Raw genomic sequence first — 922746 nt, 5'->3', positions numbered from 1 at the left:
GTTAATGGCTATGGTCATTTTGAGCCACTGAAACATTATGCTGAGGTGCATCTTAAAATAGAGCCTGCTGTAAGGAACAGCGGAATTTTATTTGAAAATAATTGCCATCCGGATGATTTGCCTGTGGGAAATCAGAATTTGGTGCGTAATCACCTGTTTGAACGGGATCATCATGGGTTATTAACAGGTTCGGCACTTACAGATGTAAAAATTACATTGCTCACGGGAAGAGCCCATCATAAGCATACATCGGGCGGTGACTTTCGGGAAGCAACATTCCGTGCCCTCAGACAGGGATTGGAGAAAGCCAAAAATATTCTGCTTGAGCCCTATTATCATTTTAAAATTAAAGTGGAACTGGATTATATGGGAAGGGTATTATCTGATATTCAGGAGGCACATGGAACCTTTGAAACTCCAGAAACATGTGAAGATAAAGTAACGATAGCGGGGACTGTGCCGGTAGCTACATTTATGAATTATAATACAGTATTCCGTTCCTTTACCCATGGAAAAGGAATACTGAATCTTAAGATTGCCGGGTATGACCGCTGCCATAATGAGAGAGAGGTTAAGGAAAGAATTGCTTACGACAAGGATGCTGATCCGGAATATACCTCTGCTTCAATTTTCTGCGCAAAGGGAAGCGGCTATCAGGTGCCTTGGGATCAGGCGAAGAAAGAGATGCATGCATTGTAGGCATTGTTATTGATTGAACGAAGGGATGTGTGATTTTGTATGATGAATTAAAAGTTATAGTCATTCGAAAATTGACTGCTGCTTTTTTTACAACAACCTTTATATCTATCCTATTGGCCTCCCTTTATTTCAAAGATACACAATTCGAATATAATCTTGGAAATCAGCTAATGGGCTGGTCATTCTTTTATAGTATTTATGTCGGTGCAATTATTTTGATCTACGGAAGTACTATATCAATTGCTTTAGAAATTATTAAAAGAAAATGGTTCAAAATGAACGATCTGCTGTATGTTTTGCTTCATGGGATTTTTGGACTGGCAAACGGTTTGTTTTTTGCGGAGTGGGGTGCTGCCTTACCTGGAATGGCTGCTGCGCTTTTTTTCGCATTAATTGATCGGTGGATTTATAGAAGAACTTCGAAACAGAAGCCGTTAAAATTGTTTGTTCTAACACCAATTGTTGTCTGCCTTGCTACATGGGGGCTTTTTCAAATCATTTCTCCACCAATGCCGCCTTTTACAAAAGAAGATGCTGTGGCCAGCACCACAGATGGGGAAGGTGATATAACAGATGTTTTTCCAGAGCAAGCTGGAAAATGGCAGGGGGAGATTAATGGATATCAGATTGTGCGAGAAACAAGTGCAGAAGAAGTTGGTGATGAAAAATATATCGTTACATTCACCGAAAGCTGGGAAAGTAATAAGGAGGAGGGTTCATGGTTTCTTTTCTATGAAGTTGATAGACAGAGTATGACTTTATATCAGCAGGGTGGTCAACAGCCGGACTATTATAAATAATACCTTTCACTTTGGGATGTGATAATTCCAATTGTCAAAAGCAGTCACTTTTAAGCCTATACATTATTTTGTATAGGCTATTTGTTAGATTTAAATTAAGAGTTATTCATTAGTTCTTAGTTCAAATTTATCATAAGGAGAGATTAGTTATGGCAGGAAAAGGAAAAAAGCCATTGTATAAAAGATGGTGGATGTGGCTGCTGGCCGTAATCGTTATTGTCGCAATCGCAAATGGGGGCGGGGAAGGCGAAACCGCGGAAACAAGTGAAGCTGCGTCAAGTGATAATGAAGTGGAAGAAGAAAATACGGATTCAGAAGCAACACCAGATGAAACTGTGGAAAGTGCTGATTCAAAGCCTGAAGAGGAAGGGGCAGAATCAGCAGCAAGTGAGGAAGAATCAGCCGAAACGGAAGCCGAAGATGAAAGTAATAAAATCGAGGCAGGAACCTACAAAGTGGGTGAAGATATTCCAGCGGGTGAATATTTAGTTTTTGCTTCAGGTATGGGATATATTGAGAATTCATCTGACAGTACGGGAGCGATCGATAGTATTATTTTCAACGACAATTTGCTGAATGGGGCACATTCCTATGTGACATTAAATGAAGGTAACTACTTCAAGCTGCAAGGTGCTGAAATGTATCCGGTTGAAGAGGCACCTTCTGTTGTTCCGGAAGACGGTATCTATGCAGATGGGATGTATAAAGTCGGCCAGGATATCCCTGCTGGTGAATATAAAATAATTTTGGATAGCTCCATTGGGATGGGGTATTATGAAGTAAGCAAAGACAGCAGTCATCAACTAACAAGCATCGTAACAAATGAAAATGTTCAAGCAGATACGTACCTTACCATTAGTGAGGGGCAATTTATCAAGCTTCAGGATGTGAAAATTGAAAAATAAAAGTTTATAACAAATAAGAGCGTCATCCAGGAATTCTGGTTGACGCTCTTTGTGTATGTGTGGATCAGTTACTCAAATTTTCCTTCAGCAGCTCCAGCAGCACCCCGCCAATAATCTCTCCGGCAGTTTTAGGGGCATTTTTTCCTGGCAAGCCTAGTGCATGAAGCGCCTTAATCCCTTTTTCTTTAGCGAAATTAAAATCAGTACCACCTGGTTTGGAAGCAAGATCAAGGATCAACGCCTCTGGGTCCATGGCAGAAATTACTTCGGCATCCAGAATTGGATGTGGGACAGTGTTGACAAAAATAGTTGCTTTGTCTGCATGCTCTTTTATTTCGCTGATTTTAACAGGTGTTAATCCCATTTCTTTCACACGTGCAAGGGCTGAGGGCTTTCTTGCTGCTGCCTGGACATTTGCCCCAACAGCTGCAAATAATCGTGCAACAGTTATACCCACTCTGCCAAATCCAAGCACCATCACATTAGCGCTATGAATGGTAACATTGGTTTCTTCCATTGCCAGCCTCAGTGCACCTTCAGCAGTAGGAATGGAATTATAAACAGCCATATCATCACGTGCAAACAATTCTACGAGTTTCCTGTTAGCAGATACAGCTATATTTTCCAGAAAGTCATTGGAAGTACCTGTGTATATTATGCAATGTGCTGGAGTTTTTTTAAGTGTTTTTTCTGAAATGAACAGTGGTTTATCTGCATACTCCACCTCGACTTCTCCTGAAGGGTCCGTGCCGGCAACCGGCAGGGTAATGGCATCTATTTTACTTAAATCCATATTGTCCACATCAGCATGGTTAATGGAAGCGTTATTGAATTTACACTTATCAAACCCTGCCGCAAAAATGTTTACACCTTCACCAGCTAACGTTTTTATTACTTCCAGATATCTTGCATCCCCGCCCATAATAAGCATATTAAGATTTTGTACCAAATACATACCGCCTCTCCTATTTTTCCTGTATTATAGCATGAAACTTTTTCATAATTCATAAAAATAAACTAACGAGCCTTTTTGTGGATCATTATTCATTTTATATTAAATTAGGCTGGCATATGACAGAGATTATTAGATTGTGTTTAAGATGGGGCGGGAAATACTTGCAAAATACCGTACAACCAGCGTAATATCCATTCGAAATGGCGAATATCCGTACAATCAGTACAACATCCGTCCAAGATCAATAAAACCCAGTCCACCGCCCGAACAAAAAACAGAAAGATCGGAGGAAGTCATAATGAGTGACAAAATAATCTGCAGGTGTGAAGAAGTTTTACTAAGTGAGATTGTTGAAGCAATGAAAACAGGTGCCCAAACTGAAAAGGAATTGAAGTTGAAAACAAGAGCAGGCATGGGAATCTGTCAGGGGAGAACCTGCCGGCCGCTTCTTGAGCAGATTATATCCTTCTATACAAATAAGAAAATCCCGCAAGCTTCTAACCTGACCTTCAGCATTCCAGTACGCCCCTTGAGCCTGTCTGCATTAGCCCATACTGGAAAGGATTATAAAAATGAGAATTAAAAAGCATCCCATATTGGGGAAATTGGAGGAGAAGGAGATAAACATTACTTTTAATGGAAGAGAATTTGCTGCATTGGAAGGAGAATCCATTGCTGCAGCTTTACTTGCCAATCATATTCGCATTTTAAGCTATACGGAAAAACGACAGGAACCACGCGGCATTTATTGTGGGATTGGCCATTGCTATGAATGCAGGGTGACTGTTGATGGGGAGCGAAGTGTTCGCGCGTGTATTACAACGGTTAAGGATGGGATGCGTATTGAATCTCAGGGTGAGTCACCAAAATGAAATATGATCTGGTTGTTATCGGGGCAGGGCCTGCTGGCATGAGCGCAGCAATCAAGGCAGCATCTCACGGGGCGACAGTGGCGATTGTTGATGAAAATCCTGCTGCTGGAGGGAAATTGCTTGGCCAGTTATATAAGGAGCCAAAAACAGGCTGGTGGATTGGCAGAGAAGTTGCAAAAAGTCTGGAAGAAAAGGTGAAAAGACTTGGCATCGATTATTTTCCAGAAAATGAAGTCTGGGCTATTTTTCCGCAATGGAAAGTACTGCTTAATCATGGGGAAGAGCTCCATACGGATTATATTTTACTTGCCACAGGTGCTGCTGAAAAGGCAATTCCGGTTCCTGGCTGGACGATTCCAGGCGTGATGTCAATTGGTGCTGCACAGGTGCTGAATAATTTTCACCGTGTAAACCCAGGGAAGCGGATTGCCATTATTGGTATTGACGCGCTTTCCTTAACAGTTGCTAATGAATTAAAACTTTCAGGTGCACAGGTTATTGGCATCTACTTACCGCCTCCTGATGACTTTTTAGATAGAATATCCAATCCACAGCAAATGATTGCTTATTTATCGAGCTTAGCAGATGCGGCCCCCAATCATTTTCTGAAATTCGCCGGGAAAGTTACACAAAATGAATTCATTCAAAAAGTTAGTGCAGCATTTTATCCGTATCGCGGGATGAAAATTTGGGGAATCCCATTATTTTTAAGAAAATCAATCCTGGAAATTGAGGGAGATAAGCAAGCGGAACAAATTAAAATTGCCAAAATATCACGTGATGGTCTACCTGAAATGGAATCAGTAAAAACCATCCAAGTCGACTGTGTTTGTATATCCGGAGGGCTGTATCCACTTTCTGAGCTTGCAAGTGCGGCAGGTTGTGAGTTTGCTTATATTAATGAATTGGGCGGGCATATTCCTCTGCACAGTCAGGAAATGGAAACAACTCAAACTGGCATTTTTGTTGCTGGGAATATTACTGGAATTGAGGGGGCAAAAATTGCGATGGCCCAGGGGGAACTTGCCGGGACAGTAGTCAGCGACAGATTAGGATTATTAAAAAGCGGTACAGCTATTATAAAGAAAGCACAGGCAAGGGTAGAAAAGGCAAGAGAAAATGCGTTAATAAAGTTTCAGCCTGATATTGAAAAAGGCAGGGAATTGGCAGTGCAATTTTGGGATGAAAGAACTTGAATTTTAAAGGAGCTTTAGCGTATGGAAATCGCAGATGCAGTAGTCATTGGCGGGGGAGTGATAGGGACTTCCATTGCTTATCGGCTGGCGGAGGATCGAAACGTAATTCTGATTGAAAAAGGAGAAGTCGGCTCAGGGACATCAGGGGCTTGTGATAAAGCAATTTTTCTGCAGTCAAAGCAGCCCGGATTTCCAGTCAGACTTGCAAAAGCAAGCAAGGAAATATATGAAAATTTGCAAGCAGAATTAGAGGAGCCGATTGAGTTTAAGAAAGGTGGCGGAATGATTGTAATTGAAAAAGAAGCACATTTAGACTTCATGAAAGAATTTGTTAAAAAACAATATAAAGCTGGAATCGATGTGAATTTGCTTGACAGGAAGGAGACATTGGCGATACAGCCTGCTCTTTCAGAAACTATTGCAGGGTCCACTTTCAGCACGGAGGATGCGGAAGTGAATCCATTGCTGCTAAGTCAAGCTTTTGCCGCCGCAGCAAAAAGAAGAGGTGCCAGCATTCAAACATATACAGAGGTGACAGGTATCAAGACACAGGACGGAAAAATAACCGGTGTGCAAACGAACCAGGGATATATTGCCACAGAGCTTGTTATCAATGCTGCCGGACCGTTTGCTTCCCAAATTGCTGAGATGGCTGGTGTCGGGCTCACAATCATGCCACGCCGAGGTGTCATTTTGATTTCAGAAAAAGTGGAGCCAATGATCAATGGGAATATTTTATGTTCCCAGTATATGGCATCTAAGCACTTCACAAGTAAGAGTGAAAAGAATGCTCCCTCATATGGAATAGGGCTTTCCCTAGGGCAGACGGAAAGTGGAAATCTTCTCATTGGCGGCAGCAGGGAATTTAAAGGCTATGATCGAAAGGTTGAACCGCATGTTCTTTCAGCAATTGCTGCACATGCATGCCGGATAGCTCCTGCATTAAATAAGATTAAAATAATTCGTTCCATGGTTGGATTTCGTCCATATACCGGAGATGGCCTTCCGATTATTGATTGGGCTAGGGAGGTGGATGGTTTTGTTGTTGCAGCGGGCCATGAAGGTGACGGGATCGCCCTTGCTCCAATTACAGGGAAATTAGTTACCGGATTAGTCAATAATGATTCGAAGTCCAGTGATTTGCTGGAACCATTAAAAATGGATCGGCTGCAGGTTGTTTAGATTTAAATCAAACTAGGGTTTGGTATGAATGATTGAAATTATTGTATATAAGAGAACTAACAGATTTGCCTGTATTTGATATAAATACTTTGGTTGAATATGTATATTCTTCATTATAAGCTGTTTGGAATTATTTTTCCCGTCATAACTGCTGGTGCATATAGTTATATTAGGTGATTTTTTTGGAAAGGAGACCTGGCTATGTATTATATGCACCATCCTAGGTACTATCCGGCTTATTATTGTCCTGTTTACTTACCAATCCGCCAATATCCACCAGTTGATACAAAACTCTTCAACAAATCAGCAATTGAAACAAAGAAACTAATGGATGATGCCGGTGAGGTTTTGGATAAATTAGCTGACTCGAAAGAATTCAATGCGGAAGTAATGTACGCTGCGCAGGAGTCAAATATGGCTGAAGTAAATCGGTTGATAAATTCAATTGATGTTACATCAGAAGTGGAAGTTGATTTTAACCCGGATAATTTACGGCTTGAATTTAAATCACGGGTTGAAGATACTCAGTGCTGCAAATTGACTGTAGCTCTGAGATGGCGTTAAAATGAAATACTTTTTTCAGTAAAGGCCATCCTTATATGAGGGACGGCCTTCTAATTAATTATTGTTGTCATATGTCCAAACACGGTTATGGTTCTTGGTTTGTGGAAATTTCTCGCCAGCTTCCAGTTTGATTACTTGAGGGTCATTTACATTGTTGCCCGTCTCGCCAATTTCTCTATATCTCCCGTTATTTGGTGCTTTTTGTCCAAAACGAAAATGACTGTATTCACCCATTGGAAACACTCCTTATTTTTGTTTATCTGTAGTATATGCGAAGCTTCATGAATTACTCTTTGACCAGTTATAAAAAATATGTAAAAACTACCTGTCATAATCCATGCTGTTTTACTAATCCTATTAAGTGAAAGGGAGGTTTTTGCATGCAACAGCAATTACGAAATATCATGACATCCAATGTATTTACAGTTAATGAATCTCAATCAATCCAGGAAGCCGCAGCGGTTATGAGTGAAAATAATATCGGCGCACTTCCAGTTGTGAATAATAATGGTCAAATGACCGGAATCATAACGGACCGTGATATTACACTCCGGTCCACTGCACAGGGGGAAGCGGCTCAAACACCAATATCCCAAGTGATGACCGCACAACAGGTTGTTCAGGGTACACCGGATATGGATGTTCATCAGGCAGCACAACTGATGGGGCAGCAGCAAATCCGAAGGTTGCCGGTAGTGGAAAATGGACAAATTGTTGGAATGGTTGCTTTAGGTGATTTAGCTGTAGATCATCAATATGGTAATGAGGCTGGACAAGCGTTATCCAGTATTTCAACGCCTTCAGCACCTCAAAAGTAAATTGTGATACTCCCGTTTCAAATTGATTTCCTAAGGATCAAAAAGGTTGCCTGTTTAGGGCAACCTTTTTGATATCATTATTATGTTCTGCTATTTTACTTTCTGTCCCTTACCGAAATAGCTTATTGCCATATCTACTGCTTCCTGTGCGTTAATATATCCCCATAAATCTTCAAGTGTTGGTTCAGAAGTCGTCTGAAGAATGCTTTTCACATCATTGGCACTTAGCTCGGGATTAGCTTCCAGCATTAATGCGATAACCCCGCCACATATCGGTGTAGCCATGGAAGTACCGGATAGCTGTATATAATTCCCATCAATTATTTGTTCAGGAATTTCCTGTTCTAAAGAAGATCCTGGTGCCAATAATGATATGATATCTGTTCCTGGTGAATAAATATCAGGTTTTATCAAGGAATCAATGGTCGGACCGCGACTTGAATATTCAGCAATTTTATCATCTGATCGTACAGCTGTATTTTGATCCACGGTGGATCCGACTGTAATAATAAATGGATTGATGGCAGGTGTGCTTATTGTCTTTGGCTGCGGCCCGCTGTTTCCAGCAGCGGCACAGACCACAATCCCATTATGCCAAGCCTCCTGTGCAGCCAATGATAATGGATCTTCTCGATAGGATTCATAGCTTTGTGCTCCAAGTGAAAGGGAAATAATCCGAATATTGTATTCTTCTTTATTTTCGATGCACCAGGCAATACCCTCCATAATGGTTGATAATCTTCCGCCGCCACTCTGATCCAATACTTTTAAACCGATAATCGAAGCACTAGGAGCGGGACCGGTGTATAGACCGTTTGACAGCGAGCCATTTCCCGCTGCATCACCGGCACAATGAGTTCCATGTCCATTATCATCATAGGGTTCTTCCTGATCATTTATAAAATCTTTAAAAGCGATAATTCGATTCTCGGGCTGTGTTAAGTCTGCATGTGGGAAGATGCCCGTATCAATTACGGCGATGGTTACCCCTTTTCCGGTAAAATTATCTTGCTCCCTTACATTAATTGCACCAATTTGCCTACTGGCGATATCAAGAAGCATTGTTACTTTGCGGTCATAAAATATTCGGTCAACTGCTTCATGATCCTTGATTTGTCTAATCATTTTAGGTGTCAGCTTTCCACATACCGTATTACTGAATCCTATGGTCTTTCCCAATGAATTGTTTTTGTCCTTTTGACAGGTCTTAAGTACTTCATCTTTTTTCTCTTTTTCAATATTTCTGGAGAAGTAAACAATTATCGGGATTCCGTCATTGCCAGTTTCGTGAGGATCCTTTTTTCTGTTAAGACGCAATTGCTCTACCAGCGCCGGATCCAGTCTGCGGCCGGCTTCTTCAAACCATACTCTTTTCCGTTCACTCATTTTTTTGCCTCCTCTGTGATTTTAAATAATAAAATCTGTTAGCTGAAACAAAACAAATTGTGTGAATTTCCTGGTTGCTGTACGATTTGCGAAATACTGTATCTGCTGGGGGATTGATTGGAGTGATTAATATTCGAATCTTTTGGCTAGTACTTTTCATTAGCATAGCAGGATAGAGCAGCGCTAACAATATGTCGAAATAACTAAATATTGGCAAAAGAAAAGCCGCAGTTTACGCCTTATGTCCGCCGATTTTCCCACTCCTGTCAATCGTGATCCCGGCATCTGTATAGCTTGTGGCCCGCAGAATTGCAGTTGAACCAAATCGGTCACGGATGGAATCCATAACATAACCGATATCATTTTTCTTTGACCGGTCTTCAAATAAATCCAGCTGTGTCTCACCTTTTTCAAACAGATTATCCAAGGTTACATATACATGCCTTATTTTGCTTGCTCCATCATAAAATTTGCTGAACAGCTGTCTGCAGGCCTGATAGACATCCATCGTTACATTTGTGGGAAAATCAACTGATCTTGAGCGGGAAAAGCCGCCACCGGTTGTTTCTTTGGAGTAGGAAATTCCAAGGTGAATGGTTTTTCCTGTCTTGTTTGCTGTTCGTGCTCTGCGGCAGACTTCTTCACAGAGGTCAAGAATACATACCATGACCTCTTCAGCGGAATAGTCTCTCAACAATGATATTCCATGTCCGAATCCTTTTTGTTCCGGTTTGGTAAAATTACCGAAAACAGGGCTTAAATCGATCCCCCAGGCATGCCAATATAGCTGTTCACCCATGATGCCAAATCGCTTTTTCAGATGCTCCAGGCTGAATCTTGCAAGCTGGCCAAGTGTGACGATTCCCATCCGATTCAGGTTGCGTTTCATCCTGCTGCCGATTCCCCAGATGTCCTCAACAGGGAATGGCCACAGTTTTTCCTCTACATCTTCATATTTGCATTCAGCAATGCCAAGCTTTTTTGCATGCAAATCCATCACAACTTTAGCAAGGAATTTATTATCTCCAATACCAATGGAAGAAGTGATTCCGAAGTTTTCCAGAATGTCATCCTTGATTAGCTGGGCCACCTGCCACCGATCACCGAAAAGTTTCTGCAGCCCATTTACTGTTACCCAAACCTCATCCACAGAGTATTGATGAATCGCTTCTTTTGGCACATATTGATTAATGAGCTTGGTGATTTCCATGGAGACATGAAGATAATCTGCCATATGGGCAGGAACGATATGAATATCGGGATCGTCTGGCAGTTCAAAAAAACGGCTCACATTGCTGATCCCATGCTTTCTTTTTAATTCCGGGGATGCGGCAAGGACAATACTGCCTGATCTGCTTGGATCGCCGACAACTGCGAGCAGTGTTTTCATTGGATCCAGCCCCAATTTAACAGCCTCCACACTTGCATAAAATGAGCGCATATCGATACAAAGCACGTCGTTGCGAGGATATGAGGAATAATCCATCTGTTTTGCACCACCTGTCAGGAACGTTTGTTCTAATTATATGCAATTACCGGAAACTTATCAATGGAAATTTATTCTTGACAGAGCTGCTGAGCTGATAAACGTCGGTTCCGCTGATAAAAGCAACAATTGTGCTGATATCGGCCCGAAATCCGCTGATAGAATCCCGATTTGAGCTGATAAAGGTCCGAATTCCACTGATAGAAACACCAAGAAATCCGTGCACCTCCCGGTAAAAAATTAAGTTGATAAACAGTTCTACAACGACAAAATTTACCCTCATCTTACAATCACACCCTTCCAACTAATTAGAGATTAGTGGTAAAATAGCAAATATAATGATTTTTGGAAAGAAAGGGTGGAGCCTCTGGTTGAATTTATTTTGATATTCCTGTCTTATTTATTGGGGTGCTTGAATGGGGCTTACTATGTGGGAAAGCTGACTGCAGACCAGGATATTAGAGAACTGGGAAGCACAAATGCCGGGGCAAGAAATGCAGGAAGGGCGTTTGGCCGATCCGCTTTTATATATACGGTAATCATTGATGCTTTAAAAACGATTATTCCGCTGCTCACAGCAGTTTATTTAGCTGCTGCCAGTGATTTCTTATTGGGCTTCATTGCATTGGCTGTCTTACTTGGGCATATCTGGCCAGTGCAGCTTCAATTTCGTGGCGGCAAGGGTGTGGTTGTTTATTTAGCCGCAGCGCTTGCAATTGCGCCTTTTACACTGTTTGCAGCAGGAATCATTTTACTAATAGGTTTGATCATAAAAAGAAACTTTACCATTGCCGGTTTGATTGCACTTGCTGCGATTCCAATCACATTGTTAATCGCTTCAGAATATATGCTGGCTGGAATATTTTTAATGATGCTGATCATCGTTATAATTCTGCACAGAAAAGGAGATATGAGATGAGTTATTCAAAACCATTTTTATATAAAATTGCAGATCATGCTGAAGAAATAGAGCAAATCCATCAGCTGAATTATGAAACGTTTGTGGAAGAAATCCCGCAGCACAGCGGGAATAACGAGCGGAAATTAGTTGATCGTTTTAATGAAGAAAATACATATATCATTGCCAAAAGAAAAGAGGAAGTGGTCGGGATGATTGCTGTCAGAGGAAAACGGCCTTTTTCGCTGGATCAAAAGCTCGATCATCTGGATGCACATTTACCGGAAGAAGCGGTACCGTGTGAAATAAGACTGCTTTCGATAAAGCCGGCTTATCGTGGCGGGCGTATTTTTTACGGATTATGCGAAAAACTTGTTTCCTATTGTCTGGAAGAAGGATATACGATGGCATTAATTTCCGGAACAACGAGGCAGAAAAAGCTGTATGAGCATATTGGCTTTCAATCCTTTGGACCACTAGTCGGTACAGAGGAGGCGCCTTATCAGCCAATGTATTTAACGAAAAAGAACTTTGAATCAGCATCCAGACTTTTCGAGAGACTGATTCAAAGGGAAGAGAGAACATTTTATCAAAACTTTCTTCCAGGCCCTGTGGAGCTGACTGAAAATGTAAAGAAAGCATGGCAGGAGCCTGCAATATCTCATCGATCTGCTAAATTTCGACAGGTCGTCCATAATGTGCAAAACAAACTGTGTCAGCTCACTAAAGCAAAGTATGCAGAGATAGCATTGGGTACAGGAACACTTGCAAATGATATGATTGCAGCACACTTATCCACCATTGCTGGGAAAGGGTTAATATTGGCCAATGGAGAGTTCGGTGAGAGGCTAATCGATCAAGGAAGCAGATGGAACCTTTCTTTTAAACAGATAAAGGAGGAATGGAATACTGCTATTACATTAGATGAAATTGAAAATGCATTAGAACGAAACGAGGATATTCAGTGGCTTTGGACAGTCCATTGTGACACATCCACTGGGTATGTCTTTCCGTTGGAAGATTTGCAGAAAGTTTGTAAAAAACATCATGTAAAGCTATGTCTTGATGCATGCAGTACGATTGGTGTTCTTCCAGTTGATTTTAGCGATGTGTATCTGGCAAGTACCGTTAGTGGAAAAGGGCTGGGATCTTATCCTGGACTTGCAATGGTATTTCATCAGGAAGAAATTTTACCAAATAAACAGATCCCGGCTTATTTGGATATTGGAAGCTATCAGGCATCCAATAGTGTGCCTTTTACACATTCATCCAATGGTCTGTTGGCTTTACAGGCAGCACTTGCGGAGCTTCAACCGCCGAAAAAAGATCTGGCAGATGAGATTTCTCGTGATTTTAAAGCATCAGGTATGACCGTCCTTCGGGGGAAAGCGTACTCACCTGGAATCATAACGATATGCTTACCGGAAACAATAGCATCCACGGATTTCGGTAGTCATTTAAAATCATTAGGTATCCATGTAAGCTATGAAAGCAGTTATCTAGTAAAACGAAATTGGTTCCAGGTCGCATTAATGGGGAAACAGGACCCGGTTAATGTCTGGAAGGCCATTGGGATCATAAAGAAACAATTTGACCATTTTTCTAAAGGGAAGCGTACGAGTAATGCAGAAAATAAAAACGTTTTTATCTAAACATATAATCGCTTCAGCAGTCATCTTCCTTTGGCTGAAAACAGTCCTTGCCATGTTATTCGGTTTTGGTCTGTCATATATGTCCTGGCAGGATATCCTGTTATTGCTGATCAGTCCTGTTGGAACGCTGATGCTGTTTATTGGGTTCAGCTTTCTTTTCAGCAAAAAGGTTCATCCAGTCGGTCTAATGATTATTTATACTCTGATTACAGGGCTCTTGTATGCAAATTTACTTTATTATCGGTTTTATATCGACTTTGTTACTGTATCTGTTTTATTGCAGTTAAATAATGTTGGCGGGCTTGGTCCAAGTACATTGGAATTGCTTTCCCCATTCGATATATTGCTGTTTATTGATGTTTTCGTGATTGGATTTGCAGTGTTTTCAAGAAAGAAAAGGCAAAAGCAAATCAGCATACCAGACAAAAAGAAATATGGAATAGCTGGCTTAGGATTGATTGCCCTTACGATAATTCTTGCCATGACTCAAAATCAATATTTATTCAAAACAGATTATGACAGGGAGGGCCTTGTTAAATCACTCGGTCTGTATAATTATCAGGTCGTTAATATGATATTTGGGGCAATGGCGCCGATTGAAAAAATCCTTTCCAATGAAGTTGATGCTGATACGGTAAACAGTTATATCAAGAGTAAGGGAGATAAGCAAACAGATTTATTTGGAATTGCTGAAGGGAAAAATGTGATTCTGATCAGCATGGAATCCACACAGAACTTTGTTATTAATGAAGAAGTAAATGGAAAAGAGCTAACACCATTTCTGAACGATCTCATTCAGGACAGCTTTTATTTTTCTAATATTTATGACCAGACAGCTCAGGGTAAAACATCGGATGCAGAGTTTATGATTGATACTGGATTATATCCGCTTCCAAGTGGTTCTGTATTTGTGCGCCGTCCGGAAAATAAATTTGAATCACTGCCTGATATTTTACAGGACCATTCCGGTTATAAATCATATACGTTTCATGGAAATGATGCTGAATTTTGGAACCGGGAAAAAATGTATCAAAACCTTGGCTATGAGCATTACTTTGCAAAAGAAAGTTATAACGTAACTGAGGAAAACTCCATTAATTATGGGATTAAGGATGTTGCCTTTTTTGAACAGTCGATGGAAGATCTCATTTCATTGCCTGAGCCATATTTGGCAAAATTCATCACATTGACGAATCATTTCCCATTTCTGCTGGAAGAGAAGGATCAATTCATCGAGCCAGCAGAAACAGAAGTGGATGTTGTGAATCGTTATGTTACTACAATCAGGTACCAAGACCGGGCATTGGAGCGCTTTTTTGAGCTGGTTAAAGAAAAGGGTTTGTATGAAGATACGATTTTTGTGATCTATGGCGATCATTATGGCATTTCGAAAAAGTATGAAGCTGGTGTCCATGAATTGCTTGGTCAGGAAAATACAGCACTGAACCATTTAGATCTGCAGCAGATACCACTAATAATTCATGTTCCAGGTCAACAAGGGGATATAATCGAAACGACAGGGGGAGAAATAGATATTCGGGCAACATTGCTGCATCTGCTGGGTATTTCATCAGAGAATCGGGTTTCTTTCAGCCAGAATCTATTTATAAGAGCCGAAGATACGCCGGTAGTTTTCAGAAATGGCGATATGATTACTGAGGATTATGCTTATACTGCTAATGTTTGTTATGACAGAAACTCTAAAGAGAAAGTGAGTAATAAAGACTGCTCATCCTATTTGAAAAAAGTACGGCAGGAGCTGGAGCATTCAGATAATATTATATTTGGAGATTTATTCAGGTACATCCCGCATGCTGGGGGAAGGGAGTAAGAAATGGAGAAAGGGATCTGTCCTGTACAGACCCCTTAGCCCTAGTTTATTCCAATGTATTCCCTTTGACAGGTATCGGATGCTCTTTCAGCATTCTTGCAAAATGGATCAAATTATAGGACAGGAATTTTACATGCTGCATCGTGAAATCATTTTTATAACCTTCTGCTTCAATAAACGAAGCTCCTGGTCCCGCTTCACCGACCCAGTAGGCATCAACATTCGGCGGGATGGTCAGTCCCATATGTGTTAAGCCGTATAGGATAGATTGAGCTGCGTGTTTTGCGCCATCTTCATTTCCTGTAACAACAACACCGCCAACTTTGTTATAAAAAATAGATTGGCCATTGTCATCCGTAAATGAGCTTGCCCCATACATTCTCTCGATTACTTGTGTGGCTATACTGCTTTTTTCACCAAGCCAGAGTGGGGTTCCTATTACGATGATATCTGCTGCCTTTATTTTCTCAGATATCTTGGGCCACTCATCACCATCCCCTTCATCATCGGAAATGCCATGAGCCACATTATAATCTGCCACACGAACAACTTCGGAATCGATTCTTTCTTTATCAAAAATCTTAATTGCCTCATTCATCAAGCTTTGTGTATTCGATTCCTCATCACTTGATTTCAGTGAACAGTTCAATAATATTGCTTTAATAGTCATACTATCCCTCCTGCATATTCTATAAATATCTTCCCTTTTCTAATAGAGCTAAACAGAGACGCAAAAAAGGAATCTCGAAAGCATTGTAGAAATATATACAAAGGAAGTTCACTTGGGAGGGTATTTCATGAATCAGCGACTGGATCAATTTATAAAAGAAGAACCTAAATTGCAAGGTGCATTAATTGGAATAAGTATTCGTTCCGCATCCAGCGGAGAAAAAATATATGAACATTTTCCCAATACCCGTCTGCATCCTGCGTCAAATATGAAATTGTTAACAGCAGCTGCAGCATTGGCAGTTTTAGGGGAAGATTATAGGTTTCAAACGGAACTGAAAATGGATGGCTCATTACATAGAAGCAGCCTCCGGGGGAATCTTTATTTAGTTGGGAAAGGGGATCCAACCTTGCTTCCTGCTGACTTTGAAAAGCTTGCTGTAGAACTTCGGAAGCAGGGTATTACTGAAATTAATGGAGATATCATTGGTGATGATACATGGTATGATGATGTCAGGCTTTCTGCGGATTTGAACTGGAGTGATGAGCATTATTATTATGGCTCACAGGTATCGGCATTAACAGCTTCCCCTAATGAAGATTATGATTCTGGTTCTGTCATAATTGAAGTGATTCCTGGTGCTGCTGGAGAAGTTCCTGCTGTCCATGTATCGCCAGCGACGGATTATGTAACTGTCATTAATAAAGCAATTACGGCAGAGGAGGCTGAAGAGGATGAATTAATCATTGTACGGGAACATGGCGGAAATACGATTACAGTACAAGGTGTCATTGCAGCAGGAGAAGAGGTCAGAAAAGAGTGGATTTCTGTATGGGAACCAACAGATTATGCACTGGACCTTTTCAGGCAAGCATTAAAGAAACAAAGTACCTCATGGACAGGAACCGTAAAAACAGGAAAGACCCCGATAAATGCAGAGAAGCTGTTTTCCCATCGGTCCATGCCTATGGCTGAATTGCTCGTTCCATTTATGAAATTAAGCAATAATGGTCATGGTGAAATTTTAATAAAAGAGATGGGGAAGAGGGTGTATGGTGAAGGAAGCTGGGAGAAGGGAATTGAGGTACTGAAAAGGGAGATGATCCGATTGGGACTGGATCTTGATACGATGATTATCCGGGATGGCTCGGGCATCTCACATTGTAATCTGATTCCGGCAAATGAGCTGGCGGACCTGTTGTATGCTGTACAGGGCGAAAAATGGTTTCCTGCATTTCTCAATTCCCTGCCACAGTCTGGCGTAGAAAAGCGGATGGTAGGAGGGACACTGCGGGAAAGAATGAACGGATTATCCGTAAAAGCAAAGACTGGCACAATACTAGGTGTAAGTACATTATCCGGCTATGCAGAAACAAAAAATGGTGGAAATCTGATTTTTTCCATTATGATTAATAATCTGTTGGATGAAGAAGAGGGAAAGGAAATAGAGGACAGGCTGATGGGAGTAATAGTAAATGGTAAATGTTAATGATTCAAGTTGTATAGCCGAAGTTGCGCATCGTGTGTGCAACTCGCGGAGTTTTCCTGATTATGCGGGTAAAGGTATAAGTCGTGCAGCAACCACTTAACGTCGCGCGATGAAGCAAAGAAGCCGCGTGATAATAGGGGATTTAATGTTTATCACGCGACTTCGGGCATGTACCGAGCGAGTTTATACTGTTATCGCACGATTTTTCCAAGTCCATCAAACAATTTTCACAAATATCATGTAACTTTCCACGCTATTGCTGTACATCACGAGATGCAGCCAGAACACCAGATTTATTATTCCAACCCTCACACTTAGAATTAATTCATTGACAGTTTGAATATTTTGCCTTATTATAACATTTAACAATTAAATATAATGTTTTCTTATCAAGAGAGATGGAGGGAAATGGCCCTTTGAAGTCTCGGCAACAGGTCCAGGAATTAGATGGATACTGTGCCAATTCCATCAGGCATTTGCTTGAAAGATAAGAGGTGAAGAATCTTTTGGATTTTAAACTCTTTTCTTTTTGGGAAAAGGGTTTTTTGTATTTAAAAGGAGGAAAAAGAAGGGATGAGTCTTATGAGGTACGGATTTTGGCTGCCAATATTTGGCGGATGGCTTCGGAATATTGAGGATGAAAATATGCCGCCAACCTTTGACTATGCGAAGAAAGTAATTCAATCCGCAGAAGAATGGGGCTATGATACAACATTAATCGCGGAATTGTATTTAAACGATATTAAAGGAATTGAAGAAGATTCCATTGAGGCCTGGTCAACGGCAGCAGCATTGGCAGCAGTAACCGAAAAAATTGAAATTATGACAGCTGTTCGCCCATTATTCCATAATCCTGCAGTTACAGCAAAAATGGCTGCAACGATTGATCATATCAGTAATGGCAGATTTACATTAAATGTCGTTTCAGGCTGGTGGGCTGAGGAAGCGAAGCAATATGGTGGAGATTTTACTGAACATGATGAGCGTTATGATCGGACCACCGAATTTCTTGAAATATTAAAAGGATTATGGACAGAAGAGACGTTTTCATATGATGGAAAGTTTTACAAACTAGAAAATACAAAGCTTTCACCAAAGCCGGTTCAGCGTCCAAATCCTGTTTTATATGCAGGTGGTGAAAGTGACAAAGGCAAGCAGGTAGTCACCTCACTTTGCGATTCATACGTTATTCATGGGCATACCGTGGATGAGGCAGAGGCAAAAATCTCTGACATGAAAGAACGCAGAAGGGCAGCAGGTTGTGAGCCACTCCAATCATTTGGGATGGCTGCATATGTCATCTGCCGGGATACAGAAGAGGAAGCGCAAGCAGAATTGGAGCGGATTACGACTGTCAAAGATACAAGCGGCTATGCTGGATTCAAGGATTTTACAACAAAGTCACAACTTGAACAGCAAATTCAGCTGCAGGATTATTCGGTATCAAATCGGGGACTTCGTCCAAATCTGGTTGGAACTCCAGAACAAATTGCCAAGCAGATCCTGGCTTTTGAAGAGGCTGGAGTTGACCTGCTATTATTACAATGTTCTCCACAGCTGGAGGAGCTGGAACGTTTTTCAAAACAGGTGATGCCCAAGGTTGAAGAATTGAGAGCATCGCTAACAAACATCTAATGGGAGGAGAAGCAGTATGAGTAAAATACACGTGATACACGAAAATAATGAATGGACACAACATTTAATTAATAGATTGGAAGAATTAGAGCTTCCATATGAAGACTGGTTACTGGATTCCGGAAGTGTTGATCTGAATTCCGTTCCGCCAGAGGGTGTTTTTTACAACAGGATGAGTGCATCCTCCCATACAAGGGGGCATCGCTTTGCACCTGAATTAACGAATGCTGTCCTTGCCTGGCTGGAGCAGCATGGCAGAAAAGTGATTAACGGAAGCCGTGCACTTCAATTGGAGGTAAGCAAGGTACTGCAATATTTAGAGCTTGAAAAATTCGGAATAAAGACACCAAAAACAATTGCCGCAATTGGAAAGGAAGAATTATTAAAAGCCGCAAAATCATTCGAAGGAAAGAAATTTATCACAAAGCATAATCGAGCAGGAAAGGGCCTTGGTGTCCAGCTTTTTCAAACAGTTGAAGCATTGCAGAACTATTTGGAAGGGGACAGCTTTGAAGAGCCTGTCGATGGAATCACCTTGATCCAGGAATATATCGAAGCACCAGAGCCTTTCATCACACGCTGTGAATTTGTTGGCGGCAAGTTCCTCTATGCTGTCCGAGTTGATACATCAGAGGGATTTGAGCTCTGCCCGGCAGATGCCTGCACCATTGAAGATCAGTTCTGCCCTGCTGGCGAGGAAGCACCAGGGCAGGAGAAATTCCAAATCAGAGAAGGATTTGACCATCCCATTCTTAGGAAATATGAACAGGTTCTCGCGGCAAATGATATTAACATTGCCGGGATTGAATTTATTGAGGATCAAGATGGAAATATTTTTACGTATGACATTAATACGAACACGAATTACAATAGTGATGCAGAGGCAAAAAACGGGAAGTTTGGGATGCTGGAAGTTGCTAAGTTTTTGAATAGTGAGCTGAAAAAGCAAGAAGAAAAAACTGCTGTAAAAATCTAAAGTATGGTATAAAAAAGCCCGGTTCCTAGTATTAAGTACTCCGAGAAACCGGGCTTTAAAGTTTTTATAAAACTAGTTTTTATTAGCCCTAAGACAACACTACTCAAAATTAAAATAGCTTTTCAGTACATAAAAAGTGGTTTTACACTGGACCTGATGCCGAATGTTTTCAAGTAATCCTTTAATAAGAGCACGGCTTAATGCTGGTCTTTCAAGTTCCTCTTTTAATAAAATTAAAGATTCCTTTTCAATCGATTCTTCAATTTCATCTATATCTTGTTCAATCATTTGGATTATTTGTTCCTTTGCAATGCCTGTGTTCAATGGCTGCTTTATCATTTCAATCAGATTCTGTGATAAAAACGGAATTGTCGTGTGCCTAGCTAATACATTTGTTTTTTCTACAAGAGATTTGCATAATGTATCAAAATCTGCCGGCAGGTTATAGAAGAAAAATAGCTCCATATACGTTTTGATAAAGCCTTGGATACAATAAACCAGATCATACTTGGTATATTGCACAGTGTCATCATATACGTATTCAATTATGGAAAGTATAGATTTCTCTATGAGTTGATTGTAATAATGCATTTTCGAAATAAGTTCATCATTTAAATGATGTGTTTGTTCTTTGATGAAAATCAAAGCGGATTCAGAATGCTGGTTAACAGAGTCGAAACATAAGTAATAGAAATCATATAAGAGTTTATCTTTATCATTTGCGTTTATGACCAGATAGTCAATACTGGAAACGGTTTCCATCATAAAATGATCGATTAACGCCAATATCAATTCGTCTTTGGACTTGAAAGATAAATAGAACGCTCCTTTGGAAATGCCGCAATGTTCCGTTATTTGCTGAACTGAAGTAGCATCAAATCCTTGAGATGCAAATAATTCGATTGACTTTTCCATAATTAATTGTTTTTTTGTCATTTTTATTTTCTCCACACTCCCAGCATTCTTATCATTGACACGTGACCGATTAGTCATTATTATAAGTAAATGGAACCAATTAGTCAATAAGGGGAAGGTGCAGAAGTGAAAGGTATAGTTAATTTTGTCCTGAGAAATAAACTTGCAGTGTGGCTGCTAACCATCATTGTTATTGTTTCAGGTATTTACGCTGGGACACGAATGAAAACGGAGACGATTCCTGATATTTCAATTCCATATCTTATGGTAATGGATGTATACCCAGGAGCAACTCCAGAACAGGTTATGGAAGATGTTTCCATACCATTGGAAAATGCGGTTGAAAATCTTGAAGATATAAAAGCTGTTTACTCAAATTCATCATCAAGTATGGCAAATATTCAAGTGGAATATGATTATGGCGTCGATATGGATGAGAAGAAGAGGGAACTGGAAGCAGCGATTGAAGGAGTTACATTACCAGATGGTGCGCAGGAACCGTCAATAACAGCTATCAGCATGAATATGATGCCTGTTGTCGCATTAAGTGTGAGCAGTACAACAGAAGACATTGTTGAATTGACATCAACAGTGAATGACCTGCTACTTCCGAAAATCGAGAAAATTGACGGGGTAGCTTCCGCAACTATTACCGGACAGCATATTGAGGAAGTAGAACTCACATATGATGAAGAAAAAATGGCGGAACTTGAAGTAACGGAAGATACTGTAAAAGAAATGATTCAAGCAAGTGATATGGCAGTTTCTTTAGGACTTTATGAATTTAAGGAAGGTGAACAAGCGGTATCTGTGGATGGCAAGTTCATGACTGAAAATGAACTAAAAGAAATGCTCATTCCAGTCACACCTTCCGAAGCAAATCCATCTCCATTTGTAAAACTTAGCGATATTGCGACAATTGAAACGGTAGGTAAAGTACAATCTGTTTCCCGCACGAATGGGGAAAACGCAATTGCAATCCAAATCGTAAAGGGTCAGCAGAATAATACCGTAGATGTTGTAAATGCAGTAAAAGATTTAGTGAAAGAAGAAGAATCGAATATTGATGGTCTTGTAGTTGATATTTCACTGGACCAAGGTGAGCCCATTGAAGAATCTGTTAGTACAATGATTGAAAAAGCACTATTCGGTGGATTGATTGCAGTTCTAATCATTATGCTATTCTTACGTGATTTTAAATCGACAGTTATTTCGATTATCTCAATTCCAGTATCCATTTTCATGGCATTACTGCTTCTGAACTGGATGGAAATTACGTTAAATATTATGACACTTGGTGCAATAACAGTAGCAATTGGTCGTGTAATTGATGACTCCATCGTAGTCGTAGAAAATATTTACCGGCGAATTCACTTAAAAGAAGAGAAACTTTCAGGCCGTGCACTTGTACGTGAAGCGACCATTGAAATGTTCAAACCAATTTTATCTTCAACATTAGTAACGGTTGCTGTATTTGCACCACTTATTTTTGTTGGTGGTATGGTTGGCGAATTATTTATGCCATTTGCATTAACGATGACTTTCGCGCTTATTGCTTCACTACTTGTTGCGATTACAATCGTACCTGCACTGTCACATTACTTATTTAAAAAGAAACTATACAGTGAAAAGACGAAAAGTAATCACCATAAAAAACAAGGCAAGCTTGCAAAAATTTATAAAAAGTCGCTTGATTGGACACTAAACCATAAAGTGATTACATCAGCTGTGGCAATTCTGTTGTTGGTCGGCAGCTTAATGCTTACACCATTAATTGGGTTTAGCTTCTTAGGAAGTGAAGAAGAAAAAGTCATGTATTTAACCTATACACCTGAGACAGGTGAATTAATGGAAGAAACCCAGGATAACATAGCAGTTGTCGAAGAAGAATTATTAAAACATGATGATATCGATATTGTTCAATTATCAGTAACTGAAGCCGGGGATGAAATGTCAGCGATGATGGGTGGAGGTGCTGGTGGTGCATTAATGTACCTAATCTTTGATCCTGAAATGGATAATTTTCCTGAGGCTCGTGAAGAAATCGAAGAATATGTGTTTAACATTGGGCAATCCGGCGAATGGAAGAGCCAGGATTTCTCCTCTATGGGTATGGCAACAAATGAAGTCAGCTATACTTTCTATAGTGAAGATTTAGATAAGCTGAACGCAGCCGTTACAATGGTAGAAGATGTAATGAAAGAGAACGATGGCCTTGAAGATGTTTCTTCAAGTGAAGAGGATGCGTATGTTGAATATGTATTGAACGTGGAACAGGATGAACTGCTGCAGTACGGTTTGACAACAGGTCAAATTGTTGCGATGTTAAGCACACCTGCTTCACAAGATGTTTTAACAACTGTTGAAAAAGATGGAGAAGCACTTGATGTGATTGTGCAGCAGGAAAAGGCAGCTCAGCCGGAATCAATTGATGAGCTTTTAGCAATGCCTGTACCACTGCAAACAGCACCAGGTACGACCATGCCACTTTCTGAACTTGTCACAGTTGAGGAAGACACAACATTAAATACATTATCACGCAGTAACGATGAATACCATGCAACGGTTTCTGGAACTGTAATTGGTGATGATATATCAAAAGCGACTTCTGAAGTTGATTCAGCTATTGATGAGCTTGATTTGCCGAGCGGTGTGGAAGTCGGTGTAGCTGGTGTTGCAGCAGATATGGAAGAAACATTTACCCAGCTCGCTATAGCCATGATTGCAGCAATCGCAATTGTTTACTTCATTCTTGTTGTAACATTTGGTGAAGGTGTGGCTCCATTTTCGATATTATTCTCATTGCCGTTTGCAGTAATTGGTTCATTCGTTGGGCTTCTGATTGCTGGTGAAACCATTTCGGTATCTGTAATGATGGGTCTCTTGATGTTAATTGGTATTGTTGTAACAAACGCAATCGTACTTGTAGACCGTATTATCCGAATGGAACGAAGTGGTATGAGCTTACGTGAGGCAATTTTGGAAGCTGGGGCAACACGTCTTCGTCCAATTCTAATGACAGCACTCGCAACTATTGGTGCACTAATTCCATTAGCAATTGGCAATGGTGGTGGCGGCTTGATCTCAAAAGGTCTTGGTATTACCGTAATTGGCGGACTGGCAAGTTCAACGTTACTTACATTGATTATTGTTCCAATCGTTTACGAAATACTATCAAAATTATTTAAGAAAAATCGTAAAGAAATAGAAGAAAACTAAAATGAAACCCTGCAGGATATTTTCCTGCAGGGTTTGTTTTAGTCTTTGAATGGTAAATTTATGCTATTTTATTAGAATGAGTAACGTTAATATAGTATAATGATTATAATAAACCTCCTCCCAAATCATTATTCAATCCCCGAATGGCCTATAATTTTCCAAATACAAATTCATTAGAATAGGAGATTCACAATGAAATTAATTCTCGCAGAAAAACCCTCCGTTGCAAAAAATATTGCCGACGCACTTAAAATAAAAACAAAAAAAGACGGTTATTTTGAAGGAAATAACTATATTATCACTTGGGCATTTGGCCATTTGGTAGAGTTATATGATGCGAAAGATTATGACAGTAAAATGGCTCGCTGGAAAATGGATAACTTTCCATTTATTCCGGACGAATTTAAATATAAAGTGAAAAGCAATCCACGGAACCGGCAGTACCCGGATGGTGGAGCGCAAAAACAATTAAAGACAATCCATAGATTAATAAAACGAAATGATGTTGCGATGATCATTTCAGCATGTGATTATGATCGGGAAGGTCAGCTGATCGGTGATAGTATTATCTATCGAGGTGGCAGGCCTAAGAAGCAAGTTTCCCGCTTGCTTCTTAATGAGTGGACACCGAAAGAGGTTCTTCAAGGACTTGAAAATATAAATTCCAATGAAACGATGAAGCCTTTAAGGGATGCTGGGATAAGCAGACAATGGGCAGATTGGGTAATCGGAATTAATTTAACCTCTGTCGCCACATTGAAATATCAGAAGGGGAAGGGCAAAGCACTGAATATAGGCAGGGTGCTGCTCCCAACATTAAAAATTATTTATGATCGGGATAAGGAAATCGAGAACTTTAAGCCAGAGGATTATTTTAAACTGACAGCAACCTTTCAAACAAAAGATGAACAGCAATATGAAGGTACATATACAGAAAAAAAACAAGAAAAATTTAAGAAAAAGGAAACATTGGACCAAATTCGTGATGCCATTCAAAACAAACAAGGGGTTATCAGAGACAAGCAGGTGGAGAAAAAGAAAGAATTTCCACCATTCCTATTTAATCTATCAAATTTACAAGGATATATTACAAATAAATATAAAGGCTGGACTTCAGATAAAGTGTTGAAGGTTGCCCAGTCACTCTATGAAAAAAAGCTTATCACTTATCCAAGAACATCGAGTATTGCGTTAGAGGAAAGCCTTGTCGGCAAAACAGCAAGTGTACTAAAAACCCATGCAGAGGATCTTCCGTACAAAGCCGAAATTAAATTTATGAAAACAAAGCGGGTATTTAACAACTCCAAAGTGGAAAGCCATAGTGCGATTATTCCAACTTACTTAAAGCCGAAGCGAGTCACCGGTGATGAACAAATTGTCTATCAGGCAATTAAAAACCGTTTCATCATGCAATTCATGCCAATTGCTGAATATGAAGAGACTAAACTAACGACTAAAGTGGGGGAACTGAATGGAGTTTTTGTTTCCAAAGGCAAGGTCCAACTCGTTGAAGGCTGGAAAAAGATTGAAAAAATTCAATCCAAAGATACAATTTTGCCATTAGTTCATGTTAACGACAATGTTAGTATCGTAGGTTCGAAGGTTACCTCACATGTAACCAAACCTCCAAAGCATCATACCGAGCGAACGTTACTGCGTGTAATGGAAACGTGCGGGAAAAGCATTAAGGAAGAAGAAGATAGTGAAGAAATGCTGGGAAGTATTTTGACTGGATTCAGTATCGGTACTGCGGCTACCAGAGCTGAAACCATCAAGAAATTAAAGGATGTTGGTTATATCACAACACAAGGTAAAAATTTACTAAGTACAGCTCTTGGCAGAAGACTTGTTGAAACATTTCCGGTTCAAAATTTATTTGATCTTGAATTTACAGGACGGCTGGAAAAAGCGTTATCTGATATTCAAAAAGGAAAGGCCAATAAGCAGGAGTTTCTTAATATAGTCTTCAATTTTACAAAGGAATCTGTTGAAACAATCATAAATGATCAAGATGTTATAATAAATGAAATTAGTTCAGCAAAGAAAACGAATGAAGTATTGGGAACATGTCCACAGTGTGGCGGTAAAATTACAGAAGGCTATAAAGGATTTGGCTGCAGTAATTGGAAAAAAGGCTGTAAATTTATAATCTGGAAAAATGATAAATACCTTTCCACAATGAGAAAAAAGCCGACCAAAACAATGGTAAAAGCTCTTTTAAAGAATAAACGTGCCCATGTTAAAGGGTTGACAAGCAAAAAGGGCAGCAAATTCAATGCCTATTTACGCTATGAAAAAAATCCGGATAATGATTATTACAGCTGGAAGATGGAGTTTAAATAGAAAGGTCAGCAGAAATTTCTGCTGACCTTTAAACTTGCAAAATAATTTATTCATTGGAAAGCTTTAAAACATCCAGTATTTTAAAGAAGAGTCCAAGTACAATGGCAACAATTGTTGCAAGCCCCATTCCTGTTAATGCAACTTCTCCTATTTGAACGGTTGCACCACTGATTCCAATAACTAGTACGACACAGGTAAGAATTAAATTTTGGGACCGGTTGTAATCTACTTTTGCTTCAACCAGCATGCGAATCCCGCTTGCCGCAATGATACCAAACAACAGCAGAGATATTCCTCCCATTACAGCTGACGGAATTGAAGAAATTAAAGCAGCCAGTTTTCCAACAAAGGATAAAATGATTGCGATTACTGCTGCTCCTCCAATAATCCATGTGGAATATACACGTGTAATTGCCAATACTCCAATATTCTCACCGTATGTTGTATTTGGTGTGGATCCAAAGAAACTGGAGATTATCGTGGAAATTCCGTTTCCGGCAAATGAACGGTCAAGTCCGGGATCTTTTGTTAAATCCTTTTTAACAATATTACCTGTAACAAATAGATGTCCGATGTGTTCTGGTATAAGAACAAGGGCTGCTGGCAAGATTACAAGAATTGCTGACCAGTCGAATTTCATCTGATAAAATTCCGGCATGGAAATCCATGAAGCCTCTTTTACTGAGGTAAAATCTACTAAACCAAAGAAATAAGCAATAATATAACCTGCGACGATTCCGATTAAGATTGGAATGATTTTTAAAAAGCCGCGAAGTGTAACCCAGCAAACGATGGTGATTGCTAATGTTAAAAGAGATACAAGTGCAACTTCAGGATCCATCGTCCATGAAGCATCGGCGTCAGCTGGAGCAATCCACCCAGCCATTTCAGCAGCTGTTGGAACGAGTTCAAGTCCGATAACTGCAACAATTGCTCCCATTGCCGCCGGTGGAAATATAACATCGATCCAGGCAGTGCCTATCATTTTTACAACCAGTCCGACAATTGTCAGAACAATACCTACCGCGAGGAAACCACCTAACACATAGCTATAGCCTTCTCCACCTGCATAGTTTCCCAGTACCACAAATACCGGTGATATAAATGCGAAACTGGATCCCAGATATGCCGGGATTTTTCCTTTTGTAATAAAAATATATAATAGTGTACCGATACCATTCATTAATAGAATCGTTGCCGGATTCACACCAAACAATACCGGAACTAAAACAGTCGATCCGAACATGGCAAATAAATGCTGAATACTTAATGGTATGCTTTTTAATAATGGTAATCGTTCGTGTACTTGAATTTCATCATATTGTGCCATCATTACTCCCCCTTAAATTTTGGTTCACAGGCACCTTATTGCATATAAAAAACACCTTGCCTCTTATTTGGCAAGGTGTTTTTACATATGGACAAAAAACTATAGAGCAGTTCCATAGATTTATCTCCGTATACAGATTCCAATCTGTTCCACCTTGCCAGCCTCACAGGACTGGTTTAAAGGTAACCGTATGAACTTATCCTAGATATTATCGCAGTATATTCATTTTGTGTCAATATTTAATTTTATTTTAAAAGCGTGATGCTATTTTCATTTAGAAATACCTCTATTTGTTTCTTATGGTGATTATCATGCCAGGCAAAACCAGCAAAATAATTATACATTGTATGTGGATAGCCTGAATACGGATCAATTTCTTCTCCGTTAAGCGTAAACTTCGCAAAAAATTCCTCATCTGTTTTTTCTCTCAATAAAGAGATCACATTATTCCGTGCGATTATTTGATTATCGATTATTTGCTTTTTCGAAATGCCGGACATTGCATGCTTGGAAGCTCTTGAATTAATTACTTCAAATTCTACACTTTCTATTTTCGCATTCTGATTCATGGCCGGAAGCATTTCATCGACTATGTATCTGTCCCAAAACGTAATATGTGTAATAATTTCTGCTGGTGACCATTTTCCTTCCTTAATTGGTTTGAAAAAAAGCCTTTCTTCTATAGTTTGTAATGAAAGAACCCAGCTGGTGAATTGCTCGAGTTCTAATATTAAATCCTTTGTATCACTCAAGTTTCTTCCTCCTTTAAATTTTTGAATTAGAAAGCCTGCATTTCAGGAATGCAGGCTTAACTTTATTTAAACCATGTCACGCAGCTGAATCTTTAATATTTTTCCGCTGACAGTTTTCGGCAATTCATCTACAAATGTAATACTATCAGGACATTCGGAGGATGGAAGTTTTTTTGCGATAAAGCCAAGCAGCTCCTTCTCCAATACATTGGAGTTTTTTTGAGGAACAACAACAGCATGTGTAGTTTCGCCAACCTTTTTATCCGGCGTGATAATGACCGCAACTTCGCTTACATCCGGGTGTTTATAGAAAAGATGCTCCATTTCTTTGGTGGATATTTTCTTTTTAGGATTTTTTTCTTTAGGTTTTACGACATCTATTCGTCCTTGTTCATCAATTGTTCCCATATCACCGGTGTACAACCAGCCATCAATCATAGTTTTACCTGATTCATTTTCCTGCGGCATCACGCCATTGCCTTTTACAATAATTTCTCCTATTTCCGTGCTGTTTTTCGCAACATCTTCTCCCTTTTCATTTACGACACGGACTTCTGTATTGATCAATGTAATCCCACCTTCATAACTGAATCATTTTCCTTATTATTGAATTATGAATATTATAACATATAAGTGTAAGCGTTTTACAACTTATTTCGCTTCCTATACAGCGTTTTAGCTCTTAATCAGTCTAGTGATTAGAAAAAAGTATAATAGATTGAAATGAGACTGCAGAACGTATTAAAATAGGAGATAATGTTATATTTTGAAAAAAATTGATAAATCGAATACGAAAGGGAACGTGATATGAAAAATAAAAAACTATTAATTATTAATATGCTTGTCCTGACTGCATTTATTTTGGTCGTAAGTCTTGGCATCATGCAGTCAGAAGCTGCAAAAGACAGCTATGGTGATCTGGAGCAGGAAGATGAGATGGATAAGACGAAAGAAGAAACTGAGACTGAAGAGATTACTATTGATTCAAAAGTAGAAGAGACTCCAAAAGCAGAAGAACTTATATTAAGAGAAAATGTTGGTGCACTTATTTTAAAAGATAAAGAATTGTTTGTTTTGGAGGAAGAAAATAATGAAGAGGTTGTGGAGGAAGCAGAGGACGAGAAATTAAATGAAATAGATGATTCTGATAGTGATGGTTATGAAAACAGTTCAATGACTAAAGGCAGAGAACAAACAGAGGCGGTTAATTCTTCAAAAAGTGGGTTAAAAGAACCTGCAAAAAATAAAGAGTCCAATGAGCAGGATTCAGATTCCAAACCAAATCCAAAACCTGATCCAAAACCAGATCCAAAGCCAGACCCTAAGCCGGATCCAAAGCCGGATCCAAAGCCAGACCCTAAGCCGGATCCAAAGCCAGACCCTAAACCAGATCCGAAACCAAATCCCGTTCCAGAGCCTGATCCAGAACCAGAACCAGACCCTAAACCAGATCCCGAACCTAAACCAGAACCAGGCCCAGAACCAGATCCTGAACCAGAACCATAAAATAACTTAAAAATATATGGAGGTACATTATGCCAAAACTTAAAGGTAAAACAGCAGTAATAACAGGTGCAAGCAGTGGAATTGGTGCAGCAATAGCACAACATCTTGCTGAGGAGGGAGCAAATGTTGTGCTTGCAGCCAGAAGGAAAGAAAGACTGGATGCTCTTGCAGCAGAAATTAACGGAAACAAGAAAGGACAAGCGCTTGTGGTTGAGACTGATGTTGCTAAAAAAGCAGATATTGACAATATGACTCAAAAGGCAGTTGAAGCATTTGGAACGATTGATATTTTCGTAAATAATGCCGGAGTGGTTTTAAATGGAGCAATCCGTGAGGGAGAAGTAGAAAAATGGGATCAGATGATAGACGTTAATGTGAAAGGAGTACTATACGGAATCAATGCTGTTTTGCCTGATATGCTAAAACGCTCATCAGGCCACATTGTAAATACAGATTCTGTTTCAGGTCATGAAGTTACGAAAACGAGTGGCGTGTACAGTGCGACCAAATATGCTGTGCGTGCTATCTCGATGGGTCTGGAAAAAGAGCTTGCCCGAACCGGAGTACGCGTAACGAACATATCCCCGGGAATGGTTGAAACGGAGCGTAACTCAGAAAGACTGCCGAATAACCGGAAGCCACTGCAAACAGATGATATTGCAAGAGCGGTAGTATATGCAGTAACACAACCGGAACATGTTAATGTAAATGAGATAACTGTCAGGCCTGTATAAGCATTGGTAGATGGTTTTCGTGTTATTAGTTTGTTTGACTGATGACTGATGAGAACAGGAATATCCGCCCGACCAGCAATATTCGCAGCACATACCTAAATAACAAACATATTTTACGAATTTCATCAGATTTATTAGCCTATTTAAAAAAACTTTGATATTATTAATGTATTGTTATCTGGCATTTATCGGTTTAAGCGATTAATTTAATAGAAAGTGTATTATATATATGAGAACGCTTTTACCATGTGCAATTTAATATTAAGAACAGTATATAGGAAGGTGGAAGTTACATGAGTTCTAACAAACCAAAAATAGTCGTTCTGGGCGCTGGTTATGCAGGATTGACAACAACCAAGCGTTTAACAAAAATGTTATCCCCGGAAGAAGCTGAAATTGTATTAGTAAATAAACATAACTATCATTATGAGTCAACATGGCTGCATGAGGTTGCTGCAGGAACTATTAATCCAAACCAGGCTCGCGTTATGATCAGTGATGTTGTAAGCCCGAAGCGAGTAAGATTGGTGTATGATGCTGTTGTCGAAATCAAAAAAGACGAAAAGCGTGTAGTGCTTGAAAACAGTGAAATTTCATATGATTATCTTGTAATAGGACTTGGATTTGAATCAAATGATTTTGGAATTAAAGGCATGGGTGAAAACGCATTTGCAATTGAGGATATTGATTCCAGCCGTTTAATCAGTGAGCATATCGAATATCAATTTGCAAAGTACAATAATGATAAAAATGCGAGTGAAGACAGCTTGCACATCCTTGTCGGTGGTGCTGGTTTTACCGGAATTGAACTTGTAGGCGAACTTGCTGATAAAGTTCCGGAACTGTGCAAAAAATATGATGTAGACCGCAACAAGGTTCGAATTATCAATGTTGAAGCTGCTCCATCCATTTTGCCAATGTTTGATAAGGAGCTAGTAACTTACGCCAAAAAATCATTGGAAGATCGTGGTGTAGAAATTAAAATAGGTGCTGCTATCTCTGAGTGTACACCAGAAGGATTCATTGTTGGTGAAGAGAAAGAATTAATTAAAGCAGGCACTGTTATTTGGACAGGCGGGGTAAAAGGAAGCTCTGTACTTGGAAACTCCGGTTTTGAGCTGGTAAAAGGTAAAGTAAATGTGAATAGCGACCTTCGCATGCCAGAAGAAGAAAATGTTTTTGTTATTGGTGACTGTTCATGGGTTTGGAACAAGGAAGCAGATCGTCCATATCCGCCAACAGCCCAACTAGCAATGCAGGAAGCTGATGTTGTAGCAGCTAACCTGAAAGCATTGATTACAAATCAGCCATTAAAAGATTTTGTATTTGATGATAAAGGAACAGTAGCATCACTTGGACATTCTGATGGGATCGGAAATGTACTTTCCGGTTACAAACTGCAAGGTAAATCTGCTGCTGCTATGAAAAAAGTAGTTGATAATCGTTCATTATTCATGATGGGCGGACCAATGCTTGTACTGAAAAAAGGAAAAGTACGTCCATTTTAATAATCACAACTGACAAAATAGTGAAGGTTCAAAACGAGGAGGTAATTTATAAATGAGAAAAACATTTTGCGGAATATTACTTCTGCTTGCCACAGTTGTAGGGTATCGAATTGCAGTTGACTATCTGGAAGATTCAAGAGATTTTCGCTAATATACAATGATCGTCTGGCATTTGTCAGGCGGTCTTTTTTTTACAATTTAACTAAACTTTCAATTGGTGACAGAAAAAGTAAAATTTTCATAAAAAATCATATCAGCTGTAAAATATCACCATCCTCTTATTGAAAAAGTTTCAAAAAAGAGGCATTATTATACTAAGAGTGATAAACATCACAGCGATAGTGTTAACCCTAAGTTATGATGAAAGCGGAGGAGATTTTTATGAATACTGGTCTACTAATATTTTTAACTGTATTATTTATTGCCGCATTAGCAGGAACATTTTTCGCATTTAAACAAGAAGAAAAAAAGATGAAACAGTATGAAGAAGAGGGGCAGACGGAACAGGATGAATTAAAACGGTCTCTTGAATATGAAACCAGTTCACTTAAATCGAATGTGCCGATTCAAATTTGGATTTATGTAATTACAATTTTATTGTCATTAATTGCATTTGCCATTTATCTGTTCTAAACCGGGAGAAATCCCGGTTATTTATTTGCCTTTGCCTAATAATAAAAATGGGAGGAAGGTAAATGAAAATTGCTATCTTAACACTGCTCATTATATTGATGCCCGTACAGTATGTATTGGCAGACGTAGAATTAAAAGATAAGAAAGTAACGCTGGAAAAATTGGAAATAGAACAATATTCGCTTGGATTAACAGATGGATTATTTATCGATGAGGAAAAATTAGGTTTTCTGATTGAAATATTGGAGGACAGGATCTATAAAGCCCCGGTAAATGCTGCGATCAGTGAGGATGGAGAAATACTTCAGGAGAAACCAGGAATTACGTTAGACCACGACCGATTCCATGTTTTATTTCGGGAAGCATTTTATGATGATAGTATTAAAAAATTGAAAGTTCCCAAAAAAGCAGTATATCCTCGAGTAGATCGTGCACTGATAAGAGAAATTCGGACAAAAGAACTGGGTAGCTATGCAACCTATTTTAAGGAAACTAATTTAGAAAGATCCCATAATATTACACTTGCAGCTGAAGCAATCAATAATTATGTTGTTTTTCCTGGTGAAGTTTTTTCCTTTAACGAAGTTGTCGGTGAACGGACGAAGGACAGGGGTTATAAACGGGCCCCAGTTATTGTTAAAGGAGAGTTGGCCGAAGATATTGGGGGAGGTATCTGTCAGGTATCATCCACTCTATTTAATGCAGTGGATTTAAAAGGCATCCAGATTGTCGAAAGATATGAACATAGCAGAAGCGTGCCATATGTACCACCAGGGCGTGATGCCACGGTTAGCTGGTGGGGTCCGGATTTTGTATTTAAGAACATGTATAATCAGCCGGTACTGTTAAGAGCACAGTCTAAAAATGGAAAAATGACTGTTCGTATTTTTTCTTCAGAGGATGTAGAATATTTCTCAGGAGAATAAAATCATTCCTTGTCAGAACTAATTATACAAGCCTCTCCGTCTTTACATTGATTTACAGGCACGAGCTTTCTGTTTTTAGCGATTTTCTCATAAATAAAATCACCCAGTCCCAGCCATTTAAACAGATATAGGAACGGCAGGATGATCCATAGTAATGGGAGCATTTTTGCAATCTGAATAATTGCGGTGTATCCATTGTACCAATGGCCTTCATGATTTACATGAAGGCTTTTTTCCATTTCTTTCGGATAGTCCTGAAGTAATCGGAAGGATTCAAATGAAAGCTTTTTTCTCCAGTCTAATTTTCTCCAAATCGTCGAGGAAGCCGTGCACATCTTGCAATAGCTGTCATAATAAACAATCATAACTTCCGCCTCCATTCATCTTTATTTTAACACGGTATCAGCTAAGTTTCTATTTTTTATTTCAATGTCGCACATCCATAACGCCTTACGACGAGCTAGTATATGCTTTTGAATTTAGTTATTGCCAAATTACTGGTAAACTAAGGGAAAAGACAGAATGGAGAAGTGTATGTCAACGATGGATATTTTGAATCTGAATGAAAAAATAAATGAAGTAATTACAGAAGAAAATAATGATGATTTGGAAGTGATTATAGAGGAATTCAGAAGAAACCATTTCCCGAATGTACTCTCTAAAATTAAACAGTTTAGAGAAAACCATAAAACAGATGACAAACTTGCCGAATTGCTGTTGCTGGTCGAATCAATCAGCCATGCACAGATTGGGGAAAATAAAGCAGCATCAGAAATAATGTCAAACCTCTATCAAAATTCCTCTGACCTGAAAAGTGAGGAGTTAATTTTATATGGAGAATTGGCTTTTATGAGTGACTATAAACTCGCTAGAAGAATTATGTCCGAAGCTGTAAAGAAAATGGATAATGACGAGGAAACAGATCGCATTAAACTTGCACGGGGTTATCTTGTGCTGGGTGAAACGGAAGAAAATCTGGAAAAATTTGTTCGTGCAATCAAATATTATAAGCGAGGTTTATCCTGCTTTGAAGAAGATGATAACCGGGATAAATATATGATTTTATTTCTGCACTTTAAACTTGGTGTATTATATTCAACAATTAATGATTCTGAAAAGTCCATTGAATATTTAAATAAAACCATTGAACTTGCAGGTGACGATCATCCCGAAATGAAAATTAACAGTTTGGTTAGTATTGCCAAGACCTATGGCAGCAAGGATCAGAATGAAATGGCTTATTCCTATTTGGAAAAGGCAATTTCCATGCTTGAGAATTCCTCCTTGGCTGAAACAATGGTGCATGCTGAGGCATATACAGAAATGGCCTTTTATTACTTTGATCAGTCAATGCTTGAGGAAGCGGTGCCAAATTATAATAAAGCTATCGAAATCTTTTTAAAACTGCCAAACTACTCAAGAAGAAAGCTGGGAATGATTTATATGCAATATGCGTATTGCCTGGAGCATAAGGAGAAAGCAAATAAATCGCTGGCAGCAAGAAGCTACGAAACAGCAATTGATGAGCTCGAAAAAACATCGGACCGCGAGTTGCTGGAAAACGCGCTGGCTGATGTCATTTCATTTTTTGATAACACAAACAATCAGAGGAAGAAAAAGCTGTATGAAAATAAATTTGTTCAACTGTCGAATAAAAATCAGACAAGCACAATGTAATTTGACAGTGAAAACACATTCATTTAGTATATTTAATGACAATGATAATCGTTTTCAATTGGGGATGAGGTGGACATCATAGACTTAGTAAAGGCAATGCGTGAAAGACGCACAGTCCTTGATTATAAACCGGAAAAGGTAGAGAAAGGGCTTCTTCTGGAGTTGTTTAATTATGCTTCATATGCACCTAATCACCATATGAAGCAGCCTTGGAAAATAAAATTATATGAGGATGACGCTAGGTCGCCATTTGGGGAAAAGGTCGTAAACAGCTACATAAGACTTGGATTATTAAAGACAAAGAACGAAGAAAAACTGAATAAAGCACGGCTGGCTTATGATCGCTTTTTCACTTCTGTACCACATCATGCGCTTTTTTATATGGAGAAAGAAGATGATGGCGGCTATTTAGATGATGAAAATTTTGCTGCGGTTTGTGCATTCATTCAAAACTTCCAGCTTGCTGCATGGGAAAAAGGAATTGGCACAATGTGGACTGCCAAAAAAACGTTATTGGACGAAGTGTTTATCCGCGACATTGGCTTAACTCCTGAAAAGCACAAGCTGATTGCTGTAGTGCAAATTGGTTATCCTAATAAAATACCGCGGATGAAAGAAAGAGCCCCAATAGAAGAAAGTATTGAATGGATTAAGGAGAGAGACATATGAAGAAAATAGCTTTACTATCCGTTATATTGATTGCTATATTTTTAGCGGCATGCAGCAGTGATAATAATTCAGGCAGTACGGAATCAAACTCAGATTCAGCTGACAAAGAGAGAACCATCACGATTGAAGATGCAATGGGAGAGCAAACAATTGAAGGAGTTCCGGAAAACATCGTTGTTCTGGAATGGTCTTATGCCGAAGACCTGCTGGCGCTCGGCATCCAGCCTGCAGGAGTTGCGGACTTGGACGGATTTCATCAGTGGGTGAATATTGATAAAGAATTTGATGAGAGTGTAGAGGATGTCGGAACACGTCAAGAGCCTAATCTTGAAGCTATCTCCCGTTTAAATCCTGATTTAATCATCGCCGTACAATTCAGGCATGAACAGTATTTGGATACATTAAAGGATATTGCTCCAGTTGTAACCTTTGCACCGTATGGTGAAGAAGCGATACAGGATCACTATCAAAATATGATTAATGAATTTAAAACAGTAGCAAAAGTTGTAGATAAAGAAGATGAAGCCAACCAGGTAATAGCAGATCTGGACAGTTTTACAGAAGAACAAAAACAGCGTGTGGATGATGCTGAATTGGAAGGATCAAAGTATGTTGCGACACAGGCTTTTACTGCACAAAATACGCCAGTGCTCCGATTATTTACGGAAAACTCAATTGTAGCACAGGTTATGAGCAATTTAGGGTTTGAAAATGTGTATGAATCTGATAAAGTTGAAACATACGGCTACAGTGAAGTTACTGTTGAGGCACTGCAGAACTTCCAGGAGGAAGATCTTCAATTTCTGTATATTGTTCAGGAAGATGACAACATTTTTGAAGCACAGCTGAAAGGCAATCCGGTATGGGAGGATTTGAGCTTCGTTCAGGATGGTACAACACACCAGCTGCCTGGAGACACATGGACATTTGGTGGTGTTTTATCAGCAGAAGTGCTAACAAAGCAGTTAGTCGATGCGATGGTAAGTGAGTGATTGGATGAATCAGACATTTAAAAAATTAATGGTTGCGGTTCTTACCTTTGGTGGAGGAACCGCCCTTTTATGCTTATTAACATTAATACATATTAATCAGGGCAGTGTGTCCATACCAATTGGAACGGTTGTGGATGCTCTTTTTGCACCGGAAGATACGCTGGAGCATCATACTGTCCGGATTTTGAGACTGCCGCGTGCAGTGATGGGGATTATTGCCGGTGGCGCACTTGCCGTTGCAGGTGTTATCTTACAGACAGTTACAAAAAACCCACTGGCATCTGCAAGTACATTGGGCATTCATTCAGGTACTTACTTTGCAGTTGTTGCCAGTACTGTATTTTTCCCTGCTGCTCTAATTGGAAATGGCATTATTCCGGCTTTTTTAGGTGGAATTGTAACATTTCTCATTGTGTTTATACTTTCCGGTGGAAATAAAGCCACTCCTGTACGAATGGTATTGGCTGGAATGATTGTTACATTTCTTTTTTCCTCGTTAACGAGTGTTCTGCAGATATTTTATGAAAACGAGACGGCAGGTATCTTCCTTTGGGGATCTGGGACACTAGTGCAAAATGACTGGAGCGGAGTGAATTTCTCACTGCCGTTTGTGATTGTTTCACTAATTGCTGTTCTATTCATGGCATTTAAACTGGATACGCTCACACTGGGGGATGATGTTGCGACAGCACTGGGACAGAATGTAAGTACTGTTAAATTTGCATCAATTGCTGCTGCGGTTCTGCTAACATCTGTGACGGTCAGTGTTGTTGGACCAATTGGCTTTGTGGGTTTAGTCGCTCCACATATTATTAAATTAATTGGCTATCGTAAACATCTGCCGTTGGTTATTGCCTCTTTTATCTGGGGCGGAAATGTACTATTACTTGCAGATGTACTGGCACGCATCATTGATCCCTCATTTTCCGAACTGCCGGTGGGGGCGATTACTGCATTAATTGGTGCACCATGGCTAATTTACCTGGTGCTAAGGATGAAAAAAGGAAAATATGGTGACGATAATACTTCGATTCTAGCTGGAAAAGTTAAGAAAGGAATTTCGCTTAAAATTGCAGTTCCAGTACTGCTGGCAGCAACTATTATTGTTTTAGCGATCAGCCTTGCTTCCGGTAACTACGGTTTTGAGCCGGTACTTGCAATTCAGGCACTTTTTGGAGATTCCAATGAATTTATGAAAAATCTTATAGTAGATCTTCGTCTCCCTCGTGCACTTGTTGCATTATTCAGTGGAATGATACTGGCAGTAAGTGGTCTAATCTTCCAGGGAGTACTTCGGAATCCACTGGCAGATCCTTCAGTGATTGGTATTACTTCAGGGGCTGGTGTTGGAGCATTAATGACCATGTACGTTTTTGGGGTATCGGCTATTTGGATTCCTGTCGGTGCTATGATAGGTTCCTTTGTATTCTTTGTGATTGTTATGATGCTTGCAGTTCGGGCAGCTTTTCAGCCGACGATACTGGCATTGCTTGGTATCGGTGTATCTGCTTTTGGTTCTGCAATTATCCAAATTTTGGTTGTCCAATCAGATATGGGTGTTGCTTCGGCATTAACATGGCTTTCAGGGACAACCTACGCTAAAGGTTGGTCAGAAGTGATTAATTACTTATTGTTCCCATTGATAATTTTGCTGCCGATCTTAATGATGCGAATTCGGATACTGGATACACTGGCATTAGGAGACGATACAGCAAGGGGGCTGGGAGTAAAAGTAATGTCAACCCGATTCCAATTAGCATTGCTGGCAACTATATTATCAGCATTTAGTGTAGCAGCAGTAGGAGCTATTGGTTTTGTTGGCTTAATTGCACCACATTTTGCCCGCTTGCTGGTCGGACCATCTAATCAGAAATTATTGCCTGTAACAATATTTGTTGGTGGATTACTCTTAGTAATTGCGGATGTTTTAAGCCGGACTTTGCTTGCACCAAATGAAATTCCATCAGGTATTCTTGTTGCAATAATTGGGGCACCGTATTTTCTGTGGCTGATGAAGAAGCGGGCATAAAATGATAATTAAAACAGGGACAATGTTTTTCAAGTGAAAACACTGTCCCTGTTCTTTATGAAAACTGTATTTATTAGTCTTGTTTATGAAGTTCCAATTCGAAGTTGATTGTTACATCCTCGCCGACCAGAACTCCTCCAGTTTCAACAGCTGCGTTCCAAGTCAGGCCAAATTCTTTTCGGTTAATTTTTGTTTTACCGCTAAATCCTGCAACAGTATTGCCGCCCATTGGATCTTTGCTTTGTCCTTCATAGTTAACATCAAGTGTAACTGGTTTAGTTGTTCCACGGATAGTTAAATCACCTGTAACATCATAGTTGCTGTCTGATTTTTTCTTGATATCAGTTGCGACAAATGTAACTTTTGGATGGTTTTCAGCATCAAAGAAATCTGCAGAACGCAAATGATTATCGCGGTCTTCGTTTCTTGTGTTAATGCTTGCTGTGTCAATAGTTACTTCAATTTTTGAATCTGTTAAATCCTCTGGGTTTGCTTCAATTACTGCACTAAAATCTTCAAAAGTTCCCTTTGCTTTAGAAATCATCATGTGCTTTACTGAGAAGCCAATCTCACTGTGAACTGTATCTACTGTCCAAGTTGTTTTTGCCATATCTAATCACTCCAATTATAATTTTTAATATCTAACTTACTTTCTGTAACCAAGTATACATTTATAAATTAATACTGTCAAGTAATTTTTTTCAAAACAAAATTTAAAAATAGTTAGTGAAAATTTTATGCACTTTATTTATGTTCTACAGGGTACTGAAACACTCCTTTAACAAAGACTATTAATAGAATACCCCTGCATGTCTATTTTAAACTTTATCTTTTTTTGCCCCTTTTTCATTATAAACTTCGAATATAGAGTAGATAGAGTTAATAGGAGGGAGAAAATAAAATGAAGCCTTTTTTAATTATTGATCCGGGTCATGGAGGTAATGATCCAGGCGGTGGATCCAATAAATTATGGATGGAAAAGGATTTGAATCTGAAGATATCTCTGTATCAATACGAGCGTTATCGACAGCTAGGTGTTCCAGTGATGTTGACACGTAGAAATGATCAGACACTAACTCCGTCACAAAGAACGAAAATTATTCGAGAGAGTGGTGCAGTATATTGTCATTCCAATCATATCAATGCCGGGGGAGGAGACGGTGCAGAAGTGATCCATTCTATTTATGGTGGAAAGAAAATGGCAGAAGCGATTGCAAAAGGTTTAAAGGATTCTGGCCAGAATATCCGGCGGGTCTTCACCAGAACATTGCCTGGCAAATCAAAACAGGATTATTATTATATGAACCGTGAAACTGGAAGTGTTGTAACAAATATAATTGAATATGGATTTGCTGATTCAAACAGGGATGATATAACACAATTAAGTTTATATTATAAAACGTATGCTGAAGCAGTTGTAAAAGCTTTTTGTGAGTTTGCTGGCTATTCCTATCAGATAGGAAAAACAAATAAACTATCCCCGAAAAAAGAGAGGAAAAGATATCTTCATTTACCAGTAAGTGCTTCGTCCTGGCGGGTATACCCACTGAATGCTGTTCCTGTAAAAGGAAATGAAAAAGGGTATTTAAACCCAAGGAAATTTGGAGGTTTGAGATACGAGGTTATTGGCAGCACTCAAGATCATGTATATATCATTGAAACAAGAGATTTTGGCAAGGTGCAAATATACGCCCACCCGAAGACAAATGCATTATTATCAGAAAAGTAAAAGCGTGAGGCTGTTCCTCAAGAGCCCCTTGTAAATTAGAAGGGATGCAAGGTTCTTTTGGAACAGCCTTATTTTTGCTGAAAACATTCGGATTTTTCGGTATAATGTAATGATAGGGTAAAAAAAATAATATACCAATATTTAAGGAGCGATTTGATGCAACAGACGTATAATCCTACATGGGATTTAGAGGCTATTTTCCCAGGTGGCAGTGAGTCCGAAGAATTTCATACATATGTGGCAAATGTACAGGACGATATGAAAAAGCTGCTGAAAGCTGTGAATAGTTTTAAGCCAGATGAAGGAAATGCGGCAGATTTAACAGCTATAACGAAGCAGCTTGAAAGCGCATGGAAAAAATTACGTGAAGCATTTGCTTTTGTAAGCTGCTTGAGTGCTCAGGATGTAAAAGATGTTAAAGCAACTCTGCTGGTTGGTAAAAGAAGTTCATTAAAAGCAGAAATGGATGAAATCAGAACAAACTTTGAGCAAAAGCTGGCAAAAATTAATGACACAAAATGGGAAGAGCTTCTCAAACATCCCGAACTGAAGGAATTAGCTTTTATATTAAATGAAAATAGAGAAAAGGCAAAAGAGAAGCTTTCTGTTGAAGAGGAAGTATTAATTAACGATCTGGCAGTGGACGGGTATCATGGGTGGAGTCAAATGTATGATACGATTGTTGGGAATATGAGTGTGGAAATCGAAGAAAAAGGAGAATTTAAGTCCTATTCGGTCGGTCAGGCATCCAATAAATTGAGCAATCCGGATCGTGCTGTCCGTAAACATGTATTTGAACAGTTGGACAAGGCATGGAAGGGTCAGGCTGATATAGTCAGTCAAACATTAAATCATCTTGCAGGGTTCCGCCTTCAAAAATATAAGCATCGCGATTGGGAGAGTGTCTTAAAAGAACCACTTGCCATTAACCGGATGAAGCAGGAAACCCTTGATGCAATGTGGACTGCGATAACAAAAAACAAAAAACATTTCGCAGCATATCTGCAAAAGAAAGCTGAAATTTTAGGACAGGAAAAATTGAGCATGTATGACATCGGTGCACCATTGTCTGATTCAGTAAAAACAACCAGCTATACTGAAGGGGCAGATTTCATTGTGAATCATTTCCGTGAATTCAGTCCGAAGATGGCAGACTTTGCCCAAATGGCTTTCGATAAACGCTGGATTGAAGCAGATGATCGTCCTGGCAAGCGTCCAGGTGGATTTTGTACAAGTTTTCCTGACAGTGAACAGACACGTATCTTCATGACGTATTCTGGTACATCATCCAATATTTCAACACTCGCTCATGAACTGGGCCATGCCTATCACCAGCATGTAATGAATGATGTTAATGGCTTGAACCAGGGATATGCGATGAATGTGGCAGAAACAGCATCTACATTTGCTGAAATGATTGTCGCTGATGCTTCTGTAAAAAGTGCCGAAAATAAACAGGAAAAAATGGCATTGCTTGAAGACAAAATTCAGCGCAGCATCGCATTTTTCATGAATATCCATGCACGTTTTATTTTCGAAAATAATTTCTATGAGGAAAGAAAACAAGGGCTAGTTCCGGTAAGCCGCTTAAATGAATTAATGGTGGATGCACAGAAAGAAGCCTATATTGATTCAATTGAAGACTATGATCCGAACTTCTGGGCTTCTAAACTGCATTTCCATATTACAGGAACACCTTTTTATAATTTTCCATACACTTTTGGATATTTATTCAGCCTTGGGATTTATGCATATGCTAAAGAAAAAGGTGGAAGCTTTGAGGATGATTATATTGCATTATTGCGTGACACTGGACGAATGAATGTAGAAGATCTGGCTCAAAAGCATTTGAATATTGATTTAACAAAACCAGATTTCTGGGAGAATGCTATAAAACTATGTGTAGAAGATGTTAATGAATTTCTTTCACTATAGAAAGCTTGTTATTTTCCCATAAAAAAGATACAATTAAAATAACATAAAAAAGCATATAAAAAGCCTTCAGGGGGAGCCATTTGGCTGAGAGTGAACATGTAAATGTTCTTACCCTTTGAACCTGTTAGTTAGTACTAGCGTAGGGATGGTGGTTTTTTTGATGGAAAAAAGTAATGTGAGCGGATTCCCCATCAGGAAATCTTCCCCTTGGCATTGCTTTTTTTGTTGTACCTGAAGAAGCTTTGATGGCCCTGATCGCGCAACCGCAGTTGGTCATCTGGTATTCTGAATTCGCATTAAAAAGGGGAGGAAGTTATTATGAGTTCAAAACGAACACTGTTTTTAATTGAAGTGGCGATATTTGCAGCAATGGCATTATTGCTGGATATTCTGCCATTTCTATCATTTAAAGTATGGGCACAAGGTGGTTCCGTATCATTCGCCATGATACCAATATTTATCGTCGCATTCCGCTGGGGTCTGAAGGGTGGACTTCTGGCCGGACTTCTCTGGGGTGTTTTACAATTGCTATTCGGACCGACAATTTTTGTGCCACTACAAGGTTTTCTTGACTATATTGTAGCATTCACTGTGCTGGGACTGGCAGGAATCTTTGCTGGGCCAATACAAAAAGCTACGAAGGAAGGGAAAGCGGGTACAACCTTATCCTACATTCTACTAGGAACACTGCTTGGTTCAACATTGCGTTTTCTGGCACATTTCACCGGTGGAATTGTATTTTTCGGTGAATATGCTCCAGAGGGGCAGCCGGTATGGTTATATTCCCTGATTTATAATGGTTCTTATATGCTTCCGGGATTCCTGATCAGTGCAGTTATTGTGTATTTCCTATTCTATAAACAGCCAAGAACCCTGCTGAACGCAGTCTAACAAATTGTAAATCTGCTCACATTAAGGTAATCTCTTAGATAAAGAGATTACCTTTTACTATTCAGGAGATGATATCCTTGCGTGAATTAATAGGTAAATGTACATCTTGCGGCAAAAATGTTTATTGTGAAAATGGATTTTTTGATGGGGTACAGGATAATGGCAAGCTTTTCTGCAATGAATGTGCTGAAAAAGAAGAATAATTGTAGAAGAAAAGGACAGCTTCAGCGCCTGAAGCTGTCCAAATTATATTAAAGTAAATAGCTGCCTGCATTTTCATTATTCGTTACCATTAATAGTACTTTTCCTTCATCCATGTCCTCTTCAAGATTCTCTGCTTCTGCTGTAGAGAATCCCATTTCCTGAAGCTTGGAACGTAATTCGTCCCCTTTACTGTTGAACATATTTCCTACTGCCTCTGTAAAATCCATTTCCTTAAAGCTTACTGTGTTTGCATCTGCATTATCTGCTATACGGCCTGTCCGATCATCATCATGTGAGAGAATATAAACATCATCTTTATTTACGCCGTTATCCTTCAATAAGGCCACAGCATTTTGTAATTGCTCATCATTTGTGTATTCTTTTACGAATGGTTTCAATCAAATCTCCTCCTAATAAGAAATCTAATTATCTTATTCCCATGTGCAAAAGGAATAAACATCATTCCTATTGACTGATTTCTCAAAGATTGGGACTGCACCATGGGATGACCTCACCGGGAAAAGCTGTTATTAACACAAAATCTATAGACTGCGACGTAACTTTAAATAGTAATGGAACTACCGATGCAGGACAAGCAACTGCTGAAATCCCAGCTTCTATGTTACCTTCTCTACGCATATCATCTTGATTTATCCCTCATAACCTCGATGAGTCTGCGAATGAAGAGTTTTCTCCCGCATTCGAGCACTCATAGCCTTGATGAGTGTACGAGTGAAAAGTTTTCTCCCGCATTCGAGTACTCATAGTCTTGATGAGTGTACGAATGAAAAGTTTTTTCCCGCATTCGAGCATTCATTGCCTTGATGAGTCTGCGAATGAAGAGTTTTCTCCCGCATTCGAGCACTCATAGCCTTGATGAGTGTACGAATGAAAAGTTTTCTCCCGCATTCGAGCACTCATAGCCTTGATGAGTGTACGAATGAAAAGTTTTCTCCCGCATTCGAGCACTCATAGCCTTGATGAGTGTACGAATGAAAAGTTTTCTCCCGGATTCGAACACTCATAGTCTTGATGAGTGTACGAATACAAAAGTTTTCTCCCGGATTCGGGCATTCATTACCTTGATGAGTGAGTTCGCAATTTCTATCAACGGTAATGATTTATAACCAATTAAAATTATGAAAAGAGTCTCCATTTTTAATGGTAGCGTTTTTTCTTCCTTTCGCATAGGCTATAGGACTATTCATCATGAGAGGAAGAGTAGAAATGGAAATGGAGCTAACGCTATCCCATTGGCTGTATGGATTATTTACACTAATCATCATTTGTACAATGATTTTTCGCAAGGGAGTAGTTTTACCGTCATTACTTGGCACGTTTGTGATTGCATGGGTCTATAAAGGAAGTCTTGTTGATGGCTTTACAGCAATATTTAATGCAAATCTGGTAGCTGCACAGGAACTTTTCAGTATATTTCTGATCATTACTTTTATGATGGCATTACTGCATTCATTGCGTGATTTAGAAGCTGACCGGAGGATGATCCAGCCAATTCAAAAATTGATGATAAATGGTCATGTATCCTATTTTGTTTTGGTTGGGGTGACCTATGTTATCTCATTATTTTTCTGGCCGACACCTGCAGTTCCTTTAATATGTGCATTGCTTGTACCTGCAGCAGTGAGAGCTGGACTTCCGGCAATGACTGCAGCTGTTGCGGTAGCTCTGGCAGGGCAAGGAATGGCCTTGTCCTCAGATTATATTGTTCAGGTAGCACCAAGCATTTCAGCTGCATCAGCTGGAATTGATACAGCATTAGTAGCAGATAAAGCTTTGATTTTATCACTGATCGCAGGTGGTACTGCAATTCTATTTGCTTATTTTCTCTACAGGAAAACCATTCGTTCAAGAGAAGATAATCGAAATGAGTTAGATCTCCAGGCGCTGCAGTCTCAGGAAGAATCAAAAAATAAAGCACGAGCAAGACATTTAAACACATGGAGCAAATTATTCGCAATTATGGTTCCACTTGCGTTATTAGCTGTTGTGATTTATATGATTTATACGAAATTGCTATCGGGTCGAATGAGCGGATTTGAAGGAGGAGACGGGGCTGCTTTTGTTGGTGGAGTGGCTGTTATCCTGCTGCTGCTGTCAACAATTGCCTTTGGAAAACAGCATGCCCTTGATTATATAAGCAACCATATAACAGATGGCTTTGTATTTGCCTTTAAGGCAATGGGCCCAGTTATACCAATTGCCGGATTCTTCTTTTTAGGAAGTTCTGATTTCGCGGGTGCGATTCTGGGTGTAGAGGAAGGTGCGCCTGGTTTACTATTCGATCTTGTTCAATCAACGCAGGAGTTTTTACCGCAAAGTGCCCTATTGGCTGCATTAAGTGTACTGATTATTGGAATAATAACTGGACTGGATGGTTCCGGTTTCTCAGGCCTGCCGCTTACCGGTGCAATTGCAGCATCGCTTGAAAACAGTTCGATTGATGCGGGAACACTTGCAGCTATTGGACAAATGGGAGCAATCTGGACTGGCGGAGGAACAATTGTTGCTTGGTCCTCACTCATTGCAATCGCAGGTTTTTGTGGGGTATCTGTAATGGACTTAGTCCGAAAAAATTTCATCCCTGTTATTATTGGTCTGGTTCTAGCTACCCTGGCAGCAGTGTTTTTACTTTAACTCATATATAGGAAGCGTTTTCATTGGTTTCTGTATTGTACTTTTGTTACACTAAAAATTAAGCAAATTTATAGTTGCAGCTGGAGGTAATAATCATGGCAAATAAAACTGGAACAATCGTGAAAGAATCGCTTGATGCTCTACTGGATGATCAAACATTTTTGCCTGAATTGAAGGAACAGGCAAGGGAAAAGGCTTTTACTTCATTGGTATCAATTCTTTCAACACCAAATCATGTTAGTAAATCATTTTTAAGGGTCGCTCTTGAAAACGGGAAAGTCGTGCGTATTCCAGCATTTCGTGTGCAGCACAATAATATTTTAGGGCCATATAAAGGCGGAATACGTTTCCATGAATCTGTTAATGAAGATGAAGTGGTGAATCTTTCCTCGTTAATGACATTGAAAAATGCGTTGCATGATGTGCCTTTTGGTGGTGGAAAAGGCGGAGTTGTTATTAATCCGAGAGAATATGAAGCTAAAGAACTTAACTTAATATGCAGAAAATATGTGCAGTATTTCAGTCAGATTATAGGACCGGATAAAGATATCCCAGCACCTGATGTCGGTACAGGGGCAAGAGAAATGGACTGGATGATGGGAGAATATAAAAGTATTAATCCCGGGCAAAACTATCGAGGCAGTTTTACAGGTAAAAGTGTGGCAAATGGCGGCTCTCTTGGGAGAAGAGTAGCCACAGGAAAAGGGGTATATTTTACGTTTCGTTATTTGATGCATGACTTTATGAAGCAGCAGCATAAATGGCTTACGGAGCGTGATAATAAATTTGCAAAAACAGCACTGGACTATTATGACAAATCATTGACTATAGCCATCCAGGGCTTTGGCAATGTTGGATCGGTTGCTGCGTTAGAAGCTTTTCAGTGTAATCATCTCAATAATAAAGTTGTTGCAGTGAGTGACAGAAACGTAACACTGTATAATTCAGACGGACTGGATATACCTGGCTTAGTTAAGTTTACTGAGAATAATAACGGTGACCTGCCAACAAATGAAGAGGAATTGAAAGAAGCAAACGTAAAGGCAGACATTAGAGATAACCAGGAATTGCTATTGCTTGATGTAGACGTATTGTTTTTAGCAGCATTGGAGGATCAGATTCATAAGGAAAATATGGAATCAATAAAAGCACCAATAATTGTTGAAGGTGCGAACGCTCCTATTACCGGTGATGCTGACAAATTTTTAAGTGATAAAGGAAAGGTAATTGTTCCGGATATCCTGGCAAATGCGGGTGGGGTAATCGTTTCTTATTTTGAATGGCTGCAGGGCAGGGAAACACAATTTTATAGCGAGGAAGAAGTATTCAGTAAGCTATTTACCAAAATGCAAGAAACATTTGATACGGTATTGCCACAGTATTTTGGAGATCCTTTTCCATTAAGACAAAATTGCTATATCCATTCAGTAATGAAATTATCAACTATTCTGTATCGCCAGGGTAAGCTGTATTAAAAAAAGGAATTATGTATTGCAAGATTTATATGAAAAAATATACACCGTGACGAACAGCCGAAATCAAAAAAAGATTTCGGCTTTTAGCGTTATACAATTACAGGGTCAACTATATTTGAAATATTTTTAAAATTACAGTTTTAACTTTGTTAATTAAGGGCATTGGACATATATATAATAATGCACCTAATTATTAAATTTAAAAAGGGAGGAGTAAGTGATGCAAGATCATATTGTTGTGACCATTAACGGCACAGAATACTTAGCTGAACCTGGGCAGAATCTCCTGGAATTAATTAATACAACAGATGAATTTGTTCCGCAAATCTGTTATAACGAATCACTGGGTCCCGTAGAGACATGTGATACATGCATGGTTGAGGTGAATGGTGAAATAATTAGAGCATGCGGCACCGCTATTACAGATAGTATGTATGTAAATACGGTTATTGAAACAACAAAAAAAGCACAAAAGGAAGCTTTGGACAGAATTCTGGAAAACCATGAATTGTACTGCACGGTGTGTGATTATAATAATGGAACATGCGAGATTCATAATACTGTAGCTGAGTTTGGGCTGGAGCATCAATCAAGGCCTTTTCAGTCAAAACACTATCAGCAGGATAATTCCAGCTCTTTTTACCGCTATGATCCGGACCAATGCATTTTATGCGGAAGGTGTGTGGAAGTTTGTCAGGATGTACAGGTAAATGAAACACTTTTAATTGACTGGGATCGTGAACAGCCGCGTGTTATTTGGGATAATGATGTTCCGATAGATCAGTCTTCCTGTGTCAGCTGCGGACAATGTGTAACCGTTTGCCCTTGTAATGCCTTAATGGAAAACTCAATAATTGGTGAAGCTGGATATATGACAGACCAATCTCCGGGTCTACTGCGTTCGATGATTGAACTGACAAAGAAAACAGAGCCTGGTTATGGACCATTGTTTGCTGTTTCGGACACGGAAGCATCGATGAGAGAGGAAAGGATTGAGAAAACAAAAACGGTTTGTACATACTGCGGAGTCGGATGTACATTTGATGTTTGGACAAAGGATCGTAAAATATTAAAAGTTGAACCCCAAAAAGATTCGCCTGCCAATGGAATTTCCTCTTGTATAAAAGGAAAATTTGGCTGGGACTATGTGAATTCAGAGGACCGATTAACTAAACCATTGATCCGGAAAGATGATTATTTTCAAGAGGTGGAATGGGACGAAGCATTATCCTACGTTGCCAAGCGCTTTAATGAGATTAAAGCAGAGCATGGGGCAGATTCACTTGGTTTTATTGCCTCATCCAAATGTACGAATGAAGAATCTTTCCTGATGCAAAAGCTCTCACGTCAGGTAATTGGCACAAATAATGTGGACAATTGCTCACGGTATTGCCAGTCGCCTGCAACGAAGGGACTTTTCCGTACGGTTGGACATGGAGGAGATTCAGGATCCATTAATGATATTGCTGAAGCGGAGATGGTTATTACTATTGGTTCCAATACTGCAGAATCTCATCCAGTTCTAGCGTCAAGAATTAAACGTTCTCAGAAATTATTCGGTCAAAAACTATTCGTTTTTGATTTGCGGAAGCATGAGATGGGTCAGCGCGCGGATCGTTTCTTTCAGCCAAATAGTGGTACAGATTTAGTCTGGCTTTCCGCTGTAACAAAATATATTATCGACCAGGGTCTTGAAAATCGTACATTTATTGATAAATGGGTTAATAGTTTTGAAGAATATAAGGAAAGCCTGAGTAAATTTACGCTGGAATATGCAGAGGAACTGACAGGTATCTCCAAGAATGAATTAATCGAAATAGCCAAGGAGATTGCCAGTGTTGATAAGTTAGCCATCTGCTGGGCGATGGGAGTCACGCAGCATCAATTGGGAAGTGATACAAGTACAGCTATCTCAAATCTCCTTTTGATTACCGGAAATTATATGCGAAATGGAACAGGAGCATACCCTCTGCGCGGTCATAATAATGTACAGGGCTGCAGTGATTTTGGCAGTATGCCGAATTTCTTCCCAGGGTATGAGAAAGTTGCTGATGATGAAGTCCGGAACCGTTATGAAAAAGCTTGGAACACAGAAATACCTGCTGAGCCAGGCAAGGATAACCATGAAATGATCAATGCCATCCATGAAGGAAAGCTGAATTCACTTTTTGTCATAGGTGAAGATACTGGAATAGTTGATGCGAATATTAACTATGTTACAGCAGCATTTGAAAAGCTTGATTTCTTTGTAGTGCAGGACTTGTTTTTAACACATACAGCACAATATGCCGATGTTATTTTGCCAGCTGCACCAAGTCTTGAGAAAGAGGGTACATTCACGAATACCGAAAGACGAATCCAGCGTTTGTATAAGGCATTGGAACCTGTTGGTGAATCAAAGCCAGATTGGATCATTTTACAGGATTTAGCAAATGAAATGGGATATAGATGGAATTATAAGCATCCATCAGAAATAATGAATGAGGCTGCGTCACTTGCACCACTTTTCGCTGGAGTCAGCTATGATTTGCTTGAAGGCTATAATAGTCTCCAGTGGCCGGTCGAGAGGGATGGAACAGATACACCACTGTTATTTAAGGATGGTTTTCCTTTTAAAGACAGAAAAGCAAAATTGTATCCACTTGATTTTCAATTACAATACAGCACGAACGAAGAATATGATCTTCATGTAAATAATGGCCGGATGCTGGAACATTTCCATGAAGGAAATATGACATTCAAATCACCTGGAATTGTCAGGGAGATGCCTGAATCCTTTATTGAAATTTCAACAGAGCTGGCAGAGGAGAGAGAAATCAAGGAAGGGGCAGAGGTTAAATTGACCTCTGAAGCAGGTGAAGCAACGGGAATCATTCACATCACTGACCGCGTACGGGGAAAAGAACTGTACCTGCCGCTGAATGCAAATGGAAAATCGGCTGTAAATTATTTGACCGATAACAGGGTTGATAAAGATACAAACACTCCGGCATACAAGGAAATTGCTGTGAAAATGGAAGTAATCAAGAAAAAAGGAAAAAGTCCTTTGCCTGATCACAACCATCGCAGAGGTAACCGCCAGCCGCAAAAAGGCGTACAAGTTGAAAGAAAATGGAATCGTAAAGACTATACATTTCCTGGAAATGTGGTGAAGCAGGATGGCTGAAGCAATTTCAAAAATAAAGCGAATAGAAGTACCTGAGAGCGTTAAACAGGAACAGGATTTAGCAGAGGTTTCCAGAAAAGTCAGCGAAAATAAAGAGGCTATTCTGAAAGGAATCGATCTGCTTGCAGCTCTTGAGGAAAGTGATGCATTGGAAACAATTACTGCACTCATAAAACACCGGGAGGATGCATTGGAAAATATGGTTCAGGAGCTAAACAAACCACAATATTCAGCTACTCTGGAAAACTTAAGTGACCTGTTTTTATTTCTTGGACAGCTGAAAGTGGAAGAATTATTTTATTTTACCGATAAACTTAATCATGGAATGAAAGAAGCTAGAAACTCAGATGCAGAAGAGACTTCCTATATGGGCATGATCAAGGCGTTAAAGGATCCGGATATTAATCGGAGCATTACACTCCTGCTCTCCTTCTTAAAGGGAATGGGCAAGGAGATTTAAACAGAATACTGCCGCTGCTTTTTATAAGTTAGCGGCAGTGTTTACTTAATCGAAGAAGAAATAAGTGTTTGTACTAAATTAAATAATCTGAACATAGCGTTAAATAGAAAATGAATATTGAAAACCTTGGTTTAATCAAAAACAAAGGGGGAATCAGTTTTGCCAAGTATATTAGTTGCTATTATTGGAATGATTGTATTTGCATTAGGTTACCGTTATTATTCTAAGTTTGTTGCAGAAAAAATATTCCGGCTTGATCCCAGCTATGTTACACCGGCACATAAGTATAAGGATGGCGTAGATTTTGTGCCAACGAACAGATTTGTATTATGGGGACATCATTTCACATCTGTTGCTGGTGCAGCTCCTATCGTCGGTCCTGCAATAGCCGTATATTGGGGCTGGCTTCCAGCATTCCTGTGGGTAATACTGGGAACGGTGTTTGCTGCGGGTGTTCATGATTTTGGAACATTGGTGCTTTCTGTCCGTAATAAGGGACAATCTGTCGGAACCCTTGCCCACCGGTTAATCGGGCAGCGGGCAAAGATATTGTTTTTATTTATCATTCTTATTTTAGTTTTGATGGTAAACGCAGTATTTGCCTGGGTAATTGCTAATTTATTTATTTCGTATCCAGCTAGTGTATTGCCAGTATTTATTCAAATCCCGCTTGCAATCTGGATCGGGTATGCTGTATATAAGAAAAACAAAAAAATGCTTGTTCCATCATTAATAGCCCTTGCAGTCATGTATCTAACAGCAGTTGTGGCAAGTAAAGTGGGTTTTCTGCAGATTGATCTGGTGCAATACATGGGTGGTGAAGATGGAGCTGGATTATTCGGTCTTGGTTCTGTCTCGACAGCGTTTTTCATCTGGATTATAATTTTGATGATTTATGTTTATATTGCATCGACTTTGCCTGTATGGAAACTACTGCAGCCACGGGATTTTATTAACTCACATCAGCTTATTGTGGGACTGTTGATTTTGTATTTGGGTCTGCTTTTTGTAAATCCTGAAATTACTGCACCAATTACTAATCCTGCCGCCAATGATGTCTCATGGTTTCCATTGCTGTTTATAACAATTGCCTGTGGTGCGATATCTGGTTTCCATGGCCTGGTGTCTTCAGGTACTTCATCCAAACAATTAAATAAAGAAACGGATGCACGCTTTGTAGGGTATCTTGGAGCAGTGGGTGAAGGAATACTGGCTCTCGTCGCCATCATCGCCGTGATAACTTTCTTCCCGAGTAAAGATGAATTTTTGGCAACCTATTCCAGCTTTACTGCATCAAATGGTGCTGGCCTGGGGGTATTTGTAGAGGGTGCAAGTAAACTGGCTTCGGGATTGATGATCCCAACAGATGTAGCTTCAACTATTGTTTCTATTATCGTTGTAAGCTTTGCTGCGACTACACTGGATACTTCGGTTCGATTAATGCGTTATATCATTGCTGAACTGGGTATGGAATATAAAGTTCCTGCATTATCGAAGACACATGTTGCGACATCCATTGCAGTGGTTTCAAGTGCAGCTCTTGTTCTTTTGCCGGAAGGTCCTAAGGGGTTTGGGTCTGGCGGATATCTGCTATGGCCATTATTTGGCACTGCGAATCAGCTGCTGGCAGGAATAAGTCTTTTGTTAGTTTCTATTTGGCTGAAGCGGCTTGGAAGAAATTACGCTATTACACTAATTCCTATGATCTTTGTCCTCTTTATGACATTAATTGCCATGTTCCAGCAGGTAATATTTGAATGGTCATGGTTTGGTTCTGAATCGAATATGCTGCTGTTTGTTCTTGGGGCAATTACATTTGTATTTGCAGTCTGGATTATTTTAACAGCTTTTGGTGCTTTGACGAAAAATTTCGATGGTCCGATAAAAGAAGACGAATAAAAAAGGGCCAATTTAGCATAAAACGGGGAGATGAGTGATGATGCTGGATAAATTGAAAACGTTGATAGAATATTACGAAGAAGTGTTAAGTATGCCGCATCGTCAGGAAATTGCGAGGGAACTGAGAAATGAAGATGATTTATTTCTCCTATTGCTTTACTCTGAAATGATTGGAATCCCAAACCCGGTTTATTATTTTACACTGGAGCTTTATCCATATATGATTGAAAATTTCCATGACTGGCATTTACGCATGGGCATGGAGAAATCACCCCTGAGCGGTATACGCTGCTGCTAGATTTTTATAACTTAAAGGAGATATATTATGCAGGAATTGGATAAAAAAGTGATTTTTGTTGGTGGAAAAGGAGGGGTGGGCAAATCAACCTCTGCTGCTGCAATTGCCTGGAAATCAGCTGGGGAAGGGTATAAAACATTGCTCGTCTCCACAGATCCGGCGCATAATCTTGGGGATATTTTTAATCAGTCAATTGGCGGTAAAACAACGAAGGTTGCAGATCAATTATATGCACTGGAAATAGACCCGGAAGTGGAAACGAATAAGTATATAAAAGGTGTCAAGGAAAATATTAAGGGAATTGTACATTCGGGAATGATGGAGGAAGTCCATCGCCAGCTTGATACAGCCAAAGCATCACCCGGAGCGGACGAAGCAGCTTTGTTTGATAAATTGATATCAATTATTTTAGATGAACGAGGGAAGTTTGATAAACTTATATTTGATACAGCACCTACAGGTCATACCATCCGGCTTTTATCCCTGCCGGAGCTGATGGGAATCTGGATCGAAGGGATGCTTCAGAAGCGCAAAAAGACCAATGAAAATTATACACAGCTGCTGAATGATGGTGAGCCGATTGAAGATCCAATTTACGATGTATTGAAAGAAAGACAGGACCGTTTTAAGGCAGCCAGGGAAGTTCTTCTAGACGACAGCCAAACCGGATTTATATTCGTGCTGAATCCGGAACGGCTGTCAATTCTGGAAACAAACAAGGCTATTGAATTACTTGATAAATACCATCTGCATGTGAAAACAATTATCGTAAATAAAGTACTCCCGGAACATGCAGATGGAGAGTTTCTGCTGAGGCGAAAAGAGCATGAACAACAATATTTAGCTATGATTGAAAAGGATTTTAAAGAGAAAAATTTAATTTATGTACCATTGTTTTCACATGATATAACAAATAAAGCACAGCTGGAGGAATACAGCAGCTATTACCAGAAAGGATGAATTGAATGAAAGCATTTGTACACGGTGATTCAGAACTGAAGCTGATAGAAATGGAGGAACCAACAGCAGGGGAGGATGAGGTTGTAGTTGCATTAAAAACTGCTGGCTTAAACCGGCGTGATTTGTATATTCCTAATAGAAGGGGAGAAAAGAAGAAAGCATTAATTCTTGGCTCTGATGGTGCGGGGGTAATTGAATCCGTTGGTGAGGCTGTCACAGGATTACAGATAGGTGATGAAGTCATTATCAACCCAGCATTGCGCTGGGATGAAAACAGTGATGCTCCACCACAGGAATTTGATATTCTCGGTATGCCTGACCATGGAACATTTGCTGAGAAAATTGTACTGTCTGCTGAGCAAGTTGAAAAGAAACCGGAGCACCTATCATGGGAAGAGGCAGGTGTCCTTGCCTTGTCAGGATTAACTGGATATCGCGCATTATTTACGAAAGGAAAAGTGAAAGAAGGAGATACCGTATTTATTCCAGGTGCTGGGAGTGGTGTCGCAACATACTTGATAGCCTTCGCCAAAAATGTTGGAGCGAAAGTGATTGTAACTTCACGAAGCAAGGAAAAGCAGCAGCAAGCCAAAGAACTGGGTGCGGATATAGTACTGGATACGAATTGTGATTGGGCTAAGGAATTAGCGGAAGAAACAGTTGATTTAGTCATTGATAGTGTTGGACGTGCGACCTTTAACCGTTCACTGGAAGTATTGAAAAAAGGTGGACGGATAGTTACGTTTGGTGCCACCACTGATGATCATATAGATTTAAATTTACGCAAGTTTTTCTATGGTCAATATCAGTTGATTGGGTCAACGATGGGAAGCAGACAGGAGCTTCGAGCAATGCTCGATCATGTAAAGAATTTTAAGCTGTACCCAGTTATAGACAGTGTTTATTCACTGGAAAAAGCTAGTGATGCATTCGATTATCTCGAAAAAAATAAGCAGTTTGGCAAGATTGCTTTACAAATAAATAAATAGCATTAACACCAATTGAAAAGCTAGTGAGATACTAGCTTTTCTGCTTTTAAGCGTATCTAAAGCTTTTGTGAATTCCTGGTTCATTGCCGAATCCGAACAAGGAGCAGTTCAATGGGCCAAAGTAAGCTCGGAATTAAATGAAATGTCACATAGAGCTACTTTATTAACTAAAAAATTTCCATAATGAAGGCAACAAAAAGGATTATCTATTCTTTCAAATATGGCATAACCTTATCAACCGCCTGCTGCATCTTTTTACTGTTTTCCTCATACATTCGCTTAACCTCTTCATTTTCAGTTGCTAATGCGAATAATTCCAGGTCGGCCTGGCATTTTTTCATCGTTGCTAAGAGAAGAGGGGCTTCAGTTGGGCTTGGTACTGCAATTTTATCATCATATAAGTCAATAGTTAGTTGACCATTATTATCTGCCTGACCGAGAAAAACATTTTCGATGCTTACATTCATTTTATCCAGCTCAGTTTCCAGCCAATTTGTATTCAGTGACAGGTTGGCTAATGGCTCCAGCAATACTTTACCATCCATAACTACGGTTTGTGGTTCTTTCTCTGGTGCAAGCTTCAGACCTAAATCTTTGGCAGTAAGAGGCTGGTTCTCCTTTTTAGGCAATACACTCAGTGTCCCTGAAGGCTCAAGTACAGCAAATTCAACATCAGATGCTAAGAAAACATTATTGTCTCGCAGTTTTTCCAGCAGATCATCTGTGGAATACCCTTCTTTTTTCAGATTATCCTCCATTATTTTCCCATCCTGTATGAATACGGTACTTCTGCCTTGAGAAAAGTTGCGGAAGCTTTTGCTTTTAAGTGAAAAGTATTCGACCGCAAACGGTATAATAAACCAGACGAACATAGCTATTAAACCATAGACAATGTTTGCTTCTGTATCAATAGAATGAATTGCTACGATTCCTCCAAGAACGATGCCGGAAATATATTCAAATATATTTAATTGAGATATCTGTTTTTTACCAAGCCATTTTGTAAGGAAAAATAAAACAATAAGCAGGGTGAAGGATCTAATGGCAATTTCTATCCATCCTGGCATTGGCAACATTTCCTTTCAAGATTTATTTATATTGTGGTTCTTCCTTCGAGAGCTGAATTACTTGTTTTTGCAAATCACTTTTCACTTCAGCAATCAGCTGATTCGCATAGTTAAAAGCGACTTGTGCTTGTGGATCCTGTGTTTTGCTTTCTAATAATTTAAGACTTGCTTCTGCACTTTTAATTGATGAAAAACAGCTTTTCACCTGTGATCCAACGGTCATTTCTTAAAACCCCCTATCCTTTTGGTTTAAAAATCAATGCACCAATAAAACCAAATATAATTGCAGCAGATATACCGGCGCTCGTTACTTCGAACATTCCAGTCACAACACCAACAAGACCATGCTTTTCTGCTTCAGCCATTGCTCCATGGACTAATGAATTACCAAAGCTGGTTATCGGTACAGTTACACCAGCACCTGCAAAATCAATTAACGGCTCATATAATCCAAAACCATCAAGAATAGCACCAGAGACAACTAAAATGCTTAATGTATGGGCAGGGCTTAGTTTAAATACATCAAACATAATCTGGCCAATGACACAGATTATGCCTCCTACAACAAATGCCCAAAAAAATATCATAATTCATCACTTCCTGATTCTATTGAGACTGCATGTGCAATACCGGGGATTGGGTCTTTCTGCTGTATGCTTAATGGAGAATGCAGAGCTCCAGTTGCAACAACCAGGATCCGATTAAGTTCTCCTTTTTTAAGTTGGTTTAAGAAGTGGCCATATGTAACGACCGCTGAACAAGCAGGACCGCTAGCGCCAGCCAATACTGGCTGTCCCTCCCGGTAGATGGTAAGTCCGCAATCAACATATTGCTCATTTGTAATATTCAAACCACGTTCTCTTAAAAGATCCAGCGAGACTTCTCTGCCAATGTGCCCGAGATCTCCTGTGATGATTAAATCATAATAGGATGGATCCAGATTCCGCTCTTTGAAATGTGTTTCAATTGTATTTACAGCAGCTGGAGCCATTGCCCCACCCATGTTAAACGGATCTGTAATCCCCATATCTACAATTTTACCTACTGTAGCTGAGGTTATCACCGGTCCTTTGCCGTCTTTAGCAACCAGGGCACAACCAGCGCCAGTAACTGTCCATTGGGCAGTTGGCGGTTTTTGTCCACCATATTCTGTCGGATATCGGAATTGTTTTTCAGCTGCCGAATTATGACTGGATGTCCCGCTTAAAATATAATTGGCTCCATTGGAATTAATAATAAATGCAGCCAATGCCAGGCTTTCCATTGAAGTAGCACAGGCACTGAATAGTCCAAAGTAGGGAAGATCCATGGTTTTAGCAGCAAAGCTGGTTGGGGTAATTTGATTAACCAAATCACCACTAATGAAAAATTCTACCTGTTCTTTTTCAATACTGCTTTTCTTAACCGCTATTTGACATGCTTCCTCCATCATCATTTGCTGTGACTTTTCAAAAGAAGCCTGCTCCAGCCATGTATCATCATGCAGGATATCAAAGTCTTCCGGAATGTTTCCCTTGGCCTCAAATGGGCCTCCAACTGTTCCCGTTGTTAAAATGACGGGTTTATTTTCAAAGATCCATGTTTGGTGTCCCACCAGCACTACAATCCACCCCACTTAATCAATATTGTTTTTATAAGTGCAATAACAAAAGCAGAGAATACACCATATACGATAACTGGTCCAGCCAATTTCAGCATATTCGTCCCAACTCCTAAGACAAAGCCCTCTGTACGATGTTCAATTGCAGAAGAAATAACAGCATTGCCAAATCCAGTGACTGGTACAGCAGAACCGGCACCTGCGAACTGGCCAATCCGGTCATATACACCAAATCCTGTCAGCAGCATGGTAATAAAAATCAATGTAGCGACAGTCGGATTCCCGGCAGTCTGTTCGGTGAAATTAAAGAAATAGATGTAAAAAGTGGAAATGATTTGACCAATAAAACAAATAAATCCACCAACAAGAAATGCTTTTATGCAATTTTTAAATAACGGCCTTTTTGTTTCCCGCTGCTGTTGAAATGCCTGGTAATTCTGAGCATCCGGTGGCAAGTTTTTTTTCTGTTTATCTGCCATAGTCGTTCCACCCACTTCACTACGCCTGTTCTTTAGACAGTTTCGTAAGTTTTTTTATTTCCTTTTTCAGCTTTTTTTTGGAGATATCTCCAGACTCCATCGCTTTTTCCAGCTTATCGAGCTCTAAAACTAACTTCTTATCCAATGTTAATTCCACGTGAAAGTTTTTAAATTTCTTTTCCAATTCTTTTGTCAGTTCTTTTTGTATTTTTTTCAGATTGAATCGCTTGTTATGATGGACCTCAATTGCTGTGAGAAGATTTTTCTCATCATTTACTGCTTTAACGGAAGTTATGGCATCATAGCTGCTGAGAAGTTCCTTTGCCTGATTCGAAATATGCTGATCCATTCCGGTATTTGCTTTAATCATTTTCAATTCGATGTCTGTGTTTTTATCATTGGTTGGTTCCAGCACTGAATCCTTTCCACAGCCAATCAGCAATAATACCAAACAAACGCTTAACACTATTTTGTATTTCATGATCTCACCTATTTTCATTGATGTGAGCTGTAACGAGGCTGGCGAACCAACCCCGTTACAGTATTTAAAACCCTTTGTATTGTGGTTCTTCCTGTTCCATTTGCTGAACTCTAGGTTCAACACTCTGTAAAATAGCCATTGTCTGCTGAGCAGCATTTTCATAAAGCTGTTTTGCCTGTTTATTTTCTGTCTGCAATGCAAATTGCTCAAAACTTGCCTGTGCACTCTTTAACCCTGCGATCGTTTGCTTCACCTGACTGCCTACTGTCATATAGATCCTCCTTTATAAGATCATCACTATTTATAATTAGAAAAATTGACCATAATATACTTTCTACTTTTTTCCTATTTTTTGTTATGGACTGATATTTAAAAATTGAAACTTTATATGCAGTTGTTTCGTCTTATATAATAAGAGGCTTTTTGGAGGAGGAGTAGCGTGAAGAAAGCTCTCGTTCTGTCACTAATAGTAATTGGCTGTTTCATTGGGATTATCAATTGGCAGTTTGGACAGGTTAATGCAAAGTTAGCCGAAAGCAAAGAAGTGAAAAAGCAGTTGGATAATTTTATTTTACATATGAGAGTGGACGAAACGGAAGAAGGAATCCAAGTGCTAAGATCCCTGCAATATATGGGGGAGGAAACTGTTGAAATTAAGCACCAGGCTCCATTAATATCAGTATCCCTATCACATGAGAATCATGACTTTACCGGCAGTCTGATAACCAAAAAAATGAACAGCGGAAATATTTATCCACAGGAAAAGCTTGTCTTTGCAGCACCTGAAAAAGGTGAATGTAATTTATATGTGCAAGCGAGATTTATGGCAGATGATGAGGAAATTTTAATTGAACATGTTGAAAAGCTGATATTTAAATAAAAAACAGCACCTCCAAATGTGCTGTTTTTTTCTAGTTATTTTCGGAGACATGTAAGATAATGCTTGTGGTCAGAGATTGATTTGCTTGATACCACTCATGAATAGCTTCATCTGTCGGTTCAAGAACTGCCGGTTTTTCTGCGGCAATTGATTCATTATCAATCCAGTTGACTGAAATTAATGGCCAGGTGAAATTTAAAACAGCATCATCTGTTGTTTCATTCACCAATGTCAGGTGATCCCATTTTTCCAAATCAATGATGACAATGTTTGTAAATGGAAGCGGCAATGAACCTTTCCGGTCAAATAGAAATAGCATCTTTGTTTGATCAGGTGATGGGATCATATCAGCAGCATCAGCCAGATCAGCAAGAAGAAAAGCCTGATCTGCAGCATCTCTGTTAAAGAGTAAATAGGAGCAGCGTTCATTCTGACAGGAAAACTCCAGCAAATAAATACTGGCATTCTCTGCTTGTATCCGTTCAATTTTCATTCCCTCGATCGCTTTTTGCCGGTCTTTTGCTGCAAGAAGATAGGCGTCCAGAATTGGCACCATCTCTAAATTAATTCTTATCTGTTCATCATGAAGCGGAAATTCAATGAATTCTTCCACATCATCTTCGCTGCCACTTACCTCTTCGACTAATTCCGGCTCACGGCTCGAATCATCTGGAGGGGATTCTGTTTTTACAATGGCCGGTTCATTATTTGTACATGCCACAAGTATATAAAAGCTCAGCATTGCTATCCACTTTTTCATAGTCAGCTTCCTTAAAAGTTATTTAAATTGTACTTATAATTATACAATAACCTCGTATTGGAAGGAACCAAAAAAAGCTGCATCGCATGGATTAGAATCTTGCGAATACAGCTTTTGTTTAAATATTATTATCATTTTTTTGATTATCTACACTGCCATGCGTTAGATAATCTTTATCAAGTAACTCCTTTTCCTTTTTGGAAATTGAGACATCGTGGTTTGGTTTTTTTTCTTTTTTTCTTATAATGATAATGAATACTGCGATTATGAATGCTATAATCAATAGATAGATCCATATCATTTAGAACGCTCCTAATAAAGCAGATTTTGTACTGCTTATTTTCCTTCATTAAAACATCGGAAATACATAATTAATCAAAAACCATAAAATCCCAAAAAATATAATTAGATATGTTACATATTTAATTACAGCAACTCCAACTTTACTTGAATCAGATTTTTTTTCCTTGCGTTCAATTTCTTTATGATCGTCCATACTAACACCTCACATCGTTTTTAGAACGAGTAGATTTATTCATTCTTAGTAAATAATTACCCATTATGTAAGGATTCAAACGTTTCCCTCTTTATGACTTCCAAAGAATATCAATTATCAGTTTTTTTTGTTACACTTTATGTAATCAGACTATAAAAAAGCTATAGTAAAAGAAAGGACCTGGTAATAGATGGTTGAAAGACGAAAGCCGATTCCGGTAAACGAAGCGGTAGAAAAAGTTATGAACTATCGTTTGAAAGGTCAAACAGAAAAGATATCCATAAATGAAAGTGATTATAGACGATTAGCTGAGCCAATTATTGCTAAGCATAATATTCCTTCATTTGATAAGTCTCCTTATGATGGATTTGCCTTAAGGTCTGTGGATACAGCAGAAGCATCACGTGATAATCCAGTGGAATTTGAGGTTATTGAACATATTGGTGCAGGCCAGGTACCCCAGAAGGAATTAAAAAATGGGCAGGCAACAAGAATAATGACTGGAGCCCAAATCCCTGCAGGTGCTGATTGTGTTGCAATGTTTGAGATTTGTAATGCATATGAGAAAAACAATCAGTCTTTTTTCTCCATAAAACGAAGAATGAGCAAAGATCAAAATATCATAGGGGAAGGAACGGAAGTATTAAAGGGTGAAGTGCTGATTGAAGAAGGTACACTAATTAATCCTGGTGTAAAGGCTTTATTGGCTACATTTGGCTATCATGAAATAGAAGTTGCCAAAAAACCAGTGATTGGGGTTATTGCTACAGGTACAGAGCTTTTGGAAGTTGATGAAGAACTGCAACCCGGGAAGATTCGAAATTCCAATGCTCCGATGATTGCCTCGCAAATCAGCAGAGCAGGAGGAATCTGCAGATATTACGGAAAACTGGCCGATGAATTTGAATCAAGCTATCTAGCTGTAAAAGATGCACTTGATGAGGTGGATATTTTAATAACAACCGGTGGGGTATCAGTTGGTGACTTTGATTTGATGCCCGACATTTATGAAAAACTGGGAGCGGAGGTTCTTTTTAATAAAATTGCCATGCGTCCAGGAAGTGTGACAACTGCGGCTGTTAAAGGCAATCAACTATTATTTGGTCTTTCTGGCAATCCATCAGCCTGCTATGTCGGATTTGAGCTTTTTGTGAGACCGGTAATCCAGCATGCTTTATTTAATAATAAACCATATTTAAAACGAATTAATGCTATTTTAGCTGATGAATTTCCAAAACCGAACCCGTTTACAAGATTTGTGCGCAGCTACATAACTTATGAGAGTGCATCAGTTAAGATTCATCTGGCAGGAATAGATAAATCAAATGTAGTGTCATCATTGGCACAATCTACTTGTTTTATGGTGCTTCCCGGAGGAACAAGAGGATTTAATCCTGGGGATGAGGTAGAAGCATTATTATTAGAAGATATGGAAGGGCAGAAGGATTTTTCCTAAAAAGAGAGGAGTGACTGGAATGGAAAAGGAAATTACACCAATTAAAGATCATTTCGGAAGATCACTAAAGGACTTGCGGATTTCTGTTATAGATAAATGCAATTTACGCTGCACGTATTGCATGCCTAAAGAAATTTTTGGAGACGATTATGCATTTTTACCGGAGGAACAGCTATTAAGCTTCGAGGAAATTGTACGATTAGCTGAGACATTTGCAGAACTGGGTGTCGAGAAAATAAGAATCACGGGTGGAGAGCCGTTAATGAGAAAGGACCTTGATCAATTAATTGCTAAATTTACCGAAATTCCGGGAATTAAGGATATTGCTTTAACAACAAATGCGATATTATTGCCGAAAAGAGCCCAGAAACTGAAGGATGCTGGATTAAAACGTGTGAATATCAGTTTGGACGCGATTGAGGATGAAGTCTTTAAACAGATTAATGGCAGAGGTGTCGTTACACTTCCGGTATTAAAAGGTATAGAAGCAGCACAAAAGGCCGGGCTGCAGGTAAAAATAAATATGGTTGTCAAAAAAGGCATGAATGAAAGCCAGATTCTCCCGATGGCTCGTTATTTTAAAGGGAAGGATATTATCCTCCGCTATATTGAATTTATGGATGTGGGAAATCATAATGGCTGGGATTTTAAAAATGTAGTTTCCAAAAAGCAGATCATTGAAGATATAAATTCAGAAATGCCTATTGAACCTGCTGAAGAGAATTATTATGGAGAAGTTGCTTCAAGATATCGCTATAAGGATGGTGGTGGGGAAATTGGTGTAATCTCCTCTGTAACAGATTCCTTCTGCGGCACGTGTACAAGATTAAGGCTATCTGCTGATGGAAAGCTTTATACATGTCTATTTGCCTCAAGCGGGTTTGATATCAAGGAAAAGTTAAGAAAAGGATTATCTGATGAAGATCTGACAGAGGAACTGACCTCCTTGTGGGGAAGAAGAAAAGATCGATATTCAGAGGAAAGAGCTGAGCATCAGGGGAAGAATCGGAAGAAAATAGAAATGTCCTATATCGGTGGATAGTGAGGTGAATCTATGAAAACCTTTAAGCTGAAGAAACTGGAAATCATCGACCATATAAGTGATGATATACTTCAAACAAATATTCCTTTAAAGGATGGCCTGATCATCAATCGTGAAGATGAGCAAAATCGCTGGATACTGGAAGCTTATATGGATCATTCCCATCTGGAATTTTTCAAAAAGCTTGAAAGTGAAGATAAAGAAATCATGGTACAGGTGAAAATAACAAAGGAATCTAATGAACCTGCTACATTTATTACCTCCATTATTGGAGTCAATGAGATTGGTGCACATGTGAATGTTTTATTCATGGGTACAATTGTGGATCAGCAGAAACATAAAATTGAAGAAAAGCTGACCGCATTAATTGAGGAAGGCTACCAGGGAGAAGAACTGTTAAAGAAGGTAAAAGAGGTAATGTAGGAGAGGCTGAACTATTCTTAAAATAATACAAGCAATTTGTACGGGTGACTGCTATAATAATGTTACGTTTTTTAAAATGATATTGATATTATAGTTGTAATTGTTAGGAGAAATCATAATGAACTACCAGAATTCCTTTTTTCGCTGGATGCATAAACTTTCGCCTGTACAGGTTTTACTTTTCTTTTACTTTATCGCTGTTCTTTTTTCAACTGCAATAATGTCTTTGCCTATTGCATATCAGGAAGGTGTGGACATTGCATTTATAGACATTCTTTTTACAGCTGTCAGTGCACTGAGTGTAACTGGATTAAGCACGATAGCAATTTCAGATACGCTGAGCACTGCAGGGATTATTTTGCTTGCATGCATCCTGCAGCTGGGTGCGGTTGGCGTGATGTCCATTGGTACATTTATCTGGCTCTTGCTGGGTAAAAAAATTGGCCTTAAAGAGCGCCGTTTAATCATGACTGACCAAAATCAAACCAGTTTTGAAGGCATGGTTCGGCTAATAAAGCAAATTGTTTATGTTTTATTGGTAATTGAATTATTGGGATTCATTATTTTAGGAACTTACTTTCTTCAATACTTTCCCACTGCAAAAGAAGCTTACTTACATGGTTTTTTTGGTACAATCAGTGCAGTTTCTAATGGTGGGTTTGATATAACCGGACAGTCCCTGGTTCCATTTAAAGATGATTATTTTGTGCAATTTATAAATATGCTGCTGATTATCTTTGGTGCAATTGGTTTTCCGGTATTAATCGAAGTCAAGGAATACATATTTGCAAAATACGAGAAGCGCAGGATGATGCGTTTCACTTTATTTACAAAACTGACAACAGTCACTTTCTTTATTTTAATTATTGCAGGTGCATTATTTATCTACCTGCTTGACTTTGGAAATTTCTTTGCCGGTAAATCCTGGCATGAAGCTATTTTTTATTCCCTGTTTCAGTCAGTTACTACGAGAAGCGGAGGACTTTCAACGATGGATGTCAGCCAGCTGACGGAGCAGAACCACTTATTTATGTCTATGTTAATGTTTATTGGAGCATCTCCAAGCAGTGCCGGTGGTGGCATTCGTACAACAACCTTTGCACTGGTAGTAATTTTCATTATTACATATGCACGCGGAGCAGGAAGCATTCGTATATTTAATCGGGAGGTATATGAAGAGGATCTATTTAAGGCAGTTACAGTAACACTCATGGCTATTATATTAGTGTTTAGTTCCATAATAGCAATTTCCATTCTGGAGCCATTTTCGCTGACACAGATTTTGTTTGAAGTTACATCTGCCTTCGGTACAGTAGGTTTATCCCTTGGAATAACCAGTGAATTAACAACTGTTAGCAAAATAATCTTGATGTTCCTGATGTTTATTGGCAGGGTGGGAATAATTACATTCCTATTCATTTTTAAAAATAAAAAGAATAGCGGAAATTATCATTACCCAAAAGAAAAAATAATAATTGGGTAATTTCAATGAATGAACAAGGGGAGAAAGACCATGTCTAACGAGAAAATAGATTTACCTTTCCTGCAAAAGATATTATCCAATCTGAAAGAAGCCATTCTTTTTGTTCGTGCAGATGGAGAAATACTGGATGGAAATCAGTCTGCATTTTCTTTACTTAATAAGAATGGTCCCAGCCAGGAATCCATTTATGATTACTTTAATTTTGAATTGTTAATGGAATCGGATGAGTCACATTTGCTATTGGAGCTTAAAGACAGAAACGATTATCTAATAGAAGTAAAATGTATTTCAGCAACGGAGGATGTTTATTGCTTAATAATGAACAAACTTAGTCTGGACGATAAGACCTCGGAGATAAAAAATTATGTTAACCACCTTATTGACAGCAGTGTTGATGGAATAGTTATCTATAATGAAAAAGGAATAATTGATTGTGATCCTTCATTTGCGAGCCTGTTTGGTTACACACATACAGAAATGAAGCAGCAGACATTTTCTAATTTAATTGACAGTAAAAGCAATGAACTTCTTATTGAGGAAGTCCACACCAACCCGGAGAAGTTTTATGAATTGAACGGTCTTCAAAAGGATGGACATTCTATAAACTTCGAGATAATGCAGCATCCATATAATAATCAGGGGACTATTGTAAGAATGGCAGTGATAAATGATATTACCGAAAGAATAACAAATGAAAAGAAAATCGAATATATGGCCTATTATGATGAATTAACGGATTTGCCAAACCGGAACTTTTTTTTAAAGGTACTTAAAAATGCAATAAACAAGGCAAGTGATAATAATGAATCATTAGCGGTGTACTTTATGGATATAGATTATTTCAGGGAGATAAATGATACGTTAGGCTATGATTTTGGGGATAATCTCCTGAGAGCTTGCGGAAGGCGTTTAAAAACGTTTTTAGAAACAGACACGTTTATTGCCAGATTGGATGGGGATGAATTTTTAATCCTTCAGCGGAATGTACCTGATAATGAAGCCGCTGCATCTCTGGCAGAAAGTCTGATTGCAGAATTTGAAAAACCGATTGATATTGACGGCTATGAAATATTCGTTTCTGTCAGTATTGGCATCAGTGTGTTTCCAGAAAATGGAACCACACCGCAAGATCTTTTAAAACATGCTGATTCCGCTATGTATCTAATAAAAGAAAAGAATCATAATAATTACAAGGTGTTCGAATCATCCATCTCGGAAAAATTAAAAACAATGTTTAGCATGGATGCGGAATTACGGCAGGCTCTAAGCAGAAATCAGTTCGAATTACACTACCAGCCGCAAAAGGACTTGCGTACTGGAAAAGTCGCTGGCATGGAAGCTTTGTTGCGCTGGAATCATCCTGAAAGAGGTTATATTCCTCCACTTGACTTTATTTCACTCGCTGAGAAAAACGGCTTCATACTTGAGATTGGTGATTGGGTAATGAGAGAGGCATGCAAACAAAATAAAGCATGGCAGGAGCAGGGATATAAACCAATTATCGTGAGCGTGAATTTATCTGCCAAACAGTTTCATCAAGAGGGCTTGGTTGAAAAGATTGAGACGATATTAACAGAAACGGGTTTAGCTTCTAAGTACTTGGAGCTGGAAATAACCGAAAGCATATCCATGACAAATGAAAAATATATTACATCCACGATGCAGCAGCTGCGAAAACTGGGTGTACTAGTTTCCATTGATGATTTTGGAACAGGCTACTCTTCATTAAAATATTTGAGTCTATTTCCAATAACAAAATTAAAAATTGATAAAACGTTTATGGATGGAACACAAAGGCATAATCAGGCTATTGTAAAATCCATTATTCAAATGTCCCATTCTTTAAATATGAAAGTAATAGCTGAAGGGGTAGAAACGAACGAACAGTTAACATTTTTGGAAAATGAAAAATGTGATGAAATGCAAGGTTTTTATTTTAGTAAACCATTACCCCCAGAACAATTATCCAGTCTGCTTGAAACTGTATAGTGTTGTTAATTTTTAATTGAGAAAAGCCTGTTCCTAATTATTTTTAAGAACAGGCTTTTTTGACTGCAATAATTTACAGAGCTCCTTCTTTTGTATCTGTCATTACATTTTCTTTTTTATCCGGCATTAATAGACTGAATACAATACCGAAGAATGCTGCAATAAAGAATGTTGTAAAACGAGAAGTCATCATTTCCTCTAATGGTGTACTGATCCATATAATTGTTGAAATTAATCCGGCTAAGACGGTTGCTACTACACCTGCACTGGAATAGCGTTTCCAGAAAAATGTCATTAATATCGCAGGAGAAAGGGTACAGCCAACACCAGCCCATGCCCAGCTTACGATTAAATACAATAGTGATTCAGAAACAAGGGCGATACCCATTCCAACAAGCCCAAAAAACAATACGGAAAAACGGGAAAGCCAGACTAGCTGTTTTTCAGTAAGTTCTACTCCTAATGCTTTATGAATAATATCCTCACTGACAGAACTTGTTACAACAAGCAGCTGTGAATTTGCAGTTGTTATTATCGCTGCCAGTACCCCAGCAAGTAAGATACCTGCAATCCATGGTGGCATCAACTGCAAAATCATTGTTGGTAAAATGATTTCAACATCAGCAAATGAACCTTGATCATATATTGCAATTGCGGTAATACCAATTAGAAATGCTCCGCCATATGCCAGAAAAGTCCAGATAATTGCTACGATTGTACCCTGATTCGCATGCTTGTCATTTTTTAATGCCATAAAGCGGGAGCTGAGCTGAGGTTGACCGCCAAGAAAACCGAAGAACCATGCGAAATTATTAAAGAAAAGAATACCTAATGCAAATCCTGTTAATCCCCCAAACCAGCCATCAAATGAATCACCCGCAGTTGCCAGAGATTGAGTTATGGACAGATCGTTTGTATTAATATAAACCAAAGCAACAATTGGCAATGCTACTAAGGTAATGACCATCATGATACTTTGGAGCATATCTGTCCAGACTACTGAAATAAAGCCTCCTGCAAATGCGGTCAGGATAATAACGACTGTTGCCAGAATCATCCCTATTGCTGGTGGCATTTCAAAAGTTGTAAACAGCATTTTTCCTGCCCCAGCCATTTGTGCTCCGACGTAAAACATTAAAAATCCGGCAATCAGTAAACTTGTGAGCCATCTGATAAGTTTCGCTTTTTGTCCAAAGCGGACAGCTAAGTAATCCGGCAGTGTTAATACATTATACTTTTGCTGTTCTCTCATGAAAACCTTTGCCAGGAATACCCAGGAAAAAATAATACCAAGACCAATTCCCACCGCTACCCAAATTCCGGATAGACCTGTCATAAAAACAAAGCCGGTATAACCGAGGAGCAGCCAGGCGGATTCCCCGGTAGCCCGTTCAGAAAAGGCTAGTGCCCATCCCGGCAGTTTTTTCCCGCCCAATAAGTAATCAGACTGTGTTTTACTTGATTTGCTAAAGTAACTCCCGACGAGAACAATAATAATACAGTAAATAATGAATTCTACAACAATAATATTCATAGTTTACCTCCATTTTCTGTAATCGCTTTCAACAATGAAAACGTTTAGATTAACTTTTTTCCGACCCCCTTTTGAACTGCATTTTCATAAATTAAATCAGCTGCAACTACATCGAATAATGCCATTCCAGTTGATTTAAAAATAATGCTTTTATCATGAATAGTATTTTGCTCACTTTTGAGGTATGATGACATGGTTTGTATAGTATTCCTGGTAATCCACTTATTTTCAAGTGGTATAGCCAGATCTCCAGATTCTTTGATAGCATCTTCAGAGTCCACGTAAATATGATCAGATTGTGCATAAAGTGCCTCGGGGAATTCCCGCATGGCAGGCTGGAATGAACCAATTCCTACAAATAATTTATTGCTTAGCAGCTTTGGTTCATCCGGCAGAACCGGAGTGAAAGAGGTTGTAGCTGTAATAACAATTTCAGCATCCTGGATAGCGGATTCTACCGTTTTCATGGTGTGTATCCTGATAGAATCACCAATCCATTTTTCCAATTCCTGTTTAAATCCTGAAATTTTTTCATAGGTTCTGTTATATAAAAAGATGTCAGTTATGGTGCGTTCTGTACACGCCGCCAGCGTCTGATATAATCCCTGTACACCTGTTCCAATTACTGCCAGTTTAGAAGCGTCCGATTTAGCCAAATGACGAATAGCCGAACCACCGATGGCACCGGTTCGGAATCCGGTGATAAACGAGCCATCCAGAATTGCTTTTATTTCACCAGTTTCACTACTGTTAAGAACAACCAGGCCATGGAGTGTCGGGAGTTCAGTATTTTCCGGGAAAGAAGTCACCAATTTTGTACCGATAGCTTCTTTTGTTATACAAGGCATAACAATTAATGTATTTGAATCCTTAGCAACCTGCATACGTGTTGGCATTTGAAATTGCTTGGATTCATATAATTCATAGGCTTTATCTATCGAATCTATCATATCTTTCATTGAGACAGCCTTTCTGATATCCTGTTCGTTTAAAAATAACAAATGAATCAACTCCAGTTTTATATTTAGTAAACGGCATTGTTCGGTGCTATACAATAGCACCTTCAACGAGTATTTCTTTCCTCTCAAATCTTTCAAATCTAAGTGGAGATAAGTCCAGTGTTTCGTACTTTCCGATACGGATTAATTCGGATAATCCTTTTCCGACAGCAGGGGCCTGCTGCATACCATGTCCGCTGAAACCACAAGCCAGATAGTAACCTTGAACTTCTGGATGATCTCCAATAATTGCGTTTTGATCTACTGTGTTATGACTGTACATTCCAGCCCAGCCGCTGACAATTTTTGCGCGTTCAAAGTTTGGAATACGATGACCTAATATTGGCCATAGTTGTTCCATAAAAAAGGAACGCTTCCACCTAAAATCTATCCCAGGCTTAACAGCTTCTGAGAAACCGGCAATCAGCGAAGTTCCTTCATGACGGAAATATACACCAGTTGGATCAACGGTTAATGGCAGATCTTTTTCCAGCTCTTCAGCTATGTCAAATTGAATAATTTGTCTTTTTAATGGAATGACCGGGATAGGAAGTCCCATTTTTTCACTTAGTGCAGGTGCCCATGGGCCTGCACAATTAACAACAATTGGAGCTTCATAGATCTCACCATTTGTGAGTTTGACACCACTGATGTTTCCTCCAGACTCTAATATTGTATCAATCTCTTCATACACATAATTTGCACCTAGCTGTTTCGCCTTTCGGACATAACCCTGCATAACGGAGTATGGATCCAAATAGCCATCCTCACTGCAGTAGAGTCCTCCATTTAGATCGTCAATATTTAATTCAGGGATGATGGACAGTAATTCTTCCTTTGTCAGCAATTCAGATGGAACACCATAACTCTGCTGCAAGGTACATTGTTTTTTTAATTGTTCAATCGTTTCATTTTGGGATAAAAAGAGATATCCACGCTGTTTAAAATCAATTTCAGTTTTTTCTTTGTCAATGGCCATATCATTTGGAAATGTTTCATATTTTTTTAAGCTGTAACGGCTGATTTGAATATTAATGGCAGTAGTGAATAATTGTCTGATACCACCGGCACTTCTTGGGGTAGAGGAAAATTCATAGATACTGTCCTTTTCAAATACAGTAACTTCTCCTGTGTAGCCATCATTCAGCAGATTATATGCAACACTGGAGCCAATAACGCCACCACCAACGATTATGATATCTGATTTATAACTCATTAAAACATCTCCTTAATTATGAGATAATTCCTAAGATTATATTTATTTATATCGTATATTACTGATAAAATCTATGGTTAAAACGCCTAAAATATTTATAATCATCATTCAAAATAATCAAAACTATGGTAAAATATTCTATAATAGACTAATATAATGCAAGGAGGGGAGTGCCATAGAGGATTTGGTACAGTTTGCACAAAGAATAGTGAAAGCGGTTTCAGAAATTTCGCCATTTCCGATAAGTTTAACAGATGAAAAGGGTTATATTATTGGTGACAGTGAGAAGAAAAGAATTGGAACATTGCATACCCCATCCAAACTGGTTTTGGAAGAGGACAGACTAATCTTGTTTGATGAGGAAACTATATCGGCTATGGAAAATGTGCTTCCTGGCGCAGCAGTTCCCTTACGTTTTGATTACAGGAAATTGGGTGTACTTGGAATAATCGGTGATCCCCAAAAAGTAAGGCCATATGTTAATTTATTAAAGAAATATGTGGAAATGATGTGGCAGGAAACGATGCACCAGCAGTTAGAACAACTGGAAAAGCAAACGCTGGAAACGTTTGTACAATATATTCTATTAAATGAGGAAGTAAACAAAGAAAGGGTTATTAAGTTTTGTGAGGTTCTGCAGATAAATTACATGGTTAAACGGTATTGTGTCATTGTGGATATTGGAGATTCATTATTAAACAGGGTAGGAGTAAAACAGAATAAAATTTCTTTTGAGTATTTGAAAAATAGGTTAATTGACCATATGAAACATTCGTTTAAATGTAATGATGATGCAATCTGCACATTTTTAAACACTGAAAAGATTGTACTGTTAAAATCAGTAACTGCCGATCCAAACTCAGAATATGTAAGAGAAATGGAAAATTTCTCTTTTCAAAGCAAACAGTTAATGAAGAAGTTTCAGGAATATCAAATTGAAAATATAACCATTGCAGCAGGCGACCTATATTCATCTTTGTTAAGCATCAATAGATCATATCATGAGGCAGAAAATTTGATAAACGTAGGTAATGAATTACACTTACTTCCAAGAATCTACAATTATTATAATTGGGATATGTTATTAGAACTAGTATCAACGCAGATGGATAAAAGATTGCAGGAAAAATTACATTTCCGTCTGAAATTTCTAATCGAACATAATGATTTTGGCGAATTGTCCAATGATTTTATGATTTATTGCAAAAATAACATGAATATAAGCAAAACCGCAAAAGAATTATACATTCATCGCAATACATTAATATATCGTTTAAAAAAGATAGAAAGGATTACCAGATTGGATACAGGATGCTTCGAGCATTGTACGCTATTATATCTGGTTTTAAAAAAATACACGGATACAACTCAAAAAAATATTTGAAAGCATGTGCTATCTGAGAAATAGCACATGCTTTCATTTAGCAGTAAAAAGCTGCGCCCACGATGATTAAAAGGATAAAAAGCACAACAATTAGCGCGAAGTTATTTCCATAGCCGCCACCGTATCCTCCGACGGAACCACAGCCGAATCCTCCGTAACCATAGCCCATTCTTAAACACCTCCCGTATCTTACAGTTATACTATATGTAAAGCAACTGAAAATGTATGGACGTTTTGCCCACAGTAAATGAAAAATTAGTAAAATATCGAGATATATAACCAATTTACCAAAGCGGAAAAAATAACCTTCTGCCTTATTGTAGAGGCGGAAGGTTATCAGTTATCAGGGGTTGTTATATTTATAATTTTTAATTGATCATTTTCATAGCCTGTTACAAAATGGAAGGCATGTGTTTTTTTCTCTGTTTTTTCTTCATTGGGCAATTTACTTTCTATCGTTACTTCAACGGCTGTTTTTACATGGTTTTCTTCTGTGACTTCATTTGTCATCCCGGGATAGTTTAAGTCTACAATATTAATGTATTCGTCTCTAAAATTGGAATATGACTTTTCGGACTGCAGTGTGCTTCCCAGCAGGGTATATGCATTTACATAGTCTCTGACGCTAATGCTTTCAAGAAAATAGTTAATAAGATATTCTGCATCCTGAATAAATTGTTCCGGATCATGTGTATTGATTATATCTGAGGTACTGGGAAAGTCCAGCTGATCATTCTGTGCTTCGTTTGACCATTGTTCAATTTGATCAATAACTTCATGAATCGGTATGCTGAAACCAATTGTTCCATCTTCTGTTCCGACTGAGTTGATGCCAATAACTTTGCCTGTTTCTCTGTTGATTAAAGGCCCTCCGCTGTTCCCATGTGTTATTTGTGCAGATATTTGATATACATTAGAATAATTGAATCCATCAACGGAAAAGTTACGTTCATTTCCGGAAATAATGCCAAGTGTTACTGTATTCTGGAACCCGTGAGGACTTCCCAATGCTATTATTTCATCACCAATTTCAGCAGCTTTTTCTTTTTCAACTGTTGCGTTAGTTTGTCCGGCAAGCTGTGGAACCCTCAGTACAGCAATATCAGTATCTTCTCCTATACCAACCACTGCAGCAGGATAAATTTGGGCATTTGCCGTTCTTACATAGATTACATCAGCTTCTTTGATGACATGTGCGTTTGTAATAATATCTCCTTTTTCATTGTAAAGGAATCCAGAACCGGTAATTGTATTTAATTCATTTTGGCCCTCGATTTGAATAACATTTTTTTCAGCCTCATGAATGATTGATTTCAGATTAAGCTGCTGTCCTTGACCAGTCTCTACTTTATTAATGATAGGACTGCTTATGGAAATCTCTTCATTCTTCCATTGATTATACATTATTGCAATGCTGATCACACCAAGTATCAACAGAATAACAGATAGGATTATTGGCGGATATTTCTTCAGCCTCATAGATGTTCACCTCATTTAGCACAAGTTTATCCTGCTGCTTTGTTGCTACTCCGTGTACCAGGTAATTTTGTTAACCTCAACATCCAGATTTTTTCCTTGTTCATCCAAATCAAAATGGGTAAATTCAAAATTGCCGCTTTCCTCAGGGAAAAGCTTATCAGGATAAACATACACTTCGTTGGATAAAACTTCAGTTCCATTTTTAGTCATAAGGGAGTACTCAATTAAGATTGAGTTGATTGGAATAGTTGCAACACTTTTCACTTCACCTTTTACTGCTAATTTTCCCTGCTGATCATTTTCTATATTTACAGAGACAAGTTCAATAGCATCAGTTTCATTCAATTGCTGTTCCTCCGCGGCAGTGGTAATTGCCTGTTCGATTCTTTGTTCTTGAGCGGTTTCAAAAGCTACCTGTTCCTTATCAATTGTTGTTTTTAAACTCTGCAGTTTTTCGGCATTTGGAGCATATTTCAGTCCATCTTCCACAATAATCAGTGCATCACTGAATTGTTTATTTTTTAATTGCTCACTGGCCTTGGAATAGGAATAGTCAATAATCTGATTCCTGATTTCGGAAGTAATATTCTCTGCTTCTTCATTTTTAATTGATTCTGCTTCCCACAGTAAAATTTTCAAATCATCGATATTAGGTTTATGTTCCAATGTATCCAGTAACTGCTCAATCTTTATGCTGTCTCTTTTTGCGGAAATATCTTCAATTATTAAATTTACAGCAGAACCATTAAAGTTTTTTAATTCACTTTCTGCATCTTTAATTAACGACAATGCCTGCTGATAATCTTTTTCCTCTAAGAAAGTCCCAGCTTCCTTTAAAGAAGCTTCAATACTTAATGCTTTATCTGCAAAATTCAAGGAGGTGGCTGCATTACTAAAATTACTTTTATTATCCAGTGCTTTTGCAAATGAATCCCTGGCCTGTTCATAGTCACCATTCAATATGTATTTCTCACCTTGTTCATATAGACTTTTCGCATCGGCTGTTCGGTTTTCCAGAACCAAAAAATAACTTCCAGTGACAGTTATCATAAGGAGGACTAATGCAGCCGGCACATACCACCATTTATTTTTATATTTCTTTTTACTTATCCGTTCATTTATATCGTCAGGGAGCTGCCTGCCGCATTTGATGCAAAATTTCTCATCTTCTTTTATAATGGTTCCGCAATAAGGACAATGGAGCATATCAGTCACCTGCTTTATTCATGGGTGTAATCTTAACTATCATAATACCATATTTTCGTATCCTTAAGCATGTCCCCGGAAAAAATCAGCTGTATATTTATGATGCTATTCAAGAACAAGAGAAAAGTCACACTCCTTAATATTTCACTTTATTTAGCAGATGAAAACTGGTATGATAAAGGAGCAGTTATGTTAAAAGCATGGTTTGGGATATACTAAAGAATACATAGATACCACAAAGGGGGTAGCATAAGATGGAGATAGCTTTTGGAATAGTTTGCTTCGTACTTGTAGTGCTGAATATAGGGTATTGTCTCTTCGATAATGAACAATAAAAAAAGGCCAGGCCTACTGATGTCAGGCGCTGGCTTTACTTATCTCGTCTTTGACAGTTCATCAAATGGAAAAATGACAAACTCTGATTTTCCTATGATTTCATCTTCCTTGATAAAACCCAATCCATTTCTGCTATCCTTACTGATCGCCCGGTTGTCCCCCATGACAAAATAGCTGTCTTCCGGAACCTGAATTGGACCAAAATTTCCCGTCCGCTCCTCAGCCTCTTCATTTAAAAAAGTCTGTTGATATTTTTCACCATTTATATATAATTCACTACCATTAATTTCTATTGTTTCCCCAGGCAATGCTATTACCCGCTTCACGTAGTTTTTAAAAGGTCTTTTAATAATAACGATATCACCACGATCCGGCTCATCGAGTAAATACACTATCTTATTAAATATGACTCTTTCACCATCTTCCAGCGTTGGATCCATGCTTTCACCTTCAACAATGGATGTGGCAAATATAAATGTTCTTAAAAATAGAGCAATTAATATTGCAATTACAATGGCTTTTGCCCATTCAAGCCATTCATTTTTCTTTTTAGCTTGAGTCAATGGTGACATCCTTTCCAAAAAATAATACATACTTATATTAGCACAGTGTCGGCAGGTATTCGAGCATAAAATATACATCCCGTATATATGTTCTGCTTTATACTTGTTAAAATAACTCTATTGATGCTATATTATAATAGCATGTTATAAAGGTGGTGTAAGTTTCGTTAATGGACGCTACAGTAAAGCTTCTTCAAAGAATTGAATTTTTACGGAATAAAATGACTCAGGTTGCTCTGAAAAAGGGGTTCACCGATAGTGAATCTGTTGAAATCAGCCAGGAATTGGACAGGTTGTTAAATTTATATGAAAATATGAAAGCTGGCTCTCAATAATAAACGGATTAGTTGTCGTTAAGTATACATATCCTTTTCATGTCTGATTTTTGCTATATTACGATTATATGCAAAATATTATCGTAAAAACCTTCCTTCACGGCATTTAGTATCAGACACCAATCCACTGAAAAGATTCCACACCAAATATACCAGGCCTTCATTATAACATTAATTAATTTCCCACAAAATTTGCTCTTTTATTTTTGTCATAAAAGTTTAACATAATGTTCAAACAATTTTGATTTATAACTATGAAAATCGGGTATAATAAAGGTATAAGAATAAAAGGAGTGGAACAAATGAGACCAAAAACATTAAATTTTGATCAGCTTGTTAATCAAAATAAACAAGAGTTGTTAATGGATGAAGAAAAAGTATCCCAAATTGAGATCCGTTTAGAGAAAAAACAAACTGAGTTAGTAATGAAAAAAAGAAGGGGTATCAACCTATAACTAAGCTGGGGGTAATAGGACTATGATAGATGAAGAAATAGATTAGAAAAAGGAGTGACATATTGATATGTTACTCCTTTTCATATGGACTTTATTTTACGCGTTTGAATAAAATATTATTCTCCAGGTGCACATGCTGGAAGGTATCTGAAGTTAGCTCAGATAATCTGGCATATGTTATCCGGTAAGAAGTACATGCATCTGCAGGCGGCTCAAAATCATTTGTTATTTCCTGAATTCTTTTTAGAATATCCCCTTGGGCCTCATGTTCGTCCTCAAGTCCGCCATTTGCTTCATGAATACGTTTTGCAAGCTCTTCACTTGGATTTATTTCATATTCTTTAATGAGGGGGAAGACTTCACCTTCTTCTTTAATCATGTGTTCTTCCATATCTACTTTAAAGTCATTGTATAATCTGTGCAATTCTTTCAGATGAGGGTGGTTTGCCCCATGTACACGGAAAATTTTTGTTACAAATTGTCCAAGTGCTGGCAGTTCCTCGTTCAAAAAGGCATGATGCTTGTATACAATATGGTCAACAAGCTCTGTAAGTGCTATGTTGTCCCAGTTGATTATTTCATGATCTTCCTTGCTCCAGCTTTCGTACGCTATGTTTAATTCTGAAAGGACAGCTGCTTCGTCAACATCCTTTTCAGTAAAGACAGCCCTCAGAGGACGATCTCCACCACAGCAAAAATCGATTCGGCGCTTTTTGAATAAATCACTTGCTTTTGGAAAAACCTTAACTATCTCAGCTGGTGTATGCTCAGCAGTAAATGTGCTCATAAGAAATACCCTCCTATATTTGTGAATCTGTTTAAATGATAACCGTTTTCATTGGGTTATTCTGTGACGGAGGTCACTTCTTATAACTTTTTTTGGCTTATTATAAATCTGCATCATTATAACTGCCCCGATAATACAAACCATGCCAATCATTTGAATGAATGAAAATGCTTCCTGAAAAATAAATATGCCAATTAATGTTGCAACAACCGGTTCAATTGTTGATAGAATTGAAGCTTTTGATGCTTCAGTGGACTGTAAACCATACGTGTAAATAATGTAAGCAAAAGCAGTAGGTAAAAAGCCTAGGCCAAATGCAAATAAAATTACGGATGAATCAATCAGCAGATGAAATTTCTCCTGATAAGGGAAAAAAGGCAGTAAAGCTATAGCTGCGATGATAAACGTATAGGTTGTTACACTTAAGCTTGAATATTTTTTTAATGCATATTTGCTTATAATACTGTACAGGGCATAACCGATTCCAGATCCCAATCCGAAAAGAATGCTGCTGATCTGTAATGCTTTCAGATTTAAAGGAATCAATCCAACAACAAGGCATGTCCCGATAATTGTAGCGAACAAGGAAATTATTTTGATTCTAGTTAAAGGCTCCTTAAACAGAAAAAAAGAAATGATCGTTACAAAGGCTGGTGCTGTATACAATAATGCTGTTGCAACAGGTATTGTCGATAACTCAATTGCCGTAAACAGGCAATAATTAAAAAAGATAATACTAAAAATACCTGTTCCAATAAAATACTTAACATCTTTAATGCTGTGAAGCTTAAGTTTTTTTGGTGCAGCAATCAGCAAATAGACAACTAATAGAATAGCAGATGTCCATGCTCTCAGAATCACGACTTCCATCGGTGTAAACCCCAGAGTATACAGACCTTTAACATACCAGCTGATGGTTCCCCATAGTGCTGCACCAGTTATTATGAAGATAAAGGCTTTATTCAATGACTAATCCCACCCATTCTTTCAATTAAAATGATTATATCAGACTTTTCAAATGTATGTTTTAAAAGAATCTGGCTTAAACTGTATATCAAAAAGAAGTGGGGAGTACACATGGTTTTAATAAGCTGGATTAATTTATCTAATTCAAGTTTCTTGGGCGAAGGTGACAATTATATTTCATATGTACTTATATTTGCTGGAATTATTGTTAGTTTCATATTATTAAAACCGCTTATTTCTTGGCTTATAAATTCCGGATTTGTGTTATTAGTCAATTATATAATCAGCAGTTTAGCAGTTATAGTTTTACTTTTTATTGTTGTTTTCTTTCTGACAGATACGCAGCTTTCAGTGAATAATCTGCTAAAAATTACATTGCAATCTCTGGCAGCATTCGGTATAGTCATGATCTTGTATTACGGTTTTCAAAAAGTAACCAAGAAAATTTAAAAAAACTGTCCGGATAGGGTGGTTCCCAAGGACAGTTTTTTCATGTTTGTTTCTAATTGATAAGAAAGCATAAAATTTGCAGCAATTAATTCTTGGACATAAATAGCCACGTCCAGCTCCAGCGCCCAGCGCCCAGCGACTAGCGGACTTCCCTCACCTTCGTACGATAAAGAAGACTTGCCGATTGGTGAAACCAGAGGCTTAGTCGCACTTATACCCTTGTGGTGAAAGTCAACATCGTCTCCGGTGTTAAAGGAGGGCCGACTAAAACCGGCTAAAGCCAACGTCGGCATACCCCTATCCAGGGGCATGTTTCCTTTATCTCCTACGGCTCAGTCCAGTCCGTACGTCGCTAAACGGGCGCTTGCGCTTTTGTTCTTTATTCTTCGTGGGTTATTCCTAATTTATCGTGCACGTTTTCAAGCCATGTAAATACAGGCTGGAAATGTTCCCTTGGTGATTTTAAACTTTCAGGCGCAGCTTCCATTACCAACTTTTTTTCAGATTCGGAGAGTTTTTCGTAATGATCCCGTAAAATGTGGGTCTGGTTTGCATAGCGCTGCAGCTCATAAATAAATTCTTTTAGCTCTGTCATAAAGCAGCCTCCTTTTATTAACTCTTACCTTTAAATAAAAGGATTAAAACCTGTTAAACGAATTGGGGTTTAAAACTCACTGCGTTTTTTAGTGGGCGGCCATTCCATTTTCCCCAGGGATGAGGGAGTAAAATAAGAAGATGAATATTTTCTTGAAGCAATTGGCCGTTTTGTCTTTGGCTTCCAATCGATATACTGATAAAGAACCCTTTTTGCTTGTGATAAGGACATCTTCGTCTGCGGATTACGGTAATTTTCATCAAGTGCTCCCAGATGTTCAAGCTCTTTGAAGTCTTCTTTTGATGGAGGTATGTGAAAATAGTAATCATCAACTTTTACAAGCAGCGTGGAATGTTGATTGCTTAATTTTGGGTGGTCAGAGTAATGAAGACCTATCTTCGCAGCACGTTTTTCTTTTAGCAGCCGAGTGATGGCTTCTTTTTTAATAAAGTACAAGTGCTGAGGCTCAGGTGCAGTTTTTGCATGTCGGTTTACCGTGAATATAGCTTTGGCAATATCGTTTAAACGAACGGAATCTGTCATTCTGCTTACCTCCTTTCCTATATAATATAAAACTTGATTATATCGTATCGCAAAGCTTGTCTATACGCAAACAGAAAATGAAAGAAGAGCAGAAATTCTGCTCTTCTGAATCGGATTCACTTATAGTCTTCAATATCGGCAACAATTTTTTCCATTTCGGCAGGCATTGTACCCGTATAGCGTTTAATAGCATTTCCCTCCGGTGAAACAAGGAAAAAACTGGTGACGTGCATGACCTGATCCGAATCTGCAATTGGCTCTACAGGGGATTTAAAGGAATTGATTGAGAATTCCTTGATGTCATCAAATTCATATCCTGTCAGAAAATCCCAGTTATCAAAGGAAGCTTCGCGTGATTTGCCATATTCCTTTAACGCCTCAGGTGTATCATTTTCCGGATCTACACTGAAGGATACCAATTGTACATCATTAAGTCCTGCTTCAGCAAGCTGATCTTGAAGCTTGGACATGTTGGATGTCATCGGCGGACATACCGTTTCACAGTTTGTAAATATAAAATTCGCCACCCAGAATTTATCATCTAAATCACTTTTATTAACTGTTTCTCCATCCTGATTTGTATAAGAGAAATCTTGTACTTCATAAGAGAAATCTCCTTCATATTCATCTCCGCAAGCACTTAAGATTAATAGCAGAAAAAATAATGGCAATACAAGTTTGTGCCTTCTAAGCATATGTACAACCTCCGTTAATTTTAAAATCTCCATAAGTTTAGCATTTTACCAATGAAAATACTATGGATAAATTGTTAACAAGTTTGCCTGATTCATTTAGAAGCACAGATCACTGCTGTTTACTTCAGATTACAAATGAAAAAGGAAAAGGTTTGGCTGTTTTTCCGAAGCCAAACCTTTTGCACTAATAATAATATCCTTGATGATAGGGGTTATATCCGTAGCCATATCCATATGGTGGATAGTAAGGCGGGTAAGGGGGGTATGGATAATAACCCCCCTGATTAAAAGCACCATATAATAATGGCCCGAAAGCGAGCCCGGTCAAAAAAGGCAACACTGGAAAAACCCGTCCATCCTGATCTTCATAGGATCGGTAGGTATACTGGTTGACTGGAGGGTAATTCAAAGAAATCTTCCTTTCATATAAGCTTTTCACAATAGTGTATGCCTAGTGAAAGGGAAGAGAGCCTGGACGGTATGATATTTACTACTCTGTTTTAAGTGTATATAAATGTATTTCCGGCTTGCAGAGAAAGCGGTATGGCAGGCGGGTGGTTCCTATTCCGCTGTTTACGAAAAGTGTGAGTTTTTTATCTCCAAGCATATATTTTCCTTGTACATATTTCTCTGCATAGGATGGTGTGTATAAATCACCAATAAATGGAAATCTCACCTGACCGCCATGACTGTGCCCCGATAACTGGACATCTACTGGGTACTGCAGCACTGTGTCTGCATAGTCGGGCTCATGCGCAAGCAAGATTGTGAACAAATCCGGATTGACCTGATCCAGTGTTTTCTTCAGATCCGGCCTGCCGAGCATGACATCATCAATCCCTGCTAATACAAACCGATCCGTGCTTTTTTCAATAATTGTATGACTGTTTTTTAACAGTTTAAAATTAGCCTGTTCCATCACATCCTGCAAAATATCAGTTCCATACCCTCCATGATCGTGATTGCCATATATCCAGTATTTTCCATGCTTTGCATCCAAAGTGTGCAATGCACTAATCAGTTCATCATTCCATCTGTACGTATGCGGCTCGTCAACCAGGTCCCCCGTAAAAACTATGATATCGGGTTTTAAATTGTTTATTTTTTCTACTAACGTTTTAAATTGTTCCAGTGAATAATGAAAGCCTATATGTGTATCGGAAAACTGTACGATTTTAAAATTGTTGAATGCAGAAGGGATTTTTTTTGATGGTAAATTATTCTTATTTATATGAAGCATCGCTGGTTCAATTTCCCGGGCGTAATAATAAGTGCCGCCACTTAAACCAACTAATGCCAGTAAACTACCCAAAGCCTTTTTTAAAAAGGAACGTCTATTCATAAAGTGTCAGCCTTTCAAAGTCGGATAGTAAAATTATAGCATGGAAATCACCTCTCTGTAGAAGTAATTTGATTATACTACTTGTCGTAATTGTCAGTAAATTCTTTGACTTTCTTCCCCTGTAATAATACTATGAGAGTAAAGAGCTAGTAATTAGTCAGGAGGATTATATGAGAAATAAAACTGTAATCGTAACTGGAAGTTCAAGTGGCATGGGGAAACATATGTCTGGTAAATTTGCACAAGAAGGGGCAAATGTTGTTCTTACTGGAAGGAATGAGGACAAGCTTCAGTCTGCTAAAGATGAAATATTAAAATTGGCAACTGGAGATGTTTTTATTATCCCAATGGATGTAAGAAAACCTGAAGATGTTGAGCGAATGGTAAGTCAGACAGTTGAAAAATATGGAACGATTGATCATTTAGTGAATAATGCTGCAGGGAACTTTATTGCTGCGGCAGAGGATTTATCCATTAATGGCTGGAATGCTGTCATCGATATCGTATTAAATGGTACGTTTTATTGCAGCAGAGAGGTTGGAAAGTATTGGATCGACCATGAAAAAAAGGGATCGATCTTAAATATGGTTGCTACATATGCCTGGAATGCAGGGGCAGGGGTTATTCATTCCTCTGCAGCAAAAGCGGGGGTTCTAAATATGACAAGAACGCTTGCTGTTGAATGGGGAACAAAGTATGGAATTCGCGTAAACGCAATTGCACCGGGTCCAATTGATCGTACCGGCGGGGCTGATAAATTATTTGAATCTGAAAAAGCAGCCAAGAGAACCATTAATTCGGTGCCATTAAAACGCCTGGGGCAACCGGAAGAAATTGCTGAGCTTGCTTACTTCATGTTATCTGATAAGGCAGCTTATATAAACGGAGAAGTTGTGACAATGGATGGAGGGCAATGGCTGAATAAATTTCCATTTTAAAGCGGAAAGAAAGCGTGCTCCTCTTTTATAAATGAGGAGCAGCACTTTTATTCCGGTTTGTTTCCTTTAAAACTTTTTGTTTCATCTGCATATATATGTTAGTAGTCGTATCGTACTCTCTATGATTTTTAATTGCAAAGATCGCAATTTTTATGGACCTTGGAATTTAATCCCTCCATTTGTATGGTGCAATGGGAGATACTGAAGTTGTTTTTTATTTCGTGATTTGCGGTTTGAAGCAAACGGTCCCGGTTCACGGAATCCTTTACCACTAAATGGCAGCTCATTGTTGGAAATTCAGATGTTATTGACCATACATGCAGGTCGTGAACATTTTCTACACCATCTAAATTCTTTAATGTTTCTTTGATTGTATCAACATTAATGTTCTCGGGTTTACCTTCCATCAAAATATGAAGAGCATCCTTTGTGATCCGGATACCTGAGATAATGATCAGCAAAGCGACGACAACACTTGCGATGGGATCTGCAATGTTCCAGCCAAAGAAGAAAATGAATATACCTGCAATAATTGCTCCAACGGATCCTAATAAATCTCCCATTACATGAAGCAAGGCACTCCTGATATTTAGATTTTCTTTGGAGTCACCGCGCATTAACATCCAGGCTACAACAATATTCACCACAAGCCCAATGACGGCTATAATCATCATGCTCGCACTGACATTAGGCGGTTCCATAAAACGGTGAAATGCTTCATAGAATATATATAGGGATATAAGAATTAATGTTACACCATTAATAAATGCAGCGATAATTTCAAATCTCCTGTAGCCATAGGTCTTATCCAATGTTGCTTTTTTTCGGCCTATTTTAAATGCTAGCAGGCTAAGGCCGAGTGCGGCAGCATCACTTAACATATGACCTGCATCTGATAGCAGTGCCAGACTATTAGTAAGTATTCCTCCTATGGCTTCAATAATCATAAAGAAAAATATGATGATGAAACTCCAAAATAATACGCGGGTGTTGCTCGTATGATGATGGGAATGCCCGTGTCCATGATCATGGTGATGTCCCATAAGGATAACCTCCTAACTGGTATGTTTTGTATGCTCGATTGTTTGTTCCAGCAAGTTCATAACATGATAATCATCCGGGGAATAATAATACATTGTCTTTTCCCTGCGCTTTTTAACAAGACGTAACTGTCTTAAATATTTCAGCTGGTGAGAAATAGTTGATTGATTCATTTCCAGTTGTTCAGCAATTTCGCTTACCGAGCACTCTTTATAAAAAAGTAAATGTAGAATTTTTATCCGTGTTGGATCGGAAAGTGCTTTAAACATTTGTGACACATTATCAATCAGCTGTTCATTAATCGGATTATAGCTCATTTTTACACTCCTGTACTATATGGTCATATGCTCATATTATAGTATATGTTCCAGATAATTTCAATATCGAGCTTAACTTAGATGTTTCTTCATAGTATATGTGGTAAAATGGTAGTAGTCATCAGAAAACTTTGGCAGCATTTTTATCGGAATTAAGAATAGAAAAAAGTGCTCATTTGCTATTACGAAATTTAGAATTGGTTTAGTAATACAGAGTTAAAAGGGGCGTTTTATTATGAGTATTACACAGGATAAACAATTAACAGATATTTCGGTTGGAGATTTAATGATTTCTTCTGAAAAAGTTGCGCACGTACAAATAAACAATCCTTTAGAACATGCATTATTAGTTTTAATCAAATCAGGCTATTCTGCAGTACCGGTTCTCGATGGATCTTATAAACTTGTAGGAACCATTGGAAAAACTGCTATTTTAAATCGTGTTTTAGGACTTGAGCGAATTGAGATCGAAAAGCTTTCTGACATTCGTGTACATGAAGTAATGAATGATGAAATCCCTTGTCTTTCTTCGGATGATACATTTATGAATGGATTGAATGCAGTAATAAATCATCCATTTGTCTGTGTTGCCGATGAAGACGGATATTTTGATGGGATTCTGACAAGAAGAGCAATCCTAAAACAATTAAAACGTGATATTTACACATCAAAAGCATAATTAAAAAGCGTTTCTTACACATCCCAAACAATTAGTTTTGTTTGGGATGTTTTTATGCAGTTTTCTTTGGAGTTTTTAACATAAAGTCTATATACTGTGACATAATTAGTATCTGCTATAATCGCCGTTCGGGATCGCTGCGGGCGGATGCTTTCCGCGGGCACGGCCTCAGCCTCCTCGAGAAAACCACTCTGCGGGGTCTTCGGACACGTGCTATTCCCGCAGGAGTCACCGCCCTCCGCTCACCCGAACTGGTGAGGTGCTACGATCCTTTGTATTGAGTACTAATACAGTTCATCAGGAGTAATCGGACTACTAGCGGAGGAAATACGCGGAGACTCCTGTGGGAGCAGAGGCCTAGGTGAGACCCCGCAGAGCGGCAGCTCGAGGAGGCTCATCAGCCGCCCACGGAAAGCGAAGTGTATTTCCGCAGCGGTCGCCCAACCCTCATTTTAAGTAGTTCACACTTTACATCAACTGTTTCTGTTAAAAAGGAATACAATTTTCGCGAAGAAACTTTAAATAAATAGCTGTGGTATATCTTTTGCGCCAATGCAGAAACTATGTATGTACATTTTCATAAATGGAGGAGGCATCATGAATGGCGCGAATTGGCGTAGAAGGATCACTAACCGATGTTAAGGAAGCTTTAATGGAGATGGGACATGAGGTTGTCGATCTTCGTTCGGCGGAAGATGCAGCATATTGTGATTGCTGTATCATTACTGGCCAGGATAAAGACGTGATGGGAGCACAAGATACCGTCATCGCAGGCCCTGTAATCAATGCACAAGGATATAATGCAGAAGATGTCTGTCAAATGGTAAATCAAAAATTAAGCTAAGAAGGCAGAGATTGCTTTCCAGGGTTTAAATCCTTGGAAAACAATCTCTCTTTTTTATTCCGTATTTAATTAGCAGGAAAGTTGAGAGATCTTGCCTAAAGTTGGGAGACAACAATATAAAGTTGAGAGAACCAAGTCCTAAGTTGAGACATAAATCTGAAAAACATGATTATCATTTAACTTTAAATAAGTTTCTCTCAACTAAATCCATTTCTCTCTCAGATTCAAAGGGGTTTCTCTCAACTTCGCACTTTTATGTAAAAGCAATCTCCATCAAATTCAAAAAGCCACAAATCAAACATAATAGGAAACTTTATAAATGCAGTTTCATATATAAATATGAGCAAGGAAAATAAATTGATTATACTTATTTGAATTGAACAATTTTATGAGTTTGCAGTTTGAATGGAGGGATGATGGTGCGGTTAAGAGATCCAATGCCGGAATTTGATGGTGCCACAGACTGGTTAAACAGCCGTGGTGCAAAAAGAAGGGATTTAATCGAAGGAAATAAGCCTGCATTAATCCATTTTTGGTCAATCAGCTGTGATTTATGCAAGGAATCCATGCCACAAATAAATGAATTACGTGATCAATTAAAAAATGATTTACATGTAATTGCAGTGCATATGCCACGCTCTAAAAAAGATATGGACCTTGATGCCATAAAGGAAGCAGCAAAGGGATTTAAAATTACGCAGCCTATTTTCATAGATAATGCTCATAAATTAACCAATGCTTTTAATGTTAAATATGTACCTGCATACTATGTGTTTGATGCTGATGGTAAATTAAGACATTCACAATCTGGTGGCGGAGGAATGACCATGTTAAGAAAACGTTTGAGTCGCGTATTGGATAATTAAATGCTAGCTAACCAGGCACCTGTTTAAATGCAGGTGTATTTTTGTGCTTAAAGACCAGATGATAATTCAATCACTGTTAAGCAGGTTGTTATCGTACTATTTCAAGGCTGTCATCAACATACAAAGGTATAAATTTCACTTGATGACATATATATTGAAGTCGTAAATATATTACATTAATAGCACGATGGGAGTTTAGCAGTAAGCCGGAATTACTAATCAAAAATTAAATTAAAAAAGATTTAAAAAATTGAGCAAAATAGCTGGCAATTTACTTCGGAACCCGTTATATTAATAATTACGGAAAAACAACATCCGGGGGAGGGAAACAGATTGAATACATTTAAGAAATTAAAACAATTTTATTGGCCGCACAAGAAATATTTCTTTTGGTCCTTGTTCTTTTTATTCTTTGTAACTGCAATAACTGTTGTGTATCCAATTGTATTGCAGCTGACCATTGATAATGTAGTCATGGATGACCGATATAATCTTATACCTTATATCTCCATTGTTTTTGTTTTGTTAATGATTGTTAAAGGGTTCTCTACATTTTTTCATCAATATTTAGGTGAATTCTTCGGGATAACAACGGTATATATGTTAAGAAATGCCTTGTACAACAAGCTGCAGGTATTATCATTTAAATATTATGATAATGCCAAAACCGGTGATATTATGTCCCGGTTAACTCAAGACGTGGAAGGTTTCCGATTTTTTCTTTCATTCGGATTTTCAGAGCTGATTAGAATTGCTTTATTAATTGGCTTCAGTTTAGGCGTCATGTTTTATTATTCGATACCGCTTGCACTTGTTACGATGGCTGCAATGCCGTTTCTTGCTGTGGTCGTTTTTCAATTTGATAAACGCGTACACCCTGCGTTCAGAAGTGTTAGAAAATCATTGGGCCGGTTAAATACACGGATACAGGAAAATGTCAGTGGAATGAATACTGTTAAATCATTATCCAGGGAAGACTTCGAAATTGGAAGATTTTCTTCAAGCAATGATAACTATCGTAAAAATTATATATTCACCTCGGAGATATGGGCTAGATACTTTCCATTAATGGAGTTTATTGGGAATGTCTGTGCAGTATCACTTATCGCATATGGCGGCTATCTCGTCATTAATGGATCTCTTGCTCTGGGTGAGCTTGTCGCATTTTTTAGTCTGGTCTGGTATATTATGGGCCCACTTATGAACCTTGGCTTTGTAGTAAACCAATTTTCCCAGGCAAAAGCATCTGGTGAAAGATTACTGGAAATTCTGGAAGCAAAAGAAGACATTGTTGAAAAGGAAAATGCAATTGATAATCCAATTAAAGGTCACGTTACCTTTAATAACGTTACATTAACTTACATTGAAAATGATGATTCTGCATTAAAGGACATCAGTTTCGATGCACCACCAGGCAAAGTAATTGGTTTAATTGGTGCCACTGGAGCAGGGAAAACGAGTATTACCCAGCTGATTACCCGTTTTTATGAACCGGAAAAAGGCGAAGTACTTGTAGACGGAAATCGTGTTTCTGATTATAAATTAAAAACACTCAGAAATAGTATTGGCTTTGTTCTGCAGGAACCCTTTCTGTTTTCTACAACAATTCGGGAAAATATATCTTATGGAAACCCGGATGTATCGGATGAACAGGTAATTGATGCAGCAAAACGCGCACAGGCGCATGATTTTATCATGGAAATGCCAAAAGGCTATGATACCTTACTTGGTGAGCGAGGCATGGGTCTATCAGGTGGGCAAAAGCAGCGGATTGCTATTGCCAGGGCAATCTGTATAAACCCAAGTATACTTGTTCTTGATGATGCAACCTCTGCAGTAGATATGCAAACTGAATTTAAAATACAGAAAGCTTTAAAAGAAGTGATGAAAGGGAGAACCTCCTTTATTATTGCGCACCGTATTTCTTCCTTGAAACATGCAGACGAAATATTAGTGCTGGAAGAAGGGGAAATCGCAGAACGCGGCACCCATGACCAATTAGTGAAAAATAATGGAGTCTATCAGCGTATATATAATATACAATACCAGGATCGTGAAGAAATAATGAGTACTGTGAATTAAAAACAAAAGCAGAAGCACCTGTTTAGCGGTGCACTATATCTATACTTTCATTTCTTATATAGAAAAAAGGGGGGACCACAGTGGCTAATTCAACTATAAAAAAAGCAAAAAGCCGTCACCTGAAACGGTTCTATTATACGGTTGACCAAGCGATAGAAAAGCCTTTTAACTGGAAGCAGATGCTTCGTTTACTTGATTTTTTAAAACCATATTCAAGGAATTACCTTCTAGCAGCGATTATTGCAATGCTTGTATCAACAGCAGTTCGCCTTGCTGTACCGATTCTAATTGGTAAAGTAGCAATCGATGTAGCAATAGCGGAAAAAGATACTACATTGCTTACCTACCTTGTTGTTATTATTGGAGTACTATATCTGATCAGCTATATAGGTAATGTATTTCGAATAAAATGGGTAAATATATTAGGGCAGAACGTTATTTATGATTTGCGTCAGCATCTATTCTCGCATGTTCAGCGCTTGTCACACCGATTTTTTGATACCCGTTCTGCTGGATCGATTCTGGTGCGGATCTTGAATGATATTAATTCACTTCAGGAACTTTTTACAAATGGAATAATCAATTTATTAATGGATATTGTTACATTGGTTGGTATCATCGTAATTCTATTCGTACTAAGTCCTGAATTGGCCTTGGCAATTATGATTATTTTGCCAATCATGTTTTATATATCTACTAAGCTGCGGAGAAATATCCGCCGCTCCTGGCAAAGTGTGCGTATTCAGCAATCCCGGCTGAATTCACATTTGAATGAAGGGATCCAAGGTATTCGAATTACCCAGTCTTTTACCCAGGAAAAAGAAAATGCAGAATTTTTTAATGGAGTGAATGAAGATAATTTCGATGCATGGCGTAATGCAGCGAAAAAAAGTGCAATGTTTCGTCCTTTTGTTGAAATGAGTAATGCAATAGGGACAGTTATTCTAATTTCCTTTGGAGCCTATTTAATTTTATCTTATATGAACAGTGGGGGAGCGGGTGGTATACAAGTTGGGACATTTGTATCCTTTGCCTTTTTCCTCGGGATGTTCTGGGATCCTATCTCGAGACTTGGTCAGATGTATAACCAGCTGTTAATGGCAATGGCTGCTTCAGAGCGTATATTCGAATATTTGGATGAACAGCCTAATGTTGCAGAAAAAGAAAATGCATATGAATTTACAGATATGAAAGGAAATATTGAGTTTGACAAGGTTCAATTTTCCTATGACGCTGACCGTATTGCATTACATGAAATTTCGTTAGACATCAAGCAAGGAGAAACGATTGCCCTTGTTGGTCATACGGGAAGTGGTAAATCGACGATAGCTAACCTGATCAGCAGATTCTACGATCCGTCGAAAGGCTCGGTAAAAATAGATGGCCATGACTTGCGAGATGTGAAACTTTCTTCCATGCGTGAACAGATTAGCGTCGTTTTGCAGGATACATTTATCTTTTCCGGAACAATTATGGAGAATATCCGATTTGGACGTCCGAATGCAACTGATCAGGAAGTGATCGACGCGGCAAAAGTAGTCGGAGCGGATGACTTTATCGGGCGTTTGTCCGATGGCTACAAAACTGAAGTGGAGGAACGCGGAAACATACTGTCAGCTGGTGAACGGCAGTTACTGTCATTTGCCAGAGCACTTCTTGCAAATCCAAGAATCATTATTATGGATGAAGCAACGGCAAGCATTGATACAGAGACAGAAGTGAAAATCCAAAAAGCGCTTCGCCGTCTGCTGAAAGGAAGAACTTCGATTATTATTGCACATCGATTATCAACGATTCGGGAATCTGATAATATTTTTGTATTGGAAAATGGAAGAATATTAGAAAATGGAAATCATGATGAATTGATGAACCAGCATGGAAAGTATTTTGAACTGGTAAAATCTCAATTTCAAATGCTTGATGCGATGTAAGACGCTGTACTTTAAAAAAACGAAGCAATTCTTTAATCAGAATTGCTTCGTTTCATGTATATTGGTGTGGTAAACTATGTCTAATCAGTTTGATGATGGAGGAAGTTTAATGAAACGAGAATTCGCAGTAATCGGATTGGGAAGGTTTGGTGGAAGCGTCTGCCGTGAACTTAGCATGGAGGGGATGGAAGTGCTTGCCATTGATAGTGATGCAGATAGAGTAAATGAATTTAAAAATATTGCCTCGCATGCTGTAATTGCTGATTCAACCGATGAAGATGCCTTAAAGGAGCTAGGTGTAAAAAATATTGATCACGTTATTGTTGCCATCGGGGATAATATTCAGGCAAGTATACTAACTACCGTAATATTAACAGATCTAGGGATTAAAAAAATAACAGTAAAAGCTCAAAATGACCGCCATGAAAAAATTCTGAATAAAATCGGTGCTGATCAAGTGGTGCATCCGGAAAGAGATATGGGGAAACGAATTGCACACAATATCATTTCCAATAATATCCTTGATTATCTGGAATTATCAGATGATCACAGTATCGTTGAAGTAAAGGCTGGAAAAAAAATGATTGGAAAATCGCTTGTAGAACTAGATATTCGTGCAAATTACGGATGTAACGTTGTAGCAATCAAACAGGGGAAAGATATTAATGTCTCCCCAAGTGCTGATGATGCATTAAAGGAAAATGACATTTTGATAGTTATCGGTGCTGACAAAGACATTTCAAGATTTGAAAAACACCTGGTAATTGATGAGTAATAAGATTTAACTTACCCGTGTCTGTAGAGACACGGGTTTTTAAATTCTTTTTTAGGTAATAGAAAAGGAGAGGTGTGTTTACGAAGAGAAAGGATGAAGATATTGTCACATAAAAGAACTGGAGAAATACTTACTGATTTAATGGAACAGTGGGAAATCGATCATATCTACGGCATGCCCGGTGACTCGATAAATGAATTCATTGACGATCTCCGGAAAAAAGAAGAACAGATTAAATTTTTACAGATTCGCCATGAGGAAACCGGTGCACTGGCTGCCAGCGCCTATGCAAAATTGACCGGAAAAATTGGTGCATGCTTATCAATAGCTGGGCCTGGAGCAATTCATCTGCTGAATGGATTATATGATGCAAAAGAGGATGGTGTCCCATTACTAGCAATTGTCGGTCAAGTTTCTAGCAATGCGGTAGGAACAGATGCATTTCAAGAGATAAATCTGGAAAGGTTATTTGAAGATGTTGCTGTTTTTAATCAGGCAGCAGTTTCCGCAGAGCAGCTTCCAGATTTGTTTAATATGGCAGTAAGGGCTGCCTATGCCAAAAAAGGTCCAGCTGTAATAATTGTACCGGATGATTTATTTGCTGAAAAGCAAAAAAGTGAGCCTTCACTAACTGCTGTCGGCTATAATCAACCAATGATTATGCCGGAAGAGACTACGATATCGGCTGCATTGGAACTGATAAACAACGCAGAGAAACCGGTTATTTTGGCAGGGAAAGGCTGTGTAAAAAGTGGAAATGAACTAGCTGAATTTGCAGATAAAATTAAGGCTCCTATTGTTTTAAGCTTGCTTGGAAAAGGAATCATTCCGGATTATCATGAACTGAATCTCGGGCAGCACGGGCAAATCGGAACGAAACCGGCATACCAGGCTGTAATGGATTCTGATTTATTACTGTTGATTGGCACCACGTTTCCATACAGGGAATTCCTGCCTGATAATACAAAAGCTATACAAATAGAAATTGACCCTAGTAAAATTGGCAATTTCTATCCTGTTATAGAAGGTCTCTGCGGTGATGCATCCAAGATTCTGCCTAAACTAACATCACTAGTTGCAAAGAAAAAAGATTCCAAATCCTTAAATAAATATCAGGAAAAGATGAAAAAATGGCATATTGAAATGAAAAGGATTAAAGAAGAGATTGCAAATCCAATACAGGCACCGCAATTAATGAATGAGCTGGGAAATGTCGTAGACAAAAGCGCAATCATATCATGTGACGTTGGAAATGTGACCGTTTGGACTGTTCGATTCTTTCCATTTATCAGTCAGCAATTTATCGCATCTGGAAGGCTTGCAACGATGGGGTTTGGTTTGCCAGGGGCAATCGCCTCACAGGTTGCCTATCCGGAAAGGCAGGTTGTAGCTATCTGTGGTGATGGTGGGTTTGCAATGGGGATGCAAGACTTCGTGACAGCAGTAAAATACGATCTGCCTATTAAAGTCGTTGTCTTGAATAACAGTAAAATAGGAATGATTAAATACGAGCAAGAAGAAATGGGACATTTAAATTATAAGACAGATATGCAGGATATTGATTTTGCAGCATTTGCGAAAGCAAGCGGCGGTGAAGGGTATCGAATTGAAAAACAAGAAGACCTAGAAAATTCTCTGAAGCAGGCATTTATGTCCGATAAGCCTGCGGTAATTGATGTTGCTATTGAAGATATGGCACCATTGCCCGGCAGAATAACCTATGATCAAGCAATAAAATACAGTGAATATTTAATAAAGGAATTTTTTACAAATAATAAGCTGGATTTCCCGGATATGGGAAGAGCGGCAAAACGGTTACTATAAAACATGGTTTTAAGGTAATAATTACTCATTTAGTTCGCATTTGATGTAAACTGCGAACTAAAACTGTATTGAAAGCACATTAGAAGTGTTTTACAGGAAAAACTAAGATGAAAAGTGTTAAAAAAGGTCACATAGAAGCGTTAAACAGTAATACATTTCATTCGCACACTCATCAAGGTTATGAGTTTACGAATGCAGGAGAAAACTATTCATTCGTTAACTCATCAAGGTTATGAGTGCTCGAATGCAGGAAAAAACTATTCATTCGTTAACTCATCAAGGTTATGAGTGCTCGAATGCAGGAGAAAACTATTCATTCGTTAACTTGTCAAGGTTATGAGTGCTCGAATGTAGGAAAAAACTATTTATTCGTACACTCATCAAGGGTATGAGTGCACGAATTCGGGAGGAAACTATTCATTCGTACACTCATCAAGGGTATAAGTGCTCGAATGCGGGAGGAAACTATTCATTCGTACACTCATCAAGGGTATGAGTGCTCGAATGCAGGAAAAAACTATTCATTCGTAAAGTCATTGAAGTTATGAGGGACAAATCAAGATGATATGCGTAGAGAAGGTCACAAAGACGCTGGGATTTCAGCAGATGCTTTTCCTGCATTGGTAGTTCCATTACTATTTAAAGTTAGTTCGCACTTTATAGAAACTGCGCACAGTATAAAATTAGTTCTTTATTTGTATCGATAGGCAAATAGCTTAAATAAAAAAGAAATCGGCTGATTCACCGATTTCTTTTTTATTTATTATTATACTTCCATAATGATTGGCAATACCATAGGTCTGCGCTTTGTCTTGTCGTAAAGGAATGGAGCAATTGTATCTGTAATTTCATTTTTAATTTCAGACCACTGCGTAGTCTTTCTTTCCATTACTTTATTTAAATGTGCTGCCACAAGCTTCTGTGCCTCATTTATTAAGTCTTCAGATTCTCTCATATAAACAAATCCACGGGAGATAATATCAGGTCCTGAAGCAATTTTAAATTCTTTCATATTAATACTTACTACAACTATTACGAGGCCTTCTTCTGATAATATCCTGCGGTCACGAAGAACAATATTTCCAATGTCACCAATACCGCTGCCGTCAACATAGATGGCTCCTGACGGGATTTTCCCCGCAATTGTGGCATTATCTTTGCCAAGTGCCAATACATCTCCATTATCCAATACAAAGGAATGGTCTGGATCAACATCGCAGGCATCAGCGAGCTTCACATGCTCTTTAAGCATTCTGTATTCCCCGTGAATCGGCATAAAGAACTTAGGTTTAATAAGTCTCAGCATGAGTTTTTGTTCTTCTTGGCTGCCATGACCGGAGGTGTGAATATTACTTAGTTTGCCGTGAATAACATCAGCACCTGCTCGATATAGTTTGTTGATTGTTCTGCCGACACTTACTGTATTTCCAGGGATTGGGGAGGAGGAAAATACAACAGTATCGCCAGGGATAATTTGAATTTGTCTGTGTGTACCATTTGCTATTCGGGAAAGTGCAGCCATTGACTCACCTTGGGAACCGGTACATAGGATTGTTACTTCCTGTGCAGGCAGACGGTTAATCTGATTGGCATCAATAAATGTTTCTTTTGGTGCCTGTATATAACCCAGCTCCTGTCCAAGATTGATCGCTGACTCCATACTTCGGCCAAATACAGCTACTTTTCGGTTATGCTTGACTGCATTTTCTACAACTTGCTGCAGCCTGTAAATATTAGAGGCAAATGTTGCAAAAATTAATCGTCCATTCGCCCGGGAAAAAATATCATTAATAGTTCCCCCGACAATTTTTTCTGACATAGTAAACCCGGGTACCTCACTGTTTGTACTGTCTGAAAGTAAGCAAAGTACGCCTTCTTTACCAATTTCAGCCATTTTTGTCAGATTAGCTGGTTCACCGACAGGGGTGAAGTCGAATTTGAAATCTCCTGTATGAACAATATTTCCTGGTGGTGTTTTTACCACAATACCATAGGCATCAGGGATACTGTGTGTTGTTCGGAAAAAACTGACAGAGGTTTTGCGGAATTTAATAACATCATCTTCTTGAATCGTATTCAATTTAGCACTTCTTAGTAATCCATGCTCGTCCAATTTGTTTCTGATTAATCCAATCGCAAGTTTACCAGCATATATCGGTATATTAATTTCACGCAGCAGGAAAGGAATTCCTCCTATGTGGTCTTCGTGTCCATGTGTAATGAATAATCCTTTAATTTTATCCTGGTTTTGTACAAGGTAGGTGTAATCCGGAATAACATAATCAATTCCGAGTAATTCATCTTCCGGAAACTTAATTCCGGCATCGATTAAGATGATTTCATCCTGAAATTGGATTCCATACGTATTTTTTCCAATTTCACCAAGTCCACCGAGTGCAAAAACCGCTGCCTGATCATTTTTTACAAATTTCATTGGTTATGCATTCTCCATTTCAAAATGATCAGATTGCTTTTCATATTCCAGGTGTGCTTCGTCCAATTCATGGATGTACTCGATGTTATACTCGCGATCACTGATTTTCTTTCTTACTTCACGTACGGAATCTGCCTCAACATAAACACTGTTTGTGCGTTCACGGACAGGCACTTCATTCCGATTCTCTTGATATAAAACTTTAAAAATCATTTCATCTCTCCTATCATTTCTATATATCGTGATTTTTTTCCATTGCTTAAAAAGCTATGCTCTATAAGGGAACATTAACTCTTAAAAGCGTTTGATTCAATTGTTATTTAGATTCCGCTCTATATAACTGTTCATGTGTTTCCATAGCATGCTTTAAAATTCTATGGTACCCTGATTGTGATTGGTTACATCAATGGTAGTCTTTTTTACAAGTTGTAGGTACACGTCCTTGGCCTAAAAAGTCTTTCCAGCGTTTTTTTAGCTTTTCTTTTAGGCGTTTTAACATGAGGACACACATCTCCTTTCACAAGTTTCAAGAAAAGCAACAAAAACGTTCTACCGATCCAATCCCTCTTAATTTATATTATAGTACGATTTGAGGAATATTGAAATAAAAATCCATTATTTGTATGAAAAAGATAAATTTATGAACGTTTCTATTTATGATAAACTTATTTTTTGCGAATGAGGAGATTCTTATTCATTCACGAAATTCACCAGACTTAAGGAGCCTAGAATATAATGAACAGAAAAATAGTTTTTTTTGATATTGATGGAACTATTCTAAATGAAAAAAAACAAATTCCCGCATCTGCAAAGCAAGCTATCACAAAATTGCAGGAAAATGGCGCATATGTTGCGATAGCAACAGGGAGAGCACCGTTTATGTTTGAAACTATCAGGAAGGAATTAGGAATTGAATCATATGTCAGCTATAATGGTCAGTATGTTGTTTTTGAGGGAGAAGTAGTCTACAACAACCCATTAGGGCAAGAGGAACTCACTAAACTTTATCAGCAATCGTCCGAAAACAATTTTCCGATGGTATTTATGACGGAAGACCATATGTGGGCATCTGTAGCTGATCACCCTTACATCACGGAAAGCTTCGGGAGCTTGAAATTTAACTATCCAAAGGTTAATCCCAATCTTAAAAATGACAATAAGATTTACCAGGCTTTATTGTTTTGTGAAAAAGAGAGCGAAGAGAAAATTGCAGCCCAGCATAATTCGTTTCGTTTTGTCCGCTGGCATGATCTATCATGCGATGTTCTGCCTGGCGGCGGTTCAAAGGCCGTCGGTGTAGAAAAACTGATTGAAGCAAGTGGCCTTAACATTACTGATTCCTTTGCTTTTGGAGATGGATTAAATGATATGGAGATGATAGAGGAAGTAGGAACAGGGATTGCAATGGGTAATGCCGTATCCGAATTAAAATCCATTGCTGATTATGTAACAGACGATGTCGGCAATGATGGTATTCTAAAAGGACTAAAACATTTAAAACTAATATAAAAAAAGAATGTCCCTCTGAATTTTATTTTTCGGAGGGACATTCTTTGTTCTTAACTAATCGGTTTTGCATTATCAGGGACAGCAAATGGATTTTCATTATTGATATGATCATAAAACATAATTCCATTCAGATGATCAATTTCGTGCTGGAACACAATAGCAGCATATCCTTTTAAACGTAATTTCAGAGGATTTCCTTCCAAGTCTGTAGCTTTCAACGTAATGCGTGCATGTCTTGGAACATAACCTTCTACATTTCGGTCAACAGAAAGACATCCTTCTCCGCCGGCTAAATATGACTGTTCTACTGAGTGGCTGACTATTTTCGGGTTAACAAGGCCGTAGCTGTATAGCTTACCGTTTAAATCCTCAAAATGTATAGCAACTAACCGCTTTTCAACTCCCAGCTGTGGTGCAGCAAGTCCGACACCCGCCCGCAGTTTATGTTCTTTAGCAATTTCTTCGTCTTGGCTGTTTTTTAAAAAAGTAATCATATCCTGTAATAGTGTTTTATCATCTACGTGTAAAGGCACATCAACTTCTTTGGCGACCTTCACCAGCGAAGGGTGTCCTTCACGAACGATGTCTTTCATAGTTATCATGCAAAATCACTCCTGTGAAAATTTTTCCTTAAAAATAAAGAATGTATTATCGCTAAACGGGCTTTACACTTTTGTTTCTTCAACTTTTTCCGTCAATTTAATATTTTATCATATCTGAGGTATATTAATCATAAATTTGCAACAGGTCATTGTAAAACTTTAAAATAGTATATCATGAGTTATATATAATTATGTTATACTTGGAAACACATATTAATTGCAGCAATGAATAAGGAGGGTAAGCAGTATGTCATCAAAGAAAATATTATTCCTGCTGGTTATAGGCCTCTTAACTGTATTATCTGCATGCAGTGGAGAATCAACACAAGAAAAAATACATAATCATCTGGAAGAGGCAGTTGCATTAGAGCAGGATTTTGAAGACGTCCAAAGCGAAATCACGGAACTGGAAAAACAAGAACAGGAATTATATAGTCAAATTATAGATCTGGGAATGGATGATTTTGATAAAATTAAAGAACTTTCTGAAAAAGCGGTTGATATAATTGATGAGCGCTCTGATAAGATTTCAAAAGAAAAAGATAGCATTGAGGCATCTAAGGAAGAATTTAATAAAATCCAGGATCTGATAGAAAACCTTGAAGATGAAGAGCTAAAAGGCAAAGTTCAGAGTATGTATGATGTAATGGAAGGCCGTTATCAGGCATACAACACACTTAATAACGCTTACTCAGAATCATTAAATTTGGAAAAAGAACTTTATACGATGCTGCAGCAGGAGGATTTGCAGCAGGAAGATCTGAGTGATCAAATAAATAAGATTAATGAAAGCTATGAGCAGATTCTAAAAGCGAATGATCAATTTAATGAGGCTACAGTAGAATATAATGCATTGAAAAAAGAGTTTTATGAACAGGCAGGTATTGATGTAACCTATGAAGAAAATCCATCTGCCAGCAGTACAGAAGAAAAAGAATAAACCAGCATAAGCGGATATACTAAAGGACTGAATCGTCTCGATTCGGTCTTTTTTTATGCAATTATAATTTTTATACGCAAAAAAATAATACAGATATAATATTCGAGTATAACAGATAATGTTTATCTGATTAATTGCTGCTACAGGAACAAAAACCTGATTCAAAATGTAAATAAAACCAAACAAAGTGATTGACCATGATGTGTAAATGAGATACTATTTAACTGAAGTTGATAATTGTACCAGTAAAATCGAATATTCTTATGTAACAGATTTAAAAGCAATCAGAAATTCTGATTAGCGAGAAATAAAAAAGGGTACAAGAATAAGAGGAAAATGGTACAGATTTTTTCTCACTTTTGGGCAGGCTAGGAAAGACAATATTAAAAAGGATACAAAGAAAGGAAGAGGTGAACTATTTTGAAACACGTACTTAAGAGTGTTGAAAGTCAGTTCGAAATGTTCCAGATTCTTGATGAAGATGGAAAAATTGTCAATAAAGATGATATGCCGGATTTATCGGATGAGGATTTAAAAGAGCTAATGCGCCGTATGGTGTATACTCGCATCCTTGATCAGCGTTCCATTGCTCTGAATCGTCAGGGCCGCTTAGGATTCTATGCTCCGACTGCAGGTCAGGAAGCATCTCAATTAGGAAGTCAGTTCGCACTTGACCAAGATGATTTTATTCTGCCAGGATATCGTGATGTTCCACAGTTGATATGGCAAGGTCTTCCATTATACCAGGCATTTTTATTCTCAAGAGGACATTTCCATGGGAATCAGATGCCTGAGAATGTACATGCCTTAAGCCCGCAAATTATTATTGGTGCTCAATATGTACAAGCAGCTGGTGTTGCTTTAGGAATGAAAAAACGCGGCAAGAAAACAGTTGCGATAACTTATACAGGAGATGGCGGTACGTCACAAGGTGACTTCTATGAAGGAATTAATTTTGCAGGTGCTTACCAGGCTCCGGCGATTTTTATCGTTCAAAATAACCGCTTTGCTATATCTGTACCTGTTGAAAAACAAACAAATGCAAAAACACTTGCACAAAAATCGGTTGCAGCAGGAATAGAAGGAATTCAAGTTGACGGGATGGACGTTTTGGCTGTTTATGCAGCAACAAAAGATGCCCGTGAACGTGCAATAAATGGAGAAGGCCCTACACTTATTGAAACAATGACCTATCGTTACGGGCCACATACGATGGCTGGTGATGATCCAACAAGATATCGTACAGATGACCTTGATTCAGAATGGGAAAAGAAAGATCCTCTTGTTCGTTTCCGTAAATTCCTGGAAGATAAAAAACTATGGTCAGAAGACGAAGAGAATAAAGTAATTGAAGAGGCAAAAGATGATATCAAAAAAGCAATAAAAGAAGCTGACCAGTATCCAAAACAAAAGGTTACTGATCTTATTGAAAATATGTTTGAGGAACTTCCATCCAACTTACAAGAACAAATGGAAGAATACAAAGAAAAGGAGTCGAAGTAAATCATGGCACAAATGACAATGATTCAGGCAATCACTGATGCAATGCGCACAGAGCTTAAAAATGACGAAAATGTGCTTGTGTTTGGTGAAGATGTTGGTCAAAATGGTGGTGTATTCCGTGCAACTGAAGGTTTGCAGGATGAGTTCGGTGAAGATCGTGTATTTGATACACCATTAGCTGAATCCGGAATCGGCGGACTTTCCATTGGTTTAGCAACACAAGACTATCGTCCGGTTCCAGAAATTCAGTTCTTCGGCTTCGTTTATGAAGTGATGGATTCAATCAGTGGGCAAATGGCGCGTATGCGATACCGTTCCGGCGGGACTCAGACAATGCCAATTACTATTCGTTCACCGTTTGGTGGTGGTGTACACACACCAGAACTGCACGCAGATTCACTGGAAGGATTAATTGCACAACAACCAGGGATTAAAGTTGTAATTCCTTCAACTCCATATGATGCAAAGGGACTTTTAATTCAATCTATTCGTGACAATGATCCTGTAGTATTTCTGGAACATATGAAGCTATACCGTTCATTCCGTGGAGAAGTACCTGAGGAAGAATATACAATTGAACTTGGAAAAGCTGAAGTGAAACGTGAAGGTAAAGATGTAACTCTGATTGCTTATGGCGCGATGGTTCACGCTTCCCTAAAAGCAGCAGAAGAGCTTGAAAAAGATGGCATTGATGCAGAGGTAATCGACCTGCGTACTGTTTCACCAATTGATATTGATACAATTATTGAATCTGTTAAGAAAACAAATCATGTCGTTGTTGTACAGGAAGCGCAGCGCCAGGCAGGTATTGCTGCAAATATCGTAGCTGAGATTCAGGAAAGAGCAATCTTGCATCTGGAAGCACCAGTACTAAGAGTAGCTGCACCAGATACGGTTTATGCATTTTCTGAAGCAGAAGAAATATGGCTTCCAAATCACAAGGATATTATTGAAAAAGTCAACACAGTTATGAACTTTTAAAATTGAGATAGGAGGTAGTAATTATGGCATATGTATTTAAACTGCCGGATATCGGTGAAGGCATTCACGAAGGTGAAATCGTAAAATGGTTCGTTAAAGAAGGCGATGAAGTTAAAGAAGATGACGAGCTGTGTGAAGTCCAGAACGATAAAGCGGTTGTTGAAATACCTTCTCCGGTAGAAGGTACAGTTAAAAAGATTCATGTTGAAGAAGGCACTGTTGCAATCGTGGGTGATTCATTAATTACATTTGATGCAGAAGGCTATGAATCAGCTGAAGATGACTCATCTGAAGAAGAACCTTCAAAAGAAGAACCTTCAAAAGAAGAACCTTCAAAAGAAGAGCCTAAAGAAGAAAAACAAACTACTGAAAAAACCGACAAAACGGATGAATCAGGATCAGATGATAAACGGGTTATTGCGATGCCATCTGTAAGAAAATATGCTCGTGATAATGATGTTAAAATACAGGATGTTACTGGTTCTGGTAAAAATGGCCGTATTTTAAAAGAAGATATTGAAAGCTTCCTAAGTGGTGATCAGAAAGCTGAAACACCAGCTGAAGAGACAAAGCAGGATACAGCTAAAGAGGAAACAAAAGTTCCTGCAGCACCTAAAGGTGAATATCCAGAAACTCGTGAGAAAATGAGTGGAATCCGTAAAGCGATTGCTAAAGCAATGGTTAATTCTAAAACAAAAGCACCACATGTTACGTTAATGGATGATATTGATGTGACAGAACTTGTTGCACACCGTAAGAAATTTAAAGCTGTGGCAGCTGAGCAAGAAGTTAAACTCACTTATTTACCGTATGTTGTTAAGGCACTCGTATCAGCATCCAAGAAATTCCCTATATTGAATGCTGCAGTCGATGATGAAACAAACGAGATTGTTCAGAAACACTACTATAATGTTGGTATTGCTGCAGACACAGACAAAGGTCTGCTGGTACCAGTTCTTAAAGACGCCGATCGTAAATCCATTTTTGCAATTTCAGCTGAAATCAATGAATTGGCAGAAAAGGCTCGAAGTGGTAAACTTACTTCTGAAGAGATGAGTGGTGCTTCCAATACAATTACAAATATTGGTTCTGCTGGCGGACAATGGTTTACACCAGTTCTTAACTACCCTGAAGCAGTTATTTTGGGAATTGGCAGAATTGCAGAAAAACCAATTGTCCGTGATGGGGAAATTGTAATCGCACCAGTACTCGCATTATCAATGAGTTTTGACCATCGTATTGTTGATGGAGCTACAGCACAACTGGCTCTGAATCAAATTAAGCGATTGTTGAACGATCCACAATTAATTATGATGGAGGCGTAGATTATGGTAGTAGGAGATTTTCCAATTGAAGTAGATACGTTGGTTGTTGGAGCCGGTCCTGGCGGTTATGTTGCCGCCATCCGTGCTGCACAGTTAGGCCAAAAAGTAACGATCGTTGATAAAGGCACACTAGGCGGTGTCTGCCTCAACGTGGGTTGTATTCCTTCAAAAGCACTAATCCAGGCCGGACATATGGCTCAAAATGCTTTTGGAAGTGAAGAACTGGGAATTAAAACGGAAAACGTTACCGTTGATTTCTCAAAAGTTCAGGAATGGAAAGGCAGTGTCGTTAAGAAGCTGACTTCCGGAGTTGAAGGACTTCTAAAAGGAAATAAAGTAGATATTTTAAATGGCGAAGTATATTTTGTTGATAAGAACACAGCAAAAGTTATGGATGAGAAGAATTCACAAACATATACATTCAATAACTGTATTATTGCAACAGGTTCATCACCAATTGAAATCCCGAGCTTTAAATTCTCTGATCGAGTATTAGATTCTACCGGTGCTTTAAACTTAAAAGAAATTCCAAAGAAACTTGTTGTAATCGGTGGTGGATATGTTGGAACAGAATTAGGTTCTGCATATGCAAACTTTGGTTCAGAAGTTACCATTTTAGAAGGCGCTAAGGACATTCTTGGCGGATTCGAAAAACAAATGACTCAAGTGGTTAAAAAACATCTGAAGAAAAAAGGTGCAACCATCGTTACAGAAGCTATGGCTAAGGGTGTCGAAGAATCCAAAGACGGTGTGAAAGTATCCTATGAAGCAAAAGGCAAAGAAGAAACCATTGAAGCGGATTATGTACTGGTTACAGTCGGACGCCGTCCAAATACAGAAGAAATTGGACTGGAACAAGTAGGTATTGAAATGGGTGAAAGAGGTCTGGTTAAGGTAGATGACCAATGCCGCACAAGTGTAGATAACATTTATGCAATTGGTGATATTGTTGCAGGACCAGCACTTGCTCATAAAGCTTCTTATGAAGGTAAAATAGCAGCTGAAGCGATTAGTGGTGAAAAATCAGTTGTTGATTATGTTGCTATCCCTGCAGTTGCATTTACAGACCCTGAACTGGCCACTGTTGGATATAATGAAAAAGATGCAAAGGATGCAGGATATAAAGTAAAAGCTGCTAAATTCCCATTTGCAGCAAATGGCCGCGCACTATCATTAAATAATAGTGATGGATTCCTGAAATTAATCACTCGTGAAGATGATGGACTTGTTATTGGTGCGCAAATTGCAGGACCAAATGCAAGTGACATGATTGCTGAAATTGGTTTGGCAATTGAAGCAGGAATGACTGCAGAGGATATTGCACTTACTATTCATGCACATCCAACATTAGGAGAAATTACAATGGAAGCTGCTGAAGTAGCGTTAGGCACTCCTATTCATATGATGAAATAATTGAAGCTAGCTTGATGAGGCTGCTTACGTAAATGCAGTATAAATAATAATAAGAAAACGAGGAAACTGTTAATCCATTACAGTTTCCTCGTTTTTTTTCATGGTCATTTCCAAATACTCCATGATTTTTCCCTTTGATTTTTCACCTGACAGATAAGCAATGGTTTGTCCATTTTTTTTAATTAGTAACACTGGTTTATTCTTATTTAAAGGATAGGCTGATTCATCAATTTCTTTCTCCGTTGCTTTGACCCCGCTAAACTCTTCGGGGTACTTCGCTTTCAAATCCAGAATGGCGTCCATATAAGCTGCTTTCTTATTGTTTTCCTCGTTTGGAAAAAACAAAACGTGGTAATCAGAAGGATTAAATGAAATAACATCCACTTCATTCGAGTTCTGACAGCCTGCTCCGAGAAATAAAATAAAAATGACAGGGACTATTAGTTTGCGGGAACTAATCTAAATCACCTTCCTCTAGGTGCATAAAAATATATAAATTTGTGAGCTTAAAAATAGTGTAACAAAAAAATCAGCAGCTGCTGGACATGTTATTTAACTGTTAACTAAATGAAAACAGTTTGTATATAGTTGTTAAGCAATAGAAATAAAAAGGACAAGGCTGACATTTTGCAGTCTAACCTTGTCCTTTATTTTATTTATTTTGCTTTCTCCTGACTTCAATTTCTTTTGCTTCTTCCCTGAATGATTTCATTAATGAGATAACAATTAATATCATAATAATCACAAATGGGAAGGCTGCGATAATGGAAGCAGTCTGCAGCGCTCCTAAACCACCTTGCCATAACAGTACAGCGGCAGTTGCAGATTGGATAATTCCCCAAATGAATTTTACAAGGTTTGGCGGATAAAGACTTCCATTTGTTGTTTGCATTCCCAGTACGAAAGTTGCCGAATCGGCAGATGTGATAAAGAATGTACTAATTAACAGGATAGCAATAACAGACATGATCGCGCCTAGCGGAAAGTGTTCCAATACTGCAAATAATGCAGTTTCCTCTCCAAGCTCATTTACATGTTGAATAATATTGGCGCCTTCAAAAAATTCCAGATTTATCGCGGATCCTCCAAATACAGAGAACCACAATGCACCAAAAATAGTAGGAACTAATAAAACTCCTGTCACAAATTCTCTAACTGTTCTGCCACGGGAGACACGGGCAATAAATGTTCCGACAAATGGCGCCCATGCAATCCACCAGGCCCAATAAAAAATAGTCCATCCATTAATCCAGCCTGCATTATCCTCATTAAATGGAGTCATTCGTAAACTCATGCTTGGCAGATTTTGTATATAGCTTCCAAGCGTATTTGTAAAGAAGTTCATGATATAACCTGTAGGCCCTAAGATTAACAGGAAGAGCATTAATGAAATTGCTAATACCAGGTTTGCATTACTCAGGTATTTTATTCCCTTATTCAGTCCTGTCATGGCTGAAGTCATGAACAAAACAGTTACAATGGCAATTATAACTAGCTCTAACATAATGGTTTGTTCTATTCCGAAGACAAAAGATAATCCCCCACTGATTTGTATGGCTCCAAATCCTAATGATGTTGCAACTCCGAATACAGTGGCAAATACCACAATTACATCAACAGCTGTTCCCCAGCCGCCTTTTATTTTATCGCCAAATAAAGGCTCCAGTATAGCACTTACAACTCCAGGTGTTTGCTTTCTGAATTTAAAATACGCGAGCGCTAGCGCAACAGTAGCGTAAATTGCCCAAGGATGGAGTCCCCAATGGAAAAAGCTGTATTGCATCGCTGCCTTTGCGGCTTCACTGGTTTCAGGATCCCCATATGGTGGTGTATGGAAATGAGAAAGTGGCTCTGCTGCACCCCAAAAAACTAATCCAATACCCATACCGGCACTGAAAAGCATGGCGAACCAAGTCATATATGAATATTCCGGCTTATCTCCAGGCCGTCCCAGTTTAATTCTTCCATATTTGGAAAAAATCAAATAGATGGCAAAAACCAGAAAACTGGAGGCACTAATTAAATAAAACCAGCCAAATTTATCAACAATAAAACCCTGGATGATAGTTGTCACATTGTTTAGATTCCCTTTGGGCAGTATGTCTGCAGGGATAATGCCCCAGATAATAAACAGGAAAACAATAATGGCTGAGATATAAAATACTTTTGTAACTTTTTTCATGTAATTATCCTTTCTATATAGATTTTTTGTAAAAATAAGCACATTTATGTATTTAAACATAGGTGACTGTTAGATTCAACCATTTAACGCTCTCGTTACTATTCCCTATCTGAAAAAATATAATGCTGTTTTTTAAAAAATATATCTGATGGGTTTTGTTTAAAATAGTGATTGTGGCGATTCTATGAATCTACTATAATAGAGTAATCACTATAGTACATCAGGAGGTAATTTAATGAAGAGAATAGTGATTGGTCTTTTTATATCAATTATTGTTCTTTCTGCTTGCAATGCAGAGGAGACATCCAGTAATGAGCAGGTTGAAAAAGAAACAGCAGAGGAGCCATCTGAAAAAGAAATCAAGGAAAATCCAGATAAAGAAGTCACGGATGAAGAAAAAGAAACAGCAGAGGAAACTGAAGAACCCTTGGAAGAAATAAATCCTAAATACAAAGTTTCAGAAAATTGGTCTATTATTCCAATGGAAGATGGAGTAAATGAAAAAGTAGTCCTTTTAACAATAGATGATGCACCTGATAACTATGCAGTGGACATGGCAGAAACATTAAAAGAGCTTGAAGTTAATGCTATTTTCTTTGTAAATGGACATTTTCTGGATACACCGGAAGAAGTGGAAAAACTTAGAAAAATCCATGACATGGGCTTTATCATAGGGAATCATACATACAATCACCCGTTATTATCTGATCTGTCTGAAGAAGAACAAAAAGAAGAAATTGTACAGTTAAATGATAGAGTTGAAGAAATTATCGGGGAACGTCCAACGTTCTTTCGTGCACCACATGGGGTTAATACTGACTTTTCCAAACAAGTTGCCGAAGCGGAAGGTATGACCTTGATGAATTGGTCTTATGGCTATGATTACTTTGAACCCTATAAGAATAAGGAAAAGCTTATTACAGCCATGGTAACTGGAGAAGGGCCGGAAGTAGATGTGCCATATTCATTACTGAAACCGGGAGCAAATTTATTAATGCATGACAGAGAATGGACGGCAGCAGCTCTTGAAGAAATCGTCAATGGATTACGTGATAAGGGATACGAAATGGTTGATCCAAAATTAATTCAAACTAAATAAAAGTATGAAGAAATCACCTGTTAGCCGTATGGCTATGAGGTGATTTTTTTTATACTGTCAAAAAAGAATTAACTATTAATATTGTACGCTTTTATAAAATAACATAAATTATTATTGTTACATACTATATAGGGGTTGAAAGTTTTAAAGTGTTATATTATAATATTCCTACGATAACATAATTCATAACAAAGGAGCTGGGCCAATTGGGAACAATCGTATGTCAGGATTGCCAGGAAGTAATTGAACATTTCGATGAAGAGAAGGTAACAACCCTGTATGGTACATGTCCATCCTGTGATAATAAAAAATAAATTTTGTTATTAAAGAAAGCGTTGTCTATAATGCATCGCTTTCTTTTTTTGCGTTGTATGTCATTGGCAAACTTAATCCCATAAATGATAGTATGGATGTAATGATACATAATGGGGGATGATTATATGAAGTGGGAGAACAGAGTAACAAAGCTGTTAGGGATTGATTTTCCAATAATTCAGGGTGGGTTAGCATACTTGGCATATGCAGATTTGGCGGCAGCAGTTTCAAATGCTGGTGGCCTTGGCCAAATCACAGCAATGAGCCTTCCTGATGCAGCTCATTTACGGGAAGAAATTAAAAAAGTGAAAACAATGACCGATAAACCTTTTGGAGTAAACTTTGCAATTGGTCAGCATGGCCGTCCATTTGAACATATGGTAGAAGTTGCGGTAGAAGAAAATGTACCAGTTGTTTCAGTGACAGGTGGAAACCCAAAACCAGTATTAGATATGGTAAAAGACCATGACATTAAGAAACTAGCCCTTGTTGCTGCCAGAAGACAGGCAGAGAAAGCGGAAGAATTAGGTGCAGATGCTGTAATGGTAGTTGGGCAGGAAGGCGGAGGGCATTTAGGCCGCGGAGATATTGGAACATTGGTATTAACTCCACAAGTGATTGACCATGTGTCTATTCCAGTAATTGCTTCAGGAGGCATTGTAGACGGCCGGGGTTTGATGGCATCATTGGCTCTTGGTGCTGAGGGAATCGAGATGGGTACAAGATTTATTGCTACAAAGGAATGTATAGATGCACACCAAACTTATAAACAGGCACTGCTTGATGCTGATGAAAATGCTACTGTCGTTATAAAACGTTCTATTGGTGCACCTGCAAGAGCTTTGAAAAATTCTTGGACCGAAGAAATATTGAATATAGAAAAACTGGAGCAGGGCTATGATTCTTTGAAGGATTTTATTAGTGGAGAGGCTAATAAAAGCTATATCCACCAAGGTAATGAAACTAAAGGATTTGGCTGGGCAGGCCAAGGAGCAGCAAGGATTCATGATATTCCAACCGTTGAAGAACTAATCAAGTCAATGATTGCAGAAGCTGAAAATATTAGACGAAAATGGGCACAGTAAGGAGTGCTGCGAAAATGAATTATCAGTATCCAATTGATGAGACATGGACAAAGGAAGAGATTATTGATGTGGTTAATTTCTTCAGTTTAATTGAAAAGGCCTACGAGAAAAATGTCTCACGAAAAGATTTGCTAGCTTTGTATAAAAGGTTTAAGGAAATAGTTCCAGGAAAAAGCGAAGAGAAAAAACTGTTTCAGGCTTTTGAGGAACAATCCAGTTACTCCAGCTATCATGTGGTGAAGAAAGCCAGAGAAACTGAAAAAAGTATCTTTAAAATGAAAGAAAGCAGTACCCACAAATAGGGTGCTGCTTTCTTTTATTGAATAAAAAAGTAAGTTAAAAATTTAAACTGAGAGATAGATGGAATCAGTTGAGAGATAGCTTCAGGAAATTGAGAGACAACACTAAATAGTTGGGAGATAAATACATGTTCCTTTGCTTATTTCACAACTTTTAACCAGTGTCTCTCAACTTTGCCGCTTAATCTCCCAGCTCTTATTTTTAATTCTTGAAAATAGACTGCATAGTCCAGTAGAAGCATTCTATAAACTCACTAACGTTTTTGTTCTTACTTGGCATTTAACGCCTTTTGGTAAAAAGGAATCAGTGTGTGAAACGTATTTTTTGCTGTTTCCAAAAATTTATCACCATCCAGAACACGCTCATCATTAACAGGAAGATGCTGCCCGATTAGGAATTCGGCTTTTTTTACATCGTGAAAACGTTGTACGTCTTTTAAGCTTAATTCTCTCAGTGGGATTGAATCTTTTTTCATATGATCCAGTGAAATGACGTATTGCTCAGGAAGCTGTTTTATTTCATCAAAACTTTTCACAAAGGATGCAGCGATTTCTTTTTTGTAATCTAGTTCGTAAATTAATGCCAGCCAAATAAATACATGATCATCAAATAAACCAACCTGAAAATGTGGATGTTTTTTATAGCCCCGTTTGTTATCTGCTATAGCCAGCCAGGTATCTTTCGGTGGATTAACGGTTCTTCTTGCATGTTTGGCGATATGTAAAAACATTTCATTTCCCAGCTGTGCAGATAGGTCATCTGCTAAATAACTGCCGATTATCTGAAATTTAGGCTGTATTCTGGTTTGGATTGCTTCCATTCTCGCCTCCAGTCCATCTATATGAAATGTATCAAAATCTTTTTTCCTGAATCCTTGAAATTCCATGTATGTCATCCTTTCCGGTAGTAGAACAATCCATATTATAATAATTATTATTAAGTATAAATGATTGTCAGTCAAGCGCTGAGACTTGCCTGCATTGTGTTAATACATAAAAAATGTTTAAAATGTTATTCGTTTGGGGAATGTTATTAAGTAAATAGCTTATTTGCAGGAAATATTGAACCAAATTGAGACATTAGGCATAACTATATAAAAAGGTGTTAAGAATCCATCGGAAAGGCTGTGAGCATTTTGAAATACGTAATGGAAGCACTAAGACGGAGAGAAGCACAGGAAAAGCTGCCTGTGATTCGAATGGAAATCGACTATGAGCTTGTAACACTTTATGATGCAATGCAAGCTGATGACAGGGTACAAATGATAAAAGCAAAAGAACGTCTGGAACAATTGAGATTGCAAATGGTTGAAATAGAAAATGAATAAATTTAAAATGACCCCGCTATATTTTCGTTATGGGTGAACGAAAATATAGCGGGGCCATTTTTTGAAGTCTGTTCCATGACTGTAACCTTTTCATTTGATACAATTATACTCAGAAATAATATTGGAGGACAACAAATGAATATGGAAGAAAGAACAAAGGTTTATAATCAGGCTAGAGAATGGGTACTTCAAGCAGGTGCAGTGATTAGAGATAAAATTAATGATCCCTTGACGATTGATACTAAATCCAACCCGAATGATCTTGTAACAACGATGGACAAGGATACCGAAGAGTTTTTTGTAACCAATATTAAATCGGAGTTTCCTGATCATTTTATATTAAGTGAAGAGGGTTTTGGAGATAACCTTACCAATATGGATGGAACTGTATGGATTATTGACCCTATTGACGGAACGATGAATTTTGTTCATCAGAAAAGAAATTTTGCTATATCTATTGGCATCTTTCATGACGGTATAGGAGAAATTGGTTTTATTTATGATGTAATGTCAGACATTCTGTACTGTGCAAAAAAAGGAGAAGGTGCTTACAAAAATGAGATGAGGCTGCTTCCGCTCAAGGAAAAAGTGAATATGGAAGAAGCGATACTTGGCATGAATCATTTTTGGCTCTGTTCCAATCGCTTAGTGGATGAGCAAACAATGCAGCAATTAGTCAAAACGGTTAGAGGCACCCGTACATATGGATCAGCAGCACTGGAATTTGCCTATGTAGCGGAGGGAATTGTTGATGGATACTTAACAATGAGTCTTGCTCCATGGGATATTGCAGCCGGAATCGTGATTGTTAATGAAGTAGGCGGCGTAACAACGAATATTGATGGGAAACAACTGGATATGCTGAGTAAAAATTCGGTTTTCACCTGTAACACAAGCATTCAAAAGAATATAGTAGACTTTTTACAAAAAGGAAGAAAGTGACTCCAGTCAAGGTGTCACTTTCTTCTTTTTTTTAGTGATATTCCATATCCCATGAATGCAAATCCAAGTATTATAAATAAGAGAACGAGCCAAATATTACGTAAGGCAATTGCTATGCCAACACTAAAAAACATGGCTATTACGAGTAAAGCTAATAATAGCATAGGAAAATTAATATTCTTCATTTGTACACCTCGATAAATAGTATATAGGAAAAGAGATTATTTATAAAGGCATTAACATAAATCTGGCATGATATAGAAAGATTTAGTATGATAATACATGAGCAATTTTTCATTCGCAGCATTAATGGGGGATACAGATGGATACGGACTTCAATCTTTTGTTTGACTTTATATTGGATAATTTTGGTACGGAAAATATTTTTTGGATTTTCTATGTACTTAATTTAATTTTCGGCGCAATTTCATTCAAGCTGGGATTCGCTAGAGAATTGTCTCTGCTGAAAAATATTTTTGTATATATTATGCTTGCTGCAGGGACCTTTGTTATAACGATTTTCAGTATATTTAAGTTACCTATTACGGAAAGTTTAATTATTATAGCAGCGGTACTAGCAATTTACAGATACAGATTGTATAAACAGAGGAAATCAAGAAACAAATAATCAAAAAAACGCCTGAAATGGCGTTTTTTTAAATTAGGTCATCTTTTTTCTTTTTTTCTTCATATAATTGGAATTTTCCGGTTGCATGACGCTGTTTCGTTTTTTCAGCAATTCGATCAAAGCAAGATTGACATAAATACATATGAATTTTTCTGTTTCGCAACCGTTTTGCTTCAAGAGAATAGTCGTCTATTCCTTCGATGTTGTCACAAATTACACATTTCACCTGCATACTTTCACCTCTATATAAATTATGTTAATAATCAATTTGATTAATAAAGTGTAACATAAAATCAGTAAAAATCTGAAATGAATAAGTATGTTTTATTCGAAAATAACAGGGGAACATAAATACAAACGATAAATGGAAAGGGAGATTCGATGAAGAAACGTTACATTGTATCTGCAGTAGGAGCGGCTGGTGCAACAGCTGCAACAGGTTATTTTATGAAAAATAAGGATAACAGAGAAAAAGTAAAAGAAAAAGTGAAGACTGCAACAAACAAAGTGAAAAACTACGGGAATGGCCTAAGTAAAACCTTTGAAGATGCCGGAAAACCGGATCAGTCATCAGAGAAAGATCTTGCACAATTGGAAAATGCGAAGATGGTCTCAGAGGGCTCCCAATTTGGTGTACAATATTACAATGAAAATAAAGAAGAAATGGAAAACGAAAAATAAATAAAAAAAGCTGGTTACAAGTGAAGAAGTCGCGCGATATCACAATTTCACTGGGATATCACGCGACTTTTCGGTTTGCTCGCACCACCTGCCATATTGTTGGAGATTTATCGATCATCCTGATGGTTTGATTGTTCTTCTTCGATATCGTTCAACTGCTTTTCATCTTCTTCTGGGATCACTTCTTTATTTTGATCCGGTTCTTCAGGCTGGTCTTCACCAATCGGAAAATCAGGCATGTACCTGCCGACAATTGCAGCAAGCTCATCAACAACTCCATGAACAGGATAGCCTTGTCGTATTTTGTTTCCCATTCCGCGAAGTCTTTCCATAATGTCGGCATCTGCTACAACTACTGCGGTTTTACCATATCGGTCATGCTGCAGTGCTTCCAACACAGAATATTTGATCGTACCAACTCTTGAACGGTCCAAATCCTTATCTACATCTATGCCAACTACTGCATAGGGACCGGCAACCACAGCTGCAGCATCATTTACATTTGGAATATCACTGGATAAACTAGCTAAATGATCGGCAATCTGGCTATTATTTAAATTTTGATCTTCAACAGGATCGGAATTCTTCACATTAATAATCCGATTATTGTTTTCCTCTTCAGTTGCTAATGAGTTTTCATCCTCTTGCTGACAACCAACTATAAAAAGTGAACAAGCTAACAATATTATACTTAAACGAATTTTCATTCAGCACTCCTCCTAAATAACATCCGATACCGTTATTTTGGATAGAATACAATAAAATATACTAAGGAACAAAAAGACTGTTACCAATTGCAGGTAACAGCACAATACCAATGTTATTTAATAATCAATTTTTTAATGTTTTTGATCGGATTTTCTTTATTTGAACCATCTTTATAATATAAATGCACCGGTCCATCTTCTTTTAAGGGCTTTCCATCAATTGCGAACAGAAAATAACTGTTTTTAAGCTCTCTGAGTGAAATAGTAACTTCATTATCATCTAATTCTAAAGTTACTTCGCTGGCGTCTGGTTTTACTTCTGCATTATTTATGAAATCATCAAGCGGCATGACATAGGAACTTTTTAAAATTTTTTCGCGCTCAAACTTTTTAATACTTCGATTAACCGGGGGTTTGGCAATTTGAAAAACTTCTTTATTGTATCTCTCTGAAGCTTTTTCAAGTTCATCTGTTTCTTCATTCTGATCTGTATGTTCTTTAAATGCTTCTTCCAACAAAATTTTTCTATCATCAAAAATCCAGACAGTAGGGTCCAGTGTAATCGGATATGTAACATTTCCAATAATAGGAATAATCATTATTTCACCTCTTCTTATATATCTTTCCTTAGGATAGCAGACTTGATAAAATATTTCACTTGTTCGGATTAAAATTTCTTCATATTTTATTTGCTTTTTTTTCTTTCAAACGATAATATAATAGAGAAGAAAGTCTTTTTAACGGAGGGGATAGATTAATGCCGGAGGTTACTATAACTCATCGTGAAAAAGCCCATGCCCTTCTTAAGGCTGATGCTGATAAAATTTTGCGGCTGATAGAAGTTCAAATTGAAAACCTGACAATGCCACAATGCCCTGTATATGAAGAAGTTCTTGATACACAAATGTTCGGCTTATCAAGAGAAATCGATTTTGCAGTCCGATTGAATCTAATCAGTGAAGATGAAGGTGCAATACTTCTTACGAATTTGGAAAAGAAGCTTAATATACTTCATGAAGCAGCACAAAAGTCTGTTTAACATAATAGGTTCATGTCAATTGGCGTTAATTAATTACAAGCAAAAACTTTGCCGACATAAAAACTGGCAAGGTTTTTTTGTATACTGGATGGGAACGGATGAAAAATGAAATACATTTCATGAAATAAAAATATGATACACTATTTAAAATAATGTGTTATACTAATTAAAATTTCTATTTTCATCTTTACTTAAATTATAAAGAGCGGGGAGAAGTAAGATGATACAGAAATTAAAAAACTATGATTTTACGCTAATTATTACACCAATACTTTTAACTGCTTTTGGAATCGTAATGATCTACAGTGCAAGCATGGTTGTTGCTGTTGTCCAGGGGCATGAGAGTACATATTATCTTGTAAGACAGTCGATGTGGTTTTCTCTTGGATTGGCAGTATTTATATTTGGAAGTGTTTTTCCATATAAATATTATCAGAAATTAATGAAGTTTATTATTTTAGGAATTGTCATACTGCTAATTGGCGTATTGGCATTTGGCAGTGACGCTAATAATGCCAGGTCATGGTTTCGTTTTGGACCAATAGGTTTACAACCTGCAGAATTTGCAAAATTGGGTTTGATTTTGTATCTTGCCTCGGTTTATTCAAAGAAACAGGCATATATTCAAGAATTCAGCAAAGGGGTTTTACCTCCACTGGTATTAACAGGATTTGTATTAAGCCTGATTATGATGCAGCCTGATATTGGAACTGCATCCATTATATTCTTAATCGCCTGTTCTATAATATTCAGTTCAGGTATTCGTTTCAAACACCTGTTTATACTAATTGTCCTTGGTGTTGGTCTAATTCTGCTTGCTATCCCTTACATGGTTACAGATGAGCGCCTTTCCAGATTTACAGGTGCTTATCAGCCCTTTCAAACACCTGAATCAGATGGATATCAGCTAATCCAGTCTTATCTTGCAATTGGAGTTGGCGGGATAACAGGTGAAGGCTTAGGGCAAAGTGTCCAAAAATTGGGTTATTTAATGGAAGCACATACTGACTTCATTATGGCTATTATTGCCGAAGAACTAGGATTTATTGGTGTTGTCATTGTAATAGGAATGCTGGCTATTATTGTTTTAAGGGGAATTTTTATTTCACGTAAATGTCAAGACAGCTTTGGCTCATTATTAGCAATAGGCATATCCTCAATGATAGGTATACAGGCTTTTATTAATTTAGGTGCAATCAGCGGCTTGCTGCCAATCACAGGTGTTCCATTACCATTCGTTAGTTATGGAGGGTCTTCCCTTCTCGTGTTAATGCTATCGGTGGGAATTTTAAATAATATAGCAATGACTGTTAAAAAAAGAGAGAATGAACCAGTCAACTCAGAAGAAAAAACAGAAACAAAAGCTATGAACTATAACAGAGGAGGAAAAACATGGCAGAATTTAATAAAATAAATAAGGTGCTAGTTGCAAATAGAGGGGAAATAGCTATAAGAGTTTTTCGGGCTTGTACCGAACTGAATATTCGTACTGTTGCTGTCTATTCTAAAGAGGACACTGAGGCGTATCATCGTTTTAAAGCAGATGAAGCGTATTTAATCGGACAAGGAAAAAAGCCAATTGATGCATATCTCGATATTGAAGGTATACTTGAGCTTGCAAAAAGCGTAGGTGTAGATGCAATACACCCAGGATATGGTTTTCTTTCCGAAAATATTCAGTTTGCCAAAAGGTGTGAAGAGGAAGGAATCATTTTTATTGGTCCAACAAGTGAACATTTAAGTATGTTTGGTGATAAAGTAAAAGCCAGAACACAGGCTGAGAATGCACAGATTCCGGTTATTCCGGGAACTGATGGCCCAGTTTCATCTGTTTCAGAAGTAAGGACATTCGGAAGGGAACATGGCTATCCGATCATTATTAAAGCCTCACTGGGTGGCGGTGGTCGTGGTATGCGAATCGTCCGAAGTGAAAAAGGGCTGGAGGAAGCTTATGACCGTGCAAAATCCGAGGCAAGAGCAGCCTTTGGCAATGATGAAATATATGTGGAAAAGCTAATTGAAAATCCAAAACATATTGAAGTTCAAATCATCGGGGATAATGATGGAAACATTATTCATTTATACGAAAGAGACTGTTCTGTACAGCGCAGGCATCAGAAGGTTGTAGAAGTTGCTCCGAGTATGTCTCTTACTGAGGAACTGAGAATGCAGATATGTGATGCTGCAGTGAACCTGATGAAAAATGTGAACTATATCAATGCAGGAACTGTAGAGTTTTTAGTAACGGATAATCAATTTTACTTTATTGAGGTAAATCCACGTGTTCAGGTAGAACATACAATAACAGAAATGATCACAGGTATAGATATTGTTCAGACACAAATTAAAGTTGCTCAGGGTGAAAATCTTCACAATGATTCAATAGGAATTCCTGCACAGGAAGAGATTAATACAGTCGGTTATGCTATTCAGTCACGTGTAACAACAGAAGATCCATTAAATAACTTTATGCCAGATACAGGGAAAATCATGGCGTATCGAACAGGTGGTGGCTTTGGAGTCCGTCTCGATGCAGGGAATGGCTTCCAGGGTGCGGTAATCTCACCACACTATGATTCATTGCTTGTTAAAGTATCCACATGGGCTTTAACTTTTGAACAAGCTGCACATAAAATGGTCCGAAATTTGAAGGAATTCAGAATCCGCGGAATAAAAACAAATATTCCTTTTCTTGAAAATGTTATTATGCATGAACAATTCTTATCAAGTGAGTATGATACTACCTTTATCGATAAAACACCAGAACTGTTTGTTTTCCCAAAAAGAAAAGATCGTGGTACCAAAATGCTCACATATATTGGAAACACAACAATAAATGGTGTCGAGGGATTGGCCCAAAAGACAAAACCAAATTTTGACCAATTGGAAATTCCAAAAATTGATCAGTTGGAAGAAATACCAGCGGGAACAAAACAAATTCTTGATGAACATGGCCCTGAAGGCCTCGCAAAATGGCTGAAGGAGCAGAAAGAGGTTCTTTTAACAGACACTACTTTCCGAGATGCGCATCAGTCATTGCTGGCAACCCGTGTTCGAACAAAAGATTTGCTGCAAATTGCAGAACCTACCGCAAGACTGCTGCCAAATCTGTTTTCTATGGAAATGTGGGGAGGAGCGACCTTTGATGTTGCCTATCGTTTCCTGAAAGAGGATCCATGGGAAAGACTATTAAAGCTAAGAAAGAAAATGCCAAATATCTTATTCCAGATGCTCCTGCGCTCAAGCAATGCAGTGGGATACAAAAACTACCCGGATAATTTAATAACAGAATTCGTTGAGAAAAGCGCAAATGCAGGTATTGACGTCTTTCGGATCTTCGACAGTTTAAACTGGGTGGAAGGTATGAAGCTTGCGATTGAATCAGTAAGAGAAAACAATAAAATTGCTGAGGCTTCCATGTGCTATACAGGAGATATACTGGATGTGGGACGATCCAAATATGATTTGTCCTATTATAAAAACCTGGCAAAGGAGCTTGAAAATTCTGGTGCACATATTTTAGGAATTAAAGATATGGCAGGATTATTAAAACCGGAAGCTGCATACCAGTTGATTTCGAGTTTAAAAGAAACAGTTGATCTTCCAATACATCTTCATACACATGATACGAGTGGAAACGGTATTTACATGTATTCACGTGCGATTGAAGCTGGAGTAGATGTGGTAGATGTAGCTGCGGCTCCTATGGCAGGCCTGACCTCGCAGCCAAGTGCGCAGACTTTATATCATGCACTTGAAGCTACAGAACGCCAGCCGAAAATAAATGTAGACAATTATGAAAAACTATCACATTACTGGGAAGGCATCAGAGAATATTATCAGGATTTTGAAAGTGGAATGAAAGCACCGCATACAGAGATATATTTTCATGAAATGCCTGGTGGACAATACAGTAATTTGAAACAGCAGGCAAAAGCAGTCGGACTTGGAGATCGCTGGAATGAAGTGAAAACAATGTTCAGACAAGTGAATGACATGTTTGGAGATGTAATCAAAGTAACACCATCTTCAAAAGTGGTTGGTGACATGACCCTGTTTATGGTACAAAATAATTTAACTGAAGATGATGTTTATGAGCGTGGGGAAACAATAGATTTTCCTGATTCGGTAATTGAATTCGCGCAAGGGTATATCGGGCAGCCTTATCAAGGATTTCCAAAAGAGCTTCAGCGTATTATTTTGAAAGGGAAAAAGGCTATTACAGTTCGTCCGGGTGAACTGCTGAAACCGATTGATTTCCTGCAATTGAGAAACTCTTTATTCAATTCACTGGATAGACAGGTTACAAGCTTTGATTTAATTTCACATGCTTTATATCCAAAAGTATTTATGGACTATCAAAAATTTTATGAAGCTTATGGGGATGTATCTGTCCTTGATACCCCAACCTTTTTCTATGGTATGAATCTTGGGGAAGAAATTGAGGTAGAAATTGAACAGGGTAAAACACTGATTGTAAAATTGGTTTCTATTTCTGAACCGAAGGAAGATGGAACTAGGGTAATCTATTTCGAATTAAACGGACAGACACGAGAGATCGTTGTAAAAGATGATCGTATCGAGTCTCAAATTTCCAGTCGTCCAAAAGTAGACAAAAACAATGATAAGCAGATCGGCGCAACAATGCCGGGAACTGTAATTGAGGTAAGCTGCCGTGCAGGGGAGAAGGTCAATAAAGGAGACCATCTTTTAATTACGGAAGCAATGAAAATGGAAACAACTGTGCAGGCTCCTTTTTCAGGTGAAATTAAAGATATTCACGTAAGCAGCGGAGATGCAATAGCAGTCGATGATCTTCTGATAGAATTTAAGTAAGCAAAGTAAAAACAGGCCTCAAGTTAGTTCTGAGGCCTGTTTTTTATTTTACATAAATTTTATTCAATAGAAGCAAAGGTTCCGGCAGCTTCATTTTTTGTATTTACATTCTTTTGTTTTTCTGTTTGCAATATTTCCTTTTCATATTTTGCACTTCTGGAAGATAGGAGTACAAAATAACTCATCATACCAAAGAAACATGAAATAACCAATGCATGAAGTAATGCAACTCCAAGATTAAGCATTGTAAAAATAATCATTGCACCAAAGAATACCTGTGAAATAATAAGCGAAGCTGTTATGATAAATCCCCAGAACATAATCCGGCTGCTGCGGTAATTTTTCATTATTTTTATAAATAATGAGATAGTCCAGATAAAAAGAATACCTGCTGCGAGCCGATGTCCCATTTGTATCCATTGTTCAAAACTGTAATCTGCAAAAGCCAGGGGTGAATTGTTCGTACAGAACGGCCAGTCCCCGCAAACCAGGTTTGCCTCCGTATGGCGTACCAACGCACCGGTATAAACAACCATTAGTGTATAAATAGAAAGTGCATAGATTTCAATTCTATGTTTTCTGTGTATAAATAAGGACTTTGCATCGAATTTTTTATCGATTTCAAAAATGAGCAGCATCAAGAGAAAAACGGATGCAAATGAAATTAAAGAAATTCCAAAATGTGCTGCTAAAAAGAAATCAGATTGTCCCCATAATACTGCGCCTGCTCCGATTAATGCCTGTATTACTAAAAAGAAAACAGATATAAATGAAAGAAATTTAACTTCCCGTACATGTCCAATTTTTTTCCAGGCCAGTACTGCCAGCAATGTAACGAGGATGCCTACAGCCGCTGTAACTAGTCTGTGGCTTAACTCAACTACTAACTCAAAGGTTATTACGGAAGGTATAATTTCGCCTTCGCACAATGGCCAGCTGTTGCCACACCCATCAGCCGAACCTGTCTTTGTAACAAGCGCTCCACCAAGCAGCAGGAGCAGCATGCCGATCGTGGCCGTTACAGATAACCATTTTAAATGTTTAATCATTTATATAGCCTCACTTCATGATTTGAATATAAAATAGCTTTACTTTAAATCCATAATAATATTATACTTTAACATATTGCAATGAAATAAGTGCAGAAAGTGACAAATGACACACAATTGTTATACTAACATGATTTATTACTATTTTCACGGTGTAAAACATAAAAAACTCTTGCAAAGTTGGGCTTAGTTTGCTAGAAATAGTGTAGGGGATATTTGCTATGCTTTGTGTCTCTATGTCTTAATTGACAACATTTCTACATAATTCCGCTTTACTTTAATGGGGCTTTCATGCCTTTTATTTATTTTAACAATTTCTTCGCAAATTCGACACAATTTGAGAAATGAATAAAGTGAAATGGCGTCATGTAGGAAATTAGATTGAAAAACAATTCCATGATACAATTGGAATAATAGACGAGGTTACTTTCGGGAATAATAATTATCCAGTGCTATTATAAAGGAATAACCTTGATTTTATTATGCCTTTTGTAGGGCGCGAAGGGGGGAAACAAGCGATGAACGAGGTGGAGACATCCACATCACAAGTTATTGGCACCGCAGCTGTTCCAAAAAGTAAAAGTACTGCAATAATCAGTGATCTAAAGTCACTGGTGAAAATAGGAATTGTAAATTCCAATCTGATAACCACTTTTACGGGATTCTGGTTAGCACTCTATTTTACCAACGCTTCTTTTATGGGAAATTGGGATATTCTATTATTAACAATGGCTGGCAGTGCATTAGTAATAGCCGGCGGATGCATACTAAATAACTGGTATGATGTCGACATTGACCCGGTAATGTCAAGAACAAAAAGCCGTCCGACTGTTACAGGGAACTTTTCATTACATACCGTGCTGGCACTTGGCATAGGATCCACAGCTACTGGTTTAATTCTGTTATTATTTACGACAGTCCAGGCAACACTTATTGCCTTCTTTGGCTGGTTTGTATATGTAGTGTTATATACAATGTGGGCAAAACGAAGATATACACTTAACACTGCCATTGGAAGTTTTTCAGGTGCAGTTCCACCGTTAATTGGATGGACAGCTATTGACCCCAATCTTCATATCGTCCCTGTAGGATTGTTTCTCGTCATGTTTATTTGGCAAACACCACACTTCCTTGCATTAGCAATGAAGAAAACAAAAGAATACAAAGCAGCAGGAGTTCCAATGCTCCCTGTAGTACATGGGTTTGAATTTACAAAACGGCAAATTGTAATCTATATTGCCTGTCTGTTGCCACTGCCTTTTTATCTGGCATCACTTGGTACAGTATTTGTCGTTATAGCTACACTACTGAACGTAGGCTGGCTAATTCTGGGTATTAGAGGCTTCTTTATGAAAAATGATTTGAAATGGGCAAACAGAATATTTATTTATTCATTAAATTACCTGACGATATTATTTGTACTTATGGTTATCGTAACATTGCCTATTTTCAGCTGATTATTGTCCTTAAATAAAAAAATATATAAGGAATCAACAAGGAGAAAGAGAGGTATAAACACATGAAAGGTTGGATGGGAAAATTTAAGAGCCTGTTCCTGTTAACTTCACTGGCAATTATTTTAGCTGGTTGCGGCAGGGAAAATTTAACTGCTCTTGTACCAAAGGGTTATGGTGCAGAGTCTTCCATGAATTTAATTATTCTTTCAACAATAGTTATGACGTTTGTTTTAGTCATCGTTATAATTGTGTATGTAATTGCTTTAATTCGCTTCCGCAGAAAAAAGGGGCAGGAAAATTTCATACCAAAGCAAGTTGAAGGTAATAAAACGCTGGAAACTGTTTGGACAGTAATACCAATTATATTAGTACTTATTCTTGCTGTTCCAACTGTTGCGGCTACATTTGATTTAGCTGATGACACGAATGCAAGTGAACATATTAATATTGATATTACAGGTAATCAGTACTGGTGGCATTTCGACTATGCAAATGAGGAAATTCAAACCAGTCAGGATATATATATCCCAACAGGTGAAAAGGTCTATTTAAATATGCTTTCATCCGATGTTATTCACTCATTTTGGGTGCCTAGTATTTCAGGGAAGATGGATGTAAACCCGGAAAACGTGAATACAATGTACATTGAAGCATATGAAGAAGGCGTATACTGGGGTAAATGTGCTGAATTTTGCGGCCCATCACATTCATTAATGGACTTTAAAGTAATTGCGGTAAGTCCTGAAGAATATGAACAATGGGTCGGGGACATGCAAAGTGTTGATCCAGAAGCAGAACCACAGGACGCAGTTGCTCAAGATGGTAAAGCTGCGTTTGAAGAAAACAGCTGTATGGGCTGTCATGCAATAGGATCTTCTCCGGCAGCAGTTGGCCCAAATCTTACCAACTTCGGTGACCGCAGCAAAATTGCAGGATTTCTTGATCCAACAAAAGAAAATCTTGTTGACTGGCTGATGGATCCTGAAGCAATTAAACCAGGCAATAAAATGACTGGTAATTATCCTGATCTTTCTGAAGAGGAAGCAAATAGTATTGCAGAATATTTATTGCAATTACAGCCTTCTGAAATAACTCCTGAGAGTGCAGGGAATTAATATATATAAACACATAGGGATGGTACATGTAAAAGGGAGGTTTATGTCTTGAGTATAGCAGCTACTCAAAAAAGAGGTTTCGGTTCCTTTCTGTGGGATTATTTAACTACTGTTGACCATAAAAAAATAGCGCATTTGTATTTATTTGGTGGTGGTTTCTTTTTCCTGCTTGGTGGATTGGAAGCTATGTTTATAAGGATTCAATTAATCAAACCTGAAAATGATTTTTTAAGTGCAGGTTTGTACAATGAAATGATAACAATGCATGGTACTACAATGATTTTTCTTGCAGCCATGCCGTTATTACTCGGTTTAATGAACGCGGTTATGCCTTTGCAAATCGGGGCACGTGACGTTGCATTTCCATTTTTAAATTCATTAGGTTTCTGGTTATTTATGTTTGGTGGAATTCTACTGAACTGCAGCTGGTTTTTAGGTGGAGCTCCTGATGCAGGATGGACATCATATGCACCACTGTCCATTCAGTCACCTGGACATGGTGTTGATTTCTATGTTTTAGGTCTGCAGATATCTGGGGCAGGAACATTAATAGGGGGTATTAACTTCCTGGTAACAGTTGTTACAATGCGTGCTCCTGGTATGACTTACATGCGTATGCCGTTATTTACCTGGGCTACTTTCATTACAAGTGTTCTGATTTTATTCGCTTTTCCTGCATTAACAGTTGGTTTATTCCTGTTGATGTTTGACCGTATGTTTGGCTCAGCATTTTTTGATGTAGCATTGGGCGGTAATTCGATCATTTGGCAACATTTATTCTGGATTTTTGGTCACCCGGAAGTATATATTTTGATTTTACCTGCTTTTGGATTATTCAGTGACATATTTTCCACTTTCTCAAGAAAAAGATTATTCGGTTATACTGCAATGGTCTTTGCAACGATGCTGATTGCATTTTTAGGGTTTATGGTATGGGCCCACCATATGTTTACTGTTGGTTTAGGTCCTGTTGCAAACTCAATTTTTGCTATCGCAACAATGGCAATTGCTGTACCTACCGGGATAAAGATATTCAACTGGCTTGCAACAATGTGGGGTGGAAGTATTGAGATTAACTCTGCAATGTTATGGTCATTAGGTTTTATTCCAACATTTACAATTGGTGGTATGACGGGAGTTATGCTAGGTTCATCTGTAGCAGACTATCAGTACCATGACACATATTTCGTAGTTGCTCACTTTCACTATGTAATTGTTGGTGGAACGGTGTTTGGAATTCTGGCAGGTCTCCATTACTGGTGGCCAAAAATGTTTGGCAGAATACTGAATGAAATGATGGGTAAAATTTCTTTTTGGATATTCTTTATTGGTTTCCATTTAACGTTCTTTGTACAGCATTTCCTGGGATTGATGGGTATGCCTCGTCGTTATTGGGTATTTCTTGAAGATCAGGGATTAGACATGGGTAACTTGGTAAGTACAATCGGTGCGTTTTTCATGGCGGTTGGTGTTATTGTATTTCTAATTAACATCATTTACACCGCAGTCAAGGGTGAAAAGCCTGGGGACGATCCATGGGGTGGCCGTACATTGGAATGGGCTACAGCATCACCACCTGTTTATTATAACTTTAAACAGCTTCCACTGGTCCGTGGATTGGATCCTTTATGGATTGAAAAAACGGAAGGTAAAGGAAAAATGACCCCAGCTGAACCAGTGGGTGACATTCATATGCCAAATAGTTCTATCTTACCGTTTATGATGGGATTAGGCTTCTTTATCGCTGGAATTGGTTTCATCTTCCAGGTTGATCATAGCGCATGGTTAATTGCTGTATATGCAGGAATGGCAACAGCTATCGGATCAATGCTGATCAGATCACTTAAAGATGACCATGGCTACCATATACACAAAGAAGAACTCGAAAGGGAGGCTGACTAATATGAGTCACGATCATTCCTTAAATCCGGAAACAATGCCGGCAGAACCAGAAAAGGCCACCCTTGAGGGTAAAAATAAATTTTTAGGCCTGTGGTTCTTCCTTGGTGGAGAAACAGTTCTTTTCGCAAGTTTATTTGGAACTTACCTTGCATTGAAAAATTCAACAGCAGATGGTCCGACCTCAAATGAATTGTTCGGATTAGGCCTTGTTTTTCTTATGACAATCTTGTTGCTAACAAGTTCTTTAACTAGTGTATACGCTATGTATCATATGAAAAATAATGATTTTAAGAAAATGCAGCTATGGTTGGGGATAACCGCCCTGCTTGGGGTAGGATTCCTGGCTTGTGAAATTTACGAGTTTGCTCATTATATTCAAGAGTATGGATTTACATTCCGTTCATCAGCATTTGGATCTGCTTTCTATACATTAGTTGGCTTCCATGGCGGTCACGTTTTATTTGGACTTTGCTGGCTGATGGCATTGATGGTGCGTAATGCAAAAAGAGGCTTGAATTTATACAACGCACCAAAGTTTAATACATTCAGTCTTTACTGGCACTTTATTGACGTTGTATGGGTATTCATTTTTACAGTTGTATATTTAATGGGAAAGGTGGTTTAATTGATGACAGACAACACCAGTACCAATAAAATTGATTCATTTCGAAAACAGAAAGCCAAAGAGGAAATGAAAAAACAATTGATTACCTTTGCTTTGATGATTGGTTTTACATTGATTGCTTTTGCAATAGTTGCAACAGAAGCTATGGATAAAATGTTTGTTGTTCCAATTCTTCTCATCTTAGCGCTGGTCCAAGTTGGATTTCAATTTTACTATTTTATGCATCTGAAAGATAAAGGAAATGAAATGCCTGCTACAATGATTTATGGTGGCGTTTGGGCTGCAATATTAACTATCGTAACTTTAGTTGTTATAACTTGGTGGTAATTTTTTAAAAAGATCGGGGGAGCCCCGATCTTTTTTTACGATGTTAGTTATAAACGGAATTTCTTAAACGGATATTTCGCTTGGAAATTATGGATAACCTTTGTTTTAGGAAAGGCTGTTTTCATAAATTTCACTATTTTATAAACTACACAATTGATAGAAACTACGAACTAAAATCAGCGATGATAATTCCATCAGCCGCTCAGGAAATATAACCACACTTCCAGAATCATATCAGCCATCCACCGAAATATCCTCTATGTGATCAGTGGCTACTTATTTTTGGTTGTTTGGGCATAGAGAGGCGCTCTATGTGACCGGTGGCTATTGTCTTCTAGCTATTTGGCTCAGAGAAGTACCCCAAATCCTGATAATCCATTCAACCCGCGAAACATTCGTCCCAAGTTGAAATCAACAGAGCAGTTATGTCGCATTCTATAGATTTTGTGTAAAAACAATGATCTTTTAGCAAACAATATTAAGGAATAACGTGATTGTTTGCTAAAATGTCACATTCAAAGCGTGTACCATGAATTAAAATGAGTTATAATATATAGATACAATCCGTTATTTGGAGTGAAAAATCATGTGGTTAGAATTACAAATCTTTGGATTTCGTGCATTATGGAGTCCATATTTCTTATTATTTGTTCTGTCAATAGCAGTCCTATATTTTCTGATTACCGGGCCATATCGTCATAAATTTGGCGGAACAGAAAAACCATCTGTTAAGCAGCAAATTTACTTATATACAGCGTTATTTTTATTATATGCTGTAAAGGGTTCTCCAATAGATTTGCTTACACACATAACGTTAACAGCTCACATGATTCAAATGGCAATTTATTACCTTGTGTTTCCTATATTGGTTATTAAAGGATTGCCAGAGTGGGTTTGGAGAAAATTTGTAAATATTAAAATAGTCAAACCAGCTTTCAATTTATTTACAAAACCAATTATTTCATTGCTGTTATTTAACACGCTTTTTTCTCTTTATCATATCCCGGCTATATTTGACTTTGCAAAATCATCACAGGCTGCACATACATCCATTTCGCTTATTATCCTTATTGCTGCATTTATCGTGTGGTGGCCAATCATGACACCAATTAAAGAGTATGACACAGTTCCACCACTGCTGAAAATAGGTTATATTTTTGCTAATGGTGTTTTAATTACTCCGGCTTGTGTATTGATTATATTTGCTGATCATACATTATTTGCGGCATATACCCAGGATGGTGCATGGCTTCAGGCAATGGCTTTATGTGTGCCTGGAGATGTACTGCAAGGAATCACATTTGCTATTTCAGGTCCTGAAATGTTTTCGTCAATGAGTGCGCTGGAAGATCAGCAATTAGGCGGAATCATAATGAAGATTATGCAGGAAATTACGTATGGAATTATTTTAGGAAGAGTGTTCTATAAATGGTTTAATAGAGAAAGCCTTAAAATTGATCCGATTCCTGCTGAAACAAACTAGAAACTGTTTTGAAAAAATCCGGATTTTATCCTTCAGAGATAGAATTCGGAGATTTTTCATGAATGGTCATCATTCTTGATGTAGAAAGGATACATGTTACAATGCCGTTTTTACCAACAATAAGTACATTTTTTATATTATTAAGTGCCATATTAGTGGCTATTGGCTGGAGATTTATCATAAAAGGGAATGCAAAATCACATAAAAAAACGATGATCTCAGCTGCCATCAGTGCACTTCTATTTTTCATTATTTATGTATCACGAACCATTTTCATCGGGAATACAAGTTTTGGTGGTCCGGATGAGCTTAAAATATATTATACGGTCTTTCTAATTTTTCATATCATTTTAGCGACAACTGGTGCATTGTTTGGCATAGTTACACTTACTTTGGCTCTGAAGCGTAAAATCACTATACACAGGAAGATTGGTCCAGTAACAAGTGTTATATGGTTTTTCAGTGCGTTAACCGGAATTGTTGTATATCTGCTGCTGTATATTATCTATGATGGCGGAACAACAACCAGTATGCTTAAAGCAATACTAGGGACATAAAAAAGGAAGAGCATTGGCTCTTCCTTTTTTTATATCTTTAGTTTCCATTTAATAATTTCTGCTTCTTTTGCTGAGTTAAAAGCAATGACAAGAAGCGGCCCGAGAATAAATCCGAAAATTCCCAGCAGCTTTAATCCTATAAACATCGAAATCAATGTTGCAAGTGGAGACAACCCAATATGCTGGCCCATTACTTTTGGTTCTACTGTTCTTCGTATTGCAAGAAGAATAATTGCCAGTATTGCGATTTGAATTCCCATGGCAGTATCTCCGGCTAATAGAAGGAATAACGCCCATGGACCAAGAACAATGATAGATCCAATTATTGGTATTAGATCAACAATCCAAATGATTAAAGACATGATTATAGCAACTTCAGGAGTTATGATGAAAAGTCCAATCAATGTTACTGCCAGAATGATGAGACTTACTAGAAATTGCGCTTTGAAAAATCCGAGAAAAACACTGGAAAGTCTGGCATTCATAAAGGAAACTTTTTCTGCGGTTTCTTTCGTCAACATGCTGTAGGCTTTCGATTTCAGCAGAGGCAATTCAAGTATAAATAAAAATAGGGCAATCAGATAAACAAGAAAACTAATTAAATATTGAGGGACTTTTGCAAAAATCTGTGCAATATTGTCTAAGGTGATTTTTTCTTTTGCAGTAGTACTCAATGCCGTTAAATTTTCTTCAATACTATCAGAAACCTGATCAACAAATTCATCAGGCAGGTTATTGGTGTATTGTTGAACATCTGATTCCCAATCACTGTAAACTTCATTCAGTTTATTAAAATGGGCAGGAACATCTTCTACAAAGTTGACCACCTGTGTTACAGCTTTTGTTACGATAAATGTCCCGGCAATTCCGATAATGAGCAGAAATAGCAGAAAAACGATAATAACTGAGGTTTTTCTATTTATTTTTACTTTTGATTGGATTAACCTAACAAGTGGATTAAGAAAAAGTGCCGTGATGAAGGCAACAATTAACGGAACAGATATTGGCAAAATAAAGAAGAAAATCAATAAAAGAACAATAGTTAAAAAAATCAGTGTCCATTGGCGTTTAGAAATAGCACGAAACAAAGTATTACGTTGGCTCCTTTCAAAATTAAAATCGGTTGGAATTATGTATATATGAAATATAGCATTAATTTGATTATTTGAACAGAAATAAATAACCGGTTTTTTAAAAAAGCTGCCCCGAAAATGCAAGGCAGCTGACGTTTATGGTAATTTATTTTTTATATTGGGCTATTTCATCTGCTACTTTAGTTACAAGTGTTTTCGCACGCTCTACAAGATTTTCAGGGAAATTTTCACCTTCACCATATTCTACGCCATGCGGATAGTAGTGTTTACCTAATAAAGGTGTCATTAATTGAATCACCGCATTTCCACGGTCTACGTCTCCTTCAACAGCATAGCCTTGAATTCGAATATAATATGTAATATTTTTTTCTTTGGAACCGATTTTATAATCATAGGTTACTCGTTCATAATCCCATTGGCCAGCACGAATAAAAGCATGTTTTCCTGTTAAATGATCCAGTGGTTTTAAATCTATAATTACATCTTCTATTCCTGTGTTTTCTATTCTCATTTTTTCCACCTCACATATTTGTCCTCACTAAACTATAATAGTACGAAATTACGTAAGTTGCAACGGAAACGCCAATATTTTCTATCACAGACTGATTTCTATATAATAGCAAATACATATATATCCGTTATCGAACAGTTAAAATAATAGAGAAAGCAGAATGGAATCTTTAGTTGGGACATATAGTAAATTATATATCAAAAAGGAGTACGTGTTCATGCGATTTCTTCGATTCATACTGATAGTGTCCCTTATAGCTATTGCCGGATTTTATTTTATGGAAAAGAATGACCTTACAACAGAGGAAGCAATCGAAAACATAAGTCCTATCGTAAAAGAGAAGAAAAGCCTGATTGAATCAAAAACAGCACCTGAGAAACAACCAGGTATTCCGCTTGAAGGCGATCTTTTTCAGTGGATAGGAAAAGACTCTGATGAGCTTGTTCAAACACTTGGTGAGCCAATCAGAAAAGATGTAAGTGCATATGATTATACATGGTGGGTATATACAGATCAGGAAAATCAGTATATCCAATTTGGCGTTCTGGATGGTGATATTGAAACAGTTTATGCGGCAGGCAGCGGTTTAGAAATAGCACCTGCATCTATTGGACAAGCATATGATGAAATGAAAGAGCAATTTTCATTTTCAAAAGAAGTCACATACAACAATGGGTTTTCTTCTTATACATTTCGATTAAATGAAGACGAATTGAAAATGCGCCCATTAGTAAAAATGAGTGATGATATTTTTTTACAATGCTATTTTGACACTTTTACAGAAAAGCTCTCATCTATTCGTGTTTTAACATCTGATATCCTTTTGAAACATCGTCCATATGAAATAGAATACCGAGGGAATCTGCCAGATGAACCACTGTTATCAGATGAGGACTGGGCAGAAGTGGAAAACGGGATGGAAAAGCAAATATTTGATCTGACAAATGTGTTGCGGAGCCATTACGGAAAGTCTGAATTAGCATGGGAAGAAAATGTGAGTGAGGTTGCATTTCTGCATAGTAAAGATATGGCTGAAAATAATTATTTCTCCCATTACAGCAAAGACGGCAATGGTTTAAAAGAGCGATTAGCAGTAGAGGATATTTTCTATCTTGCGGCAGGAGAAAATATTGCTGCCCAATATCCGGATGCAGCTGCAGCAATGGAAGGCTGGCTGAATAGCGAAGGGCACCGCGAAGCATTACTGAATGACGATTATACTCATCTCGGAGCCGGTGTTTACCGTTTTTATTATACACAAAATTTTTTATCCAGACCGTAAAAAAACAAAAGCAGTCAAGTGCTTTTGTTTTTTTAACGTAATTCGTGATAGGCGCATAAATTAGTAGCAGATGACTATCCGAATGAGGTGAGAAAATGAGTGGAGAAACGCTGGATCCAACAGTAATGCAATTTAAGCAATTTATTAATGAACATCCAAAATTAATTGAAAATATAAGAAGAAGCGGAAGGTCCTGGCAGGAGTATTATGAAAAATGGGCTCTACTTGGAGAAGATGACCCAGTGTGGGATCAGTATAAGTCAGAGGATACTAAAACAGAAAAGAATACGGGTCATGGAAAAGAAAAAAACAGTGAGCTGTTTGGTCAATTGATTAAGATGACTGAAAACATGGATATAAATAAGGTGCAAAAGCAGGTTCATCAGTTAAGTAGTACGATATCTACAGTTCAGGAGCTTTTAGATCAGTATCAGGAAACAAAAAAGCCGAAGCAAGGTGGAAACCGGCCATTTAACTGGTTTCAGGATTAGGGAGGATACCATTGGATATTACTGTATATAACTATTTAGCAGGCAATGCCAGGCTGACTATGTTTGTTCGCTATAATCCCGAATGGTATCGTTACCTTTCACGGGATCCTGACAGAATTGATGAATTGGAAAAGGCTGCTAAGCAATTTTATGGGCAAACCTTTCCCCAGCGTGTGGAAAAACTGAACAATCAGGTGCAAATGGTAGGAATGCTATTGCAATTTGCTGGTGCTATGAAAGATTAATCATTTTCATGTCCACTATTAAATGATATGATGATAGTGGAGGTGTAAAGGATGATAGCTACGCTGGAATATGCAAGTATACTTGACCGGTCCGAATCATTAGGAAAGATGGTAATGGATTCAGAGGTCATGGAAGCATATAACCAATCACGAAAAGAATTAAATGAAGATCAAACAGCACAGCAGCTTATTAAAGCTTTTGCAAATATAAAGGATCATTATGAAGACATACAACGGTTTGGACGATATCACCCGGATTATAATGAAATTATGAAAAAGGTGCGCATGTCGAAACGGGAAATGGATATGAACGATAAAGTTGCTGCATTTAAAATTGCAGAGCGAAATTTACAGAAACTTTTAGATCAAATCAGTCAATATATTGCTGAGAGTGTAAGTGAGCAGATTAAAGCTCCTAAAGATGGCGCTGCATTAACCGATAGCGGCTGTGGCTGTGGCAGTGGAGGAAGCTGCGGCTGTGCATCCTAATTGCCCGATGCGGTATAAATAGATTGAAGTAAGTTGTCTGTTTTGATACACTAGTTTGAAAAAGATGTGGGTGAGAAAAAGGGATGATGACAAAACGGCAGGGATTGATTGTCTGGTTTCAGCATATGAAAAATATTAAACAAATTAAAAGGTATGGCCATTTAATTTATACATCGAAAAAACTAAGGTATGCTGTAATCTATGTGGACCAGTCAGAAATAGAGAATGTCGAAACTAAATTACTCAAACATTCATTTGTTTCAAAAGTAGATCGTTCCTATAAACCTTTTGTTGAGACAAATTTTGAGAATGCAAAGCCGGATAAGGCAAAACAATATGACTACAAGATGGGAATCTAAAACCTTTGCACAAGAGCTGGACGGCTCTGCAAAGGTTTTTTTGCTGTAAAATGAAGACTGTTTACATATCCTTTGGAGCTCTTGTAACACCGCAGCCGATGGAAAAGGCGACGTAAAATCAGCGATGATAATTCTATCGGCCGCTCAGGACATATAAGCACTCTTCCACCATCATATCAGCCATCCACTGAAATATCTCCTATGTGACCGGCGGCTACTTGTTTCTGGTTGTTTTTGCTTAGAGAGGCTCTCTATGTGACCGGTGGCTACTTGTTTCTGGTTGTTTGGGCTTAGAGAGGCTCTCTATGTGACCGGTTGCTACTTATTTCTGGTTGTTTGGGCTAGAGAGGCTCTCTATGTGACTGGTTGCTACTAATTTCTGGTTGTTTGGGCTCAAAGAAGCGTTCTATGTGACGGGTGGCTACTAGTTTCTGGCTGATTGGGTTCAGAAAAGCGCTCTATGTGACTGGTAGCTATTGTTTTCTAGGTGTTGGGCTCAGAGAAGTACTTCAAATCCCGATAATCCGTTTAACCCGCGAAACATCCGTCCGAGGTTGAAATCAACAGAGCAGTTACGTCGCAGTCTATAGAAATGCTGCGTGGATCAAAAAGCAAGAATTATAAAAGGAGCAAAAAGAAAAAAACCTGCAGAAAAATTCCTGCAGGTCCCTTTGTTTTCCTTTAAGGAAAAACAAAAAGGCAAAGGGAGAGGAGAAACCGGAGAAAGAACTTATGGGGAAGTTTAAGTCTTCTCCGAGTTTTGAAACAACCAAGCTAACAGTTAGCTGTCTCATTATGTTATTATGTACGACTGAAAAAAAAATATACGCTTACATTTCCTTTTTTTCGATCCTGTGGTAGGATTTAAATGTCGAATAGTGGCAAAAGAGGTGAGTCTGTGCGTGTAATTGCAGGTGAGTTAAAAGGAAGACAGTTAAAAGCAGTGCCGGGAAAAGCAACCAGACCGACTACAGATAAGGTGAAAGAAGCTGTATATCAGGTGATTGGCCCTTTTTTTGATGGTGGAACAGTAATGGATTTATTTGCAGGCAGCGGGTCACTTGGGATTGAGGCATTAAGCAGAGGAATGGATACATGTGTGTTTGTTGATAAACACCCAAAAGCAATACATACAATACATGAAAATGTAAAGGCTATGAAACTGGAAGGTCAGGCGGAAGTCTTTCGTGCAGACGCTTTTCGCGCCATCAATAAGGCAGCAAAAAGAAAACTAAGTTTTAATCTTATTTTACTTGATCCACCCTATAAGAAGGTTGTCTATGAAAAGCTTTTAAATGAAATTGTAGAGTTTCAGCTAATCAGAGAAAATGGAATAATTTACTGTGAACATGATATTATGGAAAAACTCCCGGACGACCATGAAAATTTCACACTAATTAAACAGGAAAACTATGGGGGAACCATTGGGGTATCAATCTATAAATTGAAGTAGAAAGGGGCAAACAATATGAGTAAACTAGCAATTTGTCCAGGTAGCTTTGATCCGATTACATACGGACATATTGATATTATCCAACGCGGGGCAAGGATATTTGATCGTGTTATTGTAGCAGTATTCAATAATCAGTCAAAGGCACCATTATTTTCAGTGGAAGAGAGGATTCACTTAATACAGGAGTCCGTAAAACATCTGCCTAATGTTAGCGTTGATTCATCTGATCATTTGTTAATGGACTATGCAAAAGAGCAGAATGCAGATGCTGTAATCAGGGGACTGCGTGCAGTCAGTGATTTTGAATACGAGATGCAAATTACGTCCATGAACCGAAAGCTTGAAGAAAACATCGAAACATTATTTATGATGACAAATAATCAATATTCTTTCTTAAGCTCAAGTATTGTAAAAGAGGTAGCAAAATATAAAGCAAATGTCTCCGACTTAGTGCCGGAAGTTGTGGAAAAGGCATTAAAAGAGAAGTACAAATAAGAAAAAGATGTTGCGGTGTTTAAATTCTGCAACATCTTTTTTCTTTCTAATTGGAGAAATTAGCGTATTTTTATTGTTCGCTTGTACAGAATCATTGCAGCAATACCTAAAAAGACAATGGTGATTACTGGCCCAATCTGCTCCAGCGTGTTCAGTGCAACTGCCCAGAGGTTTTGTTTAGCCTCATGTGATACGGGGATATCATCCAGCTCAAAGGCCTGCTTATTTAAGTATAATGGCTTAAATAATATCACTGTTAATACACTTCCGACGATACCATGAAGTATTCTTGAGAAAAAATACGGGGAAAAGCGAATATCTGTTTTTGATAGAATACTTGCGACTTGTGCCTGTATGGAAAAACCATTAAATCCAAGAATAAAGCTGACAATAATTGCTTCTGCAAGAAGGGTATCAATTGTCAGATCGGATATTAATTTCGCGCCGATTGTTATTTCAAATAAACCGGAGAAAAAAGGTAGAGCCAGTTCTGCAGGCAGTGCAAATAACTTTAACAGCTGTTCAAAAAATATGGAAATAACGGGTGAGACTCCTGTCATAAAAATGAGTTTAATTAAAACAGAAAAAAGTATGATAAAGCCGCCAACCATCACAAGTGTTTTGATTGAATTTAATACAGCATCACCAACTACTTCCCCAAATGGACGTTTGTCATTCATTCTGGTTCGATGCATTTCTTTAAATGCCCTGACTATTGATACTTTATTCTTACTTGGAGGCGATTGTCCGGCTATTATACTTTTTTCCTCCTTTCTGCCATAAAACCTCATACAAATTCCAACAATAATATTTCCGGCATAATGACATACAGCCAGCAAAATGCCAAGTTTGGCATCACCAAAAAAGCCGATGGAAACAGCGCCGAAAATAAATAAAGGGCTTGAGTTGTTTGTAAATGAAACAAGCCTCTCCGCTTCAATTTTTGAAATTTGTTTTTCTTCACGTAACCGGGCCGCAATTTTGGCTCCCGTTGGATAGCCACTTGCCATCCCCATAATCAGACCGAAGCTGCCTACCCCGGGAATCTTAAATAAAGGTCGCATGATTGGCTCAAAAAGAACACCGAGAAATTTCACCACTCCAAAAGCAAGCAATAATTCTGCCATAATGAAAAATGGAAGTAAAGAAGGAAAAACTACTTCCCACCACATATTCAGTCCCCGAATACTTGCCTCAAGAGCGTCATCTGGAAATTTAATTAATGAGAAGACGATAAAGACAGTGATGCCTGCAAATAGTAAAGATTTTATTTTTTGACTCAATATGAAGCCCCCTGCCTGCACAAGCCTTGCCCTGTACATCTGAATTGGTTAGTAGTAGAATAATTCTAGCTTGTTTAAAAAACTTTTTGATTTGTACAAGTCTATACAATATACGCACATACACATCTTATTTATGCCATACACTTTTTAATGATATTAATTTACATTGATTGGTTAATTGAAATTGGACGGGGGCTAAACATGAAGTTTTCAAAGAGACATATTTTTTCCTTGCTTATAATTATAATAGCTGCATTTTTACTTTCCTCTTATAAACTGCCATATTATATACAAAAACCAGGTGGTGCAGATGCATTAAATCCAATTGTTGAGGTGGCAGACGGCTTTGAAAGTGAGGGAGATATGCATCTGGTAACTGTCAGCGGCGGTCAGGCAACTCCCATTCAGTATGCCTTTGCTAAAGTCATGCCACATCATGAGATATTACCACTTCATGCGGTCAGGCCAGAGGGAATAACGGATGAGGAGTATATGCAGGCGCAGCTGCAAATGATGGAAGGTTCTCAGGAAGCATCAACTGTTGTTGCATATACCGCAGCGAATGAAGATATTACAATTGAATATAATGGCGTATATGTTGTATCAGTTGTTGAAAAAATGCCTGCAGATGGAAAACTGCAAATAGCTGACAGAATTATTGGGATCAATGGAGAGGAAATTAAAGAGGCTGATGATTTAATCAGCTATGTTGAGAGTAAGGAAGCTGGAGACGTTATTACACTTGATATAGTGAGGGAAGAAGAAAATATCACGAAAGATATAAAATTAGAAAGATTTGAAGATATGGATAATAAAATAGGGATTGGAATTCAGCTGGTTACAGACCGCAGTGTAAGTGTGGAGCCAGAAGTACGTTTTTCCAGTGGCAGAATAGGCGGACCCAGTGCGGGCTTAATGTTCTCACTTGAAATATATGACCAGCTGACTGAAGATGACCTGACAAAGGGCTATGAAATTGCCGGCACTGGTGAAATAGATTATAACGGTAAAGTCTACCGGATCGGCGGCATTGACAAGAAAATAGTTGCGGCAGATAAAGAAGGTGTTGATATTTTCTTTGCACCAAATGAAGATGGTGCAGAGGATTCTAATTACCAGGTAGCAAAAAAGACGGCTGAAGAAATTGGAACAGATATGAAGATAGTTCCAGTAGATACATTCGAAGAGGCTTTAAATTATTTAAAAGAAGTGGAATAAAAAAATAGACCTGCAATGGTCTATTTTTTATAGTCTGGTTTCATCATTCAGTTATTATAGGTGCTAGTAATTCCTGTTTGAAAAGCTCCTGTCTGTTTTTTGGACAAAGGATGCTGTAGTATGCTTTAACAGCCTTCTCTTCCAGTTGCTGTACTGGATGTTTATTTCTGCTAAAGCTTGATATAATAGGTATCTCCATGTTTTGTTTTATTTTATTTAAATAGTTCTGTCCTGTTTTTGTCATGCCTAACAGACGTATATATGGAACAGTTGAACCTGATTCGATATCTTTTATATCAGATTTTTTTGTGTTTGTTAAAATATGTACAAAAATCCGCTGAAGCCGTGTCCATGTATATCGCTTTGTTTTAATTTTCTCAATCCAATCATGAAAGGATTCTGCCTGTTTGGCGGTTTTTTTAATGCGGAATTCCAGCCCTTCGTCAACACCATGGATGGCCGCGAGCTCTTGCTCGCTCATTGTCATGACACGGTAATAAACGAGTTGGAAATAATTTTCCCATGTATGCCAGGAGGAGGCGTGTGAGATGTAATCCTTCAACTGCTTAATTGTTGCAGCAGGCATTGTGTCATTCGCTGTTTTGGTAATGGACTCATGTGTCAGCAGCTCTTTTCGTATGCTTGTCGCACTGGCGATTGAGCCTGAGATTGTTTGCTGATGATAGCCACTGCTAGTCCTTGTTATGGTTAATGGCTTAATTGGCAGCTGCTGCTCAAGAATTTCTTTTACATAGCTGAAGCCAAGTATATTATTTGGTTTTGTTAAATCCATCTCACCGCCAGATAAACCTATTTTTTCATAGGCATGCCTGCTGGCTTCTGGAAAGGATAATCCGTTTTGCAGGCCGGACTGAAGCATTTCTTTAAACCCAGCTTCATTTTCTTTAAAGATTTCATAGCTTGTTATAAAATGGGATATATCACCAGACTCACTGCCAAAACAAATACTGTCAACCCCTGCCTGATACAATGTTTGAACAGAGCCTTTTGCAAATAAATCACTGCTTTGCACTGCATAGGGATAAGGTAATTCCAAAACGAGATCTATCCCTGACGCAAGGGCAGCCCGCACTCGGTGAAATTTATCAATAATTGCAGGCTCGCCACGTTGCAGGAAGTCACCGCTCATTACAGCAATCATGCAGTCGGCTTCAGCTGTCTTTTTGGCTTCCTGGATATGGTACACATGTCCATTATGAAACGGATTGTATTCAACTATCAAACCACATGCTTTCATGTAAACAACTCCAATCCGGTTTAGTGATAATTATTGTACCAAAAATACGATATAATGTAACGAATGAGGAGAAATAATCCGATTATAGAAAAAAAGACCGGGAATGCTAAAAATGAAGAAATCTATTTAAGACATTATTTAACTTTAACTGTAAAGAAAATATGTTGACAAAAGTCTATTTTTCTTTTAAAATAACTCTTGTTGCCTTGAGGTGATAACAATGAAATTTGCTTTAGCACAAATAAGAAAACGTGCAAATAACGAGCCTTTTGCATTTGACGAAAAGGTTGATGTTTCCGAACTGGAAACAATGAATAACGATATACGTGAAATTAAACCTGTCCGAGTGCATGGAAAATGCTTCTTTCAGGGTGAGGAAATTATCGTTTCTTTTACGATCAACGGGGAAATGATTTTGCCTTGTGCACGTACATTAGTGGATGTACCATATCCTTTTGAAATTAAAGTAGATGAGGTTTTCTCAATCTCTTCTTATTATGGCAGAGAAGAAGAGGAAAATGAAATTCATCCGGTTAATGGAGAAGTTCTTGACTTATCTCCATATATAAAGGAAAATATTTTATTAGAGATTCCTTTTCGTGTATTTTCTAAAGATACAAGTGACCAGGAAGCAGCACCTGTAAAAGGACAGGGATGGGAATTTATTTCAGAGGATACGAATGAAAAAACGATAGATCCACGTTTTAAAAAATTGGAGTCTTGGATGGAAAACAAGAAAGAAAAATAGGGATTTTATTCTGATGTTTTTGCTTTCATGAAATGAAGGAGGTGTAAGTCATGGCAGTACCTAAAAGAAAAACTTCTAAAAAAGTTAAGAATCAGCGTCGTACCCATAAAACACTACACGTACCTGGCATGGTAGAATGTTCAAATTGTGGTGAATTGACAAAATCACATCATGTATGTAAATCATGTGGACATTATGATGGTAAAGAAGTGGTAAGTAAATAGTATATTTAAAAAGCGGATCGCATCAGCAATGTGATCCGCTTTTTTACATCTAGCATTTTTCGTGAATACTCTTGGTTTTTAATCTTGGCAGTTGATGAAAACTGTGAACTAAAATTAGCGATGATAATTCCAACGGCCGCTCAGGAAATATAACCACATTTCCACTAGCATATCAGCCATCCACTCTCTATGTGACCGGTAGCAACTTGTTTCAGGCTATTTGGGCATAGAGAGGTGCTCTATGTAACCGGTAGCTACTTGTTTCAGGTTGTTTGGGCTTAGAGAAGTACCCCAAATCCTGATAATCCATTCAACCCGCGAAACATCCGTCCGAAGTTGAAATCAACAGAGCAATTATGTCGCAGTCTATAAATTTTGTGTCAAAAACAACGATCTTTAAGAAAACAGCCTTACATAAAAAACGAGTCCAAGGAGCGAGGTTGAATGACTGAATCAGTAGCATATCAGAAAATCACTGATCTAAACTATGGTCAAATTTTGATAAACCGTCCGGATAAACATAATGCAATATCTAAGGAAATGGCTGAGGAATTTAAGAAATGTCTAGCAATGGCAAACCAGGATGAAATTAAATTTTTGGTAATTACCGGCGCAGGGGATAAGATGTTTTGTGCGGGAGGAGACCTGAATGATCTTCATGGGAATTTGACCCCAGATGAAGCTTTTTTGCAATTATATCCAATGAAGGAGGTCCTGTATGAAATTGTATCATTTCCCGTACCAACTATATGTCTATTGAATGGGAATGCGTTGGGTGGAGGCTGCGAGATTGCGACAGCATGTGATTTTCGAATTGCCAGATACACTAGTACCTTTGGGTTTGTGCAGACTAATTTGGGAATAACGCCTGGCTGGGGTGGTGGGACTCTCCTTTATGAAAAGGTTAATCCTAATTTTGCCTATCAATGGCTGCTTGAAGCACGCATTTTAAACGCGGAGAAGTTAGAGCAGACTGGATGGCTCCACCATGTAGTAAAAGATGAAGAAATGGGTAATACAGAAAAATTATTGAAACCCTATTTAATAAAATCATATAAACAGATGAAAATATTAAAAAATCAATACAAGAAAAAGATATCAAGCCTTGGTTTAGCATCACTTATGAACGAGGAAGTTCGCAATTGTGCTAATTTATGGGATTCTAAGGAGCATATAAAGGCTGTGGAGAAATTTTTAAATCGTCATTAACGAGAGAATGTTCAAAAAGTCACTAAATTATAAGCGTCGAATCTCGCACGAATGCTTGTTTTTAAAAAGCGTATGCACCTGCGTCTGCAAGCTTGGTCTGGGAAGCTATGTTTCTCGGTTCAAGGCAGCAAAGAAGTTTCGCATGTAGCCGCCTCACTTCACGTATCAATTGCATACGTTCTGCTCCTTGGAAAAGAAAAGCACTTTTCCTGCGTAAGATGGTTATTCGGAGAAGCTTTGGCTAGTGCTTAAAACTTCGCCGTCTCGACCTTCTTGCTTCTAATTCGGCACCTTTTTGAACATACACTTTAACAGTATTTTAAAAACATTTATTCTATCACTCCTATTTTTTGCATACATTGATAGCAAAAGTATAAGGAGGGATGTTATGAACGCAACAAGACAGGATGCATGGACCAAAGATGAAGATATCCTGCTTGCAGAAACAGTACTTAGACATATAAGACAAGGAAAAACACAGCTGGAGGCTTTTAAAGAAGTAGCAAAGCAACTATCACGCACATCAGCTGCTTGCGGCTTTCGCTGGAATGCAACCATCCGTAAAAACTATCATGAAGCGGTTCAGCACGCAAAAGAAGAAAGAAAGCAAGGAACAAAGAAGGAAATCTGGAGGTTTGACAATCCTGAAAATCAAGACAAAAATACAATAGATACTGCTATATTACTATTGGAAAAAATGAAATCGGGTTATCCGGAAGAAAATGCACTTCACCAGGAACATACGGAATTGGTAGAGAAATTAGAGAAAGAAAATGAACAATTAAAACAGCAATTATTACGTTATGATAATGCCTGGGAGGAAATAGGAAAGCTGTGGGGATGGGTTAAAAACGGACCGAATGATTAAGTAAAATAAAAGACATGAGGGTAATTTACCATTCATGTCTTTTGCGTTTCTTAAATCGTTTTTAAGTTCAAAAGGATTCGCCATTCATTTTTAGTTCGATTCTTGTTCTTTTACACCATCAGGCATCCAAATCAGCGGATTTTCACCAAGATCTCTTTCCATATCGTAATGAGCTTTCTGAAAGTCCATTTTTTCCCAAAAGCCATGTGAGTTAATTCTTGGGTTCGTTTTAATAGGCACGTTATAGCTCTTTGCAAAATCAACTAGTGCTTTCCCATAACCATTTCCGCGGTAATTCGGAAGCACTTCCAATTTCCATAATGTCAAATAGTCCTGTGGCGGTTCAAAATAGGCATCATATTTTTCCATCACTTTATAAAGACTCATTCTGGCTACAAGGTTGTTGCCATAATAAATGCCATAGAATGGAGAATCTGCATCGTTTTCCACCATGTTATTTTCCAGGTCTTCAAGCATTGACAGCTCCTGATTGCCATACTCTTTGAAGTACTTGAATTTTTCCAGTGTTTTATAGTTGATTAGTAATTTTTCTACCTTTATTTGCTGCATGGAACTCTCCCCCTTATATACTGCAGCAGAAATCGTATTGTATTAAAAACACCAATACAATTTCCCTGCTTTTACATAAATATCTGAATTATTCAGGTTTTCTATTAACCTTATTATAATATAAAAACATACATTTTGAAATAAGGATGAGGCTAATTCCTATATTTGTATTCATATTTAAATAAATGTGCCCAATTGCAAGACATTTTGTTACAATAAATATGAATGAAAGGCGGGATGGAAATGGATATTGGAGTGATAGGCGGCGGCTCTGTTGGTCTGCTGCTGAGTGGATATCTTTCGCTGCAGCATACGGTAACATTATATGTGAGACGCAGTGAGCAAAAAAGTACTATCAACAGTGGTGGTATTGAGTTTACCCATTCCACAAAGTCAATTCCCATTAAATCCCTGCTGATTGGTGAACAAAAAAAAGAAGATTGTATTATAATCTGTGTAAAACAAACTGACATTGCATCTGCTTTACGAGTCCTGGAACAGGTGAATGAAGATACCTCAGTAATATTTTTACAAAATGGAATGGGACATGTTAAATATTTAAAGGGCATGAAGCATCCTGTGTATTTAGGAACTATTGAACATGGAGCACTGAGGATGGATGACCGGACAGTAAGGCACTCGGGAAAAGGGAATATTAAATTATCCGCATATAACCAGGACATGTTGAGTTGCAGCAAGCTTTCAAAGAAACTGCATCAGGAATACTTTCCTGTAATAGCAACAGAGCACTGGTCAAAATTACTTGCTGAAAAATTGGTGATCAACGCAGTTATTAATCCATTAACAGCACTGTTCGACTGCAAAAACGGTGAATTATTAAATAACACCTTTATACTTAAACTCGCCCGTGAATTGTGCAGAGAAACTTCATTAGTGTTAGGTCTGAATGGCGAGGAACAATGGGAGCGGGTAAAAAAGGTTGCCGAAAATACAGCTGAAAATCGATCATCAATGTGTACAGATTTAAAAGAAAACAGAAAAACCGAAATTGAAGCAATTACAGGATACCTGTTGGATAACAGTGAAAATAAACATATTCCATATACAGCATTTGTCTATGACAGTATTAAAGCATTGGAAGTGAAGAAGGGGATAATCGAATAGGGATGGTTGATTATATAGTTTATTTTTTTGCGTTTTTTATAACGGTGCCATTTTTTGCAACATTGGTTGTCTATATGATTTCCAGAAAAGTTCATCCAGGCAAATGGAAGGCTGTTCATAAAGCAGTTAACTGGACAACAATATTATATATTATTGCAGATATCATGCTCATTTCTATCATTTTTGACAGACAGTTTACTGGGATCGCAGCAGTGATACTGTTGTTTATACTTACATTAATTATTATCATTCAATGGAAAACCAATACAGAAGTTTTATTCGGCAAAGCTTTTAAAACGCTTTGGCGTATTTCCTTTTTATTGTTTTTATTTATATATATCTGCTTGCTGATGATTGGAATTATTCAGCGGATTTTCTTTTACTGATCAAATCTGAAACAGATTGGGTGAATTTCATTACAGATTTATGTACAATACATAGAGGAAATTAAGAACAGAAGGAGTATGTGATCTATGCGGATCGACCCAATACATTTACATAATCAAAGCAATTTAATAAATGATTATCGCTATAATAAAAATAAAATAATACAGTTTTTTGACTATCAGCCATTCTCAGATTCCCGTCAGAGAGTTGAAGATTTAAAAGAGAGAAGCTTTGACAGGGAGCAGCTGACAACTGTATTAGAGAAAATAAATAAGGAATGGGATGCTCCGGAATCCACTTTTCAAAATATCAACCGGTTAAAAAAAGAGGATAGTACTGTTGTGATAGGCGGTCAGCAAGCTGGCCTGATGACAGGACCAATGTATTCGATCAATAAAGTTATTTCTATTATCCAGTTGGCCAAACAGAAGGAAGAAGAACTGAAAACCCCTGTTATCCCGGTTTTTTGGATAGCAGGAGAGGATCATGATTTTGATGAAATAAATCATGTGTACCTGCCTGATGTGCCAAAAATGAAAAAATATAAGCTAATACAGGAAGTGGTGCAGAAAAGTTCTGTTTCAGATTTAAAAATAGATGAAATAAAAAGCAGCCAGTGGCTACACAGCCTGTTTGAGGACTTGACTGAAACAGAGTTCACAAATGACTTGTACGCATTAGTCAAAGGCTGTTTGGATCAGTCGGCTACCTATGTAGATTTCTTCGCACGTGTTATTTTCCAGCTGTTTGAAGAAGATGGTCTTGTTCTGATAGATTCGGGTCATCCTCTGGTACGAAGAATGGAGAGCGGATATTTTATTCAGCTTATTGAAAGACAGCCTGAAATTAGCAAGGGGGTCTATCGCGCACTGAAGGGTTTGGAGGAGGAAAACTATTCGATTGCTCTGGACGCTGAACCTGATGATGCACATCTGTTCTACCATCATAATGGGGAGCGGGTTTTACTCACCCGTACTGAGGACGGAAAATGGATTGGAAAGCAGAATGAGGTAATATTTACAACTGATGAACTAATTGCCATCGCAAAGGAACAGCCGGAATTATTAAGCAATAATGTAGTTACAAGGCCACTAATGCAGGAACTGTTATTTCCATCGCTGGCTTTTATTGGGGGACCTGGAGAGATAAGTTATTGGTCTGTGTTAAAACCGGTATTTTTAGCATTTCAAATAAAGATGCCTCCAGTTTTTCCAAGGCTTTCTTTTACATATTTGACCAGAAATACAGAGAAAGCATTAAAGAAATATGATATTACCACTGAACATGCCATTAATAAAGGAGTAAGTGATATAAAAAATAATTGGCTGATGTCTAAAAATGAGCCATCCATTGATAAAATTGCCGAAGATATTAAACAAGCGATTGAGCGTGCACACCAGCCTTTAAGAGAAATTGCCAATGAGATGCGTTCAGATTTGGGAGCACTGGCAAAGAAAAATTTATATTATCTGCATTCTAATGTGGATTACCTGGAAGATAGAATCATAAAAGCAATGAAAGAAAAATATGACAAGGAACTATATGAATTTGATTTGCTAAATATAGCACTTAGACCGGCAGAAGGATTACAGGAGAGGGTATGGAATCCGCTGCCATGGCTAAATGAATATGGTATTGACTTCATAAGAAGACTGGCAAAGGAAACTTGTTCGTTTGAAAATGAACATTATGCAGTTTATATGTAATGGCTCCCCACTTGCCCCCACCAACTGAATAGCAAAACAGAAAAGCTGTCTTATCCTTGATAAGACAGCTTTTTTTTAATGCTTGTTTACAGAATGAAAAGTGGTTTTAAGGATATTTAATAATTTTTTTGGTAAATAGGTGGTGGAGAGTGGGGGAATGTGGTAATATAAAAAATATGAAAGTGGGGGCGGACTATATGTTCATGGGTGAATATCAGCACAGCATCGATACAAAAGGCAGAATTATTGTCCCTGCCAAGTTTCGTGAATCGCTTGGAGAAAGCTTTGTTGTCACTCGTGGACTGGATAAATGTTTGTTCGCATACCCAATGAATGAATGGAAAGTATTAGAGGAAAAACTAAAAAAACTCCCACTTACTAAAAAGGATGCAAGAGCCTTCACACGGTTTTTCTTTTCTGGAGCTATTGAATGTGAAGTGGACAAACAGGGAAGAATAAATATTCCGCAAAACTTAAGAAATTATGCTGTTCTGGAAAAAGAGTGTGTTGTGATCGGTGTATCCAATCGAATTGAATTTTGGTCCAGCGAAAATTGGGACGATTACTTCGAGGACTCTGAAGAATCTTTTGCAGAGATTGCCGAAAATCTGATGGATTTTGATATTTGATGGACAGAAGTGGGTGTAACGATGTTTGAACATTACAGTGTTTTAAAAGAAGAAACGATTAAAGGACTAGCAATTGAGCCAGGTGGTACATATGTAGACTGCACAGTTGGCGGTGGAGGCCATTCAGAAAAAATAGCCTCCCAATTGAATGAGAATGGTCTGCTTGTGGCATTTGATCAGGATTTAGATGCACTTCAGGCAGCAAAAGAAAGATTGAAAGCATACCATGACCGAATTATTTTTATCCATTCCAATTTTAGAGGATTGGAAGAGGAATTAGCGAACCATCGAATTCAGCAGGTTGACGGAATATTGTTTGACCTTGGTGTCTCTTCTCCACAACTGGATAGAGGTGAGAGAGGGTTCAGTTATCAACAAGATGCGGAACTCGACATGCGAATGAATCAGGAAGCGGAACTGACTGCTTTTGAGATTGTTAACACGTGGCCCTACAATGACATGGTTGCCATATTTTTTAAATATGGGGAAGAAAAATTTTCAAAACAAATTGCGAGAAGGATTGAAGAATATAGAAAAACGAATGAAATTCACACAACTCATCAACTGGTGGAAATAATCAAGGATGCGATCCCAGCTCCAGCCCGAAGAAAGGGTGGACATCCGGCTAAGCGCATTTTTCAGGCATTGCGAATTGCTGTGAATGATGAATTAGCAGCATTTAATGATGCACTTCATCAGGCAGCAAGGGCGGTAAGTGAGAATGGACGCATTGCAGTTATCACTTTCCACTCACTTGAAGACAGGCTGTGTAAACAAGCATTTAAAAAGTGGAGTACTGCAAAAGAAACACCAAGAAATTTACCAGTGCTTCCAAAAGAGCATGAGGCGCCTTTTAAATTGATTTCAAGGAAACCAATAATAGCAACGGATGATGAATTGACAGAAAATCGCAGATCACGTTCGGCGAAATTGCGTATTGCTGAAAAAGTAAATGAATGGAACGATGATTTTACGTATGAAGAAGGGTGGAAAAAGTAATGGGTGCAAACCATGCCAGAAGCTGGCAGCAGAATAGACCGGAGCAGACTCAAGTTAGGGAACAAAAAGTTGCTGTTAAGGTACGGAAACAGGGCTGGATAACGAAAGGTGAAAAAGTGATTTATTCCGTGATAGGTGCAGGACTAGTAGCGGCAGGGATTTTTGTGGTATCCTTTTCTTCATCAACAGATAGTTTAAATCGTGAGATGCAGCAGCTCGAAAATGTTGTCCAAACACAAAAAGTAACAAATGAAGGTTTGATGTTCGAAATGAAAGAGTTAAGCAGACCTGAAAGAATCACAAAAATAGCTAAAGATAATGGATTGAAGCTGCAGGATGCTGAAGTAAAGCAAGCTCACGCATTTAACAATTAGTCAAGGAGAACTGGGTATGAGGAAAAATAAAACAACCCATTTCATGGCAGGGATATTGATTATTGTCTTTACCGGTATTTTTCTGATCACTGCAGGCCGTTTTTTGTATATTCAGGCAACTGGTGAAATTAATGATATATCCTTGGAAGAATGGGCGAAGAAAAAGCGCACATCTACTTATCCATTAAATGCAGAACGCGGTAAAATTTTTGATAAGAATGGTATGACTCTGGCTTACGATCGGCCTACATTTACAATGTACGCAATTGTGAAAGAGGAATACTCAGATAACCTGGAGGAGCCAAAGCATGTAACCGACCCGCAAGAAACAGCGGACAAGCTGGCTCCTCTATTAGATGTTGAAGAGAGTTTTATACTGGAGCGATTGGAAAAAGGAATTGAAAATGACAGATTCCAGGTTGAATTTGGAAAAGAAGGAAGAGAATTAAGCCAGCAGGAGAAAGATGACATTGCTGCACTGGGCTTGCCTGGTATTAATTTTGAGAAGGAGCCAATGCGATATTATCCAAATGGAACGTTTGCTTCCCATATTATTGGCTTTGCTAGAGAAACGGAAGTAGAAACCGAAGATGGTGTAAAAAAAGAGATTACTGGAATTGCCGGAATGGAACAAGAAATGAATGAATTACTCGCAGGTAAAAACGGTAGAATCTCTTACCAGCGCGACAAGTATAATAAAAAATTATTAGATCCTAATGAAGTCATTACTAAGCCTGAAGATGGAAACGATGTTTATTTAACGATTGACCAGAAAATCCAGACGTTGTTAGAGGATGTTCTTACACAGGTGGAAGAGGACTACAATCCAGAACGTGTTACAGCAATCGTTATGGATCCAAAAACAGGAGAAGTTCTTGCGATGAGTAACAGGCCAAGCTACAATCCGAATAATCCTGCAAATGTAGAGAATTGGTATAATGATGTGATATCAAACCCATTTGAACCAGGATCGACTGTCAAAATGTTTACATGGGCATCTGCAATTGAAGAAGGCGTTTATAACGGAAATGAAACATTTATGTCAGGAACCTATCAAGCCAATGAGAAATTAAAAAAGATAGGTGATCATAATGGTGGAAGAGGCTGGGGAACAATCACATTTGACAAGGGATTCGAGCGTTCCTCTAATGTTGCTGCAGCTAAACTTGCCTGGGAAAAGCTTGGACCGGAGAAGTTCTTGGAATATTTAAAGGCATTTGATTTTGATGAACCTTCAGGAATAGACCTGCCTGGAGAAGTGCCAGGTCAAATCTTGTATAATTGGCCGATGGAAAAAATAACAACAGCTTTTGGGCAAGGGAGTACGGTAACACCGATACAACAAATGAAAGCAGCAACTGCCATTGCGAATGACGGAAAAATGCTCCAGCCATATGTGATCAAAAAAATAGTTGATCCTAACACTGGCGACATATTAGAGGAAAAATCCCCAAAGGTAGTTGATCAACCTATTTCGGAGGAAACCTCCGATCATGTATTGAAATTGCTTGAGTCAGTTGTATATGGCGAGAATGGAACAGGTAAAAGATTTCAATTAGATGACTATACTGTCGGCGGCAAAACTGGTACAGCTCAAATACCTAATCCGGATGGACCAGGTTATATGACCGGAAGAGAAAATTATATTTTTTCCTTTTTAGGTATGGCACCAATCGATGATCCGGAATTAATGATGTACGTTTCTGTAAAACAGCCTGAAGCGAAGCCGACTGAGCCAACTTCATTACCGGTGTCCTTTATATTTAATAATGTTATGGAAAACAGTCTCCACTACCTAAATATTGAACCGGACAAAGATGATGATTATTCTGTGGAAAAAACAGAAATTCAGGAAATCATTGGTGAAGATGCCCAGGCAGCAGAAACAGCCCTAGCTGAAAAAGGATTACAGGTAACTGTCGTTGGCTCGGGTACTGTGGTTGCAGCCAATGTTGCGGAGGGGGACACGATTTTATCTAATCAAAGGATTATATTGATAACGGATAACCCATCCATGCCTGATATAATTGGATGGTCGAAGCGTGAAGTATTGCAGCTTGCGGATTTGCTTGAATTAAAAGTTGAATTATTTGGGAACGGCTATGTTGTCACACAAAATATTAAAGAAGATACACCACTGAAAAAGAATGATTACCTTGGGGTGGAATTATTGCCCCCAAATGAAACAATGGAAGAAAGTACGGATGCTGAAAACGAACAGGAAGCCCCCGCTGAGGAAGAAACAAATGGTGAAGGATGACTAAATAAATACCCATGCTAAACAGTGTTCTATTCATTTTTTTTAGCTCATATAGTGGATATAAGCCTACCTATGGAAGGGGACGGAATATGAAACGCGTATCCACTGTAACAGTTAGAAAACGAATCGTCACTGTTTTTCTTTTTGGCCTTCTCATTTTTGCAATAATTGATATAAGGCTGGGCTACGTGCAATTTGTTATCGGGGAAAAATTAGCAGGACAAGCGAATGAATTATGGACAAGAGATATTGTGTTTGAACCGGAACGCGGTAATATATTGGATAGGAATGGAGAGATACTTGCAGAAAATGTAACAGCACCATCTGTTGTTGTTGTACCAAGACAGATCAAGGATCCACAGAAAACAGCAGAAAAACTGGCGGCGATTTTAGATGTATCTGTTGATAAGGTTTATAGCGATATTACCAAGGTCGCTGCAAGTGTCGATATCAGGCCGGAGGGAATAAAAATTTCAGAGCAGCAGGAATCAGACATTCGCGCATTAAATCTGGATGGGGTGTACCTTGCTAAAGATTCGAAGAGACATTATCCAAATGGAAAGGACCTATCGCATGTATTGGGATTTGCCGGCATCGATAATCAGGGATTAATGGGGCTGGAGCTATTTTATGATGAAAAGTTAAGTGGTGAAGAAGGCAGTCTTTCTTTTTACTCGGATGCAAAGGGAAGAAGGCTGGATAGTCTTGCAGATGTATATACAGAACCATCTGACGGGCTGAACCTAAAAACAACAATTAATTCAAAGGTGCAAACTATTTTGGAGCGTGAAATGGATTTTGCAGTTTCTAAATATAATCCGGATGGTGCATTGGCAATTGCTGTAAACCCAAAGACTGGTGGAATTCTTGGCATGACAACAAGGCCTAATTTTCATCCTGAAAACTATCAGGAAGTGGAATCCTCCGTCTTTGACCGAAATTTACCTATATGGAGTACATATGAACCCGGATCAACCTTTAAAATAATTACATTAGCTGCAGCATTAGAAGAGGATATTGTTGATCTGGAGGATGATCATTTTCATGACGATGGTGATATCACTGTAGGCGGATCGGAGCTGCATTGCTGGAAGAGCGGAGGACACGGACATCAAACTTACTTGGAGGTAGTGCAGAACTCCTGTAACCCGGGCTTCGTTGAATTAGGATTATCATTAGGCAAAGAAAAGCTCTTTTCATATATAAGGGATTTCGGATTCGGCCAAAAAACTGGAATTGATCTTCAGGGAGAAGGCAATGGTATTCTTTTTAAACCTAAGGCTGTTGGGCCGGTTGAACTGGCAACTACCGCATTTGGTCAGGGTGTATCAGTTACACCAATACAACAGGTGATGGCAGTAGCTGCTGCTGTCAATGGCGGATATTTATATGAGCCTTTTCTTGCAAAGGAATGGATTGATCCAAAGACAGAAGAAACAGTAGAAAAAGTGGAACCAGTTCTAAAAGAAAGGGTTCTCTCGGAAGAAACCTCCCAAGAAATTCGGGAAGCTCTGGAAAGTGTTGTTGCAATGGGAACCGGGAGACCAGCCTATGTTGATGGGTACAGAGTTGGCGGGAAAACGGGAACAGCTCAAAAAGTAGGTCCTGACGGAAGGTATATGCAGAATAACTATGTCGTTTCCTTTATTGGCTTTGCACCGGCAGATGATCCAGAGATTGTAGTATACGTCGCTGTTGATAATCCCAAAAACACCGTTCAGTTTGGCGGAGTTGTTGCAGCACCTATCGTCGGAACAATTATTGGTGACAGCTTAAGGGCAATGGAAGTTGAACCGAGAACCGGTGGATTGGATAAAGAGTACATGTGGCCGGAGCAGCCAAAAATTGAGGTTCCGGATTTAATCGGATTATCCAAAAAGGATTTAACGGAATATATGACGAATCTCGCCATTGAAACAAACGGTGAGGGAAATTATATTATTGATCAGGCACCAGCACCTGGAACAAAAGTAGAACAGGGAGCAAAAATGCGTATATATTTATCTGAAGAAAAACATCGTGAATAAGCAGGAATTTTGCTATAATAGATAAGGTTTAAGTAAGAGGGTAATTTACATATTCACCCTCTTAATAATTGATGTTTCACTGTGCGGATATTTGGGTTATATTATGAAAGACAGGGTGTGTTATTTATGAAATTAAGTGAATTATTTTCATACATACCAATCTATCAAACTAATTCTGCAATAAAACATATAGAAATCACTTCGATCGAAATGGATTCACAGAAAGTGAAGGAAGGATCGTTATTTGTTTGCATCCCGGGTTTTACGGTGGATGGACATGATTATGTGGATGAAGCTATTGCCAACGGAGCTAGGGCAATTGTCGCCCAAAAAGAAGTAAAATCGGCAGTTCCTGTGGTTACGGTAACAGACAGCTCCAGAACACTGGCAATTCTTGCGGATAGGTTTTATAATCACCCAAGCAGTAAACTTCCATTAATCGGGGTAACCGGAACAAATGGAAAGACAACTGTAACTTATTTGCTGGAGGAAATATATAATCATTTTCAAAAAAAGACTGGTGTAATTGGAACAATTCAAATGAAGATTGATAATAAGACCTATCCTGTATCCAATACAACACCTGATGCATTAAGCCTGCAAAAATCATTTCAATTGATGGTTAATGAGGGTGTGGAACAGGCCATTATGGAGGTTTCCTCCCATGCACTTGATTTGGGGAGGGTATATGGCTGTGATTTTGATATAGCAGTATTTACTAACCTCTCTCAGGATCACCTTGATTTTCATAAAAATATTGATGATTATTTAAGGGCAAAAAGTCTGCTATTTGCCCAATTAGGGAATACCTATGATGACAGTAAACAAAAATTTGCTATTATTAATGCAGATGATTTATCGAGTGACCTGATTAAAAAAAGCACAGCCCAGCATATTGTTACGTATGGATGCAGAAGTGAAGCACAAATAATGGCAGAGGAAATCAATATAGATGCTGACGGGACTGCTTTTAAATTAATTACGCCTGTGGGAGAATTACAAATATCCAGCAAGCTAATTGGCATGTTCAATGTATATAATATGCTCGCAGCCAGTGCCGCAGCAATCGCCGGGAAGGTACCGCTGAAAATTATTAAAACTGCACTTGAGAATATAAATGGCATCAGCGGACGGTTTGAGTCAATTGCGGAAAATGAATCATTTGCTGTAATTGTGGATTATGCTCATACACCCGATTCTTTAAAAAATGTACTTAAAACCATAAAAGAATTTGCAAGAAGAAAAGTTTATGTTGTTGTAGGATGCGGAGGGGATCGGGACAGATCAAAACGCCCGTTGATGGCAGCAATTGCCCTGAGATATTCGGATCATGCAATTTTCACTTCCGACAATCCAAGAACAGAGGATCCTGAGGCAATTTTGCAGGACATGACAAATGGATTAGAGGATTTCACGAATAAATATGAAGTAATATCAGATCGCAAATCAGCAATTTACCAGGCAGTTAATTATGCTGAAGAAGATGATGTTATTTTAATTGCAGGGAAAGGTCATGAAACGTATCAGCAGATTGGCCATGTTAAATATGATTTTGATGACCGGGTAATTGCAAAAGAAGCAATCAAAGCTAAGGAGAAATGATAATGTTATTTACAACAAAGTGGCTGACCGGATTCTTAACTGATTATAAAGGGACAGCAGAAGATGAAATTGTAATTGAAAAGGTTATAACTGACAGCAGGATAAAAACAATTAAATCATTGTTTGTTCCAATAATAGGAGACAATTTTGATGGCCATGATTATGTAAAGCAAGCAGTTAATAATGGTGCAACGGCAGTCCTATGGAGTAAAGAAAGGGAGCTTCCAGCATTTCTGCCAGCAGATTTCCCTGTATTTTTTGTAGAGGATACAATTGCTGCATTGCAGAAAATGGCATCAAGCTACAGGGAGCTGGTAAACCCGATTGTAGTCGGAATCACAGGGTCAAATGGAAAAACGACTACAAAGGATCTGGTAGCAGCAATGCTTAAAACCACCTACCGCACACATTTTACTGACGGAAATTTTAATAACCACATTGGACTTCCGCTTACTGTATTATCTATGAAACGAGACACAGAAGCATTAGTCCTGGAAATGGGCATGGGTGACTTTGGTGAGATTGACCTGCTCACAAAAATTGCCAGACCTGACTACGCAATCATCACAAATATCGGTGAATCCCATATTGAATTTTTAGGATCACGAAAAGGAATCTCAGAGGCAAAATTAGAAATTTTGAATGGCCTGAAGGATGAAGGGTACGCCATAATTGATGGTGATGAAGCGTTACTGCAGCATCTTCACAATAAAGCGAATATTATTAAATGTGGCTATGGTGAGAGCAATGATGTCAAAATTAATAATGTAGAGATCAACATAGACCATACTAAATTTAACCTTTCAGATGGAATCTCCTATAAGGTTCCACTAATGGGCAGGCATCACGCCCTAAATGCCTCCTTTGCAGTTACACTCGGGAAACATCTGGGAATTGAAAAAGAAAAGCGGCAAAAAGCATTGCTTTCATTAAAATTAACTTCCATGCGTTTTGAAATGATCAATGGACCAAGTGAAGTATCTATCATAAATGATGCATACAATGCTTCACCTACTTCAATGAAAGCTGCTGTAGAGGTTGTAAAGCAAATGTCAGATTTTACGGATAAGGTCTTAGTGCTGGGAGATATACGGGAATTGGGGGAATACTCGGAAGAACTGCATCGCTCAGTTGCAGATGTCATCGAAGCCCCGATTAATGTGCTGTTTACATTTGGAGATGAAGCCAGATTTATCTCTGAGACTGTCCAAAAGAATGAACCGGCTATACAATGTATGCATTATGCTTCAAAAGAAGAATTGGTTCAAGCACTGCAGGTTTATTTGAAAAAGGATTCATTGTTATTATTCAAAGCTTCAAGAGGATTAGAATTCGAATCACTTATTAAAGAAATTATTCATACATCATAGCAAAAGCGCAAGCGCCCGTTTAGCAACGTACGGACTGCGCCCCACAGGACGTGGGGTGGTTCGATGTTGCCACGTGATGTGGCGGTTTTAATCGAACTTCCTTTTCGTAGGAGATAAAGGAAACATGCCCCTGGATAGGAGTATGCCGACGTTGGCTTTAGCCGGTTTTAGTCGGCCCTCCTTTAACACCGGAGCCGATGTTGACTTATCGTACGTAGGTATCGGTCAGTCCGCTAGTTGCTGGGCGCTGGAGCTGGACGTGGCTTATCCCAGCTGCTAATTACATAGAGCCATAATTTTATACTTTCATACATCATAAATTGATGGACGGTTATTGTACAAGGAGGAAAACAAGTGAATATATCTGTATTATTGCTTACAATAGCGATCGCATTTCTTATTACCGTCCTTTTATCTCCAATTTTTATTCCATTTTTAAGACGTTTAAAGTTTGGGCAAAGTATTAGAGAAGAAGGACCGGAATCTCACATGAAAAAGACAGGCACACCTACAATGGGTGGGCTTATGATTGTTTTCAGCATTATTATTACGTCTCTTATTATGGCTGTTAAAGTCTCGTCAGCTGTTGGCTATGAGCTGTGGCTTTTAATATTTGTACTGTTCGGGTATGGACTGTTAGGGTTCCTGGATGATTTTATCAAAGTAGTGATGAAACGAAATTTAGGTTTAACATCCAAACAGAAGATGCTTGGACAAATTGTTATCGCACTTGTATTCTATTTTATTTTACGGATTCAGGACTTTCCAACCTATATTCAGATCCCGGGTACGAATATTCAATGGGAGCTTGGATGGGGCTATGCCATTCTGATTATATTTATGCTAGTCGGTGCGTCCAATGCAGTTAATTTAACGGATGGACTGGATGGGCTCCTTGCGGGAACAGCAGCTATCGCTTTCGGCGCTTTTGGAATCCTGGCATGGTACGGATTCCCAGAGAGTAATGTTACCATCTTCGCACTTGCTGCAGTTGGGGCGCTGTTAGGTTTTCTGGTATTTAACGCACATCCTGCAAAGGTTTTTATGGGAGATACTGGATCCCTGGCATTAGGCGGTGCCATCGCGGCAGTAGCTATTTTAACAAAACTCGAAATTATTCTGGTGATTATCGGCGGCGTATTTGTTATTGAAACACTTTCTGTGATCATACAGGTAGTATCATTTAAAACAACAGGTAAAAGGGTCTTCAAAATGAGTCCATTACATCACCATTATGAACTTCTGGGATGGTCAGAATGGCGTGTAGTTACTACTTTCTGGCTGATTGGACTTATTTTTGCAGCGCTTGGTATTTATATCGAGGTGGGGTTAGGTTGAATAAATTAATCGATTTTCCATATTCTCATGTTCTTGTGCTTGGTTTGGCGAAAAGCGGAACAGCAGCTGCAAAGGTATTTCTTGCGAATGAAAAGAACGTCCGGGTAAACGACATGCAGGCGGTTGAAGAAGATGAAGTCGTTAAAGAATTAAAGGCTCTTGGAGCAAGTGTAATTTTAGGCGAGCATCCTATTTCCGTTCTTGACGAAATAGAAATAATCGTGAAAAACCCCGGTATCCCTTACAGCAATCCAATTCTTGAGGAAGCAATGGAAAGAAATATCCCGATTATTACGGAAATTGAACTTGCAGGCCAATTAACAGAAGGACCTGTAATTGGAATTACTGGCTCAAACGGAAAAACAACGACAACAATTCTGACAGCCCAGATGATTGAAAAAAGTAATTTACCTGTGAAAGCAGCAGGAAATATTGGCCATGTCGCTACAGAGGTGGCACAAACCGTGAAAGAAGCGGAAACGATGGTTTTGGAATTATCCTCCTTTCAGCTTTTGGGGATAGAGAAGTTCAGACCAAAGGTTGCGGTCTTGCTTAATATATTTGAAGCCCATCTCGATTATCATAAAACAATGGATAGCTATAAAAAAGCGAAGTTTAATATTTTCAAGAATCAGGAAAGTGACGATTATCTGGTATATAATGCAGATGATCCAGCAATTACAGCAGCAATTCCAGAAGCATCTTCACAAAAAGTCCCTTTTTCTATCCATAGACAGCTTGACAATGGAGTGTGGCTCAGTGGAGAAAGTATCTATTTTAAAAATGAAATTGTGATTGACCGCAAAGACATTGTTTTAGTCGGTGAGCATAATCTGGAGAATATCCTTGCTTCCATAGCAGCTGCAAAATTATGTGGGGCAACGAATAAAGGAATCGGAGAGGTGCTAAAAACATTTTCTGGTGTAAAGCATCGATTGCAATTTGTGGATAATATCAATGATCGATTATTTTATAATGATTCAAAGGCTACCAATTTGCTTGCGACTGAAAAAGCATTGACTTCTTTCCAGCAGCCGACTATTTTATTGGCTGGCGGCCTGGACCGTGGAAATGAATTTAATGATTTGCTTCCTTTTTTAGAGAATGTTAAAGCAATGGTTTTATTTGGGGAAACTCGTGAAAAACTAAAAAAAACCGCTGAAAATGCAGGAATTGAAACAATAATCTTAGCGGAAACAATGCAGGAAGCTGTACATGAAGCCTATGCTGTATCTGATAGGAATGATGTAATATTATTATCCCCGGCCTGTGCAAGCTGGGATCAATACCGAACTTTTGAAGAAAGAGGAGACATGTTTATACAAGCTGTGCATACACTAGTGTAGGGGCTTGTCTTAAACAACAGCAATAAAACTTAGCTTATCACCAAGTTTTAATGGTGAAATCCTAAGTTGCAATTATACTGATTTCTTTGGAAAGCTATAATTTTTATCAGTATAGAATACAGATGGCCCCTATTCCTATATGGAAAAGGGGGGTTTTTGTGTTTCAAAAAATAAAAAAGGGGAATAAACCGGATTATATCCTTCTCACTGTGATTCTTGGACTGCTTATTATTGGTATCGTGATGGTTTACAGTTCTTCATATGTTTGGGCTGAATATAAGTATGATGATTCGATGTATTATTTAAAAAGACAATTGCTTTTTGCTGGAGCAGGTGTTGCAGCAATGTTCTTTATCATGCGTATTCCGTATAATTTCTGGAGGAAATATGCCAAATTAATTATGCTGTGCTGCTTTGTATTATTGTTTCTGGTATTGATTCCTGGAGTTGGCATGGTGCGCGGCGGAGCACAAAGCTGGATTGGGGTAGGTGCATTCAGCATTCAGCCATCAGAGTTTATGAAGCTGGGCTTGATTATATTTCTGGCAGCATACCTCTCTGAAAATCAAAAATTTATAACTTCATTTAAAAAGGGATTTTTTCCATCAATCATTTTAACCTTTACTGCATTTGGCCTGATTATGCTGCAGCCGGATCTGGGTACAGGAATGGTGCTTGTAATGACCTGTATGGTAATGATTTTCGTGTCAGGTGCGAGACTGACTCATTTTTTCGGTTTGGCAGCAGTTGGTCTTGCTGGGTTTGTTTTTTTGATAATTTCCGCACCATACCGTATTAGCAGAATAACTGCTTTTCTCAATCCATGGGAAGATCCTCTTGGTGATGGGTTCCAGATTATTCAATCATTGTATGCAATTGGACCAGGTGGACTTTTGGGTCTGGGACTTGGGGACAGCCTGCAAAAGTATTTCTACCTGCCAGAACCTCAGACCGATTTTATTTTTGCTATTTTAGGGGAAGAGCTCGGATTTATCGGGGGCACCTTTGTGATCGGATTATTTTTCTTGCTGTTTTGGCGGGGAATCAGAATTGCACTCGAAGCACCAGATCAATTTGGAAGATTTTTGGCACTCGGAATTGTTTCGATGGTTGCCATTCAGGTTATGATCAATATCAGTGTAGTAATCGGACTGATTCCTGTAACCGGAATAACACTGCCATTTTTGAGCTATGGAGGATCTTCATTAACTCTCGCGTTATGTTCCGTGGGCATCTTACTAAATATTAGTATAAACTCCAAAATATAGCATCAATAGGATGCTATATTTTAATTGGAAAAAATTAATAGAAACCTTTTGGGCAAAAACTTGATAAACTATACAGTGTATACTACATTTTTAGGTGCATTATGTGATATAATTCATGTAACATGAATAAATAATATTTTTGTGATGGTTTATTCTGTTAATTTGTAATGAAGGAAGAAATGGAGATGAGCAAAAAGAAAATTGTTTCGATTGAAGAGCGTATTCCAAAATTGAAACAAGCACGTAAAAAAAAGGTAAATAGACGGTTGGTTTTTTATCTATCTATTTTTTTCTTTCTGATATCTATTATTGTTTATCTGCAATCCCCGTTAAGTCATATCAAGACAATTAATGTTATAGGGAATTCGTATTCTGCAGATGAAGAGATAATTAAACAAAGTAAACTAACGACGAAATCAAATATCTGGACGATAAATCCATCCGATATTGAAAATGAGATCAGTAAAAATGAAATTGTAGAGTCCGTTGAGGTAAACCGCAAATTACCCTGGACGGTGGAAATTGAATTGAAGGAATTTGAAAGAGTAGGGTATGTCGAAAGGGATCACATATTTTATCCGATTCTTGGCAATGGAACCACTTTGGGTGGAGCAGGACAGGAACATTATAACGGCGATGCTCCGCTGTTAGCTGAATTTTCTGACGAGGCTTACTTACTTAGAATGACAAGCGAACTCCAAAAATTACCGGAGAATATTTTAAATTTAATTTCGGAAATTTATTGGAAACCTGTAGATGAAAATAAAAATAAGATTCTTTTATATATGAATGATGGTTTTATGGTGGATGGCACAATTAGAAATTTTGCTGAGAAAATGGAGGTTTATCCATCTATTGCCTCGCAGCTGGAGCCAGACAGTAAAGGAATTATTCATATAGGTGTTGGAGCTTATTTTGAATCATTTGCCAGTCCTTCTGATGAAGAGGCAGAAGAAGAAAATGATGAGGCATCCTCTGAAGATATGGAAACAGAGTCAGAATCAGAGGAATAGATTTTCATAAATATGAAAAATATCCCGAGTGAAAAGTCATATAACAGAGTGTTTTTACGAAACATATAGTAGGTAAACTGTGGTTTATAATCTCCCGTATGTAAATGGGCAATAAAATACTAACTTCTGACTGAGTTAATAGCAAGACGAAGAAGTGGGGGACAGGGGAAAATAGGTTAAAAACGCCACGTCCAGGGACTGTATTACGTTCGTCCTACTGAAAATAATTGGGACTGCAGTTACTCTACCGGAAAAAGTTATGGCAACATCTGCATGAACTGCAGCCCCATTGAATAGAGATTTACTTTATTTTCACGGAAAATAAAGGGAAACTATCATTTTATGTGGAATTACTTATATATATTTTCATTTTTTCATAAATTCCTATAAAATAATTGATTATAGTACATTAGAAACAGGAAATAGGAGATTTTGTCTAATTCTTTATTAGACACTTCTGCATGAGGAGGTGCCTTTCTTTGAACAACAGTGAGATACTGGTTAGTCTAGATGTTGGAACATCAAAAATTAAAGTAATTATCGGAGAAGTATTAAATGATTCCTTAAACGTAATTGGAGTTGGCACTGCAAAATCCAGTGGAATGAAAAAAGGTGCCATTGTTGATATTGACCAGACAGTTCAATCAATCAGAAATGCCGTTGAACAGGCTGAACGCATGGTTGGTATGCAAATAGAGAGTGTAGTTGTAGGTATAAATGGAAACCATATTCAATTGCAGCCATGTCATGGAGTGGTAGCAGTACAGAGTGAAAACCGTGAAATCACTGATGAAGATATTACCAGAGTAATTGACGGAGCACAGGTAATCTCCATCCCCCCTGAGCGTGAAATAATTGATGTTATACCTAAACAGTTTATTGTAGATGGATTGGATGAAATTACTGATCCAAGGGGAATGATTGGTGTTCGTCTGGAAATGGAAGGGACAATCATAACCTGTTCCAAAACAGTTTTACATAATATATTAAAATGTGTAGAACGTGCCAATCTGCAAGTTACTGATATCTGCCTGCAGCCTCTTGCAGCAGGAACGGTTGCATTATCAAAAGATGAGAAGAATATGGGGGTTGCTCTTATTGATGTAGGTGGCGGCTGTTCAACTGTCTCAATTTTTGAAAATGATCATCTTATCTCAACGAGTGTTATAAGTCTTGGTGGAGACAATATAACAAAGGATTTGTCGATCGGTCTCAGAACATCGACAGAAGAGGCAGAGGATATTAAATTAAATTATGGACATGCCTTTTACGATCATGCACAAGAAGATGAAACATTTGAAGTCTCCATTATAGGAAGCAATACAAAGCAAACCTATAATCAGCTGCAGATTTCTGATATGATCGAAGCAAGACTTGAAGAAATCTTTGCCTATGCAGAGAGAGAAATCAGAAAAATGGGGTACCACGAATTACCTGGAGGCTATGTTTTAACAGGTGGAACAGTGGCTATGCCTGGTGCTATTGAGCTTGCCGAGGATCTATTCCATTCAAATGTACGTATCGCAATCCCGGATTACATAGGTGTTAGAGAAGCTCAGTTTACAGCTGGTGTTGGAATTTTGCAATTCGCTTATCGAAATGCGAAAATACAAGGAAAAGAGTTTTTACCTTCTGTAACGGCAACTGAAAATGAACAGAAACCTAAACGTAATCATAAACAGCAAAAGTCAAATGGAAATAAAGAAAGTAAGAAAAAAGACTCTGGATTTGCTAATTTGTTTAAATATTTCTTTGATTAATCAATTCTTCCTGAGAAATGAATTTCAACAATATAGCGTGTTTATTATATAACACTATAAAATTAGCTTCTGGAACTCTTGTAATTTTGCATATTAGGAGGAACGAAATATGTTAGAGTTTGATACAAATATGGAAGAACTTGCAACAATTAAAGTTATTGGCGTAGGTGGCGGTGGTAATAACGCTGTCAACCGAATGATTGAACACGGTGTTGAAGGTGTTGAATTCATCGCTGTAAATACAGATGCACAAGCATTGAATTTATCAAAAGCAGAAGTGAAAATACAAATTGGCGGAAAGCTAACCCGTGGATTGGGTGCAGGAGCCAATCCTGAAGTTGGGAAAAAGGCTGCCGAAGAAAGTAAAGATCAGCTTCAGGAAGTGCTGCAAGGTGCAGACATGATTTTTGTAACAGCTGGCATGGGTGGAGGAACTGGTACCGGGGCAGCTCCCGTTATTGCTCAAATTGCCAAGGACCTTGGCGCATTAACAGTCGGTGTTGTAACAAGACCATTTTCCTTCGAAGGAAGAAGAAGATCTACACAGGCTATTTCCGGGATAGAGGCCTTGAAAAATGCTGTGGATACATTAATTGTCATTCCAAATGACCGTTTACTGGAAATAGTGGATAAAAATACACCAATGCTGGAAGCTTTCCGTGAGGCAGACAATGTTCTGCGTCAAGGGGTACAAGGTATTTCCGATCTAATTGCTAAACCAGGGCTGATTAATGTAGACTTTGCGGATGTTAAAACAATTATGTTCGATAAAGGGTCTGCATTAATGGGGATTGGTGTCGCAACAGGGGAGACCCGAGCTACAGAAGCTGCGAAAAAGGCAATTTCATCTCCACTGCTTGAAACCTCTATCGATGGTGCTCATGGAATTTTAATGAACATTACTGGTGGTACCAATCTGAGTCTGTATGAAGTACAGGAAGCAGCAGACTTGGTAACCTCTGCAGCAGATAGTGAGGTAAATGTTATCTTCGGTTCTGTTATAAATGAGAATCTGAATGATGAGATTGTTGTTACAGTAATCGCCACAGGCTTTGATGAATCTGTTAAGCGAGCAGAAAATCAGCCGAAACAGCAGCGTCCTTTAATTAACCATAATCAGCATGCTGCGACTAGAGCAACAGATGATGTACCAAGAGAACCGATCCAACAACAGCAGCAGCAACAACGTCCGAAGCAGGAAGAAGATACATTGGATATTCCTACTTTCCTGAGAAATCGAAATCGCAACCGCCGCTAAAGGTGTTAATAACTTAAAAGCAAACAGTTATCTTAATTGATATCTGTTTGCTTTTTTTGTGTATGAAATTCTATAAAATAAGTTCTTTATGTAAAATTTGTTACCCTATAAACTTCACAGTTTCTATAGACTGCGAACTAACTTTAAATAGTAATGGAACTACCGATGCAGGAAAAGCATCTGCTGAAATCCCAGCGTCTTTGTGACCTTCTCTACGCATATCATCTTGATTTGTCCCTCATAACTTCAATGACTTTACGAATGAATAGTTTTTTCCTGCATTCGTGCATTCATACCCTTGATGAGTGTACGAATGAATAGTTTTTTCCTGCATTCGAGCACTCATAACCTTGATAAGTTAACGAATGAATAGTATCTTCCCGCATTCGAGCACTCATACCCTTGATGAGTGTACGAATGAATAGTTTTTTCCTGCATTCGAGCACTCATACCCTTGATGAGTGTACGAATAAATAGTTTTTTCCTGCATTCGAGCACTCATACCCTTGATGAGTGTGCGAATGAAATGTATTACTGTATAACGCTTCTATGTGACCTTTTTTAACGCTTTTCATCTTAATTTTTCCTGTAAAACACTTCTAATGTACTTTCAATACAGTTTTACTTCGCAATTTACATCAACTGCGACGTCTCTATAGTTGTAATAGAAATTTTCTCACGACAAACTCCCCGATAAGTAGTTAAAATTAGCCCCATTCCTCATACAAGAAGTGACAGACTTTGCTTGCAGGCTTCGCTATACTTTGAGGAAACCCATAATATGATGCAGCTATTACTTTTGGCATTACATTCAGAGGAAAGGAAGAGGATATTGACTATTTATCTTGATGCTGTCTGGACTTTAAACTTTTTCCTGGACATGATGCTGTTAATGTTGACACAAGCACTTGCTAGAGACGGCACAAGAAAATTGAGAATTGCGTTTGGAGCTTTCATTGCCTCATTACTTGTACCAATTTCGATATATTTTCCAGATTCATTTGTCTCAAGTGTAACAGGAAAATTTATGTATTCCATTTTTATTATTATTTGCGCATTCGGTTTTACAAATATATATCGAATGATGAAATTACTTCTCTTATTTTATTTTACAACTTTTGCAATGGGGGGTGGACTAGTCGCAATTCATTTTCTCTTTCAAAATCCGGTAGGGGTTTCATCAAGTGGACTGCTTACATATAACAGTGGGTACGGGGATCCTGTCAGCTGGATATTTATCGCTGTTGGCTTTCCAATCATCTGGATCTTTACAAAATCCCGTATGGACAAGCATGCAGCTGAAAAAATCCGGTATGACCAGCAATATCCAGTCAGTATTCAAATCAGAAATAAAATCTATTCAACAACCGGATATATTGATAGCGGGAATCAGCTGGTAGATCCCTTGACAAAAATGCCTGTCATTATCTGTGATCAATCTTTTTTAAAAAAATGGTTTACTGAAAGCGAGTGGAAGCAATTAAAGGACGCTAACGATAACCTTGATTTTGAAAATCTTCCAAAAGCGTGGGAAAAATATGTTCATATTGTTCCATATCAGGGAGTACAGGGAAGTGGAATGTTTTTGATCGGATTGAGACCCGATAAATTAGTTGTCTATTATGAGAACCAGAAAATTATTACAAATAAATTATTAATTGGCATTCAGTTTGCTGATTTAACAAAGGATCAAAGCTATCACTGTCTGCTGCAGCCGCAAATTATAAAATTAGCAACAGTTTATTCTGCTTAAAGGAGAGATGGGTGTTGAAATCGTGGAAACTTAGTTTAAGATTACAATGGTATAAGTTATTAATGAAAATTGGTGTTAAATCAGAAGAAATATATTATATTGGCGGTAGTGAAGCATTGCCACCGCCCCTTTCCAAACAGGAGGAGCAGGAGTTATTGCAGCTGCTTCCTAAAGGCGATAAAGCTGCAAGAGCAGTGCTAATCGAGCGAAACTTGCGCCTTGTTGTATATATTGCCCGCAAATTTGAAAATACGGGCATAAATATTGAGGATCTGATAAGTATTGGAACCATTGGTTTAATTAAAGCAGTAAATACGTTTAATCCCGAAAAGAAAATAAAATTGGCAACTTATGCATCAAGATGTATTGAAAACGAAATTTTGATGTATTTACGGAGAAATAACAAATTAAAATCGGAAATATCCTTTGATGAGCCTTTAAATATTGATTGGGATGGAAATGAATTATTATTATCAGATGTGCTGGGTACGGAGGAAGATATTATAACAAAAAATCTGGAATCAAATGTGGATAAATCGCTGCTGAAAAGTGCGTTGTCCCAGTTGAGTGATCGTGAAAAACAAATTATGGAATTGCGTTTTGGATTAGTGGGAGAAGATGAAAAGACCCAAAAAGATGTCGCTGATATGTTAGGGATTTCGCAATCTTATATATCCAGACTTGAGAAAAAAATAATCCGACGACTAAAAAAAGAATTTAATAAAATGGTTTAGCCTTGATGTGCATAAGCAAGAGTAAACTTTAGTGGAATTCCTGCTGAATGTAACTGCATAAAAATCCTCTCATGCGGAGATACTGTCCATGAACAGCATCACCAACTGGGAGGGTTGAACAAAAGTGACTAGACATAAAGTTGAAATTTGTGGTGTTGATACATCAAAGTTACCAGTATTAAAAAATGATGAAATGCGCAAACTTTTTGTAAAAATGCAGCAGGATGGTGATTTGTCAGCACGAGAAGAACTTGTAAATGGAAATCTGCGGCTTGTATTAAGTGTCATCCAGCGATTTAATAACAGGGGTGAATATGTAGATGATCTATTCCAAGTCGGTTGTATTGGTCTAATGAAATCTATTGATAATTTTGATTTAGCACATAATGTCAGATTTTCCACATATGCTGTTCCTATGATCATTGGTGAAATAAGAAGGTATTTAAGAGATAATAACCCTATTAGAGTATCTAGATCCTTGCGTGATATTGCCTATAAAGCATTGCAGGTAAGAGAAAAGCTTATTAATAAAACGTCCAAGGAACCTACTCCAATGGAAATAGCAGAAGAGATGGGAATTCCCCACTCGGACATTGTATTTGCACTTGATGCTATTCAGGATCCCGTATCATTATTTGAACCAATCTATAATGATGGAGGAGACCCAATTTTTGTATTGGATCAGATTAGTGATGATAAAGATAAGGATTCAACCTGGCTTGATAAGCTTTCATTAAAGGAGGGAATGATTCAGTTAAATGAAAGAGAAAAAATGATATTGAATAAGCGATTTTTTCAGGGCAAAACACAAATGGAAGTTGCAGATGAAATCGGCATCTCCCAAGCCCAAGTATCCCGCCTCGAAAAAGCTGCCATCAGCCAAATGAACAAACAGATGTTTGAATAAAGAAAAGTGAAGCGGGCTTGCCCAGCGACGGAAGGCATAAGCAAGTGACCGAAAAACGCGTGAACTTTCGCGTTTGTAGTGTCAATTGCTTATGACAGTAGTCGCTAGCCCACGCGGCACTAGACAAGAAAAGTGAAGCGGGCTTGCCCAGCGACGGAAGGCATAAGCAAGTGACCAAAATATCAATGAAATAAAAAACAAAAGGAACAGGTTTCTGCCTGATCCTTTTTTTTTTTGTCCAATATAAGAAAGTATCCAAACTTCCTGCATATATTTAAAAGTAAGGTGGGGTGAGGATAATGATTAAACTGTCAGAGCTTCAGGTAAAAGAAGTTATAATTATTGATGATGGCAGTCGTTTAGGACATATTTCGGATTTGGAAATAGATACACACAGTGGAAGAATTACTGCAATTATAATTCCTTTGAAAGAAAAAAGCGGTGGTTTTTTTGGAAAGCCTGGTGAATTGGTCATACAATGGAATCAAATTGTAAGAATAGGATCGGATGTTATTCTGGTGAATGGAATAAAGAGGCCGGCATTATATTCAGAGAGCCTTTCAAATGACAACAATTTATAAAAAAGTGGAAAATATGTTAAAATGGTACAGAAATAGTTTTGGAGGTAGCTAACCAATGACCGAACCATTTGTACATAGAAATGAATCTTATTTGCACATAGAAAAATGGCAGAAAATCAATCCTAAATTAATGGCTGGCTTTACAGTAAGAAATGGAGGGGTGAGCTCCCCTCCATTTCATGCGTTAAATTGCGGGTTACATGTAAACGATGATCCAGATAATGTGATTGAAAATAAGAAGCTGCTCTCAAAAAAAATACATATTCCCATGGAAAACTGGGTCTCGGGTGAACAAATACATCAAACAAATGTAAAACAGATTACAAGTGAAGATAAAGGAAAGGGTTCGACTTCTTATGGGACTGCCATTAAAGGAATAGATGGTATGATTACAAACAGCGGAGGGGTTTTGTGTACTGCTTTTTTTGCTGATTGTGTTCCATTATTTTTCTACGATCCAAAAACGGGTTATATTGGATTGGCACATGCCGGCTGGAAAGGCACGGTAAACCGAATGGCCGGGAAAATGGTTCAAAAGCTCCAAAATAAAGGAGTGAATACTGCTGACCTTTTAGTTGCAATTGGCCCTTGCATTTCTCAAAATTTCTATGAAGTTGATGAAAATGTTATTAAACATATTCCTTCAGACTTACGGAAGAATACAGTGCTTCCGAACGGGAAAAATCACAGCCTGTTGGATTTAAAGCAAATAAATGTAGATATCCTTTTACAAAGTGGAGTATTACGTCATAATATAGATATAACAAATTATTGCACATTTTATGATGAAAACTTATTTTTTTCACATCGCAGAGATAATGGAAAAACTGGGAGAATGTTGGGGTTCCTTGGGTTTACAGCATGATTATACGGGGGAGGAGTAATGGTTATAATGGATGTAGCAGCAAATCTTGAAGAAATTCAATCAATGATAGGACAAGCATGTAAAAGAAGCAACAGAAATCCTGAAGAAATTACCATAATCGGGGTTACGAAATATGTTACAATAGAACGAACAGAAGAAACAATAAATGCCGGAATTGCAAACCTTGGCGAAAATCGGCTGGAGGGATTCCTGGAAAAATATAATCATTTTGGAAATAAAGCAAACTGGCACTTTATTGGAACAATGCAGTCACGGAAAGTAAAAGATGTTATTAATCATGTACACATGCTTCACTCACTGGACCGTTCGTCTCTTGCCAAAGAAATTGATAAACGTGCTGAGAAACCAGTCGATTGTTTTGTACAGGTAAATGTGAGTGGAGAAGAATCAAAACATGGATTGGATCCTGGTAAAGTAATTCCGTTTATTGAGGAAATTGAAAAATACAGCAATGTTCATGTTGTCGGATTAATGACAATGGCACCACATATTGAAGATAAAGACCGTTTAAGAGAGATTTTCAGGAATTTGGCGGAATTAAGAGATTCCATTAAGGAAAAAAAATTCCCTCATGCTCCCTGTGAGTTTTTATCAATGGGGATGAGCAATGACTATGATTTGGCCGTTGAAGAAGGAGCTACACATATTCGAGTTGGTTCAAAATTAGTAGGATCCTAAAATACTTATTCTGATGAGCGGGGTGTAAAAATGAGCATTAAAAGTAAAATCAAAAATTACTTTACCATGGACGATGAGTATGAATATGAGTATGTTGAGGAAGAAAAAGGGGAGCCTGAAAACAGACTCAGCCAAAAGAAGACCGGCCAAAATGTTGTTAATTTAACTAGCATGCAGCAGCCTTCCTCCAAAGTTGTGCTTTGTGAGCCGAGAAACTATAATGAAGCTCAGGAAATTGCTGATAATATTGTGAACAGAAGGGCAGTTGTCATTAATCTGCAGCGTGTTGACAATAATCAGGCAAAACGAATTGTTGATTTTTTAAGCGGTACGGTATATGCAGTAAATGGAGATATACAGAAGCTGGGTGCCGAAACATTCCTGTGTACACCAGATAATGTTGATGTTTCCGGTACGATCTCAGAGACATTTCCTGAAGAAGAATTTGAAAAAGGATGGTAGTAATGAATGTTCCAATTATATAATGTATTGAATATGGCTCTAACAATATACAGTTATGCACTAATTGTTTATATATTTATGTCATGGTTTCCAGGTGCACGTGAATCATCATTTGGCGTCTTTCTTGCTAAAATTTGCGAACCATATCTGGAGCAATTCCGGAAATTCATCCCACCACTTGGCATGATTGATTTTTCACCAATTGTAGGTATTTTTGTGCTGTACCTCGCTCGAATGGGATTACTGGAACTGTTCCGGATGTTCTAAGGTGATTTAATATGGACATTTATCAGCATTTTAGAAAAGAAGAACAGCCATTTATCGACTATATCATTTCCTTAAAAGAGCAGGTGGAATTGACTTATCAGTACAAACTGACTGATTTTCTCGATCCTAGGGAACAGCAGATCACGGAAATGCTGATTGGAACGGCAAATGATGAATTAAAATTGTATAAAAATGGCGGCGGAGATCATACGGAAAGAAAAAGAATGATCATCGCCCCATTTTACGAAGAAATTACAGAAGGATCTTATCAGATGACATTGCTTCAAGCTTCCTACCAGGATAAATTTATTAAACTGGAACACAGAGATGTAATGGGGGCTTTCTTATCATCAGGAATAAAACGAAAAAAATTAGGGGATATTTTTGCAGATAATGGCATCATTCAAATCGTATTGGCATCTGAAATTGCTGCATATGTCAAGACAAATCTAACCTCTGTAAAGAAAGCCAATGTAAAACTTGAAGAACTCCCGCTTTCAGCAAAAATAGAAATGGACACTAATTGGGTAGAAGCAGATAAAACTGTTTCCTCTTTGCGACTCGATGCAGTACTTAAAGAAATTTACAATATTTCAAGAAAAGATGCTACCGATTATATCAGCAAACAATTTGTTAAAGTAAACCATAAGGTAATTGAAGATGGGAAATTTATGCTTCAGGAGGGTGATTTAGTTTCTGCACGTAAAAAAGGCAGAAGTAAACTTGTAAAAATAAATGGCAGAACCCGGAAGGATAAATGGAGAATAACAGTTGCTCTTTTAAAATAAAAACTTTAATGAATTTGCAGGAATAAACCTATTTTATGTCGAATAACCGTTTAATGCAATTTTATAAATTTATAATTAATACGGAGATTGACAATGAATTTCTTGCTTCAATTTGACATCTGCAAGCAATAATTAATTATTTCTTTAAGGAGGTGGCCAATGTGCCATTAACACCGTTAGATATTCATAATAAAGAGTTTACCCGCAGTTTTCGCGGATATGATGAGGATGAAGTTAATGAGTTTTTGGATCAGGTAATTAAGGACTATGAGATGGCTATCCGTGAAAAAAAGGAACTGAAGGAAAAGGTGGAACAGCTGGATGAAAAGCTTGGGCATTTCACCAATATTGAAGAAACCTTAAATAAATCGATCCTTGTAGCACAAGAAACAGCAGAAGAATTGAAAGGTAATGCTACAAAGGAATCCAAACTGATCATTAAAGAAGCTGAGAAAAATGCAGACCGGATAATCAACGAAGCATTAAGTAAATCCCGTCGTATTTCTATGGATGTGGAAGAATTAAAGAAGCAGGCAAAAGTATTTCGTACCCGTTTAAAAATGCTTGTTGAAGCACAGCTTGATATGATTGGAACAGATGACTGGGAAGATTTATTCAATGAAGAGCTGGGCGAAGAGCTTGAGTTGGTGGAAAATAAATCATAGACCTTGACGTGGCCGGGAATTTTACATATAATTCATACACACGCAGGTAAATAATAGTTATTAAATACACTGATGGAGACAGTATAAAAGCAATGAGCTGCAAAGCGAATCAGGAATTGGTGAGAGCCTGATGCAGAGATGTTTTTAGAAAATCACTCCGGAGTATCCATTATGAATAACAGTAGTAATGGACGATTTATTCCCGTTACGAATATCGAGTGAATTTAAAAGTAATTTTTAAGTTTATAAGGGTGGTACCGCGAGTCTTCTCGTCCCTTTTGGGATGCTGAAGACTTTTTTTGTACCTATTTTTAAAAAATGTATAGCAGGAGGAAATAAAAATGGATTATAAAGATACATTATTAATGCCAAAAACAGATTTTCCAATGCGAGGAAATTTGCCTAATAAAGAGCCAAAACGGCAGGAACAGTGGGAAGAAAACAACCTTTATCAAAAAGGTCTAGAACGGACAAAAGGGAGACCATTATTTATTTTGCATGATGGGCCTCCATATGCAAATGGTGATTTGCACATTGGCCATGCGCTTAATAAAATTTTAAAAGATTTTATTACCCGCTATAAATCCATGACAGGCTACCATGCTCCGTATATTCCGGGCTGGGATACACATGGGCTGCCAATTGAAACAGCTTTAACCAAAAAGAAAAAGGTGAAGCGCAAAGAAATGAGTACAGCTGAGTTTAGAAAATTATGTGCAGACTATGCATTAGAACAAATTGATAATCAGCGAACTCAATTCAAAGCACTAGGTGTTCGCGGTGATTGGGATAATCCATATATCACATTAACAAAGGATTATGAAGCTGCTCAAATAAAAGTATTTGGTGAGATGGCTAAAAAAGGCTATATCTACAAAGGTTTAAAACCAGTGTATTGGTCACCGTCTTCTGAATCAGCGTTGGCTGAAGCAGAAATTGAATATCATGATAAACGCTCACCTTCCATTTATGTAGCATTTGAGGTTACTGATGGTAAAGGATTGCTTGAAGGCGGAGAAAAAATCATAATCTGGACAACAACACCATGGACAATTCCGGCAAATCTGGGGATCAGTTTTCATCCTGATTTAAAATATGCAGTTGTTGAAGTCAATGATCAAAAATATGTGGTTGCAAATGCGCTGCTTGAATCTGTTGCTGAAGAACTTGAGTGGAATGATCCTAAAGTTGTCAAAACCTTTAAAGGACAGGAAGCAGATAAAATTGTTGCCAAACATCCTTTTTATGATCGCGACTCTTTGGTCATGCTTGGTGAGCATGTAACAACTGAGGCCGGTACTGGCTGTGTTCATACTGCTCCAGGACACGGGGAGGATGACTTTGTTGTTGGAAAATCCTATGGCATTGAACCTCTTTCTCCTGTTGATGACCGTGGGTATTTTACTAGTGAAGCTCCAGGTTTCGAAGGGTTATTTTATGATGCGGCAAATAAAGCTATCACAGAAAAGCTTGATGAGAGTGGAGCATTGCTAAAATTATCATTTATTACTCACTCTTACCCGCATGACTGGCGTACGAAAAAACCAACCATCTTCCGTGCAACATCCCAGTGGTTTGCATCCATCAAGGATTTCCGTCAGGATATTCTAGGTGAAATCAAACGAATTAATTGGCATCCAACATGGGGAGAAACAAGACTTTATAATATGGTTCGCGATCGTGAAGACTGGTGTATTTCACGCCAGCGTGCATGGGGTGTTCCAATTCCTGTATTTTATGGGGAGGATGGCACACCGATTATTACTGATAAAACGATTGAACATGTCTCAGCTCTTTTTGCTGAGTACGGTTCCAATGTATGGTTTGAAAGAGAAGCAAAAGATTTGCTGCCTGATGGATTTACTTCAGAGCATAGTCCGAATGGCAAGTTTACAAAAGAAACCGATATTATGGATGTATGGTTTGATTCCGGTTCCTCCCATGAAGCAGTCCTGTGTAACAGAGAGGATCATAAACGTCCTGCAGATGTATATCTGGAAGGAAGTGATCAGTATCGCGGCTGGTTTAACTCATCTCTTTCCACAGCGGTTGCAGTAACTGGAAAAGCACCATATGAAAATATTATAAGTCATGGCTTTGTCCTTGACGGCAATGGTCGGAAAATGAGTAAATCTTTAGGAAACGTTATGGTTCCAGCAAAGGTGCAAAAACAGCTAGGCTCAGATATTCTGCGTTTGTGGGTATCGTCTGTGGATTATCAGGCAGATGTTCGTATTTCCAATGATATCTTAAAGCAGACTTCGGAAGCATATCGTAAAATTCGTAATACATTCCGTTTTATGCTTGCGAATCTGGCAGACTTTGATCCGAAAGCAGACAGTGTACCTGAACAGGAAATGGAAGAAGTAGATCGTTACATGCTTCATCGCTTACAGCAAGTGGTTAAAGATGTTCGGGAAAGTTATGAGCAATTTGAATACTCACCAATTTTCCATCAGATCCATAACTTCTGTGCTGTTGATTTAAGCTCATTCTATCTGGACTTTGCAAAAGATGTATTATATATTGAGGCAAAAGATAATAAGCGTCGTCGAAGCATTCAAACAGGTTATTATGAAACGTTAACAACACTGGTAAAATTACTGACACCAATCATCCCGCATACGATGGATGAAGTATGGGAATATATCCCAGGTACAGAAGCGGAAAGTGTTCAATTGACTGATATACCTGAACCAAGGAAAATTGTTGATTTGGATGAAGAAAAATGGGATCATTTCATGAATGTCCGCAACGATATATATAAGGCTTTGGAAGAGGCAAGAAATGAAAAAATTATTGGTAAATCACTGGAAGCTAAAATTGTCATTGTTCCAAAAGATGAACAAACAAAAGATGTTTTAACTTCCATGGATCACCTGCATCAGTATTTAATTGTTTCTGAGGCTGCAGTAAGTGACGGCAGTACAGCTGCAAAGGAATACAAATATGCAGATGTTGCAGTCGAAAAACATCCTGGAGAAAAATGCGAACGCTGCTGGGTTGCATCAGAAACCGTCGGGGAAGATACTGATCATCCTGAATTATGCTCGCGTTGTGCCGAAGTAGTGAAAGAGAATTATACTGCATAAACATTTGAAATACTCCTCGTGGTTGAGGAGTATTTTTTTGCAGAATTATTTAATCTTAATGTTACGCTTATTTTGTATACTTTGCTGCTTTTTTAATGCACGTAGTTGATGGAAAATGCGAACTAAAATCGGCGATGATAATTCCATCGGCTGCTCAGGAAATATAACCATACTTCTGGAATCATATCAGCCATCCACCGAAATAGCCTCTATGTGACCAGTGGCTATTTGTTTCTAGCTCTTTGGGTTTAGAGAAGTACTCTATGTGCCCGGTGGCTACTTATTTCGTGTTGTTTGGGCTCAGAGAGACGCTCTATGTGCCCGGTAGCTACCTGTTTCTTGTTGTTTGGGCTTAGAGAGGCGCTCTATGTGCCCGGTGGCTACTTGTTTCTTGTTGTTTGGGCTTAGAGAAGAGCTCTATGTGCCCGGTAGCTACCTGTTCCTTGTTGTTTGGGCTTAGAGAGGCGCTCTATGTGATCAATGGCTATTGTTTTCTAGTGTTGGGCTCAGAGAAGTACCCCCAAATCCTGATAATCAGTTCAACCCGCGAAACATCCCTTCGAAGTTAAAATCAACAGGGCAGTTAGGTCGCATTCTATAGATTTTGTGTCAAAACAACAAATTATTTCGATGGGAAGTATGAAGTACAGTTCCAATTCTTTTTGGTGGAGCTAGCAGTGCGCAGTCCCAATCTTTTAGAATGGTGACTTAGATTTTTTAACGATAAAAATTGATAATCTCCTATTAAAAGTTTATGATTAATAAGACGAAAATGAAATCGGGGGAAAAAGGATGTATTGGTATTACATAATTGCAGTGGTAATTATTGCAATTGATCAGCTTAGTAAATGGACGATTATAAAAACAATGGAGCTTGGAGAACAAATTACAGTAATTGAAGATTTCTTTTACCTGACCTCCCATAGAAATACCGGTGCAGCATGGGGGATATTAGAAGGACAGATGATGTTTTTCTATATAGTAACCGTGGTAGTAGTTATTGGTGTTGTGTATTACATGCAAAAATATGCCAAAGGAAACAAGCTGCTTGCGATATCATTAAGCTTTATTCTTGGGGGAGCAATCGGAAATTTCATCGACAGGCTCTTCCGAAAAGAGGTAGTTGATTTTTTTGATTTTATAATAATTAATTATGACTTTCCCATATTTAACATCGCCGATTCGGCATTAGTGGTAGGTGTATCCCTTATTATCATAGCCACCATTATTGATGAAATAAAGACAAAGAAAGGAAAAGCTGACAAATGACATCATTTCATCATATCGTGACAGAAGAACAGACAAAAACGCGGCTGGACAAGCTATTGACTGAAATCAATCCTGATAGATCCCGGTCCCAGGTTCAGGGGTGGATTGCGAAGGAGCACGTTACAGTAAATGGCAATCTGGAAAAGGCGAATTATAAATGCCTCCCATGTGATGAGGTAAAATGGTCAATTCCGGAAGTTGAGCCTTTGGATATCACAGCGGAGAATATACCATTGGATATTTACTATGAGGATCTAGATGTATTGGTTGTAAATAAACCAAAAGGAATGGTTGTGCATCCTTCAGCAGGCCATCAAAGTGAAACCCTTGTTAATGCGCTATTACATCATTGTGATGATCTTTCAGGAATAAATGGGGTGGAACGACCAGGTATCGTTCATCGCATTGATAAGGATACAAGCGGATTACTGATTGTGGCCAAAAATGACCAAGCACATAACAGTTTAGCTGAACAATTATCCGAAAAGAAAATAAAACGGAAATACGTAGCAATCGTGCATGGGGAAATCCCGCATGAAACAGGAATGGTTGATGCTCCGATTGGACGTGACCCCAAGGACAGGCAGAAAATGGGTGTTGTTGATAATGGAAAACCAGCTGTAACCCATTTTCGCGTATTAAAAAGCTACCCCGATTATACGTATGTGGAATGCCAATTAGAAACCGGCAGAACACATCAGATACGTGTCCATATGAAGTATATTGGCTATCCGATAGTTGGTGACCCAAAATACGGGCCGCGTAAAACGATGGACCTGAATGGACAGGCATTACATGCAAAGGTCTTAGGCTTCGCACACCCATCAACAAATGAATGGATGGAATTTGATTCAGAGGAACCTGACTATTTTAAAGAGACTCTAGCATATATTGATAAAATGTATTGACAGATGAAACTGAATTTGAAATAATAAGGCTAACAATTAAATGACCCTTTAATCTAGTCCAGAGAGGCTAAAAGGAACCGGAATATGTTGTAGTGATACGTCTATTCAAGTCCCTTTTTTCCTCATGGAGAAAAGGGATTTTTTAGCAGTTTGGAGTGTAAAGGCTATGCAGAAGAAAACGGAAATACTTGATCATCCGGCAATTAATCGTGCATTGACAAGAATTGCACATGAAATTGTTGAAAAAAATAAAGGTGGTAAAGATCTTGTACTGGTTGGAATAAAAACCAGAGGAGTGCCACTGACCAAACGACTTCAGGAAAAAATAAAAAAAATAGAAGAAGTAGAAGTTCCCATCGGCGAATTGGATATTACGCTTTACCGGGATGACTTAGAGAAAAATAACGGGCTTGATGATCCTCAGTTAAAAGCTACAAATATTAACGTAGATGTTACCGGAAAAAAAGTAATTCTTCTCGATGATGTTCTTTACACAGGAAGAACAGTCAGAGCAGCCATGGATGCCGTTATGGATATCGGCAGACCCTCCCAGATTCAACTTGGGGTTCTAGTAGACCGCGGACATCGGGAATTGCCGATTCGTGCAGACTACGTTGGGAAAAATATCCCGACATCTGATAAAGAAATCATTGTTGTCCAATTACAGGAGATTGATGAAATGGATCAAGTATCCATCTATGAAAAATAAACAGGAAAACCTTTAATTAAATCCAGAGAGATTTACAAGGTTGCTATTCGGAAAATACGTGTATGTCTTACTGCACGTATACCTCCCTGCAGCCTTATGCAGGGAGGTTTTTTATTACAATGAAGAAAAATTGCGGTTAAAAAACTATCAAGGAGGCAGGAAAGCATGCGACATTTTATTTCTGTAAACCAGCTTTCGGAAAGCGAAATATTTTCCATAATGAAAACGGCTGAATACTATCAGAATAATAACTTTCAATTTAATAGACAATTATTTGCAGCAAATCTATTTTTTGAGCCAAGCACTCGGACAAAAAATAGCTTCACCGTTGCAGAAAAAAAACTGGGACTGGAAATATTGGATTTTCATTCAGAGGCCTCCAGTACACAAAAAGGGGAAACATTGTACGATACGGTTAAAACATTTGAATCCATCGGTGCTGATCTAGTTGTCATCCGTCATGAAGCGGATGCATGGATTGAAGAACTTGATTCAAAAGTAAATGTACCAATTATCAATGCAGGTGCCGGGAAAAAAGAGCATCCAACTCAATGTTTGCTTGATTTGCTTACCATTTATCAGGAATATAATCGCTTTAAAGGATTGAAGGTCGTAATTGCAGGTGACATAAAACATAGTCGTGTAGCTCATTCAAATGCCATGGTGCTTAAAAAAATGGGTGCAACTGTTTACCTGAGTGCTGCTCCGGGATATGTGGATGAAACAATGGATTTCCCTTACATCTCAATGGATGAAGCCGCAGAAACCTGTGATGTTGTCATGCTCCTGCGCATCCAGCATGAAAGGCATGATGGGCAGCTGACAGGCACTGAAAATTACCTTGCGAATTACGGATTAACAAAGGAACGTGAAAAACGAATGAGGCCGCATGCTATTATTCTTCACCCTGCTCCTGTTAACCGGGGCGTTGAAATAGATTCTGATTTGGTAGAATGCGAACGATCGAGAATCTTTAAACAAATGTCCAATGGTGTTTATATAAGGATGGCAATCATATCTAAAATACTAAACGAGTGGGGGATTCGAAATGAAACAGCTTTTGAAAAACGCAAAACGCTTGCTGCCAACTAATAAAATGGAAAAATGTGAAGTACTTATAAACGAAAATAAAATAATAAAAATAGCTTCTGTTATTTCATCAGAAGCAGATGAAGTGATTGATTGTAATGGGAATCTGCTTTTACCGGGATTCATTGATGTTCATATTCATTTACGTGAGCCAGGCGGTGAACATAAGGAGACTATACAAACTGGTACAAAAGCAGCTGCCCGAGGGGGATATACAACTGTTTGTTCCATGCCAAATACGAATCCGGTTCCTGATAATGCAGCAACAGTAAAAGCACTTTTTGAAAAGATAAATCAAGATGCAGTTGTGCGTGTTCTGCCTTATGCCGCGATTACAAAAGGCCTGAAGGGTGAAGAACTGACAAATATTTCCGAGCTTGCTGAAAGTGGGATATTTGCATTTACCGATGACGGTGTTGGGATTCAAACTGCTGACTTTATGCTTCGCGCAATGAAGGAAGCTGCTGCATCGGGAAAGGCAATTGTAGCACACTGCGAAGATAATTCAATCGTGTACGGTGGCGTAGCGCATGATGGAAAGGTCAGTGAGCTGCTTGATCTGCCAGGCATTCCCTCATTGAGCGAATCCGTACAGATAGCAAGAGATGTATTATTGGCTGAAGCAGCAGGTTGTCATTACCACGTCTGTCATGTGAGTACAAAAGAATCTGTCCGGGTAATACGCGACGCAAAGAGAGCCGGAATAAATGTAACAGCAGAGGTTACACCGCACCATTTATTAATGAATGAAGAGGATATTACTGAAAATGATGCAAATTTCAAAATGAATCCGCCACTAAGGGCTAAGGAAGACCAGGAAGCTCTGATGGAAGGTTTGCTTGATGGAACAATTGATTTCATCGCAACAGATCATGCACCACATGCTGAGAATGAAAAGAATCAAGGATTTCTAAACGCCCCATTTGGCATTGTCGGATTGGAAACAGCATTTCCATTGCTGTATACAAATCTTGTATTAAAAAATAAAATCACTCTCCATCAATTAGTTGACTGGATGACAGTCAGACCAGCACAAGTTTTTAATTTACCGTTTGGTAGATTGGAAGAAGGGGCAATTGCTGATATTACATTGGTTAATTTGGAAAAAGAATCAGTAATTGATAAAGAAAGCTTTTATTCAAAAGGAAAAAACACACCTTTTCATGACTGGAATATCACAGGCTTGCCTGTAATGACAATCGCAGAAGGCAAAGTAGTTTACAAGGAGGATTACAATAAATATGCGGCAATTAATTCTTGAAAATGGAACAGTATTTACCGGGGAAGGGTTTGGAAGCAATCAAACAATAACCGGAGAATTAGTTTTTAACACTGGAATGACTGGCTATCAGGAGGTTATAACCAATCCTTCCAATTGCGGAAAAATAGTCATGATGACATACCCGCTCATAGGCAACTATGGAATAAACAGAGATGACTTTGAAACGGTAACCCCATCTATTCATGGATTTATTGTAAAAGAAACGGCCGAATATCCTTCCAATTTTCGAAATGAAGAAAGTCTTGACAGCTATTTAAAAGCAAATAATATACCGGGTATATCGGGAATTGATACAAGAAAGCTGACAAAAATTATCCGCAGCTATGGAAGCATGAATGCAATGATTGCCGATGAAGGAGAACCATTGGAAGAAATAGCAAAGATCTTGCGGAATCTTCCGGTTAAAACAGATTTGGTAAAACAGGTATCTGCTGTTAAGCCATATGTTGTTCCTGGACGTGGCAAACGGATTGTCCTGGTTGACTTTGGAATGAAGCACGGAATTCTCAGGGAGTTAACCAAAAGGAACTGTCACGTTACCGTTGTTCCATACAACTATAGTGCAGAAAGTATTTTAAGATTAAAGCCTGATGGAATTATGCTTACAAATGGCCCGGGGGATCCAAAGGATGTACCGGAGGCTATCGAAATGATTCGAACCGTTTTAGGGAAAGTTCCTGTATTTGGTGTTTGCTTAGGGCATCAGCTTCTGGCATTGGCATGTGGAGCAGATACTGAAAAAATGAAATTTGGACAAAGTGGGGGCAATTATCCGGTAAAAGATATCCGGACAGACAAATCTTATCTTACATCACAAAACCATAGCTATACAGTAATAAAGGATTCACTTATCAATACAGATCTTGAATTAATTCAGCAGTCATTAAATGATGGCAGCGTACAAGGAATAAACCATAAAAAATTCGCGGCATTTTCCGTACAGTACCATCCGGAAAGCTCACCAGGGCCGGAGGATACGAATTATCTTTTTGATGACTTTTTACACATGATTAAACAAACACAAAAAGAAAAAGAGGTGCAGGTAAATGCCTAAAAATACAGCTATTGAGAAAATCCTTGTCATTGGATCAGGTCCAATTATTATCGGGCAAGCTGCAGAATTCGACTACTCTGGTACACAAGCATGTCAGGCATTGATGGAAGAAGGTTATAATGTTGTGCTGGCAAACTCCAACCCGGCTACAATCATGACAGACCAGACTGTAGCAGACAAGGTTTATATGGAGCCATTAACCGTGGAATTTTTAACAAAGATTATTCGAAAAGAACAGCCTGATGCGCTGCTGCCAACACTTGGGGGGCAAACTGGTCTTAATCTGGCAGTCGCACTTGAGCAAACAGGCATTCTTGAGGAATATAATGTAGATCTATTAGGAACCTCCCTAACTGCTATTCAAAAAGCTGAAGACCGTGAAAAGTTCAGAGATCTTATGAATGAGTTGAATGAGCCTGTACCTGACAGCCAAATTGTTAACTCCGTACAGGAAGCATGTGATTTTGCAGATGAAATAGGTTATCCGCTGATAGTCCGGCCGGCATATACCCTTGGTGGTACAGGTGGCGGCATGTGCTATACGGAAGAAGAATTAAGGACGATTACTGCAAGCGGGTTATCACTTTCTCCAGTCAAGCAATGCCTGATAGAGAAAAATATTGCAGGATATAAGGAAATTGAATATGAAGTGATGCGTGATAAAAAGGATCAGGCCATTGTTGTTTGTAATATGGAAAATGTTGATCCGGTAGGAATTCATACAGGGGATTCCATAGTTGTAGCCCCAACACAGACATTAAGTGATCGCGAAGCCCAGATGCTGCGAAATGCATCACTTAAAATTATCCGTGCACTTGAGATTGAGGGTGGGTGCAATGTCCAGCTTGCTCTGGACCCAAACAGCTTCAATTATTATATTATCGAAGTAAACCCGCGGGTTAGCAGGTCTTCAGCATTGGCATCAAAGGCAACAGGATATCCAATAGCTAAAATGGCAGCCAAAATTGCTGTTGGTTTAACATTGGATGAAATAATTAACCCAATTACCGGCACAACCTATGCTCTGTTTGAGCCAACATTGGATTATGTAGTAACAAAACTCCCACGTTTTCCGTTTGATAAATTCGTTACAGGTGACCGCAGTCTTGGAACACAGATGAAGGCAACAGGGGAAATTATGTCGATTGGACGAAATTTTGAAGAGTCACTGCTGAAAGGTATTCGTTCACTCGACATAGGCACAGAAGAGCTTTGGTTAAATAATCTTGGAGAACAATCTGATGAAGATCTGGTAGAACGCATGAAAAAAGCCGATGATGAAAGAGTTTTCATTTTAGCAGAAGCCTTGCGCAGAGGAATGCCCGTTGATCATTTGTTTAATCTGACAAAAATTGACCGCTTCTTCTTGATGAAATTTAAGAAGCTTATTCAATTGGAAAAAGAGTTGATCGATAATAAATTTTCCATTGAATTGTTAATACAAGCGAAAGCGGCAGGCATGCCTGATTCACAGCTTGCCAGACTTTGGAATGTTTCTATAGATGAAATATATGAACTGAGAAATAAAGAAAATATTCATCCGGTATTTAAAATGGTTGATACATGTGCTGCAGAATTTGAATCAGAAACACCTTACTTTTACAGTACATACGAAGAAGAAAATGAATCTGTTGCAACTGATCGTAAAAAAATTCTGGTATTAGGCTCAGGTCCAATCCGTATCGGTCAGGGTATTGAATTCGATTATGCAACAGTTCATTCGGTACTTGCCATTAAAGAAATGGGCTATGAAGCGATTATTATGAATAATAATCCGGAAACTGTTTCAACAGATTTCAGTATTTCCGACAAGCTTTATTTTGAACCGCTGACACTGGAAGATGTCATGCATGTGGTTGAATTAGAGAAACCAGAGGGGGTCATCGTTCAATTTGGCGGACAAACTGCAATCAATCTAGCATCAGGTCTTCAGCGCAGAGGTGTTAAAATATTAGGTACAGAACTTGAAGCAATTGACCGTGCTGAAGATCGCGATAAATTTGAAGTTTTGTTAGAGGAGTTAAACTTACTGCGTCCAAAAGGAAAAGCTGTTCTTAATCTTGATGAAGCAATCAATGTTGCTAGCGGGATTGGTTATCCTGTATTGGTTCGCCCGTCCTATGTAATAGGCGGGAGCAGAATGGAAATTGTGTATGATGATGAAGAATTGCATGCATATCTGGCAAAATCAAATAACACAGATAATGAACATCCTATATTAATAGATAAATATATCACTGGAATTGAAGTGGAAGTGGATGCAATCAGTGATGGGGAAACAACAATCGTACCTGGAATTATGGAACATATTGAGCGTTCAGGAGTCCACTCAGGGGATTCCATTGCGGTTTACCCTCCACAAAGAATCAGTGAAAATGTAAAACAGAAATGTATGGATGCAGCAGAACTTATTTCGAACGCATTACATGTGAAAGGTTTAATCAATATTCAGTTCATCATTCGGAATGATGATGTATATGTACTGGAAGTAAACCCAAGAGCAAGCCGGACGATTCCATTCCTGAGCAAGATAACAGGTGTAACGATGGCGAATATTGCTACGAAATGTATTTTAGGTACAAAGCTGGCAAATCTAGGCTATCAAACTGGTATATTACCTGAGAACAAGGATGTATCTGTGAAAATCCCTGTATTTTCATTTGAAAAATTAAGAAGTGTTGATACAATTCTCGGTCCGGAAATGAAATCCACCGGGGAAGCTATCGGCCATGACAAGACATTGGAAAAAGCTTTGTACAAAGGGTTAGTAGCTTCAGGATTATCGATTCCCCAGGAAGGTGCTGTTCTTCTAACTGTTGCTGACAAAGATAAAGAAGAAGTACTGGAAATTGCAGACCGTTTTCACCAGCTGGGCTTCCAGCTGTATGCAACGAAGGGAACTGCTGCATATGTAAGAAAATCAGGAATACCAGTAACCGAAGTAGCAAAAATTGGATCCTCTGAGCCAAATGTGCTTTCTGTTATTGAAAATGGAAATGTGCAATTTGTAGTGAATACGCTGAATTCAGGGAAGAAGCCAAGATCAGATGGTTTTAAAATCCGCAGAGAAACAGTGGAGCACGGAATAGCCTGCCTGACAAATCTGGACACAGCAAATGCAATTTTAAATGTAATTGATTCAACTACATTCAGTGCAAAAGCAATGACAAATAAAAAGGCAGTTGTTCAATAATGAAAAATGAAAAAATGCAAATAATGTCTGTGAACTCCGTAGCACTGGATACGATTGAAATGGTGCTTAAAAACAGCTATATCAGCCAAACAGCAGTACCAGGACAATTTCTTCATGTTGGTGTGGATGGACATACGCTCAGAAGGCCAATATCCATAGCGGATGTAAATAAACAAGAAGAATCTGTAACAATTCTATTTAAAATAATTGGTTCAGGTACCAGACATCTATCAAGCTATCAAGCTGGAATGATATTGAATGTACTTGGACCAAATGGGAATGGCTTTCCAATTCAAGATGATGCAACTGTCCTTCTTATCGGTGGCGGTATTGGTGTTCCACCACTGTACAATCTTGGTAAAACATTAGCTGAACGAGGAACAAAGATTATTTCAATACTAGGATTTCAAACAGCTGACAGCGTCTTTTATGAGCAAAAGTTCCGGAATCTTGGTGAAACGTATATCGTTACAAATGACGGGACCTATGGATATGAAGGGTATGTTACAGACGTTCTTGAATTAACAGATGATTTTGACCGGTATTATTCTTGTGGCCCAGTGCCAATGCTTGAGGCAATTACTGCAGCTCTGAAGCATAAACAAGGTTTTATATCACTGGAAGAACGAATGGGCTGCGGCGTTGGCGCTTGCTTTGCCTGTGTAATCCCTACGGATACCCAAGGCGGCTACAAAAAAATCTGTAAAGACGGTCCGGTATTCTCTGCACAGGAGGTAATGCTATGACAAATTTAGCTGTTAATTTGCCAGGATTGCAATTGAAAAATCCAGTGATGCCAGCTTCCGGATGTTTTGGGTTCGGCCGTGAGTACAGTGAGTTTTACGATCTGGGAAAACTCGGAGCAGTGATCATGAAGGCTGCTACTGGAAGTGAGCGTTTTGGAAATCATGTTCCGCGTGTTGCTGAAACGTCTTCTGGAATGCTCAATGCTATTGGTCTGCAAAACCCTGGTGTGGAAAAGATTATCGAAACAGAGGTGCCATTTCTGGCAGACTATGATACGAAGCTAATTGCAAATGTCGCTGGAAGTACAATAGAAGAATATGAATTGGTTGCTAAAACCTTTAATCAGACCAATCAGGTTCATGCACTTGAATTAAACATTTCCTGTCCCAATGTTAAAGAAGGCGGAAGTCAATTCGGAACAGATCCGTTCATGGCAGCAAAGGTAACTGAAAGGGTAAAACAAGCCAATAATCTGCCTGTCTATGTCAAACTTTCGCCAAATGTTTCTGATATTATTACAATGGCAAAGGCGGTGGAAGCTGCTGGTGCTGATGGATTGTCTATGATTAACACATTAGCAGGAATGCAGATACACTTACCAAGCAAACGTCCATTATTAGCAAATAAAACAGGAGGTTTATCCGGTCCAGCGGTTAAACCAATTGCGATTCGAATGATTTATGAGGTTAAACAGCATGTCTCTATCCCAATTATCGGTATGGGCGGGATTTCGAATGCTGAGGATGTGCTGGAGTTTTTATTGGCGGGTGCAAATGCGGTTGCTGTCGGAACAGCAAATTTCCAGAATCCATTTATCTGTCCGGAAATTATTGATGAGTTACCAGGTGTATTAAACAAATACGGCTTTGGTTCCGTTCAGGATGCCGTAGGAAAGGGGATTGTTGAATGAGTAAATCTATTTATATTGCACTCGATTTTCCTACATGGGAAGAATCCAGGCAATTTCTTTCTGAGAATGGATTGCATGAAATACCAGTAAAGGTAGGCATGGAATTATTTTACAGAGAAGGTCCCCGGGTAATTGAAAACCTTAAAGAAAACAATCATCCAGTCTTTCTTGACTTAAAACTGCATGATATTCCAACAACCGTGATGAAGGCAATGAGCAATCTTGCAAATTTAGAAGTGGATATGGTAAATGTCCATGCACTGGGCGGAAGCGAAATGATTAAAAGGGCAAAAGAAGGACTGGAAAGTGGTTCAAACAGCAGCCATCAGACAAAGCTCATTGCTGTAACCATATTAACATCCATGGATAACGAGACAATGAATCAGGAAATATTATTACCGGGTGAACTGGAGAAAAACACAGTTCACTTTGCGAACCTGGCTAAACAAAGTGGAGCAGATGGAGTTGTCTGTTCGGTACATGAAGCTCAGAAAATTAAAGACGCATGCGGGATAGCATTTTCAACAGTAACACCTGGTATCCGACTGCAGCAATCAGGAAATGATGATCAGAAACGAGTGGCTACACCTGGGTTTGCACGGAAAAATGGAGCAGATTTTCTGGTGATTGGAAGAAGTATCACAAAAGCGGAAAATCCATATGAAGCATATCAGCAGGCAGTGAAGGAGTGGGAAACAGATGGGATTATCAAGTGATCTTTCAAGAGATTTGTTAAAAATAAAGGCTGTACAAATTAATCCAAGTCAAGAAAACTACTTTACCTGGACCTCCGGCATCAAATCACCAATCTATTGTGATAACAGACTTACGATGTCTTATCCGGAGATTCGTAAAAAAATAACTTCCGCATTTGTTGAGATTATCAACGAAATGGATGAAAAGCCAGAGGTTATTGCAGGCTGTGCAACTGCTGGCATTCCACACGCAGCATGGCTGGCTGACAGCTTGAGTTTACCTATGGTATATGTCCGTTCAAAGCCAAAAGGCCACGGGAAAGGCAATCAGATTGAAGGGGAATTTGCTGAAAATGCTCGTGTTCTTGTGATTGAAGATCTTATATCAACTGGAGGTTCATCCATTGCCTCCGCTGAAGCTTTACAAATGGAAGGTGCAAACGTGTTAGGTGTTTTGGCGATTTTTACGTATGGTCTGAAGAAATCTATCCAGCAATTTTCTGGCATAAATATTCCATTTCAAACCATTACAAGTTTTGACCAGTTAATTGATGCTTTAGTTGAAGATGGCAAAATCAGCAATCAGGAAAAAAGTGAATTATTAGCATGGAGAAATGACCTTTGAAAAAGGGTCATTTCGTTAATTTTGTTGCTTTTTAAACTTTGCAGTTGATGTAAACTACGCCATAACTTTAAATGGTAATTGAGCCGCCGCTGCGGAAATACACTTCGCTTTCCCGCAGGAGTCTTAGCGTATTTCCTCCGCTAGTATTCAGGTTACTACCGATGAACTGTATTATCATTAAATATACAAACATCAAACCACTAACCAGTTCGGGTGAGCGAAGGGCGGTGACTCCTGCGGGAATAGCACGAGTCCGAAGACCCCGCAGAGTGGTTTTCTCGAGGAGGCTGAGGCCGTGCCCGCGGAAAGCATCCGCCCGTAGCGATCCCGGACGGCGATTATAGAAAATACTTATAGCCAATAGTTATTATGTCACAGTCTATAGATTTCTTGTCAAAAACAACTATTTTATAGAAAACAGCCTTAACAAAAGAGTCATTTCTTTTTACATAGAACCATCCATTCATCAATGGTGAAAGATTGAATAATGTTGTTTTCAATTTGTATATTGAAATAATTTTTTATTTCGTTTGATGCATTTAATATAAATTTGCTAATTTTTACTTTATCTTCTTCATAATCCAATGTTCTGTTTATCCATTCCTCAAATGGCAGTGTTTTCTTTCTTTCTTGGTTATCAGTGATGATTAAATTATTCTCATTTAAAAGCTTTTTCCATTCAGAAATTTTAAGTGAGCGTACATGGCTGTAATCCCGCTCTTTTTCCAGTTTGTTAATAAAGTTACTATAAAGTGGGTTTTCGGAAGCGATATTATCAATTAGCAGAAATTCCCCATCGTACTTTAGAACACGTTGTACTTCGCTAATGAATTTTTCCGGATTCGGGAAATGATGTGCAGCAATTCTGCAGGTTATAGTATCAAAGGTATGGTCCAGAAAGGGTAAGTTTTCTGCATCTGCAATGATATAATCTATATTCTTATAAAGCGATAAATGAGAAGCAGTGTTTTCCAGCATATCTTTTGTTAAATCAGCAGCAATTACCCTTTCTACATACGGTGATAACCGCTTAGCAACATGACCACCACCTGTTGCTATATCAAGAACCGTCATATTTGGCTCTGGGCTCAACCATTTTATTAATAAAGGCAGGTCACTACCGTTGGAATGGGTACTGCTTGATACATATTTTTCTTTACTTTTTGAAAATACTTCTTGAACATGATCTTTCTCCTTCATAATCGTATCTCCCTTCTTAATAATATACTATGTTTATTAATGCAATAAGTAAAATACTATTATATAATTGAAAGTAATAACAATTACTTATCTGAATAGAGGAAAAATTATAATGAAAATAGATGACTATGAATTATTATTAAAATTGAATGAAATTGGAACAATTCGTGGAACAGCAAAAGCGATATTAATTTCACAGCCGGCAGTTACACAGCGTCTTAAATATATTGAGGAATATTTTGGTCAAGATATTTTTATTCGTACACCGAAACAGTTGCGTCTGACTCCAAGTGGTGAAATGATTTTAGAGCATGCAAGAGCAGTTTGCCTGAGAGAAGAGGCAATAAAAAATAAAATTGCTGAGTCTAGCAAAGAGGTGCAGGGCACCTTATCCATTGCCTGTTCTTCGTTGGTAAGCCAGCGTTTTCTTCCGGCGATTTTAGGGGAGTTTACCTCAGATTTCCCAAAAGTTGCCATCGACCTGGTGACAGGAATTAGTGAAGACATTAAACGGAATCATAAAAATTATCATGTTTGTATCATTCGAGGAGAAAAGCTGAAGGAAAGCACAAGCATCCGATTGTTTGATGATCCTTTATACATTTTTGATACTGAGCCATTTCCTGAAGGTCAATTAAAAGAACGTCCGCTGATCTCATTCAGTAGTGATGACAGTATGCATGAGCTTGTGGATAACTGGCTATATCATCATCAAGATGAGATAAAACCATTAAGGACAATTACGGTTGACCAAATTGAGACATGCAAGCAGTTTATGAAACAGGGAATAGGAATGGCAGTACTGCCTGAAAGTGTTTCCGATTCCATGAAAGAAGAGTACCCTCATATTCCCCTAAAGCTTGAGAATCAACTGGTAACAAGAGATACCTGGGTTTGTTTTCAGGAAGGTGCAAGGAAACTCCCGCAGGTTGATCAATTTATCCAAGTTTTAACAAACCGGACCTTTCTTTAATGTTTAGATCTGTTTTATTTGGGAAGACCAAAAGCAGGACATACTTTAAAGGAGTGTTATGATGAGTGAAGTTCTGTTTACTTCAAAAGCAACAGCGAAAAATGGGCGAGAAGGCCATGTTAAATCAGATGACGGGCTGATTGATCTGAATCTGGTGAATCGTGCAGCAAACAAAAAAGATAAAGGTTCCAACCCTGAACAACTTTTTGCCGCTGGTTATGCCGCTTGTTATGATGGAGCATTAAGCCATGTTGCGGGTGAGCAAAATAAGAAGATTGACTCTGAGACTACTGCAGAAGTTAGTTTCATGAAAGATCCAGAAGATAATGGGTTTAAGATTGGTGTTACATTAAACATCAATATCGAAGGAGTCAGCCCGGAGGAAGCGGAAGAACTGGCAGAAGCTGCACATCAATTTTGCCCTTACTCGAAAGCAACAAGAGGAAATATAGAAGTAAAACTGAATCCAAAGGCGGTTTAAATAATATAGCGGATGATATTGTCAGTACTACGACATTATCATCCGCTTCTTCTTTATTTCTTTTTTAGCAGTTCGGTCAGTTTTTTGTCTGGTGTAACAAATAATGTTTTCTGATTATCATAAATAACAAAACCCGGTTTCGCCCCATTCGGTTTTTTTACATGGCGGACCTTCGTATAGTCAACTGGAACAGCAGAGGAGGCTTGTGATTTGCTGAAATATGCTGCGATCTTAGCAGCCTCAGCCAATGTTTCCTCACTCGGATTCTTAGAACGGATAATTACATGGGAACCAGGTATATCCTTTGTATGAAGCCATATATCGTCACGATGGGCAAGCTTTGTTGTTACATATTCATTTTGTTTGTTGTTTTTACCTACAAATATTGGTGTGCCATCTGTAGCTATGTATTCTTCAGGTACAGGTTTTTTTGGTTTATTTTTCAGTTTTCCTTTTTTTGATTGCTTCTTTAAGTACCCTTCCTCGCGAAGTTCCTGACGAATCTCTTCTATATCCTCAACACTTGCAACATCTATTTGCTGCATTAACTGTTCCAAATAATTAATTTCCTCTTGTGTTTTCATTATCTCTTTTTCAATAACCCGTTTTGATGTCTTTAATTTTTGATAGGTTTTATAGAACCCCTGTGCATTCTCGCTTGGAGATTTATGCGTATTTAATTCAATTGTTAACTCATTTTGCTCCGGATCATAATAATCGAGAACCGTTACAGATGAATCTCCCTGTTTCACCAGATGCATATGTGCAGTAAGCAATTCACCGAGTTTTTGAAAACGCTCAGCACCCTCAGCTTTTTTTATAGTTTTCTTATGCTTTTTCATCTTCCGCTCATTTTTATCTCTTTCATTTTTTAGAAAACGGTATAAATCCTTTGCTTGCTGCTTTACACGATCCCGTTCTGCTTTTCCTGAATAGAACTGATCCAGCATCGAATTTGTTGCTGAAAATAGTTCTTTATCTCCTATAAAGGATGTAATTGTAAGTACATGAAAATCTTCCTTATGGTTCTGGTAAATAGCCGGGGTAAACTGTTTGTTGTTTAGCTGATCCTGAATTTCAAGAAATTTCTTCATATAGAAATCGGGAGATCCAAGATTCGCACGGCTTACAAGTTCTTTTGCGATAAATGGTGAGAAACCGACCAGCATACTGACAATCTGAGTGTCGATTTTACCAGCATTAAAGTCTAGTTTTTTTATAAATGATTCTCCATCAATCTCAAGCGGATTTAACTTATCCTGCATTGGAGGGAGTTTATAATCATGACCGGGCATTATGGTGCGATACCGGTTCTGGGATACAGATACATGCTTTAAGCTGTCGATGATATGTCCTTTTTCTTTATCTATCAGCATTACATTACTATGCTTACCCATTAACTCAATCACTAAAGTTTTATAAGTTGTATCACCTATCTCATTTCTCGTTTTAATAGAGAATGTTACGATTCTTTCCATCCCGTGTTGTTCAATCTGTTCAATCACAGCCCCTGATAGATGCTTGCGCAGTACCATACAAAACATGGGAGGCTCTTTTGGATTTGTGTATTTATCCTCAGTCAAGTGAAATCGGGCATACGTTGGGTGAATTGATAATAATAATGTATGATTTTTCCCCTGGCTGCGTATGGTGAAAACCAGCTCTGTCTCTGTTGGCTGATAAATTTTTGTTATTTTTCCCGGGATTAGTTCTTCTTTTATTTCCTCAGTTACTGCTCGTGTAACAATACCATCAAATGGCATTAGAATCACCTCATGCGCAATTATAGCATTTTTTTGGACTAGACTGCATAGATTTTCATAAGAAGTATAAAAGAGGATTTTACAAACGTAATGGAAAAGCAGCTAATTTGGAGGAATGCGCAGATGAGATGGTATCAATTAGATGTAGACCGTGTCGAACAAAAGCTACATGTAACAACAAACAGAGGACTTACTTCAAAACAGGTAGATGAGCGCCGGAAGCAATATGGCCAAAACGTTCTAGAAAGTCAAAAAAACATATCCAAGTGGCTGATATTTTTAAAGCAATTTCAGGATTTTATGGTCCTGGTACTGCTTGCGGCAACATTAATTGCTGGTCTCCTGGGAGAGTTTATTGATGCAATAGCAATCATGGTCATTGTGCTGGTAAATGGTTTCATCGGTTTTTTTCAGGAACAGAAGGCTGAGAAATCATTGGACAAACTTAAAGAACTATCTGCACCAATGGCAACGGTGCTCAGGGAGGAAAGATGGGAAAAAATACTTTCAAAGGAAGTTGTTGTTGGCGATATTATAAAAGTTTCAAGTGGTGACCGTGTTCCTGCAGATATCCGGATTGTAAAATCTAACAGTATGGAAACAGAGGAATCAGCACTTACAGGAGAATCACTGCCTGTGATGAAACATGCTACAGCAATAGTTACAGATAGTCTTGATGCACAGGATCAGATCAATATGGGCTTTATGGGAACATTAGTGACTAGGGGATCCGGTGTCGGAATTGTAGTTGGAACAGGTATGAATACCGTTATGGGACAAATTGCATCACTGATGGTAAGCACGAAAAAAGCAATTACACCATTGGAACGCAAACTGGCAGAGCTTGGAAAAATTTTAATAGCTGTTGCCTTATTTTTAACAGCTGTGGTTGTAGCACTAGGGGTCCTTCAGGGTCATCCGATATACAATATGTTTCTTGCAGGGGTTTCCCTTGCAGTAGCAGCAATACCTGAGGGGCTGCCTGCTATCGTGACAGTTGCCCTTTCGTTAGGTGTACAGCGCATGATAAGAAAAAAAGCAATCGTTCGAAAATTATCAGCTGTTGAAACCTTAGGCTGTGCTTCTGTAATCTGCTCGGATAAGACAGGAACAATGACCGAAAACCAAATGACAGTTAAAGAGATTTACCTCAACGGAGAGCATTTGTATGTGACAGGTGATGGGTATGACATACGGGGTGATTACTTTCTAAATAAGGAAAAAGTGGATCCAAGTCTGCCAAATCTGGAGTCGATGCTTTTATATGGCATGCTTTGCAATAACGCCTCACTGAATGTGAAAAAAGGAAAATACTATATAGATGGTGACCCGACAGACGGTGCGCTTCTAGTTGCAGCAAGGAAAATTGGATTAAAGGCAGTAACTGGTAAAAAATTTCAAGTAATTAAAGAGCTTCCATTTGATTCTGATCGAAAACGTATGAGTGTAATAGTGGAAGATGAAAATAATATGCGATTTATGATAACAAAAGGAGCTCCGGATGTGCTTCTGCCAAGATCCTCCTATTTTATTGACACGAATGGAAGGAAACTGCTGAAGGAAAATGATAAGAATGAATTTAATCAGGCAATTAACAGCATGGCAGATAAAGCACTTAGAACAATAGCAATCGGAATGAAACCAATCTCCAGGGATGTGCCTCTTGATTCAGCTTTTCTGGAAAAAGATTTAACAATTATCGGATTATTCGGAATGATAGATCCACCCAGAAAAGAAGTCAAATCCGCCATTGAGGAATGCAGACAAGCTGGAATTAAAACCGTTATGATTACAGGAGATCATGTGAAGACTGCAAGGGCGATTGCGAAAAATTTAAACCTGCTTCCAGAAAATGGACTGGTTGTAGAGGGTTATCAATTAAATCAAATGTCCATGAATGAACTTGAAGATGTTATTGAGGATACTTATGTATTCGCCAGAGTAACCCCTGAACATAAACTGAAAATCGTAAAAGCATTTCAGGAAAAGGGGCATATTGTGGCAATGACCGGGGATGGTGTCAATGATGCTCCGGCAATAAAGGCAAGCGATATCGGGATCAGTATGGGGATTAATGGAACGGATGTAACGAAAGAGGCTTCCTCCTTAATTTTAATGGATGATAATTTCGCAACAATTAAATCAGCTATTCAGGAAGGAAGAAATATATATGAAAATATCCGGAAATTTATCAGGTATTTACTCGCCTCCAATGTCGGAGAAATACTGGTTATGCTGTTTGCAATGCTTTTGGCACTTCCATTGCCTTTGGTACCTGTACAGATATTATGGGTGAATCTGGTTACAGATGGTCTTCCTGCAATGGCGCTGGGACTGGATAAATCTGAGGGTGATGTAATGAAAAGAAGTCCCAGGAACCCAAGAGAAGGTGTGTTTGCCAGGGGACTGGGCTATAAAATTATCAGCCGGGGAATCTTGATTGGTATTGTAACATTGATTGCCTTTATGGTTACTTATCAAAATAATCCCGACAACCTGATTTATGGACAAACTGTAGCATTCACCACTTTAGTAATGGCACAGTTAATACATGTTTTTGACTGTCGCAGTGAACATTCAATATTTTCAAGAAATCCTTTTGAGAATGTGTATCTGTTATTAGCTGTAATTTCTTCCTTGCTGCTATTATTGGTTGTTATTTACTGGGAGCCATTGCAGCCGATTTTCCATACAACGTTTTTAGGTGTAAGAGATTGGATGCTTATCATTGCAATGAGCGCATTGCCAACTGTACTGTTTGGTTTCACAAAAAAATAAAATTTGCAGACCCGAAATATAGTTCAATCGTATTTCGGGTTTTCTATTTTGCCAAAACATTGATATAATAAGATATTGTGGTAATTATTTAACTGTACGTATTGGATGTGAACAAAATGGCAATAAGTATGACTGGCTTTGGCAGATCTCAGGAGAATTTAGGTAATACTGTAATAACAGTTGAAATAAGAAGTGTAAACCACCGCTATTTGGACTTCTCCGTCAAAATCCCCAGGACATTTCTATTCCTCGAAGATAAAATCAAGAGAATCATAAATTCTTATTTTGAACGTGGCAGGGTAGAAGTTTATATTGGAATAGAAGGGGAGGGCTTTGTTCAAAAGAAGCTGATTACGGATTGGGAGTTAATGGATCAGTTTATTCAGCAAATAAGTGAAGTCAAAGACCGTTATAGTCTTGCTGGTGACATCCCGGTTACATTACTGACTTCTTTTCCAGAAATGATTACTGTACAGGAAATAGAAGATCAACCGGATAATTTAAAGGATCTTGTTTTAAAAAATACGGAACAAGCTTGTGAACAGGTTCTTGAAATGCGGAAGGAAGAAGGGGGTTTCCTGCAGTGTGATCTTGAAAAACGAATGCAGAAGATCAAGAATACCGTTTCACTTCTGAGTGAAAGGCGCGAATATGCAGTAGAAGCATATCGTGAGAGAATTAAAAAAAGAGTCGAAGCTCAAATTGCAGATCTGGATCTGGTGGATGATGCCCGTTTGCATCAGGAAATCGTACTCTTGGCAGAAAAGGGAGATATCACTGAAGAAATAACTCGACTGTTAAGCCATTTGGAACATTTTTCAGAAACTATTAACAACGGCGGTGTTATCGGCCGGAAACTCGACTTTATTGCTCAGGAAATGCATCGGGAAACAAATACAATTGGTTCAAAATCAACGGATCCTGAAATAAGTGAAAGCACGGTTTTACTGAAGGGTGAGATTGAAAAAATTAAGGAACAAGTGCAAAATATTGAATAAACATTTGAGTTTTTTGCAGGTTTGTATTTATAATAAATATATTATATATAGAAGTGTAGGTTTTAAGTATGTATAGGGGGCGTCATTTTGGGTTTACAATTAATTAATATAGGATTTGGAAATGTTGTTTCTGCTAATCGGGTGATTTCCATTGTGTCACCGGAATCAGCTCCAATCAAAAGAATTATTACTGTAGCAAGGGATAACAATAAATTAGTAGATGCAACATACGGCAGACGGACAAGAGCTGTTATTATCACGGACAGTGACCATGTTGTGTTATCTGCAGTTCAGCCGGAAACGGTCGGTCAGCGGGTGCTGAGTCATGATGAGATCTCGGATGAGTAGGAATTCTGCTTGATCTGAAATAGGAGGAAATATATTGATTGAAGAGAAGGGTATATTATTTATTCTTTCAGGTCCGTCTGGTGTAGGGAAAGGAACTGTAAGAAAAGAACTTTTTAACAGAAAGCCGGATTTAAAGTATTCCATTTCGATGACTACCAGGAATAGGCGTACCGGAGAGACAGACGGCATTGATTATTTTTATAAATCAAAAGAGGAATTTGAAGAACTGGTCGAACAGGGTCAGCTCCTGGAATATGCAAAGTATGTAAATAATTATTATGGTACACCAAGGGCATATGTTGAAGAGACGCTTGCTGCAGGTCATGATGTTTTCCTGGAAATAGAAGTACAGGGAGCGTTGCAGGTGAAAGAAAATTTTCCGGAAGGTGTATTTATTTTTCTTTTTCCGCCAAGCCTGGTAGAGTTAAAGAATCGCATTGTTAACAGAGGTACGGAGACAACCGAATTAGTTTTAAATCGCTTAAAAGAGGCCAGAAAAGAGATCGAAATGATGGATGCTTATGACTACGTCGTGGTAAATGATCAAGTCGAGCTTGCAGTGTCAAAAGTGCAGTCCATTATTCAGAGTGAGCATTTAAAACGGGAACGGATAGAAAAGCAATACAAAAAATTATTGGAGGATGAGATGGAATGATGTTAGAACCCTCAATTGATGAACTTCAGGAAAAAATCAGCTCAAAATATACTCTTGTAACATTATCAGCAAGACGAGCAAGAGAATTGAGCGAAACAAAAAAAGTATTAGTGGAAAATCCGAAGTCAGAAAAGTACGTAGGTATGGCTTTGGAGGAAATACAACAGGAAAAATTATTTGTTGCAGAAGATTAATAACGAGCAAAAGCGTAAGCGCCCGTTTAGTGACGTACGGACTGGACTGAGCCGTAGGAGATAAAGGAAACACGGCGACCGTAAGGAGCCGATGTTGACTTATCGTACGAAGGTGAGGGAAGTCTCGCTAGTCGCTGGGCGCTGGAGCTGGACGTGGCTGTTTATGTCCAAGAATTTACTACTGACAATTCTTTATACTTTCTTACCTCATGAAAAAGTCCCTCGCTTTGTTTGCGAGGGACTTTTTATATATATACAGCCTTTCCGGGAAGATGTTATGCCTGAAATATGATATAAATAAACTAGAGCATGAATGACTTTAAGTGGACGTTCGAAAGTCAGGCTAAATTGTATCATTTTTTTAAAAAAGAGCTATTTTCTAAAAAATGTTTATAAAAGTAATATTTCCTTTTGAAAAATTAGAAACTGAGAGGAGTCAAATAAATGGTAGCAGGTAAAAACATTTTATTGGGAGTATCAGGCGGCATTGCAGTATATAAGGCATGTGCCTTGACAAGTAAATTAACACAGCAGGGTGCCAACGTAAAAGTAATAATGACAGAGAGTGCTGCTAAATTTGTTCCTCCGCTGACATTCCAGGCATTATCCAGAAATCCTGTTTACACCGATACATTTGATGAAAAAGATCCAGCAAAGATTGCTCATATTGACTTGGCAGATTGGGCAGATATTGTTCTCATTGCTCCGGCAACTGCCAATATAATTGGTAAAGTTTCAAATGGCATTGCTGATGATATGCTTTCTACAACTATGCTCGCAACCCAAGCAGATGTATATATAGCCCCGGCAATGAATGTTCATATGTATGCCCATCCTGCTGTTATGAAAAATATGAAGCAGCTGGAAGAATGGGGATACCATTTTATCGAACCAGGTGATGGCTACCTTGCCTGCGGATATGTTGGAAAAGGAAGGCTGGAAGAACCTGAAAGTATCATTAAGGCTGTTAAGAATCATCAGTATGATAATAAACTGTTCTCAGGAAAGAAAGTTCTGATCTCTGCAGGGCCAACTCGTGAACAAATCGATCCGGTCCGATTTTTCACCAATAGATCATCAGGAAAAATGGGAATTGCTTTAGCGGAAGCAGCAGCAAAATTTGGGGCGGAGGTAACGCTTGTTGCAGGTCCAACGGAATTGGAAGTTTCCAATAAGCGGATAAACCGGATCAATGTGACTACTGCTGAAGAAATGTATGATGAAATGCACAAGTTCTTTCCTTCAAGTAATATTGTGATTAAAGCAGCAGCAGTTGCAGATTATCGCCCGAAACAGGTCTATGATCAAAAAATGAAAAAGCAGGACGGCGATTGGAATGTGGAAATGGTACGAACAAAGGATATTCTGCAATCACTAGGAGAGAAAAAAACAAATCAGTTTTTGGCAGGCTTTGCAGCGGAAACCACAAACCCTATTGAGTATGGCATGAAAAAACTGGAAAATAAGAATCTGGATGCGATTGTCATTAATAATGTATCAACAGAAGGTGCAGGTTTTGGTGAAGACACAAACATAGTGACATATGTTAATAAAAATCAGCAGTTGGATGAAGTTGCTTTGGCAGGAAAAAGAGATGTTGCTGAGAAAATAATGAAATTTATTGATCGTGATATGAAGGATGATAAATAGTGAATATAGCAAAGGTTATTGTCGATGTCCCGGCTAGCTCTATTAACCAGACATTTGACTATTTGGTTCCGGAAAAATTCCAGGATATTCTGCAAACAGGAATGAGGGTCATTGTTCCATTCGGACCGAGAAAAATTATGGGGTTTGTTGTAGGAAAGTCATCAGAATCTTCTTTTGATAAATTAAAGGAGATTGTTGACGTATTGGATCTGATTCCCGCGCTTACACCCGAGTTGCTTGATTTGGGGAAATGGCTGGCAAATGAGACGCTGAGTTTGTATATTACAGCATTACAAGCTATGTTGCCACAGGTTATGAAAGCACAATATAACAAGGAAATTGTTCGAATGACAGATTCAGAGCTTTCTTCTGAGTTTGAAAATCTATTTGCCGGACGGGATATTATTGCCTATGAAGAGGTTGAAGGGTCAGCTATTAGTTATTATCAGCTGCAAAAAGCCGTGCAGGATGGCGATATTTCCATCGATTATCTCGTGAAATCAAAAATTACAAAAAAACATGTAACCATGATTAAACCAGCTCGCTCACCTCATTTACTGGAAGAAGCCATATACGATTTATCCAAAAATGCAAAGAAACAGCTGCTGCTGCTTCAATATTTTCTGGAAAAACCGGAAGCTATAGCGAAACAGCAATTATTAAAAGCATTAAAGACTACTGACAGTACAGTTAAAGCATTGATCGACAAAGGTCTTTTGGAATCTTTCCAGATGGAGGTTTACCGGAATCCTTACGATGATGATGCTTTCGCCCGAACTGTTGCATTGGAGCTGACTGAGGAACAGACAACTGCAATTCTGCCTATTAAAGAGAATATTTCAAATGAAAAGCATGATGTGTTTCTATTGCATGGAGTAACTGGAAGCGGAAAGACTGAGGTATACCTGCAGTCAATTCAGGATGTTTTAGATAAAGGAAAAGAAGCAATTGTGCTTGTACCTGAAATTTCTCTTACACCACAGATGGTAAAGCGTTTCAAGGGAAGATTTGGATCGAATGTTGCGGTTATGCACAGTGCATTATCCGTAGGGGAAAAGTATGATGAATGGAGGCGCATCCAGCGAAAAGAAGTACAGGTGGTTGTTGGTGCAAGGTCGGCAATTTTTGCTCCGTTTGAAAATATTGGTATTATCATAATAGATGAAGAGCATGAAACTTCATATAAGCAAGAAGATCAGCCACGCTATCATGCACGTGATGTAGCAATTCATCGTGGTGAAACACATCAGTGTCCAGTTATTTTAGGAAGTGCTACACCGACACTGGAATCTTATGCCAGAGCTCAAAAGGGAGTATATAAACTGGCAACATTAAGCAAGCGGACAAATGAAAAGGCAATGCCTGAAGTAGAAATCATTGATATGAGAGATGAACTTCATGCAGGGAACCGCACGATGTTTTCCAGAAAATTGAAAACGAGAGTGGAGCAATGTATACAAAGAGGAGAACAGATTGTGCTGCTGCTGAACAGACGTGGCTATTCAACGTTTGTTATGTGCAGGGATTGCGGTCATGTGAAGGAATGTCCACATTGTGATATTGCCCTAACCTTTCATAAAAACAGCAGCCAGTTAAAATGCCATTACTGTTCCTACGAAGAGCCGATGCCGGTAGAGTGTCCGGAATGCACAAGTGACCTTATCCGCTATTTTGGTACAGGCACACAGAAGGTGGAAGAGGCATTAGCGAAATTAATTCCTGAGGCAAGGGTTATTCGAATGGATGTCGATACAACTCGTCGAAAAGGTGCTCATGAGAAACTGCTTACTCAATTTGCAAACAAAGAAGCTGATATTCTTCTAGGTACACAGATGATCGCAAAAGGCCTTGACTTTGAGAATGTTACACTCGTTGGTGTTTTAACTGCGGACTCCATGCTGCACCTGCCGGATTTTCGATCTTCTGAAAAGACATTCCAGCTGCTGACACAAGTGAGTGGACGTGCAGGCAGACATGAACTTTCAGGAGAAGTAATTGTTCAAACGTATACACCTGACCACTACAGTATAGAACTTGCCAGCAATTATAATTTCAATGATTTTTATTTAAAAGAAATGGCAATGCGAAAAACATTCCAGTATCCGCCATATGTCTTCTTGGCTTTACTTACAATTTCACATGAAAACAAAATAAAGGCAGTGCAGACAGCACAAAAAATTGTCCAGATGCTATTAAAAAATATACAAAGTGACTCAAAAGTATTAGGGCCAACACCTTCACCAATACCGCGTATAAAAGATAGATATCGCTATCAATGCATGATAAAATACAAAAACGAACCAGACTTACGAAGCTATATTAATAAAATCATGGACATTTTTAAAGATGAAATGCGGAAAGAAGATTTACAGATAACGGTAGACATGCAGCCATATCATCTGATGTAAAAACAAAAGCGGAAGCACCCCGTTTAGCGACGTACGGACTGGACTGAGCCGTAGGAGATATCAGGAAACATGCCCCTGAATAGGGGTATGCCGACGTTGGCTTTAGCCGTTTTTAGTCGGCCCTCATTTAACACCGGAGTCGATGTTGACTTAGTGAAGGATGTTCTACTAAGAACGCCACGTCCTGGGACTGCGCACGGTTCGTCCCACCGAAAACCTTTGTGGCAACGTAGAACTGACCTACATCCTGTAGGCCCGAGGTGAGGGAAGTCTCGCTAGTCGCTGGGTGCTGGAGCTGGACGTGGCTGTTTAAGTTAAAGAATTAATAGCACTACAAAATTTATATTTTCTAATCAAGTGTAAAAAAAAGGCAGGTATTAAAATGAAAAAAATTGTTTTTATGGGAACACCTGATTTTTCTGTTCCTGTTTTGCAGGCATTAATTCAATCGGAATATAAAGTATCACTTGTAGTTACACAGCCTGACAGGCCAAAAGGAAGAAAGCGGATTATCACACCTACACCGGTGAAAGAAGAAGCTGATAAACATAACATTCCTGTTTTCCAGCCGGAGAAATTAAAGGACAATTACGAAGAAATTCTGCAGCTTAAACCAGATTTAATTGTAACCGCAGCTTATGGTCAATTACTCCCGAATGAAGTGCTTGATACCCCTGAATATGGCTGTATAAACGTGCATGCATCATTGCTGCCTGAATTAAGGGGTGGTGCCCCAATTCATTATGCCATTATGCAGGGTAAAAAGGAAACAGGCATCACCATCATGTATATGGCGGAAAAACTGGATGCGGGAGATATTTTAACTCAAGTATCTGTACCAATTGAGACAGAAGACCATGTTGGTTCGATGCATGATAAATTATCAGAAGCAGGTGCAGAACTCCTGATGGAAACACTGCCATCCCTTTTTGCTAATGAAATAACACCAGAAAAACAGGATGAAACACAAGCGACTTTTGCAGCAAATATCAAAAGAGACCAGGAGAAAATAGATTGGACAAGGAGCAATACAGCTATCCATAATCACATTCGGGGACTCCATCCATGGCCGGTTGCATTTACCACATATGAAGGGAAAACCATGAAACTTTGGTGGGGAGAGCCTGACGAGATTGAATATGAAGGAAGACCCGGGGAAATTATAGAGAAAAGCTCTGATGATTTTACTGTGGTCTGCGGTAATAAAAAAGGAATTCGAATAACAGAAATTCAGCCAGCCGGAAAAAAGAGAATGAAAGTTGGAGATTATTTAAAAGGATCAAGTGATCGAATAAAAATAGGTGAAATTTTAGGTGAATAATATGAGCGATAAACAATTGAGAAATACAATTTTGGATCTGTTGCTGCGAATAGATAAAGACACCGGTTTCAGCCATCTGGTAATAGATAACGCAATAAAAAAGAATAAAATAAATCCAAAGGATGAGGGACTGCTGACAGAGGTCGTCTACGGAACAATGCAAAGAAAGCTGACACTCGACTATTATATCGACAGTTTCATTACACAAAAGAAAAAGCTGGACGACTGGGTAAGAATGCTTTTGAGAATGTCACTGTATCAAATGGTATTTCTGGATAAAGTCCCGGATCATGCAATCATTCACGAGGCTGTGGAAATAGCAAAAAAACGAGGGCATAAGGGAACATCTTCTTTCGTAAATGGGTTGCTTCGAAATGCCCAGCGGCAAGGTGTGCCTGATACTTCCAAAATTAATAGCGATACGAAGCGGCTTTCCGTGGAAACCAGCCACCCGGAATGGATCGTTGAACGCTGGGTAGCTGAATATGGCTATGAGACCACAAAGAAAATGTGTGAAGAAAATTTAAATCGAAAAGTAATGGCAGTCAGGGTTCAGCCATTAAAGATTAAACGCGATGATGCAATAGAGCTTTTAACAAGCCAAGGATTTGGTGTGAAGCCGTCCCTTTTTTCCGAACAGGGAATCTTAATTGAACAGGGGAATATTTTAAAATCGGATTTATTCAAAGATGGCTGTCTGACGATTCAGGATCAAAGCTCCATGCTCGTTGCAGAAATGCTTCGTGCAGAGCCTGAAATGGTTGTACTGGATGCATGCAGTGCCCCTGGAGGAAAGGCAACTCACATTGCCGAAAAAATGCATAATATGGGGAGTATTCATGCATATGATCTCCATAAAAAGAAAGTGAAATTAATTCAGGATAAAGCGGCAGGACTTACATTATCAATTATTAATGCCGATGCAATGGATGCAAGAAAGCTGCAATCCGTTCACAAAGAGGAAAGCTTTGATCGTATTCTTGTTGATGCACCATGCTCTGGACTTGGTGTCATCAGGGGGAAACCTGAAATTAAATATCACAAGCAGGAATCTGATGTGCATAGGCTCTCGAGTATACAGCTTGAAATACTGGAAAGTGTGGCACCATTATTAAAGATAAACGGTTTATTGATATACAGTACTTGTACTGTGGATATGGAAGAAAATGAAAATGTGGTTCAACGTTTTATAGAAGGAAACGAAAATTTTGATATTGACAGTGCTTTCTTTAAGGAACTTCCGGAAAGTCTGCAAGCTTCACAGGGGATTACAGAGATGGGATTGCAGCTATTCCCGCAGGACTATGGAACAGATGGTTTTTTTCTGACGAGATTGATTAGAAAAAAATGAAGAATTTTGTTCTTTTTCCAGTGAAAATGTGCAATACTTTAGGTAGATAAACAGTGAATGATCTGATGGATCTAAGCGTTTTTCAAGGGGGGATATAATGAAAAGTCATTTTTTAACCGATACCGGCAAAGTGAGAAGCCACAATGAAGATTCAGGAGGTATTTTTTATAATACCACAGGACAAATGCTGGCTGTTATTGCAGACGGTATGGGGGGACATCAGGCAGGTGATGTTGCCAGTGAGATGGCAACGACCTTGATAAAAAACGAATGGGAAGAATGCAGTGAAATGCGTTCCCCAGAGGAAAGTGCAGCCTGGCTTTCTAAAACAATTGCTTATTTAAATAAAGAAATCTATGCTCATGCTACACAAAATGAAGAATGTTTTGGTATGGGAACAACTATCGTAATTATGATTTGTATTGAAGATATTATAACAGTTGCACATATAGGTGACAGCCGCTGCTATATTCTGAATGAAAATGGATTTAATCAGATAACCGAAGACCATTCGCTTGTAAATGCACTAGTTCAGTCTGGTCAGATCACCAAAGATGATGCATTGAGCCATCCCAGAAAAAATATTGTACTAAAGGCACTGGGCACTGAAGAACAAATTGAACCTGATATCCAGACACTTGAATTGGAGCAGGATAATAAAATTTTATTATGTACGGATGGCCTTACTGATAAAGTCCAGGATGCTGAACTGCTGGAAATTATTCAAACATCAGAGGATATTGAAACTGCAGGGAAAAGTATGATTGAATCGGCAAATGATCGGGGTGGGGATGATAATATTACCTTAATTTTATTACATCATGACTGCGGGAAGAGAGAAGGTGAGTCACTATGTTAAACGGCCACCTGCTGAATGAGCGTTATAAAATAGAAAAAACAATTGGCGGAGGCGGTATGGCTAATGTGTATTTAGCTAGAGATATTATATTAGACCGGGATGTCGCCATCAAAGTACTGCGCCTGGAATATGCCAATGATGAAGAATTTATTGCCCGTTTTGACAGGGAAGCACATTCAGCTTCAAGCCTATCACATCCAAATATTGTGAATATTTATGATGTTGGCGAAGAAGACAATATATTATACATGGTAATGGAATATGTGGACGGCATGACACTTAAGGAATATATACAACGATACAGCCCGCTGGATGTTGAAGAAGCGCTTGACATAATGAGACAGATCACATCAGCCATCACTCATGCACATGACAATGATATAGTACATCGTGATATTAAACCACAGAATATTTTAATTGATACATATGGGCAAGTAAAAGTAACCGATTTTGGTATCGCAATAGCATTAAGTGCAACCTCATTAACGCAAACCAACTCAATTCTGGGTTCTGTTCATTATTTATCACCTGAACAGGCAAGAGGAGGAATGGCTACCAAAAAATCCGACATCTACTCTATTGGCATTGTTCTTTTCGAATTACTGACAGGCCGTCTGCCATTTTCTGGACAGTCACCTGTATCAATTGCACTAAAACATCTGCAAAATGATACACCGTCTGTGAGAAGGTATAATCAGGGTGTACCACAAAGTGTAGAAAATATTGTTTTGCAGGCGACCGCAAAGGATCCTTTTCACCGTTATGAGACAGTGTATGACTTGAATGATGCATTGGAATCAGCTTTGCTTCCAAGCAAGCAAAATGAAGAAGTTTTTTCCCCGCCAATGGAAGCAGGGGATGAAACAAAAGCAATTCCTGTTATTACCGATAACCAACTGCACCCAAATGAAAATCAGGATACAATTATCCATCAGACCAACTCAAATACAAAAACTTTTACAGGCCAAGAAGAAAAGGCTTCTAAAGCTTCGAAAAAGAAAAAAACGAAAAAACAAAAAAAACCAAAGAAAGCAAAAAAGGGCAAGAAAAAATGGATCACTTTGCTCATTATTTTATTTCTATTGCTGCTTTCTGGGGTTGCAGCAATGTTTATATTGCCAGATTTACTAAAGCCAAAGGATGTTGAGATCCCTGATGTAACGGAAATGGATTATGATGAAGCGAAGGAAGAATTGGAAAATCATAACCTGGTTGCAGAACGTGAATTTATGTATTCCGACGAAATAGAAGAAGGCAAAGTTGTACGGACAGATCCACGGGCTGGAAGTACACGAAAGGAAGAATCAACCGTAACTGTATTTGTGAGCCAAGGTAAAGAAAAAGAGGTTTTTGATGACTACGTAGGAAGGGACTACGAACAAGTAGAACGAATACTGGGCGAGTCTGGATACAGTGAAATAATTCCGATTGAAAAACATTCAGACAGGCCTTCAGGGGAAATCACCCGACAAATTCAGCCATCCCCTGATGCAGAGGTGGTACCAAGTGATACGAAGGTAATCTTTGAAATCAGTATTGGCCCTGAGCTGATTAGCTTGAATAACCTGAAAGGAATGTCTGAACAGGAAGCAAGGGATTATCTGGAAGGTAACAATTTAACAATGAATGTAATAGAGGATAATTCCGACTCAGTTCCAAAAGGGGAAGTAATCAGCCAGGAACCATCATCTGGTACAAACCTCGAGGAAGGTGATTCGGTTAATGTGTATATTTCTACAGGACCTGAAGCAAAGCCGCCGCGTACACATTCAGCTACTTTTATTGTTCCATACGAACCTGAAAACCAGGGAGATGAAGGAGACCAGGAAACTAATCCAGAACCGGTGGAACAAACAGTAAGAATCTATATTAAGGATATGGATAATCCTGATATTTCCGAAGTTTACCAGGAAGATATAATAACGGAAGATAAAAATTATAAGATCAATCTGACAATTGCTCCAGGTAAAGAGGCTGAATACAGAGTAATGCGGGATGATGATGTGATAATCGAAGAAACAGTTCCCTATGAAGAAGGTGATTAAATGGCAGAGGGAAGAATTATAAAAGCATTGAGCGGATTTTACTATGTTAAGTCAGGCGAAGATATTTATCAGTGCAGGGGCAGAGGGGTTTTTCGAAATAAAAAAATAACCCCTCTTGTGGGTGACTTTGTAAGATTTGATATTAATGAACCTAATGAAGGATATATTATGGAAATAATGGAAAGAGAAAATGAACTTATCCGCCCACCAATAGCAAACATCGATCAGGCCATTATTGTAAACTCTGCTACAAAACCTGATTTCAGTTCCGTTCTGCTTGATCGGTTTCTTGTTCTTATTGAAGCAAAGGATATAAAACCTGTTATTTTTATAACAAAAATGGATACGATTGAAGATTTGAATAACGAAGATATAGAGAGTTATAAAAAAAACTATGAACAAATTGGATATCAGGTTGAATTGCTGTCCGCAAAGGATCCCGACAGCATGCCAGTATTAGATAATTATTTTAAAGATAATGTAACTGTGTTTGCAGGCCAATCAGGCGTAGGCAAGTCCTCACTGCTGAATGCATTAAAACCATCCCTGCTCCTGAAAACCGGGGAAATCTCCGAAAGTCTTGGCAGAGGAAAACATACAACAAGGCATGTCGAACTAATGCAGGTTGGTGGAGGCCTAGTGGCTGATACACCAGGATTTAGTGCACTGGATTTTAGTGAGATAGATCCGGAACAGTTAAGCGATTGTTTTCCGGAAATGAGAAGTATTTCGGAATTTTGCAAGTTTCGGGGCTGTAAGCATTATAAAGAACCGAAATGTGCAGTAAAGCAAGCAGTGAGTGATGGAGAAATCACAGCCTACAGGTATGAGCATTATGTAAGTTTTTTGGAAGAAATACAATCAAGAAAGCCGAGGTATTAACGATGACTAAAATAGCACCATCAATATTATCTGCAGATTTTGCAAATCTGGGCAAGGAAATTGCAGATGTGGAAAATGGAGGAGCCGATTATATTCATGTTGATGTAATGGATGGTCATTTTGTTCCAAACATTACAATTGGACCTTTAATTGTGGAGGCAATCAAGCCGGTCACTTCGCTTCCCCTGGATGTTCATCTAATGATTGAGAATCCTGATGCGTATATACCAATGTTTGCAAATGCTGGAGCATCTATCCTGACAGTGCATCAGGAGGTATGCACGCATTTACACCGGACTGTTAAGCTCATTAAAGATAATGGCGTAAAGGCGGGGGTTGTAATTAATCCGGCAACCCCTGCAGAAACAATTTTGCCAATTCTTCCGGAGGTGGATCTTGTATTGGTTATGACTGTTAATCCAGGGTTTGGCGGCCAGTCCTTTATCCAAAGCACTTTGAAAAAAATCGAACAGATTGCGGCATGGAGAAAAGAGATGAATCTTAAGTTTGAACTTGAGGTGGACGGCGGGGTTAATAAGGACACTGCTAAACTTTGTATAGATGCTGGTGCAGATGTATTAGTTGCCGGAAGTGCCGTTTTTAATAAAACCGACAGACGTCACGCAATTGAAGATATTTTAAGTGCAGTCGGAGATAGTAAATAATATGCTGGCTGTTGCGATTGTAGGGAATGGGCCGGTCGATCGTCATCCCGATTTTGAATGGTATAAAGATAAAATTGATATTTGGATTGGAGCAGACCGTGGTGCATTAACTTTAGTATTAAAAAAAATTCCACCCGAATATGCTTTGGGGGATTTTGATTCAATCAATGAAGCGGAAAAACGGACCATTCAGCAGCATTCCAAGATTTTTAAGGAATATCCTTCCGAAAAGGATGAGACAGATCTGGAAATTGCTTTAATAAAAGCTTTTGAATTAAAACCGGATGAAATTTATTTATTTGGAGTTACTGGCGGCCGGCTGGATCATGAGCTAATTAATATTCAGCTGCTTCATCAAATAGCAAATAAGGATATTAGAGGAATAATTGCCGATAATGTAAATCAGCTGGAGTTAACTAAGGCAGGCAAACATACAGTTTTTCATAATGAAGCCTATCCTTATATTTCATTCATTCCTTTTACCCAGAAGGTAAAAGGGATTACACTTGAGGGATTTTATTATCCATTAGCGGATGAGACTATTACCTGGGGCTCTACTTTATGCATATCAAACAAGCTTCTTTCAAAAAAAGGTACTTTTTCATATGAAGAAGGCATACTATTACTAATAAAGAGTCGTGATACGATTCCAGTGTGAGGTTTGTTTGTTATTTAGAGGAGGGCGAACTCATGAAATTTTATACTATTAAGCTCCCAAGATTTATCGGCGGTTTCGTCAGGATTGTTATTGGTACGTTTAAAAAAGATAAGTAAAAAAATCAGGCTTTTGTCAAAAGAATTGACAGAAGCTTGTTTTTTCTTGAGCAGCGGGGACTTTCAGAGTAAGCGAGAAGATTCTATGAGTTTCTTGGTACAAACTAAAAAAATCTGTGAGGAGAACAAAGGCGCTGGAGCCGGACGTGGCTGATTCGGTTGTTTATTTATCCACAGGTCAAAAAATTTTATAATTTCCTTACAATGACAAAAAGGCCCCTGCTGTATGTATACAACAGGGGTCTTTTTGTTAATAACTAATGCTAAACTGTACTTTATTTTTCTATACGCGTTCTACTTTACCTGATTTCAAGGCACGTGCAGAAACGTAAACACGTTTAGGTTTTCCGTCTACCATAATACGTACTTTTTGTACATTAGCTTTCCAATTACGCTTGTTGGAATTCATAGCGTGAGAACGTTGGTTTCCACTGCGAGTCTTACGTCCAGTAACAACACATTTTCTAGCCATGGCAATCCCTCCTACTCTAACATGTGTCATATAATACCTAATTAATTTATCACAAGTAGTCAAAGAATGCAATTGATGTTTACTATTCTTTTTGCAGCAGAAACGTGGATTCAATACCGGAATAAAGAAAAATTACTTGACAGATTAAAATAATTCGTCCATTGTTATAAGGGGAATTTTTTAATGAGATAGCTTTATTTAAAGCAGAGCGATGATTCGCATGAGTACATAACTTAATCTTTTAAAAAAGGGTCGCATGTAGTAGAATATGCTTATAAAGAAGGTATTTAAGGAGGATTATTATGTCCATTGAACTTAATACAAATGATGGTCAAGTAACAATTACAAATGAAGTTATTGCCACAATTGCAGGCGGAGCTGCTGTGGAGTGCTACGGTATTGTCGGAATGGCATCCAAAAGCCAGATTAAAGACGGACTTGCAGAAATACTCCGTAAAGAGAATTTTTCACGAGGCGTTGTAGTTCGCCAGGAAGAGAACCATCTGCATATTGATATGTATATCATTGTCAGCTATGGTACAAAGATTTCTGAGGTTGCCCATAATGTACAATCCCAGGTTAAGTACACGTTAAGTCAATCACTTGGATTGGCAATTGACTCTGTTAATATTTATATTCAGGGAGTCCGTGTAGCACAGGATTAAAACAGAAATTATATAATTTATAATATAATAATCGAGTCGTTTTTGTTAGAGGAGGAAGTATAGTGACGGTACAAAAGTTGGATGGCGTTACTTTTGCACAAATGGTACTCTCTGGAGCGCACCATTTAACGAACAATGCCAAAAAAATAGATGCTTTAAATGTATTTCCAGTGCCTGATGGTGATACTGGAACAAATATGAATTTATCCATGACCTCTGGAGCAGGTGAAGTCAAGAAGCTTGACACAGAGGACATTTCAGAGGTGGCTGGTGCTTTTGCCAAAGGCTTACTGATGGGCGCCAGAGGAAATTCCGGGGTAATTTTATCACAGATTTTCCGTGGCTTTTCAAAAGGTATGGAAAAAAAACAAACAATAAATGCAAAAGATCTTGCATCTGCGTTTGACACAGGAGTTTCTACAGCCTATAAAGCCGTTATGAAACCAGTGGAAGGTACTATTTTAACTGTAGCAAAGGATTCTGCTCAAGCGGCAATCAATGAAGCTAAAAAAGAAACGAATATAATCGTTTTGATGGAAAAAGTAGTGGAAGAAGCTAAAGCATCATTAAAAAGAACACCAGATTTATTGCCTGTGTTAAAAGAGGTCGGTGTAGTTGATTCTGGTGGACAAGGCCTCGTTACTATTTATGAAGGCTTTTTAGCAGCTCTGAAAGGTGAGGAATTGCCGGAAGAATCTGTAACTGAAACGGAAATGGAAGAAATGGTGAATGCAGAGCATCATAAAGCGACTCAGGATTTCATGGATACTTCAGAGATTGAATTTGGATACTGTACAGAATTCATGGTTCAATTTGAAGATGATAAGCTGGCTGAGCATCCTTTTGATGAGGACGAATTTCGGAATGAATTAAGTGAGCATGGTGACTCCTTGCTTGTAGTATCTGATGATGAAATTGTAAAGGTCCACGTACATGCTGAATATCCGGGGACATGTCTGACCCTTGGGCAGCGTTACGGAAGTTTAATCAAAATGAAGATTGAAAACATGCGTGAGCAGCATAAAGCAATTGTAGGAGATAAAAATAGGCAGGCTGCTCCAAAAGAAAAAGCTGAGTACGCTATTGTTACTGTTGCAATGGGCAGTGGCATAACAGCTCTTTTGGACAGCCTTGGTGCTTCCGTAATTATTGAAGGCGGCCAAACGATGAATCCGAGTACGAAGGATATAACAGATGCAATTGGCAGGGCAAATGCAAAAAACGTTATTATTTTGCCAAATAATAAAAATATTATTATGGCAGCTGACCAGGCAGCGGAACTTGCTGAAGAAAACGTCCAGGTTGTTCCGACCAAAACAATTCCACAGGGCATCAGTGCAATTCTTGCATTCCATCCCGAAGCCGATATTATGGAAAACAAAGAAAACATGGATGAGGCAAGAAAAATGGTTAAAACTGGACAGGTTACATATGCTGTCAGGGATACACAGATTGATGGCATTACAATTGAAAACGGTAATTTCATGGGAATTGCAGATGGCAAAATAAAAGCAACCCATGAGAACAAAACAGAAACAGTTAAATTATTATTAAACGAAATGATTACAGAAGATGATGAAATCCTAACTATTTTACAGGGTGAAGATGTTGAGGATAAAGAAGTTGAAGAACTTGTGAATTATATCGAGGATACTTACGAAGATTTTGAAATCGAAGTTCATAAAGGTAATCAGCCAATCTATTCTTATATTTTTTCAGTCGAATAATTCTTATGATTAAAAAAATCGCCCCACGATGTTGTGGAGGCGATTTTTTTAAAACCCAATAATTTTCATAACAAAATCAAATAAAAATAATAAAGATATTACGATTAATGGCATTGGTAATTCTTTAAACCTGCCTAGAGCAATTTTGACAATAGGATATGCAATAAACCCAAATGCCATCCCATCAGCAATGCTGTATGTGAATGGGATCATGACAACAATCAGAAATGCCGGCAAAGCTTCAGATAAATCATCTGTTGGAATATAACGGATGTTTATTGCCATAAGTACCCCAACGATTATTAAGATAGGGCTGATTGCTGAATTTGGGATCATGGATATCCAGGGAATAATAAAAATGGTTGCCAAAAATAACAAACTGGCAGTGATGGCGGCCTTGCCGGTTTTTCCATTAGAAGTAATAACAGCTGCGTTTTCAGCGGCAGAAACAGTTGGCGATGTACCCAGAAATGCACATGTTAACGTAGAAAATGCCGTTATTTTATATGCCCTGTTATAGCTGCTATTCTTCTTCAACATATGAAGCTGCCCATTTATCAGCCCCATGTTCTCGAATATGAGTATCAAAGCTAAAGGAAAAACTGCCAGCCAAAAAGATAGATCGTTTATAGCTGAGAATGACGGAATAAATAATATATCCTGAATGCCAACATTTACAGCTTCACTTCCTTCTTCGACTGTGCCAAGGAAAAAAGCAAGTACCGTACCACCAATCATTGTGATTAGAAAATTAGCAGGTACACTTCTCATAAATAGGAATATCGCAAAGAATAAAGTTAATAAGCTGGCAATAACATTAGGCGAACTGAATTCACCTATTGCAATGATTGTATTCTCACCACTTATGACAATCCCGCTTTTTTCCAATCCGATTAGTATCAGGAAAAAACCTAATCCGACACTGATTGCATGCTTCAGAGCGTCCGGAATAGCTTCCTTGAGAATTACTCCCAATTTGCTAAAGGCCGTTATTAAAAAAACAACGGCTGCAATTAATACTGCTGCCAACCCCTCCTGGAAGGTAAGGCCAGTCCCCTCCACAATTGAATATGCAAAGAGCGCATTGATTCCCATACCAGGGATTAACAATAATGGCAGCTTGCCTAATAAGCCCATTAGCAATGTTCCGAGAAAACTGGCAAGAATAGTGGCAAGCATGCCGCTTTCTAGTGTAATACCAGCTTCACTCAGGATAGACCCATTTACTACTACAATGTATACTGTAGTTAGATAACCAATTATTCCTGCAGTAAGTTCCGTACGTAAATTGCCTTCAGTGCGGAGTTTGGAATGTTCTTTGTTATAAGGCATTAGATCTCCTCATAGATGTAGCTGTCCCTCTCCCACCCGATTATAAAAGGATGTTCAAATTATCTAGTGAACACCGTTAATGTTATAACCCACAAGTGATTATTATAGTCTTTTTTGTTATAATTTACAATGAGATGAAATATATACTGAAAAACAGGCGGTGAATTTATGAAATATAATTCAGTTTTTGATATTATTGGGCCTGTAATGATTGGCCCATCTAGTTCACATACAGCAGGAGCGGCAAGAATCGGGCTGGCAGCACGTAATCTTTTTGGTGGGGATCCCGAATGGGCAAAAATTTATTTATATGAATCATTTGCCAAAACGTATAAGGGCCATGGTACGGATTTTGCGCTGGCTGGTGGCTTAATGGGGTTTGCACCGGATGATCCCAGAATGAGCAAGGCTCTGGAGATTGCAGAAGAAAGAGCTCTGAAAATAGAATTTATTGAAGACAGTGCAGCTGTTGATCATCCAAATACTGCACGACTTGTTATAGGGAAAGATAATGAATCCATCGAATTAATTGGAATTTCAATTGGTGGGGGAAAAGTGGAAATCACCGAATTGAATGGCTTTGAGCTTCGTTTATCCGGTAATCATCCAGCAATACTAATCATGCATAATGACCGGTTCGGAGCTATTGCCTCGGTTACGAAAATTTTAGCAAAGCATGAGATTAATATCGGCCATATGGAAGTAAACCGTAAAGATGTTGGAAAAGAAGCATTAATGGTGATTGAAGTGGATCAGAATGTAAGTGATGATATTTTAAAAGAATTGGAAAGTGCCGATCATATTAATCAAATAGCTAAAATTGTCAGCTGACCTATTAATTGAAGGGGAGGAGATTACACATGTTTAGATCAGCAGCTGAATTAGTAGAAATTGCCGAGAAAGAAGAAATATTAATATCAGAAGTAATGATACGTCAGGAAATGGAAGTTAAAAATAAATCTCGTGAAGAAGTATATGCAGAAATGGAAAAAAATCTGCAGGTCATGGAACAAGCAGTAGAGGATGCGCTAAAAGGAGTGCAATCTGTTACTGGTTTAACCGGTGGGGATGCTGTATTAATCCAGAATTACATGAAAGAGAAGACCCCATTATCAGGCAATCTGATGCTGGATGCTGTAAGTAAGGCAATGGGCACGAATGAGGTTAATGCAGCAATGGGGACTATTTGTGCAACACCAACTGCAGGAAGTGCTGGAGTTGTTCCGGGAACACTTTTCGCTGTTAAAAATCAATTGAATCCAACTCGTGAACAAATGATCCGTTATTTATTTACATCAGGCGCTTTTGGCTTTGTTGTTGCAAACAATGCATTTATCTCCGGAGCTGCCGGTGGATGTCAGGCAGAGGTAGGTTCAGCTGGAGCAATGGCTTCAGCAGCTATTGTAGAGATGGCCGGGGGCACACCTCAAGCATCAGCAGAAGCTTTTGCAATTACTTTAAAAAATATGCTCGGTCTTGTTTGTGACCCGGTAGCAGGGTTGGTGGAAGTACCTTGTGTGAAACGAAATGCAGCAGGTTCTTCCTTAGCCATCGTATCAGCAGATCTTGCTTTGGCTGGTGTAACAAGCAGGATCCCATGTGATGAAGTGATTGGAGCAATGTACCGGATTGGTAAGCAAATGCCTTCAACTCTTCGTGAAACGGGAGAAGGCGGACTTGCAGATACACCAACAGGCAGGCTGTTAAAAGAAAAAATCTTTGGAATGACAGTATAAGAATGAGTTCAATAGTATGCCAAATTAGAGGTCGAGGCGACGAGCTTTGAGTACCGGAATGTACATTAAAAGGTACACGAGGAACAGTAAAGTGAGCATTCGTGCGAGATTCGCGGCTTATCATGTGGCGTCTTTTTGACATTTATAAGATATAGAGAAGGAAAGTGTGATAGATATGCTAAGTGACTCTATAACAGCAGTAAAAGGTGTAGGAGAAAAGTTTTCAGAGGATTTAGCAGCATTAGGCATTTATACAGTAGAAGATTTATTGAACTATTTTCCATACCGATATGATGTATATGAAATAAAGCCTCTTAGTGAATTAATTCATGAGGATAAAGTAACAATTGAGGGAAGGGTTATTCATGATCCTTCCCTCGCTTTTTATGGACGGAAAAAATCAAGACTCACATTTACTGTTGAGGTAGAAAATGTTGCAGTTAAAGCAGTGATGTTTAATCGAGCATTTGCAAAAAAACATATAAATGCCGGGGATATTATTACACTGAGTGGTAAATGGGATGTCAACAGGCTTCAGATTACGGTGAGTAACTATAAAAAGGGATCAGCAGACAGCCAGTCCCAGATTCAGCCAATGTACTCGATTAAGGGAAATGTTACGAATCAAAAGCTGAAAAAAACAATAAAAACGGCAATAAAAGATTATGCCGATGAAATAGTTGAAATTTTACCGGAAAGGTATCTGACAGCTTATAAAATTCCGGAAAGGAAAAATGCATTGACTACCATGCATTTTCCGCGAAACAGAATCGATTTGAAGCATGCACGTCGCAGGTTTACATATGAAGAATTTCTATTGTTTCAGCTTAAAATGCAGTTATTGAGGAAAATAAAACGAGAAGCTACCGAAGGAAATGCCCAAAATTATCATCCCTATAAGGTGCAGGAATTCATTAGTGAATTTCCTTTCTCCCTTACAAAAGCCCAGGAAAAATCATTAAAGCAAATTCTGGCTGATATGAAATCACCTTATAGAATGAACAGGCTTCTTCAGGGAGATGTTGGATCCGGAAAAACTGCTGTAGCTGCCATCTGTTTATATGCTTCGATTACTGCAGGTAAACAAGGGGCCTTGATGGTTCCAACCGAAATATTAGCAGAACAGCATTATCAATCCTTAAGCGAGTTATTTGGTGACAAAGCGAATATTATATTATTAACAGGTTCAGTAAAAGGCAAAAAAAGAAGAGAAATACTAACGTCCATTGAAAATCATACGGTTGATATTATTGTAGGGACACATGCACTAATCCAGGATGATGTCTATTTTGAGAACCTGGGATTTGTTATTGTAGATGAACAGCATCGATTTGGGGTTGAACAGCGGCGTACATTGCGGGATAAAGGGCTGAATCCTGATGTACTGTTTATGACAGCAACACCGATACCAAGAACGCTTGCCATTACGGCTTTTGGTGATATGGATGTATCAGTCATTGATGAAATGCCTGTTGGAAGAAAGGAAATCGAAACCTATTGGACGAAGGAAAACACCTTTGAAAGAGTGCTTCGTTTTATAGAAAAGCAAATAGCACTTGGTGAGCAGGCCTATGTAATATGTCCTCTTATCGAAGAATCTGACAAACTGGATATTCAGAATGCGGTGGATCTTTTCCATCAGCTGAAAGAATTTTATCCCCCGGATATTACGGTTGGTTTGATGCATGGAAGACTCCATACAGATGAAAAAGATAATGTGATGAAGGAATTTGCTGCAAATGATATTCAGATTCTTGTTTCAACAACAGTTGTAGAGGTTGGTGTGAATGTACCGAATGCTACGATTATGATCATTTATGATGCCGAAAGATTCGGTCTCTCACAGCTTCATCAATTAAGAGGAAGAGTTGGCAGAGGAGACAAACAAAGCTATTGTATTTTAATTGCTGATCCAAAAGGGGAAGTTGGCAAAGAACGGATGCGGATTATGACAGAAACAATAAATGGATTTGAACTGTCTGAACAGGATTTGAAGCTCAGAGGACCAGGTGATTTTTTTGGAAAGAAACAAAGCGGTGTTCCAGAGTTCAAAGTTGCTGATATGATTCATGATTACAGAGCGTTAGAAACTGCCCGTGCAGATGCGCAGGAAATTATTGAATCAAATATGCTGGAACTTGGAGAATTCCACCAATTAAAAGAGCATCTGGAAACCAGCTCATTTTTGACTGATAAACTGGATTAAAAGGATCACTTGCATATTTAAAAATGGTATTATATATTACTATTAGTACCAAGTCTTAAAAACATAAAATAAAATAGTATGTTCTAAAAGTGAGCAAATGTGAATCGTGGAAGTGCAGCTTCTGCGAATGCTTTTCGAACATCCTGTAATAATGCGGATGGTGCTAAGATGAAATTAACCAAGACAAAACGTCAAAAATTATTAAAAGAAACAATTAAACAAACACCATTTATAACGGACGAAGACCTTGCCAGGAAGTTCTCTGTCAGTATCCAGACAATACGTCTTGATCGATTGGAGCTTTCCATTCCGGAGCTGCGCGAACGAATTAAATTTGTTGCAAATAATCAATGGAATGAGACAGTAAGAGCTTTGCCGCTGGAAGAAGTAATTGGTGAAGTAATTGATTTGGAACTGGACAAGCGTGCTATATCTATTTTGGATATTAGTCCTGATTTGGTTTTTTCCAGAAATAAAATAGCACGGGGCCATCATTTATTTGCACAGGCTAATTCTCTGGCTGTAGCAGTTATCAATGATGAACTTGCACTTACAGCAAAATCTGAGCTTAAGTTTACGAGTCAGGTAAAAGAAGGAGAACGGGTTGTAGCAAAAGCGAGCGTAGAGGGAATAAATGAAAAAGGTTTGAAACTGGTTCGGGTACATAGTTTTGTAGAAAATCAGATGGTGTTTACAGGTCTATTCTATATGTATCATTCTAACGAGAATAAAGGGGCTAAAACAAATGAAGCTGGCAATTGACGCCATGGGAGGAGACCATGCACCTAAAGAGATTGTACTTGGAGCGATGGATGCTGTTTCCGAAATTGATAATTTACAAATCACCTTAATTGGTGATGAAAATAAAATCAAAGAATATTTAACAGAAACAAAAAATATCGAAGTCATTCATACAGACGAAGTAATTACCAGTGATGATGAGCCAGTTCGTGCCGTAAGACGCAAAAAAAATGCTTCCCTGGTACTCATGGCCCGTGAAGTCAAGGAACTACGTGCGGACGCCTGTATATCAGCAGGCAACACTGGAGCATTAATGAGTGCAGGATTATTTGTAGTTGGTAGAATACCCGGTATTGACCGGCCTGCATTAAGCCCTACACTTCCAACTATTGATGGTAAAGGCTTTTTATTATTGGATGTTGGTTCAAATGTTGATGCCAAGCCTAACCATCTTGTACAATATGCAATAATGGGCTCAATTTATGTTGAAAAGGTTCGAGCCATAAAAAATCCAACGGTTGGTCTACTGAATGTAGGTACAGAGGATGGTAAAGGAAATGACCTTACGAAAAAAGCATTTTCTCAACTGAAAGATGCGCCAGTAAATTTTATAGGCAATGTGGAAGCACGCGATATTTTAAGCGGAGCAGCTGATGTAGTTGTAACAGATGGCTTCAGTGGAAATGTAGCATTAAAAACGATTGAAGGCACAGCAATGACAATGTTTTCGATGCTTAAAGAAACATTCATGTCTTCACTGAAAACTAAAGTAGCTGCTGGAATTTTAAAAAATGATTTAAAAGGACTAAAAGGCAAGCTCGACTATTCCGAATACGGCGGAGCTGGATTATTTGGGTTAGCTGCACCTGTTATCAAGGCACATGGTTCTTCCAACAGGAGAGCTATCTACAGTGCGATAACACAGGCTTGTCATATGGTCGAACATAACGTTACAGACACAATAAAAACAACAGTAGAATCGATTCAATTGGAGAAGGAGTGATAGAATGAAAAAAGTCGCTTTTATGTTTCCTGGTCAAGGCTCGCAGGCAGTTGGGATGGGAAAGGAATTTTATGATAATTACCCAGAAGTAAAAGAAATGCATCAGGATGCTGATAGGGTCCTGGATAAAGATATTACCAGCATAATGTTTACAGGGCCAAAAGAAACTTTGACAGAAACTGAAAATGCACAGCCTGCCTTATTATTATCCAGCATCGCTGTACATACCCTGCTTTTAAAAGAGGAAATACAGCCAACTATGACGATCGGTCACAGCCTTGGTGAATACAGTGCATTGGTTGCTGCTGGGGCAATTTCTCTGGAGAAGGCTTTGCCATTAGTAGCAGCCCGGGGAAAGCTGATGGAAGAAGCATTTCCAAAAGGAAAAGGCACGATGGCTGCAGTACTTGGTTTATCAGAAGATAAAATTAATGAAGCATTGCAGGAAGTAAACGATGAAATAGTAGATATTGCTAATTTAAACTGTCCTGGCCAGATTGTTATTTCCGGATCGAGAGAAGGAATTGAACAAGCCAGTTCCATTCTAAAAGAACATGGAGCTAAACGGGTCCTGCCACTTAATGTAAGTGGGCCTTTTCATTCAAGGCTAATGAAATCTGCAAATGAACAGTTTGCCGGCTATTTAAATGAGGTAGAAATTAAGGATGCCAGTATCCCAGTTTTTGCGAATGTATCCGCTTCTCCAGTAAGAGAACACGCAGAAATAAAAGATCTCCTGATTAAGCAATTATATTCTCCTGTCCGGTTCGAGGAATCGATTCGCAACATGATTGATCATGGTGTGGATGCCTTTATTGAAGTAGGAAATGGGAAAGTATTATCAGGCTTGCTGAAAAAGATTGATCGCAGTGTAAAAACATTTGCAGTGCAGGATATCGAATCAATGAACCAATTTATCTCATGGTACCAAGGGGAGGATTCCTAAATGCTTAAAGGAAAGAATGTACTAGTAACCGGCGCATCACGTGGAATAGGACGAGCAATTGCTATAGAGCTTGCAAGTAAGGGTGCGAATATAGCTGTTAACTATGCTGGAAATGAAGACAAGGCGCAAGCTGTTGTAGAAGAAATTGAACAGATTGGTTCTAAGGCTTTTAAAGTTAAGGCTGATGTTGCCAATGAGTCAGATGTTAAGGATATGGTTAAAGAAGTAATCAGCCAGTTTGGGAGTCTGGATATACTTGTGAATAATGCAGGGGTAACACGTGACAATTTACTGATGCGAATGAAAGAAGAGGAATTCGATCAGGTAATTAATACAAATCTCAAAGGAGTATTTGTATGTACAAAAGCAGTTACCAGACAAATGATGAAACAAAAAGCTGGAAGAATTGTAAATGTTGTTTCGATTGTAGGGGTGAGCGGAAACCCGGGACAGGCAAATTACGTTGCTGCCAAGGCTGGTGTAATTGGTCTGACGAAAACAACTGCTAAAGAGCTGGCGTCGCGCAATATTCTGGTAAACGCTGTCGCACCAGGGTTTATCTCAACAGATATGACAGATGCTCTGACAGAGGAACAGCGGGAATCGATGCTCGCACTAATTCCTCTTGCAAAACTAGGCACACCTGAAGATGTAGCCAGAGTTGTCCGCTTTCTAACAACCGAAGATGCAAACTACATCACCGGCCAAACCATTCACATAGACGGTGGAATGGTGATGTAGCAGAGAAAAGCACTTTTCGTAGATTAAGTTGATTGTAAATCTTCGCAGTTGATGCAAATTGCGAACTAAAATTAGTATGACTTTCAAAAATTGTGCTGACGCTACCGTTCGGGATCGCTGCGGGCGGATGCTTTCCGCGGGCACGGCCTCAGCCTCCTCGAGAAAACCACTCTGCGGGGTCTTCGGACACGTGCTATTCCCGCAGGAGTCACCGCCCTTCGCTCACCCGAACTGGTGAGGTGGTTAGATACTTTGTATATTATTACTAATGCAATTCATCAGCAGTAACCGGACTATCAGCGGAGGAAATACACGGAGACTCCTGTGGGAGCAAATGTTTTCGATGGAGCGAGCATTTATGCGCAGCCCCAGAGGCCTAGATGAGACCCCGCAGAGCGACAGCTCGAGGAGGCTCATCAGCCGCCCACGGAAAGCGTAGTGTATTTCCGCAGCGGTGGCTCAACATCATATTAAGTATTAAGTCAGTTCGCATTTTATAGATGTTGTGTCAAACACAACATTTATAGAAATCTCAGTTAATATCCTTTATACTACTTGAAGGGAGGTGAAGTATGATGGCAGATGTTTTTGATCGTGTAAAAGCTATTATCGTTGAACGTCTTGATGTAGAAGAATCAAAAGTAACAATGGAAGCATCTTTTAAAGATGACCTTGAAGCAGATTCTTTAGACGTCGTTGAACTTGTAATGGAACTTGAAGATGAATTTGATATGGAAATTGCTGACGAAGAAGCTGAAAAAATAAATACTGTTGGTGATGCTGTAAATTACATAAACAGTACACAAGCATAGTTTTTAGAGAGTCTCGCATTTGCGGGGCTTTCCTATATTCTTTTAAATCGGGGTGATTTCACGCATGAATGTCAGAGAATTGGAACAGCATCTTGGTATTTCCTTTAATAACCACAAGCTGATAACACAGGCTTTCACACATTCATCCTATGTGAATGAGCATCGGTCAGAAGTATTTTCGGATAATGAACGACTGGAATTTTTAGGAGATGCTGTACTGGAATTAGGGGTCTCTCAATATTTGTACCGAAATAATAAAAAAATGCCTGAGGGTGAAATGACAAAACTGCGGGCTTCGATTGTCTGTGAACCTTCACTAGATAATTTTGCACGCGACCTAAATTTTGGTGAATTTATTTTGCTTGGAAAAGGTGAAGAACAAACAGGCGGGCGTAGTCGTCCTGCGTTATTGGCAGATGTATTTGAGGCATTCCTAGGTGCATTATATTTAGATCAGGGTTTCGACCAGGCACTTCAATTCCTTGAATTAAATGTTTTTCCGAAAATATCAACAGGTGCTTTTTCTCATGCGATGGATTATAAAAGCCAGCTGCAGGAATTGGTGCAGCAGTACAAACATCAAACGATTGAATATAAAATTGCGGAAGAAAAGGGTCCTTCCCATAATAAAGAGTTTATTGCCCATGTCATTATAAAAGACGAAGTATCGGGTGTAGGAATTGGACGGACAAAAAAAGAAGCGGAACAGCGGGCTGCCAAGACTGCATTGGATAAATATATTTAAAAGAATAAATACAATAGTAGAAGGCTGTAATTAAGCAGGAATCACAGCCTTTTACTATTATTTAGATTTTCTAACCTCACGCAATTCTTCAATGAATGCTTGTGATTCTGATACGCTTAAACGTCCTTTTTGAACGACCATATCATACATAAACTTCAAATCATTGTATTTGTCCATGTCATAATCTTCGGGATCCATAATTGTTCGATTGACAACATCCAAACGAACAGCTAATTCATCCAATATAATTTTTAAATTTTCCTGTGACGGATTCTCCAAATTCATTATTCCACCCCTTCAAAAAGTTAAAATACTGCAATACTTCACGTATTTACAGGTTCTGCACTTCTTTTGTTACTTTCTTTATGATAAAATAAATGCGGTAAAAAGCCAAATTATAATTAGTATTTGGAACGAATAAATGAGCATGCTCACGATCAATTAGGAGAATATATATGTATCTAAAACGGTTGGAAAGTGTTGGGTTTAAATCATTTGCAAAACGTATAAATGTTGAATTTGTACCAGGTGTTACAGCAGTGGTTGGCCCAAATGGCAGTGGAAAAAGCAATATAACCGATGCAATCCGCTGGGTACTGGGCGAACAGTCAGCAAAATCGCTGCGCGGCTCCAGAATGGAGGATATCATATTCCAGGGCAGTGACTCGCGAAGTGCGCTGAATGTTGCTGAGGTTACACTTGTTCTTGATAATCATGATAAAGAATTACCGCTAGATTATGAGGAAATAAGTGTAACAAGACGGGTGTATCGTTCTGGGGACAGCGAGTTTTATTTGAATAAACAGTCGTGTCGTCTTAAGGATATAATTGATTTATTTATGGATTCTGGACTTGGCCGTGAAGCATTCTCGATCATCAGTCAGGGAAAAGTGGAAGAAATATTAAGTTCGAAGGCAGAAGAAAGACGCAGTATATTTGAGGAAGCCGCCGGTGTCCTGAAATACAAGCAGCGAAAGAAAAAAGCAGAGTATAAGCTTGCAGAAACGCAGGAAAATCTTAATCGGATTGAGGATATTATCCATGAGATTGAACAGCAAATCAATCCCTTGAAGGAGCAGGCAGAAACTGCTGAAAAATATATTGATTTAAAAGATCAGTTAAAAGAAAAAGAGATTTCCTATTTAATAACTGAAATTGAAACGTACCATGAACAATGGCAAACATTACTAGACGAATTAGAAAAAGAGAAAATGGAAGAAATACAGATCAAAACGGCTATTCAGAAGAAAGAAGCAGGTCTGGAAGATGAACGGCAGAAGATTGTACAGCTTGATGAAGAAGTCGAAGTATTACAAGCAAGTTTACTGACCGTAACACAGCAGCTTGAGCATTATGAGGGCAGGAAGCAACTGTACAATGAACGAACTAGAAATTTTACAGAAAATAAGGAAAAGCTTAAAGTACAGAAACAAGAAACAGAAATGAGGATTGCAAGCCTCCAGGAAGAGCTTAAAGTAGAAAAAGAAAAACTGGCTGAACTGCAGGAAATAAAACAAAAAACAAATAAAATTGCAGAAGAATTAGAGATGAAATTAGCAACGGATGAACAGAATATTGCGGATAAAATTGAAGAACTGAAAACAATATATATTGAGAATCTTAATGTACAGGCCGCAAAACGGAATGAAACAAATTCCATCAGCCAGCAATTGCAGCAAATATCTGGAAAAAAAGAGCGGCAGTCGCAAAAGTTTCAGAGCCTAATTGAACATAGAGAAAAATTGAGCAGAGAATATAAGGAAACTCAGGATAAATATTATGCCCGGCAAAATTACTGTGCGGTGCAAGAATCACAAATGAAGCAGTTGAAGAATGAGCTTGAACAACAAAGAAAACATTTTCAGGAATCGCAGGAAAAGCTTTATAAAGGCTTTCAATATATTGAAAAATTGAAGTCGAAAAAAGAAATGCTTGAAGAAATGAAAGAAGACTTCCAGGGTTTTTTTAACGGGGTAAAGGCAGTATTAAAAGCACGTGAAGAAAAACAGCTGCAGCAGATCCATGGTGCGGTCATTGAGCTGATTGACATCCCCAAAAAATATATTACAGCAATGGAAACTGTTTTGGGAGGACAGGCACAGCATATTGTAGTTTCTGACGATGAATCTGCCCGCAGCGCAATCTCATGGCTGAAAAAAACAAATAATGGCCGGGCAACCTTTCTGCCATTAAAATCTATTCAGGAAAGGTTTATTACTAGAGATGTGTTAACAGAGATACAGAAACATTCCGGTTTTGTTGGAACAGCCTCAAGCCTTGTTGAAACAGACGACAGGTTTAAAAAATGTGTTAACCATTTAATGGGACACGTGGTGATTGCTGAAACACTGAAGGATGCAAATGAAATTGCCGGGAAGGTTAAACGGCGATACCGGGTTGTAACATTGGATGGTGACGTTGTACACCCTGGTGGATCCATGTCGGGTGGAGCTAAAAAGCGAACAAACCAGTCCTTATTTACAAGAGAGAAAGATTTGCAGGAAATAACTGAAAAACTGGATGAAGTTCAAGGAAGAGCTGAAAGATTTGAAGAAATGGTCTCCAGCCTGAAGCTTCAGCTTTCACATAAGGAAAAAGAACTGGAACAAAAAGAACTATCAATTACTGAGGCACAGCAGGAATTACAAAAGGTACAGGAAGCTCATAAAGAACTGGAAATGCAATTGGCATCATTGAATAATAATCTTTCTATTTATGATCAGGATAAACAGCAGTTTAATCAGGATAGAGGGGATTTGCAGTCAAGGCAAAGACAACTGACAGAAGATTTAGATGGAATCAGCCAGCAATTACAGTCGACTCAGGCAGAAATAGATTCACTGACAAGGCAGCAGGAAGAATTTAAGGAAAATCAGGAACAAATGCGGAATGAGCTGCATAAGAACCAGGTCTCGCTGGCAGAACAAGAAGAGCGTCTGAAAAGCCAGCGGGAAAAAACCGATTCCGTTAAGAAACTGATTTCAGAAAACCAGCTTCAATTGGAAGAGTTCACTTCTGAATTGGATGATTTGATTTCTTTTAATAAATCAGATGAAACCGAGGAAGAAATTGATCAAACTATCGAAAATAATAAGGAAGAAAAGACGAAGATTACAACTTCTATCCAAGAGAAACGTAAACAACGATCAGAACGTACAAAACTGACACAGGACCAGGAAAGAGAATTGAAGGAAGAAAATAAGAAACATCAATCATTTATTCAGGAGATTCAGCAAAAAGAAGTTAAAGCAAACCGTTTGGATGTAGAGCTGGAAAACAGATTATCACGTTTACAAACGGAATATACTATCACCTATGAAAAAGCGAAACAAAACTATAAAAAAGCAGAAGAGCCGGAACAGGCTAAATCTGTGGTTCAACAGCTTAAACAAAGGATTGAACAGCTTGGAACAGTAAACTTAGGTGCGATTGATGAATATGATCGTGTTAAGACACGATATACATTTTTAACAGAACAAAAAGATGATCTCGTGGAAGCGAAGCAAACATTATTTGCAGTTATTTCCGAAATGGATGAGGAAATGCAGAAAAGGTTTGATTCGACATTTACGCAGATCAAACAGGAATTTGCAATAGTTTTTAAGCAGTTGTTTGGCGGCGGACATGCTGAATTGAAATTAACAGATCCAAAAAACCTATTAGATACTGGTGTGGATATTATTGCACAGCCACCTGGTAAGAAACTGCAGCATCTTGGGCTGCTGTCAGGTGGAGAACGTGCTCTGACTGCAATCTCATTATTATTTGCCATTTTAAGAGTTCGACCAGTTCCATTTTGTGTTTTGGATGAAGTGGAAGCAGCCCTCGATGAGGCAAATGTGGTGAGATTTGCAAAATATGTGAAACTATACAGTAAACAAACCCAATTTATTGTGATAACCCACCGTAAGGGCACAATGGAGGAAGCAGATGTACTGTATGGTGTTACCATGCAGGAGTCGGGTGTATCACGTCTTGTTTCCGTCCGCCTGGAAGATACGAAAGAATTAATTCAATCCTAAAGGAGGTCAAAAATAATGAGCTTCATGAAAAAGTTAAAAAATAGATTTAAGCAAGATGAAGAAACGGAAGAAGTTTCCTCAAAATATAAAGAGGGGATGAAAAAAACAAGAAATTCATTCTCTGGACGGATTAATGATTTGATTGCAAGGTACCGCAAAGTTGATGAAGATTTTTTTGAAGAGCTGGAAGAAGTTCTGATATCAGCAGATGTTGGTGTCATGACAGTCATGGATTTAATCGATGAATTAACAATGGAAGTTAAACGTCAAAACATCAAGGATACAAAAGAAGTCAAGGATGTAATTTCAGAAAAGCTTGTTGAAATATATTATGGTGATGATGATGAGCATGTGGAAGAATTAAATATCCAGGAAAATCAGCTTTCTGTAATACTGGTTGTCGGAGTAAATGGCGTTGGAAAGACGACATCAATTGGTAAATTGGCACATCAGTTAAAACGGCAGGGCAAACATGTGGTTCTGGCCGCCGGCGATACATTCCGGGCAGGAGCAATAGAACAGCTTGAAGTATGGGGAGAGCGTGCAAATGTTGATGTAGTTAAACAAAGTGCAGGCAGTGACCCGGCAGCGGTAATTTTTGACGGAATTAAAGCAGCTAAATCACGCAATGCAGATGTGTTGATCTGCGATACAGCAGGCAGACTTCAGAACAAAGTAAATTTAATGAATGAGCTGTCTAAAGTAAAGAGAGTAATTGAAAGAGAAGTTCCAGGAGCACCACATGAAGTACTGCTTGTTCTTGATGCAACAACCGGGCAAAATGCATTAAACCAGGCAAAAACGTTTTCCGAAGCGACAAATGTTTCCGGTATTGTTTTGACCAAGTTGGATGGAACTGCCAAGGGTGGAATTGTTTTGGCAATTCGAAATGAACTGCACATTCCTGTGAAGTATGTAGGGCTTGGTGAACAAGTTGAAGACCTCCAGGAATTTAATGCACATGCCTTCGTATATGGACTGTTTGCAGATATGCTGGAAGATGAATAATCATTGACAAGAAAAGAGATTATTCGTTATCATATTTTGTAAAGGTATTTCACTTAACAAGGGGTGTATGAATTGCTTGAAAAGACGACACGCATTAATTATTTACTTGATTTTTACCAGGAATTACTTACACCCAAACAGCGAAACTACATGGAAATGTACTATCTGGAAGATTATTCGCTTGGTGAAATTTCCGAATTATTTCAGGTTTCGCGACAGGCCGTGTATGATAACATTAAGAGAACAGAAACAATGCTTGAATCCTATGAAAGCAAATTACATTTATACAAAAAGTTCGAAAAGCGTGCTGAAGTCATTGAACAAATGGAAAAAACAGTGTCAGACAGTGCTATATTAAAAATGATTGATCAACTAAAAGAATTAGATTAGGGGGACACCTTCTATGGCATTTGAAGGATTAGCCGATCGCCTGCAAAGTACGATTAAAAAAATCACCGGTAAAGGAAAGGTTTCTGAGCAGGACGTAAAAGAAATGACTCGCGAAGTTCGACTCGCTCTGCTGGAGGCTGATGTTAACTTTAAGGTAGTTAAGGGTTTAATTAATCGTATTAAAGAGCGTGCAGTCGGACAGGAAGTTATGGAAAGCTTAACACCAGGTCAGCAGGTCATCAAAGTGGTAAAAGAGGAATTAACAACATTAATGGGCGGCGAGCATAGCAAAATTGCCGTAAGTGACCGTCCGCCAACTGTAATTATGATGGTTGGTCTGCAGGGTGCCGGTAAAACAACCACAACAGGGAAACTGGCAAATCACCTGAGAAAAAAACATAACCGTTCACCACTTCTTGTTGCTTGTGATATCTATCGACCGGCAGCAATTAAGCAATTGGAAACACTTGGTGAGCAGCTGGACATGCCTGTCTTTTCAATGGGAACAGAGACAAGCCCTGTTGATATTGCCGGGAAAGCGATTGAGCAGGCAAAAGAACAACATAATGATTATGTCATTATTGATACTGCAGGCCGTCTGCATGTTGATAATGAACTGATGGATGAATTGCAGCAAATTAAATCTGTTGCGCGGCCTGATGAGATTTTCCTTGTTGTTGATTCCATGACTGGACAGGATGCAGTTAATGTTGCTGAGAGCTTTAATGATCAGCTTGATATTTCAGGTGTTGTCTTGACGAAGCTTGATGGTGATACGCGTGGTGGTGCTGCATTATCCATTAAGGCAGTAACAGACAAACCGATTAAATTTGCTGGGATGGGTGAAAAGCTTGATGAGCTGGAAGCATTCCATCCAGAGCGTATGGCATCCAGAATTCTTGGTATGGGCGACGTGTTGTCGCTGATTGAAAAGGCTCAGACAAACGTAGACGAGAAACAAGCGAAACAACTGGAAGAGAAAATGCGTACAATGTCATTCACCTTTGATGACTTTTTGGAGCAAATGGGACAGGTGAAAAATATGGGGCCATTAGATGATTTAATGGCTATGATCCCTGGCGCTAATAAAATGAAAGGTTTAAAAAATGCCCAGCTTGATGAAAAGCAGCTGGTACACGTTGAGGCTATTATCCAGTCGATGACAAAAAAAGAAAGACAGGAGCCCGGAATTATGAATGCAAGCCGCAAAAAGCGAATTGCAAAAGGCTCCGGTACATCTGTTTCTCAGGTGAATCGATTGTTAAAACAATTCGAGGAAATGAAGAAAATGATGAAGCAAATGACCAACATCCAAAAAGGGAAAAAAGGAAAAGGAATGAATTTTCCATTTATGTAATTTTTATTCAATGTTTTAAAAGGATGGGGTTGCAACCTAGTTTTTCCCATTAGTTTTGACACAAATTCTGTAGACTGCGACGTAACTGCTCTGCTGATTTCAACTTCGGACGGATGTTTTCGCGGGTTGAATGGATTATCAGGGTTTGGGGTACTTCTCTAAGCCCATACAACCAGAAACAAGTAGCTACCGGTCACATAGAGTGACTCTCTAAGCCCATACAACCAGAAACAAGTAGCTACCGGTCACATAGAGCGACTCTCTAAGCCCAAATAGCCAGAAACAGGTAGCTACCAGTCACATAGAGTGCCTCTCTGAGCCTAAACAACCAGAAACAAGTAACTGCCAGTCACATAGAGGATATTTCGGTGGATGGCTGATTGATGATGGAAGTGTGGTTATATTTCCTAAGCGGCCGATGGGATTATCATCGCTGATTTTACTTCGCACTTTACATCAACTTTTGTAGGAATATGAGTAACAAAATAATTTATCTGCTGCATGTAATGGAAAAACACTTTACAGACTTAAAAGTTTCTGTTAGAATCTAAAATTGTGTAAAACATTTTTTATTGGAGGTGCAAGAACATGGCTGTTAAAATTCGCTTAAAACGTATGGGATCTAAAAGAAATCCATTTTATCGTATTGTTGTAGCTGATTCACGTTCTCCCCGTGATGGACGTCAAATCGAGCAAATCGGAACATATAACCCGGTTTCAAACCCGGTTGAAGTTAAGATTGATGAAGAAAAAGCACTTAACTGGATGACAAACGGTGCAAAACCAAGTGATACAGTTCGTAATCTTTTTTCAAAAGAAGGCATCATGAAGAAATTCCACGACCAGAAAAATCAAAAGTAAAGTAGTGTGATATCATGAAAGCCCTGATTGAAACAATAGTTGCGTCTTTAGTAGACCACCCGGAGGACATCGTAGTAACTGAGACGGAAGAAGATACAAAAATTGTGTATCATCTTACTGTTAACCAGGAGGATGTCGGAAAGGTGATTGGCAAAAATGGACGTATTGCAAAAGCAATCCGTACTGTTGTTTATGCAGCTAGAACAGATGCAAAAAAACGGATTTATCTGGATATTATGTAGAGGGAAAGGGGATACCTTTCCCTTTTTACACATCTCTGTTGAAAATTTTTCAAGACGTTTTGTGAGAGTGAGGAAAAAAGGTGAAAATAATAAAGAAAGTCCTGATCAAACAAATTGTCACAGAGAAAAGCAAAGCAAGAATACATGAAAATTTTTATAATCATAAAATGCGACTTGAACAAGAGTGTCAACAACTTCTGTTTGAACAGAGGAAGCTTCAAAATAAAGCAGGTGTTTCGAAACAAGAGACAGCACACCGTTTTCAGCAGGAAATCAATAACCGAAAAGAAAAAATTAAACTCGTTGAATTTAAGATGGAGCAATTGGATCTGCTGGAAATGGGCAGCGAGATTACTGAGAAAGAAGTTGAAGCTCTTGTTGAGGTTAAAGAGGGATCGCATTGGGATGAGATTATTGGGGAACAGGCAATTGTCATTGAAGATGATGTCGTTATTCGAATCGATAAATAGCAGGTGATGACCATGACTGAAAAAATGTTTAATGTGGGTAAAATTGTAAACACCCATGGAATACTCGGTGAAGTTAAAGTTAAACGAATCAGTGATTTTGAGGAAAGATTTTATAGTGGCGAGAAAGTATATGTGGTACGTGATAAGTATGAGCCACTGGAGCTTCTTATCAAAAAACATCGTATGCATAAAGGCTTTGATTTAATCCAATTTGAAGGCTATGAAAATATTAATGATGTAGAAATATTTAAAGGATTAAATTTAAAAATAAAACAAGCTCAGCTCACTGATCTTGAAGATAATGAATTCTATTATCATGAAATAATCGGGTGTGAAGTATGTACAGGTTCTGGAGAGAGACTCGGCAGCATTAAAGAAATACTGGCTCCTGGAGCTAATGATGTCTGGGTTGTAAAACAGCCAGATGGAAAAGAACTGCTGATTCCCTACATCGAGGATGTTGTAAAAGAAATAGATGTGCAAGCAAAGAAAGTGGTTATTGAGCCGATGGAAGGACTGCTTGATTAATGCATATTGACATTTTAACTCTATTTCCAGAAATGATATCCGGTATTTTTAATTCCTCGATTTTAAAAAAAGCCAATGAGAAAAATAAATTCAGCTACAATCTGGTGAACTTCCGTGATTATGCAGCTAATAAACACCAAAAAGTTGATGATTATCCATATGGCGGCGGTGCTGGAATGGTTTTAACAGCACAGCCGATTTTCGATGCAGTTGCAGCTATCACGACCGAAAAACAAACAAATCCGCGTATCATTCTTATGAGTCCGCAAGGGGAGCCATATAATCAAAAAAAAGCTGAGGAGCTGGCTGAAGAAGAACACTTATTGTTTATATGCGGGCATTATGAAGGCTATGATGAACGAATCAGAGAGCATCTTGCAACAGATGAAATTTCCATTGGAGACTTTGTGCTGACAGGCGGGGAACTTGGGGCCATGACAGTTGTTGACAGTGTAGTAAGATTACTCCCGGATGTTCTGGGAAATGAGAAATCGGCACCAGAAGATTCATTTTCCAACGGACTTCTTGAACATCCACATTATACAAGACCAGCAGATTTCCGTGGAATGAAGGTGCCGGAAATTCTGCTTTCCGGACACCATGCAAAGATTGTTCAATGGAGAAAAAGGGAATCATTAAAAAGAACGTTAGAACGCAGACCGGATTTGCTGGATAAGCAAAATCTTTCTGCAGAGGATCAGAAAATTTTAGAAGCTTTAAGTAAAAATGGGAGAACATAAATTAAGTAATTTTACATTTTAAAAACAGTTGAACTCAATCTCTCATTATGGTATATTAATTGTTGTGCTTAAAGTATCGTCTTTAAGTCGTATAAACGATGTTCCGCTGTCACAGATAAGAGATATGAGCATTGGTTTGGAAGGAGTGAAGCAGGATGCAAAAATTAATCGAAGATATTACAAAAGATCAACTTCGCACAGATCATCCTGATTTCCGCCCGGGTGACACTGTTAAAGTTCACGTAAAAGTTGTTGAAGGAACTCGTGAACGTATTCAGGTATTCGAAGGTGTTGTAATCAAACGCCAAAATGGTGGAATCAGTGAAACATTTACAGTAAGAAAACTTTCTTACGGTGTTGGTGTTGAACGTACTTTCCCAGTACATTCACCTCGTCTTGATAAAATCGAAGTAAGTCGCCGTGGTATTGTACGTCGTGCAAAACTTTACTACTTGCGTAATCTGCGTGGTAAAGCAGCACGGATTAAAGAACGCAGATAAGTGTACGAAACTGGATATGAAAATAGGTAGCGGAAAGGAGCTTGTCATTATGCACAAGCTCCTTTTTGTTTTATACCTGCTCTAATGGTGGAATGATATGGTAAAACTGGTATAAAATAAAGATATAAGAGGAAGCTCAAAAAGTCCGGTGAAAACAACACATCGAATTTCTTTGTTGGCGTGCTTATCCGTTACTCAAAGCTTCGCCGCCTCGAATTTCCCGGTCCTTTTCATCCTCTTTTTGAACACGCACTATAACTTACTGTTGTCGGAGGAAAACACATGGCAAAAAAAGAAAAGGGTAAGAGTGAATGGTTTGATTGGGCAAAAGCATTACTATTTGCTTTCGGGCTGGCATTTATTGTTCGGATGTTCTTTTTTGCCCCTATTGTAGTAGATGGGCCATCCATGCTGCCGACTTTGCATGATGGAGATCAAATGATTGTGAATAAATTCAGCTATCGGATTCATGAACCGGAACGTTTTGATATAATTGTTTTCCATGCTTCGGCCCAAAAAGACTTTATTAAACGGGTGATTGGAGTGCCGGGAGAACATGTGGAAGTAGTTGATAATGTTTTATATATTGATGGTGAAGCAGTAGAAGAGCCATTTTTAGAAGAAAAGAATGGGCTGTATCAGACGGCTGTAAACGACTTTTCACTTGAAACATTACCAGGTGGGTATGAAGAAATACCGGAAGGACATGTTCTGGTTCTAGGTGATAATCGGAGTAATTCTACAGATAGCCGGATGCTGGGACTTATTTCAATGGATCAGATTGTTGGTAAAACAAGTTTAATTTACTGGCCTTTTAACAGGCTTCAAATTTTGGGAGAGTAGGCTAAAAATGACAATACAATGGTTCCCAGGACATATGGCGAAGGCCAGAAGAGAAGTAGAAGAGAAGCTGAAGCTCGTAGATTTTGTCATGGAACTGGTTGATGCAAGAGCACCGCTTTCATCACAAAATCCAATGCTCCAGCAGGTTCTGCAAACGAAATCAAAAATGATTGTTTTAATGAAGAAAGATTTGGCAGACGATCGGGAAACTGAGAAATGGATAACCTATTTTAAAGAAAGGGACATTCCGGCGATTGCAATTAATGTAAATGATAAATCCGACATTAAACGGGTTATTCAATTGGCCAAGGAACTTGGCCAGGAAAAAATGGATAAACTGCTGAAGAAAGGAATTCAGCCACGTCCAGCCAGGGCTATGATTGTCGGAATTCCAAATGTAGGAAAATCTACATTAATAAACCGTCTTGCCAATAAGAAAATTGCTAAAACCGGAGACAGACCTGGGGTTACGAAACAGCAGTTGTGGATAAAAGTAAAAAAAGACTTTGAATTGTTGGACACGCCAGGGATTTTATGGCCAAAATTTGAAGATGAAATCGTTGGCTATCGATTGGCGGCAATTGGAACTATTAAGGATCAGCTGCTTTCATTGCAGGATATAACTGCATTTGTAATCAGTTATCTGCAGCAAAATTACCCGGAGAGAATGGAAGAGCGTTTTCATATTAGCCGAGATATGGAAGATATGCTGGAAATCTTCGAGGTTATAGGAAAACTGCGTGGTGCACTTGAAAGCGGAGGGAATGTTAATTTTGATAAAGTTTCCGACATTGTTATACGTGATCTCCGTACAGGCAGACTTGGAAAAATAACGCTGGAGTCACCACCGAAATAATCGGCATGCACCTTCAGGGTGGATGTCATGTTTTTTTGGCTAACAACTTTCTTGTAATAACCGATAATAGAAAGGAGACAGGGTGAAAAAATGGAGAAGAAATCTATTGCAGTATTAAAACAATTATTTGAGGCTGATGAACTTAACGAAAAATTACTCAGCCAATTAAAATTGGATGAACGTAAAGGTGTTCAACAATTAATTAAAACCTACGAAAAAAGAAAGTTAAAGAAACAGGCATTGATACAGCAGTTTAATGAGATGTGCCGTTTTGAAGAACGCTGCTATCTAAACGGATGTGAGTATATTGCAGGTATTGATGAAGCAGGAAGAGGGCCGTTAGCTGGGCCAGTAGTTGCTGCAGCAGTTATATTGCCGCGTGATTTTACATTGCTTGGGTTAAATGATTCGAAGCAGCTGAGTGAAACAGCTAGAAATCAGTATTATACAATTATTAAAAATGAGGCAATCAGTTACGGTATATCCATTGTAAACAATCAAAAAATTGATGACATAAATATATATGAAGCTACAAAAGCAGCAATGTATGATGCTATTAATCAACTTGATCCAAAACCGCATCATATCTTAATTGATGCTGTGAATCTTAGGGATCTCCCATGTACATCTGAAGCGATAACAAAGGGTGATGCCAAAAGTGTGTCGATTGCTGCAGCAAGTATTTTGGCCAAGGTTACACGTGATAATCTGATGAAGGAAGTACATAAGGAATATCCAATCTATGAATTTGCCTCTAATATGGGCTATGGAACAAAGGAACACATGAAAAACCTTCAGGAGTTTGGGCCATCTCCATACCACAGAAGATCATTTGCGCCTGTGCGAAATCTGGTAAATTAAAATAATTTCTGAGAGGAGGTGTCCTTGTTGAGTATTTATAATGTAACTGAAAGCCATTCAGTCAAGCTCTCAAGTCCAAAGCATTTCCTGAAGCCCGGACAAATTATCCAAGGGAAAATTTTGAAACTATTTCCGGATAATAAAGCACAAATACAGCTTGGCACACAAAAAATGATTGCTCAATTAGAGGCACCTTTAACACTTGGGGAAAGATATCATTTTCAAGTGGAAGCGGCAGATCAGGTTCTTCATTTAAAGGTTTTGGGAGAGAGCCTGAAAGGAGAGGAGCGCAGCAATATTTTGAATCTGATGCAGCAGCTTGGACTGAAGCATTCAAAAGCAAATGTTGCATTTATGCAGTTATTGATACATGAACGGATCCCATTTGAAAAAAATCAGCTGATTAACGCCTTTCAGCTATTAAATAATACCAAAAATACCAATGAGAACCAGCTCGCTCTCAAAGAAATGATTGCCAGAAAACTCCCGGTTACATATAACGTATTTCAAGCACTGTCAGCAAAAAACTCACAGGATTTTTCCACTCCTGTAAACACGCTGCTGGCTCAATTAAAGTTTGATCCGGAACAACTTCAGCTCAGGGAACGCCTTGGTCAATTAATTGATCGGCCTTTATCTCCGAAGTTACATATTTCACAGCAGATAAGCTCAGAGGCTGTGATGGATAAACAGATATTTTTCAATATAGCTAAAGCTAGCGGTTTGGTGGACCCGACATTAGACTTTAATTCTTGGAAGTCGAAATGGAATTCGTTTGCAGCAATAATTGGAGATGAACAAACTTTAAACAATCTGAAATTGCCGTTTGGTTTCAATGAATCAAAAATTGCACATGTATTCAGTCAACTGATTAATAACAGAGATCAAATTATATCACAGTCACAGGAGTTCTTAAAAATGTGGCAACTTAATATTAATCAGGCTGCTGCAAACGGTGTGCCATTATCCAATGAAGATTTTGTACAGATGAAGCGACAATATTCCCAATTGATTATGCCATTTGCTTCAAATGACAGCCAGCAGGCTATGAATCTTTTGAATAATACACCCAATAATTTAAATCAGTTCTTATCTTTAGTGCAAACTCTGAACAATGGACAAACCTATACCGAAATTGAACACTTTTTGCAGAAATTATCATTGGATAGTTTATTTCTGCAAAAAACACCAAAAGATCAGTTTCTGACTATTCTAAATAACCTGCTTCATAATATAGGGATTAATTATGAAAACGAGCTGGGAAATAATAATTTTGAAAAACAGTCAACTGCAATAAAAGCAATGCTCCTTAATCTTTTACAGCAAAATATTGGTGCAAAATCTGAACAAGCGCAGCAACTGCTTCATTTTATTAATGGAATGCAGCTTCAATCTGTCCAATCAGATAACAATTATTTCCTTCAGGCAAGCCTCCTGGTGCCGGGAGAAAGGCTTGGACTTAATAGTGATCTGGAACTAGAGTTTGAGGGACGGAAAATGGCAAATGGTGAAATCAATCCAGATTTTTGCCATATTCTTTTTTATCTGGATCTGATGCATTTAAATAAAACAGTAATTGATATGAATATACAAAAAAGGGCCGTATCTATTACAGTATTCAATGATCACAAGCAGCTCAGCAGGGAGAAGACTTCTTCCTTTGAACCATTATTAAAAAAAGGGCTTCAGAATATAGATTACCATCTGACATCCTTATCTTTTAAGCCTTTACAGCAAAAGGATGTAAAAAAAAGAGATACTACTGAAAAATTAGCACATTCACCCTATAAGGGAGTTGATTACCGTATATGAGTAAAAACAGGAAAAAGGCAGCAGCACTCCGCTACGATCAAAAAAGAGATAGTGCACCTGTTGTTGCAGCTGCAGGTAAAGGTTTTACCGCTGATAATATTATTAATAAAGCAAGAGAAAATAATGTACCTGTTATGGAAGATTCATCCCTTGTAGAATTACTTGCAGAATTGAATATAAATGAGTCGATTCCTGAGGAACTTTATCAGGCAGTTGCTGAGGTTTTTGCCTTTATTTACCAAACAGACAAACGTATTGGCGGCAAATTAGAGTAAATTCGACAATACTATGACAATAAAATCTACTTATTCTTGTGAAATTTGTTGTTTTTTAATACAATGGAAATGCAGTGAAATTTGATGGGAGGATAAATAATGAACATTCATGAATATCAAGGAAAAGATATTTTACGAAGCTATGGCGTAAATGTTCCTAATGGACATGTTGCATATACTGTAGACGAAGCCGTGGAAGCTGCTGAAAAGCTTGGAACTTCTGTTACTGTTGTTAAAGCACAAATCCATGCAGGCGGCAGAGGGAAAGCCGGTGGCGTAAAAGTTGCTAAAAGTCTGGAAGAAGTGCGTACATACGCTGATGAAATTCTTGGAAAAACATTAGTTACACATCAAACAGGCCCTGAAGGAAAAGAAGTTAAACGGTTACTTATTGAAGAGGGCTGTGATATTAAGAAGGAATATTATGTTGGGGTTGTTTTAGACCGCGCAACTTCTCGTGTTGTCATGATGGCATCAGAAGAAGGCGGAACTGAAATTGAAGAAGTAGCTGAAGCGACACCAGAGAAAATTTTTAAAGAGGTAATTGATCCGGTTGTAGGGCTTTCCGGTTATCAAGCTCGAAGACTAGCATTTAATATTAACATTCCTGATGAATTAATAGGAAAAGCAGTGAAATTTATGTCAAGTCTTTACAACGCTTTTGTAGAAAAGGATTGCTCCATTGCAGAAATCAACCCACTTGTTACAACAGGTGATGGTGAAGTTTTAGCATTGGACGCTAAATTAAATTTCGATGATAATGCATTATTCCGTCAAAAAGACGTACAGGAACTGCGTGATTTGGATGAAGAAGATGAAAAGGAAATTCAAGCATCCAAATATGACCTTAGCTATATTTCATTAGATGGCAATATTGGCTGTATGGTAAATGGTGCAGGACTTGCTATGTCCACAATGGATATTATTAAACATTATGGCGGCGACCCTGCAAACTTCCTTGATGTTGGGGGCGGTGCTACTGCTGAAAAGGTTACGGAAGCATTTAAAATCATTTTGTCCGATTCCAATGTAAAGGGAATCTTTGTGAACATCTTCGGAGGAATCATGAAATGTGATGTTATTGCTGAGGGTGTTGTAGAAGCAACAAAACAAGTAGACTTAAAAATTCCGCTTGTTGTACGCCTGGAAGGTACGAATGTTGACTTAGGCAAGGAGATTCTTAATGAATCAGGCTTAAATATTACATCAGCTGATTCAATGGCCGATGGTGCAGAAAAAATTGTTTCTATGGTTAACTAATAATTTTACCGAGATTTTATAGAAAGGACGGACAAAAATGAGTGTATATGTAAATAAAGATACAAAGGTAATTGTTCAGGGAATTACTGGCGGAACTGCCAGATTTCATACAAAACAAATGCTTGAATATGGTACAAAAATCGTTGGTGGTGTAACACCGAAAAAAGGCGGTTCAGAAGTGGAAGGTGTACCTGTATTCAATACAGTGCAGGAAGCTGTTGAACAAACTGGTGCAACTGCATCTGTTATCTATGTTCCTGCTCCATTTGCTGCTGACGCCATTTTTGAAGCAGTTGATGCAGGGTTAGACCTTGCGATCTGTATTACAGAGCATATTCCAGTTATGGATATGGTGAAAGTAAAACGCTATATGGAAGGCAAGAAAACACGTCTAATCGGTCCAAACTGTCCTGGAGTAATTACTGCAGATGAAAGCAAAATTGGTATTATGCCTGGATATATTCACAAAAAAGGACATATCGGTGTTGTTTCGCGCTCTGGCACATTGACTTATGAAGCAGTTCATCAATTATCAGAAGCTGGGTATGGTCAGACTACTGCAGTCGGTATCGGTGGAGACCCTGTTAATGGTACGAATTTTATCGATGTATTATCAGCATTTAATGAAGATCCGGAAACAGAAGCAGTTATCATGATTGGTGAAATTGGCGGAACTGCTGAAGAAGAAGCTGCAGAATGGGTAAAAGCAAATATGACTAAACCTGTTGTAGGCTTTATTGGCGGTGCAACAGCCCCTCCAGGTAAACGTATGGGTCATGCTGGTGCAATTATTTCTGGCGGTAAAGGTACTGCTGACGAAAAGATTCGCGTTATGAACGAATGTGGCATCCAGGTTGCAGAAACACCTGCAGTAATGGGTGAAACAATGATTAAAGTTTTAGAAGAAAATGGCCTTAAAGAAAAGTGTAAAACGCACTAATTCAAATAAGTGGAACCTGTAAGCTGTTTTGCATACAGGTTCCATCAATTATATTAAGAGGAAATTCAAAAAATATAAAGGAAGTGATCAGTTGAAAACCACCAGAGACCGGCTAATTCATCTGCATAGATGCCGCGGTATAACACGGCGTATACTCCGAAGAATTATTTATCATGATCCCACATTGAATCAGATTTATACGATGTCTTCCCCTCAAATCAGCAATCTGTTTTCTCTACCTCCCGATAACGCCAGCCTTTTCTATTCAGAAATTCATAATACGAAAATCCAAATGCAAATTACAAACGATAATGCAAGGTATTCTATAGTCACAATAGTTGACGACTCCTACCCCCCTATGTTAAAAACTATAAAGGACCCTCCATTGGTTTTATACGCAGTGGGAAAATTATCATTATTAACCCAAACACCTTCATTAAGTGTAATTGGTACAAGGAATCCATCCCCTGAAGCAATGAGAAAAATTGAACTTCTTGTTAAACCACTAATATTAAATGATTGGTTAATTATCAGCGGTATGGCAAAAGGAATCGACAGTTATGCACACACTATAGCACTGGGCAATATCGGCAATACAATTGCCGTGCTGGGTGGCGGATTCCATCATATTTATCCAAAACAGAACACCCCCTTGTTTAAACGAATTTCCGAAAAAGGTTTAGTGATATCGGAATACCCTCCAGATACGCCACCAAAAAAATATCATTTTCCCGAAAGAAACCGTATAATAAGTGGTCTTAGCTTTGGAACTCTCGTTATCGAAGCAAAAGAAAGAAGTGGTACATTAATTACAGTTGATCAGGCACTCGACCAAGGCAGGGAAGTGTATGCTGTACCGGGGTCGCCATTGATTCCCCAAACAAGGGGTTGTCATAAAATGATCCAGGAAGGTGCAAAGCTAGTTTTTAATCCATTGGATATTATGGAAGATTGGGAAGCAATCGGTATCCATTTAGCGCAGACCGAAAAATGAAAATAGCTAAAGCTTGCAGAAATCATTTTTGACAGTATGTTTGACAAATTTATCGTATATATTTAATATTAGTGAAGATTTCCAATTTAAATTAGCTTAGGCCTCATTATAGGAGGAATACAATGTCAGATTATCTAGTAATCGTAGAATCACCCGCAAAAGCGAAAACGATTGAACGTTATTTAGGAAAGAAATATAAAGTAAAAGCATCCATGGGACATGTTCGAGATTTGCCAAAAAGTCAAATGGGTGTTGATACTGAAGACAATTATAAACTGAAATATATTACAATACGTGGAAAAGGCGATGTATTAAAGGAACTTCGATCAGCAGCAAAAAAAGCCAAAAAGATATACCTCGCAGCTGACCCTGACAGAGAGGGAGAGGCAATTGCCTGGCATTTGGCTCATATTTTAAATATAGATGAAAATTCCGAATGCCGCGTTGTTTTTAATGAAATTACCAAAGATGCAATCAAAGAGTCATTTAAGCATCCGCGTTCAATTGATACAGATTTGGTTGATGCTCAGCAGGCGAGACGAGTTCTGGACCGCCTGGTTGGATATAACATTAGTCCATTGCTGTGGAAAAAAGTGAAAAAAGGGTTAAGTGCAGGAAGAGTACAGTCAGTAGCATTAAAAATGATTATTGACAGAGAAAAGGAAATTGAAAACTTCATACCGGAAGAATACTGGTCAATTGAAGCAGATTTTCAAAAAGACAAGGATTTGTTTGAAGGCGCTTTTTACGGTATAAATGGTAAAAAACACGAATTGAAGACTGAAGAAGATGTAAAAAAAATATTAAATAAAATGAAAGAAAAGAACTTCACAATCGATAAAATAAATGAAAAAGAGCGGAAAAGAAATCCCGCAAAACCTTTTATTACTTCTTCCCTTCAACAGGAAGCCGCAAGAAAGCTGAATTTCCGTGCCAGAAAAACCATGATGGTTGCTCAGCAGTTGTATGAAGGTATTGATCTGGGGAAAAAAGCAGGAGGCATTACCGGTTTAATTACCTATATGCGAACAGATTCCACACGTATTTCTGAAACAGCCAAAGAAGAAGCAAAAGGTTATATTCAAGAGAAATATGGCAAGGAGTATTTGGGAGCTGCTAAAACATCCAAGAAAAAAGAAGGGTCACAGGATGCACACGAGGCTGTCCGCCCAACATCTGTACTTAGAGATCCCAAGACGTTAAAAGATGTTTTATCCAGAGATCAGCTGAGATTATATAAACTGATTTGGGAGCGCTTTTTAGCAAGTCAGATGGCCCCTGCAATTATGGATACAATGACTGTACATTTGCTGAATAATGACGTGGAATTTAGGTCTACTGGTTCAAAAATAAAATTTAGAGGCTTTATGAAAGTGTATGTAGAAGGATCTGATGATAATAAAAAAGATGAAGATAAGCTTCTGCCGGAATTAACTGTGGGAATGAAAGTAAAAGCAAAAGAAATAAGCCCAAATCAGCATTTTACGCAGCCACCACCAAGGTATACAGAAGCAAGACTTGTCAGAACAATGGAAGAATTAGGGATAGGAAGGCCATCTACTTACGCACCAACAATTGACACCATCCAACGGAGAAATTACGTAAACATAGACAATAAACGGTTTATTCCAACAGAACTTGGAGGTATTGTAAATGAATTAGTGGAAGAATTCTTCCCTAAAATCATTGATGTAGATTTCACAGTGAAAATGGAAGATGATCTGGATTCAATAGAAGAAGGAAAAAGAGAATGGATCAAAATTATTGATGACTTTTATCAGGACTTCGAAAAGCGATTGGAAATTGCTGAAAAAGAAATGGAGAAAGTTGAAATCAAGGATGAACCTGCCGGTATTGACTGTGAAAATTGCGGGCATGAGATGGTTTACAAAATGGGACGCTATGGCAAGTTTCTTGCTTGCTCTAATTTCCCGGAATGCCGAAACACAAAGCCAATTTTAAAAGAAATTGGTGTCAAATGTCCAAAATGCGAAGAAGGCAATGTTGTTGAGAGAAAATCCAAAAAGCGCAGAACCTTTTATGGATGTGACCGCTTTCCGGATTGTGACTTTGTTTCCTGGGATAAGCCAATTTCGCGCCCTTGTCCCAAATGTGAGTCATTGCTTGTGGAAAAGAAAAGCAAAAAAGAAACACAAATTCAATGTACAAATTGTGATTACAAAGAAAATACGCAAAATTAGTGAAGACTGCTTGTTCATCCCGGTGAATGAGCAGTTATTTTTATTTGGAAGAACGGCTTATACTTAAGGCGTAAGAAGTTTCAACAATTGTAAAAAGGGAAAACTCCTTATCAAGAGGAGGTTTTTACCATGACAGAAAAAAAACATTTCTTTGTAACAGTAGATACACAGGACATTCGCGAAATGTCTATTCCCGACAGTGGCATAGAATATGAAATAATTGCAAGTCAAAGTGAAATAGAAGAGATAGAAGATCTGTTCAGGGAGAAAAATAAAAATGCAAAAGATGCAGTGAAATTCCTTGCAAAGCCATTTGACGAATGGGGTGCAGATGATGAAAGAGAAGCGTATGATAATCATTTAATGGAAATTTATCGCAAAATATATAATCTAGGAACAGAAGAAACAAAAGAAAAAATTAATGAATTGAGGATATTTGATTAAAAAGTTGTCAATACCAATAATAAACATAATTTTATAACCTTTCTGCAGTATTTAATTTTCTAAACTAATGGAATTGTTTATTGTTGACTAATTACTTTGATACAGATATAATTGCGAATTGGTAAGTGTAAATGCTTGACAGACTAATACAGGTTATGGAAAATTTAGAAAATTGTATCATAGGCAGATTATTTATGTTATAATGACTATAAGGTCAATTCAGAATTTTGTTGCAATTTTGTGAAGTCTATTGCTTTTCGATTTTGACTATGATATGATTTATTTTGCTGCTTAACGGGGTGGGAAATTGAATAATTTTACATTGGAAAGCAATGCTTTTATGGAGTATTTGCAGATTGAGAAAAATGCATCTCCATATACTGTGAAATATTATCTGAATGATCTGGAAACATTTTTTTCTTTTTTGAACGGAGAAGGTATTGATCAGTTAAATCAGCCAGATCAGCGAACTGTTCGAGTCTTTCTGACGAGTTTATACAATAAACAGTTAAGCAGAAGGTCAGTTTCCAGAAAAATCTCGTCATTAAAAAGTTTCTATAAATTTCTGGAACGGGAAAATATGGTTTTAGCTAACCCTTTTATGAATATTACACTACCAAAAAAAGATAAGCCGATCCCTGGTTTCTTATATAAGGAAGAGTTGGAAAAATTATTTGAAGTAAATGATTTGTCCGATCCGCTGGGTCAGCGCAATCAAGCCATACTGGAGACACTATATGGCACAGGGATCAGAGTCAGTGAATGTGAACAATTGAATATAAGGGATATTGATTTTTCCATTGGTACATTATTTGTAACTGGAAAAGGCAGAAAAGAACGTTATGTGCCATTTGGCAATTTTGCGGAAAAAGCTCTGGAAAGTTACATAAATGACGGAAGAAATAAACTGCTGAGCAAAGGTAAGAACTCTGCCGAATCAGTTTTTCTAAATGCCAGAGGCGGTGCTCTAACCGCCAGAGGGATTCGGCTGATTCTTAATAAAATGGTGGAAAAGGCGGCTTTGACAGTTCATGTGCATCCACATAAGCTGAGACATACCTTTGCAACCCATTTATTGAATGAAGGTGCTGATCTTCGGAGTGTGCAGGAACTATTGGGGCATGAGAATTTATCATCCACCCAAATATATACACATGTAACAAAAGATCATTTGCGTGAAGTGTATATGAACAGTCATCCAAGAGCACATAATTAATATTCAGATAGAATGAGGTGAATGGATTGTCAGTTGAAATGCATGCTACCACTATTTTTGCAATTATGCATAATGGCCAATGTGCCATGAGTGGAGACGGTCAGGTAACGTTAGGAAATGCTGTTGTAATGAAACACAAAGCAAAAAAAGTCCGTACATTATATAATGGAAAAATTTTAGCGGGTTTTGCAGGTTCTGTTGCAGATGCATTTACATTATTTGAGAAATTTGAAGGAAAGCTTCAGACTTTCAATGGAAACCTGGCAAGAGCAGCAGTTGAATTAGCCAAGGAGTGGCGGAGTGATAAAGTGTTGCGTAAATTAGAGGCAATGCTTATTGTGATGAATAAAGAGAATATGTTTTTACTGTCAGGAACGGGAGAAGTCATTGAACCCGATGATGGAATATTAGCCATAGGATCCGGCGGTAATTATGCTTTAAGTGCAGGAAGAGCATTAGTTAGACATTCTGAACATTTATCAGCTAAAGAAATTGCTCAATCGGCTCTTGAGATTGCTGGAGAAATATGTGTTTATACAAATGACCATATTACTTTAGAGGTACTTGAATAATAAGGAGGCCTTTTATAAGCATGGGAATAGATTACACTCCAAAACAAATTGTGGGTCAATTAGATAAGTATATTATCGGTCAGAAAAATGCCAAAAAGTCTGTTGCGATTGCACTTCGAAACCGTTACCGGCGAATGCAGCTTGATGATGCAATTAAAGACGAAATCGTCCCTAAAAATATTTTAATGATGGGACCAACCGGGGTAGGTAAAACCGAAATTGCCAGAAGATTGGCCAGGCTAGTCGGAGCTCCTTTCGTAAAGGTTGAAGCAACTAAATTTACGGAAGTGGGTTATGTAGGACGTGACGTAGAATCAATGGTCCGTGATCTGGTGGAAATGTCTATACGGATAGTTAAAGAAGAAAAAATGGAAGAAGTAAAAGGCAAAGCAGAGGTTGAAGCAAATAAAAAGCTAGTAAATCTTCTGGTGCCACAAGCTAAAAAAGAATCATCTATGAAAAATCCATTTGAAATGCTTTTTCCAGACCAGTCCACAAATGATGATGATGAGAGTAAAAACAAAGATAAAGATGAAGAAATTAGGAATAAGAGAAAACGAATGGAGCATAAGTTAGCTCTTGGGGAACTGGAAGATCACATGGTAACAGTAGAAATCGAAGAAATGCCCCCTTCGATGTTTGATATGCTGCAAGGTTCGGGAATGGAACAAATGGGAATGAATATGCAGGATGCATTTGGTCAGTTCATGCCGAAAAAGAAAAAGAAACGGAAGCTTTCTGTTTCAGAGGCAAGAAAGGTTTTAACACAGCAGGAGGCACAGAAACTGGTCGATATGGAGGAAGCAGCACACGTTGCAATAACGCGCGCGGAACAATCCGGCATTATCTTTATAGATGAGATCGATAAAGTGGCCGGAAAGCAGGAAAATTCAGCAAATGTATCCAGAGAAGGTGTACAGCGGGATATACTCCCAATTGTTGAAGGCTCCACAGTTGTAACAAAGCATGGTCCTGTAAAAACAGATCATATGCTTTTTATTGCAGCAGGTGCATTTCATATGGCAAAACCTTCTGATCTTATCCCTGAACTTCAGGGGAGATTTCCAATCCGGGTTGAATTGGAAAAACTGACCACCGAAGATTTTAAGAGAATTTTAAAGGAACCTTCCAATGCCTTATTGAAACAGTATCAGGCGTTATTGAAAACGGAAGGTATAAATGTTGTTTTTACGGACGAAGCTATTACAAGACTGGCTGAAATTGCCTATGAGGTAAATCAGGAGACTGATAACATCGGTGCAAGAAGATTACATACGATTTTAGAGAAATTACTGGAAGATTTATCGTATGAAGCCCCTGATATAAATATGGAGGAAATTGAAATCACTCCTGCCTATGTGGATGAAAAATTAAGTACTATTGTTAAAAACAAGGACTTAAGTCAATTTATACTATAACTTTATGAATAAAAAGGAGAATCATTATGGAACTATTAGATCGCGCAAGAAAAATTAATGCAATGCTTCAAAAGGCTACAGGAAAATCAGTAAACTTCAACGACATGTCTGCATCACTAAGAGATGTAATAACTGGGAATGTTTACATTGTCAGCAGAAGAGGAAAGCTTTTAGGATTTGCAATTAATCAGGAAATTGAAAATGAGCGCATGAAGAATATGCTTGAAGAAAGACAATTCCCTGAAGAATACATTCAAGGGCTTTCCGGTATTCATGAAACAACAGCTAATCTTGACATTGAAAGCCCACATACTGTTTTCCCTGTTGAAAACCGAGAATTATTCAAAAATGGTTTAACAACAATTGTACCTATTATTGGCGGTGGAGAACGATTAGGCACACTGGTGATTGGAAGACTTACAGAAAGCTTTAATGATGATGACCTGCTGTTGGCTGAGTATGGCGCTACTGTTGTTGGAATGGAAATTTTGCATGAGAAAACGGAAGAAATAGAAATGGAAGCAAGAAGCAAAGCTGTTGTCCAAATGGCAATCAGTTCTCTATCTTACAGTGAACTTGAAGCAATTGATCATATTTTCGAAGAATTAAACGGAAATGAAGGTCTCCTTGTAGCAAGTAAAATTGCTGATCGAGTAGGGATCACAAGATCAGTTATTGTTAATGCATTAAGAAAACTGGAAAGTGCCGGGGTTATTGAATCACGCTCTCTTGGAATGAAAGGAACTTACATTAAGGTTCTTAATGATAAATTCCTGGTAGAGCTGGAAAAACTTCGTACAAGATAAACAAGGATTAACTCAGTTTTAAGTTCTGACTGATTCATCAATGAAATTAAGAAAAGGAGAAACCTGTGATATCACGGGTTTCTCCTTTTCTTATAGCATAGCGTAAATTATAAAATATTTGACCTGTGGATAAATAAACAACCAAATCAGCCACATCCGGCTCCAGCACCCAGCGACTAGCGAACTTCCTTCACCTCCGTACGATAAAGAAGACTTGCCGATTGGTGGAACCAGAGGCTTAGTCGCACTTATACCCTTGTGCTGAAAGTCAACATCGGCCCCGGTGTAAAGGAGGGTCGACTAAAACCGGCTAAAGCCAACGTCGGCATACCCCCTATCCAGGGGCATGTTTCCTGATATCTTCTGCGGTTCAGTCCAGTTCGTACGTCGCTAAACGGGCGTTAGCGCTCTTGTTCTGCAAATGTCACTAAAACGTGATATATTTCACATTTATAACTAGAATATTTTATTATAATAAGGATAGAAAATATCCATTTTTATTGTTTCAACAATATCAAGCATTAAAATTTTTAAATCATAAAAATTAATTTTGCTGGTGAATTTCGACACAAAACGAGAAAGGCATTGTTCATAATTCAAATTCTGCCAGATTTTTACCTAAAAAAAGGCATTTTAATAATTAAATATACCTAGTAATATTTAACTATTTATTTTTCCTGTTAAGGAAAATGTCGAAATTTAATAGACTTTGGTTGTAATTTAACATACAATGTTCGTAGGTGTTTTTAATTTTATGACCGTTGTAAATTAAACGTAATAGGAGGAAATAATATTGGAATTATTTAGCGGAACCATTCGAACATTGGAACATTCACTTGATTATGCTTCAGCAAAAAATCGGACAATATCCAATAATATTTCAAATATCGATACACCGAACTATAAAGCAAAAAATGTCGTTTTTAAAAATGTTTTAAATGATGCCATCTCAGATTCATTTGAAGCGAAAAGAACAAATGAAAAACATATTCGATTTAATTCAGACTACCACTCAAGTTATATGATCACTGAAAAAAATAATACGATGTACAATCATAATGGAAATAATGTAGATGTGGATAAAGAGATGGCAGACCTAGCAAAAAATCAAATCTACTATCAGGCATTGGTTGATAGGATTAATGGTAAATTCGGCAGTTTGCAACGTGTTATACGGGGAGGTAATTAGAATTGTCTATATTTAATGCGATTAATTCAAGTGCCAGTGCATTGACTGCACAACGGCTCCGCATGGATGTTGTTTCATCAAATATAGCTAATGCACAAACTACACGTGCAACTATAAATGAGAATGGCGAGTTTGAACCATACCGAAGAAAAATGGTGGCAATGGCGCCCCAAGGCCAAAGTTTCAAATCTTTTTTACATAAAGCAGAAAATAATAATCAAGCAACTGGTGTCAGGGTTACAGAAATTAGAGAAGATGAGGAACCGTTTAAAATTGTGTATAATCCTGCACATCCGGATGCCAACGAAGCGGGCTATGTTCAATTACCCAATGTTGATCCTTTAAAAGAAATGGTTGATTTAATGAGTGCCACCAGATCGTATGAAGCAAATATTACGGCACTAAATGCAAGTAAAAGTATGTTAATGAAAGCATTGGAGATTGGAAAATAAAATAGTTAGGAGTATTTATTATGAATGTTAGATTAAATTCTATACCTCAAACTACAATACCCGTTTCTGACGTATCAAAACCTGAAGTTTCAGCAGGAGAGGCTCAAGCGGATTTTGCAGATACATTAAAATCTGCAATTGATAGTGTTAATAATGCACAGGTTGCATCAGATAATAAAACAGAAGCTCTTGCAGCAGGAAAAATTGACGATCTTCATGATGTAATGATCACAGCACAAAAGGCAAGTATCACATTAGAAACAACTGTTCAAATTCAGCGAAAAGCTATTGATGCCTATAACGAAATTATGCGCATGCAAGTATAAACACAAATTTATAAAACTTTAAAAGCATAAACAATACCTATCAGTTATGTTTTAGGCGCTTTAGTGGGGGATTGTATGAAGGAAAACATATTGAAATGGAAAGAAAAAAGTGTGGCTTTCTGGTCGAATCGAACCAAAAGTCAAAAAGGAATTTTTAACGGTTCCATATTGATTGTACTATTATTGATTGCCGGTATCGTACTGTTCAGTGCGGCAGGAAGCAAATTAGTTCCATTATATAATAATCTTTCCTTACAGGAAGTTGGCCAGATAAAAACTGAATTGGATGCCAGAGGTATCTCCTATGAACTTGAGGATGGGGGCAAAACCATTACCGTACCGGAAGAGAATGTCGATACATTGCTTGTAGATCTAGCGGGACAGGGAATTCCCAATAGTGGCAACATAGACTATTCTTTTTTTAGTGAAAATACTTCCTGGGGAATTACTGATAATGAATTTAATATAATGAAACTTGATGCCATGCAGACAGAACTTGCTAATTTGATGAAAAGCATTGAGGGTATTGAGAATGCAAAAGTAATGATTAATATGCCTGAAGATCCTGTTTTCGTAAGTGACAGCGCCGAGGAAGCGAGTGCTTCAATCGTAATTAATACAAAGCCTGGATATCAGTTTCAGGGCAATCAAATTGACTCATTATACCATCTTGTTTCAAAAGCAGTGCCAAATCTGCCACCAGATAATATAGCAATTATGAATCAGTATTTTGAATACTATGACCGCAACTCACAGATGTCAATGAACGCTGAAGGTTCCCATACATATCAGCAAACAGTAAAGAAGGATATCGAACGTGATATTCAAAGAAGACTGCAGCAAATGCTGGGCGCCATGGTAGGTGCAGAAAATGTGATTGTATCTGTGACCTCAGATATTGACTTTACACAGGAAAATCGAACAGAAGAACTAGTAGAACCTGTCGACCTTGAGAATATGGAAGGACTGCCTGTAAGCATTGAAACAATCCAGGAAACCTACTCAGGAAATCCTCCTGTTGGGGGTGAAGCAGGAACTGGTGATGAGGATGTTGCAAACTACCCGGCTCAGGAAAATGACGATAATGGGGAATATGAGTTAGCGAAAGAAACAATCAACAATGAATTTAATCGAATACGCAAGGACATTGTAGAAAGTCCATATAAAATCCGTGATTTGGGTATCCAGGTAGCAGTTGATCAAGTCAGAAATACAAATGGAAACGACATTCAGTATTTGTCCCAACAGGAACAAAATACAGTTGAAGAAGGAATTTCGTCCATTCTAGGATCCATTATTGGAACATCCATTGATAAAGAATATGGTGAGGTTATTCCAGATGAAAAATTCTCTATCGTATTCCAGGAATTCAATGATGAACCGGCAATGCCGCAAACAGCTGCTCCTGTTTTTCCTATGTGGCTGTATATGGCGGGTGCGGTATTATTATTAATCATTATTATTCTGGCAGTACTATTACTTCGAAATCGTAAAGCGGAAGAAGAGTATATTGAGGAAACAATCACCACAGGGCCAAGTCTGGAAGTGCCTGAAATGCCAGAAAATCAGGATTCAGAATCAGTAATTCGCAGAAAGCAGCTGGAGAAAATAGCGAAGGAAAAGCCGGAAGAATTCGCTAAACTTTTAAGAAGCTGGATTGGGGAAGAATAGGAGGGACATAAAATGGCAAGGACAAAAAGTGCGTTAACAGGAAAACAAAAGGCAGCTATTCTATTAATCTCTCTTGGCCCGGATGTCTCAGCTCAAGTATATAAACACTTAACAGAGGAAGAAATAGAGAAACTAAGTTTGGAAATATCGTCAGTGAAGAAAGTAGATTCGAGTCTGAAAGAAGATGTACTGGATCAGTTTCACCAAATTGCACTTGCACAGGATTATATCTCCCAGGGTGGAATTGGTTATGCAAAGACGGTTTTGGAAAAAGCCTTTGGATCACAGGAGGCGTCAAATATTATTAACAGGCTTACATCCTCTTTGCAGGTTAGGCCATTTGACTTTGCCAGAAAAGCAGATCCGCAGCAAGTTTTGAATTTTATTCAGGGGGAGCATCCGCAAACAATTGCTCTCGTGCTTTCCTATCTAGACCCGGAACAGGCCGGCCAAATTTTATCTGCACTGCCGCAAGAGCTGCAGGCAGACATCGCTAAACGGATTGCTACAATGGATTCTACTTCACCTGAGATTATTAGTCAGGTGGAGCAGGTGCTGGAAAGAAATATTTCATCTTCATTGACGGAAGATTATACACAAACTGGTGGAATTCAAGCAGTTGTTGAGGTATTAAACGGCGTTGACCGAAGTACTGAAAGAACAATACTCGATGCTTTGGAAATTCAGGATCCTGATCTCGCAGACGAGATTAAGAAACGCATGTTTGTCTTTGAAGATATTGTCATTTTAGATAATCGTGCAATCCAGCGCGTCATCCGGGAAGTTGAAAATGAAGATTTACGATTATCTCTTCGGGTGGCAAGTGATGAGGTAAAAGACATTGTCTTTAAGAACATGTCACAGCGGATGGCTGAAACCTTCAAGGAAGAGATGGAATACATGGGTCCAGTCCGATTAAAAGACGTCGAAGAGGCTCAAACCAGAATTGTTGCAACAATTCGGAGACTGGAAGATATTGGGGAAATTGTTATTGCACGTGGCGGAGGTGACGATATAATTGTCTGATCATCTTCATTCTCAAGTTATAAAAATAAAACCAATTACCAGCCAAAGAAAAAAGTCAGCTCCTGAAGAAAATTCAAAAAAGCAGGATATCCAAAAGGAACTCCAAAAAGCAAGTGAGGAGTTCCAGATTTTAACCAAACAAAAAGAAAGATTAATTAATGAAACAAAAGCCGCAATTAACCAGGAAAAGGTAAACTGGGAAAAGGAAAAAAACATCTATATTGACGAAGCCAGGGATGAAGGTTATCATGCCGGATTTGCTCAAGGGAAGGAAGAAGCTCTTAAGCAATATAAACAGCTATTGGAAAAGGCAAATTCAATTGCGGATGCAGCAACAAAAGATTATCATTCTACCGTTGAAGGAAGCGAAAACTCAATACTGACACTGTCCATTCAGGCAGCTGAGAAAATTTTAAAACAGAAAATCGTAAAGGATCCTGCAACATTTTTACCGGTAATAAAAGCTGCCATCAAGGAATTGAAGGATCATTCGACTATATCTATTTATTTGCATCCGGATAATTACGAATTTGTTTTACAGCAGAAGGATGAACTCATTACTATTTTGCAAGATGATACAAAGCTGTCTTTATACGTAAATAATGAGCTGGCTGAAAACAGTTGTTTAATCCAGCATCCATTTGGTCAGATTGATGCAGGAATAGATACTCAGCTAAAGCAGCTGCACAAAGTCCTGTATGAAATTGGAATGGAGAATGATCAATGAATACAGCCCGTTATTTAGCAGCGATTGAAGAAGCTGATACATATAAGCGGTACGGAAAAGTACTGCGTGTTGTTGGCCTTATGATTGAATCGCAGGGTCCTGATGCAAAGATAGGTGAAGTATGTTTTGTACATACTTCAACATCAAAGAAATCTCGAATACTATGTGAAGTAGTAGGCTTTAATAATGAAAAAATTGTTCTGATGCCATATTCCGAAGTAACTGAAATTGGTCCAGGCTGTTTAGTAGAATCGACTGGAAAGGCATTAACGGTAAAAATCGGGAGAGGCTTGATTGGAAAAGTGATAGATCCATTAGGGGAATGTCTTGATGAAAGTCAGCTCCCAAGGGGGCTATCGAACTTTCTGACAGAACAGTCCCCTCCGAATCCAATGCTTAGGCCGCCGATTAATGAGCCAATCCAGGTGGGAGTAAAGGCAATTGATTCTCTTTTAACGGTTGGCAAAGGGCAGCGAATTGGAATTTTCGCCGGGAGTGGCGTAGGTAAAAGTACGCTTCTTGGAATGATTGCAAGAAACAGCAGTGCAGATATTAATGTGATTGCACTAATAGGAGAGCGCGGCCGCGAAGTCCGCGAGTTCATTGAGAAGGAACTTGGTGGAGAAGGATTGAAAAAATCAATTGTTATTGTAGCTACCTCTGATCAGCCCGCACTCATGCGGATGAAAGGAGCCTATACAGCAACTGCGATCAGCGAGTATTTTCGCGATCTGGGCTATCAGGTAAATTTAATGATGGATTCCGTTACAAGGGTTGCTATGGCAGGCAGGGAGATAGGACTTGCTACTGGGGAGCCGCCTACAACGAAGGGGTATCCGCCTTCTGTTTTTGCAACACTGCCTAAGCTGCTTGAAAGGGCCGGTACAAATCAGTATGGAACCATAACAGCCTTTTACACAGTATTGGTTGACGGGGATGATATGAATGAGCCGATTTCAGATACAGTCAGAGGTATTTTGGATGGACATTTTGTCATGGACCGTAAATTAGCAGAGCGTGGACAGTTTCCAGCAATCAATGTACTAAAATCAATAAGCAGGGTTATGAATCAGATAACAGAAAAAGACCATAAAGAAGTCGCTCAGGAAATACGTTCACTTATGGCTGTTTATGAAGAAAACAGTGAACTGATACAAATAGGTGCCTATAAGCGCGGCACAGATCGTGAAATTGACAGAGCGATATCCTTCTATCCAAAAATACAGTTATTTTTAAAGCAGGATATCTTCGAATATGTAACATTTGAACAATCCATTCAAATGATGAGAGATTTGCTGTATGGAGGAAATAATTAATGGCTGAAACAGTAGTATTATCAAAAATATTGAATGTTCGTGAGAAGGAAAAAAATGAAGCGCAAAAAGCGTATCATCAGGCTATGGACTTTTTCGAGAAAGTTGCCAATCAGCTTTATCTATTGCTGAAGAAAAAAGAAGCAGCAGAGGAATCCTATGAAACATACATTCATACAACAACTTCTTTAGACAGAATCCGGGAACAGCTGGCATACATAGAGCGATTGAACAATCAAATTATGCGACTGCAGCAGGATGTTCAAAAAGCAAGGTCAGAAATGGAAACAAAGCAATTAAAACTTACAGATGCACATGTTGAAGTAAAAAAATTTGAGAAAATAATAGAGTTACGTAAACAGTCAGAAGAAGAGATTTTTAAAAAGGCAGAAAAAATGTCGATGGACGAAATATCTATTCAACAATATTTAAGCCATAAAAACAGGTGAAGCTAATGAGCAAGGATGTAAAGACCGAAATGAAAAAAATGAATCCAATTCTCTGGTTTTTATTTGCAATTGTTATTCCGGTTGCTGTCGCATTAACACTGACAGTTATTATATTTGCAGTAGCAGGTGTGAATGTCATTGATTGGGCAAAAGAAAAGGGCAATAACATTCCAGTTATTTCATCACTTATCACAACACCAGATGAGAATAAAGAAGAGCAGCAAAAGGAAAGGGTTCAGGAGACGGCAGAAAATAAAGATGCCGAAATCGAGCAATTGCAGCAAGAAACTAATGATTTACAAGCAACTATCGAGACCTTAGAGCAGGAGATAGAGAAACTGGAAAACAGAAACACTAGCAGGAATGAAGCTGAAGGTGATGAAGCTGAAGAGCCTAGTCCATTAAAAACTATATCTGATTCATTTAAGGATATGGACAGTGAGCAAGCTGCTGGGATTTTACAGAACCTCGATAATGAAATGGCAGTTTCTATTTTAAAAGAAGTCTCCAATAAAGTTCGTGGTGAGCTTCTAGGAGAAATGGAAGCTGAAAAGGCAGCAGAATTAACTCAATTATTTATTAGTACTCAGCATTAGCAGAGCTGACTTGAAAGGGGGTGAGAGACAATGAACGGGGTCGCAATGTTATTACAGCAGGTACCGTCTTCCAAAACTGGAGTACCTTCAAATTCAAAGGGAGCAGTATCAGAAGGTAATCCAGCTTTATTTCAATCACTGCTTGGGGAAGCTGATGCAGGAAATCAAGCGACTAATGTGACAGCAAAAGCAAATTTACTACCAGAAGATATTCAAAAGGTTCTGAGTCAGGTTATTGACAAAGATGGTACAGATTTGAATTTGAATACTCTATATGACGTGGAAGCACGGTTGCCTATTCTCTTTGACAGCCTGAAGGTTGGTTCTGATGGATTGGAAAGCCTTTTGCAAGATGTCTCCATAGCTGGAGCAGCACAAAATAGTCCGGTTTTCGAGAGCCTTATGAATACGGATTTGTTATCTGTTAACTTCAAAAATAATAATACATTGGACTTGAGTGATGTTCAAAAACAGCTGGCTGAAATATTTAAGCAGGCGGAAATGATTCTTTCCCAGATCGGTAATCAAAAAGACGCCGCTAAGGCATCTCCAAAGCTGTTGGGATTACTGCAGCAATGGACAGCCTTAATGAAAAACACAAACAATACTGAACTTACTTCAGTAAACCAAGGATTACCTAAAGAAGGAACAAGCGAGCAAAATATTTGGAGAGACTTGCTGCAGGCTTTTCAAAGGAGAAACAAAATCGCTGGACATCAGCAGTATAGAAATGAAGCTAATGTAACAAGCACAGATATCAGCAAATGGCTGGTGAAAGCAACGGAAACTTATGGACATACAGAAAAGTTAGCTGGACAGCAGCTGACAAGTAATGTGAACATGCCTTTATCAAGACTTGAACAGTATGTTATTCATATGAACCAAACACAGGCAAATACAAATGCAGCTGGGCAGGAATTAATTGAACAATTTCAAAAAGTAATGAAATCAAGCAGATTTCAGGCTTTACCTAATGGTATAAATCAATTATCCATTGCTTTACGACCGGATAATTTGGGGGAAATGATGGTTCGCTTCACACAGATCAATGGTGAGATGGCTGTGAAAATTATGGTTACTTCACAGGCGGCAAAAGAAATGCTTGAGTCCAATATGCATCAATTACGGAATATGTTTTCACCACATCAGGTAGTTGTTGAAAAGCAGGAAGTGAATGTACAGGTTGGACAGGATGTACTAAAGGAACAAAAAGACGATCAATTAGCAGAGCATGAACAAAATGAATCACAGCATTCGAATAAGGATGATCATCAAAATAGTGAAGGTAATTTTGAAACGCAATTTCATGAAATGTTAATGAACGAGAAAGTGTAGGTGAGTGAAAATGACAACAATTGATCCGTCATTATATTTAAATAACCAGACGACAAGCCGAACCCCGAGCAATAATCTGGGCAAGGAAGAATTTTTAAAAATATTAATGACACAGCTGCAAAATCAGGATCCATTAAGCCCAATGGATGATAAAGCGTTTATTTCACAAATGGCCACATTCTCTCAATTGGAACAAACGATGAATATGGCAAATTCAATTGATGCACTGGTACAAAGTCAGTTAATGTCGCCGGTCATTCAGTACAGCCATATGATTGGAAAAGATGTTTCATATGAAGCTTATGATCAGGAAACCGGAGAAAAGCTAGGTGTGAAAACTGGGAGTGTTGTTGCTGTAAGCCAGAAAGAAGGCTGGGCAATTTTAGAGCTGGACAATGGTGAAGAAATTTATGCAGATGCTGTATTAAAAATTAGTTCTGATGAAGAATCAGAGAGGCCTGGAAAGGTAAGTGAATAATTTGGATCATCGTATTCATCAAGTTCCAAATCATCATGCTTTGCAGTTTCCAAATGTGCAAAAGAACAAGACGAATCAAACAACAACTAGCTTTAAAGATGTCTTAGCTGAACAACAATCTTTAAAAATCAGCAAACATGCAACAGAGCGATTAAATGAAAGAAACATTCACATTAATGAGCAGCAATGGGAGAAAATTGGCGATAAAGTTAAAGAAGCTAAACAAAAAGGAATTACAGATTCACTTGTGGTGACAAACAATGCAGCATTGCTTGTAAGTGCAAAGAATCACACAGTGGTCACTGCAATGGACCGTGAAGAGGCAACAAGCAGAATCTTCACAAATATTAATGGAACTATTTTAATAAACGATTAGGCTGGACCCTTTTGGGAGGCCGAGAAGCTGTTGACTGATTGATACAGCGACTACAATTAAACCAATAAAGGGGAAATACAAATGCTACGTTCAATGTATGCAGGAATTTCAGGTATGAAAGGTTTTCAAACAAAATTAGATGTTATCGGCAATAATATTGCCAATGTGAATACAGCTGGATTTAAAAAAGGGAGAGTTACCTTTCAGGATATGATGAGTCAAACGACATCAGGTGCCCAGGGTGCAACAGATACACGTGGGGGAGTTAATCCGTCACAAGTTGGGTTAGGATCACAATTAGGGTCTATTGATAATATTCATACACAGGGGTTCCGTCAAACAACCAATAATCCACTTGACCTTGCTTTGGAGGGTGATGGAATGTTCATGCTGGAGGGAAATGGAACTACCTATTATACACGTGCCGGTAATTTTTATTTAGATGAGGCTGGCGCTATAGTGAATTCGAATGGATATTACTTACAGGGCATGGATCAACAACCAATTACTATTCCTGAAGACGCAAAAAGCTTCAGCATCCAGACAGATGGTATTGTTAATTATGTAACCCAGGCAGGCGCTACAGAAACTGCTGGTCAAATTGCTTTAGCTGGTTTTTCCAACCCTGCTGGTCTTGAAAAAGCAGGAAGCAATTTATTCCTGGATAGTGAAAATGCTGGTCTTACAGAGGCTCTGATTGCACCGGAATCTCAAGGTGCAGCATCAATAGTCAGCGGATCACTTGAAATGTCTAACGTAGACCTAGCTGAGGAATTTACTGAAATGATCACAGCACAGAGAGGCTTCCAGGCAAATACCCGGATCATCACTACGTCTGATGAAATTCTGCAGGAGCTTGTAAACTTAAAACGATAATAAGGAGGTAGGGAGTGCTGAGGTTATATGGGCACTCCCGCCAATATTATGATTCAGTTAACACGATTAAATGGTGACTTATTTACATTAAATGCCATGATGATTGAACAGATTCAATCATTGCCGGACACGACCATTACATTGATGAACGGAAAAAAAATGGTTGTAAAAAACCCAGAATGCGATGTTATAAAGCTGATTACAGCATATTACCAAAAAATTGGTCTGCAGGTATCCTTAAAGGAGGCTGGTGAAGCAAATGAGTAGATTAATGAAAACAATGGTCACGTCATTAGCGATTATAATTGTATGTGCCTCCATTGCGTTTGTTGTAATTTGGAATGTAAATGGAGAAGATTCCAAAGGACAGGCCCAATCCATTGATGATATTGTAGAACATTCCTATCAAACTCCTGAAATTACGACAGATTTAAAGGATGGCAGCTTTGTCAGAATTCAATTTCAGGTACTGACAGATGGAAAAGATGCAAAAGAAGAAATCAGCAAACGAGATTTTCAGCTGAAAAATATACTAATCAAAGAGTTGGCAAAGCTGACAGAGGAAGATTTTACAACAGGGTTGACCAATCTGGAAAGTATTGTACAGGATAAACTGAATGAAGTAATGACAGAAGGCAAAATCACTGATGTATATACAATAAATAAAATACTTCAGTAATTAAAATCAATACTCCAATATGGAGGTGAGTGTTTTTGGAAGAGGTCCTTTCGCAAAATGAGATTGATGCTTTATTATCTGCAATAACTTCTGGAGAAATGGATGCAGATGAGTTGAAAAAAGAAGAAAAAGAGAAAAAGCTCCGCGTTTATGATTTCAAGCGTGCGCTCCGGTTTTCCAAGGATCAGATCCGAAGCATTTCAAGAATTCATGAGAATTATGCAAGACTCTTAACAACTTTCTTTTCAGCACAATTAAGATCTTACGTTAATATATCTGTTGCTTCCGTGGACCAGCTGCCATACGAGGAATTTATCCGCTCTGTTCCAAAGATGACAGTATTAAATGTTTACAGTGTGGAACCACTTGATGGAAGGTTAATCATGGAAGTGAATCCTAACATTGCCTATGCGATGCTTGACCGGATTCTTGGCGGAAAGGGCAACAGTGTTAATAAGGTGGAGACCTTGACGGAAATTGAAACATTGTTAATGACTCAGCTTTTTGAGAAGGCGGTAATAAACCTCCAGGAGGCATGGTCATCTCTTGTTGAGATTGATCCGGTCCTCGAGGAATTTGAGGTGAATCCGCAATTTTTGCAATTAGTATCTCCCAATGAAACAGTTGTTGTCGTTTCGCTCAATACAGAGATTGGAGAAACAAGTGGAATGATTAACATTTGTATTCCACATATTATTCTGGAGCCAATTATTTCAAAGTTATCTGTTCATTACTGGATGCAGACAACAGTTAAAGACAGGGACGTGGATGCATACGAGAAAATATCCAAAAACCTTCAGAATGCCAAAGTTGAGGCGAAAACAGTACTTGGGGAGGCTTCTATCAATATCGAGCAATTTTTAAATTTAAATAAAAATGATGTAATTGCATTAAATCAGCCGATTGATCAGCCACTTACAATGTCAGTGAATGACGAACCTAAGTTTTATGTACAGCCTGGCAAGTTTAAAAATAAAATGTCGGTGCAAGTACTGGAAGAAATTAAAGGGGTGAACGATTACAATGAATGATGGCATGCTTTCTCAAGAAGAAATTGATGCACTTTTAAATATTGGCTCTGATGATGAGCCTGATGAAACTTTACATACAAATGAAGTGGAGTCCCTTACTGGGATTGAAGAAGATACACTTGGAGAAATAGGAAATATCTCATTTGGAAGCTCTGCAACAACATTATCAATGCTGCTCAATCAAAAGGTGGAAATTACTACACCGAAAGTATCGGTCATACAGAAATCGGAAATAAAAGAAGAATTAACTTTTGAACCTGTCAGTATTCAAGTGAATTATATAGAAGGGTTTACCGGGAATAATCTATTGGTGATTAAAGCAGAGGATGCAGCTGTTATTTCTGATATAATGCTTGGCGGCGATGGTATTTCACCTGAAAGCGAACTGACTGATATCCATCTCAGCGCTGTACAGGAAGCAATGAATCAAATGATGGGTGCTGCTGCAACAAGTATGTCTACGGTTTTTAATAAAAAGGTAGATATTTCACCACCAACTATAAAGCATGAAGATGATGGCACTATTTTTGAAGAGGATGCTTATGTAAAAGTGTCTTTTCAGCTTAGGGTCGGCAGTTTAATAGATTCCAACATTATGCAGCTGATGCCAATTAAATTTGCAAAGGAACTGGTTCATCAATTGCTGAATGAACCGGCAGAAAATGAAACGGCAGCAGCCGTTGAGGAGCTTGAAAAGCCGGCTAAAGAGGTGGAAGCACCGGTGGCTCAAGAATCTGCAACGGAAGAATTACCACAATACCTGGGAAACAATATGAATCAGAATAATCCGCAGGTCCAGCAAGCTGCCTTCTCGACATTTAATCAGGTTGAGCTGAATCAGAAGGAACAGAGAAACCTGGATTTGCTATTGGATATCCCACTAAGGGTAACAGTTGAACTTGGAAGAACAAAACGTACGATAAAAGATATTCTCGATTTATCCTCCGGCTCTATTATTGAATTAGATAAATTAGCTGGTGAGCCCGTGGATATTTTGGTAAATGAAAAACTGATTGCCAAAGGAGAAGTCGTCGTTATCGATGAAAACTTCGGGGTAAGAGTTACAGATATAATTAGTCAATCAGACCGCTTAATGAAACTAAAATAAAAGATTGGTACAGGAGGAAAACAGCATGGCAAACCGTATTTTGATCGTTGATGATGCAGCGTTTATGCGAATGATGATAAAGGATATTTTAACAAAAAATGGTTTTGAGGTAATTGGTGAAGCACAGGATGGTGCAGAGGCAATAGAAAAATACAAGGAATTATCACCAGACCTTGTCACAATGGATATAACAATGCCGGAAATGGACGGTATTACTTCTTTAAAGAGAATCAAAGAGTTAAACTCCGATGCTAAAATAATCATGTGCTCAGCAATGGGGCAGCAAGCTATGGTAATTGATGCTATACAGGCTGGAGCTAAAGATTTTATTGTAAAACCATTTCAGGCAGACAGGGTAATTGAAGCGATTCAAAAGGCTATAAGCTAGGAAACGAGTGAGTATGTTGGCTAAACACAGAATTGTAAGCATCCTGATTATTGCCTTTCTTATCACTGCCGGTTCAGTAATTCAGGTAAATGCAGCAACAGTAGATGAGTGGCTGAAGGAAAGCGATAATAAGAAGGAAGAGAAAATGGATGAACCTGAATCTGGCGATGCTGAAGCCGAACAAGATGAATCTGATGCTGTTATAGAAGATAATGGATCACTGCTATTTGATTTAATTAAAATGTTTTTTGCCTTATTACTAGTTCTAGCACTTATTTATTTATTATTAAAATTTTTAAATAAACGCAATAAATTACTTCAGAAGATAAAGGCGTTGGAGAATTTAGGCGGTATATCTGTCGGACAGAATAAGTCGATCCAAATTGTACGAATTGGAAAACAATTTTATTTAGTTGGTGTAGGGGAAAATGTTGAAATGCTTCAGGAAATAACTGATGAAGAAGTAATTAATGATTTATTGGAGCATGGACAGGAATCGGAAAACGATAGTTCCACATTACTGTCAGTACCATTTTTTCAAAGTAAAACAGATAAAAATAATAGCAGCCAAAATGATTTTAAAAATCTATTTTCAAGTGAGTTGGAAAAACTGAAACAAAATAGAAACAAAATAATAAACAATAAAAAGAAGAAGGAAGATGAACATGAATGAATTCATAGACATGTTTTCCGGTTCAGATCCTTCGTCTGTTTCAACATCTGTTAAATTACTGCTTTTATTGACTGTTTTATCTTTAGCACCAAGTATATTAATCTTAATGACTAGTTTTACAAGAATCATAATTGTTCTGTCATTTGTCAGAACATCACTCGCAACCCAGCAAATGCCGCCAAATCAGGTTTTGATCGGGTTGGCATTATTCTTGACATTTTTTATCATGGCACCTGTATTTGGTGAAGTCTATGATGAAGCATTGCAGCCTCTTTTTGATGAGGAAATTACACTGGATGAGGCTTATGAGGAAGCAAGCCGGCCAATGAAAGAGTTTATGGCAGAGCATACAAGGCAAAAAGATTTAGCTTTGTTTATGAATTATGCTCAACTCGAAAGGCCAGAGAGTATACAGGAAATACCGTTAACAACACTTGTACCTGCATTTGCTATTAGTGAATTAAAAACTGCTTTTCAGATGGGGTTTATGATTTTTGTTCCATTTTTAATTATTGATATGGCTGTGGCAAGTGTATTAATGTCAATGGGAATGATGATGCTGCCGCCGGTAATGATATCACTGCCATTTAAAATTTTATTATTTGTACTGGTGGATGGCTGGTATTTAATTACTCATTCCTTATTGGACGGTTTCTAATTTTTTCGGCTGCTGAGAAAAGGGAGGTTTTAACATTTGAGTAGTGAATTTGTTTTAACATTGGCGGAAAAAGGCATTTATACTATTCTGCTGGTTAGTGGGCCGCTGCTGATTTTAGCACTGGCAGTTGGACTGCTTGTAAGTATATTCCAGGCAACTACACAAATACAGGAACAAACCCTGGCCTTCATTCCGAAAATAGTAGCCGTCCTAGTAGGTCTGATCTTTTTTGGACCATGGATGCTGACAACCATGGTCGAATTTACTGCAGACCTGTTTCAAAATTTAAATCAGTTTGTAGGTTAAATTATGCTGGATTTAATTAATTTAAATAGTATACCTGTTTTTTTACTTATTTTTGTCCGGATAGCTGCTTTTTTCGTTACACTTCCTTTATTTTCTTATCGGACAATACCGGCACCTTTTAAAATAGGTTTTAGCTTTTTTCTTGCTTTCATTATGTATTACACAGTTGATGCGTCAGCTATAGTCATTGATGAAATGTATATTTTCTTATTGCTTAAAGAAATACTCGTAGGTCTATTAATTGGTTTAATTGCTTTTATTATTTTATCAGCTGTTCAGATTGCTGGGGGATTCATTGATTTTCAGATGGGGTTTGCCATTGCAAATGTGATGGATCCGCAAACCGGGGCACAAAGTCCTTTAACAGGTCAATATTTTTATATATTTGCACTGCTGTTTCTATTATCAGTAAATGGCCATCACTTAATAATAGATGGAATTTTTAATAGTTATCATTTTATACCGATAGATGCATTCATACCTTTCCAGGATGGATCCATTGCTGATTTTGTAATCACTGCATTCAATAAAATGTTTCTCATTGCTTTTCAAATAGCTATACCTATTGTGGGCTGTTTATTCTTGGTTGATATAGCTTTAGGAATTATTGCAAGAGCTGTCCCGCAATTAAACGTATTCGTTGTAGGCCTGCCATTGAAAATCCTGGTGAGTTTTCTCGTTATTCTCTTCTTTCTAAGTTTATATATTACTCTAGTTAAAGGATTGTTTGAAACGATGTTTGAGACAATGAGAGGACTTATGCAATTATTCGGAGGTGCTTAACTTGCAGATGAAAATGGATTTACAGTATTTTGCAGGTGAAAAGACTGAAAAAGCAACTCCGAAAAAAAGGCAGGATGAACGGAAAAAAGGGAAAGTTGCTAAAAGTCAGGATGTCAATACAGCTTTCCTATTACTGTTTATGTTCATCATTTTTATTGTTTTCAGCAGTTCGATAATTGACAGCATGACTACCCTGTATAGGCAAACCTTTACAGAATTTATACAGTGGGACGTAACAGAGAACAGTGTACACCAGATCTTTTCAGGTGCAGCGGTTGAAGTTGCACTAATGCTTTCGCCGATTGTATTAATTGCGATTATAGCGGGACTTGCTTCAAATCTTATGCAAATCGGCTTTTTATTTACAACAGAGCCATTAAAATTTGATCTGAAGAAAATTGATCCGATTCAAGGAGCTAAACGAATATTTTCAATCAGAGCTCTAGTTGAATTATTAAAATCTTTTCTCAAAATCGTTTTTATTGGTGCCATTACGTTTATAGTTATCTGGATTTACAAAGATGAAATGATGATGCTTGCATTTAAAAATGCAGAAAATGCTCTCGAATTTTTCATTAGAGTTACGGTAGTTATGGGGATTGCAGCAACAATTGCATTATTATTTTTAGCGGTTTTTGATTATGCCTACCAGCGCTATGATTTTGAAAAAAATATGAAGATGTCAAAACAGGATGTAAAAGATGAGTATAAAAATATTGAAGGCGATCCTTTAATAAAATCGAAAATTAAAGAACGGCAAAGACAAATGGCAACCTCTCGTATGATGAGTGAGGTACCTTCAGCAGATGTCGTTATCACCAACCCTACCCACTTCGCTATTGCTGTTAAATATGATGAAGAGAAAGCTTCCGCTCCATATGTAGTGGCAAAAGGTGCAGACCATACAGCTTTGAAAATTAAAGAAATTGCCAAAGCAAATGATGTTGTAACAGTTGAAAACAGACCACTGGCCAGGAGTTTGCACAGCACTGTTGAAATTGGTGATATGATTCCAGAAGAATTCTATCAGGCAGTTGCAGAAATTCTAGCATATGTGTACAGATTAGAGAAAAAAGTTTAACAAGTGATCTTTCACTTAGGAGCAATGAGGAGAGACTTTCATGCAAGCACGAGATCTATCCGTACTATTAGGCGTTATTTTAATTATTATTATGCTTGTCATCCCGTTACCTGGATGGCTGTTAAGTGTATTGATTCTTATCAATATAATCCTTGCACTTATTGTCATCCTGGTCTCGATGAATACGCAGGAAGCATTGCAATTCTCTGTTTTTCCGACACTCATATTGCTGTTAACTTTATTTCGTCTAGCGTTGAATGTCTCAACAACACGTTCCATATTATCAGAAGCGGATGCCGGAGGAGTAGTCGATACATTTGGAACCTTTGTAATCGGAGATAATCCGCTTGTTGGTTTTGTTGTATTTATTATTTTAGTTATTATCAATTTTCTGGTTATTACCAAAGGATCTGAACGTGTATCCGAAGTTGCTGCCCGATTTACATTGGATGCGATGCCAGGGAAACAAATGAGTATTGACGCAGATTTGAATGCAGGTATTATTTCCGAGCAGCAGGCAAAGGAAAGACGCGAAAAAGTTGAAAATGAGGCTGATTTTCATGGATCGATGGATGGTGCCAGTAAATTCGTCAAGGGGGACGCGATAGCTGGAATAATTATTGTTTTAATCAATATTATATTTGGTCTGATCATCGGTATGGTACAGATGGATATGAACTTTCAGGAAGCAATCGATACATTCATGCGATTAACGGTCGGGGATGGTCTTGTGAGCCAGATCCCTGCATTGCTTATATCAACTGCGACAGGAATAGTGGTAACCAGAACAGCGAGCACGGGGAATCTTGGGACTGAAGTTACCGGTCAGCTTCTGCAATATCCAAAATTATTATTTATTGCTGCGGGAACCATTTTTCTGCTTGGTTTAACACCTATCAATTTTTTCCTGACAACGATCATTGCCGGTTTGTTGGCACTAAGCGGATATCTTCTGTCAAAACAATCGAATGTGCCGGACATACCAGATGAAGAAGAAGAAGATAAAACCGAGAGCTCTTCCATGAAATCACCGGAAAATGTAGTAAGTCTGCTAAATATGGATCCAATCGAATTTGAATTTGGCTATGCATTAATTCCGTTAGCCGATGCCAGCCAAGGCGGTGACTTATTGGATCGTATCATTATGATTCGCAGACAATTAGCGATTGAACTCGGGTTAGTTATTCCTGTTGTACGAATTCGTGATAATATTCAGCTGAATCCCAATGAGTATCGTCTGAAGATAAAAGGGAATGAAGTGGCAACGGGTGAGCTGCTGCTTGACCATTATCTGGCAATGGCTCCTGACTTAGAGGATGATATGATTGAGGGAATTGATACGAAAGAGCCTGCATTCGGTTTGCCTGCAAAATGGATTAATGAAGATGTGAAGGATGAAGCTGAATTATCAGGATATACCGTTGTTGATCCGCCTTCCGTTGTTTCAACACATATTACGGAAGTGATAAAACAGCATGCACATACTTTACTTGGCAGGGAAGAAACGAAGCAATTAATTGATCATTTAAAAGATAGTTCTCCAATCCTAGTCGAAGAGGTTACACCAGAACCACTGTCAATTGGAGATGTTCAAAAGGTTCTTGCTAAATTACTGAAAGAAAATATTTCCATTCGTAACCTGCCTGTGATTTTTGAAACATTAGCTGATTTTGCAAAATTAACGAATGATACTGATTTATTGGCAGAATATGCAAGACAGGCATTATCTTCACAAATCACAAAACAATTTGTACATCAAGACAACTCATTGAAGGTGATTACAGTATCAGGCAAGGTTGAAAAATTAATTGCAGAAAATATACAGCAGACAGAACATGGCAATTATTTATCTCTTGATCCTGATTCACAGCAGCTGATTATTAAAACAATCCATGAGGAAGTTGAAAAACTCGCATTACAGGAAGAAACAGCTGTCGTATTATGCTCGCCAGCAATACGAATGTATTTAAAACAGCTGCTGGAAAGGTTTATGCCGCAGGTGGCAGTGTTATCGTATAACGAACTAGAACCTGCAGTAAATGTTCAAAGCGTCGGGGTGGTGAATATAGCATGAAGGTAAAAAAATATGTTGCTCCAACAATGCCGGAAGTAATGAACCAGGTAAGAAAAGAACTGGGCTCAGAAGCTGTAATACTAAATTCCAAAGAAGTGCAGCACGGGGGGGTTATGGGTTTCTTTAAAAAGAAACGAATTGAAGTAGTCGCAGCACTTGATTCTGAACCGTTGAGAGGCGATGCTGCAAAACCTGCTGAACGAAAAGATAAACCCGCTATTTTAAAAGAACCTGTTCCGTTAAAAAATAATGATGAAGTTCTTAGTGAAATTAAGCATTTGAAGAAAATTATTGGACAAATTTCCAAACAGGGCGATACCAATTATCTACCAGACTACAATTTTGTATTTCAGCACTTGCTTGAACAGGAGATTGAAAGAGACCTGGCTGCCGAACTCATCGATTCAGTTGTTAAGAAGCATGCCGAGGAAGAACTTTCACCAGCAATGGACAGGATTACCAATGATGTCAGGGATGAGATAGAGAGCAGACTGGCTGATATTACGTTTGAAGGAATAACTTATGAGAAAAAAATCTTTCATTTTATTGGTCCGACAGGTGTTGGAAAAACCACAACACTTGCAAAAATTGCTGCTGAATGCATGTTGCAGGACCATAAAAAAGTAGCTTTTATTACGACTGATACGTATAGAATTGCTGCAGTAGAACAGTTAAAAACCTATGCACGTATACTGGATATCCCAATAGAAGTAGCCTATACCATAGAAGATTACAAAGAAGCTGTAGATAAATTTTCATCCTATGATGTAGTCCTTGTAGATACAGCAGGCCGTAATTTCCGTGATGCAAAATATATCAATGAATTGAAGGAAAGTATAGACATCAATTTAGATATCGAAACATATCTGGTACTGGCACTTACTGCCAAGCCAAAAGATCTTAGTGAGATTTATGATCAATTTTATCAGGTACCTGTTAAGGGTGTTATCTTCACTAAAATTGATGAGACAAAACAATATGGAAGTATATTCAATATAGCTGTTCGTAAACAAATCGGAATTTCGTATATTACAAACGGTCAGGATGTTCCTGACGATTTGATGCCGGTTACACCTGCTGTAATTAGTGATTCTATAATGGGAGCGATTGATGATGAGTGATCAAGCCGCTAGTTTACGAAGAAAATTACAAATATCCAAAAATCCCCGAGAGGCAAAAACTCTTTCTTTTATCAGCGGTAAGGGTGGGGTGGGCAAATCAAATATTGCTTTAAATTTCTCGTTGGAACTGATTAAAAATGACCAAAAAGTTTTGCTGTTTGATTTAGATGTTGGTATGGGAAATATAGACATTCTCCTTGGCTTAAACTCCGATAAAACCATCATTGATATGTTTAATGAGCAGCTATCTATTCACGATATAATTGAAACAGGTCCAAGAAACCTTGCATATATTGCAGGCGGATCAGGACTGAGCGAGTTTTTTAACCTGAATGCGGATAAAAAAGATTATTTTATTCGTCAATATATGGAATTAGTGCAAATGTATGATTATATTATTTTTGATATGGGAGCCGGAGCGACAAAAGACAGTATATTTTTTATCCTTGCTTCTGATGAATGTATTGTTATTACTACTCCAGAGCCTACGTCGATAACAGATGCTTATGGAATGATCAAACATGTCGCTGCAAACCAGCCGGATATGCCCATTTTCGCTATTATGAACCGCTGCGGCACACAGAAAGAAGGCGAGAAATCGCTGGAACGATTTAAAACCGTGATAGCACAATTTTTACATATAGAGATACAAATGATGGGAATTCTGCCAGAGGATAAAATGGTTACAAATGCAGTAAGAAAACAAATACCATTTATATTGCTAAATGAAAGATCGGCTGCAGGAAAAGCAGTGCAGCAGCTAACAGAAAACTATTTAAGCAAATCCAGAGAAATGAACAATATAGGCAATGCTTCATTTATACAAAAGCTAAAACAATTTATTACTAAAGAGGTATGATAAATGAATCCCATCCGCGTAATCGTAATTGATGATTCGGCATTCATGCGAAAGATACTTCGGGATATCCTCACAGGTGATCATCGGATAGAGGTCGTGGCAACTGCAAGAAATGGGGAAGAGGGTCTGAAGAAAATTAAGGAACTAAAGCCCGATGTTGCCACATTAGATGTGCATATGCCGGTCATGGATGGTATCACTGCACTGAAGGCAATTATGAAAGATCATCCACTGCCTGTTGTGATGCTGTCCAGTATATCAACAGAAGGAACAACAAAGACGGTGCAGGCTATTTCTAATGGAGCGGTTGATTTCATTACTAAGCCATCCGGTCCGATATCTTTGGATATCACAACAATCCGACAAGAAATTATTACGAAGGTTATCACTGCTGCGAAAGTTAATATTAAAAAGTGCGCAGAAAAGGAAAAAACCGTAACAGCTGCAAATAATATTTCTGCTGTTCAGCCTTTCTCCAAAACTATTATAGCAATAGGCACATCAACCGGAGGTCCCAGAGCTTTGCAAAGAGTACTTGCAGATCTGGGAAATGACATTGCAGCACCAATTTTAATTGTCCAGCATATGCCAAAAGGATTCACGAAATCACTTGCGGAAAGGCTCAATGCCATGTGTTCTCTAAATGTGAGGGAAGCAGTACACGGTGAAATACTAAAAGATAATACAGCTTACATAGCACCAGGTGACTTTCACATGAAGGTTAGGGATGCTGGGACATCAGCAGTGATTGAACTGAATAAGGAACCTCCGCTGCATGGACATCGTCCTGCCGTTGATATTTTATTTGAAGCAGTTGGAAACTTGCGTAAAGTGAATAAGATTGCCGTCATTCTTACAGGGATGGGAAGTGATGGCTCAAAAGGAATCGAGATAATGCGTGAAATGGATCCGGAAGCTAAAGTGATAGCTGAGGCAGAAGAAACATCAATTATTTATGGAATGCCTAAAGCTGCATTAAAAACAAATTGTGTTAATTATGTAGTTCCATTGGATCGTGTGGGGAAAACATTGTTGAGTCTTGCAAAACAAAAGGGAGGGAAATAGGATGGAAACTGCTGAGTACCTTGATGTTTTTATTGATGAAAGCAAGGAGCATTTAGAAGTCTTATATAAACAATTACTCGCACTTGAAAAAGAACCTGCTGAAAAATCAATAATTGATGAAATATTTCGTGCAGCACATACATTAAAAGGTATGTCTGCAACAATGGGCTATAACGATTTAGCCAGTCTGACACATCAACTGGAAAATGTATTTGATGCAATTAAGTATGAAAAAATAACTGTTACTGCAGATATGATGGATATTATGTTTGAAGCAGTAGATCATTTAACAGAGATGGTTGATGATATAGCCTCGGGGGGGAATGGTGTTCGGGATGTGGAGCAGATTGTCTTTCTGTTGGACAGGCTGGAAACAGGAGTAACAGTCGAACAAACAAAAAATGAATCTGGAAGCCGGCTTGAAGAAACAACTACTGTACTGCAAGTAATAGATTCCCTCGATGAATTTGAACTTTCTATATTAAATGAAGCTTCGGAACGCGGTTTTTCCAATTATGAAATTACTATTACTCTCAATGAGGATTGTTTATTAAAAGGTGCTCGTGTTTTTATGGTATTTGAAGTATTGGAAAAGCTGGGAGAAGTAATTAAGACAAATCCATCCGTGAATGACCTGGAGGAAGAAAATTTTGATTTTTCTTTCAGTGTCATTTTAGTATCAAATTATTCCAAAACTGAGATTGAAGAAAAGATTAATAAAGTATCTGAAATTAATAAAATAGAAACAAATCTTTTTTCTGCAGAGCAGTATAAAACGATGCATGAAGAAGAGACAAAAGAATTATCTGAAACAAAAACAAAACAGAGTCAAAACAGCGTGCAGCAAAAGGAGAAAACTACCAGGAAATCCCCTTCAGGCAAAACGATTAGAGTCAATATTGAAAGACTTGATGTACTGATGAATTTATTTGAAGAATTTGTAATAGATAAAGGCAGATTGGAGCAGATTTCAACCGATTTAAATAATAATGACTTGCAGGATACGGTCGAGCATATTTCACGGGTTTCTGCAGATTTACAAAATATTATTTTAACAATGCGCATGGTACCAGTTGATCAGGTATTCAGCCGTTTTCCGCGTATGATTCGTCAGCTTGCAAAGGATTTACATAAAAATGTGGAAATTGAAATTATCGGTGCAGATACGGAATTGGATCGTACGGTAATTGATGAAATCGGGGATCCATTGGTCCACTTAATAAGAAATGCCATTGATCATGGGATTGAAACAAGTGAAGAGCGGAAGAAAAAAGGAAAAGCGGAAAAGGGCACTATTCAATTAAAAGCATTTCATAGCGGAAATCACGTGTTCATTGAAATTTCAGATGATGGAGCCGGTATTGATAAAGAGAAGGTCGTAAATAAAGCGCTTGCCAATGGAATAATAAATGAGAGTCAGATAGATTCATTGACTGACCAGCAAATATACGAATTGATTATGGCGAGCGGATTTTCTACTGCTGATGCTGTCTCTGATATTTCCGGCAGGGGCGTTGGTCTTGATGTTGTAAGAAATACAATCGAGTCATTGGGGGGAACTATCTCTATTGATGCAGAGCTGAATAAAGGCTCGACTTTCTCCATTCAGCTTCCATTAACCTTAACGATTATTTCCGTGTTGCTGGTTGAATTGCAAAATGAAAAATATGCAATCCCGCTATCATCCATTTTGGAAACAGCTATTGTACGTAAAGATCAAATACTCAGTGCACATAATAAAAAGGTAATCGATTTTCGCGACAAAATCGTCCCGCTTGTATTTTTGAATGATATTTTTTCCGTGCCGGAGCAAGGGAAGAATAAGAATGATTATGTTTCCATCGTTATTGTTAAGAAGGGTGAAAAAATGGCCGGACTGGTTGTTGATTCCTTTATTGGTCAACAGGAGGTTGTACTGAAATCACTGGGGAACTACTTATCAAACACATTTGCTATTTCCGGCGCAACTATACTTGGAGATGGTGAAGTTGCATTAATCATTGACAGCAATGCACTACTTTAAAAATAAAAAGCTCAAATGGAGGGATTGGAATGAAACAAGAAACAATAGCTGACAGTAAGGTAATTGTTTTTCAATTAAAAGAAGAAGAATATGCTGTATCTGTGCATCAGGTTGGTTCAATTGAACGCATTCAGCCAATTACCAGAGTTCCACGAACTGCGGATTTTGTAAAAGGTGTAATCAATTTAAGAGGTGTAGTTATCCCTATTATTGATTTAAGGCTGCGTTTTGGTATAGAAGAATCAGAATTCAGTGATTCAACGCGGATCATAATTGTCTACTTTGATGACATGGAGACAGGGTTGATTGTAGATGCAGCAAATGATGTGATTGATTTTCCGGAAAATGCCATTGAACCACCGCCGGCGGTAATTGGCACAGTTGACGTAGATTATATTGAAGGTGTTGCAAAGCTTGAGGACCGTTTGCTTATATTATTAGACCTGCAAAAAGTTTTGACACGTGAAGAAGTAAATGAATTAAAAGCAGTGGAAGGCTAGGATAATGGAGATCACTAATCTGACGAATGTTCAAAAAGATGCACTCCGGGAAATAGGGAATATAGGAGCTGGAAATGCAGCAACCTCCCTGTCGAAATTAATAAATAAAAAAGTTAATATGCAGGTGCCATCTGTAAATGTCGTAAGCTATGATGAAATGATGGAAATGATAGGAGGACCTGAAGAAACAATAGCGGCGGTCTTTTTTCGGATAAAGGGAGAAGCTCCCGGTACAGTCTATTTCATTTTATCGATTGAAGAAGCAGAATTTTTAATTAACAAGATGGTGAATAAACAAAATGTTAATTTGATGGATAACAGTACGGTGAATGAATTGGAAATGTCTGTATTGCAGGAAGCCGGAAACATTTTGACAGGCTCCTATTTATCTGCATTATCTGACTTTACGAAAATTAATATGCAGCCATCCGTTCCCTATTTAAGCATTGATATGGCCGGGGCAATTTTAACCGCAGGAATCCTTGAACTGTCTCAGCTAACTGATTATGCAATTATAATCGATACAAAAATAAATCATAAAGATTCCGCCAATGAAATACATGGAAACTTCCTATTGCTTCCAGACCCGGAATCTTTCCCGAAAATTTTTGAAGCGTTGGGAATTAACGACCATGAATGATACACAAATCATTATTAGTGTTGGCATTGCTGAAGCCAATATCGTTATTGCGCCAGATTTGATACGTACATCAGGATTAGGTTCATGTGTAGGGGCTGTTTTATATGATTCAAAAAAGGAAATTGCAGGACTGTCACATGTGCTGCTGCCTGATTCCAGTTTAACCAGACAAGCTGCTTTTAATAAATATAAATATGCAGATACAGCTATACCGGCATTAGTAGAACAATTGATTGGTGCAGGTGCAAGGCTAAATCAGCTGAAGGCAAAGCTTGCAGGGGGTGCACAGATGTTTCAATTTACTTCCAATTCTGACATAATGCGGATAGGCCCTCGAAATGTTGAGGCAGTACAGGCTATACTGCAGGAATACCATATTCCGGTAATTTCATCTGATGTTGGAGGAAATTCCGGAAGAACAATTGAGTTCAATCCGATTACTTGTAAAATGAAAATCCGCAAGGTGAACAAAATGGAATACTTTATTTAAGCAATCTCAAAACATGTCTCAGAGAGGAGTGAATTAAAATTGAAAAATAATAAATCTCCTCAGGAACAAAAATGGTGGGATGACTGGCTCTATAATAAGAGTAATGAAGCTGCAAATGAAATTATACAGAATTATATGTATCTAGTAAGTTTTCATGTAGAGCGAATCTCCAGTAATTTACCAAGTAGTGTGAACAAAGATGATCTTAAAAGCTTCGGCATGATTGGACTGTATGACGCAATGAAAAAGTTCGATACAAGCCGTGATTTGAAATTTGATACGTATGCTTCTTTTCGCATACGTGGAGCAATTATTGATGGATTGCGTAAAGAGGATTGGCTGCCAAGATCTTTACGGGAAAAGACGAAAAGGATTGAAAAAATTGCAGGGGAACTGGAACAGCAGCTGCAGCGAGCACCGACTGCCGAAGAGATAGCAGATCAATTGGAAATGTCTCCAAAGGAAGTGGAAACTTTAATTAATGATTCACTTTTTGCTAATGTATTGTCCATTGAGGAAAAGCCAAAAGAAGGCAGCAGTAATCTAAAGGAAGGGGTCGGATATACGATACCCGATCATTCTGCAGTTCTTCCGGAGGACAATCTGACAAGGCATGAGCTTAATAATGAATTGATCCAAGGAATCAAATCACTCAATGATAATGAGCAAATGGTTATTAGCTTATTCTACCAGGATGAATTAACATTTACGGAAATTGGACAGGTGATGGGGTTAACTACTTCTAGGATTTCACAAATACACAAAAAATCAGTAACCAAATTAAGAAAAACGCTGAATAAAATTCAAGCATTCTCATAAAGAGGGGAATAAGCATGGAATTGCTGAAAGCTTATATTAATATGACTGTATCAGATGATAAAATGACAGCCCAGCTAGATTGTACCGAGGATTATCAAGCTGATTCAGAGCTGGAAGCGGCTCACATCCAACAACTTTTAATGGAAAATAAAGTCGTCTTTGGAATAGATCAGGAGATGATCAAGCAAATTGCTGCAGGTCTTCCATCAGAAAGTTTTCCGGTAACTGTTGCTCAAGGTCAGCCGGCTGTAAATGGAACAGATGGGAATATTAATTATGAAATAAAATATACAAGCGAAATTGATCGCAGCCCTGATTGGAATTTCCGGGATGTCATGCATATCCCCTCAGTTCAAAAGGGGCAAAAGCTGGCTAGACTAATTCACCCGACTGCAGGGGAGGATGGAATCAATGTATTCGGAGCTAAATTATCTGCAGTGCCCGGCACGCCTGTATTAAAGAGAGCTGGTAAAAATGTTGTCTTCAGGAAGGAAGACAATTCATTTTATGCAGTTTCGGACGGGCAATTGAGTGTAAGCGATAAGTATATACAAATACACCCGGTGTATGAAGTGAATGAAACACTCTCAATGAAAAATGGCAACCTTGATTTTGTTGGAACGATTATTATACGTGGTGATGTTCCGTCCGGATATACAGTGAAAGCGGGCGGAGACATTAAAATACACGGTATGGTTGAAGCTGCTTCTGTTACTGCTGCTGGGTCCATCTATATTTCTGAGGGAATCTCCGGACAGAAAAAGGGATTTCTCAAAGCAAATGAAAATATAAATATTGGTTATGTGAATCAGGGAATTGTATATGTCGGCAATAATCTTTATGTGGAAAACTCTATTTTGCATAGTGAGTGCACTGCTGAAAATCACGTTTTTTGTCAACAGGGAAATATAATTGGTGGAATGCTTTCAGCGGGAAAAACAGTGGAAGCAAAAGATATAGGGAATAGACTCAGCACCAAAACCGAAGTTATTTTCGGTGTCAATAAAGGGATTTATGATAAAGAAAGAAATTTACTGGCAAAAAAGAAGGAATTACAGGAAACGTTGGAAAAACTGGATACATTGGGTGATAAGCTCAAAAGACAGGATAGTACGAATAATTCTAAATTGCGTATTACAATTCTCAGACAAAGAAATTCCTATAATAAAACGAAAGAGCAAATAGAAGAAATAAGCCAGGTTCTGGAGCAAATGAATTCACATATTGGCAGTGAGAAAGAAGCCCGGCTGATTGTAAGAAACTATATTTATCAAAATGCTATAATTACATTCGGTAAATATAAACGTATAATAAAAACAGAGCATCATTTTGTTCAAGCAAGGTTAAGTCAAAACGAGATTATTATTCATTCTATGTAATTATTATCGTATTGGATGTGATGCTGTTGAGCTGGAAATCGATTGAAATGCAGGTGGCACTTCCGAGGGTACAGGATGCAGGGAAAATTCAAGAACAAATACAGAAGCAAGGTCAGCATTATGGGGATTCACTTACTCAAAGTCAATTAAAGCAGGAAGAACTGAAGCGGAAACGCGTATCAGAATCAGAAGATATTCAAGATCTTAAACTAAAAAAGGATACTGAAGATGACAGTGATAATCAAAGTGAAAAACAATCAGGTGATTCAATCCAATCGCAGGAAGAGAAAGTTAACCACCCTTACTTAGGTAATAGATTAGATTTAAATGGATAGAAGGGATTTAAAGATGGTATCATTTTTACTTATTATTAGTTTTTTATTACATATTATTGCACTTGCTGCGATTTTCCAATTATCAAAACAGATTAGAGAAACAAAACAAACAAATTCTGATGAAATAATCAATTTGTTTGAAACCTATCTTCAGGAAATTAGAGCTGAAAATAACAAATTGGAAGAAGAATTGTCAGGTCTGGCTGCTAAGGAAGAAACGAAACCGACCAGAACAGAACAATCATCCCAGCAATACGAAAATGTTCCCCAAAAGTATGAATATGCACCTCCAGCAGTAAGTGTGGAGGACAAAGCAGAAGCTTCATTGGATGCCAGGATTTTGCAATTACACAATCAGGGACTGCCTTCATCTGAAATCGCCAAAAAATTAAATTGTGGAAAAACCGAAGCTGAACTGATTATAAAGTTGTATGGAAAAAGTTGAAAATTTGAATTTACACTTGCTTACAGGGGTTCTATATGATATATTAACTTTTGGTGTAAATACTATGTTCAGTCAAATGGACAGGCTAGACTACACACGCGCAGTGATTTGCATTCGTGGTGCTGTTTTTTCAGAAAACAGTCTTTATGCAGAAATGATCTGACGCGGAGGAAAAAACCATTTAGGAGGAAATTATTATGTCAGCAATTTCTATGAAGCAATTGTTAGAAGCTGGTGTACATTTTGGACATCAGACTCGCCGTTGGAATCCTAAGATGAAAAAATACATCTTTACGGAACGTAACGGAATTTACATCATTGACCTGCAAAAAACAGTTAAAAAGGTTGATGAAGCGTACAAATACGTAAGAGATATCGCAGCAAATGGCGGTACCGTACTTTTTGTAGGTACAAAAAAACAAGCACAGGATTCTGTTCGTGATGAGGCAACCCGTTCTGGTATGTACTATGTTAACCAGCGCTGGTTAGGCGGAACACTTACAAACTTCCAAACAATCCGCAAACGCATCAATCGTCTGAAAGACATTGAGCGCATGGAAGAAGATGGAACATTTGAAGTATTGCCGAAAAAAGAAGTAGTAAACTTATTGAAAGAAAAAGATCGTTTAGTTAAGTTCCTTGGTGGAATTAAAGAAATGACAAAGCTCCCAGACGCTTTGTTTGTAATTGATCCCCGCAAAGAACGTATTGCGATCGCTGAAGCACACAAATTAAACATTCCTATTATTGGAATTGTTGATACAAACTGTGATCCTGATGAAATTGATTATGTTATCCCAGCGAATGATGATGCTATTCGTGCGGTGAAACTGTTGACTTCAAAAATGGCAGATGCTATTTTAGAAGTGAAACAGGGCGAAGAAACAGAAGAAGTACAGGAAGAAGAAACAGTTCCTGCTGAATCTGAATCAAATCAAGAGTAATCTTTACAAAAAGGTGAGGGTGATAAGAGGATATAAGCCTTTTATCACCCTTTTTTCAGAAAGAATTCTGTATAATTTGCATTTTATTAAGGAGGAAACACGATGGCAATTACTGCTAAGATGGTTAAAGAACTGCGCGAAAAAACAGGTGCAGGTATGATGGATTGTAAAAAAGCACTTCAGGAAACAGAAGGAAACATTGATAAAGCAATTGATTACTTACGTGAAAAAGGTATTTCAAAAGCAGCTAAGAAAGCAGACCGCATCGCTGCTGAAGGCTCAACTTATATTGAAGTAGATAACAACACCGCGGTCTTATTGGAAGTAAACTGTGAAACTGACTTTGTAACAAAAAATGATCAGTTCAAACAACTATTGGCTGAACTTGGTAAACATCTTGTAGGTCAAAAACCGGCAACTGTAGAAGAAGCATTAAAACAGCCACTTCATGGAAATGGAGATACTGTTGAGACTTATATTAACTCAGCAATTGCAACAATTGGTGAAAAAATTTCATTGCGCCGTTTCAAAGTATTAACTAAAACGGATAACGATGTATTTGGTTCTTACCTTCACATGGGTGGACGCATTGGAGTGCTTTCTTTGCTTGAAGGTACAAAAGATGAGCAAGCTGCCAAAGATATAGCAATGCATATTGCTGCTGTAAATCCACGTTATGTTTCCCGTGATGAGGTTTCAGAAGAAGAAGTAAATCACGAACGTGAAGTGTTGAAAACACAGGCACTTAATGAAGGAAAACCAGAAAAAATAGTTGAAAAAATGGTAGAAGGCCGTCTTGGTAAATTCTTTGAAGAAATCTGCCTGCTTGATCAAGGCTTTGTAAAAGACCCTGATCAGAAAGTGAAAAAGTATGTAGCAGATAAAGGTGCAACTGTTAAGTCATTCTCCCGTTACGAAGTTGGCGAAGGAATGGAAAAACGTGAAGAAAACTTCGCTGATGAAGTTATGAGTCAAATTAAAAAATAACTGATATAATAGAAATGTAGGGAACACATTTGCTGTTCCCTATTTCTAAATTATTTCTTCTGCAAAGAATGCTGTATATAAAATATAATTATTTTCTATGGAGGTTACTATGACAACAGCTCGTTACCGTAGAATAGTACTAAAATTAAGCGGGGAAGCTTTAAGCGGCGAACAGGGATATGGCATTGAACCAAAAGTCATTCAGTCTATTGCAAATCAGGTGAAAGAGGTAGCTGAATTAGGTGTTGAAGTGGCAATCGTTGTTGGCGGCGGAAACATCTGGCGTGGAAAAGTAGGAAGTGAAATGGGAATGGATCGTGCGACTGCCGATTACATGGGCATGCTTGCTACGATCATGAATTCACTTGCATTGCAGGATGGACTTGAAACGATAGGTGTTGAAACAAGGGTTCAGACCTCAATTGAGATGCGCCAGGTTGCTGAGCCTTACATAAGGAGAAAAGCAATTCGCCATTTGGAAAAAAAGCGTGTTGTCATTTTTGCAGCAGGCACAGGAAATCCGTATTTTTCTACAGATACCACAGCTGCATTACGTGCTGCTGAAATTGAAGCAGAAGTAATATTAATGGCTAAGAATAATGTTGATGGTGTTTATACAGATGATCCAAAAATAAATAAAGATGCCCAGAAGTATGAAAATCTGTCATATATGGAAATGCTGAATGCAGGACTTGGTGTAATGGACTCAACTGCATCTTCATTATGCATGGATAATAATATTCCATTAATCGTGTTTTCTATTACGGAAGAAGGAAATATTAAAAGGGTTGTCGAAGGTGAATTAATTGGAACAACAATAAGGGGGAAATAGGCATGTCTGAAACGATTTTAAAGGAAACTCGCGAGAAAATGCAACAGGCTGTGCAAGCATTTAGCAGGAACTTGGCAACTGTCAGAGCAGGAAGAGCAAATCCCAGTCTGCTGGACAGTGTTTATGTAGATTATTACGGTGCATCAACACCACTGAATCAGCTGGCATCTGTTTCGGCTCCAGAGGCTAGATTGCTTGTTATTACACCATATGACAAATCTGCAATTTCTGATGTTGAAAAAGCAATTCAAAAAGCTGATCTTGGACTATCTCCATCAAATGATGGCAATGTAATACGAATCAGTATACCTACATTGACCGAAGAAAGACGAAGAGACCTTGTTAAAGTTGTAGGAAAGTATGCTGAAGAATCCCGTGTTCAGGTAAGAAATGTCCGCCGTGATGCAAATGATCAGCTGAAAAAAATTGAAAAAAACGGCGAACTGACCGAAGACGAACTGCGAAGTACACAGGATAATGTGCAAAAGCTTACGAATGATTATGTTGGTGAAATAGACCAGCTTGCAAAAAATAAAGAAAAAGAAATCATGGAAGTTTAATCCAATACAATGTAATATAGGTGTAAGAGCCCTCTTTTTTAAGGGGGCTTTTGTATTCTTGTTCAAAAATCGTTATAATTAAACATGTTTTTCATGATATAATATTAACTTATCCTGCGAGGATATGATTGGTAATATAATTCTTTTTCCTTCATATTGATTATAGGTTGGTAAGGATTGTAAATGATAATCAACAGCATTCGGAGGACCGGACATGTCAATGAAACTTCCTTTTTTTAAAAATAAACAAACAGAACTCCATGAGGATTTAGAAAGTGATAATATTCCTGACCATGTTGCCATCATCATGGATGGTAATGGCCGCTGGGCGAAGAAACGGGGCCTGCCTCGTATAGCTGGACATAAAGAAGGCATTAATTCAGTTAATAAAGTGGTACGGGCTGCAAATCAATATAATGTCAAGGTACTGACACTGTATGCATTTTCGACAGAGAATTGGAAACGGCCAAAATCGGAAATTGAGTTTTTGATGAAGCTGCCAAAAGAATTCTTACATATTTATTTGCCAGAACTAATGGAGAATAATGTTAGAATTGATACAATTGGTGATTTTGATGCATTGCCTCAACATACAAAAAAAGCAGTCCAGTATGCTAAGGATAAAACAAAGAATAATAATGGATTATTATTAAACTTTGCTTTAAACTATGGTAGTAGATTGGAAATTATGCGAGCCATTAAACAGATCATGTCAGATATTGATTGCTCCAAAATTTCTATTGATTCACTAGATGAAAAAATATTTTCGGAATACTTATATACACAAGGATTGAGTGATCCTGATTTATTGATACGAACAAGCGGCGAGCAGCGGCTTAGCAATTTTTTATTATGGCAATTGGCATATACTGAATTTTGGTTTACTGATGTATTATGGCCGGATTTTGATGAAGTAATATTTAAAGAAGCCCTTTATGAGTATCAGCAGCGAAAAAGACGATATGGGGGCATTTAAGGTGATGAACATTATATGAAACAGCGAATTATAACAGCAATTCTGGCGATCGTTGTATTCCTGCCATTTGTTATCTATGGAAGATTGCCATTTGCCTTTTTTGTATATGTAATTGCAACTATTGGGCTGATGGAACTTATATCGATGCAAAAAAATGCAAAGTACTCTGTACCATCTGTTTTATCAATCGGTATGTTGTGGATAATTCTTTCGGGTAATGCTGACATAAACCTTTACGAATGGTTTTCGCAAACAGAAATTATTATGATTGGTGTTCTGCTTTTATTGTCCTATACGGTATTGGTTAAAAATAAATTTACGTTTGATGATGCCGGTTTTGCTTTATTGGCAGTGATTTATGTTGGCACGGGGTTTTATTATTTAATCGAAACGCGTGATGCCAACTTAAGCTATGTATTTTTTGCCTTATTTATTGTGTGGGCGACAGATACTGGTGCTTACTTTTTTGGGCGGGCATTCGGCAGGAAGAAATTATGGCCGAAGATCAGTCCAAATAAAACAGTGGAAGGTGCGCTTGGCGGGATTATATTAGCCTGCATCGTTGCAGTCATTTTTCAGTTCGTCAGTCCATTACCATCTTCCATGCTGGTTGTTATAGGTGCGACCATTTTAGCATCTGTTTTTGGACAAATTGGTGATTTGGTTGAATCTGCATTTAAACGTCATTATGGCGTTAAGGATTCAGGTAAAATACTGCCTGGTCATGGGGGCATTTTAGACCGTTTTGACAGTTTGCTTTTTGTATTGCCATTATTGCATTTTATTGGTTTTATTCAATAAAATAGATAGAAATACAAATAATTCAAGGGTGATGAAAATATACTTTGAGTGTATGTTCAAAAAGTTGCCGAATTAGAAGGTCGACAAAAACGCCACGTCCTGGGACTTCGCTTACGCTCGACCCACCGTAAAGATTTGTGGCATTGTCGACACTAGCACGTCCTGTGCGTCGCAAGAAGGTCGAGGCGGCGAAGTTTTGAAGAACGGGCTTTCACAGGATGTGGTGACTTCTGCGTTGCCAACAAATGGTCTTCGGTGGGGCGAGCCCAGGCGCAGTCCCAGGACGTTGGCGGTCTTAGTAGAAGATCCTTTGTATTTGATACGTGAGTATCTGAAAAACAAGCATTCGTGCGAGATTCGCCGCTTATAATTTGGTGACTTTTTGAACAACCTCTTTAGGGCCAGGCTGTCCAGGAACTAATGCAAGTATTACCGAATAAGGAAGGTGTTTTGTTTGAACACAGTTATCGCATTTATATTTATGTTTGGACTGCTTGTGTTTATTCACGAGTGGGGCCATCTGATATTTGCAAAACGTGCCGGCATGCTTGCTCGGGAATTTGCAATTGGATTTGGGCCGAAGATTTTTTCATTCACCAGAAATGAAACGTTATATACGATCCGTTTAATCCCTGCCGGTGGATATGTCCGGGTTGCCGGAGAAGATCCGGAAATTGTGGAAATAAAACCAGGACATCATATTGGGCTGGAATTTAATGAAGAAGGTAAAGTTAATAAAATAATAATTAATAATAAGTCAAAGCATCCAAACGCCCGTGTAATTGAGGTTGAACATGCTGATCTGGATCATAGATTACGGATTGAGGGATATGAGGTTGACGAAGAGGAAGAAAAGCTGAGCTTTGAAGTGGATCGAAAAGCACTATTTGTTATGGATGAGAAGGAGACGCAAATTGCTCCATATGACCGGCAATTTGCTTCAAAAAGTGTCGGTCAGAGGGCAATGCAATTATTTGCCGGTCCCATGATGAATTTTGTTTTAGCCATCGTAATCTTCGTGATCATTGGCTTAGTTCAAGGTATCCCCACCGAAGAGGCTAAAATGGGAGAAATACAAGAAGGAAGTCCTGCGGAAGAAGCAGGGTTACAGCAAAATGACGAGATCATTGAAATTGAAGGGAATTCCATTTCATCTTGGGATGAGTTTACGTCAATCGTTCAGGACAGTCCAGGCCAGGAATTGGATATCGTTGTACAAAGGGGAGACTCCAAGGAATCTTTGGCAGTTACTCCAAATGAGGTAACATTGGAAGGACAGGATGAATCGTTCGGTCAAATAGGTGTCTATGCAGCGATTGAAAAATCCTTTTTTGGAACATTTAAATATGGTTTCACACAAACGTATGATTATACCAAATTAATATTAACAAACCTGGTTATGTTAATTACGGGTCAATATTCAATCGATATGCTTTCAGGGCCTGTAGGCATTTATGACGCCACAGACCAAGTTGTACAAACCGGTTTTATGAACTTCATGATGTGGACAGCGATTTTAAGTGTAAACTTAGGGATTGTTAACCTGGTACCATTACCAGCACTGGACGGAGGACGCCTTATGTTTGTAGGTATAGAGGCGATCAGAGGAAAACCGATTGCTCCGGAAAAAGAAGGGATATTTCACTTTATCGGATTTGCATTATTAATGCTTCTGATGATTGTAGTTACCTGGAATGATATACAACGTCTGTTTCTATAGAGTAAATTTAAATGAAAAGTATGATACGAGAACCCTTGTCCTAGGTGAAACATGACAAGGGTTTCCATCATTACAGCTATTTGAATGCTGTAATAGGAGGGGATATACGTGGATATTTCAAAAATAGAAAAAATGAACCTTTTATTAAAACAATTACAAATCCCGGAAGAATATATTGAAAACTATTTTCAGGAGAGTTATTTAGAAAAACTTGAGGTTTATAAACGTACGAAAACCTGGCATTTCCATGTACACATAAAAAAAATACTCCCTTTTGATATTTACCGGTTATTTACAGTACATCTGGAGGAGAACTTCCAAAAAATAGCAAAAGTAGAGCTTTCTATACAGGCGGAAGAAAATGAATGTGATGAAGGTACAATCACCAGTTACTGGAGTCATTTTGTGCAGACATTACGTAATTTATCACCGGCATATAAAGATCTAATCTATAACCAGGTTCCGGAAGTTAACAATAAAAAGATTATGTTAACAGCTAGAAATGAGGCGGAAGCTGCTGCTTTAAAAAAGCGTTTGGACGAGAACTTCAGGGCATTCTGCCAAAAAATTGGTACAAATCCTTATACTATTGAAATCTCTGTAAAATCAGAAGAAGCCGATATTCAGAGATTCAGAGAACAAAAAAAATTAGAAGATAAACAAATTGTACTAAAAACAGTTCAGGAAAAAGAAAAGCGTGATCAGGCAAAACTGCATGATGAAAATAAACCATTGCATCTCGGATATAAAATTCAGGATGAACCTATTCTGATGGAAGAAATTCAGGACGAAGAACGCCGTGTAACAGTGCAGGGTTATGTTTTTAATGCAGATATCCGCGAATTACGTTCTGGTAGAAGCCTTCTCATTCTTAAAGCAACAGATTACTCGGATTCTCTGCAAATTAAAATGTTTTCCAAAGGAGACGAGGATGCAGAGAAGTTTAAGTCCGCTAAAAAGGGCATGTGGATTAAAGCTAGAGGCAGTATTCAGACAGACATGTACACCAATGAATTGGCGATGATGGCAAATGACATCCAGGAAATTAAAGTGGAAACCCGTATGGATAGTGCTCCAGAAGATGAAAAAAGGGTAGAATTGCATGCCCATACAACCATGAGTCAGATGGATGCAGTTGTTTCACCAACGAATTTGGTCACTCAAGCTGCGAAATGGGGACATAAAGCTGTTGCTATAACGGATCATGCTGGTGTGCAAGGTTTTCCCGAAGCACATAGGGCTGCAAAGAAAAATGGTATTAAAGCATTATATGGTGTGGAAGCCAACCTGGTTGATGATGGTGTACCTATTGCTTATAACGAGAATAATGTTGACTTAGAAACAGGAACATATGTGGTATTCGATGTCGAGACAACAGGGCTTTCCGCCGTATATGATACAATTATTGAGCTTGCAGGGGTGAAAATTCATCAGGGCGAGATTATTGACCGGTTTGAATCCTTTGCAAACCCACATCACCCATTATCACAAACAACTACTGATTTAACAGGAATAACTGATGATATGGTAAAAGATGCCCCGGAAATTGGAGATGTCCTAAAAGATTTTTATGACTGGATGGGTGAGGATATTCTTGTAGCACATAATGCCAGTTTTGATATGGGATTTTTAAACCAGGGTTTAAAAAAGATAGACTATGAAAAAGCAAAAAATCCGGTAATTGATACATTAGAGCTTGCCAGATTTCTATTTCCAGAATTGAAAAATCATCGGCTTAATACGTTATGTAAGCATCTGGATATCGAATTAACACAGCATCACAGGGCAATCTATGATGCTGAAGCAACAGGCTATCTGCTCTGGAAATTAGTTCAGGGACTTTTGAAGAAAGAAATAAGCAATCACAACCAGTTGAATAATCATATGGGTGAAGGAAATGCATACCAGCGTTCCCGTCCGTTTCACTGTATTTTGCTTGCACAAACTGATGAAGGCATGAAAAATATTTACAAGCTGGTTTCAAGTGCGCACATCGACTACTTTTACCGTGTTCCACGTATACCCCGTTCCCTTCTGCAAAAACTAAGAGGAGGAATTTTAGTAGGCTCAGGATGTGATAAAGGAGAAGTTTTTGAAACAATGATGCAAAAATCTGCTGAAGAAGCGGAGAATGTTGCGCAGTTTTATGATTATATTGAAGTACAGCCGCCTGCAAACTATGTCCATTTGGTAGATAAAGATTTAGTTCAAAATGAAGCTCAGGTTTTGGATATTATTACAAAATTGGTTCAGCTTGGAGAAAGAATGGAAAAACCAGTTGTAGCAACTGGAAATGTTCATTACATTGATGATCATGATAAGCTGTACCGTCAAATTCTGATTGCCTCCCAGGCTGGTAATCCATTGAATCGCCAGACACTGCCGGATACTCCATTCCGAACAACAAATGAAATGCTGGACGCTTTTAGCTTTTTAGGGAAAGACTATGCTAAAGAAATCGTAATAACGAATACAAATGCTCTGGCTGATTCAATAGAGGAAATTTCACCTGTGAAGGACGGGCTATTCACACCAACAATTGAAGGTGCAGATCGGGAAATGCGTGACCTCAGCTATAGTCGTGCTAAAAAGATCTATGGTGAAAATGTGCCGAAAATTGTTGTTGACAGGCTGGAAAAGGAACTGGAAAGTATTATTGGGAACGGATTTGCAGTAATTTACTTAATTTCACATAAGCTTGTTAAAAAATCACTTGCTGATGGATACCTGGTAGGTTCTCGTGGTTCAGTTGGCTCATCACTTGTTGCCACAATGACAGAAATAACAGAAGTAAACCCGCTGCCACCGCACTATGTTTGCCTGGATTGTCATTATAATGAATTTATAACTGATGGATCAGTGGGAAGTGGTTTTGATCTGCCGGATAAAAATTGTCCAAACTGTGATACGCCTTTAACGAAAGACGGACAGGATATACCTTTTGAAACCTTCCTAGGCTTTAAAGGAGACAAGGTACCTGATATTGATTTGAACTTCTCAGGTGACTACCAGCCAAGAGCACATAATTATACGAAGGAATTATTTGGGGAGGACTATGTATATCGTGCAGGTACAATTGGTACGATTGCAGAGAAAACTGCTTATGGTTATGTTAAGGGATATGCATCAGATAAGCAGCTAGTCTATAAAAATGCAGAAATTGACAGGCTTGTACATGGTTGTACTGGTGTGAAGCGAACAACTGGTCAACATCCGGGGGGGATTATCGTTGTCCCTGATGATAAAGAAATTTATGATTTTACCCCAATACAATTTCCAGCTGATGACCGGAAAAGTGAATGGAAAACAACTCATTTTGATTTCCATTCAATTGATGAAAATTTGCTCAAACTGGACATTCTAGGACATGATGATCCGACAGTTATTCGTATGCTGCAGGATTTAAGTGAAATTGATCCAAAAACTATTCCCACAGATGACCCGGAAGTTATGAAAATATTTTCTGGAACTAAATCACTTGGAGTAACGCCAGAACAAATTAATTGTAAAACAGGAACATTAGGTGTTCCGGAATTTGGAACTAAATTTGTTCGGCAAATGCTTGAGGACACAAAGCCAAGCACATTTGCAGAACTTGTTATTATTTCCGGTCTGTCACACGGAACAGACGTATGGCTGGGAAATGCACAGGAACTGATAAATGATGGAATATGTGAGCTTCCGGATGTTATCGGCTGCCGTGATGATATTATGGTGTATTTAATGCATAAAGGTCTGGAGTCATCACTAGCATTTAAAATCATGGAATTTGTGCGTAAGGGAAAAGGATTGCAGGACGAATGGATTCATGAAATGAAAAAACATAATGTGCCGGACTGGTATATCGAATCCTGTAAAAAAATCAAGTACATGTTCCCGAAAGCCCATGCTGCTGCATATGTCTTAATGGCTGTTCGTATTGCATACTTCAAGGTGCATCATCCAATATTTTTCTATGCGGCTTATTTCACTGTACGTGCAGATGACTTTGAACTGGATACAATGGTTAAGGATTCACAGGCTATCAGACAAAGAATTGACAGCATAGCAGCAAAAGGAAATGATGCCTCACCTAAAGAAAAAAATCTATTGACCGTTCTGGAAATCTCTCTGGAAATGTGTGAGCGTGGCTTCGCATTCAATAAAGTAGATTTATATAAATCCAGTGCTACAGAGTTTATTGTAGATGGCAGCACATTGATTCCTCCATTCAATGCAGTTGATGGTCTAGGGACAAATGCTGCAATTAATATTGTTAAAGCACGTGAAGAAGGAGAATTTTTATCAAAAGAAGATTTACGCGAACGGAGTAAAATCTCAAAAACTGTTTTGGAGTATCTTGACAATCACGGATGCCTGGAGGGAATGGCAGAAAAAAATCAATTGTCATTGTTCTAAATAGCATTAATACAAAAGCAGGAAGAGTTTTCCTGCTTTTGTTTGTGTTTCTCTAATATCTTATAATTAGGTAATCTTTTTTTTGTATGCTACAATATTAATTGGTTTTACAATATTCCAAAAATATAAAAATTATAGATTATGCTTTAGAAAATGTTAAAAGGGGATAGAAATTAATGGAATTTATTTTTAATCAGGATTTAGATATAAAGGGATTTTTAAAGAATAACAGTGACCTTTTTGAGGCGAAGTTATTGTCGGAGGCTGTGCATGTCAGAGATAAAATTGAGGAAATAAAATTAATTGGCAACATTAACTTAATAGAAAATGCGCATAAATTAATCTTGCTAGTAATTGATTCTAAGAAAAAGGAATTAAGTGATTTTGCAAAACAAGAGGGTGAACTATGGGCAAAATATTCGTTAACTCTCTCCTTTAAGCTGGAATGGGTCCAGGCAATACGTAAAACACTTTGGACATTCATTCATGAGTACGACAAACGAAAAGGCGAAACACTCGATATGGAGGACTTCTACACGAAAGAATTCAGAATAAATTATTTGATGGATGAATTTTTTAAGGACTTTTTTATAACATATTCCAAATACAAGGATGAGCTGATAGAGTCCCAAAAACAATTAGTTGAAAATCTGTCTGTTCCGATTATACCTATATCTTCTACAGTAAGTATTCTTCCATTAATAGGTACCATAGATAATGCCCGTGCCCGAATAATTGAGGAAAAAATTTTATATGAAATTAGTGAAAAACGTGTACAAACTTTAATTATGGATCTTTCCGGAATTGCTGAGATGGATGTTGAGGTTATTCAGAATTTCCTTAAAGTGTTAGATGGTGTAGCGATGATGGGCTGCCGAACTATTGTAACTGGTCTCAGACCGGACATCGTAAGAAATATAACGGCTCTTGATATTTCATTTGATGAAAAAGTTAAAACAAAAGCCACACTAAAGCAGGCGTTGAAAGGCTATATCAAGGATGAAGATACTGATAGAAAAAATATAAGTCTCTTTTCGTAAATTTTGTTGCTATTTAAATTACGTAGTTGATGTAAAATGCGAACTAAAATCGGCGATGATAATTCCATCGGCTGCTCAGGAAATATAACCATACTTCTCATATCAGCCATCCACTTTCTATGTGACCGATAGCAACTTGTTTTTGGTTGTTTGGGCCCAGAGAGTCGCTCTATGTGACCGGTGGCTACTTATTTCTGGCTATTTGGGCTTAGAGAGTCGCTCTATGTGACCGTTGGCTATTGTTTTCTAGCTGTTGGGCTCAGAGAAGTCCCCCAAATCCTGATAATCCGTTCAACCCGCGAAACATCCGTCCGAAGTTGAAATCAACAGAGCAGTTACGTCGCATTCTATAGATTTTACGTCAAAAAAACAAATCTTTACGGTGGGACGAACCCTGGTGCAGTCTCAGTTTTTTAGAAAACAGACAAATATCAATAATTTTGTTTAACCTGACGTATCCGTGGATATAATATATATATCCTGCTATCTTGCGTCATTACTGCTATTGTGATATAATTACTTCGGTAAGTAATGATACGAACGTTTAAAAGAGTGGGTAAATGCCCACTCTTTCTTCATAATTCTATTCAGACTTCGAAAGTAATGTTTCCCCTTGCCAACTTCGTACAGGCAGGGGTTTTATATTGATTGGGGAAATTTCTGGCTGAATGGAATAGAAACAAGTTATCTGATAGCAGAATTGAATAAAGGAGGTTAAGTGCTTGAGTTCTCAAGTGATTAAAACAACTGAAGAATTGGTACAGCCTATCTTAGAGGAAAAAAACCTGGAATTGGTTGATATTGAGTATGTTAAGGAAGGAAAAAACTGGTTTCTCCGTGTTTACATTGATAAACCCGGGGGGATTGATATAACGGAATGTGGAGATGTTTCCGAAGCATTAAGCGAAAAGCTGGATAAAAATGATCCAGTAAAAGATGCTTATTTTCTTGAAGTATCATCGCCAGGTGCTGAGCGGCCGCTAAAGACAAAAAAAGATGTGGAAGCTAATATAAATAATAACGTCTATATTAAATTGTATGAACCTATCGATGGTTTGAAGGAATATCAAGGTATATTAAAGCAATTTGAAAATAATTTGCTGACTATAGAATACAAAGTAAAGGCTAAGGGTAAAAAAGTGGAAATTCCATATGACAAAATAGCAAAAATAAGACTTGCTGTAACGTTCTAAAGGGGGATGAGCAAAGTGAGCAATCAGCTGTTTGAAGCGATTGACTTTTTGGCAAAGGAAAAAAATATTGATAAAGAAATTTTGCTGGAGGCATTGGAAGCAGCATTAATATCGGCTTATAAGAAAAACTTTAAATCCGCAACAAATGTCCGAGTCGAATTAAATGAAGAAACAGGTAAAATGAAGGTTTTTTCAAGGAAAACAGTTGTTGAAGAAGTGGAAGATAAGCAACAGGAACTTTCATTGGCAGAAGCGAAGGAAATCGACCCGAATTACGAACTAGAGGATGTTATAGAAGTTGAGGTAACACCAAAGGACTTTGGCCGCATTGCAGCACAGGCAGCCAAACAGGTTGTAACTCAAAGGGTAAGAGAAGCTGAGCGCGGAGTTATCTTCAGTGAGTACGCTGACCGTGAAGAAGATGTAATGACAGGAATTATTCAGCGGAAAGATCCAAGATTTGTATATGTTAATTTAGGGAAAATCGAAGCTAAACTAGCGGAACCTGAACAGATGCCGACTGAAGAATATAATATTCATGACCGGTTGAAGGTGCTTGTTACAAAGGTAGAAAACACAAGCAAGGGACCGCAAATTTATATTTCAAGATCTCGTCCGGGGCTGTTAAAACGCCTGCTTGAAATGGAGGTCCCTGAGATTTATGATGGAATTGTTGAAATTAAATCCGTATCCAGAGAAGCAGGAGAAAGATCAAAGGTTTCTGTATATGCTGCTGACCCAGAAATTGATCCGGTTGGTTCATGTGTTGGTCAGAAGGGCCAGAGAGTGCAGGCAGTTGTCAATGAACTTAAAGGTGAAAAAATAGATGTAGTGGAATGGTCTGAGGACCCAATCGTTTATGTTTCAAATGCTTTAAGTCCATCAAAGGTTGTCGAGGTATTGGTTAATGAAGAAGATAAAGCCACCACTGTTATTGTACCTGATTATCAATTATCATTGGCAATAGGGAAACGGGGACAAAATGCAAGACTTGCTGCAAAATTAACTGGATGGAAAATTGATATTAAAAGTGAAACAGAAGCAAGAGAGCAAGGACTTCTAACAAAAGAAGAACCAGAAGACCTGGATTCTGAAAGTACTGACGAAGATTTATTTGACTGATAAATGGAGTGTCCTTATCTGGCAATACCAGATAGTTAATGTATAAAGGGGGATCTGCATTGGTTCAAAAAAGGAAAGTGCCTGAGAGAAAATGTGTTGTCACAAATGAACAAAAGCCCAAAAAAGAACTAATTCGAATTGTACGCAACAAAGAAGGGCAGGTTTTTGTTGATCCAACTGGCAAGAAAAATGGGCGCGGGGCATATTTATCCCGTGATATCGAAGTAATAGCCAAGGCTGAAAAGTCAAATGTGTTAAGCCGTCAGCTGAATGCAGAAGTAGACTCTAAAATTTACGAAGAATTGAAAGAAATTGCTGCGGAGAATGAAAAATGAAAAATAACTATTTGAATATGATTGGACTTGCATACAAAGCTGGTAAATGTTCACTTGGTGAGGATGCAATTGTTAGAGATATTCAACAAAAAAAAGCAAAACTGGTTTTACTGGCAAGTGATACCGGAGTGCAGACGAAGAAAAAACTAACTGATAAGTGCAAGTTTTATAAAGTACCATTTCTGGTAGCTGATGATCGGGAAACATTATCACAAGCTATTGGAAAATCCCAAAGGGTAGCTATTGCCATTTTAGATGCAGGATTTGCTGATAAGATTAAATCGCTACTCGGGTAATTAAATTCGGGGGTGAACGTATGAGTAAAATGCGTGTATATGAATATGCAAAACAAAATAACACGTCAAGTAAGGACGTATTGAATTATTTAAAAGAATTAAAGGTCGAAGTCAGTAATCATATGTCTACAATTTCTGCGGATACGAAGACAAAGCTGGATGGAAAATTTAATCCTGGTTCAAGCAAAAAACAAAATCAGGAAAAGGAAAAGCAACCAAAGCAGGGGTCTGCATCAAATTCATCTAAACAATCCGCTAATAATACTGACCGAAAACGAGATAATAACAATAAAGGAAAGCACAAAAATAACCCAAATAAACAGGGACAGCAGCAAAGACAAGGGAATAAGCAAAATAACTTTCAAAATAAGCCAGCAAATAAAAATAAGAAACAAAAAGGAAATAAAGGAAAAGGTAATAAGCCTATGACAAATCAGCAACCGCCAGTAAAAGAAACACCAAAGCATATTACGTACAGTGGCACATTGACAGTCAGTGAACTTGCAGAAAAACTGAACAAAGAAGCAGCTGAAATCATTAAAAAGTTAATGTTTCTTGGTGTAATGGCAACAAAAAACCAGGATCTTGATGATGATGCAGTAGAACTTATTTGTGCAGAATATGAAGTAGAAGCTGAAAAAGAAATTATTTTGGAAGACACTGATTTTGATAAGTATATTGAAGAAGAAAAAGAAGCTGATTTAATTGAGAGACCAGCAGTTGTTACCATTATGGGACATGTGGACCACGGAAAAACAACACTTCTTGATTCAATTCGCCACACAAAAGTTACAGCTGGCGAGGCTGGAGGCATTACGCAGCATATCGGTGCTTACCAAGTGGAGAATGAAGGGAAAAAAATAACATTCCTTGATACCCCAGGTCATGCTGCCTTCACAAGTATGCGGTCCCGTGGTGCTCAAGTTACGGACGTTGCTATATTAGTTGTAGCTGCAGATGATGGTGTTATGCCACAGACAGTCGAAGCAATTAACCATGCAAAAGCTGCAGAAGTGCCAATTATTGTTGCAGTAAACAAAATGGATAAAGAAGCTGCCAACCCTGATCGTGTTATGCAGGAATTAACAGAGTATGAGCTAATTCCGGAAGACTGGGGCGGCAATACCATTTTCGTTAACCTATCAGCTATAAAGCGTGAAGGTATAGATGATTTATTAGAGATGATACTTCTTGTATCAGAAGTTGAGGAATTAAAAGCTAATCCAAACGCAAATGCTTCAGGTACTGTAATCGATGCACAACTGGATAAAGGACGAGGTTCTGTGGCAACGTTACTCGTACAAAACGGCACATTGCGTGTTGGTGACTCACTTGTAGTAGGTAACACATTCGGTCGTGTACGTGCGATGGTCAGTGACATAGGCCAGCGGGTAAATGAAGCAGGGCCATCAACTCCTGTGGAAATAACCGGATTAAATGAAGTGCCACAGGCCGGAGATCAATTCCTGGTTTTTGCTGATGAGAAAAAAGCCCGGCAGATTGGAGAGGCACGTCAACAAAAGCATATTGATGAAAACCGCAGTGAGCAATCCAAAGTCAGCCTGGATGACTTGTTTGAAAAAATAAAGCAGGGTGAAATGAAAGAAATTAATATCGTTCTTAAAGCAGATGTACAGGGTTCAGCTGAAGCTCTTGCAGGTTCACTTCGAAAAATCGAAGTGGAAGGTGTGAATATCAAGATCATTCATACAGGTGTTGGTGCAATAACAGAATCTGATATTATCTTAGCTTCTGCTTCAAATGCTATCGTAATCGGTTTTAATGTCCGTCCGGATGTTAATGCAAAGAAAGCGGCAGATTCCGAAAAGGTGGATGTTCGTCTACACCGTGTAATTTACAAAGCAATTGAGGAAATTGAAGCTGCAATGAAAGGTATGCTTGACCCAGAATATGAAGAAAAAGTTATTGGTCAGGCAGAAGTAAGGGAAACATTTAAAGTATCAAAAATTGGAACTATTGCAGGCAGCTATGTGACTGATGGAAAAATCACAAGAGATTCAGGAGTAAGACTGATTCGTGATGGTGTCGTTCTGTTTGAAGGAGAAATAGCTGCATTGAAACGGTTTAAAGATGATGCAAAAGAAGTTGCCCAGAACTATGAATGTGGGATTACGATCAAAAACTTTAATGACATTAAAGAAGGAGATGTAATCGAAGCTTTCGTTATGGAGGAAATTGAACGCAAATGATACTCTATGCAGAGGTAGAATGTATGTTTTATGAAGGGCATTCACTGAAGCAGAAAAGGTCTGTCATTAAGCGTTTAATGGCTAAACTACGAAAAGACTTTAATGTAGCAGTAACGGAATTGGATTACCATGATTTATGGCAGCGAACCAAAATTGGAATTGTTACAATTTCAACAGAAAGAAATCATGCCGAAAAGGTAATCCAGGAAGTACTGCGAATAATTGATACCTTTGTGGAACTGGAACGTACAATAACAGATGTAGAGCATTTATAGGTTTACAGTTTCAAATTATAGCTTCTATTAACGAGGTGAAAACATTGTCTGATTTACGTGCAAATAGAGTAGCAGAGCAAATGAAAAAAGAATTGGGCGAAATCCTGACACGGAAAATAAAAGATCCGAGAGTAGGTTTTGTTACAGTTACAGATGTAGAGGTAACTGGCGACCTGCAACAGGCAAAAGTATTTATATCTGTTCTTGGAGATGAACAGCAGAAAAAAGATACGCTGCTGGGTCTTTCCAAAGCGAAAGGGTTTATCCGCTCAGAAATCGGATCCCGTATCCGTTTGCGGAAAACACCGGAATTGTTTTTTGAATTTGATGAAGCTTACGAGTATGGTAACCGGATAGAGACCATTCTTCGTGATTTAAACGAATAATGGGGAGATTAATCTGACTCGCACCGTATAGGTGAGTCAGATTTTTCCATGTACCTAAAAGATGCTGGGAGCTGATTTTATGAATGGCATCCTGCCGTTATGGAAGCCAAGAGGGATGACATCACATGATTGTGTCGTAAAAATACGTAAACTGTTTCGAACAAAAAAGGTCGGCCATACTGGGACACTTGATCCTGAAGTTGAAGGGGTTCTCCCTATATGCATTGGACAGGCAACGAAAATTGTTCCCTTTTTAACCGATACTAAGAAAACATATATTGCAGAAGTATCCCTTGGAAAATCAACAGAAACCGAAGACAGCCAGGGTAAGGCAATTGAGGAAAAACCAGTGCTAATGCCTCCTGATGACAAGGAAATACAAGCTGTTTTACAAACTTTTAAAGGAACAATTACGCAAATTCCTCCAATGTATTCTGCAGTTAAAGTTAATGGGAAAAAGCTGTATGAATATGCAAGAGCAAACAAATTTGTAGAGCGTCCGGAAAGAAACGTACTGATTCATGAAATTGAACGGATACCTTCCAATGAAAAACGAAACAACTTATTCACCATAAGAGTAGTATGTTCCAAAGGTACATATATACGTACATTATGTGTTGATATAGGAAAGAAATTGGGATACCCTGCACATATGTCGAATTTAATACGGACACAAACTGCTTCATTTGACGAGAAAAATACAGTAACTTTTGCTACTATTGAAGAGAAAGTAAAATTAAATCAGCAGGAGGATCTCCTTCTTCCTATAATTAAAGGTGTGGAACATTTGGACAGCCTGAATGCTGATGACGAAATGAAGAAAAAAGTGCTATATGGCCAAAAACTTCCAAAGCCTGAAAATAGACTTGGCACAGACCCATTTATTATCAAAAGTAATCAGCAATTATTGGCGATTTATCAAACACATCCGGAACACCCGGACCAAATTAAACCAGTACGTGTTTTTAGTGAGTGAAAATAAATAATACAATCTAATTGCCGGAACTGGATAAAAAGTGCAGGTGAACAAATATGAGAACAATTGAGCTGACATATCCGCATTCACTGGTTCTGGAAGAATTGCCGGAAACAGTAAGTGCAATAGGCTTCTTTGATGGTATCCACAAAGGTCATCAAAAAGTTATTAAGGCTGCAGTTGATGAGGCAGAAAAGAAAAATATGGAAAATGCAGTTATTACCTTTCATCCGCATCCGTCCGTTGTATTAAAAAAGGATACACAGCATGTGAAATATATTACTCCGATGCGCGAGAAAAAGGAAATACTGAAAAAGCTGCGGGTTGATCGGCTGTACATAATAAAATTTAATAAAGAACTATCCTTGCTGTCTCCTCAGGAATTCATCGATCATTTTATTATTGGATTAAATATCAAGCATCTCGTTGCCGGTTTTGACTATTCCTTCGGGCATAAAGGAAAAGGGAATATGAACAACATAGCAGAATACACAAGGGGTTTATTTACGCATACAACGATTGATAAAGTTTTATCAGGTAAGGAAAAAATCAGCTCAACCAAAATCAGAGAGCTGCTTAATAGCGGAAATGTTGAAGAGGCAAATGTGCTGCTCAGCAGACCGTTAACGATCGATGGAACTGTTATTAAAGGAGCACAGCGGGGAAGGGAACTGGGATACCCAACAGCAAATATGCAGGTGAATCCCGATGCATTACTCCCCAAATCTGGTATATATGCTGTTAAAGTGCATTATAAGAACGAATTATATGAAGGTATGGCAAACATTGGAACAAACCCAACCTTCACGGAGGATCGTAAAGATTTATCAGTAGAAGTAAATATTTTTGATTATAATAATAATTTGTATGGCGAGGAACTTATTATTGAATGGCATAAATATATGCGTGAAGAAGAGAAATATAATGGTGCCGATGCTCTAATTAAACAAATGGCTGAGGATGAAAAAAACATCCGAAATTACTTTGAAATGAGTCAGTAATTAAGAGAAACAGGATTTTACTTGCATTTTTGCTGAAAAAGTTGTACGATAAGTAACGTAAAACCGTTGCTTGGCAAATCGTAACTCCGACGTTTGCTAGGGGACTGGGGATATGACATAACAATAGGAGGTGAGCCAGATGGCTATCACACAAGAACGTAAGAATGAAATCATTACTGAATATAAAGTACATGATACTGACACTGGTTCTCCAGAAGTACAAATCGCTGTACTTACTGAAGAGATCACAACTTTGAATGAACATTTGCGTGTTCATAAAAAAGACCATCATTCACGTCGCGGTCTTTTGAAAATGGTTGGTAAACGTCGTAATTTACTAAACTACTTGCGTAATAAAGACGTTACCCGCTACCGTGAATTAATTAAAAAACTTGGCCTACGCCGATAATTATTCAAAAAGCAGGAGAAATCCTGCTTTTTTTATACGTTTTAGTCAGCAATTCAAAGATTTTTCTACATAAAATTTACATTCATGTCTATAAACTATAAAATGAAAGATAGAATGTTTTATCGAAAGGAGTACTGTTCATAATGTCAGAAGAAAAACAAGTATTCTCTACAGAAATTTCCGGCAAAAAGTTTACCGTCGAAATAGGAGAATTAGCAAAACAGGCTAATGGTGCATGTATGATACATTATGGTGATACATCTGTACTATCAGTTGCAACAGCATCAAAAGAACCAAAGGATCTACCCTTTTTTCCATTAACAGTAAACTATGAGGAACGTTTATATGCAGTAGGGAAAATACCTGGAGGGTTTATTAAACGTGAAGGAAGACCGAGTGAAAAAGCTATTTTATCCTCACGCCTGATTGATCGTCCTATCCGCCCGCTATTTCCTGATGGCTTCAGAAATGAAGTGCAGGTAATCAGTACTGTAATGAGTGTGGACCAGGATTGCCCGTCAGAAATGGCAGCAATGATTGGCTCATCCATCGCCCTTAGTATTTCGGATATACCATTTGCCGAGCCAATTGCCGGTGTCAATGTGGGACGAGTTGATGGTGAATTTGTAATTAACCCGACAATCGAACAGGAACAAAAAAGTGATATTGAGCTTACAGTGGCAGGAACAAAAGATGCGATAAACATGGTAGAAGCAGGAGCAGAGGAAGTCCCTGAAGATGTCATGCTTGAAGCTATTATGTTTGGCCATGAAGAAATTAAACGCCTCGTAGAGTTTCAAGAGGAAATTGTTAAAGCTGCAGGACTTGAAAAATCACCAGTTACCTTATTTGACGTGGAGGAAGAGCTGTCGCAAAAGATCGAAGCGGAAGCAAAGGACGAGCTAATTGCCGCCATTCAGGTAAAAGAAAAACATGCAAGAGAAGATGCCATAAGTCAGGTGAAAGACCAAGTTCTAAAAACCTACGAGGAAGAGGAACCAGAAGTAATCAAACAAGTAAAATCAAAGTTGGATAAAATGGTAAAAGAGGAAGTAAGACGACTTATTACGAAGGAAAAAATTCGTCCGGACGGCCGTAAGCCTGATGAAATTCGTCCACTGTCTTCCCGTATTAAAGTTTTACCTAGAACTCACGGATCTGGATTATTTACCCGCGGACAGACCCAGGCGCTTAGTGTTTGTACATTGGGAGCACTTGGAGATGTTCAGATATTGGATGGTTTGGATCTGGAAGAATCCAAACGGTTTATGCATCATTATAACTTCCCACAATATAGTGTTGGGGAAACCGGACCAATCAGAGGACCTGGCCGTCGTGAAATTGGACATGGTGCTTTGGGGGAACGTGCTCTTGAAAAAGTAATTCCATCAGATAAAGTATTTCCATATACAATCCGTCTTGTTTCTGAGGTATTGGAATCAAATGGTTCTACTTCACAGGCAAGTATTTGTGCAAGTACGTTGGCAATGATGGATGCTGGTGTGCCAATTAAAGCACCAGTTGCAGGGATTGCTATGGGGCTTGTTAAATCCGGAGAAGATTATACAATCCTTACAGATATTCAAGGGATGGAAGATGCTCTTGGTGATATGGACTTTAAAGTAGCCGGAACTGCTGAAGGGGTAACGGCACTCCAAATGGATATTAAGATTGAAGGATTATCAAGAGAAATTTTAGAAGAGGCTTTAATCCAGGCTAAAAAAGGCAGAATGCAAATATTGGATTCTATGCTGGCAACGATCAAAGAGCCTAAAGCAGAACTTTCTGAATATGCTCCAAAAATTCTTACAATGTCAATTAATCCAGATAAAATACGTGCCGTCATTGGCCCAAGCGGTAAACAGATTAATCAGATTATTGATGAAACTGGAGTTAAGATTGATATAGAGCAGGATGGAAGTGTGTTTATTTCATCTATAGATGCTGCTATGAATGAAAAGGCTAAGAAGATCATCGAGGATCTTGTCCGGGAAGTTGAAGTAGGACAAATGTATTTAGGAAAAGTTAAGCGAATTGAAAAGTTCGGAGCATTTGTTGAGTTGTTTAAAGGCAAGGATGGTCTTGTTCACATTTCAGAGTTGGCTGAAGAGCGAACAAATAAAGTGGAGGATGCAGTATCCATTGGTGATGAAATCATGGTGAAGGTAAAGGAAATTGATAATCAAGGACGTGTAAACCTCTCCCGCAAAGCTATTCTGAAAGAGGAAAGAGAAAAACGAGAAAAAGCCAAACAGTAAAAATGAAGCTGGTTATCCAGTTTCTTTTTTTTTGCATTGATGACATATCATACCTTGTCCCTCTTTTTCATATGTATGAACAAGGGGGAGATTAGGTTGTATCGGTATAGATGGTTTGTAAATTTTATAGTGTTTATTATTATTGTGTCCGTTGCATTTAATTCAGAATATAATCCATTTGTTATGAATGAAACGGATGGGTTATCACAGGCTGCCAAAACAATAGATGAACTGTATAATTCTATCCAGGATAAAAGCGGTCAGTTTACAGAACCTCCGCAAAATGCTTATATTGACGATGTCTGGAAAAAAACACCTGGCAGAAACGGTCTTTCAGTAAATGTGGAAGATTCCTATGAAAAGATGAAGAAAGAGGGAATTTTTGACGAGTCATTGCTTGTTTATGAACAGGAATCTCCTGAAATATCTTTGAATGAACTGCCAGCATCCCCGATATTCCGCGGACACCCTGAAAAGGAAATGGTAGCATTTTTAATTAATGTTTCCTGGGGTACTGAGTATATTCCGGAAATATTGAATATATTAAAAGAGAATAAGGTAAAGGCAACGTTTTTCATTGAAGGAAAGTGGGCAAAGGTTAATGCTGAACTGGTGAAAATGATTGATGAGCAGGGGCATGTGATTGGAAATCATGCATATAATCATCCGGATATGGGCAGATTGTCGAATCAGAAGATCGTGGAGCAGATCAGCCAGACAAATGAAATTATTGAAGCAATCGTTGGAGATACACCTAAATGGTTTGCCCCCCCAGGAGGGAGTTTTAATGATCAGGTTGTACAGGCAGCACACCATTTAAAAATGGAAACAATCCTTTGGACGGTGGATACAATTGATTGGAAGAATCCATCTGTTTCTGTTATGATAAACCGAGTGAATAGTAAAGTACACCCAGGTGCAACAATATTAATGCACCCGACACCTTCCATTGTTAATGGTCTGAATGAATTAATTAAACAAATAAAAGATAAAGGGTACAAAATAAGTACAATTGAAAATTTACTGAGTGAAGAAAGGTAACATATAGGAGGCAGGAAATTGGTTGAAAAACATACGAGTAAAAATGGTTTAAGAATTGTATTGGAGAAAATTCCAGCAGTTCGCTCCGTTACAATTGGAATATGGGTGCTTACTGGCTCCCGAAATGAAACGGAACAAAATAATGGGATTTCACATTTTATTGAGCATATGTTTTTTAAAGGTACAAAAACAAGAACTGCACAGGATATTGCAGAGGCCTTTGATTCTATTGGCGGTCAGGTAAACGCATTTACTTCCAAAGAGTATACATGTTTTTATGCAAAAGTTTTGGATACACATAAAGATTATGCTTTAGAAATTCTGGCAGATATGTTTTTCCATTCAACCTTTGACGAGGAAGAGATGGAACGTGAGAAAAAAGTAGTATTTGAAGAAATAAAGATGTATGAAGATACGCCGGATGATATTGTCCATGATTTATTGGCAAGAGCGTCTTATGGAGAACATCCTTTAGGGTATTCCATCCTTGGAACAGAAAATCATCTCAATACGTTCAATCCTGATACATTAAGAGAATATATAAAGGAGCGTTATACTCCAGAGAATGTTGTAGTTTCAGTAGCCGGAAATGTTGAGGAATCATTTATAAACCGCATTGAAGAATATTTTGGAGCCTTTGAATCAAGTAAAGAACATACAGATATTATTAAACCTGCGTTTCTGGCAAATAATATTGAACGTAATAAGGATACGGAACAGGCTCATTTATGTTTAGGTTTTGATGGGCTGGAAATTGGCCATGAAAATATTTATAGCCTAGTCATCATGAATAATGTACTTGGAGGCAGCATGAGTTCTAGATTATTTCAGGATGTCAGGGAAAAACAGGGATTGGCTTATGCTGTTTTCTCTTATCATTCATCTTTCCTTGATAATGGGCTGCTTACTATCTATGCCGGAACAGGCAAAGAACAATTGCCATTACTTAAAGATACGATTGATAAAACAATAGATACGCTCATCAAAAACGGGCTGACAGAAAAGGAATTAAAAAATAGTAAAGAACAGCTCAAGGGAAATTTAATGCTTAGTCTTGAGAGTACTAACAGCAGAATGAACCGAAATGGAAGAAATGAATTACTGCTGGGCCGTCACCGGACATTGGATGAGATGATTAAAGAAATTGATGATGTTAATCATGACTCTATTCAAAAGGTTATTGAAGAAATATTTAATAATTCAGCTTCTACAGCTTTAATAGCACCAAAAATGACTCACTAACCTATTGTTAAACATAGGTTAGTTTTTTTTGCATATACATTTACTACCTGTACATGATGAGGAGGAAGCATATGCGATATAAAGATATCAGCGGAAAGGAAATTGTTAATGTAAACCAGGGAACAAGGCTTGGAATACTGGGACAGACGGATCTGGAAATTAATGAGAGAACCGGACAGATTGAAGCTTTCATTATACCGAATTATAAGTGGTTTGGATTAAAAAAAGAGGGGGAGGAAACAAAAATCCATTGGAATTCAATTAAAAAGATCGGCGAAGATATGATAATGGTGGAATCTGACGAATTCGAATAACATTGAAAAATCTGCATGAAAAAGGTTGTATCTGTAAAATAGATACTGCCTTTTTTTATGCCTCTTTTTGGAATTAAAAATATGTTCACCCTAAACGAAAAGATTTTATTTTTTCGCAAAATCTATAGACTGCGACGTAACTTAATACTTAATATGATGTTGAGCTACCGCTGCGGAAATACACTACGCTTTCCGTGGGCGGCTGATGGTCCGATTACTGCTGATGAATTGCATTAGTAATAATATACAAAGTATCTAACCGCCTCACCAGTTCGGGTGAGCGGAGGGCGGTGACTCCTGCGGGAATAGCACGTGTCCGAAGACCCCGCAGAGTGGTTTTCTCGAGGAGGCTGAGGCCGTGCCCGCGGAAAGCATCCGCCCGGAGCGATCCCGAACGGCGATTATAGCAGATACCAATTATGTCGCACTTTACATCAACTGTGGTTAAAAGAAATTAAGTTCAAGATAAGATTGTTGATATAGATTAGAATAAATCCTGAAATTTTTTTGAAAATCCCTATCACTATCAGCCTGCAAACACATAAGCTATTAAGAAATGATATTATGAACAGTATGTCTGGAGGTAATTACTGGAATGAGTCGATTAATAGCTGTAATCGGTGGTGATGCCCGTTATCTTGAATTAATACGGCAATTGCAAGGGCTGGATAATACAACGATTATACTTGTGGGATATGATAAATTGGAACAGGGTTTTACCGGCTTAACTCAGATGGACTTTAAAGATATGGAATTAGAAAATGTGGATGGAATAATTTTGCCTATTACCGGAACAGATTCCGAGGGTAATGTGGAAACTGTGTTTTCTGATCAGCCGATCCTGCTGACAAAACAATGGTTTAAGCAATTAAAAAAATCAGCACTTGTCTTTACAGGAATGGCTAATGATTATTTGTCTGATGCAGCAAAGGAAGCTGGAGTTTCTTTGATATCCCTCCTGGATCGTGATGATGTTGCTATCTATAATTCAATTCCGACAGCAGAAGGGGCAATTATGATGGCAATCGAACATACTGATTATACAATTCATTCTTCACGTGTGATTGTAACTGGCTTTGGAAGAGTCGGAAATACGGTAGCAAATAAATTTTCCGCTCTTGGTGCGAGAGTATCTGTCAGTGCAAGCAGTATTAAGGATCTGGCAAGAATTACTGAGATGGGCTTACATGCAGTACCGTTGGATCAGCTTGACCAATACACAGAGGACTGCGATTTATTAATAAATACAATCCCTGCCCCAGTTGTTGACCGTCAGGCAATTCAACAGCTGCCTACACATGCCATCATATTTGATCTTGCATCAAAGCCAGGTGGTACTGATTTTGAATATGCCCGTCAAAGAGGTATCAAAGCAATTCTGGCGCGGAGTTTACCTGGAATTGTTGCCCCTAAGACTGCCGGAAAAATATTGGCTGATGTTATTAAGCACTTTTTGCAAAAAGAGGGAGGAGAAAAATGAATCTGGAAGGAAAAAGGATTGGTATTGGTTTAACAGGGTCTCATCATTCTTATAGACTTATTTTTCCGCAAATAGAAAAATTAATGGCTGAAAAAGCAGAAGTAATTCCAATTGTTTCCTATACAGTAAAAAATATAGATACTAAATTTGGTAAAGCAGAGGAGCATATCGAAAAGCTTGAGTCAATAACAGGAAAACAGGTGATTTCAACAATGCCGGGAGCAGAGCCCCTTGGACCGAAAGAACCGCTGGATTGTATGGTGATTGCTCCCTTGACTGGAAATTCCTTAAGTAAATTAGCAAATGCATTAATAGACTCCCCCGTTCTAATGGCAGCAAAGTCAACCATGAGAAATCAAAGTCCTGTTGTACTGGGTTTAACTACTAATGATGCCCTTGGCTTAAATGGTGTTAATTTAATGCGATTAATGGCAAGCAAATATATTTATTTTATACCATACGGCCAGGATAATCCTTTTAAAAAGCCTAATTCAATGGTGGCTGACTGGGATTCTTTGGTGGATACTGTCAAGGCAGCCCTTTTGCATAAACAAATTCAGCCAGTAATAATTCCCCATAAGTAAGTATTTTATGATAAAATACAATGTTAAGAACAATTTAAGTATTTTTCTAATAGGAAGGGAGCAGTCAGAAATGACAGAGAATAAACTATACAATGTAGCTATCGTTGGAGCAACAGGTGCTGTTGGGCAGAAGATCCTGACAATTTTAGAAGATAAGGATTTTCCTTTAAATGAGTTAAAGCTTTTATCATCTAAAAGATCTGCAGGGAAAAAAGTGTCTTTTAAAAATAAAGAATTACTAGTAGAAGAGGCTGTTCCAGAGAGTTTCAAAGGTGTAGATATTGCCTTGTTTTCAGCTGGTGGCTCAGTGTCTAAGCAGTTGGCACCTGAAGCAGTAAAGCATGGAGCAGTTGTTATTGACAATACAAGTGCCTACCGTATGGCCGAAAATGTGCCGCTTGTGGTACCTGAGGTTAATAAGGAAGATATATCAAATCATCAGGGGATTATTGCAAATCCAAACTGTTCGACCATTCAAATGGTTGCAGCTCTTAAACCATTACAGGATGCGTTTGGGATAAACCGGGTAATTGTTTCAACATATCAGGCAGTATCCGGTGCAGGCGCACAGGCTAATCAGGAATTAGAGAAACAAGCACAACAGTTTTTAGATGGGGAAGATCTGACAGCAGAATTATTACCTGTAAAAGGTGATGAAAAGCATTACCCGATTGCATTTAATGCTTTGCCTCAAATTGACGTATTCCAAGACAATGGCTATACGTTTGAAGAAATGAAGATGATTAATGAAACAAAGAAAATCATGCATGCACCAGAGCTGTCAGTTGCTGCAACATGTGTACGTTTGCCTTTCTTTACCTCACATGCTGAAAGTATCTATGTGGAAGTGGATAAAGAAGGAGTAAAAGTTGCTGATTTGTGGGAAGCGTTGGAATCAGCTGAAGGAGTGGTACTTGAAGATGATCCAGCCAGCCAGACTTATCCAACTCCATTAAGTGCAGCAAATAAAGAAAGTGTTTTTGTAGGCCGCGTCAGAAAAGATTTAGATAATGATAAAGGATTCCATATGTGGGTAGTATCAGATAATCTAATGAAAGGTGCTGCCTTGAACACGGTGCAAATTGCCGAAAGTCTTATTAAAAATAACTGGCTATAATGTAACGTAAGAGGTGTTACAATGCAGATATTAGTTCAAAAATTCGGAGGAACTTCTGTTCAGTCCGAGGAAAGCAGATTGCATGTTATTAAACATATTAAAGATGCTTTAATTAAAGGGTATAAACTTGTTGTTGTAGTATCTGCATTGGGGAGGAAATCAGATCCATATGCAACAGATACATTACTTGATCTGGTTAACTTCCCTGATACGAATAATTCAAAACGTGAGCTTGATATGCTGATGTCTTGTGGTGAGGTAATTTCTGCAGTTGTTTTATCAAATGAACTGCAGAAACACCACGTATCGGCAACTGCATTATCTGGCGCAAATGCAGGTATTCTTACAACAGATGATTTTAATCACGCAAAAATTAAGAAAGTGAATAAGAACCGGATTGTAAATGAGCTGAAAAAAAATGATGTTGTTATTGTCGCGGGATTTCAGGGACAGACAGCAGGTGGCGAAATTACGACAATAGGACGGGGAGGCAGTGATACGACTGCTGCAGCTCTTGGATCTGCTCTTTATGCTGAACGCATTGAAATATTTACGGATGTGAGTGGAATTATGACCGCAGATCCCAAGGTTGTAAAGAGTGCTCGTCCATTACATGTTGTTACGTATACTGAAATCTGCAATTTAGCATACCAAGGTGCAAAAGTAGTTCATCCACGTGCCGTTGAAATTGCAATGCAGGCTAAAATTCCTCTCCAAGTCAGATCTACCCATTCCAGCGAGAAAGGTACACTGATTACTTCATCCAACATCCCGGAACAGGAAATAGATATTCCTGATCGTCTAATTACAGGCATTGCTCATATTGTTTCAATTACCCAAATAATTGTTCCTACAAAGGAAGAGGAATATCATCTTCAATCGAATGTATTCAAAGCTATGGCTGAATCTGGAATTTCTGTTGACTTCATTCATATCTCCCCAACAGGAGTTACGTATACCATTCCAAAATCATCTACAAAAAAAGCTGTAAACATATTAAAATCATTAGGGTTTCAACCAGAAATCACAGAAAATTGCGCAAAGGTTTCTGCAGTGGGTGCGGGAATGACTGGAGTTCCCGGTGTAGCATCAAGGATTGTAAAAGCATTAACTGATGCCAATGTACAGATACTACAATCAGCAGATAGCTATACAACAATCTGGGTGCTTATCCATGAAGAAGATCTGGTTTTAGCAGTGAATGCATTGCATGAAGAATTTGATTTAAGCAAAACCAGAAAGCAGTCAAATATCGGAATTTTGTCATCATAGGGATATAATGGTGTCTGTTCAAAAAATGTTTAGTCGTTTTTTTGAACAGACCGAAAAAGAAAGGTGAAGAAAATGGATTTTGGCAGTGTTTTAACTGCAATGGTGACTCCATTTGATAAGAATGGTCAAGTTGACTTTGAACAGACATCCATCTTAATTGAATATTTGCTTAAAAAGGGAACAGATGGTCTTGTGATTGCGGGAACAACTGGAGAATCACCAACTTTATCAGCAGAAGAAAAAATTATTCTTTTTAAACATGTTGTAAAGATTGTTAACAAAAGAGTACCCGTTATTGCCGGTACCGGCAGCAACAATACGCGAGCTTCCATTGAATTAACCAGAGAAGCGGAAAAAAGCGGTGTTGATGCGGTCATGCTTGTTGTTCCATATTATAATAAACCGAATCAAGAGGGAATGTATGAACATTTTTCCACAATAGCCAGGGAAACATCACTGCCGGTGATGCTATATAATATTCCAGGTCGTTCAGCGGTTAAGCTGAGTGCGGAAACAATAATAAACTTGAGCAGGATTGATAACATTGTCTCTTTAAAAGAGGCCAGTGGTGATTTGGATTTAGCAGCAGAAGTTATTGAAAATACCGATGATGCCTTCAGTGTTTACAGCGGAGATGATGGGCTTACACTGCCTTTGCTTTCAATCGGAGCTCAAGGTATTGTTTCCGTAGCTTCCCATATCATTGGAGATAAGATGCAAGAAATGGTCACATTATATAAACAGGGAAATATAAAAAAGGCGGCCCAAGCACATCGTAAGCTATTACCGATAATGAATGGGCTTTTTCGCTCACCTTCCCCTGTACCGGTAAAAACTGCATTACAGCTGAAGGGGATAGAAACTGGAGGTGTACGACTGCCGCTGGTAAAACTGTCGAAAGCAGAACTGGAAGAATTGAAAAAAATACTAATACAATAAAAACCGGTATTTAGCCGGTTTTTTTACATGTAACTCATCATTTATGCTCATACTACTTGTAGATTGATTATTTTATACTGATAGGAAATTAAATCATTTTGAAAATCAGTATAAGTACAACTAAGGCTTTCGCTATTAAGTTCTTAGCGATAAGCCAAGTTTACTAATGATGAGGGGTGTTCGTAAGTGAATAAAGATACAGAAAAAAAAGAAGAAGAAAACCAGGGACAGCAGCAGAATTCATCTGCACTGGTTCAAAAGATTCAGCAATTGGGACAATCTAATGTACCACAGGCTCCTGACTCAAATATTCATGTACTAACGATTATTGGACAGGTGGAAGGACATGTTCAACTGCCTCCGCAAAATAAAACGACTAAATATGAACATCTGCTGCCACAGCTGATTGCAATTGAACAGAATCCGAAAATTGAGGGTTTAATCATATTGCTAAATACAGTCGGAGGGGATGTGGAAGCAGGACTGGCTCTTGCTGAAATGATTTCCTCGATTTCAAAGCCAACTGTCTCTGTTGTGTTGGGGGGAGGCCATTCGATTGGTGTGCCAATAGCTGTAGCAACGAGTCATTCATTCATTGTTCCAACAGCAACAATGACCATACATCCAGTTCGGCTGACAGGTCTGGTGATTGGTGTACCGCAAACCTTTGAATATCTTGATAAAATGCAGGACAGGGTCATTAATTTTGTAGTTAATCATTCCAACATTAAAGAAGAAAAGTTCAAAGATCTTATGTTTGCCAAAGGTAATTTAACAAGGGATATTGGGACAAATGTAGTCGGGACAGATGCAGTTGATTATGGGTTAATTGATGGAGTTGGCGGTATAAAGGAAGCAATGCAAAAATTGAATGAGTTAATCAGCCAAAATCAAAAATCGGAAAACCAGGTGATACAATGATCTTATATACTCCTTTAGCTCAATCGGATATATTTCCACAGGCGTCAGATGATTTTTCAAACAGACAATGTATTTCTGTGGAGGGCAAGTCTTTTTATGTAGAACAACAGTCGGACGGTTCTTATATGCTGCTCCAGCTGCTTTCAACAGACCCGGCGGATTACATGAATGAAAAGTATACACCAGGAAGCATTATTCAGTAACTTTATTTGGTGTTAACAGGAAGAAAAATTTCCATTCTGAATGAAATACTAATTTATGGTATAATTTAGTATAACTATCGAACGAATGCCCTTGCCACTTTTTTGGCAGGGGTTTACTGTTCAACTATACCAGCCTTTCAAATAGAGGTGAGAAAATGGCAAAGAAGAGAAAAAGAAAGAAAAGCAAACTTAAAAAAAAGCTAAAACTTGAATTATTGGGACTGTTGTTTATTTTTCTTGCAATTTTTGGAAGTGGAGCCAGTGCAATCAGTGATGGTGCAATCCCAGGGGGTCTTGAGCATATATTTCGCTTCTTTTTAGGCATCTGGTATTTTGTTGCATCTATATTTTTGCTGATCACTGGAGTTATATTAGTAGCTAAACGGAGGTACCCTGACTTTTCCAATAAAAAGATTGTAGGATTTTATATTCTATTTTCCGGGATATTGCTGCTGACACATATTCAAACATTTGAAAGCCTGGTAGTAAATTCGGGGAATGTATCCATTATAGGGACAACCTGGGATAACTTCTTTGCTTTTATTGAAGGTGAAGGATCAGCAGTCCAAATCGGCGGAGGTATGGCCGGGGCATTATTATTTACTTTTTGTAATTATTTGTTCTCATTGGCAGGCGCGAAGATAGTAGCAGTATTTACGATAATAATTGGTTTTATTTTCATGACAGAACTATCATTAGGAGATATTTTTTCTAGGATATGGAAGAAAACAGCTGCAATTCTAAAAAACTATCGAAAAAAATGGAAGACTTCCAGGGTTGAGAAACGCAGATTAAAAGAGGAAAACGCTGCAGAAACAGATTTAATTCGGGAAGAAGATACTGTTGTGGATGAGCCTTTAATACAGGACTTTACGGACATTGCATATGCTAATCCTGAACAGCAAAATGAAAAGGTTCCTGAAAAGGCAGAGCCGGAAGAAGATAAGCAGATGGACGTACATTTAGAAAACATGCCGATGACAGAGGTGGAGAATCATGAGTATGAACTTCCATCCCCTGATTTACTGGCCGAGCCTGCACATAACTCCCAGCAGCAAGAAAAATCCCAGATACAGGCAACAGTCAGAAAGCTGGAGCGTACTTTTAACAGTTTCGGTGTAAAGGCAAAAATAACAAAAGTGCATGTAGGACCTGCTGTTACCAAATATGAAGTTTATCCGGAAGCTGGTGTGAAAGTAAGCAAAATTGTCAGCTTGCATGATGATCTGGCTCTTGCACTTGCAGCGAAGGATATTCGGATTGAGGCACCGATTCCTGGAAAATCTGCGGTCGGCATTGAAGTGCCAAATAAGGAAATTGCCATGGTGTCACTCCGTGAAGTACTTGACAGCACGATGAACAAACAAACATCCAAGCTGTTATTTGCTCTAGGCCGTGATATATCCGGTGATGCTGTAATGGCAGAATTAAATAAAATGCCACACCTTTTAATTGCCGGCGCGACAGGCAGTGGTAAAAGTGTTTGTGTAAATGGAATCATTACAACTATTCTAATGCGCACAAAACCACATGAAGTTAAGATGATGATGATTGATCCGAAAAAAGTAGAGTTAAATGTATATAATGGAATCCCGCATTTGCTTGCACCTGTAGTAACAGATCCAAAAAAAGCTTCCCGAGCCCTGCAGAAAGTTGTCTCAGAGATGGAAAGAAGATATGAATTATTTTCAGATACCGGGACTCGTAATATTGAAGGATATAATGAACATATTCGTAAATATAATCAGACTTCAGAAGATAAGCAGCCAAATCTGCCGTATATCGTTGTATTGGTAGATGAATTGGCAGATTTGATGATGGTTGCATCTAATGATGTGGAAGACGCTATTACAAGGCTTGCACAAATGGCGCGGGCTGCCGGTATTCACTTAATTATAGCGACCCAGCGTCCTTCTGTAGATGTTATAACAGGTGTTATTAAGGCTAATATTCCTTCAAGGATAGCATTTAGTGTTTCTTCACAAACAGATTCACGCACCATTCTGGACTCAGGTGGTGCTGAGAAACTGCTGGGAAGGGGAGATATGCTTTTCCTTCCGGTTGGTTCATCAAAACCTCATCGTGTACAAGGTGCTTTCCTTTCTGATGATGAAGTAGAGAGAATTGTTGACCACTGTATTGATCAGCAAAAAGCATCCTATCAGGAAGAAATGATTCCGGAAGACACAAATGAAGTTACTGAGGAAGTAGATGATGAATTATATGATGACGCTGTACAGCTGATAACTGAAATGCAAAGCGCCAGTGTTTCGATGCTTCAGAGAAGGTTCAGAATTGGCTATACACGTGCAGCCAGGTTGATAGATGCTATGGAAGACAGAGGAATAGTTGGACCGTATGAAGGAAGTAAACCAAGAACTGTTTTAATATCACAGGCTACGGAAGAGCGGTCATCATAGGGATTATAATCGAAAAGAGCAAGTTCAATATTATTTTGGACTTGTTTTTTTCTGGTTAAATGTGTACTGATAATCTCACAAACTAGTAAAAAAAATAGTGAGAAATTTGTCCTATTTCTATTTATTTATTATGTTATTAATGGTATAGTAATTACGGACAAAATAGTCATACGTCAGAGGTCGGATCTCTTAAAAATTAATTTTAATAGATTATCAGTAAAAGGGGGTTCTGTATGTCGATTAAATCTGATTCTAGACATTTATATTTACAAGTAATAGATGAAATAAAGCGGGATATTGAAAGCGGTAAATATAAAGAAAAGGAAAAATTGCCATCCGAATTTCAATTGTCCAGATTATTGGGTGTGTCACGTGCTACATTGAGAGAAGCTTTAAGGATATTGGAAGAAGAAAACGTAGTATCACGAAAGCATGGTGTAGGAACTTTTGTTAATCCCAAGCCGATCTACTCATCTGGGATAGAACAGTTAAACAGTGTTACCTATATGATCGAACAATCTGGGAAAAAGGCCGGTTCACAATATTTAACAACGGAATTCCAGGAGCCGACAGAAGAAGAGAGAAATAAATTTTTACCAGAAAAAATTGAGATACTGGCGAAAATTGAACGGGTTCGAACAGCTGATAATAAACCTGTTGTATTTTGCATCGATAAGGTGCCTGAGAAATTAATACCTCTGGAAAGAGTTCATACGGAAGACTCTTTATTTAAGCTGATGGAAGAATATGCTGGAAAGCACATTGCATATGCCGTTACATACATCGAACCAATTGGTTATCATGAACGCATTTATAATATTTTGGAATGTGATCCAGAACAGTCTTTATTACTATTAAAGCAAATGCATTATACAGAAGATGACGAACCTGTACTATATTCTTCTAATTACTTTCGTTCGGATGTATTCAGTTTTCATGTTCTCAGAAAGCGTATGTAAGGGCATTCATGTAATATATGCTGAACATCCATTTTTAGGAGGTGATTGTCAACACAGATACCGCATATCAGATTTCAGAAGTATACTATTTTAAAATCATCCAAAATGGGGGTATTTAGATTGAGGAAAAATAAGTTTATTTTATTGTTTGCATTACTCTTGAGTCTTGGTTTGATTCTGGCAGCCTGTGGAGGCGGCGGATCTGAAAGTGAAAGTGAAAGTGAAGCCAGCGGTAATGAAGGGGATAGTGAAGAATCATCAACAGATTTCTCTGCAGCAATGGTAACAGATATTGGTGGTGTTGATGATAAATCGTTTAACCAATCATCATGGGAAGGACTGAAGGCTTGGGGAGAAGAGCATGGTCTTTCTAAAGGGAATGGAATAGATTATGCACAATCCAATGATAAAGCTGATTATATTCCAAACTTAAACCGTTTAATTCGTGATGAATATGATTTAATCTTTGGTATTGGTTTTGAATTGAAAGAAGACCTGCAAAAGGTTGCAGATCAATATCCTGATACTTATTTTGCATTAGTTGATGATACGATTGAAGCGGATAATGGTGTGAGTATTACATTTAAAGAACATCAAGGTTCATTTTTGGTTGGTGTAGCTGCAGCCCTTAAAACAAACACAAACAAATTAGGCTTTGTTGGCGGAATCGATTCACCATTAATAAATAAATTTGAATCTGGATTTATTGCAGGAGCTAAATCTGTAAATCCTGATATTGAAATTGAAGTAGAGTATGCAGAATCATTTGGTGATGCTGCTAAAGGAAAAATTATTGCTTCTAATATGTACAATAACGATATTGATATAATTTACCATGCATCTGGCGGAACAGGAAATGGTGTATTTAACGAAGCGAAAGACCTTAAACAAAATGATCCTGACCGTGAAATCTGGGTAATTGGTGTTGACCGTGATCAGCATGAAGAAGGACAAATCGGTGACCATAATGTAACGTTAACTTCCATGGTTAAACGTGTTGACGTTGCTGTACAGGATGTTTCTAACCAAACGATGAATGGTGAATTTCCTAGTGGTGAAGTATTGGAATTCGGATTGGAAGAAGAAGCTATAAGTTTTGCTACGACAAATGAAGAAGCAATGACGGATGATATTGTCAGCGAAGTAGAAGAATGGCAAGAAAAAATTGCTAGCGGGGAAGTAGAAGTTCCTCAAACCCGTGAAGAAACGGAAGCATTTGTAGACGGACTATAAAATGAATCTTCATTTAGCGGGATAAAAATAATAAGGAAAGGCTGATTATTTCAGCCTTTCCTGCATTAAATTTCCGTTGTTAAAATTTTCAAATGAAGTGGACAATTACATGATTGTCCTTTTCATTTGGCAATTTGCAAAAACTATTAATTAAAAAGTCATATGGTATCTAAAGGGGTGAGCTATAGTGGAATACGTTATAGAAATGCTGAATATACGAAAGGAATTTCCGGGAATCGTTGCAAATGACGATATTACAGTTCAACTGAAAAAAGGAGAAATACATGCATTATTAGGTGAAAATGGTGCAGGTAAATCAACGTTGATGAACGTGCTGTTTGGTTTATATCAGCCTGAAAAAGGTGAGATTCGTGTTAAAGGGAAAAAAGTTAGTATTACAAACCCGAATATAGCTAATGATCTTGGAATTGGCATGGTCCATCAGCATTTTATGCTTGTAGAACCATTTACAGTTACGCAAAATATTATTCTAGGCAATGAACCTACCAAAAAAGGGAAAATCGATATAAAAAAAGCAGAAAAGGAAGTACAGGAGATATCCGATAAATATGGTCTGAAGGTAGACGCTTCTGCGAAGATAAGTGATATTTCTGTCGGGATGCAGCAGCGTGTCGAGATATTAAAAACGCTTTATCGCGGAGCAGATGTATTAATATTCGATGAGCCGACTGCTGTATTGACACCACAGGAGATTCACGAGCTTATTGAAATAATGCAATCACTGATTGCTGAAGGAAAATCGATTATATTAATTACACATAAATTAAAAGAAATTATGCAGGTTTGTGACCGCTGTACAGTAATCCGGAAAGGAAAAGGAATTGGGACGGTTGATGTAGCCGATACAAGTGTTTCCAAGCTTGCATCATTAATGGTTGGCAGAGATGTTGTTTTTAAAACTGAAAAGAAACCTGCAGAACCTAAAGAAACTGTGTTTAAAATTGAAAACCTTGTTGTTAAAGATTCTAGAAAGGTAAGTATGGTAAAAGGACTGGATCTTGAGATCCGTGCCGGTGAAATTGTCGGAATAGCTGGTGTTGATGGAAACGGTCAGTCTGAATTGGTTGAGGCTATTACCGGTCTCAGAAAAAGTGAATCCGGTTCCATTACCTTAAAAAACAAAAACATTAAAAATTTGTCACCAAGGAAAGTTACCGAAAGTGGCATAGGACATATACCACAGGACCGGCATAAGTATGGTTTGGTACTGGATTATCCGGTTGGGGCAAACATTGTTTTGCAGACATATTATAAAAAGCCATATTCAAAAGCTTCAATCCTTGATTATAAAGAAATATACAAAAAAGCGAAGGAAATAATTGAGGAATATGATGTGCGTACACCAAGCGAATTCACAAAAGCGAGAGCTCTTTCAGGTGGAAACCAGCAAAAGGCAATAATTGGGCGTGAACTTGATCGTTCACCTGAATTATTAATTGCAGCACAGCCGACGCGAGGACTTGATGTAGGGGCGATCGAATTTATCCATAAAAGATTGATTGAAGAGCGGGATAAAGGACGGGCTGTATTACTTGTTTCCTTTGAATTGGATGAAATACTTGATGTCAGTGACAGAATTGCAGTTATGTTTGATGGTAAAATTGTTTCCACAATGAAACCTGAAGAAACAAATGAACATGAGCTTGGCCTCCTTATGGCAGGAAGCAAGGCTAGTGGGGCAGGTGAATCACATGACAAAGAGTAATAAATTATTTACCATTTTAATACCGATTATTTCTGTTTTGCTTGGGCTGATCGCCGGAGCGATTATTATGCTCATCTCCGGTTATAATCCAATACTTGGCTATACAGCTTTGTGGAATGGCGCTTTCGGTGATGCATTTACAATGGGAGAGACAGTCAGAAGAATCACTCCATTGCTTCTTACAGGTCTGGCTGTAGCCTTCGCTTTTCGTACAGGATTATTTAATATTGGTGCAGAAGGTCAGGTTATCGTTGGCTGGCTTGCCGCAGTATGGGTTGGACTGGCTATCGATGCACCAATGATTATTCACCTTCCGCTTGCCATTTTGGCATCATTGGCAGCAGGAGCTCTTTGGGGTTTTATACCAGGTCTTTTAAAAGCTAAGCTCGGTGTACATGAGGTAATTGTAACAATTATGATGAACTATATTGCATTATATTCTGTAAATGAAATTATCCGGAATGTATTGACAGAGCAGGAAACGACAACTGATGCAATTTCTCCATCAGCTTCGTTGGCTTCCGAATGGCTGCAGGGTTTGACTTACTTTTCCAGGATGCATTATGGTATCCTAATTGCCTTATTTGCTGCAGTTACCATGTGGTTCATAATTCAGCGGACAACGATAGGATATGAATTAAAAGCTGTTGGATTTAACCAGCATGCTTCCAAATATGCCGGAATGAATGTAAGTAAAAATATTATATTATCCATGGTGATCTCCGGTGCATTTGCAGGATTGGCTGGGGCTATGGAAGGTCTTGGCACATATGGCACAATTTCTATCATGTCCGGTTTTACGAATCTTGGGTTTGATGGTATTGCTGTAGCACTGCTTGGTGCAAATAATGCTTTTGGGGTTATACTGGCAGCTATTTTGTTTGGTGTTTTAAAAGAAGGTGCCGGCCAGATGCCAACAGGTGCAGGTGTACCTACGGAATTAGTAGATATTATTATTGCACTTATTATTTTCTTTGTAGCTTCCAGTTATATCATTCGCTGGATATTACTTCGCTTCAAAAAGGAGGGGAAATAAATGATTGATATATTGCAATCACTTATTCCAACAGTTTTATTCTTTTCTGCACCTCTGATATTCACAGCTTTGGGCGGAGTATTCAGTGAACGTTCCGGTGTGGTAAACATCGGTCTGGAGGGTTTAATGGTAATGGGGGCTTTTGTAGGTATTGTGTTTAACCTGACATTTGCTGACGTTTTTGGATCGTGGACACCTTGGATTTCCATTCTTGTTGCATCTGTTATTGGTGCTATATTTTCCATTATCCACGCAGTGGCCTCTGTATCATTTAATGCCAACCAGGTAGTTAGTGGTGTAGCTATTAATATGCTTGCATTAGGTATAGGAGTTTATTTGACAAAACAATGGTATGACAAAGGGCAGACAGATATGGTAACAGAACCATTTTTCAGAACCGACATTCCATTGCTGTCCGAAATCCCGCTGATCGGACCAATGTTCTTCCAGGGGATTTATACCACATCATATGTTGCGATCCTGTTCGCATTCATTGCATGGTATGTTCTGTACAAAACACCGTTTGGCTTAAGACTGCGGGCTGTTGGAGAGCATCCGATGGCTGCAGATACAAATGGCATCAATGTTTATAAAATGCGTTATATTGCTGTTATTCTTTCTGGTGCATTAGGTGGTCTGGGCGGATCTGTATTCGCACTAACCATCGTTTCGAACTTCTCTCATTCAACCATTGTTGGACAAGGGTTTATGGCACTAGCTGCTGTTATCTTTGGAAAATGGCATCCACTGGGTGCTATGGGAGCAGCATTGTTTTTTGGATTTGCTCAAAGTTTAAGTGTAATTGGAGGCAATATTCCACTTCTTGAAAGTGTGCCGCAGGTTTTCTTGCTTATTGCACCATATGTTTTAACAATACTTGCATTAGCAGGATTTATCGGCCGTGCAGATGCACCAAGAGCAAATGGAGAGCCGTATATAAAGGGAAGCAGATAATTAATACGAAACTGGCTTGTTATGTATTCATAGCAAGTCAGTTTTTTTTGCCGTATAATGGATGACAACTGGTAAATATGTGCAGAATAAAATAGATTATAATGTACTGGAGGATATGTAATGATTAATGTCGAAGAAAAAAGGTTGAAAAAAAATGGATTGAATATTCATTTTATCCAAAGCAATAAATTTAAGACAATTAATATTGCAGTGAAATTAAAAGCACCATTAAAACGTGAAACCATTACGAAGAGAGCCTTGCTTCCCTATATTTTAAGACAGGGAACAAAAAGCTATCCAAGCCGCAAGGAACTTCAGCTTAAACTCGATGAACTGTACGGGGCAGTGCTTTCAGTTGACGGGGGGAAAAAAGGTGAAAATCATGTGATTACACTTCGCATGGAGCTTGCCAATGAAAAATTCATTCCAGAAGAATCATCTATTATTAATGAAGCTTTAGAACTTTTCAGTGAATTTCTTTTCCAGCCAAATGCTGATGGCAAGGCTTTTGAAAAGGATACGTTTAACCGTGAGAGGGAAACACTCAGGCAAAAGATGAATGCCATCATGGATGATAAAATGAGCTATGCAAATATGCGATTAATTGATGAAATGTGTGAGGGGGAACCCTATCAGCTGCATGTACATGGTTATGAAGAGGATCTAAGCTCGATAACCCCAGAAGGTTTATATGATTATTATAAAGAGATGCTTGCAGCAGATCAGCTGGATATTTATGTGCTGGGAGATTTTGATGAAAATACGATTGGTGAAAAAATAGTATCATCAATGAATCGTGGGGAAAAAAAGGATACCGTACAGCAGCTGAAGCCTGTTGAAAAACAAACGGATAAGCCAAAGGAAATTATTGAAAAGCAAAATATTCAGCAGGCAAAACTGCATATTGGCTACCGGACGAATACCACCTACCGGGATCAGGACTATTTTGCACTGCAAGTATTTAACGGACTTTTTGGAGGGTTTCCGAGTTCCAAATTATTCATTAATGTACGGGAGAAAAATAGTCTGGCATATTATGCTGCTTCCCGGATTGAAAGTCAAAAAGGCTTGCTGTTTGTGCTCAGCGGTATTGCACCAGCTGATTTTGAAAAAGCAAAAGATATCATTAAATTGCAACTGAGTGCCATGAAGGATGGAGATTTTACAGATAAGGAACTGGAAGAAACGAAAGAGCTGATTATCAGCCAGCTGCTGGAGACGATCGATCATTCATATGGACTAATTGAACTATTGTATCAGCAGGTGCTGGCAGGAAAAGAACTCCCTCCTGAACAGTTAATTGAAAACATCAGAAGAGTAACAAAAGATGATGTGATTAAAGCAGCGGGTAAAATTGAAGAAGATACGGTATATTTATTAACAAGTGAGGAGGCTGCACCCAATGAATAAGCAAACATATGAGAAAATAAATGAAACAATTTATACAGAAAAAATGGATAATGGTTTGCATGTATTTTTGCTTCTGAAACAGGAGATGTCTAAAACCTATGGGCTGTTCTCCACAAATTACGGTTCTATTGATCAGACCTTTGAACCAATAGGGAAAGATGAACTGGTGACAGTTCCTGAAGGCGTAGCACATTTCCTGGAACATAAATTATTTGAAAAAGAGGATCGGGATGTATTTGCCGATTTCGGCCGGCAGGGTGCTTCTCCAAATGCCTATACTTCATTTACAAAAACTGCCTATTTATTTTCGGCAACAAATAATATTGAAAAGAATGTGGAAACACTAATCGATTTCGTTCAGGCACCATACTTTTCAGAGGAATCTGTAGAGAAGGAGAAGGGCATTATCGCTCAAGAGATTAAGATGTATGATGATCAGCCGGATTGGCAATCATTTATGGGAACCATTAAGGCCATGTTTAAAAGTCATCCAGTAAATATTGATATTGCCGGTACAGTTGAATCCATTCATTCCATTACGAAAGATGACCTCTATACTTGCTACAACACTTTTTATCATCCAGAAAATATGACACTTTTTATAGCAGGAAATTTTGAGCCTGAGAGTATGATGGACCTAATTCGAAGTAATCAGCAAGCAAAAGCATTTAAAAAAATGGATACAATAAAAAGAGAATTCCCAGATGAGCCAACAGAAGTTGCCATGAAGGAAAATAAAATTACAATGCCTGTATCGATACCAAAATGCACGATTGGAATTAAAGAGTCGGCATCTGAAATGGCAAAAGAAGATTTCCTGAAAAGAGATCTGCTGCAAAGTATGGTATTGGATTATTACTTTTCAAAAGGCGGACAATTTTATCAGGATCTGTATCATAGCAGCCTTATAGATGATAGTTTTCATTACGAAACGAACCTTGAGAAAAACTTTGGTTACACACTGATCGGCAGTAATACAGAACAGCCTGATCAATTTGTGAACAAAGTAAAAGAAATGCTGCTGTCTACGAATACTGCATCACTTTCTGATGAGGAATTTGGACGAATGAAAAAGAAAAAAATTGGTCAGTTTTTGCGTGCCATGAACTCATTGGAATTTATATCTAATAAATATATCCATTACAATACAATGGATATAGACTTTTTTGAAGTTATACCTGCCATTCAAAAATTAACGCTTCAGGAAGTCAATCAGTTTATCCAGGGGTGGATTAAAGAAGACCGGATTGCAGTTTGTAAAATTATGGCTGGGTAGGGAGATATAATGGGGAAAAATGTACTGATTATTGGAGCCAGCGGCGATATTGGAATCGCTATTGCCGAACAGCTGGCAGCAGATGGTTACCAATTATTGCTTCACTATAATAAAAACAGGGAAATGATTGACCGTTTCAGAGAAAATACAGATAAAGAATGTGTAATTTCTGTGCTTCAGGCTGACTTAACTATTGAATCCGAAATAAAAAAATTGCTGACTGAAATTGTGTTTCCTGTTGATTCAATTATTTTCGCCAGCGGCATGGCATATTATGGACTATTCCAGGAAGCTTCTGAAGATGTGATGGATGAAATGCTTGCATTGCATATTAAGGCTCCATGGATGATCACGAAGCATTTGCTGTCTTCCATGATTAAACGCCAGGCTGGAAAAATAATTTTTATCACCTCCATTTGGGGCGAACAAGGTGCAAGTAATGAAGTCATTTATTCTTCTGTAAAAGGAGCACAAAATAGTTTTGTAAAAGCATTGGCCAAGGAAGCAGCTCCCTGTGGCATTTCCGTAAATGCGATCAGTCCGGGTTTTATTGAGACAAAAATGAATCATAATTTGTCGGTTGAAGAAAAAGCAGCTGTGATTTCAGAAATACCAGCTAATCGCGCTGGAAAACCAAGCGAAGTGGCAAATACCGTACAATTTTTATTAGACGAAAACTCCGGTTATATTCAGGGTGAAATTATTAATATTACCGGGGGATGGTAAGGGCAGCCAAAGCCAAACTTCATATTTTCATGCATAAACTGGGGTGTTATTCCAGATACTATACATGTAAAAAAATGAAGGAGGCAGATGTATGTCAGTTCTGGATAATTTTGATACATGGAAAGGCTTTTTGGCTAATAAACTTCAGCAGGCTCAGCAGCAGGGAATGAGCCAGCAGACGATTCAAAATGTCGCACATGAAGTCGGGGATTATCTTGCCCAAAGTGTTGATGCAAAAAATAATGAGGAAGCAGTACTGAGGGAATTATGGAATGCTGCTTCTGAAGACGAACAACAGGCAATTGCCAATACAATGGTTAAGCTTGTTCAAAATCAGGGTAATGGAAACGTCTAAAGAAACTCGAAGATCTGAGAAGCTGTAAGCAATAAATTGCAGCTTCTTTTTATTTCTGCGATTAATCTCTTTTCACTTGCCCGAAAATCATTTATTATAGAGTATATATTGCATTTATAAATTGGATTGGTTAACATGAATAAAGTATGCATGTAAAAGGAGCTAATTATGGAAAAAACAGAATGGTACCTTGAGTATGAAATTCAAATTAACCGTCCTGGACTATTAGGTGACATTTCTTCTTTATTAGGAATGCTGTCTATTAATATTATTACAATCAACGGCGTAGAGAATGGAAGAAGAGGGATGCTGCTTCTTTCCAAATACGATGAAAATATTACACGATTAAAATCAATATTACAAACGATGGATACAATTAAGGTAACAAAAATTCGGAAACCAAAGCTTCGGGATAAATTAGCAGTACGACATGGGAAATATATCCACCGGGATGCAGATGACCGCAAAACAATACGTTTTGTTCGGGATGAGCTTGGACTGCTCGTTGATTTTATGGCTGAACTCTATAAAAAAGAGGGACATAAGCTTATTGGAATTCGTGGTATGCCCCGGGTTGGCAAAACGGAATCAGTAGTTGCCGCAAGTGTCTGTGCAAATAAACGCTGGTTGTTTGTTTCCAGTACCTTGCTAAAGCAAACGGTAAGAAGTCAATTAATCGAAGGGGAATACAGCACAAATAATATTTATATCATTGATGGAGTTGTTTCAAAAAGACGCGCCAATGAAAAACACTGGCAGCTTATACGGGAAATTATGCAGCTTCCTTCGATAAAAGTAGTAGAGCATCCGGATATATTTGTTCAGGCTACAGAATATAATATGGCTGATTTTGACTATATTATTGAACTTCGCAGTCATGAGGATGAGGAAATTACATACGAACCTGTGGAAGATAGCAGTTTCAGTCAGCAAAATGGGTTTTCTATGTTCGATTTTTAAAATGGATGGTGTTATTTATGGAAATAGGAGCAAGACTGAAGGAAGCCAGAGAAGCCAAAAATATTTCCTTGGACAGCCTGCAGGAAACAACAAAAATTCAAAAAAGATATTTACTGGCTATTGAAGAAGGAAACTTCCATATTCTCCCAGGTAAGTTCTATACAAGAGCGTTCATTAAGGAGTACGCAAATGCGGTAGGACTTAACTCGAATGATTTACTGGAAGAATATAAAGAGGAGATTCCAAAGACAGAAGAAGAAAGTGATATACAATATACACGAATACAGCGATCCAGAAAAGAGAACAATAATGATAAAAGTCCGGCGATTTTTTCTATTTTTCCAACAATCATTGTTGTGTTATTAATTATTGGTATTTTCTTTGTAGCATGGTTTTTAATAAAAGAAAATATGTCTGATAATGATACAAATCCTCAGGATGAGCAGGATGATAATATTATTATTAATAATCCGGATGATGAAAGCAATTCGAATAACGAAAATGATGATCAGGCAGCGGATGATAATTCCTCTGAATCACCTGCTGATTCCGAAGAGGCAGCTGATGAGGAAGCAAGTGATGAAGAAACACAGACTGAAGCGGAATTTACGGTTATTGAAGAGGGAACAGGTTCTTCACCTGAATCAGAATTGGAGCTTAACAATGCCGGAGATGAGATAATCGTGACACTGGAATCTGATGGGCATACATGGCTTGAAGTCAGGGATGCTGACAATCAGGCTGTTTATAACGCCGCTTTTGGTGAAGAAAACTCACCACATGAAATTGACATGAGCGGCACAGATAAAATTTATTTTAATGTTGGAAATGCGCCAGATCTTAAGATTATGATTAACGGTGTGGAACTTGAATACCCTGTGGACGCAGAACAATATGTTCATCAGCGCTTATGGATTAATATCAATAATGAATCCGAATAATAGTTAAACCCTTCCTTTTAGCCTGCTTGGAAGGGTTTTATAACTTATAATGCCGTATGTGGGAGGAAAGATAAATGAATATACCCAATAAAATTACAGTATCGCGTATTCTCTTAATTCCTGTTTTTATTATTTTAATGAGCATCCCGTTTGATTGGGGAGAGTGGCAAATCGGAGAAGCTGAACTGCCGATTACACACTTCGCTGCAGCATTATTATTTATTATCGCTGCCGCAACAGATTGGGTTGATGGTCATTATGCAAGAAAATACAATCTAGTTACAAACCTTGGGAAGTTTTTGGATCCGCTGGCAGATAAACTGCTTGTTTCAGCAGCGTTAATTATCCTGGTTGAAATGGGAGTCGCGCCTGCGTGGGTGGTTATTATCATAATCAGCAGGGAATTTGCCGTAACTGGTCTCCGTCTGGTAGCAGCAGGTGAAGGAATTGTTCTGGCGGCAGGAAGCATGGGGAAATTGAAAACAGCGACCCAAATGATTGCAATTGCAGTATTATTGCTGCATAATTTTCCGTTTTCATATATTGGTTTCCCATTTGGAATAAGTATGCTATATATTTCATTATTCTTTACAGTTTATTCCGGTGTTGAATATTTTATAAAAAATTGGCATGTAATGAGGGATTCAAAATAATGGCACAGATTAAATCAGAAATTATTGCAGTTGGAACAGAGCTGCTGCTTGGTCAAATAGCTAACACAAATGCTCAGTGGTTATCACAGCAATTGGCAGCCTATGGGATTAATGTCTATAATCATGCTGTGGTAGGTGATAATTTAAACCGGGTGCAAGATACCTTCCGTCAGGCACAAAATCGTTCAGATATAATCATCGTAACAGGCGGGCTTGGGCCGACAGATGATGATTTAACACGCGAAGCATTCCAAGGTCTATCCGGTCAGGAGATTATTGAACACCCTGAATCCATGGAGAAAATAAAACAATTTTTTGACAGGAATAATTACAGTATGACTCCAAACAACAGGAAACAGGCACGTGTTTTTAAAGGAGCAAAAGTACTTCTGAATAATGCAGGAATGGCTCCAGGAATGATGGCAACACATCAAAATAAAACCTGGATTTTTCTTCCTGGTGTTCCTAGGGAAATGAAACAGTTGTCATTGGATTATGTTTTTCCATATCTGCAAAAAATGATCGGAAATAAAGAGGTTATTAAATCGATTGTTTTAAAGTTTATTGGAATTGGTGAATCACGGTTGGAACATGATCTGCATGATCTCATACAAGCCCAAAGTAACCCAACGATTGCTCCACTGGCTCAAAATGATGGTGTTGTAATCCGTCTGACTGCGAAAGAAAGCTCACAGATGCTAGTGAATCAGATATTGGAGGAAACGAAAGAAAAGGTTCTTGAGCAGGTTGGCGAATATTTTTATGGAGTAGATGATCAGACGATTGAAGAACAGATCATTTCCTTATTAATAGCCCAAAACAAACAGATCGCAGCAGCTGAAAGTCTTACTGGAGGCATGTTCATGAGCAGATTGATTTCGGTGGAGGGTGCGTCGGAAGCTTGTGCCGGTGGAATTGTATGCTATGATACAGACGTAAAAAAGGAAGTACTCGGGATTTCGGAAAAAACAATTGAGTCACATGGCACAGTCAGTGAAGAATGCGCACTGGAGATGGCTGTAAATGCAAGAAAAAAATTAAATTCCAATATTGGCATAAGCTTTACAGGCGTTGCAGGACCAGGCAAGTCAGAGGAGCATCCTGCTGGAACTGTGTTTATAGCAATCAGCGATGATACTGGACAGGATATAGTTAGGCAATTTAATTTTAATGGCAGCCGTAATTCGGTAAGACGCCGAACAGCTTTAAAAGGATTGGAACTTCTTTTCAAATACTTAAAATAATAAAATCATGCATGATTTAAATAGGGAAATTAGATTTTAGATCTGTAAAACGATGCTATAATTCTATTTTTCGAAAATAAATGCATTCAAAATAAGAGAACGTTTATTCGATTTTTTCTTGTTTAATTTTAAAAAACAATGTATGATGTAAATAGATGATTAAAGGAGGCAAACACGTTGAGTGATAGAAAACAAGCTTTAGATGTAGCGTTGAGACAAATAGAGAAACAATTTGGCAAGGGTTCCATTATGAAACTAGGAGAACAAGAGGGCCAAAAAATTGCAACAGTTCCAAGTGGTTCATTGGCATTGGATGTAGCACTAGGGGTTGGCGGTTATCCAAGAGGAAGAGTTATAGAAATATATGGTCCGGAATCTTCAGGTAAGACAACAGTTGCACTGCATGCAATTGCTGAAGCACAAAAGAAAGGCGGACAAGCAGCGTTTATTGATGCGGAGCATGCACTTGATCCTACTTATGCCAGAGCATTGGGAGTAGACATTGAGGAGCTGCTTCTTTCACAGCCTGATACAGGTGAGCAGGCTTTAGAGATTGCCGAAGCACTTGTACGCAGTGGTGCAGTAGATATTATTGTAGTAGATTCTGTTGCCGCATTAGTTCCAAAAGCAGAAATTGAGGGCGAGATGGGCGATTCACATATGGGACTGCAGGCGCGTTTAATGTCCCAGGCATTAAGGAAACTTTCAGGAGCAATTAACAAATCAAAAACTACTGCAATTTTTATTAACCAAATTCGTGAAAAAATAGGTGTAATGTTCGGGAATCCGGAAACGACACCTGGTGGACGAGCTCTTAAATTCTATTCATCTGTCAGACTGGAAGTGCGCCGTGCTGAAACATTAAAACAGGGCAATGAAATGGTCGGGAATAAAGCACGAATTAAAGTTGTTAAAAATAAAGTAGCACCTCCATTTAAACAAGCTGAGGTAGATATCATGTATGGAGAAGGGATTTCTAAAGTAGGAGAAATTCTCGATATCGGATCAGATTTGGATATTGTTCTAAAAAGTGGTGCATGGTATTCCTATAATGGAGACAGACTTGGTCAGGGCCGGGAAAATGCAAAGGAATTTTTAAAGGAAAACCCGGAAACAATGGAAGAAATCCACAACGCTATTCGCAAACACTATGAACTGGATGAACCAGCAGAAGCAAAATCAAAAGCCGAATCAGAAGAAATAGGCCAAGAAAGCTTTGATGTATAAGAAGTCTTTAAACCCTTTATTAACACTTGTTAATAAAGGGTTTTGCTATTTATACCAATTCCTTTGTTAAATACTTGTGACGTTTCCTTGACATTAGTTATATAGACAATTAAAATTAAAAATGTATAATTATATAATTTAATTATATGATTTATTGTTATTTATGCATTTAAATGGGTATATGCCGACAATAATGAATTGTACAATCTTATAGCAATAGGAGGTGAAATCATGGACAATCCTTTAGTCATCTCCATTTTGCTTGCTTTTATCCTAATCGTAGGTCTGTTTGTTGGTTATCTGATACGAAAATCTATTGCAGAGGCAAAAATTTCCAGTGCTGAAATATTAGCTAAACAAATAGCTGAAGAGGCACGCAGGAACGCAGAAGCTGCTAAGAAAGAGGCACTTCTTGAGGCGAAGGATGAAACGCATAAACTTCGCCAACAGGCAGAAGATGAATTACGTGATCGTCGTGCGGAAGCACAAAAACAAGAGAATCGTCTGATGCAAAAAGAAGAAAATCTGGACAGAAAAGATGAAACACTGGATAAGCGAGAGCTTATGTTAGAGAAAAGAGAACAAACCTTAACAGAAAAACAACAACAAATTGATGAAATGGAAAGCAAAGTGGAAGCTATGAAAAAAGAGCAGCAAACGGAGCTTGAGCGCATTTCAGGATACACCACAGACCAGGCTAGACAAATTATTTTAGAGCGGATTGAACAAGAGGTAACACATGAATCAGCGTTAATGATAAAAGAGGCTGAAAATCGTGCGAAAGAAGAAGCTGATAAAAAAGCAAAAAGTATTCTTTCATTGGCCTTGCAGCGCTGTGCAGCGGATCATGTTGCAGAAACTACAGTATCCGTTGTAAACCTTCCTAATGATGAGATGAAAGGTCGTATCATAGGCCGTGAGGGTCGAAATATACGAACACTGGAAACGTTAACTGGTATTGATTTAATTATTGATGACACTCCAGAAGCAGTAATTTTATCTGGTTTTGATCCAATTAGACGGGAAACTGCTCGTATGGCATTAGAAAAACTCGTACAAGATGGCAGAATCCACCCTGCAAGAATTGAAGAAATGGTGGATAAAGCCAGACGTGAGGTTGATGAGTATATACGGGAAATTGGTGAGGAAACAACATTTGAGGTCGGTATACATGGACTGCATCCAGATTTAGTAAAAATACTAGGCCGTCTAAAATATCGTACAAGTTATGGTCAAAATGTTCTGAAGCACTCAACAGAGGTAGCATACCTGTCCGGTTTGCTTGCTGCTGAATTAGGGGAAGACGTTACATTAGCTAGAAGAGCAGGATTACTTCATGATATGGGTAAGGCAATTGATCATGAGGTTGAAGGAAGTCACGTGGAAATCGGAAAAGAGCTTGCGATGAAATACAAGGAGCATGAGGTTGTTATTAATTCGATTGCTTCCCACCATGGTGATGAAGAACCAACTTCCGTCATTTCTGTACTGGTTGCCGCAGCTGACGCTCTGTCTGCCGCCAGACCTGGTGCCAGAAGTGAAACATTGGAGAACTACATCAAACGCTTGGAAAAACTGGAGGAAATTTCGGAATCCTTTGCTGGTGTAGAGAAATCATTTGCAATCCAGGCCGGAAGAGAAATTCGAATAATGGTAAAACCTGATGAAATTGATGACCTTGAATCCGTATCTATCGCCCGCGATATTAGAAAACGGATTGAGGGAGAGCTTGATTACCCTGGCCACATAAAAGTGACTGTGATACGTGAAACAAGAGCAGTAGAATATGCCAAATAAGTTACAAAAGCAGCCAACTGGCTGCTTTTGTTTTTTGACTTTATATTATCAATATGAAAAACTAAAAGTATTAAAAAAGATAGGATGATCATAAGATGAAAATATTGTTTATTGGTGATGTAGTTGGTTCCCCTGGCAGGGATATGGTACAGGAATATCTGCCAAAACTTAAAGAAAAACATCGTCCAAACCTGACGATAATAAATGGTGAAAATGCGGCTTCCGGAAAAGGGATAACAGAAAAAATATATAAGCAATTTCTGGAATGGGGTGCCCAGGTTATTACAATGGGTAACCATACATGGGATAAGAAAGAAATCTTTGATTTTATTGATGACGCAAAATATATGATTCGTCCGGCAAATTTCCCTGAAGGTAACCCTGGGAAAGGTCTTGTTTTTGTGAATATTAATGGCACGGAAGTGGCTGTTATTAATTTGCAGGGGAGAACTTTTCTTCCAGCAAGCGATGATCCATTTCGGAAAGCAGATGAACTGATAAAAGAGGCAAAAAAACGTACGAATATTATTTTTGTTGATTTTCATGGAGAGGCAACAAGTGAGAAACAGGCAATGGGCTGGTACGTTGATGGCAGAGTAAGTGCTGTTGTTGGAACACATACACATACCCAGACAGCGGATGAACGGATTTTACCAGAAGGGACAGCATATATATCTGATGCAGGAATGACTGGACCATATGATGGTATATTGGGAGTGGAAAAAGAAGCAGTAATGAAACGGTTTCTAACATCAATGCCTGTACGTTTTGAAATTACGAAAAAGGGTAGAACACAGTTAAATGGTTTTCTCGTTACCATTGAAAATTCAAACGGTAAAGCAACAAAAGTTGAACGTATCTTAATAAATGATGATCATCCATTCTTCGGGTGATTATTTGAATCTTTCGAATTATTGATGCATAATAAGGTAATAAGCTAACATCTCCAAGAATATAGTAGCAATAGAACTACAATAGGAAATGAAGGAGGTACTAGTAATGGAAGTATTAAAGGTTTCAGCAAAATCAAACCCAAATTCAGTAGCAGGTGCACTTGCAAATGTTTTACGGGAGCGTGGCAAAGCCGAAATTCAGGCAATTGGCGCTGGTGCATTAAATCAGTCCGTGAAAGCAGTAGCCATTGCAAGAGGATTTGTAGCACCAAGTGGAGTCGATTTAATCTGCATTCCGGCTTTTACCGATATTATGATTGATGAGGAAGAACGAACAGCGATTAAGCTTATTGTTGAACCAAGATAATTAAAGTGATGCTCAGGTAAAATTACGCCAAATGGAAGCAATAATTTATTTGAAAATCAAATACCTCTGAAAAAATGACAATTTCAGCAACCTTCCTTTAAGTAAAGGGAGGTTTTTTATTTGCGCATCTATCAGATGTATTGTTAAATTTAACTATAGGTATTATACTGTAATAATGTACAACTATACATATTTATGTACTTTAAGGAAAGGAGATATAGTATGAACGAAGAGCAGCGGAAACAACAGGCTCAGATTAAACAAGCAGATTACACGCCAGATGCTAAATCTGATTTAAATAATGTGGAACGAATTAAAAATACATCAAGTGATGAAATGATCAACAAATATTTTCAATCCAATTACCAGCCTCCTGATATTAAAAAAGCTAGAAAGCGCCGGAAAGAAGATGTTCAATTTCATTATGATTTTTCTATACCAGAGGATATGGCGAAGATCGGGAAAGGAAAGAAGTTCCTGATCCGAACGTACGGCTGTCAAATGAACGAACATGATACGGAAGTAATGGCAGGGATTTTAACTGAAATGGGATACGAATCGACAACAGATTCCAATGATGCCGATATCATCTTATTGAACACCTGTGCCATCAGGGAAAATGCTGAGAATAAAGTGTTTGGTGAAATTGGTCACTTAAAACCGCTAAAACTGGAAAATCCGGACTTAATTCTGGGAGTCTGTGGCTGTATGTCCCAGGAAGAGTCTGTTGTCAACCGGATATTAAAAAAACACCAGCATATTGATTTGATTTTTGGAACGCATAACATTCATCGTCTGCCGCATCTCGTAAAAGAAGCGATGTTTGGCAAAGAAATGATTGTAGAAGTGTGGTCTAAAGAGGGAGACATCATTGAGAACCTTCCGAAGGCCCGTAAAGGGAAAATAAAAGCATGGGTTAATATTATGTATGGCTGTGATAAGTTCTGTACTTACTGTATTGTGCCAATGACACGCGGCAAAGAGCGAAGCCGCAGGCCGGAGGATATCATCCAGGAGATCCGTCATTTAGCCGCACAGGGCTATCAGGAAGTGACATTACTTGGTCAGAATGTAAATGCATATGGCAAGGATTTAGAAGATATTACGTATGGGCTTGGTGACTTAATGGATGCCATTCATAAAATTGATATCCCTCGTGTGCGTTTTACAACATCACATCCGAGAGACTTTGATGACCGTCTGATAGAAGTTTTGGCTAAAGGCGGTAATCTGCTTGATCATATTCACTTACCTGTACAATCTGGAAGCAGTGAAGTTTTGAAAAAAATGAATCGTAAATATACAAGAGAAGAATATCTTGAGCTTGTTAAGAAAATCAGAAAAGCTATGCCAAATGCGACACTAACTACGGATATTATTGTCGGTTTTCCTAACGAGACTGAGGAGCAGTTTGAGGAGACGATGACGTTGATGGAGGAAGTCGGATTTGAAGCGGCATACACGTACATTTACTCTCCACGTGAAGGTACACCAGCAGCACGCAAGACAGATGATGTTCCTGAAGAAGTGAAAAAGCAGCGTTTATACCGTCTGAATGAACTTGTCAATAAACAATCAGCGGAATCAATGAAAACATATGATAAGAAGAAAGTTAAAGTACTTGTTGAAGGGGAAAGTAAAAAAGACCCTGATGTTCTTGCGGGTTATACCGAAAGAAATAAACTTGTAAACTTTAAAGGGCCGAAATCGGCTATTGGAAAAATTGTTGAAGTTGAAATAACAGAAACAAAAACCTGGTCATTAAATGGCATTATGACAGAAAATACAGTTGAGGTGAACTAAATGGCTGAATATACACGTACACAGGTACTCGATGAAGCAAAGAAATTAGCTGAAATGCTATCAAATACAGAAGAAATCGACCGCTTTAAACAAGTCGAGGCAAAGATTAATGAAAATAAAAAGGTGCAGCGATTAATCAAACAAATTAAAACACTGCAAAAGCAAGCAGTAAATTTCCAAGCCTATGAGAAAACAGAGGCATTAAAAAAGGTTGAGGCAGAGATTGATCGTCTGCAAAATGAAATTGATGAAATTCCAGTTGTTCAGGAATTCAAAGAAACACAAATCGTTGTGAATGACGTTCTTCAATTGGTATCTGGAACGATCGCACGGGAAGTTACAAATAATGTAATTGAATCAACTGGCGGAGATGTACTTGCTGGTGAGACTGGATCTCAAACAAAAAATAGCACAGGCTGCGGTCATTAAGAAAACCCGTTGAGGGAAGAAATTCCTTCACCGGGTTTTTCTTTTTTAATTCGCCTATGTCGTGCTATATATGCTTACTTTACCCCCTTTCACAAATAGCTATGCACTTTAGGTGTTTGTCTTGCATAAAATGACTATGAAAAAAGAGGAGGTAAAAGTAATTATGACTTTTCTTGATAAAGACTACCGGGAAATCATTACAAAAGCCGTTATTGGTAAAGGAAGAAAGTTTACGCAGGAATCCCATTCCATTTCGCCATCACATAGACCGACAAGTATATTAGGGTGCTGGGTGATCAACCATTTATATAACGCAAAGAAAAAATCAGATGATGCAGTAGAAATAAACGGCAGCTACGACATTAATATCTGGTATTCCTACAACGATAATACGAAGACGGAGGTTGTGACAGAAAGAGTAAATTATACGGATGTGGTGCCGCTTTCTGTAAAAGATGATAATTGCATTAATGATGAGTATGACGTGATTGCAAAAGTAATGCAGCAGCCAAATTGCCTGGAATGCAAAATTTCAAATAAAGGCCATAAAATAATTGTTGAGATCGAAAGGGAATTCATCGTTCAGGTTATAGGCGAGACACGACTTTCTGTAAAGGTTAACCCAAGATGGGAAAATCATGATGACGACGATGACTCATGGGGCTTTGAAGTAACTGATGATGAATTAGATGATGTAAAGCCAGATTTCCTGGGGAAAAAAGATTAAAAAAATTACGAGAGGATAAATTCTCTCGTAATTTTTTTTTGGTTAAAATTGCCCGAACAAAGTATTTTACCAGCAGGAGCTGTGTATAATTCCATTTTTCAATGTTCGTCTTGTTGTTTGATAATATGCTATAATGGCATAAGAATAATTCGGGGTTTTGGAGGATCAGACATGGCAAAATACACACCAATGATGGAACAATATTTGAAAATTAAAGCGGAGTATAAGGATGCTTTCCTATTTTTCCGACTGGGTGACTTTTATGAAATGTTTTTTGATGATGCAATCAATGCTTCACAAGAGTTGGAAATAACGCTGACGAAGCGTGATTCGGGGCAGAAAGAGCCTATTCCGATGTGTGGTATTCCCTACCATGCTGCGGAAAATTACATAAAAGTTTTGATAGAAAAAGGATACAAAGTAGCAATCTGTGAACAGGTTGAAGATCCCAAAACTGCTAAAGGTGTTGTCAAAAGGGAAGTTATCCAGCTGATTACTCCTGGAACGGTAATGGAAAGCACTATGCTGAACGAAGGGGAGAATAACTATATTGCAAGCCTCTCCCATTTTACAGATGGTTCTTATGTAATTGTTTATAATGATTTATCAACAGGGGAAAATCGAATTGCACTTATATCACACGGATGGGACGCAGTTATTCATGAGTTATATAATCAGCCGATTAAGGAAGTTGTTATTTCCTCAAACTTGCCTCAAGAATTGCAGGAACAGCTAAAAGGCAGGTTAAACATTACTTTATCCTATCAGGATGAAGTAAAGTTCAATGCAGAGTACCGCAGTCTTTGTGAAAATCTAAATGATGAGCGGTTACTGAAAGGATTCAGCCGTCTGTTAAACTATGTACAGGATACACAAAAAAGATCGCTTGATCATCTTCAGAAAGCGGAAGTAATTGAATTAAATCAGTACCTGTCACTTGATATGTATTCGAAACGTAACCTTGAATTAACCGAAACTATTATAAAAAAAGGCAAGCATGGCAGTCTGTTATGGGTACTTGATAAAACTGTAACAGCAATGGGGTCAAGAATGCTGAAGAAGTGGCTGGAACGGCCTTTATTAAATAAGGCAATCATCGAAGAAAGACTTGAAATTGTCGAAGGGTTCTATCATGGCTTTATAGAGCGGGATACATTGCGTGAAGCTTTAAAATCAGTCTATGATCTGGAACGGCTTGCAGGAAGAATTGCTTTTGGAAATGTAAATGCACGTGATCTTATACAGTTAAAACAATCGCTGGAAAAAATTCCGCAAATTAAGGAGGTACTAATTCAGTTTGAGCAGGACCAAATTAAAGATTTGGCGAGGGAACTTGTATTCCCGAAACATCTAGTAGAGTTATTGGATGCAAGTTTGGCAGATGAACCGCCTATTTCCATTAAAGAGGGAGCTATAATTAAAGATGGCTATAATGAACAGCTTGATAATTACAGATATGCTTCAAGAAATGGAAAACAGTGGATTGCGGAACTGGAGCGGAAGGAAAAGCAAGAAACAAAAATTAAATCACTTAAAATTGGCTATAACCGGGTATTTGGATACTATATTGAAGTAACGAAAGCCAATTTGCACCTGCTGCCAGAAGGGAAATATGAACGGAAACAGACACTGACAAATGCCGAACGCTATATTACACCTGAGTTAAAAGAAAAAGAAGAACTCATTTTGGAAGCTGAGGAAAAAAGTGTTGACCTGGAGTATAACCTGTTTATTGAAATACGAGAGCAAATCAAAGAACATATTCCAGAACTGCAGCATTTGGCGAATGCAGTCAGCAAAATTGATGTTCTGCAGGCATTCGCTGCCGTGAGTGAAGCGAACAACTACAAACGGCCTAATTTTGTTGAGGAAAAGGTTTCTATAAAAAATGGACGCCATCCGGTTATTGAACAAGTTATGAACGATGGTGCTTTCGTTCCTAATGATGTGTCCTTAGATGAGGATAAAAATATTTTGTTAATTACCGGGCCCAATATGTCTGGTAAAAGCACCTATATGAGACAGCTGGCTCTCACAGTCATTATGGGGCAAATTGGCTGTTTTGTACCGTGTGATGAAGCAGACCTTATCATATTTGATCAGATTTTCACCCGTATTGGTGCTGCGGATGATTTAGTTTCAGGTCAAAGCACGTTTATGGTTGAAATGCTGGAAGCAAATCACGCCATAGCCAATGCAACTAAAAAAAGCTTAATATTACTTGATGAAATTGGACGAGGGACGAGTACCTATGATGGAATGGCTCTAGCCCAGGCAATTGTTGAATATATCCATAACAACATAAAAGCAAAAACATTATTTTCCACCCATTATCATGAGCTGACAGCACTTGAGGAAACATTATCCAATTTAAAAAATATTCATGTCAGAGCTGAAGAGTATGAAGGAAATGTTGTGTTTCTCCACCAGATTAAAGAAGGGGCTGCAGATGAAAGCTATGGTATTCATGTTGCTAAGCTTGCAGATTTGCCTGAGTCACTAATTGAACGAGCGCGAACAATTTTACATCAGTTGGAAAGCAATGATAAACCGGCACCTTCGACAGAGAAAATGGAATCTGGTCAATTATCCTTTTTTGTAGAAGAGAAAAAAACGGCTAAAAAACAGAAGTTATCAGCATCAGATGAAAAGGTTATAAATGATTTAAAGCATTTAAATTTATTTGAAATGACACCGCTTGAAGCTATGAATGAGCTTTACAGGCTGCAAAAAGATGTCAAAAAGTAACTTGTTTTAAGAAAGGATTGTTTGCATGAATATTATACAAATGCCTGATGCATTGGCTAATAAAATAGCTGCCGGTGAAGTTGTGGAGCGGCCGGCTTCCGTTGTTAAGGAACTGGTCGAGAATAGTATCGATGCAAACAGTACATGGATAAAAGTTGAAATTGCAGAGGCAGGACTGCAGCAGATTAAAATTACCGATAATGGCGATGGCATGTCTGAAGGCGACTGTGAAGCAGCCTTTCTAAGACATGCAACAAGTAAAATAAAACATGAAAGTGATTTGTTTCATGTTAAAACACTTGGTTTCCGCGGTGAGGCTCTCGCGAGTATTGCTTCTGTAAGCAGATTGACGATTCAAACCTCCCAAGGGGATGAAGCAGGGACATTTTTGGCACTGGAGGGTGGAAAGGTTACGGAGAAAAAGAAAAGCAGTGCAAGAAAAGGGACAGAGTTTTTGGTAGAAGACTTATTTTTCAATACACCGGCACGCCTGAAGTATATGAAGAGTCTTCATACAGAGCTTGGCCATATAACGGATTTGCTTAATAGGCTGGCATTATCGCATCCGGAAATCAGATTCGAAGCTACACATAACGGAAAAGGCTTATTTAAAACATCCGGCACTGGTGACCTGCTTCAGGTAATTTCCCAAGTTTATGGGATGGGAGTGGCAAAACAGATGCTTCCTGTAAGCAATAAGACGTTGGATTTCACCATAGAGGGTTTTATTGCCAAACCAGAGATTACAAGAGCATCAAGAAACTATATATCTACCATTATAAATGGAAGATATATTAGAAGTATTCCACTGACTAAAGCGATTCTTCGGGCATATCATACGTTATTGCCAATCGGGCGTTCTCCGATCGTGGTGCTTTCCATCGATATGGATCCTGTTCTGGTTGATGTAAATGTACATCCAACCAAACTGGAAGTGCGTTTCAGCAAGGATAAAGAACTGTTTATCGCAATTGAAGAGTCAATCAGAAATAAATTCCGGGAGATAACCTTAATTCCTGAATTAACACAAAAACCGCTGCCAAAAGAAAAATCAATTCAGCATGCAATGGATTTTGACTCATCAGCTAAACAAGAGCCAGCTGCTTCTGTGGTGAGGGATACTGTTATCCGCGAAGAACAAGCAGATGTCCATCTGGGAGGGGTAGAAACGGAGAACAAACGACCAATTGTGAAAGAATTCCCCGGTTATGGCCAAAACACAGAACATCCGCTGCAAAACGAAGAAAGGCAATCATTTTCTGAAGAAAAGCCTGTAACCCAACGTGTGCCCGCAATGTACCCAATTGGACAATTACAGGGTACTTATATCTTAGCCCAAAATGAAAATGGATTATATATGGTAGATCAGCATGCTGCACAGGAACGGATTAAATATGAATTTTTCAAGAAAAAATTGGGACAAACTATGAATGAATCACAGGAGCTGTTAATCCCCCTGACTTTCGAATTCTCAAAACAGGAAGCTATTTTTATTGAGGAATCCAAAGGGAGATTAGAAGAAGTTGGCTTGTTTTTTGAAGCCTTTGGCCATCAAACCTATATCATTCGCTCACATCCTAATTGGTTCCCTGCAGGTTTTGAGGAAGAGGTCATCAGGGAAATGATTGAGCAGATTATGAATGAAGAAAAAATCAATGTTGAGTCGATCAGGGAAGATGCGGCTATTTTAATGTCCTGCAAACGGTCCATTAAAGCAAATCATTATTTAAATCATGATGATATGTTCCGGCTGCTGGAAGACTTGCGACAAACAACGGATCCATTCACTTGTCCGCATGGCAGGCCAATAATTGTCCATTTTTCTTCCTATGAACTTGAAAAAATGTTTAAGCGTGTAATGTAGGAAATGTATAAATAGAGTACCCCTCGTAAAAGCTATGTAAAAAGCTTGCGGGGTGTATTATGGATAATCAAAAACTGATCAATTTTCTGAATCAATTGCTCTCGAACTATTTTGTTATGTATGTAAAACTGCATCGATACCATTGGTTTGTGCAGGGCAGGCATTTCTTTCAGCTGCATGAACTGTTTGAGGAAATGTATACAATGTTTGCGAATGACCTTGATGAAGTGGCAGAAAGAATTTTAATGATTGATGGAAAACCACTTGCCACCATGATTAAATATTTAAAGGAAACCACATTATATGAGGCGAACGCAGATGATAAGGAAGATGAAATAATTGCACAGCTGATACAGGATTATGAACAGATTATTGCTGAAATCCGAGACATAGGGCTTGAACTGGCTCGGGAGCAAAAAGATGATCCAACAGAAGATTTACTGATTTCTTTAAGAGCTAAGCTGGAAAAGCATATCTGGATGCTAAAAGCATACCGTGCATATGAATAAATAATGTAATTTAGGGGAAAGCTAATGAAAAAAACTGTAATTGCTGTGGTTGGACCAACTGCGGTAGGCAAAACAAAGTTGAGTATTGAGATTGCTAAACGCTTTAATGGCGAAATAATCAGCGGGGATTCCATGCAGGTATACCGGGGAATGGATATAGGTACGGCTAAAATTAAAGAAAATGAGATGCAGAATATTCCTCATTATATGCTTGACATCAAAGAACCTGATGAGGAATTTTCGGTTGCTGATTTTCAAAGCCATGTTCAACAATATATTGATGCCATTTCAGATCATGGCAAGCTGCCTGTTATAGCAGGAGGCAGCGGATTATACATACAGGCCGCTCTATATGATTATAATTTTTCCACACAAAAAAGAGATGACTCCATTACACAACGGCTTGAAAACATAATTAAGGCTGAAGGAATTACACCTCTTTATAACCGGTTGAAGCAGGTAGATTCTAAACAGGCAAAAAAAATCCATCCAAATAATCACCGGCGCGTCATCCGAGCGATTGAAATCTATGAAACAACTGGATTGACTATGTCGGAATATCAAAAAAAGCAACATGTTCAATCCCCTTATAATATACGGATTATAGGTTTAGAAATGGACCGGGAACTATTATATGATCAGATTAACAAACGAATTGATACCATGATGGAAGAAGGATTGCTTGATGAAGTTGAAAGGTTATACGCCAGTGGCTTTGGAAGCAGACAATCGATGAAGGCTATCGGTTATAAAGAATTTATTCCTTATTTAAATGGGAGGCAAGGTCTTGAAGAATCCGTAGAATTACTAAAACGTAACTCCAGAAGGTATGCAAAAAGACAATTTACCTGGTTTCGAAATAAAATGGATATTTCCTGGTACTCGATTACGCCAGAAACAATTAATCAAAAATTTAGAATAATTTTAGATGATTTAGCAGGATTTTTAAATGAAGTGTAGAAATAGATGTATATAGAGATAGAAAAGCACAGGCGACTGTACAAGGTGAACGCATAAGCAGGAGGTTTTGATGACTCGAATATCAAATGCTTATGAAGACAGCTAATGGGAGCCGGAATCAGACAGAAAAAGAGGAGGAAGTGCTATGGCTCAAACTGTGAATATTCAGGACCAATATTTGAACCAGCTAAGAAAGAATCATATTTCAGTTACTGTATTTCTTACGAATGGTTTTCAATTAAGGGGTGTTGTAAAAGCTTTTGATAATTTTACTGTTTTATTAGAAACAGATGGCAGACAGCAATTAATTTTTAAACATGCTATCTCAACTTTTGCCCCAGTTAAAAACGTAACACTTGAAAAAGAATAATAACGAAACGGATGCTTAGCTGCATCCGTTTTTTAGTTTCCTCAACATAGGCGTTTGTCACAACTCTTTTATTCTGGGCGTATACTAGGTTGAGTAAGGAGTGATGACGTGGGGACTCAGATAAAACGAAACAGTAATGGCCAGATTAATATCGTGTTGCATGATAAGAAAGAATTAAAAACAAAACAAAATAAACAATTGCATTATATAGAAAATGGTAACAGTCCGTTTAAGCATATAGACCAGCAATTTTCATCATTCGTCGCCATGAGGGAACTTAAACGTACCATTAAGGAGATATATGCAACAATTGTTGTGAATGAAAAGCGAAAACAGGTTGGTCTTACTTGCTCAAAACAAGTGCTCCATATGCTATTCAAAGGAAATCCGGGGACAGGTAAGACTACAGTTGCCAGGAAGCTTGCAAAAATATATTTTGATATGAACCTGCTATCGAAAGGTCATTTTATTGAAGCAGAACGTGCTGATCTGGTAGGCGAATATATCGGTCAAACTGCTCAGAAAACACGATCCATTATTCAAAAGGCAATGGGTGGTATTTTATTTATTGATGAGGCATATTCACTTGCTCGTGGTGGTGAAAAGGATTTCGGCAAGGAAGCGATTGATACATTAGTAAAACATATGGAAGATAACCATAATGATTTCGTTTTAATATTGGCCGGATATCCTTACGAAATGGAGCGATTTTTATTATTGAATCCAGGACTGAAATCCAGATTTCCTTTTATATTGGATTTTAGGGACTACGATGTTGATCAGCTTATGGAAATTGCCAGACAAATGGCCTCACAGCGTGATTATCAGCTAACGAAAGAGGCTGAATTGGATCTTCGTTCACACTTATATAAAAAAACGCAGGAAAATGAGCGTAATTTTTCAAATGCCCGCTATGTTCGAAATGTGATTGAACATGCAATTCGAATGCATGCAGTGCGTTTAATGCTGCTTGATGAGTTTCGGACAGATGACCTTATACAGCTAACAGGACAGGATTTGCAGTTTGATGGTCAGGAATAGCAATTATTCTGTCTGCTTTGTAAACCATAGCCGCCTTTGTTATGATAAAGGCATACTTGCGAAGGTGAATTACGATGCAGCAGAAAGAGGTCAGCATATATGTCTGAAGAAAATATACTCATTATTGCGGTTAAAAAACAAGAGCAAAACCAGGAAAGGTTTGAATCCTCATTAGATGAGTTAATTTCACTGAGTAAAACTGCTGGTGGAACGGTGAAAAAAGTTATCACTCAAAATCGGAACCGTATTCACCCTGCTACTTATATTGGTGAAGGAAAAATTGAAGAAATTAAAGAGGAAATAGAGCAGCTGGATATTGATCTAGTAATATCGAATGATGAGTTATCAGCAGGTCAATTGCGGAATTTAACGGATCATTTCGAGGTCCGGCTGGTTGATCGAAGTCAGCTTATTTTAGATATTTTTGCCCAGCGTGCTCATACAAAGGAAGGTAAACTGCAGGTTGAGCTTGCACAGCTGGAATATTTGCTGCCAAGGCTTTATGGGCAAGGCGTTGCTATGTCACGTCTTGGTGCAGGAATTGGAACCAGAGGACCAGGGGAAACAAAATTAGAAACAGATCAGCGTCATATCAGACAGCGAATATTTGATATTAAACGAAGACTGAATATGGTTGTGAAACAACGTGATCAATATAGAAAAAGACGAAAGACCAATGATGTCTTTCAAATTGCTATTGTTGGCTACACAAACGCTGGAAAGTCTACGTTATTCAATCGTTTGACGAAAGGCGATTCACTGGAGGAAGATCAGTTGTTCGCAACACTAGACCCTTTAACCAGAAAGATACAGCTTCCTTCCGGGTTTCAAACGTTAATTACAGATACAGTTGGTTTTCTGCAGGAATTGCCGACTGCCTTAATTGCATCATTTCGTTCAACCTTGGAAGAAGTTACAGAAGCGGATTTCCTGCTGCATATCGTGGATAGCTCCCACATGGACCGGGAACAGCATCAGGACACAGTAATAAAGCTGCTGGAGGATTTAGGGGCACATACTCTGCCAATGCTGACCGTATATAATAAAAAAGATTTGCTTAAAGAAGATTTAATACCGATAAATCATCCGTATATTTATATCAGTGCATATGAGCAAGATGATATTGAACAGCTTTTAAAGAAAATTGAAAGTATCTTACAAGAGGATTGGGAAAGCTATTCATTACGTTTAAATCCTGATCAGGGGAAAACACTGCATCGTCTGATGCGGGAAACAATTGTCAGTGAAAAATATTTTAATGAAGATACAAATGAATACATTGTAAAAGGATATATCCGCTCAGATCATCCATTGCAAAGTTTACTAAAGGAGTATTAACAGCAAATGATAGAACAATTAATAATGCAAGCAGAAGAAAATTGCAGGAATCAGTATAGAGAAATAACAGAAATTGCTGAATCAAATCAAAAGCGCGTATTGGAAGCATTTAAAAATAATCGAATAAGCGACAGCCACTTTAATTCGACAACCGGATATGGCTATGATGATCTCGGGCGGGAAGGGCTGGAAGCAGTGTATGCAGAAGTGTTTGGTGCAGAGGATGCCTTGGTCAGACCACAGCTTGTTTCAGGAACACATGCAATTTCTACTGCCTTATTCGGATTGCTGCGCCCAAATGATGAGCTCATTTATATTACAGGAAAGCCTTATGATACTTTAGAAGAAGTCATTGGCAAAAGAGGAAATAGCAGCGGCTCTCTGATGGATTATCATATTTTATATAAAGAAGTGGATTTAAATGGAAATGGTACCATTAATTTTGAAGCTGTAAAAAATGCAATCTCCCGTCAAACAAAAGTTATTGGCATCCAGCGATCAAAGGGCTATGACGATAGACCATCCTTCACAGTCAGTGAAATCGAAGAAATGATCCACTTTGTAAAAAGTATCAATCAGAAATTGATTATATTTGTTGATAATTGTTATGGGGAATTTGTAGAGGATCGGGAACCATTGCATGTTGGTGCAGATATTATGGCAGGCTCCTTAATTAAAAATCCGGGTGGCGGGATTGTCCGGACAGGTGGTTATATTGCTGGAAGTAGTGATCTTATACTTCAGTGTGCCAACAGATTGACTGCACCAGGACTTGGAAAGGAAACAGGGGCAACATTAAATACACTGCAGGAAACATTTCAGGGTTTCTTTTTAGCCCCGCATGTAGTTGGAGAAGCTTTAAAAGGAGCTGTTTTCACATCAAGATTTTTGGAGCTTGCAGGATTTCAAACATCACCAAACTATCTGGCAAAACGTACGGATTTAATTCAATCCGTCACATTTGATAAGCCTGAACAGATGATAGCTTTTTGTCAGGAAATACAAAGAAACTCACCGGTAAATTCATACGTGACACCATATCCAAGTAAAATGCCAGGATACGAAGATGATGTAATTATGGCTGCCGGCACATTTATTCAAGGTTCAAGTATTGAATTATCGGCAGACGGTCCGATTAGAGAACCATATACGGCATTTGTGCAGGGCGGTCTTACTTATGCACATGTAAAACTTGCAGTAATAGAATCTATTAAATCTTTGATAACAAATGATTATTTGTTGATAAAATAGGGTAAAAGAAAAGGGTGGATAACTTCTGCTCTTTTCTTTTTTATTATATGTAAGGAAACCTTACATCAATTTGACGGATTATATTACATAGTATATAGTTATTGACATAAAAAGATTGGGAGGTCATTAGTTGAATGATCAGGATCGCCGTTCTATGCCTTTATTTGCAATAGGTACTGTAATGAAACTTACAGAGCTCTCAGCAAGACAGATTCGATATTATGAAGAACATCAATTAATTTCACCTGAGAGAACTACAGGCAATCAGCGGTTATTTTCCTTCAATGATGTTGACAAGCTTTTGGAAATAAAGAATTTACTGGATAAAGGTCTGAATATGGCAGGTATAAAACTTCTGTTAACAGATAAGGTAAATAAAGCAGCTGAAAAGAATGAAACAATGAAAATAACTAATAAAGAGCTTAGAGAAGTTTTAAGAAATGAGCTTAGTGAGGCTGGCAGGTTTGGAAAGTCAAGCTTACGTCAGGGTGAACTTTCAAGGTTTTTTGTTAAACGGTAATAAGTATAGGGTTTGTTTTAATTAATAAACCGTTTCTAACACATACTTAATATAAAAAATACTAGGAGGAAAATGAATTGAGTGACAGGTTTACAAAGGAAGCGATTAAGGAACGAATTGAAGAAGAAAATGTGAGGTTTATCCGTTTGCAATTTACGGATATGCTTGGGATTATCAAAAATGTGGAAATCCCCCTCAGCCAGCTGGACAAAGCACTCGATAATAAAATGATGTTTGACGGTTCTTCCATTGAGGGCTTTGTGCGTATTGAAGAGTCTGATATGTATTTATATCCGGATTTGGATTCATTTGTTGTATTTCCATGGACGTCGGATAAGGGAAAAGTAGCACGTTTCATTTGTGATATTTATAATCCTGATGGAACACCTTTTGAAGGGTGCCCGCGTTACAATCTAAAAAGAAATCTGAAGAAAATGGAAGAATTGGGTTATGACGCTTTTAATATCGGAACAGAGCCTGAATTCTTTTTATTCAAACTGGATCAAAATGGTGAGCCTTCATTAGAACTTAATGATCATGGCGGATATTTTGATCTTGCACCAACAGATTTAGGAGAAAATTGCCGCAGAGATATTGTGCTTGAACTCGAAGAAATGGGATTTGAAATTGAAGCATCCCATCACGAAGTAGCTCCTGGACAGCATGAAATAGATTTTAAATATTCTGATGCTGTGAAGCATGCAGATGATATTCAAACATTTAAATTAGTTGTAAAAACGATAGCAAGAAAGCATAATTTACATGCAACATTTATGCCGAAACCATTATTCGGTGTTAATGGATCCGGAATGCACGTAAATATGTCCTTATTTAAAGAAGGAGTTAATAAATTCTTTGATAAGGAAGGCGATATTCAATTGAGTGAAACTGCCTACCAATTTACTGCAGGTATCATGAAGCATGCAACCAGCTTTACAGCTATAACGAACCCGACAGTAAATTCATATAAGCGATTGGTTCCTGGTTATGAAGCACCGTCTTACGTTGCCTGGTCTGCTTCAAACAGAAGTCCATTGCTGAGAATACCGTATTCCCGCGGACTAAGTACAAGAGTCGAAGTGAGAAGTGTTGATCCATCGGCTAATCCCTACATGGCTATGGCAGTATTGCTTGCAGCGGGACTTGATGGCATTGAAAATAAATTGACACCACCAACCCCTGTTGATAGAAATATTTATGTAATGACTAAAGCAGAGCGTGAAGAAAACGGGGTTAAGGATCTACCTGCAACCTTGATGGATGCATTGAATGAATTACAGAAGGATGATGTTATTATTTCGGCATTAGGTGAGCATTTATTTGAACACTTTATTGAAGCAAAAGAAATTGAATGGGATATGTTCCGCACTACTGTACATCCATGGGAAAGGGAGCAGTATTTGGCTTCGTATTAAGCTTGATTAACGTTTTGTATGCTGCTATTCAATAAGGTTTCAAAATGATTTTAACCCAAAATTATTCTTAAAATATCGTCCATATTTTTCATTAACTGGACGGTATTTTCTTGTTTCGGCTTTTAAATGTCTCAGCAGAAACTATGGCTAAATTGTAAGTAATATTGAAATAGCTATCATTGTATCAGGTATATTTTTCCTATTTATTTTTTCGGGAATTTATAGGTAAACTCCTATCTTACAAAAATATAAAACGCTGGGAAAATTTGTTTTTCCCAGCGTTTTATATTTTGGCTATTATATTCAACTTTATAATTGTCAGGTTTAAATCGAATTAAACTACATTTCTATCCCAATGCCGGTGTTTTGCAATATCCTGAAGAAACTTTTCAACAAAGCTTTTACCGTTTCCTTCAACAACGCCTGGGCTTTCAATCATTTGATTCACTTCCAGCCATGCGATTCCATCATGCGTAGCACCAATGGCTTTATAGTGTTTGAATGCTTCCATAATAAAGTAATTTGCATTTTTATAAAACTTTTCATTTACGTCCTTGCCGCCTGCAATATAGATTGCATCGTACAGTACTGGATCCGTTGTTGAAAAGGTGTGATCCACCATCAGGTCATCTTTACTTTTTCCTGTTACAACCCCTTGTTTATCACTGATAATTTCATATGCAACCCCTGCCAGGTTTAATCTCTGCAGAATATCTTTTACTTCTGCATCATGAAACCCATTGTGCAAAATTACACCAATTTTGCGGCCCACTGGAGTTTTGTTCGTATTTTCCTGACTTAGTGCAGGAGATGCTTTTGTAACAGTTGATTCTTCTGCTGTTGGCGGGGTTTCCCCTAAATTGTTTGCAATTTCAGCTGCCATTGCTAAATCAACATTTGCAAACATGTCAACTACCTGCTGTCGGACTGATTTATCTTTGACACGTCCGACTTCAAAGCTGAAAGCATCAATTATATGCTGTTTTTCAGAAGGACTCATACTATTCCAAAACAATTTTGGCTGAGAAAAGTGATCATTAAAGCTTTCACTTCTGGCCTGGACGACACTTCCTTCTACTTTCTCCTGATAATGAACAAAGCCGCCCTCTTCCTCAGTTGTTGGAGCTGGCGTATGAGCAGCCATTGAATTGTTATTGTAGGAGACCTTCCCTTTATTTATCGTTTGCCTGTGGTAGCCGTCCCGCTGGTTATTATGGAATGGACATACTGGCTTATTAATCGGAATTTCATGGAAGTTCGGACCGCCTAATCGAATTAGTTGTGTATCAGTATATGAAAATAAACGGCCTTGTAACAAAGGGTCATTAGTAAAATCAATACCTGGGACAATATGACCGGGATGAAAAGCAACTTGCTCAGTTTCAGCAAAAAAGTTATCAACATTTTTATTTAACGTTAACTTTCCGATAATTTTTAATGGGACATCTTCCTCAGGCCAGATTTTAGTAGGATCAAGAATATCAAAATCAAAGGCAAACTCGTCTTTCTCCTCAATGATCTGAACACCTAATTCATATTCAGGGAAATCTCCCATTTCAATGGCATCAAAAAGATCTTGCCGATTAAAATCAGGGTTTTTACCGGCAATTTTTTCTGCTTCGTCCCATACCAGTGAGTGAACGCCAAGCTTAGGTATCCAGTGGAATTTAACAAAATGGGCTTTTCCCTGATCATTTACAAAGCGGAATGCGTGAATTCCAAATCCCTGCATCATTCGAAAGCTTCTGGGGATTGCACGATCAGACATCAACCACATAACCTGATGAGCTGATTCCTGATTATTAGCAACAAAATCCCAAAATGTATCATGTGCGCCAGAAGCCTGTGGTATTTCGTTATGTGGTTCGGGTTTAATTGCATGAACGATATCGGGAAATTTAATACCGTCCTGAATGAAGAAAACTGGCATATTGTTAGCTACTAAATCGTAGTTTCCTTCTTCCGTATAAAATTTTGTAGCAAAACCACGAACATCACGCACGGTATCAGCTGACCCACGGGAACCAACCACCGTAGAAAAACGAACGAAAACTGGTGTTCTGACGTTTGGGTCTTGTAAAAACTTTGCTTTCGTATATGGTTTCATTGATTCGTATACTTCAAATTCACCGTGTGCAGCTGTTCCTCTGGCGTGCACCACACGTTCCGGTATTCGCTCATGGTCAAAATGTGTTACTTTTTCCCGAAAATGGAAGTCTTCCATCAGTGTGGGGCCACGTTTACCAGCAGTTAAAGACAATCCATCCTCAGAGACCTTCAACCCTTGATTGGTAGTCAGTTTCTTGTTCGCATCATTAACTCGAAATTGCTCTAACTGTTTCTGTTTGCTATTTTCGTTATTTTTGGGAGTTTCACTCATGACAAAATCCTTCCTTTTTTAGTTACAATGTAATATCCCCAATTGAGGAGTATTTATAAGCTCAAATTTCTTTATTTTTTTGAGAAAAATAATAAAAGAAAATGAAAAGTATGATAACGTTTTTGTTATTATTACGTTATATATACAGAAATGAAAAGAGGGTCATAATGGCATCATTTATTGAACAATTACATAGAAAATATGCAGCAGATGTAAACCGCTATTTGCTCTCTTTAACAAAAAATCACCATATTGCTGAAGAAATTACACAAGAGACCTTTTACCGTGCATATATATTTCTGCATAATGACGGGATTGAAAATGAAAAATCCTGGTTATTCAAGGTAGCATATAATACATATATTGATCATTTAAGAAAAAACAAAAAGACTGTATCAAAGGATGATGATTATTTCCAGCGGCTTAAAGCATATGAAAAATCAATAGAAGAGCAATATGAAATAAAAGAGATGCTGCATGAATTGCTTTTAAAGCTTGATGAATTACCGGTCAAGCAAAAACAAGCTATATTACTGGCAGATTTCCATGAGTTTAGTTATAAAGAAGCTGCAGAAATTCTGCAGATTACACCTAATTATTTTAAAATACTATTATTCAGGGCTAGACAAAAATTGCGTCATGACAGGGGGACTGATGATGAGTAAAGACAGATACAAGGAAGAATGGCGGGATAAACTAAAAAGATTTGAGGCAGGTGAATTATCTTCTGCTGAAGCTGAGGAATTTGAAAAAGAATTAAATAAACTGGAAACACTTCAGCAGCATATGGATGAACAGGAACCCAGTCGCAAAAATTACAAACCAATGGAACGCCTGAATTTACGAAAAACGAAATGGAAGCTCCGGTTTGAACAGGTTGGAACAATAATTGCTGCCTTTTTACTGATTACAATAATTTGTTCAGTTGTAACTAATATATTTTTCACGACTGGTGATCGGCAGGTTCTTTATGATGATGTTGTCAAGCGGGTCTATGATATTACGAAACCTGGTGTAAGTCTCTCTGGTTCAGGCGGGGGCATATCACCTTACTTTACGAAAGATAAAACATATACAATTGAAAAGCAAATAGGGTCAGAGACTCAGGTGATTGGATCCTTATCGACTAGACACTTTTTTTCCCAATTGAATACCAAAGATAAAGTTTATGATGGATCAGGTGAAGAGCCTCAATTTTATACTTTGAAAAATACAGTAACAGAGATGGAATTAATCGATAAATGGTCAGTCTTAGAGAAAATAGCAGATGTCTCAGTATCCAATGTTTATATTACATTTGATCGAAACTATTCCACTGAAGAAGTGAATAGACTATTTGATGATTATGATGTGGAGATTCTTTTTTATCCTGTGGACACAGGAATCGCGGATGATGAACCGATCGGCTTTCCAAACGATCCAATGTGGCTGGAGACGGACTGGACCTTAGAATCTGAAAGAAAGGAAGGCAATACTACATCAGCCACCTATTCCGCTCCGGGTTATGATGAAGGTGATACTGAAATTTTGCAAGAGCAATTTATGAAAGTTCTTCACTTCCTCAATGATTACAGTAAACAGACCCGTGAAGTAAATTATAATTTGAGGTCTGAAGCTCTATCTTCCGCAATAAGCTATTTAGAAGAACACGGAATTAATCATTACGGGGCAGTAATTACCGGTCCGACAACCGAAATTATAAAGATGCAGGATCAGGAATTTATCTATGCAATAGATTTAGATGAAAGTGACTTATATAATTGGAATAGATAGAAAAGCTGCCATGTGGCAGCTTTTTTAGTGAATATTTCTATAAAGTCCGATTACTTTTCCTAAAATAGTTACATTCTGATAAATTAACGGTTCCATTGTTGCATTTTCAGGCTGCAGGCGGATGTGATCTTTTTCTTTAAAGAAACGCTTTACGGTCGCCTCATTTTCTTCCGTCATTGCAACAACAATATCACTATTATCTGCAGTGTTCTGCTGTTTAACAATTACCATATCTCCATCAAGAATACCTGCTTCAATCATACTTTCTCCTTCAATTACCAGAACAAATAAATTATCATCAGGCCCTGCACTGGAAACTGGTAAAGGAATAAATTCCTCGATATTTTCCACCGCAGTAATCGGTAGTCCTGCTGTAACTTTACCAATTACCGGAGCATATCTTGCTGTTTCTCTAGGAATATTCTCATCTTCTGAATGATTAAGTATTTCAATTGCCCTAGGTTTAGTAGGATCCCTCCTGATATACCCCTTGCTTTCAATTCTTGCCAGATGGCCATGAACTGTTGAACTTGAAGCCAGACCGACTGCTTCAGCAATTTCGCGGACGGAAGGCGGATACCCTTTCTGTCTAACCTCATCTTTTATAAAGTCCAGAATCATTTGTTGTCTTTTGGAAAGTTTAGTCATCTAGTAAACACCTCGCACATAGGATTATTAATAATAGTTTACCATTAATATACAGACAATGCAAACATTCGTTCGAAAAACACTTGACAGGATCGTATGTTCGTGTGATACTGAATGCAACAGCGAACAAAAGTTCTAATTCTAGAGGGGAAGGGTAGATAATATGTTTGAAAAAATAATTAAATCCGATGCATTTTATTTAATTGCCTTTGCATTAATGTTAGGATTTTTATATTTTTCCATGATAACGAGCGGGTAATGTAAACAAGGGGATTATAGAATGAGAGCCATAATTTATTGTCGTGTAAGTACAGATAAAAAGGAACAGGAAACATCATTAGCCAGGCAGAAACAGGAACTGGTCAAATTGGCAGGTAGCTATAATATGGAAATAGTAGATTGCATTGGAGAACAGAAGAGCGGTTATGAAATAGAACGGGATGGGATATTTCAGATGCTTGATTATTTCTCTTCAAATCAAGCCGATTGTCTGTTAATTCAGGATGAAACCAGACTCGGTCGGGGGAATACAAAGATTGCCTTATTCCGTCAATTGCAGAAATTAAATATACCCGTCTATACTGCTATTCATGATGGTAAACTCCAGCTTTCGGAATCTGATTCCATGGTTCTTGAAATTGTTGGAATTGTGGAAGAGTTTCAAAGAAAAATTCATAATGCCAAAATAAAAAAGGGCATGAAAAAGGCAGTTGCTGAAGGTTATGACCCATCCAGGAACCTCTCGAACCGGAATAAGTCTTCCGGGAGAGAAAGGATTGAATTTCCAATAGAAGAGGTCATTCGACTGAGACGTAATAATCTGACATTTGAGGAGATAACAAAAACATTGAATGGACTTGGATATCCTGTATCAAAGGCTACCGTTCACAGGCGTTATCAGGAGTTTCAAATACTTGAATAACATATATAAGCAGGGTAAGATAAAAAACAAGGATTATTGATTTCCTTGTTTTTTTACTGCTTTTAAGGGGAATTCACCCATTTAGGAGGTTATATAGCATGTTATCCAAAGAAAAACTGAATCGGATCAATGAACTTGCAAAAAAATCCAAGAACGAAGGATTAACTGTAAAAGAGCAGTCTGAACAAAAGAAGCTGCGTGAAGAATATTTAAAAAATGTCCGGAGTTCTTTTAAAAACCAGTTTAAGACGATGACTGTGGTTGATCCTGAAGGTAATGACGTAACACCGAAGAAAGTAAAAGATCTTCAGGAAAGAAATAAAAAACATTAAAATGTTAATAAATAGACAAATATGATGTCAGCTATTACTTGTTCCAGAAGGTAATTCATTATAGAATAAATAAGGATACAACAAGTGATGAAATGTGGAAGGAGAAATTACATGTCAAATATCGAACAACAATCAATTAATACCATTCGTACATTATCAATTGATGCGATTGAAAATGCGAATTCCGGACACCCGGGTCTGCCTATGGGTGCAGCACCAATGGCTTATACACTTTGGACAGATTTTATGAATCATAATCCGAAAAGCTCTAAATGGTTTAATAGAGATCGCTTCGTATTATCAGCAGGACATGGTTCTATGCTTTTATACAGTCTGCTGCATTTATCCGGATATGATGTAACAATAGAAGATTTAAAGAATTTCCGTCAGTGGGATTCCAGAACTCCAGGCCATCCTGAAGTAAATCACACAGATGGTGTAGAAGCAACAACTGGTCCTCTTGGTCAGGGTATTGCTATGTCAGTAGGTATGGCAATGGCTGAAGCGCACTTAAGTGCGAAATTTAACAAAGAGGATATATCAATTGTTGATCACTTCACTTATGCTCTTATCAGTGATGGGGATCTTATGGAAGGCATTTCTCACGAGGCTGCTTCATTAGCAGGTCATTTAGGATTGGGGAAATTGATTGCACTTTATGACTCCAATGATATTTCACTGGATGGAGAATTAAACCGTTCATTCTCTGATAACACAGAGCAGCGTTTTAAAGCATATAACTGGCAGGTAATCCGTGTAGAAGATGGTAACGATGTTAATGAAATAAGAAATGCAATTAAAGAAGCACAGAAAAATACAGAACAGCCAACATTAATCGAGATTAAAACAGTTATTGGCTATGGTTCACCGAATAAATCAGCTTCAGCAGCATCCCATGGTGCACCACTTGGAGCAGATGAAGTTAAATTAACAAAAGAATATTACAAGTGGGGCCATGAAGATTTTCATGTACCGGAAGAAGTTTATGCTGATTTTAATGAAAAGATTGGTAAAAATGGTGAAGATGCTGAAGCTAACTGGAACCAGCTTTTAGAAGCCTATAAAGAAAAGTATCCTGAGCTTGCAAATGAACTTGAACTGGCAATGAAAGGCGAACTTCCGGCTAGCTGGGACAAAGATCTGCCTGTGTTCGAACCTGAAAAAGATACCCTTGCAACAAGAGCATCCTCAGGAAAAGTTCTAAACGCAATTGCGGAAGCAGTACCAAACTTCTTTGGCGGAAGTGCTGACTTAGCAGGATCAAATAAAACAACAATTAATAATGAAGAAGATTTCTCACGTGAAAACTATGCAGGCAGAAACGTATGGTTTGGTGTACGTGAGCATGCGATGGCTGCTGCATTAAATGGAATGGCTCTTCATGGCGGCTTAAAAGTCTATGCTGGTACATTCTTTGTTTTCAGTGACTATTTAAGACCAGCAGTTCGCTTGTCATCTATTATGAATGCGCCGGTTACGTATGTATTTACACATGATTCAATTGCAGTTGGTGAGGACGGCCCTACACATGAGCCAGTAGAACATCTGGCTGCATTAAGAGCAATGCCGGGATTATCACTGATTCGTCCGGCTGACGGAAATGAAACACAGGCTGCCTGGAGATTGGCATTGGAATCAACAGACACGCCAACCGCATTGGTTCTTACCAGACAGAATCTGCCAACATTGGAAGGCACGAAAGAAAAAGCTTACGAAGGTGTTAAAAAAGGTGCATATGTTGTCAGCAAATCTGAAAAAGACACACCGGATGCAGTACTTCTGGCGACTGGATCAGAAGTTCAGTTGGCAGTTGCTTCACAGAAAACGTTAAAAGAGAAAGGAATCGATGTAAGTGTTGTCAGCATGCCTTCATGGGACCGTTTCAACCAGCAGGATGAAGCTTATAAAAATGAAGTAATTCCTCCACAGGTTAAAAGCCGTGTTGCTATTGAGATGGCTGCATCATTTGGCTGGGATCGCTATGTTGGTGACAATGGAAAAATTATTGGCATCGACAGATTTGGTGCCTCTGCAAACGGTGATAAAGTAATTGCAGAATATGGCTTTACGGTTGAAAATATTGTGGAGCATGTAGAGTCATTGGTTAAATAAATTATATTTAAAAAACAGAGGTTGTCCTTGAGGGTCTGACCCTTTGAGGGACAACCTTATCTTTTTCTCACTATCCGACAAAACTAGTGCTTTTTTGCAAGTTAATCTGACATTATTCTGAAATAGAATACGTATAATGGAATGTAAAAGGAGAGATTCCGATGTATGAGTATTCTGTGTACTGGATAATAGAAGATGTTGCGAGGCATTATTTTCATAAAAGTGATATTTTATATCGATTTTTAAAAGATTATCAGGATAATCGGGATCGAATAGATTTAGCTGCACAATTTGCTTATATAACAAAGAATATCCCCCAAAAAAACTTGATTCCACACATGAAGCAATATTACCGGGATAAGGGTTTTATAAAAATTAATCGATCTTTAATAGAAATATATAAAGATGGGGAATATATTTCTTTACATATGAATGAAAAACATTTAAAATTTCGTTGTAAAACATTACAAGTTGCTGAGGGAATTTTATTTCCTATGCTCAGACAATTTCAGCCAATTTTATTTATTACAGGAAATGATATAGATAAATATGGCTGGATTTCACCTGTGAGCAAATTGAGTGAATATCAAAGAGAACAAGTATTGTATTCTTAAGCTTGATTTATTATACTTTATAAAGGATGTTCTAAAAGGAGACAGCACGAAGGAGGAAAGCTTGAAATGGACGTAATTTGGGTAGTATTAATCGCTATAGCAGCGTTAATCGCTGGTGTTGCTCTGGGATTTTTCATTGCTAGAAAATATATGATGAGCTATTTAAAAAAGAACCCGCCAATAAATGAGCAAATGCTGCGTACGCTAATGATGCAAATGGGCCAAAAGCCATCGCAGAAGAAAATTAATCAAATGATGCGTGCGATGAATAATCAGCAAGGCAAGTAGTGATTATTCCTGATATTAGTTTAACGAAGGTATGTAAACCCCTTGCTTTTTATACAGCAAGGGGTATATTTTTTTAATGAACAGCAGTGGATGAAAAGATTCCTATATTTGTCATATTCATCGTAAGTTGTTTGCCGCTCCTTCTGTTAAAATAAAAGAAGCGATATAAATAGGGGGATACTACTATGTCTGAAATTAATATATTTCTTGCCTTTGGCGCAGGATTTTTATCATTTATATCACCTTGTGTATTACCACTTTACCCTGCATTCCTCTCATACATAACCGGAATGAGTGTAAGTGAAATTAAAGAAGAGAACAAGAGGATGAATAGAAAAGCCTTGCTGCATACTGTCTTCTTTTTAATTGGTTTCTCAAGTATTTTTATTGTGATGGGCTTTGCAACATCTTACATTTCCGGGTTTTTGCTTACTTATCAGGATATCATAAGACAGGTTGGCGCAATTTTAATAATCTTTTTCGGCCTCGTTATCGTAGGTATATTTAATTTTAAGTTTTTAATGAAAGACAAAAAAATCACATTTAAAAACAGACCGGCGGGTTATGTTGGTTCCTTCCTGATAGGTTTAGCTTTTTCACTGGGATGGACCCCGTGTACCGGGCCGATTCTGGCAATCGTTATTTCTCTTGCTGCAACCAATCCGGAACTTGGCATGGTTATGATGATCAGCTATATTTTAGGGTTTTCCATTCCATTCTTCCTATTGGCCTTCTTTATCGGTAAATTGAAATGGATGAAGAAACATAGTCTGAAACTGGTTAAAATTGGTGGGTATGTCATGATATTTATGGGGATTGCATTGTTCTTCGACTGGTTGACTGACTTGACTTCATTTTTGGCTGGATGGTTTGGGTTCCAGGGTTTTTAGTGGATTTTCGAATTATTTTAAACTATAATTATAATCTATATATGCTATAAAGGAGAACGCTCTTAATGTATAAACCGAATGATCTTATTTTACGTACGACTACATCATTAATAGCCTTTATCCTATTAGGCTTTGCTATTTATTTGCTGCTGGCAGGACACAATTCTCCAGGTGGCGGGTTTGTGGGGGGGCTGATGACATCCGGAGCAGTATTATTGATGTACATGTCATATGGGATTGAAGCTGTAAAAAAGATGCTGCCGATTAATTTCGTTACATTGATTCCAATAGGTCTCGGAATTGCGGTATTGACAGGGGCAGGGTCATTTTTATTTGATGTTCCTTTCATGTCACAGACTTTTGGTTATTTTACTGTACCAATTTTTGGTGAAATTGAGCTGGCCACCGCGATGCTATTTGACCTTGGTGTTTATTTTACTGTTGTGGGAGTAATGATTACGATAATTTTGTCCATCGCAAATGATCAGTGACGATTAGGGGGAAATTAAATGGCAAAAGTACTTGTAGTCGATGATGCTAAATTTATGCGGATTACATTGGCATCGATTTTAGAAAAAGAGAATCATGAAATAATTGGGGAAGCAGAAAACGGCAAGGATGCAATTGAGCTATATAAAAAGCTGAGGCCTGAATTAGTAACAATGGATATCACTATGCCTGTTATGGATGGAATTGATGCAATCAGAGGAATAATGGCTTTTGACAGTAATGCGACTGTTATTGTATGTTCAGCAATGGGGCAGCAAAAAGTAGTTGTTGAAGCAATTGAATCTGGAGCAAAAGATTTTATTGTAAAACCTTTTGAAGAGAATCATATATTTGAAACTATTGCCAGGGTTTTGAAGGAAAATAATAACAATGTTGCAAATACCTGAGCAAGAGAGAGTGGTTTATTATGTTTTGGGTAATAGCTAGTACAGTTGTTGCTGCTTTTATGGCTGTTACTATGATTTTTGTACGTTTGAAGGCAGCGAAAAAGCCTGCATCTGTAAAAAAGATTATATTGCCACCCTTATTTATGAGTACAGGCGCATTGATGTTTATCTTTCCTGAATTTCGAGTTGCATGGATGCAAGTATTTGAAGCGATAACAGTTGGAGTAATCTGTTCGATTTTTTTAATTAAAACATCAAGATTCGAAATCCGAGACAACGAAATCTATTTAATTCCATCAAAAGCATTTGCCTTTATTTTATTCGGATTACTATTTTTTCGGATAATCCTTAAATTAATCATTGGCAGTACAATATCACTAGGTGAAACGAGTGGCATGTTTTTCATTCTTGCCTTTGGCATGATTGCGACATGGAGAATAGCAATGTTATATCAATACTTACAGTTGAATAAAAAACGCAATTATTCATGTACATAAAAAAAGCTGTCTCATAGGAACTTTTAATCCCAGTCCTTTATGAGGCAGCTTTTGTTCTTATTTTGTTTTTTCATATCTTTCCTGCCAATTAACAGAGTAGTCATCTTTTGCTTCATTGAAGAATTTCTCATATGGTGCGGCATCAATATTCTTTTGCTTTAATTTTTTTCGTAAAAATTTGTGATCCCGTTTGGGTGTTGCAATGATATATCCTTGTATCAAAACATCCTGGGTTATTGTTTTCTGGTCTTTTTTTAATGCCACTTCTCCAATTTTACTTGCGATTTTATGTCTGGCAACATCTCTGAATAATTCCGGAACAGGGGAGACTAGTTCTTCCAATAAGTGTTTTTCATCCTCATCCCACATATGTATAGTTTTTTCCATATAATAGTTTTCCCAGTCCATATCAGATTTTCCGTCTTCTTTTGGCATTTGCTTCAGAAATTTCCGGAACATAAAGAACCCGCCAATTCCCATTAAGCCAATTAGTAAGAATCCCCAAAGTATAATTAAATAATCTACAATTATTGACATTTTTCTCACCTGAACCTTCTAAAACGTAATTTATTAAAAGCCCATTTCCGTAAATATGTAAAATGAATTTATTTTTTGTAACAATTATAGTAAGATTACTATTGATTAGTATAAAAGCAGCTATTCTAAACGTAATAAGCAAATATCGCTTATATCTTATTATAATGGTTGAAAGACTTACAAACAAGCGTCATATATTGTTATTTAATTTCATATAGTTAACAAAGATGAAAGTGTTTTGTTGAATTTTGCAGAAAAGTGGGGGAAGTTGTGGTGGGTTATAAAAAATCGAATTCAGAAAATAACACAAACGAGCCAGAACCAAATAAGACCGAATGGAATCGAGCAAAAGGGCACTTTCCTGAATTATCAGCATTGCCCCAATTTATGATGAAATGGATCGAAAACTATAATAATGACGTTATAACGGTATGGGATCGAAATGGTGAGATTATATTCATTTCGGAATCCATTGAACGTTTGTTTGGTTACCGCGTCAGTGAGTTGCTGGGTACATACTGGTATGAAAAGATATCCTCAGAGGATTTAGGCTATATCATGAAATATTTTGATCAAGAGGATAATAACAGTCAAAGGTTTTCTATTAATATTATGAATAAGCAGGGAAAGTATATTTGGACAGAATGCACTACTGCAAAGATAGTTGATAAAAATAGTGGTCAAGCTTATTTCATATCGATACTGAAAGATATAACGGATAAAAAAGAAAATGAAGAAATGATGGTGCGATCAGAAAAAATGTCTGTAGCTGGTCAGCTTGCAGCAGGTATCGCACACGAAATAAGAAACCCTTTAACTTCATTAAAGGGATTTCTGCAATTAATGCAGGCAGGTGTGAATCGTAAAGAAGAATATTATAAAATTATGATTGACGAAATTGAGAAAATAGAAACCATTACCACAGAACTTTTATTTATTTCAAAGCCACTGACGGATAATAAAAAAGTAGAGTCAGTGTCTGCCATGCTTGATGATGTTATAGCCCTATTAAGTCCACAGGCAAAACTAAATAATATTGAAATCAAAAAGCTGTTTTCAGAGGATGTAACTATTTACTGTGACCGTTCTCAGCTGAAACAAGTATTTATTAATCTCTTTAAAAATGCGATTGAGGCAATGAATCATTCTGGTACAATAAAATTACAAGTCAGCAGGCGCCACCCGAGTATTGAAATTGATGTGATTGATGAAGGTGTTGGTATATCGGAAGAGATTATACATAAGCTTGGTGAACCCTTTTTTACTACAAAACAAACAGGTACAGGTTTAGGTATTATGATAACGAAGCAAATATTAGAAAGACATAATGCAACGCTTGAAATTAAAAGGAATCCCGACATTGGAAGTACATTCCGGATTATTTTCCCTGCAAAATTAGATTAAATAAATTGTTTAATCTATGCAACTATAACTAACTGCATAGATTAAGTGTCTTTCAGATAAGTAAAACTTATCAATATACATAAGATATTAGTATACTATAAGTCTAATGAATCATTTGTTTTCTCCGTCAAATTCCGATAAGATAGATGTTGGAGACATAAATTATACTTTTGAATAGTATATGATCTTTCATTATTACATTTGAAATTCTAAAAATAGTCGTATCTCCTAAAAAATGACGAATTGGGGATGCGATGAAAAAGCATGATCGAAAGGGGTATTGAAAAATGGGAAACAGCAACACGTTTCATGCTAAAAAGCAATTTGAGCTTAACGGAAAAACGTATAACTATTATCACTTAAAAGCTTTGGAAGAAGCTGGCCTTGGCAAGGTTTCACGTCTGCCATTCTCGATCCGGGTACTGTTGGAATCGCTTGTACGCCAGCATGACGGCCATCAAATTAAGGATGAGCATGTTAAAGGATTGGCGAATTGGGGTGCAAAAGGAGAAGCAGGAACCGATGTACCATTCAAACCATCCAGGGTTATCTTACAGGATTTTACTGGAGTTCCTGCAGTTGTTGACCTTGCTTCACTTCGTAAAGCAATGGTTGATATGGGTGGAGAACCTGACAAAATTAATCCGGAAGTACCGGTTGACCTAGTCATTGACCACTCGGTACAAGTAGACCAGTATGGTACACCAAATGCACTGAAAGCAAATATGGATCTTGAATTTGAAAGAAATGCTGAACGGTATGAATTCTTAAACTGGGCACAAAAGGCATTTGACAATTACCGTGCCGTACCACCGGCAACAGGTATCGTTCACCAGGTAAACCTGGAGTACATTGCTGATGTAGTTCATGGCAAAGAAAATGAAAACGGTGAATATGATGCATTTCCGGATACACTAGTCGGAACAGACTCACATACTACAATGATCAATGGACTTGGTGTTCTTGGCTGGGGTGTTGGCGGTATTGAGGCTGAAGCCGGTATGCTTGGACAGCCATCTTATTTCCCTGCTCCAGAAGTTATCGGGGTTAAATTCACAGGAAGTTTCCCAAATGGGACTACTGCAACGGACCTTGCATTAAAAGTAACGCAAGTCTTACGTGATAAAAATGTTGTTGGGAAGTTTGTTGAATATTTTGGTCCAGGATTGAAAGATATGCCGCTTGCGGATCGTGCAACAATCTCAAACATGGCACCAGAATATGGCGCAACATGCGGTTTCTTCCCGGTAGATGATGAGTCACTTAATTACCTGCGTCTCACTGGCCGCAGTGAAGAACAAATCAGCTTAGTTGAACAGTATTGTAAAACAAATGATCTGTGGTATTCTTCAGATCAGGCGGATCCGGAATATACAGAACTGGTAGAAATCAATTTATCAGAGCTGGAACCAAATCTTTCCGGTCCAAAACGCCCACAAGATTTAATAGCATTGTCTAATATGAAAAAGGAATTTAACAAAGCAATTACTGCACCTGCTGGAAACCAAGGCTTTGGTTTAAATAAATCTGAGTTTGACAAAGAAGTAACTGTTGAACATCCAAATGGGAATACTTCTGTCATGAATACTGGGGCACTTGCAATTGCTGCAATCACTTCATGTACAAATACATCCAACCCTTACGTTATGCTGGGTGCAGGATTACTTGCTAAAAAAGCAGTCGAAAAAGGCTTAACAGTACCAGACTATGTTAAAACATCACTAGCTCCTGGATCAAAGGTTGTTACACGTTACCTGGATGATTCCGGTTTATCAGAGTATCTTGATAAATTAGGATTCAACCTTGTAGGATATGGATGTACAACATGTATCGGTAACTCCGGTCCATTGCGTCCAGAAATTGAAGAAGCAATTGTTAAAAATGACTTGACTGTTTCTTCTGTGCTCTCAGGAAACCGTAACTTTGAAGGGCGTATCCATCCACTTGTAAAAGCTAACTATTTAGCTTCACCACCATTGGTTGTAGCTTATGCTTTAGCAGGAACAGTAGATGTTGATTTAACGAAAGAACCACTTGGCAAAGATAAAGATGGAAATGATATTTACATGAACGATATTTGGCCAACTATGGAAGAAATAAAAGAACAGGTGGAAAAAGTAGTAACACCTGAAATATTCCGTAAAGAATATGAAAACGTATTTGATTCCAACGAAAGATGGAACGAAATAGATACTACGGATGAGCCTTTATTCGAATGGGATAATGAATCAACATATATTCAAAATCCTCCATTCTTTGAAGGGTTATCCAAAGAAGCTGGTACGGTTTCACCACTTAATAACTTGCGAGCAATTGGATTGTTTGGAGATTCAGTGACAACTGACCATATTTCTCCGGCTGGAGCAATCGCAAAAGATATGCCTGCAGGACAATATTTACAGGAAAAAGCTGTATCACCAAGAAACTTTAACTCCTACGGTTCACGCCGTGGTAACCATGAAGTAATGATGCGCGGAACTTTTGCAAATATCCGTATCCGTAATTTACTGGCACCAGGTACAGAAGGCGGCTATACAACTTATTGGCCTACAGATGAAGTAATGCCAATTTATGATGCTGCTATGAAGTATCAGGAAGCTGATACAGGATTAATTGTAATGGGCGGTAAAGATTATGGTATGGGATCATCCCGTGACTGGGCCGCTAAAGGTACGAATCTGCTTGGAATTAAAACTGTAATAGCTGAAAGCTTTGAACGTATTCATCGTTCCAACCTTGTAATGATGGGTGTACTTCCATTACAGTTTGAAAAAGGTCAAAGTGCCGAAAAACTTGGTTTAACAGGAAAAGAAACATTCAATGTTGAAATTGATGAAAATGTTAAACCACATAATTTGGTGAAAATTACTGCTACCGATGAAGCGGGTAAAACAACTGAATTTAATGCTGTAGCTCGTTTTGACAGTGATGTTGAAATTGATTATTACCGTCATGGCGGTATCCTGCAAATGGTATTGCGCAATAAATTGGAAGTATAAAATAAACTTAACAAATCAACCCCTGCATATTATTGCAGGGGTTGATTTATTCTATTATTGACTTTTTTTCGAACAATATCGCCATTATCTTTACAAATAAATGAATACAACATACCATTTAAAATAGAATAATAAAATAACAGAGAAGCTGATTTACATACTAAGGAGAATCCATATGTATAAACAAATAATTGGTACCGTTATTATATTAGGTTTAGCTGGTATTGTACTATTTAATTTCGTACAGCAAACGAAGGAAAGCTCTGAACCGAATGGACCAAATGCGTATAACGTAAGTGGTGACGTAAGTACAGAAGGCGGTGCAATTGCACCAGTTGAAAGTGCGGGTCTTGAGCCTGGAGAAATCGCACCAGATTTTGAATTGGAAACATTAGAAGGTGAAACGGTAAAGCTGTCCGATTATAAAGGAAAAAAAGTCATTTTAAACTTTTGGGCTACCTGGTGTCCTCCTTGTCGTGAGGAAATGCCGGAAATGCAGGAGTTTCATGATACTTACGGTGATAACGTTGAAATGCTGGCGGTAAACTTAACAGGATCAGAATCAAATGTAAAAAAGGTCCAGGAGTATATTGATGAATTTAATTATACTTATCCGATTCCACTTGATAAGGAATCAGCTGTTGGAGATGAATATCGAGTAATTTCGGTACCAACAACTTATTTTATCGGAACAGATGGAAAGATACAACAACCCAGAAAAGTTGGTCCAATGACTTATGACTTTATGGAAGAAATGGCAAATTCTCTGGAATAATAGTTATAAATAGTATAAGAAATGGTAAGAATGCTTATTAAAAGGAGTGAATTGCCATTTCTTTAAAGAAAAAGATAACATTTGAAGAGCTTGTTCAGGAAAATCGTCAGCAGATTTTGAAGGATAAGTTATTAATGGAACAAATTGAACAAAATCTGGAGTCAAGAATGCATCAAACTGTTAGAAAACTAGATCAGAAAAAAATTAATTAAAAAATCTCTTCCCTATAATTGCAGGGAAGAGATTTTTTAATGTTTCAATTACTGCGGGAATAATTACCAGTATAGTAAATCAGCCTCCCTGAAAAAATAGGGATAGCTCTAATTGAAAGGAGAATGAAAATGCCAGAACATAATAACAATCCAAAGCCTGATGACCTCAGTGATAATGTAGAAAAACTGCAAAACATGGTTCAGGATACAATCCAGAATATAGAGAAGTCACATGAAACGATGGAATTTTCATCAGGTGAAGGAAAGGAACAAATTGCAGAGAAGAATAAGCGGCGTGAAGAAGCAATTCAAGGCATGCGGGAAGAAATAAAAGATGAATATAGACACCAGAATGATATGGATTAAGGAGAGAAGCCTCAAAATTTGATTTGAGGCTTCTTTTTTAATCATAAGCATTTGCAGATTGATAAAACACATAATATGTTACGATAGAAAATGATATGCAAGAGAGGAGATAGACATGAAACTAGTTGAAACAAAAATCGAGGTAAGATACCAGGAAACAGATCAAATGGGTGTCGTTTACCATGGGAATTATCTGGTATGGTTTGAAATTGGCAGAACCAAATTTATTGAAGCACTGGGGTTTAACTATGCGGCAATGGAAAAAGAAAATATAGTTTCTCCAGTTACTGATGCTCAAATTTCATTTAAAAAGCCCTTCCGATATGGGGAAAAGGCTATGGTTGAAACATGGCTGGAAGACTATAATGGTGTTCGTACCGTTTATGGTTACAATATAAAAGATATGGATGGAAATATTGCAGTCAGTGGCACAACACAGCATGTTATTGTTAAAAAGGATACATTTCGTCCATTATCCCTTCGGAAAGCATTTCCAGATTGGCATAAAGCATATACGGAATCGCTTAAAGGAGAATCAGAATGGCTTTTGGATTAAAAAGGGAAGAGTTAAAAACGTGGAAGAATAATGTCGAAAACGGTAATATCGCTTTTTTAACCCATTACTGGCTGGATGATCGGTTTCCGGGCTGTTATACAGTAACTAAAGTGGGCTGCAGTGATTTGGATAAGCTGAAACAGTGGGGAATGAAATACAATCTTCAGGAAAATTGGATCCACCTGGATGATAAACATCCACATTTTGATTTATTTGGAGAGAGGCAAAAAAGTATTCTGCAAAATGAAGAGCAATGGAGTCAGATAAAGCGATTTAAATTATAAAAAAAAGGCGAACCAATCGCCTTTTTTTAGATTGCCGAGAGCACGTTACAGATGCTTTTCTTTTTTCTCTGGGACTAAATCCACTCCACCCGGATGAAATGGGTGACATTTGCTGATTCTTTTAATTGTCAGGTATGCTCCTTTTATTGCACCAAACCGTCTAAATGCTTCCATGCCGTATTCAGAACATGTAGGGTGAAAACGGCATGTTGGGGGTTTAAATGGGCTAATCGCAGAACGGTAAAATTTAATCAATCCAATAAAAATATATTTCATTATGGATTATCCCCTCGTGCCCTCAAGTTTCTTGTCATAGGTGACTGAAGCAATTGCATCATGCAGGTGAATTGACTCCTCATTTCTGCAGCTTACTTTAAATTTTGTAACAAAAGACATTTCGTATAAATCTGCTGCAACCAGCCGAACGATATCTTCAACAAAACGGGGGTTTTCGTAAGCCTGTTCTGTTACATACTTTTCATCCGGGCGTTTTAAGACCGGGTGAAGTCTAGCACTTGCATTACTTTCAGCAGCTTCTAAAAGCATTTCTTTCCAGTCCAAGTTTATATCATTAAAATCTTCGGCTAAAGAGACTTCCATGGTCACTTCACCTCGCTGATTATGCGCACTGTATTCGCTTATTTCCTTTGAACAAGGACATAACGTGGTAATTAGAGCTGAAAGTGATGCCTGAATGGAATAACCTTTATCGATATCATAAGAAACGGTAATCGTACAATTCGCATGATTCATGCCGGTTAATCCTGAATCCGGACCTTTTCTTTCAAAAAACCATGGAAATGTGACAGTGATTGCTGCATCTTTTTGTTCCAATCGCTCGGCCAGTTCTTTTGTGAATTTTTTTAAGGTCTTCAAATCAACAATAAAACCTTTTTTATGATAATGACTTAATTGTTCTGTAAAGCGACTCATATTTGTTCCTTTACTTGTACTGTTTAAACTTGATGAAAAGTGAAATGTCCCAATGCTTGTCTGAGTACTCGGAGTTAAGCTGCTGTATACTGTAATTGGATGCTTAACATTTGATATCCCAACCGCATCAAGATCAAAAAGAAAGTCCCTTTTTATATTTTGCAAATCTGCCATTTTCTCTTTAATGACAGGTTTTGTTTTTTTAATTGGTTGTACAGATCCGAATAATTTATGACGTTGTTCCTTATTCGGAAGCTGTTTTAATGGGAATGTTTTTGTTTGTTCCATCTCATTTTCCCCTTTCTGCATTTTGCTATAATTAGTATACTTAACACATTATTATTATTCAATCTATTGGGCTTCAGACGGGAAACCAGATTTGATAAAGCTTACATCCATTTTATTTTAGGTTCTGTTTTGTTCTTAATCCGTTTAATATTTTCCTTATGCCGGTAAAAAACAAATGCAGCTAACAGTGCAGTGACAATTATCAGTCCAATATCCTGCATGACAATGGAAGCTATTACGGCAACTGTTCCTGTGATCATGGAAGACAATGAGACATATTTCGTCAAATAAAGCGTTGTAAGGAATGAACCGAAAATAATAATAAATAATAATGGACTCATGCCTAAAAGAATTCCGCCAGAGGTAGCAACTGCTTTTCCGCCTTTAAACCTGGCGAAAACAGGGTAAGTGTGGCCTATTACCGCAAAAAGACCAATTACTAGCCGATAGACATCAGCATCAAATAATAAAGGTACCAATGTAGCGGCAGTACCTTTTAAAATATCGGATAATGTTACGATTATACCTGCCTTTACACCAAGAACACGAAATGTGTTTGTTGCCCCTAAATTACCACTCCCATGTTCGCGTACGTCTATTTTATAACCGATCTTCCCTACAATCAGGGCAGAGGGGATTGAACCTAATAGATATGCAATAATAGCAAATAATATATATTCCATGCATCTTCCTACTTTCATCGGTTTTAAAGTGCTATGTTGTTTATTTTAGCATGAACTTATAAAGGAAAGAACCTTAATCTGGTCTAATATTCATAAAAAGTATCCGAAAGACATATATTTATGGTTTTTCCTACTGATTTTAGGGGTATATAAATCGTATATGGATCTCTAATAATAGAGGTAGTTGAAGAGAAAAAAATAAGAAGGAAGAGATACATGATAGAATTTAAAAATGTGAAAAAAGTATATGCCGATGGTACAGAGGCAATTAAGGATTTTTCCCTTTCGGTGAATAAGGGTGAAATTGTAACGTTGATTGGTCCAAGCGGCTGTGGTAAAACAACTTCGATGAAAATGGTCAACCGATTAATTGAACCTACAGCTGGTGAAATATACATAAATGATAAAAATATCAACGATTATAATATTCATGAATTACGATGGAATATTGGCTATGTGCTGCAGGAAATAGCATTATTTCCGCATCTGACTATTGAGGAGAATATTTCGATTGTCCCAGAGATGAAAAAATGGAAAAAAAAGAAGATTCGTGAACGGGGAAAAGAGCTTTTGGAAATGGTTGGTCTTGATCCTTCAACATACAAAAACAGGATGCCCAGCGAGTTATCCGGGGGTCAGCAGCAGCGGATAGGTGTTATTCGCGCACTTGCAGCTGATCCGGATATTATTCTGATGGACGAGCCTTTCAGTGCGCTCGATCCAATCAGCAGGGAGCAGCTGCAAACGGATATCCGCAAATTACAAAAGGAAATTAAAAAAACAATTCTTTTTGTGACACATGATATGGATGAAGCGATGGCATTGGGTGATAGAGTTTGTTTAATGAAAGATGGAGAGATTATTCAGGTCGACACACCACAGAATCTGATACTGCAGCCGAAAACACAGTTTGTGAAAGATTTTATTGGTGAAAGAAAATCACCTTGGCAGACTGCCGTCGATGTTATAGCAGACCAATCACAAATTCATGTTATTTCTAAATCAGCCTTTGAGAAAGGTGATATTTCAAAAGAAGGCATGTTTATTATGACTGATGAAAATAATATGTTCTGCGGTGGGGTGTATAACGGAAAATCAATCGAATTAACTGAACTTCCCAACGATATGCCGCTTTATAAAGCAACTGATATTATACAAACAACGGAACAAGAACTCTTTCCGGTCGTAAAGGCTGGGATTTTAAAGGGTGTCATCAGCAATAAAGATATTGTTGCATTTCTAAAAAGCAAGACGAAAATGGAAAACGGGGTGATTCAATCATGAGTGAATTTATTTCCGTTTTTCAAAACAGACAAGATGTATTGATGGAGACGATTTGGGAGCATTTGCAAATTTCTCTGATATCCTTGATTATTGCAATAATAATTGCAGTACCTTTAGGACTGGTGCTAACCAGGTACACCAAAGTAGCTGAACCAATTATCGCAATAGCAGCTATTACACAGACAATCCCAAGTCTTGCTGTATTAGCATTCTTAATTCCTTTTTTTGGTATTGGAACAAAGCCCGCAATTATCGCACTTACTGCGTATGGTCTATTGCCAATACTGAGAAATTCCTATACGGGAATTAAAGAGGTGAATCCTGCTTTAAAAGAGGCTGCAACAGGCATGGGGATGAATTCATTTAAGCGGCTTACAAAGGTTGAACTGCCACTGGCAATGCCTGTAATTATGGCAGGTATTCGGACATCAATGGTTTTAATTGTTGGTACAACGACGATAGCTGCACTAATCGGGGCTGGAGGACTTGGCGAATTAATTCTTTTAGGGCTTGATCGTGGTGCAGATATAAATTTAATTCTGCTAGGAGCGATTCCTGCTGCACTGCTGGCAATATTACTGGATATGATATTAAGAGGTTTTGAAAAAGTATCAAAAAGATTCGGTTTTCAGTCGTTTATTGCAATGATTATTATTGCTGTACTTGTTGTTGCATCTCCATTTTTAATCAATTCAAATAAACAGGCTGATTTGGTAATTGGAGGGAAGCTCGGTTCAGAGCCTGCCATTTTAATTAATATGTATAAAATTTTAATTGAGGAAGAGACAGATTTGGAAGTAGAATTAGAAGCTGGTCTGGGGAAAACTGCTTTTGTTTTTTCAGCCCTTCAACAAGGTAGTATCGATATATTTCCTGAATTTACAGGAACGGCAATCGTAACACATCTGGAACAAGCTGCAGAAAGCAATGATGCACAGGAAGTATATGAACAGGCCAAACAGGGGATGGATGAACAATATGACATGGCTTTTCTGGAGCCGATGAAATTCAACAATACCTACGCTGTTGCATTGACTAAGGAATTGGCAGATCAGCATAATCTTGAGGAAATCGGGGATTTGAAAAAGATAGAGAATGATATTACTGCAGGCTTTACTCTGGAGTTTAAAGATAGGTATGATGGATATGTGGGAATGCAAGAGGTTTATAATGTAGATATTGCAGATATCAAAACAATGGAGCCTGGAATAAGGCAGGAAGCACTGTCAAATGGTGAAGTAGATATTATTGATGCTTATGCAACCGACAGTTATATGATAGAATTAGATTTAGTAACATTAAAAGATCCAGAAAATCTGTTCCCGCCATACCAGGGAGCACCGCTGATGAGAAACGATACACTGGAGAAATATCCAGAGCTTGAGAAAATTTTAAATCAGCTTGGAGGAAAAATCACGGATGAGCAGATGCGTGAGATGAATTATAAGGTGGATTATGAAGACAGATCACCAAATAGTGTTGCAAAAGAGTTTTTACAAAATGAAGGTTTGCTTGATAATTAAGGAGGCTATTCGAAATGACATGGGAAAACCCATCAAATGAGAAGCTTAAAGAAGTACTGGAAACCTCGAAAACGATTGCTGTTGTTGGACTTTCTGCTAATCCTGAACGAACATCCTATCAAATAGCAAAGATAATGCAGGCTAATGGCTATAAAATAATTCCCGTGAATCCAACAATTGATGAAGTCTTAGGGGAAAAAGCCTATGCCGCACTAGCGGATGTTCCTGAAAAATTTGATATAATTAATGTTTTCAGACGACCGGAATTTTTACCGGAAATCGCAAAAGAAGCTGCACAAACAGATTGCCGAATTTTTTGGGCGCAGCAGGGCATTGTAAATCAGGAAGCTTATGACTATTTAAAAGAACGTGATTTCACTGTTATAATGGATCTATGTATTAAGGTTGTACATGCTGTATTAGTGAAATAATTATCTTTGAAGCAAAAGCGTAAGCGCCCGTTCAGCGACGTACGGACTGGACTGAGCCGTAGGAGATAAAGGAAACACGGTGACCGTAGGGAGCCGATGTTGACTTATCGTACGGAGGTGAGGGAAGTCTCGCTAGTCGCTGGGCGCTGGAGCTGGACGTGGCTGTTTATGTCAAAAAACTAATTGCAGCAAAAATTTATACTTTCATTACTCTTGATAAAGGGTGACACTGTGTTGTCATCCTTTTCTGTGTCCCATCTAACCTAGTCTTTATCCAGGCTATACAATAAGATTGTAATTATATATACTTAGATAGCATGTGTTAAGATAGTTTTCCAGGATAGTTTGGATTGCAATAATCAAACGTTCGTTCTAATATAATATTAATGAGAAATTTAGAAGGCTGTTATGTAAGTGAAAGGAGAAGATGTTGTTTTGGCAAATCAAACAACACAGTATACAGATGATTCCATCCAAGTATTAGAGGGCCTTGAAGCAGTAAGAAAAAGACCCGGTATGTATATAGGCAGTACAGATCTGCGCGGACTGCATCATTTGGTATTTGAGATTGTTGATAATGCAGTGGATGAAGCACTGGCGGGATATGGTAATGTTATTAAAGTAATCATACATAAAGATAACAGTATTTCGGTAGAAGACAGCGGCAGAGGAATACCTACCGGGATGCACAGTTCCGGGAAATCGACAATAGAAGTAATTTTCACCGTGCTCCATGCCGGAGGAAAATTTGGACAGGGTGGCTATAAAACCAGTGGCGGCTTGCACGGGGTAGGGGCATCCGTAGTAAACGCATTATCTGAGTGGATGGACGTTACCATCTATCGGGATGGTCAGACCTATATTCAAAGGTTTGCAGACGGAGGCAAACCAGTGGGAACGCTTGAATTGAAAGGAGCAACCAAAAAGAAAGGAACGGTTATTCACTTTAAACCCGACCCGGCTATTTTTTCATCAATTGTATATAACTTTGAAATATTGTCCGAGCGGCTTAGAGAATCTGCATTTTTATTAAAAGGATTAAAGATTCAACTGGATGATAAACGTACAGTTGAAAAAGAAGTGTATGAATATCCCGATGGACTTGAGTCATTTGTAAATTATTTAAATGAAGAAAAAGATGGCTTGCATCCGGTTGTTTCGTTTGAGGGCGAACAGCAGCAAATTGAAGTGGATTTTGCTTTCCAATTTAACGATGGTTTTTCTGAAAGCATGCTGTCCTTTGTAAACCATGTTCGTACAAGGGATGGTGGAACACATGAGTCAGGAGCTAGGACCGCAATAACAAGAACATTTAATGAATATGCAAGAAGAATCGCGCTGCTGAAAGAAAAGGATAAAAACCTTGAAGGTACGGATATTCGAGAAGGCCTTACAGCAATTATCTCTGTCCGTATTCCTGAGGAAATGCTGCAATTCGAAGGTCAGACGAAAGGTAAGCTTGGAACATCCGAAGCACGTTCAGCAGTGGATGCAGTTATTTCTGAAAAGCTATCTTATTTTCTGGAGGAAAATCCTGATATCTCAGGTTTACTAATAAAAAAAGCAGTGAAAGCAAAGGAAGCGCGTGAAGCTGCAAGAAAAGCACGTGAGGAAGCAAGAACTGGAAAGAAAAAGCGAAGAAAAGATACGATGCTCAGCGGGAAATTAACACCCGCACAATCGAGAAACCCAAAAAGAAACGAGTTATATCTGGTTGAAGGTGATTCAGCCGGTGGTTCCGCCAAGCAGGGAAGGGACCGTAAATTCCAGGCTGTACTTCCTTTAAGAGGAAAGGTAATCAATACTGAAAAGGCCAAGATACAGGATATTTTTAAAAACGAGGAAATTTCTACAATAATTCATACGATTGGCGCGGGTGTCGGAGGCGATTTCGACCTGGAGGATATAAATTACGATAAAATAATTATTATGACAGATGCGGATACAGATGGTGCTCATATTCAGGTGTTACTGCTAACATTTTTCTATCGTTATATGCGCTCACTGGTTGAAGCAGGAAAGATATTTATTGCATTGCCGCCGCTATTTAAAATTTCCAAAGGTAAAGGAAAGAATGAAAAGATTGTGTATGCCTGGGAAGAAGAAGAAATGAAAAAAGCGGTGAAGGAATTTAAAAATGGCTACACCATCCAGCGTTACAAAGGTCTTGGTGAAATGAATGCCGATCAATTATGGGAAACTACCATGAACCCTGAGACACGCACATTGATTCGTGTAACAATCGAGGATCTTGCAAGAGCTGAACGAAGAGTAACAACACTTATGGGTGATAAGGTAGAACCGAGAAGGAAATGGATTGAAGGCAATGTCAGATTCAGTATGGAAGAGGATGACAATATTCTCGATAACGAAAATATTCATACTTAATGTTAAGAGAAAAAATAAAGAATTTTTATACTAAGGGGGGGTTGGTTTGTCACAGCCAGAAGCCTATTTAGATCTTCCATTAGAGGAAGTAATGGGAGACAGATTTGGAAGGTACAGTAAATATATAATACAGGATAGAGCATTGCCAGATGCAAGAGATGGGTTAAAGCCCGTTCAGAGAAGAATATTATATGCAATGTATCGAGAGAAAAATACACATGATAAAATGTTCCGTAAATCTGCAAAAACAGTAGGTAACGTTATAGGTAATTATCATCCACATGGTGATTCATCAGTGTATGAAGCAATGGTTCGTTTAAGCCAGGAGTGGAAAATGCGCAACGTGCTGATAGAAATGCATGGAAACAACGGGAGTATTGATGGCGATCCTGCTGCGGCCATGAGGTATACTGAGGCTCGCCTCTCCAGTATTTCTTCGGAGCTGCTGTACGACATTGATAAGGAAACTGTTGATTTTATACCTAATTTTGATGAATCAGACGTGGAGCCTGTAGTTCTCCCTGCAAAGTATCCAAATCTTTTAGTAAATGGTTCTACTGGTATTTCAGCAGGCTATGCTACAGATATTCCACCACATAACCTGGCCGAAGTTATAGATGCTGTTATTATGAAAATTGATAAGCCAGAGGTTACGGTGGACGAGCTTCTGACAGTCATAAAAGGACCTGATTTCCCTACTGGTGGAATTATTCAGGGGATTGACGGGATAAGTAAGGCATATGAAACAGGAAAAGGAAAAGTAATTGTCCGAGGCCGGGCAAAAATAGAAGAAATTCGCGGTAACCGAGAACAGATTGTAATTGATGAAATTCCTTATGAAGTGAATAAAGCTAATATGGTCAAGAAGATGGATGAACTCCGGATTGACCGTAAAGTGGAAGGCATTGCTGAAGTTCGTGATGAAACAGACCGTACCGGACTTAGGGTGGTAGTTGAACTTAAAAAAGAGGTAAATAGTGAAGGTGTGCTGAATTATTTATACAAAAATACGGATTTACAGGTTACCTATAATTTCAATATGGTTGCCATCCAAGATAAAACACCGAAATTATTATCTCTGCCACAGATGCTTGATGCCTACATTTCACACCAAAAAGAAGTTGTTACAAGAAGGACAATTTTTGATTTAAAGAAAGCAAAAGATAGGGCGCATATTGTTGAGGGGCTGATAAAAGCTATCTCGATATTGGATGAATTGATTGCTACAATTCGTGCTTCAAAAGACAAACAGGATGCAAAAAAACAGATCATTGCCAAATATGATTTCTCAGAAGCGCAGGCGGAAGCAATTGTAATGCTGCAGCTGTACAGATTGACGAATACAGATGTTACTACTCTTGAAGAGGAGTCTAAAGAATTATTAAAAAGAATTTCTGAACTTGAGGCAATTTTGGCAAGTGAAAAGAAACTTTTTCAGACGATTAAAAAAGAGCTTAAGAAAATCAGGAAAGACTTTGCGGACAAGCGAAGAACTTTAATTGAAGATAAGATAGAAGAACTCACAATTGATATTGAAGTAACTGTAGCCAGCGAGGATGTGCTTGTTTCCGTCACTAGAGATGGTTACGTCAAGAGAACAAGTCTGCGTTCCTATGGTGCATCCAATGGTGAGGGATTTGCCATTAAAGATGAAGATCATCTAGCCGGTTTAGTGGAATTAAATACAACCGATAAACTTCTGCTGTTTACAAATAAAGGAAAGTATTTACATTTTCCTGTACATGAATTGCCGGATATCCGCTGGAAGGATATTGGACAGCATATATCCAATTTTGTTTCAATCGATAAGGATGAAAGAATCATACAATGTATTCCAGTACGAGATTTTGAGGAAAATAACTATCTGGTATTCTTTACAAAGAATGGCATGGTAAAACGAAGCGAATTAAAGCTGTATAATGCACAAAGATATTCCAAAGCTCTGATTGCTTTGAATCTGAAAAAAGATGATGAGGTTGTAAATGTTTATCAGACAAATGGTCACTGTGATGTATTTGTTGCATCCAATAAAGGCTATGGTCTGTGGTATCATGAATCTGAAGTTTCTATTGTTGGCCAGCGTGCTGCCGGTGTGAAGGCGATACAGCTTAAAGAAGGAGAACATGTTGTCAATGGTCAGATTTTCGATGACTTGACAGAACCTTCCATTGTAGTTCTTACACAACGCGGTGCATGTAAACGAATGAAATTAAAAGAGTTTGAAAAAACAACTCGTGCAAAACGTGGGTTAATCATGCTGCGGGAATTGAAGAGCAAACCACACAGAATTAGAGGGTTTTTTGTAATCAATGAAAATGATACATTATGTTTTCAAACAGCAAATGGAAAACAGCACAGTATTTTTCCGCTTGAATTGTCTTTAAGTGATCGTTACAGTAATGGATCATTCGTAATTGATACAGATAATCAAGGTGAAGTTACGGAAGCCTGGAAAGAAGCAAGTTATCAGAAACCGTTTGATAACAATGAAGGCTGATTGAATGGGGCTGTCTCAATCAAGGGACAGCCTCTCCTTTGAAATATTTATGAAAGCGCTTTATATTTTCAAATAAGTATGATAAGGTTATATTAAATTTGTAAAGGAGGGGTTATAACGGATCTACGTCAAAAAATAATCCAGTCTTCTTTGCTATTGTTTGAAGAATATGGATTTCATGGCGTCACAGTTAATCAGATTGTTAAAGATGTTGGCACGTCTAAGGGAGGATTTTATCACCACTTCACCTCCAAAGATGAATTGCTTTTCGTCATACACGATACGTTTATAACATACGTGCTCAAGAAGGCCACCATTGCGACGGAAACATATAAATCTCCCACCGAAAAGCTTCAGACGATCATTAAGGATTTTGTAAAAGTGTTTGACTTATACAAACCGCATATTTCGGTATTTTATCAGGAAAATATCTATTTAAAACCCGATTATGAAATGCTAATTAAAAAAAAGCGGGATCAATTTAAGCGGATTATTAATGAGGCCGTCTATGAAGGCAGAGAACGAGGGGAATTTCGAAGTGATCTTCCAGTGGAAATAACGACAATGGCTATTTTAGGCATGGTTAACTGGACATACAAATGGTATCAGCAATCAGGCTCAAAAACGATTGAGGAAATTGGAGATATTTTTGTGGATTTAATTTTGCGTGCAGTTTTAAAAACAGAGACAATCGCAAGTAGTAATTATGAGAAGATTTTACTAAAGTAATTTTACCCGAAAAAATGTAGTTTGTTTGATCACTACAGACCAACCAGTCGGTCTTATGTTAAATTACAGGAGGAATAACATGAATTTTGAACTATCCAAAGAACAGCAAATGATTAAAAAGATGGTTAAAGAATTTGCCGATGAAGTAATACAGCCCCGGGCTATCGAAATTGATACAGAAGCAAAATTCCCTGTTGATATTTTTAAACAGATGGGTGAGCTTGGATTATTGGGTATTCCATTTCCTGAGGAATATGGAGGTTCCGGTGGCGACACAATATCGTATGCATTAGCAGTCGAAGAAATTGGCCGTGTCTGCGGAAGTACGGGCTTAAGCTATGCTGCTGCAGTATCACTTGGAGCAAGTCCGATTTATTATTTCGGAACGGAAGAACAAAAGCAAAAATACTTAACTCCATTGGCAGAAGGAAAAGCATTGGGATCGTTTGGGTTAACAGAACCAAATGCCGGTTCAGATGCAGGTGGAACAAAGACAACAGCTGTAATTGATGGTGATGACTATGTCATTAATGGTGAGAAATGTTTTATCACGAATGCAAGCTTTGCTAAAACAGTGATTGTCACTGCTGTTACCGGTAAAAATGATAAAGGAAAAAATATTATCTCTGCCATCATTGTTCCTACCGATACGGAAGGTGTAAAAATAACCAGCAATTATGACAAAATGGGGGTCCGGGGTTCGGATACTGCCGAAATATTTTTAGAAAATGTTCGAGTACCGAGAGAAAACCTGCTGGGAAGCGAAGAAAAAGGGTTTAAACAATTTCTTTACACCTTGGACGGTGGACGAATTTCCATTGCGGCTTTAGGGCTGGGTATTGCTCAGGGCTCACTGAACAAAGCATTAAGCTATGCAAAAGAAAGAACCCAATTTGGAAAACTAATTTCCAGTTTCCAGGCAATCCAATTTAAACTTGCAGATATGTCTATGGAAATCGAGCTTGCCAGAAACATAATACATAAGGCAGCATGGCTGAAGGATAATGAAAAACCTTTCAGTAAAGAGGCAGCCTATGCCAAGCTGTATGCCACGGAAACAGCTTTTCGGGCTGCAAATCAGGCAATTCAAATTCATGGAGGGTATGGATACATGCGTGAATATGAGGTAGAGCGATATTTGCGTGATGCAAAACTGCTGGAAATAGGGGAAGGCACGTCGGAAATTCAGAGACTTGTAATTGCCAGACAGCTAGGCTGCTAGATTAGTATAGAAAGGAGAGAGTTCATGTCTCTAATTAATTTAACCGTTGGTGAATTGCTGGAAAAACAGGTGAATTTATATCCCGATCATGAAGCAGTTATCTATCCGGAATTAAATTTACGTAAAACATATAAGGAATTTGACGATATGGTGAACCAGGCTGCAAAAGGGTTTATATCTTTAGGTATAAAAAAGGGTGAGAATGTTGCTATATGGGCTGATAATAAACCTGAGTGGCTGACATCTCAGTTTGCAACCGGAAAAATGGGTGCAGTACTTGTGACCGTCAATACGAGTTATCAATCCAATGAATTGGAATTTCTGTTGAAACAGTCGGAAGCTACAACATTAATCATGGCAGAAAGCTATAAAGGTACATCCTATGTGGATATCTTAAGGCAGGTGTGCCCCGAACTGGAACATAGTGAAAAGGGAAATTTGGAATCTGAGATTTTACCTAATTTAAAAAATATAATCGTTATCAGTGATCAGGATTATCCTTATGCTTATACCTGGAATGAAGTAATGGAAAAAGGTAATTGTATCAGTTCAACTGAAATTGCTGAAAGAAAAGAATCACTGCATTATGATGATGTTATAAATATGCAATATACTTCTGGAACTACCGGATTTCCAAAAGGTGTAATGCTCTCACATTATAATATTGTAAATAACGGAAATCAGATTGCTGATTGCATGAAGCTGACATATGAAGACAGATTATGCATACCAGTACCATTTTTCCATTGTTTTGGCTGCGTTCTCGCAGTACTTGCAGCGGTTTCAAAGGGAACAACAATGGTAATTTTAGAACAATTTAATGCTGAAAAGGTTCTGCAGGCAGTTTCAGAAGAGAAGTGTACAGCTCTACATGGAGTTCCGACAATGTTTATTGCCGAGTTAAATCATCCAAGATTTGATGAATTCGATTTGTCCCATCTGAGAACAGGGATCATGGCTGGCTCAACCTGTCCGATGGAAGTAATGACAAATGTCATGAATAAAATGGGAGCAAGAGAAATTACGATTGCCTATGGACAAACAGAGTCATCACCTGTTATCACACAAACGACAACAGATGACCCGATCGAATTAAAAGTTAGCACAGTAGGAAAGCCGCATCCGAATGTGGAAGTAAGGATAGTAGTGCCTGGAACAAATGAGGAACAGGAGCAGGGACTTCCAGGTGAACTGCTGACACGAGGCTATCATGTTATGAAAGGTTATTATAATAACCCAGAAGCAACGAATGAAGCAATCGATTCAGATGGATGGCTTCATACCGGTGATCTTGCTGTGATGTATGAAAATGGCTATCTTGAAATCACTGGTAGAATGAAAGATATGATTATCCGAGGTGGGGAAAACATTTACCCGAGAGAAATTGAGGAATTTTTATACAAGCATCCAGATGTGCTGGATGTTCAAGTAATTGGCATACCAGACGAAAAATACGGGGAACAAGTGATGGCCTGGATTATTTTAAAAGAAAATAAGCAAACAACCATCGAAGATATTAAAGACTTTTGTGAAGGAAATATTTCAAGATATAAAATTCCCAAGTACATTGAATTTATCGATGAATATCCAATGACAGCAAGTGGTAAAATTCAGAAATTCAAATTAAAGGAACTAGCAGTGAAGCAACTTCAATAAAGGGGAGAGTTTATGATTAAAAAAATACTTATTGCAAATCGCGGAGAAATTGCCTCCCGGATTATTAGAAGCTGTAAAAAGCTTGGTATCCAAACAGTTGCAATCTATTCAGAAGCGGATCAGAAAGCTCCTTATGTATCAATGGCAGACGAGAGTTATCTTATTGGGCCGCCGAGGGTAAATGAGAGCTATTTAAAAACAGAAAAAATAATCACTGCTGCCAAGGAAGCCAAAGCCGATGCGATTCACCCAGGATATGGTTTTTTAAGTGAAAGTGACCAATTTGCAGAAAAATGCCGATCAGAAGGCTTCATATTTATCGGGCCAACAGCAGAAGTAATGAGAAAAATGGGCAGTAAAATAGAAGCAAGAAAAGCAATGCAGGAAGCTGGTGTACCAGTTGTGCCAGGTACTGAAGGGGCAGTTGCAACAATTGAGGAAGCAATTGAGGGTGCTGAATCGATTGGCTATCCAATCATGCTGAAGGCCTCTGCCGGTGGTGGAGGAATTGGAATGCAGGTAGTCCAGTCAGATGAAGAATTGACGAAAGCTTTTGAAAGCAATTCCAAGCGTGCTTTAACATTTTTCGGAGATGGTTCCATGTTTATGGAAAAGAAAGTGGAGAATGCCAGGCATATTGAAATACAACTATTAGCAGACAACCATGGCAATGCAATTCATCTTTTCGAACGTGAATGCTCGATCCAGCGCCGGAATCAAAAGGTAATTGAAGAAGCACCTTCCAGTTTTATTTCAGATAAAACACGAAACGCAATGGGAGAAGCGGCTGTAAATGCAGCAAGGGCACTTGGCTATACGAATGCTGGCACAATTGAATTTTTAGTCGATAAAGACGAAAACTTTTATTTCCTTGAGATGAACACAAGAATCCAGGTGGAGCATCCAGTAACGGAAGAGATCACTGGACTTGATATTGTCGAAGCTCAAATTCAAATCGCAAATGGTGAACAATTAGGAATAACTCAAGATGAAATGCATATCAATGGCCATGCAATTGAGGTTCGGATATATGCTGAAGATCCTGTTACATTTTTCCCTTCACCAGGGCATATTACAATTTTCGAGGCCCCTGAAGGCGAATTTATTCGTAATGAGACGGCGGTTACGAGTGATTATGATGTTACCCCGTTCTATGATCCAATGATTGGAAAGTTAATCGTGAAGGGCATAAACAGGGAAGCGGCAATTTCTTTATTAAAAAAAGCACTGAAAGATTATAAAATAGAAGGTATCAAGACAAATATTCCAATGCTTCTTTCGATTTTGGAAAATGAACAATTTCAAAATGGAAATACAACTACAGCATTTGTACAGGAATATTACTTACCACAAGTTCAAACAAAATAGGAGGAATTATAATGCAGGAAGTAAAAGCAACGATGGCAGGAAGTGTATGGAAAATAACAGTGAAACCAGGTGAAGTGGTTGAAGAGGACCAGGATATCGTTATTCTGGAATCAATGAAAATGGAGATTCCGATTGGAGCAGAGGATGACGGAACTGTTAAAGAAATAAAAGTGGCTGAAGGAGATTTTGTTAACGAAGGAGACGTTATTGCGATTATTGAATAACTTACTAGATAGAGGAGGAAACTATGACTCTGGTAAAACTTGAAATCATGGATGAGCATATAGCGATTATTTCACTTAACCGGCCGGGAGCAGCCAATGCGATGTCCAATAATTTACTTGTTGAGCTGAATGAGATAATTAAAAAAGTTGATCAGGATTCATCAGTTTATTGTACGATTATAACCGGCAATAGTGAAAAAGCCTTTTGTGCCGGTGCGGATTTAAAGGAAAGAAAAGGAATGTCTGAAAAACAGGTCATTAAAGCAGTACGTTATATAGGTGATACTGTTACCGCAGTCGAAAATATGCGCATGCCGGTAATTGCTGCACTAAATGGCGTGGCGTTTGGCGGCGGACTCGAGCTTGCATTGGCCTGTGATATTCGAATCGCAGCCAAGCATGCGAAGCTGGGTCTGACAGAGACATCACTGGCTATTATTCCTGGGGCTGGAGGCACACAGCGTTTAACTCGTTTAATCGGATTAGGGCAAGCAAAGAGAATGATCTATACTGCAAAACCGGTTCATGCTGAGGATGCCTTCCGAATTGGACTTGTTGAACAGTTGGCAGATTCCAATAACCTGATGGATGAAGTTTTAAAAATGGCAATCATGATTACAGGAAATGGTCCGGTTTCATTACAGCAGGCTAAAACAGCAATCAATAAAGGCATCCAGACTGATATTGCTACAGGACTTGCTATCGAGCATTTATGCTATAAAGAAACGATTCCAACAAGTGACAGACTGGAAGGACTGCAGGCATTTAAAGAAAAAAGAAAGCCCGTTTACACAGGTAAATAGAAGCAGAAGCTGGAGGTAACTTTATGTCATATGTAGAAGACTTACAAAATAGAATTGCAAACATTGAAAAAGGCGGACTTGAAAAATATCATCAAAAAAATAAAGAAAAAGGAAAACTGTTTGTCCGAGAGAGATTGGAACTTCTTTTTGATGAAGGAATGGACATTGAGGACGCATTTTTTGCTAACTGCATGGATGACTCATTGCCATCTGATGGGGTTGTAACAGGCATCGGAAAAATAAATGGACAATCTGTATGTGTGATGGCAAATGATTCAACAGTTAAAGCTGGTTCCTGGGGGAAAAGAACTGTTGAAAAAATCCTTCGTATTCAGGAAACAGCAATGAAACTGGAAATTCCAATTTTATACTTAGTTGATTCAGCAGGTGCAAGAATAACTGACCAAATTGAAATGTTCCCAGGCCGACGTGGTGCCGGAAGAATTTTCCATAACCAGATTAAATTATCCGGTCGTGTTCCGCAGATCTGTCTGCTGTTTGGTCCATCAGCAGCTGGTGGTGCTTATATTCCTGCATTTTGTGATATTGTTATTATGGTTGACGGAAATGCGTCCATGTATTTAGGATCACCAAGAATGGCCGAAAAGGTAATTGGAGAAAAGGTGAGCCTCGAGGAAATGGGTGGGGCTAAAATGCACTGCTCTGTTTCCGGAGTTGGTGATGTTCTGGTTAAATCAGAAGAAGCAGCTATTTCCTATTCACGAAATTATCTAAGCTATTTCCCGGCCAATTTCAGAGAGAATCCGAAAAGCATGGAAGCAAAAGATATACAGTCATTTGAGAAGTCTATCACTGATCTGATTCCCGAAAATCAAAATGCACCATTTAATATGCATGATTTAATTAAACAAATTATTGATGAAGATAGTTTTTGCGAAATCAAGAAGCGGTTTGCTAAAGAATTGATTACAGGTCTTGCAAGAATCGATGGAAAAACAGTTGGAATTATTGCCAACCAGCCAAAAATGAAGGGCGGCGTGCTTTTCCATGATTCAGCAGATAAATCAGCGAAGTTCGTACAATTATGTGACGCATTTAATATCCCATTGCTGTTTTTGGTAGATGTGCCTGGATTTATGATTGGTACTAAGGTTGAACGTGCAGGTATCATCCGCCATGGAGCAAAAATGCTGGCAACCATGAGTGAGGCTACTGTACCAAAGATTTCTGTTATCGTCAGAAAAGCATATGGTGCAGGATTATACGCGATGGCAGGTCCTGCATTTGAACCGGATTGCTGTATTGCATTGCCAAGTGCACAAATTGCGGTAATGGGACCAGAGGCCGCTGTAAATGCGGTATACGCCAATAAAATTGCTGAGCTTCCAGAAGAAGAAAGACCAGCTTTTATAAAAGAAAAGCAGGATGAATACAAAGACAACATAGATATTTATCGTCTGGCATCTGAAATGGTGATCGATGCAGTAATTGAACCTGAAAAATTAAGAGAAGAGTTAACTCGCCGTTTCGCAATATATGAAACAAAAAATCTGAATTTCACTGAAAGAAAACATGGTGTATATCCGGTTTAAAACTATTAGAATAAGCTTTGGTATATCAGTTCAAATACCAAAGCTTTTTTCTTTGATTGCGATTGTACCCTAGACTCATCCCCTCGAAAGGATTTATTATTAATGACACAAAATCTATAAATTGCATACTAACTTTAATTGGTAATTGAGCCACCGCTCTGAAAATACACTACGCTAGTATTATGCTTGTAAAATACAAAAAGTGCTTTACCACTTGATTGAACCAAATTTACATCAACTGCAATGAAAATAAGTTAACAATAATAATATTATGTAAACTAAAATGCATCTTGATTACATTTTTCCTTTATTAATGATATTCTAAAAATCAGAATATGTAAGCAAAAAGAGGGGATATTTAAATGGATAGCCGACTTTTTCGCGATGCGATGGGGAAATTTGCAACCGGGATCACTGTTATTACAACGGAATATAATGAAGATATATCAGGCATGACTGTTAATGCATTCATGTCTGTGTCTTTGGAACCTAAATTAATTGCAATTTCAATTGATGAAAAAGCCAGTATGTACCCAAAGTTGCAGAAAACAGGGAAGTTTGGATTAAGTATTTTAGCTGAAGATCAGAAAGAATTATCGATGATTTTTGCTAAACAGATTAAGAAAAACCGGGAAATTGTTTTTAAAATGCAGGATACAGTACCGGTTATTGAAGATTCCATTGTTACATTATCATGTAATGTGAAGGAAACAGCAGAAGCTGGTGATCATATTATTTTTATAGCTGAAGTAACTGATATTGCTGTAAATGAAGCTGAACCTGTACTGTTTTTTGGCGGTAAATACCGCTCACTTAAATCTTTATGATGTTTTATATGATGACACATTATCTGGGGGACAACCATGAAAATTAAAGATTTTATGATCAAAGATGTTATAAGCGTTTCTAAAGATACAACGCTTAAGGAACTTTTGGAAAAACTGGTGGCAAACAAAGTAGGCGGAGCCCCGGTTTTGGGAGAAGACAGCCAATTGCTGGGAATGATCAGTGATGGTGACGTTATTCGTTATCTTCAGCCAAAAGGCAGAACAGTTTACGATATGTTTACTGTAATCCTTGTAAATGAAAGGGAAAGTCTGGCTTATAAATTAGGTCATTCATTAGATCAGCCTGTTAGTAAAATTATGAAAAGAAAAGGAATCATGAGTGTTGATCCGGATGATAAAATTGAGAAGGCGCTATCCATATTTTCCAGGTATCATTTTAAAAAGCTACCAGTAATTAATAAATCAAATCAGGTCGTTGGTGTTTTAAGCCGGGGAGATGTTATTAAGTTTATTACGAATCAATTAATTAAAAAGACAGACGAATAGTGGTAAATATAAGCCTCTTTGCAAGAGGTTTTTTATTTTGCAACATATCTGAAAGTTTTCACTTACTGAGAACGAACTCATTATATGGATGATTGACGAACATTTAAGTTAGTGGTAATTTTTAATTACTATTTACAGAATTTTTGTGATGAAACTGGTGAATTTATGAGGATTTATTTATCTGTAACAGGTGTAATTGTATTTATTTTCTTATTGGCTGCTTTTCCGCTGGCTTTGGATATTGCTTCTGGTAATCTATCATTTCATTTTGATACAGCTTGGAAATTAGTTAAGGATTATTTTGGAGGAATTATATCAGGTGATTCTTTTTATTATCTTGAGGGTAAAGATAGAAATCAGAGTTTTCTAAAGGATGTGCCGGGCTTTTTTCTAACATCTTTTTTATACTTAATTACTGCTGCAATAATATCAGTTTGCATCGGTGTTTTGATTGCTGTATGGCATAGTAAATCTAAACAGGAGTGGATAAAGGATATCATCGGTTTTTTAGGGATGATTCCTGATTTTATATTGGTTCTCATTCTGCAGCTGGGGGTCGTATTTATTTACGAAGCAACTGGTGAGCGGATAGCCAGAATAGCCACCAGAGGAGTTGGGGAACACGCAATTCTGCTTCCGCTTATTACATTAAGTATTGTGCCCGCTATTTACCTAATCCGCACACTGGGTGAGCGTACATATGATGTTCTTTCTGAAGATTATATTTTAACAGCAAAAGCTAAAGGATTACAGAAATTATACATATTTATTCAACACGTGATACGAAATGTGCTGCCATATTTAAAAGCTGACTTGCATAAAGTGATTGCGATTATGATGAGCAATATATTTATTGTGGAATATTTATTTAATATTAATGGATTGTCTGCATTCCTGTTTAATGTATCCTATCAATTTGATCTCACTGTAAATATATTAATATCTTTAATAGTTCTGTATTTACTCTTATACTGGGGTGTCAGGTTATTTATTGCGTGTTTGGAAAGGATTTTCTCTCATGATTAATTGGAGACTATGGATCGGTATTGTATTGGTATCATTTTTAATATTCATATCCCTGTTTGGTCCCCAGATTGCTCCGTATGATAAAGACTATATGGAGCCATCAGGCTATTATTATAATAGTGAAGATGATTTTGGCATGAAAGCAGCACCATTTCCGCCATCAAAAGATCATCTGTTTGGAACAGATCAATGGGGTTATGATATTTTAACACTGCTGCTTCATGGCGCAAAGTATACAGTGTTTTTCGGGATGTTAACTGCTTTTATCCGTATCTTCATCGGTGGCTTACTCGGGATGATTAACGGGCTTCGCGGCAAACCAAAATCTCATACAGGAGGTTTTGGTTTACTTGGAAGTATACCGGCTTTTTTAATTATTTATTTCGTAATGATTGGAATTACAGTAAACTCATCTTTATCTGTGATAGAGTTAATTATTATCCAATTTATTCTTATGACGTTAATCGGTGTACCCGGCGTATATAGTGCTGTTTACAGTAAAACGTTGGAACTCCGGAAAAATTTATACATCAGCGCTTCCTATTCACTTGGGGCAGGTGTGTTTCGTATCGCTAAGAACCATGTGATGCCTCATTTAAAAGAAACACTGATGGTAATGTTTGTAAAAGAAATTATTCTGGTTCTATCATTGCTTGGCCAGCTTGGTATATTTAATATTTTCCTTGGTGGAACTATATTAAGACTAGGTGGACCTGAGGTTTATATATCTATGACTAGTGACTGGGCGGGACTTATAGGACAGTGGCGTTCATTCATCTACAATTATCAATGGATTTTATTTTACCCGCTGCTGGCATTTATTCTTGTTATATTTGCTTTTTATATGCTTTCTAGAGGTATTGAGTTAAAGAAAAAGTCATCTTTCCAAAAATATCCGCATATTTAAGGATTTAATAATTTTGTAGAAAAGAAGCATTAGATTGCGTATACTAAACAGTAGAATCGTAATTTAGAAAGGAATTAACATCGTGGTTGGATTAGATATTATACAGTCAACAATCAGTTTATCGTCACTAGCAGCTTCTCATAAATTAATGCTTGATAATGGTGATGAAAAAAATGCAAAAAAAATAAGAGAGCTATATGAAAAACTGGATAAAAATGAATTGATGATCAGTTTTGCTGGTCACTTTTCTGCTGGAAAATCATCGATGATCAATGCGCTTACAGGTAAAGAAATATTGCCAAAAAGTCCGATTCCTACAAGTTCAAATATCGTTAAGATCAGTTCCGGTGAAGGTGCAGCACGTGTATTTTTTTATCATGACAATCCTGTTGAATACAAAGAACCCTATGATTTAGACATGATTAAGGATTATTCAATGGATAAAGATACGATTAAGAGACTCGAGATAAGCACCTCAGAGCCAATTATTCCAAAAGGATGTTCGTTAGTGGATACACCTGGAATTGATGCGGCAGATGATGCTGACCGGCTTATGACAGAGGCATCACTTCATTTAGTTGACGTACTTTTTTATGTTATGGATTATAATCACGTACAATCAGAGGTTAACCTGCAATTTTTAAAGGCTTTGCAGGAAAAATCAATTCCTTTTTATGTGATTATCAATCAAATCGATAAGCATGATGAAGCAGAATTAACGTTTAAAAACTTTACTGACAGTATTAAACAAACGTTTGATCAATGGAAAATAAAACCAGAACATATTTATTATTCTTCTTTAATGGATCCCGCTGCTGTACACAACCAATTTGGAATGATAAAGGAAAAACTTTTTTCGATTATGGGTGGAGAAAAGGAATCGTTTCAAAATACAGAACAATCATTTATGCAGATTATTAAAGAACATAAACGGTTTCTTAATAGGCAATATGAAGAAAAATTGACAGAATATGGTTCTCTGGAAGCTGAAGAAGGCAATGAATCCAGTAAAATAGAAGTATTGGAAACAGAACTGATGGACCTTGAAAATATGTCTTCCAAATTTGAAAATGAATTTCAAAGCGAACTTAATAATACGTTAAAAAATGCCTATTTGATGCCTTCAAATCTGAGAGAACGCGCGGCTGATTTCCTCCAATCACAGCAAAGTGACTTTAAAGCCGGTCTTTTTTCTTCTAAAAAAAAGACCGAAGAAGAGAGGAATACTAGATTATTAGCATTTCTTACACCACTTCAAGAGAATTTAGAAACGGTATTGCAGTGGAAGCTTCGGGATAAATTTACAAGATTGCTAAAGGACTATAACCTGTCTAAACCTGAGCTTCAGAACCAAATTAATGAATTATCAGTTGTTTATACAGGCGAAGATCTGATAAGACTTATAAAACCGGGAGCAAAAGTTACCGGAGATTATGTTTTGAACTATACAAATGACGTGAGTGCAGATATAAAAAATAAATTTAAGAAACAGGCACGCCGATTGTCGATGAATATTCAACATGTAATTACAGAAGAAAATGAAAATCAGATAAATCTAATCAGGGAAAAGCTAAATCAACAGAATAAACATTCAGACCTTATGAAGGAAAGGGATACTCTAAAATCTATACTAGCTGAAAAAAGCAGGCAGGCCGATGAACTTACTTACTCTCCTGTTCCGGAAGAATCAGCATGGGACTTATTGCAAAATGCGATAGAGGCTGACCGTAAACCTTTGACACTGGGTATTGAGCCAGTGAAAATAAAAAAGGAAAAATTAAAGAGCAAGAAGGAAATTAAAAGGCATACTAATGAAAAAAATATTACAGATCCCGTTTCACATGTTCTTGAAAGCTTGAATAAAACAATTCGGACAATTGAAAGCTTTCCCGGATTTGAAGCGATTATTGATGATTTGAAAGGAAAGCATGATCGGCTGAAAAATCGTTCACATACAATAGCGCTTTTTGGCGCATTTAGTGCAGGGAAATCCTCTTTTGCCAATGCACTGCTGGGAGAAAGTGTGCTCCCGGTATCACCAAACCCAACAACTGCTGCTGTTAACCGCATAGCACCGGTAAACGGAAAGTACACACACGGAACGGTTGTAGTCACACTAAAAGGTCATGAAACGCTGAAAAAAGATTTAGATTTGATCACAAAGTATTTCTCAAAAAAAACGACTGATTTTGAAGGCTTATTGAAGTGGATAAAAGAAAATAAAATTTATCAAGATGATGGACTGAATAAAATGTATCAGGCCTATTTACAGGCAATGATCACAGGATATCAGGAAAATAAAGATTATATCGGAAGTACTCGTACAATACGCCTTGACGAGTTTGCATGCTATGTTACAGATGAAACGAAAGCCTGCTATATCGAGTCTATTGATCTGTATTATGATTGTTCTCTGACTAGACAAGGTATTACACTGGTAGATACGCCAGGAGCAGATTCGGTAAATGCACGCCATACAAATGTCGCATTTGATTATATCAAGCATGCCGATGCCATTCTTTATGTGACCTATTACAATCATGCTCTTTCACGGGCGGATAAAGACTTTCTCACACAATTAGGGCGTGTCAAGGAATCCTTTGAATTAGATAAAATGTTTTTCATTGTAAATGCTGCAGATCTTGCAAAAGATGATAAAGAGCTTCAGCTTGTTACGGAATACGTTCAAGAACAATTACTGCAGCTTGGAGTCCGATTTCCTAAATTGTATCCCGTATCCAGCAAACTATCTTTGGCAAATAAGCGAGAAGATCAAAAACTGAATAAAAATATGCAGCTTTTTGAGGATCACTTTTACGATTTCATCCATAATGAGCTGGCAGCGTTGACTGTAAAATCGGCATTATGGGATATAGGCCGCGCTTCTAAGATGATGGGTCAATATATTAAGTCAATGAATCTTGATGAAGAAGAAAAAGAAAACTATCGGATTGATTTATTAAATAAAAGAGTCATAATTGAAGAGAAAATAGATAAGCTACCTGTAAACATGTATGAAGAGCAAATAAAACAAAAAATAGAAAAACAATTATTTTATGTGCTTGAAAGATTGTCTATCAGATTTCATGATCTGTTTAAGGAAGCTTTTAATCCGACAACAATTACCGAATCAGGCAGAAGGGCACAATCCCAGCTGCTGAATTGCCTGGGAAATCTGTTAGATGAGACGGGGTTTGACCTTCATCAGGAACTGCAGGCAGTTTCCTTGCGAATAGAATCATTTATTAAATCTCAAGGAAACGAAGCATATGAATCCTTAAGGAAAGACGCAATGAAGGCTGATGAGTCCTTTATCATGAAGGATTTTTCTTTTGATGAATTCGAGACTCCTTCTTATACAGAAGCGTTCCGTTCGATTGACACAAAACAATTCGAAAAAGTGCTTGCTACTTTTAAAGGAACGAAGGCATTTTTTGAGAAAAACGAAAAAGAAATAATGAAGGATAATCTTTACAGTGAATTAAAACCATTGGCAAAACAATATATTGAAAAAAATAAATCTATCATGTCTGATTCATATCTGGAGCAGTGGAGTATATTAAGGAACGAACTTAAATCATCTGCTATTCATAGTCTGGAAACGCATGTGAATAATGCTTTGAAAATGATATCTTCCTCTGTGGATATGGCAATCCTAAAGGAAAATTACACAGTACTTGAAGATATTTTAAAAACTCATAAAATGGAGGAGGCAAGTTTATGAAAAAAAATCAGGTATTATTAGTTGATGGAATGGCATTATTATTTCGAGGTTTCTTTGCAACTGCTTTTCGAGGAAACTTTATGAAGACAAGCAAAGGAATACCAACAAACGGTGTCTATCAGTTCATGCGCTATTTTCTCGATGCAGTGAGTAAATTTGAACCAACTCACGTTATATGCTGCTGGGATATGGGAAGCAAGACGTTCCGAACAGAACTTTACCCGCAATATAAAGCGAACAGAGACGCGCCGCCAGAAGAACTTATTCCACAATTTGATCTGATTAAAGAGGTAGTTGAATCGTTTAATATGCCGAATATCGGACTTGAAAATTTTGAAGCTGATGATTGTATAGGCACATTGGCCAAAGTGTATGCTGAGGATAATGATGTAATTATACTTACTGGTGATCAGGACATCCTGCAGCTTGTAGATGAAAATATTGAAGTGGCCATTATGCGAAAAGGCCAGGGCAATTATGAAGTTTTTAGCAGGGATAATTTCTATGAGAAGAAAGGAATTTCACCCGGACAAATAATCGACCTGAAGGGATTAATGGGTGATACCTCCGATAATTATCCTGGAGTTAAGGGAATTGGAGAAAAAACTGCCCTGAAACTTATTCGTGAATATGGAACAATTGATGAAATGCTTAATAACTTAGAGCAGCTTCCTAAAGGAGTTCAAACGAAAATTAAGGCCAATATGGATATGCTCCATCTATCCAGAAACCTTGCTGAAATCAAATGTGATGTTCCGGTCAGCTGTCAATTGGACCATGCTTTATGGCAGTATGAAAAGGAAAAAATCGAATCAAAATTCAATGAACTTGAATTTAAAAACCTCGCTAAATTACTTTAGATTTTAAGCTTCTATAACAAAATAGTTTTTAAAGCTCCTGCATAAATTCATGCAGGAGCTTTTTTTTGCGTATAATTCCGCTGGTTCATACACTTTAATAGCAAATTCGATATATACCCCATATAGGTAAATACACATACCCCGTGATTCAATTCGAATACCCTATATAGGTATAACGGGAAATGCGGGGGGGTATAGTTTTGGTTAAATAATATCAGTAAAAAAACAGAACTCATCGGTTATTACAATGAGTTCTGCTAAGGTTATTTTCCTATTGTTATTCTGGCTTCTGCTAAGATTGCAAACAATAACGCTGCTGCAGCTAAATGCAATACGGCAAATGATAACGATATAAACGAAACGATTGTCATGATTCCTATAATCAATTGCGTAAATACGACTAGAAGTGCAAGGATCATACGTGATTTTAAAGCTATGTAATTAATTGAAAATGCTTTATATGCAATAAACAATATATAAAGGGAAGAAATTAATGCTAACAACCGATGAATAAACTGCAATAATTCAGGTAGTGATCCTGGAAGCATTGTATTCCCGCAATCTAGCCAGCCACACGCCAATCCATAATGCTGGTGTTTAATAAATGCACCGATTCCAATTGTTATAAATAAAAGTGTAATTAATATATTTAAATGTTTTTTCAGTGCAATACCATGATTATGTTTAAAAGATGCGGATGGATCTTTATATCGCCAAAACCAAATCAGCATCGCTAAGAAGATCATTGCAATGAGCAGATGCAGGGTAATAATAGATGATGGCAAATGATAAAATACTACGATAGCACCCATGATTAACTGCAATGTCAGTAAACTGAGCATCCAATTGGCTACTTTATTTGCTAATTGATTATTTTCTTTTCGTACTTTCGCAAATAAAATAATGGTCAGAATAAATAGTACCGCCCCGATTACACGGTGACCAAATTCAATTAATGTATCACCACTTAATTCCGGAATTACTTCTCCATTACACAGCGGCCATTCCGGGCCACAGCCCATACCTGATTCGGATGAGGCTACATACCCGCCAAAAACGATTAAAAAATATGTTAAAATTACGGTAGCAAAAGCTAATCTTTCTTTAGACATTAAAACATCCCCCTTGTGAACTAAATGAACAAACAATCATAGTGTAGCAAAGTATTTAAATCTTCTTAGTGCTTTGCATCACTTTGACAACATGTTTTCGGCTTAATATTTTTATGAATGGAGGGAAGTTTATTGCGAACTATTTTTGTATATGGAACGTTACGAAAAAATGAAAAGAATCATCATTATTTAAAGGATGCTGTCTGTTTATTCGAAGAGTCGTGGATTTATGGAAGATTGTTTGATACACGAAATGGATACCCGGTTATGAAAGAGAGTGAAAAAGATAAAATTTATGGAGAAGTTTACAGCGTAACAGAAGAACAATTAGGATTAATCAATGAGCTGGAAGGCTACAGTGAAAATGGCAGTAATAATTTATATGAACGAAAAATGGTAACTGCGTTTACAGATAGTGGCAGTAATCTGGAAGCATTAACTTACATAACAGACAGGTCTCTAGCAGACTCTATTGATGCTATTCCACTTGGAGACTGGAAAGTTTATCAGTATTTAAAAAATGAGAGCTTATATTATTTTGCATATGGCTCATGTATGGACGATGAACGCTTTAGAATTGCAAATGCAGAAGGTTATTTCTCAATAAAAGCAGGAAGAGGGGTTCTGAAAAATCACGGTTTTCGATTTTCCAGAAGTTCTTCGGATGGCGGAAAAGCAGATATTATAGAATCAGCTGGGGAAGTCGTTGAAGGACTAGTGTATAAGATTCCTTTAGAGGCTTTAGATTATCTATATAAACGTGAAGGAGTTTATGTAAATGCTTATCGTCCAGCAATTGTTCAGGTTGAATTAAATAAGGGTGAGAGGGTTGAAGCAATCACGTTTATTGGGATTGAGAAGTCAGAGGAAACTCCACCAACTGAACTGTACGCTACAGAAATCATCCGTGGTGCTAAGGGGATCTTAAGTGAATCATTTATAAAAAGAATCAGGCAGCGTTTAGAATCGTTAAGTTAAGCATTTAGTTTTGCTTCACGTCAAAATGGCAACTGGGAACATTTGAAAAAATAACACATTCTAAGTACACCTAAGCAAAATGATAACGTAATATGATTCAGCTTTTAATTGGGATTAAGTTTTCTGGAATGCTACAATAGAAAGAAAAGCAGGTGATAATATATGGTTTTTTCAGAGAATGAAATCAGAATATATAAACAAGATTATCCATTATTGGAAGGAATTTTGAATTTAAAGCCAACTATTTGGTTAAATGATAGTCTTAAAAAAAGTCAACAAATCCCAAAATTACCTATAACAAAACAGAATATGATTGAAGCGGAAAAGTTATGGACTCGTTTTGCACCTTTTTTGAAAAAAGCTTTTCCGGAATTGGAACTTACAGATGGATTGATTGAATCTCCTTTGACTCAAATTCCAAACATGAAGAATGCATTGGAAGACAATTATTCAGCAGAAATTAATGGAAATCTTTTTTTGAAATGTGACAGTGAATTACCGGTTGCCGGTTCGATAAAAGCAAGGGGTGGTTTTTATGAGATTCTTCACTATGCGGAAAACTTGGCAATTGGAGCAGGATTAATTAAACCAGATGAAAATTATGAAGCTTTTCTTTCTGAATCATTCAGACGATTTTTCCAGCAGTATTCCATAGGAGTAGGATCTACTGGGAATTTAGGATTAAGTATTGGTATTATGAGTGCAAAGCTTGGTTTTAATGTTTCGGTCTATATGTCTGCTGATGCTAAACAGTGGAAGAAAGACCTACTGCGGGAAAAAGGAGTTACAGTACATGAATTTACCGGGGATTTCAGTGTAGCCATTAAAGCTGGAAGACAACAAACCTTAGATGATCCAAATGGATATTTCGTTGATGATGAAAGCTCGAAGCATTTATTTTTGGGGTATAGTGTAGCTGCATTCAGGCTGAAAAAACAATTAGAGGAAAACAACATAAAAGTTGATGCAGACCACCCACTATTTGTTTATCTGCCTTGTGGTGTTGGCGGAGCACCTGGTGGAATTACCTTTGGATTAAAGCAGGTATTTGGTGATCATGTGCATTGCTTTTTTGTCGAGCCAACACATTCACCGTCAGTTTTAATTGGATTACTGACAGGAGAAATGAATAATGTCAGTGTTCAGGATTTTGGAATTGATAATCATACGGAGGCTGATGGGTTAGCAGTCGGCAGGCCATCCAGCTTTGCTACATCTATCAGTAAGCATCTCGTCAGTGGGATTTATACCATAGAGGATCATGAATTATATAAACTGCTAATAATGCTCGCTGATCAGGAGAATATTTACCTGGAACCATCAGCAACCGCGGGTCTGATAGGTCCCCAAACTATTAGTGAAACGAACTATCTGGAACACTCTAATGCTGAAAATGCAACGCATATTTCATGGGCAACTGGTGGAGCGTTGGTACCTGAAGCTGATATGCAACAGTTTTATGCTAAAGGGAAAAACATCTTGGAAAAGGCTGAATAAAAAGTGAAAAAACCTGCATTAAATAGGTGCAGGTTTTTGAAAAATTAATTGCTGTTAATATAGAATTTACTGTGGTTTAAGAGCAGGAGGATGCAAGCATGTATTTCCCTTCAAAGAGAGATTTATGGATTACTTTGGTTTTATGGAGTGTAGCATTAACAGGGACTGCCATTCCACTTATAAATGGTGAGTTGATGACAGCAGTCTTTATTCTGCCACTATCAGCACTGTTATTATGGTTCTGGTTCAGCACAGGTTACAAGATTGAGAATGATATTATTAAAATACGATATGGTCCAATTAGATTGAAGGTACCGGTAAAAAATATACAAATCATTAAAAAGAAGAAAAATCCTTTCACTGCGCCAGCTTTGTCTACAGATAAGATAGAATTGGTTTCTGGCAGGTTTGATGCTATTTCCATATCTCCTGAAAATCAAGCGGAATTTTTAAAGAAGATACTCGAAATTAATGAGGATATAACGCTTGATAGCCGTCTTAAAATCGGGGAATAAATTTTAAAGAGGGGATTGTACCAAATTTATGAAAGCAGCAGAAAATATTACCGAATTAATTGGAAATACACCAATAGTAAAATTAAATAATGTTGTACCAGACGATGCGGCGGATATTTTTGTGAAGCTGGAATCTATGAATCCAACTAAAAGCGTCAAAGATCGTGCTGCTTATAATATGATAAAAGAAGCAGAGAGACAAGGATTAATTAAACCAGGGGATACAATCATCGAACCCACAAGCGGGAATACTGGTATAGGCCTTGCGATGAATGCTGCGGCTAAGGGTTATCAGGCAATTCTTGTGATGCCTGATAACAGCACACAGGAAAGAAGAAATCTTTTGAAAGCCTTTGGAGCAAAAGTTGTTTTAACACCGAGTGTCGAAAAAATGCCAGGTGCAATAAAAAAGGCTGTTGAGATTCAAAAAAATATTCCTGGCAGTTTTATTCCACAACAATTTGAAAACCAGGCGAATCCCGAGATTCATCGAACCACGACTGCCATCGAAATTATCGAACAGATGAATGGAAATCTTGATGCATTTGTTTGTACTGCAGGAACAGGTGGTACTGTAACTGGGACCGGAGAAGTATTAAAAGATAAAATACCAGGACTGACTATTACGGTAGCAGAACCAAATGGATCACCGGTATTGTCAGGAGGAAAGCCTGGTAAACATAAGCTCGTTGGTACAAGCCCAGGATTTGTACCAGAAATACTGAATACAGCTATTTATGATGAGATTATTCAAATACATGATGAAGATGCTGTTGAGATGTTTAGGAAAATTGCCAGGCGAGAGGGTCTGTTTATTGGATTGTCAGGTGCAGCCGCAGTATATGCGGCAATTCTTGTTGCAAAAAAGCTGGGAAAAGGAAAAAGAGTATTATGTATTGCTCCTGATACAGGAGAGCGCTATTTGAGTATGAATTTATTTGAAGAGGAATAGAGAATTAAAAGAGATCCATTTTTGTAAAAAAGGTGGATCTCTTTTGTGTTATTATGAAATAAAGTTTGAGAGATTGCCAGGTGAGCAGAATGAGATCCAAATTTCAATTTATAATAATCAGTACACTGATAGCATGTGCAATATTAGCTTTTATCGAACATGGTTTAGAGATTAATTATGTGATTAAAACAGCTGCTAAAATCTGTTTATTTTTCATAACGATTTGGATCTATATTAAAATATTTAAGGATTTTCGTTTTAGAGATGTGCTGCTCATTCACAAAATGGAAAAGAAAGATTGGATACGTTTAGCAGTTTTAGGTTTGAGTTCAGCTGGCATCGTGCTTATTGCTTATTTAGCTCTGCAGCCATTCTTTGATGCAGCAGTAATAAAAGAGGACTTAACCAATAGATTGGGCATTAATGCCACAGGATTTGTGTTCGTTGGTTTATATATATCTTTAGGTAATTCATTTTTGGAAGAATACTTTTTTAGAGGGTTTATATTTTACAATTTGCCTAAGAAATTAGGTTATATCTATAGTCCTGTCCTATTTGCTTCCTATCATATACCAATGATCATGCTCTGGTTCAGTCCAGTACTAATTTTAGTATGTTTTATTGGTCTGTGGATAATAGGATTGGTATTTCATATGGTAAATGAAAAAAATAAAACAATCTGGTCTTCATGGATTATACATATATTTGCAGACATTATGATTATCGCAATCGGTTTGACAATCTTTTTTTAATAGTCCAAGAGCTTTTATGATCGAATACCTGGTGATTCAAATTGTAATCACCAGGTATTTTAATATTAGCAACAAGTTTTAGGCTGCATCCTTTTTATCATCCGTTTTACTTTTGCTTATATACTCTCGTCGGGTATCCCAGAAGTAAACGCGAGGAAGTTTCCAGTATATCCAATATTCCTGTGCCAATGAAGTGCCAACAAAAAAAATCATTTGCCAATCGATATGTCTCATAGTTGTCTCTCCCCTCATTATAAGATATGTATTATTAGATATACTTGTATTAGAATGGAAATCGATTATTTTTCATATTTTGTGCACCTGTATATTTATAAAATGATTTATGCTATATTGTTCTTATATTTAGAAAATTAGAGAAAAATAAATTTTAAGTTAAATAGGGGGAGAACATGAAATTATCTAGTAAAGTGTTTGCTTTCATACTTCTTATTTTTGCCATCATAATTCCACAACAGGTTGCAGCAGATGAAAAAATAGATATTTCGTTTCAATATGGAATAGATGGAAAAGTTCAAATGGGTAAAGGATTTCCATTGGAAATCACACTAACAAATCAAGGAACGGATATTACTGGAGATCTTGTTATATTTGCTAACCCAAATTACCGTACACAGGGAAATATTGTTGTTCCTGTAGAGCTTCCACAAGGGGAAGAAAAAACTGTTAGAGTATCAGTACCGGGGCATGGTGATAATTTCTATCATAATCAACAGTCAAACAAGGATTCTTTCATTCGCTTTTATAAAGGCGGATGGGAAGAGGGAGATGAAGTTAAACTATCATCAGACAAAACGTTCAGGCCTGGCTATTTTCCGGAAAATCGTCTGGTTTTGGGTGCCTTAAGTGATTCACCTGATTCATTAAATTATCTGAAGCTGACAAAATATAATGCAGAATCAGTTGAGTTCATTTCACTGGAAGAAACCGACCTGCCAGAAGATTCAACAGGTTTTGAGATGTTTGATGTTCTGTTGATAAATGATTATAATTTATCAACTATTTCTTTGGAGAAACAAAAAGCCCTGAAAAACTGGGTTCGCTCAGGTGGCCATTTAATGTTTGGAAGCACACCCGGTTTAACACAGCAGCTTGGAGAGCTGGGAGATCTGTCTCTTTTACATATTAATGACCAGACATCATTCGATGAACTAAATATTTTTTCCAAAAACGAAAATGAAAATAAACCTTCCTTCAGTAATGTTGAAATAATGACTGGTGACATAGATGATAAGGCGAAGGTTTATTATTCGGATCATTCGCTGCCAATGGTAATGAATAAAAGCTTTGGAATTGGAGAGGTTACTCAATTTGCATTTAATGTAGGAAGCCAAACTTTATCATCATGGGATTCATATCCATTATTCTGGAGGGATGTACTGCAAAAAACGGTTGATACAGATATCCATGGCCAGCAGCGATATATGATGGAGGAATTATCCTTTCAGCTTGGAAATATTGTAAATGCATTTCCATCTTCATTTTTGCCTTTGACTGCATTAATTGTTTTATTCATTGTTTATTTAATACTTCTAATTCCGGGATTATATTTCCTTTTGAAAAAGCTTGATAAGCGTGAAAGCTCATGGTGGATTATCCCAAGTGTTGCCATCATTACTTCGGTGGCTATTTTCCTGGTCGGTGCCAAGGACCGAATTGCTGGTTCCCAAACGAGTGATGTCAGTATTCTCTCGATTGATGATACAGGAACAGCTAGTGGATATGGAGCTGTTTCCGTCCTGACAAATAGCGGAGGGGATTATGCATTAAATGTAAGTCCGGGTGGGTTTAATCCGTTTCCATTGAATAATGACAGCAGCTATAATGAGCTGAATCTGAATAATGCCATGATTGAAAAAGGACAGGAACAGACTAAATTAACATTTAATGATGTAGAATATTGGTCCATACGTTCTGCTGCAGGTGATATTCCTTCCATTGATACCGGTAAGCTGAGCACTGAATTGAAGATTGAAAATCAGCAGCTTATTGGTACGATAAACAGTTCGCTTTCGGTTGACCTGGAAGAAGCATTTTTATTAACAGGAACAAAAGCATATTCACTCGGTGAAATAAAAGCAGGATCAACTGTTGAAGTTTCTGCAGAATTAAATAAATCAGATACATTGATTAGTGCACCAAGGCAAAATATTGCCTCTTCCATATTTCCCGGAGTTTCTAATTCTGTATACGGGCAGGGTGGACCGGATAGCAAAGAAAGCTTGGATGATTGGAAAAAACAAGAGCTGTTAAATATGATGATGTCATATGAAATTCATCAGAAAAATTTAAACCAGCCATTATTAGCCGGCTTTTCAACAGATTCCATGATAGCTATTGAAATGGATAAAAAGCAATCAAATTCTGCTTCACTGACATTGATTACACAGGCTGTTGAAATTAATCCTTCACTTGAAGGTGATTTCACACTGACTGATAAAAACCTGCAGACAGATATATCTATTTTAGAAGGTGCAAATGCAAATATTTTCCATAATGGCATGCAGCAAGGGGAAAACTTTGTTGCCGTCGAAGCAGGAAAATATAAGCTAACCTATCAGTTACCAGATCAGATGGAGATGGATAAAGTATCTGTTAATAAACTTCAGGTTAAGCTTTCACAGGGGAATGCTGCCTTTTCAATTTTTAATACTGAAAAGGAAGAATTTATGCCACTTGAGGACAGCACCATTACTTTTGAAGAAAATACAAATGAATTTTTATCTGCAGATGGCTCCATTGTCCTGAGTTTTGAAAAAAGTGATGGTATGGGCAATCCTGAGGTTCGGATTCCGGCTATCAGCCTGGAAGGGGAGTATAAGAAATGATTGAGACAATTAATTTAACTAAAAGATATGGCTCTTTTACAGCATTGAATGATCTGAATCTCAAAATTGAAAAAGGGACGGTTTTTGGATTTGTAGGACATAATGGTGCTGGCAAATCAACAACCTTTTCGATACTGGCAACATTGCTTGCCCCAACCTCAGGAGCGGCATTTGTTAATGGTTATAATGTTTCAACAGAGGCAAAGGAAGTCCGGAATCATATTGGCTATATGCCGGATTTCTTTGGTGTATATGACCAATTTAAAACAGTTGAGTATCTTGACTTTTATGGAGCGAGTTATGGGATCAGTCCAGCTGAAAGACAGATTCTGATACCACAGTTATTGGAGCTGGTAAATCTCTCTAATAAAAGTGATGTCTATGTCGATTTGCTATCAAGGGGCATGAAGCAGCGGCTTTGTCTCGCGCGATCTCTCATCCATGACCCGGAGGTGCTTATATTGGATGAACCAGCATCGGGCCTGGACCCGCGCGCACGGATTGAAATGAGAGAAATATTAAAAGAACTGAAAAACATGGGGAAAACAATTCTAATTTCGTCACATATTCTCCCGGAACTTGCTGAAATGTGTGATGAAATAGGTGTAATTACCAATGGTGAATTAGTAGCCTCTGGGTCTGTTGCTGACATCCAGGAGCAGCTGCAGGCAAATAAGATTATCAATGTAAAGCTGGCATCGGATTTGGAAAAAGCTGTTTTATTTTTTGAAGATCATCACAGGGTTTCGACAGTTACGAAAAACCCAAACCGTGATATGCTGTCATTTGCTTTTACTGGTAATGATGAGGAACAAATAGCATTACTGAAGAAAGCACTGGATCACGGACTTGCAATACTAAGCTTCAGTCAGGAAGAATCGAATTTAGAAGATGTATTTTTGGAAATCACGAAAGGGGTGGATTTCGCATGAAGTCACTATGGATCAATCCTGTGTTAAATAAAGAAATCAAGCTCCGTTTTCGTTCCTTTAAAAGTTTCTTAGGTGTATTCTTCTACCTATTTGCCCTAGGGGGAATTGCAATCGGTTTTATTCTTATAAATACAGTTTTCTCTTATTCTTCAACTGCGATATTTCGTCCGGAACAAAGCAGAACGATGTTTATGGTTTTATCATTTGTACAGATGGCATTGGTCCTTTTCATGACACCCGGTTTAACTTCGGGGGTTATTAGTGGAGAAAGGGAGCGGCAAACGCTAAATATTTTACTGACAACCCCGCAAACATCAACAAGCATCATTTTGAGCAAGCTTTTCTCATCTATTGCCTACTTATTATTGATGATGGTAGCATCACTGCCGCTCTATAGTATTGTCTTTCTTTTTGGTGGCGTTTCTCCGAGCTTGCTCTTCCAGATATTTGGATTATATTTCGTAACAATGCTTACGATTGGCAGTATTGGAGTCTTTTTTTCAACAGTTATTAGAAAGACTATTGTTGCCACCATCATTACGTATGGAATCACCTTGTTTTTTACAGTAGGCACAGCCTTTTTAACAATAATCAGTATGCAGTTTTCCGCCTTTCAAAATGTAAATCAAACATCGGTTTTTCCATATATTACATCCGTGTTCAATCCATTCATCATTTTATTAAATTCATTTGAAGAAGGGCTATCAAATGAAATCAATAATGCTTCGGGGATTGCGTTCCCGTTGACTGCAGCTTTCATCATCGCATTTTTACTGATCAGTTTTGTTTGTCTGTTTATTAGTATTAAAAAACTCCGACCGAACATGAAAGAGAAAAAAGGAGAAGCTTAAAGATGAACGAAGTCAAACAATTTTGGAAATTGCTGGCGATAGTCAAACGAAAGCTTTTTATCGAACATTTTAGCCGCTATTTCCATGCAGGTCTATTTCTGATAGCACTTGTAACAGCAGTTACTGCTGCAATTATGCGAACAGTTCCAGTAATTTATGTGGGCCAGTTTATTTTAATAATTGCAGGCAGTATCATGCTTCTTACAATAATTGCAGGTATTTTTAAAAGACCTGATCAAACAGCTGCAGCAGCACTATTTGACAGCTATGCAGCTGAAGACAGGGTTAAAACAGCATTGACCTACCTTAAGGATGAATCTGTTTTTAGTCAGCTTCAAAGGCGGGATGCCTTATTGCATATGAAAAAGTCTTTACCTGCTATTGAAAAAAGAAAGCTCAAGCTGTTTCACTGGAAAAAACTGCTTATTATTATTTTCCTATTCTTACTAGCAGGTTTATCAATGACTTTTCCAAATGATGTCATGGAAACTGCAAAGCAGCAGGAAAAAGATGAAGAAATAGCAAAGAAGACAAAAAAAGAAATCGGGAAATTAGCTGATGAAGACAAAGAAAACAAGCAGCTGGAGGAATTGAAAGAAGAAACAAAGGATATGGACAAAAGTAAAGAACTGCTGGAAAAGCTTCTGGAAAAAGAAGCGGGTCTGGAAAAGGTAAAGAAACAGGCCTCGGACAATGAAAAGCGATTAAAGAGTCTTACAGAGGATTTGAATGATTTTAATGAACTAAAAGATGCACTAAATCAGGCTGACTCTGAAAAAATGAAACAAGCGCTGGAACAGCTGAATGAAAAACTGCCAAAGCTGTCTGAACAACAGCAAAAGGCTTTGGAACAGCTGATAGCTGATGCAACAGGGAAGAAGGTAAGTAATATCTCTGAAATGACTGAGGAACAAATCGAGGAACTGATGACATCTTTAGAGGAACAGCTTGATAACCTGATCAAAAATGCCGAATCACTAAACAATTTAGCTATATCCCAGGAACAGCTGCAGAAGCTTGCCAATTCGTTGAATCAAAATATGTCAAATGCAGGTTTATCAAATTCGAATCAGCTATCATTTGCCTCTCAAAACCAGAGTAACCAGAATAGCGCTTCGCAGGATCAAAATGGCCAACCGTCGGACGGCAGTAACAGGAATTCAAGTGGACAGGGTCAAAATGGTAATGGACAAGGGTCTGGAAGTGGTAGTGGATCCGGAACTGGTTCAGGCACTGGAAGCGGAAATGGTGGCTCGGGGAGTGGAATGGGATCAGGTACAGGAGCGGGCTTTGGCCAAGGATCACGTGAATTAACGATACCTGAGAAAATAGATGGAGAAGAATCTGTAGAAAATGATTTTGGGCAACTTGGTGAAGGAAATGGTGAGCAGCAGTTAGCACCAGAGTCTCCTGTGCTAAAAGGAACACTTAGATCCTACGAAGAAGTTTATGGAAATTATGAGCGCACATATCGTGAAAGTGTAGACAGAATGGATTTACCTGCTTATTTGGAAGATGCAGTCAAAGGTTATTTTAGTGATTTAAATCCGAAAGGGGAATAAGGATTTGCCTGATATTCATATGAAAGAAAAGCAGCTGCAGGAAGTAATGAAAAAAATTGAAGCAGCCAAAACAGAAATAAGAGCATTTATTGTTGGTCAGGATGAGATTGTTGATCAGGTGTTATGGACCATTTTTGCAGATGGTCATGCACTGCTTGAAGGATTGCCCGGTTTAGGAAAAACAATGCTTGTACGTACTGTTTCTGATGTGATGGACCTTGAATTTTCGAGAATACAGTTCACTCCGGATTTAATGCCCTCAGATATAACTGGGACAATGATGATTGAACCGTCTGAAGATGGAAAGCGGCAGTCATTTGTGTTTCATGAAGGACCTGTATTTGCAAATATTGTACTGGCTGATGAGATCAATAGAGCTACACCAAAAACACAAAGTTCCCTGCTTGAAGCAATGGGAGAGAAAACAGTAACTGTTATGGGGGATACAAAACAGCTTCAGAAGCCCTTTTTTGTATTAGCAACTCAGAATCCACTTGATCTTGAAGGTACATATCCCCTACCAGAAGCCCAAATGGACCGTTTTCTGGTAAAAATAAATATTGATTATCCCTCAAAAGAAGATTTAAAACAGATTGCTGTAAATACGACCGGAACTAAAACACAAAGTCTGTCAAAGGTTATGGATGCTTCTGACATCATTGAATTCCAGCAATTAGCTTTAGAATTACTTGTTGCAGATGAAATTCTGGATTATGCAGTAAACCTAGTTATGGCTACACATCCTGAAAATGAATTTTCCTCGGAATCAGTTAAAAAATATGTACGTTATGGAGCAGGACCGCGTGGATTGCAAAGTCTTATCAGAATTGCAAAAGCCCGTGCATTATGCAGTGGCAGATACCATGTTTCCAAGGGGGATATCAAGCAAGCTGCAAAGCCTGTTCTTCGTCACCGCCTTTTTCTGAACTTTGAAGGGGAAGCTACAGGTATTGCAAGTGATGAAATTATAAACGAGATTATAGAAACGCTCGGGTTTGATCTATCATGAAAGAACTTTTAACAAGCACCTTGATGTACAGGCTCACTAAACACCAATTACAGTCAAGAAAAATGAGGCGTGGACATCATAAAGGTGGAAGACGTTCAGCAAGGTCTGGTAATTCATTGGAGTTTTCCGACTTTCGTAATTATCAGCCCTGGGATGATTTGCGGCTGATTGACTGGAATGTATATGCCAGAACCAGTAAGCATTATATTAAACGGTATCTCGATGAACAGGAATTAGTCGTTTCACTTTATATCGACTGTTCGAATTCAATGACAACTCTCCCTAAGAAGTGGATGTTTGCTAAGGGGCTCGCAGCAGCACTTGGATATATGTCTCTATCCAGTGATGACCGTGTTGGTGTTTTTCCGATTGGTTCAGACAGCCATCCATTTATGTATAAAAAAGGAAAGGCATTTTCGAATCGGCTCATTTTTTATTTGGCAGGTGTAAAGCCTAATGAAGCACCTATTCACTTTTCGGAAACAATTCAGAAGATGATCCAGCCTAATTCCAGTGTATCAATTTTGATCAGTGATCTGTTGGAGCCATTGAAGAAGATTGAAACAGCTCTTAAAAAACTTCAAGCCTATAAGCAGGAATTATATGTGATTCAGGTTTTGACCGAAGAAGAAATGATTCCGGATTATCAGGGAGACCTAGAATTAATTGACAGTGAAACAAAAGCATTTTTAAATGTATCGATGAACAGTTCCATCAAAAAGCAGTACCAAAGCAGGCTGCAGGAACATACGGAATATATTCGAAAGTTCTGCCATATGCGTGGGATTGGATTTATACAATGTAATACTGCTAGTTCTTTGGATGAAGTCATATTCAAAGAACTATCATCAAAAGGCTGGGTCGAGTGAGGTGAGGTTATGCATTTTTTAACACCTGTCTATTTTAGTTTGTCATTCTTTTTACTAGGCGTCATCCTATTTTACTTATTCAGGAAGCAATATGATAAACAAGTTGTTCCATCGACCTTTTTTTGGCAGCAGGTGATGCGAGAGCGGCAGGCGACGAAATGGTGGAGAAAATTGCAGCAGCATTTGCTGCTATATCTTCAATTGATGATCCTTGCATTATTAATGCTTGCTTTGGTTCGTCCATATTTCGATGTAAGTGACCTTTCAGGGGAGCATATTGCAGTAGTTGTAGACACTTCAGCCACAATGACGGCTACAGAAGGAGAGTATAATAGATTACAAGTTGCGATGGAAGAGATTAATAATCTTATTGATAAATTGGATAATCAAAAACTGACAGCAATTATTGCAACACATTCACCTGAAATTCTTTTTTCGAATGAAACAGATAAAAACAAGATGCGAAGTGCTCTTAATAATGTGTCTTCATCTTATCAAAGGGCAAATATAGATAAAGCTGTTCAGCTTGCCAATCAGCTGCTATCTGACTCGAGCGGCGATATACATGTTTTTTCTGATGACGTAAATCAAGAGGAAATAACGGATACTCATTTAAAACATAAAATATCTGTACATAACATAGGAACTTCATCGAATAATCTATCGATACATACATTCGGAGTTGCTGAACAGGAAGGCAGTGTAAATGGAATACTAACAGTCTCAAATGAAATGGATGAAGAACAGCAGATTTCCATAAAGATAGAAAATGAAGGAGAAGAACTTGCCAATATTGAAGAATCCGTAGAACCAGGAAAACAAATACAGATTCAAATCAGGAATTTGCCAATCAAGCCTTATTATAAAGCAATCATTAGTAATAAGGATCATTATCGGGCAGATAACTCAGGTATTGCCTTCCTGGATGAAGATAAGCAGCCTCCTATTTATTTGGCTGGAGAAGTAAATTCATTTATTTCAAAGGCTTTGTCACATTTAAGTACTGACATTATTCAAGTAGAAGAAACGAGTGACATTTCTCGTGACGAAAATGGAATCTATATACTTGGAAATGTTTCATCTGAAAATTGGCCTGATGGTCCAAAGCTCATACTGTCACCAACCACAGGTGGGCCATTTAGCGTTAAAGAAGAGCAAATGTTACAAGCAGGATTAGAAGCGGTTAATGAGGATTCCCTTCTGCAGTTCGTGGATATAGATGAGGTTTATATTCAACAAAGCTATCCATTTGATTCATTAGAGCTTCAATCCATTGTTACAAGTGCAGAAATACCAATAATCAGCAAAGGATATTATGAAGGAAATCCCTTCGTATTGCTTGGATTTGATATAGAGGAAACAGATTGGCCAATGCATTCCAGTTTTCCTATCTTTTTATATAACGTGATCAATTATCTTACAGCTCAGCAGCAACTGTTAGGATATTTGCATCCAAATGAAAGAAAAGAAATTTCCCATTCGACTGGCGTAATAAGCAGTGTTATTTTAAATGAAAAGAATGAGAAGATTTCTGAACTGAATGTAAACGACTCATTTTTAAATGCACCCAAATCACCTGGTCTGTACAAGGTTCAGGAAGAAACGAAATTTGGTAAAAAAGAGCGGCTTTTTGCTGTAACTGTAGATGAAGAGGAAAAAAATATTTCAACAAGCAAAAGTTTTACGATTGATATTGATAATGATCAGGCTAGTGGAGTTAAAGCAGAAAATCCAAATGAGATTTGGAAATTCTTTGCTATTGCCGCCTTATTATTTTTATTGCTGGAATGGGAGGTATACCGCCGTGGGATTACAGGTTGAACAACCCCTATTTTTATTACTTTTGATACCAGCATTCATAGTCTTATATATTTACTGGAAGAATACCAACGTTACAAATCTTATAGAAAAAAATATAATTGTTTCGATTCGGTTTTTCATTTTTCTTTCTATAATCTTAGCATTGTCTATCCCGAATATCCTACATCCGGTCAAAGGCATAACAACAGTTTTTGTCATAGATCATTCAGAAAGTGTCAAGAATCAGGAAGGTGCAATGTTTGCTGCGATTGAAGAGGCAATTGATGATATGAATCCAGAGGACAGCTATGCCATTGTTTCAGCAGCGGAAAATGCGCAAATTATTCAATCACTTTCGAATCGTGAACAGGGAATCAATTCAAACCTTAATTTAGAAAATAAATCTTACACGGATTTGGAAGAAGGGTTACAGCTTGCATCAAGTCTATTGTCTGATGATAAAAAGGGGCGAATTGTTTTATTATCAGATGGAAATGAGAATACTGGTGATGCCAGTCAGCAGGCAAAGCTATTACGTGATCAGCAAATTACAATAGATGTACTTCCTTTTTATCCATCCAGTCCAAAAGATGTGGCAATTAAAAGCTTCCAATCCCCGCAAAGCCTGTATCAAGGGGAAAATGCAAATCTATCGGTAAGCCTGGCAAGTACAATGGATACAGTGGGAAGGCTTAGAATTACGAAGAATAATGAAATGGTGATTGATGAAGAAGTCCAAATAAAGGAAGGAGAGAATTCCTATACCTTCACTGACTTCATTGAATCATCCGGTATTCATAATTACAAAGCTGAAATTATATCTGGAGATGATGGAGTTTCGCAAAACAATCAGTCATTTGCTGTTTCGGATGCTAAGGGTTCTCCCGAAATTCTTTTGGTAGAAGATGAAGCTGAAACTGAAAATATATATAGTGCTCTAAATGCATCTGAACTGAAAGTAAGCCGAACAAAGCCGGAGTTACTCCCGACATCATTAGCAGGATTTTTAGAATATGAATCGATTGTTTTTAATAACATATCAGCAACTGATGTAACACAAGAACAAATGGAAATTATCGAAAGTGCGGTAAAAGATTTTGGTAAAGGGTTTGTTATGACTGGCGGAAATAAAAGCTACGGCTTAGGCGGGTATTTCAAAACACCAATTGAACGCTTGCTGCCTGTTGAAATGGAAATAAAGGGAAAAAAAGAATTACCTTCCCTGGGCATGATTATCGTATTGGATCGATCTGGCAGCATGAGTGGATATAAACTGGATTTGGCCAAGGAGGCAGCGGCACGTTCCATTGAATTGCTGCGGGAAAAGGATACGTTGGGTTTTATTGCTTTTGATGATCAGCCATGGATAATTATTGAAACAGGAACACTTGATAATAAAGAAGAAGCTGCTGAGCAAATCCGTTCGATAACGGAGGGGGGTGGAACAGAGATCTTCACACCACTTCAGCAGGCATACAATGAACTGGAACCACTAAAATTACAGCGTAAACATATCATACTATTAACAGATGGACAATCAGCATCAAATGGAGATTATACGGAGCTTATTTCTACAGGACTAGATAATAACGTAACACTATCAACTGTTGCAATCGGCAGTGATGCAGATCATTTTCTGCTGGAACAATTAGCAGCAGATGGAACAGGACGATTTTATGAAGTCCAGGATGCTTCCACCATTCCTAGTATTCTTTCAAGGGAGACTGTTCTTACAACAAGAACATACATTGAAGATAATCCTTTTTATCCAATGTATACCCAAGGAAATAACTGGAGTTCACTATTTGAAAATGGTGTTCCACAGATGAATGCATATGTAGCCACAGATCCAAAGTCAAGAGCAGAAACCATTTTATTGAGCGAGAAGAAAGATCCGGTTCTATCAAGATGGAAATATGGTCTGGGGAATTCCGTTGCATGGACCTCTGATGTAAGTGGTGAATGGGCTGGAGAATGGCCAGCCTGGTCAAATTGGCCGTCACTATGGAATGAGATAGTTACATGGAGCTTTCCAACATATCAAAGTGATTTGTACGATGTTGCACAAACGATTGATGGAAAAAGTGTTAAACTAGATGTCACATCATCTAATCAGGACATGCTTCCTATTGAAGCTACTTTGGTCAATGAAAAGGGCGAACAAATTGAAGCCGATTATCGAATGATTTCTCCTGGTGAACATGAGGTTAGTTTTACAGCCGAACCAGGTATTTATTATTTGCAGCTTTCTAAAATAGATGGAGAAAATATTACAGGAACCTTTCAAACCGGAGTTGTTGTTCCGTATTCCAAAGAATTCACAATTCAAGATCAAAATGATACACTTTTAAATAATATAACTGAAATTGGAAATGGAAAAGTTCTGACAGATCCAGGAGAATCTTTCCGTCCAATTGACATTAAAAAGTCTGAAAAACAGCCAATTTCCATGCAGCTTTTATTGCTCGCTTTTCTGGTGTTTTTTATTGAAATAGCTATTAGAAGATTTGGTTTAACTTCAGCAATTGAGCGGATTCGTTTCTTAACGAGTTGGAAAACTGATAATCAGAGCAATAAGAAAAAGGAAATCAGCCAAAAATATAACAAACTTAAAAAAGCTTCATCTCAAGCCACAGATTTATCCAGAGGAAAAATAATCGAGGAACAAAGAGATTCACCTAAAAAGATTTCCAGGCAACCAAAAATAAAAGCAGAACAGAAAAAAGATGAAGAGCAACAACATAATGATAGCAGTGAACGGCTTAAAAGGCTGTTAGATGCGAAAAATAGAAGAGACAGGCAGTAGTAATATTTGCCTGCTATAATATAACTGTTCGCTTACTTAGAGATTGTTTACATTGGGAGGATTTTATGAAGAATTTTACTGGAAAGATATTGCTGTTCAGCTCATTTATACTATTGGTCATTCTTATAACAGGCTGTGGTGCAGAATCGGATGAGGAACAGCAAAGTACCGAAAATAAAGATGCTAATTACCCATCTGAAGTGGAAGAAAATCCAATTGTCACGATTACAATGGAAGATGACAAGGAAATCAAAATTGAATTATTTCCGGAAATCGCTCCTAACACGGTTGCCAACTTTGTATCCTTGGTTGAGGATGGCTTTTATGATGGATTGATTTTTCACCGGGTTATCCCCGGCTTTATGATTCAAGGTGGCGATCCTTCAGGAAATGGGACTGGAGGGCCTGACTATGCAATTAAAGGTGAGTTCAGCTCGAATGGATTTGAAAATGAACTAAAACATGATCGTGGAGTAATTTCTATGGCACGTTCACAGTCTCCAGATTCAGCAGGATCACAGTTCTTTATCATGGCAGAAGACTCTCCACATCTGGACGGGGATTATGCAGGCTTTGGACAAGTGATTGAAGGAATGGATACAGTTGACGAGATTGTTTCTGCAGAGCGTGATGCTGCAGATAACCCACTGAAAGATCAGAAAATGAAAGAAGTGACTGTCGATACAAAAGGATTTGATTATCCAGAACCGGAAGTAATCGAGTAGCAAAATACATTAAGCCAGCATAATTGTGCTGGCTTTTGATATGAAAACCAAATTCAGAAAATTAAGGTTTTTACTGTTCTCTAAAATAAAATAGTGCTATAATGGGTATAGAAACATTTGTTCGAAAAGGGGGGAGGTAAAATAGTGGAAAAAAATAATAACCGAATCAGAAAAAGAAAATTGAGTACTGAAGAAATAATCAATTTATACAACAAGGGAGACAGTACAACTGAGATTGGAAAATTGGCTAATGTTTCTGCTAGGTATGTCAACCAATTATTAAAAGAAAATAATGTTGAAAGAAGATCTAGAGGAAGCTGGAAAAGGAAATATCAGTTAAATGAACATTATTTCAAAACATGGTCGAATAATATGGCATATATTCTAGGTTTTTTTATCGCAGATGGCACAGTAGCAGCGCACGGCAGTCAATCTATCAGCATTTCACAAAAAGAAAAATATATTTTAGAGAATATAAAAAAAGAAATCGGTACAAAACAACCTTTATACCAAAATAAAAAGACAGGTGTTTACATATTAAACCTAAACAGCAAAATCATGAAAGAAGATATCATGAATATTCATGGTATCATGCCGAATAAATCTGCAACAGTTGAATTTCCAAAGGTTCCGGAGAAATACATGAGTCATTTTATTCGAGGGTATTTTGACGGAGATGGATTTGTAAAATATAAGAAGTACTTTGTTAGCTTTGTAGGAGGATCCGAATTATTTATGATTTCACTTAAAAAGGAAATTGAGCAAAGAGGATTTGAAACTAATTTTACAAAACATGATACATATTTTCGCGTTTATGTTAGCGGAAGAAAGACGATAAAACTATTTTCTGATTGGATGTATAAAGATAAAGATGAAGGTTTATACTTAAAGCGGAAATTCAATGAATTCCAATTAGAAACTTTGCCAGACGATAAGCTCAAAGATCGGGGGATTAAGACGCATAAAAACGCATTAAGAGAAAGGCAAATAAAAAACAATAATATTAGGTAATAGTTTGAGGGGAGTTTCTATTAATATTATAAATTCCTTATTTTTTTTATTTTATTTTCGGGTAGACATAATACTTATTATAGGAACCTGTAAAAATTAAATTTTATTTCATCTCAAAACAAAGTTTACTCGTGATAGTGAGATATTTTGGGAAATTTTACTTCAAAATATAGTTATTATTAAATTATATTTAAATATAATAACTGAACATTATATTGATACTTTCATTACAAATTTAATCATACGCGGCATTACATTAGTTATTTTAGAATTATGCACAAAATATTTCTAATTTCTTTTGTTTTAATCCTAATCAAATTTAGTCCTCATCTTGAAATTATGCTAATATGTCACTTCAATTATATAAATTATCTCATGTTAAATCTGAGTAATTTATCTTGTGAAAATTTGAACTTATCAACATTTTAGCCTTATTTTTCCTTAAAATCAGCTCACAAAAAACAGCCGCAATGGCTGCTTTTATTGATCTTCAATCTTTTTTAAAGGTCTTTTGGCGGGTCCTTCTATAACTTCACCTGTATAAGAAAATCTGGAACCATGACATGGACAATCCCATGATCTTTCACCTGAATTCCATTCCACCTCACAGCCTAAATGTGTACAGGTAGTATCAACCATGTGTATTTTATTATTCTGATCCTTATAAACACCTGTACGTTTCCCATTTATACGTGTTACTGTCGCATCATCAGCTGAAAGGTCATCGATGCTGTTTTTTGTATTATCTAGTTTTCCCTTAACCATATGTTTTGCAACATCGGCATTAATTCGAGCAAATTTCCTGATAGAAGGATCTGCCTGGAATCTGGCTGGTGAAAACAGTTCCTTATAGGCGTTATCTTTCTCTAAAATCCTATCACTAAGTATTTTTGCTGCAATAGTACCATTTGTCATACCCCATTTACGAAAGCCTGTAGCCACTAATACATTATCCTCTTCCTTAGTAACAGGACCGATGTATGGCAGCTTATCCAATGTTGTTAAATCCTGAGCTGACCATCGATAAACAAAATCTGTAATCCCTAGTTTTTGTTTAGCAAAATCCAGCAGTCCGGTATAATGAATCATCGTTGACTTTCCCTGTCCGGTTTTATGGTTCTCACCAACAATCAGCCATAATTCTTCATCATTCATATTTGTTGTTCTGATTGATCGTGTTGGTTCCTCCGCATTAATGTACATGCCGCCTGGATATTTTTTGGGTGATTTAACTGCAATAATATACGATCTTTCTGCATACATGCGCGTAAAATAAAAGCTTTCTTTATCATAAAAAGGAAAATGTGATGCTGCTATGACATGGTTGCATGTTACTCTATGACCGTCTTTTGTTATAATACTCGGGTGCTTATTATACTCAATATCAACTGCCACAGTTTGCTCATATATCTGTGCACCGTTTTTGACACTTTCTTCTGCTAATACTTTTAGATATTTCAATGGATGAAATTGTGCCTGATTCTTCATAATTAATGCTGATTTTAGAGGAATATTTAAAGGCATGTTATCTTTAAGTTCATGTTCTATTTTGAGCTGATCATATGCTTTCTTTTCATTTTGCAGCTGAGTAATATAGGAATCTGAATTTGTAAAAAGAATGGCGTCTTCCTTTTTATAATCACAATCAATGTTAAGACTTTCAACATTCTGTTCTATTAGTTTTTTTGCTTCTTCAGCTGCATTATAATATTGTAATGCTTTTTCCGGACCAAAGTGCTGAATTAGTTCATCATAAATTAAACCATGCTGAGCGGTTATTTTTGCTGTTGTATGTCCGGTTGTTCCATTTAATATTTCATCAGCATCCAATAATACTACTTTAACATTCTGTTTTGCCAATAAATAGGCTGCTGTTATTCCAGTGATTCCGCCTCCAACTATTCCAACATCTGCTTTTATCGACTCTTCAAGCTTAGAAAATTCAGGCAGTGATATGGAATCTGCCCAATATGGCTGTGATGTTTTAGGCATCTGAAGATCAGTCATTTAGTAATCGCTCCTTCATCAACATAGATAATTATAGCTTTCGCGAAAATCTTAAAACTATGTAAAAAAGCTCTATTACTATGCTGTAATAGAGCTAAATAAAACCAGGAGTTAATAACTATTCAGTAAATAAATTTTCTTCTTCCCCTTTATTATGATGTTTCTTAATTATAAGTAATGCATTAAATTGATTTACCATATTCTTTGTTACTTTCTCTTCTTCACTTATTTCTTCTTTAATATCTGCAACTATTTTTCGAAATAAGTCATGATCTCTTGAAAACATATGTATTTCTTTTGTAAGTTCAGGTTTCTTTTCCAATAATTCTTTGTAAAAACCTTCATCTTCTGTATCAGCATGTGCAATAACTCTGGTCTCCCAATATTCAACTAACGCATTTGCAGCCTTCAGACAATCTTCCATGCGATTATCATAAAATAATCTGTTCATAACGTCCGTAATATCTCTAGCTTCAGCGTATGCTCCCTGGTGAATGGAACGATGGGAATCCAAATGCCTTAGTGCTGGTCCTGTAATTGCCATAAATAACTCCCCCAGTGAATAATATTAGCATAACATAATGTCCCCGCATTAATCAGTAAATGCAGGGACATGTTAAATGATTAATTGATTTCTTTCTTTTGAGCAACTTTTGCCTTATGATATGGTTTTTGATTTCGATAAACCACATAATTTCGAGTTAGATATTTCAAAGGTAAACTGAATACATGAACCAGTCTTGTAAATGGCCAAATAGCGAACAGCACAAATGCTAAAGACACATGCAGCTGAAATCCGATTGGAGCCTGCGCCATTGCGAGTACCATCCCTTGAGATGGCTGGAGTGTTAAAATTTCTCTCAGCCATGGTCCTATTGTTACACGATAATCGAAGTCCCCTCCTGTTGCAGTGTAGCCTGCAGTATTGGTGAATCCGACAAGAACAACAATTCCAAGCATGATTAGTGCGACATAATCACTTACGGAACTGTTTTTAACAATTCTTTTTACTGCAACACGACGAAGGAAAAGGAAAAATCCGCCAATAACAACAGCAAGTCCTGCCAGACCGCCAAACCAGATTGCTCCAAAATGATACATATCATCGGTTATACCAAGCACATCGAACCAGAGTTTTGGTATAAGCAGTCCTGCTACATGACCAAAAAAGACAAAGATTATTCCCCAATGAAATACAGTACTTCCGAACCGCAGTCTCTTTTTCTCCAGAAATTCACTTGATTTGGCAGTCCAGCCAAATTGATCTGTATTATATCGATAAATATGCCCAAGGATAAAGATTGTAATGGAAATATACGGCAATATAATCCAGAGAAATATATCAAGCTTTGTCATGGAGCTCCAACCCTTTCAATTTTAGGATACTTTTGCATTTTTCATCAACTCATATGAAGTTTCAATTGTTGCTTTTAGCAGAAAATGATAGTCACTATCATTTTCTGCTAAATCTTTATTTACTTTCATGATCGAATTTAAATGCAGCTTCAATACCCTTTGAACGTATTTATTATCAGCTGCTGACAGGAATTCGAAAATCATTGGCAGATAGTCTGGCAATTCATCCGTTTCTGTAATTAAATCCGAATCAGTGAAAATCTCCCGCAGTTTCACTAAAGCTTCTCCACGTTCACGAGAATCTTTAAAAACATTATAAGTTAAATAAAGTGTGGTTACTCCATGATAATCAAATGTGTTTACATACTTTTCACAAAGAACATCAAATGGAGTTGACTCCCAATAATATAAAAATGATGTTAGATAAGCATGTATCGTTTGATTTTCAATTGTTGCAATTTCAGCCTTTACATCTGGCAGAATCTCGTTTATTTCTTCTTGTGGATATTGTAAGAATAATGATGCAAGCTTATACACCTTTTGGTGAGGATTCATCTAATTCCCTCCAAAATCCACTTTCATAGTATTCCAATGGATCAGCTTCTGATGAACCTCCCATACAGCTGCGGCAAGCTTCCATAAATTCAAAACCTGCATTACCCTGATGGGAGAACATATCTCCTGAATCTTCACGATGTGATTTTGGAATAACATAACGGTCTTCGTATTTTGCGATCGCCGATAATTTGTACATTTCTTCAGCAACCTCTTCTGTCATATCAGCTGCCTCTAAAATAGATTTATCAAAAGGCTTATTTAATTGTACAGAACGCATATACGTACGCATAGCCACCAACTTACGAAGGACTTTCTTAATCACGTCGGTGTCGCCGGCAGTAAACAGGCTTGCCAGATAATCAATCGGAATTCGGAACTGGCTGATTGTTGGGAAAATAACATCAGGACTCAATGAATCAACCTGTCCTCCCAATGCGTTCATAAATGGACTTAAAGGCGGGATGTACCACACCATTGGCATTGTTCTATATTCTGGGTGCAATGGAAGTGCAATTTTTTGTTCAACTGCCAGCTTGTATACAGGTGAACGCTGTGCTGCTTCAATCCAATCCTCAGGAATTCCCTGCTTAACAGCTTCTTTCTGAATTACAGGATCAAACGGATCTAAAAACGTGCCTAATTGAGCTTCATAAAGATCTTTCTCATCTTCTACAGATGCTGCTTCCAGTACCTTATCAGCATCATATAGAACAATCCCGATATAACGAAGACGTCCTACACAGGTTTCCGAACAAATGGTAGGTTGTCCATTTTCAATTCTTGGGAAACAGAATGTACATTTTTCAGCTTTGTTTGTTTTCCAGTTAAAATACACTTTTTTATATGGGCATCCTGACATGCAGAAACGCCAGCTGCGGCAGGAATCCTGATCAACAAGTACAATTCCATCCTCTTCCCGCTTATACATTGCTCCTGAAGGACAAGATGATACACAGGATGGATTTTGGCAATGTTCACAAATACGAGGTAAATACATCATAAATGTCTCTTCAAATTCAAACTTGATTTGTTCATCCAGATTCCTCATATTTGGATCGTTTTTTCCAGTTTCATGTACTCCGGCTAAATCATCTTCCCAGTTTGGTCCCCAGGTAATATCCATGTACTCACCAGTAAGCTGAGATTTAGGACGTGCTACTGGCTGATGATCCTTTTCGGGACTGTTTACTAAATTCTCATATTCATAAGTCCATGGCTCATAGTAATCATCGATTTCTACCATGTCTTTGTTGTAGAAAATATTGATAAGCTTACTGAATTTGCCACCGGCTTTTAATTCCAGCTTTCCATTCTTTAAGTGCCAGCCACCTTTTTTCTCATCATTATTTTCCCATTCTTTCGGATATCCTACCCCAGGCTTAGTTTCAACGTTATTCCAATACATATACTCAGTTCCGGGGCGGTTGGTCCATGTATTGCTGCAGGTTACACTGCACGTATGACACCCGATACACTTATCAAGATTCATAACCATTCCAAATTGCGCTTTAATCTTCAAGCCAATCCACCTCTTCCCTTTCCATTTTTCTAATGATTACTTGCTCATCGCGCTGATTTCCTGTTGGTCCATAATAGTTAAATCCATAGCTTAGCTGTGCATATCCTCCGATCATATGTGTCGGTTTAATATGAATTCTTGTCGGACTGTTAAACGTGCCACCACGAGTTTTCGTGATTTTTGATCCAGGAACATTAATCAGTCTGTCCTGTACATGGTACATATACACAATTCCACTTGGTATTCTGTGACTGACAACAGCTCTTGCTACAACCACTCCATTACGGTTATACATTTCAATCCAGTCATTATCCTTGATATGAACAGATTCCGCATCATGATTATTCAGCCACACATGCGGCCCGCCCCTGAATAGGGTTAACATCGGCAATGTATCCCCATATGTTGAGTGATATGACCATTTAAAATGTGGTGTCAAGTATCTTAATGTGATTTCATTCTCTACTGCTTCCGGCTTTCTGTCACCACTTTGAAATGTTAATTTCTGCAATGGAGGCTTGAATGTTGGTAATTCTTCTCCAAATTCAAGCATGATATCATGATCAAGATAGAAAGATTGTCTTCCTGTCAGCGTTCTGAATGGAATCATGTGTTCAATATTCGTTGTGAAATTGGAATAACGTCTGTTTCCGGTTTCTGATCCGCTAAAGACTGGTGAGGACAGTACTTTTCTTGGCTGTGTTGTTATATCATTAAATGACAGCCGCTCCTCCGACCGTTCAACCACCAGGTCTGTCAGGTTGCTCTGTCCGGTTTTATTTTCCAACGCTTTCCAGGCTTTCATCGCAAGCGAACCATTTGTTGTGCTGGACAGTGTTAATATCGTCTCTGCTGCCTGACGGTCTGTGTCGAGGCTTGGAGTCCCCTTAATATGACTGGTTCGTTTATTTGTCCCAACGAGTTTTTTCAGCAGATTATATTCTTCATCTGCTTTCCAGCTTATCCCTTTTGCACCAATTTGATCCTTTACTTTATCACCTAAAGAAATGAATTTTTCATAAACCTTAGGGAAGTCCCGCTCAACCACTTGAATTTTAGGGAAGTTAACTCCAGGAACGGGCTCAAATTTGCCGTATTTCCAATCCGGAATAGTTCCGTATGCCTGTTGAATTTCATCCTTTGAGTCATGCAGCAAAGGAGAAGTAATAACATCTTTTACCGGTTCAGGGAAATAAGTTTCTGCCATTTCAGAGAACTTTTTAGCAAGTGATTTAAAAGCATTCCAGTCTGACCTTGATTCCCAAGGTGTTGAAATTGCCGGGTTAAACGGATGTACAAATGGATGCATATCTGTACTGGATAAATCGTGTTTTTCATACCATGTGGCTGCAGGCAGAACGATATCAGAATATAAACCTGTTCCACTCATACGAAAATCATAATTTATTAGCAGATCCAGTTTTCCTTCAGGTACTTCCTCAATCCACTTAATTTCATTGGTGTTCTTTTCTGCTTCCTGTTCACTTAATGTTCCGTCATGTGTTCCTAATAAATGCTTAAGGAAATACTCATGTCCTTTAGCTGAACTTCCAATAAGGTTCGCTCTCCATACAAACAGCAATTTAGGAAAATTATTCGGATCCCCTGGATCATCGACAGCAAAATTCATTTCACCGGATTTAATCTGATCCACAACAGATTGAACAACTTCTTCGTTTGATTTATCTCCAGCAATTTTAGTGGAGTTTTTATCAAACTGCGGATAAGAAGGACTCCATCCTAATCTTGCTGCAAGCGAACTGTAGTCTCCAAAATGCTGATAGGTTGCTTTGTCTGTTAATGGCGAAATTAAATTATCTACTTTTTGATCATCATACCGCCATTGTTCTGTTGCAAAGTAGAAAAATGAAGTTCCCGCATGCAATCGTGCCGGTATACCCCAATCCCTAGCCATTGCCACAGTTTGGAAACCCTCAAGTGGACGGACTTTTTCCTGGCCAACATAATGTGCCCAGCCACCGCCATTGACACCTTCACAGCCTGTTAATAGAACCAGATTCAGTATCGTTCTATAAATCATGTCTGAATGATACCAGTGGTTGATTCCAGAACCCATAATAATCATGGAACGCCCATTGGAATCAATTGCATTCTGAGCAAATTCTCTAGCAATCTGTGCAACATCGCCTGCAGGAACACCACTTAATTTTTCCTGCCATGCAGGAGTAAATGGTGCATTTTCATCCTCATAGGTAATTTCTTCTTCACCGGCAAGTCCTCTGCTGACACCACAATTAGCCATAAGCAAATCAAATACAGTTGTAACTAATTGTTCTTTTCCGTCAATAGTGACCTTTTTAACTGGAACCTTTCGTTTGTATACCTCGCGATTTGAAGCCATAAATTCAGGGAAGCTTACCTCAGCGACTTCATCCGAATGATTCTTTAAAGATAAAGCTGGTTCAATATCACCCAGTTGATTATCAGTATCACGCATATGAAGATTCCAGGTTTTATTATCTTCCCAGCGATGACCGATCGTTCCATCAGGTGCAGCAAAGCCATCAGATTTTTCATCAAATACTACGGTTTTCCATTCCGCATTGCTTATGTCCATGCCAATTTTTTCGGCACGGAGAAATTTCCCTGACCGTAAATGCTCGCCTTCCTGATCAAGCGTAATTAAGAATGGCAGGTCCGTGTATTTTTTAACATAATCATTAAAGTAAGGAGTTTCTTTATCAGCATAGTATTCTTTTAAGATAACGTGAGTCATGGCCATACCAAGTGCTGCATCCATTCCCGCTTGAACCGGCAGCCAGTTATCAGCGAATTTCACATATTCAGCATAATCCGGAGCAACTGCTACAACTTTGGTGCCCTTATATCGTGACTCAACCATGAAATGTGAATCTGGTGTACGTGTTTGCGGCAAATTAGAACCCCAAACAAGAAGATAGCTGGAATTATACCAGTCAGAGCTTTCCGGTACGTCAGTCTGCTCACCCCAAACTTGCGGAGATGCGGGTGGTAAGTCAGCATACCAGTCATAAAAACTTAAGAGTGAACCGCCAATTAAATTTAAGAAACGTGCTCCACTGGAATAACTAACCATCGACATGGCAGGAATTGGCGAGAATCCAAAAATCCTGTCAGGGCCTTCCTTTTGAATTGTATGAATAATAGATGAAGAAATCAGTGTATTAATTTCTTCCCAGGTTGTTCGGACAAATCCTCCCTTCCCTCTTGCGGCTTTATACCTTTTTGCTTTTTCTGGAGTTTCTACGATGTTTTTCCATGCTTTAACTGGATCCTTTTGCTCTGCAAGGGCTTCAGACCAGATTTTCAATAATGCAGAACGAATATATGGGTAACGAATACGATGAGGGCTGTACGTATACCAGGAAAAGCTTGCTCCTCTTGGACAGCCGCGCGGTTCATATTCCGGCATATCCGGTCCAGTGCTTGGATAATCTGTTTGCTGTGTTTCCCACGCTATGATTCCGTCTTTTACATGTACCTTCCAGCTGCATGATCCTGTACAGTTAACCCCATGGGTAGTTCGTACAACTTTATCATGCTGCCATCTTCTTCGATAGACTTTTTCTGAGTTGCGATCTTGTGGAGAACGCTCATATTGGTCGTTTAATTTCTCTGATTTGCCAAAGTAGGATAGTCGTTTCCACAATGGCGTTGTCGATTGTTTCATTTGGCACCTCCAGTAATTGACAGGTTTTTTTGGAACAATTTAGAAATTATATATTATTTTTTAGAATAACATGTATAAATATGTATCACAAACAATACAATAGAAGATTTGTACTAGTGTGACATTTATCACGGTTATTTTTATTTCCCTTAAAAAGTCTAGAACTAATAAGGTTTCCATATTCAAGTCTCTCCATGTATAGCCAATTTATCCATTGTTTCACATGCAGAATGACATAATTTTTATATATTGGTTTTTTATATTTAAAAACAGGATATACAGTAGAATAGATTAATATTATGGAGTGAATTTAATGAACAAACATATGATAATTAACGGCAGGGTTCAAGGTGTAGGTTTCAGGTACACAGCGAAGCTAAAAGCAGAAGAATATCAATTGGCAGGCTGGGTACGCAATAAAATTGACGGAACAGTCGAATTAGAGGTTGAAGGAAACGAGGAACAGATTGACTCCTTTGTAAATGAGCTGAGGTTAGGCTTAAACAATTTCATTCGAGTGGATAATATTGAAGAAACTATCTCAGAAAGCGAGAAAGGATATAATAAGTTTTTCATTAAATAAAGCCGCTGATTCTAAAGACCAGCGGCTAATTTCTAATTCTCTTCAAAAAATTTGCGGTTTAATGCAATATATTCATTTTCCTCTTCCGGCACTTCATCTTCCATATATATTGCTTCGACAGGACAAACGGCTTCGCAAGCTCCGCAGTCAATACAAATATCAGGGTCGATATAAAACATGTCTTTTCCTTCTTCTATACAATCAACAGGGCATACTTCCACACACTCTGCTGCTTTTTCATTTATACATGGTGATGTTATAATAAAAGCCAAGTAAATCTCCTCCTCCAAAATTCCTATTATGAATAGTTATATATGTCATTATAAGTCATTGTTATTATAACGCATTTTCCTGAAAAAATAAAAGAATCATTTTTTATAAACAATCAACATACTATTTATTATTCGTAAGTATAGGGAGGAGTATAATGGAAGTTTCTGTTCGTTCCGGGGATTCGTTTTGGTACTACAGTCAATTATTTAGCTTACCTGTCGAATTAATTGAAGGATCAAACCCGGAAATTAGTGCAAATCAGTTAATGATCGGTCAGCAAGTCCGCATACCTGGTTATACATTAAGTGAACATACTGTCAGAGAAAATGAATCTCTCTGGTCGATTGCAATCGATAATAATATCCCTGTCGATAGCTTATTACTTCTTAATCCGCAAATTAACCCATCAAATCTGCAAATAGGTCAGCAAATTCAGACTCCCCAGCAAGTCCGTAATTTAATCGTTTCTGATGTGAATAATTATACGTATGAAAAAATGCTTCAGGATATTCAGCAGCTCCATACTGTTTACCCGTTTATATTCAGCCAGACAATTGGCAATTCTGTTATGGGGAAGGAAATAATTGAATTACAAATTGGTTCAGGAGAAAGGCAAGTCCATCTGAATGGTTCCTTCCATGCAAATGAATGGATTACAACCCCTGTTATTATGAAGTTTGTAAATGAATACGCTCTTTCACTGACAAATAATCTGCCAATCAGGGGAATTTTTATGCTTCCGATGTTCTTGGACACTTTACTCTCTATTGTTCCGATGGTAAATCCTGATGGTGTAAATCTGGTTCTAAATGGGTCAGCAGCAGCGGGAGAATTTCAAAATGAAGTATTGACAATTAATAACCAAAATGAAGACTTTTCCAATTGGAAAGCAAATATACGTGGGGTAGACTTAAATAATCAATTTCCAGCATTATGGGAGGTAGAAGCAGAGAGAAAACCAACCGATCCGCAACCAAGAGATTATCCGGGGCCAGAGCCACTTTCAGAGCCTGAGGCAATTGTAATGGCAGCATTAGCACGAAGCAGAAACTTTCTTAGAATAAATGCATTTCATACACAGGGAGAAGAAATTTACTGGGGATTTGAAGGATTAGAACCTCCTGTTTCGGAAGTTATCGTAAATGAATATGCACGGGTAAGCGGCTATAGAGCAGTACAATATGTAGACAGTTTTGCAGGATATAAAGACTGGTTTATTCAGGAATTCAGAAGACCAGGATTTACAGTTGAGCTTGGGAGAGGAGTCAACCCACTGCCAATTGAACAATTTGATGAAATTTATCAGGAAAGTCTTGGTATTATGCTTGCAAATTTATACCTGTGAAAAATGCCTATGTATTCCATAGACATTTGACAGAGGTATTATTATTATCGATGCTCAGCAGATAGACATCAGGGTTACTTAGCTCTTTCCACTCATTAAAGCCAAAATTATCATCATATTGATTGAGCAGCAAGGCCAACAGATTGCCATGGCTAACGATAATTGCCTGTTCAATCGATTCATCATTCAGAGTTGATTCAAGTAAAGGTTTTACCCGGCTGATGGCATCATTGGAAGATTCACCGCCAGGCAGGGCAAAATCATGATCACTGAATGAATGCTCCAAAATTTCAATCCAGTCATCGATTGGCTCATCACTCAATATACGTTCCTTTAATCGGTCATCAATTTCAATTTCTATATTTTCTTTCTCGGCATATGGTTTTATACTTTCAATCGCACGTAAATAAGGACTTGAAATTATTTTATCAATTTTCACATCATGTTTACTGAAAAAGTTTGACAGCAGATGAGCCTGTCTCATGCCAATTGTTGTTAATGGTGAATCTTTGTGTTGACCATCAGCAATACAATGACGAACAAAATAAATTTTTCTCATAATAGCTCATTCCTTTTTACATGAATTATTGTAACCAGATTCAGCTTTCGAAATAGTAAGTAAATTATATCACTAAACGACAAAATTAGAAACTAAATTTTCCATTAAAATAACAGGGAGAGTCTCCCTGTTATATAACTTCCTTAAAGTAATCTTTTAAGAATCCGCCTATTCTATTACTGTTATCGATAATAAAATAAAATTCATCCGTTTCATTTTTCACATCATATTTTTTCCCCGGTGTCAGCTTATCATGTACAATAAATTTCTTGGCATCAGCATGTACACATTCAATTTGTTTAATTGTAGTTTTGTTCTCCCAGTTCAGATGTATCATCAGATACCCTCTTTCCTAATAACTTTATGTTCAACAAATATTATTTGAAAAGATACAAATAGTTTTCATATCCTTTTTCTGTCATTTCTTCTTTTGGAATAAAACGCATTGCTGCTGAATTCATGCAATAACGAAGTCCACCAGCTTCCTTTGGTCCATCTTCAAAAACATGGCCAAGATGTGAATTTGCAGTTCTGCTTCTAACTTCTGTCCGAATCATACCGTGAGTAGTATCTGTGTTTTCGGTAACCTGATAGGCATCAACGGGTTTTGTAAAGCTTGGCCATCCACATTGAGCATCAAACTTATCTCTTGAAGAAAATAATACATCTCCTGAAATTAAATCAACATAGATGCCCTCTTGTTCATTATCCCAATATTCATTTTGAAATGGCCTTTCCGTTCCATTCTCCTGTGTTACATTATATTGGATGGGATTTAATTTCTTCTTCAGTTCTGCTTGATTAGGTTTTAGTTTCCAATTTTCTTTGATAAAGTCTTCCCTCCCAGAACCTTTTTTATATAAATTATAATGGAAAGATTGTTTCTTATAATAATCCTGATGGTTTTCTTCAGCTCTGTAAAACGTTTTAGCAGGAAGAATCTCTGTCGCAATTGGTTTTGAAAATTTTCCGCTTTCCCCTAATTTTTGCTTTGACAATTCCGCTGTTTTTCTTTGTTCCTCATTATGATAAAAAACAGCAGTTTTGTATGACTCTCCTCTATCGTGAAACTGTCCCCCGGCATCTGTTGGATCAATTTGCTGCCAAAATGTCGTTAAAAGTTTTTCATATGACATGAGATCTGGATCAAATGTAATCTGAACAGCTTCCACATGACCTGTTGTGTTTGAACAAACCTGCTCATAGGTTGGATTTTCAACGGTCCCTCCTGTGTAACCTGACACAACATTTATAATACCTGGACGCTCATCAAACGGTTCAACCATACACCAAAAGCACCCACCTGCGAATGTAGCAAGTTCAATATTAGCCATAATTATGACCTCCAATATCTTGTGAAATTCTTTCTATCTCCATTTTTGAGTCTAATGCAATAAAAAGCAAGCAGTGTGCATTATATTTATATAAAAAGTTTTGGTTTTGACTCACCATCAGAGGATTTAATGGCATGATGATTATCAGAAACAGACTCCATATTCAAATCATTCACAGAACCTTCATCTGTATCATCATTATCATCATTAGTGCTTTCCATCTCTTTAAATGCTTTCATCATTCTATACATTGCAGGAAGGTTTTTAACCATTGGGCCATATTGCTGAACGATTGGTGCTGTAGATTCAACCATTTTCAGCACTTGCTGAACATTGGTTAATGTTTTTGATAACCCGCCTGCTCCCCTGCTTGCCAAATTTGCTGCAGATTCCGGCTGAGTAAATTGCTGCAGCATGGTTTGCAAATTATTCCCTCTCTTTACCTGTCTGCTGAAACCCTGATTTGGAGACATAAATTGATTTGGACCGTGATTCATTTGCCTGGGATTAAAATTTCTAGAACGCTGCATTGGTGGAAACATAATATCCCCCCTCATTTATAGTTAATTATCACTTTGGATTATTGTACGTAATTAACCAAAAATAGTGTAGGCTTTCTCAGGTATTTCGGCGCATTATTTCCCGGGGAACCGCAGAAAATAACAGATTTCTGCAAATACTATCTTATTTTTCCTGCTGGATATTAATTTTCAAACAAACGTTTGATCAATTATCAGATAATTTGTCAAATAATGTTGAAAAATGGACCTAAAAGATAAACGGTACTGCTGATTATCCAGTACCGTTTTTTTAGTCTTCTTTTATTTTATATATTTCCCATAATTCATCAAATACAACCAGAGCTTTTGCAAAAGGACTGTTCCACTCTAAATAATTGCTGACTTCATCATAATCCTTCGAGTATTTAGGGAAGTTGTGATCATAAAATGCCCAATCAGCTAAGCGATTTTTATCATCCGGCTGTTTCTTTCCACGGAAGGTCATTAAAAATTGGTAAAATGACCGCATTTTCTCACCTCAAATTTCAAATGCTGTCCTGTTCCATATATTCCTTATGTTTACGAAGTTTTTTACGATACACAATCGCTGCCAGATAAATACTGATTTCATAAAGAATAATTAGCGGAATCGCAACAACAATTTGCAGAATAAAGTCAGGCGGTGTCACGATGGTACCAATTATAATCAGTATTAAATACGCATACTTCCTTGTTCTTCTCATAAAGTCAGGAGTGAGTATTCCTAAGCTTGTTAAGAACATGGCTATCATTGGTATTTCAAAAAGCAGTGCAAATGGAAATGTGATCCGCAATAGAAATTTAAAATATTTGTCCACCGTAAACATTTCATTAAACATTCCATTATTTAGGGAAAGTAAAAATGGCATAATCAGCTTTACAAACATAAAATAGCCAAATACCATCCCGCCTAAAAATAATAGAAAAATAGCAGGAATATAAGCTAGTGATGCTTTTCTCTCATTAGGGGTTAACCCAGGTTTTATAAATGACCAGACTTGAAAAGCCAAAATAGGGATGGTTGCTGCAATTGCAACAAGCCCCGCCATCGTAAAATGGAGCCAAATAATTTCGCCAGGACTAATAACTGTCAGTTTAAAATCAAAATCATTTACAAAAAACCAATAAATATCCTCAACAAAAATAAATCCTAAAATAAAAAACAAGAAGAAGAAAACCGCAGTTACAATTAACCGGTTTCTCAGCTCTGAAAGGTGACCGGTCAAATTCATCTCTTTTTCTTGATCAAATTGCTGTTCCTCAGACATGCTCATACACTCCCTTACGCATAAAAAGCGTAAAAGAAGATGTAAGGTAAATCCCCTACACCTTCATCACATTCATTTTAATTTATTTTTTACTGTCATGATTGGTTGTGTCGTCACCAACAATATCTTTTGTGGCATTTTTAAATTCTTTTAGTGAGCTGCCAAATGCCTTGCCAATTTCTGGAAGCTTAGAGGGACCAAAAATAACTAGTGCAACAATAAGGATTAAAATTAACCCTGGAACGCCTATACTGCTAAACATGTATATCACTCCATCAATTATTTATTTTCTTTCCCATTAACGAGTGACTTCGCCTCTTTAATTTCATCACTTGCATCGCCTGTTAAATCGCGAGCAGAACTTTTAAATTCCCGAAGTGTTTGTCCTGCAGCTTTGCCAATTTCTGGCAGTTTTTTTGGACCGAAAATAACTAACGCGATAACCAGGATCAGAATTAACCCCGGAATTCCTATACTTGATAACATAAGTACACCTTCTTTGTAAGTTAATATTAATTATAATGCATCCTAAGAAAATATTGATTTATTTAATAGTAAATACACATAACGTTCATAATTTAAGAATCAAACCTGTCTTAAAAATCATTTGCTGACCAAGGTTTCCAATTACAGTTTACACGTTTTCCCTTTATTAGACAAGCATTAAAAATTTAGCCTGTTCGTAATGTGAAGGAGTATTCATATTGAAAAAATGCATCTCAAGGATTTTTTCAGAAATATCACCGAAATCTTTTATATAATGGACCTTTATATGTTCGAAGAAGCCTTTAACTTTAAGCAGATCTTTATCGAGCTGCTCTTGAATATTCGGCAAAACATCCCTTTTATAAACTCCTGAGAGTGGATGCAGCTGGTCATTATAGACTGGAACAACAGCATCATACTCATTTAATTGTTTTAATAAGTATTTATATACTTCCCCATTTATAAAAGGCATATCACAAGCAGCGAAAACGAAAACATCTGCATCATTATGATACATGGCTGCTTCAAAACCTGCGAGAGGGCCTTTATCCTTGTATCTGTCAGTATAGATATTCTTATTCAGAAAACGGTACAAAGAAGGTTGGTTGGAAACGATGCAAACTTCATCTGTACATGACTGGACCTCTTCGATAATATGTTCAATTACTGTTCTTTCTCCCAGTTTAAGCAAAGACTTGGTAGTCCCCATTCTGGACGACTTCCCTCCAGACAGAATCACACCACACGTACGCATAGCATCCCCTCTAACCTTTATTTTCTGTCATATTGAATAAAATAATAATCATAAGGGTTTGTGTCATTTTTCTCCCCTTTAGTTTTTGATGTAAGATTCCATTCTTCCTCGGAAAAACCTGGGAAATATGTGTCGCCTTCAAATGATTCATCTATCCAGGTAATATACATACGGTTTGCATAAGGTAAAATCTGATCAAATATATTTCCGCCGCCGATTACAAAGTATTCTTTTTCCGGATTCTCCTTATTCCATTCTATAACTGTTTCCAAATCATGAATAATCTGAACATTTTCCGGAAATTCTTTTTGCTTTCTGGTAATAATTATATTTTCCCTGTTAGGTAATGCCCCGCCCATAGATTCGAAGGTTTTTCTTCCCATTATTACGGTTTGTCCAGTTGTTTTTTCTTTAAAGAAGCGTAAATCTTTTGGTAGCCGCCAGGGTAAATCATTATTTAGTCCAATAACATGATTGCGATCCATTGCCAATAGTAGTGAAATCAATTAAAATCTCTCCTTTTAAACTGCAATCGGTGCCTTTATTGCCGGGTGTGGATTGTAATCTGCAATTTCAAAATCAGTCAATTCAAATTCAAAAATAGAATCTTTCTCATGATTAATTTTAAGCTGTGGCAACGGTCTTATCTCGCGTTTCATCTGAGTAGTAACCTGTTCCACATGATTTGCATAAATATGTGCATCACCTAACGTATGAACAAATTCACCTGGTTTCAACTTACATTCATGTGCAATTAGCTGCGTCAATAATGCATAGCTTGCAATATTAAATGGTACTCCCAGGAATACATCTGCACTCCGCTGATAAAGCTGACAGGATAATTTTCCGTCTGCTACATAAAATTGAAAAAGTGTGTGGCATGGCGGCAATGCCATATCAGGTATATCTTCAGGATTCCATGCTGAAACAATATGTCTTCTTGAATCAGGATTGTTCCTTATAGATGCAATAACTTCTTTCAGCTGATCAATTGTTTCATTTTTAGAAGTTTTCCACTCTCTCCACTGTTTTCCATATACTGAACCGAGATCTCCAAACTTATTTGCGAACTCATCATCTTGAAGGATTTTCTCCTTGAAAATATCCATTTGATTTTGATATGCTCCGTTAAATTGCGGATCCTTTTGACTGCGTATACCAAAGTTGGTCATGTCCGGTCCTGAATATTCTACGCTATTGACCCACTTTTCAAAAGCCCACTCATTCCATATATTATTATTATTTTGCAGCAGGTAACGAATATTGGTATCCCCTTTAATAAACCAGAGGAGCTCACTGGCAACAAGTCGAAAGGGAACCTTCTTTGTAGTTAATAGAGGAAACCCGTCACTTAAATCAAATCGCATTTGATGGCCGAAGACGGAATAGGTTCCTGTATTTGTCCGATCACCCTTCCTAACGCCCTCTTCTAAAATATGGTTACATAAATCAATGTATGCTTGTTCACCTTTAACCATTAATTGTCTCCTCCAGACTTCATACTATTTCGTTTCAAACGAGCCTATTTAATGGATATATTGTAACATAAAATACTAGGGAAAGCAGAATGAAAAATCAAGCCGGTTTCCTTCCGGCTTGATTGATTATTACCATTCTTTATAAAATTGATCCAAATACTTTTCCATAAAGCTGTGTCTGTTTTCTGCAAGTTTTCTGGCAGCAGATGTATGCAATAAATCTTTTATTTTTAACAGTTTATCATAAAAATGCTGGATCGAATTGTTCTCATTCTCCTCATGATAGATCGGTTGCCCTTTTGCGCCACCATAAGCAAAGGTCCTCGCAATTCCAATAGCTCCAATGGCATCAATTTTATCAGCATCCTGTACAATTTTACCTTCGAGTGTAGTTGGGACATTTCCTTTGCTGAAAGAAACATCTTTGATAGCATCTCTTATCTGGGTTATTTCCTCACCGGCTATGAATAAAGACTTTAAGAAACTGTACATTTCTTCTATAGCCTGTTCAGGATTTGCAAATAGCTTTGAATCACCGATATCGTGCAGCCAGGCCGCTGCTTCACAAATAAAAGGATTGCTGTTTTCTTCAGAAGCGATGTATTTTGCCGTTTCGGCAACTCGTTTCATATGTTGAAAATCATGTCCTGTAGCATCATCATGAAAGCGGTCAAAAACATAATTCCTGATCTTTTGCATTTGAATTTCTTTTTTCATTAAAATAACCCAAGTATTTTCCCATCATTTGAAACATCCATTTTTAACGCAGCAGGATTTTTAGGCAGACCAGGCATTGTCATCATGTCACCGGTTAGAACAACAATAAATCCTGCCCCAATCGATGGGCGCATTTCTCTGATAGTAATCGTGAAGCCCTCAGGTCTTCCTAATAACGATGGATCATCAGACAAGGAATATTGCGTTTTTGCCATACAAACGGGCAGTTTTCCCCATCCCTGCTTTTCATAAAATACCATTTGTTTTTTGGCCTTTGGTGACAGCTCAATGTCATCGGCACCATAAACTGTTTGTGCTATTTTTCTGATTTTTGCCTCCAGTGTATCCTCCAGCTCATAGATTCGCTTAAAGTCTCTTTCGGCTGATTCGGCTTTTTCAATAACCTTTTCCGCTAACTGTATTCCACCTTCTCCTCCATTTGCCCAAATATCTGCTAATGCAACTTCAACTCCCCTGGACTCGCACCAGGATTCAATGAAGTCTGTTTCAGCCTTGGTATCTGCTGGGAACTTATTTATTGCGACTACAAAAGGCAAACCGTACGTTTCTATTGTTTCTATATGTTTCTTCAGGTTCTCCATTCCAGCTTTTAATGCCTCAACATTTTCTGTCGTCAGATTATCTTTTGCAACACCGCCATGCATTTTTAAGGCACGTACAGTTGCAACAATGACTACAGCATCTGTTTCAAAGTTTCCTGCCCGTGATTTAATATCAAGAAACTTTTCAGCACCAAGGTCAGCACCAAATCCTGCTTCAGTTACCACATAATCGCCTAATTTAGCAGCTGTTTTAGTTGCCATAATGCTATTACATCCATGAGCTATATTTGCAAATGGGCCACCATGGATAATTGCAGGTGTATTTTCAATGGTCTGTACCAAATTTGGTTTAATTGCATCTTTTAGCAGCAGTGTCAGTGCACCTTCAACTTTTAAATCACTCACTGTCACTGGCTCTTCTTCATAGGTATAGCCAATTACTATATTTGCAATTCTAGCCTTTAAATCATCCAAACTGGTAGCTAAGCATAAAATGGCCATTATTTCTGATGCAACTGTAATATTAAATCCATCCTCACGGGGTACTCCGCGCAGGGGGCCTCCAAGCCCAACAACTATTTGCCGTAAAGCACGGTCATTCATATCCATAACCCGTTTCCATTCAATTCTTCTCGGATCCAAATTCAGTTCATTTCCCCTGTGAATATGGTTATCAATCATTGCAGATAATGCGTTGTTAGCACTTGTGATGGCATGCAGATCTCCAGTAAAATGCAAATTTATGTCTTCCATTGGCAGTACTTGTGAAAAGCCGCCGCCAGCTGCTCCACCTTTCATTCCCATTACTGGGCCCAAGGATGGCTCACGAAGAGCAATAATCGCTTTCTTATCGATTTTATTTAATGCTTGTCCTAAACCTACTGTCACTGTCGACTTTCCTTCTCCAGCAGGTGTCGGGTTTATTGACGTCACTAATATGATTTTGCCATCCGGCTTACTCTCCAGTTTCTTTAACAGCTTATCGGAAAGTTTAGCCTTTGTATGACCATATGGTTCCCAGTCCTCCTTGGATAATTTTAGTTCTGCAGCTATTTCATCAATTGATTTTAGTGTTGCCTGCTGTGCGATTTCAATATCCGTATTCATCTCTCCTGCTCCTCCTTTTAATTAATCCTCGTAATTTTTTGAAATTAATTTTTCATCTGTATTATGAATCTTCGAAGCGCTTCCATTATAACATTTTTTGCTGTGAAAGTGATGTCAATTTCTTGACAGCGCTTATTAAATAAGCTATATTAGGTGCAAGCAAAGAGGATGTATGGAATCATTAATGACACTTGCAGCTTCTATAGAAGCGGATGTAATTCATGATCCTGTGCTTCTATAAAAGCTGCTTTTTTGATATTCTGTTATTCTGCTTTGTATTATTAACACGTTTCACGTGATAGTTTTTAGGAGGATTATTTACATGGAAAACGGAGTAGTAAAATGGTTCAACGCAGAAAAAGGGTATGGCTTCATTCAGTTAGAAGAAGGAAATGATGTATTCGTACACTATTCAGCAATCCAGGAAGAAGGTTTCAAGACACTGGAAGAAGGACAAGAAGTTTCCTTTGAAATTGTTGAAGGTGAAAGAGGCCCTCAAGCAGCTAATGTAACTAAAAGATAATAATATATATACAAGCGGTAATCTTAAATGATTACCGCTTTTTTTGCGTTAATAAATTACTTACTTACACAGTAGCTTTAGGTATAATTTCTTTACTTGGACCCCTCAAAAAGTAAATGGAGATGATGGCATAAATAATAGCAGTAAATGTTGCCCCAAAAAGCAAGGCAATTATTATCATTTCAAATACTGCACTAATTTTATCAGGATATTTTGTATATTTATATGGCCCTTTTTTAAATAAAAGCACTCCGGGCAATATAATATTTTTCATATTCCAGAATTTTCCTAATGACCGGATGCACCAAAATCTGAAAAACTGGATTCCAATCAGAATTAAAAATAATAATAAGTTTATGTCATGTCTGAACTTACCGGTGAGCAAAACTTCAAAAAATATAATAAAGTAAATGAAACTGTGAAGCAAAGTATACCATTTTAATTTTTCATCAATTTTTATAACCCCTCCCCTTTCCACCAGCCATTTTTCATTTCTTCTGGAAAGCTTCGATTCAGCAATTCGCTGAAAACCAATATAAATTATAAGCAGCCCCATCCAGATCATCATTTTTATACCCTCTCCATTTTTACAAATTAGTCGTATTTCTCTTCTTCATACGGGATATTATGTTCTGTTTTTTAAGAATTATTAACAAAATAGCCACATCTTAGTCACAAACTTTTTAAACTAAAAAGTTAGTAAAATATATAAAAAAGGCGCTTTCACGTATATCTGAACAAATTGTGAACTCTAAAGATTAGCTCTAATTTCTATTTGCAAATTGTGTATGATGAAAACAAGAGCAACTATCCTATTGCAGAAGGGGTGAATCACATGGGTAATGTTCAGGAGAGAAAAACAAAGTCAGATACAGAAAAAAATGAACCGGATTTGAAGGGTACTTTTATTTCTGTAATGTTGGTAGGAGTTTTTCTTATTGTTAGCTGGGTTGGGATATATACACTATTTATGGTCAGATAACCGGCAGATCTTTACCCTCTTAACTGAAATATATAATGGAAAAAATGGGGAGTGTTAACAATGCATTTACACAAATATGAAAAGATATGGCTAACCTTTGGAATAGGTTCCCTTGTTATCTTTTTAGTTGTTTTGGCTTTTGGCGCATTTTGGCAGGGTACGCATCCACAAAGCCACGGGGTAACAATTGATCCGGAAAATATAGAAGCAAATGATGCTTTTAAGCCGGAAAATCTTGGGATTACAAAAGTCTCTGATGATAAATATATTGTAAATATTGTTGCTACAGCATTTAATTACAATCTTGGAGTGGACGAAGAAGGTAAGCCTGTTAAAGACATAAGGATACCAAAAGGTTCAACTGTATTGTTTCAGGTGACAACAAAAGATGTTGTTCATGGATTTAATGTTGCAGGAACAAATATAAATATGATGGTAGAACCAGGATATATCAGCAGCTATGAAACAGTACTTGATAACACTGGTGAATTTACAATCGTATGTAATGAATATTGTGGTGTCGGGCATCATTTGATGTTTGCTACTGTGGAGGTGTATGAATAATGTTACTGGAAAAAATAGCTGAACCAAATGAGGAATCCAGATTACCATTAACAATTTCCAAACAGGAATCCAGACTATATATGTCCTTTATGTATGTAGCATTTATTTCTTTATTTATCGGTGGAATGATGGGTCTGTTGCAAACCCTGGTCAGATCTGGCACAATCACCTTGCCCTGGGGGATTGATTATTACCAGGTGTTAACATTGCACGGAGTAATTCTGGCCTTGGTATTGACCACCTATTTTATCATTGGATTTCAATTTTCCTTAATGGGTAAAACAGTCGGTATTTCACAAAAGCAGCACAAAGCAGCCTGGCTGAGCTTCTGGGTTATGGTAGTTGGTACAATTATGACTGCAATAACCATTTTACTGGGGAAAGCAAATGTGCTTTATACATTCTATGCACCATTAAAAGCACATCCTGCATTTTATATTGGTTTGGCGTTAGTTATTATTGGAAGCTGGATTGCAGGAATTGTTAATTTCCGTCAGCTTTATGTCTGGAAGAAGAAACATCCAGGCGAAAAGTCGCCATTATTGGCATTCATGGTTACCATTAATATGTTAATGTGGATTATTGCATCTATTGGGGTTGCTGTGGCAGTTATTGTTCAGTTTATCCCATGGTCTTTAGGCTATGCAGAAACAATCAATGTATTGGTAAGCAGAACATTATTCTGGTATTTCGGACATCCGCTTGTGTATTTCTGGTTATTGCCTGCATATATGGCATGGTACGCAATTATTCCAAAAATTATTGGAGGAAAATTATTTAGTGATTCTCTTGCAAGATTGGCTTTTATTTTATTATTATTTTTCTCCATCCCAGTTGGATTTCACCATCAGTTAACAGAACCGGGAATCGATCCTACATGGAAATTCATTCAGGTTGTACTGACATTTATGGTTGTCATTCCAAGTTTAATGACGGCATTTTCAATCTTCGCTACATTTGAAATTACCGGACGCCGTAAAGGATTTAAAGGCTTGTATGGCTGGTTTAAACATCTTCCATGGAAAGATGTTCGTTTCCTGGCACCCATGATCGGTATGCTTGCATTTATTCCAGGTGGAGCGGGTGGAATCATTAATGCTTCTCACCAAATGAATGCGGTTGTTCATAATACAATTTGGGTTACAGGACATTTTCATATTACAGCTGCAACTACTGTAGTCCTTACCTTTTTTGGAATAACCTATTGGCTGATCCCTCATCTGACAGGGAGAACGTTAACAAAATCTATTAATAGATTAGGTATTATCCAGGCAATTATTTGGACAGTCGGTATGACAATTATGTCTGGAGCAATGCATATTCAGGGTCTTCTTGGCGGGCCAAGACGTTCATCATACTCAGAATATGGTGGAACAGAACAGGCATCTGAATGGATTTGGTACCAAATTGCACAGGCTGTTGGAGGATCTATTCTGTTCATCGGAATATTGCTGATGGTTTTCATTTTCATAAAACTTACCTTCTTTGCTCCTAAAGGCGAAGAGGAATTCCCGATTGCAGAAGAAGAAGAGGATGCAACACCTACACCAATGTTCCTGGAAAACTGGAAGCTCTGGATTGCAATAACTATTGCATTAATCTTATTTGCATATACGATACCATTCGTTGATATCATTCAAAATTCACCACCAGGATCACCGCCATTTGATTGGCCAATTGGAAATTCATAATTAACAGGTAAGAGGACAGCGGTTCACCACTGTCCTCTTACCGATTAATTAATAAGGTTCACCGCTGTAAAATCCTTTCCTCACTAGGAATTCGTATTGTCAGTAATAGAATATGCAGAACAGGAAATATAATAGCAGAGATAAATGCCCCAAATAGCAATGGTATAATAAAAAGTTCAATACCTACTATGATATAATTTGGATGTTTTACATACTTATATGGCCCTTTTTTAATTAGAGGGAACTCAGGCAAAACAATAATTTTAGTATTCCAGAATTTACCTAGTGAAGTAATACACCATATTCTGGCTACTTGTGTAATGATAAAAATGAATAACAGAAAGAAGTTTAATTCTGTTTCCTGAGTATCCCGAACCAAACCCTCGAAAATAACAGCAGCGAAAAATAAGCAGTGCAGAACGACAAACCATTTATAATGCTTCTCCCCTGTTTCAATTCCACCGCGCGCTTTCATCCATCTTTCATTTCTTTTAGCAATAACCAGTTCATTTACTCGCTGGGCGATAATGAACAGAAGTATAATCCACATTATAGAATCCATTACCTAAGTCCACTCCAATAATAACAGCTCTGAACTAAATCCCGGTCCCAAAGCAGATAAAATACTCTTTGATTTAGACTCATTCTTATTCTTCATGGCTTCTTTGAGAACATAAAAGACTGTCGCCGATGACATGTTCCCATGGTCACCAAGAATTTTATAGGAGCTTGAAAATTTTTGGTCTGAACTATGTACTGCCTGCTCCATTGCTTCCAAAACTTTTTTACCGCCAGGGTGGGCAATAAAAGAGTGAACATCCTGTTCCTCGAGGTCTGATAGTTTCAGGAAATTTTGAATATGCCCTTTCCAGAAGGAGTTGACAAGGCTTGGAATGCTTTTGGAAAACACCACTTCCAGGCCATCATTAGAAACATTCCAGCCCATTACAGCTGTACTGTCTTTTTTTGTTAAAGAACTGTAATTTACAATTTTAGGTGTATTTCTTTTTCGGTTGGACAGATAAGGAGAATTATCCCCAAACGCCAGAACTGCACTGACACCATCTCCAAAAAGAGCGCTGCCGATCAGATTGCTTTTTTTAAGATCATTTTTTTGAAAGGTTAAACTGCATAACTCACAGCAAACAATAAGAGCTGTTTTATCAGGATGTGCAGCAAGCCAGTCAAATGCCCTTGATAATCCAATGGCACCACCTGCACAGCCTAGTCCCCAAAGCGGCATACGAATGACGTCTTCTCTAAAGGAACGTGCATTAAGGAGCTGCACATCCATTGATGGTGTGGCAATTCCTGTACTGGAGATAAAAATAATCATATCAATTGCTTCGTATGGCATATTCCTATTTAAAAAGTCTTTCGAATCTAAACAATTATCAACAGCTTCACATATTAATTGCTGTGCGAATGAAAGATATAGATCATTTCGTTCTTTGAATGAGTGTTCTTGTTTCAGCCATGCCTTATCAACTACAAACTGTCTATTTTTTACTTTTGCATGATCAAATACAGGAAGGTATTTTCTTAGCTTTTCATCTGGAAATGGAAATACTTCCTGTACTAAATCTTTTACTTCATCCTGTGTTAGATTAAATTCAGGAATCCCGACACCAACTGAACCGATAATTGCCATGCTGCCACCCTTTTACTGTTTTTAATACTATTATGCTTCGCTAGATGACAGTTTATCCATTCGAAAGGAAAAGGGTGGCATTTTATCAGAGTTTGTAAATTTCTTTGTATTTATTGGTTAAATATCTCACAAGGTGATCAGGGTTTAATTGCTCGTTTGTTACATCTTCAATTATTTCCAATGGCTTTTTCATTTTTCCATATTGGTGAATGTGTTCCTTTAGCCAATTTCTGATTGGTTCGTAATCACCAAGTGTAATAATTTTCTCAATATTTTTATTTTTAGAAAATGCATTATTTAGCTGTGCTGCGTACATATAGCCGAGTGCATAGGAAGGAAAGTAGCCAAAATCACCGCCTGCCCAGTGTATATCTTGTAACACCCCTTCCCTGTCAGTAGAAGGTTTAATTCCTAAATAATCATTCATTTTCTCATTCCATAAATGAGGCAGATCTTTAACAGGGACATCCCCATTAATCAAGGCCTTTTCAAGCTCATATCTAACCATAATATGAAGCGGATATGTAAGCTCATCAGCTTCAATACGAATTAAAGAAGGTTTTACTATATTTACTGCCTGGTAAAAATCTTCAACTGGAATATTTTTAAACTGATCGGGAGCGTATGCTTTAAACAAATCATAGTTTGACTCCCAGAACGCTTTACTTCTCCCAACGAAATTTTCCCAAAATAATGATTGTGATTCATGGATTCCCATTGAGGTTCCTTCAGCCAATGGTGTGTTTACAAGGTTTGGGTTTAAATTTTGTTCATATAAAGCATGTCCACCCTCATGAATTGTTCCAAATACGGCCATTCGGAAATCTTCTTCATCGTATCTGGTTGTTATACGGACATCATTGAGATTTAAACCAATAGCAAATGGATGAATAGTTTCATCGAGTCTGCCGGAAAGAAAGTCATATCCCATTTTCTTTAATATTTCTACACTAAAGGCCTTTTGGTCCTCCTTTGGGAAATGTGCTGTCAAAAGTGAAGAGTCAGGTTTGACATTGCTATTATTAATAAATTCCAATAGATCAGTTAATGATTTTCTTAATTCTGGAAACACTCTGTCCAGCGTTTTTACTGTAACACCCGGCTCATAATTATGTAAAAGTGCATCATAGATGTTAACTTCATAACCCCAATAATTTGCAAATTTTTTATTATACTCCACAAGCTGCTCCAAATATGGCTGGAATAAAGCAAAATCAGCTTTTTGTCTTGCTTCCTGCCACACGGCTTCTGATTTAGATTGAAGCATTACATATTCCCTGTATTCATCATGGGGAATTTTTCGGTTTCGTTCATAATTTTTTTCACATTCTGCCAAGGTTTTCTTGATAATTTCATCATCCGTATTATCCTTTAATACATCAATGAAATACTTCATTTTCTCTGATGTTTCCAGTTGGTGCAATTTTTCTGCAAGAAAGCCAACGACCTCTGACCGCTGTTCTACTCCTTTATGCGGGATTTTCGTTCGCATGTCCCAATGGGTTAGAGAAATCACTTCACGATAAGCGTTTTGTTCCTTTAATAATTCTTTAAAATCTTTTTCAAGTAAATAAGTGTTTTCCATGTCTACTCCCCTTTTATACGCTTGCCAAAGTATTGATAATAGTTAGTTTGAATAAAACCGTTGAATAATTTTCTTTTTTTTGTCGCTTTTTCTCCATATTCTTTTTCGAAATTATCAAATGCGGTCAAAATATACACACTCCAAGAAGGATGGTCTTTCATAATGTTACCAAAATCATTATATATTTCAGCAACGGCTTTTTTATCACTTAATCTCTCCCCGTATGGCGGGTTGCCGATTATATAACCATTATCTTTCCGTATGAATAGGTCACGAACCTGCATCTGCTTCCAACTGACAAGATCACCAAGTCCTGCTTCCGTTGCATTGTCACTTGCAATTTTTATGAGCTTGTGATCAATATCAGACCCTGTAATGTCCAGCTTCTGATCATAATTTGCTTTATCTTCAACCTCTTCGAAGGCGTTTTCCCAATATTTATTTCTAATAATTGGCCAGTTTTCTGAATCAAATTCCCTGTTAAAACCGGGTGCTATATTTTGACCGATTAAAGCAGCCTCAATTGCAATTGTTCCTGACCCACAAAAAGGATCAATCAATTGGTATTCAGGTTTCCAGTTTGTCAGCATCACCAATGCCGCTGCCATCGTTTCTTTCAAAGGCGCATCCCCTTGACCCACACGGTACCCCCTTTTATGCAAGCCGACCCCAGAGGTGTCGATTAGAAGTGTGGCAGTATCTTTTAAAAGAGCTACTTCCACCTTATATGCTGCACCTGTTTCTGGCATCTTTGACGCTAAACCATATTTAAGCTTCAATCGTTCAGTAATTGCCTTTTTAACAATTGCCTGACAATCGGGAACACTGAATAGCTTGGAATTCACTGATTTTCCACTTACCGGAAACAATCCTTCCTCTGCAATAAATTCCTCCCATGGCAATCCCTTAGTTGACTCAAAAAGTTCATCAAAGGATGTTGCTTTAAATTTTCCCACCTGTAATTTCACGCGATCTGCTGTACGCAGCCATAGATTACATCGGGGAATTGCTGACATAGGAGCTTCAAAAATAACTTTCCCATTTTCTACTGTTACATCATAGCCTAGTTGTTTTACCTCTGTTGCTACTACCGATTCAAGTCCCATAGCTGCTGTAGCAATAAGTGTTACAGTTTTCATATTATTACCTCACATTTTTAACATAATTAAATTAGTTTTAGTTTATCATATCCAGTTCCTAAAAATGAAAACATATCCACTAACAAATCTGGTTGATGAAAGTGGCGGCTCCCCTTTGAGACTGCTCAGTGACCGTCGCGTCCCACCGGAAAACATCTGTACGCTTGTTTCCGTCAAATATACTCAGCTATAGACTCTATATTATCAAAGCAACAAAAAAGCCTTATCAGGCCATTTCCCGATAAGGTTTGTAATTCTTAGTATATAGACCGTTAAATACTCGATAAGCCATGTTCTGTTCCATCGTACTTCAAACGGTGGTCAGCCTCGTACACCGGATGTAATCATCTATCTACAGGCAAATGCCTGTCCCTCGTTTGGTTGAATTCCCTACTAAAGGATGCCCCTACCATTATTTGGGTTGCTCACTCGCGGGGTTTACCTCGTTCCACCTGAAGTGTTTCCACTCCAGCTCCGTCACTGTGGCACTTTCAAGGATCGTGTTCCATATCAGAATTGACTTAGGAATTTCCCCTGCCGTTAGCACTAAATGCTACCTTGACTTATGATTTCGTCAAGCACGAACACTACAAACATCTCAGTTTGTGTGAGCATGGACTTTCCTCTGCATTATTACATGCAGCGATTACCTGAGTATTTAACATATTGAATTTGCTCTTTCTATCATATCACGTATATATGAAACCATCAATATAATGAAAAAATTACCTTGCCTGTAAAAAATTACAAGGAATGTCAGCTTTCAGAATCAGCAAACTTTTTTCCGAAAACTGCTTTTTCAAGATTCGATAAACGTTTCAGCACATCATAATTAACCTGAGGATTCGGTTGTGCAGACCTTGTTCTTGTTTGTTCAGCTGACGTTTTCCTTAGTCGCTCGTTTTCCTGCTGCAGTCTTTCTACTTCCTGATTTAATGCATCATAGTCCTGGATAATTGTATCCAGAAACTCATCCACTTCTTCTTGGTTATACCCCCGCATTGCAGTTTTAAAATCTTTTTCAAGAATATCCTTGCCGCTTAGTTGAACTCGACTCATTTAATCACCTCGTCATGATCACATATCTGATTTTAATTGTTAAACCAATCTCAAATTTAAATATATTGTTTTTTGCTCCAATTAATACATGTATTCCCATTTATTATACCATTAAAAAAGGAAACTGAAAAATCAGCCTCCTAAGCTTTCTTTATATTTGATTATAAATAAAAATAATTATTTTTCAAGCATATCTTCCTGCTGAAAAGAGAAGGGCAATAATTCTTCCATCGTAATGGTTTTTACATCTCTTTTTAAATTTGTGAGATGAATCTTCAGATCACCTTTAAAAAACTCGCTCATAACCTGACGACAGGATCCACAAGGTGGAACAGGTCTATTTGTATCTGCTGCGACAGCCATCCCAACAAACTCTTTTTCCCCATCTGCAACTGCCTTGAAAATGGCAACCCTTTCTGCACAGCATGTTACCGGATATGCTGCATTTTCAATATTACAGCCGGTATATAATTTTCCTGACTTTGTTAAAAGAGCAGCACCTACAGGAAAATCTGAATATGGTACATATGCTTTATCTCTTATTTTTATTGCTTCTTCAATTAAATTATCGATTTTCATAATAATACTCCCCTTCAAGTTCGTGGAAAGATATTATAGGACAATGTTATTTGCTTGTAAAGCGTTTGCACTATAATCCCCGGAGCAGCTGATCTAAAATGTAGTGTATGGAATTATTCAATTCCATATACCGTTTCCTTCTTACATCAATATAATAGCTGTGCATAAGCAGCAGTTCCATATTCTCCCTTGTTGATGTAACCTGGTGTGGATGAACATTTACTTTTCTTTCTTTTACCACTTTTAATGTATTAGTCTCCCATTGTTCCAGTAATTCATAAACTGGCAAGGTCTCTTCTTTCACCATTTGAAAAAACTGTTTATCCTTTCTGTCTTTTGGAGGCTCGTTCCGTTCATATATTTCTTTCAAATAATTCAGGTGCTGTTTAAGCTTTTCTGTCTGATTTTTTAATTCCATGTTCTATTACCGCCTTTTATAACGTAAAAAATATAGTTTCAACTTATATTTTATCATTTTTAGTTATAATAGGCATATTTTTGATCATTAGTTTGGTATACATGATCTCTTGCTGGTGGTTATTAAAGCTTTGCCATACTTCATTATCGACCTTAACTGTTAAGCTTTGATCTATCAGGCGTATTTGGTCGGATATCCGCTGAAGCGCTGCCTCTAAATCATTCTTATCCATACCTTGATCGAAAACCTCTAACTTTTTTGCTGCAACTGCCATTATCCTCACCCTCATTCTTTTTGATTTATTAAGCATATTCGATAGGAATCGGAACTATCCTTCCTGTTCGACAAAACTAGAAGTAAAGATACAAAACAAGTGCAATTCCTCATCTTTTTAATGAAATTAGACACACTAATGAAAAAGGAGGTATCTGAATGAAGCAAAGAAAAGATAACAAGAAGAAAAAAGAAACAATCAAATCAAAATCATTGGAAACCGGTGATAAAAAATTAAATGGGCCAAATCGGCCATCAACATAATCAAAACCTTAAGAAAGGCTGTTCCAAAACCACGAAATCTGGTTTTGGGACAGCCTGATTTTGTATAACCCCCCCAATAGTTTTACACATAACGAATCTTATCCTGAAGAAAGAATTATACCTATGTGTTTTTTGAATGAAAAAAGGGTATAAATGATAGCAGCATTGTCTTTCTGAAAGCTCTTTGTCCGGTTAGTATGTGAATCTTTATACAAGATTGGGGTATTCTCTGGTGGCATAAGCAGCTTTGGGCCCTTCTATCTATTCTACTATCAATATTATGTGTTAGGTTGCTTTTTATAATATAATTAGAAAAGCGGGCAGACCGAAAATCATAATTTGGAAAGTCTCTTCTTTCATGTCTTTTTATGATACACGCTGACTATCCGTGGCAGTCTGGTAAATTATACTATTTTAGTTACCATTTCAGCATTTTTCTGATATGATACTGTAGTATGTTAGGAGGTAAGCTCATGAATTACCCCAATGGTCAAAAAAAGCAAATTAACCAACAGAATAAGTCAGTCAAAACAAATAATAATATATTCAGCAATCGGGGAATGTCACTGGAAGAAGATATAAATACAACAAACACGTACTACCTGGAAACTGATATAGCAATTATTCATAAAAAGCCGACACCCGTTCAAATAGTGAAAGTAAATTATCCGAGAAGAAGTGCTGCGATGATCACGGAAGGATATTTCAAGCAGGCTTCAACAACTGATTATAATGGGCTGTATCGTCATCGATATATCGATTTTGAGGCAAAGGAAACAAAGAATAAAACTCTTTTTCCATTAGCAAATATACATGATCATCAAATCAGGCATATGGAGAAAATCGTAAAGCACGGTGGAATAAGTTTTATCATTATTCGTTTTGCTGCATATGATGAAACTTATTTTATACCTGCGGAGAAACTTTTTCCGCATTGGCACGACAAATTAAATGGTGGAAGAAAATCTATTTCCTATGAGAAAATTAAAGAAGAAGGACATATCATTCCCTTTCACTATCAGGCAAGGGTCAATTATATTAAAATTATAGACAGGCTTTATTTTCACTGATAAAAAGTATAACTTTTTAATGAAATCAGTATAAGTTCAACTAAGGCTTTCGCCATTAAAGCTTGGCGATAAGCCAAGTTTTCTAATAGAGATGGAGGTAAGGAGTTATGGCAGATAACAGCCAATCTCGTTCAGCAAGAAGAAAACAAAAAAAATCAAAGAAAAAACCGATATGGAAGAAAGTTATCCTAACATTATTAATTATATTTGCCGTAACGGCAATCGGTGCGGGAGCTGTAGGAACTTATTGGATTGTAACAGCACCTGATATAGAGGCTTCAAAGCTATCAGATCCCTTCTCTTCTATACTATATGATCAAAATAAGGAAGAATTTGCTGTTTTAGGTTCTGAAAAGCGAAAAAAAGTAGAATTTGATGATTTGCCGCAAGTATTAGTTGATGCAGTTACAGCAACAGAGGATGCCCGATTTTTTGAGCATTCGGGAATTGATATACGAAGAATCGGTGGAGCAATTATAGCCAATATTAAAAATGGGTTCGGCTCTGAAGGTGCAAGTACAATTACCCAGCAGGTTGTTGAGAAAGCATTTTTATCACATGAAAAAGAACTTAAAATTAAAGTTCAAGAGCAATGGCTTGCTTTAAAACTGGAACAGGACTACTCAAAGGAACAAATATTGGAAATGTATTTAAATAAAATATTTTATGGTAATAATGCTTACGGGGTGGCACAAGCCGCAGAAAATTATTTTGGGAAATCGGATTTGGACGATTTAACTTTGCCGGAAGCAGCTATTTTAGCAGGATTGCCTCAACGTCCAACAGCTTATAATCCATTTGAAAATCCTGATTTGACAAAGCAGCGAATGAACACTGTTCTGTCACTAATGGTCAGACATGATAAAATTACCGAAGAGCAGGCGGAAGAAGCAAGAGCAGTTGAAGTCACAAGCCTGCTGACAGAAACTAAGAAGGATTCAACACCATATGAAGGGTTCATTCAGCAAGTTCAAAAAGAAGTCAAAAAGAAAGTTGATGGAGCGGATATTTTCACGGATGGACTGAAAATCTATACAACACTTGATACAAACGTTCAGGAACGGGTAGAATTTCTGCTGACTGACAGTGAAGAAAATCCTATCCCCTACCCTGATGATGAAATGCAGGCAGCAATGAGCGTGATTGATACAAAAACTGGTGCAATTAAAGGGATTGGCGGAAGAAGAAACAGTAAAGGTAATGATGAATTTAATTATGCGATAAATGGCAGCACCCAGGCTGGTTCTACTGCTAAACCGATTGTTGCTTATGGACCAGCGATAGAATATGACAAAATGTCAACCTATCACCAGATAAATGATGATAAACCATACGAAATTAACGGTAATCCGATCAGAAACTGGAATCGTAAATATAGTGGGTGGATAACTGCAAGGCAAGCATTGGTTCAATCATTGAATGTCCCTACAATTAAAGTACTGGAGGAAACAGGTACTGAAAAGGCAAAAGAATTTGCCAATGGATTAGGCTATGAATTTGCAGACGATACTGTAACTCTTGGTGATGCAATCGGCGGAACAGGTACAGAAGTAACACCATTGCAGCTGGCTGGTTCCTATAGCGCCTTTGGTAATGAAGGCATTTATAATGAACCATATTCTGTAACAAAAGTGGAGTTCCCTGATGGCAGAACAGTTGAATTAAAGCCTGAGCCAGAAGCTGCAATGTCGGACTATACGGCATATATGATTACAGATATGCTAAAAGATGTAGTGACAGAAGGTTCTGCTTCAGCAGCAAATGTACCGGGATTGCCAATTGCCGGGAAAACTGGTACAACAAATCTGGACGATGGTGGTGTCCCTGATTACTGGTTTGTAGGATATACCACTAATTACACCATTTCCTCTTGGGTAGGCGGCTATCAAAATGAGGATGGCGGCAGAGGCTCCATACCAGAGTCTGGAAGAACAGTGCCTCAGGAGTTATTCAGTAATACATTGTCTGAAATATCCAAGGATAAGGAAACTGCTGACTTTAATAAACCAGATTCAGTAGTTGAGGCTAAAGTGGAAAAAGGATCAAATCCTGCTGCAAAACCGAGTGAACATACACCATCATCCCAGATTGTAACGGAATTATTTGTAAAAGGAACGGAGCCAACCAGCACATCGGAAAAATACGATGAACTGGATCCTGTTACTGATTTAAGTGCGGAATATAATGAAGACTCCAATTCAATCGAGGCAACATGGAATTATGACTCAGATGAGGATATAACATTTGATGTCAGCATGAGTGTTGACGGAGGTTCAATGGAGGAACTTTCATCAACGGATGAATTATCAATTGAGGTTTCCGAAGTAGAGCCTGGTGGAGAATATGAAATACAAGTTGTTGCAAATAATGGCTCAATGACAAGTGAACCAAAAACTGCAACGGTTACCGTTCCTGATAGTGATAATGAGGATGAAGAAGAAAATAATGAGGAAAATGAGGATGAGGCTGAAGGAAACATCCCGCCTGTCAATGGACTAAGTGCACAGTATGATGGGGCAAGATCCATTATTGATGTTTCATGGAATTACAATGGCCCTCCTGCAGCATTTGAAGTTACTGTAAACGGAGAGCAAACACAAACAGTTCAGTCCAATGGTATAGAGATTAGTAATACAGCTCCTGGGCAGTCCTATACCATAAGCGTAACACCAATAGGTCAAAATGGAAATAATCAAGGTGTCCGAGGAGAAGCACAAAGTACTGAAGTCACAGTACCTGAAGAGGAAAATAATGAATCTGAAAACGAAGGACAGGGAGATGGCGATCAAGGAAGCGAAAGCACTGGTGATAATGAAAATGAAGATGGTCAAAATGAATAAATAAAAAAGAGGGAAGCATCTCAAATGAGCGGCTTCCCTCTTTTTTATTACCTTATTCTAAATTTCGGTTTTGCTGAAAGCGGATGGATTCTTCTTCAATCGCTTCTTCCCTTCCCTGCAAATATCCAGCAATGGACATTCCGGGCAATTCGGATTCCTGGCTTTGCAATGATACCTGCCAAAGAAAATCATAAGATGGTGGGTATCACTCCATTCCTCCATCGGAACTTTTCTCATTAATGTCTCTTCAACCTCAGTAACAGAATCCTTCCATCGGCATATAGCCAAACGTTTCGACACACGTTCCACATGAGTATCTACGGCAATTGCAGGTTCTTTAAAAGCAACGGATGCTACAACATTGGCTGTCTTTCTCCCTACACCAGCCAGCTTAATTAATTCAGATTTTGTGCGTGGAACTTCCCCATTATAATCATCGAGCAGTGACTGACAAAGCTTGCGGATATGCTTTGCTTTGTTTCGATAAAGACCAATTGACTTAATGTCATACTGAAGCTCTTCTAAACTTACTGCTAAATAATCAGAAGGTGTTTTATATTTTTCAAACAAATCCTTGGTGACTTTATTAACAAGGTTATCTGTACATTGTGCTGATAATAATACAGCGATTACTAATTCAAATGGGTTATTATGAGTCAACTCACATTGGGCATGTGGAAACATTCTTTTCATTTCATCTAAACAATACCTTATTTGAGCAATGGTGAGCATATCCTAGTCTTCCCCTTCTAACCAATTATAATAAAATGAAGTATCTCTTTTTTGAGGATTTTCTTTTTTAAGTACCTGATTATTATGGAAATTCCTGCTTGAGTTCCGAGCCTGTTCCACAGAATGAATTCCTTTTTTCCTCCAGTCACGGAGGATTCGGTCAATGTATTTAAAATTTAATTTTCCCATTAAAACGGATTCTCTAAGCCCTGCTTTGATCAGCTCTGGAGCAATTTTATCTTCATCCAGCCAGGCATTAATTGTCTCGATTTCAAATGGAGACAATGGTCGTCCAAATTCCTGTTCAAATAAAATAAAGATTGTTCCATCCGATTGTTCCTCTTCATGATTTTCCTTGGTAAAAAGCTTTTCCCATAACGGATTTAAACAATATGCTTCACTTCTTCGCTGCTGATCATTTTCGTTTTGTTCAATTTCCAATACATTCTTCTGAATGAGACTGCGCAAAATATTTGCACATTCTTTCTCATCAATAGTTAAATGCCCTGCTATTTCACTTGGTGTTGGAAAATCATTTTTGTCATGTAGAAACCGGTGCAGCTGCAAGATAACTGCCAGTTCTATTTCATTAAGTCCCAGTGCCGTATATGAAGCAAGTAATTTGTTTGGGATTTGCACTTGATTTAATAATATTTCTTGAATTGGAAATGTATTTGTCATAGAAAAGCACCTCATTGATATTATAGCATGAAACGAATGCTGCAATAGTAAATTTAAAATCCCCTGCCGGCTAAAAAGCAAGGGATTTTAAAAAATTAACTTTTAAAGGATGTTCAAAAATTACCAAATTATAAGCGGCGAATCTCGCACGAATGCTTGCTTTTCCGTTACTCACGTATTAACTGCAAGGGATCTTCTACTAAAACCGCCAACGTCCTGGGGCTGCATTAGGTTCGCCCCACCGAAGACCATTTGTTGGCAACGTAGAAGTCACCACAACACGCGGAAGCCCGTTACTCAAAGCTTCGCCGCCTCAACCTTCTTGCTTCTAATCCGGCAACTTTTTGAACACACGCTTTTATGGATACAGACGGTTTAATAACCTTGGGAATGGAATGGTTTCCCTAACATGGTCAACACCGCTCAGCCATGCTACTGTACGTTCGAGTCCTAGACCAAAACCTGAATGTGGTACACTTCCAAACTTTCTCAGTTCTAGATACCATTTATAGGCAGGACCAGTCAGGCCATGCTGTTCATAACGTTCTTCCATAAGTTCCAGGTCATCAATCCGTTGGGATCCCCCGATTATTTCACCATAACCTTCTGGAGCAATCATGTCAGCACATAATACAACTTCCGGTCTGCCAGGAACAGGTTTCATGTAAAATGCTTTAATTTCTGCCGGATAATTTGTAATAAATACCGGTTTATCGAAGCTTTCTGCAATTGCAGTTTCGTGTGGCGCACCGAAGTCCTCCCCCCACTCGATATCATCAAATCCTTTTTCCTTCAAAAGATCTACAGCTTCATCATAAGAAATTCTTGGAAATGGAGCTTTAATTTTTTCCAGCTTAGTTGTATCCCTTTCCAGCACATCTAATTCCAATTTGCAATTATCCAGGACGGATTGCACGACAAAGCTTACATATTGTTCCTGTATTTCTAGGCTTTCTTCATGATTTACAAAAGCAATTTCCGGTTCGATCATCCAGAATTCAATAAGATGTCTGCGCGTTTTTGATTTTTCAGCACGAAATGTTGGACCGAAAGAAAATACTTTTCCAAAAGCCATTGCTGCTGCTTCCATATAAAGCTGACCGCTCTGTGACAAATATGCTTCTTCATCAAAATATTTTGTATGAAATAATTCTGTTGTTCCTTCTGCAGATGAACCAGTTAATATTGGCGGATCAATTTTTACATAGCCATTATCATTAAAGAATTGATAGGTAGAACGGATAATTTCATTGCGGATTTTCATTACCGCATGCTGCTTTTTGGAACGCAGCCATAAATGACGGTGATCCATCAAAAATTCGGTTCCATGTTCTTTTGGAGTTATCGGGTAATCAGATGCCTGATGGATCAGTTCAATATCACTGACTTGCATTTCAAAACCGAATGGAGATCTGGTATCCTCCACTATTTTCCCGGTTATATACATGGAAGATTCCTGTGTCATGTTCTTTGCAAGCTGAAATGTCTCTTCACTTACATCATTTTTTACAACAACACCTTGAATAAAGCCAGTTCCATCACGCAATTGTAAAAATGCAATTTTTCCGCTGGAGCGCTTATTCGAAAGCCATGCCCCAATTGTTACTGTTTGATCTTTATATACCGGTGTTTGTACTATTGTTGTTTTCAACGTAATTACCTCCGTAAACTTATGATTGATGGTTTAATACAAAACGTTTAATACGTTTTGCAGCTTCTTCTAAAAGATCGATTGATATAGCATAGGATAAACGTACGTTTTTCTCAGCACCAAAACCTGAACCTGGTACAAGCGCAACCTTCTCTTCTTCAAGTAATGCGGTGACCCATTCATCAACACTTGAAAAACCACCCATTTCAGCGGCCTTTGCTACATTTGGAAATAAATAAAATGCACCTTTGGGTTTAATGCAGGTTATTCCCGGAATATCATTTATTAGTCCATAAAATTTATCCAGTCTTTCTGAAAATTCACGTTTCATTCTATTGACTGTATTTTCATCTCCCTCGTATGCTGCCAGTGCGGCATACTGTGCAATTGAAGTTGGATTTGAAGTCGAATGTGAAGCAAGATTTGTCATCGCTTTAATGATTCTTTCGGGTCCTGCTGCATAGCCAATTCTCCATCCAGTCATTGAATGTGATTTGGATACACCATTTATCACCACAGTTTGTGCTTCTAATTCTTTTGATAATGAAGCGATTGAAACATGTTCATCATTTGTATAAATCAGTTTCTCATAAATTTCATCAGATACGATTAAAATATTATGCTTTAGGCAGACTTCACCAAGTTTTTCAAGCTCATCCTTCGTATACATCATCCCAGTAGGGTTACTCGGTGAATTGATGATTACCGCTTTTGTTTTACTGTTTATAGCAGCAGCCAGTTCATCAGGTGTTATCTTAAATTCATTTTTTTCCAATGATTTTACGAAAACAGGTTCACCGCCAGCCAGTTTGATCTGTTCCGGATAGCTGACCCAATATGGCGACGGAACAATAACTTCATCACCATCATTCAGCAGTACTTGAAACAATGTGTATAAAGCGTGTTTTGCGCCCGTAGTCACGATGATTTGGCTATTTGTATAGTCCAATCCATTATCTTGTTTAAACTTGTCTGCAATAGCTGATTTCAGCTCTAAAATGCCCCCGGAAGGTGTATATTTTGTCATTCCGGAACGCATCGCCTTTTCGGCTGCTTCCAATATAAATTCCGGTGTATTGAAATCAGGTTCTCCAGCACCAAGGCCAATAACGTCATGTCCCTGCTGTTTTAATTCCTTTGCCTTTGCAGTTATTGCCAATGTAGCTGACGGAGTTAATGTTTTTACCCTATTTGCTAATTTCACAGTATAATCACCCTTCTATTTAAAAGTACGGTTAAATCGATATTGTTCAAAACGTGACCCATCATAAATGGAAAAATAGTCGATAATATATTGATTTGCACTATTATGATAAGTAAGTTCCCATAAAGCTTCGTCCTCTATCAGTGCCGGTACTATTTTAACCAACTCACAATCCTGGCACTGTCCATTCCATTGTCCAAGTATTTCTTTGCTTGGGATGATTTCAGACTGATCAATGGTAGTCAGATTCTTTTCATTACCTTTTAATGGGTAGAAAATTATCTTCCTTTCACCATTTTCATTTTTTCCGAAAATAACGTGATATGCTTCAGCACCATTGAACTGTTCAATTTTTTCAATTTCTGTAATCGATGTATTATTTAAAATTTGGTTTTTTGTTTCATCATAGCCTGCAGTTTTGCTGTCTTTGAGGTCATTATACAAAATTACACCATATATACTGCAGAAAAGTATCAAAATAAAAAGTATAAGCAAACTAATCGTAAGCCATCTGGGTTCTGTAAATTGTGAAAATTGCCTGTTCATTATTATCCTCTTCCAATGTATCGACTTTTTTATATGTCTCTGATAAATATTGAAGCCGTACCGCTGATGTCATATCCATCTTTTCCCCAACGGTATAAAAGCTTCATGTATTATCAATATTTGCTAGTCATAGTATAAGTCATACTAACAAATATTAATTATAACGTTGATAGTGAATAAGATAAAGCATAGATACAGTATAACAATTATGAAAAGCAATTTGTTTTATTTTTATTTATGTCAACAAATTTTTCCAGACCCATACCAATTTGGTTGTTCTCACTTGGTCAGTCCTTGTGGAACAACCTTCTTTTTTGAAATAAAAAAGAATAAATTGAAAGCAGTTAACATAAACAGCTAAGTCCGTCTCCAGCCTAAAGAACTTTTTTAGAACCACTCTTTTGCTTTTTCCATAATATGGTGGGTGGACTCGAATGTAATCGGAACACTGGGAATAGATTCGGTAAAGTATTTTCCATAGCGGGCTTTGATAATTCGCGCATCACAAACAAAGACAATCCCGCGGTCATTGCTTGAACGGATCAGCCTTCCAAATCCTTGTTTAAAACGAATTACTGCGTTTGGCAGGGATAACTCAAAAAATGCATTTTTCCCCTCTTCTTTTAAATAATTCGATTTGGCTTCGTAAATTGGATGATCCGGTGGCTGGAACGGGAGACGTACAATCATCAGGCATGACAGATCATCTCCAGGTATGTCCACACCCTCCCAAAAAGAGCTTGTTCCAAGTAAAATTGCCTGTTCAAAGGTTTGAAAATTTTTCTTTAATCTGGTCCTGCTTCCACTGGAAATACCTTGGGCAATCAGTACATACTTTGTTGTGTCCATTGTTTCTTTAAGCAATCTGTACGATTTCCGGAGCATATCATAGGAAGTAAACAGTACCAGCATCCTGCCACTCGTAATTTCTGCCAGTGAAAGGATTGCTTCACAAGTCGCATAAATAAAATGTTCCAAATCTCCATGCTTAATATCCGGAAAATCATTCGGCACCATCAGCTGAAGCTGCTCATCATAGTAAAATGGAGAATTGATTTTCTTTGTCAGCAGCCTGTCAGCTGATAAACCGAGCCTTTTCTGAATATAAGTAAATGAATTTTTCATTGTTAACGTAGCACTTGTTAAAATTACACTTTGTTTTTTCTCAAAAAAATCGTTTGCCAGTAAATTAGAAATATCAGTTGGTTCACTATATAGATAAACCGCATTTCTAGCGCTCAATGTTTCGGCTTCAATCCATTTGATTTGATCAATTTCATTCTCTGTTAGGAATAATTGTTCCATCCGGTCAATAAATGATTGCAGGAGCTGTGTATTTAATTTAAATTCATCTTTATCAAATTTATCCAGAACTTCACTCTTTTCGAAGTACTGTTCGATTATAGCCAGAATATGAATTAAGTCACGCAGGAAAAACGTAAGCCTTGTCACCATTTCTAATAGGCTATTCCAGCTGTCAGGATCTTCTTTATCAGCTTCAAACCTGTATTGTGTTCTTCCAATATCACTCAGTGATTTATTTTTCCGTTGTCTGTTTACAACATATTGAAATAAAAAATGAAATAAGTCATCCAATTCATATTTTGTCTTCGCAAAAATATCGTCCCATTTTTCCAAAGGTAATTCTTTGCTGTCATAAGAATGTTTAGCTAAAATTCTGCCAAGAGACTTTGTTTCCTCAGCAGTTCCTATCTGATTGAGAATAAACTGCATATTAACATAATCCAGCTTTAACCCATAATGTCTTGAAGCAGTCTCTTCCAAATGATGTGCCTCATCAATAATAACCTTGTCATACGCTGGCAGAAACTGATAGTCATTAAACATATCTGTACATAATAATGCATGATTGGTTATTACAATATCGGCTTTTTGTGCTCGCCTGCGCGCTTTTTGATAATAAGAATGTGCAAACCATGGAGAATACGGATCAATATAACCTTCACTGTCTGTGGCAACCCGTTTATAAAATGGATAACCACTTGCAGGAAGGTGAATTTCATCAATATCCCCGGTTTCAGTCTCAGTCAGCCAAACGAGTATCATTGCCTTTGTCAAAGCAATGTCATAATTATCCGTCTGTTCGAAATTCAGTGTTCGCTCAAACTTTTCAAGACTGATGTAATGGCTTTTCCCTTTTAATAATGCAGCCCTGAAGGGAAAAGGTGTCAGTTTTTGGATTAAAGGTATTTCTTCATCTAAAAGCTGTGACTGTAATTGGGTTGTATGTGTACTGATAACAATTCGATGCTTCGTCTTTTTTGCATCATAAACAGCAGGCAGCAAATATGCTAGTGATTTTCCTGTACCGGTTTCAGCCTCGATTAGTGAATGTTTATGTAATTGAAATGCATCATATATCGTTTCAGACATTTCCCGCTGCCCATTTCTTTTTTCATAATTCTTCATATGCTGCTTCATTGACCCGTTTTCCTCATAAACAGCATCGAGAAAATCACCAAAGGAACGGTCGGCTTCCTCTTGGATATCTTGGGGTTCTGGAATATGTTTAAAAGCCAGTCCTCTATAAGAAGTAATATGCTCAGGTTCATTGGTGGAAAATGCCAACGCTTCATATCTCTCATTAAATAATTGATAAAGATCTGATTTGAACATCTTTTCAAGTTTCAATAAATGATCAATGGTTTCAAAAGGCATAGTTTCCAATTTCTCTTTTAGGAGTAAAAATAATTTGGCAGTGACATATGCATCTGACAATGCCCTGTGTGGGTCGTTATGACTGATTTCCAGAAATTCGGCTAATTGTCCTAATTTGAAACTGGGGGATTTAGGATAAAGTATCCGTGACAGTTCTACGGTATCAAGAACCGGATTAGATAATGGCTTAAACCCATTTTTACTCAGTTCGGTATTTAAAAAACCTAAATCGAATGGAACATTATGTGCGATTAGGTATCCATCACGGAATATATCAATTATTTCATTTGCTTTTTCCTGAAAGGTTGGTGCGCCTTTGACATCCTTATCCATAATTCCTGTTAGATTGGAAATAAATGGCGGAATTGGCTTTTCCGGGTTCAGCAAGGTGGAGAAATTATCGGTTATTGCATTCCCTTCAATGACAACGATACCGATTTCAATAATTTTATCATCTTTAACTGCGGAATGTCCTGTTGTTTCCAGATCAATGACCACAAATTTATCCATATTTCCACCTGACTTTCTTTCCTGCTACATGCTTTATTAATAAATGTTTTCAAAAAGTTTCCACTTATAATTTAGTGGCTTTTTGAACTTCCTTAATAAAAACCCTTATCCGCTATAACTGATAAGAGTTTTATATATCCTAGTTCGACATTTCAGTTAGAGGAGGTTCCTGTTCAATAAGCTGTTCAACCTTATTCTGTTCATTCATTATCGCAACCTTTGGTTTAAAATCTGAAAGTTCATCATTTGAAATAAGGGCATAAGCAACAATTATGACAGTGTCCCCTTTTTGTACTAGTCTTGCAGCAGCACCATTCAGACATATCACTCCAGAACCTCTTTCTCCAGGAATTACATATGTCTCCAGACGAGCTCCATTATTATTGTTTACTATTTGAACTTTCTCATGTGGCAGAATATCAACTTGTTCCAGAATAGACTCGTCAATTGTAACACTGCCAACATAATTTAAATTTGCTTCCGTAACGATTGCCCGATGAATTTTTGCCTTCATCATAGTGCGAAACATAAAACTTCCTCCTGAATTATTACTTATTTAGTCTGCCTTCGCTGTCAAAAATCAGATTATCAATTAACCTTGCTCGTTCAAAATAAACTGCCGCTGCCAATATTACTTGCTCATTAATTACAGAAACGGGCTGCAGCTCGGGATAGCTTAATAACTCAACGTAATCCAGCTTTGAATTCGTTTGTTGTTTCAGCGTATTAATTACCTCTTTAACAATAATATCAGGATTTTTCTCCCCGTCAACAACTAATTCCTGTCCTTTTATCAAAGCTTTTGAAAGCCAGATTGCTTCCGAACGTTCCCCGTCTTTTAGGTACACATTCCGGCTGCTTTTCGCCAGCCCATCCCCTTCTCTGACTGTTGGCAAACCAATTAATTCTATAGGGAAATTCAGATTCGTAATAAGTGCATCTACAACAGCAACCTGCTGTGCATCTTTCATGCCAAAATATACTTTGTCAGGTCTCACGATGTTAAACAATTTGGTCAGAACAGTTATAACCCCATCAAAGTGTCCCGGACGTGATCTTCCGCAAAGTACATTGACACGATTATTAATAGATATATCAATAGACATTTTTTCAGGATACATCTCAGAAACATCTGGCATGAACAAATAATCAACATCAATTTCCTCTGCAATTTTTGCATCCTTTTCTTCATTTCGCGGATACTGTTCAAAATCTTCACTTGGCCCAAACTGCAATGGATTAACAAAAATACTTGTAATTACAATATCATTATCATTTCTAGCCTGTCGCATAAGACTGATATGCCCTTCATGGAAAAAGCCCATTGTGGGTACAAAACCGATTTGTTTTCCTTGTTTTATCAGGTCTGTCATTTGCTTTTGTATCGAATTAATCGAACGAATAACTTTCATATTATCCCTCTTTAAGGTAATAAACTTTTATCTTTCATTAAAAATGATTGGGCATCTGTTGGGAAAGATCCATTTTTCACTTCTGATACATAGGATTTCACCGCTTCTTCACCGTGTTTATTAAAATCTGTATAGGGTTTAACAAATTTAGGCAATCGGTCCACACCATATTTTAATATATCGTGATATACCAATACCTGGCCATCACAATCTGCCCCGGCTCCAATCCCAATAGTCGGAATATTTACCTCTTTCGTAATGATTTCGGCAAGTTCTTTAGGAACACATTCCAAGACTATGGAAACCGCACCATGTTCAGCAACTTTTACTGAATCATCAAGCAGCTTTCTGGCAGTTTCTTTATCTTTCCCTTGCACTTTGTATCCACCCAATACATTTACCGATTGTGGAGTTAAACCAAGATGGGCCACCACGGGAATCCCAGCTTCTGTAAGCCGTTTGATTAACTCTAAAACCTCCTTAGAAGCACCTTCAACTTTTAGTGCCTGGGCTTCTGTCTTTTGAAAGATAGCGCGTGCATTAGTTAAAGACTCTTCAATGGAGATATGATAAGACATAAATGGCATATCCACAACAGTGTATGTATTTGGTGCCCCTCGCCTAACTGCCTTTGCGTGGTGGATCATGTCCTCAACTGTTACCTGAACTGTAGAGGAGTAACCAAGTACAACCATCCCTAATGAGTCTCCAACAAGTATCATATCGACACCTGATTTTTCTGCTGCTTTTGCTGAAGGGTAATCATATGCGGTTAACATGGATATTTTTTCTTTATTTTCTTTCATTTTTTGCAAATCCAGTCTGCTTAGCATAATTTAATCTCCTTTCTTGAACCACTCAATTTCTGCCGAATACAGTTTTTTTTGAGTTTTATTCTTCTCTTTTACAAGTAATGCACCATCATCCGCAATTCCTGAAAAGGTCGCTTTAAATTGTTCGCGTAATGTTTTTATGAAAATAACCTCCCCCATTTTAAATCCATAGCTTTCCCATTTTTCCTTAACCTCCGGGAAACCATTTTCTATGTAGGAATCATATGCCTTTTCAAATGTGATTAAAATCTCCTGAATGATTTCCTTAATCGGCCAGTGTTTACCAGTTTTTATTGCCAATGAAGTTGCTTTATCTTTTATATCCTCAGGAAGTTCCTTATTTTCTTGATTTACATTAATTCCCATGCCAATAACAACATATTGAATCTGATCCTGTTCCGCCTGCATTTCCGTTAATATTCCCGCAGTTTTTTTATTTTCTAATAAAATATCATTTGGCCATTTGATCAATGGTTCCGTATTTGTATAGGAGCTGAAAACATCAGCCAGTACGGTAGCTGTTAACAATGTTAGCTGTGGTGCCAGGTATGGCAGGATACTCGGTCTTAGAATAATGCTTAGCCATATTCCCTTCCCCTTTGCAGAGTGCCAGCTGCGGCTCATTCTGCCTCTTCCATTCGTCTGCTCGTCAGCTATTATAATTGTTCCATGATCTGCATTCTCTTGTGCGGCCTGATGGGCAATTATTTGTGTGGAGGGAGTTGACTGTTTATGTATGACTTTTTTTCCAAGCCATTTCGTATGTAAACCCCATTGCAGGGTATTTTCACTCAATTTATCAGGAAAGCTTATAATGCGGTATCCCTTATTTGATTTTGCTTCAATTCGATAGCCGTCCTCTTCAAGTTTTTTCATATGCTTCCAGATTGCACTTCGAGAAACACCTAATCGTTCTGATAATAATTGTCCGGATATATACTGCTCCCCATTATTCGCTAATAAGTCAATTAATTTATTTCGGGTGGATTCCATTTTATCCATTCCTTTAGATCTTTTTTTGTATTTTTAAGATTTCCCAATACAACTTCATGTTCAAGTTTACTGATGATTTCCTGAAGCCAGGGGCCCTTATTTAGATTTGGAAATAAATCAATAATGTCATTGCCGCGTACTGCTAAATCACTTTTTGCCAGAATCGGCAGCTTTTTATAAAGGTGCTCAATCCCGTCTATATGGGCGGAATTATTTGGATATAAAATTTCCGAGAGTCTGAAGAATCCATGATAATATTCAGGGTCCAATCTATACACAAGCAATGAATCAAGTCCATTGGCTGAAAAATAGCGTAATGCCTCGATTAACTGGATGGCTTCTTGTTTTGTTCTATTGGAGCATTTCCAATCCTTTACCCAAAATGCGGCATCAATCGATGGTTCAATGTGATTAAATAATGCGATTACCTCTCCAAAAGAATACAATGATTTTAAGGATTTTGGCAGATGTTCAATAATATGCTGATGATCGCGCAATACAGGAAGATGCTTGAATACTTCCGTACGTTTCAAATAAGCAATTCCAATATTAATAAAGCTGCCTTTAAATAATTTAGTAATTTCATTGGTAATTCTTTCAATGGCAAGGTTATCGATTTCCTGCTTTATCTCTTTCATTTGAACAACTGTTTCGGGATCGATTGTAAAGCCCAATTGACTCGAAAAACGCAGTGCACGAATAATCCGCAATGGATCCTCTGTAAACCTTTCAAATCCATTCCCAACAGTACGGATAACACTATGCTGTAAATCTTTCTTTCCATCGAATAAGTCAATAACAGTTCCATTCTTATCCATTGCCAATGCGTTAATGGTAAAATCTCTTCTTTCGAGATCCTTTTCTATTTTATCTATAAATTTGACAGAATCAGGGTGCCTTTTGTCCGAATAATCACCATCAATACGAAATGTTGTAACTTCATAGGACTCCTTATTATGCCGCACAATAACAGTGCCATGTTCGATGCCAACAGGGATTACTTTATCAAAGATCTGTTTGATCAGACCGGGTGTTGCAGAAGTAGCAATATCAATATCACCTATTGAACGATTAAGTAAAAAATCACGAACACTTCCACCAACGAAAAATGCCTGATGGTTGTTCTGTTCAATCTTGTCTAATATTTCTTTAGCAGCAAGAAAAGGTTCTGTCAGCATTGTTTTCACCAATTTTCATTATTACTTAATACTTTATCATATAGCTCATTATACTGGTTAACTATATTATTTGAATGAAAGTGTTTCCTGGCATGGTTATATGCATTCTCTGAGAGTTCTTTCAGTTTTTGTTCGTCGTTTAATAATTGAATGGAGTACTCTGCCGCACTGTCTAAATCGCCTAAATCAACCAGATATCCCGTTTCTCCGTGAATAATTACTTCAGGAATGCCTCCAACATTAGTTCCGATACATGGAACCTCACAGGACATAGCTTCTAATAATACTAGACCAAAACTTTCCTTTTCGGATAATAGTAATTTTAAATCGGAAATGGATAAGAGATCGCTAATATTTTTCTGTTTCCCCAAAAATAATACTTTATCATCCAAATTCAGATCAGCTACTAATTGCGTGGCAGCTGAGTATTCGGGTCCATCCCCTATCAGCAAAAGTTTACTTTTGCAGTGGCGCTGGATTTTATGAAATGTGTGAATAACATCTTGAATTCGTTTTACTTTACGAAAATTTGATATATGAATAATTACTTTTTCTTCATTTTTTATACCGTATTGTTCTTTAATTGATGGAAGTTCTTCTTTAAAATATTCTTTTTCATTTACAAAATTATAAATGACGGCAATGTCTTTATTTATCTGAAGCATCTCCAACGTTTGTTTTATCAGACTATGTGAAACTGCAGTCACTGCATCGGATTGTTCAATTCCATACTTAATCATCTTTTTAAACGTATTATCTATTCCCAGGACAGTGATATCTGTACCATGCAAGGTGGTTACTATTTTCACATCATGTTCAGCGATATCTCTAGCTAGTATTGCGCAAATTGCATGAGGAACAGCATAATGCACGTGAAGAATATCAAGCTTTTCTCTGTCAATTACCTCTGCCATTCTTGAGGCAAGAGCCAAATCATATGGTGGGTATTGAAATACAGGATAATGATTCAGTTCCACTTCATGATAATAAATTTTAGGATGAATTCTATTTAATCGAAAAGGTACACTGGAAGTAATAAAGTGAATTTCATGTCCTTGATCTGCTAAAAGCATACCAAGTTCTGTTGCGATTACACCTGAACCTCCTACAGATGGATAACAGGTTATTCCAATTTTCTTCATTTACCTAACCCTTTATCATTTTCGGGTTGGTTGATCTCCAGAATGTTTTCCAAACCATAAATAAGTTCATTTAAATTCATTACTTTTTCTATTGCTAATTTAACACCGTCCATAAAGGAATCCCGATTATAAGAATCGTGTTTAATTGTCAAGGTTTGCCCAGAGCCCCCAAAAATAACTTCTTGATGTGCCACAAGGCCGGGAAGCCGCACACTATGAATGTGCATACCATCAACTTCTGCTCCTCTTGCGCCAGGAAGCAGTTCTCTTTCGTTTGGATGTCCCTGACTTTTAGCCTCTCTTGCATCTTTTATCAGCTCAGCTGTCTTAATTGCTGAACCAGATGGTGCATCTAATTTATTATCATGGTGCTTCTCAATTATTTCGACGTCTGGTAAATAATGTGCAGCCAATTGTGCAAAATGCATCATAAGTACAGCACCAACAGCAAAGTTCGGTGCAATAATGCAGCCGATCTCTTGCCTTTTTGCAATCATTGAAAGTTCTTTTATTTGTTCCTCTGAAAACCCGGTTGTTCCGACTACCGGCCTGATATTATAGTTTAATGCGGCTTTGGTGTGCTCGAAGCCTGCTTCCGGCACGGTTAGATCAACTAGGACATCAGCATTTACCTGTTGAAAACATTCCTCAGCGTTTTCAAAAACAGGAACATCCAAGGATGACTGGGAACTTATATCTTTTAATTGTTTTCCATTGTTTTTACGGTCAAGGCATGCCACCAGATTTAAGTTTTCTTCGTTATTTACCATTTTAATTGCTGCAGACCCCATTTTACCTCTTGGTCCGGCTATAATTACGTTTATACTCATTGCTGCGGTTCCTCCCAGTGGATTAAAGTTTATATTTACTCTTTACGAGTCCAGCGATCTTTATCTCTTGTTTCTATTTTATTCATCGATAGTTGAAAGGCTTCAGATAAATCAATATCCAGTGAATTAGCAAAACAGGAAATGACGAATAATACGTCGCCCAGTTCTTCTTCAATCGTTTTTTCTTCTTCTGTTGACTTTTTTGGTTTTTCACCATGATAGTGATTCACTTCCCGGGCTAATTCCCCTGTTTCCTCTGTTAACCTTGCCATTAAACTTAATGGGGAAAAATAGCCTTCTTTAAATTGGGAAATATAATCATCGACTCGTTTCTGCATATCGGCTGTACTGTATTTTGGCGTGTTGATAAAAATCCCCCTCTAATTCACTTGTTTTCTACATTTATGTTAGCTAAAAGAAGGGATTTTGACAAATTATTTAGCCTGTTGATGCGATAATATTATAATTTGTTCTTCCACTGTAAATTGACTATAATAAAACAAGTGCTTTTACGTGTGTTTAAACTTGGCAGAAATGGAGGTTTATAATATATGATTTTTGGTCTGAAACTGAAAAATATCCTTTTTATACTAATGGGCTCAGCTATTATGTCGTTTGGTATTGTGCATTTTAATATGCAGAATAACTTGGGGGAAGGCGGATTTACCGGTATTACCCTGCTGTTCTACTTTCTTTGGGGCTGGGATCCGGCCATAAGCAATATCCTTCTTAATATACCAGTATTTTTTATTGGCTGGAAGTTTCTGGGGAGAAATACCTTTATATATACAATCATAGGAACAGTTGCTGTTTCTATATTTTTAAGTGTATTTCAGGCAAATCAGTTTCATATTTATTTACAGTCTGATATGACCTTAGCTGCATTATTTGCAGGAGTTTTTATTGGTGTTGGGCTTGGAATCATTTTTCGGTATGGGGGTACTACAGGCGGTGTGGACATCATTGCCCGTTTAGTAAATAAATATGCTGGCTGGAGCATGGGAAGGACAATGTTTCTTTTTGATTTTGTTGTAATCGCAACCTCTGTTTTCGTTATTTTAGATTTAGTCGAAGGTATGTACACGCTTGTTGCAGTTTATGTTGGTGCAAGGGTGATTGATTTCATTCAAGAAGGCGCATATTCCGCAAAAGGGGCAACAATTATTTCTAGTCACAGTGATGATATCGCAGCAAAAATTCTAAAGGATATGGACCGTGGCGTAACCGTACTTGATGGCCGGGGTAAATTTTCGGGTGAAAAACGTGATGTGCTGTATTGTGTAGTTGGCAGAAATGAAATTGTCCGATTAAAAAATATTATTAATGAAATTGATCCACATGCTTTTGTTGCTGTAAGTACGGTTCATGATGTTATAGGAGAAGGCTTCACCCTGGATGAGAATAAAAATCCAATAGAATAAGAACAAAGGCGCAGAAGCCGAACATGGCTGTTTATATCAAAGAGTTAATTGCTGCAAAATTTTATTCTGTCTTTAATAATGAAAAGAGATGACATTATTTTGTCATCCCTTTGGCTTTATTCATTAGAGCTTGCAACGTATATTAAGATAAACCTGACTAATTCCATTACAGCTACCAATGCAGCTGCTACATAAGTCATTGCTGCAGCATTTAATACTTTTTTCGTTTCACGTTCTTCATTATTTCTTATGATTCCTGAAGACACAAGCTGTCCCATTGCTCGATTGGAGGCATCAAATTCAACAGGTAATGTGACTAATTGGAATAGCACTGCGGCTGACATAAAGACGATTCCAAGTAATAACATATTTGTCATACTAAAGAAAATACCGGCTAAAATGAAGAAGAAGGAAATATTGGAACCAAAGTTTGCAATTGGCACTAATGCACTTCTGAATTTCAAAAAGGCATATTCCTGTTGATCCTGGATAGCATGTCCAACCTCGTGCGCTGAAACAGCTGAAGCTGCCATCGATTGTCCATGGAAGTTTCCAGTAGATAATCGTACTACTTTTTTTCTTGGATCATAATGGTCAGAAAGCATCCCTTTGGTTTCTTCGATCGATACGTCATATAATCCGTTATCGTCTAAAATTTTACGGGCAACCTGTGCCCCTGTCATATTTGAAGATGTTGCCTTTTTAGAATATTTTTTATATGTGCTTTTTACTTTAGATTGCGCCCATAATGGGATAATCATTAACAGCGCAATATAAATAATATATCCGCCTAATCCACCTAACAAACTGCATTCCTCCATCTATTTATTTTAATTAAGTACGAAAGTATAAAATTTGGCAGCAATAAATTCTTAGAAACTGCCACGTCCAGCTTCAGCCCCAACGACTAGCGAGACCTCCCTCACCACCGTACGTCGCTAAACGGGTGCTTGCGCCTTTGTACTATATCTCTTAGGTCAATTTTAGTCAAAAATCAGGTTTCAGTCAATTAATTTGTCCTTCTCCGCTTTCTTTTTTTGTTCCCCTTTATATTTTCTCCAGCTTACATAAGATAATGTAATCGCAATACTGCCGCCTACTATAGCTATCGTCCACATCAGAGGAATTATTCCAATATTTTCTTCTGCAGAAAATGCTTCTTTTGGCTGGTTTGAATCAGCTCCCGATACAATTATTGCTCCAAACTGCACATATAGAAAAATCCCTATGAACACTGATGTAAGGACCCTTTTAACATACTCCATAGAGATCACCTCACATAGATTTTCTTCTACTAATGTATGAAGTGAGAAACCATTATATAACAGTCAAGTTAGAAAGACGTCTCCTTACCTTTTGCTAACTTATATGCAATCAGTATTGATACAATGCTTAACCAAAATGTAAAGTAACCAATCTCATTCATATATTCCGCCAGCGTTGAATATGTTGGCATCATTTCAAACACATAATCAATAACATCATTATGCAATGTCCATATTGCAGCAAATACAATATGCCGTAATTTGATTTTATAAAAAGGAGCATAAAGCAGCCCCTGGATTGCCATCGCACCATGTGATGCCATCAGCATGTATCCTTGCCAGCTAAGGGATCCCTCAATTAATAATGTTAAAAGATTCATTACAACTGCCCATATTCCATATTTAAATAACGTGATAATTGCAAGTGCTTCAATATAAGGAACATGTTTCCTGAAGATAAAAAATAATAAGAAGATCGTAAAGAATAAACTAGCTGTTGGACTATCGGGGACAAAAATCAAAAAAATAGCGGGAGTAATTGATAATTGGCTCTCATACCACAAATACCCGTATATAGTTCCAAATAAATTTATAACAAATAAACCGATTAAAAAAAGCCTATCAAGCAATATGTATCGAAGCATTTAAGTAACCCTTTCTGCAATGAAAGTATTTAATAGAGAAAAACACCTTCACCATTGTAATGGCAAAGGTGTTTTGTATAAATATGTTTGTTATTTTGCTTCTTCATTTACTGAAATAATGAATTCGACCAGCTGATCAAGCTCTTCATCACTGCCAGTAAACTGATCAGGAGGCATGCTGCCAATTCCATCAGTTGCTATTGTAGCAAGTTCCTCCGGAGTGTAATCAATACCTACTAATGATGGACCAGCTGTTCCTTCAAGCTCACCACCATGGCAGGACAAACAGCTATTTTCATATATTGCATAGCCTGGGTGTTCTGTATCAATTTCAACATTAGAAGCAGGAACTGGTTTGTTTGCTTCTGCACGCTGTTCCCAGTTGACGTTTGCTGCTGATTCATAAGTCAGCCAGATCACAGATGTAAGTGCTAAAAGCATCATTGCAACAGCAACTGGGCGTTGATGTGGTCTTCTTCCTGGGCCTTTATCTAAAAATGGCGCCAGTAGAAGTGCACCAAATGCAAGTCCAGGTAATACGAGAATACCCATAATAATATATGTTCCACTTGCAAATTCATATTTCAATAATTCATATAAGAACAAGAAGTACCAGTCTGGCAATGGAATATATGCTGCATCAGTTGGATCAGCCATCTTCTCAAGTGGTGATGGATGTGCTAAAGTCAAACTTAAAAAACCAACTAAAAATACAGATCCTGCCAACCATTCTTTTAATAAAAAGTTGGGCCAAAAAGCTTCTGTTCTACCAGGATATTCTGAATAATCTTTCGAAGTATTCGGTTTCCTTTCGGCAGAGATTCGGGAATCTCCGACAAATTTCATACCTTTACCCTTATGCATAGCTTTTCCCTCCTTTTTATAGTGGTCCGGAGATACCTTGTCTTCGGATTAAGATAAAGTGTGCTGCCAGTAAACCAAATAATGCAGCTGGCAAGAAGAATACGTGAATTGCGAAGAAACGTGTCAGCGTTTGTGCACCAACAATAGATGGGTCACCAGCTAAAAGCGTCTTCAATTGTGTACCAATAAATGGAACCTGTTCAGCAATTTCAAGACCAACCTGAGTTGCGAAATATGCTTTGTTATCCCATGGCAATAAATATCCAGTGAACCCAAGGCCAAGCATAACAAAGAATAGTAATACACCTACCATCCAGTTAAGTTCACGTGGTTTTTTATAAGCTCCCTGGAAAAACACCCGCAATGTATGTAATAAGAGCATTACAATAACAACACTGGCGCCCCAGTGATGCATCCCACGAACAATTTGTCCATGTGCTACTTCAGTTTGCAGGTAATAAACGGATTTCCATGCATTTTCAATATCCGGAACATAATACATCGTAAGAAACATCCCGGAAAGAATTTGTATAACAACAACGAAAAATGTTAAGCCCCCAAAGCAATATACAAAAGCTGAAAAATGGTGGGCGGGATTAACATGTTCAGGAACTTCATGATCAGCGATATCTCGCCATATCGGCGTAACATCTATACGATCGTCAATCCAGTCATATATTTTCTGCAGCATAAATAATTACGCCTCCCCTTTTGGTTTTGCTTCGCCCAGGAACAACATTCCATCTCTTACTTCTTTTTCAAAAACATCCAATGGCGCTAACGGCGGAGTTCCCGGAACGTTGGTACCGTCTTTATAATAGCGGCCATCATGACACGGACAGTAAAACTCATTAGGATAATCTTCACTGCCTTCCCATGAAACAACACATCCTAAGTGTTTACATACCGGGGAAAAGGCTTGAATTTCATCATTTTCATCTTTAAAAACCCATGCTGATTTATTGACTTGAGATTCATACCAGCCGTCTATCTGGTCAATTTTCCAGTCAACTCGTGTTGGCTCAGTAGTGATATCTTCAACAGCCAGGCTGACATTCGCTAAATCACCTGCACTGGATTCTTTCAATACCGGATCAATAGCCATCCGCAATGGCGACACAAGCAGTCCTGCTGCCATAAAACCGCCTACACCAGTAAGGGTATAGTTAAGAAACTGTCTGCGGGATACTTGTTGCTTTTTTTCACTCATGATTTTCCCCCCTCTTTACAATAATCACGGACATTTATATTTTAATCAGATTACTAGGACATTACCATGATAGCGCAAACTGGTTGTCCGGTCAATAAATAAAAGAATTTGTTAGTTAAAAGTTTTAAATTAAAAGGTATTATGTGATAGATTGCGCGTTTTTTATATTTTTCTTTGTTTAATGCCAGTATGATCGTACCAATTCACTGATTTGTTCCACCTGATCTCTGATGATTGCATGCATTTCTTTTGAATGAAGATCTCCTGTCTGGAGACCTGGCAGCCACAGTAATGTTCCATTTAAAGCCTGTTCATGTTTTTTCCAGGATGAATCAAATGTTACAAAAAAAGTATGGTTAAACGGCTGTTTTTCAGCATCTTCTACCCAGCCATTAAGGCGGGCTGCTTCTGATTCTTTATCTGCAGATTTTAAATAAGTATAGGTAGGTATCAGCATTACCCTTCCTGTGAGTTCTCTTTCAATTTCACCTGAAAATACAGTAAGAACCTCACTTTGAAATGCATTCTTTTCGAGGTCATTATCCTGAGACAGCTGAAAAGGAATGAGTGGAATAATAATTGTATCAATGTATTCCTTAGCCTGTACATATTTGTTAATGTCTTCTTTTTTCCAATACATATCTTTTACCAATCCTTTTTTATTTTTAACTAAAACATAGAAAATATAACACTATGAATAAATCTTATCTTATTTCTAAAAAATATACAAAAAAAATCAACCTATTGCCAATAGCAATTTAGGCTGATTCATATTTATTGCTGTTCATTTAATTTTAACTGCACGCTGTTTCTGTTTTTGTTTTTTCAAGTTCATTTAACTGCTCGGATAATTTCATGAATTTCTCCTGATCAGATGTATCCAGAGCCCTGTCAATTTCCTTTATAAGTGAGTCTCTTCTGAAATCATACAGTGATTTTTCCAATAACTGTTTTGCCATATCCTGGTCTTTCTTGGTAATAAAATACTCATCCGGAATATATGGATTTTCCTCAAGTACTGCTACATAAAATGAGTTTTGGTTTGCATTCTTAAAGTTCAGCTGCAAATATAAATCCTCATTCTGATTTAAACGGATATCATGAAAGGACTTCTCCGCATCTGTCGTGACCAGCTGGTTTTTGTAAAACCTGAATGGCACTTCTTTTGAGCAATGGCTTGTCATAATAATACCGCGCGGACAAAACTTCGCATCTCTGACGAAATGAACATGTTTAAGCAGATCATCATGATTTACAAGATAATTTAATATCCAGACACTTTCACGTTTTTTTAATTGATAATGGTTCAGAAACCATTGAATAAAGCTTTTTTTATCTTGTATGGAAATAGGAGTTTGCATAAGTTATCAGATCCCCCCTCAGCAATTGTTTAATTCATAAATCAACTTTCGTTTGATTGTTTCAGGCGATGTATAAACCCTTCTATCTCATCATCTAATGGTTGTTGAATTAAATATGCCTCAAAAACTGGAATAGCCTCCTTCATCCTCCCTTCTTCTGTAAGAAAATATCCATATTCTTTTAGAAAGTCGCTGTCTTGGTTAAGGCTATTATATGCTTCCTTATAGTGAATTAATGCATTATTATATGATTCAATTTCATTATATGCACGAGCCAGCTCCCACTCATAAAGTGAATCATCTGCACCTATACCTTTTATTTCGATAAGGAGGTCAATAATTCCTTCATAATTTTCATTATTTTTGAATAGCTGGATTAGAAATAGGATGGCTTGTTTATAATCCGGATCCAATGCTATGGCTTCGCGGGTAAATTTCTCGCTTTCCTCATCATTATTGAGCTGATGGGCAAGGGAACCTGCTAAAAAGAAGAGTTCTTTATTAAATTCATCAAATTGAAGTCCTTTTTTGGCAGTGTCAAATGCATTCTCAGGCATTCCTTCATCTTCATATGCTTTTGCCAGTTGAAAATAAACAGTGTTATAAAAAGCATCAATTTCAATTACATGTTCCCAGGCTTTAATTGCAATATCCTTACGTTTAGCCTGATATGCAGTAAAACCATATCTGAATAATTTATCCGGATCCTCCAACTCTTCTTCCTTATATAATTCCAGTGCCAGTTCATAATTTCCTGAAGCAGCATGTGCTTCTGCAAGTCTGTCAGCGACCCGGATATTTGCTACTTCACTCATTTTTGGTGCAACTTTATCATAATAAGTAATAGCTTTTCTGTATTCTCCAATTGAGAATAATAATTCACCTAGTGCAAAATCTATAATTACCTCATTGGGATCAGTCTGTTTTGCAGTTAGTAATTTTTGTTCAGCTACTTCAAATAATCCCATTGCCTGATACAAATCAGCCAGCTGAATCAGGGTCTGCACATACGAGGGGTCATCTTCCTCAATTTCATTTAATAAATCTATTGCCATTTCATCATCTTCCAGCTCAATGTAAATATCTGCCAGAGAGAGCTTTAATTCACTTTCATCTGGATATGTCCGCAGCAATTCATGCAAAATAATACTTGCCTCCTGCAAAAACCCCCACTGTATATATATTTCAGCAATGGTATATTTCTCTTCAGCATTGGCTTCTTTTAAATAGGCCTTAAGTAATTCAATTGCTTTTTCGGATTGATTGCTCTTCATCAAATTTACTGCATCCATTATGGTGTCCACAGTGAACATCCTCTCTTCGTACGAACTATACGATTTATGATAGCGAAATATATGTTCATGTTCAACTGAAAGAGACTATATAGAAACAAAGAGTCTGATTCCCTAAACTGTTTTATTGCGGGAATCAGACACTTATTAATTGCTATTTACTTTTTATTTCAGCTAAGTCATCAAAAAAACCAGGATAGGAAATTGCAATGGAACTTACGTCATCAAGAAGGACTTCATCCTTGGCAATTAATGAAGCTATTACTGCAGACATTGCAATTCGATGATCATTATAGGAAGCGACTTTGCCTCCGGTTAAATCTGTTTTACCATGGATAATCATACCATCATCTGTTGGTTCAACAGAGGCTCCAAGGGTGGACAATAGATCTGCAGCAGCTGCAATTCTGTCAGTTTCCTTTACTTTAAGTTCCTCAGCATCACGTATAATAGTTGTACCTTCTGCTTGTGTTGCAATCAAGGCAATGATCGGGATTTCATCGATCAGGCTTGGGATTATCTCCCCTTCTATTGTTGTGCTGCGGAGCTTACGATGAGCAATGGTAATATCACCAAATAATTCTCCACCGCCACTTTGCTCATTATGTATTTGAATATCCGCATTCATTGCCCTAAGCACATCAATAATACCCGTTCTTGTCTCGTTTAATCCAACATTTTTAAGAGTTAATTTACTTCCCGGTATAATAGCTGCAGCTGCAAGAAAAAATGCGGCTGAGGAAATATCACCAGGAACATAAACATCAGCTGCTGACAGGGTGTTTTTGTTAGTTACTGTAATGGTATGGCCATCTGTAGTTAAATCGGCTCCAAATGCCTTTAGCATATTTTCAGTGTGATTTCTAGTGGGTGTATTTTCTGTAACTTTTGTTTCTCCATCTGCATGAAGTCCTGCAAGCAATATTGCTGATTTAACCTGAGCACTTTTGACTGGCAATGTATAGTTGATTCCATTTAACGTTTTTCCCCTTATGGATAAAGGAAGAAGACTTCCTCCCTCTCTGCCATCGAAGCTTGCTCCCATTATACTTAACGGTATTCCAACCCGGTCCATAGGACGCTTTGACAGGGATGGATCACCATAGATTGTAGTAAAAAGCGGGAGTCCTGACAATAAACCAAGCATCAGCCTGGCAGTAGTGCCCGAATTGCCAAAATATAGTGGTTCAATAGGTTCAGTAAGGGCTTCAATTCCATTTCCATTTATTGTTAGTGTCAATCCCTGTTTTTCAATGGAAACCCCCATTTTCTTGAAAGCATTTACAGTGCGCATGCAATCTTCACCATCTAAAAAATGTGTCACCTTTGTAGTGCCTTTGGCAAGGGATCCAAAAATAACCGCTCTATGCGAAATAGACTTATCTCCTGGCACTTCTATTTCTCCTTTGAGAGGATTTTGGGTTGCCTGCAATTTCATTTCACCCATACTAGTCACTTCCTTTTGGTTTATCTCTGAATCATTATCTCATATCCTTTATTTTGGAGAATGCTGAGGCTTTTTCTTTGGGCTTCCTTTGAAGACAGACTTAGTCTTAATGCTCCAGTTATGCCCTCGCGAATTTCTAATATCTGTATATTATTAATACTTATATTTTCATTAGCCAGTATTTGTGTTACTGAGGCTAATGCACCTGCTTGGTCGCGAATGTCAACGTAGATATCGTAGAAAGCTGGAATAACTCCTTTTTCCTCAGTGCCTAATCCATCCCTGTAAGTTTTTGCCGTATCCAGATACGAAATTATATCCTCTTTATCATTTTTATCTACTAATTCCTTCAGAAAATGCATTTCATTAATCCATTCTCCAAGCAGCTGTGACATTTTACCGCGATTATGTGAAAATATATCCTGCCACATCTTCGGATTGCTTGAAGCTATTCTTGTTATATCCCGAAAACCGCCTGCAGCAAGATTTGGCAAATAAGAGTGTGTCTCTCCCCATTTTCTGGCCTGTTGTACTAGAGAGGATGCTATTAAATGCGGAAAATGGGAAACAACTCCCGTCATTTCATCATGTTCATCGGGATTTAGAATAATAAATTTACTTTTTGCATGACGCAAAATATCTTTAAGTGCATCAACTTTGTCCGGTGTACTATTTACAGAAGGCGTAAGTACATAAATTGCATTTTCAAATAAATGTGCTTTTGCTGCCTGTACACCTTTTTTATGGGATCCCGCCATAGGATGCCCACCGATAAATGTTATATTTTTATTTGTAAGTCGGCCAGCGGTTTCTATAATAGAACATTTTACGGAAGCTGTATCAGAGACGATTACATTTTCCTTTAGTGGAATATCGTTTAATTTTTTCATTAATTCGATTGTCTCTGAGATTGGAGCCGCAAGTATAATGAAATCTGCTAACTCAGCTGCATTGTGAAAATTCTTTGCCGACTCATGAATGATTCTATTTGTATATGCATATTCCAATGATTCTAGGTTTACGTCATAACCAATAACATGATTCTGATTGGATTCAGTCATTCCTTTTGCAAGAGACCCGCCGATTAATCCAAGTCCTGCAATTAAAATAGTGTGTTTCACGATTAATTCCCCTTGGTTGTTTCGTCATTTAATTCTGCTAGTTTTTTCTGCAATAATTTCATATCATCTGCTTCACCAAGTGTGAACCTGATCGTATTTGGTGCACCAAGAACTTCACCAGGCCGAATGATAAAGCCATTCTTCACTAAATATTGAAATACCTCTGTCCCGCTTATTGGGGTTGAAACCAATAAGAAGTTTGCCTGAGAGTCATAATACTTCCAGCCGATGGAATCCAGGAACTGCTGCATGGATTGTTTCACTAGTTTATTTTTTGCAGCTGTTTCCCCAATGAATGCTGTATCTTCCAATGCGATTAATGCGGCTCTTTGTGCCAAAGAGGTAGTATTAAAAGGCCCTCTGACAACATCAAGATTCTTAACAATTTCCACATTCGAAACCCCATAACCAATACGCAGCCCAGCCAGGCCAAAGGCTTTTGAAAATGTGCGTAATAGAATCAGGTTTGAATAATCTGACAAATGTTCAATGGTATTATTACTTTCCAAATCTTCCATATACTCATAGTAGGCTTCATCCAGAACAACTAAAATATTATCAGGACATTTTTTCATAAATGACTGAAAATCGCTTTTTGGAATTACTGAACCTGTTGGATTATTTGGTGAACAGAGCCAAACTACTTTGGTTTTCTCATCAATTGCTCCAAGCATTTTATCAAGATCATGATAACCATTTACGGTTGGAATTTCCCGAACAAGAGCACCTTCAATAATTGCATTATGCTTATATTGCGGAAATGTAGGGGCAGCCATAACCGTGTTAGTTCCAGGATATAGAAAGGCCCTGCAAATCATCGCTACAATTTCTTCAGACCCGCTTCCGAATATCAGATGATTTTCTTTTACATTCAATTTCCCGGCTATCGCTGTACGTAATTCTGCAGTATAACCATCTGGGTATATATTGAACTCAGTTATATTATGTAAAAAGAAGTCACGTACATGCTTAGAATAACCATATGGATTTTCATTTGAAGCAAGCTTGACAATCCTGTCCAAGCCATATTCTTTTTGAATATCTTTGATCTGTTTCCCTTGCTGATAAGGAGATAATTGATTTAGTGCTGATTTTCCCTTCATTGACTACTCTCCTCTCTGTTTTACTAAATCTGGACGCAATTTAATCGCATCATTATGAAATACATGTTGGATACCTTTCTGTTCTTCTGTGGTATTTACAACCATCATAATCCGAATACAAGCAGGCAGACTTCCTGGTACTTCTATTTCTGCCATACACATTACTGGTACATAGGTCCATCCAGGTATTTCCCTAAGAGATTTAGCAGGAAACGTCGCATTCAAATCCTTCGTTACTGAAATAAATACATGCGATACATCTTCTGCAGCTATATTATTCTTTTCAATCATTTCTTCTACAAGCTTTTTTGTATTTGCTATCATGTGATTTTCTTCATTTGCAGGAACAGTAGTTGCTCCCCTTATACCTCTTGTCATTCCCGCACCACCCTTTGATTAAATGATTGTAAGTAATTTTTTAGATCCTGATCATTGATTTCTTTTGTTGCTGGTGTGCCTATTTTCTCCAGAAGCACCATTTGTATCGTATTATCTATTGTTTTCTTATCCGATTTCATTTTATTTATTAATGCATCTTCGTTAAACTGAAAAGTATTTAAAGGATAGTCATTTTTTTCAAGCCATTGATATAAATCGTTAAAAGGTAAACTGACTCCGTAAATATCTTCACTTACATGCAGTGCGAATAATAATCCAATTGCTATAGCTTCCCCGTGTGTAAGAGTTCCATAGCCTAGTTCAGCTTCTATTGCATGGCCCAGCGTATGGCCAAGATTTAAATATTTCCGTACACCGGACTCTTTTTCATCAGCTTCAACAATCAGAGCCTTTACTTTGATTCCGAACATAATATGCTCTTGCAGCTGTTTGTTTGACAGTGTGTTCAGCTCAGTCTTTAGCATACTATGGAAAAATGCTTCATCATCTATTAGTGCTTCCTTAATCAGTTCAGCATAGCCAGATCGAATATCTTTGTCCTTTAAGGACTGCAATGTTGTTACATCAAAGACAACTGCTCGAGGAGGATAGAAATTTCCAATCATATTTTTGCCAAGCTCGTGGTTTATGGCGACTTTTCCACCAACACTGCTGTCATGTGCAAGAATTGTAGTGGGGACCTGAATATAATCAATTCCCCGCATATAGGTTGCCGCTGCAAAACCTGCCAGATCACCTACAACCCCTCCGCCCAATGCAACAATCAAAGAATTGCGGTCAAGTCCATTTTTTAATGCTTCCGTGTGCAGATTATAAAATGCATCTATATTCTTGGATTGTTCACCTGCCGGGATAATATGGGATGAGATTTTCTCTTTAGGAATATTATTCTTCACTATATCTAAATAGAGGTCTGCGACTGTTTCATCCGTGATAATAAGAACTCTGGAATAATCTTCTGTTAAAAATTGCTCTAACTGAGACAAAATTTTTTCCCCAATAGAAACGATATAGGAATGTGAAGTTGATCTCACACGAATTTCTTCCACTAAAAACACCTGATTTCTTCACGGTATTCCTCTATCGCCTTTTTAAGCTGTGGAAATTGGTCACTAGGAAATTGCTCGGTTATTGCTTTTGCCAATTCAAATGCAACCACATGCTCCATTACTACCGAAGCAGCCGGAACAGCACAGGCATCTGATCTCTCTACAGTTGCTTTAAAAGGTTCTTTTGTTTCGATATCAACACTTTGGAGAGGTCTTTTCATCAAGGTAGGGATAGGCTTCATTACGCCCTTGACAACAATAGGCATACCTGTTGTCATTCCACCTTCAAAACCACCGAGACGATTCGATTTGCGATAATATCCTTTGTCTTCACTCCAGGTAATTTCATCATGAACCTTACTGCCGTTCATCTGTGATGCCTGGAAGCCGATTCCAAATTCTACTCCCTTGAAAGCATTAATACTAACGACACTACCTGCAATTCTGCTGTCGAGCTTACGATCGTAATGAACATAGGATCCAACTCCAGCAGGCATCCCTTCTACATAAACCTCACAGATGCCGCCAATAGAGTCCCCTTCTTTTTTAGCCTCATCAATTGCGTCCATCATAGGCTGCTCCACATCTTTATCAAGAACTCTGACTGGAGATGCTTCTGAGATCTTTTGTCTTTCCTCAATTGTCAATGTGTCAATTTCTGCTGCTCGTATTCCGGCAATTTCTTTAACATAACCACTCACTTCGATACCTAAGTGTTTTAATAATGTTTTTGCAACAGCACCAGCTGCCACCCGTACGGTAGTTTCACGGGCAGAGGAACGTTCCAGTATATTTCGGATGTCACGATGTCCATATTTAAGTGCTCCATTTAAGTCAGCATGTCCCGGCCTTGGTCTGGTTACAACACGTCTGATTTTCGCATCGGGGTCTAATGGATCCTCCCCCATAATATCAACCCAATGTTTGAAATCATCATTATGTACAACTAGTGAAATTGGTGACCCCAATGTTTCCCCGTGTCTTACTCCACCAGTAATATCAACCAGGTCTTTCTCAATCTGCATCCTTTTTCCGCGTCCATGTCCTTTCTGTCTGCGTAATAAGGAATCATTAATATCCTCTTGAAGCAGCGGCATTCTGGCTGGGACGCCTTCAATTATTGTTGTTAGTTGTTTTCCGTGGGATTCTCCTGCAGTTAAGTAGCGCAATGAACATTCTCCTTCACTAGAATTAATTTTTCTAATAACTATATCATATCTGTCATTATTTTGGGTAAAATTTAAAAAATCATTAAAAAACTCTTAATCGACTGACAAGAGTTCTGACAAGAGTTTTCTAATTAAGTGCATCTTTTTGATAGAAAAAAGTATCCAGCAGGCTTAAATTATATTGACCAGGACTGAAAATCTGCTCAGTGCTTCCTACGAATAAAACGCCGTTATCATTGAGTGTATTACTGAATCGGCGGTAAATAAGTTCTTTAGCTTCATCTGTAAAATAAATTAACACATTTCTGCAGATGATTAAATCAACGTCTTGAGGATACCTGTCAGCCAGCAAATTATGTTTTTTAAAGCTTATCTGCTGCTTCAGTATCTGATTGACAGTGTATAAGCCGTTCTTTTCTGTGAAATATTTTTTCTTTGAATCCTGAGGTACTTCTTTTAAAGCCTGTGCCGGATAAATGCCCCGTTTTGCTGCATCTAGAGCATTCCTATCAATATCTGTTGCCAGTATTTTTATATCATATTGGGGAAAATACTCCTTTGCCATTATCGCCAGACTATAGGGTTCTTCTCCGGTGGAACAGGCAGCACTCCACAATGTTATTTTTTTTTTGTTTTCAAGGAGCAGCGGGAAAACATTATTTTTTAAAACTTCCCACCTTTTTGGATTTCGGTAAAACTCTGAAACGTTTATTGTTAAACGATCGATAAATTCCTTTAAAAGAGTATCCTCTTTATTGAGAGCTTTGTAATAAGATGAAAAATCACCAAAGCCCCGTTTATTCCTCAGTGAAGTAATCCTGCGTTTCATTTGTGCTTCTTTGTACAGATTTAAATCAATTCCTATTTTATGTTTAATTTGACTTTTAAATTTAATATATTCCTCTTCCATTCCCTGTGCCTCTTTCACGAGATTTTTAGAAAACTTGGCTTGTCGCCAAGCTTTAATGGCGAAAGCCTTAGTTGCGCTTATACTGATTTCCTTAAAAATCTATACTTTCCTTTCAGTGTAAAAAACCTCCACTTATGAAAAGCGGAGGTCAGGCTATCTTTAATAAATCCAAGCACTATCTTGCTTTGTATATGAAACAATCTCATCTTCCCCAAAAAATAATCCAATTTCTCTTTCAGCACTTTCAGGAGAATCAGAACCATGAATAACATTCTTGCCAACTGTCATTCCGAAGTCACCGCGAATTGTACCTGAAGCCGCTTCCTGAGGGTTTGTTTTACCCATCATATCGCGTGCTGTTTGGATTACATTTTGTCCTTCCCATACCATTGCAAATACAGGACCTGAAGTGATAAAATCTACCAGCTCTCCAAAGAAAGGTCTTTCTTTATGTTCACCATAATGATTCTGTGCAAGCTCATCAGAAATTACCATTAGTTTTGCTCCTGCTAATTTGAACCCTTTTGCTTCAAATCGTTTTACAATTTCTCCAATTAAATTACGTTGTACTCCGTCTGGTTTTACCATTAAAAATGTTTTTTCCATCTTTTGCACCCCTATGTATTTTTTATTCAACCGTAAAAATTCTATCAAACATCAGTAAAAATAACAACAGAAATTCTATGAGCGTCTTTTTCCAATAAATTTAGCTATATCTCTTAAGGAATTTGCTGCTTTCGTATTAGGAAGATCCTCCAAAACCGCTAGAGCTTTTTGCAAATAGTAATCACTGAGTTTAAAGGACTTCTCAATTCCATTCGTTTTCTTTAAAGCATCAAGCAGGATAGTTAAATCAGCTGCTGACACATTTTCCGGATCTTGAAATGTTTTCCTTAATAGATCATTAAATTCTGTATCTTCCATTGCGTAAAGAACTGGCAAAGTCAGATTTCCCTGCAGTAAATCGTTTCCTGCAGGCTTGCCTAATTCCTTTGATGAGGAAGTAAAGTCGAGAATATCATCGATAATCTGGTAAGACATTCCAATATAATAGCCGTATAAATATAATTTATTTGCATGTGATTCTGAAACTCCGGAAACAATTGCCCCCAATTTACAGCTTGTAGCTATAAGCAGAGCGGTTTTTCGTTTAATTCTTCGCAGATAGTCTCTTAAATTCTGATCCCAGTTATACTTATATTTGATTTGTTCAATTTCGCCGACGCATACCTCGACGATGGAACGTGATAATACACGATGGACTTCTGGATTTTTCAATTTTGTAATATTTTCCAGCGAACGTGCTAATATATAGTCACCTGTATACATAGCAACCCGATTGCCATAGGATTCTTTTATGGTTGGTTTGCCTCTCCTGAGTTCCGCATCATCAATAACATCATCGTGCACTAGTGTCGCCATATGTATTAATTCAAGCGAAACAGCAGCTGTTTTGATTCGCTCCAAATTATAATTTCCAATTTGACCAGAAAGCAAAACAAAAACTGGTCGAATTCGTTTTCCGCCAGCCTGCAGCAATTCAGTTGAAGCTTTGCGTAATACAGTGTGTTCTGCCTGAATAACCTGATTTAATGACTGCTCAATTATGTCTAAATCTTTTTTTAAATATCCATATGATTTGGCTATCTTCATAAGTGTCACCTTTATCCTGCAAAGCCCTCCAGCATAATCCATATTTCCATGCTTAAAAGCCCGTAGTGATTAAGCGGGGGCTGACTGGGTATATGTTCGATTCGTTCAAATGATCTTCAGCTGAAAATCTTATCACGCTGAAAATGTATTAATTTATAGAAATATTAAGTAAAAAAATTATCCTTTGATGCCCATATGCATTGCTGCAACTCCGCCAGCGTAGCTCTTCACCTGTACCTGTGAAAAACCAGCATCCAAAAACATTTGTTTTAATTCTTTTTTATTCGGAAAGCTTTTTGCTGATTCATGAAGCCAGGCATATTCGTTATAGCTTTTTGCAAAAAGTTTTCCAAACAGCGGCATAATAAATCGAAAATAAAAATAATATAATTGCCTGTATCCAATAAGAGTTGGCTGTGAGGTTTCCAGGCAGACTACTTTTCCGCCTGGCTTTACTACACGAAAGAGTTCACCGATTACAGTTTTGTAGTCTGGAACATTACGTAAACCAAACCCTATTGTTACATATTCAAATGAATTATCATCAAAAGGAAGCTCCATTGCATTGCCATGAATTAAGTTAAGTTGATTAAGCTTTGATTCCTGTTTCTTTTTCTCGGCGACCGAGAGCATGTTCTTGCTGAAATCCAGCCCAATTACTTCGCCATTTGTTCCAACAGCTTCCGCCAGGGCTAAAGACCAGTCCCCGGTCCCGCAGCAGACATCCAATGCTTTGGAATTTTTCTTCACCTGCATTCGTTTCATAATATCCTTGCGCCAAGCTTTATGCCTTTTAAAAGATATTATAGAATTCATTGAATCATAATTATCATAAATTTTTTCAAAAACATGATGAACACGTTCTTCTTTTGATTGCTGTGTCATGATTATGCTTACCCTTCTTCCGCAATAGAGGCATTATTATAAACCGGCTCACTCAACTGTGACATTATATAATTCTTCAGTGGTCTATGCTGCATTGATAGCTTTAACAGTGATTTTTCAATGGACACTTTGTATTTCTGTATCATTGTGTCGATTGTATTTGAAACAGCCGTATTCGAACTGTTGAAATTAGAACTAAACCAACTATCCAGCAGTTTGGAATAACCATTTTGTTCAAGGCTTTCTTTTTCCCTAATTAATTTATTCATAATTAACCAATCGCCAGTTATATTGTTTAACGAATACTCTTCCACATAATCAGCCAGATATATAATTAATAAAGATTCTATTTCCTTTAGAATATCAATGTATTCCTGAAATGAATTCACTTCTTTATAATAAAGTTTCATTTTATTCTCATTTATTTCTTTGATTGCTGCGGCTAATTTATGTATAAGATCGAAGTCTTCTATTTCTGACAGAAGTAAGTAATATAGACCGCTATAATAATCCCCTGCTAAAACGCTTAATTGTTTTGTCAGCCTTGCTTCATCGCTCTCGCCGCTTACATTCGTTTTTGGCACCAGATCGTGTGTGTCCAATGCGATCTGCACAAGCATGGTTGTAAGAATGTAGCGTTCTTTTTGAGGACTGGACAATTCAGTGTTGTTTAAAACAGCAGTTAGCAAAAAAAGCTTGTCTTCATCAATAACGGGCTGTTGTATATATTTCTCCAAGTATGCATGTTGAATTTTATCTTCAATCAATGCTTTTAGATGTCTGATATCCATACTAGAAGTATTCAAAAAAATCACCTGAGCCCTTTCATCTATTCATTACTTGCTCCAGCTATTATAGCATAATTTATGTATGATCGATAATCAAGAATCATCAGGAAGGCCAGGTAAGAAATTCGATGAACAATTAATTATTATCAATTTGACCATGGCTTGTTTGGATAACAGCTTTACCGCGCACTTTAACAGCTGACGTGTGTTCTGTAAACTGGGCTATCATGACCTCATCTTTATCCAGTTTTTCAGAATGATGAAACTTTGTATCTGTTCCTCTTGTTAAACCGATTACGTTTACCCCATCTTCCAGAGCCCTAATTACAAAGAAATCTGATGGTTTATCCATACTATCCCTCCTCGTGTGCATGTTTTAAATATGTAGGATCAGACCCATCTTGTCAAAGATACTGCATAAAACATAGTAAAACTCATTAAAAAAGGGCGCGTCCATGACGCACCCTTTTCAGCCCTATGTAAAATTATTTTACGCTATCTTTAAGGGCTTTTCCTGGTTTAAACGCAGGAACTTTGCTTGCTGGAATTTCGATCTCTTCTCCTGTTTGAGGATTACGACCTTTACGAGCTGAACGCTCACGTACTTCAAAGTTACCAAATCCGATTAATTGCACTTTTTCACCATTTTTAAGTGAATCCATGACAGATTCGAAAACTGCATCTACAGCTTTTGTAGCGTCCTTTTTAGAAAGTTCGCTTTTTTCAGCTACTGCATTCACTAAGTCTGTTTTGTTCATGACATTCACCTCCTCCCAATAATTTCAATCGACATTGGAACAAATAATAAATCTATCATCATTTGTTCACCATTTTGCCAGTTTTTATACTCTTATGCCACGTATTTCAATAGTGACAAGGCTTATATTAACCGAGTTCGCTACAAAATTCAACAATTAGTACCCATTTTTTCAGGATTTATTAAAAAAACACCATAATTATATTAAATCCCTCCAAAATTGAATCGATTTCCGGTTAAACTTGTATAATCATTGACAGTACAACATCGGTTAACACTTCACTAAAGATATACGACACTTTTAAACAAATTCCTGCCGTTACCAGAAAAAAAGATGAAAATTTAATTTCGTAACAACTGGCATTCTGGTGAAGGGAGTGAAAGAACAAGAAACTGCAGCAGAAAATATGCTCTGAAATAGAACAAAAGTGTAAGCACCGAACGTTGCTGATTTGGTTGTTTATTTATCCACAGATCAAAAATTTTATAATTTCCTATGCAACAAAAAAGCAGCTTATAATCAGCTGCTAAAGAATAATTGCAATCAGGCCGCCAGAGCCTTCGTTTATAATTCTTTCAAGGGTATCTTTTAATTTATATCTGGCATTTTCAGGCATGAGTGCTATCTTCGCCTGTATTCCCTCTCTGACAATCGAGCTTAATGACCTTCCAAAAATATCTGATTCCCAGATTGATAATGGATCTTCTTCAAAGTCCTGCATCAGATATCTTACCAGTTCTTCACTCTGCTTTTCTGTACCTATAATAGGAGCAAATTCTGATTCAACCTCTACTTTGATCATATGAATTGATGGTGCTACTGCCTTAAGGCGTACACCGAATCTTGAACCTTGCCGGATTATTTCCGGTTCATCCAATATCATATCCTGCAGTGTTGGTGCAGCAATTCCATATCCTGTTTGTTTTACCATTTGCAGTGCACCTGACACTTGATCATATTCACGTTTAGCATGGGCAAAATCCTGCATTAGCTTTAACAGATGGTCCTTACCTCGAATTTCTTCTCCAACGATTTCTTTCAGGATATCGTCATAAAGGTGGTCAGGGGCATGCAAATCAATTTCTGCAACACCATCGCCCATTTCCATTCCGGCTAAGTTAGCCTTGTCGATATAGTCATAGTCTGCAAAATTTCCAACTATCTGATCAACGTCACGCAGTCTTTTAATATCTTTCACTGTATCCTGTATTGCTGCCTGATAGTTTTCCCTTAGCCAGTGATCTTCATTTAAAACCATTACCCAGCTCGGAAGGTTTACGTTTACCTCAAGTACAGGGAATTCATACAAGGCCTCACGCAGCACATTATATACATCGTGTTCTGTCATAGACTCGACACTCATGGATAATACAGGAATATCATACTTTTCATTAAGTTCCTGACGAAGCAATTCTGTTTCTTGGCTTGTTGGTCTTACTGAGTTAACAACCATAATAAATGGTTTTCCTACTTCTTTCAGTTCATCTACTACCTTAGCTTCAGCATTTACATAATCATTTCTCGGAATTTCACCAATTGTTCCATCTGTTGTTACAACAACGCCAATTGTTGAATGCTCCTGGATAACTTTGCGGGTTCCTATTTCAGCTGCATCATGAAATGGAATTGGATCTTCATACCAAGGAGTGTTTATCATTCTGGGGCCGTTTTCATCCTCAAAGCCCTTTGCACCATCAACTGCATATCCTACACAATCAACCAATCTGACGTTTACATCCAGTCCTTCTTCAACATTCACGGTTACAGCCTGATTTGGTATGAATTTTGGTTCAGTTGTCATAATTGTTTTGCCTGCTGCGCTCTGGGGCAGTTCATCATGGGCTCTTACGCGTTCACTCTCCTCCTCAATATTAGGCAAAACAACTAAATCCATAAACTTCTTAATGAATGTAGATTTACCTGTTCGGACAGCTCCTACTATTCCAAGATAGATATCTCCATTTGTCCGCTTCGAAATATCTTTAAAAATATCGACTCTTTCCAAAAGATCCCCTCCCGATCTCCGTACATTTTATTCATGGCAAACTGCGAATAATTGACATTACAAGTCTATGATGTTGTCCTATCAATTTATGACTTAAATATGTGTAAAAGAATAAAAAATACAACCTTGTAATTTTAAAGAGCTGGCAAAATAGATATGAAAACAAATAAACCCTTGCAACAATATATGTTACAAGGGAATTATTATGTTATATTTAATTAATTTTTGAAGTAAGTAAAAATTTCAGGCAGTTACTTATTTATCCAAATAAACTGCCCAGTCCAGCTGCAGCGCATACCGCCTCTAAGTCTTAAGCAATAGCTCGCTGAGGCAAAGAACACCACTTAGAGTTATTGGCTTAAGCTTGTCGGGTGTATTCAACGCGCTTCCGCTTTTGTTTCGTTAAAAACCGGTTCTCCATCCTTTATTGTATATGGTAATGAATATGCAGGAACAAAAGGAGTATTCTCAGCCAGTAGATAGCGTATGTCATCACCCTCCTGATAATCGTGCTCATATTCATTTAAGGCATTTGCCAGGTCAATACGGTAATCTACATGCAGCTTACCATTGTAGTCCATCACAATTGGAAGATTTTCATTTGAATATGGACTAACAACAACCGGTTGAGCATCAAGATTTAACTTTTCATAATCAATAAGAAAAACACCATCACTTATTTCTTTCCCATACGGAGGATATAAATGTTTATTCCGATAGATATCTAACCGGACATTTACTTTTCTAATCTCTTCTGTAACACGCAAATCAATTAATTTTACTCTTGCGTTATCATCTGGAGTTATCAGTGTATATTGATATACTCCGCCATTTTCATAAGCATTTCCCGGGATTTCTGTAAGCAGGCTGCTTTCCCTTAACGGGGTAAAGTCAATCAGATATTTTTGAAAAATTGGTGTATCATTTGGTTTTGTTTTAATAGGAACAAGTCCTTGATTCTCTTCTTTATACTTATCAACCGCAGATTGAACTTGCTCAATCTGCAACTCGTTTGGTGATTGATTTTTGGCAAGCTCGCTCTCCGGATAGAGACAACCGCTGAGGAAGATCAGCAGCAGACAGAGAGACAAGACTCTGATATATACAGGTTTCATTTCATAGCCTCCTTATAAGCCTATCCTGTTGGTCCGCTAAATACGATATATAGTATAATTAATCCGCCCACAACAAGGCATATGTATGCAAGTACTGACACAATACCGGCTATGACACCATGAAGTTTATATCTGCTTAATAAAATTAAGCCAATAGATAAAATCAGCAGAATCATCCCAGCAAAAGATATATACATTTTAAGCATTGATAATGACATATTCTACACTCCTACTTCAAACACTTTTACTTTGCACATGGTATTATATCATATGGTTATTATTTCAAGTATCAAAATGCTTTTTTCGAAATATTTAATCATTGATATGTTTAAATTGTTGAAGCCAGGTCTGCTTCCCTTCATGCAAAATTACAATAAAAAGCCGAGACGAAGGGGGCTAGCCTCATCCCGGCATGACTAAATAATGTTCCTTGCAGACTCTATCCATGAATGCTTGTGCGATTTATTTTATGCAGGTATACGGTTTAATGTATCCTCACTTGCCCAGTATTACTACTTTTTAAAAATTTGATTCAACGATTGCATATCCATTGGCATGTTATTTTTTACAATGGATTGTACAATTTTGTCTTCCTTTTCCTTTGAAATTGGCTTATTCGCTAATTTCGCTAAATGCCTAACAAGCCTTCTTACCGTTTTCTCGTCTGAAAAATCTGCATTTTTTACAGAATCTGCAACTTTATATATTTCATCCGGATTTACATTGGCATTCTTCTGGATTTTATCAAAAAGACCTTTTTGAAAATTATTCACACACTCGCCTCCCTGCTTATTTCATTCAACACAGTATATGCAGGGAGTAATTCTAGTGTTATTTTGAATACCGTTCATTTAATAATTTGGCAAGATCGTCCATTTCCTCTCGTTTTGCTCTGTTCATTAGCTGTTCGACTACATCTTTTGGATCTTTATCGTTAAATAATATCTGATAAATACCTGTGGTTATCGGCATTTCCACCTGCTGTTCTTCAGCAAACTGATATGCAGCCTTAACTGTCCGCACACCTTCCACCACCATACCCATCCGGTCTAATACTTCATCTAATTTATGTCCTTTACCCAATAAGTTGCCAGCACGCCAGTTACGGCTATGAACACTGGTACAAGTTACGATTAAATCTCCAACTCCCGGTAATCCCAGGAAACTCAGCGGATTTGCACCTAGAGAAGTTCCTAGGCGGGCAATTTCAGCCAAGCCCCTTGTAATCAACGCGGCTTTTGCATTATCTCCATACCCAAGCCCATCTGAAATACCGGCACCTAATGCTATAATATTTTTTAATGCTCCTCCGAGTTCGATTCCCAGTATATCGGGACTTGTATAAACCCGGAAATCTTCATTAATAAATATATCCTGTGCTATTTTGGCATTATCTTCATTTAGAGAAGAGACGGTAACAGTTGTCGGCTGTCTGTGCGCAACCTCTTCCGCATGGCTGGGCCCAGATAAAACAACAATATCCTCTTGTGAATAATTATTCATCTCTTCACTTATCATTTGTGAAACCCGTTTTAATGTAACCGGTTCGATTCCTTTAGATGCATGAATGATTGTAACTTGCTTTGTAATTACTTCACTCAATTGTCTGCAAACTTCTCGAATAGCTTTAGTAGGTACAACAATTATTATTGCAGTAACCCCAGTAATTGCCTCATTGAGATCACTGGTAGCATTTATTTGTTCAGGAATATTCGCATCTAGGTATTTTTCATTTTTATGTGTCCTGTTAATGGTTTCTGCCTGTTCAGAGCGATGTGTCCATAAACGTACATCATGTCCATTATCAGCTAATACTATGCTTAACGCTGTCCCCCAGCTTCCGGCACCTAATACTGCAACTTTAGTCAAGAGTTTCTCCTCCTTATTGTCTCTTTCTTGAAAATAACTTTATAGGCGTTCCGACAAAACCAAATGCATCCCTTATTTTGTTTTCTAAAAAACGTTCATAGGAGAAATGCATTAATTCCGGGTCATTTACAAATATTACAAAACTAGGCGGCTTAACAGCTACTTGTGTTGCATATAATACTTTCAGCCTTCTGCCTTTGACAGTCGGGGTCGGATTCATTGCCAATGCATCCATGATTACATCATTTAACACATTTGTCGGTACACGTTTTGCATGATTTTCACTGGCCAATTTAATAGCAGGAATTAAAGTATGCAGCCTCTTTTTTGTTCTAGCTGAAAGAAAAACAATTGGCGCATAGTCCAAAAACTGAAAATGAGCACGTACATTAGCTTCAAATTCCTTCATTGCTTTTTCATTGGATTCTACAGTATCCCATTTATTTACGACAATAACAATTGCCCGTCCTGCATCATGAGCGTAGCCGGCAATTTTTTTATCTTGTTCTCTTATTCCTGTATCGGCATCAATTAAAACCAATACAACATCTGAACGTTCAATCGCTTTTAATGCTCTGAGCACACTGTACTTCTCTGTTGTTTCATATACTTTTCCCCGTTTACGCATTCCTGCAGTATCGATAATAACAAAATCCTGGTCATCCTTATGCAGGTTTGTATCAACAGCTTCTCTCGTTGTCCCTTCAATTTCACTGACAATAACCCTGTCTTCATTCAGTATTGCGTTAACAAGGGATGATTTCCCCACATTCGGTCTGCCGATTAAACTAAAGTATATAGTATCTTCCAGTATCGCTTCATTTTCTCTTTCCGGGAAATGACTGATGACTTCATCCAGTAAATCTCCTAAACCAAGGCCGTGAGAACCGGAAATCGGAAATGGTTCACCAAATCCCAGCGAGTAATATTCGTATATGTTCTCACGCATCTCTGGGTTATCTATTTTATTTACCCCAAGAACAATCGGTTTGTTTGATTTATACAATAATTTGGCAACTTCTTCATCTGCTGCTGTAATTCCTTCTCTTCCATTTACCAAAAATACAATTACATCAGCCTCATCTATAGCGATTTCTGCCTGCTGTCTCATTTGCACAAGCAGTGGTTCATCGCCGATTTCAATTCCACCAGTATCAATAATATTGAATTCTCTTGTCAGCCATTCGGCCTGTGCATAAATTCGATCTCGGGTAACGCCGGGAATATCTTCAACGATAGAGATACGTTCTCCGACAAGCCTGTTAAAAATAGTTGATTTGCCCACATTGGGCCTTCCTACAATTGCTACTACAGATTTCCTCATGAAAGGAACTCCCTTTCTCTTTTACAGTCTATTTGCCTTAACTGTAATCATTCTAGCAAAATAAACATATATTAACAATTGTTTTCAGTGCTTCACGATAATAAATAACTCTTCTCCCAATGCATGAGCGATACCATCTGTGATTGCTTCCAGATTCGCTGCAACACTTTCTAATTCTTTCTGATCGTCACAAATAAATATAGGAGCACCACCGGAAATTTTTGACTCATTCAATGTAATTACAGCTAATATAGCCTTTTCGATTTTCACGGTTAAAATTCCTCCTTATTGTGCTTTTTCGACTTTGATGGCATTCTTATGGCATTTTCCAGTACGGGTACAGCGCCTATAATCTTTATCGCCTTATTTACCTCTCTTACCTGAGGCAAAACAAAAACGCCAATACGTCCATCGTCCAGGTCACGTTTAATCAAAGGAGTTAATGCTGGCGTACCAGAGTCACTAAAAACCCCCAAAGAAACTGAAACATCATGCAATATCGCCTGACGCTGGCCAAGATTCGCTATTGTAGATACTACATTCATATTTTTGGGTGTTAAGACAAAACCCATTCCATATTTTAAAATCTCTTCCTGTCTTTCGGGAAGTCCAATATTCATGATATAAATATTGTCAACATACAGCCCAGCACCATCGAAATGAAGTGGATGATGCTCAATATCTACAATGTCTTTTATCGTTGAGCCGCTCATCAGGAATCTGCCAATGAATAAACTTAATACAGCAGCTATAATTGCATAATATATATTCCAAATAATAAAAACTAATGTTGCAAAAAAAGCTGTAAAAATAACAAGGTAGTTTCTGCTTTCAAATGAAATTGCTATACCTTCTATGTATGTTTTGCCGCGAGGAACTAATTCAAATCCATCTACCTCGGTCAGCGTGTTTCTTTCCATGTTCCGCACATCTCTAAACTGTGTTGCAGCTACTGTTAAAATGGTAACTGCTGTGAACTCCATTTCCATAATCGCTGGTACGGCAACAGCGCCAAGTGATGCAGCAATGAACCCGAGACAAAGGTGAATCGTCTTCCCGTGCAAATAGGTTGGGTATTGTCTGTAATCTGTCCTGAGCATCATGATTCGTGCTATTGTGCCAATAGTTACTCCAAAAACTATGGGTAAAATATATTCATTCATTTAGCCACCTCAATGATTGTTTGTAGTTCTCTATTAAAGAAATAACTTTATACTTCCACCTTTGTAGTATGTCTAAAATCATTAATATTACTACGGTCATTACTGCATATTCAAAAAAATAGATTTGACCAATCGGCTCAGAAAATCCATAACTGGAAAGGGTTAGACTATAAATCAATTCTCCAGCCGACATCCCTAATAAACCGATTCCTAACCGTAAATTAAAGCTTTTTGTCAGAATCACAATAAGAATAACCGTAATAATGGACAAAATAAGAGGTCTGTGAAAGATGATCCATACCGGTGCATTTTTTTCCCAAAGAAGCATTGCTGCATATCCAATTGTTATAGTAAAAGATGAAATCAAATGATATATCAGCCTAGTATTTGGAATCAGCAATAACATAGAGCCTGTGAGGACGAGTAAAAACGATAATGAAACAGAAATATTACCGGCTGTGACATAAAAGTTCGAAAAGATTATAGTCAATAAAATCCAGATTGCAAATCGGGTTCTTTGCTTCCCTTTAAACATAAAAAAAGTTACGATTATCCACAGTATCCAGCAAAGCCAGTAAAACAATGCACCACCACTCATATTTTTCAGTCCCTTCATCATCATTAGGCATTATTGCTGAAATTTTTGTTTTCTATACAAAAAAGCCCTCTCCCGTAAAGGAAAGGACTTGAACAATTTTTATTTATTTGTATTTATCCAGTTTATTCCCTATAACGTCTCCAAGCTGGAAACCTGATTGGTCATCGTCTTTTTCGTATTGCTTAAATTCTTTTGCTTCCTGTTCCTGTTCCAGTTCTTTAATACTAAGTGAAATACGCTCATCAGCTTCACTGATGTCAAGTACCTTGACATTCACTTGCTGGTTTACTTCAAGCACCTCTTGTGGTGTACCGATATGTCTGTTCGCAATTTGGGAAATATGAACCAAACCTTCAACTCCTGGAAGGACCTCAACAAATGCACCAAAATTAACAAGTCGTTTTACAGTACCCTTAAGAACATCACCATTGGAGATTCGTTCCTCAATATTTTTCCATGGGCCTGGTATAGTGTTTTTATGTGACAATGAAATCCGTTCATTATCACGGTCGACAGATAATACTTCAACAGAGATTTTATCCCCTTCTGAAACTACGTCTGCTGCTTTTTCAACATGCTCATGTGCTAGCTGGGAAATATGAACAAGCCCATCTATTCCACCTAGGTCAACAAAGACACCAAAGTTTGTCAGACGTTGAACAGTTCCTTGCAGAACCTGTCCCTCTTCCAATGATTGCAATAGTGCATTTTTCTTTGAATTCGCTTCTTCTTCCACAACTGCACGATGGGATAAAATGATCCGATTTTGTTCCCGGTTAAAATCAACAATTTTCACAGTCAACGTTTTATCCTTGTAATCGGAAAAGTCGTCAACAAAAAAAGTCTCCACCAGTGAGGCAGGGATAAATCCACGGACACCTACATCTGTTACAAGTCCGCCTTTAACAACTTCCTTTACTGTTGTCTCAAATATATCGCTGTTATTGTATTTTTGCTCCAGCTCATCCCAGGCTTTTTCAGCATCAACTGCTTTTTTGGAAAGGATTACTTCATCATCATCCAATTTCTTAACTTTTAATGTTAAGCTGTCTCCTTCTTTTACAACATCACTGGTTAATTCAACATGAAGGCTTGATAGTTCGCTAATTGGAAGTATACCTTCAGTTTTATAGCCAATATCCACAAGAACCTGTTTTTCTTCAAGTTTTACAACAGTTCCTTTTATTGTATCCCCCACATTCAATTCTGGTAATTCATTATTCGTTTCACTCATGTCCATAGCCTCCTAATACAGTTCGTTAACCCTATACCAATAAAATGATAGCATATTTAAAAGAATTCTTTTTTATAACTTCTAATAATTACAATTATTTGTCAAGTAAAGTAGTTTATTTTTGATGATTTTCTTTAAGAATGCGTATTTCATTCATTATAGCTTCAGCAGTATCTTTTGCAGAAACTTTTGTCTTGCGGTAATGTTCAATATCCATCGGTTCACCGTAGATAACTGTGAGCCTTCTAAATGCTTTATATGGTCCAATTATGACACATGGTACAATTGCCGCATCAGAGCGTAATGCGAAAAATCCTGCACCCGCTAAAGGTTTTCCAATTTCTCCGGTCTTGCTCCTGGTCCCCTCTGGAAAAAGTCCCAGTGTTTCACCATTCTTGAGAATTTCAAGTCCTTTTCGTAAAGCGTTTCTATCGCTTAATCCTCTTCTTACCGGAAATGCCTGAATTCCCAAAAGGAGTTTTCCTAAAAAGCGTTTTTCAAATAATTCCCCTTTTGCCATAAAATGAATATCTCTTGGTGAGGTAATACCAACAACTGGAGGATCTAAATTCGAAATATGATTGGAACATATAATAACTGGTCCCTCTTTGGGTACATTTTCTTTTCCAATTATTTTAATGCGGTAAAGCGGGAAAAATAAAATGGCAACAGCATTCTTTGCAAACTTGTATAGATTCATGACATAACTCCTTTAGAGGTAATGAAAGCCTGATCAGCCTGTCATCACTTTTGAAACTTCTGCTAGAATTTGTTCTGCTACATCGTTAATGGATAAAGCAGTGGTATCAATTTCTATTGCATCTTCAGCTTTAATTAATGGTGCTGCTTCCCGTTTCGTATCAATAAGATCTCTTTGCTCAATTTCCTTTTTCAGCTCTTCTAAATTAGAGGAGAATCCTTTTGCGACGTTTTCTGCATGTCTGCGGTTTGCACGTTCTTCAACGGTGGCTATTAAAAATATTTTAATTTCAGCATCCGGTATAACGTGTGTGCCAATATCTCTGCCATCCATGACAACACCGCGTTTCTCTGCCAATACCTGCTGCCTTTTAACCATTTCTTTACGAACTTCCGGATGCTTAGCTACATAGGAAACGTTGTTAGTGACCTTTTGTGACCGTATTTCTGCAGTAACATCTGTATCATCCAGAAATACAAGCTGACCGTTTTCACTTTGCCTAAGTTCAATAGTTGTAAAGTGCAATAAATCTACTAATGGATGCTCATCTTCAAGTTGAAGCGAACTTTGCAATGCTTTTAATGTCAATGCGCGATACATTGCACCTGTATCAATGTAAATATAAGAAAGCTTTTCTGCGACGATTTTTGCAACAGTGCTTTTTCCAGCTGCTGCGGGCCCATCAATTGCAATTGCGATTCTGTTCATTGATGAAATTCATTCCTCTCATTTCCAATATATAAATGGACGATATGTTTACTTGAAAAAACTTGGCTACTGCCAAGTTTTTTCGTTTAACATGCCTAATTGTAATAATAACATACACGTGAAAAGTTGGTCCATTTGTTCTGTATATAAAAAGAATAGATATTGGCAGTATTTTAATTATTGGACATAAACAACCACGCCTAGCTACAGCACCCAGGGACTAGCAAGACTTACCAAAACGGACGCTTGCACTTTTATTGATCGAATTAAGATAATTCTTTCATCCTTAATTCCCTTTGTTTTTGAAAGCAAAAGCTTATAATATGCTGCTGGTTTTGTCTGGATATGGATACAAATTTTAATGAAGCAGTCACTGCTGAGCTGCTTGCCTCTTTAATAAAAACGATTTCTGCCTGGGAATAAACATATTTCTGCTTTTTTGAATGCGTGGGTAAGGATAGCCACACATCTATAGTTTGTCCAATTTGCAATGTATTACCTTTTGGTACAATCACTGACATCCCTCCACCGCTTATGTCAGAGGTAACTGTAACAAAAGGCAGAAAATCACTTTTCGGACTATATATGGCAGCATCTACAGCAGCATTTATCCGTACAAATTCCCTTCGCTGAATTCGTTTTAATTTACTTTTATCGGGTAATTTAATTGCCAGGGCAGGCACGTTTAATTTAACCTTTGCTGTAATCTTTGAAGGAAATTGATAAATAGCCTGATCATCTCCGGCAAATACAACCATTAAAAGAGTTCCTTTTGCAAGAAATGCTGTTTTTCTTGTCTTTTCATTTACAGGATAATCGATAAATAAATAATGCTCATTCTTTTCTATTACTTTACTGCGGTACTTAATTGCAGCTTTTGTGACTGTATCCTTAACTTCCAGATTGAGTAATGTACCTATTTTCATATACTGACCCCCCAAAATAGGCAAAATTGCATAAATGAAATTATTAAACGTTACTATATACCCATTATTGCAGAAAAGTCAAAAAAGGGAAAGGACTTTTCCTCTCCCCTTTTTTCTCTAACACCTAAGTCATCTAAAAGTTTCCTGCATAATTTATTTCCGTTCCATCCAATTTTTCAACCTTTTCCTCATTTCCATTCATGGCATTTATAAATATTCGGTAAGTCTCATTGCCTAAGGTTCCTAAAAACTCATAGGTTAATACTTCCTCACCCAAATCATTATCGATTATGGCTAAAAAATCTTCCTGAATATTTACATTTGGATTAACCATTTCTTTTGCTTCTTCTATCGAAATTTCAGGTTCTGGTATATCCCTATCCGAATGGTTCATAAAATAATTTCTTGCTGTAAAGCCGATAATATCACCGTTATCCAGCGCAACTTTTACTTCCATTGCGTCAGAATATACGCGAACATCATCTTCATTATACAAAAAGGAGTATACTCCAATGTTTTTATATTCACTGCTTTTAAATGTTGTCATATGTTCAAAATCAAAATTTTTAATATAAGCTTTTGCCTTTTCCAAACCTTCATTTAAACTGATTTTCTTATCCTTAATTTGTCTTTCCACCAGTAGTGTGATTGGATGACCACCTTGCTGGGTCATATCCATATATGCATTTTTTTCTTGATTACGGTAGGATAAACTGTACATTGGAATGTCTGCACCTTCTCCACTCTCCGTCACCGTTATTTTATCCTCATTTTCGGCATTAAAGATCTCTTTACCCTTTTTTAATGCTTCCTCTTCACTAATCTTATCACCAGTTACAAATTTATACTGATGTTCTTTCGAAGATGTTCCAATAATTGATGAATCTACATTACTTTCTGCATAACCTTCCACTTTCTTTTCCACTGTTTCGAAACCATCTATAATTGTATTGTCCGTTTGTTCATTATCATCAGCTAAAGCTAATTGTACATCCATCCAACGAAGATTATTTTTTAATGCAAGATGCTGTACTTGTCTTAATTCATCTTTTATTTCTCCTGATTGATCATAAAGGTTCTCCAGAGATTTAGTTTCTTCATCGGTCAGTGGATCATCCTCCAGATTCCGGACAGCAGTCCGATACGTAAAATCTCCAATATTAGATAGAAATTCTTCCGTTTTATTGAATGGAAGCAAACCCAAAGGCAATTGTCCGACATTTGATAAAGCCTCTGAAGTCAATCGCCAAATATCGACAAGCTGAGGAGACAGCTTTTGATTCGAATTCATTGCCAGGGCTGTGCCAATTTTGTCATGCAGTAAATCCACATGGTATGAAAGCTCATGAAAAGAGCGTTGATACGTATTTTCTGCCTGAATCAGAATGGCATTTTTCTCCTGATGTTCCTGATATCCCCAGACTGCAGTACCTGCAATGCCCAGGGCTAAAATTGCTATTAAAATCCACCGAAACATACTGATCACACCTTTCTATTTACAAAATATATGTTTTCCTATTTTTTTAATTTGCGGTCTGGTCCAAATCCATGCAGATGTTGCTGTATCGGGATTAAAATAATAGAGTGCATTACCTGTTGGATCCCAGCCGTTTATTGCATCAAGTACAGCCTGTCTAGCAGTCTCATTGGGGGTCAGCCAAATTTGTCCGTCCGCAACCGCAGTAAAAGCACGAGGCTCAAATATTACGCCTGAGGCATTATTAGGAAATGTTGGACTTTCTATCCTGTTTAAAATAACTGCAGCAACTGCAACCTGTCCAACATAAGGCTCTCCTCTGGCCTCTCCATATACAGCATTTGCAATCAATTGAATATCATTTTGCGAATAACCCTGAGGAACATTTACAGATGCTGTATTTGTAGTATCCGCTCCTCCGCCTCCCCCGCCTGCTCCGGAAGACTGCTGATTTTTATCCGTACCGCCATAATGTGTGAAATTCCTTCCTTGATTAATTTGCTGTTTTACATACTGCTCATCATATTCACTTGCATCCACGAGCTTTTGTTTTGTAGTCTGTCCGGCTAGCCCATCAATTTCAAGTCCGAATTCATACTGAAAATTACGAAGGCCCCAGTAGGTTCCCCACCCAAAAACCCCATCTATTTTTCCATTATAAAACCCTAAATATTGTAATCTTGCTTGTAATTCAATCACATCATCTCCGACAGCGCCCTGCTGAATTACCTGATTTGTAAAAGCACTGACAGGCTTATGGTGATCTGCCGCCTGAAGTCCTATAACCAAACAGCATGTAGTAATAACTAAAAGGAACAGTTTTTTATAGGTCATACTTCTTCCTCCTGCTTTTGCATTTATATTTGTACTACCTATTTTTCGAAATAAAGGTCTTTTTATACACAAATTATCAATTGAAGTTTAATTGATTAGCCCAGAAATAAGAAAAAAGGAATGACAAAGTAATGTCATCCCTTCTGTGCTTGCTGTTTTTCATTTTGAAAAATTAGATTGGCAGCTGATTTATTCGCTGCTTTTACCCGATGCAGGGCAATGAACCATAATGCAATCATGAATGGTATTAATATATATAGCCAATTGCTTGCAACGGTTTTTAAAATATAATTATATATTCCATGGAGCAGGTATGGTATAAAAAATGCCAATGCTATATTTTTCTTCTTTTTTATAATACTCATTTTTGCTTTTCCAAAGTAAAAGCCCATAATCACTCCAAATAGAGCGTGTGATGATACTGGAAATAAAGCCCTTGAAAAAGCGTATTCTATTCCATTTGTGATTAGATATAATATATTTTCAACTGTTGCAAAACCAAGACTTATTGCAACTGCATAAACAATTCCATCATAATGTGCATCGAATTCGGAATGATGATAAATGGTGTACAGGAATATAAACCATTTAAAGAATTCTTCTGTAAAAGCTACAATTAAAAAGGATTGCACAAAGCTGTTGTCACTTAATCCCTCAGCTGTAAAAGCATATTGAATAAACATGATTGGGAATACGAGAATCACCCCAAATATAAATGTTCTTACAATTAATGGGATTGGCTCAGTTATACGGTCTTTTAGATAAAAAAAAGACATCAATGCAACTGCAGGTGCTATTCCTGCTGTTAAAACATCAAACATACCGGGTCCCCTCTTTCCAAATTCGATACATTTATCGTATCATTATGTATAAAGAATGAAAATAGAAAAAATAAAGCAGGTGAATAAAAGTGAAACATATATTGATTATCCATACTGGGGGAACAATTTCCATGCTGGAAAATAAAGAGACGGGCGAGGTGACAACAACCACCACCCACCCCCTGACGGATACCTCTTTTCATTTTCAGGAATACGCTGATATTCGTGAAATTATAGAATATGATTTGCCATCTCCGCATATTACACCTAAGCACATGCTTGGATTGGCTAAAAAAATCCGTCAGACAATTTCATCCTATGATGGTGTCGTTGTTACACATGGTACAGATACATTGGAGGAGACTGCTTATTTCCTGGATATGGTTCTTGATACAGAAAAACCTGTTATTATTACTGGAGCAATGCGTTCAAGCAATGAGATTGGATCAGACGCTTTATACAATTTAATCAGTTCTGTTCGGGTGGCTGCTGAGGACGAAGCAGCTGCAAAAGGTGTACTTGTCGTGCTGAATGATGAAATTCATACAGCTGGAAATGTGACAAAGACATCCAGCAGTAATGTAGCAACTTTTCAAAGTCCTCAATTTGGGCCAATTGGAATTGTAACCAAAGATTCGATTATTTTTCATCATACTATTATTTCCCGCCACTTCCACCCGGTGGAAAATATTTCACAAAATGTATTTTTGTTGAAGGCTTTTGCCGGAATGGATGAACAAATTCTTGATGCGCTGCACCAGGTCAAGCCCGACGGATTGGTGATTGAAGGTTTGGGCCAGGGAAATTTACCGAAAGATACTATTAAGCCCATACAGAGAATATTGGCTGATCAGATTCCGGTAGTACTTGTTTCGAGGTGCTATCAAGGCATTGTACAGCCTATATACGGTTATGAAGGTGGAGGAAGACAATTAAAAGACATGGGAGTTATCTTCACTAATGGATTAACAGGACCAAAAGCCCGGTTAAAACTTATGATCGCGTTAGAGGAAACAAAGGCCTTTAGTGAATTAAAAACTATATTTGAAAAAGAACTTTAGAAAAACAGGCTTATTGCAAAGTTCAGGTTCAACTTCTGCTCCTTAATTAGAAAAATGATAGCAGATATTTTCTGCTATCATTTTTCTTTTGAGGTGATCGCTTCGGCTATTGCTTTCCCGTGAAATCGTCCATTTTCAATGAATATTTTATTGTTATTATAGCCAGCAGCTACCACCCCGGCAATGAATACTCCGTTTTTTGTTGTTTCGAAGGTATTTTCGTTATAAATTGGTACACCGCTCAGCTTATCTATTTCAATACCAATCTTCTCCAAAAACTGAAGATCGGGTTTATAGCCGGTCATAGCAAATACGAAGTCATTTTTAAGCTTACTTGTTTTGCCATCAATGGTGTAATAAACTTCATCATTTGTTATTTTTGTAACATCTGCATTAAAATATAACTTTACAAGCTCTTTTTGTACAAGTGAGTCAAATTCTGGCAGTATCCAGGGTTTAATACTTTTGGAGTACTCTCCTCCACGATAAAACACGGTAACCTTTGCACCCGCATTATGAAGCTCCATGGCAGCATCAACTGCAGAGTTTTTACCTCCAATAACAGCAACATCTTTATTAAAGTACGGATGTGCTTCCTTAAAGTAATGTGTTACCTTTTCCAGGTCCTCTCCAGGAATATTTAAATAATTTGGCTGGTCATAATATCCAGAGGCAATTATGACATAATCCGAAGAATAACTAATAGTATCACCAGTATTTCTTTTGGCTTGGATGGTAAACTTTTTCTCATGCTGCTTAACTTCCGTAACTTTTTCAAATGTATTTACCCGAAGTTTTTTTCGTTCTGCGACCGCACGATAATATGCTAAAGCCTGATTTCGGACTGGTTTTTTATTCTCTGTAATAAATGGGACATCTCCAATTTCCAGTTTTTCACTAGTACTGAAAAACATTTGGTGGGTAGGAAAATTATAGATTGTATTAACAATATTTTCTTTTTCAATGATTAAGGGATTGATACCCAATTTTTGCAGCTCGATTGCACATGACATACCACATGGCCCTCCGCCTACAATAATTACTTTTTCTTCCTGCACTCTTTAAGCACTTCCTTTGTTCAGCATTCACACTTAGGAAAAACACAAAAAAACCCCTATCTAACTATACATGATAAGAGTTTTTTCGTCATTAGTTATGCTCTTAATCTTAAACCCAGCCGCGGAATCTGGAGGCTTCAGCCATTTTTCTGACACCAACCATATACGCTGCCAGCCGCATATCTATTCGCCTTGTTTCAGCCGTATTGTAAATAGAATTAAATGACTTAATCATAATTTCATGCAGTTTTTTGTCAATTTCTTCTTCTGACCAATAATATCCCTGATTATTTTGAACCCACTCAAAATACGAAACAGTTACACCGCCAGCAGAAGCTAATACGTCAGGAACCAATAGAACTCCCCGCTCAGTTAAAATCTTGGTAGCTTCCATTGTTGTAGGACCATTTGCTGCTTCTACAACAATACTGGCTTTTATATTATGGGCATTTTCTTCAGTAATTTGATTTTCTACTGCAGCTGGAACAATAATATCACAATCCAATTCCAGCAATTCTTTATTCGATATCGTATTATTGAATAATTTTGTAACCGTTCCAAAGCTGTCTCTTCTGTCTAATAAATAGTCAATATCCAGACCATCAGGATCATGCAAAGCTCCATACGCATCAGAAATACCTACGACTTTTGCACCGGCGTCATGCAAGAATTTTGAAAGAAAGCTTCCGGCATTTCCGAATCCCTGTACAACAACTCGTGCTCCCTTAACATTAAGTCCTTTTTTCTTAGCTGCTTCATTAAGTACAATTGTTACACCTTTTGCAGTTGCTGATTCTCTTCCATGTGATCCGCCAAGCACAATTGGTTTTCCAGTTATGAATCCTGGACTGTTGAATTCATCAATTCGGCTGTATTCATCCATCATCCATGCCATTATTTGTGAGTTAGTAAAGACATCTGGTGCAGGTATATCCTTTGTGGGTCCTACAATCTGACTGATAGCCCGCACATATCCCCGGCTCAGCCCTTCCAGTTCGCGAAATGACATTTCACGAGGGTCACAAATAATACCGCCTTTACCGCCACCGTATGGAAGGTCAACAATCCCAGCTTTCAGACTCATCCATATTGACAGGGCTTTCACTTCTTTTTCAGTTACACCCGGATGAAATCGGACTCCGCCTTTTGTTGGTCCAACAGCATCATTATGCTGTGCTCGGTACCCGGTGAATACTTTTATGGAACCATCATCCATACGGACTGGAATTCTGACCGTCATCATTCTTAATGGGTCTTTTAAAAGTTCAAATACTTCATCCGGATATCCTAATTTTTCCAGTGCGTTTTTTACAACAGTCCTGGTTGAACTAAGAACGTCCATAACTTCATGATTTTCTTTGGTAGAATCTGCTGCTTTATCGGCTACCATGAATTTACCTCCTAGTATATCTATAAATATTTTATAAATAGCTGTACTCAGAGATTAGTATACACTTTCATAGTAAATATGCAATAAAATAAATTTAATTTCTATAATAATATTTATTGATGAAAGTGATATCTCTAATTGCAATATTTTCAGGATTTTATATGCATACCTCAATCATTTAGTGTAACAATGTTCATAATTTTTATAGTAAGAACTGCCTATCTTTATTGTAACTTAGTTTCTGCATGAAATAAAATTAATTATGGGTAAAAGTTATGGATAATTTGCAGAACAGCATCAGAAGAAAAAATTACTTTCCCATATTCTTTTAAACGATAAGATGTAATGATACTGGGATAAGAGTATTCTGACATAATTGCAATAATGTTCTCTTTACTTTTATGGATTAGATCATCATCATCCAATAACATATAATAACAGTCATCCATATGATATACTTGACCGCCGTCAATGGATAATGCCGATAAATAAGAAGATACTCTGATTATATCCTCAAACTCATCAAAGGAGAAAATTAATTCCTTGCTTTCATCCAATGTAACTTTCATTTCAACAAAATCCTCATCCCAATTTATATTTTCATATTTTTGTGTGACAATCACATGCATCCCTTGTGCCTGCATTAGGTGAACCTGTACAAGCAGCATGCCTTCTAATTCAAAGCCTAATTCTGTACTGGCTTCATACATCATGTCACTAAAAAGATTACGGACACTTGATGCATCATCCCACAGATCATCCCTTGTAAATCCGCGTTCGATTAGATCATCAAACGTAAGAAAAATTGTAAATTGACTATCGGACACTCTTTCAATACGCATACAGCATCCTCCCTTGTGAACCATTTTATTTAAAAGCAACCATGAGTATTTATATAATAAAAGACAGTAATTTTTCTGCTCTTTATACACTATATGCTTTTTACATAATTGTTGAACAAATATACGCTTTTATTCCGATTTATCTGAAAAAGTTATCACATGACACTCTGACTTAGTGCCAAGGCGAAAAGGAACGCCGGTATATCCATATCCTTCACTTACCAATTTATTTGTATTATGTATCTTGTGCAGCTTACCGCGTTCATATGGTCCAAATCCAAAAATTCTAATTTGGCCACCATGTGTATGTCCTGCTAAAACAGTATGTAATTTTTCCTTAGACGCTGTTTCAAACGCATCAAAGGGGCTGGGATTATGTGTTATTAATATATTGTAACTCCCTTTTGCCCCTTTTTGAGCTTGATCCAATCTTGCCTCCCTGTATGTACAACAGTCCAACCCTATAAAACTTATTGTTTGTCCATCTCTTATCAAATCTTTATGATTGTTAGCCAAAATAGTTACGTTTTCCTGCAGAAGCATGGAATAAATTTTATCAGGATACTCTTCATAATCATTATTTCCCCACACAAAAAATACAGGGGCATCCCATTTCTTAAGCTTTTTTATATTATTTAATGTTCTTTCTAACGGTACACCCTTTTCAGTCAGATCTCCACCTATAATTACAGCATCAATAGACTGACTTATTGAGTCAAGTGTAGATTCCCGGATATTTCTTCTATGTACATCAGAAATAAAAAATATGTGAAGATTAATAAAGCTCGCAGGCAGTCTCTCGTCTATAATAGTTCTATAATCAATCGTATCATGATGTGCCTTAAAATACATGTAAATAAGTAAGAGAGAAATAAAAGTTATTATTAAAAGAATATAGACCAATTATACCTTCTCCCATACTTTATAACATGATAATCGATATATTACTTCATTAAAGTTCATACCGATAAGTGCTTCAATCTGAAATAAACAATAAAAAATGACAGAGGATCATTAAATGTGGGAAACATCTCAAACAATTTAAAATAAACAGTGGGAGAATAGCCTTACTCAGGGGGAAAAAGAGTGATTATAATTTGCAAGTATACAGTGAATTTCTTATGTTAGTCAAGTGGTTCTTATCCAAGTTTAGGCTGAACCCATTTTTGGATCCAGCCCTTGAATGATTTCATACCTTTTTAGGTTCTATTCCAAAAACGCTGTTTAGCAATTGCAGAAACAAACTCTTCTCCGAAGTTTGGATTATTTGCAGCAAAAACTACACCGGCTAAGTTATTATTTTCTGATTTTTTAATATAAGACTGTCCGGTTGAAGCAATACCAATTGGTTTATAGTGTTTATAGGCTTCGTTTAAGAAATTCATAATACTTTGATGGAATTTCGCTTCATTTTCAGTACTTCCTCCAACGATATAAATTGAATCATACAGGACCGGATAGGTTGAAACAAAAATCTTGTCAACCTCGATTTTTGTACCATCTGCTCCTTCGACAGTACCTAACTTTTCACTTACAATTTCTATAAAAACACCATATTGCTGCAAGACTTTCAACGCATTTGTTACCTCTTCACCGTTAAAACCATTACCGATTAAAACAGCGACTTTTTGCGAATATGCATAATGTGGTGTGTTAGTTAAGCTAAGGGCTGGTGAGCTTTTTGTTACCGGAACATTGGATCCAGTTGGTGGATTGACACCAATACTATCCGCGATGATTGTTGCCATTTCTTTATCAACGTTGGCAAACATCTCAACAACTTGCTGACGGACAGATTTACTTTTTACATAGCCAAGGTGAAAGTTAAATGTCTCCACAATCTGCTGTTTCTCAATAGGTGACATACTATTCCAGAAAAGCCTTGGCTGCGAGAAGTGATCAAAGAACGATTCGCCTGGGCGTTCTCTCGTCTTATGTCCCTTTACTTTTTCAGGATAATGCGCATATCCACCCTCTTCAGGAGGAGTCTCTGCAGGTGTATTATTAGCTAACGAATTTTTATGATAGTTTACTGAATCAACATCTATCCTATGTCTCACATCGCTTTGCCGTTGGTTCGTGTTCGTTTCTACGATAGGCTGGTTGACCGGTATATTATTAATATTACCCGTGCCAAGTCGGTGATAATCCGTATCCCGATAAGCAAAAGATCTGCCCTGCAGGACAGGATCATCTGTGAAGTCAATTCCTGGTACAACTGTTGCCGGATCAAATGAGGATTGCTCTTCTTCTGCAAAAAAATTATCAACCAGTCGATTCAATGTCAACTTACCGATGATTTCAACAGGAATTACTTCCTCCGGCCACAATGTTGTATCATCCAGAATGTCAAAGTCATACTTGAATTCATCTTCTTCAGCAATCAGCTGCACACCAAGTTCATATTCAGGATATGCTCCTTTTTTAATGGAATCATGTAAATCACGTCGATGGAAATCAGGGTCAACTCCTCCAATAATATTCGCTTCATCAAGCAATAATGAATGGACACCAAGCAAAGGCTTCCATACAAATCTGACAAAGGTTGATTTACCCTGTTCGTTAATAAATCGAAATGTATTAACAGGCCAGGCTTCCATCATTCTCCAGCTTTTCGGGCGACCTCGACTGGACATAAGCCACATAATGAAATGAGCAATTTCCTGATTATTTGCAATATAATCCCAGGCATTATCATGTGCAACAGTGGCTTGCGGAACGTCGGTTCTCGGATTCGGTTTTACCGCATGCACGAAATCAGCAAACTTCATGGCATCTGCAACAGCAAACACAGCAAACGATAGTGCAAGCATATCGTAGTTTCCTTCTTGTGTGTAAAATTTAGTTGCGAAACCGCGTATATCGATGGCTGTATCCTTGGAGCCCCTGCTTCCAATAAAGTTGGAAAATCGTACAAACACAGGTGTTTTGCAGCCAGGTTCCTGCAAAAACTGGGCTCTTGTGACATGTTTCATTGATTTATATAATTCAAATTCCCCATATGCCCCGTCACCTCTGGCATGAACTACCTTTTCGGGTATCCGTTCCCTGTTAAAATGTGACTGTTTTTTATAAAAATGAAAGTCCTGAAATAATGCAGGTCCACGCTTTCCTGCTCGCAAAGACCACCTGTCATTCGAAATCTTTAACCCGGCATCGCTGGTCATTTTCTCCCCGGGACCGGTATTTTTTTCACGGTATTGTTCTAACTGTTCATTTTTGCTATTTTCATCAATTCTTTTATTTTTGTTGTCTTTCGAGGATGACTCATCCATATAGTTCTCACTCCCGCCACTAGAATTTTAATCCCAATTATATAGGTATGATTCTTTTGCCGGTCTTAGAACATAAAAAAAGAAGCTTCCCAAATCCAAGGATTCAGACCCTTGTGGGATAGCTCCATTATCAGTTATTTAAAAACAATTCATTTATTTCTTCCCCGTAAAAATAATAGGCTCCCATTACAATAATTAATAAAATAAGAATGACGGCCAAGAATCGGATTAACGGCAGGCTAATTTTTATATGAGTCATGTTTCTGGTATTCCCATGCACTTCTTTTCTAGGTGGTAAGTTCAATATATCTATATCTCTTTGTTGCTCAGCTTCATCGTGTGATTCCACTGGTTTCTTAACCGCTGCTTCTTTTTCACCCTGCTGAACTTCATCCAATAATTTACGAAGCTCTGCAGCCTGATCTTCATGTTGCTCTGTCTTATTTTCCAATCACATGCACCTCACTTTTTGAAGCGAATAACGCATCCCAATAAAAAATCTACAACAAAATGCGCCGTAATAGTTACCAATAGATTTTCTGTAATCTCGAACATATAACCAATAAAAAAGCTCACACTTAAAACAGAAATAAGCAATACTGGTTTTTTCAAATATCTGAAATGGACCAGTGCAAATAAAATACTTGCAGTTAAATATCCAAAGCTTGTTTGGATCACACCTCTGAATAAAAGTTCCTCCGATACAGCTGTTAATAAAGAAATAAAAAATATATAGTGAATCGGTTGATTGTTAAAAATTCTATCATTAATTCCGCCATCATCATAGTATTTTTCAGGAACAAATAAAATTAATATAAGGTCAATAGCTACAATAATTAATCCAGGAATGACTCCATACAGGAAAATATCGTATAAGTTCCATTGGAAATAGAGTAACCACTCGTTAAATTTTCCAAAGAAAAACAGGCTTAGCAGTACACCTGCAGATAAAATAATCAACTGGGAAAGTATTACTTGCTTTTTTAGTTCCTGATCACTTAACTGTTTAATGATTTCACTTTGCTTCATAACCTTCTCCAATTAATAATAGCTTCTTTAATTTAGATTCCCATGATAAAGAATTTTTGACATTCTGTTTTGTTTCCACTGGGCTCCACTCTGAAAAGGTAAAACCGCAATTGCTGCAGCAATGGTATGCAGCAGGACTGTAAGTTGATTGAAAACCTTTATACAAGTTCTTCCGCAAGCAATCTTTTTCAAACACCCATTGTACCATTTCGTTCAATTTATTTTTCTTAACCAGTTTTCGTTCATTAATCAGATTACCTATGGAATGATAGGCAGCTATCCATATATCTTTGTCATATTTAATTTTACCTGTATCTATCATACCATGTTCTTCGAGCTGGTTACGCAAAAAACGCCACTGAACCTCATTTAATTGAAACATATTCTCTATCGAAGCCTCATTTGCTGGCAGCTTTTCCCCACTTTTAAAATAATTGAGTAATTGCTGAAAAATTACTCCTATATCCTCAGGAGAAGGAAGCTCTTTTTCTATTATACTTCTGGGAAGATAGACATCATTAGGAGAAATCAGCAATAATCCTACACTGGAAGCACCATCTCTTCCAGCCCTCCCTACCTCCTGAATATATGACTCCAGCTGTGGGGGGAGATGATAATGTATGACAAGATGAATGTTGCTTTTATTAATTCCCATCCCAAATGCGCTTGTACAGCAAACAACATCCAGCTGATCATTCATAAACTGCTGTTGAATTGTAATGCGGTCTATCTGCTCCATCCCGCCATGATAGAACGCAATCCGTTTAGATGGATTTTTCACTGATAGCAGCTGTGCTGTATTTTCAGCAGCCTTCCTGCTTGTAAAATAAATTAATGCTGGAACATGATAGTCCGATAGCAATTGGTGCAAAATTGATATTTTTTCATGATCATGCGAAACTTCTTGTACGCAAAAGGTAATATTATCCCTGTCCATTGGATAAATATGTTTGGTGATAGTGGGTCTTTTCAGTGCCTTTGAAATATCATCCTGCACATCTAAAGCCGCTGTTGCACTCAAGGCTAAAACAGTGGGGTTGTCCAACCGTTCTATAATTGTGTTTAATTTTAAATAATCCGGCCGGAATTCATGTCCCCATTGTGAAATACAATGTGCTTCATCGATAACAAATAAATTTATATTGAGCTGAACTAATTTCTTTTGCAGTTCCTGTTTTTGTAATAGTTCAGGTGATATATAGATTAACTTGTATCTATGCAGATTTTGGTAAACAATGTTCCTTTCCACTGGTTCCATAAAACTGTTTAAGGCAATAACTTCTTTGAAATTTGCTGCTTTTAATTGTTTTACCTGGTCGATCATTAAAGAAATCAGCGGTGATACAACAATTGTTATACCTTCTAAAAGTTTAGCAGGTAATTGATAGCAAATTGACTTCCCCGAACCGGTTGGCAAAATTCCGAGTATATCTTTTCCATTCATGATATCCTTAATTATTTCCTTTTGCCCCGTGCGAAATGAAGTATAACCGAAGTAAGTTTTCAAGCTTTCTTCCAACGACTGATGCTGTTTCATTTAATCACCTGCTTTTGTAAATTCTTTGAATGTGCCAGTACGAGCCGGATTTGAAAATAGGTAATGTCTTCATCAACTAACTGTTTAATATCTTTTAACTTATAGGATTTTGTTGACCTGACTGCTTTTATGATTTTTTCCTGATTCGCTTCATTTACAAAATGCGAAATGGGAAAATTTAAATCATATAAAGCTATCTCAACAATATGATCATAGATAGTATTTTCTTTTAATTGTCTAACCTGAGCTATCTTTTCTATGGAAAAGCCACTTTTGAAGAAATTATATGTTTTGTCTGCAGAGTTAGTAAGATACCCCCCTGCTGAAATATCCCTTAAGATATAGGACATAAATGGAAAGTCAGATTTAGTACGATGAATCAAATCCAATAAACGATGAGTTATTCCAGTAAGCTGCAGCTGGACATCCTCACTTGTAAAGTCATATTTCGCTGCTAGCTGATAAATATTCATTCCATAGTTTTTATAGCTGGTTAATCGATCAACAAACATTTCAGCTTCCTCATCTGAAATATCGTGCAGCAATCGTTTCAATTCATTGAAAATGGTTCCCAAAACTTCTGTTTCCCGAGTTTTCTTTTTATGGTAAACATTCTTTACCCAATTTTCTGCAGGTGTTTTATCAATAACCGGAATAAAATTAAAATGATTCATTTTCGTGTTGGTGATTGTTTGGATCAGCAGAATCAGCCTTTCTATGAAGACATCTGTCACTCCATAATAGTTTAAGCCATTGAAGTAATTAATCATAGAGTTGGATTTTTTCTGCTGATCCAGCCACTCTTCTCCTGTTTTTGAAACTGTATAGAAAGCTTCCGTCCCGAAAACTTGCTGAAGCATCCCTTCATTTATTAAACCATTAATTTTCTTATCAAATACACCCTTAGTTAATGACCGGAAAATTCCATAATAGCTTTCTAATTGGTACATGTGAATATCCTGAACGGTTTGAATGGATTTTTTACCCTGAAGTATGTGATAGATGGATGAATTGGTACGTTCTCCTTTTATATTCAGACTGCATTTTATAATAATTGCTTCAACTAACAATTTCAATTCACCTTCTTATGTAATATATGATATTATCATAAAAGCCGATATGTAAAAGAGTCTCTGATGTATTGAATTGTATCATAATCAGCTTTAAAATATAGTTGAGAGAGTTCTGGATTATGTTAAATGGTGGCCTGTCCTAAGGAGGTAAATTTTTGCCGAAATATACAATTGTTGATAAAGATACATGCATTGCCTGTGGCGCGTGCGGTGCTGCTGCTCCTGATGTATATGATTATGATGATGAGGGCTTGGCCGAGGTCGTTATAGATGATAACACTGGAACAGCTGCGGTTGATGGGGTTCTGGAGGATGATGTGATCGATGCACATCTAGGCTGTCCAACTGATTCAATTAAAATTTCTGATAAACCATTCGATGGGGAACCATTAAAATATGAAGAATGAGCCGTTATTTTTCGGATACTTTATGTATCCATTATAGCCAATCATATTAAAAAGTGTTTTAGATAGATATTTCTAAAACACTTTTTATATAAATATTTAGTTTTGATTTATTGGGTTAATTGCCTTTGGCACCGGTATTGGTTCCGTCAAGCTATATAAACCAACAATCTTACTGGCAGTATGCTTAAAGGTCACCGAATCATAGCCATAATCTTTTGCAGTCATAAGGATTGCTTCAATCATCGTGAGCGTTTCCTGATCATTCCTGACTGACTCTTCGTTCGAAAAGGTTACTTCGAGAGTATCTTTAGCTGATTCGGTAGTTAATTCTACATTTTCCGGGATTGTCTGGAAAACATTGAAATCTTCATCCCCCGATTTCATCTCAGTTAAAGCCTCATCGATTGTTAAATCCTTTTTATGTGGAACTGGAACAAGGAATGACCGGTCAGCAGATTCTTCCTGATAAAGTTTATAGCTTGCCCTGCCTGGTCGTGGAAGTGAAAGTTCCTTCATTGTACCAAACGGGCCAAGTTCAACTCCCTGATTGTTATCTGTGGGGAAAACAGCTTTATCAATACCGTGATGAACAAACATTAATCCAAGCATTCTTTCAAATAAATTGGCTGTAGCTGAACCTTCTCCCAGGGAAAAATCGGCCGGCAGATTAATTTCAACCTCTTTAACCGAATGATTTATCTCAAAAGCAACATCTTCAAATAGGTAATCACTTACGCCCCATGCCTGTTCATCTATATGCTGATCCATTTCATTGTAAAAATCATCCATATTCTCAGATTCTGAAATGACAAAAGAAACAGGAATAACATACTGATTTTGAAGATCTGTAACAGCTCCATTTGCAACTGCTGAGCCTTGATGATTTCCTCCTATTACATAGCTTTCCAATGGTTCATTCATCATCATAATTTCCGATTCCGCCCCGCCTATGTCAGCTGACTCCTCTTGCTGTATTTCGTTCGCGGACTCATTAGTTACCTGATTTGACTCCGAATTTTCCATCGCTTTGTCAGCTATTGGGTTATCATTTCCAGTGTTTTGGTTAACTGTATTTATTAATGATGGAACTATTAAAATTAAGATCACTGCAGCCATCAATGTTCCAAGCAATGGCACCGGATTAACTCTTTTTTTAGGTTGTTTTGAATCTAATTTTGAGGAGATTTGCTGGTATAATTTATTTTTATCCGTCGCATCATGTACTTCAGGCATATTCCTTAAATTTTTTATTAATTCATCATCACTATATTTCATCAGCATCTCCCCCTTTCTCTTGTTCTTCTGTCAGAAATTTTCTTAAAGCGTTTAAGGCCCGGTGCTGGGTAGTTTTAACCTTGCTTTCGGTGAAATTTAATATTTCTGCTGTCTCCTTTATGGAAAAAGACTGTATGTACCTTAATATAAGTACACTTTTCTGGTCTGGTGTACATTTATCGAGGTTGTTATAGATTGTCTGCATAGCTTCACTCTGAATCGCTATTTCATCAGGCATTGGATTCTGGTCCTGGATAATCTCTCCTTTTTTATTCCAGTCAAAAAATTCCATGAATCGCTTTCGTTTTCGGTTTTGTGAACGGAAATAATCAATCGTTACATGTCTTGCAATTGAAAACAGCCAGGTCTTTTCACTGCTTTCTCTTCTAAATGAACTATATGATTTTAATACCTTTACATAAACATCTTGTACAAGGTCCTCCGTTAATTGTTTATCTTTCACGATATAAAAAATAAATTGAAATAAATCACGGTGGTATTTTTCATAAATCTCTTCAAAAACGACCTTCATTACTTGCTCCTCCGTTCAATTAAGTAGTCGTTTGTATGTATCAAAAAGTTTCAGTCTACCTGTACTATAAGTTATAAATAGAAAAAATACCAACTAAAATCAGTTGGTATTTTGCAGGGAAAAACGATTATTGGCATATTTTTTTAAGAAATAAGTGAAAGAAGGATATAAAAAAATCATAAAGACAGCATTTCCAATGGCATGATTTGTATCATACGGTAATCCGAACATATAATACGCCCAAAAATTTCCGCCTGCTATTTGATAGTTTGTCAATGAGATTATGAAACCATACAAATAGCCGCTGAAGACGGAAAACAAAATAATAAGAACCATTGGGATCCTTCTTGGAATTTTTCCGATGAATCCACTTATTACTCCAATAAGCGACCAGGAAATAATCTGCCATATGCCCCATATCCCCATTCCTAAGATCATATTTGATAAAAAGGTGGTTAGCACTGCAAGCAATACTGCAGCAACGGGCCCTAAAAAGAGTCCACAAATAATTATTAACGATGTAACTGGCTGTACATTAGGGAGATAGGTGAAAATAATTCTTCCACCTACAGCAAGTGCCGCCAGCAATGCCAGCAATGTAAGTTTATATATGTTCAATTAGATCATTCCCATGACTGCAGATCGAATCGTATCTTATCTCCCGGAGTCAGTTCAAACTCATGTGCTCCAACTGGAGCCATTTCATCATTTACGAAAAACATCCACGCCTTTTTTTCATCTTCTTTTGGTGCCACTCTCTCAATAGACGTAATGAAATTATCTTCCTCTTCTACATAAAAGTTTTCTTTCATGACATCCATAAGGATATCGCCTTCCTCGATTTCTATTTCTTTTTCGTGTATAAACTCTGCTTCTTTATCTTTGGTAATTGTAATTCGGACAGAGTCTTCGCTTACCTCTTCAGTTTGCTGACCAGATTCAGCTTCTTCACTCGATTCATTCGTTGTTGTCGCTTCTTCGTTCGTATCATCTGAGGCACATCCAGTCAAAAGCCCGAAAACTGCAAGTACAGATAATAAACGCAATAACCATTTACTCATTTTTCATTCCTCCTGTTCTTAAGCTACGTGTAACAAAAAAGAAAAACCAGCTCTTTTTACGATGAGCTGGTTTTAGACAATCGAAACATAAATAAGCACATTTGCTATATGTATCCGGTTGTCCCAATTGCTCATGCCTCGAAGCATTGAAACACTGGTAATTGGCAGGTCTACTGACTTATGATAATAACCTACTTTAAGCCCTTCCCATATGATGAATCATACAGTGGATTTTGCTTATTTCGTATATCATTTACAGTTGCGAGGACAGTTCCGGATTCTCACCGGATTCCCTTTTAAGTAAATACCAATTTCAGTATACGTATTCTTTTTTATCACATGTAATATCTTATCATATTTAAATAAATTGGAACAGGCTAATTGCTTTTATTTTGCGGAATTTTGAAACTGAAAGTAGTTCCCTTATTTACTTTACTTTTAACAGAAATGATTCCACCATGTGCGTCTATTATATTCCTGGCAATAGCTAAACCAAGCCCTGTTCCTTTTTTCTGTTTATTTCTGGTTCTAGATTTGTCTGCTTTATAAAAACGTTCAAATACAAATGGGAGATCCTCTTCAGGAATACCACTGCCATTGTCTTCAATTGCTACATGAAGCTCACTTTCACTGCATTCGACAAGAACTTGAACAAAACCATTTTCCGCTGTGTGCCTGATAGCATTATCGATTAAATTCGTGAAAACCTGTTCGAGACGATCTGGATCAAATAATGCATTTGATTCTGTAATATCCTTAGTCATCCGTAATTCAATCTGATTATCATTGGCAAGTCCATTAAATTTCTTCATAATACGCTCAACATATGTTTCCACTTCCAATGTTTCTTTGTTCAGCTGTATATGTCCAGCTTCCATACGGGCAAGATCCAGTAATTCATTAACAAGACGGCCCATTCTTAATGATTCCTCATAGATGATTTGTGCCAGCTCATTTTTTTCTTCTTTACTCTCAGCAATGTTATCAACGATTGCCTCACTGTAGCCTTGAAGCATGGAAATAGGCGTCCTGAGCTCATGGGAGACGTTTGCGATAAAATCCTTGCGCAGTTTATCGAGTCTGCGTTCTTCCGTCATATCACGAAGTACCGCAACCGCCCCGCGGACATACGTTTGATCATAAAGTGGTGTCATCACCATAACCCAGCTGCGGCCCTGTACATTTAATTCATGGACAGCCTCTTTCTCGCCATCAATTACTTCCTGCAGTATTTCGTAAAGTTCAATTGGCAATTTACGGTTTTCTTCATGAATGATCAGGTTATTTTCAAAATACCAATCTTCGATAAACCTTTCTGCAGGGGGATTTGTTACAATCATATCGCCATTTCTGTTCAGTGTCATGACACCGTCAGCCATGGAACTGACAATACTTGAAAGCTGTTCTTTTTCCTGATGCAGTGCATTTATATGAAACTTAAGCTGTCTGCCCATCCGGTTAAATGCCATCGCTAAACCACCAATTTCATCATGGGTCAGTATTGGCACCTTTGTATTAAATTCCCCACGTGTTAAATCAAAAGCTGCTTCCCTCATTTTAATTAAAGGGGAGGTTATTCTTGTAGAAAGGAAAAACGCAAAGATAGTTGTTAATATAATGGCTATTCCTGCTGCCAAAAAGATGATTTTTGTCGTTTCAGCTTTCGTTTGATCAATTACATCCAATGATTGGTAAACAAAAATTGCTCCATCACTGTTTTCTATTGGAGTACCAACAATCATTGCCTCTATTTCGGTATTTGGCAGTACAATCTGCTTTCTGATCTCTTGATTATTAGTAACCACTCTGGTTAAATCTATTTCATTCTCTATCCAGGACTCTTTAAAGTCGGATAAATCATCATTAGCACTATCTGAAACCCATAAATTCCCGTCTCCAAAAAGGATAGCGACCCTGCTTGCGGGATCTTTTACTCGATTAGTTGTCTCACGTATAATTGATTTATCGTCGTTCTGCTCGACAAGTTCTGAAACTTTAGTTGCTGTTTGCATCATATCCTTTTCAGCTTCTTCAATATGAAAGTTCTCAAAAAACTCCAGCAATAAAATCGATAATATTAATAAGACAAAAGAAACTAGCAACAAAATCGTTATTGCTAGTTTACCAACGACACTTTTCCAAAACATTATGCATCATCTACCTCAAATTTATATCCAACACCCCATACAGTTACGATCATCTTCGCTGCCTGTTTTGAGACATTATTTAATTTCTCTCTCAGTCTTTTAACATGTGTATCAACTGTACGCAAATCACCAAAAAATTCATACTGCCAAACTTCTTTTAATAATTGCTCCCTGTTAAACACCTTATCCGGGGACTCTGCCAAAAAACAAAGTAATTCATATTCCTTTGGTGTTAAATTTACTTCCCCACCATCAGCAGTCACTCGGTGAGCGTCATGATCAATGGTTATATGCGGAAAAACCAGTAAGTTTTTTGCTGTCGCATTCGCTTCATTAAAAGCAGCAGACGCTGATACTCTGCGTAATAATGCCTTTACACGCAGTACAACCTCCCGGGGACTAAATGGTTTAACAATATAATCATCAGCCCCTGTCTCAAATCCCTGGACACGGTTTGCCTCCTCCCCCTTTGCCGTCAGCATGATAACAGGGGTGTCTTTTTCTTTCCGCAGTTCCTGGCATACTTCAATACCGTCCATCTCTGGCATCATTATATCCAAAAGAATTACATCATAATTATTGTTGAGAGCAAGCTCCAAAGCGTCAGTTCCATTTTCTGCTTCCTCAATGATATATTCTTCCCGCTCCAAATACATACGAATGAGCCGGCGAATTCTTTCTTCATCATCTACAACCAATATTTTAGCATCTGAATTCATTATAAGCTCTCCCTTATCATTTTTCTCTACATTAATTATAAACCATCTTTACTGCAAAGTATAAGAAAATAGGCATCATTACCGAATAATAATGATGCCTATTATAAATAACTTATGCGTAAGAATGGAGACCTGCCAGAATCAGGTTAACTGCAATCAAATTGAACATGATAATAGCAAAACCTCCGGCAGCAAGCCATGCAGACTTTTCTCCGTGCCAGCCGCGGGATAGTCGTAAATGCAGAAATGCTGCATAGAAGAACCACGTAATTAATGCCCATACCTCTTTCGGGTCCCATCCCCAGAAGCGGCCCCATGCTTCCTCGGCCCAAATCGCTGCAAAAATCAAGCCGCCAAGTGTAAATACAGGGAATCCAATTGCTACAGCACGATAAGCAATTTCATCTAATAAATCAGGTTTTGTACTTTTTAGCAGAGGCTGAATAGCTGCACCAATTCGTTTTCTTAAAATTAATCTAAGTAACACGTATAGAATCGAACCAGTAATAAATGACCAGATCAGCGTATTGAATTTTTTGCCTGCATCTACCCCATGCATCCAGCCAGGTGTTTCAAACCATGGCTGCATTGCATCTTCAGTAATTAAAGTACCATCAGTTGGCCCAGCAATTGCCGGCATTGTGTATTCTGAAGTCAGCACATTATTTCCTGAAGGGTACTCAAATGATGCACTATAGTTCATCATGTTGAAGACAGTGGTTGTAATGATAAAACCAACGAATAATATTAATGAATATAATATGACTTCAAGCCAAGTGGTACGTTTGCTTTTAACAGACTGATCAATTTGTCTGATCAGATAAATTAAACCCGCGACAAAACTAATTGATAATATACCCTGCCCTAAAGAAACAGTAGTCACATGAATATATAACCAGTGACTTTGAAGTGATGGTATCAATGGAGCGATGTCAGTAGGAAACATACTGGCATATGCAATGATCAGCAATGCAACAGGTAATGCAAATAGCCCCAGCACACTCAATTTGTAAATAAAATAAATGATGATAAACGCGAATACGATTGTCATTCCAAAGAAAGTCATGAATTCGAACAGGTTACTTACTGGTGCATGTCCACTTGCCATCCACCTTGTTATAAAATAGGCAATCTGTGCTAAAAACCCAATAATCGTAAGCGTAATCCCAATTTTTCCTGCGGTACCCTTTTTGGCTTTACCTCGCTTATCCCTAATTGTCGCCCCAAAGAAAATTGTAGCAATTAAATACACAACGAAAGCCGTATATAGCATAGTACTGCTAAAACTGAATAAATCCATAACGAAAATCCTCCTAATTTGCTTCTATTCTTCCAGTTCCTGTTGGTCATCAACCATTTTTATATTTGTTCCACTGATTGTATTTTCTATATCTTTTTTAACACCAAACCAGTTTTTATTTGTGTGTGCTGCAAGCATTATTCCTTCTTTTTTAGGACGGATCCAGATCCTTCGATGCTGCCAGTACATGCCCTGGATAACACCGATCATAAAAATAGCCGCTCCGACTACGAAGAAAGGCAATGAGTAATCTTTTCTGACGCTTAATCCACTTACATCATGCATTTCAAAATCTGTAATTCCAACTTTATATTGGTTCTCACCAGTGGCATCAATGTTCTTTCCTATACCCAGAAAACTTATTTCTGGTTTTTCACTATCTGGAGGATAAACTAAGAGAACAAAAGCCGGATTTCTTGGGAAATTAGTTTCAGAAGCCGGTTCTCCATTGTCGTCAAGATAATAGTCCGGATAATATTGACCAACTTCAACACGGAAGCCATTATCTAAATTATATTCAGATTCCGGAGATGTTAAATCAATGGTGAATGAATCCAGTGCTTCTTCATTTTGATCATCCGTTTCATGTATTTTAAATGTCATATTGGTAAATTCATTTAACTGGTACCCGGATTGATAAACCGTATAGCTGCCGAATTCAATCGGTTGATTCATTTGTATATTATCTTCAACAATCTTCTCTAGCTCAGGTTCTGCACCAGGTACAGCCTCTTTAGCCTGGTAAACGGCGACATTTGTCTGATAGTTGTTTGGGACCATTCCGCCTTCCTGTTTGATTGCTTCACCGAAGCGCTCATCATTTTCATCATAATTTTCAATGATAAAATCTTTATTTTCGATGTAGTACTCACCTTTCGTCCCTGGTACTACCTCCTGGGCTCCTTCCCTAATCCATACATATTCACTTGTATAAAAGAACGGAGTTGACCGGAGCAGTGCAGCAAGCAAGATTATTATCAGACCGATATGGTTTACATATGGCCCCCACCTTGAAAATCTTCCTTTTTCCGCAAGGATGTGCCCTTCTTCATTTCGAACTTTATATCCTCGCTTTTTCAGCTTTTTTTCTAACTTCTGTATTTCTTCATCTGATACGACTTCTGTTTCACTGAAAAGACGCTGTCTGCTTAAAAAAGTATCATGGCGTTTTGCTTTTTGTTTCCGAAGCGCTTTATATAGCGGAACAAATCTGTCCAGACTGCATATGACCAATGAAACACCGATTAAAGCAATCAAGATCATATACCACCAGGAACTGTATAAATTATGAAATCCCAGCTGATAAAAGATAAGTCCAAATATTCCATAGCGTTCTTCATAAAAAATCTCGGGATCCCGGGACACTGCATCGGCGGGTATGTACATTTCCTGCGGGAAAATCGAGCCCACAGCTGAAGCAATTAATGCAAGAACAATCAGCCAGACCCCGACCTTTACAGAAGAGAAAAAACTCCATGTCTTATCAATAATTGATTTGTTATATGTTTGTGATCTTCTTGCAGTTCCGTCATAGCGCATATTCAGCAGTTTTTTTCCGTCATTTCCGTCAATATGCTGATTGCCTTCAATAGGCTTTCCGCAAGCCTCACAGAGAACCGTACCTTCCGGGTTCACATGTCCGCACTCACATTTGATTTTATTCATTTAAAAATCCCTCTCAATAAACTTAGGTTGCAATCATTTATTTTGGCACGATGTCCTGAAAGTAGCCTTCCAGTTTTTCTAATGTTAATGCCCCCTCTACAACTTCCTCAATTTTTCCATCCGGATTAATAAAAAATGTACTTGGTATTGGTCCTACCTTATATAAATCCTGTATTTCTCCTGTTTTATCGTGAGGAACTGGGAATGTTAAATCATATTTGTCTATAAAACGGTCTACAACAAGTTCCGTAGAATCGAGACTGACTGCTACGATTTCAATTCCTTTATCTTTATATTCAGGGTATAATTCTTCCATATACGGCATCTCTGCTTCACATGGCTTACACCAGGTACCCCAGAAATTCAGCATAACGCCCTTACCTTCTAAATCACTTAGCTGAATTGATTCAAGCTCATTATTTTTGTTAATCTGCTGCAATTTAAAATCGGGTGCCTGATCTCCTGCTCTGTAAATTGTATTATCTTTCTGCAGATTGGATACAATTGCAAATACTACTGCCACCAACATTATTGCTAAAATAACAGACCTGAAAATTAAACGATTTCTTTTTTTATTCTTTTTCTTTTTTTTCATTTCATCTAAACCCATATGGATCACTCCCCTGGCCATTATACCATTTAACTGCAACTGTAAATTTGACTATTATTCAACAATTTCCATTGCCAAATTACGCATTTGCTTTACTTCTTTAGGAGTCAATGCACGATAGGTACCAGGCTTTAATCCGTCAAGGGTCAGCGTACCGTACCTTTCACGCTTTAATTTCATAACTGGAAACCCAAGACCAGCCATCATCCGTCTGACGTGTTTATTTTTGCCTTCCTGAAGTGTTAATTCAATTATCATCGTATTTTTTTCTTTGTCGCTTGACAAAACATTGTATTTAACAGCTTTTAATATGTCGTTGTCGGATTTAACACCTTTCCTCAGCTGATTTAACTCATTCTTCCCGGGGATGCCTTTTATCTTAGCCACATAAACCTTATCCACTTCATATTTTGGGTGCATTAGCAGATTAGCAAATTCTCCGTCATTTGTTAATAACAGTATTCCTGATGTATCATAATCCAGTCTTCCTATTGGAAAGACCCTTTCATTTACCCCCTGCAATAATTCCGTTACCACTTTTCTGCCTTTATCATCCTTGACACTGGAAATATAGCCCCTTGGTTTATACAGCATATAATATACAGGAACTTCCTTCTCTAAAGGAATATTATTTACTACAATTTTATCCGATGCGGAAACCTTCGTGCCAAGTTCAGTGACTAACTTACCATTCACCTTCACTTTACCGTCAATGATAAGCTTTTCCGCTTTTCTTCTTGAAGTGACACCGCTTTGTGCGATTACTTTTTGAAGCCGTTCTAATGTATTCGACATATGATCACCATGCTTTACTTTAATTTTACTTACATAATAATAGCGTTAACTCTATGTTAACGCTAGTGTAAAGTATTATCCAAATATAATAGTTACAACAATTATTGATGCTAGTATACCAATTAGATCAGCCAATAGTCCAACCTTTAAAGCATAACCCATTTTCTTAATTCCGACCGCTCCGAAATAGACGGTTAAAATATATAATGTTGTATCCGTACTTCCCTGCATGGTGGAAGCTAATCTGCCAATAAAAGAATCGGGGCCGTTCGAATCAATTAGCTCTGTTGTCATTCCCAGTGCAGCAGTACCGGAAATTGGCCGGACCAGTGCCAATGGAATAATCTCAGGAGGAATTCCTATAAATACAAGAAATGGTGTAATGAGGTTTGTAAATGCCTCCAGTGCTCCTGAACTTCTCAATATGGAAATGGAAACAATCATCCCTACTAAAAAAGGAAGCAAAGAAAATGCCATTTTGACACCTTCTTTTCCTCCTTCAACAAATATTTCATAGGTGGGCACCTTTTTCCATGTCGCTGCAGCTAAGACAAGCAATAGGAAACATGGTATCAGCCATGTACTAATTGCAGTTATAATCCCCATCTCATTTCCTCCAAATACTTTTGTAATAAAAAAACCGGTCTAATAAAATAGCACTTATTGAGGATATTAAAGTTGCTATGATAGTTGTTCCTACTATTTCAGTGGGTGATACCGAATTATATTGCATGCGAATCGAAATGACCATTGTGGGAATAAGTGTTAAACTCGATGTATTTAATGCTAAAAAAGTAATCATTGACCTTGAGGCTGTGTCACTTTTACTTAATTGTTTCATTTGTTCCATTGCTTTTATTCCCATTGGAGTTGCTGCATTCCCGAGTCCGAAAATGTTTGCTGTAAAATTTGATAAAATATAACCCATTGCGGGATGATCCTTTGGTATTTCCGGAAAAAGCCTGCTGACTGCAGGTCTTAACAGCTTTGTAAGCACACGCAATATACCTGCTTCTTCTGCCACTTTCATGATGCCAAGCCAAAATACTAATACGCTGATTAATCCAATTGACAGTGTAACAGCTTCACTTGCACTCTCAAATACTGCTTTATTAACCTGGTCCATTGTTCCATTAAACATTGCGTATATGATTCCGATAATAGCCATACCTGCCCAGATAATATTAACCATAATTTTTTAACCCGATAATTTTTTGATAAATTGATAGGATTTCAGAAATAAAACCTTGCTTTTTTCCGTTGTCTTGACCACTGTATATGAGAACTTCTGATATTGGTATATCATTAAGATAAAAGACAGTTTTTCCTATAATATCTGAAGGAGCATCATGTTTTTTCTTCAGTAAGTAGGCTTTCTTGTCCACATTCGTGATCTCATTTCCCTGCAAAGGATAAAAAATGTCGTTATGAATAAATCCAGTTTGAGTGCCGTCAGATCCTTTAGGTATATACTGAAATTCTCCTTTTTCAATAATTGTTTCCATTTCGTAGTTTTCAAATCCCCATTCATACATACTAATATGATCATTCCAGTCGTCAGGTGCATTTAACGTCACTGCAATCAGATCCATACCATTTTTACTGGCTGACGAAATTAAAGTTCTTCCGGTCTTCTTCGTATATCCGGTTTTTCCTCCTGTGCAGCTTTCATACAATTGAGTAAGTAATTTATTTTTATTTTGCCAGCTGTACGATCTGTTTTCAGACTTATAGGTGGTTGTTCCGGTAACTTTTCTGAATTCCTCATCCTGCATGGCATAACGCATTAATAATGCCATATCATATGCTGATGAGTAATGATTGTCCGAATCGAGTCCATGCGGATTATCAAAATTAGTATTCGTCATTCCCAGCCACCTGGCTTTTTCATTCATCAGATGCACAAATCCTTCTTCACTTCCCCCAATATGTTCACTGATGGCTATTGCTGCGTCATTGCCGGACCTGAGCATTAATCCATATACAAGATCTTCAATCAGCATTTTCTCACCCTGTTCCAAATATATCGAAGATCCTTCGGTATAAATAGCTTTTCTGCTGGCAGCAGCTTTCTCATTCATTTTCCCGGATTCAATTGCAAGAATGGCTGTCATAACTTTTGTAATACTTGCAATTGATTCCATGTCATTGCCGTTTTTTTCATATAACACACGACCAGTTGATTGTTCTATTAAAATGGCATTATGTGCGGATACACCAGGTTTTGCTTGTCCAGTAACAGGACCTGTGAAACTGAAAAATATAAAAAAAAGCAAGACTAATGAAATAAAACGCATAGCAGGCTTCCTCCCACAGATATTATGTCTGTATAGTTTATGCATGTAATGAAGCTGTATGATAAAAAAATGCTATTTTCATATGCTGCACAATATTTGTGGGATGCCAGATTAAAAGACTATCAGTATAAACTCCACCTTACTTTTATTGCTTCTTTATAACGTTCATTTACATTATCCCAGTTCACTACATTCCACCAATTGCTTATATAATCTTTTTTATCTGTTTTATATTGCAGATAATATGCATGCTCCCACACATCAAGTACAAGTAACGGGATTACATCTGCCTGTTGAAATAACTGATGTTTTTCAATCGTCTGTATTGCCAGCCTTCCACTTCTGGGTGCCCAAACGAGGACTGCCCAGCCAACCCCTTCCACGGAATTCGCTGCCTCAGTGAAAAGATTCTTAAATCTTTTCCATGAACCAAAATCCCTCTTGATCCGGCGCTTGATTTCTCCTTTCGGCTCCTTAGCGGAATTCGGAGTCATATTGTACCAGAAAATTGTATGCAAATAATGGCCTGATCCATTAAAAGCTTGTTCTCTTAACCAATGTTTAATCAGATTAGTATCTGTTTTGCTGTCATATAAAGCTTTTTCTGCTTTATTTAATCCATCCACATAGGATTGATGGTGTTTATCATGATGCAGCCGCATAATTTCCTCACTAATATAAGGTTCCAATGCATTATATTTATAGGGCAGTGGCGGCAGTGTATGCTTTCCAAATGGAATACTGGACTCCGGGTTCTTATTTTGTTTATTTTTTATATCTGACAGAATACGGTTGCCTACTTCTTGCAGTTCATGTATTTCTTTGTGCTCAGGATTTCTTTCCTGAGCCAGCTTACTTTGAATTTCTTCTTGCCAATTATCAAGATTCGCAGCCCATTCATTCAACTCATCTTTAGGAATATCAGTACTTTTCAATTTGTCTTTAATTTGCTCTCCCCAGGCATTAAGACTTTCCAGGTATTCTTGTTTTGCTTCATCCATATGATCACCCCGGTGTAGCTTATGCCTAACATAAAAAAGAAGTGCATAAAAAAATCATGCAGTGTAATCACTGCATGATTGCTTATCCACTTATTCGCTAAGCTTTTCGAAAAACAGATCTGCTTCTTGTTCAAGGCCCTCTGCATTATTATTTTCCGGCAATGGAGGCAATTCATCAATGGATGTTAAACCAAAGTAGGTTAAAAATTCCATGCTTGTCCCAAATAAGATTGGCCTCCCTATACTTTCCCTTCTGCCTATTTCCTCAATTAAAAATCTGGAAAGCAAGGTTTGAACAGGCCGATCGCTTTTTACCCCTCTTATTTCTTCAATTTCAGTTCTGGTTATCGGCTGTTTATAAGCAATTATAGCCAGCGTTTCTAAAGCTGCCTGGGACATCCTTGTTGATTGAGGAGTTTCCAGCAGTTTTTTATAATAACTGCTATGCTCCGGTTTGGTGGTCAAATGAAAGACCTTATGTGATTGCATCAGCATAATTCCCCGCTCTGTGTTCCCGTAATCGCTTTTTAATTCATTCAGCAAATCCATTACAGTTGCTTCGCTGATCTTTAGTATATGTGATAATTGCTTACTTGTAATACCTTCATCACCACTGGCAAACAGCAATCCTTCCATAACCGATTTTAATTCATTTTGTTTCATACATATTCCTCCGTACAAAATACCAATAATTCTTCAAAGTTATTTTTCTGTTTACAATACACCTTTTGTTCCTTCATCAATTCAAGTACAGCCATAAAGGAGACTACAATATGAGATTTTGTTTTAAAAGGAAATAATTGATCAAATGAAACCCCATGGCTGAATCGTCCCACATGCTGTAAAATTTCTTTCATTCTTTGCTCAATAGGTATTTCTGCTCGTTTTACTTTCGTATCCAGTGGTTCATCCCATTTTTTACGGTCAAACATTTTCCCAAGAGCTCCGAGCATATCATAAATGGATATATCCCCTTGAACAGCCAGGGGTGCCTCTGGAAGCAGATTATCAAATATTTTTTTCGGTCTTGTAAAAATCTGATTTGCATCCAGTTCCCGATCTTTAAGTTGGCTGGCAGCATCTTTAAATTTTCGATATTCGATGAGGCGCTGCATCAATTCTTCTCGTGGATCTTCTTCGTATTCATCAGCATCACCATCAATTTCCTGCTTGGGCAATAACATTTGGCTCTTTATTGCAACCAGCGTTGCGGCCATTACAAGGTATTCACTTGCTATATTAAGTTCAAGCCGCTGCATTGTGTGGATATAATTCATATACTGTTCCGTGATTTGTGCAACCGGGATATCATATATGTCTATTTCGTACTGATTAATTAAATGCAGCAGCAAATCAAGCGGTCCTTCAAACGCATCTAATTTTACCTGATAAGCCTGATTCATCTAATTTCATCCTTTCGTCATTGCAAATTAAATTTTAATATCTGGTTGATATAACCACACAAATTCATGAATTTATTTCAGGTTTGTCACAAACGCCTATACATCATTGCCATTGCCATCATAAGTTATAGCGTAAGATAAATGTTGCCATAAAACATTTATTGTAAGAAGACAAAGGAGGTTTTTTCTATGAGTGGTAATTATGGCGGAGGATTTGCGTTGATTGTTGTACTGTTCATTCTATTAATTATTGTTGGTGCTGCCTGGATGTAAGGGTGTCACACTTTGACAATAGCTGCAGTAAAACTCTGTTAAGCTATTTATAACAAGAAGGAGAAAGCCAGCCGCTTGTAATCGGCTGGCTTTTTCTAATTTTCTTCCTGAGTTTCAATCTCATCACATCTCGTATAAAAATCCTGTGTATCTTCATTGGCACAAACAGCAAATTTTTCTCCATAAAGTTTTTTTACTTCATTTACCATCATATTGCCAATTCCCTGGCCGCGATGTGATGGGTTCACAGAAATATGCTGAATAACTGCATTTATTTCATTTTCAATTCGAACACCTATCGCACCTAATATATCTTCATCTTTCCACAAATATAGGTGCCAGTCGGGATTCGTTTCATATTCTCTAATTGTCTGCAACAGTTTTTTAACATCTTTTTTTTCTTCCGGCATAAAAGACAATAAACCCATCGCAATTTTTTCTAAGTTTTTTTTATAACGAATTAACATAGATACCCCTCATTAACAATATAACTTATATTCACATGAAGTAATAGAAGATGTTCAAAAAGTCAACAAATTATAAGCAGCGAATCTCGCACGAATGTTTGTTTTTTCGATACTCACGTATTAATTGGATACGTTCCGTTTCTCAAAACTGCACCGCCTCGACTTTCTTGCTTCTAATTCGGCCCCTTTTGAACACACAATAACAGCAGTTTTCATGGCAGTATTAGTTCGTATATTTATTTATGCATTATTACGTCAATTTGTCAACTTACGAATCTAATTTTGCTGCTCATCTAACTATCATTAACAATATTCATATAAATCATACTGCTATCAATTCTTATATTTTAAAAGCCTTTTTTAAGCACTTTAAGAATTGTATAACCATCTGTCTGTTTTCCTTTTATCCTGAATGGAATTATGTTTACAACAGTAAGATATAGATTAAATAAACAAAGCAAATATACATATTCGTTTGGGTATATGACATAAATAAAATATAGTAAACATGTGAATAAACCATTGGCTATCGGGCCGGAAATGGTGATCCATATAATTTCTGATGATTTATATGGTATTTTCCTTTCACTTCTTGCTAAACCGCCTAAAAAGAATACCATATGAATATTCAGCTGAAACCTTTCAATTATAGTAGAGCTTAATATCTTTCCATACCCAAGTGATACTGTTATACAGTCTGCTTTCACCACCCGGGCGGCTATTGCATGACCTGATTCATGCAGCAGAATACTTAAGGGTCCTACGATCAATATCAGATAAAACAGTAAGTATATAGTCATCAATTAATTCCTTGCAATATTTGAAAAAGCCATCCAGTGACATGCGATTACTCTGATACCCTGATCTCCGTCATGACATCACCATTATTCATAGCTTTTGCATATTCGATACCGGATGTAACCTGTCCAAAAACAGTATGAACTCCGTTAAGATGCGGCTGTGGTTCATGAACGATAAAAAATTGACAGCTCCCAGTGTCTTTTCCAGCATGTGCCATAGATAAGGAACCTTCAACATGTTTATGAGGATTATCTTGAGTTTCACATTTAATTGTATAACCCGCAGAACCGGTTCCGTTTCCAACGGGGCAACCTCCCTGACTTACAAATCCATCAATTACTCTATGAAAAGTTAATCCATCATAAAAGTTTTCATTTGCCAGTTTTTCAAAATTTGCTACGGTATTTGGAGCTTCGCTTGGATAAAGTTCAAACTCAATTTTATTGCCGTTTTCCATTAATATATGTCCTTTTTTCGTCATAATCAAAATTTCCCCCTATTTATTTAATTAAATCATAGTTTATTTTACCACTTAATTATTCTGTTTGAAAGAATTGTTGCTTTAACTCAAATTATTCATAGGATAAATCATTTTTAACCATGTCCTGATAGGACTCTCTTTGGACAACCAATTTATCCGAACCATTTTCCACGAATACAACTGCTGCTTTCGGAAAACGATTATAATGATTTGCCATGGAATAGCCATAGGCGCCTGTTGAAAAAACTGCCAGTATGTCGCTGTTTTCTACGTTTGGCACAGGCAAATCCCAAATAAGCATGTCACCTGATTCACAGCATTTGCCTGCTACCGAAACCTTCTCTGTAACAGGATCTACTGCTTTGTTGGCTATAACCGCTTCATACTTAGCACCATATAATGCAGGTCTGAGATTATCTGTCATTCCACCGTCTACAGAGATGTAAGTACGGATTCCCGGTATCTCTTTCATCGCCCCTATTGTATACAAAGTAATTCCACTATTTCCAACAATAGACCTTCCTGGCTCAATCCAGATTTCTGGCATCGAAATGCCTTGCTCACTCACATGTTCCTCAACGGTTTGCACCAATGCCTCTACATAATTCTGGTATGGGATTGGCTCATCTTCTTTTGTGTAGCGAATTCCAAATCCGCCGCCAAGATTTAAAACGTCGGGAGTATAGTCATATTTCTTTCTCCATTCACTGAGCTCTTTAAAAAGAACATCAGTTGCAAGTTCAAAGCGATCTGTTTCAAAAATTTGGGAGCCAATATGGCAATGCAGCCCCTTGAAACGAATGGACTTATGGTTGTGCAAAATATTGAATGCTTTCTCAGCCTGTCCATTTTGAAGATTAAAGCCAAATTTAGAATCCTCATTTCCAGTCATGATATATTGATGCGTTTTTGATTCTATACCAGGTGTCACCCGCATTAAAACATCAATTTCTTTCTGTTGTTTTTCTAAAATAGCAGAAATCAGTTCAATTTCATAAAAATTATCGATAACAATGCAGCCTATATTGTGTTCGATTGCCATGAAAATTTCGTGATAGCTTTTATTATTCCCATGCATGTGAATTCTTTCTTCCGGAAAGCCCGATTTTAGTGCAGTAAAAAGTTCACCTTCAGAAACCACATCCAGACATAATCCTTCCTGTTTCATTACCTGAAGCATTGCAATTGAAGAAAAGGCTTTACTGGCATATGCTACTCTGCCTTTTACACCCAGGTCCTTAAAGGTGCCTGTAAAAGCTCTGGCATTTTCACGAATGATCGAAACATCATATACATATAATGGAGTTCCATATTTTTCAGCTAATAATGTGGTATCCAGACCGCCAATTTCCAAATGACCTTTCTGGTTGACCTGAAATGGATGATTTTCAATTATCATAGTAATTCCCCCTTGTTCTCTGCAATCTTTTACAAAATGATACAAAAACTTTACCATAATAAAGAAAATAACGAAAGAGCTAACTACTATAGTCAGCCCTTTTTATGAGAGGACAAACAAGCCACATCCAACTTCAGCGATTCACAGACTAACTAAAGCCCTTTATCTAAGTCAACTTTGATTCGTGTGTTGGTTGTCTGTAATTATTTTTAGGGTGCACAATACTTGGTCTGCTGTTTGCATAAGGCACTGGAATTCGAAAGATGATATGAAGCATCGCTTTTGGATTAAATGGCAGAAATGGCCACAGATATGGCGTTCTTAATGATCTTAAGTTTACTAAATATAGTATGTGCAGCACAATACCTATAATAAAACCAGTAAGGCCAAAGATTCCTGTTAAAATCACTAGCAGTAAATTGATTAATTTATTCGCTACACTTAGCTCATAGCTTGGAGTAACATACGCTCCAATTGCGCTTACAGAAACATACAGAATCACTTCCGGGCTAAACATACCGACATCTATTGCTATTTGACCGATTAATACTGCGGCAATAAGCCCCATCGCTGTTGATAGCGGTGTAGGTGTATGAATTGCGGCCATCCGCAGGAACTCTATTCCTAAACTGGCCATGATTATTTGAATCGTAATCGAAATATTTCCTTCTTCATTTGGACCAATATAGGATAGTTCTTTAGGCAGTAAGGTTGGATCCAAAACAAATAATAGCCATAACGGCAATAAATACATCGATGCAAATACCGCCATGAACCTTATCCATCTTACAAATGTCCCAATCGTGGGTGCCTGACGATATTCTTCAGCATGCTGAAGGTGATGAAAAAAGGTAGTTGGAAGTATAATGGCACTTGGAGAAGTATCCACAATGATGATTACATGCCCCTCCAATAAATGGCTGGCAGCAACATCAGGCCTTTCTGTATATCTAACCAATGGATATGGGTTCCACTTTGATTCAATTATAAACTCCTCAACTGTTTTATCTGCCATTGAAATTCCATCAATTTCAATAGCTTCTATTTTTTCTTTGATTAAATTTACTAACCCATCGTCTGCAATATCCTGAAGATAACTGACGCATATATCTGATTTGGAGCGTTCACCTACCTTAAGCATTTCATTTCTAAGACGGGCATCTCTTATTCTTCGTCTTGTTAAGGCAGTATTTTCTATAATGTTTTCAGTATAGCCATCTCTTGAGCCCCGAACAACTCTTTCTGTATCCGGTTCATCAGGTGTTCTTCCCGGATAGCTTCGTACATCAATAACAAACGCATTCTTTTCCCCATTTATAAACACAACAATTAACCCGGACAGCATTTGATCAACAGCTTCATCCATCGTCTCTATTGTTGTTACCTGTTGGTGAATCAGCCGATTTTCAATAATTTCATGAAGTTTTCTTGAATTCGACTCATCATCATTAATTTTTATCAGCATTTCTAACAGATCCTGAATTATTAATGAATCACATAGGCCAGTTAGATAGTAAATCTGAACTTTCTTTTTCAGAATGGTAAGATCCCGGAAGCCAAGATCAAAGGAAACTCCTACACCAAGCCTCTCTTTCATATAGGCTTCGTTATTTTTGATTTCTGGGGAAATCAGACTCTTATTATCTTTTTGTTTCAATTTAATCACCCCACTCTAATAAGTCACTTAACAAAGAAAACCCATTGGAACAAAGATCCGGCAACCTTTCCAAATAAAATTGCCATCAGCATCCAAAGCATATATTTTTCCACACCAATCCTTTTATAAAGAATCGGAAATACATTCAGTACCTCAGTTAATGCTGCCGCAAGCATTCCATTAAAAATTCCGTGTAATATCCCCCAAAAAACAAGAATAATTGCATGCTGGTTCCAGGTTACATTTGTAAAAGATAAAAAGGTACCTAATAACAGCCCGAAGATCACACATACCCCATATGCTTTTAACAGCTTTTCCGTCTTGCTTAACTGAATTAGCCTGGGGATAATGCCCAGAACAGTTAAAAACGCTACAAAGCCAGCCCCGACAGCAATTCCTCCTGCAAATCCAATGAATATTTGAATGAAATTAATCAGCAGGCTTTGTATCATTTAATTTATTTTCATAATGGGTTAAGTAATTGTCGAGGTCTTGCTGGTAGTTGTAAATCTCTACTTCAAGAGGGCTTGGCTCTTCATTGAATCGTTTGTTAAACCAATGATTAAAAAACAACAATGTACCTAATCCCAAACCAATAGAATATGGAATTTGAATCCATAGCGGGAATTCGTTTTGCTCTCCGGTAAGTAAATAATGAAGTTTTTGCTGTACCTCCTGCATACTCACATCATAATGAAAGTTCATAATTGTCATAGCAGTGCCAACAAAAAGCAAAAGCCATATGCAAGCAATTAATAGTACAGAAGTTTTTTTTCTTTTCTTTTTTATACGTATTATTGTCTGCGCTGGACCAATAAGCTGAAATTCCAGATTTTCAAACACTGTATTGATGTGATCGATGATTAAAAAGCTCTCAATAATGACAATGTTTTTATCTTTTTTGGTTATTCTGTAAATCGGGATATTTTCAAGTTCTCTCTTTTTACTGGAGGAAGTTGAAATAAAAGCAATATCTTTTAATTGAATCTCCTGTAATGCAGATAACTCCAAATTTTTTTTCATTCGCAAATAAACGATGTCACCCAACTGATACCATCCTTTTACCTGTTCTTTTTGAACATCCTTTTTTAAAATTAATGATAGAAATAGTATTTACTGGAAGTGGAAGAATTATGATGACAAATAAAAAATCATCACAAAATGTGATGATTTTAATTTCGCAGAACCACCTATTCTAAAAAAACAAGTGACACTTTACATAGTAAATGCTATTTGTTTTATGGATCCATGTATGTTTTCATTTCGTGTAATATCTTTTTCTCCAGCCTTGATACCTGAACCTGAGAGATACCAAGTCTGTCTGCCACCTCTGATTGTGTCTGATCTTTAAAATAGCGTAAATATACAATTAACCGTTCACGTTCATTCAACCCTCTGATTGCTTCCTGTATGGTTAGCTTATCAAACCATTTTGTATCCTGATCCGCTATTTGATCTAATAATGTAATAGGATCACCATCATTCTCAAAAACTGTTTCATGGATGGAATGTGGTGATTTTGCAGCCTCCTGTGCATGAACAACTTCTTCCTGTGAAATTTCCAGTGCTTCAGCAATTTCACTAACTGTTGGAGATCTGCCCATTTGTTTTGTTAATTCGTCTTTCTTTTTACGAATTTTATTTCCTGTTTCTTTTAAGGAACGACTTACTTTCACACTGCCGTCATCTCTGATGAACCGCTGAATTTCACCGATTATCATTGGGACCGCATAGGTGGAAAAACGGACATCGTAGGATAAATCAAATTTGTCAATGGATTTAATCAATCCTATGCTTCCAATTTGAAATAAATCATCCGGATCATAGCCCCTGTTAATAAAACGCTGTACAACAGACCAAACAAGGCGGATATTCTTTTCTACCAATAAATCCCTTGCTTCTTTATCTCCATTCTGACTCCTGAAAATGAAATCTTTAACCTCTTCATCCGTCAAGGACCCTTTTCGTTTATTATTTTTAACGTTTACATTCATAGGCATCCCTATTTACTAACCGTTTTGCTTGTCATTAACTGTTTTGTCATATTAACAGTGGTTCCATTACCGGGCGTCGAGATGACTTCTACAGAATCCATAAAATTTTCAATAATTGTAAAACCCATCCCCGATCTTTCCAGTTCCGGTTTGGAAGTATACAGCGGTTGACGTGCCTCATCAACATCGCTGATTCCAATACCGTTATCCTTAATTGTTAAAGCAATTTCACCGGAATCAATCTCACAGAAAATAGAAATCTTATGATGAGATTCATTGTTATATCCATGGATAATAGAATTCGTTACAGCTTCCGAGACCACCGTTTTAATCTCAGTCAGTTCGTCCATTGTAGGATCCAATTGTGCAATGAAGCCAGCTACGGTAACCCTTGCAAAAGATTCATTTTCACTGATACTGGAGAATTCCACAAACATTTCATTTTTCATGAAGCCACCCCCAAAGTTTCTAAAGCAAATGCTTCATTTTCTTCTAAGCGCACAATCTTAAATAATCCTGACATCTCAAATAAACGTTTAATAGGCGGAGAAATAGAACAAACAACCATTTCCCCACCAAGCTGCAGTACTTCTTTATATCTGCCTAATATTACCCCAAGACCCGAACTATCCATAAACGTTACGGATTCAAGATTTAAAATTACGTGCTTAATGGAATTTTTGTAAATCATGTCTTTCCATTCATTGCGGAGTCTTTCCGCCTCGTGGTGATCCAGTTCCCCCGATAGTCTTACAATTAATACATTTTCTTTAATAGCAAACATTGATTCCAGACTCATTTCATTCCTCCTCATCAATACGTTGTACATTCTCTTTCTTTTTTTAGTGAGCCAATTCCTGCTTTAAGACAAAAGAAGAAGAAATTCAGCTAAATTAGAAATAATTAGCTGGATTTCGCCAATTCCCGCAAAGATCTTTTCAGCAATGTGAAATAGGAAGCTTTTTCAATATCCTGATCAACAGTTAAAGGCGTTTCAAATAAAATTTCCTCCCCATTTTTCACTGTTAATTTTCCAACTTGATCACCAATTTTTAATGGAAGATCAAGCTGCTTGTCTAAGTGAATATCCGTTTTTAAATCTTCGGTTGATTCCCCTTTTTCATGGATCGTACTGATGGATTCTGATGCTACAACATTGATGTTTTCAGTTTCGGCCTTTAAAAATTTGAGATTTGTGATGGTTTCCCCTTTTTCATATAATTTTTTAGTTTCAAATTTGTTAAATGCATAATCTAGCATCCCGGAAACTGCTGCATTTCTTTCTTTCGTAGTATCAGCTCCCATAACTACTGCAATTACACGCATATCATTCTTTTTTGCTGTAGCTGTAAGACAATATTTAGCTTCATTCGTAAAGCCTGTTTTTAATCCATCTACTCCCGGGTAAAATTTCACGAGTTTATTTGTATTCACAAGCCAGAATTCATTCTTTTCACCTTTTCGCAAATAGTCCTCGTAAATAGAAGTATATTCCGTTATAGTTTCGTATTTTAATAATTCTTTTGCTATGATTGCCATATCATAGGATGTGCTGTAATGATCTTCCGCAGGCAACCCGGTTGTGTTTTGAAACTTGGTGTTTTTTAATTGCAGCTCTTTTGCTTTTTCATTCATTTTTTTAACAAATGATTCTTCACTGCCTGCAATTCGTTCTGCAAGGGCTACACTCGCATCATTTCCAGACGCAATAGCGACCCCTTTTAGAAGATTCTCCACTGTCATTTCTTCTCCGGCTTCGAGAAACACCTGTGAACCTCCCATGGAAGCAGCACGTTCACTTACTCGTATTGTTTCGTCATACGTTAAATTCCCTTTATCCAGTGCTTCCATTATTAACAATAATGTCATAATCTTAGTCATACTGGCCGGTGGAAGCTTATCATGGGCATTTTTATCAAAAAGCAATGTCCCTGTATCCCGTTCTATTAGGATTGCTGACTTCGCATTTGGTGCAAGGTTTAATGTTTCCTCAGAATCATCTTTGTTTTTTTCTTCACCAAAGACCGGTGTAGCAAGAGTGAATAACATAAAAATAATAATGCTGACAATTGAAACAGATTTTTTCATAGTTTTACCTCCAACAATCAATATAATTCTATGATTGCCATAGTAAATGACTTTTATACTTTTTAAACAAACTAAAAAGCACACGCTTTTGCATGTGCTTTTTGAGTGTTAACTGATATTTTCTCTAACGATAATCCATTAATTCAATGCCAATATCAAGTAGTTATCGTGTCATAAATTAATGTTGGTGCTTCGACATGATCTGTTGAAATTTTAATATTCGCATATAATTTATTTTTGACGTTATCGATCGAATCCTGATTTGAATGAATGGTCAATAGCGGTTCTCCCTCTTTTACAGCATCGCCGACCTTTTTATGAAGTACAATGCCGACAGCAAGGTCAATCTCTGAGTCCTTTGTTGCTCTTCCTGCTCCCAGGAGCATCGCAGCTGTACCAATTTCGTCAGCCACAATTTCACTTACCGTACCAGCAGTTTTTGCCGGAAGCTCCACCTGATGGGCAGCTCGCGGCAATAAATCAGGATTATCTGCAACCGCGGTATCACCGCCCTGTGCCCCAAGAAACAGCTTAAATTGTTCGAAGGCTTTTCCATTTGTTAGATTTTCTTCTAATTTATTTCTGGCTTCTTCAATATTTGCAGCTCTTTTTGCCAGCACTGTCATCTGACTTCCAAGTGTAAGACAAAGTTCTGTAAGGTCTTTTGGTCCTTTTCCTTTTAATGTATCGATTGCTTCTTTAATTTCCAGCGCATTTCCGATTGCAAACCCGAGTGGCTGACTCATATCCGAGATAACCGCCATGGTATTGCGGCCAACCTTCTTTCCAATGGATACCATTGCCGCGGCAAGCTCTTTGGAATCCTCTAAATCCTTCATAAACGCACCGGCACCTGTTTTTACATCGAGGACGATTGCATCTGCCCCTGATGCGATTTTTTTACTCATTATAGAACTTGCAATTAAAGGAATAGAATTTACAGTAGCAGTCACATCTCTAAGACTGTATAATTTTTTATCTGCAGGAGTTAAATTACCTGACTGTCCAATTACAGCAGCTTTATTCTTATTTACAAGCTCGATAAATTCATCATTCGTAATTTCAACATGGAATCCGGGTACTGCTTCCAATTTATCTATGGTGCCGCCGGTATGGCCGAGTCCTCTTCCGCTCATTTTTGCAACAGGAACACCTAATGACGCCACTAGAGGGGCAAGAATCAATGTAGTTGTATCTCCAACCCCGCCAGTGGAGTGTTTGTCGACTTTAATCCCAGAGATTGCAGAAAGATCAATTTGATCACCGGATTCTACCATGGCTTGGGTTAAATTTGCCCGTTCCTCTTTTGTCATATCCTGAAAGTAAATTGCCATTAATAATGCACTTACCTGATAGTCAGGTATTTCTTCTTTTGTATAACCATTAATGAAAAATTTAATTTCTTCTTGCGAGAGCTCTTTGCCATCCCTCTTTTTTTCAATAATATCGTACATTCTCATTTAAAATCACCGCTTTATTAGTTATTGTGGTAACCTGCTAATTATTTTTTTGATAAAATGGAGAAAATCGTCCCGTACTTTTTCGGTAGTTTCAATTACCTCCGTATGGGTAAGTGGCTGATCTAATATTCCCGCTGCCATATTGGAAATACAAGAAATTCCGAGTACCCGTAAACCTGCATGTCCAGCAACAATTACTTCAGGAACAGTAGACATCCCCACTGCATCACCGCCAAGGGTTCTCAGCATTTTAATTTCAGCTGGTGTTTCATATGTTGGTCCTGTATTACCTACATAAATTCCTTTTTGAATGGTAATACCGAGTTCTTCAGCACATTTTCCAGCCAGCTGGATATACTCTCTATCGTAGCATTCGGACATGTCAGGGAAGCGAGCTCCTAATTCATCATTATTTTTTCCAATTAACGGGTTGCTGCCCATATTATTTATATGATCTGTTATAACCATTAAATCTCCAGGACTGAACGATGTATTAATTCCTCCAGCAGCGTTCGTTACAATTATTGATTCAATCCCGAGCTGTTTCATAACCCTTACTGGGAATGTAACCTGCTTCATCGAGTAACCTTCATAAAAATGAAATCTCCCCTGCATGGCGATAACTTGTTTACCCTCTATATTGCCAGCCACGAGTCGTCCTTTATGGCCTGCAACTGTTGATTCAGGGAAATGTGGAATATCCTTATAGGGTATGATCACAGGGTTTTGAATTTCGTCTGCCAATACTCCAAGGCCTGAGCCCAGAATTAATCCCAATGATGGTTTTGCTCCTAATTTATCTTGTATATACGAACTTGCTTCATTTATTGTAGTTTGATCCATTAACCTTCACCTCGGCTTATTTAATTTCATTCAAAAAGCTTTTTCCGTATTCTGGCATGCTAACATTGAAATTCTCGGAAATTGTTGCACCAATATCGGCAAATGTTTCTCTTATTGGCAGTTCTTTTGCATTTGTAATGTCATTATGGAAAATAATTAAAGGGACAAATTCTCTTGTATGGTCTGTTCCATGATGTACAGGATCATTTCCATGGTCTGCTGTAATTATTAACAAATCACCCTGTTTCAGCTCTTTAAATACTTCAGGCAGTCTTGCATCAAATGCTTCCAGTGCTTTTCCATATCCCTCGGGATCCCTTCGATGCCCGAATTTCGCGTCAAAATCAACCAGGTTCAGGAAACTTATACCTGTGAAGTCTTTTTTAAAGGATTCTATCAGCTTTGTCATCCCATCTTCGTTATCTGTTGTACGGATTGCCTCCGTAACACCTTCCCCATCATAAATATCAGATATTTTACCCAGTGCAATGACATCATAATTTGCATCCTTCAACTCATTCATTACCGTTCGGCCAAATGGTTTCAGTGCATAATCATGCCTGTTTGAAGTTCGCTGAAATGCTCCAGGATTCCCAACAAATGGTCTTGCAATAATACGGCCAACCGTATATTTTTCGTCTAATGTTAATTCACGTGCTATTTCACAAATCTGGTACAGTTCTTCAAGTGGAACAATTTCTTCATGTGCTGCGATTTGCAGTACCGAATCTGCTGAGGTATAAACAATTAATGCTCCGCTGTCCAAATGCTCTTCGCCTAACTCAATCAGTATTTCCGTACCTGATGCAGGTTTATTGCCAATTATTTTACGGCCAGTCTTTTCCTCCAATTCATTGATTAACTCCTCCGGAAAGCCATCCGGAAAAGTTCGAAAAGGCTGCTGAATGTTTAGACCCATAATCTCCCAATGTCCTGTCATTGTATCCTTGCCATTGGATGCTTCCTGCATTTTTGTAAAGTGACCTGCAGGTTTTTGTGCTTTTTCTATCCCTTTTATTTGTCTGATATTGCTTAAACCCAGCTTTGCCATGTTTGGCATATGCAGCCCATTCATATGTTCAGCAATATGACCTAAGGTATCAGCACCTTGGTCATTAAACTTGTCCGCATCTGGTGCCTCACCAATACCAACCGAATCCATTACAATTAAAAATACGCGCTTAAAATTGTCCATGTTTATTACCTCCCTCTAATTATGTTCCCAAAATCAGCCTGATATATGTTTACAAATCATGTTGTAGGATGTCAGACATCTGAAGATAAAATTAAGCCCTTGGATGATATGACTTATATATATCTTTTAATCTAGTTTTTGTAACGTGTGTATAAATTTGTGTTGTGGAGATATCCACATGCCCCAGCATTTCCTGAACGATTCGCAAATCTGCTCCATTTTCCAGCAGATGTGTTGCAAATGAATGTCTTAATGTATGCGGTGTGATGTTTTTTTTGATACCGGCTTCTTTTGCCAAAGCCTTCAGTATCTTCCAAAATCCCTGTCGTGATAATGGTTTCCCGTGCTGATTTACAAACAAAATATTTGTATCCCTATTTCGCTTAACCAAAGTACCTCTTGCATTTTGTAAATAATCTTCCATTGCTTTTATTGCTTGATCTCCAAGTGGTACAATTCTTTCTTTTGCTCCCTTTCCAAAACACTGAACAAATCCCATTGTTAAATGTAGATCACCCATTTTTAATGAGATAAGCTCACTGACCCGAAGTCCAGTCGCATATAATATTTCCATCATTGCTTTATTTCTGATTCTTAAAGGTGTACCTCCGCTAATGGCAAGCAGTGATTCCACTTCTTCAACTGATAATACATCTGGCAATTTCCGTTCTTTTTTTGGCGTTTCAATATGAAGACTGACATCCTGTTTTACTATCTGATCCCTGATTAAAAACTGATGAAACGCCCTTATTGATGAGATATGGCGGGAAATTGTTGCAGATGATTTTCCATCATCTTTTAACATATATAAGAATCCAATTATTTCTTGCCTGGAAACCTGATCCCATTCTTTTTTTTCTGCAACTTTATTTATGTATTTTGCATAACTGGTTAAGTCACGCTTGTATGATTTCAGAGTGTTTTCTGATAATCCTTTTTCAATTTGCAAAAAATGAAAGAAATCATCCATCGCATATGTAAGCATACCCCTACTCCCCTAACCGAAAAAATAAGTTCAGTCGATCAAAAAAATCCGGATCTTCATTAAATACTTTAACTGCTGGCCCTTCAGGCGGGTCGTAACGGTGATATTGCTCATATTCAGCATGCATTGCACGCAAACCGAAATAAAATATAAATGTGCACGCTACAAATATCACAAAAACCTTTATAGTATCCCATAACAGTCTTTTCATACAGCATATCTCCTCTTTAAAATCCTTCTATTAAAAGATATGCCAAAAAAGAATAACAATATACATAGAAATATTTAAAAAGCTAGATTAACATTAACACCAGATGCAGGAAGCCTGTTTATTACATTATGTCCTGATAATTCACAAATAATGAAAAGGACACATCACAAATGTAACCTTTTTCCAAGAATTTGTAAATAAATAGGATGAAAGAAAACGAATAAAAATGCCCTTTCTTCAAAAGAAAAAAAGGCATGCTAATCGTACTATGTTGTTTTAACTGTTGCTTCCTGACATTGCTTACAAATTCCGTGGAATGTTAAACGATGGTCTTTCACTTGGAATCCCCAATCATTCTGGACAATTTTTTCAACGTCTTCCAATAAATCATCAACGATTTCTTCCACAGAACCACATTCAATGCATACAAGATGATGATGAAAATGCTCTGCACCTTCTTTACGAAGATCATAGCGTGAGACGCCATCACCAAAATTTATTTTATCAACAATTTTTAACTCCGATAATAATTCTAATGTACGGTAAACAGTAGCCAAGCCAATTTCCGGTGCTTTTTCTTTAACAAGCAGGAAGACATTCTCTGCACTTAAATGATCTTCTTCTCGCTCAAGCAGCACTCTTACAGTAGCTTCTCTTTGTGGTGTAAGTTTATAACTCTGAGCATGAAGTTGTTTTTTTATACGATCTATTCGATGTTCCAAGGCAAGTCCCCTCCCTTATATCCCATCTTTATTATATGCACCAAAGAAAAGCGTGTCAAAATATAATATAACAAATTATATTAATAATAATTATAATATAAGTTTAATTATTGGTAAAATGATTTAATCATTGCCTCCATTGCTCCGTTTGCAACGTACGCTTCCAGAAGCGATGCTCCAAACGAGGCAGCCAACAAGCAGAAAAAAATGATAACATAACGGCCAAAAGGCTCAAAAACCGGCTGGGATATTTTGCGGGTAAATAGCTTGCCTAATAATGTCAAGGAAAATATCATCGATAAACTGCCTGCAATAATATAGATTGGTATAATTAAAATATTTTGTGGTGCTATCGATAAAGATGCCAGCAATAAGCCATCGAAACCAAGCTGGCTAACGATAAATCCGACTGAAAATCCTATAACCAATCCTTTAATAAACAATAATATCCAAATGATTGGCAGCCCGATAACGGAAAGCCCCAAAATAAATAAAAGGAGTAAATATTTAGCGTGATAAAAGAAACTATCCTTTAATATTTCTGTGTTTTCGATATGATGATTATTTGCGATTTGTCCAAAAAACCGTTCCAAATAAAAAAACAGGTCCCACTTTTGCTCTATATTCATACTGTTGACAATTACAGCACCAAAAATTATTCCTGTTAAAAATAGAATTACCATAAATAAATAGATAGTGGCATGTTCTTTCAGATGATCTGCAAGCATTGTCCTCTTATTGTACATCGGAATCCTCCATTCAAAAGATGTTTCTATGTTTAAAACTATGAAGAATTCCGAGTAAAAATACCAAATTCACTATCATTGTTTAATAAAGTATTATTTAGGACGGGGTAATGCTTCCATACTTGCCACCACCACCAGCTTTTATCGCGAGTTTTCCCTCTCTCATCTGCAGTATCGATATTGCTAGTTTCTCGGGTACTACATCCTTTAACTGTTCAAACGGGGCATTATGAATAACATTCATTTCCGTACCAAAATGGTTTAATAATTTATCAAATGTTTTTTTGCCAAGCTTTGGCAGGTATTCTAATGGCACCTGATATAGGTATGGTGGTCTCCCTGCATTTTTAACTGTCGTATCTTTTAATTCCTGGATCCGATCAAACACACCTTTAATAATTTTCACAGAACCGCATACATGACATTTTTCTGCAGTTGGATCAAGCGGCTCAAGACAGTTATTGCAAACAGTTGTATGGTATTTTCCAAGACGAGGATTCATTCCATAGTTCTGCTTGATTTTTCGTCCTTCCACTTGATGAAGCGCCCAGTAAAACTCAGTAAAAGATGGCTCTTTCATATGAATTTCCTGATATTCTCTTGCTATTTTCGCTAACGAATGTGCATCTGAATTGGAAACATACGTATAATCCCTTAGCTCCTCAATCTGATCCGCCATCTCAGTATCTGAACTTAGTCCAAGTTCTATGGCATCTATTAAATCAGGATCAAGCACCTCTCTTAATGATTTAACTACTCCTTTCCCGTACAAACTTTTAAATGGTGTAAAAACATGTGCCGGGATAAATATTCCTTCCAGTTCTTTTACCTTATATTGCAATTCTTTAGCGGTCCCATAATATCGCTGGGAACTTAGAGTAATGTTTTTCATTTTCATTGTCAGCCATTCTGAGAATTGCTCCATCAGCTTCAGCGTTGGAAAATAACATAGCACATGAATTGGTCCGTGGCAAAATTCATCATAAACTTCTATTTCCGACCCCAATAATAAAGTTACATTTTCAAAGCGGATTCCGCCGTCTGTCAGTTCATATGCTTTATTTTCTTTGATCAGCTGTTTAATCTCCTGCTGAACAGCTGGAGCATGGCTGTCAATTACTCCAATCAAATCAATTCCCTTATTTCTGCTTGATTCTTTCAATATATTAGTCAGGGTTAAGCTTTTTGCCCCGGTTATTTTCACAGGTTTATTATACATATCCCGACCGATATGAATATGCATATCGGCGTAATAGGAATTCAGCATACTATTTCATCCCCAGTGCGTGTAAATAAAGAATGGCATAATTAGTCTTAGCATCGTGGATTCGTTCTTCTTCAACGTATTTTTTTGCCTCTTCCAATGATAGTTCCAATACCTCAATAAATTCGTCATCATCCCCTTTTACGGGTGTTTCCAGTTTCTCAAGTTCGTCTGTTATATAAATATACATCAGTTCATCAGCAAACCCCGGGGATGTGTAGAAAGAAGTAACGAAAGAAAGACTTTCCGCAGTATAACCGGTCTCTTCTTCCAATTCACGTATAGCGGTAATTTCCGGCTTCTCTCCTTCTTCCAATTTTCCAGCCGGGATTTCAATAATAGACTTTTCAAGGGGCTTGCGATACTGTTCGACAAACACAATCTTATTATCTTTCGTTATTGGAATAACAGCTACAGCACCAGCGTGTTTAATTATTTCACGCTTAGCACTTTTCCCATTCGGCAATGCTACATCATCCACCTGTAACTGAACAATTTTCCCATTATAAATTTCTTCTGTATGAATAGTTTTTTCTTCAAATTTTTTCATCATCTATCACCCTTAATATTTTCATGCTTCCTCTATTTTAGCATACATATTCCATATACCCTTATTAAATAGTTGAATTAAACCTTTGCAGTTTCTACAATATAGTTAACAGAGAAAAAGGAGGCTTTTTAAAAAATTGAAACAAAATCAATTAGGCAAATCCGATATCTATGTTTCAGAATTAACACTTGGCTGCATGTCACTGGGCACAGATGTCAGCCATGCATCTAAAATAATCGATTCTGCTCTGGATAGAGGAATCAATCATTTGGATACGGCTGATTTATATGACTTTGGAAAAAATGAGGAAATAATTGGCAGCGTAATTAAGAATAAACGTGATGAAATTGTATTAACTACTAAGGTCGGAAATCATTTTAATCGAACAGAAAAAGACTGGTTCTGGGACCCCTCAAAGGAACATATTAAAAATGGGTTAAAAGACAGTTTGGCAAGACTGAATACTGATTACATTGATTTTTATATGCTTCATGGCGGTACAATTGATGATCCGATAAGTGAATCAATTGAGGCATTTGAGGAATTAAAATCGGAAGGTTTAATAAGAGGATATGGAATTTCCTCCATTCGTCCCAATGTAATCCGTGAATATGTAAAACATTCCAGTATTGATGCTGTGATGATGCAATACAGTATTCTCGACCGCAGACCCGAGGAAGAAATTTTGGATTTGCTTCATGCCAATCGTATCAGTGTCCTTGCCCGGGGACCGTTGGCAAAAGGGATGCTTAGCAGCAGTGCAGAGAAGCAGATAAATGATAAGGGGCAAAATGGATTTCTCGAGTATTCCAGAAAGGAACTGGAAGAAATTTATCAAAACTTATCAGAAACATTCGGGGAAGAGTTTACATTAAATGAACTTTCTTTAAAATATGTTTTGAAACACCCTGCGGTGGCAAGTGCAGTATTCGGAGCAAGTTCCATTAAACAGCTGGAAGAAAATACATCAGTCCATCTCTCCACTGCCTTATCAAATGAAAATTATTTAGATATTCAAAACAACATTTCAAAACAGATTAAATATGAAAATCATAGGTAAAAAAACAAAGGTCATATGACCTTTGTTTTTTTATACTTCACAAACACTTTGCTGGGAGATGAAAGGGTTTAAAATGCCCTCTGGACTGGAAAGGCGGAATACCCCGTTTACTAAGCTCAGACTCATATTTTCTGCAAAGAAAGTTGCCTGTTGTTTATGAATTAATACAGAATACATATCATTGTCTACCTTGATATCCGATGAAGTTTTCTCATTGGTAAAACGGATAGTTGGCATTCCGTTAACACCACACCCGCATCCGTCGGTATCATACCACAATAGCAGGTATCTGCTATTCTCTGTATTTAACTGATTTAATTGCTTCCTCGCTTCAGGTGAAATTGATAATTTCAAACTTATCCCTCCTCTTTTCGGTTAATCAACTATGTGAAATTTACTTTTAGAACAAAACCTTAATATATAATCTTGAACTGAAAGATTGAACTTCCATTATCTATCTTGTATTATCAGAATTTCCTACTTCTTATTAAATTGATTTTTCAAGATCGTTTCCATTAATTGCGGGAACAGATGATAGAGTTTGCTTCCAAACTCCATCCAGAACGGAAGATTAATTTCACGTTTTGAAGTAAACAGATACCGAACTATTTTTTCTGCAACTTTATCTGGATCAAGCATATAGCGATCAACATTCTTTTGATAATTGCCTGAGGGATCTGCAGTTTTAAAAAAGTTTGTTCGAACCGGACCTAAATTGATTGAAGTTACATTTATATTATCTGCAGCTGCCTCCAGTCTTAATGAATTTGTAAACCCCAGGACAGCATGCTTTGTTGAAGCATATACAGCTGACTTTGGAGTTGAAATCTTACCGGCCTGTGAAGCGATGTTTACGATATGCCCCTCACCATGTTCGAGAAAATGCGGCAGTATCAGTTTTGTTATACGTATTAATGCAAACACATTCAACCGAAACATCTGCTCCATTTCTTCCCAGGCCATATCCTTCACATAAGCAAACATTCCCGTTCCAGCATTATTAATCAAGCCATGCACCTGGCCATGTTCCTGTAATATTTTTTCTACCGTATAATCAAGTTCTGTGATGTTTTGTAAATTGACTTTATACGCGAAACTGTCACTATTAAATTCTGCCATTATGCTTTTTTGCTGCTCATGTAATTTATCAATTGAGCGTGCAAGCATTATTGGCATACCGCCATACGCAGCGATATGCCAAGAAATGAATTCCCCGATACCGCTTGAGGCTCCAGTAACAATTATTTTTTTATTTCTTATATTATTTGGCATAATAATTTAAAATACCATTCTCCCCCTCTTTGCCGATTAGTCCCTCATCCTCAAGGTAATCAAGCTGGCCAATAGTTTCAGACATGGTTAGTTCAATCTGGTTATCATATTGTTTAGAGAAAATCTGCTGACATATTTGAAATGGCGTTTGCGATTTTTCTTTCAGCAGTGAAAAGACTTTAGCAGCACGCTGTTCCTGTTTTGATAATCTAGTTGGTATAATTTCTTTTGGATTTGAAAAAACCTTTCCATGCCCTGGAAGTACAGTGTTAATTCCAAGGTGCATGCATTTATTTAAATTAGCCCTGTACTGCAGCATTGGCTTTGGCCTCTCATCGTCTGCTGCAATTGGCGGTTCGATTAGAGGGTTAGGTGATATATGCTGCAGCAAATGATCCCCGCCGATAAATACACCATCATGTTTGCGTAAAAATGATAAGTGGCTCTGTGCATGCCCTTTTGTTTCGATTACTTCCCAATCTTCGTGGCCTGGCAAAGGATCGCCTTCATCAATGTTCTGTGTTAACTTTCCCTCTCCTGCAAATTTGAGAGGACTGCGTAATTTATCAAGTACCTTTTGCAGATATTCAGGTACGCCACATTCTATAAAGTAATCCCTGAAAAACTTCTCATAATGGCTGAAAAAATCTTCATCCCTTGTAAGCCATAAATCCACATTTTTATGTGCTGTCAGGCTCTTTAAACGTGGGAACATTTCCACTAAACCAATATGGTCCGGATGATGATGGGTCAAAATAATTTGTTCAATATCTTTTGGAAAGTACCCTAATTCTTTTAATTGAATCTTAAATGCTTCCCAGGCTTCTTTTGTTTTCACCCCAGCATCTACTAATGACAATGTATCGCCTTTAATAAGGTACACATGTGTATCTCCTACTGCGAATGGTGTCGGTATTGTAATTTGACTGACTGTCTTGTCTAATACTTTCATTTGATCAGATCCTCCAAAAAGTGAATGGTTATTCAGTTATGCTTATTTTACACCTTTCCACCCTGAATGTCATTTTAAGTGACAAGGGATGTAAAACATTTTATGATGTATGCTGTTTAAAAAGCTGATGAATAGCTTCAGTCAATATCGAAGGCAAATAATCAAAACTATAAGTCAGCTCAAGTCTTTCCGTCCATTGATGGGGATCTTTCCCAAGCGGACCTATATTTAAAACAGGCATGGTTAGCTGATCCATTATATCTTCCGGGAAAACAAACCCATTGTTTTGCAGCGGCATATTTACGGTTAGTTGCTGTAATTTGCTGCTGGAGGATACAGGTCCAACATAGCTAAGGTCAGACAGTCCCGTAAAAAATTCAGAAACTGTTAACTTAACATGAAACTGATCTCTGGTGTACTCTTTTACACTGTCCATTACATTTTTAATGTATGGATCGGCATGCGAAGTAACTGCGGGATAAAATGGCGGACTGTAAAATAATACGATCATTGGTGTTAAATCCTTGCAGAGAGATGCCAAGTCCTGTACAAGCAGCGTAGAAAAATCACGGTCCCCTTGTTCACGCTGACTGAACAGTAAATTTTGCCTGCGTGTTATTTCCCCCTTGCCATATCGTTTAACAGCTTCAGCATACAATTCCTCATACATCAAAACATTTACATTTGATTGAGACATTGAAAAATCTGAAGCAACCTTGGAAAACTTTTCTGATTTATCTTTAATGTAGCCTTCAATATTTTCTGCGGCTTTTTTTGCACCTGCTAATAATTTTTCATTAATTTCTTTAAAAGATTGCTTTAAGAAGAGTACATTATACATCGAAATGGCTGCATGGGGCGTCTGGACGGAATATTCTTTTTTAAGATCCCGCTGCATCAAGCTGACGGGCGGTGGTGTTACCTCATCATCAATTTTTTCAATAAATGATTCATTCAATTCAAGCTGTTGTGACAAAAATGAGACCATTAAGTTAGGGTTTATCCCGGCAAAAGGCTCACCAACATGTGACTCTTTCCCATAACAGTAAAATCCGGGAAGTACTTTTCCAATGGATCCAGTATATACATAATAGGAAGGATCACCGGGATATTTGCTGAACATCGGTTCTCCATTTAAGCAGGCATTATAGGTTAAATTTTCATCTTTTTTCAGCTGGTTTAAAACAGGCAAAGCTGTGAGCATTCCCATTGAGTTTACTTCCTCATCCGGAACAGTCAGAAGAAGAATATTACCATCAAACTCCCCTTCGATTGCCTTTTCAATTATAGATAAATGGATAGATAGTCCCGCCTTCATATCCATGCTGCCGCGTCCAAATAGCCAATCACCATTATCCAAATCCTCCTGAACAGCGGGAGGAAGCTCATCTTTGATATTATTCATTTCCCTCGTAAGTTCTCTGGGATGAAATGCCAGATTTTGGATCGAACCATAGTCATCTGTCCCCACAACATCAAAATGACTCAACAGTATGACTGTTTCACTGCGGCTGCTTTTTCCTCTAACCAAAGCGGTCAATAATCTTCTTCCATCATCAAGCGGATGTAATTGTAAATGATTAGGGTTATTCTGAAAATATACTTTTTCCCCAAGCTGATGATGAAGATACTCTGCGATTGCAATCTCAGCGGTAGTACCGGTAATACTCTGGTGGTTTACAAGTGAACATAGTAAATCTGTTAATTGCTTTTTAGTCTGCCACTTTTTCATTGTAATTCTCCCCCTTGCGCTTTTGTTTTGAACAAATTGACTTTTCATGAAAAATAAAACACAATCAATAAAGAGGTGAATTTATTGAAAACAAAAATCATTGCCCACCGTGGAGCCAGTAGATATGCACCTGAAAATACGATGCCGGCATTTGAGCTTGCCTATCAGTCAAAGGCTGAAGGCATTGAGACGGATGTACAGCTTACAAAAGATAATATCCCAGTTTTAATTCACGATGAACAGGTAAAACGGACAACGAATGGTACTGGTTACATTAAGGATCTTACCTTTGAACAGCTGAGACAGTTGGATGCTGGTTCATGGTTTTCAGGTGAATTTACAGGAACGCAAATAATTTCATTGGATGAATTACTGCAATGGGTGAAGGATAAGCCTTTATGTTTAAATATTGAGTTAAAAAATAATAAGATAGATTATAAGCATCTGGAATCAATTGTTTATGAAAGGCTTAAAGACTATCAATTACTAAATCGTACCACACTATCTACATTCAATCCAAGAAGTGTCCACAGGCTAAAAGATTATAATAAAGACATTGGGATAGCATTCTTAACCTCCAAACGAAACCGAAATCTGGTTTCCCATGCACACGAGCTAGGTGCAAATGCTATTCATATAAAATACAGGTTATTAAATAAGCTGCTGGTTGATCAATGTAAACAGGCAAAAATGGCTGTTCGAGTTTATACAGTAAACCGCTCGGCACATATAATGAAATGCTTTACACATGAATGCAATGGTATATTTACAGATATTCCAGATAAAGCACTGCAATTTCGTACTAACTTTTATCACAAGTAGAGGAGTTTTTTCTAAAATGGCAAAATTATTCACACCAATAGATTTTAAAGGGGTAACCATAAAAAACCGTATCGTCATGTCACCAATGTGCATGTACTCTTCAATTGCTGAAGATGGCAAGATCACCCCATTTCATTTAACACATTATACAACGCGTGCAGTCGGGCAGGTAGGATTGGTTATGACAGAGGCCACTGCAGTTCAGAAAGAGGGGCGTATTTCTCCTCAGGATCTTGGAATCTGGAGTGATGATCATATATCCGGGCTAAGACAGTTAAATGAACAAATACATAATAACAATGCAAAATCAGGCATCCAGCTGGCACATGCTGGAAGAAAGGCCAGACTTGAATCAATGATATACGCACCATCAGCCTTTCCATTTGATGAAAATTCCAAAAAACCTCAGGAAATGTCAATTAATGATATTAATGAAACGATTGATGCTTTTAAAAATGCGGCTGTAAGATCTAAGGAGTCAGGGTTTGATATTATTGAAATTCATGCAGCACATGGTTATTTAATTAATGAATTCCTATCGCCATTATCCAATCAACGCAAGGATGAATATGGAGGCAGCGCAGAAAATCGCTACCGCTTTTTACATGATATAATTGAAGCAGTAAAAAATGTTTGGAATGGCCCATTATTTGTCCGAATTTCAACAAATGAATATCATGAGGAAGGGAATACGCTTGAAGATATTCTTTATTTTGCAGAAAAAATGAAAGAGCAGGATGTTGATTTAATAGACTGCAGTTCAGGTGGCGTTGTACCTGCATCTATCTCAGTATATCCGGGTTATCAAGTAAAGCGTTGTGAAACTATCAGACAGGAGACATCTATAGCTACTGGTGCAGTCGGATTGATAACTACCGGTATTCAGGCTGAGGAAATATTGCAAAATAATCGTGCTGATCTTGTTTTTCTTGGCAGATCTCTTTTGAAGAATCCCTACTGGACAAAAGCTGCAGCAGATGAATTAGGGTATACTATAAAAGCACCCACACAATATGAGCGTGGATGGAAATGACAATGGCAGGTGAATAAATGTGGAATTAATTTTCCTTGGAACAGGCGCAGGTGTTCCATCTAAACAACGAAACGTTTCAGCAATTGCACTTACCCTATTACAGGAGATTAACAGCATTTGGCTATTTGATTGTGGTGAATCAACACAACAGCAAATATTACGAACCTCAATTAAACCAGGAAAAATAAACAAAGTTTTTATCACACATATGCATGGAGATCATATATTTGGTTTACCGGGGCTTCTGAGCAGCCGTTCTTTTCAGGGTGGCAGTGATGAATTGACTGTATATGGGCCAAAAGGGATTAAAGAATATATAGAGACATCCCTTAAAGTGTCAGGCACACATCTTACCTACCCTTTAGCAATCATCGAAATTGAAGACGGACAAATCATTGAGGATGAAAATTTTACAATTTACATCCAAAAGCTTGATCACGGAATCGACAGTTTTGGTTATCGAATTGTTGAAAAAGATTCTCCGGGCACACTGCTTGTTGATAAATTAAAAGAAGCGGGTATTATGCCTGGGCCAATTTATCAGCAGATAAAAGAAAATCCAGTTACCACGTATCAGGATGGTCTTATTATTCATCGTGAAGATTTTATTGGTCCAGATAAAAAAGGCCGTGTCATCACTATTCTTGGGGATACACGTTCATCAATGCAATTCAGGACATTTGTAAAAAATTCAGATGTTCTGGTACATGAAGCAACCTTTAATCATGAAAGGCAAGCTCTGGCAAAACAATACTTTCATTCAACTACTGTACAGGCTGCAGAACTGGCAAAAGCTAGCAATGTCAACAGACTGATATTAACACATATTTCTTCTCGTTATCAGAAAGAAGATAATCAGGATTTACTGAGGGAGGCAAAAGAGATTTTTTCTGATACAGAACTTGCAAATGATTATGATCAGTTCACAATAAATAAAAAATGAAAGCTGCACCTGAAAGCAGGAACAATTAATTGAGGAGAGATTTCTATGAAACAACCAGAAGAAATAGTCAATGATCAGCGCGCGTTTTTTCTAAACGGAAATACGTTCGACTATTCAACACGAAAAGAACAGTTGAAAAAGCTGAAACAAATGCTGAAAAACTATGAAACAGAGATTTATCAAGCTTTAAAAATAGATTTAAATAAATCAAGCCATGAAACACTTACAACTGAATTAGGGTTTCTTTATACCGAAATAGATTTTGCAATCAGGAATCTTGCTGACTGGATGGAACCTAATAAAGCAGCTGCACCAATGACTCATAAAGGTACCAAGAACTATATTATGAAGGAGCCTTATGGTGTTACCTTAATTATCTCTCCCTGGAACTACCCCCTGCAGCTAGCATTGGCTCCAGCTATTGGTGCACTTGCTGCAGGAAATTGTGTTGTTATTAAGCCATCAGAATACGCAAAAGCTACCTCGCTGATACTGGAAGAAATGATTAGAAATACATATGATCCCTCTTTAATCACAGTAGTTACAGGAGATAAAGAAGTTGTACAGGATTTGCTGAAACAGCGTTTTGATTATATATTTTTTACCGGCAGTTCGGAAGTTGGGAAAATTATTATGAGAGAAGCAAGCAACCATCTCACCCCCGTAACCTTGGAGCTAGGCGGAAAAAGTCCGGTAATTGTTGATGAGGATGCCAACGTTGGCCTTGCTGCAAAGCGAATCATCTGGGGTAAATTTACAAATGCAGGCCAGACCTGTGTAGCTCCTGATTATTTGTATGTCCATGATAAAGTTAAATTTAAACTGCTGAAAGCTATGAAAAAACAAGTAAAATCTTTGTATGGGAAGCAGCCTTTAAAAAATGGAGATTATACGCACATCATAAATCAAAAACATTTTGACCGTTTAAAGCAATTTTTAACAAATGGAACAATATTGCATGGCGGTGAATCAGATAGTGAATTATTAAAGATTGAGCCTACCATTTTGGATAAGATTTCCTGGAAGGATCCGGTTATGCAGGAAGAAATATTCGGCCCTATCCTGCCTGTGCTGACGTTTAATCATATTGAAGATGCCGTGATTACATTGAAGAATCACGAAAAACCGCTGGCACTTTATTATTTTGGCGAAAACGAAAAAACCCAGCAGCAGGTCATGGAGTATTTATCTTTTGGCGGTGGAAGCATAAATGACACATTCTACCATCTGGCAAACCCTTATCTGCCTTTTGGCGGTGTCGGAGCAAGCGGTATGGGGACCTATCATGGAAAATATAGCTTTGATACATTCTCCCACCATAAAAGCATATTAAAACAGACAACCAAATTTGATTTGCCCTTCAGATATCCTGGAGGAAAGTTATCACAGTCTGTAGTTAAACAAATCATGAAATAATAAAGACTTACACCTGTGATCTGAAGGTGTAAGTCTTTATCGTTTAAAGTCGTCTAAAAAATCTTTCTGAAAACTGGTTGTTGGCTGAATAAGATCTTTATTGTCATTTTCGTTCAATGTCTTAAAAATATTTTTGCCGAATTTCTCTGTTAATGAATCGACTGTCTTGTATAATTTTTCTTTGCTGGCTGTTTTTTCATAAGTAAATAAATCAAGCTGCTGGCTGATGGTTTGCTTTTCAGCAACATCCTGGACAGTAATGCCAAGCAGACGAATCGGTTCTAAATTCCAATGCTTTTGCAACAGTTCATTTGCAACGTGGAGAATATCCTCTTTTGTATCAATAAAGGTTTGCAGCTTCCTGCTTCTCGTTATCGTTCTTCGGTCATGAAACCGAATCATAAGCTGGACTGTCATCCCTGCTGCATTTTTTCGTTTCATTCTTCTTTCCACATTTGCACCAAGATGCTCCATTACTTTGAGTATTTCAGTATCATCAGTGGTGTCATAGGCAAGAGTTTGTGAACTACCAATGCTTTTAAAATCATTTACAGCATCCGGATCCACTGGTCTGTCGTCAATTCCATTTGCCCTGTTATTCAGGCGTTCCCCATTTATACCCAATACTTGCTTTAGCTGATACACATCTTTTTTTGCAAGATCACCAATTGTATTTACCTCAATTGCATTTAATTTTTCTGCCGTTTTTTCTCCAACACCATACATCTCGCCAACTAGAAGGGGCCACAATATCTGATGCAGTTCCCGCTTTCTTAAAATAGTTATTCCCAATGGCTTTTTCATATCTGAAGCCATCTTTGCCAGAAATTTATTTGGTGCTATTCCAATACTGCAGGGGAGATCTAATTTCTCCAGTATTTTATTTTGTAAATTTTTTGCAATATCCAAAGTATTTCCCTGTTCATGACAGTTTGTAACATCCATATAGCCTTCGTCAATGGAGACCGGTTGCACCAGAGGAGTTACTTCTGAAAGCATTTTAAATATCTCCCTGGAAGCTGTACGATAACGCTCAAAATTTGGACGCATGACAATCAATTCCGGACACAGTTTTCTTGCCTGCCATAAATTCATCGTTGTTTTTATTCCTTTTGCTCTTGCTTCATAGCTGCTTGTAACAACAATACCTTTTCGTTCTTCAGGATTTCCGGCAATAGCAAGTGGTTTTCCCTTTAATTCCGGATTGTATGCCATTTCTACCGAGGCATAAAAACAGTTCATATCAATGTGAAATATTATTCTGCCTTTCTTTTGATTCAGCCGGGACATATCAATTCACCCCTTTTATATGTGCTTCGATACATTAATTATATCATAAGCATAAAAAACCCCTTAGGAATCCGATTTGCCTAAGGGGTTTGAAGTTTATTCTTATTTTGCTGTCTCTTCTACTATAGCTATAACTAATTCGGTGATTTTAACAAGTTCTTCAACAGGAATCCGTTCACTAGTTGTATGAATTTCTTCGTAGCCAACAGCTAAATTTACAGTTGGAATACCCAGACCGGCAATGACATTAGCGTCACTTCCGCCACCGCTTTTCAGCAGTTTGCTTTCTCGTCCGATCTTTTTAGCGGCATTTCGGGCAATCTCCACAACCTGATCGCCAGCCTGCTGTTTAAAGCCAGGATACATTACTTTAATGGTTACTTCTGCCTCACCGCCGGCTTCTTCAGCAGTCGTTTCAAAAGCTTCTTTCATTTTAGCAACCTGTGCTTCCATTTTTTCTGGAATTAAAGATCTCGCCTCTGCTAAAATTTCAACATGATCGACAACGATATTTGTCTGCTTTCCACCTTCAAACCGTCCGATGTTTGCGGTTGTCTCTTCATCGATACGCCCAAGAGGCATTTTCGCAATTGCTTTGGAAGCAAGCGTTATAGCAGAAACCCCCTTTTCAGGTGCGACCCCTGCATGTGCGGTTTTTCCTTTAATTACTGCAAAAACCTTTGCTTGTGTTGGTGCTGCAACAATAATATCTCCAACGGTGCCATTACTGTCAAGAGCATATCCATACTTGGCATTAATAAGTGAACCATCCAAAGCTTTTGCACCCACAAGTCCGGATTCCTCTCCAGCAGTAATTACAAATTGAATATCCCCGTGACTGATGTTATTTTCCTTTAATATACGGATCGATTCCAGTATCGCTGCAATGCCTGCTTTATCATCAGATCCTAATATCGTGGTACCGTCTGAGACGATGTAACCGTCCTTAATAGATGGTTTAACTCCTTTACCAGGTACAACTGTATCCATATGTGAGGTGAAATAAATTGGATCTGCTCCTTCTTTATTACCTTTTAAAGTACATATTAGATTTCCTGCACCATGTCCAGTTTTTGCAGCACTTTCATCCTCATATACTTCCAGTCCTAGTTCTGTAAATTTCTTTTTTAATACAGAAGCAATTTCAGTTTCAAATTTTGTCTCTGAATCAATTTTTACCAGTTCAAAGAATTCTTCTATTAACCGTTCCTTATTTATTGCTGTCATTTAGCCGTCCTCCTGTGTTCGATAAGTCTATGTTTTAACATCCTCTATAAAGGGATATTTCCATGTTTTTTTCGTGGGCGTTCTTCCTGTTTGTTATGCAGCATTTCCAATGCCTGGACAAGCTTGATTCGAGTCTCTCTTGGATCGATCACATCATCCACCATTCCTAACCCTGCAGCTACATATGGATTTGCAAATTTTTCACGGTATGTATTGATTTTTTCTGCCCGAGTCTGTTCCGGATTTTCACTTTCAGCAATTTCCTTTGTGAAAATAATATTTGCTGCACCTTCAGGACCCATTACTGCAATTTCAGCATTTGGCCATGCAAATACAAGATCTGCCCCGATTGACTTACTGTTTAATGCTACATAGGCTCCGCCGTATGCTTTACGTGTAATAACTGTAATCTTTGGCACAGTAGCTTCCGAATAAGCGTATAAAATTTTTGCACCATGCCGAATAATACCGCCATGCTCCTGTTTGACACCTGGAAAAAAACCGGTTACATCTTCAAAAGTGATTAACGGGATATTGAATGAATCGCAGAAACGGATGAACCTGGCAGCTTTATCACTTGAATCAATATCAAGCCCTCCAGCTAAGTATTTAGGCTGATTACAAATCAAGCCAATTGTTTCCCCATTAATTCGGGCAAAACCTACTACGATATTTTTAGCAAAGTTCTCATGAATTTCGAAAAAGCTGCCTTTATCAACAACCTCATCAATTACTTTTTTAACATCATATGGACTTTTTGCATTAAATGGGACAATATCTGTTAAGTTCGCACGCAGATTATCATTAGATTCATATGCTTGAACCTGGGCTTTTTCTTGGTTATTTGCAGGCAGATAATCAAGTAATCTCTTTACAGCATCCAGTGCTTCATGTTCTGTTTCTGCTTTAATATGTGCATTCCCGCTTTTTGTATTATGGATATGTGCCCCGCCCAAATCCTCCGATGAAATTTTCTCACCGGTCACGGTTTCAATTACTTTTGGTCCCGTAATAAACATTTGAGAGGTTTTTTCAACCATAATAACAAAATCTGTTATAGCTGGTGAATAAACGGCTCCACCGGCACTAGGTCCCAAAATAACGGAAATTTGCGGAATGACACCGGAATAAATGGAGTTTCGGTAAAAAACTTGTCCGTATCCATCCAGAGAAGAAACCCCTTCCTGAATACGAGCTCCTCCAGAATCATTTAATCCGATAAAAGGGACGCCGTTTTTGGCGGCTAAATCCATTACTGCTGCGATTTTCTTACCATGCATTTCGCCTAAAGCACCGCCATAAACAGTAAAATCCTGCGCAAATAAATAAATAGGCTTACCGGCTATTTTACCATAACCGGTAACAACCCCTTCTCCCTTTGCATTATTGCTGTTCATTCCAAAATCACTTGAACGGTGTTCAATAAAAGGATTCAACTCCACAAACGAATGATCATCCAGCAAATAATCAATTCTTTCTCTGGCCGTCATCTTGCCTTTGTCATGCTGTTTCTCAATTCGTTCATCTCCGCCGCCAAGTTCTGTTTGTCTCCGTTTATCATAGAGTTCATTGATTTTGTCGAAAATATCCACTAGTTTTCACTTCCCTCTTCATGCTGACTCAACTCAATTAACACGCCGCTTGCAGTTTTTGGATGAATAAAAGCAATTTGACTATTATTCGCACCCTGTTTTGCTTCATCATTAATCAGACGAATACCCTCGGATTTTAATTTCGTGAGACGGTCGCTGATATTATCCACCTCTAGGGCGACATGATGTATTCCCTCTCCTTTTTTATCAATAAAAGCTTTAATTGGAGAGGAATCGTCTAATGCTTCCAGTAATTCAATTCTGGACTCACCAATTTTAAGAAATGCAACTTTTACCCCTTCTGAATCAACTGCTTCAACAGCTTCCAGCTCAAGTCCTAATGAATCTGTGTAAAACGGCAGTGAATGGTCAATGCTATTTACTGCTATTCCTATATGGGCAATTTTTTTGGGAGCCGGTGTAATTTTTTCGGGATTGATTAATTCCTTTATATAGGTAGCCAGGACTTCCGTTGAGGAGCCACTAGTAAAGATTTTCTTAACTCCCTTGTCAATTAAAAAAGGAATGTCCTCACTTGGAATAACACCTCCACCAACTACAGGAATATCTTCAGCATTCCTTTTCTTTAATTCATCGATTACTTTTGGAAATAATGTCTTATGCCCACCGGAAAGTGATGACAGACCAATTACATCGACATCCTCTTGTACTGCAGCCTGTGCTATTTGAACAGGGGATTGTCTTAACCCTGTATAAATAACTTCCATTCCATGATCTCTTAATGCCTGTGATATTACAAGTGCACCTCTGTCATGCCCATCAAGTCCCGGTTTTGCTACTAAAACGCGAATTTTCCCCATCTGTCTCTCCCCTTTATCCTGTATCTGACCTGCAATGAATTTAAAAATAATTCTTCTGATGGAATCTATATTCCTGCATACTCACCAAATTCGTCACGCATCACATTGGATATTTCACCAATTGTTGCATATACTTTAACAGCGTTTAAGATATATGGTATTAAATTACTGTCAGCAGCCTTGGCTTGTTCTTTCAGATCCGCTAATGCCGCATTGACAGCATTTTGATCCCTTTTTTGGCGAATAGACTCCATGGATTGAATTTGTTCTTTTTCCAATGCCTCGTCAACTTTCAATAGATCTGGATTTACTTCCTCATCCAGCTTGAATTTATTCAATCCGACGATTATTTCTTCTTCTTTCTCAATACGCTTTTGGATTTCATAAGCATTCTGATGAATTTCGCGCTGCATATACCCTTCTTCGATCGCTTGAACTGCGCCACCTATTTCTTTGATTCGATCCAGGTATTTATTTACTTCTATTTCAATTTTATCCGTCAATTCTTCCACATAATAGGATCCTCCAAGCGGATCAACCGTATCAGCAACACCACTTTCGTTTGCAATAATCTGCTGTGTTCGAAGTGCGATTCGAGCAGAATCTTCTGTTGGCAATGAAAGCGCCTCGTCTCTGGAATTTGTATGAAGGCTTTGTGTCCCCCCCATTACGGCAGCAAGCGCCTGTAATGTAACGCGAACAATATTGTTGTCAGGCTGCTGTGCAGTTAAGGTAGAACCTCCTGTTTGGGTATGAAACCGCAGCTTCCAGCTTTTTGGATCTTTTGCTTTGTAATGTTCTTTCATAATCTTTGCCCATATTCTTCGTGCCGCTCTAAATTTTGCAACTTCCTCAAAAAAGTTATTGTGCGCATTAAAGAAAAAAGCAAGTCTTGGTGCAAAGGAATCGACATCCAGTCCGGATTCTATCGCAGCATCTACATAAGACAAGCCATTTGCTATGGTAAAAGCAGCTTCCTGGACAGCATTAGCCCCAGCCTCACGAATATGATAGCCTGAAATACTGATTGTATTAAATTTTGGCAGATTCTGCTGGCAATATTCAAAGATATTTGTTATTAACCGCATGGAAGGCTTTGGCGGGTATATATATGTACCCCTTGCAATATATTCTTTTAGTATGTCATTTTGGATTGTGCCGGTCAGTTTTTTTGAAGGAACACCCTGTTTTTCTCCAACTGCAATATACATGCAAAGCAGGATTGCTGCAGATGCATTTATTGTCATTGACGTACTCACCTTATCCAATGGAATCTGATCAAGGAGCTGCTCCATATCCTGCAATGTATCAATGGCAACTCCGACCTTTCCAACCTCTCCTTCAGACATAACATCATCTGAATCATAGCCAATCTGTGTTGGCAAATCAAACGCGACAGAAAGCCCTGTTTGGCCCTGTTCTAATAAATAGCGGAAACGCTTATTGGTTTCTTTGGCAGATCCGAATCCAGCATATTGTCGCATTGTCCAGAAACGACTGCGGTACATTGTAGGCTGAATCCCTCGAGTATATGGATACTGGCCGGGATATCCCAGCTCACTGTCAAAGGAATCCTCTTCACCGGTATATAACCGATCTACTTCAATATCAGCAGAAGTTGTGAATGTGTCTTTTCTCTCTGGAAAGCGCTTAATTGTTGAATCAACTGATTTCTTCCAATTATCCAATTGGTTATTATCATCACTTTTATAGCTCATATGTATTACCCTCCAATTTCTTGACAGAAAAAATATACGTAAATCTATTGTGAAATAAATTTTTATACTTGTCCATTGTTAATTTTAACGATAAAATATAAAATAGTTATAGTAGATGTTAAGGAGGTTATATTATGTCTGTAAAACAAAATGCGAAAGCCGCACCGAGAAAAAGATCTAAACGTGAACGTCGAAACAGACTGGTAATATATATTATGATCATTGCAATGTTACTTTCCTCGCTGACTGCTGGGTTGGCAATGTTTATATAATCGTTAAATATGGACAGACTGGGCCTCCGTTAATAGAGAGCCCGGTCTTTTTATTTACAACCCCAGAATCAGTGACTCATTCTATTTCTGTAATAGTGCTTATTTTAACTTAACATCGCTTTTTTTGTACTTCTTCTTTATAAGTAAGTAATCCTCGATTTCATGTAATAATCGAAATAGATTTGCTCTTGTTTCAAACTCTTCAAGAGTAGCAGGTAATTCTTCTTTATTGAATTCTTTTCGTAAATCCTCCAGCTCGTCCAGAAATAACACCGCAGTATTTTCCGGATGTACCGATTCAGACAACCCTTCGAAAAAAGCGGCGATTTTTTCGGAAATATAATCTTTATTTGGTAATACTGTCACAAGCGGAAGCATTTGCTGCAATACTTCATATTGCTTCGTTCGCATCCTGAAATAATCCCGGAATGTATGTTTATTACGAAATAAGTGGTTTTCGCGATCCCGTTCAACTAAGTCATCAGCCTCTGTTAAAATTTCATCAATCTCTGCAATTTCTTTCCCATCCCAAGCCTTATTTTTATCCCTGATATACAGGGATATTTCATATAAGACGATTTTGAAGTTTTCCTCAAGCCTATCCTGTTTTTCATTTAACTTGTTGTCCAGACTCGGCATATAAAGGTTTAGTACCAATCCTGTTCCTATTCCTACTATTATTAATAAAAACTGGTCAATTAAAAATGTGAAATTAATGAAGTTAGAACTATATAAATTAAGAATTATAACAGAACTGGTAGTAATACCAGGAGATATTTTTAAAAATACAGTAGTAGGGATAAATACAAGAAGCATTAAACCAAGAACGAATACATTATAACCAATCAATTCAAAAAACAGCATAGAAAAAAGACTTGCCAAAACACAAGCGAGGAAGCGCTGCCATGCGCTTAAATAGGATTTTTTCCTGGACGGCTGGATACATAAGATAGTTAAAATTCCTGCAGAAACAAAATTGGTTAGTCCTAATAATTGAGCAATCGAAATAGCAATGGGGGTTCCAATTGCAGTCTTTATTGTCCGATAGCCAATTTTCACGTTAAAATCTCCTCGCAATAGCTTTTTATCAAAAAACGAGGCTGACCTACAAAAATAGAGACAGCCCCATTGATAATGAATGAAATGCTTTTATACTTCTTCACAGTGCTTATCAAATAGATTTTGGAGTTTTCCAATTACATCAATGGCACTATAACCTTCAATATCATGACGTTCCAGCATTGTTACAATTTTCCCGTCTTTTAATAATGCGAATGATGGTGATGACGGTGGAAACCCTTCAAAATACTCACGTGCCTTTTCTGTAGCTTCCCTGTCCTGACCAGCAAAAACAGTAACGAGATGATCAGGCCGTTTATCATAATGTATAGAATTCGCCGCTGCAGGGCGAGCAACTCCTCCCGCACATCCACAAGTTGAGTTAACCATAACTAGTGTAGTGCCCTCGCGGGTTAATGCCTTATCCACATCTTCAGTGCTTTTGAGCTCATTATAACCAGCTTCAGTTATATCTTTACGAGCAGCATCTACTACATCGTTCATAAACAGATTAAAATCCATTCGAACATTCATCCCCTTAATTTAGTATTATTGAAACCTATCAATAGCTTATCAATTTTACTTAGATATTTCAATTCAGACTAACTGAGAATGATTTGTGAAAAACGAGTATTAATAAATATTCGAATTATCTTTATTTGTATTTTCCAGAATATCTTTAACACGGGCTAAAAACTGTCCGCAAATTAATCCGTCAAGTACACGGTGATCTAGTGATAATGACAGGTTGACCATATCTCTTGCGGCAAACATGTCATTAATAATGACAGGCCGTTTCACAATGGATTCAATTTGCAGGATAGCAGCCTGCGGGTGATTAATAACACCCATTGAATGGATTGAACCAAATGAACCTGTATTATTAACAGTGAATGTGCCGCCCTTCATATCATCTGCAGTTAATTTGCCTGAACGGGCTTTCATAGCGAGGTCATAGATGTCCCTTGCAATACCCTTAATACTCTTCTCATCAGCATTCTTAATTACCGGTACAAAAAGTTCCTGATCTTTTGCTACTGCTATAGATAAATTAATGTCTTTTCTTTGAATGATTTTATCTCCTGCCCATGTGCTGTTCATTTGAGGAAACTCTTTAATTGCTTGAGCAACTGCTTTTACAAAGAATGCAAAAAATGTCAGGCTGAAACCTTCTTTTTGTTTAAACTCATTCTTAACTTGATTTCGATAGTTGACTAAATCTGTAACATCAACTTCCACAGTCATCCATGCATGCGGAATTTCCTGTTTGGATCGAACCATATTTTGAGCAATGGCTTTTCGGACACCAGTCACAGGTATTTCTATATCGCCCGGCATTGATTCAGCTGGTTTTGCAGCTGCTGCTTTTGGAGCAGAAGGTATTTTGTCAGCAGTATCTGTTTTGCTTCCCTGATGCTCGTGTGAACCGCCTGGTGAGGGCATGTTTCCTGATTTAATAACTTTTTCAATATCTTTTCTCGTAATTCTGCCACCGCGGCCTGTTCCATTTACCTGATCCAGATCAATATCATTTTCCTGTGCCATTCTGAGTACTGCTGGTGAATAGCGTTTTTTCATAGACTGATCTGCTGATGGAGCATCTTCACCAGTTTTTTCTTGCTTTTCTTCAGATACCTCTTTATCAGAAGGCTTACTTTCTTCAGCTTTTTCCTCTGTCTCGATATAACACATTAATTCACCAACTGCAATGGTATCACCTTCAGCAGCTGCAAGTTCTTTAATCGTTCCGGTAAACGATGACGGAACTTCAGCATTTACCTTGTCTGTCATCACCTCAGCAATTGGATCATATTTATTTACTTTATCACCTGGACTAACAAGCCATGTACTTATTGTTCCCTCTGTCACACTCTCGCCAAGCTGGGGCATATTGATTTTTTCCTTTGCCATCGAGAATCCCTCCTTCACTGGTTAAAATTCTGCAAGTTCTCGCATTGCTTTTTCTACTTTGTCCGGGTTTACCATAAAAAATTTTTCCATTGTAGGAGCATACGGCATTGACGGAACATCAGGTCCTGCTAAGCGCTGAACAGGAGCATCCAGATCAAACAGACAATTTTCTGCAATAATAGCCGCTACTTCTCCAATAATGCTTCCTTCTTTATTATCTTCAGTAATCAATAAAACTTTTCCGGTCTTTTTGGCTGCTTCTATAATTGCTTCTTTATCAAGCGGATAAATGGTGCGTAAATCAAGAATATGTGCATCTATTCCTTCTTCTGCCAATTTCTCTGCTGCCTGCAGGGCAAAGTGCACACATAAACCATAAGTAATGATGGTAATATCAGAGCCTTCCCGTTTTATGTCTGCTTTCCCGATTGGCAGTACATAGTCATCCTCCGGAACTTCCCCTTTAAGTAAACGGTACGCACGTTTATGTTCAAAGAATAGCACAGGGTCATTATCACGGATAGAAGCTTTTAACAGCCCCTTCACATCGTATGGAGTTGAAGGCATCACAATTTTTAATCCTGGCTGATTCGCAAACACTGCTTCAACGGATTGCGAATGATAAAGTGCTCCATGGACTCCTCCGCCATATGGTGCACGAATAGTAATAGGAACATTCCAATCATTATTTGAACGATAGCGGATTTTTGCAGCTTCTGAAATAATCTGGTTTACTGCCGGCATAATGAAATCAGCAAATTGCATCTCCGCTACTGGTCGCATTCCATACATTGCAGCACCAATACCAACGCCGGCAATAGCGGATTCGGCAAGTGGAGTATCCAAAACCCGGTCTTCGCCAAACTCATCGAATAATCCATCTGTTGCGCGGAAAACTCCGCCTTTTTTTCCCACATCTTCACCTAAAACAAATACTTTTTCATCACGCTTCATTTCTTCTTTTAAAGCAGAAGTTACTGCTTGAATATATGACATTACAGGCATCGTATTCTTCCCTCCCTACTCTTCATAAACATACTTTAATGCACTTTCAGCTTCTGCATATGGTGCGTTTTCTGCATAATCAGTTGCTTCATTTACGAGATCGCCAATTCTTTCATTAATTTCCTTTTCAATCTCATCTGTAAGAATTCCTTCCTCCTTAAGATACGTTGCAAAGGTTATAATTGAATCCTTTTTCCTGGCTTCCTCTACTTCTTCACTCTCACGGTACTGACGGTCATCATCATCACTGGAATGTGCTGTTAACCGGTAGGAAACAGCCTCGATTAGTGATGGGCCTTTCCCACTCACAGCACGTTCTCTGGCAGCTTTAACAGCTTCATACACAGCCAGTGGGTCATTCCCATCTACAGTTACACCAGGCATTCCGTAACTTTGTGCGCGATCTGCTACTGTCTTGCTTGCAATTTGCTTTTCAATTGGCACTGAAATAGCATACTGATTATTTTCAACCATTGTTATAACAGGTAATTTATGAACACCGGCAAAATTTAATCCTTCATGAAAATCTCCCTGGTTGGAGGAGCCTTCACCAAGCGTTACAAATGAGACAAAATCCTTTTTCTCCATTTTTGCTGCCAGTGCAACACCCACCGCATGTGGAACCTGTGTGGTAACAGGAGATGAACCAGTAAGAATCCGGTTTTTCTTTTGTCCAAAATGTCCCGGCATTTGCCGGCCTCCGGAGTTTGGATCTTCTGCTTTGGCAAATCCGGATAACATCAGTTCTTTTGCTGTCATACCAAAAGCCAGTACGACCCCCATATCACGATAATATGGTGCGGCATAGTCTTTCTCTCTGTCCATTGCAAATGATGCTCCTACTTGGGCAGCCTCCTGACCTTGACAGGAGATGACAAAAGGTATTTTCCCAGCCCTGTTTAACAGCCACATTCTTTCATCAAGCTTTCTGGCGAGAAGCATTGTCTTAAACATATCCAATACCTGCTCATCTGATAAGCCTAATGCTTTATGACGATTATTTGACATAGATAGACCCTCCTTCTTGATTAACCATGTATCTGTTTTCCTTCAACGGCTAAAGCTGCTTCACCCATAACTTCTGAAAGTGTCGGGTGTGGATGAATAGTCCCTGAAATCTCCCAAGGTGTTGCATCTAATACCATTGCCAGTCCCGCTTCTGATATCATATCCGTAACATGTGGTCCTACCATATGAATACCTAACAGATCTTCGTTTTTCTTATCAGCAATAATTTTTACGAAACCATCAGATTCTCCATATACAAGTGCTTTTCCAATCGCTTTAAAGGGGAATTTCCCAACTTTTATATCAAATCCTTTTTCTTTTGCTTGCTTTTCTGTCAATCCAACACTGGCAGCTTCTGGATTTGAATAAATACATGAAGGGATGTTTCCGTAATTGATTGGCAACGGCTTTTCATTTGCAATATGTTCTACGGCTGTTATTCCTTCATGTGAAGCAACATGCGCCAGCTGCATACCGCCAATCACATCACCGATTGCATAAATATGGGATTCTTTCGTTTGATAATATTCATTTGTCTGGATATAGCCTTTTTCAGTTAAAATCTCAGTGTTATCCAGACCGATATTCGCGGAATTTGCTTCACGTCCAACAGAAACCAGCATCTTATCTGCTTTAAATGTTTCATTATTACCGTCGATTTCCGCAAGAATTGTTACATTATTTTCCTTTTTTAATGTTTCAGGGAGTACTTTTGCTTGTTTAACAAAAGTGACACCTTTCTTTTTCAATTGTTTTTCAACTTCCCTTGCTACTGCACCGTCTTCAGTCGGAAGAATTTGATTCATGTATTCAATCACAGTAACTTCTACCCCGAAGTCAGCCAGCATTGAAGCCCACTCTATTCCAATCACACCACCGCCGACAATAATAATAGATGAAGGCAATTCTTCCATCTTCAGTGCTTCACCTGAACTCATGACTAGATTTCCATCCAATTCCAGGCCTGGCAATGTACGTGGTTTAGAGCCCGTCGCAATTAATACGTTTTTGGGCACAATCATTGTGTTTTCGTCCCCGTTTTCATATTCAATTGAGATCGTACCGGGCATTGGAGAGAAAATACTTGGGCCAAGTATACGCCCAAAGCCTTTGAAAACATCAATCTTTCCTTTTTTCATTAAAGCCTGTACGCCTTGGTGCAGTGTGTTTACAATGGATTCTTTTCTTTCCTGTACTTTTGCAAAATTCAATGTTGTTTCTTTTGTAATAATTCCATAAGAATCTGCTTCTTTTGTCTGTCTGAACACTTCGGCACTGCGAAGAAAAGCTTTGGAGGGGATACAGCCCCGGTGCAAACAAGTCCCACCTAATTCTCCATTTTCTACAACAGCAACCTGCATGCCCAGCTGGGAAGCTCTGATGGCAGCAACATAGCCACCGGTCCCCCCGCCAAGTATTACAAGATCATATTCCTTTGCCATATGCTGTAAACTCCTTTACTGTCAGTTATTTGGATATACTTTCGGAAGCTCTTCCTCATGAAGCACTCTTAGCACCCCTTCATTTAATGCTTGCAGTTCATCCTCTCCGGGGTAAATAACTGTATCAGCGATCCAGTTAATGTGTTCTGTAATCATTTCAACAAACGTTTTCCCATAGGCTAATCCGCCAGTCAGGACAATCAGATCTACTTTTCCTGACAGAACTGCACTCATTGATCCAATTTCTTTTGCTATTTGGTATGCCATTGCTTCGTATGTCTTTTTTGCAAGCTCATCACCAGCTGCGATTCTCTTCTCTACTTCAACTGCATCATTTGTTCCAAGGTATGCCATTAAGCCGCCTTTACCTACTACTTTCTTCATGACTTCATCAACGTAATATTGACCTGAAAAGCATAATGACACAAGATCACCTGCCGGAACTGTTCCAGCACGCTCAGGAGAAAATGGACCATCACCGTGAAGACCATTATTAACATCGATGACTTTACCTTTCTTGTGGGCTCCGACTGTTATTCCTCCACCCATATGTGTAACAATCAAGTTCATGTTTTCATATTTTTCATTAATATCCGCAGCGGCTTTTCTTGCTACAGCTTTTTGATTTAATGCATGAAAGATACTTTTCCTTGGAATATCCGGAACACCAGAATATCTTGCTATCTCTTCCAGTTCATCTACAACTACCGGGTCTACAATATATGCTGGGATATTTAAACCACTTGCTATTTCATGTGCGATAATACCGCCAAGATTAGAAGCATGCTCTCCGTTCAGTCCGCGTTTCAGATCCTCCAGCATTGGGTCGTTTACTTCATAGGTGCCACCTTCAATAGGTCTCAGCAAACCACCTCTCCCGCAAACAGCATTTAATTTTGAAATATTTATCCCCTCATAATGCAAGGTATCAAGTATAATTTTTTTTCGGTAATCATATTGATCAATTACTCTTTCAAAACCTCTTATTTCATCAAGAGTGTGCCGGATTGTTTTTTCAAAAATACATGTCTCTTCATCGAATACACCGATTTTAGTAGAAGTGGATCCGGGATTAATAACTAATATCCGATAAATTGATTGCAATATATTGACCTCCGCCCGTAAAACAGTCTTTGAATATTATCTTCTGCTCAATACATGGTGATTATTAAGCAAAAATTGATTTCTGGAATTTCTTACAGATTCAATTCTTTCTTCTGCCATCCGGTCTGCCGCAACATATGTCGGTATATTATCACGTCTGGAGATTTCAAATACCTTATTTAGACTGTCATATATAGTTTCTACCTTTTTCTTTGCTCTTGCCTGGTTATAACCATGTAATTCATCGGCAACGTTGATTACACCACCTGAATTAATAACATAATCCGGAGCATAAACAATTCCTTTTTCATGGATGATATCTCCATGCTCGGTAGTTTTCAATTGGTTATTTGCAGACCCGGCAATCACTTTTGCTTTAAGTCTTGGAATAGTTTCTTCATTAATCGTAGCACCAAGTGCACAAGGTGAATAAATATCACAATCCACATCATAAATATCTTCCGGATCAACTGCTTTGGCATCAAAAGCTTCAACTGCCTTTGCAACAGCAGCTTTATTGATATCTGCAACGATTAATTTTGCACCTTCTTCATGCAAATACTCACATAATGCGTAGGCAACGTTTCCAACGCCCTGAATTGCAATTGTCCTTCCTTTTACCGAATCCTCGCCAAAGGCTTCTTTTGCAGCTGCTTTAATTCCTTTATAAATGCCATATGCGGTGACAGGTGAAGGATTTCCAGATGAAGAAGCTTCTGATGTCCCTGTTACAAAGTCTGTTTCAAGATGGATAAGATCCATATCATCTTCTGTTGTACCGACATCTTCTGCCGTTATATATCTTCCATTCAAACCTTGAATATACCTCCCGAATGCACGGAACATTTCAGGATTCTTGTCTTTTTTGGGATCACCGATTATAACTGTTTTTCCGCCACCCAGATCAAGTCCGGCAGCAGCATTTTTATAGGTCATACCTTTAGCAAGCCGAAGTGCATCTTCAATAGCTTCTGCTTCTGAATCATATGTCCACATTCTTGTACCGCCTAAAGCAGGTCCAAGTGTTGTATCGTGAATTGCAATAATTGCTTTCAATCCTGAATTTTTATCCTGACAAAATACTAATTGTTCATAATCATATTTTTCCATATACGTGAAAATTTCCATTTTCTATTCCTCCTTGAATGTTTTAGATGATAATAAAGCCAATGATAATGAATTTAATTTACTTTCAGCAGAATCAGCCCGCGATGTTAGAACAATAGGAGCCTTTGCACCACTGATAATTGCAGCAACTTTTGCATTTGAAAAATAAATAAATGATTTATATAAAGCATTTCCAACTTCTATTGTTGGAACCATTAAAATATCTGCTGCACCTGCCACCTCTGTATGGATACCCTTCTGATTTGCTGCTTCAAGCGAAACGGCATTATCAAAAGCCAATGGTCCATCTATCAAACATCCTTTGATTTGGCCTCTTTTCTGCATCTGAGTAAGCATAGCAGCATCAACAGTAGATTGCATCGCAGGATTAATTACCTCGACTGGTGCAAGCACTGCTACTTTTGGCTGTTCCAAACCAATCCCATGTGCGACCTGCACGGCATTATTGATGATTTCAGTTTTTTCTTTCATATCTGGCTGAAGATTCATTGCCGCATCTGTCAAAAAAATCAAACGGCTCTGATTCGGAATTTCAAATAATGCTACATGTGAAAGAATTTTACCTGTCCGTAAGCCATGTTCTTTATGCAATACAGCTTTCAGCAGCTCCTTAGTCGAGACATTCCCTTTCATCAGAATATGAGCTTCTTTATGATGGACCGCTTTTACTGCCGCCTCAGAAGCCTCTGCCGAGGAATTTGTATGATGCATATGAATAGCAGACGTCGAAAGATCCAATTTAATTTCAACTGCAATATCAGTAATTCGCTTTTCATTGCCGAATAAAAGAAATGAACATAACTCTTCATTTACTGCATTTTTAACAGCTTTCAGCACTTCCTTGTCTGCAGCATCTGCAACAGAGATTATTTGTTTCTTTTCCTGCCTTACTTGGTTTTTTAAGAAACTTAGTGTTTTCATTGCAGCCTCCCTGTAAATTATATTGCAAAAACCGTGCCAATAATTTTAAATGAAAGCGCTTTACTAACGCTGGTATTAATCTGCAAATTATAGCAAACATGAAAATTATTGCATGCTATCTTTTTCAATTTTGTACTTGTCCATCTTATAATACAAATTTCGTATAGAAATATTTAATTCTTTGGCTGTTCTTGTTTTATTAAAGTTATTTCTATTGAAGACATTGGAAATATACTTTTTTTCATATTGTTCCACCGCCTCCTGTAATGGTCTGTCGGTCTGCATTTGAATACTTTCTTTAACGGTGGTTCCTGATGCGGTTATTTGCAGCTCAGGTATATGTTCCTTTTTTATTATCTCCTCATTCATATCCATATATATCATAGCCCGTCCAATAACATTTTCTAATTCACGAACGTTCCCTTTCCATCGATGATTCCGTAAAATAGATAATGCTTCATCAGAAACGGTCTGTACATTTCTGCCATAATCCTGATTAACTTTCTCTATGATATGCTGTATTAGTTCTGGCAGGTCATTCAATCGTTCATAAAGAGATGGTATGAATATAGGCAAACGGTTTAAGCGATAATACAGATCCTCGCGAAATGACTTGTTCATGATAGCCTTTTCCAAATTAATATTTGTAGCAGCAATAATACGCACATTTAAAAAAACAGGATCCGTACCGCCTACACGGACAATTTCATTTTCCTGCAGAACCCTGAGAAGCTTTGCTTGCATATTCAAGGACAATTCGCCAATTTCATCCAGAAAAATGCTTCCCATGTTTGCTTCTTCAAATAAACCCTTCTTACCACCATGCTTGGCACCTGAAAATGCACCTTCTTCATAACCAAATAATTCACTTTCCAGAATTGACTCTGCTATAGCTGCACAATTAACTCTGATAAATTTATTATGTTTACGGTCACTTTCATTATGAATGGCATGGGCAAACAGTTCCTTGCCTGTACCAGATTCACCGCGCAGCAGCACTGTTGCAGGGGTCTTTGCTCCAACTTTTGCCTGCTCCAAAGCCAGCTTCATTTCCTGAGAGTTACCAATAATATCATCAAACGTATACTTTGCTTCCAAATTTCTGATAATCTGTCTTGCTCTTTTTAATTCGGTTGTTAATGTCTGAATTTCTGACACATCGTGAATTACACCTACACTGCCTTTGATTTTCCCATCAACAATAACTGGTGCAACATTAACCAGGACATCTTTTTTTCCTGGACCTACTTTCATTCGTACTCCGCGGACAGCCCGGCGTGTTTTAAGAACCTTCATATGCATGCTTTCACCTTCAGAAATATCAGTTGCTGCAGGTTTACCTATAACATCAATTTCTTTTAATCCTGTAATTCGGGTATATGCCGGATTTATGATTAACCCGACTCCATTTTCATCTACTACAGTGATAGCTTCATCAGATGATTTTATGATAGCTTCAAGCATTTTTTTTATTTCATTTAAATCTGTGTTTTCCTCAGCCATTTTCATGACCTCTGTAATATCCTTGAATACTGCAAATGCACCAACTAAACGATCATCTGCATTGATAATGGGAATTCTTGTTGTAATTACTTTTTTTCCATTTTCCAAAAAAAGCTTTTGGTTTACTTCCCTTCTCTGACTTCTCAAAACTTCTGGCAGCCTGGTGTTTTCAATAATGCTTCTGATATTTTTTCCTTTAAATTCTTTTTTCTTATGTCCAACAATGCTTTCTGCGCTTTTATTTACAAATTGGACTATTTCATCATTGTTAATTACGATCATACCATCACGAATGTTATTTAATATTAATTCTTGGTTGTTCATTTGAAGTCTAATCCGGTTTAACAGTGATTCTTTTTCATTAAAAAGTTCTGAAATTATGTATGCTACCGATCCTGGGATGATAACCGTATCTCTGTTCCGATTTTCTAACAACTCGCGTAACACATGATCCTCGCCTGTTGCTTCTACGATGATGTCAATATCTTTATCAACCCAACTTTTCCAGCTGCTGTCAGTTGGGATATTATAACGCTCTGCTATTTTCAGACCATTGGCATCTTTATTTATATCGATAACAGCTGCAATCTGCATTCTCTTTGCTGCATAAAGGATTTTTAATAGAACACTTCCCCCTTTTCCAGCACCAACAATTAGCACTCGTTTCATCTCATCCCACCTTGCATTATTTTGCATGCTTTTATCTTACTTTACTATGCATCTTTTGGCAAATATAGTTATTATAGTATGACATCCGCTTATACGTAATATATGGTATAATTAGGATCAGTTTAATACATAAGGGGAAGTGACATGATTAGAATTATTGCAGTATCGCTGCTGCTAATTCCTGGTGTTATTGCTGCATTTGGAATTAAACTAATGCGGGATACGTTATTTGATGATTTTTATCCAATATTTTTTCATGAAGGAATTCAATTTATTGCCGGCCTTGTAATGTTTGTTTTAGGACTCGCTTTTATTGGCGGATTTATCGTTTATCGGGACCGCAAACGTCAGCTGGAAAAGAAAAAAAAATCCCACATACACAAACAGGATAAACAGGATTAATATATATTTTCTCATTTACGAAAAGATGGTAAAATAATTTCCATCTTTTTAGTTTTTTATTTACTAAAAGAAAATTTGTGTTATTATTTATATTAAAAATTCAAAAGTTGCACAGGGAGGATATTTATAATGAAAGTAGCAAAATTCGGAGGAAGTTCCGTTGCGGATTCAACTCAATTACATAAAGTTGCTGAAATTATTCAGAATGATCCAGAAAGAAAGTTTATTGTAGTTTCAGCACCCGGAAAAAGGGACAAAGAAGATTTCAAAGTAACCGATATGCTAATTCAATTGGGAAATGCATACATAAATGGTGAAGACTTCAACAAATATTATTCTATAGTAATAAGTCGCTTTAAAGAAATCATTGAAGGATTGAATATACCATATTTTATATTAGATGAAATTGAACACAACATTCATAATATCCTGGAAAGCGATGATACAAATAAAACAAAATTTGATGCAATTAAAGCTGTTGGAGAGGACAGCTCAGCTAAAGTGCTCAGCGCTTATTTAAATTCACTGGGAGTAAAAGCAAGTTATATTAACCCGAAAGATGCGGGAATTATGGTAAGTAATGAAGCTGGCTATGCTGAAATACTGCCGGAAAGCTTTCAAAAAATATATACTTTACGTGAAAGAGACGGAATATTAGTTATTCCGGGATTTTTCGGATATACAAAAGAGGGCCAGTTGGCAACGTTCTCAAGAGGTGGTTCTGATATCACTGGTTCAATCATTGCCGCAGGAGTAAAAGCCTCATTGTATGAAAATTTCACAGATGTTGATTCGGTTTACTCTGTAAACCCTTCTTATGTTGAAAATCCAAATGAAATCAGAACATTAACCTATAGGGAGATGCGTGAACTTTCTTATGCTGGTTTTTCTGTGTTTCATAATGAAGCATTGATTCCTGCCTTTAAAGAGCAAATCCCTGTTTGCATAAAAAATACGAATAACCCACTCTATCCTGGTACGATGATTGTCGCCGAAAAAAAACCCGAAGAAAAATGTGTAGTTGGTATTGCAAGTGATACAGGATTTTGCAGTTTATATGTAAGTAAGTACTTTATGAACCGGGAAATTGGATTTGGACGGAAACTGTTTAATATTCTGGAGGATGAAGGGATTTCATTTGAACATGCACCTTCGGGAATTGATGATATGTCCATCATTATTAGAGAAAGCCAACTGACAGAAAGTAAGGAAAAAATAATATTAAAGAGAATTACTGATGAACTTCACCCTCAGACAGTTTCACTCGATCGGGGTCTTGCTATGATCATGATTGTGGGAGAAGGACTTGTTCGAACAGTTGGACTTGCAAGCAGAGCAGCCACTGCAATATCAGATGCGAATGTAAATATTGAAATGATTAACCAAGGCTCTTCCGAAGTATCTATGATGTTTGGAGTTCTTTCAAAAGATTTGGATTTAGCTATTCCATCATTGTATAAAGCATTTTTCGGATAATTAAAATATTGTAAAACAAAAATATTACTGTATGTTTGTACAGTAATATTTTTGTTTACATTAAAATGTAATAATTATAACGACAAAAAGCATAAAAATTAATTAAGCTTTAACTAGCCTTATGCTCCAGTCTAAGTCTGTCAGCGACCATTGCAATAAATTCCGAATTCGTTGGTTTTGCTTTGGATATACTGATCGTATAACCAAATAAAGCTGATATTGAATCAATGTTCCCCCTGCTCCAGGCAACTTCAATTGCATGCCGGATCGCTCTTTCCACCCTGGAAGCAGTAGTATTAAACTTTTTCGCAATATCAGGATAAAGCACTTTTGTAATAGACCCCAATAGCTCAATATCATTATATACCATCGTAATTGCTTCACGAAGATACATATATCCCTTAATATGTGCTGGTACACCGATTTCATGAATAATGTTTGTAATACTTGCTTCCAGATCCTGCTTTTTCCTTTCCTTTTTCGCAGTTTTATTTTTACTGGATGAGAATACACTGCTATTTCCCTGTACCTGCCGTATCTGATCTCCTAAATTATCTAAGTCAAATGGTTTCAAAATAAAATACGATGCTCCAAGATCTACTGCTTTTTTCATTACCTCTTCCTGACCAAAAGCGGTTAACATTATTACACTTGGTTTATTTTTTAACTCCATATCCCTCAATGTATTTAAAACAGCCAATCCATCTACATGTGGCATAATTATATCCAAAATTAGAACATCCGGCTCAAGTTCCTCCACCATAGACAGGCAATCCCTGCCATTATAAGCAGCTCCGATTACTTCTATGTCCGGCTGTTCTTCGAAATAATCATCCATTAATTGCACTAGTTCCCTATTGTCATCTACTAAGCATACTGAAATTTTTTCCACAAAATATTTCCTCCTTTTATGTAATTTAACTTTTTTCTCCTCTGTACATATTCTATAAAAATTTAAAATATCCTCTTTTTATTTGAAAATCATTGGATTTTTTTAGCATTTCTTTATTTTGCTTCATATTGCTCCATTTTTTGATTAAATTCGATATTTATTGACAAAAGCAATGCGGTTTTGTCGAATAATATTAACCAAATTATACCATAAAAGTGACTTGTAATGGTTCATCATCATTACAAGTCACTTTAATTAACTTGCCCTTTCTTTATTATAAATACTTATCCCCGCGTCCTGCAGCATCCACTCAATATGAACACCATATCCTGATGTCGGATCATTTACAAATACATGCGTAACCGCTCCAATTATTTTTCCATCCTGAATTATAGGGCTTCCACTCATTCCCTGGACAATCCCTCCAGTCTTTTTTAAAAGCTCAGGATCTGTTATTTGTATGACCATTCCTTTTGTTGCAGGAAATTTCTGTGGTACACTGCTTACAATCTCTATATCATACTCCTCAACTTTTTCATCATCTACAACCGTCAAAATTTTTGCAGGTCCTTCTTTTACTTCATGTGATAAAGCTACGGGCAGTGGTTTATCATAATTGTCATTCGATATGGACTCAGTTAATTTTCCAAAGATGCCAAAAGGGCTATTTTTAGTTATCGAACCGATTTTATCATTTTCTATGGAAAATTCCGCCTGTTTTTCACCCGGCGTTCCATTATTTCCCTTTTCTATGGAAACTACAGAGGATTTAACAATTGTTCCATTATGAATTTCAATTGGCTTTTTTGTATCCATATCGGAAATAACGTGGCCAAGTGCTCCATATTTTTTAGATTTAGGATCATAAAACGTCATTGTTCCAATACCTGCAGCAGAGTCCCTGATATATAAACCAATTTTATACTCATTGTCTTTATCGTCGTATATTGGCTGAAGCGTTGTATCAATGGTTTCTCTGCCTCTTTTTAACGTAATCTGGAGCTTTTTATTATTTTTTCCTGCCTCTTTAACAAATGGTTTTACATCCGACAATTCCTTAATCGCCTTCCCATTTATTTTTAAAATTACATCCCCTACCTGTATTTCTGCATCCTCACCTGGAGATAATGCTCCCTCTTCTGACTTAACAAGATGGTGACCTACAACAAGCACACCTAATGTATGAAGCTGCACACCAATGGACTGTCCTCCAGGTATAACCTTTATATCATCTAAAACAGATAAATTTACTTTTTTAATTGGGAATCCGGATACCTCATACGTTAATTCACTGTCTCCGGATTCTTTCGCATAAAATACAGAGGAGTCGATTGCTTGAATATTTTTATTTGCTGTACTGATTTGGATATCCTTACCTAATTTCGGGATCTCTAAAGGAGATTCATTTTTGAAGGTGACAATTTCGTTCGGAATAGAAAGATACTTTTGTACTGGAGTTAAGAAAGGGATCATAAACAAGGCAATAAGGAGCAGGGCGCCTATCCATAATCGTGTATTTTTAATCTGTCTGAATTTCAATCACTTCACTCTCCTCATTCCTAGCCCATACCTTTTATTTCTGTATTTCTAATTTGACCTAACCGGGACGGTTTTAAACTGGTGAAAGTTAAGAAAGATGTGTAACATTTCCTTTTAAAAAAAGCGATATATATGTATATGTATGATTAATAGGACATTCTCAAATAATGCATGTTTTATTTTGCTAAATGAGGAATACTTTAAGTACTTGTTCAAAAAAGAAGGGATGAAAAGAGCCAAGTTCGTCTTAGTTCGCAAAATATTTTCTTTTTCAAGGGCATGGGTGTTTTAGCAATCTTTTCAGTGCCATGAATCGGAAGTGTTGAAGGTGGCTAATTCGATGTGTCACATATACCGGACTTTTTGAGCATCCTCTTTAAAGGCAAAGAAAAAAACCAGATAGTTTTATCATCTGGCTTTTTAAGCAAAATTATCCTTATTTTTTACATTAAAATGAAAGCATAACTTTTCAATTGTTCCATCATAAAAAAATTGGGGCTACGTTAATCGTCCCATCTAAAACATTAAGCGTTTCACACGGCGTTCAGGTCCTCTCCTGGATTGCAGTTCTTACCTAGCTTAACGGGCGCCTGGCCTTTTTTTTTTAAATGCAGCTGCTAAATCAAGCATTTCTTTTGCGTGTTCCTTAGCTGTTTCTGTTAGTTTGGTTCCAGTAATCATTCTGCTTAATTCAACAATCTGCTGTTTGGAATTTAATTCTGATACTCCTGTGGCAGTCCGTTCCGCTTTTTCCATTTTTTCAATCAACTTATGTGTATCAGCCATTGATGCCACCTGAGGCAAATGAGTAATACAAAGTACTTGTGATTCGTTAGAAATTTGATAAATTTTCTCTGCAATAGCTTGTGCTACTCTCCCGCTTACACCTGTATCCACCTCATCAAAGATTACACTTGTAACACCCTGATGACTGGAAAATATCTTTTTAAGTGCCAGCATAATCCGTGAAAGTTCACCACCGGAGGCGACTTTACTAAGTTCTTTCATTGGTTCCCCAGGGTTTGTAGATATCATAAATCGCACTTTATCTATCCCATTTTTATGAAGATTTATTTCCTCAGCTTTGTTTCGTCCTTCATCATTTGTTTCAAATAAGATGGAAAAAGAAGTTTTTTCGAGATATAACCCCTTCAATTCAGCATGGATTTCATCGGTTAACGAGGCTGCTGCTTTTTTTCGAATATCGTGAAGCTGTTTAGCCTCTAAGTAAGCATCCTCTGTAACCTCATTAATTTGGTTTGCTAACTTGGTCAGGTGTGAGTCCTTGTTTGTTATTTCTTCCATTTCCTCTTCTATTTTAGCCATATATTCCAGAACATCATTTACTGTCGAACCATATTTCTTTTTAAGCCTGCTGATTTCATTAAGCCGTGCTTCTAGCTCATTTAGACGCTCCGGATCGTATTGTAACGTATCAATATGATTTCTTAATTCATAGGTCAATTCCTCTAGGGCGAAGTAATGATTTGATATTTCCTCCGTCTTTTCGGCAATAAATGGATCGTGTTCAGAGCCTTCCTGTAATGAAAGCTGAGCCTGATTGACCCATTCAATGCCTTTTTGTTCTCCGTAAAGAGCATTATAGGCATCTTGCAATGCTTTAAAAATTCGCTCATAATTAACTAATGAATTTCTTTCTTCTTCAAGAATGTTATCTTCATCTGGACTTAAATCAGCTTGTTCAATCTCTTTTATCTGAAATTCAAGCAAGTCCTGTCTATGTGCCATTTCCTTTTCATTTTCATTCAGGGTTCTGTATCTGCTTTTCAGAGTACTAAGTTTTTCGTAAAGCCTGAGGTATTCTATTTTTGCTTCTGCAGTCCTTTTCGAATCATATAGATCCAATAATTCAATATGGCTTTCAGGATCCATAAGGGATTGAGTTTCATGCTGGCTGTGAATATCAATAAGTGTTTTGCCGAATTCTTTTAAAATTGCTAAAGTAACTAATTTGCCATTTACGCGGCAAATGCTTTTACCTGATGATGTTATTGTACGTTTTAGAACAATCTGTTCATCCTGTATCTCTATCCCGTATTCTCTTCCTTTTTCATAAACAGGATGACTTTTATAATTAATAAAAAACAATCCCTCTATCTCTGCTCTTTTTGCCTGATGCCTCACATATTCAACGGAGCCTCTGCCGCCAGCCAGTAATTGTATGGCATCAATGATAATCGATTTTCCCGCGCCGGTTTCCCCTGTTAAAACAGTAAGTCCCTCATTAAAATTAATCGAAATTTCATCAATAATTGCAAAATCATGGATTGATAATTCTGTTAGCATGTTTCTATTCACCTCGCCATTAGCAATTCGTGTTCCATTTACAGCATTTCAATAAAACGATTCTTAATGATTTCTGCATCTGATTCAGTCCGGCAAATTATTAAACATGTGTCATCCCCGCAAATGGTACCCATAATTTCTTCCCAGTCAAGGTTATCGATTAAAACACCAACTGCATGTGCATTTCCAGGAAGTGTTTTCAGAATAATAAAATGGCTTGCATGTTCGATTTTAACAAAAGCATCCATAATTAATCTTTTTAGTTTGGTTAAAGGATTGAACCGCTGATCTGCAGGCAGGCTGTATTTGTATTTTCCATTGACTATAGGAACTTTAACAAGATGGAGTTCTTTTATATCTCTTGACACTGTTGCCTGTGTTACGTTGTATCCCAGACTTTTTAAATGTGCAACAAGGTCATCCTGTGTTTCCAGTTCATATTCAGTTATTAATTCTCGAATTTTAATATGGCGTTGAATTTTACTCATGTTCATCTCCCATTTACATGTAACGTGTGTCTCATAAGTGTTTAATGTAACTTAAGAAATTTGTACTGAACTTAGGTTTTGCACTTCTTTTTTATGAATTGGCTTTTTTTAATTCATGGTGTGCTTTTTCCACGGCCAGCTCTATTTCGGCATCGGTCAACCTAATTCCTTTAACTTTTTTCTTCCATCCAAGATGAGCCAGAAATTCAATATTTCCATCTCCTCCGGTAATTGGGGAATGTGTAAGTTCATAAAACTCATATGCTTCCTTTTCTGCAAAGGAGATAATTTCGTGCAATACACTTTTATGCACTTTTTTATCTCTTACAATCCCTTTTTTTCCAACCTGATCTTTGCCCGCTTCAAATTGAGGTTTTATTAGTGCGATAATGTCACTTTCCGTGGCAAGCAATTGTTTTAGCACGGGAAGAATTAATTTTAAAGAAATGAAAGAAACGTCAATCGTAGCAAAGTCCGGAGTGCCATTTTTCAGCATATCTGGTGTAACATATCTAAAATTTGTTCGTTCCATGACGGTAACACGATCATCATTTCTTAATTTCCAATCCAATTGGTTATACCCAACATCGATCGCATAGCTTCGTTTAGCACCATTTTGCAAGGCACAGTCTGTAAATCCTCCAGTTGAGGAGCCGACGTCAGCCATTATTTTGTTTTCAGCTGAAACCGAAAAGACTTTTAAAGCCTTTTCCAGCTTTAAGCCGCCTCTGCCTACAAAGGGAATTAATTTCCCCTTTACCGTTAATGGAGTATCTTCATTTACTTTCATTCCCGGTTTATCAAGCCGTTCCTGTTCTGAAAAAACGAGTCCAGCCATAATTATCCGTTTGGCTTTCTCCCTTGTTTCAATTAAGTTTCTCTCCACTAAGAGCAAATCTAATCGTTTTTTTACCATTATATAATTCCTTTACATGATTATTTCTTGGGAAGCACATTGATTTTGAATTTATCCTGAATGATGGAAATAACCTTTCCTGCCACAAAAATAATTTTTGTAGATGCATGGATTGCAAAGTATTTTCCAAGTGCTTTTCCTCCAACAGTAATTGCTGCTACAATGCTTGTCAATAATACAGACAGAGTAATTTGTATAGTCGAACCCTCTCCGTGGCCTAGCAGTCCAGCAATTTGCAATACAACTATTGCAGAGGCTGTCCCACTTACAATACCCGAGATGTCACCGATTACATCATTACAGAAACTTGCGAATTTGTCTGCATTTCTTATGATTATTACCGCTTCTTTTGCCCCGTAGACCTTTTCAGCTGCCATTGCATGAAATGGTGCTTCATCTGCAGCTGTTGATGCAATTCCCAGCATGTCAAAGACAACACCAATAAGTACTATAATCAATACAATAACCAGGCCAATCAGCCATATGACCCCGCTTAGAATTGAAGAAGAAATGATTGAAAAAATAGCCGCTAACACAAAAGTGATAACGGCAATAGTCAAGCTGAATTTAATCGAACGTTTAATTTGTGATTTCATATACTACCTCTGGTCTAAGTATTAAAATAATAATATGTACAAGGAATGGTCTTTCAAAAGGTAAAAACTGCGGCTTAGGTCCAGTAGGTTTTCCCAGACGGATACCTTATGTTGCCATAAAGGCGGTTCCCCTTTAAATCCATCTTAGCATTGTCACCAATAGCTAGACTGGATTACCACTTAGTCCACACTATAATCCCTTTTAAAAGTCTTCGAACAGTCTAGGAGATTTCCTCTGGCAGTCTTTAACCGTTCCCTAGCCTCTTTTGCAGTGGAGATTTCATAGAAATAAAATGGATACATTAGTGGCCAACTGAACATATCATATAAAACTCTAATCCCCTCACACACCACTCAAGGCAGGCTACGCTGCAAATAAGGTGTCCCTTACCACATATGCAGGTTCATACCCCATTCCATAGCAACAACTAGGCTTAGCTGTCACTACAGTGATGGGCCTCCACGGAAATCGGGTCAACGCCCACATGCCTTTGTGGATCGCCCGAAATCCTTAACTCCCAGCATAGACCCAAGGCTGGGCGCCTCAAGCCTACACAAGGAACTTCATCGATGTGCCCTTTGGCGAATTTTTAGCCCCGCCTTCAGGAACGGAGGACTGACTAGAATACTGTACCATTCCTTTTATAATAATATTATAACATATTTAATTAAATATGTGCTAGTGGTCTCTATGGCTGAAATAATCTATGAGTGAGTTTAATGTAGTATCGAGTGCATCTGCTTTTTTTAGTGCTTCTTTTGCTTTATTTACATATTTTTGCTTCTGCTCTATCGCACCATCAATTCCCAGCAGCTTTGGATACGTACTTTTTTGATTAAGCTCATCACTTCCAATTGCTTTACCAATTTTATCAGGGTCTCCGACAACATCAAGAATATCATCCTGAACCTGAAAAATCAGTCCCAGATAATGAGCAAAATCCTTTAAAGCTTTCAATTGTTCATCAGTTGCGCTGCTCAGGTATGCTCCTGCAAAGACAGCAAATTGCAATAATTCTCCAGTTTTCAGTGCATGGATATGTTCCAGTTCTTCTAATGAAACAGGATTTATTTCTGCTTCCATATCCAATATTTGACCACCAACCATGCCACGCGGTCCAGCGACAGTCGCCATCATTCCTGTCAGCTTAACTTTTTGCTGATCCGTCAAAACGGGATCATTAGTTATAATCTCAAAGCTGTATGTTAATAAAGCATCACCCGCAAGTATTGCCGTAGCTTCATCGAACACTTTATGATTTGTAGGTTTACCACGTCTGTAATCATCATCATCCATTGCCGGCAGATCATCATGAATCAGAGAGTAGGTATGTATCATTTCCAGAGCTGCCGCTGATGATAATGTCTTTGAAACATTACCGCCATAAGCCTGACAGCTTGCGAAAAGCAATATCGGCCGAAGACGTTTCCCTCCTGCCTCAAGGGAATAAATCATTGATTCCTTCAATTGACTTGGAATGGATAAATGCTGTAAATAGTTTCTAAGATTCTCTTCAATCAGTTGTTTTTGATTATCCAGATAGTCGTTTAAGTTTTCCTGCACAATTATTCTTCCTCCTGTATTTCAAAGGGTTCCATTTCTCCTCGGTCATTGATGATTTGTGTCATTTTTGCCTGGACATTTGTAAGTTTATCATTACAAATTTTGGAGAGGTTCATACCTTCCTGATAATAATTTATTGCTTTTTCAAGAGGTACGTCTCCTCCTTCCAGTTTTTCGACGACCTTTTCAAGTTGTTCCATTGCTTGTTCGAATGTAATTTCATTCGTTTCGCTCATCATATTTCCCCTCCACATTGATGATTTCACAATTTAGAATTCCATCCTGTAAGTTTACTTTTATTTTATCCTCTTCATTTAGCTGCTCCACAGACTTTATAATTTCCCCTTGATAGGTATATGGTATTGCAAAACCCCTTTTCATTATTTCCAAAGGATTCAAAAGTGTAAGTTTTTCAATTGTATTTAGAACCAGCTGCTTTTTCTTGTCAAGTATTTGGGTCATATTACTGGTTTGCTGTCTCATAAGCTGAAACAGATCTTTTTGATATTGTTCTATTTGTTTTTTGGGATGTTGAGCAAGGAGACGCGAATTAAGGTTTGAAAAAGCCAAAGCCTGCTGTTTCATATTTTGATTAGCAGCTTTCAGCATCATTTCCACGAATCGATCCAGTTCCTGTTCTTTTTGTTTAAGAAGCTGTTCGGGATATCGAAAAGCATAAGATTGTTCAATCCGGTTTATATGTTTTTTGTGATCAATTATTTGCCTTTTCATTTCCCTTCCCAGTGATCGATTTAAGCTGAATACTCTTTCCTTTAAATCAAACTGGGAAGGAACTGCCATTTCTGCAGCACCGGTTGGAGTTGGGGCACGTAAATCAGCCACATAATCACTGATGGTTATATCCGTTTCATGCCCAACCGCAGAGATAACAGGGATTTGTGATTCAAAAATAGCCTTTGCAACTATTTCTTCATTAAAACTCCATAATTCCTCTATGGAGCCCCCGCCTCGTCCTGCAATCAACACATCAAATAACTCTTTTTTGTTTGCAGTTTCAATTGCCTGCTGTATGGAAGCTGCTGCATTTGGCCCCTGTACTAAGGCAGGAATTACCGTTATTGCAGCAATAGGATACCTCCTTTTAATTGTTGTAATAATATCGCGGACAGCAGCACCTGTTGGTGAGGTAATAACCCCTATATGTTTTGGATATAATGGAATTTCCTTTTTATGGACTGGATCAAAATAACCAAGCTTATGTAATTTTTCCTTTAGCTGCTCAAATGCTAAATAAAGTGCTCCGATTCCATCAGGTTCCATTTGCTGAATATAGAGCTGATATTGGCCATATGTTTCAAAGACACTGATTTCCCCTCTGATCAGTACATTCATTCCATTTTCAGGATAAAATTTCAGTGACCGGTTATTGCCAGCAAACATAACTGCCTGCAATCGTGTCTGATCATCCTTGATTGTTAGATACATATGTCCCCGGCTATGATGCTTAAAGTTAGAAATCTCACCCTTAAGCCAGATATTTTTTAAATGCGGATCTGTGTCAATTTTACGTTTGATGTATTTCGTCAGTGCAGTAACTGTTAAATATTTATCCTTCAATTATCAGACAGTCCTTCAGCGGCTTTAATGGTATTTTTTAATAGCATAGCAATTGTCATCGGACCAACACCTCTTGGTACTGGTGTTATATAAGCCGCCTTCTTTTTCGCACTGTCGAAATCCACATCACCGGTTAACGAACCATCCACTCTGTTGATGCCAACATCAATCACAACAGCTCCGTCTTTAATAAAATCTTCATTCACTGCATGGGCTTTTCCAACCGCGACAATTAGTATATCAGCCTTTTTTGTATGTTCTTTTAAATCAGCTGTTTTTGAATGGCAATACGTAACAGTTGCATTTTCGTTCAGCAGCAATTGACCGACAGGCTTTCCAACGATATTGCTTCTGCCGATTACGACTGCATGTTTACCTGCGATATCAATGTTTTTTGACTTAAGCATGGTAATAATTCCAAAAGGAGTACATGGAAGCAAAGTATCCTTGCCTGTCATCATTCTGCCGATGTTTATCGGATGAAATCCATCTACATCCTTTGAAGGATCAATTGCTTCAATCACTTGCTGTTCCCTGATATGCTCCGGCATCGGCAGCTGAACTAAAATACCATGTACTGCATGATTCTTATTAAGGTCATCGATTAAATGAAGCAGTTTCTCTTCTGTAGTTTCTGCAGGCAATTCAATAACTTCAGATGATATTCCAACCTCATCCGAGGCTTTCTTTTTACCATTGACATAAGATTTTGAAGCAGGATTATCCCCGATTAATATAACACTTAAATGAGGAGTGACTCCACGTTCTTTTAATTGTAAAACTTCACCCTTCATATTTTGCCGAAGTTCTTGTGCTAGTTCTTTACCATTTATAATTGTACCAGTCAAAATCTAACATCCCCTTTTATGCAATGATTTTTGATAAGACACCATTAATAAATTTGCCTGATTTATCATCTCCATAACTATTGCCAAGTTCAATTGCTTCGTTTATGGAAACACTCACAGGTATATCATTTATAAATTTAATTTCGAATGTCGCAATTCTCAAGATTGTTTTTTCAACGGCAGCAATGCGTTTCAGCGTCCAATTTTCAAGATGCTCATCAATTATATTATCGATTTCATTCTTATTTTCCGAAACACCCTCCACCAGTGCAGCCAAAAACTCATTAGTCTCTTCCGTTTCCAGAAAATCCTGAATTGCAGTCTTTGGTTCATTATCGTTGATATCCAATTGGAAAAGTATTTGAAATGCTTTTTCCCTAGCTGTATGTCGGTTCATTCTTTCTAGCTCCTTTTAGAGGGGTATACTTTCTCTTTCAAATAATAACACGATTAAGATGGATAAGCTAGAAACACCTACACTTGAAATACGTCTTACCGGTAGGACTAATTTCCAGGAAAACATGCTTCATCTGTAATGTTACTGGTTGAATTAAAAGTTCTTAATAATTCACTATTAATACAAAAATAAATCAAGGTCAAAAGGGTCCTTCCCTTCTGACCTTGATCAATTTATTCAGCTATTTCGCCGGAGCCTTCTTTGCCATCCATCTGAATTCCAACGACATGAACATTAATCTCGTCGATTTCCAGTGCTGTCATACTTTTCAAGGTCTGCCTGATATTTGACTGCAGATTTTGAGCGACCTCCGGTATTGAAACCCCAAAGTTTAACACCACAAACAAATCGATTAGAATGCCGTTATCAGTTAATTCAACTTTAACTCCCTTACTATGGGATTTTTTTCCGAATTTCTCAACAACACCAGAAGCAAAATTACCCCGCATTGCAAATAGTCCATCCACTTCTGCAGCTGCTATTCCAGCAATAACCTCGATTACTTCTGGAGCAATTTCAACCTTACCAAGACTGGTATCTTCACTAACGTTTAACAAAGGTTGTTCACTCATGTTCCCACTCCTTTACCTGAGAGTTTACGGACAGCTCCTATTTTTCTGTTTCCAGTATAGGGTTATCCTCTAAAAATTTCGTATTAAAATCACCTTTCACAAAAACATCATGATCCATAATTAAGCGATGAAATGGAATAGTTGTATGAATGCCCTCAACTACAAACTCATCTAAAGCACGCTTCATGCGGGTAACCGCATCTTCACGGGTAGAACCATATGCAATGAGTTTAGCGATCATGGAATCATAATAAGGTGGTATCATATAACCAGGATATGCTGCAGAATCGATTCTTACACCTAAACCTCCTGGAGGCAAATACATTTTTATCTCACCAGCAGAAGGCATGAAGTTTTTAAAAGGGTTCTCTGCGTTAATTCTGCATTCAATGGCCCATCCTTCAAATTCTACATCTCCCTGTTTGAAAGAAAGCTCCTCATTATTGGCAATTTTAATCTGTTCCTTTATTAAATCCACACCAGTTACCATCTCAGTGACAGGATGTTCCACCTGAATTCTGGTATTCATCTCCATGAAATAAAATTCTTTGCTTTCTCTGTCAAAAATGTATTCGATGGTACCAGCACCTTCGTAATTTACTGCTTTTGCAGCTTTAACGGAAGCCTCACCCATTTTCTGCCGTATTTCCGGTGTCAGTGCCGGTGATGGTGATTCTTCAATCAGCTTTTGCAGCCTTCTTTGAATTGTGCAGTCTCTCTCTCCCAAGTGTATAACGTTTCCATGTTTATCAGCCAGGATCTGGATTTCAACATGACGAAAATCTTCAATATATTTTTCGATATATACACCAGCGTTTCCAAATGCTGTTTCAGCTTCTTTTTGGGTAACCTGTATGCCTTTAATCAGATCTTCTTCTGTTCTTGCAACCCGGATTCCTTTTCCGCCACCCCCGGCAGTGGCTTTAATAATAACCGGATAACCAATACTTTCTGCTATTTCTTTTGCTTGTTCCTCATTTTCTATGATCCCATCAGAACCTGGCACAATAGGGACATTGGCTTTTGCCATTGTTTCCCTGGCAACATCCTTAATCCCCATTTTTTGAATGGCCTCCGGAGTAGGTCCAACAAAAGTTATATTACATTCCCTGCAAATTTCTGCAAAGTCAGCATTCTCTGCTAAAAAACCATATCCAGGATGGATGGCTTGAACCTCTGTCAGTGTTGCCACACTCATTATGTTAGTAAAATTAAGATAGCTGTCCTTACTTAAGGTTGGACCGATGCAGTATGCTTCATCTGCTAATTGAACATGCAATGATTCTTTATCTGCTTCTGAATATACAGCAACAGTTTCGATTCCCATCTCTTTGCATGCACGTATAATCCGTACTGCTATCTCCCCTCTGTTAGCAATTAACAGTTTTTTTATCACTTGATACATCCCCTCACCTAGACTTTACTCTAAACAATGGCTGACCATATTCAACTAGCTCGCCATCTTCAGCCAATATTTCAACAATTTCACCAGAGACTTCTGCTTCAATCTCATTAAATAATTTCATTGCTTCGACGATACATACAACCGTATCTTTTTCAACTGCACTGCCCTTTGATACGTATGGGTCACTTTCCGGTGACGCGGCTGTATAAAGCGTGCCGACCATAGGTGAGACGATTTCATAATCATATTCGGTTTTACTTTCCAGTTCAGTCTTTTTTTCTGGTGTTTCAGATGTACTTGGCACAGTTTGTTCCTGTACTTCTGTTTTAGGTGTATCGTTTGATTGCTGTTCCATTGAAATTACAGGCTGAACTTGTGTTTGAACAGTATTATTTCCATTATTTTTTTTCATTGATACTGTAGTTCCGTTTGTTTCATAGGTAAATTCGCTAATGGAAGATTGGTCTATCAATTTGATTATTTCACGTATTTCCTGAACTTTTAACATTTCTGGCACCCTTTCATTGTCAGCTTTTACTATTAGGTACTAATAACACCTCTTAACATTTTACGATAAATCATTACAAAACATCAAGGTTTACCGATAAGTTTACACATTACTATGTAATCTAAAATCGCTTTCACAGTTTAATTATAGCAATATTACGGTACCATTGCGAATGGTTTATAAGTTAACACCATGAAAATACCCGAGCAATTATTTTTGCTCGGGTTCTTTCTGTTATTCATCCAAATTAGGCTGATAATTTACGTTTACCGGTATATCCCCAAATTCTTCCCTGACCAGCTGCATGATATTAACTACCTCCGTATTTGTAAGCTGATCCACTTTTACACTTACATGAACCTTATCATCTTCTGAACGGACCAGCACATCCTGGTACTCATTGTTTGTCAAGATTGATTGCTCTAAAATCTTTTCCTTTGTCGATAAACTTTCCAAGACGTCTATGTCCTTAAGGGCCTGGTCCTTTTCATCAATGGTTGAAGAACCGGATGTTACAATTTCTTCAAGGCGGGCAATTTGCATACTTCTATCATCCTGTACTTCCATACGCATTGTAGTATAAAGTTCATCTCCCCCAAGATTGGTCATGTCCTCAACTGTTGCATCATCCCCTTCTGCTTCCCCTGAATCTGTTGTGGCAGCTTGCTCGGAATCATTTTGACCATTATCTATATATGCCAGGTCATCCGTATCTGAGGTCATATAGTAGACACTCAGTACAATCATTAAACTTAACATTGTCAGAAGCCACACCGTTTGTTTTTTTAACATTTTTTTTCCTCCCTTTAATTTTTCGGCATTACAGAGATTCTGTGTGTTGGAACATCAAGCACACGTGATATTGCCTTTACCATCCATTGTTTTACAGAAGCATGGTCAGCTCCTTGTGCGACTGCAAAAACACCTCTTACTTCAGGCTTTTTTGTTTGTATTAACAGCGGCACTTCTTTATCTCCTTGTCTGACTAATACTGTTTGTGAATCTTCTGTACTGTCCTCAACTTTTCGTGTTCCGCCATTGCGATCAGATTCATCGGTTTTCTGCTGACCTTTAATAAGGTTTTTCTGGTATACCTTTACTTTTGTTGAATCGAGATTTATCATTACTTCCGCATCAGATACCCCTTGTATTTTATTAAGCATTTCTTCCAGGTCCTTTTTATAGCTAGCTTCGAGTTCAGATACATCAGAAGTTTCAGATACTTCCTCCGAACTAGTTTCCTGAACATTTTGTTGCATTTGAATATCTAATTGACTTTCATTTTCTGTCTCATCTGGCGAGGATGAAAATACATTTCCAAGTATGATCAGCAATAAACCGACTAAAGCCATAATAATTATATATCCGACTTTTTTAGATGGCGGTTTAAACTTCCCATCTTCTTTCTGCTGCAGGAATTTTTCGATTCTGTGCTTCAAGATGCCCCTCCCTCCCATATGATCGTTAAGTCCTTGTTTTTTAGCTCCCATACCTCTCGCAATAAATCTTTTATGTCTTCATCATCTTGTCCCTTTTCATTTTCTGACGGGTCATCTGTATTAATTACAATGTCATCTACAACACTCACTGCACCCTCCTCATCCCCTAATTCTCTTAGATAAACAATGACCTCTTCCAGATTCTCAAACAGATTGTTATCAGTTGCCTGGGTGTCGCTTGCAAATTTAAATTCCAGGTCAATAATTTCAGCCTGATACTGCTCTAGCAAAGAATCTTTTGCCAAATCTTTTAATGGGACAGCCACTTGTTCTAAAATATATGCATCTTGTGATGCTTGTATTTCATTTTTTTGAATTTCAATAGAATTTTCTGCTGAATTATTCCTGACTTCCTCCTGATCCAGCTGAACAAACGCGTTTTTCAATTCTTGTCCCATGTCAATATTGAAAATATAAAAGACAGGTTTTAATAAAATTAATATTAATAGCAAACCAACTGCCAGCTTAATATATTTTTTCATTGCAGTTGCCGGAATTAATAAATCAATAATTGCAGCAAGTAACAAAAAGATTATAATTTGGGTTACCCATTCTATTAAAGCGTCCATATCTATCACCCTATCTCAAAAGCAGCGTAATATTACTTGCTGCAACAATAATCACAATTGCCAGCAAAAACATGAAGGATACTGCCAGTAAGCAAGCCAGAATGTATATAATATATTTGCTTATCGTATTTAAACTTGTAATTACAGGTCCTTCCCCAATCGGCTGCAAAACGGCCGCCGCAATTTTATAAATAACAGCTATTGCAAAGATCTTAATGGCGGGAAACAAAGCCAAAAATACAATAAAGATCAAGCCAACTATGCCCACTGCATTTTTCAAAAGTAATGATGCGCTTAAAATTGTATCCGCGGCATCGGTAAACGTACGTCCAACAACTGGTATAAAGTTCCCCGTTATAAATTTCGCTGTTTTCATTGCAACTCCATCTTGGATCGCACTTGCAGCGCCTTGGACAGACATCACTCCAAGGAATATCGTTAAAAATACGCCGAGTGTACCCAGAGCAACTGTTTTAAATAGGTTCGCCAGATGAGTGACTTTATAATTATCATTTAAACTGCTGACAATCAGCAATAAAGCAGATAAAAATAATAATGGCAAAATAAAAGTTGAAATAAGAACACCGCTTAAAGGAATAAGGAAAAGGATGATCGGATGAAAAAATGAAACAGATATTACACTCCCAAATGTTCCCATTAACCCAAGAACCAGAGGCAAAAGAGCGATCATGAAACTGCTCATAGTATCAATTGCCTCTTTTGTATAGGAAACCGCCAAATAAAAGCTGTTTAATGCAATGAAAATCAGAACAATGTATACTACAAAATAAGCAATCTTACTAACTGCACTTTTTTCAAATGCATTATGCATTGTTTGTAATATGATTGAAAATAAAGTAAGCATAATTAACGATCCAAGCAATTTCCCATTTAGGATCAGCTCATGAAACAAAAACTTCAGAAAACCTGAAAATACACTTTTTAATGATAATTCACCATTACTTTTTATAAATTCATATAGGCTTGTTTTATCCAGTTCTGGTATATATCCTCCATACTCATCAACAAGCTCTTTCCAATAGTTTTGAACCCCATCCAATGAGAGTTCATTTAACATAGCATTTTCAATATTATTGGCATCAGGAGTTGCAGATACAGTGGCCTGTCCAGTTATTAATAAAATCAAAACGACCGGGATTAATATAAGTATTTTAAATTTCATCCACCATAAGTGCCTCCTTCAGTCAGACATTCAGGCCTATACATCAGGCAAAAAACTTAAAATAGCTTCGATAACTGCCGTGATAATTGGGACAGCCAGCAATAAAATAAATATTTTTCCAGCCAGCTCAATTTTGGTGGCTACAGATCCCAGACCCGCATCCTTCGTAAGACTTGCCCCAAGCTCTGCTATATAAGCAATGCCAATAATTTTTAGTATCGTTTCCAGATACATCCCCTGTATGTTTGCTTTATTTCCCAAGGTCTCTATTAACTGAAAAATTGTATTGATATGACTGATTACAGCAAGAAAAATAATGATTCCAGTTATAATAATCAGGAAAAATGCCAGGGAGTTGTTCAGATCTTTTAAAATGATATATAAAATGCTTGCAATAATTCCCAAAATAACAATTTGCAATATATCCATCTGCATTACCCCTGGAAAAGAAATACGGATTTTATCTGCTGAAATAAATCAGAAAGCCCGTTAATCACAATAACTAATACAATTATAAATCCTATCAGTGTAGCAAATTGAGCGATTTCTTCCTTTCCCATTTGCTTAAGTATTGTGTGAATTAAAGCTACGATAATACCTATTCCTGCTATTTGAAATAATATGGATGCATCTGTCAGCATGGATGTACCCCTTTCTTGCTATATAAGACCTAAATATTTTTATGGCTGTGGATTTTTTTATTAGGGATAGCTACGTCAGGCGCTTGTGCCTTTGATTCTATATAAGGAGCAAAACGATAAACAATCCGCATAATACTCCCAAACTTTTAGCCATTTTGCTATATCTATGTTGATTATCCCTGGCTTCCTCCAGCTCCCGATTCAGATGACTGATTGTTAGCTGAATTTGCTTTTGCTGCTGAAAAAAATCATGCTGTCCCAATGTTCTTCCAAATTGGAAAAGTATTTCGATCTCATTGCTTCCAAGACAGGTGCCAACTTCCAGATCAGATACATTCTTTTCCCACAACTCATGGAAGTCGAAGTTTTTTTCCTTCATGCCTAATCCTAGAGATTCAAAAAATGTTTTCATGGGCTGGGGAATTTGCCTGGAAATGGTTGTGAAAGCATCCTGAAGCGGCAGCTGACTGTATAAAATTTCAGCCTCCAATATCTGAAGTGAGTTTTTAAGCTGCCTGATGTGTTTTGGACGTTTATTCAATCTTCTGCTCCATTCAAAGCCTGCCCAGGTTGATGTTGCTATGAAAAGAAGTGCTCCAATCCATTTCATCCCGACGGCACCCCGATTCTCCTAAGATATTTCTTTCATTCTGATCATAGATTTTCTGAATTTGGCCGGGCTTCTTATCTCTTTTTAAAATAATTATCCTTTGAAATACTTTATGGCTGAATAAAGGTTCTAATGACGGCCTCTTCTTTAGCTCGTCCAGTGAATCTCCATGTATGGTGCATATAACTGTGACTCCAGCATTAATTGCTTCTAATAATGATCGGACATCCTCTGAACTGCCTATTTCATCTACGACCAGAACATCTGGAGACATAGAGCGAATCATCATCATCATTCCTTCTGATTTTGGACAGGCATCCATAACGTCGCTTCTAAGTCCCAGATCGTGTTGGGGGACACCCTTTCTGGATGCAGCAATTTCCGATCGTTCATCTATTATCCCTACTTTTTTTGCTCCAATGCTTGCCCATCCTGAAGCTATCACCCTTGCTGCATCCCGGATCAAAGTTGTTTTTCCCGTTTGCGGTGCCCCGGCAAAAAGTGTATTGCAGTACTGATTTGTATAGATATATGGAATAATAGGAACTGCAGCACCTATTTGTTCCTTTGCGATGCGGATATTTAAAAATGTTATATACTGAACTGCTTTCACGGAACCATTAATCGTATTAACTTTTCCTGCAAGTCCGACTCGGTGACCGCCTTCAATAGTAATATAACCATCACGCAATTCATCCTCCATCCTGTATAGCGAATACTCACTAAGCTGATTGATAACAAAAACACTGTCTTTTCTGTCTGGTCTGACCATTTCCACCCATTCTGTATTCTGATTAAAAATGAGCTCAATAGGCTGATGAAGCCTGAATCTAATTTCCTGTAAAAACTGCCATCTATCATTTATTTTCTTTTCGATCGGCTGTTTCATCTTATCAGGGAATAAACGAAGTATTTCTTCCATAGGCATGTCCTCACTTTTTGAGCAGTAGCTTTATAAGTAAATGTATGTAGAGATCACCGAATTATGACTCGTCACTGCCATTGGCTAAGATGGTTAGCCATTAGTGCTTCCTTTTTTTGAAACAAAAAAACAGCCCTTTAGAGTAAGGACTGTTTTTTGAATCATCTATATTTAATTTGCTCTTGATACATATTTTCCATCAGATGTATTGATAACCAGCATTTCCCCTTGGTTGATAAAGAACGGGACCTGAACAGTTAATCCGGTTTCCATTACTGCTGATTTGGAACCACCACTGGCGGTATCCCCTTTAATTCCTGGTTCTGTTTCACTTACCTCCAGTTCCACATTGTTTGGCAGCTGAACCCCAAGAATTTCTCCTTCATATGTGATTATATGAACTTCCATATTCTCTTTCATGAATTTTAACTCATATTCTATCTGATTTGTTTGTAATTCTATTTGTTCATACGTATTTGTATCCATAAATGCATGGGAATCACCGGAAGCATACAAATACTGCATTTTTTTGTTTTCAATATGTGCTTTCGCTACTTTTTCCCCGCCTCGGAATGTTTTTTCCTGAATATTGCCGCTTCTTAGATTCCGCAGTTTCGAACGGACGAATGCGGCACCCTTACCAGGCTTCACATGCTGAAATTCCATTACCTGCCATATATCGTTGTCTACTTCTATTGTTAACCCAGTTTTAAAATCATTTACTGAAATCATTTCGAGTTCCTCCCTTTTGTTATCCGGTTCTTTTACAGTTTCACGAAAGCTGCATTATAAAGTAATCAGGTCCTTTGGTGCAGATGTTAAACGCTCATTTCCGGTCTCTGTTACAATAACGTCATCTTCAATTCTGCAGCCACCTATTCCGGGAACATAAATCCCAGGCTCAACTGTTACAACCATTCCAGCTGCCAGCTTTTTATCAGAACGGTAAGAGAGGCCTGGTGCTTCATGAACTTCAAGCCCCAGCCCATGACCAGTTGAGTGGCCAAAATAATCCACATATCCCGCATCACTTATGTAATCACGGGTCAGTGCATCTGCCTCTTTTCCGGTAATTCCGGGTTTAATGCCATTTACACCTCTTAATTGTGCCTCAAGTACAGTATCATAAATTTTTCTCAACTCATCACTGATTTCTCCAACAGCAAAAGTCCTTGTTATATCCGAACAATAGCCTTTATATAATGCGCCATAATCCAGGGTTACCAGCTCCCCCGACTGAATTTTTTTCTCTGATGCAACACCATGCGGAAGAGCAGATCTTTGACCAGAAGCTACGATAATATCAAAACTTGATGAAACAGCTCCTTGCTTGCGCATAAAGAATTCCAGTTCATTGGATATATCAATTTCTCTAACTCCTGGTTTAATGTAACCTTGAATATGTGCAAATGCATCATCTGCAATTGTTGCAGCTTTTTTCATAATTTCGAGTTCATCATTTGTTTTGGTTAAACGAAGTTCTTCAACTATCCCACCAACTGGAACCAGTTCTGTTTCAAGAACCTTCTTATATTGTTCGTATTGGCTATAGGTAATTTGATCCTTTTCAAACCCTAGACGTTTAACATTCATGCTTTTTAGCTGGTCTCTTATCTCCAGTTCGATTTGTTGTTTGTGTTCAACCACCTGAAAGCCTGCAGCTTGTTCTTTTGCTTGCTCCGTGTATCTGAAGTCCGTGATAAAAACAGCACTATTTTTGCTGATAAGAGCTGCTCCGGCGGTTCCTGTAAAACCTGTAATATATCTTCTGTTTATTGTGCTCGTTATCAATATTGCGTCAATTTCATTCGTTTCAAGTGCGTTTCGCAGTTTTTCAATTTTCCCCATTTCTCCATCCCTTTCTATATCTGTTTGGAAATTTGTGATAATCCACTTGTTTTTTTAGTTTACCATAAACATATTCATTTGAATAACGATAATACTGATTGACTTGTTTGAATCAGTCAGCCCTTTTGTTTGTTTAATTTTGCATCATGATAATCATACGAGATGGAATATCCTACAAATGTTCCATATAATATAAATAAACATATTGTAGATACGATTGTATTTTTATTTAGCTCAACCAGTGCAGGGATATTTGAAAATATTGGCTGAAGCAAATAAAAAATAATTCCCCAAAGAATCACACCGAAAACCAACCCCATCCACATTGAATTCACCTTTTTTAACAGTCCATAGTAAATTAAAGCTGCTATTAATGATAAAACACCTGCAAATACGATGGAAACAAGATCGCCCAACCAACCGCTTGTCCATTCTGCAGTAAGCCATGATCTGAGTAAAAATGATTTTGGAGCAACTTCGGAAAAATTGAAATAATACATAATTACACCAAACAAACTCCAAATCAGTCCACCAATAAATCCGGTGATTAAAGACCTTGATAATATAGATATCCGGTTTTCCCTTTTATTCTGATCCAATTGCTTTTCTTCTGTCATAACTGCCACCTCCAAGATGTATTATTGCCAATTACCGTAAAACCAATCATTTTGATTTTTCAGTAGTTTTATTTCATTTTATCTAGTAAAATGGATAATAAGCATTATCTGAAAATAATTAGTATTACTCTTAAAGTGTGTTATTAAAAAGTTTCCTTATTAGAAGCACGAAGTCCGAAGCGGCGAGGTTTTGAGTGCTAGACAAAGCTTCACAGAATAAGCATCGCACGAAGGAAAAGGGATTTGGAACGTATGCAATTGATACGTGAATGCCGAGGCTACTACCTGAGAAACTTCTTTGCTGCCTTGCACCAAGGAACATAGCTTCCCAGATCAAGCTTATAGACGCAGGTGCATACGCTTTTCAAAAACAATCATTCGTGCGGGATTCACCGCTTATAATTTGGTGACTTTATGAACATCCTCTTGAATATTTCTAAGACAAAAGGGAAATAATCTATGGTAGATCCCATTTATCAATTATTTTTCAAATAAAATGATATAAAAACGGAGATTAGTGGTATACAAGAAATAAGGTAGTAAAAACCTTTTGATAGAAAGGAGGACATTCTGATGAATCGTAAAAAAATTTCCCTTTTCGTTTATGTAATCATAGGTTTGGCGCTTGTGGGATTAATTTCACAACTCTTCACCAATACAGCAAATTTCCTGACAAACATTTTAATCATGCTGGGAGTCGCCGCTGCTGTTTTTGCGGTAATCTATTTTGTCTTTCTAAGAAAGCCAGCAGCTTCAAATGATATGAATAAATACAAAAAAGCGGTAAAGCAATCAAAAGCAAAATACAAAAATCAAAACCCCGGCAAGCAGGAAGCCAATTCAAAAAAGCAAAAACCGGGTTTGCCTAGAAAAAGAAGCAAACGTGCATCCCATCTGCGTGTGATTGATGGCAATAAAAATAAAAGAAAGGACCGAGCCAGTCTTTAACGGCAGCCAGGTTCTTTCTTTTTTTGGGGGAATGCTTGTGGTCATTGATTACTTAATATCTACGAAGCCACTTCAGTTTTTGAATCTACTTCGGCCAATATTCTAAAAAATGATCAGCACTATTTCGACCTGCTGCAATTAATTCTTGCTTAGCCTTTTCATCCAAATGAAATTCAGTAGTTCCAACGTCTCCTGAGGGAATAAAAATAATATTGGTTTTATGCAATTTTGATATATAGCGTGCGTCATGGGCCTGTTTCATCGTCGAAAAAAGTGCGTGAAACATATCTAGTGCATTATGAATATCTCTTGCCTGCTGGTCCTGGACGGCGCCTGTTAATTTAACCCCTAAAATGGGCCGAGTATCCTTTTCTTCCCCATTCTCGAATATCCACAGGGGGAAATTACTCAATAGTCCACCATCTACAATAATACTTTTTTTCGTTCTTTTTCCGGGCAGTTTTTTAGGCATAAAAAAATAAGGAAAACCTGCACTCATCCTTACTGCTTTTGAAACTGGAAAATAATTTGGATCAATTCCATATATCCTTTGCAGATCGTCAGGTATGATTACAAGTCTCCCCAGGGAAAGATCACTCACTACCACTTTCAGATATCCAGGTTTTAGATCATTAAATGTATGAACGTTTTTTTTCGCAAGCTGTTGTTGCAGCCATCGCTCTAATTTATCGCCTTTGTATATTCCCAGTTGAAAATATAAGAAAAACCATTTTGTGAAAGGGAGCAATTTAATCAAATTTGGCGGATCCAGAAATTCCTTTAAGTCCAATTCACTAAGCAGTTTATCTATCTCTTTATACCGGTAGTCTGCAGCTAAAAAAGAGGCAACAATTGCCCCTGCAGATGTTCCCGCAACCCGCTCTATCTGCAGTTTGTTTTCTTCCATACTTTCCAGTGCACCTAAAAACGCAAAAGCTTTAACCCCGCCACCGGAAAACACTGCATCAATTTTCATCAGCTCTCTCCTTCTGCTTTTTCTATATTTTTAAGCATCAGCAGAGACAAATAGAACCAATTTTGGCAAAAGGGGAAGAGAAGAATTTTAGAAAGGAGTAATTTTGGCTTAAACATATCTAGTCAGACTTTTCAGCTGTCTTTTGTTTCTGTTTGTATTTCCTTTAATTTTTCCATACGGGTTTCATCATCTTTAAAATAGGTGACTAAATCACCGATCCGGTCAATGGAGTTCCAGCTCAGGTGATGTTCTATTCCTTCCACATCATCATATATATTTTCTTTTTCTACACCAATAATCTCTAGAAATTGTTCTAAGAGTGTATGTCTGAAAACTAATCGTTCGCCGATTTTATTTCCTTTTTGTGTCAGGATTAACCCTCTGTATTTTTCATAGTTTAAATATTCATCTTTATCTAATTTCTGCACCATTTTCGTGACCGAAGATGGATGGACCTTCAGTGCTTCTGCAATATCTGAAACTCTTGCATAACCTTTTGTATCAATTAATATATATATTTGTTCGATATAATCCTCCATACTCGGAGTTGGCATTGAATCTCCTCATTTCAAAGAATAATTTTTTAGCTGATGCAACAATGTTTCTATATATGAGGATACCTTAAACCGACTGTATAAACAAGCAGAAGAGCAAACCGTCTGATGACAGCTTGCTCTTTTAAGATTTCTAATATTTGTTTACAACCCACATTTTAATTGGGCACCACAGCTTGTACATGTATTACAGCCACCGATATCTTCAATACTTCCTTCACGGCAGACAGGGCATGTATCCCCAATCTCCGATCCAATTGAAACATTTGTTTTATCCAATTCCTGGATTGTATCCATCAAAACTACTTTTGGTTTTTCGACTTCATCGAATAACTCAGTCTGTTCGAAAGAATTATCCTCTGCTTTTAGTGTTAAAACTTGAGTATCACGGCTGCCATCCACATAAACAGTGCCTCCTTTTGCACCACCATTGTACAGCCTTTGGTATACATTTTCTACCTGATTAACAGTATATCCTTTCGGAGCATTAACTGTTTTTGAAATTGAGCTATCCACCCAGCGCTGAATCACACATTGTGTATCAGCATGTGCTTCCGGTGGCAGATCCATTGCTGTAACGAACCAGTCTGGCAGATTTTCCGGATCCTGATCTGGATTCTGGTCCAAATACTCCTGTACGATATCTGCTTTAACCTCAATAAATTTTCCAAGCCTTCCACTTCTGTAATAAGAGAATGAGAAGTATGGCTCTAATCCTGTTGAAACGCCGACCATTGTACCAGTGCTTCCAGTCGGAGCAACCGTTAATAAATGCGAGTTCCGGATCCCATTTTCCAATACACCTTGTCTGATATCTTCCGGCATTTTTTGCATGTAACCAGTGTTGATAAACGCTTTTCTTAATTCATTTGTTTTATCTTGATTGTTACCTACAAGAAACGGAAAACTTCCTTTTTCTTTTGCTAAATTGATAGATTCACGATAAGCAGTCGTTGCAATTGTTTCAAATACTTTATCGACTAAATCATTACCTTCTTTTGAACCATAAGGTGTTTCACAGTAAATCAACAAATCATGCATACCCATAACACCAAGTCCAACCCGACGTTCTCCTAAAGCTTGCTTTTTATTTTCTTCCAGGAAGTAAGGAGTTGCATCAATAACGTTATCCTGCATTCTTACCCCAGTTTGCACTGTTTGCTTCAGCTTTTCAAAGTTTACTTTCTTCGTTTTCTTATCAGCCATTTCAGCCAGATTAACAGCAGCTAAATTACAGACTGAATAAGGTGCGAGTGGTTGTTCTCCACACGGGTTCGTTGCTACTACCTGATCACCATAAGCTTTTGCATTTGTCATGTCATTTGCATTGTCGATGAAGAAAATTCCTGGTTCAGCAGAGTAAGTAGCACAGACATTAATTAAATTCCACAATTCCTTTGCCTTAATGCGACGATAAACTCTTACACCATAACCCATTTCTTCCCACTTTCGCACATCACCGACATCATGCCATTTTTCATTATAATCTTTCATTTCTTCTTTTGTATAATTCTCCACATCAGGAAAACGAAGCTCATAATAATCATCATTTTCAACTGCATCCATGAATTCTTTTGTTATACATACTGAAATATTTGCACCAGTTAAAAATTCGGAGTTATGAACATCATATGTTCCTCCTATCATTAACTTTCCCTCTGCCTCACGTATTGCTGCTTGTGTAAAACCACCGAGTCCAGGCATGTTTCTGTAGTTTACTATTCCCTGGTACAAATCCATTTCCGTCTCAGTAAATGGAGTAAATTTTAGCTTTTCCTCTGCTAATCGTTTAATTTGTTCATCTTCCGTGTTTTCTATTAAATATCGGAGGATTCTTGAATTTTGCATTTTAGAAATAATAAATTCAATGATATCAGGATGAGAGTCAACCAGCATTATCATTTGTGCACCGCGTCTTGATCCACCTTGTTCAACAAGATGTGTTAGCTTTGCAATATCATCAAGCCACGATACAGAGCCTGATGATTTTCCGTTTACCCCTCTTGCCAATGTGTTACGAGGTCTCAATGTAGAACCGTTTGTTCCTACTCCCCCGCCTCTAGACATGATTTCCATCACTTGCTTGCGATGATCGGAGATACCCTCACGCGAATCTTTGATATAGGGCATGACGTAACAGTTGAAATACGTTACATCCGTATCTGCACCTGCACCATAGAGTACTCTGCCGGCCGGGACAAAGTTCAGGCTTGAGAGTTCTTCATTAAATTTTTCAAACCATTCCTGCTGTTTTTCTTCAGTGGTCTCTGCCATCGACAATCCCGCAGCATTCCTTTTAGCTATTTGTTCATAATAAACTTCAAGTGGTTTATCAATCACATCGAGGCTGCGTTTAACAACTCCTGTTTTTCCTTCTTCTTCATTATCCAGTACAGAAACAAATTCAGGGTTCACCTGGATGTCTGCTTGCTTGTTAATCCAGTCTATAGATTTTACAAAACCTAATCCTCTGGCAGGAAATTTCGGGTCAGCTTTAACAGTTAAGACTACAAAGTCACCAATTTTTAATGTTTTCTTTTCTGTGTCCTTAAAAGAATATCTGTCCAGCATTACAAGTCTGGATACTCCTTCATGAGTTAGTTTCATGTCATCTGTAATTGGATGCACCTGGGAAAATAATTTAATATCCTGGTTCAGTCCTGATACATCAATTTTCTTCCTTGTTTCTACAGCAGTCGACATTTGATCTCTCCTTTTTCATTTATCTTTTACATATGTTTTTTTATAGGATTTGTGCTATTATTACCATACCACATAAAAAGAATATAAAACAATATATTGTGTTGAAAATATAAAAAAATACTATATATTGTGATTTGAACGAATGCAACTGATTCTGTCAACTTCAGAAAACAAATGAATGAGGAAGTAAAATGAAGATAAATAAAGGGTAAATATCCTAGTTATTTAAAAATCAAGAATTTCCACATTTGCAATCATCCAATAGTTGCGCTTTATTCGACAAAAATCATCAAAAACCAATGGAGCCGGATTTCCCATTGGGGGTTCGAAGAAAAAAGCTTTGAAAAAATAGTATATTGAACTTATAATAGAAAATGAAGTAATGTGAAAAACGGGGGAAAATTAATGGAATTTTTAGTTGTTGCAATAGTTGTTTTAGTAGCTGTCAGTGTATTTCGTTACTTTAGACAACGAACATATTTAAAAGTATTAACAGAAGACCAATTCCGTGAAGGATATCGTAAAGCACAGTTAATAGATGTAAGAGAACCACAAGAATTTGACAAAGGTCATATTCTTGGAGCAAGAAATATTCCGGTAACACAGATGAAACAACGGCTAATTGAAATGCGAAAAGATAAACCTGTCTATCTATATTGTCAAAGTGGATCTAGATCCGCACGAGCAGCACAGCTTTTGCATAAAAAAGGCTATGAAGATATTAACCAGCTAAAAGGCGGTTTCAAAAAGTGGACAGGAAAAATTAAGAGTAAATAGTAATCAAAGATAAAGAAAGGCCCATCACCGGGCCTTTCTTTATTTATTATAACGTAATATTGTATTGGTTTTCTTGCTGCTGTCGTTTCATCCATGGTGCTTTTTAAACGATTCCGGATTCTCTTATGCTTCTTTTGTAATTTGTTTTTGATAGCTCAAAACAGGTTTACGAGAAGCTCTTGTTTCGTCTAAACGTTTTACATCTGTCTCGTAAGGTGCTTTCTGAACGATTTCCGGATTGTTTTCTGCTTCATCAGCTATTTGAATCATCGACTCAATGAAATGATCCAGCGTTTCTTTTGATTCTGTTTCAGTCGGTTCTATCATGAGTGCTTCACCCACAATTAATGGGAAGTAAACAGTTGGCGGGTGAATATCGAAGTCCATAAGCCGTTTAGCAATGTCCAATGTTCTTACGCCCTGTGCCTTTTGCTTATTACCCGATATAACAAACTCGTGTTTACAATGTTGTGTAAATGGAAGCTGATATTTTTCTTCAAGACTACGCATGATGTAGTTTGCATTAAGCACAGCATATTCACTGACTTTCTTTAGCCCTTCTGCGCCCATCGTACGGATGTAAGTATATGCACGCACGTTAATTCCAAAGTTACCGTAGTAGCCTTTCACCATACCAATCGATTGTGGAAGATCGTAATCAAAATCATACATGCCATCTTTTTCACGAACAACTGGTTTAGGTAAGAACGGCGCAAGTTCTTCTGTAACGCCGATTGGACCAGATCCTGGACCGCCACCGCCATGTGGACCAGTGAATGTTTTATGCAAGTTCAAGTGAACAGCATCAAAGCCCATATCTCCTGGACGCGCGTAACCCATGATAGCGTTTAGGTTAGCACCATCATAGTACATTTTTCCGCCGGCTTCATGAATGATTTCCGACATTTCAAGAATTTCTGTTTCAAACAAACCGAGAGTGTTAGGGTTCGTTAACATTAGTGCTGCAGTATTTTCGTTTACTACACTTCTTAAATCTTCTACGTCAACTAAACCTTTTTCATTTGATTTAACTTCAACAACTTTGAATCCAGCAACTGCTGCAGATGCCGGGTTTGTACCGTGTGCCGAGTCAGGTACAATGACTTCATTACGATGTGATTCACCGTTTGCCTCGTGGAAGGCCTTGAATATCATTAATGCTGTCCACTCACCTTGTGAACCGGCAGCCGGTTGTAATGTGATTTCCTGCATCCCTGTAATTTCTTCAAGATGTACTTGTAGATCATACATTAATTTAAGCGCACCTTGAATTGTTTTCGTATCTTGATATGGATGAATATGACTGAATCCTGGAAGTCTGGCAACATCCTCGTTAATTACCGGATTGTATTTCATCGTACAAGATCCAAGTGGATAAAATCCAGATAGTATACCGAAGTTACGGTTGGATAGTCCTGTATAGTGACGCATTAATTCCAATTCATCAACTTCAGGAAGTTCTGCATCTACTTTACGGATATAAGCATCATCAAGTTCTTCTTCTAAATTAACTTCTGGAACATCAAGTGCCGGCAGGTTATATCCTGATTTGCCTTCTTTACTTCGTTCAAAAATTAATGGAAAGTTTTCTTTAGCCATTGATATCCCCCATTTCTTTAACAAATGCATCAATTTCTTCTTTCGAACGGATTTCAGTTGTAGCTATCAGCATGTGATTTTCCAGTTCCGGATATGTTCTTCCTAAATCAAACCCGCCGACAAAACCTTTTTCAAATAACTTTTCATTAACCTCAGATACGGGTTTTGAAAGTTTAACTACAAATTCATTGAAAAATGATCCGCTGAATGCAGCTGGTAAATTAACTTCTTCCAACTGTTGTTTTGTATATCTTGCTTTTTGCATATTTAATTTAGCCATATCTTTAACACCGTGTTTACCGAGCGCACTCATTGCAGCCGAACTTGCTACCGCGTTCAACGCCTGGTTAGAGGTGATGTTTGATGTCGCTTTCTCACGTCTAATATGCTGTTCTCTTGTTTGCAGTGCTAAAACGAAACCGCGCCCGCCTTCTTCGTCTACCGTCTCACCAACGAAACGTCCAGGTACTTTACGCATTAGTTTTTGAGTTGTTGCAAAATAACCACAGTGCGGCCCGCCAAGTTGTGCAGGGATACCAAATACTTGTGTATCTCCAACAACAATATCCGCACCAAATTCAGATGGCGGTGTTAAATAACCAAGTGAGAGTGGATTGCTTGAAACAATAAACATTGTTTTAGGTTGTTTTTTAATTAATTCATTAATTTTTTCAAGTGGTTCAATCTGACCTAAGAAGTTAGGATATTGAACAATAACTGAAGCTGTATCTTCATCCAGCTCTTTTTCAAGCTGCTCTAAATCAGTTTGACCATCTTTGTGACCGATTTCAACAATTTCAAGTCCCTTGCCTTTTGAAGCAGTATGAACAAGCTGACGATATTCCGGATGCAATACAGCTGAAACTAGAATTTTCTTTCTCTTTGTCTGAACAACACTCAAGTAAACAGCTTCAACTACAGCTGTTCCGCCATCATACAATGAAGAGTTAACAATAGGCATGCCGGTAATTTCAGAAATCATTGTCTGGAATTCAAACATCGCCTGCAGTTCACCTTGTGTCATTTCCGGCTGATAAGGTGTATAAGATGTATAGAATTCTTGTCTTGAAATAACATGATCGACAACTGATGGAATGAAATGATCATAAACACCCGCACCTAAAAATGAACGATATTCTGTTAAATTCGCATTTTTGCTTGCCATTTCTGTTAGTTCTTTTTTCAACTCATATTCACTAGCTGGTTTTTTAAGGTTTAATTCCCTGTCCAGTCTAACTTCTTGCGGAATATCAGAAAACAGTTCTTCTGTGGATGATACACCGATTTTATCTAGCATTTCCTTTTTATCAGCTTCTGTCATTGGTAAATAACGAAATTCCATTACTTAACCCTCCCTAATTCTCTCGTTTGTAAAATGGTCTTTTTACTACTACAGCCTTTAATTTGCGCTTACGTACCTGAACATACAATTCTGTACCTTCGATTGTAAACTCCGACTTCACCAGTGCTAATCCTAAATTCTTTTGAAGTGTAGGAGATTGTGTTCCAGATGTAACAAACCCAACCTCTTCTTCCCCACTATAAACCGCATATCCATTTCTCGGAATACCTTTATCAATCATTTCAATTCCGACAAGCTTTCTACCTGGTCCGTTTTCTACTTGCTCTTTCAATACTTCTTTTCCAATAAAGTCTGCTTCTTTATTCACTTTCACAGCAAATTTCATACCTGCTTCAATTGGCGTAATATCTTTGGAAAGCTCCTGTCCGTAAAGTGCAAGGTTAGCTTCAAAGCGCAACGTATCTCTTGCTCCAAGCCCTACCGGCTCCAGTCCTTTATCTTTTCCTGCCTCAAGTACTTTGTTCCACAAGTCACGACCACTTGATTTGTCAATATATATTTCAAAACCATCTTCGCCTGTATAACCGGTACGAGACACAATTGCCGATGCAGAAATGGCAGAAAATCCTACCTGATTCTCAAAACGGAAAAATTTGATTTCACTCAAATCCGTTTCTGTAAGAGTTTGTAAAATTTCTTCAGCGAGAGGACCTTGCAGGGCAAGTTGAACATAATCAGCAGATACATTCTCTATTACTACCTCATCTTTGCTGAATTCGTTATGTTCGATAAGCCATTCATAATCTTTATCCTGATTTGCTGCATTTACCACGAGCAGATAATCATTTTCTCCTATCATATAGACAAGAAAATCATCAACTGTTCCTCCGTTTTCGTAACACATGAATGTATAATGAGCACGTTTTGGAGTTAATTTTGAAACATCATTTGTTGTCATCTTCTGCAGAAAGTCCAGGCTCTTTGGCCCCTTTACCACAATTTCCCCCATATGCGAGACATCAAATAATCCTGCTTTTGTTCTTGTAGTGTGATGTTCATGCTTAATTCCGGAAAATTGTACCGGTAAATCCCATCCTCCGAAATCTATTGTCTTTGCACCGTTCTTCTCATATTCTGGGAACAAAGGTGTTCTTTTTAACTCACTCACTAAACCCACTCCTTTTAAATAATCTAAATGACTCAGGGCCTAAAAAACTGCATAAAAATAGAGATTTCACCGATAATAGTGAAATCTCTGTCCTTAAACCAGAAAGTTGCATATTTGATATAGTCACATTAAGTGACTATTCAAATACTTGCTTCGTGGGTGGTCAGCCTGACATTCAGACAAACACTCTCCAGAGTTGCGTCCTACAAGAGTCTTTTTGCCTGAGAGATTCGCTTGCGCTTGCTCCTTCGGCGTTACTGCTGAGAATTTGTTCTAAAACTGGATTAATGGTTTTAAAAACAAAGCATAGCAGTAAGCTCTCCCCCTGTATTCATTCGCTTTATGAAAAATATTCTATTTGGGTATACTATGTATCAAACGCTGAAAAATCTATTTACTTGCATTATATCATAAATGCAAATTTGAATGTAGCATAATTACAGTTATTCTTAAATTTTCAGAAAAAGGAAGTATATAATGAAGTCTATTCAACTGAAAAAAGATTCAGTATTTATTGAACAACTGGTTACTGCAATTGATAATGACGGCCAGTTTTCCTCGTGGGACCTGTTTTCTATGGCCTATCAGGCTGAATTAACAACAATGACTCCTGCATTCAATGGATTACGTTCACTGGAATATCTGCCACATATCGAATTTCTTGATCACCAGGTGAAATGCGCAGAACAGGTTATTGAAACAATGAATGGCAGAGCTATTTTGGCTGATGAAGTAGGTTTGGGGAAAACGATTGAAGCAGGCTTAATTCTAAAAGAATATATGATTAGAGGACTAGTAAAGAAGGCATTAATTTTAGTGCCAGCTTCATTGGTAAATCAATGGGCAAATGAATTAAATGAAAAATTTTATATTCCCGCTGTCGCTCATCGCAAAAATTACTCATGGGAACAGGCTGATATTATAATTTCTTCCATTGATACAGCTAAGCGGGATCCACACAGGGAAAATATTTTAGATCAGGAATATGATTTTCTCTTGATAGATGAAGCACATAAACTCAAAAATCACAAAACCAAAAATTACGAATTTGTCCGTTCCATTACGAAAAAATATTGTCTGTTGCTTACTGCGACGCCCGTGCAAAACCGTCTCATTGAAATTTTTAATTTAGTTTCCATTTTAAAACCAGGTCATCTCGGAAATTATGATTCTTTTTTGGAACAGTATGGCAAGGACCGTAAAAAAATCAAACAGGATCAATATTTAAAACAATTAATACAAAAAGTGATGGTCAGAAATACTCGTCAGGAAACTGTTCTGAATAATACAAAACGAAGAATTGAATCGATTTATATTGACTTTAAACCAGAAGAGAAGGAAGTTTATAAGCAATTAGAAAACATAACCAGACCATTTGCGGCGTTTTCAAAAATAACTTATTTAAGGGAGCTTTGTTCTTCAAGGGAAGCTTGCTATTTATCATTAAAAAAAATAGTTAATGAAAAGAATGAAGCGATTATTGAACCTGTTTTAAATAAAATAGAGCAACTTCCACAACATGTCAAAGCAGATAAAGTCATCGATTTAATAAAAAAGATTGGAGATGAAAAAGTCATCATTTTTACCGAGTACCGAGCTACCCAGCTTTATCTGCAATGGTACCTTCAGCAGCATGGCATCTCATCTGTTCCATTCAGAGGCGGATTTAAAAGGGGGAAAAAGGATTGGATCAAACGGCTTTTTAAAGATCATGCTCAAGTTTTAATCGCAACAGAAGCCGGCGGTGAAGGGATCAATCTGCAATTTTGCAATTATATGATCAACTACGACTTGCCCTGGAATCCTATGCGATTGGAACAGCGGATTGGCCGCATTCACCGGTATGGACAGGATAAAGATGTACACATCTATAATTTTGCAATTCGAGATACTGTGGAAGAACATATTATGACACTGCTCTATGAAAAAATTAATTTATTTGAACAGGTTATTGGGCAATTAGACGATATTTTGGCTGAACTTAATATTCGGGATATCGAGAGCGAAATACAAACGATATTCAATGAATCAACCTCTTCAGGAGAAGCCAAAATTAAATTGGATAATCTTTCTTCCATCATTAAGAGTACCTACAATCAACCCGTTAGTGAGGAGAAACATTATGGCCATTACTAATTTAGATGAGTTTTTACAGAGTTACTTTACTGCCCATGGATGCAAATTGCTTCAGAATAAAGAAGGAGTTATTACTGTTCAGCTTACTGAAGAGATGGATAGAGTGTTAATGAACCGCCCCTTTTATTGGCACTATATTAAAAAAATTGGACAGAATGGTGAACCGATGCAGCTTAGCCTTATCTCAAACCCGGAAAAACGGGAAGAAAAAGGAGAATGGATCCATTTTGGCAGTCCGCGCCTGCAGCAGATCATTAATCAGCTCAAACAAAAAGAAAAGTACACAAAATTATTCCAAATTGTAAATACCAATCTGAATACTCCGCTTTATCCATGGCTTGTCATCAATATAAAAATTAGCTATAAAGGCAAGCAAAAGAAGGATGAGCTTATATCCATCGGTTTACATCTTGTAAATGGAGCAATGAAGCTTGAAATGATGAATCTTCTTGAAAATATTCCATTGCAGCCGGCCATTTCAGATTATTGCTATACCATTTCTCCTATAATAAAAATTAAAAGCGGTTTTAAGAGAATTGAAAATGTTTTAGATAATTATATACAGAATCAGACTCATCCGTGGGCAGAGGAATCTAGTCAAGCCCTGGATGAAGAAATACAAATGCTGAAACATTTTTACACTGGTGACACTGACACTCAAATGGAGCAGATGGAGAAAGAAATTAATGAAATCACTGAACGGTATCAGCCGAGTATTATTTATGAGGTTATTAATGGAGGTTTATTTTATCTTACCCAGGATATCCTTTAAGCTTTATACTTCTTACAATTCAAGAAGTTCTTCCGTTGATAAAATAAAAAAGAACTCTGCACCAGTTTTATGTAAGCAGAGTTCTTTTTTCTTAATGTCCGAAACCGGGTACAAGTATAAATTCGGAATACCAGGTAAAGCCAACCATAAATATAGTACAATAAGCTCCGAATAAATACATATACATACGTTCAGATAATTTTAAATAGCCTACTGTAAGGAAAAATGCTGTTTGAACAAGGAACAGTAGTGCTGTTTTTTGCATATCTCCAACATAAAACATTACTGTAAATATACTTGTCCAAAAGGCAAGCATACGAAAAACTCGATCCATGCTTTTTCCCCCTCCTTTGAAGTAACCTTTTCTTAGTTATTATAAACGAGTAAATTCATCTTGTAAATGAATCTTGCTAAACAATTGAAAGTTTAGCTACATAAATACAGTTTTCGCAGCCCTGAAACATGTTTTCTTCTTCTACAAGATCTACATTGGTAAATAAAACTTCAAACATGCCTTTTAAAAAGGCATTATGCATATTACAAACCATCGAGTGATTATTTGTGGCAATTTCCTTGAAAGGGCAGTTATTGATTCTAAAGCGAATACTGTTATTTTCCGGGTCATATTGAAATTTCGGATACATTCCAAGCATCGTTCCCGCATCTTCCAGTATATGAATTTTTTGTTCAGTAGTCAGTTCTTCGATAACTGGACTTTTGCTGTAGTGTTCCATAACTTTCATGCCATATTTTTTCCCTGTCCGGTACAGAGCCACTTTTCCAGGCTCACCTAGCTCCACAAATGATTCTAAAGCGATTGAAGAAAGCAGTTTATAGTCACGATGCGGGAAGTTTAATTCAATAACCTCGTCAGAAAGCCGGTACATTCGGCTTGGCCTTCCTCCTTTTCCGGTTTTTTTGGAATAGGATTTTACCATATTAATATCTTCTAACTTAGATAAATGCAATCTTGCCACATTCGGATGAATATCAAACTTCTTTGCAATTTCAACAACATTGACTTCCTGATGTTCCTTGATGATATATTGGTAAATATTATATCTGGTTGGATCGCTTAACACGTTTGTAACCTTCAGTGTTTGTTCCACCTGAATTCACCTCACCATATTTATTACCTTAATTATAATAAATATGCTTTCATAAATGTGTAAAAAGCTATGTTTGTTGGAATTTGTACACATTTAACATTTACTCCTCCGGTTGAACATCAGGGATGCTCATATAATGAATAATGGAATATTGGGGATGTTTCCTTGTACTTATATTAAAATCGAAGTGAAATATTTCTTCAGTAAATGAGATTAATGATATTTCGACATTTCCATCAGGAAATATATAAGATTTCTTATCAATCATATCTTCGCTGTTTTTAACATCTTCTTTTAATTCAGCATGCCCCATCTGAAATAATGTTTCAATTTTCAACTGTTCCAGATAAGCATCCGTAATGTAAATTTCATTCTTGTAATTTGTAATATTTGCTGTTATTACAATGAAAATAATTGATATGATGAACAATACATAGGGCAGAAAAAATCCTTTTTCATTATTGATAAAAAATAATTGTTTTCTCATAAGGCACCCCTTGTTTAGTTATCACAGTTGTACGGAACCCATAAGGTACTTTTTTAAATTTTAAATCCATAATATCCATTAAATATATTTCATGACCTTTTCCATCTACTTGTCTGCGTGCTTGAATTCTTTCTTCTTCGTATTTTTCAATTGTAGCTATTTTTCCGCTATTTAAAGTAAGATAGAGTGTGTTCGAACTTACGTTATAATCAACGGCACTCATAGTTTCATCCCTCAAAAACTTGAAAAACTGCTGAGCTGTAAGTTCTTCATAATTTGAATGAAAACCGGCTGATTTTATCAAGTAAGCAATAAATGGCAATGAAACAGCTAATAGGCCTATAACAAGAAGCATTGATAAAAAAGTAAAGCCTGCCTCATCTTTGCGGCAGGCCATATAAACAATAGGTTTCTTTGATTTCTTTAACATTTTTCCAGGATGCACATCCTTTTATATATTCATTTTCAGTTAAAAATTGAAATGTAACCTGTTTATTCTGTATTTTTTCATAAAAAAGAGCGGAGGAAGAGTTTGTCCCTTCCCACAAAAAGGGCTGCATTTCGTCATGCAGATGAAATGCGATTGCCCGACGATCACTTAGCACATGTTTCTCCTGATGCAGTAAGGTTATTGTTGGAATAATAACAGAAACTGCACTTAATAAAACACTTAATGCAATTAAAACTTCAATTAGCGTGAACCCCTTATTGTTTTGCAATATAAAACCTGCCTTTTCCTAGCATAAAAACTGCTATATATACATCGTTTTTCGCACTGATACTAATAGAACCTGCCTTCTTGATAGTGCCGTTCGCAGAAAAAGATATTTCGTTAAACGGTTTTCTAATGAATTTCCAACCTGGAGGGAAACGTCTTATTTCTGCATCTTTTTCAATTCCCTGTATTAGCTCATAGCTGTCTTCTCGAAATCGAATGATATAGAAATTATTTAATGTTGATGACGCCATAGCTTGGATGTATAAAATATCAGATTCAAGAGTCTTCAGAAATTGCTTTTCCTGCTGTTTTTCAAGACTGGATATATTTAGCGGCGTGCTGAGCAGCAGTAAAATAGATAATATGCTAAGAACAATAAGCAACTCGATTAATGTGAAGCCATTATTCTGTTTCATTGTCAGGATTTGGATTGATAACTACTCCATTATTTAAAGTTATTTCCTGATTATTGGGGCATGTTTTTTGTTCTTTGGATATATATTCTGTTGATACCAACTCATCGATATCTGCAGGATACTTTCCTTTATCCAAATAAAACAGATCCACCTGTGCCTGAACTACTTTAACGAGAGCATCACATCCTGTGTCATGCACACCCTTACTTTTTCCGCTTAGATTAGGAACAATCAGTATGATCAACACAGATATGATCATGAGTACAATTAACATTTCGATCAGGGTAAATCCTTTATTATTTTTAAACATGCAAATTCTCTCCTTAAATTGTATTTATGAGGTCAAACATCGGCCACATTAATGTTACATAAATGAAAATGATAAAGCTCGCCAATATGAGGAAAAATAATGGCTGGACATAGGTAATGGTTTTGATTATTTTCAGCTGGATTTCCTCTGTAAGCAGTTCCGCATATACTGTCAGATCTTTTTCCAATGAGCTGATATCCGCATTTTTCTGGAAAATAGATGCTAATTGTTTTTCTAAAAATGTGAATTGGGAAAGCAGGTAGGTAATATGAAGCCCTTTTGTCAGTTCCGCAGTCATTAATCCGGAATAATAGGCAATGATGGGTACTTTCTGCTGATTAGCCATTTGATGCAGGATTTCTTTAAAGGACATACCTGTTTTTAAAAGAGTATTGAAGTGCATTGCAAAAAGAAAAGAGGTTTGAAGCTTCAGGAAGCTCCGGTAAATCGGTATGGAGTTAAATAGCTGCATTTGTGTTTCTATAGGAAGTTTGTTCTTTAGGGTTTTCCAAATAAGTAACCCCATCAGGATCACTGCAAGGGAAATTATTGCTCCAGTTCCCAGGAAATCCAGCATTTGCATCGTGATGGTTAAGGTTGAAGAAGCAGATGTATTTTGAAACAGCTCTGCAAAGGCTGGAAGTACAGATTGCTTAATAAAATAAAGCAGTATTGAAAAAATGAATAACAGGATAAGGGGATATCTGATAATTTGCTGAAATTTTTTCATATACTTCATTCTGTGTGCATACATTTCAGCACATTTTCCAATACCTCCCTGGAGATCACCGTTTAATCGAACAAAAAATAAATAGGAGATAATTGATGGATGAAATAAAGCATCTTCAAATGCCTGATCAATTGTATTTCCATTTTTTAATCCGGCTGTAATTTTAGCTGCAGGCTGCACCATCTGTTTATCCCAAGTCAAAATCTCCAGTGCGGATAACAGAGGATAACCATTGGTAAGCAAACGGTGAAGTCTTTCCAGGAATCGCAATTGAAGTTCATTCGTTATTCTTTCTTTACGCATTATTAAATGTCTCTTCAGAAATGTAGCCATATGCAAAAGCCTTCTTTCTTAAGTGATTAAACGATTGAAAGGAATGGAATGTATTAAAATCAGCTCCTTTAAGTGTATTTTCAAGAATTTCACCATCCAGCAGTTCCAATATTGCTGCACGTCTTTTTATATTATTGATCTGTACCGGCAAAAGCTTCAATGAGGCTACAGCAATAAGTGACTGTTGCAAATCCGTTTTTGTCAGTCCCATCTCCTGTAGGCGGTGCAATGTACCAACAGCATTTTTTGCGTGCAGCGTACTTAACACCAGATGTCCGGTGAGTGAAGCATCAAAAGCGAACTGTGCAGTATATTTATCCCTGATTTCTCCTACCATAATAATATCGGGATCATGTCGCAATGCTGCTTTTAATCCAGTCTGATACGTAATTCCAGCTCTTTCATTAACCTGCACCTGTAAAATATCATTCATTTCCTTTTCAATGGGATCTTCCAATGTGATGGTCTGATATGACTTTTCTTTTAAAATAGACTCTAACAATGCATATAATGTAGTTGTTTTGCCGCTTCCTGTAGAACCGGTAAATAAAATTAATCCAGCACGATTTGAAATCCATCTTTTAATTTTGTTAAGCTGATTGGGAAAAAGAAAAAGTTGTTCCAGTGAAAGGTTTTCCTCTTGGGGAAGGATGCGGATTGCCAGGCTTTCTGTGTGGTTAACGGGAAGAGTGGATAGTCGAAGCGAATAGGCACGAGTTGCTTCCAGATGTGTAATGGTTCCATTTTGCGGTTTTCTTATTTCTCCTATATCCATTTCCGAAATAAATTTATAATAGGTCAGCAGTAATTCATATTGGGAAGTTAGAATCGAATTGTAAAATATTCTTCTGCCATGGATGCGAAAGTAAATATCTGTTTTTGCGGGGAATGGATAAAAGTGAATATCTGATGCTTGTGCTTCAAACGCGGAATTTAGCAGCTTATTTGAAAGTTTTGCTGCAGGATTCAACACATTTCACCTCCTATTTAATTTGCAACAATTACTTTATTCGACATAATTTGGTTAATTCCTTCTTTATTTTGAAAATATTTTACGGATAAATTTAATTATTTTTGTGAAAACTATGGATAAACTATTTTTACATGGAGTGGATTCAATGTCAGGCAATGATTATATTAAATTTATGACAGAACAAGTTGTAACTTATATTGATTTACCCTCAAATGAACGGAAAAAAAGAAGGGAGCAGCAAAAAGAAAATCAGCAAGCATACACTAACAGATGGCTCGGAGTTTTACCGTTTGCCACAAAAATATTTATTAGAAAATTAAAAGCAGCAAGTGGCTCCAAATAAATCCACCTGCTGCTTTTATTTCCATCATAAACTATCGGAATTTTTAAGTTATCACTATTGACATGTTGTAAATATACATTTATAGTATAAAGTGTAGCTTAACTTATATCCCTAACCAACTAAAGAGTAGAGCACATCCCCCCCTAAAACCCTTCTAAATGAAGGGTTTTTTTATTATTCTTTAAAAAAGGGATTGTGCTTTTTTTCACTGCCTATTTTTGTTTTAGGGCCATGTCCCGGGTAAACTTCAAATGAGTCTGGCAGCTTGTACAAATTATTTCTGATACTTTCTTCTAATTGATTGATATCTCCGCCTGACAAATCCGTCCGCCCTATTCCCTGCTGGAATAACACATCCCCGCTTATAACCATTGATTGTTCCCGGAACAAAAAACTGACGCTTCCAGGCGAATGTCCTGGTGTATGTAAAATTTCAGGGACAAACGAGCCGATCTCCAATTTTCCGGCTTGTAAATAATGGTCAGGAAGTTTTGTTTTAATTTCATTACCTATAAATGCAAGTGAACCATTTAAAGCGGGGTTTTCCAGCCAAGATGCTTCTTCCTTATGCAAATAGACATCTATCACATAGTGTTTGCGAAGGTCTTCAACTGCACCTATGTGATCGAAATGTGCATGTGTTAATAATATAGCTTCTGCTGAGAGACCTTTGTCCGTTAAATAGTCAATAACTTTACTTGCCTCCCCGCCTGGGTCAATAATCAGTGAACGTTGTCCTTTTGAGACAATATAACAATTCGTTCCCAACGGACCTAATGACATGCTTTTAATATTCATTTGAAAAACCTCCAAAAAAGTATAATATGCCTCGACAAAAACAATGAAATACTATAAAATAAATAATATGAGTGCATAGTTACATAATAATACAAATGAAATTTCTAAATCAATTATAACAGATTAGGAAAGATCACAAGGAGGATGAAAATAATGCATATTGTCTTAGCAATATTATTTTTGCTTGTTGCATTAGTTGCGGTAGTCTCAGTAATTCGTCAATTAAAATTTAAAAATATATTTGCTTTAGGGTTTTCTGCTATTACAGCCCTTGCTTTTGGTTTTTTTGCTATTGCAACCCTGATATCCGAAATTTCCGGCTAAATAAAAAAGCTGCTTCCCAGAAGAAGCAGCTTTTTTATTTGGTTGTTTTCTTAAAAATTTATTTGTTATTGACACAGAATCTATAGACTGCGAACTACTTAGCATCTGCTAAAATCGCCGTTCGGAATCGCTGCGGGCGGATGCTTTCCGCAGCGGCTAATCAACGGTAACACTAACATATGCCGCAGTTAACATCAACTGCAGAGTGTAATAAGAAACAAAATTCACAGAAAATACTCGTATATTATTTAAAGTCCACAAACCGGAATAGATCACCATAAATTAAATCATCAGAGTACCCCAGTTCCTGCTCCACTTTTTTAGTAATAGGATCACAGGCATTTTCAGCCTTAGTTTCTGAACTATTTTGACCGGTGTCGGTTTCCAGTGGCTCCCCAGTTTCTCTGTCATAGCAAATACCGTTTGTGGAAATATACTCATCACTTATAAAATCACCATTTCTAAGCGCTATATAGCCTTTTCTCCCATCGTGGAATAAATCATTTCCAAAGTAAATGTCGTTATCAGTTTTGATACCTGCCATGTGCAGCAAAGTTGGTTTAACATCAATCTGCCCTGCAATTTTTGATTTCACTTCACCTTTCCCATGACCTGGGATATGAACGAAAAATGGTACCCGCTGCAGCTGAATATGATCATATGGGGTTATTTCCTCTTTACCTAAATAGGTGCTCATCGCCCGATTATGATTCTGACTGATTCCATAATGGTCACCCATAATTACAATAATTGAATTATCATATAACCCTGCATCCTTTAATTGGCTGAAGAATTGCTCAATTGCCTCATCCATATACCTTACTGTAGGAAAGAAATTATTAAGTGTATTTGAATTAGAGTCATAAGGTTCAATTGATTTGTCCTCTTCATCCAGTTCAAAAGGAAAATGATTTGTTAACGTGATAAACTTTGAATAAAACGGCTGCTCCAGTGATTGCAGGTATTTAATGGATTGTTCAAAGAATGGCTTATCCTTCAATCCCCATCCAATAGAGTTGGATTCATTAACCTCATATGCCTCTGCTCCATAGAAATGATCAATTCCAAAGTTAGGATATATTTGGTCACGATTCCAAAAACTCTTGTTATTTGCATGGAATACAGCTGAATAGTAATCTTTTTCTTCTAACATTTCTGGCATTGCATGAAATTTATTTTGTCCCTGGGTGAAAAACACAGCCCCTCTTGGTAATGGGTAAAGTGAATTTTCCACCAAGAATTCGGAATCGGAAGTTTTTCCCTGTTCAGTTTGATGATAAAAGTTTTTAAAATAATACGTGTCTTCATCTTCAGTCAAGCTGTTCAGAAATGGTGTAATCTCCTGCCCATTCACGTCATTATTTATTACAAAGCTCTGAATAGACTCCGCATTTATAAAAATTATATTTTTACCTTCCGCAATGCCAAACAGTTCAGATTCCTTGCTGCTTCTAATATTTTCATCGATATAATTCTCTATTTCAGGTAATTCATTTCCATCTGCAAAGACTTTTTGTGTTTTTGCTTTAGTATTAATGACAATGTCATAGGCATGATAATTGAACAAGCCTATATTTTTCACTAAATATTCACGGTCAAATGCACGTGTGAATAATTGTGGTCTTTCCATCTCAGCAAGAAAAAAATTACCCGCCAAAAGGACAAGAGACATTGCCAGGGCAAAAACTTTACCACTTCGAGGGTAATCGACAGCCAGAATATCCTGGCTCTTTCTGCTCAAATACCAAATAATACCGACATCTGCAAATAATAACAGATCATATGGCTTAATCAACGTTAAAATACTTGTTCCCAAATCAGCTGCGTTACTTGCCTGAAACAGCTGAGGGATCGTAATGAAATCAGTAAATGAACGATAGAACACCAGATTTGCAAACACAATTAATGTTCCTATTAGTGCAGTGTACCTTAAAAATTTCATCTGGCGTGATTGTTTTTTAAACCATACACTCAGTGCAAAGATTAAAAATGCAGATACAAATGGATTTATAATTAGGATTATTTCCTGCATTGAATTTTCCAGATCAATATTAAACATAAAACGGTATACAATATAGGTTTTTATTCCGAATAAAAACGTTGCTATCACATATAGCGGCACTTTCGTCCGATTTAAGTTCCTCATACTTATTTCCTCCCGATATTCCCTTTCCCATTCCAAACTAAATAAACTATTCGTTTGAAATATTCATCTTTAATTTTCCCTTTATTTAAAAATTGTAAACTCTTTGTAAATCCTATTAAATTTGCTCGCTATATAATAAGACGTATAAACTGAAATAAAAGTTTCATATATTTAAGAGATAATTGAATTAGAAATAAAAGATGAACTAAAATTTAATATTTTCCAATCTTTGTTTAACTAGAAAAGCGCCTCCAATTATGCCAGCATCATTCCCCAGCTCAGCAATTTCCAATTGACAAACTTCAGACACTCTTGGCAGTGCATATTTCTCAAATGCACTTTGTATCTGCGAAAGCAATTGGTCTCCTGCTTTTGATACGCCTCCGCCAATTAATACTTTTTCGGGGTTAACCACTACACCCATATTTGCAATGAATAAGCCGATAATATCTGCTGTATTCTTTACGATAGCCTTACTGGCCGGATCCCCTGCTTCAGCAAATTCGAAAACATCCTTTGCTGTGATAGAACCTTTTTTTTCATAATGGGAAGCAAGCATACTAGATTTATCTTTATCAATCGTCTCCATTGCCTGACGGACGATTCCGGTTGCAGAAACAATGGTCTCCAAACATCCTTTTCGCCCGCAATTACAATCGTAGCCATTCGGATCAATCGTTGTATGGCCAATTTCACCAGCCATACCATTTTCACCGTTAAGAATTTCTCCGTTTGCAATGATTCCTCCACCTACACCAGTTCCCAATGTTATAGCAATCATATTCTTCGCATTATTTCCAGCGCCCAGCCAATTTTCACCAAGCACAGCAATATTGGCATCGTTTTCTGCAAACACTGGCAAACCAGATTTTGACTTTAAATCGTCAGCAAGCCCATAATTTTTCCAGCCAATATTTACCGCTTCAAAAATAAACCCAGTGTCACCATCAAAAAATCCTGGTGCGCCAACACCTATCCCCATTATTGACTCTACACCTATATTCAGCTGTTTCAGCTTGTCACTTATCGAATTCCAGATATCATCCGAAATGGATACCCCATGGTGATCTATATTTGTTGGAATTTCCCATTTCTCCAGAATCTTGCCTTTATAGCTTAATAATCCAATCTTTACAGTTGTTCCACCAACATCAATGCCAATAATCCGTTTGTTCATTCAATATTTCTCCCCTTGTTTGTTCTGCAGTTCTGTCATCTTTTTTCTTAACAGCATTTTTGCTTCTATGTACTGTTGCTTACCAATAAACTGCAACTGAAATAATTCATTAATCTCCATTTCCATCAGCTCTAAATCACCGATTCTGTCACCGGTGTAAATAATCGTGCCATATTTTTTCAATAATTGCTGAACATCATAAATTGTTTTCATTTAATCACCAATTCATATTATATCAAATTTCTTATCTTTAAGTACCTGCAAATGGTAACACAAGATCCAGATCATTAGCGATCTGGATCTTGTGGGTTCAAAAATGTAGGTCTTCTATTTTTTAAGGGTATTGGTGATCTTATTAAGATATCACGGAATGCCCGATACGAAAAGGGCAAAAAGGGCCAAAAATAAGCTATATTGAATGTTTTCATTTTTGTAATGTAAAGTATCCAGAGTGTTATTCCCGCAACATAGCCAATTACTCCAAAGGCTGCAGTTGTGAGAAGCAGAAAAATTCTTACTAACCGGTTAGCCAGACTAAGTTCATAGCTGGGGGTTGCATACGAACCAATAGCAGCTACTGCAAGGTATAATACAACTTCATTGGAAAACCACCCTACCTCTACTGAAACCTGGCCAATCATAATAGCAGCTACAAGTCCAAGTGCAGTTGCCAATGAAGACGGTGTATGAATGGCAGCCATTCGAAGCATATCTATACCTGCTTCTGCAAGCAGAAACTGAAGCAGTAATGGTATTGTCCCCATTTCATTTGGTCCTATGAATTCCATTCCCTTGGGCAGAAGGTCAGGATTTACCGAAAGTAAATAATACAAGGGCAGAATAAATATAGAGGCAATAACAGCGATAAATCGAACCATTCGCAAATAGGCACCTACCAATGGTTTTTGTCTGTATTCCTCCGCATGCTGGAGGTGATGCCAATAAGTTGCAGGTGTTATCATCACACTTGGAGAACCATCAATAATAATTAATATATGTCCTTCATATAAATGGGCAGCAGCCGTATCCGGTCTTTCGGTATAACGAATAGTTGGATACGGGTTCCAATACCTTCCGCTAATATATTCCTCTACCGTTTTTTCAGCCATTGGCAGGCCATCTGTATCAATCGTTTTTAAAGTTTCCTTTAATTTATCAACCCTTTCTGTATCCGCAATATCTGCAATATAGCATACACAAATATCAGTTTTAGACCTTCTCCCTATTTGCATATATTCCATCCGTAAAGATCTGTCACGAACCCTTCTTCTTGTCAGTGAGGTATTAAATACGATTGTTTCAACATACCCATCCCTTGATCCTCTGACCACCCGCTCAAGATCCGGTTCAGCTGGTGATCTTACAGGATATGTTCGTGCATCAATAATAATAACTTTATCCATACCCTCGACCAGAAGCACTGCTGGGCCACCAAGAACCAGATCTGATGCCTTGTTCAGGTCATCTTCCTGATCAATTTCTATATACGGTATATATGTTTTTAATAATTTGGATAATGGGTCCGGTTCTAAATCCTCAGGTTCAATTTTAGCCAGGAATTTCATTAATAAATGCAAAATATCATCTTTAGCAAAACCATCAATGACAAACAATGCCATCCGTTTTCCGGCATATTCCAGATCCAGATGTATCAAATCAAAGCTTTCATCGACACCCAGTCTCTCTTTTACATATGCCACATTTTCAGGAAAAGAAGAAAATAGATGCTGTTTATTATTTTCCATATGTTCACCTAACATTTCAAGAAGTTATTAAAGATAGTTTAGTTTTAGTCAGTATAGCTGTTTCTATACAGCTATTTTCAGTTAGAACATAAATAACATTCAATCATCATATATCTATACTAAGACAAGCTTTTTAAAGGATGATTGTAAATGAATAAATGGTTATTTTTTCTATGCCTGATATTATTTTTAAGTCTCAGCATCAGCTATATTCTTGAAAATAATGCCACACCAGCTATTACATACTTTCCTGACGACGAAAAAAGCACATTTACAAAAGCAGAATCCAATTTAGGGCTATTTCTGCCAAAGGGAAATGATTCCTATGAAATTGTATGGACAAGCGATTCCGAGAGTGATAAAGAAATGTATTTGCGCCAGGATGCCTCTTTATTATTTGATAACGGCAGATTAAGAGGCGTTCGCAGTACATGGACACAGGATACGAAGCAAATTCATATAGAAGAAAAACTCTTAAGTGAAGACAGCAGTTTTTTTCAGGTAATAACTTTTCACCATGGGGAAATTCATTATCCAGAGGACCAAATAAAAAGTATTCATCAAATGTCTTCCGATCATTTATATGTAATCGACTCACCTTCAACATCTCTTGATGCATTCAAAACACCTGAAGATAAATTTGAAGAGGAATGGGAGAATTTGCTTGACCGTACTACAAAGCAGCAATTGCTGTATCATTGGGATCAATTATTTACCCATTTTTCGATTGACAGTGAATCCTATTTATCTGTTCCGCTTACTTCTCTAGTCAAATACAATTCTTCCCCCCTTCCTTCCATGTCACAGGAACAAACAGACAAGGTAATCGGGCAACTGTGGGAGGGAGTCTATAAAAACTATATTATACCAGCAGTAAATACTGAAAATAGTCAATTGCAAAGTTATGTCCCCATTGTATTATTTGATAAGGATAACAATCATTTACTCGTATTATATGAATTAAACGGTAAAAAACATAAGCTGATCCAGCACTATTCTATATGAAACAGCAGCACAGACCATGGAGTACCCATAGTCTGTGCTGCTTTAACAATTAAGAAGCCTTTTCACCTGTAATTTCTTCGTATAATTTTATGAAATCTTCATTTTCCGGTTTCATTTCATATGCTTTAATGATTGCTTCTTCTGCTTTCTCTGTTTCCTGCCGATTAATATAAAGCAATGCCAAATTATAATAGGCTTCGGGAATTGAATCATCTAGCTTAATACTGCTCTCCAGATCCTCAATGGCAGGATCAATTTTATTCAGTTCAATATACGCATAGGAACGTTGAAATAATATAAGGTTTTCCATATCTCCCCTTTTATCAAGTGCAACGGTTGCTATATCAACAACCTCTTCGTATTTATTATCTTTATTCAATTCTTCGATCTTCATCAGTAAATATGCCTGGCTCTCCATATTATTTGCTGTACCGAATACGGCTAATCCACCCGCTAAAACAAAGAACATCACAAATGCAATAAATTGCTTCAGGAATGCCCTCTTTTTAGGCAAATGCACAATTGCTGAAGCAATAAATCCAGCAATTAATCCACCTAAATGTGCTCCCATATCGATTTGTGGGATTGTAAAACCAATAACAATATTTATTACAATAAGCAGGAGTATATTTTTACCCATTGTTTGAAAAAATATCTTCTTGTATATAAGACCAAAAAATAACAAGGCGCCAAAAAGACCGAATAATGCACCTGAAGCACCTGCAGATACATGAGGGGAAAAGGCAAAACTGGCTAATCCACCACCAATTCCGGCAAGAAAATAAATAATTAAAAACCGCCAGGAGCCATAAATTCTTTCTGCTAATGCTCCAAGATAATATACTGCGAGCATATTCATAAATAAATGCAGAAATCCGATATGGAGAAACATGGAGCTGACAATCCTCCACCATTCTCCCTCTTCAATAATCGCCGGATTATACTTTGCTCCAAATTCAATCAAAGTTTCAATGGAGCCACTTCCCCCATTTGTCTCCAGTAAAATGAAAATCAATACATTAATTGCCAATAAAATATATATAAGGAATGGTTTGGCAAATCCAAAAATATCCTCCATTTCTTTTTGTTTATTTCTTTGTGTTTCAATCAGGGATTTTTTTAAAGTTGGAACCTTATTTTCTATTTCTAATTCAGAGGGAACTTCACTGCTTTCATATAAAGGGAGGCCAATAGAAGAAAATAATCTTTCCTTTTCATTCTTATAGTCTTCTTCTGATTCAGCAAAGTAGTAAACATTCATTTTAATCTGTGTTTTTTCTTTCAGGAACATTGGCTTTTTTAATGCTTCCCAATCATCTACGGGTGCATGTGCAGCAACATACACATTATGCAGTTCAATATTTTTCCCTGCAAGTAAACGTCTCATTGAATGTGCTTTTTGAAATACCTGCAGGATATCTCTTTTCAGATGATTTTTCCAATCAAATCCTTTATGTACCAGCCGGATGACCTTCGAAGCTTTATTTTCAAATTTCTCCAGCCATATCTCATCTTCTTTCTCATTTATATGTAATACATCAAATTGATTGTTTTTAACTAAATCATCAGCAATTTGGTATAAAATATACTGTTCCTTTAAATACATATATTTTCATCCCCCTAGAGTTTTATCATATCAAATATATGGGGTTATTTCTTGTTAAACATAAAAGAAGCTGTTATTATCAGCTTCTTTAAGATTGAATATTTGAATCAGGCGGATTGGTTATTAAAAAAACCTGGCAGGATTTTTGCACGTATTGCCGGCATTTTCATGGAAACAGCAACGGCCATACGTCTGAGAAAACTAACTGCCAATACTGTATTCATAATTCTGTACCTCCATTTATAAATCACGGAGATTACAGTAATGATACTTGTGATAACAATGAAAAAACGCATCATAACACCCTCTTTGCAAAACTATAGTGTTATTAGTTATTTTCCATCCGTTAAATTTTATACATCAGGAACCAATATACCTGTCATACCAAGTTCGTGCTTTAACCTGATCCTCTGTACCCTGAACGAGCACTCTGCCATCGGGAAATATAATAAAGCTCATTTCGTTATCAAATTCTGCTTTCAATAAAAATGGGGTCCTCTTAACTGTGGCAGCTGAATCAAGATATTTTTCCCATTTTGAGAGATCCATTTGTGGCTTTTCATGAATTTGTACAGTATTTCTTCCGCACAGAACTGTTTCTTTATCCTGAGCTGCAGGCTGTAAAGCTGGATATTCTTTTTGCTGACAGGTTGGACAATGTGGATCTGGTTTAGACAATTTTATATCATATTGATTGTTATACCAAATATCAAAGGTTCTGAGAGTATTCCGTAAATGTTCTTTATTATCCGTCAAATATTTCATGGTTTCTGTTACCTGCAGGGAGGAAACCATATCAACAGCCGGGGCAATAACACCAACCGTATCACATGTTTGTCCCTGTCCTGTATCCGTTCCCTCTCTTGCAATACATCTTAGGCATGGTGTAACACCCGGAATGAAAAAAGCAGACATCCCTCTGGAGCTGACAACACCACCATAGGAATAAGGTATACTTTTTTTATAGGAGATATCATTTAAAAGATAGCGGGTTGAAAAATTATCTGTTCCGTCAAGAATGACATCAATTCCCTCAACCAGTTTTTCGATATTTTCATAGGCAGCATTTCCGACAATAGCATCAATAGTAACTTCACTGTTGATTTTTTTCAGTTTATTTTTAGCTGCAATTGCTTTAGGCAATGCTTCCTCAACATCCTGCTCATCAAATAGCATTTGTCTCTGCAGGTTGGTTAATTCAACATAATCCCTGTCGATGATTCTTAAATGACCAATACCCGACCTTACAAGATGATTGCAAATTACCGTTCCCAGCGCTCCAGCTCCTACAACGAGTACAGAGCTGTTCTTTAGCCTTTCCTGCCCCGTTTCTTTAATCGGCTTGAATAAGACTTGCCGGGAATATCTGTTATGCGTCATTTTGCAGCCCCCGACTCAGACGTGATATATAATTCCTTTTCGGTAATCAGATGATTTACAGGGATATCAAAATTCTCTGAAGGCACTTCATTAACAAGTTGGCTGGTATGTATTAATGAAACAGTTTCGTTAGAATAATCTGCTAAAAAGCGATCATAATATCCTCCACCAAAACCTACTCGATACCCTCTTTCATCAAAACATAACCCCGGGACCACCAGTAAATCAATGGAAGTTTTGTCAACTATTGCTGACTTCTCAGGCTTTGGTTCAAGCAGATTGTAATAAACAACTTCCAACTGGTCAAATGTCTTCAATTGATAAAATGTCAGCTTCTTTTCACTTGGACTGCATTTAGGGATAGCTATTATTTTATTTTGATTCCAGGCCGCCTCTATAATCATTTTAGTATCCCATTCAAACCCCTGTGCCATGGTTATTCCAATTGTTTTTGCTTGGTTCCATAGATTGGATGAAAGAAGGTTTTTCGTTAATTTTTGTTCAACTTTTTGCTTTTCGTCTTCTGAAAAATTTTTAAGTGTTTGAATGGCGGATGATCGTATTTGTTTCTTATCCATGATTTTCCCCCTTAAAAGTATTTCTTTGTTAGCTGGATTATAACCTAAAGTTCCTAAAAAATAAAACTCTTATCAACTGATATGATAAGAGTTTTATTTCAAAGGTACAATTATTTTGTTTCACGATGCAGCGTGTGTTTTTTAAGGCGTGGACAATATTTCATAAGCTCAATACGTTCAGGATTGGTACGTTTATTTTTTGTTGAAATATAATTACGGTCTCCTGTTTCAGTACAAGCTAAAGTAATGTTAACTCTCATGGTTTTCCCTCCAGACTATTAAAAACTTGCATGGTAGTACAAATTTAATCACATTTCAGACCTAATTATAATAGCAGATATTGCGGAAACTATCAAGATTTAGATGGAAAAAACTTATTGTTTTCTCATTACCATTTCTATGTTATAACTAGTAGTGAACAGAAATGGAGGGAATAAAATTGATTTATGCAGCATTTGCGATCATTATTGTTGCAGTAGCGTTATTTGTCGTTTCCTATTTTATGAATAATAAATTCGAGGAGCTTGAGAATCAGCTGGAACAATTTTCTATTACAACCATGCAGGATACATATCAAATGAAGAAGAAAATTAAAATACTGGAAGAAGAACTGATGCCGCAAGATATTCTATCAAAAGATAAGTAAAACTTTCGGCACGAAAAACAAAGCTTGAGAAGGAGAATCACATGAAACATTCTGTACGTTCGTTTTCAGTAGGTCTTTTTATCGCAGGAGTCATTATGCTTATTGGAATATATTTTCTGGATAATCCAGAAAAACAGGCAGAAGGAACAGCCGTTGAAGATCTAATTCCTTTAGTTGAAAATGAAGGCTACCGGGTAATTACGGAGGAAGAATATATTTCACTGTCTGTTAATGATGGAACAACTGAAACTGCAGAAACAAACACTTCTGAAGACACTTCCGAAGCATCTGATTCTGAAAATAAAGCTGCTGAAAATGAGTTAAATGAAAATGAAGAAGATACATCAGACGAAGAACCAGACAACGAGAAGGAAGATACTTCAGAAGATGATGATAATAAGCAAAATGATGTCTATAATTATACATTGACTATTGAATCCGGAATGCCCTCTTCATCAATTAGTGACGCATTGGCTGAAAATAACATTATTGATGATGCTGAGGAATTCAACCAATACCTGCAGGATGAGGAATACAGTCTGAAGGTACAACTTGGCAGCTTTGACCTGTCAAGTGATATGAGCTTTTATGAGATAGCTGAAGCAATTACAAAATAAGCAATAAGGCGGCCTTTACGCTGCCCTATTGCTTATTTTAATTTAAATTATAATTTTCACCTTTTACTAAGAATAGTATACTCTCACCAATATTTGTTATGTGATCGGCAAATCGTTCAAGATACCTTGCACAAAATGCAATCTGCATAACATAGTGAATTTTATCCGGGTTCGTTGCAGTCTCACCAAGCATTTCACTAATAATGTATTTATAAAGCTTATCGACCTCATCATCCATTTCGGAAAGCTTCCGGGCAATAGTTACATCTTCATATTTAAATGCATTGATAGCTGTCCTGAGCATCTCATTGGAAAGATCGCGCATTGTTTTTAGTCCATTTGGTAACGGGGGTGTATAATCCTCACCTAAATGGATTGCTGATTTTGCGATGTTTTTTGCATTATCAGCCATTCTTTCAAGGTCTGCAGCAATTCTGAGGGCAATAACCAGCCTGCGTAAATCCCTCGCAACGGGTTGCTGTTTGGCAATGAGCAGTATGGTTTTATCATTAATCGCAATTTCTTTTTTATCTATATATTTGTCATCGGTAATTACTTGCTCCGCCATTTTAACATCCTGGTCATAAAGTGCCTGAATGGAATTATTTAATGCTTTTCCGGCTAATTGGGCAAGTTCAATTATTTCTTCATTTATTTCTCCCATCTCATCATGGAATTGGTCACGGGTTGCCATAGTATCTCTCCTCAGCCTAAATAATTTATCTATTTAAATGATAACTGAGAATTGTAAACAGCACATTAACTGTTCGTTAAGTTTAAGTAAAATATTTAAATAACACAAAATCCTCAGATCAATATCAAAATTGATCTGAGGACTATTTGCTTATTCTTCATTTTCTTCATTTTTTTCCTTGTCCCTTTCTTCCTTTAAATCAAAATAGGCATCCATTATTCTCTCGCCAATAGCATGGTTAATTGAGTGCTGATTTGATTGTGTGCCTAATTTAGGAACATTGATGGCAAATGCCATTTCCGGTTCATCATAAGGAGCATAACCGACCAGTGCTAAATTAATTGTTTTAATTAGTTTTCCATCTCTAAAAAATTCATTCTCAGCTGTGCCTGTTTTTCCTGCGGGGTTGTAATCCTTATCTCCATAATAACTGTAACCAGTACCACCAGGTGATTGAAATGCCTGGCGAAAACCTTCCTGTACTCTTTCAATATGGCTCTGACTCATCTGGATTCGATTCATTACCTCTGTATTAATACTTTTCTTAACAGGACCCAATGAATTTTCAGATGGATATGGTTCACGGATTTCCTTCAGAAAGTGCGGCCTTACACGATAGCCATCATTGGCAATTGTTGATACATATTGTGCAACCTGCATAGTTGTAAATGTATCATACTGACCAATGGCATAGTTTAATAAGCTATCTGGTTTGGTTTCCCCTACTAAACCAGTTTCTTCATACGGAAAATCTATACCGGTTTTAACACCGAGTCCAAATTGTTTAAAATAGTTGCGCATTTCCTGAAAATAATTATCCTCAGTAAATATCAAACGGTCATTCTGCTCAAAGCTGTATTTTCCACCCATTCTCATTGCGATATAAAACATGTAAACGTTTGATGACATTCTTAATGCATCTAAATCATTAACTACACCAAGATTTCTCCATGATCCCTTTGTCGGTGAACTCCGGAAATTCAGTGGTCGATCATAAAATGTCTGCCCTGGAGTAATCACCCCTGATTCATAGCCAGCAAGTACTGTCGCACCTTTAATAGTAGAGCCTGGAAGGTGAGAATCGTACAATGTTTTGTATGCAGCATTTTGAAATTCTTTTTCCTTTTTGTCATAGTGCTGAGCAGAAACAGCCAGCAGCTCACCTGTTTGTGGGTTAATGACGACAGCGAGCGCGTCCTCCAATTCAGGGTTTGAATATTGTGTAAGTGCTGTATTCAGTTCTTCGCGGACAATTTGATCGACCTTCTCCTGGAATTCCATATCGATTGTAAGGACTAAATCCTTTCCCCGCTCACCCTGGACAACTGTTTTTGAGTCCAGCACCCTGCCGCTTTTATCAGTTGTATACTGTATTTGTTCTTTTCTTCCTCGTAAAACCTCTTCGTATTGTTCTTCAAGGCCGTTTTTTCCTACACGGTCATTACGGCTGTAACCTCTTGTTAAATAATATTCTTCTTTTTCTGCTAGAATTCCTTCCTCCTGTGTTGTAATGGATCCAAGCATACTTTTAAACGTATTTCCATAAGGGTATTCCCGTATCCAATCAGTCGTAGCATTGATACCAGGAAGTTCGTCTAAATGTTCTGCTACCCTTGCATATTCTTCTGGAGTAACATTTTCATTTTTTACAATTTGCGGTGTAAGCGAATAAGCTTTGTCAAGTTCCTTTTTAATAGCAATTACTTCGAGTTCTTCTTTGGTAAAATCATCGATTTCATCATCTGTTATCAGTTTTAATGTTTCATTATATTCATCTGTATCATCGAGTTCCTCTTTTGCTTCATCAGATAAACGGCCTACAGCTTCCTCCTTGTTTTCCAGGTACCAATATTCTCGTTTATTTCTGTCCGTTATTCCTTCTAAAACTTCTGGACTGTCCATAGAAATATACTTTGCCAAATCTTTTGCAACATCCAGCCTGTCTTTGGCCTGTACCCCTTTTGGTGGAGTATAGGTAATCGAGTATAGTGGTTTATTGTCAACAACAACATCATGATTTTTGTCATAAATCTTCCCCCGCGGAACAGGGATCTTCGTTGTATCCTGTACTGTCCTGTCAATTTCCTTCTGAAAGTCTTCCCCATTTAAAATCTGTACAACACCCAGCTGAAGTATCAGAACGGAAAATAATAAAAATATAACAAAGAATAATATATTTAAACGAAAGGGAAGCTGTGCTTTTTTCTTTTTCTTTTTTTCCATATTTTCTCCCCCGATTGAAATCTTTTTGAACATCCTCTTTAAATAAATACCATACAATTATAGCATTTTTTTGAAAGGATTCTAAGGGGTTTATCTATTTTTTTCATCTGGTATTTGTTCTTTTATCATAACTTCTTTCTTTTGCTGGGTTCCAAGGTAAATATTTTTGATATAGAAGTAAATAAAAAGGTGACCTGATCCAAATATAATTAAGAGTATAGGGATCACTTTTTCAGCTTCAACGAGTGAAACTGCTACCAGAAATACAACAATGGAAATTACTCTGCCTAAATTTACAAACAGCTCTCGGACTACGATATATTCCACCCTCATATCCTTTGCTTTCCATGCTTTTCCTATTACATCATATGTCATGGACACATAAGGCACATTAATAATCGGATAGGCAATCCCAATTACAATTGCGTATATTATCAGCTGTGTGTAGTTTATATTGAACAAAATTAAAAATATAGAAAAGAAAAGGATCAAGCCACCAACAAGTATTGCTTTCTTGCGTAAGGCCGGTTTTATAAACTTTGTTGCTATGAAATAAAAAACGAATGAAAGTCCTGATAAAAATAAATTAAACATCCCTAGAGCAAATTCACTTTTCGTTATCAGGAAGACCCAAATAGAAATAACGAAAAGAAAGATCCCTTCTCTGAGCCCCTGAAATACATGAGCATGTAAAATTCTTCCCCAGTTCTTATTGTTTGTTCTTTCCTGCAATATTCTTCTGAAATGAAAACTGCCCTCAGCCTGGCGCCGCTTTAAGAAAAAACTGAAAGCAACAGCACTGATAAAAAGAATAAAGGAAATTGTGAAAATAGTCCTGTATCCAATATTTGCTTCCATTTTAGCAATAATCGTCCCCGCTAATAATGGACCAATCATTCCTCCAAAGGATTGCAGGACTCCTAAAAAACCGTTAAAAAAATCTCTTGTATCTGGCTCAGTAATCTCAAATGTCAATACATTAAAGGCCAGCCAATAAAAACCATAACCAATCCCCAATAAACTTCCGAGCAAAAAGTTATAGGTAGATGCTTTCTCACCAATAATTAGGACACTCAAAAAAAATAGAGATAAAAAGATTACCCCTAGTCTTAAAACAATTACCCTGTCTACTTTCTTTGCAAGCTTTCCAGCTAGAATAAAGGCAATAGGCTGAAATAAGCATATAGCTAAATTATACATCGCAATTGTAATGTAATCACCGGACTGTTTCCATAAATAAATATTTACAAACGTATTCGATAAAAAGATCCCCAATGAATAGAGACCGCCAATAACTAATAAAAAAAGCAAATCCTTGCTTACATCAATTTTATCCTGGTAAAACTGCAAACTTTTTCGCATATCTTAATACTCCTTTGTCTCTTTTAGTGTGAACAAATTAGTATCAGATATACGAAATATATGTACATAAATTTAATCCCTAATCGGTGGGAAAATAGGACTGCGGGAAAGAAAATACTGTGATAGCAGCACATAACACCTGTTTTTACCAGTCCAAAAGTAATATGCAGAAAAACACACAGAAATCATTTAGATTTCTGCGTGTAAAAGAACAACTTATATTTTTTTAGCTGCTTGATAGTTTTTTTCAACTTCATCCCAGTTAACAACATTCCAGAATGCTTTTGCATAATCCGGGCGTTTGTTTTGATATTTAAGGTAATAAGCATGTTCCCAAACATCAAGGCCTAGCAATGGTGTTTTACCTTCCATTAATGGGCTATCCTGGTTTGGTGTACTTGTTACTTCAATTTCACCATTATTGGATACAAGCCATGCCCAGCCAGAACCAAAGCGGCCAGCTGCAGCACTTTCAAATTCTTCTTTGAATTTGTCAAAGCTGCCAAATTTGGAATGGATTTTATCTGCTAGTTCTCCAGATGGCTCTCCACCGCCATTTGGTGAAAGGACTTTCCAGAAAAGGCTATGGTTAGCATGTCCTCCGCCATTATTACGTACAGCTGTACGTGCACTTTCAGGTACTGCTTCCAAATTGCTGATTAAGTCCTCAATTGTTTTATCCTGAAGATCAGCATGTCCTTCCAAAGCTCCATTTAATTTCGTAACATAAGTGTTATGATGCTTCGTATGGTGAATGTTCATCGTTTCTTTATCAATAGTTGGTTCTAATGCATCATATGCATAAGGTAGTTCTGGTAATTCAAATTTTGCCATGTCTAAAATTCCTCCTAATAATATTATTATTAAAAAGGATTGAAAATTCACCCTTTTAAAGTAAGATTATCAAAGCTTTATACCACTTGCAAATTATTTGCATTCTAAAGACTTTGCAGGAAACCTCACTCTATTCTATTCCCATCTGATTTAGATTAAAACATTAAATAAAAAAACAAGCCATTAGCTTGTTATCAAAATGGTGGCTCGGGACGGAATCGAACCGCCGACACAGGGATTTTCAGTCCCTTGCTCTACCGACTGAGCTACCGAGCCATATATTAGTATTAATTTAAATTCTGTTCTTGCATTTTAAATAGTTTCGATTTATACGTAAAATATGTATGGAGGAGGTAGAGGGATTCGAACCCCCGCGCGGTTTGACCCGCCTGTCGGTTTTCAAGACCGATCCCTTCAGCCAGACTTGGGTATACCTCCGAGTTTTAATGGTGGACCCTGCAGGACTCGAACCTGCGACCGATCGGTTATGAGCCGATAGCTCTAACCAACTGAGCTAAGGGTCCTTACTATTATATTTTATGGGGCGACCGGTGGGGATCGAACCCACGTATGCCGGAGCCACAATCCGGTGCGTTAACCACTTCGCCACGACCGCCGTAATAAATTATATGGTAGCGGCGGAGGGGATCGAACCCCCGACCTCACGGGTATGAACCGTACGCTCTCGCCAGCTGAGCTACACCGCCATATTTGGCTCCACAGGTAGGATTCGAACCTACGACCGATCGGTTAACAGCCGATAGCTCTACCACTGAGCTACTGTGGAATAATCTGATATAAGTTGTTCAAGGTAATATAATCTAATATATTGTGCTCGTAGTGTTGCAAGTGATATCAGTGATGAATAATCAAATATTATTTAATCACCGTATTAAATGTTTTTTAACAACGAAATATAATTTACCATGTACGATAGATTCTGTCAATATCTTTTTAAAAATGAATGAAAACAGTTTATGTAAGGGCCTTGAGCGACAATATATATAATAGCACTTTCAAAAATAGATTTCAACAATAAAATTTAAAAATAAAAACAAAATTAAAGAATGTGAATGAAAGTATTGAAAAAAAATGTCGGGAAGGAGTAATCACCCCTTCCCGCTGCTAACTATTCACCAAGTACTTCTTCGGCAATATTCACAGCATGGTCTCCAATACGTTCCAGGTTGCTGATAATATCCACAAATACGATCCCTGCTGAGCCGCTGCACAGCCCTTCGTTCATTCGTATAATGTGTTTTTTACGGTAAGTACGTTCCATTTTGTCAATTTGTTCTTCCTTCTGAACCACTGCCAATGCTTCTTCTCTATCTGACTGGTCAAGTGCTTTAACTGCCTGCTTAACAGTCAAAATAGTTAAATCAAACATATTATTCAGGTCTTCCTGCGCCTGTTCTGTTAAATAAACCTTATTTGATATTTTGTAATCAATAAGCTCAATAATGTTTTCAAAGTGATCTCCAATCCGCTCAACATCACGAACAGAATCCATTAATGCTGTATGTTCAGCACTCTCAATTTCCGACAAGGAACCCGAAGAGACATCAATTAAATAGTCTGTTATTTTGCGATCCAGATTATTTAGAGCACCTTCAATTTGCATAGCCATTTCAGAATGTTTTTGATGCTGGGTAGTCAAGTACAAATTAGTTTCTTCCAACCCTTTTGCAGCGTATTCACCCATCCGAACAACTTCTGCTTTTGCCTGGCCCAGTGCCAAAGTTGATGATTGCTGGATAAAAATTGGATCCAAGTGCTTTGGCTTATATTCGACGATTGTATCCTCCCCAGGAACAAGTTTTGTTACTATCCACGCTAATGCACCAATGAATGGAAACTGAATAATCGTATTTGTTATGTTAAAACTACCATGGGCAAACGCGATGGTCATTTCAGGGTTCAAGCTGAATTGTGTTTGTAAAAAGGATACAAAACTCGTGAACAAACCTAAAAAGATTAAGAAAATAGTAGCACCTAACAGGTTGAATATTACATGTGTAAATGCTGCTCTTTTCGCAGCTACAGACGCCCCAATCGCTGCTAAAACAGCTGTTATCGTTGTACCAATATTATCACCAAATAATACTGGAATAGCGGCTCGTAATTCAATTGCTCCCTCTGAGAATAATCCTTGAAGGATACCGATTGTTGCACTTGAGCTTTGTACAATTAAAGTAAACACAGTACCAATTACAACACCTAGAATCGGACTTTCACTCATGTTTACTGTCAGTTCATGAAAAGCCTCCAAACTGCGCAATGGAGACATCCCACTGCTCATTAATTCCAAACCAAAGAACAATGCCCCGAAACCGAAAACTGCTTGTCCAATCGCTGTAACTTTCTGATTTTTAAAGAAGAATATCAGAAAAGCCCCTGCTGCAAGTATCGGTAAAGCATATTCACCTAAATCAATTCCAATAATAAATGCCGTAACTGTTGTACCAATATTGGCACCCATGATTACACCAATTGCTTGTCTTAAAGTCATAAACCCAGCATTAACAAGTCCTACTGTCAATACCGTTGTACCAGAACTGCTTTGAATTAATATTGTAACAATCATACCAGCTAATACACCCATAAAAGGATTACTTGTAAATTTATCAAGAATGTCCCGTAAGCGATCACCAGCTGATTTCTGAAGTCCGTCTCCCATAAATTTAATACCTAGAAGAAAAATACCCAGACCGCCGATAAACTCAAAAATAAGTGTCTGTATATCGATATCCAATGCTACTACCATCCCTTCATTGATGTTAATACTCACATACCTTTTCCATTATTAGATGATTATTAATCATTTGTAAAGGATTATAATCAATAATTTACATTAAATTTACAAAGCTTTTATTACTCCTTATTATTAACTACCCTATATGGTTGTATATCATTCTCATTAATTCAGTACATTACAGTTTTTTTCCGCGGGAATTCCCCATAAAAAAAGATAATTCTCTTAAAACCCAAATGAGAATTATCTGCTTTTGCACTATTCAGTAACTTTTTCAACAAGTATTTTCGTTCCGTCTACCTGGACAATCCGAACCTTACTGTTTTTAGGAATCCATTGTCCATTAGAGACGGCACTGTAATCTTTATTGTTGATGCTGATTGTTCCAACTGGTCTCAAATCATTCAGAGTAACCGCTTCCTGATTTAATAGTTGTTCATAGTCCATGTTCATGGAATTATAACCTGCTTCTTTTGTTAACTGGTCCTTTAATGTTATTTTTGTCCACATATTCCTTCGTTTAAATACTTTTAGGAAAAAGAATGAAGCAGCTCCTCCGATAAGTACACCAATAACAGCATACAATCCTGCAGTCAGGTTCGGTGCCGCTAATGCGACTGATGTCAGCATACTTGCTGTTCCCAGAACGGCAAGTGTCCCATCATTCAGTAATTTTCCATCGACAATAATAAGTAATAATCCAGTGAAATATATAATAAGCATAAGGATAAAAGAGCCTGTTTCCATATACACACCAAAATAAACCGTAATAAATCCAATTCCCAATAACGCAAATAGTCCACGCGCATTAACTAAGACTTCTCCAATAAGAAATAAGGTGGCAAAACCTGTAATTACGAACCCAATCCAATCATAATTAAACAATTCCATATTACTTCCTCCTCCCCACTTATCTATAGGTACGTATTAACATTATAAATTGTTTCATTAAAAGGAGTAAATAATATGTATTTCATCAAAAGAATTTCCCTGTACATTTTTTTAATTTTATTATTCTTAAGCATTTATAAGGATATTATGTCCGGTTATAATATCCCGGACAATAATTCACCTAAAATCCAACAGACAGTAAAAATTGATTTCGAAATAGTCCATATTAAAGTGAAATCCGGCGAAACAGTTCTATCCATCGTTGAAAAAATAAACAATAATGATATTGAAATACTGAACGTAAACCAAATCATATCAGATTTCCGGCTTGCTAATCCCGAAACTGACCCTTTCCAACTCCAAACTGGCCATTATTATTATTTTCCACTTTATTAAGGCGAGTCTTAATACAAAATAAATAGGAGGCTGAATAATCAGCCTCCTTCACCCTAAACAAATGGAAGTATAAACAGTCTTATGATAATCGAAATTGCACCTGCCGCTATGGCAATGTTACCCAAAGTGTCCGCACCACGACTTCTTGAGACAAACCCCAATATAATCCCAGCTGCCCCCAAAATTATTGGCATCATAAAAAATGATACGATTGAAAGTGCTATACCGATCCAGCCAAATGTGCTGTTAACATCAGAATCCGCATTGGCACTATTATAATCATCAGCTGTTAATTCTGCAGCAAACTCTTCGTCCCTCGTGCTGTCTGGTTCAACTCCCACGAAGTCTCTATTCTTCATTTGCTCTCCATGGTTCGGTGGGTCTTCTACTTCTTTATTTTTAAACTTTTTATAATCATCCATGTTTAGACCTCCCTTTCTTCTGACTTGAGGTGCGTTTATAGTTTATGGATAAATTTCATTTATAAGTATGTTAATTTGTGGAAGACATTTTGCCCAGGTCAAGTTCATTATTTTGTTAAATCTGCATATATTACATCAGTATCCTTTAAAAAGGGAGGATAATTTATGTCCATCTTTAAAGAATTTATTAAGAACAAATTAAGGACGCTTTCATCCGAAGAATTACTATATTATGGAAAGCAATATGGATTCTCAGTCAGCAGAAAAGAAGCTGAAAATATTGTTTCCTACCTAAAACAGACACCGGTAGACCCATTTAGTAAAAATGATAGAAGAAAAATGCTTACAGAACTTTCGAGGATTACAAATCTCCAAACCGCAAAAAAAGCAGAGAAACTGTTTGAGGAAATGATAAAATCTTATGGCCTTGAGGATTTATTTTATTAAAAAAGCTGTTCCAAAAACAGGAGCGATCCTGATGGAACAGCTTTCTTTTCTAGCCATTTACAATCTTGTCCTTTAAATCCAAATCAAACTTACCTTTTTTTACCATATCAATTTCAAATTTATATGGTGCTTTTTTACTCTTTTTGTCCGGTCCAACATAAGGGGTTTCCAAAATTTTTGGTAATTTTTCCAGCTGTGGATGGTGGATAACATAATGTAATGCATCAAAACCTATATGTCCAAAACCTATATTTTCGTGACGGTCCTTATGTGCTCCACGTTCATTCTTACTATCATTAACATGTATTACTTTCAGCCGATTAACTCCAATTATTTTATCAAATTCTTCCAATACAGCATCAAAGTCATTAACAATATTGTATCCAGCATCGTGAATATGACATGTGTCCATACATACAGATAATTTTTCATTATGAGTTACACCATCAATGATGCGGGCTAATTCATCAAATGTTCTTCCTATTTCAGTTCCTTTACCTGCCATTGTTTCCAGAGCTATCTGAACATCTTTGTCTTTTTCCAGTACTTCATTCAGCCCTTCAATAATTTTGTTGATTCCTTTATCGACACCTTCTCCAACATGGGCGCCTGGGTGTAGAACGATTTGTTTAGCTCCAATTGCCTCAGTACGGTCTATTTCACTTCGCAGAAAATTAACCCCTAGATCAAAAGTCTCTGGTTTAACTGTATTTCCAATATTTATAATATATGGTGCGTGGACTACAATATCTGCAATGCCCATTTCAGCCATATGTTCACTTCCTGCTGAAATATTCAATTCTTCAATTGCTTTTCTTCTCGTGTTTTGTGGTGCTCCAGTATAAATCATAAAGGTATTTGCACCATATGAAGCTGCTTCCTCACTTGAGCCAAGAAGCATTTTTTTTCCACTCATAGATACATGTGATCCTATTTTCAACAATTCATTCTCCCCCAATTTATGATTTTATTTTTTGAATTTACTTTTTTTATTAAGCTGCTTCTTTATGGATTCCTGCTGTTTTTTCATTTTCTTTTTGTATCCTGGCTTAACCTTAGTTGTTTTTCGAACACGTTTCCATGCTTCTTTCTCTATGTCTGTTGTTTTCTTCGTACGCAATGAACGTTCATTCCACGGCTTTGCATCCTGCCACTGCCCATGCTTCACATCAGCGTAAATAAAGTTCAGACCTTTTTGCTCCAGCTTTTCGATCAGTTTAATATCACTTTCCTGATAAAAACTTATTGCTGTCCCTTCCATACCAGCTCGGGCAGTTCTGCCTACACGGTGAATATAGAATTCTTCTTCTTTTGGCATTTGTGCATTTATTATGTGGCTGACACCTTTAATATCAATTCCCCTTGAAGCTAAATCTGTCGCTACAATATATTGATAACGGAGATTTTGAATATCCTTTAAAACCCGCTTTCTTTCTCTAGGAGGTAATCCCCCATGAATTAAACCAGCATCGATTCCTCTCTCCTGCAAATCAGCCGCCAGCTTGTCTGCAATTTCTTTGCCGTTAGTAAATATGATCGCTAAATAAGGCTGAATTGTTTTGGTAATTTCTAAAATTATATCCGCTTCTTTTCGATGCCTTAAATCGATAAGTCGATGTTCCATCGTTTCTGGTGAAAAGTGATCATCAACCTTAATATATAATGGATTCTCCAGATATTTTTTCAGAAAGTGCTGTAATCGCTGCGGAATTGTTGCAGAAAATACAAGCAGCTGTATATTTTTATCTGCTCGTACCAATAGTTGGTCCACATCATTAATAAAGCCTAGATCAAGCATGAGATCGGCTTCGTCAATAACAAATGATTTTGCAGAATAAATTGAAACAGCTTCTTCCTTAACCATATCCAGAATTCTTCCAGGAGTCCCCACAATAATATGTGGTGGCTCTTTTAACTTTTCAATCATTTTTTGTTTGTCAGTTCCGCCAACAAGCAATTTTGAAATCCATTGGTGGTCTTTTCCGGAATAGTGGATAATTTTTTTTACTTCATCATGTAATTGCGTTGCCAGTTCTCTGGTAGGTGCAGTAATCACGAATTGAACCTCTCGTTTATTGCTGTCTATCTGATTAAACAATGGAAGTAAATAAGCGTGAGTTTTGCCTGATCCTGTACGTGACTGTCCAATTACACTATTGCCATCCAGAACTGCCGGGATAACCTTTAATTGTATTTCTGTAGGATAACTGAATTTTAATCTGTCAATAACATCAAATAAAACAGGATGAAAAGGAAAAATATCAAAGTTTGCTTTTGTCATAAATAGTACTCCTTCAGGATTAATATTCCCTAAATAAATTGAAACGGGTTCGTATCCGTTTCCGACACGATAATCTCAACATGCTCTTTCTTAAGTCTTTTATCAAGATATTGCTTCGCAGCTTTTTTCATTACTTTCTCTATATAGTGCCCTGGATCAATTACGGATAAACCCAGCTGATCTGCATCCTGAGCCGGGTGGAAAGTCATGTCACCAGTAATATAAACATCCGCGCCTTTTTCTTTTGCAGCATGGATGTATTTTTCACCGCTACCGCCAAGAATTGCAACATTTGTAACCTTTTTTGATAAATCGCCTGTTAAACGCAGGTGAGAAAGATCCAATACTTTTTTTACATGTTCACAAAATTCTTTCATCGATTGTGGCTTCTCTAATGTACCTATTCGGCCAATCCCATATTCTTTTCCGTTTAGCTGTAAAGGATAAATATCATATGCGGCTTCTTCATATGGATGTGCCTCCAGCATAGCCAATATTACCTGCTGCAATTTTTCTTCCTGTACAATTGTTTCAATCTTTACCTCATCTACAACCTCTAATTCGTCTTGTTTTCCGATAAAAGGATTTGTGCCTTCAAGTGGTTTAAAGGTCCCCTGCCCACTGGTTTGAAATGTGCAGTGGCTATAATCCCCAATATGTCCCGCTCCACTTGTACTTAGTGCTTCCATTACAATTTGCCGATGAGATTCAGGCACAAACACTGCAATCTTATATAGCTTCTCGGTTCCTGCAGGTACTAGCACACTCCTGTTATTAATACCAAGCAAGTCACAAAGAATATCATTTACTCCTCCATCTGCAGCATCCAAATTTGTATGAGAAGCATATACAGAAATATTATTTTGGACCAACTTCTTAATTGTGCGGCCTTGAGGGGTGTCAAAGTCCATTCGTCTTAATGGTTTAAATAATAGCGGATGATGTGCAATAATCAAGTCTGCCCCTTTTTCAATTGCTTCATCAACTACTGATTCAAGTACATCCAGTGTAATCATTATTTTATTTACCTGATGTTCGTACGATCCTATTTGCAGTCCAACGTTATCCCAGTCATAAGCAAGTCTTTTTGGAGCCCATTTTTCCATTAGGTTAAATACATCTGAATTAGTCAGGGTTCCCTTCATCATTTATAACCTCCTCAATCCAGCTTAATTCTCTTTCAAACTGAATTATTTTTACTTCATCTCTAATCTTTGCACATTTCATTTGATTAATTACACGTTGTAATTTTATATATTCATGTTTCCATTTTTTATAAAATACTTCTGATTTGTCTTTTAAAAGCAATGGCCCAAATAATAATTGCTTATCTATTTCATCTTTTTTATATGGATCATCAGGAGCATTTTTATCGGCTGCAATAATTTCATAAATATGGCCATTTTCTTCTAAAATTGCTTCATTTGTTATTATAAAATCCTGTTGGTTGAACCACTTACGGACATTTCGTGCATCGATATTAGGCTGAGCAATAATCCTTTCAACCCGTGTGAGTTTTTCAATTCCCTCTTCTAAAATTGTTTTTATCAGAGAACCGCCCATTCCGGCAATAATAACCTGCTGGACCTCTCCTTCATTTAATATTTGCAGTCCGTCTCCCAACCTTACTTCTATTTCGTCTGTTAATTCGCACTGTGTAACTGTTTCAACTGCACTGTAATATGGCCCTTCATTGATTTCTCCGGCTATGGCTTTTGCCGTATTATCCCTAAGACAAATATAGCATGGCAAATAGGCATGGTCTGAACCAATATCAGCAAACACTGCACCTTTCGGAAGGTAGGAGGCTGTTTTCATTAATCTTTTTGATAACTTTATCGAATCTTTCATTTATATCGCTACTTTCTTTTGTGGTCAACAGTTAGTTCCAATTAAAGAAAAAGAAAAGCTTTCTGTTTATAGCAGAAAGCTTCACTTTTTATTGTATTTCATTATACGTTACTGTTTTTCAGACAACCAGCTTGCCAGTACTTCTGCTTCAGCATCAGTTGCCATTCCAGCAGGCATAGAGCCTTGTCCGTTAATAATGATATCCTGAATTTCTTCTTGAGACAGACTGCTGCCTACTTGAGTCAGGTCTGGACCAGCACCTCCACTCAAATCAGCACCGTGACAGCTCGCACAATTGGAAGAAAATATTGCTTCTGGATCATCTGAAGTTTCACCTTCCTGCGTCTCTTCAGTTTGTTCTCCGCCACCTTCTTCAGCTTGTTGAATGTCTTCACGTTGATTAATGCCAATAAATGATATTACGATTACTGTAAGTATCCCTAAAACAGCAATAATTGCATATGGGACAGCTGCATTATTTTTCACTTATGTTTCCTCCTTATGTAATCCCCATATTATAAACCTATAAAAGGCTATATTCATTTTACTCGAAAAACAAAATAGTTTAAAGTATTTCGATGTGAATTTTTATAAAATAATATAAAAAATGGCAAATACAATACCTAATATAGCAGCTACTGTGAGATATTTAACCTTTTTAATCTTCCCCATTAAAAACCAAAAGAGAAAGTTTGTCATTAAAATAAGATAAATGATAATTTGTTTATCGGTATATGCTGCTGTGAAATAAACAGAAGCCAATAGAATGACAGCTAACGTTACACCTAATGTCAGATGAAATAAACTGTGCTTTTTATTTTTGAAATTTACGTACAGCCAAAAAGAATATGTCAGAAAAAGAAATATAATACTGATTTGCAATAACGGGCGAAATTGAGTAAAATATAAAACAAGAAATGAAAACGGTAACAAAAGCAATAAAAGGATAGTTTTAATAATTAATGTTATTTTTTCTTCTTTTGTCCGAGTAATGGGAGAAGTTTCTTCTTCCCCTTTTGTATATAATGCAAGGAGAAAATCACAATAGACATCAGGAAGAAGATTATGCTCTTTCCAATAGTTTATTTCCTTTATAATTGTTGCAATCCGGTTATCTGCCATACAATTCACTCCACCCGCAAATGGCAAGTTACCATTAACTATTAGATTTTGGTTTAGCGAAAAAAAGAAACTGGAAAAGTCATTGCTCACATCAGGTGCTTACAATGACTAATACAGATTAATCCAAAAAGTCTTTTAGCCTTTTACTGCGGCTCGGGTGTCTTAGCTTTCTCAGGGCTTTTGCTTCTATCTGCCGAATTCTTTCCCTGGTTACACCAAATACTTTTCCTACTTCTTCCAGGGTTCTGGTACGGCCGTCATCAAGTCCGAAACGCAAACGAAGTACGTTTTCTTCTCTGTCAGTAAGTGTGTCGAGCACATCTTCCAACTGTTCTTTAAGAAGTTCATAGGCTGCATGGTCTGATGGTGATACTGCCTCCTGATCCTCAATAAAATCACCTAAATGGGAATCATCTTCTTCACCGATTGGTGTTTCCAGTGAAACAGGTTCCTGTGCAATTTTAAGAATATCCCGTACTTTATCTGGTGATAATTCCATCTCTTCACCAATTTCTTCTGGTGTTGGTTCTCTGCCAAAATCCTGAAGCAATTGACGCTGGACTCGGATTAACTTATTAATGGTTTCTACCATATGCACCGGTATACGAATTGTTCTTGCCTGGTCAGCAATTGCACGAGTAATTGCCTGACGAATCCACCACGTGGCATAGGTACTGAATTTAAATCCTTTACGGTAATCAAACTTTTCTACTGCTTTGATTAAACCCATATTCCCTTCCTGGATAAGATCAAGAAACAGCATGCCACGGCCAACATAGCGTTTTGCAATACTGACAACAAGACGCAGGTTTGCTTCGGCCAAACGGCGTTTTGCCATCTCATCACCTTTTTCAATACGGGTAGCAAGCTCGATTTCTTCGGCTGCAGAGAGTAAATCTACACGACCGATTTCTTTTAAATACATTCGAACCGGGTCATTTATTTTAATGCCAAGTGGTACACTTAAATCATGTACATTGAATTCCTCCTCCTTGGCAATTTGCTGCATATTTGGATCATCCTCAGACTCACCGATTACTTCCACACCTTGTTCTCCCAGGTACTCATAAAACTCGTCCATTTGATCTGATTCAATGACGAAACTGGAAAGCCGGTCCGCTATCTCTTCATAAGCGAGTACACCACGTTTTTTTCCCATTTCCACCAATTGTTCCTTGGCTTGCTCAAGTGTTAGCTCTGTTTCATTCTCTTTTGTTTGCGAAGGCTTTTTTTCTGCCATGAGTCCCCCTCCTTCCAGACTGTTTAATTACTCAATTTGAATTCTTCAACTGTTTCTGTATTTCAATAATCTGCATTGCTATTTGCGCAGCTTTTATTGGATCATTCTCTTGTTCAGCTATTTTCCGCTGTTCTTTAAGTGTTTTAATATTATTCTTATCACCGGTTTCAGCGCGAATAATTCTGATATAATCATTGATTTCTTTATCACTTATATCACTTATAACAGGGTTCATAGCGATTTCACTGACTAATTGTTTCATACTTTCATCTGTCAGCTTTTCAATAAACTGGCTGACATCTGCAGGATGCCCCTCTTCATAATATGCATACAGATGGGTTGCTATTATCTTATGTTCATTCAGATTAAAGCCTGCCCCAATTTCCTGCTGCACTTTGGCAGTGATATAATCGTCCTGCAGCATATGAGATAGAAGCTGTCTCTCAGCATTCTGGAATGCTGGAAGCAGTTTTTTATTTCGGCTAAAATTCACTGCCTTATTAGTATATCTGTTCTTATCTCTCTTATCCTCGTGATATCCTATCTTTTGTCTGATTGTTTTAACTTCATCCATCAATGTGGTTATCGAAATATTGTACTCATTGCTTACATCTTTCAAATAATATTCCCGTTCCACGGAACTATCAATCATAGCGAGCTGCTTAAGAACTTTCTCGATATATTCTATACGGTCACTTTCAAGACTTAAGTTATAATCTTTTTTTAGATACCGCATATAGAAACTGGTGTATGTGTCACTGGCTTTTATTACCTTATCTTTAAAATCATCGGAACCATATTCTTTAATATAACTATCAGGATCCAAATTTCCTTTTAAGTTTGCCACTTTAACAATACATCCAGATTTTTGCAATAAATTTGCAGCTTTATAGGTCGCTTCAAGTCCAGCCTGATCACCGTCATAACAGATAATTACCGTATCAACATAACGCTTGAGCAATTTAGCCTGGGATTCTGTCAATGCAGTACCCATTGTTGCAATAACATTCTTAATACCTGCCTGATATGCAGATATTACATCCATATATCCTTCAAATAAAACTGCTTCACTTTCTTTACGAATATGCCTTTTCGCCAAATCAAAGTTATAGAGAAGCTTGCTCTTTTGAAATAATTCACTTTCTGAGCTGTTTAAATATTTCGGACCCTGATCTGTAATTGAACGGGCACCAAATGCCACAGTTTTACCAAGATGATTTCGTATTGGAAATATTACTCTTCCTCTAAAGCGGTCTGTTACACTATTGTCATCTTTTACTGATATTAAACCCGCTTTAACAAGCAATTGCTGGTGAAACCCCTTTTTACTCAAAAATTCTGCTGTAAAATCTTTTACATTCGGTGCGAAGCCAAGTTGAAATTCATCAATGGAATCATCATCAACACCTCTATCTTTAAAATAGCTGTATCCTTCCTTTCCATCTTTTGTAAACCTCAATAAATGATGATAAAGTTTTGTCAGCCATTCATAAGCCTCTAAAATACTTTGATTTTCCTGTGACAGCGATGTTTCCCGCTTAATGCCAGAATCAGGTAAATCAATACCACTTCGATTAGACAGAAATTTTAAAGCCTCATAGAAAGAAAAACTCTCCATTTCCATCATGAATGTTACAACATTTCCGCCTTTTCCACAGCCAAAGCAATGAAAGATCTGCTTTTCCTGTGTAACTGAAAAGGATGGCGTTTTCTCACCATGGAATGGACAAAGACCAAAGAAATTTCTTCCTTGCTTCTTTAACTGTACGTACTCCCCAATAACATCAACAATGTCATTGGCTTTTCGAACTTCTTCGATTGTTTCTTCAGGTATTTGATTGGCCATCTAAACCACCATACTATAATATTATTCTTTCTGATTTTAAAAAATCCTTCATTTTTCGACAAGTTTTTCTCGAAATCCGAAAAAAATTTCCTTCTTTGTCATTATATATCTTCGAAGGAACTTTCTTATTTCTGATTCTCACTTGTTTACAGTCTTATTTTACCTTGCTAAGTTATAGGATAAACCCAAAAACACAACAGCACTGGCAAAAAAAGAATTTTAAAGGAGTTATTTAATCAATTCTACACGAAACTACTGAAATCCTTCCTTTTATTGAATGTTTTACTTTTCTGAATACATATTCAAGAATAGAACGATTGTTTGTTACTTATATCTTTACACAAAAATTGATTATAATACAGTTTTAACAAAAATGCTATTAATATAGCTCTTAAATTGATATTTTTTCTAAAACCTTGAAAAAACATTCTGCAAAGTAGGTCACAGAATGTTTTTGGTTTTTTACTCGTTTATTATTTACGAATTGTTTGCAGGATAACATTTGCTGTTTCTTCTACCGCTTTATTAGAAACATCAATTACCTCACAGCCAATTTTATTGACTGTTTTATCAAAGTATTCAAGCTCTTGATGAATCCGCTCCAGATTGGCATATGTTGCTTGATCCCCCAGCCCTAAAGCTTTCAATCTTTCTCGTCTGATTTCATTTAATTTTTCTGGACTGATTTTCAGACCAATACACTTTGATGGATCAACTTCAAATAATTCCTCTGGTGGATCCACTTCCGGTACAATAGGCACGTTTGCAACCTTTAGCCGTTTATGAGCCAAATACTGTGATAAAGGAGTCTTCGAAGTACGGGATACGCCTATTAAAATTATATCTGCACGGGCTATCCCTCTGGAATCACGACCATCATCATATTTGACTGCAAACTCAATTGCTTCGACCCTTTTAAAATAATCTTCATCCAGCTTATGAACAAGTCCGGCTTCAAGTCGTGGAGGAGAGTCAAATACACGTTCCATTGCTGTGAGCATTGGTCCCATAATATCAATTGCTTCAATATTCATTTCCTTCGCCTTTTCATTTACATAGTTTCGCAGAACCGGATCAACTAGCGTAAAGCCAATAATTCCATTTTTTTCTTTTGCCAGCTGTATTGATTCATTAATTGTTCCTTTATCTTCTACATAAGGAATACGGTGGATTTGAAATTCACCATTATTGAACTGGCTTAACCCAGCTTTAATCACTAACTCGGCAGTTTCTCCAACAGAATCAGACAAAACATATACAATCGGTTTAGCCCCCATATTTAAGCTCCTTCCACATTTGGTTTCCTATTTACAGCTGATCATCTGTTATTAATTCAACGAACACTTTTGTAATTGTCGTTTTCGTAACGCGTCCGATTACCTCATGGCCCCGATCCGTTTCCTTTACAACAGGCAGACCATCAATTTGCTTATCGATTAATTTTTTTGCGACTTCATATAATAAATCATCTTTCCTGCATACCGTTATATTAGGCATCCTAGTCATAATGATATGTACAGGAATCGTGTTTAAATCCTGTTTTCCAATTGCTGTCCTCAATAGATCTTTACGGGAAAGAACTCCTGTTAAACAAGAATTTTCATCAACTACAAATAATGTTCCCACATCTTCTAAAAACATTGTGGATATTGCATCATATACTGATGCATTTTCTTTTACCACAATTGGGATATGCTGAAATTCATGAACTTTATATTTCTTTATTTTCTCAGTTAATAATTCAGAACCAGTCTTGCCTGTGAAAAAGTATCCTACACGCGGTCTGGCATCCAGAAAACCGGCCATTGTCAAAATTGCCAGATCCGGTCTTAAAGTTGCTCTTGTCAGATTTAGCTTGTCCGCAATGTTCTCACCAGTAATTGGACCATTCCCTTTAACGATTTCAATAATTTGTTCTTGCCTATTAGATAATTCCATCTTTTCACCACCCAACGAACAAATATGACATACTAATAATCAATATTATATACTAAAATTAGCGAAAAGAGAATATTTGTTATACTTTTTAATGAATAGAATTAAAAATGCTGTTTCCATTCTATTGTTGATAAATCGGCATAATCGGATATTAACCGGGCAATATTGTTTACCAGGGAAAGCCGATTATTCCTGAGCCGTTTATCCTCTGCCATTACCATGTTATTATCAAAGAATTCGTGGATATACTCTGCCAATTCCCCTAATTTTGATAGTGCAAGTTCCGCATCTTTATCCTCATCAGCTGCTTTAAAATCAACAGAAACAGAATGAAACTTATCATACAAATTCTTTTCCGATGCTGTTTCAAAATATGCGGGTTCAACCTCAAATAGATCTGTTTTATTTGCAAGGTTCAGTACCCGGACCAAAGCCTCTTGAATATACTTGAACTGTTCATCATTACGTTTTTCCGATAACACTTTTGCCTTGTCAAAAGAATAGTTGATTATTCCTATTTCCCTGGATAGGACTGCTTGAATCACATCTTGTTCGATACCCATTTCTTTAAGCAAATAAGAGGCACGGACAGTGAAGAATTCCTGAAGTTCCTTTCCTGTTTGTCCATCACTTTGCTTTTCTGCCTCAAGTGAAGGATATAAGCTATGTGTCAATTTTAAAAGGGCTTCAATCGAAATACGCCATTGTCTGTCTGCCATTATCCGTAAAATACCGGAAGTTTGACGGCGTAATCCATATGGATCCTGTGAACCTGTCGGAATTAAACCAGCTGTTATACATCCAGCAATGGTATCTAGTTTGTCTGCAATGCTTACGATGGCTCCAGCTGAAGTTTGTGGTAATTCCCCATTTGCCTGTTTAGGTAAATAATGTTCGCGAACAGCTATTGCAACAGCTTTATCTTCACCGAAGTTTAAAGCGTACTTTTCACCGATAACCCCCTGAAGCTCTGTAAATTCATTAACCATATTAGTCATAAGGTCAAATTTACTGATTTCTGCAGTTCTTTCTGCAATAACAGCAGTATCTTTATCCAGCTCAAGCAGTTCTGTCAGCTGGCGAGTCAGGTGGACAACACGTGTTACCTTATCACTTACGGTTCCTAGCTTTTCCTGAAATATAACCCGGTCCAATTTTTCCAAATAATGATTAAGACTTTTCTTTTGATCCTCTTCATAGAAAAAAACAGCATCTGAAAGTCTTGCGTGGATCACTTTTTCATTTCCTTTTATTACTTTTTCTATTGCATGGGAATCCCCATTTTTTACACCAACAAAACGTGGCAATAGATCACCTTTCACAGATTTTACCGGAAAGTAGCGTTGGTGCTCCTTCATAGAAGTAATCAATACTTCCTGTGGCAGTTTTAGAAAATGCTCTTCAAATGTCCCTTCAAAAACCGTTGGAAATTCGACTAAATTTCTTACTTCATCCAGAAGTTCCTGATCAATCGGAACTTTACAGTTTTCTTGCTTTTCAAGCTGTCTAATCCCCTCAAGAATCAGTTTTTCCCGCTCTTTTGGATCTGCAATAACGAAATTTTCCCGTAAAGCCTCCTGGTATTTCACAGGGTCGTCCAACGTAATTTCATCACCTAGAAAGCGATGGCCGAAGGTAAGGTTACCTGATTTCACCCCTGCAATTTTAAATGGAATAATTTCATTTCCGTATAAACCGACAAGCCATCTGATTGGACGAGCATACCGTAATTTTTGCTCAGCCCAGCGCATATTTTTGCCAAATTGGATGGATTCAACTATTTCATGAAATCCAGGTAACAACTCGGCTGCAGGTTTTCCTTCTAAATGCTTTTTAACGAAGATATAGGAAGTGCCTTTTACCTCTTTTGTATAAATATCATCAACTGTTTTTCCTTGGCCTCTTGTAAAACCAATAGCGGCTTTGGACCAGTTTCCTTCAGAGTCATTAGCTATTTTTTCTGAAGGTCCTTTGGCTTCTTCCTCGACTGTCTCTTGTTTTTCAGCTAATCCTGTGATTAATACTGCCAGCCGTCTGGGTGTAGAAAAAGCAGTGATTTTATTATACGAGAGTCGCAAATCCTTCAGCCATATTTGCGTATGCTCAGCTAATTGACTCTGGGCACTATCTATAAATCGTGCAGGTAATTCTTCTAAACCAATTTCAAAAAGGACATCTTTAGCCATTTATTTTTCCTCCTTTTTCAGCAACGGAAAACCCAGTCTTTCTCTCTCAGCCACATATGTTTTTGCAATTTTCCTTGCCAGATTTCTTATTCTTGAAATGTAGCCTGTTCGTTCCGTAACAGAGATAACCCCTCTGGCATCAAGTAAATTAAACGTATGTGAGCATTTTAAGACGTAATCATAGGATGGAAAAACCAGTCCTTTTTCCATAGTTCTGTTGGCTTCCTTTTCGTACATAGTAAATAGTTGAAAAAGCATATCCGTATCAGATTCCTCAAATGTATAGGTGGAGTGTTCAAATTCAGGCTGAAAAAATATGTCTTTAACCGTAACTCCATTTGTCCATTCCAAGTCGAATACATTTTCTTTGTCCTGAATATAAGAAGCAAGACGCTCAATACCATAGGTGAGTTCAACAGCAACTGGATTTGCTTCAAGCCCGCCAATCTGCTGGAAATAAGTAAATTGTGTTATTTCCATTCCATCAAGCCAGACTTCCCAGCCTAGCCCTGCTGCTCCCAGTGTTGGATTTTCCCAATTATCCTCTACAAATCGTATATCATGTTCGAGTGGATCTATTCCCAGTTTTTTTAGTGAATCCAGGTATAATTCTTGAATATTATCAGGAGATGGTTTCATAATTACCTGAAATTGGTGATGCTGGTATAAGCGATTCGGATTTTCACCATACCTTCCATCATCAGGTCTTCTTGATGGTTCAACATAAGCTACATTCCATGGCTCAGGACCTAAACTCCGAAGCAGCGTCATTGGTGACATAGTTCCTGCTCCCTTTTCAACATCATATGCCTGCATGATAATACAATTTTGCTCTGACCAATGCTTCTGTAGTGCTAAAATCATTTCTTGTATATTCATCGTTTGCATAACCTCCATAGAATTAAATAAAAAACCCGTCCCTATGCCTAATTAGATAGACATAGGGACGGGTTTTAGCCGCGGTTCCACCCTATTTGCTTCAAGTAAAATACCTTGTAGCCACTTTATACAAATTGCTCAAGAGTGCCATTCCTTATCATTTCTATATCCAGCTCTCACTATCCCGGACTCGCTATAAAAGAAAAGAATAAGTACTATTCTCCATCGTTGCAATAACGTTTTATATTATGTACAAATAATACTTCATTCTTCCAAAGGTTGTCAATAAATGTTACTCCCTTAAAAGATCCAGCTGATTTAAAAACTTTCGTGACTTCAAATAGAAGCCACCATACTTATCATAATATTCATCCAGAATTCGGCGCATTAGTTTCTTATTTTCTGGTTTTACAGAAACAGATCCAACTCTATCCAGTGAAATAGTTGCAAATAGATTAAATAATTTTGCTACCGCAATTGGCAGAGCAATCGCGTCATAATCCATGCTTCTGCATTGAGAACACAATAATCCGCCTTCCTTAATCGAAAAGGCGAATGGCGTCCCCCTGCTCCCGCAATTTACGCATTTATCTACAGTTGGTGCAAACCCTCCCTTTGTGAATAATTTTAATTCATACATCATAATCGGTATGTCTGCATCTTCATTATCTGATATCCAGCACATGGTTCGATATAATTCATCATATAAAAAAGGATCTGGTGCTTTCTCGTCAAACAGCTTGTCTGTCAATTCTGTAATATACGCAGTATAGGCCGTTTTAATAATATCCTCTCGTATTTTCCTGAACGAATTATTTACTTCACCCTGCTGTATCGTACTTAGTCCGCTGTTCACATATACAAAAAACTCACCATATATGAATGGCTGCGTGACTGCAGCCATTCTACTTTTTGTTTTTTTAGCTCCTCTTGCCAATGCTGTAAACTTACCAAGTTTATTGCTGAAGATTGTTATTAGTTTATGGGTTTCTCCATAATCCTTTGTTTTGATTATAATACCATCAATTTTTTCAAGCACATTGCTTCACCTTTCTTATCTCATCAGAATGCATTGACATTCTTTGCAATCTGAATCTTCCCCTAAAAAGCGTACGTGCGGTTATTTTGTATCCAATGATGTCATTTCTTCATTTTCCAGCTGTTCAAGCGCAATTGGTTCTGGTTCATTTTCCAGCTCTTTCATTAATAAATAGGTTTCAATGTTTCCCGTTTGTCTAAAAACCTTCCAGGTTATATCAATCACAAGAAACCCCACCTTTCTTTTAATGTGTCTTTGAAAATGTAACTATTATTTATAATTACCAGTCCAGCTCAAAACAATTAGTATTAAAATTTTCCATGTTAATATTCATCACTGCGAAAACCTAATTCATGCAGCTGACTTTGTTTATTCCGCCAATCTTTTTTCACCTTGACCCACAGCTCCAGGTACACTTTTGACCCTAGTAAAGCTTCTATATCTTTCCGAGCATTTTTCCCAATATTTTTCAGCATACTTCCTTGTTTACCAATTAAAATTCCTTTTTGGGTTTTTCGTTCAGTAATAATGGTTCCTTGGATAAACACAGCGTTTGATTCCCTTGTTTCAATATTCTCAAGAACAACAGCAATTGAATGTGGTACTTCTTCTCGTGTCAGCAACAGCGCTTTTTCTCTTATAAGCTCACTGATAATAAATCTTTCCGGATGGTCGGTTATCTGGTCTTCGGGATAATACTGGGGACCTTCTGGTAAATGACTTTTTATGACATCAAGCAAACGTGTAACATTGTTGCCCTGCAGTGCTGATATTGGAATCACTTCTTCAAAATCATACTTATCTTTATACTTTTCGATTAATGGGAACAGATCATCCGGATGAATCAAATCAATTTTATTGATTATCAGAAATACTGGCCGTTTTACCTGCTGCAGACGGTCAAGGATATATTGATCTCCTTTCCCGTATCCCTCTTTCGCATTAATCATAAAGATGACAGCATCTACTTCATTTAATGTATTTTCAGCTACTTTGACCATAAAATCACCTAAACGGTGCTTCGGTTTATGAATACCGGGAGTATCTATAAAAACGATTTGTGCGTCATCCTGGGTCAGTACTCCCTGAATTTTATTCCTGGTTGTTTGAGGCTTGTCACTCATAATAGCAATTTTTTGTCCGATAACCCTATTCATAAATGTTGACTTTCCTACATTCGGTCTGCCAATTATAGCAATAAAACCTGATTTGTAATTGTTTTGCATGTTGTATCCTCCGTGACGTATTTTCTTATATTTTATAATACTACAAATGAATGCGACTTTCATGTAATCGACAAAAGCTTTAAAAACTTTATCCCATTCTGTTTAATTCGTAATAATTTTGCTTTGTTCGCCACGGTAAATTCTATAGCTTTTGAAATGACGCATTTGATGTAAATTGCGACATAATTGGTATCTGCTATAATCGCCGTTCGGGATCGCTGCGGGCGGATGCTTTCCGCGGGCACGGCCTCAGCCTCCTCGAGAAAACCACTCTGCGGGGTCTTCGGACTCGTGCTATTCCCGCAGGAGTCACCGCCCTGCGCTCACCCGAACTGGTGAGGTGGTTCTATGCTTGTATCGATTGCTATTGCACTTTATCGGCAGTAACCTGAATACTAGCGGAGGAAATACTGCGGGAAAGCGAAGACGATGAGACCCCACAAGGAGCGTTCTTTGCGACCGAGGAGGCTCATCGCGAGCCCGCGAAAAGCGAAGTGTATTTCCGGAGCGAGTTTTAGCACTCAACAAGCTTTTGCACGACGCAAATGAACTTTCACTACGTCGCATTCTATAGATTTTGTGTCAATAACAATAAATCTATTCGGTGAGGCGAACGAGGTGCAGTACCAAATCTGTTCAGTGTAAAGACTCCATGATGCAGTCCTGCCTTTTAGAAAACTTCCAAAATAAAAAGCCCCGCAACAATGGGGGCGCTAGAGTATTATTATAATTTTTGGAATAAAAATAATTAATCCAATGGCTGCTGCAGTAATAGCCGAAATCAGCACGGCAGCTGCTGAGATATCTTTTATTATTTTTGCTGCAGGATTAATTTCAGGTTTAAGATAATCGATCAATTTTTCGATTGCGGTATTTATCATTTCCAAAATCAAAACAAGTCCAATTACGATCATTACGAGCGACCACTCTACGTGAGATATATGAAATACAATCCCAGCTATAATAACCAGGATAGCTGCCATCAGGTGAAATCGAAAGTTTCTTTCTGTTCGGATTACATGCTTGATGCCATTCCACGCATAAGAAAATCCGATCGTCCTTTTTTTATCTTTCAATTCCAAACTCACCCAGTATTTCTTCCTGTCTTTTAAACATTATTTCCTCATCATCCTTATTTATATGGTCATATCCCAATAGATGAAGAAACCCGTGTACTGTCAGAAATCCTAATTCTCTTTCAAAAGAGTGATTATAATCTTCTGCCTGTTCTTTCGCCTTGTCAACAGATATTACGATATCTCCTAGCATTAAAGGTATATCTTCACCAATAATATCCAGTTCACCTTCTACAGTTTCCTGCATGGCAAAGGAGATAACATCTGTTGGCATATCCTTTTGCCTGTAGTTGCGATTGAGCTCCTGTATTTCTTTGTTATCGACAAAATTAACGGAAAGCTCAGCCTCTTGTGAAATACCTTCTTTCTCGGCTGTATAAACAACCAGCCTCTGCAGTAAATCAATGTAATCTGTGGGTACAGATTTTGTCTGATCGTGAAAATCAATATGCATGTTATTTTGCCTCCTTCATTGGATATTGTATTCTGGAATGAAAAATACCTTTCAGTGTGTCACATACAGTTCGATGAATTATTTTCAGCTCCTTTAATGTAAGCGGGCTTTCATCAAGCTGACCATCCATCAAACGACTATTAACAATTGAAGCAACAATTTCCTCGATTTTTTCTTCAGTTGGCTCCTTTAAAGATCGGACAGCTGCTTCCACTGAATCACAGATACAAATAATAGCTGCTTCCTTCGTTTGAGGCTTAGGCCCAGGATATCTGTAACTTTCCTCTGTAACCTGCTTGTTTGTCTCTTTTTCCTTGTAATAAAAGTATTTAAGCAATGATGTACCATGGTGCTGTTTGGCAATATCTATAATTTCTTTTGGCAAACGGTGCTCTTTCAGCATTACGGCTCCATCATACGGGTGACTAATAATGATCTCAGCACTTTGCCTCGGTGGTATTACATCGTGCGGATTTTTTATCGATAGTTGGTTTTCAATAAAATAATGTGGCCGTACCGTTTTTCCGATATCGTGGTAATATGCTCCAACTCTTGCCAGCAAACCATTCGCACCTATAGCTTCACAAGCTGTTTCACTTAAATTTGCAACCATAATCGAATGATGGTAGGTTCCTGGTGCTTCAGTTAAAAGCTTTTTCAATAATCGCTGGTTTGGGCTGGACAGCTGCAGTAATTTAATATCAGAAAGAATTCCTAGACTGGTCTCAAAAAATGGAAGCAATCCAATTGTCAGCACTGCTGATAAAAATGCAGAAGCTATTCCGAAACCTGATAGAATAAATATATCAGCTATAGCATATTTTTCGAAAGAGAGAAATAAGAATAATAATACAGCAATTACATTTACGATCGTCATTCCTAAGCCAGCTTTTAAGATGGCAAAGCGGTCTTTAAGATTTATCAGAAAAATAATTCCCGCCAATTGAGAGAAAAAGAAATAGACTCCAGCTTCAACGTTTAAAGATCCTGGGATTTGGCTATTAAAAATGACACTTCCCAAAATTGCATATATACCCGCAAACAGGATTGCAGTGCGTTCACGAATCAGAAGTTTAACCAATAAAACCCCTGTTGCAACGGGTACAACATAAAACAGCTGATTTGTGTTATTTGCATAGATGCTTATAATTTTCATTAATAAGACAACGATAAAACTTATAAATATGATTGACATCAGTTTGCCTTTATCTAATTGTCCTAATCTGTTGAGCCTAAACATCTCATAGGCAATAACACTGCTTATCAACAGGATTAACAATGCCAGTCCAATAATCGGAAAAACATTTCTTTCTTTATTCAATAGACCAGCCAAGTTTAGTTTTTCATAGATTTCATTGGTAATAATCTGACCTTCCCGGACAATAACCTCACCTGCTCTGATCATAACAGGCTCGACACTGCTGGCTGCTTCCTTCTGCGCAGTATTTGTTTTTTCATAATCGAAGAATGAGTTTTCAACAACTGCAAATTCAGTCAGTTTTGTCAGAGATTTCTTGAGATTACTGTCCATGGTTGAGTATTTAATATTCTGCTTCATTGTTGAAATTGCACTTTGGATATTCTCAGCACGAACACCATTTTCAAGTGTATCACTCAATGCTGAATTAAATAGTGTTCTGCCTTTTTCACGTTCACTGCTTGGCACCTCTATTAATTTTGCCAGAACACTGTCATTTAATTGCTCCGTTATTTCAGGGGAGAGGATCTGCTTCAGCCGCTGGACCTTTTCCTGACTTGTTATTAAAGCTGCTGTATTGTCATCCCCGGAATCATCCTTTTTGAGGTTCTCTTCATCCGACTTTGCAATGGCATCAAATATTTCATCTACATATGCTGTACGTTCCTCTGTTATTTCTTTCGATATATTATATCTGTCCTCAACTGCTTGCACTGTTTCCCTTGTTTTCCGTTCCGTTTCCTGTTCATTCTCTATCGTTATTGGGGAATGTATTGTTTCTTTTGCACTATTAAAGCGTTCGATATCATACGTTTCGGTATGTACATTATTTAACGTAACAAAAAAGAAAAAAATTGCTAAGACCGCTACTGGAAATAAAATAAAAATGTATTTATTCTTCACATTGAAAAAGAACTTAAAATTGGACATTTTTTTCTTTTCCATACGTTTCACCCCATCAAATGTAAATTAATATACAAATAAGACCCATAAATGGGCCTTACTTCTATATATTTCTTTCATATGCAGCAATAATCCTTTGTACAAGTGGATGTCTCACTACATCTGTCTGGTCAAGATGAATAAATGAGATTCCTTTCACTCTATTCAGCAATTGGTCTGCCGTCTGCAATCCGGATTTCACACCTTTAGGCAGGTCTATTTGAGTAATATCGCCGGTTATTACCATTTTGGAACCAAACCCCAAACGTGTCAAAAACATCTTCATTTGTTCCGGTGTTGTATTTTGTGCTTCATCTAATATAACAAATGCATCATCAAGTGTTCTTCCACGCATATAAGCTAGCGGGGCTATCTCAATTGTTTCTCTTTCAATCAGGCGCATTGTATGTTCAGCTCCCAGAACATCATGTAAGGCATCGTATAAAGGCCTTAGGTAAGGATCTACCTTTTCCTTTAAATCACCAGGCAGAAACCCTAAGCTTTCACCGGCCTCAACTGCTGGCCTTGTTAAAATGATTTTTTTAACAAGGCCTTGTTTTAAAGCATGTACAGCCATAACGACAGCTAAATAGGTTTTACCAGTACCAGCAGGGCCAATTCCAAAAACCAGATCATGTGATTTAATAGCATTAATATAGCCTTTTTGCCCTAAAGTTTTAACACGGATCGATTTTCCCTTTGCATTTTTTGTGATTTCATCTTCAAACAAGGTTTCCAATTGATTAATTTTGCCATCTTTGGCCAAATCAACTGCATATACAACATCTCTTTCAGAAATAGTCAGCCCTCTTCTTATTACAGATAGAAGAGTTAACAGGATCTCCTGAACGAGTTTTATATCATCATCCTTGCTGCCAGATACACTTACCTGTTCTCCACGGGTCACAATGGAAACATTCAGTTGTTCTTCAATTTGTTTTAAATATTTATCATTTGCGCCAAACAAAGCTAATGCTTCAGTTGGATTTGTTAATTGCAGGTCAATTTCTGTTAGGTTACCCGACATAATCAATCTCCTTGACTTATAGGTTGTACTTTTGCAATATCTTCCTCTACATTAAGATATAAGTTTAATTTAACTTTACCATTGTCAATAGCTTCATGCAAAACTTTTTGGGAGATAATTTGTGCTTTTGGACCTAATTGTAATTTTAACTCATTTATTGCCTGATTTATCCCTGCCTGAACTGCTTCCTCCTTTGTTCTATTACTTTTGGTATTTATTTTTTCTCTTAAAATCGTTTCACCGGCTTTTATAGGAAGCTCCCATTTAAAAAACTTCAGATTTTCCTCATTTGTTTCTCTATGAATATTCTCAAATTCTGGCTTCCTGAATCCCCATACAGGGAGCCGGAAATCTCCGATGCTAAAAAAATACTGTTTTTTCTGGTTGCCTGTCAGTATTTCAAAAGTTCCTTTTAATGGGACTGTAACATTAACTTCATACCATGTTGTAGCTGTTATTTCACCAGCTGCTGCAACCAGGTCAGGCTGCTTTTTATCATCTTCATCCTCCTCTTCGCTATTGTTTATGATTCCAGAAACCAGTAGATCCCCTGGCTCAACATAATCATTTACTCCAACTTGAGGAACTCCCTTTGAAACATACATTTTTTTGATAACACCCTTTTTTGTAGCAATTAAATTTCTTGGTCCGGGTTTTTCCTCCTCCTTAACTATAATTTTTTCAACCCCTTCAAGAAAAAAGGTTGTCCCTTTTTGATCAACACCAACCCATAAAAGCTCGGGTACATCCTCAACTAACTTTTGCTGAATAGCATTTGGTGATTCAAGTGAGAAAATCCATGAGCCAGGATGAATCCCGTAACTATCCAATTGCTTACTGATTTTCTCTTCAATTTCTTTTGGCACCCCAGAAATCTTCACTTCCCAAATGATATTGGATAAAAATAAAATTAATAAAATACTGATGAATAAACTTATTACAACATGTCTTTTCCGAATAAACCTTCTGAATAAAAATGGGTAGCCTTTTTTATTTAGAAATGAAATTTTAAAATCTGTTCCCCGTTTTAGTTGTCTCACATGTCTGACATCATGTAATTTAATATTTCCCTCACATTCATCTTCTGCTGTTTTTCTTACATTCCAGACAGTTAATCCTTCGCCAATACATTTCTGAAAAAAAAGTTCAGGGCTTGTACCCTTTACCAATATCGTGACATATCCTGTTAAAGAAGATCCTTGTGTTTGTTTCATTGCCTCCTCCTTTCGTATCACTCGGGGACGAATTTAACTTCTTTAATTTTACCTTCCAGTAATATTTCTTCAGGCAGCATCATTTTCAGAACAAACGATGAACCTGTAATTTGGATATATCCTTTATTCGTCTTTAATTTAAGCTCATTATCTGAATACGTTGCCAGCCCCTGATGGTTTTCTATGTATACATGAATTTGTCCAATTATGGTTATTCTTGGAAGCCCTAGTAAAACATCAGAAGGAAGTGCAAGATATTTAATTAGCCATGGGCGAATTCTCTGATGCAATTTCTTCACTTATGCAGCCCCCTCTCCCATATATATTTATGAGAACATGCAAAATATAAGAACAACAAAAAGCCATCGGCAGAAATAAGCTTCTTCCACTTATTTGCCGATGGCTTTTTCTTTTTTTATTTTCTTCGTTGGGAGACGATGCTCCGGTATGGTTTTTGGGCTCTTGGCGGCCCTAAAACTTCAGACAAGATAATTCCATTAATCAGACGTTTTCCTTCTAAGTTACTGCCAATTTCTCTTTTTAAATGGCTGCGTTTCTGACTTAGGTCTATTTCAGATTTACTAAGGTCATTAAATGCACTGTGTTCCAGATCCTTCATGCTTTGATCGCCACTAGTCCGGTACCGGTTTGCAAGCTGTTCCATCTGTTCATTTTGCTTATCCTCTATTGATGATGTATAAACACGATCAGCCTCATTATCAACGTATACCTTTTGCTTTGGTTTTCCACCAGAAGGTGCTGTTCTGGACCTTGGGGATTTATTCGGTCTCTTTTGCTGTTCTTCTTTTTGTTTATTTGAACTGTTTTTGAGAAAACCAATAATCCCTGCGATAATGATGAAAATAATATAGCCATTAGACGCAAGAGCTTCGAAAAGATTAAAAAGTCCTTCCATCAAACCCCCCCTTTGTCTACAACGATTGTTTTAGTTGTTTTCATTATCATCATTATTATCTTTAGATAATTTACCAATCGTATCGCGCATATCTGTATCTGCATCGATATTTTTATAGTTCATATAATCCATAACTCCTAAATTTCCTGAACGCAATGCTTCGGCCAGTGCAAGCGGAACATCTGCTTCAGCTTCAACAACCTTCGCACGCATTTCCTGAACCCGTGCAACCATTTCCTGTTCTTGTGCAACTGCCATCGCACGGCGTTCTTCAGCTTTTGCCTGTGCAATGTTTTTATCAGCTTCAGCTTGGTCAGTTTGCAGAATTGCACCAATGTTTTTGCCGATATCAACGTCAGCAATATCTATTGATAGAATTTCAAAAGCAGTACCTGAATCGAGCCCTTTACTCAATACTGTCTGGGAAATAGAATCAGGATTTTCCAATACCTTTGCATGTGTGTCAGAACTACCAATTGTACTTACAACACCTTCACCAACACGAGCAATAATTGTTTCTTCACCTGCACCACCGACCAATCGGTCAATGTTTGCCCGGACAGTAATTCTCGCTTTCGCTTTAACCTCGATTCCGTCCATTGCAATACCTGCAATAAATGGTGTTTCAATAACTTCCGGATTTACACTCATTTGTACTGCTTCGAGCACATCACGGCCTGCAAGGTCAATTGCAGCACCACGTTCAAATGGTAATTCGATGTTTGCCCGATGTGCGGCAATTAATGCATTAACTACTCTATCTACATTACCACCAGCTAAATAGTGACTTTCCAGCTGATTTGTTTTGACATTTAATCCAGCTTTATGTGCTTTAATTAATGGATTTATTACCCGATTCGGTACAACCCTTCTGAGACGCATACCTATCAAGGTGAAAATACCAACTTTAACCCCAGCTGCCAATGCACTAATCCATAGTGCAACTGGAATAAACGTAAATAAAATTGCCAAAGCAATCAAAATTACCGCAATAATGATAAACGGCATAAGATCATAAAACTCCATACATAATTCCTCCTGTTTTAAATTTATTATATATTAGATTTCTCTAACAACAATACGAACCCCTTCAACTTTTACAACTTTTATTTGCTTATTTGCATCAATAAACCCGCCATCGGAAACAACATCTACCCGTTCATTATCGAGCAGAGCAGTGCCGGACGGTCTTAATGGAGTAACCGCAGTACCTTCAAGTCCAATTAATTCCAGACGGTTTACAGACGAAACATATCCTAGTTCTGTCGTTGTACTGTCTTTTAGAATAACATGCCGGAAGATTCCTTTATCCATGCCTATCTGTCTAAAGAGAATAACGGCAGCAATTAATGCGACTAAAAAGGCAATACCTATGCTCATCGACATATGGCCTAAATCATATCCTGACATAAACAGAGATCCAATTATTGCTCCCGCACCAAGTAATCCGAGAATTCCACCGGGCACAAAAAACTCGGCTGCTATCATTATAATACCTAGAATCAAAAGAACGACTGCTTCCATGCCAGCAAGTCCTGCAACAATATGCCCATAAAAAAATAGTATTAGTGAGACAAGCCCCATTATGCCCGGAACCCCAAAGCCAGGAGAATATAATTCAACAATTAGTCCAAGACTTGCAAGAGATAAGAGAATTGGCACAACAACAGGGTTAGTTAAAAATCTGGCAACTTCCTCAGAAAAAGTAGTTTCCTTCTCAACAACCTTGGCATCGGATAAGCCTAATTCATGCAATAATTCAACACGGTCATTTACCGTCCCTTCCGAATATCCAACTTCAATGGCATCTTTAGGACCTAGAGTAAGAAACTTTCCTTCTGGTGCACCGTATTCAGGCAGATCAATTTCCGAATCAGCCATTGCTGCTGCATACAATGGGTCTCTGTCTTTTGCTTCAGCTGCACTGCGCATAGCCTCAAGCCAGGCTGATTGTGCTTTCTTATCTGCAGCAGTTCCATCAGAATTTATGATCCCACTTGCTCCCATTGTAGCATGTGGTTTCATATAAATTGTATCTGCAAATAATGCAATATAGGATCCAGCAGAAAGGGCTTGGTTCACGATATAAGCAGTAGAAGGTATCTCTAAATCCTGAATGATTCCGCCAATTTGACCAGCTGAATCTACGCGTCCGCCTGGTGTATCAATTTCAAAAATAATATGGTCGGCTCCTTCTTCAATTGCTTCTTCTGTAGTACGGGTTAAAAACGCCTGCAAACCCCGTTCCACTTCTTTTTTAATCGGAATAAAATGGACGGATTTACCAGCTCCATTTTCATTTGCTTCTGCAGAATAATGTGTGTTGGGAATTAAAGCAACGATACATAAAATAATTAAAACTATGTATATGGAGATCCGATTACCTTTTCCCAGCAAAATAACTCACCCCCTTTTGATCTATTATTATATACGAAATGATTATGTAATTGGTTTCATTTTTCTGAGGCTGACAGAGTTAATATAAATACTACCACATCAAAAGAACCTTGTCATACCGTATGACAAGGTTCTTTAATTAAAATTAATTTAAATGTTTTTGTACGAGACGGTTTATTTGAGAGCCATCAGCTTTTCCCTTTACCTTAGGCATTATTGCACCCATTACCAATCCCATATCTTTTTTGGATGTTGCATTGACTTCTTGAATCGTCGTCTGAACAATCGCCTCCAGCTCATCATTTGAAAGCTGTTTAGGCATATATTCTTGTAAAATATTGATTTCAGTTTCAAGTTTTTCAACAAGATCTGCGCGTCCAGCTGATTTAAATTCTTGGAGGGAATCATTTCTTTGTTTTACCTCTCTGGACAAAATAGTTAATTCTTCGTCCTCTGAAAGTGTATCTTTTCCAAGCTTTATCGATTCATTCTGCAATGAAGCTTTAACCATACGTATAACACTTAAACGTTCTTTATCTTTCTTCTTCATTGCCTCTTTCATATCCTGATTCAGCTGTTCAGTTAATGTCATGCTTCTCAATCCCTTTAGAATTTACGCTTTCTAGCAGCTTCAGATTTCTTCTTACGTCTGACACTTGGTTTTTCATAGTGTTCACGCTTACGATATTCCTGAAGTGTACCACTTTTTGATACACTACGCTTGAAGCGACGAAGAGCATCCTCAAGAGACTCGTTTTTACGAACGCGAGTTGTATTTGACATGCTAATTTCCCTCCCTCCGAAGCACAAAACAAGTTTATACAGACATACACTTATAACAGTCATATGCCTTTTTAAAGTATAATATATTCCTGTTTGCTGGTCAACACATTATTTTCCCATAACGGAAATAATAGATGAATTTCACAATTTCAGGGTTAGTAAAATCAACGATTAATAGTCAGATGTACCCTGATTTCCTTTAATGATATCCACTCCTGCACTTGCACCAATTCTGGTTGCCCCGGCATCAATCATAGCTTTTGTTCCTTCGAGGTCCCGGACCCCACCTGAGGCTTTTACACCCATCTCACTTCCGACAGTCTCTCGCATCAGCTTAATATCTTCAATTGTTGCGCCTCCACCGGAAAATCCAGTAGATGTTTTAACAAAATCCGCTCCTGCTTCTTTTGCCAATTTGCAAGCACGGACCTTCTCTTCTTCAGAAAGCAGTGATGTTTCAATGATGACCTTTGTCAGAGCATTGTTTCCAGCTGCATTAACAACTGCTTCGATATCTTCTTTAACAGCCTGGTCATTGCCGGATTTAAGCTCTCCTACGTTTATTACCATATCCACCTCTTCTGCCCCATCTTTAATTGCCTGTTTTGTTTCAAATACTTTTGTCTCTGAAGATGTAGCCCCAAGGGGAAAACCAATAACCGTACAAACTTTTACTGGAGTATCCTTTAAGTTATCATAGCAATAAGAAACCCAATGTGGATTTACACAAACTGAAGCAAATTCATGTTCCCTTGCTTCCTCAACTATTTGCTCTATCTTCTCCTTGGTAGTATCAGGCTTTAACTGTGTATGATCAATGTACTTTGCTAAATTTATTGTCATTTTAATCTTCCTCTCATTTTGGTTGTACGGACCTCTTAAGCCATCATAGCACGGTCAAAAGAAAAAATCTAATGATAATCTAGTTGCCTATTGCCATTCTGATGGGAATACACTTCCAAAGAGGCTCTAACGTAAATAATCCGGTCCTGGGACCGGATTTTATCTTAATTCGCTTTAGCATGTGCATGTGTAGCTGTATCCATAATTCTTACAAAAGTACCTTCATTCATTGGATAGCCAGATTTAGTTATTTTTACACGTACAATTTTCCCTATCATGTCAGGTGTTCCTTCAAATTGTACTTTCATATAGTTGTCTGTATAGCCAACCAATAATTCCGGGTGATCCTCATCATGAACCCGTTCTTCAGGAATTACTTCCAAAACTTCATTTTCGTAAGCAGAAGCATATTCTTTAGCTAACTGATCCGATAATTCTATCAGCTGATGTACACGTTCATTTTTGAGGTCTTCATCTACCTGTTTGTCCATTCTTGCAGCTGGTGTTCCAGTACGTCTTGAAAAAGGAAATACATGAAGCTCCGAATAACCAATATCTTTTATAAAATTATAGGTTTCCATAAATTCCTCTTCAGTTTCTCCTGGAAAACCAACAATTACATCCGATGTTATAGCAAGACCAGGCAGTGCTTTACGGATTTTATTTATCTTTTCCTTGTAAAATGCACTTGAATATTTTCTGCGCATTCTGGCTAGTACAGTATCAGAACCGGCTTGCAGAGGTATGTGCAGATGGCGTACTATTTTTTCAGATTTGTCAAGCACCTCAATAACTTCATCAGTTATTTGGCTTGCTTCAATGGAGGATATGCGAATCCGCTTTAACCCATCAACTTTTGATTCCAGGTCTCTGAGCAGCATAGCAAAATTATAGTCATTCATGTCCTCGCCATAACCAGCAGTATGAATACCTGTAAGCACAATTTCTTTATAGCCTGCATCTACAAGTTTCTGAGCTTGTACTACAACATTCTCCGGATCCCTGGAACGCAGTAACCCGCGTGACCACGGGATGATGCAAAACGTACAGAAGTTATTGCATCCTTCCTGGATTTTCAGCGATGCACGAGTACGATCTGTAAATTCAGGAACATCCATTTCTTCAAATACCCGATTTTTCATGATATTTGTTACACCATTAATAGGCTCTCTTGTTTTTTTATGCTCATCAATGTATGTAAGCATATTTTTGCGGTCCTGTGTTCCAACTACTATATCCACTCCGGGGATCTCCATAATTTCACCAGGGGATGTCTGGGCATAACAGCCTGTCACACAGACAATTGCTTCTGGATTTTTTCTTATTGCACGACGAATAACCTGCCTGCTTTTTTTATCTCCGGTATTTGTAACCGTACATGTATTGATAACGTAAACGTCAGAATCGTGATCAAAATCCACACGCTCATAGCCATTATCCATAAACATTCTCCAAATACCTTCTGTTTCATAATGATTTACCTTACAGCCTAATGTATGAAATGCTACAGTTGGCATCAATTACACCCCAATTCTTCAAAATGGTAGGAAATACTTGCTAAAGTATATAAAGCTGCAGTTTCTGTTCTTAAGATCCTCGGACCTAACCGGACAGGGGAGAAGCCATTTTTTGTTAGTTCTTCTGCTTCATTCGCAGAGAATCCGCCCTCAGGACCTATACAGACTAATAGCTTCTGACCAGCTTCAAGTCCCTTTACTATCTTCCCAAGTGACTTGTGATGATCTGATCTTGCTTCTTCTTCATAAGGAAAAATTTTTACATCATAATTAGAACTTTCTTCAATTAATTCAGAAAGTGTCATCATTGGCATAATACGCGGGATTCTATTTCGATGACTTTGCTCACTTGCTTCTTTAACAATTTTAGCAAAACGCTTCATCTTCTTATCCATTTTTTTATCATCCCAGACGACTACAGATCTCTCCGCATTAAATGGAATAAAGGAATGAGCACCCAGTTCTGTACCTTTTTGCACTATTAAATCAAATTTATCGCCTTTTGGCAATCCTTGTGAAATGGTTACTTCTACTGGGAGTTCCGCAGACGTGTCAAGCCATTCCTGGATTTTCAAATAAACCTTTGATGATTCAATTTCACTAATCTCACAAATTGCAGCCTTCCCGTTCGGATGATTACAAATAACGCTATCACCCTCTTTAGACCGCATCACTCTATTTATGTGATGTGCATCGTCACCCTGAATGGTGACATTCATATTATCCCAATCTGTTTCAGGTACGAAATACCGTTGCATATTGCACTACCTCCGGAAGCAATACTACTTCTTCTTAGCTACAATGGAAACCCAGTCCTCCATTTCATTTATTTCAATAATTTTAAAACCCTGCTGTTGCAGCTTATCCTTAACCAGTTCTTTTTTATTTTGGATAATACCGGATGTTATGAAGAGGCCGCCCTCTTTTAGATTATTCCATGCATCATCAATAAACCGAACGATAATTTCAGCTAAAATATTGGAAACTATCACATCTGACTCCAGATTAACATGATCCAGCAAATTATTTTGCCTTGTTATGATTTTCTTTTCCGTTTTATTAAGTTTCGCATTCAGTGTAGTACTTTTAACTGCAATATCATCCAAATCATATGCATATACTTCTTTCGCACCCAAAAAAGCTGATGCAATACTTAAAACCCCTGAGCCGCATCCTACATCAAGTACAATATCATCATTTTTTAAATACTGCTCCAATGCCTGAATACTTAAAACAGTAGTCGGATGTGTACCCGTGCCAAATGCCATTCCCGGATCAAGTTCAATAATAATTTCATCACTTGATACAGGTGTATACTCTTCCCAGGTAGGAGTTATCGTTATTTTTTTTGATATTTTAACAGGTTTATAATACTTTTTCCATGCTGTTGCCCATTCTTCTTCATGGACTTCACTTAATGAAACGTTGTTTTTCCCTATGTCGATATCGTACAGCATCAGATTACTTATTGCCTGCTTAATTTCTTCAACAGTCTCTCCCAAAAAGCTGTTCATAGGCAGGTATGCTTTAATATGCACACCTTCTTCTGGGTACTCATCAGGATTAAGCTCATAAATTTCACCGAACTCATTTTCTCTGACTTTCACTAAATCCATAGGGTCCTCAATAACAAGACCGCTTGCACCAGTTTCATGCAAAATATTTGAAATAGGCTCTATCGCTTCATTTGTTGTGTGAATACAAAGTTCCGACCATTTCATATTATCCACCCGTTTTCTGTATAAAAAATTCATTCCTATGTAAACAATGCCATCCCAATAGGGGGATTCCCCCTATTGAGCGGGACAGCATGACTAATCATTTTTAAAAGCTTTTTTAAACCGCTGGAAAATCGAGTTGTCTTGTTCATTTGTTGAGTCATTGCCGCCAATTTCATTAAATTCACGCAACAGTTCTTTTTGACGCTCCGTTAATTTAGTTGGGGTAACCACCTTCACAATAATGTGCTGATCTCCATGTCCGTAACCCCGAACATTTGGCACTCCCTTGCCTTTCATACGGAACGTTTTGCCAGCTTGAGTTCCAGCTGGTATTTTAAGCATAACTTTTCCATGAACGGTTGGAACTTCGACTTCATCCCCAAGTGCTGCCTGTGCATAATTTAATGGGAGCTCACAGAAAATATGATCTCCTTCCCGTTCAAAAAACTCATGCTGTCTGACCTGTACCACTACATATAAATCACCCGGAGGACCACCATTAACGCCTGGTTCCCCTTTACCAGAAACCCGGATTTGCTGGCCTTCATCAATACCTGCAGGAATAGTGATATGAATTTTTTTATGTTTTTTCACTTTTCCATTTCCACCACAAGTATTACATTTTTCAGGAATAATTTTCCCAGACCCATCACAATGGTGGCAAACTCTGCGGTTAACCACTTTTCCAAATGGAGTATTCTGTTCCTGGTTTAATTGTCCGGAACCATTACAGTGTGAACAGGTATTGGTCTTAGTTCCCGGTTTTGCACCTGAGCCGTGGCAAGTATCACAGGTTTCCTCTTTCGGAATTGTGATATCCGTTTCTTTGCCAAACACAGCCTCCTCAAAATCAAGAACCATTGTATATTGCAGATCCGCCCCCTGCTGAGGTGCGTTTGGGTCTCTTCTGCGGCCACCGCCGCCAAAGAACATATCAAAGATATCACCAAACCCGCCAAAGTCCTGTGCTCCACCGCCGAAGCCGCCAAAGCCTTGGCCCTGTGCTCCCGCATGGCCAAACTGATCATATTGGGTACGCTTTTGCTCATTGCTCAACACTTCATAAGCTTCTTTGGCTTCTTTAAATTTATCTGGCGCATCATCTTCTTTATTGACATCTGGATGATACTTTCTTGCCAGTTTCCGGTATGCTTTTTTTATTTCTTCTTTTGGAGCATCTTTACTGACTCCAAGTACATCATAATAATCTCGCTTGCTCACTTAAAAATCACTCTCCCGATACACTACTTGCATAGCCTTTATCTTATCATCATTTAAGTCCCAGTGGCAAATACTCATTTCACCACTCGAGAAAAAAGCCAAAGCCAAGAGAATCCTGACTTTGACTATTCGTTTTCTGCTATTTATTTTTTGTCTTCTTCATCATCTACTTCTTTATAATCGGCGTCTACTACATCATCGTCAGCCTGGCCATCCTGGTTTTCCTGATTGGCCTGAGCTTCCTGCTGCATTTGCTCATACATCTTAACAGAAAGCTGCTGAACTTGTTCTTCCAATGCTTCTTTCTTTTCTTTAATTTGATCTAGGGTCTCGGATTCCAAAGCAGTTTTCAGTTCTTCTTTTGCTGATTCCGCTTTTTGTTTTTCATCTTCTGTTACTTTCTCACCCAGATCTTTGATTGTTTTATCAGTTGTGAAGATTAGCTGATCTGCTTCATTTCGCAGTTCTACTTCCTCACGGCGTTTTTTATCATCTTCTGCATTTTCTTCAGCTTCTTTTACCATACGCTCTACTTCGTCATCAGAAAGTCCTGAAGATGATTTGATTGTGATTGATTGTTCCTTGTTCGTTCCCATATCTTTTGCACGCACATTTACGATACCATTTGCATCTATATCAAAGGATACTTCGATTTGTGGTATACCTCTTGGTGCTGGTGGAATATCAGTCAATTGGAAACGTCCAAGCGTTTTGTTATCAGCAGCCATTTCACGTTCACCCTGCATTACATGGATGTCCACAGCTGTTTGATTATCTGCAGCTGTTGAGAATACCTGAGAATGACTTGTCGGGATTGTTGTATTTCTTTCAATCAATTTGGTGAATACAGATCCCATTGTTTCAATACCAAGAGAAAGTGGTGTAACATCTAATAATACAACGTCTTTAACATCACCTTGAAGAACTCCACCTTGTATTGCTGCACCTAATGCAACAACTTCATCAGGGTTAACCCCTTTAGAAGGATCCTGTCCAGTTTCGCGTTTAATAGCTTCCTGTACAGCAGGAATACGAGTTGAACCACCAACCAGAATAACTTTATGAATTTCATTTGTTGAAAGACCTGCATCAGAGAGTGCTTTTCTTGTTGGAATCATTGTACGTTCAACTAATTCAGATGATAATTCATCAAATTTTGCACGAGTCAGGTTCATTTCCAAATGCAATGGACCAGCTTCTCCTGCAGTAATAAACGGCAGTGAAATTTGAGTTTGAGATACTCCTGATAAATCTTTTTTCGCTTTTTCAGCAGCGTCTTTCAAACGCTGTGTAGCCATTTTATCTTTGGACAAATCAATTCCATTCTCTTTTTTAAACTCCTGTACCATATGGTTGATGATAACTTCATCAAAGTCATCCCCGCCAAGACGGTTATCACCAGCAGTAGAAACTACCTCAAATGTGCCATCACCGATATCAAGGATAGATACATCAAATGTTCCGCCGCCTAGGTCAAATACCAGGATGGTTTGATCCTGATCATCTTTATCGATACCATATGCCAATGCTGCTGCAGTAGGTTCGTTAATAATACGCTCAACTTCCAGCCCAGCTATTTTACCGGCATCTTTTGTTGCCTGACGCTCAGAATCATTAAAGTAAGCAGGAACAGTGATAACAGCTTTTTCTACTTTTTCGCCAATATAATCTTCTGCATAAGATTTAATATGCTGCAGAATGATAGCTGAAACTTCCTGTGGTGTATATTCCTTGTCATCAATTTTCACTTTATAATCTGTACCCATGTGACGTTTAACAGATTGAATCGTATTTGGGTTTGTAATTGCTTGACGTTTTGCTACTTCTCCAACCTGTCTTTCACCATTTTTAAATGCTACAACTGATGGAGTTGTACGGTTTCCCTCTGGATTCGGGATTACCACCGCTTCTCCGCCTTCCATTACTGATACACATGAATTGGTTGTTCCTAAGTCAATTCCAATAATTTTACTCATAATTCTACTTCCTCCTTAACTGCTGACAAAATTATTTAGTTACTTTAACCATTGCAGGTCTGATTACGCGATCTTTAAGTTTATAACCTTTTTGTAATTCTTCTGCGACTATATTTGATTCCATTTCATCATCTTCTATTTGCATAACCGCATGATGCTCGTTTGGATCAAATTCTTTCCCTTCTGCCTCAATCACTTCAACCCCCTGAGATTTAAGTGCATCCTGAAGCTGTTTGTATACCATAGTGATACCATCTATCAGGCTGGATGTCGCTTCAGTCACTTCTATTTTTAATGCTCTTTCAAAATTATCCATTACAGGCAATAATTCATTCACAAGATCCTGTGATTTATATTTACGGTCTGCTTCTTTTTCTTTCTGTGACCGTTTTTTAAAATTATCAAACTCTGCTTGCAGACGAAGCATTCTTTGATATGTCTCTTCCTTTTCCTGCTGGAGTGACTGTATATCTTTTTGAAGTGCTTCTGCTTCATCATCTTCACCAGAATTTCCTTCAGCTTCTTCTGTATCAATAATTTCAATTTCTTCTTCAGAGTTTGACTTTAATTCCTCTTCAACTACATTGTCTTTTTCCTGTTCTCCCAAAATTGCCACCTCCTAATTTCTGCCACATCAGACTATATCACAAATAGCTTATTCAATAAAACAGCATTCCAAAGGTGCGGTAAGAGAATCTCCCCTACCACAAGAACCACTGTTAATAGAGATCATTTATCTATTCATAGCTTTTATACCAGAGATATAGTGCATCTGTCATTTCATTGGACAGTCCTTTTAATAATGAAATTACTTTCCTATACTCCATTCGGGTAGGTCCAAGCAAAGCAATGGTACCCAATTGGCCTTCACCCAGCTGATAAGATGCGGTAATTAGACTGAAATCCTTAATAGCATCTATTTCATTTTCATGTCCGATGGTTACTTTAATACCATTGTCGGAAGATTTAAGCAAACTGGCAATTTCATCTTCCTTCTCCATCATGGAATAGAAAGACCTTATCTTCTCTACATCATTAAATTCGGGCTGCATCAGTATATTCGATTTACCTCCAACATACAGCTTTACCGGGTTTTCGCTAAAAAACACGGCTTGCAAATAGTCATAGGATTTTTCAAAATCATTCATATACTGCTTCATCAATGATGCAATTTCAGTTTTAAACATTTCAGGTAATCGAATAATCGGTACACCAAACAAACGATCATTTAAAATATTTACCATCTTCTCCAGGTCTGATGGATTAATCTCAGCCGGGACAGAAAACGACCGGTGCTCAACATGTCCTGTATTTGTTACTAAAATTGCTACAGCTGTATGGTCCGATAATGTAATGATTTGAATTTGCTTCAATTTTGTTTCAAGCAGCTCTGGCCCGAGTATTATTGAAGTATAATTCGTCAGTTCCGATAATACCTCAGCTGACATTTGGACAACCTGCTCCAATTCAAAAAAGCCATCCTGAATAATGTTCTTAATGATTTTGACATCATTCTTCAAACTGATTGGTGCTATCAAATGGTCAACATAATACCTATACCCTTTTTCAGATGGAATTCTGCCCGAAGAAGAATGTGTTTTTTCCAGATATCCCAAATCTTCAAGGTCTGCCATTTCATTTCGAATTGTTGCAGCACTGTATGGTACATTATTTTTTTTGGATATAGCGCGAGAGCCAACGGGATGTGCTGTCTCGATGAAATCATCAATAATGACTTGCAAAATTAATAATTGTCTTTCTGTTAACATCATCCTCACCTCTGTTAGCACTCTTAACGCGCGAGTGCTAATGCTATTAATAAATTATCAAATACTCTTTTTTTTGTCAATAAACATGTACTGAACCAGGATAAACCTTCTCAAACTCTTTATCTTCCAATAGGAACTTTTCAAATACCCTGTTTGCAAGCAGCATACCCTCATCGGTTAAACGGATTGTTTTTTCATCTTCATGAAGCAGACCAGTATTAATTGACTCTTTTATAGATTGTTTATAGAGAAAGTCTGGTGAAAAGCCAAATTTATTCGTAAAATGAGATTTATTTATTCCTTCCATTTTACGCAGTCCAAGAAACATTTCTTCTTCAATCTGAAGTTTTAAACCAATATTTTCAACCTGCAAGATCGGCCTGCCACTATTCATTGCCTCATTTACATATGCCGGCAATGGGCGAATATTGCCAATGCGCTTGCCTGGTAAGTAAGAATGTGCACCGGCACCAAATCCATAGTAATACTTATTATTCCAATAAGTCAGGTTATGCTTGCTTTCATATCCCGTTTTGGCAAAATTGCTTATTTCATACTGTCGAATATTGTGTTTTTGCATAGATTTTTTAAGAATTTCATACATTTGTACTTCTTCCTCCTCAGCGGGGCGAGCAAGGTCACCTTTTTTATGCCGCTGATAGAAGACGGTTTTTGGCTCGATTTGTAATGCATAGGTAGAATAGTGAGGCAGATTAAAACTCATTGCTTCATTCAATGATGTTTGAAATTGTTCCACAGTCTGTTCAGGCAATGCATAGATTAAATCAAGGCTTATATTTGAAAACCCATACTGCTTAAGTTGATCTACAGTTTTATAAACATCACTTACTTTATGCATTCTTCCCAAGCCTTCAAGCATTTTGTCATCCATCACCTGAACACCAAAAGAAACGCGGTTCACGCCGTATTCTTTCAGAAGATTAATCTTATCTTTCCCCAAATCACCCGGGTTTACTTCAATCGTAAATTCCTTGCACTTTAAAACATCAAACTTGTCATTTATTAATTCTAACAAAGTTCGCAGCTGTTCTATTCTTAGCACAGTTGGAGTTCCGCCACCTATATATATTGTATTCACTCTATTTTTCGAACCAGGCAAATTTGTATTGATTTCATTCTCCAGAGCTTCCAGATATTGTGCCGCTAATTTCTCGTTATAGAAAAATTTCACGAAATCACAGTAATGGCACATTTGCTGGCAAAAAGGGATATGAATATATACTGATTCCACCATTTTTTCTTCCTCCTTCAGACCATCTCAAAAAGGAAAAGGGAAACTCCTTGACATGAATCCTTCAAGAGTTCCCCCTGTCCCTTTATTTAATTAATCATCATCCATTTTCAATACAGCCATAAACGCATCCTGAGGTACTTCTACAGATCCAACCATTTTCATCCGCTTTTTTCCTTCTTTTTGTTTTTCCAAAAGCTTGCGTTTACGTGAAATGTCTCCACCATAAAGTTTGGCTGTTACGTCTTTTCTTACTGCCTTAATGGTTGAGCGGGAAACAATTTTATTCCCGATTGCTGCCTGCACAGGCACTTCAAATTGCTGTTTTGGAATCAGTTTCTTAAGCTTTTCTACTATTTGCTTACCTCGTTCATAGGCAAAGTCCCGATGTACAATAAATGATAGTGCATCAATAGTTTCAGCATTTAAAAGAATATCCATTTTCACGAGATTCGATAGCTGGTATCCAATCATCTCATAATCAAAAGATGCGTATCCTTTTGTATGTGATTTTAATTGATCAAAAAAGTCATAAACAATCTCGGATAATGGTATATGATAGATAACATTAACTCTGATATCGTCAAGATACTCCATATCAATAAATTGCCCGCGTTTTTTTTGAGAAATTTCCATAACTGCACCAACGTAATCATTTGGAACCATAATCGTTGCTTTAACGTATGGTTCTCGAACTTCATTGATTTTTTGCGGGTCAGGCATTTCTGAAGGATTATCAATGCTCAGGGTCTCTCCGTTTGTCTGTTCGACCTCATAAATTACGCTTGGAGCAGTTGTTATTAAATCAATATTGAATTCACGTTCAATTCGCTCCTGGATAATTTCCATATGCAATAATCCCAAAAATCCGCAGCGAAAGCCAAACCCTAGCGCCTGAGAAGTTTCTGGTTCATATTGCAGTGATGAATCATTTAGTTCCAGACGTTCCAGCGCTTCCCGCAAATCATTATAGTTATTTGAATCAATCGGGTATAAACCGCAAAATACCATCGGATTCAATCTGCGATATCCAGGAAGAGCTTCTGCTGCCGGTCTGTTCGCAAGTGTAATTGTATCCCCTACTTGAGTATCCCCGACATTTTTAATAGAAGCTGTTAAATAACCTACATCTCCTACGGTTAACTCACTCTGACCAACAGGCTTCGGTGTAAATACACCAACTTCATTAACCTCAAATTCTTTATCTGTTGCCATCATTTTTATTTTATCGCCGACTTTTACTGAACCTTCTTTGATACAAACATATGCAATAACACCACGATAAGGATCATACAATGAATCGAAAATAAGAGCTTTTAAAGGTTCCTCTTCATTACCAACAGGAGCTGGGATTGCATCTGTGATACGTTCAAGTATTTCATCGATACCGATATTAGATTTTGCAGAGGCTAGTATAACGTCATCAGGATTAATTCCTATAACATCTTCAAGTTCTTTTTTCACACGTTCAGGATCCGCACTTGGCAAATCAATTTTATTAATAACTGGGATTATTTCCAACTCGTTATCCAAAGCAAGATATACGTTCGCCAAGGTCTGGGCCTCAATACCTTGTGCAGCATCAACAACAAGTATCGCTCCTTCACAAGCTGCAAGACTTCGCGAAACTTCATATGTAAAATCGACGTGCCCTGGTGTATCAATTAAATGAAAAATAAATTCTTCGTCATTTTTGCTGGTGTAGTGCAATTGAACTGCATTCAATTTAATAGTGATTCCCCGTTCACGTTCCAAATCCATCGCATCAAGGAATTGTTCTTTCATTTCACGCTGTGTGAGCGCTTTGGTGTTTTCCAATATACGGTCAGCTAAGGTGGATTTCCCATGATCGATATGTGCTATAATCGAAAAATTACGTACATTTCTTTGTTTTTTCACCATAAGTGATGTTCACTCCTACATGTCTTTTACCATATGGATAAAAGCTTAAATTTCATCGTCGTTAACTAGACTGATTATAGCAATTGAAAGGTTTATATTCAAGAACAAAAGCATAGGGAGCTAATTGAATACGATAAAAATAAAATAGATCCTTCATTTTTCTTAACAAGGATCCAATCATAATTGTTCTATACTAGTGTTTTTAATTATCAGAAAAATAGTTGTGAAATCTGATAGAGAATTTGAACAACAATATCGTAAAAAACCTTTACGCCAGCTTCAAGAAATGAAGCAGCTTTTTCCGTGAAATGTACCGGTTCATTGTTTAATGAATGTAAATCTTGATTGGCAACTGCTTCATTAACAGTATCCTCTGTAACCTCAGGTTTTTCAGATATAGTAACCGGAACTGATTCTGACTGATTTACTGAATCATCCGGCATTGCATAGTTTTCTCTGTCCATTCCATAAAGCATGCCTGTTAAAAAGAAGAGAGCAAATAATAATAAAAAAATGATGGACCGGATCATATTCATAACCTCCTATGGTTCTGCATCTACTTTCTCAGCGTCCCAATAAAACTCACCAAAGACATCTGCCAGGGCATCTGCCGATCGATATAACTCATCAAGGTTGTTCCCTACGCCTCCAAATTCCAACACAAGCGCATTATCTGATAGATCCTGATTATACACACCATCCACTCTGGGTCCCTGTTTTGGATAAACTCCCCTGCTGATACCAGGATATTTTTCTTCAAGCATATAATGCAGTTCGGTTGCTAATTTTAAGTTTTTTTCATGACCCGGGTGTTCCAGTCCAACAACAATCATAATTCTTGCATACGTTTCTCCGTTTATTTCTTTGGTAGTGTGCTCTCTGGGCACAGCATCACGATGAAGGTCAAATACATACTGAATGTCTTTATTCGTGTTAAATGCTTCTGTTACAACATCCCTTGAAGCTTTATAGGCTTGAGAGAACTTCCATCCCTTTTCATTAAGTGAATTCATTATATCTGTATCATCAACCATCGTCCCAATACCATTTGCCTCGAGGGATTTGGCCAATCGATCACTTACTTTAGTAATGTTAACCTCTTTATGCTGGGCTGAATTTGAGTCACTGACACCCGGCAAATGAGGAAGAAACGATTCACGATTATGTGTATTGTAAATAAATACAACATCTCGCTCTCCGGTAGTCTGAGCAATTTCCGGTTTATCCTGCTTCTCCTGTATTTCTTCCATTTCGTTTTCTTCTACAACTGCTTCTCTTTCTTTTAAAACCTCTTCCAATGGCGGTGAAGATTCAAAGGGAAAGTTCGTATAATTCGTACCTTCTCCGGCGATCAGTATTTGACTGTCAAAAATTGAAAAACCAGGTAATTCATTTCCCAAGAGGCTTCTTGGATCATTTGGTTTTAAACTGGTTGCTAATTGAAAAAAAACATCTGTTAAATCAGGCAATATATTTTCTTCCGAATTTGCTTGTTTAAATAGTTTGTTTTCCATTCCTAATAAATGTAGAAATAATGAACTGTCAATATCCCTTGTCCATTCTGTAATAGCATTGGAGGATAGACGATAAGCAGGTTTTATCGTTGTTAAAATGCCAATGGATACAAAAAGAACAACGATACTGACAAAATAAATGCCGCCCCTTTTAAAATAAAGCTTTCTTCTTTTTCGGCCGTCATCCTGCATATGTCCAAAACGCATGGTTCCACCCTTCCTGAAGTAGTGACTTATAGTTAAAATCTATGTCATAACTACAGGAACTAGAACACATCTTTCTAAAACTAGAGAGAATTGATAGAGCTTTGAAAGTTTCTATCTTGTATAAGAAGCAAAGTTATCTACATCAACATTTTCGTGCAATGCTGCATTCACTCCATTCGCAATAACGTTTGCCATATCTATCATAAAGCCATCTACTTCTTTTGGTGTTACCATTAGATTATGACCAATAGGTGTTAATACTTCTGATATAAGCTGCCGTTTTTCCTCTTCTGATAAATTTCCTACTATTCCAAGGAACGTATTTCTTTTTTCTTCGTTTGGCAAATCTTCTTCTGTTAAATTTTTTTCACCAAATGCAAAACTTGCAGGAGCCAGTGACTTAGAAGGATCGTCCTTTTCTTTCCATTCACGCCCAAAATGCTTCAAAAGAAAATCAATAGTATCACTTGTAATTGTTACAGCATCAACTACTGTTGGAACTCCAATTGCAACAACAGGAATTCCCAATGTTTCTTTGCTTAATTCCTTTCGTTTATTTCCGACTCCTGAACCAGGATGGATACCTGAATCTGAGAGCTGAATCGTTTCATTAATTCGCTCAATGGACCTGGATGCAAGCGCATCAATTGCAATGACAAAATCAGGATTGAATTTTTCTACGATTCCAAAGATGATATCGCTCGTTTCCATACCAGTTACACCCATTACCCCCGGGGTTACAGCCGCTACAGGACGGTATCCCTGTGCGACGGATTCGTGCTCAAGCTTAAACAGATGACTGGTAACAAGCACCTTTTCAGCCGTCATTGGCCCTAAGGCATCCGGTGTAACATTCCAGTTTCCCAGCCCAACAATCAATCCAGTCCCGTCAGCCGGAACATTATTTTTAATAATCAGCTGCTCCAGTTCTTTTGCCAGGATTTTTGCTGCTGCTTCTTGTCTCGCTGTATCCTGCCTTTTAACACCATCCGCATAAATCGTTACATACGAGCCTGCTTTTTTTCCTAATAACTTTGCACCGTGCTGATCAATATCTACATAAGAAACCTTTATATTATCTTGTTCTCGTTCTTTTACCGTTACACCCTTGATTTCCTGCTGCTCTTTTTTTTCTTCTGTTTCAACATACATATCTCTGGCTTCTGTGGCTAAGTCTGTTCTCACTTGAAATACTTGCTCTTTTTCCTCCACATTTATCCATCCTTTCAGCTGAAAACTTTTCAAATAATTTGGTACCATTTTGAACATCCTCTATTAGATTTTACAAATTAGCCAAAAACATACAATTTCAGCTATATAAAAGAAAAATATTGAAAACATGCCCTGTGTTTGGTAAAATGACTCTTGTCCACTATCAGTGCAAATGGGCATAGCCATTGCTTTAATATGAGGATAATGATTAAATGATTATTCAGGTATGAAAATACTTAGGAGGTGAAATAATGGCTAATATTAAATCTGCAATTAAACGTGTTGATACAAACAATAAAAAACGTGCTAACAATAATGCACAAAAATCTGAAATGCGTACACAAATTAAACGTGTTGAGAATTTAATTGAAGCAAAAGACGCTGAACAAGCAAAAGCTGCTCTTCTGACTACAACAAAGCATATTGACAAAGCTGTTCAAAAAGGAATTATTCACGAAAATAATGGCAACCGTCAAAAATCACGTCTTGCTAAAAAAGTAAACGAGCTTGGTGCATAAGAATCACACCGGGATGACAATTTCTTTCCATAAAAAAAACGATCCTTCGCTAAAGGATCGTTTTTTATTATGAAACTAAATCATACAATAATAATTCAAATGCCAGGCCTTTTTCCATTCCGCCCTGTTTCATTGTGGCATCCGCATTGGCTAATTTATTGATAATATCCTGTAATTTTTCAACGGTAAATCTTTTTTCTCTAGTAAGTGCTATTTTAATTACATAAGGATGTCCCCCAATCTGTTTCTGCATCTGCGATTGTGTATATCCCTTAAGTTTCAGGAGCTTAACACGCAGTATCGTTCGAAATTGAAATGCAAGCAGACCAATTAATGCGATTGGTTCTTCCTTCATTTTTTCCAGGTCCTTATATATTGCAATTGCTTTATGTAAATTTCGTTCAATTACAGCATCTGCAAGTCTTAATGAGGAGCTGTTAGATGTATGGGCAATTAAATCTTCAGCTATTTCTTTTGTAATAAGGCCGTTTTCACCGACATACAAAGCCAGTTTCGTCAACTCCGTCTCCAGCAATTGAAGATTGGCCGTAAGCTCTGTTTCAAATATTTCATATGCATCCGCAGCAATTGTGACATTTAATTCCATTGCAAGATTATTAATCCATTTCGATAATTCGTATTCCTTAATTGGATGACAAAGTGCAACAGTTGCATGCTTTTTCAGTAATTTGCTTATCTTTTTTCGTTCATCAATTTTTTCATATTCGGCAATGATGACAAGTACAGAATAATCAACAGGCGATTCGAGATAATTCTGCAGGCTGTCTAAATCATGTTCAAAAGGCAATTTATCCGGTTTTGCCTTTAGAAACCCCGGATTATTGGCAATGATTAATTTCTTTTCCCCAAAAAAAGGATAAGTTTCCACATCCGCAATAACCTCCTGTATTGGAGTCTCCTCTAAATCGTAAATGGAGAGATTTTCATCATCACCCTGTAAAACTTCTTTTATGATTTGACTTTTCAAATTTTGAATAAAATAACTTTCCGAACCATAGAGAAAAAAAATTGGGGTTATCTTTCCCTTCTTAATTTGCTGCAGTGTTTCCAAATAACTCAAGTTCAACCCTCCACTATGTACATCTATAGTATAATGGTAAAACGTAAGTTCGATAATAGCAAGCAAAAGTTGGAGGGAAACAAACACTTCAATATTTCCCTCCAGATCTATATAAACGTCTACTATACAGCTCTAGAAACTATATATTAAACGATATTTGTACCGGTAAAAAGGATTAAATCCTTTTACAGGCTGTATTTATAGATTGTCCCCGACAGATAAAAGTATAGTTGTTAAGTCTTTCTAAATATGCCAGAAGTATATTATCTGTGACAAATTTTAAACTTAAGTGGATTTTTTTATAAAATTAATTTATACTAATGATGATATAGGAGGGGTAGATGTGAACGAATTCGAAAAAGATCCACAAGCAAAAAATAATGATGTAGTTGACTCTATTAAAGGTTTTGGTTTCTCATTTATTTTCTTTGTCTTAGTATTTGCAATCGGTTCTGCAATTAGTGTTATCGGTCAATAATAAATACTTAACTAATCCAAACGAAAGAGACTGACTAACCTCAGTCTCTTTTTTGCTCATGATAAAAAAGTTTAAAAATTCAGGCGCTTTTTTGTTCGTTGTAAGGTGAGCCACGTCCAGCACAATCGCTAAAGCTGCAGTGGTCTTCCCTACCTTCTTAATCTAACCAAACATCTATTCGTTCGTGCTTTGTCTTCCAAAGTTCACTCGCTGCTTCTATACTATGGAATATATTTAAAAAATGTTCCATTATTGCCTTTGTACTGAAATTGTACTGCCCCATTTATGTCTGTACGCAGAATTTGAACATTCGCACCTTCCAATGTCTCCGTAACTCCAGGTGCAGGATGACCAAACATATTGTTCCGGCCAACGGAGATTAATCCATATAATGGCTTCACCTGATTGATAAATGATTCGTCTGTTGAGGTATTACTGCCATGGTGGGCAATTTTAAGGATATCTACAGATAAATTCGGATATGTTTTTATTAATTCATTTTCTTCTTCTTTTCCAATATCCCCAGTAAACAGCCAGTTTTCACCCCCCATGTTTGTAAATAAAACCAGAGAATTCTCATTTGCAGATAATTTATTTTTGTAAGGTGCAAGAACATGGAAAGTTTGTGTACCGATAATTACTTTGTCGCTTCTTTCCACCTGCTGCAATTCAATCCAATTATTTTGCAAAACAGGCTTCATTTCATCTGTAAAAGCATAAAAAGGGCTGACAGTTACTTTTTTTATATCGAATTCCTTCACGAGGCTTACTGCACTCCCCATATGATCGATGTCCTCATGTGTTAAAAACAGATGATCAACATAACCAATGCCCCTTGAGAACAAATATGGCTTAATAATTTGTTTGTATACACTGTCATTAGGCTGCTTATCTGTAAAAGAAAAGCGCGCCCCCGCATCAATGAATATAACACCCTCCCGGTAAGGCAGCTCAATAACAAAAGCATCTCCCTGGCCAATATCCAGCATAGTTACTCTTCCTTCCGGTGATAAATATGGCCTGACTGCCATACCAATCACTAACACTGTGATTCCGAGTCCAAATAAAAACGCCTGTATTGATTTTTGCTTTTGCAGTTTGTTCATGAACATATAATAAAGTACATAAAACAAAACAGCTGACAGGATTGGCAATGGACCGATAGTAAAGGGATAGTTTAAAGACATGTCAATTAGCTGAATAATATGAAGAGCTATTTGATGCACCTCTTTAAAAAGGGAATCAAAAATATTAGCGATTATTGGAAATGGGGACAGCATTAGCATAATAAACATAAATGGTATAACAAACAGTGAAAAATAAGGAACAACTAATACATTCAGTATGATGGACAAAGGTTGAAATGTATAAAAGTAGGCCAGCTGAAGCGGCAATATCATCAGTTGTGCTACGAAGCTTATATAAAAAACCTGTAATAATGCAGAATTCGTTTGGGAGATCCATTGTCTGGAAAGAAGCAAACCAAATGTAACCACAAAGGAAAGCTGAAAGCCTACATGATATACAATATATTTATCAACTAGAATTAACAGCAGAAAAACAATACTTAAAATATCTGTCACACTAAAATCCAGTCTTATTTTTCTAATGATGATGAACAGAAGTACCATTGTGGCAGAACGCCATACAGAGGGTTCTCCACCTGCAATTACGGCATAGACAGGCAAGAATAAGATCATCAGCCATTGGGCTTTTTCTTTCGTTACCAGATTAAGTTTGATTAACAGAAAATATACGAAACCAACCACCAGACCAATATGCAGGCCTGATATTGCCAGAATATGCGATAAACTCCAGCGCTGAAATAATTCAACAATATCTTCATCCAAGTGAGTATCATCTCCAAGGACTAAAGCATTCAGCCATGCAGCAGTCTCTTTGCTTATGTTTTCCATTACATGTGCCAGCAAATTATCTCTGATAGTAAAAATTCTGTTTAATGGTGAAGAACCTGTACAATTGATGTCATTTAGTGATTTGACTTTCACCTGGTAAGCAATCCCCTTACTTAATAGATACTTCTGATAATCAAACTGTCCAGGGTTTCTGCTATTTTCAGGAACTTCTATCTCACCTTTAATTGTACATACTGCGCCATGTTTTATTGTTGAGTGGTCATTAATTGAGGTTTGTTCCTTTTCATCCGGAAAATAAATGATCATGAATGAGGTGTTTGATGGGTTTTCAAATTTGAAGTCAACCTTTTTATTGGAAGCATGGATGGGACCGGTGATTTTACCGGAAATCTGGTTTATTTCCTTGGGGTATTCTGCGGTTGTCACATTATTTATATCGGGGATATACATATAAAAAAACAGGAAGAAGGCTATTGAAACCAGTACGACCAGCCTTCTTATCCTTTCATTATAAAACAGGTAAAACAGCCATATTAACAAACCCGCCGAAAACCAAAAAGTTTCTAAGCTGATTGTTAAAAAGCTTATTGTTACGGCAATCGCAATAAAATGCCAATGTCCTCTCACTTTGCATTCACCTGATTACTTTCATTATATTAGAGTAATATCGTATTGCCACTTGTCATAAAAATGGATCTGCAATTAAAAGCTTCCTCATAACTTAAATAAAGTTTCTGCTTCTTTTTTTAATTCAGCAAACTCCTGTTTATCGCTTTGCAATGATTCCATTTTATTAAATAAACTTTTAATAAAGTCATTTTTTGCCTTATAGTTTGTATCTACTGCTAAATAATCAAGTTCTACTTTCTTTGTTTCCACTCCTGCTTCTTTAAAAAGCTCTACAGCATATTCATGATTTTTGTAGTCTTCTGCATAGTAAACTGTATTGATGCCACTTTGGATAAGCTGTTTGCAGCATTGAAGACAAGGGAAGTGTGTTACATAAATATCAGCATTTTCCGTTGGGACACCGAATTTTGCGCACTGGAGCAGTGCATTTGCCTCAGCATGTACTGTACGCACACAATGCCCGTCAATCACAAAACATCCTTCATCTATGCAGTGAACACTTCCGGAAACACTTCCGTTATAGCCGCCTGCAATAATCCGTTTATCTCTTACGATGGTTGCACCAACCATTAATCTTGTACAGGTGCTTCTAAGTGCCAGCAGATGGCTTTGCGCCATAAAATATTGATCCCATGAGATTCGTTCCATCTTTGATGTCCCCCTATAATTCTTTTTTCTAGTTTGCTACATCACGTGCCAACGTCCTTGAAAAAGAAAGACACTTTTTCTGCCTGTTCTGATTCTCAGTGCAGCTTTCCTGTTCTGTGGACGCAGACCGTAAATCGCTATACGGGCCTCTTCGCTTTTTTTAGTTTACCGTTCATTTTTCTGTTTCGTCAATAGGTTAGGGTACTTGTATGTCATCTTTCAGTGTTTCCAGTGTTTTTTCACCAATCCCGGAGACCTCCAGCAAATCTTCCAGCGTTCTAAAAAATCCATACTCGTCCCTATGCTGAATAATCGCAGCAGCTTTTGACGGACCAATACCGCTCAGACTCTCTATTTCCTGTTGTGAGGCATAATTGATGCGGACTTTTTCTGAACCCGGGGGATTTGCATTTAACCCTTGATCAGACTCTCCAGCCTTTGGAATAATTATAATCATTTCATCCTGAACTTTTTGAGCAAGGTTTACCTGGGACTGATCTGCATCTTCAGAAAATCCGCCCGCAGTTTGAATCACATCATTCACTCTGGCATCCATTTCCATTTCATAAACACCTGGTTTCATCACTTCTCCTTTTACATCTACGATAGCTTTTAAGTTGTTTTGGTCTGCACTGTTTTGTTCAGTGCCATTTAATTCTAATGGATTTTCATCAACTGGGGAAAACTCTGCATTTGCTTGTTCAGTATTCTTTTCTTTTGTTAAAAAAAAGAATACTACAATACCAATGCCAATCACAATAAAAAAGGAATATTTTTTAAGCTGATGCAGCATTTGAGGATCACATCCTTTACTTGAAAGATAATAAGTGGAATAAGGGGATATATTATAATTCGACATTGTCTTTGAAAATCCTTTTTATAAAATAATAATAAAGATCAGGAAAATTTATCCTGATCTTTTTGTCGCCCGGAAGAAGATACGCTCTGCTTCTTCTTGGATAGTTTCCTCTTTTGTTGAAAAGTCCGCATACACTTTAATGTTCTCGAATCCTGCTTTTTTTAATAATTCTATATAAAAAGTAATGGGATAAGTGCGCTGGTGATGAAATTCATCAAATCGACTGTATTTATCTCCATCCAATGAGAAAAATGTCAAATCATGATACATTTCGCCTAGATGGTCCCCTTCCATACAAAACCAGATATAGGAAGTGTCTTCCATTACGTCAGCAAATGTCTGATTTATAAAATTATGCTGGACATGGAATAGGGAATGTACATCGAAAAGAAACAACCCTCCAGCCTTTAATATATTTGCAATATTATTGAAAGCTCCCTCCAATTCAGCTTCAGCAGTAATATAATTGATTACATCACAATAGCTGACTGCAGCATCAAAATTTTCCAGCCCCTGCAGTTCTCTTAAGTCTTGCTTAAGCCATTGAACAGATACATTTTGCTCGTTAGCTGTATGCTCTGCATATGTGAGCATATCTGCTGAATAATCCACACCAGTCAGCCGATAGCCTTCATTTGCCAGCCTTGATGTGATTACACCCGTGCCACACCCAAGATCAGCGACAGTATTGATATTTTTTCCGTGATTTCGAAAGGCTTCCAGTGTGAAATTTAGCCATTGGTCGTATGGTGCCTCTTCCATTAGTTTGTCATATAGATAGGCCATCTGCTGATATGCCATTTTTATCCTTCTTGCCCTATCTGCAGTGGAACACGGACAGCATCGCCCCATAACCGTTCCAAATTATAATAATTTCGTTCATCTTTATGGAAAATATGGCAGACGATATCTCCCAAATCAACCAGGATCCAGCGAGACTGTTCAAAACCTTCCATACGTTTAACAGCTATATCTCTTTCGTCCATAGCATCTTTTATTCCTCTTGAAATTGCCTGGACCTGTCTTTCATTACTTCCGTGACAGATTAAGAAATAATCAGCAACTAAGGAGACCTCATTCATATCCAAAGCCACAATATCTTCCGCTCTCTTGTCATCACAAGCCTCTGCCACGATTTGAAGTATTTCTTTATTTCCCATCAATTAATTACCTCCATATTGTTTTATTAAATCATTATATGCATGAAACGTTTCAGGGTAAATCGTTGCTTTTTTATTCATTAAAAATTGGATCGTGTTTCTCGATGCCAATAGGCATGCATGAGTTAAATCTTTTCTGGCCATGTTCCGAACCTCTTCTATCCCTGGGAAGCTTCTCCCAGGTTCAATATAATCAGCAAGAAAAATAACTTTTTCAATTTCACTCATATGCGCCCTGCCTGTTGTATGGTATTGAATCGGAAGCTGAATATCCGGATCCTTTATCCCGAATTCTCTCTCTATTAAAATTGCTCCAACAGGGCCATGCCATAATTCATGATGATAAAGAAGTAAATCCTTCGGCAGCCGGCTGCTTATTATCCATCTTTTCATTTCATCCAATGGACGGTATTTTGCGTAATCATGAAAGATAGCCGCAAGTTCAGTTTTTTCTTTTGATACTTTATATTGATCAGCTAAGCTTACTGCTGTCTCGGCAACTCTTAATGTGTGATCAAAACGTTTCTGAGTCAGATGGGGCCTAACATGTTCAATTGCTTCTTTAATTTCCATACAATTGTTTCTCCTTAATATATGCATAGACAGTTTCCGGGACTAAATAATTTACCGTCTGGTTCTTTGCTAACCGATTTCTGATAAATGTTGAAGAAATGTCAATCATCGGAATATCAACAGTTCTGACAGAGTAAGCTGAATCCAATTTGTACCCAGGGCGCCCAACTCCGACAAAGTTCACCAGATTAATCAATTCATCTACCCTGTTCCAATTCGGCAGATATTCTACCATGTCAGCACCGATAATAAAATAAAACTCATTTTCCGGAAAATCATTGTTTAATGCTTCCATTGTATCAAACGTATAGGATTTTCCTAATCGTTCTACTTCTATTGTATTCATCTGAAAAGAAGAATTATTCTTGATTGCCAGTTTAAGCATATTCATCCGATGCTCTGCTGCTGTCTTAGCCTTATCCTTATGCGGCGGAGTATATGAAGGAATAAACCATATCTCTCCCAGTTTTAAGGCCAGACGCACTTCTTCAGCAATTATTAAATGTCCCAAATGCGGCGGGTCAAAGGTTCCACCTAAAATTCCTATACGTTTCATGACAGACTCCTATATTTAAGGTAATTGGATTTTCTTATTTTCCCGGGATTCTTTATACAATACAATGTTATTTCCAATAATTTGAGCTACTTCCGCTCCGGTTCCCTCAGCAATTTCTGATGCAACCGTGTCCTTATCTTCCATACAATTTTGCAGAACACTAACTTTAATCAATTCCCTTTTTTCCAGAGCTTCATTTATCTGCTCAATCATATTCTCATTCACACCAGTTTTTCCAACTTGAAAAATCGGCTTCAAATGATGAGCTTCTGCACGTAAAAATCTTTTTTGTTTACCTGTTAACATATTATCTTCCTTCCAATATTAATTGTAATTCGCGGTCCAATCCATTCATTGCCACCTTTATATTTGTCCAGATTTCAAACGAATACTGGGCTTGATATAAAAGCATTGAATGTCCAAAATGAATCGCGGCACCAGCTTCTTCTGCCTGCTGAAGAAATTTTGTTTTTATGGGCTGATAAACAATGTCACTTACAACTGTCTCTGGCGGGACTTTATTTACATTAATAATCGTATTATCCACTAAAGGCTTCATACCCACATTTGTCGTTTGAATGATTACATCATAATTCCCGATATGCTGTTCCGCCTCGCTTAATGAAAGTACGTTTCCAGTTGATGAACCAAGTTTTTTTATTACATTTGCTTTTTCAATAGTTCGATTTGCAATGTCTATAAACTTAAATCCAGCCGCATCCAGTGCATAAAAGATGCCGCGGGCAGCTCCTCCAGAACCAACAATTAAAATACGGCTGGATTTATCTTCATGCAATTCTGGAAATCTATTTTTAAGTGAATGTAAAAACCCGATTCCATCAGTGTTGTAACCAATCCATTTACCATTTTGATTTGCAACCGTGTTTACCGCTCCCATGACATTGGCAGTTTGATCAATCTCATCTAAAAATGAAATGATTTTCTGCTTGTAAGGCACAGTAACATTAAAACCATTGATATTCATTTTTTTCAATTTGTTTATCTGTTCTTCAAATGAATCGTCAGGCGTTATCTCATTAATAAAGTATTCTCCATCTAATTCGGCTTTTTTTAAAAATTGTTGATGTATCCATGGTGATAATGAATGTTTGATTGGATAGCCGATAAGTGCAAATCGGTACTCCATGATTTCTCCCCCTAAAGCAGTGATTTTCGAATTGAAATGGCAGCCTCTTTTGGACTGTGCGCGGCAACAGAAGCATTTCCGGAAACACTTACCCATCCTAACCCGGGAAATACAATGTCTGTTTTCTCACCCGTAATACGGAAGGTGCTGGTCGTCCATTCCGGTAATTTGCCAATTGTTTCTTTATCTGGTGGTGATAATAGCTCGCCAATTTGATTGTTGTATAATTCATCAGCATTTTCTAATTTGGTGCGATGAATTGGCAGTTCATTTGCGAAATAGCATACAAACGGCTGCCTATCCCCTTTAATAAAATCAAGACGTGCCAAACCGCCAAAGAAAAGTGTTTGCTGATCATTCAACTGATAAACTTTTGCTTTTATCTCTTTTTTAGGTGTTATTATTTTTAGATCCTGATCACTTACATAATGGGCAATCTGCTGCCTATTTACAATTCCAGGGGTATCTATCAATGCAGTTTTTTCATCCAGCGGAATTTCAATAAAGCCCAGAGTCGTACCAGGAAAATAGGATGTAGTTATCACATCACTATATCCTGTAGATTGTTTTATTAACCGATTAATAAACGTAGATTTTCCGACATTTGTAGTACCCACTACATACACATCTTTACCTTGTCTTAACGCTTCAATACTGCTGGTTAGTTCTTCAATGCCATGTCCTTTAGTGGAAGAAATTAAGAATACATCTTCTGCTTTAATTCCCGCTTCGTTTGCAGATGATCTCAGCCATTGCGTTAACTTGCGTTTATTCGTGGATTTAGGCAGCAAATCCACTTTATTGCCTGCCAGAACGATTGGATTATTCCCAGTAATACGCTGCAGACTTTTAATAAGACTTCCACTTACATCAAAAATATCGATGACATGTACAACCAGAGCATCAGCGTTTCGTATAGAACTGATCATTTTCAAAAAATCGTCATCACTGACAGATACATCTTGTATCTCATTATAATGCTTTAGTCTGAAGCACCTCCGGCAAAGTATGTCTTCCTTTTCAAGTGATGATTTCGGGGTATATCCCGGTGCTTTAGGATCGGTGGTTTGGATGAGAACCCCGCAACCCTGGCAATAAATATTTTCCAATCTTATTCCTCCCAGCTGATTTTTCCTTTTCTGCGCATATAATTTAAAATTCTCCGTTCTATTTTCCGGTTGAATTTTGTAATTTTTCCGTCTGTCTGAACAATTGGAACAACTAAAATGGTATAGAATCCGGCGAAATTCCCACCAAGGACATCTGTCAATAATTGGTCCCCGATAACAACAATCTCATCTTTTCTCATTTCCATTTGCTGTGCTACTGATTTAAATGCGCGGCTTAGTGGTTTTCTGGCACTAAAAATAAACGGAGTACCAAGCGGTTCTGAGAAAACTTTTACACGTTCCTGTTTATTATTTGAAATTATTGTTACTTTTATATCGTTATCTTTCATCAGCTTAAACCACTGTATCACTTCAGGTGTTGCATCTTTTACATCCCATGCAACAAGAGTGTTGTCAAGATCCGTAATTATACCTTTGATTCCTTTTTGTTTTAAAATTGCAGGCTGAATATCAAATATACTTTTCACATGTTCATTTGGCAAAAATAATTTCAACAAGAATTACACCTCATCACTATCTTTCATATAGCTTTCATACAAATAAGTTTTCCATAATAATCCTATCACATATAATGCCTTCTTCTATAATATAGCAATTGTAAATCCAAGAAAAGAAAAAGCTGGTTTTATCTGTTAAAGCACACGTCAATGAATATGACAAGAAACCTCATTTTTATATGGATAACTGGTTATTCTATGCAAAAATCCGCTAACTTTTGCAAAAATCGTTCGACAAATAACTTCATTTTTCGCATTGTGGATAACTTTATCAACATTTTACGTGCCGTTATAATACCATTTGCATTAATAAAATGCATCTTATTCACAAGTTATCTACAGCAATATGTAGATAACTTATCCCTTGTCCAGCATGGTTTATCATGTTATTTTATTAATAACTTCAAAACACGAAAGACTTTTTAGGAGGGCAATATTCATGAAGCAATTATCAGATGAGTTATTGCTGGAATCGTACCATAAAGCATATGAATTGGATTTAAGCCCTGACTTTCTTTCTCTGATAGAAGAAGAAATTCATAGAAGGTATCTGTCTCATAAAATCAAATGTCCCAAATCAAGTTTATCAACATTATAATATAATCAGGTAATCTTTTAGCCCCTTGCTGTAATTAATATAGCAAGGGGTTATTTATTTTTCTTCTTTCGATATTATGTTAAACTATTTTATGGATGTTTTTTCAATTTATAACATACATAAACTGAAGTATATTAAGAATGATGGATGCAAATATACCCGCCAATTCCATGTAACAGCATTAACCTATACTTCCCTATTAAATCCATATCATAATATAGTTCAAAATCTACTAAGGAGGACTCCCAATAGATGATATTTGCAGTTTTAATTCCACTTCTTATTGCCTGTTTTATTCCTTACCTGAGTAAAATAAAGCATAAGATACATACCGGCTACTTCGTTTTTATTATTCCTTTAGTTATATTTATTTATTTTGTACGGTTTATCGGCAATGATTTTACTCCTGTAAGACAAACGGTGAACTGGATACCTTCCCTGGGAATAAATTTTGATTTTTACTTAGATGGATTAAGTTTATTGTTTGTTCTGCTGATAAGCGGAATTGGGGCACTTGTTGTGCTTTATTCTATTTTTTATCTCAGCAATCAAGAAAGACTGGGACATTTTTATGTCTATTTGCTGATGTTTATGACTGCAATGCTAGGTGTAGTTTTATCAGATAATATATTTGTTTTATACACCTTCTGGGAATTGACATCCATTTCATCTTTTCTGTTAATTGGGTATTGGCATTTTAAAGAACGCTCAAGGTATGGTGCTTTAAAATCCATGATGATCACAATATTTGGCGGCCTTAGCATGTTTGGTGGCTTTATACTGCTATCTGTAATTACTGGAACAACTAGCATTCAGCAAATGATCGCACAATCCGATATGATTTTGACCAGCGATTATTTACCGTTAATCTTAATCCTGATCCTTTTGGGAGCATTTACGAAGTCAGCCCAATTCCCTTTCCATATATGGCTGCCCGACGCAATGGAAGCACCTACTCCAGTAAGTGCTTATCTTCACTCGGCAACGATGGTTAAGGCTGGTTTGTTTCTAGTCGCACGTTTCTCACCTGTGTTCTCAGGTTACGAATTGTTCTTCATAATTGTAAGCCTAATTGGAATCATTACTTTATGCTGGGGATCCTATATGGCTGTGAGACAAACAGATTTAAAAGCAATATTGGCATTTTCAACAGTCAGTCAGCTTGGTATGATCATGGCAATGCTTGGTTTTGGTACAGAAGCCGCTGTATTTGCAGCTGTATTCCATATTTTAAACCATGCAACCTTTAAAGGAAGTCTATTTATGGTGGCAGGTATCATCGATCACGAAACAGGTACACGAGATATAAGGAAACTTGGCGGTTTGCTTACATTTATGCCAATGACCGCAACACTTGCTCTCTTCGGTACATTTTCAATGGCCGGTGTGCCATTGCCGTTTTTAAATGGTTTTTACAGTAAAGAGTTATTTTTTGATGCAACTCTTGGATTAGATGCTGCCACAATACTTAGTCAGGCAATACCATATCTGGCAGTTTTCGGAAGTATCTTCACATTTGTTTATTCCATGTATTTCTTTTTTGGTGTGTTTACAGGGCCCAAACAATTCAATTTATTACCAAAAAAACCCCATGAAGCACCAATGGGAATGCTAATTTCACCAATTGTTTTAGTTTTAGGAGTAGTTGTAATTGGATTATTCCCTAATCTGGCTAACGCACCTTTCCTGCTTCATGCCGCCCAGGCTGTTAACAGTGGAGTGGAATTCCATGAAGTCAGCTTTTGGCATGGGTTTAAGCCACCGCTGATTATGTCATTAATAGTAGTTGGCCTGGGTACAGTATTAGTTATGACCCGCAAAAAATGGGCATCTGTATACACTGTTCTGCCAGGCAGGTTAAGCTTTAATAAGGCTTATGACAAACTGATTGAGAAAATAGACAGTTATTCAGCAGGTGTTACCAACTACTATATGAATGGTTCTTTAAAAACGTATATGACGTTAATTCTAGGTACAACCCTGATCGTTACATTTATTTTCATGCTGCTGACAAATGGGTTTGCTTTGTCAACTGATAACTCAGCTGACTTTTCAGTTCTTGAAATTTCAGTGGTCATAATTATGATTATTGCAGCAATTGCAACCATCTTTATGAATCATAATGTTGCTGCAATCCTGGTACTTGGGGTTGTTGGTTTCGGGGTAGCGATTCTATTTGTGACTTACAGAGCTCCTGATATCGCTTTGACACAACTCGTTATTGAAACCATATCAGTTGCATTGTTTTTACTCTGTTTCTACCACCTTCCGAAATTAAAGAAGTCAACAGATTCAGCCAAAACCAAAATCGCCAATGCAACAATCGCAATAGGATTTGGCGCACTAATGACAGCCATTGGTATATCTGCACACAGCAGCAATTGGTTTGATTCAATTTCAGAGTATTTTATTGAAACATCCTACACTCTTGGTGGGGGAGATAATATTGTTAATGTAATTTTGGTAGACATGCGTGGACTAGATACCTTATTTGAAATTGCTGTACTCGGAATTGCAGCACTAGCGATTATCGGCCTCATTAAATACAAAAAGAATAAGGGGGCGGAATAAATGGAAATAATTATATCCATCCTATCGGGCGTATTATTTGCTGCAGCGATTTATAACATTTTACAAAAACAATTACTAAGGATTGTAATTGGAACTACATTATTATCGCATGGAGCACATCTGTTTATTTTTACTATGGGAAAACTCAAAACCGGCCAGCCCCCTGTACTAACTGATGGAATTTCAGATTATACGGATCCACTGCCACAGGCATTAATCCTGACATCTATTGTTATCAGTTTTGGAGTGACCAGTCTTCTTTTGGTATTGGCCTACAGAACAACTCAAGAAAACAATACAGATAATATGGAACAATTAAGGGGTAGCGAAAATGAGTAATTTAGCAGTATTACCAATCATCATTCCATTAATATCAGCTATTATCCTGGTATTCTTTAATTCAAAAGTTAATATTTCCCGTGGATTAGCAAAGTTATTTTCATTGATAAACTTAAGCGTAGCCCTTTACATCAATTGGTATGTTCTGGAGAATGGATCCATTATACTTGAAACAGGAGATTGGGCAGCACCCTATGGAATCATTCTCGTAGTTGATTCTTTAGCAGCTATTCTGGTTTTAACAACCAATTTGATTGCAGCAGCATGTGCTTTTTATGCACCAAATGCTGGTTTAGAAAGAAAGGAAAAATTTTACTTCTATCCACTTTTCTTCTTTCTTATCTCAGGAGTATCCGGAGCTTTCGTTACAGGAGATTTATTTAACCTCTTTGTATTCTTTGAAGTACTTTTGATGGCTTCTTATGGATTAATTGTTCTAGGCGGGGATAAAGTTCAGTTAAGGGAATCGCTAAAATATTTACTGATTAACGTTTTCTCTTCCATGCTGTTTGTTACAGCAATTGCGTTTCTCTATGCTGTTGTCGGAACGGTTAACATGGCACATATCGCACAGCGCGTACAGGAAGTAGAACAGCAAGGTGTCTTAACTGCTATCGGAGTTCTCTTGTTTTTCGTCTTTGCAACAAAAGCAGCTTTATTCCCGCTCTATTATTGGCTGCCAAAATCTTATGTTGTTCCAAATCCGGTCATTTCTGCACTATTTGGAGCATTATTGACAAAAGTTGGTATTTATTCCATCTTAAGAGTCTTTTCTCTCATATTCGTTTACAAATTAGAACTGACACATGAAACATTTATTTGGATTGCCGGTCTGTCCATGATATTTGGAGTTATTGGCGCATTATCGACAAATAATATAAAACTGATTATTGCGTATAATATTATCCCTGCAATCGGTTTTATCATCCTGGGAATTGGTGTGTTAAACCAGGAAAGTTTAGGTGGTTCTGTCTATTATCTGATTCACGATATGATAATAAAAGCGGCATTATTTTTAATAGTTGGGGTTATAGCATACATAGCTGGAACTTCTGACCTTAGAAAAATGGGTGGTTTAATTAACTACTATCCATTTCTTGGCTGGCTATTATTTGTTGCTGCCTTTGTTCTGGCAGGAATCCCGCCATTCAGTGGATTTATAGGTAAATTGCTGCTGCTGCAAGGTGCATTTAAAGAAGGCGAAATTGCAATAGTCATTATTGGCCTGCTAACAAGTTTATTAATCCTCTATTCTATTATGAAAATTTTCATTAAAGGCTTTTGGGGAGACAAAGATGCAATGGGTGATTTTAAGAAAAAGCCTGTAAAAGGAATGATTGCACCAATTGTTTTCTTACTTGCATTTTCAGTAGCATTGGGAGTCGGCGCAGAATACTTTTATCCAATTGTTGATTCTATTGCTGCTTACCTTTTGGATCCAGAAATTTATATTGATTCTGTATTAAAGGAGTAATCGATTATGGCCTTTCAGATAGTTATAAATTTAATTATTGCATTTATGTGGATGTTTCTGAGTGAATCTTATTCTGCATCAAGCTTCATAGGCGGATACCTATTGGGTATTCTTCTATTACTCCTGCTAAACAGATTTATTCCGGATACATTTTATTTAAAAAGGGTTTTTAAGATCATTAGCCTGATCCTGCTGTTTATTAAAGAGCTGATATCTTCCAATATCGACATCGTGAAGCTGGTTTACACGCCTAAACTTGATGTAGAACCAGGAATATTTGAATTGCCAATTGAAGTAAAGAGCAACTGGGAAATAACAATGCTGGCCAATTTAATTACATTAACACCTGGTACTTTGTCTGTCGCAGTTTCTGATGACAACACACATTTATATATCCATGCGATGAATATCGATACGGTAGAAGAATCTATCAGTTCAATTAAGGATACATTTGAAAAAGCAATTATGGAGGTGACAAGATGACAGATTTACTAAAGTTTACAGATAGTTTTCTTGGCATCACCCTGATTATTTGCTCTGCCGGAATTTCATTATCGTTAGCTTTATTGCTCTATCAGATTATTAAAGGTCCTACACAGCCTGATCGTGCAGTGTCCCTGGATACAATCGGAATTAATCTGATGGGTATAGCTGGGATACTGGCTATTTTTCTGGAAACCACCAAATTAAATGATGTTGTTTTGTTGATTGGGATATTAGGATTTCTTGGTACTCTTGCCATAGCAAAATATCTGGAAAAGGGTGTTATCATTGATAGAGACTTGGACTGAGATTATTATCAATATATTAACAATACTCTTTTTACTAGTTGGCACATTTTTTATTCTTTCTGCATCCATTGGAATCGTTCGTTTCCCGGACGTTTATACGAGACTGCATGCCGCAACAAAAGCCTCCACACTTGGCATCGCCTGCATATTAATTGGTTCTTTTCTTTATCTCTATGTGGCACATTCGATTGTAAGTGGAAAATTGCTATTGGCAATCGTGTTTATTCTATTAACTGCTCCTGTCTCAGCCCATATGATATCAAGGGCTGCACACAAAAACGGGGTAAAGCCATATCTGAAAAACAGGCAGGATGCTTATGAAGATGCAATAAAAAAATATCAGCAAGATAATATGTAAATCTTTTGAAGGGAAGTTCTTAAAATAGGACTTCCTTTTTTTCTTTTATATTTATACGGACAGACACGAAACCATTAACAGCCTCATAAAGATGTTATATATAGGCAAAAGCCTAGTGCAGCATCCAGAGGAGGTGTATTTACTTGTCCGGAATTCTAACTGTGCTTGGACTTCTGATTAAAGAAGCTTTATTTTTTGTTTCTTATGTTAAAAACCATGCTTTCCCACAACCACTGCCGCCGGATGAAGAAGCAAAATACATTAATGAAATGCAAGATGGAAATGAAGAAGCCAGAAATAAGCTGATTGAACATAACTTAAGATTGGTGGCACATATTGTTAAAAAGTTTGAAAATACTGGAGAAGATGTGGAGGACTTAATATCCATTGGCACCATAGGCTTAATTAAAGGTGTCGAAAGCTTTTCAGTTGATAAAGGAACAAAGCTTGCAACCTATGCTGCCCGTTGTATAGAAAATGAGATTTTGATGCATTTGCGGGCTTTAAAAAAGGTAAAAAAGGATGTATCCCTGCACGATCCAATCGGGCAGGATAAAGAAGGTAATGAAATTAGTTTAATTGATATACTGGAGGCAGAGAACGAAAATGTCATTGAATACATTCAGCTGAATATGGAAATAGCCAAAATGCAGGATTATTTTACGATACTTGATAACCGGGAACGTGAGGTAATTGTATACCGTTATGGCTTAAACAATTATAAGGAAATGACACAGCGTGAGATTGCCAAAAAGCTGAATATTTCAAGAAGCTATGTATCACGAATTGAAAAAAGAGCATTAATGAAAGTATTTCATGAGTACTACCGTAAAGAGAGGAACGGACAATAAATGAGCGTAAACGCTTTCGCATCAATGCTCATTTGAAATCTGACACTCACCTCCCCTTCTTCTGATTATTATTAATTTAATGGGAGGAGAGTGTAATCAGTTCATTATAATTTTTTGATTACCAGCATAATTAAATTTGCTGCGTTTTTCGCAGCTTTTTCTAGAAACGCATCAAATGAAATAGAGGATTTTTTTCCTGCAATATCAGATAAAGCACGGATAATTACAAATGGTGTATTGTATTGATAACAAACCTGTGCTATAGCAGCTGCTTCCATTTCAGCAGCAATCATTGCTGGAAACTTATTTTGGACAAAAGCTGTGTGGTCCGGTTCTTCCATAAATGAATCCCCGGTGGCAATCAATCCCTCTTCATAGTTAATCGATAATTTTTTTACTGCTTCAGCTGCTTTTAATACTAAATCAGAATCGGCCGGATACATTGCCGGCATTCCCGGAACTTGTCCATAGGCATAATTAAATGCTGTAACATCTACATCATGGTGAACTACCTGTGTGGAGATAACGATATCCCCAATTTCCAGATTTTTCGAGAATCCCCCAGCAGATCCAGTATTTATCACATGTGTGGGATTAAATTTCTCATGCATGATTGCTGCTCCCATCGCTGCATTGACTTTTCCAATCCCCGATTTTAATAAAACAACCTCTTTATCATAAAGCTTGCCTTTAACAAATAAACAATTTGCTACAGTTATCTTTTCTTTTTCAGTTATATTTTCTAATAATAAAGCTATTTCTTCATCCATTGCTCCGATGATGCCAATCGTCATGCCTATACCTCCATTTAGCATTTCCTACATGTTCTTTCGGTCATTTTCGATTAATTCTTCCACTTTAGTAGGCTGCCAGCCCTTTTCATCAATCCAGGATAAATAAACGCGGTAAATTTCTGTTTGGGCATTATTGGAAACAGTTGCAATTACTTTTTGATCCCCGCCGTTTTCATACCACCATTCAATCATGTCATTCTCCGCTATTCCAGTTGCAACGCTCGCAGCTTGTTTCAATTCTTGACGGTCTGCAGTACCTTCTTCATATGTCGTAGTATGTGGACCTTCCTGTTCTGTTCCTATAGGTTCCCAATTGCCTGTATAAGCTTTTGATACATTATCATCCGAGGGTTCCACTTCTTCAGTTTCCACATTTTCATTATTATCCTCGTTGTTTTCTTCATCCGATTTTTGGTCATTATTTGAATCATCTTCGGTTTCCTCTGTGTTTTCGGAATCAGTATCGGAATTTTCGTTATCTGCATTGGAATCATTTTCTTCTGTATTACTATTCTCATTATCCTCATTTATTACGATGTCTTCAGATGCCTCATCCGGCTGATTTGCATTTTCCTCATCATTCCCACCGCCGAATAACCAAATTCCAAGTAAGATGATGATAAGAATACCACCAATTATAAGCAAAATTGAAATGTTTTTTGTATTTTTTCTGCGTTTTTCAAACTTGTCCAAGCGTGAGTTTTTGTCATTATCGCTCATAAAGTGATCCCTCCCTACAGTTACCTTATTATAACAACATATTTCGAATATGAAAATAAAAATAGCTGCATAATACTAACTGTCCATCTTTGAAACCTTAACCATAGATGTTAAAAACAATAGTCACAGAAATGTATTTTACCGCTTAATAAATGACAATACATCCATCTAATTTCTTATGCTTTGAATTAATAGTACTCGCAAATTATACAACCCAAAGGAAGAAAATTCCCTTGGGCAAGTTTTAATATTATTCTTCTGGAATAGGTATTTTAAACTTAGTTTCGATATCAATAGCTTCTGCTTCATACGTTAAGTACAGCAAATCAAAATAACTGCTGCCATATACTAAAGTACCCGTAATTTCTTCGTCCGAAGCTAATTCTTCAAGTCCTTCTTAATCATCATACATTGATCCGCCAGTTTTTCGGCCTGATCCGATAAATATTGCAAATAGTATTATAAAGATCACAAATACAATAATTATTGAAATGACTATTGCAGAAGTTTTGCTGTCAGCTATGCCCAAATTTATCAGCAGCACACTTAATTTATCCACTGCCCAGAAAGCTGCAGTAAGTAAAAACTCAACTACTGTTGTGAAAATATTGCTTAAAAATTCAAATATAACAGAGAAAACATCACTCAAAAACAGATCGCCTCCTTATTCGACCACTATAACAGAAAATGTGCTGCAATATACAACACATTATAATCTTGATATTAGTCTTTTAATTTTTTGATTTCCTCATCCAGTTTTTTAATAGCTTCCTCTTTCTCTTCTTTTTCCATATCATTATTTTTTTCAATCTCTGATTTCTTTAATTCCAGACTATCTATCTCGATTTCCTTATTCTTGAGCTCTTTTCCAAGTTTCAAAGCTTCCTCATGGTTTTTCAGTTCAATATAGCTTTTTGCTGCTAAATATTTCGCATTGTTCACATCAGGATTCTGATTAAATATCTCTGTAACCTTCTTATAATCACTATTTAACCATGCTTGCTGAATCTTGACTTCTGGCAAATCTGATTTCATATCCAATATTGCCTGATTTGCCTCTTCGCTTTTTAACTCCTTAAGTTTTTCTAAGATCTTTGAGTGATATTCTTCGCTTAGGCTTGCAGCTTTCGTTAGACTGTCTACCGAATTCAACTTAATATATTGTTCAATCAGAGTTCGATTTGCACTTTCATCAAGCTTTTCAATACCTTCTAATATGACAATTGCCTCTTCTGTATCTCCAACCAATGCTGAACGGTAACCGTGCATCGTTTTCCGATTAGTCTCGAGCAGGGATTTTAATTCTTCTTTTTCATTAGCTAGTTTTTCTTCTTTTTCACTTTGGTTATTTGCTGTAACGGTAGATGCCTCTGTTAACGGTACTACTTTAATAAAATATAAGGCCATCATTCCAATTAAAATACCTAACAATAAACCAGACAGCAAGGATAGTCGTTGCTGAGGTTTCTGTACTTTCTCTTTAATTGCAGCTGCTGGTTTTTTGTATTTTGGATTTTCCTCTGGTTTAACCTCTTTTAAAGCATGTTCCAGCTGCTTAAAAGATTCTGCAGCAATGACCTTCTTTATACCTGGATCTCTGACTTCAAGCTTCTCTAAATCTGCTGCAGTTAAATCAGCGAAACTATAGGATGAAAATAAGTAAAGCAAGATTATTTTCATTTCATTAATCAATTGATGCGATGTCAATTCTTTTGGAGGCAGGACTGCCCGAATTCCCCGGTGGGCAAATTTGACATCTCCATTCTCATTAATATAAATATTATCCGGGTGGATCAATGCTGTATATTGCGTACCTATAATTTTTTTGACTGACAGCAGTTTTGATGCGATTTTTTGCTTCATTGCAGTATCTAATTCCGGATACTTGTTTAATGCCTTAAAATCTTCCGGCTTCTTATAAGAAAACCGCAGCATCTTTTCTTCAACCGTATAATGCTGACATTCAAAAAATAATGAATCATTCTTTTTTAATTCATTAAGCTGTTCAATATCAACTAGTTCTGTTTGTTCTTTTGGAATTTCATAATTGACGAAATTATTATTCTCATTGATAAAACCATGCTGCAGTTTATATTTATCTGTCATACAATAGCCTCCTCATACCACTAAAAAATAAAGGATAGAATAACATATCCTACAACAATCGCGGAAACGGAAATGGTCGATATGTACCTTATATCTGACCAATTCCAATTTCTGATATCGTTTATTTTATATTCTTCTCTCGCTTTTAATAAGAGCTCTTTAGCTTCCACTGCATTCTGAAGCCTGTTTTCTGGTTCTAATTGAACTAATTGGTCAATACTGTTCTCTAGGCTTTTCGAAAGCTTTTTTTGAAAATGTCTGATTGGTTTTTGAGCTACATATACATACTTCCCTTCCGAAAGCAGGTAATAAAGCAGTGCACCTAAAGAAAATAAATCAGTTCTTGTGTCTGTTTGCTTTTTTTCGAATTGTTCTGGTGCAGCAAATCCGACCGTTCCAATCTGAACAGTGTCTTTCATCCGATTTTCCTGAAACTTTCTTGCGATACCAAAATCAATTAATTTTATAGTTCTATCATTCATTATCATAATATTTCCCGGTTTTACATCCCGGTAAATGATTGGGTATGGTTCCCTGTTATGTAAATAATGAAGCAGGTCACACAGCTGGAGACCTATTTGGAGAACCATATCTGTAGGCAATTCATAATTATTTTGCTCAAAGTATTCGGATAACGTTACCCCATCTATATACTCAAGTACTAGAAAAAAATAATCATCAGAAGAAAAGAAATCTGCAACATGAGGTAAATTGGGATGATCAAGTTCACTTAAGATTTTTGTTTCATCAACTAGCTTAGGCGCGAGCTTACTCGACATATTGGCTATTTTAGCTGCCCATTTCTTTGCAGGATTATTAATTTCCTCAATTAAATAAACTTCAGACATTCCACCGGAAGCAATATGTGACAAAACTTTGTATTTATTATTTAAAATGTCTCCTTCTTTTATTAGAATGCCATGCTTGTTCATTTGTTCAGCCCCCTGCAGCTATTCATTGCCTCCAAAAAGTGAAAATATATTTTTTCTTTTCTTTTGTACAGTGTTATCCCCATAAAGATTTCTGATTAAAATCAAAGTGATATTGTCATTTGCTTCCCGGAAATTCGAAAAGTTAATCAAATAATCACAGATTGACTGTAGATTGGTATATTCCTTCTCCAGACTTATCAGCATATCTTTGATTTCACTATTGGAAAACAATGAATGGAATCCGTCACTGCAGACTAAAAACAAATCACTGGATTGATAATTGCCATATTCTATATGGGGGGTAATATTACCTTCAATTCCGAGACACTGTGTCAGCACATTCCTTTTTGGATGATTTCTGGCTTCTTCCTCTGTGATTGTACCAGCTTTTACTTGGCTATCTACCCAGGAGTGATCATCCGTCAGCTTATGCAGTTTTGGGTCTGATTCCAGAACATCCGTATTCTCCATATCCAGTAAGCGCCCGTTTTGTTCATGTATATGAAAATACTGCTGAAGTCCATAGTTCCAGCCGCTCATCTGATAAATCCTGCTGTCGCCGATGTGAATAACACCGTATTGTCCTTTATATAAAACTAATAGCGACAGTGTGGTACCCATTTTTATTCCCATGTGCTTGCTTGTTGCCATAATGGTTTTATTAATTTTTCTTATTACATTTTCCCCTTCGCGAAGAACCCGGGTGATTACGTCTTTTTTCTTTACAATTTTATCAATGCGTTTGTCCCACCATTTTATAAAAGCAGATATGGCAAGACGGCTGGCTGTTTCGCCAACCTGGTATCCTCCCATGCCATCTGCTACAATAAATAGTGCTATGTCGTTTCCTTTGGCGTCAGTCTGGATGCGAAAGAGATGGGAATCCTCATTTTTACTTTTTTTGGTTCCTTTATGTGTCGCAATGCCGGTTTGCCAATTTAGACTCATCAGGAATTACTCCATTTAAATGTATAGCTGGCTTTCCCAAGTTCGAATGAATCATCTTCATTAAGTGCATATATTTTATAAGGAACCATAGCATTGCCATTGAGTTTTGAACCATTTTTTGAGCCTAAATCCTTTAAACCATAACTGGAACCATCAATTTTAATTATTTCAACATGGATTCTTGAAACACCAACAGCTTCCTCAGTATAGTTAACAGATTCTGTATTTCTTCCAATCAGAAAGTTGTTAGCATCAATATCTATTCTCTCTGTTTGTCCTTCAGGGGTACTTTTCAGTAAAACAGCCAGTACCTCAGCTTTAGAATCCTTCTTGGCGAAGGATAAATTTCCTTCATCTTCCAGTAAAACTGTATCCTCGCTATTGTCTGCCAATAAAGTTGTATCCACAGCCAAAGTTGCTGCAGCTGCTGAATTCTGGGATGGGAAAGGTGCCACATTGGAATATGCCGGATTTCCCTGATCAGGTGCCTGAAAGCTGTAATTCTGATTAAATTGCGGATTAGGTGTTTGTACAGGTCTTTTTTGTGTTTCTGTTGGCTTATGGTCTGCATCTTTTTCTTTTTCCAGTTCTGTCTCAACAGGCTTGACTCCTGGTCTCCATACCCTCCAATAAACAACTAGCGCTGCAATGATTACAACTGATAAAAAACCTGATACTAAAAGCATGGCACGTGATGGATTTATATCAAATAATTTCCACACCATTGCAAGTGCCAGCAATGAACCAGCAAACATATATACCTTTTCCCTTGAAGAAAGCGGGGGGAGTTTCTTTTTGCTTTTTTGTGTTTCTGCTGGCTGGATTTCAGAAGCTTTTTCCTGGCTGTGTGCAGGCTGCTGGTTTTGTCTGACGTAAGGATTCGCCGCTTGAACAGGCATATTATAATTATTAACAGAATTATAAGGTCCGTTTCCAAATCCATATTGTTCATTTGGAATATTCACATTGGAACGCAATGCAATCAGCTCCAGTAATAACTTTTTTAAACCTGAGAAACTGAAAGCTGTATTCTTGATATAATTCAAGATGCTTTTAAATTCATTCCCCTGCAGTCCTTCCACCTCACCCGCAACATCTGTCAGCAGCTTTTTGAAGTCTTCTGTCACGTCAGTATCTTTTTCAAGATTTGCAACAGGCAAATAGGTCAAATAGACATCGCCGGCATGTTCACCAATATAAATGAATTCCTGCTTTATAATGAAATTTTGCTGATCCAGCATATATGATCCGGTATTTTCCAGTGTCGTGATGATCGACAGGAATAATTGATAATAATCATTCATAGATGTGCTGTTATCCCTGAAATAAGATATCAGTTTCCTTTTTGAAGTGATATCATAATGCAGTTTTGAAGTGAGATCCATATCCTCTACAGACATTTTCAGCAAATGAGGAATTTTATTTGACTGCATCATTTTAAGCTGGACAGCATTTAAATCTTCTGAAGTCAGTTCTTCATCATTTTTTTTATTAAAAATGATAGAATGCCCATTTTGATGTGAATAATCATAGTTTAAATTGTAAATTGTACCCATTTCAATTCCTCCTAAAATAATGAAAACCAGATAACAGGATTATTTTATATGCAATGAGAATTGATTAAAATAATATATAATAATAGGAAACTATAACAGCAGGCAAAATAGCATACATAAAGGGAAAGTTAACTATCTTTTCTTCCTTGTCTATCATGCCTATGTTAGTTTCCATCACTCTGTTCAGATAAGCAAAAAGTTTATTGATGATAATATGTAACTTAGTCCTCGTAAATAATAATAGAATGATACCAATAAATCCTCCAAATACGATTGAATGCATAAGAATGTACAGCACATTTTCGAATCCAGTAAATGCCCCAATAGCAGCAAATAATTTCACATCTCCTGCACCGATTGCCTTAAAGGCATACAGAAGCAGGCAAATACCACCGCCTGCAGCCAACCCGAAGAAAGAAAACAAAATACCGTCAATTCCTCCACTGATAAGATGGGTGATCAATCCAAGAAGCACACTGCCTGCAGTGAGCCAATTAGGGATTTTATTATATTTGACATCCCAAATAAAAGCGATAATTATTATAACAAATAATAAATAATCATAAATATGTAACATACATTCACCCAATCTGACTCATTTTATTCATCAATATCCGCCCACCCACAGCCGTTCATAGGCCTTTTTCTTAATTGTAATTGTATGATCAACAAATGGTACGACAATGTCCATGTCATATTCAGCAGTAATTCCAACATAAGATTCAGAAGAACCATTGATCGAGCCAGGAAGGTCAACTTCTACCCGAACATTTGACTCATCAAAAAAACTATTGTCCACATTATCAGCAAATTTACCCTGGATGATTGGAGTCACAAGTCCTGAACTTAATTGCTGAATATAATTTGATCCTGAAATATCAATATCAAATGCTGCACGGAAAGTAGTCCCCACTAACTTTTCGACATCACCCATATTAAATTCGTTAATTGTTAATCCCGAAAGTTTGTCATTTGCAATACTTCTTGTTTCTTCTGTTAAAATAGTCACTGGATATGCGTGGGTAGCAATCACCTGTGCTGTCTCAGAGACAGATTTATTCAAAGCAATCTCTGCAACAGAAATTTTTATGATGGTTGCCATGAATACGACAAATAACATAAAAACCGGCAAGACCATTGCAGCTTCTAACGTAATGCTCCCGTTTTCATTTCGTAGACGAATAGTAAACACCTCCAGCAGTTTCTTGCCAGAATTCTTTTGTAGAGCGATTTACATTCTGGCAAGATCTCCGAAGCATAGTATTGTTCTTCAATTACTTTGCTTCATCTGCAGAAAAAATAAATGAAATCTGATTGGACAGCGAATCTAAATCTACCGCAGTCTGTAATGCATAACTATCACTTTTCTGAATGTCGAATAATAGTACACCAGATTGTGATTCTCCAGATTCTATCTGGCCTGGCCATTCTTCAGCAACTCCTTCGATAAAGAACCAAGGCATGCCGCTATCACCATGTTCTGTCGCCAATTCAGTACTTCCAAGTGCATCATCAGCACTGAGTGCATCTTCACCAAGATTCTTTACCGTTAAATCAACAATCACATAATTTCCCTGCTGACTAGGCTCACCGCCTGCTTCCTCTTTAATTTCCACAGAATTTAGTGTGATTTCATGTTTAGAAAAGTTATTTGTTATCGTACCAGTATCGCCTATACTCAATTTAAGCTGATCTTCAGCTTTTTCATCTGGTGCTGACCCAGTATCCCCAGATTCTTCGGAACTGTCTTCTTCTGAATCAGAAGCATTTCCTTCATCAGATTCACTTTCTTGTTCTTCATCTGTATTTGTTTCCTCTTCAGTCTGCTCTTCCTGGTTATTCTCTTCATCTGTATTATCCTGATCATCACTGCAGGCAGCTAAAATACCGGCTAACAACATAACAATAAACAGGTTGAATAATAATCGTTTCATTTATATTCCTCCTAGTATGAATAATCCACTTCTTTTTCAATGTAATATCTTCCATTCTGAACTTTACCATCTAAGACACCTGTTGTTCCAAGCATATCCATTATTCCAGGTAAGAACCACAAATCAATCGATGCTTCTGTTGTCCCAGTAGCATAAATAGGAGCATCTAGCAGATCTTCACTTGTTTTTTCATCCACTACTGACTGGATACGGTTAATTCGTGAATCATCTCCTGGATGCATAAACAGGAATAATCGTAAATAAAACTTATAATCTGTCATAAATGGTCTCATTTTATTTATATGGAATAAGGGAACTTCTTCTCCACTGGTCAATTTTCCAATATCCTTCACTGTTCTGTTAAATGCCCAGACAGTGGCAGCTATAGCTTTTGGTAAAGGGTGGGGAACTACTTTAACCTCTGGCTGGGTAAAGGCTGAAATAAAATTCAATCCAAAGCGGAGTGCTGTCAATTCCAGCAATGCATAACCATAATTCACTCCAGGTGTGTGGGATCCATATAATATATATTCAACTTCTCTATTTATAAATAGAAAACTATCCGGATAGCTTCCGGGTTCAAATACTCCCATGGTATCATCTGATGCAAATCTCGTCAGTATATATTCATTGATATAAGCATGATCTCTAGTTCCTGCTGCAAGATCTCCAAGATTGCTGAACAGGCTGCCTATCATGTCGAAAGCATCCTGTGATCCTTGTTCAGCATCTTCCAAATCCAGATCTCCGGCACTGTCTTCCGATGCACCACCATAATCAGCTACAAGATTTTCCAGTTTTTCGTATGTATCAAAATCAGTATTCAATGCCATTCCTTTGTTTACAATATCTTTAATCTTATTTAAAGCTTCTAAAGCATCTGAAAAACTGCTATCACCCGAATCTCCTGTTTCAGTTTCTTCATAGTTATCATCGGCATAGTTATGTGCTTCTTTTGTGTCAGTATAAGCAGTATTAAAATATTGTTTCAATAGATTTATCGCAGCATTCTGCGGCTCTTCCAGTAACCCATCAAAGTCGATTATCTGATATTTTACATATGGCACCAAAGATGAACTGCTCCCGGGTGCACGACCATTATCAACGTTATCTTCAGCATCTTCTGTCCGCGAAATCGCATTCGTGAAAAATGAGTCTTCAATGACATATTCTTTTACCTGGTCTGTTAAATCATCTAATTGGCCCTCCACGTCTGAAAGTGCCTGGTCGCTGCAATCGTTATTTGAAAGATTATCATATTTTTCATTTACTTCCTCTTCCACTTCAGCAATTTTATCTTCAATATTACCATTGATTTTTTTTGCTTTTTTTAAATCTTGAATCGCTCTTGTCAGTTCCCGCTTTGCAGCATTCCCATCGTTTCGGATATCAATGAATATATTTTTTAAATCCCTCTCAAATTCGGTTTTAGGATCATCTTCATATTCACTGAAATGTTTCTTTGCATCTTCTAAATTTTTAACATCGGGATAAACGGATGAGGAATTATTGTTCACTTCCCCATCAACCGACTTCAGGCTGTTTCTTGCGTTTAATAAATGCTCTTTAGCTTTTTCCATGTAATCGTCTCTGTCCTGGACTAGATCATCCACTTCTTTTGCAACATCCACAAAGACTTCTGCTTCTTGCATTGTACAGGTATACGGCAAAATACCGTCAATTATTATTTTTCCGAATTCGATTGGCGCCTTGTATTTCATTTCTTCAAGAATTTGATGTTTTACAAGTTCAGTATTGGAAAATGTGCGATTTTCGTTTGCGTTAAATGACGTACTTTCCATTTTGGTATCCACAAATTTGTAATAGCCGCTTTCATCAACAGTGAGGTTCTCTTCAAATACATCCTCAAAAATCTGATCAGGTGATTCAGCTCCTTTATTTAAAACGAATAACCCTTTATTCTGGACATCTTTATTAAAGGACGAAAAAGTGGATCGTATTGCCGCTTTGGACGCTTGATCAACCTGATATTCAGCAACCATGATACGGACATAATCGATAAGTACCGCATTGAAAAAAAATAATAAGAGGGCAACTATGATTACATAAATGGATACAGCACCATTTTCTTTTACTATGAATTTACGAAATGCTGTATTTAATTTCCGTTTCAAAAAATTACCCTCCTTTATCTCCGTCTATTCATGAACTGAGTAATATATTGTGAATAATCCTTTATAGATTCAATTGCATAAATTACTAAATCTGTTGTCCTGATAAATTCAGTTGGTTCTACTACGGCATGACTGACTTCTGCCTTAATTTCGCTGATGCCAAATAAATTCAATACGGAAGAAGGTAAATTCAATGGACTGGTCAATGTAACTTTTATATTGCTTCCAGCCAGACCATTCTCATATTCCACTGTACCTGTTGCCCCCGCCGGCAGTACTCCTGATGAGGCTCGGGAAAGTTTCTTTTGCGGCAAACCTCCTCCGCCACCTGATCCAATCGGAACACTGGCAGAACTGCCTGAAAAAATGCTGATTCCAAATTGGGATAAAAACTGGTTATCTGTTACCCGCCAATACAATCCGTCTCCACCATCAAAAGTAGTGTATTTATCAAAGCTTCCATCACTGATGTCTTTATAGCTGTTATCCCAAATGAATGCAAGACGTTCAGCCACAGAGTTAGCACTGTAATGCAGTGCTGATTTTTGATAAATGACCAAACTCAGAAAGACGAGACATAAAGTGAGCATTAATAGTATCGGAAAAATGAGAGAAGCTTCAATAGTAAAATTCCCGCGTTCACTTTTTCTTAATTTTTGGAAACAATCTTCCACGAACTTCATAATACAAGTCCTTTCAAAGCTCATTTTAAAACAGGTTTACTTTACTTACTCTATGAATTTACTGGTCCTATCACCCGTTACTTTCAAATTTGTTTATCTCATCTCCGCCAAACTGAAGCAGACTCTCAATCCATCCCATTATTTCTTCTCTGAACATAAGCGCAATTACTACAATTACAGCAATTATCAGCATGATTTCAAGTGTTTGCATTCCTTCCTCGTCATTCCAGAATTGTTTAACTGAATTTTTAATTTTCTCCATTATAATTCCTCCTAATTTTAATAAACTTATAATATCCCAACTACATAATAGTAATTGCGGGGTATCCAACAATAATCATTACAGCCACAAATATGAAGATTAGTGGAAAAACCAGTTTGGAAGATGCTTCTTCCCCTTTTGTTTTTGAAATATTTTTCCGTTTTTCCCATAATTCATGTGACAGTTCGCGCAATGCCAGTATCAGGTCATTTCCACCTTTTCTGTAGTTTAATAGAATAGTAGTTGTAAAGATGGATATTTCCTGCACACCGCATTTTTTGCTTAAATCATTTAATACCTGGTGAAAAGGCTCATTACTCGCCATTTTATTAACAGTTTCGGACAATTCCCTGATTAATGGGGAATTGGGATCATTTGTTGTCGTTACACAGCGTATAAGCGCCTGCTGAACTGTCTCACCAGCATTTACAAGCAAAATGATTTTGTTTACAACCTCTGGCAGCTCTGTAAGTATTTTATCCTTTCGTTCTTTCTCCTGTGTTGCAAGTCTGCTGATCATGGCATAAGGAACCATAAAGGTAAATAATAAGCCAACAACCAGAATCGTAGGGTCTCCTTCTGAAAGAAGTGTGAATAAAAACGTTCCCAGCAGGCAGACCAATGCAGTTGAAATCAGCTGTGCAACATACATTCTCGTATGCTGAAGCGCTGTTCTGTTGCCATACAAGCTGATCATTTTTTGCTGTATTTTAGAAATTTGCCCATATAGCCGTTCCATTATCTTTAAGCCATCTATGATATATAAGGATACTGATGCCATAAACATCAATGGATAGCGATCCTTGTATTCAGCTATCACTACTTCATACCGTGAGCCGACTTTTATGGATAAAACAAAATAAACACAAATTATCAATAACGTAACAATCCCATATACAATCACCTGCATCACACCTTAATATCCATAATTCGCTGTCCAATCCAATAAGCAAATACAAGTAATCCCAAACAAACAGTCATAATTATCGGGCCATTGTTGCTCCATTCATACATCGGTGCCAAGTAATCTTCTGCGGTATATTTTAATAACAAAATCATTGCCAATGGAGCAACACTCATTATTTTTGATTCAAATTTCTTTTGCGAAACCATTACAGCAACATCCTGTTGAATATCAATTTTTTCACTTATAATATCTGATGTTCTGCGAATAACTTCAACAAGATTTCCGCCTGTACGTTTACAGGTAATAAATACCTCTGCAAAATTCTGGACATCTTCAATATCTGACCGATCACTGAAATCTTGGATAGCACTTTCTATTGTTTCCCCATTTTCCACTCTGCGATTTATTACCTCAAATTCTTTAATAATCAATGTGTTTGGGTCCGGGTATAGCAGATACAGATCTGCAACTACTTCAATAAAACTGTTTTCAATGGATCTGCCTGCCGCAAGTGAAGAAGATAAAGAAGCAATTGCCTCTTTAAATTGCAATTTCAGTTTTTCTTTGCGTTTTTCAAGTAGCTTCTTCTTTTGTATCTTTGGATATAGAAATCCGAGCGCACCTATAATTGCTGCTGCAATAATGCTTTCATAGAACAAATATCCCACGAAGAAAAAGAATACAGAGGCAATAAATGCATAGAAAAGATATTCTTTAACTGATAAATGATAGACGGAATAGTCAACCAGATGTCCTCTGACTTCCTTGTTTGCTTTTGCTTTCATTTTCTCCATAAAATGTTTCTTTTTGAGCAATTCCAGTTCTGTGTTTTCTTCAGATCTGCCTGAAGTATCCAGTCCGTTCGCTTCTCTTTTTTTTCTTTTGGATACAGCAATGAAATATCCAATAATTAATCCTATTAGAATTATGATTAAAAGTATATCAGTCATTTCTTCACCCGCTAACTGATTCTTTATCGACAGATACCCCTGCCAACTGTGCTTTTGATTTATTCGTTAAAGTATTCCCTGTTGCTTTTAGAGAACCGACAACTTTTCCATTCTCATCTTCGTAATCTTCGATGAATTCATACAATGGATTCAATATTACTTCTCCGCCTTCAACACCAATAATTTCACTTATGGCAACTACTTTTCTTGAGTTATCACGTAAGCGCATCAAATGAATCATAATATCAATTGCGGAACTTATTTGCTTTCTAATTACTTCTACTGGCAAATTCGCACCATTTAATACCATTGTTTCCAGCCTGCTAAGCATATCTTTTGTTGAGTTGGCATGTCCGGTGGAAAGTGAACCGTCGTGGCCGGTATTCATCGCCTGCAGCATGTCTAATGCTTCAGCGCCGCGAACCTCTCCAACAATTATTCTGTCAGGTCTCATACGCAGAGAAGACCTGATCAAATCCCGGATTGAGATTTCCCCTTTTCCTTCTGTGTTAGCATTCCGCGTCTCCAGACTAACAAGGTTAGGTACACTTTTAATTTGCAATTCAGCCGAATCTTCGATTGTTATAATACGCTCATCCATTGGGATAAAATTACTTAAAACATTCAGGAAGGTTGTTTTTCCGGATCCGGTTCCGCCGCCGATGAAAATGTTATATTTTGAGACAACCAGTTTATGTAAGAAGTCTGCTGCATCCTGTGTAAGTGAATCGAATTTAATCAAATCTTCTATCATAAGAGGCTTATCCGGGAATTTACGAATGGTCATGACAGGCCCCTTTAAAGCAATCGGCGGAAGAACTACGTTTACCCTTGAACCATCCTGCAGTCTCGCATCGACTATCGGTGAAGATTCATTTACTACTCTGTCAACCCTGGACACAATTGCCTGTATTATATCTTCAAGCTTCTGTTCACTCTCAAATTGAATATTGACCTGAGAGGTGACGCCATTTTTTTCAATGAAGACTTCCTTATGATTATTAATCATAATCTCGGTAATCGTCTTATCATCGATTAAAGGCTGCAGCACATCGTATCCTCTAAAAGCATTAAATATTCGTTCAACCAGATATTTAATTTCACTTGAATTGATTTTATGCTCTTTTGCATAATCAAAAACTGCCGCTTCAACATATTCTCTTAATTCATCATTTTTAATCGAATGCATTAAATCCAATGTTTCACGCAACTGCATAATTAAATCTTTTATCACCTGTTCATTCTCCAACAGTGGCAGCTCCCTCCATCTCATTCTTGATTTTTTCATGAATGATAGCTTGAATTTCCTGATTGAAGATTTCATTCCCAAGTATTTCTGTACTGGACTGGACTGACGACCAGTTAGGTATGAATGGCAGATAGCCATCAACTGTAATCCCAAATTCCTCCATGTGCCCGGTCATTGTACCTGCATATTTGTTAATAATAACAATTAATTTATCCTTCACAATATTTTCTTTACCAACCAGTTTTTCCTCTTCTTCGAAAAAAGCTTTTGTCTTCAATAAACTCTGCACATCATTTGAAATATTCCAAATCACTTGATCACAGTCTTTAAGAACGGCAATGTTCCTTTCGGCCAATGAACTATCCAAATCAACAATCACATAATCATAAACTCCAGTCCCGACTATACCGTCAATCAGGGTTTTCACGTTCTGTTCATTCATTTCAAGCATCTCATCTCCGCTGATTTCCAAATCAAAGTAATCAACCATGGAATATGGATCGTATTTCTTTAATCCTTCTATTTTTGAAAGGAGCTGTTTGGATTCCGCCTTCACATAATAAAAGATTTGCAGAGATGGATCGTCTTCAGGTGATGTGAAATATAATTTTGTTGAATTAAAAACTTCAAGATTCAAATAAAATACTTTTGAATTATTTAACGCCAGCTGCTTGGATAAATTGACTGCAACTGTAGTTTTTCCTGACCCTCCAACAGGTGAATACACTGATAGAACTTTCGTTTGTTTACTTCTCGCCAGTAATTTCCCCGCAGTCTCATTCCGTTCATAGTAAATAGAAAGGACACTGGAAACCAGCTGGTTCAACCGCTGATATCTGTATACTGCTTCATACGATTTATTTCCAGCAGCGAATAAATCATCTTCAAGCAATATGACAGTTATTTGAGGCTTCAGGATTAGATCATCGCTATACATTTGAGGGTTTATCAATAAAATATCAATATTAGCCTCTTCGCTCATATATGACTTTAGCTTTTCCTTATCCGAAAAATATGTAACTATAAATCTGGATGTTTCATTTGATGAGCGCATATAGGATGATAATGATTCCAAATAGCTCAAATTGTTGTCTGCAATCACAATACGGATTTTTTTCATTTATACACCACCAAATATCTTCTTAAGAATATAATCTCCTATAAATATTACTAAAAATGTCACAAAATAAAAGCTAAAAACACAAAAACAGTCATTTTTTCCTATATATATACGGATTTTTATCTTGAATTCGAGACAAATATAACCTATGCATAGTTTTCAATAACTAAATCCATATCTTTTTTAATATTCATTTAAAAAAGTATGTGTTTTAATGTGATATTTATCATTTTTTAATATTTTCATCAATAATATACATGTTCTTTAATTCCTTGAAAAATTGAAATTATGTTAAAACTCCATTGATGATTCTTATTGTTCGGTTCTTTATTCCTATTAATTGTTTAATCCGGATGAAAATTTACATTTTTGTAACAGAATTGTAATATTGATCAATTTCTTCAACAAGGTCTCGAAAGCTTTTATCTATTGGTTTTTAATCACTTTTCTCTTTCTAAATAACCCCCCCTAAAGTTTGGATGTTTATTGCAGATAATTAATAAATACCCATTTAAAAATAATTTAAACAGTATATTAGTTGCATTTTTTTATGTTATTCCTGTGTTACGATTAAAAAGATGAAATAATAAGGGGTGCAATCTATGAAATGTTCAAATTGCGGCAAGGAAAATAAGAAACAGAATCAATTTTGTTCTGAATGCGGAGCTCAATTATCGTCCCAAAGACATTTTCCTGCTAAAAAGAAACCAGGAAAAAAAGTAATCGCACTGACCGGTGCAATCATCCTTTTATTAGCAGGAGCAATTACTTTTTATTTTGTGGGAAAGGCCAGGTTTACTCCAGAAAATACTATTGAGACTTTTGAACAAGCAGTTAAAAATAATAATCCTGATGAAATACATAGCTTGCTGACTTCTTCCGATGAGTCATTATCTATTAATGCCCAGAGCGCAGCAAATCTCATTGAATTTTTATCAGACAACCCTGATATCTTTAAAAATCTGTTAGGGAAGCTCAATGATCAGGGGGGTTATTTAAATGCTTATGGAACCGCCCAGGGTACACAGGGTAATCATGGAACTCTGAACCTGAAAAAAGGAGAAAAGAAATGGCTGTTTTTCGATGAATATAAACTGGAGGTCGTTCCCATTTATATAACATTGTTTACTCAGAATGATGGAATCGACTTATCTATAAATGGCGAAAACGTTGCTTCTTCTTCGGGAGAAAATTATGAAGAGACATTCGGTCCATATATGCCTGGGACCCATGTAGTTGGTGCAAGCTATCAAAATAGCTATACAAATACAGAAACAGAGGATGAGATTAATGCGTTTGAAACCGGAGAGGATACCATTAGGCATGAAATTGGACTTCCACTGACAGAGGTCACTATTGAATCTGATTATGATGAATATCGGTTATTAGTCAACGGCGAAGAAACAGATATTATCATAAATGAGGGAGATAACTTAATAGGAAAATTCCCCGAGGATTCTTCTGATACTGTTCAAATACATAAAGAATTTCCATGGGGGAGCATAAAAAGCGAGGAAAAAACGGTCAGTTCAGGAAGTGTTGAATTTGATGATATTGATGTATTCCAGGAAGTTGAAAAAATCGCTTTGATGGAACGCCTGAATGAAATCTTCATCTCTTATATTGATTCTCTTACAAAACGGGATACATCGGTTTTACATGAGGGAGCAACAGATAATATTAAAAAAGACCTGGAGGAACACCTGGAGTTCACAAGCGACTGGGATTCCCCCTATGAAGGCAGATTAGTAAAAGCGGAATATGATAACTCAAAAATAACCTTTCCTGAATATGATGAGAATCTCAAGGGATATACCATAACACTGAGAGTACACTATATTCTACATGAGCCTGAGGGGCATGCATTCGGCAATTTAAGCTGGCTCCTGAGGGACGAGGAGAAACAGCAGTACACAGCATCAAAAGGGCTGACTCTCCTCTATGATGAAAAGGAGTCTGCCTGGAAACTTCATAAGATTGAAAATGAATATTTCCATCTTTCGACGCGGAACAAGCAGGAATTCACATTTGATAATTAAAATAGAGGCTTGCCGGTGATATCGGCAAGCCTCTATTAGCTTTTACTCTACATTAACAATTTTAACTTGTATATCTCCACCTGGGGTAACTACAGAAACCTCTGCACCAATCTCCTGGCCGATAAGACTTCTTGCCATTGGAGAATCATTTGATATTTTTCCTTCAAATGGATCCGCTTCTGCACTCCCAACAATTGTGTAGGTTTCTTCTTCTCCATCAGGCAATTCTTTAAATGTTACCGATTTACCTAAGGACACAAGATCTGGATTATCATTGTCACTTTCAATAATGACTGCATTGCGTATCATTTTCTCAACCTGTGCAATTCGCGATTCAACAAACGCTTGCTCATCTTTGGCAGCATCATACTCAGAGTTCTCAGACAGATCCCCAAAATCCCGGGCTACTTTTATTCGTTCAACAACTTCCTGCCTTCTTTCCGTTTTTAAATAATGCAGTTCCTCTTCTATTTTCTGTTTCCCCTCTTGCGTCATGTAATAACTTTTCTCTATTGCCATTATAAAAACACTCCTTTTTATATCTTCCAAATACGAAAAAGCAATTTATTGCACTTGCTTATATAACTATACATAATAAATATACTAAACATTACTATGGCAGAATATATTTAAATTTTCAATACGTAACGGATAATTATTTATTTCTGTTTTTCGACAAAATCGTTTCTATTTTGGTAGCCATTATATCAATAGCTACATGATTCTGACCACCTTCAGGAATTATAATATCTGCATAACGTTTTGTCGGTTCGATAAATTGTAAATGGGATGGTCTGACATTGCTCAAATATTGATCAATTACAGAATCCAATGTTCTCCCCCGCTCTTTTAAATCCCTTAGCAGGCGGCGGATAATCCTTAAATCAGCATCGGTATCCACAAATACCTTAATATCCATCAGATCAACTAACCTAGGATCTTCCAATATAAGAATTCCTTCAAGAATGATTACTTCCTTGGGTTCAACTAAAACTGTTTCATCAGAACGGGTATGAATTTTATAATCATATACAGGCTTCTCAATGGACTGGTGATCCATTAAAGTGTGGAGATGCTCAATCAGCAGATCATTGTCAAATGCCAATGGATGATCATAATTTGTATTTAACCTTTCCTCTAAAGGAAGGTGGCTCTGATCCTTATAATAATAATCCTGTTCAATGACAAGAATTGTTTTATCCGAAAAGCGTTTGCATATGGAACGGGTTACAGATGTTTTCCCGCTGCCGCTTCCACCAGCAACACCAATAACGACTGGTTTGTTTTTCATTAAAATTAATGCCCCTTTCAACTGTTTTTAAGGCTAATGGCAATACCATCACCAATTGGCACAATGGATGTTGTGAAATCAGGATGTTGCACAAGTAATTCATTGTACTGCCGAATTTTTTCCACCATTTTTTTATGTCTTGGATGAGCATTATCCGGTACGGCTACATGCCCTCTAAATAATACATTATCAGAGAGAATTAAGCCATTATGATCTAAAAGGGGACTAGCCAGTTCGAAAAATCGTTTATACTGTCCTTTTGCTGCATCAATGAAAATAAAATCAAAAACTTCTTCATTCTTTGCTAAATCACTTATCTTTTCTAATGCATCCCCGAGTATAACTGTAATATTCTCTTCTTTATTTTGTTTATTTATATTATCAATTGCTTGGTGATAGCGTCCTTCATCCTTCTCTATTGTAGTAATGGATGCGTCAGGATAAGCCTCCAGCATTCGTAATGCGGAATAACCTATCGCCGTACCAATTTCCAATATTTTTTTTGGTTTCTTCAGTCTTATCAGCTGCATAGTGAAGTTCATACTGACTGGATCCATTATTGGAACATTGTCCCTCTTGGCTTGATTCTCCAGTTCCATTACCCACGCTTTCTTTTCTGGCAATGTTTGCTGTAAATAATTTATTATTTGTTCATCCATGCAAAAACCTCGTTTTTGTATTAGGCTGTCTTCTAAAAAATTGTGATTGTTATTGACTCAAAATCTATAAACTGCGACCTACTTAGCATCTGCTAAAATCGCCGTTCGGAATCGCTCCGGGCGGATGCGCATCCTTAGGGCACGGCCTCAGCCTCCTCGAGAAAACTACTCTGCTCAGGTCTGGACTCGTGCTATTTCCGCAGAACAAGGAAGGCTACGTCAGCGTGACATCGCACGAAGAAAAAGTGTTTTTCTTTTTCGAGGAGTCACCGCCCTTCGCTCACCCGAACTGGTTAGTGGTTTGATGTTTGTATATTTAATGATAATACAGTTCATCGGTAGTAACCTGAATACTAGCGAAGGAAATACACTGAGACTCCTTGAAAATACAGATCGATTTTCTGCGTGCGATGCATTGCTTCCGTAGCTTTCCTTGTCCTGCGGGAAAGCGAAGACGATGAGACCCCACAGGGAGCGTTCTTTGCGACCGAGGAGGCTCATCGCGAGCCCGCGGAAAGCGAAGTGTATTTCCGCAGCGGTCGCCCAACCATCATTTCAAGTAGTTCGCAGTTTCCATCAAATGTGTAGTTTAAAATGCAACAAAGCTTATGAAAAGAGCCTGTATTACGTATAAAAATTGGAAATGTGAAAAAATGATTTCACACTTCCTTTAAATTTAATTAATATGCTCTTCTTTATTTATCAGGTGCTCGTCATGTGTTTCTGCATAATATATGTTTCCGTCACCATCATGTAAAAAATATAAATTATCCGATTCTTCCGGATTAATAACAGCTTCTAACGAGCTTTCGGCAAAGTTAGCTATCGGACCGATTGGCAAACCATCTACATAGTAAGTGTTATATGGTGATTCAACTTCCAAATCGTCCAGTGTTGTTTTTGCCAGATGTTCACCTAATGCATATGCAACGGTTGGATCTGTCTGTAATTTCATAGGCTCGTCCAATCGATTATAAAATACACCAGCAATTTGTTGACGCTGTTCCTGGGAACCTGACTCTTTTTCAACGAGTGAAGCAAACGTAACTGCTTCATGGACTGTAAAATCCCTTGCCGCTATCTCATCGATAAAGGGTGATATAACTGCCTGAGATTTATTCAGCATCTCCATAATCACAGATTCTACCGTTGGTTCTTCTTCATAAAAATTATACGTTGCTGCAAATAGGTAGCCCTCAAGCGGGTATTTAATTTCAGGGTCCAAGATCTCGTCCGATAAGATATTTGGATATGCGTCTATTAATTGTTCAACATAAGCCCTGTCATTTACCTTTTCAAGAAATTCATCTTCTGTAAAGCCTAATTTCCCTGCATAAATGGCAGCCATCTCTTCGATCGTTTTTCCTTCGGGGATGGTTATCGTATACGTTGGATCAGCCATAACAATTCCACTTTTAAGTGATTCGATAATTTCATCAATTTTCATCGCAGGTGAGAAAGTATATTCCCCTGCCTGGAAGCCGGATTCATTTTTAAACTTTATGTAAAAACGAAAAACACGACTGTCTTTTATAATTCCATTTTCCTCTAATAATGAAGCGATAGCAGACGTAGATGATCCTATTGGAATTTCTACATTTATATTTTCATCACTGCCCGGCTCAACAGGCTCTAATGCTGATTTAACATACATATAACCCGAAATCCCACCAATAACCAAGATAAGAATCAGAGAAATAACAATTATAGAAACAATTTTTCTTACAGTACTTGCTTCTTCATTTCGAGCAATGAGGTTGTCCTTAAATTTACTTTTCTTTTTGGACATTCCGTATCCCCCTCTCATCCGGTATATTATACTAAAATTCTACAGGATATTCCATTATGAAATATAATGGAGGAAAAATCAAAAGAGCTGATGTCTAAGATTGACATCAGCTCTTATCATCAAACACCAGAATTATTCTTCATTCTCTTCATCTGCTAATGTATGGAGCATCTCTTCGACTATTTCCCACTCTTCATCCGATTCAATAGGAAAAAGTGATAAATCGTTGTCATCTTCATCTTTTTCTTCATAGCGAAAAGCATATACTTCAACTTCTTCATCTTCTGCTTGTTCCACCGGTATTACTGCAATATAGGATTGTTTTGTCTCATCTACATCAAATGTAAACAATACCTCAAATAAATGTTCTTCACCATTTTCATCTGGAATTATTATTCGCTCTTTTTCTTCCAAAGCCATTGTTTCACCCCTTTATTTTTGGTCGAGAAATCCTTGAAGAATCATAACTGCTGCCATTTTATCAATTACTTTTTTTCTTTTTTTTCTGCTCATGTCAGCTTCCAGAAGTATTCGTTCCGCAGCAACCGTTGTCAATCTTTCATCCCATAATACTGTTGGGATATTAAATTTGCTTTCTATATGTTTCGCATAGTTTTCGGATGCTATACCTCTTTCTCCAATGGTACCATTCATGTTTTTGGGAAGACCTACAACAACTTTATCGACATGATGCTGCTCGATTATTATCTTTAATTCGTCATCAGCAGAATGAATATCATCTTCACTCCATTTGATTGTTGTAAGTCCTTGGGCAGTCCATCCCAATTCATCACTTACTGCCACTCCAATTGTTTTAGAGCCAACATCCAGTCCCATGATTTTCATTTACTTATCCTTTTGCTGTTCCAGATAAAATTTCACGAGTTCTTCAATGACCTCATCACGTTCTATCTTTCGGATTAAATTACGCGCATCTTTGTATCTTGGAATGTACGCAGGGTCACCAGATAACAAATAACCCACAATCTGATTAATCGGATTGTATCCTTTTTCTTTCAGTGCTCCATGCACTGTAAACAGGATTTCTTTTATATCCTGGTCGAATGGTTCCTCCGAAAAATTAAATTTCATTGTTTTATCAATTGAACTCATAGTGACACCTCATTCTCAGAATTACTGTGTAGAAATATTTTACGCAATATTCTACTTAACCCTTCATATTTTTAGCTTCTGCCCATATTTTAACATGTTTCGATTATTAATTATATCTTTTTATTATATTTGGGTACAAGACAGTTTATTATTTTGTGTTTTCATTAACATAGTCCACAGCTGTCTCGAGAGCCGCATCTATTTTCTGCGGATCTTTTCCGCCGGCCTGAGCCATGTCCGGACGACCTCCACCGCCACCACCGCATACAGCAGCAGCTGACTTAATTAATTTACCCGCGTGAAGTCCTTGTTCATTTAAATCTTTTGAAACTCCAGCTGCAAGCAATACCTTCCCATTGTTCTCTGCGGCCAGTAATAATATTCCCGAACCAAGCTTTTGTTTCAGGTCATCAACCATATTTCTTAATTGATTCATATCCTTCACATTTACCTTTTGTGCCAATAGCTGAATATTATTGATTGTCTTCACCTGATCTAAAATGGATGAAGCTTCGACATTGGATAATTTGGTGCTTAATGATTCATTTTCTTTCTGTAATACTTTTATTTCCTGAAACAAACCTTCGATCCGCTCAGGCAGCTTCTCCTCACTTGCCTTAACAAGTGCTGCACTGTCCTTGAGCAAAGAAACCTTATCCGTTAAAAACTGATATGCCTGTTTACTTGTAACAGCTTCAACTCTTCGTGTTCCCGCACCGATTCCCGTTTCTGAAACGATTTTGAATAAACCAATTTCTGACGTATTTGCAACATGACATCCACCGCATAACTCAATGCTGTAATCACCAATTTGAACAACACGGACAACATCTCCATACTTCTCGCCGAATAGTGCCATTGCTCCCATTTGTTTGGCTTCTTCTAATTTTTTATTATTAATTACAAGTGAGATTGCTGACCAGATCTTTTCATTTACAATCTCTTCAATTTTTTGCAGCTCTTCTTTCGTAACTGCACTGAAATGAGAAAAGTCAAATCTCAATCGGTCAGGTGTAACGAGTGATCCTGCCTGATTGACATGATCTCCCAATACGTCTTTTAAAGCCTGATGCAATAAATGAGTTGCTGTATGGTTTTTGATTATAAACGTCCGTAACTCTGAATCAATGATTGCTTTTACTTTATCACCCTTTCGAAGTTCTCCATCCTTTACTCGGACACGGTGAACGTTATCTCCCTTTGGTGATTTTTGCACATCCTCTACATAGGCAGAAGCATTATCTGTATAAATCCAGCCATGGTCCGCCACCTGACCACCGCTTTCAGCATAAAAAGGCGTTTCTTTCAGGAAAATGAATACATCACTGCCTGTTTCGGCTGTATCTGTTTCCTCTTTTCCATTTATTATTGCTTCTATGACAGTATCTGTTTGCAGAGTATCATAGCCCCTGAACTCACTGTTGACATTTAAATCACCTAAAATACTATCCTGTACGTGCATTGAATCGACCTTTTGCCTTGCATTTCTTGCCCGCTCACGCTGTTTTTCCATCTCCCGGTTAAATCCAGCTTCATCAATAGTAAAGCCTTGCTGCTGAACATACTCTTCTGTTAATTCTTTTGGAAAACCGTACGTATCGTATAAGCGAAACACCTCTTCACCAGGGAAGACCGTATTTTTTTTACTTTTCTCTTTTTCCATAATAGAAGACAAAATGTCCAGTCCATCATTCAGTGTTTCATGGAAACGTTCTTCTTCGACTTTAACAATATTTTCTATGAACTCTTTTTGTTTCAGCACTTCCGGATAAAAATCCTTCATAATTTCCCCAACGGTTTCAACCAGCTCGTACATAAAAGGTTTTTCAATACCGATTTCCTTAGCGAAGCGAACTGCCCTTCTCAGCAGCCGTCTCAGTACATATCCTCTGCCCTCATTGGAAGGAACTGCCCCATCTCCGATTGCAAAGCTCACTGTTCTAATATGGTCTGCAATTACTTTAAAGGCTGTATCGCTTATCCTGTTTTTTCCGTAAGCTGCATCTGCTAATTCTTCTGTTTTATGAATAATTGGCATGAATAAATCTGTTTCAAAATTGGTAGGTACATTCTGTATTACGGACACCATTCTTTCAAGTCCCATTCCAGTATCGATGTTCTTTTTAGGCAGCGGAGTATACGTATCATCTGGATTATGGTTGAATTGGGAAAATACAAGGTTCCATATCTCCAGATAACGTTCATTTTCTCCACCCGGATAGAGCTCAGGATTGTTTGGATCATTTCCATATTTCTCGCCGCGATCATAGAAAATTTCAGTATTTGGTCCACTTGGCCCTTCACCAATATCCCAGAAGTTTTCCTCCAGACGAATAATTCTTTCCTTTGGAACTTTTATATCATTCAGCCAGATATCATATGCTTCATCATCTTCGGGATGGACGGTAACAGACAATAATTCTTCATCAAACCCGATCCATTTTTCACTTGTTAAGAATTCCCATCCCCATTCAATTGCCTCTTTTTTAAAATAATCGCCAATGGAAAAGTTCCCAAGCATTTCAAAGAAAGTGTGATGTCTTGCAGTAAATCCAACGTTTTCAATATCATTGGTCCGAATTGATTTTTGCGCATTCACAATCCGCGGGTTTTCCGGGATCACCCTTCCATCAAAGTATTTTTTTAATGTCGCCACACCACTGTTTATCCACAATAATGTGGGGTCGTCCTTTGGTACAAGAGATGCACTGGGTTCTATCCGATGTCCTTTTTCCTTAAAAAAATCAATAAACATTTGTCTTACTTCTGCAGATGATAATTGTTTCATATATATCCTCCTTTTTACTTCCGAAAAATAAAAAAATCCCCTCTCTGCTTATGCAGGGACGAGATATTTTCGCGGTACCACCCTTATTATGAATAATTTAAAATTATCCATCACTTGGATCATGTTAACGGTGTGAGACCGACGGGAATTAACCGTACTCCAGCTTAGCTTTCCATGGTTCTGATTTAGGATTTCTTCCAGCCTCTGGAAATCCCTCTCTTGAAATCGAATTTCATGTACTCATAACCTTCAACGTGTTTTTATCATTTTATTTACTTAGCGATATTATAGAAAACTTCTGCGTTAATGTCAATTATATGGCCGCAATACCATTACATGTTTCATTATTACCCGAAGTATGGTCAGCAGTGGAACAGCCAGAATCATACCGGCTACTCCGAATAGCTTTCCCCCAAGCAAAAGGGCAAATATAATAGCAATCGGATGAATATTAATGCTCTTTCCCACAATATAGGGGGAGAGTAAATTACTCTCAATTAATTGGATTATAAAAATAGAGATTACTACAACAATAACAAGCTTTCCCGACATGGTTAAAGTGATAGCCACAGCCGGAACTGCACCAATTATCGGACCAAAATATGGGATGATATTAGTAATCCCAATAATTATCGCCAGCAGCAGGGCATATTTGATGTTAAACAAATGAAATATAATCAATGTTGTAATACTTACAAAAAAACACACGAATAATTGTCCGCGTATATAATTGCCTAAATTTTCATCAATTGCATGCAGCATCTGACTGCACTGTTTTTTATATTTTTGCGGAATGAATTTTTTGACGTAATCCTTTATTTTGGTGTAATCCTTAAGAAAATAAAAAACCAAAACGGGGATAACTGTAAGAATTACTATCATATCAAATATCTTTGTAAAACCGCCCAATATCTTTCCAATTAGTTCATCGGTTTTATTCTCCACACTGATTATCAATTGGTCAATCTTGTCATGCACTGCTTCAGGCAAAAAAGACGTATATTCATACAGCTGATAAATCAGTTCTTCATACATTGCAATAAACTGTGGAAGCTGTTCATTAAAATCGTTCAGCTGGATGATTAACATGGGATAAACACGGTAAATTAAATAAGCTAATCCGCCAAAAAATAATAAATAAATAAACAATATAGCTAATCCTCTAGGAATTTTCCAGCTGTTTATTTTATTGATTACAGGATATAGTAAATATGCAATCAAGCATGCAACAATAAAAGGGGAAAACAGACTCCAGAGAAATGAAAAAACAGTTCCATACAATGGGAACAGTTTTACAAGTAAATATATAAATAAAAATACAAAAATACCAGCAATAACCCAATATAAAAAGTTTAATGCTTTTTTATTGAACATAGCGGTTCTCCCCTTAGTACAATTTCGTTTATTCTGCTGCTAAGGTTTACCACTCTAATTTTCTTTCATCCTCAGAAAATAGATCATTTAGCGAACTTAATGATCCATCTGCTTCAACCTGATGAATTGTTAATTTCTCATCATCCACTGTCATTTCAATAAAACAGGTCCAGCAATAATAATTCTGAGCACCTATTTTGCCGATATCCTTGCCATTACAATTCGGGCATCGCATTACGTAAACTCCTCTTTTTTAAAAAATACAGTTATTAGATTATGCTAACCCGAATTTATTTATTTTATACATTCCGCTACATAAAATCATACGGCGATATTTCCTTCTCCTCCGTTTCTTCATCTGTTTCTTTCCTTGGCAGATCTTTCAATCTTTCAATAAGCTGTTCCTTTAAGGAAGTAAAACGTCTGTTTGTATCAACCGTTTGTACTCCTTTAAGAAAGGCATTTATTTCACCGCATATTATTAAAGACTCCTTGCTCCTCGTAATCGCGGTATACAATAGATTTTTTCTAAGCATACGGTTGTATGCTGAAACGACAGGAAGAATTACAATTGGAAACTCGCTTCCTTGTGATTTGTGAATCGATACACAGTATGCGAGTGTAATATTCACATAATCTTTTCGCTCATACACCACTTCTTTCCCATCAAAAAGGATAACCAGTTGTTCCACATTCTCCGTATTTTCATCTTCCTCAAAGATGGCAGCTACTTCTCCAATATCACCATTATAAACCCCGTCTTCCGGCTGATTAACAAGCTGCAGAACTTTATCGCCAATCCTGAACACCGAATCACTCACTTTTACTTCTCGCTTTCTGGAGGATTTGGGGTTGATCAGCTGCTGAAGCTGTTTATTTATCATTGTAATCCCTGCCTGACTCCGATACATCGGTGCAAGAACCTGAATCTCCTTTAAATCAATACCTTTATTTTCCGCCTTCTTAAAAATTTCTAAAATAACATCAATCATTTGATATTCATGACAGGCAATGAAACTAAAATCCCTATCATTTTGCAGTTTTTCCTTTGTGCATGTACCATTTTTAATGTCATGGGCGAGGTGGATAATCTTTGATCCTTCTTTTTGGCGATATACTTCATTCAGGCTCACACATGGAATTAATTCACTGCTTAGCAAATCAGATAATACCTGTCCCGGACCAACAGAAGGCAGCTGATCCTCATCCCCGACAATTAAAACCTGCATATCATCAGGTATTGCCTTGAACAGACTGTTTGCAAGCCAAATGTCTACCATTGAAAACTCATCCACAATTAAGTATTTTCCTATGAGAGGTTCATTTTGATTTTTTTCAAAGCCCTCTCTTCCATCCCATCCTAAAAGTCTATGGATAGTAACAGCTGGCAGACCGGTAGATTCATTTAATCGTTTTGCAGCCCTACCTGTCGGTGCAGTTAAAATAAATGGAAAATCAGATTTATTGTCATAATCTTTCAGATCCAGCGAGACACCATGAATCTCTGCATATGCTTTTAGAATTCCTTTTACAACCGTCGTTTTCCCAGTGCCCGGCCCGCCTGTCACAATCATTGCCTTGGAATGCAATGCCTGATTAATCGCATTAAATTGCTCTTTGCCATAGCTTAAAACTTCTGTTTCTTCAATGTCACCGATGATTCTCATCAATTCTGCAAGGGTTGTTTCATGCTCAATCGGTTTCGAAATTATTCTTTTTACATGTGCGGCAAACCCGTCCTCCGCATAATAGAGTGAAGGAATATAAACATTCCCATTTTGGATAATAATAGATTTATCCGTGTTTAATTCTTCTAATCTGTCTGTAATTATAGTTTCAGATATGGACTCATTGGATAATAAATTCATTACCAGATAAACACATGATTCCAATGGCAGAAATACATTTCCATCCTGAATACTTTTTTGCAGAACATAAATACACCCCGCACCAATACGATTAGGGTGTGTTAAAGAGAGGCCGTTTTGTCTGGCTATCTCATCAGCTGTATTAAATCCAAACCCTTCGATATCGAAAACATATTGGTAGGGATCCTCTTCCAAAACATCAATAGCTTCATCTTTATATTCCTGATATACTTTCTGAGCCATTTTCAGTCCAATTCCATATTTGGATAAATTGACGACAATATGCTCAAACCCCTGATTTTCCTGCAAGGTTCTTGAAAGTGTTTCTGCCGTCTCCTTCTTTATTCCGGGAACTTCATTTAAGACATCCGGTTGCCTGAGAATTTTGGAGATGGCACTTTCACCCAATTGTTTGACAATCCGGGAAGCTGTTTTTTTTCCAACACCATAAAACAAATCACTGGACAAATATGCTATAATACCATCCTTACTATCTGGAATAAAGGTCTGGTAAGAATCAACTTTATATTGCAATCCGAATTTGGCATGTTTTTCAAAATCCCCATAAAAACAGTAGGTTGTTTGTTCCTGGAGGTTGGAAAAATAGCCTTTAGCGACAATCTCTTTTTCCTTAAAATCTTCATTTGTTTCAATGATTTTAATTTTAGCAATCGAAAAATGTTCGGCTTCATTGTGAAAAATCGTATAAAGAAGCTCACCCTTGATATATTTTCGATTATTATTAGATTGCTGCTCCATCTCCATCATTAACAACCTCGCTATCTTACTCTTCGATATTGTTTCCTAATCTTTCAATATTCTGCTTGCCATTTGCAGCCAAATGATGATCCGGCTGTATGCGCAATGCCTCTTTAAAATAGTGCAATGCTGTTTTTGAATCATCATTAAACAGCGCAATGACACCCAAATTATAATGGGCATCACTATGCTCTGAATTTATTTCCAAAACTTTTTCAAATGTAGATTTTGCGTCTGTAATATGGTCACTCTGTGCAAGTGAAAGACCGTATTGGAAAAGAATTTCCTCATCATCCTGATCCAGTTCTGAAGCACGAAGTAAATATGGCAAAGAAAGTTTATACTGCTCCTGTTCCTGCAGTGTCATTCCAAGCATATAATAAACATCGCCTTCTTCCAGACCCAGTTCAATAGCTTTTTGGTAGTTCTCCTGCGCTTTTGGATAAATTGATTCTTCAAAATAAAGATTGCCTAATCCGTAATATGCAGTTGCTGCATATGGATCAATTTCAACTGCTCTTTCGTAAAATCGCTGTGCTCGTGTATAATCTTTAACATGAAGCAACAGGTTCCCAAAATTTATAAAACCCAAAGGATTATTTGGCTCTTCTTCAATTACTTCAGAAAATAGTGCTGCTGCTTTCTCAAATTGATTATCTTTCATTAAATTAATAGCTTTCGTATTTTTATCCATCTGAGTACTCCTAACTTCTAAAGCTTTATCCAACATATTTAAGCTTCTGGTTATCTTTAACTATTTCATCAATCGTACCGCCGCCGAGGCACACATCGCCATCATAAAACACAACTGCTTGTCCTGGCGTAATTGCCCTCTCTTCTTCTGCAAAATCCACTTTTACATTACCATCCTCAATTAAAGTAACTGTGACATTGCTGTCTTTTTGACGATAGCGGAATTTTGCCGTACAGTTAAATGTTCTCTCAACAGTATCGGGATGAATCCAGTTAACATCTGATGCTATAAGGCCATCTGAATACAGATAATCATTTGAATAACCTTGCTCTACATACAGAATATTTTCTTTTACATTTTTTCCGACAACAAACCATGGATCACCGGCTCCACCGATTCCCAGACCCTGACGTTGTCCAAGGGTATAATACATTAATCCATCATGCTTGCCCTTAACAACACCATCCAATGTTGTCATTTCACCAGGCTGAGCCGGAAGGTATTCGCTTAAAAACTCTTTGAAATTACGTTCGCCAATAAAGCAAATTCCTGTACTGTCTTTTTTTGTTGCAGTAACAAGGCCATGCTCCTTGGCAATTTCCCTTACCTCAGATTTTGGCATATGACCTAACGGAAACATAACTTTTTCAAGCACATCTTCTGTCAATTGATTCAGGAAATACGTCTGATCCTTATTATCATCCACACCTCGCAGCATTTCATAGCGCCCATTGTTATTTCGTACCTGTGCATAATGCCCTGTAGCTAAATAATCTGCACCAAGAGAGACCGCATGATCAAGAAATGCTTTAAATTTTATTTCCTTATTGCACATTACATCAGGGTTAGGAGTTCTTCCTGCTTTATATTCATCCAGAAAATAAGTGAAAACCTTATCCCAATACTGTTTTTCAAAATTGACTGCATAGTATGGAATATCTATTTGATTGCATACACGGACAACATCATCAAAATCCTCGGTAGCTGTGCATACTCCAAATTCATCTGTGTCATCCCAATTTTTCATAAAAATGCCGACTACATCATAGCCCTGTTCTTTCAGTAACAATGCAGCTACAGATGAATCAACACCGCCGCTCATTCCAATTACTACTCGTATATCTTTATTGCTTTTCATATGACTCACTTTCCTTTACGATGTTAATCGTTTTATAATTTTTGCAACTCTGTTAGCCGCTTCTGTTACATTTTCAATTGTATTAAATATACCAAAACTGAAGCGAATCGAGTTCTGGGTACATTCATTATTTTCTCCAAACATCGCCGTTAATACATGTGAAGGCTCTACAGAACCAGCTGTACAAGCACTGCCGCTGGATGCAGCTATTCCGCTTAAATCAAAATTAGTAAGAAGTTTTTCCACATTAGTCCCCGGAAAGCTTATGTTAACAATTGATGGAATTCCTGACTCTAAGTCTCCATTAACTTCAAAATCAATTTTGTTTTTTTCTAATTCCTCTAAAAACTTCATCTTAAAACCCTGATATAATTCGCTGCGTTTATTCTTTTCCGACATTGCTAATTCCACCGCTGTTTTAAAACCGGCAATTCCTGCAACATTTTCTGTGCCAGCACGGCGTTTACGTTCCTGTTCCCCGCCAAATTGCAATGCATTCAACTTCACGTTTTCCGAAGCATACAGGAACCCAATACCTTTGGGTCCATTAATCTTATGGGATGAAACACTTAGCAGATCTATCCCCATGTCCTTAACATTGATATCCAATAAACCAAAGGCTTGAACGGCATCTGTGTGAAAATATGCCTGATGTTCCTTTAAGATTACACCAATCTCTTTAATTGGCTGAATCATTCCAGTCTCATTATTTACATACATTACTGAAACGAGAATTGTTTCATCCGTTAATGCACTACCAAGGTCATCTGCAGAAATTTTTCCATTTTCATAAACAGGGAGGTAAGTTACTTTGAATCCTTGTTTTTCAAGTTCCTCAGCAGTATGAAGTGTGGCATGATGCTCCTGGCTTGTTGTTATAATATGGTTGCCTTTTTCACGATTTGCCAAAGCAGTGCCTATAAGCGCCAGATTATCTGCTTCCGTTCCACCACTGGTAAATATAATTTCTTTTTCATTTGCGTTGATGCTTTTTGCCATAACCCGTCTTGCCTCGTCCAATTGCTGTCTGGCTTTTCTGCCAAACGAATGGACACTTGACGGATTTCCGAATACTTCGTTATATACTGGATACATCGCTTCAATAACCCGCTTGTCCATAGGTGCAGTTGCCGCATGATCCATATAGATTTGCTCCATGCCAATCCTATTCCTTTCTGTCCTTTTTGAACATCGTCTTTAAATATAAAACATATACGCATCACGAGGTTCGTCATCATTATGATGTGATAAATCATCGAGTGTTGTCGTATCGAGTACATCCTTTACAGCGTCTCGAATTCGCATCCATAATGCCTGCTTGGCCGGTTCTTCATCCTCAATGCCTTCCACCGGAGTAATTGGACCTTCAAGTACCCTTATGATATCCCCCGCAGTTATTTCCGTTGCTTCCCTGGCTAAAACATAGCCGCCATATGCACCGCGAATGCTTTTAATGAGCCCCGCATTCCTTAAAGGAGAAGCCAGCTGCTCCAAATAATGTTCAGACAGATCATTATCACGCGCAATTGATTTTAGTGAAGTCGGGCCATCCCCCTGCTTTTTTGCCAATGCTATCATTATTGTTAAACCATATCTTCCTTTGGTTGAAATCTTCATTCAGTACACCTCTATTGTAATTACAATCAGTTATATCATTATCATTCATACATTAATACATGGTATTATAGCATGAATGGTGTGTGTCATGCATTTTATCCGTATTATATTTAAACTAAAGTAAACAATCACTTATTTTAACAAAAGGACGATTAAAATGAAACAAAAACCACTTGCATATCGAATGAGACCGGATAATATTTTTCAAATAATAGGTCAGGAACATCTTGTTGCAGAGGGCAAGATTTTAAATAGAATGGTTCGCGCAGAGCGTCTGGCTTCCATGATATTATTTGGTCCTCCGGGCACAGGCAAGACTTCAATGGCAGTTGCATTAGCGAAAACGGTTGGTATTCCTGTGAAAACACTAAATGCAGTAGCTGATAAAAAAAAGGATATGGAAATCGTTGTAGAAGAAGCTAAAATGATGGGACAGACTGTGCTTATTTTAGATGAAGTTCATCGATTGGACAAAGCAAAACAGGATTTTCTGCTACCCCATCTTGAAAGCAATCTCGTAACACTTATTGGCTGTACAACCAGCAACCCCTATCATTCGATAAATCCAGCTATTCGAAGCAGATGTCATCTGTTTGAGCTTCATCCGTTAACTGCAGATAATGTAAAAACTGCTTTGGATAGAGCATTGGACGACGAAACAAATGGTCTTGGAAAAGAAGCTATTAAACTTACAGAAGATGCCTCTGAACATCTGGCTGCCAGTGCGAACGGTGATATGAGATCCGCCTTGAACGGACTTGAATTAGCCGTTTCTTCCACACCCAAAAATGAGGAAGAAGAAATTATTATTACACTTGAAATAGCCGAAGAATGTATGCAGAAGAAAAGCTTTTCGCACGACAAAGGCGGAGACGCACATTATGATGTTCTATCAGCCTTTCAAAAATCAATTCGCGGAAGTGATGTCGATGCTGCACTGCACTATTTAGGTAGATTAATTGAAGCGGGAGATTTGGACAGTATTGCCCGAAGAATGATTGTAATAGCATATGAGGACATAGGTCTTGCTAACCCACAAGCAGGTCCGCATGCTGTAGCAGCAGTACAGGCAGCAGAACGTCTCGGTTTCCCAGAGGCACGTATTCCACTGTCTGTTGCTATTGTTGAACTAGCCTTATCACCAAAATCAAATACAGCATATAAAGCTCTTGACGCAGCCCTTTCAGATATACGAAGCGGAAAAAGCGGTGAAATTCCTAAGCATTTGAAGGATTCCCATTATCAAGGTGCCAGTAAATTAGGCAGAGGAAATGAATACAAATATCCGCATAATTATGATGGCGCCTGGGTTAACCAGCAATATCTTCCGGATTCTATAAAAAATAAACACTATTACAATCCAAAGAATTCAGGGAAATTTGAACAAGCTATTAAACAAGTTTACGAAAAAATTCAGAAGGAGAAAAACAAGCAGGTATAAATCCTTTTTCTTAAGGTAACAATAATTATAAATATGGAAATCTAGTGTATTTTACTGATAAAATAGGATAGTTTTTTTAGGAAATCAGTATAAGTACAACTAAGGCTTTCGCCATAAAGACTTGGCGATAAGCCAAGTTTTCTAATGTTACCCGAAAAAGGAGTTGAAGAATTATGGTGAAAGTTAGACAAGATGCTTGGTCACATGAGGATGACTTGTTATTGGCAGAAACCGTTTTGCGTCATATCAGAGAAGGAAGCACACAATTAAATGCTTTTGACGAAGTCGGTGATAAATTAAACCGGACATCTGCAGCATGCGGTTTCCGCTGGAATGCAGAGGTTCGAACCAAGTATGATAATGCTATTGATCTTGCAAAGAGACAACGTAAAGAGAAGAAACGTGCGATGGCTGGAAATCTGCAAAAAATTAGAAAACCGGTTATATCCCTGCCGCAGAATGCTGAACAATATGAAACTAATGAAGCGTTTAGCCTGCCTGAAGCCGAGGTGAATGAACCAGCTATTACAATGGATATGGTTATCCGATTTTTGAAGGATATGAAAAAAGATTATCATGCCTCCAATCAATCAAAAGCATCACTAGAGCTAGTGCAAAAAGATAATCTTGATTTAAAAGAAAAAGTTGAAACACTGGAAAAACAGCTGTCACAAACAGAACAGCAGCTTTCTACTATTCAGGAAGATTACCAGGCATTCATTCAGATTATGGACAGAGCCAGGAAAATGACTGTACTTGATGATCAGGGCTCCATGTCTGCACCTGCATTTCGAATGGATAAAAACGGAAACCTGCAGCAGTTAATTCAAGGATCGAACTAAATATTTTAGTACGAACATAAGCGCGGGAACCCCGTAAAGCGACGTTAGTATTGCGCTCCACAGGACTTGGCAGTTTTTGTTCAAGAGTTAACTGGAGTTAAAATCATTAGTTTAAAACAAAATGGACCTGGATAATCATCCAGGTCCATTTTTTATGTATCTATTAATCCCAATTATGCCGTCTAATTTTAAGTTTTGATCCCGCTCCAGGCAGGTGGGTGCTTTGTTTTATGTATGTTATGCTTCCTCAAGCAAGCTGAGGCTTGCACGCAACATAAAAACCCATTCAAGCTCCCAAGTATACAGTTGTTCGGTCAAAACACTTTTAATAGACGAACACATCAGGATTAATGATTTGTTTGTAAATTTATCTTAACACAGACTTTATATATTTTCAATATTTACAAATATAAATTATTCATTACATTTATTACAATTTACCAACAGTTAAAATATCTAGTTATTTTTTTCATTCAGCTGAATAGCAAGCTCAATTAATTGTGCTTCACTTACTTCATTTGGTGCATCTGTTAATAAATCTGAAGCGGAAGCTGTTTTTGGGAAGAGAATTGTATCCCGCAAATTTGTTCTTCCGGATAGAAGCATTATAATCCGGTCTAATCCCAGGGCAACTCCGCCATGCGGAGGTGCACCATACTCCAATGCTTCAAGCAGGAAGCCAAATTGCTCATTTGCTTCCTCTTCGGAAAAGCCAAGCACTTTAAACATTTGATCCTGCAATTCCTTTTTATAAATACGCAGAGAGCCGCCTCCTAATTCATAACCGTTTAATACGAGGTCATATGCATTTGCCCGGACATTTGCTGGATCAATTGTTAACTTGTCCAAATCCTCCTCCACTGGTGAAGTAAATGGATGATGTGCTGCAAAATATCTGCCAAGGTCCTCATCATATTCCAATAATGGCCAATCGGTTATCCATAGGAAGTTAAACTTTGACTCATCAATCAAATTCAGCTCTTTGCCTAACTTAAGACGAAGTGCCCCCAGACTGTCATATACAATAGAAGTCTTATCGGAAACAAATAATAATAGATCTCCATCACTTGCATCGGCACGGTCAACAAGACCCATTATTTCTTCCTCAGTCAAAAATTTGGCAATCGGACCTTTTAATTCATTTCCTTCAGCCTTCAGCCATGCCAGTCCTTTTGCATCATAAACCTTAACAAAATCAGTCAGTTTATCTAAATCTTTTCGTGAATAATTGGCTGCTTGTCCCTTCACATTTAGTAAACATACCTTTCCTCCCGAGGAAATTGCACCTTGAAATACTTTGAAAGCTGAATTTTCAAGGACATCTGAAACATGTATTAATTCCATGTCAAATCTTGTATCCGGTTTATCTGATCCAAAACGCTGCATTGCTTCATCATATGGCATTCTCATCAGCGGCAATGAAATATCGATACCTTTAATATCTTTCATTATTTTTTTCATCATTTGTTCTGTCATTTCCATAATTTCATCACTTGACATGAATGAAGTCTCAATATCAATTTGTGTAAATTCCGGTTGACGGTCAGCACGTAAATCTTCGTCACGGAAACACCTTGCAATTTGATAATACTTCTCAAAACCACTCATCATAATCAATTGTTTGAATAACTGCGGTGATTGTGGCAAGGCATAGAATTCACCTGAATGTACACGGCTTGGTACCAGGTAATCCCTGGCTCCTTCTGGTGTGCTTTTTGTCAGAATTGGTGTTTCCATTTCTAAAAACCCATTATCATTTAAAAAGTTTCTTACTGATTGCGTAGTTTGATGACGTAATTTAAATGTCTCCTGCATTGGACTTCTTCGTAAATCTATATAACGATATTTAAGACGCAAATCTTCTGATACGTCCGTTTTATCTTTAATAGCAAAAGGAGGTGTTTTCGATTTATTCAGGATCTTCAAATCTGAAGCAAATACTTCAATCATACCTGTTTCCATCAGATGGTTAACTGTAGATTCATCCCTTCTGACAACAGCACCTTTTACTTCAATTACATATTCACTTCGAACCAATTCGGCAATTTCCAATGCATCCTGAGAATAATCGGGATTGAAAACAACCTGAACAACTCCAGACCTGTCCCTAAGGTCAATGAAAATTAATCCACCTAAATCTCGTCGTTTTTGTACCCAGCCTTTCAGTAATACTTTCTGGTCAATATTCTTTTCCCGGATTTCTCCAGCTAATACACGTTCGTTCATTCTTCTCTACCTCCCGGAAGCTTTTCTTTCAAGGTGTCAATTAGACGATTCAATGGAAGTTCTTCTTGTTTCCCTGTTTCCATTTCTTTTACAGTAATAACCTGATTCTCCAATTCATCCTCACCTAAAATAAGTACATATTTGGCTTTGTATCGATCTGCCGCTTTAAATTGAGCCTTCATTTTACGATCCTGATAATCTTTATCTGTTTGGACCCCATTTTTCCGCAGTTCATGCACTAGACGCACTGCTTCCTTTTCGGCCTTTTCTCCGACAGCAACCAAATAGCAATCTAATTTTTCATCAATAGAAAAATCTACATTTTCAGCTTCAAGTGCCATCAGAAAACGCTCAAGTCCCATTCCAAATCCAATGCCCGGTGTAGCTGGTCCGCCCAGTTCTTCCACTAGGCCATTATATCTGCCGCCACCTGCCAAAGTAGTGATGGCGCCAAAACCTTTAGCTTCACTCATTATTTCAAAAGCAGTGTGGTTATAATAATCGAGCCCGCGAACAAGATTAGGATCTATCTCATAGCTGATCCCCATAGAATCTAAATAATTTTTTACCTGATCAAAATAGTCTCTCGATTCTTCATTTAAATATTCCAGGACAGAAGGAGCAGTTTTCATTGCTGGATGGTCGCGATCTTTTTTACAATCCAATATCCGCAATGGATTTTGCGTCAGTCTCAGCTGACAGTCAGCGCACAATTCTTCCTTATGTGGTTTAAAATGTTCCACTAAAGCTTCACGATGATTTGTTCTGCTTTCCTTATCACCTAAGGAGTTTATAACTAGTTTCAATGATTTTAATCCCATTTCCTGATAACAGCTCATGGCCAAATCAATTACTTCTGCGTCTACAGCAGGGTCTGCACTTCCGAGAACTTCTACTCCGAATTGATTTAATTGCCGCATTCTGCCTTTTTGCGGGCGTTCATAGCGAAACATTTGACCAAAATAATATAATTTCACAGGCTGACTTGGGTCACCATATAATTTATTCTCAACAAAGGCTCTGGTAACTGAGGCAGTTCCTTCAGGTCTTAGGGTTAAACTTCTGCCCCCGCGATCCTCAAAGGTGTACATTTCTTTTTGAACAATATCGGTGGAATCCCCGACTCCACGCTGGAATAACTCAGTATGTTCAAACATTGGTGTACGAATTTCTTCAAAATGAAACCTGTCACAAACATGTTTAATTTTATTTTCTACAAACTGCCATTTCTTCGCTTCACCCGGTAAAATATCAACCGTACCACGTGGTGCTTTCATATTCATTTGAATAAAACCCCCTTAATTTTAAATACAAAAAAACCCTCATCCCTTATAATATATAAGGGACGAGAGTTAACCCGCGTTGCCACCCTAGTTGATGTAAAATAACATCCGCTCTTCACAGTTAACGCCTGCAAAACGTTTATACCTACTTTATTTCGATATAAATCCTCAGGAATGTCTTTCATTAGCCCTATTTGTAAAAATGCTTTCAGCCAGTGGCATTTTCTCTCTTTCCAATTGGTTGCTAATTACTTTTTCCTTCACCGGACTTTCAATTTATTTATAGAGAATGTTCTTATAAACTTGAATGAATTTATATTAAGCTTTGCATGCAATATTGTCAAGCACGATTAATTTTTTTCTTTAACATTTTAACCTCTCCAACGGAAATCCCCAATTCCTCTGCAATTTCCATATGATTTGAATCCCCTTCCATTTCCAAAAAGTTATGGAAATTGACACCATATATATCTTTCTTAGTTGCTGAATTCCATTGTTTTTCACTAAAACGCATCATTTACTCCTCCTTTGATTTTAATAGCTTTGCCTTTAAGAGAAGTTTTTATTATACTTATTAAATAGAAATCAGAAATTTGCAGAGGAGGAACTTTACTTGCAGGTTAAGAAAACTGCCTTATTTTTCATCATGTTTTTCAGTGTATTTTTATTTACTGAACACATTCACGCAGATGAAGCAATTATAAACGTGGATAACCTGAATATACGAAATGGTCCAGGCTTGGACTATGAACAGATCGGCCAGGCAAATACAGATGAAGTATATCAAATCGTCGGAGAGCAGGATGAGTGGGTAGAAATTCAATTCAATAATAATACGGGGTGGGTTACTACAGAGTACATATCAGTTCGTACTGAATCCAATAATGAGAGCCCGTCTGCTGATACCATTACGATCCAATATGAAAATACGCACATTCGCAGCAATCCAGCTGTTGACAGCGACATTATTCATTTTGCCGAAAAGGGAGCTGTGTTTAACGTCATTTCCGAACAGGGTGATTGGTTTGAGGTTGAAAATGATGAAGCTACAGGTTTTATTAACAAAAACCTTTTAGGAGAGGATAAGACCTCTTCAACTACCGGATTTAAGAATAAAACGATTGTTATTGATGCGGGACACGGCGGACGTGATGTCGGAGCAATCGGTGCAAAAGGTTCCTATGAAAAAGATATCGCTTATCTTACAGCAGAGGAATTAGCCAAAGAGCTTACCATACTTGGAGCAGAGGTGCTTTTAACAAGACCCGAGGATGAATTCATTTCTCTTGGCAGCAGAGTAAGCTTTGCAAATATTATGGATACGGATGCCTTCATCAGCATTCACTATAATAGTGTCCCGCAACTTGCAAATGTAAACGGGATAGAAACTTATTACTATCATGAGCAATATGAGCAATTAGCTAATTATATTCAAAAAGAAATTGTGAAAGAAACAGATGCGGAAAACCGAGGGAAAACACATGGTGACTATCTAGTTATCAGACAAGCCTTTAAGCCTTCCGTGTTGCTGGAATTAGGATTTATTTCCAATCAGGAAAAAGAGGCACTCCTGCAAACCAGTGCATATCAGAAGAAAATTGTATCAGGAATTATTAATGGACTTGGTAAATATTTTGCTAATGAATAACCAAGGGATGGCAATCTCCCATCCCTTGGTTATTTTTCCTTACTGTCCAAAATTAAAGTAACTGGTCCTATATTTGTAAATTGGACTTCCATCATAGCACCAAACTTTCCTGTTTCAACAGTAATATCTTGTTCGCGAATCATCTGATTGAAGGATTCATACAGCTCATTTGCCTGATAGGGCTTTGCTGCATTCAGGAAATTTGGCCGTCTTCCCTTTCTTGTATCACCATACAATGTAAACTGTGATATTGATAAGATACTTCCACCGACATCAATTAATGATAAATTCATTTTCTCATTTTCATCTTCAAAAACCCGTAAGTTAACTATTTTATTTACCAGATACTTGACATCTTCTAGAGTATCCTCATATGTTACGCCTAATAGGACTACAAATCCATCAGCTATCTGGCCTGTAATTTCTTCTCCTGCTGTAACACTGGCGTTTTTTGCCCGCTGTATAACTGCTTTCATATAACAGGTACCCCTTTACTTCAATTGTTAGAAATCTTGGCATTCACTAAAGGTTGGGTGAGTGCCTTTGTTCAACGAAAAGTACTATTCGTCTGCGATGCCAATGCTTCGAAGTGTTCCTTATGCACTTATGCAGTAAGAAAGTAGTTATAGTTTCTTAACTGCCAAAAAAGGAGTTTCCTTATTGCAATGTCCTTGTTACTGTATATACGTCTTTTATTTGCTTGATTCTTTCAACAATTCTCCGCAAATGGCTGGTATTATGGATAAGGATTGTTATTTGAATGATTGCCATTTTATTTCGATCTGAGCGCCCATTAACATGTGTAATGTTTGTTTTTGTTTCATTTACTGCCTGCAATACTTCATTTAACAGACCCCGCCGGTCATAACCGGATATTTCAAGATCAACATGATATTGTTTTTGTTCTGTTTGGTTCTCTTCCCACTCTACATGGAGATATCGCTGTTTCGCTTCCTCTGTTTGAACATTTGGACAATCTGCACGATGGACTGAAACACCTCGGCCTTTAGTTATATAGCCGAGAATCTTATCTCCAGGAACCGGATTACAGCATTTGGAGAGACGGACCAGAAGATTATCGACACCTTCAACTCTTACGCCGGAATCACCTTTTTGCGGTCTTCTTGGTTTGACTTCTGTTTTAACTTCTTCAAGTGTTTCGGAAAGTTCCTTTTCCTTCTGTCTTTCTGCACGTATCTTATCTGTCAGACGAGTGGCTATCAGTGCTGCAGTTATTCCCTGATAACCAACAGCTGCATACATATCATCATCATTCATAAAGTTGAATTTTTCATGCACACGCTGCAGGTTTTCATTTGTCAACACTTCTTTAGGTTCGATAGATAAAGCCCTTATTTCCTTATCAATTGCTTCTTTTCCTTTTGCAATATTTTCATCTCTGCGCTGTTTTTTAAAGAATTGTCTTATTTTATTTTTTGCCTGTGATGTTTGGGTTATTTTCAGCCAGTCCTGAGATGGGCCATAGGAATGCTTGGAGGTCATTACCTCAATAATATCCCCATTCTTTAATTTATAGTCAAGAGGCTCCATTTTCCCATTTATTTTGGCTCCAATAGTTTTATTGCCTATTTCTGTGTGAATCTTATAAGCAAAATCCAGTGGAATCGAACCAGAAGGCAGTTCGATTACATCCCCTTTTGGTGTAAACACATAAACCATGTCAGAGAATAAATCAACCTTCAGTGATTCCATAAATTCTTCAGCATCATGTGTATCGTTTTGCCATTCTAAAATTTCTCTAAACCAGGTAAGCTTCTCTTCAAATGACTTTTTATTGCTGCTCACCTGCTTGCCTTCTTTATATGCCCAATGTGCAGCAATTCCATATTCGGCAATCTCATGCATTTCCTTCGTTCGAATCTGAACCTCCAGCGGATCACCTTTAGGACCGATTACAGTCGTATGCAATGATTGGTACAGATTTGGTTTAGGCATCGCGATATAATCTTTAAAGCGTCCAGGCATTGGCTTCCAGCATGTATGAATAATTCCCAGCACGGCATAGCAATCTTTTATGCTATCTACAAGTATTCGGACAGCAAGTAAATCATAGATTTCATTAAACTGTTTGTTTTGCTTAACCATCTTCCGATAAATGCTGTACAAATGCTTGGGACGGCCGGATAGCTCAGCTTCAATGTTAACTTGCTTTACCTGATTGGAAACCTCATCCATTACTTCCTGAATGTATGTTTCACGCTGGTTCCTTTTCTGCTTCATAAGCTGAACAATACGATAATATTGCTGTGGATTTAAATAGCGTAATGCTGTATCTTCCAATTCCCATTTAATCGTTGATATTCCCAAACGGTGGGCCAGTGGTGCGAAAATTTCCAGTGTTTCATTTGAAATTCTCCGTTGTTTTTGTGGTGGCAAATGTTTCAATGTGCGCATATTATGCAGTCTGTCTGCCAATTTTATTAGAATAACCCGGATATCCTTGGCCATTGCAACAAACATTTTCCGGTGGTTTTCGGCTTGTAATGCTTCTTTTGATTTATATTTTATTTTACCCAGCTTAGTAACCCCATCAACAAGCATTGCCACTTCATGGTTGAATGCCTCTTCTATTTTCTCAAGCGTAATATCTGTATCTTCAACGACATCATGTAAAAATCCCCCGGCAATCGTTTCCGGGTCCATTTCCAGATCGACAAGTATGCCAGCAACCTGAACAGGGTGAATAATATAAGGCTCACCTGATTTTCGGAATTGTTCAGCATGTGCATTTTTCGCAAACTCATAAGCATGACGAATAAAAGCAGTATCTTCTTCTGAAAGATACTTGCTTGCCTTTTCTATAATATCTTCAATTGTTATAATATCGTCTTTTGCCATATATAATCACCTTTATTCGCTGATTCGAAGATGTTTGATAATATAGTAAATAATTTTAATTATATGCTTTTCGACAAGATGTGTCCATTAATTATGGAAAGCTAAGTATTATTATATATAATAATAGGTCTGACGAGTACTTCCGAAACTCAATCAGACCCTTCTAATATGCTGCTTAGTAGGACATTAGCCTTAATACATCATAGCCTTTGAGCTTATCCATTCCATCAAGATAGCTCAGTTCAATGATGAATGCACACCCCACAACAATTCCACCGAGTTCCTCAACAAGTTTGATGGTTGCCTCAATGGTGCCTCCAGTTGCAAGCAGATCGTCTGTAATTAACACACGCTGCCCTGGCTTAATCGCATCTTTATGAATTGTAAGTACATTGCTGCCATATTCCAGCCCGTATTCGACCTTTATTACCTCTCTTGGTAATTTCCCCTCTTTTCGTACAGGTGCAAAGCCAATCTCCAAGGCATACGAAACAGGACATCCAATAATAAAACCTCTTGCCTCAGGACCTACGATGATATCCACTTGTTTTTCCTTCGCATATGACACAATCTCATCAATTGCAGATTTGTATGCTTTCCCATTATCCATAAGTGGAGTTATATCCTTAAATTTAATTCCTTCTTTTGGCCAATCTTCTACTATCTTAACATATTCCTTATAATCCATAGGTCAGTTCCTCCTCGGGTTCCGCCAAATATTCCATCTGATTGGTGAACCACTTCTTTAATTCATCATAGGTTGAGTAATATAATACTTTTTCAATATGTGCTTTATTTAATCGTTCTTGATAAACGTCAGATTCCTGTAAATCTTTTTTCGCTGGTTTTGATATTACATGAATGACTCCATTATCTATTTTAACAAATCCTAATTCAAAAAACACCTTCGATATAAAGATAATTCGATCTTTGTCCCAGCCTTTCATCTGCATAATCATTGACATTTCTGTTTTCAAATCAAGCACTTTCTTTTTTAATACAAGAGCATAAAACCATTTAAATTCTTGTCTGGATGGAAAAGCTTTTAAATAAAGACTGTCTTCAACATAATAACATGCATAAATATTATCCGGCTTTGCAGCAGTTACGATTTCCTTTAACCTGGAAAGATCAGGCGGCAGATCGTAAATAAATAATACATCTCTTTTACCTAAGGAATTTATATCTGTATCATATGTAAACTGATCAGCCTCTTCCGGCAACTCGATTATATTATTAACTAAAACTGCATTTTTTCCACTGTCATGGAGAAGCTGGGAAATATCCTGGTTTTTTTTGCCTCTATAATCAAATAGCTGCCATTCTTCAACCTTCATATCCTGCATGACAATTTGTGCTTTTCTATTCCCATTCCATTCATTAATTCCTAATTCTCCCACGACAGTTACAGGTGTATGCGGAGATAATTTCGAGAATAATTCTCCCATTCCAAAACCAATTCCCTCAAGCAAAGCATTTTCCTCTTTAAATTGAAGCTTTAAGTGATTATGGCTGCTTCCTATTTGTCTTGCATCTGAAGGAATATGTTTTATTTGGAATACAGGCTTTGGATTTTTCATTCCAAATGGTGCAAGTCTGTTAATTTCATTTACAAGTGATTCATTAACATTACTAACTTCTATTGTATTGCTCACTTCAATCACTTGTTTAAAATCATCCTCAGTCAATTGTGCTTTTATAATCTGATTAAGCTCTGTTCTAATCAAATTCATGTTTTCCAGCGGAAATGTCATCCCGGCAGCCTGTGAATGTCCGCCAAAATGGGTAAAAAGTTCTCTGACTTTCATACAGTTTGTAAATAGATCAAATGCTGGTATGCTCCGTGCAGAGCCTTTCACTTCAGAGACTTCAGGTTTTATTGCTAAAACGATTGCTGGACGGTCGTACTTTCGTACAAGCTTCGAGGCTACAATCCCAAGGACTCCTTCATTCCATCCCTCTTTTGCAACAATTAGGACTCCATCCCCGGCTTCAGGGTCGACCATCTTTTCAGCTTCCTTTACAATACTGCTCACAATCTGCTGCCTCTCCTGATTTAAATGATTTATTTCTTCTGCTATAGCTTTTGCTTCCTCGAAATCCTCTGTCATCAAAAGCTGTACTGCTAAGTCTGCATCCTGAAGTCTGCCAACTGCATTAATTCTAGGTCCAATTAAAAAACCCACATCTTCTTCGGTTACATTTCCTTCAATCCTGCAAACTTGTTTTAATGCCCTGATACCAGGATTTTTGGAAATGGTTAGTTTATTGAGTCCGTAATATGCCAATATTCTATTTTCGCTAATTAAAGGCACTAAGTCTGCAATAGTGCCAATTGCTGCAAATTCTAGTAAATGTTCTGGAAAATAACCCAAGAGGTTTTCAGCAAATTTTAAAGCAACACCTACTCCCGCAAGCTCCTGAAATAAATAGTTTGGAGAGCATTTCGGATGTATAATAGCATAGGCATCCGGCAAGGTTTCCTGTACCTCATGGTGGTCGGTTATAATTAAGTCAATGCCTAGCTGCTTCGCTATATTTGCTTCATTAACTGCAGCAATTCCATTATCAACCGTTATTATTAAACGATATCCTTCCTCATAAGCTTGTCTGAATGCCCCTTCATTTGGCCCGTAACCTTCTGTAAACCTGTTCGGTATGTAAAAATCACAGTCAGCTCCAAGCTCCTGTAATGCTTTTAACATGACAGTTGTTGAACTTACACCATCCGCATCGTAATCACCAAAAATAAGAACTTTTTCACCATTTTCAATTGCTTTATGTACACGCTCAGACGCTATTTCTATGGAATCCAGTCCTGATGGGCTATGCAGCATTTTTAAATCAGGTGATAAAAATTGAGCAGCTGCATCACTCGTAGTAATTCCTCTTTGGAGTAATAGATCTTTAACTACTTGTGACATATCCATATTGTCGTCCATCCACTGGTCCGTTGTATCCTGTAGCGCAGTATATTTCCAATTCGATTTACTATGTAACATAAACTCACCCCTGACTAATCAATTATACTAAAGAGAGTCAAGGGTAGCAATTGGAAGATTATTTCTTTTTCTTGTTTGAAGTGCCAGCAGTTACTTTTTTATTTCGTGTATCAGATAAATTTTCTTTTAATTTTAATCCATTTTTCTTTAGTATCTTTCTCATTTCATTATTTTCATTTTTATACATCTTTAATTCTTTCTGCATCTTGTACATTTTTACCATACCGGATGCTGCTGTAATAATACCACCCATCAGAACAGAAAACAGGATGATTAGAATAAGCGGAGATTTTCCACTCCAGAATAAATAATTTACTTCAACTGGTTCCACATTGGTAACTGCAAAAACTGCTACAATGATAACAAATAGAATTGCTAAAATAACATACGTTTGAGCTTTCATCGGGAATGCTCCCTTCCAATTAATGTTTTCATTTATAAATTACCCTTTTCTTAGCTTTTTTAAGCAAAATCCCTGCCACTTATAAGTGACAGGGATTATTGAAATAAGGTTTGATTATACTTGCGGACCTTCTACTCGTTTTTTCTTTGTAAAGTCTACCGGTCTCTTTTTAATCATTTTGCCACGCCATACCAGCCAGATCTGGGAAGCCAGCAATAAGGAAGAATATGTCCCAGCTATCATACCAACTGCAAGAGCAATGGCAAATCCTGTGATTGCCTGTGCACCTAGAAATAGAAATGCCAGTACAGCAACCATTGTTGTTATCGTTGTATTCATACTTCTTGTAAATGTGTTTACAAGACTGCCATTTACTATTTTGGCAAGCTCTTTAAATGATTTAACCCGTTTCTTGCGCTTGCGGATATCCTCTCTGATCCGGTCAAACACAACAATTGTATTATTTATGGAATACCCGATAATCGTCAAAATTGCTGCAACGATATTTATATCAAATTCAATTCTGGTTATACTGAATATCGCCAGCATAATAAACGCATCATGCAGTAATGCGATAATCGCGGTTATACCAAAGAAAAATTCAAATCGGATCGTTACATAAATAATCATTCCAATTGCAGCAATACCAATTGCAAAGATTGCATTTTTAACAAGTTCTTCTCCAACAATTGGAGAAATCACACTGACTGTGGGCTGAATTCCATATTTTTCATTGAAATAGGATTGCACTTCCGCTACTTTATCTTCAGACAAAACTGTTTCAAATCTAGTCACTGCAATTTCATTATTATTTCCTGAAAGCACAAGTGATTTAGCTTCCAGGTCAAGTTCATCCAGCCCATTATTAATTTCCTCGGTGGTTAAACTGCTGTCACTCGCAATCTCTATTCGCGATCCTGCTGTAAAATCAATACCTGGATTTAATTTTAATATTGCCAGTGCGGCTCCACCAAGCACTACAAGGATTGCAGTGATGATAAAGAATTTTTTGCGATGCTGCACAAAATTAACATTACGATTAAATAATTTTGGTTCCTCTTCTTTTGCAGCTATATCTCTTATGTCATCTTTCTTAACACCAAACCATGTTTTTCGATTGTTTAAAACTCGGCTTTTCACCCACAGGCCAAGCAATAATCTCGTACCAAATACCGCTGTAATAAAACTAACTAATATACTGACAATCAGCATCGTTGCAAATCCTTTTACCGAGCTTGTTCCAAAGATAAATAGTACCGTTGCAGCAAGTAATGTAGTTATATTGGCATCAATAATCGTGGTCAGCGAGTTTTTGGAACCTGCTTTAAATGCTGCCATGACTGATTTTCCAGCTCTTATTTCCTCTTTTATCCGCTCAAATGTAATAACATTCGCATCCACAGCCATACCGACACCTAAAATTAATGCAGCTATACCTGGCAGTGTTAGAACACCATTCATCAATTCAAACACAAGTAAAATCAAGTAGATATAAATACTTAGATTAACGGCTGCCACCATTCCCGGAAAACGGTAAAATGCTAGCATATACAGGAAGATGAGTCCAATCCCGATAAAACCAGCAAACACTGTTTGATTCAACGCCTTTTCACCAAACTGTGCACCTACTGAATTAGAATACAATTCTGTCATATTTACAGGCAAAGAACCGGAATTAATAATATCAGCAAGCTGTTTAGCAGATTCAACGGTAAAATTACCTTCTATCATTACATTAGTGCTATTTATTGGCTCTCGAACGCGTGGAGCTGAAATATACTTTGGATCTTCTTTTGTTGATTCTTCCTCAAAAGAATCACCTTCCTGATAATCCATCCAAATAACAAGCAGATTATTTGGCGGCCCCATTTGACTGATCTCGGTAGTAACATCACCGAATTTAGAAGCATCCTTCAGCTGCAGTGTTACAATCGGTGCATTCGAGTTTGGATCAAAGTCCTGTTTTGCACTGCCCTCTTTCACATCGGATCCATTCAATAATTCATTATCATTAACATCACGAAAAGAAAGTCTTGCTGATGTAGCCAGCATTTCGCGCGCTTCAGCCTGGTTCTCGACACCTGCCAGCTGTACCCGTATTCTATCTTCTCCTTCGATATCAATATTAGCTTCACTGATACCAAGCCGGTTGACACGATCATTTAATGTTTGTACGGTACCTTCCATTAAATTTCTTGTTACATCCTGATTCTCATCAACTGGTTCAACTTCATACAAAACTTCAAATCCGCCCTGAAGATCAAGTCCTAAATTTATATCCTTTGCGATACCTGTAACCGTTGTTCCAATCGTTGCTGCAAATAATACTACGATTAGAAAAAAGGCAACGATTTTGCCTCTGTTTTTCATAATTAAAATTGCCTCCCTTAATATCAACCCGGGGTACTACATTATGTACTACACCTATACTTCCTCCATATTTCCACCTGTTACGGCAGCTATGGAAGCCATCAAATCATCATCCTGATATGCTTTTACAGTCAAATAGCTCATATATACGGTTGAACCAAGATGGAAAACATCTTGTACAACTTCATATAAACGTTTGTCCGGATCACCCTTCCAGACTTTTTGAGTAAGACAATTCCAAATGTCTTCAGTCGTTGTCTTTGAGTAGCCCATTAATTTAAATTCTTCCATTTTGCTTACCAGGGCAGGATAAATCATCGGTTTCCATTCATTTACTGTATGTACAATTTCCAAGTTATTTCCTCCTGTCTTCGGAGTTAAAATATCGTTTGTCATGCTTGGCCCACTCACAAGCATATATATCATTGTATATGAAATTTTAATTTTTGAGAAGGCAGGTTGTCGATAATGTCCAAACAAACTTTTTTGCAGGGGACGTTGATACTGATTCTGGCTGGTATGATTACCCGATTTCTTGGCTTTATCAACCGATTAGTGGTTGCTAGACTAATGGGTGAAGAAGGAATTGGCTTATATATGATGGCCCTTCCCACTCTTTTTTTAGTTATCGCATTAACACAGCTTGGTTTGCCTGTAGCTATTTCCAAACGGGTTGCAGAAGCAGAGGCAAGAAACGACCAGCAAAAGGTTAAAAAAATCCTGGTAGTGTCATTGATTGTCACTGCAATCTCAAGTGTGTTTTTCACAACCGGAATGATAGCAGCAGCACCATATATTGCTACTTCATTATTAACAGATGACAGAACACTATTACCGCTGCTAGCCATTAGTCCGATTGTTCCCATTGTAGCTATTTCATCTGTGCTCAGAGGTTATTTCCAGGGCAAACAAAACATGAAACCACAAAGCTACTCACAGGTGATTGAACAAATTGTCCGGATTACATGTGTAGCATTATTTGTTAAACTGCTGCTCCCATACGGAGTGGAATTTGCTGCTGCAGGCGCTATGTTCAGTGTGATACTCGGTGAATTCATATCATTATTATATATGATATATATATTTAAAAGAAAAAAGAAAATAAAGCTGCGCACAAAGTTTTTTGCCTATTTAAAATCGAGCAGGGATACACTTAGAGAATTATTCTCTATTGCACTTCCTAGCACAGGGAGCAGACTGATTGGTTCATTTTCCTACTTTCTGGAGCCAATACTGGTGGCTAACAGTTTAGCAATTGCAGGCATTTCCAGTACGTTAGCAACAAAACAATATGGGGAACTGACCGGATTTGTATTGCCGCTATTGTTTTTGCCAACTTTTATTACACAGTCACTATCGGTAGCATTAGTCCCTTCCATATCGGAAGCTGAAGCAAATTCCAATAAAAATTTAATACATTACCGGATCCACCAATCTATTCGTCTGTCATTTGCTTCTGGAGCGATAGCGACAATTGTACTATCACTTTTTTCCATACCAATATTGACTTATATGTATGGAACGGCAGACGCAAGTAAATATTTAATTTTGATGGCACCCTTTTTTATTTTACTTTATATTCAGGCACCATTACAAGCAGCATTACAGGCACTTGATTTGGCCAAGCCCGCCATGTGGAATAGTTTAATAGGTTCTGCAGTCAAATTCGCAGTCCTGATTATGCTTGCATCAAATCCGAATTTTGGAATCATGGGTGTTGCAATTGCCATGTCTGTCGGTGTTGTACTGGTAACTCTTCTTCATCTTGCAGCACTTAGGAAAGCTATTAAATTTTGGGTTCCTGTTAAAGATATAAGTAAAATGATTGTACTTCTTCTTCTCACATGGAGCACCGGAAGGTTTCTGAAAAACATCTATGATTCAACGGACCAGAATATCATCCTGTTTATGCTTTTACTGCTTGTTTTAACTATAGTCTATATACTATTTCTTTTCCTGCTGCGATTTATATCAAAAGAAGAATTAAAACAGATTCCTATTATACAAAAATGGATTTAAAAAAGGTCAGTCTCTTTTAATAAAAGAGATTGACCTTTTTATATCGCCTGTCCAACATATGGCAATAAATAGCGGAAATAAATATAAACAGTTGAAATAATCAGGGAAATAAGCACAATTGGAATACCATACAGCATAAATCGAAGAAATGATATTTTTTGGTTTTCTCCTTCAGCCAATCCTGCTACCACTACATTGGCTGATGCTCCTACCAGCGTTGCATTTCCCCCGAGACACGCACCTAAGGCAAGTGACCACCAGATAGGATCCAGGTGTACAATCCCATAGCTTTCAAATTCCTGAACTACCGGTATCATTGCTGCAACAAAAGGAATATTATCCACTATACCGGAGAAAATGCCGGATACCCATAATATTAGTATTGCAGTTGTAGCATAGTCGCCATCTGTGGCAAGAACAATAGCTCTTGCCAATTCATCAATAATTCCAACCTCCTGTAAACCACCAACTAATGTAAAGAGACCAATAAAGAAAAACAAAGTAACCCACTCCACTTTTTCAAAAACATGCTCCGTGTCAAGTTCATTCTCTGTTAGCAGTAATAGTAATATTGCTCCTGTTAATGCTACGATGGTTAATTCTATATTTACAAATGCATGTAAAACAAATCCGGTGATGGTCATCAATAATACAGTAATTGACTTATAAAGCATTGGTGACTTTTTTAAATAAGAGGATGCATCAATTTTGAGCAATCCTTCTGTATTTGGTTCAATCTTTTGCAGCTGTTTTCGAAAAACGGCCCAAATCAGCAGCACCATTACAAAAAATATCAGCAGTGCCAATGGAGCCAAATGAACAAGAAAAGACATAAACGTCAGATGTTCTACAGCCTGGCCAATCATAATATTAGGCGGGTCTCCAATCAATGTAGCAGCTCCGCCGATATTGGAACTAAAAATAATTGCTATCAGGTATGGAAATGCCGGCAGATTCAACAGCTTTGTAATTTTAAGCATAATCGGGACAAATATTAGAACAGTGGTAACGTTGTCGAGTAATGCCGAGCCAACCGCTGTAAGTATACATGCTCCAATCAATAGAGGTATCGATGAACCGTTGACACGCTGAGCAAATTTCACAGCTATATAAGCGAAAAGCCCCGTCTTTTCAGTTATGGAAATCAGCACCATCATAGAAAACAGTAATGCAATCGTATTCCAATCAATATAGTTCATAAAAACTTCCTGGGTGGAGTAAATACCCGTCAGCAGCAATAAAACTCCCCCTGACAGCGAAACTGCTGCACGATTCAAACGGTCGGTCATGATAAAAAAATAGCTTACTGCAAATATGGTTGTTGCAAGAATGACATCCATTTCACACCCACTTTCGAAAAAAGCTTATCCTATAAAAAATATATGTGGAAAAAATTAAAATATTTTCGTCTAAATATATTTTGTATGAATAGAATTAGTGTAAATGGACAATCATGGAGGGGGAATTTCATGAAGAGAAATCAATTCATTGCATTGCTGTATGGATGGATCGTTGTACTTGGTTTAATTCTTATCGCAAGTGTTGTTTTAGCTTTTTTGCTTCGTTTTACAACGTTTAATGAATCTACACTAACATGGGTGGCTCTGGTTATTGGACTAATTTCATTATTTATTGGGGGATCTGTAGCTGGTGCCAAAGGTAAAGCAAAGGGATGGATAATCGGAGGCGTTACTGGGTTAGGTTTTACCCTGTTTACATTCCTGGTGCAATATTTAGGATATCAGCAGGGATTTTCTCTGGAACAGTCCATCCATCATGCCGGATTTATACTTGCAGCATTGTTCGGTGGTGTAATCGGTGTGAACATGACTGGAAAGACAGAAGGGTAAATAGTGAAATAAAAAGAAGTTACCGCCTTAAGTTTGCAGTAACTTCTTTTTATGTACCTATGTATTTTTATTCGATACATTAGAGTTCCGTAATATAAGCAACAGACTGCAGCCTATTGCTTATATGGAAACTTAATTTTGGACTACTTCGCGGATTGCTGAACGGTCATATGTAAGCTTACTCCCGTCACCTGCTTGAATAATAACTGTATTTTCATCAATTGCATGCACTACTCCATGAAATCCGCCAATTGTTACTACTGAGTCACCTTTTTGAAGATCTGCTTGCATCTCTTTCACTTTCTTTTGACGCTTTTGCTGTGGTCTGATCAGCAGAAAATAGAAAATCACAAACATTAAAATAATCGGTGATAATGAAATTAACATTTCCATTATAATTCCCCCCTCTCTTCATAAAAATAATTTTCTCTTTAAAAGTTTTTCGCATTCGGTTGATTTAAGCCATATTGTTCAAAGAATGCGTCTTTAAAGTCGCCAAGACGATCCTCGCTAATCGCAGTTCGTACTTGCTCCATTAATTTTAACAGAAAATGCAGGTTATGATAAGTAGTAAGTCTGAATCCGAATGTTTCATTACATTTTATTAAATGACGGATGTATGCCCTTGAGTAATTTTTACATACATGACAATCACAATTCTCATCGATTGGCCCAAAATCCCGGGCATATTTTGCATTTCTGACAACTAAGCGCCCATTTGATGTCATGCATGTCCCGTTTCTTGCTATCCTTGTCGGCAAGACACAATCAAACATATCAATTCCTCTGATTGCCCCATCAATTAACGAATCTGGCGACCCTACTCCCATTAGATAGCGCGGTTTATTTGGAGGCATGAGAGGTGTCGTAAATTCAAGTACATGATTCATCACGTCCTTCGGCTCACCAACGGATAGGCCTCCAACAGCATAGCCAGGAAAATCAAGAGAAACTAAATCTTCGGCACTCTGTTTTCTCAAGTCTTCAAATTCCCCGCCCTGGATGATTCCAAATAAACCTTGAACATCTTTACGTTCATGAGCATTCAGACATCTTTCAGCCCAGCGTGAGGTTCTTTCAACAGAAGCTTTCATATACTCATGAGTGGCAGGATATGGCGGGCATTCATCAAAAGCCATCATAATATCGGAGCCAAGTGCATTTTGTATTTGCATTGCCTTTTCTGGAGATAAAAATAATTTCTCCCCGCTTAAGTGATTACGAAAATGAACGCCTTCTTCTTTAATTTTACGCATATCACTTAAACTGAAGACTTGAAACCCTCCGGAATCGGTTAAAATTGCTCCATCCCAATTCATAAATTTATGGAGTCCGCCTGCTTCTTTGATGATATCCTCACCAGGTCTCAGCCATAAATGATACGTATTGGAAAGTATAATGTTAGCATTCATTTCCTTTAAATCTTCCGGACTCATTGTCTTTACAGTTGCCAATGTCCCAACAGGCATAAATGTCGGTGTATCAAACGACCCATGCGGAGTATGAACTCGCCCAAGTCTTGCACCTGTTTGTTTACAGGTTTTAAATAATTCATAGGTTATCGCTGTCATATTTGATTCGTTCCTTTTTAAAGTATTAGCATTGCATCCCCAAAACTGAAGAAGCGGTATCGCTCATTTACTGCTTCATTATAGGCTCTCAGTATCGTTTTCCTGTCAGCAAGTGCACTGACGAGCATGATTAATGTTGATTTCGGCAGATGAAAATTTGTTATTAATCCATCAACAGCTCTAAATTGATACGGAGGATAAATAAATATATCTGTCCAGCCGCTTGATTCTGCAAAAGCCCCATTATTATCTCTTGCAATGGTCTCAAGTGTTCTTGTTGATGTTGTTCCAACTGATATTATTCTTCCGCCTGCTTCTTTTATCTTTGTAAGGGTATCGGCAGTATCCTTCGTCATCTGATAAAATTCAGCATGCATTTTGTGGTTATCAATGGTATCCGCACTTACGGGGCGAAATGTACCAAGCCCTACATGGAGTGTAATAAATGCAATTGTCACACCCATGGATTTAATTTCCTCGAGGAGTTCATTTGTAAAATGCAGACCTGCTGTAGGAGCGGCTGCAGAACCTTCTTCTCTCGCAAAAACTGTTTGATACCGTTCTTTCTCAGGCAATTGTTCTTTTATATAAGGCGGCAATGGCATTTCTCCGAGCTCATCCAAAACTTCATAAAAAATCCCTGAGTAAGAGAATTCCAATATTCTGCCACCATGCTCCTTATAACCTGTACAGGTTGCCCGAAGCTTGCCATCTCCAAAAACAAGCTCCGTACCTACCTTTACTTTCTTCGCAGGCTTCGTCAGTACTTCCCAAGTATCTTTTTCCTCTTGGGTCAGCAATAAAACCTCTATCTTTGCACCTGTATCTTTTTTAACCCCATAAAGTCTTGCCGGAAGAACACGGGTATCATTTAAAACCAGACAATCACCTTTTTTAAAATACTGTTTAATATCTCTAAAATGCTTATGCTCGACTTCCTTTGTTTCCTGATCCAATACTAGGAGACGGGAGGAGGTTCGTTCCTTAAGCGGAGTTTGTGCAATTAATTCCTCTGGTAATTCAAAATCAAAATCTTCTATGTTCATGCTGAATCTCCTAACTAGCGAAATCTTCCAATAATGAAAAAGATTAGTGTTAAAATAATACTTACAACAATGGATGTCACAATAGGAAAATGGAAGGAAACATTTCCTTTTTTAAAACTGATATCTCCAGGCAATTTTCCGATAAATGTCCATAGCAGGCCAATGATTAAAAATACAATGCCAAGTATTATAAACATCTTTCCGATACTCATTCATTATCATTCACTTTCAAGCCAAAATGCTCATATGCTTTTGGCGTGACAATTCTTCCCCTTGGGGTTCGTTGAATAAATCCAATTTGCAGTAAATATGGTTCATATACATCTTCAATGGTTTGGGATTCTTCCCCAATCGTTGCTGCTATTGTATCCAGGCCAACAGGGCCGCCACGAAAGCCTTCAATTATACCTTTTAAAAGCTTATGGTCTATATGATCCAAACCTGCTTCATCTACCTGAAGCATCTTTAACGCTACATCTGTTGTCTCCAAGCTGATTTCTTCCTCACCTTTTACCTGAGAGATATCACGAATTCGTTTTAAGAGCCTATTAGCAATCCTCGGTGTCCCTCTGGATCTGCGGGCAACTTCAACGGAGGCTTCTCTCGTAATTGAAGTCTGGAAAATATCTGCTGTCCGTTCAACAATGGAACATAAATCCTTTGTTTCATAAAATTCAAGTCTGCTTAACACGCCGAATCTGTCTCTCAATGGGGCAGATAAAAGGCCAGCTCTTGTCGTAGCCCCAATCAATGTAAACGGCGGCAGATCAATTCTTACGGATCTCGCACTTGGTCCTGTGCCAATAACAATATCAAGAAAGAAATCCTCCATTGCAGAGTAAAGGACTTCTTCTACAGAGCGCGGAAGTCTGTGCACCTCGTCAATAAAGAGAACATCGCCAGGCTCTAGCGAAGACAGGATTGCAGCTAAATCTCCAGCACGCTCAATTGCAGGACCGGATGTAGAACGAAATTGCACGCCCATTTCATTAGCAATAATTGCAGCTAACGTTGTTTTTCCAAGTCCTGGAGGTCCGTATAATAATACGTGATCAAGCGGTTCTTCACGCATCTTTGCTGCTTGTATAAATATTTTCAGGTTTTCTTTTACTTTTTGCTGCCCTATATATTGATTTAATATGCTTGGACGCAAACTAAGTTCAACAGTGGAATCTTCATTCTGCAGCTCTCCAGTAACCATACGTTCCTCCATTATTATCCCCCCTTTACAGGTTATTTCATTAATAGAGCTAATGCTTTTCGAATAATTTCATCCGTACCTTTGCTGTTTTCTTTTTGCAGCTCAGGAATAATTCGTTTAATTTCCCTGTCGGTATATCCTAAGGACATTAATGCCTCTTGTGCCTCCTGCAGTTCATCATTGGTATCCTGTTTAGTTTCTCCAGTGCCATGATCACTGTTGCCTATTGACACCATAGTATTCAGCTTGCCTTTCAAATCGAGGATTATTTGTCTTGCTGTTTTTTTACCAACACCAGGAAAGCTTGTTAAAAACTTATCATCCTCTCGTTCTACCGCTGCGACAAAACCGGAAATATCAACCCCGCCGAGAATGCCTAATGCCCCTTTTGGCCCAATACCTGACACGGAGATGAGTTTGGTAAACAGATATTTTTCATCTTCGTTTTTAAAACCATACAGTATTTGTGCATCCTCCCGAACATGATGATATGTATTAATTTTAATTTCTTTATTTAATGCATCCTGAAACACAAAAGGACTAGCACATTTAAGTTCATATCCAACACCCTGTACATCAACGATAACTGAATCATCTTGAATATATGTAAGAATACCTTTTATATAAGCAATCATTCACTCTTCTCCTCTAATATTCCTGTAACTATTTTAACATATCTGCCGGGTAATTAATAAACTTCCATTCCTGGTCTCAGAAATAGAAGTTTATTTAGGTCAGTCTGTTACTTCTAAATTGTGATGGATGTCTTGTACATCTTCTTCGTTTTCAAGCATTTCGATCAGATTCAACATCTTATTCTCGTCTTCTTCGGACAATTTACTGTAATTTTGCGGTATTAATGTTATTTCTCCATCGGCAATGCTATAACTGCTTTCTGTTAAATGCTCGGAAACAGATTTGAAGTTTTCAGGTGCTGTAAATATTTCATAAGCACCCTCTTGTGTAACAATATCATCCGCTCCGGCTTCAAGTGCTTCCAGTGTGATTTCATCCTCGTCAATCGAACCATCTTCGTCTGAAATCACAATATAACCTTTACGATCAAACATAAAGGACACACTTCCATTTTCCCCTAAGTTGCCGTCATTCTTTTTAAATGCATGTCTGACTTCTGCAGCTGTACGGTTTTTATTATCGGTTAATACATTTACGATTACAGCAACTCCTCCAGGACCATAGCCTTCATAGGTGAGCTCTTCGAAACTAGCCCCATCGAGGGTACCTGTTGCTTTCTTAATTGCTCTGTCAATATTATCATTTGGCATATTATCTGCTTTTGCTTTATCTACTGCTAATCGTAAAGAAGCATTTGTTGTAAGATCTCCGCCTCCGTCTTTAGCTGCAATATATATATCTTTTGCATGCCGCATAAAGATTTTACCTTTTTTTGCATCCTGTGCATTTTTTCTTCTCTGTATATTCTTCCACTTAGAATGACCCGCCATCGGACATTCTCCTCTCTAGAAATTTCCTTTTTTACTATATCAAACTTCAGCCTAAAGTAAAAGTGCATAAATCCACAGTTTCTATAGAATGCGACGTAGTGAAAGTTCACTTGCGTCGTGCAAAAGCTTGTTGAATGCTAAAACTCGCTCCGGAAATACACTTCGCTTTCCGCGGGCTCGCGATGAGCCTCCTCGGTCGCAAAGAACGCTCCCTGTGGGGTCTCATCGTCTTCGCTTTCCCGCAGGAGTCTCAGTGTATTTCCTACGCTGATATCCTGATTACTGCCGATGAAGTGAACTAGTGAGCTATATACAAAACATAGAACCACCTCACCAGTTCGGGTGAGCGCAGGGTGGTGACTCCTTCGGGAATAGCACGAGTCCGAAGACCCCGCAGAGTGGTTTTCTCGAGGAGGCTGAGGCCGTGCCCTAAGGATGCGCATCCGCCCGGAGCGATCCCGAACGGTAGCATCAGCACATTTTTAGGAAATCAAACTAATTTTAGTATGCATTTTCCATCTACTGTTAAGTCTATTTTAAAATCATATGAATAATTTAAAGCCAAAAAGAAAAACCTTTGTGCAAAGCAAAGGTTTAGTCTTCAGTTCGGAAGAAATCGTCGATGTACTCTTCAATGTCATATTCTCTTTTTTCAGAGCCCATTCTGGCATCTAAATCTTTCATATGGTCCCAGTGTACTTCATCAGTATAGATTGTAACCTGTTTATCTGGTACAATACGCTCAACTTCTTCCTGTATTATTTTCTTAATTTCCGGATCTGATTTCTCACTTAAGATTACACCTACAATGATTCGTTCATCTGTTGAAGCAACCTGTGCCTGAACTATTTCCTTTTTCTCTTTTAATTGTTTGGAGATCAATTCAGATTCCTCATTTGTAAAAGGATCAGAAAACCCTCTGTGTGAATCAGAAGCATTCACTCCATCCTGCTCACTTTGCGGATAGCCTCCCTTTTCACCTATTGTCTTATCACGAATATTCAGTCTATCTTTTTGCTCTCGATCCGTTTCATAATTAATTGGCTGTGTATTGTGCTGCTCCCTGGTATTTTGTGCCTCCTCATTGACATCACTGCAGGCTGCCGTAAGTAAAAGGATAACTGTAATTGGAATAATTTTATACATAAAATAACCTCCCTTACATGTAGTTTGTATAAGAGAGATTATTTTACACAGTCAATTTCAGGTAATTATTTCTTTTTTTTAAACTGTGGCAATGGATCTCGTTTGTGCGCGGTACGTCTATGCATTTTTTCTATAATTTCTTTATCTTTTTCAGGAATTTCTTCACCCGTGATATATGCATCAATTTTATCGTAGGTTGTTCCCATTTCATCTTCATCTGTCTGGTCTTCCCATAAATCAGCACTCGGTTTTTTACTGACTATTTCGGCTGGGACTCCAAGATATGCAGCCATTTCACGCACTTCCTGTTTCGTAAAATCAACAATTGGCAAAATATCCACACCGCCATCACCATATTTGGTGAAATAGCCTGTGTAAAATTCGGAGGCATTATCTGTTCCAACTACTAAATAGTTATAATTTGTTGCGAGCGTATATAACGTACTCATACGTAATCTTGCTCGCAGATTGGCTCCAGCCAGCTGATCATTTTTCTCCCTGAATTCGTTTTTATCATTCAATTTTGTTTTTATCTGCGAGTACAGGATTTCATGTGTCTCGGACAAATCTACTGTCATGCCATTTATTCCACAGCTTTCAATAACATTATTTGCATGGGTCATATTAGCAGGGCTTGTATGAATCGGCATCAAAACTCCAAGGGAATCATCCGGAAAAGCACGTTTGATTAAATGTGCGACTACTGCAGAATCAAGCCCGCCGCTTACACCAACAATCAATCCATTAACTCCTGCTTTTTCAACCTGTTCGATCAGCCATTGTACTATTTTCTCAACTTGTTTTTCCATGATAGTATCTCCTCCTGCAAGAACGTATAATTTAATATATTGATTTTAGCACTAATTTGGCCTTTTTCAAAAAGGAAGCTCTATTACTCAACGATTGTTCCATTTGGCTCAAGTACTCTTCGATTGGAGTTGAAGAATCACTTTTTAAAAAATATAACCATTCGCGCAGTAGATCACTTGGAATAAGTATTGCATATAACCAAGGCTTTAATTCCATTTCTTCTGCCATCCTATAGGAAAGAAGCTCATCGAGATCCCAATTTAAATAAGAAAGAAAACGCTGACCCAGTTGGATATAATCATATAGCTGATTTGTACAATGCAATAGATCAAAATCAATCATATATACCTGGCTATTTTTAATGAAATTATGAGATGCTGAATCTCCATGGATCCAGCTGCCTTTTTGCAAAGCTTCTTTTTCAAAAAAGTGCCAGGGAAATTGTTCCAGATAACGCAATTGAGTCTCCATTGTTTGTACAATATCCTTATATAAAGATTTAAAACCATTTTCAGCAAATAAATGCTCTGTTTTTTTAAATAAACTAAGCCGCTGAATCCATCTTATGATAAACAATTCCCTGTATACGGGCTGCTGAATGTAAATCCCTGTTGCTTTACTATGGAAATTCTTTAATGCTTCAACAGCTTTTTGTCTGTCAGTCTTTCTGTTGTAGTTCAGCTTCTCTCCTCTTATATATGGAGCAATCGTCCAATAATTATTCTTATCGGCTATAAACATTTTTTCATTTGGAAAATATTTAAAAGAAACAGCATTTGAGTAATTCATCCTTTCAAAAAAAGCCCATTGCTGTTCCATCACATCTTTTCTTCGATGGCTTTTTAAAACTAAATTTTCACCCTTTATTGTCGCAACACGAAATACATTTGGCTTGATAAAAGATATCTTATCAACTTCCAGTTTGCCCTCCTGATATAAAAAAGAAGAGAGACGATATAATTCGTCTCTTCGTTTATTTTCATTCATTTTTTGAATCATCCTTTTCCTCGCGTTGGGAAAAATTCGGGTATTCGGGAGGAGAAGGGAAAGGATAATTACTCATAGGTGCCTGCCCGAATTGTGGGGGGTACAGATTATTTCCCGGCATTTGCTGCTGATTGAAGGCAGGATTTGACTGTTCAGGTCCAAATGCGTATGGTGGCATAGGATATCCTTGGCTGGCTGCCTGCCCGCCACAGCCACAATCCTTACTTTCATTGAAACCAGGTTTTACTGGGTACTCCATATTTGGAGATGATCCATGATATTCCATTGGATTTACAGCGTGGGATGGCGGCATATGTGGGTGAAACCCTCCCGTCATGTGACCCATCACCGGGAATTCTACAGGCGGAAAACAGGGATGTACAATATGGCAGCACATTGGTACCATCATTTGCATCGGCATCTGCTGTGGATGATGCGGCATTTCAGGCATTGGCATTGGCTGAGGTTCTGGAAGTGGCATCGGTTTTATCTTTTCCATTTCTTTTTCGGGCTTCTCTTTTTTTGCTTCAGGCTTATACTGTGGCATCTCTGGAAAATTAATAGTGGTATAGTTATGAAAATCGAAATCTTGATCCATAATTGGCATTTGCATTATTGGCTGGGTTGGCATTTGTGGTAATTGCTGCATGGGCATTTCAGGCTTTACCGGCATTTGCTTTTCTTTGTCATCCTCTTTGATAACTGGTTTCGCTTTTGGTGACATGTCTTTATAAGGATGTTTTACTGCTTCCTTCTTCATTTCCTTACCAGCCACACTTTCTTTTTTAACTGCTTTGGATGAGCTGGGTATTTTTATTTTCATGCCTGGCATAATCATATCAGGACTTGCTAGGTGAGAGTTAAGCTGTTTAACCTGTTCAAAATCCACTCCATATTTTTTTGATATCTCCCACAGCGTATCCCCTTTTTGGACGATGTGTATTTTCAAAACAAACCAAACTCCTTTCAATTCGTAAAAACTGGGCTATTTACTCTCTATCAACATATGCATGATATAGGTAAAAGTTGACCGGAGAAATAAAAAAACCGTCATACTCCGTATATAGGAGAATGACGGCAATTAACTTATTTTTGAAATACCTGTAAAAATAGTTAAATATTCATTTGATAAACAGGATATGTACCTAAGATTGTTACATTACATCCAAGTGCTTCCAATTCTCCCTTCACTCCCGGGAACAGTACATCATCATACGGCTGATTGACATCAATGATGAAAAAATAATGTCCCAGCCCTGTCTTCATTGGTCTTGATTCAATTTTTGAAAGATTCATTTTACGCCATGCAAAGGCCGAGAGCACCTGGTGAAGGGCCCCTGCCTTATCACTGGGCAAAGTAATCAAAACCGTTGTTTTATCCAATATACTGGTATGCTTTATCTTAACGATGTCCTTATTTTTTGTAAGAACCAAAAATCTTGTATGATTATTGGGATAATCATGAATATTCTCCTTCATAATGCGGAGTCCATATTCACTAGCAGCAAGTCTGTTTCCAATGGCTGCTATCGGTGTGTTCTTCTCACCTGCTATTTCAGCTGCTTTACCTGTTGAAGTTGTATACCGAATGCTTGCATCAGGCAAATGTTGATGAATGTATTGATGGCATTGCGCAATAGCATGGCTATGAGAATGCACTTCCCTTATATCAATTAAGCCACCTGTGAACTCAGGATGTACAAGAAGATGCTGCTGTATTGGAACAACTATTTCCGCAGCAACCGGAAGCCTTACCTGGTGAATAAGGTAATCAACCGTTAATTGTACTGTCCCTTCAATTGCATTTTCCAGTGGTACTACCCCGATATCAATTTTTTCCTCCTCTACAGCATCAATACATTCAGGAATTGTATCAAATGATTGTTTATTTTCTCCGTTAAATGCTGTATCTACTGCCAGCTTAGTAAATGTCCCCTTAGGACCAAGATAGCCAATTGAAACTGTCAAAAAAACTCCCCCTTGCCTATTGAAAAAAGCTCATCATTATTCTATAAATTCAAATTCAAAATCCATTAACCGAATTGTATCTCCGTCTTTTGCACCACGTTTTCTCAAAGCCTCATCTACGCCCATTCCCCGGAGCTGCCGTGAAAAGCGCTGTACAGCTTCATCTCTGTTGAAATCAGTCATTTTGAATAGTTTTTCAATTTTAATCCCTGATAAAACGTATGCTCCATCCGAATCACGGGAAATTTCAAATGGATCTTCTTCCTTCTGATAACGATAAACAACTTTTTCTTCCACATCCTCAAGCTTCGGTTTTGCTTTTGGAATAGCGTCAAGTGCGTCTGCAATAGCAAACAGGATGTCTCTTAAGCCTTCTTTGGTTAGTGCAGATATTTTATAAACAGGTAAATCATCTTCCAGCTGTTCCTTGAATTTCTGCAGATTTTCTTCTGCACCAGGCATGTCCATTTTATTAGCTGCTATTATTTGCGGCCTCTCCATAAGTTTATTGTCATATTCTTTTAATTCCTGGTTAATTTTCAAGAAATCATCAAATGGATCTCTGCCTTCCGTACCCGCCATATCAATAACATGGACAATTACCCTCGTGCGCTCCACATGGCGCAGGAATTGATGACCCAATCCTATACCTTCATGAGCTCCTTCAATTAAACCAGGTAAATCAGCCATTACGAAACTGCGTTGATCACTTGTATCTACAACGCCAAGATTAGGTGCCAGTGTGGTAAAATGATAGTCGGCAATTTTGGGTTTTGCGGCACTTACTACTGATAGAAATGTTGATTTTCCCACACTAGGAAAACCTACCAGTCCTACATCTGCAATTAATTTCAATTCAACTTTTATGTTGCGTTCCTGCCCTGGCTCACCGTTTTCTGCCATATCTGGTGCAGGATTTCGCGGTGTGGCAAATCGTGTGTTTCCACGGCCGCCTCTTCCTCCTTTGACAATGACTGCTTGTTGCTCATGAGTGATTAAATCTGCTATAACTTCATCAGTCTCCTCATCAAAAACAGTAGTACCCGGGGGGACCGGAACAATTAATGGCGCAGCATTTTTACCATGCTGGGTTTTACTCATCCCATTTTCTCCGCGCTTCCCTTTAAAGTGGCGATTATATCGAAAATCCATTAATGTATTAAGACCTTCATCTACCTTAAAAATAATATCTCCGCCGTCTCCACCGTCTCCTCCGGCAGGACCGCCTTTGGGTACATATTTTTCACGGCGGTATGCTACAAGACCATTTCCACCATCCCCAGCTTTAACATAAACATTGACCTGATCCACAAACATATTTTTCTCACCTCTTAATAGGACATAGAAAATTTATAAATAAATCCGTTAGCAGTTTGACTTTCACTTACGCTTTTATTCTGATCCATGTTCCCCAAATTTATTTTAATGCCGTCAGCCTCAATAAAGATTCTCAGTTCTATCCTCTGGGATTCTTTTGTCAAGCTTAATTGCAAATTTAAGTCATATAGTATTTCTCTATCACTGTTTCCCAAAAAATAATCCATTAATTTATTGCAGCGGTCTGTTAATTCGCGGTCAATAGATAATAATTTTACATTTTCAGTATGTATTTGAAAGTTTATTCGAAAATTACTATACCTGTGGTTAAACTGTATAATCCATAATGCAAATAATGGGGCTTGCAGACTCATTAATTTTCGTTCCTGGTGAAAATGCTCCATGCAGTCTTTTATTTTCATTTCTGCTTTATCCATTTTTTTCATACTAATATATCCATGAACTAACTGCAGATCATTCATCAGATCATGACGATAATTCTGCAGGACTTGAACAACTTCCTTTTCCTCCATATTTTCACCCCGTTAATATGAAAGTATAGCATAAAAAAAACAGAAACTCATTTACTTTTATGAACGCATTTAAAAAACTCCAGCCAAATAATTTGACTGGAGTTTGATATGTTTAAATTTATGCTTCTTGAGCAACAGGATAAACACTAACTTTTTTGCGGTCGCGACCATAGCGTTCAAACTTAACAACACCATCAGTTTTCGCGAAAAGTGTGTCATCTCCACCACGGCCCACATTTTCACCTGGATAAATCTTTGTTCCACGTTGACGATATAGAATAGACCCGCCAGTAACGAACTGTCCGTCTGCACGTTTTGCGCCAAGACGTTTAGATTCTGAATCACGGCCGTTCTTAGTGCTACCAGCACCTTTTTTCTGTGCGAAATATTGTAAATCTAGACGTAGCATTTTGCTGCACCTCCTTATTTACTTTTAATCTTGATAAACTGACTATATTCTTTTTCAATCGATTTTAATGAAATAAGCATACCTTCAAAAAGGAGCTGGATTTTTCCCATGACTTCGCTATTTATCGAGTCTGGTATGGTGACATGAAGATATCCGCCATCATCTCTCTGCTTAATTTCCAGTTCTGCTTTACATAATTCCATAACTGCATTAATTGAACCAATGGAAACAGCAGATGCACCTGCACATACCAAGTCATAGCCATAAGGGCCGCTCTCTGCATGTCCAGATATTTCAAATGCTGTGATTTTATTGTTTTCTTTAAATACAGTTACTCGAATCATATCATTAAATCCTTACAGATTAATTTTATCAATTACTAATTTTGTATAAGGCTGACGATGGCCTTGTGTACGATGATAGTTTTTTCTGCGTTTGTATTTATAAACAACAACTTTTTTCTGACGTCCTTGTTTTTCAACTTTAGCAGTTACAGTTGCACCATCAACAAATGGCGCTCCTACTTTAACATCATCCCCGCCTACGAAAAGAACCTTGTCAAATGTAACAGAATCATTCGTATCTGCTGAAACTTTTTCTACGTAGATTTCCTGACCTTCAACAACTTTAACTTGTTTTCCGCCAGTTTCTATAATTGCGTACATATCTTGCACCTCCTTAATTAACTCAGACTCGCCATACAGGTACTCCTGAAAGTTTAATAACCTGATCTGTGCGGTTGTAGCACTGGTGCTACGATGAATAACGTATTGATGTTACCATGTTCTGCAAGCATTTGTCAAGCAAGTAAATATATTTTTTCTAGCTAAGATAATCATAAATTTCACCCAATGATTTATTATAATGCTTATCATGAAAATAACTTCTGAGACAATCTGCTTCGTCTATGGAAATTCGTTTATTGTCAGCGTAATTAATATAAATCGAATGTTTTTTATCCCGCATAAAAGCAGAAAATACTTCCATAAGCGTATTTTCCGAGAGTACATTAACCGGATGAATCTTTTTCATGGATGAATTGCCTTCATAGCGTTTGAGTAAAAAACGTATAAAAACATAATATCGCTTTTTCCACTCTGACCTATTTTCCATCAGGATAAATATCATAATAAAAAACGCACTAAGTGTAAAGGGATAGAGAAAAAGCTGTAATAATAAGAGAAACAGACTTAGAATCATTGAGAATATAATGATATACTGGTATGCCCTTTTATACGGAAAAATTGCAGACAAACCTAAAAACAGCAGCTTGCCTCCATCTAAAGGCCAAACAGGCAGCAAATTAAAAAGAAGGATAACGGTGTTGTAAAAAAGGATTAATTCCAGGACAGAGGATGAAAGTAATTCTGTATTTAAAAAAATATACACAAAAACGTATATGAAAATATGCTGAACTGGACCAGCAATCGTTACCAGTGCCTCTTCCCGAATTGGACGGTTCCCATGTTCATCTGTATCCATAACCCCTCCAAACACCCAAAGCATAATGCTTTCAACTCGCCAATTAAACAGTTTCGCCATTAAAAAATGACCAGTTTCATGAATCAATATAATGCTTAAGATAATGGAAAGTTCCATAAATGTACCAGTCAAAAAGGAAATTCCAATAAAGATCAACAGTATCGGATGTATATGAATTTTGGGTATATAACTACGGAAGGTCATCGACTTCTATCACCTGAACCGGATTGATAAAATCATTATCCTTTTCAATGGAGAAATAAACAGTTTCACTGTCAGCGCCTGGTGTAAACTGGCCAATACTTTCATTCATTGAAACAAACTGGTACAAATGGACATCGACATCTCCAAGGAATCCATACGTAGATGTGCTTCCATCTGCATGCTGCATTATAACTGTCTTGTTTGTATCCCGGTCATTGCCAGCAAATATCACAACACCATCACGTAATGCCGATACATCCGCCGTCTCTTCAGGTGCAATCATGATTCCTTTTCCATTCGTCTGGAAGGTCTCTGTAACATTCCCATTAACCGGCAAAGCGAGCTGTTCTTCACTTGCATTAGGGTTCTGCTGCGGAGAAAAAGCTAAGGGACTGCCAAATGTTTCCTGATACCATAGGTTAACTTTTGCAAATGGAAATTCCTCTGTCAATGCGCTGCTTGTCCATGCTTTTGGTTTTTCCAGAAACTCTGCTTCAGCCTCAACCAATATAGCGGCACCAAAAAAGAGAATAACCGATAAAAAGGCTTTAAGCATGAATCCGGATACTGCCATACTTTTTCCATTGCCCGGAATTGGATCGTCTGAAAAAGAAGGAAAATAGCCATGCTTTTCTTCTTCTTGAGGAAATGCAGGAAACACCTGTCTTTTTTTTCCTTCTTTTGGAGACAGTCTGCGTGCTTTTTTGCGTTGTACGATTGATTGACGAACTTTTTTAACACCTTTATTCATTATCCTCACATTCCTTCACATACTTTTGTACAAGTGTATGAAAGAACATTTGATGATATGAATCAAAATAAAAATGCAATGAAAACTAGCAGTTTTCATTGCATTTTTTACTTTTTATCAAACACGCATGCCAAAAAACTTTTTCATTTTTTTAAACATGCCTTTTTCAGATTCAAGAGATTGCAACGGTACTGTTTCTCCCAATATTCGTCTGGCAATATTCCGGTATGCGATGGAGGCTTTGGAGTTTGGCTGTAGCGCAACTGGATTTCCGCTATTTGATGCCTTAATAACTTCATCATCATCGATAACAATTCCAATCAGATCGATGGAAAGTATCTGCACAATGTCATCTATTTCAATCATATCCCCATTTTTCATCATATGGTTCCGAATTCGATTGATTACCAGTTTAGGAGATTCCATATCCTGCTTTTCAAGCAAGCCCACTATCCTGTCTGCATCGCGAACACTTGATTTTTCTGGAGTAGTAACAACAATTGCTTTGTCAGCCCCGGCAATTGCATTTTGAAAACCTTGTTCAATGCCTGCAGGACAGTCAATAATGATATAATCATATTCCTGCTTCAGTTCTGTCACAATTTTTTTCATGCCTTCAATTGTGACAGCAGATTTATCACTGGTTTGGGCAGCGGGCAATAAGGCCAGAAAATCAAAACGCTTATCTTTTATCAATGCCTGATTTAATTTACAGCGTTCCTGAATGACATCCACAATGTCGTAAATAATTCTGTTTTCCAGCCCCATAATCACATCCAGATTTCGCAAACCGATGTCCGTATCGATTAAACAAACCTTTTTACCCATTAGTGCCAAGGCAGTACCTATATTTGCTGAAGTAGTAGTTTTCCCAACTCCGCCTTTACCGGAAGTAATGACAATTGCTTCACCCATTTTGCATTCTCCTTTCGAACCCGCTTAGTTCCTTTCTCTTACTTGAAAGAACTTGTAGTCGATCAATGATTATTTTGTCAAACTCTTCATCGATAAGACCGCATTCCATATATACACCATCCGATTCGTAATCCGGAGCCCGGCTAATATAATTTGCTATTCGAAGCTGACTTGGTTTCATGAAGGATGCTGCGATAAAAGCATTTCTGTCCCCTTCAAAACCTGCATGTGCAATGCCATATAAGCTTCCCATGATGTATATATTGCCGGTGGAAACAACTTTTCCTCCAGGGTTTACATCGCCAATCAATAGGAGATCACCTTTTACTTCCAGTACCTGACCGGAACGGACAATCCGATTTACAGCTTTAATTTCACTTTCTTCCTTCCAGGAAAGAGCATCTTTCCTGAGAAGAACATCGGATTCAAATGAATGAATAGTAAAACGGCTTTCATAACTGATGATTGATTTTAATTTTTCTTTTTGTTCATCGTTTAAATAACGATTATTTAACTTGACTCTTACAGATACGACAGGTTCATCATCTTTTGGCGGATTCGTGAATAATTTATCCTGCAGCTCTTCAATAGCCTCATCAAATGAACAGGAATCATCTATAAATAGTGTCAGCCCTTCTCTGGTACCTTTAATCGTAATTAATTGCTTCTTATCATGCACGGATCGTTCACCCCATTACTATTGTCAAGGAAAATTAAATCGTATTTCTCCCAGCCAATTGTTCTCTTCCCCAGCGGGAAATTCGTTTTGCAAAGATAGGGTATAATATCAGAAGAAATACGAGATTTGAGATAACTGTTGGAAGCAGTCGGTTCGAGAAATAATCCTCCCACAATATCTCTGACATACCTACCAATGAAAATATTATATTAATCGAAATATCTGATAGGGCAATTCCTATAAGCCCTAATAGTATTGTTACATATATATTTCCATGAAGTATCTTCCGCAGCCCATGGATTATATAGATTGCTATCCCGTATGAGAACATATAAATACCCAGAATCCCTGTATATACAATATCGATCAGCAACCCGAAAACAAGTGCATATATAACAGAATGATATGTATTCTCTCTTTCATAAAAGATAGCAAGGTATACTAAAAATACAAATACCCAGTGTGGAACGAAGAACCAATCGCTTTTTATCAGATTATCTGGAAGCAGTTCCAGTGCTACACCTTCTAATACCAGGAAGAGAAAAAGAATGAGGGGCAAGTACAATCGTTTCATTACTCATCCTCCTCTTCGTTTTCTGTTTCTGCCTCTTTCTCTTCCGTTAATTTACGGTCAACTACAATAACATTATTTATCTGATACATATTTGCAGCCGGCTCAACAAGAGCTGTACGCGTTAAACCATATTGATCTGGAATAACTTCTTTAACTGTCCCGATCATCAACCCAGCTGGAAATACACCACCCATACCGGATGAAACAACCAATTCTCCCTTTTCCAGATCCTTTTCAGACTCTTCAATAATCCGAAAAAGCAATGAATCGCTCTCTTTATCAAATCCCTCAATCATCCCGAAAATATCTTTTCCGTCTTCACGGGAAATAGTTGCTGAAATACGATTAAACTGATCAAAACCGGTTATTAATTGTACGGTTGAAGTGAACTGTGAGGTATTCTGAATCTTGCCAACCATTCCTTCAGCCGTAATAACAGCCATATTAGATCTTACCCCATCTTGTTCACCTTTATTTATTGTAACCTGCTCAACCCAGCTTTCCGGAGAACGTGACATTACCGTAGCATGAATCGGATCAAAGTCCCTAATGGAATCCTCTGCATCCATTGTGTTTCTTAATTCTTCATTTTCTTCTCTTAATTCCTGTACTTCATAGATCAGACCTTTGTATTGTGATAATTTTTCTTTCAGAATTCGATTCTCATTATACGTATCTTTAAAATCATCAATATTTGTAAATATACCTGTTACAAAATTCACAGGTGCGTGGATAACACCCTGCACCCAGCCAACTGTATCATTTACGAATTGTTCAGCAGTTGTCAGATTTGCCCTGTCTCTTAGAGAAAATCCAATCAATGCTACAATAATAATAAATCCGATTAATATTAAAAATAATCTTTTTTTACGAAAAAACGGCATCAAAACACCTACTTACTCAACTGTGGGACGAGAAGATACATTCGGATGGGAACGGAAATGCTGAATGTATTCCAATGATTTACCTGTACCTATTGCTACACTGTCCAATGGGTTTTCTGTAACAAAGACAGGTATTTTTGTCTCATCACTTATCACTTGATCCAGATTTTTTAGCAGAGCTCCTCCTCCTGATAGCACAATCCCGCGGTCCATCACGTCTGCGGCTAATTCAGGAGGAGTTTTTTCCAATGTATTTTTAACTGCTTCTACGATAGATTCAACCGTATCTTTTAGCGATTCTGAGATTTCCTTGGAGGTAATCGTAATCGTTTTTGGCAGTCCAGTCAATAAATCACGGCCGCGAATATCCATTTCCACGTCGCTGGTCACTTCTCCTGCTGAGCCAATATCCATTTTGATAGATTCAGCAGAGCGCTCCCCGATCATTAAACTATATTGCTTGCGGATATAATTAGTAATTGCTTCATCCATTTCATCACCAGCTTTGCGTATCGACCGGCTTGTCACAACGCCGCCAAGAGAAATAACAGCGACCTCTGTGGTTCCTCCCCCAATATCTACTATCATGCTTCCAGTAGGCTCCCATACCGGCAATCCTGCTCCAATCGCTGCAGCAAATGGTTCGGCAATCGGAAAAGCGTCCTTTGCGCCAGCCTGCTTTGTTGCGTCAATTACCGCTCTTTCTTCCACCATTGTAATTCCAGAAGGAACACAAATCATGACATTCGGTTTTTTAGCAAGGAAGGATCTGTTTCTCATTGCTTTTTTTAAATAATATTTCATCATTACGGCAGTTGTATCATAATCAGCTATTACTCCATCTTTCATTGGGCGTACAACTGTAATATTGCCAGGTGTTCTTCCAATCATATTTCTCGCTGAACTTCCAACGGCCTCAACTGACCCTGTTTCGTTATTTTTTGCAACAACGGAAGGTTCACGTACTACTACACCTTTGCCTTTAACGAACACAAGGGTATTTGCTGTACCCAAATCAATTCCAAAATCTTGTGAAAAACTAAATATGCCCAAAAAAATCTCCCTCTCCAAGTCACAATTCAATATATATGTAGCTTTACAATCCTGGTTTATATTATGTGAGACAATAAAAACCAATCTTTATAATATGACATATTATCGCGAAATAGTAAAATTACTGCATTTGCACGTACCAATCTTAATAAGCGCCACTTTCAATAAAAATCGAAAAATGGCGCTGCATTGTTAGTCGGTTAATATAATTATACGAAAAAATCCATAAAATAGATAGTGTTATAAATAGCCTTTTTCTTTTAATGATACAAATTTTCTATCTCCTATTATTAAATGATCCAAAAGTTCTATTCCTATCATTTTACCGGATTCAACTAAACGTCTTGTAACATGGATATCTTCCTGGGATGGAGAGGGGTCGTAAGATAGGAACCATGTGCCTACTTGATGTTTCCATCAAGGGTTTCACAGTTCCCTCCCCAGAACCGTACGTACGCCTTTCAGCGTATACGGCTCGCCAGTTGACTAATCGGAATTTGCTTCTCATGGTGGTCATGATGGCACTTATAACATAGGACAAGTGTTTTTCTATTACGTTGAATCATAACCTTGTCCAGATATGTTAAGCTACGTTTATTCTTTATGTCCTTTAATTTACGGACGTGATGGACTTCCATCTGACCTTCTGTTATACCGCACGCTTCACAACGATTTGCTAATAAGCGTTGTTCAAATTCTGTTCTACCTGAATATTTCATTGTATTCACCGATATATCTATATCAGGTGGGTCTACTTTGATTGCACCTTTAATTTTTGGAAGGTCTTTTAATTTTACAAACTGGTGGTGTTTGTCGTTACCATACTTATCTTTCCTCATTAAGCATAGTACACCCTGTTTGTGAGTTCTCATGCTTGTAGCAACCTTCATAGAGGTACTTCTTCGTTTATTAGCAATTGTTTTGATAAAACTACTTTCTGCTAAATAGAATAGCTTGTCTAGATGATGATAGTTGTTAGCAAGTTTGTAGTAGTTTGCGATTCCTCGAAGCTCTGCGTTAAAGGTATACAGTATTTCTAGCTCCGAATTGTTAATAAGTTTTGTCCTGTGGGTTATTTTAAATGTGTCCAAATTTCCATATCCGTTTTTTATTGAAAATGCTTTTATTTTCTTTTCGGGAATTTCTAACTTTATTGCACCTGAAAGTGTCCGTTTTTTCAGTGGATGTTTTTGGTTTTTATATGTGACTCCTTTGACCTTAACCTCATTCCATCTTCGGAATTCATATCCGAGAAATAGTATCGAATTCTCTAGGTGTGTAATAAGTGTCTTTTCCTCACTTAGCTCAAGTTCCAATTCATGTTCAAGAAAATTCCGTGCCAACTCTTTTATTTTCATTGCACGTGCCTTGTTCCCGGCAATGCCAATGACGAAATCGTCAGCATAACGAACGTACTTCATTCTTTGATAGTTATCATCCATTGGATCAACTGACGGGACAGTCAAACTTTGCTTTTTGAAGTTTTGTATTTGGTCGATTAGCACTGACCGTTTCTCCCAAAGTTTGTGTCCGTATTTTTCGTCTAGCCTATTGATTTTTCTTTTAGTTTTCTCAATTTTTGATTTGAAAGCTTTTGTTTCTTTGCTTCTGGCTCTTGTTTTGCCTTTATCGAATTCTTCCATTTGTTTTTCCATAAATAAGTCAAACTCATGAAGATAGATATTGGCTAACAAAGGTGAGATAATACCTCCCTGTGGCGTACCGCTGTATGTTTTATGGTATGTCCAATTTTCCATGACACCACTTGTAAGAGCGTTATGAATAAGAAGCAGGAAACGATTGTCATGAATTTTCTTTGATATTAAATTGGTTAATACAGAATGGTCAATATGGTCGAAGAAGCCTTTAATGTCTCCTTCAATACACCATGTTAGACCTTTCCATGTGTTTTTGATTTGGGATAGAGCCGTATGACAGCTTCTTCCTTCTCTAAACCCATGGGAATTGTCTGAGAATACTGGTTCATATACATTATCTAGTATCATTCTCATAACTTCCTGTACCAACTTATCTTTAAAGTCAGGAACTCCTAGAGGTCTCTTTTTCCCATTAGATTTCGGGATATAAACCCTTCTTACAGGCGCAAAGCGGAATGTTCCAGCTTTTAATTGTTCAATGATGTCATCAATTTTCTTTAAGCCGAAGCCATCTATTGTTTCATTAGATGTACCTTTTGTTAGATTCCCTGCATTCGGATATAATTTTGCATATGCTTTAATCCACAGTTCTTTGTTATACATAAGGCGGTAACAATCCGTAACGGTGTTCCCTTTTTGAGAAGCATTCCTTATAACGTCTAACTGTCGAAATGGATTTGTTGCCATATTCATGACTCCTTTCTAGTTAACGTTAACATCAACCTGTTTTTCTTCCCCCTGCTAAACTCATTACGAGCAAACGTTGGGTACTATAAAAACTCCGTTATCCTATGCGCTTTTCAGAGACCTGTGTCTAATAGCCATAAGGCACTCGCACTTAGATAATCCCTGCATTATGACATAAATTTAGGTATGTGATGGTTAGGTATCCCTTTCGACAGTTTCTTCTAGTGGAAGATTGAAGGATAAATCTTACTATGGACAGGAAAGCGGCGATTTCCCACAGACGCTCTGGAGATACGTCCCCCATTTTATCCTCAATACCTGTTAGCTATCGTAGGTAAAGGCGCACCCATCGCTCATTCGTCTAGGATTCAGGCAGTATAGCTTTTACCATACATCACTTGGTCTGAAGAACTGACTCGACATGGATAGCTTTGTCGTCTTTTCTCCTTTTCACATCATGCTATGTTTCCTCTATGAGTTTCCTCTCAAGGTAAGATGCTGACCATAGAACATTGCAAGAAGTTCTAGATTTCAAATGAAATCGCTAAATTTACGCACCTTGCAGGCGCACGCCACTGGGATGGTTATGGGCAACGATAATCGATGCTGCTGAACGTTTTACTGCTTCACGAAATACTTCACGGGGATGTACGATAGAAGCATTCAGACTGCCGATGAAAATAGTCTGTCTATGAATGATCTGATTCTTGGTATTCAAAAAAAGAACGACGAAATGTTCCTGGGTTAAGCTTCGCATTTCCTCCATTACATAATCCGCTCCGTCCTCTGGTGAGCGAATTATATACCGGTCATTTGGCTTGTACTGATTCATTCTTTTTCCAAGCTCGATTGCAGAAAGTATCAGCACTCCTTTAGCATCACCAATTCCCTTTATTGCTGTTAATTCTTCGATGGTCGCATCACTCAGTAATTTCAAACCCTCAAAGTGCATTAGGACTCGATTAGCCAGTGCCATAACGGATTCTTCCCTGGTGCCGCTGCCCAGTAAAATAGCAAGCATTTCCTGATTTGATAAGTGAGCTGCACCTAATTTCATCAAACGCTCTCTTGGACGATCTTCTTTGGGTACATCCTTAATCATAATCGTTGTTTCTGTCATTATTTTGCCTCCAATCTTTATTAGCTTCTATATTAGAAGGTAAAATAGATTGGAGGCAACTATGCAAAAGTTTATTTTAAAGCAGTTTGACACGTCCATTTCAGAATTTTCTCTTATAAGAAAATTGATTATCAGACAACTATTATATAGTAAAATTTAAAATTTGATAGATTGAAAATTATTTATTTAGTACTTCATCATATTTTAACCATAGGTTTAAAAGAAAATATTGATACTTCCCGCTGTCAGCAGTTTCCATTTCCCCCGATAGCTCTTTGATCATAGAAGATAAGCCGGATAACTTTTCCGATTCCTCTGGATAATCCGCACTTAGTGTTAACCATTGTTCCATCGATTTACTTTCGGCATTATTCAGGCTGTTCATTGTTTCCTTCCACAGATTCTGGAAAGATATCAGCCAGTCATGTTCTGTATCAGTAAGCTCCGCTTCTATTCCCCCAGTTGTCCACTCTTTCACGAAAATATCAAAGCCATTTCCTTGCAAATCTTCTGCAGCCTGCTTCGCTTCATCTTTTGATCCGGCTATTCCGGCAAATAAATAGAATTGACTTTCCACTTCCCAAATAATGGAAGACAGACCAGCTTCTTCATAGTCATCTGCCCAAACTTCAGCATTGGACTTTTCAGAAAACACTCCCCCCTGCAGAACAAAAGCACTGACCGGATCAAGTGTGTATGCAGCTGATTCCACTGGCTTGTCCTCTGATTTATTATCCTCTGCATCTGCCACCGCAGGAGTTAAATTCCCATCCCCGCCTGCCTGTATATCATCGTTGAAACCTCCAAACATTTTTAGCATTGTAAAGCCTAATAAGCCGCCTATTACAATCGCAGATATTGTAGCAATAATGATAGGTTTAAATTGTTTTGCTTTCCTGTCTTTTTTGCCTTTTGACTTATTTTTATCGTAATTCTTTACAAAAGTCGGTATAGAGTCGTCCCCCGAATTTTGAAGGGTTGCCGCCTGTTCATATTTCCCTGATTTCTTAGAACCATACTTATTCTTAGCCTTTCGCTGCGATGGTAATTTCCATTTACTATTCTTGTCCACACTTTTCCCTCACTTTGCCTGATAGATTTTGTTTCACTCTAGCATATGCTGGATAAAATGTAAGACGAATCCTGTCAAACTGATTAATAATCGTTCAACATAAAATAGTTAATTATGCGATAGCAAATATTCTCTTACTTGTGCGATAAAATTTAGGGAACCAGTAATAAAATAGTTGCCATCACTCGGATCTATTTGTTTTATAGCAGTTTTAAAATCCGTTGCAATCCTTTTAGTCTCTGCCTGAGTTAAACGATACAAGTCTTCTGCACTTGCTGCACGTGGATGCTGAAAAGTAGTTACCGTAATTGTTTCAAAATAACCACTAAGCTTGTTTAGCATTGTTTCCAGATCTTTATCTTTAAATGCGGAAAAAATAAGATGCTTAGGTTTTTCGTTATAATTTACAGTTACTGTTTGTAAAAATGTATCAATTCCTGCTGGATTATGTGCACCGTCTAAAACAATAATAGGGTTATGTTGAATTATTTCGAATCTGCCCGGTACCCTGGTTGATTTGATAGCCTCAATCGACTTGTTCGTATTTACCTTTAAACCCGTCTCGGAAAGCAGTTTGAGGGCCATGAAGGCAATGGAGGCGTTTTTCACCTGGTGCTCACCAAGGATTTGAACAGATAACATATGTAATTCGTTATCCTTTCTCCATGAAAACTGTTGTGTTCCTGCAATTTTTTCTGCCAGTTTATAAGTAAAACTATCGCCCAGTTGATAGCTTTTTGTCTTTTTATCATGAATTTCAGTTTCCATAACTTCCAGTGCTTCCAGTTCCATTTCACCTAAAATTACCGGTACATGCTTTTTAATGATGCCGGCTTTATGGTATGCAATTTCCTTTAGGCTTTCTCCTAAAAATTGTGTATGGTCCTTTGCAACATTTGTTATAATGGACAGGGCGGGTGTAAAGCAGTTAGTTGTATCCTCCCTGCCTCCCATTCCAGCTTCGATAATAGCAATATCCACAGTTTTTGAAAAGAATAAAAAAGCAAGTGCAGTGATAATTTCAAATTCAGTCGGAGACATATTTCGATTATCCAGCTGCCTGATTGCCGGGTATATTTCATTACATAGGTCAAGAAAAACCTCTTCAGATATAAACGTATCATCAATGCCGACATGTCCAGTTAAACCGGTAAGACTTGGCGACGAAAAAACACCTATGCGAAATCCATTCGCCTGAAGGGCATTCTTTATAAATTGTACGGTTGATCCTTTGCCGTTCGTACCTGCGATATGAATGGCCCGAATTTTAGTTTGCGGGTTTCCCAGTAAATCAAGTAAACTGTATATTCTATCTAATCCCGGTTTAATTCCAAGAGATTTTCTGCTGTCAAAAAACGCTTCTGTCTGCTGATAGCTTTCAAACATTTGAACACCGCTTTCTTTAAATCAATTACTAAATAGTATAGCAGAAAGGATAAGATTAATTGAAAAAAAGAGGATGGATTATATATAACGGAAACTTACCAGGTAATAAATTTCTGGATTATGCCCAGTGGATTCAAGAAGCTGCTTCTAAACAAGATAGCCAGACAATTATTATCAAAAATAACGAGCTTCTCAGCTTTCTGGGAACGAATCAATTGGAACTTTTAGCTGCTTCAAAAATGGAACTTCCTGATTATGTAGTTTTTGCTGATAAAGATATCTATTTAGCCCGACAGCTTGAACAGCTGGGACTTCGGGTTTTTAACAGTTCACACGCTATAGAATCCAGTGATGACAAAATTACTACGTACCAGCAATTAGCCATTAATAAATTACCAATACCGAAAACGATTATCGCACCTAAAATTTTTGCCACTGGAAGAATTGATTCTAAAAGCATTGAAGAAGCAATTGGGAAACTTGGATTTCCTATGATCATCAAAGAAGCTTTTGGATCATTCGGTGAACAAGTATATCTGGTGAACTCTGAAGAAGAATTAAATTTAAAAGTTCTTGAATTACAAGGAAAAGCTTTTATGTTTCAGGAGTTTGTTTCCTCAAGTTATGGAAGGGATATGCGATTGCAAGTTGTAGGGGATAAAGTTGTAGCAGCGATGAAACGGACAGCAGCTAATGATTTCCGTGCAAATGTTACTGCAGGCGGAAAGATGGCAGCCTATCAGCCAACAGAGCAGGAAGAGAAATTGGCAATTCTCGCCACAAAAGCAATAGAAGCAGATTTTGCAGGAGTTGACCTGTTATTCGGTCCAGATAAAAATGCATTAGTCTGTGAAATTAACTCGAACGCACATATTCATAATATGTACGATTGCACGGGAATCAATGCTGCAGACTATATAGTAGAGTATATACTAGGGCAGCCTGATGATGAATGAAGGTGAAATGATGAAACAAGGATGGTTAATCTACAGTGGATCAGATGCACAAACAAATCAGACCTATATAGACTGGTTTATTAAGGAAGCTGAGCTTCAGGATCTGAACTTAGAGCTTATTTTAAGAGAAGATATCAGTATTGGAATTGTCGCGAATGAAAGAAGCATTAAAATAAATGGTAAATCTGTTTCTAAACCTGCATTTGTTGTTGTTCGCATAATGGACCCCTTTTTAAGCCTTTATTTGGAATCATGCGGTATTGCAGTTTTTAATCCATCATCCATTTCACGTGTGTGTAATGACAAAGCATTAACACATCATTGTATAAGTAAACTTAATATTCCAATGGTGGATACATTATTTTTCAGGAAAAATAACAATCCAGCCTCTCCTCCCCTGCCTTATCCTTTTGTTGCAAAAGAAACCATGGGCAGAGGCGGAAGCCAAGTTTACTATATTGAGGATCACAAAGGCTGGGAAAATGCGGTTTCTGTTATAACAGATGATTTCATCGTACAGTCCAGCAATGTAAAGCTTGGAAAAGATTTACGCGTTTTTGTTGTTGGACGGGAAATAGTTGGGGCAGTTTTAAGGGAAAGTGATCATGATTTCAGAGCAAATTTTAAATTGGGTGGTTCAGCAAAATTATATACATTAAGTGAACAGGAGAAGTCAATGATTCAAAAGATTGTTAATCATTTTAACTTTGGCATGGTTGGGATTGACTTTTTAATTGGAACTGATGATGGACTTCTATTTAATGAAATCGAGGATGTCGTAGGATCAAGAACCCTCAGTGCTGTCAGCAATATAAATATTGTTTGGAAATATGTGACTTATATAAAAACAACCATTGAAAAGCGGAATTCCGATTAATACCGGAATTCCGCTTCTTGCTAAGCCTGTAACTCGTCAATTCTCATCTTAACTTTTGACTGTTTTTCAAGATAATCTTTTTCCTTCTGCTTTTCTTCCTCAACAACTGCTGCCGGGGCTTTTTTAACAAACCCTTCATTGGCTAATTTTTTCTGTACACGTTCTACTTCCTTTGTCCACTTGGCCAATTCCTTTTCCAGACGCTCGATTTCCTTGTCAAAATCAATTAGACCTGCAAGCGGAAGGTAAATTTCTGCTCCTGTTACCACTGCTGTCATTGATTTTTCCGGTATATCAATTTTTGTTGCAATCGTTAATTCCTCTGGATTGCAAAAGCGTTCCAAATAATCCCGATTACTTTCAAGTTCTGCTGCAATCGTATTATTTTCTGTATGGATTAGCATTTTAATTTGTTTTGACATTGGTGTATTTACTTCTGCTCTGATATTACGTACAGATTTAATAATCGAGACGAGCCGCTTCATTTCTTTGGATGCTGTCTCGTCATGAAATTCGGCTCGTGCTTCCGGCCATTTTGCAACTGTAATGGAATCACCCTGGTGTGGAAGCTGCTGCCAAATTTCTTCCGTAATAAACGGCATATATGGATGAAGCATACGCATTGTCTGATCAAGTACATATGCAAGTACGGATTGAGTTGTTTTCTTTTTAGCCTCATCTTCACCATATAATGGAACTTTAGCCATTTCTATATACCAGTCACACAATTCATCCCAGATAAAATTGTATAATTGACGGCCTGCTTCGCCAAATTCGTATTTATTCGTATTTTTCGTAACATGTTCGATTGTTTCATTCAGCCTGGTTAATATCCATTTATCAGCAAGGGATTTTTCCCCTGATAAATCAATATCCTCATAGCTGAAGTTTTCAAGATTCATTAATGAAAAACGGGAAGCATTCCATACCTTATTGGCAAAGTTCCATGTGGATTCAACTTTCTCCCAATGGAAACGCAAGTCCTGACCTGGCGTTGATCCAGTCAAAAGGAAGTAACGCAGTGAGTCTGCACCATATTTTTCAATAACATCCATTGGGTCAACCCCATTACCAAGCGATTTACTCATTTTGCGTCCTTCTGCGTCACGGATCAATCCATGGATCAGAACATCCTTAAACGGCTTTTCATTAGTAAATTCCTTCGACTGGAAGATCATTCTTGCTACCCAGAAAAAGATGATGTCATATCCTGTCACAAGTACGTCTGTAGGGAAATAACGTTTAAAATCTTCTGCCTCTCTGTTTGGCCAGCCCATTGTCGAGAATGGCCATAAAGCCGATGAAAACCATGTATCAAGAACATCTTCATCCTGTTCCCAGTTCTCAATATCCTTTGGAGCATCTTTACCCACATAAATTTCATTGGTTTCTTTATGATACCATGCGGGAATACGATGTCCCCACCAAAGCTGGCGGGAAATACACCAGTCTCTGATATTTTCCATCCAGTTTAAATAGGTGTGTTCGAATCGTTCCGGAACGAAATTAACTTTGTCTTCGCTCTTTTGCAGTTCAACCGCCGCATCTGCCAATGGCTGCATGTCAACAAACCATTGTGTTGATAAATATGGTTCAACAACAGCACCACTTCGTTCTGAGTGCCCAACCTGATGAACTCTTTCTTCTATATCAAACAGTACTTCCATTTCCTGAAGATCCTTGACAATCTGCTTTCTGCATTCAAAGCGGTCAAGACCTTTATATTTACCGGCATTTTCATTCATGGAACCATCTTCATTCATTACCAGTACACGTTCCAAGTTATGGCGGTTCCCTATTTCAAAATCATTCGGATCATGTGCTGGCGTTATTTTAACAGCACCAGATCCCAATTCCATATCAACATAGTCATCGGCAACAATTTCGATTTCACGGCCAACAATTGGTAAAGTAACTGTTTTGCCAATTAAATGCTTATATCTGTCATCTTTCGGATGAACAGCCACAGCTGTGTCTCCAAGCATCGTTTCCGGTCGTGTTGTTGCAATTTCTATTGTTTCATCGCTATCGTTTATTGGGTAACGCATATGATAAAATTTCCCCTGAATCTCTTCATAAATAACTTCAATATCGGAAAGTGCTGTTTTTGTTTGCGGATCCCAGTTAATGATGTATTCCCCGCGATAAATTAATCCTTTTTCATATAACTTTATAAAAACCTCTTTCACAGCGTCAGATAGTCCATGATCTAAAGTGAAGCGCTCTCTGGAATAATCAAGCCCAAGACCAAGTTTTTCCCATTGGGATCGAATAAAATCAGCATACTCTTCCTTCCAATCCCAAGCTGTTTCAAGAAACTTTTCACGACCTAATTCATAGCGGTTTGTACCTTGTTCCTTTAATTTGGCTTCAACCTTTGCCTGTGTTGCAATTCCAGCATGGTCCATTCCTGGAAGCCATAAAACGTCATAGCCTTGCATCCGTTTCATGCGGGAAATCGTATCCTGCATTGTTGTATCCCAGGCATGCCCCAGATGGAGCCTTCCAGTTACATTTGGCGGAGGAATTACAATCGAAAAAGGTTCTTTTTTCTGATCCCCAGCTGCTTCAAAGAATTTCCCTTTAAGCCAAAATTGATACCGGTCTTTTTCAACTGCCTGCGGATTATATTTTGATGGCAGTGATGGTGTCTGATTTTCATCCATAATACATACCTCCTATTTTTGAAACCAAAAAACCCTTTTCATCCTTAGATAAAGGACGAAAAGGGTATATTTCCGTGGTACCACCTTTGTTTACAAATGAAAAAATCCACTTGTACACTCGATTGATTGGTAACGGCTGACTGCCGGCATCTTCTACTGCAATTTCAAAGATGCTGCTTCAAGGGCGACCTTCCAAAATAGTAAATCCCTAGGAAACTTTCAGCTCATGGTTTCCCTCTCTGCAGGCGTCTATTTTGTACTCTTCCCTATCATTGCATTTCGTTATTTTCTTTTATTTTATCCATAACTCAGGCTTTCCGTCAACTATTACAATAATTTTTGCACAAAACATCGGTATATATACATATTATATAAAATAATGAAGCAAAAGTGAAGTGTACGATAAATAGTCTTTTCAAAAAAGAGGTGATAAACATGGCGAGGTATTACAGATATCGACTGCCACCTTGGGCAAGGCATTGTATTATTGTAATAGAAAAAGTTACCTTACCAATTTTGATATTCCAATTATTGCGTACATTATTTTTCCCAACCACTCTTGATGTGTTTTTACTGGGGTTATTAGTAGGCCTGTTCATTGCTTTCTATTTGGAATGGATTTAGCTTTCAAGATCATCAAACACGGCCATTTCATATTCTTTTTCAATATAACCGGACAGCTGCAATCCAAATATAATCCTGCGGTATGCATGCTGCAGCCGTATCAAATCAGTGATCATCGTACCATCTGTTCTTTCATTCACGACTTCCTGAATAATGGTAATGTATTCGTTGGGGTCTAATAAATGGATCACGAGCAGTTGCAGCTCATTATCCGTCAATTCATTTTCTGCTGTATAAGAGGAAAACTGCTCGATTAGTGCGTCGGATGGTGAATCGTAAAAGGTAATTTCACTTCTGAACAATCCAGTAAGGTCCATGACGGCATTATCAATTTTTGCCCTCTCAAGGTTTAATAAATAGGTCTGATTTGAAAATAGCATATGAGAAAAATTCAATTGTCCATGACATAAACTGTAATTCCAGGATATCTTCTCATCTTCTTGATCTGTTAGTTTTTTTAGCCGTTTATTTATTTCTTTCAGTGCATATTCCAGATCACGGTATTGTGTACAAACAAGCAGTTCGAATGGAGACATATACCTTGATTTTTCAAACTGTTCTACCGCGCCTATCAGATTTGCTGCTGCATCCTCACAAAATAATCGATATGTATCAAAATTACGAATGAATGCATCTGCAGCAATAAACTGCTCTTTTTTTGTTTTTGCATGCATCATTCCCAAATTACGAAATAGAAATTCTATGTTTTGCTTATCCCGTTTCCCATTTTCCGCATCAATCCAAGGGGTTAAATAATAGATGCTTTCATCCAATTCAGCATATAATTTTCTGTTTTCCGTTATATATACTGGTAAAATAATCGATATATTTTGTTCAAAAGCCTGCTGGTAGGTTTTTTCCCAATTTGCTATCGTGTCTTTTCTCAAGGAACTTTGTTTGAGTGCATATACAAATCGTCCATCATTTACACGATAAACTCGATCGGTTATTTTATCAATTGTCTTAGGATAAACACCATAGGCATCCAGCACTTCTTTGATTTTTTCCATCTATTTGTCACCACCTGTTAAAAAGCTTACTACCCCTTGTCAAATGCAAGGGGCAGATTTTTATTTCTTATTCGGAATGTATAGCAATTGACCCTCTGTTACGTCATAATCTTCGTCTAACTGGTTTTGTTTTATTAATTGTAATGTTGTTACCTTATACCGTTCGGCAATTGTCTCAATCGTATCCTTATCCTGCACGATGCACAGCCTCATTTGTGCATAGTTTTCTTCTTCAGATTTTCTGAACATGCCTGAAAGATAACTTACATCTTCAACAGATTCCACTTCACGGCTTTCTTCGCTTTCATAGAAATCAACCGTCTCATATTCATCTGCATTATCTAAAGAAAAATCCTCATTACTGGCTTCCGGCGGATTATTTTCATGATTTTCATCGTCCAGCTCATTAAAAAATTCTTTCAATGTTTTAGATTGCTGCTTAAATTTCCAGCGGTCCGTTTCTGCAGATTCGTCTCCGGTTTCCGGCGCTAATGAAGGTATATCCTCTGGGTTCACCGCTTGCGGAACATCTGGTGACTCTTTCTCTTGTTTGATTTCAAATTGAAATGAATCCCCTGGCTCCTCTCGAGCCATTGCTGGAGTATTGTCTGCTTTTTCCCCACTGTCTTCCACATCATCTAATGGTTTCTCAGCTTCATTTTGGATCCCCTGAATTTGAATTTTAGAGAACAGTTGAAATTTGCCAGGTTCAGGTATTTCATAATCAAATGATTCAATCTGCACGTTTACATCATTTATATCATTTACCCTATATGCCGGAACAGAAATTTCAACAGGGAACCGGTGTATAAATTCTGTTTCGCCTTCCTCTATGTCTACAACTTTTTCTACATAGCGTTTTGATTGATAATCGTTAAAATCAAGTGGCGGATCTTCCTGAGATGATGCCGCCTTCAGATATTCACCGCGTAATTCGATTACACCTCTTATCGAGATATACTCACTAAAAGACTGAATAGAAATGTCAGGATCCAAAGAAACTCCTCGCATTTCTTCTACTTCCTGTCCTTTTTCAAAATAAAGGGCCTCATTTAACTCAAAGCTGAATACCGGCTGATCATTTGCCAAGTGATTTCCTCCCTTCAACATATATTCCATATGCTTATATGTCTAAATTATCTATATGAGACATATTTGAAGGTTATGCTTAGGAATTAAAAAAGGAGGTTGTCACATATAAGTGTGACAACCTCCTTTACAGCTTACTTTTCAATTTTCGAAAATACGTTTCGAACAGCTTGAATTGTTTTATCAATATCTTCATCTGTATGTGCCGTTGAAAGGAATAATCCTTCAAATTGTGATGGAGGCAAAAATACTCCTTCTTCAATCATGCCACGGTAATATTGAGCAAAGTAATCCAGATTAGATTTTTGAGCTGTTTCAAAATTTATCACAGGTTCATTTGTAAAGAAAACTCCCACCATTGAACCAGCACGATTAATATGCAGCGGAATACTGAAATCAATCGCAGCCTGTTTAAAACCTTCAACTAATTGATCCACTTTACTGTTAATCACTTTATAGGATGATTCATCCAATTGACTCAATGTTTCATAGCCTGCAGTCATCGCCAAGGGATTCCCTGATAATGTTCCTGCCTGGTAAATGGAACCTGATGGCGCAATATTTTCCATAATCTCACGTTTGCCGCCATATGCTCCTACAGGCAGACCACCACCAATGACTTTGCCTAGACATGTTAAATCAGGAGTCACCCCAAAATGACCTTGTGCACAATTATATCCTACACGGAAACCAGTCATTACTTCATCAAAAATAAGTAAAGTACCATTATCTTCAGTTATTCTTCTTAAATTCTGCAGGAAATCATCAACTGGCGGTACCACTCCCATATTACCTGAAACAGGTTCTACGATTACCGCAGCAATATCATCCCCATACTGATCAAACGCGTAACGAACACTTTCTGTATCATTATATGGTACTGTAATCGTGTTTTTCGCAATGGATTCCGGAACACCGGGACTATCTGGCAATCCTAATGTAGCGACTCCAGATCCTGCTTTAATCAGCAAAGAATCTCCATGACCATGGTAATTCCCCTCGAATTTCAGGATTTTATCTCTTCCTGTATAACCCCTTGCAAGCCGGAGCGCACTCATCGTTGCTTCCGTTCCTGAATTCACCATTCTGAGCATTTCTATGGAAGGTACCCTGTCAATAACAAGTTGTGCCAATTTATTTTCTAAAATAGTTGGTGCACCAAAGCTTGTACCCTTTTCAGCCGCTTCTTTTAATTTACTGACAACACGCTCATCGGCATGACCAAGAATTAACGGTCCCCAGCTTAATACATAGTCAATATATTTATTGCCGTCAATATCCGTTATTTTTGAACCTTTTCCCTGTTCCATAAAGATCGGGGTCATACCAACTGATTTAAATGCCCTAACAGGCGAGTTAACTCCACCTGGCATTAAATCAACCGCTTCCTTGTATGCATCTGCTGAGATATCAAAACTTCTCATTTAATAATCCCTCCTCGATTTCATTATTCATTCAACCATTTTGCTGCATCTTTAGCAAAATACGTAATAATAAGATCTGCACCTGCTCGTTTCATTGCTGTCAGTTTTTCCAATACTAATTCCTTTTCATTTATCCAGCCTTGCAATGCAGCTGCTTTTACCATGGAGTATTCTCCACTGACATTATAAGCAACGACTGGAACGTTTGTCATATCTCTCACTTCACGAACAATATCCAGGTAGGACAAAGCCGGTTTGACAATAAGAAAATCTGCTCCCTCTTCAATATCTGACTCCGCTTCCCGTAATGCTTCCAAACGATTAGCCGGATCCATCTGATAGGTCTTGCGATCTCCAAATTGTGGTGTACTGTCTGCAGCATCACGAAATGGTCCATAAAATGAAGAAGCATATTTTACAGCATAGGACATAATCGGAATATGGCTGAAACCTGACTCATCAAGTGCCTGGCGTATTACCGCCACAAACCCGTCCATCATGTTAGAAGGCGCAATTATGTCTGCACCAGCTTTAGCTTGTGAGACAGCAGTTTTAGCCAATAGTTTCAATGATTCATCATTGTCAACATCATGGTTATGAATAACACCACAATGGCCATGTGAAGTATATTCACATAAACATGTATCAGCTAAAACAAGTATTTCAGGAAAATCTTTTTTTACAATCCGTGTAGCTTCCTGAACGATTCCATTATCAACAAATGCTCCGGTACCCTGTTCATCTTTCTCATGAATGACGCCAAAAAACATAATTGCTTTAATTCCCAGATCATATACTTCTTTAACTTCCCCTGCTAACAGATCCAGCGAAACTTGATAAATCCCGGGCATTGACGCGATTTCGTTTTTAATATTTTCTCCTTCGATAACAAATATTGGGTATATAAAATCATTTGTACGCAAATGATTTTCCCTAACCAATGACCTCATTGAAGCAGATGACCTTAATCTGCGATGACGTTTAAACTCAATATTCTTAGACATTAAATCTATCCTTCCCCGACAATATATTTGCTGACACTTTCTATCATGCCTTCAATTGTAAATTCATCTGCTGTAATGACAGAAGAAAATCCCAGCTCCCTCGCTCGAGTCTCTGTAGTTGTGCCAATACATACACATATAGCATTACTCTCGGCATTTGCTGCATTCACAAATGCTTCTACTGCAGATGGACTTGTAAATGTAATAAAATCCAAATCTTTTTGCTTTAAAATTTCATTTAATTGAGCTTCAACTGCAGCATTAAAAGAAGTCCTATACACAACTATCGAATCAAAAACAACACCATTTTGTGAAAACTGCTCAGGAAGAATATCTCTCGAGCGAGTTCCGCGTACCAGCAATATTGGACTGTCAGCTTGAAAATTACTTAAAAATTCCTCAGCCATAACTTCAGCATTGAAAACAGCAGGAACAAAGTCTGCAGAATAACCATACGCATTTAAAGCTTTTTCTGTCTTTGTCCCAACAGCGGCCATTCGAACCGTCTGCAGTTTATTATTAACCAGATTATATTTCTCTGCTAATTGAAAGAAGCATCGGACTCCGTTTGCACTCGTAAAAAAAATCCATTGGTATTTTTCGATAGCATTGAAATAATTGCGGGTATCTTCTTGATCAATACATGTTATTTTAAGAAGTGGAGCCTCAATCGGCTTTCCTCCATGCTGTAAAATTTTATCCGAAAATTCTTTTGCCTGATTCTCTTCTCTTGTTACAAGTATTTTCTTTCCATGTAAAGAGCCAGACATTACTGGTCAAGCTCCTCTTTAACCTGTTCTACGATTTCTTTGGCACCCTGTTTAATCAGCTTATCTGCAGCTTCTTCTCCAACTGCTTTTGGATCAGTGCCTCTGACAATTTCTTTTAAAATAGTCTTGCCGTCAGGAGTACCAACTAATGCAGTTAACACAATTTCATCATTTTCCAGGTATGCATGGCCGCCAATAGGCACTTGACATCCGCCTTCAAGCAAATGAAGGAAAGTTCGTTCTGCAGTTACTGTCCTTGTTGTATATTCATCATTTATTTTTGCCAGTAATTCACTGATTTCATTATCATCTTCCCTTGATTCTATGGCAAGTGCGCCCTGTCCTACCGCAGGGACACAAATTTCCGGTTCCAGGTAATCGGTAATAAGGTCCTCACTTAATCCTACTCGTTTTAAACCGGAAACTGCTAAGATTATTGCATCATAATCTTCTTCCTGTAACTTTCTTAAGCGTGTTTCAATATTACCGCGAATCCACTTAATCGACACATCAGGCCGTTCTGCCAAAATCTGAGCTGACCTTCTTAAACTGCTTGTACCAACAATAGCTCCCTCAGGTAAATCCTTTAAGGCTGCATTATTTTTTGAAATAAATGCATCACGGTGATCTTCTCTGACAGGTATGGAAGATATTTTCAAACCGTCTGGCATGACAGACGGCATATCCTTCATGCTATGTACCGCGAAATCTATTTCTTTATCATACATAGCTTGTTCAATTTCTTTTACAAAAAGTCCTTTTCCGCCTACTTTTGATAAAGTGACATCAAGTATCCGGTCACCTTTGGTAACAATTTTCTTTATTTCAAACTCGTTTTGCACTCCTGCTTTTTTCAACTGATCAATAACCCATTCGGTTTGTGTTAAAGCTAAATTACTTTTTCTGGAACCGACGATAATCTTACGCATTTAAAAGCCTCCTAAAAATGAAAATTTGATAACGAACTAAATAAAAAGAAATTTATCAGTAAAATTAGAAATGCTGCCGTATTATACATTGAAATGGATTTCCCCTGATATCCTCTGACTAAACGGAGGAATAAATATACTGAATAAACGGCAAATACAAGCAATGATCCTATAGTTTTCAAATCAAACCAATAAAATTCTGCATCAGCAACATATGCCCAGACCACACCTAATATAATACCAATTAACAATAACGGAACTCCAATTGTAACAGCTATATAAGAGTAATTATCAAGTCCCTTTAAGTCTCCAATTCGCCACATCCATTTCAGCCCTTTTTTATTCTTCAGCAGCCTGTATTGCAAAATATACATCAGCGAAAGTAAAAAGGATATGGTAAAGAAACCATAGGATACAATCGCAAGGGTAATATGTGTGACCAGTATTTCGTTTACGAGCTCAACCCCACTATTGTTCATATTTTCCTGTGCATCAATCAATAAATACAAAAGAAGAATAAAAAAGCTAAAAAGATTTGTAAAGAATACGATAAAATGAACAGGAAAAAGCTTGTTAATAATTAGTGAAAAAGTGACCAGGATCCAAGCATAAAAAAACAAACTATCATTCAGCGTTAATACGGGAAAGTTGTTTTCAATAAATACTTCATATAATAAAAAAACGGTTTGAATAATCCAAACCATACTAAGTAACCAGAATGCTGTAATTCTCGCTTTCCGGTTATGCTGAATAAAATCAATAAAGTACCCGATTAAGCTTAATCCAAAAACAACAAGAATGATTTCATACAGCCATTTCAACTCAAACATATTTGAAATCCTTTCTGACTCAAAAAAGATCTGGTGCAAAAACGAAAATCCAGCACATGTAATTTCCTGTTCAGCCACAGCTGCTGGAAACTGTCAGCATAAGCAATTGACGTTCCAGGAAATTTTACCCCTTTTCGGTCTCTTGCCCATGCTTTCAGAATTGCCCCTATATAGTTTTTATTTTTTCAGTGAGTGGAATGGATACTTTTTCATTTTTTTTAATTTTTGTAAATGTGCCGTTTTTTTGTTCCTGCTTTTCAAATTCGGCTCTTACTTCTTCTTCTATTCCAAAGATGTCTATAAATAAACTAAGTGATTCTTCCGCATTATCCTTTGCTGCAAGTTCTTTTGCCTGTGTAACCGGCTCTTTCAGCAGTTGATTAATAATACTTTTTGTATGCTTACTGAGTACCTTTTTCTCTCTTGCTGTTAAATCCGGCATTTTCCTTTCTATACTTTTCATGGTTTCACCTTGTATAGAAAGAGCTTTTTGTCTCAATGCTGATATTACTGGAACTACTCCTAATGTTCTCAGCCATTCCTTGAAAGAAACAATTTCCGCCTCAATCATTATCTCGATTTGTTCTGCAGCTGCTTTTCTTGCTTCTAAATTTTCATCAACGATATGCTGCAAATCATCAATATCATAAAGAAATACATTATCTAATTCACTTATTTTGGGATCCAGATCCCTTGGCACCGCGATATCTACGAGGAATAACGCCCTGCCTTTTCGTTTCTTTTGAATTGGTGCCAGCATTTCTTTAGTCAGCACTGCTTCATCTGATCCTGTAGAACTAATTAAAATATCAGCATCATCAATTACAGTTGTCAAATTCTCTATACTATCTGCTTTTGCATCGAACTTTTCAGCTAAGGCTAATGCTTTTTCATATGTGCGATTAAGTACTGTAATTTTATCAGCACCTGAGCCCTGAAGGTTTTTAGCTGCCAATTCACCCATTTTACCAGCACCAAGAATTACAACATGCTTCTGCTGCAAATCGCCGAATATTTTTTTAGCCAATTCAACAGCAGCATAGCTTACTGAAACCGCGTTCTCTCCGATTGCTGTATCATTTTGTGATCGTTTACCCAAAGTAATTGCCTGTTTAAAAAGCTCATTAAAAACAGTACCAGTTGTTTTCATTTCCTGTGAAGTTAAAAATGCCTGTCTTACCTGTCCCAGTATTTGTGTTTCCCCAAGAATCATGGAATCGAGTCCTGTAGAAACCCTGAACAGATGCTCAAGCGCTCCGTCATTCTCTGTAATTCTAAGATAAGAAGAGAAATCCTCCTTATCAATTCCAAACCATTCAGATAAAAATTGCTTTATATAATAACGGCCTGTATGAATTTGATCAACCACTGCGTAAATTTCGGTACGATTGCATGTAGAAACAATAACATTTTCCAGAATGCTCTTTCTGTTTTTTAATTCGGTCATAGCTTCATGAAGAGATTCTTCAGAAAATGTAAGCTTTTCCCTTATTTCTACAGGGGCTGTTTTGTAGTTAAATCCAACTTTAAGTATATGCAAATGATCTACCCCCAAAAATAAATCCGTTGAACTTCCTCTTAAAAGTAAATACCCTTCTCATTATAACATGTAAACCCTATACTTATTCAGTGAAAGTTTGAACAGTTTATGAAACAATATGATAGGATAAAACGTATATAGTTATAGTGTATGAAACATCCTTTTAGTCCGAATGTACTTTATCATATCAGAAATCAATTAGCAAGAAATTAACTTATAGAACAGGTGATACAAATATGAAAAAGCAAAATGCACTGGCAGCATACGTATTAATTGGGATTGGGGCATTTTTTCTGCTGAGACAGCTGAAACTGCCTATTTTTACCGATTTTTATTCCTGGCCGACATTATTGATTATTATTGGTCTTGCATTGCTAATCCACAGCTACACAGCTAAAAACTACCAAAACTTATTTGGCGGGACAATCATTCTGGCACTGGGGATACATTTTCACGGACTGGAACATTATTCCTTCTGGATTGACCATTGGGCAGTTTATCTTCTGATTGCAGGGATTGCATTTATTGTACGTTATTTACAGACGAAAAAAGGGCTGCTTCCAGGAATTGGTCTTATTATAACTTCCATTGTATTCATTTTCTCCATCGAACTGCCTGTATGGCTTGACTGGATTTATGATGTGTTTGGGCTAATTGAACGCTTTTGGCCAATTGCATTAATTATCTTTGGCTTGTACCTTTTACGAAAAAAGAAATAATCCACCCGTGTTACCGGATGGATTATTTCTTTTTTAAAGGATAGAACCCAAGAATTCCTGTGTCCGTTTTTCTTTCGGATTATCAAAAACATCGTTTGGATGCCCGAACTCAACGATCTTTCCATCGTGCATATAAATCACCCAGTCTCCTACCTCACGTGCAAAGCCCATCTCATGTGTTACGACAACCATTGTCATTCCTTCTTCAGCAAGCTCCTTCATCGTTGCTAAAACCTCTCCAACCAATTCTGGGTCAAGAGCAGATGTCGGCTCGTCAAACAACATTACATCCGGTTTCATTGCAAGCGCACGGGCTATCGCAACCCGTTGTTTTTGTCCGCCTGATAATGTCGATGGGTATACATCGTATTTATCTCCCAACCCTACTTTGTCAAGCAGTGTTTTCCCAGCTTTGATTGCATCTTCTTTTCTAATTCCTTTGACCTGTGTTGGCGCTTCTATTACATTGCCGAGTACTGTTTTATGGGGAAATAGGTTAAAATGCTGAAACACCATTCCCACACGCTGGCGGACTTCATTTAAATTATGTGTGTCACTTTCTATTTCTTCACCTTCTATAATGATTTTTCCGCTGTTTTTTATTTCCAGGAAATTCAAGCAGCGCAATAATGTACTTTTTCCTGATCCACTTGCACCAACCAACACAACTACATCGCTTTCGTTGACAGTCATATCGATATCTTTTAAGACGTGTAAATCACCAAAAGATTTATTTAATTTTTCAACTCTGATCATTTCCTGTTTTTCATGCATCGTTACCACTCCCGGATATTAATCACTTTCCGCTAACTTTTTCTCGATTTTATTTACTGCAACTGTAAGAATTAAGACAATGAATAAATAATAAATTGCAACCGTAACGTAGTATGGCAGATAATCAAAACTATTCGCACCCATCGTGCTTGCCACTCCAAATAAATCCTGCATTCCTATAAATGAAACAAGTGAGGAATCTTTAATACCGATAATAAATTGATTGCCAAGAGATGGCACTGCTCTTCTGAATGCCTGGGGCAAAATAATCCTTCTCATTGTCAAACCTGTGCCCATACCAAGGGACCTGCCTGCCTCACGCTGACCTTTGTCTATGGATTGTATTGCACCACGAATAATCTCGGCAATATATGCACCGCTGTGGAAGGCAAGTCCGGCAACCCCTGCCCAGAACATTGGAATCAGCAAAATATCTGTCAATCCATAAAAAAGAATGAAAATTTGCACGATAAGCGGTGTGCCCCGCACAATCCATATATAAGCGTCGGCAATCCACTCCAAAATTTTTATGTTGGAAATCTTTAATATCGCAAAAAATAAACCAATGATAAAAGCAATCAGCAGCGATGCTACAGATAATTTAAATGTGATCCACAGCCCATCTAGAAACACATCGTAACTACTGATAAATACATCAAAAAAGTGTAAAATCGAAGACAATTATTTCAACTCCTTGTAAGGTAGAAATGTGCGCAGAATATGCGCACATTCAGACTATGATTATTCTGTTATATTTTCAGGCTCCTGTGTAATGTCAACACCAATCCATTCTTTGGACAGTTCCGCCAATTCTCCGCTCTCTTTCATTTCTTTAAGAGCTTCGTTAATGGCATCCAGTAATTCATCATTACCTTTTTGTACAGCGACAGCCTGTTCACTGACACCTAATTGTCCACGATTTTCAATTTCCAAACCATTTTCAATAGCAGTCAACCCTGTAATATCATCTGTAAGTACAGCGTCATGGTGTCCTTTAGCTAATGATTGAAGTGCAACAACATCACTGTCAACCTGTGGGATGTTATCCGTATAGTCATTGGCCATTTCTACATATGTAGTACCTCTGGCAACGGAAACTTCCTTCCCTTTTAAGTCCTCTGCTGAATGAATATCACTGTCTGGTCTTGTATAAATAACCGGTCCGGAATAATAATATGCTTCAGAAAAGTCTACTTTTTCCAGTCGTTCTTCTGTAATTGTGTGACTTGCTACAGCAATATCATATCTCCCCTGATTTACCCCTGTTACGATACCAGAGAATTTTGCTTTTTGCTGTGCAGGTTCCAATCCTAATTTTTCAGCAATCGCTTCAGCAACAGCAATATCAAAACCTACCATTTCACTGCCTTCCATATAGCTGAATGGCTTAAACTCACCAGATGCTGCAAAAGTAAGTTTACCTTCTTCTATAAGATTATAGCCATTTTCAGAATCTCCATTATCTGATGAATTTGAATCTCCCTCTGCCTCCTCGCCGGAACCGCAGGCTGCTAATAACAATGATAATAAAGCGACAAATAAAAAAAAATTCAGTTTTTTCATCCGGTAATCATCCTTTCCATTTTGAAGTTACGTCTTCTTCTTTTGCTTCAGTTTTTTCTTTCTTAATAACTTTAACCCCCACTGAAATCAAACTGATACAAAAAATTATATCAATGATAGGGGATGTTATCCAATTGTAAATTTATGTGTTTGACCATCAATATGTACATTTGAACAAGCTATAAGACAATAACTCTAATTAACTTACATATACCCCAAATTTCTAAAATATACTCCTGAATCCTTGAAATTTTCCAAATACAAGAAAACCTTTCAGCTGTTAGGAACAAAGGCGCAAGCGCCCGTTTAGCGACGTACGGACTGGACTGAGCCGTAGGAGATAAAGGAAACACGGTGACCGTAGGGAGCCGATGTTGACTTTCACCACAAGGGTATAAGTGCGACTAAGCCTCTGGTTCCACCAATCGGCAAGTCTTCTTTATCGTACGGAGGTGAAGGAAGTTCGCTAGTCGCTGGGCGCTGGAGCCGGACGTGGCTGATTTGGTTGTTTATTTATCCACAGGTCAAAAATTTTATAATTTCCTATGCAAAGAAAAAAGCTTTCTGTCCTATAGGACAGAAAGCTTTTACTTATTATAAAAATTGTTTTAAAAGACCCCAGGCTTCTTCCTTGCCTTCTCCTGTTTCTGATGAAAAAGGAAGAAGGTAATCTTCCGGCCCCAGTTCAAATGTGTTTTTTGTACGCTTTAGATGCTGTGCCCTTTTATTTTTAGGCACTTTATCAAGCTTTGTAGCTACTATAATAACGGGCAGATCAAAATGCTTCAAAAAATCATACATTTGAATATCATCCCTGGTAGGTTCATGACGGACATCTGTAATTAATACTACAGCTTTAAGCGTTTCTCTTGTCTGGAAGTACTCTTCCATCATGCCTCCCCATTTTTCACGTTCCTTTTTGGATACTTTTGCATAGCCGTAACCAGGTACATCCACAAAATAAAAAGCTTCATTTATTTTATAAAAGTTTAATGTCTGCGTTTTACCTGGCTTGGAAGATGTTCTGGCTAAGTTTTTACGGTTGATTAACTTATTTATAAACGATGACTTCCCCACATTGGAGCGGCCAGCCAAAGCTATCTCTGGAAGCCTGTCCCCGGGGTATTGTTTTTGGCTGACTGCACTTATAACAATTTCTGCGTTATTTACTTTCATTTCTTTCCTCCACAAGTGCATGCTTTAATACCTGATCCAAATGATTAACTTTAATAAAGTTCAAATCATTACGGACACTCTCCGGAATATCATCAATATCCTTTTCATTCTCCTCAGGAATAATAATGGTTGTAATCCCAGCACGGTGAGCACTTAATGATTTTTCCTTCAGGCCTCCAATAGGCAAGACCCGGCCACGCAATGTGATCTCACCGGTCATGCCAACTTCTTTCTTAACAGCTCGTCCTGTTAAAGCAGAAACAAGGGCAGTTGCCATTGTTATTCCTGCTGAAGGACCATCCTTTGGTGTCGCTCCTTCAGGTACATGAATATGGATATCATATGTTTCATGAAAATCAGGATCGATATTTAATTCATCTGCACGAGATCGAATATAACTGAAAGCAGCCTGAGCAGATTCCTGCATTACCTCTCCAAGTTTTCCAGTTAATGTCAGTTTCCCCTTTCCAGGATAATGGGAAACCTCAATTGATAATATATCGCCGCCTGCAGCTGTATAAGCCAGTCCTGTTGCAGTTCCAACTTGATCCTGCTGTTCCATCAGGCCATAACGGAATAAAGGCCGGCCTAGCAATTCTTCAATGTTTTTTTCTGTGACAATTACTCGTTTCTTATCACCAGATATAATGATTTTGGCTGCTTTTCTGCATAATGTAGCCAGCTGTCTTTCAAGATTTCTTACACCCGCTTCACGTGTATAATTGCGAATAAGTTTCAATAATGCTTCATCACGAATTTGCAAATTGCTTTTCTTTAATCCATTTTCTTTTAATTGCTTTGACAAGAGATGCTCTTTTGCAATGTGCAATTTTTCAACTTCAGTGTATCCCGCTATTGAAATTAGCTCCATCCGATCCAGTAATGGACCTGGAATATTATTCACATAGTTCGCGGTGGCTATAAATAAAACATTTGATAAATCATAGGTTTCTTCAATAAAATGATCACTGAAATTACTGTTCTGTTCCGGGTCAAGTACCTCTAGCATCGCAGAAGAAGGATCTCCGCGAAAATCATTGGACATTTTATCAATTTCATCCATAAGGAAAACAGGATTAACTGTTTTCGCTTTCTTCATTCCCTGTATTATTCTGCCTGGCATTGCACCAATATACGTTCTTCTATGTCCCCTGATTTCAGCTTCATCGCGAACACCGCCAAGTGAAATCCTGACAAAATTCCTGTCAATTGATCTTGCAATCGACTTAGCAAGCGATGTTTTCCCGACCCCTGGAGGTCCAACAAGACAGAGAATAGGCCCTTTTATCGATTCTGTCAATTTCTGTACAGCCAAATACTCCAATATTCGTTCCTTCACTTTTTCAAGGCCATAGTGATCTGCATCAAGAATATTTTGAGCTTTTTCTATTTCGATGGTATCTTGTGTTTTTTTCGTCCAAGGCAATGCCAAAAGCCACTCGATATAATTTCTGATTACAGAACTTTCCGCAGAGCTCTGAGGTACTTTTTCATACCTGTCCAATTCTTTAAATGCAACTTCCATTATGTTTTCAGGCATATCGGATTCTTCTATTTTTTCTTTAAGCTGGCCAACTTCTCCAGTTTTCCCGTCCCTTTCACCAAGCTCTTTTTGAATTGCTTTTAATTGTTCCCGTAAATAATATTCCTTCTGTGTTTTTTCCATGGAGGTCTTAACACGCTGTCCAATTTTTTTCTCCAAATCCAGCACCTTTTTTTCATTCGAAATAATTCGAATCAGATGCTGCAATCTTTTTTTGACATTTTGCAGCTCCAGCAAATCCTGTTTATCTTTTATTTTCAAAGATAAATGGGATGTAACAATATCTGCGAGTCTTCCTGGTTCATCTATATCTGAAACAGTTGCAAGCGTTTCAGGACTTATTTTGCGCGAAACCTTTATGTATTGCTCAAATTGTCCTAATAAAGATCTCATTAGTGCCTCTTCTTCGTTCGTATCACCATGAATATCTTCAAGCTTTTCAATTTCTACACGAAACTCTTCATCCTCTTCAACAAACCGAATTATTTCACCACGGTAAATTCCTTCTACAAGAACACGTATGGTTCCATTTGGAAGCTTAAGCATCTGCTTTACCTTTGCCATCGTTCCTATTTTATATATATCCTTAGTCTCAGGCTCATTCAAGCTTACTTTCTTTTGAGCAGCAAGAAATATAGTTTGATCACCCATCATTGCCTTCTCCAAAGCCTGTATTGATTTATCTCTGCCTACATCAAGATGCAGTACCATTGATGGAAAAACAAGTAATCCGCGTAAAGGAAGGAGGGGAAGCTCGATTGTATTTTTTGTCATTTTACGTACCTCCAAATAATATGTAATTTTTTGGTTAATTCTATGTATCCTTAAAGTGTATATAAAACTTGTTCATTTGTAAATTTATAAACCCCGTTAATACTATTATAGTTCGTTATATCTTCAGAGTTTATACTTATCCAAGAAGTAAAAAAGACTGACTAAAAGCACTCCTTCCGAAACTGGAAGTGAAAATGCTCAGTCAGCCTTCTGCTATACCTATTTATAAACAGTTATGCACTTTCTTTTGGATGCTTTTTATTACTTTCCTTTACTGTGCCGTCACTGAAGACCAGCTTAGGAGTTCCATTTTCTGCTGTTACCGTATCTTTTGTGATTATACATTTTTCAATATCATCACGTGACGGCAGTTCAAACATTACTTCAAGCATAATGCTCTCAATAATGGAACGCAACCCACGGGCTCCGGTTTTTCTTTCAATTGCCTTTTTAGCTATCTCAACCAAAGCATCTTCCTCAAATTCAAGTTCAACATCATCCATTTCGAAGAGCTTTTCATATTGTTTAACAAGCGCATTTTTCGGCTTTGTTAAGATTTGCACTAAAGCATCTTCATCTAACGGTGTCAGACTTCCAATAATTGGAATTCTTCCAATAAACTCTGGAATTAATCCGTAGCGAAGGAGATCTTCAGGCAATACTTTTGTAAGCAATTCACCCATCTCAAGATCTTGTTTTTTATCATTGGCACCAAAACCGATAACTTTCTTGCCAAGACGTCGTTTGATGACCTGGTCAATCCCGTCAAATGCACCACCAACAATAAATAGGATATTGGTTGTATCGATTTGAATAAATTCCTGATGCGGATGCTTGCGGCCGCCTTGTGGAGGCACGCTGGCTACCGTACCTTCAAGGATTTTTAATAAAGCCTGCTGAACACCCTCACCGGAAACATCCCTTGTAATGGATGGATTTTCTGATTTGCGGGCAACCTTATCAATTTCATCAATATAGATAATCCCTTTTTCAGCTTTTTCAACATCATAATCGGCTGCCTGAATCAATTTCAGAAGTATGTTCTCTACATCTTCTCCAACATATCCAGCCTCTGTTAAGGATGTCGCATCAGCCATTGCAAAAGGCACATTTAGAATACGGGCTAGTGTTTGTGCGAGCAATGTTTTACCGCTTCCTGTAGGCCCAATCATTGCTATGTTACTTTTTGCCAGCTCTACATCATCAGAAGTAGTCTTTGGCGAGTTAATCCGTTTATAGTGGTTGTAAACCGCTACAGATAAATTCTTTTTGGCAATATCTTGGCCTATTACATAATCATCCAGTGTTTCACATATTTCCATTGGCTTTGGTATTTCTTTTAATTCAGTTTCTTCTTCTGTCCCAAGTTCCTCTTCAACAATTTCTGTGCAAAGTTCAATACATTCATCACATATATAAACGCCTGGTCCGGCTACTAGCTTACGAACTTGATCTTGACCCTTCCCACAAAATGAACATTTTAATTGTCCTTTTTCTTCATTAAACTTAAACATTTCATTCACCCCTAAAAGTTTAAATCTTATCCTAATAAGTCATTTAGGTTTCAACTTTTATAGTCATCATATCAGATGAAAAATAAAAAACAAAACAATATACCTTTTAATAATTTATACTGTGTCTCCAGTTTGAAATTATTTTCGTGTGCAAATGACTATTTTACCTTTTTATTCCAGTTGGTTTCTTAATTCCATGCACTGAAAAAAATTCCTGCACTTTTCTGAGTGCTTGTATTAATTATGGATAATTTTATGGAAATGTCAAATCATACTACTTTTACTATATGTTCTAACACTCGATTAAGTCGTTAAATCAAAAATTTAATAAGAAACACATGCACCTTACTTCCTAAAGAGGATGTTCAAAAAGTCACCAAACTATAAGCGGTGAAGCTTTGTCCAGTCCTTAAAACTTGGCCGCCTCGACCTTCTATTTCGGCACCTTTATGAACACATACCTAAATAGAAACAAGGTACGAATTACTTTCGCACCTTGTTTAGTATTTAACTAATTAAATTGTAATTAAACATGCAAAAAAGTTATTATACAGTTTTACTGTTTTCTGCCAGGAAATCAATTGCTTTTCTCATTTTCAAATCACCTGTAAGCATGTCAGTATTTCCACCAAGCATTTGTTTCAGCTGTTCTGTATCTGTTCCATACATGGATGCCATTTTTTCAAGTTCAGCATTTACATCTTCTTCAGTTACTTCAAGATTTTCAGCATTTACAATTGCTTCAAGTGTAAGATTTGTTTTAACGCGTTTTGCAGCATCTTCTCTCATCTGTTCTTTCAATGCACTTTCATCCTGACCTGAGAATTGAGAGTACATTTCAAGTGTCATTCCCTGCATTTGCAAACGCTGTTCAAATTCTTTCACCATTTGATCAAGCTCAGTATCTACCATTGCGTCAGGTACATCTACCTCTGCATTTTCAGAAGCTTTTTCAATTAATGTCTCATTTTTTTGATTCTCAGCATCTTGCTTTCTTTGTTCTTCAAGTTCTTCTCTTTTCTTTTTCTTCAATTCATCAAGTGTTTCTACTTCTTCATCGACATCTTTCGCAAATTCATCGTCAAGTTCCGGCAATTCTTTATATTTCACTTCATGAATTTTCACTTTGAATGTTGCCTCTTTACCGGCAAGTTCCTCTGCATGATAATCCTCTGGGAATGTTAATTCAATTTCAGTATCCTCACCAGATTCTTTACCAACTAGCTGTTCTTCAAACCCAGGGATAAATTGACCTGAACCGATTTCAAGTGAATGATTTTCACCTTTACCGCCGTCAAATGCTTCACCATCCATAAATCCTTCAAAATCCATAACAACAGTGTCGCCTTCTTCAACTTTTCCTTCTTCTTTAACAACAAGCTCTGCATGGTGTTCACGCTGATGCTCAATTTCATGATCAACATCTTCATCAGTTACTTCTACAGATTGTTCTTCTACTTCCAATCCTTTGTACTCTCCAAGCTTAACTTCCGGCTTAACCTGAACTTTTGCGGTGAAGACAAGCGTTTCACCTTGTTCAATGTTTTCAATATCCACATCCGGCTGTGCAATTGGCTCAATGCCCGTTTCTTCAATTGCATTTACATATGCATCAGGCAGTACAATATCTACAGCATCCTGATATAATGATTCAACACCAAAGCGGTTTTCAAAAATTTTACGAGGGATTTTTCCTTTACGGAATCCTGGAATCTGTACATCTTTAGATACTTTTTTAAAAGCTTTGTCTAAAGCACGATCAAATTCCTCTGGTGATACTTCAATTGTTAATACTCCTTCATTACCCTCTTGCTTTTCCCATTTTGCTGACATATAAAAACCCTCCAAAATCTAATCTATTGTTTTTAATTAATATCCATGTTTATTAATTACAATTTAATGACCCAATTTACAACCATCTTATTATAACATAAATGCAATGCCTTTCAAGCATTTGAGGCATTTCTCTAATTACTCTTCGATTATACTTAAATATAAAGTTTCACATAACTTGATCTCTTCTATGTAGTCTTTGTTTATTTCATCTTCACTGATCGTATGTAAATTTAAATATGTCTCACCTATGTATGATAAAGCTGCTGCTATTTGTTTAACATCTTCACTTGGCGGCATAATTGGAAAGCGCACATAGATATAACGGAATAATAATACTTCAAGCAATTGATACAAGGTTGGATTTTTTTGTTCCTGTCCACTTATCATCAGCAGAGTTTCTTTAATAAATGGCTGTGATTGTAGCTTTGCTATATCATCTGGTTTTACACTAACATGCAGATCAAGCTTATGTACAGTAACTGCTTTCGAATAGTTTTTGTCCTGAAGCCATTGAAAGATTGATGTTTTTGTTACAGGATGCACATCTTCACTTGTTAACAAAGCAATAACCTCTTCATTTGGTTCAGCGTTCATTTTCCGAAGATTTTCGGTAATCAGCCATTGTTCTTGAAAGTGCTGACTGCTGATGGCCTGAAACAGCTCATCCAAGTACGTCGTGGACTTTTCAGCAATTAAATCATAATTCATTTTTTCACTCATGTCGTAAAGCTGCTTGAACTGCTCTTTAACCGGTAATGGAATTGCATTATTTTCAATTTCATATTCCACCTGTTTCATCAGCTGTTCAAATTGATTGGTCTGAAACAGAATCGTCAGGTACATATGAACATAGTGATAATAGTTTTGATTTTTTGATTGGATTAGCTCCTCGCATATATCCTGTGCTTCTTCATAGTACCCTAATTCCATCAGGCAAATCAATTTTCCGGTTATGATTTCATGATCATCAATATGATAGCTTAATAATTTATCAAGTTTAACCAATGCTTCATCATAGCGTTTTTCTTTAAGCGCCTGCAAGCTCTCCTCTTCCAAAGCAGATCTCCATTTTGGAAAGAGTATTACATTATCTGTTTCGTGCTCCATTTATTTCCTCCTTTCATCCATTTACTTTTTAGTATGAAAAACTGGATAATAAATATACATACCCGAAAAACTATCATACAAAACGTAAACTGACAAGTTAAACCTTAATTTAAATTAGATGATGGCCTTTCTCTCTCTTTTTTATTAAAAGTATTGACAAAGAAATAAGTAATGCCTATAATAATTCTTGTCCGTTAAAAAATAAGTACATAAACACGCGGGTGTAGTTTAGTGGTAAAACCTCAGCCTTCCAAGCTGATGATGAGGGTTCGATTCCCTTCACCCGCTCCATACATATTTATGTCCCAGTAGCTCAGCTGGATAGAGCAACAGCCTTCTAAGCTGTGGGTCGCAGGTTCGAATCCTGCCTGGGACGCTTATAAAACCCTTATAAACAATTAGTTTATAAGGGTTTTTTGAATACTACTATAGCGGTTAGGTTCGTATTTCATACATGAGTGCTAAGCTTTTTAGATTTAAAAAGATGCACGCACTGAAAGCTCGTCTAATTCAGTTCCATCGACAGTAAAAAATGTGACTTTCACATCTTTAATATCGTTCCATTCTAAAATAGCATACGTCTTCTCTTTGCGGTTTCTTGGCAACCGTATACTCCCAGGATTAATAAACAATTGATTTCCTGTCTGTTCTGCACCAGCAATGTGGGTGTGGCCAAAACAGATAATTTGGGCATCTGCCTCTTCCGCCCGATACGATAATGTCATTAAATTTGATTTCACATTATGCAAGTGACCATGTACTGCAAGAAAAGTGAGATTGTCAACCTGCAGCACCTGTTCCTCAGGAAATCTTGGATCAAAATCACAGTTGCCGCCAACTTTATAAAATCCATCTAACTGCGGGCTATCCAGATCCAATTCTGAGTCTCCGCAATGTATCATGTAGGTTAATTGATGACGTTCCTTAATTTCAGCAAGTTCTTCTGTCAGTCCATGACTGTCACTTACTACCAATACTGTTGCTGCCATAATGCCACCCCCATTTCACTGATTATTCATCCATTCTTCCAATTGAATAATTGCCTGTTTCCGGTGACTGATACTGTTTTTCTCAGCTGGAGAGAGCTGTGCCATTGTTTTTGAATAGCCTTCGGGAGTAAAAATCGGGTCATAGCCAAACCCGTTAGATCCCTTTACTTCAAAATCAATTTTTCCTTCACAATAACCTGTCCGGAATATCGTTTCTTCGCCCGGTATAGCAATTGCCAGCACACAAATAAATCTGGCAGTTCGCACTTTCTCAGGGACTGTCTTTAATTCTGCCAATACTTTCTTAATATTAGCTTGATCACTTTTTGGTTCACCTGCATACCTTGCAGAAAAAATCCCGGGTCTTCCATTAAGTGCATCAATTATTAATCCGGAATCATCTGCCAAAACGGGAACTGATAATAAGTCCCGGATTTGTTCAGCTTTTAATGCTGCATTTTCTTCAAATGTTGAACCTGTTTCCTCAATATCCTGAATTTCCTTTTCAAAATCCAATAAAGATTTTGTTTCTATTCCATACCCCGCAAAAAACTCTTTAAATTCTTTTGCTTTTCCTTTATTTTTTGTTGCAATGATGATTTGCTTCATTGTTATCCTTCCTTTTTAACCGTTTCACCAAACCGTTCCGTCAGTTCGCCTAGCACTTCTTTTTGTTTCGTAAAAATTTGCTGTATTCCATCATTTGCCAAATTGAGCATTATCTGCAGCTGGCTATTTGTAAATGTAGCCTCTTCTCCTGTTCCCTGAATTTCTACAAACTCCCCTGCGCCTGTCATAACAATATTCATATCTACATGTGCCTGGGAGTCTTCCTCATAATTTAAATCCAAAATTTCTTCACCATCAGGCAGTACTCCAACTGAAGTTGCTGCCAAAAAGTCTGTTACAGGCATTTTTGCAATGGAACGAACTTCCAATAATTTACCAAAAGCTAAAACCACCGCGATGAATGCTCCTGTAATAGATGCTGTTCTTGTACCGCCATCTGCCTGAATCACATCACAATCTACCCAAACTGTACGTTCACCAATTTTATCCAAATCTACAACTGAACGCAGTGCCCTGCCGATTAACCGCTGGATTTCCATTGTTCTGCCGCTTACTTTCCCTTTGGAAGATTCTCTAATATTTCGTTGAGCGGTAGCACGGGGAAGCATCGCATATTCTGCGGTAATCCATCCTTTCCCTTGTCCGCGCATAAATGGAGGAACTCTATCTTCAATACTGGCATTACATATTACCTTTGTATCGCCTACTTCAATTAAAACTGAACCTTCTGGATGGTTGACATAATGGGTTGTTATCTTTATGGGACGTAAACTATTTACAGTGCGCTGATCATTTCTCATCATAAAAATCCTCCTTATTTCCAACAATAGCTTAACATATTTTACTTTAAAGAACACAGATTCATGCATAGCAAAAAAGCCCAAACAAAAAAGGGCAGTTACCTCGCCCTTTAGATTACAGCTTTTCTGTTGGAGTAAAAGTCTGAATACTTACCGGTTCTGTATAAGCTTCTCCATTTTCATTGACAATCTGATCAACATTCTCAACTTTTACATTAACTGCTTCTACTGATTGCTGTTCGGTCAATGTTCTAACAATCGTTTCCATTACTTCGTCAGCAATTACTGATTTTTCATCATCCTTTAAAATAGTTTCACTAAACTCCAATTCCAGTACACCATTATCAAGTGTCGGACTATTTGTCAGCATTGTCTGCGAATTAAATACATGTGTAACATTTGCATTATATCCAGGTCCGTCGATTAATGCCTGTACAATCGAACTATACAGCTCCTCATCGGTACCTTCTACATACTGTGTTACTGGAACATAATAGCGGCTTTCATTATGCTCTGCCGGATAGTACATCGTCACAGGGGTGCTCTTTATTAAATCCAGTGTATCTGTTTCGGTTACATTTATTCCATTTGCTCGGGAATATCCATCACCTATCGGAGTTCCATTAACAGGCATTTCACTTTGTGGATGGCCGTTAATTCTCAGCTCCATTTTCTTCACATTTTCAAATTGGGTCAGGGTATGTGTCATTGATTCAAGTATTTTCAGTTCATCATTGGCCTCATAATCCTCGAACTCACTTGACACATCGACAATCATAGTTCCATTATCCTTCAGGTCAAGCCCTAAAATCTGGGTGCCTTCAGGCAATACAGCTCGGAATCCATTTGGCAGCATTGATGTTACGGGGCCACCCTTCACTAGATGTTCCAGCACCTGGGTTGCCACTTCCATTGATTCCAGCTTCGGTAATTCTAATGTCTGCGATGCAACCATTCCATTAGAATCAATCAGGTATAATTCTCTTGGAACAGTCTCTGCTGTTTCTTCATTTGCTCCCTCATCGACTGATTCTGTTTCCTCATTTTCCTGTACTTCTTCTAAATTATTCACTTCTTCTGCATTTTGAGGTGGATCCATCTCTTCTTCCATGGATTGTTCTCCTTGAAAACACCCTGTGAGTATAATGGTTAATGTTAATGAACCTGACAAAAGTATTCCTCGCTTAAGCATGTGATTCCCTCCCACGATGGTTTGTACTACTATATATACGAGCCCATCAGGAAAATAGACCAACACAAATAAAAAAAATCAGGAGTTCTTATTAATTCAAGAACCCTGATATAACTAAATTACTGCTTTTTTAATTGTAACCATTTGCAGTTTTGGATCGATAAAAATACTTTTGGCTATTTCAATAAAAATTTCCAGCTCACCAGTTGTATAAAATTCATGTACTGGAATATCTTCCTCTTTATTTTGTATTTGATGGACCTCAAGTATCGTACTGGTTTCCCTTGCAGTTTCTTCACTTGACGATATTACAGTTACATGATTGCCAATAGCCTCTTGGATAGTTTCCTTCAATAGCGGGTAATGGGTACAGCCAAGAATCAACGTATCTATTAATTTATTCTTCATAGGCTCTAAGGAATCTTCCACAACAGCCTTTGCCCGTTCTCCAGATAGGATACCCTGCTCCACCATTGGTACAAATAACGGACATGCCAGTGCATTGACATCTATTTCTGCCTTAATTTTTTTCAAAGCCTTTGTATAGGCTCTACTTCGAATTGTTCCCTCTGTGCCAATAATTCCTACATGATTATTTATAGTAAATTTTATTGCAGCTCGTGCACCAGGCTGAATAACACCAATTACTGGTATATCAAGTTTTTCCTTAAGTTCATTTAATGTAAAAGCTGTTGCCGTATTGCAAGCGATAACCAGCATCTTAATGTTCTTCTTCTGTAAAAAATCTACCATTTCCCAGGTGAATTTCGTGACTTCCGCTTTCGATCTGGGACCATAGGGACATCTAGCGGTATCCCCTAAATAGATTATTTTTTCTTTCGGTAATTGACGCATCAGTTCATGGGCTACAGTTAGGCCACCAACACCTGAGTCAATAACCCCTATTGCTTTTTCCAAAAAATCGCCTCATCTTTGCTGTTGATTTTCATTAACAATTTTCATTTGCTCATGTAAGAAGTTTAAGAGTTCATGCAGTGTTTCTCTTTGCTCCACCGAGAATTCTTCCATTACTTCTTCCAGATATTCTTGACGTTTTTCAATTACTTCATGGATAATTGTTTTTCCTTTTTCCAGAACATGAATACGCACAACACGGCGATCCGTAGTACTGCGTATTCTCTCAACCAGATCGTTTTTTTCCATCCGGTCAACCAAATCAGTTGTTGTGCTAAACGCAAGACTGATTTTATTTGATAATTCACCAATAGTCAGATCTCCTTCTTCAAGCAGCCATTGCAATGCAACAAATTGTGGAGATGTGATCGGATAATTATTTAAAATTTTTCGTCCATTTTGTTTGATAATTCCGGATATATAACGCATGCGCTTCTCTAATTTTTTTATTGTATCTGATGGTGTAGTCTCCGTCAAAAGTGTAACCCCCTGCTATTTTCATCTGATTATACATTATTTTAGCATAAAATGAATGTCAACATGGAAAATCACTATTATCTTAAAGAGGAAGTACTAAAAGTCATCAAATAATTGCCGAAGTTCATTAATATACTCACCGTTTTCGCTTTAGCACATAAGCTGTATAGACTAAATAATTTCCCTTCAATCTGCAGCTCTATGACAGCAAGGAGGGGTTAACATTTGAAGGACAACGAGTATAAACCGAAGCAATTACTGACTAAACGTGAAAAAGAAGTATTCGAACTGTTAGTACAAGACAAAACAACCAAGGAAATTGCCCAGGAACTGTATATATCTGAAAAAACTGTCCGGAACCACATTTCAAATGCTATGCAAAAGCTGGGAGTCAAGGGGCGATCACAGGCAGTTGTAGAGCTCCTTCGCATGGGGGAACTAAAGCTCTAAACAAAACCGACTTTCCTTAATTGGAAGTCGGTTTTGTTTTTGTTATCACAATGATCAAAGCCACCTTTATTAAGCCTCTAAGAGCTTATCTTTCATAGATTCACTTAATGGGACTGGTTTTCCAGTATTCGGATTAACATATACCAATCTGCCTCTGCCGGTAACTGTAATCTCATCCCTGTCATTAATTGCCATATAGTGAATATCAATCGATGTGCTGCCAACATGATTGGCTTTTGCAAAGAGTTGAACACTATCATTAAAATACATCTGTTTCAGATAATCACATTGCAGATCTGCAACAATCGGCACCCCTTCATCACTAGTTACATCACCAAATAAACCGAGGGATTTTAAAAATTCTATGCGTGCTTCTTCAAAATAAATAAAAACAGACACATTATTTACATGGCCAAACATATCTGTTTCAGAAAACCGAATGTTTATCGGAATCGAAAATTTGAATTCTGAACGCCACTCATTTATTTCTTCAATGTATGTTATCGATTTCAATGTGCTTCCCCTCCAAATATAAGAAAAGTGGCCCCTGCGTAAAGTTGCAGAGGCCAGGCAATTTCGGATTTATTGCTTATTAATGTGCATTGTCACTTCCAAAGAAGTCTTTAAATGCCTGAATATTTGTAGCACGGTTCATTGCTGCAATAGATGTGGTCAGTGGAATCCCTTTTGGACAGACCTGCACACAGTTTTGTGCATTTCCGCATCCATCAATCCCGCCATCTTCCATTAAGCCGTGAAGTCTCTCACTCGCGTTCATTTCACCAGTCGGATGTGCATTAAATAGTCGAGCCTGTGACAGTGCGGCTGGTCCGATAAAGTTAGATTTATCATTTACATTTGGACAAGCCTCCAGACACACACCACAAGACATACATTTAGATAATTCATATGCCCATTGACGTTTTTTCTCAGGCATACGCGGACCTGGTCCAAGATCATACGTACCATCAATAGGAATCCATGCTTTAATTTGTTTTAAAGCATCAAACATCCGTTCACGGTCTACAATTAAATCACGTACGACAGGGAATGTTGACATTGGTTCCAGTCGAATTGGCTGTTCCAGCTGGTCAACAAGTGCAGCGCAGGATTGTCTTGCCGTACCATTGATTACCATGGAACATGCTCCACAAACTTCTTCCAGACAGTTCATATCCCAATAAATAGGAGTTGTTTTTTCTCCATCCGCATTTATTGGATTTCTGCGAATTTCCATTAAGCCGGAAATAACATTCATATTTTTACGATATGGAATATTGAATGTTTCCTGGTAAGGAGCAGAATCAGGGCTGTCCTGACGGGTTATAATAAATGTTACAGTACTTTGCTCAGCCATTCTATTTTCCTCCCCCATTAGTGTTTTTTAGTATAGTCACGTTCACGTGGCGGAATCAATGAAGTATCAACCTCTTCAAATGAAAATACTGGTGATTCCGTCTCTTTATCGAATTCAGCAATAGTAGTTTTCAGCCATTCTTCATCATTACGTTTAGGGAAATCAGGCTTATAATGTGCACCGCGGCTTTCATTACGGTTATATGCACCAATTGTAATCACACGTGCTAAATGCAGCATGTTCTTAAGCTGGCGTGTAAACATTACACCCTGATTGCTCCAGCGTGATGTATCATTAATGTTAATATTCTCAAAGCGCTCCAGAAGTTCTTTAATTTTCTCATCTGTTTTCAGCAGGTTTTCATTTTTTCTAACAACTGTAACGTTGTCAGTCATCCACTCACCAAGCTCCTTATGGATTTGATAAGCATTTTCTTCGCCATCCATTTTCATAAGTGCTTCGAATTTCTCTTGTTCTACTTTTTCTTTTGTTTCAAATAATTCCGGATCAATATCATCAACATGTTTATCAAGGCCATCAACATAGTTAATCGCACTAGGCCCTGCCACTGAACCACCATAAATCGCGGATAGCAGTGAATTCGCACCTAAGCGGTTTCCTCCATGCTGTGAATAATCACATTCTCCACAGGCAAAGATTCCAGGGATGCTTGTCATTTGATCATAATCAACCCATAATCCGCCCATTGAATAGTGAACCGCAGGGAATATTTTCATTGGTACTTTTCGTGGGTCTTCCCCAACAAATTTCTCATAGATTTCAATGATTCCGCCAAGCTTAATATCCAATTCTTTTGGATCTTTATGTGAAAGGTCAAGATAAACCATATTTTCCCCATTTATACCAAGTTTCTGGTTTACACAAACATCAAATATTTCACGTGTAGCAATATCACGAGGTACCAGGTTTCCGTAAGCAGGATATTTTTCCTCAAGGAAGTACCATGGTTCTCCATCTTTATATGTCCAGATGCGTCCACCCTCACCACGGGCGGATTCACTCATAAGACGTAATTTATCATCACCGGGAATTGCTGTCGGATGAATTTGAATAAATTCCCCATTCGCATATTTAGCACCCTGCTGATAAAGCATACTTGCAGCAGATCCGGTATTTATCATGGAGTTTGTTGATTTTCCAAATATGATCCCCGGGCCCCCGGTTGCAAAAATAGTAGCATCAGAAGGGAAAGCTTTAATTTCATGTGATGTAATGCTTTGAGCTACAATACCTCTTCCAACACCATCTTCATCAATTACTGCTTCAACAAATTCCCATCCCTCGTATTTTGTTACGAGGCCTTCTACTTCATAACGGCGAACCTGTTCATCCAAGGCATACAATAGCTGCTGCCCTGTAGTTGCCCCCGCATATGCTGTACGGTGGTGCTGTGTACCGCCAAATCGACGGAAATCAAGCAAGCCTTCTGGTGTACGGTTAAACATGACACCCATACGATCCAGCATATTAATAATACTCGGTGCAGCATCACACATTGCTTTTACAGGCGGCTGATTTGCAAGGAAATCTCCGCCATAAACTGTATCATCAAAGTGGATGTCAGGAGAATCCCCTTCCCCTTTTGTATTAACCGCACCATTTATACCACCTTGGGCACATACAGAGTGAGAGCGTTTAACAGGAACAATGGAAAAGAGATCAACATTGACTCCTGCCTCCGCTGCTTTTATTGCTGCCATTAAGCCGGCAAGCCCTCCGCCGACAATAGCGATTTTACGATTACCCATAATACTGACTCACTCCCTTATTTCTTTAAACTAAGCTCCGTAAGCAAATTGAATTAGTGTTCTGACACCAAGATAGCTTACTGCTAAAAATACAAGCACTGTTGCGTATGTAGCGATTTTTTGTGATTTTGGCGACTGTGTAATACCCCAGGATACCAAAAAGCTCCATAATCCATTTGAAAAATGGAATACAGCAGAAATTACACCAATAATGTAGAACCAGAACATGAATGGATTTGATAGAATATTTTCCATCAGGCTGTAATTTAATTCTACATTTCCCATTCCAATCTGAATACGAGTTTCCCATACATGCCACGCAATAAAGACTAATGTAATGATTCCGGTAATTCGCTGCAGATAGAACATCCAGTTACGGAAATATCCATAGTTTCGAGGATTATTTCTTGCTACAAAAACAATGTATACCCCTAAAACTGCATGAAACAAAATAGGCAGATAGATTACAAAAGTTTCCAAAAGTAAAACGAATGGAAGCCCTGCCATAAAACCTGCTGCCTTGTTAAAGCTTTCTTCACCGTACACAGCAAAATGATTCACCACTAAGTGCTGAACCAGAAATATTCCAATTGGAATCACGCCTAATAGTGAGTGTAATCTTCTGCTAAAAAACTCACGATGCTCTGCCATGTGTTACCCCCCTTAGTTTGACTGTTCAATTCATTTTTCACAATTCTCATATACAATGAATTTCAAAGGCGAAATCCAGCTGATTTAAGAATTGTACAATTTGTGACATATTTATTGTACTTCTAACATCAAAAAGCGTCAAGATAAGGGGACATCAAAATTTTGTAATGTGATAAATAGCATATCAATTTGTCCAATAATAGATTTACAAAGATGCTTGCGAAATCATTGGATAAAATAGATAATATGATAAGTATACTATAGTAAACATTTTAATGTGGGCACAACGATTGCTTCCCAATGAAAGGATGAACAGCATGTCTAAAAAAACAGAGCTATTACCCATTTCCCTTTTAGATGAACTAAATACAGCCGGGGCAGGTTATGATATCCTGCGGTACGTTAGTTTGCCTGAAATACTGGGTGATCAGTCTGATACTCTCTTATATTTCATGGGAAAAGACCTGGCGAGAAAACTGGAGATTGATACAATAGAAGATATTGTTTATATTTTTGATAGATTAGGCTGGGGACGACTGGAATTAATAAAAGAAAAAAAGAAAGAACTTATTTTTCATCTGATGGCAGATTCTGTTGCTGAACGCCTGCAAGCTTCTTTTGATGATTTTCGCCTGGAAGCAGGATTTCTTGCAGAAGCCCTGCAGCTGATCAATGAAACTGAATATGAATGTGTAGAAGAAATCAATTATAAAATACATCAGGTTGAATTGAAGGTTGTATTTACAAGTATTAAATAATATAAAAAACTGCACTCCAGATAATTTTAGAGTTGCAGTTTTTTTACTTAGGCTCATATCATAAATTTGTTGATTTTAAATCCACGCAGTTGATGTAAACTACGAACTAAAACCGGCGATGATAATTCCATCGGCCGCTCAGGAAATATAACCATTCTTCTCATATCAGCCACTCTCTATGTGACCGATAGAAACTTGTTTTTGGTTGTTTGGGCCCAGAGAAGCGCTCTATGTGACCGGTGGCTACTTATTTCTGGCTATTTGGGCTTAGAGAGTCGCTCTATGTGACCACTAGCAACTTGTTTCTGGCTATTTGGGCACAAAGAGCCGCTCTATGTGACGAGTGGCAACTTGTTTCTGGTTGTTCGGGCTTAGAGAGTCGCTCTATGTGACCAGTAGCAACTTGTTTCTGGCTATTTGGGCACAGAGAGTCGCTCTATGTGACGGGTGGCTACTTGTTTCTGGTTGTTCGGGCTTAGAGAGTCGCTCTATGTGACCGGTGGCAACTTGTTTCTGGTTGTTTGGGCCCAGAGAAGCGCTCTATGTGACCGTTGGCTATTGTTTTCTAGCTGTTGGGCTCAGAGAAGTACCCCAAATCCTGATAATCCGTTCAACCCGCGAAACATCCGTCCGAAGTTGAAATCAACAGAGTAATTACGTCGCAGTTTATAGATTTCATGTCAAAAACAACGATCTTTTAGACTTACCTCTTATTCTCTTTTTGCTTTAAATGCTTACCAATCTCTTCTGCAATATTCTTCGGAATGCCCAATTTGGTGATTTCTTCTAAAGCAGCATTTTTTATTTCATTGATGGACTTAAAATGAGTTAAAAGCAGTCTTCTGCGTTTTTCGCCAATCCCGGGTATTTTGTCAAGTTCCGATTGGAATAAACTTTTCCCGCGAAGCTGACGATGAAATGAAATTGCAAATCTGTGTACCTCGTCCTGTATTCGCTGAACGAGATAAAATTCCTGGGACTGTCTTGACAGTGGGATTACCATAGGCGGTTCCCCATATAGCAGTTCACTTGTCTTATGTTTATCATCCTTCGCCAACCCGGCTAAAGGAATGTCGAGTCCCAATTCATTTTCCAATACATCAATTGCTGAACTCATTTGCCCTTTTCCACCATCCACAATAATTAAATCCGGTAGCGGAAGATTTTCTTTTAATACTCTCGTATATCTTCTCCGGATAACTTCTCTCATTGTTTCATAGTCATCCGGGCCTTCAACATCTTTAATTTTATATTTACGGTATTCTTTTTTATCTGGCTTGCCGTCTGTAAAAACTACCATTGCTGAGACGGGATCAGTACCCTGGATATTGGAATTATCAAAGGCCTCTATTCGATGTGGTATTTCTATATTTAATATTTCCCCTAATTGTTCGACAGCTAAAATCGTCCGTGCTTCATCCCGTTCAATTAAAGAAAACTTCTCAGTCAGGGCGATGGATGCATTTTTCTTTGCCAGCTCAACTAAATCTTTTTTACGGCCTCTGTATGGTGTGTGAACATCGATTTGCAGTAGTTCTTTAAGTAATTCATCGTCTGTTCCAATTGGCACAAGAATTTGTTTTGGTTTTAGGTGATTCTGGTGAAGGTAAAACCTGCCTATATAGCTGACAAATGTTTCTTCCGGAGAATCAAAAAATGGAAAAATCGCTACATCCCTTTCTATCAGACTTCCCTGCCTGACAAAGAATGTCTGAATACATATCCAGCCCTTATCCACACTAAATCCGAAAATATCAATGTCTCTCTGTTCATTTAGCGTCATTTTCTGCTGTTCCATGACAATTTCAATATGCTGGATTTGATCACGCAGTTCTTTCGCCCGCTCAAAATTTAGCTGTTCACTGGCCTCATACATTTTTTCACTCAAGTCTTTTTTAATTCCTTTATATCCTCCATTTAAAAAAGAAGTTATACTTTGCACGATTTCTTTATATGTTTCTTTTGGAGGTGGCTGTTCACTGCAGGCAAGACACTGCCCCATATGATAATAAAGGCATGGCCGTCCGGGCGGATTATTGCATTTTCTCAACGGGTATAAACGGTCGAGCAGCTTTTTCGTTTCCTTAGCTGCTATTACATTTGGATAAGGTCCAAAATACTTTCCTCTATCTTTTTTCAGCTTTCTTGTAATCAATAATTGCGGATGCCGCTCGGAGGTTATTTTTAAATAAGGATAGGATTTGTCATCCTTTAGCATCACATTGTATTTAGGATCATATTTTTTAATTAAATTCATTTCTAAAATAAGTGCTTCTATCTCTGAAGATGTTACAAAATATTCAAAGTCTCTGATTTCCTGAACCAATCGTTGAGTTTTTCGGTCATTGGCACCAGTGAAATAGGACCTCACCCGATTTTTTAAGAGCTTGGATTTGCCAACATAAATAATTGTATTATGTTTATCTTTCATTAGGTAGCAGCCAGGCTGTGCAGGCAAAACAGCTAATTTTTCTTTTATCAACTGATTCATAGCAGGTTCTCATTCCTTTGCGATAAAAATCCCTTGTTACATGAGGCAACAAGGGATTCTTTGGCTTTCATTCATAATTCTATTATACACGCATTAGGCATGTTTGTTAATTAAATCAACTAGTGCTTCTTTTGGCTGAAAACCGATTACCTGATCTACAACATTACCATCTTTGAAAAGCAATAATGTCGGTATGCTCATCACACCAAATTTACCAGCAGTTTCCTGATTTTCATCTACATCAAGTTTTACGATTTGAACTTTTTCTTCCATTTCTCCATCAATTTCTTCGAGAACTGGAGCAATCATTTTACAAGGACCACACCAAGGCGCCCAAAAATCAGCCAATACTAGACCTTTAGAAGTTTCTTCTGTGAAATTTTGATCAGTTACATTTACAATTGCCATTTATTTTTCCTCCTTCATCAAGCATTAATTCTTAAGATGAGTATATCATCGTTGATTTATACTTGCGAATAGTTTGCTTAAAAATAAATACGTAAGTGTCTGTTTAGCGACGTTTATACTTCATTAAAGAAACCTAATCAGCAGTGTGATCAGGTTTCTTTAAGCATTTATTGTTTAATTTTCTTAATTTCTTCAATTAGAAGTGGAATAACTTCGAATAAGTCACCTACAATACCGTAATCAGCTACATTAAATATATTTGATTCTGCATCTTTATTAATCGCTACAATTACTTTCGAGTTAGACATACCAGCGAGATGCTGGATTGCTCCGGAAATTCCTACTGCAATATATAAATCCGGTGTTACTACTTTTCCTGTCTGGCCAATTTGCAGAGAGTAGTCACAGTAATCTGCATCACATGCCCCGCGCGAAGCACCTACCGCACCTCCTAAAACCTCAGCCAATTCATATAATGGCTTAAAGCCGTCAGCACTTTTCACACCACGTCCGCCTGCTACAATAACATTCGCCTCAGATAAATCCACACCTTCTGATGCTTTTCGTATAACATCTTTAATGACTGTACGGATATCAGTAACATCTACATCTTTTGAACTGATATCGCCCGAACGTGATTCATCACGCTCAAGTGCCGGGATATTATTCGGTCTGATGGTAACAAATGTCAGCCCGCTTGTTATTATTTTCTTTTCAAATGCTTTTCCGGAATATATCGGTCTGGTAAATTGAACTTTATCCCCATCAGATTCTAAAGCCACAGCATCAGAAATCAATCCTGTTTCTAATTTAGTTGCAAGCTTTGGTGATAAATCTTTTCCTGCAGATGTATGTCCCATGACAATTCCATCAGGAGATTCTTCATTTATGACTGTCAGCAAAGCCTGTCCATACCCTTCTGATGTATACGTTTCCAAATTATCGTGCTGAATTGTTACTACACGGTCAACGCCATAATAGATCATTTCCTGTGCCTGACTTTTTAAGTCTTCATTTCCGCAGATAACCCCCACGATTTCTCCATCAGCATTTATCTTTTTCGCAGCAGCGATTGCTTCAAATGATACATTACGTAATTCTCCATCCCTTGCTTCCCCAATAACCAGTATTTTTTCGGTCATGTCAATTCTCCTTCCTGTTTAAGAATCTATAATACTTTCTTTTCATTTTTAAGTAATGATACAAGTTCTTTTACCTGATCTGAAACTTCACCTTCCAGAACTTTTCCTGCTTCTTTTTCTGGAGGCAAAAAGATTTCGATTGTTTTTGTTTTTGGTTCTACATCTTCTTCTTCTAAATCCAGATCATCAATCTCAAGCTCTTCAAGCGGTTTCTTTTTCGCTTTCATGATTCCTGGCAATGAAGGATATCTTGGTTCATTTAGCCCTTGCTGACACGTAACAAGTAACGGAAGGCTGGTTTCTATTATTTCAACGTCTCCTTCAACATCCTTTTCGATGGTTGCATTTTCTCCATCAATTTTCAGGTCAGTAATGGTTGTCACATATGGAATTCCCAAATACTCAGCCAATCTCGGTCCTACTTGTCCGCTTGCTTCATCAATTGCCACATTTCCCGCCAAAATCAGATCGGCTTCTTTATCTTCAAAATAAGCCTCTAAAATTTTAGCTGTAGTAAATTGATCACCATCTTCCAAATCATCTTCAGTATTTATCAAAACTGCTTTATCTGCTCCCATAGCAAGAGCCGTACGCAGCTGCTTTTCGGAATCTTCATCCCCAATTGTTACTACTGTCACTTCACCGCCATGTGCATCACGCTGGTTTATTGCTTCTTCCACAGCATATTCATCATACGGATTAATAATAAATTCAGCACCATCATCTTCAATTTTGCCACCAGATACAGCTATCTTCTCCTCTGTATCAAACGTCTTTTTTAACAGAACATAGATATTCATATAATAATCCTCCCTTTACCTATTTATCTTTGAAGCTAGGTTTTCTTTTTTCCATGAAGGCCTGCACACCTTCTTTTGCATCTTCAGAACCAAATATTTCGCCAAACATTTTTGCTTCAGCTTTTGTGCCGGCAGCGAATTGTTCTGTTTTTGCAAATGGAATCAGTTTCATTACACGGTTAATTGATGGTTTGCTTTTAGCTGCTATTTTCTCTGCCAGCTTTACAGTTTCTTTGATTAATTCTTCTTCAGCAACCGCTTTATTTGCCAGCCCCAGCACACTTGCTTCGCTTCCGCTTATTGGTTCACCTGAAAGAATCATTTCATATGCTTTTGCAGTCCCAACATATTGTGGCAATCTTTGTGTCCCTGCAAAACCAGGAATAATGCCCAAAGAAAGCTCAGGTAATCCTAATTTCGCATTTTCAGCAACAATTCTAATGTGACAGGCCATTGCAAGCTCTAACCCTCCACCCAAAGCAGCTCCATGAATTGCAGCAATTACAGGAATCTGGAAACCTTCTATTCTATCAAATAACTCCTGCCCCTTAACGGACAAAGATTCATAATCAGATGCGTTCTGCAATGATGTGAATTCTTTTATATCTGCTCCAGCTGAGAAGAATTTTCCCTCTCCTGTTAAAACAATTGCCTTGGCTTCCTCCTGCTGCTCAACATTATCAAGATACCTGGCAAGATCCTGCAATAGATTACTAGATAATGCATTTGCAGGCGGACTTTGAATTGTTAAGTATGCAACATTATTTTTCAGTTCATATGCAATTGTCTCCAACGCTTATACCCCCTTTTTTCTCTATTATAAATTAAATACATAAAATTTTAAACTTGTTTATTATTTTGAAATAGCACTTATTAGTAAATTATGAATATGCGATGCCTGATTGAGCAGGTTATATTTTCGTTCTTTCATAACCCAATTAGTGACTATCTCATCAAGCGTGCCAAATATCATTTGCCGTACGAGAAGTGTGTTCAAGCCCGGACGAAATAACTTTTCTTCCATACCTTCTTTAATAATTGTGTCAATTACTACTAAATAAGGTTTTAAAACCTCATTTATCTGCAATCGTAAAACAGTATTGGACTGGCGCAGTTCAAGCTGGGTAACAATAGCAAGATTATGATCATCTGAAAGCTGGCGTAAATGCATTTCAATTAATGTAAGCAATTTATCTTCTGCATTTTTCTTGTTTGTAATGCTTTCAGCAATTTGTTCTATAAATTGCCCCATTTTTTCTTCAAACACCGAAACCAGGATATCTTCCTTATTTTTAAAATAAAGATAAATTGTCCCGTCCGCCACCCCTGCTTTTTTTGCAATTTTGGATACTTGTGATGCATGGTATCCATTATCTGCAATAACTTCAACTGCAGCTTCGATGATCTGATTATACTTCGGTTTGTTCTTCTTCATTTTACTTCCCTCACATCTGACAGCGTTTATGGACTAAACTGAATGAATAGTCATTCATATTTTTATTCTAACGTCTCCTTAGTAAACTGTCAACTGGCAGCTTGTACATGCTTATGGAAAAAAAGAGCATTACGCTCATATTGTATTGCTATCTTCAAGCTGTTTTTCTTTTTCTTCATCAACCAGCTTTCTTCTTAAAATTTTTCCAACGGCTGTTTTTGGCAGTTCATCCCGAAATTCATATATTCTTGGAACTTTGTATGCTGCCAGATGTTTTCTGCAATAGGTATTAAGTTCATCTTCACTTATCGAATGCCCTTCTTTCAATACAACATAGGCTTTTACTGTCTCTCCGCGGTATGGATCAGGTATTCCGGCCACCACTGTTTCAAGTACTGCTTCGTGTTCATATAAAACTTCTTCCACTTCTCTTGGATAAATATTATAGCCCCCGGCAATGATCATATCTTTCTTTCGATCGACCACATAGAAATACCCGTTTTCATCCATATAGCCTAAATCACCTGTAAATAGCCAGCCGTCTTTTAACACATTATCTGTCTCTTCCTGATTATTCCAATATCCTTGCATTATCTGCGGTCCTTTAACTGCAATTTCTCCAACTTCACCAACCTCAGCTTCTTCCGCTGTTTCCATTTTGAATATTTTAGAATCGGTATCAGGCCATGGAACCCCAATACTTCCATTTATCCGATTAGCCCAGACAAAATTTGCGTGGGTTACCGGAGATGTTTCAGTAAGACCATATCCTTCCACCAGTTTTCCACCTGTCACCTTCTCAAAACTTTCCTGCACTTCAGCAGGCAATGGAGCAGACCCGCTTATACATGCTTCAATGGATGACAGATCATATTTCGATAAATCTGGATGATTTAACAGACCAATATAAATTGTTGGTGCTCCAGGAAATAAGGTTGGTTTTTGTTTATGAATTGTTTTCAGCACATCTTCTGCATCAAATTTTGGCATTAAAATCATTTTATTGCCTTGCATAATAGACATATTCATTACCGTAGTCATTCCATACACATGGAAGAACGGCAAAACGCCTAGTACTACTTCCTGTGCTTCCTTCGTTTTATATAACCAGGCTTTGCACATCTGGACATTTGCCACCAGATTATAGTGTGTCAGCATTACACCTTTTGGAAACCCAGTAGTTCCACCGGTATATTGCAGCAATGCCAGGTCTTTCTCAGGGTTAACATCTACCTGTTGATAATCCTCTGAAGATTGTTCGATCATTTTATTCCAGACATGGGTTTCTTCACTCTGTTCGACTTTTACAACCATATTATATTGCTTCTTTTGAATAAATGGATAAATAAGATTCTTTGGAAATGGCAGATAATCCTTAATACCTGTAACAATCGTATGCTGCACAGATGTATTTCCACGTACATTTGTTACCCGCGGCAAAAGAATATCCAGACATACAATTACCTTGGCATCAGAATCCTTGAGCTGATATTCCAGTTCCCGCTCTGTATACAGCGGATTTGTCTGTACAACAATTGCACCGGACATGAGGGCTGCGTAATAACTGATTACTCCCTGTGGACAGTTTGGAAGCATGATTGCAACCTTATCCCCTTTTTTTAGTCCAAGTGACTGCATATAACGCGCCATTTTTCGTGCTTCGCTCTGAAGCTGTCTGAAACTCATTTCCTTTCCCATAAAATAAAGCGCTTTCTTTTCTCCGTAACGTTCAGCACTTGCATCCAAATAGGCATGTAAGGGCTTTCTGTCATACGTGATGCTTGTTGGTATTTCTGATGGATAATGTGTATGCCACATTTTTTCGTTTGACATAAATTCTCCTCCTTTATTACTATTTTATCATCATTATACCGATTAATTTCTATTTTTTGAAATTTTACGTAATATTTTTTATTTAATCATATAAATGACCCCTACAATTAAAAATATAATTGCTACAACGATCATAATTTTAGCCAGTCTTTCCAAAACCATAATAATCTCCCCTTATCCAATACTTGCACCGATAACAAATGATAACCCAATCGAAATCATCATGGAAATAAAACCAACCGCTTTATTCCCCTTGCCAATTTCTTCATCAATATTAATGGTTGGTGTCAAAAACTCAAAAATGAAATATCCTAATAAAAGCAAAATGAAACCAATTGTTCCCCAGCCGATACTTTGCAGCATTGTGTCATTATGTTCTATGGAATAGCGGAAAATTGTTGCAATCCCAAAGATTTTTCCACCAGTTGCCATTGCTACTGCAAAATTTCCACTTTTAATTTCCGACCAGTTTTTATAGCTTGTAACAAGTTCGAAAACAGCCAAAAATACAATCGTACATAAAATTACCACACTGTATCTTGCGGCTGTTTCCACAATAATATTTTCCCAGAAATCATTCATCTGCAGAACATTCCTTTCCGCTTTCTCTCCAAATACCAATAATCACTAAGCCATTCCCATCGGATAGCTGATAGACAGAGTATCCAGCTATCCACCAATTACTGGACCCTGCAATTATTTCAACTCGATTACGGTTACACCGCTTCCTCCCTCCCCCATTGAACCTGCTCTTGCGGAAGCGATTCGGGGATGCTTTTTCACAAATTCCTGAACACCTTTCCGGAGCGCTCCAGTACCTTTTCCATGTATAATAAAAGCTTTCGGATATCCTGCCAGCAGTGCGTCATCAATATACTTTTCCAGCTTTAATAAGGCATCCTCAAATCTTTCCCCGCGAAGATCGAGTTCTGTGCTCACATGATAGTTAGAACCTTTGATAGTGGCCAACGGCTTTTCGATCGTTTGTTTTTGTTTGCCAATTAACTGCAAATCATTTCGTTTCACTTTTACTTTCATAATTCCAACCTGTACCATGTATTCATTTTCATTTACTTTTTCTAATACTTCACCTTTTTGATTGGCAGTTAAAAGCTTTATTTCATCCCCAGGCTGCAATTCCTTCGTTTCAGATTTTCTCCCGGCCTGTTTTTCTTTTGGTTTGGCAGACAGGCTTGGCTTAGCTTCCTCAAGCATTTTCCTTGCCTCAATCCATTCATGCTCTTTCATTCCAGCAGTTGTTTTCATTTTGCGGATTTCTTCTACAATAAATTCCGCTTCTGCCCGTGCTTTGTTTAACGCTTTTTCTGCTTTTTCTTCAGCTTTTTTATATAACCTCTCTCGTTTCTGTTCCAGCTGCGTCCACTCTTTTTCTAGTTCTTCGCGGAGTTTTTCGCTATCGAGCAGGGTTTGATGTGCTTCCTGATAATCCTTTTCCGCATTCAGCTGCGATTTTTCCAATGAGGCGATCATGTTTTCAACACTTTTGGAATCAACGCCGATATGGCCTTTTGCTCTGTCGATTATTTTGTCATCAAGTCCCAGCCGCTTGGAAATATCAAATGCATTGCTTCGGCCGGGAACACCGATTAATAAACGATAGGTTGGCTGCAGTGTCTCTACATCAAATTCAACGGATGCATTAATAACATTCTCCCGGTTGTATCCATAAGCTTTTAATTCAGGGTAATGCGTAGTTGCAATTACCCGTGCATTTCTCGAGACAACTTCATCTAAAATAGACATTGCCAGGGCTGCACCTTCCTGTGGATCTGTTCCGGAACCTAATTCATCAAATAAAACCAAAGAATTATCATCAACTTTATTTATAATCTTAACAATGTTGGTCATATGGGAAGAAAATGTACTTAAATTCTGCTCAATCGATTGTTCATCCCCGATATCAGCAAATATATCGTCAAAAACTGCCATTTCACAGCCATCCAGTGCAGGCATCTGCAAACCTGATTGTGCCATTAATGTACATAAACCAACCATTTTTAATGTTACAGTCTTTCCCCCGGTATTCGGACCTGTAATTACAATCGATGTATATGTCTCACCTATCTCAATATCATTTGCAACAACCTCATCCATTGGAATCAGCGGATGTCTTGCCTGCTGCATTTTAATGAAACCCTTATTATTAATTTTCGGTTTTGCTGCTTTCATTTTACTTGCTAACTTTGCTCTGGCAAACATAAAATCGATTTTTGCCAGTACCTTCACATTTTCATATAATGGTGCTTCCTCTGACGCAATATGCTCACTTAATTCCTTTAAAATTTTTTCAATTTCCTGTTTTTCCTTTATTGCCGCTTCCTGCAGCTGATTATTTAAATCCACTACAGCCTTTGGCTCCATAAATAACGTCTGACCTGATGCTGACTGGTCATGGACAATTCCACCAATCGATCCACGGTATTCCTGTTTCACAGGCAGCACGTAACGATCATTGCGGATGGTAATGATCGCATCTGATAGCATATTACTGTTTGACCTTGTATAACTTTCCAATTTATCACGGACTCTGCTTTCAAATGTGCGGATCGAGGAACGAATGCTTCGGAGCCTATGTGAAGCACTGTCCATTACATGCCCATGATCATCAATACAGCTGTTGATATGGGTTTCCAATTCTCTCAGTGGTGTGATTTGTTCAACTTGACCTGCTAAAATTGGCAATTCTTCTTCGAGATTATCAATAAAATTCTTAACCTGTCTGCCTCCATAAATTGTTGTAGAAACATCCAGACATTCCCCGGTAGTTAAAATACCGCCAATGGCACTTCGCTTAAGACTCGCTCGGATATCAACAATCCCCCCTAGAGGAATAGCGGCATTAAGCCGGACAATCTGGGCAGCTTCATCCGTTTCTTCCTGCAGCATTTTAACCTCGTCAATATCAGCAGATGGTTTCAGGCGGGAAACAAGATCTTTACCGAGTGTTGTAGCTGCCTGACTGTTTAACTGTTCAATTATTTTATTAAATTCCAGTACACGGAGAATTCTATCATTCATGCATACGTACTCCTTTATGTGTTTGTTTCTAAATATAGTGGTTTATGCTGTTTCTTTTATTTATTACGGTTAAAGTAATCCATAAGTTTCTCTTTTGACCATGTATTTATAACTGTTTCTTTTTCAAGCCAGGCCTTTCTTGCCACACCAACGCCATATTTCATATGATCAAGCATTTGGTAATTATGGGCATCTGTATTAATGGCTATTGTTACACCAGCAGCTTGTGCTTTTCGAGCCCACTCTGATGACAAATCTAATCTGTTGGGGTTTGCATTTATTTCAAGTGCAGTATTTGTTTCTTTTGCACGTTCGATCAACCTTTCAACATCTGGATTATAGCCTGCTCTTCTTCCAATTAACCTTCCAGTAGGATGTGCAATAAGTGATACATATGGATTTTCCAATGCTGCATACAATCGATTCATGATTTTATCCTGGGTTTGGTTAAAACTGGAATGTATCGCACCAATGACATAGTCCATTTCCTTTAGGAATTCATCAGAAAAATCCAGTGTTCCATCTGGTAAGATATCCATTTCAACTCCGGAAAAAATATGAATATCTTCGTATTTATCGTTCAGCCTAGCAATTTCCTCCCGTTGCTTTCTTAATCGCGTTTCATCTAGTCCGTTCGCTACCCGCAAATATTTTGAGTGATCAGTTATAGCCATATGTGTATAGCCCTTTTCACGGACCTGATTTACCATTTCCTCCAATGACTGTGCACCATCACTCCAGGTTGTATGCATATGCAAGTCACTGCGTATATCTTTCATTTCAACTAGTTCTATCTTTTTTTCAAATGCTTCAATTTCACCAGTATTCTCCCTGACTTCCGGTGGGATATAGGTTAAATTAAAATGATCAAAAAAGTCCTTTTCAGATGAGAATGTTAGTAATTCTCCAGTTTCCTCTATTTCAATTCCATATTCATTAATTTTCTCACCACGAGATTTTGCGAGCTGACGCATTGCAACATTATGATCTTTTGAACCTGTAAAATGATGTAGTGTTGAAGCAAATTCATCTTTTCTTACAAGCCTGAAATCAACATTAATATCATAAAGATCATCAAGTGTAACGGAAACTTTCGTATCTCCCTGTGCAATTACTTCCTTGATATTATCCATTTTCAATAAAGCATCACGTACTTTTTCCGGCTTTTCAGTTGCAATAATAAAATCAATATCCCTTACAGTTTCCCGCATCCTGCGTAAACTGCCCGCACGGGAAAAATCCTCAACATCAGAAATTTCTTTGACATATGCTTCAATTTTCTCAGCTAATGGAAGAATCATGGCAATTGGCAGACGCTCCGGCCTTTTTCCTGCTTCTTCTAAAGCTGCAAGAATTTTTTCAGCTGTTTTTTTGCCAAATCCGGAGAGTTTTTCAACTTGTCCATTTTCGCATGCTTGTTTTAATGTTTCAGCGTCCTTAACACCAAGTTCCTGGTATAGTTTCGAGAGCTTTTTACCGCCGACTCCTGGAAGATTCAGCAGTGGGATCAACCCCTCTGGAACCTCTTTTTCCAGTTCCTGAAGCGTTTTGGATTCTCCATTTTCCATATACTCATTTATCACAGTGCTTGTCCCTTTGCCAATCCCTTTTATTTTCGTGAAATCATCTATTTCATCCAGGGATCTATCATCCGTTTCCAGAGCTTGCGCGGCCTTTCTAAACGCAGATATTTTAAACGGGTTTTCCCCTTTTAATTCCATATATATTGCTATTTTTTCCATCAATGTGATAATATCTTTTTTATTCAATGACATTTTTATCTTCCACTCCTAATAAAAAGACTGATTCAGATGCAGCCAATACCTATTGTACATGACGTACAGTTGTATCACTAACACTTTGAATCAGTCTTTTGCAGTATAATCGTTTAAAAGGATGTTCACACTTTAATTAAACATTTCAGCTATATGTGCAAACCACAGTTCTTTTATTTTCTCAGACAGATATGGTGTATCTTCTATCATAAATAATGCCAGTGATGAATCATTAATCAAGTTCTGTATTCCGGTAATTGGAGTAAGGGCTAAAATATATAAAATAATGAAAAGCAGCAGGTATACTTCCAAAAAGCCAAAAACAGCTCCAAGAAGCTTATTAACTGATTTCAATACAGGTAAAGATGCTACAAAATCAAGCATAGATGCTATGATTTGCAAAATAATTTTTACAGCAAAAAAGATAACTGCAAATGCTATTGCATTATAAAAACCGTTTTCAAGCGGCAATGCTTCTAAAAAGTCCGCCCATGCACTTTCATCAGATATTTCAGGATATGGAATCCAAAGTGCGAGCCTTGGACCAATTTCGTCATAATACATTGCGGCAACAATAAAGGCGATAATAAATCCGGCAAGATGAAACAATTGAAGGATGAGTCCTCTTTTTAATCCCATTAATAAACCGAATATCAGTAATAAAATTATAATCAAATCAGCCATAAGTTACTAATCCTCTTTCTTTTTTAATGAACCAAGCAATGAGGCATATTCCTCTTTCAGCTTTAAATAATCATTCATTGTATTCACGGCAGTCAGCACTGCTAATTTTGTTGTATCCAAATGTTTATTCATACTTTCTATTTCATTCATTTTCTGATCTACCAGACTTGCAACCAGACGAACATGACTAGCAGGTTCGTTTCCGATTATCGTATAGGACTTATTATGTATTTCAACTGTAATGCGTTCCTTGTCATTTTGTGTCAAATGAAGTCCCTCCTGCCTGTAAAAAATTGTCCTTCTTATATTAACATGAACTTTATCAATTAGGAAACTGATTTTATTTAAGCATTTCATTATTTCTCATATTTTGCTATAGTCAATATACTGAAAAATGTATTGGAGAGATTAGCATGCCACAAAATGTTTATGTATTGCCACTTGAAACGATTAATAAAATGAAACTTAGCTATACCGATTCCCTTACTGCAACACCGCCTGGAGCTGTATTTCGAGCAAAAACCAGTCACGCCGTAATTACTGCATATAAATCTGGCAAGGTGCTATTTCAAGGCAGTTCACCGGAAACAGAAGCAGTAAAGTGGTCTGCTGAAGGGTCCGGAACCTCTAATGCACATAAGAAACCAAAACCCGCTGCAAAGCCTTTCAGTAAATTTGCTCCGCCAAAGAAATTATTTAATGAAAATCATATCGGTTCAGATGAAGCAGGTACAGGCGATTATTTTGGACCAATAACCGTTGCAGCAGTTTATGTTGAACAGCAGCAAATTGACACGCTGAAGCGTCTTGGTGTAAAGGATTCAAAAGCTCTGACAGATCCTGTTATCCGTCAGCTTTCAAAAGAAATTATAAAACAAAACATAGCCTATTCCTTACTCGTTTTACATAATGAAAAATACAATAACCTTCAACGCGGCGGGTGGACTCAAGGAAAAATGAAGGCAATGCTTCACCATCATGCAATCAGCAAACTGCTTCAGAAAATCGAGAATAAACCGTGGGATGGAATTATAATCGATCAGTTTTGTGAACCTGCTGTTTATAATAGACATATTGCTTCAGAGAAAGAATCCTTAACCGAAAAAACTTACTTTCTAACCAAGGCAGAAAGCTATTCTATCGCCGTTGCAGCGGGCTCTATAATTGCACGCACCAGCTTTCTTAACGAAATGGATAAGCTTTCAGACCAGACCGGTATTACTTTGCCAAAAGGTGCATCCAAGAAAGTGGATAAAACAATTGCAGAAGTTATAACCGTAAAAGGTGATGCATTTCTAAATAAAATAGCTAAAACACACTTTGCAAATACGAAGAAAGCAAGATTATATCTGTAAAAAAGCGATATGGCTTCTTGCCACATCGCTTTTTGTTTATGACCTTACATATGCGTTGAATTTTTCATTTACAGTTTCAATAATTTGGTTAAAGGATTCCTCTATCTCGTCGTCCTTTAATGTTTTTTCAGGATGCTGATACAATAAGCTATAGGCAATTGACTTTTTGCCCTCAGGCATATTTTCTCCTTGGTATACATCAAAAATACCAACTTGTATTACAAGTGGTGCACCGCTTTTTTCGATGACCGCTTTCACATCACCTGCCTGAACCTCTTCATCGAGAATAAAGGCAATGTCTCTCGCAATGGATGGATATTTTGGAATTTGGCTGTAAGCTGGAATGTTTGAATATGCCGCAAATACTTCTTCCAGGTTCACATCAAATAAGTAGGTTTCCTGTAAATCTATTTGTTTTTCAAGCAATGGATGCAGCTGGCCAATAAATCCAATTACCTTTTCATCAAGTAAAATCGTCGCACATCTGCCTGGGTGCATATCCGAAAGGCTTTCCTGCTTAAATGCAACTGGAATTTGCAGAAAATCGAATAGTCCTTCCATGATGCCTTTCACTAGGTAAAAGTCAACCTCTTTTTTCTCTTGCTGCCAAGGCTGCTCTATCCATGTACCTGTTACCGCTCCAGAAAGACGCAAATTCTCTTCAGGTTGTTTTGTTAATCCTTTTTCATCAGAAACAAAGATTTTCCCAATTTCATAATAAGCTAAATCCGACTGGTTTCTGGCTTCATTATATGCCAGTGAGCCAAGGAGTTCAGGTAATTGACTTAGGCGCAAGAATTTATGATCCTCGCTCATTGGCATTGCCAATGCCACAGGAGCAGGGTTTTGTTCTTTAATTTCCGGGCTGATCAGCTTGCTGATCTTTTCTTCATTCGTTAGTGAATACGTAATTGTCTCGACCAGTCCAGCACCTTGCAGATAATTTTTAATATCACGTTTTAATTGCTGTTTTGCAGTTAAAGCCCCAGCTTGAGATGCCCCTGCAGGCAATGTAAAAGGCAGGTTATCATAGCCGTAAATCCTCGCAACTTCTTCCAGCATATCCTCGAAAATAGATATGTCACCCCGGCGCGTTGGAGCATAAACAATGAAATCATCAATGTTTTGTTCAAAGTTGAAACGGAGTTTTTTTAAAATATGAACGATTTCCTCTGATGAAATTTCAGTTCCAAGTCTTTTATTAATTTCATTTGTATTCATTTCAACGATTTTCTCAGTTCGATCCAGTTCATCAAATTCAACTGCATTTTGCAGCACTGCTCCCCCTGCATATTTTTGCAAGAGCTGGCATGCTCTCAGTCCCGCTCTTCTTACCCGGTTTGGATCAATACCCTTTTCAAAACGTGTACTTGATTCACTCCGTAATCCGGTATCCCTTACTGTTTTCCGAACAGCAGCAGGTGCAAAATAAGCAGCTTCAAGTAAAACAGTTGTAGTGTTATCATTTACCTCTGTACTTGCTCCGCCCATTACACCAGCAAGCGCTACAGGTTCTTCTCCATTTGTTATAACCAGATGGTCTCCTGATAAAGTTCTTTCCAGATCATCCAATGTTACAAGCTTCTCCTCTTGTTTTGCCCGGCGCACAAGTATTTTCCCTGTTTCAAGACGGTCATAATCAAATGCATGCAGTGGCTGACCGTATTCCATCAATACAAAGTTTGTAATGTCAACTACATTATTAATTGGACGGATTCCCGCTGCCATTAAATAATTGCTCATCCATAACGGGGATGGTTTTATTTCCAGATCTTTGATCAAAAACGCCCCATAATATGGATTAAGTTCTTTATCTTCTACTTTTACAGAAATATACTGATTTGCATCTTCATCTGCCACTTCCACATCTTCATCAGGAAGATTCAATGGCTGATCTAGAATTGCAGCAACCTCATAAGCAACACCCAGCATAGATAAAGCGTCTGCCCGGTTTGGTGTCAAATCAAATTCCAGCACTGCATCATTCAAATTAAGCAAGGTTTCTACACTTTCCCCGACAGCAACTTCATCCGGAAAAACATATATACCATCCACAGCGTCCTTAGGAACATATTTTTCTTCAATACCTAACTCCTGCAACGAACAGATCATTCCATTTGATTCCACTCCGCGCAGTTTTACTTTTTTAATTTTAAAGTTACCAGGCAATACAGCGCCCGGTTTTGCAACAGCAACTTTTTGCCCCTGAGCGACATTTGGTGCGCCGCAAATAATTTGAAGCTTTTCCTCACCGACATCCACCTGGCAAAGATTTAATTTATCTGCATCTGGATGCTTTTCACATGATTCCACATAGCCGACAACAACATTCTCACTTTTCTCGGCTATATATTCAATGCCCTCAACTTCAATCCCGGATTTTGTAATTTTTTCTGCGAGTTCTTCAGGAGTGATCATTCCTATATCCACATAATTTTTTAACCAATTTAATGATACTAACATAATTCAGCTGCCTCCTTACGCCTTATGATACTGTTTCAAGAATCGAATATCGTTTGTATAAAATTGTCTGATATCATTAACACCATATTTCAGCATGGCAATTCGCTCAGGTCCCATACCAAAAGCAAATCCGCTATAAATATCAGGATCATACCCTGCCATTTCCAGTACATTCGGATGAACCATGCCAGCACCTAAAATTTCAATCCAGCCGGTTCCCTTACATACGGAACAGCCATCTCCATTACATACCTTACAGGAAATATCCATTTCAACAGAAGGCTCTGTGAACGGAAAATAGCTGGGACGAAGACGGATTTTTCGTTCCTGTCCGAACATTTTCTTGGCAAAAGTGTCCAGAATACCTTTCAAGTCACTCATACGTACATTTTTATCCACAAAGAGTCCTTCTATCTGTGTGAACTGGTGGGAGTGGGTCGCATCATCCGTATCACGACGGTATACTTTACCCGAACAGATCATCTTCACCGGCTTTTCTCCTTTATATTCACGCATGGTTCTTGCCTGAACAGGAGAGGTATGTGTTCTTAGTAATAATTCATTTGTAATATAAAATGTATCCTGCATATCTCTTGCTGGATGTCCTTGCGGTAAATTCAAAGCCTCAAAGTTAAAGTAATCTGTTTCTACTTCTGGACCTTCTCGAACTTCGAATCCCATACCGATAAATAAATCTTCTATCTCTTCGATGATGGATGTCAGCAAATGAGGTCCGCCTACATTAACAGGACGGCCTGGCAGTGTAATATCAATTGCTTCTTTTTCCAGCTGTTCCTCCAATGCTTTCTTTTCAAGTAACTCACTCTTATTTTCCAATGCTTCTGTGATCGATTCCCTAACTCTATTGGCAATCTCACCGACCACTGGACGTTCTTCCTTGGTAAGTTTCCCCATCCCTTTTAATACCTTGGTTAGGGAACCTTTCTTTCCTAGATAAGCAACTTTGATTTCCTGAAGTTCCTTAAGGTTTTCAGCTGCTTTGATTTTTTCTAAAGCTTCTGACTGTAATGCTTCCAATTGTTCCTTCATCTATAATGCCTCCTTAAATAAAAAAAGCCCCTATCCCATAAAAGGGACGAGGCTATTGTTTCGCGGTACCACCCTAATTAACACGTTTACGTTCAAAACATTTCCTAAAACAGAAATGTATTCGAACACCAAACCTTTGTGTTCAACTCAAAAAATCTTAACGGAATTAATCCGGAACACCTTTACTTGTTAAAAACACAAGGTCCCAGTGTCAGCTCCAGAGTGAAATGATAACATTTAATACGGCAGAAATGCTTTCAGTCAAGGACATTTCCTCCCTTTACCGCTGATAAATTGTTAGCTGGCTCTTTCAATGCTTTATTAATATTATATATATTATAGATAATTTACTGCCTGCATGCAACTCTAACTTTTTATATAATACATTAAAATCCCTGCGGCTACACTTACGTTGAGGGAATCAGCCTTGCCGTAAATCGGGATATTGACGATTGTATCAGCAATTTCCAATAATTCATCGTCAACACCTGCCCCCTCATTCCCTACGATCAGTGCAACTTTTTCATTTACTTTTGTTTTTGTGTACACTTCTGCATTATGTAATGCTGTGGCCCATACATCATAGTCATTCTTTTTCAATCGATTGATTTCTGTTATTAAATTCGCCTGAACAATCGGGATATGAAAAAGTGAACCTTGTGTTGCACGAATGACTTTGTCATTAAATAAATCTACTGTATTATTACCTAAAATTATTCCATCGAATCCTGCAGCATCAGCAGTTCGTATCATTGTCCCCAGGTTTCCGGGATCCTGTATGGAATCAATCAGCAATAAATAATCACCGGTTTGGCTTTCTGGTTTGCTCATTTTAATTTCCGCAGCTATGCCCTGAGGTGTGATTGTTTGGGAAATATCCTGAAATACATTACTGTTAACCGTTTCAACTGGAAAATCCCTGCACCATTCAGGCAGTTCTGCGCCTACCTGGACAATGATTTCCACTACATCCCAATTACTTTTCCAGGCTTCTTCCAACAAATGATAGCCCTCAATCAAAAATGATTCCCTTTCATTTCTATATTTCTTTTTATGAAGCTTCCGCCATGCTTTCACCTTTTCATTTTTTACCGATGTAATCATCTTACTCATCCTTATTATTTTGATTTTTTATATGGATTGTAACTATTTTGGTCATTGTTTCTATAGACTGCGAATTACTTAGCATCTGCTATAATCGCCGTCCGGGATCGCTCCGGGCGGATGCGCATCCTTTGGGCACGGCCTCAGCCTCCTCGAGAAAACCACTCTGCTCAGGTCTGGACTCGTGCTATTCCCGCAGGACAAGAAATGCTACGTCAGCGTGACATCGCACGAAGAAAAAGCGCTTTTCTTTTTCGAGGAGTCACCGCCCTGCGCTCACCCGAACTGGTGAGATACTTCTATGCTCGTATTGATTATTATTGCTCATTATCAGCAGTAAACTGATACTAACGAAGTGTATTTCCGGAGCGAGTTTTAGCACCCAACCAGTATTCACATAGTAAACACATCACAGAAAAATATTTTCATTACGTCACAGTTTACATCAACTCTTACAACAAATCTTTTCTATCTTCATCAAATGACAACGCAATCCATGAAGTACAATTAGACAAACGATCTTATTTTCTTTTTAATCATACATATTTCCATCCATTCAGGTCAAACTATCCTTATAATATATTTTTAAAAAGAGGTGGATTACATGGATTTGAATTTAAGGAAAGCGATACTCTCCAATATTTCCAGCAATAATCAGGATCAGCTGGAAGCGACTATTGTGGATGCCATCCAAAAAGGGGAAGAAAAAATGCTCCCTGGATTGGGAGTACTGTTCGAATTAATCTGGCAGCAATCCGGTGAACAGGAAAAACAGGAAATGGTTGATGCCTTGGAACAGGGTGTTAAACAAGCAGCAAATACACAGTAAATTTCTTGGGACAGTTGTATAAGCATCTGTCCTTTTTTTGAAAATTAAACCAAAATACCTAATTTAACAAGGATAAATAGATTAATATATGGGTATAATGTAAATATATTTACATATTTTACAATTTTTATAGTTTAAAAGAACCTTATTTATATCTTGAATTCGAAATAATTAAAAGCCTTTCGTAGCAGTATTTATATAAAGTAATGTGGCACCATTTGACTAGATTATTTTTAAGTGATATAAAAATGTGAGGATGCCATCAAGTAATGAGATGATTGCATTTCTAATACATATAATTATAGAGTCATAAAGAGAGGGGAAAAGTACGATGGACGAAACATTAAACAATGGGGGAAAAAAGAAAGGCTTTTCCAAAGGACTGATTGCTGTTATTGCTGCTGCAGTTCTTGTTGTAGGCGGTGCGGCTGCTGCTTTTGTACTACTGAATTTTTCGGAAAAGGAAAAGTTTTTTTTGGCTGAAAAAAACACGTTGGACTTTATCGTGGAAAAAGCTGAAGAGCGCTATGAACCTGAATTGAATTGGATGGAACAGACTGAAAGCACACCAACAGAATCTACAATAGAACTTTCGGCAGAATATAATGCTCCTGACAATTTTGGGGCTGGCGGGTTTGGTGCTGTAGACCCAGCACAGATTATCAATAATTCAACAATTACGATTACAGGTGCTGCAGATATGGAAAACAAACAGGCAACTGCTGCATTGAAAGCTGATATCGGCGGAATGGAAATTAATGATATTAACTTTTATGTAACAGCAGAAAAGCTGATGGTTGGATTGCCATTTTTGGAAGAGCTGCTGCAAATGAAGGATGAAGATCTTGGTGGACTCCTGAAAGAAATTGACCCGAATATGTTTACAGGTGAAGAAACTATGAATCTCGAAAACTTATTCGAAGGTTCAAATGGTATGCTATCAGAAGAAGATCAAGAATACCTTGAAGAAGAATATGCTAAAATGATTTATGATGAATTGCCGGAGGATGCTTTTAAATCGGAGAATGAAACAATTAAAGTGAATGGCGAGTCCCTTGATGCAGATAAAATCACCTTTCATCTAACCGAGGATCAGCTAAAAGAGATTCTGACAAAAACATTTGAAAAACTAGAAAAAGATGACAAAGTGAAAGAAATACTGCGTGAGCAAATGGCATTGCAATTTGGCCCAACACCTATGGACAGTGATATTGACCAATTTATCACTGAATACGAAACAGCGATGGCTGATGCAAAAGAAGGAGTAAAAGACTTTCAGATTCCTGATGGCTTAACAGCTGTATCCTGGATCAGTAATGATTTAATCGTACAGCGTGACATTAAGGTTGAAATGGGACCATCTGCTGACGAACTCGTCAGTTTCGCCATTAAAGGTTCCCAATTGCTGCAGGATACTAATCAGTTTTTCAATTATGACCTTAGTTTTGCCGATTCCTATGATGAAGGAACCTTGAATATTTCAGGAAATCTATCTTGGGAGGGTAATGAAGCTGATGATTTCATCAGTTTGACTGCAGATGAATTTAGCCTCTCCTATGAAGGTACAGAATCCTTGAGTGATAACAAGCGTGATTTTGAAAGAATCTTTTCAATAGAAGAACCGTCAACTGGTGGCGGCAGTCTGGTCTGGGCAGGAAATTCCACCTATGACAATGACCAAATGAGTTCCGAGCATAATCTTTCCATTGAAAGCCCTAACCTGAGCCAGGATATGTTTGCACTCCATATTAATACAGATGGAAAAACAATCGACAGTGTAGAGATACCAGAAGATGAAAATGTGAAGGATTTAGGCAGCATGAGTGCTGATGAAATAATGAATTACTTTGAAAATGAAGTTACACCACAAATGCAGCAATGGATGTTTGGTATTTTAGCTGGCAGTGGAACGATGGGATTCTAATACTTTAACTAAACATAAATGAAATGGAAGTGCCTGTATGCATTTCGTAAAACACTTACTTTTATTTATTAAAAATAATTTTCTGCAGCTTAGGAGGAAGTGGATATCACTTCCTCTTCTTTTGCTTTTCCCTATTTTTATTGTTGGGCTTGTTGCAGTTTTAATTGTCAGCTTCATTTCACCGGATGAGAACGAGCCATTACGTATTGGGCTGGTAGATAATGATCAGTCAGAAGAAACGCAACTAGTGGTTGAGTTAATTGATCAATCATCACAGCTTGGTTCATTTTTGCAAATAAATAAAATGAATGAAGACGAAGCGATACAGGCCATTAACAAGGACGAGTTAACTTCATACATAATTTTCCCGCAAAACTTTACGAATAATTTATATCAGGGAGAATCGGTTGAACTTCCAATCATCGCAAATCCCAATAAATCGATGGACAGTTATTTAGTAAAAGAGATGCTTGAAAGTATAACTAGACATATCAGTGCATCACAGGCAAATATATTAACGATCAACTACTATGCCAAGAAGCTGAATATTGATGATGAGTTACGCAATGATCTATTATTCGAGCAGTTTAAGGAATTTCTTTTCTATACAATCGGGAAGGATAAAATAATTAATGAACAGGAGATTAGAAATGATGCAACCTCCTCCCCTCTTCAGTATTATGGGATAGGAAGCTGGTTTATTATCGTAACAATCTGGCTGCTCGGACTTTATAATTTTCTAAGCAAGGAAGATTCTCGAAGAATGAAACAGAGAATGAGGCTTTATGGAGTTACTGAAAGACAGCAAATTACTGCAAGAATGATTGTTTCCTTACTGGTCACATTTTTGCTGGCTGCAGTATCTCTTATTATTCTAATACAACTATTTGACTGGAATATCAATATTGAGAACTATTTAAGAATAGCATTGCTATTATTGTTATACAGCATTGCTTTTACTCTTGTATTGGCAATTATAGAGGTTATTATTCCTTCGCAGAGATTCCGCCTGCTTGGACAAACCTTAGTAACTGGACTCATTCTATTGTTAAGTGGTGCTATTATACCTGTTATCTATTTCCCTGTGAAAATACAGCAATTTTTGCCCTACAGTTTTTCCTATGAAACGTTTTACTGGATAAATGAAGTAATCCTGAATAATCGGTTATTTGCCGACTATTATCCATTGACAATCATGTGTCTTGCTGGATTATTTCTGTTTCTTGGAAATTCGATATGGAAGGAGCGTGTTCAGGAATGATGAATGTTCTAAAGACGCGTCTTATTCACTGGAGGAAGCAAGTTTTTCCATTATTATTCTGGCTGCTCCTGCCAATTATTGCAGTGATTTTGCTCATTCAAGCAGCAAATGCGATTCAAGCAGACAGTAAGGTGCCAGTAGGACTTGTTGTTGAAGAAAATACACAATTCGCTAAAGATCTGGCTGCTTCGATTAAACAAACACCATTTATACGAGTCTATGAAACTACTGAAGAAGATGCGAAGCTGAAATTGGAACAGCATGAATTGGACAGTGCTTTTGTAATTAAAGAAGGCTATGAAGATAATGTAAGGAAAGGCAGCAGAAACCGTTTAGTAACAAGCTATAAATCGGACTTATCCTTTGCCTATACTCCAGTTTCAGAAATGATTATTTCATATGTTCAGCAGGATACTGGCAGGTCCAAGGCAGCACACACAGTCAAAGCACTAAGCGACAATTATAGTCCTGATCAGCAATGGAGCTGGGAAGAAGTGGTAACTAAAAGCAAAGAAGTTGAGGCGGAAGAAAGCCTGCTCCACACCACGTTTACCTTTGCAGACTCAGCCAAAGAAGACGAGGAAAATGAGATAACCATCTTGAACACCTGGGGATTATGGGCTGTTTTCAGTATTTTAAGTACACTTCTTTTATTTGACTGGGTAATCAGGGAAAACAGAAAAAGTCTCATACCGCGTTTTACCTTTATACGTTTTTCCTATAAAAATTATTTTGTGTTGAATACATTGCTCTATACCATTTTATTATTCTTATTTGATCTGGCTGCAGTAATTTCCTTTAATTTATTTTTAAATGAACCTTTTGCCATGAACATTTGGGTACTGCTCACCTACCGTCTAATGCTAAATGCAGGTGCTTTTTTACTGGCATTGTGCTTTAACAATATCTATTTATTTTACAGTGCATCCTTTGCATTGACGCTATTCTTTGGAATTCTAAGTGGTGCAGTTATACCTATTGAAGGATTAACCCAAAGATTTCAATGGCTGGAATATGTTAATCCACTGGATGCTTTTCTCTCAGGAAGAAACAGCAGTTTATGGTTAGCGGTATTACTATTTATTTTTGCTTTATGGTATGTCAGAAAGGAGAAATCCGATGCTTCACATTAATAACTTATCCAAAAAATTCGGGAAAAAGCCTATTTTGCAATCAATATCCTTCTCTGTCAGACAAGGAGAAATTATTGGTCTAGTCGGCGAAAATGGCGCAGGAAAATCTACGCTTTTAAATATTTTAGCAACCATTCAAAAACCGTCAGATGGCAACATTTCTTTAAATGAGCTGACTTATGAAAAAGACAGAAAAGATATCCGAAAGCAAATCGGCTTTGTGCCACAGGATATTGCAATTTGGGATGAATTCACCGTAGAGGAAAACATGATCTTCTTTGAAAAATTAGCCTGGAGAAGAAAAGATAAGAGCGAATTAAAACAACTGTGCCTGGACATGGAGCTAAATAAGTGGGGGGAACCAGTCAAAAGATTATCCGGGGGAATGAAACGCAAACTTAATCTGGCTATCAGTCTGATTCACGACCCAGAGCTTCTGTTACTTGATGAACCTACTGTTGGAATTGATCTGAAATCCCGAAAAGAAATTGGGAACTATTTAAAAAGACAAGCATTCCATCAGAAAAAACTCATTATCTATACCTCTCATGATATGGATGAGATCAACAATTTATGTGATCGGGTCATCTGTATTGGCGATGATCCCTTTTACAAAAACCTGTTGATGGATATGGGGAAAGATGTCATTTCTTTCTGAGGGTATTGATTTATTAGGGGACTCTCAGTAAAATAAGAATGTATGATTTAAGGGGGATTCCAAATGGAAATACGTAATTTACAGCAAATGATACAATACCAGGCAATGTCTTTAATGACATCGAATAACAGTACACTTTCAAACCATTCTCCAATGGCTGACTTAGTATTCAAACAATTACTTCAGGAAAAAATAAATAATGCTTCCACACTTCAAGCAGCAGACAGGCAACCGAACAAAAATAATTTTGACAGTACATATTCAGTTACATCCCCTGTATTAACTTCAGCTGTTACTGGAAGTGCTGCTGGTGCAGCACAGTTTGATGGATATATAAGTGAATCCGCCAACAAATATGGTATTGATGAAAAACTTATCCATGCAGTAATTAAAACGGAATCCAACTATAATCAGAATGCCCGAAGCAGTGCAGGTGCCGGGGGATTAATGCAATTAATGCCTGCAACAGCCAGAGGCCTGGGTGTAACTAATCTATTTGATTCCAAACAGAATATCGAAGGTGGAACGAAGTATTTGAGCCAAATGCTTAATCGCTATAATGGAAATCTGGAATTAGCACTGGCAGCATATAATGCAGGACCTGGAAATGTGGATAAACATCAAGGGATCCCGCCATTTACTGAAACCCAGAATTATGTTAAAAAAGTAATGAATTCATATTTAATTTAAAAAAATGCACTCCCGAAAAACTTGGAGTGCATTTTTTACGTTACATTCTATAAACAGGAAGATACAATTCCTACTGGAAAACAGTTTGCTTTTGCATATCTTTCTTCCCTACTCTTTTTTTAATTCCTTTGTACTTCTCACCGTATCAATTGGACGTACCATTTTTTCAATTTCATCCCGTTTCGGCTCAAGGAATGGTGGCAAAGATAATTTTTCACCAAGTGTTTCATAAGGCTCATCACCCATAAAACCTGGTCCGTCTGTTGCAAATTCAAATAATATTTGCGGAGCAACATTACAATATAGAGAGCCAAAGAAGTGACGTTCCACAAAGCCTGATGTTTGAAAACCAAAACGGCGCATATGCTTATCCCACTCGTCCAGCACAGAACGATCTTCAACACGGAATGCGGAATGATGAACTGTGCCATAGCCTTGTCGTGCCAATGGAAGTGAAGTATTAAATTCCACGACTGCCTGTGCACCATTTCCTCCTCCACCAACTTCAAATAGATGGGAGTCACCTTCACGGTCTATCTCTTTAAATTGTAAGACCTTTTCCATCATTTCTTTAAAATAATCAAAGTTAGCTATTCGGACAAAAATAGGACCAAGCCCAGTAATTGCATATTCTAAAGGTATTGGACCGTCCTGCCATGGAGTTCCTGCAGCAACACCTTCATTATTTTCATCTGAGATGAGCTGATACTGCTGATCATCAAAATCAACAAAAGAAAGTGTCTTTTTACCAAATTGCTCTTTAATGCCAGTATGTTTCACTTCCAGACGATCAAAACGTTTCAGCCAATAATCAATAGCTGCATCACTTGGAACCCGGAACGATGTTTTGGAAATTTCATTGGTTCCATGTACCCCTTTTGGTATGCCTGGAAAGTCAAAAAAGGTCATGTCCGTTCCGGGGCTTCCTTTATCATCTGCAAAAAATAAATGATATGTTTGAATATCATCCTGGTTTACTGTTTTCTTTACTAACCGCATACCCAGCACATAGGTGAAAAACTCATAATTCTTCTCCGCACTGCTTGTAATTGCTGTTACATGGTGCATTCCCTTTAATCCATTCACTAGTAAAAACCTCCAAATTGAATTATATATTTACTATAATGTTTATTTTTAATTACATTATCTTTAATTCAGTATAAATGTATCATTAATTTTTTTATTTGTCAATTAAGACATTTATACTTTTAAATTCATCTGCAATCAAGTACACATTACAACCTCATTTCACTTTTGCTTTCAAGTACAAATGAGCAGCCATTTATAAAACAACCACTAAAAAAGACCGGCAGCCTCAATAAAGGCTGCCGGTCTTTTCGATAATTATCCTAATACAATTTCATTTACTGTTTCACTGTCCAGTTTTTTAATTGCCTCTACAATTAATTTAACTGCATTTTCGAAGTCATCACGATGCAGGATAGCTGCATGTGAGTGAATATAGCGTGTTGCGATTGTAATAGATAGTGATGGTACACCATTTGCTGTCAGGTGAATGGAGCCCGAGTCTGTTCCGCCGCCAGCTATGGATGAATATTGATAAGGAATGTTATTCTCATCAGCAGTTTTCACAATGAAATCACGTACACCTTTATGTGAAACCATTGATGCATCATAGAGAATAATTTGCGGTCCTTTTCCTAATTTGCTGTCCGCTTCATGGTCAGATATTCCTGGAGTATCCCCCGCGATGCCAACATCAACTCCAAAACCGATATCCGGCTCAATCATATTTGCAGAAGTTTTTGCACCGCGCAATCCGACTTCTTCCTGAATTGTACCAACACCGTATACGATATTCGGGTGATCCTGATCCTTAAGCTGTTTCAGTACCTCAATGGCAATAGCGAGACCAATACGGTTGTCCCACGCTTTTGCCAGCAGCATTTTTTCATTTTTAAGCTGTGTAAATTCGAAATACGGAACTACAGAATCACCAGGCTTCACTCCAAACTCCAAAGCCTCTTCTTTACTTGAAGCACCAATATCAATAAACATATCTTTTATGTCTACTGGCTTCTTGCGTGCTTCTGCAGATAGGATATGTGGTGGTTTAGAACCAATGACTCCGGTTACATTACCTTTATTGCTCATAATCGTTACACGCTGTGCGAGCATAACCTGGCTCCACCAGCCACCAACTGTCTGAAAATAGACAAACCCTTTATCATCGATGCGTGTTACCATAAAGCCGATTTCATCAAGGTGTCCGGCAACCATAATTTTTGGTCCACCTTCTTTTCCCGTCTTCTTCGCAATTAAGCTTCCCAGATTGTCAGTAAAAATTTCATCTGCATATGGAGTAATATATTTTTCCATTACTTCACGAGGTTCTTTTTCATTGCCTGGTATCCCGTTTGCATCTGTCAGGTCCTTTAACATTGTAAGTGTTTCATCAAGTTTTGCCATATGTATGAATATCCTCCTTTTTCTATACCATTCCAATTATAACTTTTTTCTGTTAAATAACAAATTAATTGAAACCCTATTAATTAATAGCCTTGAATTTGTCTTTCATAATTAATTTCATTCTTTTTCATATAGGCTGCCTGAATATCAGCTTCACTGAAGCCCAAAAGCTTTCCAAGCTGCAGATAATTTGTAAATAACGTTTCATAGTTTAATTTTGAAGGATCCCCTTTAAAAGCAACAGCCGCTTCAAATACGTGATTAAACTGCTCTGTTTCAGTAGTTATCACGGTTTCCAAAGCTTTGTCCTCATACAGATATTCTTTATCAATTCCAAGTGATAAAATAAAATGAACCCCATCAACATATTCTTCCAGAATAACAGTTTTTTCATTCCTTGGTTTCGTACTCCAGAATTTAAAGCATCTCGTTTCATTGGCAAGTTCGCCTAATTCTACAAGCAATGCCAGAATTTTCGCCTGAAAAATATCCGTTTCTTTTAAATGATGCTTTGATTGTATATAGCCATCTAATTGTTTCTGCATTGAAAAAAGTTTATCCCAGTTCAATTATTTGCCCTCTTTTCTCTTTTTTTCGATTGTATCACGAAATAATAAGAAATGTGAAACCAATCAGGGTTGAACTTCGTATAAAAAGGGAACAACAAATTGCTAAGGAGACGGTTAGCTATGATCTTGATATTATTCCGTGTACTTATACTTATTGCATTGGTACTTCTTCTCTATACATGGTTTCAATATATCCTTAATCCGGAGAGACGGCTTCGAATTGCAAAAGCAGCAAAAGAATTTTATTTTCTGGATGAACTGGATAACAGTAAAAAAAATGTCCGATTTGTATACAAAGGATGTCTATTTGAGGGGGAGAAATATGTAGGCACAACCGAGGATTCCTTTGAAGTTGTTGATATTCATGTAAAGGTTGATAATCCAATCGAACTGAACGGCCTTACACGTGATGATTTATACTTCCTTGAGAGTGAAATTCTGCTGCGTTATCCACATGCAAAGATTGACTGGAAGCATCCGATAAATAAGCTATTAATAACAAAAATAGATTAAAAAACACTCATCTGGACATGAGCAGATGAGTGTTTAAATTCATGTACTTACTTGGAAAAAGTCCCGCCATTTAATGATGATCTCTTTCCGTCTTAATACATAAATGAGTGGCAGTAAAGTGATTAGAAATGCGAAGATATATAATGGGGTTAAATTCGATATCCAGCCGCCTATGGAAGTATAAACAAATGCTAAAGGAATATTGGATAATAAAGATGATTTCGTATAATCCCTGAAGTTTGTGGAGATTTCAATTAAACATAATGATAACAGATGAAAATGGATAAATGGGATCAGGCGAAGCAGTGTAATTTGCGGTGTGGTCAGTTCCGAATGTTTTCCTATCATTTTTTGTTTTACCCGTACCAGCTTTTCAAACGTTCCCGGCATCCATTTTATAATAAAATAGAAGATCACACTTGATAATGTGATGCCAATCAATGAATAAAGTGTTCCCGCAACAGGACCAAACAATATCCCACCTGAAATACATATAAAGACGACAGGCAAGAAAAACAATGGCCGGAGCAAATGAAAACTAATGAACAGAATTGGCGCAAACAAGCCGCCTGTTTCAATGAAAGCCATTATATAAGTCCCAAGTTGATCCACTAATCTACCTCCTTTTTCACAAGATAATAGAGTATAAAATTGGCAGCAATTAATTCTTTGACATAAACAGCAAAGTCCAGCTCCAGCGCCCAGCGACTAGCGAGACTTCCCTCACCTTCGTACGATAAGTCAACATCGACTTCCTACGGGTCGTCGTGTTTCCTATATCTCCTACGGCTCAGTCCAGTCCGTACGTCGCTAAACGGGCGCTTGCGCTTTTGTTGGTTCTGTCTGCACTCTACCGCCTAGTACATGTATATGACAACAGACGAGCCTTTATGACAAGGAATAGAAAAAGTACGCAAGGATAACAGCATTAACAATAATAAGTAAAGGCATCCCTATCGTAAAAGAACGGTGTTTTGTTTTATGACGAAATACTTTCATTCCAATCAGTGCTCCGGCAGCTCCACCGATAAAAGCGAGCAGCCAAAATGTTCGTTCTGGGATCCGGTATTGATGTTTAACTGCTTTTCGTTTGTCAATACCCATTAAAATAAACACGATCACATTCACACCTAATATGTATGGTAAAACTGTATTTAAATCATTCATTGGTACCTGCTCCTTATTGATATAAAAAGGCCAAATCCAAGCATAATCAGGATTTGGCCTTTTAAGTTTATTTTAAAGCATCTTTAGCTTTTTCTGCTAATTGAGCAAAAGCTTTTTCGTCATTGATAGCAAGATCTGACAGCATTTTACGGTTAACTTCGATTCCTGCTACTTTTAATCCATGCATTAGTTTGCTGTATGAAAGATTATTCAAGCGAGCAGCTGCATTAATACGAGTGATCCAAAGTTTACGGAAATCACGTTTTTTCTGTCTGCGGTCACGATAAGCATACTGACCTGATTTCATTACTTGCTGTTTTGCTGTTTTAAATAACGTTCTTTTCGAACCATAATACCCTTTTGCTAGTTTAAGGACGCGTTTACGACGTTTACGCGTTACTGTTCCACCTTTTACACGTGGCATATTAATTCCCTCCTATATTCCAATCAAAATCATTTATTTTATTATTTATTCGGAAGCATTTGCTTAATGCGTCTATAGTCTCCTGCAGAAACTAATGCGCCTTTACGAAGCTTGCGTTTTTGTTTTTGAGATTTATTCGCAAACATGTGGCTTGTATAAGCATGTGCGCGTTTTAGTTTTCCAGAACCTGTTTTTTTGAAACGTTTTTGAGAACCTTTGTGGGTTTTCATTTTAGGCATAGTTATTTCCTCCTCGTAATATCTGCTTAAAACTGTTTATTGTTTTTCGTTGATTGGAGCAAGCATCATAAACATATTGCGGCCTTCCATTTTCGGTTTGGTTTCAACCGTTGCAACATCTTTTACATCTTCAGCCATGCGATCAAGTACTTCACGGCCAAGCTCCTTATGCGTAATAGCACGTCCGCGGAAACGAACTGCAGCTTTTACTTTATCGCCTTTTTCAAGGAATTTTTTGGCGTTCTTTAATTTTGTTTCATAATCATGGTCGCCAATTCCCGGAGTAAAACGAACTTCTTTTACATTGATAACCTTTTGTTTTTTACGAGCTTCTTTCTCTTTCTTTTGCTGCTCAAAACGGTATTTACCATAGTCCATGATACGACATACCGGCGGTTTTGCATTTGGAGCAACCAGCACTAAATCCAGGTTTCTGGTTTGTGCTATTTCCAATGCTTCCTGACGTGATTTCACACCAAGCTGATCACCATTTGAGTCGATAAGACGTACCTCTCTGGCACGAATCTTTTCATTAACATTCATATCTTTGCTAATAGCCAGCCACCTCCAAAATATTTTGAGTCTTACTGATCCTTATTGACAAGTAAATTTTTATTCATTAAAAAAGTGTCGGTACAATTATGCACCCACACGTCTCCAATAGTCTATCTATCAAAAGAGTTCGGAACCAGTCAACTGCATTTTGCGTCGATCAGGTGAGAAGCGGGTGCTTCTACTTGTCTCAGATCATTAAATTTTTAATTCAACCTATAAAGAATACCATGCATAATCTACTTTGTCAAATCAAAATAACAATAGATATGCATTACTTCGTTAACTATATCATATTTCTTTTAAACTGAAAAGGAAAAGCCAGGTACGAATACCTGGCTGGAATAATTATTTACGCAATGTTTTCTCGCTAATTTCTTTATTTATTAGCGCTGCAAAATCATCATAGCTAATTGTTTCTGATTGTTTTTCACCATAGCGGCGAACATTTACTGCACCTGCTTCAATTTCATTATCACCAAGAACTAAAGCAAATGGTATTTTCTGTGTTTGTGCTTCCCGGATTTTATAGCCGATTTTTTCATCACGCTCATCTATAGAAACACGAACCCCCTGAAGTCTTAATTTATCAGCAACTTCATTGGCGTAATCCAAATGTACTTGTGGAGATACAGGTATTACTTTTACCTGAACTGGTGCAAGCCATGTTGGAAAGGCTCCTTTATATTCTTCAATCAGGAATGCAACAAAACGTTCCATTGTTGAAACAACACCACGATGGATAACAACAGGGCGATGTTCTTTACCGTCTTCACCGATGTAGGTCAGGTCAAATTTTTCAGGGAGTTGATAATCAAGCTGGACTGTAGAAAGTGTTTCATCCTTGCCTAATGCTGTTTTTACCTGCACATCCAATTTTGGCCCGTAAAAAGCGGCTTCCCCTACTGCTTCTACGTAGTCAAGATTCAATTCGTCCATTGTTTCCTTCAGGGTGCTCTGAGCCTTTTCCCACATTTCATCATTGTCAATATATTTTTCTTTATCCTCAGGATCACGGTAAGAAAGCCGGAAATAATAATCATCAATTCCGAAGTCTTTATAAACCCTTTGTACAAGTTCTACAACCCGAATGAATTCTTCTTTCAACTGGTCAGGTCTTGCAAAAATGTGCGCATCGTTTAACGTCATTGCCCTTACTCGCTGCAGTCCGGCAAGTGCCCCGCTCATTTCATAACGGTGCATTGTACCAAGTTCAGCAATTCGTACAGGCAAGCTGCGATAGCTCCATAACTGGTTTTTAAAAACCATCATATGGTGTGGACAGTTCATTGGACGCAATACAAGCTCTTCATTGTCCATTTGCATGGTAGGGAACATATCATCCTGGTAATGATCCCAGTGACCACTTGTCTTGTAAAGATCCACATTTGCCAATACTGGTGTATACACATGATCATAGCCGAGACGTTCTTCAATATCTACAATATAGCGTTCAATTTGACGGCGTATTGTAGCACCCTTTGGCAGCCAAAGCGGCAAGCCCTGTCCAACCTCCTGATTAACAGTAAAGATATCCAATTCTTTACCGAGCTTTCGATGATCACGTTCCTTTCGTTCTTCCAAAAGCTTCAGGTAATCATCAACCTGTGATTGTTTTTCGAAAGCTGTTCCATAGATGCGCTGCAGCTGCTGGTTATTGCTGTCCCCGCGCCAATATGCCCCGGAAATACTCAATAGTTTAAAGGCTTTAATTTTGTTAGTTGAAGGTACATGTATTCCACGGCACAGGTCGAAAAATTCACCTTGCTGATAGATGGTTACCTGTTCATCTTCAGGAATTGCATCAATCAATTCCAGCTTCAAATCATCTCCAATTTCGCGAAACATTTCTTTTGCTTCGCTGCGTGATACTTCAATCCGTTTAATTTCAAGCGCCTCATCAACTATACGCTTCATTTCTTTTTCTATTTTCGGAAGGTCTTCTGGAGTGATCTTATGCTCCATATCCATATCATAATAAAAACCTTCTTCAATGATTGGTCCTACACCAAATTTAACGTCTTTATAAAGGCGTTTAACTGCTTGCGCCATTAAATGTGCTGTGGAGTGACGCATAATCTCAATGCCTTCCTGATTTTTATACGTGATGATTTCAATTTCTCCACTATCCGTTAATTCGCGTCTTAAATCGACTTGTTTTCCATCAAGCTTAATTGCCAGGGCTTGTTTTTTCAGTCCAGATGATATAGATCCTGCTATTTCTTCTCCTGTTGTCCCTTTAGGAAATTGTTTTACTGCTCCATCCGGGAATGTAATCGAAATTTCTGCTGCCATGAAATTCACTCCTTTAAAATTAAAAAACGCTCATCTCTCTGCATTACTGCAAAGGGACGAGCGTTTGAAACGTCGTGGTTCCACCCTGATTCCCACAGAATTTCCTGTGGCTTCATTAATCTGTAACGCAGATGATGCGCCGCTGTCTACTTATGATTTCAACAGCAGGGTTCAAAGGTGGTAATTCGTTGTCTGCACAGCGGAAGCTTTCAGCCAATGTCCTCCTTCTCTAATCAGTGCAATACCAGCAAATCATATCCTTATCCTAACCTTTTATGTGTGAAAATAATATATAATCTGTATTATAGACCCTGCATTTAATAAAATCAAGTTTAATTCAGCTCTTTTTTAATAGAATGCGGAAATGGAAAACTGTTGAATGGCTCAAAATCAACTTTTTCCTGAAACACATTTATAACTGTCAGTGTTTTAGGTTCTGAAGGATAATCACCATAGATTTTTATCTTACTCGGTGCCATTGCAATTAATGGTGCCAGATTCCATTCATTTTCATCCAAACCAACAATATACAGTGGTTCCTTTTGCATCAGCATCCGGAGTTCCAATCTGGTGAATTTCTTGCCATTTTGCTTAAAAAAAGAAAAAGTTCTGCCTTGTAAAATATGAATTATATTATAGCTTGGTTCTTTTTTGGAAATATATTCACGAAGCAGATTAACAAACTCCTGATGATCCTCCTCCCGTTTAAATTCATCAATTGCCAGCCCGACATAATGGATAAGCTGGTCTCTGAACACTTTTAAACGAAATTTAACGATAGAATCAAAGTGAATGACTGTTGTGTTTTTTATATTGGAGACAAATAATGAATGCAGCAATTGCAGGGGATCCTTATTATTCCGCACCAGTAAACTGTCATCATCCTCCCCCGTGAAAATCCAGTGGGTAATATCCAGAATGCGTTCCATCTCATCCCTGTTTGTATAATAATAAAAATCCTCTATTATATGTCGTATCATCCCCCCGAGACGGTGTGTCATAAACACATCGACCATTGATTTAGCTATCGTTTCCACAAGCTCATTTGATTGGAACAGTTCCTCAAACTGTAAATGATTCCCAAAGTCTTCATGCGTTTTCCAATGCAATTCAATTTGCTTATTATATCGGAATACCTGTTCACAAAAACTAATTACTTCTTTATCAGATTCAAAATATACCTCCAGCAATAAACATCACCCTCATCCAAGACCAAACTGTTACATTATATGGACAAAGGCATTAAAAAATGTATAAACCAATAAAACTAGTAAAAACAAAAGCAACCACAGCAGGAGTTCTACCATGATTGCTTCTTAACTATCACTGTCTTCTGTTCTCACCATAAATAGGAACTTCCTTGCTTACCTGTTTTATCCTTTCAATGATTCTGCCAGCTTTTACTGTTTCAATCCCTGAACGGGTAGATGCCAGCTGTCCCTCCAACTGTTCCAAATCGTAGTTTGATGTGAAAAAAACAGGTAATCTTTCCATCATTCGGTATTGAAGGATGGATCCTAAAATTTCGTCACGAAACCAAGCAGACTGCAGTTCTGCACCTATATCATCAAGCATTAAAACATCAGCTTTCTTGAAATAGTCTATTTTTTCATTAATAGAATCATCCTTAAAGGAAGCTTTAATTTCGCGAACAAACTCCGGCATATAGATTAATGTTGATGAAATATTAAATTCCTTTAGTTTATTGGCCAGTGCACCTAGAAAATAGGTTTTGCCAACACCAAAAGGTCCATGGAAATAGATACCTTTTGCGGGCATTCTTGATTGCGCCTCTCCCATAAACTGAGTTAATTCACGAATGGCATTGTTTCTTTCGGACTCATCATGCTGCAACTCATCAATCGTAGCTTCCAGAATTTCCTTTGGCATGTATAAACTCTTAATCAGCTTTTCCTGTTCTCTCTGCTTCTCATGTGCAATCAATGTGTGGCATTTTTCATAGGAAAGGTGAATTTCATTATTTTCAACATGTAATACAGGTGAATATCCTGGCAGCATATTTTTGCAACCATTTAGTGATGAGCACCTGTCACACTGCTTGGATTGTGTTTTATATTCATAGAGCTTTATCAGATTTTTTTCAATCTCTTTTTGAGGCAATTGTGGATAAAGTGATAAAAATTCCTTTATTTCTGGATCGTTTAAAATCTCATGCTTTATCTTTTTATAGTTTTCCTGAAAATTACTATTTTCCTGCATCCATTTCTTTAATTCGGATTGCACTGGTTCCATTTAAATCATCCTTACAGCTGTTTTATTTTTTACTGGAAAACTGACGTAATAATGCAGCAATTTCTTCCTGCTCTTTTTGATCAGTTCCTGTTTGTTTCGCTGTTGGCTTTTGCTGTTTTTGTTTTCTTTCTTTAAACCAATCCGGAACTATTTCTTTTGAAGTCTGTTTTCGGTAGTTTTGCCTGGTGGCTGTTCCTTTCTGATATCTTTCTTTTTCTTTTAGTGCAAATGCCATAGCTTCCTTTGCTGTCTTCAAATTTGCACGTGACCAATGACTCGCTATTTTCTCCAAATAGGCCTTGGAAAGCTTCATATTAGATTGCAGCAGCACATAATGGATCAGTACATTCATCACAGGGGAAGGCAAACCTTGAGATGTCATTACTTCCTGTATTACTTTCATATCCTGACCTGAAGCCTGGTTTCCACCGGATAAATCTTCCAGCAGTTGTTTTGGTGACATGTTTTCCAATTCAAAAATCAGCTGTTCTTCTTTTGTTGCCGGCTGTGAATTTATTGGCTGTTTTTGTTCTTTGGTGGATATATCCGATAACTTAATTGCTGATTCATTATGTTTTGATTTAAAAAGATCGTGACAAGCAGCTTTAAATTCTTCTGCAGCCAGTACATTGTCTGGTGTTAGTGCCCATAATACAGATTTTTCAATTTCATATGCTGCTAAATCATATAAAACCATCATCTGTTTAATTAATTTGCGGTTAGGCGCTGTTAACACTTTCTTTACTGGAATCATTCGCTGTTTCAGCATATGCTCCATCCAGGTGAAATCAATTCCGGCTTCTTCTGAAACTGGACCCTGCTGTGTAATGTTACTATTCATACTACTTGCAGCAGAAGGCTGAAACGTTTGAAAAACATCGGTAAAAGCAGCAGTTACCTCTATCCCGAGCTCTTCCTCCGCCTTACTGTAATGTTTCTTTAATACGTTAAATTTATCCTCCCCAAGATGATGGTAAAGAAGCTGGGAAAGCATTGCATCCCTAAAAAAATCACCAGGTGCAAAAGGGATTTGCAGTACATACGTATAAAAGCTGCTTCGATCTGCCTTTTTGTCATAGGTTTTTAATAATCCGATTCCTTCAAGCTTCAATCTGGCCTGATAAATTTCATCCAGAGGCAAATTAAGGTAATTCATTAACGTGTGATGGGTTTGTGGTGTTTTATCATGCTGGAGTTCCAGCTCATGAAGCAATGTCTGATATAACATTACCGCATTTAATCCAATTAGTGGCTGGTATAAATGGGTTAAAGATTTTGCATAATCTATTGGCATTGATTCTTTTAAAAAAACATAATATCCTTCAATAGGCAAAATTTTCCCGATATAATTCATTTCATCTAACCCTTTCAAATTCACTTACTCAATTTTTCTTATCTGTATTTATCAAGTCTTTCAGTTCATCAAGAAAGACACTGATGTCTTTAAACTGGCGATATACAGAAGCAAAACGGACATAGGCAACTTCATCCACTTTGGATAGCCTGTCCATTACCATTTCACCAATTTCTTTACTGTCTATTTCTGATACACCAGTATTGCGCAGTTCTTTTTCAACTTCAAGTGCAATTAATTCAATTTTCTCCAGTGGAACTGGACGTTTTTCACAGGCTTTTATAAGTCCGCGAATTAGCTTCTCTCTGCTATATTCCTGTCTTGCGCCATCTTTCTTTACAACAATTAAAGGAACTTCTTCAATCCGTTCAAATGTTGTAAAACGAAATCCGCATTCCTCACATTCTCTTCTTCTGCGGATTGATCTGCCTTCTTCAATCGGCCGTGAGTCAAGCACTTTTGTACTTTTACTTTGGCAATTTGAACATCTCACCATCGTTCAACCCCATTCAGTTATTTCAATCTGTACATTTACGCTTTTCTGATGATTGGTAATTCTTTATCTGTCTGCTCATATAATTTCTGAATTAACTTAAAGCTGTAACCAAAATCAAATGGCAATACAGACTCCGTAGTAACGGAGAAATCAATTGCTGTCTGGTATGGCCGGACCATAATTACAGTAGCAACGATAAATGCCTTCCTGCCCTTCTTTACAATTACACTTATTTCACCATGTTCTTTGGAAATTGAGTTAATTTCATAGCTTTGAGAACTGTTAAAAAGATTCTCAAGCATTTGCATCCCTTTTTCTTTGGTTGTCTTATAATAATGAGTTTGGAGTGATTGGTCCCAATGTTCTTCCCTTGATTCTGAGTGATTATTAAAATATTTTGATAGTGTATTGCGTAACGACATTTTCTGCACCCCACATGAATTCAGTTTCTATGTATAATAGTTCTATTCTAACATGTTTTGACTAAATCCTCTATTGCAAATACATGGAATGAAGCTGCGTCTTTGAGGCTGATCAATCAGCTAAAACAAAAACAAGCACCTGTATCCATATTCTTTTAGGAAGGATACATGTGCTTGTTCAATTATTACTAGTTTAAAATAATTGCATTATGAAATTTTTGCCTGTTTCTGATGCAGGTAATGTCCAACGTATTTTGTTAAGTCGATAACACGTTTGGAATAGCCCCATTCATTATCATACCATGCGATTACTTTGATTTTGTTATCCTCCATTACAATAGTGGATAATCCATCGATAATTGATGAAAACTCGGTTGTTGTGTAATCGATGGACACAAGAGGTTCTTCACTATATTGGATAATTCCCTTCATTTCTTTTTCAGCTGCCTCTTTGAAGGTGCGATTAATTTCTTCAATGGTTACAGATTTTTCTACATCGACTACCAGATCTACCAAAGAAACATTTGGTGTCGGCACCCGTAATGCCATTCCATGCAATTTCCCATTCAAATGTGGCAATACTTCACCCAGTGCTTTTGCAGCACCGGTTGATGTCGGGATGATGGACTGGGTGCACCCTCTCGCACGGCGCAGATCCTTATGCGGGTTATCCAGGTTTTTTTGATCATTTGTGAATGCATGAACGGTTGTCATCAATCCATTTTTAATTGAAAAGTTATCATCCAATACTTTTACAACTGGTGCCAAACAATTTGTTGTACAGGAAGCATTTGAAATAACATCATCTTTTTCCGGATGATATTCTTTTTCATTTACTCCCATCACAATCGTTTTATCAATCTGTTTCCCTGGAGCTGTAATTACTACTTTTTTCGCCCCAGCCTTCAAATGCAGACCAGCAGTTTCTTTTGTTTTAAACTTGCCTGTTGCCTCAACAACTACATCGATTCCATATTCCTTCCATGGCAGCTTTTCTGGTTCTCTGGAATTTACAATGACTACTTTTTTATTATTTACTTCCAATCCATCTTCAAGTGCCTTCACTTCGCCGTTAAAAATTCCATGTACGCTATCATATTTAATTAAGTGTGCAAGTGTTTCTGGAGGATAACTTGCATTAATTGCAACAACCTCTAATTGATTATCTCGGGCAGCCTGACGGAATACCATTCTCCCAATCCGGCCAAAACCATTAATAGCAATTCTAGTCTTATTCATTTGTAATCCTCCTATATATGTTATACTCATTTTATTTTTATATTAATTAGTATAGCACATTTAAAAAGAAATGTGCTCTTATTTTTATCATATTTATAAATTAAGGCTGTTTATTAAAAAGTTGAGTTAATACCATCGGTTTGCCCCTCCAAGGAGAATTGAGACTATGTGCTGATCGTCCTGTCAAAAGGAGTTGTTGTTATTGACACAATATCTATAGACTGCGAATTACTTAGCATCTGCTATAATCGCCGTCCGGGATCGCTCCGGGCGGATGCTTTCCGCGGGCACGGCCTCAGCCTCCTCGAGAAAACCACTCTGCGGGGTCTTCGGACTCGTGCTTTTCCCGCAGGAGTCACCGCCCTCCGCTCACCCGAACTGGTGAGGTGGTTAGATGCTTTGTATATTATTACTAATGCTGTTCATTGGCACTAACCAGATCCTCAGCGAAGGAAATACGCGGAGACTCCTGTGGGAGCAGAGGCCTAGATGAGACCCCGCAGAGCGACAGCTCGAGGAGGCTCATCAGCCGCCCACGGAAAGCGTAGTGTATTTCCGCAGCGGTCGCCCAACCGTAATTTCAAGTAATTCGCAGTTTACATCAATAGCAACAATACTTTGCGAAAAGATAATAAAATAAGACCTGGATTCAAACAATTAATTGTCTGAATCCAGGTCTTATTAAATTTTAGATCACTTTCCATTCTTTTAATAATTTCTCCAGCTGCTGAAAAGATTCATATTTGCTTCCATTATTATCAATGACTGCATCAGCCATATTTGCTTTTTCCTTAACGGTTAGTTGGGAGTTAATCCGCTGTCTTGCTTCTTCCTCCGTATAGCCATCACGTTCCATTAAACGGTTCAGCTGCACTGTTTCATCTACATATACAACTACTGTTCTATCAACAAAATGGGTTAGCTTGCTTTCAAATAATAAAGGAATATCAAGAACCACACTGCTGGCACCTGCTTCAATATATTCATCTCTTCGCTCAAGCATTTTTTCTCTTACCGCAGGATGGACAATTTCATTTAACGTTTTTCGTTTTAGCTCATTAGTAAAGATAATGGCACCAAGCTTTTTACGGTCAAGTGTCTTATCATCAAGCAGAATCTCGTCCCCAAATGCTTCAATAATTTGATTATAAGCTTTCTCCCCGGGGTTAACAACCTCCCGTGAAATTTTATCTGCATCAATAACTGGTATATTAAAATCATCAAACATGAGGGAAACAGTACTTTTTCCACTTGCGATGCTTCCTGTCAGTCCTATAACCAATGCCATTTCTGTCACCTCTTAGTTTTTTTGACAAGTTGTACATACATGTGTACCACGTCCGCCGACTTTCAATTTTACAATTGGGCTTCCGCATTGTTTGCATGCTTTATTTTCCTGGCCATATACAAACAGCTCCTGCTGGAACATTCCCATATCTCCTTGACTGTTTACGTAAGAGCGGATCGTGGTGCCTCCCTGCTTTACTGCTGCTTCCAATGTTGCAATTGCCTGTTCCTGAATGCGGTACACTTCTTTTTTTGTAAGTTTGCTGGAGCGCTTCAATGGGTGAACCCCAGCTTTGTATAATGTTTCATCAACATAGATATTTCCAAGACCTGTTACAATTGTTTGATCAAGCAGGGCAGATTTAATAAAGCGATCAGTTTTTTTAAGTTTTTGATAAAAGTAATCAAAGGTAAAAGTTTCATCGAAAGGATCCGGCCCAAGCAGGGTTAACGGTTTATTAATAAATTCTTCCCCTTTATTATATAAATGCATCGTTCCAAATTTACGCACGTCATTGTAGCGCAGCTCTTCCCCATCAGTAAACCTGAAAATAACATGGGTATGCTTTTTAACCGGTTCATCTGTTTTATGAACACTGTATTTTCCTTCCATGCGTAAATGAGAAATTAAAACATAATCATCTAAATAAAACAGCAGGAACTTTCCTCTTCGACTAAGATCATTGATTTTCTGTCCTGTGATCATTACTTTAAATTGCTCTATATCGTCAGGCATTTTTATAATCTTCGGCCAGTATATGTCTGCTTCTTTAATTGTTTTATTCATAATAAATTGCTTTAATGTATTCTTGATTGTTTCTACTTCTGGTAATTCCGGCATGTCTTCCCATTCTCCTTATTTTGCATCAAACCAGCTGTCTCCAAAGGCATAATCAACCTTTAATGGAACGGTTAAATCGAAAGTCCCTTCCATCATTGCTGGAACTATTTCTTTTAATTTATCAATTTCTCCTTTTGGTGCTTCTAGTATCAATTCATCATGTACCTGCAGAAGCATACGTGCTTTTAATTTCTCTTCTTTTAGTTTTCCATCCAGATCAATCATTGCTTTCTTAATGATATCGGCAGCACTGCCTTGTATCGGTGTATTCATTGCAGTTCGCTCAGCAAAACTTCGTAAATTAAAGTTCCTGCTAGTTATTTCAGGCAAATATCTTCTTCGTTTCATCAACGTGCTGACGTATCCCTTATGCTTCGCTTCCTGAACAATATCCTCCATATAGGTTTTGACCCCTGGATAACTTTCAAAATAACGGTCAATGAATTGTTTGGCCTCTTTACGGGTAATCCCTAAATTTTGTGAAAGACCATAGTCACTGATCCCATACACAATTCCAAAGTTGACAGCCTTTGCCTGGCGACGCATATTGGCAGTGACTTCATCTTCATTTACATGAAAAACATCCATCGCTGTCTGCGTATGAATATCCAAGTCATTATTAAATGCAGAAATTAACTTCTCATCTCCTGCAATATGTGCCAATACCCGCAATTCAATCTGCGAATAGTCTGCTGCAAACATGATCCAGTCTTTATTTGCAGGGACAAAAGCCTGGCGAATTTTCCTTCCTTCTTCCAGACGAATAGGAATATTTTGCAGGTTTGGTTCGATTGAGCTTAATCTGCCCGTTTGTGTCAACGCCTGGTTAAAGGTAGTATGAATTTTGCTTGTATCATTATTGACAACTTTTAATAAACCTACAATATAAGTAGACTGCAATTTGCCTAATTGTCTGTATATCAGCAGCTTCGGAATAATTTCATGTTCCCCTTCCAGTTTTTCGAGTACATCAGCAGCTGTAGAATAGCCTGTTTTTGTTTTTTTAATAACTGGAAGCTTTAGTTTCTCAAATAGAATAGGGCCCAATTGTTTTGGTGAATTAACATTAAATTCTTCCCCTGCAAGCTCATAAATTTCATTTTCAAGCTCTTTCAGGCGTTCTTTCAAGTCGTCACCCATTTCTGTCAGGCGATTCACATCAACCAGAACACCTTGATGTTCCATTTCTCCTAATATAAGTGCAAGCGGCATTTCCAGCTCTTTGCATAATTCATATTGCTCATTTTTCTTCAGTTCCTCTTCCATTTCATCCTTCAGAGAAAATAATGTTCTTGTTTTCCTGACAACATGTTCAGCTAACATGTCCAATTCAGGCGCCTTCAATTTAGCCCCTTTTCCATACACTTCCTCATCAAATAAAACATCCGTCATACCATATCTGTTTCCAATTGCTGGAATGTCATGATTATTTTCAGATGGGTTAAGCAGATAGGATGTAAGCAGCATATCAAAGGTTATGCCTTTAATATGAATATTATTTCTTAGTAACGCTACAAGCGTTTTTTTCGCATCAAAAACATATTTCAATTTACTGGAGTCTTCTGCCCATTTTTTAAAGACATCTGAGTTGAGTGCAACATTTTTTGGGATAAAATATTTATTTTCCTCATTTGCAATTCCAAACCCATTTATTTCCCCAGTATGGTAATTTTCACTAATCATTTCCACGACCAGTGCTTCTTTTCCTGTAAAAATCTCTTCTTTCACTTGATCCAGCAGTGTAAATTCGATTTCCTTCATTTCAGCTTTGCTGTCTTCGCTTTCCAGTGATTCCCCTTCTACACGACTTAATAATGATTGAAATCCAAGATCCTTGAAAGCTGCACTGACATTTGCTGGCTGGTAGCCATCGTAGGTGAGTTCATCCGCAGCTACTTCAATTGGTGAATCACAATTTATTGTAACAAGGTCCTTACTCATAAATGCGTCATCTTTATGTGCGACCAGGTTTTCTTTCAGCTTTTTCCCGCTGACTTCATCTATATGGTTGTATACCTCTTCAAGCGTTTCAAATTCCTTAAGTAATTTTGTGGCTGTTTTCTCACCGACACCTGGCACACCCGGGATATTATCAGATTTATCTCCCATCAGTGCTTTTAAGTCAATAATCTGTTCAGGAGAAATCTCCATCTTGTTTTTCATATAATCCGGTGTATATTTTTCCACCTCACTGATTCCTTTTTTAGTGAGACTGACAGATACCTGATCAGATACAAGCTGCAATAAATCCTTATCACCTGAAATTACGGTTACATCCCATTTGTTTTTATTCCCCTGCGCTGAAAGGGTTCCGATAATGTCATCCGCCTCATATTGTTCCAATTGGTAATGCTTGATCTGGAAAGCATCTAGCAGTTCTTTCATTAACGGAAATTGTTCAGATAATTCAGGTGGTGTCTTTTGACGTCCGCCTTTGTATTCCTTGTACGTTTTGTGCCGGAACGTCGTTTTTCCCGCATCAAAAGCAACCAGCATGTGTGTTGGCTTTTCTTCCTCCAATATCCGCATCAGCATAGTGGTAAATCCATACACTGCGTTCGTGTATACTCCCTTATCATTGTTCAATAGTGGAAGTGCAAAAAATGCACGGTAAATAATACTGTTTCCATCAATCAAAACTAATTTCTCTGCCATCTGGCTATCCCCTCCTGAAAAAGTAATCACTAACCTTATTTTATCATTGTCTAAATGGAAAAGAAAAAATAACGAAAAACATCCTCCTGGAATTGAGGATGTTTTTCTTATTCTGGTCTATTCATTGGTAAATAAATATGGATGGCAGTCCCCTTATCTAATTCACTTACAATCTCGATTTTGCCTTCGTGCACCTCAACAATATGTTTTACGATTGCCAGTCCCAGTCCTGTTCCACCAGTATTTCTGCTTCTAGCCCTGTCTACTCTGTAAAAACGCTCAAAAATCCGATTTTGTGCTTGTTCATCAATCCCAATTCCCGTATCAGTCACCTTAATATAAACATATTCATCTCTTGTTGTTACATCAAGTTGAACTTCTCCGTTTGGAGGGGTATAGTTAATCGCATTGTCCAAAAGGTTAATAAAAATTTGTTTAACCCTTTCCTTATCCGCAGTAAACGTAATCCCCTCATCAACATGACAGGACAATAATAATTGTTTTTGATCTGCTTTTTGAGCAATTACAGGTATTATTTCTTCAACCAAGGCTTTCACATTTATACTTGTCAGCGCTAGAGGAAAATCATCTTTTTCCAATTTCGATAATGTTAATAGGTCTTCAATTAAAAGCTGCAGACGGTTGCTTTCCGTATAGATGATTTTTAGAAATTCATCTCTTGCTTCTTCATCCTCCATATCATTATCCAATAGTGTTTCCGCAAATCCTTTGATGGAAGTTATTGGCGTTTTAAGTTCATGAGAGACATTTGCCACGAAATCTTTACGCATTATTTCAAGATTTCTCAATTCGGTGATATCGTATAAAACAAGCACTGCTCCTCTGATCATATTTCGTTCATTAAAAATTGGAGCACCTACTATTTCCAAGTGATATTTGTCAAGTCCGCTGATATGTGTAAATGACTCTTTCACCGCTTTTTCATATAAAAACGTTTTTTGCACCGTCTCATGAATCGTTTCATTATCCAGGACATCATAATAAAGATATCCTCTATAATCTTTGACAGTATTGCCAAACATGGAAATGAATTTTCGGTTCACCAAATGTATGTAACCTTTGGAATCAATTAATACAAGTCCGCTTTCTGTATTATCAATTACCGTAGTCAGCTGTTCTGACTGCATTTGCTCCTGAATGGACAGTTCACTTAAATTGCGTGCTAATTTATTCACTTTTTGTATTAATTCACCGATTGCACTTGTGGATGAATGATGGATTCTCGCCGTGTAATTTCCTTTCACTATTTCTTCCATCGTTTTCGTTGCTTTATTAATCGGCTTAATATGACGGTCGTATATATGAAGCAATATAAGAATTATGCATATAAATGCAGTGAGCAATACAGCAGCAAGAACAATATAATTATCAACCACCTGACTTAAAACGATGCCTGTAAAAATAAAAGTCAGGAAAGTCCCGATAACATACGTGATCATAGGTTTGGTGAACAAATACTTCATCACATAATGTCCTCCATTTTATAACCAAGCCCCCGAACTGTCTTAATATAAAAAGGACTTTTTGATTCAGGTTCAATTTTTTCTCTGAGATGACTGACATGGACATCCACTATTCTTGTATCACCAACAAAATCATAGTCCCAGACACCGCTCAGAAGTTGATCCCGTGAAATGACCTTTCCCTTATTTTTTGCAAGATAATACAGGAGTTCAAATTCTTTTCTGGTAAATGTGATCACATTTCCATTCATCTCAGCCTCGTATCTTTCGGGATAAATAATTAAATCACCGATTTGAATGCTCTTATAATCCGTCTCTGCTGCCTTATTAGCTCTCCTCAGTATTGCTTTTACACGAGCGATTACCTCTTTTGGACTAAATGGCTTTGTTAAATAATCATCAGCACCAAGCTCCAGTCCAAGCACCTTATCAAATTCATCATCCTTAGCTGTCAGCATTAAAATGGGTGTATCTATTTTATTGTTTCTTAAATACTTGCAAACTTCGATACCATCCATGCCTGGAAGCATCAAATCGAGAATAATGAGATCATAATCATTATTCTCAGCTTTTTTTATCGCTTCCAGCCCATCATATGCAGTATCCGTCAAGAAGCCAGCTTTTTCAATATTAAATTGTAATAGTTTCACAATCGATACTTCATCATCAACAATTAGAATTTTTTGATTCATCAAGATGTCTCAGCCTCATTTCCCATTAAAACAATAGTTTAACCTAACTATTATCTTACAATGAAAAGGAAGTAATGTGAACATTATATTGATTTGTAAATAAAACTTTACAAACCAAAGGCTTTTGGCATGGATCGCATTATACAGCTAGAAAAAGTTTTCCAGCGATGTAGCGGTAAGTGAATTTGGTTTATATGCTGGACATACATAAAGCTTTCCAAAAACGACCTCATCTCCATCTGAATCATAAGCAATAACAGATAATGCTGCCTGATGGTTTTTTTCATCTACAGCGATAACTTCTAGAGTAATTTTGAGCTCAGACTGATGATATACTGCTTTTGGAAATGACATTTCATGCTTGGTAATATGACTGCCTGGTCCCGGAAGATGCATAGATACAACCTGTGAGACCATTCCATAAAGCATAACCGATGGGACAATCGGCTTTTTATATGGTGTCTGTGACGCATAATCATGTTGAATATAAAGCGGATTTGCATCATTTGTCAGTCCTAAATATAATAGGAGATCCTTATCTTCAATAATTTTTACCGCAGTATAGGAATCACCAATCCGTATATCACCAATTTCTTTTCCGAGCTTTCTTTTTTTCCCTATCATCAATGACACCCCCAATTATGTAAGCGTTTACTATTATATCAAAGATAATTGGAATCTTCCACATTATTAAAGAAGCTTCTATTCACTTTAACTGTGAAAAGAAGCTTCTTTGTTAGTTTTTATTTTAATACTTTCAGAACGCTTTTAACGGAATAAGCAGATTTATCCAATGCTGCTTTTTCCTCTTTTGTTAAGTCAAGTTCAATAATTTTCTCAATACCTTTTCCACCAATAACAGTTGGTACACCAAGGTAAATATCGGAATAACCGTATTCACCTTCCAAGTATGCAATTGATGGCAGGACACGGCGCTGATCTTTCAGGATTGCTTCTGCCATTACGGTTAATGAGGCAGCAGGTGCATAATAGGCACTTCCATTCCCTAAAAGACCAACAATTTCACCACCGCCTGTACGTGTACGCTGAACAATTTCATCCAGGCGATCTTTAGAAATTAATTTTTCAAGGGGGATACCGCCTGCATAGGAGTAGCGAATTAATGGAACCATATCGTCTCCATGTCCACCCAGAACAAAACCTGTAATATCTTTTACAGAAAGATTAAGTTCTTCAGCAACAAATGTGCGGAAACGTGCTGTATCCAAAACTCCGGATTGTCCAATCACTCGTTCTTTTGGCAGGCCTGATTCTTTAAAAGCAGTGTATGTCATTGCGTCAACCGGATTGGATAATACAATGATTGTTGTTTCTGGAGAATATTTAACAACATCTTTAGCCACTGTCTTCATTATTTTAGCATTTGTATTTACTAGATCGTCCCGGCTCATACCTGGTTTACGGGCAATCCCTGCAGTAATAATCACAAGATCAGAGTCTTTTGTATCCTCGTAATTTGCAGTACCTTTAATTTTTGCATCAAATCCTTGAACAGGGCCGGCTTCAGCCATGTCAAGTGCTTTTCCTTTAGTAGGATCTTCCATGCTTGGAATATCAACTAAAACGATATCCCCAAGCTCTTTTTGTGCAAGCATTAGGGCTGTAGTAGCCCCGGTAAAACCTGAACCAATTACTGAGATCTTATTTCTTCTCATGACCATTTGAATATCCCCCCGCTGATATTAATCCATGTTCTTAATTAATTCATTACCGAATTCAGAACATTTAACTTCTGTTGCCCCGTCCATCAGGCGAGCAAAATCATAAGTTACTACTTTAGAGGCAATTGTTTTATCCATTGATTGTGTAATCAGATCAGCTGCTTCTCTCCACTCAAGATGTTCAAGCATCAGTACTGCTGACAGAATAACAGATGATGGATTTACTTTATCAAGTCCTGCATATTTTGGTGCAGTACCATGTGTTGCTTCAAAAATTGCATGGCCGGTATTGTAGTTAATGTTGGCTCCTGGAGCAATTCCGATTCCTCCAACCTGTGCTGCCAATGCATCCGAAATATAATCACCATTCAGGTTCATTGTTGCAACGACATCAAACTCTTTTGGACGAGTCAGAATTTGCTGAAGGAAAATATCTGCAATTGCATCTTTAACAAGGATTTTCCCTGAAGCTAGAGCTTCATCCTGTGCTTTATTTGCAGCATCTTTTCCGTCTTTTTCCACAATGCGGTCATATTCAGCCCATGTAAATACTTTATCACCATATTCTTCTTCAGCTACTTCATAGCCCCACGCTTTAAAAGCACCTTCTGTAAATTTCATGATGTTACCTTTATGTACTAAAGTAACACTCTTGCGTCCTTCGTTAAGTGCATAATCAATACTTGAACGAACCAGGCGCTTTGTTCCTTCTTCTGAAACTGGTTTAACACCGATTCCAGATGTTTCCGGGAAGCGGATATTGTTAACATCCATTTCATTTTTAAGGAAATCAATTACTTTCTTAACTTCTGCAGAACCTTTTTGCCATTCGATTCCTGCATAAATATCCTCAGTGTTTTCACGGAAAATAACCATATCTACATCTTCAGGACGTTTAACGGGTGATGGAACACCTTCAAAATAGCGTACCGGACGCAGGCATGTGAATAAATCCAGCTCTTGACGCAATGCAACGTTCAATGAACGGATTCCGCCACCGATTGGTGTTGTTAAAGGACCTTTGATTGCAATCTTGTATTTGTTAATCATGTCCAATGTTTCTTGTGGAAGCCATTCACCGGTTTTGTCAAATGCTTTTTGGCCGGCATATACTTCTGTCCACTCAATTTTTTTAGTGCCATTATAAGCTTTTTCTACTGCTGCTTCGATTACTTTACGTGCAGCGGACCAAATATCTGGACCAGTTCCATCTCCCTCAATAAATGGTACGATTGGATTATCTGGAACATTCATTTTTCCATTTTCTACAATAATTTTTTCTCCCTGTGCCATAAATAAGCCTCCTAGTGTACATAACTTCATATTTTAGTTTAACATATTTTTAATCTGCATGAGAATATTCGGCAGTCTGGTAGCCAGATGCCGAAAGTCTTCTGCTAATTAGCGATTTTCAATTGAAACGTATTCTGGTGATTTAGGACCGATATATTCAGCACGCGGGCGAATTAAACGGTTGTTGTCATATTGCTCCAGAATATGTGCAAGCCAGCCGGATACACGGCTAACTGCGAAAATTGGTGTAAATAAATCATGATCAATACCAAGACTGTGGTATACAGAAGCGGAGTAAAAGTCGACATTAGCTGGAAGACCTTTATGCTCCTTAATGTACTCTTCAATCTTCACTGACATATTATACCATTTAGCTTGTCCAGTTAACTCTGTTAATTGTTTGGACATTTCTCTCAGGAATTTTGCACGCGGATCTCCATTTTTGTAAACGCGATGTCCCATGCCCATAATTTTTTCTTTGTTTTCAAATTTCTTTTTAATATATGGAATAGCATTTTCTTCTTCGCTAATTTCCGTGAGCATTTTCATTACACGTTCATTCGCTCCGCCATGAAGTGGGCCTTTTAATGCACCAATTGCAGCAGTTACACCAGAATAAATATCCGATAATGTCGCCACACACACTCTTGCTGTAAATGTAGATGCATTCAGCTCATGGTCTGCATGCAGTACCAAGGCTTTATTTATTGCTTCCACTTCAATATCCTTTGGTTCTTCACCATTTAACATATATAAAAAGTTTTCAGCATAGCTTAAGCCTTTTTTTGGTTTAACCGGATCTTTTCCCTGACGGATCCTGGCAAAACTTGTAACAATTGATGATATTTTTGCCTGCAGACGAATCGCCTTGCGTTTATTGGCATCCTGTTCCATTACATCGGATTCTTCGTCATACAGACCAAGCAATGATACAGCTGTACGCAATGCTGCCATTGGATGAACGGTTGACAGGTCATAGGAGCGCAAATGATCAATTATTGCATCAGGAAGCTCCATATTTTCCGCTAGTTCAGCTTTAAATTCATCTAATTCCGATTTGTTTGGCAGTTTTAGATTCCATAATAAATAAACTACTTCCTCAAAACTTGAATTTTTAGCCAAATCATCGATTTTGTAACCAACATACGTCAGCTGGTCATCAATAATTGAACTTATTGATGATTGAGTAGCTACAACTCCTTCAAGCCCTTTCGTTGCTGTCATAACAAACCCTCTCCTTTTTCTATAATAAGTAATAATATATAAGACAATATTTATTATGTAACATTGTCATCCCCACGCTCAATTATAAAGTATATTTCATATAATGTGAATTGAAACCGTTTAATTTCCGAAATAAAGTTATCAAAATGCGTATTTATGCCCTGAATGGCACCTTATTTAATTTTATACTGCAATGATTAAAAGCAATAAAATTTATGGAAAGAGACCTGATCAAAAAATGTTGCTATGTCTATTTTTCGTTCTTTTATCATATGTAAAGTAATAAAAGCAAAAGAGGTTGTTTTTTATGTACAAGCCATTTTTATTTCAGGTTATACGGTTTCTTGCAGTAATAGTAGCTGTGCTGGGTATCTATTTCTTTGCCATATATACCTCTGATTTTCTTTTTCCCGTTTTATTTGCCATATTGCTTTCTTTTCTAATCAATCCAATAGTGAGTTTCTTTGAAATTAAACTTAAATTTCCAAGGCCGGTCGCATCGGCAGCTGTTATTTTGGCATTATTCGGATTCATTATGGGGATAATTGTGTTTATTATGGCTGAACTTATTCAGGGAACAGCATATCTGGCAGAAATCCTGCCAAAACAGGTTCAGATACTGACAGGTGCAGTTGAAGAATTTTTTAACTCAAAACTAGTGCCATTATATCATAAAACCGTTGATTTTTTTCATTCACTGGACCCCGCTCAGCAATCAGCCATTACCGATAATATACAAGAAATACTTGATAACATTTCTATTTTAGCCGTAGATCTTCTTCATCGTTTATTATCAGCAATACCTGCTATTTTATCCTCTTTGCCAAATTCAGTTGCAGTTGTAATCTTTATTGTACTGGCAGCTTTTTTTATCACAAATGACTGGCAGGCACTCAGTAAATCTGTAATAAAAGGGATACCCGCTTCGGTCTCTCCATCGATAAAGCGTGCTTTAGAACAGCTGAAGAAGGCAGTAAGCGGATTTATAAAAGCACAGTTCTTACTTCTTTCCATAACGACATGCATTGTATATATCGGCCTGCTTATTTTCAAAATTGAACACGCTTTGACCATTGCTATCATTGCAGCAGCTGTAGACTTGCTGCCATATATTGGAACAGGAGTTATTTTTATTCCGTGGATTATCTATCTATTTATAACCGCAAATTACTCCATGACAATCAGTTTAATTGTCTTGTATATGTTAATAGTTATTTTACGTCAGATACTTGAACCTAAAATACTTTCATCACATATTGGGTTAAACCCGCTGGCAGCTCTGCTGTCACTATTTGCAGGGGTTCAATTTTGGGGTGTACCAGGGCTTATTATTGCACCGCTTTTATTAATTTTATTCACTGCGCTGCACCAGGCAGGAATTCTAACACAGCTTTGGCAATTTATCAGAGGATGAAATATTACCATCTGCGAAAGGTAATTGTATTTCTTTCCATCATTCGTTTTACCAGTTTTAATATACTTGATTTGAAAGGTTTTCTAGTAATTGGCAGGACCAAAAGAAACCCTGCTGTATCTGTTATAAATCCAGGTGTGAATAGAAAGACCGCACCGATAAATATACATACACCATCAATAATATATTCTGTAGGTGCATGACCGTTTTGGATGGAAATCCTTGCTTTGTCCCAGGTTTCGACTCCCTGCTGTTTTGCAAGCATAATACCAATTATACCTGTTAAAATAATGATCAGCACAACCCACCACGGTCCAATCATACCGCCAACCCAGATGAACACTCCAATTTCCGATGCAGATAATACTAATAATATTAAGAGCAGCCATCTCACTTCAGCTTCATCCTTTCCTGTCAGAGAAAAAAGAAGGGATATGCTTTACCCCTTCTTCTGAATTAATACAAGTGACTATAGTACACTTGTATGACCTTTATAAATATCCCCTTTGGTTCCATCAATTGTAATATCCTGGCCATCTTCAATTAAGTCAAATACGTCTTTTACCCCAACAATTACCGGAATACCCAGACTTAAACCGACAACAGCAGCGTGTGAAGTCAATCCACCTTCTTCTGTAACTATTCCGCCAGCCTTTTCAATCGCAGGCATCATGTCCCTGTCAGTTCCATATGTTACAAGTATATCTTCATCATTCAAACGTTCAATAGCCTCATTGGCATTTTTAGCAACAACGGCCCTGCCATATGCACTGCGGCGACCGATTCCCTGTCCTTTAGCAATAACATCTCCAATAACATGAACCTTCATCAGATTAGTTGTTCCACTTTCGCCAATCGGAACACCCGCAGTAATAATTACTTTGTTTCCCCGTTCAAAAAGATTTGTCTGCAGACCGCGTTCAATAGCAATTTCCATCATTTCATCTGTAGAATCCGCTCTTTTTCCGGAAATAGGATGTACACCCCAAACAAGGGAAAGCTGACGATTTACTTTTTCAGAGTAAGTTACAGCAACAATAGGTGCCTTTGGTCTGTATTTTGAAATCATTCTTGCTGTATGTCCACTTTCAGTCGGTGTCAGTATTGCACTAACATCCAAATTCATAGCAGTATGAGTTACAGATTGACTGATGCCATCTGTTATTGTCATATCCACTGATTTCGAACGCTGTGACAAAATTGATTTATGATCCAATGCGGATTCTGCCTTTAATGCGATATTGCTCATTGTCTGTACAGATTCAACCGGGTAAATGCCTGCAGCCGTCTCACCTGAAAGCATGATTGCATCAGTACCATCGAAAATCGCATTCGCAACATCGGATGCTTCTGCCCTTGTAGGACGAGGATTTCTTTGCATTGAATCAAGCATTTGTGTTGCTGTAATGACAGGTTTTCCAGCGGTATTGCATTTTTTGATCAGCATTTTCTGAACAAGCGGAACATCCTCTGCCGGAATTTCAACACCCAGGTCACCACGGGCAACCATTAACCCGTCACTGACCTCTAGAATACTGTCAATATTATCTACGCCTTCCTGGTTTTCGATCTTAGGAATGATTTTTATATCTTCGCCACTTGTATTTTCCAGTAACTCTCTTATTTCCAAAATATCTGACGGACGGCGGACAAAAGATGCAGCAATGAAGTCAATCCCTTGCTCAATTCCAAATCTGATATCTGCTGCATCCTTCTCTGTAATGCCTGGCAGGTTCACAGAAACATTCGGAACATTAACACCTTTTTTATTTTTTATGGTTCCTGAATTCAATGCTTTCGTTTTCAGTTCATTACTATGTTCATTAATTTCAATAACCTCAAGTTCTATCAGTCCATCATCCAATAGAATTTTAGATCCTACATGGACGTCATTAATTAAACCACCATAGGTCACTGAAAACCTTTCCGCTGTACCCTGTACATCATCCATGGAAATAGATACAGTGTTTCCTTGTACGAGTTCAGCCTGTCCACCTTCAAAATTGCCTGTTCTGATTTCAGGTCCTTTTGTATCTAAAAGAATTGCAACTGTTTTCCCTGAGTTCTCTGCTGCTTTTCTTATATTATTTATACGATTTCCATGTTCATCAAAATCTCCATGGGAAAAATTTAAACGGGCCACACTCATTCCTGATTCAATCAATTTCTCCAGTGTTTCGATCGACTCAGAAGCAGGACCAATTGTACAAACGATTTTTGTGTTTCTCATTTTGCTTCCTCCTTCAAATTAACGCTGTTTCTATATGGAAAGTTCCTGGGATAATGTATACATCTTTTCATTAATTGTGTGCTCCCGATTCAATATTTCCAAAATATCATGATCGACTAAATGATTATTTTGAATACCAACCATTCTGCCAGCTTTACCAGCCATCAATATATCTACAGCCTGGGCACCTAACCTGCTTGCCAATACACGGTCTGAAGCAGTAGGAGAGCCGCCTCGCTGAATGTAGCCAAGGACAGTAACCCGAGTTTCCAGATCTGTCTCTTTTTTAATCTTATCGCCAATATCAATTCCGCTTCCTACACCTTCTGCAACAACAATGATGCTGTGTTTTTTTCCGCGTTCATGACCGCGTTTAAGACGCTGGACAATATCATTGAATTCTGTCGGCTTTTCCGGTATTAATATACTCTCAGCACCGTCTGCAAGACCTGCCCACAGCGCAAGGTCCCCAGCATCTCTGCCCATTACTTCAATAATATAAGCCCTGCCGTGGGATGTTGCTGTATCGCGTATTTTATCGATTGCCTCAATTACTGTATTTAAGGCGGTGTCGAATCCAATCGTAAAGTCAGTACCGGTTATATCATTATCAATTGTTCCGGGTACACCGATGCAAGGATAGCCTTTTTCCGTCAATTTCTGGGCACCGCGAAAGCTTCCGTCCCCTCCAATTACAATTAAGCCTTCAATTCCAAATTTCTTCAGCTGTTCAATTCCTTTTTGCTGGCCATCATCTGTTTTAAATTCCTCACTTCTGGCTGAATATAAAACAGTTCCGCCACGATGAATGATATCACCAACAGAACCGATTTCCATTTTTTCGATATTTCCTTCCATCAGTCCCTGAAATCCATATTTAATTCCATAAACTTCTATATCATGGTATATCGCTTTTCTAACAACAGCACGAATTGCTGCATTCATACCAGGCGCATCTCCACCACTTGTTAAAACACCAATTTTCTTCATATTTCTTTCACCTCAAATAACACTAATTTATTGCTTTATAATAATATCCTATTATTTAAAGATAATGTGAAAAAGCAAAAATAGCAATTAATTATACTATCCATAAAGTAATTCCTGCTTTATAACCCGGGGGATAGCATGCAAAATAACAGGAGACCGACTAGTTGTCAGCCTCCAATTAATTTCCCCATAATCATTCCTGGTAATCACCAATTTGTTTATACTTTTCCCATCTTTTCTCCAGTAAATGATCAGGAGAATAGTCCTTCAGCTCTGACAATGAATTCTCCAGCACTTCATCCATATACTCAGCCTGCCGATCGAGATCACGGTGTGCACCACCTCTTGGTTCCGGTATGATCTGATCAATCACTTGCAGCTGCTTTAAATCATATGAGGTTATTTTCATTGTTTCTGCTGCTTTTTGTGCTAAAGCCGAATCCTTCCAAAGCAATGCTGCAGCTCCCTCTGGTGAGATAACGGAATAGGTTGAGTTTTCAAGCATATGTATATGATCACCAACCCCCAGAGCCAGAGCTCCACCGCTTCCCCCTTCTCCGATTACGATACAGATGATTGGAACAGTAAGACCGGCCATTTCCATTAAATTACGGGCAATTGCTTCACTCTGCCCTCGTTCTTCAGCTGCTTTACCAGGATAGGCTCCTTTTGTATCGATAAAACAAATAATTGGACGATTGAATTTTTCAGCCTGTTTCATATGCCGCAATGCTTTTCGATAGCCTTCCGGATGTGGCATGCCAAAGTTCCTGCGAATATTTTCTTTTGTATCTTTTCCTCGCTGATGACCGATTACAGTTACCGGCATTTCTTTGTAATAGGCCATTCCTGAAACAATCGCTTCATCATCACCAAAATTTCTGTCACCATGAAATTCTATAAAATTGGTAAACAGCTTCTCAATATATTCCAATGTTGTTGGGCGCTGTGGATGTCTTGCCATCTGTACACGGTTCCATGGCTTCAGATTTCCATAAATATCATTTTCCAGAACCAATAATCTTTCTTCAAGTGTATTGATTTCCTCTGAAAGGTCAATCTCACTGTCCTGTGTAAAGCTTTTTAGTTCAGTGATTTTTTCTTTCAGGTTGACAATTGGTTTTTCAAACTCAAGTACATGCTGCTTCATGAGACTTCCCCGCCCTTCTTGTGCATATCAAGCATTGTTCCAAGTAAGGCTTTCATCTCATGCCTGTGAACAACTTTATCCAGTTGTCCATGCTTCAGCTGAAATTCAGCTGTCTGAAAATCTTCCGGAAGCTTTTCGCGTATCGTTTGTTCAATAATTCGTCTGCCCGCAAAGCCAATTAATGCCTGAGGTTCAGCAAAATTATAATCACCTAATGAAGCAAAGCTTGCAGATACTCCGCCAGTAGTTGGGTGTGTCATCACGGAAATCATTAATCCCCCGGCATCGGAGAAACGTTTAATTGCAATCGAGGTTTTCGCCATTTGCATCAGGCTTAAAACACCTTCTTGCATTCTTGCACCGCCTGAAGCACTGAAAATAATAAAAGGAATGGATTCATTTTTTGCGTTTTCAATTGCACGTGCAATTTTCTCACCCATAACCGAACCCATACTTCCCATTCGAAATCTGGAATCCATTACAGCAAATGCGGTCGTCTGTCCCTCGAGTATTCCTTTACCTGTAACGATCCCTTCATTCAGGCCGGATTTCTTGCGGTCTTTTTCCATTTTTTCTTCATAGTCCGGGAATTCCAGGGGATTACCTGTGATCATCTGCTTGTCCCACTCGCGAAATGTTCCCTCTTCAAACAGACTTTCAATTCGCTCCCATGCATTAAGTTGATGGTGAAAGCCACAATTTGGGCACACCTTTAAGTTGTTATTCATTTCTTTACGGGTATAAATTTTATGACACCCATTGCATTTTTGCATCAATCCCTCTGGAATTTCTGATTTTGCCTGTTCACTTGGAATCGATGCATATTTCTTTCGCTTGCCAAAAAAATCCTTGAGCAAGGTAATTCCTCCTTTTTCCAAACAACACTTCAAACAATCAAATAGAATTGACTTATGTATAATTTACTCCAGTATAACGAAACACCGATGAAAATGATGTCATTAAACGTCGAGATAAAAAATTATTATTAACTGCCATCACTTGATGATAACTCTTCAAATAAGCTTTCAATGGCCCGATAGTTTTCCATCTTATAAATCTGAATGATTTCCAAATAAAATCCTTTTGCATAGTAAAGTTCGCTTAACGTATGTGAAAACTCATCAATCAGCTGCCATATTTTTTTCATCAGATAGTTTTCATTTTTGTTAAAAATAACCTGAAAAAACTCAGCATGTTTTTCCATCGGTTGTTTCGAAGAATCTTCTATTATACTTGATAATTTCTCAATTTCACTTTTACTGATGCTATGGTATGAGAGCTTTACGGCCTCTTTCTCAAGAATCGTTCTCACAGATAATAAATCCTTTTTTGTACGATTCTCCTGAAGTATAAAAGAAGCCAGCAGTTCAACTGTCTGATATGACCGGTAGGTACTCAAAAAAGTGCCTTCCCCATGCCTCGTTTCAATCAGGCCTAATAATTCCATCGCCCTTAATGCCTCTCTTACGGAGGATCGGCCAGCCTGCAGTGTTTCTGACAATTCTCTTTCAGATGGAAGCTTATCTCCAGCCTGCAATTCATTCATTTCAATAAACTTGCGGATTTCCTGTAATACACCTTGATATACTTTCTGTTTAGGTGACATGGACACTGCCATGGCTCACTCCTTTTGAAGGTCATTTAAAAAGGCATTGCTGCAGTCTAAGAGAGTTCCCCCGAGTCTGCAGCACTTTTTAAACACTTACAAATTAAAATTAGTCTTCATCAATTTGTGTTAACCTTCTTGTTTTTTCCTTAATTGCTTCCGGATCTGCCTCAATACGAGCAACTCCTGACTCCATTGCTGCTTTTGCAACACTTGAAGCAACTTCAGGTGCTACACGCGTATCAAATGGAGCGGGAATAACATAATTCTCATTCAATTCATCATCTGAAATCAAGGAAGCAATAGCATATGCTGCAGCCACCTTCATTCTTTCATTAATCCTTGTTGCACGGACATCAAGGGCACCACGGAAAATCCCTGGAAATGCGAGTACATTATTCACCTGGTTCGGAAAATCAGATCTGCCTGTGCCAATCACTTTTGCACCTGCTTCTTTTGCATCATCCGGCATAATCTCTGGTTCCGGATTTGCCATCGCAAAAATAATCGCATCATCATTCATCTTTCTGACCATTTCCTTCGTCAGTGCACCACCAACAGAAACACCGATAAATACATCCGCACCTTCCAGCATTTCTTCAAGTGACCCTTCTTTTTTATCCAGATTGGTGAATTTCGCAACCCGTTCTTTTACTTCGTTCATTCCATATGCCCTGTCTGCATAAATAGCACCTTTGGAATCACACATTACCATTTTGCGTACACCAAAATTATGCAATAGTTTTATAATTGCAATTCCCGCTGCACCTGCACCATTTGCCACTACTTTAATATCAGAAAATGATTTGCCTACAAGCTTTAATGCATTGATTAAACCTGCGACTGTAACAATTGCTGTACCATGCTGATCATCATGGAAAATAGGTATATTTGTTTCTTTTTTCAGGCGCTCTTCTATGATAAAGCAATTCGGGGCTGCAATATCTTCTAAATTCACCCCGCCAAAAGTAGGTTCCATTAATTTAACGGTTCTGACGATTTCCTCAACATCGTGGGTATCCAGACATATTGGAAAAGAGTCAACCCCGGCAAAGCTTTTAAATAAGACAGACTTTCCTTCCATTACCGGCAGTGCTGCCTCAGGTCCGATATTCCCCAGTCCCAAAACGGCGGATCCATCACTGACTACAGCAACCATATTCCCCTTCATGGTATAATCATAGACTGTCTCTTTGCGATCATGAATTTCTTTACAGGGCTCAGCAACACCGGGAGAATATGCCAGACTTAAATCTTTTGAATTACGAACGGGCACCTTTGACTGAATTGTTAATTTTCCTTTATTTACTTTATGCATGTGCAATGCTTCATCTCTTAAGTTTGCCATATTAATTGATCGCTCCCTTTCACCTGAAAAATTCTTTTTCAACTATAATAAAATACTATGAAAGCATTTCCAACGTGGTCAGACCACCTCTAACCTCTTAATTATAACAGATGGTTTCCTGCTGTAAAGTATCGCAAACTATTTTTCAAAAACTACATTTTCCTTTCCGAAATAGCTTCGGAACGCCTGTAAACATTCATAATTTGCGTTTATGGAGTAGTTGTTTGCCAGCTGATAAGTCTTTTTCTGTTTTTCGTGGTGAATAATAATAGATATATTTCCAGGATACAGGTTTGCTATGGTTTTTATTTTTTCGAGCGCAGTCTCACTATTTTGCCCAGTCAGCTTTATAAATAGACGCGATTGCTGAACTGATTTAAGTCTGTCTTCATCGAACGTGCCAATTTCCGATAGCAGCCACTGTATTCGATTATTTCTGGATTCAATTTTCCCTTCCAGCATGACGAGCATCTCCTCGTTTAACCATCTGCTCACATCTCTATATATGTCGGGAAAAAGAACAGCTTCCATATCTCCCGTCTCATCACTGACCGTAATAAATGCCATGGGATCTCCGCGCTTAGTTCGAATGGTTTTGATATTCTGAATAATGGCTGCGGATTTAATATTTCTTTTGCCTGTCAGTTTTTCAGCGTTTTTTAATGTAACGAATCCATTTCCTCTTAATTTATCCCTATGACTCTTTAATGGATGGTCCGAAACATATATGCCGAGAAGTTCTTTTTCATCCGCCAGTTTTTTAGCCTGGCTGAAATCTTCAATAGAAACATAGCTTTCTTCAAGTTCTATTTTATCCTGAAATATACTCACCTGATCATTGAATTCCCGAAACAGATCACCCTGTTCCATTGCCTGGTCAATCGATGCCAGTAGACTAGCCCTATTGGAGTGAGTTTCATCAAAAGCTCCCGCCATAATAAGCAATTCAATGACCTGGCGATTAACTATTTTTAAAGAAACACGCAAACAAAAATCAAATAGGTTTTTAAATTTGCTTTCTTTGCGAACCCGAATAATCTCTTTAACTGCTTGATTTCCTATTCCTTTGATTGTAAGCAAACCCATGCGTATTCTCTTTTGTTCGACCGTATATATTCCAAAACTATTATTAATGGAAGGTGGTTGAATACTTAATTCCATTTCCTTTAATTCTTTTATATATGCCTGAACCTTATCCTGCTGATTGGCATTACTGCTTAATAACTCGGCAAAAAAGTTAGCAGGATAATGGGCTTTTAAAAAACTTAGCTGGTACGAAATCTTACTGTATGCCACCGCATGGCTTCTTGGGAACCCATAATTAGAAAACTTTACAATCCAGCCGAAAATTTCCTCGGCTACTGCTTCGTCGTACCCATTTTCCAGACAGCCACTGATAAAGAATGCTTTTTGTTCATCCATTACATCCTGTTTTTTCTTGCTGACAGCCCTTCTGAGGATATCTGCCTCCCCAAGTGAAAACCCTGCTATTTTATTGGCGATCTGCATGATTTGTTCCTGATAAACCAAAACACCATAGGTTTTTTCAAGTATTGGTTTCAAATCGGGATGTGGATACGCAACTTTTTCCCTTTTAAATTTTCGTTTAATGTATGTCGGAATAAAATCCATTGGACCTGGTCGGTACAGTGCATTAACTGCAACAATATCTTCAAATGTGGATGGTTTTAACTCTGTTAATACCTGTTTCATGCCTTGTGACTCCAGCTGAAATACACCGTTTGTCTTTCCCTCCCGGAGCAATTCAAATGCTTTTTCATCATTTTCCGGCAGGTCATTCAGGTGAATCTTTTTTCGATTTGAAAAGTTTATGGACTGAATGATTCTCTCAATAAGGGTTAAATTTCTTAGTCCCAAAAAGTCCATTTTCAATAGTCCAATTGCTTCCAGATCATTCATGGTGTATTGCGTCAGGCTTGTTTCATTCGCTCCTCTTGTAAGGGGTACATGTTCAATTAAGGGGGCCTCACTGATGACAACCCCTGCTGCGTGTGTAGAAATATGTCTTGGAATACCTTCCAATTTTGCCGCAACGGAGAAAAGAATTTTAAGTTTATCCGACTGCTTGATAAATTGTGTTAATTCTTTTGATTCCCGCACAAGCTCCACCGTGCTTTTCTTTGTCTGAAGAGGAATCTGCTTCAAAATAAAATTAGCATCCTGCTGATCGATTCCAATTGTTTTTATTAGCTCTCTCAGTAAGGAACGTGCTGCAAATGTGCCAAATGTAATTATTTGTGCAACCTGTTCTTCCCCGTATTTATTTTTTACATAATCAATGACCTCATCACGTCTTGCATCAGAAAAGTCTACATCAATATCCGGCATCGTCATTCGTTCAGGATTAAGAAAACGTTCAAACAGCAGGTCATATTTCAATGGATCAACATCTGTGATCCCAAGCACATAGGCTACAATTGATCCTGCAGAAGAACCCCTTCCTGGCCCTACAACGATCTGATTCGCTTTGGCAAATTGAATAAAATCAGCAACGATTAAAAAATAATCACTGAATTGCATGGACTTTATAACATTAAGCTCATACGTCAATCGGTCTGACACAACTTTTGTTACTGCAGCATATTTTTCTTCAGCATTTTCCAGGCAAAGTTTTTCCAGATATTCATGTGCTTCCATGTTTTCCGGTACGGGAAAAGATGGGAGAAGACGCTGATTAAAATCAAGCTTTACATTGCATCTATTTTTAATTACTTCCGTTTCCTGAAGAACTTCTGGCCAGAAGCCGAATAATTGCTCCATTTCATCCGATGAACGCAAATGGCGGCTTTTCACTGAGGGATCCGTTATTCGCATTGGCCAGCTGTTTCCATTTTTCATTGACTGCAGACAGTCAAATGCTGCGTCATCTCTTTCGTTCAGGTAACGAACGTCATTAATTGCCGTAACAGGAATCTGATTGTTTTCATGAAAAGCTTTTAATACTTGAATAATAGCCAGTTCAATTTCCAGCCCATGATTCTGGACTCCCAGATAGAAATCAGCCTCAGCAAATATGCGCCTCCACGGTTTTATATATTCCAAAACCTCTTTATGTGCACTTGTTTCAAGCAATGATCTAAGCTTTGTATGATTACCTGTTGGCATGATGCAAATTATATTTTCTGTATATGTTTCAAGCTCCTTAAGTTCTAGCGTTGTCTTTTGGTTAAGGCTAATTTCTGTACTAATTTTTCCAAGTGCCTTGTATCCATCATTATTTTTAGCCAGAAGAATACATTGCTCATTATCCTGATTCTCATTTGCTGTATTTACAGTCATACCTATGATCGGTTTGATCCCGTTTTTAACACAGGCTTGGTAAAAAGGGACCACCCCATACTGCACATGCTCATCTGTAAGCGCCAATGCATCGAAATCCAGCTGCCGGGCTTTATTGATTAATTTTTCTATGGTAATAGTACTATTCATCAGGCTGTAGCCACTTCTCACCTGTAAATGTGTATACGACAACATAATCCCGCCTTTGCTGCTTAGTTCAAAAAAACGGTAAACGAATATACGCTTTCCACAGCAGTTCATTTCATTTTGAACATTTATTCTCTAATTCCATTATAACAATCCGATTCAGAACATGCATTTGCCAGCCCTAGGTTTTATCATAACTTGTCTATTACTTTCATAAAATGTATGGACCATGTTTTTAAAGGAGTGCTGAGCTTGTATGGAGGAACGCTTTTTTGCGACGTTTATTCACTGCTATTTTATCGCATTTGGTGTAATTATCGGTGGAGCAATAATAGGCAGCATTGGTGAATTTGCGACAGGCGACGCGCCCTTATCCTCTATCGGGACAATTGCCAAAAAGCTGCGTATATGGGCAATTGTTGCTGCAATCGGTGGAACTTTTGATGCTATTTCCAATTTTGAAAGAGGATTGCTTGACGGCTCTACGATTGATTTGGTGAAACAGGGGTTGTTTATCTTATCAGCCATGGGCGGAGTAAAAACAGCAATTGTTTTACTTGAATGGCTGATCCAGGAGGATATTTCCTGATGCATATTCCTCCATATCATAAGAAGCGATCTTGGCAGCTTGTAATGTTTGGAGCTGTTATTGGAGCAATTATAGCATATTTTATTATTATTTATATGTATGGTGCAATGTATGAAAAACTGCTTGCGGAAAACATTGAACTAGAAGCTCAGGTCGCAAAGTTACAAAACCATAATGATGCACTGCTTAAAGACAATAAAGATCTGGATGAAAAATCACAAGAGCCTCTTACCGTGAACGCGATTGAATTGAATATTGATGGAGATGAACTTCGTTTGGATCGATTAATAAAGCGGCAGCTGGAGGAGCTTATCAAAGAGGAGATTAATCATGTAATCGGACAGGAGATATCTGTGGTTGGAAAAAGCGATCAGCTTTTAATTGCAACCATTGAAAACAAGGCATTCACAATTGATGACTTTACCTATTATTTTACAATAAACAGGCTCATTATTGATGAAACCATTCACATTACACTTGAAGCAAAACTTTCGAATTGATGTGAACATTTTATGAAATTTCTTAAAACTTGTGGCGATATCGCCTATTATCTCATAGAATATAAGTAAGAACATAGGTGAATTACTAACTTTTATATATTTCTCTATATGGAAGGAGCTGGACTGCATGTTTATTATGAATAACAGGCGGATGCGGGATGAAAAAATTGCGCAGCTTAAAGAAGGACGTACGGCATTTGCAGAAACCAACGAGCTTATCCGATTGATCAAGCGGGATATTGAGAGAGAGCATATGAACGTGTATTACGATGATACAGTTAATGGATGCTGGTTTATTCCAATGTCTGATAAAATCAGCAGCTGATGAGAAAGAGGAGCTTTAAAGGGCCGGAACTCTGCTTAGTTGCAGGTTCCAGCCTTTTTTATTTAGAATAATTCAGGCAAGTCTGTTCCAAGTCATCAATTACATTTTTCGTTTCTTCCCATGTGTCCACTGTTGCACCGGAGGCAAGCGGATGCCCGCCGCCATTGTATTTTGCAGCTACTGTATTAATCACAGGTCCTCTGGAACGAAGACGAACCCTGATTATATCCTCTTCTTCAATGAAAAGGGCCCATGCTTTAATTCCTTCGATATCTCCTAAAACACCAACAAGCTGTCCGGTTTCAGCTGGAGAGATTCCATACTCATTTAAAATTTCCTTTGTGAGCTTAATGGTGCTTAATCCTGACGATGACTGGCGAAAGTTTTGTAAAATATAACCTCTCAGTCTTGCGATATTGCGCCCTATATTGTAAATACCTTCATAAAGAGCTGCACGGTCAAATTCATAGGTCACTAGTTCTGCTGCAAACTGAAACGTTTTCTTTGTCGTGCTCGGAAACAGGAATCTGCCAGTATCACCAACTATTCCTGCATAAAGAAGACGGGCTGCCTCATTATTTAACTGAAAACCATAATTCTTAGCAAAATTGTATAGTTCGAATATCATTTCACTTGTAGAACTGGCCCCCGTATCAACCCAGGATAAATCACCATATTCGTCTACATTTGGATGGTGATCAATTTTAATAAGCTTTTCACCGAGGTTATATCTGTTGTCACTGATCCTCGCAGTGTTTGCAGTATCACAAACAATAACAAGTGCATTCTCGTAAACGGAAGTCTCAATCTCGTCCATTTTTATTAAAAAGCGTAAGGAATCCTCTTCCTCCCCGGTCACATACACATTTTTTTTCGGAAACGATTGTTTCACTATTTCCGCCAGTCCACCTTGAGAACCCAGTGCATCAGGGTCGGGCCGTACATGTCTGTGGATAATAATTGTTTCATATTGTTTAATTGTGTCGATAATTTGTTGTAAGTTCATTTCTTTTACCCCATTCCAGTTTTTCTATGTAGCAAAAACAATTAAAACAAGTTACAATATATATTGGTATTTATACTGATAGGTTAAAATCCTCAAAATTCTAGGAGAGATTATATGGTTATTTTCCCAATTATTATTGTACTTTCAATTGTCATGTATGTATATTATAAAGTTGCAATTATGAAAAGCAAAGAACCGCTCACTCAAGCCTACTTTAATGCAAAATCCCGAATATGCCTGGGAACCTTTATTTTATTTTTTGGCATAAACCAATATATATTCTATCAAAGCCCATTTTCCTTATTTGTCGGAATTGCTTTTGCAATCATTGGCGGTGTGCATTTAAATCGCGGCCTGAAAGAGGTAAAGCATTACCGGAAAGAATGGAGAAGACTTAATGAAAGCTGACTAGTTGATTAGTCAGCTTTTTTCTTTCTACTATTTCGCAGCCGATCAGCTTTACCTATCCATCAGCTGGGCCATGATTAACCCTTTTCCAACTATTTTCTTTCCTTGAAACATCTCAACATCTATTTTTGCATAAATACGTCCTGCATCGATTAATTTTGGCCTTATGGTTAATTTGCTGTCAATTTGTACCGGCTTTATAAAGAAAACCGTTAAATTTTCAACTACCAGATCCCCTTTTTTCAGCTGCAGTAAAAATCTTGAGCTCGCTTCGGTAATTAGAGCTGTAAATACCCCATTAGAAAGTGTACCTAGCTGATTTGTCATCTGTGGAGTGACTTCGGTCTGGTACATTGTTTCATCTTCATCCGAAGCGAATAGATTACTTGAAATGATATCATCTATCGTTTCACCTACCTGAGGCTGGCGCTGGATTTGCTGTAATGCTTTCAGCACATCCTGACGTGATACAACACCATGCAGCTGGAATGCCTGATCAACAACTGGTACAATTTCAATACCTTCCCATACCATCATGTGCGCAACATAAGCCAGGGAGGTTTTCTCCTGAACCACAAATGGATTTTTCGTCATTACTTTTTCAATTAAATCATCACTGTCTTTTTCAATAATGTCCTTCGATGTAACCATCCCAATGACACGGCCCTTATTGTTTACTACTGGGTATCGTGTATGTTTGGATTGTTCATTGAGCTCATACCATCGTTTAATCTTGTCTTTTCCATATAAATAAAATGATTTATCATATGGGGTGAAAATATCACCAACAAATACAATTTCCTTCTTAATCAGCTGGTCATATATGGCCCGGTTGATCATTGCAGCGACGGTAAACGTATCATAGCTTGTTGAAATAATTGGCAGTTTCTTTTGATCTGCCAGCTCCTTTATATGCTCTTCCGTATCGAAGCCACCTGTTATTAATACAGCCGCACCCTCATTCAATGCCAATTCATGTGCTTCTACACGGTTACCAACAATCAGCAGTGAATCGGCTTCGGTGTACCGCATCATCGCATCAAGCTTCATTGCTCCGATCACAAATTTATTTAGCGTTTTATGGAGACCTTCTCTTCCTCCCAAAACTTGTCCATCCACAATATTTATTATTTCTGCAAAGGTCAGCCGTTCAAAGTTCTCTTTTTTCTTTCGTTCAATTCGAATCGTTCCTACACGTTCAATCGTGCTCACAATCCCTTGATTTTCTGCTTCCTTTATCGCACGATATGCTGTACCATCACTCACATTTAACTTCTTGGCAATTTGTCTGACAGATATTTTATGACCTATATCCAAAGAGATAATATGCTGGATAATTTGTTCATGTTTGGTAACCATTGATTGTTCACCAACTTTCAACTGTACTAGTTTTATAATTATTATTTATTATACAGTTGAATGGACAGAATCTCAATGATTATGCGTTTTTTGCCTGTTCAATTCTTCCTGTTCCATTACCGGTGGCTTCGTCATTCGTAATAGTGTTGAAAAGTTTGCCCCTATAACCAAAAGAAAAAACAAAAGCCAGCCTCCCCAGAATAGAAGCTCCAGCGAAGTCGCAGCATATGGTATTGCCGGCCAGGCAAAATATAGTAAAAACCCAGCTAGTAATAGACGTAAAATTGCATAGTGACGCATAATATCCCCCTCCTTCATAATACTTTATGATTCACAGTTTTCTTTCAGAACCATTAGCATTGAGCGGAGCGGGGGTGGTATAGCCCACAATAAAAGCTATCCAGAATAGAATGCGTTAAACGTAATCGTTAAATAAACTTGTTCACCATCCTGCTGCACATTCATTGCATCGATGATCATTAAACGGTCACTTTTCAATACTCCTTCAAGAAAAGCATTTATATCGTTTAAACTTTCTGAGGAAGCATCTACTAAATACACACTTTCATTCATCGCTTTAGTGGGGTTTTCCTCTTCCTGCAAACTCTCCTCTTGCATGACTGACTGAATAGACTCAATCGTCACATTGGCAGAACTTGCAACTTTTTGCAGATTTAATAATACATCGTCTGGAGACTTTTGGTTTGGCACCATTAAACCGACCGATGCAAGCTCTTGATTCTCAGCCTCTTCCCCTGGTTGATCAGTCACTTTTTCGTATTGTTTTTCATACACTGCAGCCTCACTGCTTAACATATCTGCTTCTGCTTTCATTGGTTTAATCATATATAAATAAGAAATTCCATAAATGAGCAAAACCGAAACGAGGATTCCGCCTATTAACCATACATATGTTTTATTCCATTGTTTCATTTTCACCAAGCTCCTCTACAAGTGCATCCACGTTTAAGTCAATCGTTAAAGTTGCTTGATAGGATGATTCAACTAAACTTACACTGGTTAATTGTGCATCGGTAATATAATTCTGTTCCAATAATGAAGCAACATAATTTGAAACATCCTCAATTATTGAAAACTCAGCATCGACAATAAATTGATCCTCTCCTTCAAAAGTAAAACCTGTCAGTTGAGCGGGTGTTGATAACAAACCGAGTATTTCCTCATACAATGCAACTGCTGGAGTAGTTTCTGCTTTAATTTTAGTAATATCCTTCTGTAATTGCTGGAGCTGCTGTACACTGGCATTTTCCTTCTGAAATTCCATAAGTGATTTTTCAATTTGTTCTATTTTTGATTTCTCCGATTCTATGGAGGACTGAATACTATTTTTCTGAGCAACTAGTACTCCGGCAACAGTTCCGAGCAATATTATAAACACAATCCCCAAGAAGATAGGAGCAGCATATTTTTTTGGTTTTTTTTCTAAAAAGTTAATTTCTGTATTCATAATAGTTCTCCTTTAAGCATCTGCTTTCAAAGCTAAGCCAAGAACATCCATATATTTCAACGGCAGCTCTTCGTTTTTGAAATCATGGATCGGCAATGTCACTGCTTCAGACAGACTGGACTTAGCAGTTGATAAAAATGGAAAGTCACCCGATAGGAGGAGTTGATTTATCTGTGAAGCACCTTTTGTTATGGAATACTGGTAGAAATCGATAATTCTATTAATCTCAATGATATATTCATTGATAATTTGTTTGGCCGATTCCTCGCTGATATTTTCTTCAGCTGTCTCAATATTCATATACCTTGTAAAAATAGCCTTGTGGTTTTGAAACACAGTTAAAACAAGTGCATCCTGATTCCAATGAATGAGCAGGACATGGTCTTTTTCACCTGCTTTTGTTTGATAATAATAACGATAAAGTGATAATGATGTAAGGTCTGCAGCAATTGGTTTCAGCCCAGCTTCTTCAAAAACCGTTTCAAATGCGGTTAATTTTTCTTTCGGATAGGCAAAAAGAAGAATATTTCTGTTTGTTTCAACAACATCCAGATATTCAACTGCAATGGCCGGATTACCGAATGGCAAATAAAAGCTGGTGCCTATTTGCGTTTTAATATAACTGACCGCTTCCTCCTTCGTTAAAGACACCGGAATTTGCAATTGCCGAATAACAACCGTATCATCCGGAACAGAAAAATAAAGCTTTTTCCGCTTCCATTTATTTTCCTGGATGAGCCGATTCAGGATTTCCAGAAGAACAGCTCTATTTACAATTGTTCCATCTTTGATTGTTTCTGCAGGCAATTCTGCTTCCCCATATGTAATCGGACTATCTACGGAAGTATTCTTATTATAGGAATAACGTAATACACGATTAGTTATAACAATATTTACTCTGCCATTATTCAAAAATCCCATGCTGTCACCTGCTTATACTATAAAATTAAAATACCAGTTTATAAGAGTATCACCGTAAAAATATGTAATAATTGTTGCCAAAACAATGTATGGTCCAAATGGCACCGGCTGTTTTCGATCGATTATTTTAAATAGAAGCAACAGCATACCAATAATTGCACCGATCATACAGGATAGAAAAAAAGCTAATAAGACTTTATCTATCCCTAAAACAATACCTAAAACTCCGAACAGCTTCATATCTCCCGCTCCCATACCACCGCGACTTACTAAAATGATTATCGCAAGAAGAACAAAGCCGGTGATTGCTCCTAGAATGGATGACCACCATGGATTAAGTGGCTGGATGATGCGAGTGATGATGAATAGAGGCAAGAAAAATAGGAGAACTTTATTTGGGATTAGCATATATTTAATGTCGGATACGAGAATGATCATGAGCATGGAAACTAATAATAATGCTGTGATCAACTCCAGATTAATGCCTATTTTGGAATAGCTTAATGCGAATAAGATTCCTGTAAATAATTCAATTGCCGGGTATATGTATGATACCTTTTCACTGCAATGACGACATTTTCCCGTCTGGATGACAAACGATACAAGTGGTATATTTTCATACCATGCTAATTGCTGTTTACAATGCGGGCAGATAGATCGATCATTTGCGAATGGAATGTTTTTAGGCAGACGCAATCCGACTACGTTGAAAAATGAGCCGAAGATTAGGCCTAGCAGGAAGAATAATAGGGTTAGTATAGTGTTCATTACAGTGCTCCTTAATTATAAAGCTATATATTAAAGAAAACGCCTTGCAACAAAAAGGTGCATGGGCGCTCTCTAAAAAAATAAAAAATACTGTTAATCTGACTCCTCGTATTTGTAAGAAAATCCATTATTTTCTGTTTCATTACTCTTTTTGGCAACTGTTACTTTCCCAGTATATTCTTCATCTGTATTTGGATCTATTGGAAGCTCTTCTAAAAAGCCATCAGAAACAAGAGTATCCAGAGTATATTCTGAAACATCTGGCGTACCATCCGATATATGAGCCAATCTTGCAGCATTTTCCATCAATTCTTTATTTGCTTTGTCAGCATCTCCTTTTGAGCTGCTTATTACATTGCCGATACTAGGAACCGCAATCGCCAAAATAATCCCCAAAATAACAATAACCGCCAACAACTCCACTAACGTAAAACCTTTTTCCTTTTTCAATACCTTTTTCATGCGTTTCAGCATAAAATCTCCGCCTCTCTTACTATGTAAGTTTACTTTTTGAGTCGGCCGGTTGCACTACTTACTCCAGACTGCCCAAGTGCCCAAATAAAAGGTAGTCTTTCATCATATCCTACTTTTTTCCTAAATCTATTATAATACATCAAAAGACAAATATCTACTAATTTACTATAAATTTTCAAACATAGAAAACATTGGAATAACCACTGCGGCAATGATACTGCCAACGATTACCGTTAATATAATAATCATAAGCGGTTCGATTAATGTTTTAATTCGATTCGATAATTGCTCTACTTCCTCTTCATAAAACTCTGCAGCCTTTGACAGCATATGGTCTAAAGTACCAGTTTTTTCTCCAATTTGCATCATCTGTATGATCAAAGCCGGAAAAGCCCAGTGCCCTTTCATTGGTACTGTAATTGATTCCCCTGATTCCAATGATCTCCGGGATTCCATCAGTACTTTTTGAATCACCCGGTTCCCCACCACTTTTTCGGTAATTTCTACAGATTGCAGGATAGGCACAGAACTATTTAACAATGTGCTTAGCGTTTGTGTCATTCGCACCAAAACTCCCTTATGTACGAGAACTCCAAGAAATGGAAACTTCATCTTAAACCTATCTATTCCATACACAAAAGCCTCTTTTTCCAGAAGATATTTATACACAACAAGACCCAATAAAACGAAAACAATGAGTACCCACCAGAATGCACCAACCCAATCACTTAAACTAAGAATAAATTGGGTATATGCTGGTATTTCCTCACCAAACGAATTAAACATGCTTACAAATTGCGGTACGATAAATACTAACAAAAATATACTTAAAAAAAGTGTTATAATCCCAACAACAGTTGGATACAAGAGAGCCGAGACCACTTTTTGTTTATTCCGATATTCCTTTTCATAGTAATCGGCCATTTGATTAAGAATATCATCCAGTTTCCCACTTGCCTCACCTGCGTGAATCATGTTCACAAGCAAATCAGGAAAAACCTTTGGATGGCGCTCAGCAGCTTTCGATAGGGCTTCACCCTGATCAAGCTGTTTGTCAATATCTGTAAGTGCATTTCGCAATGCATAATTTTCAGTTTGCTTCATCATCGTTTTTGTTGCATCGGAAATCGAAATCCCTGCATGAATTAAAGTGACGTACTGTCTCAGGAATATCACAAAATCCTTATTCTTCACTTTTTTATTTAAGATAATATCTTTATTCCATGGTTTGGTTTCATCAATGTCAAAAATAATAAGGCCATTTTTTTCAAGCTGCAATAATGCGGTTTTTTTTGAATCTGCTTCAATTTTCCCTTTGGTTTTTTGTCCGGAAATGCGTTTTCCGCTATATTGAAAGTTCATGTTTTAAAAACTCCCTTCCTTCATAAAAGGAGCAGCCGTTTCATAAGCAATTTGATCTTCCTGCAATAACCGTTTCAAATCCATTTCGAGGGTGTGCATCCCCTGATATTTAGAGGTTTGTAATACATTTTGCACCTGGTGTAATTTCTCATTGCGTATTAAATTTTTCACTGCTGGTGTGTTAATAAGAACTTCTGTTGCAACTCGGCGTTCCCTGTTATCTTTTGTAATAAGCAGCCGCTGTGAAATAACTGCCTCTAATATGGTTGACAGCTGTATCCGGATTTGCGTTTGCTGCTCGGCAGGAAAAACATCAATAATTCGTTCAATCGTTGATACTGCATCTGTCGTATGTAATGTCCCTAATACCAGGTGTCCGGTTTCCGCTGCAGTAATTGCAGTTGAAATTGTCTCCAGGTCACGCATTTCACCAACTAAAATGACATCCGGATCCTGCCTTAGACTAGCTCTGAGGCCATTAACAAAACTATTCGTGTCAAAACCGATTTCACGCTGATCAATGACTGACTGATTATGTGTGTGCATGTATTCGATTGGGTCTTCCAGTGTAATAATATGTTTTTTCATGGTTTGATTCATGTAGTCTATCATTGATGCGAGTGTTGTACTCTTTCCACTTCCAGTTGGCCCTGTAACAAGAACTAATCCTTGTGGCTTTCGAATAATTTCTTTTGCTATCTGTGGTAAATATAATGCCTCAATGGATGGAATGCTTGTTGGAACGATTCGAATGGCAAGAGATAATTGACCCCGCTGATAAAAAGTATTAATTCGAAATCGCGAGACCCCATCGATTCCATAGGAAAAATCCAATTCACGTCTTTCAGCCAGCTGTTGCGATAGCTCATCAGGAATGATCTCTTTAACGATTTTCTCTGTATCAGAAGGTTTAAGCTTTGCCTTTTCCTGCTCCATTAAGTTACCATTCACCCTGAAAATAGGAGCTTTGCCAATTGTTAAATGTACGTCAGACGCTTCTTGCTGATATGCTGCTGTCAACCATTCATCAAATTTCCTTCTCATTTAGATCCTCCTACAAACGTATTGAAATCTGCATAATTTCCTCCATGGACGTCAACCCCGATTTGACTTTCTCCAGTCCATCCTGAATCAGAAAAACCATCCCTTGTTTTTTCGCATAGGACCGGATTTCTGCGATTGATTTATTATTGAGCAGCATACTTTTAATCGTTTCATCAACCGTCAAAACTTCCTGCACTGCAATTCTTCCTCGATATCCCTGCTGGTGACAAACACTGCAGCCTTGTCCATAATATAAATGATCCACTTCTGCTCCATTATTTAAAAAGATCTCTTTTTCCATTTTCGTAGGTTCTCTTTCCATTAAGCAGTCACGGCATAACTTGCGAACTAAACGCTGTGCAACAATACCTGATAGTGAAGAAACGACTAAATAGGGTTCAATCCCCATGTCAATCAAACGCGGTATCGTATCAATTGCACTATTTGTATGCAATGTGCTGAAAACCAAATGTCCTGTCAACGATGCACGAATCGCGATTTCAGCAGTCTCCTGGTCACGAATTTCACCAACCATAATAATATTTGGATCCTGTCTCAGAATCGAGCGTAAGCCACTGGCAAAATTTAGCCCAACAGCACTATTTACCTGTACTTGATTAATTCCTTCCAGTTGGAATTCAACAGGATCTTCAACCGTAACTATATTTACATTTTCCGAGTTCAACTGGTTGATAGATGCGTATAATGTTGATGTTTTTCCTGACCCTGTAGGTCCTGTTAACAGTACAAGTCCTGATGGTTGTGTAATTAGCTGATTGTATTTTTTACGGTTTTCATCTGAGAAATTTAATTCGTTTAAGTGCATGAGTGCATTATTTAAATCCAAAATACGTATTACTATCTTTTCCCCATGGACCGTCGGAAGGCATGATATACGTAAATCTACTGGTGTAACACCAACAGTTGTTTTTATTCGCCCATCCTGCGGCAATCTGGTTTGTGTAATATTCAAATCAGCCAATATTTTAATACGGGCAATCAGGGAATTTTGCATTTGTTTTGGAATAAGCTTTTCTGTCTGAAGTCTTCCGTCAATCCGGTACCGTACATTCACATTTCTCTCTTGCGGATCAATATGTATATCACTGGCTTTTAGTTGGATACCAGTATTCAGCAGCTGATCCAATAGTCGGATCACTGGGGCTTCATCTTCTTCACCCGTGTTTTCTTCCGTCATTTCAGCTTCATTTTTAAAATAATATTTATTAATTGCATACAAGATATCATCTTTTGCAGCAATAACTGGAGAAATACTGAACCCTGTTGCCATTTCCAGATCATCGATTATGTAATAATCCATTGGATCCCTCATTGCAATCATCAGTGCATTATCTTGGATCTTAAGTGGAATGATATAATTTTGCTGTGCCATTTCTTTTGAGACAAATCCTAATACATTTTCATCAATTGGGTATCGATATAAAGAAACATGCGGAATACCCAATTGGAATTCCAGGACTTCGATAAGCTGCCGTTCAGTGATGTATCCATGCTCAAGCAGTGCATCACCCAACTTTTGATTATCTGTTTTGTTAGTCAGTGCTTCATTAATTTGATCTTCATTTACGAGAGCGGCCTCCTGCAGCAGGTCGCCTAAACGTTTTCGTGCAATCATTTTATAGCCCCACTTTCCAGCTGTCCTTCTATATTAATCACTATCTCGCTGTCAACCATTTTCTCCCGGGAGGAAACTTTTCCAATACTATTGAATTTGATTATTATTTTACTCTGACTATCACTGGTTTCAATACGTGGTGAATTAGTATCTATCGATAGTTTAAAAAATCGATTCTTACTGTCATTGAAATTCACTTTTTCTTTCAAGCTGTTATTTATTCTATTTAGCTCATCTAGTAAAGCATCCTCGCCATTCTCATTTAATACCTGTTCCAAATGCTGCTTTTCTGCTTCGATTACCTGTTCGTAATAAACAATCCCCATCTCAGCTATCTGTATGGCTCCCATATTTTCTTCCGTTGCTGTTATTTGTTTTGTTGTATTTGTCACTTGATAAAACAGTGACAATACCAGAAGCAATAGAATAGTTACAATGAATAAAGTAATTACTAAGGCAGCACCTTGTTCGTTGTTAAATTTCTTCATTCGTGCCACCATCTTCTGTTAAATAGAAATATGTATCACTTATCGTTTTTTCTGGATTGCCTGCTTGTATTTTTATGTGTGTTCGATACAATCCCAGTTCTTTTTCCTTATATTCATTGGACTGACAAACCTCTACCGCAACATCGTAACTTGATTTGTTAAGATCATAATCTGGCAAAGTATCCAAAGCATCCCGCTGAATGGAGTATGTTTGATTCCGTTCACAGTTATAATGATGATCCTCAACAAGGTTGATTTTTATATCATTGAAAATTACTTCATTTTCCTTTATATCATTAGCCACTTGACTTAATAGATTGCTTGCTACCAATTCATTGTCTGCATTTTTACTCCAGCTCATCATTTGTGGGAAAATGGGCAAAAAAACGGCTATTACCAATCCTAATATAGCAATGGATGCAATAATTTCAATCAGCGTAAACCCGTTACTATTTATTTTTTTAATTTTAGTATACAATAGAATTCACACCTTAATTGTGACTTTATTCCTATTATACCATTTTGGGGATGTGTAAACATGAATAGACTATTAAAAAATGAAAGAGGATTAACTTTAGTAGAGTTGCTGGCAGCGCTCAGCCTATTTGCGGTAGTGATAGCACTTTCGTCTACGGTAATTATTCAATTGGTAAACAGCGAGGAAAAAACGAGTGAAAATATAACCATGAAACAGGATGTAAATGTTCTGATAAATGAACTGCGAACTAACTATTCTAATGGGGAAAATAAACTGTGTGTCACTGAAGGACAATATCAATTTTATTTCAGTGAGGTATCAAATGGGGATATAAATGAAGCAGGATGCATTGACAATATCAACCTAGAAGAAACTCTATCTTTCAAGTTAACTGCTGCTAATAATTCTGGGGAAAATTTTACAGTCCAAACAGCATGGTCAAATAAAGAAAAGTATGAGCTAACTGTAAAAGCAAAAAAAGCAAATGAAAAAGAGGATTTTACTGAGAGAGAGAATTTAAAAAGGAGTAATTGTGTATATAAAGATAACATTGAATTTATTAAGCACATAACTACACCAAATGGAAATGGGCAATGCCAGCATATCTTTGAAAAAAGTGCTAAGTTTCCCCATGGACTTACAATGGGAACACATGCGGACATTGAAATAAAAGAACATCTGACGCTTAATGGACTTGTAATCGGTAACAAGGCCAGTTTAGTTATCAGAGGTAATTTAATAATAAATGAAACGCTGAAACCAGTAAATCCATTTAAAACTATCTGCGTATACGGCGACATTATCACTGAAGGAAATTCAGAAAATTATTCAATTAAAGAAGTTAATTCGTGTAAAGAGGATATTCATAAAAAAGAAGGATATATTATTCAGAAAGTTATTCTTGATAAATCTGAACTATAAACAGAAAACCCGCGAGCCAACACTCGCGGGTTTTCTCTTACAATTCCAGCTCTTCCCCTATCTTCAACGCTCTGCCTTCCCCTGTTTTCACCTTACTGGCATAACCATCAGGATCCTGCTCAATAACAGGAAAGGTATTATAATGTACAGGAACTGTAATCTTTGCTTTAATCCAATCAGCTGCAACCAATGCATCTTCTGGCCCCATTGTGAAATTATCTCCAATTGGCACAAATGCGATGTCAATATCATTCATCTCGCCATACATTTTCAAATCTGTGAATAGTGCGGTATCGCCTACATGATAGATTGTTTTACCTTCTGCAGTAAACAAAATACCACCTGGCATCCCACCATAATTCACTGTGCCATCTTCTTCTGTGTACGAAGAACCATGAAAAGCCTGGGTGAATTTCACACGTCCGAAATCAAATTCATGGGAGCCACCAATATGCATTGGATGAGCATTTAATCCCTTTGCTGCTAAATAATTCGCCAGTTCATTTGGTGCGACAACGATTGAATTATTTCGTTTTGCAATTTCAAATGTGTCACCAACATGGTCATTATGTGCATGTGTAAGCAATATCACATCTGCTTTTATTGTATCTGCATCCAGGTCACATGCTTCATTACCTGATATAAACGGATCGAATAAAATAGTATGATCACCTGTCACAACTTTTACTACGGAATGTCCATGATAAGAAATCTTCAATCTAAACTCTCCCTTATACGTATTTACTCTATCTTTTCGACAAAGCAGCCATAAATCCTCTTCCCGTTTTATCGTTTTTCCATGCATTTATCCAAAATTCTAAGAATGAATTTGTTCTTATGTATAACAAAAATAAAGGACAGCGGGTACCGTCCTTTATCTTGTTCAATTGTCGATTATTCTTTCCTCATTTTCTCTTTCAATGCAGCCAACTCATCATCAACATCATTATTATTGTTCAAATCATCAAACTCGTCATCTAATGTACGGCTAGCCTGCGAGAGATCTTCACTTGTTTCCGCTTCGGCTTCATATCGCATAACCTTCTCTTCCATACGTTCAAATCCTTGTTTTGATTCATCATTGCCAATCGTAGACATTGTTCGATTCATTTTTGTTCTCGTTTTGGCAGATTCTGCACGTGCCTTCAGTGAATCTTTTTTAAGCTGCATTTGCTGGTATTCCTTTTTCATTTCATCCAATTTATCCCTTAATGTTTCAGCATCCTTTTTCGCACGTTCCCATGACTCATTTAATACTGCAGCTGTGTTTTCATGATCCTTTTTATCCTTTAATGCGCGTTTTGCCAGATCATCATTACCTGCCTCAACTGCCTGTTCTGCCTGAGTTTGTCTTTTTTCCACTAACGCTAAAGCATCATTTGCTTTACGCTTCAGCATTTTTTCATTTGCAATCTGCTTAGCAACAGCTGCTTCCACTTCACGTATATCCTCACCCATATCGCGCATAAACTGATCGAGCATTTTTACCGGATCTTCCGCCTTGTCGAGCATTGCATTTAATTCTGAACTGACTACTGTTTTCATCCGTTTGAAAAATTTAAACATATAATCATCTCCTTCTTTAAATTTGCACGTGTCAATAAAATATCTATGTTCTCTCAGTATTACGTAATAACTTCCATAAGGTTTCAAATAAATGAAAAAATACGTGATAAAGTATTCTCTGATATATTAATTATAATATAAATTTATGAGGTGTTCATCTTCAACGCTCATTTGGAAAGCTGTACAAATTAAAATTGAACAAGCTAATTATGGGCAACGAACACAGTGCTGCCCCATCTTTCAGTAAAATATCTTACGTAAAATGAAAAAAGAACACAAACCGTTTTTGTGCCCTTTTCTCTTCTCTATGGATCAGCAATATCTTAAATGAAATCCCATTATTTCCTTAGTAATTCATGGGCATCTGCATAGTCTAAACCGTGTGCTTCGGCAACAGCCTCATAGGTGACATATCCGTCTAACGTATTGATGCCTTTAAATAATGAATCATTATCGAGACAGGCTTGCTTATATCCTTTATTAGCAAGCTGCAATGCATATGGAACAGTTACATTTGTCAGACCGATTGTTGATGTGCGCGGGACTGCACCAGGCATATTCGCTACAGAATAATGCAATACCCCATGCTTCGTATATGTCGGATCGTCATGTGTTGTAATTCGGTCACTTGTTTCAAAATTTCCACCCTGATCAATCGCAACATCCACAACGACGGATCCATCAGCCATTTTCTTTACCATATCCTCGGTCACTAATTGCGGTGCTTTTGCCCCCGGAATTAAAACAGAACCGATAACAAGGTCGGAATCTACAACAGATTCTTGAATATTAAGCGGATTTGACATCACTGTATGAACAGATGTACCAAAGATATCCTCAAGCTGACGCAAGCGTTCCGGGTTTAAATCGATAATGGTCACATCAGCTCCCAATCCAACCGCAATTTTCGCAGCATTTGCACCTACAACTCCGCCTCCGATAACCGTTACTTTTCCACGTTTTACCCCTGGAATTCCTGAAAGTAAAATCCCTTTACCACCTTTTGTTTTCTCTAAAAATTGTGCCCCAATTTGAGCTGCCATACGTCCTGCAACTTCACTCATTGGTGTTAATAGCGGCAGGGATCTGTTAGGTAATTGAACCGTTTCATAGGCAATACCAACAACTTTTTTCTCGATTAAAGCTTTTGTTACCTCAGGCTCAGCGGCTAAATGTAAATACGTAAAGAGAATCTGGCCTTCATAGAAATAATCATATTCTTCGGGCTGTGGTTCCTTTACCTTCATTACCATTTCCTGGTCCCATGCTTCTTTTGCTGTCGACGTTATAATAGCACCAGCATCTTCATAATCCTTATTAGTAAAATTTGAACCGGAGCCAGCTCCAGTTTCAACAAAAACTTCATGTCCGGCAGTTACAAGTGCATGTACTCCGGATGGCGCCATGGCTACTCTGTTTTCATTGTTCTTTACTTCTTTTGGTACACCTATTCTCATCAATATTGCCTCCTATTTAAAATTAAATTGACCAGACAAATGAAAGCACTTTCATTGTAACAAAAACGTATGTAAAAAGCATTATTATATAAGCTAATCCACCTCCAGCTCAATGAAGAGGTGGATTAGTTAGTTCAATAATTATTTTTTTTGATTGTTGAAATGGTGTATTCCTTTATTATTGTTAAGCTGATCTTCAATTACACCACTTTGATAGCTTTCAAATAATTGATTTTGAACGGCTGCCACACCTTTTTCATCTTCAAACAAGTTCTGTGGATTATTGTCTTTTTTCTTTTTGGCCAAGAATATCACCTCCATTTTTTTATTATGTCCATAAACATGTAACAAATAGATACTTTATATTTCCAATAAGTGATTGTCGTGTTTAAATGCAGGGTATATAATTATAATGAAAGGGGAGTTGTAAAATGGAATACAAACATATTGTAGTTGCAGTAGATGGTTCGGAAGCATCTGAAAAGGCTTTCAAGAAATCTTTAGACATCGCTAAACGCAATGATGCCCGGCTTATTCTTGCACATGTTGTTGACTCACGCACTTTTGCAACAGCAGAAGCATATGACCGCACACTTGCCGAACGTGCTGAGGAATATGCGAAAGAACTGCTCGACAGTTATGTAGAGAATGCAAAAACAGTAGGTGTAACAGATTTAGTAAGATGCGTAGAATATGGGTCCCCAAAAGTAAAAATCGCAAAAGACATTGCCAAGGATTTTAAGGCAGATTTAATTATTTGTGGAGCAACAGGAATGAACGCAGTAGAAAGATTTTTAATTGGAAGTGTATCAGAGAGCATTACCAGATATGCCAAGTGTGATGTGCTTGTCGTACGTTAAAAATTAAAAATAGCGCTTCTGAACTAGAAGCGCTATTTTTGTTCCATCCCGATATCCTTTTTTATTTCATTCACAACATGAGATAATTCAGGCAGAATTAATTTTTCCATCGCCAGCGTTACTGCCCCTGAAGAACCTGGAGTTGAAAAAATTGCGGTATGGTTCCGGACACCTGCGATTGCTCTCGACAGGATTGCTGCAGACCCGATATCCTCTTCATAGCTTAGCATTCTGAAGATTTCTCCAAACCCCGGCATCTCCTTATCCAGCATTTCCTTTATCGTTTCTATGGTTACATCACGAAAAGCAATTCCAGTGCCTCCATTTGTTAAAATAACATCTATATCCGGATTTTCGCAGCCGGCATCAACCATAGATTTAATGGATGATGGATCATCTTTAATGATTTCCCTGAATTTCACCTGATGTCCGGCTTCCTGAAGATATCCAGCCATCCTGTCTCCACTTTTATCCGTTTTTTCTGTTCTGGTATCACTGATTGTTATAATCATACAATTTAGCGACTGCTCCTTTTTCTTATGTTCCTTAACAGACAAATTCTTCACCTCCAGTAGCTATATACCATTTTAAAGTTACGTAAAATTTATAAAACTGTTTTAAAGCAACTAAATTGTTCAAGACTATGAGCAGTTTCTATAGAATGCGACGCAACTACTGTTTGCTATAAGTATCTGCTTCAATCGCCGTTCGGGATCGCTCCGGGCGGATGCTTTCCGCGGGCACGGCCTCAGCCTCCTCGAGAAAACCACTCTGCTCAGGTCTTCGGACACGTGCTTTTCCCGCAGGACAAGGAAGGCTACGTCAGCATGACATCGCACGAAGAAAAAGTGCTTTTCTTTTTCGAGGAGTCACCGCCCTTCGCTCACCCGAACTGGTGAGGTGATTCTATGCTTGTTTTGATTACTATCGGCAGTAACCTGAATACTAGCGGAGGAAATACACTGAGACTCCTGCGGGAAAGCGAAGACGATGAGACCCCACAGGGAGCGTTCTTTGCGACCGAGGAGGCTCATCGCGAGCCCGCGGAAAGCGAAGTGTATTTCCGCAGCGAGTTTTAGCACCCAACCAGTATTCACATGGGTAAACACATCACCGAAAAGTATTTTCATTACGTCCCAATTTCCATCAACTGCGATAAAATTTTATTAAGATAACCTCACTGTATCCCTTGCAATCATAACTTCCTCGTTCGTTGGAATAACAATAACCTTCACAGGTGAATGCGGATAGTTAATAAACTGTTCTTTGCCACGAATTTTATTTAAGGCAGGATCCCAGTATACTCCCATAAATTCAAGTCCTTCCAGAACTTTCTCTCTGATAACATCACTATTTTCACCAACACCCGCAGTGAATATAATGGCATCAACTCCATGCATTCTCGCAGCATATGAACCAATATATTTATGAATCCGATCTGCAAATACTTGTAATGCAAGCTCAGCTCGTTCATTTTCCCCTGCCTGCTGTTCAATGTCACGCAGATCACTGGAAAATCCTGATAATGCAAGCATACCACTTTTTTTATTTAAAACATTAATAACCTCTTCTGCTGTTTTTCCGGTTTTTTCCATAATATATGGAATTAACGCAGGATCAATATTTCCGGAGCGTGTTCCCATTGTTACACCTGCGAGCGGTGTGAAGCCCATGGATGTGTCGATTGATTTTCCATTCTGGATTGCAGCAATGCTTGCTCCGTTTCCTAAATGACAGGAAAGCAATCGAAGCTGTTCCAGTGGTACGCCAATTAATTCAGCAGCGCGCTCAGATACATATTTATGCGAGGTTCCGTGAAAACCGTATTTTCGGATGCCATATTCTTTATAATATTCATATGGCAGACTGTAAAGATAAGAGGATTCCGGCATTGTCTGGTGGAACGCAGTATCAAAAACTGCCACCATTGGAACATTCGGCAAAATTTCCTGAAATGCATGAATCCCTGTCAAGTTGGCAGGGTTATGCAATGGAGCTAGCTCCGACACTTTCTCAATTGTTTGAATTACTTCGTCTGTCAGCTTTACGGAATCACTGAAATGTTCTCCTCCATGTACCACACGATGTCCTACTGCATCGATTTCATCAAATGACTTGATGATGCCTGATGAAATCAAACCATTCAGCAGCTTTTTAACAGCTACTTCATGATCAGGAATATCTTCTATTTGTTTTTCCTTTTGATCATTCACTTCAAGTGTGAACACTGAATCATTCAGTCCAATTCGTTCAATAAGGCCTTTTGCCAATACATTTTCATCTGGCATTTGAATGAATTGGAATTTCAATGATGAACTGCCGGCATTTATAGCTAATACATTATTCATTGATATGCAACTCCTTACTTTTTCAGGTTAATTACTATTGTACGTAGAAAACCACTGATTCATTTGATTTAAAATATCTTCCATTGCTTTTGTGTTCTTAAATGATGGTATTTTCACAAGTAATGGCTGTTTTGGTGCACTGGTATCTTTCCCTTTTTTCTGTAAAACTAGAATGCTTTTTATATTTTTCTTGGATTTAAATGCACTTTCCGGCAGACGAAGCACCCCGACTATATGGGCATTTTCCTGCAGGTAACTGTGAAGCTTGTCCGACTGGTCACTATCAAATAAAAAATCCGGAATTACCAATATGATATAACCGCTTTCCTTTGTGTAATTCAGACTTTGCTCAATAAATAAATGATGTGCATAGGAATGTCCCTCATCTGCTTTCAATTCGAAATCTGCTGCACGTATATCATCTGGATAGTAGCCAACAGGCAGATCAGCTGCAACCAGATCTACCGGATCCAGTAAAAATGGCCTTAGGCTATCCTGATGAAAAAACTCAATTTGTTTCTTTTGCAGGTTTGCATTCAATACTCCAAGTTTTATTAAAGTAGGATCAACTTCAGCCGCAAAAGACTCTGTATCCTGCTCTAATTGGTTAAGAACAGTTGTTATTAAATTACCTGTTCCCGAAACAGGGTCAAATATTCGTATTTTCTCTTTATTTTTCATTACTTTTTCTGCAAGATATCCAACAAGTAAAGCTACCGTCTCTGGTGTCATTAAATGCTGCTGCTGGGTGGAATCTTTCATTCCTTTTAAAATTGCCAGCTGAACACCGCGCTGGATGTCATTTATCTGATATGCATCAAAATTGATTTCAGCTAAAGATTGCTGCAGCTTATGTGATAAAATATCATCCATTTCCTCTGTAGGACCTTGATAAAAGAGTGTTTCCATGGCTTTTGCCAGGCTATCTAAATATGGTTCATTTATATGCTGCTGTATGATTTGGGTAGTATGATCCAACCATTCAAATAACGTTTCTACATTTGTTTTCTTCATTCATATTCCTCCATTCCTAAGAAGCGTCTTAATTGTACCAGAAGCAGCGGGTTTATGTACAAAGGAAAGCCATGAGGGAGGTTTTTGGACAGTAAAAATCTCCCTCAGCTAATGAGAGAGATTTTATGCTTAACTTATTCAACTTTTCCGGCAGCTTCTAAAGCCTTTTCATAGTCCGGATGGTTCGTTACTTCACTAACATATTCTACGTAAGTAATTTTGTCATTTGAGTCGACTACGAAAATAGATCTGGATAACAAACGCAGTTCTTTAATCAATACACCATACTTTTCACCAAAATCTGCATCACGGTGATCAGATAATGTATCCAATTTTTTAATTCCGTTAGCTGCACACCAGCGTGTCTGAGCAAATGGCAGGTCCATGCTGATTGTTAATACATGCACATTGCCAAGCTTGTCTGCTTCTTCATTAAATCGTTTTGTCTGTTCTGAGCAAACACCTGTATCAATGGATGGGACTACACTGATTAATTTTACTTTGCCTTTATAATCATCAAGTGAAACTTCTTTTAAATCATTTGATAATACAGTAAAATTTGGTGCATCGTCACCCGCTTTTAACTCTGTTCCCAGCAATGTAACTGGATCTTGATGGAATGTAACATTAGCCATATCAATCATTCCTCCTCACGTATTCTCATATTTATTATGAATATACTGGAATAAATTGTCCAATAATACACGTCAGCAAAAAAGCACAAAATTGTGTCATGGCTGAATTTCTATTGAACTAGATATCATACTGGGACTGCGTCTTTTCCTTTTTCTTTTGCTTTTCCTCTTGTTTTGGCTTTTTATTTTGTGATGATTCCTTTAGAATTTCCTGAACCTTTTCAACAACCTGCGGGGCAAAATCAAGCATCTTTTCATAAATATGTGTGTGCTGATCCAAATGAACCATTTTAATTCCCTGTTCACTTACAATGAGAAATGCAACAGGCGTTATGGAAACTCCACCACCGCTCCCGCCGCCAAACGGCAATGTGGATTCAGAATCTCCCTGGCTGCTGCCAGAATTAAATTCACTTCCTCCTGCTGCAAAACCGAATCCCAGTTTTGATACCGGGATAATCACACTGCCATCAGGTGATTCCACCGGGTCACCAATGATAGTATTTACCTCAATCATGCCCTTTAAATTTTCCATAGCAGTTGTCATTAAACCTTGAATTGGATGCTCTTCCATCATAATCCTCCTTAAATATAAGCTTTTTCTTTTAAATTATTCTTCCGCATCACCTTGAATAGCGCGTATATAGTTTGCCCCAAACGGAATGAGACAATACAGTCAATTTTTGTTTGGAAAAACAGAAGCTGAAAATGGGGCTGTACAGTAAGTCCCGGTTTGCATTTCATCATCATTTTTTCTGCAAGAACCCCTGTAATAATCCCTTTTATCATCCAAACTCCCCCACTTGCAATACCGGTACTTGCTGCGTCCCCTGTACCACCATTTGTGTGCCAATTCAACTGTTGGATTTGAAGATATCCAAGTACTTGGTTTGCTGCATCATTTAAGCTTTTCAACTGCTGAAAAATAGATTTTAGCTTCTCTTGGAATGATCCGAAGTCTGGCTGTTGTTTATTATTTAGTGAATCGTTAAGTTCCTCAGATAAGTTAATTTGTTTTCGAAATACTTTCAGTTTATAGATGGCAATAGTTACGCTAAGTATATGTTTTTCCCGGGTATAGCTGTAATTGAACGTGACATAAATTCGGGAATAAAGTGCTGCTGCAATTAAAATTACAAAACACAGAAAGATTAAGATCCAAATCATTAAAACAGCTCCTTTTCTCTATTCTGCTGCAACTTTATAAATTTTAGACAGGCTATTTCAGATTATTAGTTAATTATGTGTGGAAATGATAAACTATAGGTGATTTTATTTTTTGAGTGGAGGTAAAAAACATGCCAGATCGCAAAAATATACATTTTTATTATCATGAAAATAAAGAAGTGGAAAAAAAATTAGAGCCTTTGTTTAATTTAGCTAGAAGCAACGACCTCAATATCGTAAAAGACCATAAAGATGCAAGTATTATAGTGAGTGTGGGAGGGGATGGTGCATTTCTTCAGGCAGTAAGAAAGACAGGTTTTCGTCAGGACTGCCTTTACACTGGTATCACCTACTCTGATGAATCCGGGTTATATTGTGATTTTAATATGGATAATTTTGATGAAATGCTTCATTCTGTCATGCACGAAGAAATAGAAGTCAGAAAATATCCGGTTATTGAGGCACAGGTAAATGGAGAGTCGTCCTTTCACTGTTTAAATGAGGTAAGCATTCGCTCAACAATTATAAAATCGATTGCAATCGAAGTGATCATTGATGACATGCATTTTGAAACTTTCCGTGGAGACGGTTTGATAGTGGCAACCCCTACAGGAAGCACGGGCTACAATAAATCAACGAACGGGGCAGTTATCGATCCGAAAATCCCTTGCTTTCAGGTCTCTGAACTTGCTTCAATAAATAATAACCGTTACCGGACATTAGGCTCCTCTTTTGTTTTGAATCAGGACAGAAAATTAACGTTAGAGGTAATCCAGGATGGAAATGATTATCCGATCATTGGGTTGGATAATGAAGCCTACAATATTAAAAACATAAAAGATGTTACCATCACGCTTAGTGATAAGGTTATTAAAACAGTAAAACTGAAAAATAATTCTTACTGGGACAGAGTTAAACGGACATTTTTATAGAATCTTTCAATAAGTATTAATTGTTGGTATAAGGCCTGCAGCTTCAATACACTTAAACGGTTTTACCTGTGAGATATTGAATAAGAAAATATAGAACATATCGCTGGATTATCACAGGACTATTCACATGATAAATCTCAGTTAAAAAGGCTTAGAGACAAAATTTTGTCTCTAAACCTTTTTTTAAAAAATTGTTTGTTCAACACCAATTATTAAATATCATTGTAACATCATGTTTGCTACCAGTAGGAGCTGCCGCATTGACAACTGCTTATTTCACAATTGCACCAGTTCGTAATGGAAGATATCATTAAGGTTTCTATTGTTTTTTATTCAATCCTTTTCCCTTCAAAAATTGATCGACATCATCAGCTTTTTCACCAGCCATTAAATGATAGGTAAGTTTACTTTTATTAATATAAATAAAAAAATGATCCCCATCTCTATTATAAAAGTCAAATTCAATCCATATATTTGTCATATTTCTTTGCCTTTTTGTGTCATTAGGAAGATATGTTATATGAATCTCATCATCATCCAGAATGGCTTTATGCTCTCCTAAAACCCCCGTATCCTTTGAGATCAATGTTTTATTGATATTCTTTATAGTATCTTTTTTATGTTCTCTTTGAGCAGGAATAGGACAAGAAATTAATAGAATAAGAACCAAGACTAGGTAAGAAAATATTCCTTCTTCAAATATTTTATGGAGAGGATAGAACCTTTAACAATAAAAATAATGATTACAATTTCAAATAAAACTAATACCTCAACCATAAAAAAGCCTCCTAAAGATTGGTAACAATTATTGGATAGCCCCGATCTGATATGCTGAATGATCCATGGAACTCTTATTGAATAAGATAACCATTTTCTTGGGGATCATAAATCCTTGAACTTTTCCGGATTTTCAACTCTTGTTGAGATGACTTCTCCACAATTCAAGCAAAAGGTATAAATTTTACCTGTTCCAACTGACATTTTTTTACCTAATGGTCTTATGTTCATAAAGTCAGTCCCTTCTGCAAATTTATTTCCATTACATTTTGGACATTCATTTTTGCTGGACAATTCCATCACTCCTTAAAGTTTGCTTCCAAGTTTATCTCAAAACAACAATTAAAGTAAAGAACACAATTCCTATTACAGATTTTAGCCCTGCCTTATTCCGTAAGATTCTAGACTTTATACCTTGTGTAACTAATACTGTCTTTAAGAAATGTGATCACTTTGTATAAATAATGCACCAGTTTGATTGAACATTTCATTTTTTAGACGAAATAATAAATTAACAGACTGAAAAATATTATTGTCCATAATAATACCAAAAACAAGTAAATTTTTTTATCTTTTGACGTATCCTTCAGACCTGGTTTTTCATCAAATATCTTTTTGAATTCCCCGTATAAAATGATGATATAAATCGTAGGCAAAAATGCTAGTAATAGTATCAGATTAGTTTGTTCTGTTTCTGTAAGGTATTCAAAAGATAATGAGGCAGCAGAGATAATTATTCCGTACATAACAAATGTAAAAATGTAGAGCATTAACCTGATTATAAATTTACTGCTATGAATCAATTTCAAAAGGGTCTCCTCTCTCTTTGATGAGTCTTTATTACTCTTTAGCCCGTTATTAATAAATTCAACAAAAAAAGGTACTTCTCCTTCTTTAAGAAAAAGTACCATCTAATGTTCATTTTAGCATTCGTGTATAGACTGGCAGGAAAATTCCAAAAGTGCCGTTAAAAACTGATTTACTTTACTCCTTTTTTTTAGGTATGAAATTCTGGACAAACCTATATTTTTCCTGGTCATGCCGAGCGTATAGATAGCCGAACACACTGAAGACAATAGCACCAAGCAGGTTGACAAATAAATCCTTCATAGTATCAATAATTCCAATATCAAGATATCCGCCGTCAATAACGGTTTCCATAATATTTCCCGAATCGTCTTCACTTTCAATAACGGTGCGTTGAATATTCTCAACATGAGAAACGACATTGTTTTCTGCATCAATACTTACACTGTTAATTTGCTGAACAACCCGGTCTTTCTGCATATCAAGATTCATCCAGCGGTCTGCGGAGTATTCCATAAATTCCCACATAACGCCAACGGTCATAGAAAAACAGAAAGTAACTATCGCAAGAAACAATGGACTCAAATTTATACCCTCAGCATTCTTATTTAACAGATAGACAAGTGAAAAACCGACACCCGCCGCCAGAAAGCCATTGAGCGTATGAAGTGCTGTATCCCACATCTTGAAATAACCGTAAAAATCGCCCAGTTCCCCCAAAATTGTGGAACTAAAAATAAATAATATGATAATCAGTTCCAGCAAGTTCGGAATTTCAATTTTGAACAATCGTTCCACAAGTTGAGGGATAGTAAATAAAGCGAGCGTCAGTGCAAGAATAAAGGCGTCCCCCCATACTTGCATAAATATTATCTGATTGATAAGGTTAACAACAGCAATTGCACGAAATAAAACATACACTGCAATAACTTTCTTGTTTGCTGTTGTCGTGCTGCTGGTAAAGAATTTTTTTACGATATCCATGAGCAACATCCTCCAATTATTTAAGATACCAACTCTTATTAATAATATATTTTACTTATAATTCCCGCTCATAAGCATCTCTAATCCAATTTTAAAAAAAGGTGATTACTGTTGTGAATGTTATTAAATTTACATACACTGCAATAAAATTTTCAGTCCCCTTGTACATTTGTATGTGAATAATAATTAAAAAAATTAACACGCTAATTTCAATGTGAAATAACGTGTTAATTGATATGTTATTTTATGTTTATTCCCCGAAGAAAACTGTTAACTTAGCGGTGGGATGGATTTTTCTCATATACAATGTTTCCATTAACAACCGTAAATGTAACCTCAATTTCATTTATTTTATCCGGTTCCGTCTTAAAAATATCTTCTTCCAAAATGGTGAAATCAGCCTTAAAACCTTGTGCAATTACACCTCGTTGATCTTCCTGGTTAATCGCATATGCACTTCCGGCGGTATATAGCCGAACTGCTTCGTAAATAGATAACTTTTCACCAGAGTTGTACACCTTCTTATCGGCCGTGGATTTTCTCTCAACCGCAGCTTGAATGCCAACCAGGGGATTTACATCCTCTATTGGTCCGTCTGACCCGCCTGCACAGTGAATGTTATGATCAAGCATTGTTTTCCAGGCATACGCTAATGGTAATCTTTCCTCACCAAGACGGTCTATAGCCCAAGGGAAATCAGAGGTCATAAACGATGGCTGAATGTCCACAGTGACTGGCAGCGTCTCTAGCATTTTCAGTAAATGGCGATTTAATATCGGTGCATGGATAATACGGTCCCTGGCTCCATTTGTGAGTGAATATTTTTTTATTATTTTCGTTATCTCATCAACAGCCCTGTCTCCAATGGCATGTACGGCAATAGGCAGCCCATGTTTTCTGGCATTTTTTACAATTTTCTCCATTGAGTCCGTACTGTGAATGGCCACCCCTTTATTACCTGCATCATCAGCATAATCTTTGCTTAACCAGGCAGTCCTTCCGCCAAGTGCTCCATCTGAAAAGATTTTTACAGCTCCTAGCTCAACAAATTCTGTGCCATCTAAATAACCTAAATTTTCATTTATCATGTCTTCCATAACCTCATGGTGAACGAGTAAATGTGCTTTAAATCGTTTATTTTCACTGTTTATTGCATTTTTGAATGCTCCATAAGTTTTATGGAAGCCGCCAAAATAATTCAAGTCCTCACTATGACCGCCTACTAACCCTTTTGAAAGTAAATCATCAACAGCAATTTTTATCACCTGCTCCAGGTAGTTTTGCGAAACATCAGGCATCGCTCCTTTTATTAGCTCCTGAGCGGTATCAAGGAAATATCCGGTTGAATCTCCCTTTTCATCACGTACAATAATTCCACCCTGGGGATCTGCCGTATTTTCATTAATATTTGCAAGCTCCACAGCCTTTGAATTTGCCAGGAGAGCATGTCTGCAAATCCTTGTCAGCATCATCGGGTTATCCGGGCATATTTCATCCAGTTCAGATTTATGTATAATGGAAGGATCTCCCCACAAATTTTCATTCCACCCTTCCCCAATCAGCCATTCACCATCCCCTAAATTGGCCGTTCTGCTCTGCAGTGCTTCTTTAACCTCTTCAGCTGAAGTCATTTGTGACAAATCAAGACGCAACAGGTTTTCTCCATGATAAATAATATGAAGATGACTATCTACAAAGCCCGGCAGCATCGTTTTCCCCTGTAAATTTACTTCCTTTTGAATTTGATTATAGTATGTATGATAGAGCAATTCATACGTGCCGGCTGCAATAATTGTATCATTCTCTGTGTAAACAGCTTCTACCGCATCCCCTTCATTTTCAAGTGTATAGATAGTACCGCCAAACCAAAGAATCCCCATAAAATCCCCTCCTGTTGCTAAGTTGTTAGATAAAACTCCTTTTGTAAAATTCCTTTTTATTCTCTTTATAATTTGCAGTTGATTTTTCTTCTTGTTTTGGCCTGTGGAACGTTTCTATGTGACCTTTTCAACACTTTTCTTCTTGTTTTGGCCTGTAGAACGTTTCTATGTGACCTTTCTCAGCACTTTTCTTCTTGTTTTGGCCTGTAGAACGTTTCTATGTGACCTTTCTCAGCACTTTTCTTCTTGTTTTGGCCTGTAGAACGTTTCTATGTGACCTTTCTCAGCACTTTTCTTCTTGTTTGGCCTGTAGAACGTTTCTATGTGACCTTTCTCAGCACTTTTCTTCTTGTTGTGGCCTGTAGAACGTTTCTAATGGACTTTCCAAACTATTTTACGTCGCAGTCTATAGATATTATGTCAAAAAAATATTTAAGATAAAAACTATATATAAAGAACTTTACCCCTATCAATCACGATTTTCAAGAAATTTAGAAAGGGCTACTCCAATTAAGGAATAGCCCTAAGCCATTGTTAGTATTTAATTATTGTGGGTATCCGCCAAATTGTTGTTCAGCTGCTGATACGAGACGTTTTGTGATCTCTCCACCAACTGAACCGTTAGCACGGGAAGTTGTATCTGCCCCAAGTTGAACGCCGAATTCTTGAGCAATTTCATACTTCATTTGATCAAGAGCTTGCTGAGCACCAGGAACTACTAATTGGTTTGAATTATTATTTGCCATGATAGTTCACCTCCTTGGTACACTTATAATGTGTAAAACCCAGGTAAAACATTCATGATAATAATTGGTACTTGTTGTTAGTTTTGTATTATTTTAGCCATTCTTAGTGACAACTATAAAAGATCATCAAACTTACTTTCCATTTCAGTACGTTCTGTAATTTTTATTGTCTCTATCCCATTGACAGCTTCTTCTATTAAAGCTGAAAAATCTTTCTTGGCTTCAAATGCATTTGTTCTATCCCGTTTTGGCTTTGTTTTTGGGGATTTTGGAACAAAAATGGTGCAGCAGTCTTCATACGGCAAGATGGAAGTCTCATATGTTTCAATCGCCTTAGATATTTCGATTATTTCCGATTTATCCATGGTGACTAGCGGCCGGATGATCGGATAGTTTGTTACTTCATTAATTGTATTCATACTGTCCATTGTCTGACTGGCGACCTGTCCAAGGTTTTCACCGGTAGTCATGGATAAAATCGATTCATTTTTGCAGACCTTTTCACTGATTCGCATCATCATTCGGCGCATGATCGTCATCGCATAACCATCAGGCATTTCCCGGAATATTTCCTGCTGCAGCTTAGTAAATGGAACAATATGAACTTTTATCGATTTTCCATATTTCGTTAACTGCTGTGCCAAATCTAGAACCTTTTGTTTTGCCCTGGCGCTTGTGAATGGCGGGGAATGAAAGTGAATTGCCTCAATCTGAACACCGCGTTTCATCGCAAGATAGCCTGCTACCGGACTGTCGATTCCACCGGATAATAACAGCAGCGTTTTGCCAGAAGTCCCAACAGGCAGTCCGCCCAGTCCCGGAATAACACTCGAGGTGATATAGGTTGCTTCCAGTCTGATTTCTACTTTAATTTCCAGATCAGGGTGATGAACATCTACCGTAATATCTTTTGTGTTTATCAGCAGATGTCCGCCTAAAATCTGATTCATTTCCTGGGAGTGAACCGGAAAGTCTTTATTGATTCGTTTTACAGATACTTTAAATTTGTGGATATTTCCCCCATTATTTAATGCATACAATGCAGCATCCTTAATTGCTTCTACTTCATTTTCCACTTTTATTGCCAGGCTCATGCTCTGAATACCGAAAATCTTCTTTAACTTTTCCAGGATTGGCTGAGGATCATGTCCATTCAGCAATACAAACATTCTCCCTTGAGTCCGTTTCACTTTCGCATCCGGGAATTCTTTGATCTTCTGCTGGATATTTTCCTGCAGCCTTAATATAAATTGTTTTATATTTTTTCCCTTTAACGCCATTTCTCCATATCTGATTAATATATGATCATATTGCATTGCTATCTACTCCATTACTTTATTAAATTTCATGATTGCTGTTTTTAATGCTCTCAGAAATTGATCGATTTCCACTTTTGTATTGTCATAAGAGAGACTTATTCTGAGTGCAGATGTCGTCCTATCCTTTGAAAATCCGCATGCTGCCAAAATCTTGCTTTCATCCTTCTGTTTGGAAGAACAAGCAGACTTTGTTGAGATAAAAATTTCATCTTCCCCCAGCATATGAATAATTACTTCCGGTTTTACACCCGGAACCGAGATGTTAAGAATATGTGGTGCTGCTTGAGCGGGTGTATTTATTTCAATTCCTTCCATCAGTTCGATCTCATTGCGAAGGTATTCCTTCAGTTGAAATAAGCGATCAGCTTGCGTTTTCTCCAGCTCTTTTATTAAACGCAATGCTTTCACCATGGAAACAGCACCAGCTAAATTTTCAGTGCCTGAACGAATTCCCTGCTCCTGTTCTCCGCCATGAAATAGCGGATATAGTGTTGTGCGGTGATCAACATAAAGAATTCCAGTTCCTTTTAGACCATGAATTTTATGACCGGAAAACGTGCATAGATCAATTCCGCTGTTTTTCAGGTTTAGCGGAACTTTTCCAAGTCCTTGTACATCATCTACATGGAAAAAAAGCTTCGGATATTTTTTTGCGATTTCGCCAATCTCTTCCACCGGCTGAATCGCACCCGTTTCATTATTTACATGCATGATACTGATTAAAATCGTATCTTTGCGTATGGCTTTTTTTAATTCCTGCAACGAAATTGCCCCATTCCCATCAACAGGCAAATAGGTAATATCAAAGCCTAACTTCTTCAGACTTTCACATGCATTAAATACAGAAGGGTGTTCAATTTCTGTTGTAATAATATGTTTCCCTCTATTTTGATGCTCTAACGCAATTCCTTTAATTGCTATATTATTTCCTTCTGTTCCGCCGGCAGTAAAAACTATCTCGCTTTGGCTGACATTAAGAATTTCAGCAGCCTGCTTTCTTGCCTTAACCAATAGATGCTCCGCTTCACCGCCAAATTGGTGAATGGAAGAAGGATTGGCAAAAAATCTTTCCGTAACTTGCTGAAAGCTTTGCACGACCTCAGCGTTTGGTTTCGTTGTTGCACTATTGTCTAAGTAAATCATGTAATAACTCCCTTACATCATGAAGAAAAGGATATTGTATAATAATATCCTTTTCATAAAATTGCTATTTAATTAGCTGCTTCCTGATATTCCTCTATACGTTTTAAGGCACCTGGTTCAATTTCTTCAACAGCTTTAGCAGCTGTTTCCAGTGAAAGCTCATATTCATATGATCTAAACAGCCGCTCAGATTCAGATAATTTAGCAGCAAGGATTGGGTACTGGCTTCGGTATCTGTTCGCATACTGAATAACCTGTTCGGTCAGATATGCCTGGTCCAGCATCATGTCTGTCTGTTCCATTGCCTGATCGGCAGCACTTTTTGTTTCATTTAATGTCTGTTGTACCTCAGCCATATCCAATGGTACTTTTTCCAATGCTTTAATCACACGAGTGTTTTTATTTGCAGCAGTTTCCAATAGATTCCATATATAAGTTGGAACACCAGGAATGTTGCTCTTTTTCAATTTTCTGCTTACACTTTGAAGCTGATTTCTCATTTCAATCAGCTGATCTTTTGCTTCCAGTTCGTCCTTGCGCAGATTTCGAATTCGCTTTTTAAATTCATCATGGTTTTTTTGCAAATCCTCAATTCTTTCAAATCCAGCATCTAATTGATCTCTCAGTTTGGAATGTGAGGTATCCTCATTTTCAAGATGATGGGACAGCTCTTCCAATTGTGATCTTAAATTTTCAATGGTTTTCTCCAATGCCAGGTATCTTTCCATATCGGCATCCTCAAAATAATACGCCTGTCTTAATTTCTCCACTTCATTTTTTGTCTCATGGAAGTTTGTACTGAAATTATTCAGTGTCTCTTCATATACAGGAAACTTTGATTCCAGATAGCTCTTGGCAATTGCTTCCTTTTCAAGAAGCTGATACATGTCTTTGATTCTTTCTTCAATGTCATTGATTAATGTATCCACATCTGTTACATCGCCATTTTCCATTGTTTCAACTGTTTCCAAAAGTCTTTCCTGATATGTACGTATTTCTTTTTCGAAGGAGAAATGCTCTACCCTGTAGCCATCTTCTTTCATGCCAGTCAGACCAGCGTACAAATTATCCAGCTGGGAAGGAAGGTCGTGCTTAGTAGTTTTATAAAGGGCTGGAAATTCCTCGACTTTCACTTGCAGTTCTTCTATATCCTGCTTTAGTGCATCTACTAACTTTCTTGCTTCATAATAATCTCCTGCTTCTGTCAGCTCGTGATATTGTTTAAGCTTTTCTTCAAGCTTATCTATTTCTGTTTCAAAGTAAGATTCTGCTTTTCCGTATTGAAAGCGATTTTGGGACAGCTGCTTTCGCATGCTTTTTATCGTCGGTTCCAATTCACCAATCTCTTTTCGGCTTGATTCCTCGGATTCCATCAGCTCATCAAGTTCCTGAAGCATCTTTTCAATATCATTTTCAATGGATTGTAAAATCTGTTCAACCTTTGCCAATGTTTTTTTTGCTCTTGAGAAGCGGTAACGGTCGGCAGCCTCTTCTGCATCAAATAGGAATTCTTCAATATCAGGCAATTCTTTTGTTACAATAAATTCCCAGCGGTCTTTCCAGGTTTCAAATTTCGTTTGGGTTTCTCCCGATAAATTCAATGCTTTAATTCTTCCAAGCTGTGAGGCAATATCCCTGCCCATAATATCCATTTTCCAGGCTTCATATTTATCCACAACATCATATACCCGTTTTCGTAAAATAAGTCCGATAATTATTAATGCGATTATTACTAGTATAATTCCAATAATATATGCCATAGAATTCCTCCTCACTATATTGCTATAATTTATCGAAGGACAGGTATGTATTCATTTTCACTATTTAAATATACATCTTATAATACCACGTATCTAGCAGTTTTGGCTAAGATTTTACAAATAAATTAACGTTTCGGCAAAATTTTTATTTGAAGCTTTTCATTTCCGTACTATATGTTTCCGGAAACGTGATAAAATCCAGCCATTGATGGATTGTTTTTACATATTTTTGCACAAAAATCTGCTGGGAGTAATCACTGGTCACCAGTTTCTTCCAGTCACTATGCAAAATATACGGTGTTGTCAGCATACCTTTTAATTGCATCAGCAAATAATGTTTTTCATCAATATTCCGTTTACTTTCCTTCAATGCATCAAAAAATGTTTTGCTGATATAATGGTTTTCCTTCGCAAGATAAGTGACCGCCATTTCCCTGACAAATATGGAATCAAGTGATAATTCACGATGAACAAAACATGAAAATTGATGATGGCTTTGTTTATATTGTATAATGGTAAAAATTATATTTTTCAGTTTTTCCAAGGAATCTAATGAATCGGTATTTCTTAACATTTCTTCCAGTGTTTCCAGATATTCTTCATAGTACTGGGTAACACCATATTCCAAAAGGCCCTGCTTGCCTTTAAAGTAATAACTGATCAGTGATACATTTACGGAAGCTTTTTCTGCAATGTCACGTACAGAAGTGCCATGAAATCCTTTTTGAAAAAACAACGATGCTGCGGCATCAATTACTTTTTGTTTGGATGGTTTTCTTTTCATCATTTTCAACTCCTTATATCTCATTTACGACAAACGGAATCTATTTCCTGCATTTTTTCCTCGACAAATAATATACCACTTGTCGAATGCTGCACCAATATTACCAATTAAATTGTTAAGGGGGAATCGATATGTATCAAGCAACTGCTTATTCAGGAAACAAAACAAAGGATTATGAACTGCTGATAAAACAACTAAGAGCATTAAGTGAGGATGAAAACGACACAATCGCACTGTTATCCAATGCTTCTGCATTGCTGAATCAATTTTTGACAGAGATTAACTGGGTAGGATTTTATTTGTGGAAAGAAAATGAATTAGTGCTTGGCCCATTTCAGGGACTTCCTGCCTGTATCCGTATAGCATATGGAAAAGGTGTGTGTGGTACCGCAATCAAAGAACAGAAAACCCAGCTGGTAGCTGATGTGATGCAATTTCCAGGTCACATTGCCTGTGACAGTGCAAGCAGGTCGGAAATTGTTGTACCTATTATAATAGAAGATACAGTTTATGGGGTACTCGATATCGACAGTCCGATACATGACCGGTTTGATGAAACGGATCAGCAGTATCTTGAGGAATTTGTTGAAGTTTTGAAAGAGTTTTTAAAGAATTAATGGTAAGAGCGGCTAATTTTTTTATAGCCGCTCTTTTCGTTATCTGCTCAAAACAATATTGTTCTTTCCAGAATTTTTCGCATCATATAATGCCTGGTCTGTGCGTACAAACAATTGATCTGCAGAATCAGGCATCTGGCTGTTCCATGAGGAAACGCCGCATGACAGTGTAACTCCGGGATCTGTATTATCCTTCACCAGCTCACAGATTAATCTGGCAAGCTGATATCCTACCAGATCGTCAGCATTTGGCAAATAAATAGCCAATTCCTCTCCGCCCCATCGTGCAGCTACACCCTCCGTGTCTGTATGCTCTTTTATGATAGAGGAAATCTGTGTCAGGACCTGGTCACCTGTCTTATGACCAAATGTATCATTGATCTGTTTAAAATCGTCAATATCTAATAAAATCAGAATCCCATTTTCATCAGTTTGCATATGATAATTAATTTTTTCTTCCAGGTATTCTCTCGTATATAATTGTGTCAAATAATCAGTAATCACAGACATTTCCAGTTTTTCCTTAAGAATCGTATTCATTATTGAAAGTGCAGAATGCTGTACCAGTGATTGCATCAGTTTATATATTTCAAATGTAAAAAAATAGGCTTCCTCATGCATGATGGCTATCAAACCATAGTTTTCGCCGGAATGACGCATCGGTATGACCATTACTGATTGATAAGAAAATGTTCCATTCATCTTGTAGTTTCCGCTGAATAAAGGTTCAACCTGGTTATTTCTATGCAGATGCTCAGCAAAAGAGTGACCTTCTGCTGTTGTGAAATATGCAGTACTTCCAGTTAAAATATTATATTCTCTGTTAGACGCTTCATTGAAATAAATAAATCCGACCTGTGAAGCATGACATATATTTAATATTTGATTTCTTACCAATTTGGTGATCTCGGATAATTGTAAATTGGAATTTAGTTTTTGTGTCAATTCATTAATTAATTTCAAATCTGCTACAAGATGCTCGGAATGTTGATATAATGTGGCATTTTCAATTGCTTTCCCTGCAATTTCAGCAAACTGCCGAATAAATGCTATTTCCAGCTCTGTGAATGCTATCAATTTCGGTGCAGTTATTTTGACTACACCGTAAACAGCCTGTCTGCCAGTTAACGGAGCATAAACACAGGTGTTTTTTTCATTCACCCGATCTTCTATCTGTACGAGACCAGATAAAAAAGCCTGAGTGCTCACCTGCTTCGTAGCATCATCACTGTATTTAATGGTTTTTACAGGTAGTGTGTGGTCAGCTTCACTATCCTGTGATAATAGTATGTCAAAGGTGAATTCAGGATAGCGATTTTCTAAACCATTTATGATTTCCTGTAAAATAGTTGATCGACTATTCAACGAAAAGAGCTTCTTAGTAAAGTCATAGAGTGTGCGATGATTCGATGCTTCTGCCTCATTCTTATTATTTTGGCTGATGATATCCAGCAGTTTCTCTGTTTCCGTCTTAATAATACCGCTGAACAGTTGCGACTGATTGCTTGACTCTTCCTTCCATGTAATAACTAGCATTCCTTTAACATCGTTTGTATCCAATTCAATAACAGAAGAAGAGGTGTATGCATCCGTGTTTTTTATGAATTCAAAGCTCTCCCCTGATATCTTTCCAGTTTGCATCTGTTTCGAATCGTAAATCGTTTTATCCATAGCGTCAGTTATTAACTGATAGGTTTTATTCCAGCTGTCATAAAGGTAAAATGCTACATACGGTGCATCCATTATCTGTTGTATTGATGCTGCAACTTTTGTTAAAATCTCTTCATATGAATAGCTGACCGTATTAGCAAGCAGTTCAAAATATGTTTCTTTTAATGTAATATTCAGCTCTATTTCCCTTTTCATTATTTATCACCTGTCATAAAAAGATAGATTTTAATGGAAAAACCGAAACTTTTATCTTATTTCATTATATAACAAATGGTTCTTTTTTCCTATAAATTAACTTGAATAGATGTTATTTATTTTTTTGGTTGACTTATACATGCATAACTTATATACTATTCTTTGTGTAAAATAATTAGGTAGCCTTATGTGTTCAGCACGCTGCCCCCATTTTGTTCCTCAAACGGATATAAAGTCCAAGTAAAGAGGTGTATCGTGTAACTCTCTGCTGCTGGAGCGATGGTACATGAAAACATAATGGACAGGTGAATGAATCACGGTTGTTTATTTTATACAAATAAACGAATAAAGGAGAATGTTTTATGTCTCGTTATACTGGATCAGTATGGAAGAAATCTCGTCGTCTTGGCATTTCATTAACTGGAACTGGTAAGGAATTAGATAAACGCCCTTACGCTCCTGGTCAGCATGGAGCAAACCAAAGAAGGAAAATCTCGGAATACGGCTTACAATTACAAGAGAAGCAAAAATTACGCTTCATGTACGGTTTGAATGAACGTCAATTCCGTAACTTGTTTAACCAAGCTGGCAAAATGAAAGGTATTCATGGTGAAAACTTCATGATTCTGCTTGATGCACGCCTTGATAACCTTGTTTACCGTCTTGGATTTGCACGTACTCGCAGACAAGCACGTCAGCTTGTAAACCATGGTCATGTTACAGTTGATGGCGGACGTGTTGATATTCCATCATACCGCGTAAAACCAGGTCAGGTAATTGGTTTGCGTGAAAAAGCACAAAAATTGGATATCATCCAGGAATCATTGGAAGTGAACAATTTTGTTCCTGAATATCTATCTTTTGATGCAGATAAAATGGAAGGCACATTCACTCGCCAGCCAGAGCGCTCTGAGCTTCCAGCAGAAATCAATGAAGCTCTTATCGTTGAGTTTTACTCAAGATAATAAAATTAGAAAACACTGTTCAATTATTGAGCAGTGTTTTTTTGTGGAAACTTTAGCAACTTGCGAATTAAAATGCAGAGTTGATACTGGATTGTCCAGTCTTCGTGTTTGGCATTCTGTCTAAACTGATTTTGTCCGGTCGAGTGCTCGGCATTCGGTCTGATTCGCATCTTGTCCGGTCTATTCTGCATTTTATCCGGTCTCTTTTACGATTCATCCGGTCCTAGTCATGTTTCGTTCGGTCTCGCTCTCGGCATTCAGTCTAATTCGTATCCCGTCCGGTCTATTCTGCATTTTGTCCGGTCTCTTTCACGGTTCATCCGGTCCTAGCCACGATTCATCCGGTCCTGCACTCAGCATACAATGTAATAACATAGAAACAGCCGAAATCTAATCTGATTCCGGCTGCTGAGTGGTGTGCTATTACTTATAACTAATCAACGAATACTTCTTCTTCCCTCGTCGAATAATCGTAAACGTATCCTCAATACGGTCATCATCACCCACTACATGCTGCAAATCCTGCACTCTTTCCCCATTCAAGTAAATTGCACCATTGCTGATATCTTCTCTTGCCTGTCTTTTCGAGGAGGAAATTGATGCATTGACAAGCAGATCAATTAAACCAATATCTTCTTTTTCAGCCTGATGTGTTGGCACATCCTTGAAGCCCTGCTTGATTTCACTTGCTGATAGCTGTTTCAAATCACCACTGAAAAGAGATTCTGTTATTTTCTGTGCCTGCACGAGTGCTTCCTTACTGTGAACAACTACTGTCATTTCCTCAGCCAAGCGTTTCTGTGCAATTCGATTTTCAGGACGATTATTCACTTCATTTTCCAGGTGCTCCATTTCTTCTTCTGGAAGGAAAGTAAAGTAGCGAAGGAATTTGATGACATCACGGTCATCTGTATTAATCCAGAATTGGTAAAATTCATATGGACTTGTTTTCTCAGGATCCAGCCATACTGCCCCTCCTGCTGTTTTACCGAACTTTGTTCCATCTGCCTTTGTGATTAAAGGAACCGTTAAACCATACACCTTAATTTCTTCATCTTCCTGCTCTCTCGAACGTCGGATTAATTCCATTCCTGCAGTAATATTGCCCCACTGATCACTGCCGCCAATTTGCATTGTACAGTTCTCCTGTTCATACAATTTCAGGAAATCAAGGGATTGCAAGATCATATAACTGAACTCTGTAAACGTAATTCCATGTTCAATACGGGCAGATACCGATTCCTTTGCAAGCATATAATTTATTCCAAAATGCTTCCCGGCATCACGCAGAAAATCAATAACCGTCATACTGGATAGCCAGTCATGATTATTCCTTGCTACAACCGGGTTTTCCCCTTGGTCAAACTCAAGCAATTTTGCAATCTGCTGTTTGATTTTTTCACTGTACTGTTTAACGACAGCCTCTTCATTTAAGGAACGCTCACTTGTGCGTCCGCTTGGGTCGCCAATCATGCCAGTTCCACCGCCAACAAGGGCAATTGGCCGATGTCCCGCTTTTTGAAATCTTTTCAGCATGGTGATCGGCAGCAGATGACCGATGTGCAGGCTGTCCGCAGTCGGATCAAAACCACAATATAATGTTACCTGCTTTTCGGAAAGATGCTGCTCAAGCCCTTCTCTATCTGTCGTTTGATGAATTAATCCCCTAGTTTCCAGGTCTTGTAAAATATCCATTCTTCCACACTCCATCCTGTTTTTATACATAAAAAAACTCGCTCCTAAAAAAGGGACGAGTTTAACACGCGGTACCACCCTTGTTGCCGAAAAACGGCCACTTGGGATTGTTAACGATGTCTCCACCGTTCTTTTTGCTTGTTCAAAAAGAAATTGCTCCAGAGCGTAATTCGTTTCGCAAATATATACCGGTTCCCACCAGCTGCCGGTTCTCTTGATGAGGTTGTTTAAAAATATAAACAAACACTCAAATAGTGATTTGCAAAGCTACTTCATTCCTTCATAGCTCAAAAATATATTAGATATGTAATATTATTATCATAGTTTTAAATAAAAAGCAATATTGCAGTAAAAAATTTAATACTCACAAAAACAGACTTATGCTATAATATAGGTGGTATTTTAGGAGGTATTTTAACATGGATTTCAAGCAATTTTTTCATAAATATTGGCAAAAGACCAAAGGAATTTGGAAGACTGGAAAAGTACAGCGATCATCCAGAATTACATATGACGTATTCTGGAACGTTATTCTGTTTTTCCTGATCATTGGTTTTATTGCAGTATTTTTTGCAGGCGGGCTAGGCGCCGGATATTTTGCTTCTCTTGTAAAGGACGAGCCTGTGAGAAGCTATGAGGTAATGGCTCAAGATATTTACAATTATGAAGAAACATCGAAATTATACTTTGCTGATAATATTTACTTTGGTGATGTGCAATCAGATATTTACAGAGAAGAAACAACTCTTGATCAAATTTCAGATACATTAATTAATGCAGTAATTGCTACCGAAGACGAATATTTCAAGGAACATAAAGGGATTGTTCCAAAAGCAATTGTCCGCGCTGTCTTACAGGAAGCTTTAAATGCTGATGTTAAAACAGGCGGAAGTACCCTGACACAGCAGCTGATTAAAAATCAAATTCTGACGAACGAAGTTTCCTTTGAGCGTAAAGCAAAAGAAATATTATTGGCAATGCGTTTGGAACGTTTCTTTGAAAAAGAGGAGATTTTGGAAGCCTATTTGAACATCGTTCCATACGGCCGGGATGCCGGAGGACGAAACATTGCCGGGATTCAGACTGCAGCTCAAGGAATATTTGGCATTGACGCCAAGGATGTAAATCTCCCGCAGGCAGCTTACCTTGCTGGACTTCCGCAAAGTCCATCTGCCTACACACCATTTGCAAACAGTGGCGGAATTAAAGAAGAAGCGGGACTTGAGCCAGGATTAAACCGAATGAAAACAGTACTTAGCAGAATGTATGAATCAGAATATATTACAAAACAGGAATTCGATGAAGCAATGAATTATGATATTGTGGCAGATTTCACAGAGGCATCCACCTCACCGATCGAGACATATCCGCTTTTAACCTTTGAAATTCAGGAAAGAGCAAGAGATATTTTAATAAAATATCTGGCGGAAAAAGATGGCTATACGATGGAAGATCTGGAAAACAATGAGGATTTGGAAAAAGAATATACAATTCTGGCACAGCGTGATCTGGAAAACAGCGGCTATGAAGTTCATTCAACAATTGATAAGGAAATTTATGATGCTTTTCAGGAGGTCGCCAAGAATTATCAGCACTATGGACCTGATACAGTGACCGAAGTCGAAACAGCCGATGGACCTGTTATGAAGGAACAATATGTGCAGGCAGCCGGCTGGCTGGTTGAAAATAAAACAGGCAGAGTCATCAGTTTTCTTGGCAGCCGCAATTATAGCCAAGATGACCAAACGAATTATGCAACAAATTCATTAAGGTCAAATGGCAGTACCATGAAGCCACTGGCCGCCTATGCGCCAGCAATGGAAATGGGCAAGGTTCAGCCAGGTACACCGATTGCGGATATAAGAACCTCATGGGGAGACTATACACCCAGGAACTTTGACAGGCAGTATCATGGTATATTATCAGCACGTCAAAACCTGGTGAAATCCTATAATGTTCCCGCAATCAAAACATATTCAATGATAATGGATAGCAATCCGGTGGAAAATTACCTTGAGAAAATGGGAATAACATTGGGTGAGAACGAATATGAAAACAGATCTCTTGCTATCGGTGGTACAACCAATGGGATTACAATTGAAGATAATGTAAATAGTTTTACCACGCTTGCAAATAATGGGAAATATGAAGATGGCTATATGATCGAAAAGATCACTACAAATGATGGTGAAGTTATCTATGAGCATGAAAGCAAACCAGTAGATGTATTTTCACCGCAGACAAGTTATCTGACACTTGATATCATGCGTGATGTAATCAGCGAAGGAACAGGTACCTATGTAAACTCCCAGCTGAAATATAAAAATGTCGACTGGGCAGGTAAAACAGGTACATCCCAAAATACGTGGGATTTGCATTTTGTTGGTGTAAATCCAAATGTAACGTTTGGAACATGGATTGGCTACGAGTTTAATGATTCACTTGAATGTGATTCCTGCAGCTTATACCATAGTCACCGCAATATGAAATTATGGGCTGAACTGGTTAATGCAGCAACTGATATAAGACCGGATTTGATGGCACCATCTCAGGAGTTCGAACGTCCTGAAGGCATTGTATCACGAAGCTATTGTGCAATTTCAGGAATGCTTCCATCAGATCTTTGTGCTCAAGCAGGTTTAGTAAAAACAGATTTATTCAATGCTAAATTTGTTCCAACTCAAACAGATGACAGCTTAATGACAGGAAGTTATGTAGAAGTTGATGGAAAAGCTGTTATCGCAGGACCAAATACACCAAGCGAATTCGTGGAAGGCGACGGACTAACATTCAATCCAGAGTTTCTGAAACGAAATGGCTATGATAGGTTAAGTGATATAACACAGCTATTCCCGCGCATTGATCGTGACAAATGGGAAAAGATCAGTGTTCCAAGCTCAGATATTGGAAATGCAATCAGTGATGATGGCAAAGCTCCAGCTGCACCTGGTTCCCTGAAAAAATCTGGTGACTCACTAACCTGGAGTAAATCTGGGAGCAAGGACGTTGTCGGCTATCGGATTTACCGTTCTGCTAAAAAAGGCGGCAGTTCGAGCTTAGTTGGCAGTACAACCTCTACATCATTTACGATTGGCAGCAGTAATGGCATTTATCATGTAAAAGCCGTTGATTACTTTGGACTGGAATCATCTGCATCAAAAGAAATAATTGTTGGAGATACGGAGCCGGAAAAGGAAACACCGGATAATTCCGACGATAAAAATTCTGAATCAGACAATGCCAAAAAAGAAGAGACAACGAATAACAATGATTCTGAAGAGAGCAGCAATGATGAAGGATCGGGCGATAATAACGGTAATGACAACAATGGAGATGAAAACGGCGGAGGCAATAACGGAAACGAAAATGGCTCTGACGATGGCGGCAACGATAACAGCGGCGATGATGGAGACCAATGATATAACTAATTAATGAAGGGAGATAACCTCCCTTCTATTTTTTTGCCCTTTTACTAAAAATTCACACAGATTTACTGTATAATAGAATTTAGAACTGTGTTTATACTTTTTAATCAGGTGGTGAAATAATGGAGCACATAAAGACTTCTCATTCATCCAAAAGAGAAACCCCTAACGGAGAAATTGTCATTGAAGGGCCTGTACCGTCAGATGAGCTTAAAAAGTTTCATTTTCATGAGCAATTAACAGCATTTCGTCCTGCTCATAAACAATTCGAAGCATTACTCAGTATTGCCGACTTTCCGGAAGGACGAATTATTATTGCAAGAACCGGGGATACCATTATCGGCTATGTTACATATCTGCATCCAGACCCGCTGGAAAGATGGTCTGAATTTGATATGAAGGACCTTGTTGAATTAGGAGCCATCGAAGTAATCCCCAAATTCCGAGGAGCCAAAGTTGCTTCTGGCTTATTAAAGGTATCCATGATGGATGATTTTATGGAAAATTATATTATTATATCAACAGAGTACTATTGGCACTGGGATTTGGATGGAACAAGACTGAGCATCTGGGATTACCGGAAAGTAATGGAAAAAATGATGGCCGCCGGCGGACTTTTGCCAGCACCAACTGATGATCCAGAAATCATCTCCCATCCTGCCAATTGTCTAATGGTCCGGATTGGAAAGAATGTACCAGAAGAATCTGTTAAGCGATTTGATAAATTGCGCTTCCTGCAGCGTTATCAATATCGAAATATGAGGGAGGGCTTATAATTGCTGGTTGAAGAAATTATGAAAACGGATGTAATTACCTTACCACCCTCTGCAACCATTGCAGAGGCCTTAAAAATGCTGCAAGACCACCGGATCCGGCATATTCCGATAGTCGACGAAAAAATGAGTGTAATCGGAATTGTTTCTGATCGTGATGTACGCGATGCAAGCCCTTCCATTTTTATAAAGGATTCGGATCAGAGTGAACTGCAGAATGAAATACAAACGATTATGAGCCATCCGGTTGTGACGATACATCCAATGGATTTTGTTGAAGAAATTGCACGAATATTTTATGATGAAGAATTTGCCTGCCTGCCGGTTGTCAGAGACAATAAAATTGCTGGTATTGTAACGGAAAAGGATATGCTGTATAAATTAATTCAGCTGACAGGCACCCATGTGCAAAGCTCACATATTGAAATAAAGGTACCTCATAAACCTGGTATTCTGCCAGAGGTGGCAGCTGTTTTCGGCAAGCGGAAAGTAAATATTGTATCTGTACTGGTTTACCCGTTTAAAAATGATCCGGATTATAAAATTCTTGTCTTTCGCATTCAAACAATGAACCCGCTGCCTGTCGTTCAGGATCTCAGAAATGCGGGCTATGAATTAATGTGGCCCAATAATATTCCGGGGCCAAAATTATGACCTGTCATGCTTCTTTTGTATATTCTGATTCTTTGCTGAACTACCACTTTAATGAGGATCATCCTTTTAATCAGAAACGTGTAGTTTTGGCCAAAGAATTATTAGAAGAGTCAGGGTTACTGACAGGTAATGCGATCATTGCACCACGAAAGGCAACGGAAGACGAGCTTGCACTTTTCCATGATAGAGCCTATATCGAAGCGGTAAAAAAAGCAGGCAGTGGACAGCTGGAAGAATCGGCTGCAATTGAATACGGATTAGGAACGGAAGACACACCAGTATTTCCTGGTATGCATGAGGCATCCAGCTATCTGGTTGGGGGTACACTTGCGGCAATAGATGCTGTATTGGAAGGAAAGAGCGAACATGCCCTTAATCTTGGCGGTGGCCTTCATCATGGCTTTAAACGAAAAGCTTCTGGATTTTGTATATACAATGACGGTGCAGTTGCAATTAAATATATACGCGAGAAATATAATTTAAGAGTTTTATATGTAGATACAGATGCCCACCATGGAGACGGGGTTCAATGGGCTTTTTATGATGATCCGGATGTTTGCACGCTCTCCATTCATGAAACAGGCAGATACCTCTTCCCTGGGACAGGTAATGTAAATGAGCGGGGGATAAAAGAAGGTCATGGCTATTCCTTCAACCTTCCCATTGATGCTTTTACCGAAGATGAATCCTTCTTACAGGTTTATGAAGCTGCATTCAGAGAAATTGCGGACTTTTTTCAGCCAGATGTCATTATCACACAAAATGGTGCAGATGCCCATTGCTATGACCCTTTGACGCATTTATGTGCCACGATGGAAATCTATGAAAAAATCCCGCTGCTCGCACATGAGATGGCTCATAAATACTGTAATGGCAAATGGATTGCAACAGGCGGAGGCGGTTACGATATTTGGCGTGCTGTTCCCAGAGCATGGGCACAAATCTGGAATGTTATGAAACATGGTCAGCCCCATTCTGGAAAGATACCAGAAACATGGCTGGAAAAATGGCAAAAAGAGTCTCCTGTGGAGCTGCCGGTATTTTGGCATGATGATAAGAACATCGTACCGGAAATTCCGAGAAAAGCAGAAATCACTGAGAAGAATACAAAGGTCTTGCTTAATATGCTGAAATACACGAAGAATAAAAAATAAGCGTACAGTGCCATAGCTTGAACTCCAGGCAAAGTTGAGAAATAAAAGATGAGAGTTGAGAGATAAACCAGCAAAGTTAAGAGACACTGAGTATTAGTTGAAAGAAAAAAATGAATCTGCAGTTATCTCTCAACTATCCGCAAATATCTCCCAACTAATTGCACACTTATCTCAACTTCAGCTAAACAAACTATGTACATTGCCGAAAAAATTGTAAAAGCGTAGAGATGATGTAAATTACATCATCTCTACGCTTTTTCATTCTTCCATTTCCTTTACATTTTCATCCAGCACAACAATTTCAACCCGCCTGTTTTGGCTCATGTTTTCCGGGGTTGTATTGGGAAGCAATGGTTTTGTATCACTGTACCCAACAATGGAGAAACGTGATTCATCGAAATCATTTTCATTGATTAAATAGCGAACCACACTGCTTGCCCTGGCACCAGATAATTCCCAGTTTGACGGATAAAGATAGCTTGACATCGGTTGACTGTCCGTATGCCCCTCCACCTTTATTTTATTTGGTATTTCTGACAAAAGTGCACCAACTTTATTCAGAAATGGTTCTCCCGAGGACAGTAAGTCTGCTTCACCAGGATCAAATAAGATAAGTTCCTGCAGTACCAGCACAACCCCTCGCTCAGTTCTGCTGGCAGAGATAACATTATTTAAATCATTTTCATTTAAATAACCTTCCACGTCCGCCATTAAGTTACTCAGTGAATCTTCTTCCTGTTCATCCTTATCGTTCGTATCAGGAAGCTGGGTGGGTGTTTCAAACTCATTCGTTGCCTTGCCGCTTTCCATATGACTGGTACTTTCTGTAGGGTTGTCCATCGGAACCGGAGATGGATAAAAATCGAATATCATCCTGTTTCTGAATGACTCTGATATTGCTTCAAATTTAACTAAATCGATTTGAGACATAGAGAACAACAGAATAAAGAAAACTAAAATGAGTGTTATCATATCGGAATATGTGACCATCCATTTAGGGGCTCCACCGCTCTTCGTCCTTCTGATCTCCCTACGCTTCATTAATGCTCTCTCCCACGAAATCAGCATTATCCGCTTCTTCTTTCACCTTCGTATCATTAGATAGAAAAGCACTTAGTTTCTCTTCCAATATTCTTGGGTTTTGTCCGGATTGAACACCAATTACTCCTTCAATAATAATCTGTCTCATAAATATTTCTTCTTCCGTTTTTATCTCCAGCTTATTAGCCATTGGGGTAAAAACAAGATTTGCAAGCACAGTACCATATAACGTTGTAAGCAATGCAACAGCCATACTAGGTCCAAGTGTCGCTGGATCCTGCAGATTATTCAGCATGAGTACTAGACCTACCAATGTTCCAATCATTCCCCAGGCAGGTGCATATTCGCCTGCTTTCTCAATTAGGGAACGCCCTTTGTAGTGCCGATCTTCCATTGCGGTAATTTCTGCATTCATAATATCATTAATTACTTCCGGTTCAATTCCATCTACTGCAAGCAGGATTCCCTTGCGGATAAATGGATCATCCACGTCCTCCAGTTCATTTTCCAATGCAAGCAGCCCTTCTCGTCTTGCTCGTTCTGATAAACGGATAAATAATCCAATCAATTCCGGAAGTCTTAGATCATTTTTATGAAAAGCTTCTCGCAAAATTTTATTAGCCAGTTTAATCTGTTCCATTTTAAAGTTAATCAGCATTGACGCCACCAAACCGCCAATAACAATAAAAATGGAAGAAAGGTCAATAAAGGAAGCTGCTCCCTCCGTACCTCCATTATTGATAATTGCAATCATAATCATAATAAAACCCAACGTAATGCCAATAGGAGTCAATAAATCTCTTTTCCTCATATTCCCTCTCCCCAAACGCTTTCAAAATCGTTAGCACCCAATCAAAAAAGCTGTCAGATGAAATGATGTATTTTATTCATTCCTAACTTGGCAGCTTTTGAATAAGCAACTAACACTTATCTATTATATCGGCATTATTTTTATTTTGTTGAGTTTCTTTTTTCAATTCGATGTGGTAAAACCACTTTTTGTTCTTCAACTTCCTCTTTATTCATAAATTTAGTCAGTAAGCGCATGGCTACTGCTCCAATATCATACATTGGCTGTACAATAGTTGATAACGTTGGACGCACCATCGTAGCCAGTCTTGTATTATCAAAGCCAAATACTTCGATATCATCTGGTACACTATATCCCTTATCCTGCGCACCATGAATCACACCTAATGCCATTTCATCTGATGCAACGAAGATAGATGCCGGTACATTTCCAGAATCCAGCAGCTGTTTCACTGCTTCTATTCCGGAATCATACGAATAATCACCTTTTATAATAATATCTTCATTTACAGAAACAGAGGATTCTTTCAATGCGCGCACATAACCCTCATATTTAAGCTGATTAATATGATTATCTTCTTGACCTGAAATAAACGCAGGCTGTTTGCTGCTTTTATCGAGTAAAAATTTCACAGCTTCATACGCTGCCTGTTCATAGTCTATGTTAACGGATGGCATCGCATCATTTTCATCATACGTTGCTGCAAGGACTACCGGCACCGATGATGTCTTAAACTGCTGGACGTGCTCCTCTGTAATGTCACCGCCCATAAATATGATCCCATCCACTTGCTTTTCAAGCATGGTGTTTATCAGCTGCAGTTCTTTCTCTTTATTCTGGTCGGAATTGCTCAGGATCATGTTATATTTGTACATTGTCGCAATGTCTTCGATCCCTCTTGCCAGCTCTGCAAAAAAGATGCTCGAAATATCCGGGATAATTGCTCCGACGGTAGTTGTTTTCTTGCTGGCAAGTCCTCTTGCTACCGCATTCGGGCGATACCCAAGCCTTTCGATTGTTGCTAAAACTTTTTTTCGGGTTGTTGGTTTAACATTTGGATTTCCGTTTACTACACGTGAAACCGTAGCCATCGATACATTTGCTTCTCTTGCTACATCGTATATTGTTATATTCAATTCAATCTGCCTCCTAAAATACCAAATCACTTTCCATTTTCTTTCTTTATCATACTCCACTATGAAAAAAATTACAAAAAATATAAGGGCTGAATCATCGCAAGGATTCAGCCCCTAGTTACTTTTGCATCTTTTATTTCATGCGCTCTGCCATATCATATAATTCGTCCATAAATGTGTTGAACGTTGGAATATCCATCTGCTGGGCAGAATCAGAAAGTGCTACCGCAGGATCTGGATGTACCTCAGCCATAACTCCATCTGCCCCAATTGCTATCGCTGCTTTCGCTGCAGGAAGCAATAAATCTCTTCTTCCTGTTGAATGGGTAACATCAACCATCACTGGCAAATGTGTTTCCTGCTTTAAAATTGGCACCGCTGAAATATCCAATGTATTTCTGGTAGCTTTTTCGTATGTGCGGATTCCGCGTTCACATAGGATAATATTTCCATTTCCTCTGGAAATAATATATTCTGCTGCATTTATAAATTCAGAGATTGTTGCAGACAATCCGCGTTTTAATAGTACAGGTTTATTTACATCCCCTGCTGCTTTAAGCAATTCAAAGTTCTGCATATTCCGTGCGCCAATTTGAATAACATCAACATAATCCAATGCCTCTTCAATATGAGCCGGATTTACAATTTCACTGACAACTGCTAAATTATGTTGTTCAGCAGCACGTTTCAGCATTTGCAGTCCTTCAATTCCCAGACCTTGGAAATCATATGGGGAAGTTCTTGGTTTGAATGCTCCGCCTCGCAATAGTTTAAGACCTTTATTACTTACAGCCTCTGCCACTTTTTCTACTTGTTCGTGTCCTTCAACAGCACATGGTCCCATAATAAAGTGCGTATTTCCATCACCTATTTTAGCACCATTTATATCAATTACTGTATCTTCCGGTTTCTTTTTGCGGGAAACCAAAAGTGCCTTACTATGATCATCTTCCTGTAATTCCAGACTTGCTTTGAAAATTTCCTTGAAGATATGCTCAATCGTAGCATTTTCAAATGGACCAGTATTTTTGTTTGTAATGTGGTCCAGCATTGCTCTTTCACGTACAGGGTCAAACCGATACATACTCTGCTTGTTTTTTATATCCCCAATTTGCTGGACGATTTGTGCACGTTGATTGATCAATTTCAGTATTTCTAAATTGACATCATCCATTTGCTGTCTTAGTTGATCCATTTCATTTTGACTCATTTTCCATATGCCCCCTGTACAATAATTTTTAATAATTAGAAACCATTATAACGAAGATTCATTCCTTTGTCATTACTTTGCTTATAATTATGCAAATAATTTTTTATTTTAGCAGATTTTGTAAATATATAAGAAGCTTAATTTAATTTAAAGATTTTTTTCTAATAGATGGGATAACGTACTGCTTGATTCAGCAAAAAAATAGTGACACAAAATCTATAGACTGCGAGGTAAGTGCTCTGTTGATTTCAACTTCGGACGGATGTTTCGCGGGTTGAACGGATTATCAGGATTTGGGGTAATTCTCTGAGCCCAACAGCTAGAAACAATAGCTGCCAGTCACATAGAGCGTTTCGGTGGATGGCTGATATGATGATGGAAATGTAGTTATATTTCCTGAACGGCCGCTGGAATTATCATCGCTGATTTTACTTCGCAAATTGCATCTACTGTAAGGATGAAAGCAACATTTACGAAAAGGCCAGATTCCTTAAATGAGGAATCTGGCCTTTTATACGTTTTACTTATTGGAAGTTTCCAGCTCTTTTGATGCTTCATCAATTGCCTCGGCAACTTCTTCTGCAGCCTGCAATGCCTGATCTTCCTTATTTCTTTTTTCATTAAGCTTGGTTTGAACTGTTTTTGTCAGCTCTTTTGTTTTATCAGATGCATTTTTTGTGAATTGTGATGTTGTATCCATTGCTTTTCTTTTTAATTCAGAACCAGTTGTATATGCTTTATCCTTCCAGTCTGAACCTTTCACCTGTGCACGGTCTTTAACTTGTACAGCGCCCTGATTAATATCGCTTCTTAACTCTCTGCCAGATTTTGGTGCCAATAATAGAGCTGTTGATGCACCAACAATACTGCCAATTAATGTTCCGATTATAAAATCCTTTGTGTTAATGTTATTATTGTTATCTCCCATTTGAAATTCCTCCTCGTATTTTTTTACTATTTATTTTCTTTTCTTGTTCCAAATATCCATCATTGCTGCTCCCCATTTAACTGCCTGTGAAGCCTTGTCCTGATTTTCTTCAGATGCGCGGGAAATACTATTGGATAACTGTCTGAGTGATTTATTGAAATCCTTAACCGTTTCACCAATCCCTTTTGCACCATCAAAAACTCCGTTTAATTTTGTGGATTTTTGATTGATATCCTCTGCAAGCCTATTCGTTTTATTCAGGAGTTCCGTTGTTTCAGAAGTAACTCCCTCTAATTGTTTTTCGAGACTTTCCAATGTATTAGAAACATTATTCAAGGTATCCTTCGTTGCTTTCAATGTGATGACAAAATATACGACAAGCACAACAAATGCAACTGCAGCGATTATTGCAGCGATGTATAGCATAATTTCCATAGATGTTACCCCCTTTAAACTGTGTTTGCTAGCCCTTATTTGAAATGGGTTATGCCTGCATATGGTTCATAGTTATCTTCTATAAGTAATACCCGTTATGTGCTGCCTTAAACATTGGATATATATCCCTCTTATAATAACCACTTCGACAAAGATATATGAATTTCCTTTTTTTCTAATAAAAAATTAAAAATTTACTGCATCAGGAAAAGGTTGTCCCTTATTATAGTTCCAGACTCCTGCATCAGTCACAATTTGTAATCCCCTCTACGTATCATACAAATTGTTAACATGAAACATTGGAGTCAGGCGCTTAGGAGACAACCTTTTTTTATTCTCATTTATTTAGCTGTTTTTTCTTGCAGCTTTTCTTCATAAGCTTTCTGGAATTTTTGAATATCTCCTGCTCCCATAAAAACTAAAACACTATCCTCATGTTCAGACAAAACTTCTGTATGGGCCAATTCCAGTAAATTACTGTTATCGATTAAATCCTGCAAATCATTTATGGTCAGCTTACCTGATTCTTCCCTCGCAGAGCCAAATATATCACATAAATATACGTGATCTGCCAGGCTTAAACTGTCAGCAAACTCCTGCAGAAAAGTTTTCGTTCTTGTGAAGGTATGTGGCTGAAAGATTGCAATAACACTTTTATCCGGATATTTTTTCCGTGCAGAATCAATGGTTGCAGTTATTTCAATCGGGTGATGGGCATAATCATCGATTAAGATCTGATTTCCAAATTTCTTCTCTGCAAACCTCCGCTTAACCCCTTTAAAGGAGTAGAGTGCTTTAATTTTTTCAGCATCAATATCCTCATAATGACAAATAGCTATAACTGATAAAGCATTAAGGATATTATGGTTTCCATACATCGGGATTTCGAACGTGTCATAGTACGTATTTCTGACAAACACATCAAATACGGTACCGTTCTCTGTTTCTTTCACATTTTGTGCCTGAAAGTCATTTGTATCCTGAAACCCATAATAAACTACCGGGACTTTTGCCTGGATCTGCTGCAGCTTTTCATCATCACCACATGCGATAATACCCTTCTTAACCCGGTCTGACATGGATTGAAAAGCATCAAATACATCATCAATGCTTGTAAAATAATCCGGATGATCAAAATCAATATTTGTCATAATGGCATAATCCGGTTCATATCTCAGGAAATGACGGCGGTATTCACATGCTTCAAAAGCAAAATACTTACTGTCCACATGACCTTTCCCGGTACCATCCCCGATTAAATAGGAGATGGGATAGGATTCATTTAACACATGTGCCAAGAGCCCCGTGGTTGATGTTTTTCCATGGGCACCAGTTACAGCAATACTCGTAAATTGTTTTAGCCATTCACCTAAAAATTCATGGTATCTGTAAAAGGTGACGCCTAGTCTTTTTGCTTCCTGAATTTCAATATGCTCATCTGAAAATGCATTCCCTGCAATTACTGTATAGTTTTCCTTGATGTTGTCTTCTGAAAAAGGGAGAATTGGAATATTTTTATCTTCCAAAGCTTTTTGTGTAAAAAAAACTTTTTCCACATCTGAACCCTGCACTGATTCCCCAGAGTCATGAAGAATTTGTGCCAGTGCGCTCATTCCAGTTCCCTTAATACCAATAAAATGGTAAGTTGTCATAAAAAAGTACCTCCAAATTGTGCATGAAAAGGATTTAGAAAATTTTCTAATAAAATATAACCATTTTAGTATAGCAAAATATAGTACATAATAAAATAATTTGTTTGCTGCTCCTAGCTATTGCAGTCCGTAATATTCCACTTTTTCCAACCGTGGATTTGGCCGGTAGCGTCTGCCTTCCTTTGCAGAAGGAGTTCCATTTAATAAGACATTGTCCCCGGTAAATCCAATATTAAGTCGTAACAGGCTTCTTCCAACCCCATACATATCAACTGGTACACCATGTTTTTCAAACTCAGTTATCCGCTCTTCCGTGAACCCTCCGGTAACCATAATCTTCACATGGGAAAAGCCTTCTTCATCCAAAGCTTTTCTTAGTGCAAAAAGAAGCTGCGGATTGACGCCTCTTGGGTCAAATGTTCCCATAAGATGATGATTTCTTAAGAAATATTTATCGACAAGCGTGCGTGACGTATCCAAACGCACTGATGTTAATTTTTCCCCAAATTCTCTGGCCACTTTTAACGAATCTGTGATGACGTCATTATTATAATCCACTAGTGCTGCAAGCTCGTCTTCAGGATATAATTCATGATAAGCTTTCGCCGCTGCAACGATATCACCGCGAAACATTTGAATCAATGCATGCGGCATTGTGCCCATTCCTTCCTTCCCCCACCATTCATTCATGGCATGTGTTGCCTGGGCAGTAGAACCTCCGATAAACGCAGCATATCCGTCTCCAGCCTGCTGGGTGTAGTGATCATCTCGATCCCCCATAAAAACAATTGGCTTTTGCTTACCTGAAGTTCTCGCTGCTTTTACCACATTGTATACATTTGTAGCCACCGATGTTCTTCTCGCTAAAATACCGTCAATTATTCCCTCGAGGAAACCAAATTGCTGATATGACCCAGAAACGGTCATTACAGACTCATAAGGACTTATTTTATCGCCATCTTTTAATGATTTTATTTCCAATGTTTCTGGATTGTCTGCAAATGTGTGAAGTAATGCAATAGCCTCGTCAGTACCACATAATACTGCATTTTCTTTTTGAAAAAACTGCATGGTCACATGATTATCAGGTAATTTTTTTTCAGCAATCCTTTTTGTTTTTAAAAAATATACAGCTGAAAACCAGCCTTCCTTAATCCGCTCATCAAATTTGAATGTCTTATTTGTCAGGCGTTTGATTTTTCCGGCTAATTTTTGTTCAATTTCTTTCATAATTTAAGTTTCTCCTTAATGTGTAATAGTGCGTGTTCAAAAAGTTGCCAAATTAGAAGCAAGCATTCGTGCGAGATTCGACACTGATCATTTGGTGACTTTTTGAACAACCTCTATAATCTGTTTCTCTAATCATATATAAATTTTAGCCGGGAAACAAGATTTTAACTATGGTCTCCCATCTGCCTGTGCTTGGTTTATTAATACTTCTCTTGGTTTACTGCCATTTTGACCAGAAATAATCCCCCTGTGCTCAAGGGTGTCAATTAATCTCGCTGCCCGGTTATAGCCAATTTTGAAATGACGCTGCATGAGTGACGTGCTTGCACTGTTTTGCTGCAGTACAAATTGGATGGCTTCATCGAGCAATACATCGGCTTCTTCATCTTCATGAACCTGCTCAAGCAGCTGCTCCTGTTCAAATAAATAATCAGGTTCTGCGATATTTCGTGCATAGTTTGTAACCCGTTCTATTTCCTCATCTGAAACAAAAGGACCCTGCAGGCGAACACTTTTCCCCGCACCATTTTCAACAAAAAGCATGTCCCCTTTTCCAAGCAGCTTTTCTGCACCGCTTGTATCAATAATCGTCCTGGAGTCCACCTGTGAGGACACACTGAATGCAATCCTTGTTGGGATATTTGCTTTGATTAATCCTGTAATAACATCAACAGACGGCCGCTGTGTTGCCAGCAGCAAATGAATTCCGCATGCCCGTGCCTTCTGGGCTATCCGGCTGATCGCATCCTCAACATCCTGTGGCGAAACCATCATCAGATCAGCCAGTTCATCAATAACAATGACGATAAATGGCATTTTTTCTTCCAATCTGCCCTGTTTCAGCACTTTTTGATTATATCGTTCAATATCACGGACACCTTCATGCACAAACTTTTCGTAACGGTCCTCCATTTCATTTACCGCCCATTTTAATGCGGCAGTAGCTGCTTTCACATCCGTAATCACTGGTGATACCAGATGTGGGATGCCATTGTATGGGGCAAGTTCGACCATTTTAGGATCAATCAGCATAAACTTCACATCTTCATGGCTTGCCTTATATAAAAGACTGATTAATATTGTATTGATGCATACACTTTTCCCTGAACCTGTCGCACCAGCAATTAATCCATGCGGCATCTTCTGGATATTTGTAATTACTGGGAGTCCTTCGATGCTCAGACCAAGTGCAATAGATAAAGGTGACTTGCTCTGCTTAAAGGCTTCTGCTTCAAAGATCCCCTGCAATCCGACCATTTGCGCATTTTTATTAGGAATCTCTATACCAATTGTATTTTTTCCCGGGATTGGTGCCTCAATCCGGATATCTTTTGCAGACATATTCAACTTCAGATCATCACTCAGATTTTTAACCTTACTCACTTTCACTCCTAGTTCAGGCTGCACTTCAAATCTTGTAACGGAAGGTCCCTGTGTTGCGTTTACCACTTTTGCCCGAACATTAAAATGCTTCAGTGTTTCCTCAAGCAATCCCTGCTGCTGTTTTACCCAAAGGCGGTCATCGTTGCTCTTTTCAACAGGATCATTTAACAGATGATATGGAATTGATTGCTGTTCCGGTGAAGGTACTGGCTTAATTTCTTTTTGTTTATTCCTTTCCAATAAATTCTTTTTATCTCTTGGCGTCATCATTACATTATATGGACCGTACTGCACACTTTTTTGATTACGATTTTCATGGTCATTTCTGCGCTTTTGAAAAGCTGTTTTATTTGTACTGTTTTCTGTTTTTCTACGCTCATGCTGCTGTTTTATTTGTTTTTGCTCCGCCGGTCGAACCTCTTCCTTTGTACTTGCTGCCTCATTATGTACTTGGTTGAGAAGTGCAGGCTCTTTATTCGGTTCCTTCACAGGTTGTTCGTCCATGCTTTGGTGGTTTGGGTCTTGCTGCTGGATTGGCTGCAACTCAGTTTTTTGATTCGAGTCCTCCTGCTGGATTGGCTTTATTTTACTGTACGGCTTCGAACTTTGCTGCTCTTCTGGTTGTCTTTCAGCTTGCTGAACCGTGTTTTTCTGCTGTATAGGGCGGACCGGGCTTTCCTGTTCCATTACATCCCTTTTCGTTGATTCCAATTGATTTGGCTGCCCATTTGCAGACAATTCATTCTGTGTTTCCTGCTTTTCTTCCTTTTCCCGCTTCCGTTGAAATGCAGGCACCTCTTCAATTTCTTTAATTTCTTTATCTTTTTTTCTCGGTTGGAACCCGTAAATTGGAGATGGTACTTCAGTTGGCTGAAACGGAATACTTGATTCCTTTTTATATACTTTGCTGCTAATTCGATTTGGCTGCTGTGGCTCCGTCCTTCTATTTTTTCCTGACTCACTCTTTCGCTGATATGCGGGCTTTTCATTCATTGCTGTATGAGTTCTTTTTCTTTGGGCTGAGGGTCTAACCTTCGCATCTTCCTCTTTCACATCAGGAATTACAGGAAAACGAAAAGATTTATTCTCAGGATATTTATAGGTCATTTTTGCATGGACATTTTGATTTTGCTTTATTTTTCTTGATTCATCGATTTCTAGTTCTACTTCCTCATCTATTTCTACTTCCTTATAAAATAGAGCTAATAATTTATTTTTCCATTGCTCCAACACATTCATTCACTCATTTCTTTGGTCATTAAATCTGTAAAAGAGGATGTTTAAAAAGAGATTTCTATCCTCGTTTCTATCTATTTTATCAGTTTTTGAAGTAATTGGTAGACTGCGTTCAAAAGAAAAACAACCCTTTATGAAAAACAATGGGTTGTTTTAAATTTTTAAAAGGAGAATTCATCACCTGGCGTATAGGAATCATCGAGAACATAGATCCCTTTTTCTTCTGGTGCATTCGGCAATCCAAGCTCTTTCTGCGAGCATATCATACCATTCGAAGGTACTCCTCTTAATTCTGTCGGTTTTATTTTCATTCCACTTGGCATCACAGCGCCAACCTTTGCAACAACAACTTTCTGTTCCTTATCGATATTTGGTGCACCGCACACAATCTGCAATGTTTCATTCCCTGTATCAACCTGGCAAACACTTAGTTTGTCTGCATTCTCATGTGGTTCTTTACTTTTTACATATCCAACTACGAATTTAGCACTTAAATCAAAATCAAGCTCGTCCTGCAAATTATTCTCCTGGAATAACTTTTCAATTTGTTTCAGCAATTCTTCAGTTAGTTTAATTTTTCCTGTCCCTGTAAAGTTCAAATGCTTTGAAGCATCAAAAATATTATATCCAAGAACTTCTCCATCGGTTGATGTTATCTTGGTAATGCTGCCATGGTTTACATGGGTAATTTCATAGCGGTCCCCATCTTTTAATGGGATCATCAGTACATCGCCAATCCCTATTGGATTATAAAATACATCCATCTTTTTCAAATCCTTTCCTGCAATTTATCTTTTATTTTAGCTGGTTACTTAAAGCATGTTGTTGTTTGCCATAAAATCTATAGAATGCGAACTACTTAGCATCTGCTAAAATCGCCGTTCGGGATCGCTCCGGGCGGATACTTTCCGCGGGCACGGCCTCAGCCTCCTCGAGAAAACCACTCTGCGGGGTCTTCGGACTCGTGCTATTCCCGCAGGAGTCACCGCCCTGCGCTCACCCGAACTGGTGAGGTACTTCTATGCTTGTATTGATTACTATTGCTCTTTATCAGCAGTAAACTGATACTAACGAAGTGTATTTCCGGAACGAGTTTTAGCACCCAACCAGTATTCACATGGGTGAACACATCACAGAAAAGTATTTTCGCTACGTCGCCTTTTACATCAACTGCGAGGATTAAAAAGCAACAGTATTTTGATGGGGCGAACGAAGTGCAGTCCCAAAATTTACGAAAAGAGCCTTTATTTTTTCGGACGATTTTTTGCCAGAATAAATATGGGTTCCAGTTTCTTATCTTCATAAATGAGAGATAAGGAAGTAATTGGAATTCTTCCTTCTGCAAAAAACTTCATCGTCATTTGTGCTAATATATCATACCCTGTTTTGTTCTGAATGTCAGCTATAATCAGTACATCCTGATGCGGTACAGCTACAGCAAGGTCTCCCTTAGCATTTGCTTTCATTTCCTCCAAAAAGGCTTCATTCAAAATCCGGCTGGCATCATAACCATCCTGTGACGCAACAAAATAGAAATCATTATCTGCTACCCGGTCTTCTTTAAAGTCAATCGACAAAGAACGAACATTAAATGTCGCGATTTCATCGATTCTTTCCTTGGTCCAGCCTTCATTTTCAAGTAATGCTTCATCAATTAAGCGATAGGATTTCCCCATATCAAGTGCGTAGAAAATGCGTGTTTCAGCAGTATGATCTTTGCACACAAGCTTTGCACCAGATTTCGTTTCTGTTGGAAAAGAAGTTGCCCTTATTACAGGATAAATATTCTTTTCCATTCCTGTCAGGTTGTATTCTTTATTCATGATTCTAAGGGCTTCGGTAATATGGTCAATCAACTCATCAATGGCTACTTCCCCGCGCTGATTGTATTTCGCAACAACATTGGGCAACGTAATGGTTATCCCCTGTTTAGATTCTTTCCATTCAATCCGAAACGTATCTTTATCCCTGTTAAATGAAGTCCGGTAATTTTCATTTGCAAGCCGGTCTTCCAATATTTTTTTAAGTTTAATACTATTCATTTTCATTGTGCTTCTCCTTTCTGCAAGGAGGAAAATTTAAGCAGGCAATCCGTTGATAAACTGAACAATTTCCTCTTTTGTTTTTCGATCCTTGCTGACAAATCTTCCTGCTTCTTTGCCGTTTTTATAGGCAAGAAAGCTGGGAATGCCATATATATCATGCTCTTGGCATAGTTCAATAAAGTCATCCCGGTTCACTTCCACAAATGTATATTCAGGAAATTCAGTTTCAATTTCCGGCAACACCGGCTCAATCACACGGCAATCCGGACACCATCCTGCTGTAAAAAGCATAATCACATTTTCACTTTTTGCAAGTTCATTATATTGTTCAACTGTTTCAAGTGTCTTCATCATATCATCTCCCACACATATCATAGCTTGGTTTTAGTCAGCTTTCAACTATCAGGTTTTATGGCTGCATATTAGCTGTAAAGATGAAAAAAGCTGCCCGTATACCGGCCAGCTGCGTATTTCTTCTAGCTTTCTTCTGTTGCTTCAGCTGCAATTGATTTAGCAATTTTCATCAATTCTTTTGCGTCATCATCCATTTTCCCTTTATCTGTGTAGGTTGTAATTTTCGCCCCGCCGATTCCAATCTGTAATTGATAGCCTTCCCCCTCATCAGGGAGGACCGAAACATAGCCGAATTTTTCTCCATCATTGAATGATTCCAGCAGCAGTGCATTGCTGTTTTGAACTGCATTAAAATTCAGTTCACTTAAAGCGCCCTCATTTTTATTATAAAAAATAATATATGTCTGATCTCCATCAGTTAAAACAAGATTGCTTTTGTCTTTACTTTCTACTTCCAATTTATCCGGGAGATAAAAAGATTCCCCATAATGTTCAAAGTTCGCTTCTGCTGCTGTCTCACTTTTAAACGTATCCTCAGTAATCGCCAAAGCGTCCGCGATTGCATCTTCTTCTGATTTCATACTGCAGGCACTGAGAGCGGCCGTCAGTATTAGTACCGCAATGATTAGTTGTATTGGATTCTTCAATTTTTGTTCCTCCTGTATAGTACCTTTAACCTATTTAATATAATACTATGAGATTGAAATTTTTCAATCATAGTTTTACCAGGATTGTGAGAAAAACACCCAAAAGTATATAGTTAGTTCAGCTTTCTTGAAGGAAACCGGTAAATTGTATAGAATTATTAATAAATAGATAGAAAAATTTGGAGGGATCTAACGATGGAACTGACTGTTTATTTAGCAGGACAAATTCATGATGACTGGCGTGACCAGGTTGAACAAAAGGCAAAGGAAAAAAATCTGCCATTAACATTTGTGGCTCCGCAAACAAACCACGATCGTTCTGATGATATTGGGGAAGATATTTTAGGAAAACAGCCAGGAGATGTATATAAAGACGATGCTGCTTCGAGTGTAAATAATTTCCGCACCCAAGTGCTGATGCAAAAATCTGATGTAGTAATTGCACTGTTCGGTGAAAAATATAAGCAATGGAATACCGCTATGGATGCAAGTGCTGCAATCACCATGAACAAACCAACGATTATCATCCGGCCTAAAAACTTAATCCATCCATTAAAGGAGCTTTCCAATAAAGCAAATGTCACGGTGGAAAACGTGGATCAGGCGCTGGAAGTTTTAAGCTATATTTTTGAATAAGATTTGTTTGGGCAGCGAAGGATGACTTCGCTGCTTTTATTTAGGTTGGGGTGTGAGACTGCATGAAGTTGAGAGACATAGGCGTAAAGTTGAGAGATAACTTTGGATAGTTGAGAGTAAGGTTCTCAAAGTTGAGACAAAGCTCTAAGTAACAGGGTTATCTCTCAACTCCGGCCCAGGGTCTCTCAACTTTTATATGCTTTCTCTCAACTTTGATACAGTGTCTCTCAACTTTCAGCTAAAGTGCCGCAACCCCACAGACTTACCTGCTGTTAGTCCAGTACTCCCACTGGCCCCTTAACAGCTTAACCACATGTTCAAACATTTCCTGCCGTGAAACCAGTTCATTTGTAAATATGCCGATGGCGCCTTCCTTTTTTCTGACTTCCTGTTTTTGTGCGTAGACATCCATCACATCACCCAGTTCTTTGCCATTTTTCAGTTCCAAATCAATTTCTTCAGGCAACGCAATTCTGGCTCCACTGGCTGTATAGATTTTTTTATCCTGTGTTACTAGCGCTCCCCAGTTACATAAAAATAATTGGTCTCCAGCGTACATAACTCCACCCTCTAGCCCAACACCAAGCCCTTTGGAACTGGATTCCGTACAATGAACTGCCCGATTTATAGCACCCTGCCGTGTTTCTTCATCAGAAAATGGCTGTGCAGCTACATTGGAAGGTACATCCATTGATTTAACCACATGCTTCGGAAAAATTTCCTGTACTGCTTTTATTTTTGTTGGATTTTCAGATCCGATAATAATCTCCACGAGTTGTTCATCCTTTACTCAAAAAATTGCCGCTACCAGTATGGATAGCAGCAATTTCATTCATTAGCCTAATTTTCGAATTTGATCCACTGTAGTTTGATTGGTTTCTTTTACAAGTTTTACAATTAATTCCTTCGCTGCTGCGTAATCATCCACATGAATGATCGATGCAGATGTATGGATATAGCGGGAGCAAATTCCAACAACCGCAGATGGAACACCATCACCCGAGAGATGGACCCGGCCTGCATCCGTACCACCCTGGGAAATAAAGTATTGGTATGGAATATCATTTGACTCAGCAGTATCGAGAACAAATTCCCGCATGCCGCGATGTGTGATCATGGAACGGTCAAATATCCGGAGCAATGCGCCTTTTCCAATTTGCCCAAATGCATCCTTATCACCTGCAGCATCATTTGCCGGCGAAGCATCAAGTGCATAGAAAATGTCTGGTTTAATCATATTTGCCGCAACCTGGGCCCCCCGCAGTCCTACTTCTTCCTGAACAGTTGCACCGGAGTACAGCTGGTTATCCAGTTTTTCATTCTGCAGTTCTTTTAATAATTCAATAGAAAGCCCGCATCCATAGCGATTATCCCAGGCTTTAGCCAGAATTTTTTTATCATTCGCCATTGGTGTAAAAGGTGTAACTGGAACGATTTGCTGTCCTGGCTTAACACCTATCTTTTCTGCATCTTCCCTATCATCTGCTCCAATATCAATTAACATATTTTTGATTTCCATTGGCTTTTTGCGCTGTGCATCTGTCAGGTTATGTGGCGGAATGGAGCCTATCACGCCTATTACCGGTCCATTTTCTGTCATGATCTGAACACGCTGTGCCAGCAGTACCTGGCTCCACCAGCCACCCAGTGTTTGAAAACGGATCATCCCATTTTTCGTGATTTGAGTTACCATAAAGCCAACCTCATCCATATGGCCAGCAACTAAAACCCGTGGACCTTCCCCTTTTTTCACTCCAAAAACGCCGCCAAGGTTATCCTGAATAATTTCATCGGAGTACTTTTCCAACTCCTGTTTCATGAAGGAACGTACAAGATGCTCATTTCCCGGTGCACCCTGCAATTCTGTTAAATTTTTAAAAAGATCCAGTGTATCCTGGTTCATCTAAACCCCTCCACTTTCCATTTATGTAATATAGTTAGTATAACGGAAACTATCAGTTTGTTTCCACCATTCGCACATCGCAATGTATGATTTTCTATTTTTTTATATTTAAGGTATACTGATTATTGAAGTACTTTTGACAGGATATACTTAAATTATAGCTAGAGGTGAAAATAAAATGAGTGTAAAAAGAGCAGTTCTTGCAGCAGGATTAGGTGTAGCTGTCGGTTATATCGCTAAACAGCAGATTGATCATTATCAAAAGATCACACCAGAAAAAGCATTGAAACTTGCAAAAGAAACCTTTAAGAAGAACGGTCCGATCAGCGGCTCATGGATTTATATGAAACCAGAGGAAGTTGAAAAAAATGGACTTCTTTACAATGCTTATCGCGGCGGCGTTACACGAAGCATTGATGGTGAAAACAAGCAATATGAATTTTATGTGGACGTCGAAACAGGTGCTGTAATTGAATCGGTTCAAACCGCATAAAAATCAAACAAAAACACTCAGATCAATCAAATCTGAGTGTTTTTTTACACTATAACATAATTTTTTCTGTTATTTTTTCTCATTGATAAATGTGGTAAGTGCAAATTCAATTAATGCTAAAATAGCCATACTTAAACCGAAAATAAAAAGGGGGAAAACGATTATTGATAGAATGATTGATGAATAATCTAACTTTGTATTCCGTTTTACCAGTACATCTTCCATCATGAATATAGCTGAAATTAAAGTCGCAATCACTTGTTCACATTCTGGTTATAAGGTGATTAACCGAATTACTTTCTATTTTCCATCACTTCAGCTAGTGCCTTAGAATTTAAATCTTTTTCCTCATACAGTTTATCAATGATATTCTCATAGTCCTCTTCATTTCGATTTTGGCTTAATTTATAAGCAGCCTGAACTTCTTGTATTTTAATTTTAAATCCAACAATACCTTTGATTTGTTTTTTAGTTTGCGAAGAAAGATTCTCCCATAAAGCTGGATTTTTGCGATGCTGCTCATATTTTTGCAAAAGGACTTTAAGGTCTTCTTGCAATTCCTGTTCACTCATTATACTAGCTGTTCCATATATATGGACAGATTGATAATTCCATGTTGGCACATTTTCAGACTTATACCAAGAAGATGAAATATAAGCGTGCGGACCTTGAAACATTACAAGCACATTATCTACCTCAAACGTTTTCCACTGCGGGTTTGCATAAGCAAAATGTCCGGTTATGTAGTAATCATCCCCTTGTTTGTGTAACTCCAATGGCAAATGTGTAGCTATAGGTTTGTCTTGTTCTGTCGATACAATTGTTCCAAAAGAATTATGCTGAATAAATTCTTTGATTTCAGCAAAGTCTGTGACCTTAAAATGCTTTGGTATATACATCATAATCCACCTTTCAAAAGATTAATTAAGTGTTTTCATCATGATGAAGTCTATTTGTTCTTCATCACCCATATAAAAAGAGTGGGCTCCAGTATGAACAAACCCCATTTTCTTATAGAAAGCAATAGCATTTTCATTCTTTTCCCATACACCTAGCCAGATATTCTTTTTATTATTTTTCATTGCAATT

Annotated in this window: 922 protein-coding genes, 8 tRNA genes, 2 other RNA genes, 2 pseudogenes, 5 riboswitches and 8 other annotated features (2 of these 947 running past the window's edge); of the genes and pseudogenes, 408 read left to right on the top strand and 526 right to left on the bottom strand. The window is 37.7% G+C overall.

Annotation, left to right across the window (positions count from 1 at the left end):
• From CIL03_RS05255 to CIL03_RS05245, 3 genes are all read left to right on the top strand, one after another.
• On the top strand, positions 1-699 hold the final stretch of the coding sequence (locus CIL03_RS05255) for an elongation factor G (RefSeq protein WP_094884259.1). It extends 1254 nt beyond the left edge of the window; 699 of the gene's 1953 nt are visible here — the last part of the coding sequence; the start codon falls outside the window, past its left edge; the stop codon is at positions 697-699.
• Between the two features lie 35 nt (positions 700-734).
• Positions 735-1499 (top strand): hypothetical protein, encoded by a 765-nt coding sequence (locus tag CIL03_RS05250; protein ID WP_094884256.1) that lies wholly within the window; start codon positions 735-737, stop codon positions 1497-1499.
• A gap of 149 nt (positions 1500-1648) precedes the next feature.
• A complete protein-coding gene (locus CIL03_RS05245; RefSeq protein WP_094884253.1) occupies positions 1649-2404 on the top strand; it encodes a hypothetical protein in 756 nt (251 codons plus the stop codon).
• Positions 2405-2468: 64 nt separating this feature from the next.
• On the opposite strand, the gene dpsA is transcribed toward CIL03_RS05245, so the two are convergent.
• A complete protein-coding gene (gene dpsA / locus CIL03_RS05240; protein WP_240507994.1) occupies positions 2469-3359 on the bottom strand; it encodes a dipicolinate synthase subunit DpsA in 891 nt (296 codons plus the stop codon).
• A gap of 298 nt (positions 3360-3657) precedes the next feature.
• Between dpsA and CIL03_RS05235 the strand changes: the two genes are divergently transcribed.
• The 5 genes from CIL03_RS05235 to CIL03_RS05215 all read left to right on the top strand — a co-directional run bounded on the left by CIL03_RS05235 (position 3658) and on the right by CIL03_RS05215 (position 7173).
• The gene (locus tag CIL03_RS05235; RefSeq protein ID WP_094884250.1) at positions 3658-3942 is read left to right on the top strand and encodes a (2Fe-2S)-binding protein; all 285 of its coding nucleotides are present in this window, start codon (positions 3658-3660) and stop codon (positions 3940-3942) included.
• Positions 3932-4231 carry a (2Fe-2S)-binding protein gene (locus tag CIL03_RS05230; RefSeq protein WP_133087812.1) on the top strand — a complete coding sequence of 100 codons (300 nt, stop codon included), beginning with the start codon at positions 3932-3934 and terminating at the stop codon, positions 4229-4231. The genes CIL03_RS05235 and CIL03_RS05230 overlap by 11 nt, the downstream gene beginning before the upstream one ends.
• Positions 4228-5427 carry an NAD(P)/FAD-dependent oxidoreductase gene (locus tag CIL03_RS05225; protein WP_094884246.1) on the top strand — a complete coding sequence of 400 codons (1200 nt, stop codon included), beginning with the start codon at positions 4228-4230 and terminating at the stop codon, positions 5425-5427. Before CIL03_RS05230 ends, CIL03_RS05225 begins: the two co-directional genes overlap by 4 nt.
• 21 nt (positions 5428-5448) lie before the next feature.
• Positions 5449-6609: an NAD(P)/FAD-dependent oxidoreductase gene (locus tag CIL03_RS05220; protein WP_094884244.1), complete on the top strand. Its 1161-nt coding sequence runs from the start codon at positions 5449-5451 to the stop codon at positions 6607-6609.
• 201 nt (positions 6610-6810) lie between these two features.
• The gene (locus tag CIL03_RS05215; protein WP_094884242.1) at positions 6811-7173 is read left to right on the top strand and encodes a YuzC family spore coat inner layer protein; all 363 of its coding nucleotides are present in this window, start codon (positions 6811-6813) and stop codon (positions 7171-7173) included.
• 54 nt (positions 7174-7227) lie between these two features.
• On the opposite strand, the gene CIL03_RS05210 is transcribed toward CIL03_RS05215, so the two are convergent.
• Entirely contained in the window at positions 7228-7407 is a 180-nt protein-coding gene (locus CIL03_RS05210) for a YjzC family protein (RefSeq protein ID WP_094884240.1), read from the bottom strand.
• A 146-nt stretch (positions 7408-7553) separates the two neighbouring features.
• Between CIL03_RS05210 and CIL03_RS05205 the strand changes: the two genes are divergently transcribed.
• On the top strand, positions 7554-7991 hold the full coding sequence (locus CIL03_RS05205; protein WP_094884238.1) for a CBS domain-containing protein: 438 nt from the start codon (positions 7554-7556) through the stop codon (positions 7989-7991).
• A gap of 90 nt (positions 7992-8081) precedes the next feature.
• On the opposite strand, the gene CIL03_RS05200 is transcribed toward CIL03_RS05205, so the two are convergent.
• Positions 8082-9377: a S8 family peptidase gene (locus tag CIL03_RS05200; RefSeq protein WP_094884235.1), complete on the bottom strand. Its 1296-nt coding sequence runs from the start codon at positions 9375-9377 to the stop codon at positions 8082-8084.
• Positions 9378-9609: 232 nt separating this feature from the next.
• A complete protein-coding gene (locus CIL03_RS05195; protein WP_094884189.1) occupies positions 9610-10863 on the bottom strand; it encodes a DNA polymerase IV in 1254 nt (417 codons plus the stop codon).
• A 358-nt stretch (positions 10864-11221) separates the two neighbouring features.
• On the opposite strand from CIL03_RS05195, the gene CIL03_RS05185 reads away from it, so the two are divergent.
• From CIL03_RS05185 to CIL03_RS05175, 3 genes are read left to right on the top strand one after another with little or no spacing between them, the layout of a single operon-like run.
• Positions 11222-11782 (top strand): glycerol-3-phosphate acyltransferase, encoded by a 561-nt coding sequence (locus tag CIL03_RS05185; RefSeq protein WP_276282302.1) that lies wholly within the window; start codon positions 11222-11224, stop codon positions 11780-11782.
• The gene (locus tag CIL03_RS05180) at positions 11779-13413 is read left to right on the top strand and encodes an aminotransferase class V-fold PLP-dependent enzyme (RefSeq protein WP_094884184.1); all 1635 of its coding nucleotides are present in this window, start codon (positions 11779-11781) and stop codon (positions 13411-13413) included. The genes CIL03_RS05185 and CIL03_RS05180 overlap by 4 nt, the downstream gene beginning before the upstream one ends.
• Complete coding sequence (locus CIL03_RS05175) at positions 13385-15244, top strand: LTA synthase family protein (protein ID WP_094884181.1); 1860 nt, start codon at positions 13385-13387, stop codon at positions 15242-15244. The genes CIL03_RS05180 and CIL03_RS05175 overlap by 29 nt, the downstream gene beginning before the upstream one ends.
• Before the next feature lie 46 nt (positions 15245-15290).
• On the opposite strand, the gene CIL03_RS05170 is transcribed toward CIL03_RS05175, so the two are convergent.
• Positions 15291-15914, bottom strand: a complete 624-nt coding sequence (locus tag CIL03_RS05170) for a flavodoxin family protein (RefSeq protein WP_094884178.1) — start codon at positions 15912-15914, stop codon at positions 15291-15293.
• Positions 15915-16041: 127 nt separating this feature from the next.
• Here CIL03_RS05170 and dacB point away from each other — a divergent pair, with 127 nt between their 5' ends.
• The 3 genes from dacB to CIL03_RS05155 all read left to right on the top strand — a co-directional run bounded on the left by dacB (position 16042) and on the right by CIL03_RS05155 (position 20014).
• Entirely contained in the window at positions 16042-17403 is a 1362-nt protein-coding gene (gene dacB / locus CIL03_RS05165) for a D-alanyl-D-alanine carboxypeptidase/D-alanyl-D-alanine endopeptidase (protein WP_094884176.1), read from the top strand.
• 383 nt (positions 17404-17786) lie between these two features.
• Positions 17787-17897, top strand: a riboswitch (SAM riboswitch).
• Between the two features lie 88 nt (positions 17898-17985).
• Positions 17986-19038: an LLM class flavin-dependent oxidoreductase gene (locus CIL03_RS05160; RefSeq protein ID WP_094884471.1), complete on the top strand. Its 1053-nt coding sequence runs from the start codon at positions 17986-17988 to the stop codon at positions 19036-19038.
• A gap of 16 nt (positions 19039-19054) precedes the next feature.
• On the top strand, positions 19055-20014 hold the full coding sequence (locus CIL03_RS05155; protein ID WP_094884174.1) for an ATP-grasp domain-containing protein: 960 nt from the start codon (positions 19055-19057) through the stop codon (positions 20012-20014).
• 99 nt (positions 20015-20113) lie between these two features.
• Here the strand turns inward: CIL03_RS05155 and CIL03_RS05150 are convergent, their stop codons facing one another.
• On the bottom strand, positions 20114-20950 hold the full coding sequence (locus CIL03_RS05150) for a TetR/AcrR family transcriptional regulator (RefSeq protein ID WP_094884172.1): 837 nt from the start codon (positions 20948-20950) through the stop codon (positions 20114-20116).
• 105 nt (positions 20951-21055) lie between these two features.
• Between CIL03_RS05150 and CIL03_RS05145 the strand changes: the two genes are divergently transcribed.
• On the top strand, positions 21056-24148 hold the full coding sequence (locus CIL03_RS05145) for an efflux RND transporter permease subunit (protein ID WP_094884170.1): 3093 nt from the start codon (positions 21056-21058) through the stop codon (positions 24146-24148).
• A 192-nt stretch (positions 24149-24340) separates the two neighbouring features.
• Complete coding sequence (locus tag CIL03_RS05140; RefSeq protein WP_094884168.1) at positions 24341-26491, top strand: type IA DNA topoisomerase; 2151 nt, start codon at positions 24341-24343, stop codon at positions 26489-26491.
• A gap of 46 nt (positions 26492-26537) precedes the next feature.
• On the opposite strand, the gene uraA is transcribed toward CIL03_RS05140, so the two are convergent.
• From uraA to CIL03_RS05125, 3 genes are all read right to left on the bottom strand, one after another.
• On the bottom strand, positions 26538-27821 hold the full coding sequence (uraA, locus tag CIL03_RS05135) for a uracil permease (RefSeq protein WP_094884166.1): 1284 nt from the start codon (positions 27819-27821) through the stop codon (positions 26538-26540).
• 245 nt (positions 27822-28066) lie between these two features.
• Entirely contained in the window at positions 28067-28573 is a 507-nt protein-coding gene (locus CIL03_RS05130) for a DinB family protein (RefSeq protein ID WP_094884164.1), read from the bottom strand.
• 66 nt (positions 28574-28639) lie between these two features.
• Positions 28640-29140 carry a class I adenylate-forming enzyme family protein gene (locus CIL03_RS05125; protein WP_094884162.1) on the bottom strand — a complete coding sequence of 167 codons (501 nt, stop codon included), beginning with the start codon at positions 29138-29140 and terminating at the stop codon, positions 28640-28642.
• A 240-nt stretch (positions 29141-29380) separates the two neighbouring features.
• Here CIL03_RS05125 and CIL03_RS19755 point away from each other — a divergent pair, with 240 nt between their 5' ends.
• The 5 genes from CIL03_RS19755 to CIL03_RS05100 all read left to right on the top strand — a co-directional run bounded on the left by CIL03_RS19755 (position 29381) and on the right by CIL03_RS05100 (position 33880).
• A complete protein-coding gene (locus CIL03_RS19755) occupies positions 29381-30079 on the top strand; it encodes a hypothetical protein (RefSeq protein WP_165767895.1) in 699 nt (232 codons plus the stop codon).
• 29 nt (positions 30080-30108) lie between these two features.
• Positions 30109-30813, top strand: coding sequence for an SDR family oxidoreductase (locus tag CIL03_RS05115; RefSeq protein WP_094884160.1), 705 nt, complete (start codon positions 30109-30111; stop codon positions 30811-30813).
• A gap of 293 nt (positions 30814-31106) precedes the next feature.
• Positions 31107-32321 carry an NAD(P)/FAD-dependent oxidoreductase gene (locus CIL03_RS05110; protein WP_094884158.1) on the top strand — a complete coding sequence of 405 codons (1215 nt, stop codon included), beginning with the start codon at positions 31107-31109 and terminating at the stop codon, positions 32319-32321.
• Positions 32322-32702: 381 nt separating this feature from the next.
• Complete coding sequence (locus tag CIL03_RS05105) at positions 32703-32954, top strand: hypothetical protein (RefSeq protein WP_094884156.1); 252 nt, start codon at positions 32703-32705, stop codon at positions 32952-32954.
• 62 nt (positions 32955-33016) lie between these two features.
• Positions 33017-33880, top strand: coding sequence for a VanW family protein (locus CIL03_RS05100; RefSeq protein WP_094884154.1), 864 nt, complete (start codon positions 33017-33019; stop codon positions 33878-33880).
• 2 nt (positions 33881-33882) lie between these two features.
• Here the strand turns inward: CIL03_RS05100 and CIL03_RS05095 are convergent, their stop codons facing one another.
• Positions 33883-34245: a thiol-disulfide oxidoreductase DCC family protein gene (locus CIL03_RS05095; RefSeq protein ID WP_165767894.1), complete on the bottom strand. Its 363-nt coding sequence runs from the start codon at positions 34243-34245 to the stop codon at positions 33883-33885.
• A 157-nt stretch (positions 34246-34402) separates the two neighbouring features.
• On the opposite strand from CIL03_RS05095, the gene CIL03_RS05090 reads away from it, so the two are divergent.
• The 4 genes from CIL03_RS05090 (at position 34403) to CIL03_RS05075 (ending at position 39247) form a co-directional block, all read left to right on the top strand.
• Positions 34403-35557, top strand: a complete 1155-nt coding sequence (locus CIL03_RS05090) for a tetratricopeptide repeat protein (RefSeq protein ID WP_108721232.1) — start codon at positions 34403-34405, stop codon at positions 35555-35557.
• A gap of 69 nt (positions 35558-35626) precedes the next feature.
• Positions 35627-36226, top strand: a complete 600-nt coding sequence (locus tag CIL03_RS05085; protein WP_133087811.1) for a nitroreductase family protein — start codon at positions 35627-35629, stop codon at positions 36224-36226.
• A complete protein-coding gene (locus CIL03_RS05080; protein WP_094884146.1) occupies positions 36223-37218 on the top strand; it encodes an ABC transporter substrate-binding protein in 996 nt (331 codons plus the stop codon). The genes CIL03_RS05085 and CIL03_RS05080 overlap by 4 nt, the downstream gene beginning before the upstream one ends.
• A gap of 4 nt (positions 37219-37222) precedes the next feature.
• Positions 37223-39247, top strand: coding sequence for an iron ABC transporter permease (locus tag CIL03_RS05075; RefSeq protein ID WP_094884144.1), 2025 nt, complete (start codon positions 37223-37225; stop codon positions 39245-39247).
• A gap of 73 nt (positions 39248-39320) precedes the next feature.
• Here the strand turns inward: CIL03_RS05075 and CIL03_RS05070 are convergent, their stop codons facing one another.
• Positions 39321-39857, bottom strand: a complete 537-nt coding sequence (locus CIL03_RS05070) for a YceI family protein (protein WP_094884142.1) — start codon at positions 39855-39857, stop codon at positions 39321-39323.
• Between the two features lie 291 nt (positions 39858-40148).
• On the opposite strand from CIL03_RS05070, the gene CIL03_RS05065 reads away from it, so the two are divergent.
• The 4 genes from CIL03_RS05065 (at position 40149) to CIL03_RS20225 (ending at position 44005) form a co-directional block, all read left to right on the top strand.
• On the top strand, positions 40149-40976 hold the full coding sequence (locus tag CIL03_RS05065; RefSeq protein WP_094884140.1) for an N-acetylmuramoyl-L-alanine amidase family protein: 828 nt from the start codon (positions 40149-40151) through the stop codon (positions 40974-40976).
• Positions 40977-41132: 156 nt separating this feature from the next.
• Positions 41133-42911 carry a M3 family oligoendopeptidase gene (locus CIL03_RS05060; protein WP_094884138.1) on the top strand — a complete coding sequence of 593 codons (1779 nt, stop codon included), beginning with the start codon at positions 41133-41135 and terminating at the stop codon, positions 42909-42911.
• 59 nt (positions 42912-42970) lie between these two features.
• Positions 42971-43074, top strand: a riboswitch (TPP riboswitch).
• A 155-nt stretch (positions 43075-43229) separates the two neighbouring features.
• Positions 43230-43802 carry an energy-coupled thiamine transporter ThiT gene (gene thiT, locus CIL03_RS05055; protein WP_094884136.1) on the top strand — a complete coding sequence of 191 codons (573 nt, stop codon included), beginning with the start codon at positions 43230-43232 and terminating at the stop codon, positions 43800-43802.
• A 77-nt stretch (positions 43803-43879) separates the two neighbouring features.
• On the top strand, positions 43880-44005 hold the full coding sequence (locus tag CIL03_RS20225; protein WP_276282284.1) for a hypothetical protein: 126 nt from the start codon (positions 43880-43882) through the stop codon (positions 44003-44005).
• A gap of 48 nt (positions 44006-44053) precedes the next feature.
• On the opposite strand, the gene CIL03_RS05050 is transcribed toward CIL03_RS20225, so the two are convergent.
• The gene (locus CIL03_RS05050) at positions 44054-44404 is read right to left on the bottom strand and encodes a YflT domain-containing protein (RefSeq protein ID WP_094884134.1); all 351 of its coding nucleotides are present in this window, start codon (positions 44402-44404) and stop codon (positions 44054-44056) included.
• 835 nt (positions 44405-45239) lie between these two features.
• Here CIL03_RS05050 and CIL03_RS05045 point away from each other — a divergent pair.
• The 8 genes from CIL03_RS05045 to CIL03_RS05010 all read left to right on the top strand — a co-directional run bounded on the left by CIL03_RS05045 (position 45240) and on the right by CIL03_RS05010 (position 55908).
• Positions 45240-46661 carry a hypothetical protein gene (locus tag CIL03_RS05045; protein WP_094884469.1) on the top strand — a complete coding sequence of 474 codons (1422 nt, stop codon included), beginning with the start codon at positions 45240-45242 and terminating at the stop codon, positions 46659-46661.
• A gap of 95 nt (positions 46662-46756) precedes the next feature.
• On the top strand, positions 46757-48136 hold the full coding sequence (locus CIL03_RS05040) for a Glu/Leu/Phe/Val family dehydrogenase (protein ID WP_094884132.1): 1380 nt from the start codon (positions 46757-46759) through the stop codon (positions 48134-48136).
• A 220-nt stretch (positions 48137-48356) separates the two neighbouring features.
• On the top strand, positions 48357-51302 hold the full coding sequence (gene fdhF, locus CIL03_RS05035) for a formate dehydrogenase subunit alpha (protein ID WP_094884130.1): 2946 nt from the start codon (positions 48357-48359) through the stop codon (positions 51300-51302).
• On the top strand, positions 51295-51762 hold the full coding sequence (locus CIL03_RS05030) for a helical membrane plugin domain-containing protein (protein WP_094884128.1): 468 nt from the start codon (positions 51295-51297) through the stop codon (positions 51760-51762). Before fdhF ends, CIL03_RS05030 begins: the two co-directional genes overlap by 8 nt.
• Positions 51763-51921: 159 nt before the next feature.
• Positions 51922-53661 carry a carbon starvation CstA family protein gene (locus CIL03_RS05025; RefSeq protein WP_094884126.1) on the top strand — a complete coding sequence of 580 codons (1740 nt, stop codon included), beginning with the start codon at positions 51922-51924 and terminating at the stop codon, positions 53659-53661.
• Positions 53662-53701: 40 nt separating this feature from the next.
• Positions 53702-53959 carry a cory-CC-star protein gene (locus tag CIL03_RS05020; protein ID WP_094884467.1) on the top strand — a complete coding sequence of 86 codons (258 nt, stop codon included), beginning with the start codon at positions 53702-53704 and terminating at the stop codon, positions 53957-53959.
• Positions 53960-53986: 27 nt separating this feature from the next.
• On the top strand, positions 53987-54919 hold the full coding sequence (locus tag CIL03_RS05015; protein ID WP_094884124.1) for an ArsA family ATPase: 933 nt from the start codon (positions 53987-53989) through the stop codon (positions 54917-54919).
• A 5-nt stretch (positions 54920-54924) separates the two neighbouring features.
• Positions 54925-55908 (top strand): zinc-binding dehydrogenase, encoded by a 984-nt coding sequence (locus tag CIL03_RS05010; protein WP_094884122.1) that lies wholly within the window; start codon positions 54925-54927, stop codon positions 55906-55908.
• A gap of 206 nt (positions 55909-56114) precedes the next feature.
• Here the strand turns inward: CIL03_RS05010 and CIL03_RS05005 are convergent, their stop codons facing one another.
• The 7 genes from CIL03_RS05005 to CIL03_RS04975 all read right to left on the bottom strand — a co-directional run bounded on the left by CIL03_RS05005 (position 56115) and on the right by CIL03_RS04975 (position 59806).
• Positions 56115-56975: a DUF421 domain-containing protein gene (locus CIL03_RS05005; protein ID WP_094884120.1), complete on the bottom strand. Its 861-nt coding sequence runs from the start codon at positions 56973-56975 to the stop codon at positions 56115-56117.
• A 22-nt stretch (positions 56976-56997) separates the two neighbouring features.
• Positions 56998-57198: a DUF1657 domain-containing protein gene (locus CIL03_RS05000; RefSeq protein ID WP_094884118.1), complete on the bottom strand. Its 201-nt coding sequence runs from the start codon at positions 57196-57198 to the stop codon at positions 56998-57000.
• A gap of 13 nt (positions 57199-57211) precedes the next feature.
• Positions 57212-57562 carry a stage V sporulation protein AE gene (gene spoVAE, locus CIL03_RS04995; RefSeq protein WP_094884116.1) on the bottom strand — a complete coding sequence of 117 codons (351 nt, stop codon included), beginning with the start codon at positions 57560-57562 and terminating at the stop codon, positions 57212-57214.
• On the bottom strand, positions 57559-58575 hold the full coding sequence (gene spoVAD / locus CIL03_RS04990) for a stage V sporulation protein AD (RefSeq protein ID WP_094884114.1): 1017 nt from the start codon (positions 58573-58575) through the stop codon (positions 57559-57561). Before spoVAD ends, spoVAE begins: the two co-directional genes overlap by 4 nt.
• Positions 58575-59054, bottom strand: a complete 480-nt coding sequence (spoVAC, locus tag CIL03_RS04985; RefSeq protein WP_094884112.1) for a stage V sporulation protein AC — start codon at positions 59052-59054, stop codon at positions 58575-58577. The genes spoVAD and spoVAC overlap by 1 nt, the downstream gene beginning before the upstream one ends.
• Before the next feature lie 19 nt (positions 59055-59073).
• Positions 59074-59535 carry a hypothetical protein gene (locus tag CIL03_RS04980; protein ID WP_094884110.1) on the bottom strand — a complete coding sequence of 154 codons (462 nt, stop codon included), beginning with the start codon at positions 59533-59535 and terminating at the stop codon, positions 59074-59076.
• A gap of 64 nt (positions 59536-59599) precedes the next feature.
• Positions 59600-59806, bottom strand: a complete 207-nt coding sequence (locus CIL03_RS04975; protein ID WP_094884108.1) for a DUF1657 domain-containing protein — start codon at positions 59804-59806, stop codon at positions 59600-59602.
• Positions 59807-59974: 168 nt separating this feature from the next.
• Between CIL03_RS04975 and CIL03_RS04970 the strand changes: the two genes are divergently transcribed.
• Positions 59975-60415 carry a hypothetical protein gene (locus tag CIL03_RS04970; RefSeq protein ID WP_094884106.1) on the top strand — a complete coding sequence of 147 codons (441 nt, stop codon included), beginning with the start codon at positions 59975-59977 and terminating at the stop codon, positions 60413-60415.
• A 31-nt stretch (positions 60416-60446) separates the two neighbouring features.
• On the opposite strand, the gene CIL03_RS04965 is transcribed toward CIL03_RS04970, so the two are convergent.
• The 3 genes from CIL03_RS04965 to CIL03_RS19750 form a co-directional block, all read right to left on the bottom strand.
• On the bottom strand, positions 60447-61175 hold the full coding sequence (locus CIL03_RS04965) for a hypothetical protein (protein WP_094884104.1): 729 nt from the start codon (positions 61173-61175) through the stop codon (positions 60447-60449).
• 118 nt (positions 61176-61293) lie between these two features.
• Positions 61294-61476, bottom strand: coding sequence for a hypothetical protein (locus CIL03_RS04960; RefSeq protein WP_094884102.1), 183 nt, complete (start codon positions 61474-61476; stop codon positions 61294-61296).
• Between the two features lie 48 nt (positions 61477-61524).
• Positions 61525-61671 carry a hypothetical protein gene (locus CIL03_RS19750; RefSeq protein ID WP_165767893.1) on the bottom strand — a complete coding sequence of 49 codons (147 nt, stop codon included), beginning with the start codon at positions 61669-61671 and terminating at the stop codon, positions 61525-61527.
• Positions 61672-61861: 190 nt separating this feature from the next.
• Between CIL03_RS19750 and CIL03_RS04955 the strand changes: the two genes are divergently transcribed.
• The 5 genes from CIL03_RS04955 (at position 61862) to CIL03_RS04935 (ending at position 68064) form a co-directional block, all read left to right on the top strand.
• Positions 61862-63127, top strand: coding sequence for a molybdopterin molybdotransferase MoeA (locus tag CIL03_RS04955; RefSeq protein ID WP_094884100.1), 1266 nt, complete (start codon positions 61862-61864; stop codon positions 63125-63127).
• A 19-nt stretch (positions 63128-63146) separates the two neighbouring features.
• Entirely contained in the window at positions 63147-64169 is a 1023-nt protein-coding gene (gene moaA, locus CIL03_RS04950) for a GTP 3',8-cyclase MoaA (protein WP_094884098.1), read from the top strand.
• A gap of 12 nt (positions 64170-64181) precedes the next feature.
• On the top strand, positions 64182-64592 hold the full coding sequence (locus tag CIL03_RS04945) for a YwpF family protein (protein ID WP_094884096.1): 411 nt from the start codon (positions 64182-64184) through the stop codon (positions 64590-64592).
• A gap of 118 nt (positions 64593-64710) precedes the next feature.
• The gene (locus CIL03_RS04940; protein WP_094884094.1) at positions 64711-66075 is read left to right on the top strand and encodes a TrkH family potassium uptake protein; all 1365 of its coding nucleotides are present in this window, start codon (positions 64711-64713) and stop codon (positions 66073-66075) included.
• 30 nt (positions 66076-66105) lie between these two features.
• Positions 66106-68064: a sensor domain-containing protein gene (locus CIL03_RS04935; RefSeq protein ID WP_165767892.1), complete on the top strand. Its 1959-nt coding sequence runs from the start codon at positions 66106-66108 to the stop codon at positions 68062-68064.
• Between the two features lie 73 nt (positions 68065-68137).
• Here the strand turns inward: CIL03_RS04935 and CIL03_RS04930 are convergent, their stop codons facing one another.
• The 3 genes from CIL03_RS04930 to CIL03_RS04920 are packed head-to-tail and all read right to left on the bottom strand — an operon-like array spanning position 68138 to position 71812.
• Positions 68138-69598, bottom strand: a complete 1461-nt coding sequence (locus CIL03_RS04930; protein WP_094884090.1) for a sodium/proline symporter — start codon at positions 69596-69598, stop codon at positions 68138-68140.
• A gap of 44 nt (positions 69599-69642) precedes the next feature.
• Positions 69643-70599, bottom strand: a complete 957-nt coding sequence (locus CIL03_RS04925) for an ornithine cyclodeaminase family protein (RefSeq protein ID WP_094884088.1) — start codon at positions 70597-70599, stop codon at positions 69643-69645.
• A 46-nt stretch (positions 70600-70645) separates the two neighbouring features.
• Positions 70646-71812 (bottom strand): NAD(P)/FAD-dependent oxidoreductase, encoded by a 1167-nt coding sequence (locus tag CIL03_RS04920; RefSeq protein ID WP_094884086.1) that lies wholly within the window; start codon positions 71810-71812, stop codon positions 70646-70648.
• 184 nt (positions 71813-71996) lie between these two features.
• Here CIL03_RS04920 and CIL03_RS04915 point away from each other — a divergent pair, with 184 nt between their 5' ends.
• Complete coding sequence (locus CIL03_RS04915; protein ID WP_094884084.1) at positions 71997-73196, top strand: CdaR family transcriptional regulator; 1200 nt, start codon at positions 71997-71999, stop codon at positions 73194-73196.
• A 37-nt stretch (positions 73197-73233) separates the two neighbouring features.
• Here CIL03_RS04915 and CIL03_RS20040 read toward each other — a convergent pair.
• From CIL03_RS20040 to lepB (CIL03_RS04895), 4 genes and pseudogenes are all read right to left on the bottom strand, one after another.
• Positions 73234-73314, bottom strand: a pseudogene (locus tag CIL03_RS20040) (YjcZ family sporulation protein); the annotation flags it as partial.
• Positions 73315-73532: 218 nt separating this feature from the next.
• On the bottom strand, positions 73533-74675 hold the full coding sequence (locus CIL03_RS04905) for a S1C family serine protease (protein WP_094884082.1): 1143 nt from the start codon (positions 74673-74675) through the stop codon (positions 73533-73535).
• 45 nt (positions 74676-74720) lie between these two features.
• Positions 74721-75881 (bottom strand): zinc-ribbon domain-containing protein, encoded by a 1161-nt coding sequence (locus CIL03_RS04900; protein WP_094884081.1) that lies wholly within the window; start codon positions 75879-75881, stop codon positions 74721-74723.
• A 374-nt stretch (positions 75882-76255) separates the two neighbouring features.
• Positions 76256-76780, bottom strand: coding sequence for a signal peptidase I (gene lepB / locus CIL03_RS04895; protein WP_094884080.1), 525 nt, complete (start codon positions 76778-76780; stop codon positions 76256-76258).
• 170 nt (positions 76781-76950) lie between these two features.
• Between lepB (CIL03_RS04895) and CIL03_RS04890 the strand changes: the two genes are divergently transcribed.
• Positions 76951-77115, top strand: a complete 165-nt coding sequence (locus CIL03_RS04890) for an aspartyl-phosphate phosphatase Spo0E family protein (protein ID WP_094884079.1) — start codon at positions 76951-76953, stop codon at positions 77113-77115.
• Between the two features lie 302 nt (positions 77116-77417).
• The gene (locus CIL03_RS04885) at positions 77418-77570 is read left to right on the top strand and encodes an FbpB family small basic protein (protein WP_094884078.1); all 153 of its coding nucleotides are present in this window, start codon (positions 77418-77420) and stop codon (positions 77568-77570) included.
• Positions 77571-77661: 91 nt separating this feature from the next.
• Here CIL03_RS04885 and ric read toward each other — a convergent pair whose 3' ends face one another.
• From ric to CIL03_RS04840, 7 genes are all read right to left on the bottom strand, one after another.
• Positions 77662-78357 (bottom strand): iron-sulfur cluster repair di-iron protein, encoded by a 696-nt coding sequence (gene ric / locus CIL03_RS04880; protein WP_094884077.1) that lies wholly within the window; start codon positions 78355-78357, stop codon positions 77662-77664.
• 48 nt (positions 78358-78405) lie between these two features.
• Positions 78406-79323: a DMT family transporter gene (locus CIL03_RS04875; protein ID WP_094884076.1), complete on the bottom strand. Its 918-nt coding sequence runs from the start codon at positions 79321-79323 to the stop codon at positions 78406-78408.
• Positions 79324-79769: 446 nt separating this feature from the next.
• Positions 79770-80057, bottom strand: a complete 288-nt coding sequence (locus CIL03_RS04865) for a hypothetical protein (protein ID WP_133087810.1) — start codon at positions 80055-80057, stop codon at positions 79770-79772.
• Positions 80058-80152: 95 nt separating this feature from the next.
• The gene (locus CIL03_RS04860) at positions 80153-80368 is read right to left on the bottom strand and encodes a hypothetical protein (protein ID WP_094884073.1); all 216 of its coding nucleotides are present in this window, start codon (positions 80366-80368) and stop codon (positions 80153-80155) included.
• Positions 80369-80437: 69 nt separating this feature from the next.
• The gene (locus tag CIL03_RS04855; protein WP_094884072.1) at positions 80438-80911 is read right to left on the bottom strand and encodes a YkyB family protein; all 474 of its coding nucleotides are present in this window, start codon (positions 80909-80911) and stop codon (positions 80438-80440) included.
• A 116-nt stretch (positions 80912-81027) separates the two neighbouring features.
• A complete protein-coding gene (locus CIL03_RS04850; protein WP_094884071.1) occupies positions 81028-81606 on the bottom strand; it encodes an SCO family protein in 579 nt (192 codons plus the stop codon).
• Positions 81607-82096: 490 nt separating this feature from the next.
• Complete coding sequence (locus tag CIL03_RS04840) at positions 82097-82948, bottom strand: metallophosphoesterase (protein WP_094884069.1); 852 nt, start codon at positions 82946-82948, stop codon at positions 82097-82099.
• A 170-nt stretch (positions 82949-83118) separates the two neighbouring features.
• Between CIL03_RS04840 and fadH the strand changes: the two genes are divergently transcribed.
• The gene (gene fadH, locus CIL03_RS04835; RefSeq protein ID WP_094884068.1) at positions 83119-83886 is read left to right on the top strand and encodes a 2,4-dienoyl-CoA reductase; all 768 of its coding nucleotides are present in this window, start codon (positions 83119-83121) and stop codon (positions 83884-83886) included.
• A 128-nt stretch (positions 83887-84014) separates the two neighbouring features.
• On the opposite strand, the gene CIL03_RS04830 is transcribed toward fadH, so the two are convergent.
• A complete protein-coding gene (locus CIL03_RS04830) occupies positions 84015-84929 on the bottom strand; it encodes a cation diffusion facilitator family transporter (RefSeq protein ID WP_094884067.1) in 915 nt (304 codons plus the stop codon).
• A 12-nt stretch (positions 84930-84941) separates the two neighbouring features.
• Complete coding sequence (locus CIL03_RS04825) at positions 84942-85244, bottom strand: ArsR/SmtB family transcription factor (protein WP_094884066.1); 303 nt, start codon at positions 85242-85244, stop codon at positions 84942-84944.
• 235 nt (positions 85245-85479) lie between these two features.
• Between CIL03_RS04825 and cbpB the strand changes: the two genes are divergently transcribed.
• From cbpB to CIL03_RS04790, 7 genes are all read left to right on the top strand, one after another.
• Positions 85480-85923, top strand: a complete 444-nt coding sequence (cbpB, locus tag CIL03_RS04820) for a cyclic-di-AMP-binding protein CbpB (RefSeq protein ID WP_094884065.1) — start codon at positions 85480-85482, stop codon at positions 85921-85923.
• A 601-nt stretch (positions 85924-86524) separates the two neighbouring features.
• On the top strand, positions 86525-86767 hold the full coding sequence (locus CIL03_RS04815; RefSeq protein WP_094884064.1) for a YkuS family protein: 243 nt from the start codon (positions 86525-86527) through the stop codon (positions 86765-86767).
• Positions 86768-87186: 419 nt separating this feature from the next.
• A complete protein-coding gene (locus CIL03_RS04810; RefSeq protein ID WP_094884465.1) occupies positions 87187-87633 on the top strand; it encodes a TlpA family protein disulfide reductase in 447 nt (148 codons plus the stop codon).
• 333 nt (positions 87634-87966) lie between these two features.
• Complete coding sequence (locus tag CIL03_RS04805; RefSeq protein ID WP_094884063.1) at positions 87967-89715, top strand: ABC transporter ATP-binding protein; 1749 nt, start codon at positions 87967-87969, stop codon at positions 89713-89715.
• A gap of 179 nt (positions 89716-89894) precedes the next feature.
• On the top strand, positions 89895-91646 hold the full coding sequence (locus tag CIL03_RS04800; RefSeq protein WP_240508006.1) for an ABC transporter ATP-binding protein: 1752 nt from the start codon (positions 89895-89897) through the stop codon (positions 91644-91646).
• A gap of 109 nt (positions 91647-91755) precedes the next feature.
• Positions 91756-92421 carry a potassium channel family protein gene (locus tag CIL03_RS04795; protein ID WP_094884062.1) on the top strand — a complete coding sequence of 222 codons (666 nt, stop codon included), beginning with the start codon at positions 91756-91758 and terminating at the stop codon, positions 92419-92421.
• A gap of 102 nt (positions 92422-92523) precedes the next feature.
• A complete protein-coding gene (locus tag CIL03_RS04790; protein WP_094884061.1) occupies positions 92524-94245 on the top strand; it encodes a pyruvate oxidase in 1722 nt (573 codons plus the stop codon).
• A gap of 766 nt (positions 94246-95011) precedes the next feature.
• On the opposite strand, the gene rnjA is transcribed toward CIL03_RS04790, so the two are convergent.
• Positions 95012-96679 carry a ribonuclease J1 gene (rnjA, locus tag CIL03_RS04785; protein ID WP_094884060.1) on the bottom strand — a complete coding sequence of 556 codons (1668 nt, stop codon included), beginning with the start codon at positions 96677-96679 and terminating at the stop codon, positions 95012-95014.
• A gap of 3 nt (positions 96680-96682) precedes the next feature.
• Positions 96683-96892 (bottom strand): DNA-dependent RNA polymerase subunit epsilon, encoded by a 210-nt coding sequence (locus CIL03_RS04780; protein WP_094884059.1) that lies wholly within the window; start codon positions 96890-96892, stop codon positions 96683-96685.
• Between the two features lie 522 nt (positions 96893-97414).
• On the opposite strand from CIL03_RS04780, the gene CIL03_RS04775 reads away from it, so the two are divergent.
• Positions 97415-98188, top strand: a complete 774-nt coding sequence (locus CIL03_RS04775; RefSeq protein WP_094884058.1) for a Cof-type HAD-IIB family hydrolase — start codon at positions 97415-97417, stop codon at positions 98186-98188.
• Between the two features lie 50 nt (positions 98189-98238).
• On the opposite strand, the gene def is transcribed toward CIL03_RS04775, so the two are convergent.
• Positions 98239-98790 carry a peptide deformylase gene (gene def, locus CIL03_RS04770; RefSeq protein WP_094884057.1) on the bottom strand — a complete coding sequence of 184 codons (552 nt, stop codon included), beginning with the start codon at positions 98788-98790 and terminating at the stop codon, positions 98239-98241.
• Positions 98791-99037: 247 nt separating this feature from the next.
• Here def and CIL03_RS04765 point away from each other — a divergent pair, with 247 nt between their 5' ends.
• The 5 genes from CIL03_RS04765 to lpdA (CIL03_RS04745) all read left to right on the top strand — a co-directional run bounded on the left by CIL03_RS04765 (position 99038) and on the right by lpdA (CIL03_RS04745) (position 104952).
• On the top strand, positions 99038-99730 hold the full coding sequence (locus CIL03_RS04765) for a YkyA family protein (RefSeq protein ID WP_094884056.1): 693 nt from the start codon (positions 99038-99040) through the stop codon (positions 99728-99730).
• A 459-nt stretch (positions 99731-100189) separates the two neighbouring features.
• Entirely contained in the window at positions 100190-101233 is a 1044-nt protein-coding gene (gene pdhA, locus CIL03_RS04760; protein WP_240508005.1) for a pyruvate dehydrogenase (acetyl-transferring) E1 component subunit alpha, read from the top strand.
• 3 nt (positions 101234-101236) lie between these two features.
• Positions 101237-102214 carry an alpha-ketoacid dehydrogenase subunit beta gene (locus CIL03_RS04755; protein ID WP_094884054.1) on the top strand — a complete coding sequence of 326 codons (978 nt, stop codon included), beginning with the start codon at positions 101237-101239 and terminating at the stop codon, positions 102212-102214.
• Positions 102215-102237: 23 nt separating this feature from the next.
• Positions 102238-103539 carry a dihydrolipoamide acetyltransferase family protein gene (locus CIL03_RS04750; protein ID WP_094884053.1) on the top strand — a complete coding sequence of 434 codons (1302 nt, stop codon included), beginning with the start codon at positions 102238-102240 and terminating at the stop codon, positions 103537-103539.
• A 3-nt stretch (positions 103540-103542) separates the two neighbouring features.
• Complete coding sequence (lpdA, locus tag CIL03_RS04745; RefSeq protein WP_094884052.1) at positions 103543-104952, top strand: dihydrolipoyl dehydrogenase; 1410 nt, start codon at positions 103543-103545, stop codon at positions 104950-104952.
• A 69-nt stretch (positions 104953-105021) separates the two neighbouring features.
• On the opposite strand, the gene CIL03_RS04740 is transcribed toward lpdA (CIL03_RS04745), so the two are convergent.
• Together CIL03_RS04740 and CIL03_RS04735 are read right to left on the bottom strand one after the other, a co-directional pair.
• Positions 105022-105255, bottom strand: coding sequence for a thioredoxin domain-containing protein (locus tag CIL03_RS04740; protein WP_133087809.1), 234 nt, complete (start codon positions 105253-105255; stop codon positions 105022-105024).
• Between the two features lie 349 nt (positions 105256-105604).
• Entirely contained in the window at positions 105605-107134 is a 1530-nt protein-coding gene (locus tag CIL03_RS04735; RefSeq protein WP_094884050.1) for a glycine betaine uptake BCCT transporter, read from the bottom strand.
• A 235-nt stretch (positions 107135-107369) separates the two neighbouring features.
• On the opposite strand from CIL03_RS04735, the gene CIL03_RS04730 reads away from it, so the two are divergent.
• From CIL03_RS04730 to CIL03_RS04715, 4 genes are all read left to right on the top strand, one after another.
• Entirely contained in the window at positions 107370-108233 is an 864-nt protein-coding gene (locus CIL03_RS04730; protein ID WP_094884049.1) for a polysaccharide deacetylase family protein, read from the top strand.
• A 206-nt stretch (positions 108234-108439) separates the two neighbouring features.
• Positions 108440-108547, top strand: a complete 108-nt coding sequence (locus CIL03_RS04725; RefSeq protein WP_094884048.1) for a GapA-binding peptide SR1P — start codon at positions 108440-108442, stop codon at positions 108545-108547.
• Between the two features lie 126 nt (positions 108548-108673).
• On the top strand, positions 108674-109633 hold the full coding sequence (locus CIL03_RS04720; RefSeq protein ID WP_094884047.1) for an NAD(P)H-dependent flavin oxidoreductase: 960 nt from the start codon (positions 108674-108676) through the stop codon (positions 109631-109633).
• A 14-nt stretch (positions 109634-109647) separates the two neighbouring features.
• Positions 109648-109935, top strand: coding sequence for a UPF0223 family protein (locus CIL03_RS04715; protein WP_094884046.1), 288 nt, complete (start codon positions 109648-109650; stop codon positions 109933-109935).
• Positions 109936-110201: 266 nt separating this feature from the next.
• Here CIL03_RS04715 and CIL03_RS04710 read toward each other — a convergent pair whose 3' ends face one another.
• On the bottom strand, positions 110202-110819 hold the full coding sequence (locus CIL03_RS04710) for a YktB family protein (protein WP_094884045.1): 618 nt from the start codon (positions 110817-110819) through the stop codon (positions 110202-110204).
• Between the two features lie 249 nt (positions 110820-111068).
• Here CIL03_RS04710 and CIL03_RS04705 point away from each other — a divergent pair, with 249 nt between their 5' ends.
• The gene (locus tag CIL03_RS04705; RefSeq protein ID WP_094884044.1) at positions 111069-111260 is read left to right on the top strand and encodes a hypothetical protein; all 192 of its coding nucleotides are present in this window, start codon (positions 111069-111071) and stop codon (positions 111258-111260) included.
• Between the two features lie 135 nt (positions 111261-111395).
• Positions 111396-112202, top strand: a complete 807-nt coding sequence (locus CIL03_RS04700) for an inositol monophosphatase family protein (RefSeq protein ID WP_094884043.1) — start codon at positions 111396-111398, stop codon at positions 112200-112202.
• A gap of 14 nt (positions 112203-112216) precedes the next feature.
• On the opposite strand, the gene CIL03_RS19745 is transcribed toward CIL03_RS04700, so the two are convergent.
• On the bottom strand, positions 112217-112387 hold the full coding sequence (locus tag CIL03_RS19745) for a DUF5325 family protein (RefSeq protein ID WP_165767891.1): 171 nt from the start codon (positions 112385-112387) through the stop codon (positions 112217-112219).
• Positions 112388-112524: 137 nt separating this feature from the next.
• Here CIL03_RS19745 and CIL03_RS04695 point away from each other — a divergent pair, with 137 nt between their 5' ends.
• Positions 112525-112830, top strand: coding sequence for a YlaH-like family protein (locus CIL03_RS04695; RefSeq protein WP_094884042.1), 306 nt, complete (start codon positions 112525-112527; stop codon positions 112828-112830).
• A 28-nt stretch (positions 112831-112858) separates the two neighbouring features.
• On the opposite strand, the gene CIL03_RS04690 is transcribed toward CIL03_RS04695, so the two are convergent.
• Positions 112859-113062, bottom strand: coding sequence for a YlaI family protein (locus CIL03_RS04690; RefSeq protein ID WP_094884041.1), 204 nt, complete (start codon positions 113060-113062; stop codon positions 112859-112861).
• Between the two features lie 149 nt (positions 113063-113211).
• Between CIL03_RS04690 and CIL03_RS04685 the strand changes: the two genes are divergently transcribed.
• Entirely contained in the window at positions 113212-113511 is a 300-nt protein-coding gene (locus CIL03_RS04685; RefSeq protein WP_094884040.1) for a hypothetical protein, read from the top strand.
• A gap of 107 nt (positions 113512-113618) precedes the next feature.
• On the opposite strand, the gene CIL03_RS04680 is transcribed toward CIL03_RS04685, so the two are convergent.
• Both CIL03_RS04680 and CIL03_RS04675 read right to left on the bottom strand, forming a co-directional pair.
• Positions 113619-114218: a YhcN/YlaJ family sporulation lipoprotein gene (locus CIL03_RS04680; RefSeq protein WP_094884039.1), complete on the bottom strand. Its 600-nt coding sequence runs from the start codon at positions 114216-114218 to the stop codon at positions 113619-113621.
• A 113-nt stretch (positions 114219-114331) separates the two neighbouring features.
• Positions 114332-114817: a hypothetical protein gene (locus tag CIL03_RS04675; RefSeq protein ID WP_094884038.1), complete on the bottom strand. Its 486-nt coding sequence runs from the start codon at positions 114815-114817 to the stop codon at positions 114332-114334.
• Between the two features lie 158 nt (positions 114818-114975).
• Between CIL03_RS04675 and CIL03_RS04670 the strand changes: the two genes are divergently transcribed.
• From CIL03_RS04670 to pyc, 3 genes are all read left to right on the top strand, one after another.
• Positions 114976-115257, top strand: coding sequence for an Fpa/YlaN family protein (locus CIL03_RS04670; protein ID WP_094884037.1), 282 nt, complete (start codon positions 114976-114978; stop codon positions 115255-115257).
• 220 nt (positions 115258-115477) lie between these two features.
• On the top strand, positions 115478-116671 hold the full coding sequence (ftsW, locus tag CIL03_RS04665) for a putative lipid II flippase FtsW (RefSeq protein WP_094884036.1): 1194 nt from the start codon (positions 115478-115480) through the stop codon (positions 116669-116671).
• Positions 116650-120093, top strand: coding sequence for a pyruvate carboxylase (gene pyc / locus CIL03_RS04660; RefSeq protein ID WP_094884035.1), 3444 nt, complete (start codon positions 116650-116652; stop codon positions 120091-120093). Before ftsW ends, pyc begins: the two co-directional genes overlap by 22 nt.
• Positions 120094-120152: 59 nt before the next feature.
• Here the strand turns inward: pyc and CIL03_RS04655 are convergent, their stop codons facing one another.
• A complete protein-coding gene (locus CIL03_RS04655) occupies positions 120153-121142 on the bottom strand; it encodes a COX15/CtaA family protein (protein WP_094884034.1) in 990 nt (329 codons plus the stop codon).
• Between the two features lie 518 nt (positions 121143-121660).
• Between CIL03_RS04655 and cyoE the strand changes: the two genes are divergently transcribed.
• The 7 genes from cyoE to CIL03_RS04620 all read left to right on the top strand — a co-directional run bounded on the left by cyoE (position 121661) and on the right by CIL03_RS04620 (position 128608).
• Positions 121661-122599: a heme o synthase gene (cyoE, locus tag CIL03_RS04650; RefSeq protein ID WP_094884033.1), complete on the top strand. Its 939-nt coding sequence runs from the start codon at positions 121661-121663 to the stop codon at positions 122597-122599.
• A gap of 62 nt (positions 122600-122661) precedes the next feature.
• Positions 122662-123714, top strand: coding sequence for a cytochrome c oxidase subunit II (gene coxB, locus CIL03_RS04645; RefSeq protein WP_094884032.1), 1053 nt, complete (start codon positions 122662-122664; stop codon positions 123712-123714).
• 48 nt (positions 123715-123762) lie between these two features.
• Entirely contained in the window at positions 123763-125616 is a 1854-nt protein-coding gene (gene ctaD, locus CIL03_RS04640; RefSeq protein WP_094884031.1) for a cytochrome c oxidase subunit I, read from the top strand.
• Position 125617: 1 nt separating this feature from the next.
• Complete coding sequence (locus tag CIL03_RS04635; protein ID WP_094884030.1) at positions 125618-126241, top strand: cytochrome (ubi)quinol oxidase subunit III; 624 nt, start codon at positions 125618-125620, stop codon at positions 126239-126241.
• Between the two features lie 3 nt (positions 126242-126244).
• Positions 126245-126568, top strand: coding sequence for a cytochrome c oxidase subunit IVB (ctaF, locus tag CIL03_RS04630; protein WP_094884029.1), 324 nt, complete (start codon positions 126245-126247; stop codon positions 126566-126568).
• A gap of 586 nt (positions 126569-127154) precedes the next feature.
• Entirely contained in the window at positions 127155-128051 is an 897-nt protein-coding gene (ctaG, locus tag CIL03_RS04625; protein WP_094884028.1) for a cytochrome c oxidase assembly factor CtaG, read from the top strand.
• Between the two features lie 101 nt (positions 128052-128152).
• Positions 128153-128608, top strand: a complete 456-nt coding sequence (locus tag CIL03_RS04620) for a DUF420 domain-containing protein (RefSeq protein ID WP_094884461.1) — start codon at positions 128153-128155, stop codon at positions 128606-128608.
• A gap of 29 nt (positions 128609-128637) precedes the next feature.
• On the opposite strand, the gene ytvI (CIL03_RS04615) is transcribed toward CIL03_RS04620, so the two are convergent.
• Positions 128638-129696: a sporulation integral membrane protein YtvI gene (gene ytvI, locus CIL03_RS04615; RefSeq protein WP_094884027.1), complete on the bottom strand. Its 1059-nt coding sequence runs from the start codon at positions 129694-129696 to the stop codon at positions 128638-128640.
• 151 nt (positions 129697-129847) lie between these two features.
• Positions 129848-130213, bottom strand: a complete 366-nt coding sequence (locus tag CIL03_RS04610) for a YugN family protein (protein ID WP_094884026.1) — start codon at positions 130211-130213, stop codon at positions 129848-129850.
• 217 nt (positions 130214-130430) lie between these two features.
• On the opposite strand from CIL03_RS04610, the gene CIL03_RS04605 reads away from it, so the two are divergent.
• From CIL03_RS04605 to coaD, 7 genes are all read left to right on the top strand, one after another.
• Positions 130431-131495, top strand: coding sequence for a CAP domain-containing protein (locus tag CIL03_RS04605; protein ID WP_094884025.1), 1065 nt, complete (start codon positions 130431-130433; stop codon positions 131493-131495).
• Between the two features lie 95 nt (positions 131496-131590).
• The gene (gene ylbD, locus CIL03_RS04600) at positions 131591-131986 is read left to right on the top strand and encodes a YlbD family protein (RefSeq protein ID WP_094884024.1); all 396 of its coding nucleotides are present in this window, start codon (positions 131591-131593) and stop codon (positions 131984-131986) included.
• An 11-nt stretch (positions 131987-131997) separates the two neighbouring features.
• The gene (locus CIL03_RS04595) at positions 131998-132231 is read left to right on the top strand and encodes a YlbE-like family protein (protein WP_094884023.1); all 234 of its coding nucleotides are present in this window, start codon (positions 131998-132000) and stop codon (positions 132229-132231) included.
• Positions 132232-132282: 51 nt separating this feature from the next.
• The gene (locus tag CIL03_RS04590) at positions 132283-132720 is read left to right on the top strand and encodes a YlbF/YmcA family competence regulator (protein ID WP_094884022.1); all 438 of its coding nucleotides are present in this window, start codon (positions 132283-132285) and stop codon (positions 132718-132720) included.
• A gap of 83 nt (positions 132721-132803) precedes the next feature.
• Entirely contained in the window at positions 132804-133079 is a 276-nt protein-coding gene (locus tag CIL03_RS04585; protein WP_094884021.1) for a YlbG family protein, read from the top strand.
• 898 nt (positions 133080-133977) lie between these two features.
• Positions 133978-134532, top strand: coding sequence for a 16S rRNA (guanine(966)-N(2))-methyltransferase RsmD (gene rsmD, locus CIL03_RS04580; RefSeq protein WP_094884020.1), 555 nt, complete (start codon positions 133978-133980; stop codon positions 134530-134532).
• A 15-nt stretch (positions 134533-134547) separates the two neighbouring features.
• Complete coding sequence (coaD, locus tag CIL03_RS04575; RefSeq protein WP_094884019.1) at positions 134548-135027, top strand: pantetheine-phosphate adenylyltransferase; 480 nt, start codon at positions 134548-134550, stop codon at positions 135025-135027.
• 59 nt (positions 135028-135086) lie between these two features.
• Here the strand turns inward: coaD and ylbJ are convergent, their stop codons facing one another.
• Complete coding sequence (gene ylbJ / locus CIL03_RS04570; RefSeq protein ID WP_206207666.1) at positions 135087-136310, bottom strand: sporulation integral membrane protein YlbJ; 1224 nt, start codon at positions 136308-136310, stop codon at positions 135087-135089.
• Between the two features lie 201 nt (positions 136311-136511).
• On the opposite strand from ylbJ, the gene CIL03_RS04565 reads away from it, so the two are divergent.
• Positions 136512-137528, top strand: a complete 1017-nt coding sequence (locus CIL03_RS04565) for a SepM family pheromone-processing serine protease (protein WP_094884017.1) — start codon at positions 136512-136514, stop codon at positions 137526-137528.
• Between the two features lie 43 nt (positions 137529-137571).
• Here CIL03_RS04565 and CIL03_RS04560 read toward each other — a convergent pair whose 3' ends face one another.
• On the bottom strand, positions 137572-138786 hold the full coding sequence (locus tag CIL03_RS04560; RefSeq protein WP_094884016.1) for a nucleotidyltransferase: 1215 nt from the start codon (positions 138784-138786) through the stop codon (positions 137572-137574).
• Positions 138787-139006: 220 nt separating this feature from the next.
• Between CIL03_RS04560 and CIL03_RS04555 the strand changes: the two genes are divergently transcribed.
• From CIL03_RS04555 to CIL03_RS04540, 4 genes are all read left to right on the top strand, one after another.
• The gene (locus CIL03_RS04555; RefSeq protein WP_094884015.1) at positions 139007-139534 is read left to right on the top strand and encodes a YceD family protein; all 528 of its coding nucleotides are present in this window, start codon (positions 139007-139009) and stop codon (positions 139532-139534) included.
• 50 nt (positions 139535-139584) lie between these two features.
• Entirely contained in the window at positions 139585-139758 is a 174-nt protein-coding gene (rpmF, locus tag CIL03_RS04550; RefSeq protein ID WP_094884014.1) for a 50S ribosomal protein L32, read from the top strand.
• A 444-nt stretch (positions 139759-140202) separates the two neighbouring features.
• On the top strand, positions 140203-140967 hold the full coding sequence (locus CIL03_RS04545; RefSeq protein ID WP_094884013.1) for an enoyl-CoA hydratase/isomerase family protein: 765 nt from the start codon (positions 140203-140205) through the stop codon (positions 140965-140967).
• A gap of 388 nt (positions 140968-141355) precedes the next feature.
• Positions 141356-141835, top strand: a complete 480-nt coding sequence (locus tag CIL03_RS04540; RefSeq protein WP_094884012.1) for an RsfA family transcriptional regulator — start codon at positions 141356-141358, stop codon at positions 141833-141835.
• Positions 141836-141925: 90 nt separating this feature from the next.
• On the opposite strand, the gene CIL03_RS04535 is transcribed toward CIL03_RS04540, so the two are convergent.
• Positions 141926-142405, bottom strand: coding sequence for an N-acetyltransferase (locus tag CIL03_RS04535; protein WP_094884011.1), 480 nt, complete (start codon positions 142403-142405; stop codon positions 141926-141928).
• A gap of 243 nt (positions 142406-142648) precedes the next feature.
• Here CIL03_RS04535 and CIL03_RS04530 point away from each other — a divergent pair, with 243 nt between their 5' ends.
• From CIL03_RS04530 to pyrE, 38 genes are all read left to right on the top strand, one after another.
• The gene (locus CIL03_RS04530; protein ID WP_165767890.1) at positions 142649-143530 is read left to right on the top strand and encodes a 2-dehydropantoate 2-reductase; all 882 of its coding nucleotides are present in this window, start codon (positions 142649-142651) and stop codon (positions 143528-143530) included.
• A gap of 2 nt (positions 143531-143532) precedes the next feature.
• On the top strand, positions 143533-143916 hold the full coding sequence (locus CIL03_RS04525) for a DUF3397 domain-containing protein (protein WP_094884009.1): 384 nt from the start codon (positions 143533-143535) through the stop codon (positions 143914-143916).
• Positions 143917-144003: 87 nt separating this feature from the next.
• Positions 144004-145623: a bacillithiol biosynthesis cysteine-adding enzyme BshC gene (gene bshC / locus CIL03_RS04520; RefSeq protein ID WP_094884008.1), complete on the top strand. Its 1620-nt coding sequence runs from the start codon at positions 144004-144006 to the stop codon at positions 145621-145623.
• Between the two features lie 197 nt (positions 145624-145820).
• Complete coding sequence (mraZ, locus tag CIL03_RS04515) at positions 145821-146252, top strand: division/cell wall cluster transcriptional repressor MraZ (protein ID WP_094884459.1); 432 nt, start codon at positions 145821-145823, stop codon at positions 146250-146252.
• Between the two features lie 21 nt (positions 146253-146273).
• Positions 146274-147251 (top strand): 16S rRNA (cytosine(1402)-N(4))-methyltransferase RsmH, encoded by a 978-nt coding sequence (gene rsmH, locus CIL03_RS04510; protein ID WP_206207665.1) that lies wholly within the window; start codon positions 146274-146276, stop codon positions 147249-147251.
• The gene (gene ftsL / locus CIL03_RS04505; protein WP_094884006.1) at positions 147251-147625 is read left to right on the top strand and encodes a cell division protein FtsL; all 375 of its coding nucleotides are present in this window, start codon (positions 147251-147253) and stop codon (positions 147623-147625) included. Before rsmH ends, ftsL begins: the two co-directional genes overlap by 1 nt.
• A gap of 16 nt (positions 147626-147641) precedes the next feature.
• The gene (locus CIL03_RS04500; RefSeq protein WP_094884005.1) at positions 147642-149885 is read left to right on the top strand and encodes a penicillin-binding protein; all 2244 of its coding nucleotides are present in this window, start codon (positions 147642-147644) and stop codon (positions 149883-149885) included.
• An 89-nt stretch (positions 149886-149974) separates the two neighbouring features.
• Entirely contained in the window at positions 149975-151912 is a 1938-nt protein-coding gene (locus CIL03_RS04495; RefSeq protein WP_094884004.1) for a stage V sporulation protein D, read from the top strand.
• A 126-nt stretch (positions 151913-152038) separates the two neighbouring features.
• Positions 152039-153514, top strand: a complete 1476-nt coding sequence (locus CIL03_RS04490; protein WP_094884003.1) for a UDP-N-acetylmuramoyl-L-alanyl-D-glutamate--2,6-diaminopimelate ligase — start codon at positions 152039-152041, stop codon at positions 153512-153514.
• Between the two features lie 2 nt (positions 153515-153516).
• On the top strand, positions 153517-154884 hold the full coding sequence (locus tag CIL03_RS04485; protein ID WP_094884002.1) for a UDP-N-acetylmuramoyl-tripeptide--D-alanyl-D-alanine ligase: 1368 nt from the start codon (positions 153517-153519) through the stop codon (positions 154882-154884).
• A 354-nt stretch (positions 154885-155238) separates the two neighbouring features.
• On the top strand, positions 155239-156222 hold the full coding sequence (gene mraY / locus CIL03_RS04480; RefSeq protein WP_094884001.1) for a phospho-N-acetylmuramoyl-pentapeptide-transferase: 984 nt from the start codon (positions 155239-155241) through the stop codon (positions 156220-156222).
• Positions 156219-157568 (top strand): UDP-N-acetylmuramoyl-L-alanine--D-glutamate ligase, encoded by a 1350-nt coding sequence (murD, locus tag CIL03_RS04475; protein WP_094884000.1) that lies wholly within the window; start codon positions 156219-156221, stop codon positions 157566-157568. Before mraY ends, murD begins: the two co-directional genes overlap by 4 nt.
• A 158-nt stretch (positions 157569-157726) precedes the next feature.
• Complete coding sequence (gene spoVE / locus CIL03_RS04470) at positions 157727-158836, top strand: stage V sporulation protein E (protein WP_240507991.1); 1110 nt, start codon at positions 157727-157729, stop codon at positions 158834-158836.
• Positions 158837-159021: 185 nt separating this feature from the next.
• A complete protein-coding gene (locus tag CIL03_RS04465) occupies positions 159022-159849 on the top strand; it encodes a cell division protein FtsQ/DivIB (protein WP_094883999.1) in 828 nt (275 codons plus the stop codon).
• A 479-nt stretch (positions 159850-160328) separates the two neighbouring features.
• A complete protein-coding gene (gene ftsA / locus CIL03_RS04460; protein ID WP_094883998.1) occupies positions 160329-161609 on the top strand; it encodes a cell division protein FtsA in 1281 nt (426 codons plus the stop codon).
• 109 nt (positions 161610-161718) lie between these two features.
• Complete coding sequence (gene ftsZ, locus CIL03_RS04455) at positions 161719-162867, top strand: cell division protein FtsZ (RefSeq protein ID WP_094883997.1); 1149 nt, start codon at positions 161719-161721, stop codon at positions 162865-162867.
• Between the two features lie 781 nt (positions 162868-163648).
• Entirely contained in the window at positions 163649-164620 is a 972-nt protein-coding gene (gene spoIIGA / locus CIL03_RS04450; protein WP_240507990.1) for a sigma-E processing peptidase SpoIIGA, read from the top strand.
• A 14-nt stretch (positions 164621-164634) separates the two neighbouring features.
• A complete protein-coding gene (gene sigE, locus CIL03_RS04445) occupies positions 164635-165354 on the top strand; it encodes an RNA polymerase sporulation sigma factor SigE (RefSeq protein WP_094883996.1) in 720 nt (239 codons plus the stop codon).
• Positions 165355-165478: 124 nt separating this feature from the next.
• Positions 165479-166261, top strand: coding sequence for an RNA polymerase sporulation sigma factor SigG (sigG, locus tag CIL03_RS04440; protein WP_094883995.1), 783 nt, complete (start codon positions 165479-165481; stop codon positions 166259-166261).
• Between the two features lie 299 nt (positions 166262-166560).
• Entirely contained in the window at positions 166561-166842 is a 282-nt protein-coding gene (locus tag CIL03_RS04435) for a YlmC/YmxH family sporulation protein (RefSeq protein ID WP_094883994.1), read from the top strand.
• A gap of 55 nt (positions 166843-166897) precedes the next feature.
• Complete coding sequence (pgeF, locus tag CIL03_RS04430; protein ID WP_094883993.1) at positions 166898-167707, top strand: peptidoglycan editing factor PgeF; 810 nt, start codon at positions 166898-166900, stop codon at positions 167705-167707.
• 27 nt (positions 167708-167734) lie between these two features.
• A complete protein-coding gene (locus CIL03_RS04425) occupies positions 167735-168406 on the top strand; it encodes a YggS family pyridoxal phosphate-dependent enzyme (protein ID WP_206207670.1) in 672 nt (223 codons plus the stop codon).
• A gap of 30 nt (positions 168407-168436) precedes the next feature.
• Complete coding sequence (locus CIL03_RS04420) at positions 168437-168868, top strand: cell division protein SepF (RefSeq protein WP_094883992.1); 432 nt, start codon at positions 168437-168439, stop codon at positions 168866-168868.
• A gap of 6 nt (positions 168869-168874) precedes the next feature.
• Entirely contained in the window at positions 168875-169135 is a 261-nt protein-coding gene (locus tag CIL03_RS04415; protein WP_094883991.1) for a YggT family protein, read from the top strand.
• Between the two features lie 11 nt (positions 169136-169146).
• Positions 169147-169923 (top strand): YlmH family RNA-binding protein, encoded by a 777-nt coding sequence (locus tag CIL03_RS04410; protein WP_094883990.1) that lies wholly within the window; start codon positions 169147-169149, stop codon positions 169921-169923.
• Between the two features lie 161 nt (positions 169924-170084).
• Positions 170085-170588, top strand: a complete 504-nt coding sequence (locus CIL03_RS04405; RefSeq protein ID WP_094883989.1) for a DivIVA domain-containing protein — start codon at positions 170085-170087, stop codon at positions 170586-170588.
• Between the two features lie 60 nt (positions 170589-170648).
• Positions 170649-170868: a binding site (T-box leader), on the top strand.
• Positions 170869-170929: 61 nt separating this feature from the next.
• Entirely contained in the window at positions 170930-173680 is a 2751-nt protein-coding gene (gene ileS, locus CIL03_RS04400) for an isoleucine--tRNA ligase (protein ID WP_094883988.1), read from the top strand.
• 792 nt (positions 173681-174472) lie between these two features.
• The gene (gene lspA, locus CIL03_RS04395) at positions 174473-174949 is read left to right on the top strand and encodes a signal peptidase II (RefSeq protein ID WP_094883987.1); all 477 of its coding nucleotides are present in this window, start codon (positions 174473-174475) and stop codon (positions 174947-174949) included.
• Positions 174946-175857: an RluA family pseudouridine synthase gene (locus CIL03_RS04390; protein WP_094883986.1), complete on the top strand. Its 912-nt coding sequence runs from the start codon at positions 174946-174948 to the stop codon at positions 175855-175857. The genes lspA and CIL03_RS04390 overlap by 4 nt, the downstream gene beginning before the upstream one ends.
• Before the next feature lie 166 nt (positions 175858-176023).
• Entirely contained in the window at positions 176024-176566 is a 543-nt protein-coding gene (pyrR, locus tag CIL03_RS04385) for a bifunctional pyr operon transcriptional regulator/uracil phosphoribosyltransferase PyrR (protein WP_094883985.1), read from the top strand.
• Between the two features lie 165 nt (positions 176567-176731).
• Positions 176732-177658, top strand: coding sequence for an aspartate carbamoyltransferase catalytic subunit (locus tag CIL03_RS04380; protein ID WP_094883984.1), 927 nt, complete (start codon positions 176732-176734; stop codon positions 177656-177658).
• Complete coding sequence (locus CIL03_RS04375; protein ID WP_094883983.1) at positions 177615-178916, top strand: dihydroorotase; 1302 nt, start codon at positions 177615-177617, stop codon at positions 178914-178916. The genes CIL03_RS04380 and CIL03_RS04375 overlap by 44 nt, the downstream gene beginning before the upstream one ends.
• Positions 178897-179991 (top strand): carbamoyl phosphate synthase small subunit, encoded by a 1095-nt coding sequence (locus CIL03_RS04370; protein ID WP_206207663.1) that lies wholly within the window; start codon positions 178897-178899, stop codon positions 179989-179991. The genes CIL03_RS04375 and CIL03_RS04370 overlap by 20 nt, the downstream gene beginning before the upstream one ends.
• Positions 179984-183184: a carbamoyl-phosphate synthase large subunit gene (gene carB, locus CIL03_RS04365; RefSeq protein ID WP_094883981.1), complete on the top strand. Its 3201-nt coding sequence runs from the start codon at positions 179984-179986 to the stop codon at positions 183182-183184. The genes CIL03_RS04370 and carB overlap by 8 nt, the downstream gene beginning before the upstream one ends.
• Positions 183184-183930: a dihydroorotate dehydrogenase electron transfer subunit gene (locus CIL03_RS04360; RefSeq protein WP_338061871.1), complete on the top strand. Its 747-nt coding sequence runs from the start codon at positions 183184-183186 to the stop codon at positions 183928-183930. Before carB ends, CIL03_RS04360 begins: the two co-directional genes overlap by 1 nt.
• Entirely contained in the window at positions 183927-184841 is a 915-nt protein-coding gene (locus CIL03_RS04355) for a dihydroorotate dehydrogenase (RefSeq protein ID WP_094883979.1), read from the top strand. Before CIL03_RS04360 ends, CIL03_RS04355 begins: the two co-directional genes overlap by 4 nt.
• Complete coding sequence (gene pyrF / locus CIL03_RS04350; protein WP_094883978.1) at positions 184838-185557, top strand: orotidine-5'-phosphate decarboxylase; 720 nt, start codon at positions 184838-184840, stop codon at positions 185555-185557. The genes CIL03_RS04355 and pyrF overlap by 4 nt, the downstream gene beginning before the upstream one ends.
• Positions 185541-186161, top strand: a complete 621-nt coding sequence (gene pyrE / locus CIL03_RS04345; protein WP_094883977.1) for an orotate phosphoribosyltransferase — start codon at positions 185541-185543, stop codon at positions 186159-186161. The genes pyrF and pyrE overlap by 17 nt, the downstream gene beginning before the upstream one ends.
• Positions 186162-186596: 435 nt before the next feature.
• On the opposite strand, the gene CIL03_RS04340 is transcribed toward pyrE, so the two are convergent.
• Positions 186597-187361 carry a class I SAM-dependent methyltransferase gene (locus CIL03_RS04340; RefSeq protein WP_094883976.1) on the bottom strand — a complete coding sequence of 255 codons (765 nt, stop codon included), beginning with the start codon at positions 187359-187361 and terminating at the stop codon, positions 186597-186599.
• Positions 187362-187473: 112 nt separating this feature from the next.
• On the opposite strand from CIL03_RS04340, the gene CIL03_RS04335 reads away from it, so the two are divergent.
• Both CIL03_RS04335 and CIL03_RS04330 read left to right on the top strand, forming a co-directional pair.
• Positions 187474-188334 (top strand): LysR family transcriptional regulator, encoded by an 861-nt coding sequence (locus CIL03_RS04335; protein ID WP_094883975.1) that lies wholly within the window; start codon positions 187474-187476, stop codon positions 188332-188334.
• A 61-nt stretch (positions 188335-188395) separates the two neighbouring features.
• Complete coding sequence (locus CIL03_RS04330; protein ID WP_094883974.1) at positions 188396-188815, top strand: organic hydroperoxide resistance protein; 420 nt, start codon at positions 188396-188398, stop codon at positions 188813-188815.
• 53 nt (positions 188816-188868) lie between these two features.
• Here CIL03_RS04330 and CIL03_RS04325 read toward each other — a convergent pair whose 3' ends face one another.
• On the bottom strand, positions 188869-190578 hold the full coding sequence (locus CIL03_RS04325; protein ID WP_094883973.1) for an Rqc2 family fibronectin-binding protein: 1710 nt from the start codon (positions 190576-190578) through the stop codon (positions 188869-188871).
• A 123-nt stretch (positions 190579-190701) separates the two neighbouring features.
• On the opposite strand from CIL03_RS04325, the gene CIL03_RS04320 reads away from it, so the two are divergent.
• The 15 genes from CIL03_RS04320 to spoVM all read left to right on the top strand — a co-directional run bounded on the left by CIL03_RS04320 (position 190702) and on the right by spoVM (position 207506).
• Positions 190702-193356, top strand: coding sequence for a cation-translocating P-type ATPase (locus tag CIL03_RS04320; RefSeq protein WP_094883972.1), 2655 nt, complete (start codon positions 190702-190704; stop codon positions 193354-193356).
• 116 nt (positions 193357-193472) lie between these two features.
• Entirely contained in the window at positions 193473-194354 is an 882-nt protein-coding gene (locus CIL03_RS04315; RefSeq protein WP_094883971.1) for a YicC/YloC family endoribonuclease, read from the top strand.
• 87 nt (positions 194355-194441) lie between these two features.
• Entirely contained in the window at positions 194442-194702 is a 261-nt protein-coding gene (gene remA, locus CIL03_RS04310; protein WP_047981323.1) for an extracellular matrix/biofilm regulator RemA, read from the top strand.
• A 34-nt stretch (positions 194703-194736) separates the two neighbouring features.
• Positions 194737-195357: a guanylate kinase gene (gene gmk / locus CIL03_RS04305; protein ID WP_094883970.1), complete on the top strand. Its 621-nt coding sequence runs from the start codon at positions 194737-194739 to the stop codon at positions 195355-195357.
• Positions 195354-195551 (top strand): DNA-directed RNA polymerase subunit omega, encoded by a 198-nt coding sequence (gene rpoZ / locus CIL03_RS04300; RefSeq protein ID WP_094883969.1) that lies wholly within the window; start codon positions 195354-195356, stop codon positions 195549-195551. The genes gmk and rpoZ overlap by 4 nt, the downstream gene beginning before the upstream one ends.
• Positions 195552-195995: 444 nt before the next feature.
• Positions 195996-197201 carry a bifunctional phosphopantothenoylcysteine decarboxylase/phosphopantothenate--cysteine ligase CoaBC gene (coaBC, locus tag CIL03_RS04290; protein WP_094883967.1) on the top strand — a complete coding sequence of 402 codons (1206 nt, stop codon included), beginning with the start codon at positions 195996-195998 and terminating at the stop codon, positions 197199-197201.
• Positions 197201-199609: a primosomal protein N' gene (priA, locus tag CIL03_RS04285; protein ID WP_094883966.1), complete on the top strand. Its 2409-nt coding sequence runs from the start codon at positions 197201-197203 to the stop codon at positions 199607-199609. Before coaBC ends, priA begins: the two co-directional genes overlap by 1 nt.
• Before the next feature lie 382 nt (positions 199610-199991).
• Positions 199992-200930 (top strand): methionyl-tRNA formyltransferase, encoded by a 939-nt coding sequence (gene fmt / locus CIL03_RS04275; protein ID WP_094883964.1) that lies wholly within the window; start codon positions 199992-199994, stop codon positions 200928-200930.
• A gap of 1 nt (position 200931) precedes the next feature.
• Positions 200932-202281 carry a 16S rRNA (cytosine(967)-C(5))-methyltransferase RsmB gene (gene rsmB / locus CIL03_RS04270; protein WP_094883963.1) on the top strand — a complete coding sequence of 450 codons (1350 nt, stop codon included), beginning with the start codon at positions 200932-200934 and terminating at the stop codon, positions 202279-202281.
• Between the two features lie 97 nt (positions 202282-202378).
• On the top strand, positions 202379-203140 hold the full coding sequence (locus tag CIL03_RS04265; protein WP_094883962.1) for a Stp1/IreP family PP2C-type Ser/Thr phosphatase: 762 nt from the start codon (positions 202379-202381) through the stop codon (positions 203138-203140).
• On the top strand, positions 203134-205185 hold the full coding sequence (gene pknB / locus CIL03_RS04260) for a Stk1 family PASTA domain-containing Ser/Thr kinase (RefSeq protein WP_094883961.1): 2052 nt from the start codon (positions 203134-203136) through the stop codon (positions 205183-205185). The genes CIL03_RS04265 and pknB overlap by 7 nt, the downstream gene beginning before the upstream one ends.
• Positions 205186-206067, top strand: coding sequence for a ribosome small subunit-dependent GTPase A (rsgA, locus tag CIL03_RS04255; protein WP_094883960.1), 882 nt, complete (start codon positions 205186-205188; stop codon positions 206065-206067).
• 2 nt (positions 206068-206069) lie between these two features.
• Entirely contained in the window at positions 206070-206732 is a 663-nt protein-coding gene (rpe, locus tag CIL03_RS04250) for a ribulose-phosphate 3-epimerase (protein ID WP_094883959.1), read from the top strand.
• Positions 206710-207390 (top strand): thiamine diphosphokinase, encoded by a 681-nt coding sequence (locus tag CIL03_RS04245; RefSeq protein WP_338061870.1) that lies wholly within the window; start codon positions 206710-206712, stop codon positions 207388-207390. The genes rpe and CIL03_RS04245 overlap by 23 nt, the downstream gene beginning before the upstream one ends.
• A gap of 32 nt (positions 207391-207422) precedes the next feature.
• Positions 207423-207506 carry a stage V sporulation protein SpoVM gene (gene spoVM, locus CIL03_RS04240; RefSeq protein ID WP_094883957.1) on the top strand — a complete coding sequence of 28 codons (84 nt, stop codon included), beginning with the start codon at positions 207423-207425 and terminating at the stop codon, positions 207504-207506.
• 283 nt (positions 207507-207789) lie between these two features.
• On the opposite strand, the gene rpmB is transcribed toward spoVM, so the two are convergent.
• Positions 207790-207978: a 50S ribosomal protein L28 gene (gene rpmB, locus CIL03_RS04235; RefSeq protein ID WP_072886868.1), complete on the bottom strand. Its 189-nt coding sequence runs from the start codon at positions 207976-207978 to the stop codon at positions 207790-207792.
• 302 nt (positions 207979-208280) lie between these two features.
• Here rpmB and CIL03_RS04230 point away from each other — a divergent pair, with 302 nt between their 5' ends.
• Both CIL03_RS04230 and CIL03_RS04225 read left to right on the top strand, forming a co-directional pair.
• The gene (locus CIL03_RS04230; protein ID WP_094883956.1) at positions 208281-208643 is read left to right on the top strand and encodes an Asp23/Gls24 family envelope stress response protein; all 363 of its coding nucleotides are present in this window, start codon (positions 208281-208283) and stop codon (positions 208641-208643) included.
• Positions 208644-208705: 62 nt separating this feature from the next.
• Positions 208706-210370, top strand: coding sequence for a DAK2 domain-containing protein (locus tag CIL03_RS04225; protein WP_094883955.1), 1665 nt, complete (start codon positions 208706-208708; stop codon positions 210368-210370).
• A 48-nt stretch (positions 210371-210418) separates the two neighbouring features.
• Here the strand turns inward: CIL03_RS04225 and CIL03_RS04220 are convergent, their stop codons facing one another.
• Entirely contained in the window at positions 210419-211702 is a 1284-nt protein-coding gene (locus CIL03_RS04220; RefSeq protein ID WP_094883954.1) for an NCS2 family permease, read from the bottom strand.
• Between the two features lie 168 nt (positions 211703-211870).
• Between CIL03_RS04220 and sdaAB the strand changes: the two genes are divergently transcribed.
• The 9 genes from sdaAB (at position 211871) to rnc (ending at position 220632) form a co-directional block, all read left to right on the top strand.
• Complete coding sequence (gene sdaAB / locus CIL03_RS04215; protein ID WP_094883953.1) at positions 211871-212533, top strand: L-serine ammonia-lyase, iron-sulfur-dependent subunit beta; 663 nt, start codon at positions 211871-211873, stop codon at positions 212531-212533.
• Positions 212534-212562: 29 nt separating this feature from the next.
• Positions 212563-213438: an L-serine ammonia-lyase, iron-sulfur-dependent, subunit alpha gene (gene sdaAA / locus CIL03_RS04210; RefSeq protein ID WP_094883952.1), complete on the top strand. Its 876-nt coding sequence runs from the start codon at positions 212563-212565 to the stop codon at positions 213436-213438.
• A gap of 175 nt (positions 213439-213613) precedes the next feature.
• Complete coding sequence (gene recG, locus CIL03_RS04205) at positions 213614-215644, top strand: ATP-dependent DNA helicase RecG (protein WP_094884451.1); 2031 nt, start codon at positions 213614-213616, stop codon at positions 215642-215644.
• A 168-nt stretch (positions 215645-215812) separates the two neighbouring features.
• Entirely contained in the window at positions 215813-216406 is a 594-nt protein-coding gene (fapR, locus tag CIL03_RS04200; RefSeq protein WP_094884449.1) for a transcription factor FapR, read from the top strand.
• On the top strand, positions 216390-217388 hold the full coding sequence (gene plsX, locus CIL03_RS04195; RefSeq protein WP_094883951.1) for a phosphate acyltransferase PlsX: 999 nt from the start codon (positions 216390-216392) through the stop codon (positions 217386-217388). Before fapR ends, plsX begins: the two co-directional genes overlap by 17 nt.
• A 4-nt stretch (positions 217389-217392) precedes the next feature.
• Entirely contained in the window at positions 217393-218334 is a 942-nt protein-coding gene (fabD, locus tag CIL03_RS04190; RefSeq protein ID WP_094883950.1) for an ACP S-malonyltransferase, read from the top strand.
• Positions 218335-219075 (top strand): 3-oxoacyl-[acyl-carrier-protein] reductase, encoded by a 741-nt coding sequence (gene fabG, locus CIL03_RS04185; RefSeq protein WP_094883949.1) that lies wholly within the window; start codon positions 218335-218337, stop codon positions 219073-219075.
• 575 nt (positions 219076-219650) lie between these two features.
• A complete protein-coding gene (gene acpP / locus CIL03_RS04180; protein WP_094884447.1) occupies positions 219651-219887 on the top strand; it encodes an acyl carrier protein in 237 nt (78 codons plus the stop codon).
• A 64-nt stretch (positions 219888-219951) separates the two neighbouring features.
• The gene (rnc, locus tag CIL03_RS04175) at positions 219952-220632 is read left to right on the top strand and encodes a ribonuclease III (protein WP_094883948.1); all 681 of its coding nucleotides are present in this window, start codon (positions 219952-219954) and stop codon (positions 220630-220632) included.
• Between the two features lie 57 nt (positions 220633-220689).
• On the opposite strand, the gene CIL03_RS04170 is transcribed toward rnc, so the two are convergent.
• A complete protein-coding gene (locus CIL03_RS04170; protein WP_094883947.1) occupies positions 220690-220917 on the bottom strand; it encodes a DUF1128 domain-containing protein in 228 nt (75 codons plus the stop codon).
• A gap of 170 nt (positions 220918-221087) precedes the next feature.
• Between CIL03_RS04170 and smc the strand changes: the two genes are divergently transcribed.
• The 120 genes from smc (at position 221088) to glnA (ending at position 341503) form a co-directional block, all read left to right on the top strand.
• Positions 221088-224654, top strand: coding sequence for a chromosome segregation protein SMC (gene smc / locus CIL03_RS04165; protein ID WP_094883946.1), 3567 nt, complete (start codon positions 221088-221090; stop codon positions 224652-224654).
• Between the two features lie 15 nt (positions 224655-224669).
• On the top strand, positions 224670-225662 hold the full coding sequence (gene ftsY / locus CIL03_RS04160; protein ID WP_094883945.1) for a signal recognition particle-docking protein FtsY: 993 nt from the start codon (positions 224670-224672) through the stop codon (positions 225660-225662).
• A gap of 72 nt (positions 225663-225734) precedes the next feature.
• Positions 225735-226052: a putative DNA-binding protein gene (locus CIL03_RS04155; protein WP_094883944.1), complete on the top strand. Its 318-nt coding sequence runs from the start codon at positions 225735-225737 to the stop codon at positions 226050-226052.
• Positions 226053-226065: 13 nt separating this feature from the next.
• Positions 226066-227409, top strand: coding sequence for a signal recognition particle protein (gene ffh / locus CIL03_RS04150; RefSeq protein WP_094883943.1), 1344 nt, complete (start codon positions 226066-226068; stop codon positions 227407-227409).
• A gap of 588 nt (positions 227410-227997) precedes the next feature.
• Entirely contained in the window at positions 227998-228270 is a 273-nt protein-coding gene (gene rpsP / locus CIL03_RS04145; protein ID WP_094883942.1) for a 30S ribosomal protein S16, read from the top strand.
• 14 nt (positions 228271-228284) lie between these two features.
• Positions 228285-228512 (top strand): KH domain-containing protein, encoded by a 228-nt coding sequence (locus tag CIL03_RS04140; protein WP_094883941.1) that lies wholly within the window; start codon positions 228285-228287, stop codon positions 228510-228512.
• 80 nt (positions 228513-228592) lie between these two features.
• Positions 228593-228982: a YlqD family protein gene (locus tag CIL03_RS04135; protein WP_094883940.1), complete on the top strand. Its 390-nt coding sequence runs from the start codon at positions 228593-228595 to the stop codon at positions 228980-228982.
• A 12-nt stretch (positions 228983-228994) separates the two neighbouring features.
• The gene (gene rimM / locus CIL03_RS04130; RefSeq protein ID WP_094883939.1) at positions 228995-229510 is read left to right on the top strand and encodes a ribosome maturation factor RimM; all 516 of its coding nucleotides are present in this window, start codon (positions 228995-228997) and stop codon (positions 229508-229510) included.
• Positions 229510-230250 (top strand): tRNA (guanosine(37)-N1)-methyltransferase TrmD, encoded by a 741-nt coding sequence (gene trmD, locus CIL03_RS04125; RefSeq protein ID WP_094883938.1) that lies wholly within the window; start codon positions 229510-229512, stop codon positions 230248-230250. The genes rimM and trmD overlap by 1 nt, the downstream gene beginning before the upstream one ends.
• 155 nt (positions 230251-230405) lie before the next feature.
• On the top strand, positions 230406-230750 hold the full coding sequence (gene rplS / locus CIL03_RS04120) for a 50S ribosomal protein L19 (RefSeq protein WP_094883937.1): 345 nt from the start codon (positions 230406-230408) through the stop codon (positions 230748-230750).
• Between the two features lie 282 nt (positions 230751-231032).
• Positions 231033-231593, top strand: a complete 561-nt coding sequence (gene lepB, locus CIL03_RS04115) for a signal peptidase I (RefSeq protein ID WP_094883936.1) — start codon at positions 231033-231035, stop codon at positions 231591-231593.
• A gap of 7 nt (positions 231594-231600) precedes the next feature.
• Positions 231601-232449, top strand: a complete 849-nt coding sequence (gene ylqF / locus CIL03_RS04110; protein WP_094883935.1) for a ribosome biogenesis GTPase YlqF — start codon at positions 231601-231603, stop codon at positions 232447-232449.
• Positions 232450-232539: 90 nt separating this feature from the next.
• Positions 232540-233310, top strand: coding sequence for a ribonuclease HII (locus CIL03_RS04105; protein ID WP_094883934.1), 771 nt, complete (start codon positions 232540-232542; stop codon positions 233308-233310).
• A 27-nt stretch (positions 233311-233337) separates the two neighbouring features.
• A complete protein-coding gene (locus tag CIL03_RS04100) occupies positions 233338-235122 on the top strand; it encodes a hypothetical protein (protein ID WP_094883933.1) in 1785 nt (594 codons plus the stop codon).
• Positions 235119-235397 (top strand): EscU/YscU/HrcU family type III secretion system export apparatus switch protein, encoded by a 279-nt coding sequence (locus CIL03_RS04095; RefSeq protein ID WP_094883932.1) that lies wholly within the window; start codon positions 235119-235121, stop codon positions 235395-235397. The genes CIL03_RS04100 and CIL03_RS04095 overlap by 4 nt, the downstream gene beginning before the upstream one ends.
• Before the next feature lie 99 nt (positions 235398-235496).
• Positions 235497-236657, top strand: coding sequence for an ADP-forming succinate--CoA ligase subunit beta (sucC, locus tag CIL03_RS04090; RefSeq protein WP_094883931.1), 1161 nt, complete (start codon positions 235497-235499; stop codon positions 236655-236657).
• A 37-nt stretch (positions 236658-236694) separates the two neighbouring features.
• Positions 236695-237597, top strand: coding sequence for a succinate--CoA ligase subunit alpha (sucD, locus tag CIL03_RS04085; protein WP_094883930.1), 903 nt, complete (start codon positions 236695-236697; stop codon positions 237595-237597).
• Positions 237598-237799: 202 nt separating this feature from the next.
• Positions 237800-238591: a DNA-processing protein DprA gene (gene dprA / locus CIL03_RS04080; protein WP_338061872.1), complete on the top strand. Its 792-nt coding sequence runs from the start codon at positions 237800-237802 to the stop codon at positions 238589-238591.
• 122 nt (positions 238592-238713) lie between these two features.
• The gene (topA, locus tag CIL03_RS04075; protein WP_094883928.1) at positions 238714-240792 is read left to right on the top strand and encodes a type I DNA topoisomerase; all 2079 of its coding nucleotides are present in this window, start codon (positions 238714-238716) and stop codon (positions 240790-240792) included.
• A gap of 129 nt (positions 240793-240921) precedes the next feature.
• On the top strand, positions 240922-241236 hold the full coding sequence (locus CIL03_RS04070) for a hypothetical protein (RefSeq protein ID WP_094883927.1): 315 nt from the start codon (positions 240922-240924) through the stop codon (positions 241234-241236).
• A gap of 307 nt (positions 241237-241543) precedes the next feature.
• Complete coding sequence (gene xerC / locus CIL03_RS04065; RefSeq protein ID WP_420855378.1) at positions 241544-242452, top strand: tyrosine recombinase XerC; 909 nt, start codon at positions 241544-241546, stop codon at positions 242450-242452.
• A gap of 26 nt (positions 242453-242478) precedes the next feature.
• Positions 242479-243024 (top strand): ATP-dependent protease subunit HslV, encoded by a 546-nt coding sequence (hslV, locus tag CIL03_RS04060; protein WP_094883926.1) that lies wholly within the window; start codon positions 242479-242481, stop codon positions 243022-243024.
• A gap of 20 nt (positions 243025-243044) precedes the next feature.
• The gene (hslU, locus tag CIL03_RS04055) at positions 243045-244442 is read left to right on the top strand and encodes an HslU--HslV peptidase ATPase subunit (protein ID WP_094883925.1); all 1398 of its coding nucleotides are present in this window, start codon (positions 243045-243047) and stop codon (positions 244440-244442) included.
• Positions 244443-244468: 26 nt separating this feature from the next.
• Positions 244469-245248, top strand: a complete 780-nt coding sequence (gene codY / locus CIL03_RS04050; RefSeq protein ID WP_094883924.1) for a GTP-sensing pleiotropic transcriptional regulator CodY — start codon at positions 244469-244471, stop codon at positions 245246-245248.
• 793 nt (positions 245249-246041) lie between these two features.
• Positions 246042-246437, top strand: a complete 396-nt coding sequence (flgB, locus tag CIL03_RS04045) for a flagellar basal body rod protein FlgB (RefSeq protein WP_094883923.1) — start codon at positions 246042-246044, stop codon at positions 246435-246437.
• 2 nt (positions 246438-246439) lie between these two features.
• Positions 246440-246889: a flagellar basal body rod protein FlgC gene (flgC, locus tag CIL03_RS04040; RefSeq protein WP_094883922.1), complete on the top strand. Its 450-nt coding sequence runs from the start codon at positions 246440-246442 to the stop codon at positions 246887-246889.
• 20 nt (positions 246890-246909) lie between these two features.
• Positions 246910-247215, top strand: coding sequence for a flagellar hook-basal body complex protein FliE (gene fliE / locus CIL03_RS04035; protein WP_094883921.1), 306 nt, complete (start codon positions 246910-246912; stop codon positions 247213-247215).
• A gap of 75 nt (positions 247216-247290) precedes the next feature.
• Positions 247291-248886 (top strand): flagellar basal-body MS-ring/collar protein FliF, encoded by a 1596-nt coding sequence (gene fliF / locus CIL03_RS04030; protein ID WP_094883920.1) that lies wholly within the window; start codon positions 247291-247293, stop codon positions 248884-248886.
• A 12-nt stretch (positions 248887-248898) separates the two neighbouring features.
• A complete protein-coding gene (fliG, locus tag CIL03_RS04025; RefSeq protein WP_094883919.1) occupies positions 248899-249912 on the top strand; it encodes a flagellar motor switch protein FliG in 1014 nt (337 codons plus the stop codon).
• Entirely contained in the window at positions 249905-250639 is a 735-nt protein-coding gene (gene fliH / locus CIL03_RS04020) for a flagellar assembly protein FliH (protein WP_094883918.1), read from the top strand. Before fliG ends, fliH begins: the two co-directional genes overlap by 8 nt.
• The gene (gene fliI, locus CIL03_RS04015) at positions 250636-251955 is read left to right on the top strand and encodes a flagellar protein export ATPase FliI (protein WP_094883917.1); all 1320 of its coding nucleotides are present in this window, start codon (positions 250636-250638) and stop codon (positions 251953-251955) included. Before fliH ends, fliI begins: the two co-directional genes overlap by 4 nt.
• Complete coding sequence (gene fliJ / locus CIL03_RS04010; RefSeq protein WP_094883916.1) at positions 251955-252401, top strand: flagellar export protein FliJ; 447 nt, start codon at positions 251955-251957, stop codon at positions 252399-252401. Before fliI ends, fliJ begins: the two co-directional genes overlap by 1 nt.
• 5 nt (positions 252402-252406) lie before the next feature.
• Positions 252407-252997, top strand: a complete 591-nt coding sequence (locus CIL03_RS04005; protein ID WP_094883915.1) for a MotE family protein — start codon at positions 252407-252409, stop codon at positions 252995-252997.
• 30 nt (positions 252998-253027) lie between these two features.
• The gene (locus CIL03_RS04000) at positions 253028-254332 is read left to right on the top strand and encodes a flagellar hook-length control protein FliK (RefSeq protein ID WP_094883914.1); all 1305 of its coding nucleotides are present in this window, start codon (positions 253028-253030) and stop codon (positions 254330-254332) included.
• A gap of 10 nt (positions 254333-254342) precedes the next feature.
• On the top strand, positions 254343-254810 hold the full coding sequence (flgD, locus tag CIL03_RS03995; RefSeq protein ID WP_094883913.1) for a flagellar hook assembly protein FlgD: 468 nt from the start codon (positions 254343-254345) through the stop codon (positions 254808-254810).
• Between the two features lies 1 nt (position 254811).
• Positions 254812-255186 carry a TIGR02530 family flagellar biosynthesis protein gene (locus CIL03_RS03990; protein WP_094884443.1) on the top strand — a complete coding sequence of 125 codons (375 nt, stop codon included), beginning with the start codon at positions 254812-254814 and terminating at the stop codon, positions 255184-255186.
• A gap of 81 nt (positions 255187-255267) precedes the next feature.
• Entirely contained in the window at positions 255268-256062 is a 795-nt protein-coding gene (gene flgG, locus CIL03_RS03985) for a flagellar basal body rod protein FlgG (RefSeq protein ID WP_094883912.1), read from the top strand.
• 48 nt (positions 256063-256110) lie between these two features.
• Positions 256111-256329, top strand: a complete 219-nt coding sequence (locus CIL03_RS03980; RefSeq protein WP_094884441.1) for a flagellar FlbD family protein — start codon at positions 256111-256113, stop codon at positions 256327-256329.
• On the top strand, positions 256322-256741 hold the full coding sequence (fliL, locus tag CIL03_RS03975; protein ID WP_094883911.1) for a flagellar basal body-associated protein FliL: 420 nt from the start codon (positions 256322-256324) through the stop codon (positions 256739-256741). Before CIL03_RS03980 ends, fliL begins: the two co-directional genes overlap by 8 nt.
• A 35-nt stretch (positions 256742-256776) precedes the next feature.
• The gene (fliM, locus tag CIL03_RS03970) at positions 256777-257772 is read left to right on the top strand and encodes a flagellar motor switch protein FliM (RefSeq protein WP_094883910.1); all 996 of its coding nucleotides are present in this window, start codon (positions 256777-256779) and stop codon (positions 257770-257772) included.
• Entirely contained in the window at positions 257765-258880 is a 1116-nt protein-coding gene (fliY, locus tag CIL03_RS03965; RefSeq protein WP_094883909.1) for a flagellar motor switch phosphatase FliY, read from the top strand. The genes fliM and fliY overlap by 8 nt, the downstream gene beginning before the upstream one ends.
• 25 nt (positions 258881-258905) lie before the next feature.
• Positions 258906-259268 (top strand): response regulator, encoded by a 363-nt coding sequence (locus CIL03_RS03960; protein ID WP_094883908.1) that lies wholly within the window; start codon positions 258906-258908, stop codon positions 259266-259268.
• 16 nt (positions 259269-259284) lie between these two features.
• Positions 259285-259941, top strand: a complete 657-nt coding sequence (locus tag CIL03_RS03955; RefSeq protein WP_240507989.1) for a flagellar biosynthetic protein FliO — start codon at positions 259285-259287, stop codon at positions 259939-259941.
• Complete coding sequence (gene fliP / locus CIL03_RS03950; RefSeq protein ID WP_094883906.1) at positions 259934-260599, top strand: flagellar type III secretion system pore protein FliP; 666 nt, start codon at positions 259934-259936, stop codon at positions 260597-260599. Before CIL03_RS03955 ends, fliP begins: the two co-directional genes overlap by 8 nt.
• A gap of 36 nt (positions 260600-260635) precedes the next feature.
• Complete coding sequence (gene fliQ, locus CIL03_RS03945; RefSeq protein WP_094883905.1) at positions 260636-260905, top strand: flagellar biosynthesis protein FliQ; 270 nt, start codon at positions 260636-260638, stop codon at positions 260903-260905.
• Positions 260906-260908: 3 nt separating this feature from the next.
• Positions 260909-261688 (top strand): flagellar biosynthetic protein FliR, encoded by a 780-nt coding sequence (fliR, locus tag CIL03_RS03940; RefSeq protein WP_094883904.1) that lies wholly within the window; start codon positions 260909-260911, stop codon positions 261686-261688.
• 1 nt (position 261689) lies between these two features.
• Positions 261690-262769 carry a flagellar biosynthesis protein FlhB gene (gene flhB, locus CIL03_RS03935; RefSeq protein ID WP_094883903.1) on the top strand — a complete coding sequence of 360 codons (1080 nt, stop codon included), beginning with the start codon at positions 261690-261692 and terminating at the stop codon, positions 262767-262769.
• 40 nt (positions 262770-262809) lie between these two features.
• Positions 262810-264843, top strand: coding sequence for a flagellar biosynthesis protein FlhA (gene flhA / locus CIL03_RS03930; RefSeq protein ID WP_094883902.1), 2034 nt, complete (start codon positions 262810-262812; stop codon positions 264841-264843).
• Entirely contained in the window at positions 264840-265964 is a 1125-nt protein-coding gene (gene flhF / locus CIL03_RS03925) for a flagellar biosynthesis GTPase FlhF (RefSeq protein ID WP_094883901.1), read from the top strand. Before flhA ends, flhF begins: the two co-directional genes overlap by 4 nt.
• Entirely contained in the window at positions 265957-266823 is an 867-nt protein-coding gene (locus CIL03_RS03920) for a MinD/ParA family protein (protein ID WP_240507988.1), read from the top strand. Before flhF ends, CIL03_RS03920 begins: the two co-directional genes overlap by 8 nt.
• 3 nt (positions 266824-266826) lie before the next feature.
• The gene (locus CIL03_RS03915) at positions 266827-267888 is read left to right on the top strand and encodes a protein-glutamate methylesterase/protein-glutamine glutaminase (RefSeq protein ID WP_094883899.1); all 1062 of its coding nucleotides are present in this window, start codon (positions 266827-266829) and stop codon (positions 267886-267888) included.
• A gap of 1 nt (position 267889) precedes the next feature.
• Entirely contained in the window at positions 267890-269911 is a 2022-nt protein-coding gene (locus tag CIL03_RS03910; RefSeq protein ID WP_094883898.1) for a chemotaxis protein CheA, read from the top strand.
• 29 nt (positions 269912-269940) lie between these two features.
• Entirely contained in the window at positions 269941-270411 is a 471-nt protein-coding gene (locus CIL03_RS03905; RefSeq protein WP_206207662.1) for a chemotaxis protein CheW, read from the top strand.
• A 4-nt stretch (positions 270412-270415) separates the two neighbouring features.
• Positions 270416-271051, top strand: a complete 636-nt coding sequence (locus CIL03_RS03900) for a chemotaxis protein CheC (protein ID WP_094883896.1) — start codon at positions 270416-270418, stop codon at positions 271049-271051.
• On the top strand, positions 271044-271541 hold the full coding sequence (locus tag CIL03_RS03895; RefSeq protein ID WP_094883895.1) for a chemotaxis protein CheD: 498 nt from the start codon (positions 271044-271046) through the stop codon (positions 271539-271541). The genes CIL03_RS03900 and CIL03_RS03895 overlap by 8 nt, the downstream gene beginning before the upstream one ends.
• A 39-nt stretch (positions 271542-271580) precedes the next feature.
• Entirely contained in the window at positions 271581-272360 is a 780-nt protein-coding gene (locus tag CIL03_RS03890; protein ID WP_094883894.1) for a FliA/WhiG family RNA polymerase sigma factor, read from the top strand.
• Positions 272361-272374: 14 nt separating this feature from the next.
• Positions 272375-273739 carry a DUF342 domain-containing protein gene (locus CIL03_RS03885; RefSeq protein ID WP_094883893.1) on the top strand — a complete coding sequence of 455 codons (1365 nt, stop codon included), beginning with the start codon at positions 272375-272377 and terminating at the stop codon, positions 273737-273739.
• Positions 273740-273759: 20 nt separating this feature from the next.
• Positions 273760-274074: a hypothetical protein gene (locus CIL03_RS03880; protein ID WP_094883892.1), complete on the top strand. Its 315-nt coding sequence runs from the start codon at positions 273760-273762 to the stop codon at positions 274072-274074.
• 13 nt (positions 274075-274087) lie between these two features.
• A complete protein-coding gene (locus CIL03_RS03875) occupies positions 274088-274519 on the top strand; it encodes a DUF6115 domain-containing protein (RefSeq protein ID WP_094883891.1) in 432 nt (143 codons plus the stop codon).
• A 197-nt stretch (positions 274520-274716) separates the two neighbouring features.
• Complete coding sequence (gene rpsB / locus CIL03_RS03870) at positions 274717-275463, top strand: 30S ribosomal protein S2 (RefSeq protein WP_094883890.1); 747 nt, start codon at positions 274717-274719, stop codon at positions 275461-275463.
• A gap of 102 nt (positions 275464-275565) precedes the next feature.
• Complete coding sequence (gene tsf, locus CIL03_RS03865; protein ID WP_094883889.1) at positions 275566-276450, top strand: translation elongation factor Ts; 885 nt, start codon at positions 275566-275568, stop codon at positions 276448-276450.
• A gap of 109 nt (positions 276451-276559) precedes the next feature.
• A complete protein-coding gene (pyrH, locus tag CIL03_RS03860) occupies positions 276560-277282 on the top strand; it encodes a UMP kinase (RefSeq protein WP_094883888.1) in 723 nt (240 codons plus the stop codon).
• 2 nt (positions 277283-277284) lie between these two features.
• On the top strand, positions 277285-277842 hold the full coding sequence (frr, locus tag CIL03_RS03855) for a ribosome recycling factor (RefSeq protein WP_094883887.1): 558 nt from the start codon (positions 277285-277287) through the stop codon (positions 277840-277842).
• 214 nt (positions 277843-278056) lie between these two features.
• The gene (locus CIL03_RS03850; RefSeq protein ID WP_094883886.1) at positions 278057-278818 is read left to right on the top strand and encodes an isoprenyl transferase; all 762 of its coding nucleotides are present in this window, start codon (positions 278057-278059) and stop codon (positions 278816-278818) included.
• Positions 278819-278833: 15 nt separating this feature from the next.
• Positions 278834-279619, top strand: coding sequence for a phosphatidate cytidylyltransferase (locus CIL03_RS03845; protein ID WP_094883885.1), 786 nt, complete (start codon positions 278834-278836; stop codon positions 279617-279619).
• A gap of 454 nt (positions 279620-280073) precedes the next feature.
• A complete protein-coding gene (gene rseP, locus CIL03_RS03840) occupies positions 280074-281339 on the top strand; it encodes an RIP metalloprotease RseP (RefSeq protein WP_094883884.1) in 1266 nt (421 codons plus the stop codon).
• Between the two features lie 108 nt (positions 281340-281447).
• Positions 281448-285737 carry a PolC-type DNA polymerase III gene (locus CIL03_RS03835; protein ID WP_094883883.1) on the top strand — a complete coding sequence of 1430 codons (4290 nt, stop codon included), beginning with the start codon at positions 281448-281450 and terminating at the stop codon, positions 285735-285737.
• 176 nt (positions 285738-285913) lie between these two features.
• Positions 285914-286777 (top strand): STAS domain-containing protein, encoded by an 864-nt coding sequence (locus tag CIL03_RS03830; protein ID WP_094883882.1) that lies wholly within the window; start codon positions 285914-285916, stop codon positions 286775-286777.
• Between the two features lie 722 nt (positions 286778-287499).
• Entirely contained in the window at positions 287500-287970 is a 471-nt protein-coding gene (gene rimP, locus CIL03_RS03825) for a ribosome maturation factor RimP (RefSeq protein WP_094883881.1), read from the top strand.
• 15 nt (positions 287971-287985) lie between these two features.
• Positions 287986-289092 (top strand): transcription termination factor NusA, encoded by a 1107-nt coding sequence (gene nusA, locus CIL03_RS03820; RefSeq protein ID WP_094883880.1) that lies wholly within the window; start codon positions 287986-287988, stop codon positions 289090-289092.
• Positions 289093-289151: 59 nt separating this feature from the next.
• Positions 289152-289427, top strand: a complete 276-nt coding sequence (gene rnpM, locus CIL03_RS03815; RefSeq protein WP_094883879.1) for an RNase P modulator RnpM — start codon at positions 289152-289154, stop codon at positions 289425-289427.
• A complete protein-coding gene (locus CIL03_RS03810) occupies positions 289424-289723 on the top strand; it encodes a L7Ae/L30e/S12e/Gadd45 family ribosomal protein (RefSeq protein WP_094883878.1) in 300 nt (99 codons plus the stop codon). The genes rnpM and CIL03_RS03810 overlap by 4 nt, the downstream gene beginning before the upstream one ends.
• A 20-nt stretch (positions 289724-289743) precedes the next feature.
• The gene (gene infB / locus CIL03_RS03805; RefSeq protein WP_094883877.1) at positions 289744-291933 is read left to right on the top strand and encodes a translation initiation factor IF-2; all 2190 of its coding nucleotides are present in this window, start codon (positions 289744-289746) and stop codon (positions 291931-291933) included.
• A complete protein-coding gene (locus CIL03_RS03800; RefSeq protein WP_094883876.1) occupies positions 291930-292208 on the top strand; it encodes a DUF503 domain-containing protein in 279 nt (92 codons plus the stop codon). Before infB ends, CIL03_RS03800 begins: the two co-directional genes overlap by 4 nt.
• Before the next feature lie 44 nt (positions 292209-292252).
• The gene (rbfA, locus tag CIL03_RS03795) at positions 292253-292594 is read left to right on the top strand and encodes a 30S ribosome-binding factor RbfA (RefSeq protein WP_094883875.1); all 342 of its coding nucleotides are present in this window, start codon (positions 292253-292255) and stop codon (positions 292592-292594) included.
• Between the two features lie 79 nt (positions 292595-292673).
• Positions 292674-293570, top strand: a complete 897-nt coding sequence (truB, locus tag CIL03_RS03790; protein WP_094883874.1) for a tRNA pseudouridine(55) synthase TruB — start codon at positions 292674-292676, stop codon at positions 293568-293570.
• 56 nt (positions 293571-293626) lie between these two features.
• Entirely contained in the window at positions 293627-294571 is a 945-nt protein-coding gene (locus CIL03_RS03785) for a bifunctional riboflavin kinase/FAD synthetase (protein ID WP_094883873.1), read from the top strand.
• 139 nt (positions 294572-294710) lie between these two features.
• The gene (rpsO, locus tag CIL03_RS03780) at positions 294711-294980 is read left to right on the top strand and encodes a 30S ribosomal protein S15 (protein ID WP_094883872.1); all 270 of its coding nucleotides are present in this window, start codon (positions 294711-294713) and stop codon (positions 294978-294980) included.
• A 143-nt stretch (positions 294981-295123) separates the two neighbouring features.
• Positions 295124-297238 (top strand): polyribonucleotide nucleotidyltransferase, encoded by a 2115-nt coding sequence (gene pnp, locus CIL03_RS03775; RefSeq protein ID WP_094883871.1) that lies wholly within the window; start codon positions 295124-295126, stop codon positions 297236-297238.
• Between the two features lie 96 nt (positions 297239-297334).
• Complete coding sequence (locus CIL03_RS19740) at positions 297335-298279, top strand: polysaccharide deacetylase family protein (protein ID WP_165767889.1); 945 nt, start codon at positions 297335-297337, stop codon at positions 298277-298279.
• 18 nt (positions 298280-298297) lie between these two features.
• Positions 298298-299521, top strand: a complete 1224-nt coding sequence (locus CIL03_RS19735) for a M16 family metallopeptidase (RefSeq protein WP_165767888.1) — start codon at positions 298298-298300, stop codon at positions 299519-299521.
• 71 nt (positions 299522-299592) lie between these two features.
• Complete coding sequence (locus tag CIL03_RS03765; protein WP_094883870.1) at positions 299593-299835, top strand: YlmC/YmxH family sporulation protein; 243 nt, start codon at positions 299593-299595, stop codon at positions 299833-299835.
• A 595-nt stretch (positions 299836-300430) separates the two neighbouring features.
• The gene (gene dpaA, locus CIL03_RS03760) at positions 300431-301315 is read left to right on the top strand and encodes a dipicolinic acid synthetase subunit A (RefSeq protein WP_094883869.1); all 885 of its coding nucleotides are present in this window, start codon (positions 300431-300433) and stop codon (positions 301313-301315) included.
• Positions 301312-301899, top strand: a complete 588-nt coding sequence (dpaB, locus tag CIL03_RS03755; protein ID WP_094883868.1) for a dipicolinate synthase subunit B — start codon at positions 301312-301314, stop codon at positions 301897-301899. The genes dpaA and dpaB overlap by 4 nt, the downstream gene beginning before the upstream one ends.
• 70 nt (positions 301900-301969) lie before the next feature.
• Positions 301970-303016, top strand: coding sequence for an aspartate-semialdehyde dehydrogenase (gene asd, locus CIL03_RS03750; RefSeq protein ID WP_094883867.1), 1047 nt, complete (start codon positions 301970-301972; stop codon positions 303014-303016).
• Positions 303017-303037: 21 nt separating this feature from the next.
• On the top strand, positions 303038-304288 hold the full coding sequence (dapG, locus tag CIL03_RS03745; RefSeq protein ID WP_094883866.1) for an aspartate kinase: 1251 nt from the start codon (positions 303038-303040) through the stop codon (positions 304286-304288).
• 72 nt (positions 304289-304360) lie between these two features.
• Positions 304361-305227, top strand: a complete 867-nt coding sequence (gene dapA / locus CIL03_RS03740) for a 4-hydroxy-tetrahydrodipicolinate synthase (RefSeq protein ID WP_094883865.1) — start codon at positions 304361-304363, stop codon at positions 305225-305227.
• Between the two features lie 186 nt (positions 305228-305413).
• Positions 305414-306148: a ClpP family protease gene (locus CIL03_RS03735; RefSeq protein WP_094883864.1), complete on the top strand. Its 735-nt coding sequence runs from the start codon at positions 305414-305416 to the stop codon at positions 306146-306148.
• Positions 306145-306351 carry a YlzJ-like family protein gene (locus tag CIL03_RS03730; protein WP_094883863.1) on the top strand — a complete coding sequence of 69 codons (207 nt, stop codon included), beginning with the start codon at positions 306145-306147 and terminating at the stop codon, positions 306349-306351. Before CIL03_RS03735 ends, CIL03_RS03730 begins: the two co-directional genes overlap by 4 nt.
• 155 nt (positions 306352-306506) lie before the next feature.
• A complete protein-coding gene (locus CIL03_RS03725) occupies positions 306507-308771 on the top strand; it encodes a DNA translocase FtsK (RefSeq protein ID WP_094883862.1) in 2265 nt (754 codons plus the stop codon).
• A gap of 233 nt (positions 308772-309004) precedes the next feature.
• On the top strand, positions 309005-309730 hold the full coding sequence (locus CIL03_RS03720) for a GntR family transcriptional regulator (protein ID WP_094883861.1): 726 nt from the start codon (positions 309005-309007) through the stop codon (positions 309728-309730).
• Between the two features lie 120 nt (positions 309731-309850).
• Positions 309851-310963, top strand: coding sequence for a BMP family lipoprotein (locus CIL03_RS03715; protein ID WP_240507987.1), 1113 nt, complete (start codon positions 309851-309853; stop codon positions 310961-310963).
• A 187-nt stretch (positions 310964-311150) separates the two neighbouring features.
• A complete protein-coding gene (locus CIL03_RS03710; protein WP_094883860.1) occupies positions 311151-312689 on the top strand; it encodes an ABC transporter ATP-binding protein in 1539 nt (512 codons plus the stop codon).
• Positions 312676-313725, top strand: a complete 1050-nt coding sequence (locus tag CIL03_RS03705) for an ABC transporter permease (RefSeq protein ID WP_094883859.1) — start codon at positions 312676-312678, stop codon at positions 313723-313725. Before CIL03_RS03710 ends, CIL03_RS03705 begins: the two co-directional genes overlap by 14 nt.
• Entirely contained in the window at positions 313726-314679 is a 954-nt protein-coding gene (locus CIL03_RS03700; protein ID WP_094883858.1) for an ABC transporter permease, read from the top strand.
• A gap of 120 nt (positions 314680-314799) precedes the next feature.
• Entirely contained in the window at positions 314800-316089 is a 1290-nt protein-coding gene (gene yfmF / locus CIL03_RS03695; protein WP_094883857.1) for an EF-P 5-aminopentanol modification-associated protein YfmF, read from the top strand.
• A complete protein-coding gene (gene yfmH / locus CIL03_RS03690; protein WP_094883856.1) occupies positions 316082-317365 on the top strand; it encodes an EF-P 5-aminopentanol modification-associated protein YfmH in 1284 nt (427 codons plus the stop codon). Before yfmF ends, yfmH begins: the two co-directional genes overlap by 8 nt.
• Before the next feature lie 9 nt (positions 317366-317374).
• Positions 317375-318091, top strand: a complete 717-nt coding sequence (gene ymfI / locus CIL03_RS03685; RefSeq protein ID WP_094883855.1) for an elongation factor P 5-aminopentanone reductase — start codon at positions 317375-317377, stop codon at positions 318089-318091.
• Between the two features lie 91 nt (positions 318092-318182).
• Complete coding sequence (locus CIL03_RS03680; RefSeq protein WP_094883854.1) at positions 318183-318446, top strand: DUF3243 domain-containing protein; 264 nt, start codon at positions 318183-318185, stop codon at positions 318444-318446.
• A 168-nt stretch (positions 318447-318614) separates the two neighbouring features.
• The gene (locus tag CIL03_RS03675) at positions 318615-319406 is read left to right on the top strand and encodes a DUF3388 domain-containing protein (protein WP_094883853.1); all 792 of its coding nucleotides are present in this window, start codon (positions 318615-318617) and stop codon (positions 319404-319406) included.
• 17 nt (positions 319407-319423) lie between these two features.
• Entirely contained in the window at positions 319424-320347 is a 924-nt protein-coding gene (locus CIL03_RS03670; RefSeq protein ID WP_094883852.1) for a helix-turn-helix domain-containing protein, read from the top strand.
• Between the two features lie 74 nt (positions 320348-320421).
• On the top strand, positions 320422-321000 hold the full coding sequence (gene pgsA, locus CIL03_RS03665) for a CDP-diacylglycerol--glycerol-3-phosphate 3-phosphatidyltransferase (protein WP_094883851.1): 579 nt from the start codon (positions 320422-320424) through the stop codon (positions 320998-321000).
• Positions 321000-322244 carry a competence/damage-inducible protein A gene (locus tag CIL03_RS03660; protein ID WP_094883850.1) on the top strand — a complete coding sequence of 415 codons (1245 nt, stop codon included), beginning with the start codon at positions 321000-321002 and terminating at the stop codon, positions 322242-322244. The genes pgsA and CIL03_RS03660 overlap by 1 nt, the downstream gene beginning before the upstream one ends.
• Before the next feature lie 177 nt (positions 322245-322421).
• On the top strand, positions 322422-323471 hold the full coding sequence (gene recA / locus CIL03_RS03655) for a recombinase RecA (protein WP_094883849.1): 1050 nt from the start codon (positions 322422-322424) through the stop codon (positions 323469-323471).
• A 231-nt stretch (positions 323472-323702) separates the two neighbouring features.
• Entirely contained in the window at positions 323703-325268 is a 1566-nt protein-coding gene (rny, locus tag CIL03_RS03650; RefSeq protein WP_094883848.1) for a ribonuclease Y, read from the top strand.
• A 95-nt stretch (positions 325269-325363) separates the two neighbouring features.
• The gene (locus CIL03_RS03645) at positions 325364-326161 is read left to right on the top strand and encodes a TIGR00282 family metallophosphoesterase (protein WP_094883847.1); all 798 of its coding nucleotides are present in this window, start codon (positions 325364-325366) and stop codon (positions 326159-326161) included.
• A gap of 106 nt (positions 326162-326267) precedes the next feature.
• A complete protein-coding gene (locus CIL03_RS03640; protein ID WP_094883846.1) occupies positions 326268-326528 on the top strand; it encodes a stage V sporulation protein S in 261 nt (86 codons plus the stop codon).
• A gap of 222 nt (positions 326529-326750) precedes the next feature.
• A complete protein-coding gene (gene miaB / locus CIL03_RS03635; RefSeq protein ID WP_094883845.1) occupies positions 326751-328331 on the top strand; it encodes a tRNA (N6-isopentenyl adenosine(37)-C2)-methylthiotransferase MiaB in 1581 nt (526 codons plus the stop codon).
• Positions 328332-328760, top strand: coding sequence for a YlbF/YmcA family competence regulator (locus CIL03_RS03630; RefSeq protein ID WP_094883844.1), 429 nt, complete (start codon positions 328332-328334; stop codon positions 328758-328760). It abuts the gene before it with no gap.
• A 163-nt stretch (positions 328761-328923) separates the two neighbouring features.
• Positions 328924-329487 carry an outer spore coat protein CotE gene (locus tag CIL03_RS03625; RefSeq protein WP_094883843.1) on the top strand — a complete coding sequence of 188 codons (564 nt, stop codon included), beginning with the start codon at positions 328924-328926 and terminating at the stop codon, positions 329485-329487.
• 171 nt (positions 329488-329658) lie between these two features.
• The gene (mutS, locus tag CIL03_RS03620; RefSeq protein ID WP_094883842.1) at positions 329659-332235 is read left to right on the top strand and encodes a DNA mismatch repair protein MutS; all 2577 of its coding nucleotides are present in this window, start codon (positions 329659-329661) and stop codon (positions 332233-332235) included.
• Positions 332236-332260: 25 nt separating this feature from the next.
• Positions 332261-334099 carry a DNA mismatch repair endonuclease MutL gene (gene mutL, locus CIL03_RS03615; protein ID WP_094883841.1) on the top strand — a complete coding sequence of 613 codons (1839 nt, stop codon included), beginning with the start codon at positions 332261-332263 and terminating at the stop codon, positions 334097-334099.
• A 59-nt stretch (positions 334100-334158) separates the two neighbouring features.
• Positions 334159-334608, top strand: a complete 450-nt coding sequence (locus tag CIL03_RS03610; protein WP_094883840.1) for a Dps family protein — start codon at positions 334159-334161, stop codon at positions 334606-334608.
• Between the two features lie 24 nt (positions 334609-334632).
• Positions 334633-335568, top strand: a complete 936-nt coding sequence (gene miaA / locus CIL03_RS03605) for a tRNA (adenosine(37)-N6)-dimethylallyltransferase MiaA (protein ID WP_094883839.1) — start codon at positions 334633-334635, stop codon at positions 335566-335568.
• A gap of 145 nt (positions 335569-335713) precedes the next feature.
• A complete protein-coding gene (gene hfq, locus CIL03_RS03600) occupies positions 335714-335938 on the top strand; it encodes an RNA chaperone Hfq (protein WP_094883838.1) in 225 nt (74 codons plus the stop codon).
• Between the two features lie 108 nt (positions 335939-336046).
• Positions 336047-336979, top strand: a complete 933-nt coding sequence (spoVK, locus tag CIL03_RS03595) for a stage V sporulation protein K (protein ID WP_094883837.1) — start codon at positions 336047-336049, stop codon at positions 336977-336979.
• Between the two features lie 99 nt (positions 336980-337078).
• Complete coding sequence (gene hflX, locus CIL03_RS03590) at positions 337079-338317, top strand: GTPase HflX (protein ID WP_094883836.1); 1239 nt, start codon at positions 337079-337081, stop codon at positions 338315-338317.
• Between the two features lie 6 nt (positions 338318-338323).
• Positions 338324-339568 (top strand): methionine gamma-lyase family protein, encoded by a 1245-nt coding sequence (locus CIL03_RS03585; RefSeq protein WP_094883835.1) that lies wholly within the window; start codon positions 338324-338326, stop codon positions 339566-339568.
• A gap of 154 nt (positions 339569-339722) precedes the next feature.
• A complete protein-coding gene (locus tag CIL03_RS03580) occupies positions 339723-340088 on the top strand; it encodes a MerR family transcriptional regulator (protein WP_133087814.1) in 366 nt (121 codons plus the stop codon).
• A gap of 77 nt (positions 340089-340165) precedes the next feature.
• Positions 340166-341503, top strand: a complete 1338-nt coding sequence (glnA, locus tag CIL03_RS03575; protein WP_094883833.1) for a type I glutamate--ammonia ligase — start codon at positions 340166-340168, stop codon at positions 341501-341503.
• A 334-nt stretch (positions 341504-341837) separates the two neighbouring features.
• On the opposite strand, the gene CIL03_RS03570 is transcribed toward glnA, so the two are convergent.
• On the bottom strand, positions 341838-343883 hold the full coding sequence (locus tag CIL03_RS03570; protein ID WP_094883832.1) for a catalase: 2046 nt from the start codon (positions 343881-343883) through the stop codon (positions 341838-341840).
• A gap of 167 nt (positions 343884-344050) precedes the next feature.
• Here CIL03_RS03570 and CIL03_RS03565 point away from each other — a divergent pair, with 167 nt between their 5' ends.
• Positions 344051-344548, top strand: coding sequence for an RNA polymerase sigma factor (locus tag CIL03_RS03565; protein WP_165767887.1), 498 nt, complete (start codon positions 344051-344053; stop codon positions 344546-344548).
• Complete coding sequence (locus CIL03_RS03560; RefSeq protein WP_165767886.1) at positions 344541-345656, top strand: anti-sigma factor; 1116 nt, start codon at positions 344541-344543, stop codon at positions 345654-345656. The genes CIL03_RS03565 and CIL03_RS03560 overlap by 8 nt, the downstream gene beginning before the upstream one ends.
• 24 nt (positions 345657-345680) lie before the next feature.
• On the opposite strand, the gene lexA is transcribed toward CIL03_RS03560, so the two are convergent.
• Positions 345681-346304, bottom strand: a complete 624-nt coding sequence (lexA, locus tag CIL03_RS03555) for a transcriptional repressor LexA (RefSeq protein WP_094883829.1) — start codon at positions 346302-346304, stop codon at positions 345681-345683.
• Positions 346305-346584: 280 nt separating this feature from the next.
• Between lexA and CIL03_RS03550 the strand changes: the two genes are divergently transcribed.
• The 9 genes from CIL03_RS03550 to CIL03_RS03510 all read left to right on the top strand — a co-directional run bounded on the left by CIL03_RS03550 (position 346585) and on the right by CIL03_RS03510 (position 352855).
• A complete protein-coding gene (locus CIL03_RS03550) occupies positions 346585-347226 on the top strand; it encodes a YneB family resolvase-like protein (RefSeq protein ID WP_094883828.1) in 642 nt (213 codons plus the stop codon).
• Positions 347227-347324: 98 nt separating this feature from the next.
• Complete coding sequence (locus tag CIL03_RS03545) at positions 347325-347558, top strand: DUF896 domain-containing protein (protein ID WP_094883827.1); 234 nt, start codon at positions 347325-347327, stop codon at positions 347556-347558.
• A gap of 111 nt (positions 347559-347669) precedes the next feature.
• A complete protein-coding gene (gene tkt / locus CIL03_RS03540) occupies positions 347670-349670 on the top strand; it encodes a transketolase (RefSeq protein WP_094883826.1) in 2001 nt (666 codons plus the stop codon).
• 161 nt (positions 349671-349831) lie between these two features.
• The gene (gene sirA / locus CIL03_RS03535) at positions 349832-350284 is read left to right on the top strand and encodes a sporulation inhibitor of replication protein SirA (RefSeq protein WP_094883825.1); all 453 of its coding nucleotides are present in this window, start codon (positions 349832-349834) and stop codon (positions 350282-350284) included.
• A 66-nt stretch (positions 350285-350350) separates the two neighbouring features.
• Positions 350351-350572, top strand: coding sequence for a YneF family protein (locus CIL03_RS03530; protein WP_094883824.1), 222 nt, complete (start codon positions 350351-350353; stop codon positions 350570-350572).
• A 185-nt stretch (positions 350573-350757) separates the two neighbouring features.
• Positions 350758-351462 carry a cytochrome c biogenesis CcdA family protein gene (locus CIL03_RS03525; RefSeq protein WP_094883823.1) on the top strand — a complete coding sequence of 235 codons (705 nt, stop codon included), beginning with the start codon at positions 350758-350760 and terminating at the stop codon, positions 351460-351462.
• A gap of 65 nt (positions 351463-351527) precedes the next feature.
• The gene (locus CIL03_RS03520; protein WP_094883822.1) at positions 351528-351953 is read left to right on the top strand and encodes a Na(+)/H(+) antiporter subunit B; all 426 of its coding nucleotides are present in this window, start codon (positions 351528-351530) and stop codon (positions 351951-351953) included.
• A gap of 18 nt (positions 351954-351971) precedes the next feature.
• The gene (locus CIL03_RS03515; protein ID WP_094883821.1) at positions 351972-352358 is read left to right on the top strand and encodes a response regulator; all 387 of its coding nucleotides are present in this window, start codon (positions 351972-351974) and stop codon (positions 352356-352358) included.
• Between the two features lie 20 nt (positions 352359-352378).
• Positions 352379-352855 (top strand): CcdC family protein, encoded by a 477-nt coding sequence (locus tag CIL03_RS03510; RefSeq protein WP_094883820.1) that lies wholly within the window; start codon positions 352379-352381, stop codon positions 352853-352855.
• A gap of 57 nt (positions 352856-352912) precedes the next feature.
• Here CIL03_RS03510 and CIL03_RS03505 read toward each other — a convergent pair whose 3' ends face one another.
• Entirely contained in the window at positions 352913-353392 is a 480-nt protein-coding gene (locus CIL03_RS03505; RefSeq protein WP_094883819.1) for a DUF2621 family protein, read from the bottom strand.
• 273 nt (positions 353393-353665) lie between these two features.
• On the opposite strand from CIL03_RS03505, the gene CIL03_RS03500 reads away from it, so the two are divergent.
• The 7 genes from CIL03_RS03500 to CIL03_RS03470 all read left to right on the top strand — a co-directional run bounded on the left by CIL03_RS03500 (position 353666) and on the right by CIL03_RS03470 (position 359988).
• Positions 353666-354796 (top strand): ATP-binding protein, encoded by a 1131-nt coding sequence (locus CIL03_RS03500; RefSeq protein WP_094883818.1) that lies wholly within the window; start codon positions 353666-353668, stop codon positions 354794-354796.
• A 287-nt stretch (positions 354797-355083) separates the two neighbouring features.
• Positions 355084-357795 (top strand): aconitate hydratase AcnA, encoded by a 2712-nt coding sequence (acnA, locus tag CIL03_RS03495; RefSeq protein ID WP_094883817.1) that lies wholly within the window; start codon positions 355084-355086, stop codon positions 357793-357795.
• Between the two features lie 175 nt (positions 357796-357970).
• Positions 357971-358570 carry a TlpA family protein disulfide reductase gene (locus CIL03_RS03490; RefSeq protein ID WP_094883816.1) on the top strand — a complete coding sequence of 200 codons (600 nt, stop codon included), beginning with the start codon at positions 357971-357973 and terminating at the stop codon, positions 358568-358570.
• A gap of 50 nt (positions 358571-358620) precedes the next feature.
• Positions 358621-358782 carry an FbpB family small basic protein gene (locus CIL03_RS03485; RefSeq protein WP_420855382.1) on the top strand — a complete coding sequence of 54 codons (162 nt, stop codon included), beginning with the start codon at positions 358621-358623 and terminating at the stop codon, positions 358780-358782.
• 129 nt (positions 358783-358911) lie between these two features.
• Positions 358912-359148 carry a small acid-soluble spore protein Tlp gene (gene tlp, locus CIL03_RS03480; protein WP_094883814.1) on the top strand — a complete coding sequence of 79 codons (237 nt, stop codon included), beginning with the start codon at positions 358912-358914 and terminating at the stop codon, positions 359146-359148.
• A 115-nt stretch (positions 359149-359263) separates the two neighbouring features.
• Positions 359264-359704, top strand: coding sequence for an acyl-CoA thioesterase (locus CIL03_RS03475; protein WP_094883813.1), 441 nt, complete (start codon positions 359264-359266; stop codon positions 359702-359704).
• The gene (locus CIL03_RS03470; RefSeq protein ID WP_094883812.1) at positions 359689-359988 is read left to right on the top strand and encodes a hypothetical protein; all 300 of its coding nucleotides are present in this window, start codon (positions 359689-359691) and stop codon (positions 359986-359988) included. Before CIL03_RS03475 ends, CIL03_RS03470 begins: the two co-directional genes overlap by 16 nt.
• 45 nt (positions 359989-360033) lie before the next feature.
• Here the strand turns inward: CIL03_RS03470 and yidD are convergent, their stop codons facing one another.
• From yidD to plsY, 3 genes are all read right to left on the bottom strand, one after another.
• A complete protein-coding gene (gene yidD, locus CIL03_RS03465; protein ID WP_094883811.1) occupies positions 360034-360264 on the bottom strand; it encodes a membrane protein insertion efficiency factor YidD in 231 nt (76 codons plus the stop codon).
• A gap of 6 nt (positions 360265-360270) precedes the next feature.
• A complete protein-coding gene (gene folE2 / locus CIL03_RS03460; protein WP_094883810.1) occupies positions 360271-361209 on the bottom strand; it encodes a GTP cyclohydrolase FolE2 in 939 nt (312 codons plus the stop codon).
• Between the two features lie 101 nt (positions 361210-361310).
• Complete coding sequence (gene plsY / locus CIL03_RS03455) at positions 361311-361892, bottom strand: glycerol-3-phosphate 1-O-acyltransferase PlsY (protein WP_094883809.1); 582 nt, start codon at positions 361890-361892, stop codon at positions 361311-361313.
• 216 nt (positions 361893-362108) lie between these two features.
• On the opposite strand from plsY, the gene CIL03_RS03450 reads away from it, so the two are divergent.
• The 18 genes from CIL03_RS03450 (at position 362109) to CIL03_RS03365 (ending at position 385421) form a co-directional block, all read left to right on the top strand.
• Positions 362109-363176: an ABC transporter ATP-binding protein gene (locus tag CIL03_RS03450; RefSeq protein ID WP_094883808.1), complete on the top strand. Its 1068-nt coding sequence runs from the start codon at positions 362109-362111 to the stop codon at positions 363174-363176.
• On the top strand, positions 363173-364699 hold the full coding sequence (locus CIL03_RS03445; protein WP_094883807.1) for an ABC transporter permease/substrate-binding protein: 1527 nt from the start codon (positions 363173-363175) through the stop codon (positions 364697-364699). The genes CIL03_RS03450 and CIL03_RS03445 overlap by 4 nt, the downstream gene beginning before the upstream one ends.
• 14 nt (positions 364700-364713) lie before the next feature.
• Positions 364714-365130 carry a CoA-binding protein gene (locus tag CIL03_RS03440; RefSeq protein WP_094883806.1) on the top strand — a complete coding sequence of 139 codons (417 nt, stop codon included), beginning with the start codon at positions 364714-364716 and terminating at the stop codon, positions 365128-365130.
• Between the two features lie 435 nt (positions 365131-365565).
• A complete protein-coding gene (parE, locus tag CIL03_RS03435; RefSeq protein ID WP_094884437.1) occupies positions 365566-367518 on the top strand; it encodes a DNA topoisomerase IV subunit B in 1953 nt (650 codons plus the stop codon).
• Positions 367519-367564: 46 nt separating this feature from the next.
• On the top strand, positions 367565-370015 hold the full coding sequence (gene parC, locus CIL03_RS03430; protein ID WP_094883805.1) for a DNA topoisomerase IV subunit A: 2451 nt from the start codon (positions 367565-367567) through the stop codon (positions 370013-370015).
• Between the two features lie 114 nt (positions 370016-370129).
• Entirely contained in the window at positions 370130-370744 is a 615-nt protein-coding gene (locus tag CIL03_RS03425) for a TetR/AcrR family transcriptional regulator (RefSeq protein ID WP_094883804.1), read from the top strand.
• A 79-nt stretch (positions 370745-370823) separates the two neighbouring features.
• The gene (locus CIL03_RS03420) at positions 370824-371966 is read left to right on the top strand and encodes an acyl-CoA dehydrogenase family protein (protein WP_094883803.1); all 1143 of its coding nucleotides are present in this window, start codon (positions 370824-370826) and stop codon (positions 371964-371966) included.
• A gap of 24 nt (positions 371967-371990) precedes the next feature.
• The gene (locus tag CIL03_RS03415) at positions 371991-373622 is read left to right on the top strand and encodes an AMP-binding protein (RefSeq protein WP_094883802.1); all 1632 of its coding nucleotides are present in this window, start codon (positions 371991-371993) and stop codon (positions 373620-373622) included.
• 12 nt (positions 373623-373634) lie between these two features.
• Complete coding sequence (locus CIL03_RS03410; RefSeq protein ID WP_094883801.1) at positions 373635-374990, top strand: acetyl-CoA carboxylase biotin carboxylase subunit; 1356 nt, start codon at positions 373635-373637, stop codon at positions 374988-374990.
• Positions 374991-375001: 11 nt separating this feature from the next.
• Positions 375002-375214, top strand: coding sequence for an acetyl-CoA carboxylase biotin carboxyl carrier protein subunit (locus CIL03_RS03405; protein WP_094883800.1), 213 nt, complete (start codon positions 375002-375004; stop codon positions 375212-375214).
• Between the two features lie 23 nt (positions 375215-375237).
• Complete coding sequence (locus CIL03_RS03400) at positions 375238-376017, top strand: enoyl-CoA hydratase (protein WP_094883799.1); 780 nt, start codon at positions 375238-375240, stop codon at positions 376015-376017.
• Between the two features lie 23 nt (positions 376018-376040).
• Positions 376041-377570: an acyl-CoA carboxylase subunit beta gene (locus CIL03_RS03395; RefSeq protein ID WP_094883798.1), complete on the top strand. Its 1530-nt coding sequence runs from the start codon at positions 376041-376043 to the stop codon at positions 377568-377570.
• Positions 377571-377932: 362 nt separating this feature from the next.
• The gene (locus tag CIL03_RS03390; protein ID WP_094883797.1) at positions 377933-378397 is read left to right on the top strand and encodes a flavin reductase family protein; all 465 of its coding nucleotides are present in this window, start codon (positions 377933-377935) and stop codon (positions 378395-378397) included.
• 36 nt (positions 378398-378433) lie between these two features.
• Positions 378434-378904 carry a CBS domain-containing protein gene (locus CIL03_RS03385; RefSeq protein ID WP_094883796.1) on the top strand — a complete coding sequence of 157 codons (471 nt, stop codon included), beginning with the start codon at positions 378434-378436 and terminating at the stop codon, positions 378902-378904.
• Between the two features lie 165 nt (positions 378905-379069).
• Entirely contained in the window at positions 379070-379930 is an 861-nt protein-coding gene (locus tag CIL03_RS03380) for an ABC transporter permease subunit (RefSeq protein ID WP_094883795.1), read from the top strand.
• Positions 379923-380837: an ABC transporter permease gene (locus tag CIL03_RS03375; RefSeq protein WP_094883794.1), complete on the top strand. Its 915-nt coding sequence runs from the start codon at positions 379923-379925 to the stop codon at positions 380835-380837. Before CIL03_RS03380 ends, CIL03_RS03375 begins: the two co-directional genes overlap by 8 nt.
• An 82-nt stretch (positions 380838-380919) precedes the next feature.
• Positions 380920-384561 (top strand): dynamin family protein, encoded by a 3642-nt coding sequence (locus CIL03_RS03370; RefSeq protein WP_094883793.1) that lies wholly within the window; start codon positions 380920-380922, stop codon positions 384559-384561.
• Positions 384558-385421, top strand: a complete 864-nt coding sequence (locus CIL03_RS03365) for a 5'-3' exonuclease (protein ID WP_094883792.1) — start codon at positions 384558-384560, stop codon at positions 385419-385421. Before CIL03_RS03370 ends, CIL03_RS03365 begins: the two co-directional genes overlap by 4 nt.
• A 263-nt stretch (positions 385422-385684) precedes the next feature.
• Here CIL03_RS03365 and CIL03_RS03360 read toward each other — a convergent pair whose 3' ends face one another.
• Positions 385685-386533 carry a COX15/CtaA family protein gene (locus CIL03_RS03360; RefSeq protein ID WP_094883791.1) on the bottom strand — a complete coding sequence of 283 codons (849 nt, stop codon included), beginning with the start codon at positions 386531-386533 and terminating at the stop codon, positions 385685-385687.
• Positions 386534-386665: 132 nt separating this feature from the next.
• Here CIL03_RS03360 and CIL03_RS03355 point away from each other — a divergent pair, with 132 nt between their 5' ends.
• The 5 genes from CIL03_RS03355 to CIL03_RS03335 all read left to right on the top strand — a co-directional run bounded on the left by CIL03_RS03355 (position 386666) and on the right by CIL03_RS03335 (position 391227).
• Complete coding sequence (locus CIL03_RS03355) at positions 386666-387511, top strand: gamma-glutamylcyclotransferase family protein (protein WP_165767885.1); 846 nt, start codon at positions 386666-386668, stop codon at positions 387509-387511.
• Between the two features lie 162 nt (positions 387512-387673).
• On the top strand, positions 387674-389008 hold the full coding sequence (locus tag CIL03_RS03350; RefSeq protein ID WP_094883789.1) for a D-serine ammonia-lyase: 1335 nt from the start codon (positions 387674-387676) through the stop codon (positions 389006-389008).
• 98 nt (positions 389009-389106) lie between these two features.
• On the top strand, positions 389107-389523 hold the full coding sequence (locus CIL03_RS03345) for a PH domain-containing protein (protein WP_094883788.1): 417 nt from the start codon (positions 389107-389109) through the stop codon (positions 389521-389523).
• A gap of 28 nt (positions 389524-389551) precedes the next feature.
• The gene (cysK, locus tag CIL03_RS03340) at positions 389552-390475 is read left to right on the top strand and encodes a cysteine synthase A (RefSeq protein WP_094883787.1); all 924 of its coding nucleotides are present in this window, start codon (positions 389552-389554) and stop codon (positions 390473-390475) included.
• Positions 390476-390564: 89 nt separating this feature from the next.
• A complete protein-coding gene (locus tag CIL03_RS03335) occupies positions 390565-391227 on the top strand; it encodes a CPBP family intramembrane glutamic endopeptidase (RefSeq protein WP_094883786.1) in 663 nt (220 codons plus the stop codon).
• A gap of 78 nt (positions 391228-391305) precedes the next feature.
• On the opposite strand, the gene CIL03_RS19730 is transcribed toward CIL03_RS03335, so the two are convergent.
• Positions 391306-391461 carry a hypothetical protein gene (locus CIL03_RS19730; RefSeq protein WP_165767884.1) on the bottom strand — a complete coding sequence of 52 codons (156 nt, stop codon included), beginning with the start codon at positions 391459-391461 and terminating at the stop codon, positions 391306-391308.
• 176 nt (positions 391462-391637) lie between these two features.
• Between CIL03_RS19730 and CIL03_RS03330 the strand changes: the two genes are divergently transcribed.
• The 10 genes from CIL03_RS03330 to CIL03_RS03285 all read left to right on the top strand — a co-directional run bounded on the left by CIL03_RS03330 (position 391638) and on the right by CIL03_RS03285 (position 405638).
• Positions 391638-394073, top strand: a complete 2436-nt coding sequence (locus tag CIL03_RS03330) for a DUF7408 domain-containing protein (RefSeq protein ID WP_094883785.1) — start codon at positions 391638-391640, stop codon at positions 394071-394073.
• The gene (locus tag CIL03_RS03325; RefSeq protein WP_094883784.1) at positions 394070-395005 is read left to right on the top strand and encodes an ABC transporter ATP-binding protein; all 936 of its coding nucleotides are present in this window, start codon (positions 394070-394072) and stop codon (positions 395003-395005) included. The genes CIL03_RS03330 and CIL03_RS03325 overlap by 4 nt, the downstream gene beginning before the upstream one ends.
• Positions 395002-395856, top strand: coding sequence for an ABC transporter permease (locus CIL03_RS03320; RefSeq protein ID WP_094883783.1), 855 nt, complete (start codon positions 395002-395004; stop codon positions 395854-395856). The genes CIL03_RS03325 and CIL03_RS03320 overlap by 4 nt, the downstream gene beginning before the upstream one ends.
• Positions 395857-395858: 2 nt before the next feature.
• Positions 395859-397418, top strand: a complete 1560-nt coding sequence (locus CIL03_RS03315) for a hypothetical protein (protein WP_094883782.1) — start codon at positions 395859-395861, stop codon at positions 397416-397418.
• Between the two features lie 19 nt (positions 397419-397437).
• Positions 397438-398427 (top strand): AAA family ATPase, encoded by a 990-nt coding sequence (locus CIL03_RS03310; protein ID WP_094884435.1) that lies wholly within the window; start codon positions 397438-397440, stop codon positions 398425-398427.
• Positions 398424-399296, top strand: coding sequence for a DUF58 domain-containing protein (locus CIL03_RS03305; RefSeq protein WP_240507985.1), 873 nt, complete (start codon positions 398424-398426; stop codon positions 399294-399296). Before CIL03_RS03310 ends, CIL03_RS03305 begins: the two co-directional genes overlap by 4 nt.
• A gap of 9 nt (positions 399297-399305) precedes the next feature.
• Entirely contained in the window at positions 399306-401117 is a 1812-nt protein-coding gene (locus tag CIL03_RS03300) for a vWA domain-containing protein (RefSeq protein WP_094883780.1), read from the top strand.
• On the top strand, positions 401101-403902 hold the full coding sequence (locus CIL03_RS03295; protein WP_165767883.1) for a VWA domain-containing protein: 2802 nt from the start codon (positions 401101-401103) through the stop codon (positions 403900-403902). The genes CIL03_RS03300 and CIL03_RS03295 overlap by 17 nt, the downstream gene beginning before the upstream one ends.
• Positions 403903-403967: 65 nt before the next feature.
• On the top strand, positions 403968-404627 hold the full coding sequence (locus CIL03_RS03290) for a peptidylprolyl isomerase (protein WP_094883778.1): 660 nt from the start codon (positions 403968-403970) through the stop codon (positions 404625-404627).
• A 144-nt stretch (positions 404628-404771) separates the two neighbouring features.
• Complete coding sequence (locus tag CIL03_RS03285) at positions 404772-405638, top strand: LAGLIDADG family homing endonuclease (protein ID WP_094883777.1); 867 nt, start codon at positions 404772-404774, stop codon at positions 405636-405638.
• Between the two features lie 480 nt (positions 405639-406118).
• On the opposite strand, the gene CIL03_RS03280 is transcribed toward CIL03_RS03285, so the two are convergent.
• The 6 genes from CIL03_RS03280 to CIL03_RS03255 form a co-directional block, all read right to left on the bottom strand.
• Positions 406119-407645, bottom strand: a complete 1527-nt coding sequence (locus CIL03_RS03280; RefSeq protein ID WP_094883776.1) for an FAD-dependent oxidoreductase — start codon at positions 407643-407645, stop codon at positions 406119-406121.
• Between the two features lie 118 nt (positions 407646-407763).
• A complete protein-coding gene (locus tag CIL03_RS03275; RefSeq protein WP_094883775.1) occupies positions 407764-408189 on the bottom strand; it encodes a hemerythrin domain-containing protein in 426 nt (141 codons plus the stop codon).
• Positions 408190-408269: 80 nt separating this feature from the next.
• Positions 408270-409001: a respiratory nitrate reductase subunit gamma gene (gene narI / locus CIL03_RS03270; protein WP_094883774.1), complete on the bottom strand. Its 732-nt coding sequence runs from the start codon at positions 408999-409001 to the stop codon at positions 408270-408272.
• Between the two features lie 21 nt (positions 409002-409022).
• Positions 409023-409556, bottom strand: a complete 534-nt coding sequence (gene narJ, locus CIL03_RS03265; RefSeq protein ID WP_094883773.1) for a nitrate reductase molybdenum cofactor assembly chaperone — start codon at positions 409554-409556, stop codon at positions 409023-409025.
• On the bottom strand, positions 409531-411078 hold the full coding sequence (narH, locus tag CIL03_RS03260) for a nitrate reductase subunit beta (RefSeq protein ID WP_094883772.1): 1548 nt from the start codon (positions 411076-411078) through the stop codon (positions 409531-409533). Before narH ends, narJ begins: the two co-directional genes overlap by 26 nt.
• A complete protein-coding gene (locus CIL03_RS03255; protein ID WP_094883771.1) occupies positions 411068-414748 on the bottom strand; it encodes a nitrate reductase subunit alpha in 3681 nt (1226 codons plus the stop codon). The genes narH and CIL03_RS03255 overlap by 11 nt, the downstream gene beginning before the upstream one ends.
• 313 nt (positions 414749-415061) lie before the next feature.
• On the opposite strand from CIL03_RS03255, the gene CIL03_RS03250 reads away from it, so the two are divergent.
• Positions 415062-415331: an acylphosphatase gene (locus CIL03_RS03250; protein ID WP_094883770.1), complete on the top strand. Its 270-nt coding sequence runs from the start codon at positions 415062-415064 to the stop codon at positions 415329-415331.
• A gap of 32 nt (positions 415332-415363) precedes the next feature.
• On the opposite strand, the gene CIL03_RS03245 is transcribed toward CIL03_RS03250, so the two are convergent.
• A complete protein-coding gene (locus CIL03_RS03245) occupies positions 415364-415603 on the bottom strand; it encodes an indolepyruvate ferredoxin oxidoreductase subunit alpha (protein ID WP_094883769.1) in 240 nt (79 codons plus the stop codon).
• A gap of 155 nt (positions 415604-415758) precedes the next feature.
• Here CIL03_RS03245 and CIL03_RS03240 point away from each other — a divergent pair, with 155 nt between their 5' ends.
• The gene (locus CIL03_RS03240; protein ID WP_094883768.1) at positions 415759-416949 is read left to right on the top strand and encodes a M14 family metallopeptidase; all 1191 of its coding nucleotides are present in this window, start codon (positions 415759-415761) and stop codon (positions 416947-416949) included.
• Between the two features lie 7 nt (positions 416950-416956).
• On the opposite strand, the gene CIL03_RS03235 is transcribed toward CIL03_RS03240, so the two are convergent.
• From CIL03_RS03235 to CIL03_RS03175, 13 genes are all read right to left on the bottom strand, one after another.
• Positions 416957-417508 (bottom strand): histidine phosphatase family protein, encoded by a 552-nt coding sequence (locus CIL03_RS03235; RefSeq protein WP_094883767.1) that lies wholly within the window; start codon positions 417506-417508, stop codon positions 416957-416959.
• A 130-nt stretch (positions 417509-417638) separates the two neighbouring features.
• A complete protein-coding gene (locus CIL03_RS03230) occupies positions 417639-417845 on the bottom strand; it encodes a DUF6501 family protein (RefSeq protein ID WP_094883766.1) in 207 nt (68 codons plus the stop codon).
• Positions 417846-417885: 40 nt separating this feature from the next.
• Positions 417886-418842 carry a peptide-methionine (R)-S-oxide reductase MsrB gene (gene msrB / locus CIL03_RS03225; RefSeq protein WP_094883765.1) on the bottom strand — a complete coding sequence of 319 codons (957 nt, stop codon included), beginning with the start codon at positions 418840-418842 and terminating at the stop codon, positions 417886-417888.
• Positions 418843-418928: 86 nt separating this feature from the next.
• A complete protein-coding gene (locus CIL03_RS03220) occupies positions 418929-419384 on the bottom strand; it encodes a YqfQ family protein (RefSeq protein ID WP_240507984.1) in 456 nt (151 codons plus the stop codon).
• 268 nt (positions 419385-419652) lie between these two features.
• The gene (locus CIL03_RS03215) at positions 419653-419871 is read right to left on the bottom strand and encodes a YozE family protein (protein WP_094883763.1); all 219 of its coding nucleotides are present in this window, start codon (positions 419869-419871) and stop codon (positions 419653-419655) included.
• Positions 419872-419887: 16 nt separating this feature from the next.
• The gene (gene tatC, locus CIL03_RS03210) at positions 419888-420655 is read right to left on the bottom strand and encodes a twin-arginine translocase subunit TatC (protein ID WP_420855377.1); all 768 of its coding nucleotides are present in this window, start codon (positions 420653-420655) and stop codon (positions 419888-419890) included.
• 76 nt (positions 420656-420731) lie between these two features.
• The gene (locus tag CIL03_RS03205; RefSeq protein ID WP_094883761.1) at positions 420732-420911 is read right to left on the bottom strand and encodes a twin-arginine translocase TatA/TatE family subunit; all 180 of its coding nucleotides are present in this window, start codon (positions 420909-420911) and stop codon (positions 420732-420734) included.
• 17 nt (positions 420912-420928) lie between these two features.
• Positions 420929-421135, bottom strand: coding sequence for a twin-arginine translocase TatA/TatE family subunit (locus CIL03_RS03200; protein ID WP_094883760.1), 207 nt, complete (start codon positions 421133-421135; stop codon positions 420929-420931).
• Positions 421136-421301: 166 nt separating this feature from the next.
• On the bottom strand, positions 421302-421889 hold the full coding sequence (mobA, locus tag CIL03_RS03195) for a molybdenum cofactor guanylyltransferase (protein WP_094883759.1): 588 nt from the start codon (positions 421887-421889) through the stop codon (positions 421302-421304).
• A 17-nt stretch (positions 421890-421906) separates the two neighbouring features.
• Positions 421907-422395 carry a dihydrofolate reductase gene (locus CIL03_RS03190; protein ID WP_094883758.1) on the bottom strand — a complete coding sequence of 163 codons (489 nt, stop codon included), beginning with the start codon at positions 422393-422395 and terminating at the stop codon, positions 421907-421909.
• A gap of 15 nt (positions 422396-422410) precedes the next feature.
• Positions 422411-423367, bottom strand: a complete 957-nt coding sequence (locus tag CIL03_RS03185; RefSeq protein ID WP_094883757.1) for a thymidylate synthase — start codon at positions 423365-423367, stop codon at positions 422411-422413.
• 129 nt (positions 423368-423496) lie between these two features.
• Entirely contained in the window at positions 423497-424084 is a 588-nt protein-coding gene (locus CIL03_RS03180) for an HD domain-containing protein (protein ID WP_094883756.1), read from the bottom strand.
• The gene (locus CIL03_RS03175; RefSeq protein WP_094883755.1) at positions 424084-425754 is read right to left on the bottom strand and encodes a formate--tetrahydrofolate ligase; all 1671 of its coding nucleotides are present in this window, start codon (positions 425752-425754) and stop codon (positions 424084-424086) included. Before CIL03_RS03175 ends, CIL03_RS03180 begins: the two co-directional genes overlap by 1 nt.
• A 322-nt stretch (positions 425755-426076) precedes the next feature.
• On the opposite strand from CIL03_RS03175, the gene CIL03_RS03170 reads away from it, so the two are divergent.
• Positions 426077-426277 (top strand): cold-shock protein, encoded by a 201-nt coding sequence (locus tag CIL03_RS03170; protein ID WP_094883754.1) that lies wholly within the window; start codon positions 426077-426079, stop codon positions 426275-426277.
• A 64-nt stretch (positions 426278-426341) separates the two neighbouring features.
• Here CIL03_RS03170 and CIL03_RS03165 read toward each other — a convergent pair whose 3' ends face one another.
• A complete protein-coding gene (locus CIL03_RS03165) occupies positions 426342-426845 on the bottom strand; it encodes an isoprenylcysteine carboxylmethyltransferase family protein (RefSeq protein WP_094883753.1) in 504 nt (167 codons plus the stop codon).
• A gap of 267 nt (positions 426846-427112) precedes the next feature.
• Between CIL03_RS03165 and CIL03_RS03160 the strand changes: the two genes are divergently transcribed.
• From CIL03_RS03160 to CIL03_RS03150, 3 genes are read left to right on the top strand one after another with little or no spacing between them, the layout of a single operon-like run.
• Positions 427113-427259, top strand: coding sequence for a cytochrome c oxidase subunit 2A (locus tag CIL03_RS03160; RefSeq protein WP_094883752.1), 147 nt, complete (start codon positions 427113-427115; stop codon positions 427257-427259).
• Between the two features lie 60 nt (positions 427260-427319).
• On the top strand, positions 427320-427823 hold the full coding sequence (locus CIL03_RS03155) for a cupredoxin domain-containing protein (protein WP_094883751.1): 504 nt from the start codon (positions 427320-427322) through the stop codon (positions 427821-427823).
• Positions 427823-429514 carry a b(o/a)3-type cytochrome-c oxidase subunit 1 gene (locus CIL03_RS03150; protein ID WP_094883750.1) on the top strand — a complete coding sequence of 564 codons (1692 nt, stop codon included), beginning with the start codon at positions 427823-427825 and terminating at the stop codon, positions 429512-429514. The genes CIL03_RS03155 and CIL03_RS03150 overlap by 1 nt, the downstream gene beginning before the upstream one ends.
• Before the next feature lie 58 nt (positions 429515-429572).
• On the opposite strand, the gene CIL03_RS03145 is transcribed toward CIL03_RS03150, so the two are convergent.
• The 9 genes from CIL03_RS03145 to CIL03_RS03105 all read right to left on the bottom strand — a co-directional run bounded on the left by CIL03_RS03145 (position 429573) and on the right by CIL03_RS03105 (position 436219).
• Positions 429573-430076, bottom strand: coding sequence for an isoprenylcysteine carboxyl methyltransferase family protein (locus CIL03_RS03145; protein ID WP_094883749.1), 504 nt, complete (start codon positions 430074-430076; stop codon positions 429573-429575).
• A 3-nt stretch (positions 430077-430079) separates the two neighbouring features.
• Positions 430080-431165, bottom strand: coding sequence for a type III polyketide synthase (locus CIL03_RS03140; protein WP_094883748.1), 1086 nt, complete (start codon positions 431163-431165; stop codon positions 430080-430082).
• 85 nt (positions 431166-431250) lie between these two features.
• Positions 431251-432750 (bottom strand): carboxypeptidase M32, encoded by a 1500-nt coding sequence (locus CIL03_RS03135; RefSeq protein ID WP_094883747.1) that lies wholly within the window; start codon positions 432748-432750, stop codon positions 431251-431253.
• A gap of 2 nt (positions 432751-432752) precedes the next feature.
• Complete coding sequence (locus CIL03_RS03130; protein WP_094883746.1) at positions 432753-433889, bottom strand: THUMP domain-containing class I SAM-dependent RNA methyltransferase; 1137 nt, start codon at positions 433887-433889, stop codon at positions 432753-432755.
• A gap of 279 nt (positions 433890-434168) precedes the next feature.
• An RNA gene (rnpB, locus tag CIL03_RS03125) (RNase P RNA component class B) lies at positions 434169-434547 on the bottom strand.
• 98 nt (positions 434548-434645) lie between these two features.
• A complete protein-coding gene (gene gpsB, locus CIL03_RS03120) occupies positions 434646-434948 on the bottom strand; it encodes a cell division regulator GpsB (protein WP_094883745.1) in 303 nt (100 codons plus the stop codon).
• Positions 434949-435125: 177 nt separating this feature from the next.
• Positions 435126-435527 (bottom strand): cytidine deaminase, encoded by a 402-nt coding sequence (locus tag CIL03_RS03115; protein WP_094883744.1) that lies wholly within the window; start codon positions 435525-435527, stop codon positions 435126-435128.
• 70 nt (positions 435528-435597) lie between these two features.
• Positions 435598-435945 (bottom strand): DUF1798 family protein, encoded by a 348-nt coding sequence (locus CIL03_RS03110; RefSeq protein WP_094883743.1) that lies wholly within the window; start codon positions 435943-435945, stop codon positions 435598-435600.
• Positions 435946-435988: 43 nt separating this feature from the next.
• Entirely contained in the window at positions 435989-436219 is a 231-nt protein-coding gene (locus CIL03_RS03105; RefSeq protein WP_094883742.1) for a hypothetical protein, read from the bottom strand.
• A gap of 158 nt (positions 436220-436377) precedes the next feature.
• Here CIL03_RS03105 and CIL03_RS03100 point away from each other — a divergent pair, with 158 nt between their 5' ends.
• The 3 genes from CIL03_RS03100 to CIL03_RS03090 all read left to right on the top strand — a co-directional run bounded on the left by CIL03_RS03100 (position 436378) and on the right by CIL03_RS03090 (position 440392).
• On the top strand, positions 436378-436482 hold the full coding sequence (locus tag CIL03_RS03100; protein WP_094883741.1) for a spore protein: 105 nt from the start codon (positions 436378-436380) through the stop codon (positions 436480-436482).
• A gap of 473 nt (positions 436483-436955) precedes the next feature.
• Positions 436956-437552, top strand: a complete 597-nt coding sequence (gene recU, locus CIL03_RS03095) for a Holliday junction resolvase RecU (protein WP_094883740.1) — start codon at positions 436956-436958, stop codon at positions 437550-437552.
• 107 nt (positions 437553-437659) lie between these two features.
• The gene (locus CIL03_RS03090; protein WP_094883739.1) at positions 437660-440392 is read left to right on the top strand and encodes a penicillin-binding protein 1A; all 2733 of its coding nucleotides are present in this window, start codon (positions 437660-437662) and stop codon (positions 440390-440392) included.
• A gap of 57 nt (positions 440393-440449) precedes the next feature.
• Here CIL03_RS03090 and nth read toward each other — a convergent pair whose 3' ends face one another.
• The 14 genes from nth to CIL03_RS03020 form a co-directional block, all read right to left on the bottom strand.
• The gene (nth, locus tag CIL03_RS03085; protein WP_094883738.1) at positions 440450-441124 is read right to left on the bottom strand and encodes an endonuclease III; all 675 of its coding nucleotides are present in this window, start codon (positions 441122-441124) and stop codon (positions 440450-440452) included.
• 3 nt (positions 441125-441127) lie between these two features.
• Positions 441128-441805 (bottom strand): DnaD domain-containing protein, encoded by a 678-nt coding sequence (locus tag CIL03_RS03080; RefSeq protein ID WP_094883737.1) that lies wholly within the window; start codon positions 441803-441805, stop codon positions 441128-441130.
• 358 nt (positions 441806-442163) lie between these two features.
• On the bottom strand, positions 442164-443456 hold the full coding sequence (gene asnS / locus CIL03_RS03075; RefSeq protein ID WP_094883736.1) for an asparagine--tRNA ligase: 1293 nt from the start codon (positions 443454-443456) through the stop codon (positions 442164-442166).
• Between the two features lie 19 nt (positions 443457-443475).
• Entirely contained in the window at positions 443476-444660 is a 1185-nt protein-coding gene (locus CIL03_RS03070) for a pyridoxal phosphate-dependent aminotransferase (RefSeq protein WP_094883735.1), read from the bottom strand.
• Positions 444661-444675: 15 nt separating this feature from the next.
• On the bottom strand, positions 444676-445206 hold the full coding sequence (locus CIL03_RS03065) for a cell wall elongation regulator TseB-like domain-containing protein (RefSeq protein WP_094883734.1): 531 nt from the start codon (positions 445204-445206) through the stop codon (positions 444676-444678).
• A gap of 387 nt (positions 445207-445593) precedes the next feature.
• Entirely contained in the window at positions 445594-448395 is a 2802-nt protein-coding gene (gene dinG / locus CIL03_RS03060) for an ATP-dependent DNA helicase DinG (RefSeq protein WP_094883733.1), read from the bottom strand.
• A 139-nt stretch (positions 448396-448534) separates the two neighbouring features.
• The gene (panD, locus tag CIL03_RS03055; protein ID WP_094883732.1) at positions 448535-448924 is read right to left on the bottom strand and encodes an aspartate 1-decarboxylase; all 390 of its coding nucleotides are present in this window, start codon (positions 448922-448924) and stop codon (positions 448535-448537) included.
• A 19-nt stretch (positions 448925-448943) separates the two neighbouring features.
• The gene (panC, locus tag CIL03_RS03050) at positions 448944-449807 is read right to left on the bottom strand and encodes a pantoate--beta-alanine ligase (protein WP_094883731.1); all 864 of its coding nucleotides are present in this window, start codon (positions 449805-449807) and stop codon (positions 448944-448946) included.
• 11 nt (positions 449808-449818) lie between these two features.
• Positions 449819-450640, bottom strand: a complete 822-nt coding sequence (gene panB / locus CIL03_RS03045) for a 3-methyl-2-oxobutanoate hydroxymethyltransferase (protein WP_094883730.1) — start codon at positions 450638-450640, stop codon at positions 449819-449821.
• A gap of 3 nt (positions 450641-450643) precedes the next feature.
• Positions 450644-451633, bottom strand: a complete 990-nt coding sequence (locus CIL03_RS03040) for a biotin--[acetyl-CoA-carboxylase] ligase (RefSeq protein WP_094883729.1) — start codon at positions 451631-451633, stop codon at positions 450644-450646.
• Positions 451609-452811, bottom strand: coding sequence for a CCA tRNA nucleotidyltransferase (locus CIL03_RS03035; RefSeq protein WP_094883728.1), 1203 nt, complete (start codon positions 452809-452811; stop codon positions 451609-451611). The genes CIL03_RS03040 and CIL03_RS03035 overlap by 25 nt, the downstream gene beginning before the upstream one ends.
• A 5-nt stretch (positions 452812-452816) precedes the next feature.
• Positions 452817-453953, bottom strand: coding sequence for an N-acetyl-alpha-D-glucosaminyl L-malate synthase BshA (gene bshA, locus CIL03_RS03030; protein WP_094883727.1), 1137 nt, complete (start codon positions 453951-453953; stop codon positions 452817-452819).
• The gene (gene dapB / locus CIL03_RS03025; RefSeq protein WP_094883726.1) at positions 453950-454783 is read right to left on the bottom strand and encodes a 4-hydroxy-tetrahydrodipicolinate reductase; all 834 of its coding nucleotides are present in this window, start codon (positions 454781-454783) and stop codon (positions 453950-453952) included. The genes bshA and dapB overlap by 4 nt, the downstream gene beginning before the upstream one ends.
• Positions 454784-454818: 35 nt before the next feature.
• Entirely contained in the window at positions 454819-455121 is a 303-nt protein-coding gene (locus tag CIL03_RS03020) for a nucleotide pyrophosphohydrolase (protein WP_094883725.1), read from the bottom strand.
• Between the two features lie 213 nt (positions 455122-455334).
• Between CIL03_RS03020 and CIL03_RS03015 the strand changes: the two genes are divergently transcribed.
• Positions 455335-456204: a YitT family protein gene (locus tag CIL03_RS03015; RefSeq protein ID WP_206207661.1), complete on the top strand. Its 870-nt coding sequence runs from the start codon at positions 455335-455337 to the stop codon at positions 456202-456204.
• Between the two features lie 116 nt (positions 456205-456320).
• Here CIL03_RS03015 and CIL03_RS03010 read toward each other — a convergent pair whose 3' ends face one another.
• From CIL03_RS03010 to prsW, 38 genes are all read right to left on the bottom strand, one after another.
• Positions 456321-457025 (bottom strand): zinc metallopeptidase, encoded by a 705-nt coding sequence (locus CIL03_RS03010; RefSeq protein ID WP_094883724.1) that lies wholly within the window; start codon positions 457023-457025, stop codon positions 456321-456323.
• A 180-nt stretch (positions 457026-457205) separates the two neighbouring features.
• Positions 457206-457469 (bottom strand): sporulation protein YpjB, encoded by a 264-nt coding sequence (locus tag CIL03_RS20035; RefSeq protein WP_094883723.1) that lies wholly within the window; start codon positions 457467-457469, stop codon positions 457206-457208.
• Positions 457470-457537: 68 nt separating this feature from the next.
• Entirely contained in the window at positions 457538-458113 is a 576-nt protein-coding gene (gene lhaT / locus CIL03_RS03000) for a lipoprotein heptaprenylglyceryl N-acetyltransferase LhaT (protein WP_094883722.1), read from the bottom strand.
• Between the two features lie 90 nt (positions 458114-458203).
• Positions 458204-458977 (bottom strand): menaquinol-cytochrome c reductase cytochrome b/c subunit, encoded by a 774-nt coding sequence (locus CIL03_RS02995; RefSeq protein ID WP_094883721.1) that lies wholly within the window; start codon positions 458975-458977, stop codon positions 458204-458206.
• 16 nt (positions 458978-458993) lie between these two features.
• Positions 458994-459668, bottom strand: a complete 675-nt coding sequence (qcrB, locus tag CIL03_RS02990; protein WP_094883720.1) for a menaquinol-cytochrome c reductase cytochrome b subunit — start codon at positions 459666-459668, stop codon at positions 458994-458996.
• Between the two features lie 6 nt (positions 459669-459674).
• A complete protein-coding gene (locus CIL03_RS02985; RefSeq protein ID WP_094883719.1) occupies positions 459675-460187 on the bottom strand; it encodes a QcrA and Rieske domain-containing protein in 513 nt (170 codons plus the stop codon).
• 178 nt (positions 460188-460365) lie between these two features.
• On the bottom strand, positions 460366-460827 hold the full coding sequence (locus CIL03_RS02980) for a YpiF family protein (RefSeq protein WP_094883718.1): 462 nt from the start codon (positions 460825-460827) through the stop codon (positions 460366-460368).
• Positions 460828-460981: 154 nt separating this feature from the next.
• Entirely contained in the window at positions 460982-461548 is a 567-nt protein-coding gene (locus CIL03_RS02975) for a ReoY family proteolytic degradation factor (protein ID WP_094883717.1), read from the bottom strand.
• Positions 461549-461589: 41 nt separating this feature from the next.
• On the bottom strand, positions 461590-462852 hold the full coding sequence (locus CIL03_RS02970; RefSeq protein ID WP_094883716.1) for a tetratricopeptide repeat protein: 1263 nt from the start codon (positions 462850-462852) through the stop codon (positions 461590-461592).
• A 142-nt stretch (positions 462853-462994) separates the two neighbouring features.
• Positions 462995-464287, bottom strand: coding sequence for a 3-phosphoshikimate 1-carboxyvinyltransferase (gene aroA, locus CIL03_RS02965; RefSeq protein WP_094883715.1), 1293 nt, complete (start codon positions 464285-464287; stop codon positions 462995-462997).
• A gap of 20 nt (positions 464288-464307) precedes the next feature.
• A complete protein-coding gene (locus CIL03_RS02960) occupies positions 464308-465408 on the bottom strand; it encodes a prephenate dehydrogenase (RefSeq protein ID WP_206207660.1) in 1101 nt (366 codons plus the stop codon).
• 2 nt (positions 465409-465410) lie between these two features.
• Positions 465411-466511, bottom strand: coding sequence for a histidinol-phosphate transaminase (hisC, locus tag CIL03_RS02955; RefSeq protein WP_094883713.1), 1101 nt, complete (start codon positions 466509-466511; stop codon positions 465411-465413).
• 3 nt (positions 466512-466514) lie between these two features.
• Positions 466515-466889, bottom strand: a complete 375-nt coding sequence (aroH, locus tag CIL03_RS02950) for a chorismate mutase (protein WP_094883712.1) — start codon at positions 466887-466889, stop codon at positions 466515-466517.
• Positions 466886-467944 carry a 3-dehydroquinate synthase gene (gene aroB / locus CIL03_RS02945; RefSeq protein WP_338061869.1) on the bottom strand — a complete coding sequence of 353 codons (1059 nt, stop codon included), beginning with the start codon at positions 467942-467944 and terminating at the stop codon, positions 466886-466888. Before aroB ends, aroH begins: the two co-directional genes overlap by 4 nt.
• A gap of 14 nt (positions 467945-467958) precedes the next feature.
• Complete coding sequence (gene aroC, locus CIL03_RS02940) at positions 467959-469128, bottom strand: chorismate synthase (RefSeq protein WP_094883710.1); 1170 nt, start codon at positions 469126-469128, stop codon at positions 467959-467961.
• A 127-nt stretch (positions 469129-469255) separates the two neighbouring features.
• A complete protein-coding gene (locus CIL03_RS02935; protein WP_094883709.1) occupies positions 469256-470038 on the bottom strand; it encodes a CheR family methyltransferase in 783 nt (260 codons plus the stop codon).
• A 159-nt stretch (positions 470039-470197) separates the two neighbouring features.
• Positions 470198-470644, bottom strand: coding sequence for a nucleoside-diphosphate kinase (gene ndk, locus CIL03_RS02930; RefSeq protein ID WP_094883708.1), 447 nt, complete (start codon positions 470642-470644; stop codon positions 470198-470200).
• 75 nt (positions 470645-470719) lie between these two features.
• Entirely contained in the window at positions 470720-471691 is a 972-nt protein-coding gene (gene hepT / locus CIL03_RS02925; protein ID WP_094883707.1) for a heptaprenyl diphosphate synthase component II, read from the bottom strand.
• 177 nt (positions 471692-471868) lie between these two features.
• Positions 471869-472576, bottom strand: a complete 708-nt coding sequence (gene menG / locus CIL03_RS02920) for a demethylmenaquinone methyltransferase (protein WP_094883706.1) — start codon at positions 472574-472576, stop codon at positions 471869-471871.
• A gap of 8 nt (positions 472577-472584) precedes the next feature.
• Positions 472585-473382, bottom strand: a complete 798-nt coding sequence (locus CIL03_RS02915; RefSeq protein ID WP_133087808.1) for a heptaprenyl diphosphate synthase component 1 — start codon at positions 473380-473382, stop codon at positions 472585-472587.
• 118 nt (positions 473383-473500) lie between these two features.
• On the bottom strand, positions 473501-473716 hold the full coding sequence (gene mtrB / locus CIL03_RS02910; RefSeq protein ID WP_094883704.1) for a trp RNA-binding attenuation protein MtrB: 216 nt from the start codon (positions 473714-473716) through the stop codon (positions 473501-473503).
• A gap of 133 nt (positions 473717-473849) precedes the next feature.
• The gene (locus CIL03_RS02905) at positions 473850-474122 is read right to left on the bottom strand and encodes an HU family DNA-binding protein (protein WP_010650679.1); all 273 of its coding nucleotides are present in this window, start codon (positions 474120-474122) and stop codon (positions 473850-473852) included.
• A 526-nt stretch (positions 474123-474648) separates the two neighbouring features.
• Positions 474649-476127 carry a stage IV sporulation protein A gene (gene spoIVA / locus CIL03_RS02900; RefSeq protein ID WP_094883703.1) on the bottom strand — a complete coding sequence of 493 codons (1479 nt, stop codon included), beginning with the start codon at positions 476125-476127 and terminating at the stop codon, positions 474649-474651.
• A gap of 377 nt (positions 476128-476504) precedes the next feature.
• Positions 476505-477242: a hypothetical protein gene (locus tag CIL03_RS02895; protein ID WP_094883702.1), complete on the bottom strand. Its 738-nt coding sequence runs from the start codon at positions 477240-477242 to the stop codon at positions 476505-476507.
• 20 nt (positions 477243-477262) lie between these two features.
• Positions 477263-477460: a DUF2768 domain-containing protein gene (locus CIL03_RS02890; protein ID WP_094883701.1), complete on the bottom strand. Its 198-nt coding sequence runs from the start codon at positions 477458-477460 to the stop codon at positions 477263-477265.
• A 294-nt stretch (positions 477461-477754) separates the two neighbouring features.
• On the bottom strand, positions 477755-478015 hold the full coding sequence (locus CIL03_RS02885) for a stage VI sporulation protein F (RefSeq protein WP_094883700.1): 261 nt from the start codon (positions 478013-478015) through the stop codon (positions 477755-477757).
• 58 nt (positions 478016-478073) lie between these two features.
• Positions 478074-479111 (bottom strand): NAD(P)H-dependent glycerol-3-phosphate dehydrogenase, encoded by a 1038-nt coding sequence (locus CIL03_RS02880; protein WP_094883699.1) that lies wholly within the window; start codon positions 479109-479111, stop codon positions 478074-478076.
• Between the two features lie 13 nt (positions 479112-479124).
• Positions 479125-480435: a ribosome biogenesis GTPase Der gene (der, locus tag CIL03_RS02875; RefSeq protein ID WP_094883698.1), complete on the bottom strand. Its 1311-nt coding sequence runs from the start codon at positions 480433-480435 to the stop codon at positions 479125-479127.
• Between the two features lie 84 nt (positions 480436-480519).
• A complete protein-coding gene (locus CIL03_RS02870; RefSeq protein WP_094883697.1) occupies positions 480520-480705 on the bottom strand; it encodes a capping complex subunit for YIEGIA in 186 nt (61 codons plus the stop codon).
• Positions 480706-480707: 2 nt separating this feature from the next.
• Positions 480708-481598, bottom strand: a complete 891-nt coding sequence (locus CIL03_RS02865) for a YIEGIA family protein (protein ID WP_094883696.1) — start codon at positions 481596-481598, stop codon at positions 480708-480710.
• Positions 481591-482220 (bottom strand): YphA family membrane protein, encoded by a 630-nt coding sequence (locus CIL03_RS02860; RefSeq protein ID WP_133087807.1) that lies wholly within the window; start codon positions 482218-482220, stop codon positions 481591-481593. Before CIL03_RS02860 ends, CIL03_RS02865 begins: the two co-directional genes overlap by 8 nt.
• 79 nt (positions 482221-482299) lie before the next feature.
• The gene (rpsA, locus tag CIL03_RS02855) at positions 482300-483430 is read right to left on the bottom strand and encodes a 30S ribosomal protein S1 (protein ID WP_094883694.1); all 1131 of its coding nucleotides are present in this window, start codon (positions 483428-483430) and stop codon (positions 482300-482302) included.
• Between the two features lie 115 nt (positions 483431-483545).
• Positions 483546-484130 carry a lysophospholipid acyltransferase family protein gene (locus tag CIL03_RS02850; protein ID WP_094883693.1) on the bottom strand — a complete coding sequence of 195 codons (585 nt, stop codon included), beginning with the start codon at positions 484128-484130 and terminating at the stop codon, positions 483546-483548.
• A gap of 33 nt (positions 484131-484163) precedes the next feature.
• Positions 484164-484838, bottom strand: coding sequence for a (d)CMP kinase (gene cmk / locus CIL03_RS02845; RefSeq protein WP_094883692.1), 675 nt, complete (start codon positions 484836-484838; stop codon positions 484164-484166).
• A gap of 266 nt (positions 484839-485104) precedes the next feature.
• The gene (locus tag CIL03_RS02840) at positions 485105-485764 is read right to left on the bottom strand and encodes a flagellar brake protein (RefSeq protein WP_094883691.1); all 660 of its coding nucleotides are present in this window, start codon (positions 485762-485764) and stop codon (positions 485105-485107) included.
• Between the two features lie 133 nt (positions 485765-485897).
• Positions 485898-487241: a germination protein YpeB gene (ypeB, locus tag CIL03_RS02835; RefSeq protein ID WP_094883690.1), complete on the bottom strand. Its 1344-nt coding sequence runs from the start codon at positions 487239-487241 to the stop codon at positions 485898-485900.
• Positions 487242-487256: 15 nt separating this feature from the next.
• Positions 487257-488075: a spore cortex-lytic enzyme gene (gene sleB, locus CIL03_RS02830; protein WP_094883689.1), complete on the bottom strand. Its 819-nt coding sequence runs from the start codon at positions 488073-488075 to the stop codon at positions 487257-487259.
• Between the two features lie 134 nt (positions 488076-488209).
• Positions 488210-488896 (bottom strand): glutamic-type intramembrane protease PrsW, encoded by a 687-nt coding sequence (gene prsW / locus CIL03_RS02825; protein ID WP_094883688.1) that lies wholly within the window; start codon positions 488894-488896, stop codon positions 488210-488212.
• 89 nt (positions 488897-488985) lie between these two features.
• On the opposite strand from prsW, the gene CIL03_RS02820 reads away from it, so the two are divergent.
• Positions 488986-489957, top strand: a complete 972-nt coding sequence (locus CIL03_RS02820; protein WP_094883687.1) for an asparaginase — start codon at positions 488986-488988, stop codon at positions 489955-489957.
• A gap of 77 nt (positions 489958-490034) precedes the next feature.
• On the opposite strand, the gene CIL03_RS02815 is transcribed toward CIL03_RS02820, so the two are convergent.
• From CIL03_RS02815 to CIL03_RS02775, 9 genes are all read right to left on the bottom strand, one after another.
• Positions 490035-491015 (bottom strand): YpdA family putative bacillithiol disulfide reductase, encoded by a 981-nt coding sequence (locus CIL03_RS02815; protein ID WP_094883686.1) that lies wholly within the window; start codon positions 491013-491015, stop codon positions 490035-490037.
• A gap of 109 nt (positions 491016-491124) precedes the next feature.
• Positions 491125-492357 carry a Glu/Leu/Phe/Val family dehydrogenase gene (locus CIL03_RS02810; protein ID WP_420855381.1) on the bottom strand — a complete coding sequence of 411 codons (1233 nt, stop codon included), beginning with the start codon at positions 492355-492357 and terminating at the stop codon, positions 491125-491127.
• A 308-nt stretch (positions 492358-492665) separates the two neighbouring features.
• Entirely contained in the window at positions 492666-493247 is a 582-nt protein-coding gene (locus tag CIL03_RS02805; protein WP_094883684.1) for a genetic competence negative regulator, read from the bottom strand.
• A 129-nt stretch (positions 493248-493376) separates the two neighbouring features.
• Positions 493377-494150: a metallophosphoesterase gene (locus CIL03_RS02800; protein ID WP_094883683.1), complete on the bottom strand. Its 774-nt coding sequence runs from the start codon at positions 494148-494150 to the stop codon at positions 493377-493379.
• 296 nt (positions 494151-494446) lie between these two features.
• Positions 494447-496522 carry a catalase gene (locus tag CIL03_RS02795; protein WP_094883682.1) on the bottom strand — a complete coding sequence of 692 codons (2076 nt, stop codon included), beginning with the start codon at positions 496520-496522 and terminating at the stop codon, positions 494447-494449.
• A gap of 130 nt (positions 496523-496652) precedes the next feature.
• Positions 496653-496973: a hypothetical protein gene (locus tag CIL03_RS02790; RefSeq protein ID WP_094883681.1), complete on the bottom strand. Its 321-nt coding sequence runs from the start codon at positions 496971-496973 to the stop codon at positions 496653-496655.
• Positions 496974-496984: 11 nt separating this feature from the next.
• The gene (locus CIL03_RS02785) at positions 496985-497551 is read right to left on the bottom strand and encodes a CPBP family intramembrane glutamic endopeptidase (RefSeq protein WP_094883680.1); all 567 of its coding nucleotides are present in this window, start codon (positions 497549-497551) and stop codon (positions 496985-496987) included.
• Positions 497538-499088 carry a RecQ family ATP-dependent DNA helicase gene (locus CIL03_RS02780; RefSeq protein WP_094883679.1) on the bottom strand — a complete coding sequence of 517 codons (1551 nt, stop codon included), beginning with the start codon at positions 499086-499088 and terminating at the stop codon, positions 497538-497540. Before CIL03_RS02780 ends, CIL03_RS02785 begins: the two co-directional genes overlap by 14 nt.
• A complete protein-coding gene (locus tag CIL03_RS02775) occupies positions 499085-500158 on the bottom strand; it encodes a YpbB family protein (RefSeq protein WP_094883678.1) in 1074 nt (357 codons plus the stop codon). The genes CIL03_RS02780 and CIL03_RS02775 overlap by 4 nt, the downstream gene beginning before the upstream one ends.
• 158 nt (positions 500159-500316) lie before the next feature.
• Between CIL03_RS02775 and CIL03_RS02770 the strand changes: the two genes are divergently transcribed.
• Positions 500317-500568, top strand: coding sequence for a ferredoxin (locus tag CIL03_RS02770; RefSeq protein ID WP_094883677.1), 252 nt, complete (start codon positions 500317-500319; stop codon positions 500566-500568).
• Positions 500569-500664: 96 nt separating this feature from the next.
• On the opposite strand, the gene CIL03_RS02765 is transcribed toward CIL03_RS02770, so the two are convergent.
• From CIL03_RS02765 to CIL03_RS02690, 16 genes are all read right to left on the bottom strand, one after another.
• Complete coding sequence (locus CIL03_RS02765) at positions 500665-501843, bottom strand: hypothetical protein (RefSeq protein WP_094883676.1); 1179 nt, start codon at positions 501841-501843, stop codon at positions 500665-500667.
• The gene (locus CIL03_RS02760; RefSeq protein ID WP_094883675.1) at positions 501833-502375 is read right to left on the bottom strand and encodes an RNA polymerase sigma factor SigX; all 543 of its coding nucleotides are present in this window, start codon (positions 502373-502375) and stop codon (positions 501833-501835) included. The genes CIL03_RS02765 and CIL03_RS02760 overlap by 11 nt, the downstream gene beginning before the upstream one ends.
• Before the next feature lie 99 nt (positions 502376-502474).
• Positions 502475-502993, bottom strand: coding sequence for an ECF transporter S component (locus CIL03_RS02755; RefSeq protein WP_094883674.1), 519 nt, complete (start codon positions 502991-502993; stop codon positions 502475-502477).
• Between the two features lie 5 nt (positions 502994-502998).
• A complete protein-coding gene (locus CIL03_RS02750; protein WP_094883673.1) occupies positions 502999-503436 on the bottom strand; it encodes a DUF4430 domain-containing protein in 438 nt (145 codons plus the stop codon).
• A gap of 146 nt (positions 503437-503582) precedes the next feature.
• Positions 503583-503762: riboswitch (cobalamin riboswitch) on the bottom strand.
• A gap of 51 nt (positions 503763-503813) precedes the next feature.
• Positions 503814-505583 (bottom strand): ATP-binding protein, encoded by a 1770-nt coding sequence (locus CIL03_RS02745; RefSeq protein WP_094883672.1) that lies wholly within the window; start codon positions 505581-505583, stop codon positions 503814-503816.
• Entirely contained in the window at positions 505583-506302 is a 720-nt protein-coding gene (locus tag CIL03_RS02740; RefSeq protein WP_094883671.1) for a response regulator transcription factor, read from the bottom strand. The genes CIL03_RS02745 and CIL03_RS02740 overlap by 1 nt, the downstream gene beginning before the upstream one ends.
• 112 nt (positions 506303-506414) lie before the next feature.
• A complete protein-coding gene (gene ccsB / locus CIL03_RS02735) occupies positions 506415-507602 on the bottom strand; it encodes a c-type cytochrome biogenesis protein CcsB (RefSeq protein WP_094883670.1) in 1188 nt (395 codons plus the stop codon).
• Positions 507603-507626: 24 nt separating this feature from the next.
• Complete coding sequence (gene resB, locus CIL03_RS02730) at positions 507627-509267, bottom strand: cytochrome c biogenesis protein ResB (RefSeq protein WP_094883669.1); 1641 nt, start codon at positions 509265-509267, stop codon at positions 507627-507629.
• Positions 509268-509304: 37 nt separating this feature from the next.
• On the bottom strand, positions 509305-509877 hold the full coding sequence (resA, locus tag CIL03_RS02725; protein ID WP_094883668.1) for a thiol-disulfide oxidoreductase ResA: 573 nt from the start codon (positions 509875-509877) through the stop codon (positions 509305-509307).
• 54 nt (positions 509878-509931) lie between these two features.
• Positions 509932-510672, bottom strand: a complete 741-nt coding sequence (locus CIL03_RS02720) for a pseudouridine synthase (protein WP_094883667.1) — start codon at positions 510670-510672, stop codon at positions 509932-509934.
• 75 nt (positions 510673-510747) lie between these two features.
• Entirely contained in the window at positions 510748-511278 is a 531-nt protein-coding gene (locus CIL03_RS02715) for a spore maturation protein (RefSeq protein WP_094883666.1), read from the bottom strand.
• A 1-nt stretch (position 511279) separates the two neighbouring features.
• Positions 511280-511864: a nucleoside recognition domain-containing protein gene (locus CIL03_RS02710; RefSeq protein ID WP_094883665.1), complete on the bottom strand. Its 585-nt coding sequence runs from the start codon at positions 511862-511864 to the stop codon at positions 511280-511282.
• The gene (locus CIL03_RS02705) at positions 511857-512969 is read right to left on the bottom strand and encodes a D-alanyl-D-alanine carboxypeptidase family protein (protein WP_094883664.1); all 1113 of its coding nucleotides are present in this window, start codon (positions 512967-512969) and stop codon (positions 511857-511859) included. The genes CIL03_RS02710 and CIL03_RS02705 overlap by 8 nt, the downstream gene beginning before the upstream one ends.
• Before the next feature lie 122 nt (positions 512970-513091).
• On the bottom strand, positions 513092-513970 hold the full coding sequence (locus CIL03_RS02700) for a superoxide dismutase (RefSeq protein ID WP_094883663.1): 879 nt from the start codon (positions 513968-513970) through the stop codon (positions 513092-513094).
• Between the two features lie 90 nt (positions 513971-514060).
• Positions 514061-514633 (bottom strand): SMC-Scp complex subunit ScpB, encoded by a 573-nt coding sequence (gene scpB / locus CIL03_RS02695; protein WP_094883662.1) that lies wholly within the window; start codon positions 514631-514633, stop codon positions 514061-514063.
• A complete protein-coding gene (locus tag CIL03_RS02690) occupies positions 514630-515373 on the bottom strand; it encodes a segregation/condensation protein A (RefSeq protein ID WP_094883661.1) in 744 nt (247 codons plus the stop codon). The genes scpB and CIL03_RS02690 overlap by 4 nt, the downstream gene beginning before the upstream one ends.
• A gap of 189 nt (positions 515374-515562) precedes the next feature.
• Here CIL03_RS02690 and CIL03_RS02685 point away from each other — a divergent pair, with 189 nt between their 5' ends.
• The gene (locus tag CIL03_RS02685; RefSeq protein ID WP_077326775.1) at positions 515563-515646 is read left to right on the top strand and encodes a YjcZ family sporulation protein; all 84 of its coding nucleotides are present in this window, start codon (positions 515563-515565) and stop codon (positions 515644-515646) included.
• Between the two features lie 95 nt (positions 515647-515741).
• On the opposite strand, the gene CIL03_RS02680 is transcribed toward CIL03_RS02685, so the two are convergent.
• The 20 genes from CIL03_RS02680 to CIL03_RS02585 all read right to left on the bottom strand — a co-directional run bounded on the left by CIL03_RS02680 (position 515742) and on the right by CIL03_RS02585 (position 532509).
• Positions 515742-516113: a GNAT family N-acetyltransferase gene (locus CIL03_RS02680; RefSeq protein WP_094883660.1), complete on the bottom strand. Its 372-nt coding sequence runs from the start codon at positions 516111-516113 to the stop codon at positions 515742-515744.
• A 347-nt stretch (positions 516114-516460) separates the two neighbouring features.
• Positions 516461-516913, bottom strand: coding sequence for a site-2 protease family protein (locus CIL03_RS02675; protein ID WP_094883659.1), 453 nt, complete (start codon positions 516911-516913; stop codon positions 516461-516463).
• A 47-nt stretch (positions 516914-516960) separates the two neighbouring features.
• Positions 516961-517395 (bottom strand): peptidylprolyl isomerase, encoded by a 435-nt coding sequence (locus CIL03_RS02670; protein ID WP_094883658.1) that lies wholly within the window; start codon positions 517393-517395, stop codon positions 516961-516963.
• Between the two features lie 91 nt (positions 517396-517486).
• Positions 517487-518794 carry a diaminopimelate decarboxylase gene (lysA, locus tag CIL03_RS02665; RefSeq protein ID WP_094883657.1) on the bottom strand — a complete coding sequence of 436 codons (1308 nt, stop codon included), beginning with the start codon at positions 518792-518794 and terminating at the stop codon, positions 517487-517489.
• A gap of 166 nt (positions 518795-518960) precedes the next feature.
• The gene (locus tag CIL03_RS02660; protein WP_276281948.1) at positions 518961-520451 is read right to left on the bottom strand and encodes a spore germination protein; all 1491 of its coding nucleotides are present in this window, start codon (positions 520449-520451) and stop codon (positions 518961-518963) included.
• A gap of 23 nt (positions 520452-520474) precedes the next feature.
• Positions 520475-520903 carry a stage V sporulation protein AB gene (locus CIL03_RS02655; RefSeq protein WP_094883656.1) on the bottom strand — a complete coding sequence of 143 codons (429 nt, stop codon included), beginning with the start codon at positions 520901-520903 and terminating at the stop codon, positions 520475-520477.
• Positions 520881-521498, bottom strand: coding sequence for a stage V sporulation protein AA (locus CIL03_RS02650; protein WP_094883655.1), 618 nt, complete (start codon positions 521496-521498; stop codon positions 520881-520883). The genes CIL03_RS02655 and CIL03_RS02650 overlap by 23 nt, the downstream gene beginning before the upstream one ends.
• Positions 521499-521689: 191 nt before the next feature.
• A complete protein-coding gene (gene sigF, locus CIL03_RS02645) occupies positions 521690-522445 on the bottom strand; it encodes an RNA polymerase sporulation sigma factor SigF (RefSeq protein WP_094883654.1) in 756 nt (251 codons plus the stop codon).
• An 8-nt stretch (positions 522446-522453) separates the two neighbouring features.
• Entirely contained in the window at positions 522454-522894 is a 441-nt protein-coding gene (gene spoIIAB, locus CIL03_RS02640; protein WP_094883653.1) for an anti-sigma F factor, read from the bottom strand.
• Positions 522891-523244, bottom strand: a complete 354-nt coding sequence (spoIIAA, locus tag CIL03_RS02635) for an anti-sigma F factor antagonist (protein WP_094883652.1) — start codon at positions 523242-523244, stop codon at positions 522891-522893. The genes spoIIAB and spoIIAA overlap by 4 nt, the downstream gene beginning before the upstream one ends.
• 104 nt (positions 523245-523348) lie before the next feature.
• Positions 523349-524533, bottom strand: coding sequence for a D-alanyl-D-alanine carboxypeptidase family protein (locus CIL03_RS02630; RefSeq protein ID WP_094883651.1), 1185 nt, complete (start codon positions 524531-524533; stop codon positions 523349-523351).
• A gap of 155 nt (positions 524534-524688) precedes the next feature.
• The gene (locus tag CIL03_RS02625; RefSeq protein WP_094883650.1) at positions 524689-525993 is read right to left on the bottom strand and encodes a pyrimidine-nucleoside phosphorylase; all 1305 of its coding nucleotides are present in this window, start codon (positions 525991-525993) and stop codon (positions 524689-524691) included.
• A 21-nt stretch (positions 525994-526014) separates the two neighbouring features.
• Entirely contained in the window at positions 526015-526836 is an 822-nt protein-coding gene (locus CIL03_RS02620) for a purine-nucleoside phosphorylase (protein ID WP_094883649.1), read from the bottom strand.
• A gap of 16 nt (positions 526837-526852) precedes the next feature.
• Positions 526853-528031 carry a phosphopentomutase gene (gene deoB, locus CIL03_RS02615; protein WP_094883648.1) on the bottom strand — a complete coding sequence of 393 codons (1179 nt, stop codon included), beginning with the start codon at positions 528029-528031 and terminating at the stop codon, positions 526853-526855.
• A 91-nt stretch (positions 528032-528122) separates the two neighbouring features.
• A complete protein-coding gene (xerD, locus tag CIL03_RS02610) occupies positions 528123-529016 on the bottom strand; it encodes a site-specific tyrosine recombinase XerD (RefSeq protein ID WP_094883647.1) in 894 nt (297 codons plus the stop codon).
• A 4-nt stretch (positions 529017-529020) separates the two neighbouring features.
• Positions 529021-529227, bottom strand: coding sequence for a YqzK family protein (locus tag CIL03_RS02605; RefSeq protein WP_094883646.1), 207 nt, complete (start codon positions 529225-529227; stop codon positions 529021-529023).
• A gap of 266 nt (positions 529228-529493) precedes the next feature.
• Positions 529494-529949, bottom strand: a complete 456-nt coding sequence (gene fur / locus CIL03_RS02600; RefSeq protein ID WP_094883645.1) for a ferric iron uptake transcriptional regulator — start codon at positions 529947-529949, stop codon at positions 529494-529496.
• A gap of 107 nt (positions 529950-530056) precedes the next feature.
• Positions 530057-530695: a stage II sporulation protein M gene (spoIIM, locus tag CIL03_RS02595; protein WP_094883644.1), complete on the bottom strand. Its 639-nt coding sequence runs from the start codon at positions 530693-530695 to the stop codon at positions 530057-530059.
• Positions 530696-530792: 97 nt separating this feature from the next.
• Entirely contained in the window at positions 530793-531962 is a 1170-nt protein-coding gene (locus CIL03_RS02590; RefSeq protein WP_094883643.1) for an endonuclease Q family protein, read from the bottom strand.
• A 1-nt stretch (position 531963) separates the two neighbouring features.
• On the bottom strand, positions 531964-532509 hold the full coding sequence (locus tag CIL03_RS02585; RefSeq protein WP_094883642.1) for an NUDIX hydrolase: 546 nt from the start codon (positions 532507-532509) through the stop codon (positions 531964-531966).
• Positions 532510-532645: 136 nt separating this feature from the next.
• Here CIL03_RS02585 and CIL03_RS02580 point away from each other — a divergent pair, with 136 nt between their 5' ends.
• Positions 532646-533569: an aldo/keto reductase gene (locus tag CIL03_RS02580; RefSeq protein WP_094883641.1), complete on the top strand. Its 924-nt coding sequence runs from the start codon at positions 532646-532648 to the stop codon at positions 533567-533569.
• A gap of 30 nt (positions 533570-533599) precedes the next feature.
• Here the strand turns inward: CIL03_RS02580 and CIL03_RS02575 are convergent, their stop codons facing one another.
• The 4 genes from CIL03_RS02575 to CIL03_RS02560 form a co-directional block, all read right to left on the bottom strand.
• Positions 533600-533923: an iron-sulfur cluster biosynthesis family protein gene (locus CIL03_RS02575; protein ID WP_094883640.1), complete on the bottom strand. Its 324-nt coding sequence runs from the start codon at positions 533921-533923 to the stop codon at positions 533600-533602.
• A gap of 123 nt (positions 533924-534046) precedes the next feature.
• The gene (locus CIL03_RS02570; RefSeq protein ID WP_094883639.1) at positions 534047-534841 is read right to left on the bottom strand and encodes an SDR family NAD(P)-dependent oxidoreductase; all 795 of its coding nucleotides are present in this window, start codon (positions 534839-534841) and stop codon (positions 534047-534049) included.
• Complete coding sequence (locus CIL03_RS02565; protein ID WP_094883638.1) at positions 534831-535793, bottom strand: MBL fold metallo-hydrolase; 963 nt, start codon at positions 535791-535793, stop codon at positions 534831-534833. The genes CIL03_RS02570 and CIL03_RS02565 overlap by 11 nt, the downstream gene beginning before the upstream one ends.
• A 100-nt stretch (positions 535794-535893) precedes the next feature.
• A complete protein-coding gene (locus CIL03_RS02560; RefSeq protein ID WP_094883637.1) occupies positions 535894-537525 on the bottom strand; it encodes a M20/M25/M40 family metallo-hydrolase in 1632 nt (543 codons plus the stop codon).
• Positions 537526-537609: 84 nt separating this feature from the next.
• Here CIL03_RS02560 and CIL03_RS02555 point away from each other — a divergent pair, with 84 nt between their 5' ends.
• Genes CIL03_RS02555 through CIL03_RS02540 form a run of 4 tightly spaced genes read left to right on the top strand, consistent with a single transcriptional unit; the run spans position 537610 to position 541739 of the window.
• Positions 537610-538347, top strand: coding sequence for a glycerophosphodiester phosphodiesterase (locus tag CIL03_RS02555; protein WP_094883636.1), 738 nt, complete (start codon positions 537610-537612; stop codon positions 538345-538347).
• A 16-nt stretch (positions 538348-538363) separates the two neighbouring features.
• The gene (namA, locus tag CIL03_RS02550) at positions 538364-539380 is read left to right on the top strand and encodes an NADPH dehydrogenase NamA (RefSeq protein WP_094883635.1); all 1017 of its coding nucleotides are present in this window, start codon (positions 538364-538366) and stop codon (positions 539378-539380) included.
• A gap of 19 nt (positions 539381-539399) precedes the next feature.
• Positions 539400-540323, top strand: coding sequence for a ribonuclease Z (rnz, locus tag CIL03_RS02545; protein WP_094883634.1), 924 nt, complete (start codon positions 539400-539402; stop codon positions 540321-540323).
• A gap of 45 nt (positions 540324-540368) precedes the next feature.
• Positions 540369-541739: an aldehyde dehydrogenase gene (locus CIL03_RS02540; RefSeq protein ID WP_094883633.1), complete on the top strand. Its 1371-nt coding sequence runs from the start codon at positions 540369-540371 to the stop codon at positions 541737-541739.
• Positions 541740-541775: 36 nt separating this feature from the next.
• Here the strand turns inward: CIL03_RS02540 and CIL03_RS02535 are convergent, their stop codons facing one another.
• The 5 genes from CIL03_RS02535 to CIL03_RS02515 all read right to left on the bottom strand — a co-directional run bounded on the left by CIL03_RS02535 (position 541776) and on the right by CIL03_RS02515 (position 548387).
• Positions 541776-543029 (bottom strand): DNA polymerase IV, encoded by a 1254-nt coding sequence (locus CIL03_RS02535; RefSeq protein WP_420855376.1) that lies wholly within the window; start codon positions 543027-543029, stop codon positions 541776-541778.
• A 102-nt stretch (positions 543030-543131) separates the two neighbouring features.
• Positions 543132-544256 (bottom strand): M20/M25/M40 family metallo-hydrolase, encoded by a 1125-nt coding sequence (locus tag CIL03_RS02530; protein WP_094883631.1) that lies wholly within the window; start codon positions 544254-544256, stop codon positions 543132-543134.
• Between the two features lie 44 nt (positions 544257-544300).
• On the bottom strand, positions 544301-545848 hold the full coding sequence (locus CIL03_RS02525; RefSeq protein ID WP_094883630.1) for an acyl-CoA carboxylase subunit beta: 1548 nt from the start codon (positions 545846-545848) through the stop codon (positions 544301-544303).
• On the bottom strand, positions 545848-546669 hold the full coding sequence (gene mce / locus CIL03_RS02520; RefSeq protein WP_094883629.1) for a methylmalonyl-CoA epimerase: 822 nt from the start codon (positions 546667-546669) through the stop codon (positions 545848-545850). Before mce ends, CIL03_RS02525 begins: the two co-directional genes overlap by 1 nt.
• A gap of 65 nt (positions 546670-546734) precedes the next feature.
• A complete protein-coding gene (locus CIL03_RS02515) occupies positions 546735-548387 on the bottom strand; it encodes an acyl-CoA mutase large subunit family protein (protein WP_094883628.1) in 1653 nt (550 codons plus the stop codon).
• 134 nt (positions 548388-548521) lie between these two features.
• Here CIL03_RS02515 and prli42 point away from each other — a divergent pair, with 134 nt between their 5' ends.
• Positions 548522-548659 (top strand): stressosome-associated protein Prli42, encoded by a 138-nt coding sequence (gene prli42 / locus CIL03_RS19725; RefSeq protein WP_165767882.1) that lies wholly within the window; start codon positions 548522-548524, stop codon positions 548657-548659.
• A 99-nt stretch (positions 548660-548758) separates the two neighbouring features.
• On the opposite strand, the gene CIL03_RS02510 is transcribed toward prli42, so the two are convergent.
• The 10 genes from CIL03_RS02510 to CIL03_RS02465 all read right to left on the bottom strand — a co-directional run bounded on the left by CIL03_RS02510 (position 548759) and on the right by CIL03_RS02465 (position 560409).
• On the bottom strand, positions 548759-549718 hold the full coding sequence (locus CIL03_RS02510) for an aromatic acid exporter family protein (protein ID WP_094883627.1): 960 nt from the start codon (positions 549716-549718) through the stop codon (positions 548759-548761).
• A 90-nt stretch (positions 549719-549808) separates the two neighbouring features.
• The gene (locus CIL03_RS02505) at positions 549809-550240 is read right to left on the bottom strand and encodes a BrxA/BrxB family bacilliredoxin (RefSeq protein WP_094883626.1); all 432 of its coding nucleotides are present in this window, start codon (positions 550238-550240) and stop codon (positions 549809-549811) included.
• A 111-nt stretch (positions 550241-550351) separates the two neighbouring features.
• A complete protein-coding gene (locus CIL03_RS02500; protein WP_094883625.1) occupies positions 550352-551629 on the bottom strand; it encodes a dihydrolipoamide acetyltransferase family protein in 1278 nt (425 codons plus the stop codon).
• A 21-nt stretch (positions 551630-551650) separates the two neighbouring features.
• On the bottom strand, positions 551651-552634 hold the full coding sequence (locus CIL03_RS02495; RefSeq protein ID WP_094883624.1) for an alpha-ketoacid dehydrogenase subunit beta: 984 nt from the start codon (positions 552632-552634) through the stop codon (positions 551651-551653).
• A 15-nt stretch (positions 552635-552649) separates the two neighbouring features.
• A complete protein-coding gene (locus tag CIL03_RS02490) occupies positions 552650-553642 on the bottom strand; it encodes a thiamine pyrophosphate-dependent dehydrogenase E1 component subunit alpha (protein ID WP_094883623.1) in 993 nt (330 codons plus the stop codon).
• 20 nt (positions 553643-553662) lie between these two features.
• A complete protein-coding gene (gene lpdA, locus CIL03_RS02485; protein WP_094883622.1) occupies positions 553663-555084 on the bottom strand; it encodes a dihydrolipoyl dehydrogenase in 1422 nt (473 codons plus the stop codon).
• A gap of 21 nt (positions 555085-555105) precedes the next feature.
• A complete protein-coding gene (gene buk / locus CIL03_RS02480; RefSeq protein ID WP_420855375.1) occupies positions 555106-556188 on the bottom strand; it encodes a butyrate kinase in 1083 nt (360 codons plus the stop codon).
• 36 nt (positions 556189-556224) lie between these two features.
• Complete coding sequence (locus tag CIL03_RS02475; RefSeq protein WP_094883620.1) at positions 556225-557316, bottom strand: Leu/Phe/Val dehydrogenase; 1092 nt, start codon at positions 557314-557316, stop codon at positions 556225-556227.
• A 3-nt stretch (positions 557317-557319) separates the two neighbouring features.
• Positions 557320-558237: a phosphate butyryltransferase gene (gene yqiS / locus CIL03_RS02470; protein ID WP_094883619.1), complete on the bottom strand. Its 918-nt coding sequence runs from the start codon at positions 558235-558237 to the stop codon at positions 557320-557322.
• Positions 558238-558342: 105 nt separating this feature from the next.
• The gene (locus tag CIL03_RS02465) at positions 558343-560409 is read right to left on the bottom strand and encodes a sigma 54-interacting transcriptional regulator (protein WP_094883618.1); all 2067 of its coding nucleotides are present in this window, start codon (positions 560407-560409) and stop codon (positions 558343-558345) included.
• A 144-nt stretch (positions 560410-560553) separates the two neighbouring features.
• Here CIL03_RS02465 and CIL03_RS02460 point away from each other — a divergent pair, with 144 nt between their 5' ends.
• Together CIL03_RS02460 and CIL03_RS02455 are read left to right on the top strand one after the other, a co-directional pair.
• Positions 560554-560811 (top strand): DUF2627 domain-containing protein, encoded by a 258-nt coding sequence (locus tag CIL03_RS02460; protein WP_094883617.1) that lies wholly within the window; start codon positions 560554-560556, stop codon positions 560809-560811.
• A gap of 129 nt (positions 560812-560940) precedes the next feature.
• Positions 560941-562287: an aspartate kinase gene (locus CIL03_RS02455; RefSeq protein ID WP_094883616.1), complete on the top strand. Its 1347-nt coding sequence runs from the start codon at positions 560941-560943 to the stop codon at positions 562285-562287.
• Positions 562288-562396: 109 nt separating this feature from the next.
• Here CIL03_RS02455 and spo0A read toward each other — a convergent pair whose 3' ends face one another.
• From spo0A to CIL03_RS02330, 25 genes are all read right to left on the bottom strand, one after another.
• Positions 562397-563179, bottom strand: coding sequence for a sporulation transcription factor Spo0A (spo0A, locus tag CIL03_RS02450; protein WP_094883615.1), 783 nt, complete (start codon positions 563177-563179; stop codon positions 562397-562399).
• Positions 563180-563434: 255 nt separating this feature from the next.
• The gene (gene spoIVB, locus CIL03_RS02445) at positions 563435-564718 is read right to left on the bottom strand and encodes a SpoIVB peptidase (RefSeq protein ID WP_276281920.1); all 1284 of its coding nucleotides are present in this window, start codon (positions 564716-564718) and stop codon (positions 563435-563437) included.
• Positions 564719-565297: 579 nt separating this feature from the next.
• The gene (gene recN / locus CIL03_RS02440; RefSeq protein WP_094883614.1) at positions 565298-567025 is read right to left on the bottom strand and encodes a DNA repair protein RecN; all 1728 of its coding nucleotides are present in this window, start codon (positions 567023-567025) and stop codon (positions 565298-565300) included.
• A gap of 38 nt (positions 567026-567063) precedes the next feature.
• A complete protein-coding gene (ahrC, locus tag CIL03_RS02435) occupies positions 567064-567513 on the bottom strand; it encodes a transcriptional regulator AhrC/ArgR (protein ID WP_094883613.1) in 450 nt (149 codons plus the stop codon).
• A 91-nt stretch (positions 567514-567604) separates the two neighbouring features.
• Complete coding sequence (locus tag CIL03_RS02430) at positions 567605-568429, bottom strand: TlyA family RNA methyltransferase (RefSeq protein WP_094883612.1); 825 nt, start codon at positions 568427-568429, stop codon at positions 567605-567607.
• 20 nt (positions 568430-568449) lie between these two features.
• Positions 568450-569025 (bottom strand): hypothetical protein, encoded by a 576-nt coding sequence (locus CIL03_RS02425; RefSeq protein ID WP_094883611.1) that lies wholly within the window; start codon positions 569023-569025, stop codon positions 568450-568452.
• A 679-nt stretch (positions 569026-569704) separates the two neighbouring features.
• Entirely contained in the window at positions 569705-570589 is an 885-nt protein-coding gene (locus tag CIL03_RS02420) for a polyprenyl synthetase family protein (RefSeq protein ID WP_094883610.1), read from the bottom strand.
• A 2-nt stretch (positions 570590-570591) separates the two neighbouring features.
• Positions 570592-570825 (bottom strand): exodeoxyribonuclease VII small subunit, encoded by a 234-nt coding sequence (locus CIL03_RS02415; protein WP_094883609.1) that lies wholly within the window; start codon positions 570823-570825, stop codon positions 570592-570594.
• On the bottom strand, positions 570809-572167 hold the full coding sequence (xseA, locus tag CIL03_RS02410; RefSeq protein WP_094883608.1) for an exodeoxyribonuclease VII large subunit: 1359 nt from the start codon (positions 572165-572167) through the stop codon (positions 570809-570811). The genes CIL03_RS02415 and xseA overlap by 17 nt, the downstream gene beginning before the upstream one ends.
• On the bottom strand, positions 572164-573015 hold the full coding sequence (folD, locus tag CIL03_RS02405) for a bifunctional methylenetetrahydrofolate dehydrogenase/methenyltetrahydrofolate cyclohydrolase FolD (RefSeq protein ID WP_094883607.1): 852 nt from the start codon (positions 573013-573015) through the stop codon (positions 572164-572166). The genes xseA and folD overlap by 4 nt, the downstream gene beginning before the upstream one ends.
• A 16-nt stretch (positions 573016-573031) precedes the next feature.
• Positions 573032-573412, bottom strand: coding sequence for a transcription antitermination factor NusB (gene nusB, locus CIL03_RS02400; RefSeq protein WP_094883606.1), 381 nt, complete (start codon positions 573410-573412; stop codon positions 573032-573034).
• 233 nt (positions 573413-573645) lie between these two features.
• Positions 573646-574044 (bottom strand): Asp23/Gls24 family envelope stress response protein, encoded by a 399-nt coding sequence (locus tag CIL03_RS02395; protein ID WP_094883605.1) that lies wholly within the window; start codon positions 574042-574044, stop codon positions 573646-573648.
• 37 nt (positions 574045-574081) lie between these two features.
• A complete protein-coding gene (gene accC, locus CIL03_RS02390; protein ID WP_094883604.1) occupies positions 574082-575440 on the bottom strand; it encodes an acetyl-CoA carboxylase biotin carboxylase subunit in 1359 nt (452 codons plus the stop codon).
• A gap of 13 nt (positions 575441-575453) precedes the next feature.
• Positions 575454-575957, bottom strand: a complete 504-nt coding sequence (accB, locus tag CIL03_RS02385) for an acetyl-CoA carboxylase biotin carboxyl carrier protein (RefSeq protein ID WP_094883603.1) — start codon at positions 575955-575957, stop codon at positions 575454-575456.
• 234 nt (positions 575958-576191) lie between these two features.
• On the bottom strand, positions 576192-576749 hold the full coding sequence (locus tag CIL03_RS02380) for a SpoIIIAH-like family protein (RefSeq protein ID WP_094883602.1): 558 nt from the start codon (positions 576747-576749) through the stop codon (positions 576192-576194).
• A 14-nt stretch (positions 576750-576763) separates the two neighbouring features.
• Positions 576764-577396, bottom strand: a complete 633-nt coding sequence (spoIIIAG, locus tag CIL03_RS02375) for a stage III sporulation protein AG (RefSeq protein ID WP_240507982.1) — start codon at positions 577394-577396, stop codon at positions 576764-576766.
• On the bottom strand, positions 577393-578025 hold the full coding sequence (gene spoIIIAF / locus CIL03_RS02370; protein WP_094883600.1) for a stage III sporulation protein AF: 633 nt from the start codon (positions 578023-578025) through the stop codon (positions 577393-577395). The genes spoIIIAG and spoIIIAF overlap by 4 nt, the downstream gene beginning before the upstream one ends.
• A 10-nt stretch (positions 578026-578035) precedes the next feature.
• Positions 578036-579208 (bottom strand): stage III sporulation protein AE, encoded by a 1173-nt coding sequence (gene spoIIIAE, locus CIL03_RS02365; protein ID WP_094883599.1) that lies wholly within the window; start codon positions 579206-579208, stop codon positions 578036-578038.
• 36 nt (positions 579209-579244) lie between these two features.
• Complete coding sequence (spoIIIAD, locus tag CIL03_RS02360; protein WP_240507981.1) at positions 579245-579643, bottom strand: stage III sporulation protein AD; 399 nt, start codon at positions 579641-579643, stop codon at positions 579245-579247.
• Positions 579643-579849: a stage III sporulation protein AC gene (gene spoIIIAC, locus CIL03_RS02355; protein ID WP_094883597.1), complete on the bottom strand. Its 207-nt coding sequence runs from the start codon at positions 579847-579849 to the stop codon at positions 579643-579645. The genes spoIIIAD and spoIIIAC overlap by 1 nt, the downstream gene beginning before the upstream one ends.
• Positions 579850-579946: 97 nt before the next feature.
• The gene (gene spoIIIAB, locus CIL03_RS02350) at positions 579947-580459 is read right to left on the bottom strand and encodes a stage III sporulation protein SpoIIIAB (protein WP_094883596.1); all 513 of its coding nucleotides are present in this window, start codon (positions 580457-580459) and stop codon (positions 579947-579949) included.
• Positions 580404-581381 (bottom strand): stage III sporulation protein AA, encoded by a 978-nt coding sequence (spoIIIAA, locus tag CIL03_RS02345; protein ID WP_094883595.1) that lies wholly within the window; start codon positions 581379-581381, stop codon positions 580404-580406. The genes spoIIIAB and spoIIIAA overlap by 56 nt, the downstream gene beginning before the upstream one ends.
• 171 nt (positions 581382-581552) lie before the next feature.
• Positions 581553-582113, bottom strand: a complete 561-nt coding sequence (gene efp, locus CIL03_RS02340) for an elongation factor P (RefSeq protein WP_094883594.1) — start codon at positions 582111-582113, stop codon at positions 581553-581555.
• Between the two features lie 54 nt (positions 582114-582167).
• A complete protein-coding gene (locus tag CIL03_RS02335) occupies positions 582168-583229 on the bottom strand; it encodes a M24 family metallopeptidase (RefSeq protein WP_094883593.1) in 1062 nt (353 codons plus the stop codon).
• 116 nt (positions 583230-583345) lie between these two features.
• Positions 583346-583846, bottom strand: a complete 501-nt coding sequence (locus CIL03_RS02330; protein ID WP_094883592.1) for a YqhR family membrane protein — start codon at positions 583844-583846, stop codon at positions 583346-583348.
• A gap of 573 nt (positions 583847-584419) precedes the next feature.
• Between CIL03_RS02330 and CIL03_RS02325 the strand changes: the two genes are divergently transcribed.
• Positions 584420-584794: an SA1362 family protein gene (locus CIL03_RS02325; RefSeq protein WP_094883591.1), complete on the top strand. Its 375-nt coding sequence runs from the start codon at positions 584420-584422 to the stop codon at positions 584792-584794.
• Between the two features lie 85 nt (positions 584795-584879).
• On the opposite strand, the gene CIL03_RS02320 is transcribed toward CIL03_RS02325, so the two are convergent.
• From CIL03_RS02320 to CIL03_RS02310, 3 genes are all read right to left on the bottom strand, one after another.
• Positions 584880-585770, bottom strand: a complete 891-nt coding sequence (locus CIL03_RS02320) for a patatin-like phospholipase family protein (RefSeq protein WP_094883590.1) — start codon at positions 585768-585770, stop codon at positions 584880-584882.
• Between the two features lie 131 nt (positions 585771-585901).
• Complete coding sequence (gene mntR / locus CIL03_RS02315) at positions 585902-586324, bottom strand: transcriptional regulator MntR (protein ID WP_094883589.1); 423 nt, start codon at positions 586322-586324, stop codon at positions 585902-585904.
• A 144-nt stretch (positions 586325-586468) separates the two neighbouring features.
• Positions 586469-589027, bottom strand: coding sequence for a vitamin B12-dependent ribonucleotide reductase (locus CIL03_RS02310; protein ID WP_094883588.1), 2559 nt, complete (start codon positions 589025-589027; stop codon positions 586469-586471).
• Positions 589028-589432: 405 nt separating this feature from the next.
• Here CIL03_RS02310 and CIL03_RS02305 point away from each other — a divergent pair, with 405 nt between their 5' ends.
• Positions 589433-589804 carry a rhodanese-like domain-containing protein gene (locus tag CIL03_RS02305; RefSeq protein WP_094883587.1) on the top strand — a complete coding sequence of 124 codons (372 nt, stop codon included), beginning with the start codon at positions 589433-589435 and terminating at the stop codon, positions 589802-589804.
• Positions 589805-589927: 123 nt separating this feature from the next.
• Here the strand turns inward: CIL03_RS02305 and gcvPB are convergent, their stop codons facing one another.
• From gcvPB to gcvT, 3 genes are read right to left on the bottom strand one after another with little or no spacing between them, the layout of a single operon-like run.
• Positions 589928-591403: an aminomethyl-transferring glycine dehydrogenase subunit GcvPB gene (gcvPB, locus tag CIL03_RS02300; RefSeq protein ID WP_094883586.1), complete on the bottom strand. Its 1476-nt coding sequence runs from the start codon at positions 591401-591403 to the stop codon at positions 589928-589930.
• Complete coding sequence (gene gcvPA, locus CIL03_RS02295; RefSeq protein ID WP_094883585.1) at positions 591396-592745, bottom strand: aminomethyl-transferring glycine dehydrogenase subunit GcvPA; 1350 nt, start codon at positions 592743-592745, stop codon at positions 591396-591398. Before gcvPA ends, gcvPB begins: the two co-directional genes overlap by 8 nt.
• Positions 592746-592758: 13 nt before the next feature.
• Complete coding sequence (gcvT, locus tag CIL03_RS02290) at positions 592759-593874, bottom strand: glycine cleavage system aminomethyltransferase GcvT (protein WP_094883584.1); 1116 nt, start codon at positions 593872-593874, stop codon at positions 592759-592761.
• 199 nt (positions 593875-594073) lie between these two features.
• A riboswitch (glycine riboswitch) is annotated at positions 594074-594209 on the bottom strand.
• 142 nt (positions 594210-594351) lie between these two features.
• On the opposite strand from gcvT, the gene CIL03_RS02285 reads away from it, so the two are divergent.
• The gene (locus CIL03_RS02285; RefSeq protein ID WP_094883583.1) at positions 594352-596010 is read left to right on the top strand and encodes a DEAD/DEAH box helicase; all 1659 of its coding nucleotides are present in this window, start codon (positions 594352-594354) and stop codon (positions 596008-596010) included.
• Positions 595997-596782 (top strand): YqhG family protein, encoded by a 786-nt coding sequence (locus CIL03_RS02280; RefSeq protein ID WP_094883582.1) that lies wholly within the window; start codon positions 595997-595999, stop codon positions 596780-596782. Before CIL03_RS02285 ends, CIL03_RS02280 begins: the two co-directional genes overlap by 14 nt.
• A gap of 91 nt (positions 596783-596873) precedes the next feature.
• On the opposite strand, the gene CIL03_RS02275 is transcribed toward CIL03_RS02280, so the two are convergent.
• The 9 genes from CIL03_RS02275 to comGA all read right to left on the bottom strand — a co-directional run bounded on the left by CIL03_RS02275 (position 596874) and on the right by comGA (position 601855).
• On the bottom strand, positions 596874-597116 hold the full coding sequence (locus tag CIL03_RS02275; protein WP_094883581.1) for a DUF2626 domain-containing protein: 243 nt from the start codon (positions 597114-597116) through the stop codon (positions 596874-596876).
• Between the two features lie 76 nt (positions 597117-597192).
• Entirely contained in the window at positions 597193-597891 is a 699-nt protein-coding gene (locus CIL03_RS02270; RefSeq protein ID WP_094883580.1) for a helix-turn-helix transcriptional regulator, read from the bottom strand.
• A gap of 100 nt (positions 597892-597991) precedes the next feature.
• Positions 597992-598378, bottom strand: coding sequence for a hypothetical protein (locus CIL03_RS02265; protein ID WP_094883579.1), 387 nt, complete (start codon positions 598376-598378; stop codon positions 597992-597994).
• Complete coding sequence (locus CIL03_RS02260) at positions 598350-598808, bottom strand: competence type IV pilus minor pilin ComGF (RefSeq protein WP_094883578.1); 459 nt, start codon at positions 598806-598808, stop codon at positions 598350-598352. Before CIL03_RS02260 ends, CIL03_RS02265 begins: the two co-directional genes overlap by 29 nt.
• Positions 598756-599097 (bottom strand): type II secretion system protein, encoded by a 342-nt coding sequence (locus CIL03_RS02255; RefSeq protein ID WP_165767881.1) that lies wholly within the window; start codon positions 599095-599097, stop codon positions 598756-598758. The genes CIL03_RS02260 and CIL03_RS02255 overlap by 53 nt, the downstream gene beginning before the upstream one ends.
• Positions 599084-599512 carry a competence type IV pilus minor pilin ComGD gene (gene comGD / locus CIL03_RS02250; RefSeq protein WP_094883576.1) on the bottom strand — a complete coding sequence of 143 codons (429 nt, stop codon included), beginning with the start codon at positions 599510-599512 and terminating at the stop codon, positions 599084-599086. The genes CIL03_RS02255 and comGD overlap by 14 nt, the downstream gene beginning before the upstream one ends.
• Complete coding sequence (gene comGC / locus CIL03_RS02245) at positions 599499-599822, bottom strand: competence type IV pilus major pilin ComGC (protein ID WP_094883575.1); 324 nt, start codon at positions 599820-599822, stop codon at positions 599499-599501. The genes comGD and comGC overlap by 14 nt, the downstream gene beginning before the upstream one ends.
• Before the next feature lie 13 nt (positions 599823-599835).
• Positions 599836-600885: a type II secretion system F family protein gene (locus CIL03_RS02240; RefSeq protein WP_094883574.1), complete on the bottom strand. Its 1050-nt coding sequence runs from the start codon at positions 600883-600885 to the stop codon at positions 599836-599838.
• Positions 600848-601855 carry a competence type IV pilus ATPase ComGA gene (gene comGA / locus CIL03_RS02235; protein ID WP_094884427.1) on the bottom strand — a complete coding sequence of 336 codons (1008 nt, stop codon included), beginning with the start codon at positions 601853-601855 and terminating at the stop codon, positions 600848-600850. Before comGA ends, CIL03_RS02240 begins: the two co-directional genes overlap by 38 nt.
• Positions 601856-602003: 148 nt before the next feature.
• Here comGA and CIL03_RS02230 point away from each other — a divergent pair, with 148 nt between their 5' ends.
• Positions 602004-602201 (top strand): YqzE family protein, encoded by a 198-nt coding sequence (locus CIL03_RS02230; RefSeq protein ID WP_094883573.1) that lies wholly within the window; start codon positions 602004-602006, stop codon positions 602199-602201.
• A gap of 174 nt (positions 602202-602375) precedes the next feature.
• Here the strand turns inward: CIL03_RS02230 and CIL03_RS02225 are convergent, their stop codons facing one another.
• Positions 602376-602999, bottom strand: coding sequence for an MBL fold metallo-hydrolase (locus tag CIL03_RS02225; RefSeq protein WP_094883572.1), 624 nt, complete (start codon positions 602997-602999; stop codon positions 602376-602378).
• Between the two features lie 153 nt (positions 603000-603152).
• Between CIL03_RS02225 and CIL03_RS02220 the strand changes: the two genes are divergently transcribed.
• Complete coding sequence (locus CIL03_RS02220) at positions 603153-603323, top strand: DUF2759 family protein (protein WP_094883571.1); 171 nt, start codon at positions 603153-603155, stop codon at positions 603321-603323.
• 244 nt (positions 603324-603567) lie between these two features.
• On the opposite strand, the gene CIL03_RS02215 is transcribed toward CIL03_RS02220, so the two are convergent.
• The 4 genes from CIL03_RS02215 to CIL03_RS02200 all read right to left on the bottom strand — a co-directional run bounded on the left by CIL03_RS02215 (position 603568) and on the right by CIL03_RS02200 (position 608391).
• A complete protein-coding gene (locus CIL03_RS02215; protein ID WP_094883570.1) occupies positions 603568-605469 on the bottom strand; it encodes an LTA synthase family protein in 1902 nt (633 codons plus the stop codon).
• Positions 605470-605674: 205 nt separating this feature from the next.
• The gene (locus CIL03_RS02210) at positions 605675-606646 is read right to left on the bottom strand and encodes an ROK family glucokinase (RefSeq protein ID WP_094883569.1); all 972 of its coding nucleotides are present in this window, start codon (positions 606644-606646) and stop codon (positions 605675-605677) included.
• Positions 606647-606859 carry a YqgQ family protein gene (locus tag CIL03_RS02205; protein ID WP_094883568.1) on the bottom strand — a complete coding sequence of 71 codons (213 nt, stop codon included), beginning with the start codon at positions 606857-606859 and terminating at the stop codon, positions 606647-606649.
• Positions 606860-606933: 74 nt separating this feature from the next.
• Positions 606934-608391, bottom strand: a complete 1458-nt coding sequence (locus CIL03_RS02200; protein WP_094883567.1) for a spore germination protein — start codon at positions 608389-608391, stop codon at positions 606934-606936.
• Positions 608392-608541: 150 nt separating this feature from the next.
• Between CIL03_RS02200 and CIL03_RS02195 the strand changes: the two genes are divergently transcribed.
• Positions 608542-609396 carry a hypothetical protein gene (locus tag CIL03_RS02195; RefSeq protein ID WP_094883566.1) on the top strand — a complete coding sequence of 285 codons (855 nt, stop codon included), beginning with the start codon at positions 608542-608544 and terminating at the stop codon, positions 609394-609396.
• A 49-nt stretch (positions 609397-609445) separates the two neighbouring features.
• Here the strand turns inward: CIL03_RS02195 and CIL03_RS02190 are convergent, their stop codons facing one another.
• The 4 genes from CIL03_RS02190 to rpmG all read right to left on the bottom strand — a co-directional run bounded on the left by CIL03_RS02190 (position 609446) and on the right by rpmG (position 613220).
• The gene (locus CIL03_RS02190) at positions 609446-611002 is read right to left on the bottom strand and encodes a rhomboid family protein (RefSeq protein ID WP_094883565.1); all 1557 of its coding nucleotides are present in this window, start codon (positions 611000-611002) and stop codon (positions 609446-609448) included.
• A 360-nt stretch (positions 611003-611362) separates the two neighbouring features.
• Entirely contained in the window at positions 611363-612382 is a 1020-nt protein-coding gene (locus CIL03_RS02180) for a ThiF family adenylyltransferase (RefSeq protein ID WP_094883563.1), read from the bottom strand.
• Positions 612379-612960 carry a 5-formyltetrahydrofolate cyclo-ligase gene (locus CIL03_RS02175; RefSeq protein ID WP_094883562.1) on the bottom strand — a complete coding sequence of 194 codons (582 nt, stop codon included), beginning with the start codon at positions 612958-612960 and terminating at the stop codon, positions 612379-612381. The genes CIL03_RS02180 and CIL03_RS02175 overlap by 4 nt, the downstream gene beginning before the upstream one ends.
• Before the next feature lie 110 nt (positions 612961-613070).
• Complete coding sequence (rpmG, locus tag CIL03_RS02170; RefSeq protein WP_026906199.1) at positions 613071-613220, bottom strand: 50S ribosomal protein L33; 150 nt, start codon at positions 613218-613220, stop codon at positions 613071-613073.
• A 179-nt stretch (positions 613221-613399) separates the two neighbouring features.
• Here rpmG and CIL03_RS02165 point away from each other — a divergent pair, with 179 nt between their 5' ends.
• On the top strand, positions 613400-613606 hold the full coding sequence (locus tag CIL03_RS02165; protein ID WP_094883561.1) for a hypothetical protein: 207 nt from the start codon (positions 613400-613402) through the stop codon (positions 613604-613606).
• Between the two features lie 41 nt (positions 613607-613647).
• On the top strand, positions 613648-614223 hold the full coding sequence (locus tag CIL03_RS20030; protein ID WP_240507980.1) for a hypothetical protein: 576 nt from the start codon (positions 613648-613650) through the stop codon (positions 614221-614223).
• A gap of 37 nt (positions 614224-614260) precedes the next feature.
• On the opposite strand, the gene phoU is transcribed toward CIL03_RS20030, so the two are convergent.
• The 12 genes from phoU to CIL03_RS02100 form a co-directional block, all read right to left on the bottom strand.
• A complete protein-coding gene (phoU, locus tag CIL03_RS02155; RefSeq protein WP_094883560.1) occupies positions 614261-614917 on the bottom strand; it encodes a phosphate signaling complex protein PhoU in 657 nt (218 codons plus the stop codon).
• Positions 614918-615067: 150 nt separating this feature from the next.
• The gene (locus tag CIL03_RS02150; protein WP_094883559.1) at positions 615068-617140 is read right to left on the bottom strand and encodes a peptidoglycan D,D-transpeptidase FtsI family protein; all 2073 of its coding nucleotides are present in this window, start codon (positions 617138-617140) and stop codon (positions 615068-615070) included.
• Between the two features lie 90 nt (positions 617141-617230).
• On the bottom strand, positions 617231-618502 hold the full coding sequence (locus CIL03_RS02145) for an MFS transporter (RefSeq protein ID WP_094883558.1): 1272 nt from the start codon (positions 618500-618502) through the stop codon (positions 617231-617233).
• A gap of 216 nt (positions 618503-618718) precedes the next feature.
• Positions 618719-619336 (bottom strand): superoxide dismutase, encoded by a 618-nt coding sequence (locus CIL03_RS02140; RefSeq protein WP_094883557.1) that lies wholly within the window; start codon positions 619334-619336, stop codon positions 618719-618721.
• A gap of 200 nt (positions 619337-619536) precedes the next feature.
• Positions 619537-619612: transfer RNA gene (locus tag CIL03_RS02135), tRNA-Phe, on the bottom strand.
• 69 nt (positions 619613-619681) lie between these two features.
• A tRNA-Ser gene (locus CIL03_RS02130) sits at positions 619682-619774 on the bottom strand.
• Positions 619775-619783: 9 nt separating this feature from the next.
• Positions 619784-619860: transfer RNA gene (locus CIL03_RS02125), tRNA-Ile, on the bottom strand.
• 16 nt (positions 619861-619876) lie between these two features.
• Positions 619877-619952 (bottom strand) — tRNA-His (locus CIL03_RS02120).
• 14 nt (positions 619953-619966) lie between these two features.
• A tRNA-Met gene (locus tag CIL03_RS02115) sits at positions 619967-620043 on the bottom strand.
• A gap of 5 nt (positions 620044-620048) precedes the next feature.
• Positions 620049-620123, bottom strand: a tRNA-Asn gene (locus tag CIL03_RS02110).
• 342 nt (positions 620124-620465) lie between these two features.
• Complete coding sequence (locus CIL03_RS02105; RefSeq protein ID WP_094884423.1) at positions 620466-622091, bottom strand: Na/Pi cotransporter family protein; 1626 nt, start codon at positions 622089-622091, stop codon at positions 620466-620468.
• Positions 622092-622349: 258 nt separating this feature from the next.
• A complete protein-coding gene (locus CIL03_RS02100) occupies positions 622350-622982 on the bottom strand; it encodes an NfeD family protein (RefSeq protein WP_094883556.1) in 633 nt (210 codons plus the stop codon).
• A gap of 75 nt (positions 622983-623057) precedes the next feature.
• Here CIL03_RS02100 and CIL03_RS02095 point away from each other — a divergent pair, with 75 nt between their 5' ends.
• A complete protein-coding gene (locus CIL03_RS02095) occupies positions 623058-623378 on the top strand; it encodes a hypothetical protein (RefSeq protein ID WP_094883555.1) in 321 nt (106 codons plus the stop codon).
• Between the two features lie 53 nt (positions 623379-623431).
• Here CIL03_RS02095 and CIL03_RS02090 read toward each other — a convergent pair whose 3' ends face one another.
• Positions 623432-623800 carry a hypothetical protein gene (locus CIL03_RS02090; protein ID WP_094883554.1) on the bottom strand — a complete coding sequence of 123 codons (369 nt, stop codon included), beginning with the start codon at positions 623798-623800 and terminating at the stop codon, positions 623432-623434.
• Positions 623801-623965: 165 nt separating this feature from the next.
• Here CIL03_RS02090 and CIL03_RS02085 point away from each other — a divergent pair, with 165 nt between their 5' ends.
• Positions 623966-624247, top strand: coding sequence for a DUF2624 domain-containing protein (locus CIL03_RS02085; RefSeq protein WP_094883553.1), 282 nt, complete (start codon positions 623966-623968; stop codon positions 624245-624247).
• A 49-nt stretch (positions 624248-624296) separates the two neighbouring features.
• On the opposite strand, the gene CIL03_RS02080 is transcribed toward CIL03_RS02085, so the two are convergent.
• The 39 genes from CIL03_RS02080 to gpr form a co-directional block, all read right to left on the bottom strand.
• On the bottom strand, positions 624297-625190 hold the full coding sequence (locus CIL03_RS02080; RefSeq protein ID WP_094883552.1) for a deoxyribonuclease IV: 894 nt from the start codon (positions 625188-625190) through the stop codon (positions 624297-624299).
• Between the two features lie 24 nt (positions 625191-625214).
• Entirely contained in the window at positions 625215-626528 is a 1314-nt protein-coding gene (locus CIL03_RS02075) for a DEAD/DEAH box helicase (protein WP_094883551.1), read from the bottom strand.
• 29 nt (positions 626529-626557) lie between these two features.
• Positions 626558-627676, bottom strand: coding sequence for a Nif3-like dinuclear metal center hexameric protein (locus CIL03_RS02070; RefSeq protein ID WP_094883550.1), 1119 nt, complete (start codon positions 627674-627676; stop codon positions 626558-626560).
• Entirely contained in the window at positions 627654-628379 is a 726-nt protein-coding gene (locus tag CIL03_RS02065; protein WP_094883549.1) for a tRNA (adenine(22)-N(1))-methyltransferase, read from the bottom strand. Before CIL03_RS02065 ends, CIL03_RS02070 begins: the two co-directional genes overlap by 23 nt.
• A 108-nt stretch (positions 628380-628487) precedes the next feature.
• The gene (gene cccA / locus CIL03_RS02060; protein WP_094883548.1) at positions 628488-628865 is read right to left on the bottom strand and encodes a cytochrome c550; all 378 of its coding nucleotides are present in this window, start codon (positions 628863-628865) and stop codon (positions 628488-628490) included.
• A gap of 102 nt (positions 628866-628967) precedes the next feature.
• The gene (locus CIL03_RS02055) at positions 628968-629501 is read right to left on the bottom strand and encodes a hypothetical protein (protein WP_094883547.1); all 534 of its coding nucleotides are present in this window, start codon (positions 629499-629501) and stop codon (positions 628968-628970) included.
• A 118-nt stretch (positions 629502-629619) separates the two neighbouring features.
• Positions 629620-630741, bottom strand: a complete 1122-nt coding sequence (gene rpoD, locus CIL03_RS02050) for an RNA polymerase sigma factor RpoD (protein WP_094883546.1) — start codon at positions 630739-630741, stop codon at positions 629620-629622.
• Between the two features lie 31 nt (positions 630742-630772).
• A complete protein-coding gene (gene dnaG / locus CIL03_RS02045) occupies positions 630773-632587 on the bottom strand; it encodes a DNA primase (RefSeq protein ID WP_094883545.1) in 1815 nt (604 codons plus the stop codon).
• Between the two features lie 473 nt (positions 632588-633060).
• The gene (locus CIL03_RS02040; protein WP_094883544.1) at positions 633061-633864 is read right to left on the bottom strand and encodes a pyruvate, water dikinase regulatory protein; all 804 of its coding nucleotides are present in this window, start codon (positions 633862-633864) and stop codon (positions 633061-633063) included.
• A 31-nt stretch (positions 633865-633895) separates the two neighbouring features.
• A complete protein-coding gene (gene ccpN, locus CIL03_RS02035; protein ID WP_094883543.1) occupies positions 633896-634525 on the bottom strand; it encodes a transcriptional regulator CcpN in 630 nt (209 codons plus the stop codon).
• Between the two features lie 101 nt (positions 634526-634626).
• The gene (gene glyS, locus CIL03_RS02030; protein WP_094883542.1) at positions 634627-636711 is read right to left on the bottom strand and encodes a glycine--tRNA ligase subunit beta; all 2085 of its coding nucleotides are present in this window, start codon (positions 636709-636711) and stop codon (positions 634627-634629) included.
• On the bottom strand, positions 636712-637590 hold the full coding sequence (glyQ, locus tag CIL03_RS02025; RefSeq protein WP_094883541.1) for a glycine--tRNA ligase subunit alpha: 879 nt from the start codon (positions 637588-637590) through the stop codon (positions 636712-636714). It lies immediately after the preceding gene.
• 60 nt (positions 637591-637650) lie between these two features.
• Positions 637651-637828: a binding site (T-box leader), on the bottom strand.
• Between the two features lie 54 nt (positions 637829-637882).
• Complete coding sequence (recO, locus tag CIL03_RS02020; RefSeq protein ID WP_094883540.1) at positions 637883-638629, bottom strand: DNA repair protein RecO; 747 nt, start codon at positions 638627-638629, stop codon at positions 637883-637885.
• Between the two features lie 81 nt (positions 638630-638710).
• Entirely contained in the window at positions 638711-638854 is a 144-nt protein-coding gene (locus CIL03_RS02015; RefSeq protein ID WP_094883539.1) for a YqzL family protein, read from the bottom strand.
• 98 nt (positions 638855-638952) lie between these two features.
• Complete coding sequence (era, locus tag CIL03_RS02010; RefSeq protein WP_094883538.1) at positions 638953-639855, bottom strand: GTPase Era; 903 nt, start codon at positions 639853-639855, stop codon at positions 638953-638955.
• 713 nt (positions 639856-640568) lie between these two features.
• Positions 640569-640931 (bottom strand): diacylglycerol kinase family protein, encoded by a 363-nt coding sequence (locus CIL03_RS02000; protein ID WP_165767880.1) that lies wholly within the window; start codon positions 640929-640931, stop codon positions 640569-640571.
• Positions 640921-641385 carry an rRNA maturation RNase YbeY gene (ybeY, locus tag CIL03_RS01995; protein ID WP_094883535.1) on the bottom strand — a complete coding sequence of 155 codons (465 nt, stop codon included), beginning with the start codon at positions 641383-641385 and terminating at the stop codon, positions 640921-640923. Before ybeY ends, CIL03_RS02000 begins: the two co-directional genes overlap by 11 nt.
• A gap of 1 nt (position 641386) precedes the next feature.
• Positions 641387-643528, bottom strand: coding sequence for an HD family phosphohydrolase (locus tag CIL03_RS01990; RefSeq protein WP_094883534.1), 2142 nt, complete (start codon positions 643526-643528; stop codon positions 641387-641389).
• 61 nt (positions 643529-643589) lie between these two features.
• Positions 643590-644552, bottom strand: a complete 963-nt coding sequence (locus tag CIL03_RS01985; protein WP_094883533.1) for a PhoH family protein — start codon at positions 644550-644552, stop codon at positions 643590-643592.
• Positions 644553-644554: 2 nt separating this feature from the next.
• Positions 644555-645766, bottom strand: a complete 1212-nt coding sequence (yqfD, locus tag CIL03_RS01980; RefSeq protein ID WP_094883532.1) for a sporulation protein YqfD — start codon at positions 645764-645766, stop codon at positions 644555-644557.
• Positions 645767-645783: 17 nt separating this feature from the next.
• Positions 645784-646065 carry a sporulation protein YqfC gene (gene yqfC / locus CIL03_RS01975; RefSeq protein ID WP_094883531.1) on the bottom strand — a complete coding sequence of 94 codons (282 nt, stop codon included), beginning with the start codon at positions 646063-646065 and terminating at the stop codon, positions 645784-645786.
• Between the two features lie 116 nt (positions 646066-646181).
• Positions 646182-646682 carry a hypothetical protein gene (locus CIL03_RS01970; protein WP_094883530.1) on the bottom strand — a complete coding sequence of 167 codons (501 nt, stop codon included), beginning with the start codon at positions 646680-646682 and terminating at the stop codon, positions 646182-646184.
• Between the two features lie 30 nt (positions 646683-646712).
• On the bottom strand, positions 646713-647708 hold the full coding sequence (floA, locus tag CIL03_RS01965) for a flotillin-like protein FloA (RefSeq protein ID WP_094883529.1): 996 nt from the start codon (positions 647706-647708) through the stop codon (positions 646713-646715).
• 33 nt (positions 647709-647741) lie between these two features.
• Complete coding sequence (locus CIL03_RS01960) at positions 647742-649079, bottom strand: NfeD family protein (RefSeq protein WP_094883528.1); 1338 nt, start codon at positions 649077-649079, stop codon at positions 647742-647744.
• Between the two features lie 145 nt (positions 649080-649224).
• Positions 649225-649671, bottom strand: a complete 447-nt coding sequence (locus tag CIL03_RS01955; protein WP_094883527.1) for a GatB/YqeY domain-containing protein — start codon at positions 649669-649671, stop codon at positions 649225-649227.
• 14 nt (positions 649672-649685) lie between these two features.
• Entirely contained in the window at positions 649686-649862 is a 177-nt protein-coding gene (rpsU, locus tag CIL03_RS01950) for a 30S ribosomal protein S21 (protein ID WP_019377991.1), read from the bottom strand.
• A 171-nt stretch (positions 649863-650033) separates the two neighbouring features.
• The gene (deoC, locus tag CIL03_RS01945; RefSeq protein WP_094883526.1) at positions 650034-650705 is read right to left on the bottom strand and encodes a deoxyribose-phosphate aldolase; all 672 of its coding nucleotides are present in this window, start codon (positions 650703-650705) and stop codon (positions 650034-650036) included.
• Between the two features lie 164 nt (positions 650706-650869).
• Positions 650870-652222, bottom strand: coding sequence for a tRNA (N(6)-L-threonylcarbamoyladenosine(37)-C(2))-methylthiotransferase MtaB (mtaB, locus tag CIL03_RS01940; RefSeq protein WP_094883525.1), 1353 nt, complete (start codon positions 652220-652222; stop codon positions 650870-650872).
• Entirely contained in the window at positions 652222-652980 is a 759-nt protein-coding gene (locus tag CIL03_RS01935) for a 16S rRNA (uracil(1498)-N(3))-methyltransferase (RefSeq protein ID WP_094883524.1), read from the bottom strand. Before CIL03_RS01935 ends, mtaB begins: the two co-directional genes overlap by 1 nt.
• A gap of 24 nt (positions 652981-653004) precedes the next feature.
• Entirely contained in the window at positions 653005-653943 is a 939-nt protein-coding gene (prmA, locus tag CIL03_RS01930; protein ID WP_094883523.1) for a 50S ribosomal protein L11 methyltransferase, read from the bottom strand.
• A gap of 93 nt (positions 653944-654036) precedes the next feature.
• Positions 654037-655164: a molecular chaperone DnaJ gene (gene dnaJ, locus CIL03_RS01925; RefSeq protein ID WP_094883522.1), complete on the bottom strand. Its 1128-nt coding sequence runs from the start codon at positions 655162-655164 to the stop codon at positions 654037-654039.
• 143 nt (positions 655165-655307) lie between these two features.
• Positions 655308-657140, bottom strand: a complete 1833-nt coding sequence (gene dnaK, locus CIL03_RS01920) for a molecular chaperone DnaK (RefSeq protein ID WP_094883521.1) — start codon at positions 657138-657140, stop codon at positions 655308-655310.
• Between the two features lie 31 nt (positions 657141-657171).
• Entirely contained in the window at positions 657172-657747 is a 576-nt protein-coding gene (gene grpE / locus CIL03_RS01915) for a nucleotide exchange factor GrpE (RefSeq protein WP_094883520.1), read from the bottom strand.
• Between the two features lie 130 nt (positions 657748-657877).
• Complete coding sequence (hrcA, locus tag CIL03_RS01910; RefSeq protein ID WP_094883519.1) at positions 657878-658909, bottom strand: heat-inducible transcriptional repressor HrcA; 1032 nt, start codon at positions 658907-658909, stop codon at positions 657878-657880.
• 76 nt (positions 658910-658985) lie between these two features.
• Entirely contained in the window at positions 658986-660164 is a 1179-nt protein-coding gene (gene hemW / locus CIL03_RS01905) for a radical SAM family heme chaperone HemW (RefSeq protein WP_094883518.1), read from the bottom strand.
• A 90-nt stretch (positions 660165-660254) separates the two neighbouring features.
• The gene (gene lepA, locus CIL03_RS01900; RefSeq protein WP_094883517.1) at positions 660255-662063 is read right to left on the bottom strand and encodes a translation elongation factor 4; all 1809 of its coding nucleotides are present in this window, start codon (positions 662061-662063) and stop codon (positions 660255-660257) included.
• Between the two features lie 209 nt (positions 662064-662272).
• Entirely contained in the window at positions 662273-662593 is a 321-nt protein-coding gene (locus CIL03_RS01895) for a hypothetical protein (protein ID WP_094883516.1), read from the bottom strand.
• Between the two features lie 12 nt (positions 662594-662605).
• Positions 662606-663784 (bottom strand): stage II sporulation protein P, encoded by a 1179-nt coding sequence (gene spoIIP, locus CIL03_RS01890; RefSeq protein WP_240507979.1) that lies wholly within the window; start codon positions 663782-663784, stop codon positions 662606-662608.
• A 111-nt stretch (positions 663785-663895) separates the two neighbouring features.
• Positions 663896-664936 carry a GPR endopeptidase gene (gene gpr / locus CIL03_RS01885; protein WP_420855380.1) on the bottom strand — a complete coding sequence of 347 codons (1041 nt, stop codon included), beginning with the start codon at positions 664934-664936 and terminating at the stop codon, positions 663896-663898.
• A gap of 311 nt (positions 664937-665247) precedes the next feature.
• Between gpr and rpsT the strand changes: the two genes are divergently transcribed.
• A complete protein-coding gene (gene rpsT, locus CIL03_RS01880; protein ID WP_094883515.1) occupies positions 665248-665514 on the top strand; it encodes a 30S ribosomal protein S20 in 267 nt (88 codons plus the stop codon).
• A gap of 67 nt (positions 665515-665581) precedes the next feature.
• Here rpsT and holA read toward each other — a convergent pair whose 3' ends face one another.
• Positions 665582-666595: a DNA polymerase III subunit delta gene (gene holA, locus CIL03_RS01875; protein ID WP_094883514.1), complete on the bottom strand. Its 1014-nt coding sequence runs from the start codon at positions 666593-666595 to the stop codon at positions 665582-665584.
• A 343-nt stretch (positions 666596-666938) separates the two neighbouring features.
• Here holA and CIL03_RS01870 point away from each other — a divergent pair, with 343 nt between their 5' ends.
• The gene (locus CIL03_RS01870) at positions 666939-667073 is read left to right on the top strand and encodes a YqzM family protein (RefSeq protein WP_094883513.1); all 135 of its coding nucleotides are present in this window, start codon (positions 666939-666941) and stop codon (positions 667071-667073) included.
• Positions 667074-667294: 221 nt separating this feature from the next.
• Here the strand turns inward: CIL03_RS01870 and CIL03_RS01865 are convergent, their stop codons facing one another.
• From CIL03_RS01865 to CIL03_RS01815, 11 genes are all read right to left on the bottom strand, one after another.
• Positions 667295-669577, bottom strand: coding sequence for a DNA internalization-related competence protein ComEC/Rec2 (locus CIL03_RS01865; protein ID WP_094883512.1), 2283 nt, complete (start codon positions 669575-669577; stop codon positions 667295-667297).
• A gap of 87 nt (positions 669578-669664) precedes the next feature.
• Positions 669665-670228, bottom strand: coding sequence for a ComE operon protein 2 (locus tag CIL03_RS01860; RefSeq protein ID WP_094883511.1), 564 nt, complete (start codon positions 670226-670228; stop codon positions 669665-669667).
• 196 nt (positions 670229-670424) lie between these two features.
• A complete protein-coding gene (locus CIL03_RS01855) occupies positions 670425-671021 on the bottom strand; it encodes a helix-hairpin-helix domain-containing protein (RefSeq protein WP_094883510.1) in 597 nt (198 codons plus the stop codon).
• 114 nt (positions 671022-671135) lie between these two features.
• A complete protein-coding gene (locus CIL03_RS01850; protein WP_094883509.1) occupies positions 671136-671888 on the bottom strand; it encodes a class I SAM-dependent DNA methyltransferase in 753 nt (250 codons plus the stop codon).
• Between the two features lie 2 nt (positions 671889-671890).
• The gene (gene rsfS, locus CIL03_RS01845; protein WP_094884419.1) at positions 671891-672247 is read right to left on the bottom strand and encodes a ribosome silencing factor; all 357 of its coding nucleotides are present in this window, start codon (positions 672245-672247) and stop codon (positions 671891-671893) included.
• 3 nt (positions 672248-672250) lie between these two features.
• The gene (gene yqeK / locus CIL03_RS01840; protein WP_094883508.1) at positions 672251-672820 is read right to left on the bottom strand and encodes a bis(5'-nucleosyl)-tetraphosphatase (symmetrical) YqeK; all 570 of its coding nucleotides are present in this window, start codon (positions 672818-672820) and stop codon (positions 672251-672253) included.
• Positions 672810-673376, bottom strand: a complete 567-nt coding sequence (locus CIL03_RS01835; protein WP_094883507.1) for a nicotinate-nucleotide adenylyltransferase — start codon at positions 673374-673376, stop codon at positions 672810-672812. The genes yqeK and CIL03_RS01835 overlap by 11 nt, the downstream gene beginning before the upstream one ends.
• 15 nt (positions 673377-673391) lie before the next feature.
• Positions 673392-673682, bottom strand: a complete 291-nt coding sequence (gene yhbY, locus CIL03_RS01830; RefSeq protein WP_094883506.1) for a ribosome assembly RNA-binding protein YhbY — start codon at positions 673680-673682, stop codon at positions 673392-673394.
• Between the two features lies 1 nt (position 673683).
• Positions 673684-674523, bottom strand: a complete 840-nt coding sequence (gene aroE / locus CIL03_RS01825; protein ID WP_094883505.1) for a shikimate dehydrogenase — start codon at positions 674521-674523, stop codon at positions 673684-673686.
• Positions 674524-674534: 11 nt separating this feature from the next.
• Positions 674535-675632, bottom strand: a complete 1098-nt coding sequence (gene yqeH, locus CIL03_RS01820) for a ribosome biogenesis GTPase YqeH (protein WP_094883504.1) — start codon at positions 675630-675632, stop codon at positions 674535-674537.
• A 2-nt stretch (positions 675633-675634) separates the two neighbouring features.
• Positions 675635-676150: a YqeG family HAD IIIA-type phosphatase gene (locus tag CIL03_RS01815; protein WP_094883503.1), complete on the bottom strand. Its 516-nt coding sequence runs from the start codon at positions 676148-676150 to the stop codon at positions 675635-675637.
• 439 nt (positions 676151-676589) lie between these two features.
• Between CIL03_RS01815 and sda the strand changes: the two genes are divergently transcribed.
• The 8 genes from sda (at position 676590) to sigK (ending at position 683132) form a co-directional block, all read left to right on the top strand.
• The gene (gene sda, locus CIL03_RS01810) at positions 676590-676748 is read left to right on the top strand and encodes a sporulation histidine kinase inhibitor Sda (RefSeq protein ID WP_094883502.1); all 159 of its coding nucleotides are present in this window, start codon (positions 676590-676592) and stop codon (positions 676746-676748) included.
• 252 nt (positions 676749-677000) lie between these two features.
• Complete coding sequence (locus CIL03_RS01805) at positions 677001-679319, top strand: Na+/H+ antiporter subunit A (protein WP_094883501.1); 2319 nt, start codon at positions 677001-677003, stop codon at positions 679317-679319.
• Positions 679320-679658, top strand: a complete 339-nt coding sequence (locus tag CIL03_RS01800) for a Na(+)/H(+) antiporter subunit C (protein WP_094883500.1) — start codon at positions 679320-679322, stop codon at positions 679656-679658. It begins immediately after the preceding gene.
• Positions 679651-681132, top strand: coding sequence for a Na+/H+ antiporter subunit D (locus CIL03_RS01795; RefSeq protein ID WP_094883499.1), 1482 nt, complete (start codon positions 679651-679653; stop codon positions 681130-681132). Before CIL03_RS01800 ends, CIL03_RS01795 begins: the two co-directional genes overlap by 8 nt.
• 6 nt (positions 681133-681138) lie before the next feature.
• Positions 681139-681615, top strand: coding sequence for a Na+/H+ antiporter subunit E (locus CIL03_RS01790; protein ID WP_094883498.1), 477 nt, complete (start codon positions 681139-681141; stop codon positions 681613-681615).
• On the top strand, positions 681612-681923 hold the full coding sequence (locus CIL03_RS01785) for a Na(+)/H(+) antiporter subunit F1 (RefSeq protein ID WP_094883497.1): 312 nt from the start codon (positions 681612-681614) through the stop codon (positions 681921-681923). Before CIL03_RS01790 ends, CIL03_RS01785 begins: the two co-directional genes overlap by 4 nt.
• Entirely contained in the window at positions 681904-682281 is a 378-nt protein-coding gene (gene mnhG / locus CIL03_RS01780) for a monovalent cation/H(+) antiporter subunit G (RefSeq protein WP_094883496.1), read from the top strand. Before CIL03_RS01785 ends, mnhG begins: the two co-directional genes overlap by 20 nt.
• A gap of 143 nt (positions 682282-682424) precedes the next feature.
• Positions 682425-683132 carry an RNA polymerase sporulation sigma factor SigK gene (gene sigK, locus CIL03_RS01775; protein ID WP_094883495.1) on the top strand — a complete coding sequence of 236 codons (708 nt, stop codon included), beginning with the start codon at positions 682425-682427 and terminating at the stop codon, positions 683130-683132.
• A gap of 104 nt (positions 683133-683236) precedes the next feature.
• On the opposite strand, the gene mtnN is transcribed toward sigK, so the two are convergent.
• The 17 genes from mtnN to CIL03_RS01690 all read right to left on the bottom strand — a co-directional run bounded on the left by mtnN (position 683237) and on the right by CIL03_RS01690 (position 699428).
• On the bottom strand, positions 683237-683926 hold the full coding sequence (mtnN, locus tag CIL03_RS01770; protein WP_094883494.1) for a 5'-methylthioadenosine/S-adenosylhomocysteine nucleosidase: 690 nt from the start codon (positions 683924-683926) through the stop codon (positions 683237-683239).
• A gap of 24 nt (positions 683927-683950) precedes the next feature.
• Entirely contained in the window at positions 683951-684646 is a 696-nt protein-coding gene (locus CIL03_RS01765) for a YrrS family protein (RefSeq protein WP_094883493.1), read from the bottom strand.
• A gap of 397 nt (positions 684647-685043) precedes the next feature.
• Positions 685044-685295 carry a hypothetical protein gene (locus CIL03_RS01760; RefSeq protein ID WP_094883492.1) on the bottom strand — a complete coding sequence of 84 codons (252 nt, stop codon included), beginning with the start codon at positions 685293-685295 and terminating at the stop codon, positions 685044-685046.
• A gap of 74 nt (positions 685296-685369) precedes the next feature.
• On the bottom strand, positions 685370-686752 hold the full coding sequence (locus CIL03_RS01755) for a type VII secretion protein EssB/YukC (RefSeq protein ID WP_094883491.1): 1383 nt from the start codon (positions 686750-686752) through the stop codon (positions 685370-685372).
• Between the two features lie 20 nt (positions 686753-686772).
• Positions 686773-687684, bottom strand: a complete 912-nt coding sequence (locus CIL03_RS01750; RefSeq protein WP_094883490.1) for a serine/threonine protein kinase — start codon at positions 687682-687684, stop codon at positions 686773-686775.
• An 18-nt stretch (positions 687685-687702) separates the two neighbouring features.
• Positions 687703-688632 (bottom strand): PP2C family protein-serine/threonine phosphatase, encoded by a 930-nt coding sequence (locus CIL03_RS01745; protein ID WP_094883489.1) that lies wholly within the window; start codon positions 688630-688632, stop codon positions 687703-687705.
• The gene (locus CIL03_RS01740; protein WP_094883488.1) at positions 688632-690188 is read right to left on the bottom strand and encodes a DUF6382 domain-containing protein; all 1557 of its coding nucleotides are present in this window, start codon (positions 690186-690188) and stop codon (positions 688632-688634) included. The genes CIL03_RS01745 and CIL03_RS01740 overlap by 1 nt, the downstream gene beginning before the upstream one ends.
• 64 nt (positions 690189-690252) lie before the next feature.
• A complete protein-coding gene (locus CIL03_RS01735) occupies positions 690253-690765 on the bottom strand; it encodes an A24 family peptidase (RefSeq protein WP_094883487.1) in 513 nt (170 codons plus the stop codon).
• A gap of 30 nt (positions 690766-690795) precedes the next feature.
• Positions 690796-691380: a TadE/TadG family type IV pilus assembly protein gene (locus CIL03_RS01730; RefSeq protein WP_133087806.1), complete on the bottom strand. Its 585-nt coding sequence runs from the start codon at positions 691378-691380 to the stop codon at positions 690796-690798.
• An 82-nt stretch (positions 691381-691462) separates the two neighbouring features.
• Positions 691463-692122, bottom strand: a complete 660-nt coding sequence (locus CIL03_RS01725; RefSeq protein ID WP_094883485.1) for a DUF4352 domain-containing protein — start codon at positions 692120-692122, stop codon at positions 691463-691465.
• Between the two features lie 11 nt (positions 692123-692133).
• A complete protein-coding gene (locus tag CIL03_RS01720) occupies positions 692134-694257 on the bottom strand; it encodes a DUF5702 domain-containing protein (RefSeq protein WP_094883484.1) in 2124 nt (707 codons plus the stop codon).
• Positions 694258-694271: 14 nt separating this feature from the next.
• A complete protein-coding gene (locus tag CIL03_RS01715; protein ID WP_165767878.1) occupies positions 694272-694940 on the bottom strand; it encodes a TadE/TadG family type IV pilus assembly protein in 669 nt (222 codons plus the stop codon).
• Between the two features lie 70 nt (positions 694941-695010).
• Positions 695011-695202, bottom strand: a complete 192-nt coding sequence (locus CIL03_RS01710; RefSeq protein WP_094883482.1) for a Flp1 family type IVb pilin — start codon at positions 695200-695202, stop codon at positions 695011-695013.
• 40 nt (positions 695203-695242) lie between these two features.
• Positions 695243-696106: a type II secretion system F family protein gene (locus CIL03_RS01705; protein WP_165767877.1), complete on the bottom strand. Its 864-nt coding sequence runs from the start codon at positions 696104-696106 to the stop codon at positions 695243-695245.
• A gap of 5 nt (positions 696107-696111) precedes the next feature.
• A complete protein-coding gene (locus tag CIL03_RS01700) occupies positions 696112-697059 on the bottom strand; it encodes a type II secretion system F family protein (protein WP_094883480.1) in 948 nt (315 codons plus the stop codon).
• Positions 697060-697063: 4 nt separating this feature from the next.
• Positions 697064-698308 (bottom strand): TadA family conjugal transfer-associated ATPase, encoded by a 1245-nt coding sequence (locus CIL03_RS01695; protein ID WP_240507978.1) that lies wholly within the window; start codon positions 698306-698308, stop codon positions 697064-697066.
• Positions 698298-699428 (bottom strand): AAA family ATPase, encoded by a 1131-nt coding sequence (locus tag CIL03_RS01690; RefSeq protein ID WP_094883479.1) that lies wholly within the window; start codon positions 699426-699428, stop codon positions 698298-698300. Before CIL03_RS01690 ends, CIL03_RS01695 begins: the two co-directional genes overlap by 11 nt.
• A gap of 602 nt (positions 699429-700030) precedes the next feature.
• On the opposite strand from CIL03_RS01690, the gene CIL03_RS01685 reads away from it, so the two are divergent.
• Complete coding sequence (locus tag CIL03_RS01685; protein ID WP_094883478.1) at positions 700031-701467, top strand: zinc ribbon domain-containing protein; 1437 nt, start codon at positions 700031-700033, stop codon at positions 701465-701467.
• A 42-nt stretch (positions 701468-701509) separates the two neighbouring features.
• On the opposite strand, the gene greA is transcribed toward CIL03_RS01685, so the two are convergent.
• The 15 genes from greA to cymR all read right to left on the bottom strand — a co-directional run bounded on the left by greA (position 701510) and on the right by cymR (position 716557).
• Positions 701510-701986, bottom strand: a complete 477-nt coding sequence (gene greA, locus CIL03_RS01680) for a transcription elongation factor GreA (RefSeq protein WP_094883477.1) — start codon at positions 701984-701986, stop codon at positions 701510-701512.
• Between the two features lie 136 nt (positions 701987-702122).
• Positions 702123-702758: a uridine kinase gene (udk, locus tag CIL03_RS01675; RefSeq protein ID WP_094883476.1), complete on the bottom strand. Its 636-nt coding sequence runs from the start codon at positions 702756-702758 to the stop codon at positions 702123-702125.
• Positions 702759-702775: 17 nt separating this feature from the next.
• The gene (locus tag CIL03_RS01670) at positions 702776-703417 is read right to left on the bottom strand and encodes an O-methyltransferase (protein ID WP_094883475.1); all 642 of its coding nucleotides are present in this window, start codon (positions 703415-703417) and stop codon (positions 702776-702778) included.
• A gap of 676 nt (positions 703418-704093) precedes the next feature.
• The gene (mltG, locus tag CIL03_RS01665; protein ID WP_094883474.1) at positions 704094-705206 is read right to left on the bottom strand and encodes an endolytic transglycosylase MltG; all 1113 of its coding nucleotides are present in this window, start codon (positions 705204-705206) and stop codon (positions 704094-704096) included.
• Positions 705207-705338: 132 nt separating this feature from the next.
• A complete protein-coding gene (locus CIL03_RS01660) occupies positions 705339-705626 on the bottom strand; it encodes a DUF1292 domain-containing protein (RefSeq protein ID WP_094883473.1) in 288 nt (95 codons plus the stop codon).
• Positions 705627-705638: 12 nt separating this feature from the next.
• Positions 705639-706052 (bottom strand): Holliday junction resolvase RuvX, encoded by a 414-nt coding sequence (ruvX, locus tag CIL03_RS01655; protein WP_094883472.1) that lies wholly within the window; start codon positions 706050-706052, stop codon positions 705639-705641.
• Positions 706053-706319, bottom strand: coding sequence for an IreB family regulatory phosphoprotein (locus CIL03_RS01650; RefSeq protein WP_094883471.1), 267 nt, complete (start codon positions 706317-706319; stop codon positions 706053-706055).
• Between the two features lie 148 nt (positions 706320-706467).
• Positions 706468-709107, bottom strand: coding sequence for an alanine--tRNA ligase (alaS, locus tag CIL03_RS01645; RefSeq protein WP_094883470.1), 2640 nt, complete (start codon positions 709105-709107; stop codon positions 706468-706470).
• 51 nt (positions 709108-709158) lie between these two features.
• Positions 709159-709369 (bottom strand) — a binding site (T-box leader).
• 47 nt (positions 709370-709416) lie between these two features.
• Entirely contained in the window at positions 709417-710481 is a 1065-nt protein-coding gene (locus tag CIL03_RS01640) for an AI-2E family transporter (RefSeq protein WP_094883469.1), read from the bottom strand.
• Between the two features lie 46 nt (positions 710482-710527).
• On the bottom strand, positions 710528-710716 hold the full coding sequence (locus CIL03_RS01635; protein WP_094883468.1) for a hypothetical protein: 189 nt from the start codon (positions 710714-710716) through the stop codon (positions 710528-710530).
• Between the two features lie 76 nt (positions 710717-710792).
• Positions 710793-713114 (bottom strand): SF1B family DNA helicase RecD2, encoded by a 2322-nt coding sequence (gene recD2 / locus CIL03_RS01630; protein ID WP_094883467.1) that lies wholly within the window; start codon positions 713112-713114, stop codon positions 710793-710795.
• A 19-nt stretch (positions 713115-713133) separates the two neighbouring features.
• The gene (locus CIL03_RS01625; protein WP_094883466.1) at positions 713134-713802 is read right to left on the bottom strand and encodes a tetratricopeptide repeat protein; all 669 of its coding nucleotides are present in this window, start codon (positions 713800-713802) and stop codon (positions 713134-713136) included.
• Positions 713803-713827: 25 nt separating this feature from the next.
• A complete protein-coding gene (mnmA, locus tag CIL03_RS01620) occupies positions 713828-714940 on the bottom strand; it encodes a tRNA 2-thiouridine(34) synthase MnmA (protein ID WP_094883465.1) in 1113 nt (370 codons plus the stop codon).
• A gap of 15 nt (positions 714941-714955) precedes the next feature.
• Complete coding sequence (locus CIL03_RS01615; RefSeq protein ID WP_094883464.1) at positions 714956-716098, bottom strand: cysteine desulfurase family protein; 1143 nt, start codon at positions 716096-716098, stop codon at positions 714956-714958.
• 39 nt (positions 716099-716137) lie between these two features.
• Positions 716138-716557 (bottom strand): cysteine metabolism transcriptional regulator CymR, encoded by a 420-nt coding sequence (gene cymR, locus CIL03_RS01610; protein ID WP_094883463.1) that lies wholly within the window; start codon positions 716555-716557, stop codon positions 716138-716140.
• Positions 716558-716714: 157 nt separating this feature from the next.
• Between cymR and CIL03_RS01605 the strand changes: the two genes are divergently transcribed.
• Positions 716715-717998, top strand: a complete 1284-nt coding sequence (locus CIL03_RS01605; RefSeq protein WP_094883462.1) for a replication-associated recombination protein A — start codon at positions 716715-716717, stop codon at positions 717996-717998.
• A 173-nt stretch (positions 717999-718171) separates the two neighbouring features.
• On the top strand, positions 718172-718840 hold the full coding sequence (locus tag CIL03_RS01600; protein ID WP_094883461.1) for an RsfA family transcriptional regulator: 669 nt from the start codon (positions 718172-718174) through the stop codon (positions 718838-718840).
• 162 nt (positions 718841-719002) lie between these two features.
• On the opposite strand, the gene ssrS is transcribed toward CIL03_RS01600, so the two are convergent.
• The 4 genes from ssrS to CIL03_RS19720 all read right to left on the bottom strand — a co-directional run bounded on the left by ssrS (position 719003) and on the right by CIL03_RS19720 (position 722866).
• A non-coding RNA gene (ssrS, locus tag CIL03_RS01595) (6S RNA) lies at positions 719003-719191 on the bottom strand.
• 105 nt (positions 719192-719296) lie between these two features.
• Positions 719297-721066: an aspartate--tRNA ligase gene (gene aspS / locus CIL03_RS01590; protein ID WP_094883460.1), complete on the bottom strand. Its 1770-nt coding sequence runs from the start codon at positions 721064-721066 to the stop codon at positions 719297-719299.
• Positions 721063-722349, bottom strand: coding sequence for a histidine--tRNA ligase (gene hisS, locus CIL03_RS01585; protein ID WP_094883459.1), 1287 nt, complete (start codon positions 722347-722349; stop codon positions 721063-721065). The genes aspS and hisS overlap by 4 nt, the downstream gene beginning before the upstream one ends.
• Before the next feature lie 55 nt (positions 722350-722404).
• Positions 722405-722622: a binding site (T-box leader), on the bottom strand.
• 67 nt (positions 722623-722689) lie between these two features.
• A complete protein-coding gene (locus tag CIL03_RS19720) occupies positions 722690-722866 on the bottom strand; it encodes a hypothetical protein (RefSeq protein ID WP_165767867.1) in 177 nt (58 codons plus the stop codon).
• Positions 722867-722962: 96 nt separating this feature from the next.
• Between CIL03_RS19720 and CIL03_RS01580 the strand changes: the two genes are divergently transcribed.
• On the top strand, positions 722963-723997 hold the full coding sequence (locus CIL03_RS01580; RefSeq protein WP_094883458.1) for an N-acetylmuramoyl-L-alanine amidase family protein: 1035 nt from the start codon (positions 722963-722965) through the stop codon (positions 723995-723997).
• A gap of 29 nt (positions 723998-724026) precedes the next feature.
• Here the strand turns inward: CIL03_RS01580 and dtd are convergent, their stop codons facing one another.
• The 7 genes from dtd to CIL03_RS01545 form a co-directional block, all read right to left on the bottom strand.
• Complete coding sequence (dtd, locus tag CIL03_RS01575; protein WP_094883457.1) at positions 724027-724473, bottom strand: D-aminoacyl-tRNA deacylase; 447 nt, start codon at positions 724471-724473, stop codon at positions 724027-724029.
• Positions 724474-724654: 181 nt separating this feature from the next.
• Positions 724655-726856 carry a RelA/SpoT family protein gene (locus tag CIL03_RS01570; RefSeq protein WP_094883456.1) on the bottom strand — a complete coding sequence of 734 codons (2202 nt, stop codon included), beginning with the start codon at positions 726854-726856 and terminating at the stop codon, positions 724655-724657.
• A gap of 175 nt (positions 726857-727031) precedes the next feature.
• Positions 727032-727544 carry an adenine phosphoribosyltransferase gene (locus CIL03_RS01565; RefSeq protein ID WP_094883455.1) on the bottom strand — a complete coding sequence of 171 codons (513 nt, stop codon included), beginning with the start codon at positions 727542-727544 and terminating at the stop codon, positions 727032-727034.
• A complete protein-coding gene (gene recJ, locus CIL03_RS01560; RefSeq protein ID WP_094883454.1) occupies positions 727534-729858 on the bottom strand; it encodes a single-stranded-DNA-specific exonuclease RecJ in 2325 nt (774 codons plus the stop codon). The genes CIL03_RS01565 and recJ overlap by 11 nt, the downstream gene beginning before the upstream one ends.
• A gap of 58 nt (positions 729859-729916) precedes the next feature.
• Positions 729917-730261 (bottom strand): LapA family protein, encoded by a 345-nt coding sequence (locus CIL03_RS01555; protein WP_094883453.1) that lies wholly within the window; start codon positions 730259-730261, stop codon positions 729917-729919.
• Positions 730262-730375: 114 nt separating this feature from the next.
• A complete protein-coding gene (gene secDF / locus CIL03_RS01550) occupies positions 730376-732631 on the bottom strand; it encodes a protein translocase subunit SecDF (RefSeq protein WP_094883452.1) in 2256 nt (751 codons plus the stop codon).
• Positions 732632-732685: 54 nt separating this feature from the next.
• Positions 732686-732985 carry a post-transcriptional regulator gene (locus CIL03_RS01545; protein WP_094883451.1) on the bottom strand — a complete coding sequence of 100 codons (300 nt, stop codon included), beginning with the start codon at positions 732983-732985 and terminating at the stop codon, positions 732686-732688.
• A 114-nt stretch (positions 732986-733099) separates the two neighbouring features.
• Here CIL03_RS01545 and spoVB point away from each other — a divergent pair, with 114 nt between their 5' ends.
• The gene (spoVB, locus tag CIL03_RS01540; protein WP_094883450.1) at positions 733100-734650 is read left to right on the top strand and encodes a stage V sporulation protein B; all 1551 of its coding nucleotides are present in this window, start codon (positions 733100-733102) and stop codon (positions 734648-734650) included.
• A gap of 38 nt (positions 734651-734688) precedes the next feature.
• Here spoVB and CIL03_RS01535 read toward each other — a convergent pair whose 3' ends face one another.
• Positions 734689-735990 (bottom strand): ArsB/NhaD family transporter, encoded by a 1302-nt coding sequence (locus CIL03_RS01535; RefSeq protein ID WP_094883449.1) that lies wholly within the window; start codon positions 735988-735990, stop codon positions 734689-734691.
• 129 nt (positions 735991-736119) lie between these two features.
• Here CIL03_RS01535 and CIL03_RS01530 point away from each other — a divergent pair, with 129 nt between their 5' ends.
• A complete protein-coding gene (locus CIL03_RS01530) occupies positions 736120-736500 on the top strand; it encodes a TIGR04086 family membrane protein (RefSeq protein WP_094883448.1) in 381 nt (126 codons plus the stop codon).
• A gap of 132 nt (positions 736501-736632) precedes the next feature.
• Here the strand turns inward: CIL03_RS01530 and yajC are convergent, their stop codons facing one another.
• The 29 genes and pseudogenes from yajC to CIL03_RS01385 all read right to left on the bottom strand — a co-directional run bounded on the left by yajC (position 736633) and on the right by CIL03_RS01385 (position 761419).
• Complete coding sequence (gene yajC / locus CIL03_RS01525; RefSeq protein WP_094883447.1) at positions 736633-736893, bottom strand: preprotein translocase subunit YajC; 261 nt, start codon at positions 736891-736893, stop codon at positions 736633-736635.
• 38 nt (positions 736894-736931) lie between these two features.
• Positions 736932-738071, bottom strand: coding sequence for a tRNA guanosine(34) transglycosylase Tgt (gene tgt / locus CIL03_RS01520; RefSeq protein WP_094883446.1), 1140 nt, complete (start codon positions 738069-738071; stop codon positions 736932-736934).
• A gap of 17 nt (positions 738072-738088) precedes the next feature.
• Entirely contained in the window at positions 738089-739117 is a 1029-nt protein-coding gene (queA, locus tag CIL03_RS01515) for a tRNA preQ1(34) S-adenosylmethionine ribosyltransferase-isomerase QueA (protein ID WP_094883445.1), read from the bottom strand.
• A 14-nt stretch (positions 739118-739131) separates the two neighbouring features.
• Positions 739132-739329, bottom strand: a complete 198-nt coding sequence (locus CIL03_RS01510) for a DUF2905 domain-containing protein (protein WP_094883444.1) — start codon at positions 739327-739329, stop codon at positions 739132-739134.
• Complete coding sequence (gene ruvB / locus CIL03_RS01505) at positions 739326-740330, bottom strand: Holliday junction branch migration DNA helicase RuvB (RefSeq protein ID WP_094883443.1); 1005 nt, start codon at positions 740328-740330, stop codon at positions 739326-739328. The genes CIL03_RS01510 and ruvB overlap by 4 nt, the downstream gene beginning before the upstream one ends.
• A 20-nt stretch (positions 740331-740350) precedes the next feature.
• Complete coding sequence (ruvA, locus tag CIL03_RS01500; protein WP_094883442.1) at positions 740351-740953, bottom strand: Holliday junction branch migration protein RuvA; 603 nt, start codon at positions 740951-740953, stop codon at positions 740351-740353.
• A 99-nt stretch (positions 740954-741052) separates the two neighbouring features.
• Positions 741053-741784, bottom strand: coding sequence for a YebC/PmpR family DNA-binding transcriptional regulator (locus CIL03_RS01495; protein WP_094883441.1), 732 nt, complete (start codon positions 741782-741784; stop codon positions 741053-741055).
• A 594-nt stretch (positions 741785-742378) separates the two neighbouring features.
• Positions 742379-742930 (bottom strand): YhcN/YlaJ family sporulation lipoprotein, encoded by a 552-nt coding sequence (locus tag CIL03_RS01490; RefSeq protein WP_094883440.1) that lies wholly within the window; start codon positions 742928-742930, stop codon positions 742379-742381.
• Between the two features lie 65 nt (positions 742931-742995).
• The gene (nadE, locus tag CIL03_RS01485) at positions 742996-743739 is read right to left on the bottom strand and encodes an NAD(+) synthase (RefSeq protein ID WP_094883439.1); all 744 of its coding nucleotides are present in this window, start codon (positions 743737-743739) and stop codon (positions 742996-742998) included.
• A 31-nt stretch (positions 743740-743770) separates the two neighbouring features.
• Entirely contained in the window at positions 743771-744727 is a 957-nt protein-coding gene (locus CIL03_RS01480) for a hypothetical protein (RefSeq protein ID WP_094883438.1), read from the bottom strand.
• On the bottom strand, positions 744720-745676 hold the full coding sequence (safA, locus tag CIL03_RS01475) for a SafA/ExsA family spore coat assembly protein (RefSeq protein ID WP_133087804.1): 957 nt from the start codon (positions 745674-745676) through the stop codon (positions 744720-744722). Before safA ends, CIL03_RS01480 begins: the two co-directional genes overlap by 8 nt.
• A 164-nt stretch (positions 745677-745840) precedes the next feature.
• On the bottom strand, positions 745841-746695 hold the full coding sequence (gene pheA, locus CIL03_RS01470) for a prephenate dehydratase (protein ID WP_094883436.1): 855 nt from the start codon (positions 746693-746695) through the stop codon (positions 745841-745843).
• Between the two features lie 36 nt (positions 746696-746731).
• Entirely contained in the window at positions 746732-748012 is a 1281-nt protein-coding gene (gene obgE, locus CIL03_RS01465) for a GTPase ObgE (protein WP_094883435.1), read from the bottom strand.
• 14 nt (positions 748013-748026) lie between these two features.
• Positions 748027-748545 carry a Spo0B domain-containing protein gene (locus tag CIL03_RS01460; protein ID WP_094883434.1) on the bottom strand — a complete coding sequence of 173 codons (519 nt, stop codon included), beginning with the start codon at positions 748543-748545 and terminating at the stop codon, positions 748027-748029.
• Between the two features lie 118 nt (positions 748546-748663).
• Complete coding sequence (gene rpmA / locus CIL03_RS01455) at positions 748664-748954, bottom strand: 50S ribosomal protein L27 (RefSeq protein WP_094883433.1); 291 nt, start codon at positions 748952-748954, stop codon at positions 748664-748666.
• Positions 748955-748968: 14 nt separating this feature from the next.
• On the bottom strand, positions 748969-749298 hold the full coding sequence (locus CIL03_RS01450) for a ribosomal-processing cysteine protease Prp (protein ID WP_094883432.1): 330 nt from the start codon (positions 749296-749298) through the stop codon (positions 748969-748971).
• A 12-nt stretch (positions 749299-749310) separates the two neighbouring features.
• Positions 749311-749619 (bottom strand): 50S ribosomal protein L21, encoded by a 309-nt coding sequence (gene rplU / locus CIL03_RS01445; protein WP_094883431.1) that lies wholly within the window; start codon positions 749617-749619, stop codon positions 749311-749313.
• Positions 749620-749633: 14 nt separating this feature from the next.
• Positions 749634-749705, bottom strand: a sequence feature (ribosomal protein L21 leader region).
• A 71-nt stretch (positions 749706-749776) separates the two neighbouring features.
• Complete coding sequence (locus tag CIL03_RS01440; protein ID WP_094883430.1) at positions 749777-750640, bottom strand: site-2 protease family protein; 864 nt, start codon at positions 750638-750640, stop codon at positions 749777-749779.
• Positions 750627-751391, bottom strand: a complete 765-nt coding sequence (locus CIL03_RS01435; protein WP_094883429.1) for a peptidoglycan DD-metalloendopeptidase family protein — start codon at positions 751389-751391, stop codon at positions 750627-750629. Before CIL03_RS01435 ends, CIL03_RS01440 begins: the two co-directional genes overlap by 14 nt.
• 117 nt (positions 751392-751508) lie before the next feature.
• Positions 751509-752306, bottom strand: coding sequence for a septum site-determining protein MinD (gene minD, locus CIL03_RS01430; protein ID WP_094883428.1), 798 nt, complete (start codon positions 752304-752306; stop codon positions 751509-751511).
• Positions 752299-752985: a septum site-determining protein MinC gene (gene minC, locus CIL03_RS01425; RefSeq protein WP_094883427.1), complete on the bottom strand. Its 687-nt coding sequence runs from the start codon at positions 752983-752985 to the stop codon at positions 752299-752301. Before minC ends, minD begins: the two co-directional genes overlap by 8 nt.
• Before the next feature lie 34 nt (positions 752986-753019).
• The gene (gene mreD, locus CIL03_RS01420; protein WP_094883426.1) at positions 753020-753559 is read right to left on the bottom strand and encodes a rod shape-determining protein MreD; all 540 of its coding nucleotides are present in this window, start codon (positions 753557-753559) and stop codon (positions 753020-753022) included.
• Positions 753559-754443 carry a rod shape-determining protein MreC gene (gene mreC / locus CIL03_RS01415; RefSeq protein ID WP_094883425.1) on the bottom strand — a complete coding sequence of 295 codons (885 nt, stop codon included), beginning with the start codon at positions 754441-754443 and terminating at the stop codon, positions 753559-753561. Before mreC ends, mreD begins: the two co-directional genes overlap by 1 nt.
• Positions 754444-754455: 12 nt before the next feature.
• Entirely contained in the window at positions 754456-755496 is a 1041-nt protein-coding gene (locus tag CIL03_RS01410) for a rod shape-determining protein (RefSeq protein ID WP_094883424.1), read from the bottom strand.
• A gap of 240 nt (positions 755497-755736) precedes the next feature.
• Positions 755737-755883, bottom strand: a pseudogene (locus CIL03_RS01405) (JAB domain-containing protein); the annotation flags it as partial.
• Between the two features lie 74 nt (positions 755884-755957).
• On the bottom strand, positions 755958-757841 hold the full coding sequence (locus tag CIL03_RS01400) for a reverse transcriptase/maturase family protein (RefSeq protein WP_094883423.1): 1884 nt from the start codon (positions 757839-757841) through the stop codon (positions 755958-755960).
• A 550-nt stretch (positions 757842-758391) separates the two neighbouring features.
• Positions 758392-758961, bottom strand: a complete 570-nt coding sequence (gene radC / locus CIL03_RS01395) for a RadC family protein (protein ID WP_094883422.1) — start codon at positions 758959-758961, stop codon at positions 758392-758394.
• 178 nt (positions 758962-759139) lie between these two features.
• Positions 759140-760033 carry an SPOR domain-containing protein gene (locus CIL03_RS01390; RefSeq protein ID WP_094883421.1) on the bottom strand — a complete coding sequence of 298 codons (894 nt, stop codon included), beginning with the start codon at positions 760031-760033 and terminating at the stop codon, positions 759140-759142.
• Between the two features lie 108 nt (positions 760034-760141).
• Positions 760142-761419: a bifunctional folylpolyglutamate synthase/dihydrofolate synthase gene (locus CIL03_RS01385; protein ID WP_094883420.1), complete on the bottom strand. Its 1278-nt coding sequence runs from the start codon at positions 761417-761419 to the stop codon at positions 760142-760144.
• A 59-nt stretch (positions 761420-761478) separates the two neighbouring features.
• Here CIL03_RS01385 and CIL03_RS01380 point away from each other — a divergent pair, with 59 nt between their 5' ends.
• Positions 761479-762375, top strand: coding sequence for an ATP-grasp domain-containing protein (locus tag CIL03_RS01380; RefSeq protein WP_094883419.1), 897 nt, complete (start codon positions 761479-761481; stop codon positions 762373-762375).
• A gap of 10 nt (positions 762376-762385) precedes the next feature.
• Positions 762386-763252, top strand: a complete 867-nt coding sequence (locus CIL03_RS01375; RefSeq protein WP_094884415.1) for an ATP-grasp domain-containing protein — start codon at positions 762386-762388, stop codon at positions 763250-763252.
• Between the two features lie 20 nt (positions 763253-763272).
• On the opposite strand, the gene CIL03_RS01370 is transcribed toward CIL03_RS01375, so the two are convergent.
• Positions 763273-765918: a valine--tRNA ligase gene (locus tag CIL03_RS01370; RefSeq protein ID WP_094883418.1), complete on the bottom strand. Its 2646-nt coding sequence runs from the start codon at positions 765916-765918 to the stop codon at positions 763273-763275.
• A gap of 48 nt (positions 765919-765966) precedes the next feature.
• Positions 765967-766200 (bottom strand) — a binding site (T-box leader).
• A 153-nt stretch (positions 766201-766353) separates the two neighbouring features.
• Here CIL03_RS01370 and CIL03_RS01365 point away from each other — a divergent pair.
• Positions 766354-766542: a hypothetical protein gene (locus CIL03_RS01365; protein WP_094883417.1), complete on the top strand. Its 189-nt coding sequence runs from the start codon at positions 766354-766356 to the stop codon at positions 766540-766542.
• Here CIL03_RS01365 and CIL03_RS01360 read toward each other — a convergent pair.
• The 8 genes from CIL03_RS01360 to hemA form a co-directional block, all read right to left on the bottom strand.
• Complete coding sequence (locus CIL03_RS01360; RefSeq protein WP_094883416.1) at positions 766539-767552, bottom strand: phosphotransferase; 1014 nt, start codon at positions 767550-767552, stop codon at positions 766539-766541. The two genes, CIL03_RS01365 and CIL03_RS01360, sit on opposite strands and share 4 nt — an antisense overlap.
• A gap of 60 nt (positions 767553-767612) precedes the next feature.
• On the bottom strand, positions 767613-768641 hold the full coding sequence (gene spoVID, locus CIL03_RS01355; RefSeq protein ID WP_240507977.1) for a stage VI sporulation protein D: 1029 nt from the start codon (positions 768639-768641) through the stop codon (positions 767613-767615).
• Between the two features lie 134 nt (positions 768642-768775).
• The gene (gene hemL, locus CIL03_RS01350) at positions 768776-770065 is read right to left on the bottom strand and encodes a glutamate-1-semialdehyde 2,1-aminomutase (RefSeq protein ID WP_094883414.1); all 1290 of its coding nucleotides are present in this window, start codon (positions 770063-770065) and stop codon (positions 768776-768778) included.
• Positions 770066-770088: 23 nt separating this feature from the next.
• Entirely contained in the window at positions 770089-771069 is a 981-nt protein-coding gene (gene hemB, locus CIL03_RS01345) for a porphobilinogen synthase (protein ID WP_094883413.1), read from the bottom strand.
• Between the two features lie 5 nt (positions 771070-771074).
• Complete coding sequence (locus tag CIL03_RS01340; RefSeq protein ID WP_094883412.1) at positions 771075-771839, bottom strand: uroporphyrinogen-III synthase; 765 nt, start codon at positions 771837-771839, stop codon at positions 771075-771077.
• On the bottom strand, positions 771839-772768 hold the full coding sequence (hemC, locus tag CIL03_RS01335; protein ID WP_094883411.1) for a hydroxymethylbilane synthase: 930 nt from the start codon (positions 772766-772768) through the stop codon (positions 771839-771841). Before hemC ends, CIL03_RS01340 begins: the two co-directional genes overlap by 1 nt.
• An 11-nt stretch (positions 772769-772779) precedes the next feature.
• Entirely contained in the window at positions 772780-773598 is an 819-nt protein-coding gene (locus tag CIL03_RS01330) for a cytochrome C assembly family protein (protein ID WP_094883410.1), read from the bottom strand.
• A 166-nt stretch (positions 773599-773764) separates the two neighbouring features.
• Complete coding sequence (gene hemA, locus CIL03_RS01325) at positions 773765-775138, bottom strand: glutamyl-tRNA reductase (RefSeq protein ID WP_094883409.1); 1374 nt, start codon at positions 775136-775138, stop codon at positions 773765-773767.
• A gap of 236 nt (positions 775139-775374) precedes the next feature.
• Between hemA and CIL03_RS01320 the strand changes: the two genes are divergently transcribed.
• The gene (locus tag CIL03_RS01320; RefSeq protein WP_094883408.1) at positions 775375-775857 is read left to right on the top strand and encodes a LiaI-LiaF-like domain-containing protein; all 483 of its coding nucleotides are present in this window, start codon (positions 775375-775377) and stop codon (positions 775855-775857) included.
• 33 nt (positions 775858-775890) lie between these two features.
• On the opposite strand, the gene CIL03_RS01315 is transcribed toward CIL03_RS01320, so the two are convergent.
• The 8 genes from CIL03_RS01315 to CIL03_RS01280 all read right to left on the bottom strand — a co-directional run bounded on the left by CIL03_RS01315 (position 775891) and on the right by CIL03_RS01280 (position 786144).
• Positions 775891-776631 (bottom strand): amino acid ABC transporter ATP-binding protein, encoded by a 741-nt coding sequence (locus CIL03_RS01315; protein ID WP_094883407.1) that lies wholly within the window; start codon positions 776629-776631, stop codon positions 775891-775893.
• 18 nt (positions 776632-776649) lie between these two features.
• Positions 776650-777312: an amino acid ABC transporter permease gene (locus CIL03_RS01310; protein WP_094883406.1), complete on the bottom strand. Its 663-nt coding sequence runs from the start codon at positions 777310-777312 to the stop codon at positions 776650-776652.
• A 60-nt stretch (positions 777313-777372) separates the two neighbouring features.
• Complete coding sequence (locus tag CIL03_RS01305) at positions 777373-778194, bottom strand: transporter substrate-binding domain-containing protein (RefSeq protein WP_094883405.1); 822 nt, start codon at positions 778192-778194, stop codon at positions 777373-777375.
• A gap of 594 nt (positions 778195-778788) precedes the next feature.
• Positions 778789-779370, bottom strand: a complete 582-nt coding sequence (gene yihA / locus CIL03_RS01300; protein WP_094883404.1) for a ribosome biogenesis GTP-binding protein YihA/YsxC — start codon at positions 779368-779370, stop codon at positions 778789-778791.
• Positions 779357-781687 (bottom strand): endopeptidase La, encoded by a 2331-nt coding sequence (lon, locus tag CIL03_RS01295; protein ID WP_094883403.1) that lies wholly within the window; start codon positions 781685-781687, stop codon positions 779357-779359. Before lon ends, yihA begins: the two co-directional genes overlap by 14 nt.
• A gap of 233 nt (positions 781688-781920) precedes the next feature.
• Complete coding sequence (gene clpX, locus CIL03_RS01290) at positions 781921-783201, bottom strand: ATP-dependent protease ATP-binding subunit ClpX (RefSeq protein ID WP_094883402.1); 1281 nt, start codon at positions 783199-783201, stop codon at positions 781921-781923.
• Between the two features lie 546 nt (positions 783202-783747).
• Complete coding sequence (gene tig / locus CIL03_RS01285; protein ID WP_094883401.1) at positions 783748-785034, bottom strand: trigger factor; 1287 nt, start codon at positions 785032-785034, stop codon at positions 783748-783750.
• A 138-nt stretch (positions 785035-785172) separates the two neighbouring features.
• A complete protein-coding gene (locus tag CIL03_RS01280; protein ID WP_094883400.1) occupies positions 785173-786144 on the bottom strand; it encodes a DUF3196 family protein in 972 nt (323 codons plus the stop codon).
• Between the two features lie 217 nt (positions 786145-786361).
• Between CIL03_RS01280 and CIL03_RS01275 the strand changes: the two genes are divergently transcribed.
• A tRNA-Gly gene (locus tag CIL03_RS01275) sits at positions 786362-786435 on the top strand.
• 11 nt (positions 786436-786446) lie between these two features.
• Positions 786447-786520, top strand: a tRNA-Arg gene (locus CIL03_RS01270).
• Between the two features lie 100 nt (positions 786521-786620).
• On the opposite strand, the gene CIL03_RS01265 is transcribed toward CIL03_RS01270, so the two are convergent.
• The 6 genes from CIL03_RS01265 to CIL03_RS01240 form a co-directional block, all read right to left on the bottom strand.
• A complete protein-coding gene (locus CIL03_RS01265) occupies positions 786621-787133 on the bottom strand; it encodes a metallophosphoesterase (RefSeq protein ID WP_094883399.1) in 513 nt (170 codons plus the stop codon).
• 15 nt (positions 787134-787148) lie between these two features.
• Positions 787149-787742 (bottom strand): XTP/dITP diphosphatase, encoded by a 594-nt coding sequence (locus CIL03_RS01260; protein WP_094883398.1) that lies wholly within the window; start codon positions 787740-787742, stop codon positions 787149-787151.
• Between the two features lie 2 nt (positions 787743-787744).
• Entirely contained in the window at positions 787745-788503 is a 759-nt protein-coding gene (gene rph, locus CIL03_RS01255; RefSeq protein ID WP_094884413.1) for a ribonuclease PH, read from the bottom strand.
• Between the two features lie 115 nt (positions 788504-788618).
• On the bottom strand, positions 788619-789695 hold the full coding sequence (locus CIL03_RS01250) for a GerMN domain-containing protein (RefSeq protein WP_094883397.1): 1077 nt from the start codon (positions 789693-789695) through the stop codon (positions 788619-788621).
• Between the two features lie 114 nt (positions 789696-789809).
• Positions 789810-790613, bottom strand: a complete 804-nt coding sequence (gene racE / locus CIL03_RS01245) for a glutamate racemase (RefSeq protein WP_094883396.1) — start codon at positions 790611-790613, stop codon at positions 789810-789812.
• Positions 790614-790622: 9 nt separating this feature from the next.
• Entirely contained in the window at positions 790623-791039 is a 417-nt protein-coding gene (locus CIL03_RS01240; protein WP_094884411.1) for a MarR family winged helix-turn-helix transcriptional regulator, read from the bottom strand.
• Positions 791040-791312: 273 nt separating this feature from the next.
• On the opposite strand from CIL03_RS01240, the gene CIL03_RS01235 reads away from it, so the two are divergent.
• Positions 791313-791537, top strand: coding sequence for a helix-turn-helix domain-containing protein (locus CIL03_RS01235; protein ID WP_094883395.1), 225 nt, complete (start codon positions 791313-791315; stop codon positions 791535-791537).
• Positions 791538-791606: 69 nt separating this feature from the next.
• Here the strand turns inward: CIL03_RS01235 and CIL03_RS01230 are convergent, their stop codons facing one another.
• The 4 genes from CIL03_RS01230 to CIL03_RS01215 all read right to left on the bottom strand — a co-directional run bounded on the left by CIL03_RS01230 (position 791607) and on the right by CIL03_RS01215 (position 795314).
• The gene (locus CIL03_RS01230; RefSeq protein ID WP_094883394.1) at positions 791607-792050 is read right to left on the bottom strand and encodes an acyl-CoA thioesterase; all 444 of its coding nucleotides are present in this window, start codon (positions 792048-792050) and stop codon (positions 791607-791609) included.
• Positions 792051-792129: 79 nt separating this feature from the next.
• Complete coding sequence (gene sdhB, locus CIL03_RS01225) at positions 792130-792894, bottom strand: succinate dehydrogenase iron-sulfur subunit (protein ID WP_094883393.1); 765 nt, start codon at positions 792892-792894, stop codon at positions 792130-792132.
• Between the two features lie 17 nt (positions 792895-792911).
• The gene (gene sdhA, locus CIL03_RS01220) at positions 792912-794663 is read right to left on the bottom strand and encodes a succinate dehydrogenase flavoprotein subunit (protein WP_094883392.1); all 1752 of its coding nucleotides are present in this window, start codon (positions 794661-794663) and stop codon (positions 792912-792914) included.
• Positions 794664-794693: 30 nt separating this feature from the next.
• Positions 794694-795314, bottom strand: a complete 621-nt coding sequence (locus CIL03_RS01215) for a succinate dehydrogenase cytochrome b558 subunit (protein ID WP_094883391.1) — start codon at positions 795312-795314, stop codon at positions 794694-794696.
• A 317-nt stretch (positions 795315-795631) separates the two neighbouring features.
• Here CIL03_RS01215 and CIL03_RS01210 point away from each other — a divergent pair, with 317 nt between their 5' ends.
• Entirely contained in the window at positions 795632-796072 is a 441-nt protein-coding gene (locus tag CIL03_RS01210; protein ID WP_094883390.1) for a YslB family protein, read from the top strand.
• 703 nt (positions 796073-796775) lie between these two features.
• On the opposite strand, the gene uvrC is transcribed toward CIL03_RS01210, so the two are convergent.
• The 12 genes from uvrC to zapA all read right to left on the bottom strand — a co-directional run bounded on the left by uvrC (position 796776) and on the right by zapA (position 809946).
• Positions 796776-798563: an excinuclease ABC subunit UvrC gene (gene uvrC / locus CIL03_RS01205; RefSeq protein ID WP_094883389.1), complete on the bottom strand. Its 1788-nt coding sequence runs from the start codon at positions 798561-798563 to the stop codon at positions 796776-796778.
• A gap of 93 nt (positions 798564-798656) precedes the next feature.
• On the bottom strand, positions 798657-798971 hold the full coding sequence (gene trxA, locus CIL03_RS01200) for a thioredoxin (protein ID WP_094883388.1): 315 nt from the start codon (positions 798969-798971) through the stop codon (positions 798657-798659).
• Positions 798972-799138: 167 nt separating this feature from the next.
• Positions 799139-800113, bottom strand: coding sequence for an electron transfer flavoprotein subunit alpha/FixB family protein (locus tag CIL03_RS01195; protein ID WP_094883387.1), 975 nt, complete (start codon positions 800111-800113; stop codon positions 799139-799141).
• Positions 800114-800139: 26 nt separating this feature from the next.
• Positions 800140-800913 carry an electron transfer flavoprotein subunit beta/FixA family protein gene (locus CIL03_RS01190; RefSeq protein WP_094883386.1) on the bottom strand — a complete coding sequence of 258 codons (774 nt, stop codon included), beginning with the start codon at positions 800911-800913 and terminating at the stop codon, positions 800140-800142.
• Positions 800914-800932: 19 nt separating this feature from the next.
• Positions 800933-801706: an enoyl-CoA hydratase gene (locus tag CIL03_RS01185; protein ID WP_094883385.1), complete on the bottom strand. Its 774-nt coding sequence runs from the start codon at positions 801704-801706 to the stop codon at positions 800933-800935.
• Between the two features lie 60 nt (positions 801707-801766).
• Positions 801767-802348 carry a TetR/AcrR family transcriptional regulator gene (locus tag CIL03_RS01180; RefSeq protein ID WP_094883384.1) on the bottom strand — a complete coding sequence of 194 codons (582 nt, stop codon included), beginning with the start codon at positions 802346-802348 and terminating at the stop codon, positions 801767-801769.
• Positions 802349-802483: 135 nt separating this feature from the next.
• Positions 802484-804181, bottom strand: coding sequence for a long-chain-fatty-acid--CoA ligase (locus CIL03_RS01175; protein WP_094883383.1), 1698 nt, complete (start codon positions 804179-804181; stop codon positions 802484-802486).
• Between the two features lie 174 nt (positions 804182-804355).
• A complete protein-coding gene (locus tag CIL03_RS01170; RefSeq protein ID WP_094884408.1) occupies positions 804356-804763 on the bottom strand; it encodes a DUF350 domain-containing protein in 408 nt (135 codons plus the stop codon).
• 114 nt (positions 804764-804877) lie between these two features.
• Positions 804878-807220 (bottom strand): endonuclease MutS2, encoded by a 2343-nt coding sequence (locus CIL03_RS01165; protein WP_094883382.1) that lies wholly within the window; start codon positions 807218-807220, stop codon positions 804878-804880.
• 56 nt (positions 807221-807276) lie between these two features.
• Positions 807277-808995, bottom strand: a complete 1719-nt coding sequence (gene polX / locus CIL03_RS01160; protein ID WP_094883381.1) for a DNA polymerase/3'-5' exonuclease PolX — start codon at positions 808993-808995, stop codon at positions 807277-807279.
• A gap of 132 nt (positions 808996-809127) precedes the next feature.
• A complete protein-coding gene (locus CIL03_RS01155) occupies positions 809128-809679 on the bottom strand; it encodes a CvpA family protein (RefSeq protein WP_094883380.1) in 552 nt (183 codons plus the stop codon).
• A 6-nt stretch (positions 809680-809685) separates the two neighbouring features.
• The gene (zapA, locus tag CIL03_RS01150) at positions 809686-809946 is read right to left on the bottom strand and encodes a cell division protein ZapA (protein WP_094883379.1); all 261 of its coding nucleotides are present in this window, start codon (positions 809944-809946) and stop codon (positions 809686-809688) included.
• A gap of 146 nt (positions 809947-810092) precedes the next feature.
• On the opposite strand from zapA, the gene rnhC reads away from it, so the two are divergent.
• Positions 810093-811034 (top strand): ribonuclease HIII, encoded by a 942-nt coding sequence (gene rnhC, locus CIL03_RS01145; RefSeq protein WP_094883378.1) that lies wholly within the window; start codon positions 810093-810095, stop codon positions 811032-811034.
• Between the two features lie 36 nt (positions 811035-811070).
• Here rnhC and pheT read toward each other — a convergent pair whose 3' ends face one another.
• The 3 genes from pheT to CIL03_RS01130 form a co-directional block, all read right to left on the bottom strand.
• Positions 811071-813497 carry a phenylalanine--tRNA ligase subunit beta gene (gene pheT, locus CIL03_RS01140; protein ID WP_094883377.1) on the bottom strand — a complete coding sequence of 809 codons (2427 nt, stop codon included), beginning with the start codon at positions 813495-813497 and terminating at the stop codon, positions 811071-811073.
• 15 nt (positions 813498-813512) lie between these two features.
• Complete coding sequence (pheS, locus tag CIL03_RS01135) at positions 813513-814547, bottom strand: phenylalanine--tRNA ligase subunit alpha (protein ID WP_094883376.1); 1035 nt, start codon at positions 814545-814547, stop codon at positions 813513-813515.
• Between the two features lie 366 nt (positions 814548-814913).
• Positions 814914-815651 carry a TrmH family RNA methyltransferase gene (locus tag CIL03_RS01130; RefSeq protein WP_094883375.1) on the bottom strand — a complete coding sequence of 246 codons (738 nt, stop codon included), beginning with the start codon at positions 815649-815651 and terminating at the stop codon, positions 814914-814916.
• A 604-nt stretch (positions 815652-816255) separates the two neighbouring features.
• On the opposite strand from CIL03_RS01130, the gene sspI reads away from it, so the two are divergent.
• From sspI to CIL03_RS01100, 6 genes are all read left to right on the top strand, one after another.
• On the top strand, positions 816256-816480 hold the full coding sequence (sspI, locus tag CIL03_RS01125) for a small acid-soluble spore protein SspI (protein ID WP_094883374.1): 225 nt from the start codon (positions 816256-816258) through the stop codon (positions 816478-816480).
• Between the two features lie 331 nt (positions 816481-816811).
• Positions 816812-818404, top strand: coding sequence for a DUF6583 family protein (locus CIL03_RS01120; protein WP_094883373.1), 1593 nt, complete (start codon positions 816812-816814; stop codon positions 818402-818404).
• A 37-nt stretch (positions 818405-818441) separates the two neighbouring features.
• Positions 818442-819665 carry an ABC transporter permease gene (locus CIL03_RS01115; protein ID WP_094883372.1) on the top strand — a complete coding sequence of 408 codons (1224 nt, stop codon included), beginning with the start codon at positions 818442-818444 and terminating at the stop codon, positions 819663-819665.
• Positions 819662-820798, top strand: a complete 1137-nt coding sequence (locus tag CIL03_RS01110; RefSeq protein ID WP_165767875.1) for an ABC transporter permease — start codon at positions 819662-819664, stop codon at positions 820796-820798. The genes CIL03_RS01115 and CIL03_RS01110 overlap by 4 nt, the downstream gene beginning before the upstream one ends.
• Positions 820785-821456 (top strand): ABC transporter ATP-binding protein, encoded by a 672-nt coding sequence (locus CIL03_RS01105; protein ID WP_094883370.1) that lies wholly within the window; start codon positions 820785-820787, stop codon positions 821454-821456. The genes CIL03_RS01110 and CIL03_RS01105 overlap by 14 nt, the downstream gene beginning before the upstream one ends.
• A 63-nt stretch (positions 821457-821519) precedes the next feature.
• Positions 821520-822146 carry a lytic transglycosylase domain-containing protein gene (locus tag CIL03_RS01100; protein ID WP_094883369.1) on the top strand — a complete coding sequence of 209 codons (627 nt, stop codon included), beginning with the start codon at positions 821520-821522 and terminating at the stop codon, positions 822144-822146.
• 108 nt (positions 822147-822254) lie between these two features.
• Here the strand turns inward: CIL03_RS01100 and CIL03_RS01095 are convergent, their stop codons facing one another.
• From CIL03_RS01095 to CIL03_RS01085, 3 genes are all read right to left on the bottom strand, one after another.
• Positions 822255-823232 (bottom strand): ring-cleaving dioxygenase, encoded by a 978-nt coding sequence (locus CIL03_RS01095; protein WP_094883368.1) that lies wholly within the window; start codon positions 823230-823232, stop codon positions 822255-822257.
• Between the two features lie 258 nt (positions 823233-823490).
• Positions 823491-824576 carry a M42 family metallopeptidase gene (locus CIL03_RS01090; RefSeq protein WP_094883367.1) on the bottom strand — a complete coding sequence of 362 codons (1086 nt, stop codon included), beginning with the start codon at positions 824574-824576 and terminating at the stop codon, positions 823491-823493.
• 83 nt (positions 824577-824659) lie between these two features.
• Positions 824660-825145: a dUTP diphosphatase gene (locus CIL03_RS01085; RefSeq protein WP_094883366.1), complete on the bottom strand. Its 486-nt coding sequence runs from the start codon at positions 825143-825145 to the stop codon at positions 824660-824662.
• Between the two features lie 120 nt (positions 825146-825265).
• On the opposite strand from CIL03_RS01085, the gene CIL03_RS01080 reads away from it, so the two are divergent.
• Positions 825266-825658 carry a sigma-w pathway protein ysdB gene (locus tag CIL03_RS01080; RefSeq protein WP_094883365.1) on the top strand — a complete coding sequence of 131 codons (393 nt, stop codon included), beginning with the start codon at positions 825266-825268 and terminating at the stop codon, positions 825656-825658.
• Between the two features lie 39 nt (positions 825659-825697).
• Here the strand turns inward: CIL03_RS01080 and CIL03_RS01075 are convergent, their stop codons facing one another.
• The 21 genes from CIL03_RS01075 to citZ form a co-directional block, all read right to left on the bottom strand.
• Entirely contained in the window at positions 825698-826246 is a 549-nt protein-coding gene (locus CIL03_RS01075) for a TVP38/TMEM64 family protein (protein ID WP_420855379.1), read from the bottom strand.
• Positions 826247-826546: 300 nt separating this feature from the next.
• On the bottom strand, positions 826547-826825 hold the full coding sequence (locus tag CIL03_RS01070) for a DUF1294 domain-containing protein (protein WP_094883363.1): 279 nt from the start codon (positions 826823-826825) through the stop codon (positions 826547-826549).
• A gap of 67 nt (positions 826826-826892) precedes the next feature.
• Complete coding sequence (rplT, locus tag CIL03_RS01065) at positions 826893-827249, bottom strand: 50S ribosomal protein L20 (protein ID WP_094883362.1); 357 nt, start codon at positions 827247-827249, stop codon at positions 826893-826895.
• Positions 827250-827290: 41 nt separating this feature from the next.
• Positions 827291-827488, bottom strand: a complete 198-nt coding sequence (gene rpmI / locus CIL03_RS01060) for a 50S ribosomal protein L35 (protein ID WP_094883361.1) — start codon at positions 827486-827488, stop codon at positions 827291-827293.
• A 36-nt stretch (positions 827489-827524) separates the two neighbouring features.
• The gene (infC, locus tag CIL03_RS01055) at positions 827525-828031 is read right to left on the bottom strand and encodes a translation initiation factor IF-3 (RefSeq protein WP_108721230.1); all 507 of its coding nucleotides are present in this window, start codon (positions 828029-828031) and stop codon (positions 827525-827527) included.
• Positions 828032-828103: 72 nt separating this feature from the next.
• Positions 828104-828233 (bottom strand) — a sequence feature (ribosomal protein L20 leader region).
• 155 nt (positions 828234-828388) lie between these two features.
• Entirely contained in the window at positions 828389-830335 is a 1947-nt protein-coding gene (thrS, locus tag CIL03_RS01050; RefSeq protein ID WP_094883359.1) for a threonine--tRNA ligase, read from the bottom strand.
• Positions 830336-830667: 332 nt separating this feature from the next.
• The gene (gene ytxC, locus CIL03_RS01045) at positions 830668-831525 is read right to left on the bottom strand and encodes a putative sporulation protein YtxC (protein ID WP_094883358.1); all 858 of its coding nucleotides are present in this window, start codon (positions 831523-831525) and stop codon (positions 830668-830670) included.
• Positions 831526-831658: 133 nt separating this feature from the next.
• Complete coding sequence (gene dnaI / locus CIL03_RS01040; protein WP_094883357.1) at positions 831659-832588, bottom strand: primosomal protein DnaI; 930 nt, start codon at positions 832586-832588, stop codon at positions 831659-831661.
• A gap of 22 nt (positions 832589-832610) precedes the next feature.
• On the bottom strand, positions 832611-833942 hold the full coding sequence (locus CIL03_RS01035) for a replication initiation and membrane attachment family protein (protein WP_094883356.1): 1332 nt from the start codon (positions 833940-833942) through the stop codon (positions 832611-832613).
• Between the two features lie 28 nt (positions 833943-833970).
• The gene (gene nrdR / locus CIL03_RS01030) at positions 833971-834435 is read right to left on the bottom strand and encodes a transcriptional regulator NrdR (protein WP_094884405.1); all 465 of its coding nucleotides are present in this window, start codon (positions 834433-834435) and stop codon (positions 833971-833973) included.
• A 38-nt stretch (positions 834436-834473) separates the two neighbouring features.
• Positions 834474-834860: a cytosolic protein gene (locus tag CIL03_RS01025; protein ID WP_094883355.1), complete on the bottom strand. Its 387-nt coding sequence runs from the start codon at positions 834858-834860 to the stop codon at positions 834474-834476.
• Positions 834861-835067: 207 nt separating this feature from the next.
• On the bottom strand, positions 835068-836099 hold the full coding sequence (locus tag CIL03_RS01020) for a glyceraldehyde-3-phosphate dehydrogenase (RefSeq protein WP_094883354.1): 1032 nt from the start codon (positions 836097-836099) through the stop codon (positions 835068-835070).
• A 688-nt stretch (positions 836100-836787) separates the two neighbouring features.
• Positions 836788-837387 (bottom strand): dephospho-CoA kinase, encoded by a 600-nt coding sequence (gene coaE / locus CIL03_RS01015; RefSeq protein WP_094883353.1) that lies wholly within the window; start codon positions 837385-837387, stop codon positions 836788-836790.
• A 12-nt stretch (positions 837388-837399) separates the two neighbouring features.
• Positions 837400-838227, bottom strand: coding sequence for a DNA-formamidopyrimidine glycosylase (gene mutM, locus CIL03_RS01010; protein WP_094883352.1), 828 nt, complete (start codon positions 838225-838227; stop codon positions 837400-837402).
• A 15-nt stretch (positions 838228-838242) separates the two neighbouring features.
• On the bottom strand, positions 838243-840882 hold the full coding sequence (gene polA, locus CIL03_RS01005; RefSeq protein ID WP_094883351.1) for a DNA polymerase I: 2640 nt from the start codon (positions 840880-840882) through the stop codon (positions 838243-838245).
• A gap of 107 nt (positions 840883-840989) precedes the next feature.
• Entirely contained in the window at positions 840990-842366 is a 1377-nt protein-coding gene (gene pnpS / locus CIL03_RS01000) for a two-component system histidine kinase PnpS (protein WP_094883350.1), read from the bottom strand.
• Positions 842366-843058: a response regulator transcription factor gene (locus tag CIL03_RS00995; protein ID WP_094884402.1), complete on the bottom strand. Its 693-nt coding sequence runs from the start codon at positions 843056-843058 to the stop codon at positions 842366-842368. The genes pnpS and CIL03_RS00995 overlap by 1 nt, the downstream gene beginning before the upstream one ends.
• Positions 843059-843205: 147 nt before the next feature.
• Positions 843206-843682, bottom strand: a complete 477-nt coding sequence (locus CIL03_RS00990; protein ID WP_094883349.1) for a MaoC/PaaZ C-terminal domain-containing protein — start codon at positions 843680-843682, stop codon at positions 843206-843208.
• Between the two features lie 119 nt (positions 843683-843801).
• Positions 843802-844740: a malate dehydrogenase gene (gene mdh / locus CIL03_RS00985; RefSeq protein ID WP_094883348.1), complete on the bottom strand. Its 939-nt coding sequence runs from the start codon at positions 844738-844740 to the stop codon at positions 843802-843804.
• A 21-nt stretch (positions 844741-844761) separates the two neighbouring features.
• Positions 844762-846033: an NADP-dependent isocitrate dehydrogenase gene (gene icd / locus CIL03_RS00980; protein ID WP_094883347.1), complete on the bottom strand. Its 1272-nt coding sequence runs from the start codon at positions 846031-846033 to the stop codon at positions 844762-844764.
• Positions 846034-846141: 108 nt separating this feature from the next.
• Positions 846142-847257, bottom strand: coding sequence for a citrate synthase (gene citZ / locus CIL03_RS00975; RefSeq protein ID WP_094883346.1), 1116 nt, complete (start codon positions 847255-847257; stop codon positions 846142-846144).
• A gap of 307 nt (positions 847258-847564) precedes the next feature.
• On the opposite strand from citZ, the gene ytvI (CIL03_RS00970) reads away from it, so the two are divergent.
• On the top strand, positions 847565-848671 hold the full coding sequence (ytvI, locus tag CIL03_RS00970) for a sporulation integral membrane protein YtvI (protein WP_094883345.1): 1107 nt from the start codon (positions 847565-847567) through the stop codon (positions 848669-848671).
• A 4-nt stretch (positions 848672-848675) separates the two neighbouring features.
• Here ytvI (CIL03_RS00970) and CIL03_RS00965 read toward each other — a convergent pair whose 3' ends face one another.
• From CIL03_RS00965 to dnaE, 8 genes are all read right to left on the bottom strand, one after another.
• The gene (locus CIL03_RS00965; RefSeq protein WP_094883344.1) at positions 848676-849065 is read right to left on the bottom strand and encodes an FxsA family protein; all 390 of its coding nucleotides are present in this window, start codon (positions 849063-849065) and stop codon (positions 848676-848678) included.
• Between the two features lie 75 nt (positions 849066-849140).
• Positions 849141-850901, bottom strand: a complete 1761-nt coding sequence (pyk, locus tag CIL03_RS00960) for a pyruvate kinase (protein ID WP_094883343.1) — start codon at positions 850899-850901, stop codon at positions 849141-849143.
• A gap of 30 nt (positions 850902-850931) precedes the next feature.
• Positions 850932-851891 (bottom strand): 6-phosphofructokinase, encoded by a 960-nt coding sequence (pfkA, locus tag CIL03_RS00955; RefSeq protein ID WP_094883342.1) that lies wholly within the window; start codon positions 851889-851891, stop codon positions 850932-850934.
• A gap of 193 nt (positions 851892-852084) precedes the next feature.
• Positions 852085-853041, bottom strand: a complete 957-nt coding sequence (gene accA / locus CIL03_RS00950) for an acetyl-CoA carboxylase carboxyl transferase subunit alpha (RefSeq protein ID WP_094883341.1) — start codon at positions 853039-853041, stop codon at positions 852085-852087.
• Entirely contained in the window at positions 853038-853898 is an 861-nt protein-coding gene (accD, locus tag CIL03_RS00945; protein ID WP_094883340.1) for an acetyl-CoA carboxylase, carboxyltransferase subunit beta, read from the bottom strand. The genes accA and accD overlap by 4 nt, the downstream gene beginning before the upstream one ends.
• A 128-nt stretch (positions 853899-854026) precedes the next feature.
• Positions 854027-854659, bottom strand: a complete 633-nt coding sequence (locus tag CIL03_RS00940; protein ID WP_338061868.1) for a FadR/GntR family transcriptional regulator — start codon at positions 854657-854659, stop codon at positions 854027-854029.
• Between the two features lie 97 nt (positions 854660-854756).
• Positions 854757-855995 carry an NADP-dependent malic enzyme gene (gene ystJ / locus CIL03_RS00935; protein WP_094883339.1) on the bottom strand — a complete coding sequence of 413 codons (1239 nt, stop codon included), beginning with the start codon at positions 855993-855995 and terminating at the stop codon, positions 854757-854759.
• A 138-nt stretch (positions 855996-856133) separates the two neighbouring features.
• The gene (gene dnaE / locus CIL03_RS00930; protein WP_338061867.1) at positions 856134-859490 is read right to left on the bottom strand and encodes a DNA polymerase III subunit alpha; all 3357 of its coding nucleotides are present in this window, start codon (positions 859488-859490) and stop codon (positions 856134-856136) included.
• Positions 859491-859698: 208 nt separating this feature from the next.
• Between dnaE and ytrH the strand changes: the two genes are divergently transcribed.
• The 3 genes from ytrH to CIL03_RS00915 all read left to right on the top strand — a co-directional run bounded on the left by ytrH (position 859699) and on the right by CIL03_RS00915 (position 860856).
• The gene (gene ytrH / locus CIL03_RS00925) at positions 859699-860031 is read left to right on the top strand and encodes a sporulation membrane protein YtrH (RefSeq protein WP_094883337.1); all 333 of its coding nucleotides are present in this window, start codon (positions 859699-859701) and stop codon (positions 860029-860031) included.
• Positions 860031-860531, top strand: coding sequence for a sporulation membrane protein YtrI (ytrI, locus tag CIL03_RS00920; RefSeq protein ID WP_094883336.1), 501 nt, complete (start codon positions 860031-860033; stop codon positions 860529-860531). The genes ytrH and ytrI overlap by 1 nt, the downstream gene beginning before the upstream one ends.
• Positions 860532-860658: 127 nt before the next feature.
• Positions 860659-860856 (top strand): YtzJ family protein, encoded by a 198-nt coding sequence (locus tag CIL03_RS00915; protein ID WP_094883335.1) that lies wholly within the window; start codon positions 860659-860661, stop codon positions 860854-860856.
• A gap of 58 nt (positions 860857-860914) precedes the next feature.
• Here the strand turns inward: CIL03_RS00915 and CIL03_RS00910 are convergent, their stop codons facing one another.
• Entirely contained in the window at positions 860915-861862 is a 948-nt protein-coding gene (locus tag CIL03_RS00910) for a DHH family phosphoesterase (protein ID WP_094883334.1), read from the bottom strand.
• Between the two features lie 114 nt (positions 861863-861976).
• Here CIL03_RS00910 and CIL03_RS00905 point away from each other — a divergent pair, with 114 nt between their 5' ends.
• Positions 861977-862270 (top strand): YtpI family protein, encoded by a 294-nt coding sequence (locus tag CIL03_RS00905; RefSeq protein WP_094883333.1) that lies wholly within the window; start codon positions 861977-861979, stop codon positions 862268-862270.
• Between the two features lie 51 nt (positions 862271-862321).
• Here CIL03_RS00905 and CIL03_RS00900 read toward each other — a convergent pair whose 3' ends face one another.
• The 12 genes from CIL03_RS00900 to CIL03_RS00845 form a co-directional block, all read right to left on the bottom strand.
• A complete protein-coding gene (locus CIL03_RS00900; RefSeq protein WP_094883332.1) occupies positions 862322-863629 on the bottom strand; it encodes a DRTGG domain-containing protein in 1308 nt (435 codons plus the stop codon).
• Positions 863630-863701: 72 nt separating this feature from the next.
• Positions 863702-863929, bottom strand: coding sequence for a hypothetical protein (locus CIL03_RS00895; RefSeq protein ID WP_094883331.1), 228 nt, complete (start codon positions 863927-863929; stop codon positions 863702-863704).
• Positions 863930-864025: 96 nt separating this feature from the next.
• Positions 864026-864562, bottom strand: coding sequence for a hypothetical protein (locus CIL03_RS00890; protein WP_094883330.1), 537 nt, complete (start codon positions 864560-864562; stop codon positions 864026-864028).
• Positions 864546-865097 carry a PilN domain-containing protein gene (locus CIL03_RS00885; RefSeq protein ID WP_094883329.1) on the bottom strand — a complete coding sequence of 184 codons (552 nt, stop codon included), beginning with the start codon at positions 865095-865097 and terminating at the stop codon, positions 864546-864548. The genes CIL03_RS00890 and CIL03_RS00885 overlap by 17 nt, the downstream gene beginning before the upstream one ends.
• 12 nt (positions 865098-865109) lie before the next feature.
• Positions 865110-866018 (bottom strand): type IV pilus biogenesis protein PilM, encoded by a 909-nt coding sequence (gene pilM / locus CIL03_RS00880; protein WP_094883328.1) that lies wholly within the window; start codon positions 866016-866018, stop codon positions 865110-865112.
• Positions 866019-866030: 12 nt separating this feature from the next.
• Positions 866031-866786 carry a prepilin peptidase gene (locus CIL03_RS00875; protein ID WP_094883327.1) on the bottom strand — a complete coding sequence of 252 codons (756 nt, stop codon included), beginning with the start codon at positions 866784-866786 and terminating at the stop codon, positions 866031-866033.
• A gap of 93 nt (positions 866787-866879) precedes the next feature.
• Entirely contained in the window at positions 866880-867260 is a 381-nt protein-coding gene (locus CIL03_RS00870; protein ID WP_094883326.1) for a competence type IV pilus major pilin ComGC, read from the bottom strand.
• A 34-nt stretch (positions 867261-867294) separates the two neighbouring features.
• Positions 867295-867379, bottom strand: a riboswitch (cyclic di-GMP riboswitch).
• Between the two features lie 46 nt (positions 867380-867425).
• A complete protein-coding gene (locus CIL03_RS00865; protein ID WP_094883325.1) occupies positions 867426-868622 on the bottom strand; it encodes a type II secretion system F family protein in 1197 nt (398 codons plus the stop codon).
• A 3-nt stretch (positions 868623-868625) separates the two neighbouring features.
• Positions 868626-869666, bottom strand: coding sequence for a type IV pilus twitching motility protein PilT (locus tag CIL03_RS00860; RefSeq protein WP_094883324.1), 1041 nt, complete (start codon positions 869664-869666; stop codon positions 868626-868628).
• A gap of 10 nt (positions 869667-869676) precedes the next feature.
• Entirely contained in the window at positions 869677-871302 is a 1626-nt protein-coding gene (locus tag CIL03_RS00855; protein ID WP_094883323.1) for a GspE/PulE family protein, read from the bottom strand.
• Positions 871299-871790 carry a hypothetical protein gene (locus CIL03_RS00850; protein ID WP_094883322.1) on the bottom strand — a complete coding sequence of 164 codons (492 nt, stop codon included), beginning with the start codon at positions 871788-871790 and terminating at the stop codon, positions 871299-871301. Before CIL03_RS00850 ends, CIL03_RS00855 begins: the two co-directional genes overlap by 4 nt.
• A complete protein-coding gene (locus CIL03_RS00845) occupies positions 871777-872268 on the bottom strand; it encodes a type II secretion system protein (protein WP_165767874.1) in 492 nt (163 codons plus the stop codon). Before CIL03_RS00845 ends, CIL03_RS00850 begins: the two co-directional genes overlap by 14 nt.
• Positions 872269-872328: 60 nt before the next feature.
• On the opposite strand from CIL03_RS00845, the gene CIL03_RS00840 reads away from it, so the two are divergent.
• Positions 872329-873189, top strand: coding sequence for a PulJ/GspJ family protein (locus tag CIL03_RS00840; protein WP_094883320.1), 861 nt, complete (start codon positions 872329-872331; stop codon positions 873187-873189).
• 37 nt (positions 873190-873226) lie between these two features.
• On the opposite strand, the gene CIL03_RS00835 is transcribed toward CIL03_RS00840, so the two are convergent.
• The 4 genes from CIL03_RS00835 to CIL03_RS00820 form a co-directional block, all read right to left on the bottom strand.
• The gene (locus CIL03_RS00835) at positions 873227-873907 is read right to left on the bottom strand and encodes a metal-dependent hydrolase (RefSeq protein ID WP_094883319.1); all 681 of its coding nucleotides are present in this window, start codon (positions 873905-873907) and stop codon (positions 873227-873229) included.
• A 176-nt stretch (positions 873908-874083) separates the two neighbouring features.
• The gene (locus tag CIL03_RS00830; RefSeq protein WP_094883318.1) at positions 874084-874755 is read right to left on the bottom strand and encodes a PspA/IM30 family protein; all 672 of its coding nucleotides are present in this window, start codon (positions 874753-874755) and stop codon (positions 874084-874086) included.
• A gap of 338 nt (positions 874756-875093) precedes the next feature.
• Entirely contained in the window at positions 875094-876212 is a 1119-nt protein-coding gene (gene ald, locus CIL03_RS00825) for an alanine dehydrogenase (RefSeq protein ID WP_094883317.1), read from the bottom strand.
• Between the two features lie 141 nt (positions 876213-876353).
• Positions 876354-876518 (bottom strand): hypothetical protein, encoded by a 165-nt coding sequence (locus tag CIL03_RS00820; protein ID WP_240508009.1) that lies wholly within the window; start codon positions 876516-876518, stop codon positions 876354-876356.
• A 125-nt stretch (positions 876519-876643) separates the two neighbouring features.
• On the opposite strand from CIL03_RS00820, the gene CIL03_RS00815 reads away from it, so the two are divergent.
• The gene (locus tag CIL03_RS00815) at positions 876644-877072 is read left to right on the top strand and encodes a universal stress protein (protein WP_094883316.1); all 429 of its coding nucleotides are present in this window, start codon (positions 876644-876646) and stop codon (positions 877070-877072) included.
• Between the two features lie 32 nt (positions 877073-877104).
• Here CIL03_RS00815 and CIL03_RS00810 read toward each other — a convergent pair whose 3' ends face one another.
• The 6 genes from CIL03_RS00810 to CIL03_RS00785 form a co-directional block, all read right to left on the bottom strand.
• Complete coding sequence (locus tag CIL03_RS00810) at positions 877105-877629, bottom strand: MogA/MoaB family molybdenum cofactor biosynthesis protein (protein WP_094883315.1); 525 nt, start codon at positions 877627-877629, stop codon at positions 877105-877107.
• A gap of 609 nt (positions 877630-878238) precedes the next feature.
• Positions 878239-879420: an acetate kinase gene (locus tag CIL03_RS00805; RefSeq protein ID WP_094883314.1), complete on the bottom strand. Its 1182-nt coding sequence runs from the start codon at positions 879418-879420 to the stop codon at positions 878239-878241.
• Between the two features lie 27 nt (positions 879421-879447).
• Complete coding sequence (locus CIL03_RS00800) at positions 879448-880434, bottom strand: class I SAM-dependent methyltransferase (protein ID WP_094883313.1); 987 nt, start codon at positions 880432-880434, stop codon at positions 879448-879450.
• A 134-nt stretch (positions 880435-880568) separates the two neighbouring features.
• A complete protein-coding gene (tpx, locus tag CIL03_RS00795) occupies positions 880569-881069 on the bottom strand; it encodes a thiol peroxidase (RefSeq protein ID WP_094883312.1) in 501 nt (166 codons plus the stop codon).
• A 118-nt stretch (positions 881070-881187) separates the two neighbouring features.
• Positions 881188-881643, bottom strand: coding sequence for a GerW family sporulation protein (gene ytfJ, locus CIL03_RS00790; protein ID WP_094883311.1), 456 nt, complete (start codon positions 881641-881643; stop codon positions 881188-881190).
• Between the two features lie 11 nt (positions 881644-881654).
• Positions 881655-882236: a DUF2953 domain-containing protein gene (locus tag CIL03_RS00785; RefSeq protein WP_094883310.1), complete on the bottom strand. Its 582-nt coding sequence runs from the start codon at positions 882234-882236 to the stop codon at positions 881655-881657.
• Between the two features lie 131 nt (positions 882237-882367).
• On the opposite strand from CIL03_RS00785, the gene CIL03_RS00780 reads away from it, so the two are divergent.
• The gene (locus CIL03_RS00780) at positions 882368-883168 is read left to right on the top strand and encodes an NAD kinase (protein ID WP_094883309.1); all 801 of its coding nucleotides are present in this window, start codon (positions 882368-882370) and stop codon (positions 883166-883168) included.
• A 319-nt stretch (positions 883169-883487) separates the two neighbouring features.
• Here the strand turns inward: CIL03_RS00780 and CIL03_RS19715 are convergent, their stop codons facing one another.
• The 10 genes from CIL03_RS19715 to refZ form a co-directional block, all read right to left on the bottom strand.
• Positions 883488-883649 carry a hypothetical protein gene (locus CIL03_RS19715; protein ID WP_165767873.1) on the bottom strand — a complete coding sequence of 54 codons (162 nt, stop codon included), beginning with the start codon at positions 883647-883649 and terminating at the stop codon, positions 883488-883490.
• A gap of 401 nt (positions 883650-884050) precedes the next feature.
• Positions 884051-884245 carry a hypothetical protein gene (locus CIL03_RS00770; RefSeq protein ID WP_094883307.1) on the bottom strand — a complete coding sequence of 65 codons (195 nt, stop codon included), beginning with the start codon at positions 884243-884245 and terminating at the stop codon, positions 884051-884053.
• A gap of 194 nt (positions 884246-884439) precedes the next feature.
• Positions 884440-884754 (bottom strand): hypothetical protein, encoded by a 315-nt coding sequence (locus CIL03_RS00765; RefSeq protein WP_094883306.1) that lies wholly within the window; start codon positions 884752-884754, stop codon positions 884440-884442.
• Positions 884755-884929: 175 nt separating this feature from the next.
• Entirely contained in the window at positions 884930-885736 is an 807-nt protein-coding gene (locus CIL03_RS00760) for a DUF2238 domain-containing protein (RefSeq protein ID WP_094883305.1), read from the bottom strand.
• A gap of 275 nt (positions 885737-886011) precedes the next feature.
• Positions 886012-887616, bottom strand: a complete 1605-nt coding sequence (locus CIL03_RS00755; protein ID WP_094883304.1) for an amidohydrolase — start codon at positions 887614-887616, stop codon at positions 886012-886014.
• A 545-nt stretch (positions 887617-888161) separates the two neighbouring features.
• The gene (locus CIL03_RS00750) at positions 888162-888362 is read right to left on the bottom strand and encodes an alpha/beta-type small acid-soluble spore protein (RefSeq protein ID WP_094883303.1); all 201 of its coding nucleotides are present in this window, start codon (positions 888360-888362) and stop codon (positions 888162-888164) included.
• A gap of 113 nt (positions 888363-888475) precedes the next feature.
• Complete coding sequence (gene thiI / locus CIL03_RS00745) at positions 888476-889678, bottom strand: tRNA uracil 4-sulfurtransferase ThiI (RefSeq protein ID WP_094883302.1); 1203 nt, start codon at positions 889676-889678, stop codon at positions 888476-888478.
• Positions 889679-889684: 6 nt separating this feature from the next.
• The gene (locus CIL03_RS00740; protein ID WP_094883301.1) at positions 889685-890824 is read right to left on the bottom strand and encodes a cysteine desulfurase family protein; all 1140 of its coding nucleotides are present in this window, start codon (positions 890822-890824) and stop codon (positions 889685-889687) included.
• Between the two features lie 68 nt (positions 890825-890892).
• Positions 890893-892584, bottom strand: coding sequence for a septation ring formation regulator EzrA (gene ezrA, locus CIL03_RS00735; RefSeq protein ID WP_094883300.1), 1692 nt, complete (start codon positions 892582-892584; stop codon positions 890893-890895).
• A gap of 145 nt (positions 892585-892729) precedes the next feature.
• Positions 892730-893368: a forespore capture DNA-binding protein RefZ gene (gene refZ / locus CIL03_RS00730; protein WP_094883299.1), complete on the bottom strand. Its 639-nt coding sequence runs from the start codon at positions 893366-893368 to the stop codon at positions 892730-892732.
• A gap of 131 nt (positions 893369-893499) precedes the next feature.
• Between refZ and CIL03_RS00725 the strand changes: the two genes are divergently transcribed.
• Positions 893500-893985, top strand: a complete 486-nt coding sequence (locus tag CIL03_RS00725) for a GAF domain-containing protein (protein ID WP_094883298.1) — start codon at positions 893500-893502, stop codon at positions 893983-893985.
• Between the two features lie 39 nt (positions 893986-894024).
• Here CIL03_RS00725 and CIL03_RS00720 read toward each other — a convergent pair whose 3' ends face one another.
• Positions 894025-895851 (bottom strand): sensor domain-containing diguanylate cyclase, encoded by a 1827-nt coding sequence (locus CIL03_RS00720; protein ID WP_094883297.1) that lies wholly within the window; start codon positions 895849-895851, stop codon positions 894025-894027.
• Between the two features lie 362 nt (positions 895852-896213).
• On the opposite strand from CIL03_RS00720, the gene rpsD reads away from it, so the two are divergent.
• Positions 896214-896816 (top strand): 30S ribosomal protein S4, encoded by a 603-nt coding sequence (gene rpsD / locus CIL03_RS00715; protein WP_094883296.1) that lies wholly within the window; start codon positions 896214-896216, stop codon positions 896814-896816.
• 423 nt (positions 896817-897239) lie between these two features.
• Here rpsD and tyrS read toward each other — a convergent pair whose 3' ends face one another.
• Positions 897240-898511, bottom strand: coding sequence for a tyrosine--tRNA ligase (tyrS, locus tag CIL03_RS00710; protein ID WP_094884394.1), 1272 nt, complete (start codon positions 898509-898511; stop codon positions 897240-897242).
• A 48-nt stretch (positions 898512-898559) separates the two neighbouring features.
• Positions 898560-898804: a binding site (T-box leader), on the bottom strand.
• 126 nt (positions 898805-898930) lie between these two features.
• Here tyrS and CIL03_RS00705 point away from each other — a divergent pair.
• From CIL03_RS00705 to CIL03_RS00690, 4 genes are all read left to right on the top strand, one after another.
• Positions 898931-901930 (top strand): transglycosylase domain-containing protein, encoded by a 3000-nt coding sequence (locus tag CIL03_RS00705; protein ID WP_094883295.1) that lies wholly within the window; start codon positions 898931-898933, stop codon positions 901928-901930.
• A 128-nt stretch (positions 901931-902058) separates the two neighbouring features.
• Positions 902059-902712 (top strand): GNAT family N-acetyltransferase, encoded by a 654-nt coding sequence (locus tag CIL03_RS00700; RefSeq protein ID WP_094883294.1) that lies wholly within the window; start codon positions 902059-902061, stop codon positions 902710-902712.
• Complete coding sequence (locus CIL03_RS00695) at positions 902713-903363, top strand: acetoin utilization AcuB family protein (RefSeq protein ID WP_094883293.1); 651 nt, start codon at positions 902713-902715, stop codon at positions 903361-903363.
• A complete protein-coding gene (locus tag CIL03_RS00690) occupies positions 903360-904517 on the top strand; it encodes an acetoin utilization protein AcuC (protein WP_094883292.1) in 1158 nt (385 codons plus the stop codon). The genes CIL03_RS00695 and CIL03_RS00690 overlap by 4 nt, the downstream gene beginning before the upstream one ends.
• Before the next feature lie 258 nt (positions 904518-904775).
• Here CIL03_RS00690 and motS read toward each other — a convergent pair whose 3' ends face one another.
• The 13 genes from motS to CIL03_RS00625 form a co-directional block, all read right to left on the bottom strand.
• Complete coding sequence (gene motS / locus CIL03_RS00685) at positions 904776-905558, bottom strand: flagellar motor protein MotS (RefSeq protein ID WP_094883291.1); 783 nt, start codon at positions 905556-905558, stop codon at positions 904776-904778.
• Positions 905548-906369, bottom strand: coding sequence for a flagellar motor protein MotP (motP, locus tag CIL03_RS00680; protein WP_094883290.1), 822 nt, complete (start codon positions 906367-906369; stop codon positions 905548-905550). The genes motS and motP overlap by 11 nt, the downstream gene beginning before the upstream one ends.
• Before the next feature lie 140 nt (positions 906370-906509).
• Complete coding sequence (gene ccpA, locus CIL03_RS00675) at positions 906510-907505, bottom strand: catabolite control protein A (RefSeq protein WP_094883289.1); 996 nt, start codon at positions 907503-907505, stop codon at positions 906510-906512.
• Positions 907506-907638: 133 nt separating this feature from the next.
• Positions 907639-908715, bottom strand: a complete 1077-nt coding sequence (locus CIL03_RS00670; RefSeq protein ID WP_094883288.1) for a bifunctional 3-deoxy-7-phosphoheptulonate synthase/chorismate mutase — start codon at positions 908713-908715, stop codon at positions 907639-907641.
• Between the two features lie 520 nt (positions 908716-909235).
• Positions 909236-909643, bottom strand: coding sequence for a YtxH domain-containing protein (locus CIL03_RS00665; protein WP_094883287.1), 408 nt, complete (start codon positions 909641-909643; stop codon positions 909236-909238).
• A 30-nt stretch (positions 909644-909673) separates the two neighbouring features.
• The gene (locus CIL03_RS00660; RefSeq protein ID WP_094883286.1) at positions 909674-910078 is read right to left on the bottom strand and encodes a DUF948 domain-containing protein; all 405 of its coding nucleotides are present in this window, start codon (positions 910076-910078) and stop codon (positions 909674-909676) included.
• Between the two features lie 341 nt (positions 910079-910419).
• Positions 910420-911730 (bottom strand): UDP-N-acetylmuramate--L-alanine ligase, encoded by a 1311-nt coding sequence (murC, locus tag CIL03_RS00655; protein WP_094883285.1) that lies wholly within the window; start codon positions 911728-911730, stop codon positions 910420-910422.
• Positions 911731-911847: 117 nt separating this feature from the next.
• A complete protein-coding gene (locus tag CIL03_RS00650) occupies positions 911848-912960 on the bottom strand; it encodes a nicotinate phosphoribosyltransferase (protein ID WP_094883284.1) in 1113 nt (370 codons plus the stop codon).
• 168 nt (positions 912961-913128) lie between these two features.
• Positions 913129-915576, bottom strand: a complete 2448-nt coding sequence (locus tag CIL03_RS00645) for a DNA translocase FtsK (protein WP_240507975.1) — start codon at positions 915574-915576, stop codon at positions 913129-913131.
• A gap of 164 nt (positions 915577-915740) precedes the next feature.
• Positions 915741-916343: a YtpR family tRNA-binding protein gene (ytpR, locus tag CIL03_RS00640; protein ID WP_094883282.1), complete on the bottom strand. Its 603-nt coding sequence runs from the start codon at positions 916341-916343 to the stop codon at positions 915741-915743.
• A gap of 480 nt (positions 916344-916823) precedes the next feature.
• The gene (locus CIL03_RS00635; protein WP_094883281.1) at positions 916824-917627 is read right to left on the bottom strand and encodes a DUF1444 domain-containing protein; all 804 of its coding nucleotides are present in this window, start codon (positions 917625-917627) and stop codon (positions 916824-916826) included.
• A 30-nt stretch (positions 917628-917657) separates the two neighbouring features.
• Complete coding sequence (locus tag CIL03_RS00630) at positions 917658-917975, bottom strand: thioredoxin family protein (RefSeq protein WP_094883280.1); 318 nt, start codon at positions 917973-917975, stop codon at positions 917658-917660.
• A 125-nt stretch (positions 917976-918100) separates the two neighbouring features.
• Positions 918101-918625, bottom strand: a complete 525-nt coding sequence (locus tag CIL03_RS00625; protein ID WP_094883279.1) for a hypothetical protein — start codon at positions 918623-918625, stop codon at positions 918101-918103.
• Between the two features lie 195 nt (positions 918626-918820).
• Here CIL03_RS00625 and CIL03_RS00620 point away from each other — a divergent pair, with 195 nt between their 5' ends.
• Positions 918821-919261: a YtoQ family protein gene (locus CIL03_RS00620; protein ID WP_094883278.1), complete on the top strand. Its 441-nt coding sequence runs from the start codon at positions 918821-918823 to the stop codon at positions 919259-919261.
• Between the two features lie 262 nt (positions 919262-919523).
• On the opposite strand, the gene CIL03_RS00615 is transcribed toward CIL03_RS00620, so the two are convergent.
• Positions 919524-920033 (bottom strand): DUF84 family protein, encoded by a 510-nt coding sequence (locus CIL03_RS00615; protein WP_094883277.1) that lies wholly within the window; start codon positions 920031-920033, stop codon positions 919524-919526.
• A 63-nt stretch (positions 920034-920096) separates the two neighbouring features.
• Positions 920097-921164: a M42 family metallopeptidase gene (locus tag CIL03_RS00610; protein WP_094883276.1), complete on the bottom strand. Its 1068-nt coding sequence runs from the start codon at positions 921162-921164 to the stop codon at positions 920097-920099.
• A 178-nt stretch (positions 921165-921342) separates the two neighbouring features.
• Between CIL03_RS00610 and CIL03_RS00605 the strand changes: the two genes are divergently transcribed.
• Positions 921343-921657: a PepSY domain-containing protein gene (locus CIL03_RS00605; protein WP_094883275.1), complete on the top strand. Its 315-nt coding sequence runs from the start codon at positions 921343-921345 to the stop codon at positions 921655-921657.
• A gap of 69 nt (positions 921658-921726) precedes the next feature.
• On the opposite strand, the gene CIL03_RS00600 is transcribed toward CIL03_RS00605, so the two are convergent.
• The 3 genes in view from CIL03_RS00600 to paiA are tightly spaced (at most 35 nt apart) and all read right to left on the bottom strand, a layout consistent with a single transcriptional unit that may run on beyond the window.
• Positions 921727-921915 (bottom strand): hypothetical protein, encoded by a 189-nt coding sequence (locus CIL03_RS00600; RefSeq protein ID WP_094883274.1) that lies wholly within the window; start codon positions 921913-921915, stop codon positions 921727-921729.
• A gap of 35 nt (positions 921916-921950) precedes the next feature.
• Positions 921951-922556 carry an FMN-binding negative transcriptional regulator gene (locus CIL03_RS00595; protein WP_094883273.1) on the bottom strand — a complete coding sequence of 202 codons (606 nt, stop codon included), beginning with the start codon at positions 922554-922556 and terminating at the stop codon, positions 921951-921953.
• A 21-nt stretch (positions 922557-922577) separates the two neighbouring features.
• Positions 922578-922746: the final stretch of a spermidine/spermine N(1)-acetyltransferase gene (paiA, locus tag CIL03_RS00590; protein WP_094883272.1), read on the bottom strand. Its footprint extends 350 nt past the window's final position; 169 of the gene's 519 nt are visible here — the last part of the coding sequence; the start codon falls outside the window, past its right edge — the gene reads right to left on this strand; it ends in the stop codon at positions 922578-922580.

Origin of the sequence: Virgibacillus indicus (assembly GCF_002266285.1) — a bacterium.
GTDB classification, from domain to species: Bacteria; Bacillota; Bacilli; order Bacillales; family Amphibacillaceae; genus Virgibacillus_K; species Virgibacillus_K indicus.
Note: the sequence above shows the minus strand (reverse complement) of the source record. Positions and strands in the feature narration are given on the sequence as shown.

Bases quoted from the DNA above. Each gene is read 5' to 3' on its own strand.
- CIL03_RS05245 (WP_094884253.1), top strand. From the start codon at position 1,649: ATGGCAGGAAAAGGAAAAAAGCCATTGTATAAAAGATGGTGGATGTGG.
- dpsA (WP_240507994.1), bottom strand. From the start codon at position 3,359: ATGTATTTGGTACAAAATCTTAATATGCTTATTATGGGCGGGGATGCA.
- CIL03_RS05235 (WP_094884250.1), top strand. From the start codon at position 3,658: ATGAGTGACAAAATAATCTGCAGGTGTGAAGAAGTTTTACTAAGTGAG.
- CIL03_RS05230 (WP_133087812.1), top strand. From the start codon at position 3,932: ATGAGAATTAAAAAGCATCCCATATTGGGGAAATTGGAGGAGAAGGAG.
- CIL03_RS05225 (WP_094884246.1), top strand. From the start codon at position 4,228: ATGAAATATGATCTGGTTGTTATCGGGGCAGGGCCTGCTGGCATGAGC.
- CIL03_RS05220 (WP_094884244.1), top strand. From the start codon at position 5,449: ATGGAAATCGCAGATGCAGTAGTCATTGGCGGGGGAGTGATAGGGACT.
- CIL03_RS05215 (WP_094884242.1), top strand. From the start codon at position 6,811: ATGTATTATATGCACCATCCTAGGTACTATCCGGCTTATTATTGTCCT.
- CIL03_RS05210 (WP_094884240.1), bottom strand. From the start codon at position 7,407: ATGGGTGAATACAGTCATTTTCGTTTTGGACAAAAAGCACCAAATAAC.
- CIL03_RS05205 (WP_094884238.1), top strand. From the start codon at position 7,554: ATGCAACAGCAATTACGAAATATCATGACATCCAATGTATTTACAGTT.
- CIL03_RS05200 (WP_094884235.1), bottom strand. From the start codon at position 9,377: ATGAGTGAACGGAAAAGAGTATGGTTTGAAGAAGCCGGCCGCAGACTG.
- CIL03_RS05195 (WP_094884189.1), bottom strand. From the start codon at position 10,863: ATGGATTATTCCTCATATCCTCGCAACGACGTGCTTTGTATCGATATG.
- CIL03_RS05180 (WP_094884184.1), top strand. From the start codon at position 11,779: ATGAGTTATTCAAAACCATTTTTATATAAAATTGCAGATCATGCTGAA.
- CIL03_RS05175 (WP_094884181.1), top strand. From the start codon at position 13,385: ATGCAGAAAATAAAAACGTTTTTATCTAAACATATAATCGCTTCAGCA.
- CIL03_RS05170 (WP_094884178.1), bottom strand. From the start codon at position 15,914: ATGACTATTAAAGCAATATTATTGAACTGTTCACTGAAATCAAGTGAT.
- dacB (WP_094884176.1), top strand. From the start codon at position 16,042: ATGAATCAGCGACTGGATCAATTTATAAAAGAAGAACCTAAATTGCAA.
- CIL03_RS05160 (WP_094884471.1), top strand. From the start codon at position 17,986: ATGAGGTACGGATTTTGGCTGCCAATATTTGGCGGATGGCTTCGGAAT.
- CIL03_RS05155 (WP_094884174.1), top strand. From the start codon at position 19,055: ATGAGTAAAATACACGTGATACACGAAAATAATGAATGGACACAACAT.
- CIL03_RS05150 (WP_094884172.1), bottom strand. From the start codon at position 20,950: ATGACAAAAAAACAATTAATTATGGAAAAGTCAATCGAATTATTTGCA.
- CIL03_RS05140 (WP_094884168.1), top strand. From the start codon at position 24,341: ATGAAATTAATTCTCGCAGAAAAACCCTCCGTTGCAAAAAATATTGCC.
- uraA (WP_094884166.1), bottom strand. From the start codon at position 27,821: ATGGCACAATATGATGAAATTCAAGTACACGAACGATTACCATTATTA.
- CIL03_RS19755 (WP_165767895.1), top strand. From the start codon at position 29,381: ATGAAAAATAAAAAACTATTAATTATTAATATGCTTGTCCTGACTGCA.
- CIL03_RS05115 (WP_094884160.1), top strand. From the start codon at position 30,109: ATGCCAAAACTTAAAGGTAAAACAGCAGTAATAACAGGTGCAAGCAGT.
- CIL03_RS05110 (WP_094884158.1), top strand. From the start codon at position 31,107: ATGAGTTCTAACAAACCAAAAATAGTCGTTCTGGGCGCTGGTTATGCA.
- CIL03_RS05105 (WP_094884156.1), top strand. From the start codon at position 32,703: ATGAATACTGGTCTACTAATATTTTTAACTGTATTATTTATTGCCGCA.
- CIL03_RS05100 (WP_094884154.1), top strand. From the start codon at position 33,017: ATGAAAATTGCTATCTTAACACTGCTCATTATATTGATGCCCGTACAG.
- CIL03_RS05095 (WP_165767894.1), bottom strand. From the start codon at position 34,245: ATGATTGTTTATTATGACAGCTATTGCAAGATGTGCACGGCTTCCTCG.
- CIL03_RS05090 (WP_108721232.1), top strand. From the start codon at position 34,403: ATGGAGAAGTGTATGTCAACGATGGATATTTTGAATCTGAATGAAAAA.
- CIL03_RS05080 (WP_094884146.1), top strand. From the start codon at position 36,223: ATGAAGAAAATAGCTTTACTATCCGTTATATTGATTGCTATATTTTTA.
- CIL03_RS05075 (WP_094884144.1), top strand. From the start codon at position 37,223: ATGAATCAGACATTTAAAAAATTAATGGTTGCGGTTCTTACCTTTGGT.
- CIL03_RS05070 (WP_094884142.1), bottom strand. From the start codon at position 39,857: ATGGCAAAAACAACTTGGACAGTAGATACAGTTCACAGTGAGATTGGC.
- CIL03_RS05065 (WP_094884140.1), top strand. From the start codon at position 40,149: ATGAAGCCTTTTTTAATTATTGATCCGGGTCATGGAGGTAATGATCCA.
- CIL03_RS05060 (WP_094884138.1), top strand. From the start codon at position 41,133: ATGCAACAGACGTATAATCCTACATGGGATTTAGAGGCTATTTTCCCA.
- thiT (WP_094884136.1), top strand. From the start codon at position 43,230: ATGAGTTCAAAACGAACACTGTTTTTAATTGAAGTGGCGATATTTGCA.
- CIL03_RS05045 (WP_094884469.1), top strand. From the start codon at position 45,240: ATGGAGCTAACGCTATCCCATTGGCTGTATGGATTATTTACACTAATC.
- CIL03_RS05040 (WP_094884132.1), top strand. From the start codon at position 46,757: ATGGCAAATAAAACTGGAACAATCGTGAAAGAATCGCTTGATGCTCTA.
- fdhF (WP_094884130.1), top strand. From the start codon at position 48,357: ATGCAAGATCATATTGTTGTGACCATTAACGGCACAGAATACTTAGCT.
- CIL03_RS05030 (WP_094884128.1), top strand. From the start codon at position 51,295: ATGGCTGAAGCAATTTCAAAAATAAAGCGAATAGAAGTACCTGAGAGC.
- CIL03_RS05020 (WP_094884467.1), top strand. From the start codon at position 53,702: ATGCTGGATAAATTGAAAACGTTGATAGAATATTACGAAGAAGTGTTA.
- CIL03_RS05015 (WP_094884124.1), top strand. From the start codon at position 53,987: ATGCAGGAATTGGATAAAAAAGTGATTTTTGTTGGTGGAAAAGGAGGG.
- CIL03_RS05010 (WP_094884122.1), top strand. From the start codon at position 54,925: ATGAAAGCATTTGTACACGGTGATTCAGAACTGAAGCTGATAGAAATG.
- CIL03_RS05005 (WP_094884120.1), bottom strand. From the start codon at position 56,975: ATGCCAGGATGGATAGAAATTGCCATTAGATCCTTCACCCTGCTTATT.
- CIL03_RS05000 (WP_094884118.1), bottom strand. From the start codon at position 57,198: ATGACCGTTGGATCACAGGTGAAAAGCTGTTTTTCATCAATTAAAAGT.
- spoVAE (WP_094884116.1), bottom strand. From the start codon at position 57,562: ATGATATTTTTTTGGGCATTTGTTGTAGGAGGCATAATCTGTGTCATT.
- spoVAC (WP_094884112.1), bottom strand. From the start codon at position 59,054: ATGGCAGATAAACAGAAAAAAAACTTGCCACCGGATGCTCAGAATTAC.
- CIL03_RS04980 (WP_094884110.1), bottom strand. From the start codon at position 59,535: ATGAAATACAAAATAGTGTTAAGCGTTTGTTTGGTATTATTGCTGATT.
- CIL03_RS04975 (WP_094884108.1), bottom strand. From the start codon at position 59,806: ATGACAGTAGGCAGTCAGGTGAAGCAAACGATCGCAGGGTTAAAGAGT.
- CIL03_RS04965 (WP_094884104.1), bottom strand. From the start codon at position 61,175: ATGAAAAAGTGGATAGCAATGCTGAGCTTTTATATACTTGTGGCATGT.
- CIL03_RS04960 (WP_094884102.1), bottom strand. From the start codon at position 61,476: ATGATATGGATCTATCTATTGATTATAGCATTCATAATCGCAGTATTC.
- CIL03_RS19750 (WP_165767893.1), bottom strand. From the start codon at position 61,671: ATGGACGATCATAAAGAAATTGAACGCAAGGAAAAAAAATCTGATTCA.
- CIL03_RS04955 (WP_094884100.1), top strand. From the start codon at position 61,862: ATGGTTGAAAGACGAAAGCCGATTCCGGTAAACGAAGCGGTAGAAAAA.
- moaA (WP_094884098.1), top strand. From the start codon at position 63,147: ATGGAAAAGGAAATTACACCAATTAAAGATCATTTCGGAAGATCACTA.
- CIL03_RS04945 (WP_094884096.1), top strand. From the start codon at position 64,182: ATGAAAACCTTTAAGCTGAAGAAACTGGAAATCATCGACCATATAAGT.
- CIL03_RS04940 (WP_094884094.1), top strand. From the start codon at position 64,711: ATGAACTACCAGAATTCCTTTTTTCGCTGGATGCATAAACTTTCGCCT.
- CIL03_RS04935 (WP_165767892.1), top strand. From the start codon at position 66,106: ATGTCTAACGAGAAAATAGATTTACCTTTCCTGCAAAAGATATTATCC.
- CIL03_RS04930 (WP_094884090.1), bottom strand. From the start codon at position 69,598: ATGAATATTATTGTTGTAGAATTCATTATTTACTGTATTATTATTGTT.
- CIL03_RS04920 (WP_094884086.1), bottom strand. From the start codon at position 71,812: ATGAGTTATAAATCAGATATCATAATCGTTGGTGGTGGCGTTATTGGC.
- CIL03_RS04905 (WP_094884082.1), bottom strand. From the start codon at position 74,675: ATGAGGCTGAAGAAATATCCGCCAATAATCCTATCTGTTATTCTGTTG.
- CIL03_RS04900 (WP_094884081.1), bottom strand. From the start codon at position 75,881: ATGCTCCATTGTCCTTATTGCGGAACCATTATAAAAGAAGATGAGAAA.
- CIL03_RS04890 (WP_094884079.1), top strand. From the start codon at position 76,951: ATGGACGCTACAGTAAAGCTTCTTCAAAGAATTGAATTTTTACGGAAT.
- CIL03_RS04885 (WP_094884078.1), top strand. From the start codon at position 77,418: ATGAGACCAAAAACATTAAATTTTGATCAGCTTGTTAATCAAAATAAA.
- ric (WP_094884077.1), bottom strand. From the start codon at position 78,357: ATGAGCACATTTACTGCTGAGCATACACCAGCTGAGATAGTTAAGGTT.
- CIL03_RS04860 (WP_094884073.1), bottom strand. From the start codon at position 80,368: ATGACAGAGCTAAAAGAATTTATTTATGAGCTGCAGCGCTATGCAAAC.
- CIL03_RS04855 (WP_094884072.1), bottom strand. From the start codon at position 80,911: ATGACAGATTCCGTTCGTTTAAACGATATTGCCAAAGCTATATTCACG.
- CIL03_RS04850 (WP_094884071.1), bottom strand. From the start codon at position 81,606: ATGCTTAGAAGGCACAAACTTGTATTGCCATTATTTTTTCTGCTATTA.
- CIL03_RS04840 (WP_094884069.1), bottom strand. From the start codon at position 82,948: ATGAATAGACGTTCCTTTTTAAAAAAGGCTTTGGGTAGTTTACTGGCA.
- fadH (WP_094884068.1), top strand. From the start codon at position 83,119: ATGAGAAATAAAACTGTAATCGTAACTGGAAGTTCAAGTGGCATGGGG.
- CIL03_RS04830 (WP_094884067.1), bottom strand. From the start codon at position 84,929: ATGGGACATCACCATGATCATGGACACGGGCATTCCCATCATCATACG.
- CIL03_RS04825 (WP_094884066.1), bottom strand. From the start codon at position 85,244: ATGAGCTATAATCCGATTAATGAACAGCTGATTGATAATGTGTCACAA.
- cbpB (WP_094884065.1), top strand. From the start codon at position 85,480: ATGAGTATTACACAGGATAAACAATTAACAGATATTTCGGTTGGAGAT.
- CIL03_RS04815 (WP_094884064.1), top strand. From the start codon at position 86,525: ATGGCGCGAATTGGCGTAGAAGGATCACTAACCGATGTTAAGGAAGCT.
- CIL03_RS04800 (WP_240508006.1), top strand. From the start codon at position 89,895: ATGCTTCGTTTACTTGATTTTTTAAAACCATATTCAAGGAATTACCTT.
- CIL03_RS04795 (WP_094884062.1), top strand. From the start codon at position 91,756: ATGAAACGAGAATTCGCAGTAATCGGATTGGGAAGGTTTGGTGGAAGC.
- rnjA (WP_094884060.1), bottom strand. From the start codon at position 96,679: ATGAAATTTGTAAAAAATGATCAGGCAGCGGTTTTTGCACTCGGTGGA.
- CIL03_RS04780 (WP_094884059.1), bottom strand. From the start codon at position 96,892: ATGATTTTTAAAGTTTTATATCAAGAGAATCGGAATGAAGTGCCTGTC.
- CIL03_RS04775 (WP_094884058.1), top strand. From the start codon at position 97,415: ATGAACAGAAAAATAGTTTTTTTTGATATTGATGGAACTATTCTAAAT.
- def (WP_094884057.1), bottom strand. From the start codon at position 98,790: ATGATAACTATGAAAGACATCGTTCGTGAAGGACACCCTTCGCTGGTG.
- CIL03_RS04765 (WP_094884056.1), top strand. From the start codon at position 99,038: ATGTCATCAAAGAAAATATTATTCCTGCTGGTTATAGGCCTCTTAACT.
- pdhA (WP_240508005.1), top strand. From the start codon at position 100,190: ATGTTCCAGATTCTTGATGAAGATGGAAAAATTGTCAATAAAGATGAT.
- CIL03_RS04755 (WP_094884054.1), top strand. From the start codon at position 101,237: ATGGCACAAATGACAATGATTCAGGCAATCACTGATGCAATGCGCACA.
- CIL03_RS04750 (WP_094884053.1), top strand. From the start codon at position 102,238: ATGGCATATGTATTTAAACTGCCGGATATCGGTGAAGGCATTCACGAA.
- lpdA (WP_094884052.1), top strand. From the start codon at position 103,543: ATGGTAGTAGGAGATTTTCCAATTGAAGTAGATACGTTGGTTGTTGGA.
- CIL03_RS04740 (WP_133087809.1), bottom strand. From the start codon at position 105,255: ATGGACGCCATTCTGGATTTGAAAGCGAAGTACCCCGAAGAGTTTAGC.
- CIL03_RS04735 (WP_094884050.1), bottom strand. From the start codon at position 107,134: ATGAAAAAAGTTACAAAAGTATTTTATATCTCAGCCATTATTGTTTTC.
- CIL03_RS04730 (WP_094884049.1), top strand. From the start codon at position 107,370: ATGAAGAGAATAGTGATTGGTCTTTTTATATCAATTATTGTTCTTTCT.
- CIL03_RS04720 (WP_094884047.1), top strand. From the start codon at position 108,674: ATGAAGTGGGAGAACAGAGTAACAAAGCTGTTAGGGATTGATTTTCCA.
- CIL03_RS04715 (WP_094884046.1), top strand. From the start codon at position 109,648: ATGAATTATCAGTATCCAATTGATGAGACATGGACAAAGGAAGAGATT.
- CIL03_RS04710 (WP_094884045.1), bottom strand. From the start codon at position 110,819: ATGGAATTTCAAGGATTCAGGAAAAAAGATTTTGATACATTTCATATA.
- CIL03_RS04700 (WP_094884043.1), top strand. From the start codon at position 111,396: ATGAATATGGAAGAAAGAACAAAGGTTTATAATCAGGCTAGAGAATGG.
- CIL03_RS19745 (WP_165767891.1), bottom strand. From the start codon at position 112,387: ATGAAGAATATTAATTTTCCTATGCTATTATTAGCTTTACTCGTAATA.
- CIL03_RS04695 (WP_094884042.1), top strand. From the start codon at position 112,525: ATGGATACGGACTTCAATCTTTTGTTTGACTTTATATTGGATAATTTT.
- CIL03_RS04690 (WP_094884041.1), bottom strand. From the start codon at position 113,062: ATGCAGGTGAAATGTGTAATTTGTGACAACATCGAAGGAATAGACGAC.
- CIL03_RS04685 (WP_094884040.1), top strand. From the start codon at position 113,212: ATGAAGAAACGTTACATTGTATCTGCAGTAGGAGCGGCTGGTGCAACA.
- CIL03_RS04680 (WP_094884039.1), bottom strand. From the start codon at position 114,218: ATGAAAATTCGTTTAAGTATAATATTGTTAGCTTGTTCACTTTTTATA.
- CIL03_RS04675 (WP_094884038.1), bottom strand. From the start codon at position 114,817: ATGATTATTCCTATTATTGGAAATGTTACATATCCGATTACACTGGAC.
- CIL03_RS04670 (WP_094884037.1), top strand. From the start codon at position 114,976: ATGCCGGAGGTTACTATAACTCATCGTGAAAAAGCCCATGCCCTTCTT.
- ftsW (WP_094884036.1), top strand. From the start codon at position 115,478: ATGATACAGAAATTAAAAAACTATGATTTTACGCTAATTATTACACCA.
- pyc (WP_094884035.1), top strand. From the start codon at position 116,650: ATGGCAGAATTTAATAAAATAAATAAGGTGCTAGTTGCAAATAGAGGG.
- CIL03_RS04655 (WP_094884034.1), bottom strand. From the start codon at position 121,142: ATGATTAAACATTTAAAATGGTTATCTGTAACGGCCACGATCGGCATG.
- cyoE (WP_094884033.1), top strand. From the start codon at position 121,661: ATGAACGAGGTGGAGACATCCACATCACAAGTTATTGGCACCGCAGCT.
- coxB (WP_094884032.1), top strand. From the start codon at position 122,662: ATGAAAGGTTGGATGGGAAAATTTAAGAGCCTGTTCCTGTTAACTTCA.
- CIL03_RS04635 (WP_094884030.1), top strand. From the start codon at position 125,618: ATGAGTCACGATCATTCCTTAAATCCGGAAACAATGCCGGCAGAACCA.
- ctaF (WP_094884029.1), top strand. From the start codon at position 126,245: ATGACAGACAACACCAGTACCAATAAAATTGATTCATTTCGAAAACAG.
- ctaG (WP_094884028.1), top strand. From the start codon at position 127,155: ATGTGGTTAGAATTACAAATCTTTGGATTTCGTGCATTATGGAGTCCA.
- CIL03_RS04620 (WP_094884461.1), top strand. From the start codon at position 128,153: ATGCCGTTTTTACCAACAATAAGTACATTTTTTATATTATTAAGTGCC.
- CIL03_RS04610 (WP_094884026.1), bottom strand. From the start codon at position 130,213: ATGAGAATAGAAAACACAGGAATAGAAGATGTAATTATAGATTTAAAA.
- CIL03_RS04605 (WP_094884025.1), top strand. From the start codon at position 130,431: ATGCGATTTCTTCGATTCATACTGATAGTGTCCCTTATAGCTATTGCC.
- ylbD (WP_094884024.1), top strand. From the start codon at position 131,591: ATGAGTGGAGAAACGCTGGATCCAACAGTAATGCAATTTAAGCAATTT.
- CIL03_RS04590 (WP_094884022.1), top strand. From the start codon at position 132,283: ATGATAGCTACGCTGGAATATGCAAGTATACTTGACCGGTCCGAATCA.
- CIL03_RS04585 (WP_094884021.1), top strand. From the start codon at position 132,804: ATGATGACAAAACGGCAGGGATTGATTGTCTGGTTTCAGCATATGAAA.
- coaD (WP_094884019.1), top strand. From the start codon at position 134,548: ATGAGTAAACTAGCAATTTGTCCAGGTAGCTTTGATCCGATTACATAC.
- CIL03_RS04565 (WP_094884017.1), top strand. From the start codon at position 136,512: ATGAAGTTTTCAAAGAGACATATTTTTTCCTTGCTTATAATTATAATA.
- CIL03_RS04560 (WP_094884016.1), bottom strand. From the start codon at position 138,786: ATGAAAGCATGTGGTTTGATAGTTGAATACAATCCGTTTCATAATGGA.
- CIL03_RS04555 (WP_094884015.1), top strand. From the start codon at position 139,007: ATGAAATTTGCTTTAGCACAAATAAGAAAACGTGCAAATAACGAGCCT.
- rpmF (WP_094884014.1), top strand. From the start codon at position 139,585: ATGGCAGTACCTAAAAGAAAAACTTCTAAAAAAGTTAAGAATCAGCGT.
- CIL03_RS04545 (WP_094884013.1), top strand. From the start codon at position 140,203: ATGACTGAATCAGTAGCATATCAGAAAATCACTGATCTAAACTATGGT.
- CIL03_RS04540 (WP_094884012.1), top strand. From the start codon at position 141,356: ATGAACGCAACAAGACAGGATGCATGGACCAAAGATGAAGATATCCTG.
- CIL03_RS04535 (WP_094884011.1), bottom strand. From the start codon at position 142,405: ATGCAGCAAATAAAGGTAGAAAAATTACTAATCAACTATAAAACACTG.
- CIL03_RS04530 (WP_165767890.1), top strand. From the start codon at position 142,649: ATGGATATTGGAGTGATAGGCGGCGGCTCTGTTGGTCTGCTGCTGAGT.
- CIL03_RS04525 (WP_094884009.1), top strand. From the start codon at position 143,533: ATGGTTGATTATATAGTTTATTTTTTTGCGTTTTTTATAACGGTGCCA.
- bshC (WP_094884008.1), top strand. From the start codon at position 144,004: ATGCGGATCGACCCAATACATTTACATAATCAAAGCAATTTAATAAAT.
- mraZ (WP_094884459.1), top strand. From the start codon at position 145,821: ATGTTCATGGGTGAATATCAGCACAGCATCGATACAAAAGGCAGAATT.
- rsmH (WP_206207665.1), top strand. From the start codon at position 146,274: ATGTTTGAACATTACAGTGTTTTAAAAGAAGAAACGATTAAAGGACTA.
- ftsL (WP_094884006.1), top strand. From the start codon at position 147,251: ATGGGTGCAAACCATGCCAGAAGCTGGCAGCAGAATAGACCGGAGCAG.
- CIL03_RS04500 (WP_094884005.1), top strand. From the start codon at position 147,642: ATGAGGAAAAATAAAACAACCCATTTCATGGCAGGGATATTGATTATT.
- CIL03_RS04495 (WP_094884004.1), top strand. From the start codon at position 149,975: ATGAAACGCGTATCCACTGTAACAGTTAGAAAACGAATCGTCACTGTT.
- CIL03_RS04490 (WP_094884003.1), top strand. From the start codon at position 152,039: ATGAAATTAAGTGAATTATTTTCATACATACCAATCTATCAAACTAAT.
- CIL03_RS04485 (WP_094884002.1), top strand. From the start codon at position 153,517: ATGTTATTTACAACAAAGTGGCTGACCGGATTCTTAACTGATTATAAA.
- CIL03_RS04465 (WP_094883999.1), top strand. From the start codon at position 159,022: ATGAGCAAAAAGAAAATTGTTTCGATTGAAGAGCGTATTCCAAAATTG.
- ftsZ (WP_094883997.1), top strand. From the start codon at position 161,719: ATGTTAGAGTTTGATACAAATATGGAAGAACTTGCAACAATTAAAGTT.
- spoIIGA (WP_240507990.1), top strand. From the start codon at position 163,649: ATGATGCAGCTATTACTTTTGGCATTACATTCAGAGGAAAGGAAGAGG.
- CIL03_RS04435 (WP_094883994.1), top strand. From the start codon at position 166,561: ATGATTAAACTGTCAGAGCTTCAGGTAAAAGAAGTTATAATTATTGAT.
- pgeF (WP_094883993.1), top strand. From the start codon at position 166,898: ATGACCGAACCATTTGTACATAGAAATGAATCTTATTTGCACATAGAA.
- CIL03_RS04425 (WP_206207670.1), top strand. From the start codon at position 167,735: ATGGATGTAGCAGCAAATCTTGAAGAAATTCAATCAATGATAGGACAA.
- CIL03_RS04420 (WP_094883992.1), top strand. From the start codon at position 168,437: ATGAGCATTAAAAGTAAAATCAAAAATTACTTTACCATGGACGATGAG.
- CIL03_RS04415 (WP_094883991.1), top strand. From the start codon at position 168,875: ATGTTCCAATTATATAATGTATTGAATATGGCTCTAACAATATACAGT.
- CIL03_RS04410 (WP_094883990.1), top strand. From the start codon at position 169,147: ATGGACATTTATCAGCATTTTAGAAAAGAAGAACAGCCATTTATCGAC.
- ileS (WP_094883988.1), top strand. From the start codon at position 170,930: ATGGATTATAAAGATACATTATTAATGCCAAAAACAGATTTTCCAATG.
- lspA (WP_094883987.1), top strand. From the start codon at position 174,473: ATGTATTGGTATTACATAATTGCAGTGGTAATTATTGCAATTGATCAG.
- CIL03_RS04390 (WP_094883986.1), top strand. From the start codon at position 174,946: ATGACATCATTTCATCATATCGTGACAGAAGAACAGACAAAAACGCGG.
- pyrR (WP_094883985.1), top strand. From the start codon at position 176,024: ATGCAGAAGAAAACGGAAATACTTGATCATCCGGCAATTAATCGTGCA.
- CIL03_RS04380 (WP_094883984.1), top strand. From the start codon at position 176,732: ATGCGACATTTTATTTCTGTAAACCAGCTTTCGGAAAGCGAAATATTT.
- CIL03_RS04375 (WP_094883983.1), top strand. From the start codon at position 177,615: ATGAAACAGCTTTTGAAAAACGCAAAACGCTTGCTGCCAACTAATAAA.
- CIL03_RS04370 (WP_206207663.1), top strand. From the start codon at position 178,897: ATGCGGCAATTAATTCTTGAAAATGGAACAGTATTTACCGGGGAAGGG.
- carB (WP_094883981.1), top strand. From the start codon at position 179,984: ATGCCTAAAAATACAGCTATTGAGAAAATCCTTGTCATTGGATCAGGT.
- CIL03_RS04360 (WP_338061871.1), top strand. From the start codon at position 183,184: ATGAAAAATGAAAAAATGCAAATAATGTCTGTGAACTCCGTAGCACTG.
- CIL03_RS04355 (WP_094883979.1), top strand. From the start codon at position 183,927: ATGACAAATTTAGCTGTTAATTTGCCAGGATTGCAATTGAAAAATCCA.
- pyrF (WP_094883978.1), top strand. From the start codon at position 184,838: ATGAGTAAATCTATTTATATTGCACTCGATTTTCCTACATGGGAAGAA.
- pyrE (WP_094883977.1), top strand. From the start codon at position 185,541: ATGGGATTATCAAGTGATCTTTCAAGAGATTTGTTAAAAATAAAGGCT.
- CIL03_RS04340 (WP_094883976.1), bottom strand. From the start codon at position 187,361: ATGAAGGAGAAAGATCATGTTCAAGAAGTATTTTCAAAAAGTAAAGAA.
- CIL03_RS04335 (WP_094883975.1), top strand. From the start codon at position 187,474: ATGAAAATAGATGACTATGAATTATTATTAAAATTGAATGAAATTGGA.
- CIL03_RS04330 (WP_094883974.1), top strand. From the start codon at position 188,396: ATGAGTGAAGTTCTGTTTACTTCAAAAGCAACAGCGAAAAATGGGCGA.
- CIL03_RS04325 (WP_094883973.1), bottom strand. From the start codon at position 190,578: ATGCCATTTGATGGTATTGTTACACGAGCAGTAACTGAGGAAATAAAA.
- CIL03_RS04320 (WP_094883972.1), top strand. From the start codon at position 190,702: ATGAGATGGTATCAATTAGATGTAGACCGTGTCGAACAAAAGCTACAT.
- CIL03_RS04315 (WP_094883971.1), top strand. From the start codon at position 193,473: ATGGCAATAAGTATGACTGGCTTTGGCAGATCTCAGGAGAATTTAGGT.
- rpoZ (WP_094883969.1), top strand. From the start codon at position 195,354: ATGATGTTAGAACCCTCAATTGATGAACTTCAGGAAAAAATCAGCTCA.
- coaBC (WP_094883967.1), top strand. From the start codon at position 195,996: ATGGTAGCAGGTAAAAACATTTTATTGGGAGTATCAGGCGGCATTGCA.
- fmt (WP_094883964.1), top strand. From the start codon at position 199,992: ATGAAAAAAATTGTTTTTATGGGAACACCTGATTTTTCTGTTCCTGTT.
- rsmB (WP_094883963.1), top strand. From the start codon at position 200,932: ATGAGCGATAAACAATTGAGAAATACAATTTTGGATCTGTTGCTGCGA.
- CIL03_RS04265 (WP_094883962.1), top strand. From the start codon at position 202,379: ATGAAAAGTCATTTTTTAACCGATACCGGCAAAGTGAGAAGCCACAAT.
- pknB (WP_094883961.1), top strand. From the start codon at position 203,134: ATGTTAAACGGCCACCTGCTGAATGAGCGTTATAAAATAGAAAAAACA.
- rsgA (WP_094883960.1), top strand. From the start codon at position 205,186: ATGGCAGAGGGAAGAATTATAAAAGCATTGAGCGGATTTTACTATGTT.
- rpe (WP_094883959.1), top strand. From the start codon at position 206,070: ATGACTAAAATAGCACCATCAATATTATCTGCAGATTTTGCAAATCTG.
- spoVM (WP_094883957.1), top strand. From the start codon at position 207,423: ATGAAATTTTATACTATTAAGCTCCCAAGATTTATCGGCGGTTTCGTC.
- rpmB (WP_072886868.1), bottom strand. From the start codon at position 207,978: ATGGCTAGAAAATGTGTTGTTACTGGACGTAAGACTCGCAGTGGAAAC.
- CIL03_RS04230 (WP_094883956.1), top strand. From the start codon at position 208,281: ATGTCCATTGAACTTAATACAAATGATGGTCAAGTAACAATTACAAAT.
- CIL03_RS04220 (WP_094883954.1), bottom strand. From the start codon at position 211,702: ATGCCTTATAACAAAGAACATTCCAAACTCCGCACTGAAGGCAATTTA.
- sdaAB (WP_094883953.1), top strand. From the start codon at position 211,871: ATGAAATATAATTCAGTTTTTGATATTATTGGGCCTGTAATGATTGGC.
- sdaAA (WP_094883952.1), top strand. From the start codon at position 212,563: ATGTTTAGATCAGCAGCTGAATTAGTAGAAATTGCCGAGAAAGAAGAA.
- recG (WP_094884451.1), top strand. From the start codon at position 213,614: ATGCTAAGTGACTCTATAACAGCAGTAAAAGGTGTAGGAGAAAAGTTT.
- fapR (WP_094884449.1), top strand. From the start codon at position 215,813: ATGAAATTAACCAAGACAAAACGTCAAAAATTATTAAAAGAAACAATT.
- plsX (WP_094883951.1), top strand. From the start codon at position 216,390: ATGAAGCTGGCAATTGACGCCATGGGAGGAGACCATGCACCTAAAGAG.
- fabD (WP_094883950.1), top strand. From the start codon at position 217,393: ATGAAAAAAGTCGCTTTTATGTTTCCTGGTCAAGGCTCGCAGGCAGTT.
- fabG (WP_094883949.1), top strand. From the start codon at position 218,335: ATGCTTAAAGGAAAGAATGTACTAGTAACCGGCGCATCACGTGGAATA.
- acpP (WP_094884447.1), top strand. From the start codon at position 219,651: ATGGCAGATGTTTTTGATCGTGTAAAAGCTATTATCGTTGAACGTCTT.
- rnc (WP_094883948.1), top strand. From the start codon at position 219,952: ATGAATGTCAGAGAATTGGAACAGCATCTTGGTATTTCCTTTAATAAC.
- CIL03_RS04170 (WP_094883947.1), bottom strand. From the start codon at position 220,917: ATGAATTTGGAGAATCCGTCACAGGAAAATTTAAAAATTATATTGGAT.
- smc (WP_094883946.1), top strand. From the start codon at position 221,088: ATGTATCTAAAACGGTTGGAAAGTGTTGGGTTTAAATCATTTGCAAAA.
- ftsY (WP_094883945.1), top strand. From the start codon at position 224,670: ATGAGCTTCATGAAAAAGTTAAAAAATAGATTTAAGCAAGATGAAGAA.
- ffh (WP_094883943.1), top strand. From the start codon at position 226,066: ATGGCATTTGAAGGATTAGCCGATCGCCTGCAAAGTACGATTAAAAAA.
- rpsP (WP_094883942.1), top strand. From the start codon at position 227,998: ATGGCTGTTAAAATTCGCTTAAAACGTATGGGATCTAAAAGAAATCCA.
- CIL03_RS04140 (WP_094883941.1), top strand. From the start codon at position 228,285: ATGAAAGCCCTGATTGAAACAATAGTTGCGTCTTTAGTAGACCACCCG.
- rimM (WP_094883939.1), top strand. From the start codon at position 228,995: ATGACTGAAAAAATGTTTAATGTGGGTAAAATTGTAAACACCCATGGA.
- trmD (WP_094883938.1), top strand. From the start codon at position 229,510: ATGCATATTGACATTTTAACTCTATTTCCAGAAATGATATCCGGTATT.
- rplS (WP_094883937.1), top strand. From the start codon at position 230,406: ATGCAAAAATTAATCGAAGATATTACAAAAGATCAACTTCGCACAGAT.
- lepB (WP_094883936.1), top strand. From the start codon at position 231,033: ATGGCAAAAAAAGAAAAGGGTAAGAGTGAATGGTTTGATTGGGCAAAA.
- ylqF (WP_094883935.1), top strand. From the start codon at position 231,601: ATGACAATACAATGGTTCCCAGGACATATGGCGAAGGCCAGAAGAGAA.
- CIL03_RS04105 (WP_094883934.1), top strand. From the start codon at position 232,540: ATGGAGAAGAAATCTATTGCAGTATTAAAACAATTATTTGAGGCTGAT.
- CIL03_RS04095 (WP_094883932.1), top strand. From the start codon at position 235,119: ATGAGTAAAAACAGGAAAAAGGCAGCAGCACTCCGCTACGATCAAAAA.
- sucC (WP_094883931.1), top strand. From the start codon at position 235,497: ATGAACATTCATGAATATCAAGGAAAAGATATTTTACGAAGCTATGGC.
- sucD (WP_094883930.1), top strand. From the start codon at position 236,695: ATGAGTGTATATGTAAATAAAGATACAAAGGTAATTGTTCAGGGAATT.
- dprA (WP_338061872.1), top strand. From the start codon at position 237,800: ATGTCTTCCCCTCAAATCAGCAATCTGTTTTCTCTACCTCCCGATAAC.
- topA (WP_094883928.1), top strand. From the start codon at position 238,714: ATGTCAGATTATCTAGTAATCGTAGAATCACCCGCAAAAGCGAAAACG.
- CIL03_RS04070 (WP_094883927.1), top strand. From the start codon at position 240,922: ATGACAGAAAAAAAACATTTCTTTGTAACAGTAGATACACAGGACATT.
- hslU (WP_094883925.1), top strand. From the start codon at position 243,045: ATGGGAATAGATTACACTCCAAAACAAATTGTGGGTCAATTAGATAAG.
- codY (WP_094883924.1), top strand. From the start codon at position 244,469: ATGGAACTATTAGATCGCGCAAGAAAAATTAATGCAATGCTTCAAAAG.
- fliE (WP_094883921.1), top strand. From the start codon at position 246,910: ATGAATGTTAGATTAAATTCTATACCTCAAACTACAATACCCGTTTCT.
- fliF (WP_094883920.1), top strand. From the start codon at position 247,291: ATGAAGGAAAACATATTGAAATGGAAAGAAAAAAGTGTGGCTTTCTGG.
- fliG (WP_094883919.1), top strand. From the start codon at position 248,899: ATGGCAAGGACAAAAAGTGCGTTAACAGGAAAACAAAAGGCAGCTATT.
- fliI (WP_094883917.1), top strand. From the start codon at position 250,636: ATGAATACAGCCCGTTATTTAGCAGCGATTGAAGAAGCTGATACATAT.
- fliJ (WP_094883916.1), top strand. From the start codon at position 251,955: ATGGCTGAAACAGTAGTATTATCAAAAATATTGAATGTTCGTGAGAAG.
- CIL03_RS04005 (WP_094883915.1), top strand. From the start codon at position 252,407: ATGAGCAAGGATGTAAAGACCGAAATGAAAAAAATGAATCCAATTCTC.
- CIL03_RS04000 (WP_094883914.1), top strand. From the start codon at position 253,028: ATGAACGGGGTCGCAATGTTATTACAGCAGGTACCGTCTTCCAAAACT.
- flgD (WP_094883913.1), top strand. From the start codon at position 254,343: ATGACAACAATTGATCCGTCATTATATTTAAATAACCAGACGACAAGC.
- flgG (WP_094883912.1), top strand. From the start codon at position 255,268: ATGCTACGTTCAATGTATGCAGGAATTTCAGGTATGAAAGGTTTTCAA.
- CIL03_RS03980 (WP_094884441.1), top strand. From the start codon at position 256,111: ATGATTCAGTTAACACGATTAAATGGTGACTTATTTACATTAAATGCC.
- fliL (WP_094883911.1), top strand. From the start codon at position 256,322: ATGAGTAGATTAATGAAAACAATGGTCACGTCATTAGCGATTATAATT.
- fliY (WP_094883909.1), top strand. From the start codon at position 257,765: ATGAATGATGGCATGCTTTCTCAAGAAGAAATTGATGCACTTTTAAAT.
- CIL03_RS03960 (WP_094883908.1), top strand. From the start codon at position 258,906: ATGGCAAACCGTATTTTGATCGTTGATGATGCAGCGTTTATGCGAATG.
- fliP (WP_094883906.1), top strand. From the start codon at position 259,934: ATGAATGAATTCATAGACATGTTTTCCGGTTCAGATCCTTCGTCTGTT.
- fliR (WP_094883904.1), top strand. From the start codon at position 260,909: ATGCTGGATTTAATTAATTTAAATAGTATACCTGTTTTTTTACTTATT.
- flhA (WP_094883902.1), top strand. From the start codon at position 262,810: ATGCAAGCACGAGATCTATCCGTACTATTAGGCGTTATTTTAATTATT.
- flhF (WP_094883901.1), top strand. From the start codon at position 264,840: ATGAAGGTAAAAAAATATGTTGCTCCAACAATGCCGGAAGTAATGAAC.
- CIL03_RS03920 (WP_240507988.1), top strand. From the start codon at position 265,957: ATGAGTGATCAAGCCGCTAGTTTACGAAGAAAATTACAAATATCCAAA.
- CIL03_RS03915 (WP_094883899.1), top strand. From the start codon at position 266,827: ATGAATCCCATCCGCGTAATCGTAATTGATGATTCGGCATTCATGCGA.
- CIL03_RS03910 (WP_094883898.1), top strand. From the start codon at position 267,890: ATGGAAACTGCTGAGTACCTTGATGTTTTTATTGATGAAAGCAAGGAG.
- CIL03_RS03905 (WP_206207662.1), top strand. From the start codon at position 269,941: ATGAAACAAGAAACAATAGCTGACAGTAAGGTAATTGTTTTTCAATTA.
- CIL03_RS03900 (WP_094883896.1), top strand. From the start codon at position 270,416: ATGGAGATCACTAATCTGACGAATGTTCAAAAAGATGCACTCCGGGAA.
- CIL03_RS03895 (WP_094883895.1), top strand. From the start codon at position 271,044: ATGAATGATACACAAATCATTATTAGTGTTGGCATTGCTGAAGCCAAT.
- CIL03_RS03885 (WP_094883893.1), top strand. From the start codon at position 272,375: ATGGAATTGCTGAAAGCTTATATTAATATGACTGTATCAGATGATAAA.
- CIL03_RS03880 (WP_094883892.1), top strand. From the start codon at position 273,760: ATGCTGTTGAGCTGGAAATCGATTGAAATGCAGGTGGCACTTCCGAGG.
- CIL03_RS03875 (WP_094883891.1), top strand. From the start codon at position 274,088: ATGGTATCATTTTTACTTATTATTAGTTTTTTATTACATATTATTGCA.
- rpsB (WP_094883890.1), top strand. From the start codon at position 274,717: ATGTCAGCAATTTCTATGAAGCAATTGTTAGAAGCTGGTGTACATTTT.
- tsf (WP_094883889.1), top strand. From the start codon at position 275,566: ATGGCAATTACTGCTAAGATGGTTAAAGAACTGCGCGAAAAAACAGGT.
- pyrH (WP_094883888.1), top strand. From the start codon at position 276,560: ATGACAACAGCTCGTTACCGTAGAATAGTACTAAAATTAAGCGGGGAA.
- frr (WP_094883887.1), top strand. From the start codon at position 277,285: ATGTCTGAAACGATTTTAAAGGAAACTCGCGAGAAAATGCAACAGGCT.
- CIL03_RS03850 (WP_094883886.1), top strand. From the start codon at position 278,057: ATGTCAATGAAACTTCCTTTTTTTAAAAATAAACAAACAGAACTCCAT.
- CIL03_RS03845 (WP_094883885.1), top strand. From the start codon at position 278,834: ATGAAACAGCGAATTATAACAGCAATTCTGGCGATCGTTGTATTCCTG.
- CIL03_RS03830 (WP_094883882.1), top strand. From the start codon at position 285,914: ATGGAATTTATTTTTAATCAGGATTTAGATATAAAGGGATTTTTAAAG.
- CIL03_RS03810 (WP_094883878.1), top strand. From the start codon at position 289,424: ATGAAAAATAACTATTTGAATATGATTGGACTTGCATACAAAGCTGGT.
- infB (WP_094883877.1), top strand. From the start codon at position 289,744: ATGAGTAAAATGCGTGTATATGAATATGCAAAACAAAATAACACGTCA.
- CIL03_RS03800 (WP_094883876.1), top strand. From the start codon at position 291,930: ATGATACTCTATGCAGAGGTAGAATGTATGTTTTATGAAGGGCATTCA.
- truB (WP_094883874.1), top strand. From the start codon at position 292,674: ATGAATGGCATCCTGCCGTTATGGAAGCCAAGAGGGATGACATCACAT.
- CIL03_RS03785 (WP_094883873.1), top strand. From the start codon at position 293,627: ATGAGAACAATTGAGCTGACATATCCGCATTCACTGGTTCTGGAAGAA.
- rpsO (WP_094883872.1), top strand. From the start codon at position 294,711: ATGGCTATCACACAAGAACGTAAGAATGAAATCATTACTGAATATAAA.
- pnp (WP_094883871.1), top strand. From the start codon at position 295,124: ATGTCAGAAGAAAAACAAGTATTCTCTACAGAAATTTCCGGCAAAAAG.
- CIL03_RS03765 (WP_094883870.1), top strand. From the start codon at position 299,593: ATGCGATATAAAGATATCAGCGGAAAGGAAATTGTTAATGTAAACCAG.
- dpaA (WP_094883869.1), top strand. From the start codon at position 300,431: ATGAGTCGATTAATAGCTGTAATCGGTGGTGATGCCCGTTATCTTGAA.
- dpaB (WP_094883868.1), top strand. From the start codon at position 301,312: ATGAATCTGGAAGGAAAAAGGATTGGTATTGGTTTAACAGGGTCTCAT.
- asd (WP_094883867.1), top strand. From the start codon at position 301,970: ATGACAGAGAATAAACTATACAATGTAGCTATCGTTGGAGCAACAGGT.
- dapG (WP_094883866.1), top strand. From the start codon at position 303,038: ATGCAGATATTAGTTCAAAAATTCGGAGGAACTTCTGTTCAGTCCGAG.
- dapA (WP_094883865.1), top strand. From the start codon at position 304,361: ATGGATTTTGGCAGTGTTTTAACTGCAATGGTGACTCCATTTGATAAG.
- CIL03_RS03730 (WP_094883863.1), top strand. From the start codon at position 306,145: ATGATCTTATATACTCCTTTAGCTCAATCGGATATATTTCCACAGGCG.
- CIL03_RS03725 (WP_094883862.1), top strand. From the start codon at position 306,507: ATGGCAAAGAAGAGAAAAAGAAAGAAAAGCAAACTTAAAAAAAAGCTA.
- CIL03_RS03720 (WP_094883861.1), top strand. From the start codon at position 309,005: ATGTCGATTAAATCTGATTCTAGACATTTATATTTACAAGTAATAGAT.
- CIL03_RS03705 (WP_094883859.1), top strand. From the start codon at position 312,676: ATGACAAAGAGTAATAAATTATTTACCATTTTAATACCGATTATTTCT.
- CIL03_RS03700 (WP_094883858.1), top strand. From the start codon at position 313,726: ATGATTGATATATTGCAATCACTTATTCCAACAGTTTTATTCTTTTCT.
- yfmF (WP_094883857.1), top strand. From the start codon at position 314,800: ATGATTAATGTCGAAGAAAAAAGGTTGAAAAAAAATGGATTGAATATT.
- yfmH (WP_094883856.1), top strand. From the start codon at position 316,082: ATGAATAAGCAAACATATGAGAAAATAAATGAAACAATTTATACAGAA.
- ymfI (WP_094883855.1), top strand. From the start codon at position 317,375: ATGGGGAAAAATGTACTGATTATTGGAGCCAGCGGCGATATTGGAATC.
- CIL03_RS03680 (WP_094883854.1), top strand. From the start codon at position 318,183: ATGTCAGTTCTGGATAATTTTGATACATGGAAAGGCTTTTTGGCTAAT.
- CIL03_RS03675 (WP_094883853.1), top strand. From the start codon at position 318,615: ATGGAAAAAACAGAATGGTACCTTGAGTATGAAATTCAAATTAACCGT.
- CIL03_RS03670 (WP_094883852.1), top strand. From the start codon at position 319,424: ATGGAAATAGGAGCAAGACTGAAGGAAGCCAGAGAAGCCAAAAATATT.
- pgsA (WP_094883851.1), top strand. From the start codon at position 320,422: ATGAATATACCCAATAAAATTACAGTATCGCGTATTCTCTTAATTCCT.
- CIL03_RS03660 (WP_094883850.1), top strand. From the start codon at position 321,000: ATGGCACAGATTAAATCAGAAATTATTGCAGTTGGAACAGAGCTGCTG.
- rny (WP_094883848.1), top strand. From the start codon at position 323,703: ATGGACAATCCTTTAGTCATCTCCATTTTGCTTGCTTTTATCCTAATC.
- CIL03_RS03645 (WP_094883847.1), top strand. From the start codon at position 325,364: ATGAAAATATTGTTTATTGGTGATGTAGTTGGTTCCCCTGGCAGGGAT.
- CIL03_RS03640 (WP_094883846.1), top strand. From the start codon at position 326,268: ATGGAAGTATTAAAGGTTTCAGCAAAATCAAACCCAAATTCAGTAGCA.
- miaB (WP_094883845.1), top strand. From the start codon at position 326,751: ATGAACGAAGAGCAGCGGAAACAACAGGCTCAGATTAAACAAGCAGAT.
- CIL03_RS03630 (WP_094883844.1), top strand. From the start codon at position 328,332: ATGGCTGAATATACACGTACACAGGTACTCGATGAAGCAAAGAAATTA.
- CIL03_RS03625 (WP_094883843.1), top strand. From the start codon at position 328,924: ATGACTTTTCTTGATAAAGACTACCGGGAAATCATTACAAAAGCCGTT.
- mutS (WP_094883842.1), top strand. From the start codon at position 329,659: ATGGCAAAATACACACCAATGATGGAACAATATTTGAAAATTAAAGCG.
- mutL (WP_094883841.1), top strand. From the start codon at position 332,261: ATGAATATTATACAAATGCCTGATGCATTGGCTAATAAAATAGCTGCC.
- CIL03_RS03610 (WP_094883840.1), top strand. From the start codon at position 334,159: ATGGATAATCAAAAACTGATCAATTTTCTGAATCAATTGCTCTCGAAC.
- miaA (WP_094883839.1), top strand. From the start codon at position 334,633: ATGAAAAAAACTGTAATTGCTGTGGTTGGACCAACTGCGGTAGGCAAA.
- hfq (WP_094883838.1), top strand. From the start codon at position 335,714: ATGGCTCAAACTGTGAATATTCAGGACCAATATTTGAACCAGCTAAGA.
- hflX (WP_094883836.1), top strand. From the start codon at position 337,079: ATGTCTGAAGAAAATATACTCATTATTGCGGTTAAAAAACAAGAGCAA.
- CIL03_RS03585 (WP_094883835.1), top strand. From the start codon at position 338,324: ATGATAGAACAATTAATAATGCAAGCAGAAGAAAATTGCAGGAATCAG.
- CIL03_RS03580 (WP_133087814.1), top strand. From the start codon at position 339,723: ATGCCTTTATTTGCAATAGGTACTGTAATGAAACTTACAGAGCTCTCA.
- CIL03_RS03570 (WP_094883832.1), bottom strand. From the start codon at position 343,883: ATGAGTGAAACTCCCAAAAATAACGAAAATAGCAAACAGAAACAGTTA.
- CIL03_RS03565 (WP_165767887.1), top strand. From the start codon at position 344,051: ATGGCATCATTTATTGAACAATTACATAGAAAATATGCAGCAGATGTA.
- CIL03_RS03560 (WP_165767886.1), top strand. From the start codon at position 344,541: ATGAGTAAAGACAGATACAAGGAAGAATGGCGGGATAAACTAAAAAGA.
- lexA (WP_094883829.1), bottom strand. From the start codon at position 346,304: ATGACTAAACTTTCCAAAAGACAACAAATGATTCTGGACTTTATAAAA.
- CIL03_RS03550 (WP_094883828.1), top strand. From the start codon at position 346,585: ATGAGAGCCATAATTTATTGTCGTGTAAGTACAGATAAAAAGGAACAG.
- CIL03_RS03545 (WP_094883827.1), top strand. From the start codon at position 347,325: ATGTTATCCAAAGAAAAACTGAATCGGATCAATGAACTTGCAAAAAAA.
- tkt (WP_094883826.1), top strand. From the start codon at position 347,670: ATGTCAAATATCGAACAACAATCAATTAATACCATTCGTACATTATCA.
- sirA (WP_094883825.1), top strand. From the start codon at position 349,832: ATGTATGAGTATTCTGTGTACTGGATAATAGAAGATGTTGCGAGGCAT.
- CIL03_RS03530 (WP_094883824.1), top strand. From the start codon at position 350,351: ATGGACGTAATTTGGGTAGTATTAATCGCTATAGCAGCGTTAATCGCT.
- CIL03_RS03525 (WP_094883823.1), top strand. From the start codon at position 350,758: ATGTCTGAAATTAATATATTTCTTGCCTTTGGCGCAGGATTTTTATCA.
- CIL03_RS03520 (WP_094883822.1), top strand. From the start codon at position 351,528: ATGTATAAACCGAATGATCTTATTTTACGTACGACTACATCATTAATA.
- CIL03_RS03515 (WP_094883821.1), top strand. From the start codon at position 351,972: ATGGCAAAAGTACTTGTAGTCGATGATGCTAAATTTATGCGGATTACA.
- CIL03_RS03510 (WP_094883820.1), top strand. From the start codon at position 352,379: ATGTTTTGGGTAATAGCTAGTACAGTTGTTGCTGCTTTTATGGCTGTT.
- CIL03_RS03505 (WP_094883819.1), bottom strand. From the start codon at position 353,392: ATGTCAATAATTGTAGATTATTTAATTATACTTTGGGGATTCTTACTA.
- acnA (WP_094883817.1), top strand. From the start codon at position 355,084: ATGGGAAACAGCAACACGTTTCATGCTAAAAAGCAATTTGAGCTTAAC.
- CIL03_RS03490 (WP_094883816.1), top strand. From the start codon at position 357,971: ATGTATAAACAAATAATTGGTACCGTTATTATATTAGGTTTAGCTGGT.
- tlp (WP_094883814.1), top strand. From the start codon at position 358,912: ATGCCAGAACATAATAACAATCCAAAGCCTGATGACCTCAGTGATAAT.
- CIL03_RS03475 (WP_094883813.1), top strand. From the start codon at position 359,264: ATGAAACTAGTTGAAACAAAAATCGAGGTAAGATACCAGGAAACAGAT.
- CIL03_RS03470 (WP_094883812.1), top strand. From the start codon at position 359,689: ATGGCTTTTGGATTAAAAAGGGAAGAGTTAAAAACGTGGAAGAATAAT.
- yidD (WP_094883811.1), bottom strand. From the start codon at position 360,264: ATGAAATATATTTTTATTGGATTGATTAAATTTTACCGTTCTGCGATT.
- folE2 (WP_094883810.1), bottom strand. From the start codon at position 361,209: ATGGAACAAACAAAAACATTCCCATTAAAACAGCTTCCGAATAAGGAA.
- plsY (WP_094883809.1), bottom strand. From the start codon at position 361,892: ATGGAATATATATTATTTGCTATTATTGCATATCTATTAGGTTCAATC.
- CIL03_RS03450 (WP_094883808.1), top strand. From the start codon at position 362,109: ATGATAGAATTTAAAAATGTGAAAAAAGTATATGCCGATGGTACAGAG.
- CIL03_RS03445 (WP_094883807.1), top strand. From the start codon at position 363,173: ATGAGTGAATTTATTTCCGTTTTTCAAAACAGACAAGATGTATTGATG.
- CIL03_RS03440 (WP_094883806.1), top strand. From the start codon at position 364,714: ATGACATGGGAAAACCCATCAAATGAGAAGCTTAAAGAAGTACTGGAA.
- CIL03_RS03420 (WP_094883803.1), top strand. From the start codon at position 370,824: ATGAATTTTGAACTATCCAAAGAACAGCAAATGATTAAAAAGATGGTT.
- CIL03_RS03415 (WP_094883802.1), top strand. From the start codon at position 371,991: ATGTCTCTAATTAATTTAACCGTTGGTGAATTGCTGGAAAAACAGGTG.
- CIL03_RS03410 (WP_094883801.1), top strand. From the start codon at position 373,635: ATGATTAAAAAAATACTTATTGCAAATCGCGGAGAAATTGCCTCCCGG.
- CIL03_RS03405 (WP_094883800.1), top strand. From the start codon at position 375,002: ATGCAGGAAGTAAAAGCAACGATGGCAGGAAGTGTATGGAAAATAACA.
- CIL03_RS03400 (WP_094883799.1), top strand. From the start codon at position 375,238: ATGACTCTGGTAAAACTTGAAATCATGGATGAGCATATAGCGATTATT.
- CIL03_RS03395 (WP_094883798.1), top strand. From the start codon at position 376,041: ATGTCATATGTAGAAGACTTACAAAATAGAATTGCAAACATTGAAAAA.
- CIL03_RS03390 (WP_094883797.1), top strand. From the start codon at position 377,933: ATGGATAGCCGACTTTTTCGCGATGCGATGGGGAAATTTGCAACCGGG.
- CIL03_RS03385 (WP_094883796.1), top strand. From the start codon at position 378,434: ATGAAAATTAAAGATTTTATGATCAAAGATGTTATAAGCGTTTCTAAA.
- CIL03_RS03380 (WP_094883795.1), top strand. From the start codon at position 379,070: ATGAGGATTTATTTATCTGTAACAGGTGTAATTGTATTTATTTTCTTA.
- CIL03_RS03375 (WP_094883794.1), top strand. From the start codon at position 379,923: ATGATTAATTGGAGACTATGGATCGGTATTGTATTGGTATCATTTTTA.
- CIL03_RS03365 (WP_094883792.1), top strand. From the start codon at position 384,558: ATGAAAAAAAATCAGGTATTATTAGTTGATGGAATGGCATTATTATTT.
- CIL03_RS03360 (WP_094883791.1), bottom strand. From the start codon at position 386,533: ATGTCTAAAGAAAGATTAGCTTTTGCTACCGTAATTTTAACATATTTT.
- CIL03_RS03350 (WP_094883789.1), top strand. From the start codon at position 387,674: ATGGTTTTTTCAGAGAATGAAATCAGAATATATAAACAAGATTATCCA.
- CIL03_RS03345 (WP_094883788.1), top strand. From the start codon at position 389,107: ATGTATTTCCCTTCAAAGAGAGATTTATGGATTACTTTGGTTTTATGG.
- cysK (WP_094883787.1), top strand. From the start codon at position 389,552: ATGAAAGCAGCAGAAAATATTACCGAATTAATTGGAAATACACCAATA.
- CIL03_RS03335 (WP_094883786.1), top strand. From the start codon at position 390,565: ATGAGATCCAAATTTCAATTTATAATAATCAGTACACTGATAGCATGT.
- CIL03_RS19730 (WP_165767884.1), bottom strand. From the start codon at position 391,461: ATGAGACATATCGATTGGCAAATGATTTTTTTTGTTGGCACTTCATTG.
- CIL03_RS03330 (WP_094883785.1), top strand. From the start codon at position 391,638: ATGAAATTATCTAGTAAAGTGTTTGCTTTCATACTTCTTATTTTTGCC.
- CIL03_RS03325 (WP_094883784.1), top strand. From the start codon at position 394,070: ATGATTGAGACAATTAATTTAACTAAAAGATATGGCTCTTTTACAGCA.
- CIL03_RS03320 (WP_094883783.1), top strand. From the start codon at position 395,002: ATGAAGTCACTATGGATCAATCCTGTGTTAAATAAAGAAATCAAGCTC.
- CIL03_RS03315 (WP_094883782.1), top strand. From the start codon at position 395,859: ATGAACGAAGTCAAACAATTTTGGAAATTGCTGGCGATAGTCAAACGA.
- CIL03_RS03310 (WP_094884435.1), top strand. From the start codon at position 397,438: ATGAAAGAAAAGCAGCTGCAGGAAGTAATGAAAAAAATTGAAGCAGCC.
- CIL03_RS03305 (WP_240507985.1), top strand. From the start codon at position 398,424: ATGAAAGAACTTTTAACAAGCACCTTGATGTACAGGCTCACTAAACAC.
- CIL03_RS03300 (WP_094883780.1), top strand. From the start codon at position 399,306: ATGCATTTTTTAACACCTGTCTATTTTAGTTTGTCATTCTTTTTACTA.
- CIL03_RS03290 (WP_094883778.1), top strand. From the start codon at position 403,968: ATGAAGAATTTTACTGGAAAGATATTGCTGTTCAGCTCATTTATACTA.
- CIL03_RS03280 (WP_094883776.1), bottom strand. From the start codon at position 407,645: ATGACTGATCTTCAGATGCCTAAAACATCACAGCCATATTGGGCAGAT.
- CIL03_RS03275 (WP_094883775.1), bottom strand. From the start codon at position 408,189: ATGGCAATTACAGGACCAGCACTAAGGCATTTGGATTCCCATCGTTCC.
- narI (WP_094883774.1), bottom strand. From the start codon at position 409,001: ATGACAAAGCTTGATATATTTCTCTGGATTATATTGCCGTATATTTCC.
- narJ (WP_094883773.1), bottom strand. From the start codon at position 409,556: ATGAATCCTCACCAAAAGGTGTATAAGCTTGCATCATTATTCTTACAA.
- CIL03_RS03255 (WP_094883771.1), bottom strand. From the start codon at position 414,748: ATGAAACAATCGACAACGCCATTGTGGAAACGACTATCCTACTTTGGC.
- CIL03_RS03250 (WP_094883770.1), top strand. From the start codon at position 415,062: ATGAACAAACATATGATAATTAACGGCAGGGTTCAAGGTGTAGGTTTC.
- CIL03_RS03240 (WP_094883768.1), top strand. From the start codon at position 415,759: ATGGAAGTTTCTGTTCGTTCCGGGGATTCGTTTTGGTACTACAGTCAA.
- CIL03_RS03235 (WP_094883767.1), bottom strand. From the start codon at position 417,508: ATGAGAAAAATTTATTTTGTTCGTCATTGTATTGCTGATGGTCAACAC.
- CIL03_RS03230 (WP_094883766.1), bottom strand. From the start codon at position 417,845: ATGATACATCTGAACTGGGAGAACAAAACTACAATTAAACAAATTGAA.
- msrB (WP_094883765.1), bottom strand. From the start codon at position 418,842: ATGGCTAATATTGAACTTGCTACATTCGCAGGTGGGTGCTTTTGGTGT.
- CIL03_RS03220 (WP_240507984.1), bottom strand. From the start codon at position 419,384: ATGTTTCCACCAATGCAGCGTTCTAGAAATTTTAATCCCAGGCAAATG.
- CIL03_RS03215 (WP_094883763.1), bottom strand. From the start codon at position 419,871: ATGCGGTCATTTTACCAATTTTTAATGACCTTCCGTGGAAAGAAACAG.
- tatC (WP_420855377.1), bottom strand. From the start codon at position 420,655: ATGAGCATGTCTGAGGAACAGCAATTTGATCAAGAAAAAGAGATGAAT.
- CIL03_RS03205 (WP_094883761.1), bottom strand. From the start codon at position 420,911: ATGTTTAGCAGTATAGGCGTTCCAGGGTTAATTTTAATCCTTATTGTT.
- CIL03_RS03200 (WP_094883760.1), bottom strand. From the start codon at position 421,135: ATGTTATCAAGTATAGGAATTCCGGGGTTAATTCTGATCCTGGTTATC.
- mobA (WP_094883759.1), bottom strand. From the start codon at position 421,889: ATGCGTACGTGTGGTGTGATTCTGTCTGGAGGGAAGTCGTCCAGAATG.
- CIL03_RS03185 (WP_094883757.1), bottom strand. From the start codon at position 423,367: ATGGTTAAAGGTGAACAAGCATACATTGATTTATGTAACCATATTTTA.
- CIL03_RS03180 (WP_094883756.1), bottom strand. From the start codon at position 424,084: ATGAAAAAAGAAATTCAAATGCAAAAGATCAGGAATTATGTTTTTGAC.
- CIL03_RS03175 (WP_094883755.1), bottom strand. From the start codon at position 425,754: ATGAATACGGATATTGAAATCGCACAGCAGGCAACACTAAAATCAATT.
- CIL03_RS03170 (WP_094883754.1), top strand. From the start codon at position 426,077: ATGGAAAACGGAGTAGTAAAATGGTTCAACGCAGAAAAAGGGTATGGC.
- CIL03_RS03165 (WP_094883753.1), bottom strand. From the start codon at position 426,845: ATGATGATCTGGATGGGGCTGCTTATAATTTATATTGGTTTTCAGCGA.
- CIL03_RS03160 (WP_094883752.1), top strand. From the start codon at position 427,113: ATGGGTAATGTTCAGGAGAGAAAAACAAAGTCAGATACAGAAAAAAAT.
- CIL03_RS03155 (WP_094883751.1), top strand. From the start codon at position 427,320: ATGCATTTACACAAATATGAAAAGATATGGCTAACCTTTGGAATAGGT.
- CIL03_RS03150 (WP_094883750.1), top strand. From the start codon at position 427,823: ATGTTACTGGAAAAAATAGCTGAACCAAATGAGGAATCCAGATTACCA.
- CIL03_RS03145 (WP_094883749.1), bottom strand. From the start codon at position 430,076: ATGGATTCTATAATGTGGATTATACTTCTGTTCATTATCGCCCAGCGA.
- CIL03_RS03140 (WP_094883748.1), bottom strand. From the start codon at position 431,165: ATGGCAATTATCGGTTCAGTTGGTGTCGGGATTCCTGAATTTAATCTA.
- CIL03_RS03135 (WP_094883747.1), bottom strand. From the start codon at position 432,750: ATGGAAAACACTTATTTACTTGAAAAAGATTTTAAAGAATTATTAAAG.
- CIL03_RS03130 (WP_094883746.1), bottom strand. From the start codon at position 433,889: ATGAAAACTGTAACACTTATTGCTACAGCAGCTATGGGACTTGAATCG.
- gpsB (WP_094883745.1), bottom strand. From the start codon at position 434,948: ATGAGTCGAGTTCAACTAAGCGGCAAGGATATTCTTGAAAAAGATTTT.
- CIL03_RS03115 (WP_094883744.1), bottom strand. From the start codon at position 435,527: ATGAAAATCGATAATTTAATTGAAGAAGCAATAAAAATAAGAGATAAA.
- CIL03_RS03110 (WP_094883743.1), bottom strand. From the start codon at position 435,945: ATGGAATTAAAAAATCAGACAGAAAAGCTTAAACAGCACCTGAATTAT.
- CIL03_RS03105 (WP_094883742.1), bottom strand. From the start codon at position 436,219: ATGGCAGTTGCAGCAAAAAAGTTAGAGGTTTTCGATCAAGGTATGGAT.
- CIL03_RS03100 (WP_094883741.1), top strand. From the start codon at position 436,378: ATGAAGCAAAGAAAAGATAACAAGAAGAAAAAAGAAACAATCAAATCA.
- recU (WP_094883740.1), top strand. From the start codon at position 436,956: ATGAATTACCCCAATGGTCAAAAAAAGCAAATTAACCAACAGAATAAG.
- CIL03_RS03090 (WP_094883739.1), top strand. From the start codon at position 437,660: ATGGCAGATAACAGCCAATCTCGTTCAGCAAGAAGAAAACAAAAAAAA.
- nth (WP_094883738.1), bottom strand. From the start codon at position 441,124: ATGCTCACCATTGCTCAAATAAGGTATTGTTTAGATGAAATGAAAAGA.
- CIL03_RS03080 (WP_094883737.1), bottom strand. From the start codon at position 441,805: ATGACAAATACATTTCCAATTCAAGAAATATTATTAAATCAAGTGCAA.
- CIL03_RS03065 (WP_094883734.1), bottom strand. From the start codon at position 445,206: ATGAACAGGCAATTTTCACAATTTACAGAACCCAGATGGCTTACGATT.
- dinG (WP_094883733.1), bottom strand. From the start codon at position 448,395: ATGGATAAATTTGTGGTCATTGATCTGGAAACAACAGGACATTCCGCA.
- panD (WP_094883732.1), bottom strand. From the start codon at position 448,924: ATGTTTCGCACTATGATGAAGGCAAAAATTCATCGGGCAATCGTTACG.
- panC (WP_094883731.1), bottom strand. From the start codon at position 449,807: ATGAAAGTTATTCGTTCGATTAATTCGATACAAAAGCAAATGACAGAC.
- panB (WP_094883730.1), bottom strand. From the start codon at position 450,640: ATGCTAAGCAGACTGGATTTGCAAAAAATGAAAGAAAATAAAGAAAAA.
- CIL03_RS03040 (WP_094883729.1), bottom strand. From the start codon at position 451,633: ATGGAATCCACCCGAAATAAATTAATTGACTTATTAGCGAATAATGGG.
- CIL03_RS03035 (WP_094883728.1), bottom strand. From the start codon at position 452,811: ATGCTGACAGAACCTTTTCTTGCTGCTAAAGAAATATTAGACAAGATT.
- bshA (WP_094883727.1), bottom strand. From the start codon at position 453,953: ATGAAGAAAATTGGAATAACCTGTTATCCATCTGTAGGAGGTTCAGGT.
- dapB (WP_094883726.1), bottom strand. From the start codon at position 454,783: ATGAGTATAAACGTAATTATAGCCGGACCAAGAGGTAAAATGGGGTCT.
- CIL03_RS03020 (WP_094883725.1), bottom strand. From the start codon at position 455,121: ATGCAGAAACGAGTCGATGATTATATTTCCCAATTTAAAGAAGGCTAT.
- CIL03_RS03015 (WP_206207661.1), top strand. From the start codon at position 455,335: ATGATTTTTGGTCTGAAACTGAAAAATATCCTTTTTATACTAATGGGC.
- CIL03_RS03010 (WP_094883724.1), bottom strand. From the start codon at position 457,025: ATGGAGGAATGCAGTTTGTTAGGTGGATTAGGCGGATATATTATTTAT.
- CIL03_RS20035 (WP_094883723.1), bottom strand. From the start codon at position 457,469: ATGGAGTATGTTAAAAGGGTCCTTACATCAGTGTTCATAGGGATTTTT.
- lhaT (WP_094883722.1), bottom strand. From the start codon at position 458,113: ATGCTTCGATACATATTGCTTGATAGGCTTTTTTTAATCGGTTTATTT.
- CIL03_RS02995 (WP_094883721.1), bottom strand. From the start codon at position 458,977: ATGCATAAGGGTAAAGGTATGAAATTTGTCGGAGATTCCCGAATCTCT.
- qcrB (WP_094883720.1), bottom strand. From the start codon at position 459,668: ATGCTGCAGAAAATATATGACTGGATTGACGATCGTATAGATGTTACG.
- CIL03_RS02985 (WP_094883719.1), bottom strand. From the start codon at position 460,187: ATGAGTGAAAAAAAGCAACAAGTATCCCGCAGACAGTTTCTTAACTAT.
- CIL03_RS02980 (WP_094883718.1), bottom strand. From the start codon at position 460,827: ATGTATTGGAAAAAAGAAGACATTAACAAATATGTACAGGCTAAGGAA.
- CIL03_RS02975 (WP_094883717.1), bottom strand. From the start codon at position 461,548: ATGCAAACTCCTATTTCCATACAAGATAAAAAAAGCTTTATTCAATGG.
- aroA (WP_094883715.1), bottom strand. From the start codon at position 464,287: ATGGGTGAAATGAAATTGCAGGCAACCCAAAATCCTCTCAAAGGAGAA.
- hisC (WP_094883713.1), bottom strand. From the start codon at position 466,511: ATGAAGGGAAAATCAGCACTAAATCAATTATCTCCTTATCAGCAAGGG.
- aroH (WP_094883712.1), bottom strand. From the start codon at position 466,889: ATGACAAGAGGTATAAGGGGAGCAACTACTGTTCCTGCAAATGAAGAA.
- CIL03_RS02935 (WP_094883709.1), bottom strand. From the start codon at position 470,038: ATGGAAGAGGAATATATTAAATTTAAAAGTCAAATTAAACATAAAATA.
- ndk (WP_094883708.1), bottom strand. From the start codon at position 470,644: ATGGAAAAAACATTTTTAATGGTAAAACCAGACGGAGTACAACGTAAT.
- hepT (WP_094883707.1), bottom strand. From the start codon at position 471,691: ATGAAGATAGCCAAATCATATGGATATTTAAAAAAAGATTTAGACATA.
- menG (WP_094883706.1), bottom strand. From the start codon at position 472,576: ATGACACAGCAATCAAAAGAAGAACGTGTTCATCATGTTTTTGAAAAA.
- mtrB (WP_094883704.1), bottom strand. From the start codon at position 473,716: ATGGATAAACCATCAGATTTCTTTGTAATTAGGGCTCTGGAAGATGGG.
- CIL03_RS02905 (WP_010650679.1), bottom strand. From the start codon at position 474,122: ATGAACAAAACAGACTTAGTGAATGCAGTAGCTGAAAAAAGCGAACTT.
- CIL03_RS02895 (WP_094883702.1), bottom strand. From the start codon at position 477,242: ATGAAACCTGTATATATCAGAGTCTTGTCTCTCTGTCTGCTGCTGATC.
- CIL03_RS02890 (WP_094883701.1), bottom strand. From the start codon at position 477,460: ATGTCATTATCAATGCTTAAAATGTATATATCTTTTGCTGGGATGATT.
- der (WP_094883698.1), bottom strand. From the start codon at position 480,435: ATGAGGAAATCTGTAGTAGCAATTGTAGGAAGGCCCAATGTGGGCAAA.
- CIL03_RS02865 (WP_094883696.1), bottom strand. From the start codon at position 481,598: ATGAATGAATATATTTTACCCATAGTTTTTGGAGTAACTATTGGCACA.
- CIL03_RS02860 (WP_133087807.1), bottom strand. From the start codon at position 482,220: ATGATGATGAAGGGACTGAAAAATATGAGTGGTGGTGCATTGTTTTAC.
- rpsA (WP_094883694.1), bottom strand. From the start codon at position 483,430: ATGAGTGAAACGAATAATGAATTACCAGAATTGAATGTGGGGGATACA.
- CIL03_RS02850 (WP_094883693.1), bottom strand. From the start codon at position 484,130: ATGAATCTATACAAGTTTGCAAAGAATGCTGTTGCCATTTTATTTTTC.
- cmk (WP_094883692.1), bottom strand. From the start codon at position 484,838: ATGAACAGAATCGCAATTGCAATTGATGGGCCCGCAGCAGCTGGAAAA.
- CIL03_RS02840 (WP_094883691.1), bottom strand. From the start codon at position 485,764: ATGAAAATAGGTACATTACTCAATCTGGAAGTTAAGGATACAGTCACA.
- ypeB (WP_094883690.1), bottom strand. From the start codon at position 487,241: ATGTTTCGGTGGATTTTAATAGCAATTTTAGCCCTGGGCATTGCAGGT.
- sleB (WP_094883689.1), bottom strand. From the start codon at position 488,075: ATGACCTATAAAAAACTGTTCCTTTTAGTTATTACTACATGCTGTTTG.
- prsW (WP_094883688.1), bottom strand. From the start codon at position 488,896: ATGTTTGATGTTTTAACAGCAGGAATAGCACCTGCAGTTGCATTGATG.
- CIL03_RS02810 (WP_420855381.1), bottom strand. From the start codon at position 492,357: ATGGACGTTCTTAGTTCAACCAGGACTGTTGTAAAAAACGCACTGGAA.
- CIL03_RS02805 (WP_094883684.1), bottom strand. From the start codon at position 493,247: ATGCGTATTGAAAGAGTGTCCGATAGTCAATTTACAATTTTTCTTACG.
- CIL03_RS02795 (WP_094883682.1), bottom strand. From the start codon at position 496,522: ATGGATGAGTCATCCTCGAAAGACAACAAAAATAAAAGAATTGATGAA.
- CIL03_RS02785 (WP_094883680.1), bottom strand. From the start codon at position 497,551: ATGAAGCAAAGTGAAATCATTAAACAGTTAAGTGATCAGGAACTAAAA.
- CIL03_RS02780 (WP_094883679.1), bottom strand. From the start codon at position 499,088: ATGAAACAGCATCAGTCGTTGGAAGAAAGCTTGAAAACTTACTTCGGT.
- CIL03_RS02765 (WP_094883676.1), bottom strand. From the start codon at position 501,843: ATGAAATATAGTGATGATGAATTAATAAAAAATTTAAGGAATATGCCT.
- CIL03_RS02760 (WP_094883675.1), bottom strand. From the start codon at position 502,375: ATGAAGGTCGTTTTTGAAGAGATTTATGAAAAATACCACCGTGATTTA.
- CIL03_RS02750 (WP_094883673.1), bottom strand. From the start codon at position 503,436: ATGAGTAAATGGTTATTGCGTTTATTATCTGTACTTGCAGTTTTCGGG.
- CIL03_RS02745 (WP_094883672.1), bottom strand. From the start codon at position 505,583: ATGTTTTGGAAAAGTGTCGTTGGTAAACTAGCAATAACGATTTTGTTG.
- CIL03_RS02740 (WP_094883671.1), bottom strand. From the start codon at position 506,302: ATGAATTCAGATGCTAAAATATTGGTTGTAGATGATGAAGAAAGAATT.
- ccsB (WP_094883670.1), bottom strand. From the start codon at position 507,602: ATGGATTTATTCAGTTTTAGCAGTACTATGCTATATACGGCTTTCGTT.
- resB (WP_094883669.1), bottom strand. From the start codon at position 509,267: ATGAATAAAATCAAATGTGAGTGCGGACATGTGAACCCGGAAGGTACG.
- resA (WP_094883668.1), bottom strand. From the start codon at position 509,877: ATGGGTTTAGATGAAATGAAAAAAAAGAAAAAGAATAAAAAAAGAAAT.
- CIL03_RS02720 (WP_094883667.1), bottom strand. From the start codon at position 510,672: ATGTCGAATACATTAGAACGGCTTCAAAAAGTAATCGCACAAAGCGGT.
- CIL03_RS02715 (WP_094883666.1), bottom strand. From the start codon at position 511,278: ATGGGGATTATAACTGCAATTAGTACATGGCTGATACCATGTTTCCTA.
- CIL03_RS02710 (WP_094883665.1), bottom strand. From the start codon at position 511,864: ATGGTTAATATTATCTGGGCAGGTATGGCTATTATCGGAATCATATAC.
- CIL03_RS02705 (WP_094883664.1), bottom strand. From the start codon at position 512,969: ATGCGTTTTATTTCATTAGTCTTGCTTTTTTTTATATTTTTCAGTTTC.
- CIL03_RS02700 (WP_094883663.1), bottom strand. From the start codon at position 513,970: ATGGATGAAGCAAAACAAGAATACCTGGAAAGTCTTAATGCCTGGGGA.
- scpB (WP_094883662.1), bottom strand. From the start codon at position 514,633: ATGAAACAAAATGAATTAAAATCGGTTATGGAAGGATTGCTGTTTGCC.
- CIL03_RS02690 (WP_094883661.1), bottom strand. From the start codon at position 515,373: ATGAATCAGGCTTATCAGGTAAAATTAGATGCGTTTGAAGGACCGCTT.
- CIL03_RS02685 (WP_077326775.1), top strand. From the start codon at position 515,563: ATGAGTGGTAATTATGGCGGAGGATTTGCGTTGATTGTTGTACTGTTC.
- CIL03_RS02680 (WP_094883660.1), bottom strand. From the start codon at position 516,113: ATGTTAATTCGTTATAAAAAAAACTTAGAAAAAATTGCGATGGGTTTA.
- CIL03_RS02675 (WP_094883659.1), bottom strand. From the start codon at position 516,913: ATGACTATATACTTACTGTTTTATCTGATATTGATCGTAGGACCCTTA.
- CIL03_RS02670 (WP_094883658.1), bottom strand. From the start codon at position 517,395: ATGACGAAAAAAGGACATATATTAATGGAAAACGGCAATAAAATTGAG.
- lysA (WP_094883657.1), bottom strand. From the start codon at position 518,794: ATGATAATTGAAAATCATCCATTTCAGGTCAACCAGAAAGGTCATTTG.
- CIL03_RS02655 (WP_094883656.1), bottom strand. From the start codon at position 520,903: ATGATACAAAGCCTGCTGATTAATTTCATTCAAATATTCATTGGATTT.
- sigF (WP_094883654.1), bottom strand. From the start codon at position 522,445: ATGAATGTAAACGTTAAAAATAATAAACGAAAAGGGTCCTTGACGGAT.
- spoIIAB (WP_094883653.1), bottom strand. From the start codon at position 522,894: ATGAAAAATGAAATGTTTGTGGAATTCTCCAGTATCAGTGAAAATGAA.
- spoIIAA (WP_094883652.1), bottom strand. From the start codon at position 523,244: ATGAGTCTGGAATCAATGTTTGCTATTAAAGAAAATGTATTAATTGTA.
- CIL03_RS02630 (WP_094883651.1), bottom strand. From the start codon at position 524,533: ATGAAAAAATCTGTTTCAATTGTCAGCATTATTATTTTTATGTTATTC.
- CIL03_RS02625 (WP_094883650.1), bottom strand. From the start codon at position 525,993: ATGAGAATGTACGATATTATTGAAAAAAAGAGGGATGGCAAAGAGCTC.
- CIL03_RS02620 (WP_094883649.1), bottom strand. From the start codon at position 526,836: ATGGATCAAACTACAATAAATGAAGCAAGTTCGTATATACAAGATAAA.
- deoB (WP_094883648.1), bottom strand. From the start codon at position 528,031: ATGGACAATTTTAAGCGCGTATTTTTAATTGTAATGGATTCGGTTGGT.
- xerD (WP_094883647.1), bottom strand. From the start codon at position 529,016: ATGCTTACATATGCGATGGATGATTTCTTTCATTTTTTGCAAATTGAA.
- CIL03_RS02605 (WP_094883646.1), bottom strand. From the start codon at position 529,227: ATGAAAAGACTGTTATGGGATACTATAAAGGTTTTTGTGATATTTGTA.
- spoIIM (WP_094883644.1), bottom strand. From the start codon at position 530,695: ATGTACAATAAGAGGACAATGCTTGCAGATCATCTGAAAGAACATGCC.
- CIL03_RS02590 (WP_094883643.1), bottom strand. From the start codon at position 531,962: ATGCTGAATTCCTATTACGCCGATATGCATATTCATATCGGTCGGGAT.
- CIL03_RS02585 (WP_094883642.1), bottom strand. From the start codon at position 532,509: ATGAAAAAATTTGAAGAAAAAACTATTCATACAGAAGAAATTTATAAT.
- CIL03_RS02570 (WP_094883639.1), bottom strand. From the start codon at position 534,841: ATGCCAAATAATATAAGAAATAAAAAAATAATTGTTACTGGAGCCTCA.
- CIL03_RS02565 (WP_094883638.1), bottom strand. From the start codon at position 535,793: ATGAAAGTATTAGACAAGACAGTCAGTCAAATTACAATACCGACACCA.
- CIL03_RS02560 (WP_094883637.1), bottom strand. From the start codon at position 537,525: ATGAAAAAGTGGCAGACTAAAAAGCAATTAACAGATTTACTATGTTCA.
- namA (WP_094883635.1), top strand. From the start codon at position 538,364: ATGGCAAAATTATTCACACCAATAGATTTTAAAGGGGTAACCATAAAA.
- CIL03_RS02540 (WP_094883633.1), top strand. From the start codon at position 540,369: ATGAAACAACCAGAAGAAATAGTCAATGATCAGCGCGCGTTTTTTCTA.
- CIL03_RS02535 (WP_420855376.1), bottom strand. From the start codon at position 543,029: ATGTCCCGGCTGAATCAAAAGAAAGGCAGAATAATATTTCACATTGAT.
- CIL03_RS02530 (WP_094883631.1), bottom strand. From the start codon at position 544,256: ATGACAGCAATAAATAAGGAACGGTTAATAGAAGAATTCTTTGAACTG.
- mce (WP_094883629.1), bottom strand. From the start codon at position 546,669: ATGGGGAAAATTCGCGTTTTAGTAGCAAAACCGGGACTTGATGGGCAT.
- CIL03_RS02515 (WP_094883628.1), bottom strand. From the start codon at position 548,387: ATGAGCTATAAAAGTGATGATAATAACCAATTGGATAATTGGAAGAAA.
- prli42 (WP_165767882.1), top strand. From the start codon at position 548,522: ATGTCTGTAAAACAAAATGCGAAAGCCGCACCGAGAAAAAGATCTAAA.
- CIL03_RS02505 (WP_094883626.1), bottom strand. From the start codon at position 550,240: ATGGATTTTAATCTGTTTATGAACGATGTAGTAGATGCTGCTCGTAAA.
- CIL03_RS02500 (WP_094883625.1), bottom strand. From the start codon at position 551,629: ATGGCAAAGGAAAAAATCAATATGCCCCAGCTTGGCGAGAGTGTGACA.
- CIL03_RS02495 (WP_094883624.1), bottom strand. From the start codon at position 552,634: ATGCCTGTAATGTCATATATTCAAGCAGTAACTTCTGCTTTAAAAGAA.
- CIL03_RS02490 (WP_094883623.1), bottom strand. From the start codon at position 553,642: ATGTCAAATAATCGTCATAAAGCATTAGGCTTATCAGATGAGCAGGTA.
- lpdA (WP_094883622.1), bottom strand. From the start codon at position 555,084: ATGGCAAAGGAATATGATCTTGTAATACTTGGCGGGGGGACCGGTGGC.
- CIL03_RS02475 (WP_094883620.1), bottom strand. From the start codon at position 557,316: ATGGAAATTTTCACGTATATGGAAAAATATGATTATGAACAATTAGTA.
- yqiS (WP_094883619.1), bottom strand. From the start codon at position 558,237: ATGAAAACACTAAGTTTCTTAAAAAACCAAGTAAGGCAGGAAAAGAAA.
- CIL03_RS02465 (WP_094883618.1), bottom strand. From the start codon at position 560,409: ATGAAACGAGTGCTAATTGTTGGTGCTGGAAAAGGGGGAAGTGTTCTA.
- CIL03_RS02460 (WP_094883617.1), top strand. From the start codon at position 560,554: ATGATTAGAATTATTGCAGTATCGCTGCTGCTAATTCCTGGTGTTATT.
- CIL03_RS02455 (WP_094883616.1), top strand. From the start codon at position 560,941: ATGAAAGTAGCAAAATTCGGAGGAAGTTCCGTTGCGGATTCAACTCAA.
- recN (WP_094883614.1), bottom strand. From the start codon at position 567,025: ATGCTAACAGAATTATCAATCCATGATTTTGCAATTATTGATGAAATT.
- ahrC (WP_094883613.1), bottom strand. From the start codon at position 567,513: ATGAGTAAAATTCAACGCCATATTAAAATTCGAGAATTAATAACTGAA.
- CIL03_RS02430 (WP_094883612.1), bottom strand. From the start codon at position 568,429: ATGGTAAAAAAACGATTAGATTTGCTCTTAGTGGAGAGAAACTTAATT.
- CIL03_RS02425 (WP_094883611.1), bottom strand. From the start codon at position 569,025: ATGAAATCACAAATTAAACGTTCGATTAAATTCAGCTTGACTATTGCC.
- CIL03_RS02415 (WP_094883609.1), bottom strand. From the start codon at position 570,825: ATGAGCGAAACGAATGAAATTACATTCGAACAAGCAATGGAACAACTT.
- nusB (WP_094883606.1), bottom strand. From the start codon at position 573,412: ATGAACCGACATACAGCTAGGGAAAAAGCATTTCAAATACTTTTCCAA.
- CIL03_RS02395 (WP_094883605.1), bottom strand. From the start codon at position 574,044: ATGAGTGAACAACCTTTGTTAAACGTTAGTGAAGATACCAGTCTTGGT.
- accB (WP_094883603.1), bottom strand. From the start codon at position 575,957: ATGTTAAAAGTTCAGGAAATACGTGAAATAATCAAATTGATAGACCAA.
- CIL03_RS02380 (WP_094883602.1), bottom strand. From the start codon at position 576,749: ATGTTAAAAAAACAAACGGTGTGGCTTCTGACAATGTTAAGTTTAATG.
- spoIIIAF (WP_094883600.1), bottom strand. From the start codon at position 578,025: ATGGACGCTTTAATAGAATGGGTAACCCAAATTATAATCTTTTTGTTA.
- spoIIIAE (WP_094883599.1), bottom strand. From the start codon at position 579,208: ATGAAATTTAAAATACTTATATTAATCCCGGTCGTTTTGATTTTATTA.
- spoIIIAD (WP_240507981.1), bottom strand. From the start codon at position 579,643: ATGCAGATGGATATATTGCAAATTGTTATTTTGGGAATTATTGCAAGC.
- spoIIIAC (WP_094883597.1), bottom strand. From the start codon at position 579,849: ATGCTGACAGATGCATCCATATTATTTCAAATAGCAGGAATAGGTATT.
- spoIIIAB (WP_094883596.1), bottom strand. From the start codon at position 580,459: ATGAAATGGATTGGAGCACTTCTTTTCATAGCAACATCAACCTGGGCA.
- spoIIIAA (WP_094883595.1), bottom strand. From the start codon at position 581,381: ATGGAAGAAATACTTCGTTTATTCCCTGATAAGATGAAACAGCCGATC.
- efp (WP_094883594.1), bottom strand. From the start codon at position 582,113: ATGATTTCAGTAAATGATTTTAAAACTGGGTTAACAATAGAAGTAGAC.
- CIL03_RS02335 (WP_094883593.1), bottom strand. From the start codon at position 583,229: ATGGGGAAAATTGAAAAACTGCGAAACGCACTTGAAACGAATGAAATT.
- CIL03_RS02330 (WP_094883592.1), bottom strand. From the start codon at position 583,846: ATGACAGAAGAAAAGCAATTGGATCAGAATAAAAGGGAAAACCGGATA.
- CIL03_RS02325 (WP_094883591.1), top strand. From the start codon at position 584,420: ATGAATCGTAAAAAAATTTCCCTTTTCGTTTATGTAATCATAGGTTTG.
- CIL03_RS02320 (WP_094883590.1), bottom strand. From the start codon at position 585,770: ATGAAAATTGATGCAGTGTTTTCCGGTGGCGGGGTTAAAGCTTTTGCG.
- mntR (WP_094883589.1), bottom strand. From the start codon at position 586,324: ATGCCAACTCCGAGTATGGAGGATTATATCGAACAAATATATATATTA.
- CIL03_RS02310 (WP_094883588.1), bottom strand. From the start codon at position 589,027: ATGTCGACTGCTGTAGAAACAAGGAAGAAAATTGATGTATCAGGACTG.
- CIL03_RS02305 (WP_094883587.1), top strand. From the start codon at position 589,433: ATGGAATTTTTAGTTGTTGCAATAGTTGTTTTAGTAGCTGTCAGTGTA.
- gcvPB (WP_094883586.1), bottom strand. From the start codon at position 591,403: ATGGCTAAAGAAAACTTTCCATTAATTTTTGAACGAAGTAAAGAAGGC.
- gcvPA (WP_094883585.1), bottom strand. From the start codon at position 592,745: ATGGAATTTCGTTATTTACCAATGACAGAAGCTGATAAAAAGGAAATG.
- CIL03_RS02285 (WP_094883583.1), top strand. From the start codon at position 594,352: ATGAAGTCTATTCAACTGAAAAAAGATTCAGTATTTATTGAACAACTG.
- CIL03_RS02280 (WP_094883582.1), top strand. From the start codon at position 595,997: ATGGCCATTACTAATTTAGATGAGTTTTTACAGAGTTACTTTACTGCC.
- CIL03_RS02275 (WP_094883581.1), bottom strand. From the start codon at position 597,116: ATGGATCGAGTTTTTCGTATGCTTGCCTTTTGGACAAGTATATTTACA.
- CIL03_RS02265 (WP_094883579.1), bottom strand. From the start codon at position 598,378: ATGAGAAAACAATTATTTTTTATCAATAATGAAAAAGGATTTTTTCTG.
- CIL03_RS02260 (WP_094883578.1), bottom strand. From the start codon at position 598,808: ATGTTAAAGAAATCAAAGAAACCTATTGTTTATATGGCCTGCCGCAAA.
- comGD (WP_094883576.1), bottom strand. From the start codon at position 599,512: ATGAAACAGAATAATGGCTTCACATTAATCGAGTTGCTTATTGTTCTT.
- comGC (WP_094883575.1), bottom strand. From the start codon at position 599,822: ATGTTTAAAAATAATAAAGGATTTACCCTGATCGAAATGTTAATTGTA.
- CIL03_RS02240 (WP_094883574.1), bottom strand. From the start codon at position 600,885: ATGGCTACATTTCTGAAGAGACATTTAATAATGCGTAAAGAAAGAATA.
- CIL03_RS02230 (WP_094883573.1), top strand. From the start codon at position 602,004: ATGTCAGGCAATGATTATATTAAATTTATGACAGAACAAGTTGTAACT.
- CIL03_RS02225 (WP_094883572.1), bottom strand. From the start codon at position 602,999: ATGAATATTAAAAGCATGTCATTAGGTCCGTTGGGAACGAATTGTTAT.
- CIL03_RS02220 (WP_094883571.1), top strand. From the start codon at position 603,153: ATGCATATTGTCTTAGCAATATTATTTTTGCTTGTTGCATTAGTTGCG.
- CIL03_RS02215 (WP_094883570.1), bottom strand. From the start codon at position 605,469: ATGAGGAACTTAAATCGGACGAAAGTGCCGCTATATGTGATAGCAACG.
- CIL03_RS02210 (WP_094883569.1), bottom strand. From the start codon at position 606,646: ATGAACAAACGGATTATTGGCATTGATGTTGGTGGAACAACTGTAAAG.
- CIL03_RS02205 (WP_094883568.1), bottom strand. From the start codon at position 606,859: ATGAAAACAATTTATGATGTTCAGCAATTATTGAAAAAATATGGCACG.
- CIL03_RS02200 (WP_094883567.1), bottom strand. From the start codon at position 608,391: ATGGAAAATAATAAACAGCATCTATTTTCTTCTTTTCCTGAAAATGTG.
- CIL03_RS02195 (WP_094883566.1), top strand. From the start codon at position 608,542: ATGAATAAATGGTTATTTTTTCTATGCCTGATATTATTTTTAAGTCTC.
- CIL03_RS02190 (WP_094883565.1), bottom strand. From the start codon at position 611,002: ATGTATTTAAAGGAACAGTATATTTTATACCAAATTGCTGATGATTTA.
- CIL03_RS02180 (WP_094883563.1), bottom strand. From the start codon at position 612,382: ATGACGCATAACAGATATTCCCGGCAAGTCTTATTCAAGCCGATTAAA.
- CIL03_RS02175 (WP_094883562.1), bottom strand. From the start codon at position 612,960: ATGGATAAGAAACAAATACGATCATCCGCCATTCAAACACTTAAAAAT.
- rpmG (WP_026906199.1), bottom strand. From the start codon at position 613,220: ATGAGAGTTAACATTACTTTAGCTTGTACTGAAACAGGAGACCGTAAT.
- CIL03_RS20030 (WP_240507980.1), top strand. From the start codon at position 613,648: ATGAAACATTCTGTACGTTCGTTTTCAGTAGGTCTTTTTATCGCAGGA.
- phoU (WP_094883560.1), bottom strand. From the start codon at position 614,917: ATGGCAACCCGTGACCAATTCCATGATGAGATGGGAGAAATAAATGAA.
- CIL03_RS02150 (WP_094883559.1), bottom strand. From the start codon at position 617,140: ATGGAAAAAAAGAAAAAGAAAAAAGCACAGCTTCCCTTTCGTTTAAAT.
- CIL03_RS02145 (WP_094883558.1), bottom strand. From the start codon at position 618,502: ATGCGAAAAAGTTTGCAGTTTTACCAGGATAAAATTGATGTAAGCAAG.
- CIL03_RS02140 (WP_094883557.1), bottom strand. From the start codon at position 619,336: ATGGCAAAATTTGAATTACCAGAACTACCTTATGCATATGATGCATTA.
- CIL03_RS02100 (WP_094883556.1), bottom strand. From the start codon at position 622,982: ATGGAATTGTTTAATTATGATTGGATTGGGTTCGTAATTACAGGTTTT.
- CIL03_RS02095 (WP_094883555.1), top strand. From the start codon at position 623,058: ATGTATTTCATCAAAAGAATTTCCCTGTACATTTTTTTAATTTTATTA.
- CIL03_RS02090 (WP_094883554.1), bottom strand. From the start codon at position 623,800: ATGGATGATTATAAAAAGTTTAAAAATAAAGAAGTAGAAGACCCACCG.
- CIL03_RS02085 (WP_094883553.1), top strand. From the start codon at position 623,966: ATGTCCATCTTTAAAGAATTTATTAAGAACAAATTAAGGACGCTTTCA.
- CIL03_RS02075 (WP_094883551.1), bottom strand. From the start codon at position 626,528: ATGACAAAAGCAAACTTTGATATTTTTCCTTTTCATCCTGTTTTATTT.
- CIL03_RS02070 (WP_094883550.1), bottom strand. From the start codon at position 627,676: ATGATGAAGGGAACCCTGACTAATTCAGATGTATTTAACCTAATGGAA.
- CIL03_RS02065 (WP_094883549.1), bottom strand. From the start codon at position 628,379: ATGAAAGATTCGATAAAGTTATCAAAAAGATTAATGAAAACAGCCTCC.
- CIL03_RS02055 (WP_094883547.1), bottom strand. From the start codon at position 629,501: ATGGCAGATAACCGGATTGCAACAATTATAAAGGAAATAAACTATTGG.
- rpoD (WP_094883546.1), bottom strand. From the start codon at position 630,741: ATGGCAGAAAAAAAGCCTTCGCAAACAAAAGAGAATGAAACAGAGCTA.
- dnaG (WP_094883545.1), bottom strand. From the start codon at position 632,587: ATGGCCAATCAAATACCTGAAGAAACAATCGAAGAAGTTCGAAAAGCC.
- CIL03_RS02040 (WP_094883544.1), bottom strand. From the start codon at position 633,864: ATGGGGGCTAAACCGATTGTATATGTTTTGTCTGATTCTGTTGGAGAA.
- ccpN (WP_094883543.1), bottom strand. From the start codon at position 634,525: ATGGAATTATCTAATAGGCAAGAACAAATTATTGAAATCGTTAAAGGG.
- glyS (WP_094883542.1), bottom strand. From the start codon at position 636,711: ATGGCTAAAGATGTCCTTTTTGAAATTGGTTTAGAAGAATTACCTGCA.
- glyQ (WP_094883541.1), bottom strand. From the start codon at position 637,590: ATGAATATACAAGAAATGATTTTAGCACTACAGAAGCATTGGTCAGAG.
- era (WP_094883538.1), bottom strand. From the start codon at position 639,855: ATGCAAAACAATTACAAATCAGGTTTTATTGCTATAATTGGCAGACCG.
- ybeY (WP_094883535.1), bottom strand. From the start codon at position 641,385: ATGCATATTGATTTTCACGATCAGACAAAATCTGTACCCACAGATTAC.
- CIL03_RS01990 (WP_094883534.1), bottom strand. From the start codon at position 643,528: ATGGAAAAGAAAAAAATGTCCAATTTTAAGTTCTTTTTCAATGTGAAG.
- CIL03_RS01985 (WP_094883533.1), bottom strand. From the start codon at position 644,552: ATGTCGGGTAACCTAACAGAAATTGACCTGCAATTAACAAATCCAACT.
- yqfD (WP_094883532.1), bottom strand. From the start codon at position 645,766: ATGAAACAAACACAAGGATCTTCTTTAACAGGATATGTCACGATATTG.
- CIL03_RS01970 (WP_094883530.1), bottom strand. From the start codon at position 646,682: ATGGAAGGACTTTTTAATCTTTTCGAAGCTCTTGCGTCTAATGGCTAT.
- floA (WP_094883529.1), bottom strand. From the start codon at position 647,708: ATGGAGTTTTATGATCTTATGCCGTTTATCATTATTGCGGTAATTTTG.
- CIL03_RS01955 (WP_094883527.1), bottom strand. From the start codon at position 649,671: ATGACATTAACTGAACAGCTGAATCAGGATATGAAAGAGGCAATGAAG.
- rpsU (WP_019377991.1), bottom strand. From the start codon at position 649,862: ATGTCAAATACAACTCGCGTTCGTAAAAACGAGTCTCTTGAGGATGCT.
- deoC (WP_094883526.1), bottom strand. From the start codon at position 650,705: ATGACAATAAATTTAGCAAAGTACATTGATCATACACAGTTAAAGCCT.
- mtaB (WP_094883525.1), bottom strand. From the start codon at position 652,222: ATGCCAACTGTAGCATTTCATACATTAGGCTGTAAGGTAAATCATTAT.
- CIL03_RS01935 (WP_094883524.1), bottom strand. From the start codon at position 652,980: ATGCAACGGTATTTCGTACCTGAAACAGATTGGGATAATATGAATGTC.
- prmA (WP_094883523.1), bottom strand. From the start codon at position 653,943: ATGAAATGGTCGGAACTTTGTATTCACACAACAAATGAAGCGATAGAG.
- dnaK (WP_094883521.1), bottom strand. From the start codon at position 657,140: ATGAGTAAAATTATTGGAATTGACTTAGGAACAACCAATTCATGTGTA.
- hrcA (WP_094883519.1), bottom strand. From the start codon at position 658,909: ATGTTAACAGAAAGACAATTATTAATTTTGCAAGTCATTATTGATGAT.
- hemW (WP_094883518.1), bottom strand. From the start codon at position 660,164: ATGGTGGAATCAGTATATATTCATATCCCTTTTTGCCAGCAAATGTGC.
- lepA (WP_094883517.1), bottom strand. From the start codon at position 662,063: ATGGTGAAAAAACAAAGAAATGTACGTAATTTTTCGATTATAGCACAT.
- CIL03_RS01895 (WP_094883516.1), bottom strand. From the start codon at position 662,593: ATGATCCGGTCCATCATTTTTTTATTATTATTTGCTCTCTTCTTTTTA.
- spoIIP (WP_240507979.1), bottom strand. From the start codon at position 663,784: ATGCGTTTTGGACATATGCAGGATGACGGCCGAAAAAGAAGAAAGCTT.
- gpr (WP_420855380.1), bottom strand. From the start codon at position 664,936: ATGTATGTTGAAACAGAAGAAAAAAAAGAGCAGCAGGAAATCAAGGGT.
- rpsT (WP_094883515.1), top strand. From the start codon at position 665,248: ATGGCTAATATTAAATCTGCAATTAAACGTGTTGATACAAACAATAAA.
- CIL03_RS01860 (WP_094883511.1), bottom strand. From the start codon at position 670,228: ATGGAACGAATCTCATGGGATCAATATTTTATGGCGCAAAGCCATCTG.
- CIL03_RS01855 (WP_094883510.1), bottom strand. From the start codon at position 671,021: ATGCTGCATCAGCTTAAAAAATATTCCTTTTTTATTGTGATTGGCATT.
- CIL03_RS01850 (WP_094883509.1), bottom strand. From the start codon at position 671,888: ATGGCATATCAGCAGATGGCCTATCTATATGACAAACTAATGGAAGAG.
- rsfS (WP_094884419.1), bottom strand. From the start codon at position 672,247: ATGGGAAATAAAGAAATACTTCAAATCGTGGCAGAGGCTTGTGATGAC.
- yqeK (WP_094883508.1), bottom strand. From the start codon at position 672,820: ATGGAAATTAAAGAAGCAATTGAACATGTTAGGCCCCATCTGACTCAG.
- CIL03_RS01835 (WP_094883507.1), bottom strand. From the start codon at position 673,376: ATGAAACGTATAGGAATTTTAGGTGGAACCTTTGACCCGCCGCATTTG.
- yhbY (WP_094883506.1), bottom strand. From the start codon at position 673,682: ATGTTAACAGGTAAACAAAAAAGATTTTTACGTGCAGAAGCTCATCAT.
- aroE (WP_094883505.1), bottom strand. From the start codon at position 674,523: ATGGAGTACCGATTTGCACTTATCGGCTATCCAATCAAACATTCATTA.
- sda (WP_094883502.1), top strand. From the start codon at position 676,590: ATGAAGCAATTATCAGATGAGTTATTGCTGGAATCGTACCATAAAGCA.
- CIL03_RS01805 (WP_094883501.1), top strand. From the start codon at position 677,001: ATGATATTTGCAGTTTTAATTCCACTTCTTATTGCCTGTTTTATTCCT.
- CIL03_RS01800 (WP_094883500.1), top strand. From the start codon at position 679,320: ATGGAAATAATTATATCCATCCTATCGGGCGTATTATTTGCTGCAGCG.
- CIL03_RS01795 (WP_094883499.1), top strand. From the start codon at position 679,651: ATGAGTAATTTAGCAGTATTACCAATCATCATTCCATTAATATCAGCT.
- CIL03_RS01790 (WP_094883498.1), top strand. From the start codon at position 681,139: ATGGCCTTTCAGATAGTTATAAATTTAATTATTGCATTTATGTGGATG.
- CIL03_RS01785 (WP_094883497.1), top strand. From the start codon at position 681,612: ATGACAGATTTACTAAAGTTTACAGATAGTTTTCTTGGCATCACCCTG.
- mtnN (WP_094883494.1), bottom strand. From the start codon at position 683,926: ATGACGATTGGCATCATCGGAGCAATGGATGAAGAAATAGCTTTATTA.
- CIL03_RS01765 (WP_094883493.1), bottom strand. From the start codon at position 684,646: ATGAGCGATAATGACAAAAACTCACGCTTGGACAAGTTTGAAAAACGC.
- CIL03_RS01755 (WP_094883491.1), bottom strand. From the start codon at position 686,752: ATGACAGATAAATATAAACTGCAGCATGGTTTTATCAATGAGAATAAT.
- CIL03_RS01750 (WP_094883490.1), bottom strand. From the start codon at position 687,684: ATGAACAAGCATGGCATTCTAATAAAAGAAGGAGACATTTTAAATAAT.
- CIL03_RS01745 (WP_094883489.1), bottom strand. From the start codon at position 688,632: ATGAGTCTAAATTGGCAAACCGGCATTGCGACACATAAAGGAACCAAA.
- CIL03_RS01740 (WP_094883488.1), bottom strand. From the start codon at position 690,188: ATGGGTACAATTTACAATTTAAACTATGATTATTCACATCAAAATGGG.
- CIL03_RS01735 (WP_094883487.1), bottom strand. From the start codon at position 690,765: ATGTTACATATTTATGATTATTTATTATTTGTTATAATAATTATCGCT.
- CIL03_RS01725 (WP_094883485.1), bottom strand. From the start codon at position 692,122: ATGAAACGATTATTATTCAACCTGTTTATTGTTATGTTGTTAGCCGGT.
- CIL03_RS01715 (WP_165767878.1), bottom strand. From the start codon at position 694,940: ATGAAGTTCGTGGAAGATTGTTTCCAAAAATTAAGAAAAAGTGAACGC.
- CIL03_RS01710 (WP_094883482.1), bottom strand. From the start codon at position 695,202: ATGGAGAAAATTAAAAATTCAGTTAAACAATTCTGGAATGACGAGGAA.
- CIL03_RS01700 (WP_094883480.1), bottom strand. From the start codon at position 697,059: ATGACTGATATACTTTTAATCATAATTCTAATAGGATTAATTATTGGA.
- CIL03_RS01690 (WP_094883479.1), bottom strand. From the start codon at position 699,428: ATGAAAAAAATCCGTATTGTGATTGCAGACAACAATTTGAGCTATTTG.
- CIL03_RS01685 (WP_094883478.1), top strand. From the start codon at position 700,031: ATGAAATGTTCAAATTGCGGCAAGGAAAATAAGAAACAGAATCAATTT.
- greA (WP_094883477.1), bottom strand. From the start codon at position 701,986: ATGGCAATAGAGAAAAGTTATTACATGACGCAAGAGGGGAAACAGAAA.
- udk (WP_094883476.1), bottom strand. From the start codon at position 702,758: ATGAAAAACAAACCAGTCGTTATTGGTGTTGCTGGTGGAAGCGGCAGC.
- CIL03_RS01670 (WP_094883475.1), bottom strand. From the start codon at position 703,417: ATGGATGAACAAATAATAAATTATTTACAGCAAACATTGCCAGAAAAG.
- mltG (WP_094883474.1), bottom strand. From the start codon at position 705,206: ATGTCCAAAAAGAAAAGTAAATTTAAGGACAACCTCATTGCTCGAAAT.
- CIL03_RS01660 (WP_094883473.1), bottom strand. From the start codon at position 705,626: ATGGCTTTGGAAGAAAAAGAGCGAATAATAATTCCAGATGAAAATGGT.
- ruvX (WP_094883472.1), bottom strand. From the start codon at position 706,052: ATGAAAATCATGGGACTGGATGTTGGCTCTAAAACAATTGGAGTGGCA.
- CIL03_RS01650 (WP_094883471.1), bottom strand. From the start codon at position 706,319: ATGAGTTCAATTGATAAAACAATGAAATTTAATTTTTCGGAGGAACCA.
- alaS (WP_094883470.1), bottom strand. From the start codon at position 709,107: ATGAAACAATTATCATCTGCAGAAGTAAGACAAATGTTTATTGATTTT.
- CIL03_RS01640 (WP_094883469.1), bottom strand. From the start codon at position 710,481: ATGTTCAATAAAAAAGCATTAAACTTTTTATATTGGGTTATTGCTGGT.
- CIL03_RS01635 (WP_094883468.1), bottom strand. From the start codon at position 710,716: ATGCGATGCCCGAATTGTAATGGCAAGGATATCGGCAAAATAGGTGCT.
- recD2 (WP_094883467.1), bottom strand. From the start codon at position 713,114: ATGGAGATGGAGCAGCAATCTAATAATAATCGAAAATATATCAAGGGT.
- CIL03_RS01625 (WP_094883466.1), bottom strand. From the start codon at position 713,802: ATGGATAAAAATACGAAAGCTATTAATTTAATGAAAGATAATCAATTT.
- mnmA (WP_094883465.1), bottom strand. From the start codon at position 714,940: ATGAAAAGCAATAAAGATATACGAGTAGTAATTGGAATGAGCGGCGGT.
- CIL03_RS01615 (WP_094883464.1), bottom strand. From the start codon at position 716,098: ATGGAGCAAATCTATATGGATCATGCGGCAACTGCACCTATGGACAAG.
- cymR (WP_094883463.1), bottom strand. From the start codon at position 716,557: ATGAAGATTTCAACCAAAGGAAGATATGGTTTAACAATAATGATAGCA.
- CIL03_RS01605 (WP_094883462.1), top strand. From the start codon at position 716,715: ATGAAACAAAAACCACTTGCATATCGAATGAGACCGGATAATATTTTT.
- CIL03_RS01600 (WP_094883461.1), top strand. From the start codon at position 718,172: ATGGTGAAAGTTAGACAAGATGCTTGGTCACATGAGGATGACTTGTTA.
- aspS (WP_094883460.1), bottom strand. From the start codon at position 721,066: ATGAACGAACGTGTATTAGCTGGAGAAATCCGGGAAAAGAATATTGAC.
- hisS (WP_094883459.1), bottom strand. From the start codon at position 722,349: ATGAATATGAAAGCACCACGTGGTACGGTTGATATTTTACCGGGTGAA.
- CIL03_RS19720 (WP_165767867.1), bottom strand. From the start codon at position 722,866: ATGATGCGTTTTAGTGAAAAACAATGGAATTCAGCAACTAAGAAAGAT.
- dtd (WP_094883457.1), bottom strand. From the start codon at position 724,473: ATGAAAGCAGTTATACAGCGGGCAAAAAACGCCAGTGTTACAGCAGGA.
- CIL03_RS01570 (WP_094883456.1), bottom strand. From the start codon at position 726,856: ATGGCAAAAGACGATATTATAACAATTGAAGATATTATAGAAAAGGCA.
- CIL03_RS01565 (WP_094883455.1), bottom strand. From the start codon at position 727,544: ATGGATTATAAGGAATATGTTAAGATAGTAGAAGATTGGCCAAAAGAA.
- recJ (WP_094883454.1), bottom strand. From the start codon at position 729,858: ATGTTACATAGTAAATCGAATTGGAAATATACTGCGCTACAGGATACA.
- CIL03_RS01555 (WP_094883453.1), bottom strand. From the start codon at position 730,261: ATGAAAGCTCAAACGTATGTTATTTTAGCAATTCTATTTGTTATCATT.
- secDF (WP_094883452.1), bottom strand. From the start codon at position 732,631: ATGAAAAACAGAGGCAAAATCGTTGCCTTTTTTCTAATCGTAGTATTA.
- spoVB (WP_094883450.1), top strand. From the start codon at position 733,100: ATGTCCAAACAAACTTTTTTGCAGGGGACGTTGATACTGATTCTGGCT.
- CIL03_RS01535 (WP_094883449.1), bottom strand. From the start codon at position 735,990: ATGGATGTCATTCTTGCAACAACCATATTTGCAGTAAGCTATTTTTTT.
- CIL03_RS01530 (WP_094883448.1), top strand. From the start codon at position 736,120: ATGAAGAGAAATCAATTCATTGCATTGCTGTATGGATGGATCGTTGTA.
- yajC (WP_094883447.1), bottom strand. From the start codon at position 736,893: ATGGAAATGTTAATTTCATTATCACCGATTATTTTAATGTTTGTGATT.
- tgt (WP_094883446.1), bottom strand. From the start codon at position 738,071: ATGACAGCGATAACCTATGAATTATTTAAAACCTGTAAACAAACAGGT.
- queA (WP_094883445.1), bottom strand. From the start codon at position 739,117: ATGAACATAGAAGATTTTGATTTTGAATTACCAGAGGAATTAATTGCA.
- CIL03_RS01510 (WP_094883444.1), bottom strand. From the start codon at position 739,329: ATGAGTATCGGAAAGATGTTTATAATACTTGGCATTGTATTTTTAATC.
- ruvB (WP_094883443.1), bottom strand. From the start codon at position 740,330: ATGGAGGAACGTATGGTTACTGGAGAGCTGCAGAATGAAGATTCCACT.
- ruvA (WP_094883442.1), bottom strand. From the start codon at position 740,953: ATGATTGCTTATATAAAAGGTATTCTTACATATATTCAAGATGATTCA.
- CIL03_RS01495 (WP_094883441.1), bottom strand. From the start codon at position 741,784: ATGGCGGGTCATTCTAAGTGGAAGAATATACAGAGAAGAAAAAATGCA.
- CIL03_RS01490 (WP_094883440.1), bottom strand. From the start codon at position 742,930: ATGTATAAAATTATTCCAATTACAGTTATCCTTTTACTTACGGCAGCC.
- nadE (WP_094883439.1), bottom strand. From the start codon at position 743,739: ATGGAAAAACAAGTTGAGAAAATAGTACAATGGCTGATCGAACAGGTT.
- CIL03_RS01480 (WP_094883438.1), bottom strand. From the start codon at position 744,727: ATGAATGAAAATAAACGAAGAGACGAATTATATCGTCTCTCTTCTTTT.
- obgE (WP_094883435.1), bottom strand. From the start codon at position 748,012: ATGTTTGTGGATCAGGTCAATGTTTATGTTAAAGCTGGGGATGGTGGA.
- CIL03_RS01460 (WP_094883434.1), bottom strand. From the start codon at position 748,545: ATGGAGGAAAAGGAAGTTGTTCAAGTCCTGCAGAATTATCGTCATGAT.
- rpmA (WP_094883433.1), bottom strand. From the start codon at position 748,954: ATGCTACGTCTAGATTTACAATATTTCGCACAGAAAAAAGGTGCTGGT.
- CIL03_RS01450 (WP_094883432.1), bottom strand. From the start codon at position 749,298: ATGATTCGAGTAACTGTATTTAAAGAAAACAATAAAATCACAGCATTT.
- rplU (WP_094883431.1), bottom strand. From the start codon at position 749,619: ATGTACGCAATTATAGAAACTGGCGGAAAACAAGTTAAAGTTGTTGAA.
- CIL03_RS01440 (WP_094883430.1), bottom strand. From the start codon at position 750,640: ATGACCTTCCGTAGTTATATACCCAAAATTCATATACATCCGATACTG.
- CIL03_RS01435 (WP_094883429.1), bottom strand. From the start codon at position 751,391: ATGAATAAAGGTGTTAAAAAAGTTCGTCAATCAATCGTACAACGCAAA.
- minD (WP_094883428.1), bottom strand. From the start codon at position 752,306: ATGGGTGAAGCAATTGTCATTACTTCCGGTAAAGGCGGAGTTGGGAAA.
- mreD (WP_094883426.1), bottom strand. From the start codon at position 753,559: ATGAAACGATTGTACTTGCCCCTCATTCTTTTTCTCTTCCTGGTATTA.
- mreC (WP_094883425.1), bottom strand. From the start codon at position 754,443: ATGCCGTTTTTTCGTAAAAAAAGATTATTTTTAATATTAATCGGATTT.
- CIL03_RS01400 (WP_094883423.1), bottom strand. From the start codon at position 757,841: ATGGCAACAAATCCATTTCGACAGTTAGACGTTATAAGGAATGCTTCT.
- radC (WP_094883422.1), bottom strand. From the start codon at position 758,961: ATGACAGAAACAACGATTATGATTAAGGATGTACCCAAAGAAGATCGT.
- CIL03_RS01385 (WP_094883420.1), bottom strand. From the start codon at position 761,419: ATGTTTGAAAGCTATCAGCAGACAGAAGCGTTTTTTGACAGCAGAAAA.
- CIL03_RS01375 (WP_094884415.1), top strand. From the start codon at position 762,386: ATGAAACAAGGATGGTTAATCTACAGTGGATCAGATGCACAAACAAAT.
- CIL03_RS01370 (WP_094883418.1), bottom strand. From the start codon at position 765,918: ATGGATGAAAATCAGACACCATCACTGCCATCAAAATATAATCCGCAG.
- CIL03_RS01365 (WP_094883417.1), top strand. From the start codon at position 766,354: ATGGCGAGGTATTACAGATATCGACTGCCACCTTGGGCAAGGCATTGT.
- CIL03_RS01360 (WP_094883416.1), bottom strand. From the start codon at position 767,552: ATGGAAAAAATCAAAGAAGTGCTGGATGCCTATGGTGTTTATCCTAAG.
- hemL (WP_094883414.1), bottom strand. From the start codon at position 770,065: ATGAGAAGTTTTGATATCTCAGCAGATGCATACAAGGAAGCGGTTGAT.
- hemB (WP_094883413.1), bottom strand. From the start codon at position 771,069: ATGTCTAAGAATATTGAGTTTAAACGTCATCGCAGATTAAGGTCATCT.
- CIL03_RS01340 (WP_094883412.1), bottom strand. From the start codon at position 771,839: ATGTCTGGCTCTTTACATGGAAAGAAAATACTTGTAACAAGAGAAGAG.
- hemC (WP_094883411.1), bottom strand. From the start codon at position 772,768: ATGCGTAAGATTATCGTCGGTTCCAGAAAAAGTAATTTAGCTTTAACA.
- CIL03_RS01330 (WP_094883410.1), bottom strand. From the start codon at position 773,598: ATGTTTGAGTTGAAATGGCTGTATGAAATCATTCTTGTTGTTTTTGGA.
- CIL03_RS01320 (WP_094883408.1), top strand. From the start codon at position 775,375: ATGAAAAAGCAAAATGCACTGGCAGCATACGTATTAATTGGGATTGGG.
- CIL03_RS01315 (WP_094883407.1), bottom strand. From the start codon at position 776,631: ATGCATGAAAAACAGGAAATGATCAGAGTTGAAAAATTAAATAAATCT.
- CIL03_RS01305 (WP_094883405.1), bottom strand. From the start codon at position 778,194: ATGAAAAAACTGAATTTTTTTTTATTTGTCGCTTTATTATCATTGTTA.
- yihA (WP_094883404.1), bottom strand. From the start codon at position 779,370: ATGAAAGTAAATAACGCAGAAATTGTTATAAGTGCAGTCAGCCAAAAA.
- lon (WP_094883403.1), bottom strand. From the start codon at position 781,687: ATGACAAAAAATACAATCGAGCTTCCCCTCCTTCCTTTACGCGGATTA.
- clpX (WP_094883402.1), bottom strand. From the start codon at position 783,201: ATGTTTAAGTTTAATGAAGAAAAAGGACAATTAAAATGTTCATTTTGT.
- tig (WP_094883401.1), bottom strand. From the start codon at position 785,034: ATGTCAGCAAAATGGGAAAAGCAAGAGGGTAATGAAGGAGTATTAACA.
- CIL03_RS01280 (WP_094883400.1), bottom strand. From the start codon at position 786,144: ATGGAGCACGAAACAGATAATGTAATACTCTTTCCAAAATGGAGATCT.
- CIL03_RS01265 (WP_094883399.1), bottom strand. From the start codon at position 787,133: ATGGCAGCAACAGTATTGGTAGTAAGTGACAGTCATGGACTGACAGAA.
- CIL03_RS01260 (WP_094883398.1), bottom strand. From the start codon at position 787,742: ATGAAGCAAATCATCATTGCAACAAAAAATAAAGGAAAAGCAAAAGAA.
- rph (WP_094884413.1), bottom strand. From the start codon at position 788,503: ATGAGAAATGATCAGCGCACTGTAAATAGTTTACGTCCCATAAAGATA.
- CIL03_RS01250 (WP_094883397.1), bottom strand. From the start codon at position 789,695: ATGCTTAAGCGAGGAATACTTTTGTCAGGTTCATTAACATTAACCATT.
- CIL03_RS01240 (WP_094884411.1), bottom strand. From the start codon at position 791,039: ATGCGTTATATATCCGGAATTATCAAACAAAATGGACGAAAAATTTTA.
- sdhB (WP_094883393.1), bottom strand. From the start codon at position 792,894: ATGGCTGAGCAAAGTACTGTAACATTTATTATAACCCGTCAGGACAGC.
- sdhA (WP_094883392.1), bottom strand. From the start codon at position 794,663: ATGGGTAATCGTAAAATCGCTATTGTCGGCGGAGGGCTTGCCGGCTTA.
- CIL03_RS01215 (WP_094883391.1), bottom strand. From the start codon at position 795,314: ATGGCAGAGCATCGTGAGTTTTTTAGCAGAAGATTACACTCACTATTA.
- CIL03_RS01210 (WP_094883390.1), top strand. From the start codon at position 795,632: ATGTCTAAAAAAACAGAGCTATTACCCATTTCCCTTTTAGATGAACTA.
- uvrC (WP_094883389.1), bottom strand. From the start codon at position 798,563: ATGAATCAGTTGATAAAAGAAAAATTAGCTGTTTTGCCTGCACAGCCT.
- trxA (WP_094883388.1), bottom strand. From the start codon at position 798,971: ATGGCAATTGTAAATGTAACTGATCAAAATTTCACAGAAGAAACTTCT.
- CIL03_RS01195 (WP_094883387.1), bottom strand. From the start codon at position 800,113: ATGACCGAAAAAATACTGGTTATTGGGGAAGCAAGGGATGGAGAATTA.
- CIL03_RS01190 (WP_094883386.1), bottom strand. From the start codon at position 800,913: ATGAATATCTATGTTCTGTTAAAAAAGACGTTTGATACAGAGGAGAAG.
- CIL03_RS01180 (WP_094883384.1), bottom strand. From the start codon at position 802,348: ATGAAGAAGAACAAACCGAAGTATAATCAGATCATCGAAGCTGCAGTT.
- CIL03_RS01175 (WP_094883383.1), bottom strand. From the start codon at position 804,181: ATGTCAAACGAAAAAATGTGGCATACACATTATCCATCAGAAATACCA.
- CIL03_RS01170 (WP_094884408.1), bottom strand. From the start codon at position 804,763: ATGAATGATTTCTGGGAAAATATTATTGTGGAAACAGCCGCAAGATAC.
- CIL03_RS01165 (WP_094883382.1), bottom strand. From the start codon at position 807,220: ATGAATGATAGAATTCTCCGTGTACTGGAATTTAATAAAATAATTGAA.
- polX (WP_094883381.1), bottom strand. From the start codon at position 808,995: ATGTCATTGAATAAAAAAGATATTATCACATTGATGGAAAAAATAGCA.
- CIL03_RS01155 (WP_094883380.1), bottom strand. From the start codon at position 809,679: ATGGCTGATTTGATTATAATTTTATTACTGATATTCGGTTTATTAATG.
- rnhC (WP_094883378.1), top strand. From the start codon at position 810,093: ATGCCACAAAATGTTTATGTATTGCCACTTGAAACGATTAATAAAATG.
- pheT (WP_094883377.1), bottom strand. From the start codon at position 813,497: ATGTTAGTATCATTAAATTGGTTAAAAAATTATGTGGATATAGGAATG.
- pheS (WP_094883376.1), bottom strand. From the start codon at position 814,547: ATGAAGGAACAATTGGAAGCATTACAGTCAGAAGCTTTAGAAAAAATC.
- CIL03_RS01130 (WP_094883375.1), bottom strand. From the start codon at position 815,651: ATGATTACATCGGTAAAAAATGAAAAGGTGAAAGCATGGCGGAAGCTT.
- sspI (WP_094883374.1), top strand. From the start codon at position 816,256: ATGGATTTGAATTTAAGGAAAGCGATACTCTCCAATATTTCCAGCAAT.
- CIL03_RS01120 (WP_094883373.1), top strand. From the start codon at position 816,812: ATGGACGAAACATTAAACAATGGGGGAAAAAAGAAAGGCTTTTCCAAA.
- CIL03_RS01115 (WP_094883372.1), top strand. From the start codon at position 818,442: ATGCATTTCGTAAAACACTTACTTTTATTTATTAAAAATAATTTTCTG.
- CIL03_RS01110 (WP_165767875.1), top strand. From the start codon at position 819,662: ATGATGAATGTTCTAAAGACGCGTCTTATTCACTGGAGGAAGCAAGTT.
- CIL03_RS01105 (WP_094883370.1), top strand. From the start codon at position 820,785: ATGCTTCACATTAATAACTTATCCAAAAAATTCGGGAAAAAGCCTATT.
- CIL03_RS01100 (WP_094883369.1), top strand. From the start codon at position 821,520: ATGGAAATACGTAATTTACAGCAAATGATACAATACCAGGCAATGTCT.
- CIL03_RS01090 (WP_094883367.1), bottom strand. From the start codon at position 824,576: ATGGCAAAACTTGATGAAACACTTACAATGTTAAAGGACCTGACAGAT.
- CIL03_RS01080 (WP_094883365.1), top strand. From the start codon at position 825,266: ATGATCTTGATATTATTCCGTGTACTTATACTTATTGCATTGGTACTT.
- CIL03_RS01075 (WP_420855379.1), bottom strand. From the start codon at position 826,246: ATGGCTTTCATTGAAACAGGCGGCTTGTTTGCGCCAATTCTGTTCATT.
- CIL03_RS01070 (WP_094883363.1), bottom strand. From the start codon at position 826,825: ATGAATGATTTAAATACAGTTTTACCATACATATTAGGTGTGAATGTG.
- rplT (WP_094883362.1), bottom strand. From the start codon at position 827,249: ATGCCACGTGTAAAAGGTGGAACAGTAACGCGTAAACGTCGTAAACGC.
- rpmI (WP_094883361.1), bottom strand. From the start codon at position 827,488: ATGCCTAAAATGAAAACCCACAAAGGTTCTCAAAAACGTTTCAAAAAA.
- infC (WP_108721230.1), bottom strand. From the start codon at position 828,031: ATGAATGTTAATGAAAAGATTCGTGCCAGAGAGGTACGTCTTATCGAC.
- thrS (WP_094883359.1), bottom strand. From the start codon at position 830,335: ATGGCAGCAGAAATTTCGATTACATTCCCGGATGGAGCAGTAAAACAA.
- dnaI (WP_094883357.1), bottom strand. From the start codon at position 832,588: ATGGAACCAGTGCAATCCGAATTAAAGAAATGGATGCAGGAAAATAGT.
- CIL03_RS01035 (WP_094883356.1), bottom strand. From the start codon at position 833,942: ATGAATTATATCGGGAAAATTTTGCCTATTGAAGGATATTATGTTTTT.
- CIL03_RS01025 (WP_094883355.1), bottom strand. From the start codon at position 834,860: ATGTCGTTACGCAATACACTATCAAAATATTTTAATAATCACTCAGAA.
- CIL03_RS01020 (WP_094883354.1), bottom strand. From the start codon at position 836,099: ATGAATAAGACTAGAATTGCTATTAATGGTTTTGGCCGGATTGGGAGA.
- coaE (WP_094883353.1), bottom strand. From the start codon at position 837,387: ATGGCATTGGTTATAGGACTGACAGGAAGCATCGCAAGTGGAAAAAGT.
- mutM (WP_094883352.1), bottom strand. From the start codon at position 838,227: ATGCCGGAATTACCAGAAGTAGAAACAATCAAGAATACATTAAAGCAA.
- polA (WP_094883351.1), bottom strand. From the start codon at position 840,882: ATGGCAGAGAAATTAGTTTTGATTGATGGAAACAGTATTATTTACCGT.
- pnpS (WP_094883350.1), bottom strand. From the start codon at position 842,366: ATGAAGTATTTGTTCACCAAACCTATGATCACGTATGTTATCGGGACT.
- CIL03_RS00995 (WP_094884402.1), bottom strand. From the start codon at position 843,058: ATGAATCAAAAAATTCTAATTGTTGATGATGAAGTATCGATTGTGAAA.
- CIL03_RS00990 (WP_094883349.1), bottom strand. From the start codon at position 843,682: ATGATAGGGAAAAAAAGAAAGCTCGGAAAAGAAATTGGTGATATACGG.
- mdh (WP_094883348.1), bottom strand. From the start codon at position 844,740: ATGGTCATGAGAAGAAATAAGATCTCAGTAATTGGTTCAGGTTTTACC.
- icd (WP_094883347.1), bottom strand. From the start codon at position 846,033: ATGGCACAGGGAGAAAAAATTATTGTAGAAAATGGAAAAATGAATGTT.
- citZ (WP_094883346.1), bottom strand. From the start codon at position 847,257: ATGACAGCAACGAAAGGGCTTGAAGGAGTTGTAGCTACTCAATCATCA.
- ytvI (WP_094883345.1), top strand. From the start codon at position 847,565: ATGTACAAGCCATTTTTATTTCAGGTTATACGGTTTCTTGCAGTAATA.
- pyk (WP_094883343.1), bottom strand. From the start codon at position 850,901: ATGAGAAACACAAAAATCGTTTGTACAATTGGTCCTGCTTCTGAGTCG.
- pfkA (WP_094883342.1), bottom strand. From the start codon at position 851,891: ATGAAGAAAATTGGTGTTTTAACAAGTGGTGGAGATGCGCCTGGTATG.
- accA (WP_094883341.1), bottom strand. From the start codon at position 853,041: ATGAAGCAGCATGTACTTGAGTTTGAAAAACCAATTGTCAACCTGAAA.
- CIL03_RS00940 (WP_338061868.1), bottom strand. From the start codon at position 854,659: ATGGCAGTGTCCATGTCACCTAAACAGAAAGTATATCAAGGTGTATTA.
- ystJ (WP_094883339.1), bottom strand. From the start codon at position 855,995: ATGGCAAACTTAAGAGATGAAGCATTGCACATGCATAAAGTAAATAAA.
- dnaE (WP_338061867.1), bottom strand. From the start codon at position 859,490: ATGTTGTCGTATACACATTTACAGGTGAGAAGTGGCTACAGCCTGATG.
- ytrH (WP_094883337.1), top strand. From the start codon at position 859,699: ATGGAGGAACGCTTTTTTGCGACGTTTATTCACTGCTATTTTATCGCA.
- ytrI (WP_094883336.1), top strand. From the start codon at position 860,031: ATGCATATTCCTCCATATCATAAGAAGCGATCTTGGCAGCTTGTAATG.
- CIL03_RS00915 (WP_094883335.1), top strand. From the start codon at position 860,659: ATGTTTATTATGAATAACAGGCGGATGCGGGATGAAAAAATTGCGCAG.
- CIL03_RS00910 (WP_094883334.1), bottom strand. From the start codon at position 861,862: ATGAACTTACAACAAATTATCGACACAATTAAACAATATGAAACAATT.
- CIL03_RS00905 (WP_094883333.1), top strand. From the start codon at position 861,977: ATGGTTATTTTCCCAATTATTATTGTACTTTCAATTGTCATGTATGTA.
- CIL03_RS00900 (WP_094883332.1), bottom strand. From the start codon at position 863,629: ATGGTTACCAAACATGAACAAATTATCCAGCATATTATCTCTTTGGAT.
- CIL03_RS00895 (WP_094883331.1), bottom strand. From the start codon at position 863,929: ATGCGTCACTATGCAATTTTACGTCTATTACTAGCTGGGTTTTTACTA.
- CIL03_RS00890 (WP_094883330.1), bottom strand. From the start codon at position 864,562: ATGAAACAATGGAATAAAACATATGTATGGTTAATAGGCGGAATCCTC.
- CIL03_RS00885 (WP_094883329.1), bottom strand. From the start codon at position 865,097: ATGAATACAGAAATTAACTTTTTAGAAAAAAAACCAAAAAAATATGCT.
- pilM (WP_094883328.1), bottom strand. From the start codon at position 866,018: ATGGGATTTTTGAATAATGGCAGAGTAAATATTGTTATAACTAATCGT.
- CIL03_RS00875 (WP_094883327.1), bottom strand. From the start codon at position 866,786: ATGAACACTATACTAACCCTATTATTCTTCCTGCTAGGCCTAATCTTC.
- CIL03_RS00870 (WP_094883326.1), bottom strand. From the start codon at position 867,260: ATGCTGAAACGCATGAAAAAGGTATTGAAAAAGGAAAAAGGTTTTACG.
- CIL03_RS00865 (WP_094883325.1), bottom strand. From the start codon at position 868,622: ATGAACTTTCAATATAGCGGAAAACGCATTTCCGGACAAAAAACCAAA.
- CIL03_RS00860 (WP_094883324.1), bottom strand. From the start codon at position 869,666: ATGAGAAGGAAATTTGATGAATGGTTGACAGCAGCATATCAGCAAGAA.
- CIL03_RS00855 (WP_094883323.1), bottom strand. From the start codon at position 871,302: ATGATTGCACGAAAACGTTTAGGCGACCTGCTGCAGGAGGCCGCTCTC.
- CIL03_RS00850 (WP_094883322.1), bottom strand. From the start codon at position 871,790: ATGAAGAAATTTAACAACGAACAAGGTGCTGCCTTAGTAATTACTTTA.
- CIL03_RS00840 (WP_094883320.1), top strand. From the start codon at position 872,329: ATGAATAGACTATTAAAAAATGAAAGAGGATTAACTTTAGTAGAGTTG.
- CIL03_RS00830 (WP_094883318.1), bottom strand. From the start codon at position 874,755: ATGTTTAAATTTTTCAAACGGATGAAAACAGTAGTCAGTTCAGAATTA.
- ald (WP_094883317.1), bottom strand. From the start codon at position 876,212: ATGAGAATAGGTGTACCAAAAGAAGTAAAGAACAATGAAAACAGAGTA.
- CIL03_RS00815 (WP_094883316.1), top strand. From the start codon at position 876,644: ATGGAATACAAACATATTGTAGTTGCAGTAGATGGTTCGGAAGCATCT.
- CIL03_RS00805 (WP_094883314.1), bottom strand. From the start codon at position 879,420: ATGAATAATGTATTAGCTATAAATGCCGGCAGTTCATCATTGAAATTC.
- CIL03_RS00800 (WP_094883313.1), bottom strand. From the start codon at position 880,434: ATGAAGAAAACAAATGTAGAAACGTTATTTGAATGGTTGGATCATACT.
- tpx (WP_094883312.1), bottom strand. From the start codon at position 881,069: ATGGCTAATGTTACATTCCATCAAGATCCAGTTACATTGCTGGGAACA.
- ytfJ (WP_094883311.1), bottom strand. From the start codon at position 881,643: ATGGAAGAGCATCCAATTCAAGGTTTAATGACAACTGCTATGGAAAAT.
- CIL03_RS00785 (WP_094883310.1), bottom strand. From the start codon at position 882,236: ATGATTTGGATCTTAATCTTTCTGTGTTTTGTAATTTTAATTGCAGCA.
- CIL03_RS00780 (WP_094883309.1), top strand. From the start codon at position 882,368: ATGCCAGATCGCAAAAATATACATTTTTATTATCATGAAAATAAAGAA.
- CIL03_RS19715 (WP_165767873.1), bottom strand. From the start codon at position 883,649: ATGACAAATATATGGATTGAATTTGACTTTTATAATAGAGATGGGGAT.
- CIL03_RS00770 (WP_094883307.1), bottom strand. From the start codon at position 884,245: ATGGAATTGTCCAGCAAAAATGAATGTCCAAAATGTAATGGAAATAAA.
- CIL03_RS00760 (WP_094883305.1), bottom strand. From the start codon at position 885,736: ATGGATATCGTAAAAAAATTCTTTACCAGCAGCACGACAACAGCAAAC.
- CIL03_RS00755 (WP_094883304.1), bottom strand. From the start codon at position 887,616: ATGGGGATTCTTTGGTTTGGCGGTACTATCTATACACTTGAAAATGAA.
- CIL03_RS00750 (WP_094883303.1), bottom strand. From the start codon at position 888,362: ATGGCAAATAATAATTCAAACCAATTAGTAGTTCCTGGTGCTCAGCAA.
- thiI (WP_094883302.1), bottom strand. From the start codon at position 889,678: ATGCAATATGATCATATATTAATCAGATATGGAGAAATGGCGTTAAAG.
- CIL03_RS00740 (WP_094883301.1), bottom strand. From the start codon at position 890,824: ATGATTTACTTAGACAATAGTGCAACAACGAAACCAAACGCTGAGGTC.
- ezrA (WP_094883300.1), bottom strand. From the start codon at position 892,584: ATGGCATATATTATTGGAATTATACTAGTAATAATCGCATTAATAATT.
- refZ (WP_094883299.1), bottom strand. From the start codon at position 893,368: ATGAAAAGAAAACCATCCAAACAAAAAGTAATTGATGCCGCAGCATCG.
- CIL03_RS00725 (WP_094883298.1), top strand. From the start codon at position 893,500: ATGTATCAAGCAACTGCTTATTCAGGAAACAAAACAAAGGATTATGAA.
- CIL03_RS00720 (WP_094883297.1), bottom strand. From the start codon at position 895,851: ATGAAAAGGGAAATAGAGCTGAATATTACATTAAAAGAAACATATTTT.
- rpsD (WP_094883296.1), top strand. From the start codon at position 896,214: ATGTCTCGTTATACTGGATCAGTATGGAAGAAATCTCGTCGTCTTGGC.
- tyrS (WP_094884394.1), bottom strand. From the start codon at position 898,511: ATGGATATTTTACAAGACCTGGAAACTAGGGGATTAATTCATCAAACG.
- CIL03_RS00705 (WP_094883295.1), top strand. From the start codon at position 898,931: ATGGATTTCAAGCAATTTTTTCATAAATATTGGCAAAAGACCAAAGGA.
- CIL03_RS00700 (WP_094883294.1), top strand. From the start codon at position 902,059: ATGGAGCACATAAAGACTTCTCATTCATCCAAAAGAGAAACCCCTAAC.
- CIL03_RS00690 (WP_094883292.1), top strand. From the start codon at position 903,360: ATGACCTGTCATGCTTCTTTTGTATATTCTGATTCTTTGCTGAACTAC.
- motS (WP_094883291.1), bottom strand. From the start codon at position 905,558: ATGAAGCGTAGGGAGATCAGAAGGACGAAGAGCGGTGGAGCCCCTAAA.
- motP (WP_094883290.1), bottom strand. From the start codon at position 906,369: ATGAGGAAAAGAGATTTATTGACTCCTATTGGCATTACGTTGGGTTTT.
- CIL03_RS00670 (WP_094883288.1), bottom strand. From the start codon at position 908,715: ATGAGTCAAAATGAAATGGATCAACTAAGACAGCAAATGGATGATGTC.
- CIL03_RS00665 (WP_094883287.1), bottom strand. From the start codon at position 909,643: ATGGGAGATAACAATAATAACATTAACACAAAGGATTTTATAATCGGA.
- CIL03_RS00660 (WP_094883286.1), bottom strand. From the start codon at position 910,078: ATGGAAATTATGCTATACATCGCTGCAATAATCGCTGCAGTTGCATTT.
- murC (WP_094883285.1), bottom strand. From the start codon at position 911,730: ATGACAACTTACCATTTTATTGGTATTAAGGGAACTGGAATGAGCGCA.
- CIL03_RS00650 (WP_094883284.1), bottom strand. From the start codon at position 912,960: ATGAAAGAAATTGAACAAAAATTAGCCGGAAAAATCAAACGCCTGACA.
- ytpR (WP_094883282.1), bottom strand. From the start codon at position 916,343: ATGGATGTATTTTATAATCCAATAGGGATTGGCGATGTACTGATGATC.
- CIL03_RS00635 (WP_094883281.1), bottom strand. From the start codon at position 917,627: ATGAAAATGAATAGTATTAAACTTAAAAAAATATTGGAAGACCGGCTT.
- CIL03_RS00630 (WP_094883280.1), bottom strand. From the start codon at position 917,975: ATGAAGACACTTGAAACAGTTGAACAATATAATGAACTTGCAAAAAGT.
- CIL03_RS00620 (WP_094883278.1), top strand. From the start codon at position 918,821: ATGGAACTGACTGTTTATTTAGCAGGACAAATTCATGATGACTGGCGT.
- CIL03_RS00610 (WP_094883276.1), bottom strand. From the start codon at position 921,164: ATGAACCAGGATACACTGGATCTTTTTAAAAATTTAACAGAATTGCAG.
- CIL03_RS00605 (WP_094883275.1), top strand. From the start codon at position 921,343: ATGAGTGTAAAAAGAGCAGTTCTTGCAGCAGGATTAGGTGTAGCTGTC.
- CIL03_RS00595 (WP_094883273.1), bottom strand. From the start codon at position 922,556: ATGTATATACCAAAGCATTTTAAGGTCACAGACTTTGCTGAAATCAAA.